Consider the following 922,746-nt stretch of genomic DNA (forward strand, 5'->3'; position numbering starts at 1 on the left):
GGCGGCGTCTGGGTGGTCAGCAAGACCAAGAATGCTGCCGGGCGCCTTAACTATCCTTCGAAGTCCTTGGATGGAGCAGTGACCCCCGCCAGCACCAACTTCGACATCCTCCAGCAGGCCGGTGACATCATCATTGATGACTCCGATGGCGGAACCATCAACCCTGTCAGCGCCGCCAACATGCGCCTCGGCGGCGACCAAAAACTACCAGGCTCCGCAGAGGTGAGCTTCGGCAACAAAGTACTGGCTGTCACTGACCCGTCCAAGGGCAAGGTCTGGGCCGTTTCGCCCACCTCCATCGGCGGTTTCAGCGACGAATCGGAACCCTTGTTCGAACAGTCCCCGGGCGTCGTGTCCGTGGTGGGTGTGGATGACACCATCCACACCCTGGACCCAAAAACGGGCACACTGACGGCAACCAAGGTGGACGTCGACGGTCAGGCCGTGGATTCGCAAGTCCGCAAAGACGACGCACTGAAGGCCGACGGCGAAGTCCAGTTGGCCGCGGTGGGCGACAAAGCAGTGGTGCTCAATGAAACCAGCGGCGACATCGTGCTGCCCGGCGGCAGCAAGGTGCACCTGGACGATGCCCGGGATGCCAAGCTGCAGCAGAGCGGTCCAGCCGCCGATTTCGTTGCCGTTGCCACTCCGAAGGCATTGCTCCTGCAACCCCTGGATGGCGGGACAGCCAAGACTGTCCAAGCGGACGGCCAGGGCATTCCGGCTGCGCCTGTTCATCTGGGATCCTGCACGTACGCCGCGTGGTCCGGTGCCAACAAGTACGTCCGCGACTGCACCAACGAGGCAGATAACAGGCGGTCCGACGTTCCCAAGGCGAGTGCATCGCCGTCGTACGTGTTCCGTGTCAACCGCGATCTCGTGGTGCTGAACGACGTCAACTCCGGCAACGTCTGGATGGTCAACCAGAACATGCAGTTGGTCAATAACTGGGACGACGTCATCCCACCCCAACAGACCTCGGACGACGCCGAGAAGGACTCCGCGGACGAAGTCCAGCAGACAGTCCTTCCGGACCGCAGCAAACCCAATACTGTACCGGTGGCCAAGCCTGATTCGTTTGGTGTCAGGGCTGGCAAGACCACCGTTCTGCCCGTCCTGGACAACGACGCCGATGCCGACGGCGATGTCCTCACAGTCAGCACCAGCGAGCCATTGAAGTCCGGCGCGTTGTCCGCCGTCTACGGTGGCACCGGCTTCCAGATCGCGGTTCCGGCAGGAACCGCGGGTTCGGAAACGTTCAAGTATTCGGTCGACGACGGCCGGGGCGGTACGGGGGCCGCGGACGTTGACCTGCGCATCGTGCCGGCGGAGGAAAACAACGCGCCGCAGCCCAAGCCCAACCGGAACAACGCCTTGGTGGTCCAGTCCGGGAAGATTGCCAGCCAGTTTGTCCTCACCGATTGGTTGGACCCCGACGGCGATGACATCTTTGCGGTAGCCGTCTCCAGCAGCGATCCCGCGGACCAGGTCCGGATCAGGCCGGACGGCCTGCTCACCTTCCAGGACTCAGGGGCGGGACCGGGCCGCAAAACACTGACCGTGAGTGTCTCGGACGGGTCCATGACCACCCAAGGACAGATCAGCGTGGACGTCCGTGCTCCCGGTGCGCTGCCGCCCATCGCGAACGCTGACCACGTGGTTGCGGTGGCGGGCCAGGATACGGTGATCGCCCCGCTCAAGAATGACACCGACCCCCAGGGCGGCACCTTGCGGCTGGCGCAAGCACAGCCGGATCCGCAGTCGACCGCGGTGGTCGGGCCGGACCAGCAGACGTTTACTTTCAATTCGGCGTCCGTGGGTCCCCACTACGTGACGTACATGGTGACCAACGGACCGGCGAGTGCGCAGCAACTGGTGCGCGTCGACGTCGTGTCCGGAAACAGCGAGGGTGCGCCGGTGGCTGTCCGCGATATAGCCCTCCTGCCCAGCGGTGGCAGCACCGTGGTTGACGTCCTGGGCAATGACTCGGACCCCAGCGGAGGCGTCCTGGTGGTCCAGTCGGTCACCGCGGCTGACGGGCTTCCTGTTTCCGTTGCAGTGCTGGATCACTCGGTGGTCAAGATCACGGACATCCGGGCCCAGGGCCAGCTCTCCCTGAAATACACGATCTCCAACGGCAAGGCGTCGGCAACGGGGGACATTTCCGTACAGGTTGTTCCGGCGCCTACCAAGCTTCAGGCACCGCAGGCCAAGCCGGACGAGGTATCCGTGCGTGCCGGTGATGTGGTGACCATCCCGGTCCTGGACAACGACACTGATCCCAACGGCGGAGAGTTGACCCTTGACCCCGTCCTGGCGCAGCAGCCTGACGCAACCGCCGGCAGGATCTTCGTTGCCGGGAACACGCTGCGGTACATCGCCGGCGAGGAGCCCACCACTGTATATGCGATCTATAAGGTCAGCAACGCCTCGGGCCAGACCGACTCGCAGCAAGTCACCATCCGGATCCGCGCCCGCGACGACGCCACGAACACCCGGCCCGAGCCCCGGAACCTGACTGCCAGGGTGGTTGCGGGGATGACGGTGAAGATTCCGGTCCCCTTGGACGGCATCGACGCCGATGGCGACTCCGTTCAGCTCATCGGTATCGACAAAGCTCCCGAACTGGGGACAGCGATTCTTCGTGACGGATACCTGGAGTTCACGGCTGGCGGCACGTCGGCCGGCACGGACACCTTCAGCTACCGTGTGCGGGATCGTATTGGTGCGGAGAACACCGGCACGGTGATCGTGGGCATTGCGCCCGCTGAAGCCGACAACCAGAAACCCATCGCCGTGGACGACGTCATTGATGTCCGGCCCGGCCGCCGGGTTGCGGTCAATGCCCTGAAGAACGACTCAGACCCCGACGGCGATCCCATAGCTTTGGTGTCGACGTTCGAGGCCAAACCGGAGCTGCAGGTTGAAGCTGCCGCGGGCAAGGTAGTGCTGACGGCACCCGGTGCAGCCGGTACGGACAGCATCAGCTACCGGATCCAGGACGACAAGAAGGCCGAAGCGTCCGCTGTCATCCGCGTCCAGACCAGCCCGACAGCGCCACTGCACGCTCCTGTGGCAGTGGATGACCGGATCACGCTCGCTGAGACCCTGGGCAAGACTGCCGTCGACGTTCCGGTGTTGAAGAACGACTCCGATCCCGACGGCGTGGCTGAAGACCTCACCCTCTCCCTGCCGGACGGAAACCCGAACGCCCGTGTGGGAACCGCAGGCAACGTGGTGGTGACGCTGCTGCCCCAGGACCACTTGATTCCTTACACGGTCACGGATATTGATGGTCAGTCGGCTACCGCAGTCATGTGGATTCCCGGCCAGGGACTCCAGTACCCAACACTTTCGACCACGGACGTCGTGGAGGTCACCGCGGGGGAGGAAGTCACTCTGGCCCTCCAGGACCATGTGAAGGTCAGGGAAGGCCGCCAGCCACGTATCACGGTCGCGGACAAGATCCGCGTCCTGGGCGGCGACTCCGCGAATGTCATTGCCGGTGACGGTAGCGCACTGAGGTACGCAGCCCAGCCGGAGTATGTGGGTCCCGGCTCCATCACCTTCGAAGTGACCGACGGCAGCGGTCCGGACGACGCGGAGGGCCTGAAATCAACCCTGACGATCATGACCAAGGTGCTGCCGAACCCCAACGCCAATCACGCCCCCACCTTCAGCGGAGCCGCGATTGAAGCGCCCAAGGGGGACACGACGGAACTGGACCTGGCCAACCTCGCCGCAGATGTTGATGAACAGGATCAAGGCAAACTCGCCTTCAGCCTGGACGGTGACCTGCCGGGCGGATTTGACGCGCGGGTGGAGGGCACCGTCCTGAAAATAACGCCGGGCGGTTCGCTCAACCCGGGAGCCCGCGGGACGGTGCCGCTCAAGGTCACCGACGGCCGCTCGGAGCCTGTGAAGGCTGCCGTCACAGTTTCAGTGGTCTCGTCCAACCGTCCGAAGCCGGCAGCCAACGACGACGTCGTGGACAAAGCCAACGCCGGTAAGTCCGAGACCGTCAACGTGCTGGGCAACGACTTCAACCCCTTCAACGAACCGTTGACTGTGGTCTCTGCCGTGGTTGAAACCGGGTCTGCATCAGGCGCCCCCGCGATTGCCGGGGACTCGATCACAGTGACGCCCGCCGATGGTTTCAAGGGGGTCCTGGTGGTCAGGTACACCATCAAGGACAAGACCGATGATCCCAGCCGGCAAGCAGTGGGTCGGGTGCGCATCACGGTGCGGGACAAGCCCGATGCTCCGTCGGCGCCCGTCGCAACCGACGTCCGCAGCAAGACGGCCGTGCTCAAGTGGGCACCGCCGTCGGACAATGGCGCAGCCATCACCAAGTACACGGTGAAAGCGGCCGGATTCCAGCAGGAATGCCCCACCACCACGTGCACGCTGACTGGACTGACCAACAATGTCAAGTACGTCTTCACTGTGGTTGCCACCAACGAGGTGGGCGAATCCCAGCCGTCCGTCCCGTCCAACGAGATCACTCCGGATGAGAAGCCATCGCCCCCGGACGTCCCCACCATCAAAGCCGGTGACAAAGACCTGGCCATCACCTGGACCCCCGCCAAAACCGAGGGCTCTCCGGTGAAGCACTACAACCTGGAGATCTCTCCGCCGCCGGCCAACGGCATCGCCGTCAAGAACGAGGTCACCGGCCTCAGCTACACGTGGCCCGGCCTGACCAACGGTGTGAAGTACAAGGTCCGCGCGCAGGCCGTCAATGACCTTGGCCCGTCCGACTGGGGGCTGTATTCCGCCGAGGACCACCCCGCCGGCATCCCCGGAACACCGGCGCCGCCGAGCACCACGGTGCTGTCCGCCCTCGGGTCCCGGAACCAGCTCCGCGTCGACTGGTCCGAGCCGGGCATCAATGGTGACCCCATCAAGAGCTATTACGTCACCATGAGTGGCGGCAGCGGAACCACCCAGACGCAGACCGTTCCGGGGAACGTCCGAACAGCCACCTTCGAGGTAGCCACCGACCAATCGGCGTATACGTTCACTGTTCAGGCTGAGAACAAAGCAGGCAAGAGCCTGGTCAGCGCGGCCTCAGCGCCACGCAGGGCAACAGGAAAGCTGGGTACTGTTCAAAACGTCAGTGCCACGCCGGCAAATACTGGCGCCGCCGGTGGCCAGCTCACCATCAACTTCACTGCCCTCGGCGATACCCAGCGCAACGGTTCCAAGGCCAACGAAGTCAGCTACACCTACTCCGCTGGCGGGCGTTCCGGTGCCATCCAGCCTGGGCAGACGGTAGGAGGCTTTGCCAACGGCCAGCCCACCAGTGTTACTGTCATGGCGCACTCCACGGTGGCGCCCAGTTCCGACGCCAGCAAAGCTGCTACGGCCACGCCTTTTGGTGCGCCGGGGACGCCGTCGGCGTCGGGGTCCAACGGTGCGGTGAACCAGAAATCTGTGACCTTCAACTGGTCGTCACCTTCACCATCCACCAACGACGTCAAGACGACGAAGATCCGCATCGACAACGGCGGCTGGGAGACTGTGGGCGCCTCTGGCAGCCGGACCATCAACACTGCCGGGTGGGAAGAGACGCACAGCATCGCCGTGCAGACCTTCAACTCGTTGGGAACCGGCGGCGCCGTGGCTTCGGCCAGTGCCAAGTCCGGGCGGCAAGGGGAATGGACCACCACCATGAACCCCGGAGCGGTGGTGAGGTCCTGCAGCTTTACGCTGGGCGGAGCCAACTACGACCCCAATAGAAAAACGTGCGACGGCCAAAGTAACAACACTCCACCCTGGATGGCTTCCGCCGATCAAGGCGCCATTGTGGTGCGTTGTTACATCGACCAAACAGATAACTGGACTGGTATGCACCGTTGGTGGCGCATCGAATCCGGGTCATACCGCAACGTTGGCCGGTACATCATCGCAGGTCACACCCACTTGGGAGACCCCGCAGGCATCGGAGCACCCCCGTGCTGACCGTTGCAAAGGTTAAGCGGGGGGCACATCTCCCCATCGCGCGCGCTGTAGTTAAGGCCGTAGGCTGTCAAAGCCAATGGATAGCCCGGTCTCGGGTTTCCTTGGTTGGCCGTGGGGTGCGTGGGATAGTCTTAGGGACTGAAAATTCCGCCGCCGTATGGGGGTACTGCGGAATGTACGGCTGCCGGCATGTGCCGGTTGGCCAGGAAGTCGCTGGGGAGCGGCTGTATATCAAGGGAATTTTGGGGCTGTGAGAAATTTCTTCGGCAAGCTGGGGCTGACAAGGCGTCAAAACAAGAAGTTCATAGCGGGAACGGCTGCCACCGCGGCCGGCGCTTTGCTGATCACCGGGGCAGTGCTGTATCCGGGCTTCAAGACCACCGAGGTGGACTTGAACGACGGCGGCGTCTGGGTCGTGAGTAAAACCAAGAACGCCGTGGGCCGGTTGAACTACCCGTCCCGCGTGCTTGACGGTGCCGTGACTCCGGCAACCACCACTTTCGATGTCCTGCAGCACGACGGCAACGTCTTTGTCGACGACGAATCCGGCTCCACCATCAACCAGGTCTCTGCAGCGAATCTGAAGCTCGGCGGCGATAAGCAACTGCCGTCGTCGTCGCAAGTCAGCTATGGTTCCACCGTCCTCTCAGTCACCGATCCCGCCCGCGGCAAGGTCTGGGCTTTGTCTCCTTCCACCGTCAACGGTTTCGATGAAGAAGGAACCGAACCGGTCCTGACAGGGGACCAGGGCCTGGTGTCCGCCGTGGGAACCGATAACCGTATCTACACCGCGGATCCCGGCAAGGGCGAAATCACTGTGACCACGGTGGACGCCAATGGTGAACGGACAGACTCCCAGGTCACCAAAGTCGATGAGCTCAAAGGCGCCGGTGACCTTCAGATTGCCGTCGTGGGGGACAAACCTGTTGTCCTTGATGCCGGTTCCGGCAACCTGTTCCTGCCCGGCGGCCGCAAGCTCCAGCTGCAGGACGCCCGGGAAGCCAAGCTCCAGCAGAGCAGCGGGGACAGCGGATTTGTTGCCATCGCCACCCGCAAAGCCCTCCTGAAGCAGCCCTTGGACGGTTCCACAGCAGCAACAGTCAATGCCGACGGTGAAGGCGTCCCCGCGGCACCTGTGCAGGTCAGCAAGTGCGTCCACGCCGCCTGGTCCGGCGCGAACAAGTACGTCCGCGACTGCGACAACGACGCCGATGACAAGAAGAACGACGTTCCCAAAGCCAGCGCCTCTCCCAGCTACGTTTTCCGGGTCAACCGCGACCTCGTGGTCCTCAACGACGTGAACTCGGGAAGCGTCTGGTTGGTCAACCAGAACATGCAGCTCGTCAACAACTGGGACGATGTTGTCCCGCCCAAGAACCAGTCCGATGACCAGGACCAGGAGTCCGCGGACAACAACACCATCAACGTCCTTCCGGACCGCACCAAACCCAACCGTGCGCCTGAAACCAAACCGGACGAGTTCGGTGTCCGGCCGGGCCGGACCTCCATCCTCAGCATCCTGGACAATGATTCAGACCCCGACGGCGATGTCCTCACCGCTGCGGTAGGCGCAAACGGACCCAAGTCCGGGGCACTGGAGAACATCTACGGTGGCTCAGCGTTCCAGATCAAGGTCCCCGCTGACGCCAAAACGGGCACGGAAACCTTCGATTACAACGCCTCCGACGGACGCGGCTTGTCCGCCGGTGGACAGGTCACCCTGCGCGTCGTGGCTCCTGAGGAAAACAAGCCTCCCTTCTTCAAACGCGGCGAGCCCACCACCATGCTGGTGGAGCAGGGCAAATCCGTCAGCCAGAACATCCTGACCGACTGGATGGATCCTGACGGCGACGACCTCGTCCTCCTGGACGCCAAGACGGACAACGACCAGGACCAGGTCAAGGTCCGTCGCGACGGCCTGCTCACGTACCAGGACTCTGGTGCAGCGCCGGGCAAGAAAAACGTCACCATCACGGTGTGGGACGGCCGTGCCACCACCACGGGCAGGATCGTTGTCAACGTTCAGCCGCCAGGCGCCCTGGCGCCGGTGGTCAACGCCGATCACGTCACGGCCGTGGTTGGCCAGGACCTGGTCATTGCGCCCCTCAAGAATGACGTTGACCCCAATGGCGGCGCCTTGCGGGTGGCGCACGTCGAGGCTGCCGGACCGGCAGAGCTGGGTCCAGTGACCGACGGCGGTACGTTCACCTTCCGGAGCACCACGCCGGGCCCGATTTACTTGACGTACATCGCCAGCAACGGTCCCCAAAGCAGCCAGGGCCTGATCCGCGTGGACGTGGAATCCGGCAAGGACGCTGGAGCGCCCGTTGCGGTCCACGACGTCGCACTGCTCCCTGTGGGCGGCAGCGTGCTGGTTGATCCGCTGGCCAACGACTCCGATCCATCCGGCGGCGTGCTGGTCCTCCAGTCCGTCACCGTCCCGGACGGCTCGTCCGCTTCGGTCAGCGTGATCGACCACAGCGTACTGCGCGTTACCGACGTGCTCGGCGCGAAGGAGCCGTTCGTTTTCAGCTACACCATGTCCAACGGCCGCGGCTCGGCCACAGGCACCGTGGGCGTCGTCCCGGTGCCGGCCCCCGCCGTCGTCGAGGCCCCCCAGCCCAAACCCGACGAAGTCAACGTCCGCGTCAACGACGTCGTGACCATTCCGGTCCTGGCCAACGACACGCACCCGCAGGGTGAAGAACTGTCTGTCGATCCTGTCTTGGCGCAGAGCATCCCTGAAGAAGACGGCAAGGCCTTCGTCTCCGAGAAGACGCTGCGCTTCATCGCCGGGCCCACGCCGAAGACCGTGCGTGCCATCTACAACGCGGTGGACCCCCAGGGCCAGAAGAGCGCCGCTGCCGTCACCATCCACATCCTGCCGCTGGAAGGCGCGCAGAACTCACGTCCGCAGCCGCAGAACCTGACCGCACGCGTGGTCGCCGGCGGCAGCGTCCGCATCCCGGTGCCGCTGGACGGCATCGACCCCGACGGCGACTCGGTCCAGCTCACCGGCATCGACAGCACGCCCACCATGGGAACCGCGACGGCGGGCAGCAGCTTCATCGATTTCGTCGCCGCTGGTGATGGCGCGGGAACCGACTCGTTCCGTTATAAGGTGATCGACCGCCAAGGTGCGGTCAACACCGGAACGGTGACTGTTGGCGTCGCGCCCCGTGGTGAAGACAACCAGAAGCCTGCCCCGGTGGACGACGAAGTTCAGGTCCGTCCTGGACGTCAGATCGCCGTGGATGCCACCGCCAACGACACCGATCCCGACGGCGACATCATCCGCATCCTGACGGACAGCATCGAAGCTGACGCAGGCCTCGAAGCCCAGGTCAGCAAGACCAGCGGCCGCGTTCTGGTCACAGCTCCGGCCGCCGAGGGAACCGTCAACGTCCGCTACTCCGTGGCTGACGACCGGGATGCCGTGGGCAATGCCAGCATCAGGGTGATCGTCAAGAACGACATTCCGCTGCAAGCTCCCATCGCCCGCGATGACCGCGTCACGTCAGCCCAAACGCTGGGCAAGACCGCCGTGGACGTTCCGGTGCTCAAGAACGACGAGGATCCGGACGGCGTGGGGGAGAACCTCAAGGTCACCACAGGCTTGGAGACAGCCCGTCCGGGCTCTGAAGGCAATGTGGTGGTGGACCTCACCGAGCAGCCGCAATTGGTGCCTTACACAGTTGAGGATGTGGACGGCCAGAAGTCCACGGCCATCATCTGGGTTCCTGGCATCGGCCAGCAGGTCCCGACGCTTGCCAAGGATGAAGTGGTGGAGTTGGTTTCAGGCCAGTCCGTCACCGTGAACCTGGCCGAATGGGTCAAGGTCCGCGAGGGGAAGTCGCCGCGGCTGACCCAGGCGGATCGCATCAAACTCATCGGTGCCGACGGCAGCGACCCCGTAGCGGGCAATGGAACAGCCCTGAAATACACGGCCGGCGCTGAATACGTTGGTCCCGGTTCCATCAGTTTCGAAGTCACTGACGGAAGCGGTCCGGATGATCCCAACGGCTTGAAGTCGACACTGAGCATCCGCACCAAGGTGCTGCCGGATCCGAACAAGAACAACCCACCGGTGCTGCTGGGCAGCGACGTGGATGTTCCCAAGGGTGACTCGGCCAGCCTGGACTTGGGCAAGCTCACGTCCGATCCCGATTCCGACGACGTTCAGAACATGAAGTACGAGTTGGCCGGTGCAGCCCCAGGTGGATTCAAGGTGAGCATCGATGGCAAGACCCTGAAGGTCTCCGCCGAAGACTCGGTGCAGATCGGTCAAAGCGGCACGGTCCAAGTGAAGGCGAAGGACCCTCGTGGCCTTGAAGCGGTCGCGACGTACAAACTGTCATTGACTGCTTCCAACCGTCCGAAGCCCGTAGCCAACGACGACGTTGAACCGGATGCACAATCCGGGAAGTCCGTCACCGTCAATGCCTTGGCGAACGACTCCAATCCGTTCCCGGACACGCCGCTGAAGATCATCTCAGCGGTCACCGAGACAGGCGAAGGCACGGCAGAGGCCAGCGGCGGAAACGTCACCGTCACTCCGTCGTCGGGCTTCACAGGGACCATGGTTGTTGCCTACGTCGTGGGCGACAAGACGGGCGAAACCTCCCGCTACGCCACGGCCCGTATCCGCCTCACCGTCAAGGACAAGCCGGCCCCGCCCACCACGCCTCTGGCTCAAAGCGTGGGCGACCAGACAGCGTTGCTGACCTGGAACGCTCCGGCTGATCGTGGCTCACCCATCACCAAGTACACGGTGTACGGGGAGAACGGCTTCAAGCAGGACTGCCCCGCGAATACGTGTACGTTGACCGGGCTGACCAACAACGTGAAGTACCACTTTGCCGTCACCGCCACCAATGCGATCAATGAATCCGAGCGTTCTCCGGTGTCTGCCGAGGTCCGTCCGGATGTCAAGCCTGATACTCCGATTGCTCCCACACTGAAGTTTGGTGACAAGCAACTTTCGGTTGCCTGGGTTCCCCCGGCCAGCAAGGGCTCGCCCATCAAGTCCTACGATCTTGAGATCTCGCCTGCCCCGGCCGGGCAGAATCCCCAGATCCAGAACCTCACCGGCAACAGCCATGTGTGGACCGGACTGACGAACGGCGTGGCGTACAAGGTCCGTGTCCTTGCCCGCAACGACGCCAAGGAACCATCCGAGTGGAGCCCCTACTCCGCCGCGGAAACTCCCGCTGGCGTGCCGGCCACGCCTGCTGCACCGTCGGTGTCCGGCGCTGGGTCCCTTGGCGACCAAAGCCAACTCCAGGTCAGCTGGGCCGCGCCGAACAACAACGGTGACGCCGTGTCCGCCTACACGTTGACCACGTACCGGGGCGGGGCCGTAGTGACCACGCAGTCGGTGGGGGCGACCTCGCAAAATGTCACCGTGACCAACAGCGAAGCTGACTACACCTTCACTGTTTCAGCAACCAACAAGGCAGGCGTCAGTGGGGTCAGCCAGCAGTCAGCGGCAATCCGTGCTGCGGGCAAGCCCGGTATTGTTGCCGCGCCCACGGCGGCACTGCTGGAAACCAATGCGGCCGGTGGCAAGATCCGCGTGGCCTTCAACCCACTGTCACAGAAGGAACGCAACGGAGCCACCGCCAACGAGATCAGCTATAGGTATGCCCTGACGTCCGGCGCCAGCAGTGGAGCCATCCCCGCCGGCGGCGGCGTCATAGCGGCACCGAATGGCCAGGACACGGCCGTGGTGGTGTGGGCAGTCTCCTCGCGAAACCCCACACCTGGCGACAGGAGTCCGGCATCAAACACCGTGAATCCCTATGGGCTTGCGGCGGCGCCGACTGTTACCGGCAGCAAGAGCAGCGGCGTCGGCGATAAGACGGTGTCCTGGACGTGGAACCAGCCCAGCGGCAACGGCAGGCCGGTTACCGGCTACCAGTACAGCCTTGACGGCGGCGGATGGACTGACACCGGGCAGCGGAGTTTCTCCACGACCGTGGGCTTCAGCGAAACAAAAACGCTGAGAGTCCGCGCCATCAGCGGTGGCCAGGCCGGCAACGTCGGAAGCGATACGTCCCGCAGCGGATCTGCGCCTCCGCCGCCGGACCCGCCCGCAGGCGAGGTCAAGGCTCACAACAACACATGCCCTGGCCAGCCGGGAAGAACAGACACCTACAACCCCAGCGGTCCGTCCTGCGGCGTTGGCTGGGTCTCAAGTTCGGAGGGGTGGTTGAACGTTAACTGCACCAAGGACATCTACAACAACGGCACGCCCTGGTACCGCGTCACCCAAGGCAGCCACCCGGGTTGGTATGTGAAGTCCACCACTGTGGATCTCCGCGGAACCAGGCCGGGCGGTTGCTAGCCTGCTCGGGCCAGCACCAACAAGCAACATCACGTCAAACCCCACCGATACATAAGGAACAGGATCAACCCATGACCATGACAAACGAGCAGGCCGCGTGGTTTGCAGAAACGTTCGAGAAGCTCGTGGCCAACGTGGGCAAGGCGGTCCTCGGCAAGGAGCACGTCATCCGGCTGACCTTCACCGCGATGCTGGCCGAGGGCCACGTTCTCTTTGAAGATGCGCCGGGCACGGGCAAGACCTCGCTGGCCCGTGCCTTGGCAGCAACGGTCCAGGGTTCGCACAACCGTATCCAGTTCACGCCGGACCTCCTGCCGTCCGATGTGACGGGTGTGACCATCTACGACCAGAAGACCCAGAAGTTCGAGTTCCACAAGGGTCCGGTGTTCAACAACATCGTCCTGGCCGATGAAATCAACCGCGCCTCGCCGAAGACCCAGTCCGCGTTGTTGGAAGTCATGGAAGAGTCGCGCGTGACCGTGGATGGAACCACGTACGAGGCAGGGCGCCCCTTCATGGTGCTGGCAACCCAGAACCCGATTGAGCAGGCCGGCACCTACCGCCTGCCGGAGGCACAGCTGGACCGCTTCCTGATCAAGACGTCCATCGGCTACCCGGATCACGCGTCCACCGTGCGCTTGCTCGGTGGGGCGAACCTGAAGGACCGGTCGAAGGAGCTGACCCCGCTCATCACCACCCAGGCCGTGGCCGACATGGCAGACCTCGCAGCAACTACGCACGTTGATACGGCAGTCCTTGAGTACATTTCGCGCTTGTGCGAGGAGACCCGCAACGCCTCAGAGACGCGCCTCGGCGTTTCGGTTCGTGGAGCCCTGGCCATGGTCCGCGCTGCGAAGGTGTGGGCTGCAGGGCAGGGCAGGAACTTCGTGCTCCCGGACGACATCAAGGAACTTGCACCCGTTGTGTGGACGCACCGTTTGGTGATGGATCCGGAAGCCGAATTCTCCGGTGCTACGCCTGAGGTTGTGCTCACCCGGGTCCTGGCCGACGTAGCTGCTCCGCAGCAACGCGCCACCGCGTAACCCGCAACCGCGTAACCCGCAACCGCATAAGCCAGTCCTGCACCCAGCTCAAACAAAGGCCTCCACATGTCCTCCAGCACACCCCTGACAAGGGCTGCTGACTCGTTCAAGCGCGCTGCGGCGGCAGTGAACGGCAAGATTCGCGGCGCCCGCACGTCCGGCAACGCACCAGGCAACCGTCCTGGTCGTTCCGGGAAACCAGGCAGATCCGGAACTCTCCACCCGGCGGCCGTGTGGGCCGAAGCCGCAGGCACGGCCGGCGAGTTCCTTTCGCCCGCATGGCGCAAGGTCCGTGCCGTCTGGCTGAAATTCGCGTGGCCGGTCCTGTCCGTGGTGAGTCTGTTGGGCTGGGTGGTCCTCGCCGCTGCGATCGGGCTGTGGTGGGCCGGGCAGGCCTGGGGCTGGCAGGAGGCCAAGTCGGCAGCCATGGTGGCATTCCTGCTGTTCGTCCTGGCCATCGCATTCATCGTTGGCCGTTCGGCATACGGTGTGGTGTTGGACCTTGCCCGGACCCGCGTGGCTGTGGGCGACGACGCAGTAGGCAGCATTGCGGTATCCAACGTATCCACCAGGCCACTACTTCCCGCATCACTGGAACTGCCCGTCGGCGCCAACACTGCCGTGTTCCATCTGCCGCGCATGAAACCGGCCCAGGTGCACGAGGACCTCTTCACCATCCCCACGGCCCGGCGTGCCGTGATCGTGGTGGGCCCGGTCCGTTCGGTGCGCGCCGACCCCCTCCACCTTCTGCGCCGCCGCGTGATGTGGACAGAGCCCGTGGACCTGTACGTCCATCCCCGCACGGTGTCGCTGGGCAGCTCGGCAGCAGGCTTCATCCGCGACCTTGAAGGCATGCCCACCACTGAGCTTTCCAGCGCCGACGTGTCCTTCCACGCCCTGCGCGACTATGTTCCCGGGGACGATCGCCGCCATATCCACTGGAAGACCACCGCACGCACCAACAAGCTCATGGTCCGCCAGTTCGAAGAAACACGCCGCGCGCACCTCGCCATCGCGCTGTCCACCAACACCGATGAATACGACTCCGAACCGGAGTTCGAGATGGCCATCTCCGTGGCAGCATCCATCGGGCGCCAGGCCATCAGTGAACAGCGCGACCTCGACGTCCTGACCCAAAAAGGACCGCTCCGCTGCGAAACTGGTCGCAACCTGCTGGACGACGCCACCCGGATTGTCGGGGCGCCGATGCGGAAGACCGCCGTCGACCTCGCCCGGAACCTGTCCGACGCCGTCCCGAACGCCTCCGTCGTCTTCTTCGTCGTGGGCAGCCACGTGACAGCAACCCAACTCCGTACCTGCGCCGCCTCCGTGCCTCCCGGGGTCCGCAGCCTGGCAGTGCGCGTACAACCCGGCGCGGCGCCGTCGAGGGCCAACATCGCGGACCTGACGGTCCTCACCGTTGGTGACCTGGACGATCTGGCCATTGTTCTTCGAAAGGCGGCAGCATGAGCACCGCGCCGAACCAACGCGAGCGTCCCCGCGCCGCCAAGCCCACCCGCCGCGCCACCGGAGGATCGATTTTCGCTGACGGCCGCCCGCTGTGGCACTTCGCCGTTGACTGCGGGGCGCTGGTGGTGCTGCTGTTCCTGGGCGTCCTTGGCTTCAGCCTGAGCTTTGGGGGAGACCCGCGCTACCTGGTCGCCGGACTGGGCGGCGTGCTGCTGGGATTGGGCATTGCTGTCCTGAACGCGCACCTTCGCCTGGGGTTGCTGATCACTGCCGCCCTGGCTTTCGGCGCCTACATGCTGTTCGGTTCCGCCTTGGCTGTGCCGGACTCGGCCGTCTTCGGCGTCCTGCCCAGCCTCGATTCGCTGCGGACGCTGCTGCTGGGCGTCGTGTTTTCCTGGAAGGACATGCTGACTGTCGGTGTGCCCGTGGGTACGGCCAACGGCATGCTGATTGTGCCGTTCCTCAGTTCACTGCTCACGGCACTTGCCGCCGGCTTGCTGACGTGGCGCCTGAAGAGCCCGTACTGGCCGTTGCTTCCCGTCCTGGTCCTGTTTGTCACGGGTATCGCGTTCAGCACCAACGCCGGTTTCCTCAACGTCGAACGCGGCGTCTCCTTGACCATCGTCTCGATCGTCTGGGCGACCTTCCGTCGGGACGTCCTCCGACAGCGGAGCACCAAGACCGTCTCGGCCAACCGTCCGGATTCCGACGCCGGTGTTGCCCGCCGCGGCCAACTCCGCCGCCTGGGGACTGCTGCAGCCGTGATCGCCGTCGCTGTCGGCGTCACCGCCATTGCGTCTCCGCTGGTCAGTGCCAGCGATGACCGGAAGGTGCTGCGCAACACGATCGTCCCGCCCTTCGATCCCCGCGACTACATCACCCCCCTGGCCAGCTTCCGGAACTTCGTCAAGGACGAGAAGGACAGCACGCTGTTCACGGTCAAGGGCCTGCCCAAGGATGCCCGCGTCCGCCTGGCGGCCCTGGACGCCTTCAACGGACTGAACTACACCATGGACCCCAACAGCTCCGGCAACTTCAGCAAGGTAGGCGATGCCCGCTCGCTGAACACGCTGGCTGACACGGGGAGTCCGGTGAAGGGCACCAACTACGCTCTGGACATCACCATCGAGGACTACCAGGGCTACTTCGTTCCCGGCGGACGGCACACCACCGGGATGAGCTTCGCAGATACCTCAGGTGCTGCGTCCGGACTCTATTTCAACGCGGGGACCGACACGGCAGTGACCACCAAGGGCCTGGCCAAGGGTGATAACTACACGGTTCAGGTTTCCGACCCCGGGACCCTGGAGCACGGCCAGTTGACGCAGTACGACTTTGCGAAGCTGACGCTGCCGGAAGCCGAGGAAGTACCCCCGATCATCGCCTCGCAAGCCAACGAGCTTTCGGCTGATGCGCCCACCGCCATCGACCGCGTCCGGCAGATTGAGGCGCACTTCCAGAAGAGCGGTGCGTTCAGCAATGGCTTGGTAACAGAAGGACAGCTTCCCAGCCTCCCCGGGCACAGTGCGGCCCGCGTCCGCAATATGCTCTCCGCCAAACAGATGCTCGGTGACGACGAGCAATATGCCGTGTCCATGTCGCTCATGCTCCGTCACTTGGGCATTCCGTCCCGCGTGGTGATGGGTTTCTATCCGGACCCCAAGAGCCCTGAAAACGGTGCCGGCGACGTCAAGATCACTGGTAAGGACGTGCACGCCTGGGTTGAGGTGGCCTTCGACCGAGTGGGTTGGGTTTCGTTTGATCCCACCCCGCCCAAGGACAATGTGCCCATCCCGCCGGACCCGGAGAACAAGTCCAAGCCCAAGCCGCAGGTGCTGCAGCCGCCGCCCCCGCCACAGGAACCCGCGGACCTGCCGCCGGACTCCACGCCGGATGCCTTGGATGCGGACGAAAAGAAGAACAACCCTTGGCTGTTTTGGGGTCCGTTGCTGGCAGCCATCGGTGTTGCGCTGATTCCGTTGGGGATACTCGCCTTGCCGCTGCTGCTCATCATCTTGTTGAAAGCACGACGCCGGAAGGCCCGTTTCCGTGACGGCCACCCCGCCCAGCGGGTCGGGGGCGGTTGGAACGAAGTGATCAGCCTCGCCACCGACATGGGGGCGTCGATCGACACGAAGTCCACGCGGCGCGAATCGGCCACGGTCCTCGCGGATGCCTTCCCGACTGCCGGCAGCACCACCACGATTCTCGCCCACCGTGCCGACGCCGCCGTGTTCGGTGCCGGCCAGCCGAGCGAGGACGAGGTCAAGGAGTACTGGGAGATTGTGGATTCGTCGCTGACCGACATCACGGGAAGCGTCGGATTCTGGAAACGGCAGCAGGCCCGGTTCTCGCCGCGGTCCTTGTTGTCCGACGGCCGGGCAGCCCTGCGCCGCCGGAACCAGGTACCCACGGATCCCAAGGTCCGCCGCCGCTTTACCTTGCCGTTCAAGAAGGACACCACGGATGAACAATGAGGCCGAACTTTGCCCGGCCTGCAGGCATGCGGTCCGTCCGGGGGCAGCGTTCTGCACCCAATGTGGATCCCCGCTTAACAACCGCGGAGCCCGCAAGGAAGGGAACATCAACCACGCCCGGAAGGCTGCCTTGGAGTTCGCCACCCGGCAGGGCCTGCCCAATCCCGGTAGTATCTCGGTAGTGTCGGCGCCGGCGTCGCCCACGCTGCCGGTACATCCGGGAATGACCACAACGCCGGACGGAATGCCGGGGCCAGGGGGAGGGACCACTATGACTACCAAGCTCGACTTGGTGCCCGCGTCTGCCGGGAAGCGCCTTGGCGCCGCCGTGCTGGACTGGCTGGGCCCCATCGCGGTCCTGGCCACCACCTTCGCAATCGGAATCGCGGGCATCACCCAAACCCGCAGGAACGGCTTCATTGTCTATGACACGGGCCTCCTGGTCCTCCTGGGCAGCATTGGCCTGGGTGTGACGGTGGTGTACACCTTCGTGCTGCTTGCGCTCGAGGCCAAGTCCGGCAACACCATTGGCAACCAGCTCATGGGCATCCGGAGTTCGGACGCTGACGGATATGCTCCCGGCGCCGGTGCCGTTTTTGTCCGTGGCATCATCACTGGCGGGGTCCTGCTCCTCGGCGGGATTGCCTCGGTCATTCTTTCTGCCCTCGGCTTGATTGACCTGGTCCTGTTTATTGGCCTGCCGCTGATGTTCCTCGGCGTCGTCTGGGCCATCCTCGTGGTGGTCTCCAGCGCCTGGGACAAGAACGGCAAGTTGTGCGGCTGGCAGGACAAGGCCGCGAAGTCCTTGGTGTTCGATGTCAACGCTGGACGCAATCCTGTTGCCACCGGCGGCATCCAAGGTCCTTACAGTTTCGCCCCCATGGACCTTCCGCCGGTGCAGGCGGTAGCGTCTCCGGTTCCTTCCGGGGCTTCGCCCGTTGCCACTTCTTCCGGCGCCGGGCAGGCTGTGCCTGCCCAAGCTGTTCCTGTGGTTGCCACGCCGCAGCCCTCGCACGATCCCAACCAGTGGCGCCCACCGGCAGCACCCCGGCCGACGCCCGTTGCACCACAGCAGGCCCCCGTGACCCAGCAGCCTATGACACAGCAGCCTGTGACACAGCAGCCTGCGGCCAGGGCCCAGCAGCCCGGGGGCATGATCCAGCCGCCTGCCGCTGTGATTCCGTCGGCGGCCACCGGGGCTCCGGCCCATCCCGACGACGACGTGGAGCGCACCCAAATGCGTCCGGGAACCACGCGCGCGCAGGCCGTTCTCCGCATCCGGATTGATGACGGGCAGGATGTCCAGCTCGGCGGGTCTGTCCTTCTCGGACGGAACCCGGCACCGCAGCCCGGCGAAGTCGTGGAGCAACTGTTGCCCGTCTCCGACCCCGGCCGGTCCATCTCCAAGACCCACCTGCACCTGCGGGTTGACGGCGACGGCGTCTGGGTCACCGACCGCAACTCCACCAACGGCAGTGCCGTCACCACGCCCGATGGACTTCAGACACGGCTCCACCCAGGCCAGGCAGTCCTGGTCCGTCCCGGTTCCACCGTTCATTTTGGGGACCGTTCCTTCCACCTAGGACAAGCATGAATTCACAGCCGGCTACCCCTGCCAATGCCGAAGCAGGTGCCGCCGTTGGCGCGTCATCCTTTGGCCTGAGCTACGGGTACGGGACGGACCGCGGCCTGCGCCGGGAGCTGAACGAGGATTCCTTCATCGCCGCGGACCCTGTCTTTGCGGTAGCCGACGGCATGGGCGGGCACGAGGCCGGCGAAATTGCCAGCGGTATGTGTGTCCGGACTTTGGGCAGTGCCCCGGAGCTCGCTGCGGGTGTACGAACTGCTTCCGCGGCGGACCTGCAGTCATGCCTGTTGAAGGCTGACGCCGCCATCCGAAAGGCCACGGGAGCCCGTGCGGGAACTACGTTGTCCGGCGTGGTGGTGGTGGAGCAGATGGGCCTGCCCTACTGGCTGGTGATGAACATCGGCGATTCACGAACCTACCGCCTCAGCCAAGGCGAGTTCACCCAGGTCAGCGTGGACCACTCGGAGGTGCAGGAGTTGGTGGATTCCGGCGACATCACCCCGGAACAGGCCGCCGTTCATCCCCGCCGCCATGTGGTCACCCGCGCTTTGGGCACGGGCGACGAAACCGAAGCGGATTTCTGGTTGCTTCCCATTCAGGAAGGCGACCGGATGATGGTGTGCTCGGATGGCCTCAACGGCGAGCTGGGGGATGACCACATGTTCCGCATCCTCAGCACAGTGGCCCATCCGCAAGACGCAGTTGACGCACTGATCCAGGCCGCCCTGAGGAGCGGCGGCCGGGATAACGTCACCGTGATTGTGGTTGATGCCAAAAACGTCCTGAACGACGCCGGCATCGCTACCACCGCGCCCCGCCCGGAGGCGGAGACCGAAGTTGAGGAAGACACGCTGCCGCGGGCCTGGGTTGACGGCACCGATGCCCTTGGCGCAGACCACCCCAAAGGTCAGGAGGAAGGCATAGATGGCAAGCAATAACCGCCTTTCGCCAGTCCGTTACCAGCAGGGCGAATGGTTTGGTGTTGTCCGCAACGGAACCGTGGTGCTTTTGGGGCCGGACACGCCCCACGCCCTGATTGACACTGTCTGGGAGTTACTGGAGTCCGCGCCCGAGGCCCACGAGGTCCTCCATGAGGTGACGGACGCCTTCGGTGTTTCGCTGAGCCGCATCCCTCCATTCGGGATCATAGACTCCAAAGACGCACTCCGGGTGTTCCTCCGTGGTGATCTCGAATTGCTGGTCCAGTTGGCATCAGGCCCGGAACAGCTCACCGGTCGTGACGTCACCACCTGGACCGAGCGTCGACTCGCCGGTGTTTCGTCCTACAGCGTCCGCATTGGTGGCAGTGCTGCCCCCGAAGCGCCACCAAGCACCCTGCCTTTGGACGGCCTTCCCTTGACCGAGGGGGTAGTGCTGCTGTCAGTACTCGACGTTGCCCCCATCGGGCCAGGACGCGACGCCGCGCTGGCGGTCCCTGCCGCTATCGTTGCTCCTGCCGCCAGCGTTCCAGCCCAGGAGCCTGCATCAGCCCAGGAGCCTGTTCCAGCCCAGGAGCCTGCACCCGCCCAGGAGGTCCAGCACGCCGCGTCGGACAGGGTTTCCGACGAAACCATGATCGGCTACACCGAGGCAGACCTCGGGTTGACCATCGCACCCGGCCACCTGGGGCTTGCGGCGGAACTGCCTGCGGTGGATGAACCTGCCGATGACGCCGCCGCGGTCGATGAATCCGCTGCTGATGAATCCGCTGCGGAAGAAGATCTCCCCTCCGAAGAGCCGTCCTCCGCCGAAGCACCGTCCCCGGCAGGCGAAGCTGACGTGGCGGAACCTGCCTCGCAGGGCGAACCGGACGCCGAACAAACGGCTGTGCAGGAACCGGCCGTCCGGGAAGACCCCGAGGAGTCCGGGGCTCCCGTCCACACCAGCACCACGGACCCCATGGTTCCCGCGCTGGAAAACACCACCAACTACGACCACTTATGGGACAAGACGGTGATGCGCAACATTGAAGACGCTGCTGTCCGGGTGGAAGACGACTCCGATGACCACGATGCTCCGGTGTCCAAAGGGCCGGATGCTCCGGCGCCTGCTGGGCCCGCCCTGCAACCACCGGTTCAGGAGTCGCAGGTTCAGGAACCACCGGCTTCTGAACCAGCCGTGCGGAACCCGGCAGCAGTTCACGGCAGTGGGTTGATTGAATCCGTCCCGTGGCTGCGCAGCGGCGCGGCCACGAGCGCAGCTGCCAGCGCCCAGCCCGCGGTTCCGTCCGGACTTGGTGCCGGGCCGGCGCCGCAAATGCCCTCCGGCTGGCCGCCTGCACCCGTGGCTGCTCCCGAGGATGAGGACTCAGACCACGACGGCCAGACCATCATGAAAAGCAGCCTCCCCAGTGATGATGGGGACGCCGCCGAAGCTGCCGTCGCATCTGTACAGTCGTCTGCTCCCAACGGGCCGAGGGTTTTGGCAAGGGTGTGCTCCCAAGGGCATGCCAACCCGCCCACATACCCGCAATGCTCCGTGTGCGGCACCGCCCTGGCCGGCGATGCCGAACAGGTCCCGCGTCCGCGCCTTGGCCGCATGCGTCTTTCCACCGGAGAACTGATTGATCTTGACCAGTCGTTGATCATCGGCCGGCAGCCCTCCGTTTCCCGTGTCCAAGGCGGCACCATGCCCAGGCTGGTGCAGGTGGAGAGTCCCGGAGGGGACATCTCCCGCTCTCACGTGGAGGTCAGGTTGGAGGGTTGGCACGTCATGCTGTGCGACCTGAAGGCAACCAACGGAACCGTGTTGATCAGGGAAGGCCAGGCACCCCGCCGGCTGGCCCAAAACGAAATGGCCATCCTGCTGGACGGCGACATCGCCGAACTGGGTGACGACATTTCATTGCGTTTCGAGGAGATTCTTTGAGTTCCAAGAGGCCCCCCGCGCCGCCTCCACCCATTCCGGGGTTCCAGTACGTCAGCCTGCTCGGCTCCGGTGGTTTCTCGGATGTGTACCTGTACGAACAAGACAGGCCCCGCCGTAAAGTGGCCGTCAAAGTGCTGCTCTCAGACCTGAAGACCGAGGGCGCACGCCGACGCTTCGAGTCCGAGGCGAACCTGATGGCCCAGTTGTCGTCGCATCCGTACATCGTGACGATCTTCGAGGCCGAGATCACGGAGAACGGCCACTCCTACCTCGCCATGGAGTACTGCTCCAGGCCGAGCCTCGATGTCCGGTACCGCCGTCAGCGCTTCAGCGTGGACGAGGTCCTGGCCGTCGGCATCCAGGTGGCGTCCGCCGTCGAGACCGCGCACCGGGCCGGGATCGTCCACCGGGACATCAAACCGGCCAACATCCTGGTAACCGACTACAACCGGCCTGCCCTGACGGACTTTGGTATCTCCGGCACCATCGGCGCGGATACCGAGGACGACGCCGGCATGTCCATTCCGTGGTCACCGCCGGAGCAGTTCCGTGGTGGCGCCGTGGACGGTGTTCCCGTGGACATCTGGGCGCTGGGCGCCACCCTCTACACGCTCCTGGCCGGTCGCTCGCCGTTCGTTTTGCCAGGACAGGACAACTCACAGCGCGAACTGATTTCGCGCATCACCAACTCATCCCTGCCCAGGCTGGGCCGTGCTGACGTGCCCGAGTCGCTGGAACTCGTCCTGGCCACGGCCATGGCGAAGGCTCCGGAGTCCCGTTATTCGTCGGCGCACGCCTTTGCCCTGGCGTTGCAGCGCATCCAGACAGAGCTGAACCTGTCAGTAACGCCCTTCGAAGTGCTTGAAGAACCGGGCCACGTCGATGAGCATCCGGATGACAATTTCGAGGAAACCCGGGTCCGGAGCATCGCGTCCATCGATCCGGACGCATCAGGAACTGCCACCACAGGATCTGCGCCAACCTTCCCGGCGCGGACCTTCCCCTCCACTGTTCCCGGCGCTACCCGGTCTCCCGCCCATCCTGCCGACGCGCCGCAAACGGTCCCGGCAACCCCGGCCCACGCACAGCAAACCCCGCCGCAATTCCACGCGCCCGTCCGGGACCACAGCCCCGTGGAGGAACCCGCGGTGGCAGAGTCCACTGTCCTGCGCGGCTGGCAAACACCGCCGGACCAGCCGGACGTCGACGCAACCGTCAGCCGCTCCGCGGCGTCCGCAGGGGCGTCGACGACGGAAGACGACGCCTCACCAGCGGACCACAGCAAACGCAACCTGTGGCTCGCCGCGACGGGAGCTGCGGTCCTGGTGGTCGCCGTCGTGGTTGGCATGGTTCTCGGTTCCTCGGCCCAGCCGAAAGTGGCCCCGACTGAAACGGCGAGCAAGCCCCCGGCCGACGCTTTGGACAGCGGCAGCGTCCCTGATGTCGAAGCCCTGGCCGCAGCGCGCGACACGACGGATCCGAACATCATCGTCTTCTCCTGGAAGAATCCGCAGCCAAAAGAGGGCGATACCTACAGATGGCGCACCAAGTCGGCCAAAGCTGACGGCGCCTACGAAACGACGCGGACCGAGAAGGCTTTCGTCTCCGGATTCGGTGAGCCGCCCATTTGCGTCCAGGTGATCATTGTCCGGGCTGACGGCAGCGCATCGCCTGAGGGACCGGCCTCGATCGCCTGCCTGGACGGGTAGCCGGCACATGAAACTTGTTTACTGCCGACTGAGGAGGCACAGATCATGGGGGATCTAGCAATAGATTTCTGTGGGGAATGGTACGAACCATCCGACGAGGACATCTTCGACATCGGCCGTGAAGGTGACCTGGAGGTGGACGACAACCCCTACCTGCACCGACGCTTCCTGCAGATTGCCCGCTACGACGGTATGTGGTGGCTCAGCAACGTGGGCAGCATGCTCTCTGCCACCATTGCGGACGGTTCCGGCGGGATGCAGGCCTGGCTTGCGCCCGGTGCGCGGATCCCGCTGGTGTTCAGCCATACCAACGTCATTTTCACCGCCGGCCCCACCACCTACGAGTTCGCTGTCCATTTGAAGACGCCCTCCTTCAGGCACGAGGCCCGTGACGAGGACCAAGCGGGGGACACCACCATCGGCCCCGTGGTGTTCACCGACTCGCAGAAGGCCCTCATCGTTGCCTTGGCTGAACCGATGCTGCGACGCGAAGGCACGGGCTTCAGCGCCATACCTTCCTCTGCGGAGGCTGCGAAGCGGCTCGGCTGGGCGTTGACCCGTTTCAACCGCAAGCTGGACAACGTGTGCGACAAACTGGACCGCGTCGGCGTCGTTGGGCTGCGAGGTGGTGCAGGGAAGCTCGCCACGAATCGCCGCGCACGCTTGGTGGAGCATGCCGTGACATCGCACCTGGTGACACCGGCCGACCTGCACCTCCTTGAAAAAATGACTGGAGTCGACGAAGGATGAAGTTTCGCCTGACCTTGCGGCGCGACCCTGCGGAAGCAAAGGACCTCGCCGTAACGGTGGATGGTCGTGCCACGGTTGCTGATATTGCCACGGAGCTTTGGGCTGCGGACCCCGTACGCAAGGGGACCGAGCCGCCGTCGAACCTGTCCATCAGCGTGGACGAAGCGTTTGTTGGCGGAGGCCTGTCCGGCCACGTCCTGAGGCCCACCGACAACCTGCTTGAGTCCGGGCTGCGGCCCGGTTCCAAGGTTTCGCTCGCGCAGGTGAGCGAGCAGTTCGCATCGAACGGACACGCGGCCGGCACCAACAGGGGACCGGCAGCGGCGACGTTGCGCGTGATGTCAGGGCCCGACGTCGGACGCGAATTTTCGCTGCCTTTCGGCACCAGCTACATCGGCCGGGACCGCGACGCCGACATCCGTCTCTCCGACCCACTGACCTCCAAGCGCCATGCGCGCGTCACAGTGGGCGAAACAGTGGAGATCGTGGATACGAACTCCGCCAACGGCCTCCTCATGGACGGCCTGCCCGTCACGCGGGCAACGCTGCAATCCTCGGACACTGTGACCCTGGGCGACACCACTGTGGGAGTGGTTGCCTTGTCGCGGAACCACAGCGGCGGCCCGTCGTCGCCATTGGTGGACTTCAACCGGTCACCGCGTGTCCTGCCGAGGTTCGAGTCTCCCAAACGCGTGCCGCCTGCCGGTCCCAAGCGACCTGAGCACCAGCCGTTCCCGTACATCATGCTGGTGGCGCCGCTCCTGATGGGCGGCGTGCTCTTCGCCGTGACCCAAAACCTGCTCTCGGTCCTCTTTATGGCCATGATGCCGCTGTTCATCGTGGGCCATTATGTGGACCACAAGATGCAGAGCAAGCGCCAGGCAAAGGAAGGCCACAAGCAGTTCAAAGCGTCCATGCTGGCGTTCCGCGAGGACATCGACCGGCAGCAGAATATTGAGCGGGCCGTCAGGCTGCAGGAAGCACCTTCCGTGAGCGACACCGTCGACGCGATCTACAAGCTTGGTCCGCTCCTGTGGACCAACCGGCCTGAGCACCAGCACTTCCTGGGTGTCCGGTTCGGGCTGGGCTCCGCGCCGTCGCGGATTCCTTTTGACGAGCCTGGCGCCAACGAGACCGAACCCCAATACATGAGGGAAATCCAGGACTGCCTGCGGGAGGTCCGCGTCATCGGCGGCGTACCGATCGTCTCGCAGTTGCGGACCTCGGGTTCGTTCGGCGTGGCAGGGGACCGCAGCGTGGTGGACGACGTTGCCCGGGGCATGGTGCTCCAGTTGGTAGGCCTCCACTCGCCGGCCGAGGTTGTCCTGACGTCTCTGACCTCTGCCCGTTCCCGTGAACGCTGGGACTGGCTGCAGTGGCTCCCGCACGTCGGTTCAGGCCACAGTCCGCTGTCCGGCGACCACCTCGCCGCAGGTCCCGGAGCCGGTGCCGCGCTGCTGTCCCGCCTCGAAAACCTGGTGGAAGAGCGCGAATCCATGGCGAAGGAGCCAGGCCCGCAGCCGCGGCCCGGACTCAAGGACGAGCACGAAGAAATCCCCGGCCCCGTGGTTCCGGCTGTCTTGGTGATCGTCGAGGACGATGCTCCCGTGGACCGCGGACGCCTCACGCGCTTGGTGGAACGCGGACCCGACTACGGCGTTCACGTTATGTGGGTTGCCGCCAACGTGCAGTCCCTCCCGGCGGCATGCCGTGATTTCCTCTCCGTCGACGGCGAACACGGCACCACCACAGGCCAGGTCCGTCTGGGCCGCCACACTTACCCGGTGAGCTGCGAAAGCCTCGATGCGGACCTGGCCACGCAACTGGCGCGCATGATGTCGCCGCTGGTGGACGTCGGAAACCCGCTCGACGATGACTCCGACCTCCCGCGGGCCGTCTCCTATGCCACCTTGATCGGCAAGGAGCTCATGGACAATCCGCAGGCTGTGGCGGAGCGCTGGCAGGAGAACAACTCCGTCCACGCAACAGCGGTACCCAACCGCAAGGACAACGGCAGCCTCCGTGCCTTGGTGGGTTCCAAAGGCGTGGAGCCGTTCTACCTGGATCTCAAGAACGAGGGACCGCATGCGCTGGTGGGCGGAACCACCGGTGCCGGCAAATCCGAGTTCCTCCAGTCCTGGGTGATGGGCATGGCCGCGGCGTACAGCCCGGACCGGGTCAGCTTCCTGTTCGTGGACTACAAGGGCGGCGCGGCCTTCGCTGACTGCCTGCACCTGCCGCACACCGTGGGCTTGGTGACGGACTTGTCCCCGCACCTGGTCCGCCGGGCCCTGACCTCCCTGCGCGCGGAACTGCACTACCGTGAACGGCTCCTGAACCGTAAAAAGGCCAAGGACCTGCTGGCGCTCCAACGTGAAGCCGATCCTGAGGCGCCGCCCTACCTGATCATCATCGTGGACGAATTTGCGGCCTTGGCTACCGAGGTTCCCGAGTTCGTCGACGGCGTGGTGGACGTCGCTGCCCGTGGCCGTTCATTGGGCCTGCACCTGATCCTGGCCACCCAGCGCCCTGCCGGTGTCATCAAGGACAACTTGCGTGCCAACACCAACCTCCGCGTCGCGCTCCGGATGGCCGATGAAGTGGACGCAACCGACATCCTGGGCGTGCCCACCGCGGCCTACTTTGACCCCTCCATCCCGGGCCGCGGCGCCGCGAAGACCGGACCAGGGCGCATCCAGGGATTCCAAACCGGTTACGCCGGCGGCTGGACCACGGACAAGCCGCAGCGTCCCCGGATCGACATCGTGGAGATGGCCTTCGGCTCCGGTCCTACCTGGGAACCGCCGCTGGTGGCCCAAGTTGAGGAAGAGCCGGCGGGACCGAACGACATTGCCCGGATGACCGGAAACATCATCCGCGCAGCCGACGTCCTGTCCATCGAGCCTCCCCGAAAGCCGTGGCTCAACGAGCTCGCGACCACCTACGACTTCTCCAAGCTCCCCAACCCGCGGACGGACGAGCGGCTCTTGCTCGGTGTCGCCGACGATCCCGCGCACCAGGACCAGCCCACCGTGTTCTATGAACCGGACAAGGACGGCAACATGGCCGTTTACGGTACGGGTGGATCCGGAAAGTCGGCGGCGTTGCGCAGCATCGCCATCGCCGCGGCGGTCACGCCCCGCGGTGGTCCCGTGCACGTGTATGGCATCGACTGCGGGTCATCAGGCCTGAAGATGCTGGACGGCCTTCCGCACGTTGGCGAAATCATCAACGGCGACGACGTCGAACGCGTGGGCCGCTTGCTGCGCTGGCTCAAGGAAGTAGCCGACGACCGGGCAGCCCGGTTCGCGGAGGTACGGGCCTCCACGATTGTCGAATACCGTCAGCTGGCCAACCGGCCGGAAGAGAAGCGCATCTTCATCCTGGTGGACGGCATGTCCTCCTTCCGCGAAGGGTACGAGTACAGCAAGCTGTCCGCGCTGTGGGACATCTTCCTGACCTTGGCCACTGACGGCCGTCCCCTGGGTATCCACCTGGTAGTGAGTGGTGACCGCACCAACTCCGTTCCGGCGTCGCTCCTTGCTTCCATCCAGAAGCGGTTGGTCCTGCGCCTCAGCTCCGAAGACGACTACATGACCCTCGACGTCCCCAAGGATGTCCTCAACGCCGCTTCGCCTCCCGGGCGTGGCTTGCTGGATGGTCTCGAAGTCCAGTTGGCCGTGCTGGGCGGCAACTCGAACCTGGCCCTGCAGGCACGCGAAGTGGCCAAGCTCAGCCAGGCGATGCTCAGGCAGGGACTCGAGCAGGCACCGCAGATCCAGCGCCTTCCGGAACTGGTGGACCTGGATATCCTGCCCGCCGGCGCTCCGGACAACCCCGTCATTGGTGTCGACGACGAGACGCTGGGTTCGGCGGCCATCGCCGCCAAGGGGTCGCTCCTCCTGGCCGGCCCTCCGGGTGCCGGACGCACGGTCGCGTTGGTTACCCTGGCTTACGCCTTGCGGCGCTCCAACCCACGGACGGACCTCATCTACATCGGCTCACGCCGCTCCGCTGTTGCTTCATTGAACATCTGGAGCCGCTCGCTCGTGGGGCCGGACGAGGTCTCGGACGTCGTGGACGACCTGATCGACAAGGCCTCGGACAACCCCGGCAGCATGGCCATCTTCATTGAGGGCCTGACGGAGTTCACGGACACGTTGGCGGAATCCGGTGTCGGGCGCCTGGTCACGGCGGCCATCAAGGCCGACCAGTGGGTGGTGGGCGAGTCCGAAACGTCCACGTGGTCCCAAGCCTGGTCCCTGGCCCAGCCGTTCAAATCCGGACGCCGTGGACTGCTGCTCAACCCCGGGGACGTGGAGGGCGACAGCCTCCTCAACACCTCCTTGGGCCGCATCAGCACGGACTTCATTCCCGGCCGTGGCTACATCGTTGGACGTGGAAAGGTACGTAAGCTCCAAATCGCCATGCCGCCGGAAAACCGGAGCTAGGATTTGCCGCAGCGCAGGGGGATGTAGGAGGATTTCACGAAACACCCCCAAACCGGGACGCCCCAACGCCCCAACTGAGGTTACTTTCATGCGACACTCCGTTGTCCCTGCCGTTCTGTTGGCTGCCGGCTTGCTCCTGGCACCCGCTGCCGCCGCGCACGCTGCTCCCTGCGACGGGAAGTTTTCCTGCGCTCCCAGCGAAGGGGCCGACGACCCGTCGCCGACGCAGCCTGCGCTGGCCCCGGAAGCGGACAAGAAGCCGACGCCGAAGCCGGAACCAACCCGGGTGCGGGAAACTCAGAATGCGCCTGCACCGGCGCCAACGGTGGAGGCGCCACGCCCAGCGGTGACCCAGGCCCCGGTGAAGGTGGCACCCCAACCGGCCAGTCCGGCGTCGAGCCCGTCCGACGCAGCCCAGACCCCCGAGGCCACCGTGGCGTCAGCGACGCCGTCGGCTGCTCCGAGCGCCAGTGCCACCTCCGCCAGCCCAAGTCCGTCGAAGTCCTCCAACTGGAACACCCCGGTGGACAAGGGCAAGGAAACACAGGCCGCCGTGTTGGCCGGCAATTCCATCGAGGGGCCCAACATGCTGGGCCTGTTTGGCATTCTGGGCGGCGTGCTGATTGTGGGACTGGGAGGCCTGGCGTTCGCGCTGTGGAGCAAGAACCGGCTCTCGTCGCACTAGCGGCACCGCAATAATGTCGTTGGCTTGCGGCAAGATAGACGTGTGAGCACACCAGAAACTGCGAATCCGGTAGAAACCACAGGTGAAGAGGCGGCTGCCGCCGTCGTGGAAGCAGAGGGCACTCCGCCTGCGGAGTCGTTGCGCGATGAGTACGAGCAACTGGCCGACCTCGTCCGCAAGTACCGGTATGCCTATTACCAGGAAGACTCACCCACGGTATCCGATGCCGAATTTGATGAACTGTACCGGCGTCTGGAGGAGCTGGAAGCCCTTCACCCGGAACTTGTCTCGAATGACTCTCCCACGCAGGAAGTAGGCGGCGAAGTCTCCTCGGCGTTCGCTGCCGTGGAGCACTTGCAGCGGATGTACAGCCTGGATGACGTCTTTTCATTGGACGAGCTCGAAGCCTGGGTCCGGAAGGCAGAAGCATCTGTGGCGAAGCTCGGAGATTCCGTCCCGCCCATCGCCTGGCTGACGGAGTTGAAGATCGACGGCCTTGCCGTGAACCTGCTTTACCGGGACGGCAAACTGGTCCGCGCGGCCACCCGCGGCGATGGCACCACTGGCGAAGACATCACCCACAACGTCCTGACCATCAAAGAGATCCCCAGGGAACTCAGCGGGTCCGGATACCCGTCGGAGGTGGAGATCCGGGGTGAGGTGTTCATCCCCTCCAAGGCATTCGTTGCGTTCAACGAGACCCTCGTGGCCGCAGGCAAAGCCCCCCTCGCCAACCCCCGCAATGCAGCAGCCGGCTCCTTGCGCCAGAAGGACCCGGCAGAAACTGCCAAACGGCCGTTGAGCATGTACGTCCACGGCATCGGCGCCCGCGAAGGACTCGAGGCCAAGAGCCAGTCCGAAACGTACAAGCTCCTGGAAGCATGGGGCCTGCCGACCAGCCCGTACCTTAAGGTCCTGGACTCCTTTGAAAAGGTCCTTGAGTTCATCGGGCACTACGGCGAGCACCGGCACGACCTCGCGCATGAGATCGACGGCATCGTGGTCAAGATCGACGACTTCGCCACCCAGCGGGCCCTCGGCTACACCTCCCGGGTCCCCAGATGGGCTGCTGCGTACAAGTACCCCCCGGAAGAAGTCCACACCAAACTTCTGGACATCGCCGTCAACGTTGGCCGCACCGGCCGTGTGACTCCTTTCGGTTTGATGGAACCCGTGAAAGTGGCAGGCTCCACGGTGGGCATGGCTACGCTGCACAACCAGGACGTGGTCAAGGCCAAGGGCGTCATGATCGGGGACATCGTGATCCTTCGTAAGGCCGGCGATGTCATCCCCGAAATCGTGGGCCCCGTGCTGGCCTTGCGCGACAAGCAGGTCCCACCGGTCCGGGAATTTGTGATGCCCACCGAATGCCCCTCCTGCGGCACCCCGCTGGCGCCGGCCAAGGAAGGCGATGTGGACATCCGCTGCCCCAACGCGAAGTCGTGCCCGTCTCAATTGCGTGAGCGTGTGTTCCACCTCGCGGGCCGTGGTGCTTTCGATATTGAAGCTTTGGGGTGGGAAGCAGCCATCGCACTCACTCAGCCCGCCGAGCCTGTGACGCCACCGCTGACCAGCGAGGCGGGACTCTTCAGCCTGACGCGCGAGGACCTGGCTGACGTGCTGATCCGTAGGGAGAAGCGTTCCAAGGGTGTGGGTACGGGTGAGTACGAACTTGTTCCGTACTTTTACACCAAGGGCACGGCCAAGTCCCCGTCCAAGCCAACGGCAACCACTGAGAAACTGTTCGGGGAGTTGGAGAAAGCCAAGAAGCAGCCGCTTTGGCGTGTCCTGGTAGCGCTCTCCATCAGGCATGTGGGCCCAACCGCTTCGCGGGCATTGGCCACGGCTTTCGGGAGCATGGATGCCATCCGCAACGCCACGGAAGACCAGATGGCCCACGTCGATGGAGTTGGCCCCACCATTGCGGTCGCCCTGAAAGAGTGGTTCGCCGTGGACTGGCACAACGAGATCGTGGACAACTGGGCTGCCGCCGGTGTGCGGATGGAGGACGAGCGGGACACCTCCATGCCCCGGACACTGGAGGGTCTCACCATCGTTGTCACCGGTACTTTGCCCACCTACAGCCGCGACGAAGCCAAGGAAGCCATCATCATCCGTGGCGGGAAGGCGTCAGGCTCTGTTTCCAAGAAGACCAGCTACCTGGTGGCCGGCGAAAGCGCAGGAACCAAGCTGGACAAGGCGGAGCAGCTCGGAGTTCCCGTGCTGGACGAGGACGGGTTCCGTGAACTCCTTGCCAATGGGCCCGCAAAGGCTGAGGCGGACACTGAAGCAGCACCCGAAGCGGACGCTGCCGAGGCGGTCTCCGAATGACGGACGTGACGGAGCTGTTGGCCGTAGCTCAACGTGCGGCCGCGGCGGGGGCTGCAGTGCTCGCGCAGAGGTCCGTCGGCGGCACCGGCGGCGATGGCCTGGAAACCAGCAATAAGGGCGAGGCCGGAGACTGGGTCACGGCCTTTGATGTCGCGGCGGAGAATGCGGTCCGCGACGCCATCCTTGCAGAGCGTCTCCACGACACCATCACGGGGGAGGAGCACGGCACCACGAGGCCCGAACAGCCTTCGGGTTACCGCTGGTCCATCGATCCCCTTGACGGGACCACCAATTTCATCCGCAACATCGTCTACTACGCCACCTCTGTTGCGGTAGCGGATTCCGACGGCGTCTGGTTGGCCGGCGTCGTTCACGCGCCTGCGCTGGGGCGCGTCTATTCGGCGGCCCGCGGTCAAGGAGCCTGGTTGGAAGCGGCCGGAGAGACCGCACGGCTGGCCGGACCGGTCCCGGGTCGCAAAGGACTCATCCTGGCCACGGGATTCAGTTATGACCCCGCGACCCGGGCGAGCCAATCTGCCGGCTTGGCCGAGCTCATGGAAGGCTTTGCCGATGTTCGGCGCCTGGGGTCCGCTGCGCTGGATCTCTGCCTGGTGGCAGATGGAACCTTCGATGCCTACGGCGAACGCGGACTCAACGAGCACGACTTCTCCGCCGGTGCACTGATCGCTGAAGAGGCTGGTTGCTGGGTACGCCGGCCGCGCCTTGAGAGCCCCCTCGACGGCGGACCCACCGCCGAGGACCGCCTTGCATCGTGGATGTGTGCCGGCACCTTGGAACTGTCCGGCAAATTCCCGCTGTAATCATCAAACCGTGATCACAACGCTCGCCATCGCCAATTACCGGTCCGTCCGGGACCTCACCATGGAATTGCATGGCTTGGACGTCGTGACCGGGGCGAACGGGAGCGGCAAGTCCTCGCTCTACCGGGCCTTGAGGCTGCTGGCGGAGTGTGCCGGAGGCGATTCCGGCAATGTGGTGGGCTCATTGGCCCGGGACGGTGGTCTGGCTTCCACGCTTTGGGCTGGACCCGAGTCCATCAGCGAGGCCATGCGCCGTGGTGACGTCCCTGTCCAGGGAACGGTCCGGCGGGAGTCCGTCAACCTGAAACTAGGGTATTCCGGCGACGACTTCGGGTACTTGGTTGATCTTGGCATGCCTTCCTCCAGCGGTGCCGGCTTTGATCAGGAAACCGGCCGGCCCCGCCCCTCGGCGTTCAGCCTGGATCCTGAAATTAAGCGGGAACAGATATTCTCCGGTCCCGTGGCAAGGCCGGGTTCCCTGTTGGTGGACCGCAAAGGGGGCCTCGCTAAGTTGCGGGGTCCGGATGGCGAGTGGACGGAGTTGTCCCGGCGGCTGGACACCTTCCAGAGCATGCTGACGGAAGTCTCGGACCAGGACAGGGCGCCTGAAGTGCTGCGGGTCCGGGACTCGGTACGTTCATGGCGTTTCTACGACCACTTCCGAACAGATACGGAGGCTCCCGCGCGGCAAGCGCAGCTCGGAACACGCACACCCGTACTGCACCACAGCGGCAAGGACCTCGCGGCCGCTCTGCAGACGCTGCGGGAAGTGGGCTTCGAACGGCAGTTGGATGCCGCCGTCGATCATGCTTTTCCCGGGAGCCGGCTGGAGATCGCGGTCAACGACGGCCGCTTCAGTGTCGAGTTGCGGCAGCCTGGCATGCTGCGGCCCATGAAGGCTGCCGAGCTCTCGGATGGGACGCTGCGCTTCCTCCTGCTGACCGCAGCGTTGCTGACGCCGCGGCCCCCGGAGCTCATGGTCCTCAACGAGCCGGAGACCAGCCTCCACGTTGACCTGATGCCGGCACTGGCCGGACTGATTGTCCAGGCCAGTGCCAACAGCCAGATGATCGTGGTGACCCACTCGGAGGCCTTGCTCAAAGCACTCCGGGAGAGCGGAGCCGCGCATGAGAATGAGCTTTACAAGGAGGTGGGCGAGACCCGGATCAGGGGCCTCGGCTCACTGGAAGGTCCGCTGTGGAGCTGGCCCAAGCGCTGATCGCGCCCTCAGAACGCCGATCCGATGGACGTGAGCTGCTGAGCCGTGGAACCGGCGAAGCGATTCTGGGGGCGTGCCAGGCCGTAATGTCCGCGGAGGGTGGACTCGGTGTACTCCGTGCGGAACAGTCCGCGTTGCTGGAGGATCGGCACCACGTGGTCCACGAAGATCTCCAGTCCCGAAGGGAGGACCGGAGGCATGATGTTGAAGCCATCTGCGGCACCGGCGAAGAACCAGTCCTGGATGGCGTCGGCAACCTGCTCGGGTGTTCCGGAGAAGGTGCGGTGCCCGCGTCCTCCGCCCAAGCGGCCGATCAGCTGGCGAACAGTGAGTTGCTCCCGGCGGGCCAGCTCCACGATCAGCGTGTAGCGGCTCTTGGCACCCTCGATATCGTCCTCTGAGGGCAGGTCCGCAGGCAGTTGGCGGTCCAGCGGGAGGTCTTCGGGCTTCAAACGCAGGGTCTTGGCCAACTGTTCCCGGGCGTATTCAGGTTTGATGAGTTCGTCGAGTTCCCGCTCAAGGGTGAGCGCTTCGGCTTCCGTGGAACCGATGACCGGGACGATGCCCGGCAGGATCTTGATGCCTTCCGGGTCGCGGCCCACGGCTGCGGTACGTGCCTTCAGGTCTGAATAGAACGCCTGGGCGTCGGCCAACGTCTGGTGTGCGGTGAAGACGGCTTCGGCATACTGCGCCGCCAGCTTCTTGCCGTCCTCCGAAGAGCCGGCCTGCACAATCAGCGGGTGGCCCTGGGGTGAGCGGGGGACATTGAGGGGGCCACGAACGCGGAAGTGCTTGCCCTCATGCTCAATCGCACGGATTTTGTTGTCGTCGCCCCAAACGCCCTCGGCCTTGTCCGCGAGGACGGCGTCATCGTCCCAGCTGTCCCAGAGCTTCTGCGCAACCTCGATGAACTCGGCTGCCCGCTCGTAGCGGACGGCGTGGGCGGGCTGGTCATCCACGCCGAAGTTGCGTGCTGCGTCCGGTCCCGCCGTGGTGACGACGTTCCAGCCTGCGCGGCCACCGCTGACCCAGTCGACGGATGCGAAGCGGCGGGCCAGGTTGAAGGGGTCGTTGTAGGTGGTGGAGGCAGTCGCGATCAGGCCGATCTTCTGCGTTGCCGCAGCAATGGCGGTCAGCAGTACCGTGGGCTCCAGCTTGCCGGCCGGGCGGCGGCCCACCTCGCCGAAGAGGACCGGGGAGTCCGCGAAGAAGATGGAGTCCAGCTTCCCGCGTTCGGCCGTGCGGGCCAGGTGCTGGTAGTGCTCCACCTTGGTGGAGGACAGAGGATCACTTTCGGGCAGGCGCCACGAGGCTTCGTGATGGCCGGTGCTCATGAGGAAGGCGTTGAGGTGGAGGTGGCGATCTGGCGGGGTCATGGTTCTCCTCGGTCAAGGGTGGTCGGGGGCTGATGTGTGGCAACTCAAGCACGCCTCCGAAGGCCCGCGCCAGCGTTTCGACATGTGCCCGCAACAGCACGAAACCGGGGTTCACCCCAAGCAACGGAACTCCATCCGACGCCACGGGAGGCAACACAAAAAGCAGCCCGCCAGTACCGTACGTGGGCAGCGCGAGGCAACCAGCCGGCGTCGTGGGTTCCGAACGTGACTGATAGTTCCATCACGGAAAGGGGCTTTTGGCGCTGTGCGCACGTGCGGCGCGACTACCATTGGTAGGTGCTTTCGCCGATTACCGTCCGTCCCGCCCTGCCCGAAGACTACGACGCCGTTGCCCGCATTACGCAGGAGTCCTACGTCACCGCGGGGTACTACGGCGACGCCGACCACCCGTACCTGCAGAAGCTCCAGGACGTGGCCGGCCGCGCGGAGCACGCTGAGATCCTGGTGGCGGAGCGCAACGGCGAAGTTATCGGCTCTGTGACGGCAGCTCCTGCCGGTGGCGGCTTCTCGGACATCGGCCTCGACGACGAGCTGGAACTCCGTACCCTGGTGGTGGATCCGGCAGTCCAGCGCTCCGGCGCGGGCCGTGCGTTGGTGCAGGCCGTCGTCGACCAAGCCAAGGCCATGGACGGCATCAAGGCTGTGTCCCTGACGACGGGCGCCACGTGGGAAAGCGCCAACGCCCTGTACGCACGTACGGGCTTTGACCGCGCGCCGCACCGTGACTGGTTTGTCCCGGGCACCGACATAAAGCTGTTCGTTTACCGGCTGGACCTCCCACAGTCATAAAGTTTCCTTCGTAAACGCCGGTCACCGGACCGCGCGAAGCGACAGGAAAGGCGCGGCATGCGCAAGACATTCGGCACGGGTTCGGTCTGGGAACAGACCCTTGGTTACTCCCGCGCAGTCCAGGTGGATAACACCCTCTTCATTTCAGCTACGGCAGCCAGCGGGGTCGTTGATGGTCAACCGGGGATTGTTGGCGACGACTTCTACTCGCAGACCAAGTACATCCTGGAGAAGCTGGGTGCCGTTCTGGAGGAGGCTGGCTTCTCCTACGAGGACGTGGTCCAGTCCAAGTTGTACCTGACGGACATCAGCAAGTGGGAAGACGCCGGCCGTGCGCACGGTGAGGTCTTCGGCGAGATCCGTCCGACCCTGGCGCTGGTGCACGTCCTGCCGTTCCTGGACCCGGAAATGCTCGTCGAGATTGAGCTCGTGGCGCAGAAGCCCGCGTAACGCCCCCTGCCGTAGCGCCCCCAACTTTGTAGCAGCAAACGCCCTTCTGAGCCCTCAAAAGGGCGTTTGCTGCTACTTACTTGGGCTAGCCCGGGACACCGTAGCGGTGTTCAGGGCGGCCCGTGCTTCCGTAGCGGAGTTGGATTTCGACGGCGCCATCGTCCGCGAGCGAGGACAGGTACCTTTGCGCTGTGGCGCGGGAAACGCCCACCCTCTCCGCGACCTCGGCTGCGGAGTATTGCTCGCCGGCAACCAACGATTCCAGGACGGCCGCTTCCGTGGCGGACCGGGGTTTGGCGGCCGGCGTGACGTCACCGGGAATCAGGGAGCGCTTGGCACGTTCAATGGTTGTCTGATCGACGGCGGTCTGCTGGCCGAGGATCCGGCGATACCGCGCGTAGGACCTGAGCTGTTGGGAAAGGGACTCCGCGGTGAAGGGCTTGAGCATGTACCCCAGGGCGCCGCGGCGCAGTGCGACCTTGATGGACTGCGCGTCAGAGGCAGCAGTGAGCATCACGGCATCGACGTCCAGCTGGCCCAGCAGGTCCAAGCCTGAGCCGTCCGGTAAGTACACGTCCAGCAACACCAGGTCCGGGCGCAGGCTATGGATCGCCTGAAGGGCTTGGGATACCGAGCCTGCCGGGGCAAGGGCCATGAAACCGGCTACCGAATCCACATAGGCGGCGTGGAGCCTTGCGACGTGAAAGTCGTCATCCACGATCAACACCCTCAGATCATCAGCCACTGCTGTCCTCCCTCACCGTTGAGCCCGCACCGGCGTCTGCGGAATCCATGACGCCGGGGATGGTTGCCATGAAAACGGCGCCCGGACCGCCAGCGGTGCCCGATTCCAGTACGCGCACATCTCCGCCGCGCCGCCGCGCAAGCTGCCGCACCAAAGCCAGCCCCAAACCTTGTCCAGCCCCCGAGCGTACCGGTTGTTCCGACGTCGTGAATCCCTCGGCGAAGACTTCCTCAGGTTCCAGGCTCCCCAAACCGTCGCCCGAGTCACCCACCACGAGGTGCAGGGTGCCGCCGTCCTGGGTGGCGTCGTGGTCAGGGAAGTCGTCCAGCAGCTCAACTTCCACCCACCGTTCCGTGGCGGAACCGGCGACGGCGGCACTCACCGCGTTGTCGATCAGGTTGCCGAGCACGGTGGTCACGTCCTGGGGATCGGCAACGTGTCCACGGACCAGTGTCTCTGGCCCGATGCGCAGGGTCACGCCGCGCTCTGAAGCCTCCACCCCTTTGGCGCCAATAAAGGCCTGCAAATACGTGTCCTGGAGGAGTTCGGCCTGCTCCACGGGGAACTTCAATGGTCCCGTGGCGGAGGTCCGGGCCAGGTACTCCTTGGCGGAATCGTACTGTCCGATGCTCATGAAACCGGCGATGGTGTGGAGTTGGTTGGCGAACTCGTGGCGCTGCGCACGCAGGGCGGTGGACATGGTTCCCACGGCATCCAGTTGGCGGGTGAGCTGCTGCAGTTCCGTTCGGTCGCGCAGCATGACAACCCAGCCGAGGTCTTCCTTCCGGTGCCAGGCCTTGCGCGCGCTGGCCACCAGTACGCGTCCGCCTGCAACGATCTCCACGGCCTCAGCATCGCGGGCTGCCGGTTGGGTGAGCTGCCTCAGCTGTTCGGGTACGGCAGCGCTTGCCCAGTCCTGTCCGGTGGCATCGGGCATATCCAGGAGCCTGGCGGCAGCTGCGTTGAACACTGAGATGCGGCCATCCGCGGCGATGCCGATCACGCCGTCGTCCACGCCTTGGAGAACTGCTACTTGGTCGTGGACCAGCGTGCTGATTTCCTCGGGCTCCAAACCCAGGGTGAGGCGTTGCAGGCGGTGGCGGAGCAGGAACGATGCCAGCACGCCCGCCAGGAGGGCGCCGCCGGCGGTCAGGGCAATGGGCACGATGTCGCGGGCCAGGCTGTTGCTGAGGGACTCCACGGAATAGCCGACGCTGACTTCGCCAACAATCACTCCTGAACCCCCTGGACCGTAGACCGGAACTTTCGCACCGGCAGAAGGCCCCAGCGTGCCCGTGTTGCGCGTCGTGATTTCTTCGCCGCCCAGGGCGACGGACGGGTCGGTACTGACCCGTTCACCAAGCCGCGCCGTTTCGGGGTGGGCCAGCCGCAGGCCGGTTTCGTCCGTGATGACCACGAACAAGGCACCAGTACGGACCCGGACGGCTTCGGCTGCAGCCTGCAGGGGACCGGCGGCGAGGACCTCCCGGGGAGGCGTTCCCTGTTCCTTGCTGATCTCTTGGACGCCGGCCCGGATATCCGGATCCGCGGCAACCGTCCTGGCGAGGGTGAGTGCTTGGTTCTCGGCTTCCGTGCCGATCCGTTCGTAGACCAGCCAGCCGTGGACAGCACCGCTGAGCAGAACCACCAGCAAGACAACTCCCAATTGGAGGAGAAGTGTTTGGGTGGAGAAACGCATACTGACCCTGCTGAATCGCGGCACCCTTGCTCCTTTCGTCCAGCTCCATTGAAGCACTGAGCACAATGCGCAAAACGTTCGCAACGAGCAGTATTCCCAACAATTCCCGGAAACCCTGGCCAGTGACGGGCGCCACCATATCGTCTGTAGTGCGCATCACACCGACGTGGCGCCATTCACAGTAGTAAGGAGCCGGCCGTGCTGGTTTTGCTTGGATTCGCAATGATTGCGGTATTCATGGTCCTGATCATGACCAAAAAATTGACGCCCGTTCTGGCGCTGATCATCGTCCCCACCGTCTTTGGCCTGTTCGCCGGGGCGGGCCTCGGTATCGGCGACATGGTGATGGACTCGATGAAGTCCATGACCTCGACGGCCGCGCTCCTCATGTTCGCCATCATCTACTTCGGCCTGATGATCGACGTCGGACTCTTCGACCCCCTGGTGAAGTTCATCCTGCGCAAGCTGGGCAACGACCCCGCCAAGGTTGTCCTCGGCACCGCGATCCTCGCCGCAGCAGTCTCCCTGGACGGCGACGGCTCCACCACCTTCATCCTCACTACTGCCGCGATGCTCCCCGTCTACCTGCGGCTCAAGATGAGCCCCGTGGTCCTCACATGTGTCGCCGGCCTCGCCAACGGCACCATGAACATCCTGCCGTGGGGCGGTCCCACGGCCCGCGCAGCCACCGCGCTGCACTTGGACGTCAACGATGTCTTCGTCCCCATGGTCCCCTCGCTCATCGTTGGCCTCATCGTTGTGTTGGTCTTCGCCTGGCTGCTCGGACTGCAGGAACGCAACCGCCTCCGCACCACCGCCCCTGAGATCTGGGGCGACGTCGCCGATCCTTCGGAAGCGTTCGACGGCGGCACTGGCCGCGGCGGATCTGTCGCCGCCGGTTCGGGCTCAGGTAAGGGCCGCTTCGGCTTTGGTCGGAACAGCTCCACCACGCCGGCAGGCAAGCCGGGCACCGGCGGAGGCTCCGGCGTCGCGGTCCTCGAAGACCCGGCCACCTTGGTGGACGACCACGACACCGCCATGGCTGACACCGCACTTGACCCCAACCGCAAGACCCTCCGGCCCAAGCTGTTCTGGTTCAACCTGGGCCTGACCGTCGCCGTCATGGTGGTCCTGGTAGCCAACGTCGTTCCGCTGCCGTTTGTGTTCATGGTCGGCTCCGCCATCGCCCTGCTGGTCAACTTCCCCAAGGTCAAGGACCAGGGCGCCCAGCTGATCGCGCACGCTCCCTCGATTGTCGCCGTCGTCAGCATGGTCATGGCGGCCGCAGTCCTCACCGGTGTCCTCAACGGCACCGGCATGGTCAAGGCAATGTCCGAGTGGCTCGTCCAGATCATCCCCGCCGACATGGGTCCGTTCATGGCAGTCATCACCGGCCTGCTCAGCATCCCGATGACCTTCTTCATGAGCAACGACGCCTTCTACTTCGGTGTCCTCCCGGTCCTGTCCGAAACCGCCGCCCACTACGGGGTGGATGCAGCAGACATGGCCCGCGCCTCCATCACTGGCCAGCCGTTCCACCTGCAAAGCCCCCTGGTCCCCGCGATCCTCCTGCTGGTATCCCTCGCCAAGGTTGACCTGGGCGACCACCACAAAAAGGTCCTGTGGCGCACGGCAGTCGTCTCGATCGTCATGCTGGCAGTCGGAGTCCTGACCGGAGCCATCGGCATCGGCTAACCCGCCGCGCAGCACCCCAACCCGGGTGCGCCGCAGGCGCAAACCGGCCCAAACAATCCTTCGCGCCGCGGCGCGGAACGAACCAGAAATCCCCCGGAGGGCGGCCCGAAGCGGCCGCCCTCCGCGTGCTCGCTCGTGCCTCGCTTGGACGCACGCTTCCGGGCACCCGCTTCAGCCCGCGCAGCACCCGGATGCCTGGGTCGTTCCGTGTGAAGGGCCACCCGCTTCATTCCGCGCAGCGAAGAAAGTCCCATCCCGCGTTCCGATCAAGCCCACCCAGCCCACGTCCCCAACCCAACGGGAAAGCAAAGTGCATATGGTCCGCTCAAGGTCTTTTTGGTTGGGGGAGGTGGTTCGGCGCTGGGTGGGTTCAACGTCAGTGGGTTTGGCACATCGGCGGTAGGCGGGACCTCCCGCAGGCTGCGTCTAAGCGAGGCACGAGCGAGCAGCCGAGGGAGAGTCGCGCCAGCCGCCGAAAGGTACCAACGCCGCGGCGGCTCACCCATTCCGCGTCGGTACCGTCCCGCATGGACAAGTAGACTGGTTCGGAAAACCATTTGAACTTTGCAGGGGAGATCCATGGCTGCGATCAACCGTGACGACGTCGCGCATCTTGCGCGTCTGGCTCACATTGAAATGAGTGCCGAAGAACTGGACAGGATGGCTGTTGAGCTTGCTGTCATCGTGGATTCGGTGAAGAGCGTGAGCGAAGCTGCGGGGGAGGACGTCCCGGCGACGTCGCACCCGATTCCGTTGACCAATGTGTTCCGTGAGGACGTTGTGGGCCACACGTTCACGGCTGAGCAGGCATTGTCCGGTGCTCCGGATGCTTACGAGAACCGTTTCAAGGTCCCGGCAATCCTGGATGAGGGCTAATCACATGACTGATCTTAAGAACGAACTCATCCGCCACTCTGCTGCCGATCTCGCTGCCAAGCTGGCTTCCCGCGAGGTTACCGCCGTCGAAGTAACGCAGGCGCACCTTGACCGCATTGCCGACGTCGACGGCCAGGTTCATGCGTTCCTGCACGTCAACAGCGAAGAGGCTTTGGCTGTTGCGGCCGAGGTTGATGCTGCCCGCGCTGCCGGCGGTTCCGCCGCCGAAGAGCTGCATGCCCTCGCTGGTGTGCCGATCGCCGTGAAGGACCTCATCGTGACGATTGGCCAGCCGACGACGGCTGGTTCGAAGATCCTTGAAGGCTGGAACAGCCCGTACGACGCCACCGTGGTGAAGAAGCTGCGCGCGGCCAAGATGCCGATCCTTGGTAAGACCAACCTGGATGAATTCGCCATGGGCTCCTCCACGGAGCACTCTGCGTACGGCCCCACCCGCAACCCGTGGGACCTGGACCGGATTCCGGGCGGTTCGGGCGGTGGCTCCGCTGCCGCCGTCGCCGCTTTTGAAGCGCCGCTTGCGCTCGGTACGGACACCGGTGGCTCAATCCGCCAGCCCGGTGCAGTCACCGGAACCGTTGGCGTGAAGCCGACCTACGGTGCAGTGTCCCGTTACGGTGCCATTGCCATGGCGTCGTCGCTGGACCAGATCGGCCCGGTTTCCCGTACGGTGCTGGACTCGGCGTTGCTGCAGGAAGTCATCGGCGGCCACGATCCGTTTGACTCCACGTCACTGACCGATCCCTTCACTGACCTTGTTGCTGCGGCCCGCGTGGGCAACGTGGCCGGCATGAAGATCGGCATCGTGAAGGAACTTCACGGCGAGGGCTACCAGGCCGGCGTCGAGAACCGTTTCAACGAGTCCCTTCAGCTGCTGAAGGATGCCGGTGCTGAAATCGTCGAAGTTTCCTGCCCCAACCTGAAGTACGCCCTGGGTGCGTACTACCTGATCATGCCGTCCGAGGTGTCCAGCAACCTGGCCAAGTTCGACGGTGTCCGCTTCGGCATGCGCGTGCTGCCCAAGGACGGTCCCATGACCATCGAGCGCGTCATGGGTGCTACCCGCGCCGCCGGCTTCGGCGACGAGGTGAAGCGACGCATCATCCTGGGTACCTACGCACTGAGCGCTGGCTACTACGACGCTTACTACGGCTCGGCGCAGAAGGTCCGCACGCTGATCCAACGCGACTTCGACGCCGCTTTCGCCAAGGCCGATGTCCTGATCTCCCCGACGGCGCCCACCACGGCGTTCAAGCTGGGGGAGAAGCTGGATGATCCGCTGGCAATGTACTTGAACGACGTCGCAACCATCCCGGCCAACCTCGCCGGTATCCCGGGCTTGTCCTTGCCGGGTGGACTGGCTGATGAAGACGGCCTGCCCGTTGGTATCCAGTTGCTGGCTCCGGCCCGCCAGGATGCCCGCCTGTACCGCGTGGGTGCGGTCCTCGAAACCATGCTTGAAGAGAAGTGGGGCGGCCCGATGCTTGCGCAGGCGCCTGAGCTTTCATCAGCTTCAACCACCGCCGGAGGTTCCAACTAATGTCCGTCGACGCAACCCTGAGCTTCGAAGAGGCCATGGAGAAGTACGATCCCGTCCTGGGGTTCGAGGTCCACGTGGAGCTCAACACCAAGACCAAGATGTTCTCCTCCGCGCCGAACGTCTTCGGTGACGAGCCGAACACCAACGTCAACGAGGTTGACCTGGGCATGCCCGGCGTCCTGCCGGTAGTGAACAAGACGGCTGTGGAGTCTTCCATCAAGATCGGCCTTGCACTGAACTGCAAGATCGCCGAGTCCTGCCGTTTCGCCCGGAAGAACTACTTCTACCCGGACACTCCGAAGAACTTCCAGACCTCGCAGTACGACGAACCGATCGCCTACGACGGATACCTCGACATCGAGCTCGAGGACGGCACGGTCTTCCGCGTGGAGATCGAACGCGCCCACATGGAGGAGGACGCCGGCAAGCTGACCCACATGGGTGGCGCCGCGGGCCGCATCCAGGGTGCCGACTACTCGCTGGTGGACTACAACCGTTCGGGTGTTCCGCTGGTGGAGATCGTCACCAAGCCGATCGAGGGCGCGGGCAGCCGCGCACCTGAGCTGGCCAAGGCCTACGTCGCCGCGGTCCGCGAGATCGTGAAGAACCTTGGTGTTTCCGATGCCAAGATGGAGCGCGGCAACGTCCGTTGCGACGCCAACGTTTCCCTGCGCCCGCACGGCCGGGAACGCTTCGGTATCCGTTCGGAAACCAAGAACGTGAACTCGCTGCGCGCCGTCGAGCACGCCGTCCGCTATGAAATCCAGCGCCACGCTGCCGTCCTGGATTCCGGCGAACCGGTCATCCAGGAGACACGCCACTGGCACGAGGACACACGTTCGACGACGTCGGGCCGGCCCAAGTCCGACGCTGACGATTACCGCTACTTCCCGGAGCCGGACCTGGTTCCCGTCGTCGCGTCCCGTGAGTGGGTGGAGGAGCTCCGCGCTACCCTTCCCGAGCCGCCGGCCGAGCGCCGGAAGCGCCTCAAGGAAGCTTGGGGCTACTCGGACCTGGAGTTCCGTGACGTGGTCAACGCCGGCGTCATGGACTCCATCGAGGAAACCATCGCAGCCGGTGCGTCCGCCGATGTTGCCCGTAAATGGTGGATGGGTGAGATCGTTGGCCGCGCCAAGGTTGCCGACGTCGATCCTTCCGAGCTGGGCGTCACTCCGCAGGTCATCGTCGAGCTGAACAAGCTCGTCGAAGACGGCAAGATCAACAACAAGATGGCCACCCAGGTCCTGGACGGCGTCCTCGCCGGCGAAGGTACTCCGGCGGAGATCGTCGAGCAGCGCGGCCTGGCCGTTGTGTCCGATGACGGCCCCCTCTTGGAAGCCATCGACGCCGCACTGGCAGCACAGCCTGACGTGGCGGAGAAGATCCGGGGCGGCAAGGTTCAGGCCATCGGCGCAATCGTTGGCGGCGTCATGAAGGCCACCCGTGGCCAAGCGGACGCCGGACGAGTCCGCGAGCTCATCCTGGAGAAGCTCGGCGTCGAGGGCTAAGCACCCGCTTCAAGCATCACAGTAGGCCGCAGTTTTTACTGCGGCCTACTGTGCTTTGGGCGCACAATGGATGTATGGCCACTCTCAGACCAGGCCTTCGTAAGGGCCTTCTCGCCGGCGGGATCGCCGTCGCACTGACCGGCGGCGGGGCCGCCGCTGTGTGGGCGGGCACCCAACCCAGCCCTTCGCCGTCGAGCACCTCTGCTTCACCCAGTCCGTCCGCGACGACGAAAGCCAAGTCCACCGAGGGGCGTGGGCAGGCAATCCATGGCGAGCACGTCGTCAAGCAACAGGACGGCACCTTCAGCACCGTTGTCACGCAGCTTGGAACCATCGAGAACGTCAGTGACTCCGAAGTGACAGTGAAGAGCGAGGACGGCTTTGCCCAGCGGTACGTGATCAAGGCGGAGACACGGATCGCCAAGGTGCCTGCTGATACATCGGATCTGAGGAATGGCAGGGGCCGGCCCACATTGCCGTCGGCCACGGCTGCCGACCTCAAGCCTGGCGACACAGTGCGCATCAGCGGGACGAAGGACGGCGATACCGTCACGGCTACCAGGGTGGTATCGGGCGAGTTGCCTGCGGGCCTCAAAGGCGGCCACGGGCACAGGGGCCACGGGCCTAAGTAGGCTACAGCGCCAATCAGTTAGAGGGCCACAGTCCTGAATCCGAGGTTGCCGCTGGCTGAGTCCGGCGTGTTCGAGCTCCGTGCTGCGAGGCGGTAGCGGTTGCAGTACGAATCGTGGCAGAGGTACGAGCCGCCGCGCATCACCCTGCCGCGGCCAATCGTGGGTCCCTGGGGGTCTTCGACGGTTCCTGCTGCGAGGCACGTTTTGTAGTACTTGGGCAGGAACCAGTCGCTGCACCATTCCCACACGTTCCCGCTGGTTTGGTAGAGACCGTAGCCGTTGGGGGCAAACGAACGCACGGGTGCCGTGGTGAGGTAGCCGTCCTCCACCGTGTTGCGGGAGGGGAACTCGCCTTGCCAGATGTTGCAGTTGTGGGCAGCCTCGCCTGGCTCATCGGTGTGCAGTTCGTTGCCCCAGGGGTACCTCTGGCCGGGTAGGCCGCCCCGGGCCGCATATTCCCACTCAGCTTCTGTGGGCAGCCGCCGGCCGGCCCACTCGCAGTAGGCCAGGGCATCGTTGTGCGACACATGGGTTACGGGGTGGTCCGGGATTTCGGACCAGTGCGAGAGCGGTCCTGCAGGGTGTGCCCAGTCGGCTCCACGGACGTTGAGCCACCAGGGCACGTTGTTGACGCGGTTGAGGATGTCCTGCGTGGCGGCTCTGACGGCCAGATGGAACACTGCCGATGTTCCGAACGTTTCCGAGTCGGTTCGATGCCCGGTGGCGTCCACGAACGCCGCGAAATCCTCGTTGCTGACGGTGGTGGCGCTGATCCGGAAGCCTGAAATGGACACGTGGTGCACTGGAGACTCGCCGTCGGCTTCATAGCCCTCGCCGAAGGGGTCGCCCATCGCGAAGGTCCCGGCGGGGATGCCGACGTCGTTTGTTTCCTTGGACGCTGCGGGACTGCTTGCGGAAGGCTCGACGGCGGCGCGCACGTTCCGCTGTCCGCCCACGGTACGCAGGGGGAGCGTCATCCCCGACGTCGAGTGTTCCCGGGCGTCGGCGCCTGGGCTGCAGCAATCTGCCATTTCCACCTCCTGTGTGAATTCCACCTGCTTGTACTTTAGCGGGGCCGCGTTTCCGGCTGGTTGGGAAGCCGTCGGAATGATGAAAAATGATTTCTGCGGTCAGTTTCGATCATGATCTTGCAAAAAGAGATGCGCGTCACTTATGGTTTGTTAAACGGTTAACGAGCGTGGCTTGAATCACATTGCTGATTCGGCCTCAGCACTTGAGGAGACAGCATGAACTCGACGACGGAACAGGCTCCGGCATTGCCCGAAGCTCGCCGAGTCCCGGCCCCGGCAGGTGGAGACACCCCCGGATCCGGTGCGAAGAAGCGGAAGCGAAGCAAGCCCCCGCAGCAGAGTTTCCGATCCCGCCTGCGACGCGACAAGCAGATGTTGCTCATGATGGTCCCGGGTGTGGCCTTCCTGCTGCTCTTCTTCTACATCCCCATCCTGGGCAACGTCATCGCGTTCCAGGACTACCAGCCCTACTTGGGCATCGGCGACAGCTTGTGGGTTGGTTGGCAGAACTTTGTGGATCTGTTCGGCAATCCGGACTTCATCCACGCTTTCTGGAACACCTTGTACCTGGCCGCCTGGCAGTTGGTCTTCCTTTTCCCGGTGCCGCTGGTGCTGGCGCTGATTGTGGATTCACTGATCAGCACCCGGGTCCGCCGGATCTTCCAGAGCATCGCCTACCTGCCGCACTTCCTTTCCTGGGTGCTGGTGATCGCGTTCTTCCAGCAAATGCTGGGCGGCGCAGGCTTCGTCAACAACCTTCTCCGGGACTGGGGCATGGATCCCATTCCCTTCATGACCAACCCGGAAACATTCCCGGTCATGGTGGTCGTCCAGATGATCTGGAAGGACGCGGGCTGGGCAATGATCATCTTCCTGGCAGCCCTCGCCAGCATCGATGCTTCCCTCTATGAAGCTGCAGCGGCTGACGGTGCAGGCCGCTGGCGCCGGATGTGGCACATCACCCTCCCGGGCCTGAGGCCCGTCATTGTGCTCCTGCTCATCCTGCGCATCGGCGACATCCTCTCTGTCGGCTTTGAGCAGTTCATCCTGCAGCGTGACGCAGTGGGCGCTGGAGCCGCGGAAGTGCTGGACACCTTCACCTACTACACCGGCGTAGTGGGAGGCGGCTGGAGCTCAGGTGCCGCGGCCGGCCTCGCGAAGGGCGTGGTCAGTGCGCTGCTGATCTACGGCGCCAACAAACTTGCCCACCGCTTCGGCGAAGACGGAATCTTCGCAAAACAAGTGCGCTGAAAGCCCCGCTGACCCGCGCGCCTGCCGCACAAGGAGAACCCCATGGCAACAACACTTTTCGCTAGAAAACCCCGGGAACTTACGTACAACCCCAAGCGCCCGGTATGGAAGGAAAAGCCTTCCGCCCTGTACCAAACGGTCAAGGCAGTGGTCCTGATCGTGTTCAGCCTGTCCATTCTGACGCCCATCCTCCTGGTGGTCTCAACGTCGCTGGCCGACACTGAGCAACTCGTGAAGGCCGGAGGTTTTGTCCTGTGGCCGGAGCGTCCCACGCTGGAGGCCTACGCCACCATCTTTAAAGGCCCCATGGTGCTGCAGTCACTCGGCGTGAGCATGCTGGTCACGGCGGTGGGCACCATCCTGGCCCTGTTCGTGACCATCACCATGGCCTATGCCACCAGCCGGACGGTGCTCTTTGGCCGTCCTGTGATCCTCGCAGTCCTGTTCACGCTCCTGTTTGCGCCGGGCCTGATCCCGTCATTCCTCATGATCCGCCAGCTGGGACTGCTTGACTCCCTCTGGTCGCTGATCCTCCCGGGCATCTTCGGAGCATTCAACTTCGTGGTGATGCGCTCGTTCTTCATGAACATTCCGGGTGAATTGATCGAAAGCGCCAGGATCGACGGCGCCAACGACTGGCAGATCCTGTGGCGCATCGTGATGCCGCTGTCCAAAGCCGTGATCGCCGTCGTCGGGCTGTTCTACGCCGTCGGTTTCTGGAACTCGTTCTTCAATGCCCTGCTGTACATCAACGATCACAGCAAGTGGCCCATCCAGTTGCTGCTCCGCAACTTCGTGGTCCAGGGCAGTGGCGCGGCGGACCAGCTGGGAATCACCACCACACCGCCACCGCAGTCCATCCAGATGGCAGTGGTCGTGGTGGCGCTCGTCCCGATCCTGATGGTCTACCCGTTCCTCCAGAAGCACTTTGCCAAGGGCGTCATCACCGGAGCAGTCAAGGGCTAGTCCCGCCCCGAAGCCCACTATCCACAAGCCCAAACACCCAAAACCCCCAGACAAAAAGCAAGTAACCAGAAAGGGTTATGCCATGACGAGCACTACCTCCCAGGCCGGATTCAGCCGCCGCGGTTTCCTTGGCCTCGCAGGCTTGGCCGTGACCGCCGCAGGCTTGTCCGCCTGTGGTGGTGGCGGAGCCGCGAGCAACGGAGGCGCCGCTGCCTCAGCTTCGGTCAAGTTGCCCACATACAAGGAATTCACTGGCGTCACCCCGGACATCGCGGGCAACGCCAAGGGCCTCCAAGCCGGCTACTTCAAGCTGCCCACCGCTGTGCAGTCCGTGAAGACGCCGCCGCTCAAGGGCAAGGTCACCGGTCTCACCGAAACCTTCGACACCATGAGCCCTGGCATGAAGGACAACCCCTTCTGGCAGCGACTCAACGCCAAGCTCGGCGGCGACCTGGAGCTCCAGATCGCCGAAGACATCGGAGACGGCTACCCGGCCAAGTTCGCCACCGTCCTGGCCAGTAACGATCTCCCGGACATGATGTGGGTTCCGCCGAACCAGGGCATCCCCAACGTCGGACCCATGCTCGAAGCCAAGTTCCAGGACCTGACGCCCTACCTCTCCGGTGACGCCGTCCTGGAGTACCCCAACCTGGCCGCACTCAAGCCCGATTCCTGGAAGACCGCCGTCGTGAACGGCAAGATCTGGGGAGCTCCCATCCCGAGTACCCCCTTTGGCCAGGTGTACCTGGGCAACCACGACATGTGGGCCAAGGTGGGCGGCTTCGAAGCGGCCAGCGCCGACGAATTCCTTGAGAAGGCCAAGGAGCTGACCCGACCGGGGGACCAGCAGTACGCGCTGGAACCTGCCTATATCAATGCACTCCACATGGTCACCGAATGGTTTGGCGCCCCGAACAGCTGGGCCGTCAACAAGGACCGCACGCTGACCCACCTGTACGAAACCGATGAATACATGGCCGGCGTGGAGTTCACGGCCAAGATGTTCGCAGCCGGCGTCTTCTACCCGGACTCCAAGGCAACCGACATCCGTTCGCGCGTCGCCAACGGCAGCGTGGCCGCCCAGGTGGTGGTTGGCCCGCACGACATCCGCAGCTACCGTGCACTGAACAAGACCGCCCAGTTCGATGTCCTCATTCCGTTCAGTGCGGACGGCAAGGTCAAACCGGTGTACGACATGGGCTACGGAACGGTGGGCTTCACCCCGTTCAAGAAGGCCGATGAGGGCAAGATCCGCGAGCTGCTCTCGCTCATCAACTATCTGTCCGCACCGTTCGGCACCGTGGAGTACATGCAGAAGAACTTCGGCGAGCTCGGCCAGGACTACACGATCGACGGCTCCGGGAACCCGGCGCGCACCGAAACGGGAACTACCAACGCCCCCGGACTGGTGTCGGCGTTGAACATCATGTCCAGCCCGGAAAACGTCATCTTCAACCCCGGTTTCGACGACGACACCCGGTATGTCAGCCAGCAGGAGGAGAAGCTCCTTGAGTTCGCCTGGCGGAACCCCACCAACGGTTCCTACTCGGACACCAACGCCAAGGTGGGCGCCAAGATCACCAAGCAGCTGCGCGACAAGGTAGTGGACATCATTACCGGCCGCGCCAAGATCGACGAGCTCAAGGACGCGGTCAAACGCTGGAAGAGCGAAGGCGGCGACAAGATGCGCGATGAGTACCAGGCCGCGTTGGACCCCAACGTGCCGGTGTTCAGGAGCTAGCCTCAAACCAACAACGGACCAGACCAAGAACGCACCAACGCGTCAACACAAAGAACACCAGCAGGGGGAACCATGGCAAAAGCGAGCACCACCGGAATCCGGCCCACCATACGTATGGTGGCCGAGTTGGCGGGAGTTTCCACGGCCACGGTTTCCTATGTGCTGTCGGGGCGCCGCGGCGATGGCGGACCTGGGGTGTCGGATCCGACGGCGGAGAAGGTCAAGGCGGCTGCGGAGCGGCTCGGGTACCGCCCCAACCAGGCGGCCCGGGCCATCCGGACCGGCCGGACCAATACGGTCATCCTGTCGCTGACCATGCTGTCCGATCCTTGGTCCCTGTCCGTCATCGAGGCCGTGCAGAAGGCTGCGGTCCCGCTGGGAATCACTCCGATGATCCTGGGCGACGCCGACTGGGTCAAAGTGCTCGGCACCCACAACGCCGACGCCGTGTTCGTGGACGCAGTCCGTCCCGACCAGCGGGACGCCCTGCGGAAACTGGCCGAGCACGGAACCACGCTGGTGGTCTTCGACGAGGAAGTAAAAGCGGAGGGCTTCGACGTCATCCGTTCCATCGCCGGGCCGGGCTGCCGCATGGCTGTGGAGCACCTGCTCCACGGCCATCGCAGGGTAGCTTGTTTGACTCCCGCAACGGCGGCCGGCACCTCCGGCGGTACCCGGTACCGTGCGTACTCGGAGGCGTTGGCGGATGCGGGGATTCCGGAACGCGACGATTTCGTTGGCTTGTTCGATGGCACCAGTGCCGGGGCCTACGCCGCGGCCACGCGGCTGCTCAGCCTGCCGGACCGGCCTACCGCCATCTACGCCACCACCGATTACGCGGCTGTCAGCGCCATTAATGCCGCCCAGCGCCTGGGCCTGGCCGTTGGCACTGATGTGGACATCATCGGCGTGGGCAACACCGTGGAAGGTGAGCGGATGTCACCATCGCTGAGCACCGTGGGTCCCGTCGATTTCTTCGACAAACTCGCCCGGGTTCTCTTGAGGCGGGCCACAGGTCCGGCCGGCACGGCCGCGACGGAGCAACCCGGCGTCCTCGACTTTCCCTGGCACTTGTTCGTGCGCGAATCGGCGCCGCACCGCAGCGCCGCAACCAGACTTTACTAGGAACCAGAAGAAGGAAAAAGCACACCATGGAAAAGGATTTGAAGGTCGGCATCGTAGGTTTCGGCCTGCGTTCAGGGCTTTGGAAACACGCCCATAAGCCGGGCCAGGGCTCCGAGGTCACCATTGTTTGCGACCTCAGTGAACGAGGCCGGGCGGACGCTGCGGAACGCATTCCTACGGCCCGGGTCACGGACGATCTTGAGGAACTGCTGGCCAGCGGCCTGGACGCCGTCCTGGTCCTGACCCCCGATAACCAGCACGCCGCCGTCGCGGTCCGTACGCTCAAGGCGGGCATCCCCACCTTCTGCGAGAAGCCGCTCGACATCACTGTGGAGGCTGCGGACTTGATCCTTACGACGGCCTACGAAACCGGCACCCGCTTGTACGTCGGCCACAATATGCGGCACATGCCGGTGGTCGTCCAGATGCGCCAGCTCATCGAGGAAGGCCGAATTGGCGATGTCAAGGCCGTGTGGTGCCGCCACTTCGTCGGTCACGGCGGTGACTACTACTTCAAGGACTGGCATGCGCAGCGCGCCAATGTCACCTCGCTGCTGCTCCAAAAAGGTGCGCACGACATCGATGTGATCCACTGGCTTGCCGGTGGCTACACCAAGCGGGTTGCCGCCGTCGGCGATCTTGCTGTCTACGGTGACGTAGCCAACCGCAGCAACAATGCCGGCAAGCGCATGGGGGATTGGTTCTCCATGGACAACTGGCCGCCCACCGAGCAGAAGGACCTGGCGGAGGTGATCGACGTCGAGGATATCTCCATGATGAACATGGTGCTGGACAACGGCGTCCTGGCCTCTTACCAGCAGTGCCACTTCACGCCTGATTACTGGCGCAACTACACGGTGATCGGCACCAAGGGCCGGATCGAGAACCTCGGCGACGGCCCCGGCGAAACCATCAACGTGTGGACCAGCCGGACGTCAGGCTATGCAGTGCCTGACGAGGTCATCACCATCCAGGACGGGGAAGGCGGCCACGGCGGCGCGGATCCCCGCCTGATCGAGGAATTCCTGCGGTTCGCGTCCGTAGGCGGCCAGACCCAGACCAGCCCCATCGCCGCGCGCCAGGCAGTAGTGGCCGGCATCCTCGCAGCCGAATCGCTGCGCGGGGACGGCTCGGCCCGCGAGGTTCCGGAACTCCCTGAGGAGATGGTGGAGTACTTCGACGCCGGCCAGCCCGCCCTGGTCCGCGACTGACCGTCCGCGGTCAGCGGGGGCTGGATAGCTCGATAAGCTCGGTCATGACGGTTTGAAGTGACTCGCAAACCGTCATGACCGATTTCCGTTTAAGTGTCTCCGGCCGGGCCAGGATGTCGATCTTGCGCACCGAATTCACCCCTGACAGCGGACGCAACACCACTCCAGCGTCCAGGACCCTGCGTGCCGTGAACCGCGGCAGGAGCCCGATCGCTCCGCCCGCCGAGACCAGCGCAGCGACAGTGGAGTAGTCGTTGATGCGGTGCAGCACCTCTGCCGGCCGCCCGCTCACGGCAACGACGGCGGCCAGCACATCGGCGGGGGAGTAGCCATCGCGGCTGGTCACCCAGGATTCGCCCACGACGTCGGACGGCTCCAGTTCGTGCCGGGCTGCCAGGGCGTGGCCCGCGGGGAGCGCGATGTCCAGTGGCTCGTCGGCGAGCGGAATCACCGCCACTTTGTCTCCAGGCCACTGCGGGCTGTTGTCCATCCGGTGCGCCAAAACAAGGTCGTACCGGGCAGCCAACCCCGGGAAATCCTCCTGTGCCACGTCCTCATCGGAGAGTCGCAGCCGAGGCGACTTCCCGTCGTCGGACGACTTTCCGCTGGCCAGCAGGGCCGCCAGCGGCGCGAACAGCGCCTGGCCGGCACTGTGGAATGCGCTCACACTCACCGGCGCATCGGGAGCGTCGTGGTAGGCACCGATTGCTGCCCGTGCATCCGCCATGGCGTTCACGACGGCGGCACCGGCCTCGGCGAGCACGCGGCCTGCGTCGGTCAGCACCAAAGCCCTGCCCTCTTTGCGCGTCAACGGGACGTCCACCGACTTCTGCAGCAGGGCGAGCTGTTGGGAAACGGCCGAGGGTGTGACCATGAGTGTCTCTGCCACGGCCTTCACGCTGCCAAGGTCGCCGAGTTCCCGGAGCATCTGCAGCTGGTGAATTTCCATTAGCAAATACTAAATCGTTGATTGAGAAGAATCTAGTTGTGCTAAATCGTCGGCGGGGATTCAATGGACTCAGCAGCAGCGAAGCAGCCCCAGCAGTGAGGAATTCCATGAAGGCTCTCTACAAATCCGGACCGCACGCAGGGTTCGAACTCGTCGACCGTCCCGAGCCCGAAGCGGGCCCCAGCGACGTGAAGATCCGTGTGATGACCACCGGCATCTGCGGTACCGACCTCCACATCCAAAGCTGGGATGCCTGGGCCCAGGGCATCATCGAAACGCCACTCATCGCAGGCCACGAGTTCTACGGCGAAGTAGTGGAAATCGGCGAGGACGTCCGCGACGTCAAGGTGGGGGACCGGGTCTCCGGCGAAGGCCACGTGGTCTGCGGCATCTGCCGTAACTGCCGCGCCGGTCGCCGCCAGATGTGCATCCACACGGTCTCCGTCGGCGTGCAGCGCGATGGCGCCTTTGCCGAGTACGTCGTCATCCCCGAAACCAACGTCTGGGTCCACCATGATGAATCCGTCACGCCGGAACTCGGCGCTATCTTCGATCCCTTCGGCAACGCCGTCCACACCGCACTGAGCTTCCCGCTGGTCGGCGAAGACGTGCTCATTACGGGTGCCGGCCCCATCGGACTTATGGCAATCGCCGTCGCCCGCCACGCCGGTGCCCGCAAGATCGCCATCACTGACGTCTCCGCGCCGCGGCTGGAACTTGCCCGCCAGATGGGTGTGGACCTTGCCGTGGACGTCTCCAAAATGCGCGTTCGCGAGGCACAGCAGGAACTGGGCATGCGCGAAGGCTTCGACATCGGTTTGGAAATGTCCGGACACCCCACGGCACTCCCTGAGATGATCGACAACATGAACCACGGCGGCCGCATCGCCATGCTCGGCCTTCCCAGCCAGTCCATCGACATCGACTGGGGCAAAGTCGTGACCCACATGCTCACGCTCAAGGGCATCTACGGCCGCGAGATGTTCGAAACCTGGTACGCCATGAGCGCCATGCTGTCCTCCAACCCCGTGCTGCACCGCAGCATCTCCGCCGTCGTCACCGACAAGCTGTCCGCAAAGGATTGGGAAAAGGGCTTCGAAATCGCCCGCAACGGTACAGGCGGCAAAGTGGTCCTCGACTGGACCGAACTGTAAGACCTGACTGCAACCGGATACCCCCAAAACCTAGGAGCACCCATGTATTCAGCCATCAAAGACCAACTGCAGGGCGAACTCGACGAGATCCGCAGCGCCGGTCTCTTCAAGACCGAACGGCACATCGACTCCCCGCAGGCCAGCCACATCGCCGCCGGCCAGCTCGGCCAGCCCGCCAACAAGGTCCTGAACTTCTGCGCCAACAACTACCTTGGCCTGGCCGACCACCCGGACATCATCGCCGCAGCAAAGTCCGCCATGGACGAGCGCGGCTTCGGCATGGCGTCCGTTCGTTTCATCTGCGGAACCCAGGACCTGCACCTGGAACTGGAGACCCGTGTCTCCGCGTTCCTGGGCACCGAGGACACCATCCTGTTCTCCAGCTGCTTCGACGCCAACGGCGGCGTGTTCGAGTCCCTCTTCGGCCCCGAAGACGCCATCATCTCGGACTCCCTGAACCACGCGTCCATCATTGACGGCATCCGCCTGAGCAAGGCCAAGCGCTTCCGCTACGCCAACCAGGACATGGCAGACCTTGAGGCCAAGCTGGTTGAAGCAGAAGGCTCCCGCCGGAAGATCATCGTCACGGACGGCGTGTTCTCCATGGACGGCTACCTCGCGCCGCTCGAGGCCATCTGCGACCTCGCCGAGAAACACGACGCTTTGGTGATGGTGGACGACTCCCACGCCGTTGGATTCATGGGACCCACGGGTGCCGGCACGCCTGAGCACGCCGGTGTTTCCGAGCGCGTGGACATCTACACGGGGACCTTCGGCAAGGCCCTCGGCGGCGCGTCGGGCGGCTACGTTTCCGGTCGCGGCGAGATCGTTGCGATGCTTCGCCAGAAGGCCCGCCCCTACCTGTTCTCCAACTCGCTCGCCCCGGCCATCGTTGCGGCCACCATCAAGGCAATCGAGCTGGTCCAGGAATCCGGCGAACTCCGTACCCGCCTGTTCGAGAACGCAGCGCTGTTCCGTCGCCGGATGAGCGAGGAAGGCTTCGAGCTCCTCGACGGCGAACACGCCATCATCCCGGTCATGTTCGGTGATGCCGTGGTTGCCGCGAAGGTTGCCGACGAGATGCTCAACAACGGCGTTTTCGTCACCGCTTTCAGCTTCCCGGTGGTCCCGAAGGGCGTGGCCCGCATCCGCGTACAGCTTTCCGCAGCCCACAGCGCGGACGACGTCGAAGCGTGCGTTCAGGCGTTCGTCAGGAGTCGCGCCGCGGTCGCCTGACCCCCTCTCACCTCCGGTGGGTTCCCGCCTGATGCTCTCTCACTCCCTTGGAGCAAGTGAGAGAGCATTTGGGTTTAAGGGCTGTTAGGTGAGAGATGGTCGGTGGGTGGCAAGGGTTGGAGGGCTGTCGCCGCGGCCGCGTCGGTCTGACAGGATGGAGCCATGGCTTCGAATTATGACGTGGTAATCGTTGGCGGCGGCATCGGGGGACTGTCGTTGGCGGCGGCTCTGGCGGGTAAGTGCACTGTTGCGCTTGTTGAGGCTGAGCAGTCCCTGGCCTTCCACACTTCGTCGCGTTCCGCGCGGCAACTCATCCCCAGCTACGGCCCAGCGGTGGTCCAGGAGCTGACCATCCGGACACTGGAGATGTTGGCGGAGAGGGATGCCCAGGCGGCGGAGCCGATCCTGACGCCTCGCGGGTTCATGCTGGTGGGGGACCAGGAGACTGTTCGCGCCGAAGCCAGCGGCAATATGCACCCCATCACCCACCAAGAGGCCATGCAGCTCTGCCCTGCGCTGAATCCAGATTCCTTCACCGCCGCAGGGCTGGATAACGGCTCCTTCGGCTGCAACGCCCCGCTGTTGCTCGAGGAACACCGCCGGACCGCCGAAGCTGCGGGCGTGGATATCATCACCGGCGCCAAGGTCCATTCGGCCCAGCGGCTGGGGAGTGGCTGGCAGGTGGGCGCGGGAACAGAAGGCTTCCAGTCCGGCGTCGTTGTCAACGCTGCCGGTGCGTGGGCGGATGAGTTGGCCGTTATCAGCGGCGTGGAGAAGCTCGGACTCCAGCCTTACCGCCGGACCGCAGCGATCGTGAACGTGGAGAACCCGTTGACGCCTGAAACACCCATGGTCTGTGCTGCCGACGACACGTTCTATTTCCGCGCCGAGGGCAACCAGGTACTGATCTCGCCGTCGGAAACCGTGCCCAGCGGAGCCGAGGACGCCAAGCCTTACCCAGGTGACGTTGAGGCGCTGATCAGCAAACTCAACGGTGTAACGTCGCTGGGCATCCGCTCCGTGGACCGTGCGTGGACAGGCCTGCGGACCGAAGCCGCGGACGGCATCCCCGTGGTGGGATTCGACGCCGAAGCGCCCGGCTTCTTCTGGTTGGCCGGACAGGGTGGCTACGGGTTCCAGACGTCCTCGGCCATCGCCGAACTTGCAGCCTCCCTGATCCTCGACCACGTCGCGGCAGACAGTCCGGAATCCCGGACAGCGGAGCAGCTCGCGGCAGTACGCTGGTCCATCCGGCGCTGAACAATAGGGTCATGAGCGGAATCACGAACGGGAACAGCGGCACCACCACTGTCATCACCAACATCGGCGAGTTGATGACCCAGGACCTCGAGCATCGAGTCCTCAGGGACGCGGCGATCGTGATCGAAGGTGAGCGCATCGCCTGGATCGGCCCCGCCAAGGACGCCCCTGCCGCTGACGCGGAAATCGACGCGGAGGGCCGTGCCGTCCTGCCCGGTTGGGTTGATTCGCACTCGCACCTCGTTTTCGCCGGCGACCGCACGGCCGAGTTCGAGGCCCGCATGGCCGGTGAAAGCTACAGCGCCGGCGGAATCGCAGTCACCACGGGAGCCACACGCAGCGTCAGCGACGACGAACTAACCCGCCTCGTGCGGGACCGCGTGGCTGAAGCGGTCTCGCAAGGAACCACATACCTGGAGAGCAAAACCGGCTACGGCCTCGACGTCGCGAATGAGGCCCGCAGCGCCCGCATCGCCGCGGCCGAAGTGGACGAGGTCACCTACCTCGGCGCGCACTTGGTCCCGAAAGGCTCCGATCCGGAGGAATACACGGACCTGGTCTGCGGCCGAATGCTCGACGCCGTCCTGCCGTACGTCCGCTGGGCCGACGTCTTCTGCGAACGGGGCGCGTTCACGGAAGACCAGTCGCGTCGCGTCCTGACGGCGGCCCGCAACGCCGGGCTCGGCCTGCGGGTCCATGGAAACCAACTGGGCGAGGGGCCCGGCGTAGCATTGGCCGTCGAGTTCGCGGCCGCCAGCGTGGACCACGTCAACTATCTCTCGGACAAGGACATCGCCTCGCTCGCAGGAACCTGGGCGGGCTGGGACCCGGCAACGGGCGCCGGCACAAGGGGAACCGTGGCAACCTGCCTTCCCGCCTGTGACCTCTCCACTCGCCAGCCCCTCGCGCCTGGCCGTGAATTGCTCGACGCCGGCGTGCAGGTAGCGCTGGCGGCCAACTGCAACCCTGGCACCTCGTACACCAGCTCCATGGCCTTCTGCGTGACCACGGCCGTCCTCCAGATGCACCTGAGCGTCCATGAGGCCGTCCGCGCAGCAACGTACGGCGGCGCCTTGGCGTTGGGCAGGGAGTCCGGGAACGACGTCGACGGCGAAAGGGCGGTGGGTTCGCTCGCCGTCGGGCATCGCGCAGACCTGCACATGCTGAAGGCGCCGTCGGCCACCCACCTGGCCTACCGTCCCGGGATCCCGCTGACACACTCGGTATGGCGGGCGGGCGCTCGGGCCGTCTGATTAAGGCAACGCGGGGTCACTTATGGCCCCTTCCGAGGTTACGGATGGGCTATAAGTGACCCCGCGTTGGGCTTACGCGCAGCTGAACTTCGCGTCGGCCCAATCACCCCAGTCGTCGCCGGCGTCGTCACCGTTCTTGTCGGCGATCAGCTCGACGTTCTGGACACCTGTGATGTCCACGTTGAGGGGAAGTGCTGCCGAATCGGCACTGAGAACGGGAGTCCTCAGCAGTTCGCGCCCATCGCCCTTGACGATAAAGACCACGGATCCGTGCAGGCCCTTGTTCAGCTTGGCGTCGTCCACTCCCACCACGGCGGTGAAGGCGTTGCACTTGGCTTCCGTTGCGATGCTGATCTTCGAGTCGGCGTGGACGCCGATGCCCTTCGGATAGACGACGCCGTCAAGCCGTAACGCGGGTCCGTCACCGGCGTTCTGCTCACCGTTGGCGCGGTCGCGTTCCGCAGGTCCCCAACCGTTGGTGCTGCCGATCCACGGCAGGTCGGAGGCGAACACAGTGCCCGTCAGGGCGGGCGCCGGCGGCTCCTGCGACGTCGAGGAACAGGTGAACTTGGCGTCGGCCCAGTCCGCGTGGTCGTTGCCGTTGGAGTCGCCGGCGTCGTTGGCCACCAGCTCCACGTACTGTGCTCCGGTGACGTCCACGGTCAGCGGCAGGGGAGCGCTGGTGGCGCCCAGGACAGGGGTGGTGACCTTGGTGGCGCCATCTGCCACAACGGAGAACTTCACGCTGCCCCGCGTCGGCTGGGCGTCGTCAATACCTACCGTTGCCGTAAAGGCAGTGCAGTAGCCGCCGAGGTAGTAGCGGACATTGCCGTTGGCGTGGGCACCCAAACCCTTGGCATAGACCGTGCCGTTCAGGGTGAGGGGTGTGCCGTCGCCCGTTCCCGTCCCGCCATTGGACTGGTCCTTCTCAACGGGCCCCCAGCCGTTCGTGGCGCTGACCCACGGGTGGTCGCTGGCGAACACGGTGGCCTGCGGTGGCTTGGGCAGCGTCCGGACGGTGGACGTCGTGCTGATGGTGCGGCCGCCTGCAGGCTCTGTTGTGGTGGTGTATTTGGCCGAGGCAGTGATGGGGTAGTCGCCATCGGCCGAAGCGGGCGCGGTGATCTTCCACGTGGTGGTCAGGGTGCCCCCGGCCGGCAGGGTCGCGGCCGTTGCAGGCGTGGAAGGGGTTGCCGTCCAGCCCTCAGGAAGTTCGAGCGCAACGGCGAGGCCGCTGATGGCCGCCGGTTCGTCCGAGACGAACGTGGTGACGAAGTCCTGCGCTTTGCCCTGCTGGACCACATCGCCTTGAAGCGCAGCCGAGAGTTGGGCGCAGGCCGGGACGGCGCCCGAGGCGCCGAGGTCCTCCACCAGGAAGTTGTCCAGGGTGAAGTCCGAACCATTCGAGCTGCCGGTTCGCTGCAGCCCCACAAAGTAGTCTCCGCAGAAGCCGGTATCGAGGATCTGCTCAAAACGGGCGGTGGTGGTTTTCGCATCGATGGCTTGGCTGCCCGTCACTGCGGGACCTGCCTGCGAGTCATAAGCGGAAACCCAGGCGTATTGCCCGGCCTTGGAGTTCTGGTAGTCGAAGGACACCTTGTACTTGTGGCCCGCCTGGAACGGTACGGTCGCCTCGGTGGTGCGGTAGACCATGCCCGGTCCACCGTTGGGGGCGAGGTTTTCATCGTGGGCGATCAGCGACCAGGTGCCGTCCAGCACTTCGTCGATCACGTTGGCATCCCAGCCCTTTTGGGTGAAGGGTTCGTTGCGCTCGGTGATGTGCGTGCGCGGGTCCGTGGAGCCGCCGGCGTCGCCTTTCACGAACGGTCCCCAGCCCTGGTCCACGTCCTCGAAGTCCTCGCTCAACACGCCGGTGGTTGCCACCCGGCTGGTCTTGACCGCCCGGAAGTCATCGACGCGCACGGTGGCATCGCCGTCGGCCGCTTGGACGGAAACGGTGGCCTTGGTGTTGTTCCGTGGCACGTCCACCAGCACCCGTACGCGCTGGAAAGCCGTGCCATGCTTTTCGTCGCCTGCCACGTAGTTTTCGGCGTTGGACGAATCGATGGTGACGCTTTCGGTCTTGCCGTTGATGGTGACGGAGAGCGTGGTGGGACGGGTCTTGCCGGGTTGGATTTCCACCCAGGCGCTGACGGATTGGGTTCCGGCGTCCAGCTTTACTTCCTGGCTGATCGACGACGGCGTTGCCCCCATCTCAGCGTAGCGGCGGCCTTTGTCGTCGCGGACCTGGGTGACGTTGCCTGTGGGGGTCCACGGGGAGAGATCGGCACCGTTGAAGCCGGGATCGTTGAATGCAGTTCCTTTACCGAAGTCGGCCTTCTTGGGCAGATCGGCCTTGTTGTTCTTCGGGGCAAGGACATACGGCTGCTTGGCGTCGGCCGTGACGGTGACCTGCCCGTTGACCACAGGCACATCGGCCACCTTGACGCGGCCGTTGTCGGTCAGCTTGAACAGTTCAAGCGAGCCGGACGTGGCGAACTCCTTGGTGAGGGTCCACGTGCTGGCACCCCCGGCCGGGTTGTAGTGGTAGAGCTTGTCGGCCTTGCCGTTCTCCTTGGAGGACCACGGCAGCAGGTACGTTCCACCCTGCAGTACGGAGGTTCCACCCACCGTGATGTTGCGTTCCTCGGCGGTGTTTCCGGTGACGGCCAAGCCATCGGCGAGGTCGATGCGGTCGGCCGTCCACTTGGTGATCTGGTGGTGCTGCAGGAACTTGGCGGGCACGTTGGCCGTCCAGACGTTCTCGCTGAAGGCGTTGAAGTCGTTCTGGCCAGTCCAGCCTTCGAACTCCACAATGTGGCTCACGCCAAGCTTGGGATCGGGGTTCCAGACGTCCGACTGGGTGTTGTTGATGAAGCGCAGGATCTGGGAGTTGATGCCCTTGTTGGTGGATCCACCGTACTTTTCGTCGTTGGCCCAGTGGGACCAGGTGTTGTTCCGGGAAAGGTGGTCCGCCCATTCCGAGCCGACCCGGAAGCCGTTCTTGACGAGTTCCTGTTGCAGCCGCTCGGCCAGCCAGCCGAATTCGTAGTAAACGTCCACGTAGACGAAGTCCAGGTTCTTGTCCGTGGCTTCGCGCAGTTCCTTGATGCGCTGGGCGAGCTTGCCCGAGTTGATGTCCTCGCGCTGGTTCATGTAGTAGGACTGGTCCAGCCAATTCCAGCCCAGGCCTTTGTCGGCGCGCAGCAGGTCCTCGCTGAAGGACTTGGCTTCAGGGTAGATCTCGGTGGCATTGATGTGGACGCCGAAACTGGCGTTCCAGTCTTTGCCTTCCTTGACCAGCTTGTTGAGGTCCTCGAGGCCACCGGCCCGGGTGTTGAAGTTGTTGCCATAGTCCGTGTTCGCCGAGTCGTGGCCCTCGCTGGTGTAGCCCTTGAGCATGGCCACCTGACCCAGGCCGTCGGTGGCCAGGGAGATGCGTTTGACGTCGTCCAGGGTGCGCAGGAACGGGTGGGTTGCCTGGGAGGCAAAGTTGAACGGGATGTGGGTGATCACGTTGTCCGGTGTCTGTTCGCCCTTGTTGGCGCTGACCTGGATGGACCTCATGGCGATCGCCGCATCCTGCCAGTCCACGCCGCCGTCGGCATTCGCGTCGGGGGTGATGGCGACGCGGGTCCATGGAAGTTCCTCGGTGGCGTCGGAGCCCTCAGTGCGATACAGCCACTGACCGCTGGCGAGACCCATGGTGACTCCGCCGGCACCGTCGCTGACGGCTTGGCGCCAGAAGCGGCCGCGGTCCTTCGCGCCCGGCCCGGAGGACGTGTCATACAGGGCGTTGGATTCAACTGCGGCACCCAAGGTCCCGGTGTTGGCCAGTGCGTAGGCGGAGCTCTTGGCAGCGGCATCCAGGGGAGTGGACGCGGTGATCGGTGTGAACTCGTCGCCCGTAACACTCCGGTCCACGGAAAGGTTGGCGGTGGATATCTGGGCTCCGGGCTGGGTGGAGCCCACGGTCACCAGGTTCAGCCGGGGGAGTTGAAGCGTCTTCACCTGGTGCTCGGTGGAGTCCTTGATCTCCGTGACATTAAACGAGACCACGTTCTTTTTCACTGAGAGCCGCGCTTTGATCACGGTGTTGCCGAATTCGGGCACGGTCAGGACGTAGTCCCTCGCGTCCTTTCCGGAAGCGGTGGACGTTCCGGTGACCGTGTACTCCACGGCGTTGATGGTGATGGTGTTGAGCCGCGTTGTGGTGCCGTCGAGGCGTGCTTTGGAAGCTGTATGGGTATACCCGAGGACCTGCGGGAACGTGGTGGCCACATCCACCCTGAGTTGGCCGGACGTGAGGGTCGTTGAATCGGCGGCGCTGACGATCTCCGTGGGTTGGGTGGATGGGGCTGCGGTGGCGGGTTGAATAGCCAGCAGACCCAGCGAGGATGAGGCGACGACGCAGGCCAAACTTAGTGAGGCGAGGCGTCTGGGGGAGGACAAGCCGGGCATTATGCTCCTTCTTGATTTTTCCGAGCTAGTAACAATCATGTTCTTGCGGACCCGTCTAAGACTGCTGCATGGGACAGAAGTTGACAAGAGTTAACAGTCACTTAACTTAAAAGCACATGTCGGCACACGCTTTCCATGGTTATGCGACCAGCTCAGCCACCCGCAGTTAATGAGCGGTCTTCGCATGCGGATGATCCTTGTGAGATCGAAAATGATCGTTTAGTGTTTCTATAGATCAGAAAACGTCATTAAGCTGAGCGGGAGCGAAACAAACGATGAGCGAGAACACACTGGGTGCCTTCATGGACGAAGAGCTGGCCTCCCAGCCCGAAGTCTGGCAGCGCGCCGTCGAGCAAGCACGTTCCGAGCAACTGCTTCCCGCCGATGGCAAGCGCATCGCCGTCATCGGCTGCGGGACGTCCTGGTTCATGGCGCAGAGCTACGCTGCAGCCCGCGAATCCGCGGGTAAGGGCGTCACGGACGCGTTCGCGGCGTCCGAGGCTTTCCTGAACAACAACAGTGCCGATCGCCAGTACGACGCCGTTGTGGCCATTACGCGGTCAGGAACCACCACTGAGGTTCTTGAGATCCTGGCTGAGCTTCAGGGGATCGTCCCCACGGTGGCGATCATCGGCGACACCTCCTCGCCGATCGTCCCGTTGGCAGACGCCGTGATTGGACTGCCCTACGCGGATGAGCGTTCCGTGGTGCAGACCCGCTTCGCCACCACGGCATTGGTCTACATGCTGACCAGTCTCGGAATCGATGTGCAGCAAGCAATCGAGGACGCCCGGGACGCCGTCAGCGCTCCGGTCTCCCAGGAACTGCTGGACGCCGAACAATTCACTTTCCTGGGCACCGGCTGGACGGTGGGCCTGGCTCACGAGGCCGGCCTGAAAATGCGCGAGGCCGTCCAGGGCTGGACCGAGTCCTACCCCGCGATGGAGTACCGCCACGGTCCCATTTCCATTGCTGCACCTGGCCGCGTCACCTGGTTGTTCGGAACCCAGCCTGAAGGCTTGGACAACGACATGGCAGTCACCGGCGCCCTCTACATCCACACGGACAAGCATCCGCTGGCTGAACTGGCACGGGTCCACAAGGTAACCCTGGAGCGTGCGCGCGTCCGCGGACTGAATCCGGACCTGCCCCGCAACCTGACGCGTTCCGTCATTCTCGACGCCTCCGCCTAGGCACCCGATCATGGTTCTCGGAGCCGCAGAATCACCTGTCCTTTCATTCGACGTTGGCGGGACGGACATCAAAGCTGGTCTGGTGGATGCCCGGGGGACCGTTCTGGGCATGCGCCGGGTCCCCACGCCGTTGGATTCGGCGAGGCCGGGCGAGGCGGTCCTCGACCGGCTCGCCGAGCTTGCTGCGGAGTTGGCGTCCGAGTTCCCGGGCTCACCGGCCCGCGCCGCCGGCATCATCGTTCCGGGCATCGTGGACTCTGCTGCCGGAGTTGGCGTCTACTCCGCCAACCTGGGATGGCGTGATTTCCCGTTCACTGCCGAGGCCGAGAAGCGCCTGGGAATCCCGGTGGCGTTCGATCACGATGTCCGCTCCGCTGCTGCGGTGGAACACAGCATTGGTGGCTCGAAAGAGTTCAACGACGTCGTGGTGATGGTGGTGGGAACTGGAATCGCAGCGGCAGTGTTCTCAGGTGGGAAGGCTGTCACAGCGGGCGGTTTCGCCGGCGAGCTCGGCCATGCCCAGGTGCCGGACCCTGATGCCGCCGCCGGAACCGCCAACTCCACCATCCTGGAAGCCGTAGGTTCCGCCGGGGCCATCGCCAAGCGCTATCACCGGGCGTCGGGGAACAGGGTGAATGGCGCCCGTGGCGTCCTGCTCAGGGCAAATTCGGGCGACGAACTGGCAGCCCGTATCTGGGCTGATGCCGTGGATGCCCTCGCTTTCACCATCTGCCAGTGCGTCAACATCATCGGTACCGAGGCAGTGGTTATCGGCGGAGGCCTGGCTGAAGCCGGGGATGAACTCCTGGAGCCCCTCCGCGTCCGGGTGGACCAGATCCTCGATTTCCAGCGGCGTCCCCAACTCATCCGTGCTGAGCTGGGTCAAGATGCAGGCTTGCTCGGTGCGGCCTTGAATGCCAGGGCACTCTTGGGAGGCACCCAGTGAAACGCGCTGCTGTGAACCGCATCATTACCGTCACGCCCAACCCGGCCATTGACATGACCTACACCGTGCAGGGGATCACCGAGGGCGCCAGCCACCGCGTCCCCACGCCCTTGAGCCGGGCGGGCGGCAAAGGGATCAATGTAGCCCGCGTTACGCACCAGCTCGGCTACCCCGTCCTTGCCATTGCACCCACGGGTGGGGCGGCGGGCCAAACCCTCGCTGCTGAACTCTGGACGAGTGGAGTGCCGCACACCCTGGTGGGGGTCGCCGCCGAGACCCGCCGCAGCATCGCACTCGTCGATACCATCGCGGGGGAGACGTCCATCTTCAATGAGGAGGGCCAAGCCCTGCTGCCGGATGACTGGCGATCGCTCCGGATTGCGGTGGTTGAGGCCGTGAGCGGAAACCGCAACCTGCCGGCCTCCGTCCTGGTCGGTTCCGGAAGCCTGCCCCCTGGCGCCCCCGCGGACTTCTATCCGGAACTGGTCCGGTTGGCCCACGACGCCGGCATCCCCGCCATCATCGACACTTCCGGTCCCGGAATCATCGCGGCAGCAAAAGCTGGAGCCGACGTCCTCAAGCCCAACCACCACGAACTCGCAGAGGCCACCGGGGAGTCCAGCCTTGAAGCGGCGGCCCTCTCACTGATCGACATGGGTGCCCGCACCGTGCTTGTCAGTGCAGGTGCGGACGGGATGCTCGCCTTCGACCACGCAGCCCCTGGTGGTTACTGGAGCGCCCGCTTGCCCGAGGCGCTCAGCGGCAACCCCACAGGAGCGGGCGACGCCGGTGTGGCGGCTGCCGCCGTCGCACTCGCCGAAGGCATTACCGAACCCCGCGAAATACTTCGCCGTGCCACCGCTTGGTCGGCCGCGGCCGTACTCATGCCCGCGGCGGGCGAAATCTCGCCGCGGTACCAGGAACTTCAAGACCAACTGATCGTGACATGGAAGGAGACCCGGTGACCCTGGTCAACACGCGGGAACTCATGGACAGGGCCGCCGCCTCCGGCACGGGCCAAGGCGCGTTTAACATCATCCACATCGAAACGGCCGAAGGGCTGGTGGCTGGAGCCGAAGCGGCCGGTGTTCCGCTGATTCTGCAGATCTCCGAGAACTGCGCCAAATACCATGGCGGGCTCGAGCCCATCGCCTCAGCCGCACTGGCGATCGCCCGTTCGGCCGCTGTGCCCGTTTCGCTTCACCTGGACCACGCCGAGTCCGAAGACCTGGCGCTCGCCGCAGTGGATCTCGGGTTCGGTTCGGTCATGTACGACGGCGCGCATCTTCCCTACGAATGGAACGTCGAAGTCACCCAGCGCGTAGCCAAGTACGCCCACGAGCGTGGTGTCTATGTGGAGGCCGAACTGGGAAAGGTGGGAGGCAAGGACGGCGCCCACGCCCCGGGCGTCCGGACGGACCCCGCCGAGGCCAAGGCATTCGTTGAGGCAACAGGAGTGGACGCGCTGGCTGTGGCTGTGGGTTCATCCCACGCCATGACCGAGCGAAGCGCCGCTCTGGACCTGCACTTGATCACACGGCTGAAGTCCGCCGTCGGAAAACCGCTGGTCCTTCACGGCTCCTCAGGCGTCACAGACGAGGTGCTCGTAGCCGCTATCGGCGCGGGTATGACTAAAATCAACGTATCCACACATTTGAACGGGTTCTTCACCCGCGCCGTCCGTGAGTACCTCGATGCCAACCCTGCAGTGGTAGATTCCCGGAAGTATATCAAGGCCGGCCGGGAAGCCCTGGTGCTGGAGTCCGCACGTATGCTGACGCTGTTCGCCAAAGCGAAATAGCAGGAACCCGCGAAAGGCTCGTCATGACCCGCACCGATCGGCTGACCGCCATCCTCGATCTCCTGGCCGAGTCCGGCCATGTGGAAGTCGAGGACATCGTGACGCGTCTTGGCGTGTCACCAGCCACGGCACGACGAGACCTGGATAGCCTCGCCAAGCAGCGGTTGCTCAGCCGGACCCGGGGTGGCGCCACCACTGGATCAGTGGCCTACGACCTTCCGGGCCGGTACAACCGTGACGATCACGCTGTGGCCAAACAGGAAATCGCCCTGGCAGCGTCTGCCTTGATCCGGCCCGGTGCTGTGATTGGGCTCAGCGGTGGAACCACCAACACAGCGCTGGCACAGCTCCTTTCCACCCGTGAGGACCTCAACGCTCCGTCCCACACGCCCACCCTGACCGTGGTGACCAATGCCATCAACATTGCCTCGCAGCTGGCAGTGCGTCCCAACATCAAGATCATGGTCACCGGCGGCATCCTGAACCCGCGCTCCTACGAACTCGTGGGCCCCTACACCGATGTCATCATGCAGAAAGTTGCTTTGGACATCGCGTTCATTGGCGTCAACGGCGTGGACCCGGACCTCGGCCCCACCATCACCGACGAAGGCGAAGCCATGGTCAACACGGTGATGGCACGCCGGGCCACTGAATCCTACGTTGTGGCGGACTCTTCCAAGGTAGGCCGCCGTTCCTTCGCCGCCATGGCCGGCTACGACTTCAGGCACCTCATCACCGATTCCGGCATCAGCGCCGAGGACAAAGCCGCCTTCGAAGCCAAGGGCACCGAAGTCATCGTCGCGGCCGCCAGCTAGGGTACCTGCTAGAACCGCATCCTCGGTGCGTGAAGCACTGAGTCGTCAACATCCCTGGGCACCCACTGGCTGAACGGCAAATCCAAACTGTACTGCCCGTCGTCGTTCTTGATCAGTGTGCGCAACTCGGCGTTGTCCGGGTTGTTGAGCGACTCGAAGTACTCAACTGTCCAGTGGAACCAGCGCATGCAAAACAGGCGCATGGTCAGTCCGTGCGTCACCAGGAGTGCGTTCGGGGCATAGCTGGGCTTTTGCCAGTGGCGGTAGAGCGTCTCCATGAACGATGACACGCGGTCGTACACGTCAGAGCCGGACTCACCCTCGCGGAACCGGTAGAAGAAATGGCCGTACAGGTTGCGCAGCTCCTTTTGATCTTCGATTTCCCCGGCAATTTGGAAGTTGGCCCAGTCCTGTTCCCGCAGCCGGGGTTCCTCGATCACGCGCTCGATCAGAGGTCCGAGTTTCATCGCTTCCAGGGTTTGGTAGGCCCGCAAATACGGCGATACGTAGACGCAGACCTGCTCGCCATCGAGTTTCCGGCGAAGTGCTTCGCCGGCAATCCGGGCCTGCTCCACCCCCATCTCAGTCAGGGGGATCCGATAATCCGGCACACGGTTGTAGATGGTCGTGTCGGCATTCGCGGCCGACTGTCCGTGCCGGATCATGAAGATTCTCGCTGGGGCGCCCATCCCACCAAGCATAGGTGCGTGGTTCCCGGCAAAGTGGCAGGAACTGCGGGCAAGATAGGTACATGTTCCTTGCTTCCCGCCGCCGGCTGCGCGCCGAAGTACTTATTGTGCTGGGCCTATCCCTGGGCCAGTCGGCCGTCTACTCCGTGGTGCAATTGCTGGACAAGATGACGCGGGCACCGTTGGCCGACGCCACCTCAACCCTGAACAGGTCCCAAAGCACCCGGGAGTACTTCGACCTTACGTACCAACTGCTGGACATCATCTTCGCCCTGGTGCCGGTGGCCCTGGTGTTCTATTTCCTGTCCATGCATATCCAGGCGAACCGGGATGGTGAGAGCGGTTCGGCCTTCGCCCGGCTTGGCTTCAATTTTGCCCGCCCCGGGAAAGACCTGATTCAGGGTTTGGGACTGGCGGCGGCTATCGGTATTCCATCGCTGGGTCTTTACGCGGCCGGGCGGGCCCTCGGAATCACCACGGCCATCGTGCCCAGCGGGCTGGACGCCTACTGGTGGACCGTGCCGGTGCTGGTCCTCTCGGCCATCCGGCACGCAATCGTCGAAGAAGTGATCGTGGTGGGCTACCTCATGGACCGCTTCGGCAAGTTCGGCTGGAGCATGCCGGTAGCCATCGTTGTCAGTGCCGTCCTGCGGGGCAGCTACCACCTGTACCAGGGCTTCGGGCCGTTCATCGGCAATGTGGTCATGGGGCTGGTGTTCGCGTGGATCTACACCAAAACCAAGCGGGTGATGCCGTTGGTGATTGCCCACGCCTTGCTCGATATCGTGGCGTTTGTTGGCTTCAGCCTGTTCGGTAAGGCGGTTGGCTTGGGATAGGGCCTTAAAATTATCCGGCCGCCATCGGTGGGTGACGTCCTTGGCACCCGCTGATGGCGGCCGAAGTTTTACCGGACATGGTTGACCGGTCCCGGGACTGGCCCGGATGGAGGGGGCTGTCAGATGGTGACGGCCCCGGAGGCGGTTTCGAAGGTGACGGCCAGGATGCCGGGGGTCCCGTGCGGGGCCATCCACTGGACCGCAACGTCCTCAAGCGGCTTTTCCACCGGCTCGCCCAACCACTCGGTGACGCGTTCGGCCGAGCCTGCAATGGTGAGGCTGGACATCTTGACGTCGCTCTCGTAAATCCTGGACGGGTGCAGTGCCGGGTCGCCCTCCCACTTGAGCAGGTACGGGACCTGGGGATCGGCGATCAAACCGAGGATTCCGATTTGCTGCCACACCAGTTCGCGGCCGTCCGGGAACTTGCGGTTGCCCGGAACAGCGGAGCGGCCAAGCCGGTCTTCGAACGGGGCGAGGTCCTCAACAGCGACGCACCAGCCCATCCACCCTCCTCCGGCAGCTGAGCGTGCACGAACTGCTTGGCCAAATGGTGCTTTGTCTGAAGCAGGGTGGTCCAGGACCTCCACCACTTCAAGGTACTTGTTATCCGCAAGGGGAATGATCATGTTCCGGGTACCGAAGCGCGGGTGCACTCCGCCCCGGACAGCGTCCACTCCCAATGCCGCGGAAATTCGTTCGGTAGTGGCCAAAAGGCCATCTCGTTCACAGGCGTAAGAGACGTGATCCATGCGCATGGCTTCATCTTGGCACTTTGTGATCGGGGTCTCAGCTAAGTCAAGCCTAACTAAGGTGGGATGTGTATAAACCGTGACGGTGGGCGTCATGGAGGGACGCGAAAAGACCGAAAGATTCCACCGGCGTCACAAAGCTGTCCTAGCCTCCGGACAGTTCCTAGACTGGCCCCAGCTCACACCGCACCACATTCCCGCCAAACCCATGCGTTATGAAGAGGAGAACTCCATGTCCCAAGGATGGTCTTTCGAAACCCGCCAGATCCACGCAGGCCAGGAGCCCGACTCCGCCACAGGCGCGCGGTCGCTGCCGATCTACCAGACCACGTCCTTCGTGTTCCCCAGCGCCGAAAGTGCTGCCAACCGCTTTGCCCTGGCCGAACTCGCACCCATCTATACCCGGATCGGCAACCCGACGCAGGATGCCGTGGAGCAGCGGGTTGCGAGCCTTGAAGGCGGACTGGGTGCACTCTTGCTCAGCTCCGGCCAGGCTGCCGAGACATTCGCCATCCTGAATATCGCCGAGGCCGGGGACCACATCGTAGCGAGCCCCAGCCTGTATGGCGGTACCTACAACCTGCTGGCGCACACGCTGAAGAAGTTTGGCATCTCGGTCACGTTCGTCGAGGATCCTGACAACCTGGACCAATGGCGTGACGCTGTCCAGCCGAACACCAAGCTGTTCTTCGGCGAAGTGGTTTCCAACCCCCGCCAGGATGTGCTGGATATCGAAGGCATCGCCCGTACGGCACATGAGGCCGGTGTGCCCCTGATCGTCGACAACACCCTGTCCACGCCGTACCTCATCCGACCCATCGAGTGGGGCGCGGACATCGTGGTCCATTCCGCAACAAAGTACCTGGGTGGCCATGGCTCCGCAATCGCCGGAGTGATCGTGGACTCCGGCAACTTCGACTTCGGCAAGGACCCGGAGCGTTTCCCTGGCTTCAACACGCCGGACCCGAGCTACAACGGGCTCGTCTACGCCCGGGACTTGGGCAAGGACGGCGCGCTGGGTGCCAACCTTTCCTACATCCTGAAGGCCCGCGTCCAGTTGCTTCGCGACCTTGGCTCGGCTGTGTCCCCGTTCAATGCCTTCCTCATTGCCCAGGGCCTGGAGACGTTGAGCCTGCGCGTGGAACGCCACGTAGCGAACGCCACCAAGGTTGCCCAGTGGCTTGAAAGCCACGACGACGTCGAATCGGTGGCCTATGCGGGCCTGCCGTCCAGCCCGTGGTACGACCGCGGCCGAAAGTATGGCCCCAAGGGCACCGGCGCAATTGTTGCGTTCAACATCAAGGGCGGCGTGGACGCCGGCAAGCGCTTCGTGGACGGATTGGAACTGCACTCCCATGTCGCCAACATTGGCGACGTCCGTTCCCTGGTCATCCACCCGGCGTCCACCACGCACAGCCAGCTGACGGTGGAACAGCAGGTCGCTGCCGGCGTCAATCCCGGCCTGGTCCGTTTGTCCGTAGGCATTGAGCACGTGGATGACATCATCGCCGACCTCGAAGCCGGATTCAGGGCTGCCAAGGGCGCCTGACGCCCGGGCTCATCACCTCCGCCGGGAACGCCGCCCGCGCCGACGATTATTCGCCGGGCGGCACTTCCGGGTGCTTCTTCGTGAATGAAGCTGGCCCAAACCGTCACACTGTTGTCACATTCTTCGCCAGAACCGCCCTGCATTTCCTAGACTCTTCGTATTAGGTCATGAGTGCCAGCACACAGCCCCGGCTTGCTGGCCGGCAACCCTCCTCCGCGGTGGGGTGCCCCGGGTGAAGACCTGGCCTGTTCGCACGCAAGGCGACGGGCAAGCGCGAGGATAGGTGTCAAAGGAATGACCATTACTGCTACAGCCCTTCCAAAATCCGGAGAAGAAGACGGAACCGTCAAGTATGCCGGGATCGGACCGCTGGAACTTGAAGCCGGCGGACTCCTTCCGGACGTTGTCCTGGCGTATGAAACCTGGGGCCGGCTGAACGCGGACGCGTCCAACGCCGTGCTCATCGAGCATGCGCTCACGGGCAGCACGCATGTCGCCCGTGGAGCCACTGACGAAGAAGGCTGGTGGGAGCAGCTGGTGGGGCCTGGTGCCACCATCGACACCGACAAGTTCTTCGTCATCTCCATCAACATCGTGGGTGGCTGCTATGGGAGTACCGGACCATCGTCGGAAGCGCCGGACGGCAAGCCCTGGGGCTCACGTTTCCCGTTGATCACCCTGCGCGACAGCACGGAGGCCGAAGCGCGACTGGCTGATGCCCTGGGTATCGATGCCTGGCATGCTGTGTTGGGCGGTTCGATGGGCGGCGCCCGGGCACTCGAGTGGGCCGTGACATTCCCGGACCGCGTCAAACGCTGCGCCGTCATCTCGGTGGGCGCCTACAGCACGGCCGAGCAGATTGCCTTCGCGCAAGCCCAGACTTTGGCGATCAGGCAGGACCCGAACTTCAACAACGGCGACTACTACGGCGGCTCTGCGCCCGAGCACGGTCTGGCGCTGGCCCGGCGCATCGCCCACATCACCTACCGCTCGGCACTGGAGCTGGATTTCCGCTTTGGCCGGCAAGCCCAGCACCAGGAGACACCGCTTGCTGCCGCGGTGTTGGGGGAGCGTGGCCGCTACCAGGTGGAAAGCTATTTGGACCACCAAGGGACAAAGCTGGTGCGCCGTTTTGATGCCAACAGCTATATCGCCATCACCGAGGCCCTGATGTCCCATGACGTCACGCGTGGCCGCGGCTCGCTGGAAGCGGCGTTGTCGCGGACCAGAGCTGAGTTTTTCGTAGCGGCAGTGGACAGCGACAGGCTCTACTTCCCGGCGCAATCGCGTGAATTGGCTGCTGCGCTCCCGGGCGACGTGCCGGTACAGGTCATTGAGGCACCCATTGGCCACGACGGGTTCCTCACCGAAATCGGGCAGCTTTCAAGCCAACTTCGCCAGGCGTTCTTCGCCTAAGCCTCCGGACGTATCAAACGGCTCAACCGTTCATGATGTCGGCGCGCTGCTTCATGTAGTCCTCCATGGCGATCTCGCCGTTGCTGAACTTCGCGTCCAGTTCTGACAGCTTCCGTGCCCGGTAGCCCTGTGGCTCGGAGCCGCTGGATGCCGGGAACGGCGCAGGGGATGAAGGGCTCGACGGCGGCCCGGCCTGCGGTGGCGCATCCGCGGGGCGGACGACGACCGGCTCGGATGGGTAGCCGGGGTAATTCTGTTGCGGGAAGTTCTGTGGGGGATAGCCCGGACCCGGCAGGTTCTGCTGCGGGTACCCGGGGCCGCGGAAGTCGCCATGCTGGATCCGACGCGCCCGGGAGCGGTTGTACATACGGATCCCGAGTGGGATCAGCCACGAGCAGACGATGATCCAGAAGATCAGATTGTTCACAGTGCAGGCCTCCTAGGTCTTCTCCCAGCTTAGCCCTGCTGCTGAAATCGACTCGGCGACGTCACACCAGCTTGGTGTCCATTCCCAGGAACCGGCCGTAGCGCTCCGCCTCGGCCTCAAGTGCGGCCTGCTGCTCCGGCGTTGCCGGCCGGTTCATGCGCACGTCCAACTCACAAGCCCCGCCGGAGAAGCCATGACGCCACCAACCGGCCAGTCTGCCGTCCAGCAGGACCACGTGCAGGGGTCCGTTGTCCTCGGGGAAATATGGAGCAGTCCCGCCCAGGTAATGCCGGGACTGCGAGTAGCCCATGACGTATTCGTCGTAACACTGAATGAGGTCGACGCGGGGGAGCCCGGACTCCCCGGCAGGCGAAGAATCGCTACCGCTCGAGAGGGCCTCCGCCTCCTCTGCGGCCAGGTAAAAACCGAGACCGTCAAAGGACACCGACGCGAGGCTGCCGGGAGACAGGTCGTCAGCCACGTGCAGGCCCAGCTTCACATCTTTCATGGTCAGACCGGACCACACGGAACAGTCTTTGATGGTGGCCGGCCCGCGGCTGCTGAAGTACCTCAGTGCCAGTTGCCCCAAGGCGCGCTCGCGGGCGTCCCCGGTCAGTGAGGACGTACCAACGAAACCCGGCACTCGTTCCTGGAACAGTGCATACGTCTGTTTCAGGGCGCCACCGGCGGAGCGGACGGGGGCGCCGCTCACCAGGGTGCAGCTGATTTCCGCGTGCATCAGATGGTAGATAAACCCCAGTCCCTTGCTGGGGAAGCCGGCTTGCCCCAGTACTTCAGCCAACTCTTCGCGGGTCTTATGGGCGCCGTCCGCCACGGCCTCACCGAGGATACGGCCACTCAATGCCGCTGATTCCTCATCCACACCCGTCTGGCGGTACATGCCCTTGTTTCCCTGATGAAGCCGATCCGCCGAGAGCCCCATCAACCAGCCGAGATCGTCCCGGTGCACAAAATGCCAGGTGGGCCGGAGGATATGCGTCCGCAGGATCGTTCCGTCTGCTACAGCCTGCTCCACCTCGGTGGAGGTGCTGCCGGCCGTCCTTTGTGCCAGCGACCATCGCGCGTAGGGGAACTCCTGCGACTGGACGGCCAGGAGGTTGCGGACCACCTCTCCGGCATTCCGGGCAAGCGGAGCCCGTAACTGTTGCCTTCGCAGGCGCAGTCGCCGAACATTCTCCGCCATGCGGGTCTCGTCAGCCGTCACTGCGGTCCTCGACAAGCATTGCCGTCACCCTAACGGCGCGGCAAGAGGGTGCCGCTGGAACCGAAGACGGGTCCCGGCGTCGGACGCTTTGGACTGATGCCGTCGCCTGAAGATTGGTGTCGCAGCCTTCGGATGACCCATGGGACGAAGTACTCGCGCGCCCAGACGAGGTCGGAAGAGCGGGCCTCGCGCCATGTACGTGGGGGTAATGGTTTGGGCATCAGGGGCTCGAGTGTATGTTCTACGTTCAGTGCCTCCAGGACCATGGTTGCGATGGTGTGGTGGCCCAACGGGGAGAAATGCAGGCGGTCGACATCCCACATTTGCGGATCAGCCAACTGCCGTAGCGACCACATGTCGGCCACCACGGCGTCGTGGCGTGCCGCTACGGTACGGAGGTTCTCGTTGTAGATAGCCACCTTGCCGCGAATGCGTCCCAGGACGGAGGCGGCCGTGTCCGGGCCGTTGAACAACACCACAGCGGCGCCGCCGGAGCTCAGCTCGCCCACCGCGACGTCGAGTTTTTCAGCCAGCAGATCGGGGTCGCCGCCAGGCCGGATGAGATCGTTGCCGCCGGCCGAGATGGACACCAGGTCCGGCTGCAACTCCAGGCAGGGACCAACCTGTTCGTCCAGAATCTGCTGCAGGAGCCGGCCCCTGATGGCGAGGTTGGCATACGCGAAATCCCCGTGCCCCCGGCCAAGCTCCTCAGCGACGCGATCGGCCCAGCCGCGGTAGCCGCCGGGGTTCGCGGGTTCGGGATCGCCGATCCCTTCAGTGAACGAATCACCCAGGGCCACGTAACGGCTCCAAGGGTGTTTTTGAACAGGTTCGCCCGGCTTCAACAAAGGATTGTTCTCACTCACGCTCATATCCTGCCTCGTCACTGACAACCTACGCCACCGTAGGTTGTTACTTCCGGGTAACTGTAAGAATGGAACCATGACTGAAGCCCCCGCATTCCCCGCGCCCGTTGTCCTGTGGTCCCACGACGAAGCCGAGCGTGCCGGCAAGCCACTCCTGGTCCTGCTGCACGGCTACGGTTCCAACGAGGAGGACCTCTTCAGCCTGGCCGGGCTGTTGCCTGACGGCTTCGTGGTGGCGGCACTCCGGGCGCCGATGCCCATGGGGCCGGGCTTCACGTGGTTCCCCCTCACAGCGTCCATCGACTACTCGCTGGACGCCGTGAAGCTTGCCGCGGAATACGCGCTGGGGTGGCTGGACACGGTCAAAGCCAACCACTCATCGGTGACCTTGCTTGGCTTCTCCATGGGCATGGCGATGGCTACCACCATGGTCCGCTACCGTCCCGCGGACTTTGCTGCCGTCGTCGGACTTTCAGGTTTTGTGATCGACGCCGGCGCTGACGCCGCCTTCCGGGACCACGAACTGGATGGCTCGATGCCCATGTTCTGGGGCCGGGACCAGCAGGATCCGGTCATTACCCAGGACAAGATCGAATACACCATGGGCTGGGTGCGAAAGCACGTAGACCTCACCAAGGTGCTCTACACCGGGATGTGGCACGGCATCAACCAGCAGGAGATCGGGCACGTGGGTGAATTCCTGACCCACAAAGTCCTCACCGATTGAGTTTTTGTACAGATAACGCCCCCAAGAGCCGTTCTTGAGGGCGTTATCTGTACAAAATCCCGGTGCGTCAGGCGGCGGTGATCCGCACAGTCTGGCCGTTGACGGTCACGGTATCGCCCACGTGGAGTTGGCGGCCACGGCGGTCATCGATCTCGTCGTTGACTTTGACCAAGCCGTTCTTGATGAGCTCCGTGGCTTCGACACCGTCTTCCACGAGGTTGGCAAGCTTCAGCAGTTGGCCAAGGCGGATCATGTCGTCGCGGATGGGGATCTCTTCGATTTCCGGATTGCTCATACAGTAATGATGCCTGAAGTAGTGTGGGGACGGTGCCGCAGCCTTCTCCCCGTCCTGTCCTTCCGCTCGCCCTTGGCCTCCCCATTGCAGTCGCAACAGGCTTGGTCATCCCGCTCCAAGGAAGGATCAACGGGGCACTTGGCGCCAGGCTCGAGGACGGCATTGCCGCCGCCGTGGTGAGCTTCACCACAGGACTCCTGCTCATCAGTGCAATTTCCTTTGCAACACCCAAAGGCAGGGCCGGCCTCCAGCGCATTATCCCCGCCGTCCGGAACCGCAGCTTTCCACGCTTCTACGTCATGGCCGGTGCCATCGGTGCATTGTTCGTGTTTGCCCAGTCGTTCACCGTCGCCCTGCTGGGGGTAGCGCTCTTCACTGTTGCCGCGGTGACGGGGCAGACATTGAGCGGATTGCTGGTGGACCGGATGGGCATCGGACCGGGAGGGAAACGTGCCATCACGGGAGTGCGGGTCCTGGGCAGCGTCCTGACCGTTGCCGCCGTCGCCTGGGCAGTTTCGCCCCGGTTCGGCGGCGACGCCGATATCGCCTCCCTCGTGTTGCCCGTCCTGCTGCCACTTGCTGCCGGATTCTTCATGAGCTTCCAACAAGCCATGAATGGAACGGCCACCGTTCACTACGGGACGCCGATTGCAGCCACGCTGGTCAACTTCATTGCCGGGTCAGCCATCCTCTGGATCGCATGGCTCATTAAGCTTGCCGTCGCCGGCCCGGGCAATCCGCTTCCCTCGGAGTGGTGGTACTACCTCGGCGGGCCCATGGGCTGCCTCTTCATCGGGCTGGCGGCCCTCCTGGTCCGCAGCCTCGGCGTGCTGATCACCGGCTTGGGCATGATTGCCGGTCAGCTGGTGGGATCGTTGCTGCTCGACGTCGTGATCCCCAGTCCCGGCGCCGTGGTCGCCTTGCCCACGGTGCTGGGTACGGTACTGACGCTCGCCGCCATCATCGTGGCCACCTTGCCGTGGCCCAAAGGCGCTTTCGCACGAAGAGGCCATGCCAAAGGCCGGTAGGCTAGGAGACGCAGTGCCCCCAAGTGCTTTTTCCAGTAGGGTCAAGTACTTTGCAGTAAATTTCCCCCAGCACCCCGCCGGACAACCTCGTCCGGAAACCGGGGCTAACCACCGCGGACCGCACCCAGCGGCCCTGTAGAACAAATGGAGTACCCATGGCAGCAAAATCCGTCCTTGACCAGGTCATTTCCCTCTCCAAGCGGAGGGGCTTTGTCTTCCAGGCCGGTGAAATCTATGGTGGCTCCCGTTCCGCATGGGACTACGGTCCCCTCGGCGCGGAGCTGAAGGAAAACATCAAGCGGCAGTGGTGGCAGAGCATGGTCCGGGGCCGCGAGGACGTTGTAGGCCTGGATTCCTCCGTCATCCTTCCCCGCCAGGTATGGGAAGCGTCCGGCCACGTGGAGGTCTTCTCCGATCCTTTGGTGGAGTGCCTGTCCTGCCACAAGCGCTACCGTGCAGACCACCTCGAGGAAGAGTACGAGGAAAAGAAGGGCCGTCCCGCTGAGAACGGCCTCAAGGACATCGCCTGTGCCAACTGCGGCACCCGTGGCGAATGGACCGAGCCGCAGGAATTCTCCGGCCTTCTGAAGACGTTCCTCGGCCCGGTGGCCAGCGACGAAGGCATGCACTACCTCCGCCCGGAAACCGCCCAGGGCATCTTCGTGAACTTCAACAACGTGCTCACCACCTCCCGGAAGAAGCCGCCGTTCGGCATCGGCCAGATCGGCAAGTCCTTCCGTAACGAGATCACCCCGGGCAACTTCATCTTCCGTACCCGCGAGTTCGAGCAGATGGAGATGGAATTCTTCGTCGAGCCCGGCACCGATGAAGAGTGGCACCAGTACTGGATGAAAGAGCGCATGTCCTGGTACACGGGCCTGGGCATCCGTGAAGACAACCTCCGTTTCTTCGAGCACCCGCTGGAGAAGCTCAGCCACTACTCCAAGGGCACTACGGACATCGAATACCGTTTCGGTTTCCAAGGCTCCGAGTGGGGCGAGCTCGAAGGCATCGCCAACCGGACGGACTTCGACCTCTCCACCCACGCCAAGGCCTCGGGCACCGACCTGAGCTACTTCAACCAGGCAACCAACGAGCGCTACACCCCGTTCGTGATCGAGCCCGCCGCTGGCCTGACCCGCTCCTTCATGGCCTTCCTGATCGACGCGTACACCGAGGATGAGGCACCCAACGCCAAGGGCGGCGTCGACGTCCGTACGGTGCTGAAGCTGGATCCGCGCCTTGCCCCGGTCAAGGCAGCCGTCCTGCCCCTGAGCCGCAACGAGGACTTGTCCCCCAAGGCCAAGGCGTTGGGCGCCCAGTTGCGCAAGAACTGGAACATCGACTTCGACGACGCCGGAGCCATCGGCCGCCGCTACCGTCGCCAGGACGAGATCGGTACCCCGTTCTGCATCACCGTGGACTTCGACACGCTCGAAGACCAGGCAGTCACCATCCGTGAGCGCGACACCATGAGCCAGGAACGCGTGTCCTTGGACAAGGTTGAAGGCTACCTGGCAGCACGCTTGATCGGCGCCTGATCGTGGCTTTGGAGTACCGCGAATGGAAGGAAGGCGACGACCTCGCCCTCCTGGAGATCTGGGGTAGCCCGGAGACCCTTCCCGCCGAGCAGTTCCGTGCCGCCCTGGCGCCGTCGGGCAACCAGCCATGGCGCCGGTGCATCGTGGCCGAGGACGTCGTGGACGGCGTACGGATTCCCGTTGCGGCAGGCGTGGTCCATGAGGCATCGCTGCACCCCGAACGCCTCTGGGTTTACATCGAGGTTGCCAAGGACCATCGCCGGGAAGGCGTCGGCGCCACGCTGCTGACCATGCTTCGCCGCGAAGCCGGGAACTCGCCGTCGGGCGTTTCCAAGCTGCGCAGCAAGGTGGAACCGGGAACTGCTGGTGCGGCATTTGCTGCGGCTGCGGGACTGGCACCGATCCAGCGTTCGCAGCTGGTGGTTGTGGAGCCTGAGCCTCTGTCATTGCCGAGGTTCGGCGACGGTTCCGAGGAAGCTGCGTCGGAGCGTGTGGAGGACCTGGCGACTGGTTCCGTTGAGCTCAGTGATGTGGTGGGTAAGTACTACTCGCACGTCCACCACTGGGATAGCCCGGGGGAGCTGGGCGTTGCAACGGTTCAGCGCTTGTTCCTGCATGACCTGACAGGTGCCCATGGCGCAATAGTCCTGCGCGCGCCCAAGGCCAGTGCCTTCGGCGAAGGCGTTCCCGCGAGCCGCAAGGGAAAGATCCAGGCGTTTGCCATCAGCTACGCCCAGGGCAACACCGACGAACCGTCGGACGTCTTCCTCGGCCATGATCCTCAACTGTCCACTGACGATGCGTCGGCTGCGGTGAGGGATCTGCTGGCGCTCATTGCCTACCAGCACCCGGTGTTGTTGGAAGTTGACGAATCGATGACGGCCCTGCGGAATGTCCTCACTCCGTTGCTGGAATCAGGCAAGGCCCACGTGCGCGGTGCGGATACGTTGATCGTGAGCGACTGACCACTGTTTCCGCATGTCAGGATCCCACGCCGTCCGTCACCATGGGGCAGCGTGGGATCCTGCGTTTAAGCTTCGCCGTGGGACACCCATCTTCGCTGGAGCCAACACAGCGGGCGGGTGACATCCGAATCCGCGCGTCCAAAGCCGGTCTTTGTGGCGACAAGGAAGGTGAACGTCCTGGGTCGTGGGGTGTCCGGGGCCCGCGTAGGGTTGAGGCATGAGGTTTTGCTGCTGATGGGCCACGGTCACTCCCACGGTCATTCTGAAAGTTCCGAGCCAACGCCGCAGGCTCTTGCCTCGCGGAAGAGGGCCAACTGGATATTGGCGGCCATACTTGTTCCGCTGGGCGTCCTGACCCTGGTGGCCATGATGGTCATGTGGCCCTCGGGCAGCCGGGAAGGGATCACTTTCTCAAGCCCGTACCAAGCTGCCCCGGGCGTCACGTTCGATACCGGCCGGATCCAGAGCGTGGTGGTGGAAAGCTGCACGCAAACCGGCCAGACGGATACGGGCCAAACAGGCACCGGCCAAACGGACACCGGCCAAAACAACCAGTCCGGCGGCTCGCAGTGCACGTTCGCCTTTACGGAGCCGGACAAGGGCGGGGATGTAGTCAAGGTGGTCATCAACCCTGACGTTGCCATGTCCCACGGCGTGGACGTGGGGGACTCCATCCGGTACTTGAACCTCTCCGCGGTCCAGGGTGCCAACGCGGGCAGCGGCGCTCCTGCCTATGTCTTTGTCGATTTTGTCCGCAGCATTCCCATCGCGCTGCTGGCCGTCCTGTACGCGGCGGTGGTTATCGCGGTTGCCCGTTGGCGCGGCTTCCGGGCGCTCCTTGGGCTGGTGGGTGCGTACTTCGTCCTGGTCAGCTTCATCCTGCCCGGATTGGTGGAGGGCAAACCCCCGCTGCTGCTGGCGTTGGTGGGGTCCACGGTGATCATGATCGGGGTCCTGTATTTTGCGCACGGATTCTCGGCGCGAACGTCCACGGCCCTCTTGGGGACCATATTTGGGCTCAGCATCACAGCGCTGTTGGCGGCCTGGGCTACGGATGCCGCCAACCTGGCCGGCGTCGGAAACCACGATGCCTCAACGCTGGTGAACATGTCGAGCCAGATCTCCATCTCCGGGATCATTCTCTGCGGCCTGATCATTTCCGGCCTGGGCGTGCTTAATGACGTCACCATTACCCAGTCCTCGGCAGTGTGGGAACTCTATGAACTGGCGCCCAACACCAGCGCCCGCAAACTGTTCACCTCGGCCATGCGGATCGGCCGGGACCACATCGCCTCCACGGTGTACACCATCGCTTTTGCCTACGCGGGCGCAGCCCTTCCGATACTCATCATCGTGATGCTCTACGACCGTCCCTTGGCTGAAGCGCTCACCAGCGCCGAACTCTCCGAAGAAGTCATCCGAACGCTCGTGGGTTCCATCGGGCTGGTTCTTGCGATCCCGGTCACGACGCTGATCGCCGTCCTCGTCGTCAAGGCGACCGGCATGAAGCGCCCAGCTCCTGCGGATGGGCCGTCGGTTGGTCCCGACGACGTCGAGGACACCGGCGCGCTGGCGGCAGCGGCCGCCGTCGCGCGGTCCGACGCGCACGACGCCGGAACCCGCCTCGACGCTCCCGCCAAACCTGCACGGCCGGGCAGCCGCCGCGCCCAGCGGGAAGCGGAGCGGCGCAGCCCGGAATAGCCCACTGATGACATTTGTCACCCAGAAGGTGTGACACCGTCCAGGGGTGCGACGGGCAGGACGCGGGTTGACTTGGTTGCAGAACAACAGCAACCAGGGAGAGCCATGAAAGCAGCAGGTGTACCGGCCGTTCAGGCCGCCGGACTTCACAAGAGCTTTGGAAAGGTCCACGCAGTTCGCGGGCTGGACCTGACGGTGCAGCAGGGGGAGGTGGTGGCCTTCCTTGGGCCCAATGGCGCCGGCAAGACCACCACCATCGACATGATCCTTGGGCTGAGCACCCCGGACCGGGGCAGTGTCTCGGTCTTCGGGCACACGCCACGGGCTGCGATTGCCAGGGGCCAGGTGGCTGCAGTGATGCAGACCGGTGGCTTGCTGCGGGATATCAGCGTCCGGGAGACGGTGCAGCTCACTGCAGCGATGTTCGACTCCTCGCGCCCGGTTGACGAAGTCCTGACCCGCGCAGGCATCCTGGACATCGCGGACCGGAGGGTGGAGAAGTGTTCCGGCGGGCAACAGCAGCGCCTGCGCTTTGCCATGGCGTTGGTCTCCGACCCCGGGCTGCTCATCCTCGATGAACCGACCACCGGTATGGACGTAGCGGGGCGCCGTGATTTTTGGACTGCCATCAGGGCCGACGCGTCGCGGGGGCGAACCGTCATCTTCGCCACCCACTATCTTGAGGAGGCTGATGCCTACGCCGATCGCATCGTCCTGGTCCGCCAAGGGGCTGTTGTTGCCGACGGCACGGCAGCACAGGTGAAGAACCTCGCGTCCGGACGGACGGTCCGGGCAGCGCTGCCGCCGGGGGACCGGGAGCTGCTGGCCGGGCTGCCGCCGGCCGCCACAGTGGAGTACGACGCCGGGCGCGTCACCGTCCGAACCTCCGACTCGGACACAGTGGTCCGCTACCTGCTCAACAACACCGGTGCCCACGACCTTGAAGTGGTCGCCCACAACCTGGAGGAGGCCTTCGTGGCGCTCACCGCGGACGAACCAGGGACGGGCGCTATCCACCACGCATTGGAAGGAGACCGGGCATGAGCCAGGCACCAGCCATCCAGGACCGGAAGCCATCCGCAGGCGGCATCAACCGCACCTTCCTGTGGATAGAAATCAAGCGGATGCTCCGAAACCGCAGGACCGTCATCTTTACCGTCCTGATGCCGGCCATCTTCTTCTTCATCTTTGGGCTGTCCAACAAGGACCAACTGCTTCCCAACGGCCATAGCTACGGGCAGTACATCCTGATCAGCCTCACCGTCTACGCGGCCATGACGGCAGCCACAGGTGCGGGCAGCCAGGTGGCTGTTGAACGGGCGCAGGGCTGGAGCAGGCAACTGCGGCTCACCCCGCTCCTGCCGGGGGCCTACATTGCCGTCAAGGCAGCGGCGGCGCTGACCTTGTCCCTGGTAGCCGTCATTGCCCAATTCGTCATTGGTGCCATCGCCGGGGTGACCATGGACCCGCAGATCTGGCTGACCGCAGGCCTGGTTGCCTGGTTGGGTTCACTAGTCTTCGCCGCCCTGGGCCTGTTCGTCGGGTACCTCATGCCAAGCCAGAACGTCATGCAGATCCTTGGCCCGGCGCTCGCCATCCTGGCCATGTTGGGAGGATTGTTCATGCCGATCGAGATCATGGGAGACACCTTCGGCGAGATTGCGAAGTTCACACCGGCCTACGGGATCGGACAATTGGCGCGCAGCCCCATCACCGGCGATTTTGATGCCCTCTGGATCGTTAACGTGCTGGTATGGCTGGCCATCTTCGTTGGCGGGGCGGCCATGGCCTTCCGCCGTGACACAAAACGTGTCTGAGCCCGTCCCGCGGTGACTATTGTGGGATCCATGAGCAGCCCTGGCCTTGGCGACACGTTCCGTGGGCCCGGGCCCCGCAAATGGTTCGTAGGAGCCGGATTCTCCATCATCCTCTGGGCCTGGCCCACGTGGAACCTGGTGTGGTCGGTGGACGAACCCCCGCTATGGAAGGTGGCTGCTTCCGCATCGCTGGTGGCTTTCTTCGCCGCCTACGCCGTCCTGCCGATGTTCAGCCGGAGCCGCGGAACCAGGACGGGACTCGCCTGTACGGGGATCCTGTTGGCTTTGAACGGCCTTGTCATTCTCCTGGTCGGCAAGGAGGCATTGTGGACCTGGCCGTTCCTCGCATGCGCCATCGCCATGACCGTGCTGCCGCCACGTGTGGACTTTGTCCTCATCCTTGCCATGGCCGCTGTGTCCTTGGCGACGGAACTGGTAACCGGTACCCCCGAGCAGGCGTTCTTCCAGCCCGCCCTCATCCTGTCGCTCGGCCTCATGATGTCCTCCTTTGCACGGCTGATCCGGCAGACGGTCCAGCTCCGCGAGGCGCAAACCGAACTGGCCGACGCCGCAGTGGCTGCCGAGCGCAGCCGCGTCGCCCGGGACATGCACGACATTCTGGGGCACTCCTTGACGGTGATCGCTGTCAAAGCGGAGCTGGCCGGGCGGTTGATGGAAGGATCACCCGCGGATCCGGCCACGGACAGGGCCGCCGCGGAAATCAGCGATGTGCAGGACCTGGCCCGCGGCGCGCTCGCAGATGTCAGGGCCACTGTTGCCGGTTACCGGGGAGTGAACGTCCTTGCCGAGCTCGCAGCGGCCCGGTCAGCTCTCGAGTCGGCGGGGATCAATGCTGAATTGCCCGGCTCGGTGGAGCAGGTGCCGGCCAGGCACCGGGAACTGTTCGGCTGGGTGCTCAGGGAAGGCATCACGAACGTGGTTCGGCACTCAGGCGCCGGCCGCTGCCGGGTCCTGTTGACGGCGTCGAGCGTCATGGTGGAGGACGACGGCGTCGGGCCAGGTGCCGCGGGATCCTTCGGTAGCGGCCTGGCCGGGATCCGCGAAAGGGCAGCGGCTGCCGGTGGCAGCGTTAATGTGGGCTTGAGTGACCTGGGAGGGTTCAGATTGGTTGTTGAGGTATGACTATCCGTTTGGTGATTGCCGACGACCAAGCGTTGGTCCGCGGGGCTTTGGCCGCTTTGCTGGGGCTTGAGCCGGACATCGAGGTGGTGGCTGAGCTGGGTGACGGAACAGGAGTGGCGGACGCCGTCGTCGAATACGCTGCGGATGTGGCCATGCTCGACGTCGAGATGCCCGGGTTGGATGGCATCAGTGCCGCAGCGGCCGTCCGCCGGGCGGCGCCTTCGTGCCGGGTCCTCATGGTCACCACGTTCGGCCGGCCGGGCTACCTCAAGAGGGCCATGCAGGCCGGAGCGTCGGGCTTCGTGGTCAAGGACACGCCTGCGCGCCAGCTGGCTGAGGCGGTCAGGCGCGTGCACCGCGGACTGCGCGTAGTGGATCCCGTCCTCGCCGCGGAGTCGTTGACTTCCGGCGACAGCCCGCTGACCGAACGTGAGGCGGACGTGCTTCGGGCAGCGTCCGACGGCGGCACCGTGGCAGACATTGCCAAGGCCGCGATGCTCTCCGAGGGGACAGTACGGAACTACCTCTCCGCGGCCATGGCCAAGACAGGCGGAAGGACCAGGGCGGAGGCGGTCCGGTTGGCCGCGGACAATGGCTGGCTTCTCTAGGGTTTCCCGCCGATTTGCCCGCATTTGCAACAATGGATGGGTGACTGTAGTAGCGACGCCCCCTGCACCAAAGCTCGAGCTCCCGCCATTGAAGCTCGGTGGGATCACCGTGGACACCCCGGTAATCCTCGCCCCCATGGCGGGCATCACCAACTCTGCCTTCCGCAGGCTCTGCCGTGAATACGGCGGCGGCATGTACGTGGCCGAGATGGTGACCTCGCGTGCCCTCGTGGAGCGGACGCCGGAATCGCTGCGCATCATCTCCCACGATGAGGACGAGAAAGTCCGATCGGTGCAGCTCTACGGCGTGGATCCCGTGACGGTTGGTGCCGCAGTGCGCATGCTCGTGGAAGAAGACCGGGCAGATCACATCGACCTTAACTTTGGGTGCCCAGTGCCCAAAGTCACCCGACGCGGCGGCGGCTCTGCCCTGCCGTGGAAGATCGACCTCTTTACGTCCATCGTGAACACAGCAGTCAAGGAAGTGTCCAAGGGCGGCATCCCGCTGACCATTAAGATGCGCAAGGGCATCGATGAGGACCACCTGACGTACCTCGACGCCGGCCGCATCGCCCGCGACGCCGGAGTGGCCGCCGTCGCACTGCACGGCCGAACCGCCGCGCAGTTCTATTCCGGCCAGGCCGACTGGTCCGCCATTGCCCGCCTCCGCGAGGCATTGCCCGACATCCCGGTGCTGGGCAACGGCGATATCTGGTCCGCTGAGGACGCTGTCCGCATGGTCCGGGAAACCGGCGTGGACGGCGTCGTCGTCGGCCGTGGTTGCCAGGGGCGCCCGTGGCTGTTCGGTGACCTGCAGGCCGCCTTCGAAGGCAGCGACCAGCGACACCGCCCGGGCCTGCGTGAAGTAGCCGAGGGCGTTTACCGGCACGCCGAACTGATGGTGGAGACCTTCGGGAACGACGAATACAAAGCGCTCCGCGAGATCCGCAAGCACATGGCCTGGTACTTCAAGGGCTACGTGGTGGGCGGGGAACTGCGTGCCAAGCTGGCCACCGTGCCCACCCTGGAGGTCCTGCGCGAATACCTTGACGAGCTGGACATGGATTCGCCCTACCCCGGAGTTGATTCCGAGGGTCCCCGCGGCCGCGCAGGTTCGCCAAAAAAGCCCGCGTTGCCCAAGGACTGGCTGGTCAGCCGTCAGCTGAACGCTGAACAGAGCGCGGAAATCTCCGCTGCGGAGCTGGACGTTTCGGGCGGCTAGCCTCACACGTGTAAGACTGACTCAAGAAGCTCCACACCCCGGCGCTTGAAGGAGGCAGATACCCATGGGAACCGAAGCAGTGCTTGGCCACAACGGAACCAGTCACGATTATGTGTTGGCCATTCCCGGATACGCCGAGGCGGATTCAGCACGGTGGGTCGAAGAGTCCCGCAAGACCACGTACCGTTCGGACTTTGAACGGGACCGTGCCCGGGTCCTGCATTCCTCGGCACTGCGCAGGCTGGGCGCCAAGACCCAGGTGGTCGCCCCGGACACGGACGACTTTGTCCGCACCCGGCTGACCCACAGCCTCGAAGTCGCACAGGTTGGCCGTGAGCTTGGCCGCTCCCTGGGCTGTGATCCTGACGTCGTGGATACAGCCTGCCTGAGCCATGACCTGGGACACCCGCCCTTCGGCCACAACGGCGAATCCGCTTTGAACGAGGTGGCTCACACCATCGGTGGTTTCGAAGGCAATGCCCAAACACTGCGCCTGCTGACCCGGCTCGAACCCAAGGTCCTGGGCGAGGACGGCAGGCCCGCGGGACTCAACCTGACCCGCGCCAGCCTGGACGCCGCATCCAAATACCCGTGGTCCGCCGTCGACGCCCCCGTCATCCACGGCCACCGCACCAGCAAGTTCGGCGCCTACGAAGACGACCTTCCCGTGTTTGAGTGGCTGCGTGAAGGCGCCCCCGGAAACCGCTCGTGCATCGAGGCCCAGGTGATGGACCTCGCCGACGACATTTCGTACTCGGTCCACGACGTCGAAGACGCTATTGTCGCCGGCCATTTCCAGCTCAAATGGATGGAAAACCCGGATCACCGGGCGCGCGTGGTGGGTTACACCAAACAGTGGTACTTGCCGCACAACGACCCCGCCGAAATCGATGCGGCGCTGGCCCGGTTGGAAGCCACCAGGGTTTGGGTCCGCGAGGCCGATGGCAGCCGGAAGTCCATGGCCGCCCTGAAGGACATGACCAGCCAGTTGATCGGCCGGTTCTGCCAGAGTGCAATGGAAACCACCCGGGACCATTTCGGGCCCGCCAACCTGACCCGCTACGACGCCGAACTCATGGTTCCCGAGGACACCGTCACCGAGATCGCGGTCCTCAAGGGCCTTGCCACCACCTTCGTCATCTCCACCGACCACCGCCAGCCGGTCTACGAACGCCAGCGCGAGGTGCTGCACGCCCTCGTGGGTGTCTTGAACGCCACCGGCGACCGTCACCTGGAGCCGATGTTCGCTGCGGACTGGCGCGACGCCGTCGACGACGGTGCCCGGCTGCGCGTGGTGATCGACCAGGTCGCATCGCTGACGGACGTGTCCGCGCTGGCCATGTATGAACGCCTTGTGGGCAGCCTCCCGTCACTTTGGTGAGGGCCGGTGCGTTTGGCCGGAGCGACTAGGATGGTCACGTGGCTGGCCTGATCAAACGTGAAGATATCGACGAAGTACGCCAGCGCACGGATATCAAGGAAGTCGTTGACGGATACGTCACGCTCAAAGGCGCGGGACTGGGCAGCTTCAAGGGACTGTGCCCCTTCCACGACGAGCGATCGCCCTCCTTCACCGTCCGCCCACAAGTGGGCAGGTACCACTGCTTCGGCTGCGGCGAGGACGGCGACGCCATCTCCTTCGTCCAGAAAATGGACCACAGCTCGTTCCATGAGGCCGTCGAGAAGCTGGCTGCAAGGATCGGCTACGAGCTGCGCTACGAGGACGGCGGAACCGGTCCCAGCCGCGAGGAAGTGGGCAAACGCCAGCGCTTGCTGGACGCGCACAAGATCGCCGATGAGTTCTTCCGCGCCCAGCTGCTGACTCCCGGGGCGGCCGAAGGACGCAACTTCCTAGATGGCCGCGGCTTTGACCGCGCGGCCGCTGAGCATTTCGGTGTGGGCTATGCCCCGCAGGGTTGGGACGCTCTCCTGAAGCACCTTCGTGGCCGTGGGTTCACTGACGCTGAGTTGAAACTCACAGGGATGTTTTCTGAGGGGAACAGGGGCATCTACGACCGCTTCCGGGGAAGACTCATCTGGCCCATCCGCGACATCGCCGGCGACACCATCGGCTTCGGCGCCCGCAAGCTTTACGAGGACGACCAGGGCCCCAAGTACCTGAATACCCCTGAGACCACGCTCTACAAGAAATCCCAGGTCCTCTACGGCATCGACATCGCCAAGCGGAACATCGCCAAGGAGCGCCAACTGGTGGTGGTGGAGGGGTACACCGACGTTATGGCCTGCCACCTCGCAGGAGTCACGACGGCGGTAGCCACCTGCGGTACTGCGTTCGGCACCGAACACATCAAGGTCGCCCGGCGGCTGCTTTCGGACGACGGCAGCGGCGGGGAGGTCATCTTCACGTTCGACGGCGACGCCGCCGGCCAGAAGGCCGCCCTGAGGGCTTTTGAGGAAGACCAGCGCTTCACGGCCCAGACCTACGTCGCCGTGGAGCCCACTGGTGCCGATCCCTGCGATCTTCGCCAACTCAAGGGCGACGCCGCGGTGCGCGACCTCATCGGTACCCGGAAGCCGCTTTTTGAGTTCGCCATCAGGGCCACTTTGCGCCGGCACAACCTGGACACCGTGGAAGGCCGTGTGGCCGCATTGCGGGAAGCCGCCCCCGTGGTGGCACAGATCAGGGACTCTGCCACGCGGCCCGGCTATACGCGCAACCTGGCTGGCTGGTTGGGCATGCCCATCGAGGAAGTCAGCAGCTATGTTGGGGCGGCCGCCAAGCGCGCAGCGTCCGGCGGCAGCACGTCGGGTCCCTCCGGCGCAGCTGAACAATCCGCGGCGGCGGCAGCACCGCCGTCGAGCGGTCCTGTCTTCCAACGGCCCGACCCCAGGGACCCGATAGCGGGTATGGAACGCCAGGCCCTGGAAGTTGTCCTCCAGGAGCCCGCGGTGCTTGGCGGGGGAGCGTGGGAACGTTTCGAGGCCTCGTACTTTGCCACCCCTGCCTATGCTGCCGTCCACACGGCAGTGCGCGCCGCTGGCCTCGCCCATGCGGCTGATCCGGTGGCGTGGGTGGAACAGGTCCGCCAGGAAGTTCCCGAGCCGCTGCGGCCGTTGGTGTCCGAGCTTGCTGTCACACCGTTGCCCGCCAGCACTCCCGAAGCCATGCAGCGGTACTGCCGGGACATCCTGGCCCGCCTCTTCGAACTGCAGATCACACGCATCAAAGCTGACAAGATGGGCCAGTTGCAGCGCTTGGACGCAGGAGCCAACCCGGAGGAATTCCAGCGCCTGAACCGGGAGCTCATGCAGTTGGAAATGGAACGTCGCGCGCTGCGTTCCGACGGCTGAGAACCTCGATTTCGTTTTCCGGCGGGCCCCTGTTAAGCTAGTAACCGCTTCATTCCTCCGTAGCTCAATTGGCAGAGCATTCGACTGTTAATCGAAGGGTTACTGGTTCAAGTCCAGTCGGAGGAGCGCGCAATACCCCCGTTCCGGTGATCCGGAATGGGGGTATTTTTTATACCCCCAGGGGGTATGCCGGGCCGATTTCGCATTCCGGTGAAACCTTTGCTAAAGTCATAACCGCTTCATTCCTCCGTAGCTCAATTGGCAGAGCATTCGACTGTTAATCGAAGGGTTACTGGTTCAAGTCCAGTCGGAGGAGCACAAGGACCCCGTACCGGCTTCCCGCCGGTGCGGGGTTCGTCTTTTTCAGACGAAATCCATCTCCACCTGCAGGAAGCGGGCTGCCTCGGCCACGGCTGCCAGGAACGAATCCTGTTCTGTAGGTGGGGTCCTGGGTTCGCGGGGATGCCACTCGTGCGGAGCTGAGTAGACGCGGGTGAAGCCGCCACCGGGTGGTGCGTAGAAAATTCCGAAACGCTGGACAGGCCACTCAGGCGAGGTCTCGGGTGCAACCAGCAGGGCTGCGTCGGCTTCGGGGTTGTACCACTGGGCAATGGGGCGGCGCCGGTCGTCGGTGAAGAGTCCTGCGGCGTAGAGGGCGGCTGACTGCGGGCTGGTCACTGAGCACAGACGATCCCACCACAGCGGCAGGATGCGTTCATCCCGTCGCTGCCAGGGTGCCGGAAGCGGCTGCAGCTCTTGCCAATGTGGCACAGCTCAACTTTATCGCCGGTAGGTGGCGCGCAAAAGGGTTCTAGCGCGAGAGCCCCAGACGCGGATAGAGCACCTCGAAGCCTTTGGTCAGTCCCGCGTTCAGGGCGATACCCACGTGTCCGCCGTTGGGGACCTCGTAGTAGGTGACGGTCATGCCTGCTGCCTGTGCAGCAGCGGAGACGGCTTTGGCGGCGGCCACGTACGTCACGTCGTCGGAGCCAACAGTGAAGACGGCCGTGGTGTCAGGGAATTGCTTGCCCTTCATGATGTTGATGGGCTTCTGGGCGTCGTAATCCGCCTGGTTGCCGCCGAAGATGGCTGCAAGATTGCCTGCCGGATCCTCGGCGCCCGGGAACTCTTCACCGGAGATGTCCACCACGTTGCCCCACATTTTCGGGTATTTGACGGCGAAGGAGATGGCGCACTGGCCGCCGTTGGAGTAACCGGCGATGGTCCAATGCTCCCGGTCCGGGAGGATGTTCAGGTTGGCTTTGGCCCAGTTCACCACGTCCTCATTGATGTACTTCTCCACGTTGCCGTACTTGGCAGTGTCCAAGCAGAGGTTGTCGTTCTCATCAGGGCCGATCTGGTCCGCGACGATGGCAATCGGGGCAAGGCCGTTGTTCTTCGCCGCGAATTCATCCAACGCAGCCGATACGTACTGGGGGTCGGGGAGGCCGGGCTGGCCCATCATGAGGACGTACAGGGGCAACCGTGGCGGGTTGTCCGTCAGGGCCGCAGGAGGCAGGTAGATGCCGGCGGGCCGGGCGTCAAAGCCCGAGGCCGTTGCCGGTATCACCTGGGTGCCCACCTTGCCCTTGGCCGGCATGGTGGCCGGGGGTTTCCAACTTTGCCACAGCGGACCTGCGGGGATGGAAGCATCCGGGTTTGGCTTGTTCAGCTGGATAGCCCCCTCAGTGGAGATCCCCAATGCCGAGCCCAACGTCTTGTTCAGCCCGAACTCGGCGTTGATGCCCAGGGCGGCTACCAGGAGGAACACTGGAATGGCGAATGCCGCCACCACTTTCCGCCACGGCCGGCTATGGCGGAAGCTGACCGCGGCCAGGCCCAACGCAGCGAAGCAGGCGACGGCCCAGAACCACACACGTGGTGTCAGGCCCACGTGGAAGACATCCATGACGTCCTCAATGAGCCACACAGTCAGCCACCCCAGCAACGCAGCCGACACAACGGCGACGATCGCGGTGAGTGCCCAGCGTGCAGTCGGCCTGAGGAACAGTACAAGGAAGAACACGGCGCCGATAGCCCCGGCAATGGCCATGACGACAGGACCGCTGATGTCAAGTTTCAGGATGTCGTCCATGGCTAGGAAATCTGTCCGGGCCTCATGCGGCGGGCTCCCTTGCCACCATCTGGCGCAGCAGGCCTGCGCTTTGCGCGGGGGAGAGGCCCGGGAGATAAGCGGAGCCCACGGCGATACCGATGGATGGCAACGCCAAGGGGTCCTGATAGTACATATACAGGGTCCTGTGCTCTGGCTGGAACCGTGACTTGAAGGCTGCCAAGGACTTAAAGCCGTACATGGGTTCGAGTGCATTTCCGAGCAGTGCCAGGACCCGGTCCAAGGAACTTCGGTCACCCTCAGCAACGTCAGCTCCGGCATTGGCGAGCGGCGAGCCGGACAAGGAGATCCGGGGGACTTCTTCCCTGAAATGGGTCACGGCGGAGGCGATGAGGAATTCCATGACGCCCTTGAATCCGGTGGTCCGGCGCCGCATGAAGTCCAGGGTCCATCCGGAGATGACGCCGTCGCGGAACACCGGCAACCAGCTGGTGACTCCGTGGACCAGCCCTTCATCATCCACTGCCACGCAGCAGAGGACTTCGGGATCCTTCAATTCACTCAGGCCGCCCAACGTGAAGCCCATTTCGGGGAGGGCCTTGTCCGCTACCCATTCTTCGGAGATCTCTGCCAGCTGCGCCCTGGTTCCCGGAGGCATCGCATGGTAGGGATACCAGTGGTCCTTGATGGACAGCTTGTCTGCCCGGTTCAGCGCCGTGCGGACGTTCTGCCACTCCTTGCCCTTGAAGGTCATGGCCTGGACATTCAGGAGGGTCTCTTCCGCCACTTCCAGTTTTCGGAATCCCCTGGAAAGGAGCGGGCCGTCCAGCTCGGCAGTGGCTGAATAGAAGCACGGGGTGAGTCCCAGGCCGGCGCAGTGTTTCAGGAAGCCCGTGGCTGCGTCCGCATGGTGTTCCTCCGCGCCGAAAGGCCCGGCAACTGTGAGTGCCACGCCGTTGTGTACCTGATAGGCAACGCCGGCCTTCCGGTCCGGCGTGAACCAATACTGGTTGTTGTCCCACAAAGCCATCCAGGACAGCGTGCCGCCGCCATCGTGGAGCAACTCCCGGGTGTGCCCCAGGTCTGCTGCCGGATCCGTGGCGAGCTGCCTGAAACGCCGGAAGTTGTTCAGGACCAGTACCAGGATGCAGAGCCAGATGATGTCCCCGCCAAGTCCGTACAGCACCGTGCTCAACAGGCCTTGCGGGAGAGCGACGACAAAGGGAACCGGGAAGGGAACCAGGATGTGGGTCAGTTGTCCGGCAAGGTCCCACAGCGTTGAGCGGCCCGGATTGCCTTCGACGAACCAGAACGCCACGTAAAGGACTATGGCGACGACTGCCAGGATGAGTGAGCTCCGGCCCAGTACCCGGTATCCGGCATCGCTGGACTCCACCCGGAACTTGTGGCGGTTGGCCAGCAGCAGCGCCACGATGATCACCGGGGCGAGAACAGCCGGGACCGCATAGAGAAGGAGGTAGCCGAAGTCGTCATCGCCCAGGGTGACGTCTGGATCGCTCACGTACTGGAGGATGGACAGGACAGTCACGGCGGCCAGGTACGCCTGGATCACCAGGGTCAGGCGGTACGCCAGGCGGCGGCCTCGGCGAAGCCCCTCGGCGCAAACCAGCAGCAAGAGGACCGGAATCAGTGTCAGGATTGCTGCGCCGAAGCTTTGCACGCCCACGATGCTTTGCAGAGCCACGCAGTTGTTGTCGTTGTTGCAGGCTTCCTTGACTTCGTCGGCGTCGGGACTGGCTTGGAGCATGACCTCCGAGACGACGGACAGTGGCCCGATTTCCCACGTCCCGGTAAGTTGCGTTAGCAAAGGTCCGACGGCGAAGACGCCCACCACGGTGCCCACCAGGAAACGCGTCTCACGGAGAGTCGAGGAATGCAGCGAGCCTGCCCGGCGCCGGAGCAGCAGCGACTGGACAGCCCAGCCGGCCACGGTGCCGATCACTGCGCCGGCAAGCGCCTGGAGTGTTTGGGCCACTCCTACGAACAGGGCGAACATCAACGTGGCGGCCAACAGCCACGTCCTTAGCCGCCGACGCCATAGTGCGTCCAGTGCCGCCGTCGCACATCCCAGCGCGGCGGCAGCGCCGCCATAGGAACCCACCGCGTATTCGCCGCCGAGGAAACTCAGCCACTGGTCGCTGGCGTCGGTCCCGAAGGCCACCAAGGCCACAAGGACCAGGGCGCTGAGGGCTGATCCGCCGACGAAGGCGGCGAGGGCGAGCCACGGGCCCATGACGCGCTCGGCGATGCCCACGCCCACCAGGATCGCGGCCGCGCAGGCCAGATAGTCGAGCAGGGAGGAAGCAAAGAAAGCTGACGTGAATATGGACCACCACGGTCCTGGGTCCACCGCCAATCCCAAGCCCACCTGGTCCAGCAACGCCTCACTGGGTCCACTCAGCAGGCTCCCAGTCGCAGCCCCCAGGATCCACAGCGATGCCACCAGGCCCAGCGTCAGGGGCAGCCGCCGCACTGTTGCCAAGCCGCGGACACCGCCCCACAATCCCACAGCCGCGCTCATGTGATGTCCCCTTCACCGGTCCGGCACCGGCTACCCCGGCTGGCCACCATTCTGCCTTGCGGGACGCTGTTAGGGGAGGGGGTTGAAAAGTTCGACGGCGGCAGGCCGCTTTGCGGGGTGCGGTTAGTCCCGCTTCCAGGGGCCGGGGTTCACCCGGTACAGCACGGCGGCACCGATGACGGCCCCCAGGATCGCGCCGAACAGCGCGCTTCCTGCCGCCCGGCCGAGGAGCGCGCCGGCAGTGGCGCCAAGCACGGCGCCAAGGAAGAGTCCTCTGCCGTTACGGTGCGGTTTGTTGGTCATGATCCCAGCCTACGGGTGTGTTCCTAATGGATGGAGGGAACAGTGCGGGGCCGGACCACCAGCCACAGGGCGGCGATCGCGCCGGTGATGCACGCGGCCATGACGGCTCCCATGGGGACTGCGGAGCTGACGCCCAGCCAACCGACCACCGGAGGCACAATTCCGGCCATCATGAACTGCGATGCGCCCAGGAGGGAGGCCGCCGTGCCTGCTTGGGCGCCATGGTTGGCCAAAGACAGGACCTGAACGCACGGGAACATGAAGCCGGTTGCACAGATGTAGAACCACAAAGGAATCAGAATGCCCCACAATCCCACGTGGAACAGGTCCAGAACGATGATCAGGATGGCCATGAGCAGCATGAAGACCGTTGCTCCGGCCACGATCCACTGAGGGGCCACCCGTCTGATCAGGCGTGAGCTGATCTGGACACCGGCAACAATGCCCAGGGAGTTGATGCCGAAAAGGATTCCGTACTCCTGCGGCGAAAAGCCGTAGATGTCCTGGAACAGGAAGGTCGAGGCCGAGAGATAAGCAAACAACCCACCGAAGTTCAGGCTTCCCACCAGCACCATGCCCACAAAGATCCGGTCCGTCAGGACCGACTTGTAACGCTGCCCCACCGTGGTGGTGGATTTGCCCCGCTGGTCGGCCGGGAGTGTCTCGCGGATGAAGAAGATGGAGGCAAGGATCACCAGCAGGCCGTAGCCGGCCAGGAAGTAGAAAATGCCGGGCCACGGGAAAGCCAGCAGCAACTGCGAGCCGATGACCGGGGCCAGGATGGGAGCCAGGCCGTTGACGAGTGACATGCGCGAGAACATCCGGACCATGGAATAGCCGTGGAAGAGGTCCCGGACCATGGCCATGGCCACCACGCCACCGCCTGCCGCGCCGATTCCCATGAGGACACGGAACAGGGACAGCATCCCGATGTCCGTTGCCAGCGCAGCACCAAGGGACGAACCGATATGGACGGCCGTGGCAAGGATGAGTGGCAGACGGCGCCCCACTTTGTCGCTGAACGGTCCCACCACCAGTTGGCCGAGCCCGAAACCAACGGTGGTACCTGTCAGGGTGAGCTGGATGGCCGCAGCCGAGACGTCGAAACTTTCCTCGAGCGCCGGGAACGCCGGGAGGTATAGGTCGATCGTGAATGGACCCAGTGCAGTCAGGGCACCCAGCAGGAGAATGTAGACAAGTTTTTCGCGTCGGCTCAGGGAATCGCCCGGAGCAATGGGAGAGGTCACGATCATCTATCCTATGGCCCGGATCATATTTATTGGGCGTATGACGGGCGCGCCGCAGTGTGGTCCCGAAAGTTCAGCAGGAACCTGAATGATAGCTTTGAGGACAGGTGTCCGCGGCTGTAGATTTCAGGCCGCGTTCGCCTTACACGATGCCCAGAGGAAAGCAGTTAGGCGGAACCCATGAGTGGACGTCACACCGGCCGGACCAGTCAAGGACCAGCCATTCGTACTTTGCCGAAGACCCTCAAGCTCGTTGCACGGTTGGCCCCACGGCAAATCAACGACGAAATTGCCTTGGCCAAGGTGGAACTCAAGCGCAAGGCCACCCAGGTAGGCATAGCGGGCGCCTTCTTCGGCGTTGCCCTGGTTTTCCTCACGCTTCTGGTGATCGCCCTGGTCGTTGCCGCCATACTGGGCCTGGCAACCATCATGCCCGGTTGGCTCGCGGCCCTGATCGTCGCAGCGTTCTTCCTCCTGATTGTCGCCATCGCGTCCTTGATAGGCGTTGCCAAGTTCAAGAAGGCCATGCCCTTGGTTCCCGAGGACACCATCCGGGGCATCAAGCACGATCTCGGAATTGCCAAGGAAGGCTCGTCCTTCGATGAGTCGATCCTGGATCCCAACTCGCCAGCTGCCAAGGCTGCCAAAGCTGAGAAGGAAGCCGCAGCGGAGAAGGCCAAGGCCGAGAAGGCCGCCAAGGAGGCTGCGAAGGAAGCGGACGCCGTCAAGGCGCCCACGGAAGCCGAGCTTCGCTCGCGCCTGAAGAAGCGCCGCGAGCACCTGACCGGGGTCCGTGACGAACTTGGCGAGCAGTTGGACGTTAAGAAGCAGGGACAGGCTTTGCTGGACAGCGCCAACGGCAAGTTCCAGGAAGGCAAGGAATTCGCGGCCGCGAAGCTGGCCGACATCGGAGATTCAGTGCCGGATAACCTTTCCGAACGGCTCGCTGCCCGCTGGAAGGATCTCGCGGCATTCGCGACCGCTGCCGTGGTCTTCGTGGTTGCCCTGAGGAAGCTGCTGAAGAAGTAGGCCACTATCCGAGGCAACAGAGACTGACAACGAGGAAGGGGGACACGAGTGAGATTGATCGGTGCTGGTTCGCACCCTGACCGCCCTCAGGTTGACCACGACCTCATCTTCACAGTCCCCAACATCCTCACGGTCCTGCGCTTCATGGGTGTGCCGCTGTTCGTCTGGCTCGTTTTGTCGGAACAGGAGTACGGTTTTGCGGTCCTGGTGCTCGTCATCATGGGCAGCACCGACTGGGTGGATGGCTACATAGCCAGGCGCTTCGACCAAACCTCCAAGCTGGGCCGCATCCTGGATCCCATGGCGGACCGGGCTGCGCTCCTGGCCGTTGCCTTCACGTTGGCGATTGCCGGCGTCGTGCAGTGGTGGTACCTGGCCGCGCTGTTGGTGCCCGACGCCATCCTGGCCATCGCCTCGCTGTTCTACTTCCGTAGCCACCCGGACCTTCCGGTCAGCATTATTGGAAAAGTCCGCACGGCACTGCTGCTGGTCGGCACCCCCTTGCTCGTCCTGTCCAAGCTGCCCATACCTTTCACTGAGGTGTACTTCGTGATCGCTTGGACATTCCTGGGCATCGGGCTTCTGGGCCACTGGATCGCGGCCTACAACTATTTCTGGGCCATCTTGCGTAAGGGTAAAGAATTGAAGACCGACGACGGCGGACACGGCTGATGGTGTGGCTGGCGGTTTTCCTTGCGGTACTTGGCGCCTTCTTCCTGGCGATTGGCGCCCAACGGCAGGGCAGCGCGGTCAAAGCCGATACCGGCGGCCTTGCGCTCAGCTCCAACGGATTCCTGCGGCTCCTCCGTAATCCGCGCTGGATGCTCGGACTGCTGTTCCTTGCCCTCGGAATGGTCATGAACGCCATCGCTTTGGTGTCTGCGCCCCTCACCGTCGTCCAACCGATCGGCGCGATCGCGCTGGTGATCACCACGGTGGTCAACGCCAAGGACCAGGGCCTGAGCATCAACCGCGCCACCGTCGTGGCCATCAGCGCCTGTGTCACGGGGTCGGCATTGTTCGTGTTGCTGGCAGTGTTCGTCACCCAGGAGAACCACCACGTCAACGCCGAAGACGAGCTGACAATCGTTCTGCTCCTGGCCGTGGCCGTGGGAATTTTCGGGACTTTGGCCGTCATGTTCAAGCACCGGATGAGTGCTTTTGTGTACATCCTGGGAGCCGGGGTCCTCTTCGGCTTCGTGGCCGTCCTGACCCGCATTATCGGCAAGCACCTGCTAGATCCCAATGGCCTGTTCCTGCTCAACGTCCAGTGGTACACGCTCATTGCCATTGCGGCCGCCGGGGGGCTCGGTTCCTGGTTCGTGCAGAGTGCGTACTCGGGAGGCCCGCCGGACCTCGTCATCGCCGGCCTGACCGTTATTGACCCCATGGTGGGCATCGCCATTGGGATTGTGATCCTTGGTGAGCTTCGTCCCGATGTCCACGCCGTGATGGCTATCGCCATGGCTGCGGCGGCTACGCTTGCTATCGTGGGGGTTATTGCCCTGAGCCGGCACCATCCGGAAGTCACCAAACGCAAGAAGGACGCGAAGGCGGCTGCCAGCAAGAAGGCCTAGGGCAGCGCTATACCTTGCGCCGCCGCTACACGCGGACCGGCAACCCGGCGACAACGCAGCAATGCCACCAGCATTGCTGTCCGCACCGTGACCATCAGGAGTTCTCCACGTGACCATTCCCGACACCAACAAGCCCCTCACGATTTTGATTGCGGCAGACACCTATCCGCCGCACGTCAATGGTGCCGCCCAGTTCGGCTACCGCCTGGCCAAGGGGATGACGGCACGTGGGCACAATGTGCATGTGTTGGCCTGCCGGCCGGACTCGGGCAAGAGCTATACGGAGTTCCGGGACGAAGCGACTGTCCACCGTCTTCGCTCGCACGGCGTCTTCACGCACGAGTACTTCCGCATCTGTTTCCCGTGGGAAATCAAGAAGGAAATCAGCCTGCTGTTCGACAAGGTCCAGCCGGACGTTGTCCACATCCAGAGCCACTACATGATTGGCGAGCACGTTCTCTACGAGGCCGTGAAGCGTGGCATCAGGATTGTAGCCACCAACCACTTCATGCCGGAGAACCTGAATCCGTTCCTGCCGTTCCCGCAGTGGTTCAAGGACATCGTGGGCCGTATCTCCTGGAAGGACATGGGCAAGGTCATGGGCCAGGCAGACGTGGTCACCACGCCCACGCCGCTCGCCGCCAAGGCAATGCACCAGCATGCCTTCCTTCGCAAAGTCCTGCCCCTGTCCAACGGCATCGACTCTTCCGCTTACGAGCTCCAGCCAGGGGAGACCATCGAGCCGCACAGCAACCCCACGGTCCTTTTTGCCGGACGCCTGGCCGAAGAGAAGCACGTGGACGTCCTCATTGATGCCGTGGCCAAGACTCCGCGTGCATTGAACGTGCACCTGGAAATCGTTGGCGGCGGCGAAGTCCGTCCGGCCCTCGAAGCGCAGGTAGCGAAGCTTGGGCTGGGGGATCGCGTGAAGTTCCTTGGCTTGGCCAGCGATGAAGACCTGCGTGAGGCTTACATCAAGGCCGATATTTTCTGCATGCCCGGAACAGCTGAGCTCCAATCACTGGTGACCTTGGAAGCCATGTCCGCTTCCACCCCCGTGCTGCTGGCCAACGCCATGGCATTGCCGCATCTGGTCCGTGACGGTGAGAACGGCTACCTGTTTACGCCGAACGACAGCAACGAGCTCGCTGCCAAGATCACCCAACTGGTGGAGCTTCCCCAGGATGAGTTGGAAGCCATGGGCAAGCTGAGCCGCGAGATGGTGGAGCCGCACAGCATCAACGGCACACTCCAGACCTTCGAGGACCTCTACCGTGGAGCTTCCTACGAGGACAAAGTAGTGTGACCAAAGCACTCCCCGGCACCTATTAGAATTGCTGGAGTGCTTTGCCCGGAACAGCTGCTTTGCGGTGGCTTTCCCGGGCGTCAAGGGGCTATAGCTCAGCTGGTTAGAGCGCGGGACTCATAATCCTAAGGTCCTCGGTTCAAGTCCGAGTAGCCCTACACATTTCACGGGAGCCGTGGCCGACGATTCATGTTCGTCGGCCACGGCTCTTTTGTGTTCCCACCATGGTGCGGTATGTTACTCATCAGTAACTTAGTCTTGGTCGCAGGTGACCACCCTTGAAGGAGCGAGCATGTCCAACGCTGCATTCGACGCCACTACCCTTCCCTATGCCGATGGTGATTTCTATGCCTTTGAGCAGATGCTGACAGGCAAGGAGCAGGATCGCCTGGCTGAAGTCCGCGAATTCCTGGCCCGCGAGGTCAAGCCCATTGCAGTGGACTGCTGGAACCGCGGTGAATTTCCCATGGATCTCATTCCCAAGCTGGGCGAACTGGACCTCGTTAGCCCAGTGCGCCGCCAGGGCTACTCCAATCTGTTCGCGGGCATGCTCCACGCGGAGGTCACCAGGGCGGATGCGTCCATTGCGACGTTCATGGGTGTCCACGACGGGCTCTTCACGGGGTCCATCGAGGCGCTGGCTTCACAAGAGCAGAAGGACGCGTGGCTGCCGGACATCTACGCCCTGAAAAAGATCGGCGCCTTCGGGCTGACAGAGCCCCTTGGCGGCTCCGATGTTGCAGGTGGCACCCGCACCACGGCAAAGCGTGACGGTGGACATTGGATCCTCAACGGCGCCAAGCGTTGGATCGGCAACGCTACCTTCTCCGACTGGGTAGTCATCTATGCCAAGGATGTGGCCGACAACCAGGTCAAGGCGTTCCTGGTGGATACTACGCTGCCGGGTTACTCGGCCACCAAGATCGAGAACAAGATCTCCCTGCGCACGGTCCAGAACGCGGACATCATCCTGGACAACGTAGTGGTTCCTGACTTCTTCAAGTTGGAAAATGGGAACAGCTTCCGCGATACAAACAAGGTCCTCAAGGTGACCCGTTTGGCTGTCGCCTGGCAGGCCGTGGGACTTCAGATGGCGGCCTTCGACGTCGCCCGCAGCTATGCCGTGGAGCGCCAGCAGTTCGGTCGGCCGTTGGCAGCCTTCCAGCTGGTGCAGAACCAGTTGGTGCAAATCCTCGGCAACACCGTGGCATCCATGGGCATGATGGTCCGCTTGGCCCAGCTTGAAGATGCCGGCGTTGCCAAGGATGAGCAATCTGCACTGGCCAAGGCGTTCACCACTGCCCGCATGCGTGAAAGCGTCGCCCTGGGCCGCAGCATCCTGGGCGGAAACGGCATTGTCACCGATTACGGCATGGCGAAAATCTTCTCCGACGCAGAGGCGATCTACTCCTACGAGGGCACGCACGAAATCAATACCCTGGTCACCGGCCGCGCCATTACGGGAGTTTCGGCCATCGTCTAAGGGCCAAATGATGTGGTGGCGTGAACTCAGTCAAGGGGAAGCAAGATGGAGGGCCGCATGTCCTCCACGAAGCCCAGGGGATTGACGTAGTCGTCGCCCCGCCGCACACCCCAATGCAGGCAGGTTGTACTGCCGCAATGACCGGGGCCGGGCTCCAGGGTCCCGATGACCTGGCCTTTGACGACAGCATCTCCTTGCTTCAGCCCGCTGGCCACCGGCTCAAAACTGCTCCTCAAACCGTTGCCCTGATCGATCGTGATCACTGCTCGATCAACCACGATGCCGGAAAAGGTCACCACCCCGTCCGACGGCGCGGTGACGGGGCCGCCGTCGGACGCTGGTCCTATGTCCACGCCGCGGTGTCCACTGAGCCACGGCTTGTCCGGCGGGCCGAACGTCCGCAGGACGGAGGGCTTGGGGGAGAGCGGCCAGCTCCACCGCGGGTCCGCCCGCGACGGGGCGCCTGCCGTGCCCGCAAGAGCGGCGGCAACAACAATAGTGGCAATCGGGATCTTCAAAAGGGCCATGGAAGCAGCCTTCCCGGAAGGCCGGGTCGGAGCGATCCCCGGACTTCCTTATGTGGACAACCGCTTGTCGTGCGCGGTCAAACCGGTGGGGTCGCTGTAGTACACTTGGTGGAGCAGTTTGCTGTGCCCTCAAGCTTGTTCAGGAACATGTCTCATTCAGATATGTGGGGGTCCCAGGCTGACTACGCGTATCCAGCCCTCCACCAGTAAAAGCCTCTTGGCTTGATGCTGCGGAGGATTGTGCCTCTTGCGGTCCGGCTGAGCCCATGGCTCCATGCCGGATGAGAAGCGCAATGGATGCCAGGAGCCGCGCCCGTCCGGGCAAAGGCTAAACAACCGTCAACTATTGGCAGGGTAAGAGCAGCCCCATGGGCTCTCTCATGAATGACCTGCCGGAAGGAGCGTCGGCATGCCCGTCGTAACTATGCGCCAGCTGCTTGACAGCGGCGTCCACTTTGGACACCAGACCCGTCGTTGGAACCCGAAGATGAAGCGCTTCATCTTCACGGAGCGCAACGGCATCTACATCATTGACCTCCAGCAGTCGCTGTCCTACATCGACCGCGCCTACGAGTTCGTCAAGGCTACTGTCGCCCACGGCGGCACCGTCCTGTTCGTCGGCACCAAGAAGCAGGCTCAGGAAGCAATTGCCGAGCAGGCTACCCGTGTTGGCCAGCCGTACGTCAACCAGCGTTGGTTGGGCGGTATGCTCACCAACTTCCAGACCGTCGCCAAGCGTATCCAGCGCATGAAGGAACTCGAAGAGATCAACTTCGACGACGTCGCGGGCTCGGCATACACCAAGAAGGAGCTCCTGCTCCTCAAGCGCGAACTCACCAAGCTTGAGTCCAACCTCGGTGGTATCCGCAACCTGACCAAGGCTCCCTCGGTTCTGTGGGTTGTTGACACCAAGAAGGAACACCTTGCTGTTGACGAAGCCAAGAAGCTGAACATCCCGGTTGTTGCCATCCTCGACACCAACTGCGATCCGGACGAAGTTGACTTCCCGATCCCGGGTAACGACGACGCCATCCGCTCCGTCAACCTGCTCACCCGCGTTGTTGCCGACGCCGTAGCTGAGGGCCTCATCGCCCGTAACCAGCGCGCAACCGGCACCACCGAAGCTCCGGAAGAGCCGCTGGCCGAGTGGGAGCGCGAGCTCCTCGAAGGCAGCAAGGCCGAAGAAGCAGCGGCAACCGAGGCTCCGGCAGCAGAAGCTCCCGCAGCTGAGGCTCCCGCAGCTGAGGCTCCCGAAGCAGCTGAAGCTGCAGCCGGCGAAGCTGAAGCCAAGTAAATCTGGACCTTCCCTGATGCCGAAACGGCGTCGGGGGCAACTGACAGGATGGCGGCTCACACGGTGGGCTGCCGTCCTGTCAGTCCGTAATCACACAAATTTCTAGACAGAGGGGTTCACATGGCGAACTACACTGCTGCTGACATCAAGGCCCTGCGCGAGCGCACCGGCGCCGGCATGATGGACGTCAAGAAGGCTCTTGACGAAGCCAACGGTGACGCTGAGAAGGCCATCGAGATCATCCGCATCAAGGGCCTCAAGGGTGCTACCAAGCGCGAAGGCCGCTCGACTGCTGAGGGCCTGGTTGCTGCCAAGGTCAACGGCGGCGTTGGCGTAATGATCGAGGTCAACTGCGAAACTGACTTCGTTGCCAAGGCTGACAAGTTCATCCAGCTGGCCGACAAGGTCCTCAACGTCGCAGTCGAGTCCGGCGCAGCCGACCTCGAGACCCTGCTGGCCACCGAGGTCGACGGCAAGCCGTTGTCCGAGGTCGTCGTCGAAGAGGGCGCTGTCCTCGGCGAAAAGGTTGTTGTCCGCCGTATCTCCCGCGTTGAGGGCACCACGGTTGACGCTTACCTGCACAAGACGTCCAAGGACCTCCCGGCCCAGGTCGGCGTCCTGTTCGCTGTTGACGGTGAAGGCGAAGCCGCTGCCACCGCCGCACACGACATCGCTGTCCACGTTGCAGCCATGGCTCCGAACTACCTGACCCGCGAAGACGTCCCGGCCGAACTGGTCGAGTCCGAGCGCCGCATCGCCGAAGAGACCGCCAAGGCTGAAGGCAAGCCGGAAGCTGCTCTTTCGAAGATCGTTGAAGGCCGCGTGACGGGCTTCTACAAGGGTGAAGTTCTGGTTGACCAGGCATTCGCCAAGGATTCCAAGAAGACCGTTGCACAGGTCCTCGAAGAAGCCGGCGTCAAGGCAACCGCAGTAACCCGTTTCCGCGTCGGAAACTAGTAATTCATGAAAAGGGGTGGTCACTTCGGTGGCCGCCCCTTTTTCATGCATCCGTCCGGGTAGTACCTGCGCGGACGCACAGCACGATAATCTAGCCAGAGTCCACCAACGGGAGGCACCATGGAAACCGTCAACACTGCAATCCAGCCCGAGAAGACCCGCCGTCGTGTACTTCTGAAACTTTCCGGCGAGGTCATCGGCGGAGGAAAGCTCGGCGTCGATCCTGAGACTGTCCGGGCCATCGCCAAGCAGATCGCCGCAGCTGTCTCCGATGTCGAGGTAGCCATCGTCGTCGGTGGCGGCAACTTCTTCCGCGGAGCCGAGCTCTCCCAGAGCGGCATGGACCGTTCCCGCGCCGACTACATGGGCATGCTGGGCACAGTCATGAACTGCCTCGCACTGCAGGACTTCCTGGAGCAGGCAGGCGTTGAAACCCGCGTCCAGAGCGCCATCACCATGGGCCAGGTCGCAGAGGCCTACATTCCCCGCCGTGCCATCCGCCACATGGAAAAGGGCCGCGTGGTCATCTTCGGTGCCGGTGCCGGCCTGCCGTATTTCTCCACCGATACCGTGGCGGCACAGCGGGCACTCGAAGTACATGCCGATGTGGTCCTGATGGCCAAGAGCGGTGTGGACGGCGTCTACACCGCGGACCCCAAGAAGGATCCGGCCGCTGAAAAGCTCGATGTCCTCAGCTACGACGACGCCCTGCGCCGCGACATCCGGGTCATGGACCAGACGGCCATGACCATGTGCAAGGACAACAAACTCTCCATGGTGGTCTTCGGCATGGAAGGCGAGGGCAACGTTACCCGTGCCATCCTCGGCGAAACGCTGGGAACCCTGGTTACTCCCTAGCAAGGGCTAGGATATTTCTAGGACCGTCCGCCCCTTGTGGCGGATCTTTACTGTGTATTGGTGCCTGCAGTTGGGCAGCAACTATTTTCTGAGGAGAAACCCGTGATCGAAGAGACCTTACTCGAAGCCGGCGAGAAGATGGACAAGGCGGTTGAGGTAGCAAAGGACGATTTCGCCACGATCCGCACTGGCCGGGCAAACCCCGGTCTCTACAACAAGGTGATCGTCGAGTACTACGGCACTCCGACGCCGCTCCAGCAGCTGGCCTCCTTCGGTGTGCCTGACGCCCGGACCATCCTGATCACCCCTTACGACAAGACCGCACTGCGCGATATCGAGAAGGCTCTGAGTGACTCTGAGGTTGGCGCCAACCCCTCCAACGACGGAAACGTCATTCGCGTGACCATCCCCGAGCTCACCAAGGAGCGTCGCAAGGAATACGTGAAGATCGTCAAGGGCAAGGGTGAAGACGCCAAGGTCTCCATCCGCAGCATCCGGCGCAAAGCCAAGGACACCCTGGACAAGCTCGTCAAGGACGGCGAAGCCGGCGAGGATGAAGGCGCACGCGCTGAGAAGGAACTTGACGCCCTCACCAAGCAGCACGTCGACAGCATCGACGAACTGCTCAAGCGCAAGGAAGCCGAGCTGCTCGAGGTCTGATGAACCAGGCTGAGCCGGCGCCCGCTGAGCGGGTCCCGACACGCGACACCCCCAAACGCGCCAGGCGTGTGCGGGCGAACCCCACACCGAAGGCCGGCCGGAATCTTCCGGCCGCCATCGGCGTCGGACTTTCCATGCTTTTGGCTGTTCTGGGTGGCCTGCTCTTCCTCCCGTTGGGATTCGTCCTGCTCACTACCGCCTTCGGGGTGCTGGGTGTCTGGGAAGTTTTCCGGGCTCTTGAAGCCCAGGGCACCAGGATGCCGATCATTCCTGTGATGATCGGCAGCCTGGTGATGCCGGTATCTGCCTACTTTGGCGGACTTGAAGGTTTGCTGTTCACCTTGACGGCAAGTTCCGTTGCCGTTCTCCTGTGGCGTTCCATCGACAGTGCGGCGGGGGCGCCCCGAAGCGTGTTTGCCGGGGTTTTCACTCTGGCCTGGATTCCGTTCCTCATCAGTTTCGCGGCCCTGCAGCTCCACGCCACGGGTGGTGCCACACCTGTCGGCTTCTGGCCGGACGGGATTCCTGACGGCGCGTGGCAGATCGCTTCGATGTTGCTGCTGGTTGTCTCGAACGACACTTTTGGCTACATTGTCGGGGCCTCCTTCGGGAAACACCCCATGGCCCCCAAGATCAGTCCCAAGAAGTCCTGGGAGGGATTCGCGGGATCCGTGGGCGGGGCAATGGTCATAGGTGTCCTCGCCTGCATCTTCCTGTTGGACAAGCCCTGGTGGGTGGGGCTGGTGCTGGCCGTTGGCATGGTTGCAGCTGCAACTGCCGGAGACCTCGCCGAGTCCATGGTCAAACGCGAACTTGGCGTCAAGGACATGAGCAGCATCCTGCCTGGTCATGGTGGCGTGATGGACCGGCTGGACTCCATCGTGTTCGCAGCCCCTGTAGCCTATGTTCTGTTCGCGCTGCTAAGCGGCGTCTAACAAACCAATGAAGGAAAATTAGTGTCCGTGGATATTCGACGCCAGATTCCCGCATCATTCGACCGCGTGGAGCGCAGCAAGTACGGCTATAACGCCAAGCAAGTGGACGAGTTCCTCCAGCGTGCCAGGACGTCGTTCGAAAACCCTGTTGGCACGGCTGACCAAGTGGCCAGCGTGGACGTCCGGGACGTCGCCTTCGACCCCGTGAAGGGTGGGTACGACGCCCATAGCGTGGACGCTGCCCTGGACCGGCTCGAGGATGCCTTCGCCCGCCGTGAGCGGGACGACCTCATCAGCCAGCAAGGCGAAGAAGCCTGGTTGCGCCAGATCGGTAAACTCTCCGGAATCCTGCGTGGCCGGCTTCACCGGCCGGACGGCGAGCGGTTCCGCCGCCCGTCCAGGAAGCGGGCCCGCAGCTACAACATCCAGGACGTTGACGCCCTGTGTGCTGAGCTGGTCGGGTACCTGGAACACGACCAAGTGCTAAGCGTGGACACTGTTCGGCGCGCTGTATTCCGTGCGGCAAAAGGCGACGAAGGCTATGAAGAAGCCCAGGTGGACGCCTTCCTCGCCCGTGTCGTAGAGCTCATGGCGGCTATCGACTAGGCGTACCGTACGCTCAGCGGGAGCTGGGGGAGATCGGTTTGTTGTTCTTCCAGACGTCCAGGTAGCGACGGTGGCCCCGCACCAGCGACGACCCGAAGAATGCCAAAGCGGCCAGAACGGCCACAGGGACAGCCACCACTGGGGGAAGCCCGGCGGTCAGGAGTGCTGATCCGAGCAGCAGGGCGATGAGGGCCGAGTTCACGAACCCCATGAAAACCATGCTGCTGCCAGCCACCTGGCTGAAGTCTTTCCGAATGCCCAGGAAGTAATACGTCCTTTTGGCACCTTCCTCGTCATCGTGAACGCCGGCCATGAGGAATGGCTCCATGCCTGGGTCCATGTCGACGTAGGCCGCCCGCAGGCGGTTCATGGCCAGGACGTACATCAAATCCTCCATGCCCACGCTCATGACCCGGACATGGGTGAGCAGGCCAACCACCAGGTCGATGCTGAGGACGGCCAGCGCGAAGGCCCTGAACGCATCCGAAAACTGGGTGGCGTTACCCACCAACGCCACGCTCAGCAGGCTCGCCGATGTGAACGTCAGGAACATGCTGATGCGTGTGAGTACTTCGCCCTGCGTGGTGCTGCGTGAGGCGAGCAGGCTCCAGTGCTCGGTGGCCAATAATTGCGCGCGGACGCTCGGTGACAACTCCGGCGGGGTTGCCGGTGGTTCTGGGCCGGCAGCATCCGGTTCCTCGGACATGGCGACATTGTCCACCCTGGCCGCTGTGCGGACAACAGGCCCCTGCTTTCGTGGGCTACCGCTCGGTGGCCACAGGCCGCTCCGGCACATGGAGTCGCGACATGACGCGATTCACCGACGCCGGCACACGGCTCTTCGTCAGGCTCGACACCACCACTGTCACGGCGAATGCTGACGGAACGCTCCATGCAGCAGGCTGCGCCAGCCACGCCGGCGCGTTGCCCGACCCCATGAGCGTACCGGCCACCATGGCGCCGCCGCAGAGGAGCGCTCCGGTCAGCATTCCTGCAATGGCGCCGCTATCGGTCAGCCCACGCCACCAGATTCCCAGGAGCAGGACAGGGCAAATCGTAGAGGCCGTGAACGCGAACACCAGGCCGACGCTGCCGGCCAGGGCCAAGGTGTCGGTCATGAAGGCAAAACCCAAAGGCACGACGGCGGCGAGCACCGCCGCGAGCCGGAAACCCTTGACGCTTCCGCCGAAGAGGTCCTGGCTGATGACACCGGACAGTGACACCACCAGCCCGGACGTTGTGGACAGGAAGGCTGCGAAGGCTCCGGCTACTACGAGGGAGGAGAGCAGATCGCCTGCGACACCGCCGATCAGCTTGCCTGGGAGTAGCAGCACCAAGGCATCGGCCTGTCCGGACTGGGCAAGTTCGGGCGCGAACATCCTTCCCAAGGCTCCGGACAAGGTGGGAAACAGATAGAAGACGGAGAGCAGCCCCAGCACGATCAACGTCGTCCGCCTGGCAGATTGACCGTCAGGGTTGGTATAGAACCTCACCAGGACATGCGGCAGGCCCAAGGTGCCGAATAACAACGCCACCAACAGCGATATGTGCTGGTAAGCCCCTGCGGGAGCCTGCCCTGTGGGATTAACGGGCAGGGGAGCCTGGGGTTCTGAGCCGTTACCGGCAAGCACCAGCAACACGAAGACCACTGGAAGTGCCAATGCCGTGAGCTTCAGCCAGTACTGGAACGCTTGGACGAACGTTATTGAGCGCATGCCACCTGCCACAACCGTGAGGCACACAACCACCACGACCGCCGTCGAACCTACCCACGACGGCAAGCCGGTGGTGATCCTGATGGTGAGCGCCGCACCGTGGAGTTGGGGGACGATGTACAACCAGCCCACGGCCACCACCACCAGGCTCGTTACGCGGCGGACCAGCTTGGAATCCAACCGTGCTTCGGTGAAGTCGGGGATGGTGTAGGCCCCTGATCGCCGGAGGGGAGCGGCCACAAACAGCAAGAGCATCAGGTATCCGGCCGTGTAGCCCACGGGAAACCACAGAGCATCCGTTCCGGAAAGCAGGATCAGTCCGGCGACACCCAGGAAGCTGGCAGCGGACAAATACTCGCCGCCGATCGCCGAGGCATTCCACCACGGCGGGACTGTGCGCGAGGCGACGTAGAAATCGCCCGTAGTTCGGGAGATGCGCAGTCCGTAGAACCCGATGACCGCCGTTGCCAGCGAAACGGCCAGGAACGCGAACAGGCCGACAGCCGGATTCACTTATCCTCCACGAGGTCCCTGTAGCGGGCCTCATTCCGTGCCGCCGCGCGGTTGTAAAGCCAGGCACTCAAGCCAATAACGGGGTAAATTCCGGCCCCCAGCACCAGCCAGTCAAGCGGAATCCCGAAGATCCGGGTTTCTGCCACGCCCGGTCCGTAGACGAGGAACAGCGCCAACACGGCGAGGATGATCAGGAAGCCGGAGGCCACCACCAGAGCCAAACGCAGTTGCGATCGGATCAGGGACCGGATGAAGATCCGGCCGGCGTCGGAATCTTCGGTGACCTCGCGCGGATATGGCGACCTTCCCGGAGCCGCGGTGGCCGCCTGGCGCGGCGCCGTGACGCGGACGCGCGTCATCCTTGGGGCCGGATGCGTGTGGACTGCAGCTTGTCCCGGACGGAGGGCAGGTGTCGCCGGCTGATGGGGAGTTCAGCACCTGCCACGGCCACACTGGGGCCGCTTGCGGATAACTTAAGGTGCTGTACGTGGTTCAGGGCTATCAGGTATGAGCGGTGGATCCGGATGAACCCCGCTTCAGCCCATTTCTGTTCAAGGTCGCTGAGGGGAACCCGGATGAGGAAGCTGGCCTCAGCGGTGTGCAACCTCGCGTAGTCGCCTTGGGCCTGCACATAGGTGACATCGTCCCGCCGGATCATCCGGGTGGTGCTGCCAAGATCCACAGTGATCATTTCCGGTGCCGGCGTGCCCTCTTTGATGAGGTCGCTGATCCGGTCCACGGAACGTGAGAGCCGTTCCGCGCGCAGCGGTTTCAGCAGGTAGTCGATGGCGGCGAGGTCGAAGGCTTCCAGGGCGCAGTCTTCATCAGCGGTGACAAACACGACGGCGGGCGGGTTGCTGCTGCGGGAAATCGCCCGCGCGATGTCCAGACCGGACAGGGCAGGCATATGGATGTCGAGGAAGACGGCGTCCACGGACTCTGTTTCCAAGGTCCGCAGTGCCTCGGCGCCGGAAGACGCCCGGTGGATGGCGCCAATTCGCTCATCCAGTCCCAGCAGGAAGGCGAGCTCCTCCACAGCGGGCAGTTCGTCATCAGCGACGAGCACGTTGATCATGTTTATAGACTAACCGGCGCCTTAGGCGTCGTGGTCGGGCTGGGACTTCGGCACCCGCATGGTGATCAGGGTTCCTTCGCCGGGGGCAGTTTCAACGACCAGCCCGTGCTCGTCCCCATACACCTGCCGCAAGCGGGCGTCCACATTCCGAAGACCCACATGGTCGCCGTCTGCGTGGCCGGCGAGCACCGACCGCAGGTGCTCGGGATCCATGCCGACGCCGTCGTCCTCGATGGTGACTTCAGCAAATGCTCCGGAATCATTGGCGCAAATGGTGATGTGTCCGGGGCCCTCCTTGGCCTCCAAGCCATGCCGGACCGCATTCTCCACCAGCGGTTGGAGACTGAGGAATGGAATGACCGTGCTGAGGACCTCGGGCGCGATCCGTAGGCTGACTTGGACGCGCTCGCCGAACCGCGCGCGTTCCAGCAGCAGATAACGGTCGATGCAGCGCAGTTCCTCGGCCACTGTGGTGAAGTCGCCATGCCGCCGGAACGAGTACCGGGTGAAGTCGGCGAACTCCACCACAAGCTCACGGGCCCGTGCAGGATCGGTGTTGATGAACGATGCTATGGCATTCAGGGAGTTGTAGATGAAATGCGGGCTGATCTGCGCACGCAAGGCCCGTACCTCCGCTTCCATCAGCAAGGTCCTCGAAGCCTCCAGCTCGGTCAGTTCCAGTTGGGCGGCAATCCAATCGGCAACCTCGGAGGTGGCTCTTACCAGTCCCGCCCCTGCCGCTGGCGCGAGGGCGGCCACTGAGCCAACTACCCTGGAGCCGGCCCGGATAGGAGCAATCACGGCACTGAACCCGTGGTTTCCGTGCTCGGCTTTTGCGTGGGGTCCTTGCCCGGCATGGGGCACCACGGCTGTTCGCCCGGTGGCGAGCACCTCCTCAGCGAGGCGCATGAGGGAAGGCCTGAGCTCCTCGGCAGCACCATCCCAGGCGAGCACCGAATCTGTGTCCGTGATCGCCAGGGCATCACAGCCCAGCAGCACCCGCAGTTGCTTGCTGGCTTTGGCTGCCCCGGCAGGCTGGAGGCCGCCCCGGAGGTGCTGCCCGGCCCGCGAGGCCGCGTGCAGCGTGTTGTAGGTGGCACGCTCTGCATCCGTGCCCAGATCCCGGAAGGAACGGATCACTTTCAGGCCAACGCCCACGACGACGGCGATGGCCAGCACGATCACGGCGACCGCGGCGGCTGTGAAGAGCGGGGAATCTGGCATAGGGCCAGCGTAGCCGGACACTTTTCCGCATCGCGGCCTGTTGTCCCGCATGTTCCCTCACATCCCACCGTTTGGCGCAGCGCCGCAACCGTTGAGCGACGGCATTGGGCGATCCTCTGGAACAGGCGCAGGGCCGCGTTCGATAGTGATTGCAGTCACGTTGGCAACGCATGTGCAGCTGATGTGGACACATCACACTCAGGAGGAACCATGGGTAATGAGGCCCAACCCCAGGACGCAACGGCGTCCGTGGACTTCCAGGAAGTCCAGCAGACGGAACGGTTCAAGACACTGCGCAAGCGGCACCGCAGCTTTGTCTTCCCGATGGCCGTCGTATTCCTGCTCTGGTATTTCGCGTATGTCCTCTTGGCCGACTATGCGGTCGGCTTCATGTCCATCAAGGTCTGGGGCAACATCAACGTCGGCCTGATCCTTGGCCTGCTCCAGTTCGTCACCACGTTCGGCATCACGGCGTGGTACGTGAGCTACTCCAACAGAAAGCTGGACCCGATCGCGGCTGAGATCCGCAACGAGATTGAGGGCCACGATTTCGATAAGGACGGCAATGTGATCAGCGGGGCAGCCAAATGAACACCATGGTCCCCGCAGTCAATGTCGAAGCGCTGAAGGACACCACCCTGCTCAACATGGGCATCTTTGCCCTGTTCGTTGCGGTCACCATGGTGATCGTTTTCCGGGCCAGCCGGAACAACAAAACCGCAGCGGACTACTACGCCGCCGGCCGTTCCTTCACGGGTTCGCAGAACGGCACCGCCATCGCAGGCGACTACCTGTCCGCAGCCTCGTTCCTGGGCATCACCGGCGCCATCGCCATCAACGGCTACGACGGCTTCCTGTACTCCATCGGATTCCTCGTCGCCTGGCTCGTGGCCCTGCTGCTCGTGGCGGAGCTGCTGCGCAACACCGGCAAGTTCACCATGGCTGATGTCCTCTCCTTCCGGTTGCGCCAGCGACCGGTCCGTATCGCGGCAGCTCTGTCGACGCTGGCGGTCTGCTTCTTCTACCTCCTCGCACAGATGGCGGGAGCAGGCAGCCTGATTTCGCTCCTCTTGGGCATCAGCGATTGGGGTGGACAGGCGCTGGTGATTATCGTCGTCGGTGCCTTGATGATCATGTACGTCCTCATCGGAGGAATGAAGGGCACCACCTGGGTGCAGATCATCAAAGCTATCCTGCTGATCGCCGGGGCCGCCGTCATGACGGCCATGGTGCTCGCTATCTACGGCTTCAACCTGTCCAACCTGTTGGGCTCCGCTGCGGAAGCCGCCAACAACCCGAACATCCTCAACCCTGGCCTGCAGTACGGCAAGACGGAAACGTCCAAGCTCGACTTCATGTCGCTTGGCTTGGCGTTGGTCCTCGGAACAGCGGCCCTGCCCCACGTGCTGATGCGCTTCTACACAGTTCCAACAGCAAAGGAAGCCCGGAAGTCCGTTGTCTGGGCGATCTGGCTGATCGGCCTGTTCTACCTCTTCACCCTGGTGCTCGGCTATGGCGCAGCAGCCCTGGTGGGTGCTGAAACCATCAAGTCCGCACCCGGCGGCGTGAACTCCGCTGCTCCGCTGCTGGCCTTCCACCTCGGCGGACCACTGCTTCTGGGCTTTATTTCGGCCGTCGCCTTCGCTACCATCCTGGCGGTCGTAGCTGGCCTGACTATCACCGCGGCAGCTTCCTTCGCCCACGATATCTACGCGAACGTCATCTCCAAGGGCAAGGCCGACGCAACCACCGAAGTGAAGGTGGCACGTCGCACGGTAGTGGTGATCGGTGTCCTCGCGATCCTGGGCGGCATCTTTGCCAACGGCCAGAACGTTGCGTTCCTGGTGGCACTGGCCTTCGCGGTGGCAGCATCCGCGAACCTGCCAACCATTGTCTATTCCCTGTTCTGGAAGAAGTTCACTACACAGGGTGCGGTGTGGAGCATGTACGGCGGTTTGGCTGCGGCCATCTTGCTGATCACCTTCTCTCCGGTGGTCTCGGGCGCAAAGACCTCCATGATCCCCGGAGCAAACTTCGCACTGTTCCCGTTGAGCAACCCGGGCATCGTGTCCATTCCCTTGGCATTCTTCCTGGGGTGGCTCGGGACGGTCCTGGACAAGCGGCGCGAAGATCCGGCCAAGCAGGCGGAGATGGAAGTCCGCTCGCTGACCGGCGTCGGTGCAGAGAAGGCCGTGGACCACTAACAGGCGCCACCGCACCAAGAAAAGGGGCTCCTCCTGCCAGTCGCGGGGGGAGTCCCTTTCAGCGTGCGCTGAGCACCTACTTCTTCAGGCTCAGCCACTCCGTCAGCTGTTCCAGCGGCCACGTGGTGACGATCCGTTCCTTCGGGACGCCCAGGGCCTCGGCGCGCTCCGCCCCGTATTGCAGGAAATCGAGTTGGCCGGGAGCATGGGCGTCGCTGTCGATGCTGAACAGGCAGCCTGCGTCCAGGGCAAGCTTGATCAGGTTGTCCGGCGGGTCCTGCCGTTCGGGGCGCGAGTTTATCTCGACGGCGACACCCCACTCTGCGCACTCCGTGAAGACTTTGGCGGCATCGAATTCGGACTCGGGCCTGGTGCCCCGTGATCCCTGGACGAGGCGGCCGGTGCAATGCCCCAGGACGTTGGTGTGCGGATCGCTGATACCGCCCAGCATTCGCTTGGTCATGGTCTTCTTCTCAGCCCGAAGCTTGGAGTGGACGCTCGCCACCACAACGTCCAGCCGGCCCAGCATGCGGGGTGTCTGGTCCAGTGTCCCGTCCTCAAGGATGTCCACCTCGATGCCTTTGAGCAGCCGGAAGCCATCCTGCGATGAGTTGATCCCCTCCACTACGCCAAGCTGCTGCTCAAGGCGTTCGACGCTAAGTCCATTGGCGATGGTGAGATTGGGGGAGTGGTCGGTCAGGGCAAGATATTCGCGGCCGAGTGTCCGTGCGGCGGCAACCATGGATTCGATCGGCGATCCGCCGTCGGACCAGTTGCTGTGGCTGTGAAGGTCTCCACGCAGGGCGGCCCGCAGGGTGTCGCCGCCGGATGTCAGCGCCTCTGCGCCGCGTTCGCGCAGGTCGGCCAAGTAGTCCGGGACCCTGTCTTCCAATGCCTGGGTGATGACTTCTGCGCTGCGGTTGCCGATGCCCTTGATACTGGTAATCCGTCCCGTCCGGATCAGCGTCGGCAGTTGTTCGGGCGGAAGCTGCCGGACGGCGTCGGCCGCTTTCCGGAAGGCTTGGACCTTGAAGGACGGGGCCTGGCTTCGTTCGAGCCAAAAGGAGATTTCGTCGAGCGCCTCGATGGGATCCATGGCTCCATGATCCACGAACAAGGCGCACCATCAACAGTGGGCAGTGTCGATGGTGCGCCTGTCCGGTCACCGCCTAGTGGTGGTGACCCGGGTCCAGGGCGGGATTGGAGCCCTGGCCGCTTTCCTCGTGTGGGGCCTGGCCGTGCTCACCGTGCGGGACAGCGTGCTGTCCCGCCATCGACGCGGCCAGGCCTGGTGTTGCAACTGAAGCAACAACGACGGCGGCTCCGAACGCGGCTGCCAGAAGCCGCCCGGTCCTTGGCTGGCCGTGGGCGCCGCCGTCGTTGGTCTTGTGCTGCCGCCTCAGCCATCCCGCTCCGGCAAGTGCCATGAGTGTCAGGCCGAGGGCGGCAAAGTGGCTCACATCGAGTGAGCGTTGGGTGGTGACGCCGGTGACGGTGGCAGCAAGGTGCGCAGCTGCCGCCACCGCGAGGACCGGAAGCGCGTATCGGGAGAATACCAAGGTGTTGCGGTGCAGCCCCCACAGTGACCAGGCCAAAAAGGCCAGGCCTCCTGCGAGGGTTGCGGCACCGGCAATCGCCGGGCCAGAGGTCACGGATCCGGTGAGGTACCCGGCAGCAAGGGAAAGCTCGACCATCCCGGCGGCCATCGCTGCGAAGTATACGAACAGCAGGGTCGCTGCGCTCAGCGTGGGGTGGTTTCTGCGTTCCATGGCTGTTGCCGTCCTCTGGCTCGTTGTTGGTGTTCAGTCGCGGCTCAGGTGTTGCTCAGGCGCGGGCGGAAGCTACAGCGGCCTTGTCCTGGGAGAGTGCGACGCCCAGCAGGACGACGGCACTGGCAAGGTGCAGGACGTTGTCCGCACCGTTGAGGGCGATGATGTTCAGCGAGGAGCCCACAAGGAACAGTCCAAGGATGCCTACCAGCAGGTAAACGCCACCGACGGCCGTGTTGACGGACTTGGACAGCGTGACGCTGTTCATGCCGGAGTAAAGCAGCGCAGCGCCAATGGCCAAGTGGATGATGTTGTGAAGCGGGTTCACGGCGAAGATGATCAGGTTGGCGCCCTCGGTGGCGAAGAAGCCGACTCCCGAGGTGACGAAGAATCCGAGGACGCCTACCAAGAGGTAAACGGCTCCGAAGATGGTGGCGATCAAGCGATTGGGCGAAGTACGCATTGGTCCGAACCTTCCGATGGTGGCCGGATTTCCCGGCCGTCCTGCTGAGCCCCGAGTGGGGCTCTCAAGCAGTGATTCGGACCATATGCGCAGGTGGATGGGTGAAAGTCCGGAAATATTTTCCGGTAACTATGGGCGGAGGCGGATGCTGCTCATCTTGAGGTCGCTGGTGCCTTCGAAGACGTATTGGAGGTCAATGGTTTTGGCGTCGCATTGCAAGGTACCGGAGAGATCGGCCTTGTTGTTGCCGTTGTTGTTGTTCACGCTCACCGAGTTGTAGTTGGGCTTGCACGAGCTATCCAGTTCCAGGCTGGCAATGCCGTCCACGAACGACTGCTTGTCCAGCTCGTCCTTTAATGGCTGGCTGAGGTAATTGTCGTAGGCCTGCTCCGATTGCCCGGAGACCACAAGATTGGTGAATTCGTCGGCGAGGGACCTGGCCTTGGACGTGGCGTTGCCCACGAGGTTGACCAGCAAAAGGACACCTACCACCGCAAGCACGATCACGCCCGCAACAATGCTCAGCACGATCCAGAGGACTTTTCGGCTCTTCCTTGGGGGCTGCTGGCCGTATTGGCCAGGTGCGTACTGGCCGGGTTGGTACTGACCCTGCGGGTACGGGTTCTGGGTCTGTGGGTATGGGTTCTGCTGGTATTGGCCGGGAGCCGCGTACTGCGGGTTGCCCGCCTGTGGAGCAGTGGTCGACGGCGGCTGTTGCCACTGCGGTGAGGCGCCGGTCTGCGGCGGGTACCCGGGTGGAATCGGGGGAGGGTTCTGTCCGGGCTGGTTGTTCCCGGGCTGGTTGGGTTCTTGCGGGTTGCTCACGATCGTGCCCCTTTCGGCAGCCTCCGGCAGCGCCACCACCTTGCCGGGGACCTCTGGCCGGCCCCCGTTGCGTCCTCTTGCATCAAATCGCATGCAGGTTCCCCGGGCAAGTACTACGCCCGGAATAACCGCAGGTGAGAAGCGATTTCAGGCTCCGGAGCCCCTGCCGAGCAATGGTTGCACCCGGTACGGGATCATTTCCCGCATCGCCAGTGCGGTATCCGTCCGTTCCACGCCGTCGCAGCCAAGGATTTTTCCGTTGATTCGGTAGAGGTCTTCCGCGTCCAAGGCAACGACCCGCAGCAGCAGGTCCGCTGAACCCGTCAGGCCAAAACCTTCCAGGATTTCCGGTATGTCCGCGAGGTCCTGGGCGAGGGAGGCGAGTTTTTGCTGCTGTACATGGACTGTGATGAATGCCGTCAGCGGGTAGCCGAGTGCGGCCGGGTTGATCCTCCGCTCGAAGGAAAGAAACGCGTGCTTCTTCTCAAGTTGGGCCATGCGGGCCTGGACCGTGTTGCGGGACAAACCCAACTTTTGGGCGAGGGCAACCACTGTCCCGCGGGGGTCCTTCGCCATGGCCGAAAGGAGCCGGGTGTCAGTGCCATCCAAGGGTTGCATAATGCGCAAGATTAGCACGCCTCCAACCCTCAAAACAGGGCACAATGCTCAACTTCTGCCGGGGTAGTTGTACCCGATGCCTCTTGTGAGTAGGGTCACAATTAACTCCGGCGAAGGTGCCGGAGGGCCGGTCTGCGGCAGGATCACAAGTCCAGCCAGCGCCGACGAAACCGAGCCGGAAGGTTGCGATCACCTGTGTTGACGGATCAGGCGGGCAAGGGAGTGCATCAAGGCACTCCGGGCCCAGGACAAAGTGCACAAAATCCCCTGCGGACTGGCGGCGATCTGCTCCAGCTGGTGTCTCCGGAAGGCGACCGCATCAGCCATCCAGAATTCGACGTCTGGGTTAGGGACATCGGCGACGAGCAATTGTGTTCCCTGTATGAGGACATGACCGTCATCCGCCGTATCGACGCCGAGGCAACGGCACTGCAGCGCCAGGGAGAGTTGGCATTGTGGCCGCCGCTCCTTGGCCAGGAAGCGGCCCAGATCGGCTCAAGCCGCTCGCTGCGCGACGACGACTTCGTCTTCCCGAGCTACCGTGAAAGCGGCGTGGCATACGTCAGGGGCGCCCACCTCTCCGAGATCGCCAGAGTGTGGCGAGGCAATGCCTCCTATGGTTGGGACCCCCAGCGAATCAACGTGGCCACGCCACAGATCATCATCGGATCCCAGAGCCTGCACGCCACCGGCTACGCCATGGGCGTCCAGCTGGACGGTGCGAGCACTGCTGTTCTTGCCTACTTCGGCGACGGTGCCACCAGTGAAGGGGACGTGAACGAAGCCATGGTGTTCGCGGCCAGCTACCAGGCCCCCGTGGTGTTCTTCTGCCAGAACAACCACTGGGCCATTTCCGAGCCTGTCCGCATCCAATCGCATGTTCAATTGGCTGACAGGCCTACCGGGTTCGGTATTCCGAGTATGCGGGTTGACGGCAACGACGTCCTGGCCGTCATGGCTGCAACCCGGGTTGCCCTGGATCGGGCACGCAAGGGCGGCGGTCCTACCTTCATCGAGGCTGTTACCTACCGCATGGGTCCGCACACTACTGCCGATGACCCCACCAGGTACCGAGACCCCAACGAGCTGGAAGACTGGGCAGCCAAGGACCCGATCCTGAGGCTGCACAAGCTCCTGGAAGCCAAGGGACTGCTGACTGAAGACGTGGCCGCCCGTGTTAAGGCAAAGGCCGATGCCGTGGCCGCCGAGCTCCGTTCCAGTTGCATCGATATGCCGGACCCGCAGCCATTGGATGTTTTCAACCACGTGTACAGCACACCAAATTCCTGGATTGAACGGCAGAAGGACCACTACTCGCGCTATCTGAACAGCTTCAACCAGCCTGTCGAGGAAGGTGCACTCTGATGTCCAAGCTCACGTTTGCCCGGGCCATCAACGCCGGCCTCCGCAAGTCCCTCGAAAACGATCCCAAAGTGGTCCTCATGGGAGAGGACATCGGTGCGCTCGGTGGTGTCTTCCGTGTCACGGACGGTCTCCAAAAGGACTTTGGAAAGCACCGGGTGATCGATTCGCCGCTGGCCGAATCCGGCATTATCGGCACCGCGGTGGGTTTGGCGTACCGCGGATACCGTCCCGTGTGCGAGATCCAGTTCGACGGTTTCATCTACCCCGCATTCGACCAGATCGTCAGCCAAGTAGCCAAGATGCATTACCGCACCCAGGGCCGGGTCAAGATGCCCATCACCATCCGGGTTCCCTTTGGCGGCGGCATCGGATCTCCTGAACATCACTCCGAATCGCCTGAGGCGTACTTCACCCACACCTCTGGGCTGCGGGTAGTAGCGGTGTCGAATCCGCAGGACGCCTACACGATGATCCAGCAGGCCATTGCCTCCGATGACCCCGTCCTCTACTTCGAACCCAAGCGCCGCTACCACGACAAGGGCGACGTGGACGAAAGCCTTGACCTTTCCACAGCCCTTCCCCTGGACAGGGCTGCTGTGGTGAACACCGGCACGGACGTGACCTTGGTGTCATACGGTCCTTTGGTGAAAACCGCGAAGGACGCCGCCATGGCAGCGGCAGATGAAGGCATTTCCGTGGAGGTCATCGACCTCCGTTCCCTGGCTCCCGTGGACTATCCCGTGGTGGAGGCTTCTGTCCGCAAGACGGGCCGACTGGTCATCACCCACGAGGCCGGCCAGTCCGGTGGCCTCGGCGCAGAGATTGCTGCCAGCATCACCGAGCGCTGCTTCCACTATCTGGAGTCTGCCCCCGTCCGCATTACCGGTTTCGATGTTCCGTACCCCTATTCGAAGCTTGAAATGCACCATTTGCCGGATCTGGACAGGATCCTCGACGGCGTCGACCGCGCCTTGGGCCGCCCAAACTCGCTGAGTGGACTGGAAGGATGACCGCCACCATGATCAAGGAATTCAGGCTGCCGGACCTTGGCGAGGGCCTGACGGAATCGGAAATCCTCAGTTGGAAGGTGGCAGTGGGGGACACTGTCACCCTGAACCAAGTCATCGCCGAGGTGGAAACCGCCAAGGCAGTCGTGGAACTGCCGTCTCCGTTCGCCGGAACCGTGGCGGCGCTTCACGAGCAGCCCGGGACGGTGGTGGAGGTCGGTAAGCGGATTGTCTCCTTTGAGGTGGACGACGCCGGATCCTCCAATGGAGGCAGCGCCCCAGCCGCTGGCAACAGGGCCGCCGTCGAGACTTCCGCGAATGGTTCTGCGGCCGCAGGCGGCGCTGACGCGGTGGGGGCCCCTGCAAAACGTGAGCCGAACCTGGTGGGGTACGGTGCCGTCGTCGAACATTCCGGTCGGCCGACCCGGCGCGCCCGTGGCCAGGTTCAGGAGGCCCGCCCAGGAACCTCTGTCTCTGGGCAACCACAGGCGGCGCCCGTCGCTGCGCCGGAATCAGAAACGGCAGGCGCCGAAAGGCCCCGATCCACCCCGCCCGTGCGCAAGCTGGCACGCGACCTTGGTGTCGACTTGGAACAGGTTCCGGGCACGGGACCCGGCGGGCTCATCACCCGCGAGGACGTCCAAGCCTTCACAGGTCCTCCGGAAACCGCATCCGAAGCTCAACCAGTGAGGGGCGGGCAGGAAACGCGCACAGCCATCAAGGGTGTGCGGAAGTTCACTGCCGCCGCCATGGTCCAGAGCGCGTTCACCGCGCCGCACGTTACAGAGTTCCTGACCATCGACGTCACAGCAACCATGGAGTTGCTGGGCAGGCTCAAGGGCAACAAGGCGTTCGATGGGTTCAAGCTGACGCCGCTGACCATCGCGGCCAAGGCCATCTTGGTGGCGCTGCGCAGTCATCCCACGCTTAACTCACGCTGGGACGAGGCGAACCAGGAGATTGTCCAGTTCAACTACGTCAACCTTGGCATTGCGGCTGCAACACCCCGCGGCCTGACCGTCCCGAACATCAAGGACGCAGACCAACTGACGCTGCGTGAACTCGCCACGGCACTGACTGAACTGACCAACACGGCACGTGCAGGCAAGACGTCGCCGTCGGATCTTTCCGGTGGCACCCTCTCGATCACCAACATTGGCGTGTTCGGGATCGACGCCGGGACACCCATCCTCAATCCAGGTGAAGCCGCCATCGTCGCCCTGGGCGCTGTGCGTAAAGCTCCCTGGGTGGTCAACGACGAACTCGCCGTCCGGCAGGTCATGTCGCTGAGCCTGTCCTTCGACCACCGCCTGGTGGATGGCGAGCAGGGTTCACGGTTCCTCGCTGACCTCGGAGCTATCCTGTCCGATCCCGCCATGGTCATGACAATGATCTGACGCTTCCAAGCTGCGCCGGCCCATCCCTTTACGAGTGCTTGCAGGAAACTGCGGTTAGGGGGTGGGTCGTCGCGCGTCAGGGGACAGCGGTCAATCTTCAGTTGGCGTGGTGCGGTTGGAGTGGACGTTGCGCCAGCTGTGCTCCGGCTCGAAGCCCAACATCCTTCGCGCCTTGTCGATGGACAGCATCGTTTCGTGCTGCCCCAGTTCCTTGAGGACCTCGACGCCGGGGAAGACTTCCGCGGCCAGTTCGGCGCTGCTTCGGCCCATCACAGTATCGGCCGCCGCGATGATAAAGGTCTCGAAGCCCGGTTCCCCGTGCTCAAGGGCGCGGACTACGGCGAGGGCACCGTCCCGGGCATCGATATAGCCCCACAGGTTCCACTTGCGCAGAGTTGCATCGGAGTCGAAGGACGGGAAGGCGTCGTAGTCTTCCGGGTCCATGACGTTGGAGAAGCGCAGCGCCGTGATGCTCAGCTCCGGGTCCCATCGGGTGAGCTGGATCGCCATCTGCTCTTCGAGGTGCTTGACCAGGGAGTAGGTGCTTTCCGGTCGGGCCGCGTACTCCTCGTCCACGGGAATGTAGGGAGGGACGACGTCGAAGGGGAGGCCCAGTACGGTCTCGCTGGAGGCATAGACCACCTTTTTGATGCCCGCCCGCCGTGCCGCTTGGAAGACGTTGTAGGTGGAGACCATGTTGTTCTCGAAAATCGCGGCGTCGGGGGCCAGCCCCGGGGCCGGGATGGCAGCTAGGTGAACTATTGCCTCCAGGCCGTCATGTTGGTCATCCAGGCCCATGATGACGTCCAGGACCTGCCCGTAGTTGCGGAGATCCACGTTGACGTAGCCCTTGCCACGGGTGCCGGCACGGTCAATGTTGAGCACTTTGTGGCCATCCTGCGTGAGTCGCCGGACCACGCTCCTGCCCAGTTTTCCGCTTCCGCCGGTGACGGCAATCCTCATGGTGTGCTCCTTGATTGTGGCTGGGCGTAGACCTTGTCGCCCTGTCGATTCAGCTGCCGAGCAGGGTCAGCAAGGTTTGAGTTTCAGCCTAGGCGGCTCCGCGGCAGAAAACAGCCTCACAGGCTGGCCCTGAGAGTCCTAGGAAGACTCGAACGCCCCAAGGGCATACACGCATACGACCCAACGGGTTGCCTCCCGCTCGGCAGTTTGCCGGGCAGCTTCTTTTGCCCTGGCACAACTTGGACCTACGCAGCACAACCGGACGCACCCAGCATCAGGCCTGGACCAACACACCGTTTGTTGAGTCAGTCCTCATTGCTCACCTCTGTCGGGCGGGTTCATGTTTTGTGGGGTGTGTGGTGGTGGTGGTTGCGTCGGGGTGTTTGGTGGGGGTCGATGTGGGGTGGGGGGATGAACCAGGGGACCCCGGTTGTCATGTCGATCCGCCGTTGTTCTTTGTGGATGAGGTGGTGGTGGCTGCAGAGCAGGGTGCCGTTTTCTGTTGATGTGGTGCCGCCGTGGGTCCAGTAGGTGGTGTGGTGGGCTTCGCACCAGGGTGCGGGCATGGTGCAGTCGGGGAAGGCGCAGCCTTGGTCGCGGGCGGTGATGGCTTTGCGGATGTGGGGTGGGAAGATCCGGGTGGTTCGGCCGATGTCCAGGACGCGGGAGTCGCTGCCGAGCAGGACGGGGATGATGTCGGCGTCGCAGGCTATTTTGCGGATGGTGGTGGGGTGCATTGGGCCGGTGAATGTGGCGGTGCCTGTGTTCAAGCGATCGGTGCCTGTTCCTATGCCGGTGGCTGTGCCTGTCCCTATGAACGTGGCGGTGCCGGTGCCTGTCCCGGTTTGTGTCCTGGTGCCGGGCTGGTGGTGGCCGGTGCCGGTGAGTTGTTCGAGGAGGTCGCGGTGGTCGATGGTGACGGTGAGTTGGGGGCGGAGTCCGCCGTTGGAGGGTACTTTCCCGGTGGTCATGGCGAGGGCGCAGGCGCCGGTGAGGCCGTCGAGGAGTTTCTGTGCCCGGGAGCGGCGGTCCAGGTCCGGGCCTGTGACTGTGCCTGTGCCTGTGCCGTTGTCTGGGCTGTGCCCGGTATCGGTGTTGTCCGTGGTGCCAGGCCCGGTGCCGGTGCTGTTGCTGCTGGTGCTGGTGCTGTTGGTGAGTCGCGGGTTGGTGGCGGCGTTCATGGTGGTGGTGAGGGTTTCGATTTGTTCGTCGGTGGCGAAGATTTCGAGGTGGTGGAGTCCGTGGCGGCGTCGGCGGCGGAGGAACGCGCCTTGGAGTTGGTGGAGGATTTCTTCGGAAGGTTCGGGGCCGTCGTGGTCGATCCTGTCGGCCCAGCGTTTGGTCATTGTGGTGACGAAGTCCGGGTCGGTTTCGGTGGCGGTGGTGGTCAGGGCGTGTTCCATCCGGGTGGTGGTGTCTTCGTCGGTGAGGTTCCGGACTTTGTCCAGGGCGGTGCTGATGATGGTCGCGGACCGGGACGGCACCAAAGCCGATCCGAGGGCCTCGGCGAGCATTCCGCGGCGGGCCGGGATTTCCTGCCCGGTCATGCTCTTTTGGGGGAGGACCTCGGGGGCGAGGGCGAGCCGTCGCCGGGCTTCGCCGATGCCGATCCGCAACCGGGCCCGCAGGAACTCTGCCGCGTTCCGGTACCCGTCATCCAAAACACTGGCCTTGGACCCGGACCCATCCACGGACAGTGCGTTGGTGGAACGTGCTTCACCAGCGGAAACTGGTGCCTCCGGAACCGTTGAATCCGGAACTGTTGTGCCGGTGCCGGTTCCACTCGTTGGCTCTTCGGGTGCTTCCGTCCAGCCGGTCCGCCATTCCGGCGCTGCTGCCGAGGACCCCGGCCGGGAGTTTTGTGCCTCAATCCGGGTCCGTTCCACTGCCTGGGCTGCGACGATCTGTAAGTACTCCACCGATCGGGAAATCTCCTCGACCTTGCCGGCAAAATCAGCAGCCTCAACAAACCCCAACAGGGAAGCCTCATCCGAGGCGGACAAGCGTGCGGAGTCCAGAAGTGCAGCGCTGTGGTTAAGAAGCTCTGTCAGGTTCAGCCTGTCAGCGGCAGTGGGGTCAGGACGCTGAGTGTCGAAACGTTGGACTGGCTGAGCCGACGTGAAGCCAAGGCTGGTCCGGGGATTCCGCTGAGGTTTAGGGATCGATCCTGTATTTTGGGCCGAAACGTCGGCCGGGGCGGGGCCCGTTAGCGATGAAGCCCGGGCGAACTTGGTTCTGCCGTTGAGCAGCCCGGCGGCGTGGAACCCACCGACCCAGGTGACGGTCGCCGTCGAATCCTTGAACCCGGCCTTATGCAATTCCGGCCTGCTCAAGAAGCGTCGTGACCGGGCAGCGGTCAGGGCAGCCACCGCAGGGGACGATTCCGCCCTGAGTGCTGATAACTGCCCTTGATCTTCCATAAAAACATGATGTCAGGGGGGTCCGACAATATGAGGCCGTAGATGGAAGGCGGCTCAAACCTCCCGGAAGATAGACCGTTCAGGCTGAAGTCAGAGCCGCCAAGGCCATCTGTTCCAGGATGGGCCTGGCAGACTTCACCGCGATCTTCCTGCCGTGGTGGCGCACCGAATGGGGTGTGGAATTGATCAACCCAAAGGCCGCGTGCGCCCGGACCCTGAGCCCGGGGACATCTGCGTCCGTGTGGATGCGGGCCAGGACGTCAACCCACGTTTCGACGTACTTGCGCTGAAGGGATCGCACTTCTGCCTGGTCGGCGTCGCTGAGACTTCCGAAGTCCCGGTCCTGGACGCGGATGACGTCCGGATTGCTGAGCGCGAAATCAACCTGGAATTGGATGAGCCCCTTGAGCGCAGAGCGGGGATCGCCCGATGCGGAAACCACCCGCAATCCGCCCTCCATAAGGTCGCGGCTGACGCTGAGCAGAAGCTCTCCAAGGACTGCTTGCTTGCCGGGGAAATGCCGGTAGACAGCGGGGCCGCTGACGCCCGCCGCGGCACCTAAATCCTCAAGGGAGACTCTGTTGAAGCCATTCTGTGCAAAAAGTCCCGCGGCCGCGGACAACAGAGCCAGCCGTCGGAGCTCCTTAGCCTGGCCACGTTGGGTGGCGGCGCCACGGGTTCCCTCAGTGCTTGTTTCCCGGCCTCCGGTCACGTTCTCCTCCTTGGCGCCAGTCCCGGCACGCCTGACCGATAAGGCCCTGCTGTGCTGGACATCACAGTTAATAAAGACTAACCTAAATTTCAGTTACGCGGCACTAACCGAAATGGCCTGTGGCCGGGAATGGAACAGGGGTCGATGGAGACAATCGCCAGCCTTGCGGGAGCCGCCAGCGGCACCTATGAAGCCAACCAGGATGCGCAACTGGCTTTGGTGGCAGAACTGAAGGATCGCTTGGCGACGGCGGCCCTCGGCGGCCCGGCCAAGTCACGGGAACGGCACATCGCCCGCGGAAAGCTTTTGCCGAGGGAACGCATCGACTACTTGCTGGATGACGGCAGTCCGTTCCTTGAGATTGCGCCCTTGGCTGCCAACGGCATGTACAACGACGATTCCCCAGGGGCCGGGGTCATTGCAGGCATTGGCCTGGTCCATGGCCGGCACGTCCTGGTGATCTCCAATGACGCAACGGTCAAGGGCGGCACCTACTATCCGATGACCGTCAAGAAGCATCTCCGGGCTCAGGAAATCGCCTTGGAGAACAAGCTTCCCTGCATTTACTTGGTGGATTCCGGCGGAGCCTTCCTGCCCAAACAGGACGAGGTTTTCCCGGATAAAGAACACTTCGGGCGGATCTTCTACAACCAAGCCAGGATGTCCGCAGCCAAGATCCCGCAGATCGCTTCCGTGATGGGCTCGTGCACTGCCGGCGGTGCCTATGTGCCGGCCATGAGCGACGAGACAGTCATCGTGCGGAATCAGGGCACCATCTTCCTGGGTGGTCCGCCCTTGGTGAAAGCTGCAATCGGCGAGATTGTCACTGCCGAGGAGCTGGGCGGCGGCGACGTCCACTCCCGGATTTCCGGGGTCACGGACCACCTGGCCGAGAACGATCAGCACGCCCTCGAGATCGTACGGGACATCGTGGCGACGTTGCCGAAGCCGGCGCAGCCGGCCTGGGACGTGCTCGACGTCGTCCTGCCGCCCGTCGTCGACCCTTCAGAGATCTACGGTGTGGTTCCCACGGACGTCAACGCCCAGTATGACGTCCGCGAAGTCATTGCCAGGCTGGTGGATGGTTCCGAATTCCATGAGTTCAAGAAGAACTACGGCACCACCTTGGTCACTGGATTCGCGCACCTCCACGGGCATCCAGTGGGCATCGTGGCCAACAACGGTGTTCTCTTCAGCGAGTCCTCCCTCAAGGGCGCGCACTTCATCGAGCTCTGCGACCAGCGCGGAATTCCCTTGATCTTCCTGCAGAATCTCTCCGGTTTCATGGTGGGCAAGGACTACGAGCAAGGTGGCATCGCCAAGAACGGCGCCAAGATGGTCACCGCGGTAGCCACGGCCAGGGTGCCCAAACTGACGGTGGTCATCGGTGGGTCCTTCGGCGCCGGCAACTATTCCATGTGTGGCCGGGCCTACTCACCGCGGTTCCTGTGGATGTGGCCCGCAGCCCGCATCTCCGTCATGGGCGGAAACCAGGCCTCCAGCGTCCTCGCCACGGTCAAAAGGGACCAATACGAGGCAGCCGGACAGGAATGGTCCGCCGCAGACGAGGAAGCCTTCAAAGCTCCTATCAAGCAGCAATACGAGGATCAGGGAAGTCCCTATTACTCCACAGCCCGGCTGTGGGACGACGGCATTATCGATCCCGCCGACACTCGGCGAGTCCTGGGGATGGCCCTGGACGTCGTCTCCCGCCAACAACTGCCCGAGACCTCCTTCGGTCTCTTCAGGATGTGACCATGAGCCTGCCAACAACAGCCACAGCCCCACCCAGCCCGGCATCCACAGCCCACCCCCTCGGTTCCGTGCTCGTTGCCAACCGCGGTGAGATCGCCTGCCGGGTCATCAGGACCTTGAAGGAGCTGGGCATCCGCTCCGTCGCCGTGTACTCGGACGCGGACAAGGATGCCAAGCACGTGGCCCTCGCTGACACCGCCGTCGCCATTGGTGGCACGGCACCCTCCGAGAGCTACTTGAAGATCGACGCCATCATCGACGCATGCCGTCGAAGCGGGGCGGAGGCGGTTCACCCGGGGTATGGCTTCCTGTCCGAGAATCTGGAGTTCGCCAAGGCGCTGGACGCCGCAGGGATCACCTTCATCGGGCCGGGAGTCGGCGCCCTCGAAGTAATGGGGGACAAGATCCGCTCCAAGAACCATGTGTCGGCCTACAACGTTCCCTGTGTGCCTGGGATCGCCAAGCCCGGACTCACGGACCAGGAGCTGCTGGACGCTGCATCGGGCATCGGTTTCCCCTTGCTGATCAAACCGTCGGCAGGTGGTGGAGGCAAGGGCATGCATGTGGTGGAACGTATCGAGGACATGGCTGCCACCCTGCTCACGGCAAGGCGTGTGGCATCATCCGCCTTTGGGGATGACACCCTCTTCCTGGAGCGGCTCATCCGGGCGCCCCGCCACATCGAGGTCCAGGTCCTGGCGGACAACCACGGCAACGTCATCCACTTGGGCGAGCGCGAGTGTTCCTTGCAACGGCGTCACCAGAAAGTTATCGAAGAGGCCCCCTCGGCCTTGTTCGAATCGATGAAGGACGGGGCTGCACAGCGGTCGCGGATCGGTGAGGCAGCCTGCAACGCAGCACGTTCGGTCAACTACAGCGGCGCGGGGACCGTCGAATTCCTGGTGTCCGATGAACACCCTGACGAGTTCTTCTTCATGGAAATGAACACCCGGCTGCAGGTGGAGCATCCAGTCACGGAAATGGTCACCGGCATTGACCTCGTTGAATGGCAGGTGCGGATCGCCGCCGGCGAGGTCCTCACCGTAGCGCAGGCCGACGTCGTACTTAAAGGCCACGCCGTAGAGGCGCGCGTTTACGCCGAGGTGCCCGAACGGAATTTCATGCCGTCCATGGGCCGGATTGTTGGGCTTGCCGAGCATGGTGCCGCGGACCCCGCCGTGTCGGGTCAGCAAAAAGCCCACGCCAACGTGCGGATCGACTCCGCCATGCGGGACGGGCTGGAGATCACGGGCGACTACGATCCCATGCTCGCCAAGGTCATTTCGTGGGGGGTGGACAGGGCCGCGGCGCTGGACACCTTGGACGCTGCCCTTGGCCGGTACACCCTGCTGGGCGTGGACACCAACGTTGAGTACCTGCGCCTGCTGATCAACGATGCCGACGTCCGGGCAGGGCGCCTCGACACCGGGCTGATTGAGCGCAAACTGCCGACCATGGAGTTCAGGCATGCCGGCTTCCGCGAACTGATCGCCGCCGCTCTTACGCTGTGGCTTGAACGCACGGGCTCTGCGGTTGCGGGGGACGCGTGGAAGACTCCCGACGGCTGGCGCGTAGGTGGCCGCGGGGCGTGGACTACCACGCTGGGGGTCCCGGGTGGTGGACTCGCCACAGTGTCCATCACCGAGGAGGGCGGAACCGTGACAGCCACCGTCGACCACGGCTCTGGTGCCGGCGCCGCTGCCCGCGTCAAGGTACTGAACCGCAGTGCGGACACCGTTGTTGTGGAGTTCGACGACGGTCCCGTCACCTTCGCGGTGGGCGTGGCCGTCGACGCCGTCCACGTAGGCAACGATGGCTGGTCCTGCCGGCTTGAGGTCCTGAACCGGGCTGAACGCCTGCGGCGGGTGCTCGCCGGCATCCAGCGGGACGAAGGGGCCGCGGACCCGGAAGTGCGCTCGCCGATGCCCGGAACCGTGGTGTCCGTGTCCGTGGCCAACGGAGATTCCGTAGAGGAAGGCCAAGTGCTTTTGGCCGTGGAGGCGATGAAGATGGAGCACCAACTGGTGGCCTCGGTATCCGGAACTGTCCATCTGAGCAGCAAACCCGGGGACCTGGTCAAAGCAGACCAGGTACTCGCCACCATTCACGTACCCGTCGCCCCTGAAAGCGCGGCCGGAAAGAACACAGACAAGGAAGTCCAGCCATGAGCACCTTTGAAATGAACAGCACTTACGGGCTAACAGAGGAGTACCAGGACCTCAGCGACTCCGTCCGCGAGTTCGCCGACGAGGTGGTTGCGCCCGTCTCGGCCAAGCATGACGAAGAGCACAGCTTCCCGTACGAGGTAGTCAAGCAGATGGGGGAGATGGGGCTGTTTGGGTTGCCGTTCCCCGAGGAGTTCGGCGGCATGGGCGGAGACTACTTCGCGCTGGCCCTGGCGCTGGAACAGCTGGGGCGGGTGGACCAGTCCGTGGCTATCACCCTCGAAGCCGGCGTATCGCTGGGCGCGATGCCGGTGTACCGCTTCGGCACGGATGCGCAGAAGGAACAGTGGCTGCCGGAGTTGGCCTCCGGGCGTTCCTTGGCCGGCTTCGGTTTGACCGAACGCGAAGCCGGATCCGATGCCGGCGGCACCAAGACCAATGCCCATCTGGAGAACGGCGAATGGGTCATCAACGGGAACAAGGAGTTCATCACCAACTCCGGCACGGACATCACCACCCTGGTCACCGTCACTGCGGTCACGGGGCAGAAGGAAAACGCCGACGGCAGCACCAAGAAGGAAATCTCCACCGTCCTGGTGCCCACGGACACCCCCGGGTTCACCGCGGAAAAGCCGTACAACAAGGTGGGCTGGAACGCCTCCGACACCCACCCGCTCACCCTGGACAACGTTCGGGTTCCTGAAGCCAACCTGCTGGGGGAACGCGGCCGCGGGTACGCGAACTTCCTCTCCATCCTTGACGAGGGACGCATCGCGATCGCCGCCCTGGCCACCGGAGCGGCGCAGGGATGCGTGGACTTGTCCGTGAGGTATGCCAAGGAGCGCAGCGCCTTTGGGCAGAACATCGGCAAGTACCAGGCCATCCAGTTCAAGATCGCCCGCATGCAGGCCAGGGCCCACACAGCCCGTTTGGCGTACTACGACGCCGCCTCCAGGATGCTCGCCGGTAAGCCGTTCAAGACCGAAGCGGCCATCGCTAAGATGGTCGCAGGCGAGGCAGCCATGGACAACGCGCGGGACGCCACCCAGGTGTTCGGCGGCTATGGCTTCATCAACGAATTCACGGTGGCACGGCATTACCGCGACTCCAAGATCCTTGAAATCGGGGAAGGCACCACCGAGGTCCAGTTGATGCTCATCGCCCGCGAGCTGGGTCTGTAACCGCACGGGAAGGATCAAGGATGATTGACAAGGTTGTTGCCAGCGCCGCGGAAGCGGTGAAGGACATCCCGGACGGAGCTTCACTCGCGGTGGGAGGGTTCGGTCTATGCGGCATCCCCGTCTCCCTGATCGATGCCCTCCATCAGCAAGGAACCAGCGCTCTGGAGACCGTCAGCAACAACTGTGGCGTGGACGATTGGGGCTTGGGGATCCTCCTTAAGGATGGACGCATCCGCCGGACCATCAGCTCCTACGTGGGCGAGAACAAAGAATTCGCGCGGCAATACCTTGCCGGGGAGCTGGAGGTTGTCCTGACCCCGCAGGGCACGCTGGCCGAGAAGCTGCGCGCCGGCGGCGCTGGAATCCCGGCCTTCTACACCAAAGCGGGTGTGGGAACCCAGGTGTCCGAGGGCGGTTTGCCGCAAAAGTACGACGCCGACGGGAACGTTGCGCTGGCGTCTGCGCCGAAGGAAGTGCGCACCTTCAACGATGCCGACTACGTCCTCGAAGAGTCCCTGACACCGGACTTCGGATTGGTCCACGCCTGGAAGGGTGACCGCCATGGGAACCTTGTTTTCCATGCGACAGCAATGAATTTCAACCCGCTCTGCGCCATGGCGGCCAAGACCACCATCGCCGAGGTGGAAGAGCTGGTGGAACCCGGTGAACTGGATCCGGAACACATCCACACGCCGGGTATCTTCGTACAAAGGGTGGTGGTGGCGCCGTCCAACGAGAAGCGGATCGAGAAGCGCACGGTGGCGTTATCCGGATCGGCAAGCAGCCAACAGGCAGGAGCCTAGCCATGGAATCGAACAGCCTCCAGGACTTGCCGCCCCGCCCCGAAGCCGTACGGCACGAGTACCGTCGCGCCGACGTCGAACATCACGAAGCCAAAGGCTGGACCCGCAACGAACTGGCCGCGCGCGTGGCAAAAGAGCTTGCCAACGGACAGTATGTGAATCTCGGAATCGGGATGCCAACCCTGATTCCCAACTACATTCCGGATGGCGTGGAAGTCATTCTCCATTCCGAGAACGGCATCCTGGGAGTGGGTCCCTACCCGGCCGAGGACAAAGTGGATCCGGACCTCATCAACGCGGGGAAGGAAACGGTGACCACCAACGCGGGGGCGGCATTCTTCGATTCGGCGTCGTCCTTCGGCATGATCCGGGGTGGGCATGTTGATGTCGCTGTCCTGGGTGCCATGGAGGTTGCAGCCAACGGAGACCTCGCCAACTGGATGATTCCCGGAAAGATGGTCAAAGGCATGGGTGGTGCCATGGACCTGGTGTTCGGTGCCAAGAAGGTCATCGTCATGATGGAACATGTGGACCGCAGTGGCAGGCCGAAAATCGTCCAGGACTGCACGTTGCCCCTGACAGGCAAGGGATGCGTGGACCGGATCATCACCGACCTCGCAGTCATTGATGTCGTGAAGGACCAAGGAGATTCCCGTCTGGTCCTCCGCGAGCTGGCCCCCAATGTGACCCTTGAGGACGTGGTGGCGGCCACCGGTGCGGACTTGTTCGAGGAAGACCAGGAGCTCACCGTATGACCCGGGTGGTTGAGCAGCGTGGGCTGTACTTCGACGAACTTGAAGAGGGCGTGATTTACGCGCACAGGCCCGGACGCACGGTCACCGAGACGGACAACGTCCTCTTCACCACCATGACCATGAACACGCAGGCGCTGCACCTTGACGCCGCATGGAGTTCCGGACAACCGTTCGGGCAGCGGCTCATGAACTCCATGTTCACGCTGTCCACCATGGTGGGGCAGTCCGTGGCCCAGTTGACGCAGGGGACTATCATTGCGCAGCTGGGCCTGACTGATGTCACCTTTCCGCACCCGCTGTATCACGGGGATACCCTGTACACGGAAACGGTGATCACCGGCAAACGGTTGTCGTCGTCCCGCCCCGGACAGGGCGTGGTGACCATGCAGCACACCGGTCGCAACCAGGATGGATCAGTGGTGGCGTTGGCCACCCGGACCTGCCTGATGTGGACCAAGGAAGCGCACGCCGCGACGTCTTAGTTCTCCGTACCTGTCAGCACCCCACCAGCAAGGAACTTCATGCACTCTCCCTTCACCATGGGCCCGGCTCTCTTGTTCTGTCCTGCGGACCGGCCCGAGCGTTTCGGAAAGGCCTCTGACCGGTCCGATGCCGTGATCCTGGACCTGGAGGATGCTGTGGCTCCTGCGGACAAGCCGAGGGCCCGCGAAGCGATCCTTGAGCAGCCCGGTGCCGGAGCACTGGAGCCCAGCCGCACCATAGTCCGCGTGAATCCCGTGGGGACGGACGAGTTCGAGCTCGATCTGGAGGCCTTGGCGAAGACGCCCTACCGCACGGTGATGCTGGCCAAGGCGGAAAGCGCTGGGCAGCTCAAGGCTTTGGAGAGATACCAGGTCATTGCGCTCTGCGAAACGGCGGCCGGCATCGTCAACGCTGCTGCAATCGCCGCTGAACCCAACGTCGTAGGACTCATGTGGGGTGCCGAGGACCTGCTGGCTTCCCTGGGCGGGCTCTCCAGCCGGAACGACGACGGCGGGTACCGGGCTGTCGCACTTCACTCACGTTCCGCTGTCCTGCTCGCCGCGAAGGCAGCGGGCAAGGAAGCCATCGACTCCGTGTATGTGAACATCCCGGACCTTGAAGGCCTGGGCGTGGAGTCCCGGGATGCGGTGGCAAGTGGCTTCGGCGCGAAGGCCTGCATCCACCCGAACCAGGTTGCCGTGGTCCGTGAGGCCTACGCCCCTACTCCGGAAGCCGTTGCCGGGGCCACCGAGCTTCTGGACGCAGCGGCCGCCGCGGGCACGGGAGTTTTCCAGTTCAAGGGCAAAATGATCGACGGCCCCATCCTCAAACATGCCGAGGCGACCCTTCGCCGGGCCGGCCTTGCGCGAGACAGCAGTTAATGCCCATGTTTGTCGGGGAAAACATGGGCATTAACTGCCGTCCCGGCGCAGGTATGGAGCGCTAGGCGCGTACCGCCGTCGAGAAATCCGCCAATTGCGTCAGCTCAACAGTGGCGGGCCGTGCGGCCGTGCTCTTGATGGCTACTGATTGTCCGGTCTTGGCGGATTCCAGCACCGACTCCATGACTTCCAGTGCGTGGAATGCCAGCCGGCCGCCGGCCCGTGGCTCCTGTCCGGCCGGAGTCGCGGCGAGGTCTGCAATGCCGAAGCCCCGGCCGGAGTCCACATAGCCAGCGGAGACAGGGAGTGTCTCCCACTCCTGGGCGCCGAGGGCGAAGAGCTGCACGTCGCCCTCGAAGTGGTTGGGGTCCGGCACGATCAGCGACCCCGACTGACCGTGGATCTCGATGTTGGGGCTCTTCGTTTTCACGGCGTCGAAGCTCATGAACATCGTGGACAATGCGCCGGACTCGTGGACCAGGACACCGGTGACGTGCGAGTCGATATCCACCGGTACTTTTTGGCCTTCCCGCGGGCCGGACCCGATGGTGCGTTCGTTGCGGGTGTGGCTCGCCGCGCCCACCACCGAGACCACGGGCCCCAGCAGCGTGACCAGGGCCGAGACGTAGTACGGGCCCATATCCAAGAGGGGTCCGCCGCCCGGCTGGTAGTAGAAGTCGGGGTTCGGGTGCCAGCGCTCGTGACCGGGAGTCGCCATGGTGGCCGTTGCGGAGACCGGTGCGCCGATCAGTCCGTCGTCGATTGCTTTCCGCGCGGTCTGGATACCTGTACCCAGCACCGTGTCAGGTGCGCAGCCAACCACCACACCTGCTGCGGCCGCAGCGTCGAGTACTTCGCGGGCCTCCCCGGTGGTGGCAGCCAGCGGCTTTTCACCGTAGACAGACTTACCTGCGGCGATTGCCTTCAGCGCAATGTCCGCGTGTGCCGCGGGGATGGTCAGGTTCAGGACGAGGTCCACATCGTCCGCGGCCAGGAGCTGGTCCACGGTCAGTGCCCGGACACCGTCGTACGAGTCGGCAACGGCTTGGGCGCGGGCGGGATCCAGGTCCGCGACTGCCACCAGGTTGATGGAATCCAACCGGCGGAAGTTGGCCAGGTACTGGGCGATGATGGCGCCGCAGCCAATGACTCCTACATTTATCGGGATGCCCACAGCATGCCCCTTTCGATGATGGTGCGGACGTTGCTGTCCTGGAGGACTTCCACGCGGTGGCCCGGTGTGCTGACAAAGATCCTGCCCTTGCCCCACTGGCGGGTCCAGATGGCCGGGGACGTCACTTCGCGGTTCCAAGGGTCCCATTCGCGGACCTTCTGGGTGGTGGTGGCCAGGACGTCGATGTAGTCATCACTGAGGACCCAGTACTGCTCCGTGACGAGATCGAAATCGCCGATTCCCTGCGTGATGGGATGACCGGCGCCAGCAGGCAGGATGTTCACGGTGTACGGGACATAGTTGTCCGATTGTTCGCCGATCCGCTCGTCTGCGTGCTTACCTGGGTGGCAGGCAAACTGTCCACCGATCAGGTGCAGGTAGTCGGAGTTGTTGCGGTAGGAATCTGCGATGCCACCGTGCCAGCCCGCCAGGCCCGTGCCATTTTCGACGGCGGCGCGGAGCCCCTCGAATTCGTCCTTCTCAATGGTGGTCATGGTCATGCACTGAACGATCAGGTCCACGCCGGCCATGTAGTCGGGGTCGGCGTAAATCTTGGGGGATTCCTCCACCCGGACGTCGTAGCTGTTGTCCTTCAGGTAGGGAATAAACAGCTCGGTTGCTTCCACCGGCTGGTGTCCGTCCCAGCCGCCGCGGACCACCAGTGCTGTCTTGTTGTTGCTTGTCATGGTTTCCTTCGTTTCGGGGCGTATTCGTTGGAGTCAGGGTTTGCTGCGATCAGCGCGTTGAAAAAGCGGCATCAAAAGCAGTTGCCGGGGGACGGATGGCGGCCAGCTCGCGGACCATGTCCAATGCCTGGGGTGCGCCGACCAGCCGGTCCATGCCGGCGTCCTCCCACTCGATGCTGGTGGGTCCTTCATAGCCAATGGCGTTCAGCGTGCGAAAGATCGGCTCCCAGTTCACATCTCCGTGGCCGGCTGTGACGAAGTCCCAACCACGCCGCGGATCAGCCCACGGCAAATGGGAGCCGAGCCGGCCGTTGCGCCCATTGAGCTGCCGGACGGATTCCTTCACGTGGACATGGAAGATCTTGTCCGCGAAGTCCTGGAGGAACATCACCGGATCCAGGTCCTGCCAGATGAAATGGGAGGGATCGAAGTTCAGGCCGAAGCCTTCCCGATGGCCGATCACCTCCAGCGTGCGCTTGGCAGTCCAGTAGTCGTAAGCAATCTCTGAAGGGTGGACCTCAAGTGCAAAACGGACCCCCACGTCGTCGAACACGTCCATGATGGGATTCCAGCGGTCGGCAAAGTCCTGGTATCCGCGCTCGATCATGGCGTCCGAGGCCGGCGGGAACATCGCAACGCATTTCCAGATGGAGGATCCCGTGAAGCCCGTGACGGTCTTGACCCCAAGCCTGGCAGCTGCCCGGGCGGTGACCTTCATTGCTTCGGCGGCCCGCTGCCTCACGCCTTCCGGTTCGCCATCGCCCCACACTTCCGGGGCAAGGATGTCCCTGTGCCGCTCATCGATGGGGTCATCGCACACGGCCTGCCCGGTGAGGTGGTTGGCGATGGCGTGGACGCTGAGGTGATGCTTTTCCAGGATGTCCAGCTTGGCTTGCAAATAGGTGTCGTCTTCCACAATGCGCTGCGGATCCAGATGGTCGCCCCAACAGGCGATCTCCAAGCCGTCGAACCCCCACTCTCCGGCGAGCCGTGCCACTTCTTCAAACGGCAAATCGGCCCACTGTCCGGTGAAGAGGGTGATGGGTCGGGTCATGATGCTTCCTTGTCGACGTTCTGCCAGCGGCTTGAGTCGTCCGCGCTCGCCTCGACGGCGGCCAGGACCTTTTGCACCTGCAAAGCATCCGCGAACGACGGCGAGGGCTGCTCGCCTGCGCCGATGGCATTGACGAGGTCCACCACCTGGTGCGTGAAGCCGTGTTCATAGCCAAGGCCGTGCCCGGTGGGCCACCAGTTGGCGGTGTAGGGGTGGGACGGTTCGGTGACCATGATCTTCCGGAAGCCTGCGTCGGGTTCCAAGGCCGCATCGTAGTACTGGAGGGAGTTCATGTCCTCGAAATCGAAGGCGATGGATCCCTTGGTGCCATTGAGTTCCAGGCGCATGGCGTTCTTGCGTCCGAGCGCAAAACGGGTGGCTTCGAAGATGCCGATGGGGCCGGAAGGAGCCCCGGCCCCTGCGCCGGCGCCAGCGCCGACGTCGTGCCTTGCTTCAAAGCGGGCGGTGAACAGAGCGGCGTCGTCCACGGTCACCGGACCTCGCGGCCCGTCCGAACCGCCGTGGCCGCCAAGCCCCACGAAGTCGCCGCCCACAGGGCGTTCCTTCACGAAGGTCTCCAGCAGGGCCGAGACACCAGTGATGTTGAGGCCCGTGATCCATTGGGCGGCATCGATGCTGTGTGCACCGATATCTCCCAGTGAACCGGACCCGGACTTGGACTTGTCCAACCTCCAGGTCAGGGGAGCGTCGGCGTCGCTGAGCCAGTCCTGCAAGTACTGGGCGCGGACGTGCCTGATGTCGCCCAAACGGCCGTCGTCCACCATCCGCTTTGCCAGGGCCAGTGCAGGGGTGCGTCGATAGCTGAAGCCGCACATTGACAGCACACCGCGCTCGGCCGCAGCCTGTGCCACAACGGTCATCTTCTCCGCTTCTTCCACGGAGTTGGCCAAGGGTTTCTCGCACAGGACATGCTTGCCGGCCTCGAGGGCGGCAATGGCGATCTCCGCGTGGGTATTGCCCGGAGTGCAGATATCGATGAGGTCGATGTCGTCGCGCTCGATCAAGCGGCGCCAATCGGTCTCTACGGAGGCCCAGCCGTACTTGCCGGCTGCCGACCGTACGCCCTCCGCATTCCTGCCGGCCACGGCCGTGAGTTCAGGGCTGAGGGGCAAGTCGAAGAAGCGCGGTGCCGTCCGCCAGGCGTGTGAGTGTGCTGCGCCCATGAACGCGTAGCCCACCATGCCAACCCGCAGGGGTTTCGGTTCCGTCATGAGGAGTTCCTTTCTGCTGGAAACCAGTTACTTGCTGAATCCGGCCGTCAAACCGCTGAGCAACTGCCGGCGGGCCACCACATAAACCACCAGCAGGGGGAGCGTGGCCAATACGACCGAGGCAAGCACCGCCGGAATGTTGACGCTGAACTCACCCTGGAAGGTCCACAGTGACAGCGGTAGTACCCGGGTTTCCGGGCTTTGCGTGAGGATCAGCGGGAACAGGAATCCGTTCCACACATGGAGTGCGTTGTAGATGCCAACCGTGATGACAGCGGGCTTGGTCATGGGCAGCGCGAGGCGCCACATCATGGCCCAGTCCGAGCAACCGTCCAGCCGCATCGACTCGAACAACTCGTTGGGAACATCCCGCATGAAGTTGGAGAGGATGAGTACGGAGACCGGGATCGCGAAGGCGATGGACGGCAGGATCAAGGCCAGCAAGGTGTCATACATGTGGGCCTTGGTGATCATCCAATAGATGGGGATGATCGTGGCGTGCAGGGGGATGGCCAGGCCCAGCAGGAACACATTGTTGGTCCAGCTGAGGAACCTGCCCTTCCCTCGAACGATCGCGTAGGCCGCCATGAACGCGACGAAAAGCGCCGGAACCACACTGCCCACCGTCACGATGAGGCTGTTGGCGAAGTACCTGGCGAAGTCGTTCTCCAGGACAAGCTTGTAGTTGTCCAGTGTCGGCTCTGCCGGTGGCAACATCGGGTTGGATGTGAAGAACCCTGCCTGGTTCTTCAGGCTGGTGATCACCACGTAGTAGACGGGCACGATGATGATCGCCAACCAGAGCCAGCCGCCCAGGCCGCCCAGGAAGTTGGGCCGCGAGCGGCCGGTCTTGAGGGGCCGACGGCGGGTGGCCACCGGCGCCGGAAGCGGAGCCGGTGCTGTGGGGAGTTGGGTAGTGGAAGCCATTACGCACCTTCCAATTGGCTGGCGTTGCGGTTCTTGCCGCCGAGTCGTTGAAGGAAGAGGGCCAAGGCCAATCCGATGACCACCAGGATCACTCCCAAGGCGCTCGCCGCTCCCATGTCGTTGGCTTTGAAGCCTGTGAGGTACATGTGCAGCGGAAGCAACCTGGTGGAGTAGCCCGGGCCGCCGGCTGTGAGCACGAAGATCAGGTCGAAGTACGCCAGGGATCCCACCACCATGAGGGTGGAGGAAGTGATCATGGTGTATTTGAGCTGCGGCAACGTGATGTTGAAGAACTGCTGGATACGTCCGGCGCCGTCGATTTGCGCCGCCTCATACAGCGAGGTGGGAATCTGCCGCACGCCACCTTGATAGATCAGCGTGTGGAACGGCACGAACTGCCATGCGATCACGAAGACCACCACGAACAGTACGAGGTCGGAGTTACCCAGCCAGTCCTGCGCAAGGAACGGCAGCCCCAGGCCAGGGCCGAGTCCGAAGTTCGGATCCAGCAGGGCCTTGAACGCGATGGCCACGGCGGCCGAGGACAACAGCAGCGGTACGAAGTAGAGCACGGCCAAGGCTGCCCGGTACTTCTGGCTGGCAGCGGTGAAGACACCGAGCAACAGGCTGATGGGTGCCTGGACGATGAAGGAGAAGAACATGATCTTGGCTGTCACCAACAGCGCGTTGCCTGTGACGGGATCGGCCAGGACCGTGTTCCAGCTGGAGAGTCCGTCCAGTTTGATCTCACCAAGTCCGTCCCAGCGGGTGAAGCTGAGGAAAAGGACTCCCAGCAATGGGAGGATGGCGAAGAGCATGAAGAACGCGAGGGCCGGGGCCGCCAGCCAGCCCGACGGACCCTTTTCCAGGGTTCGTCGGGACGGCTGATCCCGCCGGGACAACTGCTCCCGGGTGGTTGTTGTGGTTGACACAGGACTACTTCCCGATCGTCGCGTTCATGGTGGAAGCGAACTGCTCCGGGGTGATCTTCTTCAGGAAGATCTGGTCAAGGTTGGCCAACATCGCATCGCCCTGTGCCGGGGTCAGCGCCTGGTCCCACGAAAGCGTGAAGTCCGGAGCATCCTTGGCCATGCCATAGACGTAGGTCAGGAAGTCCTTGTCGGGGGATGCTGCCAGCTTGTCTTCGATGCCGGTGACCACAGGTACGGCGCCTGAATCGATCAGGCCTTGGACGTTCTCATCATTGAACATTCCGGCCTTGACGTACTCCAGTGCTGTCTTCTTCTGCTCCTCGGTGGCCTTGGAAGACACAGACCAGAAGTTCGACGGGTTGCCTACAACGTTCGCCGGATCACCCTTGCCACCTTCGACGGTGGGGAACGGTGTGTAACCAAGCTTGCCGCTCGAGACGAAGTCGGCTGCGTCCTTCTTCATTCCCTGGTAAATCCAGCTGCCCTGCAGGATCATGGCGGCCTTGCCGGTGTAGAGCAGGGCCTGGTCGGCGTTGCTGTCAGCGGCGATGGAGGAGAAGCCATTGATGAAGCCGCCGGCATCCACCAGTTCCTGGATCTTGGTCAGGGCCTCGATCACGGCGGGATCGGACCAGGCGTCCGGCTTGTTGGCAGCAATATTGGCGAAGACCTCAGGGCCACCAATACGATCCACCAAGTATTCGAGCCACATCAGGTCAGGCCACTTCGACTGCCCGCCCAAGGAGAACGGTGCCACGCCGGCCTCCTTGAACTTGGGCACGAGGGCCATGAGCTCATCCCAGGTCTTGGGGGCTTCGGCGCCGATCTTGTCGAAGACCTCCTTGTTGTAATAGAGCACAACGGGCTGCACTTTGTTGTTCGGCAGTGCGTAGGTTTTTCCGTCGATGACGCCGCTCTCAAGGATGGATGGGAGGTAGCGGCTCTGGACATCGGGGTTCTCCTTGAGGAAGCCCGTCAAGTCGTCCACTTGGCCGGCGTCGACGTAGGACTTGAGGACGCCGCCGCCCCAGCCGTAGACGAGGGTGGGCCCTTGGCCGGCGCCGACGGCGGTGCGGACCTTGGTCTTGTAGGCATCATTGGCGAAGAAGTCGAGCTTGATGGCTGAGTCCGGGTGCGCTTTGTTCCAGGAGTCCACGGATGCTTGGAACACGGGCTGGTCGCCACCTGTCAGTCCCCACATGGTTGCAGAATCCGCCGAGGCTCCCGTTCCGGCCGGGCCGGAGGACCCACAGGCTGCGAGCGCGATCGAGAGTGCGGCTGCAGAAACGGCCATTCCGGCGGTACGCAACTTAAGGTTTTTCATGTGCAGTTTCCATTCGTCCTTCGGGCTCGACGCTGATGGCCCGGTTGTTCGTGTAAAAAGCCACACTTCGCGATGAGGAGATCGACTGCGATCATCCAAACATGCAGATTTTTCGAAATATTTCGATTGTCCTTTCGGAAGTGCCCACCAAACTTAGCCGTGAGCCGCATCACCGTCAAGGTCCAAGAAGGTCTAATTTCAGGGAATTCGACCTTCCATTGACGAACCTGCTCCACATCAATCACACTGATCTAGTCCGAAATATTTCGAAAACAGGAGCGTTGTGGAACGTCATCTCCGCCCGTCCAAGCTCACCTTGGCCGCAGTTGCCGCCGAGGTGGGTGTCTCGGCGCCCACCGTTTCCAAAGTGGTCAATGGCCGCGAGGACGTGGCAGAAGCCACCCGGGCCAGGGTCTTGGCGGCACTGCAGCGCACCGGCTACAAGTCGCCACTCCAACGCAAGAGCATCCCGGAGCACCGTGCGGTGGAGGTTGTCTTCGATTCCTTGAATTCGGCCTATGGGGTGGAAGTCCTCAACGGGGTAATGGAGCACGCTGCAGTGTCCGAGATGGAGGTCATCCTTTCCATCACCGGGCGTCAGGCAGCTTCGCCGCTGGGACCCGAGGAGCGGGCGCAACGCATGATCGACGAAGGCCGTGCAGGCATGATCGTGGTGACCTCTGCGTTCGGATCTGCCCAGTTGGAGGCGTTCAAGCGTCGCCAGATCCCCATCGTGGTGGTTGATCCACTGAATCCGCCGCCCGCCGACGTCTTCAGCGTTGGCGCCAGCAATTGGGCCGGTGGCAAGGCCGCGGCATCCCACCTGTTGGAGTTGGGGCATCGAAGAATCGCCTATGTTGGCGGCCCCTCGACCGCGGAGTGCAGCCAAGCCCGCTTGCATGGCTACATGGCCGCGCTGATGGCAGGGGGCGTAGCTGTGGACGACGAGTATGTTTCCGCCGGTCCCTTCAAACCGGAAAACGGGGTACGCGCCATGAAGGCCCTGTTGGCGCTCGACGATCCGCCCACCGCCATCTTCGCCGGCAGCGACAGCATCGCCCTTGGCGTCCTGGCTGAAGCGCGCCGTCAGAATGTGCGCATACCCGAGGAGATGAGCCTGGTTGGCTTCGATGGCACACACCAGGCTGAAGAATCCGTACCGCCGCTGACGTCAGTGTCACAGCCGTTGCAGGAGATGGGCCGCTCCGCGCTGAGCTTCATCCTCCGTCAAAAAAACGGCGAGGAGATCGACTCACGCAGGGTGGAACTGGCCACCCATCTGGTCGTCCGGGAGTCCACCGCACCACCGCGGGCGTCGAGCGCTAGGGAAGCTTTCGCCGTCGAAGGTTGAGCTGCATCGGCGGAATGGCGTCATACAGCAGTACCCGCACCCAGCGTTCGCCGGTGTCACGGAACTCCCCGCGGCTGGCAAAACGGTAAAGGTAGCTGCGCGCGCGCACCCACTGCGGGCGTTCGCCGTCGAACGGGTCCTGGCGGAGCAGCGCAAGGGTCGGCTTGTCGGCCTCCAGAAGCTTGTCCAGGAAGGCGTGGAACCAGTCCTCGTGGACAGTTCGCAGGGGCAGGAACCACATCAGCCAATCGAGCCGGAGGTGGTACGGCGCCCATTGCCGTGGGAGTCGCCGGACATCACCAGGTTTGCCCTTGAAGCCGTACTCAAGCCACCGGTCATCAGGAGCATCCGGCTCCTCAGAAGTAGTGCCCTCCACTACGATTTCGATTCGCTGCTTGGTCACCGTGCCGAATGCTCCATAGGCATTGACCAGGCGCCAACGGTTGAAACTGGCATTCATGAGCTGCCGGCTCGAGAACAGGTTCAGGAGTGGGCGGTAGCTCAGCGCCAGCAACAGGATCGTGACGGCCCCGACGACGGCGAGCCACCACGCCGGGGTATCGGCACCCTGGTGCCACTCAAGGGGGATCAAGGGAACAACGGCATGCGCCACCGGATCGCTCACAGCCGCGAAAGCCAAGACGATCGCCACCCAGTTCAGCCAGGCGAAGTTTCCGGACGCCACCAGCCACAGTTGGGTCACGATGATGATGCCGGCGGCAATGCTGGCCAACGGCTGCGGTGCGAACAGGAAAAAGGGCACCACCAGTTGCGCGAAGTGGTTGCCCGCCACCTCCACTTTGTGCAAAGGCGGAGGCAAGAGATGCGCCTGCCTGCTGAGCGGCCCGGGCATGGGCTGAGTCTCATGGTGGTAGAACATCGCCGTCATGTCCCGCCACTCACGGCCGCCGCGAATCTTGATCATGCCCGCACCAAACTCAAGCCTGAACACCAGCCACGCAACCAGGACCAAGATGGTGGTGGGTGGGGGAGTCTGGTCCGAACCAAGGAATGCCACCGTGAATCCGGCTTCGAGGAGCAGGATCTCCCAACCAAAGCCGTAGAACGCCTGGCCGACGTTGACCACCGACATGTAGAGGAACCACAGGGCAAGGAACGCCAGCATGGGCAGCCATGGTGGGCCTGTTTGTGGGAGGCCGACCACCAGGACGGCTGCGACTGCGATACCCGCCCAACACACGGCCTTGAGCAGTGCATCCGAGTATCGCCACCGGAAAAGCGTGGGCCTGGCCAGCCGGCGGGCCATGTCCAGGAAGTCCGGTACGGGCAAGAGGCCGTGCTCCCCGAGCAGAGCGGGGAACTGGTTGAGGGTGGAGAGGAACGCGATCAGGTACAGCGCAGCCGTTCCGCGCTGCAACACTTGCCGGGCGAATTCATAGTCCCGCGCATCAAACCAGGACAGCCACTCCACGGTTCCACGGTACGCGCGGGACATTGGTGGTCAAGCACTCCTGGTTTTTCCACGTGGGAAGCCCATCCGTTCGCGGCTCTCTGTACTGACTGGGATACTTGAACCATGCAGCCGCGCAAGATCGTCATCCTCGGGTCCACCGGTTCCATCGGCACACAAGCGATTGACGTCGTCGATGCTGCCCCGCACCGTTTCGAGGTGGTGGCGCTCAGCGCCGGCGGAGGGAACCTGGAACTCATCGCCCAGCAGGCGGTCCACACCCGTGCGCAGGCTGTCGGAATTGCGCAGGGGGATCCAGCCACCCTGCGGCAACTGATCGACTCGGCAGCCTCAGCCGCAGGCGTGCGGGACTTCGCGCCGGAGATCTTTGTCGGACCGGACGCATCTACACAGGTCGCCGCCATCGAGTGCGACGTGGTCCTCAACGGCATCACCGGTTCCATTGGCCTGGCGCCCACCCTGGCCGCGCTCGGCACCGGAGCCACGCTGGCGCTGGCCAACAAGGAATCCCTGATCGTCGGTGGGGCGCTGGTGAAAGCGGCCGCCCGCCCCGGCCAGATAGTTCCCGTCGATTCCGAGCATTCCGCCATTGCCCAGTGCCTGCGTTCCGGCACTGGGCAGGAAGTCGAAAAACTGATCCTGACTGCCTCAGGGGGGCCGTTCCGCGGACGCACCCGCGAGCAATTGCACCACGTCACGCCGCGGGAGGCACTGGCGCACCCCACCTGGGACATGGGACTGATGGTCACCACCAACTCCGCCAGCCTGGTCAACAAGGGCCTGGAAGTCATCGAGGCCCACTTGTTGTTTGATGTTCCTTTGGACAGGATCGACGTCGTCGTCCACCCCCAGTCGGTGGTGCATTCCATGGTCCAGTTCGTGGACGGATCCATCATTGCCCAGGCCTCGCCTCCAGACATGCGGCTGCCGATCGCCTTGGGTCTCGCCTGGCCGGAACGGGTCCCGCGCGCCGCCAAGCCGTGCGACTGGAGCAAGGCCACCAGCTGGACCTTCGAGCCCCTGGACACTGTGGCTTTCCCGGCCGTGGACCTCGCCAAGGACGCTGCCAAACAGGGCAGCACTTTCCCTGCAGTGTTCAATGCCGCCAACGAGGAAGCCGTGCAGGCCTTCCACGCCGGCCGCATCCGCTTCACGGACATCGTGGATACCGTGGAGTCCGTCCTCAGTGAACATTCAGGCTCCTCCGAGCTAACGGTGGAGTCCGTGCTGGATGCTGAGAAGTGGGCACGTGCCCGTACCCTCGATCGTTTAGCCAGCAGCGCCCTCTAGCGCACAAACCCTTATGGAAGCAGTCCCACCGGCATGAGTCCCGTCCTTCTCTTCATTCTTGGAGTCGTCTTCGTCGCAATCGGCGTTGCGGTTTCCATCGCGCTGCACGAGGTAGGCCACCTGGTGCCTGCGAAGCTCTTCAAAGTGCGCGTCACCAAGTACATGATCGGCTTCGGGCCAACCCTGTGGTCCAGGAAGAAGGGCGAGACGGAGTACGGCTTCAAAGCCCTGCCGCTGGGCGGCTACGTGTCCATGATCGGCATGTACCCGCCCAACAAGGAAGACGGCGCAGTCCGGCCCTCCAGTACAGGCATGTTCCAGACGCTGGCCACCGAAGCGCGTTCGATGGCTCACGAGGAAGTGGGGCCAGGGGATGAAAACCGCGTCTTCTACAAGCTCCCCGTGTGGAAAAAGATCATCGTCATGCTCGGCGGCCCCGCCATGAACATGGTCATCGGGCTCATCCTGCTGGCTGTCCTGCTCATGGGCTTCGGTACAGCCCAGGCAACCACCACCATCGCGGACGTGTCCAAATGCCAGGTAGCTGCCGGCGAGACGGTGGACCCGGACTCCACGGAATGCAAGCCGACTCCAGCCGCGGCGGCCGGACTGCAACCCAATGACACCATCACCTCATTCGACGGAAAGCCCGTCACCAATTGGGACGAACTGACCGGGTGGATCCGTGCCTCTGCAGGCAAGGATGTCCCCATCAAAGTCATGCGCAACGGCGCTGAGGTTTCCGCGACCGTGACGCCTGTGCTCTCATCGCGTCCCGTTGTCGGTTCCGATGGCCGCCAGGAACAGGATGCCAACGGGGTACTGAAGTACCAAGAAGTCGGGTTCCTCGGAATTGGCGCCCAAAGCGCATTGGTTCCACAACCGGCGTCGGCCGTCCTGCCCATGGCGGGGGAGAACATCAAGCAGATTTCCGGTGTGATCTTCAACCTGCCCGCCCGGGTGGTCGGAGTGGCGAAAGCTGCCTTCAGCGAGGAGCCCCGGGACCCGAACGGTCCCATCAGCGTGGTGGGTGTGGGCCGGGTTGCCGGTGAGGTCGCGGCCATGGAACAGGTGCCGTTGCAGGCACGTATCGGAACCCTCATCGGACTGCTTGCAGGACTGAACTTCGCGTTGGCCATCTTCAACCTCATTCCGCTGCTTCCGCTCGACGGCGGTCACGTGGCCGGCGCACTGTACGAAGGAGCGCGCCGCCAGGTGGCCATATTGCGGGGCAAGCCGGACCCCGGATCGTTCGACATCGCGAAACTGTTGCCGGTCACCTACGTGGTAGCTGCCCTGCTCATGGCAATGGGCGCCCTGTTGATCTACGCGGACATCGTGAAGCCCGTGAACATCTTCGGCTGACCTGTGCATATTTTCGGGTCAGCTGTGAACTTTTTCTGCGCAGCTGGCGGGATAGGCTAGCTCCATGACTGTTTTCGCTGTTGAGTACGTATATGTCGCCGATTCCGGTGCCCTTCGCGACGAAGCCCGCCCAGCACACCGTGCCTGGCTCGGCGAACTGGCCGAGGAAGGCAAGTTGCTTGCCAGCGGCCCCTACGGTGACGGTGCCGGCGCGCTGCTCATCTTCAAGTCCGCAGACGAAGCCGGGCTCAATGACCTCCTCAAGCAGGATCCGTTTGCTGAAGCCGGAGTTATCGCCGGCATCCGCACCACGGAATGGGCCCCCATCATCGGTGTCCTGGCTGCCCACGCGTCCTAACCCGCGTTCTTCACCACAACGATCCACCCCAATCCAAGGAGTCCACGTGACCTCGGTCAGCCTGGGAATGCCAGCAGCCCCACCCCCCGTCCTTGCCCCGCGCCGAAAGACGCGGCAGATCAAGGTTGGCTCCGTTGGTGTTGGTTCTGATTCGCCCATCAGCGTTCAGTCCATGACCACCACGCCCACCACGGACATCAACGCCACGCTTCAGCAGATCGCTGAACTGACCGCGTCCGGCTGCGACATCGTGCGTGTTGCCTGCCCTTCCGCGGATGATGCCGAGGCTTTGCCCATCATTGCCCGCAAGTCCCAGATCCCCGTGATTGCAGATATCCACTTCCAGCCGAAGTACGTCTTCGCCGCCATTGAGGCCGGATGCGCGGCAGTTCGGGTGAACCCGGGCAACATCCGCAAGTTCGATGACCAGGTCAAGGAAATCGCAGCAGCGGCCCGGGACCACGGCACGTCCATCCGGATCGGCGTCAACGCCGGATCCCTTGAGCCGGGCATCATGAAGAAGTACGGCAAGGCCACCCCGGAAGCGCTGGTTGAATCCGCCGTCTGGGAAGCCTCGCTGTTCGAAGAGCACGGCTTCCACGACTTCAAAATCTCCGTTAAGCACAATGACCCGGTCATCATGGTGGCCGCTTACGAGATGTTGGCTGAGAAAGGCGACTGGCCCCTGCACCTCGGTGTGACTGAAGCCGGACCGGCGTTCCAGGGCACCATCAAGTCCGCCACTGCGTTCGGTGCGCTGCTGTCCAGGGGCATCGGCGACACCATCCGTGTTTCCCTCTCGGCGCCGCCAGTGGAGGAAATCAAGGTGGGCAACCAGATCCTGCAGTCCCTGAACCTGCGCCCCCGCAAGCTCGAAATCGTGTCCTGCCCATCCTGTGGCCGGGCCCAGGTGGACGTGTACACGCTGGCAGAGCAAGTAACTGCCGGTCTGGAAGGCATGGAGATTCCGCTGCGCGTCGCCGTCATGGGCTGCGTGGTTAACGGGCCCGGTGAAGCCCGCGAAGCGGACCTCGGTGTGGCCTCCGGAAACGGCAAGGGCCAGATTTTCGTGAAGGGCGAAGTCATCAAGACTGTTCCTGAAAGCGAAATTGTTGAGACACTGATCGAAGAGGCCATGCGCATCGCCGAAGAGATGGGGGAGGCCGATGGCGAAGATGCTGTCAAGGGTAGCCCCGTGGTTAGCGTCTCGTAACGAGAACGGCTTGGGAGTCAGGGTGCTCGGCAACGCCGACACCCTGGCTCTTCGCGCCCTGGCAAGCGAAGACGTCGTGGCCAACGTCTTCATACTGGCGCACTTGGACAGTACCGGCACGGCGGCGCCCACCAGCGGGGGCGCCAGTGTTTTCGGCGTGTTCGACGACGACAGGCTCCTTGGCGCCTGCTGGGCCGGAGCCAATCTGGTTCCCGTGCAACTCGATCCGGAATTGGCAGGCTATATAGCCACGGCAGCCCACCAAACAGGACGCCGCTACGCTTCCATTTTTGGTCCAGCCGATACGGTGCTGGCGCTCTACTCCCGGTTCGAGCAACTGGGCCACACAGCCCACGAGGTCCGTTCCCACCAGCCCTTGCTCACTCTTTCGGGCGGCCCGGCCATCGGCGCAAACCCGGCCCTGACTTTTGGCACCATGACGGACTTCGACCGCATCCTTCCAGCATGCGCGGCGATGTTCGAGGAAGAAGTGGGCTACTCACCCTTCCTTGGCGGCCAGGAGTTCTACAGCAGGCGGGTCGCCGGCCTCATTCGGCAAGGCCATTCGCTGGTCCACATCGACGCCGGAGGCACTGTGGTCTTCAAAGCCGAACTTGGTGCTGTCACAGCCGACGTGACCCAGGTCCAGGGCGTGTGGATGAATCCGGAACTCCGGGGGCGCGGCCAGAGCGCCGGCTACATGGCCGCCGTCGTGAATCTTTCCAAGACCTTTGCTCCCGTGACGAGCCTGTACGTCAACGACTACAACGCCAAAGCCCGTGCCACCTATGACAGGGTTGGCTTTGAGCAGGCAGGCACGTTCGCGACAGTCCTGTTCTAGCCCCGACTGTGGCCTACATGGGGGAGTCCAGGTCCCCTGTCAGGTAGCGCTGGATGTTCGGGGCCACCCAACGGACAACGTCCTCTTGGGTGGCGGATGCCAAGGGCTCAAGGCGGACCACGTACCGGGCCAGCATCAACCCCATCACCTGTGTCGCAACAAGATTGCCTCGAAGCCGCACCTCTCCTGCAGGGCCCGGGACTCCGGCCATCACCCGCGACAGGATGGTCCGGTTCACCATTTCCCTCAGCAGGGCCGTCTTGGCTTTGGACCCGATGGTCCCTCGAACAAAAGCCACCAGGCTGTGCTGGGCAGGGCTCTCCCAGAGGTGCAGGACCGCCCGGACAATCGCTTCCGCCCTCAGGGACGGGTCCGTGCTTTCGACGCCGACCAACACCTGGGCAGGGTCGGCGGGCAATTCAACGCATAAGGCAAAAAGCTCGTCCTTGCCCTTGAAGAAGTGGTGAACCATGGCGGGATCGACGGCGGCCTCACGGGCAACCTGCCGCAAACTTGTCCCTTCGAACCCGTGTTCCGCGAACAATTTCCGTGCCGCCGCAAGGATGGCCTGACGGGAATGGTCGCCCGCGCTGCGGCGACCACGCCGAATCTGGGGAAGGCTCATCGGGTTTGCCGCCGCAGCGTCAGCGATGCCAGGACCAGCACTCCTACGACGATCACGCCCATCACCAGGACGTCCTGCCACATCGAGGCCGTCGCTTCGGCATTCCCGGCGATTTCCTTCAACGCATCCACGGAGAACGTCAGCGGCAGGACGCTTGAGATCGTCTCCAGGACGTCATTCATCCCGTCGCGGGCAACGAACAGCCCGCACAGCAGGATCTGTGGCACCACCACGACCGGCATGAACTGCACGGCCTGGAATTCAGTGCGCGCAAAAGCCGAGCACAGCAGCCCAAGGGCGACGCCCAGGACGCCATTGATGACAGCGACCATCACCACGAATCCCGGACTTCCCTTGATGTCCAGGTCGAAGACCCAATAGGCGACGGCCGTCGCCACCAGGGACTGCAGAGCGGCCATGATCGAAAAGGCCAGGGCGTAGCCGAAGAGGAGATCTGCCTTGTGGATGGGCGTGGTCAGGAGCCGCTCCAAGGTCCCGGATGTCCGCTCGCGGAGCATGGTGATGGAGGTGACCAGGAACATCACCACGAACGGGAAGATGGCCAGCATCATCAGGCCCACGCGGTCAAAGGTGCGGGGGATCCCCGGAGGCAGGGCCTCGTTGTCGAAGAGGAAGTACACGGCCGCCAGCAGCAGGGCCGGAACCACCAGGATCAGCCCTACGCTGCGGTGATCGTGCCTCAGTTGGCCAAGAACGCGGGCGGCCGTGGCGAGGGTCATACGCAGGTTCACGATGCCACCTGGCTTTCACTGCCGTGGTCGGCGGCCTTGATGATGGTCAGGAAGGCCCGCTCAAGGTCATCGCTGCGGCCGCGCTCAGCCAACTCCGATGGGCTGAGTTGCGCCAGGAGCAAACCGTCACGCAGCAGGAGGAGGGAGGAACAATGGGAGGCTTCCTCCATCACATGGCTGGACACCAGCAGCGTGGTGCCGGCAGCAGCCATTGCGGCGAAACGTTCCCACAGTTCTGCGCGAAGTACGGGATCGAGCCCCACAGTGGGCTCGTCCAGGACCAATAGCCTTGGGCGGGACACCAGTGCGCATGCCAACGACACCCGGCTGAACTGCCCGCCGGACAAATCTGCGGCTTTTTTCCGGGCGAGTGATGAGAGCCCGACGGCGGCAATCGCCTCGGCGGTGTCGGCCGTCGTCGCGCCGTGCATGGCGCCAAAGTACCTGACATTGGCTTCGACGCTGAGGTCCGGATAGACGCTGGCGCCCTGGGTGACGTATCCGACGTCGTGCCTGAGTGTCGGGCTGCCCGCAGGCAGGCCGAGAACGGACAAGGTTCCCCGGGTGATCCGCTGGACGCCGACAATTGCGCGCATGAGCGTTGTCTTGCCGCTGCCCGAAGGGCCGAGCAATCCGGTGATCCGGCCGGAATCAACGGTGAAATCAAGTCCGCGGAGGATTTTTGTCCGCGAACGGGAGACATGAAGTTTGTCCGCTTCGATGGCCGCTGGAACGGGTGACATACGGGCCTCCCAGGGCTCCATTAATTCACCAAATGATGAAATAAAAGTAGATCCACACCCCGCAGGGGTCAAGGGTGGCGGCAACGCCGGGTAGCCCCAATCCTTGAAAATGTGTCTGCGATCACATAGGTTCTACCCAAGCCGTGTCGTTGGGGTGCGGGTGGCAACAGGGGGAAATCATGTTCAAGACCTTGATGGGCGCCACAAGCGCTTCGGCCATCCGAAAGCTCGGCAGTGACCAATGCTTCCCAGTCGCAGGCGATCCCGTTCCGCTGGAGGGAACGGCGATCTAGTCCCCGGACAGAGTCTGCGGCCGGCCGGCCGCTGAGCCACGCCATCGCAGGATGACCAGCCCATTGCGGCCAGGGGCTTCCACACGCGACGGCGTGGCTCTTCTGTGTCCGGCGCACGGCCAAGCGGCCATTCAAGCGGCAAGGCACTGAACCGGTAGATTAGTAGGCAGTTGTTTTTGCCACATCTGCCATAGAAACGGATACGTACCCGTGGTCCTTCGCCTTTCCCAGTTGTTCCTGCGCACCTTGCGTGAAGATCCCGTCGATGCCGAGGTCGCCAGCCACAAGCTCCTGGTGCGCGCCGGGTACATCCGCCGCGCAGCCCCGGGCATTTACACCTGGCTCCCGTTGGGCCTGAGTGTCCTGCGCAAGGTGGAGGAGATCATCCGCCAGGAAATGACTGCCATAGGCGCCCAGGAAGTCCACTTCCCGGCGCTGCTCCCGCGCGAACCCTACGAGGCCACCAACCGCTGGACCGAGTACGGCGAGGGCCTGTTCCGCCTCCAGGACCGCAAGGGTGCGGACTACCTCCTTGCTCCGACGCACGAGGAAATGTTCACGCTCCTGGTGAAGGATCTGTACTCCTCGTACAAGGACCTGCCCCTGAGCCTTTACCAGATCCAGAACAAGTACCGCGATGAAGCACGCCCCCGGGCAGGCCTCCTCCGCGGCCGCGAGTTCATCATGAAGGACTCCTATTCCTTCGACGTTGACGACGCCGGCTTGGATGCCAGCTACGCCGCGCACCGTGCCGCGTACCTGAAGATCTTTGCGCGGCTGGGCCTGGAGGTCATTCCGGTGGCGGCAACGGCCGGTGCCATGGGTGGCTCAAAGAGTGAGGAATTCCTGTTCCCCACCGAGATCGGCGAGGACACCTTCGTCCGCTCGGCCGGCGGCTACTACGCCAACGTCGAGGCCGTGACCACCGTTGTTCCCGACGAGATCGACTTCACCAACGCGCCGGCAGCCCAGGTCCTGGACACGCCGAATACGCCCACCATCGATACCCTCGTGGACGCAGCCAACCAGCTGGCTCCGCGCAGTGAGTCCGACGGCGGCCCCTGGGCTGCCGCTGACACGCTCAAGAACGTGGTCCTCGCCGTCACGCTGCCCACCGGTGAGCGCCAGATCGTTGTCATCGGCGTTCCGGGCGACCGCGCCGTGGACCTTAAGCGCGTGGAAGCCAACATCGGTTCCCACCTGCCGATTGCCGGCGAAATTGGCCTCGAGGCTGCCAACGAAGAAGACCTCAAAAAACTGCCGTGGCTGGTCAAGGGCTACATCGGCCCCGGCCTGTCACTTGACGAGCCTGTCCTTGGCCTTGAAGGTTCCTCCAAGCTGCTCTTCCTGGTGGACCCCCGCGTCGTCTCCGGCACCAGCTGGGTCACCGGCGCCAACGCCGAGGGCAAGCACGTCTTCGGGCTGGTTGCAGGCCGCGACTTCGCGTGGGACGGGGTCATCGAGAGCACCGAAGTGCGTGCCGGCGATCCCGCCCCGGACGGCTCCGGTCCGCTGGAAACAGCCCGTGGCATCGAAATGGGCCACATCTTCCAATTGGGCCGCAAGTACGCTGCCGCATTGGACTTGAAGGTCCTGGACCAGAACGGCAAGCAGGTAGTTGTCACCATGGGTTCCTACGGCGTAGGCGTGACGCGTGCCGTGGCTGCCCTTGCCGAAGCCAACCACGATGACCGTGGCATCGTATGGCCGCGCTCGGTCGCTCCCGCTGATGTCCACGTGGTGGCTGTTGGCCGTGGCGATGAGATCTTCGAGGCCGCTGAGAAACTTTCCGCAGAGTTGGAAGCCGCTGGCCTGGACGTCATTTTCGATGACCGTCCCAAGGTTTCACCCGGCGTGAAGTTCGGCGATGCCGAGCTCGTGGGCGTGCCCACCATCCTGGCCGTCGGCCGGGGATTGGTGGATGGCGTCGTGGAAATCAAGGACCGCCGCAGCGGCGAAGCCGAGAACGTTTCGGTGGACAAGGCCGTGGATTACGTGGTCAACGCCGTACGAAACCGGTGATTTCCGGCTTCGAATCAATCCAGCTCACCACAATCATCCTGATTGTGGTGGCTGGATTCGCCGCCGGCTGGGTTGATGCCGTGGTGGGGGGCGGGGGACTGATTCAGCTCCCCGCCCTGCTGCTGGTGCCGGGCATCACGCCTGTCCAAGCGCTGGCGACCAACAAAATGGGGTCCATATTCGGGACAACCACCAGTGCCGTCACGTATTACCGGCGCGTGGGGCCTGACCTCAGGACCGCGGTTCCCATGGCCGTGATCGCCTTGGCCGGGAGCTTCGGCGGGGCAATCCTTGCGGCCTCCCTGCCGGCCAGTGTGTTCAAGCCGATCATCGTGGTGGCGCTGATCGCCGTCGCCATCTTCACGGCCTTGCGCCCCCGCGCGGGCGAGCTGACAGCCCTTCGCCACGATGGCCACAAGCACTACGTCGTGGCCTGCCTCATCGGCGCTGTGATCGGCTTTTACGACGGCTTGATCGGACCCGGCACGGGCTCGTTCCTGGTGATCGCCCTCGTTTCGGCCATGGGGTATGCCTTCCTTGAAGCCAGTGCCAAGGCGAAGATCGTCAACATGGCCACGAACGCTGGAGCCTTGATCTTCTTCCTCCCGCACGGCTCACTGCTCTGGGGCCTGGGACTCATCCTGGGGCTGGCCAACATGGCCGGGGGCTACTTGGGTGCCCGCACCGCCGTGGCCAAGGGGAGTGGCTTTGTGCGCGTTGTATTCCTGATCGTGGTGGCCGCGTTGATCATCAAGCTCGGCGTGGATGTCTGGAATGAGAACTTCGCGGCGTAGCCCTCCCGGGTTCGTCAGATGAAACTGCCGCTGGCGTTGGCCAGCGTCTTCAAACCGCGGACGACGGCGTGCGGCACCAAAGCGCTCGACGCCGGGTTGTTGGGGGATGCCTCGTTGGTCACCCGGACATCGAAAGTGCCCAGGCTTGTCTCAGCCAGCACGTGGTGGGCTGTCTGGTGGGCGGCCGGGTCCGCAATGAGCACCGCCTCTACTACGTCCCAGTTGCCCGCTGCCAGGGCAAGCGCCGAGACCACGTTGGTGGATTTGGGGAAGGCTTTGATCAGTTCTGCCGGCCCACCCCGCAGAAGCTCCACCGGCCGGGTGGTTGCGAGGAGCCCTTCCTTGGTTTCACCGTCCATCCACGGCTGCACCAGGGCCGCCGGCAGCTTCCGCGACTCCAGGGTGATGCGGTGAATGGTTCCGCCCGCCCGGGCGGCGGTGATCGCATCCAGTCCTCCCAACGCGCCGGTGGTCAGGAACGTCCGGCCAGGACCGCCGTCGAGCAGTGTTGTCCGCAGGGAGCGGTCACACAAAGCACCGATCGAGGTGACCAGCAGGTCCTTGCCGGTTGAGACGATGCGGGGGCCGAACTCGGCGACAGCGGCAACGCCGGCGCACTCCACCACCACATCAGCGGCTTCCAGGGCATCGTCGAAGCTGAAGCCTGTGCCGGCGTCGCCGTGCGGCACCACTCCGGCGAGCCTGACGCCCGGGGCGGTCCCGGCGTCGAGCAGTTCCACGATCCTCGAACCGATGGCCCCGGATCCAATCAGGGCGACTGTGAGTGCCATGGCCTAGTGCGCCGTCGCGCCGGGATCGGGCAGCTCATGTGCCCTTGGAAGATCATCGAGTGTCCGGCCGGCAAGGGTGCTGGCAACCCACAACGAGCGTGCGAGGTCTCCGCCGTGACGGGGTTTCCCGGCGTACCCCAGGGCGTTGTCCACCTCGCGGGCAATGCTCCACTGCCGGGCAGCCTCCGGATCAAGTCCGGCAGCGAGGCTGAAGTCGTGGCAGCGTTCCCGTAGTGCAGCTTCCGGGTCCGTCCGGGACAGGTCATGGATGCGGTTCCAAAGAATCGGCGCGACGGCGAACTCGGCCTCGCCAACCTGCGGTTGCGGGTCGATGGCCAGGTAATCGCCCCGGCGCGACCGCTGGTCGCTCATGACAGCCAGGATGTTCATGAAGTGGAGGTCCGTGTGCACCAGGACATCCATCCCGGAGCGGCGTCCCACGGCGCCACGCGTCTGGCACACTTCCAGGGCCGCTTCAAGCAGCCATCTGGGGAAAGGCCGGTCCAGGCGTTCCCATTCCGCAGGAAGTTCGTCACTCCACCGTTCGGCAGTTGCGGCAACATGGTCCAAAGCCCGCCATTCGAGCCGGTCATCGGGCGTGATGGAGAGCTGGCGCAAAATGGCACCCCAAGCGTCCCGGGCATCGTCCAGCGCGACGTCCTGGAGCCAATGGGTGGCATCAAGCCGTTCCAGGAGCATGGAGCAGCTGGGAGCATGCGCTGCCAGGAGCCGGGCAGCTCCGTGGCCGTCCCAGAGTGCCAGGGCATGGCGCTCCACCAGGGCTTCGTCGTGTGGGAAAGCGATCTTCAAGGCAGCCTGTGTGCCGTCCTGAAGGACCGGAACCACCAGGGCTCCGTGGCCGTTCCACGGTTCGGCGCCGGGAGCCAGGTCAACTGTGAGCTGCCAACGATCAATCGCATCGGAGATAAGTCCCGGAAGGCTGGCCAGCCAGTCGCGTCCGGCGGAGTCGCGGTTGTACCGGGCGTGCAGGTCGCCCGGAATGGGAATCATCGCGTGAAGGGTCACGCGATCAGCCTAACTCTGCTGTAACGCGCGGCTCTCAGAAAACGCCGCTGGCCCCCAAGAGCGTTCCGATCCAGAACGTCGCCGCCAGTGCCAAGGCCCCGCCAAGCACCACCCGGGAGGCCGCACGGATGCGGGAAGCGCCGCCGATCCATGCACCTACTGCGCCAGTTACCGCCAGTGCGAGCAGGACTGCAACGAACGTCAGGGGCACCCGCAGTTCCGTGGGAGGCAACAGGATGGCCAGCATCGGCAGTATCGCTCCCAAGATGAAGGCCACAGCGGAAGCCAAAGCTGCGTTCCACGGGCTGACAATGTCGTCTTCATGGATATTCAGCTCTGCTGAAAGATGGGCGGCCAGGGCATCGTGCTCGGTCAACTCCTGTGCAACGGTCCGGGCCGTTTTGGCGCTGAGGCCTCTGGATTCGTAGATCGCGGCCAGCTCGTTAAGCTCATCCTCGGGTTGCTCCGCCAGCTCGCGCCTTTCCTTTTCGATCAGGGCTTTTTGGGTGTCGCTCTGGCTGCTGACGGACACATACTCACCCAAAGCCATGGAGATCGCGCCACCCACCAGGCCGGCGGTGCCTGCGGCCAGGATGCTGCCCGTGCTGGTGGTGGCACCTGCCACACCGACCACGATGGCAGCGACGGACACAATGCCGTCATTGGCGCCCAGGACTCCGGCCCGCAACCAGTTCAACCGGTGGGCCAGATCATCCCGGTGTGGTTCGTTCTCATGCATGGAGGCAGTGTCCTTGGAAGCCATGCATCAAGCCAAGCACTGGCGTGCTGTCGGGGCCAGCATGGCTAGGCTGGCCTATCCGCCAGCGGAAGGGGACGATGCGCCGGGCGTCGGCAGGGAAGGCAACCCGCCGGCGTCGACCTTTAGTCCTGGTAGCGCTGGCAAGTCTGCGCCCCAGGCCATGCTCCTGCGCGAGGCGGCCAGGAGCCCGTCCACGGCCCACGTCCGGGCATCGGCCGAGGACAAGGCAATAAGGTCCCCAAATACCAGTAAGGAAGTCGACTCGAGCGCGGCCAAGGAAGCGGCGGGGTCTTTGGCGAACTGTGACGGGAGTCGGTAACCGGCTTCGCTGGCAGGCACGTCGCCGCAATTGGCGCGGGACAGCGCCTCCGACTGCTGCAGCGCCAGCTCGTGCGTTTGCAGGTCCCTCGCCGCCGCAGCCGCCGCCGAACTGTCCAGCCGTTTGAGTGCCACCTGATAGGCGTAGATGGCCTCCTGCTGGGAGCGGACCATGGCTGCCAGAGCTGCGTCCGTGGTTGCGGAGGTCGCTGCGGGGGTCGGACTCACTGAAGGACAAGGTGCGGCTGACGGTGTTGCGGCGGGCACCGTGGTCGCCGACGTCGCCGGCTCCTTCGGGACAGGCAGTTGCCAGGCTGCCGCCAGCTTTTCCGCCTGCAGAAGTTGGGCGGAGCCGACAGCAGCCAGCAGACGTGCGATGCCGCCGTCGGCCTCGCGGGCGTCAGTCAAGCGCTTCCGCCCGCTGACGGACAAAGCTGCAACAAAGGTGGCAGGGGTGGCGTCCGGCGATGGTGCCTTGGTGGTGGCGGGGGATGTTGAGCCGGCAGGATCCAGCAGGGCCCGCGCATGGGTTGTCAGCAAAGTCACAGCGTCCCCAAGGACCGGCTTTCCGGTATCCGGACCGGCCGCCTCTGCCAGTACGGTGGCCGATTCCCGCAATCGCAGAGTGTCCTCCAACGCCCCAACGCGTGCATTTTCGGTAAAGGTGATCGGCGGGGGAGTCCCGGAATCACGCGGAATAAGCACTATTCCTGTACCGGCCACGAGCAGCGCCACGAGGGCAACCAGCAATAGCCGGCCCCACGGTGGTGTTTGTCGTTTTTCGCTTGTCTGCCCGTTCACAACAGACCATGGTGTCACGTGGGCGGCAAACTCCGTGCACCATGTTCCCGGGAAAATCGTTAGGCTAGTAGTCACAACAACATCTATCGGGAGGCGGCGGGCAACGTGAGTGACTCGGAAGCCACGACTTCAACAGACCGTTCTGAATCGAACTCAACGGCCACCATCCACAACCCGGAAGAGAGCAGGCTTAAGGCGCTGCTTGAACCGGCCGTCCTTGCCAGCAGGCTCTACCTCGAGGATGTTTCCATCCACGTTGCCGGTTCACACCGCACTGTCCACGTCGTAGTCGATCTTCCGCAGGAGGAAACCGGGGGCGTCAGCCTTGACGCCATCGCGGACGTTTCGCGCGGACTGTCCGATATTCTGGACAACGATCCCCATGATGACGGCCGTCCGTATGACCTGGAGGTTTCTTCCCCCGGTGTCAGCCGCCCCCTGACCGAGCCGCGCCACTGGCATCGCGCCCGTGGGCGCATGGTCCGGGTCAACGTTATTCAGGGTGACAACCTCCTGGGACGCATCGCTTCGGTGGAGGATGACGCAGTGACGCTGATTCCCGAGCACGAGGTCAAGAAGGGCATGAAGCCCAAGCAAGGCGACCCCATTACTATTCCTTTCGACAGGATCCGCCAAGGAAAAGTCGAGATTGAATTCAGCCACCTCCACGAGGCTGCGCTGGAAAACGAGCACAACGGACCTTCCGAGGAGGCCTAATGGATATTGACATGAGCGCACTGAGACTCCTGGAGCGTGAGCGTGAAATCCCGCTGGATCTCCTGATTCCCACCATCGAGCAAGCATTGCTGGTGGCGTACCACAAGACGCCCGGCGCCTTCGAGAAGGCTCGCGCGGAGCTGGACCGCAAGAGCGGTCACGTGACCATCTGGGCCACTGAGATCGACGACGACGGCGAGCCGATCGGCGAGTTCGAGGACACCCCGGCCGGTTTCGGCCGCATCGCTGCCAGCACGGCACGCCAGATCATCCTGCAGCGTCTTCGCGACGTTGAGGATGACAATGTGCTGGGCGAGTTCAAGGGCCGTGAAGGCGAACTTGTGGCCGGCATGATCCAGCAGGGCAACAACCCGCACATGATCCAAGTCAACCTTGGGTCTGTTGAGGCACTGCTGCCGCCGCCCGAGCAGGTTCCCGGCGAGAAGTACCTCCACGGAAGCCGCCTGCGCGCTTTCGTGGTGGATGTCCACCGTGGTGCCAAGGGTCCGTCCATCACGCTGTCCCGTTCGCACCCCGGACTGGTCCGCAAGTTGTTTGAAATGGAAGTTCCGGAGATCGCGGACCACTCCGTGGAGATTGTGGCACTTGCCCGCGAAGCCGGCCACCGCACCAAGATTGCCGTCAAGGCGAACACTCCGGGCGTTAACGCCAAGGGTGCCTGCATCGGTGAAATGGGTTCGCGCGTCCGTGCCGTCATGACGGAACTGAACGATGAAAAGATCGACATCGTCGACTTCAGCGATGACCCGGCAACCTTCATCGCCAACTCCCTGTCGCCGTCGCGAGTGAATTCCGTCACTATTACCGACGAGGCAACCCGTTCAGCCCGCGTAGTGGTGCCCGATTACCAGCTTTCGCTGGCGATCGGCAAAGAGGGTCAGAACGCCCGGCTCGCAGCAAAGCTGACCGGTTGGCGGATCGATATCATCTCTGACGCCGCTCCGGCGAAGGTCGACTAACACTCCAACCGGCGGCCCATGCCGCCGGTTCCGCGCCGCGCTTGCGGCGTACCTGGTTTCGGGAGTGCGGGGCCGGGGGGCTAGACTAGATGGAACCGGGCTTACGTCCGGTATCCGCGCGCTTTGGCGTGCCTCAGCTGCGTTTGCAGGACCGGGGCCCGTCGGGCGCCAGAAGCGTAAGGCAGGTTGGACACGTCGTGGCTGAACTGCTGGAACACGGCCAGGGGCCTGTTCGCACGTGTATCGGATGCCGGAAGCAAGGCTCCCGGTCCGAGCTTGTCCGGCTGGTCGCCCAAGGCGGCGGTTCGTCCGCTGTCCTGGTGGATGAACGACGCCGGATGGCCGGCAGGGGTGCGTGGCTGCACCCCAGCGAAAAGTGCTTGGCATTGGCGATCAAGCGGCGCGCTTTCGGAAGGGCCCTTGCAGGCGCTGCCGAAACGGGCGCCGTTGAAAGATATCTGATGCCGGGCACGCCACTTGTGGAGGCCCAGGCCGCCACGGGAAAACCGTCCAAACCTGAAAGCGGGTCAGAAAACTGATGGAAACCCGATGAGTTCCCAGCGATGAGTGCGTAACGATGACAACTTTGTTGCGCTCTGCAATGGGCCTTTCTGTCGCGATTGCGACAAGGGCCCGCAGTAAGAAGTAGACGGTTCGTGCCTGGCTCGGTGCGGACCGAGACAGGAGAAATGTGGCCAAGGTCCGCGTACATGAGCTCGCTAAAGAGCTCGGTATTACTTCCAAAGATGCAGTAACAAAACTGCAGGAATTGGGCGAATTCGTTCGCTCCGCCTCTTCCACCATTGAGGCCCCCGTCGTGAAGAAGCTTCGCGACGCCTATCCGGGTGCCGGTGCCGCAAAGGCCGCCGCTCCCGCAGCTGCTCCGGCGGCAACCCGTCCCGCAGCATCACGTCCGGCCGCTCCGGCTCCCGGACCTGCAGCACCCAAGGCTCCGGCCCCGGCGCCTGCAGCGGCTGCTCCGGCAGCTCCTGCTCCCGCGGCACCGGCTCCGGCAGCACCCGCGGCTCCCGCCGCGTCCACCCCGGTCTCTGCCAAGCCCGGCGCCCGTCCTGCTCCCAAGGCAGAGACTCCGGCTCCGGCACGTCAGGGTGGCCAGGCTCCGCGTCCGGGCGGTCCCCGTCCGGGCAACAACCCGTTTGCTACGTCCCAGGGCATGCCCCGCGGCCGTGGTGGCGATGGCGATCGTCCGCCGCGTCCGGGCAACAACCCGTTTGCTCCGTCGCAGGGTATGCCCCGTGGTGAGCGCCGCAACGACGGCGAACGCCCCGGCGGTCCCCGTCCCGCGGCCGGCACAGGCGGTCCCCGTCCCGCAGCGGGCACCGGTGGTCCCCGTCCGGGTGCTCCGCGTCCCGGTGCACCCCGTCCGGGTGCTCCGCGTCCCGCCGGTGGTCCCGGTGGCGGAAACCGTCCTACTCCGGGCATGATGCCCAACCGCACTGAGCGTCCGGCTCCCGGTGGCGCAGGCCGTCCGGGTGGCGCAGGCCGTCCCGGTGGCGGACCCGGTCGTCCGGGTGGCGCACCTGGTACAGGTACCGGTGGCGGCGCTCCCGCCGGCGGTGGCTTCGGCAAGGGTGGCCGCGGTCGCGGTGGCACCCAGGGTGCCTTCGGCAAGGGCGGTGCCGGTCGCGGCAAGCAGCGCAAGTCGAAGCGTGCAAAGCGCCAGGAACTGGAGCAGATGAGTGCTCCGTCGCTGGGCGGCGTATCAGTACCCCGCGGTGATGGCGAGACCATCATCCGTCTGCGTCGTGGCTCGTCCATCACGGACTTTGCCGAGAAGATCGATGCGAACCCCGCGTCGCTCGTGACCGTGCTGTTCCACCTCGGTGAGATGGCCACGGCTACGCAGTCCCTCGACGAAGACACCTTTGGCCTGCTTGGTGCCGAACTTGGCTACAAGCTCCAGGTTGTTTCCCCTGAGGACGAAGAGCGCGAGCTGCTGGACCAGTTCGACATCAACATCCAGGACGAACTCGACGCCGAAGGCGACGACGTCCTCGAAGCCCGTGCGCCGGTTGTCACCGTCATGGGTCACGTTGACCACGGTAAGACCCGCCTGTTGGACGCCATCCGCAACTCGAACGTTGTGGCCGGCGAGCACGGTGGAATCACCCAGCACATCGGTGCTTACCAGATCAGCCACGTCCACGAGGGCACGGCCCGCGACATCACCTTCATTGACACCCCCGGTCACGAGGCCTTCACGGCCATGCGTGCACGTGGTGCCAAGGTCACCGATATCGCGATCCTGGTTGTCGCAGCCGACGACGGCGTTATGCCGCAGACGGTGGAAGCACTCAACCACGCGCAGGCAGCAAATGTGCCGATCGTCGTCGCGGTGAACAAGATCGACAAGGAAGGCGCCAACCCTGACAAGGTCAAGGGCCAGCTGACCGAGTACGGCCTGGTTCCCGAAGAATACGGTGGCGACACCATGTTCGTTGAGGTCTCTGCACGCCAGAACCTCAATATCGACGAACTGATCGACGCTGTCCTGCTGACGGCCGATGCCGCCTTGGATCTGCGTGCCAACCCGGACAAGGACGCTCGAGGCATTGCCATCGAAGCGAACCTCGACAAGGGCCGCGGTGCTGTTGCCACCGTCCTGGTGCAGTCCGGTACCTTGGCCGTGGGCGACACGATCGTGGCCGGTACGGCTCACGGCCGCGTCCGCGCCATGTTCGACGAGAACGGCGAGGCACTTGATGTCGCACTGCCGTCCCGCCCGGTCCAGGTCCTCGGCCTGTCCAACGTGCCGCGTGCAGGTGACACCTTCCTGGTGACTCCTGACGAGCGTACGGCCCGCCAGATCGCCGAGAAGCGTGAAGCTGCCGACCGCAACGCCGCACTGGCCAAGCGCCGCAAGCGCATCAGCCTGGAAGACTTCGACCAGGCCGTTGCAGAAGGCAAGATCGACACCCTCAACCTCATCCTCAAGGGTGACGTGTCCGGTGCCGTGGAAGCCCTCGAAGACGCCTTGCTCAAGATCGACGTCGGAGACGACGACGTTCAGCTCCGTGTCATCCACCGCGGTGTGGGTGCCATCACGCAGAACGACGTCAACCTCGCAACGGTGGACAACGCCATCATCATCGGCTTCAACGTCAAGCCGGCAGAGCGCGTTGCTGAACTGGCTGACCGCGAAGGCGTGGATATGCGCTTCTACTCGGTCATCTACGCAGCAATCGATGACATTGAGATGGCTCTCAAGGGCATGCTCAAGCCGGAATACGAAGAGGTCCAGCTCGGTACTGCCGAGGTCCGTGAAGTCTTCCGTTCCTCCAAGTTCGGCAACATCGCAGGCTCGATCGTCCGCACGGGCATCATCCGCCGTAACACGAAGGCACGTGTCAGCCGCGACGGCAAGGTCATCGGTGACAACCTCACCGTTGAGACGCTCAAGCGCTTCAAGGATGACGCAACCGAAGTCCGTACCGACTTCGAGTGTGGTATTGGTCTTGGCTCCTTCAACGACATCAACGAAGGCGACATCATCGAGACCTTCGAGATGCGCGAAAAGCCGCGCGTCTAGGTTCCGTTTGGAACGGGTCCGTCGGGTTGCCCCGGCGGACCCGTTCCGTCCCCGTTTCTACTTTCCAGGAGGAAGTCATGGCTGATCCCGCACGCGCTGCCAAGCTGGCACAGCGGATTAAGGTCGTCGTCGCAGAAGCCCTCGGACGTCGCGTGAAGGATCCTCGTGTCGAGTCCATCACGGTGACCGACGCCCGCGTCACCAACGACCTTCAGCACGCCACCATCTACTACACCGTCTTCGGTGACGAGGTAGCCCACGCTGATGCCGCCCGTGCCTTGGAAAAGGCCAAGGGTGTGCTGCGGCAGGAAGTTGGCCGCAACATCACGGTCCGGCTCACCCCGACCCTCGAGTTCGTTGCCGACCAGATTCCGGTCAACGCCTCGAACCTTGAGGAGTTGCTGCGTGAAGCCAAGCGTCGCGACGCCGAGGTGGCCGCTTTGGCTGCCAGCGCCAAGCATGCAGGCGAAGCAGACCCCTACAAGGGCGACGCCCCTGAAGACATCGACGAGGACGACTTCGACGAAGAGGACACAGACCTCTCCGGCGACAACGAACTCGACGAAGACGCCAACCGCTAGAACCTCTGTGTTTTTTGTACAGCTCATGCCCCTAAGACTGCGTTTTAGGGGCATGAGCTGTACTCAAACTCGTTAGGATCAGAGCATGTCGGCGCACAGTGCTCAGCAGCGTGATGAATACCTGAACCGGGCTATCCGCCTGGCGGTGCAGAACGTTTCCGACGGCGGCGGTCCTTTCGGCGCCGTCGTGGTCACCCCGGACGGAACTGTCCATGAGGGAGTGAACCGGGTGACACGTGACCACGACCCCACCGCCCATGCCGAAGTGGTGGCGATTCGTCGGGCAGCGGCCGCAATGCAGAAGTTCGACCTCAGCGGTGCCGTGCTCTATGCCAGTTGCGAGCCCTGCCCACTGTGTTTGTCGGCTACCCTGTGGGCCAGGATCGGTCACGTCTACTTCGCAGCGGACAGGCATGGTGCTGCCCGGGCGGGCTTTGATGACGCCGTGTTCTACGAATACTTCGCCGGTACCAGGCCTGAGCTGCTTCCGGTAGAGCAGGCGGAGGTGGCCGCATCCGGTGACCCGTTCGAAGCCTGGCTGAACCACTCCCGCCGGACCGCCTACTAGTCCGAATGACCAGTACCGCCGCGGTGCTAAACGGTCGCTGGCAGGCGCCTGACGCCGTCGAGCAGGTCTTGCTGCCCACCGCAAAGGGCGATCCTGATCCAACCCTCGCCGATGGACCCGAACGCAGTTCCCGGCGCGAACGACACCCCGGAATCCGCCAGGAATTTGCGCACCCAGGTGCGGACATCCCCATCGCTGACGTGCGACACATCGGCCCACAAATAGAACGCTCCTTGTGCACCCAGATAGCGGATACCCTTCTCCGACAGCACGGCCGAAGCCGCGTCCCGGTTGCTGCGGTAGTGTTCGCGCGCGTTGGAAACGTAGTCCTGGGGTCCGGTCAGCGCAGCCAGCGCAGCGTACTGCGACGGTGAGGCGACGCAGGAAACGATCGCCTCCATGACATTGTTCATCTTTTGTTCCAGGCCCGGCGGGCAAACCAATGCCCCGATACGCAGGCCCGTGAGCCCATACGTTTTGGACAAGGTCATGGACGTGAACACGCGGGCTTCGCCGGGAACATCGCTGTCGAAGCGGGCCGGACTGATATGCGGGACGTCGAAGGTGAAGGCTTCGTAGCACTCGTCCGAAATGATCCAAAGATCATGCCGCACAGCCAGGTCCACCAGTTGGCGGGTGGCATCTTCGCTGATGACTGCCCCCAAGGGGTTGGAGGGCGAGTTCAGCATCAAGACCTTGGTCCGGGGCGTGATGAGTGCCTCGATGTCCTCGATATGCGGCTGGAAGTCGTTTTGAGGGTACAGCGGATACCGCACAGGTACCGCGTGGAGGAGGCGGCTCGTCATGGCAAAGGTGGGGTAGCCGGGGTTGGGAATGAGGATCTCATCTCCGGGGGAGAGCAGGAGGCTCATGGCGAAGTGCAGGCCTTGCTGGGCTCCGTCCACCACATAGACGCGCTCCGCCCCGATCTGAACACGTTGCTGTTCGCGGAAACGGGCTGCGAAGGCTTCACGGAGCGCCGGAATCCCGGCGTTCGGTGTGTAGTTGGTCTCATCACGGTCAAGGCAGGCAATGCCGGCGTCCAGGACATGGCGGGGGAGGGCAAACCCCGGTTCCCCGATGCTGAGGACGATCGCGCCGGGCGTCGCCCAGGCGGCCTCGGTGATCTCACGGATCTGGTTCACTGGGACGTCGCGCACGTGCGGGGCAAGCTCAGGCATGGGAGCCATCCTAGCCACCCATATACTGGTAAGCGTGCTTTCTGGACTGGTAATCGTTGACAAACCGCAGGGATGGACCAGCCATGATGTGGTTGGCCGGATGCGGCGGCTGGCTGGTACCCGGAAAGTGGGGCACGCGGGGACCCTGGATCCCATGGCCACAGGTGTCCTGGTGCTCGGCATTAATAAGGCGACCCGCCTGCTGACCTACATCGTGGGCACGTCCAAGACGTACACCGCCACCATCAGGCTCGGTGAAACCACTATCACCGACGACGCCGAAGGCGACGTTACGGAGGCCCGCAGCGCTGCGGATGTCACAGACGACGCCATCGCGGCCGGTGTTGCCGCGCTCACAGGCCCCATCCAACAGGTGCCCAGCAGCGTCAGCGCCATCAAAGTCAACGGTGAACGCTCCTACGCCCGTGTCCGCTCGGGCGAAGAGGTCAAGCTCGCCGCCCGCCCGGTCACCATTCACCGCTTCGTGGTCCACTCCATCACCAGGGTCGACGGCGGCAGGGTAGTTGACGTCGACGTCACCGTGGAATGCTCTTCGGGAACGTACATCAGGGCCCTGGCCCGGGACCTCGGCAAGGACTTGGCTGTCGGCGGACACCTCACGGCACTTCGAAGGACCCACGTGGGTCCCTACTCCTTGGAGCAGGCCCGCACCCTTGAGGAGTTGGCGGAGGATCTCGAGGTCCTGGAAATGTCACTCGCCGCCCGCGCCCTCATGCCCAACCGGGAACTGAGCGAGGAAGAAACCACGGAGATCTCCTTCGGCCGCCGCATCGCCGCCGGCCCGGGAGCAGGGACCCCCGACGCTGCCACGGCCGAGAATCCCGCTGCAGCGTTCGCGCCGTCCGGGGAACTGGTAGCACTGCTGGCTGACACTGGGAGCTTCGCCAAGCCGGTGCTGGTCTTTGCGCCGGGAACTGGGCCGGGTTCCAGTACCGGCGAGGGAACCGGGCAGGCGAACTAGGCATGGACGGATATTTTTACGCCCTCCTGATCATCGGATTGGTGTCCACCATCATGTGCGTCGTGGCCGGCCTCATGAAGAAAGCGCCCAACGACCCCACCATCTTTTCCGTGCTTGCCGTTGAACTGGTCCTGCTGGTGTATTTGGTGGGTTCGATCGTCCGCGTTGCCATGGGCGAACAAATCGCCGGGGAAACATGGGAGTTTTGGGGCTACTTGGTCACGGCGCTGATGATCCCGTTGGGAGCTGTCTATTGGGCCATCCTCGAACGAACCCGCTGGAGCAACTTCGTCCTGGCGGCAGTGGGCGTCACGGTGATCGTGATGGGCGCCCGCATGAACCAGATCTGGTACTGACCTTGAAGGAAGAACACAACGTGACTGGAACCGAGACAAACTCCGCGAACCGGAAGCCGCAGCTGAAGGACACCAGGAATACTGGTCCCGGCCGTCTCCTGATCGCGGTGTATGCCGTGTTCGCGCTGTCGGCGACGGCACGCGCTGGCTACCAGATCGCTACCAAGTTCGCCGAAGCTCCGCTGGCGCACATCCTGTCGGCGTTCGCCGCCGTCGTGTATATCGTTGCCACCGTTTCGCTGGCCAAGCCGGGCCGCACGTGGTTCAAGGTTTCGGTCGCCGCCGTCCTCACCGAGCTCATTGGCGTCCTGGTGGTCGGGGCCATCAGCCTCTTCGACCCCGTCGCGTTCCCGCACGACACTGTATGGTCGCTGTTCGGCCGGGGCTATGGCTTCGTGCCGCTGATCCTTCCGGTCCTTGGCCTTCTGTGGCTCAACAAGCGCCGGCCGTCCTGAGCCGGCTGCCCTTCCGGGTAACCTTAGAATGTTCCGGCGCCGGGAGGTTGCCGGGCGGAACGAATATCTGCAGTAAAAGGCGAGGTTGATGGTCCACATCTGGAACGATCCCACCGAAGTCCCCAAGGACTTCGGACCTACTGTCGTTACCCTCGGGAATTTTGACGGCGTCCATCGCGGCCACCAGCATGTCCTGTCGCAACTGACCGATACCGCCAAACGGCACAACATTCCGTCGGTTGCGGTGACGTTCGACCCCCACCCTGCCCAGGTCCACAGGCCGGATGCGGCTCCGGAACTGATCATGGGGCTGCAGGACAAACTTGATGCCCTTGGTGACACCGGCGTTGATGCCGTGCTGGTCATGAAGTACACCCTGGACCTGGCCGCGATGACGCCACTACAGTTCGTCCGCGACGTCCTCCTTGACGGGCTCCACGCGGCACACGTCGTTGTAGGCCATGACCTCCGCTTTGGTGCCGGCAACGTGGGCGACGTCCTCACCATGCAGGAGTTGGGCGAAGCGCTCGGCTTTGGTGTGCAGGTAGTCAACGAATTCGGCGCGGGGGGTTTCCCGGTCCACGACGACGGCGACACAGACCGCCGCTGCTCCTCCACCTGGGTGCGGGAAGCCTTGGCCGAAGGCGACGTCGTGACAGCCGCAGCTGTGCTGGGCCGCCCGCACCGCATGCGTGGTGAAGTGGTGCACGGCGCAGCCCGCGGCCGCGATCTTGGTTTCCCCACAGCAAACCTTGCCCCGGATTCCACTGGCTATGTTCCCGCGGACGGCATCTACGCAGGATGGTTGATCGACCAATCCGGCACGCGCTGGCCAGCAGCCATCTCCGTTGGTTCCAACCCCACCTTCGATGGCGTGAGCCGCCAGGTCGAGGCACATGTCATTGACCGCCCGGAGGAGAACGTGGAGGATTTCGATCTCTACGGCCAGACCGTGGCTGTCGAATTCACACAGCGGCTGCGCGGCATGGTGGCCTACCGCGGACCTGAGGCGTTGGTCGAGCAAATGTGCCTGGACGTAGCCCAGGCCCACGAGCTGCTGGCCACGCGCTAGGGCCATTTTCGACAACACTGCTGACCTGCCGGTAAACTGATCACTGGATCCGGCTGCAGTCCGTGGCGGCTGGACCTGTTTTTGTGTGCGGCAACGCATCAAAGGCAACCCGTCAGCGAGGCGCTGCACCGGGAGGCACGGCACAACTCTAGGAGTTCACGTGGCACTTGACGCCGCTGTAAAGCAGTCCATCATCAAGGAATACGCAACCTCTGAAGGCGACACCGGTTCGCCCGAGGTCCAGGTTGCAGTCCTGACCCAGCGGATCAAGGATCTGACTGAGCACATGAAGGAGCACAAGCACGACTTCCACACCCAGCGCGGTCTGCTGGCCATGGTTGGTCGTCGCAAGCGCATGCTTACCTACCTGAAGAACACCGACATCGCCCGCTACCGTGCGCTCATCGAGCGTCTCGGCCTGCGCCGCTAGTCTGCCTTTAGGGGCGGCCCGCTCCTGTCCGGAACGGGCCGCCTTCTTCACCAACAACTAAAAACAGGAATCAACCGCATCGCGCATTCGCGGTCCTCGGTAGTGATTCCCGGGAAGCTCATCTGTGGTGATGACGCCCGTGGATCTCGATCGATGACCGGGTGTCGTACAGGCCAGGAAAAAAGAAGAGGCCTGGGTTGATGCGGCGGACTTCCGCTAACAGAAACGGAGGTGACTCTCTATGGAGGGTCCCGAAATCCAGTTCTCCGAAGCCATTATCGACAACGGTCGTTTCGGCAAGCGCGTCATTCGCTTCGAAACCGGCCGCCTTGCCAAGCAGGCAGCCGGCGCTTCGATGGTCTACATCGACGAAGACACTGCCTTGCTTTCCGCAACCACCGCAGGCAAGCAGCCGCGCGAAGGTTTCGACTTCTTCCCGCTGACGGTTGACGTTGAAGAGCGCATGTACGCTGCCGGCCGCATCCCGGGCTCGTTCTTCCGCCGCGAAGGCCGCCCGTCCACCGAAGCCATCCTGGCGTGCCGCCTCATGGACCGTCCGCTGCGCCCCGCGTTCGTCAAGGGCCTGCGCAACGAGGTCCAGATCGTGGTCACCGTCCTGGCGATCAACCCCGATGAGCTCTACGACGTCGTCGCCATCAACGCGTCCTCGATGTCCACGCAGCTTTCCGGCCTCCCGTTCTCCGGCCCGATCGGTGGCGTCCGCGTCGCCCTCATCGCCGATGAGCATGGTTCGCAGTGGGTTGCTTTCCCCAAGCACTCCCAGCTTGAGAACGCCGTCTTCAACATGGTTGTAGCCGGCCGCATCACGGGTGACGACGTCGCCATCATGATGGTTGAAGCCGAAGCCACGGACAACTCCTGGAACCTCATCAAGGAACAGGGCGCCACGGCTCCCACCGAAGAGGTTGTCTCCGAGGGCCTCGAGGCTGCAAAGCCCTTCATCAAGGCACTCTGTGAAGCACAGGCGGACCTGGCTGCACGCGCTGCCAAGCCCACCGTCGAGTTCCCCGTGTTCCTGGACTACCAGGACGATGTTTACGCCGCTGTTGAAGCCGCTGCTGCCGACAAGCTGGCTGCTGTCTTCCAGATCGCTGACAAGCAGGACCGCGACAACGCCTCTGACGAGCTCAAGGACGAAGTCCTGGGCGCGCTTGCCGGTACCTTCGAAGGCCGCGAGAAGGAACTGTCCGCAGCTTTCCGCTCGGTCACCAAGCAGGTTGTGCGCCAGCGCATCCTCAAGGACCAGATCCGCATCGACGGCCGTGGCCTGACGGACATCCGCCAGCTCACCGCCGAGGTAGAGGTTCTGCCCCGCGTCCACGGTTCGGCCATCTTCGAGCGCGGCGAGACCCAGATCATGGGTGTCACCACGCTGAACATGCTCAAGATGGAGCAGCAGATCGACTCGTTGTCGCCGGTAACGCGCAAGCGCTACATGCACAACTACAACTTCCCGCCGTACTCCACCGGTGAGACCGGCCGCGTCGGTTCCCCGAAGCGCCGCGAAATCGGCCACGGTGCCCTTGCAGAGCGCGCCCTGGTTCCGGTTCTGCCGACGCGTGAAGAGTTCCCGTACGCCATCCGCCAGGTATCCGAGGCCCTCAGCTCCAACGGCTCGACGTCCATGGGCTCGGTCTGTGCTTCGACGCTGTCCATGCTCAACGCCGGTGTGCCGTTGAAGGCAGCAGTTGCCGGTATCGCCATGGGCCTGGTTTCCGACCAGGTTGACGGTCAGACCCGCTACGCAGCGCTGACCGACATCCTCGGCGCCGAAGACGCTTTCGGCGACATGGACTTCAAGGTTGCCGGTACGTCCGAGTTCGTCACGGCCATCCAGCTGGACACCAAGCTCGACGGCATCCCCGCTTCCGTGCTGGCAGCAGCACTGAAGCAGGCCCGCGAAGCCCGCCTCCACATCCTCGAGGTCATCAACGCAGCGATCGACACCCCGGACGAGCTCTCCGAGTTCGCTCCGCGCGTCATCGCCGTCAAGATCCCCGTGGACAAGATCGGCGAGGTCATTGGCCCCAAGGGCAAGATGATCAACCAGATCCAGGAAGACACGGGCGCGGACATCTCCATCGAAGATGACGGCACGGTCTACATTGGCGCTACCAACGGTCCGTCTGCCGATGCAGCACGTTCCGCCATCAACGCCATCGCCAACCCTCAGGTACCGGAAATCGGTGAGCGCTACCTGGGTACGGTCGTCAAGACCACCACCTTCGGCGCCTTCGTCTCCTTGACCCCGGGTAAGGACGGCCTGCTGCACATCTCCGAGCTCCGCAAGCTGGCCAACGGCAAGCGCGTGGACAACGTTGATGATGTTGTCTCCGTGGGCCAGAAGGTCCAGGTAGAGATCACCAAGATCGACGACCGCGGAAAGCTCTCCCTGTCCCCGGTTGTTGCCGAGGAAGAGGGCGCAGCTTCAGAGGACGCACCGGCCGAGGCCGCTGAAGAGTCCGCAGAGTAGTCTGTAAGCAGTACACCCGGCGGGGCCGGTGGGCTTGAAAAAGCTCCACCGGCCCTTCCGGCCTTAACCCGAAAACCTGAAAGGCCTTGATGACTGTCGTACCCTTGCCGTTGGAGCAGACCCTTCCGGGCGGCGAATTGATCCATGGTGCCGAGGGCGGTTCCGTCGTCCGGCGCTCAGTCCTGCCCGGCGGCGTGCGCGTCCTGACCGAGGCAATGCCCGGTCAGCGTTCGGCCACCATCGGTTTTTGGGTGGCAGTGGGTTCGCGCGACGAGGCGGACGGCCAGCACGGTTCCACGCACTTCCTTGAGCACTTGTTGTTCAAAGGCACCAAGAGGCGCACCGCCTTGGAGATCGCATCGGCTTTCGACGAGGTTGGCGGAGAATCGAATGCTGCCACTGCGAAGGAAAGCACCTGCTACTTCGCCAGGGTCCTGGACACGGACTTGCCCATGGCCATCGACGTTATTGCCGACATGATCACGGGCGCGGTCCTCGATCCTGCTGAACTGGAGCAGGAACGCGACGTCATCCTTGAGGAAATCGCGATGGACAGCGATGATCCCACCGACGTTGCGCACGAGAAATTTGTGGAAGCTGTGCTCGGCAGGCATCCGCTGGCCCGCCCCATCGGTGGAACGCCTGACGCCATCAAAGCTGTGGCACGGGACTCGGTCTGGGCGCACTACCAGCGCTACTACCGCCCTGAGGAACTGGTCATCACCGCCGCCGGCGGCCTGGATCACGACGTCGTCTGTGACCTTGTGCTCGATGCCCTGACGGCTGCGGGCTGGCAGCTGGATGCTGATGCGGCCCCCGTTAAACGCCGTGGGACTGAACGGGCTGTCATCACGGGGACATCGGGCCTGCATGTGGTCAAGCGGCCCGTGGAGCAGGCCAACATCATTATGGGTTGCCCCACGATCGTTGCGACGGATGACCGCCGTTTCGTCATGAGCGTGCTCAACGCTGTCCTGGGCGGAGGCATGTCCTCCAGGCTGTTCCAGGAGATCCGCGAGAAGCGTGGCCTGGTGTACTCCACGTACTCCTTCACGGCCGCCTACGCTGATGCCGGATACTTCGGCATGTACGCCGGTTGCACCCCTTCCAAGGTCCGCCAGGTGCTGGAGCTCCTGGGCGTTGAGCTGGAGAAGCTGGCCAAGGATGGCATTACCGAGGAAGAACTCCGCAAGGCAGTGGGACAGCTCAGCGGTGGAATTGTCCTGGCGCTCGAGGACACGGGTTCACGGATGTCACGGCTGGGCCGGGCCGAGCTCGTGTCCGGAGAATTCCAGGACATCGACGAGACCCTTGCCCGGATCCAGGCCGTCACGGTGCAGGAAGTGCAGGACCTGGCCCGAGAGCTCGCAGCGGCGCCCCGCACCATCACCGTCGTCGGTCCGTTCGAGGAAACCGAGACGTTCGGGCTCTAAGTCTCTGGACTCCCGCACTGTCAGCAGGGCAGCATGATCACACGGTGATGATGCTGCCCTGACTACTTTGGAGACGTGATGGATCTGCCCTCAAGCGGCCAAGCTGCGGAGATGCTGCACGGCTTCATCGGTCACTGGCGGGGTATCACGGAGATAGCGGCCTCGCCGTGGGGGATTGCCCGGACAGCCGACGCCGAGGTGGTATTCACCAGGGCCGCCGGAGGGTACGCCGTGGTCCAGAGCTACAGGCACCGCGAAGCTGACGGCGCGCATTTTGAGGGGCACGGCATGTTCACGGTGGACCGGGACCACGGAGACACCCTGTGGTACTACGTGGACAGCATGGGCCGGCCGCCTGCCAGCCCCGTTCGGGGAACGTGGAACGCAGGTACGTTGACCCTGGATCGGCGAACAGCCGACGGTGTTGCCAGGCACACCTTCCGCGTCGAAGATGGCGTCCTGGTGCACACAGCCGACCTCCGGCTCGAAGGGACAGCAGACTTCAGCCCCTTGTTGAAGAGCGTGTTCAGGAAGGCCTGAGCCTCAGCCGCCGGCGAAAGGCGGCAGGACATCGATGATGTCCTGCGCACCGAGCGGAGCCGAACGGTCCCGCACGGCCACCTCATTGCGGAGGAAGCTGCTGCGCGCCACGATGCGGTCCAGCGGTGGTGTTCCTTCCGGAGGCAGCGGACGCTCGACGGCGAGGGCAGCTTCCAGCAGCGCCTCCAGGCTGGATCCTTCCGGGAGGACATGATGTTCTTCTTCCACCCCGGCGGCCGCGCGCGCGGCAGCGAAGTAACGGACAAGCAAGGGTTCAGCCTCCGATTGCGCTCATGCTGCGGTCCGGCTGGACGAAGTCCGCTGCGCCGAGACCAGTGTGGTCCATGCCGTGGGCCTTGGGCTTGACCCACATGGCATCCTGCCACCGCTCCGCAAGCTCATCGTCCGTGGCACCTTCACGAAGCAGGCCCAGGAGGTCGAACTCTTCGCGGGAGAAGAGGCAGCTCATGATCTTGCCCTCGGCAGTGATGCGAGTCCGGCGGCAGTCCGAACAGAACGGCTCGGTGACCGAGGCGATGATGCCAACTGTACCGAGGACCGGGCCCTCGGCTTCACCGGAAGCGGAGTCCCGGCGTCGTACTTCGAAGCGTTCTGCCGGGGCGCCGTCCCGTTCGCGGGGGTCCTGGCCCAACACGAAGTCGCGGGACAGCAGATCGCGGATCTCCGCTGCCGTGATCATGTTGCGCCGGGTCCACCCATGATCGGCGTCCAAAGGCATCTGTTCGATGAAGCGAAGCTCGTAGCCGCGACCCAAGGCCCATGCCAGCAGGTCCGGTGATTCGGCGTCGTTGATCCCGCGCATCAGCACGGCATTTAGTTTGACCGGACCCAGGCCGGCTGCCCAAGCGGCATCGACGCCGGCCAGGACACGATCCAGGAAGGGACGGCGGGTGAGTTTGGTGAAGGTCTCCTCGTGCAGGGAGTCGAGCGAGACGTTGATCCGGGTGAGGCCCGCTGCCTTCAGCGCCGCTGCCTTCTTATCCAGACCCACACCATTGGTGGTCATGGAGATGGGGAGTTCCGGGTGGTCGCTCCGAAGACCGGAAATAATGTCCACCAGGTCAGCACGGACCAAGGGCTCGCCGCCTGTGAGACGGAGTTCCCGCACACCCAGGGCGTTGACGCCGATCCGGACGATACGAATGATTTCGTCCTTGGTCATCACGGCGGTTTTCGAGAGCCATTCCAGTCCCTCGGCCGGCATGCAATAGGTACAGCGCAGATTGCATTTGTCCGTCAGGGACAGGCGCATATCCGTAGCCCGCCTGCCATAGCGGTCCCACAAACCTGCAGGCGTGCCTGTGGGACGCGGCGGCGGGACCGCGACGCCAGTTTCCTTGTTTCCTGCGGCAACGCCCGAAGGGGGCACCGGCATGCCCAGCTGAACACTCATAAATTCAGGCTACGCCACCCTGGCAGGATAAGTGACACCGGTAACAGTCACACAGTTCTTACGGATTCCATACACTTGCGTCCCGGACGCCCGGATCGCGTGCCGGTCACCGTTGGCAAACCTATGCTGAAAGCGTGAGCACATCAACGACACCACCAGCGGAACCAGGAAACCGCCGGATCCTCCTGGTCGAAGACGAGGAGACCATCGCTGCCGTCGTGCGCGACTACCTGCTTCAGGCAGGGTTCCAGGTTGATATGGCAGGGGACGGCTTCACCGCACTCAAGGTCGCTGCATCGCGTCAACCCGACCTGGTGATCCTGGACCGCATGCTGCCCGGACTGGACGGCGTTGAGGTGTGTCGCCGGCTCCGCCAAACCATGAGCGTACCGGTGATCATGGTGACGGCGTTGGGCACCGAAGACGACCGGATCCTCGGTTTGGAGATGGGAGCCGACGACTATGTCACCAAGCCCTTCTCGCCCAGGGAACTCGTTCTCCGGGTGAAGTCGGTGCTGCGGCGGAGCATCAGGGAGTTCACGCCCGAACCACCGGTGGAAGCCGCAGGACTCGCACTCGATCCCGCCTCCCGCACGGTCACACATGGCGGAGTTCCCCTGGCGCTGACGGTTCGCGAATTCGATCTCCTGGCGTTCCTGATGCGCCGGCCCAACCAGGTCTTCAGCCGGGAAGAACTCATCAAGGCCGTATGGGGCTGGGACTTCGGGGATCTGTCCACCGTTACAGTCCACGTGCGTCGCCTCCGGGAGAAGATCGAATCCAATCCCACCAAGCCGGAGCTGCTCAAGACGGTCTGGGGCGTCGGTTACCGGTTCGATTCCTCCGCCGGCGCCCACGAAGAGCAGCCGGATTCGAAGGAGCGTGCCCGTGGAGGGCAGTGAACTGTGGACCATCCTCGCCTGGGTTCTGTTCTGGGCGGTGCTCATCGGCGCCACCACCTTGATGCTCCTGCGATTGCTTCGCCGCGCCTCGGTGCTCGCCCGGATCTGCCTGGTGGTGGTGGCAACTGTTGCGGTGCTCGTGGCGGGCATGGTCAGTGCCTTCAACGCAATGTTTATCTCAGCGAGGGACCTTGAGGTCATGTGGTACATCCTGGCGATGGCCTCCGCTGTAGCCGTTGCGTTGTCACTCATGCTCGGTGCCGGTGTTTCCCGCGACGCGGCCCAACTGGTGGACGCTGCCCGGCGACTCGGTCGCGGTGAAACCTTGGCCAGCACCGCCGGAGAGGGGCGGGGGACGGCTCCGGCCATGTCGTCCGAACTTGCCGAACTGGCACAGGAACTTGAGGCCAGCAGCCGCAGCCTTGCAGAGTCCCGGGAGCGGGAAGCCGCTATCGAAACTGCCCGGCGGGAGCTTGTCTCGTGGATTTCGCATGACCTCCGAACGCCCCTGGCCAGCATGCGCGCCATGACAGAAGCACTTGAGGACGGCATGGCATCGGATGTCCCGGGCTACTACCGGAAAATTATCGGGCAGACCGAGCAGATGACCGCCATGGTCAATGACCTCCTGGAACTATCCAAGATCCAGGCCGGCAGCCTCCGCATGCGCGCCGAACCCCTGGACCTCTATGACCTCGTCAGTGATGCTTTGTCTGACCTGGCGCCGCTGGCCGCCAAACGCGGCATCAGGCTCGACGGCGGCGGAGACCGTGAATGCATGGCCGTCGCTGACGGACCCAGCCTGGCCAGGGCCGTGCGGAACATCCTGTTGAACGCCGTCATCTACAGCCGGCCCGACACCGATGTCCACGTCAGCGTAGGACGGGACGGCAACGTACGGGGCGGCAACGCAGTGATTGCCGTGCAGGACCAGTGCGGTGGCATTCCGGATGAGGACCTCCCGCATTTGTTTGAAACAGGCTGGCAGAAAGACCCCGCCCGCGGTACCGCCGAAGGACTGCAGGGCAGCTACAACGGCGCCGGCATCGGACTGAGCATGGTCGCGGGGATCGTCAAGGCACACGGCGGATCAGTCACCGTGGACAACGTCGACGGCGGCTGCCGCTTTACCCTGTCACTTCCGGCAGGATCACGTCCGGCCGTGTCCCACCCGGCTGTGCCCCTTTCGGCGGAGACCCACCCGCCATCTTCCGTCCCGGCCACATCCGGGACCTCACATGACGAACGCCCAGGAGGCGCATCATGAGCACGCCCAACAGCGTTGACAATCCGGACCCGCGCGTGGTCGCAGCCGAACCTGCCGCGCCGCCGACACCACGAGGCCACCTCCACCCCCGCTTGTGGGCAGCTGCGGCCGGCATGGCTTCGGGAGGTGCGGGGATCGCCGCAGGTGAACTGACCGCCGGCTTCCTGAGCCCCCTGGTTTCCCCGGTCACGGCCCTGGGCGGAGCCGTGATCGATGCAGTGCCTCCGGCTGTGAAGGACCTGGCTGTGCAGCTGTTCGGTACGGCGGACAAGGTCGTGTTGATTGCTTCCATCGGGATCGTCGCAGGGTTGCTGGCAGCGCTCGCGGGAGTCCTGGAGCGTCGCCGCGCTGGCTGGGGCCTGGTACTGGCCGGGTTGGCCGGAGCGGCTGGCCTGACCGCCGTCGTGACGCGTGCACAGGCAAGCCCGCAGGCGGCGCTGGCCCCGATCGTCGCGGCGGTTGTCACGATGCTGCTGTTGCGAACGCTCATACGCCGACTGACGACGTGGGCTCCGTCCACCACAACGCCGGCCGGTCAGGGCCACGATCCTGCGCCCTTGGCCAGACGGAGCTTCATGAACGCGCTCGCCGGAACATCCATCGCCGCGGTCGTGGCGGGGACAGTTACCGCCGTCCTGACCAGGGCGACGGCGGTGGCTTCAGGTTTCCGGGGCTCCATGACACTCCCCGAGCCCGCCACAGCACCACAGGCCATCCCCGCAGGCGCAACCCTCCCTGTGGATGGCATCAGCCCTTTGGTGACCCCGAATGCCGATTTCTACAGGATCGACACGGCCCTGACGGTGCCTGCCATCGATCCGCCTGCCTGGAAGCTGAAGGTCACTGGAATGGTGGAGCGGGAGATCGAACTGGATTTCGCCACGCTGCTTGCCAAACCCATGACCGAGCGTCACATCACCATTGCCTGCGTGTCCAATAACGTCGGTGGCGACCTTATCGGCAATGCCCTCTGGCTGGGGTGGCCCGTCCGCGAACTTCTGGCCATGGCCGGTCCCAAAGCCGGCGCCGACATGGTGCTCTCCACCAGCAACGACGGTTGGACGGCAAGCACGCCCTTGGAGGCCCTCACCGACGAGCGCGACGCACTGTTGGCCGTGGGAATGAACGGTGAGCCCCTCCCGCTCGAACACGGCTTCCCCGTGCGCATGATTGTGCCGGGACTTTATGGCTTTGTCTCGGCCACCAAATGGCTCACGGAACTCAAAGTCACACGTTTCGCAGACGACACCGCCTATTGGACGCCCCGCGGCTGGAGCGATCACGGCCCGATCAAGACGCAGTCCCGCATCGATGTACCCCGCAGCGGCAGGACAGTCCAGGCCGGCCAAGTGCAATTCGGCGGTGTGGCGTGGGCTCAGCACCGGGGCATCAACCGCGTAGAGCTCCGCGTCAACCGCGGACCATGGCAGCAGGCCACCCTCGCCAGCGCTATTTCCACGGATACTTGGTACCAGTGGCAGCTTGGCATCGACCTCACGCCAGGCGATTACGAGATCCAAGTGCGGGCTACCGACTCCACGGGCCAGCCGCAGACCGAAGACAAGGCCGCGGTGGCTCCCGACGGTGCCACGGGCTATCACACCATCAGCGTGAAGGTGGGCTGAGGCCCTAGTCTGGGTACGTCCGGAGATTTCCCGGAAGCCAGCGTATCCACACAGGAGGATGACCGTGCCCAGATCAGTTGCAGACCACCGTCAAGCAGTGGCGGAACTGCTGACCGGCGCGACCAACAACAACGGTCACCGTCGCCTGCCGTTGCTGGAAGCGCTCGGAAAGGCGCTCGCCGTCGATGTCTACGCGCCACTTTCGCTGCCGCCGTTCGCTAATTCCCAGATGGACGGCTTTGCCGTCCGGTCCGCGGACATTCCCGACGACGGTGCGGAGCTTTGGGTGGCTGCGCCCGTTCCGGCAGGTGCCGCGCCGGCACCTCTGAAGGCCGGCTTTGCCGCCCCCATCATGACCGGAGCCATGATCCCTGACGGAGCTGACGCCGTCGTGCCTATCGAAAAGGCGACGCCGAACTCATTTCCTGAGGCAACAGCCAAGGATGCCGTTGTAGACGTCCCTGCCGTCGCTCCCGGTACCTATGTCCGAAACGCTGGCAGTGACATCGAGAAGGGGGCGTTGGCCCTGGCCGCCGGCAGCCTGCTGGGGCCGGCGCAACTTGGCTTGTTGGCCGCTCTGGGCCTGGCGACCGTTGAGGTTCGTGAGTCGTTGCGCGTCCTCCTGGTCACCACTGGAGATGAAGTGGTGGAGCCGGGGGAGGAACTCACCGCCGGCAAAATCTATGATTCCAACGGAACCCTGCTGGAAGCCTCCATGCGGCAGGCGGGCCTGGACGTGGTTCGTGCCGGAATTTCCGACGACGATCCTGCAAGCCTGTTGACTGTCCTTCATCGCTACACCCGGAAGACGGACAGCCCCGTTGACCTCATCGTGACCACCGGGGGAGTGAGCAAAGGTGCCTACGAAGTAGTCCGCCAGGCCATGTCCGGACACGCCGTGGACTTCCTGCCTGTGGCCATGCAGCCAGGCGGGCCGCAGGGTCTGGGGACGTTTAACGACGTTCCATTCCTTGGTTTTCCCGGAAATCCCGTCAGCTGCCTTGTCTCCTTCGAAATGTTCCTCCGACCCGCGCTGTCACAGGTCGTGGGACACCCTGCGCCGCGACTGGTTCGCAAGGCAGTCCTGGCCGAACCGCTGACCTCGCCGGACGGCAAGCACCAGGTGCGTCGCGGCACCGTGGGAGGGGACGGTGTCCTCCGCATGGAAGGGGGCGCTGGGTCCCACCTGGTCCACGCCTTGGCCCGCGCCAATGCCCTGGTCCAGATCCCCATCGGCGTCACGGAACTCGCCGCAGGAGCCGAAGTGGAAGTATGGATGCTGTGAATGAAACTCCCGCGACCACAGAACACGCCGGCGGCCTGACGCACCTCAGGCAAGACGGCACCGCGCAGATGGTGGACGTCTCCGCGAAGGCCGTCACCACGCGTGAAGCCACCGCCACGGCAACCGTCCGCACCACCTCCGAAGTGCTGGTCCTGTTGGGCGCCGGTGAGCTGCCTAAGGGTGATGCGCTCGCCGTGGCACGCGTGGCAGGGATCATGGCGGCAAAGAAGACTCCCGAGCTGATCCCGTTGTGCCATCCTTTGCCGATCTCCAAGGTCACAGTGGATTTCGACCTGGGCGCCGACTCGGTGGAAATCCTGGCCACCGTCAAGACCAGGGGCGTGACCGGCGTCGAAATGGAAGCGTTGACTGCAGCATCGGTCGCGGCCCTGAGCGTTTACGACATGATCAAGGCCGTGGACAAGCATGCCGTGCTGACCGACATCCGCGTGCTCGCCAAGAGCGGCGGCAAAAGTGGCGACTGGGCGCTGACCGGGGAAGCAACCCACGGGGAGTCCGGCGCATGAGCGCTTGCGAGCCGAACGCACACGGGCCGCGGAAGGCCGGCGTCGTCATCGCCTCCACCAGGGCGGCGGCCGGAATCTACGCCGATGAGACAGGCCCCATCATCCTCGATTGGCTCCGTGAGCACGGCTTCGAGACTTTTCCCACCATGGTGGTGCCGGACGGCGAGCCTGTGGGAGCTGCCCTCAGGGCCCTCCTGACGCAAAACCCTGCCGTTGTCATCACGAGCGGCGGTACTGGCCTCAGCCCGGATGACCGGACCCCGGAGATGACGCTTCCGCTCCTGGACCGGGAAATACCCGGAATCATGGAAGGGATCCGGCGCGCGGGCACCGCGAAAACTCCCATGGCCATGCTGAGCCGTGGCCACGCCGGAGCTGCGGGGAAGACGTTCATCATCAACCTGCCGGGGTCTCCCAAGGGCGTCATGGATGGATTGGCTGTCCTGGACCCGGTCATCGGGCACCTGTGCGAACAACTGGAAGGTAGCCATGGGCACTGAAACAGACTTCGAAGTAGTCAGCGCTGTCCTCAGCGCCGAGCCCATTTCCGTCGACCAAGCCATCGCTGCGGTTGAATCGGACACGGCCGGCGCAGTGGTCAGCTTCAGCGGCGTGGTGCGGAACCACGACGCCGGCAAGGCCGTCGACCGGCTCAGCTACAGCGCCCACCCCACAGCGCATCAGGTCATGTCGGACGTCGTTGCGCAATTGGTCGCAGAGCATTCAGGCGAAGCCGACCAGCCCGTCCGCATTTGGGCCGCCCACCGGATCGGCATGTTGGAGATCGGCGACCCCGCGCTGGTTTGCGCGGTAGCAGCAGCCCACCGCGGGCAGGCGTTCGCTGTGTGCTCCGAGCTGGTGGACCGGGTCAAAGCGCAGGTTCCCATCTGGAAGGAACAGTTCTTCACCGACGGCACTGTCGAGTGGGTTGGCGCAGGCGAGTAGGCAGGAGTAACGGTTCCTGCCGGGCTCCGGCCCGGCGGTAGGGTTAATGGCATGACCGAACAACTTGCTGTTGCAGTGCTGGGCGCCCACGGGCGCATGGGAATCGAAGCCGTGAAGGCTGTGGAAGCAGCCGATGACATGAAGCTCGTAGCCGCCCTGGGCCGCGGCGATTCCTTGGAAACACTGCTGACCGCCGGCGCACAGTATGTTGTTGACCTCACCGTCCCGGACACCACCGAGACCAACGTCCGGTTCGCCGTCGAGCACGGGATCCACGCTGTCGTGGGAACCACTGGTTGGAACGCCGACAAGCTGGAATCCCTCCGTTCCCTGTTGGAGCAGAAGCCGGACACTGGGGTACTCATCGCCCCGAACTTCGCCCTTGGGTCCGTACTGGCATCTGCTTTCGCAGCCAAGGCCAGCCAGTACTTCGAATCCGTTGAAATCATCGAGCTGCACCACCCCAACAAGGTGGATGCACCCTCCGGCACAGCAGTACGCACCGCACAGCTGATCGCCACGGCGCGGCAGGAAGCCGGGGTTCCGGCCAGCCCGGATGCCACCGAAACGTCGATGGATGGCGCCAGGGGCTGTGACGTGGATGGTGTCCGGGTCCACAGCGTCCGGCTTCGCGGTTTGGTCGCCCACCAGGAAGTCCTCTTTGGCGGGCCCGGCGAGCAGTTGACGTTGCGCCACGATTCCTTTGACCGTGCCTCTTTCATGCCAGGCGTCCTGCTTGGACTGCGCAAGGTCGCTGCGCACCCCGGCCTCACGGTGGGCCTTGACGGCTACCTGGACCTGGGGCTCTAGGTCCATGGGAAATTTTTGGACGTCGTTGAAGAAGAACCGCACCAAAATCTGGGTCGGCGCCATCACCTTGCTGTTGGTGCTGTACCTGGTGGTCTCCGTGCAGCGTTCGTTCCTCCTGCTCGGCGACCCCAACCTGGTGGCCAAGGGCATTGGGGCGGCCTATCTGGTCCTGCCCGTAGTTGGTGCGTGGGCCCTCATCCGTGAGCTCCTCTTTGGCGCCCGCACGGAGCAGATGGCCAAGGTGCTGGAAGCTGAAGGCGGCTTGCCCGAGGACACTTTGCCGCGTACGCCGGGTGGGCGGATTGTCCGTGCTGCCGCGGATGCCGAGTTTGAGAAGTACCGGGCCGAAGCCGAAGCCGCGCCGGACGATTGGCGCTCCTGGTTCAGGCTGAGCTGCGCCTACGATGCCTCAGGGGACCGTAAGCGCGCCCGGGCGTCAATGCGCGACGCCGTGAAGCTCTTCCGCTCTCAGCCCACCGCAGCGGGCCGGTAGCTGCCCAGCCTCGACGCCGTGTGGGCCGCCCATTCCAGAGGCCCGCGGCGCCGGAGCAAGGCAAAGCACACGCCAATGGCGACGGCGCAGAGCGCTTGGGTCCAATACATGCCTTCGTCGGTCCACCCTGCAGGCAGCGGCTGGTTGGTGAATCCGGACACTACCCACACGTGGGCTGAATAGAGGCTCAGCGTCATGGCACCCGGCCCGCTGAGCACCAAGAGGACGTTGAACTTGATGCGTTCGGCCACGGTGCCGAGCAGCAGGAAGAAACCCACCACAGCGGCCGCCGCGCCACCGCTGTGCAGCAGGTCCAGGGTGGTCCCTGCATGCGGGGACGCGGTGGCCAACCACCACCAGGAGCCTGTCTGCTCCAGCCCGGTCAGGTTGACCTGAAGCATGCTCTCCAGCGGGTAGCCCCTGGTTCCGGGGAGCGCCTCCAGCGCGGCCCGGCCGCCCCAAGCCTCCATGGCAAGGAATCCGACGAGCTTCGCGGCGGTGGCCACGACGATTCCGGTGGTCAACAACCGCAACTGGACCTTCGCGGTTGTCAGCGCCAAACGGCCGATCACCAGTCCGATCAGGAGATACGAGATCCACTGGAACACCGGGTAGTAGCCCGTGAAGAACAGGTCGGCGAGAAGGCGCCCGGGCGTCCCCAGGTCCTCGCTGTTCGGGTTGTGGCCCAGCTGCAGCGGAGGGGTGGCGTCCAACATAAGGGGTCGGACCAGGTACGCCAGCACAGGGGAGACGAGGATCCACCCCAGCGCCCAGAAACACAGTGCCCTTAGCCGCAGGCCAAGGAACGGAAGAATACACAGGAAAAGTATGGCGTAGTGCACCAGGATGACGGCGATGTTGACGTCCAGGCCTCCCAAGGTGAGGCCGACGACGGCAATCACCAGGGCGCGCATGGCGACGCCACCCCTGGCGGCCCACAGTTCGCTGCCTTTCCGTGGCTCCTGCTTACCGGTACTCAGTGCCAGGCCGATGCCGGCAAGGACGGCAAACAGTGCTGCAGACCGCCCCGAAAACACCAATCCCACGATCGTCGGCTCCCACAGCGGGGAGGGCCCGAACGTTGGTACCAGGTGCGTGGACATCATGCCAAGCAACGCTGCACCCCGGGCGGCGTCTATCCCCGTGAGCCGGGAGGAGATCGTGCCGCCACCGCCTGCTTTCCGCGGAGGCGCCGTCTCTTGCGAAGTCATGCTGCGATGGTCTCATAGCCAACTGTGAGCCGGGGCAGCGGTAGAGTCCTATGGCATGGAATCCGTCAACGCCCAATGGGCTGGAGCCTTCACGATCGTCCACGACGCCGACGGCTGGCACCAGTTCCGGCGCCTTGACGGTGCCCTGTTCATGCCCCCGGCCACGGATGGCTTGGAAGAGCGGGCCAGGATGTGCGCCGGAATACATGCGACATGGACGGCGACGTCCGGGCATCTGGTGATTGAAGCCGAAGGTCCGGAAGATGGGTCCCCGTTCGACGTCCTGGTGAACGGCGTCCTTCGCCACCGCGTGCCCAGCGCGGGCCGCGTCAGCCACGATCTCGATCTGGGTGCCCTGCCTCCGCAATCAACTGTTCAACTGTGGTTGCCACAGTACGGTTTCCTGAGGGTGCTGGAGGTTTCGCTGAAAGGCGAGGACGTGAAGGTTACCGCGGAAACCGGCAAACGGTGGATCGCCTATGGCAGTTCCATCACCCAATGCAGGCAGGCCGACGGGCCCTCCGAAGCATGGCCAGCGCTGGTTGCAAGACAGTACGGCTGGCAGTTGCAGTCACTCGGATTTGGCGGCGAATGCCAACTGGACCCAGCAGCTGAGAGCACCATCGGCCAACTTCCCGCTGACTTCATTTCCTTGTGCCTGGGCATCAACACCTACAACGTAGCCGCATTTTCGGGACGGACTTTCGCCAGCCAGGTCCTGGGTTTCCTCAGCAACATCCGACGGGCACACCCCGGCGTTCCCATCGCTGTTATCTCTCCTGTTTTGTCCCTTCCACGGGAGGACATGCCCAATGCGGCCGGGTGGACGCTCGCCGACTACAGGAGGGCACTTACAGGCGTGGTCCGGGCAATCCGTGAACGCGGCGACATCCGCATCCATCTGGTGAATGGCGAGGAAGTGTTCACTCCGGAGGAGGCTGCCGCACTGATGCCCGACACATTGCACCCGAACAACGATGGATACCGACTCATGGCCAGCAGGTTGGGTCCACAGTTGGCGGCCGTCGCCAACGCGAACAACTGACCGCGCCCGGCGTCCAAGGCCTTGTCTTCGAATATATGTTCGAATAACATGGCAGGATGAACGATGTTCCCAAGCCACCCGAAGGCCTTGCCGGCCCCATGAAAGCGATGAGCCCCGGCGTGGTCGACTTCCTGTTCAGGCAACTCGTGGCGGGAGAACCTCCCGAAGACACCCAGTGGCGCCGTGAAGGAACAGTCCTGGCCGAGCAACCGCCGGGGCCTGAGTTGGCCCGCAGGCTATCGGAGGCTGACGTGGATTCACTGACGCCGCTGGAGCTGTTCGAATATGTCCGCGCTTCGCAGCGTTTGGTGGCCTGGGCAGAGCAACTCAAGGATCGGGCCGTCGCAACGTATTGCTCAGAGCAGCCTGCGCGGACGCCCGGGATCCCCTTGCCTGATGGAAATCGGGCTGCAGCGGAATAAGCTGGCCGGGTGACCCTGATGCCCCCGCAAGCCCCCATGCACCTGTCGGCCCAGCACCTGGATAGTTCGCCATCTGAAGCCATGCCAGTTGAGACCAAGCCCCGTCCAGGCGAAGAGCCCTCGGCAGCGGCAACATTACTGGCCGCCGTCGTTCAATATGAGGCGTTGCTGCCGGGTGTCGGGGGAGAAGCGGTGGAGGCAAACGTTGCCGCCCACGTGGCGCTAGTGGAGCAAGCCCATGCCCGCGGCGCGCGGTTGGTTCTCTTTCCCGAACTCTCACTGACGGGTTATGAGCTGGGCGTGTTGGAGGGGACAGGTCCCTCTGGTCGGCCATCACCGTGGCTGAGCGACGGTGATACGAGGCTCCAGCCCCTCCGGGACGTCTGTGCCCGCACGCAAACCACTGCCATTATCGGAGCAGCCTGGCGGGAGGCCGACCAGACTCCCCGGCTGGCTTCGCTCATCATTGGCCCGGACGGTACCGTCAAAGCCGTCTTCAAGACGCACTTGCATGGGGCAGAGCGTGAGCTGTTTGTGCGGGGAAGCGGCCCGGGAATTGTCGATATTGACGGATGGCGGGTGGCGCTCGCTGTTTGCGCCGATGCGGCTTATCCGACCCACGCCGGGGCCGCCGCTGAGGCGAAGGCGGACGTGTATGCAGTGTCTGCCCTGTACTCGAGCGGTGATGAACTTCGTCTCGGCCTCCATATGGGCGCCCGTTCCATGGACCACAGGATATTCGGTTTGTTGGCCAACCTGGGCGGGCAAACCCCGTTGGGTGCCTCTTGTGGGCTCAGCGGGGCGTGGGGTCCGGACGGTGCGGCCCTGGCCCAGGCGGCAGGCACTGGAACGGAGGTCGCCGTGGTGGCATTGGACCGGTCCCGCCTCCACGCCTACAGGTCCGGCGGCGAAGCATGAGGACCATCACGCGGAACCCATTCTTGTAACAAGCCCGTGACAGGGTAACGTTTTTCTTATGTCTGACTCGCGCGCCCACAGTCCCGCCCTTGGTACCCTCCTGACCGCCATGGTCACCCCATTCACCGAGGACGGCAAGGTTGACTATGAGCAAGCAGCCGCACTGGCAGAGAAGCTCGTGCAGGACGGTTGCGACGGACTCGTGGTCACGGGGACCACTGGCGAGACCTCAACGCTCACGGACGATGAGAACCTTGGCATGTTCCGGGCGGTCAAAGAAGCCGTCGGCGGCAAGGCTGCCATTATTGCCGGAACGGGCACCAATGACACTGCCCACTCCGTCCACCTGTCCCAGCGCGCAGCAGAGGTAGGTGTCGACGGCCTCCTGATCGTCACCCCTTACTACAACAAGCCAAGCCAGGCCGGCGTCCGCGCGCACTTCGAGACGATTGCCTCCTCAACGGACCTGCCCGTCATGGTGTACGACATCCCGGGCCGTTCCTCCATTGCGATTGCTCCCGAAACCATGATCGGCCTGGCCAAGCACCAGAACATCGTGGCAGTTAAGGATGCCAAGGCAGATTTCGCCGCCGCGACACGTGTCATGGCTGAGACGGACCTGCTCTTCTACTCCGGCGATGACGGATTGACCCTTCAGTGGATGGCGCTGGGCGCCGTCGGCCTGGTGGGCGTCACTACCCACGTGGCCACGCGTCGCTTCCGTGACCTGATCGACGCCGTGAACGCCAGCGACCTCGCTACGGCGAGGACCATCAACTTTGAACTGGAACCGGTGGTTCGTGGAACCATGACGCGGGTCCAGGGCGCAGTAGCCGCCAAACAGATTCTCAAGTGGCAGGGAGTCCTGCCCAACTCGGTTGTCCGTTTGCCCCTCGTGGAGCCGGACGCGGCCGAGATCGAAATCATCCGCGGGGATTTGGCGGAAGCCGGAATGGACTTCAACGTCTAGGCCGGTACCGCCGGAAAGTAGCACAATATGACCCAAACCGCCCTTCCCGGACTGGTTACGCCGCCGAAACTGCCGAAAGGCACACTGCGGATTGTTCCGCTCGGTGGCCTGGGAGAGATCGGCCGCAACATGGCGGTCTTTGAAATCGACGGCAAATTGCTGGTCGTTGACTGTGGCGTACTCTTCCCCGAAGAGACCCAGCCCGGAGTCGACCTGATCCTGCCCGATTTCTCGTACATCGAGGACCGCCTCCAGGATGTAGTAGGCGTCGTGCTGACACACGGTCACGAGGACCACATCGGTGCCGTTCCTTACCTGTTGCGTCTCAAAGCCGATATTCCCCTGATCGGATCACAGCTCACCCTGGCCTTGGTGGAAGCAAAGCTCCAGGAACACCGGATCAAGCCTTACACCCTGACCGTTACTGAGGGCCAGGTGGAGCAGTTTGGCCCGTTCGAGTGCGAATTCATAGCCGTCAACCACTCCATCCCGGATGCGTTGGCAGTCTTCATCCGGACGGAGGGCGGCACGGTACTCCACACTGGCGACTTCAAGATGGACCAGTTGCCGCTGGATGGCCGCATCACGGACCTCCGCCACTTCGCGCGACTGGGTGAAGAGGGCGTGGACCTTTTCATGGCCGATTCCACCAACGCTGATGTTCCAGGTTTCACCACGGCAGAGAAGGAAATTGGTCCCACCTTGGACCGGCTGTTTGGGCAGGCCAAGAAGCGCATCATCGTGGCTTCCTTCTCCTCCCACGTTCACCGGGTCCAGCAAGTCCTTGACGCCGCAGCCAAGCATGGCCGCAAGGTTGCCTTCGTGGGCCGGTCCATGGTGCGCAACATGGCCATCGCGGCCAAGCTGGGGTACCTCGACGTGCCGGACGGCATCCTGGTGGACATCAAGAACATCGACAACATGCCGGACGACCGTGTGGTCCTCATGTCCACTGGTTCCCAGGGTGAGCCCATGGCTGCCCTTTCGCGGATGGCCAACGGCGACCACCGGGTGGTAGTTGGACAGGGTGACACCGTCATCCTGGCCTCCAGCTTGATCCCCGGCAACGAGAACGCCGTATTCCGCATCATCAACGGCCTCCTCAAACTGGGCGCAGACGTGATTCACAAGGGCACTGCGAAGGTTCACGTGTCCGGACACGCAGCGGCTGGCGAGCTGCTGTACTGCTACAACATCCTCGAGCCCCTGAACGCGATGCCTGTGCATGGCGAAACCCGCCACCTGATCGCCAACGGCAACATCGCGCTGGAATCCGGTGTGCCGTCCGATGGCATCATCCTCAGCGACAACGGCACAGTAATCGACCTCAAGGACCACAAGGCCAACATTGTTGGGCAGGTGGAGGTTGGATTCGTGTACGTCGACGGTTCAAGCGTGGGCGAAATCACCGACGCCGACCTCAAGGACCGCCGCATCCTGGGCGATGAGGGCTTCATTTCCATCATCACGGTCATCAACCGCACCACCGGCAAGATCGTGTCCGGACCGGAAATCCACGCCCGTGGCGTGGCGGAGGACGACTCTGTCTTCGATGAGATCATTCCCAAGATCAACGCCGCGCTGGAAGAAGCCGTGCTGAATCACGCAGACCACACCAACCATCAGTTGCAGCAGGTGGTGCGTCGGATCATCGGCACGTGGGTCAACCGCAAGCTCCGCCGCCGCCCCATGATCATCCCGGTGGTCCTGGAGGCGTAGCCTGCAAGCAACATGCATTCCCAAGGGGGCCTGAAATCCGCGGATTTCAGGCCCCCTTGCGGTACCGTGGCACGTATGGCGACCCGTACTACCTCCACGCCACGAGGCAGCTCCAGCAGTAAATCCGGCGGCACAGGCCGGGGCGGAGCTGCATCCAAAAGCAGCGCAGCCGCAGCCAGGAACGGCCGGGGAAGCACTGCCCGCGCCAAGCAAGCAGCCGCCGTCGAACCCCAGGCTCCGCTGCCATTGCGCATGCTTTCGGGTTTCTGGCAGGGCATAGGCCACGTGGTCGGTGCCGGGGTGCGGCGCATCGGTTACGACGTGAGCGACCTCGACCCAGCGGATCGCCGCGACGGCGCAGCCCTGTTCAACCTGGTACTTGGGATCACGATCGCCACCTTCGCCTGGTGGGGCCTCACGGGCTGGCTCCCGGACATCGTCTTCAGTGTGGTCAACGGAACGTTTGGCTGGATGTCCCTGATTCTGCCGTTCATGCTTTTTGTCTGCGCCTTCCGCTTGTTCCGGAAGCCCCAGGATGGCCGGGGAAACAACCGGGTAGGCATCGGCTTCATGATCATGACCCTGGCCGGTTCCGGCTTGGCCCACGTCATTGGTGGCCTGCCCACAGTGGCGGACGGCTTCGACGGCTTGCGCCGGGCAGGGGGAATGCTGGGCTTCCTCGCAGCAGCGCCCTTGGCTGCAATCCACGTCGCTGTTCCGGTGGTCCTCTACAGCCTGTTGGCATTTGTCTCCTTCCTCATCGTCACTGCCACCCCGTTCGGCGCCATTCCCGCCCGGATCCGGGGCGCGTATGAGCACCTCATGGGCGTTGATCTTTTGGACGAGTCCGGCAAGGACGCCCATGACCGGAGCTACCTTTACGAGAATGACGGGACCGCCAAGCCCAAGAAGAAGAAGCGCATGCGCCTCTTCGGCAAGGACGAGGAACCCGACGCCGGCCTGGAAGGCTACGTCGGCGACGAGGCTTTCGAGCATGCAATAGTCGACGACGACGAAGATACCGGCGCGTCCGCGCCGCGGGTTCCGCCGGGCGTACGGCGCCCTACCCAGGCGGAGATCGCCGTCGGGAAAATCAAGGCCGCCCAAGGCCTTGGAGCTGCCCAGGGCCTTGGAGCTGCCCCCGGCATCGACAACCCCACCGAGGCTATCCCTGTCATCACTCCGGAAATGATGGCACCTGCGCCCACTATCGCCCAGGTCCCCGCGAAGCCGGCCGGCGCGCCGCTCCCGCAGGCTCCGATTCCGCAGCGCACGGAGCAGCTGTCACTCGCCGGGGATGTCACGTACACCCTTCCGGCCTCTGATTATCTGACGCCCGGCTCCATTCCGAAGGAGCGCACGGAGGCGAATGACGCCGTCGTCGCCGCCCTGACGGACACTCTCACCCAGTTCAACGTGGATGCCGCAGTGACTGGCTTCAGCCGTGGTCCTACGGTGACCCGTTATGAGATCGAGCTGTCTCCGGGCACCAAAGTGGAGCGTGTTACTGCTCTGTCCAAGAACATTTCCTACGCTGTCGCCTCGAGTGATGTCCGTATCCTGAGCCCCATTCCCGGCAAGTCCGCCATCGGTATCGAGATTCCCAACACGGACCGCGAAACGGTCTCGTTGGGCGATGTTCTGCGCAGCCAGAATGCCCGCCGGACGGACCACCCCATGGTCATGGGAGTCGGCAAGGATGTCGAGGGCGGCTACGTGGTGGCCAACCTTGCCAAGATGCCCCACTTGCTCGTGGCCGGTGCCACCGGCGCTGGTAAGTCGAGCTTCGTGAACTCCATGATTACCTCCATCCTGATGCGCGCCACCCCGGACGAGGTGCGCATGGTCATGGTGGACCCCAAGCGCGTGGAACTCACGGCCTACGAGGGTGTCCCGCACCTGATCACGCCCATCATCACCAACCCCAAGAAGGCCGCGGAGGCCTTGCAATGGGTGGTTCGTGAGATGGATGCCCGCTACGACGACCTCGCCAACTACGGTTACAAGCACATCGACGATTTCAACAAGGCAGTCCGTGCGGGCAAGGTGGTGCCGCCAGTGGACTCCAAGCGGATCATCAAGCCCTACCCGTACCTGCTGGTGATCGTGGACGAGCTCGCCGACCTTATGATGGTGGCGCCGCGCGACGTCGAAGACTCGATCGTCCGCATTACCCAGCTTGCCCGTGCCGCCGGTATCCACCTCGTCCTGGCAACCCAGCGCCCGTCCGTGGATGTTGTCACGGGCCTGATCAAGGCGAATGTGCCGTCCCGTATGGCCTTTGCGACCTCGTCCGTGACAGACTCCCGCGTCGTGCTGGACCAGCCGGGCGCAGAGAAGCTCATCGGCCAGGGTGACGCGTTGTTCCTGCCGATGGGCGCCTCGAAGGCAATGCGTGTCCAGGGTGCCTGGGTCACGGAATCAGAGATCCATAAAGTTGTGGAACACGTCAAGGGACAGCTTCAAGCTGTGTACCGGGACGACGTCGCTGCCGAAGCCCCGAAGAAGCAGATCGACGACGACATCGGAGACGACCTTGAGGTCCTGCTGCAGGCGACCGAGCTTGTGGTCACCACGCAGTTCGGATCAACGTCGATGCTCCAGCGCAAGCTCCGTGTGGGCTTCGCGAAGGCCGGACGCCTCATGGACCTCCTCGAATCCCGTGGCGTCGTGGGCCCCTCCGAAGGATCCAAGGCCCGCGACGTTCTGGTCAAACCCGACGACCTCGCGGCCGTTCTGGCAGCGATGAAGGGCCAGGAGTCACCAGCTGCGCCTGACGCCCACACAGCGGCCTTGAGCGACAACGCGAACTCGAACATCGCCGTCGGCGGTTACGCTGAGGATTTGGTCCAGGCGGACCTGGACAACCGGACGCAGGCCGTTGAGTACTACGACGGCGCTGACGGCCCCGATGACGACGATGAAGGCGGCGAAGACGCCTGGTCGCTCACGGGGCGGTAACTCAAAAGGCGGACGCCCCAAAGACGGTAGCCTAGAGGAGTGACTACAGCCGAGGGTGATAACGCGACTTCCAGCAGCTCCGATGTCTGGAACCTGCCCAACATCCTCACGATGCTCCGCATCGCCCTGGTCCCCTTTTTCGTCTGGTTCCTGCTGGCGGACAACGGCGAGTACGGGCTCTGGCGCTGGGCCGCCGTGGTGGCCTTTGCGGTAGCCATCTACACGGACAAGCTCGACGGCGACATCGCCCGGGCGCGTGGCCTCATCACGAACTTCGGCAAAATCGCCGATCCCATAGCGGACAAGCTGCTCATTGGTTCCGCCCTGGTGCTGTTGTCCATCCTCGGGGAGCTGCCCTGGTGGGTGACCATCCTCATCCTGGTGCGGGAGTGGGGGATTACCGCACTTCGGTTCGTTGTCATCCGGTACGGCGTTATGCCGGCCTCCCGTGGCGGGAAACTGAAGACCGTGGTCCAGACCGTTGCAATTTTCCTGTACATCCTTCCGCTGAAGGCGATCGCCCCCTGGCTGGGTGACGTCGCCTTCTGGGTCATGATGCTGGCCCTTGGCATCACTCTGTGGACCGGCGTCGAATATGTCATCCAGGCACTCAAGCTCCGCGCGGCGGGACGTCGCGCGTGACGTCCCGTGACGGTGGGGGCGAAACCGCGACGGCGGTCGTCGGCGCCGCGATCGCGAAGAACGTGACGGTGGCCACTGCTGAGTCGCTGACCGCTGGAATGGTGGCCGCTGCACTGGCCAGCACGCCGGGCGCTTCAGGAATGCTTCAGGGCGGCGTAGTCGCGTATCAAAACTCCGTCAAAGCAGGCGTCCTGGGTGTCCCGGAGGAGTTGCTTGCGGTCGTCGGTTCCGTTGACGGTGCCGTTGCGAAGGCCATGGCCGACGGCGCCCGTCGAGCCTGCGCTGCCAACGTGGGGATATCCACTACCGGCGTCGCAGGTCCAGAGTCCCACGATGGCAAAGCGGTGGGAACGGTCTTTGTTGGGATAGCCACCGACTCTGGAACCGAAGCTTTCGAATATGGGTTCTCAGGTGACCGGCAGTCCATCCGGGAGCAGGCCCGGGACGCTGCCTTGGCGCGCCTTCTTGCCGCGCTGACCGACGTTGGTTACCGTTCGTAAAGTAGCCGGGAACAAAAACTGATTGCCAATAGTTGTGTCATTGTGTCGCTTCGGAAGAGCCGGGGCGCCTAGGATGTAGAAACCAACCCGGTCCGCCAGCCAGCGAACCGGATGAACGAGGGAGCAAGGCGATACAGATGGTAAAGCAGCCCGTATCCGTAAACGGCGTTGTCCGCTGGAAGGATGTGGGCTTGGCTGATCAGGCACAGAGCGAACAGAAGGAGCGCAAAATGGTTGTACTACGCCACGAGATCGGTGATGTACTGCGCGATGTCCGCCAGCGTCAGGGCCGTACCCTCCGCGAGGTTTCGCACAGCGCCCGCGTCTCACTTGGATACTTGAGTGAAGTTGAACGCGGCCAGAAGGAGGCTTCTTCCGAGCTCCTGTCTTCTATCTGCACAGCCCTGGATGTTCCGTTGTCCCACATGCTCCGCGAAGTCAGCGACCGCGTGGCCGTTGCCGAAGGCGTGGCCGTACCGGACACCGTTCCGCAGGAATTCTCCCAGCGCTACGGTCGTGACCTGGACCTTACGGACGACTTCCCGCAGGGAATGCTCTCCGGGGCCCGGTAGCCGCTCCACCAGAATTACGACGAAGGTCCCCAGCCAATGGCTGGGGACCTTCGTCGTTTGGATTAACTGAGGCGCCGGTTGGCGCAGGTTCCCGTCAATCGCCTGCTGGTTTGTCGTGGGCGTCTGTTTCCGGTTCCTTGACATTGAGCACGCCGTCGCCGTAGATGGCGTTGAGCCTGCCCATGTAGTCGGCAAGCGTCTGAACATCCTCCAAGGGCCATTCGCCCAGCCGTTCGCGGAAGACCTGCCTGCGGGCATCCTGGACCTGGTGCATCTTATCCTCGCCCTTGTCCGTCAGGCGGATGGACTGAGCCCTGCCGTCCTGCGGGTCCGCTTCCTTGTACACGAGGCCGATGCTTTCCAGGAAGGCGATCTGGCGGCTCACGGACGGCTTGCCTACGCCAATGCACGTGGCGAGGTCCGTAAGCCGGATGGGGCCTTCCCGTCGGATGACGGTAAGCAGCCCGTAGGCGGCCGGTTCCATGTCAGGGTGGACCTGGCGCGACAACTGATGGGAAATCGATCGGGCGCGGCGCCAGAGCAGGCTCAGCTGGTGTTCCACCTGCTGGAGGGCGTCGTCCACGGCGTCGCCTGGCACGGCCTGATCGGGCGTGCTCGGGAGAGGATTGCTCATGGCAACCATTCTAGAGTCCGGCTCCGTGAGAGACTCTATCCGTGAGGGCAAGTGACTTTTGGCGTTTGATGGACGATGAATTCGGGGCAGGCTATTCCCGTGTCCTGGCTGGCTCCCTGGTACTCGCCGGCGTTGGTGGACGGACTGCCGTGGAGGCGCTGGCCTCCGGTTTCCACCCCCGCGAGGTGTGGTTGGCCGTATGCGAAGTCCAGGACGTACCTCCGGAGCGCAGGTTGGGTCGCGACATCAAGCCGGCCTCGAGCTGAGATCGGAACCCCCGCGGCGGTGGGGACACGCCGGGCCGTTGTTCGAATATCTGTTCGGATGGGGATATGCTCCTGTGAGAGGAAAATTGATCCTGAAGGCCGCTTATCCGGGCATCCGGAATGCCTGGTTGTCCACATAGCCGGAGTCGGCTTGGAAAAATGTCAGTGCAGCGTAATAGCGTCTGACAAGACAGGAAAGCGGCCCTTCGGGCCACTCCACAGCGAGAAAGCATCAGAGGTGTGAACCATGGCGGCAACCCCGGATCGTGAGAAGGCGCTCGAAGCAGCGCTTGCCCAGATCGACAAGCAGTTCGGCAAAGGCTCCATTATGCGCCTGGGTGATGACACCCGCGCTCCTATCGAGGTCATCCCTACAGGCTCCATTGCACTGGATGTCGCCCTTGGCATTGGTGGCCTGCCTCGCGGCCGCGTCGTGGAAATCTATGGCCCTGAATCATCGGGTAAGACCACTGTTGCGCTGCACGCTGTAGCCAACGCGCAGCGAGCCGGTGGCATCGCGGCCTTCATTGACGCCGAACACGCCCTTGACCCGGACTACGCTGCCAAGCTTGGCGTGGACACCGACGCACTCCTGGTCTCCCAGCCGGATACCGGTGAGCAGGCGCTGGAAATCATGGACATGCTGGTGGGCTCAGGCTCGCTAGACATCGTGGTCATTGACTCCGTGGCAGCATTGGTTCCCCGCGCCGAAATCGAAGGCGAAATGGGCGACTCCCACGTTGGTCTCCAAGCCCGTCTCATGAGCCAGGCCTTGCGTAAGATCACGGGCCGCCTGAGCCAGACCAAGACCACCGCAATCTTTATCAACCAGCTGCGTGAAAAGATCGGTGTCTTCTTCGGATCCCCGGAAACCACCACGGGTGGTAAGGCGCTGAAGTTCTACGCCTCCGTGCGCATCGACGTTCGCCGCATCCAGACATTGAAGGAAGGTGCGGATTCCGTCGGTAACCGCACCAAGGCAAAGATCGTCAAAAACAAAATGGCTCCGCCGTTCAAAATCGCCGAGTTCGATATCATCTACGGCCAGGGCATCTCCCGTGAGGGCGGCATCATTGACATGGGTGTCGAGCATGGCATCATCAAGAAGTCCGGCTCGTGGTTCACGTACGACGGCGATCAGCTGGGCCAGGGCATGGAGAACTCGCGGCGGTTCCTGCGGGACAACCCTGAGCTTGCCCAGGAGCTGGAGCGCCTGATCAAGGAAAAGCTTGGCGTTGGGGTCAAGCCGGAGGAAGACTCCCCGAAGCTGAAGGCCGTTGACGGTTAGGAGAGGGCCGGATCCGGATTCGTCCGTATCCGCCGATCCCGAGCCTGACCCCGAATCCGTGGCGCGTGCCATCGTCCTGAGGCAATTGACGATGGCGCCGCGGAGCCGGCTGCAGCTGGCCCGCAAACTCGCAGAACGAAATGTTCCCCAGGATGTTGCCGAAGCGGTCTTGGACCGGTTCGAAGAGGTCCAGCTGATCGATGATGCAGAGTTCGCCAGGATGTGGGTCCGGAGTCGTTCGCAAAGCAAGAAACTTGCCAAGGGCGCACTTCGTCGCGAGTTGGCTGATAAGGGTATTGAACTGGATGCGGCCGAAGAGGCCCTGTCGCAGCTCAGCGATCAAGACGAGGAACTGGCCGCACGCGAGCTTGTTGAGCGCAAGCTGCGGCCAGGCGTCGACCTGGCGGATCGTGCGGAGCGGGACAAATACACGCGCCGGCTGGCATCCATGTTGGCACGCAAGGGCTACGCCCCGTCCGTGGCCTTCAGAATCGTCGGTGAGGTGCTGGCAGAAGCCGGTACCCTTGAGTAGTGAGTTTGACCATTCCCTCCCCAGCAGCTGCCACCACTCCTTCGGATAAGCCCAGGACCTATCAGGTCCGCACTTTCGGCTGCCAAATGAACGTCCATGATTCAGAGCGCATGGCGGGACTCCTGGAGGACGCGGGCTACGTGCCCGCCGAGGGTGAGCCCGCTGACGTGGTGGTTTTCAACACCTGCGCTGTTCGGGAAAACGCGGACAATAAACTCTACGGAAACCTCGGCCAACTGAGGCAGGTCAAAGCGGAAAACCCGGGCATGCAGATCGCTGTCGGTGGTTGCCTGGCCCAAAAGGACAGGGAAACCATAGTCAAGAAGGCGCCGTGGGTTGACGCCGTGTTCGGAACCCACAACGTCGGCGCGCTGCCGGCCTTGCTGAAGCGTGCCCGCCACAACAACGAGGCACAACTTGAGATCCTCGAGTCACTGGATGTCTTCCCCTCAACCCTTCCCACGAAGCGCGACTCCGTTTACTCGGGGTGGGTTTCCATCTCCGTGGGTTGCAACAACACCTGCACGTTCTGCATAGTGCCCTCTCTCCGCGGCAAGGAAAAGGACCGCCGTCCAGGGGAGATCCTCGCCGAAATACAGGCCCTGGTGGACGACGGGGCTGTGGAAGTGACCCTGCTGGGTCAGAACGTGAACTCCTATGGCGTGGAATTCGGCGACCGTGAGGCGTTCTCGAAACTCCTGCGCGCCTGCGGTGCGATCGAAGGTCTGGAGCGCGTCCGCTTCACCAGCCCGCACCCGGCCGCATTCACCGACGACGTTATCGATGCCATGGCTGAGACGTCCAACGTGATGCCGCAGCTGCATATGCCGTTGCAGTCCGGTTCGGACAAGGTCCTCAAGGACATGCGGCGTTCTTACCGGTCCAGCCGGTTCCTCGGGATCCTGGACAAGGTCCGTGAGCGGATTCCGAACGCAGCCATCACCACGGACATCATTGTCGGGTTCCCCGGTGAAACAGAGGAGGATTTCCAAGCGACCCTTGATGTCGTGGAGAAGTCCCGTTTCGCCTCGGCCTTCACGTTCCAGTACTCCAAACGTCCCGGAACGCCGGCCGCGGACCTGCCTGAGCAGCTCCCCAAAGCCGTCGTACAAGAGCGCTTTGAACGGTTGACTGCGCTCCAGGACCGTATCGCCGCAGAGGAGAACGCCAAGCAGCTGGGGCGTACGGTTGAAATCCTTGTGACCGCCCAATCGGGGCGAAAAGCCGGGGAAACCCATCGGCTGTCCGGTCGGTCCAAGGACCAGCGACTGGTCCACTTCTCCGTGCCGGCCGGGGCTGAGGCTCCCCGTCCGGGCGACTTCGTCACAGTCACCGTCACAGAGGCAGCCGCCTTCCACCTTGTCGCGGATCCTGCCAGTACAGAGGAATATCTTTTGCGGCGTTCCCGCGCTGGTGATGCGTGGGATCGTTCCCAGGCTGATTCCTGTGGGGTCCCAACCCCGGGATCGCCCTCCGGCAAGGCCGGGGTGTCCTTGGGCATGCCGGCGCTGCCGGTTCGCCGAGCCTAGCTGCGGACCTCCGGATCACATGTCGGATTTCCCTCAGGAAACACCCCAGCCTGTCATTGCTGTCATAGGACCCACCGGTTCCGGCAAATCAGATCTGGGCGTCAACCTCGCGTTGGCCCTGGACGGTGAAGTCATCAACGCCGATGCCTTGCAGTTCTACCGGGGCATGGATATTGGCACGGCCAAGATCACCGTGGCGGAGCGCAAGGGCGTACCTCACCATTTGCTGGACACCATGGACGTCACACAGGAAGCCAGCGTGGCCGGCTTCCAAGAGGAATGCCGCGCTGCCATCGAGGACATCCACTCGCGGGGGAAACGCGCCATCGTGGTGGGGGGCTCTGGACTGTATGTCCGGGCAGCCTTGGACGTCCTGGAGTTTCCCGGCACTGATCCGATGATTCGAAGGGCGCTTGAAGAGGAGTGTGAAGTGCGCGGGCTCGCACCGCTGCGCGCCCGCCTGGAAGACGTCGATCCCGTGTCCGCGGCCCGCCTTGGAGACGCCCGTCGAGTGATCCGTGCATTGGAAGTGCACCAGTTCACTGGGCGTCCCTTCAGTTCGTTCATGCCGCAGCGGGAGTATTTCCAGCCTGCCCTGCAGATCGGCCTGGCCGTGGACAGGGACGTACTCCGGGAGCGGCTGGCCACGCGGGTTCATCGGATGGTGGAGGCCGGCCTCCTGGATGAGGTTGAACGCCTCGATGCTGCCGGACTGCGGATGGGCAAGACCGCCTCCCGTGCTTTGGGTTACGCGCAGTTCCTGAGGGTTCTGGATGGCGAAAGTGACGTCACGGCTGCGGCGGAGGAAACCATCGTGGCCACCAGGCAGTTCGCCAGACGCCAGTTGACGTGGTTCCGGGCAGATCCCCGCATCACCTGGATCGACTGGCAGGATCCCGGCTTGGTGGCCAAGGCTGTGGCAGCTGCCACGCAGTAGCCTGGGCAATTTCTGGCCGAACATGCGTGGAAGGTAGCCTAGTCCCATGGATGAAACCGTCGCAGTTCCCGCCCCGCAGTCCGATACTGCCGGTGCTCCCGTAACCGCTTCCAGCCTTACCGGTCTTGGGTTTTCCAAGGGCCACGGAACGGGCAACGACTTCGTCCTGATTGCCGACCCCGGAGACGCGCACGAGATCACTCCCGAGCAGGTTGCACAGCTGTGCGATCGGCATGTGGGGATTGGTGGAGACGGCCTTATCCGCGCCGTCCCGTCACGTTTTCTCCCTGAGGGCCGGGACCTGCTTGAGAAGGATCCGGACGCCGAATGGTTCATGGATTACCGAAACGGCGACGGTTCCCTCTCGGAGATGTGCGGTAACGGCGTTCGTGTCTTTGTCCACTTCCTCATTGCCGAGAAATTGGTGGACCTGGGTCCGGGCGAAACTTTGACCATCGGAACACGCGGCGGCATCAAGAAAGTGGTTCGCACCGCCAACGGCTATGCCGTGGATATGGGCCCGTGGGAGTTCATCTTCCCGCAGGAAGCCACCAGCAAGGCCATGGATGCCCTGGTCAGCGCTGAAGGGCTGGAAGTGGCAAGGCCAGGCCTCTCAGTCAGCATGGGCAATCCACATACCGTGGTTGCCCTTGCGGAGATCAGCGAGCTTTCGGCCACGCAACTGTTCAAAGCGCCGGTGGTTGATCCCAAGCCGGCCAACGGAACGAACGTCGAGTTTGTTGTTCCTGCAGAGCCGCTGGTTGAAGAGGGCGTGGGCACCATCACCATGCGAGTCCATGAGCGTGGCGTGGGGGAGACCCAGTCATGCGGTACCGGTGCCTGTGCCGCCGCGGTCGCCATCCGTCACTGGGCCGGCAATACGGCGCCGAACGATTGGCACGTCAAGGTTCCCGGCGGCGTCGTTGACGTTAAGTTCTTCCCCGGCGCGGGCGGTCGCGAGCACGTAGAGCTCAGCGGCCCTGCCGTCATCGTGGCTACTGGGACGCTTTCCTGACCCGAATAATCCTGAAAGACTTGGACGTACTCTCGCGCGAAACCGTGTAAGTGCTGTCCAGTTCACCGGCGAGCCACCGCTGGAGGGAATCGGAGCCAAGGTTCTTTTGAACCACCAGCCATGCATTGCCTCCTGGGGCAAGGCGGGGAATCCACTTCAGCAAGAGCGAGTGAAGTTCATCTTTGCCGATTCGGATGGGCGGGTTGGACCAGATCGTGTCGAATTCGACGCCGGCGTCCACCTCGTCGGGGAGGCTCGCCGTCACGTTGGTCAAGCCCAGGGCCGCGGCGTTCTCGTTGGTCAGCGTGACGCACCGTTCGTTGACGTCCACCGCGTGCACCTTGGCATGGGGTGCCATCAAGCCCAACGTCAAGGCGATGGGACCCCAGCCACAGCCGATGTCCAAGAGGTTTCCCTGCGGCGAAGGCGGCGGAACTTCCGAGAAGAGTATCGCGGTACCTTTGTCGACGCCGTCGGGGCTGAAGATGCCGGAGGAGGTCTGCAACTGGCGCGTGGCTCCAGCGAGTTCCACCGTGAGGGGCTTTCTGGTGAAAGGTCCGGCTGGTTGGGCGGTGAAATAGTGTGCAGACTCCATAATTTGCCAGATTAGTTGGCTAACGGCGCCATGGGAAACTGCCCCGGCCAAGGGGTGGTTTGACACCGGGTGATAATGTGGAACGCATGTTCTTGATCTTCGAGTAAATAGCCGAAACCCGCCTGGTTCATCAGGCGGAGCACGGCACCGCCCGCGATGCAGGCCCGCCTTGGCCATCAGCCAAGCACGGGTCTTTCCGCCAGGCAGGTCCTACCGGCACAATCCGTTGGCTTTTTCCCGTCACGGACTCCTTGAAGATCCCACTATCCAGTCAGCTTCCTGATCCGCCAACCATTGCGGTTGCACGGTCGAGGCGGGCAGTGTGCAGTCTCCAGGTCGCCAGGAACCTCTGCGCGGATCCAACCACGCCGGAACACAGCAACCGCTGCCCATGCCACGGGTGGCCGTTCAGCACAGGAGGCCCTTTTGCCCCAAGCCCGTCAGCCCAGCGCGAATAGCGCCCCATTGAGCAACAAACAGCACTATTCTGGAATTGCCGAACAGTCTAAGGAGACCATGACCACCCAGAAGCACTCCGGATCCGATTCCGACGCCCAGGACATGAGTCCTGAACAAATCCAGGCCGTCATCGACCGGATACTTTCCAAGGATGTACCTGCGCCGTCATCCGATGACAACGAAGCCAATGGTGTGTTCGGCAAGGCGCAGGCGATTTCGACGCTTGACCAGGAACACAGCATTTACGACGGCGACCAGGAAGACCTGGCTGAACGCCGCGCACTGCGCCGCACCGCAGGTCTGTCCACTGAACTCGAAGACGTCACCGAGGTCGAATACCGGCAGCTGCGCCTTGAGCGCGTTGTCCTCGCCGGACTGTGGACCGAAGGCACCCTGGCCGATGCCGAGAATTCGCTTCGCGAACTTGCTGCGCTGGCAGAAACTGCCGGCTCCGAGGTCCTTGACGGTTTGGTCCAGCGCCGCACGAAGCCGGACCCGGGCACCTTCCTGGGATCGGGCAAGGCCCAGGAGCTCAAGGACATCGTTGCCGCCACCGGTGCGGACACCGTAGTGGTGGACACTGAGCTGGCACCGTCCCAGCGCCGCGGCCTTGAAGACATTGTCAAGGTCAAGGTCGTGGACAGGACCACCCTGATCCTGGACATCTTCGCCCAGCATGCCAAGAGCCGGGAAGGCAAGGCCCAGGTTGAGCTTGCACAGCTCGAATATCTGCTCCCGCGCCTCCGTGGCTGGGGCGACTCCATGTCCCGCCAGGCCGGTGGCCAAGTGGGTGGAGCCGGCGCAGGCATGGGCTCGCGTGGTCCTGGTGAAACAAAGATCGAACTGGACCGGCGTCGCATTCGCACGCGGATGGCCAAACTGCGTCGGGAAATCGCCGCGATGAAGCCGGCCCGCGAGACCAAGCGTGCCAACCGTCGTCGCAATGCTGTTCCTTCTGTCGCTATCGCCGGTTATACCAACGCCGGCAAGTCGTCGCTCCTGAACCGCTTGACCGACGCCGGTGTCCTGGTGGAAAACGCCCTGTTCGCTACCTTGGATCCCACCGTTCGCAAAGCCCAGACTCCGGATGGCATTGGCTACACGCTGGCCGACACTGTTGGGTTCGTCCGGTCTCTGCCAACGCAGCTGATTGAGGCCTTCCGGTCGACGCTGGAGGAAGTTGCTGACGCGGATCTGATCCTGCATGTCGTGGATGCCTCGCACCCGGACCCAGAAGGTCAAATCGCTGCCGTACGGGCTGTTTTCACTGAAGTGGACGCCCGCAAGGTTCCTGAGATCATCGTCCTGAACAAAGTCGATGTGGCGGATCCTTTCGTCGTGGAGCGCCTCAAGCAGAAGGAGCCCCGCCATGCGGTGGTTTCCACTCGTACAGGCCAGGGCATCGCTGAGCTGTTGGAAGACATCAGCCAGTCCATTCCGCGGCCGGGCGTACGGCTTGAGCTGCTTATTCCCTACGACCGGGGAGACATGATCAGCAAGCTGCACAGTTCTGATTCGGAGATCCTGAACCTGGAGCATGAGGAAGACGGCACCCGCGTGGTGGTCATGGTCCGCGAGGGCCTGGCAGCCGAACTGGAGTCTTTCGTCAGCAATGGTTGAGAAGGTGGCGGCGGACGCCGTCGAATCGGTGGGAGAGAAAGCCACCCTCGAGCTGTTGGATCGTGCTGTCGCCGGCATGGGCGGTCAAAGCCGTGCCGGCCAGCACGAAATGGCCAAACATGTCACCCGGGCGATTGAAACCGGGGAGCACCTGCTGGTCCAGGCAGGAACGGGAACAGGTAAGTCTTTGGCGTACCTGATTCCGTTGATCGCGCATTCCATGGACAGCAACAAACCGACGCTCGTGTCCACCGCCACCTTGGCACTGCAAACCCAGATTGTTGGCCGGGATCTTCCCCGGCTGTTGGAGACCATCAACCCTGCCCTTGAACGACCCGTCAACGTGGCGCTCGTGAAGGGCAGGGCCAACTACGTCTGCCGCCAGAAGCTGGAAGGTGGGTTCCCCAGCGAAGAGCCGTCCGAGGGGCAGCTGTTTTCCTTAGGCGAGGACACCAGCGTGCCGCACTTCGCGGCATCCATGGGCGGACCGCAGTCACAGCTCGGCAAGGAAGTGGTCCGCCTCCGCGAGTGGGCCGAAAAGACGACCACCGGCGACCGTGACGAACTGATGCCCGGCGTCACGGACCGTGCCTGGCGGCAAGTCTCTGTGACCTCCATGGAGTGCCTCGGCGCGCAGAAGTGTCCGGTGGCTGAAGAGTGCTTCAGTGAGTTGGCGCGGTCCCGCGCGGGTGAGGCCGACGTCGTCGTCACCAACCACGCCATGCTTGCCGTCAGCGCCTTTGAAGGGCTGGCTGTGTTGCCTGAGTATGACGTCGTGGTGGTGGACGAGGCACACGAGCTGCAGGATCGCGTGACCGGCGCGGTCTCGGGCCAGTTGTCTGTGGCCATGGTTCATGCCGCGGCGTCAAGCGCACGCAAGCACACCGCCATCACGGTGGATGCCCTCAACGCTGCGGCGGAGCGCCTGGACATGGCCATCGCAGGGGTGCCCAACGGGTTGCTGGCCAGTGGGCTCAACGACGAACAGCTTGACTGCCTTGACCAGTTACGCGATGCGACCCGCGCGGCGCTCTCAGATTCCAAGACCGACTCTTCCAACGCGGTCGACGGCGGCAGGCAGCTCGCTCGCTCACGGCTCATGCTCATTCTTGAATTGTGCGAGCGGATGCTGGCCGCCAAGGAGAACCGGGAAGTGGTCTGGTTTTCCCGCAACAGCACCTTCGACCCCCAACAGGGTTACTCGCAGCCTGATGAAACGGCACCGGCACTGATCAACATCGCGCCACTCAGCGTCGCGGGACGGCTGCGCGAAGGCCTCTTCGCGGGCCACACCGTGGTGCTCACCTCCGCCACGCTGGCGATTGGCTCTGCCTTCGAACCGGCGGCTGGAGGTCTGGGCCTCATCGGCGACGGCGCCCCGAGCTGGACCGGGATTGATGTTGGATCGCCCTTTGATTACCCCAAACAGGGGGTGCTGTATGTTGCGAAGCACTTGCCCAAGCCGGGGCGTGGGACCTCGCCCGAGGCTCTCGATGAGCTCGAAGACCTCATCCGGGCATCCGGCGGGGGAGCGCTTTGTCTCTTCTCTTCGCGGCGAGCTGCCGAAGAAGCCGCCGACGCCATGCGGCTGCGCCTTGACATGGACATTCTCTGCCAGGGCGAATCCACCATGGCTGCCCTTGTGAAGCAATTCGCAGATGAGCCGGACACTTGCCTGTTTGGCACCATGTCACTCTGGCAGGGCGTCGACGTGCCGGGTGGTTCGTGCCGTCTGGTGGTGATTGACCGCATTCCCTTCCCGCGCCCCGACGATCCCCTGATGACTGCCCGCTCCCGGGCAGTCGCCCAGTCGGGCGGGAATGGCTTCATGGCCGTGTCAGCAACGCATGCCGCCATCCGCTTGGCACAAGGCGCTGGGCGCCTTATCCGTTCAACGGGAGACAAGGGAGTCGTGGCCGTGCTTGACTCACGGCTGTCGACGGAACGCTACGGCGGTTTTCTGAGGGCTGCGCTTCCGCCGTTCTGGGCGACGACGGACAGGGCGGTTGTGCGCGGCGTGCTGGAACGCCTGGGCTCCGCCAAGGCCTCCTAGGTCCAACAATGCCTCGTGGGGCCAACAAAGCCTCCTGGGTGCGGCAAAAGCCGCCCAGGAGGCTTGGGGTACCTACCTAGTGGGCACCTACAGGGAACGCAGAACAGAGACAACCTTGCCCATGATGGTGGCTTGGTCGCCAAGGATTGGCTCGTATTGGGTGTTCTGGGGCAGCAACCACGTGTGGCCATCGCGCTGACGGAACGTCTTGACGGTAGCCTCGTCATCCAGCAGTGCGGCCACGATGTCGCCGTTGATGGCGTCGTTCTGGCGGCGCACAACAACCCAGTCACCGTCGCAGATGGCGGCATCAATCATTGAGTCGCCTGCCACCTTCAGCATGAACAGTTCGCCGTGGCCCACAAGTTGCCTGGGAAGGGGCAAGACGTCTTCCACTGCCTGGTCAGCCAGGATGGGGCCGCCTGCAGCGATCCGGCCCACCAGGGGAACCATGGCAGTATCGCTGGCGCTGGCCAGCTCCGTGACGGCAAGGCCACCCGCGCTGCGCAGCGTCGCAGGGGCTTCGACGCCGGGAATTGGTCCGCCATCCAACGTCAACGGCATCAGGACTTCCATGGCACGGGGACGCTTGGGGTCCCTGCGCAGATAGCCGAGCTTCTCGAGCTGGGAAAGCTGATGCGTGACACTCGACAAACTTGCCAGGCCGACGGTGTCACCGATCTCACGCATGCTTGGCGGATACCCATTGTCATTCACCGAGCGTTGGATGGTCTCCAGAATTTTTTTCTGCCGGACAGTCAGGCTCTTGGGACTCTTTTGAGGCTGTTGGCTCCGCAGGGGTGCCCCGCCGCCTGTGGCTTTCGCTGCCATGTTCGCCAGTGCCTTTCCATTCGCCCCGGAACGATCCAGGGGTGTCGGGTCTGCAAAAAATGTCAGACCCTCCTGTTCCACTGAAACAGTGCTGTTTCTTCACTCAAACGTAGGGCAGGCACAGGCGTTTATCAAACATTTGTTCTAGCGAGTCTCGACACCGTTCGTTGATAAGTGCTAAAAATGTCATAGCAAGGTTCGAATATGTGTTCTATAAACCCGAACCGGATGACGGATGTTCGAACAGAGTGTTCGAACATCCGGGATCGGGGGAGGGGAACACAAAGAATTGGCAGCCATGTACCGGAATCCGGCGCAAGGCAATAGCTCAGAAGGGCTCAGCTCATGTCCGCAATCACTACGTTCGCTGATTTCCGCACTACCCAGGCGCCGACGCGCCTGCGTCTTACCCGCCGGGGTCGGATGGTCTTCTTTGGCATCCCCGCAATGCTGCTGGTGGCTGCGCTGCTGAGCCTGGCCGGTTTCATTACGTCCCCTGCCAAGGCCTCGGACTCGCAGGCGCAGCTCCAGCCGCCGGTCGCGGTGACCGTGACGGTCCAGCCCGGGCAGTCGCTGTGGGGTATCGCCGGCGCAGCTGCTCCGGAGCGCGATCCCAGGGATGTCATCTCCGAGATCATTCAGCTCAACGACCTCCATGGTGGCCGGATCCAGCCCGGGCAGCGTTTGTTCGTCCCGGCAAGCTAGCGCGTTCCACCGTGGCTGGATCCGGTGGCGCGGCGTCACAGTTACTCGGCAGTCCCGGTAGCCCCTTAAACTGTCTTGGTGAGTGACCAGCTTGAGCGACTAGACCGACTACCCCTCCGGACCAACCTGCGTGGACTGAGCCCTTATGGCGCACCGCAGCTTGACGTTCCTATCCTGCTCAATGTCAACGAGAACACTCATGGCGTTCCCGCGGACGTCCAGGCGGCCATCACGGAAGCCGTTGCCGCCGCGGCCACGGGGCTGAACCGCTACCCGGACCGGGAGTTCACCGAACTGCGCGAGTCCTTGGCCGAATACCTTGGCCACGATCTCACCCCGGACAACATTTGGGCAGCCAATGGTTCAAATGAGGTCCTGCAGCAGATCCTCCAAGCATTCGGCGGACCCGGTCGGAAGGCACTCGGATTCCCGCCCACGTATTCGATGTACCCCCTGCTGGCCAGTGGCACGGATACCGAATACGTACGCGGAGTCCGGGCAGAGGACTACGGCTTGGATGCGGCGTCGGCGGCAGCGCAGGTTCGTGAAACAGGAGCCAACATTGTGTTCCTGTGCTCGCCCAACAACCCCACCGGAACAGGCCTGGGCCTGGATGTTGTTGAGGCCGTTTACGAGGCCGGGGAGGCCAGCCAGGCCATCGTGATCGTCGACGAGGCCTATCACGAGTTCGCCCACGACAACACGCCAAGTGCCCTGACCTTGCTGCCCGGGCGCGAGCGTCTGATCGTTTCCCGCACCATGAGCAAGGCCTTCGCCCTCGCGGGCGCCCGGCTGGGCTATATGGCCGCAGCACCCGAGGTTACAGACGCCATCAGGTTGGTCCGCCTCCCGTATCACCTGTCGGCTGTTACTCAGGCAACTGCCCTGGCGGCCCTCAACCACCGTGAGGCCCTCATGGCCGACGTCGAGGACATCAAGGTCCAACGCGACCGCATCGTGACTGAACTCCTGCGCATGGGTCTCAAGCCTTCAGCCTCGGACTCCAACTATGTGTTCTTTGGCGGGCTGGTGAACCCGCACGCCATCTGGCAAGGCCTGCTTGACGCGGGTGTGCTGGTTCGCGACGTCGGCATTCCCGGACACTTGCGGGTCACCGCAGGGACCGAGCCGGAAACCACGGCCTTCCTTGAGGCGCTGGAAGCACTGCTGGACGGCCAGCCGCCACAGCGCGCCTAAACTTGTCCATAGACCCAACCCACTCTTCGTGTATAAGGACGTCCCAATGAGCGAAACCGGCGCCACGCCGTCCGCTGCCCGCACCGCGCGCATGGAGCGCACCACCAGTGAATCCTCCGTCCTGGTGGAGATCAACCTGGACGGGTCCGGTGTCTCGGACATCAGCACCTCTGTGCCTTTCTATGACCACATGTTGACCGCGCTGTGCAAGCACTCGTTGATTGACATGACCGTCAAGGCCACTGGCGATACCCACATCGATGCCCACCACACGGTGGAAGACGTGGCCATTACGTTCGGCGAAGTCCTGCGCACTGCTTTGGGCAACAAGGCCGGCATTCGCCGCTTTGGCGAAGCTACGGTTCCCTTGGATGAAGCCCTGGCCCACGCCGTCGTGGATGTTTCCGGTCGGCCCTACCTGGTGCACGGCGGCGAGCCCGCGGGCCAGGAATACCACCTCATTGGTGGCCACTTCACTGGGTCTTTGACGCGCCACGTTTTTGAAGCCATCACCTTGCACGCCGGAATCTGCCTGCACATGAACGTACTGGCGGGCCGCGATCCGCACCACATTGTGGAAGCACAGTTCAAGGCTTTTGCGCGGGCACTCCGTGCAGCGGTGGAATCCGACCCCCGGGTCGAGGGCATCCCCTCCACGAAGGGGGCACTGTGAGCGGCCAGGTCCTCAAGGACGGCGCGGTGGCCGACACCATCGCTTCGGTGAGGCCCGAGTCGCCGGAAGGCAAGCCAACTGTCACCGTGCTCGATTACGGTTCGGGCAATGTTCGGTCCGCTGTCCGGGCGCTTGAGCGTGCCGGTGCCCACGTAGTGTTGAGTTCCAAGCCGGAAGACGTCCTCAACGCCGACGGACTCGTCGTTCCCGGGGTGGGCGCGTTCGAGACCGTCATGAAGGAACTTAAGGCCGTGGATGCGATCCGCATGATCGGTCGCCGGGTGGCCGGCGGGCGCCCTGTGCTGGCCATCTGTGTCGGCTTGCAGGTCCTTTTCGAGGCCGGGGTTGAGCACGGCACTGAATCTGAAGGCATGGCAGAGTGGCCAGGCAAAGTGGAGTTGCTGCCTGCTCCGGTTGTCCCGCACATGGGTTGGAACACCGTGGACGTTCCCGAAGGTTCCAAGCTTTTCGCCGGGGTGGAGCAGGAGCGCTTCTATTTTGTGCACTCCTACGGTGTCCAGGAATGGAACTTCGATGTTGTGCAGCCCCGCATGGCCCCGCCCCAGGTGACATGGTCCGAGCACGGTGCACGCTTCATTGCTGCAGTCGAAAACGGCCCGCTGTGCGCAACGCAGTTCCACCCCGAGAAATCAGGGGACGCCGGGGCGCGGCTGCTGCGGAACTGGGTGGACGGGCTGAAAAAGCCCGGCACGCCAGGTGTGGCAGCATCTGGAAGCGGTGCCGCCTAGATGTGGTCTGTTGTCCTCATGGGCCTCGCCGGTGTGCTGGTGGGTGGCGGCATTTCCTTCCATCAGCAGAAGAAGCCCCGCTGGGTTTCCATCTCCTTCTACGTGCTGGCGGGCATGTCCCTGCTGGCCGCCTATCTCTTGACGCTGCCCGGTACCTGAACCGGTCACTCGAATAACCGCGCCACCCTCGAACTCCAAGGACCCACATGACCACCTCCTCCCAGTCCGTTCTGGAACTCCTGCCCGCCGTCGATATTGTTGATGGCCAGGCAGTCCGCCTCCTGCAAGGAGAAGCCGGCTCGGAAACCAGCTATGGAACACCGCTGGAAGCAGCGCTGAACTGGCAGAACGCAGGCGCCGAATGGGTTCATATGGTGGACCTTGACGCCGCTTTCGGTCGTGGCAACAATGCCGACCTCATCAGTGAGGTTGTCTCACAGTTGAACGTGAAGGTGGAACTGTCCGGCGGTTTGCGCGATGACGAATCACTGGAGCGTGCCCTGGACCTTGGCGTTGCACGCGTGAATCTCGGCACGGCAGCGTTGGAGAACCCCGAATGGACCCGCAGGGCCATCGACCGCTTCGGTGACAAGATCGCCGTTGGTCTTGATGTCCGCGGTACTACGCTCGCCGGTCGTGGCTGGACGAAGGAAGGCGGGGACCTCTGGGAGGTCCTGGCCCGCCTTGAGGATGCCGGCTGCGCCCGCTACGTCGTCACTGACGTCACTAAGGACGGCACCTTGCAGGGACCGAACGTGGAACTGCTGCGCCAGATGGTGGAGAAGACCGGAAAGCCTGTTGTGGCCTCGGGGGGAATTTCAAGCCTTGAGGACCTCCGGGTCCTGCGTGAACTTGTCCCAATGGGCGTGGAGGGTGCGATCGTGGGCAAGGCTCTTTATGCCGGCGCCTTCACCCTGCCCGAAGCCCTGGACGTTGCCGGTCGCCGCTGATGTCCCAGGATGCCGGACACCCGCACGGAAGCCACGGCCACCATGGCGCCGGCAGCCGGCACCTGCCGGGCCACATCGCCGCAGCGTTGGCCGGTGCCGGGGGAGCGACTGACTCTGCCGGGCAACCGTGGGCAGGCCGGAGCCTGACGGGAGACGACGCAAAGATCCACAACTTCGAGGACGACGACGGGACGGCGGACGCCGGTTACCTCGCCGCCATTGCCGGGCTGGTCAACGGGACCGGAGGCGAGGCCGAAGTAGTAGCCTCACTCGCCACGGCGCGGGTTTTCGTTCCGGTTGTCGCCCAGCTCGCCGAGGAAGCCGACGGCGTTGACGGACTGCATGCCGACAAGCAGGCCGATATGGCTTTGGTCACACTCACGGCGCCCGACGGCCGTAAGGCCATGCCTGTCTTCACCTCGGCCGTAGCCCTCGAAGCGTGGCACAGCGATGCCCGTCCCGTGGCCGTTTACGCGGCCCGTGCGGCCCTTTCAGCTGTCTCCGAAGGCGCGCAGTTGTTGGTTCTGGATCCCGGCTCGAACTTCACCTTCGTGGTTCGTCGCCCGGCAATGTGGGCACTCGCCCAACAGCGGGACTGGACGCCGTCATACCTTGATGATCAACTGGAGGCTGCTCTCGCTTCCACGGTGTCAGCCTTCCGGACTGTCCGTCGGCTGGAGACCCAACCGGGCGCCGGCGTTGCGTCCTTGACGGCTGACGGCCGCACGGTCTCCGGTGGTGGGTCGGGCCCGGAGCTGCGGGTGGTGCTCTTCCTCGAAGACGGACTGGATGCCGTGGCTGTGCAATCGTTGGTTGCCCAACTCAACGAGGTGTGGGCACGGATGGATTCCTTCGCTGAAGGCGTTGACTCCATTGAAGTTAAATTGCAGCGTGCGGCGCAGGAGCCTGGGCAGCACTAACGGCAGTTCCGGTTCCCCGGTCTGCCCCGGGGGAACAAGAGGATTTTGCCAGTGAACTTCGCTCTCTACAAAGAGATGCTGTCCATCCGCCCTGTCAGGCGCCTGTTGGTGGTGGGCATGATCGCCCGCATCCCGCATTCCGCGGCGGGCGTGCTCCTGACGTTGCACATCGTTCTAACCCTGGGCCAGGGCTACGCCGCCGCTGGTGCGGCGGCAGCTGTGATGACGATCGGCATGGCCTTGGGCGCGCCATGGCGTGGTCGACGAGTGGACACGGTGGGGCTGAGGAAGGCCCTGATCCCGTCGGTCGTCTCTGAAACCGTGATCTGGTCCATCGTTCCGCACGTCTCCTATGAGTGGCTGCTGCCGCTGGTCTTCGTCGGCGGGCTCTTCACTTTGCCGATCTTCAGTGTTGTGCGTCAGTCGTTGGGTGTCATGGTGGAGGGGGAGCAGCGGCGTTCGGCGTTCGCCCTCGATTCCATCGCAACGGAACTTGTGTTCATGATTGGCCCGGCTGTTGGTGCGATCGTTGCCACCAGCGGTTTCTCTGCGATCGGCCTGACAGCGGTGGGCATTTCGGTCTCCGTGGCGGGGCTGTTCCTGATGTGGTTCAACCCGCCCACGCGAAGTGACGTGGCCTGCACGCCGCAGGAGTCCGCTGAGCGGGCTGCGGCAGACCTGGTTGCGGCTGAAGCTGCGATGGTGGCTTCCGCGCCGGCCCATGTCCAGGAGGCGGCCTCGGAGATGGCCTCGAATACCTCACGCGGTTCAGCGCTCCGTGACCGCGTCGCGAGGAACTTCACCTGGTTCACAGTATCCGTGGCCGCATTGTTCGCGGTGGCCGCGGGATCGGGCATGGTGCTCAGTGGGTCGGACGTGAGCATCGTTGGGCTGCTGGAGCGTGGTGGGCACGAGAATGAAATTGGCATCGTGTTCTTCTTCTGGTGTGCCGCGTCCGTGGTGGGCGGACTCATCTACGGATCTATGAAGCGTTCGATTTCGCCCATGCTGTTGCTGTTGGGCATGGCCGCACTGACTATTCCCATGGGCTTCGCACAAGATACGTGGACCTTGGCTTTCCTGTCGCTTCTGCCGGGCCTGTTGTGCGCACCCGTCTTGTCCGCATCGTCGGAGAAGGTTGCCGACCTCGTGGACGAGGAACGCCGAGGCGAAGCCATGGGCTGGTATGGCTCGGCCCTGACGGCCGGCGTCGCGCTGGGCGCCCCCTTGGCAGGTGTTTTCATCGACGCCGTGGGTCCTTCCGCTGGCTTCGCGGCCATCGGCTCAGCTGGCGTCGTCCTCTGTATCGCGGGCCTGGTACTTACGTCCATGCGTCGACGGGCCGCCCGCGTCTGACTCGGCAAACTGGTGGAAAACACGACGGCGGGTCGACCATGTGTGGTCGACCCGCCGTCGTTTGATTCTTTCGGCAGTTGGCGCTAGTTCACCGGACCGGTGAACTTTTCGCCCGGGCCCTTGCCTGGTGCATCCGGAATGAGCGAGGCTTCGCGGAAGGCGAGCTGCAGTGAGCGGAGGCCGTCGCGCAATGGACCGGCGTGCTGGGAGCCGATTTCCGGGGCGGCAGCGGAGACCAGGCCGGCGAGGGCCGTGATCAACTTGCGGGCTTCGTCGAGGTCTTTGAGGTCCTCGGCGTTGGGATCATCCGCCAGGCCGACCTTGACGGCAGCAGCACTCATCAGGTGAACGGCGCCGGTGGTGATGACTTCCACGGCGGGAACTTCAGCGATGTCGCGGATCTGCTGGGAAACCCCCGTGTCGGCGGCAGGATCGGCGTCTTCGCTGTAGGCGTTGCGGGAATTGCTGTCTTCAGTGCTCATACTGGTAAGCTTGTCACAGACCGACTGGAAGTCGTTATTCACAGTGATCAATCACAGTGAACATCAGCAGTAATGCTCCCGCCGCGTGCAATGTGCGCTTGGCGGGTTGTTTCTGTAGAATTGTCTTTCAGTTTGCAAGCGGAGTTCTCTCCCACCCGCGTCAGCCGTTTCCCTTCAGGGACGTGATCCCTTTCGGGACAAGAGGTTGCCGGGTACCTGGTCGGACACTTGGGTGGCACAGCCACGCAGAGTGCGTACTTCCCGCAAGGGGAGTCAGCCGACCGTTGAGGCCTTCGATTGCACCAGCAATTGGGGGCCTTCTCTATTTGCCGGTGAAATTACCACAACCACAGGAGCTTTAACATTAGCGAGCCAAGAATCAATGAGCGTATCCGCGTCCCCGAGGTGCGGTTGGTCGGCCCTGCCGGCGAACAGGTAGGAATTGTCCGCATCGAGGACGCACTGCGTCTTGCTGCCGAATCCGATCTCGATCTCGTTGAAGTTGCCCCGCAGGCTAAGCCTCCTGTTTGCAAGTTGATGGACTTCGGCAAGTACAAGTACGAAGCCGCAGTCAAGGCCCGCGAAGCCCGCAAGAACCAGACCAACACGGTTCTGAAGGAAATTCGCTTCCGCCTCAAGATCGACAAGCACGACTACGAAACCAAGCGCGGCCACGCACTTCGCTTCCTCGGTGCCGGTGACAAGGTCAAAGCCATGATCCAGTTCCGCGGCCGTGAGCAGCAGCGTCCCGAAATGGGCATCCGCCTGCTCCAGAAGTTTGCTGAAGACGTTGCCGAGGTTGGCATCGTCGAGTCCAGCCCGCGCATCGATGGCCGCAACATGGTCATGGTGATCGGTCCTTTGAAGAACAAGGCTGAAGCGAAGGCTGAAGCCCGCCGTGCGGCCCAGCGTGCCGAAGCCAAGGCCCAGAATGAAGCCAAGGCATCGGGACGGGTGGACACCACTGGTGACCAGGCTCCCTTGACGCAGACCCTGGGTGACCTTCTTCCGGCCGGCCTGCTGGCTGGCGAAGAAGAGACCAAGCAGGAAACTGTGGAGGCCCCCGAGGTTGAAGCAGCCGTGGCTGATGAAGCTCCGGTTGTTGAAGAAACCCCGGCAGCTGAAGAGGAAGCGGCGGTCGAAGAGGCTGCTGTTGCAGAAGAAGCTCCGGCGCCTGTCGTCGAAGAAGCTCCTGTTGTCGAAGAAGCGCCCGTAGTCAAGGAAGCCCCGGCTCCCAAGGCTGCACCGGCCAAGGCCGCTGAGGTCCCGGCTGCTCCCAAGGCTGCACCGGTCAAGGCTGCTGAGGCTCCGGTTGCCAAGGCTGCCCCGGCCGAGACTCCGAAGCCTGTGGTTCCGGCAACTCCGAAGCCCGCAGTTCCTGCGGCTCCGAGGCCCGTAGCCAAGCCGGCAGCTCCCAAGCCGGCAGCCCGGCCCGCGGCCCCCAAGGCCGCGCCGAAGCCTGCATCACGCAAGACCAACTAGTTCAACGCCGCGGAGGCCCCGCCTCCACCGGCAAGCAACCAGCACGCCGGCCCTCGTAGGCCGGCTGCGCGAAAGAATCGCGGACTCGTCCGTGGATACGTAAGGAGATCGGTTCCCATGCCGAAGATGAAGACCCACAGCGGTGCTAAGAAGCGCTTCAAGCTGACCGGTACCGGCAAGCTGAAGCGTCAGCAGGCCAACCGCCGTCACTACCTGGAGCACAAGTCCTCCAGGCTGACCCGTCGCCTCGCCGGCGACAAGCTCGTCTTCAAGGGCGATGCCAAGGTCATCAAGAAGATGCTCGGCGTCTAAGTTCCAAGTTCTTTGGTTGCTGCCATCCGGCAGTGACCGACTACACCAAAAGCCTTCTCAGGCCGGCCGGGTTTCCGGCAGTAGCAGCTTGGGATAAAGATTTCTGAAGGAGTACGCACGTGGCACGTGTGAAGCGGGCGGTAAACGCCCACAAGAAGCGCCGGGTTGTCCTCGAACGCGCCAAGGGTTACCGCGGTCAGCGTTCGCGCCTGTACCGCAAGGCCAAAGAGCAGCTGCTGCACTCGTTTGTGTACAGCTACGGCGACCGCCGCAAGAAGAAGGGCGACTTCCGTCGCCTCTGGATCCAGCGCATCAACGCTGCATCCCGCGCCAACGGCCTCACCTACAACCGTCTGATCCAGGGCCTGAAGGCCGCTGAGGTTGAGGTTGACCGCCGCATGCTGGCAGAGCTGGCTGTCTCTGACGCCAACGCTTTCGCCGCTCTGGTGAACGTTGCCAAGGCTGCACTCCCGGCTGACACGTCCGCTCCGGCCGCCAAGGCTGAGGCTGCTCCGAAGGCTGCAAAGGTTGCTCCGGCAGCCGCTACGGCAACGGCTGTCAAGGCTGTCGTTTCCGAGAAGCCGGCAATCGACGGCGCAGTTGCTGCCGATGGCGACGAGGCTCCGGAAGGCTACGCCATCAAGGGCAACGCCGAGTCCAAGAAGTACCACGTTCCGGGTTCCACCTGGTACAACACCACCGCTGCTGAATACTGGTTCTCCACCGTTGAGGCTGCAAAGGCTGCCGGTTTCGAGCCGGCCGGCGGCGAAGCCCGCCAGCAGATCAAGAACTAGTCGCAACTGCCACTAAAGTTCTTTATATGAACGAAACCGGGCGCCCGCAAGACTTTCCGATGACCAACCCCCGAGCTGATCGGGTGAGGGACGTCGCCAAGCTTGCCGGGCGCCCGGCGCGTTTAAAGCGCGGACGCTTCCTGGCGGAGGGTCCGCAGGCGGTGCGCGAGGCGTTGAGCCTGCACCGTGAGCGCACCGCGGCGGGTGGTCCCGCCGTCGTGCATGAAGTCTTTGCCAGCGAAGCTTGCCTTGACCGTCTTCCCGAACTTGCCGACCTCGCGCAGGGAACGCCGCTCCGTCTGGCCAGCGACGAAGTGCTGGCCGCCATGGCGGACACGGTCAATCCGCAGGGGATTGTGGCCGTGTGCAGTTTTGTGGACGTGAGCCTGGAGTCAGTGCTCGACGCCGCTCCGCGCTTGATCGCGGTCATGTGCCAGGTGCGGGACCCCGGCAACGCCGGCACCGTCCTGCGCGCAGCTGACGCTGCCGGAGCCGATGCCGTGGTCTTGACCGGCTCGAGCGTAGACATCTACAACCCGAAGGCGGTTCGTTCGACCGCTGGGTCCCTCTTCCACCTCCCGGTAGTACTTGGTGCCGACGTTGAGGACTTGGTGGAGCGCTGCAGGCAGCGCGGTATCGGCGTTCTGGCCGCGGACGGTTATGGGACGGTCAACCTGGACAGGCTCCAGGACGAGAATGCTGCCCGTAGGCTCGGGAATGATTCCGTGGCCTCTGAGTACGCGCTGGAGGCGCCCACAGTGTGGCTGTTCGGCAATGAGGCCCAGGGGTTGTCCGACGCCGAACTGTCACTTGCTGATCATCGTGTCGCTGTTCCGGTCTACGGAGCGGCTGAGAGCCTGAATCTGGGCACGGCGGCCACTGTGTGCCTCTACGCCAGTGCACGTTCCCAGCAGGGCGCCAGAGTGGGGAATGCGTAAACAGCGCGCCGCCGGGTACGGTATTGCTTGCAAGATCAGACGATGACGACTCTTCTTGGCCCATTCCATACTTTCCCAAACCCGAAGAGGTGAAGCTTTCGTGGCTGCAGGTGGCGGTACCAAAGCGATTGTGGCGGCCCTCGCCGCGAATTTGACCATCGCTGTATTGAAGTTCATTGCATTCTTCCTGACGGCGTCATCGTCCATGCTTGCTGAAGCCATCCACTCGGTGGCCGACTCCGGCAACCAGATCCTGCTGCTGGTAGGCGGCAAACGCGCCAAGCGCGCCGCCAGCCCGGAGCACCCGTTCGGCTATGGCCGCGAGCGGTATATCTACGCGTTCATCGTCTCGATCGTGCTGTTCAGCGTCGGTGGCCTGTTCGCGCTGTACGAGGCCTGGGAAAAGTTCCAGCACCCGCACGGCATTGAAGGTGCCTTCTGGTGGGTCCCACTGGCGGTCCTGGTCGGCGCCATTATTGCCGAGTCCTTCTCGTTCCGCACGGCGATCATCGAGTCGAACCATGTCCGTGGCCAGCAGTCATGGGTAAAGTTCATCCGTAACGCCAAGCAGCCCGAACTTCCGGTGATCCTCCTGGAAGACTTTGGTGCGCTCCTCGGCCTGGTGTTCGCCCTCTTCGGCGTCAGCATGACTCTTATCACCGGCGACGGCGTGTGGGATGCCCTCGGTACAGCCATGATCGGCCTCCTGCTGGTTGCCATCGCTGTGGTTCTTGCCCTGGAAACCAAGTCGTTGCTGCTGGGGGAGTCCGCCACCAAGGAGGATGTCCAGAGCATCACCACCGCCTTGGAGGCCGACGGCACCCGGATCATCCACCTCAAGACCCTGCACCTTGGGCCGGAGGAGCTGCTGGTGGCTGCGAAGATCTCAATGGAGGCGTCCGAAACGGGCGAGGAGATCGCCAAGGGAATCGACGACGCCGAGCAGAGGATCCGGGCAGCTGTTCCGATAGCGCGGGTCATTTACCTCGAACCGGACATCGAACGGGTCCAGGCCCCGCAGGTTTAGGCTGACCGCTTTTCAGAGTTAACGCAGATGGGCTCCGCTTTCGCGGAGCCCATCTGCGTTAACGATTGGTTCGAGTCGCTGCTGATGCCTTCATCAGGTGGCAAGTGGTCGTTTGCGTTCCAGCAGGCCGCTCAACAGGGCCACTCCAAGGCCCAGGATGGCCAGCACCGCGCCCACGAGGGCAGGAGCCACGTAACCCCAGCCCCAGGCGATGACAGTGCCACCCAGGAAGGCGCCGAGGGCGTTGGCGATGTTCAGGGCTGAGTGGTTCAGTGAAGACGCGAGAGAGGCGGCACCCGGGGCAGCGTCCAATAGGCGGGTTTGCAACGCAGGGGTCAGCATCGAACCGACTCCTCCAACAACGAAGGCCATGATGAAAGCCGCCCAGGCCCAATGCGCAGCTATGGCGTAGACCACCAGGGCGACGGCGATTCCCGGCATGACCCAGTAGATGGTGCCCATGACGGATCTGTCGGCGATGCGCCCGCCGATGATGTTGCCCACCACCATGCCGAGTCCGTAGAGGGCCACCACTGCAGGGATGAGGCTTTCGGGAATACCCGCCACGGACGTCATGGTGTGGGCGATGTAGGTGTAGACGGCAAAGAACCCGCCGAATCCGATGATGCCGATCAGCAAGGCAAGCCATACCTGAAGACGCTTAAGCGCTCCGAGTTCCCGCCGGATGCTGGCATCGGGGTGGGCCGCTTGGAAGGGAACGAACTTCCACACCATGGCAACGGTCAGCAGCCCGATGGCGCCGACAATGATGAAGAGCAGCCGCCACCCGAATGTCTGCCCAACCCAGGTGGCCAAGGGCACGCCAATGACGTTGGAGACGGTCAGTCCTGCCATCACCATGGAGATCGCCCAACCCCGCTTGGTTGGGGCCACAAGGCCGGCCGCGATCACGGCTGCTACCCCGAAGAAGGCTCCGTGCGGAAGGCCCGATGCGAAGCGGGAGAGCAGCATGAAGCCGTAGTCGGGGGCGATGAAGGATGTCAGGTTGGCCAGCGAGAGGAACAGCATGAGACCCAACGCAAGGTGCTTCTTGGGGAGCTTCGCCCCGAAAGCGGCGAAGATCGGCGCGCCGATGACCACGCCGAGGGCGTAGGCCGAGATGAGGTTTCCGGCCTCGGGAGTGCTGATGCCGAGCCCGTCCTCGATTTCCTTCAGCAGCCCCATCATGGCGAACTCGGTGGTACCAATGGCAAACCCACCCATGGCCAATGCCAGGATGGCCAGGCCAAGGTGGCGCTTTCCTGTTGTGGCGGTTGCGGGTGGGGACACGGTGGTAGTCATAAGCCTGCTTCTTGAGGGTGCCTTGTGAGCTTGGGGAATGCGGAGAAAAATCCGATAACAAGTTTAGTCCCGCGGCTCGTCATTGGCGTCGCAGTGTGACGATGCCCATCATTCCGGGCGCCAATAGACTGGTCCGGTGACTGCATTGATAAATGTCGTTGGCGCTGCTGTCGTCGACTCCCTTGAAGCCCCCACTCGCCTTTTGGCTGCGCGCCGCTCAGCACCGCCCCAATTTGCCGGTATGTGGGAATTCCCTGGCGGCAAGGTGGAAGCCGGGGAGACTGCGGAGGCGGCCCTGCACCGCGAACTCGCAGAAGAACTGGGTATAGAAGTTCGGCTGGGGCCTGAGTTGGAGTCTGGCCACCCGGGCGGGTGGGTCCTTAACGACCGTGCAGCCATGCGTGTTTGGTTCGCCGAAACCACCGCTGGCGAGCCCGCTCCGTTGGAAGATCACGACGAACTGCGGTGGGTCTCAGTATTGGACAGTGATGAAGCTCTCAGGCTTCCCTGGATTCCGGCGGACTTCCCGATTGTCCGGGCTTTGTTGGAACGGGTAGTCGCGCCCGCCTAAGAGTGGAGCAGGCAAGTGCTGCCCTGTCTTGTCCGGGTTCGTCTTGTCCGGGTCGACTCTGCGCGGCCGCGGCCCTCAGAAGAGCGGCTGCTGTCCAGGCAGGGGAGCACTGCCGACCGCAGGGGTGGCTGCGGATGCCTGGGCAGGGCGGGCATTGCGGTGGCTGAATCCTGAGGTCCTGGTGTAGCCGTACTTCGCTTTGAAGTGACTGATACGGCTGGTCAGCCAGGTGCTGTATTCCTTGGAGACGTAGGAGCCTTGGCCGTAGAGGCGGCGGTACTTGCCCACGAGTTCGGGGTGCTGGGTTGCCAGCCACTGCATGTACCACTCCCGCGTCCCTGGCTTGAGGTACAGTGCGCCGGCCGTGACGCCCGTAGCGCCGGCTTTCGCAAGTTCGCTGAACAACGAATCAAGGGCCTCATCCGAGTCTGTCAGCCACGGCAGGATGGGCATCGCCATGACGCCGCAGCCGAGGCCGGCATCCCGGAGCCGGGAGATGAGTTTGAGCCGGGCCCTCGGAGAAGGGGTGCCGGGTTCGACCAGTTCGGCAAGCTCCTCATTGGTCATGGCCAGCGAGATTCCGAGGTCCACAGGGACCATGGTCGCAGCGTGCTTGAGCAGGGGAATGTCCCGGGCCAGAAGGGTCCCCTTGGTCAGGATGGAGAACGGGGTGCCGGAATCGGCCAGTGCCTGGATGATTCCGGGCATGAGCGCGTAGCGGCCCTCGGCCCGTTGGTACGGGTCTGTGTTGGTTCCCAGCGCCACCTGATGCCGTTCCCAGGACGGTTTGGCAAGTTCCTTGCGGAGCACTTCGGCTGCGTTGATCTTGACCACCACTTGCGAGTCGAAGTCCCGCCCGGCGTCGAACTCCAAGTACGTGTGGCTCTTGCGGGCGAAGCAGTAGACGCAGGCATGGCTGCATCCGCGGTACGGATTTACGGTCCATTCGAAAGGCATGGTGGAGCCCGAAGGCACCTTGTTGAGCACTGACTTTGCGGTGACCTCATGGAAGGTGACTCCGGAGAATTCGGGTGTCGAGATGGAACGCACAAGCCCGGACAGCGGCAACAGGGCGTCCACGGCCGGGGCAGGGCCGGGAGCCGGATTGCTGCTGGTTCCGGACGCCGGTCCACGCGTTGGTGAAAGTGCTTGTGCGTCCCATCTCATGAACTCCATTCGAATGTATGTTCGAATGATTGTCAAGGACCCCATGGGGAGATTGCCGAAGTGTGCAGTCGGGCGTTGCTAAGGTTGGGCCCATGATCCTGCTGACTGGCTTTGAACCGTTCGGGAATGAGGACATCAATCCTTCCTGGCTCGCCGTGCGCCGTGCACGGGACATCCTCAGGGCCGAAGGCCTCGACGTCGAAGCCCTGGAGTTGCCGTGCGTCTTTGGTGAGTCGGCAGTTACCCTTAGCCAGGCCATAGGCACCTTCAACCCGGACCTTGTGATCTGTGCAGGCTTGGCCGGCGGCCGTTCACGGATATCCCTGGAACGTGTGGCCATCAACATCGATGACGCGCGGATCCCCGACAACAAAGGCCGGAAACCTGTTGATGAGGAAGTGGTCCCCGGCGGCCCGGTAGCGTACTTCGCGACACTGCCCATTAAGGCTGCACTGCGGGACCTCCGGATCGCGGGAATCAAGGCCGAGGTCTCGCAGTCTGCCGGAACGTACGTGTGCAACCACATCTTCTACGCCTTGATGCATTTCCTCGCGTCACGGCCATCGGTTCGCGGCGGGTTCGTGCATGTTCCGTGCCTGCCAGAGCAGGTGTCAACGGAAGGTGACACGCCATCCATGCCGTTGGAATCCATGGCGGAGGGTCTCGCCGTCGTCGTCCGGACAGCCCTACGGACCCAGGCTGACGCTAAATTGAGTGCCGGCGCCATCCACTAGAGAAGTTCCCATTCCACCGTGACGCTGGCCGATACGGAGGACTCTCCTGCCTCAACGGGCAGGGCTTCAGCGGAGAAGGACGCCCTGACCATCCCGCCCAGGGGGATGGGGGTGCCATGCACAGGCTCCTGGGAAATGGACTTCACCTGCCCCAACCGCGCAGAGGCCAGTGATGCGTACTGTTCGGCACGCGCAAGGGCGTCCTGCCACGCCCCTTCCTGCGCCTGGGCCGTGACCTGCGTTGCATCGGCGAAGCCTTGCTCGATGCTGTTGATCCTGATGTCGTCTCCACCGGCCGCAACTGCGGCCGCTATAGCCGCTGGAGCATCCGCATGCGAACGAATTCCCACGTGCAGGGTGGTCGAGGCCACATAGGCCGTCACCTTTTGGCCCTGCCCTTCCACCCAGACCAGATCGGCGCGCAGGTTCAGGCCGCTGGTCCTCAGGTCGACGTCGGTGACGCCTGCCAATCGCAGACTGGCAGCGACAGCGCCGGCCGCCTTTCCGGCGTCGTCGTAGGCTTTCGCTGCTGTGTCCCGGCGCGTCTCCACGCCGAGCATCAACGTGACCAGGTCCGGAACAGCCTTGGCGCTCGCGGTCCCGGTAACAGTGATGGTTCGTTTCATGAGGCCTCGATTCCGTTGCCGGCAGGTCGGTCCCGCCGATGGTGGTCAATGTCAATGTATCCGCCTGCCGCGAGCCCTGCCTGGCGCTCAAAGAAGTTGCCCGACGCCGGATTGCCGCTGCGGAGCATTGACCAGCCAGCGGCGACTCCATAGAGGGCAAGGAACGGCAAGCCCAGGCAGTACGCGTATTGGGTGCTGTGGCGTTCCTCGTGCCCCAGCAGTACAGCGTTGCTGCCAGCTACCCCGTGGGGTGCGCGGTAGATGACGACGTTCCCCAGCGTGAAAGCTCCTGCGTGGGGGAGTTTCCAGTCGTACCCGGCGGCGATCAGAAGTCCGCGGGGCCCTCGGGACACCGTAGTCCGGGCGGCGGTGGCGACACCGAGCCCCAGCAGCGTGGACAGGTTCAGGACGTTTGCGACCTGCCGTAGGCGTTGCGCGGGAGTCATGAAGCAATGCTAGACCCCTCGCCTATGGCACGGCGCGGGCGGCGAGGATACGCTGATCGGGCACCCGCCGGTGCAGGGGAATGAATATGGGGGAAGAGGATCAATGAACGCGAAACGCGCCTTGGGCGTCGTCGGTGTCCTGCTTGCGGTGATGGTTGCACTGACCGGTTGCGTCAAGCTCAACATGTCCGTGAAGGTCAACAATGAAAAGAGCGTGGACTACGAGGTTGTCTACGCCATCCAGAAATCCGTGCTGGGCGAGAAGTCCTTCGACGAGTTCATGGAGTCCAATGGCAGTGGCAGCCAGCAGATGGATATCCCCGACGGTGCCACGGTGGTGGACTACGAAGACGAAAAATACAAAGGCAAGCGGATCACCGCGGCCAACCTTGACCCGTCCAAGCTCGCTGAGTCTTCCAGTTCGGAGAACCCCTTCGAGCTGAAGAAGGAAGGGGACTTCTATGTCCTCTCCATGGGCGGAGTGACCGGCGCCGACAGCAGCGACCCCCAGGCTTCCAGCATGGCCAAGTCCATGTTTGACGAAGCCTCCGTCAAGTTCACGTTCCCGGGCAAGGTAGTGGAGGCAAAGGGCGCCACCGTCGATGGCAACACGGCAACGTTCGACATGCTCTCCATTAACGAGACGGTGGTCCAGGCCAAAGCTGAAGCCAACGCGGGCGTGCCGATGTGGATCATCTGGACGCTGGTGGCTTTGCTGGTCATCGCAGCAGCATTAGTGCTGCTGTTCGTGCTGTTGCGCAGGAAGTCCGCGAAACCGGCGCTCGCCGGCGCAGCACCGTATGGACAGCAGGGCAATGCACCCCAACCGGGGCAGGAAACTTACCAGCATCCAGTTCAACAGGATTCCTACCCCCAGCCGCCCTCCCAGGCACCCCGGCAAGATTGGGCCGGGCAGGGTTACACGCCGGGCGCGCCGCCAGCGCAAGGGCCGCAGCCGCCCCAGCAGCCGGTTCAGAACCACGACGACGGCCAGTCGCCGCCGCCGCCCACCGCACCGCCGTCGGGCGCCTAGGGGATTGCCGCCGTCGAAAGTTTCACATAGCGGGACGTGTTCCGGTGGGTTAAATCCCGTCCGTGACGTTCAACTAGACTGAAGGGTAGTGCCTGCCGTCCGCGGCGAGCACTGCCCTTTCGTTTTGCAGGCCTGCCTTGCCGGCCGCTCCCTACTCGTAGCTAAGAACAGTAGATGACTGACACTTTGCCAGGCGCTGCCATCCCGAATCCGCTGGATGAAGCCGCCATCAACGCCGCCGTCGAGGACGCCATTGCCGCAATTTCGGCTGCATCCTCCCTCGAAGAACTCAAGGCTGTCCGCCTCGCCCACACCGGCGAGAAGTCGCCGCTGAGCCTGGCCAACCGTGAAATCGGTGGGCTCGCCAAGGAGCACAAGGCTGCGGCCGGCAAGCTCATGGGATCCTCCCGTGGCCGCGTCAACCAGGCGCTCGCAGCCCGCACCGAGGTCCTCGAGGCCGAGAATGACGCCCGTATCCTGGTGGAAGAAACCGTGGATGTGACGGCCGCGCCGCGTCGTCGCCGTGCAGGCGCCCGCCACCCGCTGTCGACTTTGCAGGACCGGGTTTCGGACATCTTTGTTGGCATGGGCTGGGAAATTGCCGAAGGGCCCGAAGTTGAGTCCGAGTGGTTCAACTTCGATGCTTTGAACTTCAAGCCGGACCACCCGGCCCGCGAAATGCAGGACACGTTCTTCGTGGAGCCCCCCGAGGCGCACCTGCTCATGCGTACCCACACCTCGCCCGTGCAGGTCCGCTCCATGCTGGAACGTGAAGTTCCCATCTATGTGCTGTGCCCGGGCAAGGTGTTCCGCACCGATGAACTCGATGCCACGCACACGCCTGTCTTCCACCAGTTCGAGGGACTGGCGATCGACAAGGACCTGAGCATGGCGGATCTCCGCGGCACGCTGGAGCACTTCGCCCGGCAGATGTTCGGCGACGAAGCCTCCATCCGCCTTCGCCCCAACTACTTCCCGTTCACGGAGCCTTCCGCCGAACTGGACATCTGGCACCCCGGTGCCAAGGGTGGTCCGCGCTGGATCGAGTGGGGCGGCTGCGGCATGGTCAACCCCAACGTCCTCCGGGCAGCCGGTATCGATCCGGACATCTATTCAGGTTTTGCCTTCGGTATGGGTATTGAGCGCACGCTCATGTTCCGCAACGAGGTCGGCGATATGCGCGACATGATCGAAGGCGATGTACGTTTCAGCGAGCACTTCGGGATGGAGATCTAACAGTGCGTATCCCACTTTCCTGGCTGCGTGAATTCGCGCAGGTACCGGCCGATGCAACGGCCGAAGACGTCATGGCTGACCTGGTCAAGGTTGGCTTTGAAGAAGAAGATGTCCACCGTCCCACGGACGAATTGACGGGTCCTGTTGTGGTGGGCCAGGTTCTGAGCCTGGTCAAGGAACCGCAGACCAACGGCAAGACCATCAACTGGTGCCAGGTCCGCGTGGTCCCTGAAGGCCAGGAGCAGATGCTCACAGGCGAGGGCATTGATCCTTCAGGCGTGCAGGGCATCATCTGCGGTGCCCACAATTTTGTTGAGGGCGACAAAGTGGTTGTCACCCTGCCGGGAGCTGTCCTGCCCGGTAACTTCCAGATCTCGGCGCGCAAGACCTACGGTCACCTTTCCGCGGGCATGATCGCTTCGGTCCGTGAACTGGGCATCGGCGATGACCACGATGGCATCCTTGTCCTGTCCCGCATCGGCCTGGACCCGGAGATCGGCACTGACGCGATGGAGCTCCTGGGTCTCTATGACCAGGCAGCCGAAATCAACGTCACGCCGGACCGCGGGTACGCGTTCTCCATCCGCGGTGTAGCCCGCGAGTACGCCCACGCCACCGGAACCTCGTTCGTGGATCCGGCGTCGAAGGTCAACGCGCCGGACTCCCTTCACGGCGGCTACGGCGTCAAGCTCAACGACGACGCCCCCATCTACGGCAAGCCCGGCTGCGACCGTTTCGTGGCCCGCACGGTCCGGGGCGTGGATGCTTCACGTCCCACGCCGCCGTGGATGTCAGCCCGCCTTCGCCTGGCCGGCGTTCGCTCCATCTCGCTGCCCGTGGACATCTCCAACTACGTGATGCTTGAGCTCGGCCAGCCGAACCACTGCTACGACCTCGACAAGCTCGCGGGCGACATCGTGGTGCGCCGTGCAGTGGCGGGGGAGAAGATCACCACCCTTGATGACAAAGAGCGCACGCTCGACGTCGAGGACCTGCTGATCACCGATGACTCCGGCGCTATCGGCATCGCCGGGGTGATGGGCGGTGCGCACACTGAGGTGTCCGACGCCACCACGAACATCCTGGTGGAAGCCGCGCACTTCGATGAAGTGTCGATTGCCCGCTCGCGGCGTCGTCACAAGCTGCCATCCGAGGCTTCCAAGCGCTTCGAGCGCGGGGTGGACTGGCACGTAGCCAACATTGCTGCCCAGCGCGTCGTGGATCTCTTGGTGGAGCTCGCCGGTGGCACTGCAGATGAGGCCGGGACCGATGTCGGAACCGCTCCTGACGCCGTCACCATTGATCTGCCGGCAGAGTTCGCCGCAGCCCGTATCGGCATCGATTTCACCGAAGAGCAGATCACCACGTCCCTTGGGGACCTTGGCGCTGTGGTTGAAAAAACCGCCGCCGGTTACAGGGTCACGGCTCCCAGCTGGCGCAATGACCTCGAAACCAAGGAAGACCTGTCCGAGGAAATCGCGCGCCTCGTCGGTTACGACAACATCCCCTCGACCCTTCCGGTGGCCCCTCCGGGCCGTGGCTTGAGCCGAAACCAGCAGCAGAAGCGCCGCGTCGTCCAAGCTCTGGCGGATGCGGGGCTCACCGAGGTGCTGTCCTACCCGTTCGTCTCCAAGGCAGCCAACGACACCTTCGGTGTGGCCGCTGAAGGTGCGGCCCGGCCGGCGTTGAAGCTGGCCAACCCCATCAGCGAGGAACAAGGATTCCTCCGCACGTCCATCCTGCCGGGCCTGATCGAGGTCGCCCGCCGCAACCACTCGCGCGGTTTCCGTGACCTGGCACTATATGAGGCCGGCTCGGTCTTCCTTCCGGGCGAGACGCTGGGCACGGATTCCATTCCGCCGCTTGGCGTGAAGCCCTCGGATGAGGTTCTTGACGCACTGTACGACGGCGTCCCGCACCAGCCGCTGCACATCGCCGCTGTTCTGACCGGACATGATTCACCGGCCGCAGCGACGCACACGCCGCGGGCCTGGGACTGGGCAGACGCTTTGGATGTTGCCCGTCTGATGGCCGACGTCCTGGGTGTTGAGCTGGTTGTCAGCCAGGGCAGCCACCAAGCGTTCCACCCTGGTCGTGCAGCGCAACTCGCGCTGCGCAACGGCGATGTCGTCGGCTACGCCGGAGAGCTTCACCCCAAGCTCCTGGCTGCGCACGACATGCCGGCACGCTCCGTGGCACTTGAGGTCAACGTGGAGGCACTGTTCGAAGCTGCCGCTGACGTGATCGTGGCCAAGCACATCTCCGGATTCCCCGTAGCGACGCAGGACGTTGCCTTGGTTGTCCCGCAGGACGTGCCGGCAGACCAGGTCCTCTCGGCACTGCGTGAAGGTGCCGGCGAACTCCTCGAAGACGTCGCGTTGTTCGATGTCTACGCGGGTCCCGGCATCGACGAAGGCAAGAAGTCATTGGCGTTCGGCCTCCGCTTCCGTGCTGACGACCGCACGCTGACGGCGGATGAGGCTTCTGAAGCCCGTGCCGCAGCTGTTGCTGTTGCGGCCGAGCGCTTCGGAGCAGTCCAGCGCTAAGCGCCCTGTTCGAGTAAATCCCCGGGACCTGATGGTTCCGGGGATTTTCTTTTTATTGAGATTGAGCTCCCAGCATCTTGACAGACTATTCACATCAGTATGACAGTTTTGTCATGCACATGTGAAGCATGTGTATCACATCCCTCGCACGGTTCATTGAGAGCCGTCCCTTGAAAGGTACCCATGAAGAAGCAGAACGTTGCTTTGCTTGTCGGGGCTGCAGTTATGGCTTTGACGTCCTCGCTTGGTGGAGCCGCAACAGCGTCAGAGCCGACGCCGCAAGTAGCCTCCGCCGAGGTCCAACCTGTATCGCACACAGTGGACCCGTCGCAGACGTCCGGTTCCGCCGCGTCAGCATTGGCAGACAGATACACGATTGCCGCACCGTCCAAGAACGGCGGCGCCTCCACGGACTCAGTCATCGGTGCGGATGGTCGCGTCCGCATCACTAACACCACCGCTGCACCCAACCGCTCCATCGTGCAGATTGAGTTCAACGGCGGCTACATCTGCTCCGGTGCCCTGATTTCCGATGACACCGTGCTGACTGCCGGGCACTGCGTGCATGAGGGTGGCACGGGATCGACAGCTGACTACTCCTGGGGCGTCAAAGTGGCGCCGGGGCGCAATGGATCAACCGATCCCTACGGTACGTGCGGCGCCACACAACTCCTGACGGACCAGCGCTGGATCGACTCGGCGAACACCAACGCCGACTGGGGCGTCATCAAACTCGACTGCACCATCGGCAACACCACGGGCTGGCTTAACTACACCGGTACCACCGCCAGCCTGAATGGCACCAGCACAACGGTGCGCGGCTACCCGGGGGACAAAGCGTTCGGCACCATGTGGTCCATGACCGGCCCCATTGAGAGCACCACCACCGAGAAGGTCTACTACAAGATGGATACCTATGGTGGCCAGAGTGGTGCCCCCGTCTACAACAGCTCCAACACCATCATGGCCATCCACACCAACGGCGGCAGCTCCAACTCGGGTACCCGCATCACACCCACGCTGGCGAACTACCTGACGTCGGTGAAGTAGCCCAGTTGAGTTAACCCACCAACAAGTGTTCCCCACAGCGTCTTCAGGGCTGCGGGGAACACTTGTCAAAGTTTGCCAAGGCTGCAGCTTGCTGGGGCGAAAGTTACAGAGGTGGATGAATGCCTGGAGTACATCGCCGACGAGAAAGCGTCCGAGGAGGATTGGAAGTTACTGGGGGAGCCGTTCCTGAGGGCCCTGCATAAAGCCCAGACAGGGAATCCATAAAGGTTGGCCCGCAACAGAGAACGACGGAGTGAAGCATACAAGGCCGGCGGCGCTGGCACTGCATTCGTCAGCGTAGCCACGGACAGGATTGACTGCTCGTTGGGGCTACGGCAATGGAGATACCCCCAGCCTTTGTGTGTCTGAGGGTATCTCTTTATGGAAGAACGGCCTTCGACAGCCTCCTCACCTACGGAAGTTTCACGAAACTGTCGAGGCGCTCCCATTCATGGGTTTCGTTGTTCAGTACGGTGGTTTGGGCGCCGTTGCCTCTAACCTCCCTGAGCCCGTACTGGTAACCCTGCACTGAATATTCTGACAATTGGCCATCCTGGCCCGTTTGTGGCATGAGTAGGGCGACATACTCTTTACCGGCCTCGACGTCGACGTCGTCGGTGATCTTTGCCCTGATGAACTTTGCATCGGTAGGCTTCGTGCCGCCGTTTAGTTTCAGGATCTTTTCCTGCTGGGCCTTGTTGAGACTGTTCCAGTATTCGTCGTAAGTTACAGTTCCGCCAACCCGCGAATAGTTCACCTGCGCGCCCGGGACAATGTCGCCCTTGTAGGCCTCTCGGACAGTCATTTTCCCCACGGTCTGAGGAAACACATACTGATTGGTGATGGGGCTGAATGTACGTCCACCGCTGATTGACTCGACGTGAATTCGCGCGACGATAGGATACTTGTTGAACCCGTAGAGGGGGTCCGTTGGTTCCCAAATAAAATCAACATCGGTCCCGGCAAGTCGAATCTGGTCGGCTGGAATATTGGCATAGGCGTCGTTGGAGCTTTGTGGAACCGACTGCTGACCGAGCTGACCGGACTCCGTGTTTGTGGAGTTGGGCATGCCCGCTGCGCATGCCGGCAGGTTACCTAGCAGCAGCACTGCCAGGATCATGATGGGTGCTTTTAGTTTGTTCATGGTGTAGGTGTTCCCCCTTGCATTCTGTAGCTGGAGAGGCGTGAGCTGCTGGCCCGCCAGGGGCGAAGCATTGGTCCTGGAGTGGAATCAGTACAGGATGTTGATGGCATCGTTATCTACCCCTGTCACTCGTTGGGCGACACGTCCATAGGCTGTCTGGCACATGATGCTGAAAGGAATGTTGTTGTAGTGGGCAAGTCCGAAAGCGTGACCCATTTCGTGGATGGTAGTCCCGAGAGCTGATTCGTTGCTGGTGCTGGCCAAGCTATACACGGAGTTGTTTATGTGTACCTCTGCATACGTCCAATTGGACGACTCGGGGTAGATTGTGCCGCCGGTGGCGGAGAAAAAGGAGGTCCAGGCTAAGACGTTCATACCTCCACCAAAGTAGGCATCATTGTGTTGATGAAAGTCCATGGTGGAGCCAATATTGCTACCGACGAAGCTGATGTAGATGGGATTACTCCACCCGGGATACATCCAGTTATTTGCTGCACCTTTGATGAGGTGTTCCCAATTGCCGACTCCGGAGGAGTAGTTGAGCCACGCCGTGACGTTGCCAACACCGTTTTGATAGCGGTGGCCGAATGTTGGTGTTGCTGCGTGGGCGCTGGTGGCCGGCAGCATGATCATGATCATTACGACCAAAATTGCCAGCAAGGAATTTCCAGCTCTTACAAATCTTCGGGTGAATTCCAATTTGCCTAAGTGGAAAAGTTCATCCAGGGCTAAGCGTGACTTTTGATTGAGATTCTGCGGGATTTGGTGCATTTGGCCAAGATCGTATTGGGAATCTTTATTGGCAGCGGTAGGGCGGTTTTTCATCATCGGGTCCCCCTGTACATTTAGAACACCATTGTTCCATGTTGCGCACAAGGGTCATCCCTTATGCAATCCGAAGCTACAAGCTCCGGAAGATAGTCGCTTCATCTTTTAGGCTGAGAATGTAGAGCCAACCAGCCCATTTAGTTTCGTTTAGCTGCAGAGTACAGGAGGCGAACCTCCTTGTCAGGAATAAAGTCCAGATTCAAACGGAAACTTCAAAAAGGCATATAAATCAAGGGGTGTTTTAAGACTCAAAATAGATAGTGCAGAAACATTCCTATTCTCGCGTCACGATTCTAGGTTCGATGTCACTTAAGCAAAATCGCGATGAGTATGACCAGGGCCGGCTTTAGGGCTAACGATCGAGCATGTCCGGGAATTTATGACGGCGCCTGCATGAGCGATCGCTCAGGGGAGATGACTAGCACGGAAGGCTGCTGATTGTTCAGCAGGTCGTCGGGTCGCTGGTTCCGAAGGCTGGGCATCGCACGTGTTCGGCATTTCGAATTCCTCGTCGCAGAATGCCCTGCAACGTTTCGTGAGGGAGCCCGATTTGGGCATAGACACGGGGAGATGGCAGAGTCGTTTGAAGCCTGGCTGACGGGGAAAATCCTCCCATAGCTGTTGCAACATGTCGCTGGGAACATAGCCGTGAGAGGGGGCATGATGCAAAGCCCAGTGATTGATCTGCGCAGGCTCGATGATGTGCCTGGTGCGGGCATCGACCTCAAAAAGCTCGGGGAACCTGCCCAGGAACGCGCACTCCGTTTCACCAGTGCCAAGGACCGTGAAGAATTCGTCGCTGGCCGCGTGGCCTTGCAGCACTTCGCCGCCTCGCTGCTCTACGTGGATCCTGCCCGGCTCGTCCCCGACTATCACTGCCCGCAGTGCGGCCCCGGCCAGGATCACGGCCGCCCCGGTTTCCTGCTCGACGGCGGTCCCGCGCCACTGGCGCTCAGCGCGTCCCGGGCGTCGGGCTGGCTGCTGTTGGCCGGCGTCGTACGTCCAGCAGAGGGTCTGCGGCTGGGTGTGGACCTTGATGTGGTCAGCCGGGTTGGCTTCGACGGCTTCGACGACGTCGCCTTGACCGCAGCCGAGAAGGAATTCCTGGTCTCCATCCCGGAGCAGGATCGAGCCATGCAGCGCGCCCGGCTCTGGGCGCGTAAGGAAGCATGGCTGAAGATGACCGGCGAGGGCCTGCGGCGTAACCCGGCTGAGCTGGACGTGTTGGACCTGCCCGGCCTGCGGGATGTCACCGATGCGGAGCTGCCTGAAGGATTAGTCGCCGCTCTGGCCGTTGGCTAGCGCGCTGAAGGCAGCGGCGGAAGCGCAGCCTCGTAGAGCCATGACCGGAGAATCGACGCAGCATCAAAGCCTGGAATGAACGAATCCGCGGCCTCAATGAACGCGTCCGTGGACACCGAGCTGTGCCGGTTGGTGGCCGTCCAGTGCTGAAGGAAACCAAAGAAGGCCTCGTCCCCAGCTGCCATTCGCACCGCATGAACGGCCAGCGCACCGCGCTTGTAGACACGGTCATCGAACATCAGCTCCGGGCCGGGATCGCCCACCAGCAGATCCTGCGGCCCGGCGTCGAGCCTCTTCCATGCAGCCGTTGCCCGCGCAGCAACAGTCATGGTCCGGGATTCTTCGGACCACAGCCACTCCGCGTAGCAGGCGAAACCTTCGTGGAGCCAGATATCTTTCCAGCTGCTCACGGTCAGCGAGTTCCCAAACCACTGGTGGGACAGTTCGTGGGCGATCAGGCGCTGGGAATCCCAGGAGTCGCGCATATGGTTTCGGCCAAAGATGGAGACGGTCTGGGCTTCCAGGGGGATTTCCAACTCGTCCTCCGTGACAACCGATGTGTAGTCGGTGAACGGGTAGGGGCCGAAGCAGTCCTCGAAGGTCCGCATCATATCCGGCTGGCGTCGCAGGCCTTGAAGAGCATCCACCGCCATTTCGGGGGTGACCGCGACGAACTGCGGCACCCGGTGATGGGTGTCGTCCACGTGCAGGGGAACCTTGGCGTAGCGGCCGATCTGCACCGTAGCGAGGTAGGTGGCCATGGGTTCAGCCTGTTCGTAAACCCACGTCTCACGGCTCGACTTGCGGGAGTGGGACACCAACGTGCCATTGCACACAGGACGGTAGTTGTCGTCTGTGGTGACGGAGATGAGGAAGCTGGACTTGTAGCGGGGATGGTCATTGCAGGGGAACCATGAGGCCGCGCCGTTGGGCTGGCCGGCGACCAATACGCCGTCGTTCAATTCTTCCCAACCGACATCGCCCCAGAGGCCGCGGCGGGGCTGGGGGTTGCCGTCGTAGCGGATCTCAAGCGAGAACTGCTGGCCAGGCTTCAACGGGGACGCCGGAGTGAGAACCAGGTGTTCTGCCCTGTGGCTGAACTTCTGGAGCTTCTTGCCGTCCAGTTGAACTTTGCTGGCCCGCAGGCCCACCAAGTCAAGGACAATCTGCGCCAGAGGTTCCAAGGCTGTGCATCGCAGGACCGCCCTGCCGACCAGCCTGTTGCTGCCCAGCCTGACGTCGAGGTCCAACTCGTACCGGTCCACGCGGTAGCTGGTGCTGCCGTGGTCCAACGTGTAGGGGTCGGCTTCGGTCATGGGGGTGGGGATTGGTACGGTCATGATCCGTCCAATCTACTTGAGGCGCGGCGCTTGTGCAGACGGGCCCACCCACGGGCTCACCGGGTTACCCATCCAGTACGTTCCGGCCGGGACTGTCTCACCGCGCATGACCAACGACGCCGGCCCAACAGTTCCGCCGTCGCCGATGCTGGCTGCGGGGAGGATGACGCCGTGCGGACCCATGGTGGCTCCGTTACCCAGCGTCACGGTGTCCAGGCTCATCACACGGTCGTGGAACAGGTGCGTTTGCACTACGCAGCCGCGGTTGACGGTGGAGTTCTCGCCGAGGGTCACGAGGTCGGCTTCGGGCAGCCAATAGCTTTCGCACCACGTTCCGCGGCCGATCTTGGCGCCGAGACCGCGCAACCACCACACGAGAGCGGGAGTACCGGCGGCAGAGCGGGCGAACCACGGGGCGCTGACCATCTCGATAAAGGTGTCCACTACCTCATTGCGCCAAATGAACGAGCTCCATAGGGGGTGTTCGCCTGAACGGATGGTTCCCACCAGGACCCATTTGGCAACAATGGCGCTGAGCGCTGCTACTGCTCCTGCTGCCAGCATCACCACGCCACCAAGCACCGCCGCAATCCAGTAGCCCCACCCTCGCGCAATCCAGTCCAGGACCAACATCACCCAGACGGCGATGGTGACGGTGAGGATGACCGGCACCAAGCGGCACAGTTCCCACAAAGCCCGTGCAACCTTGAGTTTGAGGGGCGGCCGGAAGGTTCGGGTTTGGTCCGCGTCGACGGCGGTGCGGCGCAACCTGACCGGCGGGCTACCAAGCCACGAGGTTCCGGATTTTGCCTTGGCGGGGGTGGCGGACAGCACGGCGACGAGGGAGTTCTTGGGAACGTTGCGTCCCGCCGCTGTCATGCCCGAGTTGCCCAGGAAAGAGCGTTTTCCGATCTTGGCCGGGCCGATCTTCATCCAACCGCCACCGAGCTCGTAGGAGGCCACCATGGTGTCGTCGGCCAGGAAAGCCCCGTCGCCGATGGTGGTCATCTTGGGAACGAGCAGCACCGTGGAGGCCTCTACGTTCTTGCCAACCTTGGCTCCGAGGAGGCGCAGCCACATGGGTGTGAACAGACTGGCATAGACGGGGAAGAGCAGGTCCCGTGCCATGTCCAGGAGGCGTTCGGTGGCCCAAACCTGCCACCCGATTCGGCTGCGAACCCGGTAGTAGCCCTCCTTGAGGCCCAAACCGAGGAGGCGGGCCACGACCAGGATGAGTACCAGGTTGCCGAAGAACCACACCAAGGCGGCAAGCGGGACGGCCAGCGCAATCTGCGGAAGCGCAGTTTCCAGGGATTCGTGTCCCTGGATGAACGCCAGGACCACCAGGGCACCCGCGAATGCGGAGATGTAGGGGATCAGGGCCAGCAAAGCCGAAGCGCTGGCAAAGGCGGAGAACCAGAGCCGGTCAACCACTGGCCGCCTGGTGATTGTTTCCGGCCATTCGTGCTTGGCTTTTCCGCGGCGCTCAGCAGGGGAGCCGGCCACAAGGTGTCCTGCTTTCACTTTGCCCAGTACTGCCGATCCTGCATCGACGTGGGCACCCGCGCCGATGGTGGCCCCCGGCATCAACGTGCTTCGAGCACCGACGACTGCACCGGCTCCCACATGGATCTGGCCGATGTGGACGGAGTCACCGTCAACCCACCAGCCCGAAAGGTCCACTTCGGGCTCGATGTTCGCTCCGCTGCCCAAGGACAGGAGACCGGTGACCGGGGGAAGCGAGTGCAGGTGGACGTCCTTGCCGATCTTGGCCCCGAGGGCCCGTGCGTAGTAAGGGACGAAAGGCGCGCTGGCCAGGCCGATGGCGCCCGACAGGTCTTGTATTTGTTCGGCCAGCCACAGTCGCAGATGGGTCTTCCCTGAACGCGGGTAGGTGCCGGGTTGGATCCTGCCCAGCAGCACCTTGGCTGCAACCACTGAGATCGCCATCCGGCCGAGGGGACTGACGAAAATCAGCCATGACGCCGCGATCCACCACCACGAGACGACGGGTGCGGCGGCAAAGCCGGCGAAGTCTGCCAGCAGCCTGTTGGCGGCCATGAGGTAGGTGAGCCAGCGCATGCCCACCAGGATGTGCAAGGGCACGCCCATCAGGACTTGGAAGATCTGCGACTTCAAGGCGGTAGGACGGACGGTCCGCTCAGCAGCCGGACCCGGCGCGCCGCCGTCGGGGAGTGATTGCCGGGCGGTATCGATCAAGGCGCCGACGCGCGGCGTGGCATAGATGTCCGCCACGGTGATGGTGGGGTAACGGACACGAAGGGCAGAAACGAGTTGGGCCGCCGCCAAGGATCCGCCGCCGTAAGCGAAGAAATCGGCGTCGAGGGAGCTCACAGGGCTCCCCAGCACGGACTCCCATTGCTCCACCACCCAACGGGCGTCATCGGGCAGGTTCAGCGGGGCGTTCCCGGCCTCGGTTGCGCCGGCACCGGCCAATGGCCAGGGCAAGGCATGGCGGTCCACTTTTCCGCTGGTCTTGGTGGGGAGCGAATCCACGACGGTCAGCAACGGAATCAAGGCTGCCGGGAGGCTTTCGCCCAGCAGACGGCGGGCCTCGTCCATGGACAAGTCATGGCCGTCAACGGGGGCCAGGTATCCAACAAGGATCTGGTTGCCGGCGGCTGTGGTCTGCACGGCCGCTGCCGCGCCGGCGACACCAGGCAAAGACTGCAGTGCCGCATCCACCTCGCCCAGTTCGATCCGGCGTCCACCGAGTTTGACCTGTTCGTCGGCGCGGCCCATGAAAATCAGGCCTTCGGCTTCGAAGCGCACCAGGTCACCCGAACGGTAGGCGCGGTCCCATCCGAGGGTTGTCATGGACGCGTACTTCTCGGCATCCTTGGCCGGATCGAGGTAGCGGGCCAGCCCCACACCGCCGATGATCAGTTCGCCGATCCCGCCTTCGGCGACCGGAACCCCTTGCGAATCGACGACGGCGAGGTCCCAGCCGTCCAGCGGCAGCCCGATCCGCACGGGGCCGGGTCCGCCCAGCGGAGCGGCGCAGGCCACGACAGTGGCCTCTGTGGGTCCGTACGTGTTCCACACTTCGCGACCGTCCACGGCGAGCCGCTCGGCCAATTCGGGCGGGCATGCTTCGCCGCCGAAGATCAGCAGGCGGACGTTTTCCAATGCCTCGGCCGGCCAGAGGGCAGCAAGGGTGGGCACGGTGGACACCACAGTGATGCCGTGGTTGATCAACCAGGGCCCGAGGTCCATACCGGTTCTAACCAACGCTCGTGGTGCCGGGACCAGGCAGGCACCGTGGCGCCAGGCCAGCCACATTTCTTCGCAGGAAGCATCGAAGGCCACCGAGAGGCCTGCCAAAACACGGTCCTGGGGGCCGATGGGTTCAGCCTGGAGGAAGATCCGGGCTTCTGCATCAACAAATGCCGCAGAGGAGCGGTGTTTGACGGCAACGCCCTTGGGAGTCCCGGTAGATCCGGAAGTGAAGATGATCCAGGAGTCATCATCCAGCCCGGGCTTGGTGGGGGTGGAAACAGGCTCCCGTGCTGCACCGAATGGTTTGACGTCCAGGCCCGCACCGATGACAGCGCCAACGTTGGCTTCGCCGAACACCAGGCGCGCCCGCTCGTCGGGATCGTCGGCATCCACCGGAACATAGGCCGCCCCGGCCATGAGGATGCCCAGGATGGCAATGTAGAGCTCGTTGGTCCCGGACGGGATGCGGACGCCGATTTTGTCACCGCGGCCCAGGCCTGCGGCGTTCAACGTCGCCGCAAACTTACGGACAGCCTTGAGCAGTTCGGTGTAGCTCAAGGACTTGTGGCCATCATCCAACGCCGAAGCCTCGGGGAATGACGCGCTGGTCTCTTCCAGGATGTCTACGAGGGTCCGCTCGGCGGGTGCTGCGGCGCCGCCCGGCAACTGGGGGCGGTAGGTGGTCAAGGCAGGCGTCTGCCCGGCCCCCACGGGATGTTCTGTGCTCACGGGCCCAGCTTTTCGCAGAAAGGTGAACAAAAGGTGTCGGACGTTTCCTGTACTTCACATTTTGTTGCGTTGCTGTTCGCCTGAAGGTCGCCGGATGTTGGGGAGCCGGGCATGGCTGCTACGGCACCAGCAGGACTTTGCCCGTGGTGAGGCGGCCTTCCAAGTCCCGGTGGGCCTGGGCTGCCTCTGCCAGGGGGTACGTCGCTCCGACCCTGACAGCGAGAGTGCCGTTGGCGGCGGCGTCGAAAATCTCCGCTGAGCGCCAGCGGCGCTCGTGGGTGTTTTGCACGAAATGGGCCATCGTGGGCCTGGTGAGATTGAGGGAACCCGCGGCGTTCAGGCGCTGGGGATCGAAGGGTGGCACCGGTCCGGAGGCTGCGCCGAAGAGCACCATGGCGCCGCGGATGCGCAGGCTCTTCAGGGAATCGTCAAAGGTGTCCTTGCCGACGCCGTCGTACACCACGTTGACGCCGTCGCCGTCGGTAAGTTCGCGGACCTTGTCAGCAAATCCGTCGTAGCGGAGTACCTCGTCGGCGCCGGCCAGGGTGGACAGATGGGCTTTTTCGTCCGAGGACACGGTGGTGATCACACGGGCTCCGCGGGCCTTCAGCAGTTGCGTCAACAGCAGACCAACGCCACCTGCGCCTGCGTGAAGCAGAACGGTGTGGCCGGGCTCCACGCGGAAGGAGGAGTTCATCAGATAGTGGGCTGTAATTCCCTGCAGCGGCAAGGCTGCGGCTGTGTGATCGTCGACGCCGGCGGGAACCGGGAGTGCCTTGCTTGCGTCCACGATGGCGTACTCGGCGTAGGTCCGGGACCCCTCGGCGGTGGCAATCCGATCGCCAACGGAAATGTCCTCCACCCCGTCGCCAACGGCCTCGACGGTGCCGGCTGCTTCGGTGCCCGGGGTGAAGGGGTATTCCACCTTGTAGGCCCCGCTGCGTTGATAAGTCTCAATGAAGTTGACCCCGGCAGCTGCGACCTTGATCAGCAGCTGGCCGGGGCCAGGTGTTGGTGGTTCCACGGATGCATACTCAAGGACGTCAGGTCCTCCGGGCTGCCGTGCAACGATGGCGTGCGTCATGGTGGCTCCTCACTCCGGGGCGGTGGTTTCCGGTGCCCGGTTTCAGATTCCATCCTAGGGAGGTTGGGGCCTCCCGTGTCGAACGCCTAGAAGCGTCCGTGCGTCGACGCCACCGGGCAGTCGAAGCCGCGTCCGGCGGCGAGGCCCACTTCGTTGAGGTAGCTGACCACGATCCCGTAGGACTGCATCAGCGTCGTTTCCGTATAGGGAATTGAGTGCTTGGCGCAGAATTCACGCACGATTTTCGTGGCCTTGTACAAATGGGGGCGGGCCATGTCCGGGAACAAGTGGTGCTCCACCTGACGGTTGAGCCCACCGAGGAGGAAGTCCATGAAGATGCCACCGGAGATATTGCGCGAGGTCAGGATCTGGCGGTTGAGGAAGTCAACACGGCTGTCCTTGGGGAGGACCGGCATGCCCTTGTGATTGGGCGCGAAAGAGGCTCCCATATAGAAGCCATAGACCATGATTTGCACGCCAAGGAACGCGAATGCCATTCCGATGGGGAGGAAGGTGAAGGCGAGCACTGGAAGAGCCGCGAGCCTTGCCACGAGGATGGGCGTCTCCACCCAGCGGTGGCGTACCTTCTGCTTGCCGAAGACAAAGCGAAGCGAATCGAACTGCAGGCTCAGGCCCAGCAGCGTCAGGAGCGGGAAGAAGAACCAGCCCTGCTTCTTGGTGAGGAACGCCAGGCGTCCCTTGCGCTCAGCGGCCGCATCCTCGTAGAACACCAGGGCGTTGTTCCGGATATCCGGGTCTTTGGAAATGACATTGGGGTGGTTGTGGTGGGCACCATGCTTCTGCTCCCACCAGGAGTAGCTGATCCCGGCGACGCCGGTGGCCAGGAGGCGGGCTGACCAGTCGTTGGCACGGCGTGAGGCGAAGATCTGCTTGTGCCCGGCCTCGTGCGCCAGGAAGCTCAGTTGTGTGCAGAGAATGCCCACAGCTGCGGCGATCAGGAGTTGGTACCAGGATTCGCCGATCAAGGCGAAGCCGAGCCAAGTGCCGGCCATGAGGAGTGCCAGGGCCACGAAGACCCAGATGTAGAAGCCGCTCCGGCGTTCGAGGAGTCCTGCGGCTTTAACGCTCTTGAGGAGCTCTGAATAGCTTTGGACGACGGGATTGGGTTGAATAGCGCGAGCTTTGGGGCGCTCAGCGGTGGACGTGGGTGACATGAATGTGCCCCGTATCGCTAACGGGCAACGCTGCAGCCGACGTTCGGACTGCACGGTCTGGATCACCCTCCACTAAGCATACGCGCAATGGTCTAAATAATGAGACGCATCACAACTGCATGCATAAATATCGGACAGCATGAATATTCTTGCTGTACAGTGGAGCTATGACTATTTCTGTTGCCGTCTCCGGTGCCAGCGGCTATGCCGGAGGAGAAGTGCTGCGCTTGCTTGCGGGCCATCCGAACGTCACCATCGGTGCGATCACTGCGCACAGCAATGCCGGTTCAAGACTAGGGGAGTTGCAGCCGCATCTCCATGGTTTGGCCAGCAGGATTCTTGAAGACACCACCGTGGAAAACCTGTCCGGCCACGATGTCGTGTTCCTGGCCCTGCCGCACGGAGCTTCCGCTGAGATCGCGGCCCAGCTGCCGGAAGGCACGGTAGTCATCGACGCCGGCGCGGACCACCGCCTCCAGGATGCCGCGGCGTGGGAAAAGTTCTACGGTTCGGCACATGCGGGAACGTGGCCTTACGGCCTGCCGGAATTGCCAGGCCAGCGCGAGGCCCTCAAGGGTGCCACCCGCATCGCCGTCCCCGGCTGCTACCCGACGTCGGCCCTGCTGGCCTTGACGCCCGGGTTCGCCAACAACCTCCTCCTGACGGACGACGTCGTGATTGTCTCCGCCTCAGGTACCTCCGGTGCCGGCAAAGCAGCCAAGGTCAACCTTATTGGGGCTGAAGTCATGGGTTCCATGAGTCCCTACGGCGTAGGTGGCGGACACCGCCACACTCCTGAAATCGAACAAGGGCTGTCCAACGCTGCTGGCGAGCCGGTGACGGTGTCCTTCACGCCTACCCTGGTTCCCATGAGCCGGGGCATCCTCACTACGGCCACAGCGAAAGTTGGCCACGGCGTCACTGAAGCCGAGCTTCGCCAAGCCTGGGCAGATGCTTACGACGACGAACCGTTCGTGCACCTTCTTCCAGAAGGCCAGTGGCCCACCACCAAATCGGTGCAGGCTTCCAACCACGCCGTGATGCAGTTGGCCTTCGACCAGCACACGGGCCGCGTGATCGTGACCTGCGCTATCGACAACCTCACCAAGGGGACCGCAGGCGGAGCCGTGCAGTCCATGAACATTGCCCTCGGCCTGGACGAAACCGCCGGCCTGAACCTGCAGGGAGTTGCACCGTGACCATTACCGCACCCAAGGGATTCCGCGCCGCTGGCATCAAGGCCGGCATCAAGGCCTCCGGCAACCCGGATTTTGCCCTCGTGGTCAACGACGGTCCGTCCAAGGCCGCCGCCGCAGTCTTCACCTCCAACCGGGTAGCCGCTGCGCCGGTTCATTGGTCCCGCCAAGTGGTCAGTGATGGCCGTGTAGACGCAGTAGTCCTGAACTCCGGTGGCGCCAACGCCTGCACCGGGCCGCAAGGGTTCCAGAACACGCACGCCACGGCTGAGAAAGTGGCCGAAGTGCTGGGTGTCTCAGCTTCCGACGTCGTGGTTTGTTCCACCGGTCTGATCGGCGAGCAGCTGCCGATGGACAAGATCCTTCCGGGCGTGGATGCGGCTTTCCGCGAATTGTCGGAAGATGGCGGCTCCGCTGCCGCCACGGCGATCATGACCACGGACAGTGTGTCCAAAGAAGCAGTCTTCACAGGTTTGGACGCCGAAGGAAAACAGTTCACCGTGGGAGGCATCGCCAAGGGTGCCGGCATGTTGGCGCCGGGTCTGGCAACCATGCTGGTGGTCCTGACGACGGATGCCCAGGTGCCGGCAGATGAGCTCGACGTCGTCCTTCGCGACGCCACCCGGGTCACCTTTGACCGCGCAGACTCTGACGGTTGCATGTCCACCAATGACACCGTTGTGCTGCTGTCATCGGGAGCCTCTGAGGCCTTGCCGTCCACCGAGCAGTTGGGCGCAGCCGTGACGCAGGTCTGTGCTGAACTGGCTCGCAAGTTGATCGGAGACGCCGAGGGCGCCAGCCACGACATTGCGATCCGTACCTTCAACGCAGCCAGCGAACGCGACGCCGAAATCGTCAGCCGCAGTGTTGCCCGGTCCAACCTCTTCAAAGCTGCCATCTTCGGTAAGGATCCCAACTGGGGCCGCGTGCTCTCAGCTGTGGGAACCACTGATGCAGTGTTCGAGGCGGACCAACTCAACGTCGCCATGAACGGTGTGCAGATCTGCCGCAACGGCGCTATCGGTGATGACCGCAACCTGGTGGACCTGGAGCCTCGCGAAGTGCTGGTTGAAATCGACCTTCAGGCCGGCGACGCCGAGGCGACCATCTGGACCAACGACCTCACGCACGACTACGTGCATGAGAACAGCGCCTACTCGAGCTGAGCTTATGACAATGACTGCGCATACCCGCGAAACCACGTCCATGAGCGACGCCCAGGACAAAGCCGGCACGCTGATCGAGGCGTTGCCTTGGATCCAGCGTTTTGCCGGCACCACCATGGTGATCAAGTACGGCGGCAACGCCATGGTTAACGATGACCTTCGTCGCGCCTTCGCCGAAGACATCGTGTTCCTCCACCACGTGGGCATCCATCCCGTGGTGGTCCACGGCGGTGGCCCCCAGATCAACTCCATGCTCGGCCGGCTCGGCATCGAGTCCGAGTTCAAGGGTGGTCTCCGTGTCACCACTCCCGAGGCCATGGACGTAGTCCGCATGGTCCTCACGGGCCAGGTGGGCCGTGAACTGGTGGGGCTGATCAACTCACATGGTCCCTACGCCGTGGGCATGTCCGGTGAGGATGGCGGGCTGCTGCGCGCCGTTCGGACGGGCACTGTTGTTGACGGCGAAGAAGTGGACCTCGGCCTGGTGGGCGAGGTAGTTGGCGTCGACCCTGCCGGTATCAAGGACATTCTCGACGCAGGTCGTATCCCCGTGATTTCGACCGTCGCCCCGGAGATCGTGGACGGCGGAAATGGCACCGGCCAAACCACTGGGCAGGTCCTGAACGTCAACGCAGACACGGCGGCCGCAGCAGTAGCTTCGGCATTGGGTGCCACCAAGCTGGTCATCCTGACCGACGTCGAGGGCCTCTACGCCAACTGGCCGGACAAATCGTCGCTGATCTCATCGCTGACAGCCTCGGAACTCCGCGACATGCTGCCCAAGCTCGAATCGGGCATGATCCCCAAAATGGCTGCGTGCCTCAAAGCCATCGATGAAGGCGTAGAACGCGCACATATCGTCGACGGACGCCTCCCGCACTCGATGCTGCTGGAAACCTTTACGACCGCGGGCATTGGCACGCAAGTAGTACCCGACGAGGAAGTGAACGCATGAGCGAAACTGTTGGCCGCAACCCGACCGGCGATGGACCCCCCGCCCGTCCCCAGCCGCTCCCCGTCCTCGCAAGCTCGGACGGGGACCCCGGCGGCAGTGGGCCCATCGCGGTGCCCGAGCACACCCGGGGGTCCATCGCCGGATCGGATGCCAAAGCTTCCGTCATTACTGGAGTGAGTAATGGCGCCGACTGGCTTGCCCGTTACTCGTCCTCGCTGATGGGTGTTTTTGGTACCCCGCAGCGTGTCCTGGTCCGTGGTGCTGGGTGCCTCGTGTGGGATGCCGATGGCAAGGAGTACTTGGACCTTCTCGGCGGCATCGCAGTGAACGCCCTGGGCCACGCCCACCCTTTCGTCACCTCGGTGATTTCCAGCCAGTTGGCTACGCTCGGGCATGTATCGAACTTCTTCACCAGCCCCACGCAGATCGCACTGGCCGAGAAACTTCTGGCCATCAGCAATGCACCGGCCGGTTCCAAGGTCTTCTTTGCCAACTCCGGCACCGAGGCGAACGAGGCAGCCTTCAAGCTGGCCCGCAGGAACAACCCGGACGGGAAGCGGACCAAGATCATCGCCCTCGAGGGCGCCTTCCATGGCCGCACCATGGGCGCCTTGGCACTCACGGCGAAGGAAGCATACCGTGCGCCATTCGAGCCGTTGCCCGGTGGTGTGGTCCACATTCCGTTCGGTGACATCGATGCCCTGCGTGCCGCCGTCGACGATTCCACAGCAGCCGTTTTCCTGGAGCCGATCCAGGGCGAAGCAGGCGTCCGGCCCCTGAGTACCGAGTACCTGCAGGCCGCCCGCGAGGCAACCACCAAGGCCGGTGCGCTGTTGATCCTCGACGAAGTCCAGACCGGCATCGGCCGCACCGGAAAGTGGCTGGCCAGCGAAGACGCAGGAATTGTGCCCGATGCCGTCACGCTCGCCAAGGGCCTTGGCGGCGGCTTCCCCGTGGGTGCGCTGGTCACCTTCGGAAGTACGACGTCGGCCCTGCTCACCGCAGGGCAGCACGGCACCACCTTCGGCGGAAACCCGGTAGCTACGGCCGCCGCGCTGGCCACGCTGCACGCCATCGAAAGCCAAGGTGTCCTGCAGAACGTGCTGAACCTCGGAGCGCATCTGCGCGAGGGACTGTCTGCCGTCGATGCTGTCACTGAAGTCCGCGGCGAGGGCCTGCTGATTGGCTTCGATGTGAACGCCGACGTCGCGCCGGCCATGGTGACCGCAGCTTTGGATGCAGGCTTCATCATCAACAGTCCGGGCCCGCGGACCATCCGCCTCGCCCCTCCGCTGATCCTGACCACCGAACAGGCCGACCGATTCCTGTCAGCCCTGCCCGCCTTGATCGCCACGGCTACCGCCCAAACCGCTAAGGACGCACAGTGAGCACGTCAACCACCCGCCACTTCCTCAAGGACACGGACCTGAGCCCAGCCGAGCAGGCTGAGGTCCTGGAACTCGCGGTCCGGATGAAGGCAGCGCCATACAGCGTGCAACCCTTCGCCGCAGAGGGCAACGGCCGCAAGACCGTAGCAGTGATCTTTGACAAGACCTCCACACGCACGCGTGTTTCCTTTGCCACCGGCATCGCGGACATGGGCGGCAACGCACTGATCATCAACCCGGGTGAAGCGCAGATCGGCCACAAGGAATCCGTGGAGGACACGGCCAAGGTCCTGGAGCGCATGGTGTCCACCATTGTGTGGCGGACCGGTGCGCACTCCGGGCTGGTGGCCATGGCGGAAAATTCCAAGGTCCCCGTGATCAATGCCTTGTGCGACGATTACCACCCGTGCCAGCTGTTGGCCGACCTCCTGGCCGTCAAGGAACATAAGGGTGACTTGGCTGGTTTGAGCATGGCTTACTTGGGCGATGCGGCGAACAACATGGCCAACTCCTACCTGTTGGCCGGTGTCACTGCGGGTATGCACGTTCGCATCTCCGGGCCGGAGGGCTACCTGCCTTCCGCGGAGATTGTTGCCGCTGCACAGGAACGCGCTGCAGAGACCGGCGGCTCGGTGCTGATCACCAGCGATGCCGCCGAGGCCCTCAAAGGTGCGGACGTCGTGGCCACCGACACGTGGGTCTCCATGGGCCAGGAATCCGAAAAGGAAGCCAGGATGCAACTCTTCCGCGAGTACTCCGTGGACGAGGCCGCCATGGCGCAGGCTGCGCCGGACGCCGTCGTGCTTCACTGCCTTCCCGCGTACCGCGGCTACGAGATTTCGGCCGGCGTCATTGATGGCCCGCAGTCAATCGTGTGGGACGAGGCAGAGAACCGGCTCCACGCCCAGAAGGCACTCATGGCATGGCTGATGCACCGATCGGGACTTGCGTTTGTTGACGGGCTTTCCCCCGTTGAGGGCACTGGGGAGAGCACGTTCTAGTGTCCGCCAATCCGTCCGTGCCGGGCGCCAGCCCTGCCACCAAGACTGCCCGGCAGGCGCGCATCACCGCGATCCTGACGGGTGAGTCCGTGCGCTCCCAGGCAGAGCTTGCAGCCCTGCTGGCGGACGACGGCGTTCAGGTCACCCAAGCCACCCTGTCCCGCGACCTTGTGGAACTCGGCGCAGTCCGGGTCCGTGGCAAGGAAGGCGCGTTGGTTTATGCCGTTCCGGGGGAGGGCGGGGACCGCAACGCCAAGAGCGGGGTCACGCAGGAAATCTTGGACGCACGGTTGACCAGGCTTTGCGGCGAACTTCTGGTCACCGCGGAGGCGTCGGGCAACATCGTTGTCCTCCGCACCCCGCCTGGAGCCGCCAACTTCCTGGCACTGGCCGTGGACCACTCGGTGATGCCCTCTGTATTAGGTACGATCGCAGGCGACGACACTTTGCTGTTGGTCGCCCGGGATCCCGATGGCGGGGCGGAACTGGCGGCCCGTTTTCTGCGCATGGCCGAAGAAGCCGGGCCGGCCAACCAATAGATTTTCCAGCATTGATTCACACCAGCATTGATTCGAATGAACCAAGCAACAACAAAGGAGCACTCTCGTGACTGAGCGCATTGTTCTGGCCTACTCCGGTGGCCTTGATACGTCCGTAGCCATCGGCTGGATCGGTGAAGCCACCGGTGCCGAGGTCATCGCTGTGGCCGTCGACGTCGGACAGGGCGGCGAGTCCCTGGAGACCATCCGCCAGCGCGCCCTTGGCTGCGGCGCCGTCGAGGCTTATGTGGCCGACGCCCGCGACGAGTTCGCCAACGAGTACGCGATGCCCACACTGAAGGCCAACGCCCTCTACCAGGGCCACTACCCGCTGGTTTCGGCCATCTCCCGGCCCGTCATCGTCAAGCACCTCGTCAAGGCTGCCCGCGAATTCGGCGCCACCACAGTCGCTCACGGCTGCACCGGCAAGGGCAACGACCAGGTCCGCTTCGAAGTTGGCATCCAGACCCTCGGCCCGGACCTGAAGTGCATCGCACCCGTCCGCGACCTCGCCCTGACCCGTGACAAGGCCATTGCCTTCGCCGAGGAAAAGGGACTGCCGATCGAGACCACCAAGAAGAACCCGTACTCGATCGACCAGAACGTCTGGGGACGCGCCGTCGAAACCGGCTACCTTGAGGACATCTGGAACGCACCCACCAAGGACATCTACGACTACACCGCTACACCGGAATTCCCGCCGGCACCGGACGAGGTCACCATTTCCTTCCAGGCCGGCGTGCCGGTAGCGATCGACGGCGTCAAAGTCACCCCGCTGCAGGCCATCCAGGAACTGAACCGCCGTGCAGGCGCCCAGGGCGTTGGCCGCATCGACGTCGTCGAGGACCGCCTCGTCGGCATCAAGTCCCGTGAAATCTACGAAGCTCCGGGTGCCATGGCGCTGATTACCGCGCACAAGCACCTCGAGGACATCACCATCGAACGCGAGCAGGCCCGCTTCAAGGCCACCGTTGGCCAGCGCTGGTCCGAGCTGGTCTACGACGGCCAGTGGTTCTCCCCGCTCAAGCGCTCCTTGGACGCCTTCATTGAGGACACCCAGCAGTACGTTTCCGGTGACATCCGCATGGTCCTCCACGGTGGCCAGGCGATCGTCAACGGTCGTCGCTCCGAGACCTCGCTGTACGACTTCGACCTCGCCACCTACGACACCGGCGATACCTTCGACCAGTCCATGGCACGCGGCTTCATCGAGCTGTGGGGCATGTCCTCCAAGGTTGCCTCCGGCCGCGACCTGCGCGTCGCAGGCGAGTAATGACGTCCGCAACAAACGAAGGCGCACTGTGGGGCGGCCGGTTTGCCGGCGGTCCCGCGGATGCGCTGGCCGCACTGAGCAAGTCCACCCACTTTGACTGGCGGCTTGCCCGCTATGACATCGCCGGTTCCAAGGCGCACGCCCGCGTGCTGGCCAAGGCCGGACTGCTGGACAACGCCGAACTTGAAGGTATGCTCGCCGCCCTCACCCAGCTGGACGAGGACGTCGCCAGCGGCGCGTACCTTCCGGCCGAGAGCGACGAGGACGTGCATGGTTCGCTGGAACGCGGCCTCATTGAGCGCGCCGGAACCCAGTTGGGCGGCAAGCTCCGTGCGGGCCGTTCCCGCAACGACCAGGTGGCCACCCTTGGCCGCATGTTCCTGCGTGACCATGCCCGGATCATTGCAGGCGGTGTCCTTGCCACCATCGACGCCCTCGTTGAGCAGGCCAAGGCCCACCATGGCGTAGCCATGCCCGGCCGCACGCACCTGCAGCATGCCCAGCCGGTGTTGCTGAGCCACCATCTTTTGGCGCATGCCTGGGCTTTGCTTCGCGACGTGCAGCGTCTCCAGGACTGGGACAAGCGTGCCGGCGTTTCGCCGTATGGTTCGGGTGCGTTGGCGGGGTCATCCCTGGGCCTGGACCCCGAGGCCGTTGCCGCGGACCTGGGCTTCTTCTCGGCCGTCCACAACTCGATCGATGGCACCGCCTCCCGCGATGTCTTCGCCGAGTTCGCCTGGGTGTGTTCCATGATTGGCGTGGACCTGTCCCGGATCTCCGAGGAAGTCATCTTCTGGGCAACCAAGGAATTCTCCTTCGTCACGCTGCATGATTCGTACTCCACGGGGTCCTCGATCATGCCTCAGAAGAAGAACCCGGACGTTGCGGAGCTCGCCCGTGGCAAGGCAGGGCGCCTCATCGGCAACCTGACAGGCCTCCTGGCGACGCTCAAGGGCCTGCCGCTCGCGTATAACCGCGACCTGCAGGAGGACAAGGAACCGGTCTTCGATGCTGCCGACACCTTGGAGTTGCTGCTTCCGGCCGTGTCCGGCATGATTGCCACGCTCAAATTCAACACCGAGCGCATGGAATCACTGGCCCCGCAGGGCTTCGCACTGGCCACGGACATCGCGGAATGGCTTGTCCGCCAGGGCGTCCCCTTCCGCGAGGCCCACGAGCTCTCCGGTGCTGCGGTCAAGCAGGCCGAAGGCCGAGGCGTGGAGTTGTGGGACCTGACGGACGAGGAATACGCAGCAATCTCGGAGCACCTGACTCCCGAGGTCCGCAGCGTACTGAGCACGGAAGGTTCGCTCAACAGCCGTAATTCGCAGGGCGGAACGGCGCCGGCCGCCGTCGAACGCCAACTGGCGGCCTTGGAAGCGGAACTGGACGAAGCGCGCTCCTACGTCAGCTAGAACGCCAGGCGGGGCGGCATTTCGCAGCGATGCCTTTTGGGCAGAGCATTGCCAGGTGCCGTCCCGCTGTGCGTTAACATGGCGCTATGACTCAGATCACCCCCGACGCGCTGCCCGCAGAGCTTCACAAAGCCGCCGGCACCGTCACCCGCCTGCTCGCCAAACTGGACGACTCGTCCGTCGCTGAACCGTCGGAGCTTCCTGGCTGGACCCGGGGCCACGTCCTTGCCCACCTTGCCGGAATCTCCAACGCGATGGGCCGTCAACTTGAGTACGCGCGCCGCGGCGAGACAGTGGAACTGTACGACGGCGGCATGGACGGGCGTACCAAAGCAATTGAACTTGCCGCTGGACACAGCCTCGCGCAGCACACAGAGTCCCTCACCTCTGCGTTGGGGTCTGCTGTTTCCGCATTTGACGCTTTGGGACCTGACGATTGGCAAGCGCGCATCGCCTACAGGGACGGAACAGTGTTCGACGGCGGCCTCGCCTTGTGGCGCGAACTCACGATCCACGCCTCGGACCTGGGCCTGGGGTTCGGTCCGGAGACCTGGAGCCGACCGTTCTGCGAACACCTCATCGGGTTCCTCGCGGCACGCGTTCCCGAGTCGCGCAAGTTCGTCCTGCAGCCCACCGGCCTGCCCCCGCGGAGCATCGGCAGCGGCGGCACTTCGGTTGCCATCACGGGCATGCTCACGGACATCGCCGCGTGGCTTGCAGGCCGCGAGCCCAGCCTGGGAAGCCTCAGGGCTACGGCCGCTGCCGACGGAGTCGAGCTTCCGGATCTTCTCCCGTGGCCGGCTGCCCTGCCCGCCAACCGCTAAGCACCCAGACGCTGTCTCACGGATTTCCCTCTTTGGGGCGGCCCCCTCTCACGGATTTCCCTTTTTGGGGCGGCCCTCTCTCACGGCCCCTTGGAGAGAGGGACGGCCGGAAGGGGGCGGTTGGTGACAGGGGCGGCCCCTACGAGATTTTGGGCCGTGCCGCTGCCCGCCATAAGTGCATGGTCGCGTACGAGCGCCACGGGCTGACTTCCCGGAAATCCGCGCTGAGACCGGCCCCGGCGGGCAGGACCTTCAATCCGTTTCGCACCGCGGCATCATTGGCCAGGAAAACATCCGGAGAGCCGAGGACCCGCATTGCCACGTAGCCCACTGTCCAGGGCCCAATGCCGGGCAACGGGAGCAGCTTGCGTTCAAGGCCGGCAGGGTCGTCGCCGTAACCGAAGTCCAGTGCTCCTGTGGCCATCGCTTCGGCCGCAGCCACTATGGAATCGATCCTGCGTTGTGGTCCCCTGAGTAGTGCCCGGCCGTGCTCGGCGATCTCAACCGCCGTCGGAAACAAAGTCTCCAAGCCTGGGGCGCCGGCCCCGGCCGGGGAACCTGCGGCGGACAATTGCGTGAGTGCTGTTCGCGCCGCCGCCACGGTGATCTGCTGGCCGATCATGGCCCTCATTAGCAGTTCCTGGGGATCCATGGCTCCCGGGACACGAATTCCGGGGATGGCCTCCACACTGATAGCCAGCCGGGGGTCTGAGGCCAATGCGTCGTCAATGGCCTGCGGATCGGCGTCGAGGTCGAACAGTCGGCGCACCCGACTCAGCAGCGCGGGGAGATCGTGCAGGTCCACAGCCGTGGCCGTGAGCTGCAATGGTTTACCCACTGCCGAGGGGCTGTACTTCACCGAGAACGAAGCACTGCCCCCCGCGAGCCGGATGGTCCGGGCGTAGGTCCGGCTGCCGTCGGCCCCTGTTCCTGCCAGTTCGACTCCCGGGACCGCGCGAACTGCCAGGAAGTCGAAGATTCCCGGATCGAACGGTTCCCTGTAGGGCAGGGTCAGCGTCAGGGCCGCGGGAGCCGACTCGCAGGGAGCCGCAGAACCCCGGCGAACTCCGGATTTCACCCCGGTGGCGCGCAACGCCGTCGGGGTCATCGCGAACACCTCGCCGATGGTGTCATTGAATTGCCGCACGCTGTTGAACCCTGATGCGAAGGCTACATCCGCCAAGAGCATGGTGGTGGAGACCAAAAGGGTCCTGGCCGTCTGTGCCCTGCTTGCACGGGCCAAGGAGAGGGGACCGGCACCCAACTCGGTGCTGAGGATGCGGTTGAGCTGCCGTGCGGAGTAGCCCAATCTGTGGGCCAGTCCGTCAACGCCTTCACGGGTGATGACGCCGTCGTTGATCAGCCGCATTGCCCGGCCGGCGATGTCCGAGCGGATGTTCCAGGCGGGCGTTCCGGGGACAGCTTCGGGGAGGCACCTCTTGCAGGCCCGATACCCGGCTTCATGGGCAGCGGCGGAGGTTTCGTAAAAAGTGACGTTCTCAGCTTTGGGCGTCCGGGCAGGGCATGAGGGCCTGCAGTAGATTCCGGTGGAGCTCACGGCCGTAAAGAACTGGCCATCGAACCGGGTGTCGCGGGCGTCGATTGCCCTGTAGCGCTGCCAGAAGTCCATGGCTTCATCCTGCCAGCCCGCCAGTGACCCCTGCTAGCGGGAATCGGACATGGCCGTGGAGTGGGTCTTGCTAGGGTCTGGGCATGGGTTCGTTCATGGAAGACGGAATCAGCCACCCCGATGAAGTACGCAGTTTCCTCACAAGCGACGCGCGCGTCATCGCTCCGCTGATCCTGGGCTCCGTCCTGACATACCACTCCGATGCCGGTCCGGTCTCGGTCAGACTCACCGAGGTCGAGGCCTACATGGGTCCGCGTGGTTCGGAGCATCCCGACCCCGGATCCCATACATTCGGGGGTCCCACCGCCCGGAACGCGCCTATGTTCGGCCCGCCCGGTTACCTTTACGTCTACTTCACGTATGGGATGCACTATTGTGCCAACATCGTGTGCGGACCGGAGGGCTTCCCGTCTGCGCTGCTGCTGAGGGCTGGAGAAATTGTGGAGGGGGAGCAGCTTGCCGCCGTTCGCAGGCCGGCCTCCAAAACGCACAAAGACCTCGCCAGCGGCCCTGCCAGGCTCGCCTCCGCACTGGGACTCACGACGGCGGACACCGGCCGCGACGCCCTCGCGGAACCGTTCAGCCTGTGGTTACCCAAGACGCCGGCGGCGGCCGTGGCCAGCGGACCACGGGTTGGGGTGGCCGGGCCGGGCGGCACCACTGAATATCCGTGGAGATTTTGGATTGAAGACGACCCAACGGTGTCCCGGTACAAGGCGGCCCGGCCGCGAAACCGCACCGCCTCAGGGTGATTTGCCGCGAAAGCAACGCAGCCGGCAACGAACTTTATGTGACGCAGTCCGCTTGATGACTTGTACCCCGCACGTTTACCAAAATCGCTGTAGAATGGTAGGTCTGTCTTTTGCGATAGGGGTTACGGTTCGATGCACGATGCTGATTTGGTCCACGAGCAGGAATATGTAGCTGGGCTGTACGCCCGGCTCGATGAGCTGCGCGCAGAAAAGCGCGCCCAGCTGGCGCAGGTGCGCAGGGCCGGCGCGGTGGGAACCATGCAGAACGTCTCAGAACGTGACGCATTCGCGGCACTGTACGAAGACCGCCTGGCCCAACTCGACGCCGTCGACGATCGCTTGGTCTTTGGCCGTCTGGACCTTGATTCCGGGGAAGCCCAGTACATCGGCCGCATAGGCCTGTCCACGGCCGACCTCCAGCGGCTGATGGTTGACTGGCGTGCGCCCGAGGCCGGCCACTTCTACCAGGCCACCGCGTTCGACCGACAAGGCGTGCGCCGCCGTCGTCACCTGATCCTGCAGGGACGCGACGTCAAAGCCATTGAGGACGACGTCCTGGACGCCGGGATGCTCGCCGACAACGACTCCCTTCAGGGCGAAGGCGCGTTGCTGGCTGCGCTGAACTCCAAGCGCACCGGTCGTATGTCCGACATCGTCGGAACCATCCAATCCGAGCAGGACCGGATCATCCGTTCCTCCATCTCGGGTGCGCTCGTGGTCCAGGGCGGTCCCGGAACCGGCAAGACCGCTGTGGCCCTGCACCGTGCGGCCTACCTGCTGTATACCCACCGCGATCGCCTCAAGAGTGCCGGCGTTCTCCTCGTTGGACCGTCGTCGTCCTTCATGCACTACATCGAACGTGTGCTGCCCTCGCTCGGTGAAACAGGCGTGGTCATGGCAAGCCTGGGGCGCCTCATGCCCGGAATCCACGCCGTACCGGAGGAAGACGCCGACGTCGCCGCTCTCAAGGGCAAGCTGGATATGGCCAAGGTGGTGGCCAACGCCGTCGCGAACCGCCAGCGGACACCGGCCGAGGACCGCATCCTCGAAGTTGATTCCCGCAAGCTGACACTGACCGTCCGTCAGGTTCGCCGTGCCCGTGAGAAGGCCCGCGCTACCGGCAAGCCGCACAACGAAGCCCGCCTGACGTTCGTCAAGATCCTGTTGCGAGAACTCACGGAACAGCTGACGGACCTTGTGGAGGAATCGAACATCGGCAACAACGCCGATCGCGCCTACTTGGCCGAAGATGTCAGGTCTGCACGGGACGTGCGCATCATGCTTAATCTTTGCTGGATGCCGATGACCCCGGAAAAGCTCATCTCCGAGCTCTTCAGCAAGCCGGCCATCCTTGAAGCTTGCACGCCGCACCTCACGCCCGGACAACGTGCGCTGCTGCAGCGCCCTGTAGACGCTCCGTGGACGGAAGCCGACGTCCCGCTGTTGGATGAGGCTGCCGAACTGCTGGGTGAGCTGGATCCGGCTGCGGGCAGGGGACTGGCCCAGCAGGAAGCGGATCGCGCCCGCGACGTCGCCAATGCAAAGCAGACTTTGGCGAACATGGAAGCAATGGGCGTCGACGTTCTTGTGTCGGCTGAGGAGCTCGCCGACCAGAATCAGGAACGTGAAGGACGCCTGACGGCGGCCGAGCGTGCCACCAGCGACCGTTCATGGGCCTTTGGCCACATCGTGGTTGACGAGGCCCAGGAACTATCACCCATGCAGTGGCGGCTCCTGGTGCGGCGCTGCCCGCTGAAGTCCTTCACCATCGTGGGTGACATTGCCCAAACCAGTGCCGCCGCTGGTGCTAATTCGTGGCAAAGCGCCTTGGCGCCGTCGTTCGGTGACCGCTGGACGCTCGAAGAACTCACCGTCAACTACCGCACGCCGTCCCAGATCGCAGAGGCCGCGGTCCGCATGGCCAACCGTGCCGGCCTCGTTGTCTCGGCGCCCAAGGCCGTACGCGAAGGTAAATGGTCACCCATCGTGGACCACGTGGAGGCAGATGGCATTGTGAAGCGCCTGGTTGAAATCCTGCCGGAGGAAGTCGAAGCGATCGACGGCGGCCTGCTGGCTGTCATCGCCGACGGACCGTTGCTGCCCCAGGCCACAGCGGCACTGCGGGAGGTCTACGGCCGCCGGATCGGCGCCGGGGCCGGCAGCTACGAGCAAGACATCGTGGTGATCAGCCCCAAGGAAGCCAAGGGCTTGGAATTCGATGGCGTTGTGGTCCTGGAACCGGCGGCAATGTTGAACCACGACCATGGCAAGGTGGGCGATCTCTACGTTGCCATGACCCGGGCAACGCAGCGGCTGCGCCTCATTGCTGCCGCGCCCGTACCTGCCGGCATCGAGCGCTAGGAAAAACGGGCCCTGCAATCCTGCTAACTTAGATCTCGTGTCACACGTAAACAACCTCGAGTCCCAGCACAACGATCCCGCCTTTGCCAACGTCTGGCAGGAGCTCAAATGGCGCGGCCTTGTCCACGTTTCCACTGATGAAACGGAACTGGAAAAGCTGCTCGCCGGGGACCCGATCACGTATTACTGTGGCTTCGATCCCACCGCGCCCTCGCTGCATCTGGGCAACCTTGTGCAGTTGCTGGTGATGCGCCGCCTGCAGTTGGCCGGTCACAAACCTTTGGGCCTGGTGGGTGGATCCACCGGCCTCATCGGCGACCCGCGTCCGACGGCGGAACGCACCTTGAACACTAAGGACACCGTTGCGGAGTGGGTCGGCTACCTTCAGGGCCAGGTGCGTCGCTTCCTTAGTTTCGACGGCGAAAATTCCGCCCGCATGGTCAACAACCTGGACTGGACGGCGCCGCTGAGCGCAATCGACTTCCTGCGTGAAATCGGTAAGCACTTCCGCGTGGGCACGATGCTCCGCAAGGATGCCGTCGCCTCGCGCCTGAGCTCGGACGAAGGCATCAGCTACACCGAGTTCAGCTACCAGATCCTGCAGGGAATGGACTACCTCCAGCTCTTCCGCGACTACGGCTGCGCCTTGCAGACGGGCGGCTCGGACCAGTGGGGCAACCTCACCAGCGGCACTGAACTCATCCGCAAGGTGGAGGGCAAGAGCGTGCACGCCATGGGTACGCCGCTCATCACCAACTCCGACGGCACCAAGTTCGGTAAGAGCGAGGGCAACGCCATCTGGCTGGACCCGGACATGTGCAGCCCGTACACGTTCTACCAATTCTGGCTGAACACTGCTGACGCGGACGTGGTGGACCGACTCAAGGTCTTCACGTTCCTCTCGCGCGCTGAAATTGAGGCGCTTGGACAAGCCGTGTCGGAACGTCCATTTGCCCGTGAAGGCCAGAAGAAGCTCGCTTTCGAAGTGACTTCCCTGGTCCACGGCGTCGACGCTACCGAGAAGGTCATTGCCGCTTCAGCCGCGCTCTTCGGAAACGGCGATCTTACGGTTCTGGACGAACGCACACTCGAAGCCGCTACGGCGGAACTTCCTTCGGCAAAGATCGGCACCGACGGACTGGGGATCATCGACCTCCTGGTTGCCTCGGGTCTGTCCGACAGCAAGTCCGCTGCCCGTCGGACTGTGGGGGAGGGCGGCGCGTACGTGAACAACACCAAGGTCTCCGATCCCGACGCCGTCATTGCCCAGGATCAACTGCTGCATGGCCGCTACCTGCTCCTTCGACGTGGCAAGAAAAATCTGGCCACCATTGAGGTTTCGGCCTAGGAATCCTGAAGTAGTCAGGGCCGGCAACCGTTATGGTTGCCGGCCCTTTCTGCGTCTGACCATGTTGTGCGCCGCGCGGTGGGCGTAAGCCGACGCCCGCTCACCTAATCGCCGTTTTTGGTCGACGCCCGCTCACCGGGGGCTGTGCTTGTGTGATGGGCTTCACTGAAACCTGTGGCTGCTGTTTTGGGCTGGTTGGCGTGTTTTTGGGGTTGTTTTCCTTGTGTTTGCGGGGTTTTTGGGTGGTGTTGGGGTGGATTTGGTGTGGGGGTGGGGCGCGTGTAAAGTTATTCGAGTCGCCGCCGCTGTTGCGGATTGATGGTGACAATCTCCCTTCAAATTGCCGGTTTCGGTGGTGCTTTGGTGCGCTGCTGGTTGGTGTGGGAGGCCCGGGTTCTGGTTTGCTTTGTGCGGCTGGTTCGGGTAAGTTTGAAAAGTTGCTCCGGAGCGATCCTGGACCCTGTGGGGTGTGGGTGGTGCCGGTTGTGTCTGTTGTTTGAGAACTCAATAGTGTGCCAAGTTTGTTGATACCGATTGTTTTATTGATTGGTTGAAATTTATGCCAGTTCTGTCATGCACCCCCGTGTGTGGTGGGCTGGTTTTCAGCTGGTTTCGAATTTTGTGCAGCCGTGTTCGCCGTTATTTCCGGTGGGTGTGGTTGTGTCTGTTTGATTTGTTTTACTTCAACGGAGAGTTTGATCCTGGCTCAGGATGAACGCTGGCGGCGTGCTTAACACATGCAAGTCGAACGATGATCCCAGCTTGCTGGGGGATTAGTGGCGAACGGGTGAGTAACACGTGAGTAACCTGCCCTTGACTCTGGGATAAGCCTGGGAAACTGGGTCTAATACCGGATATGACTCCTCATCGCATGGTGGGGGGTGGAAAGCTTTTGTGGTTTTGGATGGACTCGCGGCCTATCAGCTTGTTGGTGGGGTAATGGCCTACCAAGGCGACGACGGGTAGCCGGCCTGAGAGGGTGACCGGCCACACTGGGACTGAGACACGGCCCAGACTCCTACGGGAGGCAGCAGTGGGGAATATTGCACAATGGGCGCAAGCCTGATGCAGCGACGCCGCGTGAGGGATGACGGCCTTCGGGTTGTAAACCTCTTTCAGTAGGGAAGAAGCGAAAGTGACGGTACCTGCAGAAGAAGCGCCGGCTAACTACGTGCCAGCAGCCGCGGTAATACGTAGGGCGCAAGCGTTATCCGGAATTATTGGGCGTAAAGAGCTCGTAGGCGGTTTGTCGCGTCTGCTGTGAAAGACCGGGGCTCAACTCCGGTTCTGCAGTGGGTACGGGCAGACTAGAGTGATGTAGGGGAGACTGGAATTCCTGGTGTAGCGGTGAAATGCGCAGATATCAGGAGGAACACCGATGGCGAAGGCAGGTCTCTGGGCATTAACTGACGCTGAGGAGCGAAAGCATGGGGAGCGAACAGGATTAGATACCCTGGTAGTCCATGCCGTAAACGTTGGGCACTAGGTGTGGGGGACATTCCACGTTTTCCGCGCCGTAGCTAACGCATTAAGTGCCCCGCCTGGGGAGTACGGCCGCAAGGCTAAAACTCAAAGGAATTGACGGGGGCCCGCACAAGCGGCGGAGCATGCGGATTAATTCGATGCAACGCGAAGAACCTTACCAAGGCTTGACATGAACCGGTAATACCTGGAAACAGGTGCCCCGCTTGCGGTCGGTTTACAGGTGGTGCATGGTTGTCGTCAGCTCGTGTCGTGAGATGTTGGGTTAAGTCCCGCAACGAGCGCAACCCTCGTTCTATGTTGCCAGCGCGTTATGGCGGGGACTCATAGGAGACTGCCGGGGTCAACTCGGAGGAAGGTGGGGACGACGTCAAATCATCATGCCCCTTATGTCTTGGGCTTCACGCATGCTACAATGGCCGGTACAAAGGGTTGCGATACTGTGAGGTGGAGCTAATCCCAAAAAGCCGGTCTCAGTTCGGATTGGGGTCTGCAACTCGACCCCATGAAGTCGGAGTCGCTAGTAATCGCAGATCAGCAACGCTGCGGTGAATACGTTCCCGGGCCTTGTACACACCGCCCGTCAAGTCACGAAAGTTGGTAACACCCGAAGCCGGTGGCCTAACCCTTGTGGGGGGAGCCGTCGAAGGTGGGACCGGCGATTGGGACTAAGTCGTAACAAGGTAGCCGTACCGGAAGGTGCGGCTGGATCACCTCCTTTCTAAGGAGCTGCTAGCAACTGGTTGCTGCGCCTGCATGGGTGTGGTGGTGGTTGTCAGTGTTGCCCATTGCGCAGGCGTCTGTTCTGCGGTGGGTGCTCATGGGTGGAATATCAACGAATCAAACTTGTTTGGCATGGCCTTTACCGGTTGTGTCCTGGTGCCAGTACGGCGACCTGTGCCTCTTTGGGGTGTGGTGTTGTTTGGAACGTGGCCGGGGCGTGCGGTTTGTGGGGGTTGTGTTTGGCGCACTGTTGGGTCCTGAGGCAACAGGACCTTTTTGCAGCAATGCAGGGGGGCACTTCTGGTGTTTCTTTTGTTCCTGCTTCCGGTACTGCTGGTCACTGTTTTCAGCCCTGTGTGGGTTGTGGTGGGTGGTGGTCTGGTTGATGGGGTTGTTGTTTGAGAACTACATAGTGGACGCGAGCATCTAGAGCACGCACGTGGCTGATCCTTTTGGGGGTTGGTGTGTGTGTTCTTACAGCAATTTCTTATGAATGAACCTGGCCCTTGTGGTCGTGGTTCTCTCGAGTAAGTTTTTGATCTTTGTGTGGTCAAGTTTTTAAGGGCACACGGTGGATGCCTTGGCATTAGGAGCCGAAGAAGGACGTAGGAATCTGCGATAAGCCTGGGGGAGTTGATAACCGAGCGTTGATCCCAGGATGTCCGAATGGGGAAACCCCGCACAACGCTGTCATGGTGATTGTGTGACCCGCATCTGAACACATAGGGTGCGTGGGGGGAACGCGGGGAAGTGAAACATCTCAGTACCCGCAGGAAGAGAAAACAAGAGTGATTCCGTTAGTAGTGGCGAGCGAACGCGGATGAGGCTAAACCGTTCCATGTGTGATAGCCGGCGGGCGTTGCATGGGCGGGGTTGTGGGACTTTCCGTTTTGGTTCTGCCGGACCAATGGGGTGAGAGCATGAGCATAGGTGAACGGTCTTGAAAGGCCGGCCAGAGAGGGTGTGAGCCCCGTAACCGTAATGTTGTGTGCCGCCTGGAGAGGATCCCAAGTAGCACGGGGCCCGAGAAATCCCGTGCGAATCTGTCAGGACCACCTGATAAGCCTAAATACTTCCTAATGACCGATAGCGGACCAGTACCGTGAGGGAAAGGTGAAAAGTACCCCGGGAGGGGAGTGAAACAGTACCTGAAACCGTGTGCTTACAATCCGTCGGAGCCAGTCTGATTCTGGTGACGGCGTGCCTTTTGAAGAATGAGCCTGCGAGTTAGTGTTACGTCGCGAGGTTAACCCGTGTGGGGTAGCCGTAGCGAAAGCGAGTCTGAATAGGGCGAGTGTAGTGGCGTGATCTAGACCCGAAGCGGAGTGATCTACCCATGGCCAGGTTGAAGCGACGGTAAGACGTCGTGGAGGACCGAACCCACTTCAGTTGAAAATGGAGGGGATGAGCTGTGGGTAGGGGTGAAAGGCCAATCAAACTCCGTGATAGCTGGTTCTCCCCGAAATGCATTTAGGTGCAGCGTTGCGTGTTTCTTGCCGGAGGTAGAGCTACTGGATGGCCGATGGGCCCTACAAGGTTACTGACGTCAGCCAAACTCCGAATGCCGGTAAGTGAGAGCGCAGCAGTGAGACTGTGGGGGATAAGCTTCATAGTCGAGAGGGAAACAGCCCAGACCACCAACTAAGGCCCCTAAGCGTGTGCTAAGTGGGAAAGGATGTGGAGTTGCGAAGACAACCAGGAGGTTGGCTTAGAAGCAGCCATCCTTGAAAGAGTGCGTAATAGCTCACTGGTCAAGTGATTCCGCGCCGACAATGTAGCGGGGCTCAAGTACACCGCCGAAGTTGTGGATTTCACACATTGCCCTAGCCTTCGTGGTTCAGGGGTGTGGAGTGGTAGGGGAGCGTCGTGTGGGCAGTGAAGTCGCGGTGGAAACCAGCGGTGGAGCCTACACGAGTGAGAATGCAGGCATGAGTAGCGAAAGACGGGTGAGAAACCCGTCCGCCGAATGATCAAGGGTTCCAGGGTCAAGCTAATCTGCCCTGGGTAAGTCGGGACCTAAGGCGAGGCCGACAGGCGTAGTCGATGGACAACGGGTTGATATTCCCGTACCGGCGAAAAACCGCCCATGCCAAGCGGGGGATACTAACCGCCCGGAGCCTGCCCGCTCACCCTTGTGGTGTTGTGGGTTTTGGCCGAGCGCGGGACCTGATCCCGGGAGGTAAGCGTATTAACAGGTGTGACGCAGGAAGGTAGCCGGGCCGGGCGATGGTTGCCCCGGTCTAAGGATGTAGGGTCAGGGATAGGCAAATCCGTTCCTGTGTGTTTCGAGCACAATCCTGAGATCTGATGGGACTCCCGTTTGGGGGGATCCGGTGATCCTATGCTGCCAAGAAAAGCATCGACGCGAGGTTTTAGCCGCCCGTACCCCAAACCGACACAGGTGATCAGGTAGAGAATACCAAGGCGATCGAGAGAATTATGGTTAAGGAACTCGGCAAAATGCCCCCGTAACTTCGGGAGAAGGGGGGCCTGCCCCGTGATGGAGACTTGCTCTCCGTGAGCGGGTGTGGGCCGCAGAGACCAGGGGGAAGCGACTGTTTACTAAAAACACAGGTCCGTGCGAAGTCGCAAGACGATGTATACGGACTGACTCCTGCCCGGTGCTGGAAGGTTAAGAGGACCGGTTAGCCACTTGTGGCGAAGCTGAGAATTTAAGCCCCAGTAAACGGCGGTGGTAACTATAACCATCCTAAGGTAGCGAAATTCCTTGTCGGGTAAGTTCCGACCTGCACGAATGGAGTAACGACTTCCCCGCTGTCTCAACCATAAACTCGGCGAAATTGCAGTACGAGTAAAGATGCTCGTTACGCGCAGCAGGACGGAAAGACCCCGAGACCTTTACTATAGTTTGGTATTGGTGTTCGGAGTGGCTTGTGTAGGATAGGTGGGAGACGTTGAAACCTGGACGCCAGTTCGGGTGGAGTCATCGTTGAAATACCACTCTGGTCACTTTGGACATCTAACTTCGGCCCGTGATCCGGGTCAGGGACAGTGCCTGATGGGTAGTTTAACTGGGGCGGTTGCCTCCTAAAAAGTAACGGAGGCGCCCAAAGGTTCCCTCAGCCTGGTTGGCAATCAGGTGTCGAGTGTAAGTGCACAAGGGAGCTTGACTGTGAGAGAGACATCTCAAGCAGGGACGAAAGTCGGGACTAGTGATCCGGCGGTACATTGTGGAATGGCCGTCGCTCAACGGATAAAAGGTACCTCGGGGATAACAGGCTGATCTTGCCCAAGAGTCCATATCGACGGCATGGTTTGGCACCTCGATGTCGGCTCGTCGCATCCTGGGGCTGGAGTAGGTCCCAAGGGTTGGGCTGTTCGCCCATTAAAGCGGTACGCGAGCTGGGTTTAGAACGTCGTGAGACAGTTCGGTCCCTATCCGCTGCGCGCGCAGGAAATTTGAGAAGGGCTGTCCTTAGTACGAGAGGACCGGGACGGACGAACCTCTGGTGTGTCAGTTGTACTGCCAAGTGCATCGCTGATTAGCTACGTTCGGATGGGATAACCGCTGAAAGCATCTAAGCGGGAAGCTCGCTTCAAGATGAGATTTCCATACACATTTATGTGTGAGAGGCCCCCAGCCAGACCACTGGGTTGATAGGCCGGATGTGGAAGCGAGGACTAAAGACTCGTGAAGCTGACCGGTACTAATAGGCCAACAACTTACACCACACAACACACTGCACGCGTCCACTATGTGGTTCCCGAACAACAACCCGCTTGTTCCAGGAACAAAAACACAACAAAATAACAACACCACAGTTGTAACCACGCTTCCCACCCACCCCACCACCGGGGCGCGGACGGGTAACAAAGTTACGGCGGTCATAGCGTGGGGGAAACGCCCGGTCCCATTCCGAACCCGGAAGCTAAGACCCACAGCGCCGATGGTACTGCACCCGGGAGGGTGTGGGAGAGTAGGACACCGCCGGACAACCATTAAGAAGAGCCCCGACCACGACGGTCGGGGCTCTTCACATTTAACCACCAACACAGCGTCCACTACATGGCTTCGTGCCTTTAACCAGCAGAGTAGATACCCGGTAAGAGGTGACCAACCAGGAGCAACCGCGAGTGCAAGGGGCCTGTGAGACTTGCCACGGGGCACCTCTAAGAGCCCCCTTACGTTCGGCGGCCGTGGTCGCGTCGAATAGAATTGCATAAGACATACGAGTCGGTAGCTGAGCGCTGCCGGCGGCGTGACAACGAAATAAGGGTTATGAGCGACTACGCACGCGCCAGTGGTCGGCTCGCAACAGGAGGAATCCACCATGGCTGAGCACAACGGCGGCAATCGCGGCGGTAATCGCGGAAACTTCGGCGGGAACCGGGATGACCGCGGTTCGTACCGCCCCAACAACAACTCAGGCGGCGATCCCCGTGGGTTCCGTTCCAGGGAGAACCGGGACGGCAATGATCGTCCGGCCCGTGATGGCGAGCGTCGCTCGTTCAACAATGACCGTGGGGATCGTAAGCCGTTCGGTGACCGTCCGGCCCGTGATGGCGAGCGTCGCTCGTTCAACAATGACCGTGGGGATCGTAAGCCGTTCGGTGACCGTCCGGCCCGTGATGGCGAACGCGGCTCCTTCGGCGGAGACCGTGATCGTAAGCCCTTCGGTGACCGCAGCGATCGTCCTGCCCGTGATGGCGAGCGTCGCCCGTTCAACAATGACCGTGGTGATCGTAAGCCCTTCGGTGACCGCAGCGATCGTCCTGCCCGTGACGGCGAACGTCGCTCCTTCGGCGGCGACCGCGATCGTAAGCCCTTCGGCGACCGTGACCGTAAGCCCTTCGGCGACCGCAATGACCGTCCGGCCCGCGATGGCGAACGCCGTCCGTTCAACAATGACCGTGGTGATCGTAAGCCCTTCGGTGACCGCAATGACCGTCCGGCCCGTGATGGCGAACGTCGCTCCTTCGGCGGCGACCGTGATCGTAAGCCCTTCGGCGACCGCAATGACCGTCCTGCCCGGGACGGCGAACGCCGCTCCTTCGGCGGCGACCGCGACCGTAAGCCCTTCGGCGACCGCAATGACCGTCCTGCCCGCGATGGCGAACGCCGCCCGTTCAACAATGACCGCGGTGATCGCAAGCCGTTTGGCGACCGTCCCGAACGTGGTCCGCGGGAATTCGATGGTCCCCGTCGTGATGGCGATGATCGCCGCCCGTTCAACAATGACCGTGGTGATCGTAAGCTCTTCGGTGACCGCAATGACCGTCCGGCCCGTGACGGCGAACGTCGCTCCTTCGGCGGCGACCGCGACCGCAACGACCGCGGCAACTCCTGGGAAGACCGTCCGGCCCGCGTTCCGAACGCCAAGGACATCCGCAGCTCCAACCGTCCCGACCGCGAACGCTCTCCCGAGATTGACGAGGACGTTACGGGCAAGGAACTAGATCGTGCCACGGGTCACCAGATCAAGACCCTCGAGGAGCAGAGCGCAGGCTGGGTGGCCAAGCACCTGGTGATGGCCGGCCGCTTGATCGACATTGAGCCCGAGCTGGCCTTCCAGCACGCATTGGCCGCAAGCCGTCGCGGCGGGCGCCTTTCGGTTGTTCGTGAAGCTGTGGGCCTGACGGCCTACGCCGCGGGCCACTATGGCGAGGCGCTGCGTGAGTTCCGTACGTACCGCCGCATCAGTGGCTCCAACGTGCACTTGCCTGTGATGGCTGACTGCGAGCGTGGCCTCGGACGTCCGGACCGTGCACTGGATATGGTTCGTTCTCCTGAAGCCCAGGACCTTGATGCTCCGGGCAAGGTGGAGCTCGCCATGGTCGCTTCCGGCGCCCGCACAGATCTCAAGCAGTTTGATGCTGCTGTCACCGAATTGGAGATCCCCCAGCTGGACATCAACCGGGCCTTCTCCTACAGCCCGCGTTTGTTCCGCGCCTACGCTGAAGCCCTCAGCGCGGTGGGTCGTACCGAGGAAGCGGACAAGTGGGCCCGCCAGGCGCTCGTGGCAGAGAATGCCTTGGGCGTTGGCGACTTCGCTGAGCCGGAGATCCTCGACCTTGGCTGGGACGAGCAGGAAGAAGCAGCTGCGCGTAAGCCGCGCTTCGAAAAGCGGGCCCCGGAGGCCGACGTCGTAAAGCTTGAAACGGAAACGGTCATCGCGGAAGCCGCGGCGGCCGACGTTGAGCACGATGAGGTTGATCTTGACGACGCCGAGTCGGACTACTTCGAGTCGGATGACGCGGAGTCGGACATCGACTCAGCTGAGGAAGAAGCTGAGGAAGCAGCCAAGGAAGAAGACACCGAGAACGAGGGCAACGACTCCCAGCATGGCTGATTCACTGATCTCATCCTTTGATGCTGTCCTTTCAGACCTGGATGGTGTGGTTTATGCAGGACCGCATGCCATCCCGGGGGCCGTGGAGTCATTGCGGCGTCTCGAAACCGTGGGCGTTGGCCTGGGTTATGTGACTAACAATGCCTCCCGGACACCGGCCCAGGTCGCGGCGCACCTGCGTGAGTTGGGTGCGCCGGCGGAGGACCATCAGGTGGTCAGTTCCTCCCAGGCAGCAGGGGAGCTTCTGGCTTCCATGCTGCCTGCGGGGGCGCATGTGCTCATCACGGGCAGCGCGGCCTTGGCCCATGAGATCGAATTGGTTGGCCTTAAGCCGGTTCACAGTGCTGCCGAGTCCCCTGTGGCCGTAGTCCAGGGCTTCAATCCGGAAATTGGTTGGAAGGATCTCGCGGAGGCATCGTATGTGGTGGCCGGGGGAGCCATGTGGTTTGCCACCAACACGGACATGTCCATTCCGCAGGCCCGCGGTATGGCGCCGGGGAATGGCACGCTGGTGGCCGCGGTGGCAGCGGCCACGGGAAAGACCCCCTTGGTGGCAGGTAAGCCGGAGGCTCCGCTGTTCCATGCCGCCGCAAAGCGGCTCAACTCCACCCGGCCCCTGGTGGTCGGAGACCGCCTCGACACCGACATCCTGGGCGGTAACCGCGCTGGATTTGCGACGGCGGCCGTCCTCACCGGCGTGGACACCACCCGCACCATTCTGGCGGCGCGGACCGACGAACGTCCCGACTATCTCCTCGCGGACCTTGGGGGCCTTTACGCGCCATACCCCGAGGTCGTCAGCGACGGCGGAACGTTCCGTTGCGGTGCGGCCTCAGCGGTTGCCGGGGATGGCACAGTCACGGTAACCGGTGACGAGGACGACCTTGACGCTTGGCGCGCGGCCTGCGCAGCCTGGTGGGCGGCAGTTCCCACCACGGCCGTAGCTCAGGCGCCGCAGCTGGACTGGCAAACTCAGTAGACTGGCAAACTCACTAGACTGGTGCGATGACCGAGCCCAACAACCTTCCGGAACCGGAACCGGAAAGCCGCAGCGGCCAAGAGGGCCCGGAAGGCCACATGCTTGACAGCCCCGAACCGGAACGCCCCGAGGTTCAATGGCCGGACGCCGCGACTCCCACGGGAGACCCGCTGGTGGACAAGGCCTTGGGGCTCTTGGGCCTTGTGCCAGCGACTCCTGTGGCAGACCACGGTGACCTTTACTCAGGAATTCATGACTTCCTGCTGGAGGCCCTGGACGCCGAGCCCGGACTTCCGGCGTCCCCCAAAAGCATCCCCCGCCCGGAAGGCGACAGCTAAGGCATGGCACGTCTCGATCAGGAACTCGTCACCCGTGGGCTGGCGAGGTCCCGTACCCATGCCGCAAAGCTCATCAGCGACGGAAAGGTCAGTTCGGCAGGAACTGTCCTCGCGAAGGCCTCCATCCAAGTAAATGCTGACACTGAATTGGACGTGGAAGCCCATCTGGAGGACATCTACGTCAGCCGCGCCGGGCACAAGCTGGACGGCGCGCTGAAGGCGTTTCCCGCCGTCGTGGTTTCCGGAAAGCGGTGCCTCGACGCCGGTGCCTCCACAGGTGGCTTTACCGATGTCCTGCTCCGGCAGGGAGCGGCAAGTGTGGTGGCGGTGGACGTCGGGCACGGCCAGTTGGTGCCGCACCTCCGTGATGACGTCCGTGTGGACGTCCACGAGGGCCTTAACGTCAGGTACATGACTCCCGAGCAGATAGGTGGTCCGGCGCAGCTGACGGTTGCTGATCTGTCCTTCATTTCTTTGACCCTCGTGGTGGCGCCGCTGGCTTACTGCACTGAACCCGGCGGCGACCTTGTCCTGATGGTCAAGCCGCAGTTCGAAGTGGGCAAGGAGCGGCTGAGCCGAACCGGGGTGGTCTCATCCGAGAATGAACGACGGCGGGCCGTTGCCCAGGTTGCGCGGGCTGCGGTGGACGCGGGGCTGGATCTGATGGACCTCGCGGCCAGTCCGCTTCCGGGCCAGGACGGAAATGTTGAGTACTTCCTGTGGATGAAGCGCAGGATGTCCGCTGTGTTGCCTAAGATCGAAGAGCGTGACGGGGACGTTGCTGCGTTGATCAAGAAACTCTGGCCGAACCACTAGAAAGCAGAACCCGATGAGCAGGCGTGTACTTGTCCTTGCCCACACAGGGCGGGAGGAATCGCTCCGTGCAGCGTGGGATGCCTGTACGCAACTGCATTCGTCAGGCTTGGTGCCCGTGCTGCAAAAGTCCGAGCTCGCCGATATTGAGCGGTTTTTCGGTGCGTTGGATACGCCTATTGAGATTCTCAACGACCACGTCAACCTGGAGGACGTGGAGTTGGTCATGGTCCTGGGCGGCGACGGAACCATCCTGCGGGCCGCAGAGTTGGTCCGAGAAGTGGACGTCCCGCTGCTGGGTGTGAACCTGGGTCACGTTGGCTTCCTGGCCGAGAGTGAACGCGCCGACCTCGCCCAGACCGTCGAGTGGATTGCCAGCCGTCAGTACACGGTGGAAGAGCGCATGACCATCGACGTCCAGGTCTGGGTCAAGGGCCAGAAGATTTGGCACACGTGGGCGCTGAACGAGGCAGCCATTGAGAAGGCCAACCGCGAACGCATGTTGGAAGTCGTCACGGAAGTGGATGAACGTCCGTTGACGTCCTTCGGATGTGATGGCGTTGTCCTGGCAACCCCCACGGGTTCCACTGCCTATGCCTTTTCGTCCGGCGGGCCAGTGGTATGGCCTGAGGTGGAAGCCTTGGTCATCGTTCCCATCAGTGCCCATGCGCTGTTCGCCAAGCCCTTGGTGGTGTCGCCGAGGTCGAAGCTGGCCGTGGAAATCATGAGCAGGACCGACGCCTTGGGCGTCCTCTGGTGCGATGGGCGGCGTTCCGTGGATCTCCCTCCGGGTGCCCGCGTTGAAGTCACGCGCTCCGCGACTCCGGTGCGGCTCGCGCGCACACACAAGACGCCGTTCTCAGCCCGGCTTGTCCGCAAGTTCGAGCTGCCCATCCACGGCTGGCGTGGCCCGGCTCCCCGGAGCGGCGAAGTCCACACCGGTCCCATCCCCGTCATCCGTACCCTTTCACCGGCTCCGTTGCCCAGTCCGCGGGATGTAGATGGTCCCCGGGACGGTGACCTTCCCGACTCCACGAATGCGAAGTGAACCATGCTTGAAGAACTCCGAATCCGTGACCTTGGCGTCATAACCGACGCCGCCCTGCCGCTGGGGCCTGGCCTGAGCGTCGTGACCGGCGAAACCGGCGCGGGCAAGACCATGGTGGTGACCGCCGTCGGGCTTCTTCTGGGTGCCCGATCGGATGCCGGCGCCGTCCGTAGCGGCGCCAAGTCCGCATCCGCCGAAGCTGTGCTGAAGCTGGACCCCGCGCACAGCGCTGTGGAGCGTGCCAAGGAGGCCGGCGGCGAAGCGGAAGAGTTCGACGGCGTGGCTGAGCTCCTGCTGGCCCGCACCGTGGGTGCCGATGGTCGCAGCCGGGCATACGTTGGCGGGCGCGCGGCACCTGTGGGCGTGTTGGCCGAACTGGGGGAGAGCCTGGTGGTGGTCCATGGCCAGTCGGACCAGATCCGTCTCAAGAGCGCCACTGCGCAGCGGCATGCCCTGGACAGGTTTGCCGGGGCACCACTGGCGAAGGTGCTGGGGGAGTACCAAGAACTCTATAACCACTGGAAAGCCATCCAGGCAGAACTTGAAACGCTCCGCAGCGAAGCCCGCGAACGCCTGCGGGAAGCTGAGTCTTTGGACGCGGCCCTGAAGGAAATTGACGAAGTGGATCCTCAGCCTGGTGAGGACGACACGCTGAAGGCCGAGGCAGTGAAGCTGGCCAACGTGGAAGAACTCCGGTTGGCGGCAGCGGCCGCCCATGAGTCCCTCATCGCCGAGGAATTCGGGGATGCAGGGGATGCAACGTCCATGGTGGATGCGGCGAAACGGACTCTGGAACACGTAGCCGACCACGACGAAGAACTGCGATCCGCTGCTGCCCGGCTTGCCGAGGTGGGATTCCTGCTCAACGACATCGCGGCCGAGCTCTCAAGCTACCAAGCCGCCTTGGACACCGAAGGCCCTGAGCGGCTCTCCGAAATCGAGGAACGCCGGGCCGCCCTGGCCAAGCTGATCCGCAAATATGCCCCGAGTATCGACGAAGTGCTCGAATGGGCGGCTACTGCGAGGACGCGCCTGGACGAGTTGCAGGATGACTCCAGTCGGATCGAGTCCCTGGATGCTGAAGTGGCCTCTGCGGAGGCAACTCTCCGCAAGCAGGCATCGGCCATCAGCAAGGCCCGCCTCAAAGCGGCCAAGGACCTCTCAGCCCGGGTGAGCGCGGAGCTGAAGGCCTTGGCGATGGCGGACGCCACGTTGGTCATCGAGGTCGATGGCAGCGGCGCGCTGGGCCCGTGGGGCTCCGACGAGATCGCTTTCCTCCTCCAGCCGCACTCAGGCGCCCCGGCACGTCCGTTGGGCAAGGGAGCCTCCGGGGGTGAACTGTCCAGGGTCATGTTGGCCATCGAGGTAGTGCTCGCCGCAGTCGATCCTGTTCCGACGTTCGTCTTCGATGAGGTGGACGCAGGCGTGGGTGGGCGTGCCGCCGTCGAAATCGGACGCCGGCTCGCCATGCTGGCCCGCCACGTCCAGGTCCTGGTGGTAACGCACCTGCCCCAGGTAGCTGCCTTCGCCGATCAGCACATCCGCGTGACAAAAACGTCCGTGCGGGGCGCCGACGGGAAGACGACCACAGGTTTCACCTCCAGTGACGTCCAGCTGCTGAGCGATGACGAGCGCGTCAAGGAACTGGCCCGCATGCTGGCCGGGCAAGAGGACTCTGAGTCCGCGCAGGCGCACGCCCAGGAATTGTTGGACGACGCGAAGCTCCTGCCGCAGCGCGCTTAGCTTTGGAACGAGGCGCCGAGGGGAGTGCGAGCACTATCACATCCGGATACTTAATCCCGCCCGGCTCTTGCTTGGAATGCGGTGGTGAGCAACTATTGACCATTTGGGGAATCCGAACAGACGCTTGGAAGGCGTAATTGATGATAAGCTCGAATTCCGTGGTGCAGCGATCAAATTCCCGTGTAAATTCCCGGTTCCCGGGCTCGTCCAAGACGACCAAACACATCTTCGTCACCGGTGGTGTGGCGTCCTCGCTCGGTAAGGGTCTGACGGCTTCAAGCCTCGGCCACCTGCTGCGGGCACGCGGTTTGTCTGTAACTATGCAGAAGCTCGATCCCTACCTGAACGTGGATCCGGGCACGATGAACCCCTTCCAGCACGGCGAAGTATTCGTGACGGATGACGGCGCCGAAACCGACCTCGACATCGGACATTACGAGCGCTTCCTCGATGAAAACCTTGAAGGTTCGGCCAACGTCACGACGGGCCAGATCTACTCCACCGTTATCGCCAAGGAACGTCGCGGCGAATACCTCGGAGACACCGTCCAGGTCATTCCGCACATCACCGATGAAATCAAGCGCCGCATGCGCCTGCCTGCCGAGGGCAAGAACGCTCCGGACGTCATCATCACCGAAATCGGCGGCACGGTGGGCGACATCGAGTCGCAGCCGTTCCTGGAGTCGGCCCGCCAGGTCCGCCAGGATGTTGGCCGCAACAACGTCTTCTTCCTGCACGTCTCGCTGGTCCCGTACATCGGTCCTTCCCAGGAACTGAAGACCAAGCCGACGCAGCACTCCGTGGCAGCGCTCCGCTCCATTGGTATCCAGCCTGAAGCGATCGTGATCCGCTCCGACCGCGAAGTGCCGGACGCCATGCGTGAGAAGATCGGCCGCATGTGCGACGTCGACATCGATGCCGTGGTTAACGCCGCCGACGCACCCAGCATTTACGACATCCCCAAGACCCTTCACTCACAGGGCCTGGATTCCTACATCGTCCGTGCGTTGGACCTGCCGTTCAAGGACGTTGACTGGAGCAAGTGGGACAAGCTGCTTGAAGCCGTCCACAACCCCAAGCATGAGGTTGAGGTTGCACTGGTGGGCAAGTACATCGACCTTCCGGACGCTTACCTCTCGGTCACAGAGGCACTGCGCGCCGGCGGTTTCGCCAACGAAGCCAAGGTCAAGATCCGCTGGGTCCCCTCGGACGAGTGCGAAACCCTCGCAGGTGCGACCAAGGCCCTCGCCGGTGTAGACGCAATTTGCGTGCCCGGTGGCTTCGGCATCCGTGGCCTTGAGGGAAAGCTCGGCGCGTTGAAGTTCGCCCGTGAAACCAAGCTCCCGGTCCTGGGCCTGTGCCTTGGCCTGCAGTGCATGGTGATCGAGTACGCCCGCAACGTCGTTGGCCTCGAAGGTGCTTCCTCCAGCGAGTTCGAGCCCGATTCCAAGTACCCGGTCATTGCCACCATGGAAGAGCAGCTGGACATCGTGGACGGCAAGGGCGACCTCGGCGGCACCATGCGCCTGGGCCTGTATGAAGCCAAGCTGGACGAGGGCTCGGTCATTGCCGAGACCTACGGCACCACCACGGTCAGCGAACGCCACCGCCACCGCTACGAGGTCAACAACAAGTACCGCGAGCAGATCGCTGCCAAGGGCCTGGTGTTCTCCGGTACCTCTCCCGATGGCAAGCTGGTGGAGTACGTTGAGCTTCCCCGCGAAGTCCACCCGTTCTACGTGGCAACACAGGCGCACCCGGAGCTCAGCTCCCGCCCGACGCGTCCGCACCCGCTGTTCGCAGGCCTGGTCAAGGCTGCCCTGGAGCGTCGTGAAGGCGTAGCCGTGGACACCAAGTCCGATGCCCGCGCGGTAGCTGCCAAGTAAACGCAAGAACTAACGAAGGACGGCGCGATGCCCGGTATTTCTGAAACCCCCCGCACTTCAAGGCAGGTTTCGGATATGCCGAGCCCGCGCCGTCTTTTGTCTACCAACAAGGTTTACGAAGGCCGCATTTGGGACGTCGTCAGCGACTCGTTCCAGCTCAGCGAAGACACTGACACCCTGGTTCGCGACTACATCGACCATCCGGGCGCCGTAGCGGTGCTTCCCATGAACGTGGACGGCGAGATCCTGCTGTTGAAGCAGTATCGGCATCCCGTGGGTATGGACCTCTGGGAGATTCCGGCCGGCCTCCTTGATATCGAAGGCGAGGACTTCGTGGTGGGCGCGGCACGGGAGCTGGCAGAAGAAGCTGACCTCAACGCGGCCACGTGGAACGTCCTGGCGGACTTCTTTAACTCGCCGGGCTCGTCCAGTGAGGCCATCCGCATCTATTTGGCACGCGGACTCAGCGATGTCCCGGAAGCGGATCGCCACACCCGCACCGACGAAGAGGCGGAGATCGAGTTGCATTGGGTTCCCCTCGAAGACGCGGTACGGGCTGTGCTCGAGGGCCGCCTCCACAATCCCTCGGCGGTAGTCGGTATCTTGGCTGCTGCTGCCGCGAAAGCTGATGGATTCACCAGCCTTCGTCCTGCCAACGCGCCGTGGCCGGCCCATCCGAGCCAGCGCTGAGCATGGCCGAAGCCGCCACGCGAACTCCTACCGGCATTGATCGCGCAGTAACGGACTACCTTCAGCATGTAGGTGTAGAGCGCGGCCTGGCCGCGAATACCCTGGCTGCGTACCGCCGTGACCTGGCCAGGTACTCGAATTTCCTGGCGACACAGGGAGTGGAACGGCCCGGCAATATTACCCGGCATCACGTGACCGCTTTCGTTCAGGCACTGTCAGACGGCAGCGACGGTGCCGCTGTGCTGGGTGTGCGCTCTGCGGCGCGAACAGTTGTGGCCGTCCGCGGACTTCACAAGTTCTGGGCGCTGGAAGGAACCACGACGGCGGACCCCGCCAGCGATGTCCACCCGCCCATGCCCGGCAAGCGGCTTCCAAAAGCCATCAGCGTTGGCGAGGTCACGCGCATCCTGGAGGCGGCGGGCGCGGATACGCCTACCGGGCTCAGGGACCGCGCACTCCTTGAATTCCTGTACTCCACCGGAGCCCGCATCAGCGAGGCCGTCGGTTTGGACGTGGACGACGTTTCCCTCGAAGACGCCGGTGGCGATCCCGCCATCGTGCGGTTGTTCGGTAAGGGTTCCAAGGAGAGGCTGGTGCCCCTTGGCTCTTACGGAGCCCGCGCCGTCGGGGCCTATGTTGTCCGTGGCAGGCCGCTGCTGGCGTCCAAGGGCAAAGGCACGCCGGCGCTGTTCCTCAACGCCCGGGGTGGCCGGATCAGCAGGCAGAGCGCCTGGACCATCCTCAAGGTGGCGGCCGAAAAGGCCAACATCACCAAGGACGTCTCGCCGCACACCCTGAGGCACTCTTTCGCGACACACCTGCTTGAGGGTGGTGCGGATGTCAGGGTGGTGCAGGAGTTACTGGGTCACGCCTCGGTGACCACCACGCAGGTTTATACGTTGGTCACCGCGGATACGCTGCGCGAGGTTTATGCAGCGGCGCACCCCAGAGCGCTCGGCTAACCAGGGCGCTCGGCTAACCAGGGCGCTCGGCCAGCCGCCCAGTTACCCGAGTACGTCCAGCGTCACTTCCAGGGCGTCGACGAACAGTGCCAACAACGAGGTCACCAGGCCTGCCACCAGCAAGAGTCCCGGGTGGGCGAGCCCCACCACCACCCGCTTGAGCTCGGGGCGTCCTTTGAGGAACTTCTTGGGAACCCTCGTCTTCACCGGTACTTGCCGCCAGCCCCGCAACCGCCGCAGGAACCACGCACAGCGCACGATGAACGCCATCCAGAGGATCGAAAGCACCAGTGGAACCGCGGCCAGCATGATATTGAAGCCGAGGGCCGTGACTTCCTTTTCGGAGTCGCCTATCAAGGACTGGACCGTTGTGGAGATGGAGGCGCTCATCACCACGGAGGCGGCCCACACCATGAAGGCAGCAACGAGCGCCAGGAACCGCACGAAGAAATGACCCAGTACCGTTGCGTCCACAGCCCTGAGGTGGCTCCGGGGCGTGGCATGCAGGACCACCAGCGTCGAGACCAAGGTAGGCAAGGCAGCCAGAAGGACCAACAGGTACCAGCTCCATCCGGCGAGGTCCACCACTTCGTCCAACACGATGAGTCCGGACCATACGACCGTCCAGGCCCAGCCTGCGTAGAGCGGGTGCGCCACCAGCCATCGGGGCAGCCACGTGTCCCGCTCCGGCCTCGCTTTGCGAACAGTTTCAGAAGCAGCTTCGTCGCCGGCACCACCCACGGTGGACTGCAGCTCAGCGGCGTCGTCGACGGCGGCCACTGTGGCGCGCACGTCACCCCCACCTTCAGTCATGGGCTCACTGTAGCAATGGCGGCCGCGGCAGGGGAGATCAGGTTAAGGTAGGCAGCATGACTGCAGCCCATGTGACCTTGTGCTTCCTCCTCCGCGACGGCGCGGACGGCGAACATGTTCTGCTGGGGACCAAGAAGACTGGTTTTGGCCGGGGCAAAATTGTGGGTGTCGGCGGACACGTGGAGTTGGGGGAGACCGCCTCGCAGGCGGCGTGCCGGGAGGTCATGGAGGAGATCAATGTAGTGGTCCGTGCCCCGGATCTGATTCCGGCGGGCAGTGTCGACTTTGTGTTTCCGGCCAGGCCGGATTGGAACATGGCCACAACGGTGTTCCTCACTCGATCATGGGAGGGAGATCCGTCCGAAAGCGACGAGATCGCCCCTGAGTGGTTCCCCGTTGCCCGGCTTCCGGTGGAACGCATGTGGGCCGATGCCGAGCATTGGCTGCCGGCCATGATCTCGGGTCAGCGGATCGCCGTGCGTGTTGCGTTGGCCGAGGACAACGAGAGTGTGGCCGACGTGAGCACCGTTGAGTGGGTGGACCAGGAGCCTTAAGGGTGGACCGGGAGCCTTAGGAACAGCGACGGCGGGCCGGTCACCATGTCGGTGACCGGCCCGCCGTCGTAAGTCTCCTGAAGTACCAGAAGCGTTACGGCACGTGCCGCTCTTCCGGGCCGTTGTATTCGCTCAAAGGACGTATCAGCGAGTTGGCGGCTACCTGCTCCATGATGTGTGCGGTCCATCCCGTGATGCGGCTGGCGACGAACAGGGGCGTGAAAGTCTGGGTGTCGAAGCCCATGAGGTGGTACGTGGGGCCGGCCGGGTAGTCGAGGTTGGGCTTGATGGCCTTTGCCTCGTCCATGGCCTGCTCCAAGCCGTTGTAGAGCCCCAGGAGCTCAGGCCGGCCGTAGTGGGCGATCATCTTGTCCAGTGCGGCCTTCATAGTGGGAACGCGGGAATCACCGTGCTTGTAGACGCGGTGTCCGAAGCCCATGACCTTCTTCTTCTGCGCCAGGGCGTCCTCCATCCAAGCACGGGCCCGTGTGGCCGCTTCCTCGAGGGATTCTTCGCTGCGGATACCGATCTCATCGAACGTGTGCATCACGGCCTCGTTGGCACCGCCATGCAGCGGACCCTTGAGGGCGCCGATTGCTGCGGTGACCGCTGAGTGCAGGTCTGACAATGTGGACGTGACCACGCGGGCGGTGAAGGTGGAGGCGTTGAAGGAGTGCTCGGCGTACAGGATCATTGAGACGTTGAACGCCTCAACCACTTCGGGAACCTGCTCTTCGCCGAACGTCATCCACAGGAAGTTCGCCGAGTAGTCCAGGTCCTGACGCGGTTCGATCGCGTCCTGGCCGCGGCGGCGGCGCTGGTCATAGGCCACGACAGCAGGCATGGCCGCCCAGAGGTCGATGGCCTTCTTCATGTTTGCCTCGGGGGAGGAATCCTCGGCCAGTTCGTGCCGGGCACCGAGCACCGATGCGGCAGTGCGGCAGACGTCCATGGGGTGCGCCGTAGTGGGCAACGTATCCACCACCGACTTGACCACGGGGTCCAGGGCGCGGCCTGCACGCTCCCGGGCAGTGAATTCTGCCAGCTGGGCTTCGTCAGGCAGTTCGCCGTTCCACAGCAGGTAGGCAACCTCTTCGAAGCTGCATTTGGCGGCCAATTCCTGGACCGGGTACCCGCGATACAGCAGCGAGTTGGTGTCCGGGTTGACCTTCGAGACGGCGGTGTAATCCACCACGACGCCGGCAAGGCCTTTTTTGATGTCAACAGCTGCCATGCTGCTCTCCTTCGTTCATAATGCAAGCGGCCCGGAAGCCCCGGACTGCCTGCTTTCCCCTGTATGAATCCCGGGTCCTAGCGAGTGCCAGGAACCTGGAAGTTGAAAACGCCGGTATCGAATTGGTTGTATGCCTCGTAGTCGACGAGTTCGTAGAGGCGCGCACGCGTGAGCATGTTTTCCACCTGCGCTTCCTGGGTCCCCGCAGCCTTAATCGATTCCAGAGTACGCTCTGCAGCGCCCATGGCAATGCGGAGCAGGGTGACCGGGTAGATGACCATGTTCACGCCGACGCCCTGAAGCTGCTCCACGGTGAAGAGGTCGCTTTTGCCGAACTCGGTCATGTTGGCCAGGATGGGCACGTCAACTGCGTCGCGGATGGCCTGGAACTCGCTCAAATCACGCATGGCTTCGGGGAAGATGGCGTCGGCGCCGGCATCCACCAGTGCTTTGGCGCGGTCCTGTGCGGCCTGGATTCCTTCGACGGCGCGGATGTCTGTGCGGGCCATGATGAGGAAGTTCGGGTCGCGGCGTGCGTCTGCTGCGGCGCGGATGCGTTTGGTGGCGGTGTCGATGTCGACGACGTTCTTGCCGTCCAGGTGCCCGCAGCGCTTGGGGTTGAACTGGTCCTCGATGTGGCAGCCGGCCAGGCCCGCGTTTTCGAGTTCCTGGATGGTGCGGGCTACGTTCATGGGTTCGCCGAAGCCTGTGTCGGCGTCCACCAAGGAGGGCAGGTCCGTCATGCGGGCGATCTGTCCGGCCCGGGTGGCTACCTCGGTCAGGGTGGTCAGGCCGATGTCCGGCAGCCCGAGGTCGTTGGCCAGGACGGCGCCGGAGATGTACACGCCGGCGAAGCCCTTTTCCTCGATCAGCCGTGCTGAGAGCGGGTTGAACGCACCCGGGAACTGCTGCACGGTCCCGGAGGCCAGCAGTTCCCGCAGCTTGAGCCGTTTCTGTTCGGGCGTGACTTTGGAGTACAGCATTTAGAACAGTCCCTTGGGTGCGTTGCTGAGGTCGATCACGCCGGGTGCTGCTGTGATGTTCAGTTGGTCCAGTTCGCCTTCGCCCAGTTCGGTGACACGTTCGACGGCGGCCAGGAACCTTTCGATTTCGGCTTCCTCCACCAACCCGGCGGCGAGGGTGCGGAACTTGTTCACGTACTGCTCGCGGGCGAACGGCCGGGCACCGAGCGGGTGGGCGTCGGCGACGGCGATCTCGTCCGTGACAACCGACCCATCCGTGAGTGTGATGACAACAGTGCCGCCGAAGGCTTTCTCTGCGATGTCCAACGAGTGGTAGCGGCGGGTCCATTCCGGGTCTTCCACGGTGGTGACTTTGTGCCAGAGTTCCACGGTGTCCGGGCGTGCGGCGCGTTCGGGGGCGTAGGAGTCCACGTGGTGCCAGGCGCCGTCCTGCAGGGCGACGGTGAAGATGTACGGGATGGAGTGGTCCAGGGTTTCACGGGATGCGGTGGGGGAGTACTTCTGGGGGTCGTTCGCGCCGGAACCGATCACGTAGTGCGTGTGGTGGCTGGTCTTGATCAGCACGGATTCCACCTTGGCCGGGTCGGTGGTTTCGGGGTGCTCGCGGTGGAGTTTGCGGGCGAGGTCGATCCACGCCTGGGCCTGGTATTCGGCAGAGTGTTCCTTGGTGTACGTGTCCAGGATGGCGCGCTTGGCTTCACCGGGCAGCGGCAGGGGAACCTCGTAGGAGGCGTCCGGGCCGTCCAGCATCCAGGCGATCACGCCGTCTTCGCCTTCGTAGATCGGCACCGGTGAGGTCTGGCCGCGCATGGAGCGGTCTACGGCTTCGACGGCCATTTTGCCTGCGAAGGCCGGGGCGTGGGCTTTCCAGGTGGAGATTTCGCCCTTGCGGGATTGCCGGGTGGCCGTGGTGGTGTGCAGGGCCTGGCCCACGGACTGGAAGATCGTCTCAACATCGAGGCCCAACAACGTGCCGATACCGGCTGCGGCGGACGGGCCGAGATGGGCCACATGGTCGATCTTGTGCTTGTGCAGGCAGATGGCCTTGACAAGGTTCACCTGGATCTCGTAGCCGGTAGCGATGGCACGGACCAGGTCCGCGCCGTTGGAACCGACGTGCTGGGCGACGGCGAGGATCGGCGGGATGTTATCGCCCGGGTGGGAGTAATCCGCGGCCAGGAACGTGTCGTGGTAATCGAGTTCGCGCACGGCAACACCGTTGGCCCAGGCAGCCCACTCCGGGGAGACCTGCTCGCTGATGCCGAAAACGTGGGCGCCCTTGCCGTTGGTACTGGGCGCGTGCGTGAGGGCCTGCGCGCGGGCGGCGACGATGGGTGCCCGGTTCAGCGAGGCGATGGCCACCGAAGCGTTGTCGATGATCCGGTTGATCACCATGTCGGTGACCTCCGGGGTGACCTCGACGGGGTCGGCGGCGACCACGGCGATCTTGTGCGCCAACTGCTCCTCGCGGGGGAGGTTCTCTTCGCTCTTGTAGACGCGGACGTGGTTGATCTTGACCATGGTGCTCCTTCTAGTGAGTCGTTCTAGCGGGCCGGATGAGCGGCCTTGACGTGGGTGAGACTGCGGTGGAGGTGAAGTGTGGTTGCGGCCTCTGCCAGCCGCGGGTTGCCGGCGGCGATGGCCTCGGCGATGGCGGCGTGCTCGGCGGCGGCCGCGTGGAGCCTGGCTGCGTCGTCGGCTGCCAGCCGGCGGACCCTGACCAAGTGGACTCGGAGGCTGCGCATGGCCTGGGCCAAATAGCTGTTTGAAATTGCAGAGTCGATGGCGTCGTCCAAGCGGCTAACCAACGCGTAGTACTCGTGCCGCGCGGGGTCCTCGTCGCTGAGCAATTCAGGCGCCAGCAGCAGTTGGGCATGCAGCTCGGCGAACACCCCCGGCTCGCCACGTTGGGCGGCCAGGGCCGCGGCCCTCACCTCAAGGGTTTCGCGCAGTTCGAACAGTTCGTCAATGCTGTCCAGCGAGATATCGGTAACGACGACGCCGCGGCCTCCTGCCGCCGTCGTGAGTCCTTCTGCGGTGAGCCGGCTCAGCGCTTCCCGGACCGGGGTGCGGGACACGCCAAGACGTTCGGACTGCTCGACTTCCGCGAGGACCGTGCCTGGCCGAAGGCGCCATTCAATGATGTCTTCACGGAGGGCGTTGTAAGCCCTATCACTGGCGCGCATGCCATCAGTGTATACACAGGGCCCTCAGATAGTCATTAAGGCGACCATAAATCGCATCTCTGTATACATACGAGTTTATGCGCGGTTCCATCCGTACTCGTTTTCCGGCCGGCCAGGGGTGCCGTACCGCGGCGCCCTGGTGACGGTGCCGGCGTCTGCCAAGTACTCCAGGTAGCGGCGGGCGGTGACGCGGGACATGCCAAGCGCGTCCATCACCTCACTTGCTGACACCGGCTGATGTCCGGCCCGCACCAGGTCTTTCACTGCTTCCAACGTGGACCCGGATAGGCCCTTGGGTAGTGGAAGCTCTGTTGGTGCCCGAAGACTGGCAAACGCTTGGTCGACATCCCTCTGCGATGCTCCGGCTTTGGAGATCCCGGACATCGAACCAGCCAACTGTTCGCGGAAGGTCCGGTAGCTGCCGAGTTTGTCCGCGAACGTAGCGTAAGTGAAGGGCTTGATGAGGTACTGCACGACGCCGATGGAGACGGCGCTGCGCACGATGTTCAGTTCCCGGACGGCAGTGATGGCAATGATGTCGGCAAACACTCCTGCAGACCTCATGCGCCGGGCGACATCCAGGCCGTGCAGGTCCGGCAAATTCATGTCCAGGAGGACCAGGTCCACCGGCGTGGCGGATGCGGCGAATTCGCCAAGGATGCGGAGGGCTGACTGGCCGTCGGGCGCCGTCCCCACCAAGGTGAAACCGTCCAAGCGGCCTATGTAGACGGAGTGGGCGTCCGAGGCTATCGGCTCGTCCTCCACCACAAGGACGCGGATGTCTGTCATGCCTTCTCTTCCTCGGGAACCGGAGCGGGCAGCACAACGTGGAACTGTGCCCCGCCGGGATTGCTGATGGTCATCGTACCTTTGAGCCGATCCACTGCTTGACGAACAAGGGCGAGGCCGACGCCGCGGCCATGTGAACCCCGCGGATTTTCAGTGGAGGACTTGGTGCTGAATCCGTACTGCAGGATGTCATCAATGGAGTCCGGGTTGATTCCGCTGCCCGAGTCCCGCACCGTGAATTCGACGACGGCGGGCCACGCTTCGACTTCCAGCTCCACCTTCCTGGGCAACCCGCCGGCGGCTGCAGCATCAATAGCGTTGTCCAGTAGGTTTCCCAGGATGGTCACCAGGTCCTGGACCTCCAGGCCCCGGACACCGGAATCCCCGGACGTCCTGACAACCAGGTCCACCCCACGTTCATGGGCTTCGGCTGCCTTGCCCATTACCAGGGCGCTCATGACGGGCTCGTCCACAGAGGCCACCATGTCATCGGTCAGCTGCTGGCTGAGTTGAAGATCCTTGGTGGCAAAGTCCAGGGCCTGCGGAGTGCGGCCCAGTTCCAGCAGGGACACGATCATGTGCAGCCGGTTGGCGTGCTCATGGGTTTGGGCCCGCAAGGCATCAGAGAGAGTCTTCATCGTTTGGAGTTCCGTGCCCAGGGACTCGATTTCCGTGCGGTCCCGGATAGTCGCCACTGTGCCGTAGACGGCAGGTTTTTGCCTGCTGCGCTCAGGCACCGGCCCCACCGCAGGAGCCTGGTTGACCACTAGGATCCGTGAACCCGTCAGATGGATTTCGTCGTGTGCTGGCCGGCCGGATTCGAACAGCGCCCGCAGGCTGCCATCGAAGGGGAGCTCGGACAGTTTCGGGGCAGCGTCAGGTGACCGGTCGGCGTCGGAGGGTTGGAGTCCCAACAGCTCCGCTGCCTGGTCGTTGTACATCACGGCTTTCCCCTGTGTGTCGATCAGGATCACGCCCTCGCGGACCGAATGGAGGACGGACTCGTAGTAGGCGAAGAGCTGCGCCAGCTGTTCGGGTCCCCATCCGCGCGTGACGGAGCGGAGGTAGCGTCCCAGCATCCAGGAAGCGAAAGACCCAAAGGTCAACACCACCAGCGCAATCCCACCAATCACCCCCAACCGCTCGGCGACATCGGTGTCCACCGTGCGGACCGTGACGCCGGCAGCTACCAGGGCCTTGATGTTTCCATCGCTATCCTTGACGGGCGCAATGGTGCGGACCGATGGGCCCAAGGTGCCCGCGGTGACTTCGGTGAATGTTTCGCCGCGCAGCGCGGGTTCAATGGTGCCGATGTACGGCTTGCCCAGCTCCTCTGTCCGGGGATGGGTCCAGCGTGTCCGGTCCGGAGCCATGATCGTGATGAAGTCGGCCTCGGCGTCGTCCATGACGTCCCGGGCGTAAGGCTGCAGGACCGCAGAGGGATCTGCCGTTCCGGCCGCCTCCAGGACAAGGGGGTTGTTCGCGATCGAGGCTGCGAGGGCAAGCATCCGTCCACCGGCATTGTCATAGGCCCTGTCCCTGGCCTCCACCACGGAGAACGCCCCGAAGACCGCAGTCAGCACAAGGACGAACAGCAGGTTCGCCACGAACAAGCGGCGGGCGATGCTCCAGCTGTGAAACACATGGACCTCCATGACCAATATGACCGCAACGGTGATGTGTGTCACCAACGGCTCAATGATGGATATCACACAAGGGCAGCGGAGTGGACATCAGTGCAGGACCGCAGCGCCTTTACACAGTATCCAAAGGAGAATCCCATGACCTCTCAACGAGGAGAGTCGGCAGTAGCTGCCAAAGCTGGACGCAAGGGGCTCGACAAGTCGCATTACTTGTACATCGCTGTCATCCTGGCCGTAGTGCTGGGTGCAGTGGTCGGCCTGGTGTTCCCGGAGGTCGGCAAGTCACTCAAGCCGCTCGGCGATGGCTTCATCAAGCTCATCAAAATGATGATCGCTCCGGTCATTTTCTGCACCATCGTCCTGGGCATCGGCTCCATCGCCAAGGCGGCCACCGTTGGCAAGGTCGGCGGCCTGGCCCTCGGCTACTTCGTGGCCATGTCAACCTTCGCCCTGGCTATCGGCCTTGTGGTCGGCAACCTGATCCACCCGGGTGAGGGGCTCAAGCTGACCCCGTACGATCCCACCAAGAAGGCCGACACGAACAGCACCGTCGACTTCCTCCTGGGAATCATCCCCGGTGACATCCCCGTGCTGCCTACCCTGCTTGCTGCCATCCTGGTCGGTTTCGCCCTGCAGAAGATGGGCAAGCAAGGCGCCCCCATCCTCGGCGCCATCGGACACGGACAACGGCTTGTCTTCCGCATCCTCATCATGATCATGTGGCTGGCTCCGGTTGGCGCTTTTGGCGCCATCGCCGCCGTCGTCGGCGCCACCGGCGCCCAGGCGATCCTCAGCATGTTCACCCTGATGCTGGCCTTCTACGTCACCTGCGCCCTGTTCATCGTGGTCATCCTGGGCACCCTGCTTCGTGCAGTTGCCGGCGTGAACATCTTCCGGCTCATGAAGTACCTGGCCCGCGAGTACCTCCTGATCTTCTCCACCTCTTCCTCCGAGGCCGCACTGCCCCGCCTCATCGCCAAGATGGAGCACCTGGGTGTCTCCAAGCCGGTGGTCGGCGTCACGGTTCCCACGGGCTACTCCTTCAACCTTGACGGCACTGCGATCTACCTGACCATGGCTTCCCTGTTCGTCGCCAACGCCATGGGCACGCCGCTGGACCTCGGTGCGCAGATCTCCCTGCTGGTCTTCATGATCATCGCCTCCAAGGGCGCGGCAGGCGTTACCGGTGCCGGACTTGCGACCCTGGCGGCCGGCCTCCAGGCACACAAGCCGGAACTCCTGGGCGGCGTGGGCATGATCGTGGGAATCGACCGCTTCATGTCCGAGGCCCGCGCGCTGACCAACTTCACAGGCAATGCCGTGGCAACCGTCCTGATCGGTACCTGGGTCAAGGAAATCGACAACGGACAGGTGGAACGCGTCCTCTCCGGGAGCGAGCCCTTCGATGAGCAGACCATGATCGCCCACGGTGTCGAAGAAGAGGCTGCCCCTGAAGCCGACAACCGCGAGAAGGCAACCGTCTAGCAAGGACGAGTTCCTGCAGGACGGATGAGTCGAAGGCCGGCATCCCACGGGGTGCCGGCCTTCGGCATTTAACGCCCCACCGCCGGACCAATTGCCGAACCTTCGACCTCAACTAGAGGGTCAAGGCTCAACGGTGGGACAAAGTCAAGTTCCCCAAATAACCGTGTCGGGCGCTGTAGCCTAGGTGGGTAGTAGCGCTGTAGCTGGGGGCCAGCGGCAGGGAAGATCGTCGTCGAAAGAGTGGTTAGATACGTGAGCATCGAACGGGGTTCAGCAACGCTGGAAGGCACCGAGCTCGATCTGGAAGACGCCATCATGGGGCCCACGGGCCGCCCTCACCGCGAATTTCCGGAACCGGCTCCACTTGCCTCCCACGGCCCGGCGAGAGTCATCGCCATGGTCAACCAAAAAGGTGGCGTGGGCAAGACCACGTCCACCATCAACCTCGCTGCTGCGCTCGCCGAATACGGCCGGCGCGTGCTGTTGGTGGACTTCGATCCCCAGGGCGCACTGTCCGCGGGTCTTGGTGCCAATCCGCACGAACTGGACCTCACCGTCTACAACGTCCTGATGGACCGCAAAGTAGACATCCGTGATGCCATCCAGCAGACCGGCGTCGAGGGCGTTGACCTTCTTCCTGCCAACATCGACCTCTCTGCCGCGGAAGTCCAGCTCGTTAACGAGGTGGCCCGCGAGCAAGTCCTGGATCGCGCGCTCAAGAGCGTCGAGGACGATTACGACGTCGTCCTGATTGACTGCCAGCCGTCCTTGGGACTCCTGACCGTCAATGCGCTGACGGCGGCCCATGGAGTGATCATCCCGCTGATTTGCGAGTTCTTCGCCTTGCGGGCCGTTGCGCTCCTGGTGGAGACCATTGAAAAAGTACAGGACCGGCTTAACCCGCGACTTCAGGTGGACGGTGTCCTGGCCACCATGTACGACGCCCGCACCCTGCACAGCCGCGAAGTGATCTCACGCCTCGTGGAGGCCTTCGGCGACAAGGTCTTCGAGACTGTCATCAAGCGTTCCATCAAGTTTGCGGATGCCACCGTGGCGGCCGAACCGATCACCAGTTACGCGGGCAACCACATCGGTGCCGACGCCTACCGCCGCCTTGCCAAGGAACTGATCTCGCGCGGCGGCGCGCCGTAGCGGACGGTGGGACCCTCACTCGCCCCGACCGCGGACGCGGGTTCCGCCGTCACCGCAGAAGCGCCCGACGCCGGTACCTCCGAAGGCCGTAAGGCGGGCTTCGAGGTACGGCTGGCCAACTTCACCGGCCCGTTCGATCTCTTGCTTGGCCTTATTTCCAAGCACAAGCTGGATATCACCGAGGTGGCCTTGGCCACCGTTACCGATGAATTCATCAAATACATCCGCCGTCTCCAGGAACTGGGGGAGGACTGGGCCCTGGATGAAGCCAGCGAGTTCCTGGTGATCGCGGCGACGCTGCTTGACCTGAAGGCAGCCCGGCTTCTGCCTGCGGGCGAGGTGGAGGACGCTGAGGATATCGCGCTCCTGGAGGCAAGGGACCTTCTCTTCGCCCGGCTCCTGCAGTACAAGGCCTTCAAGCAGATTGCCGGAATCATGGGCGAAACCCTGGAACAGGAAGCCCGCCGATACCCACGGCAAGTGGCACTGGAAGGTCATTTCGCCGCCCTGTTGCCCGAGCTCGTGTGGCGGCACACGCCCGGGCAGTTCGCGGAACTCGCCGCCAAAGCACTGAAACCCAAGGACGCAGCCCCGGCCGAGGTGGGATTGGACCACCTCCATGCCCCTCCGGTCAGCGTCAAGGAGCAGGCCGAGATTATGGGTTACCGCCTGAAGTTGGGTGCGCCACTGTCCTTTCAAACGCTGATAGCCGATGCCGCAACAACCTTGGTGGTGGTGGCACGTTTCCTGGCTTTGCTGGAGATGTTCCGCGACCGTGTGGTTGCCTTCGAACAGCCCGGCCCCCTGGCCGAGCTGACGGTTCGCTGGACGGGCGATGACGCCGGCTGGGACAGTTCCAGCTTGAATGAGGAATACGAAGCAGGGCCCGATGCGGGAAGCGGAGAGAACACCAGTGAGTGAGCAGGAAACGGCCCTTGACGGTCTGTCTGAACTGGAAATGCTGCCCGGCGGTGCGCGGTCGGCCTTGGAGGCGGTCCTCATGGTCATTGACGAACCGGCCGCCTCCGAGGAGTTGGCCGTGGGACTCAACGTAACGGTCGCCGTCGTCGAGGATTTGCTGCATGACCTGCAGCGGGAGTATAGCGGCTATACTGTTAAAGCCCCGGACGTGGATGCTGTCGGCTTTGTCGATGCCAGCACTGCACCCCGGGGTTTTGAATTGCGGAACGTCGCCGGCGGGTGGCGGATCTACTCACGGTCGGATTTTGCCGACATCGTGGGCAGGTTCGTTCTCGAAGGGCAGACCACCAGGCTCACTCAGGCAGCGCTTGAAACCTTGGCGGTCATCGCCTATCGGCAACCGGTCTCCAGGGCCCGGGTGTCTGCCATTCGCGGCGTCAACGTCGATTCTGTAGTCCGGACTCTGACCCAACGGGGTTTGATCGAGGATTCCGGAAACGATCCCGAATCCGGAGCTGTCCTTTACCGGACAACCTCCTACTTCCTGGAACGGATGGGCATCGGCTCGGTGGCGGAATTGCCCCAGCTTTCGCCGCACCTTCCAGGTTTGGAAGGGATCGACGAGCACTACGACGCCAGCCGGATGTAGCCACGGCTGCATCGGCACAGCACGAGAACTTAATACGGACAAAGCGGCACCATACGAACGGTGCCACAGCAACAAGGGGCAGACGATGTCTGCCCGGCTGGCTAGTGTTGATTTCAGCACTGAATGCCGGCCATTACTACACAAGGACGGGTCATGACACAGGCGGGACGCCAGAGTTCACCACGTAACGGTTCGGGACGCAACAGTTCTGGACGCAATGAGGCCAAGGGCGGCGCAGGCCGCTCCAACGCCGGCGGCTTCTCCGGCCGCGGCGGAAGCGCCGGCGCGGGAAAGCGCAACTTCACCCAGGGCGAGGGCCGCCCGTTTAAGGCTTCCAAGCCACGGGAAGCGGCCCCCTTCGATCCCGATAACCCCACATCGGCTGCCGACTTCGATCGGCGCGAGGCCGCCAGGCCCGCCAAGCCCTTCCGCAAGCCAGGCTCCAACAAGCCCGGCTTCGGCAAGGCACCGGGAACTCCGGGCGCAATAAAGCCGAAGGCGAAGCCTGCCAAGCAGTTTGGCTCCAAGGCCTTCGGCAGCGAACGCTTCGGCCAGAACCTCGGTCCCATCCGCAAGCCGGGCCGCAACCGTGGTCCGCGCCAGGAAGTCCCGCAGTCGGACCTCCACGACGTTGACGGCGTACGCCTGCAGAAGGTCATGGCCCAGGCCGGCGTGGCTTCCCGCCGCGTGTGCGAGGAAATGATCCTTGAAGGCCGTGTCGAGGTTGATGGCGTTGTCACCACGGAGCTCGGAATGCGCGTGGACCCCACGTCCGCCGTGATCCACGTTGATGGCATCCGGATCCAGCTCGACGAAACCCTCGTGTACATGGTCTTCAACAAGCCCAAGGGCGTCGTTTCCACCATGGAGGACCCCGAGGGCCGCCCCTGCATCAGCGACTTCCTCAAGAACAACAAGAACAAGGGCGAACGCCTGTTCCACGTAGGCCGCCTCGACGTCGCCACTGAGGGCCTGCTGCTGTTGACCAACGACGGCGAACTCGCCAACCGCTTGACGCACCCTTCCTATGAGGTACCCAAGACGTACCTCGTCCAGGTGCGCGGACCGTTCCCGCAGGGCGTCGGTGCGAAGCTGAAGAACGGCGTCGAGCTTGAAGACGGCGTGGCTGCAGTGGACTCCTTCCGCCTGGTTGACTCCACACCTGGCCACGTCCTGATTGAGGTTGTTCTCCACTCGGGAAAGAACCGTATTGTGCGCCGCATGTTCGACGCCGTCGGCTTCCCCGTTGAGCGGCTTGTCCGCGTCAAGGTCGGTCCCATCGGCTTGGGCGATCAGCGCCAGGGGAGCATCCGCAACCTCGGCAGGCAGGAAGTCGGTCACCTCCTGGCATCCGTAGGGCTCTAGGGCATGTCGGCATTCGGTACGCACGGCCGGGGCCATCTTGATGGTCCGGTCGTCGTTCTTGGTACTGGCTTGTTGGGGGCCAGCATTGGCCTCGGCCTGCGCGGACGTGGAGTTCCGGTCTTCCTTTCCGACCCCTCGCCCACCAACCAGGCTGTGGCGGTGGACATCGGGGCGGGACGGCCGGTGGCAGAACTGGAAGAAGAACCCCAGCTCGTCGTTGTTGCTGCACCGCCGGATGTTACTGCCGACGTTGTCCAACAGGCACTGACGGACTACCCGTCCGCCGTCGTGGTCGATATCGCCAGCGTGAAGGCCACTATCCAAGCGCAGCTGCGCGAACGCGGCGTGGACCTTTCCCGTTATGTGGGTACGCACCCAATGGCGGGCCGGGAAAAGTCCGGTCCCGTGGCTGCGCGGGGAGAGCTTTTCACCTCCATGCCGTGGGTTGTCTGCCCGTCGGATGAAACCGGAGCCAATGCCCTGCAAACGGCGCGTTCGCTCGCTGGTGACCTGGGCGGTATCGTCTCCCAGTTCACGGCCGATGAGCACGATGAAGCAGTGGCCTTGGTGTCGCATCTGCCGCAGGTCATGTCTTCCCTGCTGGCCAGCCGGCTGCAAGGTACGCCCCTGCACGCCCTGTCGCTGGCAGGCAACGGGCTCCGTGACACCACCCGCATCGCAGCCAGCGATCCCACCCTCTGGGTTCAGATCCTGGGCGGCAATGCCGAAAAGGTTGTGTCCATCCTGCACGGTGTCCGCGAGGACCTGAACCGCTTGATCGGAACACTGGAAGAACCGACGGCGCCGGGTGCCCGGCTCGATCTGGCTCAGCTGATCAGCGAGGGCAACGCAGGACAGGCACGGATTCCGGGCAAGCACGGTGGACCTCCGCAGGCGTACTCGTGGCTCACTATCCTGGTGGACGACAAGCCAGGCCAGATTGCGCACCTCCTTACGGAGATCGGCGAGATCGGCGTGAACCTTGAGGATCTTCGACTCGACCATTCGTCGGGACAAAACGTGGGCATGGTGGAGCTCTCCGTGCTTCCCAGCAAGCACGACCTCCTTGTTGAAGCTTTGACTGACCGTGGATGGCGGGTACTCCAGTAATGACGCGTGAATTCTTCGGCCCGGAAACGGTCGCCCGCCCGGGCAAGCCGTTGGTGATTGCCATCGACGGCCCTTCGGGATCGGGCAAATCCAGTGTCAGCAAGGAAGTTGCCCGGCGCTTGAAGCTGGCGTACCTCGATACCGGTGCGATGTATCGTGCCTTGACGTGGTACTGCCTAAAGACCGGCGTTGACCTCCAAGACGGCGCGGCAGTGGAGCAGGCTTCCAAGACCATGCCTTTGGAAATCAGCACCACCACCGTCACGGAGTACGTGGCCGTTGACGGCACGGACATCACGGATGAGATTCGGGATCCCCTGATCTCGTCGTCGGTGAGCGCCGTTGCCACAACCCTGGGTGCCCGCACCGAGCTCATCCGTCGCCAGCGCGAGCTGATCGATCAGCACCATCACCGCATGGTGGTGGAGGGACGCGACATCACCACAGTCGTGGCTCCCAATGCCGAGGTCCGCATGCTCCTGACCGCCAGTGAGGAAGCCCGGCTCCGGCGTCGCGGCATCCAACTGGGTGGTACTCAGAGCAGGGAACAACTCGCCGCCCAGGTCATCCAGCGCGACGCCAAGGACTCCACAGTGGTGAACTTCACCCAAGCAGCAGATGGTGTTGTGACGCTGGATTCCTCGGATCTGAACTTTGAGGAAACTGTAGAGACCGCTCTGGCGATCGTCAGCAAGGTGATCTATGGCGACTAGGAACCAGCTTCCCTCCGCGTGGACCAGGGCGTGGAGCCGACCCGTTGGTTGGTTCCTTGACCACGTCATCTACCGGACCATCGTGGCGGGCAAGGGCAACGTTCCCGCTGCCGGACCGGTTATTTTCGCCGCGAACCACATCAGTTTCCTGGACGGGCCGGTGATGTTCGGCGCGTCCCCGCGTCCCATGCACATCCTCGTCAAGAAAGAGATGTTTAAGGGAATCCTGGGGTCAGTCCTGCGGGGATCCGGACAAATTCCGGTTGACCGCGCGGGTGACCGCACGGCCCTGCATATCGGAAAGCAACTGCTCGACGACGGCCGCTGCGTCGGGATTCTTCCGGAAGGGACCCGGGGGAGCGGTGCAGCCGAAAGCATCAGCAACGGGGTTGCGTGGCTCGCCATCAACTCAGGAGCAACTGTCATTCCGGTCGCCATCCTCGGAACCCGCCAGGGCGACGAGCACCGCGACCATATCCCCAAACCACGCCGGAAGCTCCATGTCAGCTTCGGCGAACCCATCACGGTGAAGCGCCGGAAGGGTGAACCGGGGCGTGTTTCAATGGACAGGGCAGCTGCGGAAATCCGTGAAGCCCTGGCCGGACACGTCCAGGACGCCATCCGGGCAACAGGCCAGGGCCTTCCCCAGGATCCTGCGCCCGGAGAACCAACTCCGCAGCACCGCCACACAGCAGTAGCCGGGACGCCGGCAGACCACCACTAAGGAAAGTGCAATGAGCGATACGACTCAAAAATCCGGCCTCCACGGAGCCGGCGACGACGAATACACGCCCACCGGCACCGACCAGGTGGCTGAAAACCTGGCTGCCCTGGACGATGACGAGGCCGAGCTCCGCGCGGCTACCCTCCGGGCCGGCCTGGACGACTACGAACTCGACGAAGAAGACGCCGCGCTGCTCAGCGGTGAGTACGGCGATGAGGGCGACGAAGGTCCCCTCAAGCTGGATCCCGTCCTGGCCATCATTGGACGCCCGAACGTGGGCAAGTCCACGCTGGTCAACCGCATCCTGGGCCGCCGCGAAGCCGTTGTTGAAGACACCCCGGGCGTTACTCGCGACCGCGTCATGTACTCGGCCCGCTGGAATGGCCGCAACTTCACCTTGGTCGATACCGGTGGATGGGAGCACGATGCCAAGGGCATCCATGCCCGCGTAGCCGAGCAGGCTGAGATGGCCGTTGAGCTTGCCGACGCCGTTCTCTTCGTCGTGGACTCCGCCGTCGGCGCGACCGCCACGGACGAGGGCGTCATGAAGATGCTCCGCAAGAGCAAGAAGCCGGTCATCATGGTGGCCAACAAGGTGGATGACTTCGCGCAGGAAGCCGACTCGGCAACATTGTGGGGCCTCGGCTTCGGTGAGCCGTACCCGGTGTCGGCGCTGCACGGCCGTGGCGTGGCCGACCTCCTTGACCACGTCATGGACACCCTGCCCGAGTACTCCTTGGTGGAAGGCGTGGAACGCTCAGGTGGCCCCCGCAGGATCGCCCTGATCGGCCGCCCGAATGTGGGCAAGTCTTCCTTGCTGAACAAGCTCGCAGGCTCTGAACGAGTTGTGGTTGATCCGCTGGCCGGCACCACGCGTGACCCGGTTGATGAGTTCATCGAAGTCGGTGACCGCACATGGCGCTTCGTGGATACCGCGGGTATCCGCCGGCGCCAGCACATGGCCCAGGGCGCCGACTTCTACGCGTCCCTGCGTACGCAGGCTGCGCTCGAAAAGGCGGAGGTCGCCGTCGTGCTTCTTGCCGTTGACGAAGTCCTCAGCGAGCAGGACGTCCGTATCCTCCAGCTGGCTATCGAATCCGGCCGTGCACTGGTTCTCGCCTTCAACAAGTGGGACCTGCTGGACGACGAACGCCGCCGGTACCTCGAACGCGAAATCGAACAGGACCTTGCCCACGTTGAATGGGCTCCGCGCGTTAACATCTCAGCCAAGACCGGCTGGCACAAGGACCGCCTGGTCCCGGCGCTGGACATCGCCCTGGAGAGCTGGGACCGCCGTATCCCCACGGGACGCTTGAACGCGTTCCTGGGCGAACTGGTTGCAGCGCACCCGCACCCGGTCCGCGGCGGCAAGCAGCCCCGCATCCTCTTCGGCACCCAGGCCTCCAGCCGCCCGCCGAAGTTCGTTCTCTTCACCACTGGGTTCCTGGATCCCGGATACCGACGTTTCATCACGCGTCGCCTGCGCGAAACGTTCGGCTTCGAGGGTACGCCCATCGAGGTCAACATGCGCGTACGCGAGAAGCGTGGCAAGAAGCGCTAAGTGAGACGGGCATCACAGCCAACATTGGCTGTGATGGCGTCTCCGACCTCCAACTTCGTGTAAGCTTTTGGAGGTGGTTCGGCCGGACTGCTTAGGTGGGACTCTTCGGAGGAAAACTTAGGCGGAGAACGGTGGAACCAGCGGGCTGTAGCGCAGCTTGGTAGCGCACTTGACTGGGGGTCAAGGGGTCGCAGGTTCAAATCCTGTCAGCCCGACCAAAAAGGCCGGAATCACGCGGAAACGCGGGATTCCGGCCTTTGGCCGTTAAGCTGGCACGATCTCCCGGCCCCGCTTGTCGGTCCTCGCGTTCAACGCCGGGGAGAACGAGCAAGGCCGGAAGCCGGCTACACCCTTTCCAGCGCCCCGAGGGCCCTCACCAGTGGCTCAAGCTCGGGAACTGACTCGGCTGCCTCCAAGGCGGAAGCCAACGTTTCATCATGCACCGGTTTTGCCGCCTCATGGAGCTTCTGGCCGGACAGCGTCAGCTCTGTGTAGATGCCGCGGCGATCATCGGCGCACAGGATGCGGGTGAGCAGCCCCCGGTCCTCAAGCCGGTTAACCAGCCGGGTGGTGGCGCTGCTGGAGAGGGCCGTGGCCCGGGCGAGCTGCTGCATCCGCATATGCCAGCCGTCCTGGCGGCTCAGTGCATCCAGGACCGTGTACTCCACCACGGACAGCTCGCTCGAAGCCTGGAGGGACTTCTCCAGTTCCGCCTCGATGCTTCCGTGCAGGGCGGCAAGGGTCCGCCAGCCCTGCGCCCGTACTTCTACGGCGTCATCCTTGATGCCCATGTCTGCTGTGCTCCTGCCTGGTTTTCGTGTCGATCGCGACGCATCCCAAAGTAGTTGCTTGCGCAAGTACCTAGCGTGTGCAACTATATATAAAGCGTCTGCAACTATTATTCTACGGTTCCCGGCGGCGCACTTCCACTTCCCGAGGGAACCAAGCATCTAAGGAGCTCCACATGCCCGCAGGGTTGATTGCCCTTGCCCTCGGCGGATTCGGTATTGGCCTGACCGAGTTCGTGATCATGGGCCTTTTGCCCGAGGTTGCCGCCGATTTCCAGGTCAGCGAGGCTTCGGCCGGCTGGTTCATCTCCGGTTACGCCCTCAGTGTCACAGTTGGCGCCCTCCTGGTGACGGCTGCAGTCACCAGGCTGCCTCGCAAGCCCGTACTCATTGGCTTGCTGGTTCTCTTCATCGCCGGCAACTTCCTGTCCGCGATCGCGGACAGCTACACAGCTATGCTGATCGGCCGGATTGTCGCAGCCCTGTGCCACGGAGCATTCTTCGGTATTGGTTCGGTGGTGGCTGCCAGCCTTGTGCCGGCACACAAGAAGGCTGCTGCAATTGCCATCATGTTTACGGGCCTTACTGCCGCCAATGTCCTCGGTGTTCCGTTCGGAACCCTGCTGGGCCAGAACTTCGGATGGCGCTCAACGTTCTGGGCCATTACGGTCATCGGCGTCGTTGCACTTCTTGGCATCGCACTGATGGTCCCCAAGGCCAGCACAGAACCTACCAACGGTCTCCGCAGCGAACTGGGGGCGTTCAAGTCCGGCCAGGTGTGGCTCTCCATCATCGTGACCATCCTCGGCTTCGGCGGTATGTTTGGCGCCTTTACCTACATCGCGTTCACGCTGACGGAGGTCTCCGGGTTCCAGTCCAGCGCCGTGCCGTGGCTGCTGGTGCTCTTTGGCGGCGGCCTGTTCGTGGGTAACTTCCTGGGCGGCAAGGCGGCCGACAAAGCACTCGACAAGTCACTCGTCGTCATCCTCGCCGGGCTCGTCGTGGTGTTGGTCTTCTTCGCCCTCACGGCGTCCAACAGCATTGCCACGCTGATCTCGCTGGCACTGATGGGCGGGTTCGGCTTCGCTACGGTCCCAGGTCTGCAGATGCGGGTCATGCACTTCGCTTCCGCTGCCCCAACGTTGGCGTCAGGGGCCAACATCGGTGCTTTCAACCTGGGCAACGCGCTGGGAGCCTGGCTTGGCGGCGTGACCATCACCGCCGGCCTCGGCTACACGTCTCCCATCTGGGCAGGCGCGGGCATTACGGTCGCTGCGTTGCTGGTCATGGTCTTTGCCGCTGCAGCAGCCAAGCGCGGGGGAGCAGTGGCACCCGACGTCGAACGCGAACCGCGTGAGGCGCCTGTCGCCTGACGCTGGACATCGGTTAAGAAAGGAAGCCCGCCGCGGATCGTTCCGTGGCGGGCTTTCCGCGTCCTACGTGTTGGGCGCTGCACCGTGTGTATTGGGTGAGGCGTCGCGCGATTCCTGGTCTGCGGTTTTGGCGGCCCTCAAACGTTCATTTTCTGCCTGCTTCAGCACCTTCATTTGTTTGCCCCGCCGCCGCCAAAGGGCCCACAGGATGGTGACGGCAATGAAGATGAGCAGTGCGGCAATGGCCGAAACTGCCGTCCACGTTGTGAAGAAACCCGCATCCACGCTCAGGGTACGCTGACCGGCGTGGGCCGACTCCGTGCTGCCGAAGACGATGCCGGCGGTGAGCAGGTTGGGGGTGGCAATGGCGACGGCCACCAGCACAATAGCGATTTTCCAGGGCCAGGTAATCGACTTGCGGGTGGCCTGCCATGCGACAAGGAGCGGAATGAAGGTAAAGACGAAGCCGTAGAACATGCCCACCAGGACGCTGGCGCCAAGATCACGCCTGATCTGCCCGGCGATGACGTCGGACCACCAGCGGGGCAGGATGGCTCCGAGGATAAAATAGGCGGCCACAGCGACAAGCAATGCCACCAGGATCAGGATTATTTTTACGCCCCAATTACGCTTTTTCTGAGCCGGTACTTGTGCTTGTTCAGTCATGGGTCAATCATGGCAGAGACCCCATCAGGTGCAGGGGAAATGTGCCTATACTTTCAGCGGTGGCCACCAGCACAGGCCGCCGTCGAGGTTCGTCATTGTCCCGATGAAAGGCCACCCGTGAGCAATATTCCAGAAGAACTTTCCTACACCGCGGAACACGAATGGGTTACCGCTCCTGATGCCGACGGCGTTGTGCGGATTGGCATTACCGACTTTGCGCAGGACGCGTTGGGCGACGTCGTGTACGCCCAGATGCCTGAACCGGGGACCAAGGTCACCGGCAACGAGGTAGTTGGCGAAGTCGAATCCACTAAGAGCGTCAGTGATATCTACGCGCCGGTGAGCGGCGAAGTCATCAATCGCAATGATGCCCTTGACACAGATCCTGCCCTGATTAACTCGGACCCTTACGGCGAAGGCTGGCTCATCGAGGTAAAGCTCGCAGAAGCAGATGCAGTGGATTCCCTGCTCAGTGCATCGGAGTACGAACAACAGGTAGGCTAAAGTTATCTGGCCCGCCAGGCTGATTTTCCCTAGCGGAAAAGCGCGACGGCGGGCCAGCAACCGATTTGCCCGGCGGTACCGGGATGCGGAAGTGCCTGGCAGGTTTTGGAACTGCCGGCGGATGAGGAGGAAATTCCATGGTTGGCGGCGAACAGAATCAAGCCAATGTCGGGAACGGCGCGGAGGAACAGCCGACGTCGGAGACCACCTCGATCAGCATCACGCCAACGTGGGACGAGCCAAGCGTTGCACCCAAGTTGGCCCCGGAAGAGCGTGCATCAGTGGAAGCACTTCCGCCGAACTCGGCTTTGCTCATCGCGCATAGCGGTCCCAATGCCGGAGCCCGGTTCTTGTTGGACGCGGACACCACCACGGCGGGGCGGCACCCGGATGCGGATATCTTCCTCGACGACGTCACGGTGTCGCGTAAGCACGTCCAGTTCCTCCGCTCGGCATCGGGCTTCGAGCTCGTGGACATGGGGAGCCTCAACGGAACGTATGTCAACCACGACCGCGTTGACCGGGTGCAGCTGAAAAGCGGCAACGAGGTTCAGATCGGCAAGTTCCGGTTGACCTACTACCTGAGCCCTGTCCGCGCAGCAGGCCAAGTCTGACGGGGTATCTGCCTGTGGCTATTGCCCAGTCGGACCGCCGCGGACCGCAGGTCCTGAACATCGGGGAAGTCCTGGCGCAGCTGAGCGACGACTTTCCGGGGATGACTGCGTCCAAGATTCGTTTCCTGGAGGAAAAGGGGCTCATCAACCCGAAGAGGACCCCTGCCGGCTATAGGCAATATGCCGATAGTGACGTTGAGCGCCTTCGTTTTGTGCTCGCACTGCAGCGCGACCAGTATCTGCCGCTGAAGGTCATCAAGGATTACCTTGACGCCATTGACCGCGGAGAACGGCCGGAGAACCTTCCGCCTGGCGTTACTGTGGCGCCCAAAGCCGTGTCGGATGGGATGGCTGCGGAGTTGCAGGGAAGGGCCCGCGCGCTGACCGAGGAGCAGTTGCGCGTCGAGTCAGGTGCCAGTGTTCCGTTGCTGGAGTCCCTCTTGAGCTTTGGGCTGATCAGCCATAGTGGCGGACGGTTCGACGAACATGCACTTCAGGTGGCCCGGGCATGCGTGCAGTTGGAAAGCCACGGCCTTGAGCCCCGGCACCTTCGTCCCTTCCAGGCTGCGGCGGATCGGGAGTTCGGCTTGGTCGAAAGGGCGGTTGCCCCCCTGACATCCCGGCGCGACGCAGCCTCACAGGCTCGCGCCGCAGAGGCTGCCCGGGAAATCAGCGACCTCTGCCTCACCCTCCACAGGGCGCTCGTCCACGATCGCATCTCCCGGATGGATAGCTGATGATCGAAGTCGAAATCGTTGGCGTCAGGATTGAATTGCCGTCAAACCAGCCTTTGGTGCTCCTCCGTGAACTCAACGGCGAGCGGCACGTTCCTATTTGGATCGGGACGCCGGAGGCCAGTGCCATCGCCCTGGCCCAACAGGGTGTGGTGCCGCCCCGGCCCATGACCCACGATCTCTTGGTGGACGTCGTGGAATCCCTGGGGCACTCCATCATCAGCGTCAACATCGTCGCCGTTGAGGACAATATCTTCTATGGACAATTGCAGTTCGACGACGGCACGGTCGTCAGTTCGCGCGCTTCAGATGCGTTGGCTCTGGCGCTTCGGGCCAAGTGCCGCATCTGGTGCGCCGATGCCGTGATGGAAGAAGCCGGCGTCCGCATCACGGAACACGATGAAGGAGAGGACTCCGAACCTGATCCGACAGTGGACGAAGAACGCGAAATGCGGCGCTTCCGTGAGTTCCTGGACGACGTGGAACCCGAGGACTTTGAGGGCTGAGCCAGCCTAAGCCTAAAGTTGAGGGTGAAAGTTTCGACACGACTGGAAATTGGGGCCAAGGTCTTTGACCTCGGCCCTCGACGGGCCTAACGTCGAAGGTATCAAGTTCCCGTTGCATACACTGCCTGCGCAAGTCACACTGGAAGGTGCGGACTTGCGGGAATTACACTGCTGCATTTCAGTGTTGTGCCAGCGTATGCACCGTCCCCAAGGGAACTGAGAACAAGGAGGTCACGTGAGTCCGAAAGGCGAAGCAGGCGAGCTGAAGAAGTCCTCTGCCGGCATTGCTGCGCCCGCATCCGGCGCCCAAGGTTTGCTCTTCACAGAGGACCTTCCCGTGCTGGACGAGGACGCGGGCTACCGCGGTCCCACAGCATGCAAGGCCGCAGGTATTACGTACCGCCAACTCGACTACTGGGCACGTACTGGACTTGTTGAGCCCGCCGTTCGTGGCGCAGCCGGATCCGGCTCGCAGCGCCTCTACGGCTTCCGCGACATCCTGGTTCTCAAGGTTGTCAAGCGCCTCCTGGATACGGGTGTCTCCCTGCAACAGATCCGCACCGCGGTGGAACACCTCCGCGAGCGGGGTGTTGAGGACCTTGCGCAGATAACGCTGATGAGCGACGGCGCCAGTGTCTATGAATGTACCTCTGCCGACGAAGTCATTGACCTTGTTCAAGGCGGCCAGGGTGTCTTCGGCATTGCGGTTGGACGCGTATGGCGGGAAGTTGAGGGAAGCCTCGCCGCCCTTCCGAGCGAGCACGCCGCGGAGCAGTCCTTTCCCGACGACGAACTGAGCAAGCGGCGTGTGGCCCGCCGCATCGGCTAAATGCCAATCCAATAGACCGTGAGCTTTTACAAAGAAAGCCTCTTCCCTGAGGGAGGAGGCTTTCTTGCGTGCGGCCGGGATTCCAGGGCTTGTCGACCCCCGGGCTTGCCTAGCGTTGGCGGCGGTCCCGCAAAGACGGCTGCCCCGCCAGGAGGCTTTGCAGGAGCGCATCAAAGAGCTTGGCGGAGTTCTTGGCCGAATCCCCGGGCCAATGGTGGACCGAATGGGCGGCACCCTGGATCTGCTGCCAGTTGGCTTGTTCCGGAATATGGGGAGTCAGCAGTAAGTCGCCGAACATGGACTCCATCTCGGCAAGGCGGAACGTGTGCTCGGCCGACCCTGTCCGTACACGGTTGGCAACGATGCCGGCCGGAGCCAGGTTGGGAGCGAATTCCTGCCGGAAGAGCTGGATGGCCCGCATGGTGCGTTCAGTACCGGCGACGGAGAACAGCCCGGGCTCGGCCACGAGGACGACGCGGTCGCTGGCACTCCACGCCATCCGCGTCAAACCGTTGAGGGAGGGCGGGCAGTCCACGAGGACCAGTTCATAGTTAGTGGTGCCTGCCAGCACGGCTGAGAGCCTGCGAAGGTCGCGGCGGCCCAGGTCCGGGCGGTCGTAGATTCCAGTGAAGGCCGAGCCCACTGCGACATCCAAAGTCCCGTCGCTGGAACCATTGGAGACCCAGCTGCTGCCGGCAACATTGTCCTGGAGCCGGGCCTTGCGGGGGCTTTTGAGCATTCGCCCGATGTCGAGCTGTCCGCCGGGCTGAACGCCAAGCGCCGTGGTGGCGTCGGCGTGGGGATCGAGATCCACCACCAAGGTAGGAATGCCGGCTGCGAGGGCCGCGGACGCCAGACCAGTGGTCACGGACGTCTTTCCCACTCCACCTTTGAGGCTGCTGATGCTGACTACTTGCACTTGAAAACCCAAAACCTAACGCCGGTTGCCGTATCGCGCTGATTCGGCTCCGGAAGCGCCGGAGCCGGGGCTTGCCGAAGCCCCTTCAACATCATATGGTGCATCGCGGCCGAATCCCGCTTTCTACGCGCCCGGCCGTGGGGGAGAAGGGCGGCAATAGCATGCTGTCGGATCGCGCGCACGCATATACAGCCCACATGACGATTCCTTTGTGATGGTTGCCACAAAGATTTGTGTTTGATGCTGGCGGCACTACACACTGTGACCACCGACCGATCCACCCGCAATGATGCAGGAGAAGTATGTTTTCGAAAATTCTGGTGGCCAATCGCGGCGAAATCGCGATCAGGGCGTTTCGCGCTGGTTATGAACTTGGCGCCAAGACCGTAGCCGTCTTTCCGCACGAGGACCGTAACTCGATCCACCGGCAGAAGGCCGACGAAGCCTACCTTATCGGCGAGGTGGGCCACCCCGTCCGCGCCTACTTGGACGTAGAGGAGGTTGTCCGCGTCGCCAAAGAAGCCGGCGCAGACGCCATCTACCCCGGCTATGGCTTCCTTTCCGAGAATCCGGACCTCGCCCGCGCAGCACAGGCGGCGGGAATCACGTTCGTGGGTCCGCCTGCGGAGGTACTGGAGCTCGCAGGGAACAAGGTTGCCGCACTCGAAGCCGCCCGCAAGGCCGGTGTTCCGGTCCTGAAATCGAGCAAGCCGTCCAAGGACCTTGACGAGCTCATTGCGGCCGCGGACGAGATCGGGTTCCCCATCTTCGCCAAGGCCGTCGCCGGCGGTGGTGGCCGTGGCATGCGGCGCGTCGAGACGCGCGAAGCCCTGCCCGAGGCACTGCAGTCCGCCATGCGCGAGGCTGATGCGGCTTTTGGCGACCCCACCATGTTCCTCGAGCAGGCCGTGCTGCGTCCCCGCCACATTGAAGTGCAGATCCTGGCGGATGCTGAAGGTAATGTCATGCACCTCTTCGAGCGTGACTGTTCACTGCAGCGCCGCCACCAGAAAGTTGTGGAGATCGCACCGGCGCCGAACCTGGATGAGAACATCCGCCAGGCTCTTTACCGCGATGCCGTGGCCTTCGCGAAGGCCTTGAACTACGTGAACGCAGGAACTGTTGAGTTCCTGGTGGACACTGAGGGTGAGCGCGCCGGCCAGCACGTCTTCATTGAAATGAACCCCCGCATCCAGGTCGAGCACACCGTGACAGAGGAAATCACGGATGTGGACCTCGTGCAGGCGCAGATGCGTATCGCCTCGGGGGAGACCCTCGCGGATCTCGGCCTCAGCCAGGAGACAGTCTCCATCAAGGGCGCCGCTCTTCAGTGCCGCATCACCACCGAAGATCCCGCCAACGGTTTCCGTCCGGACGTCGGAAAGATCACCGGTTACCGCTCTGCCGGCGGCGCCGGTGTAAGGCTCGACGGCGGCACGGTCTACTCGGGTGCCGAGATCAGCCCGCACTTCGACTCCATGCTGGTGAAGCTGACGTGCCGTGGCCGTGACTACCCGGCAGCGGTGGCCCGTGCCCGCCGCGGCCTTGCTGAGTTCCGCATCCGCGGCGTGTCCACCAACATCCCCTTCCTGCAGGCCGTCCTCGCGGATCCGGACTTCAATGCGGGCAACGTGGCCACGGACTTCATTGACAAGCGCCCCGAGCTGCTGAAGTCCCACATCTCGGCCGACCGCGGCACCAAGCTGCTGACATGGCTGGCTGAGGTCACCGTGAACAAGCCGAACGGCGAGCTGACTGTCCACTCGGACCCGGCCAGGAAACTGCCCGTGATCGAAGGGCCGGTTCCCACGTCGGGCTCGCGCCAGAAGCTGAAGGAACTCGGGCCTGAGGGCTTCGCCAAGGCATTGAGGGAGCAGCAGGCCCTGGCAGTCACGGACACCACGTTCCGTGACGCCCACCAGTCGTTGCTGGCAACCCGCGTCCGCACCCGCGACCTCGTAGCGGCCGGTCCGGCCGTCACCGCACTCATGCCGGAACTTCTGTCCGTCGAAGCCTGGGGCGGTGCGACCTACGATGTCGCCCTGCGCTTCCTTGGTGAGGATCCCTGGGACCGCTTGGCGGCGCTGAGGCAGGCACTTCCCAACACTTGCCTCCAGATGCTCCTCCGTGGACGCAATACCGTTGGCTACACGCCATACCCCGAAGAAGTCACTGAAGCTTTCGTCAACGAGGCTGCGGCCACGGGCATCGACATCTTCCGCATCTTCGACGCCCTTAACGACGTGAACCAGATGGCTCCGGCGATCCGGGCAGTGCGTGCGACCGGGACCGCCGTTGCAGAAGTTGCCCTCTGCTACACGGGCAACCTCCTTGACCCCAACGAGGACCTGTACACCCTCGACTACTACCTTGACCTCGCACAGAAGATCGTCGACGCCGGTGCGCACATCCTGGCCATCAAGGACATGGCAGGCCTGCTCCGTCCTGCCGCGGCCGCGAAGCTTGTGGCTGCCTTGCGTGAGCGCTTCGACCTGCCCGTGCACCTCCACACCCATGACACCGCCGGTGGCCAGCTCGCCACCCTCCTGGCGGCCGTGGATGCTGGAGTGGACGCTGTGGACGTCGCTGCTGCCTCCTTGGCGGGTACTACGAGCCAGCCTGCCGCCTCGGCGCTGGTGGCGGCTTTGGCCAACACCCCCCGTGACACAGGCCTCAGCCTTAAGAATGTCGGCGCCATGGAACCTTATTGGGAAGCCGTTCGCCGTGTCTACGCGCCCTTCGAGTCAGGCCTGCCGGGCCCGACAGGACGTGTCTACCAGCACGAAATCCCTGGCGGCCAGTTGTCGAACCTTCGCCAGCAGGCCATCGCGCTTGGCTTGGGTGAGCAGTTCGAAGCAATCGAGGACATGTACACCGCTGCGGACCGCATCCTGGGCCGGCTGGTCAAGGTGACGCCGTCCTCCAAGGTGGTGGGTGATCTTGCACTGCACCTTGTTGGCCTGAATGCCGATCCTGCGGACTTCAACGAGAACCCCCAGAATTACGACATCCCCGACTCCGTCATTGGTTTCCTTTCCGGCGAGCTGGGAGATCCTCCCGGAGGCTGGCCCGAGCCGTTCCGCACCAAGGCCCTCCAAGGCCGCAGCATCAAGGTGCGCGATGTGGACATCAGTGCCGAAGACAGTGCTGCGCTCAAGGGTGACTCCAAGACCCGCCAGCACACGCTGAACCGGTTGCTCTTCGCAGGTCCCACCAAGGACTACTTGAAGAGTGTGGACACCTACGGCAACATTTCCGTGCTGGACACCCGTGACTACCTTTACGGATTCCAGCAAGGCTCAGAGCATGTGATCGAACTGGAGAAGGGCGTCCGACTCATTGCCCAGCTCGAGGCCGTATCCGAAGCCGATGAGAAGGGCATGCGCACGGTGATGTGTACGCTCAACGGCCAGTCCCGTCCCGTGGTTGTCCGTGACCGTTCGGTGGTCAGCAACGTCAAGGCAGCCGAGAAGGCCGATCCTGCCCAGCCCGGCCAGGTGGCTGCCCCGTTCGCGGGTGCCGTGACCGTCACGGTCAAGGCAGGCGATGTGGTCAATGCCGGAGACACCGTTGCGACCATCGAGGCAATGAAGATGGAAGCCTCCATCACGACGCCGGTAGCCGGCACGGTGTCGCGCCTTGCGATCTCGTCGGTGGAGCAGGTCCAGGGCGGCGACTTGCTGTTGGTGATCGGCTAGCTATCCGCTAAAAAAGTACCCCGTCCGGCATGGTCCGGACGGGGTACTTTTTTGTTGTGGTGGCGATTCGCTAGGAAGCGCGGGGCGCCGAGTACATTTCCTCGATCACGGCGTCGAAGTCCTTCATGACCTGTGCACGCTTGACCTTCAGGGAAGGGGTGAGATGGCCGGACGCTTCAGTGAAGTCCGCGGGGACAATCCGGAAGGACTTGATGGCTTCAGCCTGGGACACAGACTGGTTGGCCTTGCTGATGAGCTCCTGTACCGCAGCCTTCACCACAGCGTGGTCAGCCGCTTCGGCCAGCGTGGTGCCTGACGTCAGTCCGTGGCGCTCCAGCCAACCAGGGAGGGCTTCTTCGTCCAAGGTAACCAGCGCGCCGATGAAGGGGCGGTTGTCTCCCACCACCAGTACCTGGGAAACCAAGGCGTCGGCCCGGATCTGGTCCTCCAACAACGCTGGAACCACGTTCTTTCCGCCGGCGGTGACGATGATTTCCTTCTTGCGGCCGGTGATCTTCAGGAAGCCGTTGCTGTCCAGCTCGCCAATGTCGCCGGTACGGAACCAGCCGTCAGCGAAGGTCTCTTCCGTGAGGTCTTCGCGCTTGTAGTAGCCGCGCATGACGCAGACGCCCTTGGCAAGGATCTCGCCGTCGTCGGCAATCTTCACGGAGTTGCCCGGCAGGGGAGCGCCTACTGTGCCAATCCGGATCATGGAGGGGGTGTTGACGGAAATGGGCGCTGTGGTTTCGGTCAACCCGTAACCCTCCAGGATTTGGAGGCCGATGCCCTGGAAGAAGTGGCCGAGGCGCTCACCCAAGGGGCCGCCGCCTGAGACGGCGTGCGCCACGTGGCCGCCCATGGCAGCGCGGAGCTTGCCGTAGACCAGTTTGTCAAAGACAGCGTGCTTGATCTTCAGGCCCAGGCCCAGTGAACCGGACTCACGGGCCTTGGAATAGGCGATCGCCGTGTCCACTGCGCGGTGGAAGATGGCACCCTTGCCGCCGTCCTCGGCCTTGGTCAGCGCGGAGTTGTACACCTTCTCGAAAACGCGGGGTACGGCGAGGATGAAGGTTGGTTGGAAACTCTGGAGGTCGGGTAGCAGATGCTTGATGTCCGGCGTATGGGCAACCTGCACGCCGCCGGCCACAGCCAGGACCGAGATGAAGCGCGCAAAGACGTGGGCCAGGGGGAGGAACATGATCGTTTTGGCCGACTCATTGACGACTTCGGGAAGTGCCACCCGGGCATTCTCGGAAAGTTCCACGAAGTTGCCATGGGTCAGTTCACACCCCTTCGGCCTGCCCGTGGTACCCGAGGTGTAAATGATGGTGGCGAGGTCGGCAAGGCCGGCCGAGGAACGACGGGACTCCAGTTCGTCGTCGGGGACTCCGGCGCCGGCGGCGCGCAAGGCATCAAGTCCGGCGCCTTCAAGTTGCCAGACGTTGGCCACCGAGGTGATGTCCTCCGCGGCCACGGCCTGGCGAATGACGTCCTCATGGTGCGATGCTTCGCCGAAGGCGGCCACGGCGCCTGAGTCACCCAGGTTCCATGCCACTTGCGAAGGGGAGGACGTTTCGTAGATTGGCACCGAGACGGCGCCGGCAAACCAGATGGCGAAGTCCACCAAAGACCATTCGTACCGGGTGCGGGACATAATGCCCACGCGGTCGCCTACGCCGACGCCACTGGCAATAAGGCCTTTTGCCAGAGCCCTCACGTCCTCGAGGAAGTCCGTGGCGCGGATGTCCTGCCATTGTCCGCCGTCGTCCAGTTTGGCAAACAGTGCAGGGTTGGAGGCCTTTTTCGCCTCCCGGATCACGAGGTCCGTGATGTTGGTTTCCGGGGCGATGTTCACGAGGGGAGGAACACTGATTTCACGCACGGTAGCTCCTTTGATATCCACGGGCCACGAGAGGGCTGCTTTCACTCTAGTATGCCCGCTCGCGGAGGTGTGTTCTATTTCACCTACTGGCGAGTAACTTTACGGATGCCCCCTCATTTCAAGCAACTTGGGACCATTCGGGGGGGCTCTTGCCCGTTGGGCAGCATGCGCGCAATAAGATGATGGGATGCCCGCACTACGGTCCACTTTCCGCGCCAGAACCAAGCCAACCGCCACGGCATCGAAGGACGTGCCGTGGGCTGCCCGCCGCAGCCATCTGGGCCGTCGGGGCCTGGCGATCGGCATCGATATCGGCGGCACCAAGGTGGCTGCCGGCGTGGTGGATGCCGGGGGCAGGGTCCTCGCTGAGGCCCGCAGGTCCACTCCCGGTGCTGATCCCCGGGCTGTGGAACAGACCATCGTGGAACTCGTGGATGAGCTCAGCGCCGAACACCGTGTGGCCTCCGTAGGGATCGGCGCCGCAGGGTGGATGGACCTCGACGGCGGCACGGTGCTGTTCAGCCCGCATCTCGCCTGGCGCAACGAACCGCTCCGGGCGAGCCTGCAGAAGCTGCTGAGGCGTCCGGTCCTCCTGACGAACGACGCTGATGCCGCAGCCTGGGCAGAATGGCGCTTCGGTGCCGGCCAGGGCGAGAGCCGCCTGGTGTGCGTCACCTTGGGCACGGGCATTGGCGGTGCCATGGTGATGGATGGCCGGGTGGAACGCGGACGCTACGGGGTGGCGGGCGAATTCGGGCACCAGATCATCTTTCCTGGCGGCCACCGTTGCGAGTGCGGCAACCGAGGGTGCTGGGAGCAGTACGCCTCCGGTAATGCGCTGGGCCGTGAAGCCCGGCAGCTCGTGCGGACCAACTCCCCGGAGGGCCGTGCCCTTCTGAAGAAGGCGGGCGGGACCGCAGACAACCTCACCGGAGCCGCTGTGACGGCCTTGGCCCTTGAAGGCGATGCCACGTCGCGGGAACTCCTGGCAGATCAAGGCGAATGGCTGGGACTGGGATTGGCCAACCTGGCCGCTGCCCTTGACCCGGGGGTGTTCGTGATCGGCGGGGGACTCTGTGATGCCGGGGAATTGCTGGCCGGCCCGGCCCGGGAATCGTTTGCGAAGAACCTCACTGGCAGGGGGTTCCGGCCCATGGCGGGGATTGAGCTCGCGGCGCTCGGTCCACGTGCCGGCATGATCGGCGCTGCGGACCTTTCACGTGTCAGCGGACGCGCCCACAGCTAAACCGTTCGCCGCAGAGGGGGCGTCGGCACTTAGATACGGGCGCCGTCGTCGTCCTCATTCTTTTCCTGCGGAAGCCGCATGATGAGGAAGACCACGGACGCCACGAAGGCGGCCACAATTCCCAGGATCGCAGCGAGCGGCGCTGAGCGCCAGAACATCGCCGTGAAGAGCAACGCAACGGGTCCTCCCACTGCACCGACCCAGGCCAGCATGGTCAGTGGCTCGGTGCCGGCAAGGCTCGGGGGTTCCTCGGGAACGAATGCGTCGTCGTCCTCGACCTCAAAGTCACGTGGGCCTTGCGGCCGACCCGCCGCTTCAGCAGTGGCGGGAACTGCTGCCGGTTCAGGCGCGGTTTCGGAGGGCGGCGTGGACAATCCCAGGGGATCGAAATCCCTGAAGGTTTTGCTGGATTCACGCAGTGCCGGCCCGGCCTCGCCGGGCGATGGCTCCCCATGATCGGACGACGCCGGTTCCTCCACCGTGGAGGACTGCGTCGCTTCCAGCCGGGCCACCAGGTCCAGCCATACAGCGTCGTCGTCCTTATTGGCGCTTTGATCGGCAGAATTCGGATCAGGCCTGTTCATGGGCTGTGTCCTTTTCGGAGGAAGGCCCGTGTCCGGCCAGGGCTGCAACGGTCTTTTGGATGAATTCCACGGTACCCGCGAAGATCTCCGGGGCATCGTTGTCGAGCGTGGCCACGTGGTAGCTGTTGCGCAGGTAGCTGATGTCCACGGGTGCGCTCACCCGGGACCGCAGGAACTCCAGGCTCGCATTCGAGATGACGTTGTCCACGGTTGACTTGTACACCCGGACGGGGGAGCTGATGCGGGGAAGGATCGAGGCAGTGTCCTTATACATCTTTTTCAGTTCGTGTGCTGCCGCTACAGGCGTGCGCGCGTAGGCGCCCTCATCCTGGTCCGGCTTGAGGATGTCGTTGGCAATCGCCGGAGTTGTTTTGACCACATACTTGAGCGCTGCGACGATGACGGCACGCGGATCATCAAGGACCAGCCCAGGGTTGACGACGATAGTGCCAGCCACAGGACGCGTTGCTGCGATCCGCAACGCCAGCGTGCCTCCCATGGACAGGCCCGTGGTGAAGACGTAGTCGCACTCGGCGGCCAACTCAAGGTAGGCCTCATCCACTGCTCTGTGCCATTCCCGCCACGAACGGGTGGCCATGTCCTGCCAGGTGGTACCGTGGCCGGGCAGCAATGGCAGCCTGACGGCATATCCGGCCGCTGCCAAGTGCTCGGCCCAGGGCCTGACGCTGTGCGGGCTTCCTGTAAACCCGTGGGACATGACGACGCCAACGCGCGGCCCTGACCCGTTCCAGCTGCTGAGGAACGGTGAGAAATCCGGAAGCATGTTCATGATGACTCCGAGGCTACTCTGTCGCTGGCGTGCTGACGGAAAAACTCTGCTGATTGTTCGAAAATGGTGGGCGCGTCAACATCAAGCGTGGCAACGTGGCCGCTGTGGGGAAGCGTGACAATTTTCAAGCGGGACGATGCGATGTGCCTGCTGATGGTGGCCACGGAGCTTGGCGGTATGACACCGTCCACTGACGACTTGAACACCAACGCCGGAGCGTCCACCCGGGGCAACCCGCGGGTCGACGCCCGGAAAAGCTTCTTGAGTTCATGCACCGATTTCAGGGGTGTCTTGGAATAATCGCCGGTCTCGGCGGTCGCCGGGGCTGGTGTGTCCTCCACTATGGGTGTGGTGGTGCGCATGACGTACTTGAGGGCGCCAACATACTTCACCCGGCGGTCGTAGAAGCTGAGGCCAGGGTTGACCAGAACCAGCCCGGGAACATCGTGCAGTGAGGCTACCCGCAGGGCCAGTGCACCTCCCATGGACAGTCCCGCGACAAAGCAGCTCTCAGTCCGAGCTGCGAGGTCCAGGTAGCTCTGTTCAAAGGTCCGGTACCAGTCCTGCCACCGGGTAGTTGCGAGATCCTGCCAACTGGTGCCGTGGCCGGGAAGGAGAGGCACGGAAACAGCGAATCCCTGGGAAGCCAAGTACTCGGCCCAAGGGATCATGCTCAGCGGGCTGCCTGTGAACCCATGGCAGATTGCCACGCCCGTGGAGGCATTGGGTCCATGCCCGGCGTGGTGGAATGCGAGCGGCGCAGCAGGTGAAGGGCGTTCCGTCATGTGTCCCATCGTGTCACTCTTCCGGACATTTCTCACTGGAGTAGGGTTGCTGTTGAATGCCGGCCGGGTTGCCGGAAGCACGTCAGCCGTCGGCCGTGAGAGGACAAACGTGTTCTATTGGGTCATGAAGAGGATCTTTCTGGGTCCCATCCTTAAACTCCTGTTCCGGCCCTGGGTCAAGGGCTTGGACAACGTTCCTGAAAGTGGCGCTGCGATCCTCGCGTCCAACCATTTGTCCTTTTCGGACTCCATCTTCCTGCCCCTCATGGTGCACCGGCCGGTGATCTTCCTGGCCAAGTCCGAATACTTCACTGGAAAGGGACTCAAGGGGCGGCTGACAGCACTGTTCTTCAGGCTGAGCAACCAACTCCCCATGGACCGCTCCGGAGGGGCAGCGTCGGAGATGTCACTGCAGGCAGGCAAGGACGTCCTGACCGCGGGGGGCCTGCTGGGCATCTATCCGGAAGGTACCCGCAGTCCCGATGCCAGGCTCTACCGCGGCAAAGTGGGAGTCGCCAGGCTTGCCCTGCAAACACGTGTGCCCGTAGTGCCGGTGGCCATGATCGGGACTGAGAAGGTCCAGCCCATCGGCAAACGGCTGCCGAGCATCCGTCGGGTCGGCATCATTTTCGGACAACCACTGGACTTCAGCCGCTACTACGGCATGGAGGATGACCGACTGATCCAGCGGGCCGTGACGGATGAAATCATGTATGAACTGATGCGCCTCTCCGGCCAGGAATACGTCGATGAATATGCCGCGGTGGTCAAGGCCCAACTAGCCGGCAAGGGCCCGGAACCTGTCCACAAAGTTGAAGTCGCCGAGGACGCCACCGAAGACATTGCCGACGACAGGGATGAGCCCAGGAGCGGCGGCGACGAATCCCCACGGAAACTGTGACGTCAACGGCAGCATCGGTTACGCCACCGGTCCCGAAACCCTGCCGGAGGCTACTACTCTTGAAGGGTGACTGAGCTAACCGCGAACACCGCATCCTCCGCAACAGATCCCCTCGCCAGCACCGCCCAGAGTGGGGCAGCGAACTATCCCGGGCTCGATGCCTGGCGGGACCTGCCGATTTCCCAGCAGCCCACGTGGTCTGACGCCGACGTGTTCAAGGCTTCCGTCAAGGAGCTTTCGGTGGTGCCGCCCCTGGTTTTCGCCGGGGAAGTCGACGTTCTTCGCGAGCGACTTGCTGCTGCGGCCCAAGGTAAAGCCTTCCTCCTGCAGGGTGGCGACTGCGCCGAGACTTTTGAGGCCGCCACCGCGGACAAGATCAGTGCCCGCGTGAAGACAATCCTCCAGATGGCGGTGGTGCTCACCTACGGCGCGGCTATGCCGGTCATCAAGATGGGCCGCATGGCAGGGCAGTTTGCCAAGCCGCGATCGTCCAATGATGAGACCCGCGACGGCGTGACGCTTCCCGCCTACCGCGGCGACATCGTCAATGGTTACGACTTCACTCCCGAGTCCCGCGCGCATGACGCCGGCCGGATGCTGCAGGCTTACCACACGTCCGCTTCCACGCTGAACCTTATCCGCGCCTTCACCCAGGGCGGCTTTGCCGATCTTCGCCTCGTTCACCAGTGGAACAAGGGCTTTACTGAGAACCCGGCGCACGCGCGCTACGAATCGCTGGCACGCGACATTGACCGTGCCATCAGCTTCATGGAGTCATGCGGCGCCGACTTCGAGGCACTCAAGCGGGTGGAGTTCTTCGCCAGCCACGAGGCACTGCTGCTCGACTACGAACGCGCCCTCACACGCATCGATTCACGCACCGGACTGCCTTACGACACTTCCTCGCATTTCCTGTGGATCGGCGAGCGGACCCGTGAACTGGACCACGCTCACGTGGACTTCCTGTCGCGCGTACGCAATCCGATCGGTGTAAAGCTCGGGCCCACAACCAGCGGCGACGACGCCCTGCGCCTGATCGACAAGCTGGATCCCAACCGGGAACCGGGCCGACTGACGTTCATCACCCGTATGGGTGCCAAGAACATCCGCGAGAAGCTGCCGGCCGTCGTCGAGCGCGTCACTGCCTCGGGCGCGCAGGTTCTGTGGGTGACTGATCCCATGCACGGTAACACCGTCACGTCGCCGAACGGCTACAAGACCCGGAACTTCGACGACGTCATTGATGAGGTCCGTGGCTTCTTCGAGGTCCACCACTCGCTGGGTACCGTTCCAGGTGGCCTCCACGTCGAGATGACCGGTGACGACGTCGCTGAGTGCTTGGGCGGTGCCGACCCGATCGACCAGGACGCCTTCCTGGACCGTTATGAGTCAGTGTGCGATCCCCGCCTGAACCACATGCAGTCCCTTGAGATGGCGTTCCTGGTGGCCGGAGCCCTCTCCAAGCGCTAGAGACACAACAAAGGCGCGGTCCGGATTCCCGGGCCGCGCCTTTCGTCTTCCTGTGTAGGACTAAACGACCGTCAGCGTCACTACAGATCCCTCAGGCACGTCCTTGTCCACCGGATTCTGGTCCCGAACGGTACCAAAGAAACCGCCCAGGATCTCATTCACCTTGACCTCGAACCCCAGCGCTTCCAGTTGCTGCCGGGCCTCCTTGGCTTGCTTTCCGATGAAGCTGGGCACCTTGACCATCTTGGGTCCCTTGGAAACGGTCAGGGTCACGGAATCGCCCTTGACGAGCGTGCCGTTCGCCGGGGCCTGGGCGACAATGGCGCCCTTCGGGACTGTCTTGTCGTTGACAGTCTCCGGAGCGATCACGGCTTTCAGTCCAACGTCCTGGAGGGCTTTGGCGGCTGCGTCCTGGGACAAACCCCGGACGTCGGGAACGGGGATTGGCTGTGGACCCTTGGAAACCGCCAGTGCCACAGGTGTGCCGTGCCGCACCTCGGTGCCCTTGGCAGGATCCTGGGAAATCACGACGCCGGCAGGTACCTTTTCGTCGAAAGCCTCCGTGACGTTGCCCAGCGCCATTTCGGCGGCGTTAAGGGCCGTTTTGGCCTCGTCCAAGGTGCCACCGGTCAGTCCCGGCAGTGCGAAAAGCTGGGCCCCCTTGGAGACCAAGACAGTGATGGGCTGGAACTTCCGTACTTCGGCGCCGGACTCCGGTTCGGTTCCGACGGCCAGCCCGGCCAGGATGTCGTCGTCGAAAACGTCCCGCGGCTCCGACTGGAATCCGGCAGTGCGGAGGAGCTGCTGAGCCTCCGCAACTGTCTTGTTCTTGACGTCGGGTACGGTTCCTGGCGATCCGGGCCCCATGCCGAAGAACCAACCCGCGGAAGCCGCGAGCATTGCCAGGATAACGATCACGATGGTCCAGATCACGCCACGGCGGCGCGGATTGCCCTCCCTGAGCGGGCGAACGGGCGTCGCTGCAGCACGTGCACGGTCTTTGGTCTGTTGCCGTTCGAGGCGCTTCATTTCCCGTTTGCCGGGTTGGCGAAGGTCCTGATCGGCATCCGGACCGGTCGTAACTGCCTTCGACTGCTGAAGGGCCGCCGAACCGGCCGCCATGACGGTGGTGGGGTTGCTCTGGTGGGAGATGAACTCGGTGGGCGACGCCGTTGTTGCCAGCGCCTCCGTTGGATTCCCCGCCGTGCCGGCCATGGGAGTGGTTGGGGACATGGCCGCGGGGGAGAACGGTGCTGGGCTTTGACGATGGTCCAACTGCTCGTCGGTGAGGGTGGTGCGGATGTGGCGGAGTTCGGCCAGCAAGGCAGTTCCATCCACGGGCCGGTTCTCGGCATCTGCTGCCGTGCACCACTGGACCAATTCATCCAGGTCTTCGGCCAGTCCGGGGGCTTCGTCCGAGGGTCGCCCGACCGTTGCATTGACGTGTTGGTATGCCACTTGAATGGGGGAGTCGCCTGCGTAGGGCTGCTTGCCCGTCAACATTTCGTAAAGCATGATGCCGGCCGAGTAGATATCGCTGCGGGCATCTGCGGGTTGTCCCAGGACCAGCTCCGGCGCCAGGTATGCCACAGTTCCAATCAGGGCCCCGGTACTGGTGTTGGCCGAGACAGCCCTGGCCAAGCCGAAATCGCCCACTTTGATCCGTCCGTCATCAGCAATGAGGACGTTTTCCGGCTTGATGTCGCGGTGGATCAACCCGGAGCCGTGGGCCGCGGCCAGGCCTTCGATCACAGGATCTATGAGTGCCAACGCCAGGCGCGGCGGCAGGGCACCTTGCTCGGTGAGGATGTCACGAAGCGTATGCCCCTTGACGTACTCCATGACCAGATACGCGATGTGGCCGTCTTCGCCTTGGTCCAGAACTCCGACAATATGCGGGTGGGACAGGCTTGCGGCGGCTTTGGCTTCGCGGCTCAGCCTTTCCAGGAACGTGGGATCGTTTGCCAGGTGCGGGTGCAGGACTTTGAGGGCCACGTCGCGCTCCAGGCGCTGGTCCGTGGCCAGATAAACAGTGGACATTCCACCCCTCGCGAGGCGGGAGCGGACCAGGTAGCGCCCGTCCACAATGGTCCCGATGAGGTGGTCCTGCGTTGGTTCTTGCACCATACGATCCTAAACGAGGCAGGGTAAGGGCCCGAATCCATAAGGGATCCGAGCCCCTTCCGAGGTGCTGTAGAGACCTAACCGAAGGTGCGCTGGCGGGCCTTGATCGATTCGACATAGCGCTTGGTGTCGTCGTACATGCCGTACTTGCTCACCGAGTACTGGCCTTGGTAGTAACCGGCAATCGCGGTGTCCAGGTCCTTGCTCGTGGCAATCAGGGCGCGGATGATTGCCACGCCCGCGGTGGCGTTGTCGTAGGGGTCCAGTAGGTTGAGCTTGCGGCCCACCAGGTCCGAAGCCCATTGGCCGGACGACGGGATGACTTGCATGGTGCCGATCGCGTTTGCGGGTGACACAGCCCGCTGGTCGAAGCCGGATTCCTGCTCGGCGAATGCCATGGCCAGGGAAGGGCTGACGCCCATGCGCCGGGCCGTATCGGCCACGATGCTCTTCATTTCGGCGCGACTGGGAACCGGGGAAGCGTTGAGCAACGCCTTGTTTTCGTTGGCGGAGCTGACAACCGCAGGCGGGTAGGTGAAACCCAGGAACGTGCTGGGGACCAGCGGCTTGGTGTCCCCGGCAGGCTGCAGGCCGGCACCGGGAATGGTCAGCTTCTGGCCCGGGTAGATGACCGTTGTTGCCGTGACATTGTTGGCCGTCATCAGGGCACTGAGGGAAACGCCGTGCCGCGAAGCAATGGAACTGAGGGTGTCACCGGCCTTAATGGTGTACGAGCCTGTGTTTGCCAGCGGAGCGGGTGCAGGAGCGGGTGCTGGAGCCGGAGTAGCTGGCGTCGAGGGCGCGGATCCGCCGCTGACCTTGATCTTCTGCCCCGGATAGATGATGGAGCTCCCGTTGAGGTTGTTCCAACTGAAGATGCTGGACAGTGGTACGCCGTGCTTGGCTGCAATGGCGCCAAGGGTGTCGCCGGATACAACCGTGTAAACCGTTGCGTTGCTGGGGGCGCTTGGGGCTGCCGGGGCGGACGGCTGCGCAGGTGTGGCCGTTGCAGTGCCCGTAAGTTTTATGCTCTGCCCCGGGTAGATCAGGGTGGTGGCAGAGAGCTTGTTCAGCTGGAGCACCGCATTGGTATCAAGGTTGAAGCGGCGGGCGATGGCGCTGATGGTATCGCCGCGGACAATCGTGTACGTGTCCGGTACCGAGGGTGCCATGGGGCGCAACGCGGAGGGCAGGGTGGCAGCAACGGCCTGTGCAGGAATGACGGTGCCCGTCGTGACGGCCTGGGCTTTCATGGCGGCAGCCAGCGTGGCGGGCACTTTACGGGGTTGCGGTGCCTGTGAAGCCATGGACGGTTGGGCCAGGGCAAGCGAGGACAAAACCACGGCGGGAAGCGCAGCCGTGGTTGCCGCGATGACCGGCATGCTCATGGTTCGTTTCGGCGAGCGGGGCGTCGTCATGAAAATGTCCTCATCTCAACAGCGGGGTTGTTTGATGGCGCTGTTGTCAGTGTTACCAATGTTACTGATGTTATCAATGGTGCAAGTGTGATCAGTGTGAATCTCTCACACTTAATGAATCGGCACAACAATTCCTGCCGTTCGGGATTCTTGGAAATCAAATTGTTGGCAATGAAAACGCCGACTTAACGACGGACTCCAAGGTCCGCCGTCGGACTCCGGCTAGGCGCCGGGCAGGGCGGCGTGGCAACCTTGATTCGTGAGTAATGTAGAAAGCCTTGTTTCCGAATGGCTCCCGCTGCCGGATGTCGCCGAGCTGCTGGAAGTTTCCATCACCAAAGTCCACGGACTGTTGGATGAGCGTGCGCTGGTAGCCATCAGGCGGGGAGAACGGAATATCCGCTCAATCCCCGCCCTGTTTATCCAGGATGGGCATGTTGTGGACAGCTTGAAGGGAACCATTGCGGTTCTCAGCGACGCTGGTTACAACGACGAAGAGTTGATCATCTGGCTTTTCACGCCCGACGAATCACTGCGGGGACGGCCCATTGATGCCCTGCGCGAGGGGCGGAAGACAGAGATCAGGCGCCGCGCCCAGTCTTTGGCCTGGTAGCAGCGCCTTCCTGCCTCAGGGATGTATCAAGAACTGAATTAACACGATGACGACGGCGGTTCCCACCGCCGTCGTCTGCTTATGTCCTGCCCGCCCCGGTCCAGGGCGGCGTTGCGGCTTTCGTCAGGCTGCGCGGCTAACGGCAGCCTCGGCAAGCTGGCTCAGTGCCTTCAGCGGGACCTCTTCGAGCGGCAAGCGTTCCAAGGCCTCAAAGGCCTGGTTGCTCAGCGCCGCGATCAGGGATTCCGTGGCGTCCAAGGCGCCGCATTGCACGATGATGCGGCGGATTTCGGCGACATCGGATTCGCCGAGGTCGGGATTGCCCAGCATTCGGTCGAGGTAATCTGCCTCGGTTGCAGTTGCCTGGTTGATGGCAAAGCCAACAAGAACCGTGCGTTTGCCTTCACGCAGGTCATCACCAGCGGGCTTGCCGGTGGTTTCGGGGTCGCCGAAAACGCCAAGCACGTCGTCCCGCATTTGGAACGCCTCGCCAAGGGGCAACGAGAATTGCGAGTAGCTCTCCAAAAGCCTGTCCGGTGCTCCCGCGAGAGCTCCACCCAAGGCCAGCGGGTGCTCAGTGGAGTATTTCGCCGATTTGTACCGGATGATCGATTTTGCGCGGTCCACCGAACCAGCACGGTCACGTACGGGGCCGGCCACCTCTTCAAGGATGTCGAGGTACTGACCTGCCATGACCTCTGCCCTCATCACGTTGAAGATGCGCCGGGCAGGGCTTCCCGATGCAGCCCGGGGCCCTATCTCGGTGAAGGACTCCTCGCTGAAGGACAAACAAAGGTCACCGGTCAGGATGGCGGCAGCGTCCCCGAACCTGCCGCTGTCCAGAGCCCAACCGTTCATCTCGTGGAGTTGGCCGAAACGCTTGTGCACGCTGGGGCCACCCCGGCGGGTATCGGAGCGGTCGATGATGTCGTCATGGATCAGCGCTGCTGCCTGGAAAAGTTCGAGCGCACACCCGGCCGTGACTATATCGGGGTCCTCTGCACGGCCGCCGGCGCCTCTCCAGCCCCAGTAGCACATCAGCGCCCGGAGGCGTTTGCCGCCGGTGACCAGGCTCGAAATTGATCCGATCAGCGGCGAGACGTCCGGAGACACCGTTGCCATGAGGTCCTCTTGCTCCGACAGGAAGCCCTTCAATTTGCCGGCAACGCCGTCGATGAAGTGCGTCTGCTCGGTGGTCACCTGGGCCAAAGCCGTCACTTGATGGACCCGGACGCCACGTTGGCGCCGATGGTGAAGGTGGACACGCCTTCCTTCTGCCGTATGGACACGTTCACGGTCTCGCCGTCGCCACGAATGAAGTCCAGGGAAGTGACGTTGCCTACAGCTTCCGGCCCGGGGACCAGTTTGAAGCCCTGCGCCTCCAATGAAGCCTTGTAGTAGTCCACAACACCCTCCGGCGGAGCTTTGATGGTTCCCACCAGCGCCACAGTTGCCAGGGATGCGCTCTTGTCGAAGCTGCTGGAACGTACCGATGTCTTGGGCATGACCGGAATCAGCTGCTCAGGGAAGCCCGGAACCAGTGCATTCACCGTGGCCGTGGCCCCTGGTGCTGGCGTGGCCGACTCGGTTGACGCCGTTGTCTCGGGCGCGGACGTGGAGTTGGAGGCGGCCGGGGTTGACGTTGCCGAGGCCGTGGAAGCATCCGTGGGGGAGGGCGCAGCCGAACTGCCAGGGGACGGCGTGCAGGCCGAGGCCGCCACAGCGACACTTACTGCGAGCAGGGCAAACCCTCGCGATCGAGGAGTTCCAAAGAGCTTCACAGGGTATCCTTCCGGGGGCTGAGCCTGACTGTGCCTCCAGTTTAGTCAGTGGCCGGGCATAGTATTGCCGATGTGAGGCAGGAAGCATTCGGCGGCGCCCAAAGGGCCGGCCACGAGCCCGCCCGCAGTGCTGCTGAGGCCCTGCGGGAACTGAGGCGAACCAGCATACTTCACGTAGACATGGATGCCTTCTTCGTTTCCGTCGAACTCCGCAGTCGTCCGGACCTTCGGGGAAAACCGGTGATAGTCGGCTTCCCGGCGGAACGGTCGGTGGTGCTTTCAGCTTCCTACGAGGCCCGGGCCACCGGCGTGAAGTCCGCCATGCCCATGTCCATTGCCATGAGGCGGTGCCCTGCCGCGGTGGTCATCGAACCCCGGCACACACTGTATTACCAGGTCTCCGCCCAGCTGATGGAGGTCTTCGCCTCCATTACGGACCTGGTGGAGCCGCTCAGCGTGGACGAAGCCTTTTTGGATGTGGGTGGTGCGATTCGACGGCTCGGCTCACCGCTGGACATCGGCCACCTCATCCGCCGGAGGGTCCAGTCCGAACTGGGCATCACGGCATCAGTAGGAATCGCAGGCACCAAGTTCGTGGCGAAGATCGCATCTACCCGGTGCAAACCCGATGGCATCCTGCAGATCGATGCCGAAGACACCGTCCCCTATCTGCACAGCCTGCCTGTCAACGCACTGTGGGGAGTAGGCGGGAAGACCGCGGAAGTTCTAGCGCGCCTTGGCATTCGAACCGTGGCGGACGTGGCGGCTACGCCCTTGGCTTCCTTGAAGAAGGTCCTCGGCGCCAGCGGAGAGCATGTCCACCGGCTGTCCATGGGGGTCGATCCGCGGCCCGTCACACCCACCAGGCTTGAGAAAAGCATCGGGGCGGAGGAAACATTCTCAGTCGACACCGGGGATGAAGCCCTGTTGCACAGGGAGTTGCTGCGCTTATCGCACCGAACGGCCGGCCGCCTGCGCAGCTCCGGCATGTTGGCCAGGACGGTGGCGTTGAAATTGAGGTACTCGGACTTCTCCACTGTTACGCGAAGCCGGACCGTCCATGCTCCGGTGGACAGTGCGCAGATGATCTACCAAGTGGCAGTGCAGCTGCTGGAGTCGTTGGGCCCCCGGTCCATGAGCGTCCGCCTTGTGGGAGTGCGGGCAGAGCAACTGGAGCCCGTCGGCCAGACCTCCCTGCAGCTGAGCCTGGATCGACGGGACGATAATTGGCGGGCCGCGGAGCAGGCATTGGACCGGGTCTCCGAACGCTTCGGGTCCAAAACGTTGCTTCCTGCCCGGCTTTTGGAACCGGGTAAGCCTCCAGCAGGCACTTAAGGCATGTGAGGTTGGTCCCGCAAGGCCCCGGGCGTCTTTCAGAACGGCGTCCGACAAACTATCCTATTTATTACAGAGACTTAGATCGTCTGGACAAACTGTTTCCTGAACAGTCGGCCCTAAGATGCCCGCTGAACCAAGAGGGAATTTTGGGAACGATTTTCTTGGTCCGATCGTTTTGGTAACAGACGCACAGGACGCGTTATGTCCAGACGCTGGCTGACTAAAGGAGGTCGTGATGCCCCTCTCGGAGCATGAACAGAAGCTGCTTGAGCAACTCGAAAAGCAACTTCATGAGGACGATCCGAAGTTCGCCAACACCATGGGTTCGGATCCCATCCGCAGTTGGTCTACCCGGCATGTGATTATCGGCGTCCTGGGCGCCATTGCCGGCATACTCCTCCTGCTCGTAGGGGTTTCGATGCAGGCGATACCAGTGGGTGTCCTCGGCTTCGTCGTCATGGGTGCTGGCGTCTACTTCGCCACGTTGCGTGGTGCGGCCTTTGGCAAAGCCAGCAAGGGCAAGCCGGGAAAGGGTAAGCCCAAGAGCTCGTTCATGAGCAGTCTGGAAGAGCGCTGGGACGAACGGCGCCGCGACGACTCCTGACTGACACCTTTCGCCGTCGGCCGGCGGCATTGCTTCAAACACGCCCCTTGACTCCCGGGTAGGGATAACGGAAGACCCGCATTGCGGGTCTTTTCGCGTTTAACGCGTTTAAGCGGGATACGAGGCATTCGTGGGAGCCCTCCACTTTCCGCCCGTTCCTCCACCCTCCTCCCTTTGCTCCACTTCGCACCACCCGGATACGATTCCTGGCCCGGACCGGCCATCGGCAGCCGGACTTGCTGCTGCATGCCTGCCCGCACGCTGCCGGATGGCTTTTGCCCTCCACTTCCAGCCGTGGCCCCTTAAAACCGCGCCAATTCGGGGCTCGCAAATCTCAAAGTGGTGGAGAAACACCCTGTGTTGCGTTGACTGTGGGGCATTGTGGAGTAAAGTGGAGCGCATAAGAGGGTAGTGGCAGTGTTGGGAATGAGCGGGCACCTTGACTGAGGGGCGGTGGGGCCAGTGTTTCTGGGCACTCACTCGCCGCGTCTCGATGAAAAGGGCCGGATCATTCTCCCCGCCAAGTTCCGTGAGGAACTTGCCGAAGGGCTGGTCCTCACAAGAGGCCAGGAACGCTGCATCTACGTCTTCAGCCAGAAAGAATTCGAACGCATTCACGAATCCATGCGGGAGGCCCCACTGTCCTCCAAGCAGGCTCGTGACTACATTCGGGTTTTCCTGTCCGGAGCCTCTGACGAGGTACCTGACAAGCAGGGGCGTGTGACGATTCCGCCGGCGCTCCGGGCGTATGCAGGACTCGGTCGGGAACTGGCAGTTATTGGTGCCGGTACCAGGGCTGAGATCTGGGATGCCGAAGCTTGGAACGAGTACCTCAACGAGAAGGAATCAGCCTTCTCGGAAACCGATGACGACAATCTGCCCGGGTTCATCTAACCGGTCGGAGAAAGCAGCACAACCGCTTCTTGAATGGGATCTCCAGCCGCCCATCGAACAGTCTTCCTGGCTCAACTTCCCCTGAGCCAGGCCGGCGGGACGATAGGCGCGGATGGGGATCCGATTCAAGAAACAGCAGGCAAGCGATTGAAGAAAGAGGAGGCAGCGTGGAAGAGCAGGACGCGGCAAAGCCCACATCGGAGCGCCACGTACCCGTCCTCAAAGACCGCTGCATCAATCTGCTGGCTCCCGGGTTTGAGGCTGCCAGGAAGCGCGGCCAGACACCTGTGGCCATCGACGCAACCCTTGGCATGGGAGGGCACTCCGAGGCGATGTTGCAACGCTTTCCGGACCTGCACCTCGTCGGCATCGACCGCGACGAGGAAGCCCTTGCCCTGGCCGGTGCCCGCCTTGAGCCCTTTTCGAACCGGACGGATCTGGTACATGCCGTATACGACGAAATTGACGACGTGCTGGCGGACCTTGGAATCCCTGAGGTGCACGGCATCCTGATGGATCTTGGCGTGTCATCCCTGCAGCTGGACGAGCGTGAACGTGGGTTCGCCTACTCCTACGACGCCCCGCTGGATATGCGGATGGACACCAGCCGCGGCCAGACCGCCGCCGATGTGGTCAACAACTACAGTGAAGACGAACTGGTTCGCATTATCCGTAAGTGGGGCGAAGAAAAGTTCGCTGGACGTATCGCCAATAGGATCGTCAACGCCCGCGCCGACAAACCGTTCGCTACTACCGGCGAACTTGTGGAGCAGATCCGCAGTGTAGTTCCTGCCGCAGCCGCGAAGAGCGGTGGGCATCCCGCCAAGCGCACCTTCCAGGCTTTGCGGATTGAGGTCAATGAGGAACTCGATGTCCTGGAACGCGCAGTCCCGGCAGCCGTTGCCGCGACAGCCATGGGAGGCCGGATCGTGGTGATGTCCTATCACTCGCTGGAGGACAAGATCGTGAAGTCAGTCTTCCAGGCCGGCTCCAAATCCTCGGCCCCGCTCGGTTTCCCCGTGGAACTCGAAGAACATAAACCCGAACTGAAGACCATCACCAAAGGCACTGAAGTGCCTACGGCTGCAGAAATCGCCGAAAACCCCCGTGCGGCGTCCGCCCGTTTGAGGGCCGTGGAGCGCATCAAACCAAGGAGAGACGCATGAGCAACGCCGCAGCGAAGACACTGCCCTTCGTGGTGGGCAATACGGCCCGTGCGCTGCCGGCTCCCGCAGGCAAGCCCGATACCGGCCGCAAGGCCCGCACTCCGCTTTCACTCGTGCGCAGCGCGCCGGGCAAACGACGGACACCCTTTGTGGTGCTCTGCTTCGTGGCTATGGCGGCGGCGCTGCTGACGGTCCTCGTCTTGAACATCTCGGTTTCCACTGCCCAGTATCAGTTGGTGCAGCTCAAGGCCGAAGCGGCCACCTTGAACAAGGAAAACCAGGACCTGACACAGAGGAAGCAGAATTTCGAGGCTCCCCAGAATCTGGCAGCGAAGGCTGCAGAATTGGGAATGGTCCCGTCCACTGTTAAGGGACAGATCGATCTGAAGACAATGACCGTCACCGGAAAGGCGACGCCTGCAGTTAAGGGAGACAATCCCGGAGCGCAGCTTGCCCCGCCTGCCGTGGCGGGCATGCTGGATGTGGTTCCGTCGGTGACTACCAAGGATCCGCTGGAAAACTTGAAGCCGGTTACTCCGGCGGCGCCGGCAGCAACACCGGCGACTCCGTCAGCAGCACCGACGACTCCGGCAACTGCACCGCCGGTCGAACTCAATGGGGGATCGGTCCCGGCCCCCCAGCAAAAGGCACCCGGACAGTAGTCCACCAGTCCACTGACGCAAGGCCAGCAGCAAGGAATCAACGTGGCTCAGAACCCCGGCACATCGAAAAAACCGAAGACGCCGGCGGCAAGAAAGCGGTTGCGGGTTGGTCTTGGCATCATGCTGACGCTGCTGCTGGTGGTGGGCGGCAAGCTCTTCATGGTCCAAGGCCTGGATATGGGCGGGATGGCCGAGGCGGCCTTGGCTAAACGCCTGACGCCCCAGGTTCTGCCTGCAGAACGCGGGCAGATTGTCGATGCCAACGGCACCGTCCTGGCCAGCAGCGTCATCCGCTACAACCTCGTGGTGGACCAAACCGTCAACACGGGAACCGCGACTTTCCATCGCTTCAACGACAAAACGGAAAAGCTCGACGAGATCACCCGTGACCAAGGGATTTCCGACTTGGCTGCGCTTTTGGGTACTGACGAAGCCAAAGTACGTGAGGCGCTGACCGGTGAGAAGCAGTATTTCGTTGTGGCCAAGGACATCAAGCCGGAACTCGAGGATCGAATCTCCAAGCTGTACATCCCTGGCCTACGCGCCGAAGGTGTCAGCAAGCGCGTCTACCCCAATGGCAGCGTTGCCGGCGGCGTGGTGGGCTTCCTCCAGGACGGAACCACAGGCCAAGCGGGCATCGAACAAACCCAGGATGAGGTCCTCCGTGGTGTTGAAGGCAAGCGGGTCTTTGAGATCGGCGCTGACGGCCTGCGCATTCCAGTGGCCACTGACGAGCTGACTCCCGCCGTGGACGGCAGCGACGTCAAGCTGACCATCAACACGGACATCCAGTACTTCGCGCAGCAGGCCATCCAAAGCCAGGTGGACAAGATGAATGCCGAGTGGGGGTCCATCATCGTGATGGACGCCAAGACCGGCAACCTGGTCGCTTTGGCTGACACCAATGCCCCGGATCCCAACGATCCCGGAAAGGTCGATGCCAAAGACCGTGGCGTTCGATCCGTAACGGCCGCGTATGAGCCCGGTTCAGTGCAGAAGATGATCACCGCTGCGGCAGTCATTGAAGAAGGCAAGTCCTTCCCGTTGGATCACTACACGATTCCCCCTTCCTACACCATCGACGGCCAGACCTTTACTGATGCCTTCGAACACGGCACTGAGGAACGCACGCTCGCTGGGATCCTGGGGTGGTCCATGAACACCGGTACCGTGATGGCCGGTAGCCGGCTGACCAAGGAGCAACGGTACGACTGGCTGAAGAAATTCGGTATCGGTGAACAGACCGATATCGGCCTGCCCGCAGAAGCCACCGGCATCCTGGCCAAACCCGAGCAGTGGGACGACCGCCAGCAGTACACGGTTCTCTTTGGGCAGGGCGTTTCCCAGTCGACCTTGCAGACAGTGCGTGCCTTCCAAAGCATCGCCAATAACGGTGTCATGCTTCAGCCCCGGCTCATCGACAGCTACATCACTCCTGAGGGCGAGGAACAGAAGGTTGCCGCCAAGGATTCCCGCCAAGTGGTGTCCAAGGATACTGCCCAGCAGGTCCGGGACATCCTGGAGAGCGCTGTGACCGAGGGGCAGATCAAGGACGCGGCAATCGACGGCTACCGTGTCGGCGCGAAGACAGGAACGTCGCAGGCGCCCCGTGAGGACGGGCTTCCAGGATTCGACGGCTACACGGCCTCCATGGTGGGTATGGCACCCATGGACGACCCCCGCTTCATTGTCGAGGTAGTGCTTCAACGACCCAAGGGAAACATCTACGGACTCACCAACGGGCCCGTGTTCCGTTCGGTCATGGCACAAGTGCTGCGGACCTACAACGTGGCGCCGTCCACGGGAACACCCGCGCGCCTGCCCCAGTTCGTCAAGTAAGCTTCTTGGGCGTCTGTTTCGGCCAAAACTCGATCAACCACTAACGGCCCGGGCGCCGCTGGCCCCAGGCCGGTCGTTCCACGAGCACCAACGGAGAACCACGTGTCAGAGCACAATGAGGCAGCTAACAGCGCCACGACGCCGGATACCGGCAGGTCCGTCTTCCGCCCCGAATCCGTGGCCGCGGTGCCGTTGGCCACGATTGCGGAGGCACTTGGAATAGCCGCACCGGAGGGCAACCACAACAGGGGAGTGACAGGCATAACCCTCAACTCCAGGGCCGTGGAATCCGGCGACCTCTATATGGCCTTGCCAGGCGCTTCGCGCCATGGTGCCGACTTTGTTCCCCAAGCCGTCGCCGCCGGTGCCGTGGCCGTGGTCACGGACGACGCCGGGGCACGCCAACTGGCGCTGGCCGGCGAGCAGCCGGTTCCGGTGCTTATCGTGCAAGAGGCGCGTACCGCCGTCGGACCTTTGGCTGCGCTGATCTACCGCAGCCAGCCGGCGGAAGGCGGGTTCCCGTCCCTGTACGGTGTCACCGGTACCAACGGAAAGACCACCACGACCTACTTCATCAACTCGCTGCTGCGTGCTCTGGGCAAGACTCCGGGACTCATTGGGACCATAGAGATCGTGGCTGGCGGTGAGCCTATCCCGAGCCTCCTGACCACCCCGGAGTCCACGGATGTCCATGCCCTGCTGGCTCTGATGCGCGAACGGGGCCTGGAAGCCGCGTCCATGGAAGTCTCGTCCCACGCGATCTCCTACCACCGTGTGGACGGTGTGATGTTCGACGTCGCGGGTTTCACCAACCTCACCCAGGACCATCTGGACCTGCACGGCAGCATGGAAGAGTATTTCCGCACCAAGGCGGAACTCTTCACCGCCAGGCGGGCCCGCCACGCTGTTGTCACAGTGGACGATGACTGGGGGCGCAAGCTCGCGGAGCTGGCCGATATCCCCGTCACTACCCTCTCGGCCAACGAGGCCACCGCCGGGTCCGACTGGCACGTCGCGGAAATCACTGCCCGAGGGCTCGGCTCCGCATTCGAACTCAGGCACGCCGACGGACGCGTGCTGCGCGTCCACACGGGCCTGCCTGGAGCCTTCAACGTGGCCAACGCTGCCTTGGCCACCCTCATGGTCCTGGCGTCGGGCGTTGACGAACAGACACTCCAGTCGGCCTTGGACACCCACGATCCTTTCACGGTGGCCGTTCCCGGGCGCATGCAGTTGGTCTCAACTGAGCCAGCCGCAGTTGTTGATTTTGCCCACAATCCTGATGCTTTGGCGCGTGCGCTCGAAGCCGTACGCTCGCCACAGGAGGGGTCCCGCGTCATTGTGGTCTTTGGTGCAACCGGCCAGCGCGACCAGGGCAAGCGGCCCACCATGGGTGCCATCGCTGCGCGCCTTGCCGATGTGGTGATCGTCAGTGATGACGATCCCCACGACGAAGACGCGGCATCAATCCGCGCCGAAGTCCTGCAGGGTGCCAGGGCAGCCCGGGATGCCGAAAAGCTGGGCAGCGACATCATCGAGTCCCACCCGAGGGACGCCGCGATCCGGCTGGCCGTTGAGATGGCCACTGCCAACGACACCATCCTTATCGCCGGACGTGGCCACGAAGTGTGGCAAGAGGTCAAAGGCGTGAACCTGGCACTGGACGACAGGGTCGAGTTGCGCGCCGCCTTGACATCCAAGGGATTCAGCGTTTCATCGGACCAGCGGATAGAGTCCTAAACCGAGATGATTGCACTTACTGCGGCGGAGATCGCCGACATCACCCATGGCCGATTGACCGGAGCTACGGACATCGCGCCCACCTCCGTCGTCACTGATTCACGGGAAGCGACGCCCGGTTCGCTCTACGTTGCCAAGCCCGGCGAGCACGCCGATGGCCACGACTTCGTCGAGGCTGCCTTCGAACGCGGCGCCGTACTGGTCCTCGCCGAACGTGAAGTGACCGACGCTGGCGGAAGCCCCTTTCCCGCCGTCGTAGTCGATGATGCCGTCCTGGCAATGGGTGCCCTCGCAGCGGAATGCGTCCGTCGCATCCGTGCTGAACGCGCACAGCGCGGCGAAGACTTTACGGTCATTGGCATCACCGGATCGGCCGGTAAGACGACCACCAAGGATCTCTTGGCCGGTGTGCTTTCCGTGGCCGGTAAGACGGTGGCGCCGCAGGGTTCCTACAACGGTGAAGTGGGCGTGCCCTTGACGGTTTTCGCCGCCGACGCCGATACCCGCTACTTGGTCATCGAGATGGGTGCCACAGGCCTTGGCCACATCAAATACCTCGCAGACATGGTGAAGCCGGACATTGGCGTTGTCCTGGTGGTTGGTACGGCACATGCCGGAGAATTCGGCGGGGTTGAGAATATCGCCACTACGAAGGGCGAACTCGTTGAAGCCCTTGGCGAGCACGGCACGGCTGTGATCAACCTCGATGATGGCCGCGTAGCTGCCATGCGCTCCCGGACCAAGGCCAGGATCCTGGGGTTCACGGCAGCGCCCGCCACCACCGAAGAGGTCGAAGCGCGCAACGTGGTGGTCAATGCCCAGGGTTTCCCGGACTTTGATCTCGTGTTGCCCGACGGCGGCCCTGCCGTTGAGGTGCGAAGCCGCCTGATCGGTGGGCACCATGTAACCAACCTGTTGGCCGCGGCGGCAGCTGCGTTCGCCGCCGGCATCCCGGCCGCCGACATTGCGTCCTCCCTCAGCTCACAGTCGGCGGCAAGCCGCTGGCGCATGGAGCGGACTGAACGCGAAGACGGCGTCACCATCATCAACGACGCCTACAACGCCAACCCGGAATCAATGCGGGCAGCGTTGCGCACACTGGCAGATCTTGGACAAGGCCGACGGACCTGGGCTGTGCTTGGAGCCATGCTCGAGCTCGGGGAGGACTCCATCCGCGAGCACACCGCAGTGGGCACGCAGGTAGTCCGGTTGAACATCTCCAGGCTTGTGGTGGTGGGACGCGAAGCCAGGGCCCTCTACGTCTCGGCCATCCAGGAAGGATCCTGGGGCGATGAATGTTCGTTCACCGAGACTGTCGAAGAAGCCTACGAGCTCCTGCAGAACGAGCTCGAACCCGGTGACCTGGTGTTGTTCAAGTCCTCCAACGGGGTAGGGCTGCGGCATTTGGGTGATCGGATAGCATTACCTCCACGGGCCGAGCCCACCGGAGACAACGCGGCTGAAGCTGCCGCAAGCGAAGGGAACGAGCTGCTGTGATTGCACTTTTGATCGGCGCCGGCGTCGCCCTTCTGGTGGCCCTCATCGGGACGCCCCTGTTCATCAAGTTCCTCGTGGCCAAGAGCTACGGGCAATTCATCCGCGACGACGGTCCTACATCGCACCACACCAAGCGTGGAACGCCGACCATGGGCGGGACCGTTGTAGTTGCGGCCGTGCTCATCAGCTACTTCGTGACGCACCTGATCATGTGGATGATGAACCCGCGGTCCCCTGGACCGTCCGCGTCAGGACTCCTGCTGCTGTTCCTCATGGTGGGCATGGGTTTTGTGGGCTTCCTGGACGACTACATCAAGATTTCCAACAAGCGCAGCCTGGGCCTGAACGCCCGGGCAAAGCTGATCCTCCAGGCTGCCGTCGGAATCATCTTCGCGGTGCTGGTACTGCAGTTTCCCAACGAGGACGGACTTCGGCCGGCATCCACCCAGATCTCGTTGGTGCGGGACATCCCTTGGCTGGACCTGGCTTTTGGCGGGACAGTGCTCGGCGCGATCCTCTTCGTCGTATGGTCCAACCTGATCATCACTGCTGCCACCAACGGCGTGAACCTGACCGATGGCCTGGATGGCCTTGCTGCGGGCGCGTCCATCATGGTCTTTGGCGCCTACACCATCATGGGAATCTGGCAGAACAACCAGGCCTGCGGATCACCCAGGGAAGCAGGAAGCGGTTGTTACCAGGTTCGTGACCCCATGGATCTTGCCCTGTTGGCAGCGATCCTCAGTGCAGCCTTGGTGGGCTTCCTCTGGTGGAATACCTCGCCGGCCAAGATCTTCATGGGGGACACGGGATCCCTGGCGATCGGCGGTGCCGTGGCAGCCTTCGCGATTTTGTCACGCACGGAACTCCTGCTGGCTTTCATCGGCGGCCTGTTCGTCCTGATCACCCTTTCGGTCATCATCCAGGTGGGCTTCTTCAAACTCAGTGGCGGCAAACGGGTCTTCAAGATGGCGCCACTTCAACATCACTTTGAACTGAAGGGCTGGGCGGAAGTGACAGTGGTTGTCCGCTTCTGGATCCTCGCCGGCCTGTTCGTGGCCGCCGGCCTCGGAATTTTCTACGCTGAATGGGTGGTACTGCTGTGAACGGAAGCCCGGAGACAACGCCGTCGGCCGCCGACAGGCTCAGCGAACTCACCAGCTGGGACGCTGACTGGAGCGGCCTGCGCGTGGTGGTGACGGGAATCGGCATGTCCGGCTTCTCGGCAGCTGACACCCTCATCGAACTCGGTGCCAAAGTGGTGGTGGTGGACGCAGCCACCACGCCAAAGGCCAAGGCGCAAGCTGACACCCTGAAAATCGTGGGCGCCGTTGAGGTGCTGTTGGGGGAGGACGCGGTCAATGCCCTTCCCCTGATCGACGACGCTTTGCCCGAGCTGGTTGTCACGTCGCCGGGATGGCGGCCGGACCAGGCCCTGTTGGCCGCCGCCAAGCGGAAGCACATCCCCGTGTGGGGCGACGTTGAGCTTGCTTGGCGCCTCCGCGTCCGCGCAGGACGCAAGACAGCTGACTGGCTCACCATTACGGGCACGAACGGCAAGACCACCACGGTGGGCATGACCGAATCCATGCTGCAGGCAGCCGGACTCAAGGCAATCGCGGTCGGCAACGTTGGAACGCCGATCCTTGACGCACTCCGGGATCCGGTGGACTACGACGCGTTCGCTGTTGAACTCTCCAGCTTCCAGCTGCATTGGAGCCATTCCCTGTCACCAGTGGCAAGTGTGTGCCTCAACGTTGCTGAAGACCACGTGGACTGGCACGGGTCCTATGCCTCGTACCTGGCGGACAAGGCCAAGGTGTATGAGAACACCCAAAAGGCGGCCATCTACAACGCCGAACAGATCGAAACCGAACGCATGGTGGAGAACGCGGACGTCGTTGAGGGTTGCCGCGCCATTGGGTTCACCACGAATACTCCAGCTATCAGCATGCTGGGTGTGGTGGACGGACTGCTGGTTGACCGCGCGTTCATTGCCGAGCGCAAAGACTCCGCCGCGGAGCTCGCCGCTATGGCCGACCTCGGGCCTGTGGCGCCGCGCCACATGGTGGCCAACGCGTTGGCGGCCGCGGCCTTGGTACGTGCATACGGCATAGAGCCAACGGCGGTAAAGCAGGGTTTGGCCAACTACCTGCCGGGCGCCCATCGCATCCAGGTGGTCGCCAAACGGAACGACATCCTGTGGATCAACGACTCCAAAGCCACCAATCCACACGCTGCATCCGCGGCGCTCTCTGCCTTCCAACACGTCGTGTGGATTGCGGGTGGGCTCTCCAAGGGTGTCAACTATGACGACCTCGTCAAAGAACACGCCCGCCGCCTGAAGGCCGTTGTCCTTATTGGGACCGATACCGAAGCGCTGGAAGGCTCCCTCCAGCGACACGCACCGGATGTCCCCGTGATAGCGCAAGCCAAGGGCGACACTGGGATGGTGCAGACCGTAGCCGGCAACGCCGCCTCGCCCATCTACGGCGAGGCCATCATGGGCCAGGCCGTGGTGTCGGCGGCCGAACTGGCCACGCCAGGGGACACCGTCCTGATGGCACCCGCGGCTGCATCCATGGATCAGTTCTCTTCCTACGCTCACCGCGGCGATGCTTTCATCCAGGCAGTTCGCGAGCTTGTGGAAGGGCAGGCAACGACCACCGAGGAGTAACAATGGTCAGCACGCCCACCCGCACCCGCGGCAAAGACCCGCGGGACGGGAAGCCCAAGGCTTCGGTGCGGGCGCCCAAAAAGCCTTCCGGGCTCCGCCGACACCTGCGAGGCTTCTGGGAAAGCCTTGAAGGCAAGAGCAAAGCCCCCAACAGCTCCACGTACTACCTCATCCTGGGCTGTGCCCTGGCGTTGACTGCCATTGGCATCATGATGGTGTTGTCGGCCTCGAGTGTCGAGGCGATCTCCGAAGGGAAGTCGCCCTACGCGGACGCCCTGAAGCAGGCGATGTTCGGGGTGCTCGGAGCAGCAGCCATGTACGTGATCTCGCGAACCAACGTGAACTGGATGAAGAGGTTGTCCTGGTGGGCTCTGGGTGGCGTCGTGGTACTCCTGGTCCTGGTCCAGGTCATGGGCAACACCGTCAACGGCAACAAGAACTGGATCGACGTCGGCGGAATAACGCTCCAGCCCTCGGAGATGGCCAAGCTGGTCCTGTGCGTATGGATTGCTGCAGTACTGGCCCGCAAGCAAAAGCTCCTGCACCGTTGGTGGCATGTCATCATTCCCGTGGTGCCCGGAGCCGGCCTGGTGATTGCGCTGGTGATGCTCGGGAACGACCTCGGGACAGTGATCGTCATTGCGGCCATCACGGCGGCAGGCCTCTACTTCGCCGGGGTTCCGGGCAAGATGCTGGCCATAGCAGGGGCCGTTGGGGCAGTGGGTGCCGTGCTGGGAACCATCAGCAGTGCGAACCGCATCTGCCGCATCACGTCCTGGTTGGGCACAGCGTCGGCCTCCTGCACCGATAACTTCGACTTCGACTTCCAGTCCACCAACGGCATGTACGGCCTGGCGCAGGGAAGTTGGACCGGGCTGGGCCTTGGCCAAAGCCGGCAGAAGTACAACTGGCTTCCCGAAGCCCACAATGACTTCATCTTCGCCATCATCGGAGAAGAGCTTGGACTCGTGGGAACCCTGGTGGTGTTGGTGCTCTTCGCAATCCTGGGCATCGCCATTTTCCGGGTAGTGGTCAGGCAAACGGACCCGTTCCAGCGAACACTGGCCGGTGGCATCATGGTGTGGCTCCTGGGACAGGCAAGCATGAACATGGCTGTGGTCACCCAGCTCCTTCCGGTGGTCGGTGTGCCGCTCCCGTTCATCTCCTACGGAGGCTCAGCCCTCGTGATGTCCCTCTGTGGCGTGGGCGTAGTGTTGTCCTTGGCCCGAGGCCAATTGCCGCCCCAGCAACGCCCCCGGTTCCTGCCGCGCCGTTCTCCGAAAACCGCACGAAAGCGTACATAGCACTTCATGACTTCTGACTCCCGCAACGCGTCCAAGCCCTTGTCCGTTGTCCTTGCCGGCGGCGGTACTGCCGGGCACGTGAGCCCGCTGCTCGCCATCGCCGATGCCATCAAGGACAAGCGTCCGGAAGCTGCAATCCTGGCTGTTGGCACGCCGTCGGGCATGGAAACGCGGCTCATACCGGCTGCCGGCTACCAGCTCGCCACCATAGACCGTGTCCCTTTCCCGCGGCGTCCTTCCGTTGACCTGGTCAAACTTCCCGGCCGTTTGATGGGAGCAGTCCGTCAGGCCCGCCGCATCCTTGAGGATGCGCACGCTGATGTCCTGGTAGGCGTGGGCGGTTACGTCTGTACGCCGATGTACCTCGCCGCACGGAAACTCGGTATCCCCATTGTGATCCACGAGGCCAACATGAAGGCCGGCCTGGCCAACCGCGTCGGTGCCCGTTTCAGCAATCATGTTGCGGTGGCATTCGCCGGTACCCGGCTGCGGGGTGCACGCCATGTTGGCATGCCCATGCGGCGAGCCATCTCGGGACTTCACCGGACAACGGCGGCTCCTGCTGCCAAGGCTTCCTTGGGCCTGGTTCCAGAACGCCCCGTGTTGATCGTCACCGGTGGTTCCTCGGGCGCACTCAGCATCAACCGTTCCATCAGTGCAGCCTTGCCTGCGCTGGCGGCCGCGGGGATACAGACCCTGCACATCACGGGCAATGGGAAGGCCGTTCTCAACGACGACGGCGGCCTGCTCACCGCCGAAGGGTATCGCCAGGTTGAGTATGTGGATGGGATGGAGAACGTCTATGCAGCCGCGGACGTCCTCCTTGCCCGTGCCGGCGCCGGAACTGTCAGCGAAGTGGCAGCCGTGGGAGTCCCGGCCGTGTTTGTGCCCTTGCCCATCGGCAACGGAGAGCAGGCACTGAATGCTGCGCCGTTGGTGGATGCAGGTGGCGCACTCCTGGTTGATGACAAGGACCTCAGCCCTGAATGGCTGGAGCGGGAGCTCATTCCGCTCCTGACTGACCACGACAGGCTCCTCCAAATGGCCAGAAAAACCGAAGCCCTTGGTATCAGAAACGCCGATCAGCGCATGGCTGATCTTGTCCTGGAAGCGGTATCCGCATGACCATCAGCATCGCCCCCCTCGAATCCCTGGGCCGGGTCCACTTCATTGGCATTGGCGGCGTGGGAATGTCCGCAGTCGCCCGGATCATGGTGGCGCGGGGTGTCCCCGTCAGCGGAACCGACGCCAAGGACCTGCCGGTCATGCACGACCTCTCCTTGGCTGGGGCCCGCATCGCGGTGGGATACGACCAAAACAACCTTGCCGACGCCCAGACGATCGTGGCCGGCTCTGCCATCCGGGCCGACAATCCCGAGCTCACTGCGGCACGTGCCGCCGGGCTGCCCGTGCTGCACCGGTCCGAAGCTTTGGCTGCCACCATGGCGGGCCACCGTGTAGTTACAGTGGCGGGTACCCATGGGAAGTCCACCACCACCTCCATGATTGCCGTCCTGCTCAAGGAAGCCGGCGTTGACCCCTCTTTTGCCATTGGCGCCAACGTCCCGGCGTTGGGTGTGAATGCTGCCCATGGGGAGTCGGACATCTTCGTGGCCGAGGCCGATGAATCGGACGGGTCCTTCCTCAATTACCGTCCGCTGATTGCCGTGGTGACCAACGTCGAAGCCGACCACCTTGACCACTACGGGACGCCGGAAGCGGTCTTTGCCTCCTTCGACAACTTTGCGGCGCTCCTGCCGGCGGACGGCGTTCTCCTGGCCTGCGCCGACGACGCCGGTGCCCTCGCCCTGGCGGAGCGGACGGCGTCCCTGGGAACCACGCGCGTCCTGACGTACGGGACATCGGACGACGCCGACATCCGCCTTTTCGACGGCGGTCCCGGAGACGTTTCGGTAGCCGTTGGTCCTGACGTCCACAGGGTGGAACTGCAGGTCCCGGGGCGCCACAATGCCCTGAACGCGGCAGCCGCGTTCGCGGTCGCCGTCGAACTTGGTGTGAATCCCGAAGATGCGGCGGCGGCGCTGGGCCAGTTCACTGGCGCGTCACGGCGCTTTGAGCTCAAGGGCCAGGGGAGGGGTGTGCGGGTCTACGACGACTATGCCCACCACCCCACGGAGGTTCGCGCCGCCCTGTCTGCCGCCCGCTCGGTAGCCGGGGGCAACAAGGTCCATGTCCTGTTCCAGCCGCACTTGTTTTCGCGCACACGCGAGTTCGCCGGGGAATTTGCTGCTGCGCTGGACGCGGCGGATACGGCCCTGATCCTGGATATCTATCCTGCTCGCGAGGACCCCATCCCCGGTGTCACCAGCGCTTTGATCGCCGATCAGCTTGCCACTGGCAGGCTGGTGGGGGCAGGGGAGGCAGTGGACGCCCTGATGGCGGTCGCCAGCGACGGAGATGTAGTCCTCACCGTCGGTGCCGGCGACGTTACTGCTTACGGGCCAGTGATCGTGGAGGCGTTGGGTGGCTAGCACCCGCAAGCCGACGTACAGGCCTGGAGCGGAGTCGCGCCCGCCGGATGCGGCCCGTTCGGGAGGATCCAAGGCGGTGCCGGACAAAGGCCGGGCTGAGGGATCCGGCGAAGTCATCAGCGCGCAACGTCCCATCGAGCCGGACAGTAAGCGGGGGACCCGTTCCCAGCCAGCCACGGCGACCACGTCAACAAAGGCCCCGGCGTCGGATAACGTCATTGTCTTTCCTGAGCCCAAGGGCCGGCGGCAACGCAGGATTATTGGGTGGACGCTTTCCATCGTGGCCGCTGTTGTGGCGGCCCTGATCGCCGGTGCGGTCTTCTCGCCGGTATTGGCAGTCAGGACAGTGACAGTGGACGGCACCACACTGCTGACGCCCGACGCCGTTCAGCAGGCTCTGTCCGGCCTGGAGGGCAAGCCGCTGCCGCAGGTCACCGAACAGGAGATCAACGAGCTCTTGAAGCCGCTGGTCCAGGTCCGCTCCGCAACCATGGAGGCGAGGCCGCCGTCGGAGTTGCTTGTGCATGTCAACGAACGCGTTCCGGTGGCGCTGCTCAAGCAGGGTGACTCGTTCGTGATGGTGGATGTGGACGGGGTGCAACTCGGGGCTACGAAGGACCAGTCGGCGGTGGCACTGCCCTTGATTGACGCGGGAGCCGGGGCGACGAACACAGAGTTGTTCAAGGCGATTGCCGCCGTCCTGGATACGTTGCCGGCCGATGTCCGCGCCCGGATGTCGACAGCTTCGGCGGCCTCCGCGGATGCCGTCGAACTGAAATTGGTGGACGGAAAGACGGTAGTGTGGGGCAATGCCGAGGACAGGGAACTGAAGGCGAAGGCACTTGAAGCGCTGCTCAAGATGCCGGCTGACCCGAAGGTTCCCGTCAGCGTGTACGACGTCAGCGTCCCGCGGCATCCATTCACAAAATAAGCAGCTTTGAGAACGTAACCTACGGCCGGCGGTGGCCTTATTTCAGGACAATCACACGACACGCGCAAGCGGAGATTGCATGTGCGAACCATAGGAAATACCGTCGCAGTAGAGTTACTTGACATAACTATAACCTTCAACTAGAGGGTTAAGGTCCAAGGATTCAAGTTGGACTCGATCAGTTTCGCTATAGGACACAAGCAAGGGGCACGAAACGTGGCAGCACCGCAGAATTACTTGGCCGTCATCAAGGTCGTCGGCATCGGCGGCGGTGGCGTGAACGCAGTCAACCGTATGATCGAGGTCGGCCTTCGGGGCGTCGAGTTCATCGCCATCAACACTGACGCGCAGGCGCTGCTCATGAGCGACGCCGACGTCAAGCTCGACGTTGGACGTGAACTCACGCGCGGCCTTGGCGCCGGCGCAAACCCCGAGGTCGGAAAGCAGGCCGCGGAAGACCACGCCGACGAGATCGAAGAAGTTCTCCGGGGTGCCGACATGGTCTTCGTTACCGCTGGTGAAGGCGGTGGCACCGGTACTGGTGGGGCCCCTGTGGTCGCGCGCATCGCCCGCTCCCTGGGTGCGCTGACCATCGGTGTTGTGACCCGGCCGTTCACTTTCGAGGGCCGTCGCCGTGCAGGCTCAGCCGAAGCCGGCATCGACGCCCTTCGCGATGAAGTCGATACCCTGATCGTCATCCCCAACGATCGCCTCTTGTCCATCAGTGATCGCAACGTCTCCGTCCTGGACGCTTTCCGTTCTGCGGACCAGGTCCTCCTTTCGGGCGTCCAGGGCATCACCGACCTGATCACCACTCCCGGCCTGATCAACCTTGACTTTGCCGACGTCAAGTCCGTCATGCAGGGTGCTGGCTCGGCCCTGATGGGCATCGGGTCGGCCCGTGGTGAGGACCGTGCGGTCAAGGCAGCCGAACTGGCCATTGCTTCCCCGCTCCTGGAGGCCTCCATCGACGGCGCCCACGGCGTCCTGCTCTCAATCCAGGGTGGGTCGGATCTGGGTCTGTTCGAAATCAATGAGGCTGCACGCCTGGTGCAGGAAGTAGCCCACCCCGAGGCGAACATCATCTTCGGCGCCGTCATTGATGACGCCTTGGGTGATGAAGCCCGCGTGACAGTCATTGCCGCAGGCTTTGACGATGTCAAGGCAACCTCGCCTTCGATGGACCAGTCCCGTCCCGCCCAGAACCCGGTGCCCTCGGAGCGTCCCGCCGCGCCCAGCAGTGCACCGTCCAGCGCTGCTGCCCCGCAGCACGCCACGGCAGGCATCGGTGCCGCGGGCTTGAGCAACTGGGGCCAGCAGCGTCCCTCGGCACTGCCTGCAGACTCAGGCTTCGACGTCGACCTCCCCGCCGTCGTCGAGCCTGATCTCTCGGGCAGCCGCTCCGACGACCTCGACGTCCCCGACTTCCTGAAGTAAGCCACGTTCGGAGAGTCAGTACCAGGTGTTTTGGTGGCGCAATGAAGTTCGTCCCGGCGTTTCCGTAGCCTTCACGGATACGGACGCCGGGAACCTGGCTCTCCATGTGGGGGACAACCCCGCTGAGGTAATGGCCCGCCGCGATGAGTTGAACCGGGCCGCGGGGCTGGGGGCCGATCAATTCCAATATATGGAACAGGTCCATGGCAACACCGTGGAGTTCATCGAAGTCAACGGGCCCGGGCCCACTGCTGACGCAATGGTGTCAGCCGCAGCCCCCCGCGGTGCAGCGCAGCCATTGGCGGTCATGGTCGCGGACTGTGTGCCGGTGGTGTTCGTGGGGAGCGGCGCAGGAAACGGGCACGTCCTCGCCGTAGCCCATGCCGGACGCCCTGGCGTCGCATCAGCTGTTGTTGCGGCCACCGTGGAGGAAATGCGGAGCCGGGGAGCCGTAGGGATCAGCGCTTGGCTCGGTCCATCTATCTGCGGGTCCTGCTATGAGGTGCCGGAACAACTGCAGGCCGAGGTAGCTGCGCGTGTCCCGGCCACCCGGTCCACCACATCCTGGGGAACTCCGGCCCTGGACCTTCCGGCCGGTGTGCGGGCACAACTGGCAGCGTTGGATGTTCCCGTGGAGTACTCGGGGGAGTGCACGCTGGAGAACGATTCCCTTTTCTCATACCGCCGGAACTCCCGGACCGGTCGATTTGCAGGTTTGGTGTGGACGCATGACTAGCCTTGGACACGACGACAAACAGCAGGAAAGCCTGTCAGGCGATGCCCGCACGGCCGTTCTCGCCCAACGGCTGGGTACGGTTGGGCGCCGGATCGAGACAGCGGTTGCTGCAGCCGGACGCAGTGACCCGCCACGGCTGATCGTGGTGACCAAATTCCATCCGGCAGAGGATGTGCGCCGCCTCGCCGCACTTGGTGTTACCGACATCGGCGAGAACCGTGACCAGGAAGCAGCCACCAAGAGCGCCGGGCTTACCGACGTTGATATCCGTTGGCATTTCATTGGGCAGCTCCAAAGCAACAAAGCAAAATCCGTCGCAAAGTATGCTGCCTCCGTCCAGTCGATAGACCGGCCTCAAGTCGTTGACGCCTTGGCGAAGGCCATCATGCGGGAACAAGGTGCCACCGGCCGTGCCGACCTCGACTGCTTCATTCAAGTCAGCTTGGAGGACGACGCCGGCGCGCACCGCGGCGGCGCACGCCCGGCCGACGTCGAGTTTCTTGCCGCACAGATCGAATCCGCTGCCGGGCTGAAGCTCTCAGGCCTGATGGCCGTGGCGCCCTTGGGGGCCGATCCGGAAGCGGCGTTCGAGAAGCTTGCCGGTATTTCCGAGGCTCTCCGTGCCATTCATCCGGCCGCGGTGGCAATTTCCGCCGGCATGAGCCAGGACCTGGAAGCCGCCGTGAAGTTCGGGGCGACACACCTGAGAATTGGCTCCGATATTCTCGGATCCCGTCCGGCCGTGGGGTAGCGTCAAAGTATTGGAATGACGGGCCGGGGTTCCAATATGTCAAGTCATGGCGGCCCGCCTACTGCAGAAACGATAGGAGTGCACCATGGCTGGCGCTCTGCGCAAGACAATGATCTATCTTGGGCTCGCCGACGGCGATGAACACTACGAATCTGAGCAGGCCGTCGCCTCGCACCACGACGAAGAACGCCCCCAGGCACAGGAACGGGAAGAGCGCCGGGCGCCCGCTCCCGTCCGGGAAGTTGTCCGCGAAATGCCCACTGTAGACGCCGAAGAGGAATACCGCGCACCCGTGACACCCATCAAGCGTGCGGCCTCCAGCCGCGAAGATGCCTCGGGCCTGAGGCAGATCACCACCGTTCATCCCCGTTCCTACAACGATGCCAAGGTCATCGGTGAGAGTTTCCGGGATGGCATTCCGGTCATCATGAACGTCACCGACATGGGCGAAGCCGACGCCAAGCGCCTCGTGGATTTCTCCGCCGGCCTGGTCTTCGGCCTCCATGGCAGCATCGAGAGGGTGACCAACAAGGTCTTCCTGTTGTCGCCGTCGTACGTAGAGGTCATTGGCGACGACAAAAAGGCCAGCGAAACGCAGGCCAGCTTCTTCAACCAGAGCTGACACCGATCTTTGCGGATGCCAGGCGGGTCAACCCGCCTGGCATCTGTGTTGCAATAGTAGGGACCGATCGGCATTCCGGAACAAGTGGGAGATCTGAGCTAACTCGTGGGCATTGTTTTCGGCCTTATCTATATTGTGTTGTTGCTGTTCTTCATTGCCCTGATCATCAGGCTCATCTTTGAATGGGTTCAGATGTTTGCCCGCCAGTGGCGGCCCCGGGGTGTGGCATTGGTAACAGCGCATGTGGTCTACTCCGTCACGGACCCTCCGCTTGGCAGGCTCCGCAGGCTGATACCGCCGCTCCAACTGGGCGGAATCTCCTTGGATTTAGGCTTTCTGATCCTGATAATTGCGGTCAGTATTGCCATGGCAGTAACCAGCAGCTTGGCCTAGCTGCTGAGCGGAACCCGGACCACCGATGGTTCAAAGGCCGCAAATTCTCCAAATCAACACGATGGTGTTGAATTGGAGGAACCAGATGATATTTAGGTACCGTAGTTTTGAACGGCCGGAAGGCCTACTGACTAACTAGACCAACGAGGTGACCAGATGGCTTTGACGCCAGAAGACGTTGTCAACAAGCGCTTTCAGCCGACCAAGTTCCGCGAAGGCTACGACCAGGACGAGGTAGACGACTTCCTCGATGAGATCGTGGTGGAACTTCGCCGCTTGAACCAGGAGAACGACGAACTTCGCAAGAAGCTCGGAGAAGCCGGTTCGGCTGTGCCTGCTGCAACTGCTGCGGCTCCGGTCGTCGAGAAGGTTCCTGCCCCCGTCAAGGTCGACAAGGAAGCCGAAGCCAAGGCGGAAGCCGAAGCCAAGGCCGCCGACGCTGCCAAGAAGAAGGAAGCCGAGCAGGCCGCAGCAGCTGCCGCCGCTGCCAAGGCTCCGGCCGCCAGCAACAGCGTTACCCCTTCCGCTGAGTCCGCTGCAGGCCTGCTGGCCATGGCGCAGCAGATGCACGACAAGCACGTCTCTGACGGTGCGCAGCAGAAGGAAAAGATCATCGCCGAGGCTCAGATCGAGGCTTCCAGCCTCGTCAACGATGCCCAGGAGAAGTCCCGCAAGATCCTTGGTGCACTCGAGCAGCAGCGTTCCGTTCTTGAGCGCAAGGTTGAGCAGCTCCGTGGCTTCGAACGCGATTACCGTTCACGCCTGAAGGCCTACATCGAAGGCCAGCTGCGCGACCTGGATGCCCGTGGTTCCGTCGCTGCCCCTGAGGTCGGCGAAGCAACCGCAGACGTTTAGCAAGTATTCTGAAAGCCGGTGGCTGAGGACTCCTCGGCCACCGGCTTTTGCTGTTAAAACCCTGACAGCGCCCCACCACGCTTCCCGAATGAAAGCACTATGACCGACGACTTCACCGATGACGCCTCGCAGCCGGCGCCCACCGCCCGCCGTAAGTGGCGTCCGGCCATGCTCTGGCTCTTTGCCGGCTTCGCCGTGTTTGCCTACGCCTTTGACCAGCTCACCAAACTTTGGGTCACCAGCACCATGACCGAGGGTGAGCGGATCCCCGTTCTTCCTCCGCTGCTGCACTGGTACTACATCCGGAACTCCGGGGCGGCCTTTTCCATTGGCGAGAATGTGACATGGATCTTCACGATTGTCATGGCGGCCGTTTCCGTGGCAATCCTGTTCCAGTTGCGCCGGCTCGGGTCTGCGTGGTGGGCCCTGTCCCTTGGGCTCTTGCTCGGGGGAGCTTTGGGCAACCTGACCGACCGCTTGTTCAGGGAGCCGTCGTTCGCCATGGGGCACGTGGTGGATTTTATCCAGTTGCCCAACTTCGCCATCTTCAACATCGCAGACTCCGCGGTGGTATCCGGCGTCGTCATCATCTGCCTGCTGACGCTGCGCGGCATCGGCATGGACGGCCAGCGGCAGCCTGCTGGTCCAAAGGCGTCCGATGAGGCCAAGCCTGCGGGCGGCTCCATGGGGGAGACAGCCGGTGAGTGATCCCGTAGTGGTACCTGAGGAACTGGCAGGCAAGCGGGCGGACGCCGGGCTTGCACAACTGATGGACATTTCCCGGTCAGCAGCGGCGCTGTTGATCGCAGAAGGAAACGTCACGATTGCCGGTGTGCCGCTTGGCAAGTCGGCAAAGCTTGCCGCAGGCGCAGTGCTGGACGTTACCGTTCCCGAGCGGCGGGACCCCTTGGAAGTCGTGGAGGAAATTGTGGAAGGCCTGAAGATCCTGCTGGATGACGAGGATTTCGTTGTCATCGACAAACCGGTGGGAGTCGCTGCCCATCCGTCTCCAGGGTGGGTAGGACCCACCGTAGTGGGCGGTCTCGCCGGCGCCGGCTACCGGATCTCGACGTCAGGTGCTCCTGAACGGGCAGGGATCGTCCACCGCCTCGATGTCGGCACGTCCGGTGTCATGGTGGTGGCCAAGACCGAACACGCGTACACGGTGCTGAAGCGCGCTTTCAAGGAACGCACCGTGGAGAAGGTGTACCACGCAGTGGTGCAGGGACTGCCTGATCCTTTGGAGGGCACCATCGATGCCCCGATTGGCCGCCATCCCGGGCACGATTGGCGTTTCGCGGTGATCGAGGACGGCCGTCCGTCCGTGACGCACTACGAGGTCCTGGAAGCGTTCGGCAAGGCAACGCTGGTGGAAGTCCATCTGGAGACCGGCCGTACCCACCAGATCCGAGTTCACTTTTCAGCGCTCCGGCACCCCTGCGCCGGAGACCTCACCTATGGCGCCGACCCGCGGCTCGCGGCCAACCTGGGGCTCACCCGGCAGTGGCTGCATGCCCGCCAGCTGGGCTTCACCCATCCCAGCACCGGCGAATGGGTGGAAGTGAGCAGCGACTACCCGGCGGACCTCCAGTACGCCCTGGATCTGCTCGCCACCGGCACCGCCTAGAGAGCCGCGCCGTCCGGACCGGGTTCTGTCGGACCCGGGACGGTAGACTGTCGTGGTGACTTCCAGCAATGATTCGTTCGTCCACCTGCACACCCACACCGAGTACTCCATGCTGGATGGAGCGGCCCGCTTGGGCGAGCTGTTCGACGAAACCGAACGGCTGGGCATGCCGGCGCTGGCCACCACGGACCACGGCTACCTGTTCGGTGCGTTCGACTTCTGGCGCAAGGCCACGGACAAGGGCATCAAGCCGATCATCGGTGTCGAAGCCTATGTCACCCCGGGAACTGCCCGGGGCGACAAGGAACGCGTACGCTGGGGCGACGAAAGCCAGCGTAAAGATGACGTCTCCGGCGGTGGCTCCTATACCCACATGACGCTGCTGAGCTACAACAATGTAGGAATGCGCAACCTGTTCCGCGCGTCTTCCATCGCCTCCCTCGATTCTGTTTTTGGAAAGTGGCCGCGGCTGGACCGTGAGCTGCTGAACACATACTCCGAAGGCTTGATTGCCACCACGGGGTGTCCGTCCGGAGAGGTCCAGACAAAACTGAGGCTCGGGCAGTACCGCGAAGCCGTGGAGGCTGCTGCTGAGTTCCGCGATATTTTCGGCGCAGAGAATTACTTCTGTGAGCTGATGGATCACGGCCTCGACATTGAACGGCGTGTCACTGGCGACCTCCTGCGACTTGCCAAGGAGCTCAACCTCCCGTTGGTGGCCACCAACGACCTCCACTACACGCATGAACACGATGCCAAGGCCCACGAGGCATTGCTGGCAATCCAGTCGGGCTCCACCCTCCTGGAGCCGACGTACGACAATGGTGGTTCCCGTTTCGCTTTCTCGGGCAGCGGTTACTACCTCAAGTCGCCGCAGGAAATGCGGGAACTGTTCCGCGATCACCCGGACGCCTGCGACAACACGCTGCTCATTGCCGAGCGCTGCGAAGTCTCGTTCAATACCGGCGCCAACTACATGCCACGCTTCCCCTGCCCGCCCGGAGAAGACGAGACCTCCTGGCTCGTCAAGGAAGTAGACACCGGCCTCAAGTACCGCTACCCCCAAGGGATCCCGGACAAGGTCCGCAAGCAGGCGGACTATGAATTGGGCGTCATCACGTCCATGGGCTTCCCCGGCTACTTCCTGGTGGTCGCGGACTTCATCAACTGGGCCAAGAACAACGGAATCCGTGTTGGCCCCGGCCGTGGTTCCGGCGCAGGCTCCATGGTGGCCTACGCCATGCGTATTACCGACCTCGACCCCCTGCAGCACGGCCTGATCTTCGAACGCTTCCTCAACCCGGACCGCGTCTCCATGCCCGACTTCGACGTCGACTTCGATGATCGCCGCCGCTCCGAGGTCATCGACTACGTCACGAAGAAGTACGGTGACGAGCGCGTGGCGATGATTGTCACGTACGGCACCATTAAGACCAAACAGGCGCTCAAGGACTCATCGCGTGTGCTGGGCTATCCGTTCAGCATGGGCGAGACTCTGACCAAAGCCCTTCCTCCGGCCGTCATGGCCAAGGACATCCCGCTGGCGGACATCCAGAACCCGGAATCCAAGCGCTACAGCGAAGCGGGGGACTTCCGCCAGCTCATTGCCACCGACCCCGAGGCTGCCAAGGTCTTCGAGACAGCTCTGGGTATCGAAGGACTGAAGCGGCAGTGGGGTGTGCACGCAGCCGGTGTCATCATGTCCTCGGACCCCATCATCGATGTCATTCCCATCATGCGCCGTTTCCAGGACGGCCAGGTCATCACCCAGTTCGACTACCCGACGTCCGAAGGCCTCGGCCTCATCAAGATGGACTTCCTGGGTCTCCGAAACCTGACGATCATTTCGGACGCCCTGGAGAACATCCAGATGAACCGTGGCGTCGACCTGGACCTGGAAAACCTGGAACTCGACGACGCCGCGTCCTACGAGCTCCTGGCCCGTGGCGACACCTTGGGCGTGTTCCAGCTGGACGGCGGACCCATGCGGTCCCTGCTCAAGCTCATGAAGCCCGACAACTTCGAAGACATTTCCGCAGTCCTGGCTCTTTACCGTCCCGGCCCCATGGGCGCCAACGCCCACACCGACTACGCCTTGCGTAAAAACGGGATCCAAGAGGTCATTCCCATCCACCCGGAGCTGGAAGAACCCCTCAAGGAAATCCTTGGCGGCACCTTCGGCCTGATCGTGTACCAAGAGCAGGTCATGGCCGTGGCACAGAAGCTGGCCGGCTACTCGCTCGGACAAGCAGACATCCTTCGCCGGGCCATGGGCAAGAAGAAGAAATCGGAGCTGGATAAACAGTTCGCCGGGTTCTCCCAGGGCATGCAGGACAACGGCTACTCCATGGCTGCCGTCAAAACACTGTGGGACATCCTGCTCCCGTTCTCCGACTACGCCTTCAACAAGGCCCACTCGGCCGCGTACGGCGTCATTTCCTACTGGACCGCATATTTGAAGGCGCACTATGCGCCGGAGTACATGGCTGCCTTGCTCACGTCAGTGGGTGATGACAAGGACAAATCCGCCATCTACCTCAATGAGTGCCGACGCATGGGCATCACGGTGCTCCCGCCGGATGTCAACGAATCGTCCTTGAACTTCACCCCTGTGGGAACGGACATCCGTTTCGGCATGGGCGCCATCCGCAATGTCGGCGTCAACGTCGTGGATGCCATGGTTTCCACCCGCAGCACTGAGGGAAGCTACACGTCGTTCAAGGACTTCCTCCTGAAGGTACCCGCGGTGGTGTGCAACAAGCGCACCATCGAATCGCTGATCAAGGCCGGGGCGTTCGACTCCCTGGGCCACCACCGGCGTGCATTGGCGATGATCCACGAAGAAGCCATCGATTCGGTGATCACCCTGAAGCGCAACGAGGCGATCGGCCAGTTCGATCTCTTTGCCGGCTTTGAGGACCAGGAGCCGGAAGCCTCGCTGACCACAGAAATCCCTGACCTTCCCGAATGGGAGAAAAAGGACAAGCTGTCCTTTGAACGGGACATGCTGGGCCTCTACGTTTCGGACCATCCGCTGCAAGGGCTGGAAGGCGTTCTCAGCCAACATGCTGAGCAATCCATTACCTCGATCATCGCTGAGGATGGACCGCACGACGGCGCAATTGTCACCATTGCGGGCATGATCACCTCGTTGAGCCGCAGGATCGCGAAGGCCAGCGGAAACGCCTATGCCCGCGCGGAGATCGAAGACCTTGGCGCCTCCATGGAGGTCATGTTCTTCGGCCAGGTCTATGGCCCCATCGCCTCGGTCCTGGCGGAGGACCTGATCGTGGTGGTCAAGGGCAGGCTGCAGCGCAGGGATGACGGGGCAGTGACACTGAACTGCATGGAGCTCTCGGTTCCGGACCTTAGCGAGAGCGTGAACGGACCGGTGGTCATCACGATTCCCACGTTCAAGGCAACGGAGGCGGTGGTGACGGACCTGCGTGATGTCCTCCGGACGCACCGCGGGAACTCGGAGGTCCGGCTGAAGCTGATGGGTGATACCAAAGTGGAGGTCATGGGCCTGCCCGTGCATATGCGGGTGAACCCCAGTCCCTCACTGTTTGGTGATCTGAAGGTCCTGTTGGGTCCGGCCTGCCTGGATAACTAGCCGGATCGATGCCGCTCGGTTAGATTTCGTAGTCGAGCGGCGCCGGCTTGCTGTAACCACCGCTGTGGTAGAGCAGGGGAGTGCCGTCCTCGCCGACTTGGCCGTCGATGACCTCGACCACCACCACGGCGTTGTTTTCGAACGACAGGCGCATCTGGATCTTTCCCACGAGCCAGCCGCTGACATCCTTGAGGATCGGCACCTCGTGGGGGCCCGGCTCCCAGTGGTCGCCCTCAAACCGGTCGCGTGTCCGTGCGAACCGATTGGCGAGTGCTTGGTTCTCGAGCCCCAGCATGTGGACTCCGATGTACTCGGCGTTGGCCACGGCAGGCCATGAGCTGGAACTTCTGGCCATGTTGAACGTAAAGCGGGGCGGTTCGGCGGACAGCGAGGCCACGGAGGTCGCGGTGAAGCCGAAGGGCTGTCCATTGAGGTTTGCCGTAATGATGGCTACTCCGGCGGCATGCCGGCGGAACATTTCCCGGAAAGTCTGTTCAAAGCCGGCTGGTTCGCTTGCCACGTGGGTCTATCTCCTGGACTGGGGGTCTGCGTCTCACCTCAGGGTATTCCTCAAGGACTGTGGGGTCCTCATTTTGTTGAGCGTGCGTGAACCTTTGTTAATGTGAGTTGTATGACCGAGCCAACCGTGCACGTCCCAGCTGTTGCCGAACCGGCTCCGGCTCCCCGCCCCCGCCGTTTCCGGGAGGCTCGCTGGCTTGTCCTTCCGGCGGCTTCCGGTGTCCTTCTCGGCGCGCTCTGGTGGCTGCTCGCGCCTGGCGGGCTGAACCTGGTCTCCGGCAATCCCGAGCTCGCCGATGCGGCCAATCCCGGATCCTGGCTCCCACGGGACCTGGTCCTCGCTGGGCTGATGGTGGTGGCAGGATGCTTCACCGGCGTCATGCTTGACGGAAAACTACAGGGACCCAGCGTGGGGCGGCGGCTGGCGTTCGCACTTGTTGGTGGCGCGGTGGGCGGGGTCATTGCCTGGCTGGTTGGCCTGCTGGCAGCGCAACTTTTTGGCCCGGCGCCGGACCCGGCTCTTGGCCCGGGGTTTGGTTTCACGCTCCGCTCCTACGCTGTCCTGGTTCTGTGGCCCGCTGCCATATCGTTCATCACGTTCGTCCTGGCGCTGTTCGGGGTTCTTTCGAAGAAGCCCGTAAAATAGTCGGGTGACCACTTCTTCGGATACCTCCGCCCGCGCCGCCGCTTCCCTCGACTTCCGCACCATCGATTTCCGGGGCCGCCATCTTTCCTTGGCGGAGCTGCGTGCTGCCGTGCCCAGGGCGCGCCATCAGACGATGGCCGACGCCGAGCAGAAGGTCCAGGACATCATTTCGGCCGTTCGGAGCCAGGGCTTTGCTGCACTGGCGGAGTTGGCAAAGAAGTTCGACGGCGTGGATCAGTCGCACCCGCGCGTTCCGGCCGAGGCACTCACCCAGGCTTTGGCCGGGTTGGATCCGATGGTTCGTGCCGCGTTGGAAGAGTCGATCAGCCGAGCCAGGCAATTTGCCGATCAGCAGCGCCCGGTCAACGTTGACGTCGCCTTGGCCGACGGCGCCGTTGTCAGCCAGAACTGGATTCCGGTGGGCCGCGTCGGTCTCTATGTTCCGGGTGGACTCGCCCCGTTGGCGTCCTCGGTCATCATGAACGTCGTACCCGCAGTCGCGGCCGGCGTCGAGTCCATTGCGCTGGCTTCTCCTCCGCAGAAGGACTTTGGCGGGCTGCCGCACCCCACCATCCTGGCCGCCGCAGAACTGCTGGGCATCGATGAGGTGTACGCCATCGGTGGCGCGCAGGCCATCGTCTCCTTTGCCTATGGCATTCCGGGTTCGGGAGGGGAGTTGCCGATCGAGCCCGTGGATGTGGTCACAGGACCTGGAAACATCTTCGTCGCCACGGCCAAACGGCTCGTCAAGGGCGTGGTGGGCATTGACTCGGAGGCCGGCACGACCGAGATCGCCATCCTTGCCGATGCCACCGCTCAAGCGCCGCTTGTGGCGGCCGACCTCATCAGCCAGGCAGAGCACGATCCCAAAGCAGCATCGGTCCTGGTGACGGACTCGGCCGACCTGGCTGACGCCGTCGTGCTTGAACTGGCATTGCAAGCGGCCGGAACCAAGCACAGCGCCCGCGTCCTGGAGGCGTTGTCCGGGCCGCAGTCGGGCGTGGTTCTGGTGGATGATCTTGAGCAGGGAATCGCAGTCTGTAATGCCTACGCTGCAGAACACCTCGAAATCATGACGGCGGATGCGGCTGTTGTTGCATCACGGATCCGCAACGCCGGCGCGATCTTTGTAGGTGACTACAGTCCTGTCAGCCTGGGTGACTACTGTGCCGGCTCCAACCACGTCCTGCCCACCAGCGGGACGGCGGCTTTCTCTTCCGGCCTGAATGTCACCACGTTTCTCCGTGCCGTGCAGGTCATCAACTACGACCGTGCTGCGCTGGAGCAGGTCAGTGGCCACATCGTGAGCTTGTCCGGTGCCGAGGACCTTCCAGGGCACGGAGATGCGGTACGGATCCGCTTCGCATAAGGGGGTCAACCACTACATATACGGGTGCCCACCACTACATGTAGTAATTACACGCTTGTCATTACGGTGTAGACGAACGTAAACTGGTGCCGGAAGTGAAAACTTCCGGCACCCTTTGCGTCTCCGGCAACCTGCCGGGCACGGATTGTGCCGGAACAGTCAGGGGAGGCCCAGCGTGTATTGTCCGTTCTGCCGGAATCCCGACTCCCGCGTCGTTGACAGCCGCATGGCCGATGACGGTTCTTCCATCCGCCGCCGTCGCCAGTGCCCCGAATGTGGCCGTCGTTTCACCACGATTGAGACCACCAGCTTGTCCGTCATCAAACGGTCCGGTGTCGGTGAACCCTTCAGCCGGATCAAGGTCATCAGTGGCGTCCGCAAAGCGTGCCAGGGGCGCCCGGTCACCGAGGACGACCTCGCAATGCTGGCCCAGGAAGTCGAAGAAAACATCCGTTCGTCCGGCGCGGCGGAAATTGATGCACACGAGGTAGGCCTGGCTATTCTTGGCCCACTGCGAAAACTGGACGAGGTGGCGTACCTCCGCTTCGCCAGCGTTTACCAGGCTTTCGAATCCCTGGAAGACTTCGAATCGGCTATCTCGTTGCTTCGCCACGAGCATGAAGAGCACGCGAAAACAGCCGCCAAAGAAGCCACGGGCTCTCAGAAGAGCCAACTCTAGCTCCGGTGGCGGTGCGGAGGGGAAGCCGCAACCGCCACCGGCACCGTACAGGGCCTTGACCCGGTCAGCGTCCTCCGGACACGGGAAGCACCGCGCCGGTGACGTACCCGGCATCGGTGGACATCAGCCACATGACGGCCGCTGCCACTTCCTCGGGCTCAGCCCCACGCCCCATGGGAATGGTGGGATTCAGTCGTTCGACCCGGTCCGGCATTCCGGCCGCTGCATGCAGGCCGGTGTTGGTGCTGCCGGGGGCCACTGCGTTGACCCGTATGCCCTGCTTGGCCACTTCGGCCGCTAGGCCCACAGTCAACACATCCACGGCCCCTTTGGTTGCGGCGTAGTGGACCCACGTCCCGGGGGAGCCTGCCTTTGTGGCTGTGGAGGAAATGTTGACGATGGATCCGCCGCTCCCGCCGTTGTCCGCTGAGAGCCTGCGCACTGCTTCCTGGCACATGAAAATCATTCCGGCCACGTTGACGTCAACAACCCGCTGCACTGTCTCTGCAGGCACCTCGACCAGCGTGCCGATCAGGTTACCGGTGATGGCGGCGTTGTTGACCACAGCTGTCAGCGGTCCAAGAGCGAAAGCTTCGTCGAACAAACGCACGACGTCGGCGGGTCGGCTGACGTCCGCCTGGACAGCCAGAGCCATGCCGCCCCTATCGATGATTTCCTCGACAACGGTTTTGGCGCCCGCACTGTCCTCGGAGTAGTTGACCACCACTGCGTACCCAGCGCGTGCCGCAGCGTAGGCCACGGCAGCGCCGATCCCGCGGCTGGCCCCGGTGACGATTGCTACTCCGATGTCCGGGGCCCCGCCGTGAGCCATCCGTGCCTACTTTGCGAGTTTGTGGTGCAGGGCGACCTCAAGCGCGGCGCCAACTATGCCGGCGTCGTTCTTCAATTTTGCGGTGACGATCTTGGTCCGCAGCTCAAGGTGCGGGAAGTACTCGTCGGACCGCTTGGAGATGCCGCCGCCCACAATGAAGAGTTCGGGTGAGAACAGGAACTCGACGTGCTGGAGGTATCGGTTGAGCAGGACGCCGTACTCGTCCCAGCTCAGGCCGTCGCGTTCGCGGGCCACGGCGGAGGCCTTGGTTTCGGCGTCGTGTCCGTCCACCTCAAGGTGGCCGAGCTCGGCGTTGGGGACCAACTGGCCGTTGAAGATGAAGGCCGAACCAATGCCGGTACCCAACGTGATCACCAGGACCGTTCCGTCCACGCCTTCGCCGGCGCCATAGCGGGCTTCCGCCAGGCCGGCGGCGTCGGCGTCGTTGATGACCTCCACAGGACGACCAAGGCGCTTGGTGAACGTCGAGTCGATGTCAGTGCCCAGCCAGGTCTTGTCCACGTTGGCTGCTGAGTTGACCACGCCGTGCTGGATGATTCCAGGGAAGGTCACACCCACCGGAGAATCTGCAGCCGGGGCATCCGGCCTGCTGGATAGTTCTTCGACGATCTGGGCGACAACCTCGGCCACTGCCTCCGGAGTTGCGGGCTGGGGTGTGGGAACGCGGAAGCGATCCCCGATCAGCTTGCCCTTCTTCAGGTCGACGATGCCGCCCTTGATGCCGGTGCCACCGATGTCGATTCCGATCAACGGTGCGTTCTTGTGGGTCTTCTCATCCTTCTTGGACAATGCAATTCCGATCATGGCAGGAGGGGATGGGCATGGCGCAGCCGCCCGGGCTGCAAAGACCTTCCGGAGAGCTTAGGGAAGGGTCAGGATTTCCGCGCCGGTCTCTGTGACCAGCAGGGTGTGTTCGAATTGGGCCGTGCGTTTGTGGTCCCTGGTGACGACCGTCCAGTCGTCGGCCCACATGTCCCATTCGATGGTGCCGAGGGTCAGCATGGGTTCGATGGTGAAGACCATGCCTGCCTCGATCACGGTGTTGTACGCCGGGGCTGCGTCGTAATGCGGAATGATGAGGCCCGTATGGAAGGCCTCACCCACGCCGTGGCCCGTGAAGTCCCGCACCACGCCATAGCCGAAGCGTTTGGCGTAGGACTGGATGGCACGGCCGATTACGTTGATTTCGCGGCCCGGGGCCACGGCCTTGATGGCCCGGTTGAGCGACTCCTGCGTACGCTCAACCAGCAGACGGGATTCTTCATCCACGTCGCCAACCAGGAAAGTGTAGTTGGTATCCCCATGTACGCCGCCGATGAAAGCGGTGATGTCGATGTTAAGGATGTCGCCGTACTGGACCACCGTGGAGTCGGGGATGCCGTGGCAAATGACCTCGTTCAGTGACGAGCACAGGGACTTGGGGAAGCCCCGGTAGCCCAGAGTGGACGGATAAGCGTTGTGGTCCAGCAGGAACTCGTGGCCGACCTTGTCCAGCTGGTCGGTGGTGACGCCGGGCTGGATGTGCTTGCCGACCTCGACGATCGCTTGTGCGGCGATTTTGCCTGCGACCCGGATCTTCTCGATGGTCTCGGCTGATTTCACTTCGGAGCCGGTGAACTTGGCGGGTGCCTTCTTGCCGACGTACTCGGGCCGGGCAATGGAGGCCGGGACGGGCCTTTCGGGGCTGATGGTTCCCGGGGTGAGGGCGCCGATGGGTGCAGTCGAAGCTAGAGAAGGCATAGATTGATCATATAAGGCACACAAGAGACGTAAGTAACAAAGTGTGGCCCGGTTCCTGTGACCCCGCCAACGTTACGCGTCCACGGCACGAATGATCGAGGAGGAGACGTGACGGAGTACTGGTACAACGTCAAGACGCACGAGATCGAAGAAGACGCCATGTCCGATTGGACCCAGCTGATTGGCCCTTACAAAACCAGGGAAGAAGCCGAGCACGCGTTGGAAAAGGTCAAAGCGCGCAACGACGCCTGGGATGCCCAGGACGACGACTAGAAGGAATGCTCGGGTCCGGGGAACTGCCCGGACCTGACGTCCTCACCGTAGGCGGCGGCAGCATCGCTCAAGGTGGTGCGAAGGTCGGCATACTGCTTGACGAACTTGGCCATCTTGCCGCCCCGCAATCCTGCCATGTCCTGCCATACAAGGACCTGTCCCGTAGTGCTGTTGCCGGCACCAATCCCTACCGTGGGGACCCGCAAGGCGGCATCGACGGCGGCAGCAGTTTCCGCTGGAACCATCTCCATGAGCACGCTGAAGGCGCCGGCATCCTGCAAGGCAACTGCGTCGTCGACGAGGCGTTGCGCATCGTCTCCGCGACCCTGGACCCGGTAGCCGCCGAGGGAGTGTTCGCTTTGCGGGGTGAAGCCGATGTGGGCCATGACCGGGATGCCGGCCTGGACCATGGCTTTGACAGTGTCCGCGTAGTAAGCGGTGCCCTCAATCTTGACAGCGTGCGCCAGCCCTTCCTTGAGGAACCGGACACCGGTGGCCACCGCCTGTCCGGGCGAAACCTCATAGCTGCCGAACGGAAGGTCGGCTACGACCAGGGCCCGCTTGGCTGCCCGGCTCACGGCCCGCGTCAGGGGCAGGAGCTCGTCCACAGTGACGGGAAGGCTCGTCTCGTTGCCGAAGACGTTGTTGGACGCGGAGTCGCCAACCAGGAGGACTTCGATTCCGGCTTGGTCAAAGATTTCGGCGGTGTACTGCTCATAGGCAGTCAGCATGGCGAAGCGCCCGCCGTTATCCTTGGCCTGCTGGAGGTGATGAATCCTGACCCGGCTGATCGGCTTCCTGCCGTCCGCCGGGGGCGTCGCGGCCGTGGCAGCAGGACCTGTTCCGTAGGGTGCGGGAACTTCGGCGGGCGTGGTGGACTCAGGAAGGTTGCTCGGGGCCATGGGTAGAGCCTAAGCGGTGCCGACGACGCCTGCCACCAGTGTGCCCGGCGTCACGGAATGTAAACGCTGTGTTACGCGCAAGTACTGCTGCGGCATTAGCACCGAACTCTTAGTAGAGTGAAGGCTGAGTTGTCGTGGCTTCATACCATTGGAACCAGCGGCATGGACACTGAATCGGAAAAGAGGCCCTATGGACCGCCAGCAAGAGTTCGTTCTGCGGACGATCGAAGAGCGTGACGTGCGCTTCGTACGCTTGTGGTTCACCGACGTCGTTGGTTCGCTCAAATCGGTGGCACTTGCTCCCGCCGAGGTTGAAGGCGCCTTTGAAGAGGGCCTGGGGTTCGATGGTTCGGCCATCGAGGGCCTTGCCCGCGTATTCGAGTCCGACATGCTCGCCCAGCCGGACCCGTCCACCTTCCAGATCCTGCCGTGGCGCGGCGAGACGGAACAGACGTCGAGGATGTTCTGCGACGTCCTGACTCCCGATGGTGAGCCCTCCGCGGCAGACCCCCGCAACGTTCTTAAGAGGACGCTGGCCAAGGCTGCGGACATGGGCTTCACCTGCTACACCCACCCGGAAATCGAGTTCTACCTGCTCAAGTCCAAGGACCTCGGCCCGGACGGCTCGCCTGTTCCCGTGGATGAAGGCGGCTACTTCGATCACGTTCCGGGCGGCGTGGCCCAGGACTTCCGCCGCACGGCCGTCACCATGCTTGAATCCGTAGGCATCTCCGTGGAGTTCAGCCACCACGAAGCCGGCCCTGGCCAGAACGAGATCGACCTCCGTTACGCGGATGCCCTGCAAACCGCGGACAACATCATGACGTTCCGCACGGTCATCAAGGAGGTCGCCCTTCAGCAGGGCACGTACGCCACCTTCATGCCGAAGCCGTTCACGGACCACCCCGGTTCCGGCATGCATACCCATTTCTCCCTGTTCGAGGGCGACACCAACGCGTTCTTCGAAGCCGGAGCCGAATTCCAGCTGTCCAAGACGGCACGCCAGTTCATCGCGGGAATCCTGAAGCACGCACCGGAATTCACGGCAGTCACCAACCAGTTCGTGAACTCCTACAAGCGGCTGTGGGGTGGCGGCGAAGCACCTAGCTACCTGAGCTGGGGCCACAACAACCGTTCTGCACTTGTCCGCGTCCCGCTCTACAAGCCCGGCAAGGGCCAGTCGGCACGCATCGAGTACCGCGGCATCGATTCCGCCACCAACCCGTACCTCGCGTACGCCGTCCTGTTGGGCGCCGGGTTGAAGGGCATCGAAGAGGGCTACGAACTTCCCGCTGCCGCCGAGGACGACATCTGGTCGCTGACTACCGCGGAGCGCAAGGCCATGGGACACGCACCCTTGCCGGCCAGCCTTCACGACGCCATCCGTGCCATGGAGGAATCGGAGCTCGTAGCTGAAATCCTTGGTGAGCAGGTGTTCGAGCACTTCCTGCGCAACAAGCGGGCGGAATGGCAGGACTACCGCCTCCAGGTCACTCCGTATGAGTTGCAACGCAACCTCGGCATTCTCTAGGCCGGGCCAGTGAGCCTTGCACGTCGGCTCATCTCAGCCGGATTCAGTGACCTCGAAAAAGGCGAACGCTTCCTTGCTGCCCCCGAACTTGAGGGCATAGACGAGGACGCACTGTTTGCCGGTCTGTCCATGTCGGCCAGTCCGGATACCGCGCTCCAATCCTTGGTTCGGCTCATTGAGAAGAATCCAGGGCTGAAGACGCTGGCAGCGGCCGATCAGGACTCCTGCGAGCCCATGTACCGCCTGCTGGGGGCCTCCGAGGCGCTGGGGGAGTTCCTCATGCGTCGGCCGGAACATCTGGATGTCTTCGATGTCCGCGTCAGTCCGGAGCCTCTTCAGGCCTCCAACGAAGAACTCCGGGCCATGCTTCTCCGCTCCGTCAAAGCCGAGCCGGGCGCCCAGCGACCGGTTGCCGGAATCACCGGAATGCCGGCTTACGCGGCCTTGCGGACTGCCTACCGCCGGGGACTGACTGAGCTTGCCATCAAGGACCTTTGCGCTGCCTCGCCCCAGGATTTCATGCCGGCCGTCGGAGCCGAGCTGGCCGATCTCGCTGGAGCAGCCATCGAGGCTGCCCTTGCGGTATCCCGGGCCGAAGCGGCAGGTCAGTTTCCGGCGGAGGAAATCGCCGACGTCGGGCTCGCCGTCATCGGCATGGGCAAGTGCGGTGCCCGCGAACTGAACTACATTTCCGACGTCGATGTCATCTACGTCATTGAAGCGGGGGAGCTGGAGGACGCACGCGCATCAACCATCGGCACGGCGCTGGCATCAGGGATTTCGCGGGCCATTTCTTCCTCTGCACCGGAACCCGGTCTATGGGAGGTGGACGCAAATCTGCGTCCTGAAGGTAAGTCGGGGCCGTTGGTCCGCACGCTTCCTTCGCACTTGAGCTATTACGCACGCTGGGCCGAAAGCTGGGAATTCCAGGCGCTGCTGAAGGCCCGGACCATAGCTGGCGACCGGGAGCTGGGGCAGCGTTACGAGAAGGCAGTGGAGCCGCTCGTTTGGGCTTCGGCAGGACGTGAGGGCTTCGTTGAGTCCGTGCAGGCGATGCGCCGCAGGGTGACCGATTACATTCCTGCCGCCGAGGAGCAGCGCCAGATCAAGTTGGGCCGCGGCGGCCTCCGCGACGTCGAATTCACAGTGCAGTTGCTTCAGCTTGTCCATGGCAAATCCGACGAGTCCCTTCGGTGCAGGGACACTACCTCAGCCATTGCAGCACTTTCCGCGGGAGGGTACATCGGCCGAGCGGACGCTGCCGCCTTCGACAACGCCTACCGCTATCTGCGCCTGCTGGAACATCGGATCCAGCTGTTCCAGCTTCGGCGTACGCACCTCATGCCCTCGACCGAAGACGCGCAGCGATTCCTCGCCAAAGCCGTGCTGGGGCCCTTTTCGCTGGAACGGCCCCACCCGGACCAGCTCATGGGGACCTGGCAGAAGACCAAGAAAGCCGTACGGGAACTGCACGAGCGGATCTTCTACAGGCCGCTGCTCAATACAGCGGCCAAGCTCAGCAGCGAGGATGCCAAACTCAGCCCGGAGGCAGCGCAGGGGCGCCTCGCTGCGCTTGGTTACCAGGATCCGCAAGGCGCGATGCGGCATATCGAGGCGCTGACAGCGGGCGTCAGCCGCCGTGCGGCGCTGCAGCGCCAACTGCTCCCCATTCTGCTGGGCTGGCTCGCCGAAGGCGTCGATCCCGACGCCGGATTGCTCGCCTTCCGCAGGGTCAGCGAGGCTCTTGGCACCACGCACTGGTACCTGGGGTTGCTTCGGGATTCCCAGGCCGCCGCGGAACGCCTGTGCCAGGTGCTGTCCAATTCGCGGCTCATTTCGGACCTGCTGGAGGTGTCTCCGGAGTCCGTGGCGTGGTTGGGCAGCGATAAAGAGCTGGTACCCATCCGCTTTGAGGCCCAGTGGCAGGAAATCCAGTCCAAGCTGTCCCGCCATCCGGATCCTGAAAGTGCCATGAGGCTTATCCGGCTGATCCGGCGACGCGAGATCCTGCGGACCGCGATTGCGGACAGTTCAGGTTTACTCGACCAGGATGCCGTGGGACTTGCCCTGGCCGAGACCGACCGGGCAGCAGTCCTGGGAGCATTACATGTGGCGGAAGCCGTCATTGCCTCCGATGGTCCGCTGAAGACGGACGTCCTGGTGGTTGCCATGGGCCGGCAGGGCGGACGCGAGATAGGGTACGGCTCGGACGCGGACGTCATCTACGTGCACCGCTCGCGGCCCGGATTCACCGACGCCGAGGCCCAGGAACAGGCGACGGCGATCGTTTCGAAAGTCTCCAGCTTCCTGACCCAGCCCCTCAAGCCCGCGATCATGGCCGAACGGGTCCTTATGGTCGACGCTGACCTACGACCCGAGGGCAAGAACGGCGCCATGGTCCGGTCCTTGGAGTCATACGCGGAGTACTACCGCAGGTGGTCCCTGATCTGGGAGGCCCAGGCACTTCTGCGGGCCCGCCCCATGGCCGGTTCGGATGAGTTGGCCGCCGATTTCGTGAAGCTCATTGATCCCATCCGATACCCGAAAGAGTTGGCAGAGCAGGATGTACGGGAGGTCCGTCGCATCAAGGCCCGGGTGGAGTCCGAACGATTGCCGCGCGGGGCCGACCCTGCCCGGCATGTCAAGCTTGGGCGCGGTGGACTGAGCGATGTTGAATGGCTGGTCCAGTTGATTCAACTGCAACACGCAGGGAAGCATCCGGAGCTTCGGACCAGTTCAACTCTTGAGGCGTTGGCCGCCGCGGTGGAGCTGAACTTCATCGACGAAGACGACGCCGCGCTCCTGCGGGAGGCGTGGCGGCTCGCCAGCCGTATCCGTTCCGCGAACGTGATCGTGACGGGGCGGGCATCCGACCTTCTCCCGTCGTCACGTAAGGACCTTGAGGCCGCGGCACGGTGGTGCGGTTACGCTCCGGGACATGCGGGCCAGTTCGAAGAGGACTACTTGCGGCTAAGTCGACGCGCCAGGGGAGTCTTCGAGAAGATCTTCTACGGAAACTAGGCGTCGGACATGGCGATGGCGGCCTTTTCCCGGGCATGCTGCAACATGGCGACCACGGGCACCCCTGGTACCAGCGAGCCGTCAACGACGTAGCCTTCCTCGCGGCCCGTTAGCACTTCCACCATGCGTTGCCGCCACTTCTGGAGTTCGCCCTTGTACCTTGCGTCGTCGGCAAGGTTATTGCACTCCTTCGGATCGGCGTCGAGGTTGAAGAGTTCTTCGGTCCCCTTGCCGGACCCCCAGATGTATTTGTGGTGGCCGTCGGTCAACCAATGCAGGTTCTGTCCCCAGTACACATGTTCGCCGTGCAGGACCTCCCGGACGGCTTCGGTGCTCTGGCCCCGCACCAGCGGTGCAAGGGTCTTTCCATCCACGGAGTCCGGGATGGGCAGCCCGGCGAGGTCCAGCAGCGTGGGCATGATGTCCCGGAGTTCCACTACGTGGTCCACGACGCTTCCACGGGCCGAGTCCTTGGCTGCGGGTGCATTGGCGATGATGAATGGTACGCGGGCAGATCCCTCGTAAGGCACGGCCTTGCGGAACATGTGGTGGTCGCCCATCATTTCGCCGTGGTCGCTGGTAAAGGCGATGACAGTGTTGTCGGCAAGCCCGAAGTCGGCCAACGACTCTTTGATCCGGTTGATCTGCAGGTCGATCTGTGCCATCAGGCCGTAGTATCCGGCCCTGGCCCGGTGGACCACATGATCCGGCATCCTCCCGTAGCTGGCCTGGTAATCACCGTCCTGCCGGTGGTCGTCCCAATGATGTTCCCAGTTGCCTTCCACAGCTTCATAGGCGGGAATGTTGAGGTACTGTTCAAAAGCCCACGACGGCGGATCGTACGGCGGGTGGGGGCGGTGGAAGGAAAGGTAGAGGAAGAATGGCTTCACGGGGTCGCGCCGGTGCATCCATTCGATGGCCTGGGTGCCTATCCAGTGTGTCGGATGAAGGTTTTCTGCTTTGTCCCACGGGCGGGCGACAATCGAATTGCAGTTGACGCCGTGGTCGAAGTATTCCGCGTCCGGACCCATGCCCGGTTGCCTCCGAAGCCACGGGACGTAGTCGTCGAACATGGCAAAATGCTGCTGGTGTTCCCGACGGGCGTGGTGCAGGTAGCCATCGTGCAGGATGACATCGTCGAAGCCGAGACGGGAGCGCTCCGGCCACACATGCATCTTTCCGATGGCCTGGGTGTGGTAGCCGCCTTTTCTGAATTGGTCCTGTACTGTCACCGGGTGGACTGCGTGAAACGGCACGCCGTCGTTGTAACCGACCCGCCCGTGCCGTTCCTGCGATTGGCCGGTGAACAGGGCAGCACGGGCAGGAACACAGGACGGCGTAGCAGAATAGCCCTTGGAAAACCGGACACCGTTCCGGGCCAATTCGTCCAGGTGGGGCGTCTCCAGATGGGGATGGCCGTCCGAGGAAAGGCAGTCACCCCTCCATTCATCGACACAGATCAGGATGACGTTCGGCTGGCTCATCGTCAGGGGTTCCTTCGACGTAGGGAACTATTGTGACAACCCTAGTAGGAAGACGCCCTCTAATGCTTGAATATGACTCGGGTGAAGAGATTTCAATCATCATTGATCAAACTGATGTGGGTGATGTGTGGCTCATCCCGCTCAAACTCCTGGACGACGACTCGCGGGCCATTCACCTTGGGGAGGTGGCCATGCTGTCCGTCGGGGAGGGGCAGCGTGAGTTCGTCGGCGACCCGCTCCGCATGATGCTGATCGGCCTGGAGGAAGAATCCCGGTTGCCGTATGTCATCGAGTCCGGCGGGGAGGCCGTAGGCGTGCTGACCCTCCAGACCGGCGCTGCGCGACTGGCGGGGTGGCCCGACGACGAGTCCGCGTGGCTCCTGAGGGGGCTTCTCATCGACACCGGAAACCAGGGGCGGGGCCTCGGTTCCAGGGCGGCGCGTGCGGCAGTGGAGGAAGCGCGCAAGCTGACTGGCCGGCTGGGTGGCGGCCAGGCCGGCGTCGTGCTCTCCGTCAACGAACATAATCCGGCGGGCCAGGCCGCCTATCGCAACGCCGGATTCCTGGATGCGGGCCGGTATCAGGGTGGGAGTTCCGGTCCGCAGCGAATCATGCACAAGGCATTCGCCTAACGATGACCTTGTCAATGGCGGCGGGAGGCTTCCTTGGTGCGGGCGGCGCGCCAGTCAGGCCTGTCCTGGGAGGCCACAGCCGTTTGCCTCGGCGTCAGCAAGAAGGCCGTGCACAGAAGTATGGAAAGCAGTAGAGGGGTCTGTTCCGGGGCGGGCAGTGTCGATTACGATTCTCCCGTGACAATCATGGTGGATTCGGAGGGTGCCGCTTTCTCCAACGTGTGCTGTTTCCGTTGTGAGCAGGCAGGTCCCCATTGGTCCTCGCGGCATGGCCGCGCCGGCACTTTTGCTTGCCGCCGGTGCTTTGCCACCTTCTCCGACCACGAACCTGCTCTAGGACCTGGGGGAGTCGAAGGCCACGGTTCGGCCTTTGCCGAGGGGCTGCGCTTCCTCGAATCCAAGTAGTCGCCGCGTCCGGCAGCCGAAAAAACGAGTACACGCTACTCGTGCCCCCTCCAGTGCTGCGAGGGCAGCATGGTCGGTATGACAACGTATGTGATTGAACCAGCGGCCCTGCTCCATCGCTGCCAGTGCTGCGGTGAGGAAACAGACCGGGTGTTCTGTGCTGACTGCGCAGCGCCGGAAGAAACCGGTCAAGCTCCAAGAACCAAGCACTGACCGCTCGAGGCTCGCCCTTCCGGCGGGGCAGTGAGCCCCAACGGTGCAGGGGCTGGTCCATTGTGCTGCGCAAAAAGGATCTGCACAAATAAAAAGGCTCTGCACAAAAAGGCCATCCCCCCGGTCCATGTGGACCCGGGGGATGGCCTTTTGTTATCGCAGGCGTTGGTGCCTAGACGCCGTAGTAGAGCTCGAACTCGTACGGGTTCGGGCGCAGTGACAGCGGGCGGATCTCATTCTCGTACTTGTAGTCGATCCAAGTGTCGATGAGGTCCTGGGTGAAGACGCCGCCGGCCTGCAGGAATTCGTTGTCCTCGCGGAGAGCCTCGAGTGCTTCTTCCAGGGAGCCCGGAGCCTTGGGGATGTCCTTGGCTTCTTCGGCAGGGAGCTCGTAGAGGTCCTTGTCGATGGGGGCCGGGGGTTCGATGCGGTTGCGGATGCCGTCGATGCCGGCCATCAGCTGGGCTGCGAACGCCAGGTACGGGTTGGAGGAGGGGTCCGGAGCGCGGAATTCAATGCGCTTGGCCTTCGGGTTGGTGCCCGTGATCGGGATGCGGATACCGGCGGAGCGGTTGCCCTGCGAGTAGACCATGTTCACGGGAGCTTCGAAGCCCTTGACCAGGCGGCGGTAGGAGTTGACCGTCGGGTTGGTGAAAGCAAGGACGGCGGAGGAGTGCTTCAGCAGGCCGCCGATGTACCAGCGAGCCATGTCGGAGAGGCCCGCGTAGCCCTTCTCGTCATAGAACAGCGGGTCGCCGTTGCTCCAGAGCGACTGGTGGCAGTGCATGCCCGAGCCGTTGTCACCGAAGACAGGCTTCGGCATGAACGTGACGGACTTGCCCCAAGCATCCGCAGTGTTCTTGATGATGTACTTGAACTTCTGCAGGTCATCAGCAGCCGCGGTCAGCGTGGTGAACTTGTAGTTGATCTCGGCCTGGCCAGCGGATCCAACTTCGTGGTGGGAGCGCTCGACCTCAAGGCCGGCCTTGTCCAGTTCGATGCACATGGCGTCGCGAAGGTCGGCCTGCTTGTCGGTGGGGGAGACCGGGAAGTAACCGCCCTTGACGGGGGTCTTGTAACCGAGGTTTCCGCCCTCTTCCTTGCGGCCGGTGTTCCAGTGTGCTTCTTCAGAGTCGATCTTGTAGAAGCTGCCCTGCGGGGAGGACTCGTACTGGATGTTGTCGAAGACGAAGAACTCGGCTTCGGGAGCGAAGAAGGCGGTGTCGGCGATGCCTGTGGATGCCAGGTACGCTTCAGCCTTTTCGGCTACACCACGCGGGTCGCGGTGGTAGGGGTCGCCTGTGCGGGGGTTCACGATGGAGAAGTTCAGCGCGAGCGTCTTCTCGATGCGGAAGGTGTCGATGAAGGCCGAGGTCACATCCGGGATGAGCTGCATGTCGGACTCAGCGATGCCCTGGAAGCCGCGGATGGAAGATCCGTCAAAGAGCTGGCCGTGGACGAAGAAATCGAGGTCCACGCTCTTGGCCGGCACGTTGAAGTGCTGCTGGACACCAGGAAGGTCGGTGAAGCGGATATCGACGAATTTGACGTCTTCGTCTTTGATGAACTTGAGGACTTCGTCCGCAGTCTTGAACATCTATGCTCCTTATGCATATCAAGTAACAGGCCCGGAAGGCCGCGTGGTGCAGCCCATACCAAAGCTCCGGAGACACAAAAAGATCCCCTTGCCATGGTGGCTGGCAACTCCTACCACCTTAGGGAGATGGGATTTCCCGGGGGTGTCGGTATTGTTTCCGGCAGGTTACAGAATCATCTGTCGTGTAAACGGTAGTCGGCTTTCCCGTGTCTGGTCCAAGCCGGTCCGATGGGCGAACACCGCACGCTTCCCAAGGACCTTGGATGCCGGCGCCTGTTTGCGGTGAGTCGGACAGCAGGCAGGCCAGCCGTTAGGCTTGAGGTGTGGTAGATCGAAAAGACATTGGCTCCTGGTTGAGCGGTCCGGACACGTCCGGAATCTCCAAGTATCCCGGCGAACGACTTGGTCTGCCCGAGTCCGGCCCGGGCTCCATTGCGCGTGCTGGTCGCCGCATCCTGGGCATCGTGGTGGATTGGACGATCGCACTGTTGATCAGCAACTTTGCCTTCGGCGGAAACCAGTGGGCTACGCTCGCCATCTTCGCTGCGGAACAGATTCTCTTGATTGGCACGCTGGGCTACAGCATCGGCCACAGGATCGCCGGTATCCATGTGGTCCGCTTGGGCGGCGGTCCCGCAGGTCCGGTGGCTGCCGTAGTGCGGACACTGCTCCTGTGCTTGGTCATTCCGGCTGTCGTGTTCGATCCCGATCAACGAGGCCTGCACGACAAAGCCATGAACACGATTCTCATCCGGATGTAGCATCCGTTCCCCATAACGAAGCGCGGCAAACAGAAACCGCCCCTCCTCTGTATGAGAGGAGGGGCGGTTTTTCGTTATGGTCGTCAGCGTCCGCGCGCGGCCTTGCGGTCCGGGCGTGCCTTGTAGGGGTCAATGCCCTTGGGGATCGGGAGACGGTTACCCAGGGAGTTAATGCGCTTGCTGACAGCGTTGACTTCGATCTTGGTGAGCTCCTTCTTGAGCTTGCCCATGGTCTTGGCCAGTTTGTTCAGCGGCACCTGTCCCTCTCCGCGTCCGGATTCGAGGACGTGGATCGTGACGTTCGGGAGAATCCGGGCCAAGCGCTTGCGCTCGGCATCCACGAGGGGCTTGACGCGGTGCGAGGGTCCTTCGCTCACCAGGACTACACCGGCCCGGCCAATGGCCATGAACACCGCGTCCTGGGTACGTGGATTGACTGCCACGGGCTGGTCCTGTGTGACCCATCCGCGACGAAGCGTTCCCAACGCTGCACCGGATGCGCCTGGCTGGTTCTCGATTTGCGCGAAAGCTGCCTTTTCCGCACGGCGGGAAAGAATGAACACCGCAGCCAACAGGCCAAGGGGAATGCCGATGATCAGGCCGGTGACCCAGTTTTCCAGGAGGAAGCCGATGAGGAAGGCCATAGCCACGACGGCAAGGAAGGCGAGCACCATGATCCACACGACCTGGGGATCGTTCCGCCGCGTCATCTTGAAGACTTCAGCGATCTGCTTCAGCTGGCTAGGCTTCTTTGCCTTGGCTTCCTTGGGCTTGCGCTGGAACAGCCCACGCTTGGGTGCGTCGGCCGAGGGGGTCGATTTGTTGGAATCAGGGGAGTTCGCCATAGTGCGTTAATTCTACGTGATGTACGCCCAGACGCTGGACGCGTTGCCGAAGGCGACACCGGGTGCGGGGTACGGCGCGACGGCACCAGCTGGTGGCCGGCCTCCCACACATGGGGATTCCTTTTTGATTTCTCCGTCATGATTCAACGCGAAGCGGCACTTGTCCATAGTGAGTCCCAGCTGCGGAGTGCCTCGACGTTAATGCCACGGAGTGCTCTTGCGATGCGTACTGATCAACGAGGAACCCCCTGGGGTCCTCGACATCAGTGCGCCCTCTACACGTTCGACCCCATAGGAACCAAATGCCCGATCTGCCGCCACTGCTAACCATCGTCCTTGAGGAAACGGGACAGCTTGACCGCGAGTCAGCCATGTACCGACGACTGCTGGCCGCGCGCCTGCGCCTGGAGTCGCAATTCGCCATCCTCCACGTGGAGAAGCCATTGACGACGGCCGGCATCTCACAGCTCTGCGAGGAGATCGAGAGCAAGTACGTCATCTTCATGCGTACCTCCCATCTCCTGTCCGCGAACTATGTGAGTACCATTTTCGAGTATTTGCGGACACGCACTGTCTATCTCGCCGAGCCGGTTGTCTACACCGGAGCCATTGCCAAGAACGTGGCCGGCACCAAGATTGACGAGGCATACCTCTACTCCCGCGACACTGACGTCTTTGGCGTTGCTTTCAATACCAGGCGGCTGGCCGACGCGCTGGAGGCGCTGGGCGATGTGGATCGATCCGCCATCTACATCAGCTACCGGATGTACTGGTCCATTGCGAAGGTTAAGCCGCTGAACACGGGCTTCTCGATGGCCTCGGACACGAAGGCAGCCATAGGGCTTCACATAACGGGGGAAGCAAGCCGCTTGGCTCCGGTAATCCCGACTTCAGCCAAGGAAGTCAGGCTGCACCTCTTGCGCTATGTTGCGCTGTTCCTGCGGGGAATGCGGGGACAAAAGGCAACATCGATCAGCTTGAGCCATCTACGTGAGCTGATTCGCGGCTTCGATCTGATCGACCTGCTGGCGTTGGTTGAACCGCTGCAGCCCTTCGAGGCGGCCTGGATCCGATGGCTGGACGATCCGGCTGCCAACAAGCAGTTCTATAAGCAACTGAGCGATAAGGACGCGTATTTGGTCTTCCGCGATAAGGCGGACAGCGATGAAAACGCGTTGCCGCTGTATGAGTTGCTCTTCAACGAAGAGATTCTGACCATCGAGAGGTGTTACCTGGCGCGAAACCTCAGGTCCGGCCACGCCAGGCCCGGGAGCTACAACTTCTACAACCGGCCTATCGGTCCGTCCTCCACGATTTTGTTCTTCGACCGGCCGCTGCAGGCAGACGACAACGCCGAGCACCTCTACGAGTACTTCACAAAGAATCATCCGGAGTTCAACCAGGCATACTTCGCGCTCAACCCTAAGTCTCCTGACTGGGAGCGTCTGGAGAGTAAGGGCTTCAAGCTGATCCCCATCTTCACGAAGGAGTTCTACGAGAAATTCCTGGTGTCCGATCTCGTGGTCTCATCGCAGATTTACAGCATCAGGTACAGAGGCAAGTCGTTCGCGAACTCCCGCTTTGTTTATCTCCAGCACGGTATCCAGCTCAATGACATGTCCGATTGGGTGCTCTCCAAGTACTTTGACGTTTTCGTTGCCACAGGCCGGATTGAAGCGGACTACATGAGCAGGCTCGCCCCGGTCGAGACCCTCAACTCCGGACTGCCCCGATACCAGTCCTTGGCGCGCAACGCCCACGGGCAGCAGCATCTCCTCTTTATGCCTACGTGGCGTTTCAACCTGCATCAGTCGTCATCGGAGCACTTCGCCCAGTCGACGTACTTCCGCGCCATCGACAAGCTGCTGTCTGACCCCGCGCTGCTGGAGTTCCTTGAGGACACGGACCGCGTGATGCACGTAAAACTGCACCCCAATGTGGAAAAACGCGCCGGGCAGTTCAGGTTCTCTGAACGCGTCGTGCAGTCGGATTTGAGCTACCGCGAGGCTATCCGTTCGGCCGAAATGGTGCTGACTGACTACAGCTCCGCCGCCCTTGATGCCGCCTTCATTGGCACTCCCATTGTGTATTACCACTGGGACGCTGCGGATTTCTTCCGGGATCAGCCGTATGAAAGTCGCTTGGACTACGTCGACGACGGGCTGGGACCGGTGTTCAGTGAGCACGCCGAGGTTGTGGAGCACATCATCCAGGAAGGCTTCGCGGACACGGATCCCAAGTTCATCCAGCGTCGCGAACGTTTCTTCGAAGGCGTGGATCCGGCACGCATCAACGAGAAAATAGTGGAAAGGATGTTGAGTCTCTGATGACGTTGATTCGTGGCTTCAAACGGAGCATCACCAAGGTCGGCAGGGCGGCTGCATACTCGCCGGCAGGCTTGGAGTTCGCCCGGGCACTCTTGGCATCCCGCGCTGATTCACCGGTGCGGCGGATCATCAAGGCCAAAGGCCTGGAGGGCAGAATCCGCCGCATTGCCTCTGAAAGCCTTCCCCCAGGCATCTACTTCGCCAAGCTGACGATCGGCGGCTGGGAGTCCTGGAAGGGCAAACCATTCCGACTCTTTCAGGACGGGAAAGTGGTTTATGGAAACAAGGTTGAGCCACCAGCCCGCGGCTTTCCGCTCGAGTACCGGAACATCATGGTCACCTCGGACGATATCTCGCACTTCACCCTTGATATTGACGCTCCCTATGAGTTGAAGATTGGGCGTGGAGCCTTCACTACGCCGCAGCAACTCAAATACGATGACCAGTACGGTGTGGAACAGCATGGTGATGTTTTCTACTCCCTTCGGGGCAACACAACTAATCCGAAGAAGATGCTGATCACGTTTCCGGGTTTCGGTCCCTCAACTACCCGGATTTCCTACGCCGTGAGTTACCTCAAGGACCTCACGGATGCCGATCTGAAAGACACCCTCATGGTGTGCTTTCAAGACCGCTACCTGGTGGCAGGCTCCTACATGATGGTCGATAACGCCGGCAGGCCGCTCGACCACCGTGTTCGACATGCGATTGACGGGCTGCGTAGCCGGTTTCACATTGATCAAGCGGCAATGCTGTTCTTCGGCGCTTCCAAAGGCGGCACTATCGCCATCCAGTATGCCAAGTACTTTCCCAATGCCAGCCTGCTGCTTGCAGTCCCGCAGATGAACCTTCCGTACTACTTCAGCAAGCCCTTCTTCAAGGACAACCTCTTCCGAAACCCTGCGTTGCGTGACACCGATCAACCGGAAGACCGCCTCCGGCGATACTTCGCAGAGGGCCGCAAAATAGACTACTTCTACACGAATTCGGATGAGTTGAGCAATCACTCGCTGATCGAGCTGATATCCGATGTTCCGAACCTTGCCAAGTACCGCATCGACGGCCAACACTCCGACGTTGCCCGCGCCGCGTTGCCTGCCATGTTGGGCATCATCCGGAGGTTCCTGAAGGGCCCCGTTGACCAACAGTTCGGCTGCGAAGAGTTGCGTACCTTCCGCCATGGACAAACCGTCCAGGTTCAAGTACGTGTTGACCCCGCAGCCTCTGAAGTAACTGGGGCAAACTGGTTCATTGAGGGATGGAACGGCAGGACGCGTTTCCTGCAGCTGATGACGGAACATTCCTACAACTTCGTAAAGTACACATCCATGGAGCAAAGCCTCTTCCCGGCTTACGACTCGATCGATCAACTCAGCTCGGTGGTCGCCATGGAAGCCACTGGAACCACATGGACAGGATCGTTGCCTGGCCCAGTGAAGCCTGGAACGAGAATCCCAAAGCTCAAGATGAGTTCCCAACCGCTGACTCTTCACGCCGAATCAGCCAGTGAGTACGTCATCCTCGACGGCGATGCATTTGCCCGCTACCGCTATCGGTGCCATCGCCTCGCGTCTGACGGCGACACGATGGAAATTCATTTCGTTCCCGATGCCGAAGCAGAGGTTGCTGAAGCCCTCTCCGGAGATATCAGCAGGCGGATCGCCTACAAAGCAGTCATCCAACCGCTGGATGGGTGGTCCATGGCAGACCTCGTAGCTTTGAGATTCGTCATTGCCGCCGGAGTTCAGCGCTTGCTCATCGTGGTCCACGGAGACGGGTACGTCCAGGCGTCGGAGGTCCTGTCCGCGGTTGATTGGGATGACGTTTGCCTTCTGAACCGTGAGTCCGAGGCGGTGCTGGCCGGTGCCGGGCAGCAGTGATTCGGGCGGCAATGGCATGGCTCGAAAAAACCAGGTAATCCACTCCTACGCGGACGTTTCCAAGGTCAGGGATAACGTAGTCCATCTCAAGGACACCCCCGGCTCCGAATTCACCGCATCAACAGTTGAATTTGCCGGAACTGGAAATGTCCTGTTCGTCGAGGACGGTGCCCGCCTACGAAATACGAGACTCCGCTTCCTGGGAAACGACTCAGTCATTCATCTGCGAAAGTCCCATGGCTTCCTCAAAGTGATTGCCACCGTATTTGAAGAGTCCGTGTTCTATCTGGGACCCGGGGCAACCTTCACGGCAGAAGCCCGCGTACTTCCCACCGAGCGCAAGCACGTCATCGTTGGCAGGGACGCAATGTTCTCGTCGCGTGTTGCGTTCAGGACGGCTGATCCTCACCTGATCTATTCCGTGGAACACCACCAACGAGTCAACCCCAGCGAATCCATCTGGGTAGGGGATCACGTGTGGTTGGGGGAGGACACCCTGCTCCTCAAAGGTGCCAAAGTTGGTTCGGGCAGCATTCTTGCGGCCAGGGCCCTGATTACCAAGAAAATCCCGTCCAACTCGACAGCGGCCGGGGTGCCTGCCCGGATTGTTGGCAACGGGATTTTCTGGACGAGACCTTCTGTGCATGGTTACACCGCCGCCCAAACCGAGCTGAGCCATGACCATGCGGGAGACGAGTTTATCTTCTCTGCCGACGAACAGCCCGCGGACATCCAGAGTCTTGAGCGCGAACTGGATGCAGCCACTTCCGGCATAGGAAGGGCAGCTTGGTGCTTCCAGCTGGATCAGATGGACGGCAAAAACCGCTTCTATATCGGGTGAGTCAACTCAGCCGCGCCATCTGAGTGTTCACGGCGCGGCTGAGGACGGGATGGTGGAGCGGTGCCTAACTGTGGGCGGCGAGGATGGTGGAGGCTTCCTGGCGGGTGGTGCCGGAGGACTCGATGTGGGCCAGGGCGGCCGGGATTTCCCAGCCCTTCTTCCGCATCGCGGTGGCCCAGAGGCGCCCGGCCCGGTACGAGGACCGCACCAACGGACCCGACATCACACCAAGGAAACCGATCTCCTGGGCTTCTTCCTGGAGGTCCACGAACTCCTGCGGCTTGACCCACCGGTCCACCGGCAAGTGCCGCTCGGACGGGCGCAGGTACTGGGTGATCGTGATCAAATCACACCCGGCCTCGTGCAGGTCCCGCAGCGCCTCGGAGATTTCCTCCCGGGTCTCGCCCATGCCCAGGATCAGGTTGGACTTGGTCACCATGCCCAAATCACGGCCCTGCGTGATGACATCCAGGGACCGCTCGTACCGGAATGCCGGACGGATCCGCTTGAAAATCCTCGGCACCGTCTCGACGTTATGCGCGAACACCTCAGGCTTGGAATCACAGATCGCCGCGATGTGCTCAGGCTTGCCGGAGAAATCAGGGATCAGCAACTCCACCCCCGTGCCCGGGTTCAGTTCGTGGATCTTCCTCACCGTTTCGGCGTACAACCAGACACCCTCATCGGCCAGGTCATCACGGGCCACTCCGGTCACCGTGGCGTACCGCAACTGCATCGCCTGGACGCTCCGGGCCACCTTGGTGGGCTCGAACATGTCCACCGGGGACGGTTTACCGGTATCGATCTGGCAGAAATCACACCGCCGGGTGCACTCGGAACCGCCGATCAGGAACGTCGCTTCCTTGTCTTCCCAGCACTCGAAAATGTTCGGGCAACCGGCCTCTTCACAGACCGTGTGCAGGCCTTCCTTCTTCACCAGGTTCTTGAGCTGGACAAATTCAGGACCCATCTGGACCTTGGCCTTGATCCACTCGGGCTTGCGTTCAACCGGGACCGCCGCGTTACGCGCCTCAACGCGCAGCAACTTACGGCCTTCAGGTGCCAAGGTCACTGGAGTGCTCCTTCAGGGGTGGAAACGAGTGCTTCTTCATGCTTGCGGAACTCTTCCACGAAGCGGTCAACGATGTCGGCAGGATTGATGGTCCGGCCTGCTTCCAGCGACATGGTGGTGACGCTGGCGTCAGTGATTCCACAGGCGATGATCTGTGCGTAAGGCGCCAGGTCATTGCTGCAGTTGATGGCGACACCGTGCATGGTGACACCGTCCAGGACGCGTATGCCGATGGCGGCAATTTTGCGGTCCGGACCCTTTTCATCGGCAAGAATCCAAACCCCTGCCCGGCCCTTCACAGTGACTGCGTTAATGCCGTAGTCACTCATGACCGCGATCATGGTGGCCTCAAGCCGTTCCACATAGTCGCGGATACCGGCGCGGTTCTTGAGTTTGAGAATGGGGTAGGCAATCAGCTGGCCGGGGCCATGCCACGTTAGTTTGCCGCCACGGTCCACGGGAACAACGGGTGTCCCGTCAAAGGGACGCTCGTGATCTTCCGTGAGTTTGCCGGCCGTATAGACGGCAGCGTGCTCCAGGAGCAAGACGGTGCTGTTCTGCTCGCCCGCAACAACTTTGTTGTGGATCTCGCGCTGCAGGTCCCAGCCCTGCATGTAATCAACGAATTCCGGGGCAAGACCCAGTTCTGAAAACTCAAGAGTCATGGGTTCAAGCTTAGACCCAGCAGGACAGTGGCCATGATTTTGTGGTGAACCTCTCAGTCGCATCCTGCGCTGTCGTTGGCAAGCTGCCGGAAGCGGGCGCCCTGTGGATAACTTCTGCGGAAAATCCCCTGGTCCGGTAGACCTTGTCTATGGAAAAACTGGATATTCCCGCCGGTGTCGTGCCCCTTGTTCCGGGTTACCAGATATCCCGCCAATTGGGCCAAGGCAGCAGCTCCACAGTTTGGCTCGTGACAAGGAACAGTGACGGGGTGCGTCTTGCGATCAAGTGCGGCGGAGGAGCAAGCGGAGAAAGCAGCAGCGGCGGCGTCATCACAGAAGGTGTTGCGCGGGAGGTCAGGCTCCTCGCGAGCTTCAAGCATCAGCACCTCGTTCGAATTCATGAAGTCCTGCCTGTGACTGGAGGCGCCGGGGACACTGCCGGGATTGTCATGGACTACGCCGCCGGTGGCTCACTGGCCAACCTGATGGCCGGGCGGGGCATTCTTCGCGTGGGCGAAGCGGTGACCATGCTGACCCCTCTCGCCCAGGCCCTGGACTACCTGCATGTCAACGGTGCGGTGCACGGAGACGTGTCGCCGGGGAATGTGTTGTTCACGGCAGAGGGGATGCCACTGCTTGCAGACTTCGGTGTGGCCGCCATGGTGGGGGGCGCCCAGCAGGTCATGGATGCAGGGACTCCGGGCTTCAGGGATCCATCAGCCGTCCCCGCAGGCGGTCATGCCCGGCGCGAACTGCAGCCACAGCGTGATGTCTATTCGCTGGCCGCCGTTGGATGGTATTGCTTGACCGGATCCGCCCCGGCGGACACCCGGCACCGCCCACCTTTGTCCCTGCTGGTTCCCGATGTTCCCAAGTCCCTCATGGCTGCTTTGGAGGCTGCGCTTGACGCCGATCCCCATGTACGTCCGACTGCCCGGGAACTCGGCACGGCGATTTTCAGAAGCGCTGCTCCCGAGCCGCTGGACTTGTCCGGAGCCGTGCATCCCTCCGTCATTCCAGAGCTGCTCACCCGACGCGAGGCGTTGGGGCGTTCACCCCGCCGCGCACCACGGTGGATACGCCGGTTCCATCAATTTCCGTCGGTCGGACCAGAGGCCACAATCCGAGCGGAAGGCCGCCGACGTCGAAGCACGGGCGCCCGGATCAAGAACCTTGCGTTGGTCCTGGCAGCCGGCATGCTTATTGGCGCCGGTGGGTGGACCGTTTCCCAGCAGGGCCCTCTGCCGTGGCAGCAGAACCAGGCGTCTTCTACTCAGCCGGCAGGAGCCATCGGAAGCAGCGCACCCAGCCTTGTGCCAGCACCCGGCCCAGCATCCTCAACCGCTGCCGCGCACGCCGCGGACCTGCCCGAAGCCCTTGCCGAAGGCCTTCGGGCTGAGGATCCGGCAGCGGCAGTAAAGGCATTGTCATCCGTTCGTGATGTCGCCTTGGGACAGGGACGCCTTGACCTGTTGGCCTTGGTCAACGTGCCGGGATCACCCGCTGAAGTTGCCGACAACCAGGTGGCGGATCACCTCAAAGAGGCAGGAACTGTTTTCGCCGGGTTTTCGACGACGTTGTCCGGAGTGAAAGTTGAAGGATCCCCGGACTCCAATGACGTAATGGTGGGGGCTACTGTTGCCACGTCGACCTTTGAGGAACGCGATTCGTCGGGGGCAGTGGCACACACCTGGCTCGCCGGTTCGCCGCAAGACCTCCGTTTGCACGTGGTTCGCACAAACGGCCGGTGGCGGATATCCGGGATCCTGGGCCCAAGTGTGGCCGGGTGATGAGTTGAGGAGCTGGTCAGCGCGGGGTGTCTTGAGTCAGCCAGGTCATGGCATCAGAGAGCGATGGGTGCTGCCAGTGGAAACCAGCCTCCGCCAGGCGGGAGGGCTCCATTCGCTGGTTGGCCAGAACGAGTTCATCTGCCAGTCGTCCGAGAACCAAACGCAAGGCAGGCCGGGGGACACGGCAGACGGCAGGCCGGTGGAAAGCCTTCGCGAGGCTTGCGACGATCGCGTTGACATCCGCGCTCTCCGGCGCGCAAACATTCACGGGTCCATCGATGTCGGATGTGAGGAGATATGCCAGCGCCCGTGCTTCGTCGGTCAGTGTTATCCAAGGCCAGTACTGGCGCCCGTTCCCAAACGGTCCACCAAGTCCGAGCTTTAGCAAGGGGAGCAGCGGCCCAAGTGCGCCTCCGGAGGTGCTGAGCACCACGCCGGTCCTCGGAGTCACTACCCGCACGCCCGATGGCGCTGTCCTTGCCGTGCGCTCCCACTCAACACACAAACTGCCCAGCACGCCTGCGCCGGGGCCCGAATCCTCGCGCAGAACGCCTTCGCGCGAGGCGCCGTAGTAACCGGACGCGGATTGGCTGACGAAGGTAGCCGGCGGACTGGCAAGACGTCGCATGGCGGCCGTCAGGGTCCCGGTGGCCTGGAGACGGGAATCCCGGAGAACCCGTATCCGCCGTTTGGTCCACGGACGGTCCCCGATGCCGGCACCGGAGAGGTTGACGACGGCATCGGTGTTGTCCAGGACGGCCTCATCGAGTTCTCCCGCCGCCGGGTCCCACGTCCATTCACCAGTGTCCCTGGCAGGTCGCCGTACCAGGCGGATGACGTCATGGCCCTGACCCCGCAGGTGCCCTGACAGTGCAGTTCCAATCATTCCCGACGCTCCGGACATCACGATTCTCATGACCCATCTCACCATGGGCAGCGTGTGTGGCGGAAACGCCTGTCGGTGCGGCTGAGGGTGGGCACCTCTTGACTATGATCGAACAATGACCTCCTCCAGCTACCTCCGTTTCCCGCATGTGCACGGCGATCTGGTCACTTTCGTGGCAGAAGATGACATCTGGATCGCGCCCCTCTCCGGCGGCCGTGCCTGGCGTGTTTCATCGCAGCAACTGCCAGCCAGGAACCCCCGTTTCACTCCCGACGGGAAGCGGCTTGTATGGACGGTGATTGTTGGGACGTCACCGGAGGTCGTGACGGCAGAGGTCGACGGCGGTGGATACAGGCAGTTGACCTACTTTGGACACAGCACCACAAAAGTCAAAGGCTTCACCCCTGCCGGAAACGTGGTGGTCACCAGCGCTTTCCAGCAGGCCGAAAGCCGGCACACGCATGCCTACAGCCTCCCGCTTGACGGCGGTGCCGCCGTCGAACTTCCTTTCGGTCCCGTTGAGGCAGTTGCTTTCGGTCCCGAAATCGGTGATGAGAAGCCCGTGGTCCTGGCCAGCGTCCTTTCCCGCGAGCCGGCATGGTGGAAGCGATACCGTGGCGGCACCGCCGGCAAGCTGTGGATCGACGCCGACGGTAACGGTGAGTTCGACCGATTGGTACCCGAGGTGGATGGCAACGTTACCGACCCGCTGTGGGTCAATGGGCGCATCGCTTTCCTGTCAGACCATGAGGGGTACGGAAACCTCTACTCCGTGCTGCCCGATGGGTCGGGGCTGCGCCGGCACACCGACCATGAGGACTTCTACGTCCGGCACGCCAGCACTGACGGCAGCCGGGTGATTTTCGAATCCGCCGGAGAACTGTGGATGATCCCATCGCTTGACGGTGACGCCGAGGCTGCCAAACTGAACATCACCCTGGGTTCAGCGTCCCCGGCCCGCCGTCCGGCACCGCTCAAGGCCTCTGCGCACCTTGGCGATGTGGTTCCCAACGCCGCTGGCACTGCCAGTGCCGTCGAAGCGCACGGAACCCTCCATTGGCTTCGCCACAAGGACGGTCCTTCACGGGTGGTGGAAGCGACGCCCGGAGTCCGCGCCCGCTTGCCACGTCCGCTCACTGACGGCCGGATCGCTTACGTCGCTGACCACGGCTCCGTTGAAGCCGTGTACATCAAGCGCATCGCTTCGCGTCTTTCCGCAACTGTTGAGGTGCCTGCAAAGGTTGATCCAGAGCCCGCTCCGGCCGGCGACTCAGATCCCTTGCCCAAGCCTGTCTCCGCCTCGAATGTGCTCGGGCAGGGGAGCACGTCGGTGCCGACGACCACCCCCATAAAGCCAGCGGACGGGGGCGCAGCTCCGGAAGGGGACCCAGCCCGCGAAAAATCCGGCGAGGCGGTCGAACCGTCGGCGGACACTGTGAGCGGATCGGCGACACCCACAGGCCTTGTACCAGCGGAAGACACGGGTGACGTCCGCATTGATTTCCCGTCGCCTACGCGTACGAGTGCCCTGGAAGCCAGCCCGGACGGCCGCTGGCTGGCCATTGGCACCGCGTTCGGTGACGTCTTCGTGGCCGATACTGCGGCGGGCACCCTGACCCTGCTGGTCAGCGTTGGTGAGGGCAGCATCGATCAACTGGCGTGGTCCGGTGACTCGCAGTGGCTCGCATGGTCCGAGCCCGTCACTTCCTTTGGCTCGCGGAGCAAACTCCGGATCGCCCGCCCAGGCGAGGCTGAGGCCGGCATCATTGATGTCACGGATGGGCGTTTCTGCGATGAATCGCCGCGGTTCACCCCTGATGGTAAGTTCCTTGCTTTCCTGTCCAACCGAAGCTTCGACCCCGTATATGACGGCCACTCCTTCGACTTGTCCTTCCCGAGCCCGATCAAGCCGTACCTGGTTGCCTTGGCCGCGGACACCCCTTCACCGTTCGGCCCGTCCGTTGACATGCTCGAGGATGTCCCGCCCACCTCGACCAAGTCCGACGACGGCGGCGCACCTGCCGTGCGGGTCGATCCGGACGGCCTTGCGCACCGAGTCATCGCAGTCCCTGTGCCCCAAGGAAATTACACGGAGTTGGCTGTCGGAGTCGGCGCACTCTTGTGGCTCGATACTGAGCTCGCGGGCGTCACCGGTGAAGGCAAAGGCACGCTGCAGGATAAGAAGAGCTCACCATCGTTGGTGCGCTATGACCTGGCAAAGCGTAAGCAAACCACCCTGGTTTCTGCTGTGGACAGATACCGTTTGTCGGGCGACCTGACACGGGTTGTCTACATCCTCGACCAACAGATCACGTCCGTGCCTGCTGACGCCAAGGTGGATGAAGACTCCGGAGACCTTGTGAAGGTGGAACTTAACAGGGTCCGCGTCACCCTTGACCCCGTGGCTGCGTGGGGACAGTCGTTTGATGAGGCGTGGCGCCTCCAGCGGGACTTCTTCTGGACTGCCGACATGGCTGGCCAGGATTGGGACTCCGTGTACAAGCGGTACCGCCCTGTGGTGGATCGCCTCGGTTCCCATGACGACCTGGTGGACCTGCTGTGGGAGATCCATGGCGAGCTGGGGACCTCCCACGCCTACGTTAAGCCGGCCGCAGTGACCGAGCCCGGACGTAACGGCCAGGGCCGGCTTGGCGCTGAGTTGCAACTCGGTAAGCAAGGCTGGGAGATTACACGGATTCTGGCGGGGGAGTCGTCCGACCCCTTGGCTACTTCACCCTTGACGCGTCCCGGAGCGGACGCGAAGGTGGGCGACGTCCTTCTGGCGATTGACGGCGTCGAACTTTCCGCGGCCTTGACACCGGCCATGCAACTGGCGGGCGCTGCAGGCAGGACTGTCGAGCTGACGCTTCTGAACGGTGAAGGACATGGCGAAGCCGCCGGTGAACAGCGTCGAGTGGCCGTGGTACCTGTCCGTGACGAGGAGAGGTTGCGGTACCAGGATTGGGTCAGGGCCAACCGTCGCACGGTACGTGAGGCCTCGGACGGCAAGTTTGGCTACCTCCACGTCCCGGACATGATGGCCAACGGCTGGGCGCAGCTCCACCGCGATCTCGACACCGAAACTGCGCTGGATGGCCTGATCGTGGACGTGCGGCGCAACCGTGGCGGGCATACGTCCCAACTGGTAGCCGAACTGATCGGACGGAAGGTCACCGGATGGAGCATGCCGCGCGGAGAGAAGCCGCGTACGTACCCGCACCATGCGCCGCGGGGCCCTGTGATCATCCTGGCCGACGAATTTGCCGGATCGGACGGTGACATCATCACGCAGGTTTCCAAGCTCAGGGGCATCGGCCCGGTCATCGGTACGCGGACCTGGGGCGGCGTGGTGGGCATCGACAACCGCTTCGCCCTGGCCGACGGTACAGGTGTGACGCAGCCCCGCTACGCCACCTGGTTCAGTGGCGGGATCGGTTGGGACGTTGAAAACCGCGGGGTGGAGCCGGACATCGAAGTGCTCTTCCCACCCCACGCCTACGCTGCAGGAACAGATCCGCAGCTGGAGTACGGGATCGGCGCGCTCAAGGAAATGATCCAGGAACTGCCAACTGATCGTCCGCCCCTGCGTGAGGGCTACCGGAAGGTGCGGCCGGCACCACTGCCCTCGCGTCCGCAAAAGGGTTAGCAGGCGGGTCGGGCACAGAAGAGCCCCGGCATCTTCCCGTGAGGGAAAGTGCCGGGGCTCTTCTGTTGATCAGGCCTTGGTGGTGCTACGCCGCCAGCGTGGCATCCAACGTGATCTCGATGCTGGCCAGTGCGCCGGAAACGGGGCAGCCGGTCTTGGCGTCCTCGGAGATACGACGGAAATCCTCTTCTGAAAGACCCGGAACCTTGGCAGTCATCGTCAGGTGGCTGCCGGTGATGCCGGTGCCGGGAACGAACGTCACATCAGCCTTGGTGTGCACTTCTTCAGCAGTGAAACCTTCACCAGCAAGGGCGTGGCTGAAAGCCATGGAGAAGCATGCGGAGTGGGCAGCTGCAATCAGTTCCTCGGGGCTGGTCTTGCCGCCGGACTGCTCGGTACGGGCCTTCCACGTGACATCGAACGTGCCCAGGCCTGAGCTGTCCAGCGTTGTGTTGCCGGCGCCTTCAATCAGGTTGCCGTTCCAAACCGTGTGTGCGGTGCGTGTTGCTGCCATGTCCACTCCTTGGGGTCGTTGTGAGTCGGCAACCAGCCTTCGGCGGGTGCCACCGGGATCAATCCTATGGACTATGCTGCCGGACCGCACAGCCATTCCGCTGTCAGTGGATTGTGACCCCTAGACTGGCCGAATGGATACCGAAGAACAGGTAATTGGCACGCACGGCCGGGGGCCCAGAATCGCGTCGATCATGATCAACGCGGTCGATGCCGCCCACTTGGCCGCCTTCTGGTCGAAACTGCTGAACATGCCCGTTGCCGCAGAACATGAAGGTTTCATCTGGCTGCGGCCCTCGGAACCCGGCTACCCCCAACTGGCGTTTCAACAGGTCGCCGCGCCCACCGAGGGGCGACGCCGGCTTCACTTGGACCTCCACGACGACGATGCCACGGCTCTGAGGCGAAAGGCTGAGTCGTTGGGAGCTACTTTCGTCGGGGGACATGACATCGCGGATTTCCACTGGGACGTCATGCAGGACCCCGAGGGCAACGAGTTCTGCATCGCTCAGGAGTAGCAATTCCATAAACAGCAGCCGTCCCGCTGTGCATGGATGCACTGCGGGACGGCTGCCGTGGTTCAGGGCAATGTCGAGGGGAAGATACCCGGACTAGTTCCAGAGGGTGGCGATTGCGATGTTCACCAACGCCAGGCCGCCGACACCGTGGGCCAAACCAGTCGAAACTGGTTCGCCGTTCTTTACCTTGCGTGAGCCGATGACGGCAAGGACTGCAACGGCCACGCCGATGGCGAACTTAACGCCAAGCTTGAAGTAGTTGGGGTCGGCGTCCGGCAACAACGGGAACAGCCCCATCATTGCGATGCCCGTCAGGAGCTGAAGGAAAGCGCCGTCGCGCTGACGCGGGTGGACGGTTGGCTCCCTGAGGGTGGCGATCCAGTAGCCCACAATCATGGCTGCGCCGACGATGTGCAAGAACACCAGAATGTTGAAGAGAATACTCATGCCCCCAGCTTATCCAGTTGGTTCTACGTCACGTAGCAAAGCCACGCGCGAGTGGGTACAGCAAAGGGGCAGGCCACCGGTTTTCCCGGTAGCCTGCCCCTTTTGTCCTGTAGGCGCCGCCTACTGAAGCCGAGTCCTAGAGACCAAGGTCAGCTTCGAAAGCACCTTCCTCAAGGCGGGCCTTGAGGGTCTGCAGGAACCGGCCGGCGTCCGCGCCGTCCACCAGGCGGTGGTCATACGTCAGGGACAGGTACATCATGGAGCGGATGGCGATCGAGTCATCGCCATTTTCGTCGGCAACTACGACAGCGCGCTTGACGATCGCGCCGGTCCCGAGGATACCCACCTGCGGCTGGTTGATGATCGGGGTGTCGAACAGTGCGCCAACAGAACCGATGTTGGTGATGCTGAACGTACCGCCGGACAGCTCGTCCGGACCGATCTTGCCGTCGCGGGTACGGCCTGCGACGTCGGCGATCTTGCCGGCGAGGCCCGCAAGGTTCAGGTTACCGGCGTCGGAGATGACGGGAACCAGGAGGCCCTTGTCGGTGTCGACGGCGATCGCCAGGTGTTCGGCGTTGTGGTAGGTGATTTCCTGCTTGGACTCGTCGTAAGCAGCGTTCAGCTTGGGGTGCTGCTTCAGGGCCTCGGCCACAGCCTTGGCGATGAACGGCAGGAAGGTCAGCTTGACACCGTTCTGGGCCTGGAACGAGTTCTTGGCCTTGAGGCGCAGCTTGGCGATCTTGGTCATGTCGACCTCGTGCACCTGCGTCAGCTGGGTGGAGACCTCAAGGGACTCGCGCATGCGGCGGGCGATGACCTGGCGGATACGCGGGGCCTTCTCCGTGGTCCCGCGCAGCGACGATGCGACGACCGGGGCAGCAGCCTTGGCAGCGGGAGCTGCCGCAGGAGCCGATGCAGCGGGGGCTGCGGCGGCCTGCTTGGCTTCGGCAGCGGCCAGGACATCCTGCTTGCGGATGCGGCCACCGACACCGGTGCCGGAGACTGACGCGATGTCCACGCCATGCTGGTTGGCAAGCTTGCGGACCAGGGGAGTGACGTAACCGGATTCCGAAGAACCTTCAGTCGCGGGAGCAGCCGGAGCAGCGGCAGGGGCCGGAGTGGCTGCCGGTGCGGGTGCAGCAGCGGGTGCGGCCGCGGGAGCCGGAGTGGCCGCCGGAGCGGGTGCTGCTGCCGGTGCGGGTGCTGCTGCCGGTGCGGCCGGAGCCTGGGCAGGAGCCGCGGCGGCCTGGGCGGGAGCCGGAGCAGCTGCGCCGGATCCGATCACGGCCAGGACGGAACCAACCTCGGCAGTCTCGTCCTCGTTGACGCGGATTTCCTGCAGGGTCCCGGCAACGGGCGAGGGAATCTCGGTGTCGACTTTGTCCGTGGAGACCTCGAGGAGCGGTTCGTCGACCTCTACGGTGTCGCCAACGGCCTTGAGCCATCGGGTGACGGTTCCTTCGGTAACGCTCTCGCCCAGCGCGGGGAGGGTTACTTCGTGGCCTTCGCCGCCCGAAGCTGCGGGAGCTTCGGGTGCCTGGTTCTCTTCAGCGGCAGGAGCCTCTTCCGCCGGTGCAGCCTGCTCGGCCGGAGCAGCGGGTGCTTCCTCAGCCGGCGCAGCTTCTGCAGCAGGAGCGCCAGAGCCGGAGCCGTCGCCAATGCGGACCAAGGGGGCGCCAACTTCAGCCGTCTCGTCTTCAGCGACGAGGATTTCTTCGATGACGCCTGAGATCGGAGAAGGGATTTCGGTGTCTACTTTGTCGGTTGAAACCTCGAGCAGCGGCTCGTCGATCTCTACCCGGTCACCAACCTGCTTGAGCCAGCGGGTGACGGTTCCTTCGGTGACACTCTCACCGAGGGCGGGCAAGTTAACGGATTCAGACATGTCGTCCCCGTTCTCCTTATTGATCTTTGTGCGGATGAATTCTGCTGGTCCGGGCCGGGTGCATCCGGCAGATTCCGCTGCATGCACCCGACCCGTTTGTCTTGGGTAAAGACTTAGCCGTGGAGCGGCTTGCCCGCGAGGGCGAGGTGGGCTTCGCCCAAAGCTTCGTTCTGGGTGGGGTGGGCGTGGACCAGCTGGGCCACGTCCTCCGGGTATGCTTCCCAGTTCACGATCAGCTGGGCTTCGCCGATCTGCTCGCCGATGCGGGAGCCAATCATGTGGATGCCAACTACGGGGCCATCCTTCTGGCGAACGAGCTTGACGATGCCACCGGTGCCGAGAATGGAGCTCTTGCCGTTACCGGCAAGGTTGTATTCCTGGGTCTGTACCTGGTCGTCGCCAAACTTTTCCTTGGCGGCCTTTTCGGTATAGCCGACCGTGGCGATTTCGGGCTCGCAGTACGTGACCTTGGGGATGTTGATGTCTTCGACGATGGCCGGGTTGAGGCCGGCGATTTCCTCGGCGACGAAGATACCCTGCTGGTAGCCGCGGTGCGCGAGCTGGACGCCCGGGACGATGTCGCCCACTGCGTAGATGTTGCCTACGCCGGTGTGGAGACGCTCGTTGGTGATGACGAAGCCACGGTCGATGGTGATGCCGGCTTCTTCGTAGCCCAGGTTGGCAGTCACGGGGCCGCGGCCAACTGCGACGAGGAGGAGGTCGGCTTCGAACGTCTGGCCGTCAACCAAGGTGACCTTGACGCCGTCGTCGTTCTGCTCGACACCCTGGAAGAAGATGCCGGTGGTGAACTTGATGCCGCGCTTCTTGAACGCACGCTCAAGGTTCTTGACGATCGATGCGTCCTCGTTGGGAACCAAGGAGGGGAGGCCTTCGATGATGGTGACGTCCACGCCGAACGACTTCCAGACGGAAGCAAATTCGACGCCGATGACGCCGCCGCCAAGGACGATCGCGCTCTTGGGGATGTAGTCCATGGTCAGGGCCTGGTCAGAGGTGATGACCTTGCCGCCGATTTCCAGGCCGGGCAGGGAGCGCGAGTAGGAACCCGTAGCAAGGACAATGTTCTTGCCCGTGTAGGGGGTGCCGTTGACGACTACCGTGTTGTTGCCCTGAAGCTTGCCTTCACCCTCGATGACGGTGATGCCCTTGGACTTGATAAGTCCCTGAAGGCCCTTGAACTTACCGGCAATGATGCCGTCCTTGTAAGCGTTCACTGCCGGCATGTCGATGCTGTCGAGCGTGACGTTGACGCCGTACTTGGCGGAATCGCGTGCGTGGTCGGCCAGTTCGGCCGAGTGCAGGAGTGCCTTGGTGGGGATACAACCGTTGTGCAGGCAGGTTCCGCCGAGCTTTGCCTTTTCCACAAGGCCAACGGTGAACCCAAGCTGTACGGCCCGCAGGGCGGTGGCGTAGCCGCCGCTGCCGCCACCGAGTACCAGGATGTCGAATTCTTGCGCAGTTGCCTGATCGGCCACTAAAACGCTCCCTCGCGTGAATGATGACACGGGACTGGTGTCATCTGGTCTTTGGAACTTGTTCTGCCGTGATTATGCCAGCACCTAAGTTCTCTTGCATTTGTGACTATCGAGTTCACCTTAGCGAACCACCTACCCATGCTCCACCCTCTGCGGGCGTTTGTGGAGCGCTTGTGTCGAGACTCACGTTCACTTGTGACATAGCGCTACACGCCGCATAATTCCGGGGTTGTGCGGGCTCCTGCAGGGGTGTCCCGCGGGTGTCCGCACTACCCCGGAAGGGCGTGGGAGTGCCGCTTAGGCAGAAACTGCCAGGAGATCCTCGGCGTAGGCAACCAAGGTACGGACGGTGCATCCGGTTCCCTGCTTGGGGGTGTAGCCGTAGGGGCTCCCGTTGTTGAAGGACGGACCCGCAATATCGACATGGGCCCAAGGGATCTGCTGGCCGTCGCCGTTCTTGCCGACGAATTCGCGCAGGAAAACGGCGGCGGTCATCATGCCGCCGTTGCGCTCACCGATGTTGGCGAGATCGGCCACCTGGGAGTCCAGGCTTGGGCGCAGTTCCTCTGGCAGCGGCATCGGCCAGACCAGCTCGCCGGCCCTGTCTGCCGCGGATTTCAGGGCTGATGTGACTGAGTCGGAACCCATGACGCCAGCCGTGCGCAGTCCCAGCGCAATCAACTGCGCGCCGGTCAGCGTGGCGACGTCAATGATCACATCGGGCTTCTCGAGGCCTGCAGCGACAATACCGTCAGCCATCACCAGGCGGCCTTCGGCGTCCGTGTTCAGGACCTCCACTGTCTTGCCCCCGTAGACGGTCAGGACGTCAGCGGGCCGCTGCGCGGCACCTGATGGCATGTTCTCCGCGATGCAGAGCCATGCGGTTGCCTTGACGGGCAAACCCAGCGAAGCGATGGCCAGGACAGCGTTAAGTACGACGGCGGCACCGGCCATGTCGCTCTTCATGTCACCCATGCCGAGGGCCGGCTTGATGGAAATACCGCCGGTGTCGAACGTGATGCCTTTGCCCACGAGTGCGATCTTCTTCGTGGCCTTTACCGGGGTGTATTCGACCTTGACCAAGCGGGGCTGGCGGGTGGAACCCTTGCCTACGCCGAGGATTCCGCCAAAGCCTTCCTTTTCCAGCCGTTTCTCATCCCATACGGTCACTTTGACCGGCAGGCCCTTGGCGAGTTCCTTGGCGGACTCGGCGAAGGACTCCGGGTAGAGGTGGCTTGGCGGCTGGTTGACCAGGGTACGGGTGGAGTTCACGGCACGGGCCAAGACTGTTGCCCGGTCAAGCGCGGGTTGGGCTGCTTTGGGGTCGACATCCGAGAAAATCAGGGCTTTGGCCACAGGGGCCTTCAGCCCATCCTTGCTGGAACGGTGCTCCGTGTAGGAGTAGGCGCCCATGGCGGCACCTTCAGCAACGGCCGCGACGTCGGCGACTGTCGTCGTCGGGAACGCAAGAGTCACTGAGGAGACGCCGGCCAGTTGCCGGACCGCTGATCCAGCGGCGCGGCGCAGGGCCTCTTCGGTGAGGCTTCCGGCGTCGGACAATTTACCCACGCCCGCCAGGACCAGAATGCCCGAGCCCGTCTCGGGCAGGCCTGGAAGCCGGTGTGCCTGATCTGGGGCGCCGGTGATCCCCAAAAGCTTCAGGGAGCCAGCGACTGACTCGGCCGCTTTAGCGCTCAAGGGGTTCGTGAGCAGCACAGGCCCATCCGCGCCTTGCGCAACTCCAATCACAAGTGCGTCGCTGGGGGACTTTTTCAGGTCCTTGGCGATAATGCCCAGGATGATGTCAGTAGTCTTGACCACGAGGATGTTTCCTCACTTCTCTCTGCTTTTGCATGGCGGGGCCGCATGTTCGGCGGCCAGCCCCGGTACGTGCCCGACGTCCTCTTGCGACGGCGGCCTTGGTCTTCTGGGCCAGCTTCGCACGAGGATGCCGGCCCGTTTCGATCGTAGTCTCTCGAGCGCCGCGGACAGCAATTAAATGAGAGCTGCGGCACATCCGGGGCAGGAATGCCCGTTGGAGGTGCAGCGTTGTACGAATTAGTAGAATCCCGCAGCCAGGACTTTGTGCCCTCATGGTGCTCTTTGCCCGGCTGCCCGGGATCTTCCCTTACTTTGTCATTGCGAAAGGAACACGCCGTGTTTGAACGGATATCCGGCTCCCTCCTGGACCCCGAATCGCTATACGCGCGTAATATCGAGACCTTCCACAGCCCGGAGTTGCGCGGGCTGGACATGGTGATGGGCTTCACGGGCTTTGCCGATGCGGGCCATGTTGTCCGGCAGATCAACGCGGAACTGTTGGAAGAACTTGATGCCGAGGTGGTGGCCATGTTCGATGCCGACCAACTCATTGACTACCGTTCTCGCAGGCCCCACATCAGCTTTGTCGAAGACCATCTGCAGGACTACCAGGCTCCCAAGCTCGGCCTGTACAAGTTGAACGATGGGCTGGGCCAACCGTTTCTGCTGTTGGCCGGGTTCGAACCGGACCTTCAGTGGGAACGTTTCTCGCGTGCCGTCGTCGGAATCGTGGAACATCTCGACGTGAACCTGGTGACGTGGATCCATTCCATCCCGATGCCCGTGCCGCACACGCGGCCCGTCGGAGTCACGGTGCATGGCAACCGGCCCGATCTCATCGAGGGCATTTCCAGCTGGAAGCCCACGGTGGATGTTCCCGCGGCTATTGGCCACATCCTCGAACTCCGGCTCACGGAAGCCGAACGGAATGTTGCTGGCTACGTCATCCACGTGCCCCACTACCTGTCAGAAGCTGAGTACCCTCCGGCAGCCGTAGCCGGCCTGGAGTACCTGGGGGCCGCCACATCGCTGATGCTGCCCACGGACCGACTCCGCGAAGCGGGTAGGGAAGTGGGCCGCCAGATAGCCGAGCAAATCGAGGCGTCGGAAGAAGTGCAGGCGGTGGTCACCAATCTGGAGACGCGCTACGACGAGAAATCCGAAGGCGTTGTCCGCCGCTCCCTGCTGGCAGATGAGAACGATGAACTGCCCAATGCAGAAGACCTTGGCGCCGCCGTTGAGGCCTATCTGGCGCGTAAAGACTCGCCTCAATAAATCATCTTTGATCCGGCGCGGGGCATAATTGGGGGGTGAATGCTCCCCGCGCCTGGCTGATCTGGACGATCGGCGTGCTCGCATACCTGGTGGCCGTGGCGCAACGGACTTCATTTGGCGTGGCCGGATTGGAAGCCACTGAACGCTTCCATGCGAGTGCGGCCGCCATCTCCTTTTTCACGGTGTTGCAGCTCTTGGTTTACGCGGGCCTGCAAATTCCGGTGGGCGTTTTGGTGGACAGGTTCGGCTCCCGCGCGATGATAGCCGGGGGCGCCGTGTTGATGGGGCTTGGCCAGCTACAGCTTGCTTTCGCGGACAGTGTTCCCGGGGGCGTGTTGGGCCGTGTGCTTGTTGGGGCCGGGGACGCGATGACCTTCATCTCTGTGATCCGGCTGGTTCCTTTATGGTTCGCCCCGGCCAAAGTGCCCTTGGTGACGCAGCTCACCGGAATGTGCGGCCAACTGGGACAACTCTTCAGCGTGGTTCCGTTTGCCCTGCTTCTCCACACCGCCGGCTGGACTCCGGCATTCCTGACGCTGGCGTCCATGTCCGTGGTGGCCGTGGTGTTGGTCCTGGCACTGCTGCGGGATGCGCCTCCAGGGCACCCGCCAAAGGAAGCCGGCCAGGGCCTGAGGGCTACGGGTGTCTCGCTGTCACGTGCTTGGAAACAACCGGGAACCCGGCTGGGCTTATGGAGCCATTTCACAGTGCAGTTCAGCGGGAACCTCTTCGCGATGACCTGGGGCTACCCGTTCCTCCTGTCAGCGCAGGGCCTGGATGCCGGGACAGTTTCAGCCCTGATGGCACTGTTCGTGGCCACCGCCATCATTGCCGGTCCTGGCTTTGGCCGCTTTGTATCAAAGCATCCGATGCGACGGTCTGCGATGGTCCTCCTCATCACTTTGGCCACGGCATTGGCGTGGGCGGCTGTGCTCCTCCTCCCGGACCGCGCCCCGCTGTGGATGCTGGTGATCCTGGTGGTGGTGCTGGCTGTAGGCGGGCCCGGGTCCATGATCGGTTTCGATTTCGCCCGGACGTTCAATCCGTCGCACAGAATCGGGACAGCAACCGGCATCGTCAACGTGGGTGGCTTCATTGCGGCCCTTGTTGCGATCTATCTCATCGGCTTGGTTCTGGATCTCTTGAACGCCAGCGGTTTCTCCGGTGGCGATTTGTATGGACTTGCGCCTTTCCGCATAGCCCTCAGCGTGCAGTTCATCCTCCTCGGCCTCGGTACCGTCCTTATCCTCGTGACACGGCGCCAGGTCCGGCGGCAGATGGCTGCGCAGGGAATCCATGTTCCTCCCTTGGCGGCGACCCTCGCCAAGCAACGCCGCGAGCGGATAGAGCGGCGCCGCTCTGCGCGTGCAGATGCCATCGAGGACCGGCGCGGCGGCCGTTAGCCTGCACGACACCACGTCCAGGGACTTTCTCCCGGTGCTTTTTCCACATAGGCAGGATGGTCCCTGTTTGGCCCGGCCGCACCTAAGCAGGCTGGAAGCATGACCACCAACGAAACACTCAGCATCCACCAACCCGAAGACATCCTTGGCTACATCCCGCACACGCTGGGCTATTGGCCGGAAGACAGCTTGGTCGCCATCACCATGCAGGGAAATGTTCTGGGCGCGACGCTTCGCGTTGATCTCCCGTTCCGAACAACGGCTCAGGCCCTGGCCTGCTTTGCCGTACAGATCCGCAGGTACCTGGAGGCGGATGAGGAGGCCGACGGCGTAGTGCTTGCGGTCTACACCGATGCCGGCTGGGAGGACGGCGATGTGGTCCACCGCATGATGCCCATGCTCAAAGCATTGCAGGAGGACTTGGAGCGGGTTGGCATGCCCATGCGGGATGCGTGGCTTGTCGGGTCCGAGTACTGGCGCAGCGCTTACTGTTCGGATGAAGGGTGCTGTCCGCTGCCAGGACTTCCGGTGGCCCGCATTAAGGACAGCCGGTTGAGTGCTGAGTTGGTGTACCGGGGAAGCGCTCTTGGGCCGTCGCCAAAGGGCAAGCCCGGAATACCCAAGCTCACCAGGACCGGAGCGCTTGATCCCCTGGTGCTTGAGGCGGAGTCCCGATACGGAGAGCGAATTCTCGGCATGTGGCGCAGTGAAGGCTGCCTGGAGGCCGTCCTTACCGTGTGGAAGCATGTTCTGGACGTGGCCGGCCCAAACGGGCCGTTGCATCCTGGACCGGATGCTGAGCTCATGGGGTTCCTCAGGACAACCCTGAAGGTCCCTGCCTGGCGGGACGCAGTGGTGGTCATGGCGGCCGCCGGTATTGAATCGGCAAGATCCGGTGCGCATGCCTTCGGACTGTTCACTGCTGATGACACTGATGCGACGGTGTTCGATCCCCGCGAACTGGGCGTGGCGACCCATGGAGTCGCCCCTCCAGTTCCAGGGCCTGAGGATTCCAACGCGCCGGGAAATGTGTTCACCTATGGAGACATCTTATTGGGGATGCAGCCGGACAAGCCGTCCTGGAACCATCTTGATCAACTGCAGCAGGTCCTCGCCGGGCTGTGCGTGGAAGGGGAATCAGGGGAGGTGGCGGCAGCGGCCTTCACCCTTCAGGGCTGGATTTCCTGGTGTAAGGGAAGCGGTTCCATGGCCCATGCCTCCCTTATCCAGGCGGAGGCTGCCCAACCGGGCTACCGCCTGGCCGGACTCCTCATGGAAGTCCTGGGCCGGGGCGCGGTCTGTCCCTGGGCCCGACAGCCCGGCTCTGCATGGCGGGGCTACAAGGACGCCAACGCATAGCCGTTCCGCAGTAATCAGGCGTGGGTTTCGCAAAACCGTGAGACAATGGATGCCGAGACCCGGTTGGGTCCGCGTTCGAATGCCTGCATTGGCCCGGAAACGGGAACAATACAGTGTCGTCGGGAGTTCTACATAGTGGCTCTGCAGACGGCGATCGCATTTGAAATTGATCGCGGACTTGACAGGGTCATAGTGGTGTTGCCCGTATGGTGATTCCACAGACCGCCGCTAGAAAGGTTTTCTGTGACCCCGTCTTCCGTCGAGAAGGAACCCGCCGCCCAGGCCGAATTGTCCGCTGAGGAAAAGAAGGCGGCCACAACGGCAAAGCGCGCAGCGACACGTGCTGCCAACAAGGCCTCAGAGGGCGACTCTGACAAGCCGGCACCCAAGAAGCGTGGACCCAAGCCCGGCGCGAAGGCCGCTGCTGAAGCCGCGAACACTTCCTCTGGCTCCGACGCCGAGGATGCCAATGCCGAGGACGAAGACTTTGATCCCGCAGCAGCGGAGGAAGTCGAAGTCGGTGAAGACGACGCCGAGGAAGGTGCCGCTGCCGCAAAGGACAAGCCGGCTCCTTCCGGATCGGGATTCGTCTACTCCGATGCCGACGACGACGACGCCCCGGTCCAGCAGGTCATGTCTGCGGGCGCCACGGCCGATCCCGTCAAGGACTACTTGAAGCAGATCGGTAAGGTTGCCCTGCTGAATGCCGAGCAGGAAGTCGACCTCGCGCTCCGTATTGAAGCCGGCCTCTTTGCAGAGGAAAAGATCAACGCTGATGACGGATCCATGGATCCCAAGCTCAAGCGTGAACTTGAATTCGTCATCCACGACGGTAAGCGTGCCAAGAACCACCTGCTCGAAGCCAACCTTCGCCTTGTGGTATCTCTGGCCAAGCGCTACACGGGCCGTGGCATGCTCTTCCTGGACCTGATCCAGGAAGGCAATCTGGGCCTTATCCGTGCGGTGGAGAAATTCGACTACACCAAGGGATTCAAGTTCTCCACGTATGCAACGTGGTGGATCCGCCAGGCCATTACCCGTGCCATGGCTGACCAGGCCCGTACCATCCGTATTCCGGTCCACATGGTGGAAGTCATCAACAAGCTGGCGCGTGTCCAGCGGCAGATGCTTCAGGACCTCGGCCGCGAACCAACGCCGGAAGAGCTGGCGTTGGAGCTGGACATGACGCCTGAGAAGGTTGTTGAGGTCCAGAAGTACGGCCGTGAGCCGATTTCCCTCCACACCCCGCTTGGCGAGGATGGTGACTCGGAGTTCGGCGATCTTATCGAGGACTCGGAAGCTGTTGTTCCCGCTGACGCAGTCAGCTTCACGCTGCTCCAGGAGCAGCTGCACTCCGTTCTGGACACGCTGTCCGAGCGCGAAGCTGGAGTTGTTGCGATGCGCTTCGGCCTGACCGATGGACAGCCGAAGACTTTAGACGAAATCGGCAAGGTCTACGGAGTGACGCGTGAGCGCATCCGCCAGATCGAATCCAAGACCATGTCCAAGCTGCGGCACCCGTCCCGCTCGCAGGTCCTCAGGGACTACCTGGACTAGAATTCCAGCACGTACATGCGGCCCAGTCGGACTTCCGGCTGGGCCGTTTTGTTGTGCCAGGTTCGCGCGCCGGGTAGGCCTGTTCAATGCAATGAGGCTCCTCCCGGTTGGGAGGAGCCTCATCACCTGCTCAAAGTGGTTTTCCGGACAGTGCCCGGATTGCCCTGCCTAGTCGGCGGGGACGGTAGCCTTCTCGTTGAGGCGCTCGGTCTCATCGTGCCAGTCGGAAGTCATGGGCCGAAGCGTGGCTTCAACTGCACGTGCGTGGTGGCCGCAGAAGAGCAGCTCACCGCCGGAGGACTCGAGTACAACGCGGACGTACGCTTGGGCTCCGCAACGATCACAGCGGTCAGCTGCGTTCAGCGTGCGGTCTGCAACTGCTGTTGTCATGTCGGCCTCCTTAGTAGTTCTGTACATCCATATAACCAGCATTCGATGCAGATCCATGGCAAGGATGGGTCACTTTCGCTGTCCGCGTATCACATGTGCGTAACGTAACCATGCAGGTTGCGCTCCTGCGGGAGTGGCAACCAGTGCCGGGCGGCCTTCGCGGCTAGCCTAGTATGGGCAGTGTTTGCCTTGAATTACCAGCAAGATCACGGCTGGGAAACACCCCTGAGATATACCCCGAAGGAGCACACCGCGAGTGGCACCGAGTTCTGAATACAACGCCCGGCACCTGTCTGTCCTTGAAGGCCTGGAAGCCGTCCGCAAGCGCCCGGGCATGTACATCGGCTCCACCGACTCCCGCGGCCTCATGCACTGCCTATGGGAAATTATCGATAATGCCGTTGATGAAGCCTTGGCGGGCTTCGGTCACGACATCAAGGTGATCCTGCATGCAGACAATTCCGTGGAAATCCATGACGACGGCCGTGGCATTCCCGTGGACGTTGAACCCAAAACGGGCCTCTCCGGCGTCGAAGTTGTCTTCACCAAGCTTCACGCCGGCGGCAAGTTCGGCGGCGGCTCCTATACGGCGTCGGGCGGCCTGCACGGCGTCGGCGCCTCAGTGGTGAACGCGCTCTCGAGCCGTCTGGATGTCCAGGTGGATCGCGGAAGCAAGACCTACCAAATGTCATTCCGCCGGGGTGAGCCCGGCCGGTTCGTGGATTCAGGGTCCAAACCGGGACCTGAGGCAAAGTTTGAGCCGTTCGTTGAAAACTCGGTGCTTGACGTTGTGGGCAAGGCCAAGCGTGGTGTGACGGGAACCCGCGTTCGCTATTGGGCTGACCGGCAAATCTTCACGCCTGACGCGAAATTCTCGTACGACGACCTGGCGGCACGTGCCCGCCAGACCTCCTTCCTGGTGCCCGGACTGAAAATCACGGTCCGTGACGAACGCAAGCTTGCTGGAACTCCGGGGGAGCACGGCGCGCATGAAGAAGTGTTCCACCACGACGGCGGCATCAGCGAGTTCGTAGAATTCCTGGCCGCCGACGCGGGAGTGACGGACGTTTGGCGTCTTCACGGTTCTGGAAAGTTCAAGGAAACCGTTCCGGTCCTGGACGAAAACGGGCACAGCAAGATCGCCGAAGTCGAACGCGACTGCGAGGTGGACATCGCCCTGCGTTGGGGTATTGGCTACGAAACCACCATGCGAAGCTTCGTCAACATCATCGCCACACCCAAGGGCGGCACCCACCAGTCCGGCTTTGAGGCCGCCCTGCTCAAGACGTTCCGTAAGGCCGTGGAGACGAATGCCCGCAAGCTGAAGGCCGGCAACGACAAAATCGAGAAGGACGACATCCTTGCAGGTCTGACGACCGTTCTGACAGTCCGTCTTGCGGAACCCCAGTTCGAGGGGCAGACCAAGGAGATCCTGGGCACGTCGGCGGTTCGTGCCATTGTGGCCAAGGTGGTTGAAAAGGAGATCACTGCACGCCTGAATTCGGCCAACCGCAACGACAAAGCCCAGTCCGCGCTCCTTCTGGAGAAGATGGTCAGCGAGATGAAATCGCGCATCTCGGCCCGTGTGCACAAGGAAACCCAGCGACGCAAAAACGCGTTGGAAACCTCCTCGATGCCCACTAAGCTAGCCGACTGCCGAACCGACGATGTTGCCCGCTCCGAGCTGTTCATCGTTGAGGGTGACTCCGCGCTGGGTACCGCCAAGCTTGCGCGCTCCTCCGACTTCCAGGCGCTGCTTCCCATCCGTGGCAAGATCCTCAACGTCCAGAAGGCCTCCGTGGGAGACATGCTCTCCAACGCAGAGTGTGCCGCGCTCATTCAGGTGGTTGGTGCCGGTTCGGGACGCAGCTTCGATATTGACGCGGCAAGGTATGGCAAGGTCATCCTCATGACAGACGCCGACGTCGACGGCGCGCACATCCGTACTTTGCTGCTGACCCTGTTCTTCCGCTACATGCGGCCGATGGTTGAGGCCGGCCGCGTCTTTGCAGCTGTGCCGCCCCTGCATCGGGTGGAAGTGATCAACCCGGGCCAGAAGGCCAACGAGATGATTTACACCTACTCCGAGGCCGAGCTCCACGTCCTTCTTGCCAACCTCGCCAAGGAAGGCAAGCGTTACAAGGAGCCCATCCAGCGCTATAAGGGCCTGGGCGAAATGGATGCCCAGCAATTGGCTGAGACAACCATGGATCCGCGGCATCGGACCCTGCGGAAGGTGGGGATTGAAAGCGCGCAGCGGGCGGAGGAAGTCTTCGACCTTCTGATGGGTTCGGACGTGGCGCCCCGCAAGGAGTTCATCATCGCCGGTGCTGCCACCTTGGACCGGGAGCGTATCGACGCCTAATGCCGGGGCGGCGCGGGAACAGCCTGACGGGTTGGGGCGGTCCGGGAGGAAGGGGCGGCAGACGCCGCCGCTCCGACCACCAACGCCAAAGCGCCGGGTCCCCAGGGCAGTCCCGCGGCAACGGCAACTCCCCCAGAAGCGGGCCGCCGGCGTCGCCGAGTTCACGTCCCAGTTCGGCGGAGCCCATGGTCCTCCCAAGCCGTTCCGGAGGTGTTGAACCCGCCAGGCGGGCAAACGCAAGGGGTGTTGCCACGCCGATGCCCAAACCGATGAGGACGGCGGCACAGTAGATCCACCCGGCTCCCGGCAGGATGCCGGCCGTCGGTGTTCCGACTGCAATGGCAAGCAGGCCGGGGAAGCAGCTTCCCGTGTGGCTCGCTGCGCGGTCACTTAGCTAGCCCAACAATCCCGGCACGATCAACAATGCCGTTGGTACTGCGAGCAGGAGCGCCGAAGCCGCCAGGACCAGCACGCGGAGGCCCTTGGTGAGTGGAGGCTGCGGCGAGAGTAGTCGGCTGACGCGTGACGCCGTCGTTCGTGGCGAGTCGGCACCGCCGGTGGCGCTGACTGTATTGCCTTCGACGACGGCACCCCCGGCGTTGAGCGCCGGGGCTCCGATGGCCGGCTGCGAGTTTCCGCTGGCGACGATCGCGATGGCCTTGATCAGTGTGCCCTTGCTTTCGGTGCGGAGCGCGACGTCATCGGCCAGCATCTCGATCAGCGAGTTCACGGCCGTCTGGGCCAGCCTCGTGGTGGGGAACCAGGGCAGGGCCTGCCGCCATGCGGCGAAAGCCCAGAGCAGGAGGTCATGGCGCTGGGAAAGATGGGCGTTCTCATGAATGAGCACAGCCCTGAGTTCTGCGGGTTCGAGGGCGGCCATGAGGCCGTCGGACAATACCGTTACGGATCGGGCGCCTCCGGGCAGGCAGTAGGCCACGGGGGAGTCGTGGTTGATCACCACAGTCCCTGGGCCGTCGTCGGAGGGTGAGGCAAGCAGGGCAAGAAGCTCACGGTGCCGCCGCCGTTGGCGCTCGATTTTGTAGTAGGTCAGCAGCAGGGTGAAGACCAGATGCGCGGTGAGCAGGGCCGCCGCGGACAATGCGAACAGGTGCCAGAATCCCAGCGCCGTAGTGGGTTCGTTGTTGAAAACCATCCCGGCCAGGCTCTTGAGTCCTGCAATGAGGTTCTCGCCGATGGGTTCGAGGCCATAGACGAGCATGGCGCCAATCATGGACAAGCCACCGGCAAGGGCTATCGCCTGCCACAGGACCATGGCCGTGAAGGGGGATCGTGCCGGCCACTGCGCGCGCGAAAGCAAAACAGGTACCGGCCACGCCAGAATCAATGCCAGGACCGCAAGCAGGTATGAGGTCCAGAACATAGTGGCTAATTGTAGCCGAGCAGTTTGCGCAGGGTAGCGGCTTCACTTTCGGTGACGGAACCAATGAAACGGGCCAGTACGGCCTCGCGGTCCGGGGCGGAGCCCAGGACTTCGTGCATCAGCTCGGCGGTGTGGTCTGCGCGGCTGGAAACTGCCTGGTAGCGGTGCGGACGCGTTCCACGTTCGCGCTCCACCAGGCCCTTCTTCTCCAGGCGTGAAAGTACAGTCAGGACCGTGGTCACGGCCAGATCCTTGCCTTGATGACCCGCGGTGCCGTCGCCGGCTTCGGAATCCTGCGCCAGAAGATCACGCAGTGTATTGGCGGTTGCAGCCTCCTGGCCTGCCCAGAGCAGATCCATCACTGCCCGTTCCAGTTCCCCAAGACTTGCCATTTATACGTCCCTACCTTCCGCTTCCCGGTGCAGGGTGGCTGCTGCCGGGAGCGATGATCCAACATTCCACAATAAATCTACCGCTTTTCAGACCTTCATTCTACGTGAGGTAGAACTATCGGCGCGCCGCGCCCGGATGTGAACCCTTGCGCGTGGGTGACGCCACTTGAAGAATGGGATTCGTCGCCCGCCATTTGTTCTACACTGTGTAGAAGAGAAGTTTTCTACGTGACGTAGAAGTAAGTCATCGTACTTCGGTCCACCGCACAAAGGACAGCCATGGACGCCTTGGAAATCGCACGCTGGCAATTCGGTATCACTACCGTCTACCACTTCATGATGGTTCCCCTCACCATCGGCCTCGGTCTGGTGGTGGCCATCATGCAAACCATCTGGTACCGCACGGGCAAGCCCGAATATCTGCGGATGACCAAGTTCTGGGGAAAGTTGTTCCTCATCAACTTCATCATGGGTGTGGCTACGGGCATCGTGCAGGAGTTCCAGTTCGGTATGGCCTGGAGTGAGTACAGCCGGTTCGTCGGCGACGTGTTCGGCGCGCCACTGGCCCTCGAAGCACTGCTCGCATTCTTCGTTGAATCGACATTCCTTGGACTGTGGATCTTCGGCTGGAAGCAACTCAAACGCGGTGTTCACCTGGCCTGCCTGTGGATCGCCGTCATCGGCTCGGTCTTCTCCGCCTACTTCATCATCGTGGCCAACTCATGGATGCAGCACCCCGTTGGCGTGGAGATGGTGGACGGCCGGCCCGTGATGACCGACGCATGGGCGGTGTTCACCAACAACACAGCCCTGGTAGCCGTACCTCACACGCTCTTTGGCGCACTCGCCGTTGCCGGTGCGTTCCTCCTGGGCATCGCCTGGTACCACCTGTGGCGCCGCCGGCACGACGGCATCGACGTCGTGGGCAAGGACGGCAGGCTGGTTCCCGGCGAAGCCGCGATCCCCGGTCGGGACAAGTCCGATTACACGGTGTGGATGAAGAGCCTCAGGATCGGTGCAGTCGTTGCCATGATCTCCTTCGCAGGCACCGCCATCACCGGTGACCTGCAGGGCAAGCTGATGTTCGAACAGCAGCCCATGAAGATGGCCGCAGCCGAAGCTGCCTGCCACGACGGCACCGGATTCTCGGTCCTGAGCGTCGGCAACCTTGGCGCCACCAACTGCGATGACATTGTGGCCGTCATCGAAGTACCCGGCATCCTTTCCTTCCTCGCCAAGGGCGACTTCACGACCGAAGTAAAGGGCGTCAACAGCCTGCTGGGAGAGTACAAGGAAAAGTACGGAACCCACCTCCCGGACAACCCGCTGTACGGCGACCGCGCCGGACAGGAAATCCAGTATGTGCCAGTCATGGAAGTTACCTATTGGGGTTTCCGCATGATGATCGGTTTCGGCGGAATCGCTGCCTTTGCGGCCCTCCTGGCACTGTGGGTGACCCGCAAAGGCGTGGTACCCCGGTCGAAATGGCTCATGCGACTCGCTGTGTTCGGCATCCTTGCACCGTTCGGAGCCAACGCAGCGGGCTGGATCTTCACCGAAATGGGCCGGCAGCCATTCGTCGTGGCCCCCAATCCGGACATGAACGGCATCGACCAGGTGTTCATGTTCACTGCGGCCGCCGTTTCCCCGGGAGTCAGTGCCGGTGAAATCATGACGTCGCTGGTGGTCCTCACCGCCATCTACGCCGTGCTGCTGGTGGTCGAGGTGAAGCTGCTGGTCAAATACATCCGTGGTGGCGTGGCATCGGCCATGCCGGAGTTGGCTCACGCCGACGAAGGCAAGGACACCGACCACAGTGACAAGAACGATGCGGGGCCGGATAAGACCGGCGACGACGTCCTGGCATTCGCCTACTAGAAGCAGAGGAAACTGACAATGGAACTGTTGCCAACCATCTGGTTCGTGGCCATCGCGGTGCTGTGGACGGGGTATCTCTTCCTGGAGGGCTTTGACCTCGGCGTCGGCATGCTGATGAAACTGTTCGCCCGTAACAACACCGACCGCCGGGTATTGCTGAACACCATCGGTCCTGTGTGGGACGGCAACGAGGTGTGGCTGCTCACCGCAGCAGGAGCCACCTTCGCGGCCTTCCCCCTCTGGTACGCCTCACTGTTCTCGGCGCTGTACCTGCCGCTCCTCTGCGTCCTGGCAGCACTGATCTTCCGCGCTGTCGCGTTTGAATACCGCGGCAAGGTGGACTCGGAACGGTGGCGTAACCGCTGGGACTGGGCCATCGCCGTCGGGTCCTTCGGTGCAGCCTTCGGCATCGGCGCCGCCCTGGCCCTGACCACCACGGGCCTTCCCCTGAATGCCAACGGTGACCGCATCGGCGGCCCGATGGCCTGGTTCAGCGGTTACGCGCTCCTGGGCGGCTTCGGTGTGGTGGCGTTCGCGCTGGTTCACGCCTTGGCCTTCCTTGCCCTCAAGACCGACGGCGAGGTGCGGCACCGTGCCCGCCGATGGTTCGTGCGACTGGCGCCCGTTGCCGTCCTGCCCATGTTCGGATGGATGGTTTCAGTACAGTTCCTCAGTGGCAAGCCGTGGACCTGGGCCCTGGTGGCGGCCGCAGCAGGGGCCGTCGTCCTGGCATGGACGTTGGCCCGGGCCGGGTCCGAAGGGCGGGCGTTCGGTGCGTTCGGTGCCTTCATTGTCTGCGCTACGGCGTCGATCTTCGGGGCAGCGTTCCCGGTCGTCATTCCTTCCACCCTTGATCCAGCCTTCAACCTGACCATCTCCAACGCCTCGTCGTCGGATTACACACTGGGCCTTATGAGCATCGTTGCAGCCATTGGCCTGCCCTTGGTGATTGCGTACCAGTCATGGACGTACTGGGTGTTCCGCCGACGTGTCAGCGCGGCCCATATTCCAGAGGCCCACGGGTTCCTTCCCGCGATTGCTGCCAAGGTCCTGATCGCCAAGGACAGCCCGTCCGCCAGCAACACAACGGGAGACTAGCCGCCCCATGAAGCCCGTGTTCCCCTCCGGCCCCGCCACGCGATCAGCGCTCTACGCCCTAGGCCTGCTCTCTGCCCTCAAGGCCTTGTCCCTGGTCCTTATGGCCCAAGCCGTGGCGGGGATGCTGGCAGGATTCGCTGCCGGAACCGGAGACTGGGACAGCGGACTCATCTGGGGGGCTGTGGGAGCTGTCCTGAGGTCACTCACGGTGTGGGGCCAGGGCATCGCCTCCCGGCATGCAGCCCTGGGCGTCAAGGAGGAGCTGCGGGCGCAGCTGTTGAGGCGCTCGCTGGCCGACGGAGGCCCGTCGCCGGTAGCGGGAATGAACGACGGCGGCCTGGCAATCCTCGCGACGCGGGGCCTGGACGCACTGGACGACTACTACACCCAATACCTTCCCGCCCTGGTGAACTGCGCCACGGTGCCGCTGCTGATCGGGGCCAGGATCCTGTTTGCCGACTGGGTCAGCGCCGTGGTGATCGTCCTGACCGTTCCTTTGGTGCCACTGTTCATGGTCCTGATCGGCCGGCACACCGAGGACAGCGTCCGCGACGCCCAGACCACCCTCCGCAGGCTCTCCGGCCACATCCTTGAGCTGGCCAAGGGCCTGCCGGTGCTGGTGGGCCTGGGGCGCGCCAGTGAACAGCGCGCAGCATTGGAAGATATCTCGGAGCAGTACCGAAGCAAGACCATGGGCACCCTCCGGACTGCCTTCCTCTCCGCGCTTGCCCTCGAACTTATTGCGACGATTTCCGTAGCCGTGGTTGCCGTGTTCATCGGTGTCAGGCTGGTGGCAGGCGACATGGCCCTCGAAGCCGGCCTGCTGGCACTCATCCTCGCCCCCGACTGCTACCTGCCACTGCGGGAGCTGGGCACAGCCCACCACGCCAGCGACGACGGCCGGGCAGCCTTGGAAACCACCAACGCCGTGTTGGAGGTACCGGCCCACCAGCCACTGCAGGCAGGTGGCCCCTCGAGCACAGCCTCGACCGACGTAGTGGTGAGCGGACTGTCGGTGACCTACCGAGGAAGGTCCGGGGCCGCCGTCGGGCCCCTCAGCTTTACTGCCCCACGGGGCAGCATTACAGCCCTCGACGGCGACAGCGGCACCGGGAAGAGCACCGTCTTGGGCGTCCTCGCCGGACTCATCGGACCAGGGCCCGACGCTGCCGTCACGGGAACCGTGACAGGATCCGGGGCTGTGGCATGGGTGCCGCAACACCCCGTCATCGCAGCAGAAACGGTCCAGGAAGAGATGGAGCTGTACCTCGACGGGTACCAAGGCGACGTCACCGAGGCAGTCACACGTGTCCTTCAGAAGGCAAAAGCTGAACACCTGGCAGCCAGGAATCCCGCCGAATTGAGTCCCGGCGAACTGCGCCGGGTTGCCCTTGCCCGGGGCCTGGCAAGGGTGGAAGCCGGGGCCACGGTCCTGCTGCTGGACGAACCCACGGCACACCTGGACCACTACTCAGCGGGGGCGGTCCGCAACGCCATCGAAACGCTGCGGGGCACCGTCACCGTGATCCTTGTGGCCCATGATGCCGACACCCGTGCGCTCGCCGAGCACCTGGTGCCCATTGGAAGCAAGCGCCATGAGGCCGGGCCTGAGGTTCCACTGGTGCGCGCCAGGAACACCACGGACTCAGCCGCAGCCCGTGATGCAGCTGCTGTGGTCCACCCCGTCATGAACCCCGCCGCAAAGACCAGCAGCCTGAAGGGCCTGCTGGTGATACTGAAGCCCGTGCAGTGGAAGTTCGCAGCAGCTGGCACAGTTGCAGTCCTGGCCGCCCTGTTCGCCGTGGCGTTGTCCGGTTTGTCCGGCTGGCTGATCATCAGGGCAAGCGAACAACCTCCCATCCTTTACCTGCTCGGCGCAATCGTGGGCGTCAGGTTCTTTGGCATCGGCAGGGCCGTGCTGCGCTATTGCGAGCGGCTCCTCACCCATGACGCCGTGTTCGCCGCCATGACCCATCTCCGCGGAGCACTGTGGGCAACGCTGAGCCGCAGGGCACTGTCCCTGAGGCGCCTCCTCCACGGCGGCAACGTGCTGGGCTCGGTCGTCGATGACGTCGACACCCTCCGGGACCTCCTACCGCGGGTAGTGCTTCCCCCAGTGACCGCAGTGGGCGTCGGCGGAGCAGCGATCGCAGCCACCGCCATCATTCTGCCCGCAGCGCTTCCCGCCGTGGTGGTGGCGTCAGTGGTGGGCCTTGCCCTTGCCCCGCTCCTTGCCGTCCTGGCTGACAGGAACGCGGCCAGGGCCGAACAGCAAATGCGCTCCGCGGTACTTCGTGGCGTTGCTGCAGCATTGGATGCCCGGGCCGAACTGACGGCCAACAGTGTGGCCGGGCCGCTCCTCAAGGACCTGCGCACCAAGGATCGGGCAGCCACACTCTCCGCCCAACGCTCGGCATGGGCTGAAGGCCTCGGCCAATCGGTGATCGTCCTGGCTTGCTCATTGGGAGCCCTGTGGGCAGGTGCCCTCAGCGCTCCCTCGGTTGCCAACGGTTCGGTTGCCACCGAACTCGTGGCAGTGGTCGTCCTGATGCAGCTCGCCTTGGTGGACGCCTTCGGCGGTATTGTCTCGGCCGTACGACAAGCCCCGGCGCTCGCAGCTGTCCTCGGGAGGGTGGCAGAATCAGGTGCGCTGGATGCTCCTGCCGCAGTTGACCGTGCCGAAACGCCCGACGGCGGCCCGCAGCCGCTCCCGGATCGCGATGGCAAAGTGGGACTTGAGTTGAACGACGCGGCGGCCGCCTGGCCCGGGGGTCCGAACGCCTTCGCCGGCCTCACGGCCGAAGCCGGGCCGGGCCGCTGGCTTGCAGTGACCGGACCCTCGGGCGCGGGAAAGACCACGCTACTGTCCGTACTGCTGGGCTTCCTGCCCCTTGCGCAAGGAAGTGCCAAGTTGACAGGCGCGGCGGCATGGTGCCCCCAGGAGGCGTACCTTTTCGACTCCACTATCCGGGGAAACCTCTTGCTGAGCCGCCCGGCCGGAGCGAAACCCAGTGAGGATGACATGCGCAAGGCCCTGGCCGACGTCGGACTCGACGGGGTGGTGGCCGCATTGCCAGGTGGGCTGGACGCCCGCATCGGCCCTGGCGGCTCCTTCCTCAGCGGCGGCGAACGGCAGCGGCTGGCGATGGCCAGGACGCTCTTGACCGGAGCCTCCGTCTTGTTGCTCGATGAGCCCACCGCGCACCTGGATGCCGGTTCGGCACGGGAAATGATGGCCATCCTCCGCAAAGGGCTCAAGGACGTCACTGTAGTCCTGGTGACGCATAACCCCGAAGACATCGATCCGGCAGACGCGCGACTTGAGCTGCCTGCAGCACGGCCCGCTGCTTACCCAGCCGTGGGCGCGCCGGAGCTGGTGGGAAGGCCTACCCCTCAGTAGCCTGTTGGCATGTCTTTCGAAGCCCCAAGCCAAGCCTTGCCTGACGCCGACGCCACCGGACTGCAGTGGCGGCCAGCCACCATGGAAGACCTCGACAACTGGGCCGGACTGATTGCCCGGACTGCCGCCGTCGAACATCCTGCGTGGTACGAAAAGCGCGGCGACCTGATCCACATCCTGGAATCCAGTAAGAATCCGCCCCGGACGAGCACGCTGCTGGGCCTGGACTCCGGGGAAACTGCACGTGCTTACGGGCGGATCTCCAAAAACCCCAGGGGCGACAAAGCCACGGGCATGGCGTGTGTCGATCCCGAATGGCAACAACGCGGAATCGGCTCCGCTGTCCTGGTGTGGCAGGAAGAGCAGGTCCGCAGGCGGTTCCAGGCCGACCAGGCAGCCGGGCACACCACCGCCCCACCCCGGCTCCGCATCCAAACTGAAGAGCAGCACGATCACCAGGCCACGCTCTTGTTGGGTCACGGCTACGGTACGGTGCGCTGGTTCAATGAGATGCACCGACCCTTGTCGGCAGGTCTGCCGGAAGTCCCGCTGGGTGCAGGGCTGGAACTGAGGACCCTGGATCCCACGCTCTTCGAGCCGGTACGCCAAGCGCACAACGATGCTTTCCGGGACCACTGGGGGAGCGAGCCCAGGGACGAAGAATCGTGGCGCTTCACCATCGAGGAGCCCACAGCGCGGCACGATCTCAGCGCGGTGGTTCTCGACTCCGCTACGGGGGAGGTGGCCGGGTACCAGCTGACCAGCTTCGACCCCCATTCGGCATCCGATCGCGGATTCAAGGAGGGCTACACCGAACTCCTGGGTGTGCGGCGCGCCTTCCGCGGCCGTCGCATAGCCCAAGCACTGCTGGCCGACGCCATGCGAAGGTACATCGACGCCGGAATGGACGTAGCGTCACTGGATGTGGACTCCGCCAACCCCACCGGGGCACTGGAACTCTACCTCGGCATGGGCTATATGCCGGTGAACCGCAGCATGACGTGGGAGAAGATGCTCTAGCCGGGATTCCTAGCCATCCACGTCATGAAGATGGTGGACAACATCGTGAAGGAAGTACTGCGAGAACGTCAGCACAGTGAACGAAGACCCGTTGCTCCGCGTTCCGGAGCGCTGCCAATCATCCTCCACCACGCGGGCGAACGACTCGGCGATTTCCTGGCCCTCGGCCTCCAGCTGGTCGGCCACGGTCCGGGGATCTGCCGAACCGTATTCTCCGTCGATGGCGGCCTGGTCCTGGTCCCAATTGGCAAACCGGGCGTCGTCCTCGGTCAGCATCAGGTTCAAACGTTGGTCAAACAAGCTGAAGACATCACGGACGTGGCAGGCGTACTCCAGGTTGGACCACGTGTGGTCATTGGGCCGCACAGCTGCATCCTCGCGGCGGAGGACAGCCCTCCACCGTGGAAGCATGTTCAAGACCGTGCCCGGCACCGTGGAAGGAGTCACCGTGGCAGGGTCGAACCCGCACTCGGGGCAGGGTTCGGACAGTACCCAGGTCCAGTCTTTTTCATCAGGGATGATCGGCATGCGGCCAGTCTAAGCCGATCCGCCCCGGACCCCTTTGCAGACGATGAAATATGGTGTCGTTTTCCAATTACTTACCTGCCCGCCCAAGAGTAAAGTTCGTTCCGGGGGGAGAGCCGGAAAAGAGAAGAACATGCTCAAGGATCAGCAGGTTGGTGCCGTCCTACCGGCACAGGACATCGCCCGGGCCCGCGCGTACTACAGCGAGAAACTCGGACTCGAACCCGAAAATCCGGACGCCGACGACAACCTCCAATACAGGTGCGGCGATGGAACGGGATTCTTCGTGTACCAGACCCCCAACGCCGGGTCGGCGAAGAACACCCAGATGGGTTGGATGGTCAGCGATGTCAAGGCCGCAGTGGAGGAGCTCCGCGGCAAGGGAGTCACGTTTGAAGACTACGACTTCCCTGGATTGAAGACCGAGGACGGGGTCGCCACGATGCCTGACGGCAGCGCTGCAGCATGGTTCCTGGACAGCGAGGGAAACATTCTGAGCCTCAACCACAACGGCTAGCCCATGCGGTGGCCCGCAGGCCACGGCAACAGTAAAGGCCGGAGTGTCCAACCCCGGCCTTTGCCGTGCACTGCTGATTACCCGGCGGTCTCTGTCCACGCCATGCTCGGGCCAATCGCCTCTACCGGCTGTGACAACGGCACGCCCGAGCCATCCCGACGGCCGTGCTCGTGCGGAAGCGCCCTGGCAACCCCGGCCGCGGATGATGCTTTGGCGGGTCCGTGCCCGGCCCATGCCATCAGCAATGTGTCCTCGCCCTTCAGGAAGCGGTGCACCCTCACTCCACCGGTGGCCCGCCCCTTGGCTGGGTACTCGTCGAAGGCTGTGACCTTTGCGGTTCCTGGTGCCGTGCCGGGCAGGGCGCCATTGGTGCCGGCAATGGTCACCACGACGGCGGCAGGATCGTTGGCGCGCACGGTACCGAAGTGGATCACATCATCGCCGGCGGCCAGCTTGATGCCGGCCATGCCACCCGCCGTGCGGCCCTGCGGCCGGACGTTGGAGGCGCTGAACCGGAGCAATTGCGCCTGCCTTGTCACGAAGACGAGATCGACGTCGTCCTCTTGTGCCGGTTCAACGGCGAGGACTGAATCCTTGTCCTTCAGGGCGATGATTTCCCAGTCCTCGCGGTTCAGCGGGTAGTCCGGCTGCACACGTTTCACGACGCCCTGGACCGTGCCAATGGCCAGGATTGCATCCAGGGGAACGAACGCCACCAGGGTTTCACCCTTGACCAGCGTGATGAAGTCCTTCGCCGGCACGCCCCCGGCGAGGTTCGGCAGGCCGGAGACCGGCGGGAGGGTGGGCATGTCCATCACCTGCAGGCGCAGCATGCGGCCCTGGGAAGTGACGGCACCGATCTCGCCGCGGGCAGTGGTTTTAACGACCGACCGGAAGACATCATGCTTGGCCCGCGGCCCTGCTTCGGCCAAGGGTTCCTGGTTGGACGTCCTGGCGATCTGGCCGGAAACGCTGAGCAGTGCCCAGCAGGGGTCGTCCGGAATTTCAAGGGGCAGCGCGGCGGCCTTGCCTTTGGGACCAGGGGTGGCTGCCGCGAGGGCCGCAGCCACCGTGGGGGAGACCGCTTCGGATTCAAGGAGCACCGTGCGGCGGGGCGTGCCGTACTTCTCGGCGATAACGGCCAGCTCACCGGATACAAGATCGCGAAGCAGCTCATCCGAAGCAAGGATGGCTTCGAGCGCTTCGATTTCACGGCGAAGCTCGTCCTGCTCCTTCTCCAGTTCAAGGCGGGAGTATTTGGTCAGCTGCCGCAGCCGCAGTTCCAGGATGTAGTTGGCCTGGATCTCGGTGAGGTCGTAAATGGACATCAGCCGCTCACGCGCTGCCGAGGCTTCATCGGAGGACCGGATGATCTGGATGACCTCGTCGATGTCCACGATCGCGATCAGCAGGCCCTCCACCAGGTGGAGGCGGTCCTTTTTCTTGCCCAGGCGGAAGGAGGTACGCCGGCGCACAACGTTCAGGCGGTGTTCGACGTACACCTGCAGCAACTGCAGGAGGCCCAGCGTCTGCGGCTGGCCGTCCACCAACGTCACGTTGTTGATCCCGAAGGAGTCTTCCATGGGCGAGTACCGGTACAGCTGCTGGAGGACGGCGTTGGGGTTGAAGCCGTTCTTGAGCTCAATGACCAAGCGAAGGCCGTGGTTGCGGTCCGTCAGGTCAACCACATCGCTGATGCCGGTCAGCTTCTTGGCGTTGACGGCGTCCTTGATCTTCTCGATGACCTTTTCCGGGCCTACCATGTAGGGGAGCTCGGTGACAACCAGGCCCGTGCGTCGGGCGGAAAGCTGTTCCACCTCCACCTTGGCGCGGGTCTTGAAGGAACCGCGGCCGGTGGCATAGGCGTCGCGGATTCCGTCCAGGCCCACTATGCGGCCGCCAGTGGGGAGGTCGGGCCCCGGGACGAACCTCATGATGTCTTCAAGGGTGGCTTCAGGGTTGGCAATCAAATGGCGGGCGGCGGCGATGACCTCAACGAGGTTGTGCGGCGCCATGTTGGTGGCCATGCCCACCGCGATGCCGGTGGTGCCGTTCACCAGCAAGTTGGGGAATGCGGCCGGGAGAACGTCAGGCTGGGTCAGCTGGTTGTCGTAGTTGGGGACGAAGTCCACTACGTCTTCGTCGAGATGGTCCGTCATTGTCAGCGCAGCGGCCGCCAGGCGCGCCTCGGTATAACGCGGTGCTGCCGGGCCGTCGTCGAGCGAGCCGAAGTTGCCGTGTCCGTCGATCAGCGGCAGGCGCAGGGAGAAGTCCTGTGCCATGCGCACCATGGCGTCATAGATCGCGGCGTCTCCGTGCGGGTGGAGCTTACCCATGACCTCGCCCACGACGCGGGCACTCTTGACGTGTCCACGGTCAGGGCGCAGCCCCATGTCGGCCATCATGTACAGGATGCGCCGTTGGACAGGCTTCAGTCCGTCGCGTGCGTCCGGGAGGGCACGCGAATAGATCACTGAGTAGGCGTACTCCAGGAAGGAGCCTTCCATCTCGGAAGTGACGTCAATATCGACGATGTTCTCGGTGAAATCGCCGAGGGGCTCGGCTTTGCGTGCGGAAGATTGGCTGCGGGCCATGGGGTCGGTGAATCCTTGAAAGTCGTACTGCGGATGTTTTAGCTAGGCTAAGCCTATGGTGGATCAGCCCGGCGTCGGCATTTATCCGGAATATTGGGAGGCCGATGTCGTGCTGCGCGATGGCGGGACAGCCCACCTTCGCCCCATCCGGCCCGAGGACGGCGACGCCTTGCAGGCGTTCCACGCGGGCCAATCGCAGGCTTCGATCTACATGCGGTTCTTTTCTTTCAAACCCCGGCTCTCGGGCAAGGAAGTGCGGCGCTTCACCGAAGTTGACCACATCAACCGCGTGGCTTTCGTGATCACCATCGGCGGCGAAATCATGGGTATTGGCCGCTACGACCGGTTGGATGATCCCGACGAGGCTGAAGTCGCCTTCAACATTTCGGACGCCCACCAGGGCCGCGGGATCGGCTCCATCCTGCTTGAGCACCTTGCCGTTGCTGCCCGCGAGAACGGCATCCGGCGGTTCACCGCCGAGGTCCTTCCCGATAACCGGAAGATGCTGATGGTCTTTGCCGACGCCGGTTATGACCTCACCCGGCAATTCGACGACGGCGTGGTGAGCGTCGAGTTCAACATCGACCCCACGGAGAAATCCAGGGCCGTGATGGAGTCCCGTGAGCACCGCGCGGAGGCGCGCAGCGTGCGCGACTTGTTGTCGCCGGCGTCGGTGGCCGTTATTGGGGCCAGCCGCAAGTGGGGAACCGTCGGGTATCAATTGCTCGAGCACATCATCGAAGGTGGCTTCACGGGTCCGGTCTACGCCGTCAACCCTGAGGCGTTCGAACTTGCCGGCATGGTCTCCTTCGGAAAATTGTCGGAAATTCCAGGTCCGGTCCAGCTGGCCATCATCGCGGTGCCCTACGAGGAAGTACCCAAGGTGGTGGACGACTGCGCTGCCGCAGGCGTCAAGGGCATAGTGGTGGCCACTGCCGGTTTTGCCGACGACGGCGAGCGGGGCCTCGCGCGCCAGCACGAGTTGGTGCGCCGCGCGAGGGCGAACGGCATGAGGGTGATCGGCCCGGAGTCCCTCGGAATACTCAACACCCACCCGTCCGTATCCCTCAATGCATCCATGGCGCCCACCATGCCGCCGAGGGGGAGCCTGGGCCTGTTCAGCCAATCGGCCGCTGTGGGCATTGCCGTGTATGCGGCAGCCAGCCGCCGACGACTCGGATTGTCCTCGTTCCTCTCGGCCGGAAACCGCGCCGACGTTTCCGGCAACGACGCCATGCAGTACTGGGAGGACGACGCCGATACCTCCGCCGTGGGCCTGTACCTGGAGTCCATCGGTAACCCCCGTAAGTTTTCCCGCCTGGCGCGTCGGTTGTCCCGGAGCAAGCCGGTGATCGTTGCCAAGTCGGACGTGACGGGCCTGAGCCTGCCCCCCGGACATGAAGTGCGCACCACCCAGGCGCCTGCTGCCGCAGTGGATGCCATGATGCGCCAGGCCGGCGTCATCCGGGTTGAGACCATTGAACAGCTCATGGACATCGCCCAGATCGTTTCATCCCAGGCGCTGCCGCAGGGCCCCGGCGTCGCCGTCTATTCCAACTCGGTAGCCCTCGGAAAAGTGGTGGCAGACAGCGCAGGACCCCTTGGACTGGACGTCAGCCGCTTGGTGACGGAGGTTGACCTCGACGCCGGCATGTCGCTTGCGCTCCCGGCACTTCGGAACAGCCTCATGGAAAGCCTCGCCGACGACTCCGTCCACGCGGTGATTGCCGCCCTTCTCCCTGCCCGCGGGCTCACGGTGGAAGCGTTGGCCGGTGTCCTGGCTGAATGTGCAGCGGAGGCTGGAAAGCCGGTTGTTGCGGCCTTCACCGGAATTCTTGACCCCTCCATGCATGTGGAAGGGATGCTAGGTGCTGCGGGCAGCCCCGTGCTTCCGTGCTACTCGAACGCCGGCGCCGCAGTGGCAGCGTTGGCCGCGATTGTTGGCTATGCCCAGTGGCGTGACAGGGACCAGGGCTTGTTCGTCGAACCGGACGGCTGCGACGTGGATGGCACCCGGGAAGCGCTGACGGCAATGCTGGCCGGTGTCACCGGCGAAAAGATCAGGAAGCTCGACGCCGGTGCTGCCGCGGCACTGCTTGCGGGTTACGGAATCAAGGTGGTGCCAACGCTTGGATTCGGCACCCCGGATGAAGCGGTGCAAGCGGCGGACTCAGTGGGCTGGCCCGTGGTCCTGAAGACCACCGATCCTGCGCTCCGGCACCGACTGGACCTGGGCGGTGTGCGGCTGGACATCCAGGACGCTGAGTCGCTGCGCCAGAACGTTGCGCAGATGCGGCGCGCGCTGGAACCCTACGGATCACCGTCGCTGGAGGTTCAGGCCATGGCTCCGGTGGGACAGGCCTGCACCTTCCGCGCCATGGAGGATCCGTTGTTGGGACCTGTGCTTTCCTTTGGATTGGCAGGCGATGCAGTAAACCTGCTGGACGACTGGGCCCACCGGGTCCCGCCGCTCTCGGCTGCGGACCTGCATGACGTCATCCGTTCGCCGAGGGCCTCCCGGAAGCTGTTCGGTTACCAGGGGCTGCCTGCCGTGGATGTGGCCGCCTTGGAGGACATCGCCTCCAGGCTCGCCAAGTTGAAGGATGACCACCCGGGAATTGCACTCGTGGAATTCAATCCCGTCCTGGCCGGTCCCTCAGGCGCCACAATCCTCGGCGCCGAGGTCTGGATCGGCAATGCCGCGCAGCGTACCGACAGCGCTCGCCGTGCCATGCGAAGTTAGCCACAGGGCGGAGCAGGCGGTTAGGAAGTCATCAAGCGATCTGTGAAAATGGGGGAATGAGCACCCAGTCTCCGACGCCTCAATCACGCCCGTCCAACACCGGGCACCACCCAGCGCACAACCACAGCTCGCAGGGGCAGAGCCTGGACCAGGCGCTGCAGCAGGCAGGGTTTTACCCGCGGTTGGTGGCCGACGTCGTCGACGACGCCCTGGACGGCCGGGAGTGCCTTTCCCACCTGGTCCATCTGGAGACACACTTCGACCGCGCCGAGGTCCGCAGGCATATCACCGTGTTGGTGCTCACCGAAGACATGTTGGTGATCACCCATGTTGACGACCAGCAGCTGGATGAAGCCGGCGAGCAGATCGTCGCGCAGATTTCCACGGAGTCCGTACCGGTGGCACAGATCCGCTCGGTGGTCCTGAGCTACATGTACTCCCAACCCCAGGACTACAAGCCCTCCGATCCTGTCCGGGAGCTCACGGTCTCCATCGCGTGGTCCGGCGGGCAGCGCCTGGACATGGGGCCGGCGAGTTGCGGAGACCCCCAATGCGAGGCCGACCACGGTTACAGCGGAACCATCGCGCAGGAAGACATTGTGCTGCGCATCAGCGCTGAAGCAGATGGACTGCAGGCGGTCCAGGATGCCAAGCTCTTTGCCCGCGCCCTACGCGCCGTCAATACGGGTAATCCAACTCCTGTCCAGCACCCCAGCATCCCCGCTCCACGGCCGCGTTCGGGCGTCTTCAGCAACCGCCTGAGCCGCGGACACCAGCGTTGAGGGAAACCGCACAGGGGCACGGAGACGCCTCTTCCGGGAGTGCGTCGGCGACCGATGTTCCCTCGGCACCGCTGTTCGGGAGCAAATCCATCGCGGAAGTTTTCACAAGTTCCGCAGCAGCGCTTGGAGTGCCCGGCTTCACCAACCACCTCCAGTTGCCGTCATCGAAGCGCGTCTGTGTTGTCCTGGCCGATGGTTTGGGTCGGAACCTTCTCAAGTCGAGGGTCTCCCACACGCCATTCCTCCGCTCAGTTCTCGCCGACGGGCAACGAAACACCCCGCAGTGGATCGACTCGGCATTCCCCAGCACAACGGCCGCGTCCCTCGCGAGCCTGGGCACCGGTTTGCCGGCCGGGCAACATGGCATGGTGGGCTATGACGTCCTTGATCCGGCGCAGGACAAGGTAGTCAACCTCCTGGGAAACTGGGACTCACAGGTGGACCCGGTGAAATGGCAGCCCCATGCGACCATCTTTGAACGCCTCGCGGCAGAACTGGACGTCGTGACAGTCAGCCTGCCGCAGTTCGGCAACTCACCCATGACGCAAGCCGCGCTCCGGGGGAGCCGCTTTGTTGGCGGCACCACGCTGCATGCACGTACGGCCGCGGCCGCGGAAGCAATGTCCGGTGGCGGCCGCTCCTTGATGTATTTCTACGTCAATGAGCTGGACAAAGCCGGCCACCGCTACGGCTGCCAGTCGGATCGGTGGGAACACCAGCTCGAAGAACTCGACTCCACTGTGAAAAGGCTCTCCGCAACGCTGCCGACAGGCACCACCATCCTGCTCACCGGTGACCACGGCATGCTGGATGTTCCCGAATCCCAGCGGATCGACTACTCCGCTGACGAATCGCTGGTGGCCGGAGTCCGGCACACTGCCGGCGAGCCACGCATGGTGCATCTTTACCTTGAGCCTGACGCCACGGAGGCACACCGGGCCGCCCTCATCGCTGCCTGGCGCAGTCGTTTTGGCGAACGGATCTGGGCCTTCACCCGGGACCAGGCCGTGGACGCCGGGTTGTTCGGTGCGGTCCGCCCGGAAGTGTCACCCCGCATCGGCGACGTCATGATCGCCGCCCGCGACACCTTGGCGCTCTATGACACCCGCCGTGCCCGGCCCACATCGCTGGAGGTAGTGGGCCAACACGGCTCGTTGACCAAAGCCGAGCGCGAAGTTCCCTTGCTGTGCTTCCCCGCCGCAGGAAAGAAGGGCAAACGTGGCTGAGCTGGTTTTCTTCTCAGGCACCATGGACTGCGGTAAGTCCACCCTGGCCCTGCAGATGGACCACAACCACCGCGCAAGGGGCCGTGGAGGGGTCCGCTTCAGCTGCAACGACCGTGCCGGGGACTCTACGATCTCCAGCAGGCTTGGCCTGCAAACAGACGCCGTTGAGGTTGAGCGCTGCACTGACTTTTGGGACGAAGTGGTGGTCCGTCGCACCAGCGGACTCCGTGTGGACTACCTCATTTGCGATGAAGCGCAGTTCTATTCGCCCGCCCAAGTGGAGCAGCTGGCCCGCGTGGTGGATGAGATGGAAGTGGACGTCTTCGCATTCGGCATCACGTCCGACTTCCGCACCAGGCTGTTCCCTGGCTCGCAGCGGCTGATTGAGCTGGCCGACAAAGTCCAGGTGCTGCAGGTGGAAGCATTGTGCTGGTGTGGCCGCCGGGCAACGCAGAACGCCCGTACGTTGAACGGCATCATGGTGGTGGAAGGCGAGCAGGTAATGGTGGGCGACGTAGCTCCCACTGCCGACGACGACGAAGCCTCCGGGATCCCGGATACGGGTGCCGTGGGAGATGAAACCGTCGTGGGCTATGAGACATTGTGCCGGCGCCACTACATGCGTCGCGTCACGGCGCATGGCGCCAACCTGATGGCCGGAGCAGACCAGCCGCTGCCGTTCGACATTGATGCCTGTCTATGGCCGGGTGCGGGGGAGCTTCACCGCAGCCAAGCCTCCAGCTAGTCTCCGCGGGCTCCGAAAACGATCTCGTCCCAGCTGGGGATGCTGGACCTCTTTGGCCTTGAAGGCTGACGTTCCGCAGGTGCGTCAATGTCCTTGGAAACGTCGGAGTCCTTGGACTCATCCGCCGGTGTGCCGTCCTTGTGGTCTTCCGGCAAGGATTCCCCGCGTAGGGATTCTCCGCGCACGGGTTCACCCTCGGCGCGGGGCGCGCTGCCGCCACCCAGGAGTTCGTCAAGCCCAGCGGGCTTGCGGCCCGACAGGGACGTAACCGGACGAAGCGGGCTGGCTACTACCGTGATTTCGCGGGTCTCGGTGCTGACGCCGTCGTGGAGCTTCAGCGAATCGTCGTCGTCAGTGTCGTGTGACTCGAAGTGCCGGGGCGCCAGGCTCAGCCGGGACAACATGGACGGCCGCCCGTCCTTGCGAGGTGCTTCTTCTGCAACAGGCGTGGCTGGTTCGGGGTCTGCGGCGGCGGGTTCCTCGTGGATTTCATCCAGTTCCTCACCCGGCCGCGGGTGGGCGGCGGGAACATTGCTCAGCAGGACAGCGAGGGCGTCGTCCGCATCCTCGTCCACGCCCAGGCGCTGGCCGCGACGCGAACGGAGCATTTCCAGGAGGCTGTCCGATTCTTTCGCCGAGGCGCGGGCGGCCGTTTCGGCGTCCGATTCAAAGTCGAAAGGCCGGTCCGAGACGGCCGCAAGCCTGCGGGCTGGGACAGGTCCATCCAACGGTTCGAGTTCACTGAGCTGCTGGGCCCAGCGGTTGGCGTTCTGCAATGACTTGCGCTGCGGGCTGAAGGTCCACATGGCGGGAGGTTCCTCGCCGATGCTCCCGTGGGTGCCAGGAACGGTTTCGAAACGTGCGACGACGGTCCAGGAACCGTCTGGGCGGCGCCACGAGTCCCATTCGACCGTGGAGGAATCGATACCGTGGGCAGCGAGCCTGTGGTCCACCATTTCGCCCAGGGTGGCCGGGTTGTCGCCAAACGCCGAGCGATAGATGTCGTGGCCGGGGGCAGGGGAGGCAACCTCGATGTTCCGTGCTTGGCGGGCCACGTACTCACGCTCCGCGAGGACCGGGCCTTCGTAACGCTGGACGTTGGCAAGGGGGAGGCCTGACAGTTCCGCGACTTCCGCAGCCGTAGCTCCGCTGCGGATCCTGGACTGGATATCCCTGGGAGACATGGCGATGGGTGTGTTTGACGCACGGGCCGCCACTTGGGCAGGGGTCCGGCTCGCCGCGGCCCTCAAAGCCTCGTCGATCGGAAGCTGGAACATCGCACCGCCGGGGCCGCTCAATAGCAGATGCCCGCCGTCGTCGTGGACGCCTACCAGTCGTAGATCCTGCATAACACCCTCCACCACATGGCATAACTGACATTCGAAACTCTGCCACCCGTCGGGGTGTTTTCCTACTAGGAACGAGGGCGTGCCGTGATATTCCGGTGAAAGCGGCATGATCCGGAGTACTTTCGGGCCAAGGCAGGGACTATGGACTTTTCCAAACCGTGGGAGGACAATCTGGCCGATATCGGGCACAAATCCGGGGCGTCCGGCGTTGCACCCTTACACCGGCGGCGGACGTACCGCCGGGATCCACCCGAAAAAGGTATCCCACCCACAGCGTGTATGGAGGATGAGGAAGGACCATGGCCACCGATTACGATGCTCCGCGAAAGACCGAGGAAGACGTCAGTGAGGATTCCCTTGAGGAACTTAAGACGCGCCAGTCGGGGAAGCAATCCTCCGCGGTGGACGTCGATGAGACCGAACTGGCTGACGGCTTCGAACTGCCGGGAGCGGATCTCTCCGGAGAAGAGCTCCTTATCCAGGTCATGCCACCGCAGGCGGACGAATTCACCTGCTTCAACTGTTTCCTCGTCAAGCACAGGTCCCAGATCGCTACAGAGCGGGGCGGCCACCTGTATTGCAAGGAGTGCGAGAGCTAGGTGTACTGTCCCGGCCGGTGTTAGTCCCGCGGGGCGCTCAGGGCGGTGACAAGCTCATCGGGCCGGCGGGACGACGCGAGCCAGTACGGAGTACGGTCAGCTGGATCCGTGATTTCAATCTTGACCACAGGGTCAATCCAGCCACGGAAGCACATGTAGGCCAGTCCATTGAGGCGCGGGCCCCGCTCGGCTGTAGCTTCCGCCTTCTTGAAGGCCTGGACAGAGCCTACGAACTTGCGGTCGATGCTTGCCCTGCCAACCCGGACCGTGTCGGCAGTGACGGTGATGGTGGGCGTGGAGAGCACCAACATGATGGTCATGATGGCCAGCAGGACCAGGGCGGCAATGATGCCCGTGGCTGCGCTGATGGGGCCAAACATCAGGACGCCCGCGCCCGACAGGCCAACCACCACAACCCAGATCCACACTGACGGCCACAGCTTTTCGGTGTACAGGACCTCGGAGGCTGAGGGGGTGTTCCGGGCAGGCACAGGGGAGGACTGGTCAGGCGTAGGCATGCCTCCAGCTTATCGGGCCGTGGACTGCCGCGGCGCCCAGGGTCACGCCTGCCGCTGACATGGGCGGTCCTGCTGGTGGCCGCTCCCCGTAGAATGGACCACTGTGAGCAATGAGACCGCAGTATTCAGTTCAGACGCCGCCCCTTCAGCCGTGGAGGCAGGTGATGCCCGCGCAGCCTACGGCGCACCTACTTTGGACGTGCAGCTGAAAATGCTCGACGGCGGTTTGGAAGCCCCGTCCTACGCGCACCCAGGCGACGCAGGCGCGGACCTCCGGGCCCGTGAGGATGTGCACCTCGCCCCCGGTGAACGCAAACTCGTTCCCACCGGCGTCTCCATCGCACTGCCGGACGGATTTGTGGCGCTCATCCACCCCCGTTCAGGCCTGGCCACCAAGCATGGACTCACCGTGGTGAACGCTCCAGGCACTGTGGACGCAGGCTACCGTGGCGAAATCGCAGTCACGCTGCTGAACACCGACCAAAACCATGCCATTGACCTCAAACGCGGCGATAGAATTGCACAAATGGTGATTCAGCGCGTCGAATACGCGCGTTTCGTGACCGTTGACCAACTGTCTGAATCTGTTCGGGGATCCGGCGGCTTCGGGTCCACTGGCGGCTTTAGCGCCCCGAAAGCCTAAGCAAACTGCTGAACCCGCCGCGTGTCGCAGGCTACCGCTTGCCTCAATGGCGTGGGTTATCGCGGTTTATCGTGGTTGCGGTTTACTTGGGGATAGACCACTACTAAGGAGAAAACCCAATGCTTTTTGGGCGCGGCAAGAAGTCCAAGGACGATCGGTCGGAATCGGCCGGCACCGTCGGGGAACCGGGGGTCGAGGCACAAGGCCCGGAATCAGGCCAGGCAGGCACGCCTGGTGATTTCCGGCTCGCCAAAGGCCCCTTGGACATAGACGAGATCGAGGACCATGACGGCTACGTCGACCTCGGTGCGCTCCTGATCGCACCGGCCGAAGGTCTCCAGCTGAGGCTTGAAGTGGAAGAAGCCACCCAACGCGTGGTGGCAGTGACCATGGACCTCAACGGTTCCAGCCTGCAGCTCCAGGCGTTTGCGGCCCCCCGTTCCGAAGGCCTGTGGGACGAGATCCGGGAACAGATCACTCAGTCCGTGACGAGCCAGGGCGGGGAAACGGAAGAAATCTCCGGGACCTTCGGTACTGAGCTCGTCGCGAAGCTGCCAGCCGAAGCCGCCGATGGCAGCCGCGGCTTCCGGGCAGCCCGCTTTATGGGCGTGGACGGGCCGCGCTGGTTCCTCCGTGGTGTCCTTGGAGGACCGGCTGCCTTGGAACGTGAGGCCGCTACGGGTCTGGAAGAGCTTTTCCGCCGTGTGGTCGTTGTCCGTGGCGACAACCCGATGCCGCCCCGGGAACTTCTCCAGCTCCGCCTGCCCAAGGACGCTGCAGTGCCCGGGCAAGCCGGCGCCCCGCAAGGTGCCCCCGTGATGGAGCAGCCGGAGCGAGGGCCGGAGATCACCCAGATTGGCTGACACGCCAGGTCACAACGGGGCAGCCGACCGGTGGCCCCAAGCCGACGGAGTGCGTGATCTTCCAGCACGGGGCCGGGCGGTATGCACCGGATTCATCGAATCGGTGACGCACCAGCCGCCCAGTGAACAGCCGTTCTTCTCGGCTGTGGTTGTCGATGCCTTGCGGCCCGGAACCCAACCGCCACCCGGGGGAGCCAGGAGGCCATATGACCGCCTTCGCGTTATCTGGCTGGGCAGGTTGCGGGTTCCAGGCATCGAAGCCGGTGTGCAGCTTCGCCTGAACGGCATGGTGACACAAGTCGACGGACTGCCGGCCATGTTCAATCCACGCTACGAAATACTTTCCCGTCAGGAGCACCTATGACCGTGGCCAACGGATCAGAACCGCAGAACACCGGGGATGCTGTTCCCGAAGACCAAACAGCACCCGGGCGTGACGCCGCAAAACCCGCCGTGGAAGGTCCCAGTGTGTCCGATATCGCCGCCGGGTACGCTGAAAAGGCCGGCCTCCACAGGAACAGCGCGGGCCACGTGGACATGCTGAAGTCAGCTGGCGGATGGCAAGGCATTGCCGAGAGCATCCTTCCGGGCTTGGTTTTCCTGGTAGCTTTCACCGTCACCCGGGACCTGACCCCTGCCTTGGTTGCAGCGTTGGCTGCTGCCGCGGTCTTCACGGTGGTCCGGCTGATCCAGCGGCGCCCCCTGACCCAAGCACTTGCCGGCGTGGTGGGGGTTGGAATTTCTGCCTGGCTGGCCAACACCACGGGCAAGGCCGAAGACTTCTATGTCCTCGGATTCTTCACGAACATTGCCTACATAGCCGCCATGGTGCTGTCCATCGTGCTGAAGTGGCCCATAGCCGGTCTGCTCTTCGGCTTCGTGCGCAACGAAGGACTCGAGTGGCGCAAAGATCAGGAAAGGCTACGGGCCTACAAACTGGGCACGTGGATCGTCGTGGCGGTGCTGGCGTTGCGCCTAGTGGTGCAGGTGCCGTTGTACTTCATGGGTGAGGCTGGCCTGACAGCGTTGGCGACCACCAGGCTCCTGATGGGCGCCCCGCTGTACATCCTGGGACTATGGGTTGCCTGGCTGGTAACCAAGCCGGCACCTCAACCGTCGAAGCCGTCGTCCTCAGCGGACTGATCGGCAGCTTCGGGGGCGCCCTCACGAGGTTCCCCGCCGTCGTCGGAAGCCGGTGACAAAAGTGCCCGCAAGCCGTCCTCAGCTGCGATGGTGGTGACGAAGAAGAGCTCGTCACCACCGTCAAGCACGTCATCCCGGGTAGGCGTGATCGGCGCCTGGTCGCGCAGAATCGCAACCAACGTGGCGTCCTCGGGCCAGTCGATCCCACCCACCGTGCTGCCGATGACGTGGGAATCATGCGGAACGGTGAATTCCACGATCGATGCCACGCCTGTCTGGAGTGTCAGCAGGCGGACGATGTCGCCGATTTCAACGGCCTCTTCTACGAGCGCCGTCATGAGCTGCGGGGTGTTAACGGCCACGTCAACGCCCCAGGAATCGTTGAACATCCAGTCGTTTTTGGGGTTGTTCACGCGCCCTACAGTGCGTCCCACGCCGAATTCCGTCTTGGCAAGCAGGGAGACCACCAGATTGACTTTGTCGTCGCCAGTGGCGGAAACCACGACGTCGGCGTCCTCGAGTTTTGCGTCCTGCAGGGTGCTGAGTTCGCAAGCGTCGCCCACCAACCAGCGTGCGCCCCGCAGCCCGCTGCGGCCAATGACCTCGGGCTTCAGGTCGATGAGGAGAATCTGGTGCTTGTGGGCGAGCAGCTCACGCGCAATGGACGAGCCGACGCTTCCTGCGCCAACGATGACAACTTTCACTAAGACTCCTTGGCGGGTGCTTTGGCGAGGATCCGGCTGATCTCGGACGTTCGGTCCAGGCTCAGCATCGCGTGGACCGTGTCGCCCTCCTGGTATGCCGTCCCGGATTGGGGCAGCAGGCCTTCACCGAACCGGGTGAGGAAGGCGATGCGGATTCCGGAGGCTGCCTCGATGGAACTGAGGCTGTGCCCGATCCAGTCTTCGTGCAGGTCCACTTCGGCCAACACAAGGCGGCCTGATGGCTCGCGGTAGTCGCCGGCCAAATGCTGCTCGGGAAGTATGCGGCGGAGGACCTGGTCGGCGCTCCAACGGACGGCTGCGACTGTGGGGATACCAAGGCGCTGATAGATCTCGGCGCGTCCGGGATCGTAGATTCGTGCCACAACATGGGCAACATGAAATGTCTCGCGGGCCACGCGCGTGGCCAAAATGTTTGAGTTGTCGCCACTGGAGACGGCAGCGAAGGCGTAGGCCTCTTCCACGCCCGCCTGCTTGAGGGTGTCCCGGTCGAAGCCGACGCCGGTGACCTTGCGCCCGGTAAAGGTGTTGCGCAGCCGGCGGAAGGCCCGCTCGTCCTGGTCGATGATGGCGACCGAGTGGCCCGCATCCTCCAAGGTGTGCGCCAGGGTTGCGCCAACACGGCCGCAGCCCATGATCACGAAGTGAGCCACCATGTCTCCTTTATGTGTGTTGTCAGTCCCGCTCGGTATGACTTTACCGTTGCGGCGTGGGTTGCCTGCGACAACCGTCATGACATCGCTGGGGATTCAGAGTAGCTTTGCGGAGTGCTGACAATTCTGAATGCCGCGAAGCGGGTGTTGGTGGGCCGGCCAGTCAGGAATGACCGCCTGTCCCACACCTTGTTGCCCAAACGCATCGCATTGCCCATCTTCGCCTCGGATGCCTTGTCCTCGGTAGCTTATGCTCCTGACGAAATCCTGCTGACACTGGCCCTTGCCGGAGTCAGTGCTGTGGCATTCTCACCGCTTGTTGGCCTCGCCGTCATGGTGGTTTTGCTCACAGTGGTGGCGTCCTACCGCCAGAACGTCCACGCGTATCCGTCCGGCGGCGGCGACTACGAGATCGCCAACGTCAACCTGGGCAAGTACGCCGGGCTCACTGTGGCTTCGGCGCTGCTGGTGGACTACGTGCTGACGGTTGCCGTGTCCATGTCCTCAGCCGCCACGTACCTCACCACTGCCATCCCGGCTCTGCATGGCCAGCAGGCACTGATCGCCACGGTCGGCGTCATCATCCTGGCGCTGGTCAATCTGCGTGGCGTCAAGGAAGCCGGGACAGTCTTCGCCATTCCCACGTATATCTTCATGGCCTCGATCCTCGGCATGACCGGCGTCGGCATCTTCCAGGCCCTCACCGGCACCTTGGGCGAGGCGCCCTCCGCCGACTTCACCATCGTCCCCGAGCCTGGCTTCGATGAAGGTCTGGTGGGGCTGGCAGGGGCTTTCCTGCTTCTGCGTGCCTTTTCTTCGGGCGCTGCTGCCCTGACCGGTGTTGAGGCCATCAGTAATGGCGTCCCCAATTTTCAGAAGCCGAAGAGTAAGAACGCGGCCACCACGTTGTTGTTGCTTGGGGTTATTGCTGCTTCCATGCTGGCGGGAATCCTCTACTTGGCGAACGCCACCAAAGTGCATATCGTCCTGGATCCGGCCCGGGAATTCCTGGTGGACGGCAAGCCTCTTCCAGAGGGGTACATCCAGACTCCAGCCATCAGCCAGATCGCGGACACCATCTTCGGTTCGGGCTCCATACTTTTCTATGTCGTGGTTGCTGCCACGGGCGTCATCCTGGTTTTCGCCTCCAACACCGCCTTCAACGGATTCCCGGTACTTGGCTCGATACTTGCCCAGGACGGCTACCTCCCGCGTCAACTCAGAACCCGTGGCGACAGGCTCGCGTTCAGCAACGGCGTCCTGGCCTTGGCCGCAGGTGCGCTGGTCCTGATCCTCGCGTTCAACGCAGATGTGACCAAGCTGATCCAGCTCTACATCGTGGGCGTCTTTATTTCGTTCACGGCCAGTCAGCTCGGCATGGTCCGGCACTGGGGCCGCGAATTGAAACTGGCCAGGGACAAGGCCGTGCGCCGGAGGATTTTCAAGTCGCGCACCATCAACATGGTCGGCTTTGGCATGACTGCACTGGTCCTGGTGATCGTCCTGATCACCAAATTCGAGCAGGGCGCCTGGATCGCTTTGCTCGCCATGTTTATTCTGTTCCTCATCATGTGGAGCATCCGTGCCCACTATGACAACGTGGCCAGGGAATTGGCGGTGGACGAGGACTCGTCGCCGCGTGCGTTGCCCACGCGTGTCCACGCGGTCTTGCTTGTTTCACACGTCCGCAAGCCGGTCCTCAGGGCGTTGGCTTACGCCAGGGCGTCACGGCCCTCGCGCCTTGACGCGATAACAGTCGACATCAATACCGAGGAGACGGAGCACACCGTCCGGGACTGGGAGAAACTGGAGATTCCGGTTCCCCTGACCGTCCTGGCCAGCCCTTACCGCGAGACCGTGACCCCCATCATGGATTACGTCAAGAACATGCGCCGCGACTCACCGCGGGACTTGATCGTGGTCTACATCCCCGAATATGTCGTGGGCAAGTGGTGGGAACAACTGGTCCACAACCAAACAGCACTCAGAATCAAGACGAGGCTCCACTTTGAACCTGGAGTCATGGTTGCCAGCGTTCCGTGGCAGCTGAAGTCGTCCGAAGAAGCAAAGGCACTGCAGGATACCTAAATGACCTCCCATCGCACTTCCCCCCACGCCGGAACGCCCGCCAACGAAAACCACAGTGGGCCAGGTACTGAACTTGTCGTCGACATTGGTCCCATTGCACACGGCGGGCACTTCGTCGCACGCCACGAAGGGCGCGTCATCTTCGTCCGGCACGCCATCCCGGGGGAGAAGGTCCGCATCCGCTTGACCGACTCCGGCGACTCATCAAGCTTCTGGCGCGCCGACGTCGTCGAGGTCCTTGAGCCTTCACCGGACCGGGTCCCGCATTTCTGGAAGCCCGCGGACTCACTGGCCGCGTGGAACCGGGGCGCGCCGCCGGTTGGCGGTGCCGAGCTTGGGCACATTTCGCTGCAGCGGCAACGGGCGCTGAAGGCGGAAGTTTTGGCCGAACAGCTCAAGCGGCTCGCCGGTTTGGACCTCGCCACCGAGGTGGAAGCCGTGGGGGACAATCACGACGGCGGCCTCGGCTGGCGTACGCGGGCCAGCTTTGCTGTCACTCCCAAGGGCCGGTTGGGCATGCACGCGCACCGCTCGGACGTTGTGCTTCCCATCAAGGAGATGCCCTTGGCACTCCCGGGACTCAACGGACTGAAGCTGTGGGATCTTGACCTGTCAGGCATCGCCCGCATTGAGGTTGCTGTCCCTGCCAATGGTTCGCGGCCCCTGATTCTGCTGGCGCCGGAGGAGGGCACAAGCCCCAAGAGGATTCACAGCATTTTGTCGCAGCTGCCGCATGACGTGTCGGTGGCAAGCTTCGACCCCAGCAAGGGGGAAGTCCTGCAGTTGCGCGGGAGGACCTGGGTGCAGGAGACCGCAGCCGGCCACGAATACCGTGTCACGGGGGAAGGGTTCTGGCAGATCCACAAGGATGCGCCGGATACGCTGGTGGGCGCTGTGACGGACTATCTTTCCAGCGGTGGGTACTTGCAGCCCGGCGCAGCAGTAGCGGACCTCTATGCCGGTGCCGGGCTGTTTACGGCACCGCTGGCGGACGCCGTCGGTGTCACCGGCTCGGTGCTTTCGGTGGAGGGTGCCCCTGGCACCAGCAGGGACGCCCGCAAAAACCTGCACGGTGAACCACAGGTGGAAATCGTTCAAGGACGCGTGGAGCGTGTCCTCCACCAGCGCGCCCGGAACTTCGACTCCCTGGTGCTTGATCCACCGCGGGCCGGAGCCGGCAAAGCCGTGGTCAAGCAATTGATGGCAACCGGCCCCCGGGCAATCGCCTATGTGTCCTGTGATCCCGCATCCTTTGCGCGTGATCTGGGTTACTTCCACCAGGGTGGTTGGAGGCTCGAGGCCCTGCGCGCGTTCGATCTCTATCCGAACACCCACCACCTTGAAACCGTGGCGCTGATCGTTCCCTCCTCGTAGCCCGGGTGTCGCCCGCCCGCGGAGTGCGGCGGGCGGCACCGGCTTTGGCGGCTGCATGCCACTCTTTGGATGGATGCCACTACGATGGGCGTAGTAGTCCCGCTCCGCAGGAATCAACGCCGCGGGCCGGGGTGACCAAGAGAGATGCCGCCCGGCTAAGTAAGGTGCGCCTAACTGGCTAGCGGCCAACCACGCGACAAAGATGAAACTGTTGCGAGAGGAGTCCTGCCATGAGCACTGTGGACAGCTTCGGTTCCAAAGGCGTACTGAATGTAGCCGGCACCGATTATGAAATTTTCCGGTTGAACTCCGTAGAGGGCGCAGACAGCCTTCCGTTCAGCCTTAAGGTATTGCTTGAAAACCTCCTGCGGACTGAGGATGGCGCCAATATTACGGCGGACCATGTCCGCGCCCTGGCCGGTTGGGATCCCAATGCGGAGCCCGACACGGAAATCCAGTTCACCCCCGCCCGCGTCATCATGCAGGACTTCACCGGCGTTCCCTGCGTTGTTGACCTTGCCACCATGCGTGAAGCAGTCAAGGAGCTCGGCGGCGATCCCAAGCGCGTCAATCCCTTGGCACCTGCAGAAATGGTCATCGACCACTCCGTCCAGATTGACGCCTTCGGTAACTCCGGCGCACTGGAGCGCAACATGGAGATCGAATACCAGCGCAATGGTGAGCGCTACCAGTTCCTTCGTTGGGGCCAGACCGCATTTGACGACTTCAAGGTTGTCCCCCCGGGAACCGGCATCGTCCACCAGGTCAACATCGAGTACCTGGCACGCACTGTCATGACCCGCGAGGTAGACGGTGTAGTCCGCGCCTACCCCGACACCTGCGTTGGTACCGACTCGCACACCACCATGGTCAACGGCCTGGGCATCCTGGGCTGGGGCGTCGGCGGCATCGAAGCCGAGGCAGCAATGCTTGGCCAGCCCGTCTCCATGCTGATTCCCCGCGTTGTTGGCTTCAAGCTCAACGGCAGCATCCCTGCCGGCGCCACCGCTACCGACGTCGTGCTCACCATCACCGAAATGCTGCGCAAGCACGGTGTCGTTGGCAAGTTCGTCGAGTTCTACGGTGAGGGCGTTGCGGCTGTGCCGCTGGCCAACCGCGCCACCATCGGCAACATGAGCCCGGAATTCGGTTCCACGGCAGCCATGTTCCCGATCGACGACGTCACCCTGGACTACCTGCGCCTCACCGGCCGCTCACAGGAGAACGTCGCGCTGGTCGAGGCGTACAGCAAGGAACAGGGCCTCTGGCACGATCCTTCCCGCGAACTGCGCTTCTCCGAGTTCCTCGAGTTGGACCTGTCCACTGTTGTTCCGTCCATCTCCGGCCCGAAGCGTCCCCAGGACCGCATCGAGCTCACCGATGCCAAGGAGCAGTTCCGCAAGGACATCCACAACTACGTCTCCATCGAAGACGGCAGCGTGGACGAGTCCCTGGACGAGTCCTTCCCCGCATCCGATTCGCCGTCCTTCACGCACGCCGACTCGCACACCACGGAGACCGCACGCGTTGCGTCGGCCGCCAACGGTGCGCACGGACGCCCGTCCTCGCCGGTGCACGTCAAGACCGCCGATGGCCGCGAATTTGAGTTGGACCACGGCGCAGTGTCGATCGCCTCGATCACGTCCTGCACCAACACATCCAACCCGTCCGTCATGCTCGCTGCTGCCCTCCTGGCACGTAACGCCGTGGACAAGGGCCTGACGTCCAAACCGTGGGTCAAGACGTCCGTAGCCCCCGGCTCCAAGGTCGTCACCGACTACTACGAGAAGTCCGGCCTGACCCCGTACCTGGAGAAGCTCGGTTTCTACATCGTGGGTTACGGTTGCGCCACCTGCATCGGCAACTCCGGCCCGCTTGAACCGGAAATCTCCGAGGCAATCCAGGCCAACGACCTCTCCGTGACGGCAGTCCTCTCGGGCAACCGCAACTTCGAAGGCCGTATCAACCCGGACGTGAAGATGAACTACCTGGCGTCGCCGCCGCTGGTCATCGCCTACGCCCTGGCCGGTTCCATGGACTTCGACTTCGACACCGATGCCCTGGGCACCGACTCCGAAGGCAACGAGGTCTTCCTGAAGGACATCTGGCCGAACCCCATCGAGGTGCAGGAAGTCATCGACTCCTCCATCGACGAGGCCATGTTCGCCAAGGGCTACGAGGGCGTCTTCGACGGCGACGACCGCTGGAAGGCACTCGACACGCCCGCCGGTGACACCTTCGCCTGGGCTGAGGACTCCACCTACGTGCGGAAGCCCCCATACTTCGAGGGCATGAAGGCGCAGCCGGATCCCGTCAAGGACATTTCAGGTGCCCGCGTGCTCCTGAAGCTTGGCGACTCCGTCACCACGGACCACATCTCCCCGGCAGGCTCGTTCAAGTCGGACACCCCGGCCGGCCAGTACCTGTTGGCCAACGGCGTGGAGCGCAAAGACTTCAACTCCTACGGTTCACGCCGTGGAAACCACGAAGTCATGATCCGCGGTACCTTTGCCAACATCCGCATCAAGAACCAGCTCCTGGACGGCGTCGAAGGTGGCTTCACCCGCGACTTCAGCCAGGAAGGTGCACCGCAGGCCTACGTTTACGACGCCGCGCAGAACTACCAGGCCGCGGGAACGCCGCTGGTGGTCCTGGCAGGCAAGGAATACGGTTCCGGTTCATCCCGTGACTGGGCAGCAAAGGGAACTGCACTTCTGGGTGTCAAGGCCGTCGTCGCCGAAAGCTACGAGCGCATCCACCGCTCCAACCTGATCGGCATGGGCGTCCTTCCGCTGCAGTACCCCGCCGGCGAGTCGGCAGCAACACTGGGCCTGACCGGTACGGAAACGTTCGCAGTTGAGGGAGTGACCGAGCTGAACAACGGCACTACGCCGAAGACGCTCAAGGTCACGGCTACGGCTGAGGACGGCACCGTCAAGTCCTTCGACGCCGTTCTGCGCATCGATACCCCGGGCGAAGCGGACTACTACCGCAACGGTGGCATCCTGCAGTACGTACTGCGCCAGATCTCCGCATAGTGGACCAGCTGGTTTCCAGCTGATTCCTGTGCCAGACAGCCCCGGCCGGTCATCTGACCAGCCGGGGCTGTTGGCGTCCACTGAACGCCACACCCCGGATCACGTGTGTGCGGAAACGCGGGCGCCGGGCACGCGCTAAAGTTAACAAGCACGTCATTCACCCTAAGGAGGGCCGTTGGGACTTTTGGAAACCGTCAAGGATCCACAGGACCTGGCCAAACTGTCCGGCACGGAGCTGGAACAACTGGCCGGCGAAATCAGGGAATTCCTGATCACCAACGTAGCCGCGACGGGTGGACACCTTGGCCCGAACCTGGGCGTCGTCGAACTCACACTGGCTGTCCACCGGATCTTCGAGTCGCCGCGGGACAGTATCGTCTTCGATACCGGGCACCAGTCCTATGTGCACAAGCTGCTCACTGGCCGCCAGGACTTCAGCACCCTTCGCCAGCAAGGCGGACTTTCCGGCTATCCGGACCGTGCCGAATCCGAGCACGACATAGTGGAGAGCTCGCACGCGTCATCATCTTTGTCCTGGGCAGACGGTATTTCACGCGCCCGCCAGTTGACTGGCGAAGGCGACCGTTTCGTCGTCGCCGTTGTTGGCGATGGAGCCCTGACCGGCGGTATGACGTGGGAGGCGATCAACAACATCGCGGCCGACAAGCGTCGTCGCGTGGTCATCGTTGTCAATGACAACGGACGATCATACGCACCCACCGTCGGCGGATTTGCCGATTACCTCGCTTCGTTGCGCCCCACCATCGACTCCCTGCGCACTACTCCGGCCTATGAGCGCATGCTGGACTGGTGGAAGAAGAAACTGCAGAACGGCGGCCCCGCCGGGCAGTTCACCTACAAGAGCCTGCACGCCATGAAGAAGGGCATCAAGGACTGGTGGGCACCTCAAGGTATGTTCGAGGACCTTGGAATGAAGTACATCGGTCCGGTGGACGGGCACAGCCTCCAGGCCATGGAAAACGCCTTGAATACCGCCAAGGCCTACGGCGGACCTGTGATCGTCCACGCCATGACCGAGAAGGGCCACGGTTACGCCCCGGCCCTGGCGAACGAGGCAGACCAATTCCATGCCGTGGGAATTATCGACCCCGAAACCGGTGAGTCCACGGAAATGCCGGGTGCCAGATCGTGGACCTCGGTGTTTGCCGAGGAGATCGCGGACATCGCCGACGAGCGCCAGGATATCGTTGGCATCACCGGCGCCATGCTCATCCCGGTCGGTCTTCACAAGTTTGCCGAGCGCCACCCTGAGCGCGTTATCGACGTCGGGATTGCCGAGCAGCACGCCCTCACATCCGCTGCCGGTATGGCCTTCGGCGGCCTCCACCCCGTGGTGGCGGTTTACGCAACTTTCCTGAACCGCGCCTTCGACCAGCTCCTCATGGATGTGGCGCTGCACAAGGCCGGGGTCACGATCGTCCTGGACAGGGCAGGCGTGACCGGCCCGGATGGCCCCAGCCACCACGGCATGTGGGACATGGCCATGGTTCAGATCGTGCCGGGACTCCATTTGGCGGCTCCCCGCGATGCCACAAGGCTCCGTGAGGAACTGAGGGAGGCCGTCGCCGTCGATGACGCCCCCACAGTGGTGCGGTTCTCCAAGGGCAGTGTCGGTTCGGAAGTTGAAGCCATCGACAGGCTTCACGACGGCGTGGACATCCTCGCGCGGCGACCTGAGGGTTCCACTGAAAACGATGTCCTCATTGTCAGCGTCGGCGCCATGTCCGAACTCGCCCTCGATGTTGCCAGCCGCCTCGGCGCGCAAGGCATCAGCTCCACGGTGGTGGATCCGCGCTGGGTCCTTCCTGTGCGGAAGTCGATTATCGCCCTTGCTGCCCGCCATCGCCTGGTCATCTGCATTGAAGACGGCGTGCGTGCAGGCGGCGTCGGATCGCGCATCCGGCAGGAAATGCGTGCTGCGGGCGTGGATACAGCCCTCAACGAAGTCGGTTTGCCGGTCGAGTTCCTGGTACATGGTTCCCGAAGCCAGGTGCTGGAGCGCGTGGGACTGACCGCCCAAAAAATAGCCCACGACGTCGTAGCGCAGGTTCTGGGGACAAAAGTCCCCTTTGCAAGGCCCCTCCCGGGCCAGGAGCACCCCACCACCGGAAGCCTGCCCACGTTGTGATGGACCACCGTAGTCCGGGCTCGCTGCAGCCCGGTGACCTCGTTGTGTCGAGGAACAGGAAATGGAATGGCAAGGCCCACTGGGTGGTGCCCGGCCGCTACCTCGGCGAAGACATCCACGGCTGGTGGATTTTTCAGGGTGCGGGGGAGTTCTGTTCACGTCCCGGGGCAGCCTTCTACGCGGCGTCGGACGCAGTACTGTTGGTCCCACGTACCGGAGAGTTCGTGGCCACGTTCTACGACGATACGTACCCAGGCGACTTCCGGATCTACGTTGACGTTGCCACCGCCCACGGTTGGAACCCCATCAAGCCGGGCGTCACGGAGTTCCATATGATCGACATGGACCTGGACGTGATCCGCTCCACCAAGCACGGCGTGTTCGTGGACGACGAGGACGAATTTGAGCAGCACCGGGCAGCCATGGGCTATCCGGACGACACAGTGGACGCTATGCGCGCAGAATGCGCAGCCCTTTTTGAGGCAGTAGTGGCCATGAAAGCACCATTCGACGTCACCGGAGCCAACAGCACCAGTGCCGAGTGGTTCAGGAAAGGACGAGCATGAGCGGCATTATTCGCACGTACAAGCGGGACGACGAGGGAGTCCTTCACTTCCGGGAAGCCTGGTACGACGACGAGGACCAGCAGTTCGTGATCAATCACGGCGTTGTGGGCCACCAGAGCAAGACGGATGAGACAGACGTCGACGACGACTCCTCGGTGGAAGGCCTAATGGCGGCTTTTGCCGCGCAATGCGAAGAAGACGGATACGCTGAAATTCCCGAGTCCGATCAGTTTTGGGTGGTTGCCCAGATTGCGTTGAAGACCAAGGACGGCACCGAACGCGACCGGCACCTTGAACGGAAAGCGAAGGCAGCACTTACCGGTGAACTTGCCTGGCGTGGGCTCGGCATAGTGGACCGATCGGAAATCGGCAACGGCCACCTGAACATTTTCTGCCTCTGCCCTGATGTGAATAAGGCAGTGAACGCGATCAAGATCTGTGTTCGTGGTGAGGATCTGGACTTCACCAAACTCACCATTGCCGCGGCACCCCACAGCGAGCCCGGTGCCTTCCGGGTGAAGCACTCGCCCAAGCAAGGCGTGGGCTTTACTCTCTAAGTAGCACCCAACGCACCAGGAGGGACCACCCATGTCGTCCAAGAGCAACTGGCCCGGACATACACCGCTGCCCAAGGGCCTCGCTGCCCCTGCGAGACGGGCCTTGGCGCACGAGGGAATTGAGACGCTGGAGCAGCTGGCGGAGTTTGGCGAGGCGAAAATCGCCAAGCTCCACGGCATGGGACCTGTGGCCATTGCACAACTTGAGGACGCCATGGAGGAATCGGGAATCTCCTACAGCGGCGGCTAGGCTGAATTCATGACTGAATACCGACGCCTTGGCCATTCCGGATTGACCGTCTCAGCTGTTGGGCTGGGCTGCAACAATCTGGGGCGCGCCAATACACCCACCGAGTCCCAGGACGGCACGGACGCCGTTATCCACGCCGCACTTGATGCCGGAGTAACGTTCTTCGACGTTGCGGATGTCTATGGACGCGAGCCGGGCCTGAGCGAGTCCATGTTGGGCAAAGCCCTGAAAGGTCGCCGTGATGACGTGGTCATCGGTACCAAATTCGGCATGGACATGGGCGGCGTCAACGGCAACGATTTCGGTGCCCGGGGTTCACGCCGCTACGTCGTGAAAGCCGTAGAGGCGTCGCTCCGCCGCTTGGATACTGAGTGGATCGACCTCTACCAGTTCCATACCCCGGATCCTCTGACGCCCATCGAAGAGACCTTGGCGGCCTTGGATGACCTGGTGACCAGTGGCAAGGTCCGCTATGTCGGGCACTCCAACTTTGCCGGCTGGCAGATCGCCGAGGCTGAGTATGTCGGCCGCCAGGCAGGGGGTGTCCGCTTCATCTCGACGCAGAACCACTACAACCTGCTGGACCGCCGTGCCGAGCTCGAAGTCCTGCCCGCGGCGGGGGCCTTCTCCTTGGGAGTGCTCCCGTATTTCCCGCTCGCCAACGGACTGCTCACGGGCAAGTATTCTGCCGGCAAGGCACCGGAAGGGACCCGGCTGAGCCACACGCGCACCAACTTGGTGCACGACGCCGATTGGGAACAGCTGGGCCGCTTCGGCCAGTTCGCCAAAGAACGGGACATCACCGAGCTGCAACTGGCCTTCTCCTGGTTGGCCGCGCAGCCCGGCGTCAGCAGCGTCATCGCCGGTGCCACCCGTCCGGAGCAGATCCGCGAGAACGCTCAGGCAGTGTGCTGGGTCCCGACGCAGGAAGACCGGGACGAAATGGACGAGATCTTCCCCCGCGCGCCCAAGGTGGCGCTTTTCTAGACGAAGGGGAAGAGGGCCGTGGCCGGAGCAGGTGCTCCAGTCACGGCCCTCTTCCGTCATGTGTCCGGTGGCTTAGGCCGGTGCGGATGCGATTCCGGGTGCCAGGAACCTCTTGCCGTTGACGCGCTCCGATGCGCCCACGCGATCAAGGTACGGTGTGATGCCACCGAGGAACATCGGCCAGCCGGCGCCCATGATGACGCAAAGGTCGATGTCCTCAGGTCCGGCTACGACGCCCTCTTCAAGCATGAGCCCGATTTCCTCTGCCAAGGCATCCTGTGTGCGGCGAAGGACTTCCCCGCCCGTGGATGGGGTGTCGCCGAAGGACAGGATGGCCATGGTTTCAGCCGGGATCACAGGTGCTCCATCGGGGCCCGGGACCCATAGGGACTTCACGCCGTTGTCGATGAGTTTTTGCAGGTTCTGCGATACGGGGAACCGGTCCCCGAACGCTGCGTGGAGCGATTCCTGGACATGCTGCGCAACCGGCAAGCCAACCATGGCGCTGAGCGTGAAAGGCGACATGGGCAGGCCCATGGGGCGTAGCGCACTGTCAGCGACGTCCGCCGGTGTTCCTTCGTCGAAGGCTGCGATGACCTCGCCCATGAGGCGGAGCAGGATACGGTTCACCACAAAGGCGGCGGCATCCTTCACCAGCACGGCCGTCTTCTTGAGGCCCTTGGCGAGTTCGAAAGCGGTAGCCAGGACGGCGTCGTCGGTCTTGGGCGCCCTGACGATCTCCAGGAGGGGCATGACGGCCACCGGGTTGAAGAAGTGGAAGCCCACCAGGCGTTCAGGGTGTTTCAAGTCTTCGGCCATGGCCGTGACGGACAGTGAGGACGTGTTGGTGGCCAGGATGCACTCGGGGGAGACGATCGCCTCAACTTCGGCAAAAACCTGCTTCTTGATGTGGAGCTCTTCGAAGACGGCCTCGATGACGAAGTCGGCATCGGCAAATGCTTCCTTGGAGACGGAACCTGTGATGAGCGCCTTTGTCCTGTTGGCGGCGTCGGGCTTGATCCGCCTCTTCCCCAGCATCTTGTCCACCTCGGCATGGACGTAGGCCACGCCCTTGTCCACCCGGGCCTGGTCGATGTCCGTCATGACGACGGGGACCTTGAGTTGCCTTGCAAAAAGCAATGCGAGCTGGCTTGCCATGAGTCCTGCACCCACGACGCCGATTTTGGTCACCGGGCGGGCCAGCTTGCGGTCAGGGGCGCCTGCGGGACGCTTGGAGCGTTTCTGGACGAGGTCCAGGAACGCGTACACAGTCGAACGGAATTCGTCAGTCTGCATCAGGCCGGCGAGGGTCTCGCATTCAAGTTCGGCTGATTCCGCTTGTGTCATGGTGCGGTTGGCTTCCATGACATCCAGGACCTTGGCCGGGGCGGGGGAGGCGTTCGACGTCTTCGCCTCAACCACTCCGCGACCTGCTGACACGGCGGCCGCCCATCGCGTGGCAACAGCGTCGTCCGAGGCATCCACTGCGTTCTTGCGTTCTGGCGTTACGTCGCCGGTGATGACGCGGGCCGCCCATGCCAGCGACTGCTCAACGAAGTCAGCGGGTTCAAAGATGGCGTCGGCAACGCCGAGCTCAAAGGCCTGCGGTCCGGTAAGGGTTCGGTTGTTGCTCAGCGGGTTCTCGATCATGACCTTGACCGCATTTTCGGGACCGATCAGGCGAGGAAGGATGTAGACGCCGCCCCATCCCGGAACGAGGCCGATGAAAGCCTCCGGCAGGGCCAGCGCACCGGCGCCGGTGGAAACGGTCCGGTAGGTGGACTGCAGGGCGATCTCAAGGCCGCCGCCCAGGGCAAGGCCGTTGATGAAGGCGAAGCTTGGAACTCCCAGATCTGCCAGTGTGCTGTAAACGGCATGGCCAAGCTGTGCCATCCAGAGGCCGTGCTCACGTTCCTTGAGCGTTTTCACGGCTGAAAGGTCGGCGCCTGCCACCAGGAAGTACGGCTTGCCGGTGACGCCGACGCCCACGATTTCACCACGTGACGCGCGTCCCTTGAGGTTCTCCAGGACGCCGCCCAGTTCAACCAGGGTGTTGGGGCCCAGGGTCGTGGGTTTGGAGTGGTCCAGCCCGTTGTCCAGCGTGATCAGAGCGAAAGTGCCTGCCCCGGGAAGCTGGATGTCCTGGACGTAGGAATGGGTAACGACTTCGTCGGGGAAGAGGGCGGCGAGCTTGTGGAATTCGGCGGCGCTCATGCTGCGGCTCCTTCGGTGGTGGCGGTGGTGGTATCAGCGGTGGAGGATGCGTAGTCGGCGTGTTGTGGGTTCTCCCAAATCACAGTGGCACCCATGCCCAGTCCAATGCACATGGTCGTGATGCCGTACCGCACTGAAGGATCTTCCTCGAATTGTCGCGCGAGTTGATTCATGAGGCGAACGCCGGAGGAAGCGAGCGGATGCCCGACGGCGATCGCCCCGCCGTAGCGGTTGACCCGGGAGTCGTCGTCGGCGATGCCGAAGTGGTCCAGGAAGCTGAGGACCTGGACCGCAAAGGCCTCGTTGATCTCGAAGAGCCCGATGTCCTCTATTCCCAGGCCGGCGGACTTGAGGGCCTTCTCGGTTGCCGGAACGGGTCCGATGCCCATGACCTCCGGCTCGACACCGGCGAAGGCATAGGAGACGAGGCGCATTTTGACCGACAGGCCCAGTTCTTGGGCGGCTTCAGCCGAAGCCAGGACGGCGGCGGTGGCTCCATCGTTGAGACCTGCTGCGTTGCCTGCGGTGACCCGGCCGTGGGCCCGGAAAGGCGTGCGCAGTTCGGCGAGGTCGGCCACGGTGGTTCCAGGGCGAGGGGGCTCGTCCGTGGTGTGGAGGGCCCAGCCCTGGCCGGGCTTCATGGTGGCTACGGGCACCAGGTCATGTTGGATTTGCTGGTTGCTGTAGGCGGCGGCCAGTTTTGCCTGGGAAGCGGCAGCGTAGGCGTCCGTGCGGTCCTTGGTGATCGCAGGGAAACGGTCGTGCAGGTTCTCGGCCGTGTTGCCCATGTTCAAGGCTGCCGGGTCAACGAGGCGCTCTGACATGAAACGCGGGTTCGGGTCTGCCCCAGCTCCCATGGGATGGTTTCCCATGTGTTCAACGCCGCCTGCAATGACCACATCGTAGGCGCCGAAGCCGATGCCGCTCGCCGTCGTTGTCACTGCCGTCATGGCGCCTGCGCACATGCGGTCGATCGCGAATCCGGGAACCGTACGGGGGAGTCCGGCAAGCAATGCGGCCGTCCGGCCGATGGTGAGGCCTTGGTCGCCGGTCTGGGTGGTAGCGGCGATAGCCACTTCGTCGACGCGGTCCGCAGGCAGTGACGGGTTCCGCCGCATGAGTTCGCGGATGCACTTCACAACGAGGTCATCGGCCCTGGTGCCCGCATAGATGCCTTTTTCCCCGGCCTTGCCGAAGGGGGTGCGTACACCGTCCACGAAGACGACGTCGCGAACGTTCCTCTGAGCACTGCGTGATGGACTCATGTTTAACTCCTCGTTGAGACATGGTGCCGGATCCCGCATCGCGGGTACTCCGGCTGGCATTGATGCAATGTTACTCGTGGGTAACTTAGCTTGCAAGGCGCATGCTGTCCCTGTTGGCCCGGTTACGGGGACGCAAAAGGCCCGCCACCGCGAACCGTGGTTCGGGTGACGGGCCAGGAGTCGACACTTGCTCAGCCGGCTTCCTTGGGTTGCTGTGGTTCCTTTGCCTGGTGGCTGTCCTTCGCCTTGGCCTCTTTGGTCGGAAGTGGCTTCGGGTTCAAGCATGCTTCGGTGAGGATGGGAGCAGCGAAGGAGACCTGCCACTCGCGCGCACCGAGGGTCCGCAATTCAGCGGCCACGGATTCCAGTGAAATGTCAGCCGGTGGCCGCCACGTAACGCGTCGCAGGTAGTCCGGGGTCAGCAGGTTCTCCACGGGCAGATTGAGTTCGTCGGCCTTTGCCTGCAGGGCAGGCCGTGCAGTCGCCAATCGTGCCGCGGCCTCGGGGTCCCGGTCCACCCAGACCCGTGGCGGCGGCGGGGCGTTGGTGGGCAAATGCAGGGGTGGCAAGTCGGTCAACGTGCGGGCGTTGGTGATGCAACGCAGCCAGCGCGGGGCCTCACGTTGGGCTGAGCGGCCGTGGAATCCCTTCGTCGCCAGGAGTTGGGGGACGGTGGTGGGCATGGCTTTGGCGGCGGCAACGAGGGCGGAGTCGGGAATGAGCCTGCCCGGTGCCACATCCCGTTTGCGTGCCAACTGATCGCGTTCATTCCACAGTTCACGGACAGCGGCCAATTGGCGCCGATCGCGGATTTGGTGCAGCCCTGATGTCTTCCGCCACGGATCGACGCGGGGCGGGGAAATTCCTGCGGCGAGGATCCCGGCAAATTCCTGCTCGGCATACTCCAGTTTGCCGTCCGCCTCGAGCAGTTCGATGAGTTCTTCGCGTAGTTCCGCCAGGACCTCGACGTCGAGGGCCGCGTAACGGAGCCACGGTTCGGGCAGTGGGCGGGTGGACCAGTCTGCCGCGGAGTGTTCTTTGGCGAGTCCGAATCCGAGGAGTTGCTCGATGACGGCCGCCAGGCCGACCCGGGGGAGTCCGGCGAGGCGTGCGGCAAGTTCCGTGTCAAACAGTTTGTCCGGCCACATGCCAAGCTCGGACAGGCAAGGCAGGTCCTGCGTGGCCGCGTGCAGGATCCATTCGACGCCGCGCAGGGCGTCGTTGACGATGTCCAGGTTGTCGAACGGTTCGGGATCGATCAGCCAGGTACCGGCACCCTCACGGCGGATCTGCACCAGGAAGGCGCGCTGGCCGTAGCGGAAACCCGAAGCGCGCTCTGCGTCCACTCCGGCCGGTCCTGTTCCTGCCGCTATGGCAGCAGCACACCGCTCAAGTCCGGCGGGACTATCGATGACAAGTGGCACGCCTTCGCGGGGAGTGTCGAGGTCGATGACTTCAGGGACGTGGCTGTCGAAGCCGTCAACCTTGATGTGGGTGGTGGGATCAGCAACCGGATCGCCGGCTGTGGTTTTATCCAGATTTTCAGGGGTCATGGTGGCTTAAGCTTACCGATTCACGCCGAGGCAGGTTGCTGGCGGCAGTTTGGATGCGGTTGACGGCATGTGGCGGACGGTCAATTCAGCCTCCTGTTGGGAAGTCCCGTGACGCCCGGCGGAAGCGGCGGCAGCCCGGCAAATGTACAGACCATGTCGGACCAGGCCTCCAGGTGGGCCTGGACGTCCGCACTGGCAGGAGTCCAGGAAGCGCGAAGTTCAATGTCTATGGTGTCCGGGCGTTCGGCCAGGGTGCCGAAGCTCTCCGAGAGGATTCTCGTTGCCGTGCCACCAGCAGCGCGGTAGGGGGCTGCGTGGTTCTCGAGGGCGTCCACCAGCCACGTCCAGGCAACAGAGCCCAGCATGCTGTCGTTGCCCATTTCGGCGTCCATCTGGGCGCGGATATAGGTGACAATCCGGAACTCACCCTCCCACACTGCCGATCCGTCGGGATCATAGAGGAGGATGAAGCGGCCGGTGGCGAGTTCGTCGTCTTCTTCGCTTGCCGGTGTGGTGGCCTGGCTCGCTGCGAAGGCCTTGGCGGCCGGTCCATGCACTGGAACCTGGCGGGTGGCTGCGGTGGGACTGAAAACTTCCGCGCCCAAGGCCACTGCGTACGGGGCGAGCCTCGCAGGTGCAGGAATTTCATCAAGGCGCAGTTCACTGCGGCATTGAGCTTTTCGTAGCGTTCCCAGGGCGACGAGAAAGTCCGAGGGAACCTGTGCGAGGGCGTTCACCCTCGCAGATTATGCGGCCGGGGCGGCGAATCCGTGCAGGCTCGCCGCCCCGGTTTGCATGGGGTTATGCGGATCCGAGCTCCTGCTTAATCCCTGCGACAAAGGCGTCGATGTCGTCCTCGGTGGTATCGAAGGAGCACATCCAACGGACCTCGCCGCGGGCAGCGTCCCAGTCGTAGAAAGCGAAGCTCTGGCGCAGGCGGTCGGCAACGCCCGTCGGAAGGATGGCAAAGACGCCGTTGGACTGCGTTGCCTGGGTGGGCTCCACGCCGTCGATCGCCTCAACGGCGGCGCGAAGGCGGGCTGCCATGGCGTTGGCGTGGGCGGCCGATCGCAACCACAGGCCGTCCTCCAGTAATGCGATGAATTGGGCCGAAATGAAGCGCATCTTTGAAGCGAGCTGCATGTTCATCTTGCGTAGGAACTTCAGCCCATCGGCGGCTGCCGGGTTCAGTGCGACCACGACTTCGCCGAAGAGCAGCCCATTCTTGGTCCCGCCAAAGGACAGGATGTCCACGCCGGCGTCGCGGGTAAAGGCACGCAGGGGAACGCCTAGGTAGGCGGCGGCATTAGCCAGGCGGGCACCATCCATGTGCAGCTTCATGCCCTTGGCGTGGGCGTGGTCGGCAATGGCGCGTACTTCTTCTGGCGTGTAGCACGTGCCAAGTTCGGTGGTCTGGGTAATGGAGACTGCGAGGGGCTGGGCGCGGTGTTCATCGCCCCATCCCCAGGCTTCCCGGTCGATCAGCCCAGGTGTCAGCTTGCCGTCCTCGGTAGGTACCTGGAGGAGCTTGATCCCGCCGATGCGCTCAGGAGCGCCGTTCTCATCCATGTTGATATGCGCGGTGGATGCGCAGATGACAGCTCCCCAACGCGGCAGGAGTGACTGCAGGGACAGGACGTTGGCGCCCGTTCCGTTGAAGACCGGGAAGCACTCGATGCCAGGGCCGAACTGCTGCTCCATGACGTCCTGGAGGCGTGCCGTGTAAACGTCCTCGCCGTAGGAAACCTGGTGGCCACCGTTGGCTGAGGCCAGTGCTGAAAGAATTTCCGGGTGCACGCCGGAGTAGTTGTCCGAGGCAAAGCCACGAACCGAAGGGTCATGGAGTTGGCCTGGTACGGCGCTGTGGATTGCCTCTGCTGTGCTCGTCACTTGTTCATTCACGCTTTCAAGTCTATTTGGCCAGCAGGATGCGCTGGCCGTTCAAATGTTCTGCCGGTTCTTCGAACAGCCCGACGGCGGCAGCCGCGAGTTCTTCGACATCTGTGTAACCGGGGAATCGCCTTTCGGGGTGGGCTTCCCGCAGTGCTGAATCCACGAGGGCTTTGACCACAAAAATTACTGCGGCGCTGTGCTGCACGCTGGGAGCGATCGTGCCGGCCGACTGCGTCCGCCGGAAACCGTCGGCCACCGCCAGCGTCCACGCTTCAGCAGCAGCCTTTGCCGCCGCATAGCTTGCGGCCGCGGCCGTAGGAGCGGATGCAGTGGTTGAGGACACCATGGCCAGCCGGCCGTAGGGAGATGCTTCAAGCTGGCTGTAGAAAACCCGGGAGACGTTCCGCAGGGTAGTGACCGCGCTCCGTTCCATGGAGTCCCAGTCTTCATCAGACTGGTCCTCGATGCCCTTGGCGCCGCGCCACCCACCTACCAGATGGACGATGCCGTCGATGCCTTGAACCCCTCGGCCGCCAAGATCGTCCGCCAGTTCACGCACGGACCCAAGGTCAGCGAGATCGCACACCAGTGGCGTCACTCCGTTGCCGGCTTCCACAGCCGCCGCCGTGATGCGAAGCTCGTCCGAACCCACGGTGAACACCTTGTGACCGGCTGCCCCCAATGCGCGCGCCGCAGCGATGCCGGACGCGCTGCTACCGCCGGTCACAAGGATGGTCAGTGTGCTCATCAGGCTACTGTCGCGCCGGTAATGCCGGTGGTGGACTCGATGATGGGGCGCATCTTCTTCTCCAGTGCTTCGTAGAACATGGACAGCGGGAATTCGTCGTCGAGGACTTGGTCGGTCAGTCCACGGGGCGGGCCGTCCAGGGGCAGGGCATCTGGCCCCTTGGCCCAAACCGATGCAGGGTGGGGAGTTACCGTACTTGAAATAAGCTCGTAGGCAGCCAACCAGTGGGCGGCCTTGGGGCGGTCGATGGAGCGCCAGTAGAGCTCTTCGATTTTGGCGCCGAGTTCCACCACAACCGACGCGGCTTCGTCCCAGTCGATGGAGAGCTTGCTGTCCGTCCAGTGAAGCACATGGTGCTGGTGCATCCACGCAAACAGGAGTTGGCCGCCGAGGCCGTCGTAGTTGCGGACCCGGTTGCCTGTGATGGCGAAACGGAAAATCCGGTCGAAGATCACTGCATACTGGACGAGCTTGGCGTGCTTTCGGGCATCGGGATCCGCTTCTTCGTCCTTTTCAATGCGGACGGATTCACGGAACGCCGTCAGGTCACAGCGCAGTTCCTCCAGTGAGTACAGGAAGAAGGGCATCCGCTGCTTGATCATGAAGGGATCGAAGGGAAGGTCGCCCCGCATGTGCGTGCGGTCGTGGATGAGGTCCCACATGACGAACGTGCGCTGGGTAAGTTCCTGGTCCTCGATCAGCTGGGCTGCGTCCATGGGAAGTTGAAGGGACGTCGTTGCTGCGGCCGCCTTCAGGACTCGCCTGAAACGGGCGGCCTCGCGGTCGGCGAAGATGGCTCCCCACGTGAAAGTGGGGGTCTCACGGACGGCGACGGTCTCCGGGAACAACACCGCAGAGTTGGTGTTGTATCCGGGGGTGAAATCGACAAAACGGATGGGGACGAAGAGCTTGTTGGAGTACTCGCCGGCCTCCAGGCCGCCGATGAACTCCGGCCAGATGACTTCGATCAGCACGGCTTCAACCAGCCTGTTGTTGCTGCCATTCTGTGTGTACATCGGGAAGACCACCAAGTGTTGGAGGCCGTCGATGCGCTGTTCCTGGGGCTGGAATGCCTGCAGTGAATCCAGGAAGTCCGGGACTCCGAAACCCCCCTGTGCCCAGTGGCCAAAGTCTTCCACCAGCAGTTCCAGATACCGGGCGTCGTGGGGGAAGAGCGGGGCCAATGCGGTGATGGCATCTGTGATTGTCGCAACGAGGCTGGCTGCCTCGCCGTGGGCGCCGGAATCGGCGATGGAGCCGTCCTGCTCCTGGTATGCCTGCAGGGCCGTGGCCGCAGCCTTAAGCGAAGCCCACTCGGCGTTGTCGGCGGTGACACGCGGGAGGCTGGAGGTGGCGGTGATTGTCATGGAGCTCGGCCCTTTCCAAGTTGGTGAGTTCTTCTGGGCCGAGCGTAGCAAGCAAAAAGCATCGCTAATCCAAGAATGGCTTGAGCATAAGAAACTCTTGTTCAAGTGGGGTTTCTACGTGGTTCGAGATCCAGCGCCGCACCTGTTTTACCGCTGGAGATGCTCCCGGACGGACCGCATCTGGGCGATCCGTCCGGAAGTGCTAACTCTCTTCGGGGTTGACCAGTCGGAGTGAAACGGAGTTGATGCAGAATCGCTGGTCCGTAGGGGTGCCGTAGCCCTCGCCCTCGAACACATGCCCTAGATGGGAATCACAGTTGGCGCAGCGGACTTCAACACGATCCATCCCCATAGTGCGGTCATGAAGGTACCGGACGGTGCCTTCAGCCAACGGCGCCCAGAAGGAAGGCCAGCCACAATGGGAATCAAATTTCTCCCTGCTCGTGAACAACTGGCTGCCACACGCACGGCACTGATACACACCTTCAGTGTGGGTGTCCCAGTATTCGCCGGTGTATGGCCTCTCGGTGCCCGCCTGCCGCAGGACCCGGTATTCTTCCGGGGTCAACTCCTCGCGCCACTGGGCATCGCTCTTCTCCACAGGAGCAGAAGGTGTCTTGCTGGTGTTCTCAGGAGTGTTCATGCCTTCTGCAACGCTCACGAGTCGCCGATAAATCCCGAACCCGCGTACAGGTGCAGGACAGGAAGGCCCAGTTGATCCTGCGCCTTGTTGGCCCAGTCGGTGTGGAAAGTATCGGCGATGGCATGGGGACGCGTCACCACGACAGCCTGGGCAGCATCGAGCGCCCGAACCTTCGCAACCAAGCCGGCCACGGCACCGCCGTCGAAAACCTCTCCTGTGACGCCGCCACCCAAGCCGGCCAAGGCCGACAGCGAAGCCGCCAACGTCTCGGAAGCTTCTGCACGCTCGGCCTCGGGGTCCGGCGACTGCGCAGTGAGTTCGCGGAAAGCCTTGGCAATATCAAGCAAGGAAAGATTCTCCAGGAAGTCCACCAAGAGGTGTCGCTCGGTATTGGAAGGCACCAGGACAACAAGGGGTGCGTCTCCACCATCCACAAGTTTGGCGATGTTAACGCGGTCGTCGGGGCCAAGGGGTTCTTCAGTCAGGATGACTATGGGATCACTCATGGCTACAGCGTAGTCCCGGGGAACCGGTGTCCGCAGGCTTTTGGTCCCGAATCCGCGGGCCGCTGCGCCGCGCGGTCCGTAAGTGCACCGGGCGGCGTCAGGAACGGCAACAATGGAACCATGGCATCGACTAACCGGTCAGCGAGCGACGCTGCAGAGAACACACTGTCCCTCCGCACCAAATGGGCCATTGCCGGCTTCATCGCGGGTGGCACCCTCGCCGGACTGGTGGGAGCCGGGTCCTCGGCGCTCGCAGTCTACTTTGCCCGCCGGGTCATCACCCCGGCCGCCCGCCACGAGGACCAGGAAGTCCTGGCAGTCATCCGAAGTGACCAAGGGCTGCAGGTCATCCTCGCCGCCACCCCTGATACGACCATCGACGGCGTGTTCAGCCTCTTTTTCTCTGGCGGCCAGGGCCACGCCAGGATTGGCCGGATCGTGTCGTATTCTCCTGCGGAACAGACGGTCCTTCGAGAGGTCGAGGAAGTCTACAGCGGCAACCTGCAGGAGGCCCGCCGCGGGTGGTGGAGCGGTGCTACCTACCCGGACCCGGCCGCGATCGGCCTTGCGGCTGAAGACGTGGACATAGAGGTCGACGGCGGGAAGGCACCGGCGTGGCTGATCCGCGCCGACGCTTCGGCGCCCGCCCCCGTGTGGGCAATCATGGTGCACGGCCGAGGCGCCACCCGGCTCGAAGGGCTCCGGGCAGTACGTACCGCGCACGACCTGGGCTTGGACAGCCTGCTGATCTCCTACCGCAACGACGGATTGGCTCCGTCGGCACTCGACGGTCGCTATGGACTGGGATCCACTGAATGGCGCGATGTTGAGGCTGCGATCGAATACGCGCTGGAGCATGGGGCACGGGAGATCGTCCTTTTTGGGTGGTCCATGGGCGGGGCCATCAGCCTGCAGACGGCCGATCTCTCCAAATACAGGCACCTGATCCGCGCCCTGGTGCTGGACGCCCCTGTTATCAACTGGGTCAACGTCATGGCGCACCACGCCGAAATGAACAGGATTCCCTACACTGTGGGGCGCTATGGACAGCTGATGCTGGGACACCCGCTGGGGCGCAGGCTTACCGGCCTCGCGGCTCCTGTTGACTTGAAGGCGATGGACTGGGAAGCCCGCGCCATTGAGCTGCGCACTCCTACGCTGTTGATCCACAGCGTAGATGACGATTACGTTCCCTTCGGGCCATCTGCAAGCCTCGCTGAAAAGAACCCGGAAATGGTCACCTTTGAGCCGTTCAACGGCGCGCGGCACACCAAGGAATGGAACGTCGATCCGGAACGGTGGCAGCGCGTGGTTCACGCCTGGCTGCAACGCCAGTTGGCTCCGAGGAGCAATCCGGGACAGGGCGGCAGTGCGGGCCCAGCAGCTGTGTCAGGACCTGTCGGATAGGGTCGTGCCTGGCTTCAGACCTTCGCCGTCGGAGAGGTACCGATGGGTGCAACGGCGGCCTTGGTCAGCTTGATAAGGTCCCTCGGAGCAAGTTCGATGTCCAGCCCCCGGCGTCCGCCGGATACCAGGATGGTGGCAAAGGTCAGCGCTGATTCGTCCAGAACCGTTGGAGAGGACTGGCGCTGTCCCAGCGGCGATATGCCGCCAAGCACATATCCGGAGCGACGTTCAGCGGCTTTGGGATCTGCCATGGCCGCTTTCTTTGCCCCCAGGGCGGCAGCCACGGACTTGAGGTCGAGGTTGCCGGACACTGGGACAATGGCCACCGCCAGCCGGCCTTCAACTTCCACCATCAGCGTCTTGAATACCCGCGCGGTCTCGATGCCCAGGACTTCGGCGGCTTCCAGGCCGTAACTGGCAGCCGCCGGATCATGGGCATAGGGGTGCAGCACAAAGGGAACGCCGGCCGCAGCAAGCGCTGCAGTGGCCGGCGTTCCCTGTGAAGCCATCTTCTTGGCCATACCGTGTGGGCGTGCCTTTCAGTGTTCCAGCCGGTTCAGTGTTCCAGCCGGCCCGCGGCTGCAACCTTGCGCTTGATACGGCCGAGCATGGCGGTCATTCCCCGCATGCGCAGGGGAGTGATGGCCCGGGTCAGGCCCAGCAGTTCGGGCATGTCGTCCGGAACAGCCAGGATTTCTTCGGCTGTCAGTCCGTCCAGGCCCTCGTGCAGGACACCTGCGAAGCCACGGGTGGTCGGCGCCTCCTGCGGAGCCTTGAAGAAGAGCCGGTACTTACGGGCACCGTCTGGATTCTTCTCGGATTCGATGGTGAGGAACAAAGGCGACTGGCATTCCACGACCTGCTCCAGCAGCTCGGGGTGGTCCTTCAAACGCTCAGGAAGCTCCGGCAGGCCCCGGGAGAACTCAAGCAGAAGCTGCAGGCGGTCAGGCTCCGTCAGTGCCTGGAAGTCATCGACGATCTCCGCCAATGCGGCGGGCAAAGTGTATGTACTCATCTCTTCCAGCTTACGCACTACAGCGGCGAATGCACTTTGTGTGCCGCAACACTACGGGCCCCCGCTGCTTTGCTAGTTGCTTGCGAAAGCGGCAGGGACAGCACCCCGGTCGGCGCCCTTGACGATGGGAACCCGAACCGCGTTGCCCCACTCCGTCCAGGAGCCGTCGTAGTTGCGTACGGTATCGAAGCCGAGGAGGTATTTCAGGGCGAACCACGTGTGGCTTGAACGTTCGCCGATGCGGCAGTACGCCACCACGTCGTCGCCCGCCTTGAGCCCGGCCTCGCCGAGGTACAGGGCTTCGAGTTCTTCACGGCTGCGGTAGGTGCCGTCTTCCGCAGCGGCACGGGCCCACGGAATCGATGCGGCCGTGGGGATGTGGCCGCCACGGAGGGCGCCTTCCTCGGGGTAGGCCGGCATGTGGGTGCGCTGGCCCGTGTATTCCTCGGGGGAGCGGACATCGATCAGGGGGTTGCCCAGGTGCGCCAGGACGTCTTCCTTGAACGCGCGGATGGGAGCGTCATTGCGCTCTACCTCCGGGTATTCGCCGACGGCGGGCTGAGAAGCTTCGGTGGTCAGCTCGCGGCCTTCAGCGATCCACTTGTCCCGGCCGCCGTCCAGGAGACGGACATCCTGGTGGCCGAAAAGGGTGAAAACCCAGAGGGCGTAGGCGGCCCACCAGTTGGACTTGTCGCCGTAGATGACCACGGTGCTGTCACGGGAGATGCCCTTGGACGCGGCGAGGGCGGCGAATGCGGCACCATCCACGTAGTCACGGGTGACTTCGTCATTCAGGTCGGTGTGCCAGTCGATCTTGACGGCGCCCGGGATGTGGCCGGTCTCGTACAGGAGGACGTCTTCATCGGACTCCACGACAACCAGCTTGCCGTCGGCAATAGCGCCGTCTGCAAGTGCTGCCGCGAGCCATTCGGTGGAGACAAGGCGTTCAGGGTTCGCGTACGACGCGAACTTTTCGTTCTGTTCAACGGGGTAGGACATGGTGATGGCCTTTCACTGACAACGGACGGAGCCAGGCCGGGGAGGATGGTGCAAGCGCCAGCCCGGCGTGCTCCCAACACTAACCACGGGTCGCCAGGAATGCTTCCCTGTGGTCATACGGTGAAACATGGGCTTGGTCACGTGTCCGTTCCGAGCGCTCCGAAGCCGGTATTCTTGCTGGGGACCTAATACCGAAGGAACGGACCACCGTGGTACAGATCGAACAACTGGCTGCCCGCACGCCGGCAGTCTCCGTGGAGGAACTCCTCAAGGGTTTCTACCCCTCTCCGCGATTCGGAGAGGTGTCGTTCGACAGCTACCGGCCCGACCCGTCGCAACCGAGTCAAGCAAACGCTGTAAAGCTCCTCTCGGCCTTTGCAGATGGTGTGGGCTCCGACGAAGGCAGCGGGCTCTTCAAGAAACTGTTCGCCAAAAAGGCGCCGGCCACCAGGGCGGGAATCTACCTGGACGGTGGCTTCGGTGTCGGTAAGACCCACCTCTTGGCGTCTCTGTGGCACAGGTCTCCGGGTCCGAAGGCCTTCGGCACCTTCGTGGAATACACCAACCTCGTGGGGGCACTCTCCTTCCGAAAGACTGTTGAAGCCCTCAGCAGCTACAAGCTGGTCTGCATCGACGAATTCGAACTCGACGATCCCGGGGACACCGTGCTGATGTCCCGCCTCATGCGTGAACTGGCCGACGCCGGCGTCAAGCTCGCTGCCACGTCCAACACACTGCCCGGTTCGCTGGGCGAAGGGCGCTTTGCCGCCGTCGACTTCCAGCGTGAGATCCAGGTCCTCGCCGACCAATTCGACGTCGTCAGGATCGACGGCGAGGACTTCCGCCATCGCGGCTTGCCGGCTGCTCCTGCGCCGCTCAAGACAGAAGAACTCAAGCACCGCATGAAAGCCGAATTCGACGGCAAGACTGTGGCCGTGGACGACTTCCGCACCCTCGTCAACCACCTGGCCGCCGTCCACCCCAGCCGTTACCGGCAGCTCATCTCGGGTGTGGAGGCAGTGGTGTGGAGTGACGTCGAAACCGTTACCGAACAGGCGGTCGCCCTGCGCTTTGTGGTGCTGGCCGACCGGCTGTACGACAAAGATGTGCCCATCCTTGCCAGCGGCGTCCCCTTCGATAAGCTCTTTACCGAAGAAATGATGACCGGCGGCTACACGAAGAAGTACTTCCGCGCTGTTTCCAGGCTGACCGCACTTGCCCGTGAGGCCCAAAACCACGAGCCTGCCTGATTCAGGCCTTCTGAAGAGGCTCCCTGCTCTTCAGCATCCAGCGGACCAGGATACCTCCAGCCAAAGCCCAGAAAGCAGCGCCCACACCGGCGAAGCTGAGGCCCGATGCTGCCAGTAGGAAAGTGATGCACGCCGGAATGCGTTCCTCGGTGACGGCCAGGGCGGAGGATATTGACGCGGCCAAGGTCCCCAGGAGTGCGAGACCGGCCACGGCCTCAAGAAGTCCTGGCGGGGCAGCAGCCACCAAGGTAACCAGTGCTGCGGATGCGGCTGCGAGGACCAGATAGGCGAAGCCGGAGACGAACGCGGCGATCCAGCGCCTGCCATGGTCTTTGCCCGCCTCCTCACCCGCGGCCAGTGCCGCGCTGAGAGCAGCCAGGTTGATGGCATGGCCTCCGAAGGGTGCACCGACCATGGTTCCAGCTCCAGTGACCAGCATGGATGAACGCCATGGCGTGGCGTACCCAAATGACTTCAGCACCGCGACACCGGGAATGTTCTGCGACGCCATCGTGACGATGAACAAAGGCAACGCCAGCCCCACAGCAGCCTCCAGGGAAAAAGCAGGGGTGGTCCATTCCAGCCTGGGCAGGAGACTGTCCACAGGTAACTGGACACCATTGGAAGCGATGTGGATTCCGATGACGGCAAGGGCAACCAGCAACGACGCCGGGACCGACCACCGCGGTGCGAATTTCATCAGGACAACCCAGCACAGGACCACTGGAGCAATGAAGAGCGGCGCCGAGCCCAACGACTTGAAAGGCGCCAGGCACAGGGGGAGTAAGACCCCGGCGAGCATGGCTTGCGCCAATGCCGTGGGGATTTTAGCCATGAGCCGGCCCAGGACGGGAAGCAAACCTGTGAGGACGATCAGTACCCCGACGATCAAAAAGGCACCAACGGCGGCCGGCCAACCGCCGTCGACCATTCCAGCAGAGGCGAGCAGCGCCGCGCCAGGCGTGGACCATGCGAGCGTCACCGGCATCCGGGATCGCCAGGACAGCCAGAGAATGCCCAGGCCAAAAGTAAGGGTCAGAACCAGCAAGCCGCTGGATGCCTGGGACTGATTGGCCCCGACAGACTGCAAACCCGCAAGGACAACAGCGAATGACGAGGTGAAACCGACAAGCGCCGTGACGATGCCGGCAGTGATCGGTGGGCCCAGTGGCTCCCGGTTGGTCCGGGGTTGCGTGGTTGACGGGGAGACTGAAGGCATAGAGACCAAAGTACCTGACCGGCCAAAGGCGACCGTAGAAGTTGGCCGTTAAACGCCAAGGGCACCGGTGGCGCCTCTCGGCGGGACCGGTGCCCCCTTGACGTATCTGGTACGGCGGCTCAGGCAGCTATGGCTGCTTCGGCTCATCCGCGACGGGAGCCTGCTGAGGCTCTCCGTCATTCTTGGCCACGAAGTCGGAAGCGGCATTCTGGACCTTGTCGACGTGACCGGCGTACTTGCCGCCCGTCTTCTCGTCCACAAAATCCCCGGCCTTTTCGATGCCATTCTTGATGGCTTCTTCGTTGCCTTGAATGAGACCCTGAGCCTTACCCTTCAGGTCGTCAATTAAACCCACGGGCACCTCCCTTCCATCGCGGAGCCAGTTCGCTCCTCCGCGTCCGACCCTAACACCAGATGGTATGGGTGCCAAGGGTTCGGGGCGGTGCTGTGGTCAAACTATGCCGACGGCGTACTGGACACCTTATGGCGGGGACTATCCGGGTTCATCAGCGAGTGCCTTCGGCCGTAGGCGAAGTAGATCACCAGCCCGATGACCAGCCACACTCCGAAACGCAACCAGGTTTCCCAGTGCAGTTGGAACATGAGGAATGCCGAAGCAAGGACGCCGAAGGCGGGAACCACCGGCATGAGCGGCAGGCGGAAGGTACGCGGAGCGTTGGGCTTGGTGTAGCGGAAGACAATCACGGAAACACAAACCACCACGAAAGCGGCCAGGATACCGATGTTGGTCAGGTCGGCCACTTCCTTGATGGGGAAGACGCCGGCAAGGAACGCCGAGGCGACGCCGGCGATCCATGTGACGCGCTGTGGCGTGCCGTGCCGGTCCGTTTTGGCGAACCAGCCTGGCAGCAGGCCGTCGCGGCTCATGGAGAACCACACGCGGGTGACGCCCAACAGGAACGTGAGCATGACGGTCAGGATGGACAGGACAGCGAAGACCGAGATGATGGTGGCAATGACCGGGAGTCCGACCCCTTGGAACGCCGATGCGAAGCCGGCGGTGGGATTGATGTCCTTGTAGTTCTGCATCCCCGTGAGGACCAGCGTGGCAGCGACGTACAACAGCATGGCAATGATCAAGGACAGGATGATGGCCTTGGGCATGTGCTTCTTGCCGTCCTTGGCCTCTTCCGCCGCTGTACTCATGGCGTCATAACCGAAGACTGCGAAGAAGACGGTCGCGGCGCCGGCAATGACCGGACCGAAGCCACTGGGCATGAACGGGTTGTAGTTCTCAGCGTTCACGTAGAAAATGCCAAGGCCGATGATGAAGAGGATCAGGATGACCTTGATGGCTACCGCGACAAGTTCGAACCGGCCGAACGCCTTGGTTCCACGGCTCAGGATCCACGTTACCAAGAGGCAGACGAGGATCGCGGGGAGGTTGATGATGCCGCCCTTGCCCTCGTCGGCAGTGGACGTCATCCAGGTTGGCATGTGGATTCCGATGCCGGAGAGGAACGCGTCAAAGTAGCCGGAGATGCCGATGGCCACCACTGCCACGATGGCGATGTATTCCAGCAGGAGGTCCCAACCGATGAACCAGCCAATGATCTCGCCAAGGGCCACATAGCCGTAGGTGTAAGCCGAGCCGGCACGGGGGATCATCCCAGCGAATTCGGCGTAGGAAAGCGCGGCTGCGCCGGACGCCAGGCCGGCGATCAGGAAGGAAAACAGCACGGCAGGGCCAACGCCCGGAGTTCCCTCGCTGCCATGGGCTACAAGTCCGGCAAGGGAGAAAATCCCGACGCCGATAATTCCCCCGACGCCGATGGCCGTCAGTTGCCAGAGGCCAAGACTCTTGAATAGTCCGCTGTGCTTGTTTTCTTCCTCAATGTCGTCGATCGGCTTGCGTCTCAGGACGGACTTGGAAGTCGTCTGTTGATTCATGGGGGTACTCCTGCCAGTTGGCGTGGAACGGTGATGAGCTCGCAGTACATTATGCGAGCCGAATCACATTAGATAAAGCGAATTCTTCTGAGGGGTATCAGTTACTTCACGTAATGAGTCGGCGATAAGCCAAAATTGGGCACAAAAAAAGCAGCTCCGGGGAGCTGCTTTTCTTTTCTGGAGCGGACGACGAGATTCGAACTCGCGACATCCACCTTGGCAAGGTGGTGCTCTACCAGCTGAGCTACGTCCGCACATGTTGTCTTCCGGGCTGATGCCTGGCCGTCAACAACAAACAAGTTGCCTTGTTCTGGTGGGCGATACTGGGATCGAACCAGTGACCTCTTCCGTGTCAGGGAAGCGCGCTACCGCTGCGCCAATCGCCCGTTACCGGGTCCTTCAATGTCCTTCAAAAAGGAGAGCGGACGACGAGATTCGAACTCGCGACATCCACCTTGGCAAGGTGGTGCTCTACCAGCTGAGCTACGTCCGCACATGTTGTCTTCCGGGCTGATGCCTGGACGTCAACAACAAACAAGTTGCCTTGTTCTGGTGGGCGATACTGGGATCGAACCAGTGACCTCTTCCGTGTCAGGGAAGCGCGCTACCGCTGCGCCAATCGCCCATGCATCCAGCCAACTGCTGGAAGACATGGTTTTCACCGAGGTGGGTACGGGATTCGAACCCGTGTATACGGCTTTGCAGGCCGCTGCCTCGCCTCTCGGCCAACCCACCGTGTAAGCCGAATTCCGGGGAATTCCTGCTTTGACAGTGCCTTGCGAGCGGACGACGAGATTCGAACTCGCGACATCCACCTTGGCAAGGTGGTGCTCTACCAGCTGAGCTACGTCCGCAGTGTCGTTTCGGCGGGCAGCCCTGCAGGCTTTCCGTCGCTTTCCGACGAGTAAAAACTCTATAGGAGGTTCCTGCAATCTCCAAATCGGTAGCTTGCATTGGTGCGCGATGGCCCCTGGATCCTTGATTTTCCGGGAAACCCGCGGAGTTTCATGGCTGTAATTCCATGGTTGTAGTTCGACCGCAAATGCAGCGCTCCGATGGGTTTTGCATTCCAGCGATGGTCCGTTAGTGTTTTCTATGCACCCGGGCGATTGGCGCAGTGGTAGCGCGCTTCGTTCACACCGAAGAGGTCACTGGTTCGAACCCAGTATCGCCCACCACCGGGAAGCCCCGTTTGGACTGATTGTTTCGGTCCGAACGGGGTTTCTTTTTGCTTGCGCCTTGTTTGTCTGGGGATTGTGCGTTTCTGCGTCACGAACCGGGCGGACGCGATACCCATCAACATGCGCGAACAAAAAGAACCAGAATTGTCCCCGGCTGCCGCGGAACCCGCCCTGCTGTTCGAGGATCTTGCCTTGACGGCCCCTATCCTCGCTGGAAAGCTCGCCCGGCTGCCCCCGGAGCAGCTCGCAATGGTCTTCCCGCCGGAGAATTCTGTCGGCCCTGTATGACACAGTCTTTATATGACTGCTCCACTGCTTGCCCACGCTACTGACTACGGCCGGATGTATGCCCGCTCCACCACGGAGCAATTTTCGGTGCCCTCGATCACCACGGTAATCGGACAACAGGCGCACTCATTGGATGGCTGGTTCAGTTACATGGGTGCGAGCAGTCTCGCTGCGGATCCGGAGCTTCCCGCGATCCTGGGGAGTCCAGCCAAGACCCGCCAGGCCATCAACAAAGCCGCCAAAGCGGCGGAGGTGTACCGGGATGCAGCGGCAGCACGCGGCGACCGCGTGCACACCTACTGCGAGCAGGTTGCCTTGCGTGCTCTGGGGCGCCCGCACCGCATGCAGGAATGCCGGGACGACCTCGCAGCCCATGGTGAGGAGGCGTTTGCCGCCCGTTTTGATGAATGGTGGGAGCTGTACCGGGTGGAGCCGTTGGCCCCCGAGATCACCGTGTGGAACAAGACTGTGGGCTACGCCGGGACACTTGACCTTGTGGCCCGGATCAACGGACGTATCTGCCTGATCGACTACAAGACCAAAGGCACTACCCGGGACGGAACGGTCAAGGCGCTGGATGACAAAGTGGTCATGCAGCTTGCCGCTGGGATGAAGGCTGAGGAGAGCCTGGTTGATCCCGTTGCCGGGGAATGGGAGCCATGGAAATACGGCGACAATCCCATGCTGCTCGCTGTAGCCATCGGAGAGACCGAAGTCAGGCCGATGCGGGCCAACCCGGAAATCCTCAAGCACCACTGGTGGAAGTTCTGCGCCCTTCGGCGCGTCTGGGAAATGTCGGCAGACGTCTCTGCAGCGGGACAAGCACTGTTGCCCATTGCTCCACCTGTGTTTGCATCGGTTGGGGCCGGGGCGGCAAGCAGCGGCAGCGGCGAATGACCTCAACTAAACTGGCTTAGGCTCCGCAACACCCGGAGCCGGGTTTGACGATAGTGAGGACTGACAGCACATGGCAATTTTGAGTATCCGAATCATCGGGGATCCGGTGTTGCGCACCGTAGCGGACCCCGTCACCGATTTCGGTCCGGAGCTCGCCAAGCTGGTAGCTGACATGACCGAAACCATGGAAGACGTGGAGGGTGCAGGACTCGCCGCTCCTCAGATCGGTGTCAGCCAGCGCGTTTTTACCTACCGCATTGGGGGAGTGGAAGGCCACATCATCAACCCGGTCCTGGAGAACAGCGATGACTTCCAGCCGGACGAAGTAGAGGGTTGCCTCTCGATCCCCGGCCTGGGCTTCCCGGTCCGCCGTTTCCGGACAACCAGGGCCACCGGTGTTGATATCAACGGCAACCCGGTCTCGGTGGAAGCCGAGGGCATGCTGGCCCGGTGTTTCCAGCACGAGACGGACCACCTTGACGGCATTTTGTACACGGACAGGTTGGAAGGGGAGGACCGCAAGGCAGCTCTCCGTGCCATCCGGAACGCCAATTACCACGCCATTACCGAGCAGACCACGTCCAAGCGTGCCAACACCGTGGGATCAAGCTTCGGTGGCGGCAGCTTCGGAGCGCCGGAGTGAGGGTCCTCTTCGCCGGAACTCCCGCCGTCGCTGTCCCTTCGTTGGATGCTTTGGTCGAAGCCGGTTTCGACGTCGTTGCTGTCCTGACGCGCCCGGACGCACCAGTTGGGCGGAAACGCATCCTGACTCCATCGCCTGTGGCTGCACGGGCGATGGAACTGGGTATCGAGGTCATTCGTGCTGCAAAGGTCGATGCCGGTACCACGGCCAGAATCGCGGAGTTCACTCCCGACGTCGCCGCCATTGTTGCCTATGGAGGCATCGTTCCCAAAGCTGCCTTGGGTGTCCCGAAGCACGGCTGGGTCAATCTGCACTTCTCCCTCCTCCCTGCGTGGCGCGGCGCAGCGCCGGTCCAGCGATCCATCATCGCTGGAGACGATGTCACCGGCGCTGTGACATTCCAGCTCGAAGAAGGCCTTGACACCGGGCCTGTGTTCGGAACTCTTACTGAGACAGTTGGTCCCGAGGATACTGCCGGTGAGCTGCTGGAGCGGCTCTCCATCAGCGGTGCAGTACTGCTCAGCCAGACCCTCTCCGCGATCGACGCCGGTCAAGCGTCACCTCAGCCTCAAATCGGGGACGTGTCCTTGGCTCCCAAGCTGACGCTCGACGACGGGCGTCTGGACTGGCAACAGCCCGCACTGGCCTTGAACCGCCGGGCACGCGGGGTTACTCCCGAGCCCGGGGCATGGACCACCTTGGACGGCCAGAGAGTCAAGCTGGAATCTGTCGAGTTGAGGCCCGAAGTCAAGGACCTGGCGCCTGGGTCCATCCGTGCGGATGGCAAATCCGTCCTGGTGGGAACCGGTTCCCATGCACTAGCGTTGGGCCGGATCCAGCCGGCAGGCAAGAAAATGATGTCGTCGGCTGATTGGGCCCGCGGCTTGGCAGCACCCGAGAGAGTGGTATTCGAATGAGCGAGTCCGGCCGCCGAGGCCCCAACAACAGCGGGAGCCGGGATGGCGGCGGGCAAGGAAATCGCGGACCACGCGGCGAGAGCAAACGCAACGCCCAGGGCAGGGAGCGGAACAGGGGACCCCAGCGGGGCTTCACCAACAACGCGCCCTCCCAACGGACGCGCCGCGCTGATCCGGCCCGCCTTGTGGCCTTCGAAGTCCTCCGTGCCGTTGCTTCCGAGGATGCCTACGCCAACCTCGTGCTTCCAGCCCGCATCCGCGAACACCGCTTGGATCGCCGGGACGCCGGCTTCGCCACAGAGCTGAGCTATGGCGCCTTGCGCGGTCAAGGCACCTACGACGCCATTCTTGCCCGCTGTGTGGACCGCCCCCTTGATCAGTTGGATCCGGCAATCCTGGATGCCCTCCGGATTGGCGCCCATCAGTTGCTTTCAATGCGAGTTCCTGCGCATGCGGCGTTGGACCAGACCGTTGGCCTGGCACGAGCCGTCATCGGCGCAGGTCCGTCGGCCTTGATCAATGCAGTCCTTCGCAAGGTCACTGCCCACAGCATGGGCGAGTGGCTGGACATCCTGCTGGCCAATGAAACCGATGAGACCCGGATCGCCTCGCTCCGGCATGCCCACCCCGAATGGATCGTGCGCGCACTGCGCCAGTCACTGGTCAACCATGGCCGTCCGAAGTCGGAGATTGATGACCTGCTGGAGGCGGACAACGCCGCGCCGGTGGTCAATCTTGTGGCGCTGCCGGGCTTGGGAAGCCTGGACGAGGCTTTCGAGAATGGGGCCACGGCAGGGGAACTGGTGGAAGATTCGGCATTGTCCGCCGGTGGAGACCTCGGTCGCCTGGAGACGGTCCGTCGCGGAACCACCCGTGTCCAGGATGTCGGATCCCAGCTGGTTGCCCGTGCTTTGGCCGGCGTGGACCTTGATGCCCCTTCCGGAAGCGAACGCTGGCTGGACTTGTGCGCCGGTCCGGGAGGCAAGGCCGCCCTTCTGGCTGCCCTGGCGCACCGGGACGGCGCTACCTTGTTGGCCAATGAGCCCGCGCCACACAGGGCGAAGCTCGTACAGCAGGCCCTTTCAGCTGTTCCGGAGGACACCTGGTCGGTACGGACTGGTGATGGACGCGACGTGGGTTCGGAACAGGCAGAAGCTTTCGACCGCGTGCTGGTTGATGTTCCCTGCAGTGGGCTGGGAGCGTTGCGTAGGCGACCCGAATCGCGGTGGCGGCGCTCACCCAAGGACATTGGTGACCTCGGCCCGTTGCAGCGTGATCTCCTGAAGTCTGCAATTGATGCCGTGAAGCCCGGCGGCGTGGTTGCTTACGTGACATGCTCGCCGCACCCGGCCGAGACCACCGCGGTTGTCAGCGACGTCATGTCCAAACGTGAGGACCTGGAACTGCTCGACGCCGGTCAGGCGCTTGACGATGTCAGCCTCACCGGGAACTTGGGCGCCGGTCACGAACAAACAGCCCAGTTGTGGCCGCACGTCCACCAGACCGATGCCATGTTCATGGCCATCATCCGTAAAAAGCCGTAAGTGCCGGAACCCGGCTTGCCATTCCCACCGACCCGAAGGGGCTGCCTTGTCTCAGTGCTGTATCAACCCGAGCATCCTGTCTGCGGATTTCGTCAACCTTGAGGCGGAACTTCAACGGATCAGCAATGCCGATGCCGTCCACGTTGATGTCATGGACAACCACTTTGTGCCCAACCTGACGCTCGGCCTGCCGGTGGTTCAGAGGATTCAAGCAGTCAGTCCGGTTCCATTGGACGCGCATTTGATGATTTCCGACGCCGACCGCTGGGCACCTGCCTACGCGGATGCAGGCGTGGCGTCAGTGACATTCCACGCGGAAGCCGCCATGGCCCCCGTCAAGCTGGCACGCGAACTGCGTGCGCGGGGATCCAAAGCGGGAATGGCCCTTCGTCCGGCTACACCGGTTGAGCCCTACCTGGACATGCTCAGCGAGTTGGACATGCTGTTGATCATGACGGTGGAGCCCGGATTCGGTGGACAGTCCTTCCTGGACATCACCCTGCCCAAGATCCGACGTGCGCGGGCGGCAATCGAAGGTTCCGGCATTGGCGTGGCCATCCAAGTGGACGGGGGCATCACTGAGGAGACGATCATCAGGGCAGCCGAAGCCGGTGCCAATGTGTTCGTGGCAGGCTCGGCGGTCTACGGGCACCAGGACCCCGCAGCGGCCATCGATCGACTCCGTGCGGCGGGTCAGGCTGTGACGGCGACGTTCGCCTGACGATCGTCACCACATGTTACGAAGATGGCCGGGAATAGCCCGGCCATCTTGGTAGTTGTGGCAGAATAACAACACACATACGTGCTCCGGGGTCGGTGTAAGTCCGAACCGGCGGTTATAGTCCGCGACCCGCGAGCCATCGGATTCCAATTGATTGGATCTTCGATGGCAGACGGTTGAACTGGTGAAATTCCGGTACCGACAGTTAAAGTCTGGATGGGAGAAGCACGTACAGTCATGCCGTGGGCGTTCCTTTAGCGACGTCCGGCATTGCGCTGTCGTACACCCCCGGAGTCATCGCGGCTTACTGGGAAGGAACGGCATGGACTTTCTGCGATGGCTCTTCGAAGCACAGATCCCCGTTGGAGGATCTGCTCTTGTCTTACGCGAAGTGCTTGGAAACATCTTTGGGCTCCTCAGCGCCCTCGGCGGTATGCGCCGCAAAGTCTGGGCTTGGCCGATCGGCATAGTCGGCAACATCCTCCTGCTTACGGTCTTCCTGGGCAACGTCTTTGGTGCAGCAGCGCCGGCTACCCTGTGGGGGCAAGCAGCACGGCAGGTGATGTTCATCGCCGTCGCCGTTTACGGCTGGTATCGGTGGCGGCAAGGCCGGCAATCGAGCAGCCAAGGGCGCGCCATTGTGCCCGGCTGGGCCAGCAACAAGGTCCGCATCGCTCTGATTGGTGCCATGGTGGCGGGCACAGCGGCACTGACGCCCTTGTTTGACGCCCTGGGCTCCTACCCGCCGGTCTGGGCCGACGCCTGGACCTTCATGGGATCCCTGCTGGCAACGTACGGGATGGCCCGCGGCTGGACAGAGTTTTGGCTGATCTGGGTGGCCGTGGATATCGTGGGTGTACCTCTGCTGTTCAGCGCAGGCTACTACGCCAGCGCGGTGATGTATCTCTTCTACGGTTTCTTCACCCTCACTGGCTTCTTCGTTTGGTGGCGGGCCGAAAAGCGCGAGCGGGAAAGCCGTGATGGCGGCAGCCCGGCCGTTGCAGTTTCCACGGGAGCTGCCCAATGACCACCGACTCGACTCCTTACACTCCGGCGGAAAGTACGGCCATGGATGCCGCGCTGACCGCAGCCCTTGCAGGACCGCGCGGGGCCAATCCGTTGGTTGGTGCAGTGATCCTCAGCCCCGACGGCGAACAACTGGCAACGGGGTTCCACCGGGGTGCAGGCACGGCCCACGCCGAGGCCGACGCGATTTCCGTAGCCCGCCGGCAGGGAACGGACATCACCGGGACCACCATGGTTGTCACGCTCGAGCCCTGTAACCACGAGGGTCGTACCGGACCCTGCGCCCAAGCGATCATTGCCGCTGGAATCGCGAAGGTGATTTACGCCGTCGACGATCCGCACGACCCCGCCGCGGGCGGTGCGCGGACGCTCCGTGCGGCCGGTGTTGAGGTGCGGTCCGGCCTGGCCCTCGGGAGGGCCCTGGACCTCAACCGCGAATGGTTCGACGCCGTTGCCGCCAAGCGTCCGTTTGTCACCTTGCATATCGCCCAGACACTGGACAGCCGTATCGCTGCCGCGGACGGCACCAGCCAGTGGATTTCCAGCCCGGAGTCGCTCGCCGACAACCACGGGCTGAGGGAACTCATCGACGCCATTCTGGTGGGAACCGGGACGGTCCTGATCGACAACCCGCGGCTCACGGCCAGGACGGCGGACGGTGAACTTTCCAGCCGGCAGCCAATCCGCGCTGTGATGGGCTTGCGTGACGTTCCCGAAGATGCCGCTGTCCGGGGAACCGACGGGCGTTTCGTGCACTTGCCAACCCGGGATCCGGCAGAGGCTTTGGGGACGCTGTTCGATCAAGGAATCCGGCACGTCATGGTGGAAGGGGGCTCGTCCATATTGAGTACCTTTCTTGCCGCCGACCTGGTGGATGAACTGATTGTCTACCTGGCTCCGACGCTGCTGGGCTCCGGTACCCCGGCACTGAACGACCTTGGGATCACTACGCTGGCCGACGCGCAGCATTGGTCCTGGGACGAAGCCGGGGGCGGAGCGGTCCGGACGCTGGGCAACGACCTTAGGCTGCACCTGCGGTCCCCACGGGGCGCCGCCACCACGATCAAGAATTCGATTCCGCAGAAGAATGTGGTTTCACGCAGTGAAGCTGCGGAATATGTCACAGGAGGACACTGATGTTTACGGGAATAGTCGCTGAGCAGGGCACCGTGCTGGGCATTGAGCATGACGGCGACGTCAGCGCCACACTGAGGTTGAAAGCGCCCACGACGACCGATGGCCTGGCTTTGGGTGGATCCATTGCCGTCAACGGCGTGTGCCTGACAGCTACGCAGATCGAGGGTCAGGACTTCAGCGTCGATGTGATGGGGGAGACCTTGGTCCGAACAACCATTGGCGGACTGGCCCCAGGGGACACCGTGAACCTCGAACGCTGTGTTCCTGCGGGCGGGCGCCTGGACGGCCATGTGGTGCAAGGGCACGTCGACGGCGTGGGTGAGCTGCTGGAGCGCGAGCCCTTGGGCAACTGGGACCGCCTGCGCTTCGGTGTGCCGGCCCCGCTGGCACGATACATCGCCGAGAAGGGTTCGATCGCCGTCGACGGTGTCTCGTTGACGGTCACAGCCGTCAGTGCGGCGGCCGAAACGGCTCCGTGGTTTGAGGTGGGACTGATCCCCACCACGTTGGAAGAAACCGGCCTGGGAGCCAAGCCCGTAGGTGGCCGCGTCAACCTCGAAGTTGATGTTCTGGCCAAGTACACCGAACGCCTTTTGTCCTTCGCGCCGCAGCAAGGGAGCACACGATGAGCGCCCCCGCCAAGACATCACCTACGGGCTCGGCCCGAACCGGGCTGGATCCCGTCGAGGCAGCCATCGCGGCAATCGCCGCGGGCCAGGCGGTGATCGTGGTGGACAACGAGGACCGCGAGAACGAAGGCGACATCATCTTCGCCGCCGAGCACGCCACACCGGCCCTCATGGGATGGACCATCCGGTACTCATCCGGCGTCATCTGCGTACCCCTGGATGGCGAACGCGCGGATGCACTGGTTCTTCCTCCCATGGTGGAGATCAACGAAGACGCCAAGGGAACTGCGTACACCGTTTCCTGTGACGCGGCGATTGGGGTCAGCACGGGCATCTCGGCCACGGACCGGGCCCTGACGGCCCGGATCCTGGCAGATCCGAGCAGTTCTCCGGCATCGATTACCCGTCCCGGGCATATTTTCCCGTTGCGCGCGGTTAACGGGGGAGTGCGTGAACGACCAGGTCACACGGAGGCTGCCGTGGACTTGTGCCGACTTGCCGGGCTCGCTCCGGTGGGTGTGATCGCAGAGTTGGTACATGACGATGGTGAAATGATGCGCTTGGACAGTTTGCGCGACTTCGCCGCCGACCACGGATGCCCCCTCATCTCCATTGAGGACCTGGTGTCGTATGTGGAGGCGGTAGAGTCCCAGGCGGCACATGTTTCACGGGGAGACGAGGAGAAGCGATGACCGCATCGACCACACGCAGCAGTGACCACACGGGCCCCGCGCCCCACCCCGTCAGTGGTGGGCCGATCGTGCAGTTGCCCACGGCTTTCGGCGACTTTGTGGCACAGGCGTGGACGGACCATGTTACGGGCGTTGAACACCTCGCCGTGAGTTCGCCTAATCCGCCCAAGGACGGCCGTGCCCCGCTGGTCAGGCTGCACTCCGAGTGCCTCACCGGCGATGTGTTCGGTTCGTACCGCTGCGATTGCGGAGAGCAGCTCGCCTTTGCGTTGGAACTCATCCATGCGGAAGGTGGAACGTTGCTCTACCTGCGTGGACAGGAGGGCCGCGGGATCGGGCTGGCCAACAAGATCAAGGCCTATGCCTTGCAGGAAGCCGGCTTCGACACCGTTGAGGCCAACGAACAGTTGGGCCTGCCTGTCGATGCGCGCTCCTACACTGCGGCCGGACAGATCCTGGCTGAAATGGGGCTGCACGAGGTCCGCTTGCTGAGCAACAACCCCGACAAGCAGCACCGCCTGGACAAGGCCGGAGTAACAGTAGTGGAAATGGTGCCCACCGAGGTGCCATCACGCGAACAGAACCTGCGCTACCTGCAGACCAAGAAGGACCGGATGGACCACCGGCTGACGCTCGATGTCGAGCCCGTCAGCAATGGCAAGACGCCTTCAACCCACACCTTTGACAACACTCAAGACTGAACGGACCCACAGCAAATATGAGCGGACACGGCGCGCCTAGCATCGACCTCACTACCCTCAACCCTGAGGAAACCTCGCAGCTCAAGCTCGCCATTGTGGCGGCAAGCTGGCACACGCAGATCATGGACGGCCTGGTGGACGGTGCGCTTCGTGCCGCCAAGGAAGCCGGCATCGCCGAGCCTACGCTCCTGCGTGTTCCGGGCAGCTTTGAGCTTCCCGTTGCCGCAGCCAGGCTCGCACCGCACTTCGACGCCGTCGTGGCACTCGGCGTGGTCATCCGCGGCGGGACGCCGCACTTCGACTACGTTTGCCAGGCTGCGACGTCGGGACTCACCGACGTCAGCGTCAACACCGGCGTGCCGGTGGGCTTCGGCGTCCTCACCTGCGATACCGAACAGCAGGGCCTGGACCGGGCCGGCCTTCCCGGCTCACAGGAAGACAAGGGCCACGAAGCGGTTACTGCCGCCCTGGCCACGGCAGTGACGCTGAAGCAGTTCAGCTAACGCCCTTTGCCCGCAGACGACGAAGGGGATGTGAGTGTGTCTTCACTCACATCCCCTTCGTCATGCAACGCCCCAACAAGCGGTGGCCGCCCCGGAGCAAGTAGTCTGGAGGGCGTGAAGAATTTCGAGACGCTGTTCGCAGAACTGAGTGAGAAAGCAGCGACCCGCCCGGCAGGTTCGCGCACGGTTGCCGAACTGGACTCTGGAATCCACGGTATCGGCAAGAAGGTGGTCGAAGAGGCCGCCGAAGTCTGGATGGCCGCGGAGTACGAATCGGACGAAGCCGCTGCTGAGGAAATCTCCCAGTTGCTGTACCACTTGCAGGTCCTCATGCTCGCCAAGGGCCTCAGCCTGGAAGACGTTTACAAGCATCTCTAGCCACGCCACTCCGCTTGCTTGCTGCGGAGCCCCCTGCGTGGCCAAGGTGCCTGAAAACCTCCATTCCAAAAAGAAAGTCTCCCAATGCTCCGTGTAGCAGTCCCCAATAAGGGATCCCTGTCCGAAGCCGCCTCGGCAATGCTGTCCGAGGCGGGTTACCGCCAGCGCCGCGACACCCGCGAGCTGGTCATGGTTGATCCCGACAATGACATTGAATTCTTCTTCCTCCGTCCCCGCGACATTGCTGTCTACGTAGGCCAGGGAACCCTGGATGTAGGCATCACGGGCAGGGATCTCCTGCTCGACGCGAAGGTCGAAGCCGAGGAAATTCTTCCCCTGGGCTTCGCCCCGTCAACCTTCCGTTTCGCTGGTCCGGTCGGTGACTTCGCCGGCGTCGAACAACTTGAAGGCAAGCGCCTGGCCACCAGCTACGACGGCCTGCTGCGCGACTACCTCGCCGAGCGGGGCGTTAACGCCAAGGTGGTCCGTCTGGATGGCGCCGTGGAATCGTCGGTGCGTCTCGGCGTCGCGGACGCCATTGCCGACGTCGTTGAAACCGGAAACACCCTCAAGGCCGCCGGCATGGAAATCTTTGGCGACCCCATCCTGAAGTCCGAGGCCGTGCTCATCCGCCGTTCCGGCTCTGGTGGGGCCGCAAATGGAACTGCCAAGGAAATCGACATCCTCATCCGGCGCCTCCAGGGCGTCCTCGTGGCCCGCCAGTACGTCCTCATGGACTACGACATCCGCAAGGACCTGGTGGAGGACGCCGCTGCGCTGACCCCGGGCCTTGAGTCGCCCACGGTTTCGCCCCTGCGTGACTCCGAGTGGGTTGCGGTGCGGTCCATGGTTCCGAAGAAGGAAACCAACCGCATCATGGACGAGCTCTACGACCTCGGAGCACGCGCCATCCTGGTCAGCAGCATTCACGCCTGCCGTATCTGACCCGCGCCACAACAGAATCTAGGAGCAGCACATGGCTGTAGCCGTACGCGTCATCCCCTGCCTGGATGTCGACGCTGGCCGCGTCGTCAAAGGCGTCAACTTTGAAGGCCTCCGCGACGCTGGTGATCCCGTGGAACTTGCGCACCGTTACGACAACGGCGGGGCCGATGAACTGACGTTCCTGGACGTCACTGCCTCCTCCGGGAATCGCGAAACCACGTTCGACGTCGTCCGCCGCACGGCTGAGGAAGTGTTCATTCCCCTGACCGTGGGTGGTGGTGTTCGTGGTGTGGCAGAGGTGGACAAGCTCCTGCGCTTCGGTGCGGACAAGGCGTCCATCAACACTGCAGCCGTGGCCAGGCCCGAGGTCATCGACGAGATCACGCGCCACTTCGGCTCACAGGTCCTGGTGCTCTCGGTCGATGCGCGCCGTACCCGCGCAGGCGACATCCCGACGTCGTCCGGTTTTGAAGTGACCACCCACGGCGGCCGTACCGGAACCGGGATCGACGCCATTGCCTGGGCCAAAGAAGCGGCAGACCGGGGTGTGGGGGAAATCCTGCTCAACTCGATCGACGCCGACGGCACCAAGGACGGCTTCGATCTCGAATTGATCCGCCTGGTCCGCGCTGCGGTGAACATTCCGATCATTGCCTCGGGCGGCGCCGGGGAACCGGCACACTTCCCGCCCGCCGTAGAAGCGGGAGCTGATGCCGTACTGGCCGCTTCGGTGTTCCATTTTGGGCCGGACGACATGATCGCCCAGGTCAAGACCGCTATCCGCGAGGCCGGCTTCGAGGTCCGCTAGCTTTCATGGCTTAAAAAGCAATGGAGGGTCACCGTGCAGGTGACCCTCCATTGGTGGCTTAAAGGCCGATGTCTGCGGACTGCAGAAGCGCGACGGCGTCCGGCTGGCCTTCGAAGGTGACCAAGGCCTGGCTGGTGCGACCGTGCGCATGCATCAGCAGCTCGCCCGGTTCGCCAACGATCGCAACGGAAACGGGAGCCCGCTTGGCGACATGCCGCGGCCCGGTGGGGCGTACCAGTACGATGCCGAGATCCACGCCGCGGTACAAGAAGGCAGCCCGTTTGATGAGGTCGTCCCAGAGGGCGTCCGAATATGCTTCATCGAGTGCCCGGGGCGCCCAACGGTCGCCGGCACGGCGAATGTCCTCGGTGTGAACAAAGTACTCAATGAGGTTGGACGTCTCATCCAGGGCTTTGATCTTCAAGGGGGAGAGGGCCGGAGGGCCGGCGCGGAACGTCTTGATGAGGTCCGCGTAGGCGTCAGGGCTCTTGAGCTTGGCGGCAAGCTTGGAGGTGGCTTTTTCGGAGGCCTTGCCCAGGCTCGGGATCAGGAGCCCAAGGCCCACTGCGATCTTCCGTTCGCGCAGATACAAATGCGCAGCAAGATCCCGGGTTTGCCACCCTTCGCAGAGCGTGGGGGAGTCAGGTCCGGCCGCCAGCAGGGTTTCGGCCAGGACTTCTCGGGAAGGATCGACGAAATGCATCACTTGTGAAACTAGCACGATCGGAGCGCACTTGCGCAGTGGAACCGCCGCAGAATCCAGCTCCCTGCAAAGGCACTAGACTTGATCTGATGTCAGAGCAGTCCGCCCCCAGCCCCTCTCCCGCCACGGAGCTTTCCAGCGACCCCGCGAGCCCGTTGCCGCAGGAGATCGCCAGCGCCCTCAAACGTGATTCGTCCGGGCTCGTAGCCGCCATTGTGCAGCAGCACGACACCAACGAGGTCCTCATGCTTGGCTGGATGGATGACGAGGCTCTCCACCGCACCATGACCACGGGTCGCGTGACGTTCTACTCGCGCTCCCGCCAAGAGTACTGGCGCAAGGGCGACACCTCCGGACACGTACAGTTCGTGAAGTCTGTCGCCCTTGACTGCGACGGCGACGCCCTCCTGATCCGCGTGGACCAGATCGGCGCAGCCTGCCACACCGGTACCCGGACCTGCTTTGATGGTCGCGACTTCACCGTCGTAACGGGCCACCGCGACTAAGGCACCCACTAACTTTCCACTGACGCACCACCTCAGACAAAAGGCGGAGAAATAGCCATGCAGGACCTTGGAATCATCAGCCCGGGCCTGGAAGAGTTCCGCGAACTCGCCGTCCACAGCCGTGTTATTCCTGTTCGACTCAAGGTCCTGGCTGACGCCGAGACCCCCATCGGCCTGTATCGGAAGCTGGCCAAGGGCCAACCCGGAACGTTCCTCCTGGAATCCGCGGCAGTTGGCGGCGCGTGGTCGCGCTACTCCTTCATTGGGTCAAAATCCAGGGCCACCCTGACCACGAAAGACGGCCAGGCCCATTGGATCGGTGAGCCGCCCGTGGGGGTTCCCGTCTCAGGTAATCCCGTTGACGCGGTGCGGGACACCATTGCTGCCTTGCAGACAGACCGGTTTGAGGGACTGCCGCCCTTCACCTCCGGTTTGGTCGGCTTTCTCGGATGGGAAGCCGTCCGTCACTGGGAGCGGCTGACATCCCCGCCTGAGGACGACTTGCAGCTGCCGGAAATGGCGCTGAACCTGGTCACTGACATGGCTGTGCATGACAACATGGACGGTACCGTCCTCCTGATCGCCAACGCCATCAACTTCGATGACAGCTCCGAGCGTGTCGATGACGCCTGGCATGACGCCGTGGCCCGCGTGAAGGCCCTGCTGGAGCAGATCAGCACTCCCGTTGCCCAGCCGGTCTCTGTCCTGGAAACTGCCGCCCTGGACTTCGCCTCCAGCGTGCAGGAACGATGGGATGAAGCCAAATACCTTGAGGCGATTGACCGCGGCAAGGAGGCCATTGTTGACGGCGAGGTGTTCCAGGTGGTGATCTCCCGCCGCTTCGAGATGGAGTGCGCCGCGGACCCGCTGGATGTTTACCGTGTCCTGCGCAATACGAACCCCAGCCCTTATATGTACCTCTTCAGCCTGGAGGATGCGGACGGCCGCGAGTACTCGATTGTGGGCTCATCGCCGGAGGCTTTGGTCACGGTGACCGGTGAGGAAGTCATCACCCACCCCATCGCCGGCTCACGTCCCCGTGGAAAGACAGTGGAGGCCGATAAAGCCCTCGCCACGGAGTTGCTGGCCGATCAGAAGGAGCGGGCCGAGCACCTGATGCTGGTGGACCTCTCGCGCAACGACCTTTCCAAGGTCTGCGTCGCCGGTACCGTGGACGTCACGCAGTTCATGGAAGTGGAGCGGTTCAGCCACATCATGCACCTCGTCTCCACAGTGGTGGGTGAGCTTGCCCCCAACGCCAAGGCCTACGACGTCCTGAAGGCAACCTTCCCGGCAGGCACCCTGTCCGGGGCTCCAAAGCCGCGTGCACTCCGCCTGCTTGACGAGCTCGAACCCCACCGGCGCGGTATCTACGGTGGCGTGGTTGGCTACCTGGATTTTGCGGGCGATATGGATATGGCGATTGCCATCCGGTCTGCACTGCTCCGGGAAGGCCGTGCCTATGTGCAGGCCGGTGGTGGAATTGTTGCCGATTCACACAAGCCGTCTGAAGCGCTGGAGACGGTGAACAAGGCAGCTGCGCCGCTGCGCGCCGTCCACACCGCGGGATCGCTGCAGAACATTTCCGCCGAAACGGTGGGGAACACCGACGCCCTCGATGACGGGATTTCCACACCATGAGCACGGCATCTTCAGCGGCTCCGGTCAGGCAGCCGCCGCGCTGGGCTCGCAAATCAACGCTGGTCCTTGCCACCACAATTCTGGCCTTGGCAGTGTTTGGGGCCACGACGCAGACCTGGATCGAGGTGCGACTCGACCCCACGGGAGCGTCCAACAGTGACCTCCACGTCCAAGGGAGCAAGGCCGCCACTGCGGTCACGGCGCTGGCCGTTGTTGCCTTGGCGGGCGGGCTCGCCGCTTCCATCGCCGGAAAGATTGCCCGCTGGATCATCGCAGTCCTCATCGTCTTGTCGGCGGCCGGAATCATTCTGGCCGCTGTGACCGTACTTCTTGATCCGCTGGGTGCCGCACAAGGGGCCATTGCGGCCGCCACGGGTGTCTCGGGCGGACAGGCCGACGCGGCAGCCACTGCGTTCCCGATCGTGGCCATCGTTGCCGGATCCCTCCTGGCCGTCTGCGCCATTGTCCTGCCGCTGGCCGGGCGCCATTGGACCACTCGGACCAAATACGACGCCGGCACCGGGGGGCGGAAGAGCAACAACGGGCCGGTGGACGAGATTGACAGCTGGGACAGCCTGTCGCGCGGTGAAGATCCCACGTAGGCAGCCAAAACTGGCTTTCGGGCAGGAGTGGCGCAACAAAAGCCCACACGCCTGTCCTGACGTCGGACGATGTCCCGGACGCCGTCAATAAATGGCAGAATGTAAGCAGTATTCATCCTGAGGAGATTTCACATGAGCAAAACCACAGTGTCCGCAAACCAAGCTGAATCCACCATGGCCAGCCACGCTGACGCCATCGGCCACGGAAACAGCCCGGCTGCCTGGACCTGCGTACTTGTGATGCTGGTCGGTGCGCTGATTTCCTCCATCGCTTTCGTTATCGCCAGCACCCCGATCTTCGTGGGGGGGCTGGTTGTCATGGTCATTGGCCTCATTGTGGGCGGCGTCATGCGCAAGGCGGGCTACGGAGTTGGTGGCAGCAAGCTGCAGAACAACGGCCACTAATCGTGACCGTTCTTGATGACATCATTGTTGGCGTCAAGGAGGAGATGGAGGCGCGCAGCCGCCTCGTATCCCTCGCGGAGCTGAAGGACAGGGCCGCAAGTGCCGCCCCGTCCCGCGATGCGTGGGCAGCTTTGGGCGGTCCCTCATCCGTCCGCAACGACCTCAAAGTCATCGCAGAAATCAAGCGTCGCAGCCCTTCCAAAGGCGACCTGGCGCCGATCGCTGATCCTGCGTCCCTCGCGGTACAGTACGCCGACGGTGGAGCTTCCGTTATCAGTGTCCTGACCGAACAGCGCCGCTTCGGCGGTTCGTTGGCGGACCTCGATGCTGTACGCGCCGCCGTCGAGACGCCCTTGCTGCGCAAGGACTTCACGGTTGACGAGTACCAGATCTGGGAAGCCCGGGCCCATGGCGCCGACCTCATCCTGCTCATCGTCGCGGCACTGTCCGACGCGGAACTTGCGGAGTTCAGCGCCCTCAGCCACGAACTCGGCATGAACGTGCTGGTGGAAACCCACACGGAAGAAGAGATTGAGCGCGCCGTCGCGGCGCAGGCCAAGATCATTGGCATCAATGTCCGCAACCTCAAGACGCTCGACGTCGACCGCTCGGTTTTCGCGTCCCTGGCAGGATTGATTCCGGCCGAGGCCGTCATCGTTGCCGAATCGGGCGTCCGGGGCGCCGACGACGTATCGCACTACGCCGCGGGTGGCGCCAACGCCATCCTGGTGGGGGAGGCGCTGGTCAGCGACTCCACGCCGCGCGAACGCATCACCGAATTCAAGGCAGCTGGAGCTGCCGTCATCGCCGTCAGGAACTGAGGAAGTCACTGAATCACGGCGAACAGCCGCAAGGCAGCCCGGGCTTGAGCCTGCGGCTGCCTTGTGGCACGTGGAACTACCCAATGAACTAACTGGAACAGGACGGTGAGACTGATGGTCGACGCGCCAACAGCCGGCTCAGAAGAGAATGCGGCCGACGCATTCCTGCAAGGTGGCCCTTCGCTGCGCAACGCCTCCGGGCCCTACTTCGGCAACTACGGCGGTCGTTGGATGCCCGAGTCTCTGATCGCCGCCCTCGACGAAGTCCAGGACACGTTTGAGAAGGCCAAAGCCGACCCCGAGTTCATCGCGCAGCTGAAGGACCTCAACAAGAACTACTCCGGCCGGCCTTCTTTGCTCACCGAAGCCAAGCGCTTCTCCGAGCACGCCGGCGGAGCACGCATCTTCCTCAAGCGCGAAGACTTGAACCACACCGGGTCCCACAAGATCAACAACGTCCTTGGCCAGGCCCTCCTCGCCAAGCGAATGGGCAAGACCCGCGTGATCGCTGAAACCGGAGCCGGACAGCACGGCGTTGCCAGTGCCACGGCCGCAGCCCTGTTGGGACTCGAGTGCGTGGTGTACATGGGCGCAGAGGATTGCCGGCGCCAGGCGTTGAACGTGGCCCGCATGCAGCTGCTCGGTGCCACTGTGGTACCCGTGACCAACGGATCCCAGACACTCAAGGACGCCATCAATGATGCCCTTCGCGACTGGGTGTCGAACGTGGAGCACACCCACTACCTCCTGGGAACCGCAGCAGGAGCACACCCGTTCCCCGCGATGGTGCGCTACTTCCACGAAGTCATCGGCGAAGAAGCCCGCAGCCAGATCCTGGAGCAGACCGGCAAACTCCCCGACGCCATTGCTGCATGCATCGGTGGTGGCTCGAACGCCATCGGTTTGTTCCACGCCTTCCTCGATGATGCCTCCGTGAAGATCTATGGTTTCGAGGCCGGCGGAGACGGTGTCGAAACCGGCCGCCACGCTGCAGCGATCTCCCTGGGCCGTCCGGGCGTGCTGCATGGTGCCCGGTCCTACCTCATGCAGGACGAAGACGGCCAGACCGTCGAGTCCCACTCCATTTCGGCTGGCCTGGACTACCCCAGCGTTGGTCCGGAGCACTCGTATCTGGCCGACATCGGGCGCGTCACGTACGAGGCCGTCACCGATACCGAAGCGATGGACGCCTTCAGCCTGTTGTGCCGGACAGAAGGCATCATCCCCGCCATCGAGTCCTCGCACGCCTTGGCAGGTGCCATCAAGATCGGCAAGCGGCTCACCGAAGGCAAGGAAAACCCTTCCGACGTCACCGTGATCGTCAACCTTTCCGGTCGTGGAGACAAGGACGTGGAGACTGCCGCGGCCTGGTTCAACATGTTGGACGAGGAAGGGCACGTCAAGGGCACAACGCTGTCCACGCGAAAGCCCAAGGGGCCAGAGCGCACTGCCGAAGCCGCCGTGGATGTCAACGAGGACCAGAACTGATGACTGAAGAATTCGCCAGCAAATCCGCTGCCGCCATTGACCGTGCCAAGGCAGAAGGCCGTTCCGCCTTGGTGGGCTACCTTCCCGCGGGCTACCCCACGGTCAAGGAGAGCATCGACGCGGGAATCGCCTTGGCCCGCAACGGAGCGGACCTCATCGAAATCGGAATCCCGTACTCCGATCCCGTGATGGACGGCCCGGTCATCCAGGCCGCTACTACCGAAGCGATCGCCAATGGATTCCGTGTCGCCGATGTTTTCGATGTCGTTGCCGGCATCACCGCAGCCACGGACGCGGCTGTCTTGGTCATGACGTACTGGAACCCGGTAATGCGTATGGGCGTCGACGAGTTTTCCCGTCGCCTCGCTGAAGCCGGGGGAGCAGGCCTCATTACTCCGGACCTCATCCCCGACGAGGCATCCGAGTGGTTCGAAGCCTCGGACAAGTACGGATTGGACCGGGTGTTCCTCGTGGCGCCGTCGTCCACGCCCGAACGCCTCGACATGACGGTGAAAGCCAGCCGAGGGTTTGTGTACGCCGTCTCGATTATGGGTGTCACAGGGACCCGTACCTCAGTCAGCAGCAGCGCCGAAGACGTGGTCGCCCGTGCACATGCTGCCGGTGCCGAGCGCGTGTGCGTGGGCCTGGGTGTCTCCAACCCGGATCATGTGCGCGAAATTGCCGCCTACGCTGACGGCGTGATCGTCGGAACCGCCCTGGTGGCGGCCCTCCGCGATGGCGGCGTGGACGCCGTCGGGCAACTCACCAAGAACCTCAGCGCCGGCCTGGGCCGCGCCGCTGCAGAAGCCTAGGAAAAGGAAACAGCGAAGCGAATGCAGACCGTCCTCCACGCAGCGGCAATGGTCCCCATTAGTATCCCGAGCCCTTCGTGGTCCGGTTTCGACATTCCGCTCCCGTGGGGGACGTTGCGTATCCACGCCTACGCCCTCTGCATCCTGGCGGGCATCATCGTTGGCCTGTGGCTGACATCGGCCAGGTGGAAGCGCCGCGGCGCTCCCGAAGGAAGCCTGTGGGATATCGCCATCTGGGCTATTCCCTTCGGCATCATCGGTGGTCGCCTCTACCACGTGTTCTCCTCGCCTGACGCGTACTTTGGTCCTGGCTTTGATGGCACTGGCGACCTCTCGCTGATTCCACAGATCCAACGCGGCGGTCTGGGCATTTGGGGTGCCGTTGTCCTCGGTGCGGTAGGTGCCTGGATTGGTTGCCGGCGTGCCGGCGTCAAGCTGACGGCCTTCCTGGATGCAGCAGCGCCGGGGCTCCTGCTGGCCCAGGCAATCGGACGCCTGGGGAACTGGTTCAACCAGGAACTCTTCGGGGCGCCGACCACCCTGCCGTGGGGACTTGAAATTGATCCCGCCAACGCGAATTTCCCGGCGGACATGGCTGCGGATACGCTCTTCCACCCGACGTTCCTTTACGAGATGTTGTGGAACCTCGCAGGCGTGGCCATTCTGCTGTTGCTGGACAAGAAGTTCCACTTCCGCTGGGGACGGCTCTTCTGGCTGTACGCCGTGTACTACACCCTGGGCCGCGTATGGATTGAGGCCCTGCGCATCGACGATGCCGAACAGATCAACCTGCTTGGCATTACCACCCGGCTCAATGTGTGGACAAGCATCTTTGTCTTCATTGCGGCCCTGGCCATCTTCTTTATCCTGGGTCGGCGAGGCCGGCCTGTCCCCGATACCCCTTATTTGGCGGGGCGGGAGCCGGAAGAGAAGAAGGAAAATGAGCCTGTTCCGGTGACGAGCGTCACCAGTCATGATGTGGACGCATCTGTCTCAGATACTGGTTCGCGTGGTAATCTCCCTGATAACCAAAGCGATTCGGGCCACGTTGACGAGCCGCAGGAAACAGCAGGGAAACCGGAAAAGGACACTGCGTCCACCACGGATTCCACACCTGCTGCAACTGCCGCAAGGAAGGCCCCCGGATCCACACCGGATGAAGGCGACACCAAGTAGCCGCATCCGGTAAAGGGGCAACAGAGTCACCGCTCGTAGGGCCCAGTCCACAGCGTCGTGGCACCCCGGAAACCGGACCGCAGCATACCGATGTTCACTGGTCAAGCCGGGGCCAGAGGTCTGCGTAACTGTTCGTTGCGCTGGATCGGCTGGCCTACAATTCCAATTACTAGCGCTTTGTTGTGCCCGTCACAGGGCAGGCAAGGTGGGGCCAACGTTGTCCCTTCCATACGCACGATCTCGAGGAAGGACGTCTCCCATGACCCATCTTCATAACCCCGGTTGGTCCGAAAATATCGAACCTCAGGGTGCCATGTCTCCGTTCAAGCGCTTTGCTGCGCTCCCGGAGGCCCAGGGTCTTTACAACCCTGATAAGGAGAAGGACGCCTGCGGCCTGGCTATTATTGCCACGCTCCGCGGGGAACCGGGATACGACATCGTGGAAGCGGCACTGACCGCCCTCCGCAATCTCGAACACCGCGGCGCCGTGGGCGCCGATGAAGGTACTGGCGACGGTGCGGGCCTGCTGATGCAGGTTCCGGACGAGTTCTTCAGGGCCGTCACAGAATTCGAACTGCCTGCTCCCGGCCAGTACGTGGTGGGCACCGCCTTCCTTCCTGCCGAGTCCCGCGAAGCAGAAAACGCCAAGGCCGGCATTGAAGCCCTTGCAGCTGACGAGGGACTGACTGTCCTTGGCTGGCGTGAGGTTCCCGTGGTCGCTGACCTCGTGGGTGCCATGGCCCGGGCGTGTATGCCCTACTTCTCCCAGCCGTTCTTTGCCTCCGCCACCGGCGAGCAGCTCGAACACAACGAGCTGGACTCCCGTGCCTGGCGAATCCGCAAGCGTGCCCAGAACAAATTCGGCGTCTACTTCCCGTCGCTGTCCTCCCGCACCATCGTGTACAAGGGCATGCTGACCACCGCTCAGTTGGAGCCCTTCTACCCGGACCTCTCGGACAAGCGCTTCAAGACCAAGCTCGCGATCGTCCACTCGCGCTTTTCCACCAACACGTTCCCGTCGTGGCCTTTGGCGCAGCCTTTCCGCACCATCGCCCACAACGGTGAGATCAACACGGTCAAGGGAAACCGCAACTGGATGCGTGCCCGCCAGTCGCAGCTGGCCAGCCCTCTGCTGGGCTCTGTTCCCGAAGAGCTGTACCCGATCTGCACCCCCGGCGCCTCTGACTCCGCGTCCTTCGACGAGGTAGCGGAACTGCTCTGGCTCTCCGGGCGTCCGATCACGCACTCGATCATGATGATGATCCCCGAAGCGTGGGAGAACCACGCCACCATGGATCCTGCCCGCCGTGCGTTCTACGAATACCACTCGCTGCTCATGGAGCCCTGGGACGGTCCCGCTGCAGTCTCGTTCACTGACGGCAACCTCGTGGGCGCAACGCTGGACCGCAATGGCCTGCGCCCGGGACGCTACTGGATCACTGAAGACGGACTGATCATCTTCGCATCCGAAGTTGGCGTGATCGAAGTTGAGCCTTCCAACGTGGTCAAGAAGGGCCGCGTCGCCCCGGGCAAGATGTTCCTGGTGGACACCGAGGCCGGCCGCATCATCGACGACGCCGAGGTCAAGGCCGAGGTAGCTGCTGCGAACCCGTGGGCCGAATGGCTCAAGGACAACCTGATCGATATCAACGAGCTGCCTGAGCGCGAGCACGTTGTCCACACCGCTGCGTCGGTCAACATCCGCCAGCGCACGTTCGGCTACACCACCGAAGAACTGAAGATCCTGCTCGGACCGATGTCCCGCACAGGTGCCGAGCCCCTGGGCGCCATGGGTTCCGATACGCCGGTTGCGGTTCTCTCCAAGCGTCCGCGCTTGTTGTTCGACTACTTTGTGCAGTCCTTCGCGCAGGTCACCAACCCGCCGTTGGATGCCATCCGCGAAGAGCTGGTCACCTCCCTGAAGTGCGCCATTGGTCCCAATGGCAACCTCTTGGACGGCAAGCAGGTCCGCCAGCCGCAGATCTCGCTGCCGTTCCCCGTGATCAACAACGATCAGCTGGCGAAGATCGCGAACATTGAAACCCCCGACGGCGACCGCATCGCCATGAAGGTCCGTGGCCTGTACCGCCCCGAGGGTGGTGAAGCAGCACTCCGTGCGCGTTTGACGGAGATCTGCGAGCAGGTTTCGGGCGCGATCAACCGTGGCGTGCAGTATGTTGTGCTGTCCGACCGTGACTCGAACGCCCAGTGGGCGCCGATTCCTTCGCTTCTCCTTGTCAGCGCAGTCCACCACCACCTGCTCCGCAGCGCAAACCGCACCAAGACCGCGCTGGTGGTTGAGGCCGGCGACGTCCGCGAGACGCACCACGTGGCGGTACTCATTGGCTACGGCGCTTCCGCCGTGAACCCATACCTGGCCATGGAATCGGTGGAACAGCTGATCTCCAACGGCGATGTCACGGGCGTTACTGCCGAAGACGGCGTCTACAACCTCATCAAGGGCCTCGGCAAGGGTGTCCTGAAGATCATGTCCAAAATGGGCATCTCCACCGTGGCTTCCTACACCGGCGCCCAGACCTTCGAGGCACTGGGCCTGTCCCAGGAACTCGTGGACGAATTCTTCTCCGGCACGCACTCCCAGCTGGGTGGCGTTGGCCTGGACGTCATTGCTGCCGAAGTCTCGGCGCGCCACCAGATGGCGTATCCGGAGGGCGGCATCGAGCACCCGCACCAGCCGCTTCTCGGCGGCGGCGAGTACCAGTGGCGCCGCGACGGCGAACCCCACCTCTTCAACCCGGAGACGGTGTTCCGCCTGCAGCACGCCACCCGCGAACGCCGCTATGACATCTTCAAGTCCTACACCAAGGGCATTGACGACCAGTCCGAGAACCTGATGACCCTCCGCGGGCTCTTGAAGTTCAAAGACGGAGTACGTCCGGCAGTTCCGCTTGAGGAAGTGGAGCCCGTCTCCAGCATCGTCAAGCGGTTCTCCACCGGCGCCATGAGTTACGGCTCCATCTCCAAGGAAGCCCACGAAACCCTGGCTATCGCCATGAACCGTTTGGGCGCCAAGTCCAACACGGGTGAAGGTGGCGAGGACGTTGACCGCCTGCTGGACCCGGAGCGTCGCTCTGCCATCAAGCAGATCGCATCCGGCCGCTTTGGTGTGACCAGCCTGTACCTGACCAACGCCGATGACATCCAGATCAAGATGGCACAAGGCGCCAAGCCCGGTGAAGGCGGCCAGTTGATGGCCCAGAAGGTCTACCCGTGGGTAGCCCGGACGCGCCACTCGACTCCCGGCGTCGGGCTCATTTCCCCGCCCCCTCACCACGACATCTATTCGATCGAGGACCTCGCGCAGCTCATCTACGATGCCAAGCGCGCCAACCCTTCGGCCCGTGTCCACGTGAAGCTGGTTTCGGAAGTCGGGATCGGCACGGTGGCCTCCGGCGTCACCAAGGCGAAGGCCGACGTCGTACTCGTTTCAGGTCACGACGGCGGTACCGGCGCCTCGCCGCTGAACTCGCTCAAGCACGCGGGTGTGCCGTGGGAACTCGGCCTCGCCGAGACCCAGCAGACCCTGATGCTCAACGGTCTCCGTGACCGCGTGGTGGTTCAGGTTGATGGCCAGCTCAAGACCGGCCGCGACGTCGTCATCGCTGCCCTGCTGGGTGGCGAGGAATACGGTTTCGCAACCGCTCCGTTGGTGGTGTCCGGCTGCATCATGATGCGCGTCTGCCATCTGGACACCTGCCCCGTCGGCGTTGCCACCCAGAACCCTGAGCTTCGTTCGCGGTTCAACGGCAAGCCCGAGTTCGTGGTCAACTTCTTCGAGTTCCTCGCTGAAGAGGTCCGTGAGATCCTCGCCGAGCTTGGCTTCCGCACCTTGGAAGAGGCCATCGGCCACGCTGAGGTTCTGGACACCCGTGAAGCGATCGATCACTGGAAGGCCGAAGGGCTGGACCTGGACCCCATCCTGCACGGGCTGGAGTTCGACGACGACGTGCCGCTGCGTAACATGACCGGCCAGAACCACGAGCTGGACAAGCACTTTGACCAGCGACTGATCACCATGGCGCAGGAAGCACTCAGCGACCGGATGCCGGTCAAGATCACCCTGGACGTCATCAACACCGACCGTTCCGTGGGGACGATGCTCGGCCACGTGGTGACCAAGACCTTCGGTATCGATGTTCTGGCGACGGACACCATCGACGTCACGCTCCACGGCACCGCGGGCCAGTCCCTCGGGGCGTTCCTGCCCGCCGGCATCACGCTGCGCATGTTCGGCGACTCAAACGACTACGTCGGCAAGGGCCTCTCCGGTGGCCGCATCATCGTCCGTCCGGACCGCACCAATGTGTTCCAGGCTGAGCGCAATGTCATTGCCGGCAACGTCATCGGCTACGGTGCCACCAGCGGCGAAATGTTCCTGCGTGGCCAGGTTGGCGAGCGGTTCCTGGTCCGTAACTCCGGTGCGACCGCCGTCGTCGAAGGTATTGGCGATCACGGTTGCGAGTACATGACCGGTGGCCAGACGCTCATCATCGGGCGCACAGGCCGCAACTTCGGTGCCGGCATGTCCGGTGGAACCGCCTATGTGCTGGACCTCCAGCCCGAGCGGGTCAACAAGATGGCCCTCGATACCGGTGAACTCCAACTCCTGGAGCTCGACGCCGAGGACCGCGACATCGTTCACGGCCTGCTCACCAAGCACGTTGAGGAAACCGAATCCGTCCTGGCCGGCCGTCTGCTCGAGAACTTCGACGACACCGCCGCCCGCATCACCAAAGTACTGCCGCGCGACTACGCCGCAGTCCTGCAAACCCGTCTCGACGCCATCGAAGAGGGCCTTGACCCCGATGGCGAAGAAGTATGGTCTCGAATCCTGGAGGTAACCGGTGGCTGATCCACGCGGATTTCTGAAAGTCCGGCAGCGCGAGACGCAGCCACGCCGTCCTGTTCCCGTCCGCATCATGGACTGGAAAGAAGTGTACGAAGCACAGGAAAAGGGCGTCCTGAAGAGCCAGGCCGGCCGCTGCATGGACTGCGGCGTTCCGTTCTGCCACCAGGGCTGCCCGCTGGGCAACCTGATTCCCGAGTGGAACGACCTCGTGTGGCGGGATAAGGGTGAAGAAGCCATCGAGCGGCTCCACGCTACGAACAACTTCCCGGAGTTCACTGGACGCTTGTGCCCTGCCCCCTGTGAAGCGTCCTGCGTGCTGGGTATCAACCAGCCCGCCGTGACCATCAAGCAGGTTGAGGTCTCCATCATCGACCAGGCCTTCGATAACGACTGGGTCCAGCCCCTGCCGCCGACGCGCCTCACGGGCAAGACCGTGGCGGTCGTAGGATCCGGTCCCGCCGGCCTTGCCGTGGCACAGCAGCTGACCCGTGTGGGCCACACCGTTGCTGTCTACGAACGCGACGACAAGATCGGCGGCCTGCTCCGCTACGGCATCCCCGACTTCAAAATGGAGAAGGAACAGGTTGACCGCCGCCTCGAGCAGATGAAGGCCGAGGGTACCCGCTTCCGCACCGGCGTCGCAGTTGGTACGGACGTGACCTGGGAACAGCTGCGCCGCCGTTACGACGCCGTGGTTGTTGCCACCGGTGCTACCGTGCCGCGCGACCTGCCCATCCCGGGCCGTGACCTTGAGGGTGTCCACTTCGCCATGGACTACCTGGTTCCTTCGAACCGCGTAGTGGCGGGGGAGAACCCCGAGAACCACATCGATGCCCGTGGCAAGCACGTTGTCATCCTCGGCGGCGGCGACACTGGTGCGGACTGCATCGGTACCGCCCACCGCCACCAGGCTGCGTCGGTGACCACGCTGGCGATCGGCAAGCAGCCGCCCGCCGAGCGTGCCGCCCACCAGCCGTGGCCGACGTTCCCCACCCTGTTCGAGGTCGCCAGCGCCCACGAAGAAGGCGGCGAACGGACGTACCTTGCTTCAACCGTTGAGTTCGTTGGAGAAAACGGCAAACTCACCGGCGTCAAAGTTGCTGAAACCGAGTTCGTGGATGGCCGACGCCTTCCCAAGGCCGGTACAGAACGGATCATCCCAGCTGACCTTGTCTTCCTGAGCCTTGGCTTTACCGGTGCTGAACCGGCAGGAATCACGGAGCAGGTCAGTGCAGAGTTCGACGGTCGGGGCAACGTTGCCCGCGACGGCTACTACATGACAAACACCGAGGGCGTGTTTGTTGCCGGCGATGCCGGACGTGGCCAGTCACTGATTGTGTGGGCCATTGCGGAAGGCCGTGCGTGCGCGGCCGCAGTGGACAAGTTCCTGATGGGAAGCACCATTCTCCCGGCACCGGTCGCCCCCACCGACCGGGCGATAGCGGTCTTATAGCGCCGGCAGGAACAATCTTTTACTCAATCAGCATGAACTACTTAGGGTAGGTATATGAGACGCGCGAAAATTGTGGCAACTTTCGGCCCGGCTATCTCCAGCTTCGACAACACCCTCGCGGTGCTGGAGGCCGGCGTCGACGTTGCTCGCATGAACATGAGCCACGGCGACTACTCCGTGCATGACATCACGTACGAAAACGTCCGCAAGGCTGCGGCGCAGTTGGGCAAGCCTGTTGCGATCATGGCCGACCTCCAGGGACCCAAGATCCGTCTTGGCCGTTTTGTTGACGGACCGCACGAGCTGGCCGTAGGCGATACCTTCACCATCACCACCGAAGACGTTCCCGGCACCAAGGACATCTGCTCCACGACGCTCAAGAGCCTCACCGAGGACGTCAACGTAGGCGACGCCCTGTTGATCGACGACGGAAAGGTGGCGCTGCGCGCCATCGAGGTTGACGACGTTAAAGTTGTCACCACCGTGACGGTTGGCGGCAAGGTGTCCAACAACAAGGGCATCAACCTGCCCGGTGTTGCCGTCAACGTCCCCGCCCTGAGCGAAAAGGACGAGGACGACCTCCGTTGGGCCCTCAAGCGCGGCGCCGACCTCATTGCACTCTCGTTCGTGCGCGATGCCTCAGACATCACGCGCGTCCACGAGATCATGGATGAAGAAGGCCGCCGCGTGCCGGTGATTGCCAAGATCGAAAAGCCGCAGGCAGTGGAGCAGCTCCACGAGATCATCGACGCCTTCGACGCCATCATGGTTGCCCGTGGCGACCTCGGCGTCGAACTGCCGCTCGAAGAGGTGCCGATCGTCCAGAAGCGTGCCATTGAACTGGCACGCCGCTGGGCCAAGCCCGTTATCGTGGCAACCCAGGTCCTGGAATCCATGATCGATAACCCGCGCCCGACGCGCGCCGAGGCTTCCGACTGCGCCAACGCAGTTCTCGACGGCGCCGACGCAGTCATGCTCTCCGGTGAAACCTCCGTGGGCCAGTACCCCATCGAGACCGTCAAGGTCATGGCCCGGATCATCGAGTCCACCGAAGTACACGGCCTTGAGCGCGTCCCCCCGCTGGGAACCAAGCCCAAGACCCGTGGTGGCGCCATCACGCGTGCCGCCGTCGAAATCGCCGACCAGCTGGACGCAAAGTACATCTGTACTTTCACCCAGTCCGGTGACTCCGCACGACGCCTCTCGCGCCTGCGCCCGGTCAAGCCTGTCTTCGCTTTCACCCCGGTGGAGCACGTCTGGAACCAGCTCGCCCTCACCTGGGGCATCCAGCCGGTACTGGTCCCCACCGTGGGCCACACCGACGAGATGACCGCACAGGTTGACCGCAGCCTCCTGGACATGAAGCTCGTGGACGAAGGCGACCTCGTGGTCATCGCCGCCGGTTCCCCTCCAGGACAGGCCGGTTCCACGAACTCGCTGAAGGTCCACAAGGTAGGCGACCTCGCCGATACGTCCACTGTTGACGCATCGCGCAAGGAACCCGTTGGCCCGTGGCCTGAAAAGAAGTCCAAGGCCAAGGCTTAGTCCTCCGGTCTTAAGAGAATGCGGGCCCCGCCATGTGGTGGGGTCCGCATTTCTTTTGCTTTCTGGCACGTACGACGGCGGCCACGCACCTCGTGTGAGGTGCGCGGCCGCCGTCGTGCGTTGCTTTTTTGGTCCGGTGCTAGTTGACCTGGTTGATGATGGTTTCGGCAACCTCACGCATGCTGAGGCGACGGTCCATGGAGGTCTTCTGGATCCAACGGAACGCTTCCGGCTCGGTCAGGCCCATCTTGGTGGTCAGGAGGCTCTTGGCGCGCTCTACAAGCTTGCGCGTGGCGAACTGCTCCTGGAGGTCGGACACCTCGTTCTCAAGCGCCTTGATTTCTTCATGGCGGGAAAGGGCGATCTCGATGGCCGGGATGAGGTCCGCGGGGGAGAACGGCTTGACGACGTAAGCCATGGCACCGGCGTCGCGTGCGCGTTCCACCAATTCCTTCTGGCTGAAAGCGGTCAGCAGCACAACAGGTGCAATGCGCGCCTTGACGATCTTCTCAGCCGCCGAGATGCCGTCCATAACGGGCATCTTCACATCCATGAGGACAAGGTCAGGCTTGAGTTCCTCGGCCAGCTGCACAGCTTTCTCGCCGTTGTCTGCCTCGCCGACGACGTCGTACCCCTCGCCCTTCAGAATCTCGATAATGTCCAGGCGGATGAGGGTCTCATCCTCGGCTACGACAACGCGTCGGGCCGGCTGGGCTGTGGACGTGGACTCCGTCTGTTCGGTCACGGGATCTCCTTGAAAAGGTTCGGCGGGTTCATGTCCATCTTAGTGTGGACTCTTTGATGGCTGGTTTTTGTTGCATCAGCGCGCCCGGTTCTTTGAATCAGCCTATCTGCATGTAGAGTAGTTTCGCGTGCTGGGAAAGGATCGCGTTGCTCACAGAAATGAGAGCAGTCAGCGAGATTTAACTTCCCGGTAATCCGCGCCCGAGTGGCGGAATTGGCAGACGCGCTGCACTCAAAATGCAGTATCGAAAGGTGTGTGGGTTCGAGTCCCACCTCGGGCACCGTGTTGTCGCAGGTCAGGGGCCTATATGGCCCCTGACTGTTGACAAAGACCCCAAATCTGTTGACACGGAACTAGCATTTTTATGTGGCTAGTATCCGGAAACGCGTCAAAAAGGACGGCTCTTCGTCCTTCATGGTGGTCTGGCGCGACCCCAAGATCCGGAAGCAGCAGGGCATCACTGTCGACTCCGCGCATGAGGCTGAAACGCTCAAACGACTGCTCGACGCAAACGGTCAATCCTTTGAGATCGCCCAGCAGGCACTTCTGGACAACAGGGCGAAGATACCCACGGTTGGTGAGGTAATTCAGGAGCATATCGACCTCTTGATCCGGCCGTCGAGTGGGACCGTCAAGACGTATCAGACGATGCTTGATCTTCATGTGAAGAAGGTCATCGGGCACGTCCCTGTCGACAAGCTGGATTATCGGATGATCGCCTACTGGGTGAAGTCGATGATGACCAAGGGCCGCTCACCGAAGACGATCAAGAACGTGCACGGCCTGATCTCGGCGTCGATGAACACCGCAGAGATGCTTGGTTACATCACACGCAATCCTTGCCGCGGCGTGCAGCTTCCGAGCGTCGAGAAGGCTGAGGATGAAATGATGTTCCTCACCCATGCGGAGTTCGGACTGATTATGGACGGGATGGGGGAGCGGTACCGCGACTTCACCAACTTCCTGGTGATGACAGGGACGCGGTTTGGCGAAGCGACGGCGCTGACTGTCGCGGACATTGATTTGCTGGGCAAGCCGGCCACGGCCCGCATCAATAAGGCGTGGAAGCGGGACGGGCAGAATCAGTTCTATATCGGGCCGACGAAGACCGGCGCTGGTAAGCGGACCATCGGATTGAACCCTGCGCTGGTTGACCTGCTCATTCCGTTGGTCGCTGGACGCCTTGGTGGCGACCTACTTTTCACGACACCCAAAGGTGAGCGGATTATTCACAAGCTTTACTGGCACCATTACTGGATGCCGGCGGTTAAGGCAGCCCAGGATCGCGGCCTGAGAAAGAATCCCCGAATTCACGATCTACGGCACACCCATGCCTCGTGGTTGATTCAGGATGGTGTCCCAATCTTCACGATCTCGCGTCGGTTGGGTCATGCGTCGACCAGGACAACAGAAGGCGTTTATGGGCACCTCATGCCGGAAGCACTGCAGGCCGGGGCAGATGCCACGGAGCGGTCGGTGTCGGCGTTCATGCGTTGAGCGGCTTGGCTTCTCGTGGTGCCTACGACGCCATGCGGTTGCGGGCTCTAGTCCCAATGAGCCGAGTGTTGGTGTTGCTTCGCCCGCGGACATCAGGTGCCGGGTGGGAGTCGGGCAATATCTCGCTAATCCTGGCGATCTCCGCGATGTGCTCGGACGTAAAGACGATCTTCCCCTTGCCCCAGCAGGCGTGTGGGAAGCGCCCCGCAGCAGCGCCGTCACGAAGCCATCCTTCGCTGCAGCGCATGAGTGCTGCGGCTTCTGCAGGTTCGAAGAATTCCAGATTCATAACTGTCCGTTCACGTTCGCCCAAGATTGCCAATTCATGCGCGGTTCCTACGGCGAGGACATGACTGGTGAGGAGTTTTTCCTAGGAGTTCTGGGGCAATCGGCTCGGAAAGAGAACCTAGCAGCGGCTATGCCTGAAGGTCATGTGTGAGCTAGCGCGTCTATTCGGGGGCCACGTGGCTCAGCAGTAGAGCGAGGAGTCGATAAGGCATCCACGAGTGAGAAAGTCGCTAGGCGCGACGACGAGATCAATCTATTCAGCGCTAGATGTCGTAAGGCCACCGACGACGACCAATCATCCACCGTGTAGGATCGAGCGATCGTAGCGAAGAGCGTGTCCCGACCTTGCTGCAGAATGGGAGGCATGGATCAACTCTGGGGCATTGGTGGGGTTGTTGTTGGCATTTTGGCCACAACTTCCGGTAATTGGTGGAATGAGCGCCAAAAGTTTAAGCGTGAACTCAGTAAGGAGCGAATCGCTCGGGAGCGCGCTGTGAGTGTAAAACTGCTCGATAGCATTGATTCGGAGTTAGCTGCTTTGGGGGCGTTCGAGGATGAGCACGGAGTCTTTCCCGGGGATATGGGTCGAGATCCGTCCGACTCCCCGGCGCGAGTAATGCTGACTGAGGTTTATCTCAACTGTCAGCCACGAGTGCACGCAAGGGCAGTAGCTCTGGTAGACGCCGTGGACGCATGGGCCTGGAGGGGTGGCCCGAAAGAGTCAGTCCAAAAGAGCCGAGTTGAGTTCGTTGAGGTTGTGAGGAAGCAACACTAGTAGCATGTGGCTTATCGGAAAGGGGGCAAGATGGAGCGCGATGAGGTGAGACTTAGGATACTCGGCGCACCCAATGCCATCGACGTACGCGCTCTCCACCGCGCCCTTGGTGGCCTTCTTGACCTGCTCCACGGTTCCACGGACGTTCACTGGTTTATCTCAGACTTGAGAGTCGGCAGCGCTCAAATCCAAATCCGTCCCCCGCGTAAGACGGAGGAGGAATGGGAAACTGCATTCCAAGAAATAACGGAAGGCCTCCGTCATTTGGAGACCGATTGTTCCACGCCAGCCGCATGGGGCGACTCCATGCTCGAAGCCCTTGTCCAAACTGGAAGGTTGTCGAAGTTCGCCGGTGTTGAGGGTGTAGAGGTGACTCTTGGCGAAGGTCGCCCGATCCGGTTGGACCGCGAAATCGTTGCAAATGCCGCGCGTGCGCTTAAGGCGCCAAACAAGTCGCTCGGGTCAGTTGCGGGGAAGATTGACCGCTTCATTAGCCGTAGCGGAAAGAATAACTTTGGCTTGGTGGATCAAAACACGGGCAGGTCCGTTCAAGTGACTTTTACAAAGGCGATGGAATCGCGTGTGGTCGAGGCAATCGGCAAGCAGGTGCTCGCTTGGGGAGCCCTGCGGCGGGACCATACAGGTCGAAAGGTGTCGCTCGCATTGGAAGACTTCGAGGTTGTTCAAGCCGGACGCCGGACGGTGTCTGTTGACGAGATCGTTGGAGCGTTAGGAACGGATTGGACGGATGGTCGCGGTTCAGTGGAATGGGTAAGGGAACAGCGTGACGAGGACTGAACCACGGCGAGCCATAGACACTTGTGTCTTGATCAATGTTATGACGGGTGGTGCGAATGACGATCCATCATGGTTACCTCGGAGCAAGCAAGTCCTTCAATCAGCCGTCCAAGGAAAGTACCAGCTGACACTTTCCGCATTTGTGATCCCCGAACTTGCCGGAAACGGAAGGATTAGAGGCGATCAATTGCCTCGAGACGTTCGGCACGAGCGCGTCACCCGCGCTCGCGATTGGATCAACAATGCTGGATTTATCCTGGTGGAGCTCGATGGGCATATAGCCAACCAAGCTGCAGATCTGGCCATAACGAATCAGCTTAAGGGTGGTGACGCAGTCATCTTGGCTAGCGCGATAAGAGCTAAGGTTGACGTTCTCTACACATGGGATTCGGATCTGCTCAAGCTGAACGGGGAGTTCAGCTTCGAGATAGCACAGCCGCCAACTCCAGGCGACGAAGGCCAACTCGACCTCTTTGGTGCCGCTGCCGCCTCCTAGTCGCTCGTCGCTCGCTATGAGCTGGTCTTGACTCGTGCCGTCTTAACCATTGCGTCAGTAGCCTCGTGAGCCAGTTCGCCCGGCCGAACATTTTCTGCTCGAATCGTCTCTCACGAGAAGCAGCGAAGGGCCGATCATATCGGTCCGTCCGGCGTCAGTTTGTCGTCGCGTTCAATCCAGACCTCAAGTGAATGCTGTGGGTCAGCGTGACCAGTTCGAATTGAACGCTGAAATAGAGTTGGCGAAAGTGATGCCTTACATCTTGCCTAAATTGTCAGAACAGGATGACCACCGCGTAGGACTTCGCCAAGACTCGCAGTGACGACCGTATGGCCATACTCAGTTCGATTTCATCAAGCCCCCGACTCTGGACATGTCCAGAGTCTGGGAGTTCAATGGAACTGAGGGCTTGCGCCGAGCTTAGTCGGCAGTTGCGCGGGCTTGAAACGAACCGAGGCTGAACGCATCACTGGGGATGCTCATGAACAACAACACATATCCCTCAGGACAATCGCCGGCGGAACGCGCCGCGAATGCCTTCGGTTCGTTAGTGCTGCCGACTCACCTGAGTCTGGAACGTCTAGTGAAGGTGGTCGAGGGTGTTCGGCATCGTCCCATACAAATCGAGGCGGCCGGAGCTCTGAACGGTGGCTCTATCTGTGGACTCTGGCTTTCCACGGTCGAGGTCGAAATCATCTTGCACGCCGTCAGTCCGTCAGGTCTGCACAGGCAACAGTTCGTCCTGCACGAACTCGGGCACATGGTCTTGAGGCACGATGAACTAGTCGTGCCAGCAGACTACATCGAAGTCCTCTTCCCGAACCTCCCGGTAGGACTCGTCTCACGCGTACTAGCCCGGAGCAGCTTCACTGACGACCTTGAAGCTGCCGCGGAATCGCTTGCCGATCTACTTGCCGCAGCAATCAGGAACAGTGCGAGGGAACCAAGATCATTCGAGAGGGTTTTCGAATGATTCAGATTGTGGCCGCTGTCCTGATTTGGCTACTCGTCGTTTGCCTCCTGCCTGGAATGCGGCGACGGCGCGATCATAGCGTGCTGACAGCAGCCATCACGATAGCAGTCGCCCTGACGCTGAACATCGATCAGGTCTATCCGGGCGTCGATTCCGTACTGGGTGGTCTTAACTTCGTTGACCTGTTGGCCAATGTCTCTATGGTCATTGGGATCTACTTTCTCTCGCGGGCAATCGTTCGGGCGGCGACGCCAGACGAGACGGTCGAGAAACGAGACACTCTTGGCTTGATTCTTTTGACCGTGGTGATCGTGGGCCTTGCAGCCAGCTTCAGTGCCATCGTCACCCACGGTAGTTCCACTCGCTTCATGGTGGAATACGGTGACCAGTGGTCTGCTGCCGTCTACTCATCCATCCAGTTCATATACATCGGTTACGTGGTTAGCGTTACCGGAGTTACCTGTTTCCGGTTTCGTGGCGACATGTCGAGGCCCTACTTCCGCGCGGCATTTACGAGCATCGGGGTTGGCTGTAGCTTTGCCGTCCTCCTTGTATTGCTGGTGCTCGTCATGGACATCCTGCATTTGCAAGGGCGCCTGGACGCTATGCGTGCGGTCTCACCTATTTATGATGCGGCGGTCATTGCTGCCATGGCGTTCCTCTGTGTAGGTCTGGCCATCCCGCCCGTCGCGCGTCGAGTCCTACGCCATAGGGAATCCGTGACTGAGGAGGAATTGGTCAGTGGCCTCTCGAAAATCTGGGAAAAGACCACAAAGAAACGGCAAGACGTTCGGCTCGTGCGAGACACCGCAGTGACCAGCCAACAGGACGAAGCCCAAAAGCTCCATAGAATGCTTGTTGAAGTACAGGATGCACTGCTAGTCGAGCCCAGTTTGGGCAGCTCTTTGGACATCCATGACCTCAATGTTTTGAACGCTGTTGAGAGCTATCTGGCAGGACCTTTAGGGCGCCAAGTTCCAGTTCGTAGACGGAAGGGGGAGCGAGCGATATGAAGGACGATGCCAGTTTGTCCGATACCCCCCAGACCAGATTGGCGCGAAAGCTCAACCTTCTCTTGGATCTATTTGAGGCGGAAGGATCGGAGGCATTGACCTACCCCGAAATCAATCGGCATATGAGCGAGCGGGGAACTCCACTTTCCCGCTCCCGCTGGGCCTACATGCGAAGCGGGGATAGCTCTCTGGCAAATGATCCCTCGCTGCTCCGTAACCTTGCAGAGTTCTTCGGCGTGGACCGTGATTACCTCCTGGATGATTCAGGGGAGATACCGAAGCTCGTCGACGCTCAGCTGGAACTTCTTCGTACCCTGCGTGAGTCACGTGTGCGGAACTTCGCTGCTCGTCAGTTGCAGGGGATCTCTCCGGAAACTCTTGTGAGGCTCCGCCACGTGATAGACGAACGCAAAAGGGCCCCGAGGGTGGACGATGCCGACAGCAAACAGTCGTAGGGCTCTAGAGGTAGGAGTTCTTGCTGCATCCGGGGCTTTGCTGGCAGGCGTGGCCGGTGCAGCGTACTTCGCTCGTCAAGTTGTAGTGCCGAAATACAGACGTCGTGAGGATTTGGCGGTTCGGACCGTGCACACCAATGGAGACGGATCCCTGGAAATCGAACTTCCCTACACGGAACAAACGAGAGCGCCGGGACGATACAGCTTTTGGTTTGAGCAGGGGGCAGGCCACGCATGCCTCGGCCCGGTCGTTGAGTCCCATCCCGAACGAGGCACAGTAATCCGGGTGGTTGAGCGAGTTGACTCAGGGGACCTCAAACAAGCTACGGCAGGTATCTGGAGTGGGTACGTTTACTCGAAACCGGAGCAACTTGGTGTGCCGTATGAAGGCGTTGAGATTCCGGTCCCGAATGGTGTCGCCCCTGCGTGGAGGTTCGATCCGCCCGCCAGTGTCGAAGCATCCGGTGTCTGGGCCATCCACGTCCACGGAATGGGTGGCAGGAGGGCAGGCACTCTGCGAGGCATACCCATCGCGAGGCGTTTGGGACTGACTTCGCTGGTTGTCTCGTTCCGCAACGACGGCGACGCCCCGCCGTCGTACGATGGCCGCTATAGCCTCGGTCAAGGCGAGTGGCGCGACGTCGATGCCGGCATCAACTACGCCATTTCCAATGGTGCTGAACGTATCGTCCTTTTTGGGTGGTCACTGGGCGCTTCCATCGCCCTTCAAGTAGCGGCCCTGTCGCCGAATTCTTCGCGAGTAGCCGGGATGGTTCTCGACGCGCCAGTCTTCGACTGGCGAACGACCCTGGCAGCGAACGCCAAGGCGGCCGGACTTCCTCGGCCACTTGTGCACCTGGGCTTCACCATTCTTCGATCCAAGGCCCTCCGGTGGGTGACCGGCCTTGCTGAACCGATATGTCTCGATTCCCTGGATTGGCTGGCGCGAGCAACTGAATTGAACAAACCGGTCCTCGTACTCCATGGAGAGAAGGACGACACAACGCCCTTCGCAGCATCCAAGAAAGCTGCCAGTCTGAGGTCGAACCTAGTCAGATTGGTGGAGTTTGAAGCTGAGGGCCACTCTCTGGAGTGGAATTTCGACCCTGAAAAGTGGGAGCGATCGGTCGAGGAGTGGTTCTACGGTCTCCCGCGGGCCGGCGCTAGTCCTGAACAAGCGGCGGCGCAGTCGTAGGAGATATTTGCACTGAGTACTGGTTCGCTAGGCCGACGAGCTGGCACTCGACGAGTGAGGCGTGAGCAGAGTAACGCTCGTCGGCCAAAGCCCGAACGTAACCAGCCGACTCAAGGACAAGGAGATGACGCCGGACCGTTGCTCGAGAAGCTTGAAGTCCCGACGCCAAAATGCCGGGGGATGATGGCCCGCTTCTGATGAGAAAGCGAAGGATCTGGCTCCGTGTTCGGTTCATCAAGATGGATGTCGACATTCAAACCACGGCTCACGATTGTGGAGGCTGCTGCTGTAGACGGGTCTACAGCATCAGCATACGCCTCATGTAGGCAGCGGACTAGATTCAAGGTGGGGTTGATTGTTTAGTCACTGCGCTCGCGGAATACTGATGGCAACGCAGCAGTATTTCTATTGGAACGAGGCAGTGGAGCATGCCGGCAAAAGACGCTAGCCGCAACGGCGAGTTGTCACCACAGGCGACCCTTGCCCGCCGGCTAAACCTGCTGCTCGACGTCGTTGTAGCCGAGAGGGGTTCGCCCGTCACTTTCAGGGAGATTGAGGCCGGACTCCGGTCTCGAGGAATCAAGATCTCTCGAGCAAGATGGTTCTACATGAAGGATGGAACAGGCCGCCTGGTCAGCGATCCGCAGCTGCTTGCCGCTATCTGCGAGATGTTCGACGTCGATCCCTCCTATTTGCTGAACGGCGTCGAAGGCGACGTTCCCGAACGCATCGACTCGCAGTTGGAGTTTGTGAAGTCTCTAAGGGCAGCCCGGGTGAAGTCATTCGCTGCTAGGACGCTTGGGGACGTCTCGCCGGAGACACTTCGCGCAATCTCCGAGTATCTGAACAAAGACATCGACTTGCACCCGAACGGGGAGCGTGCCGCGGCTACTCCTCCAAGACATACCGGAGATGGGCGTCCAGCAACTCCTTGATGCGGGCAGGATTGGCCGAGTAGCGGGGCGAGCGGCCGTGACGCCGCCCAGCCTCCACATCGACCTCAATGGCGCCGACCTGTTCTAGTGCGATGAGGTGTTTGGCCACGCTGGGCTCGCCGGCGCTGACGGCAGCGACGATGTCCCCTCTGGACGCAGGACCACTTGCCGTCAGGAACCTCAGAATTTCATTCCGTGAGCGGTTCCCGAACGTCGCCACGGCGTCTTCAACGTCAGGCGACCAGGCGTCGTCGTGAGGGTGCGTGATCCGTGGCATGGCTCCATTCTTGCTGAACAACATGCAAAAAGTAAGAACTTGGGTCTTGACGATACTTTAATTACCTTTGACAATAGTTTTGAGAAGCTTGTGTTGTGGTCGGTGTCGTTACTGCCACGTCGAGTCGCCACATCTGGTGACCCTGGAGATATTCGAATCCGTTAGTCGAAGCGGTGAGAGCCATGAGCCTGGAACACCTGACGGGCAATGCTGAAATAGAGAACTCAACCCCATCCCCTGTGGATATTTCGCTGCTGAGTCCGGTGGCACCGACGCAGACTGTACCCGTCGACCAAATGATGGGAGCGGTCGAAGGCGTGCGCCGGTACGTCATCTCGCACCTGGCTCGAATCGGCCGCTCGTGCGATGTGGACGATGTCATGCAAGACATCAGGATGGCTGTCTGGGACGGGGTGGCACGCGGAAACTACCGACAGATCCCTGGAGTTCCGTTCGAGGCCTGGGTGCAAGGCGTCACCGGGAATGTCTGCGCAGCGCACGTCCGCAAGGAACTCGGCCACAAGACGCTGCCGCTGCTTTTCGATCCCGGCAACGGTGAGGGCTCGGAAGTTCTCCAGCAGCTAACAGTGCTGGTCGTGACCCGTGATTACCGCGATGCCGAGGAGATCATCGATCAAGAATGGGCGCATATGGTTCTTGGGTTGACTCGGGCCGCTGTGTCAGCTCCGGTATGGCGCCTCGCTGTGAGCAGCCTTACCGAGCCGCGACGATACGCCCCTCCATCGCCGCAAGACCGTCGCCGCTGGAATGCCGTCACCGCGGTTCGGCAGACTGCAAAGACAATTAGCCAAGCGTTGGATGTAGACCCTGAGGCTGTGCATGACATGCATGGTCTGTGTCGGCACGCCGTTGGTTGTCTGCCGAGTCCGCTGCTGCGGGGAGTGGCCGAAGCAATCGTTCTGCCCGAACATCACGGCGTCGAACGGCAGGTTGCCATAGCCGCGGTTGCCGAGGAGTTCAAAGTCAGTGATCGGTATGTGGCGGTTCAAATCGGCACTGCGCGTCGCCTCTATCAAGCGGCATGGCGCGTCATTCGCAGTTCCATGTCTTCGGCTGTTTGAGTCATGTTGCTCATTGGCGAGCTGAGCCATGAACAGGCTTAGGAGGCAAACGTGGTGGAATCCCTTTGGCACAGACGAACAACTCGTCGGTGGGTGTTTGGCCTAGCACTGGCGGCCATCCTGGGCGCCCTCATTCTCGTCCTGGTCGCACCGCGGGAGTCCCCGCCTACGAAAGGGACGGGCGTCCCAACTGCTGAATCTTTGACGCCGCGGGCTCTGCCGAGCATTCCGTTGACACCTACGCCGAAACCAACAAAGTCAGCATGGATCACTAAAGCACCAGTGCCCGTTCCGCCTAGGACGGCCGACTACAGGGCGCTTGCTTCTGCGGCCGCCGTTGCAATCTATACCTGGGATAGCCGGAGTTCGTCGTATTCGGACGTTTACGCCCGTATTCGGGACTGGTGGTCCGTTCTCCCCGATGGATCTAATCCCTTGGCTGTTCTTGTCCAGGAGTTTGAGGCAACGGGCATAAATGCGGGATCCTTCGCTTCGCTTGCTGGCCAAGGCGCCTACCGAGTAGCAACGTTCGAATCCATGGCATGTGACAACGAACTTGTGAAGGTTCGCGAACGTCCGGCTCCCTGGGCGGGGCTTCACGTTTGTACGGTTCGACTCAAGGTCGTTGACCAGACAGTCAGTAGCAGCAATTCATACACAGCGCCGGTCAGTGTCATGGCCAATTGTCCGCCGGCAGCGACCGCCCCGCCTGATCGATGCCAAATGGTCGGTTTCTATGCCTCGACTAGCCGGATCGTCTACTGATGCCGCATCCGGCTTTGGCAATGGCCCTAGTCAGGCGACGAACGCTCGTGCGGGTTGCAACCGCCGTCGTTCTCGTCATCGTGCTTTCTATGGGCGTTGTCGTCAGTGCCGTCGCTTTGGCCTTGAAGGGCGACAAGCCGGAATCACCTGTCGGCTGTGTGTCGAGCAGTGGCGCTGCCACACAAAGCGTCCTCGAGAACAGTGGATCTCGACCGGATGGTAAAGCCGTTGGACTCTCCGCCGGACAGATCGCTGTGGCGCAGGGGTACATTGCCGTCGGGAAGCAACTTGGCGTTCCACGGGAGGCGATGGTGATCGCCATCATGATGTCTCTGCAGGAGTCGACCCTCCGGATGCTCGCCAACGCGAATGTCCCTGCGTCATTTCAGTTTCCTCATGACGGGGTGGGAAGTGACCACGACTCAGTCGGTTCGGCCCAGCAGCGGCCAGCGGCTGGATGGGGAACGGTGGCAGAGCTGATGGATCTCTCTTACAACGCACGTGCATTTTATGGTGGGCCCTCTGGACCGAATCAAGGTAGTCCTCGAGGCTTGCTGGATGTGCCAGGCTGGTCGGCTATGAGCAAAGGGCAGGCAGCTCAGGCTGTCCAGGTTTCAGCGTTTCCAGAGCTTTATGCTCGATGGGAACCACAGGCGACAGCCATCGTTGACCTGCTCCAGGGTGTCACCACCGTCCCGACGTGCAGCGCAGGGGAGAACGGCCGGCCAGGGCCGGTTTCGGTAGAAGGCTTGCCCCAAATCCGACGAGACATCCTGCGCTTCACCCAAGCTGGTGTAGGTGGGAGCTATGTCTGGGGTGGAACAGCCTTCAAGGCTTGGGACTGCTCAGGATTTGTTCAATGGATTTACCGCCAAGTGGGGATCGAATTGCCGCGTGTGGAGCAGTGGCGAGTAGGACGAATGACCGATACGCCGCAAATCGGAGACCTTGTGGTGCAAAATCCTCAGGGCCCCTACAACTGGGGGCATGTAGGGATCTACGCTGGCGACGGAATGATGTATAGCGCGCTCAACCCGTCCGCCGGGACGTTACTGCACCCCATCGATTGGAATCCAGGTAGTGCCTATTTCAACCTCTTATAGACGTGGGCGAGCGAGACTGTCGGGGTTCGTGGTGTTGTCATTCAGCGCTAGAGATGGAGTGCATAGGGGCGCCAATTCGGAAGACTGCGAGCAACCGGCGGATTAGGGTTCCCGGAGCGGAGGATGGCTTCCCGCACCTCATGTTTTGCGTCAACTGCAGCGTGCTGCCACTCGGGTGCAAGTGGATCGCTGCCTGTGTAAATGAACCGGATATCACCGCTCATGGACATTCATCCTTCATCGAACCGGTCGGACGAGGGAGAGGGCCACTGGTACAGGTGAGTTTGCTCTTCGAAATGCATGCTACGAGTGCTCAGGAGGCCGGTATACCGAGTTCCAAACGGGAATCATGCATTTTTCGTCCTGCGAATGAGCGTATCCTCGGCCACTGGCCGTTGGCGCGGACTTTCAATTCGGCCGTCTCGCTGCAGGGCTGGCCACCGGCCACTAGACACCCGGGACAGGAATGGGAACCCTCAATGTCAGACCAGATTTCCTCCAGTCTGAGCTTTTCTTCTGGTGTGAGGTGCCTAGCACATGCGGTTTTTCGACCACGGCCCGGCCAATACACCGGTATAGCCAGACATGGGGTTCCGGCTTTTGTAGGACGGCCGCACTCTGCGTCTAGTTCACGGGCAGCTTCTGAAGCAAGCAGGTCCGCTAGCTGGGGGAGGTACCCTGGGTCATCTGACTTCGCAAGGTCAGCGAAGTACTGCAGCCACCGTGGACTGAGGTAGGGCTTCCAAGCGACGCCTCGTGCGCTCTTGGGTGATATCTGAGTGTTTTCCTCGATCATCCCTATGGCTTGATGCCACAGGATGAGTTCCTCCTCCAGTTGCCGAGACCGCCCAACGAGGTTGGCCATGACCTCGTCCATCTCAAGGCAGGATGAGGGGTCTTTCAAATAGCGGAGAGACTCTTCCTTATAGTCCAGGAGGGTTGAGAGCAGTTTGGCGCCGGCCCTGAGCATGCGCCGTTCGGCTGCAGCTTCGTAAGCTGGCTGGACAACGGTCGGAAGACCTTCCGTTGTGTCTGGTTGTCGGCCTAGTCCCTTCTGCGGGTGCTTTCCCATGTGTAACCAATCGCTGCGGGGTGGCTCTGGAACCACCCGAATCCGTCTCCCTCGACAGGAGCTGATGGTGAGCGTACAGCAACTTTTTGATAAAGAAAAGTGCAAAAGTATATATGCGACAGGCAACCCTGTGTATAATGCAAACTTTTGTTGGCTCAGTTCACGTTTGTTGGATCCCATAATGCCACTTGTCTTGGATCCCACTGCGCTCACAGAGGTGTAGGGTGTTGGGGTCCCTTCGGACCTTGCGGTAAGTGTGGTGGCGCTGACGCTGTCCTCGAATCGTCACGCGGGACGCGAGGTCGTCAGGGGTCAAAGCACTCGGAGACCCAACAAGCGCCCGAAAGAACGCCGCTGAACGGCCAGCCCTTCGACACCACGGGGGATAGCGGTGGGGCGGGTCTGGTCTGAGGTGCAGCGTGGCTAGAGGCTGTCGGCGTTGAAGTGGTCGTTAAACAGAATGTAGTTGCTCTCACTTCGGCCTCATGAAACTGCTCTACACCCCCAACGCCGCCGTTACAACCAGCCGCAGGGCGAGGGTCCGCAAAAACAGTCGGGGAGCAACAGGAGGGACAGAAAGCAGTAAGAACGGCTCCAGCCCTGGCACGAAATCCCGGAACCAAACGCGAGCCAACGGTATAGGGGCAGTCCTATGTGATGGAATATCTGCGGTTCCGGCATTGGCAGGGTCGGTCTCGTTCTCACAGGCAAGGCGAATGCGTTACTCGTCGTAAAGCCTTCAGGCCTCTGCCTTTATGCCATCGACATTGCCGACTGACTGGTTACTGCTTTGACCCAGGAAAAGAACTGCAGCATCGGACCGTATAGCTCAGCACTTGGGCGGAACCCAAAGGCAGTGCTCCCAACGGTCAATGCTCGCCGATGGAAGCACCAGATAACTAGGAACCCACTGGGGGTTTTGTGGAGGTGGGAGCCTGAGGGAGCGGACCTCTAGAGTAGTCACATCGAAATCGCTTTCGGTGAAAGTCTTGTCTAAATGAGACCGGGAAAACTCCGTAAGGTTGGGTGCATGAACTGCGCATGAGAGATTCCGTTCATCGTCGACCAAGTACCACCGCTCTGCTCCGTTTCCGAAACGCACGACGGCGGTGTAGCTCTTGTCGAAGTTGCCCGCTAGGGGTCCTGACCGAATGCGCTCAACCTCTGCCTTCCACCTGGAGAATATCTCACTCGCGTGGACCGGGATTTCGAGTGTCGCGACTTGCCTTTGCCAGGCATGAAACCGGCCTCGTTCCTCCAGCCCCTTGTTGCCTAGGAAAATTTCGGCACTCAGCGGGAACCGTCTGATGGACTTGGCAAGTTGATCGCCCACATGAGTCTCAAGCGCCGTGAGTGCCGTCATGGCTGACGTGATCTCCGCCTCAGTCGGCAATTTTCCTGCGTGCGCTACCGCGTTACGGAGATCCGCAATGTGACGTTGCCAATTGCCGAGTGGTCCTTCTCCGCCTCGGTCCCAGTCACCCTTTAGCTTGCCTGCCAGTTCATTGAGCAGTCGCTTGGAGATGTTGTCCCGTTCGCCAAGAACATCGGCCGTTTTGCTCAAATTGGCTGATTCTTCCCAGGACAGGAGAAGGAACAACTCAGTCAATAGCGTTTCGGCGGCGATTGCTACGAAGAGGCTTGCGGCGGCTGTACTGCCCACTGCATAGGACAGCATGGCTTCCTGCCGCATAAGCATGAAAGCCGTGAATACTTCGGCTCTTGCGGCTCTATTGTGTCGCAGCAGGTTTTGTAATTGATCCTGAGACAGTGTGGGCGTTGAAGCTGCCCGCAGTGCCGGTCCGCCGTCATTGACGTGGAGAAAGTCGGGTTGCCAGTTTTGAGATGCGAAGGGCCTAAGAATTATGGGGAGGAGTGGGGGGAGAAGCTTTCGGGTTAGCCTTCTCAGTGGAGTTTTGCTGATCAAGTGAAAATAGGTCTGAAAGTCATTGACGACGTCCAATGCGGTTTCAAACGCGTGCTCCAAAGGGTCCTTAGCATCTGGCTCAAGAACGCTGATTACCTCGACGGTGGTCTGGGCGACGGGCAATGCAGGGCTGTCGCTCGCGGACGTATCTGCAGGGGACACGCCTGATGCCCCAATGGATGAGTTCATTAGCTGCATTGCAGCGGCGAAAGGGGCAACGTCCATCAAAACCTCGCTTTGGTGAAAAATCATGATGCGGCGAGAGGCATAATCGACGTTACCTTCTGCGGGCAGGCGAAAACACGGTCCATCATCTGAGATTGGATCCCAGGCGTATCTCACGGCTAGCTCAGTAAGGTTTGGAACTCTAATGGGGTCTGGGAGCGGAATGAAAAAGTGAACGATGTCGGGTGATCCATGGATTCTCGCGGTATTAGACATGAGATCCTTAGTTGACTTGTCCGGACGCCCTGTGAGTGGGTGTCTCGTGCTTGATGTGCCCAGGCAATGGCCGACTTCAACAGGGTACCCGCAAATCTAACTGGTCTTCATCCCTCCCCCTACGGATGAACTCTGAACCTGACGCGGTTAGTTGGTGGATCCTCAGCAAGCTGATACCCAGATACTGCTTAGGCCGCATCTGGAGCCTCCTATGGTCGTCGCGCCTCTGAGGCGACGTAGTTCAGGGGATACAAGTGGGATCTTCTTCCTTGGTTCTCCGCGTCCTGATGGGGCCGAGTGAACTTTGGGCATCTCGTGCCAGCAGCCAGCCCATGTATTCCATTCATGCGATTTGGGCTGTCACTGAGTAAGAGAACGTCCTGCGGGTTGGATGGAGCGTTGAAATTCGCGTTTGTTTCTTTAGGTCGGGCGAGACGGATGTATTGGCAGGCGGCCTCCCGGCTGGTTCCGTTTCCCGGGGCTAGGGCGGATATGGGCCCAAGGGCGGCGAGGCCAACCTTGACGGTCCTACGGGCTGGTCAGTCCTTGAGGTGACCGGCCCGTCGGCCGGTCCGAGCTGAGACGGTTGCGAGGAACGTCGTTGCAGCGCGAATCGAGTGGCTTGCTCGTAGTCCATGTCAAAGGCTTCTTGCTCCGAAGGAAGGGTGCCCGGCGTTACCTGCGGGGGCCCGGGTTCTCGCCACCGCACAGAGAATTCCTTCGCTCGATCCCGACCGGGGAGGGCTGCAGGCGTCCTCAACTCGGATCTGTAAAGTATAGGCTTTCCAATCATGTATATGTTTGTGGTTATGTCTCCAGGGCCGGCACCTTCACCTTCGCCAAATGGCTGGGTGCAGCTTCCTGAGCCGGTTACTTTTCCAGCGTGGAATGACTGGGTGCAGTTCCCACAGTCACAATTGGCACTCGTCAGTTTGGGGATCGTTACGCTGGCGGCTGTCGCAGGCTGGATCTCGGCCGTCTCAGCTATTAGAAGTGCTAACACGGCCAAAAAGAATCTTGGCGTTGCCTCGGAATCGCTTCTCCTTAACCAATCGACGGCGGCGGCCGCCAATTTGAACTTGGAACCAGATTTCACAAATGCCATCGCCATCGGCCGTACTTATACGACCAACTACGTGTTCGATATTGAAGTCACTAATCCAGCTACAAGATCGAACACTGTCAAAAAGGCCCCGCTTACTCTGATTTTGGACGATGGGGCGGAACGCTCTTTCGACCCCAAACCACTTCCTCGAGAGGTGAAGTCTAAAGCGGCACTGCAATTACCACTAGAGCTCCCTGCCGCCGCTCACAAGGCCGGAACGCTAAACTACGAAGTTTCGACGAACTTCCTCAGAGGCAGGCTCATCCGCAGATTCCGGATTGACCTCACCGATGCCGCGGGTCGGAAGACGCCGCTTGAAACTATTCAGGTCGAGGTGCAGCGGTGAAGCACAAAGGGGACCAGGTAGAGGTATCAGGTTCTCCACTGAACATTCTTGATGACGGAGTCATTTGGTCGTCTGATGTCATGCAAGGCCGGGGCATCCCGGTTCTCATCGTTGACGCCAGGGAGCGCCCTGACATCCAAGACTTGTTTAGTCTTCAGCAAGACCTTGGCCGGTACGGCAACGTTGGTCATGCTTGGGCGCGAGGAACGGGGAGCGTCCTCCGAATCTTTTTGAGCCTTGAGTTCATCGACCCAGTGGCCACACAGGTGGTCGTGGAATTTGACCTAGCTAAACAGCAAATCCTCATTGACTTCATCCTCAAAGCAGAGTGTTTCTTTCTGCAAGCAGGTAAGCCAGGCGATCGCAGCTCCGACGACATGCCGCGAATCTTGGTGGAAGTGTTGGGCTCTGGGGAGTTCGAAAAGGTTTGGGTCGACCTACGCCAGCGACTGACCGAGGGCCAGTTTCGCGCAAAAGGCATCTCTCGCTCCAAGCGGAAACAACTGGCCGCATCTGAACTCAAGCGCAGGGATGAACTAGTTGCCCTGCGCATGAAGGGACAAAAGGGCTAGGGCACGTCTCCTAAATGTGGTGTCCGTTGTCCGCAATACTGGATGGGACCGGACTTGATGACCCGCACGGGCGAGCTCTCGTTGTATCCGGCAACGCGGCGCTCGTCGGGGCGTTTCCGTCTGAGCAACTTAACCTTCCCAGTCATTAGGCCGGTACCCAGCGACATAGCGCATCGCGAGCTCCAGTAGCTCCTTGTCGTCTGAAGTGAGCGAACTGGTGTCAATGCCGTTGATTGCCTCAGCGAGGGCAACCTCCGATCCGTAGAGTTCAATGAGGACGTTCCACGCTAGGGTTGGGGTCCGGCGCACAGCCCTGGATCCCATTGACTGACCAAGGCTCTCCGACCTGGCACTCCTTAGCAGGGCTAGAGCAAAAGCATCGCCTTGCCGATTGCTGAGAGGCGGCAACTCGCGGTCAAGGCGCTTCGGCAAGAACAGGAGTTGCAGCAATTCCACTTCGCCGATGAGATCTTCAGTCGGGCATTGTGATACTTCTTTCGCCAGTGCCGCCCCGAGTTCCGCTGCAACTTCCTCGCCGACAAGCTCATGGCCGACGTTTTCCCAGTGGCCAATCATGCTAAGGAACTGCCACTTGGCACTAAGAGTCTTGAGTTGCTTCAGGATTTCTCTTGCGGCGGATTCTCGTTCGTCCTCGGACTCTAGAACTTTCATTAAGCGGAGACATGCCCTCGTGACGACCATTGCCGCCCCAAGATCAAAGAACTGACGGGGGCGGACTGGTAGGTCAGGGTACAAGTTGAGCAGGGCCGCCGAAGCGGGGACGACGGCGGCAGCAGGAAAGTCATCTTCAAAGGCGGTCAGTGACGAAATGACGCTCTCTTGCTCAGCAGGGGGGACGTCGCGTAGATAGGCATCAAGTGCGTTCCCGTCCTTGAACATACTGAAAGCCACTTCCGCCCGCTCGAATGACGTTAGGTTCGTAGAGCCCGACCTTTCTAAATAGAGATTGAGGATGTCGGAGTGAGCAACTACCCGTTTTCTTAACAAGGCACCTGACCAGCTTGATCCATAGCTAGGGCTTCCCAAATGGCTGGCAGCAGCTGGAAACAATCTACGAATCAGTGATTCTGCTGCATCCGTATCAGGCTTAGCTTGAGCCACGAAAGATTCAATCTCGGTCCTGTCTTGGGTAGCTAAGTCTTGGCCTTGATAGGACCTGATTGAAGTAAGAGCAGATCGGATTAGAGCAAGTTTTGCCATGAGGTCAGGTCGGAAAACCCGAATTGCCTCTAAGGCAAGAATGTCGACAAGCTCGACTCTTTCTTTTAAGGCAGCGACTGCCAAGTGAGATGAAGAGGCGTAGCGCCTAACGTCTCGCATATTTCTTACAAAAGGTAATATTACTTCCGAAAAAACATCAGCCCACTTTTCCGTATCAAAAAGGCTTACTCCTCCAACGTCATCGAGCACCTGCTGAAGGGCGTCGGCGACTTGTTGCTGAAGCACGCTGACGGGTATCGCCGGAAGATCAAAGCTGGTCTGCACAATCTTCTCCAGGTAGTCGCGGCCTGGCATGCCAGTTTGCGAGAGTGCCTCTTCGACGCGGAAGCGATCGTATGCAAGTACATAGACGACTCTTGGGAAGTTTGCAGTCAACCGGACCAGTTTGAAAAGATCTTGCACTTCGGTGCTCGTGAGCCTGTCTATGTCATCGATGAAGACCAGAACGGGCACGTCGAGTTCACTAAGGGCATTGCTCAGCTTCGTTTTTTCTGTCAGCACGCTGCCTTTTGATTTATCTAACAGCTGCTTGGTGGCCCCGGTGAGATCCTTGAAGTGCTTGAAGGCGGGCCCAGCGAAGGGAATCCATGAGAACGGCACAAGGAGACTGCTGTAATTGTCGAGCGAACTAACGATTTTGTTGAATCGGCCGTCGTTCTTCAAACTGAGCTGGGCAGATAGCTCACGGAAGAAGATTTCAACTAAGTGGTTAGTGCCTTGGAACATCCAGGGGTTGAAATCGATGACAATTCGTTCTGTGCCCATAGACTCCTTCAGTAGTGACAAGAAGGAGGTCTTACCAGAACCCCATGGCCCGTTGAGTGCCAGAACATGTCCATGCTCAGCCGGTAGCACACGAAGAAATTCTTTCAGTTCCTCCGCGAGTTTGTATCGACCGAGGAGATCCTCTGACTTACCGCTGATTGGATTGTCGCTGACCGGCACTGTGCACTCATTTCCCCGTAGTTCTTTACTCTGTTGTAGTTGACCGTGGCTCACCTCAGAGGAACCATGCATCAGTTGTCCGAACTCTATCCGTTCGTCGGTCCAACTGTCGCTCCGAAAGTGAAGTATCGGCGTACCGTAACGGACCTCCCTAAATGCTCGCGGTTATGAATGGGAGTCGACACCCGTTATTTCGCGTATGAGCGGCGCGCGAGGACCAGAGAATGATGGATTGGGAGCACGCCTATGACTAAGCGCCTCTTGCACACACGTTCGGACGGCAATGGGCTTGGCGCGTAGCTGCCGATAACGGCGAGATGATCACAGTCGACGGCAACCAGCGTTAGGAAATGGGGACGACGCTCGATCCATGGCGGATCGCATCATCGCTGGTGCCGACGCAGACAATCTCACCCAGAGGCCAATGCAATATCTGTCTATCTAGAAAGGTCCTTCCGGTGCCCCAAGTTGAGTGTGGGTCCACGAGGGGCATTTCTTTGGCAACATCTGCCCTTTTTAAAGGCGGGGATGCTGCCTCTGTTCGATGACCAAATTACTGCCCCAGACTGCTGTCAAAACTGCGGTCTGACCTACTGCGCGGTTGGACGTCGGCCGGGCAAAAATCATGTCGTCGCCGCGCTCTACATCCATGAAGTTGTGAGCTCAATCAGCTCATTCCATTGGAAGACGACTGGATGGAGCATCAGATGGTACTGGCAGCGGTGGATCCTGGGATCACGCCAAACGCGAACTTTCCTTTCCTTGAATCACTCAAGCAGATCGGCGGCGGCATCCTCGTCGGCGCCTTCATCGTCATCGCCATCGTGGCAATTATCGGCGCTGCGATGCTGTTGGCCGGCAAACTGAGCCAATCCTCGCGGCTTGCCTCAGGCGGCGGAGTGATACTCCTGTGGACCGGCCCTGTGGCAGCCATTCTCGGCGGCATCAATGGTTACATACTCTGGTCTCAGACGGCCTTTCCGTTGGGCTTCTAGCCGCTGGCGATCATGCCTATCGAGTGTGACCTCAACGGTTGGTGGCCGCCGGGTTGCGGACTGGTTTCCCAAGCCAACGACGGCGTCCAAGGCTCCATCACTTCAATCTTCGCCAACGTCCTTCAGAACATCGCCTCGTGGATGTGGGGGTTCATCACCGGGGCCTTCAGCGTTTCCGAGGTCGACGATTCGCAGTGGGCGGCCATCGGCGGACTGACCAATTGGTGGGTCATTGTGATGATGACTCCCTTGGTGGTTGTGATGATCCTTCAACTCCTCTCCGGACTGATCAGCCAGCAACCACGCCGACTGATTAGGGCGCTGGTCGGGGGAGCAGCTGCGGTGCCTTTGGTTGCCGCGGCGGTCTACCTTGTCCAACAGCTCACGCGAGTAACGGACTCTGCTTCGACCGCTCTCTTGGAGTCGATCGGAACCGATCCTTACGTCGTGTTCATGCGGCTCTTCGGCTTCGAACGCGCTCCCGAAGGCTCCGAGCGCGAATGGAACGTCATCTCCTTGGCGCCGGGCAATCAAGGTGGAGCCGTGGGCGGTGCGATAGTGACCGTGATGGCCGTCATCGTCGTGTGGATTCTGGCGTTCATCCTCATGTGCTCCATGATCTTCAGGACGTTCGCCCTCGCCGTCCTCGCGGCTGTCGCACCGGTCGCCCTCATGATGATGCCCTGGGAGAAGTCAAAGGCCTGGGCCGGGCGGTGGTGCGAAGTCGTCGTCGCGCTCTTGCTGGCGAAACCGCTGGCGGCGACAGTTCTTGCAGCGGCGATCAAGCTGTTTGCAGATTCGACGTCGTTTTCAGGGTTGGCAGCCGGCACTGTCGGTATGGTTCTCGCCTGCGGAGCACCACTAATGGCATTGAGGTTGGTGAGCTTTGCGGGTGGCGAACTCGCAGCAGCGGCTCAAACGGCTGGCGGCGGCCACATTCTTGCTCGAAGCAGCAGCGTTGCGTCCAGGCAGTTCAGCCGACAACTCGGAGGCATGACGATTGCCTCAATGTTGGGCAGGTTATCACTTGCTCGACCAATTCCCTCAAGTCGCAGAGACATCCCCACGCGCGTGTTGCCACCTTCACTACCCCTGCCGCGTAGCCTGGCGAGCACGACGCCGATACTCACACCAGGTGAAAACGCTTCGGCATCGTATGGAGCAAACTCTGCCCGCGGAGGCGCCGCAAGGCAGGACGACGTGGTGAGTGGAGAAGTCGTCACCGAGCAGAGCAAGCAAGCTTCGTCTGCGACGCCCTCGCCGATAGCCCGGAACCCGGCCGCCGGACCGTCAAAGTCAAACCGCCCAAGGACTCCTCGGCAGCCCGAAGTGCGAAGTCCCGGCAGCGCGCTGCCCAAATCACAATTGCCGCCCATCAGGCCCAAGGCTCCTGAGGGGCACTTCCCTCCGGAGAAACCCCATGACTGACGATTCCCGCGCCCTTGAGGCCGTCAAATTTCCCCGATACGAGCGCCGTGGCATTTTTATGGGGTTGAAGTGGTACCAGCTCGTGTTGCTGGCCCTCGGCATTCTGACGGCGATCATCGCCTCTGCAACGGGAGGTCCGGGCGGACTGACGACGATTAGTCCCATCTGGCTGCTGCTCATGCTGATGGGAGTGCTGCAACACGCTCGAATCCCTTATCCCATCTGGGTCAGCCTCATCACGCTGTTCTTCGTTCGACTGATTTTGGGGCAGACCCGCTACCTCGCCCGCCCCGAGAAGGCGCTGAAAGCGGGAAAGCTTGCGCTGCCAGGAGGACTCGGCAGCCTCAAACTCCAGATGACGAGCCGTGGAGAGTGCTTCATCGTCGACCCGCAGGGCAAGGAGGCAACTGTTGTCTTGCGCTGCACTACCAGATCGTTCGCTCTCCTCGACGACGATGACAAAGCGTGGGCGGCCCAGGCTTGGTCACGTGTGCAGGCCGGACTGGCCCAGCGATCGGACATAGCAAGAATCTCCGTGCAGGACTACACGGTTCCGTATCCGTCGTCAGCCCTTCAGGATTTCTACGACCACACGATCGTGAAAAATGGCGGCCGACTTGGTGGCGATTCGTGGGGCGAGTTGGCCTATCAGGACCTGATAGCTGCAGCCGGATCCGCCATGAGCCACGACGTCTTGTTGTCCGTCGTGGTGGATAGGGCCAAGTCGAGGCGGCGCATCAAGGAGTCTGGCGGAGGGATAGCCGGACTCGAGCGTGTTCTGCGGTTGGAGGTGCAAGCTATCACGACATCCCTGGCAACTCATGGAGTGCGGGTGGACGAGTGGCTTTCAGAGTCCCGACTGCTCGAAGTGTTCAGGGGTTCCTTTGATCCTGAGACGGTCTCCCGGGGGTCGGTGAAGAATGACAGCGATCCGCAGTCCGCCCAGCCAACCGGACAGCGGCGGCTTAGTTCGAGCCCCATGGCCGTAGAGGAGCACTGGACGTATCTCCGAACGGACTCCGGATTCCATCAGACCTTCTGGGTTGCCGAATGGCCGCGGCAAAAGGTGTATCCCGGATTCCTGCACCCGCTAGTTTATGTCGGAGACTTCCGGCACACGGTCACGCAGGTGATTCGCGCGGTTCCAACTCTGGAGGCGTTGCGGGACATCCGATCGGCACAGGAGGCTCATGAAACCCGTCGCAGGATCAATGCCCGGTTCGACCGACCCACCACGCGGGAGCAGCGAGCCGAGGAGGAAGAAGTATCGCAACGGGAAGAAGAGATCGTTGCTGGCCACGGCGATGTCCGTCCGACCGCCTTCGTGACAATAACCGCAGCGTCCTTGGAGGACCTGGCCCGGCACCGCCACGAACTTGAGTCCGCAGCGGCCGGCGCGTTCGTTGAACTTCGATTGCTCGCCGGGCAGCAGTGGGCGGCGTTCATTGCGGGCGGACTCCCTCTGGGAAGGGGACTGCGATGAGCCTCAAGAGCCAAGAGGTGACCTATACGCCGTCGGGCACTCGCGCCGAACGCAAGAGCCTCAGAAGGGCGACAACCGCTGAATCATTGCCGCAAAAGCGCAGACTGGGACAGCGGATCGACGAAGCCTTGGAACGGCGCGGGCACCGCGAGCGCCTTGCCGGCGACTGGGGGAGCAGGGAACCCCAGTCCCTATGGGGACCGCACAGGCTGCGGCCGGCACCTCACCGGGCCTCCACCATGACGTTCGCGGCGGCATACCCCTTCATCACGGAGTCAGGACTTGGCCACGAGGGAACGTACATAGGAACTGACGTCTTTGGTTCGGGAGCCTTTTCCTACGATCCGTGGATCCTGTACGACAAGGGAATCATCAGCGGTCCTTCTATCGTCGTGATTGGCACAGTGGGCACCGGTAAGTCCATGTGTGGGAAGTCGTTGGTTGCCCGTTCCATAACGTTGGGACGGAAAGCGGCTGTTGCATCGGATCCCAAAGGCGAATGGGTTGCCGTGGCAAGGGCTGTGGGCGGCAAGGTCATTTCCGTCGGTCCTGGGCGAACGGCTCGCGTGAATCCTCTGGATGCAGGTCCACGGCCGAGTTCATTGTCCGACACGCAGTGGAAGGCTGTCGTCCGGCAGCGGCGCCGGCAATTGATAGTGGCTCTGGTGTCGCTTATGCGTCAGGGCACTCCGTTGCATCCGGTTGAGCACACCGCTCTGGACATGGCTCTCATGGAGACCACCGCCGAAAATTCGACGCCGACCCTGCCTATGGTGCTGGACCACCTTTTGAGTCCTTCCGCGGAAACGCTCGCCCTGGTTGGCAAGGACGGCGGAGCAGCGGTCAGCCACTCGCTGCGGCGCACAGTCTCCGGTGACTTGGAAGGCATGTTCGATGCGCCATCCACGGTCGCCTTCGATGCTGACGCACCAATGATGGTTATGGACACGTCTGCGCTCATCGGCGCTTCCGAGCAGGCGTTGTCCCTCGCCGCGGCCTGCAGCGCCACCTGGCTGGAAGCTGCAGTGACAAACCCCGACGGCGGCAAGCGGCTTGTGGTGTACGACGAGGGTTGGCGGATGCTCGCCGATCCCTACATGTTGGCCAAGATGAGCGAGCAATGGCGCCTTGCGCGAACGTACGGGATTGCGAACCTCCTCATCATGCATAAGGTGGCTGACCTCAATGAGATCGGAGACAGCACTAGTGGTCACCGTCAGAAGGCGCTAGGCCTGCTGACGGAAGCGGATACCCGCATCATCTATCGCCAGAAGCATGATGCCATGCGGCTTACCAAAGAAGCCCTGGGTCTGACCGAAGCTGAGTGCGAGCATGTTGAGAACCTGCCCAAGGGCGTCGGGCTCTGGAAGGTCGGAAACCGCTCGTTCATCGTCGCTAATCGCGTGACCACAGACGAACTGGAAGTCTTTGGCACCGATGACCGGATGCACCTGTGAGGACGAGATCGGGGAGCAGCAGCCCTCTGGTCTCCGTCGGGCTCTGGGCGTTAACCGGCTACATGGCTTTTTGCGTGTTGGTCCAGGCAGCCGCTCAGCTTGCTGGCGCGGGGCGCTGTGGCGGTAGGCCGCCGTCGTTCTTCAACCCCGCTGCAGGCGTCGGCCTTTTCGCAGGCCGTCAGGACTGGATTGTTGGTGCTTCCCGCAATTGCACCTTGGACATGGCGGCCGTCTGGTGGATTGTGGGTGTCGTTCTCACGTTTCTTGCGGCGCTCGCAGCCGCGGCGGCTTTGGCGTGGAGAACTTGGAAACAGTCCGGCGCTTGGCTGCGGCAGGACATCCTGAGCAGGGATGGCGTAGCGGGCCGAGCGGAGATACTTCGGGATTTTGGCGCCAGAGCTGTTCGCAAGCGTGGGCAATACACTCGGCCAGGCCTCAGCAAACCGAGCATTCACGATGTTTCTTGGACACTTGGGCGCTCCCGTGGAGTGACGATTCATGTTTCCACCGAAGAGTCGATGGTCATTCAGGGGGCGCCTCGGTCAGGCAAAGGGCTATATGTGGTCATAAACGCGATTCTCGATGCGCCCGGTGCTGTTGTCACCACATCCACTCGCGCCGACAACCTGGTGGTCACGATGCGAGCCCGGATGTCGGATGGGCGGCCAGTGACCGTCTTTGACCCTCAGGGCATGTCAGGTCTGCCAACCACGCTGCGCTGGTCGCCGGTACGTGGTTGCGGTGACCCGGATATCGCAACCCGACGGGCTCTTGTGATCACCGCAGATACAGAGATGAAGGGCGAGAATGCTGCATGGCAAAAGCGCTCGCTGATCGTGCTCCAGTGCCTGCTCCATGCGGCAGCGCTGTCAGGGGAGGGAATAACTGCATTTCGCAGATGGTCGTCCAGCCCGGTGTTGGCCAGAGAGGCGTTGGATATCCTGGGGCGTCCGGGTGCGGCGTTGGGTTGGCAGGCAGATCTGATGGGGATTTTGGAAGACGACCCGCGGAACACCTCCAACTCCTGGATTGGGGTCTCAGCCGCCGTGGCCCCGCTTTCATCTCCTAAGGTGTTGGCGGCACTGAACCCACAGGACGAAGCTCAAGAGTTTGATCCAAAGGACTTCATCAGGCAGCGGGGGACTCTCTACCTCATTGGCACCCGCTCTGGAGCTGCGGCGGCTGGCCCCTATCTCTCGGCTCTGATTGATGACATCGATAACGCAGCGCGTGAGCTGGCCTTTATCTCGCCTGGAGGCCGACTCGAGCCGCCGCTTTCTTTGATCCTCGACGAAATTGCGAATCTGTCTCCGTGGCCAGGCCTGCCTGTGGTGCTCTCTGATGGTGGCGGTATAGGCATCTCGACGCTGGTAGTCCTGCAATCCCTTTCGCAGGCACGAACCGGATGGTCGATTGAAGAGGCAGCCACTATCTGGGATTCCGCGATTATCAAGGTGATTTTCGGCGGAGGTTCGGATGAACGTGACCTGCGCTCGCTGGCGGGTCTGCTGGGGGAGCGGAGCCTCATCCTCAACACTCGCTCCTGGTCGTCTCAGGGGCGGCAAGACGGCGAGCAGATACGTGAGAGTCCGGTTATTCGCTTGGATGAGATCCGGCGGCTTCCTGTTGGTACGGCGCTCATGCTCGGCCGACGAACTCGTCCCATCCTCTTGGACTTAAGAGACTGGCATAGGCGCAAGGACGCCGCTGAGCTGGGGCGCTCGAAGCTCGAGACCGAGCGAGAGTTGGCCGCCGGCCATAAGAGCCGACAAGAAGTGAACAACGAGGCTGATTCATGAGCACCCAGGCCGACGATTCTGACTTCGAGGTGGGGCGGGTATCTGACTTGGATGATGAGCTTACTGCGGAACTGTTCCGTTCCTCGTTCCAGCCGTCGCCGCGAAATGTGGGCGTGACCCATCGTTGGCGGGACATGTCATCGGCACAGGCGGAGATGGTGTGGCAGAGCCTCTTTGACTGGGTGCGGTGGTTCGTTGCGACCTATCAGCTGACGACGTCGGTGGTGCCGGACTGTTGGTGGCGGCATTCGGAGATCGTCGCCGAGCTATATGCGCTTCAGCGGGCGGAAGCGGCGTCCTTCACGTCCGACGACTCGGGATTCGGGCCGCTGGCGTTCCACGAACGGCTGCCACACGGCGTCGAGCGTCTCCGAACCCACACACGGACCGCCGGGTGCGTCGGGCTGCAGAGCCACAAGGAGCCGGTCGTTAGGGTCGTGCCAGCCGAGCCGGACTTCGAAGACTGGAAGCTAGGCACCCACCAGACCCGCAGCTAATTTCGTCATGCCGTTGGTCCGGTCGCTCGACATGAATAGGTGATCCCTGCTTGGGGCCGTCTAGAAGCACGAAGGATGGCTGTCGTGGCCTCTGCATCTGAACTGAATGCTGAAGCAAGCGGCGAATCGGAAGCCGCCGTCCCGACGTCGAACGTTCGCCTGTCACCTGAGGAGCGCATAGCCGACCTGACCAGGGGACTCCACACAGCGCTCGAGGAAGCCATTGACTCGCCCATGCGCTGGCAGGTTCTGCTCGACGCCTCGGCCACCCTGTGGCGGTACTCCGGAGGTAACGTCGCCCTGCTGATGATGCAGATGGCACAGCGCGGTGCCCAAGAGCCGACTCTGGTGGCCGGCTACAAAGAGTGGGCCCGGCATGGGCGAACGGTTCTGCGTGGGGAGCACGCGCTCTGGGTTATCGCGCCGCGAACGGCCTCGATGCAGGAACTGATTTTGCCTGACGGGCAGCGCAAGCTCTTGCCAGTGAATCAGCCTGCTCCTATTGATGCCGTCAGCAGAGGCAAAAAGAACGTGATCACAGGTTGGCGCGGGCAGGCTGTCTTTGACGTTACTCAGACGGAGGGCACGCCGCTGCTGGTGCCTCGCGCGGATGCTCAAGGTGGGGCGGACGTGGGTGATCTGTGGAGTTCCCTGCGTGAGGTTGCGAGGGAACACAGCTTCCGGGTTGAGGTGTCGGGATTTCAACACGGCTACACCAGTGGTTACACCGACTTTGATGCTCGTCGAATTCAAGTTGGTGCGTGGATGAACGACGAGGAGCGGGTAGCGGTTCTTGCCCACGAACTCGGACACGTCCTTCTGCACGGACCGGACGACCGCTTGGGACGACTGTATGGAAGCAGTGCAAACCATCGTGGCCTAGCGGAGGTAGAGGCCGAATCGGTTGCCTATACCGTCCTGCGGGCGCACGGCATCGATCGTGGAGCGCAGTCAGCTTCCTATCTTGCTGGTTGGGCCGACGCTGTGATCAGAGCTGAGAAGGACTTGAAGCACGACTCCTCAGAAGGCTGGGTGCCGACGTCGCGTGTCGACATCGCCAAGTCGGTGCTGGGGCGGGTGACAGCGGCAACCAAGGGGATCTTGGCGGTCTCGGATCCTCCTGGGTTCGGCGGAAAGTTCGCTGCCGCCAGTGCTGAACGGTCCGTTGTTGCGAGTCCGAGCTATGCCGGCGTCCCTGGACCCAAAGCATCACTGAACGGTCCTGAGATTGCTGGGCCCTGAACGCGCAGATGTCCGTCGGGAGAGACCCGTCGACTAAGGAAGGTAACCCATCATGAATACAAAGATCCCCATCACTATCGCCGGGAACCTGGTCGCAGATCCCGAACTGACAATCGGGGAATCCGGCACTCCGCACGCGAAACTCCGCGTTGCCGTAAACCAGCGGATTCCAAACCCGGATGGCACCTGGCGAGACGGCGAGCCGGTTTTCCACAACGTGTCTGCCTTTCGGATGCTCGCGGAGAACGCTTCAACTTCTCTGAAGAAGGGGGACCCCGTGACGGTGTCTGGAGAGCTCGAGTTCCGTTCCTACGACAAGGATGGCGAACGGCGCGAAGCCCGGCGGATCATCGCTGACACTATTGGGCCGGACCTTCGTTTCGGGACGGCGACGTATCAACGCTCCGCGCGAGCAGTTGCCGAGCCCGATGCCGCCGTGGAGGCTACTGGGCCACAAGCGACGACGGCGACAGGCTGGCCCGCGTACAACGTCACCACAAAGGGGCCGGTGGTGACGTCCCCTTTAGGCGGAGCGCCGGTGAATGACATGACTGTCTGACCTGTCTTCGCAGTTCAAGGCCCACGTCTCGATCGTTGAGGCGTGGGCTCTTCCGTGGGAGCGGGACGCCTATTCGAATATATGTTCTAATCTTGTTGTTATGAGACCAAAGCAAGACTCCACCGCTTTCGCCCGAATGATGGCCCAGATAGACGCCGATAACAGCCACCCCAGACCTGACGACGGCCAGATCATTGAACTGGAACTTGGGAGTCAGCCGCTGGTACGGGTGGGGGAGATCTATGGGCGGGCGATCAAATACACGAGGACCTTTGGGCTGGTCGAGTGGGTGGACGACGGCCGGGTCTATCACGTTGAATGGTTCCCGGCTGGGCAGGTCAGACGCGTGGACCAGGAGACTTGGCGGGGGCGACCACTGTAGGTTCTTGGTATCGGCTTCTGAACTTCGGCCAGCTATGCGACGTAATTGAACGGCGGCGGTTGGCGATCGCGACAACTAGGCCAGCGGTGCCCACGCCAGGATATGGTCGCCGCTGATCCGGTAAGTCTCGGGCCACGGAGCTCCCGGTTGCACCTGTGCTGGATCTGGTCGAATCAGCAGAACAGATCCAGGCCAAATGGGCTCGGGAAGTGCTTCGATCCATGCTGGTTGTATGTAGTTGAAGCGATTCCACCTGATGGTGACCCAAGCGCCTGTCGGCTGGGGGGCGTCGACGGTTAGGACCGTGATTTCAGTTGTAGTCCCGCTGGCCTCTTTCAAACCATCAAGACGCTTCCATTGAGCGTCGGTTTCAGATTGCCACCGCCGTAGACCGTGAAGGCGCCGACTCCAGACGACAATGAGTACGACACTTATGGCAGCGACCGTCAGCAGCAGCCAATAGGTACCGGTAACCGTAAGTGCCAGGGCGGCCAGAATAAGGGCAAGCGCCATCGTCACTGCGCTCGCAACGATCAGAGCGGGTGTTGCTACTGGTGGCTTGGGAACTGGGTTGATCTGCATACTTGCTCCGACTTCCAGTTTAAAGCTGCCACCCCGCGCTTGTCAGGCTTATTGGGGAGACGAACCCATACAAGTTGCCGACATCTGTTAGCCCTGGTTCTGGTGTGGCGGCTTGGGTGATTTCCTGCCGTAGGTGGTCCCACTGCGCTCGCTGTTCCCATTCCCAGTCCGCCGGAGTCGGACCAAGGGCGAGTGCCGCGCTATTGACGCCCCACCGATCCCGGTACACGGCCACATCACGAAGCAACGCGGCCGACTCGAAGGGATCTGCACCCTCCCCGATGTTTGTGCGCAAGTGTGTGGCCCATTCAGGCTCTTCTAGTAGCGCCGCTTTGGCTACGCGTTCCGTACGGTTCCCAATCCGCCGTCGTACTTGGTCCAGCAACGCTGCGAGGTCTGGCCGGTCTGTCGTAAGCTGCTCAGTCAGCGGATCGATGGGCGTTTGGGGCATGGCCGAGCAGAGCCTGCGAAGTCGGGCATGGGCTACTGCGGTTAGGTCCTGCGCATTGGCTTCTGAGCCCAGTGTCTCGTTCAAGGTCCGAAGGGCTCCTGCACGATTGGTGTAGCTGGCTCGGCGCCAGGCAGCGACCGCGGCGCCCCAAGCTGGAGATTCGCGCATCTCCTCAGAACGGCTGGGCTGAAGACTGTCGATAGCCCTTACGAGCTCCAAACCCGCCGCGGTTTGAGCCAGGTAATCGTACTCGCGATTCAGACGCTCAAGACTGTCGGCATGCTGCCGTTCGAAGTCCCGTACCTCGTGAGCCGTTCGCTCCGCGCCTTCGGCAGCAAGGACCTCGCCGAGGATCACCCGCCAGCTCGAACGGGCACTCGGGTCCAGGATCTCGTCCTCGTCGGGGTCGTTCTCGCTCACATAGGCCGTGTTCGAGTGCCGCCCCCGGGTCATGCTGACGTACAGCAGTTCCCGGGTGAGGCGGCCGGGGGTCACGACGGTGTGGCCAGTGACTACAGTGAGACCTTGACTGCGATGGGCTGTGGTGGCGTAGCCCAGCTCCAGGGACACCTCCACATAACTGCTCGGCAAGAGTAGGGAAGCTCCGGTGTCTTTCCGTATCGCCCACAGAACACCGTGGAATCTATCGACTCCCGTGACCTCGAGGAGCGTCCCATTGCGAAGGAACTCACCTCGATCGTCGCGAATGGACCTGTCATTCCGACGGGCAATAACGATGTCTCCACGACCGGCTCGAAGCCCGTCCCGAAGGATCACAGTACGTTCCGCGTCCACGTTGCCCAGACCTACCCGGTCGGCTTGGGCCCGTTCATTGAGCATTTGGACGGTCTCGTTATCAGGAGCTATCAAAACCGAGACACGGCCAGCCAGAATATCGGCGTGCCAAGCGGAGTAGGCGCGGTCGACCATGTCCGAGTAGTGACCATGACTAATGCGACCGTGATCCTCATACTCTGCGAGCACAGACGCACGTCCCTCACGCAGCCCTAGGGAAGCTGACCGCTCCCACGGATCCTTGAAACGCCAGATCGTACTCAACCGGGCTCCCTTGCCCTGCCGATCAAGCCAACCAAGCACACCGCCGGCATCGATGGAATCGAGCTGGCCGGGATCCCCAACCAAGAGGATCTTGGCTCCCGCTTCCTTGGCCTGACAGACCAGCGATGCGAGCTGAAGAGTTGAGACCATGGAGGCTTCATCGACAATCACGAGCTGGTTGGGCCGGAACAGCCATTGGTTCTGCTCGGCGGCCAGACGAGCGACTTCTTGTTGAAGCCGACTAACGATAGGGCCGAGGGGAACTGATGCTCTACGCAGTCGATCGTCCGCCTGGAAGAAACGCCCTGCCCTTCCGGCCGCACCAGACCCAACAGATTCATGCAACCACTTCGCGACGTTCTCAGTAACCATGCGCAACTCCGAGCCGAGAACCTCCGCGCTCGCAGCAGCAGGCGCCAGGCCGATGACGCTGCCCACCCCATACGTTGCCTCCCATGCTGCTTTGACCGCGCCAAGGGTCGTCGTCTTCCCGGTCCCGGCTGGTCCGACAATGGCGTCGAGCCGGCTGGAGCTCAGCAGGACATCCGACGCTGCCGTCAGTTGGTCATCGTGCAGGGGCGACCCTCCGGTGTTTCTGTAAGAGGTGAGCGCCCCGAAGGCGAGGTCGACCGGAACGGCTGGGCCGCCGTCGTCGTTCTTTGCCGCCAGGATTTCGTCCTCAAAGGCGAGCGTCGACTCATCCGTGTAGAGGCGCCACCCGTGGAAATCGAAGACGCTGCGCCCGGCAAATCGGAGATCATCAGCCGCATCCGCGGGAACGCCGTACCGATACTGGTTGAGTGGCACGGATTGACGCTCTGCCGCGGTGGCCACGGCATCGATCAACGCGTTGCGGTCGGCAGGGGAGGCGCAGCGGATCTCAGCGCACACACGCTCACCCTCGGCGATCAAGTTCCAGCGATTCCACGTTGACCGCCTGGCCGCCACGCGTTGTCGAGTGACAAGCCCGACGGCGGCAATCCAGTCCGCGGCGAAGTCGCCAGCGCCGAACGTACGTGAGCGGGAGCGCCGAATGGTGGAAGCTACGATGGATTCCGGGTCGAAGCCTTGGGCCTTTGCTCTGGCGCGCCACCGTGCGGACAGCGTTCGCAATGGTGACGGCTCAACGTTCTTGGGAGCTCGAGTCGAGAGCGTAGCTTGCTGGCGTAGTCTCACGATGGTTGTCGCTGTCGGGCGAGTTCCGTGGTCTTTGCTCCACTGTTCGACCAAGCGGTCCGTCTCGATATCGATGAGCCTTGAACGGTTGGAGAATTCTCGGACAAGGGCTTCGGCGATGCCAGTGAGTTGCTGGCTCGGGTTATGAGAGTTCTGTGCTGGGGCTCGGATGTCGGTTGCTGTGCCCAGGCTAGTTTGCAGGGCGTCGAAGAGGAGTCCGTTGTAATGTTCGCTGGCGGCGACGACGGCTTTGTACAGGGAACGAGAGTCCAAGGTAACCCAGGCACCGTCCGTGACGCGCTGGACCCGGTTCGCAATGACAAGATGAGTGTGGAGTTGAGGGTCGCCGGCGCGAGATTCCCAATGGTCGAATGCTGCGGCGATGACTCCTCTAGTGCCGACGTGAGCAACACCGTTCCGCCCGGATCTGGTGTTGATGACCTGATCTTCCATCCAGGCCAGTGTTGCTTCGACGGCGTCATGATGGGTCTGCAGAATTAGTTCTTGGAGTTGTCGTGGGCTGAGTGCCCACAGTGTGGAGACGGATTTCGGAACGCTGAAGGTAAGGTCGAAGCCGGCGACAGAGTGCTTTGTCGCCCGTTGAATGTTGGCCTCATGGCTGATTGGTGGCTGTCCGTGGGGCCTTCCAAGCGGTTCCTTGCTATCGGGATCGGCTGCGTCTTGGAAGATGGCACGAGCATCAGATTCAGTGACCTTGTCTCCCGTTGTGCGAGCGATGCCGCGGAGTCCGTTGCCCAGCCAACGACCCTGTGGTGTTCCAGTTTGCAGGTAATAGCTGATGGTGTCTGGGGGAGCGGGGGAGACGTCGTCCAGCATCGTTGACTTGAAAAGATACTTGAGGCCTGACCGTACGGAGAGCCTGGCGATGGACATCGTCATGGCCGTACTCCGGTCCGGTTCCTGGCGGGCAGCCAGCCTCGCCGACGGAGAATGTCGAGTGTCACCGAGTCGAGGGCGACGCCTTTAGCTCGCGAAATCTGGAGCAAAACGGCCGCCACACGGGCGAGGTCCTGGACGTTCGTTCGCTGGGCGCGTTTAAGCCGCAGAACTTCGTTGTGGAGGAGACCGTTTCTGGTTTCCAGTTCGGCGTAGATGGCATGGAGTCTTTCGAGTTCGGAGGACTGCGATCGCAGCTCTGTCGTAAGCCGGTCTAAGGTTTGGCTGCTGTCAGATGGCTCGCTGATTGTTCCGCGTCCGTGGCGCTGCTTGTTCACACCAGTTCATGTGGACTGCACGCACACTCCGCATGATTTCCCGGTCCGCTGGCCTTGGATGCCAGAGGTGTGACAGGACTGGCGGCACGGTCTTAGGGGAGATCGTCATTGCGGTCAGGGCATCTACTTAGTGGCATTGCAGACGCCAGTGTGTCAGCAAGGCGGCTTATCGACAGGAGCGGCAAACCAAGAAACTGCCCGTATGGGCGTTCCGTTTGGAGGGAGCTGTTGGCTGAGGGGTGGGGCCTCGTAATGGGTCATGCCATTCCTTTCGTCAGTAGCCATACCGCTGAATACGGCAAGACGGCGATCTGGTAAACAAAATGGCATTATGTGATGCTGCTAACAACATATAGGGCTAAAAAATCGGCCAATATAAGTATCTGGAATACCAAACGGGGTTTCTGTGCAACTGGGGAGGCTTGACGCGTCCGGATCCGCGGCCCGAAAAGTCCGTTGTAGACAACAAAAGGCGCCCGCGAATGCGGACGCCTTTTTGGCAGGCTTCGATCAACCGCTCCACGGCTGGTTGCGCTGCAATACGAACGTGGCTAAACGTCCAATGGACTGGACTGTCAGGAGAAAAGTCGGGTGCAAATCCTCTGGTAATCCATTCTCAGACGTACCGTCGCCGGGAGCCCGTCCTTCGTGTCGGATAGGGAGGCGTTGCCAGGTTGCCTCGTCCACGGTGACCCTGTCAGTAAGCCTCAATGTGGGCACGAACATGGCTGCCGTCGTCGCTCAGCCAACCCTTGCCGGCCGCATAGACCAGCATGTTGGCAAAGCGGTAGTTCCACCCAGGCCGATCCCGCCTGCAAACTCGCTGCGGATCCAATCAACAGACACCAAAACGTCTCTGTCGTCGAGTTGGCCTGCGGACGTCGTCTTGAGCAGAGCGGGGAGGTTATTCCTCGCCGCCTCGGACAACAGCACCTTGAAGCTGGTGCAATCGTCGCGCTCGTCCGGGGCCAGGGATACGGGGCTGACACGAACGTGCACGAAGCTACTCCATAAGTTCTGTCGATGATTTTGAGCGCACGAGAAGGCGTTTGGCGCGCTCCAGAACCGGAAGATCAATCATCTCGCCGCCAAGCGAAGCTGCGCCTGAGTTTCGTGAGCCGGCCAGCACAGTTTTAGCCCATTCCGTTTCTTCTTTGGTTGGCATGTATACGGATCGGACGATTGGTAGTTGCGCGGGGTGGATGCACATCTTTCCACCGAATCCCAGCATCTTCCCAGTCCCTGCGTCGTCGGCTACACGGTTCAGGTCATGGATGGACGTGGAAGGAGTATCCAAAGGCGGAGCGATGCCAGCTGCCCGGGAAGCGACGACAAGTACTGAGCGGGGATAGTCAAGAACTCTCGATCCGGGCCCTGCTTCAATGTCGAGGGTGTAGTCCACGGCGCCGAAGGCCAGACGGGAAACTCCAGGAAGCTTGGCTATGTTGAAGGCATTGATGATGCCAAGGGCACTTTCCACGAGGGGAACAATGGGCAGGCCGGTCGGAATGACGTCGACGGTTGCCTTGATGTGCTCGGCAGTTTCCGATTTAGGAATCATGACACCCAGAAGGCCGTGTCCCGGCGAGCGGGTAAGACGTTGAAGTGCTTTGAGATCGGCGTCAAACCAGGGACTCCCTGGAGGGTTGATTCTCACCAACGCGTGCATGGGGCTGGACGCGCCCGAACCGAGCGCCTTCAGTGCCTGCTCACGGGCTTGTTCCTTGTTCGCAGGCTGGACGGCATCCTCCAGATCAAGAATGACGACGTCCGCCCCAGCGGCCAGGGCTTTTGCGAAACGCTCCGGCCTGTCCCCAGGTACGAAGAGCGCCGTGAGTGCGGTTCCGATGACTGAATTTGCATCTGACGAAACCATGCCGGTGGTCATGCCTGTCCTTCCACCGCTGGCAGGGATGATTCATCTGGTCGGGAACCCTCGACACCTGGGAGGTAGCCCACTCTGTATACCATGAACGTCCGCCGGTAACTGATGACGATGATGCCGTCCTGGTTGAAACCCTCTGTGGCCACCGTCACCAGTCCCAACCCGGGGCGCGAATTGGAGGATCGTATAGCGAGGACTTTTGACCGCGAATAGATGGTGTCCCCCTCGTAGACCGGGTGCGGCATGCGGACCTCGTCCCAACCCATATTCGCGAAAACGTTCATGGACAAATCGATGGTGGATTGTCCGGTCACCAAGGCAAGCGTGAACGTTGAGTTGACCAGAGGGCGTCTGAATTTGGTCTTCTCGGCGAAGTTCGCATCAATATGGGTCTTGGACACGTTCTGAGTCATGAGTGTGAACGTCTGGTTGTCCGACTGGGTGACAGTCTTTCCAAACGGGTGGTAGTAGATGTCGCCGACGGCGAAGTCCTCAAAGAGTCGGCCCGTCCACCCTTCCACGACACGTTCGGTGCCCTGTCTTTCCTGTGCCATGTTCGTCCTCCGGAGTGTTTGATGGCAAATGCTTGATGTACATACAATATAGAATGTAGAGTAGTGATTAAGCCATAGTTTGGTGGGCATTTACCCGCCTGGCGACGAGGAGGTCCCCAAATGAGCACCCAGTCAATTGATGTTTCGTCTCTTGTGCAGCCGGACCTGGAAGCGTTGCGCCGCACAGTCCGTTCGCTATGTGAGGGTTTCGAGGACGAGTATTGGCGTGAGACGGACCAAAATCGCCGGTACCCTCAGGAGTTCGTTGACACTCTGACAAATTCAGGACTGCTGGCGGCCTTGATTCCAGCGACCTACGGCGGGCTTGGCTATGGGTTGACGGCAGCGAGCGTGATCATGGAGGAAATCAACAGGTCCGGAGGCCATTCTGCCGCCTGCCATGCGCAGATGTACACCATGGGCGCGCTGCTACGTCACGGCAGTGAAGAGCAAAAGGACGCGTACCTCCCCGAGATCGCTGCCGGGCGACTGCGGCTGCAGGCGTTCTCGATTACAGAGGACAAGGCCGGCTCGGATACCACCAGCATCGAAACGATCGCCATACGTGATGGTGACGACTACGTCATCACTGGACACAAGAGCTGGACAAGCAGAATCGATGAGTCAGACCTGGCTTTGGTCCTTGCCCGTACCTCTCCCAAGAACCAGCAAAGGACCAAAGGCCTCACCCTTTTCCTCGTGGACCTGCGAGAAGTCCGGGCTGAACAGCCGGAGTCCCTGGAAGTGGTCAAGGTCCGCACCATGTTCAATTACGCAACCAACCAGATCCATTACCACGGCATGCGGGCACCAGCGTCGGCGGTCATCGGCGAAGTCGATAATGGATTTGAGTATGTCATTGACGGCTGGAATGCCGAACGTATCCTGCTCGCTGCCGAAGCGGTCGGTGACGGCTATTGGTTTACCCAGCGCGCGACGGATTACGCCAATTCGCGGGAAGTTTTTGGGCGGAAGATTGGAGCCAACCAAGGTGTGCAGTTCCCCATCGTCGACGCTTACATGAAACTCCGCGCAGCTGACCTGATGCGCTTCGAGGCGGCCCGGCTCTTCGACGCCGGACTTCCATGTGGGGCCGAAGCCAATATGGCTAAGCACCTCGCCTCGGATGCCAGTTGGGAGGCGGCGAACGCGGCGCTGAACACACATGGTGGATACGGCTTCGTGGACGAGTATGACGTCGAACGGAAATTCCGCGAGACCCGCATGTACCAGGTGGCCCCGGTGAACAACAACATGATCAAGGCATTCATCGGCACCAAGGTTCTGGGCCTTCCCAGGTCCTATTAACTCCTAATACGTCCCCCAAAAAAGAGAACCGGAAGGCGGCGCGTGTGCGCCGCCTTCCGTGTACTAGTGAAAGGCAACGGTGAGCATGAACGAGGTCCTCTTCCAACGGACAGGGTTGATCGGCAAGGTCATACTCAATCGCCCCGCAGCGATCAACGCCCTCACTCATAGGATGGTGCTGGAGATCGAGGACGTGCTGCGCAAATGGGCTATCGACGATGGCATCCAGGTTGTCGTGCTTACAGGTGCGGGGGAGCGGGGGCTGTGCGCCGGTGCTGACATCCTCGCTATTTATCGAGATGCCGTTGTCGGGGGAGCAAGTACGCGGGACTTTTGGCGTGACGAGTTCCGCCTGGATGCCCTGATCGCCCGCTATCCGAAACCTTTCGTGGCAGTGATGGACGGGTTGGTGATGGGTGGGGGTATAGGGCTGTCGGCCCACGCCAGCCACAGGGTGGTGACGGAACGGACTCGGATGGCATTTCCGGAAACCGGCCTCGGCTTGGTCCCCGACGTCGGGAGTACATGGCTGCTGGCGAACGCTCCTGGGGAATTGGGCATTCATGCGGCCCTCACTGGGGTACGTCTGGACGCTGGGGATGTGTTGGAATTGGGCATGGCCGACGCTTTTGTTGACAGCGGCAAAGTTGGCTGGCTGGTTGACGAACTGACATTGATCCAAGCCGGCGAGGACACCGCGGCTGCGGTTGAATCGTGCCTCCAGGAGGTATCCGTGCCCGGGCCTGGTAGTGCGCTGTCTGGTGATCGGGGATGGATCGATGCGTGCTATTCCGGGGTTCCTGCCGAGGAGATCGTCCCACGGCTGCTTTCGGCTGAAGATCTCCGTGCAGAGGAGGCCGCCAAGCAGATCCTGCTCAAGTCTCCCAGCTGCGTCAAGGTCGCTCTCGAATCGATCCGTCGGGCGAGGTCCATGACTGGACTGGAAAAGGTGCTGGAGCAGGAATTCCAGGTATCCCTCCGGTGCTTAGCCGCTCCGGACTTGATTGAAGGACTGCGAAGCCAAGTCATTGACAAGGACCGCAACGCGGTGTGGGTTCCGGCGTCCCTTGGCGAGGTAACACGAGAAACGGTCCAGAGCTATTTCACCCCAGTCCATGATGGTTTCGCCGTGAATGAACTGTGAAGTGGAGCCCTGGGTTGCGTTGGGCCTGCGATGACGAAGGACACTGAGGGCCGGCGGCACTGATGCTGCCGGCCCTGAGTGCCGTCATCGAGCCTCCTGCAGCCGCGACAAAAGCCCTGACACCGAACATCGACACATGCTGATTCGACGGCTGGCGGCTGACGGCCGCTGGCGGGGTCCTTTGGCACAGTACGGCGCGGTAGGATACTTGGCACCAAACGGCAACAGGGGGCCGGCACCAGCTGTGCCGACCCCCTGTGAATTCACTGGTCCTCTGTCATTACTTCTTCCGGCCGCGGTGGCTCCGGTCGTTGTCCGCTGGCGAAGTCGGAAAGCCGCTCCATCATTTCTGCGTTGGCAAGTGATTTCCTGCGACCTTTGTCTTCACGGTGAAGGCCCTCGGCCAGCCCGTATCCGCCGGATTCCAGAACGAGCTGCCGGTCGCCGCGGAGGCTCTCCTGCGGGTAGGCGGCGACGTGTTTCGCGAGGGTGATGGCTCGCTTGAGTGCTTGGCCGGGGGGAACGATTTCCTGGACGAAACCGATCTGGCTTGCCCGGTGGACATCGATGCGGATGCCGGATTCCATGAGCCACAGCGCGTTGCTGAGACCGACGATGCTGGGCAGGCGCATGGTTCCGCCGTCGAAAAACGGTACACCCCACCGGCGGTTAAGTGCTCCGAATTCGGCGTGCTCATCGGCGATGCGGAAGTCACACCAGGCAGCAAGTTCGAGTCCGCCTGCGAAGCAGTAGCCGTTGATCGCAGCGATGGTTACCTTACCTGGGTCCAGTTTGGCGAATCCCATCGGTCCTACGTCGTTGCAGAATGTTTCATCTCCGAGCAGTTGTGGGATGTCTTTGAGGTCTGCTCCGGCGCAAAAGGAGGTGTCTCCCTCGCCTGTGATGACAAGGACGTGAGACTGGTCGTTGTCCTTGAATCGCTCGATGGCCGCCGCCAGCGCCAAGGCGGTCTCATAGTTCACTGCGTTGCGGGCTTCGGGCCTGTTGATTGTCAGGACGGTTATCGCGCCGTCGTGTTCTTCCTTTACGGTCAAGGTTGTCTCCTGGATTTTCTTGAGTTGAAGGGTTCGTATTGGCCCTGGCCAAACGGCGAGGGGGCCGTTTGCGGGTGGTCCTGCCGGGCGGAGCGGTTTTCTGCGCCGCCCGGCTGGTGATTAGCTAACGGCGTCTTGGGGGATATTTGTTGCCTGTTCGTGAGCCAGAGTGACACCGCGTGTTTCGCGCAGCGCCAGCGTGCAAATCAGCGAAAGTAATGCACAGATGGAGAGCATGAGGCCGATGCCGATACCTCCGAAGGAGGCTGCCAGGCCTGGAGCCAGAACGGGCGCCAAGCCGCCGCCGAGGACGCCAGCCAGGTTGTAACCCAGGCCGGCACCCGTGTAACGGTGGCGTGGTGAGAACAACTCCGGGAGGAAGGACCCGGCCGGACCGTATCCAACGGCAAAAAGGACCATGGTGAAAGTCTGTCCGATGGCGAACATCAATGCGTTACCTGTACCTAGGACCGGGAACAATGCCAAGCCCCAGGCCATACCGACGAGGCATGAGAAAACGATGACTTTCCGGCGTCCGAATCGGTCGGAAAGGGCTCCGGAGATCACCGTTGCGATACCGAACACGACGGAGACTCCCATGGTGATGCCCAGGACCACGGGCCGGGACAGGGCCGCACCTTCTGGGCTGGTGCCGTAGCTGGTCAGGTATGCAGTGCCGATGTAGAAGAAGGCGAAGAGCATGGTCAAGGCACCGCCGGCCAGGAGGACTTCGCGTGGCTGGTAGCGCAAAACTTCGAACAGAGGCGGACGGGAAGGGATGTTTTTAGCCTCCGCCTGGGCGGCCTTGAACGCCGGTGTTTCGTCGACCTTGAGCCGGACGTAGAGTCCGACGAGGACCAACACAATGGAGGCAAGGAACGGCATCCGCCATCCGTAGCTGAGGAAGGCTTCGTTGGAGTTACCCATGAAAGCGAGGGTGAGAAGGTACGATCCGCTGGATAGAAGCAGGCCCAGAGCCGGACCTAGTTGGGGGAAGACGCCGTAAAGACCCCGTTTTTCCTTGGGTGCATACTCCGCGGCCAGCAACGTAGCGCCGGCCCACTCACCGCCGAGGGCAAGGCCTTGAGCTACGCGTAGAACAATGAGGGCGATGGGTGCTACGACGCCGATGGTTGCCGAATCAGGGACGACACCCATGAGGACAGTAGCGATACCCATGAGCAGAAGTGTCGAAACGAGCGTTTTCTTGCGACCAAGCTTGTCGCCGAAGTGGCCGAAGAAGATCGCACCGATCGGGCGGGCGAGGAAGGCAACGGCAAAGGTGGCAAATGATGCAACCGTTGCCGTTGCCGGGCCGAGGGCGGGGAAGAAGACCTGCGGGAACACTAGGGCCGCAGCTGTCCCGTAAATGAAGAAATCGTAGTATTCGATTGTCGTGCCGGCGCAACTTGCAACTGCGACCCGGCGCAACTCCCGAGGCGTTGGTTTCTTTGTCTCCATGACAATCTCCTCTTTGAGACGTGGCCTTACATTGGGGGCTGAAAGATCCGCAGGAACAACGCCTCAATCTTCAGCGCTCGTTTGGTTAGAGCCTTGCGGCATCCTCCTGTGATCTACACAACATAGTATATAGAATCTATAGTCGGATGCTAGAGGTTCGTTAAAATTTCCTCAAGGCGTCCCCTCTGCGGATTCAGCCGGGGGAGGTCCGCCAGGATGGGGCATGCTCATTTCAGAAGAAGCGGTCCCTGGCTAATTGGTAGCGCGAGCCGCGCGTGCGCTCCCGATAGCTGGCCCAGGCTTCAAAGCCAAAGAGATCTGGAGCATTCGTGTAGTCCACCGGAATGCCGGTAGCTCGGATGGGGTTAGGCTGGTTCGTGCACCGCTGCGTCGTCTGCCAGCACCTGATTGTTTACAAGGTGCTCCACGAGGAGTTGCCCTACATGGTCGATGTGCTCATGCATGGCCTTCCGCGCAGTGTCGGCGTCCCGGTTCCGAAGCGCGACGAGTATGGGCTGGTGGTCATGGACCGATGCTTCTGCCCAGCCTTGAATGGCCGATAGGTACCGCAAAGGTACATAGCCAACCGTGGTGTTGAGGAGAGTGACCAGACGGCCTGAGTTCGATGCCTTATTAATTCTTGAGTGGACCTTGTGGTTGAGCGCGTCCAGAAGGTCGTAGTCCTGCTGTTCTTCAGCCTTTTCCAGGAGACGCTGCAGCTCCTCCAGCTCGTTCATCGCTTCATCGGAGAGTTTGGAGGCGGCGCGGAAGGCGAGTTCACCTGCGATGTGGGCCTGCACCTGGAATAGGTCACGGACGTCCTGGAGCGTCAAGGGAACAACGCGATAACCCTTGCGTGGCTCCCATTTGACCGATCCCTCGCTGCCGAGAAGCATGAGTGCTTCGCGGACCGGGGTGGGGCTGACGCCAAGCTCGTCAGCGAGCCGTTCTGTGCGAACATACTCGCCGGCGCGGAACTGGCCAACCATGATGCCCTCGCGGACATAGGCGGCGACTTTGCTGCTCAACTGCTGGTCTGAACCGAGGTCGGCGCGGCGTGGTGTCCTGCCGCGGCTCTGCTGCTGGTCCACTGTGCACCTCTCCTCGTTTTACTTTTGTCCTTATTCTATAGTCCACAGAATAAAATATCGGGTCTGCCTCCCCGCGTTGAGCTCGGGTCTGTTGTGCATACCGGCCCAAGCCGTGAGTGGGCCGACATGTCGGGGGTCGACGGACGGCCCACTCGGGGTGGGTCCAGCGGCTCTAAGTTGTTCTGATTCCTGCTAGATCTGGATTGATTTCACCTCGAGAAACTCTTCAAGGCCCTCCTTGCCCATTTCGCGGCCGAGGCCAGACTTCTTGTAGCCGCCAAATGGCGCAATCGGGTTGTACCTGGCGCCGTTGATGTCGACGTTTCCTGTGCGGAGCCGGCGTGCAAAAGCCAGCGCCCTGTCGGTGTCCGCTGACCATACGCCACCGGAGAGACCGAACCGTGAGTTGTTCGCAATCTCGGCAGCATGGTCATCATCGGTGTAGCTAAGGATCGACAGAACCGGGCCGAAGACTTCCTCTTGAGCGATCGTCGAGTCGGGGTGGACATCTGCCAGGATGGTTGGTTCAACGAAGTAGCCCGTGGCGGGTTCTGCCGGGATCTGGGTGCTGCCGGTCACCAGTCGTGCACCTTCGGCGACGGCGGTGTTGATCAGGGAATAGATCCTGGCGCGTTGGGCTTGGCTGACGACCGGTCCAAGCTTGGTGTCCGGAGAAAGCGGGTCGCCCATGGTGTAGCCTTTGGCAAAATCTGCTGCCAGTTCAACCGCTTCTTCGTAGTGATCTACCGGCACGAGCATCCGGGTCAGCGCAACACAGGTTTGTCCGGCGTTCATGAAGGCATTTGCCACACCAACTTTTACTGCCGTCTTCAGATCAGCATCATCAAGAATGACGTTGGCCGATTTTCCACCCAGTTCCAGAGCCACTTTGGTGACGTTCCGTGCAGCCAGTTCCGCGACGCGTGTACCGGCGCGCTCCGATCCGGTGAATGATATGACGTCGATATCCGGGTGCCCTGCCAAGGTTTCACCTACGGGCTGGCCGTGGCCGGGGACGAGGTTGACCACGCCCGGTGGCAGGCCGATTTCGTCCAAGGCATCGAACAGCAGATAGGCGACAAAGGGTGAGACTTCGCTGGGTTTAAGCACAAAGGTGCATCCAGCCGCGAGAGCAGGGGCGAGCTTGTTGGTGATCTGGTGCAGTGGATAATTCCACGGGGTGATCGCACCGACGACACCTGCCGCTTCCCGAGTGACCAAAGTGTTGGCCACTGTCTCTTCAAATTCATACTTCTCGACAAGGTCCGCGTAGGCGCTGATGACGGTTCGGGGAAGCGGCGCCTGGACCTTGGACGAGAGCCGGATGGGGCTCCCCATTTCCTGGGACACGGTGAGGGCGATTTCCTCCTCCCGCTTTGCCAGCGCTTGTTCAAGCAGTCGAAGATAACCGGCCCGTTCCCCCGCCGACGTTTGTGACCAGGCCGGGAAGGCGGCTCGGGCCGCGGCAACGGCTCTGTTGACGTCATCGGCAGTACCCGCGGGGACTGTTCCCAGGATTTCCTGCGTGGCGGGGTTTTCGACCGGGATGGCCTCAGATCCGCTTGTAGGCACCCACTGGCCGTTGATGTAAATGGTGTCGCGATTGCGCATCATGGTTCACCTGTCTTGTTATACAGCCACCTTATGGGCCTACTATAGATTCTATACAATATCTGCTTGCTGGCAATGAGCTGGCAAGTGCCTCGGTTCGCCGACCAAGAGGAACGTCGTTAGTCCACGACAGTTTTCATGACCAGTGTGGGACTAAGTTACTGAACGCCGGGAAGACCAGATATTCGCTCCACTGATGGCGCCCGCCTGCTCCAACGCACTCTCTCGCCTGGGGCGAGGGGTGGGTCTAAACCTGGGCGATCGGCCAAAATGGCGAGTCAGATGCGGTCATCAGCGTGAAGCTCAGCAAGAATACAGCGACTATTGCCATTTTCGCGAAATATTCTCCCGCAATTGGCGGTTCTGGTGGAAGAAATTGAAAGCGGCTTTCAATGCTTAATCAATAGGCTTTCGCATGGGACACGAGTGCCATCAAAGTTCCATGCACAGGAGGATTCGTGGCAGTAGCTACCGTCGCCGCGTTCCGGACGTTGGCGTTCCTGTTCGTGAATCGGTATGCGTCGCCAACCCGACGGCATCATGGCCTATAGCCGCCCAGATACCCGTGCTCGGGTTGATCCTCGAGGCCTGCTGCGCGGTGATCCAATAGGGGCGATCCTCCCGCAGAAAAAGCCACTAACACTCAGTGTCACTGCCGCAGTGGCATTCACCAATCTATAGAGGAGTACCCTTGAGCGACCAACAACCCGCACCCTACGGCGGTGTCCCGGCGATCACTGAACGTCGAAAGCGTGTCCGGATTCACCATCTGCAGGACATGAAGGACCGCGGCGAGAAATGGGCGATGCTCACTTCCTACGACATGTACACGGCGGCGATCTTCGACGCGGCCGGGATCCCCGTGCTACTGGTTGGAGATTCGGCGTCCAACAATGTCTTCGGCAACGAAACAACCCTGCCCGTTACCGTCGATGAACTGATTCCGCTCGTGCGGGCCGTGACCCGCTCGGCGCAGCATTCCCTCGTTATCGCGGACCTGCCCTTTGGGTCCTATCAGGGCTCAGCAGAACAGTGCTTCCACACAGCGGTACGGTTCATGAAGGAGGCAAATGCCCATGCCGTGAAGATCGAAGGCGGCGAGGGGATCGCTCCCCAGGTCGAGCTACTGTCCCGCGCCGGAATACCAGTGATGGTTCACATCGGCTTCACTCCGCAATCTGAACACAGTCTAGGCGGCTACCGGGTCCAGGGGCGTGTTGGCGGCGCCCAAAAACTCATTTCCACAGCCAAAATCCTGGAAGCAGCCGGGGCTTTCGCTGTTTTGATCGAGATGGTTCCCGGAGACGTGGCCGCCGAAGTGACCAGCCAACTGACCATTCCCACGGTGGGCATCGGGGCCGGCAGCGGCTGTGACGCCCAAGTCCTGGTCTGGCAAGATCTCGCGGGCCTGCGAACCGGAAATCTGCCCCGCTTCGTCAAACAATACGCGGACCTGCACTCTGTGCTGACACAAGCCGCCGTGGACTTCGCTGGAGACGTGGCGGGGGGTAGCTTTCCCGGGCCGCAACACGCCTTCTGAGTCGCGGATACCCGGGTACAAGCTGAGCCGAAAGCGTCTCGAAACCACGCAGGGATAGCATCATGGCATCACATTTCAAGAAAGAGGTGGAATGGAGAATCCTGTGCCAATAACGTCCCTCAAGATGGGTGAAAACGCAGCCGTGTGCGACAGGTAACACGATAAATTCAGACAACAACGACCGGGCTCTGCTCGTGAAGGCAAGCCCCGGTCGATTTATAACGGCGGACATCCCCTGATCTGGTGTGGGCTTGGTCCGCACGGTGGCAGAGCGCCGTTCCAATTCTCTAGAAGGACACACATGACACGATTTGCTGGAGCCCAAGGCTTCGTTGGCCCCTTCTCCCGCGACGGGAAGGCCGGCCTGGCACCCTATCCGCCATGGCACTACGCTGCCGACTTCGTGACCATCGAATACTGGGCCGATCCGTCGGCCGTCAAAGAACTCCTCCCACCCGGGCTGACCCTTCATCCTGATGAAGCCGGCCTTGTCACCGTCTCCTTTGTGGATTGGCAGGCCTGCACCGACGAAGGCGGGGAACTGCTCGATCCGATACGGGCCCAGTACCGGGAATGTATCGTCCTGGTCAGCGTGCAGTATGAAGGCAAGCTTATGCAGTACTGCCCGTACATCGTCGTCGATCAAGACGTCTCCATGGCACGAGGTTGGGCCCTGGGCTATCCCAAGAAGATCGGTTCGATCTGGGTTACTCGGACCATGGGCGTGAACCACATTGCGTCACCTGCTCTGGAAGCAGGAGCGGTCTTTGCCGGAACAGCCGCAGTCAAGGACCGCCGGCTGGCGGAAGGACACGTCAAGCTCAGCGGTCCTGCTGATGAATCGGCAGTGACTTTCGGGTCACGTCCGATTGTGGCCCTTCGCCACTTCCCGTCAATGTTCGAAGGACAGGAAGACGAGCCGGCAGTCTTCGAACTCGTTCGGCTGCAGGCAGAAAACATCACCGCTGGACCTATCTGGGAAGGCAGCGCCGAAATCAACGTCGAAGACTCCCCATCCGAACTCCTCAGCGTCCTGCGGCCAGTCCGCGTAGGCCGCGGCTGGCGCTACTCCCTCGGTATCAGCAACCGCCACAACTACCTGCTCCGTGACTACCGCAACGGGGACCAACTACAGACAGTGGGGGAGAAGTAACCGTGGAATCAGAACAGCTGCACCGGATCTACCTTGATCTGACAACGCCCCACGTAGCTGACGCGTGCATGCGCGTCGGCGTTCCGGTTCGCACAGCCCCTCCGGGGACGGTGCCGCTTTGGAACGGAACACATCTTGTCGGACGCGTTGCCCCTGCCCGACACGTTGGCAGTGTTGATGTTTTCCTTGAAGCCATCGACATCGCATCTCCCGGAGACGTTTTGGTCGTCGATAACGGTGGACGTCTGGACGAAGCATGCGTCGGAGACCTGGTGACACTGGAGACAAAGAATGCAGGCTTGTCCGGCATCCTGATCTGGGGTCTGCACCGGGACACCGGGGAGCTCACCAGCATCCGGCTTCCCGTCTTCAGTCTCGGGGCATCGCCTGTGGGGCCACAGCGACTTGACGCCCGCGGTGAAGACGCGCTAACAGCGGCCAGAAGCGGCGAGCACTGCGTTTCAAGCGCGGATTTCGTCCTCGCAGACGACGACGGGGTCCTGTTTATCCCCCTCGAGCACGCCGCGGAGGTGGCGGCGGTGGCAACCACGATCCGGGACACTGAACGAACCCAGGCAGCCCGCATGCACCACGGCACAACGTTCCGGACACAAGCCCGCCTAGGTGATTACCTGGAAGCCCGCAGCGCTGACCCTGACTTCACTTTCCGGCAGCACCTTCGTGCCTTCGGCGGAGAGATCGAAGAATAAGAGCGGACTGCTGGGGCGCACTGCAACCGCCCCAGCAGTCCCCCGAAACCGTCGAGGCCTCTGGGCAGCCAGCGTCCCTAGGCCGGCTGCCTCATTTAGCCGGCACGTCCACAAACCGCGGTCATGGACATGCCATAGCCCCCGTTCTGTCGACAGAACCTGCCGCCCACATCGCCCAGGCTGGCCCTTGGCGCGCCTTCCCACCCTTCGCGTTACCTTCCCAACAGGACGATTCCATCTAAGGATTCCCATGACCGACGCACCCATCACAGACCACACGGTCCCGGCCCAGGCGCACGCCAGCGAGAAAGCCCTTCACACCGAGGATGCAGGGTACCACAAAGACCTCAAACCCCGTCAAATCCAAATGATCGCCATCGGCGGCGCCATCGGCACCGGCCTGTTTTTGGGAGCGGGTGGCCGGCTTAACGCCGCTGGACCATCACTGGTTTTCTCCTACGCGATCTGCGGTTTCATCGCTTTCCTCATCCTGCGAGCCCTGGGCGAGCTGGTGATGCATCGCCCTTCGTCGGGATCCTTCGTCTCCTACGCACGCGAATTCTTCGGCGAGAAGGCTGCCTTCGTGTCGGGCTGGTTCTACTGGATCGCGTGGGCAACCATCACCATCGTGGACATCACCGCGTGCGCCCTTTACATGAACTTCTTCGGTAAATACGTCCCTTGGATGGGCGCAGTTCCACAGTGGGCATGGGCTCTGATCGCACTGGTCGTGGTGCTCAGCCTGAACGTGGTTTCCGTTAAAGTGTTCGGTGAAATGGAATTCTGGTTCGCCCTCATCAAGGTCGGCGCACTAGTAGCCTTCCTCCTAGTCGGCATCTACTTCGTCATCTTCGGTACCCCTGTCGCCGGCCAGGAAGTCGGTTTAACCCTCATCACGGACAATGGCGGACTCTTCCCCAACGGCGTTCTTCCTACGATCCTCCTTATGCAGGGTGTGCTCTTCGCCTACGGCGCCATTGAACTCGTCGGCACGGCCGCCGGCGAGACCAAAAACCCAGAGAAGATCATGCCCAAGGCCATCAACTCTGTGGTGTTCCGTATCGCAGTCTTCTACGTTGGCTCTGTACTCCTGCTGGCCCTGCTCCTGCCCTACACTTCCTACGAAAAGGGCGTCAGCCCCTTTGTGACGTTCTTCGGGTCCATCGGCATCCAAGGTGTGGACGTCATCATGAATCTCGTGGTCCTCACCGCTGCGCTCTCGTCCTTGAACGCCGGACTATACTCCACCGGCCGCATCCTGCGTTCGATGTCCGTCGCCGGGTCTGCCCCGAAGTTCGCCCAGCATATGAATAAGGCAGGTGTGCCCTACGGTGGCATCGCCATCACCGCCGGAGTTTCCCTTCTTGGCGTTCCCTTGAACTACTATGTTCCGGCCGAGGCCTTCGAAATCGTGCTGAACATTGCCGCCGTCGGGATCATCACCACCTGGGCGACCATCCTCCTCTGCCAGGTCCAGCTGCAACGATTGGCCGCCAAGGGCTGGGTCAAGCGGCCGGCGTTCCGGATGCCTGGCGCCCCCTATACCAACTACCTCGCGTTGTTGTTCATTATTGGGGTGCTGGTCATGGTGTTCATCGATTCTCCGCTGACGATGCTGGTCACGGCAGTCGCATGTGCCCTTATGGTGGTGGGCTGGTTCCTGTGCCGCAAACGGATCCGGGAGCTCGCCCCCGTCCGTGAAGGATTCACCGGAACCGCCCCTGTTGTGGCCAATCGGCCCCTACGGAATGACCCTGTCAAGTAACGTCAGGCACTATCGGGGGATACCGTGCCTTTATCGATCCGGGCGCCCTAGGCCTAGGTTTTGAAGTCATGCTCGACGTCATTCTTGGGGGTCGACAGGGAAGCCATCGTCCTTTCCCCACGGCCTGGTCGCCGGCCACGACCAGGCCGTGGACTTAAGCCGCCTTTTTGGGGCACCCGACTAAGTCCTGTGAATAGCTGTCGATCTTCGGCGGGGAAATCTTGAAAGGCTAATACAAGGAGGACGGCAAAGATGCCGAATCAGCGCAATCCCCTCTTTCCCCCAGCCGCTCACGAGGCGCCTGAACATCAAGTGATCACAGTGACCAAGCGCCTGTTGGCATCATGGCAGCGCAGTCAGGACTACGGGGTTTCGGCCGAGGGGGTGGACCCGGTATGGGCTGGCCAGATCAGTCCGGATTCACTCTTCTTCCAATGCGGTCAGGAAGTACTCACCGCCATGCACCAGACGCTGGCCAACGAACCGCTGGGCCTGATGCTTACCGACGCCGATGGCATGGTCCTGAACCGGTTCAGCGGCGATTCATCTCTCCTTCAGGCGCTGGACAAGGTTCATCTGGCCCCGGGCTTTGCCTTTTCGGAAAGGGAAGCCGGGACAAATGGTCTGGGCCTCGCGCTGGCAGATCGGGTACCAAGTCTGGTGAGAGCTGAGGAGCACTACTCTGCGAGCCTGCGCATGTTCACTTGCGCGGCGGTCCCTGTCTTCGAACCACTGAGCGGCCGGCTGGAGGGCTGCGTCAATATCACCACTTACACCCGCTCATCACCTGAGCTGTTGTTGGCTCTGGCACAATCAGCTGCTAGCCATACCTCATCCCTCATGCTCGCCCGCTCACAGGGACTGGTGGCCAAGCCCGGGCCGAGGGGCGTGGTTTTCCGTGTTCACGGAAAACTCGAACCGGGCGCCGGAACGTGGCGAGCCACCTCGACTTCCTGGACTCGAGCGCTCGAAAAAACAGCAGCGGCATTGTCGGCAGGACGGGTCGTCGCGGCGCTCGGCGAACAAGGGTCAGGACGGTCAACATTATTGGGTCAGGCACTGAGGCAAGTCCATCCGCGTATCCGTATTCTTTGCGCCGCAGCACCCGCGCCAGCGGATGTTGACGCATGGCTTTCTCTATGGACCCCCGAACTGGCCAAAGCAGGGACGGCGGTCATCGTGGAGAACTGTGATACCTTGCCGGCGTGGGCGGCTCGCGATCTGTATTTCCGGACCGAAGCTGCCCTCAGATTGCGTCGGGCGTCTGCTCACACCAGCCTGCCGTCATTGGCCCTAACCGCTGAAGAGTTGTCTACCATTCCACAACCTTTGGCAGCTGCCGTTGGGACAGTGGTCGCCGTACCAGCGTTGCGGGAACGTCCCGAGGACATCGTTCCACTGGCCCGACACGCGGCCAGACAAACCCGGCTGCGGGCCATCGACTTCACTCCCGCAGCGGAGCGGGTCCTTACAGGGCACGAATGGCCAGGGAACATCGATGAGCTGAACCGCGTGGTGCACGCGGCAGCGCTACGGACCGAAGTCATCGACGTACAGCATCTTCCGGCCTCACTTTCGCAGCGACCATCCCGACGCCTTACTCACATGGAAACGATAGAACGCGAGGAAATCGACCGGCTTCTGTCAAAACCAGGTATGACGGCCGCCATCGTTGCGGTAGAGCTGGGCGTCAGCCGCGCCACGATCTACCGTCGTATGGCACGCCTGGGTATCAGCGTGCCCAAGTCCTCCACGTGATTGACGGGAGCTTATCGGCACATCGACGGAGTCGCCCACTTTCCGGTGCACCCACACACACGCCTGGCCGGAGACGAATGGGAGCCCCACGTCCGGCTACCAATTACCGTATTGCTGCCCTCGGACCGACACCCGAGGAGACACCACCTTCGGGAGGCGGCTGTCTCAATAATGAGACAGGGACCACATGTTTAGGCCGTCAGAACGGCCGTACTGTCGAGGATGTCGCGACTATGGCAGTCGTGAAAAGGAGAAGATCATGTACACCAGAGACGGCGAGAACTACTTCATCGTTGACTCCCACATCGCACTGTGGGACGCCCGCCCGGAGAACCAGCGCAACATCCACGGCAAGCAGTTCATCGACTGCTTCTACGATTACCACCGCAACCTTTCCCCGGAAAAAGAACAGTGGTCCTACGACGAATACCTCTACCAGGGGGGTCAGCGTCTGATGAAGGATGTCTTCGAGGACGGCTACGTCGACCACGCCATTTTCCAGCCGGCCCACCTTGGTGAGTTTTACAAGACGGGTTTCGGGCAAACTGAGGAGGCCTACGGACTGGCAGCAGCGAATCCTGAGAGGCTGACGTACAACCACAACTTCGACCCCCGTTACGGCGAGGCCGGGCTGGACCGGCTCCGTGCCGACCACGAGAAGATGGGCTTCAAGGGTGTCAAACTCTACACCGCCGAATGGCACGGAGAATCCCGGGGCTACAAGCTCTCGGACAAATGGTCCTACCGGTACTTTGAGGAGTGCCGAGAGCTCGGCATCAAGAACATCCATGTCCATAAGGGCCCAACCATCCGGCCTCTCGACAGGGACGCCTTCGACGTCGCAGACGTTGACCACGTGGCTTCGGACTTTACTGACCTGAACTTCATTGTCGAGCATGTGGGGCTGCCCCGCCTTGAGGACTTCTGCTGGATCGCCACGCAGGAACCCAACGTCTACGGCGGACTTGCTGTAGCGATGCCGTTCATCCACACCCGCCCGCGCTACTTCGCCCAGATCATCGGCGAACTCATCTACTGGATCGGAGAGGATCGGATCCAGTTCGCCAGCGACTACGCCCTGTGGACGCCGAAGTGGCTTATTGAACGTTTCGTGGACTTCCAAATCCCTGCAGACATGACCGAATACGGGCCACTGACCACCGCGCAGAAAAAGAAGATCCTCGGACTCAATGCGGCAAAGATGTACGACATCCCGGTACCGAAGGAACTCCAGCTCCCTGATGCCAACGAGACCACGACCGGTCCTCGGGAACCGGAACGCGCCGACCTGGCAGGCATTCGATGAATGCCACGTGGGCGGAAGACCAGCGGCAGGATCCTGCCCTGATCGGGAAGCACGACATCCTCCGGGTGCTGGGAGGTGTCTTTGATCCTGAATTGGACGAGCCGATCACCGATCTGGGCTTTGTTCGTTCCGTGTCCGTGGCCGCCGGCGATGCCGGGACGGACGTTCACGTTCATCTGCGGCTGCCAACGTCGTTCTGTTCGCCTAATTTCGCCTACTTGATGGCCTCCGATTCCAAGGATGCCATCACAGCAGTGACGGGCGTGGGGTCCGTGGTTGTTGAACTGGACGACCACCACGACTCTGACCTCATCAACGCTGGGCTGGCGGCCGACGCCGGCTACCGCGGAACCTTCGGCCACGAGGCGGACGACAGCCTCGACGAGCTCCGATTGACATTCCAGCGAAAGGCCCACACCGCCGCCATGGAGCGCTGCCTCACGGAACTGCTGCGTTCGGACCCGTCCTTTTCGGAAAACGATCTCGCAACTGTTCACGTCCGGGACCTGCTGCCCGGGAGGAACGTCGAGTCACTGTTGCGCAGAAGGGAAACCCTGGACCTTTCCATCAGTGAGGATGCCCTGGTCATGGTCAACCATGCGGGATACCCCTTCGCCGTCCAAGACATCCCCATGGCCCTGCGCCGCGCGCGGTCCACGCGCATCTCCATCGATGGGAACGCCCATTTTTGCCGCGGTCTCTTGCGCACCCGCTACGCAGGCTCGGGCGCTGACCAGGTGGAACGCCCCGAAGGCGCTGAAACCAGCGACCGCCATCGATTTCTTCCCTTCACCGTCAAGGAGCACCACCCGTGAACACCATGCGAGCCGTCCAGGTGGTCGGCTACCACGAAGGCCTCAAAATGTCCGAAGTACCAATCCCCGAAGTTACCGGCCCCTGGGACGTCATCGTCAAAGTCGGCGGAGCAGGGGTTTGCCGGACCGACCTGCACATCCTTGATGGCCAGTGGGCTGAGAAATCCCAAGTCCACCTTCCTTACACCATTGGCCATGAAAACGCCGGATGGGTCCACGATATTGGCCCCGCCGTCAGCAACGTAAAAATAGGAGACAAAGTCATACTCCACCCGCTCGTCACGTGCGGACTGTGTAGGGCCTGCCGGTCGGGCAACGATGTGCACTGCCAAACCAGCAACTTCCCGGGTATCGATTCTCACGGCGGGTACGCGGAATACCTCCGCACCTCAGCCCGCGCGGTGGTCAAGCTCGATGCCGCACTCGAGCCCTCGGACGTGGCCGCCCTGGCCGACGCCGGGCTGACGGCCTATCACGCCGCCGCAAGGGCAGCCAAGCAGCTTACCCCGCGGGATGTCTGTGTGGTCATAGGCGCAGGCGGACTGGGACATATCGGCATCCAGGTACTGAAGGCTCTCACCCCGGCCCGCGTCGTTGTCGTGGACCGTAACCCCGCAGCCTTGGAACTTGCCAAGTCCATCGGAGCTGACCACGGAGTCCTAGCTGACGGAACCCAGGTAGATCAGGTCCGGGAGCTCACATCCGGTGATGGCGCCGAAGTCCTCATCGACTTCGTCGGCGAAGGTGGCGCGACCGCCGAGGGCATCGCCATGCTGCGCAACGCCGGCAACTACTACGTCGTCGGATACGGAGAAAACATGGACGTACCCACCATCGACATCGTTTCCAGCGAAATCAACATCATCGGAAACCTTGTGGGCTCCTACAACGACCTGCAGGACCTCATGGCCCTCGCCGCACGCGGAGCAGTTACCCTGCATACGCAGAAATACGCGCTGGACGAATTTCAAAAGGCCCTCAGCGACCTCGACGCAGGCAAAGTGCGTGGACGCGCCATTCTGATCCCTTAACGAGGCAACTGTTTTTACTCTGCTTCACACACCCCAACCTTGCCTGGCCGCCCACAAATCGTCGGCCGCCAGCTGCTCGAAAGCGAATCCCATGTCCATACAAGAACCATCCCTCAAGGGAGCCCCGGGCGAAGTCGAACGCTCCATCACGGCCAGCACCGCACCGACGAACAGCCGCGGAAAGGTTCTCTTCGCAAGCCTGATCGGCACAACGATCGAGTACTACGACTTCTACATCTATGCCACCGCCGCTGTCGTGGTTTTCCCTTCCTTGTTTTTCATCACGTCGTCACCGTCCACCGCCCTGCTCGCTTCGCTGGCCTCCTTCGGTGTCGCGTTTTTTGCCCGCCCCATCGGAGGCGTCCTCTTCGGCCATTTCGGTGACCGGATCGGACGAAAAGGAACGCTCGTTGCTTCATTGCTGACGATGGGCCTCGGAACCTTCGCGATCGGGTTGATCCCCAGTGCAACCACGCCCGGATGGGAGTTCTTGGCACCCGCACTGCTCGTGCTCATGCGCTTCGCACAGGGACTGGGGCTCGGGGGTGAATGGAGCGGCGCGGTACTACTGGCGACCGAAAACGCGCCGGAGGGCAAGCGTGCCATTTATGGTTCGTTCCCCCAGCTCGGCACCGCTTTCGGGTTCATTATTGCCAACGGCTTGTTTTTGCTGCTTACAGCAATGTTGAGCGCTGAGGCTTTCCTCGCATGGGGGTGGCGCATCCCGTTCCTCGCAAGCGCCCTCATGGTAATAGTGGGATTGTGGGTACGACTGTCCTTGGTGGAGTCAACGGCCTTCAAGAAGGTCGTAGAGGAAGGCGAGGTCGCCAAGCTTCCCCTCGCACGAGTCTTCAAAACAAGCTGGAAGGCAATCATCATCGGTACGTTCTCGATGGTCTCCCTCTTCAGCCTGGTGTTCATCCTCAGCACCTTCACCCTCAGCTACGGCACCACGCCCACCACAGCCGCCGTACCGGGTCTGGGATACGACCGCCCAACCTTCATGCTCATGATCGTTGTAGGCGCCGTCGCGTTCGCCGCATTCACCCTGATCGCAGGACCCTTCGCTGAACGGTTCGGCCGCCGCCGCGTCCTGATCGTGTCAATGGTGTTGATAATGGCACTGGGGCTCCTGTTCGTCCCGCTGCTCTCCGGAGGAACGCCGGGCGTCATGACACTGTTGCTGGTCGGGTTTGCCCTCCTCGGGCTCAGCTACGGACCAATGGGTGCGTTCCAACCCGAGCTATTCCCCGCCAACGTCCGCTACACCGGTTCCGCCCTGAGCTTCAACATCTCCTCAATCCTGGGCGGAGCACTCGCGCCCCTGATAGCTGTTGCTTTGTGGAGCGTCGCCCAAGGAAGCCCTGTCCTGGTCGGGTTGTACCTTAGCGGAATGTGCGTCATCTCCCTGATCGCTCTATTGGTCAGCCGTGAAACCAAAGACGTCGCCTACAACGACAACATCAGCTGAACCTTATGTGCGGGCAGCTGACAACCACCGTCAGCTGCCCGCGCTCCCGGTGACCGCCGCAGCCATTTCGGCATTTCCGAATGGGGTGGGAGAGACGGGAACAGCCCGTTGCGGAACAATCGGAGGCGCGAGGCCACCCACTACAGATTGGCTCTGAAATCCCGTGCGGAATTAAGGCGATCGCGCCGCCTTTGCCCGGCGGAGGGGTAACAGCTCACAGAGGGATCTCCGATGTGAGCTTTATTCGTTGCATGGGGATCTCTGACTTGATGCTCTGAACGCCTTTGATTCTTGTGAGGTGCTCAACTTGGAACTGGCGATAGGCATCAAGATCGGAAGCGACAATGCGCAGGAGAAAGTCAGTCTCACCAACCATCAGGTTGCACTCCACGATCTCGGGCAGCAGAAGAACCTGCTCGGTGAAGTGGTCGATCGTATCCCCATCCTGCCGGTTGAGCTGGACCCGTGCGTACACGGTAAAACCCATGCCGATCTTCGCGGCGTTGAGCAGAGCGACGTAACGATCTATAACACCGGTTTCCTCCAGCATACGAACGCGGCGCAGGCACGCGGAGGGCGAAAGGCCAACGGCGTCGGCAAGCTCGTTGTTGGGGATACGCCCCTGTACCTGCAATACCCGAAGGATTCTCCGGTCGATGCGGTCCAACTCTTTCATGACGTGCTTCCAACTCTGGATGGTGAAATGTTCGGCATGGATCAGATTCTACGCAATCCAGTTGCCGCAGCAAGGCCGTAACGCACAATTGATCAATCGCATTCGACGCAATGTTCGACAAGATATTGGTATGACATCTAGAAATACTGTTCCCTCCTTTGAGGTTGAGACGACATCGGCACCCATATCGGATGCAGACCGCGAACGCGCGCTGGAGCAGCCAGGCTTCGGAACGCAGTTCACGGATCACATGATCACCATTGACTGGTCCGAGGAACAGGGCTGGCATGCTGCCCGTGTGCAGCCATTCGGGCCATTGCCGATCCTTCCTGGCGCATCGGCCCTCCAGTACGGACAACAAGGATTTGAAGGGATCAAGGCATACCGCCATGCCGATGGCAGTGTGTGGACCTTCCGGCCTGAACGTAACGCCGCCCGACTCAGGGCTACTGCCGAGCGGTTTTACCTGATCGCGCCCGATGACGCGTTGTTCGTCGAGTCGCTGCGCTCATTGGTGGCCGTCGACCACGAATGGGTGCCACAACCGGACGGCGAAAAGAGCCTCTACCTCCGACCCTTCATCATCGGAACGGAACAATTTCTTGGCGTACGACCCTCCAAGACGGTGACCTTCGGGTTGATAGCCGGCCCCTCCGGCATATACGTGGGCGGCCTTGGTAACCCCGTCAATGTATGGCTGAGTGAAGAGCACGTGAGGGCGACCATTGGAGGAACTGGAGAGGCTAAATGCGGGGGAAACTATGCTGCCGGCCTGGGTGCTCATGCCGAGGCAAAAACCAACGGCTGCCAGCAGACATTGTTCCTGGATGCAGAAACCCGCACGTATGTTGAGGAATTCACCTCCATGAACGTCTTGTTTGTCACCTCCGACGGCCACCTCGTGACCCCTGATCTGTCAGGCACCATCCTCCACGGCATTACCCGGGCCTCATTGCTGCAGATCGCCGCGGAGGACCTGGGCATGACCGTTGAAGAGCGCCGAGTCAGTGTCACCGAATGGCGCGAACGTGTGGCCGACGGCTCCTTTTCCGAAGTCTTTGCTTGCGGCACGGCGGCGGTAATCACGCCCATTGGCACCTTGAAGGCACGTAACTTCGACATCCCACCGGCCCGCCACACCGGAGGGGAGGTCACCCAAGCCTTGAAGGAACGTCTCACAGGAATTCAGTATGGCCACATTGAGGACACTCGAGGCTGGATGGTCAAGCTCCGCGACTGAACTATCTCCGCCTTAGGACTCCGGGTCGGTCCCACTCGCCATGGGAAGGTCTGGCACGATACCCGGTATCTTCGGTGCCATCTGTTCATTCCTCAGAGGCATGGGCTGTTCTTGCCCAGGCGCTGGAGATCGAGGCCATTGAATGCGAGCAGTCACTCAAGATTGCGGCGGGAACCTCGCTCGGGATCAACTCAACTTCTCCGACTACTTTCGTCGTTAGTAGGAAGACCCGTCTTACAAGCTCTCCCCGTATTTGACCACCGTAGGCCAAGCTTCGAGGAATCCGCCCGTGAGCCTCTAAAGGCACCACCCTACGAATTTTGGTCTGCCCCCGCTGTGTGCGGATGCACAGCGTAGGGCTCCCGTGCCCGCTCGTGAAAGCATTCCGCCGATGCAAGAAGCTGTGTGTATGTTCAATCAGAACATTTCAAGCAAGCCTTGGCCGAGTTGCCTGCCTATCTCCGCCGCGCCCCGGACATCGTCAACGCTAAGGTCGACGGCTGGTCTGAACTGGGCGAGTTCTCAGTCCAGTAGGGCGGAGAACTTCGGTTCGTGCGTGTCGAAGCCGTTGTGAACGAGCCGTGCGTGGGAGACGGAAATTAGTTGCTCTTAGAGGAATCCGAGCGCGCGGGCGGAATGGATGGCCGATGTGCGGTTGCGGACCCCAAGCCTTCGCATGGCCGAACTGTTGTATGCCTTGACGGTCTGGATGCTGAGACCAAGTTCGTCGGCAATCTGGATGTTGCTCGCTCCGAGCTCAATCAGGCGCAGAACATCCAGCTCACGCGGGGCGAGCGTGACATTGGAAGGGCTGCCATCCTCGGCGGGACCGGTCCAGGCGGTGCCCCCGAGGTCCGCGATAATTCGGGCCAGTTGGCTCTGCACTTTGGGGTCGGTGGTCGTTTTCGCCAGTTCGGCCAGATCTCGCAGCGCCTGTCTGCTTCTCGTGAGAGTCTGATCGCTCGGACCGGCCGGCGGGCGCACTGCGGAGAGCTTTTCAAGATCGGCGGCCAGCGATGAGGCCGTCAGGCTTGCCCGCCGCATCACGGTATCGCCAATGGAGTGCCCGTCGCGCGTGGCACCATAGATCGCGCCACGAACCACACCGTCGACAACCACCGGTACTGCAAACAATGATCGGATCCTCTCCCGCCGGACGATGATGTCATCGAAGTCGTGGGTGATGGTCTTTGCCGAGACGTAGTCATCTACCCGGATGGGATTGGCTCGCGTTATCACGATCCCACCCACCCCTTGACCTCCGGCAATCTCGAAACCGAGCAGGGAGTGGGTCAGTGTGCCGACGAGCTTGGTGATTCGGAGACGACGCCCCCCAGGATTCCGGTCCGCGATTCCTCCGAGCGCGACCGGCAATCCAGCCGCTTTCTGAAATTCCTGAAGCCGCGCGCCAAGGAGGGACTCAAACCTCTTTTCGCCAAATTCATTATGGGCGGCATTGGTGTCGCCTTTGTACTCGCTGGAAGGAATGGCACTCTGCGCTGACATCGCTGTTCACCCCGCATCTACTTTCTATCCTACAAACATTATATAGAATCTATACCCCGAATGAAAGGTCACCAGGCACATCCTGCGACTCCGAATTCCACCCGTCAGCAGTGGCGGATCCTCGCTATGACAGACCAAAAGATATCCGGCGGAATACCAACTTTTGCGCGTAGTGGGGTGTGACTGCCGACACGTACGATCAAGTCAACCGCAGCTCCAAGGCAACTCGCCGAGTACCACAGGGGAGGGGAACTGCGAGCACTAGGACAAAGGAGAGACAACGATGTCAGACCTCAGCTACGCCAACGAGCGATCGGATATCCCATTGATCGGCCTGACCATCGGTGAGCAGGTCGACGCGGCCGCCGTTCGCTACCCTGACCACGACGCCATGGTGGACATGCCGTCCGGCCGGCGCTGGACCTATCGGCAACTCAACGACGCGGTAGACAGCCTGGCAACCGGGCTTCTCCGCCTCGGTGTCGAGAAAGGCGACCGAGTCGGTATCTGGGCACCAAACGTCCCTGAATGGGTCTTGATCCAGTACGCCACTGCAAAAGTTGGCGCCATTCTAGTGACGCTCAATCCCGGTTACCGGAAGTCCGAGCTCACCTACGCGCTGCGGCAGGCAGGGATCTCCATGCTGGTCGCAGCCTCCCGCTTCAAAAGCTCCGACTACGCCGCCATGGTGGCCGAGGTGCGCGAGGACGTACCGGACCTGCGCAAGGTTGTGATGATGGGTTCAACGGAGTGGCTCGACCTGGCCGCCACGCCAATCGACGCGGACTCGGTCCGCGGAAGGATGGCGCAGCTGAACCCCACTGATCCCATCAACATCCAGTACACATCCGGCACCACCGGGTTCCCTAAGGGAGCGACACTTACCCACCACAACATCCTGAACAACGGCTTCTGGGTGACTGAGGTTCAGCGATTTACCGCCGACGACCGGGTCTGCGTTCAAGTTCCGTTCTACCACTGCTTCGGGATGGTCATGGCAAACCTGGGCGCACTGACTCACGGGGCCTGCATCGTTCTCCCTTCGCCCTCATACGACGCGGCAGCGTCCCTGAGGGCAATAGAGGCAGAGAGCTGTACCGCGCTCTATGGTGTGCCGACCATGTTCATAGGCATGCTCGAACACCCCACTTTCGACTCATCTACCCTGACGAGTCTTCGCACCGGGGTCATGGCTGGCTCGCCCTGCCCCATTGAATACATGAAGCGTGTCGTCTCGGAAATGAACCTTCGCGACATCACCATCGCCTACGGCATGACGGAGACATCACCCATTTCGACACACACCCGTCTTGACGCATCTTTCGAACGTCGCACCACCACCGTCGGAACAGTGTTGCCGCACCTTGAGGTGAAGATCGTGGATCCGGTCACGGGCGCCACAATGCCCCGCGGGGTCTCCGGAGAATTCTGCACCCGCGGATACTCGGTCATGCGCGGCTACTGGAACCAGCCCGACAAAACAGCTGAAGCTATTGACGCCGATGGCTGGATGCACAGCGGTGATCTGGCCACGATGGACTCCGAGGGATACATCAACATCGTAGGTCGACTGAAGGACATGGTGATCCGGGGCGGTGAAAATCTTTTCCCGCGTGAGATCGAAGAGTTTCTCTACACCCACCCCGACATTGCCGACGTCCAGGTCGTCGGTGTTCCGGATCCGCGGCTCGGCGAAGAGCTTTGTGCCTGGATCAGGGTAAAGGACGGGCGCCCTCCGATAACTGAGGAGCGCCTCCGCGAGTTCTGCAAAGGAAAGCTCGCCCATTTTAAGGTGCCTCGCTATGTCCATATCGCTGCCGAGTTCCCCATGACTGCCAACGGGAAAATCCGTAAGACGGAAATGCGTGAGCAGAGCATCCGGGAGCTGGGCCTCGACGACTCGATAGTCACTGCCTAGGCCCCGAAACCAGAGAGGGCGACAGCCGACATGGCCAATAATCCCACGACCAAAGTTCTCTACGAGAAGCGAGATCAGGTAGCTTTCATCATCCTGAACCGGCCTGAAGCGAAAAACGCCCTCGATCTGGAAATGCACGAGCGCTTAATCGAGATCTGGGAAGACTTCCGTGACGACGACAACCTGAGGGTTGCCGTCATTACAGGCGCAGGCGATGCCTTCTGCGCGGGTGCGGACCTGAAGACCCATCTACCCATGTGGGCTGAAGCCGACGCAGGTCTGCCACTTCGCAAGCTCAACGACGGCTTCGGTGGGATCACCCGCGGGTTGCACCGCATCAAGAAACCCATTGTCGCAGCCGTCAACGGGTGGGCGCTTGCAGGCGGCTTTGAGATTGCTCTTGCGTGCGACATCCGCATCGCCACCACCAATGCCCAATTCGGCTGCTTTGAGGTTCGGCGTGGCCTGAACCCCATGGACGGTGGGATTGTACGTCTGGTCAACATGTGCGGGCTTGGCACCGCACTAGACATCCTCCTTACGGGCAACGCCTTCGACGCCGAACAGGCGCAGCGCTGGCAGCTCATCTCCAGAGTGGTAGCCCCTGAAGATCTTGCCGCGACAACGGACGACGTCGTGGCAGCCATACTCCGGAACGACCGGGTTGCGGTTGAAACCGTCAAAACCACCGCACACGATGTCATCGGCCGGCAACTGGATGACGCTTTGCAGGTCGATGCCCTCGTCGGGTATGCGCTCGTCGCATCAAACCCCACCGTCAAGGAGCGACTTGAAGCGTTCTATGTCAGAACGGACCAAGGGCGCGTCGGTGCCGGCACGGCCAGTAGCTAAGGCCACTTACCACCGTCATTGTGCTAGAAACGACTCCAGATACCTGAGAAGAAGGAAATGCTCATGTCGATCGATGTAACGACAGAAGGCCACGTCACCGTCATCACCATCAACAGGCCCGAGGCAAGAAACGCACTCGACCCGCAACACAATAAAGCCCTGGGTGAGGCAGTTGCCGCCTTCGAAGCCGATGATGACCAGTACGTCGCGGTGCTGGTCGGGGCCGGGGAAGTTGCATTCTCCGCGGGCGCCGATCTAAAGCAGCTTCTGCCGGCCTATCATGCGCGTGTCCGTGCCGGCGAATCACCAGAATGGAACTTCGGTGGATTCACCACCATCCAACGTACCAAACCTATGATCGCGGCGATCAATGGGCATGCACTGGCCGGAGGGTGCGAAATGGCGCTTGCCTGTGACATCCGGCTGGCCTCGCCCAACGCCACGATCGGCTTGGCGGAGACGAAGTGGGCAATCATCCCCGGTGGAGGTGGAACTGTTCGGCTGCCACGGGCAGTTCCCTTGGGCCTGGCGATGGAGATGATCCTCACGGGGGACCCGATTGACGCGGCCGAGGCGTACCGGGTGGGCTTGGTCAACAGACTGATCGACTCTGACAAGCTCTTAGGGGAGGCTGTTGCCTTGGCCAAGACAATTGCCGAGCGTGGACCACTCGCCGTTCGGGCAGCCCGAGCCTCCACTCTTGAAGGAACAGGCCGTCCGGAGATAGAGGCACTCGAAAACGAATTCCGGCACTTTATCGCCGCCCTACGGACAGAGGACGCCGAAGAAGGATTCACCGCCTTCGTCGAGAAACGACCACCAGTCTACAAAGGCCGGTAGTCCGGCCCGCCTTGCTTCGAGCGCGGAAACTCTCCGACGCACGCCTCATCCTGCCGTCGTTGCAATTGTCTCCGTTTTCTCGTACTTGTGGGTGATTGCCGGAAGGTCTTTATGAGTTCCAGTGCAGGACTTGTTCGATCAGCAGGAACATCCCGATCAGGATCATCGCGGCCCCCGATATACGGGTGACCCAACGGGCCGCGCTGGGTCGGGTGCCTAGCACGGCGCGTGCCCCGGTTCCCACACAGATGTAGATGACCGCGCAGCTTGCTACGTGGATCAGTCCAAGGACAATAATTTGGGCCCACATCGGCCAGGTGTTGCTGGTGCTGGTGAACTGGGGGAGGAGTGCCAGGAACAGGAGGAAGACTTTGGGGTTCAGGCCGCTGATCCCGGCGCCCTTGAGGGCCTGGCGGGCCCAACTGCCATCGATGCTTTCGCCGGCTTGCGGGACGGATGGGTTCCTGAGCATTCCCAGTCCCAGCCACACCAGGTAAGCGGACCCCGCAACAGTGAGAGCGCTCAGTACCAGGGGAGATCCTGCAAGCAGCGCCCCAACCCCCGCTGCCACAATGAGGGTGGCGGCGAGGTGTCCGGTGAGCAGTCCCGCAACGGCGGGAATGACGGTCCGGTGACGGAGGCCTGCTGAGATCGCGTAGGCCCAGTCTGCTCCGGGTGTCACCACGAACAGGAAAGAGACCGCCCAAAACGCGGCCATGGTCCCAAGCGGCATCCGTACTCCTTTGGTGTAAAAATCCCGAGTGTCCGGGACTTCACAAAGAAGTTTACGGAAGTAAGACTGGAATGTGCTTCCAAGTTCTTTGGATTCGAAGACCAATACAGCGATAATTTTCTCTATGGACAAGGTTGATAGGAAGATTCTTGCTGAGCTGCAGTTGGATGGTCGGCTGTCCCTGACGGATTTGGCTGAGCGCGTGGGTTTGAGCCTCTCCCCGTGCCACCGAAGATTGCGTGCTTTGGAGGAGTCACAAGCCATTAGCGGATACCGAGCGCAGCTGGATGCGGAGGCCCTTGGCCTGACGTTTGAAGCATTGGTGTTCGTAACCATGCGTGACGGGGACAAGACTACGGTGGCGGCCTTCGAGGAAGCTGTCGCCGAGATCCGTCACGTACTGAGGGCGCAGCGTCTCTTTGGGGACCCGGACTATCTGCTCCAGGTGGTCGCCAAGGACGTGCGGGAATTCCAAAGGCTCTACGACGAGCGACTATCTGCACTTCCGGGCGTTCAGCGGTTGAGCTCCACTCTGGTCATGAAGAACGTCGTGGAGAATCGGCCGCTGCCTCTGTGACTCCCGGGTTCAATCATTATGTGGTCGACCAGTTAGCGATCGCGGAGTACCATGGCCGTAAGACTTGAAGGGATTATCCATGACTGCACCATCCGTCAACACAGCCGACCTTTACGATGAGCTTGGTGAGGACATTCAGTCCATCGCCATTCAGTTCCAATCGCTCGGCGCCAGAACCCACTTCAGCGGGCCGGCCAGGACGGTCCGTTGCTTTGAAGACAATGCGCTGCTCAAATCCGTGGTATCAGGACCCGGCGAAGGCGCCGTCTTGGTGGTCGACGGGGGTGGCTCGCTCTCACGGGCGCTCATGGGCGATATGATCGCCGAGATCGCCGTTTCGAATGGCTGGTCCGGAGTGATCATCAATGGAGCAATCCGCGATCGTCAAGCGATTTCCAGCCTTCCTCTCGGTGTGAAAGCATTAGGCAGCAACCCAAGAAAAAGTACCAAAACCGGTGCAGGTGAGACTGACGTCGAGCTGACGCTTGCTGGCGTCATCATCAAGCCGGGCGCCATGGTGTACTGCGATCCAGATGGAGTTCTCGTTGAGCGCTGACCCAGCCGTTGCCGAGCCGGCCCCTCGCGCCACCCGCCGTAAGCGGGCGGCGCCCTCAGTTACCGGGCTAAAGCCCGTCAGTGTGGTGCATGCCGAGCCGGCTTCGTCCGAAGTGGCCAAGGCATTACTGGATTACATCTTTTCCGGGCAAGTGGCGCCTGGGGAAAAGTTGCCGTCTGAGCGTCAACTCAGCGAGTCCTTCGGTGTGGGGCGTTCGGTTGTCCGCGAAGGGATCAAGTCCCTGGGCCTTCTGGGGCTGGTGGAATTCCGGCATGGAGGGGGAACGTTCCTTCGGAACGCCAATTCGGAGCTCCTCCCCAGGGTGATCGAGTGGGGGCTGATGCTCGGCGAGAGGCGAACGTCGGACCTCGTGGAGGCCCGCCAGCACATTGAGCGCGTTACTGCGGGTCTGGCAGCGACTCGACGGACGGATGCGGACCTCAAGCGCATCAAGAAGGCGCTTGACGCCATGGGCGTTGCTAAGTCGACTGAGGACTTCGTCTCCGCTGACGTTGACTTCCACCTCGCCGTCGCCGACGCCTCCGGTAACACGGTCCTGGCGAACATGCTGAAGAATATTGCAGCGCTTTTGCGCGTGTGGATCCATCGCGTGATGGACGCTGAAACGTCCTTCGACGGTTCGCACGCGGAGCACACGCCGGTGTACGAGGCCATCCTTGCTGGAGACGCCGAGGGGGCTTCGGGCTCGATGGCCCAGCATATGGATGCCGCCAGCGGTCGCCTCATGGCCACTCTGAAGTCTGCTGAGTAGCCAACACAGCGACACTGGCCGATAGCGGGGAAGCGCGTATGCTTCCCCGCTTTTTTGTGCCCAAACCTACGTTTCAGCATTACAGCAGACGCATCGAGCAAAGTGGTTGACTGGCCGACCACTTTTGCCGCATGCTTGGTGTGCGAGACAAATTCAATGAGAACTTCCCGCAATAAAGTGGTTGACTGGCCGACCACTTAGCCTCATGATTATGTGAGCAGCCTCACTGGCTGAGCATCACCAGTCACGGGGAACCATTCACTACCAGCCGTGCAGCCTCAAGGGAGAGAAGCAATGACTGAATTCAACAAGGCCCTGCCTACCGGGCCCCGTCGCCGTACGGTCATGACCGTCGGCGCAGCAGCAGCGATCGCCGCCGTGATGGGCCTGACTGCCTGCGGTGGAGGATCCGAAACGGCACAGACGCCGGCTCCGGAGAACTCCATCGCCGTGGGCCAGTACCCGGATTACTACCCGGCCGATTACAAGGACCTGGTGGCAGCAGCCGAGAAGGAAGGCGGCGAGCTGACCATTTACTCCAATACGGATCAGGAGAACTGGGATCCGATTCTGCGGGACTTCAAGAAGAAGTATCCCTTCGTCACCAAGATCGCGGCGAACAACCTGGACAGCGACGAAGTCTTCCAGAAGGCATTGAGCGAGAAGGCAACCAACGCCTCCAGTGCCGATGTTTTCGTCTCCAACGCCGCCGGGGCCTGGGCAGACTTCGCCGCACGTGATGGCATGTTGGCCAAGTACACCTCACCTGAACTGGCCAAAGTCCCCGAATTCGCGTCCCTCCTTCCGGGGGTGGTGGCGATGTCCGCGGACCCGCAGACCATCGCCTTCAACACCTCGCTCCTTACGGAGAAGCCCGAGAGCCTGGAGGGCCTGGCCGCGCAGATCAAGGCAAAGCCTGCGGACTTCACGAACATGATTGGCGTCCGGGATACCACCGGAGCGTTCGGGTTCACCATGTTTTACAACCTGACCGAGGCCAAGCCGAAGTCATGGGAGTCCATCGAGACCATCCTTTCTGCCTCCCGACCGGAAACGTCCTCGGGTACCTTGTCTGAAAAGGTCCTCGCAGGCGAGTACAAGGCCGGGGTTCTGGTCACCGCAGCACCGGCGTTCCCGGTGGTGAAGAACAGCAACGGCTTGTTCGACATCGCCCTTCCGAAGGACGGCACGGTGGTTATCCCTCGTGGGCTCGGCATTTCCGCTGACGCGCCCCACCCGGCAACCGCCAAGCTCTTCCAGGACTTCGTCATCTCCCAGGAAGGACAGCAGGCTGTTCTTGAAGGCGGTTTGTCCTCCTACCGCGATGGCGTGAAGTCAGTCCAGTTCGCCCTCACCTACCAGGACGTCGTGTCCAAGGTCGGCGAAGAGAACGTGATAATGGCCCCGTACGAGTCGGTCCCCGCGGACAAGGTGAAGGCATTCACCGACCGCTGGCAGAGCCTCCTCAAGTAACCCGCTGTGCAAGGATCTGGAACCAAGACCATGAAAACACTCCCCGAAGTCGCCGAGGTGCCGACGCAGACGCCGGCGCGAACTGAATTCCCGGCACCGAAGTATCGCAGGATTCTCGGTGCGGACCGCAGCCAGTTGCTCTACTGGGCGACGATTGTCATTCTCGCGCTCCTTGTCCTTGCACCTGTGGTCCCCACGCTGTACCAGTCGGTGATGGACCGTCCTCTGTACGAGGAGGGCGGTCTGTTCACCACAGAGAACTTCACCAGGCTCTTCACTGAAGGCGGCTTCGGCCAGGTTGCACTGAACACACTAATGTTCGCAGTCCTGACAACCGTCATGACGCTGCTGATCGCAGTGCCGATGGCCATCGTCGTCGTTCGAACCAACATCCCCGGCCGGAAATTCTTCGGAACCGCGATGCAGTGGCCGTTCTTCATCTCGTCACTGATCCTCGGGTTCGGCTGGATCACTATGTATGGTCCGGCCGGCTTCGCCAGTGTCCAAGTCAAGCGGGTCCTGGGTTTCCTCCCATGGGATCTCTACACGATCCCGGGAATGGCGATCACTGAAGCGGTGGCCCTGGCTCCGATAGCCTACGTTTTCTGCGCCAATGCCCTGCGTAACTCCGACGCTTCGCTCGAAGGCGCGGCACAAACCGTAGGCGCCGGACCCTTCAGGATCCTCTGGTCAGTCATCATTCCGATGCTTCGCCCGCCCATGGTCTACAGCTCGGTCCTGGTGTTCAGCATGTCCATCGAAACCCTGTCCATCCCGTTGCTTTACGGACAGCCGGTCGGCATCACCGTCTTCGCGACGTTCCTCTACAAGAACGGGCTCCAGTCCATCGACCCGGACTACGGAATCCTGGGCGCCGCGTCGGTCATCATCCTGCTCGTGACCATCCTCCTTGTCGCCGTGCAGGCCAAGCTCCTCAAGGACGCCAAGCGGTTCGTCTCCGTGCGTGGCAAGGCAACCCGGCCCCGTCTGCTGGACCTGGGCTGGATCAAGTGGCTCTCGGTCGCCTTCATCTCCGTCTACGTCGTCATCGGCGCCCTGATTCCGATCCTGGGCTTGGTGATGCGCTCCTTCACCAAGGTCTTCACGCCCCTGCAGAACCCCTTGCAGTCCCTCACCATGGGCAACTACCAGCGCATCTTCGAATTCCCCGTTTACCTGGCCTCCATTCGCAACAGCCTGATCGTAGCCGGCGTCGGCGCCGTTCTGGTCAGCGTCCTGGCCGTAGTGGCGGTGGTGGTCGCCAAGCGGTCCACGTTCCGGTACCGCAAGGTCATCGAGTATTTGGCCCTGGCCCCGCAAGCCATGCCCGGCCTGATCATCGGCATTGGCCTTTTCTGGGCGTTCTCGTTCCTGCCGTTCAACATGGGGTCCTTCGTCCAAGGCACCATCTGGGCGATCATCATCGGCTTCGGCCTCCGCGCCCTACCCAGTGCCTTCGGTTCCATCTCTCCGGCCGTCATGCAAATCGGTGAAGAACTGGACAACGCAGCCCGCGTCAACGGAGCGGACTGGATGCGCATGTTCATCCGCGTCCTGGCCAAGCTCCTCACCCCCGCCTTCGTCGCCGCCATGGTGCTGACCTTCGTGGTCATGATGAAGGAATACTCCCCGGCGATCTTCCTTGGATCTGCCGACACGAACATCATTGGCACCACGATGCTCGAGCTCTGGGTCCAGGGCAACACCGGATCAGTGGCCGCCCTGGCCACCATTCAAATCGCTATCACCGCAGCCTTCGTCGGCATCGCCGGCCTGCTCATGAAAGGTAAGAAAGATGCCTGACGTCGTAGTCAAGAATCTCCGCAAAGACTTCGGAGGCATCACTGTCCTCCACGAAGTGAGCTTCACCATCAAGGACGGGGAGTTCTTCACCCTCCTTGGCCCCTCAGGCTGTGGCAAGTCCACTACTTTGTCCTGCCTGGCAGGCTTGGAACAACCCACATCGGGATCCATCGCCGTTGGTACCACCGTCCTGGTGGATGACTCATCCAACAAGTTCGTCCCACCGGAAGAGCGCAACCTGGGCATGGTGTTCCAGTCCTACGCCCTCTGGCCGCACATGACGCTGGCCGGGAACCTGGCGATGCCGCTGAACATCCGCAAGGTGCCCAAGGCCGAGCAAAAGACCCTGATTCACGACGCGTTGGATAAAGTGGGCTTGGCGCATTTGGCTCACCGGTATCCGCACCAGCTCTCTGGTGGTCAGCAGCAGCGTGTGGCCCTGGCTCGGGCGCTTGTCTACTCGCCGAAGGTCCTGCTCTTGGACGAACCCTTGTCCAACCTGGACGCCAAGCTGCGCGAGCAAGCCCGGGTCTGGCTCAAACGCCTCCAATCGGAGCTCGGCATCACCACCGTTTACGTCACCCACGACCAAGAGGAAGCCTTGGCCATGAGTGACCGCATCGCGGTCATGTCCAATGGCAACATGCTTCAGGTGGCCCCGCCCGAGGAAATCTACGAACGCCCCGCCACTGCCGAAGTCGCTGCCTTCATTGGCCGCTCCAACTTCCTCGATGGCACCATCACCTCAACCATCGGGGACCGGGCAGTGGTCCGCCTCGAAGACACCGGCGAAACGGTCACTGCCGTTCTGACCGGCGAAATGCACGACGGCGACTCGGTCACCGTGGCGTTCCGTCCGGAGAAGGCCTCCCTCGCACCGGTGGAAGAGTCGGTCCCGTCCGGTCATGTGGGCCTACCCGTGGAGATCCTCACGACGTCATACGTCGGTTCCCGCTATGAGTACGAGCTTCGCTACGGTGCACGCACCTTGGCCGTAGACAGCAAGAGCAACACTTATCAGGGAGATTTGATGCTCATCGTTCCCATCGAGGCCTTGCGTCTGTACCCCCGCGCCAACGTGGTCTCAGCCGACGCCGCCGAGCTCATGGCAGTCATTCACTAGTTCCTGGTCCGTCAACGAGACCTGGTTATAAAGAAAAGGAAATACCGTGACTACATCCAAGCAGTACCGACTGGCAGTTCTGAACGGCGATGGCATCGGCCCGGAAATCGTTCCCGCGTCCGTGAAGATCCTTGACGCCGCGATGGCCGCTGCCGGAGCGCCGGCCATCGACTGGACCGAACTGCCCCTGGGCCGCGAAGCGATCGACACCCATGGCACCGCCGTCCCGGCCGAAACCCTCCAAGCCCTCGCCGACGTCGACGGCTGGCTCCTGGGCCCGCACGACAGCGCTTCCTACCCCGAACCGCACAAGTCCGCACTGAACCCCTCGGGCACCATCCGCAAACACTTCGGACTCTTCGCCAACATCCGCCCCGCCAAGGCCTTCCCCGGCGGAAACGCCATCGTTGAAGGCACCGACCTGGTCATCGTGCGTGAAAACACCGAAGGCTTCTACGCCGACCGGAACACCTTCGCAGGCACCGGAGAGTTCATGCCCACCCCCGACGTAGCGATCATGCACGGCATCATCACCCGCGCCGCCACCGAACGCATCGCACACTCCGCGTTCCAGCTCGCCCAGTCCCGGACCAAGCAACTGACCATCGTGCACAAAGCCAACGTCCTGAAAATGACCACCGGCCTGTTCCGCGACGTCTGCAAGGAAGTCGCACAACAATACCCAGACGTCACCGTCAACGACTTCCACATCGACGCCATGACAGTGCACCTGGTCCGCCGCGCCAACAAGTTCGACGTCATCGTCACCGAAAACATGTTCGGCGACATCCTCTCGGACCTCGCCGGTGAAGTCGCCGGATCCCTGGGCATCGCACCCTCGATCAACTCCTCCGACACCCACGCCATGGCCCAGGCCTCCCACGGCTCCGCCCCGGACATCGCCGGAAAGAACATCGCCAACCCCATCGCGATGATCCTCTCCTCCGCCATGCTCCTACGCTGGCTCGGCGCGAAGTTCGACGACGAGAAAGTCCTCCAAGCCGCCGAACTGGTCGAAAAAGCCATCGAAGCGACCGTCCTGGACGGCACCACCACCAAAGACATGGGCGGCACCGCCGGCACCAGCGACTTCGCCGACGCCGTCGCCACCCGCGTCACCACCGTCGCCCACGTCTAACCACACCACCCACACGCCGGGCGGGAACAAAACCACCCGCCCGGCGTGCACGCACATTGCCCAACTTCCGGCAGGAGGCCATGCGTCCGTGTCCGGAAACCCCACGAAATGGTAGGAACAACAGTGATAGGTGTCATCGCCGATGATGTGACCGGTGGTACTGACGTTGCCGTCGCTTTCCGACGTGCCGGACTGGCAACAGTCATTCTGTTCGGCTCGCCCGATTCGGAGACGATCCTGCCGTACCATGACGCTGTGGTCATTGCATTGAAAACAAGGACCCTGCCGGTAGACGACGCCGTCGCCGAATCCCTGCGCGCCGCAGAATGGCTTAAGAACCATGGCGCCTCGCAGCTCTATTTCAAATACTGCTCCACCTTCGATTCCAAACCCGAAGGCAACATCGGCCAAGTAGCCGACGCACTGGCCGATCTCCAGGGTTCACGTCTGACGGTCGTTGCTCCGGCCTCACCTGAACACCGCCGCACCCAGTACATGGGTAATCTGTTCGTCGCCGAACAGCCACTGGCCGAGTCTCCGATGAGCCACCATCCCTTGACGCCGATGACTGATTCCAACGTCGTCCGGCTCCTCAGTGCCCAGACGGAGCGTCCCGTAGAACTCGTCAGCCAAAAAACCGTACGTGCAGGCGCCCGGGCAATCCGGGAGTACCTCGATGAGATGGCCGGCCGCGGTGTCCGCTATGCCGTCACGGATGCCATTACCGCTAAAGACCTGCAAGCCATCGGTGATGCCTGTCGCGACGATGTGCTGGTTACAGGCGCCGCCGGACTGGCCGGGGGGCTTGGTCGATCTCTGGCCGGGAACCGGGGAAGCAGCCAAGACCACGAACAGGACCCGGTCGGAACCGGGCGGGCAGTCGCTTTGGCGGGAAGCTGTTCGGCCCGGACCCGGGAACAGGTCTCTTACATGCGCGAGCAGGAACCCTCGTTCTTCCTCGACGCTGTCGCAAACCCGGACCCTGTACAGCTGGCAGAATCGGCCCTTGCCTGGTTCGGGACACTGCCTCATGACGCCCGGCCGCTGATCTACTCAACTCTAGAACCCGGAGAGCTGCGCCGAACCCAGGAGATTTTGGGCACCGAAAGATCCTCCGCCATCCTCGAAAAGGCCACCGGTTTGATTGCCCGTGGGCTCGTTGAAAGGGGCGTGCGCCGAATCGTCACTGCCGGAGGCGAAACCTCCGGTGCGGTTGTCCAGGCATTGGGCGTCCAGGGCGGGACCATCGGTACGGAAATGGCCCCCGGGGTGCCATGGATCTACACCACAGGGCAGATTCCCATCGCTTTGCTTTTGAAATCCGGCAACTTCGGGGACCCCGGGATGCTGGCCCAAGCCGTCCACGCGGACGCCAACGCCGGGGAGGCCAGCCTTGCCGGTCACTGAACTTGCCTATGTTGGTTCACGAACCAGCGTGCTGCGCGAAGGACGCGGCAGCGGGCTGGAAGTCTTCGAAATCCTCGACGACGGACGCTGGCTCCCACGGCAAACGGTGGGCATGGACAACCCCAGTTTCATGATCCTCAGCCCAAGAAGCACACAGCTTTACGTTGCCCATGGCGACGGGAACCAGATCAGCGCCCTGGAGCTGGACCCGGCGACCGGACGCATCGATTACCGCGACACGGTTGATGCCGGGGGAGTGAACCCGGTCCATTTGGCACTCAGCCCGGACCAGCAGTTCCTCGTGGTGGCCAACCACAACAGCGGCACTGTAGCCAGCATCCGGATACTCCCGGATGACAGCCTCGGCCCCGTCGCAGGTCTGCTGTCCTTCGAGGGTGAAACCGGGCCGCACCGCCGTGACCAAAACAGTTCTAAACCCCACCAGGTGGTCTTCGACGCCACCGGTTCGTACGCGCTGGTCCCGGACAAAGGCCTGGATTCAATTTTCACGATCTCGATCGACAGCACCGGATCCCTGACGTGGCACCAGGACCGGACCATACGGTTGCGGGAAATGTCTGGACCACGCCACGTGGCGTTTTCACCATCCAACAACTTCGTTTACTCGATCGAGGAATTCCTTTCAACGGTGACCACCTACAGTTGGGACGCCGCCACGGGCACACTCCGCCCTATCCAGTCGACGTCCGCACTGCCCGACACTGTGACCGGGGACAGCCGCGGGGCAGAAATCGCGGTCAGCGCCGACGGGAAGCATGTTTATGTCTCCAACCGCAGCGGACCCGGAGACCACTCACCCGGTGGTGAGTTCCCGGACACTATCGGCACGTACGATGTCGATCCCGACACGGGCCGTCTTGGCCCAGGACGCTGGACCGAGACCCACGGCATCAGGCCCCGTTTCTTCTGCCTGGACGCCGAAGCGGGGGCACTGCTCGTCGCCCACGAACGGGGACACTCCATCGCAGCCCACCCTTTGGATCCAACCACGGGAACTCCCGGTCCGCCGGTGTTCCGAGCTGCCACCGGCAGTCCCGTCGCGATCTTGAGGCACCGCCTCCCGGTCTCCGCAGAAAACGGCAAGCCGTCACCAGAGCACTGCGTCGACGCAGACCGTTCGTCCACCCTCTAGAAAGGAGATGACGTGGGAATCGCCGTCTGGGCGCTGATCGTCTATCTCATCACCATCCTCGTGTGGGCCACCGTCGTTAAACGGGGCATCGGCGAGGCCATGATTGTCGGCTTCCTCGTGCTGTGCCTGTTTGGCGGAGCCGACTTCTTCGCGCTTCTGGGCACAGGCCTCGGGGAAGCCTTCAAGCAACCTGTGGTCTTCGCGGCGATGTCCTTCACCTTTATCGGATTCGTGCTGACGCAGACCGGCATCATCCACCATCAGGTCCATATCCTGAACTCCATGCTTGGCCGACTCCGCGGCGGCGCAGGCTACGTCTCCACCCTCGCCTCTGCAGGATTCGGGGCGCTCACCCACTCAGCGTCCGCGAATGCAGCCACCATCGGATCGGTCACGATTCCATGGATGGAACGCTCAAACTGGCCCAAACACATCGCCTCCTCCGTCGTCGCAGGAAACTCCGGCAACGGCACGGTCATCCCGCCCAGCGCCTCCTATCTCATCCTTGTGGGACTTGCCACCGTGGGACCGAACATCGACAAGAACGCCACCCTGGTAGCGATGTTCGTCGTCGCCGGATACTGCGTGCTGTGGAGACTGCTGTGCATCTTCTACTTTGTGCGGCGCTACAAAATAGCCAAGGTCTCTGGCGAGGAACTCATGCCGCTGCGACGGTCCCTGAAACAGGGGTGGCGATCATTGATCGTCTACCTAGGCATAGCCGTGCCGATTCTTCTTACCGTTGGCGTCGGCGCTGAGCTCATCGCCCGCCTGCTGGGCGACAAGGGACCCGATGCCGTCAAAGCGATCGACATCCTGCTGTGGATCCCCGTCCTCCTGGGCATCCTCAGCCTCATCATCGGTCGTAAGCAACTGCCGTCCACACCTCGTGCGTGGTACACCTTCATCGCCAGTACAGCCCCACGGTTCAAGGACATCGGCGCAACCCTGGTGTTCTCCTTCGCCGGTAGTGCGGTCCTTCTTGCCCTTGGGTTGGACAAGCAGCTGCGTGATGCCCTCACCGGACTGAACGCACCGGCCATCGTCACAGTGCTGATCATTGTGGTGATCATAGCCCTGGTGGGTGGTCCGCTGAGTGCCACGGCCACGGCCGCGACCCTCGGCGGCGGTGCGTTCGCAGTCCTTGTGGCAGCAGGAGTTCACCCGGCGCTGGCTGTTTGCGCCATCATGGTGGCCATCTCTACAGAAGGTGCGTCCCCGCCCGGAGGTCCGTCCATCTTCATCTCAGCGAGCATCGCGGAAGTGAATCCTGCCAAAACGTTCGTGCCGCTGGTGGTGTTCTACGTGGTGCCGTTCCTGATCATCCCCGTGGTGGTGGCGTTCAACCTGCTACCCATTCCCCACTAGCCGGACCAGAAAGGCTGATAAATGTCTTCACAAAAACACATCGACGCCGGCCCCGGCTTTGGGCCACGCCGCAAAGCACTGATCCGTGTCCTGACCATGGTCTTCGTTGCACTCCTGGTAGCAATGCTGCTCCTGGGGACGGTGCTTGTGCTGCTCCAGCTCGCGGGGTTGCTGATCGGAAGCAGTGACTTCATCATCGGGGTGTCCAAGACCTTAGGGCCGCTCACGTACTGGGTCGCTGCTGCGTTTGGAACATTCACCCTCATCCTTGCCATGGCACATGGCTGGAAATCCGCCGACTAGGAGACGCACAGTGACCCATCATCAATCCAACCCGCTGATCTCGCTGATCAGTGCGACCCCGGTGGCGATCCCGCCAGCTACCGGGGCTTTTCATGAGGTTTTCCCTGAAGCCAGATTATGGAACCTTCTCGATGACCGCCTTCTAGACGACGCTACAGCCCAAGGGGGCGTCACCGAGGGCCTGGCCGAACGCATGACCCGATTGATTCGCCACGCCGAAACTGAGGGTGCGGACGGAATCCTTCTGACGTGCTCCATGTACGGGCCCATCGCCGAACGGCTCGCAGCTGAGCTGTCCATTCCGATCCATGCCCCCGACGCGTCAGCATTCAAGGCCGCTTTGTCCGGCGGCTACCAGCGCATCGTGCTGCTGGCCTCCGCCCGGGGGCCGCTGGAAGATGCGCTGGAGCGGTTCTCGGCAGCAGCAGCCTCAGCCGGTCAGGACATCGCCGTCACCGGCATCGTTGCCGAGGGGGCAGCGGCAGCCGCAGCGGACGCAGACACGGAACGCCTGAGCCGCGCGCTCGAGGCAGCCTGCAGAGATCAGGAAGATTCTGATGCCGTCTTACTGGCCCAGTACTCGCTTTCCCCGGCGGCCGAGGCCTTGGCCGCTGCCCTCGGCAAACCAGTCCTGGCGGGCCCGAAACTTGCAGCCGCCACCCTAAGGTCTCAACTGCTGGGGCACCCAACCCCTGCAACGACCCCCAAGAAAGAGAATGCATGAGCACCGAAAGCCGCCTCCGCGAAAGCGTCGTGGACGCAGCCCGATCCATCTTCAACCGGGGCCTGACTCACGGCCGAACAGGCAACATCAGCGTCCGCTGGGGTGACGCCATTCTGGTTACCCCGACAGGCAGCAGCCTGGGAACTGTCCGGCCGGACGAACTCTCAGTCATTGACGCCGCTGGAACCCATGTCAGTGGCAACAAACCCTCCAAAGAGGCCTTCCTGCACGCCGCTGTCCTCCGGGCCCGTCCGCAGGACACTGCAGTGGTACATACCCACTCGACATACTCGGCCGCCGTGTCCTGCCTGGAGCACACCACGACCGGCAGCGCCATCCCACCGCTGACGGCCTACTTCGCCATGCGGGTAGGCACCCTTCCATTGCTGCCCTATCACGCACCGGGGGATCCGGCGCTGGAGGGCCTGGCCGAGGCTACAGCTGCAGAACACCTTGCCATGCTGCTGAGCAACCACGGCCCCGTCGTGGCAGGCAAAGATGTGGACAGTGCCATGGATGCACTTGAAGAGCTTGAGGAGACGGCCAAGGTCTACCTGCTCCTGCACGGACGCACTACGCGACCGCTCACGCCCGAGCAGGCTGCCGCTGCCGCACGAATCTGACCGTGGCCCCTGCAAAGGCGTCCTGCACGGACGGGGGCTGAATGGGCGGGATCTTCGCAGGATTCGCGCTCGTTGGCACAATTATTCTGGTTGGCTACTTGGCTGGACGGGCCGGCATCGCCGGCCCGTCAGCTGGGCCCGTCTTGTCCAGGATTGCCTTCTTCATCACCAATCCAGCCCTCCTCTTTACCATTTTGGCAGGCTCGGAACTCGGTGACATCTTCTCTGCCCTGGTGCCCTTGGCCCTTGCTGCGGCTGTGCTGACGTGCCTGCTTTACTGGGGCCTGAGTGCGCTGTGGTTTCCCCGCAAGGGCGCAGAAATCGTCGTGGGCGCCATGGCAAGCTCCTACGTCAACGCCAATCACATCGGGATTCCCGTCGCGGTCTACGCGATTGGCAACGCCACTCCGGTTGCCCCGGTCTTGCTCGTGCAGCTGCTGGTGCTCTCGCCACTGTTTCTCCTGCTCCTTGACCTCACGACAGGACAGAGGCCTACGCTCAGATCGTTGCTCGCCCAACCGGTGCGGAATCCGATGATCATCGCCTCATTTCTCGGGGCCGTTGTGGCCTGGACCGGGCTGGAGCTGCCCCCATTGCTCTGGGATCCGCTCAAGGTCCTGGGCGGGGCGGCCGTACCGCTGGTGCTGATGGCTTTTGGTATGAGCTTGCCTGGGAGCAGGCCGTTGCGGTCCGGCGGGGCTCGGACCGACGTACTGGTCGCCAGTGGACTCAAGGCCGCCATCATGCCGGCGCTGACGTTTCTCCTCGCCCGCTACGTCTTCGGCGTGGATGATGCGCAAGCGTTCGCCGCCGTGATTATGAGCGCCCTGCCGACAGCCCAAAACGTGTTCTTGTTTTCCAGCCGCTACGACAGAGGCGCCGCTATCGCCCGCGACTCAATCCTGCTCACCTCAGTTGCTACCATACCTGCCGTGCTTGCCGCCGCGTTGCTGATGGGCCGGTAGCCCGGGCACGGCAGCAGTTCCGTGCCCGGGGGTGTCCCAGTCAGAACCCGTACAGCTTTTGCGGGTTGTCCACGAGGATTCTCTTACGGTCCTGTTGTCGCGGAACCCACGACGCAAACAGATCCAACATGGCGGCATCGTCGGGCATGGGTACCTCACCCCGGGAAGCCGTAGGGTGGGGCCAGTCGCTGCCCCACAACATGCGCTCAGGCGCCGCCTGGGCAAAAGCCGAACCAACTGCGGCGCGGTCGCTGTAGGACGGGGGTCCGACCGGTGATTCGTGGTAGACGCCTGAGAGCTTAACCCAGGTGGTTCCCTCATCGATGAGTCGAAGAATGGCAGCGTACGCAGGATGTGCGGTCCCTGTGGCTCCCGGTATCCTGCCCATGTGGTCGATGACCAGGTCGGTGGGCAGGTCGCTGATCCGAGCAAGGTTTTCCTGGATTCCCTCTGCCGTCATATGGATCTGCACATGCCAGCCAAGGTCCGCAACACGTTCGGCCAGCGGCCGGATCAGTTCCGCCCCGGCGCCACCCGGGCGGGTGAGGTTGAAGCGGATTCCGCGGATTCCGCCGTCGTTCATTTCCCGTAGTTGCCCGTCCGTGAAGGTGTTGTCGATCACCGCAACTCCACGGGCATCCCGGAGCCCTAACTGTGCGATGGCGTCGAGCGTGCAGCGGTTGTCTGTGCTGTAGTTCGACGGTGTGACGACCACCGTGCGTTTGGTGCCTGTGCGGCGTTGCAGGAGACGGTAATCGGCAACTGTTGCCTTGGGCGGCGGAGTCGCGGTCGGCAAGGGATACGGGAATCTGTCGGGATCGAAGATGTGCATGTGGCAATCCGTGGCCTGGCCGGGGACCCGATAGGAAGCCCTTTCCGTTCCGGCAGAAAAGGGCGCTGGTCTCTCGGACGTGGCCTGTGCTGCGGCCCCGCCGCCGGCAGCCAGGGCCAGGCCCGCCAGGGCCCCTTGCACTAGTGTGCGGCGGTTGAACGAACCGGCGGCGAGCAAGGCTGAATCTGGCCGAAGACGATCTGTCATTGGGTCTCTCCTTTGAGGAATGCTGCGCCCATCTCCAAGCACGTGAGGTGGGCCACATCCATCATCGGATAAAGTGGTCGGCCAGTCAACCACTTTAGATGCCGGTGGTGGCGTCCTTCTGGACGTCGGGTCGCTTCGTTAGAAGGACGCGATCATGGGGCCGCCGGTTTCGCGCTGACTTCCAGGGACGACGACGCGTGTGGAGGTGTCCTTGTAGGCCAGAAAATGCTGGGTTTTGAGGTGCTCTTCCTCAAAGGCGGCACGATCGGTGTATACCTCGTAGAAAGCGAAGGTGTTTGTTCGGTCGCCCAATTCGATGACGTCGAAGCGAAGGCACCCATATTCATCCCGGACAGACGACTCGGCGTTGCGCGTGATGGCCTCCAGAAACTCTTTCCGACCCTCGGGCTGTACCTCCAGCGTGACCCACAGACTATACATCGATGTTTCCTTTTCCCTTCATGGTCAGTTGATGGGAAACAGGCTATACGGCCACGGTCGTTCGGGGGCTCACAGCCTGGACGAGGAAGTCGACGTCGCCGAAGTTTCCGGATTTCAGGAGTAGGGCCAGTGGACCGTTGTGTGAGGTATGAATCCAGGGGACGCCAGGAGCAGCCTCGGAACCGATCAGTCCGCCGCTGACGTGGAGTGCTGTCACCACGGAGCCTGAGGTTTCGCCACCTGCGACAACCACCCGTTGCACCCCCCGCCTGACCAGTCCACAGGCGATGAGGCCCATGGCTTTCTCCAGAATTTCAGCCGAAGCAGCGACCCCGAGCCTGCGCTGGGATTCACGGAGTTTCTCCGGCGGCAACGAAGAGTAGATCAGCGGGGCAGTGCCCGGCGGTTGCTCGTCGTACCAGGCCAGGGCGGCTTCGGACAGCAGGGAAGAGTCCGGTACTGCTACAGCATCGAGCTGGTATGAGGGGTGTCCACCGGCCTGCATTGCTTCGATTTGCTGGAGAGTGCGGGCGGAACAGGATCCTGCCAGCGCGACCGCCGGGCCGTCCTGGCCAGACCCGCCATTGAAGGGTGCCTGCTTGCGGGTGGACGCGTTGCGTTCGGCGATTGCCGTTGCCAGCCCGCCGGCGAGACCGGCCGCTCCGGATACGAAGGGGTGATCGATGACCACCCTGCCAATGGTGGCAAGGTCGCTGGGCTCAACTGCATCTACCACTGCATACGGGATTCCCGAGTGTTGCAGATCGGCGATTGCAGCGGTCAGTGCCTCGGTTCCAGCATGAACTTGCTGCAGGGTTACCAAGGATACGGTGCGTGCTGTTTGGGAGCGAAGCAGTTCCGGCACGCGCGAATCGGTCATGGGCGTCAAGGGGTGATGACGCATGGGTGAGTCCGACAGGAGCTGATGGTGGACGAATAGATGACCGTTGTACTGTGTGCGTCCGTGCGAGGGAGAGCTGGGCACCACGACGGTAACACTGCTGCCGGTCAGGTCCGCCAAGGCATCATTGACCGGGCCGATGTTCCCGGCCGGGGTGGAATCGAACGTTGAGCAGAACTTGAAGAAGAGCTGCTTCGCGCCGGCGTCCAGCAGCTTCCGGCCCGCACGCAACGACTGTGCCACAGCCTGATCCGCAGGAAGTGTGCGGGTTTTGAGCGCAATGACCACGACGTCGGCTCCGTCGTTGCCTGAGACGACTTCCGGTACGCCGAATTGGATCAGGACGCGGAGTCCGGCGCGGCGGAATGAGACAGCAACATCTGTGCCGCCTGTGAAGTCATCGGCAATGACACCGATCATCGTGTACCTCCAAGAATGGTGCGGCGAAGTGCCGCGGCTGAGCTGATGGGCCCGGAGAAAACCGGTATGCCTGTGATGGATTGAAGTTCCTTGGCCGCGGATGCCAGGGAATATTGGGCGAGCAGAACCGCGTCAGGAGGCGACGGTTGTTTCGTGACTACTGCGGCCAGGGCGGTGACGAGTTCCGCTGTGGTGCCGTGCAGGGCTGCAGGCTTCGCCCCCGGAACAACGGCACCGCGGGTCTCCACTGGAACACCCCGCCCCGCGGACTCGTTGATAAAGCGGTTTATCGCGACTGTCAGTGGCTGATGGTCGCTGGCGAGAACCAGGACTGATCCCGGAACATGTGCGAACAGCCCATCCAGGGCCATCGCATCAGGATCGAGCAGAGGGACGGGGCATTTGTCGGCGTAGGACTGAACAGCCGTTGCGTAAACGGGGCAGGTGAGGAGGACAGCATCCGCACCCTCAAGCACCGCATGGTTGATCAACCTGTGCATCCTCTCGGCCAAGGACCCGGTCACACCTCGAACGTCCGCGTCTTCCTGCAACTGGTCATCGAGGATGTTCCACAGCCGCGCTTCGGGGAACCCTGATGCAAACGCCGCGTTCGCCGGCACAAGGGCGGCCGGGTTGGCGCTGATGAGTGCAACCAGCGGACGCGTCTCTGCGGAGGACATGGTGGCTTCTTCTGCTCTCTGGGCCCAGTGCCGGGCGGGTGGTTTTGTTCCCGCCCGGCGTGTGGGTGGTGTGGTTAGACGTGGGCGACGGTGGTGACGCGGGTGGCGACGGCGTCGGCGAAGTCGCTGGTGCCGGCGGTGCCGCCCATGTCTTTGGTGGTGGTGCCGTCCAGGACGGTCGCTTCGATGGCTTTTTCGACCAGTTCGGCGGCTTGGAGGACTTTCTCGTCGTCGAACTTCGCGCCGAGCCAGCGTAGGAGCATGGCGGAGGAGAGGATCATCGCGATGGGGTTGGCGATGTTCTTTCCGGCGATGTCCGGGGCGGAGCCGTGGGAGGCCTGGGCCATGGCGTGGGTGTCGGAGGAGTTGATCGAGGGTGCGATGCCCAGGGATCCGGCGACTTCACCGGCGAGGTCCGAGAGGATGTCGCCGAACATGTTTTCGGTGACGATGACGTCGAACTTGTTGGCGCGGCGGACCAGGTGCACTGTCATGGCGTCGATGTGGAAGTCGTTGACGGTGACGTCTGGGTATTGTTGTGCGACTTCCTTGCAGACGTCGCGGAACAGGCCGGTGGTCATTTTCAGGACGTTGGCTTTGTGCACGATGGTCAGTTGCTTGGTCCGGGACTGGGCGAGCTGGAACGCGGAGTGTGCGATGCGTTCGGTGGCGGCGCGGGTGATGATGCCGTGCATGATCGCTACGTCGGGGGTGGGCATGAACTCTCCGGTGCCTGCGAAGGTGTTCCGGTCGGCGTAGAAGCCTTCGGTGTTTTCACGCACGATGACCAGGTCGGTGCCTTCAACGATGGCGTTTCCGCCGGGGAAGGCCTTGGCGGGGCGGATGTTGGCGAAGAGTCCGAAGTGTTTGCGGATGGTGCCCGAGGGGTTCAGTGCGGACTTGTGCGGTTCGGGGTAGGAAGCGCTGTCGTGCGGGCCCAGGAGCCAGCCGTCGACGTCGGCGAGGGCTTGGAGGGTTTCGGCCGGGACGGCGGTGCCATGGGTGTCGATCGCTTCGCGGCCCAGGGGCAGTTCGGTCCAGTCGATGGCCGGCGCTCCGGCAGCGGCCATCGCGGCGTCAAGGATCTTCACGGACGCGGGAACGATTTCCGGGCCGATGCCATCGCCGTTCAGAACTGCCAGTCGGTACTGCTTGGATGTAGTCACGGTATTTCCTTTTCTTTATAACCAGGTCTCGTTGACGGACCAGGAACTAGTGGGGGCGATCAGCCGATAACGCTGATGGCGCCGGTGAGGATTTGGAAGCCGATGAATGCGAGGCAGGCACCGACAACCCAAAGAATCGAGAACTTCTGGAACTCTCCGAGGTCCTTCTTCAAGAGCCCGAGGAGTACCCACAGGGGAGCAGATGCAGGTCCGATCATGTGGGAAATTTGGCCTACCACACCGGCACGGGCGATCTCATTGGCGTGGATGCCGTACTGCGACGCGGACTCGGACAGTACCGGGAGGATGCCGAAGAAGAAGGCGTCGTTGGACATGAAGAATCCGAGCGGGATGGCAATGATGGCCGTGAAGAGCGGAAGCAATGCGCCCATCGACGTCGGGACGATGCTCAGCAGCGCGTCAGCCATGGCCTGGATCATGCCGGAATCAGACAGGATGCCAGTGAAGACGCCGGCGGCAAGGACGAGCATGACAACGGGTACGGCGCTCACTGCGTGTCGCTTGATGGATTCGCCTTGGTCATGCAGCTTCGGGTGGTTCACGAGCAGGGCGATAACGAAGGCGCCAATGAACAGGACCACCAAAGGTGCGACTCCGGCAATCAGGAGAACCAGCAGCAGGATGGTCAGGCCGGCGTTTACCCAGGTTCGCCAGGTGGGACGTTCACCCATGTGGTGAGTGCCGTTCTTGATCTCCGCGGCCAGTTCAGCGACGGCGGCTGCATCGACGTACTTCCTCTGGGACCGGCCAAGGACGTAGGCGACCGCGAGAATGAACGCACAGGTAAGGGCCAGAGAGGGGATCAGGCTGACGAAGTATTCAGTTGCATCCAACTGCAGCACGCTGATCGCCCGGGTGGCGGCTCCTCCCCAAGGAGTTGACCCGGAGATAAGCCCCAGTGACATGGCAGCGACTGTTGCAATGATGAGCGGGTTGATCTTGAGCTTCTTGTAGATGGGCAGGAAGGCAGAGCAGATGATCATGTAGCTCGTGGTGCCATCGCCATCCAGGGCCACGGCCATGGACAGCACAGCCGTGCCGACGCAGATCCGAACCGGATCGCCCTTGGAAAGCCGAAGAATGAGCTTCGAAATGGGATCGAAGAGCTTGGCGTCCATCATGACGCCGAAGTAGAGAACTGCGAAGAGGAGCAAAACGGCGGTCGGTGCGACTGTCTTAAGGCCCGACATGACCATGTCTCCCAGATCCGGGCCGAAACCTGCGATCACAGCGAACAGGACTGGAGCGCAAATGATGGCCACAAACGCGGTGGCCCATCTGCGCATGACTGCGATCATAAATGATCCGAGCGTAGCGAATCCGACGACGGCGAGCATCGTTACTCCTTGATGTTGAGGGACTGACTCCCTGACGGCAACTCTGACGTGCTGGGTCCCTAGCCGGTAACCCGGTCCCTCAACCTCTTGGGTCGGGCACGCTTTCGACCGTAAACCCAAAGTGGTCGACCAGTCAAGTAAGTGGTCAAGTGGTCGACCACTATTCGAATTTTCGGTATCATCAACCTCGTGAACAGAAAATCCATCACCTCGCTCGATGCCCCTGACCGCAATCTGGGGATGGAGCTGGTGCGAGCCACCGAGGCCGCGGCGATCAGGGCCGCCCCCTTCATCGGCAAGGGTGACAAGAACGCCGCCGACGGTGCGGCCGTGGACGCAATGCGGCATTTCCTCGGTTCCGTTGCCTTTGATGGCGTGGTGGTGATCGGCGAGGGTGAGAAGGACGCGGCGCCCATGCTGTACAACGGTGAGCGCGTCGGAAACGGCACCGGGCCTTCCTGGGACATTGCTGTCGATCCTATCGACGGCACCAGCCTCACGGCCGCCGGCCGCCAAAACGCACTCTCTGTCATTGCCGTCTCGGAGCGCGGATCAATGTTTGACCCCAGTGCTGTCTATTACATGGACAAGATCGTCACCGGCCCGGAAGGCCGCGGGGTCATCGACCTTAGGCGACCGGTCGGTGAAAACATCCTTGCCCTCGCCAAAGCCAAGAGTATGGCAGTTGACGACCTGCAGATTGCGGTCCTCGATCGCCCACGGCACTCTCAGTTGATTGCTGATATCCGGGCGACCGGCGCCTCAACCAGGCTGCTGCTGGACGGTGATGTAGCAGGGGGGATCAATGCCGCTCGACCTGATTCACGCATAGATATGTGTGTTGGGGTCGGCGGAACTCCCGAGGGCATTATTACTGCCTGTGCGGTGAAGGCGCTGGGTGGGCTCATCCAGGCGCGTTTGGCGCCCATTGACGCCTCTGAGCAAGCGAAGGCCCTCGAAGCCGGCCATGACCTGGATCGTGTGTTTGACCAGGACGATCTGGTTCGGGGAGAGAATTGCTATTTTGTGGCCACTGGTGTCACTGACGGCGCCCTCGTGGACGGAGTCCGGCGTATGCCTGGATTCGTTCGAACCACCAGCGTCGTCCTGCGCTCCCACTCAGGCACCATTCGCAGGGTCGTTGCCGATCACCTCGAATCCAAATGGTACGACTCCGAATAGCAGCCAACCTTTCACGCCGTTTCATATATTACGAAGGAGATTCAGTCATGACCGGAGCCATCATTGTAGGGGTGGACGGCAGCGTCACAGCTAAGAGTGCCACTCATGCCGCCAGGGACCTGGCCTTATCGCTTGGTGCTGCGCTCCATGTAGTCACGGCCTACGACGACGACGGCGCCATAGTGTTTGGTACCGGAAGTGACCATCGAGTGGCCAGTCATGAAGCGAAGGCGGAGGAGGCGGCGCGGGCGGCTGTTGCTGAACTGAGCTCGGTCGATCTCAAAGTCACCTACGCGGCTGTCCGCGGAACCGCGACTCATGTCTTGCTCGACGAAGCAAGGAGGGTCGAAGCCAGAATGATCGTTGTTGGCAACAAAGGTATGCAGGGGCTCGGCCGTGTCCTTGGCAGCGTAGCTACCAGCGTGGCTCACAATGCTCCTTGCGACGTCTACATTGCCAAGACTGCAGGCTGACGCTCGCCTGGTTTGCAGTACGGCGCTACCGCTGTTCTCTACCCTTAGGGCCCAATCAGCTTTCCGGCGCCGGCACGCGGAATCGCAACACGCAACCCGACAGCCGGGGCCGGCGCCGGGAACACCGCTGACGTGAATCAGCGACGCAGGTGGTTCGTAGAAGACCCGGATGCGAAAGAGTTGGACACTGATCGCAGATCATGTTGAGACTGGTGGGCCTGAATCCGGGATTCACCAGCCTGTCCGGCCTGTCCGGAGAGCATCGCCCCCCCTTGGTGGATAGTGCTGCAGGATCGCTGAAGCGCCCGGCAGCTTCGGCTACGCTCGAAGCCGCCCGCAGATGTCATCCACCAGCAGGGGAGGGGCGAGGCTGAAGTCAGCTAACACATGCTTTTCGTTGGAAGCCAAGGGTTCCAGGGTGCTGAGCTGGGAGTCGAGGAGGCTGCTCGGCATGAATTCGTGGTCGCGGGCGTTCATGCGGCTCAGGAGGGTTTCGCGGTCACCGTTGAGGTGGACGAAAACGACGTCCGGGGCATGCTGCCGCAGCAGGTCCCGGTAGCTGCGTTTCAGTGCCGAACAGGCGATGATCAGCGGCTCGCCCGCATCTTGCGACTGGCGTAGCCGGCGGCCGATTTCCTCAAGCCAAGGTCTCCGGTCATGGTCATCCAGCGGAATCCCCGCGCCCATTTTCGCCTTGTTGGCGGCAGGGTGAAGATCATCCCCATCCTGGAAAGGCAGACCCAGGCGCTCGCTCAGCAATGAGCCCAAGGTTGATTTGCCACAGCCGGAGACTCCCATGACAACAAGCGGAGGCAGGGGTTCACGTCCCATGTCGCGGATCCTTTCGGTCGTCTGCTTGGGAAAATGGCGCTGTCTAACCAAGCATGAGATCACATTCACAATTGAGAAGAGCTTCTCAGGTCGGGACCAGGCCGTCAAGGCTGTGCGAATAACCCTCGACGCCCCGCTCAACATGAGAATCCCGCTCAATATGAGAAAGAAGTTTCCTCATCGTCGATGCGGCCCTCCTCCGAAGGCGAAACCGCAGGGGAGTATGCCGTGCCCACGGAACAAAACATGGAAATCCACACTGCCTGACTCGTTCCTGGCGCACGCCTGTCGGGAATTGTCGACGGAAAAAAATGGAAGCATGCGACATTGTCCGGCCTGAGTCCCGCTCAGCTACTCGGCCAATTTTCGTCGTCGTGACGAAGGCCGATCCCGCTCCGTGGTCCGCCGCGACCCTCAGTGATCAACGCGTGGATCGGGAGCACCCAGTGGGGGTTCATGAGGCCGGATGCTGCTCGCCGGCGCCCTTCCTTGCCTGTCACGGAAGGAGGTGCCGGCGTTCGGGTCGAGCAAGGATGGCTGCCATCTCCTGAAGGAAGCGTGGGGTGTGGTTAGACACCTACCATCGGATTTATGAGATGCGCTACTCAAATGAGAAACTTTTCTTGCTTTTAAGTGAGCTGGACCATAGGCTTGGGACAACAGCCAGAACAACGCCGGAGGCAAGTAATGTTGCGCATCGTTGGACAACCCGCAGAAGCCCGATCACGCCGGAGCCGATTTGTTGCCGGCACCGGAAGCCATTGCCCGATCAGTGGCATCTGGGCGCCCGCCGGGGAGACGGAAAAGGGCCTGCGGCTACTGGAAGGCAGCATCATGCCGGTGCACGATAACTCCGCCGTTGACTGGCAACTGGTTCAGGGCCTCACGCGCCGTGACCTACGTAGCTGAAGCCCGGCCGCGTCGCCGCGCATCGCCTGCAAAGCCCCGTTTGGGCCGCGTGGAATTGCGCCTCTCCGAGGCCCGGGTAATGCGGGCCTGCATAGATAGCCATGTTCGTACACTGCTGAGCCAGCGGAATGAGGCAATTGCGGCTGCACTGGCGGACAAAGTGTCATTGTCTGCGATTTCCACTGTGGTGGGAATCAGGGCGGCGGATGTGAAGCGGCTCGGAAGCGCCTACCAGGACCTGCATTTTTCGGGAATACGGCATGATTGGCACCTCACGCGGTTGTCCGCGATCGTCCGCCAGTTGGATGTTGCGTTGGAAGTCAAAGAGCAAAGTGCGCAGAAACTCCGGTGCGATGTACTGGAGGGCCTGGAGTCAGGCCGATTGGACATCTTCCGTGTCGCAGCTCTGACGGCACTGCCGGCGGAGCGGATCCGTGAAATCATGCGGCCTGCAGCTGCTCACTGAGCCTGGTTGACTAGCCCTGCTCGCGGTCCTCGCTCCAGCCCGCCAGCGCGCCCTTGAGGGCAGAGATGAGCCGGGCGGTGACTTGGTCTTTGGAAAGCCCGACCGTAGTGATGAGGTCCAGGATTTCGCGTGGATCAAAGAGGATGTTCCACAGGAACATTGCTTCGTCGCCGATGGGCGGCAGTCCCAGTTCCTCGACGGCCTCGCGCAGGGGTCGCTCCAAAGCATCCGCCTGAACCGTCAGGTAGTAGGCGCCCGTGCGGAGCCGGGCAAGGTATCCCTCGCCGGAGCGCGTATAGAGCATGGCTCCGCCATGACGGGTGACCAGGTCAACCCATTTGCGGCTGACTGCCGTCAAAAGCTCGACGCCGGACATTTCCTGCTGCTTCAGGCTGTAGTCACGCAGCTTCTCGCCGACGCCGAACCGGTACTCTGCCAGGATGTCCTCGACTGAAGCGAAGTGCCGGTAAGCGGTGGCAGTGGAGATTTCCGCGTGCTTGGCGACATCGGTCATGCTGATGGTTCCGCGACGGGACGCGAAAAGCTGTCCCGCTGCCTTGACCAGTTGCCTGCGGTTGCGCTGTGTGTCACTACGCATTGATGGGTGCCCTTTCGTCAACTCATAGCTTAGGTCCTGGAAGTCGACCAGCCCGTGAGGGCGGCGGTGAAAGTCCTGACCAGTCGTGCCGACACTTGCTCCTCGGTGAGGGCCAGGCTCCCCATGAGATCGTAGATTTCGCGGGGGTCAAAGAAGCCGTTCCATAGGAAGAGTGCTTCATCGCCGGGGTGTTCGATCCCCAAAGCCCGGGATGCTTCTTCCAACGGACGTTCGAGGGCTTCGGCCTGGACGGCAAGGTAGTAGGCGCCGGACCTGACCCGGGCGAGGTAGCCTTCCGCTGAGCGCGTATGGACCATGGATGCCCCATGCTGGACTACTAAGCGGACCCACTTGTGGCAGACAACTTTCAACAGCTCCAAGCCCTCGGCCTCTGCAGCCCGGCTGAATTCCAAGAGCTCCCGGCCCGCTTCGAAGCGGTAAGCCGCAAGCACGTCGTCAACAGAGGCGAAGTGCCGGTAGGCGGTAGCTGTCGAAATGCCGGCTTCAGCAGCGATTTCGGACATGGTAGCCGAACGGCCGGCTCCGAAGAGCCGGCCGGCCGCGTCCACCAAAAGCATCCGGTTTCGCTGCATGTCGATGCGCAACCCGGCCGGTGGGTCGAGAACTGTCATGCGTGCCTACTTGAGCGCAGCGAGACCGGCGGCGATGCGTTCGACGCCGAGCGAAATCGCCTCCGCGCTGGCAGCGTAGGACAGACGAAGGTGATGTTCGCCGTTCCGACCAAACTCGCTGCCCGGGCGCACGGCAACACCGAACTCACGAAGGTGCGCCACCATGTGCGCTGCCGGCATGTCGACGTCGTACTTCGGGAAGAGGTAGAACGCGCCTTCAGGTGAGCTGACCGTGAGTCCCGGAATCTTGCTGAGGCCCTCAAACATCAGTTCGCGGCGCACTGCGTACGAAGCATGCATGCGCTCGATGTCGGGGCCGCAGGTCCTGAGGGCCGTCAGGGCAGCGAGCTGGACCGCGGTGTTCATTGAACCGTTGAAGGTGTTGTGAACGCGGGCGGCAGATGCGATGACATCCGAGGGGCCCCAGAGGTAGCCGACTCGCCAGCCTGTCATGGCATAGCTCTTGGAGAATGTCTGGCAGTAGATGGTCCTACCCGCCAGGCCCGGTATTTCCAAAGCGGAAGTAAAGGGTTCAGGCGTGTAAACGAGATCGCTGTAGGCTTCGTCGGACAGAACCAGGGTGTCCGTGCCCGCCACCATGTCCGCCAACGCTTCCAGCTCCTGGCGGGAGTGGACGATGCCGGTTGGGTTGGAGGGGTTGCAGAAGACGAACATCTTTGCGCCTTCAAGGGCAGTTGCCAGGGCTTCAAGGTTCCAGTGGAGGTCCTCAGCGAGGGGGACAGGCACGATGGTTCCGCCTGCCATGCTGACCAGGTCCGCGTACAGGGAATAGGTGGGGTCCGGGATGACCACTTTGTCTCCCGGGTTCACGATGCCGAGGATCGCGGCGGAGAGGCCTGCGGTTCCGCCCTGGGTGATCAGGACGTCGCTGGGGCTGGCCACTTCGCCGAGGAGCTGGCCGATACGGGCGGCCAGCTCCTCGCGAAGCACCAGCTCGCCGAGCAATGGCGAGTAATGGGTGTGCCCTTCTTCCAGGGCGCGGGCCGCTGCGGCGCGGACCTGTTCGGGGGTGTCGAAGTCGGGTTCGCCCATGGCCAGCGACACGAGGTCACCTTTGGACTGGGGCTGCTGGACGCGCAATGACGTGCGCTGGACCCGCAGCACGGCCTCGGAAGGCTGGAACGCTGCGATGGCGGTGGTTGGTTCAAGGGTCATGACAGTCCTGCTTCGAGTCGTCGGGAGGGTGGCGGCTTTGCCGGTGGTGTAGAGGTGCCGGGGTTTCACGGACGGGGGAGGTCTTCTGCGGGCGCGCCTGTCCAGCGGCTGATTTCGATGTCCCCGGAGGTGTCGCGTTGCACAGTAGGTGCAATGACGAGCTCCTGGACCACAGTGCGCTGTGGCAGCGTGGCTACGAGGTGGATGGCACGGGCCACGTCCTCCGGCTGGACCATGGCGTCGCGCTCTTCAGCCTTGGGTGGACGGGCCCGGTTGTCGAGAATCGGAGTGGCTGTCTCGCCCGGAAGAATGGTGATGGCGCGCAGCCCTTCATTGCGGAAGGTGTTGTGCAGGTACGTCATGAAGTTGCGGACCGCTGCCTTGGCAGCGCCATAGGCCGCACCCCCCAGCAGGTTGGGATTGACCGCTGCCAAAGACGAAACTGTAATGATGGTGCCGGTGTTCCGGGCGAGCATGTCCGGGAGTACTGCCTGAGTGAGGAGGTAGACGGCGTTGAGGTTGACGTCCAGGACCTCGTTCCATTCTTCCTGGCTGATCCAGCGGACGTTGAGGACCTTGCTGGCACTGCCGGCGTTGTTGACCAGGATGTCCACCGGACCAACGTTTTCGCTGACCCAGGCCACCAGGGTGTCTACGTCGTCCTTGGATGCGATGTCCGCAGCGCGGGGGTGGACGGTGCCGCCGTCGGCCTTGATTCCCGCTGCGACCTCTTCCAGGACGGATAGCCTGCGTCCCACTAGCACCACGTGCGCTCCTTCGGCTGCGAGCAGTTCCGCGGTGGAGCGGCCCATGCCCGTTCCTGCGCCTGTGATTACGGCGACCTTGCCTTCAAGAAGTCCCATTATTTACGTTCCTCGGGTCTGGTTGGTTGTGAGATTCGAATCACATATGCGAAAAGTTTCTCATTTAGTTTACGTGAGCGTCAAGTACCTCGGGGGCGTGACGTGCTTCAGGCCGCTTCCTGCGCCGCGACCGGCCGTGAGTGATGTGGCAGATCGATGGCGCTGAAAAGGCTCTGCACGCGCGATTCCAAGAGGCTCAGCCGGCGCTGGGACTCGTGCTGGCTTTCGACAGCTTCTTCTTGGCTCACCCAGCGGAATCTCATGCACTGGCCGGGCCGGGCTTGTCCCAACATGGGAAGCGAGGCCTTGGTGGCGAAGGCGACAATGGGGTAGCCGGCGGTGAGGGTTCGGTAACGGCCCAAGATGATGAGTTCGTCTCCGTGCGGAATTTCGAAAGCGCCGATGGGCACACCGTGGGACACGATCTCACCGAGCCCTTCCGGATGCACCACCGGTCCATCAAGACGCAGCCCTACGTGGTTGGATTTCGCCGTCACCGTGTACTCCCGTGCGGCGAGTAACTCCCTGATTCCGTGTGCAGCATCAGTTTCGGGGCCTTCAACAATGTCGATGGTCCACACCGGGTGATCGAACGAAGGAACAGGTACGGGGAGGCGGAACAACGGCTGCGTCAGGTAAGGGTGCTCGAAGCCTGCGTAGGCCGTGATGAGGTTCAGGTGCTGCCCGGCAGAGATCTGCTGGGGAAAGCCCATCCGTGCTTCCGGTGCGGTGCTGCCCATGAAATGGTCGGCGACCACGGTGCCGCTGAAGGCGAGGTAGTTGCGCATGCCGCCGTGGGCGTTGGCGATGACCACCTGGCCTTTCGCGGGGATGCACACCGGTTCCCACATCTGTACTTTGCTGCCGTTGACAGTGACATCCGCGGGCGCCCCCGTGACCGAGATCAGCAAGGGCTTTGAGGCGGTGAAGGAGAACCGGCCACCCATGATTTCGATGCCGGTGGCATTCCGCGGATTGCCCACCAGGATGTTGGCCACGGACGCGGAGTGCTGGTCCGCCGCCCCGCCGCAGGGGACACCCAAGGCCTCGGACTGCTCCCTGCCCAAATCCTGGAAGGTGGCCAGCCAAGCGGCCTCACGGATTTTGATGGTGACGCTTCGTTCGGACGCCGGCATCAGTGTTCCCCCTTGTCGGTGTCGGAATCGGCACGTAGGAACCGTCCTTCGAGCCGTTCCCATTCACTTTCCGGGACCACCTTAAACCGGACGGTGTCGCCGGGCTTGAAGGAGGTGGGCGGGTTCTCCCGGATGTCACAGATGGTCAGGGGAGTGCGCCCGATGACCTTCCACCCGGTCGGTCCGGGGAACGGCTGGATGATGGCGTTGGTGCCGGCCACCATCACGGATCCGGGGTCCACATTGGTGCGGGGTTCCCTGCATCGGCTGACCTGTCCGGGAAACTGCACCCTGCCCATCATGGGCGCCATGGCTGAGGCAAGAAGGTTGATGTTCAATTCCGAGGCCTCGATGTGTCCCAGGACGGCCTCCTTGCTGATGCCTAGCTCTTCCGCCACGTCCGTGAGATCCGGGGCAAACGATTCGTTGATCACCATGGGAATGGTGAAGTGCTTCCCGTGGTGGGCTGGCCCGTCGCCTTCGAAACCCCTGCTTGCCGCGGCCAACCGGATGGTTTGTGCCAGCTGGCCGTGGCTGACGGTGAGACAGTCGAATTCCACTAGGATGGAATCAACGCCGGCCACGACGTCCAGCAGACCGTGAGGACGCACATTCAGCAGGATTTCGCGCAGCCCGCGGCTTCCGGACTGACGTTCCTCAGCTGTCCCGGAAGCCAGACTGACCATCAGTGCCGAGTCGCCGAAGGGAACTGCTTTGATGTCTGGGATGGCCGATGCCGGGCTCAGCTGTCCGGGAGCTGGGTGCGTACTCATGTGTCCTTGGCTTGTAGGGAATGGATAGTTGGCCTGCTGCTAGACCGTCGCCAGCCGCGCTTTCTCTGCCAGCACTTCCTGCAGCCCGGTGGCCTTGACGCCGGCCTGGTCCAGAGCGGCGCGGAGGGCGGTGCCGTTCTCCAGCACCTGTGGGTGGTCACCGTGCAGGAGCACGACGTCGGCGTCGTGGCCCAGCGGGACCACCTTGCCGGTGACGGCGCGAACCGTGCCTTCGGTGACAACCTGGACCACGCGGCGTCCGATCTCCTCGGGATCGTGGAGGAGTGCACCTTCGGTGTTGCGGGAAACGGGCATACCGTCTTCGCCGTAGCCGCGGTCGGCCAGGAAGACGTAGCCCACCTCGAGTCCGCGCTTGCGGGATTCATCGGCCAGGAGACCGTTCTGGCAGATCACGATGTACGACGGATCGTATGCCTTGATGGCGTCGGTGATGGCTCGGGCGTGCTTCGCGTCGGTTTGGGCGATGCTGCCCATGCGGCCGTGCGGGGCGACGTGGCTGATCTTGCCACCATGGACGCGGGCGAAAGCGTCCAGCGCACCGATTTGGTAGAGGACGTCGGTTCGAATTTCCTCTTCGCTGGCTTCGATAAGACGGCGTCCGAATCCCACCAGGTCCGGGTAGCCGGGGTGGGCGCCCAGCTCGATGCCGCGTTCGACGCAGGCTTTGACGGTGGTATCCATGACGCGCGGATCTCCGGCGTGGAAGCCGCAGGCGATATTGGAGGCGGTGACCAGGCCCAGCAGGGCGTCGTCGTCGCCGATGGTGTAGTTTCCGTAGCTTTCGCCGAGGTCTGCGACGACAGCGACTGAGTTGATGCCCAAGGTGACTCCCAATGGTTTTGTTGTGGTGCTTTATGGTCCAACGACGGCGGCTGGCCGGCAATGGCGGCAGGCCGCCGTCGTGCGTGTGTTGTTAGTGGGTGGCGAGAGGCTGTCCCTTGGTCTCCTTAAGGAAGAAGATCGAGACCAACGTGATGATAGCCGTGCCGATTGCGGCGTACGCCGGAACCATGCTGTTGCCGGTGCTCTTGATGAGCTCGGTCATCGCCAAGGGGGCGCTGCCGCCGAAGATGATGGTGCTGATGCTGAACCCGATGCTGTAGGCGCTGTAGCGGACGGTCGTGGGGAACATTTCGGTCAGGACCGTGTGGACCACGGCGGCGTGCCCGGAGAACGCCACGGCCATGACAACGGTTGCTACACAGGCCAGGGTCATGTTTCCTGTGGTGATCATGGCAAACATCGGGTAGGAGACGACGGCCATCAGCACTGCCGAAAGCATTAGGACGGGCTTGCGGCCGATGCGGTCTGACAAACGGGCCATGAGGGGGATGGCGATGATGATGGCAACAAGGCTGACGGCCGTGACCATGAGGGCCTGCAGCATGCTGAAGTTGTTGCCGCTGCCCAGCTGGGTCTTCAGATACGTGGGCATGTAGGCGAAGAGCAGGTAGTAGCCCGGTCCGTTCACTGCGGGCAGGAAGATGGTCAGGGCGATGGCCTTGAGGTGGCGCTTGGAGGTGAACACGGCTCGCAACGGGTTATGTTCCACAACGTTGCGTTCACGCAGTGCGGCAAAGTGCGGGGTGTCTTCCATCTTGGAACGGATGTAGACGCCTACGTAGCCCAGGGGGAGCGCGAACAGGAACGGAATGCGCCAGGCCCAGGCTTCCATGGTGGCGTCACCCAAAGTGGTGATGAGCATAGCGGAGAAGCCACTGCCGAAGAGGAGGGCGCAGAAGGAGCCCACTGCGATGAAGCTCATGGAGAAGTTGCGGTGCTTGTCGTGCGCATACTCGCCAACGAAGGCCATGGCGCCCGCCACTTCACCACCCGCGGAGAAACCCTGAAGGACGCGGAACAGGATCAGCAGAGCCGGGGCTGCCCAGCCGATCACGGAAGACGACGGAATGAGGCCGATGCAGGCCGTGGCGCCGGAGATCAGAAGAAGGAGTACGGCCAGCAGGTTCTTGCGTCCAAGCTTGTCTCCGAGGTAACCGGCGATGACGCTGCCAAAGGGGCGGGCCAGGAAGCTCACCAGGAAGCCGACGTTGGTCAGCAGCAACGAACCGAGGTCCTTGGAACCCATGATGTTGATGGCCAGGTACGTGGTGAGCAGACCGTAGATTCCGTAGTCATACCATTCCACGAAGGAGCCCATGGTGCCGGCCAAGGTTGCCTTGCGCACCACCTTGCCGTCAGCGGTGACGACCTTGATTTGAGCGGTGTTCAGTGTCACTGATTCCGTCGATGTGTTAGTCATTGCGGGTTCTCTCAGTCTAAGCGGGGTCCCGTAGGGGGAGTAGGGGAGGACTAGCTGTATTCGCGGGTGATCTCTGCAGTCATCTCGGCCTCATGGATTGCAACTGCCTTGACCAGCTCCAGGATTTCGGCCGCACGGGCTTGGGGGATGACGACGACGCCGTCATCATCTGCTGCGACGATGTCACCGGCGGAGCAAACGATGCCGCCGATTGCCACCGGTTCGCCGATCACGCCGGGGCCGTTTTTAAACGGTCCGGCAGGGGTAGTGCCACGTGCGAAGACAGGAAACTTGATCTCGGTGATGGTTGCGCGATCACGGATATAGCCGTCGATGACTGCTCCAGTAGCGCCTGCGGCCTCGAAGCGCTGGGAGAGCTGTTCGCCTACCAATGCCCGGTGCTCGTGCCCGAAGCCGTTGATCACCAGGATGTCACCAGGCTCGATGTAGTTGAGGGACTCGATGACGGCGGCGTTGTCACCTGCCGCGCCGAGGACGGTCAACGCGGAACCCACGCACTTGGCGCCGGCCCAGACCGGGTTGATGTTTCCGTCCACCATGCCCAGGCGTTCCATGGCGTCGCCAATATTGGCCACCGGGAACTCCTCAAATGCGCGGACCAGCTCCCGCGGGGGCCGGGTCCACTGAGCCTTGCGGACTGTGAGCTCGAGGGTCGTTGCCATGTCTTCCACCTTTGGTTGTTCCGGGTTCCGGATGAGTTGGACGCCTTGAGACGTCAATCACATATGAGAAAAGTTTCGCGTTTTTTCATCACCGCGTCAAGGCCCTTCTGTTTCCAGTGTGTAAAACATCGGCGTGGCGGGGGTCACCTGTGGGCGAACTCACAAAAAACCTTTGACTTCCTCGATTCAATTAGAGAAACTCTTCTCATTCGCGAAATTTATCGCAGATCAAATCCTTCCGGTTTCTCCGCCAGATGCGCTCGCATCCGCAATGGCCAGGCACTCGAAGGCGACCAGGAGGCTCATTCCTATGCAAGGACGTTCCACTTTCATGGCAGCGGCGGCAACCGTTACCGCTGCCGCGTTCCTTTTGACCGGTTGCACCACGGGCGGTCAGGCTTCCTCCGGCGGCACCGGCGGAGCAATGTCCACCGACACCATCAGGACTGCACTCAACGCCGACCCCACCACCTTTAATGCAGCGAAAGCCAACGCGAAGGACGATTACGAGGTAGCCCGTTTCCTGTTCGACACCGTGGTCCGCCGGGACGCCGACGGGAAGTTCATCGGTGGCTTGGCCACTGAATGGAAATCCACTGCCTCTGAAGCCACGCTGACCATCCGCAAGGATGCTACCTGTGCGGACGGCACAGCTATTACGCCCAGCATCGTGGCCAAGTCACTGAGCTACTTCGCCGATCCGGCCACCAAGAACAACTTCGGCAAGCTCGTCTTCGGACCAGGCCAGCCCACCATTACCGGTGATGACGCCGTAGGAACCGTGGATATCAAGCTCGCACAACCGTGGTCCGAACTCATTGGCGGTTTGACGTTGGCCCAGACCGGTATTATCTGCCCGGCAGGCCTTGCTGATCTGGACGGCCTTGCCAAAGGCAGCGTCAAAGGAGCCTTCTCCGGCCCGTACACACTGACGAAGTCCAGCCACGGAGTCAGCTACGACATGACCCTGCGTGAGGACTACAAGGCCTGGCCGCAATGGTCCAAGCCACTGGAAGGAACGCCGGCGAAGACCGTTCGGTTCTTCCCGGGCGTCAACAAAACCACCGTGGCCAATCAGTTGCTGACAGGTGAAATGGACGTCTCCGACATCGCTCCCGCAGATGTCCAGCGCTTCGAAAGCAACAAAGACTATGCCGTTACCACAGTCCCGTTTGCCGGCATCTTCCTGCTCTTCAACCAGCGCGAAGGCAGCCCCTTCACAGATCCTGCACTGCGTAAGGCCGTAGCTCAGCTAATGAACCAGCAAGCCTTCAACTCGGCCGCCTACGCCGGCAAAGGCATCACCTACAACTCGATTGTGGCCCCTACCGTTCCGTGCGTTCTTCCGGACAATTCAAGCCTGACTCCCGAAGACGCCGCAGCCGCCAAGGCCGTGCTGGCAGGCAAGACATTCAAGATGGTGGGAACCACCAGCATCGGCCCCAACGGTGCAGGCAGCACCTACGTCCAAGAAGCACTCCGTGCTGCAGGGGCCACGGTGGAACTCCAGCTCGTGGACAACGGAGCGTGGGCCACCATGACCCAGACCAAGCCCGAAACCTGGGACCTGACCGTCCAGGGTGACGCCAACTTCGTAGGAACAGTGGCAGCATCCCTGACCCGCATCGCTGGAGTTCCCACCGAGAAGGGTGGCCGCAACATTGGCGGCGGCGAAAACGCCGACATCCTCGCGGACATCGCCACTGCCCAAGCTGCCACCGACGAAGGGGCCCGCTGCGACGCGTACACCAAAGCGCAAAAGAGCATCCTGAGCGACAACGACATCGTTCCGTTTGTCGGCGAGCCTCAGATCGTTGCGCAACGCTCCGGATTCTCCATCCAGGCGCCGTCGGGAATCGTCGACTACGCCACCATGCGCATCACCAAATAAGCAGAGGTTTTACGATGACTGAACCAACCATGCTCTCCAAGGAAGTACAGATCCTTGAGAGCACGACCCCGGGGGCCACTAAGCGCCCCCGGGGCGGTGCCCTGAGCCTTTCCCCTTGGGCCGACTACGCCCTTCGCCGCGCCGGCGGTGTCCTCCTCTCCGTCGCTTTGCTGGTTGTCGTGACCTTCTTCATGGTTCCGCTCATCCCCGGCGACCCTGCCGTTGCAGTGGCGGGCGCGGATGCCACGTCGGAACAAATCGAAGCCATTCGCAGCAGTCTCGGTCTCAACGAACCTCTTTTCGTCCAGTTCATCAACTATGTGGGCGGGCTTTTCACCGGAGACTTGGGGGAATCCTTTGCCTACAGCACCTCGGTCTCGCAGATCATTGCCACCAAGCTGCCCTTCACCGCAGAACTCGCCGTGCTCGGTATCATCCTGGTGCTCCTGGTCTCTGTTCCTACCGGCATGCTCGTGGGCATCCTGACCCGTGGCGGCCGCAAGAAGTGGCTCGACGTGTCCTTCGGCATGCTGACCGGATTTTTCCAGGCTGTTCCGCAGTACGTAGTCTCCACAATGCTGGTGGTCGTCTTCGCAATCATCCTGAAGGTCCTGCCAGCAGCCGGCGCTGCTTCACTGAGCGCACTCATACTGCCCGTGATTGGCCTGTCGATTGCCCCCATCTGCTCCATCGCCCGCGTGGTCCGCCGCGAGACGTCCACCGTCCTTGAGCAGGACTACCTGAGGACTGCCCGAGGGTGGCGGTTGCCGTCGCTCCGCTTGTATGCACGGCACGCCTTGCCCAATCTGTTGACGACGGCACTTACATTGGCCGGGCTCATCCTGGCCGGCATGCTCGGCGGCGCAATCATCGTGGAAAACGTCTTCAACTGGCCGGGCTTGGGCCGCGAGATTGTCACAGCCATCGTCAATAAGGACTACCCAGTGATCCAGGGCATCATCCTGGTTCTGGGTTTCCTGGCAATCGTCCTCAATCTGCTGGTCGACGTCATTCTCGGCCTCATCGACCCCCGTACGCTCGGAGGAAAGTCCAATGGCTGAGACAGCCCGTCCACGCCGCAGGTTCCGCTGGACCACCGGCCTCATTGTGGGCATCGTGATGATGTCCGTCATGGTCCTCACTGCCATCCTCGCGCCGATATTCCTGTCGGAGGCCGCCGAGAAACTGACCCCGCAGGCCTCGCAAGGACCTAGCCCCGAGCACTGGCTCGGAACCGATGACTTCGGGCGCGATGTTCTCGCCCGCTCTTTGGTCGCTACCCGTCTGACGCTGCTCATGACGGCGGCCACCACGGCAATCGCCGTCGTCGCAGGCATTGCAATCGGCACCGCCGTATGGCTGGCACCCCGCCGGATCCGCGCCGCCGTGCTCCGCGTTATCGAAGCGGCCGTCGCCTACCCGAGCCTCATCTTCTCCCTGCTGATCGCCGCTATCCTCGGCCAAGGCACGTGGTCTGCAGTATTGGCCATCTCCATCGCCAGCATCCCTGCATTCGCACGGCTCACCGCGAACATGGCGGCTTCGATCTCCCAGCGAAACTACGTCTCCACAGCGCGGCTGCTTGGCGTCTCCGGACCCCACATCATCACCAGGCACCTGCTGCCGAATATGGCAGAACCACTCCTGGTGTTGACCGCCACCGTGTTCGCCACAACCTTGATCGACCTCTCCAGCCTGTCCTTCATTGGGCTGGGCGTACAGAATCCTGAGTATGACTTTGGCCGCCTGTTGAACGAGGGGCTCGTCAACATCTATTCCCAGCCTCTCCAGGCTGTGATGCCTTCCATCATGATCACCATTACCGGTCTGGGCGCCATGCTGATCGGTGACGGCCTTGCCGCCGCCACCGACCCCCGCGGCGGGCGGAAGTTCGGCAGCCTCCGCAAGGCTTCCGAAGCGCCCGCCTCGATGCGCGCTGATGCCGGAGCGCTGGTTGAGGTGGACAACCTGACCGTCACCACGCCGTCGGGCGTTCCGTTGGTCAAGGGCGTGTCTCTCAGCATCCATGCTGGTGAGGTGGTGGGCCTGGTGGGGGAGTCCGGTTCCGGAAAATCCCTCACCGCCATGTCCATCGCCGGGCTGATGCCCGAGGAACTGGGCGTCAGTGCCAAGACCATGCGCCTCGGCGAGCTGAACCTCTTGAAGAAGAACAACCCACGCGAGCTAGCCACCTCGATAGGCCTCGTTTATCAAGACCCGGGAACAAGCTTCAATCCGGCCCTCCGCATTGGATCGCAGCTCACTGAAGTAAGCCGCGTGCACCTCGGTCAGTCCCGAAGCACTGCGTTCGGCCGGATGGTCAAGGCCTTGGCAGACATTCGGATTACCCAACCCGAAAAACGGATGAAGCAACACCCCCACGAACTCTCCGGCGGGATGCTGCAACGAGCCATGATCGCGTCGACCCTGGTCACGGACCCTCGCCTGATCATCGCCGATGAGCCCACCACCGCCCTCGACGTGACGGTCCAGGCCGATGTGCTCAGGCAGTTCCGCACCATCAACCGCGAAATGGGCACAGCCATGCTGTTCATCTCCCACGACATTGGAGTGGTGCAGGCGCTATGCGACAAGGTCATCGTGATGAACGGCGGCAAGATCCTCGAGCGGCTCACGGGCGAAGAACTCGCCGCCGGCAAGGTGAAGCACCCGTACACCAAAGCGCTGCTTGCCGCGACGCCGTCCATTGCCGAACGCAAGGCCGAGCTCGTAACGGTATCAGCAAAGGACTTCGCCTTGGACGAAGTTTTCGACGACGACCCAGCCGACGGCGGGCACGTCACCAACAGCCCGGGCAGCAAGGAGACCGCTCAATGAGCGCTGTAGTAACTCAGAATCAGCCGGTGTTGGAACTGAACGACGTCAAGGTGACGTTCGGTTCCGGACGTTCCGCCGCCACTGTCCTCAAAGGCGTGAACGCCAGCATCCATGCAGGCAAGACGCTGGGCATCGTGGGGGAATCGGGCTCGGGAAAGTCCACCATGGCCAAAGCGATCGTGGGCCTGGTGAAGCCCAGCGACGGCCTGATCTTGTTCTCCGGCCGCGATGTGACGAAAATGTCCGGGGCCGAGCGCCGCCGCATGCGGCGGGCTGTGCAGATGGTTCCCCAAGATCCGTATTCCTCGCTCAACCCGCGGCGGACCATCGGGCAAACCCTCGCGGAGGCAATCGATCCCCTGCGGGCCAATCCCAAGGAACACAGCGAGAAGATCTCCTACTGGCTCTCAACCATCCGCCTGGATCCCGAAGTGGCCGAACGCTATCCACACGAGTTTTCCGGCGGACAGCGCCAACGCATCGCTATTGCCCGGGCTTTGGCTGTGCAGCCAAAATTGATCATCGCGGACGAGATCACCTCCGCCTTGGATCTATCGGTGCAGGCTGAGATCCTGAACCTCATCGGTAGGCTCCGGAAGGAGCTGGACCTCACCATGGCCTTCATCTCGCACGACCTGGACGTTGTGCACCACGTCAGCGACGAAATCCTGGTCCTGTTCCACGGCGAAGTAGTTGAGCAGGGGGATGTCGACGCGGTTTACGGGAACCCTCAACATCCCTACACGCGCCGGCTGATTGACTCAGTTCCGGGTGGGCCGGGGTTCGATATTGGAGAACGGAGGGTTGCAGTCGGTTGACGAAGGATCTGAATGTCAATTTATTCCACGATCCTCTTGCTGATGTGGAGTCCTCGGCAAGCGGTGTCGGAGTGCATCGGGGGACGAAATCCTCAGCCCAGTCACGAAATCTAGGAACCCGCGAGCGTGCCCTCCGAGGAGTCGCGAAGGAACTCCGGGAAATGCAGCGCCGAAGAGACGGTTCGCTGATAACTGTCGCACCGTCGACGGCAAAGATTGACTAGTCAGGTCCCAAGAGGGGCGAGGGGCTCCACGATTAGGGCATGTCGAGTCGGGTTTTATAGGCGGTGTCTTTGTTGGTGTTCCAGCCAGCGATGATACCGGCTCCGAGCATTTGATCGGTGAGCCGTGCGAATCGGTACCCCGGGTCGGTGTCGAGGGCGAGTTGCATGTATTGGTGTGCTTTGGACCCTCGGCCTTCCCACCAATTGATGTAGCCGATGGTGGTGAGTATGGGTGCTGCGTGTTGTGGGCTGGTTCGCGTGTAAGCGTGTATGAGGAGTTGTTGTGCCCATTCGATGCGTGACCATTGTGGTGCTGTCTGGGTTTGGGCGAAGAGGATGTGTTGGGGTGGTTCGTTGATGCCGGGGATGTCGGCCATGAGCCGGTCGCGGATGTGAGGGAATTGGAAGTTCGCGATGAGTGTGGTGCAGTCTTCGTCGGTCGGGAAGTCACTTGACTCCAGCAGGGTCGACCACAGTTGGCTGGCTTGTTCTGCGGCTACACCAAGGGGCAGCGCCCTGATGATGGCCATGTGATCATCAACTGCGATTGCTTGCGCTGCTTCCTGGGCTGGCGCAGGGAGGACTATTTGGTTGGTGGGTTCGATGGTGCTGCCGCGGTAGATAAATTCAGCGTTGACCCGGCTGTACTCGGTGGAGCTGATGGGCAGGCTGATGTCTTGTCCGGGTTCGCTGTCGTAGGGGGAGTAAGTGTCGTCGCTGACGAAGATCCCGTCACGGATGGTGATGCCGTTCTCGGCAAGGACGCCGGTGAGTGCTGCAATTGTGGCTGCGTGTGGTTTGGGTTGGCCTGGTTCGCAGTGTTGTGAGGTGTAGAGGGCGAAGACGATGCTCGTCGCGGTGGTGTCACTGGTGAGATAACTGCTGACAGTCCTGGCGTAGGGGAGCTCCGTGCCGGCTTGGCGGGGGAGATCGATGCGGAGGGTGGCCCCGACCTTGCCTTTGTCCAGGGTGATGCAGACGAGGCTCTCGTTGGGCCAGAAACCTAGGGTGTGTCCGATGAAGCTGAGTAGGTCTGCAGGGTCTCTTATGGTGAGCGCATTCATTGTCCTGTTCCTTTGTGCGTGCGTTGTGTTTTTGGCCTTTGCGCCGTTCTGATAGGGGATCTGCGCGCTGGTAAGGGGCTGGACTTCAATTTGGGGGACCGGGACAGAGGCGGAAAGTTCTGGAGAATGGGAGTGGCGCCGGAGCGCCGAGCCAATTTCCCGGATCGATCCGGCCGCCTCGCGCAGTGGTTGCACGGAGGTCCCATCCAGCGATGACCGTGATATCAGAATGACAAACTGCGTTGTTGCTTCTGACAGTTCATGGGCAGGCTGAGGTACGGCGTCATGACCCGAGCTGTCTGTTCTTCGGCGTGTGACATGGTTTCGCGGGATCGCTGCGCCGAATGGGCTGGGGGACTGCTTCCGGTCCCGACATATGCGCCGTTATCGGCGGGTCCCCCAACCGTCAGGATTAGTGCTTGCTGAGTTCCAGAAGCCCGTTGTTAGTCCGTAAATAGAGTTTCGACTTACGGGGCAAGGACGTGGCACCTGGCACTGACTGTGTTGACCCGCTCTGGCGTGCCGCTCGTGGCGGGACGTTGATCGTGGCCGCGGTTAGCATGAGAGAGGACAGAAGGCTTATGAAGGAAACGGTTCTAGTATGATCCTGCGTGAAAAAACGTCCGAGGGCACCAGGTCTGAAAAAGAGGATGGTGACGTTAGAGGTAGTTGGATCGTAGAACGACCCCTACTGTTCGTCTCATCGTTGGCAATCGTCATAGGGGTGGTCTACATCGGTGGGTTTGCAGGTTGTCGCACTTCTGGCTTTAGCGAGGGGGCCTTGTGTAGGAACCCGTTGACGCAGCCTTGGGCGACCCTCATCGCGGGAACTCTGGTTCTGCTGGGCGCCATCCTGACTTACCTTTCGACGGAGAAAACGCGCACCCTTACCCGTCAGGAGCTGAAACATACTCAGGATGAAGCCGAACGTGCGCACCAGCGCGAGATGGAGTCTGCACTCAATGACAGATTTGTCACGGCTGTAGAGCAGCTGGGCAATACCGAGCAGCAGCCGGTCAAGCTGGGAGGGGTTTACTCTCTCGTCGCTCTGGCCGAAGACTGGGTAGCGTTCGGGGATCAAACGAGTCAGCGAGAACGGACGAGAAAGCAAGCCCAAGTGTGCATCGACGTTCTCTGTTCATATGTGAAGTCCAACACGCACAAACGCGGAAAAACGAATGCTGCGGGCGTCATGGCACCTGGAATGCCGGGGCGCATCTCCAGGCCTGAGGCAGATCTGAGAGCTGTGATTTTCAGGGTTCTCATGTCCACGCGGCAGCACGTCAGTCCTCGAGCGATGCCGCACCCTCTTAGCTGGGCCCGCCTGAACCTCGACGGCGCCGACATGACGGGCGTGGATTTGGGTTCCGTGCAGGGGGAGAACATGTCACTCATTGGCGCGGATCTCGCGGGAGCGGATTTGAGTCATTCCGTGTGGTTCTTTGGCAATTTTCAGCGGTCTCACTTACGCGGAGCCGATTTGTCGCAGACTGACCTTAGAGGTGCGTGTATGGAGGGGGCAGACTTTGAGGGTGTGAACCTCACGCATGCTCGTGTTGATGGCGCTCACTTAGATCAGGCGCATTTGAGAGGAACTGACTTATCCCAGACGGTTGGCCTGACAAACGAGCAGATTGAAGAAGCTCATTGCTGGGACGACACAACATCCTGGCCTGAAGGATTTCAGCCCTCGTGGCAAGTGAAGATACCCGAGGACGCATGTAAACCATGGTAGGGGCTCCCGCCATTCCTGCTAGAGATGGAGGCCCGTCGAGGCTGGTTCGCGCAGTATCCGGATTCAAGAGCGGTTCAGTCGCCCTCGGGCGATCCGGCAGCTTCGAGCGTCTTCTTCTTTATTGCACGCAGCTTCATTAACGTGTCGCGGCCGAGGTCTGAGAGCGTCCAGTACTTGTTTGTGTCGGCCACCCCGCGCGGCTTAATGCCGTGGGTAGTCAAATTGAGTGCAAATAGCTGGAGTACAATATCATCAAAGCTTTTTTGCGTAATCAGGACGTTCTCGGCGTAGGAGAAGCCGGCAGGCAGGAGTTCTTTGTGGTCGTGGAGCAAAAGTCTTTGGGCATATGCGTTAAGGGCAGAAGCAAGAATTTGCTCGCCGGCTTCATCAAACATGCGTGGACCGAGTTCCTGTAAGAGGTCATTCCAAGTAACAGAAACACTCGTCTCGTGATTATGAAGAGGTGCGGGTTCGAACATCGTCGCTTCAGCGTGGAGTTCTTGTCCCGTCTTATACTGCATGACGATTTCCATGGCATAGGTGTCGTCTCCGGATTCGAGATCAGGAGGAATCGTGGCTACCTCTTTAGAGGTAGCCTGCAGCTCCGTCTGCATTTCGCTGACTTTGGCGCGAAGTTCCGCAAGCTCGATTTGGGTTTCTGCTGTCATAGCGAAGCGGCCGCGAACCCAACCTTCAGCAGTTGTGTCCTGCATTGCGATTGCCAGAGCGCGGGACACCTTGGAACCTAGGTCTTCAGCGTTGGAAAACGTTTTGATGTGGCGCGCTTGGACCTTCAGGCGGAACTGATTGAGACGCTCGCGGGCTCTAGGCTCGATCTCGCTTCGGCTCACTGGAATACTGCCCGGGTCCGCATGAGCGAACCCGAATATCGGTTTTCCTAGTTCGGCTGCATAGTCAAACTCCTTTTCCGTATAGCTGACGCCTTCCTCGGTGGTGCTTCCGTAGCGACCCCCAAGGATGACCACGTAGAAGTCGCTGCGATCGATCACTCGCTTTATCAACGTCCATTGATCTGAGTCAGCCGAAGGGAACATCTCCATACCAGCGGGCAACAGGTTCAACTCTAAAAGCGCTTGAGTGACCTCGCGACGCTCTTCAATGAGATCGGTATAGGTCGAACTGATGAAGACTTGGTAGCGTCGTTCCATGGATCATTCTTAGCACAATGGTCGATATACCCGTTATGTAGGGGAAGCTGACTTGGCTGTGGCTATTGCCTGCGCTATTTATGCCTTCATATCCCTCACCTTCAAATCCTTCTTATACAGATGAGATAATGACAACGACGGAGCACTTCGTGGCAGACGTGTTCGATGCCGGGCCGGCCAGGCCAACGTCGAAGTGTTAGAGAGCAACAGCCGAGGCGCGGCTCCGCTCGCAACTACGGGCACCTATTAAACGGGTGGGGCACGAAAAGTTTGTCATTAATGCGGTGCCGCAGACGGCCAACAAACGAGGCTCGCATCCTGGCTTCAAGCGCAAGGGGCGTCAAGCACGTCTTCATCACGCGGCCTTGGAAACAGAAGTAGCCGGGAGTTCGTCAACCAGCGTTTGAGCAACCAGAGGACCGGCAAGAACAAGCGCGTAGATGCGCCAGATGTGTTGGCAGCGACCTATGAAGCTACGACGAGCCCTCGGATTCCGCGTCCGAACTATAGACTAGCTGGCGGCGTCGCCTTTGGTCTCGTTCTTCGCCGCGCTGGCTTGGCCTGGAGTGATCATTATGGTCTCGATGACCCGTTGGACCGCGACCGTCCGCTCAGACTGGTCCAGCGTTTCGAGGAGCCGTTCGGCACCGAGTAGCCGTGCAAACTCCACCGGCTGCAGAAAGAAGTGGCTCAACTGCTTAGTCGCTTCGGTCTGTGCTTTCATAAGAGTCGAACCGATGTATGCAGACAGGGCCGCGCCGGCCACCCCAGCAACACTGGCAGCAATTGAAGCGGTCCCGTCTTTGGCAAAGGCTGCTACAAAGCCGAGAACAACCACGACCCCAAAACCCGAGATCATCGCCCGGGACTGCCCCGGCTTTTGTTGACTCGGGGTCTTAGGCCGCTGTGAGCGCGGTCCGGTTGATTGTTTCATATTCGATGGGCGTGAGTTTTCCCAGCCGTCTTTGCCGACGCCGGCGGTGATAGGTTCTCTCGATCCAAGTCGTGATGGCCAGTCGGAGGTCTTGCCGGGTGAGCCACCGCTGCCGGTCCAGGATGTTCTTTTGCAGCAGCGAGAAGAACGATTCCATCGCGGCATTATCCGCGCACGCACCGACCCGGCCCATCGATCCGGTGAGCCCGTGGCGCCGGAGTGATTCGACGAACCGGCGCGACCGGAACTGGGACCCACGATCCGAAAGCACCACTGTCCCTGCAGGTTTGCGTGCCCGCACCGCGTTCTCCAGTGCGGCCACGGCCAACGAGGACTTCATCCGCGAGTCCATCGAGTAGCCGACGATCCTCCCGGAATAAACGTCCTTCACGGCGCAGAGGTAGAGCTTGCCCTCGGCGGTGGGGTGTTCGGTGATGTCCGTCAGCCACAGCTCGTTCGGTGCCGCAGCGGTGAAGTCCCTCTCCACCAGGTCGTCATGAACCGGCGGCCCGGGTCTGCGGTTCAGGCCACGCTTCTTCGAGAACACCGACCAGATACCGTGGTCACTGCACAGGCGCTGGACCCTGTTCTCGCCCGCCGCGATGCCCTTCTCGGGAAGTTCGTCGGCGATGAACCGGTACCCGAAGGCCGGTCGTCTGCGTGGATGTCAAAGGCAGCGTTGACCAGGTGCGCATCCACCCAGTCCCGTTCTGTCACCGGGTTGGTCTTCCACCGGTAATAGCCTTGCTTGCTGAAGCCCAACACCCTGCAGGTCACCGCCACTGGAACACCGTCGGCGGCAAGATCCGTGACCAGCGGGTAAGTCATTTGGGTTGATGTCCCTGGCCAGATACGCAGCAGCGCGGCGCAGAATCTCGTTCTCCTGCTCCAACAAGCGGTTACGCTTCTTCAACTCCCGCACCTCGGCCGACTCACTCAGTGCCGGGCCGGCCCCGGAATCCTTACGTTCAGCAATGGCAATCCAACGCTTCAACGTCGTGACCGACAGCCCGAAATCCTTCGCAATCTGCGCCAGCGGCGCTTCGCCCTTGCGAGCCACATCAATAACATCCTGGCGGAACTCCGCCCCATAAGCCGTGGGCATGGTCAACATCCTTCCACGAGCACAAGCTCGCTAGGTCAAGGAGTCAACAAAACTGGGGGCAGTCCCAAACCGCTACCATTCGGTGCACTAGCTGTGAACAAGCAGGTCGTCTCAACCTCGTCGTCTACTAAAGCCATCAAGGCCAAGATTGTCCACGGCGCTAGGGCGACGCAAACCCCTGCGACTAAAAGGCTTTCATGGATTGCCTGTAGTGTGTCCACATGTCTCAGGCTAAGGCTGTTCCGCCGCTAACTTCCCAGAAGACCAGCAAAGAAATGAAGACTGGATTGCTCTGGATCTGGATTCCGCTGTCTGTCGTTGGCGCAACAGTTGCCGCAGCCCTAGTCTATTGGGCTCTGGCACACTTCCTCGGGTCTAACCTAGTGCCACCCGAGGTAAAACCCAATGTGCTTGATCCTTATGACCTTGCGCGTTCGACGGCGGTACTTCTGGGAATCATTGCGGCGACCGTCGGCATCGTCGTGGCACTCCGACGCCAAGTTGCCCAGGAAAAGATTTTGGTACTCAGCCGTGAGGATCTGGATCTGAGGCAGGCCGTAGAAGATGCTAGGCGAAATGAAGCCGTTGCAGTCGAAAGGCAACGTGTGCTGGAGTTGCGTGAGCAAAGGGCTGCTGACCGCCTGAATGAGCTGCGCGGCCGTTATGTCACCTGCGCCCAGCAACTCGGACATGATGAAGAAGCCATACGATTGGCGGGCGCATATGGTATGGCGCAGTTGGCTTCTGAATGGGAGGACCCCGCTCAGCGCCAGAGCTGCGTCGACGTTCTCTGCGCTTACTTGAGGATGCCTGTGAAGAGCCCCGAAGGACGGCCTGTCGAGGAAAATCAACGCGAGGTCGAGGTTAGAAGGTCGGTTACTAGGATCGTCACCTCTCACCTGCGTCCAGGATCAAAAGATTATTGGACCGGCGTCTCAGTCAACCTGGCCGGCGCCCAATTGGTGGAAGGCGACTTTCGAGGAGTTGTAGTAGGGGGTACTGCCGACTTCTCTAACGCTACTTTCCTTGAGAGTGCATATTTTGCTGATGCCCTCTTTGAAGACGAGGCTAACTTCCAAAGGGCCGTTTTCATGGAAAACTGCTCCTTCACAAAGGCTCGCTTTGCCAAACAGGCCAACTTTGACCATCTGACGTGCCAAGGGCGAGCTACATTCACTTCCGCTACGTTCAGCGGTGTCTTCTCGTCCAGAGGATCCGACTTTGTAGGTCGATCGGTATTTAGTTCCGCCAAGTTCCAAAAAAGTGCAAATTTTGAGGAGTCAAGCTTTTCCGCGCCAGCGGGATTTGCAACGACATACTTTGGATCGGATGCCGTCTTTGAAGGCACTCTTTTCAAGAGCGATGCCAATTTTTACCAATCCAAGTTTATGGGCGGCGCGGGCTTCAAGAAAGTCGAGTTTACGGGAACCCTCAGGTTCGACAAGAGCTATTTCAAGGGCAGGGCGGGATTTAACGAGGCCATCTTCATGTCGCGGTCGAGCTTTCAGGAAGTAACTTTTGATGGTGGCCTCAAAATGGCGAACGTGTCAGCACAGTCGGAAGTGATGTTGGACTGGTCACGCATTCGCAAAAACTGGACCCTCGAAGGAAGCAAATTTGACATGCATTTTGGTGTTGCTCGTGTCTTTACGGAAAATACGCCGCTGACGCTTGGGGCAATTTTCTCGAAACGAGTCAATTGGGAGGCTGTTGAGGTGGCTGAAGGGATGGAAATGTCAGCCTCAGTCGACTGACGGCTTATGGGCTACAAAGTCTCGGATGTGGGTATGACTAGTCCTCGCCAACTTAGACGTATAGAAGCAACGTGCCTCAAAGTGCCGGCGGTCTGATGCTCTTGTTAGAGCAATCCAGCACCGTTTTGGGAGCACTCACCCGCACAATTTAAGGAGCCGATAACACAGTTCCGTCAACCAGTGGCTGCCCGTGATCGACCCGAAGATTCGCGGGCCGAGCTGACTGAACAGCAGGCCTGGCGCGTGCGTTCCGGGGTCACGGCATTTCCAAGTTGTTCCGGTAGGCGGTGTTTTTGTGGGTGTTCCAGCCTGCGATGATGCCGGCGCCGAGCATGTGGTCGGTGAGGCGTGCGAAGCGGTAGCCGGCGTCGGTGTCGAGGGCGAGTTGCATGTATTGGTGTGCTTTGGATCCTCTGCCTTCCCACCAGTTGATGTAGCCAATGGTGGTGAGGATGGGTGCTGCGTGTTCGGGGCTGGTCCGTATGTAAGTGTGCAGAAGCAGGTCCTGAGCCCATTCGATCCTGGACCAGTCCGGTGCTGTGCTGGTTTGGGCGAAGAGGATGCGTTCGGGTGCTTCATCGATGCCAGGGATATCTGCCATGAGTTGGTCGCGGATATGCGCAAATTGGAAGTAGGCGACGAGCTTCAGGACCTCCTGATCGGCGGGGTAATCCCTGGTGCTCAGCATCCCGGTCCAGAGCCGATGCGCATCTTCGATGGCCACCGCCGGCGGCCGGTCCGTGATGGCTTCCATGTAGCGTCCGACGGCGGCAGCGTCCTGTTGCTTGTGGGTCGCCGTCGGAAGGCTTACTTGGTTGGTGGGGGCGATGCTACTGCCTCGGTAAATGAATTCGGCGTTGACCCGGGAATATTCGGTGCTGCTGATAGGGATGGCCATGTCGTCACCTGAGCGGGTGTCGTAGGGGGAGTAGGTGGTGTTGGTGACGTAGATGCCATCACGAATGGTGATGCCTTCCTGGGCGAGGACTCCGGTGAGGGCCGCAATGGTGGCACGCTGCGGTCGTGCTTCTCCTGGTTCCGGGGCTTCTGTCGTGTAGAGAGCGAAGACGACGCCGTTGGCTCGTTCGTCGGTGATGAGGTAGGCGGCGACGGTTTGGGCGAAGTGGACCTCTAGGCCTGGCTGTTTGGGGAGGTCGATCCGGAGGGTGGCGCCGACTTTGTCTTTGTCGAGGGTGATGCAGACGAGGCTTTCTTGTGGCCAGAAGCCGAGCGTGTGGCCGATGAAGCTGAGCAGGTCGGCTGGGTCTTTGATGGTGAGCGCGTTCATTGTCCTGACTCCTCGGCGCTTGTGGCTTTTCCTGACGAGGCCCGTTCTGCGGGGGCTTCAGCCATCCATAGGCGCTTAGCAAGCCGGCACTATGACCGCAGTCCTCCGCGGTCGATATCGAAGCGACGAAACGACTGGTCGAGCGAGTACCCCGGGGCGAAGGGCACTCATGAAGCTGAAGCGCAGTCCTGAAGGGGTACTTGGAAGCGGTCGCTGTCACGACGAGTCCCCTGGGTTATCTGCGAACGCTTTTGCCCAGTATCTGGGCCTTCAGCCGAACAAACAGAAACAGGGGAGTGGACGATACGGACATATGCGCCGATATAGGCGCAGACCATATCTGGTTAGTCATATGACCGCTCCTACGTGCCCGTTCTGCATCACCCAAAGACACGGCAAATGTAGTCCGTTCGGGTACATGGCGCTGAAACTGCCCCTTCGGCCTCGTGGTTCATTTCTATCTTTCAGGCGGTTCCGGTGGTGCCGTGCATCGATCGCGCGTAAGTCATCCTGTTAGAACTTCGTTCAAGGTGCGAAAACTGATGTACGCACTGAAACGGGTTGGCTTCATCTAGTGTTGGTCATCTTTTATGATGGCGAGGCCGCGATAACAACGCCGGTCTGACACGGCGGATGATGGGACGCTCAGCCGGTGCCGCTAACTGCCATCCAGCAATACCAGTGCTCCTTGAGAGGGCGGTGTGGTCTGCGCTACCAGTTTAAGACCGAGTAGGCGTCAAAGAAGATGAACACATGCTCGTGATGTTCATCGATCCCGACTTTGTCAGTCTTACTTTCCCAATTTGTCCTGGCAAGAACACACGATTAGGCTCATCGGGACAGTGATTGATGACATGGCCTTACCAACTGGCCGGGCAGCCTTTTGGCAGAATTTAGAGTGGAGATTGAGCTTGGTCGTGTCATTCCCGATAGTTCACCCCCACTTGCACGTCTATACGGACGACGAAGTTCGAAGCTCCTTCGAAAAAGGGATTCCGATTTACTTCGACACGATGGTGTTCCGTAACCTATGGAAGCTACACAGCAACCCACGCGCTACTCTCATCGAATCCATACGAAACTTGAGCGAGAGAACGTACCTTCCCCATCAAGTACAAGCAGAGCTCCACCGCCAAGCGTATTCGGACGCTGTGCTCAATAATGTCCCACTCCCCGGTCTATTTCAGCCCCGGGGTATGCTCGAAACAGCGATGAACTCAATGCTTGCTGAGGTCAAGAAGGTCCGGCCTCAGGGGCAGGTTAACGGAGTCACTGCGGAGCAAATCGAGGGCTTTCATGCAGAGATTCAAGAAAAGTTTGGTGAAGTAAACGAATGGCTTGATGGTGTCGATAGGCAGCTTCGCGGCTGGCTCGGCGAGCAGGTCGATGTGACAGCAATTCGGCGGGGGAGCGGGACGCACGCACTGCTTGATGAGGTCGCCACTGCGTTCGAGGCAGGTCACCTCCTCGCCCCGCCAGAGAACGAGACTCTGGCGGGATGGAAAGCGCTATACGTTGAGCGAGTGAACCAGGATGACCCCGTAGGCCCTGGAAAGACTGACCGAAACAAGGGATCACTCGATGAAGCAGCGGGGGACTATTACGTCTGGATGGAAATGCTGGCGCATTGCCGCGCGCATGGATTCTCCGACGGGTTCATATTCGTTACGGAAGAAAGAAAGCCAGATATTTGGGAAGTCCAGCAGGGAGATAAAGCGCTCCGCCGGGTTGATCCGCGTATTCAGCTTGAGTCGCTTCAAGTCACGGGTGGCCCCATGTACGTTCTCACCTTTGACGAACTCCTAGAACTCGCTGTGACTGATGCCGGAACTCGGGAGATTTTGTCCACTATCTCACAGGATGTGAAGGTCTCTCTGTCAACTTGGAGTGAGAGCGCCTATGCCGAATTGCTGGAGCTATTGAAAAAGAATGGTTACCAGCGTCAGCGTGACGTGATCATCGGAGCCGCTCGGGCTGGTGGATATATCGAAAGGGCCGAGATTGGAAAGATTCTAGGATGGGGTGACGCTAAGCGGCATCTGACGAGGTTCCGAATGCCCGCTGATCGGGCAAAGGCTGAGTTGGTCCAACGCAACCATGTGAGCCAAGATGCATCGGACCCCCTCTGGGCTGTTTATGATGGACCAGGAGAAGCGATTGGCTACGCAGTGCCTGATGTATTCGCCGAGATCCAGCTAACACTGGACGGGGATGGCGGCGAGTGACGATGCTCGTTCGGTTTCGATAAGCCATGGTGACCGTCCGTGATATCACCCCAAAAATTCAGACGGAGCATTAGGTACTGTTTAGGGTTGACGGGTCCATTGAATGCAAATCTCATTATTGCCGTCAGTAATACGCTGAGTTGGCACCTTTCCGGTGTTCTCGGCGAGCCTTACGTCGTCTTAGCGCTGCGGTGGTCGAACAGCGCTTCCTGCCAAACGACTCGTGGTGATTGGACGACCATGGCTTCGACCTTCCGGTTTAGTGGAAAACCACCATCGTGACTGAAGAAGTAGTCGCAATTGAGTCTTGCCGCGGCGGCAAGGTGAAGGGCGTCTGCGGCATGGAGCTTCTTTATTGGGTTGAAGCGAAGATGGCCGAAATCCTGAATGAGTTGGAGCGCATCTCGGACTAAGAAGCGGTCCAGTTCGGTCCACGCCGTAGATTCAGCCTGGAACCAGCCCTGAAGCATTTTGCGGATGCGTTCGGAATTTTTCCGCGCTGCCCCGTTGCAAGAGACCTCAGCCTCAAGAAGTGGCGAGGCGGCCAGGCGTAACTGTCCTGATTCAGCTGCGTTGAAAACTGCCAGGGCACTCTTCCAACGTGGCTCCCCAGTGTGTTTGTCCTCATCGTCGTTTCGTGTTATCAGGTCTAGGTAGACGCATGCGTCCACATAGATCAGCGGAACGGGCACTTTGCTGCTGTTCTTAGCCACCACGGACTCCCCGCATGTAATCGTCCACTCTCATCCCGTCCAACCAATCCGGAGCGATACCCAACATCTCACGGGCAGAAGGCATGCCTGAATCGTCTTCCGGCAAGCGCTCAATTTCAGAAATTTCAATGCGGATCGCCTGTCCTTGAGCGTTGCGTGTCACTACGCCGCCTACGAGAACTCTATGGTTCCAATGCTCACGGAGAGACTCCGCGAGAGCCGGAGCGGCGTGGCCGGACACGGCACGTTCAGTTTGCCGGTCAAAAAGCCTGACACGAAGGAAGTTTCTACGCGGGGTTGAGCCCACGGTGTCGAGGACGCCAGATAGGGCACCGGGGGCCGTTTCTTTACCTTTGACAGCAGCGGTGGCATTATCCCGAACCACGTCCGAGAGCACAGCTACCTCACCGACCCGGCCGTTGTACGCCGCTACTGACACTTGGTCGTATGCCTCCCCACCCGTTGCTATGCGCTTAATGCGTTCCACAGTTTCAGGACTGTAAAGCTTTGGGATCTCGGCGCGTTCACCGAGGCTATTAACTCCCTCTACCAACGCGTCGATCGGGCGGCGCATGTCCGACAGATCCCGGGTGCGGGAGTTGCTCCGTGGTTCAAGTCGGATGATCGCATCGTTCGCCTGGTGCTGCAGGGACTCGATGATCCACGTTGGCCGCGACCCGCGATGCAGGTATAAACGGTCGATCTCACCGAGGGCAAGCACCACATCTTCCAATGTCTTTGTGAACCTGTGTACGGCAGCCCTTTCCCGGCCTTCCCTGAGGCGTAGTTCAAGACCTGTCGTTGACATAAACCCAACGTAGCGGATGGAACGGCGAGTTCTGTGAACGGCGTGCCGCAAATCCATTGTCCACGGATCGGATGACGGTTAGATATTTGTACAGCGACGTAACCAGTCGTCGCTGCGCCTGGACCCTGCGCCACCTTGCATAGAGTTCCCTCGCGATGCTTACCTTCGCCACATAAACGGCAGAAGAACGGCCTTCCGGCATTGGTCGAGGAAGTCCTTTCGACGGTGGCCAGACCCGTAATGTCCCCGGCGGTTCGAACCGCTGTAACAGCGTGAAAGGAAGACATCTGATGAAGATGTGTCGCCCCCACAATTGTCGGCACTGCGGGTCGTGTCGGCACTTGTGTTGCGCCCCGTTGTGCGTTCCGATTCCCGGCCGGGCACGGCGTCCTCATGCGCACGTTCATGGCCAAAAAAGAATTGTGGACAATGTCCACACTTTCCGCCCTGGACTGGCCCGTACAGCCGCCGGACTGGCCCGGATTCCGCATGTTTCCGCCACTTCCCAGCAATAACAAGGCCTGGAATCGCGTTCGAGTCCCACCTCGGGCACGGCATAACCCCTCGTCAGAGGGGTTTTTGCTTTTAAGTGTGGACAAATGTTGACAAGTCCCTCTGATTGGGAGTCCCGGCTTGTGCCTGGCCGCCGGGTGCGGCCTGTTCAGTTTGGGTGGGGGCGCGGGATCAGCGTCCTGGCGTGTGGGCGCTCCGCTGGCTCTGAGCTGGGGTCACTGGGTTCCTTCTTTCTGTTCTGTCCGATAGGTCCGGAGTGGCCTACACATCTTCATGGGCGGGGGGATTAGGTACGACATGACTTCGGGAGATTTCTGTTTCGCCGGGTTGAACCACGAGATTTCCGTTCCCTTCACGGCGCCGAAAGTGACTTTGTCGGGCCAAAGTGGGTGTGTACGTTGTGCACACTTAAGTCTGTTTTTTTCTGACCACGGTCTGCTCTCTTTCTTGCCGTCACGTGTTCATTCCGCCCGCCGGATTCGACGACATGACCAAGCGAAAACCCTGTTGTTGCGCCGGCCCGACGTATCTCTCGGTGAGCAGGTGCATTCTAGGGACGAGGGGCGGCAGGGCTGCGCTCTCTCGAGTGCGCGGACCGTCAGGATGAGGTCTATGATCTCGGATGTCTGTCGTCAGACAAAGGCTCAACGGGCCATAGCCTGAGACCTGACCTCGCAGGATCTGACGGCAGCAGCACAAATCAATTGCTGACATGCTTGTTACCTTCGCCGAAACGTACGAGCGGGGGTGTTCTTCGACGATGCCGAGGGTTTCCTGGACATGGATTTCGATGTGTTCTGGGAATTGGCCAGAGAGCTCAACCCGGAAGCCGGTTACTGGAAGTCGTAGAGATGACGTCCAACCAGATAGCCGTCCGTTCGCTGCTGGGCATCTGATCGATGGCCCCCATCGGCTGTACTTTTCCGTGTTCGCGCCTTGGGAGCGCTGTCCATATCGCGTCTTCCCGTGATACTTCGGAACAAGCGGTGCAGGGCGCCTTGAAAGGGCCCCTTCCACTCATCATCCGCAAAGCTTGAGAGCCGCGTCTATTACCGGAGAGAGGTCGATTTTGAGCCCGGAAACGTCAGGATTGGCGGCCCAGATTGGATCGATACCCGGGTAGCTGCCATGATCTTTGGCTGTTCCGTTGGCTGCATAGATCCTCCCATCCGGTGCTGTGACGGTTGCTACTTGCAGGTTACGGCCGGCGACTTTGATTCTTTCGCAGTGCGCGATGACATAGGGAACCGTCAACGGCCACTCATCACCAAAGGATGTGCTGATGAGTAGGCCAGGATCCTTGGCGAGGTCAGCCGGGACATCGACCTTGACCGGCTGTTTTGGTCCGGCCGCAACGTAGCCGGCGCATAGTCCGGACTGTGGTTTGCCGACGGTTTCTGCGGGGAAAGTGACCACGACATAGCCGGCGTTACCGCCTTTGTTGTCGATGCCACCTCCCGGCCGCCAGGTCCGGTCGACGCAGACTTCCGAGGCGTTGACGACTGTGCCTTTGAAAGTCATTCCCTTCCAGATCGGCGCGTCCGGGAGTTCATTCGCTGCAGCCGCTTCGGCTTTGGTCACCCGTTCGGCATCGGCCAGTGTCACGGCCGGAGAAGCAGACTGTGAAGACGGAGCGGACGAATCGTTATTCGTAGGAGGCGGAGTTGCAGGCGCGGCGCAGGCCGTCAGGACCATGAGTACGGCCACGTAACTCAATGATGATGAGTGTGTTTTCCCCATAGCGACAGCTTATGGATAACCCGTGCCTTTCCGGGGACACCGCCAGCCGGTATTTTGGCGGTACGGCGTTGCGCCGGATGGACGACAGTTCTCGTTTCACCTGCTGGTAGGTTCGGCTCATGACTGCAGAAGACGCTGCACTGCCACCTGGATGGCGGCTGGCCACATCGGCCCGAAGCAAGATGCCGCCGGGTTGGTCAACCAAGGGATTTACGGACGATCTTTTCTGGCCGGGTGATGATGTCCTTGCTTCGGCAGAGACAGCTGTTCTGCCGCCCGGGTGCGAAGACAGCGTTTGGATTCTCCACAACCAGTATGTGTGCCCAGCCGGTGTTGATCCTGGCTCTCTGGCGTGGGAGGAAATCCCTGACATCTACACTGTTGCTCCCCCGGTCGAATTCATCAGGTTCCGCTGGAGCGAGGTTGCCCGGATCAAGGGCGTTCCGTTGCGCGGAGCGTTCTGGGACGGACTGGAGGTTCCGCCCTGTTTCCGCTGGGAGGCGTTCCTTGGGTGGGACGAGGCAGCGCTCGTCCTGCCTGGTGCCTCGTTCGTGTATCAACCCAAAGATGCGACCATCGGCCAGATCGAGCTCGAAGAGCTCCTGCCCGTCTTGCAGGCTGCCACTACGTCGTACCGTCTGGAGGCAGTGTTCAGTGCTGTCGGCCGGGCCGAGGACGACATTGCTGGTCAGGTGATTGGTGCCGACGGTTACATGCACCGACGGGTCTTCTACTTCAATACCGGAGACTTGCTTCCTGCACTTCTACGACGCGACCCTCCCTACGAGACACCTGAGTTCTGGTGGCCTGAGGACCGATCATGGCTCGTGTGGACGGACTGGGATCTGCTGGGGTCCAAGGTCTTCGGCAGCAAGGAATTGATCGAGGCACTGCGGCGTCATCCGGAGCTTGAGGCGTTGGACTGGTTTCCTACGAGGACTACTTCCTGAAGGAACTGCTTCATCCTGGTGTGTTTTTGCTTCACGTCTGTGCCTTCGAGGGGAGAGGCATTTGACGACGTCGCGGTTTCCTGGTTTCACGGCCGGCGCGTGAAGACCAGCTTATCGACCTGATCGGGATCGCCGAGCCAGATGACCAGCCTTCGGTCCTTTCCGCGGCCCTCGGTGAATAATTCAAACCCGAAGGCACCGGCGGGAAACTTCGGGCTCATATGAACTGTCATCTCCCATGGTGTTCCCGAACTCTTTGCGACTTTCCATTCACCGGAATAGGAGAGCCTCGCAGTCCAGTCCAGATTCTTCGACGAGGGCCAGTCTGCGAACACTCCGCCCGGAGCGTCCGTCCAGTCAAAGGTCCCGTTGTCCCGGAAGGCGATGTCTGTGGCGTCGTCCTCATGTCGGCTACGCCACGTGCCGATGACCATGGAGGCCTGCAGCTCTTCCGGCGGCTGGAACGTAGGGAGGTAAAGAGCGCAGCCGCCCACTGGAATAACCGCTGCCAGTGCGCCAATTGTCTTCAGGGCCGCCCGCCTTGGGATCGTCGCACCAGCCGACTGCATTCCATCAGGACCGCGATGGTTCTCTCGTGCCGGATCGTTCACGCTCGCAACCTACCCGGGGGTGCCGGAAATGTCCGTTAGGCCCCGCCTGGAAGATCAGTAGCAGTTGCCGGTTCCAATCCTGCGATTTCACGCAAGCGGGCATCTGTCCCCGGGGCCAGGATAAACCCGATGGCTTTCTCGCCGTGAGTGCAGTTCTCGGCGTCAGGACACGCCAAGGCGACAACGACCTGCAGGAAATCCGCGAGTTGTTGAGGCGAACCGGGCAGTGATGGGTCGATGACCCTGGAAGCGAACCTATCGAGCAGCTTGGCCGCGAATACCGGGACTCCTGCCTTCGTGGACAGCCGCGCAATGGTCCGGCCCGCAGGACCCTGCGACCGTACACCGGCGAGCGAGCCGGCGGCTACCCAAAGAATCCTGCACAGCCAATGCTTCTTCTTCCAGCGGTAGCGCAGGTAGAACTCCTGGGAGGCAACCACTTCCTCTGCCGCGACGGAGTAGACGCAGTCTGGTCGGAAGACCCAGCGGCTTGCAAACTGATTGGCCTCACCCGGGACACCGGAGGAAGTAACGTCAGCGACGTTCGCCCGAAGCCGATTCTGGACAATTGCGAGGCTTCGTCGTGCTGAATCCAACCTCGGCTCTGTCCTTCGGGGCCGCTCACGTCGAACGGCATGTGGGCGAACGACTGTGGTTGCCCGGTTCATCGGCTTGGGATTGCGCGGGAAGGAATCAGAGAATGCAGTGTCAGCCGCGGGAACCGGTGTTCCTCCTCGGAAGCCGGTGTACGGACACGTTCCGCCGCGACTATGGCTGCCAACTTTGCAGCGGGGTGAAAATTCGCACATACGATTCGCAATTCGTTTGGCCGCGAGTATATTCCCGGAGCCGTGTTCTTAGGTTGTGCCGCCCGATTGATAGGTCACTGCCAATTCCATCTCAGTACCGACTTGGACGGGACAACGGAAGATTGGCTTCTACGACCGGCGCCGTGGAGTAGGGAGTCATTCACTCGTCACATGACGCCTAGTGCGTAAAGTTGTGGCGTGTAGGAATAGAAAAGGTGGCGCTTTGTCCGAAACCGTACACGAAGGTTCAGAATCGGAGAGCGGGATAGAGGAGGCTCCTGAGCGCTTCATCCATGCTGTTCCGCAGGAGTATGCGCATGGTGCGTTGGTGTGGTTCACCCGGGCGTCAAGGGAACTGGCCAAGGCATCCAGCCCCCTGCTTGCGTCGATTGAGTCAACCACGATGGATGACATTCCGGATCACTCAGTTGATTCCGGGCGGCGGGGTGCCGGACGTGAGACCCCGGACGTCAAGGGCACGCTCTTCAGATATGAGTGGGAGATCTCTGTAGAGCAGCCCTTGGACTTTGACGTTGAGGATTTCCTTACAAAGCTCTATGAAATGTCTGAAGCACATGGCGCACAGGCAACGAAGAATATTCTCGATCACATCAGTGCGGTTTCAGAGGAACATGGTCAAGTTGTCGAAGCTGGTGATCGACCCTTTTTTGAAGTTCTTAGCGAAAGCTTGGAAAAACTAGACTTTGATTTCGATGAGAATGGCAATCATGGCATGCGCCTGGTGCTTCATCCAGACAACATGAAGCTTGTCCAAGGCCTTACGGAGGATCAGAGGTCTGCCCTGGACCAGATAGTCGAAAGAAAACGAGGGGAATGGAATGCTAAGAGACGTCGTAAGCAGCTTCCTAGGCTGCCTGACTGAGCGGGAGTTTGACGCCCCGCTCCTGAGCTTGCTGGCCAGCCGTGGCTTCAAGGATATTCATTTCATTCATGGTTCTTTCGAATTCGGTAAGGATGTCATCGCACAGCGCACCTGTCCGGAGACAGGAGAACTCATGCAATTTGCGATTCAGTCCAAGGCTGGTGATATTGGCTTGGCTGGCTGGCGTGAGGTGCGTCCTCAACTCGAAGAATCTGTCTACAACACCCGAGCGCACCCCAGCTTCGATCCGTCTTTGAAGCGGGTTGCCGTTCTTGTTACCACCGGAAGACTCAAAGGTGCTGCCGCCGTAGATGCCCAGGAATTCAAGGAGTCCATTGAAAGGCGGACCGACTCCAAAGTCGAATTTTGGGATCTTCTCACATTGACTGATTGGCTTTGCGACGATCCCGAGTCCGGTCTCGCGGGTCGAGCAAATACAGGGTTCCTGGACATCATCAGCAGTGCATCCAACGGTGAAGTGCGGGAGCCTGATCTGGAGCGGTACACGAGAAAATGGCTGGAGCCGGCGGTTGACGCGTTGGCTGTTGCCAGTATCGAGGCGGCCGTCATGTCCAACACCTTGCGGACTAAGCATCGTTTGGATCTCGCAGCGGCCGTCGCTCTTCAGCTTCTTCGTGCCGCCGTTGTTACGGATTCCAGCGGGCGGCAACAAGGGTTATCTGCCTCCGCCCGACGGCTTTTTGTCGGCTATGCGACAGAACTGTTGCAACAGACCCGGCCTCATTTGGCAGATCCCAAGGAGCTTTCGCGCGTCGTCGCGGGTCCTTTTGCGATCGTGACATATCAGGTGATGGCCGTTCGCCTGTTTGAGATTTTCGGTCTGCTTGCTCTGGTCGCTGAAGCCACAGGAACGCATGACGTTGCGGAGCAAGCGAGGGAAGCTGTACTTGCACTGGCGCGGACCCATCCAGGTTCTGCGCGACCGGCTTCTGATGGCTTCGCAGTCTCCCTGCTCGCTCCGGTCCTTGTGTTGTACGGCAGCGAAAGGGCGCTGTGCAGGCGGTACCTTAAGTCTGTTGCAGAGTGGCTTCTGGACCGCCACGATTCGGAGGCCGAGGGTCTGGGACTGGGATCCGTCAGCGATTCTGAAGAGCAGATTGTCGAACGCCTCCTCGGAGGTGCCTTGGAGTCAACCCAAGCAACTCTTCGTCGACAGAGCTACTTGGCCGCCGTGATCCTGGATCTCACTTGGCTTACGGAATCCCGGAGTCTTCATGACGCCATTCGCGACAACCTTGAGACGATGGGAATTCACGCCGTTGAGCCTGCTGTGGACCCTGAACGTGCCCGGTGGCGGCGTGGCGGTGACGGGGTAGGTGGGCCGAGCGGATTGCGGCTTGGTGAACGGTACGCGGGCCATGAACATAGTGCGGAGGCGGCAACAACGTCGGAACTGTACGACGATCTACTGCTGGCATCCGTTTCGCGTTCTTGGTACCGGTTTGATTCGCTGAGGTCGTTGTATGTGGCAGCCAATGCCAGTGGAGCCCAGTTATCTCCGGGTAGGTTCTCGAACTGAATCTGATGTGACCGTACAGCCACGGGGCAGACGTGGATGATCCGAACCGGATATAAGCCCAACAATCAGTCAGACCGGCCACGGCGTGGGGCTCCGCCAACGCGTAAAGAAATCACTGATGGACTCGGGCGATGACTGGTCGACGGCCAGCCATTCAGTGGCGACTTTGCGCCCGACCTCCTCGCAGGCTTGCTCCGTCATCGGACCCCTGGGGTCATCCAGGTAGTCGCTGACCTCCATCCATATGGCATAAGCGGCACCACCATGGTCGCAATTGAAGAAGTCGGTGATGAACTGACCGGCACTGTCCATAGCAATGTCGTAGGTGCGTTCCCCTTGGGGTGTGAGCACCAGCCGGGATAGGGCAGTCATGGCGGCGAGGAATCGTCGTTCGAGACGATCATCTTCCATTTACCCTCCATGTTCTGATGCGCCGAGAGAAGCATCTATAGTCCCCGGGGCCCACCCTATAGGGAAGACGTCAAAGGTAGTGAACACCGGAAGCAGCGATAATGGCCTGATGGTTGGTCCGCGACAAAATGCCCAAACGTCGGCCTTATGGCGCACATCTGATGCGGTCGTCATTGACCACCAGGCGCTGAGCGCTGCAGATGAATCGTGGTTGTCGGGCGTACGGCACCTCACCTTGGGGGCCTTAGATGTGCCGAAGGGCCTGCTGTGTTCGCTGCGGAAACTCGAATGGCTGGACATTCGGGGAGGCCCGGGCAACACCGTCGTGAACGTTGCCGAGTGCTCAGATCTGACGGGCCTGAAGATCAGCCAGGTCAGGGGGCTGAGCGATCTGTCGTTTCTGGCAGGCAAGGAATCGCTTCGTTTCCTCAGTCTTTAGGGGCTCCCGAAAGTGCAAGCATGAAGCATTGCAGTCTGAACTGTGCCGAGCGTGTGCCGTCTAGTGTGTGGCGATTCTATTATTGGCGGCACCACTCGGAAGGACAACGGGTTTGCCCTTCAGCGAGGTCTTCATCGCCTCCGTCATCCGTTGATGAATTTGCCCTGCTTGAGCAACCGTACTGGGGCTCTTGACGTCAAGATCCTTAACGGCGCTGAAGTATGCGACAGCCTCTGAGTAAACATCGGTTTCTTCCAACAGCTCAATGACCCGAAGTTGTCCTGTGATCTCCGTGGCGAGCGTCGACATCTCGTCGGCGTAATCCTCCAGCTGGCCCAACAACTCATTTCTTCCCGGGGTTTCGTCCGCTAAGGCCGCCAGGCTTTGGTAATGGACCTGACCACCTTTGTGTTTGGTTACGGCCACCACATACTTATCGAGCTCGCCGAGCAGTTTGGTGTAGATCTGCAGCAATTCCGTTTTCCGTTGCAGCTCATCCTCGCGTTGGTTCTGCGATTTGAGCCGATTATTCTCTTTCCAAGCGACGACGAACTGTGCGCCAAGACTGCCGACGAGGGTAAGCGTTCCTGTTATGACGCCCACCCAAAGAGGGTGAAGTCGATGGGTTTCTCCGAGCCACCTACAGTCGGCGTGCTTGTGCCCGTCACGATGGTTGTGGGAACCGGTGAATGTGGGGGCGAGGACTGGGCAATGTCCGTGATGGCCGTGGCAATGGGGTCCGTGCTGAGTGACGGCGTGGGGACTGGCACGGGTGTAGTTTGTGCAATATCCAGGGCAACAGAGATTATTGATGGCCATTCCATAGGCGTCTAGATTAGCTGTTCGTGCGGGTAGTAACGACATCCCGTGGCGAAATGAAGATAAAGAGCAATTCCTTGGGCTTCTATCGCTTGGCGTCCCAGATGGCGTCCTCGTGTTCCTGGATATGCAACCGAAGGCCCCATGACACAGAGCGGTTTGGCTGTACTGCTGCGGGTTCTTTTCCGTCCGTCACCGCAATCAACTCTGCAGGGTTCAGGAACTCACCTGTTATCCGGAGGTCAGTTACCGATCGGATCATCTTGTCGACCGCAACCGTGAAGTACACCTGCGTGGGAGCGATGTCGAAGGGGTAGGTGCCATGTTCCTTACACAGTGTCCGGATGAGGTTCATTTGCTTCCGGTTCGGATAGAAGATCTCCGGTGATGTGCCGTCCTTCTGTTTCCATTGCAGGGCCATGGAAGCGGCAGTGTATTCACGAAGCTCTGCCGGTCCCAGCAGCAACTCAGCTGACACCAGTACGCCGAGGGTTCTGTCTTCCGGACCGCCTTCGAAGGGTGACTGGATCGACGGTAATGCCAGGACGCCGTGCTCCGCCAGGCCTTCGCTGAGTGACGCCGTGGCCGGGTAGCTGCTGTATCTCTGCACGCTGGCTTCGAACGCTTTCACGGCAGCTTCGAAAGGAGTTTCGACTTTGAAGGGCACGAAGCCCGTCATCGGAAAGACACCATCTGGATGAGGGTTCCGCGAACCCAGTGGATACAGGGCGTTGCCTTCGACGGGTTCCTCAACAGGGGCTCGATCGACGTCGTCGTAGCTGGCCCGGGCCTCGGCCAGGGTGTACCTGTCACCGGGCGGAGGGTTGTCCGGGTCCAAGAGGATCTCCAGCACGATTCCCCGGCCATTGGGAACGTAGAAATCCTCCTCAAACGGATCGAGTCCCAGATTGCGGCAGATTTCGACCAGCGTCTCGTGCGGAAAACAGTCCATCGCCCTGGGGGACAAGTACTGCTCAGTGTTCTCGAAATCATATGGTTCACCGTTTTCGGCGAACTTCCACGGCTCGGAGTTGTACAGACTCAGGAACCGCCGCAGACCGTTCTTGTCGTACACCGTCAGGTCCCGGCCACCCCATCGTCCGCGCGCCGGTCCTTCAGGCATGCGTTTGATGTTCTTGGGCTCGTCGGTGACGCCGATGGTTGTGACACCGTGGGAAAGCGGAAGCTCCTTGAGTGGAAACCGCAGGTTTGGATCATCACGGGTGTTATGAAAGACGGCCGTCCACTCGGTGTTCCGGGTCTCAACGAGCAGCCACCGCATGCCGTACCCCAGTGGCAGCAGTTTCTCCAGCAGTTCAGGGAGTGTGCCAGTGTGTGCCGTAACACCGATGCCCACGTCCGACTGGTACGGGCTGCTTTGAAGCCACTCGCACCACGTCACAGCAGTATGATCCAAGGGCCGCTCGAGGTAGCCGATCGTGGTGGTCACGGGCGCCCATGCACCGCCCAACAGCAGTTTGGCTGCCAATTTCTGGGCTGGACTCAGGCGTGGCGGCATTCTCTGGACTCCTGTGGTTCTTCTGGTTCATTGGGCATCGAGGTCGAGCTTGCAATTAAAGGCCAGCCCTGGCTCCTGGATAGCCTCGCACGAAGCCGCGACAGAGACAGTGGACGGCCACGGTTCCGTTCCTGTGCCCGCTTCTATCGCGTGTGATCCAATGCGAAAGCATGAAAGAGGGTGCACGTGAACTTGGTACTATCGCCGTTGGTGTGGTGAATCCATTCATCGCCCGGCCAAGAGACCATTGGAGTGAAGCCACCTGTGACTGAGAACGACCTGCCGCCGGATCCTGTGCAGGACAGCCGGGTGCGTCAGGCGCGGGTGCTCGCCCGGAAGATCAATCTTCTCCTGGACATCATCATGGATGAGTCTGGCCAGCCGTACGACTACCCAACGCTGAGCGCCAAGGCCGAGCAGCTTACTGGCTACAACATCTCACGTACGCGTTGGTCGCTGCTGAAGAACGGCAAGATACAGGTCGTTCCGGACGATGCACTGCGTGCCATCGCAGCGGTGTTTGATATCGGTGCTGAGTATCTGCTGCAGGAAGACGGTAAAATACCCGACCGCGTTGTAGCCGAGCTTGAACTGGTCCGCAGCATGCGGCGGGCCGGCGTGTTGAACTTTGCGGCCAGGACTCTGGGACCAGTGGATCCGGAAGCCTTCAGGGCGATCGCGAAGATCCTGGATGAAGGTGTGTAGTTCCGTCTGATGGATGAGCAACAAATACAAGAGATTGTCGACAGGGTTATCGCCGCCCTGGAACAGCTGAAACCGGCGGAGCCCCAGGCCTGGCAGGTCTGGGGCGCCTTCGGGTCCTATGCGACCCTGGCTGCGGCCGTGGTTGCGTTCTTCATCGGCTGGTGGACCATCAAGCAGAAACGCGAGGCTGACGCCCGGGCCGAGTGGTGGCGACGGACGCAGTGGGCCCTGGAAGCAACAGCGTCCGAAAACGATGCACTGAACTCTTACGGTGCGGGGATGCTTGATTTGCTGGCCCGTAGCGAGCTGGCGGATGCCAAAGACAAGGAACTCCTCGACGCCGTGTGGGAAGTCACTGACACGGAGATGCAGGACGATAGCATTGAGCAACTCCTCGAAGAGGCTGCTGGCTTTGGTGACCTCGACGAGGAAGAAAAGGCCGTAGTCCGTAGTTTCTACAATATGGACGGTACTCCTGAGGCAGGAGACAATGGAGCCAGGAACGTAGGGGAGGAGGCAGATGACTGAACAATCAAATACCGACAAGGCCCATAAGGACCAGGTTTTCAGGAAACTGCGGCGTGAGATTCTTGCCGCCCGACTGAAGGTGACACTTGACGAGCAGCTCAAGCGCCCGACGTCTCCTACGGTCAAGAAGCTTTCTGCCATGAAGCTGCCCGCCATTGTCAGGACTGCTGAGGTTCCGGTGGTGACCACCAACAAAGTCGATAAGCGAGCAGCCGGCGGAAAAGTACACTACTCCGCAGCGAAACAACAGTCGAGGTCCACGCGGCGCATGGCCAGCTGACACTATCGACCAGCACAGACGAAAAAGAAGCCCCATCCGGATGATCCGGATGGGGCTTCTTGTGGTTTCGGTTATTCGCTCGCCAACTTCTCGACCAGGTTTCAGATCCCTGAGCAGCTGAACTGGGCGAGTCGTGAGCGGATTCCACTGGACTCAGGAAGAATCGCCAGAGTATTTCCTTTATTGCCAATGACTACGAAAGTGACAGTTTGTGGGCTTCTTCAAGAAAAAACAGCGTGAGCAGGAACCAGTCGACGAGGAGCTGACGTTCTTCACTGTGTCCGAGGCACAGAGGTTCCGTACAACGGTACGCGAGGTCTTCGCCGAGCTGGGCCATGAAGTGCAGATCCATGCTGATCACGCACTTGACGCTGACGGCCGCGGATACGGTTTCTGGAATGTCGCCGCTAACTGCCACAGCGCGCAGGAATCCGGGTGGCGGGAGATCATCCGCCAGCATCTCGAACGTGTGCTGGCGAATTTCGATGGTGCTGATCCCTTCGAAGAACTCACAGCGGAGCAAGCATTCAGCCGCACGTACGCGCGACTCTACGAAGAATCAGGTATGCCGAACCTGGACGCATATCCTCACAGCCAGTTCGCTCCTGGTGTCGTGGAGATGCTGGCGCTTGATCTTCCTGACACGGTGACTTTGTATGCCCGCAAGCATGCCGACACCTTTGGCGGTTGGGAAGCACTCCGGACACAGGGCTTGGCGAATCTCCGCGCCTTGGAGCACGAGCAGGTCGAGACCGTTCCTGCCCAAGGTGGCGGTGCGTTCAATGCGCTGTTGGGAGACTCTGTGTACACAGCCAGCAAAGCGCTGCTGCTGCCAGACATCGCAACGGAGCTCACCGGCAAGCAACCGCGCCCCGAGCTCGGCTGGCTGATGAGTATTCCCAACAGGCATCAACTCGTGTGGCACGTCATCGAAGATGAAGGTGTCTTGGGGGCGCTCGACGGCATGGTGCGGTTCACGGCCATGGGATACAGCGATGCCCCCGGTCCGGTGAGCCCGCACGTCTACTGGTGGAATGGGACAGGATATGAGCAACTGACCCAGCTATCCGAAGAGGACGGGAGCCTTTCCGTTCATGTCAGCCCGGAGTTCCATGCTGTTCTGGAAGCGACGTCCGGCGACTGAGTTGGGCAAGTCAACCCCGTAGGCAGGCCCACGTATTAACAACCGAACCTGTCGCGGCCTCATCTGCCTGTGACGAGGTAAATCAATGCCATGAACGCGTAGACGATCCGAAGGATCAGGCGAAGTGACGAACCGGTGATACGTCACGTTGCTGTGCCCGCATAAGTCCCTACTACGGTTCCTTGTGTTCGCTGGTTTCGAGTCTGTGCTGTTTCAGGTATTTCTTCCACCAGTCCAGGCACTCGTCGGCCAAGGTCAATACATCCTTGGTTTGCGGTTTGCCATTGCGCTCAAACTCGATGCTCCCTGAGGTTGAGCGGCCGGCGCTGCCTTCGAGCACAGTAACTGATCCAATTCTTACATCGTCTCCCTTGCCTGGGTCGCGCCCGAAGTGTTTGGAGGTGTTCGCGAGATTGTTGGCCAGTGACATAATGTGCGAGCCGCTCATCGCCTTAATGATCTGTTCTTCGGTGATGTCGTTCGAATCATCCCTGTGGATCCAGTCAGCCAGATGCAGCGACATGATGAAGAACGTCATGGCATCCGCCCGCAGGTCACCGTGATCGGTAGGCTTGGAAGCCGTCTCCGTGAGAATTCGATGGGCCCTCTGCACGTATCCCCACATCTCAGGCCATCGGCGTTCGTTCAGGGAGATGACTGCTTTCACACCATCCAACATGAACTCAATGGTGAACTGTTGAAAACGTGATTTCAAGTAGATCCCGTATGGGGGGGACAAGAGTCTTAGCGAAGAGACCGAACGTACATCAGGGGGTCTGTAAACATGGGTTTGTCCCATCGTCCTTCAGAGAGGGCCGAAAAGCTTTCTGAAGTGAGAAGGCGGCTGAAACGCAGTTGCGCGGGAGAGCGCCCGTAACCCACGAAGGGAGAAGCAGTCAGGTCGCGAAACTGGTGGATGGTCGCATCAATGGTGAAGGGGGCCTCCTCGGGAGACGTCGCGAGCTCAAGCCATGTGTGACGGGTCGTGCGACCGACGGTTGTTTCGTAGGTGACAACCCGCCATGTACCTACGCGGAGGTCCGTGAGCACGTGCCCAATGACAAACGACGCGATGTCACATGATCCCGTGGGAAATTCCTTCAAGAAGAATTGTTGTTCCCTGTCAGGCATCGCTTGTAGAGCGTCACTGACCCATGCGACGGTTTCGTGGACGACTCGCTCATCGTGTGGTGTCAACGTCATGAATGTCAAAGTACATGCCCAGGGCCCAAGATGTTTTTGTTGCGCCACTCCATGGCTAACACTCCTGCGGCGTCACTTGCCCAGGCACTTCAGAACTCACCGGAGCGAGTTGCGCTAAGTCCCGGTTCGGCTCGCCTTCAGGATCATGACGTCGAGCGGAAGCGGCATTTTGCCGGACCCAATGCGCGCGCCGAAGATGGTCACTGTGACCAAAGTGAAACCCAAAGATGGACCGCGAGCACAGCCCGACTGGGTGGCGAAAGTTCGTGCCATTGGCGTCGACACCAACGCCATAGGCAACGGATCCTTCAACGTCGTCCAATTGCAGCGTCTTACACATCAAGCAAAGCAACATGGACTGGAACTCTGGATCCCTGAACCCGTTATGTGGGAATGGGCAGAGCATTTGCGGTCGGACCGCGTTGAACTAAATGATGTCCGGACAAGGTTGGTCGCTGCCGGGATCCAGGTCGAGCCTCAACAAGTGGACATCGATGACGCCCTTTCGTTTGTGCGCAATGGACTAGAAAGCCTGGGCGAACACGTCAAGATCTTGTCCATTGAATCGGTCGCCTCTGAAGCGCTGATGGATCAAATTCTTTTGCGTGCACCCGGTGAACGGATCTCCAGGGACGGCCGTATCGTCAGGACACCAGCTGGAAAGTCTGTCAAGACCGGCGCCTCCGATAGCGCGATTTTTCGCACTTTCCTTAACCAGGCCAGAGGCAAGACTGATTCATACGTGATTTTGAGTGGCGATAGTGATGCCAGGAAAGCCCACAAAGCCTGGAACGTCGATGCAGTCAGGGTCTTCAAAGGTATCGACTCGTTGAACGTAGAGATTTTCCGCATGATGCCCGCACCGGATCACCTCATCTCGAGCTGCGTAGAATTCCTTCGGCAAAACCTTGGGCAAGTGGATCTCACGTCATTCAGATCCAGAAACAACTTGGTCGAGACGGATCTTGATTTCGCCGGCATAGGAACGAAGGTTCTTGTAGGGTTTTACGACGCCATGTTGGACAAACCTTCAGACGTGGTCATGTGTCGTGCAGTGGTGGTCACCGACGTGCTGGGTCCCGAAATCACCTACGACATTTATGGCGAAGCGCATGAGGAACCTGGCGCGCAGCGGACTTATGAGGACTCCGCGGTGAACCTGGAGATCACATTCGAGGTGGAAAACGGGGCGGTCAAGAGTCTCTCGATGGGGGAGGTGCGCTTCACGTCTGTCATAGAGACCGAGGACGAAGTCTTGGAAGAAGACGGCCCCCTGGTAATACTCCAGAGCCTGACCGCCGTTCCGGACATGTCAGACTTCGAATGGGATGAGTTGTTTTACGATTCTGCTGAGGCCTCGTTCGAGGTTGATGGAGATCCGCTCCTTCTCGACTTCAGCGGAAGTGTCTTTGATGAATGGACTCTATTGGCTACATACAGAGGCGCGCAGATTTCTATTTCGGGATGGCCCCGTAACGACGGAAGGCAACTGGATGAGGGCTTTGTCGTTGAGGCTACCACCGCATTGACAACCGACTCATCGTTGGTGGGCAACCATCCGAGCTTGGCCCTCAACGCATTGGTCATGAATACGCCGAGACCAAGTTCGACTTGAGGTGAGAATACGTCCGGCAGCGCTCCACAATATTCCAGTAAGGGTAGGTCCATGACCAAATTCCGCTCCTCTCGCCACGACCGTGAGATCCTACTTGCCGACTGGCGCGATGCCGAGCAACTGGCAGCCTGGTTCATGTGCGCGGACACCGGCATGCAGGATGCCAGAGTTGCCGGTTCTGACCTGTTCTTGACGTTCAGCCATTGAGTCTGGGACTGTACGCCGGGCCACCATTCATCGCTTCGAGAGGATGAACATGAGCGAGCGTACCAACGTGGTCTAACTCCTGATCAGCCGAACGCGCCCGTCGATCCTCGCTATCCGAAGCCGAAGTCGTTCGTGACAACGTGGCTGCTGGCCCTGTTCCTTGGAACCTTTGGCGTCGACCGATTCTACTTGGGCAAGATAGGCTCCGGCATCCTGAAGCTGCTCACCTTGGGAGGCTACGGCATATGGTGGCTGGTTGATGTCATCATCGTCGTGGCCGGGCAGCAGACGGACAAACACCGCTGGAGACTCTTCGGCTACGAGCAAAACAAGCTGGTGGCATTGATCGTCAGCTGCGTTGTGGTCCTGTGCGGGGGTTCTGGGGACTGCCGGTGTGGCAGCCCTCGGCAGAACGGTGGGTCCCGTCGTCGCCGAGTGCGCCGGTCGTGGCTCCCGTGCCGGCGCCTGCACCGCCGCTGGAACCAGCTCTGCCGGTGCTGACGAAATACGGAGCGCTGTCAGCAGACTGGGAGGCCAACCACAGAGCTGACAATTACTACTCGCCTGGATCTGCGTATGATCCTGATCCTGCGCTGCCTTTGAACGGCGGCCACGTTCGTGACAAGTACGTCAGCGTCTTTCGGTTCGGGGTCAGGGTGCTGCTCTACGACATGAACCTGACGCCTGGCACCAACGAGCAAGAGGCACTGTTTTTCAGCAACGTCGAGTTGCCCCCGGATGCCAAGGATCGTCTGGCAACGCGAGCTGCCCGGTTGTAAGCAGATCCAGTTTCAATCCGAAACGCTCCGCAGGCTGGTGCCGCACCAATTGAATGCGACACCAGCAACGGATAATTTCACAAGTTGGCGGCAGGCGTACGGAGCTCGCAGGAGCTGGGTAAACCCTTTGAGGAAGCGCGCAATAAGCCCGCGTCCTGGCAATTAGCCATCGCTGGATCGTCCGCTTGCTCGTTCTTGACGCCACCGCAGAAGTTCTTCGAAGGCGAACCTTGCACGCTGCTCCACGGACGGGATTTCGTCGCCTTGGGCCGCAGGAACATCTGCCGGCTCCTCGAGCGGCAACGTCAGCAGTGGGTCGGGCGGGACAGTATTCTCGAGTTGGTTGGTAAGCAACGTGAGACTGGACGGCAGCGCCTGGTAGTCTCCTGCGGCGTATGAGGATATGACAAAGTTTGCAGCCAGAGCGGTGAGTGAAAGCGGGCCTGCCTCCAAAGCGGACAAAGTTTCGACCTGCAGCCTGGGCAAGCCTTCCAGAACAACGAGGTACTGCCACACCGCGAGTATTTCGTCTATGGGAACTTTGGAATTAGCCTTTTGCCATTCCGCCAGCAGCCACGCTGCAGCTTGCTGGTTCCATATTTCGGTCATGTCATTGAACAATTCATGCTCGGGAGCAGGCGTTGATTGCTCCAGGACCGAACGTTGCGCCACTTCGTTGTCGGATCGGTTCTTGTTCTGTTGTAAGCCGTGCCCCAGGATTACTGGGCGGGAGAATTTCTCGACGAACACTTCGACGGCGGGTTTATCCCATGGCTCGCAATGCCACAGCAGGCTGGCCAGCCAGACTGATCGAAGCCGTATGGTCGTTGAGCGGAAGTCTTCGTCGACGTTCCCTCTGGATAATCCGGTGCTGAGGTAGTCGATCAGGTGCTGCCCGTCCAACTCATGATCCGTGTGGCGGGTGCCCTTCTTCAGCGCCTGGATCTGCATCTGTTCGTTGGGGTGGTCAAACGTCTCAGGGCACTTGTGCCCAATGGCAACTTCCCCTCGCCGGATTCGGGCCAGATCGCTGATGACAGCAGCGTCGGACATGTCTCCCACAGGCAGGGAAAAGGTGAAGTACCTGTCGAAGTATTCTGAATCGCTGACTCGGAACTTTCCGCCGTTAGTGCCCCAAAAGGGGTCGGGGAAAGCATGCGGAAATAGCGAAGCCAAAGCTTCCATCAGTTCAACTATCGTGTCGCCCTTGTATCCACAATCATTGATCCTGCTGCTCCACACCTCTTTGGAAGTGGCTTTGACTCCACGGCTGATTCCCTTCCGTATCAGTTCGCCCCTCCAGGACGGTAAGCGTCGGTAGAGATCCGGATAGAAGATCCGGAGGAAGGTTATGGCGAAGAAGTCCGCTGGGTCGACATCACCTTGGGCAAGCTGCAGGAATGTCACCGCTTGCCCGGTATAGCGGTGGCAAGCACGTGGGGTGGTCAGTGTGGTGGCCATGTGGTTGTCGTAGAACGATTCGAACCTGTTCGCCGGCGACGTTCCGCCGTTGCTTTGAGCCGATGCGCGGGCCAGGATCGGCTTCAACGCGGTATCGATGATCTCCTGAAGAAAATGCTGCTGCGGGTCCGGGAGGTCCAGAGGGTACTGCACGATCTTTTCCAAGTAGACCTGTGCGTCGCTTTCTTCGCCACCCAGGCCTAGGGACAGCGTTTTGATCGTTGACCTTCGATCGTAGGCAAGCAGGTAGTTGACCCTGGGGAAGCGACCCAAAAGCCGGATGGTCTTCATCAGCAGCAGCAGGTCCTTGGGCTGAACGCGGTCCACATCGTCCACGACGACAAGGACCTTCACTCGTGCTGCATTGATGGTTCCGGCCATGTCTTTGAACGCAGAATCCCAGGATTTTTCCGGCAGGAATTCGCGGACCGTTTCGGACACTCCCGTCCCAACATGGGGGATGGCCTTCAAAATAGGTGTTGTGCGCCGCGCGACGTCGACCGCCTTCTTACGAAGACTCTTACGGGTTCCTCGTGGAAAAGCTTCAAGTATTGCTGCATAGAGTTCGGCCTGTAGACGCATTTCGTCGAAGGACCAAGGGTTGAAGCGGACGACTTTGACGGAATCATCAAGGGCGCCTGTGATGAAGTTCAGCACGGATGTCTTGCCTGAGCCCCACGGACCTACGAGTCCGAAGACGGTGCTGTCATTGCTGTCAGCCAGGTTCTCGATGAGGTCCTTCGCCATTTTGACAAAGGGGCCGCGATCCAGTTTGTCTTTGCGGCGGTCTGTCTCCGGCGCGTCTACCCATGGTTCAGTCACACCTGCGATTCTAGGCAGAAACCACGACCTATGTGGCACGCATACTTGCCTAAGGTCTTCGATCCGGACGAATTCAACAATGACTTATTCCGTCGTTCATTCAGCATGAAAGTAGATGAAATGACAAGAAGAATGGAGCTGAGCCTGCCCGGAAGGGGAGATCTCCCGACATGAATTTCGTGTCGGCGCGCTCGATGAGATGAAAGTGACCTATCCGCGCCTTGGCTGCCCGGCAGGTACGACTTACGCGGCTGCGCGGGTAGGCACTGCAATCCAATGCCATCGCGAATAGTGGCGCATTCGAGGGCCCATGCGGGCGAGGGTCATGTCGCCTCCTGACCGAACCGCCATGAATGTGTGAAAGGAGGAAATCTGATGACCGTACCTTGTACCGAACCCATCAACTCCGACGGCCTTCAACGGGTGCCGCTTTGCTGCCTCGGCGGACCTTCGGGTTCCCCTGCCAGCGGCCTCAGAAAAGCAACCTGTATGAGCAAAAAAGAAGTGTGGACAATGTCCACACTTTCCGCCCCAGACTGGCTCGTACTGCCGCCGGACTGGGCCGAATTCGGCATGTTTCCGCAGGATCCCAGTAATGGCAAGGCCGGGAATCGCGTTCGAGTCCCACCTCGGGCACTGTGTTGTCGCAGGTCAGGGGCCTATATGGCCCCTGACTGTGTACAAAACCCCTAAAAGTGTGTACAGCGGCGTAGCGTTTTATGCATGGCCAGCATCTCTAAACGACCCAAAAACTCTTTTTGACATCCGCGTCGTCGCGTCCCCAGGGCGCGGCGGCGCGGCAGTCATTTTCTGAAGATGCATTGATGACTCCCCGCGCCCGGGTCTGGCCGCGCATTCAAGGCGGACGCGGTCAATTTGTGCATGTCTTATCCCGAGGTCTTGGCAGCCGCGCATTGTCATCGCCCTTCCGGTTCTACTCAGGTCACGCCTGTCTGGGGAAAGCCCCGTGACACGGCAGTGAATCCCCTGGTTCCAGCGCGTACCAAACTGCGTCCACCTCTGGCACCGAGCGCCCATCGGGCCTTCGCTACCCGGGCCCTTGATCTCGGCTACCCCAATAGCAGTGGAGTCTTGACTCAAGGGTCTCGGGCCCCGAAGAACAAGGTTGAGCTTGGCCAGTTCCGCCGGTTTGTCGTACCGCAGGTAGCCGACCAGTTCACGAGCCCGGGCCCAATTTTCTGCTCCACGGGAGCGCCGTCGTTCTTGATGCCCGGCCGGGACCGGGTGAAGGTGATCCTATGTTCCTGACAGTAGGCGACCAGGTGATCATTGTTGAAATCCGAATCGTTGTCCGAAGCAAAACCCAGGATCGGGAACGGGAACACCGCGCTGACGTGTTCCAAGGCCTCAAGGACCCACTTGCCGGCTTTGTTCCGCACCGAATGGTTTACCGTCCAGCCGCTGGCGATATCTGCCACCGTCAGGGTGAAACAGAACTCCACGAGGCTGTTGCCGCCCTCGTGTAAAGCTGCCTGTTCATCCGTGATGACCAACTCCATCTCACGGCGCAGCGAGGGCGGCAGCATCGGGGCCAGCAGCTTCCCCGCCGGGGCCCGCAGCACAGCCCAGCACTTGACCAGACCAGGTAACAGCTCGGGAGCGTATACAGGGGCCCTCCCAGGCCTTGGCCTGACGATCTTTAACACCAAAGCGCCGCGCAAGGCCGCCCTGGCATAGTCCCGGTGCCACCCGGTCAACTCGACCGGCTCATCCAAAATCCTGGACTTCGCCTCCCGGGACGCGCCCTGATACGCAAGAGCCTTCTTGGTCAAAGCCTGCCGTTGGGCCATCGTGAGCTCCATGAAACGGGCATAACCCCAGACCGCCACCGACACCCTCAACCACGCCGCTACGAGGAGGTTTTCAAATGAGGAAACGTATCCGGTTGAGCGGAGGTTTTCTATAAGTCAACGCGACTTATTGACGCGGATCACATTCATCCCTATCCTCTTTCAGAACTTACGAAAGGTGTTCGCATATTATGAACTCCGCACCCAGGATTTCAAGCACTGTCAGCACGGCGTTGAGGATCCTTCGCCTGCTATCAACACGCCCAGGAGGCTTCCGGCTCAGCGACGTTGCGGAAGCTTGCAAGATCGGAAAAAGCAGCGCACACGTTCTCCTTTCCACTTTGGTGGAGCAAGGTTTCGTACAAAAGCTGTCCTCTGGCAACTACGGGCTGGGCATTACTGCCTTCGAAGTTGGTTCAGCGGTTCCCGAGAACGTTCGATTCGGGGGAGCGATTGCCCGCCCGATGCGGGAGCTGGCCGACACTTCGGGTGAATCGGTTTCGCTGGCCCTTCTGCATGGTCGCCATGCGGTCATGGTTCAAAGATTTGAAAGTCGACAGATCCTCAGGGCCGAGATTCGCATTGGAACCCGAATGCCGCTCTTCGCTTGCGCATCAGGGAAGTACTTCCTGGCACACATGCCAATGGACGAGGTCAACTCGCTCTACCCCGACAAGGAGCTCCCTCAAGGTGTTTCGTCCGGGCAACTGCGTACAAAGGCCGCCTTGATCGGGCAATTCGAAGAGATCAGGAGCCGTAACTACGCCTCAAACGTTGGCGAATACGCCGATGGCATCAATGGTGTCGCGACAGGTGTCCGGAACGCTTCTGGGGAACTTGTTGCGGCGTTGAGCATCGCAGGTCCGTCTAGCCGATTCGATATCGATTCGTGGACTGAACCGCTACTGTCCACCGCGCATTCCATGTCCCTGATTCACGGGAAGCGCGGCCAGGGAGTCTAACCCCAGCCTCCCAATAATTGAAAGGAACCCGATGACTTTCGTCGCCGGAATAGATGTCGGCGGCACGTTCACCGACGTGCTGCTATACGAAGAAGACAAGCGCAAGCTGCGCCTTGCTAAGGTCTTTTCCACGCCTTCCATGCAGGCAGACGGGCTTCTCAACGGCCTGAACCAATTTGGTGTGCCGCTCTCAGAGTTGGACGCCCTGCTCCATGGGACAACAGTGGCCACCAATGCTGTGCTCGAACGTAAAGGAGCGCGCACAGCTCTCATCACCACACGAGGTTTTAGGGACGTTTTGGAGTTGCGACGCCGGGACCGGCCGACAACCTACGGCCTCACCGGCCAATACACGCCGCTGGTGCCCCGATCACGGTCCTACGAACTCGACGAACGTATTGGATCCGACGGTGAAGTTATCACCCCGCTGTCAGTGGCCGCGCTCCGGGAGCTGGTGAACGTCCTTCGCGAGGACGGGATCGAGTCCGTGGCGGTATGCCTGATCAACAGCTACGCGAACAGCGTCCACGAGCTGAAAGTTGCGGATTTCCTACGGCAGGAAATGCCGGAAATGGCTGTATCCGTCTCCTTCGAAATTTCGCCACAGCTAGGTGAGTATGAGAGGGCGAGTACCACCGCAATCAATGCGTTCGTAACCAAACAGATGTCCCTCTACCTAGGGACTGTCCAGGACCGTATGCGGGCAGAAGGGTTCAATCACGACGTCTTGGTTATGCAGTCCAACGGAGGCGTCATCCCAGCCAAGCAGGCTGGCAAATACGCCGTCCGTACGCTGCTTTCCGGTCCTGCGGCCGGCACCGTTGCCGCGGCGCACTTTGGAAAGGCCGCTGGCCTCCCTGATGTGATTTCCTGCGATATGGGTGGCACAAGCTTCGACGTCGCACTCATTCCCGGGGCTCTTCCGTCTGTAACCAGTGAGAGCGAGATTGAGTATGGACTGCCCCTGAAGCTGCCGATGATCGACATCAAAACGATCGGTGCCGGCGGCGGATCGATTGCCAGTATCGATAGGGCGGGAATTCTTCAGGTCGGTCCGGAGAGCGCAGGGTCGTTCCCGGGCCCCGCGTGTTACGGCCGCGGCGGGACTCGGCCGACCATCAGCGATGCGAACATGGTTCTGGGCCGAATCGCTGCGACTCAGACGCTAGGAACACAGGATGGGTTCCAGCTCGATTACGAGGCGGCATGGATGGCCATTGAAAACGACATTGCCATTCCGCTCGGACTCAGCGTTCCCGACGCCGCGTTGGCCATTGTCCGCATTGCCAACGAAATGATGGCTAACGCCATACGTATGGTCAGCGTTGACAAGGGGCATGATCCGAGAAGATTTTCGCTCGTCGGGTTCGGGGGAGCGGGGCCGTTGCACATAGCCGAACTCGCCCGGTCCATCGGGGCCACCAAAGTCATCATTCCTCCCCACCCAGGAGCGCTCAGCGCGTTCGGCTGCCTGATGGGGGATATCAAGTACGACTTCATGACGGCCATCACCTCGGACGTCGACAACTGTTCCCCCGACTACGTGCGGACCGTTCTTGTCGGGCACCGTCAGGAAGGAGAAGGCAAACTTCACTCCGAGGGCTTCGAGAACAGTGACATCGAAGTTCACCACATTGCAGTGTTGAGTTACGCCAAGCAGATGTACACGATCGACGTCCCGCTTGGCGCCCAGGAAGACGGGTGGTCGCCGGAAGCCCTGACTGAGGCGTTCCGTGCAAAGTACGCGGAGACCTTCGGGAGCCGGCAACGAAGTGGCGCGATAAACCTGGTTTCCCTGCGGACGGTAGTTACAGGACTGCGGAATGACGTCGACTTCGAAGCGCCGCAGCCGGTCCCAGGCGTCGAAAGCTCCAGGACGGTGATATTCGACGACGGCGAACATGAAGTGCCGGTGTTAAGGCGCGAATCATTCGTCGCTGGCCAGGCCATCGAAGGACCTGCCGTGATTAATCAAACGGATACTACAACAATCCTGCCTCCCCGTAGCGTCGCGATTGTCCAAACCAACGGAAGTCTCGTAGTTGAGGTAGCAGCATGACTCACGAAATTGACCCTCTGACCCTTGCCGTCATCCGTGGCAGGCTGGAACAGATTGCGGATGAAATGGATACGGTCTTCGAACGGATGGCGTTCTCTCCTGTCATCTCGGACGCTTGGGATCGCGCCGATGGAATCTACTCGGCAACTGACGGAAGCATGATCGTGCAAGGCCTCCGAGGTCTTCCGATCTTTGTGGGAACCATGCAGTACACGGTGGCCTCGGTCATCGAGCAGATTGAGCAGCTGGCACCTGGGGATACATATCTCATCAACGATCCGTTTGCTGGCGGAACGCACATCATGGACACCAAGCTCGTTCGCCCCTTCTACTACAAAGGGGAATTGTTCGCATTCCTAGCGAACACAGGACACTGGCCCGATCTTGGGGGCCGGGTGCCGGGTGGCTTCGGAGCATCTGCAAGCGACTGCTACCAGGAAGGACTGCGTATCCCCGCAGTGAAGCTCTTCAAGGAAGACGTGCTCCAAACTGACATTGTGCGGTTGGTACAGCACAATTCGCGCATCCCGGAGGACGTCATGGGTGACATCGACGCGCAGGCCACAGCGCTTCGTGTAGGTGACAATCGACTGACTGAGCTACTTGATGAATACGGCGTAGACACCGTCAATGCTGTCATTGCACAACTTCGCGATCGAAGCGAAACGCAGATGCGGTCGTATATCTCGGACATTCCCGATGGCCTCTACACTTTCGTCGAAATCATGGACAACGATGGAATCACCGACGAACCGTTGAGGGTAGATGCTCGACTCACGATCCGCGGCGACGAGATGGACATTGATTTCAGTCACTCCTCTGCGCCGTGCACGGGGCCGATGAACTCCGTGAAGGCCGCAACCATTTCCAGCACCTTGGTTGCCATCAAGCATGTCTTCCCGGATATCCCCATTAACTCCGGCATCATGGCGCCGTTGAATTTCAACCTGCCTGAGACAGTGTTCCTCAACGCTCAGCCGCCACGCCCTGTCGCCGGGTGCGCGGCTGAAACCAGCCAGCGCATCATCACAGCCGTTATGGGCGCTTTGGCCAGCGCCGTCCCGGAAATGGTGCCCGCAGGTTCGTCCGCGACAGTTAACAACCTCTCGATGGGAGGCACCGACGAAGACGGAAGCCAATATGTCATGTACGTCTTCCTTGGCGGGGGTTACGGCGGACACCTTCAAGGAGATGGACTATCCAATGGTTGCTCGTTGATGAGCATAGGCCGGGTGCAGTCCATAGAGACCCTGGAGCAGCGCTATCCTGTGCGGTTCAACCGCTACGGGCTGCGTGACGGATCGGCCGGCTTGGGAGAAACTCGCGGAGGTTTCGGCGTTCATTTCGAGTTCGAACTTACGAGTGAGCAGGCCCAGGCCAGTCTGTTGGGGGACCAGTCCAAAACTCCGCCAGTTGGACGTGCCGGTGGAAACAACGGGCTGCCTTCATCGCCGTGGTTCCAGCTGGACGGAAAGAAAGTCGTTCTCCCCATGGTCAGCAAGGGAGAGAACGTCGGACTCAAGAAAGGAGACATCGTGTGTCTTCGAACTCCTGGAGGGGCAGGATACGGAGACCCGGCCAAACGCACGCAAGAAGCCATAGCCCGAGACATCGAGAATGGCTATCTTTCCTCAGAGGCGCCCGCTGAACTGGACGACGCCTTGGCAGATCTCGTCCAGATCTAACCCCCCAATCAGGTGGCAGCTGAGGCTGCAACTTCAGCTGCCACCAACCCACCCATTCTGATAGGACATGCAGTGAGTGATCTCATGTTATCCCCCAAGGAGCAGCAGCAAACCCTCAAGAAAGCCATTATCGGAAGCCTCGTTGGCACCACACTGGAGTGGTACGACTTCTTTCTCTACGGTTCCGCAGCAGCATTGGTTTTCAACAAGGTGTTCTTTCCGTCATTTGACCCTGTTACAGGAACCCTTTTGGCCTTTCTCACTTTTGCCATGGGATTCCTAGCCCGCCCACTGGGCGGGGTCATAGCAGGGCACTTCGGCGACAGGATCGGCCGCAAGAACATCCTGCTCGTGACTATCTCCCTCATGGGAGGTTCGACCGTTGCTATCGGCCTCCTGCCCAGCTACGACGCAGTGGGCCTTCTTGCGCCAATCCTTCTCATCGTGACACGCATGCTCCAAGGCCTGGCCCTGGGCGGCGAATGGGCTGGCGGTGCGCTCATGATCGCGGAACGTGCACCAGACGCACGACGGGGCTTCCTCACGAGTTTTGTCCAGGTTGGGGTGCCCATCGGCACCCTTTTGAGCACCGGTGTTCTGTTCCTGATGTCGTCGATTCAAAGCAATGAGGACTTCATTGCCTGGGGTTGGCGCGTGCCGTTCCTCCTCTCCATCGTGGTCGTCTTCATCGGTATTTACATCCGCCGGCAGGTCACTGAAAGTCCTGCTTTCCTGGCGCTGGAGGAAACCCGTACCGAAGAGCCAAAGAGCCCACCCATCGTGGAGGTATTCCGCAAGCAGTCCAGAGAAGTCTTCAAGATCGTCGGAATTCGAGCCGGTGCGGACATCGTCTACTACACCTGCGTGACCTTCACACTCACGTACGTCGCCCAGACACTGGGCCTGCCGCGGGAAATCGGTCTGATCGCCAGTCTGATTGCTGCAGCCATGCAAATCTTCACCTATCCGTTTTTCGCTGCGCTCAGCGATAAATATGGTCGTCGACGGGTCACGGTGTTCGGCGCAGTTGGCTGCTTGGCCTGGATTTTCGCGTTCTTCCCCATGCTGGATACAAAGAGCAGCGTATTCATCATCCTCGGGGTCGTTCTCGGCCTGTTCTTCCATTCAGCCATGTATGGTGTGCAGGCGGCATGGATCTGTGAACTGTTCGACACCGAACACCGATACAGTGGGGCGTCCATTGGCTACCAGCTCTCCGGCATCGTTGGTGGCAGTCTCGCACCGACGATCTCCCTGTGGCTGCTCAGCACCTTCCACTCAACTCTGTCCATCCAGATCTACGTGGGGCTAGGGTGTCTCATCGTTGCGATCACCGCCCTTGCCACGAGGGAAACACGAGGCACCAGGATTCATCCAACGGTCTCCATAAAGGAGCCCAGCTAAATGGCAGGCGTGCAGATGTCAACGAATTCCGGCCTTTTCCGGGAGGCGCTGCAGTTTCTTCCCGGCGGGAATACCCGATCGACGCTCTTCGTCCCGCCTAGTGCGCCGTACGCAGCATATGGTGACGGCGCACGCATAACCGACGTAGACGGGCACAAGGTCATCGATTGCAACAACAACTACACATCTCTGATCCACGGCCATAAGTTTCGGCCTGTGCTCGATAAGGTCCACGAGATAGTTGAACACGGCACGTCCTTCGGATTGCCGACCGAATCCGAAATCCGGCTCGCGGAAGAGCTCAGTAAGAGACTGCCGGCAGCCGAGCAGTGGCGCTTTGTCAATTCAGGGACAGAGGCGGTGATGCACGCAATGCGGATCGCTAGGGCCCATACGAACAGAGATGTGATTGTGCGTTTCGTCGGAAGTTATCACGGAACCTCGGACGCGGTTGTCGACTTGAACATGCCGGGAATACCACGGAGCGTGGCTGATTCAGTAGTCACTATGCCTATCGGAGACGCATGGCAGTTCAAGGCATTTATGCGGGAACGGGGTCGGGATGTGGCAGCAGTTCTCATTGACTTGATGCCGAACCGTGCCGGACTTCAACCTGCCAACGATTCATTCGTGTCATTAGTCCGCGAAGAAACCAAACTGCACGATGCCCTGCTCATTATTGATGAGGTCATCACCTTCAGGTCAAGTTTTGGAGGTTTGCAGGGTGTTTACGAGGTCGAACCTGACCTTACAACCCTTGGCAAAGTCATCGGAGGCGGGTTTCCCGTCGGAGCGGTTGGCGGGAAACCCGCCGTCATGGACGTTACCAATCCAGCATTGCCCGGCACCATTGCATGGGGTGGCACCTTCAGCGCCAATCCTGTAACCATGAATGCCGGATTAGTTGCCCTGGACTACTTCCAGCAGCATGACATTACCAAGCTCAACGCGAAAGGCGACGCGCTCCGCGAGGCATTCCTGCAGGCGGGGATTCAGTGCAACGGATTCGGATCGCTCATAAGGATCTTTCCAGCCGACATGACTACTACGTGGTGGAAGGCTTACCGGGAAGGGGTGCTTCTGGGTACGTCTGGACTGATTGCGCTGTCGACAGCTATGGATGAGGGCGTCATTGAAGAGATCCTTCAGTGCGTCATCAGAATCAGCCAGCAGTAGTCGAACCTGGGAGACCCGGGTGTCGGAAACTGGTTGTAGGCACCAGGCACCAGGCACCAGGCACCAGGCAGCCGCCGTAGCCCCGAGGTAAAGCTAATCTGAAAGGCGCGGAACCTGCGTTCCGTGCCTTTCAGATCACGGGAATCCATACTCCTGCCCGGGGGGAGAGGAGGGTGCTACGGTTCGCCGGGCAGTTCGGCCCCAAGAATGATGCGGGACACTTGCACCGCTTTGTCGGCCATGATGCCGAGTTCCGCGTCGTTATAGTTGCCAGGAGCCCATCGCGTAGCACCCTCCAGCAGGGTCACCACAATCCGGACCTTTTCTTCGGGATGTGGGTGGCCCATGTCCCGGGCGGCGGCGGCGTACATGTTTTCGTGGAGTGCAACCCAGTCATCCACTTGGGCCCGCAGGTCTGCGGGAAGGATCGAGGCCATCCTGTCGGTTGCCACGAGCAGGTCCCACAGATTGCTTTCGGGAAGCCTGACCTGTCTGGTGAAATGCAGCCTCACCATGGCGTCCCAGAAGTCATCTGCTGATTCAGCGTGATCAACGGCCTCGAGAAGAGCCGTGCCGAAACGGTGAAAGTGCCAGCGCAGTGATTCCGCGACGATTTCGTCCCTGCCGTTGGGGAAATGCGAGTAGAGGCTCGGCGGTTTGATGTTGACGGCGTTGGCGATGGTCCGCATGGAGACTGAACTGAACCCGTTGGCGATGGCTAGTTGCAGAAAGGCCTCGAGTATGTGGCGTCTTGAAGCCCCCTGGCCGGCCCAATCCCATTCTTCCAAGCGGTGGGCGAAGGTGTCGCGGGCGGCCTTGTAGGAGGAACTGCTCATGCTTTGACCCTAACAGTCGTGGGGGTTGACCCTTCGGAAGCGGTCCATCGCCGTGGCACATTAAACATGGTCCAACTTTACGCAAACTCTTGGCTAACGACCATTAGTTAGCTACCCTGAAAGAGGCAAGACCAGCACGGCTGGTTTCGCCGCTATCAGCGCCTTAACAGAGAGGAACGGATCATGTTGGTCGAAGATTCGAACCGGGGGGCCAAAGGAAGCAACATGACCTTTGGCAGTGGGCTTTCTGGCATGGTCGCCGCCTACATCAGCGCCCGCGCGCTGGAAGACGATGCGGCTCACAACGACAACTGGCAAGCGCAGCAAGCCTTCCACCCCAAGGGTCAGGGCCGGGGACGGACGTGGCTTGGCTCCCGCCGCCGCGGTGGTACCGCCGTCGTTTCTTAAATACCTGGCTCCAGCAGAAAGAACCAACTGACATGTCCTCTGCCGAAGTACTTTCCCCTTGGGTGCCGCGCGAGCCGCTGCTGCAAATCAACCGGCTACGCGAACTCTTCCTCATGCAGCCCCATGCCGACCTCAGCGGAATCCGACCCATCGTGGCTCGCTCCTGGTACAGGAGCAGGGCTGCAGGCGTTGATGCTGTGGCAGACCGAGGCTTCTTTGACGAGGGTCGCGTGGATGAACACACCATCCAGGCAGCGGGCCCACACCTGCAGAAACTGGACGAGGTCGCCGCAGACCTTGGCGGGTACGTCAACCTGACAGCGCCCAATGGCGTCCTGGTCAAAGCGGACTACCTGCGGGATGACGGCTTCCCCGCCGGATACTCGCTCCTTGAGGAGAGCTGCGGAAGCAACGGTGAAGGTCTCGCGCTTGAAGAAGGACGGGGGGTGTGGCTCGCACCGGAGGAGCACTTCCGTGAGGACATGCGCGGAAACTGGTGTTTTGCTTCCCTCGTCCGCGACCCTTTCCACAACAGGGTTCGGGCCGTCATCGGACTGACTCTACCCGGCAACCGGGTCACTTCCTTGGAGCCATCGTCCACTTTGCTGATGCTGGAAGGGGTAGCCTCCCGGATCGAGCGTGACATTGAGGTACGGACCTCATCCAGGGAACGCGCTCTGCTCAGCGAATACCTGAGGATCTCCCGACGCCGTGGCAACCGGGCAGTGATTGCCCTGGACGGCAAGAACTCCCTCCTCAACGCAACAGCAACGGCGACCTTGGAGGACGGCGACGTCTCCGTCATCTCCGGGTATGCGAAAGCGGTCATGTCCTCCGGCCGCGAACTCAACTGTGAGGTCTCGCTCCAGGGGCCTGGGATCTCCACCCTGGAAGTTTCGCCCGTGACCTTATCTGCAGCCAACGTAGGGGCAATCGTGGTGGTCCGCCCACACTCACCCACGAAGGAACGTCCAACCCAACCCCATAGCGACGAGGTAAAGCCGCAGGCTGCCTTGCCGGATGCAGCGGACAGAATCGTGAAGCATCTTGACGGGACGAGCATGGGCTTCAAGCGGACCTTGAGCCTTGCCCGGAAGGCTGTGGAGCAGGAGCGTTCTGTTGTCATCATTGGTGAGTTGGGTAGCGGTAAACGCCGGCTTGCGGGCGCAATTGCCGACACTCGTGGGCAGCACGTAGTGGTCGATGCCAGGGGTGGCTCTCTACGGAATAACCAACTCCGGGATGTGATCCATCGGGTATCCACCGAACTGCCATCAACATTGATCGTCGAACATGCCGACGAACTTTCACAGAACGAGGCAGCAGAGCTCGCCCGGAACCTTAGGGGCAATGCCACCACCAAGCTTGCTTTCACCATCACACATCCAACCGATGCCACCTTGATACTCTCGGAGGCGTTCAACGTCTTGGAGATTTCGGTTGAGCCGCTACGCAACAGACGTGAGGACATTCCGCAGCTTGCGGTAGCTATTGCTGAAGAGATGGGAGACCGGAGGTTATCCCGACGGCTTCTTACAACGCTGACGCATGCTGACTGGCCGCGAAACATCGACCAGCTCCGAGCCGTAGTGTCCAACGCCGTTGAACGCGCCAGTGGAGCAGAAGTAACCGTAGACGACCTCCCGCAGGGGTTTCATCGGGTTCTGACCAAGGGGCGGCTGTCCCGTCTGGAGGACGCCGAACTCAGCGAGCTGCGAACTGCACTGCAGGAGGCATCGGGTAACAGGAGCCTCGCGGCAGAGACCTTGCAGATTGGACGCTCCACCCTCTACCGCCGGATGGACTACTTCCGCAGTAGAGGCTTCGACCTCTAACCCCGAAACCGTGTAGTGAAGCAGCCGGCCGCCGCTAGTGGCCGGCTGCTTTTGGGCTGTGCCCACCCTGACGGCAACTGGTGGGACACTGTCCCACCTCAGTGTCTCGAATTGGCACGGATGAACCTTCACATATCGCGTTGTACTTGAAATCACCCGGACACCAGCACCCTTCCAACGGGTGCTCGGCAGATGAAAAGGGTACTCAACGAACAGGACGACGACTATGACCCGCGATGCCCAGGGAACCATTCTTGTGGCCCCCCATCACTTTCCGAACCTTGACCGCGAGCACGCACTCGCAAAGGAGTTCGGTTACACACTCAACCCGGCGGCCGACGTCGAAGCCTTCCGTCAAGGCCTTCCCGAAGCCGACATCGTCATGATCACCCCCTACGCGAAACTCACAGCCGCGGACTTCCCGGTGATGTCCAAATGCAAGGCTGTCATCAGGTATGGCATTGGCTACGACAACATCGATGTTGACGCAGCCACTGCAGCGGACATTCCCGTGTCCATTGTCCCGGGCACCGCTTCGGAGGAAGTGGCCTCGCACGCGTTCGCGATGGGGTTGGCATTGGCCCGCCGTCTGCCGGCAGGCAACGCCTCGATCCAGAACCTCGGTTGGGCCGGGACCATCGGCTACGACACCCCGGTTCTGTCCGAACTCGAGGTCGGGGTCCTGGGGATGGGCCGCATTGGTCAACACGTTGCCCGCATGTATCAAGCCGTCGGGGCACGGGTCCGGGCCTACGACCCGTTCGTGACTGAGAGCTTTGTGGAGCTGACCTCCTTGGACGACATCCTGGAAAACTCCGACGTCGTCTCGCTCCACCTGCCGCTGTCCGCGGATACCGCAAACCTGATCTCCAAGGACGTTCTGGCGCGCATGCGTAGGGGCGCAGTAGTGGTCAACGTATCCCGCGGCGGTCTCATTGAGGAATCAGCCCTTGCCGAGGCACTCACCTCGGGCCACATTGCAGGTGCTGGCATCGACACCTTTGCCGAAGAGCCGCTTGGGGCTGAGCACCCGCTCCGCACAGCACCCAACACCATCCTGACGCCCCATATTGCCTGGCGTTCCAACCGCTCCACAGGTGCACTTCAGGAGGGCGCCGTTGAACGTGTCCGCTTGGCCCTGACCGGGCAGCCGCTCATCGACCTCGTGAACTGAAAAGACTGGAGAGAACCAAGTGGGAACAGAACACCAGAAAACCATCACACAAAGCCACCCTTTGGAGGATCCACATCTGCGCAGGGGGCCTCGTGGATTCCCCTTGTTGCCTGGCGGTTACGGCCGCTCGACCTATTACACGGGAGCGCCGAGCCCGTACGCCATCCGGGGCGAGGGCTACCGGGTCTGGGATGACCGTGGTCATGAACTGATCGACGCGAACAACAACTTCACCTCCTTGATTCACGGGAACGCGCACCCTGAAATAACGGAGGCAGCGACCAAAGCGCTCACCGCCGGCGCCAGCTGGGGAATCCCCAACCTCTACGAGTGGGAACTGGCAGACCTCCTGCTTTCCCGCCTGCCTGAGCTCGACCAGGTACGGTTCGCCAACTCCGGCACCGAGGCCGTGATGTCCGCAATCCGCATCGCCCGGGCGAGCACCGGACGCGAACGAGTCATCGTCACCAAGGGCGGCTACCACGGAACATCCGACGTGGCATTGGTCCCGGGTGGCCCTGCCTACCAGCGTGGAGTAACCCGTGGCGTGATCAACGATGTCACCGCGGTTCCCCTCAACGACGTCGATGTCCTGCGCCAGGAAGTTGAAGCAGCACCGGACTCCTACGCAGCCATCATTCTGGACCTGTTGCCCAACAGAGCCGGCCTCCTCCGGATCTCCGAGGAGTTCGTGCACACCGCCAGGGACCTCGCGACCCGGTACGGGATCGTCCTGATCATCGACGAGGTCATCAGCCTGCGCCTGGGATTCAACGGCTTCAGCGGTGAATATGGTGTTTCCCCTGACTTGCTCACCACGGGCAAATTGATCGGTGGCGGCTTCCCTGTTGGCGCTGTTGCCGGCAAGGCTGAGCTGATGGCCGAGGTGGATCCGACCCGTCCCGGTAGCTTGCCCCATGGTGGAACTTTCTCCGGCAACCCGGTCAGTATGGCCGCGGGGTCGGTCGCCTTGCGCCTCTTCACTCAAGAGGAAGTAAAAAGGCTGAATCACCTGGGCGACACGACCCGGGACACAGTGAACGCGAAGATCGCCGACGCCGGCTGGGAAGTGCGCGGCCGCGGCTCTCTGCTGCGCGCGGTTCCGGCGGGTGCGGAAAAAGTTGACGAGCAGACTCAGCACGAGCTGTGGTGGGCATCTTACGAGCGCGGCTTGCTCGGTTCACCAGCAAACCTGCTGTCCTTGTCCACCCCTATGGACGAAAAGGTTGCGGGAGACATCGCTGACCGCTTGGCCGACGCCGTGCTGGCCGTGGCAAACCAGAACCCGGCAACGGAAGGCGCGAAGTAACCATGAAGATTGTTTCCTACCACCACGAATCGGGCGTCCGCGGGGGAGTCCTCATCGACGATGCCGTCTATGACCTGGAGCTGCTCCTTCAAGGCTCCACAGAAGCCATCCACGGAGCCACGACTTCCGTCCGTGAGTTCCTGTCACTCTACGGTGACCGGATCCCTGCCATTTCCTCCGGCATTACAGCACTTGCCTCCGAGGACCCCGTGGCCCGCGTCGGCGCATTGAACGAGGTCCGGTTGACCACACCCATCACCGATCCGGCCAAGGTTCTGTGCATTGGACTCAATTACAAAGACCACGTTGCCGAAACCGGGCGTGCTTTCCCCGAATATCCGGACGTCTTCGCCAAATTCGCCTCCACCATGATTGGCCCCGAGGACGAGATCGGCGGCGCCCAGATCAGCAATAACCTCGATTTCGAAGGAGAAGTTGCCGTCATCATAGGACGGCGGGCGGCTGAGGTCTCCGAGGACGAAGCCTTGGATTATGTCGCAGCCCTTGCGCCTCTCAACGATGTCACGGCACGCGATCTCCAGTACCGCGGGACCCAGTGGCTGGCTGGTAAGGCCGTGGACGGTTCAACCCCGTGGGGTCCCGCCATTGTCACGCTGGATGAAGTGGGAGACCCGCAAAAGCTGGACATCGCGACACGGGTCAATGGCATCGAAGTGCAGCGCTCGAATACCGAGCATCAGATCTTCTCCATAGCCCGCATCGTCTCCTACCTTTCGAGTTTCCTCACTCTCGAACCAGGAGACGTGATCGCCACAGGCACACCACAAGGCATTGGTGCCAAGCGGAATCCTCCAGTCTGGCTTGAACCGGGCGACACGGTGGAAATCGAGATCGACAAGGTGGGCCTGCTGCGTAACCGCGTCGGCAAGCCCCAGCTTTAACCCCTCCAACTCTAAGAAAGTTAGATGACCATGAGTGAAGTACAGACACAACCAGGTGAAGCGAGGTACCGCATCGCCGTCGATACCGGTGGCACGTTTACGGACGTGGTGGTCGGCTCGAACACAGGCGACATGGCGGTCGGCAAGGCCCTAACCACCTATGACCGCGTTTTCACTGGCTTTGAAGCCTCAGTCCGCAGGGCTGCCGAGTCGGTTGGCTGGAGCGGCGATGACGTCCTGCGCAATGCAGACGTGATTGTTTACGGCACAACGCACGCAACCAACGCAGTTCTCACCGGCAAGGTGGCCAAGACTGCTCTCTTGACCACTGACGGATTCGCCGACACCCTCCTGCTTCGCGAAGGCGGACGCCGGGATGCTTTTGACTCCAAAGCTGCCTACCCTCCGCCGTACATCCCGCGTCACTTGACCTTCGAAATCACGGAGCGGATTTCCGCCGAGGGTGATGTCCTGGTGCCGCTGGATGAAGCGAAAGTGCGCGAGGTGCTCGGCTCCTTCAAAGAACAGGGAATCGAGGCAGTGGCCGTTTCTTTCCTGTGGTCGATCATCAACGACGCCCACGAGAAGCGCGTGGCGGAACTCATCCAAGAGATCCTTCCCGATGTGCCGTACACGTTGTCCAACGAGGCCAACCCAACAATTCGCGAATACCGCCGTTCCTCGGCCGCGTCGATTGATGCCTCGCTGAAACCGCTGATGGCGGACCACCTTGGCAAATTGCGCTCCGACCTCCAGGAGTACGGGTTTGGCGGTGACCTCTTGGTAGTGACCTCTGAAGGCGCCGTGCTCGACGTCGTAGATGTTCTGGACCGCCCGGTACTGTTGCTGAACTCCGGCCCCTCCATGGCACCACTGGTTGGTGCGGCCGCTGCTCCCGAGCGCGACACTGTGGTGGTCTGCGATATGGGCGGCACCACATTCGACGTGTCCCTGGTTGAACAGGGCGTCGTTCGCCACACTAGGGAAGCCTGGCTGGGAGAGCCCTTTGTGGGCCACCTGACAGGTCTGTCTTCGGTGGCTGTTTCCAGCATTGGCGCCGGCGGTGGCAGCATCGCCTGGATCGACGGCGGCGGTCTGCTTCGGGTGGGTCCGCAAAGTGCCCGGAGTACTCCCGGACCGGCCGCGTATGGTCGCGGTGGCGAGGAACCCACCGTCACGGACGCTTGCGTAGCTTTGGGTTACCTCGACGCTGACGGATTTGAAGGCGGATTCACGCTGAACCGTGAGGCTGCCATCCGCGCCATCGATACCCGCATCGCTGGCCCCTTGAACATGGATACTTTGCAGGCTGCACAGGCCATTTTGGATGTATCCGCCAACCACATGGCAACAGCAATCCGCCAAGCTTCCTTGGAACAGGGTGTTGACCCTCGAGGTGCCCTGATTGTGGCGGGCGGCGGTGCAGGTGCCATGGTGGCGGCCGCCATCGGCGTGCTCCTGGAAGCTGATACGGTCCTGATTCCCGCGACTGCGGGCGTGCTCGCTGCCTACGGCGCGCATCGCGCTCCGATTGCTACGGAATTTCTCTCGCCCTTGCACAACGACACCCGTAGCTTCGACGCTGGCTCCGCTTCGCGGGCCGTTGAGGAGCTAACGGGCAAGGCAGAGGTATTCGCCAAGAGGTTCGATGGTGTGGGCGCTGCTCCCAGCGTCACCTATTTTGTTGACGCCCGCTACCCGGGCCAGGCCTGGGACTTGCGTGTGTACTTGGACGCTGCGCCCGATACCGCCAGTGATGCAGCGGGCATCGTTGAGCGTGCCTTCCACGAAGAGCACGATCGCCGCAACGGCACGCACGATCCGGACAGCCGCGTGGAGATCATCACGTGGGGCGTCAGGGTCGAAATCCCGCGGCCTGAGCTGACCAAAGATCAAGCCGAAGTGGGCCGTGGGACTGAAGTCCACCGCACGGACTCCATTGTGTTCGGGGGCGAAAGTTTCAGCACCCAGCGATACCGCGGAGTCACCCTTGCCCCCCGGGACAAGATCGTTGGCCCTGCTGTCATCGACCAGCCCACAACCACCATCGTGGTGCCACCGGAGTGGAACGCCACGCTCGACGAACGATCCAATATCTACCTCACCCGTAAGGAGGCGTAACCATGACGCGCGAATTCGATCCCGTAAAGCTCTCGGTCCTCGCTAATGCATTCGACGGCATTGTCCGCGAGATGACCAACGGCCTGCTGCGTTCCGCCCGTTCCTCTGTCATCAACACTGCCCGCGACTTTTCGTGTGCTGTTCTGACCGCTGATAACCAGCTGCTGGCAGCAGCAGAGGGCGTCCCGGTGCACGTCTTCGGTGCCGGACCGCTCGGCGAGGACATGGTGCAGCTGCACGACGACATCCGTGAAGGTGACGCATTCCTGCACAACGATCCCTACATGGGCAACTCGCATGCTGCCGACCATGTGATCCTCGTTCCGATCTTCGTCCATGGACGTCACCTCTTCACGGCCGTCACCAAGGCCCACCAGGCCGACTGCGGCAACTCGCTGCCAACCACCTTCTTCGCCACGGCACGGGATGTGTATGAAGAAGGTGCACTGATCTTCCCGTGTGTCCGTGTTCAGCGTGACCATAAGGACATCGACGACATCATCCGTATGTGCCGGTCCCGCATCCGTGTGCCTGACCAGTGGTACGGGGACTACCTGGCATCGGTCGGTGCGTCGCGCATCGCCGAACGCCGCATTCACGAGCTCGCCGAGAAGTTTGGTGTCGAAGACCTGGTGGACTTCGTGGATGCCTGGTTCGACTACTCGGAACGCCTCACCGCGACTGCGATCGAAACGCTGCCCGAGTACGTCCTCCATGGCTCCTCGGTCCACGATCCCTTCCCCGGAACCAGCGCGGACGGCGTGCACCTGCAGGCAACCGTTGAAGTGAAGCCCAAACAGGGCAAGATCGTCATTGACCTGCGTGACAACCCGGACAATCTCCCCAATGGCCTGAACCTCACAAAGGCCACGGCTACGGGTGCTGCCTTGGCCGGCATCCTCTCCGGCATCCCGGAGAACCTTCCGAGCAACGCGGGCACCTTCCGTCGAGTGGAAGTTCTGCTCCGGGACGGCTGCGCCGTCGGAGTTCCCAAACACCCGTACTCCTGCTCATCGGGCACCACCAACCTCGCCGACCGGGTTGTCAACATCGTTCAAGCCGCGTTCTCCCAAATAGAGGACGGCTACGGCACGGCCGAGGGAGCGGCGGGACAGGCACCGGCAAAATCTGTCATCTCCGGTATAGACGAACGTAACGGCAACGCCTATGTCAACCAGATCCTTGTTGGCGGCGTCGGTGGACCAGCTACACCCTACGTTGACGGCTGGCCTACGTATCAGCGACCCGTCTGCGGCGCACTGCTTTACCACGACAGCGTCGAGGTAGATGAGCAGCGCTACCCCATCTTGGTTCACGAACGCACCCTGGTTGCTGATACCGGGGGAGCAGGAAGGCAACGAGGTGGCCTCGCGACCCGTGTGACCATGGAACCCCGGGGTGAAAGCGTCACGCTGACGTACGGAATCGAGGGCAAGATCAACCCGCCGAAGGGGGTCCGCGGCGGCCACGATGGTACCAAGCCGTCAACCTGGGTTGAGGATCTCACTACCGGTGAACGTCGCGAGATCCCCGTGGTGGGTCGCTACGATCTCCAGTCCGGCGAAAAGGTCGTATCCATCACCCCGGGAGGCGGTGGATACGGTGACCCGCTGGAACGTGACGTACTCGCAGTCCTGGACGACTACCGCGAATCACGGATTTCCCTGGAAGCAGCAGCAGCACAATACGGAGTCATTATTACCGACGGCGGCATTGACGAAGCAGCAACGGCCAAGACGCGCGAATCGCGCCTGGCCAGCTAGAAGTACCAGCCATAGCAACTGATTCCGGGGCGGGGTATAGTCCTCGCCCCGGAAGGTTTCACCAACTACTGACGGAGAATCACATGGAACCCATTCGAGTCGGCATTATCGGCGTCGGAAACGTTCTCAACCAATACCTGGACAAGATCGGTGTCCACCCGGACGTGAACGTCGTGGCACTCGCCGACGTGAACCCGGACGCTGTAAAAGCCCGGGCAGCGGAGTATTCGGTTGCCAAGGCGCTCTCACCGGATGAGCTTCTGGCCGATGACGAGGTTGAGCTGGTCCTGAACCTCACTCCACCCAAGCTCCACGCACCTGTGACACTCCAAGCGATCGCTGCCGGCAAGCACGTCCTCTCGGAAAAGCCGTTCGCTACTTCCCTCGAGGAAGCACAGCAGATTCTGGATGCCGCTCGGGAGGCAGGCGTCAAAGTGGGGTCCGCCCCCACCACCTTCCTTGGCTCCGGCATGCAGACGAGCCGCAAGCTCATCGATGACGGTTGGATCGGAGAGCCTGTAGCCGCTTTCGCATCCTTCGCATGCCGCGGCTACGAGCACTGGCACCCCAACGTTGACCCCTTCTACAGCCCCGGCGCCGGCCCCATGCTGGACATTGGGCCGTACTTGATCACCAACCTGGTGAACTTCTTCGGTCCCGTGAAACGCGTTTCTGCCACAACACCGCGTTCATCTGAGACCCGGCCGCGTCCGGGCAAAGACGGCGAAGTCATCCACATCAAGACTCCGACACACGTCACCGGCACTCTCGACTTCGAGTCCGGTGCGACCGCCACCGTCATGGTGAGTTGGGACATTTGGAATCACAATCTGCCGCATTTGGAGGTCTACGGAACAGGGGGCTCCTTGGCTGCACCGAACCCGGACCACTTTTCCGGCGCTCCCGTGCTGCGACGCGGTGAACCCGGTGACCTGGCCCTGGACATGACTCCTCCGGGTGGAGGCGACTGGCGCGAAACGCCCATCACACATCGGGACGACGCCTACCGGGGCATTGGCTTGGCTGAATTCGGCTATGCCATCCGCAAGGGCTTGGAACCTCGCACAGGAGGGGACTTCGCTTACCACGTACTCGAAGTCCTGCTCGCCTTCGAGGCCTCCTCGGAGCAGGGCCGCCACATCGAGATCGAAAGCACCTGCCAGCGGCCACGTCCACTGCCTTCTGTGGGGCCGCAGGAGCCCTACCGCTTCGACTAAAAAGTCACCAAGAAACAGCAGCCGACGGCGGTACACGCGTACCGCCGTCGGCTGCTGTTTTCTGCTTTCTACTGATTTACCGCGGAGGAAACCTGCCGCGTATCAAAGTGGGACACACCACGGCCCCCCGACGGTGAAAACCTGAAGTTCGGGCGAATCGGTTTGCAAATGCCGACGCACCTTCGAATTTAGGAGATCGCATGACTAGCACAGCCGCTGCTGACATCGGCACCGTGGTCGACAACAAGGCCGTCCGCCGCCGCACTGTCGCACAAGCAATCGTTGAATACCTTCAGGTCCAATACAGCGAATTGGACGGTGAGCGTCGTCGCCTCGTTCCCGGCATGTACGGCATTTTTGGCCACGGAAATTCCGTTGGATTGGCGCAGGGAATCGACGAGTACGGTGTGGATTTCCCCCACTACCAGGGCAAGAATGAGCAGTCCATGGTCCATGCAGCCATTGGTTTCGCAAAGGCTTCCAACCGCGCAGCCACCCTTGCGTGCACGGCTTCCGCAGGGCCGGGGTCTACCAACATGGTTTCCGGGGCCGCGACGGCAACCACCAACCGCCTCCCCGTGCTTCTGTTCCCTGCCGACATCATCAACAACCGTTTTGGTGATCCGGTGCTGCAGCAGATCGAGCATCCGGTAGAGAGGGACGTCTCCGCCAACGACTGCTTCCGTCCGGTCAGCCGCTATTTCGACCGCATCACTCATCCGGCCCAACTGCTGTCCACCCTTCCGGAGGCCATGCGTGTCCTTACCGATCCCGTGGAAACCGGCGCCGTCGTGGTCTGTCTTCCACAAGATATTCAAGGCGCGGAGTTCGACTTCCCGGAGTCCTTCTTCACGCCGCGGGTGTGGCACATTCGTCGTCGTCCGGCTGTGGAGGACGAATACCGCGATGCTGCCGACATCATCGCGAACGCCGAGCGTCCCCTGCTGATTTCAGGAGGTGGTGTCCGGTACTCGAAGGCCCAGGAGGAACTGGCACGCTTCAGCGCCGAGTTCGGCATCCCGGTTACGGAAACCTATTCAGGCAAGGGCAGCGGCCCCATCAGTGAGCTGAATCTGGGTGCGCTGGGTGTGACCGGAACGGTGGGAGCCAACGAAATCGCCGATGGCGCTGATGTTGTCATTACTGTTGGTTCACGCCTCCAGGACTTCATCACCGCTTCACACTCGTTGTTCCAGAACCCCAACGTGAAGTTCGTCAACCTCAACGTTGGCTCGTTCGACGCGCACAAGATGGGTTCATTCCCGGTCATCGGCGATGCGAAACTTTCGCTTGCGGCGCTGCGGGAACGACTGGCAGCCATTGACTTCGGTACCTCCGCTGATTACCGCAGCGAGATCGCGGACGCTCGGAAGGCCACCCTTGAGGTGCGCAAGCACGATCTTCAGGCATTCCCCGGTGAAAACATGAGCCAGGCCCAGGTCATCGACGTTCTGAACCGCACCGCAACCAACCAGGACGCCCTGATCCTGGGCTCCGGTGGTGTGGTTGAGGGCATCCACAAGGCCTGGGATACGTCCAACGGCGCCGAAATCCACTTCGAGTACGCCAACTCGTGCATGGGCCATGAGATTCCGGCCGGCCTCGGCTACCGGATCGCACGTGGGGACGCGCCGGGAGAGGTCTACGTCTTGATCGGTGACGGCACCTACTTCATGCAGCCAACGGAGCTGGTCACGGCCGTACAGGAACGCAAAAAGATCATCACCATTGTGATCGACAACCGCGGACATCAGTGCATCTGGCCTCTACAGGTGTCCAAGGGTGGCCCCGGGCGCGAGTTCGGTACGCAGTACCGGGAACGCAGCAGTGAGTCCGGTCGCCTTGACGGGGCAGTTCTGGACTTCGACATTGCCGCCAATGCCGCCAGCATGGGATGTGCAGCTTGGTCCACCTCCACCGTTGAGGAGTTCCAGAATGCGCTCAAGGAGGCCAAGGAAGGGGACGGCCCCGCAGTGATCGTCGCTCGGGTGGAGCCTTGGCGCTACCTGTCCGGCAGCGGAGCCTTCTGGGACGTGGGAGTGCCTATGACCTCGCAGCGTCCGGGCAGCCAGGAGGGTACTGCAAAGCACTTGGAGGGCCGCGCCCGCCAGCGCTTCTACGCAGCCACCACTGCACCTGACCAGCGCTAAGCGCAACAGGCGGGGCCGTCATGCGACGGTCCCGCCTGACCCATTTACCGGACCATACTCAGCCTAAATACTGACAAAGGAGTACCAACATGAGCGCATTTACCGTTATTGATCCAGCCACGGGAACCAAGCACGCACAATACCCAGCGGCCACAGATGCAGAGGTAGAAGCCGGCCTGACCGCAGCCCAGGCTACCTACCAGGACTGGTCACGCACCACCACAGTGGCTGAGCGGGCTGCTTTGGCCAAGCGCCTGGCCGAACTCTTCGTGGAACGCAAGGACAAGCTGGCAGCCATCATCAACCGGGAGATGGGCAAGCCCCTCGCACAGGCGGCCGGAGAAGCAGAGTTCTCCGGTTCCATCGCCGCAGCCTTCGCCGAGCACGCAGAGGAATGGCTGGCCGACGAGGACCTTGAGGTAGCCGATGGTCTGCGGACGTTCTTCCGGTACCAAGGCCTGGGCGTAGTTCTGGGCATCATGCCGTGGAACTACCCGTACTATCAGGTGGCACGCTTCGCGATTCCCAACATCATCCTGGGCAACACCGTGATAGTCCGCCACGCGAGCCAATGCCCGGAATCTGCTCTGGCACTTGAAGAGCTGTTCCGCGACGCCGGCTTCCCGGACGGCGCCTACGTCAACCTCTTCGCCACACATCAGCAGATCTCAGACATCATCGCGGATGACCGCATCCAAGGCGTTTCTCTCACTGGCTCCGAGCAGGTAGGCGCAATCGTGGCTGAGCAGGCAGGCCGTGCCTTGAAAAAGTGCGTGCTGGAGCTCGGCGGTGCCGACGTATTCATTGTTCTCGACACGGACGACCTGGATCAAGCAGTGCGAAAAGCTGTCATGGGACGGATGGGCAACACCGGTCAGTCGTGCAATGGCTCGAAGCGAATCGTCGTGCTGGATAAGCACTTCGATGAGTTCTCCGAAAAGTTCAAGGCAGCCATTGCCGGCCAATCGTACGATAACGGCGACTTTGGCCCGATGTCTTCAGATTCAGCCACTAAGTTCCTGAAGGGGCAGGTACAGGGAGCCATCGATCAAGGTGCCGAAATCCTGGTGGGCAATAACGAACCGCAGGGCAACGTCTTCACCCCGACAGTCATTACCAACATCACTCCTGCCATGGACGTCTACAGTGAAGAGCTCTTCGGACCGGTTGCCCAGCTTTACAAGGTCAGCAGCGATGAGGAAGCCATCAAACTCGCGAATTCGTCGCCGTATGGCCTCGGTTCCGTGGTGATTTGTGATGACCACGAGCGTGCCGAGCGGGTAGGGAACCAGCTCGACGTCGGAATGGTGTTCATTGGCGCCTACGACCTCAGCGGAGCCGATGTACCGTTCGGTGGTGTCAAGAAGTCCGGTTATGGACGGGAACTGGGCAAGGTGGGCATGCTCGAGTTCGCCAACAAGAAGTTGTTCCGCTTCGCCAAGTAATTAACAACCCAACAAGAGGAGGCCGGATCATTGACGATCCGGCCTCCTTTTATTGCGGGTGGAGTGAGGTTGTGCCTAGGCCTGGTAGGTGGTTTTCCCGGAAACCTCCGGAATCTGGACCCAGTCGCCGGAGCCGGCGCTACGCAGCGAGGCATCAACGAGTTCGGAGGCTGACCAGCCATCCGCGGCGGACGGACCCAGTTGTTTCCCTTCGGCCACCGAACGCAAGAAGAGTGCCGCTTCAATGGTCTTGAGGTCATTGAAGCCGATGCCGGGGCCGGGTCCGGGCTGGAAGCGGCCGAACTCGCCGAAGGACGGGGGAGTCATGATGGTGCGATAGCCAGTGCGGTCGGTGGCGAGTTCCAATTGGTTCATTCGTTCGAAATTCCAGCGCAATGATCCCTCGGTGCCGTAGACCTCGATGATGTACTCGGCGTGTGGGCCGATGGCGACACGGGTGGATTCGAACATGCCGATTGCTCCACCCTCAAAACGGGCAAGCATGGCAGTGTAATCCTCGTTCTCCACCTCTCGGGTGACGTCGGAAGCCTGACCCATGTCGAAGGAATTCGAGGAGTTGCCAGCTGGGAGCGGCCGGTCCTTGATGAATGTCTCGGTGACGGCGTTCAGCGACGTGATGCGACCCACCAGGAACTGGGCGAGGTCGAAACCGTGGCTCAGTACGTCGCCCAGGACGCCGGATCCTGCACGTGCCTGCTCATAGCGCCAGGTGAAGACTTGGTTTGGATCAGAGGCGTATCCGGTGAGGAGACGGATCTGCACATTGGTGATCTTGCCCAGAGTTCCGGACCTGATCAGCCTGCGCGCTTCTGCCACTGCCGGGGCGTGCCGGTAGTTGAACCCAACGGAGGTGATGAGGCCAGCGGCCTCGGCCCCTTGGGCGATCTCACGGGACTCTTGGGCGCTGCGGCCCATGGGCTTCTCAATCCAGAAGTGTTTACCTGCCTCGATGGTGGCAAGCGCTATTTCATGGTGAAGGAAGTTGGGTGAGCAGATAGATACGACATCCACGTCCGGGTTTTCCAGCACTTTGCGGTAATCCGTGGCCGTTTGCTTGTAGCCGAGCGCGTCTTCGGCGTGATGGCGGCCGGCATCGTCCGGGTCGGCAGCGATCACCAGCTCTGGATGGCGGGGCAGTTCAGGAAAGAACTGCTTGGTCGCCAGATACGCGCGAGAATGCAGCCTCCCCATCCATCCGACCGAAATCAGGCCAACCCCAAGGCGGTTTTGCTGTTCCAAGAGCGCTCCTTAGTCTCTACCGCTGTCCCGCGGTGCTGTGCCGCAGACTGACGGCGGCATCTGTTGATCAGCCTAGGAACGTTGTCAGTGTGCTCTGTGTCTCAATGTGAGACAGCTGGGGGTAGCTGCGCGCTGTTTTAGTGGGACGTACTAGTCCGCCACTGCCAAGCAAGAGGAGCCCGTCGCCGATGATGGACCGCGAGCAACAACTTCGAACGGAACCCCTTCGGGTTCTCATCACTGGTGCAACCTCAGGCGTTGGGGAAGCGACCGCAAGACTCTTCGCCAAGCGGGGTCACCGGCTCGCGTTACTGGCCCGGCGTTCTGAAGAATTGCAGCGTGTGGCAGACGATATCGACGCCGGCGCCCACACGGTGGTTGCCGACGTCGCCGCTGCCAGCGAGGTCAAGAACGCCGTGCGGGGCGCGATCCACACACTAGGTGGCTTGGACGTAGTGGTCAACGCTGCGGGTGTAGCCGGACATGTTGCGTTGGAAGACCTTACCGAAGACCGCTGGCACGAAGTGCTGGAGACAAACTTGTCCGGCACCTTCTACGTGGCGCGGGAGGCTGCACTCCATATGAGACGGTCCGGTGGCGGCTCGATCGTCAACGTCGCATCCGATCTCGCCGCCATGGGCGTGCCAGGCCTTGTTCACTACTGCGCGGCGAAAGCAGGCGTTGTGGGACTCACCCGCGCCATGGCACTGGAACTGGCGCCACTGGTCCGAGTCAACGCCGTTTGCCCGGGACCGATTGACACGCCCATGGTGCGTGAAGGGCTGGCCGCGGCGCCGGACCCAACAGAGGCCCGGAGATTGAAAGAGAGCACTGTGCCGCTGAACCGTCTCGCGGATCCCGACGAAGTGGCAGCAGCCATCTATTTCCTGGCGGTCGACGGAACCTTTGCGACCGGAACCAGCATGGCGTTCGACGGCGGCACCTCGGCCGCGTAGGCATCGTCACCAATTACCTGTCAAGACCGATCAAGCCCAAGGAGCTAAAAGACATGGAAGAGTCGAGCTATAAGGACCTCCGCAGTGCGCGCTGGTTTGCACCCCACGACCTCACGGGATTCGTTCACCGAACAGCGATTCAAGCTGAGGGCTTCTCCCGCTTCGCACTCAAGGACAAACCGGTCATCGGCATCGCGAACTCGTGGTCGGAGCTTGTCAACTGCAATATTCACTTCAAGCTGCTGGCCGACGCTGTCAAGCGCGGTGTCCTCATGGCCGGTGGGCTGCCCCTGGAGTTCCCCACCATTTCCCTGGGCGAGAGTCTCATGAAGCCTTCAGCCATGCAGTTCCGAAACCTCATGGCCATGGACGTTGAAGAATCCATCCGCGCCTACCCGTTGGACGCCATCGTGCTCCTGGGCGGCTGCGACAAGACCGTTCCAGCCCAACTCATGGGTGCTGCGAGTGCGGACGTCCCGACCATCATGCTCACCGGTGGGCCCCAAGAGCCGGCGCACTTCCGTGGTAAGCAGCTTGGTGTCGGCACGGACACGTGGAAGTATGCCGATGAGCTGCGTGCAGGAAAGATCACCGAGGCTGACTTCGACGAGCTTGAGTCGGCTGCCAAGCCCTCTGCTGGACACTGCAGCGAAATGGGAACCGCCTCTACCATGACGTCGCTGGTTGAGGCTCTCGGCATGTGTTTGCCGGGCACTGCATCAATCCCGGCCGTGGACGCGCGTCGTGCCCAAGCTGCCGAAGCCACAGGACGCCGGGCAGTTGAAATGGCCATGTCACAGGGACCAAAGCCAAGCGAAATATTGACGAAAGAGGCGTTCGATAACGCCATCACCCTCCTGATGGCCGTGGGTGGTTCCACTAACGCAGTAGTGCATCTTCTGGCGCTCGCGAGGCGCGTCGGTTACGAGTTGCCGCTGGATCGCTTCCATGAGATTTCGCAACGTACGCCTCGCATTGTCAACGTCCGCCCCTCGGGCGAGTACTTGGTGCAGCAGCTGTTCCAGGTGGGCGGCATTTCCACGGTACTCAAGGAATTGGCGCCGCTCCTGAACAAGGACGCCATTACCGTCACAGGTGAGTCCCTCGAAAATGGTTACAACTCGGCCCCCGAACCCGATGGCGTAGTGGTCAGCACGCTCGAAGCCCCATTTGATGCCTCCGGAGGCATCGCCGTCGTCCGCGGCTCCTTGGCACCCAACGGTGCGGTCATCAAGCGAAGCGCGGCATCCAAGGATCTGTTGCAGCACAAGGGATCGGCGGTGGTGTTCGAGGACATTTATGATCTTGGGCGCAGGATTGACGATCCCGAGCTGGACATCACCGAAGACTCTGTTCTGGTCTTGCGAAACAGCGGGCCCGTGGGAGCTCCCGGGATGCCTGAATGGGGCATGCTGCCCATTCCCGAAAGGCTGTTGCGGCGCGGCATCCGTGACATTGTCCGTATTTCCGATGCCAGGATGAGCGGCACCGCCTTTGGAACCACAGTGTTGCACGTATCGCCTGAGGCGGCGGTGGGTGGACCGCTGGCGATAGTCCGGGACGGGGATCCCATTGTGCTGGACGTAGAGAACCAGCGCCTGGACCTGGATATCCCCGCTGATGAGATCAAGAGCCGACTTGCCGAACTCAAGCTCCCCGAACCGAAATACCGGCGTGGCTACGGACGGCTCTTCATCGATCACGTCAACCAGGCCGACGAAGGCTGTGACTTCGACTTCCTCAAGGGCCTTCCCGATGAGGAACCACAGCGTTTGCCCTATGGCCTCATGAGCGGTTGGCAGGGCGGCTGGTGAGTAGCTACGCATCCGAACACGAGAACGCCCGGGGGAGTGCCGATGAGGGGAAGGCCCGGGAAGCTGTGTCGCGGCCGAAAGTGATGGTGATTGTTCAGGAGGGCCGGCCGCTGCCTCCGCTTGAACGGTTGGAAGCCGAAGCTGATGTCGCGGTGGTGCGCACTGCAGATGAGTTTCGGGCCGCCCAGCCAGGAACAGAGGTCCTGTTCCTGAACGATTTCCGGACCAAACTCCTTCGGGAAGTAGGACCCGGCGATTTGCGCTGGATACACACGTCCAGCATCGGTGTGGACAGCCTCATGACCAGGGAGATCATCGACAGCGACATTGTGGTCAGCAACTCCCGCGGCGTGTGTGAGCGCCCCATCGCTGAGTGGGTCCTGGGGGTGTTGCTGATGTTTACCAAGGATTTGCGCCGCACCATCGAGCTTCAGCAGGCCCGGACATGGCAGCACCGCGAAACCGAGCCACTGCTGGGCCGGAAGGTCTTGGTTGTGGGGCCGGGACCGGTGGGCCGCGAAACCGTCCTTCTCCTCCGTGCTGCCGGAATGGACGTCGACATTGTGGGTCGATCTGCGAGGAATGACGCACAGCTGGGACACATCTCCGGTTTTGATGACCTTGACCGGCTTCTGGGCATCGCTGATGACGTGGTGCTGACATTGCCGCTCACAGAAGAAACCCGCGGCCTGTTCAACTCGTCGCGATTCAAGAAAATGCAGCCCGGAGCTCGCTTGGTAAATGTGGGCCGCGGGGCGGTAGTGGTGGAGCAAGACCTTCTGGAGTCACTTGACTCCGGCCGCCTAGGCGGCGCAGCCTTGGACGTCTTTGAGCATGAGCCATTGGATGCCGCTAATCCGCTGTGGAGCCGGCGGGACATCCTGGTCTCACCTCATGCCTCCGGGGACCTGATCGGGTGGCGGGGAAAAGTGGTGGATTGTTTTGCCCGGAACCTCAGTCTCTGGAAGGCCAATGAACCCTTGAATGATGTGGTGGACCTGAAAAAACTTGATCCAGATGCTTCTGCCATGGCGCCCCAAAGGCCCTGATAAAGCCTTTTCCCATGGGATATTTCGTGAGCTGAACAGGCCGGAATATCCCATGGGATCCCGTGTCCCAAGCTGGTACAGTGCTTCCACGATCCCCGTCGGTAGTGTGATTCAGCACTCAAAATTTCGCGACGAGGATTACATGTCAAGCACACCAAGAGGTACGACGAAAACGCCGGCTCAAACCCAGGAACACAAGCTCAGCGGCAACATGGGCGTAGGCGAGCTCGTGATGAACGTTCTCGCTTTTTCATCACCGCTGACGACCGTTGCAGGCACACTGCCTGTGATGCTTCTCTTCAGCGGCCATACGGCACCGGGCATCTACCTGCTGGTGACGCTCATGCTGCTGATTTTCTCAGTCGGCTTCGTCAAGATGAGCCGCAGCGTTGAAGCTCCCGGCGGTTTCTATTCATTTGTCACAGCCGGCCTGGGTAAACCTGCGGGCCTCGGGGGAGCACTGCTGGCGCTCTTTGGCTACATCTTCATAGGGTTCTTCGCACCGTCCCTTTTCGCTCTCACGCTCCAGAGCTTCGTGGTCAACACACTGAACGGGCCCGACATCCCCTGGTATTGGTACGGGCTCGGCATCATCGCCATCACCACCCTCTTGGCCTATAACCGCATTGACCTCTCGGCAAAGGTCCTGACCGTTGTCATGCTGCTTGAATCTGCAGTTGTCATCATCTTCGACGTTGCGGCCTTCTCCACAGGATCCGCAGAGGCGGTTCAGGGGATCGGCTTCTCGATGCCATGGATCACCGATGCCGGATTGGGGCTGGCGTTGTTGTTCGCCGTCGGAAACTTTTTCGGGTTCGAGGCGACCGTCATCTACCGGGATGAAGTCAGGAATCCGGATCGCACCATCCCCAGGGCCACGTACATTGCAGTGGTGGGCATCGGATTGTTTTACGCTGTGGCGGCGTGGGCTTACACCTCCTTCATCGGTCCTGACAAAGTCCAGGATGAAGCTGCAGCAAACACAGTGAACCTGTTCAACGATGGTGCCACGGTGCTGGTGGGAAAGATCTTTGCGGATATTGCAATTGTCCTGCTCATCACCTCGATCCTGGCGTCAATGCTCTCGATCCAGAACATCGCCGCCAGGTACAGTTTCTCGCTGGCCGCCGATGGAGCGTTGCCCTCGATTCTAGGTCGCGTGCATCCCCGTCATAAGTCGCCCTACATGTCGGCATTGGCCATTGGCCTGTTGTGGGCCGTCGCAACCGTCGTCTTCACCGTCATTGGGGTAGCCCCAGAGGCCTTGTACCCGATTGCAAGCGGGAGTGGCACTTTCGCAGTCCTGCTTCTGATGTTCATCACCAGCTTTGCCGTGCTTGTTTATTTCGTTCGCCGCCGGCGGGTGGACCCGGATTCGGTCTGGAAGACCATCGTGGCTCCGATTGTCAGCGTCTTTTTCCTGGGGCTCATCACCTACTTGGCCATCACAAATTACCCGGAACTTATCGGTGGGTCGGCAGTGATGACTGCCATCTTCATGAGTTTCACTTTTGCCTTGTTCTTCGGCGGGATTGTCTACGCATACCTCCTGCGTTCCAAGCGGCCTGATGTTTATGCGCGCTTGGGCCGGCAAAAGATCGACTAACAAAAAAGGTTCCTCTTCCTATATAGACCTGGAGATCTGCAATGACGCATCAAATCAGAGTCGGCCTGTTCGGAACCGGGCGCATAGGTCAAGTACATGCCATGAGCTTGGCTACCCTGGACGAGGCTACGCTGTCTTGGGTTTGTGATCCCTTCATCGAAGGTGCTAAACAAACCGCAGCTGAATTCGGTGGTCGGGTGACCGACGATCCTGATGAAGTCTTCGCTTCAGGTGAGATCGATGCTGTCATCGTGGCCTCTCCCACGGCGACTCATTTGGACCTCGTCGCAAAGGCGATCGAGGCGGACGTGCCAGTCCTCTGTGAGAAACCGATCGACCTGGAAATTTCCCGCGTGAACGCTTTTCGGGAGATAGCGGCATTGTCAGACGTTCCGGTTGCCCTTGGCTTCAACAAGCGCTTTGACCGCCATTTCGTGGAGCTGAAACGCCGCGTGGCCGCTGAGGAAATAGGAGTTCTGGAGCAGCTGCTGATCACCAGCCGGGACCCGGGGGAGCCCCCGGCAGCCTATCTTCCCCAGTCCGGCGGAATCTTCCGGGACATGACCATCCATGACCTTGATATGGCACGATACTTCATTCCAAATATCGTTGAAGTTTCAGCACAAGGTGCAAACGTATTCAGCGACGCCATCCGTCACGCGGGCGATTTCGATTCCACCGTTGTCACCTTGCGGGGATCCAACGATGAACTCGTGACGATCATCAATTCGCGCCACTCAGCCTACGGTTATGACCAGCGGATCGAAGCCTTCGGGTCAAAGGGGCTTCTGCAGGTGGGGAATAAGAACGATAACCTCGTCCGGCACTGGGGTCCTCGATCCGTTGAATCCATTGGACCATACCAGGACTTCTTCCTGGAGCGCTATGCAGAGGCCTATCGACTGGAAGTTGCAGAGTTCCTCCGTGCTGTTCGAGGCCTGCCTTCCAGGAGTCCCGGGTTCGAGGACGGCCGTGCTGCATTGATTCTTGCGGATGCTGCGGAGAAATCCGCCCGAACCGGCACTGCCGTTGAAGTGGACCTGAGCTAATCAGGTAATAAGGCCGCCTGCCCTGGGCCGCAGATGTTCCCGCAACGACAACTGCGGCCCAGGTCGGGCATTTTCAATCGTCAGAACACTGGTGATGCGGTGCCAAGGGAAAGGATGGGTAGCTGGACATGAACGCAGCCCATAAGTCAGAGAACTCAATGCAGGCCAGCTGGACACCGCCCGCCGGGTTCTGGGAGAAGGTGGAGCCTGGCGATGCTGTCCGTTTGCAGAGGCCCGGTTGGCCTCCCTATGACGGATACGTTGACGATGCGACTCCCGACGGTGATATGGTCTGGGTTCTCTCGGTGGGTGAGCGTCGACTATTTCACATCGCCGACGGCTACAGCCTCGTTGCGTGGCCGTAAGCAGCTGATTTTAGCTTCCAGTATTCTCGCTGGAAGCTATTTTTAGTTAAGTAATTGAAACGTATCATTCTCGTGTTCCAAAGTGGCACACATCCACGGAACGCTCATCCGTCAAAGTTCTAGTAAGTGAAACAGTGTGGCGAAGGTCACGCGGCTCGGGGCTTTAGAACCATCCCGAATCAGCAGGTCAAACAACGTAGTTTGATGGACCGCGCCTCAAGTGTTTCACCGGATCATTCACATGGCCCTAACGAACGAGGATGAGATGACCGAAGCACCACCGGCGACCCCTCCACTGGTCGCCCTCAAGGACATACACAAGACATTCGGAGCAGTGTCCGCCTTGCGCGGCGTCAGCATCGATGTCCAGCCTGGCGAGACCTTCGCACTGCTGGGCGACAATGCCGCCGGCAAATCTACGCTCATGAAGGTACTGACGGGCGTGTATCAACCAGACCGAGGTTCCATCGAACTGGACGGCAAAGCGACCGAGTTCCCAACCCCATCAGCTTCACGCGATCAGGGCGTGGAGATGGTCTACCAGGACTTCGCCTTGGCGGACAACCTTGATGTTCGTTCCAACATTTTCCTGGGCCGGGAGCCGCAGAAGAACATCCTCGGCCCCCTATTGCGGATCATCGACCGCAAAAAGATGGAACTCGAAACCAAACGGGTACTCGAACGCTTGGACATCCCCATCAATCCACGTCTCAAGGTCAAGAGATTGTCAGGCGGACAGCGTCAGGCCGTCGCCATTGGCAGGGCGTTGGCATTCGATGCCCGCTTGATCATCATGGATGAGCCCACGGCAAACCTGTCGGTGGCCAAGGTGGACAAGCTCATTGAAGTGACCCAGCGCCTCAAAGATCTCGGCATCGCCGTCATCATCATCACTCACCGGCTGGATGAGGCATTTGCCGTGGCAGATCGTTTCGCGGTGATGCGCCAAGGCCAAGTAGTGGGTCGCTTCCGGGTTGGTGAGGTTACTGAAGCACAGGTGGCACACCTCATCTCCCACGGCACGTTGGATGACTACATCGACGACGGCGCCGGCATCCCCGACAACCGCCGCAAGATCGGAAGCACCTCATCGATGGACGTCGTTGATGTGATGGCCGCTCCTGGCACTACGAATGCGAGCCACTCATGAGTCTCACCATGGAAAATATCAAGACAAAGCTCGGACCCGCTGACCTTAAAGAGGGAATGACTGCCACCAAGGTCAAGCGCTTCATTGGTGACTATGGGATCATCATCCTTTTCGTGGTAATCCTTATCTTCCTCGCGGCTGCTGCGCCAAACTTCCTGACCCTGAACAACATCGTCAACGTGGTCCGGCAGTCGTCCATCATAGGACTGATTGCCCTAGGGATGACGTTCATTATGATCACCGCCGGCATTGACCTTTCTGTCGGTTCAATTGTGGGTTTGGCCGGTATGACTTTCGCCTTGCTGGCCCCGGCAAGTGGTGGTGCCTTCTGGTTGCCGCTGGTTGCAGGCCTCGCAGTAGGCCTGCTGGTTGGATTCCTGAGCGCAGCGTTGGTGGTCTGGGGAGCCATCCTGCCGTTCCTGGCAACACTGGCAACCATGGCCATTGCCCGCACGGCAGTTCTGGTCATGACGGACGGGCAGGTTGTTTCCGGGCTGAGCGGACCTGCTGAATGGCTCGGGTCGGGTTTCATCGGTCCGGTTCCTGTCCCGGTGATTATTTTCTTGATCGCCGCAGTTATCTGTGAGTTTGTCCTCAGCCGCACCAAATTCGGTTCGCATGTATATGCCGTAGGCGGCAACGAAGAGTCCGCCAAGAAAGTGGGCATCTCCACCAGCCGGGTGCTCTTCACCGTTTACCTCATCGGTGGCGTGACAGCCGCGCTGGGCGGACTGGTTCTTACCGCCCGTCTCGACGGGGCTGCGCCCGTAGCTGGCACCGGCTACGAACTTCAGGTGATTGCCGCTGTCGTCATTGGAGGAACGAGTCTCTTCGGTGGCGTAGGCACCATCCGCGGAACGGTCATCGGTGTCCTCCTGCTGGGCGTGGTCATGAATGGCATGAACCTGATGGGGGTCTCGTCGTACTACCAGCAAGGAGTTCAAGGCATCATCCTGGTGCTCGCCGTGCTGCTGAACCGGTGGAAGTCTGACTAGCCACTGCAGTAACCGAAATGCCCCGAACCCAATGGGGTCCACAGAACCAACAATCTCCTCAGCAATCAGAACCATTGAAAGGAACCATCATGGGAATGCGACAGAAGCTCGCCGTAACCACCGCTATGCTGGCCGCTGGAGCCCTCACACTCACCGGCTGCGGGGGGAGTAGTACCCCCGGCACGTCGGAGGCTGCAGGCAAGTCCTACAACATTGGCGTTGTGGTTCTTGACCTTCAGGACCCGGACCTGGCGCACATGACGGACGCCATGAAGAAGACTGCCGATGAAAAGGGCGTCAAGCTCAACATCACCGACTCCAAGAAGGACGTAGGAAGTGAGCTCAACCAGGTTGAAGATCTTCTCACCCGTCAGGTAGACGCCGTCATCATGCAGCCTTTGGATGGCGAGGCCAGCCAGAACGCAGCGAAGCGTGTCATCGCGGCCAACATACCGCTGTTCATTCTGTCCACCGAGTTCGCCGAAGGTTCGGACGTTGGATATAAGAGCTACATCGGTGTGGATGACACCGTGGCCGGTGAAATGCAGGCTGAGTACCTGAACAAGGCTCTTCCGGAGGGTGGCAACATTGTGTTCGCCGCGGGCATCTACGGTGCCTCCTGGACCGATCGCCGCAAGAACGGCTTCGACAGCAAGATCAACAAGAACTTCAAGATCGTGGCTGAATTCCAGGCGAAGGGAAGCCGTGACGACGCCAAACGCAACATGGAAGACACGCTTCAGCGCTTTAGCGCCGGCCAGATCGACGCCGTAGTGGCCAACAATGACGAAATGGCCATCGGTGCAGCCTCCGCTATTGCTGACGCGGGACGAACTGCCGAGTTCAAGGCCGTAGTCGGCGTCGACGGTACTGAACCAGCCATGCAGGACATCAAAGCCGGGACAATGTCGGCTACCGTCCGACAGGACTCTGCTGGACAGGGCGTCAAGGCAGTTGAAGTTGTCACTGACTTCCTCAAGGGCGGCAATGTGGAGAACCGCTACACGCTGCCATTCACGCTCATTACCAAGGACAACCTTTCCGAGTTCTTGAAGTAAGCAGCGAGATCAGTCAAGCGGGCACAGCGGGTTTATCCGCTGTGCCCGTTCTGTTTTGGCACAATCCAGGGCATACCGCGGCTGCTTACACTTCTTCCCGAAACCTACGAATGGAGAACGCAACCATGCCCCATGGTGACAACGGCGACACGGCTCTGAGGCAGTTGCTCGCCCGGTTGGAGCATCACGGCGTCGAGGTGGACGACTCTTCGCGAAGGCTGTCTGAGTACTCCTACGATGCATCGAATTATCGGGTAAGACCCGCCGCCGTGGCTTTCCCCAAAAGTGTCGATGACGTACGAACAGTCGTGCGCCTATGTTCGGCATTGGCAGTGCCGATGACGACGCGCGGCGGGGGTACCTCGATGGCAGGGAACGCCATCGGCGACGGTTTGGTGATGGATCTCTCCCGCCGCATGAATGCGGTAGGGGCTCTCGACGCCGAAGATAGAACAGTCTGGGCCGACGCTGGGGTTGTCCTCGGTGAGCTGCGCGCCCACGTTGAAAAGGCCACGACGGGGACGCTGACATTCGCACCGGATCCTTCCTCCCTGACCCGGGCCACCATCGGTGGTTCCATCGGCAATGACGCCTGCGGAAATCACTCCGTGGCCTATGGGCGCATGACGCATCATGTGCGGGAGGTGGATCTTGTCACTGCTGACGGCGCTTACCTGAGGGCCGGGCGTGGTTTTCTCCGCGCTGTTGACGAATCAGACACCCATTCCGTTGCTCGTGCGCTGGAGCTTACCGAGGGCCTGGAGGCTTTGGCCGCAAAGAACATGGCCAGGCTACGCGTTGAACTTCAGACCATTCCCAGGCAGGTTTCCGGGTACCACGTGGGCCATCTGCTGCCGGAACACGGATTCGATGTGGCCGCCGCATTGGCAGGCAGCGAAGGTACGTGCGCTGTCATCGTGCGGGCAAAGGTGGGCCTCGTGCCGAAGCCCGTCACCACCGCACTGCTCTGCCTGGGATATCGCGACACCATTGATTCTGCCCGTGACGTGATGACCATTTTGTCCGCCAAGCCGAGCGCCATCGAGGGGCTGGATGTTTCGATCGTGGACATCATGAGGCACCGGCGAGGAGCGGCCAGCGTTGAGTCGTTGCCTGGGGGGAGTGCCTTCCTCATGGTGGAGTTTTCGGCCGACACTTTGCAGCTGGCCGACACTTCCTGTCAGGAACTGGCCGACAAGCTCGGCGCGAACGGGCGCGTTGTTGATTTCAGGATCGTCACTGACCCTGTTGAGCGAGGAAAGCTGTGGCGGGTACGTGAAGACGGCGCCGGACTCTCGTCGCTGCGGATCGACGGAGTTCAAACGTGGCCGGGCTGGGAAGATTCTGCTGTGGCCCCTGAACGGCTTGCCGACTACTTGGCGGACCTTCTTCCACTGGTGAAAAGGTACGGCTACACCGCCCTCATGTACGGCCACTTTGGAGCGGGGTGTGTGCACATGCGGTTGGACTACGACCTCCGCAGCGACTCCGGACGTAAGGTCTTCAGTGACTTCACCCATGACGCGGCTGACCTGGTGGTGACCCATGGTGGCTCGCTGTCCGGCGAGCATGGTGACGGCAGGGCACGCAGCGAATTGCTGGAAGTCATGTATTCCCGGGAGATGATCGGCATCTTCAGGTCCTTCAAACACCTCTGGGATCCGGCACAAATCCTCAACCCCGGGATCATCGTTCATCCAGTTCCCTTCGCTGCCTCGCTGGCCTTGGAAGGTGTCGTCAAGCCTGGACCCACTCACGGTGGGCTGACCGCAGACCCGGGTGCCGCCGTCGTGCTTTCCTCTGGAAATCGCGAACTGCTGAAGGTCTCCAGTCCATTTGTGGGTAACTCCCACGCCTGTATCGGAGTGGGCAGATGCCGTTCCACCAGCGGCGGGTTTATGTGCCCCAGTTATCGGGCCACGAAGGATGAAAAGGATTCGACCCGTGGCCGTGCGCGGGTGCTGCAGGAACTGACCCGGGCAAACGGCAGCAGCAAGGATGGCTGGTCAAGCCCGGAAGTCCGGGAGGCCCTGGACCTTTGCCTCTCTTGCAAAGCCTGCTCCACGGATTGCCCCACAGGTGTAGACATTGCCGAGGCAAAATCAGAATTGGTCGATGAGTACTATCGTGGGCGGATCCGGCCGTTCACGCATTACTCCATTGGGTGGCTGCCGCGGTGGCTTCCGTTGCTGACGCGGGTGGCGCCACTGGCCAACCTGGGAGCATCATTCCGGCCGTTCAGGCTTGCGGGGGAGTGGCTGGGCATCAGTGCCCGACGACGACTCCCGGCTTTTGCGGCGAACGGCAGGATCCGGAAGCGGCTGCGGGAAGCAAAATTTGCGGACAATGCCGACATCCTGGTGTTCATCGACAGCTTTACCCGCGCCTTTAGGCCCGAGGTGGTTCCGGCTGCTGCCCGCGTGCTCCGTGACACAGGCAAATCTGTAGGCTGTACGCCGGACGCCTGCTGCGGTCTGACGTGGATCTCCACCGGGCAGCGCGAAGGGGCCCGACGGCGGTTGGCTCAGTTAATCAGCAAGCTCGACGACGGCACGGACCGGGACATTGTTGTCCTTGAACCCAGTTGCGCTGCCACCATCCGGGACGAAGGTCCGAAACTGGTAGGAGGCGACGCTGCTGCGAGGGTCGCGGCCAGAGTTCGATCCTTCGCCGTCGCCGTGGACGAGGCCGTTACGCGAGGATGGAAACCGAAGGCCCTGCCGCCCGAATCAGCAGTATTGCAAACGCACTGCCACGAGCATGCCGTGTTCGGTTCGGGCGCCCAGAAACGGGTCCTGGAAGCCTGGGGAGTTTCCAACCTGGTGGAATCGTCCTCGTGCTGTGGTGTGGCCGGCAACTTCGGTTTCGAGGCAGAGCACTTTGACGTGTCGATGAAAGTTGCGGAGCACTCGATCATTCCATCAATTGGTCAGGCTGATGATGGTGCACTCGTACTTACGGACGGTTTCAGTTGTGCCATGCAGGTCTCGCAGGTGGACCCTGAATACACCAGCAAGCATCTGGCCGTGGCGCTGGATCCGTATAGCGCCCGATGGGCGGACTGAATGGAGTACTTTGGGGTCTTCCTGGTTCTAGTGGCTGCCGGGTTGCGTTTGGTTGGCGACCACTTGGCCAAGCCTGGCCCGCAGCCCCGGGCTACAGCAACAATGCGAGGTGTCCACAGCGTCCCGCCTCGTGCAGCGGCGCTTCTGATTGCTGCGTCCGGGATCTTCATCTTTGTTGTCAGTATCAGTTCGCGTTGAGTCCGGGAATTCTAGTGTGCGGTGTCTCAAACTGACACGGATGGAAAGGTCTGCAGGAACCCAAACTGGAATTGACCAAAAGGCACAACTAATTCTTAAGGGTTGATCCCGATGATGAACAGGAAGCTCGCACAAGGACGCCACGTTGAGTGGCTGCGAACCTCACCTCACTCCAGTGAGACGGATTCCGGAGAGCGCAGCGACCATGCACTAAAGCGGTCTGGCAGAACTGTACATCGACTCCTTCAGGAAATGTCGGAGGGCCGCGATACGAGTGATGCGTGGCCGTGGCCGATTCGGGGCATCTAGACCCTCCAAGCTGCGGTCCGTAGCGCTTGTTCCTGGCACTGTGTTCAAGCGCTACGGCCCGCTTTCTTTCCTTTCGCAGGAGAACTGAGGGCGTCGTGAGTCTCCAAGATTTGGCTTTCATTGCCTGTGAACCTGGAAAGCTGCTGGTGGAGATACTGGCGCCGGCTGTTCCTGGTCCATACGTAGAAGCATTCATGGAGGCCGTCCAGTCTCTTGAATCAGTCGCAATCAATGGTTTTAAGAAGATGAAAGATGGCGTCCTTCTCGACTACGACGAGCGTTCCATAGGTGCGAAGGACCTCGAGGCTTTCCTAGCGGCTGCCTATTCAACGGTCACCTATGACCATGGCGAGCATCGTCCATCAACGCACATCTTGCCGATCACGTTTGGAGGTCCGGCGGGACCGGATCTGGCTGTGGCAGGCGTCCTTTTAGGTACGTCGGAAAGCACCCTGATCAGGCGGATCTGCCGAAGTAGACACACTGTGAGAATGTTCTCGGAGCCCGGGGCGTCTGCGCTCCTCGAATTGCCGTGGTCGGACAGTGGCCTCCAAACACTTCAGGCGAGCAGATCCAAACGGGCTGTGCCTCCAGGGTCGCTGACCCTATCTGGTGCGGGCCTGACCATTGCCAGCCGCGCAGCCTATTCAGACGAACTTATCATCGGACGGGTGACCGAGAGATCGGTCGGAACTGCCGCGCTCCTGCGAATGGGCGATCATATATGGCTGAGAAAACGGTTGGGTTCTCCCTCTGGGCTAACGAGTGTTCGTTAGCTACACTGGAGTCATCACTGTCGATCAACGGGGTGGGTGATGTGAGCGAGTCGCCGCGACTGCAAGCTAACGCCGCTGTCAGAAAATTCCTGTCAGGGCGTGATTGGTCAACGCAGACTCCGACCCGGCGCCGAATCGTGGCAGGCTTCCTGCAACTCTCTGCGACCCGCGGTTTTGAGTCAGTCAGCCTGCGCACCTTAGCCAGGGAGGTCGGTATGCAAGCACCCAGCATCTACTCGAGCTTTCCGGGGGGAAAAGACGAGATCGTGGCGGAGTCGCTCCGGTGGTTTACACATGCCTTTGCTTATGACCTTCTGGCCGGAGCCGAGAAAGCGACGTCTGCCGAAGAGTACTGGGCTGCGCTTGTCCAAGGCCACCTGGCTCAGCAACTGCAAAGACCCGAACCGAATATATGGGACCTCCTGATCGCTACGGATAAGGTGGCACGCTTTCTAAAGGACGAGGTCCGCGCAGAGGCCGACCTTTGGACCAGTCTCCACCAAGACATGTACATTGCCGCAGCCGATGAGATGGGGCTCAAGCTCTCGGCCTCTACCGTCCAACAGATACTCACTTTGCTTGATGGTGTTGGTCGATGGGCCGATCGGAGCGGCGGGGACCAGGAACTTTCTCTACTGACTGACCGGGCCGTGGCACTGACCCTTTCCATCCTCGAGATCAACGCCGAAATCCGAAGTGCCGTCTAACTCCACATGCGGCAATAGTGCGGCCTGCTCGGTCTCGCTGGGGCATCCACTGGAAGGTGTCCCAAGGTGGCACAAGGGCGCGACGCCGGCCATCGATACTGTGATTCGGAACTCATAACCAAGTGACGAGGCCTACATGCAACACAAGACAATTGACGCTCCTCAGGCGACGCGCCATGCCCAGGAAACCCGACTCAGCGGCAACATGGGGGTGGGGGAACTTGTGATGAACGTGCTGGCATTCTCGTCACCTCTGGCCACCGTGGCGGGAACTCTCCCCGTTCTCCTGATGTTCAGCGGCCAGACCGCCCCAGCTATCTATGTCCTTATAACTCTGATGTTGCTGATGTTCTCTGTGGGCTTTGTGAAGATGAGCCGGAGCGTCAAGGGACCTGGCGGCTTCTACTCCTTCGTTACGGCCGGCTTGGGAAAGCCTGCTGGTCTTGGAGGCGCCTTTCTTGCGCTGTTTGGCTACATCTTCATCGGATTCTTTGCACCTTCGTTCTTCGGTGTGACCCTTAACGGTTTCGTCATGAATTCCCTGAATGGCCCGGATGTCCCTTGGTATTGGTACGCGCTAGGTATTATCGCTGTGACCACACTCCTTGCGTATAACCGCATCGATCTCTCGGCGAAGGTGCTCACTGTCGTCATGCTCTTGGAAGTGGCCGTGGTGGTGGTGTTTGACATCGTGTCCTTCTCAGCCAACGGGATGGAGGCAGTTCAGGGAGCGGTCTTTGCCCTTCCCTCCCTGGGGGATGCAACTCTGGGCCTGGCGCTGCTGTTCGCCGTCGGGAACTTCTTCGGATTTGAAGCCACGGTCATTTATCGGGATGAGGTCAAGAACCCTGACCGGACCATACCCAGGGCGACCTACATCGCAGTTGTCGGCATTGGGCTCTTCTATGCCCTTGCGGCGTGGGCGTTCATTGCTTTCCTGGGCCCTGACAACGTACAGGCCGCGGCGGAGTCCAATACTGTGAACCTCTTCAACGACGCCGTTGCAGCTCTGGTTGGGAAGATCTTTGCGGATATTGCTGTGGTGCTGCTCATTACGTCGGTACTCGCGTGTATGTTGTCGATCCAGAACATCGCGGCGCGGTACAGCTTTGCATTGGCGCGAGATCACGCGTTGCCAACGGTTCTTGGGCGGGTGCATCCCAAGCACAAGTCGCCATTTGTTTCAGCCTTGGCCGTTGGAGTCATCTGGGGTGCCGCTACGGTCGTCTTCACAGTTCTGGGAGTTTCGCCTGATGTCCTTTATCCAATTGCCAGCGGTAGCGGTACTTTTGCAGTGCTGCTCCTAATGTTCATCACGAGTTTTGCTGTGCTCGTTTACTTCCTGCGGCGCCGCAGCTTTGCACCTGAATCTATTTGGAAGAGCATCATAGCTCCACTGGTCAGTGTCATTTTCCTCGGCGTCATTACGTACCTGGCTATCACCAACTACCCTGAACTGATCGGCGGTTCAGCCCTGCTCACTGTGATCTTCATGAGCTTTACCTTCGCCCTGTTCTTCGGCGGCATCTTTTACGCGCTCTTCCTCCGATCCAAGCGTCCCAACGTTTATGCGAGGCTGGGCCGGCAGAATGTCGACTGATCCGCATCGGGACCTTTCCGCCTTCTTCTCTTTCCCCAAGCGAATCGCCACGGTCGCTCGCTGCTGCCAATGTTAGGAGAATCCCAATGAACAGCTACTACCCGCTCGCTCTTCTGCTCGCGCGACAGGAAGCGGCGCAAAGCGCTCTGGAAACGGCAAACAGCGCTCTTCCACACGCCCCTGTCGTCCCTGTCCACGAAGGATCGTCACATCCTTGGTTGGATGCCCTGCGCGGGCGCGTTGCAACGATTCTCCATCGCGTTGCGTGGGCACTTGAGCCAGAGGATCACATCGGCATCGATCACTAGCCAGGCTTTTCGCGCCAGTAGCGGGTGGACTGATTGCGCTTCCGCGCTCCGATCCATGAACTCAATCTCCCGGACGGTGCCAGGGCTTGGACACGGCACCGTGTAGAGGCCCAGCCCTAGCCCGATACCCCAACAGGGCATCATCGGTCGGCTGTTCCCTTCAGGGCATGTCGAGCCGGGTTTTGTAGGCGGTGTTTTGGTTGGTGTTCCAGCCTGCGATGATTCCTGCGCCTAGCACGTGGTCGGTGAGTCTGGCGAAGCGGTAGCCGGGGTCGGTGTCGAGGGCGAGTTGCATGTATTGGTGTGCTTTGGATCCTCGGCCTTCCCACCAGTTGATGTAGCCGATGGTGGTGAGGATGGGTGCTGCATGTTGTGGGCTGGTTCGTGTGTAGGCGTGGATGAGGAGTTGTTGTGCCCACTCGACGCGTGACCATTGGGGTGCTGTCTGGTTTTGGGCGAAGAGGGTATGTTGTGGTGGTTCGTTGATGCCGGGAATGTCGGCCATGAGCCTGTCGCGGATGTGGGGGAATTGGAAGTTCGCGATGAGCGTGGTGCAGTCATCGTCGGTGGGGAAGTCGTTGCTGTCGAGCATGCCCGTCCAGAGATGGCTCGCTTGTAGCGCCGCGTGATGGGGTGCCTGTGATCGGATGGTGTTCATGCACGTCTCGACGGCGGTGGCGTGGTCTGCTTCTTGGGTCGGCGTTGGGAGGGTGATGCGGTTGGTGGGTTCGATGGTGCTGCCGCGGTAGATGAATTCGGCGTTGACGCGGCTGTATTCGGTGGTGCTGAGGGGCAGGGTGATGTCTTGTCCGGGTTCGCTGTCGTAGGGGGAGTAGGTGTTGTCGTCGACGAAGATTCCGTCACGGATGGTGATGCCGTTTTCGGCGAGGACTCCGGTGAGTGCGGCGATGGTTGCTGCGTGTGGTTTGGGCTGGCCGGGTTCGCAGTAGTGTGAGGTGTAGAGGGCGAAGACGATGCTTGTCGCGCTGGTGTCGCTGGTGAGGTAGCTGCTGACGGTGCGGGCGTAGTGAAGTTCGGCTCCGGGGTAGCGGGGTAGGTCGATGCGGAGGGTGGCTCCGACTTTTCCCTTGTCCAAGGTGATGCAGACCAGACTCTCGTTGGGCCAGAACCCTAGGGTGTGCCCGATGAAGCTGAGCAGGTCTGCGGGGTCTTTGATGGTGAGCGCATTCATTGTCCTGTTCCTTTGCCTATTTCTTGCTGGTTCCGTGGGCCATTGGTCACGTTGCCGGTCTCGTGCGGCTGGGAAGGGCGTCACCACTGTGGCGAGTGACGCCGTCGACGTCGGCGCCCTGGGCGCGCTGGTTCCGTGGAGGCCGGGTCCAGCAATGACCGGATATCAGAAATGACAAACAGCGGTGTTGCTTCTGCCTTTTCATGGACAAGTCGTTGAGTCGCAGCATGACTCAGCCATCGACTCTGCGGTACGCCGCCGTCGACTAATTTCCCGCGGATGACCTGACCGGGCTGTGCCCGTAGGGCAGCTGGAGTCTTGCGCGCTGCAGCCCGGATCGATGATGCCGAACAACTCAGCCATGGAGGGCAGGGCCGACATCAGCTTGGCCTGTGGCATCATCATCGGCAAAAAGGGATGCAGTCAGTCTGAGGCCTTCGAAATGCTCATGAACTCCTCAAATCTCCGGAACCTGAAGGTTCATGTGATCGCCGCGGAAGTTGTCGCGGGGACGGGGGAGACCCGCCTACCGCCCTTTGAACGATAGGTGACGCTGCTCAGTCCCACATCGTCTCGAGCGTCATGCGGGCTGGCCGACCGGCTCCCGACATACGCGCCGTTATCGGCTGCGCCTATCCCTTTTGTGGATAGGGAAGGGGACTCAGAATCAGCGCGCCTCAAAGGTCGAACGCAATGATGAATGGTTTGCCGTTGGCTTTGCGTGCCTCCGCGAGGACGTTCATGCGAAGTGCCTGTTCCTGCGAAGCAGCAGGGCTTTGGGGAGGGATTCCGGGGAGCAGGGTCCATAGTTCTCGGAAGAGGACCAAGGCCATCAGAATCACTCGCGTTTCCGATTCAATTTCGCTGTGGAGGGGGTCGATCCTCTCGGGATAGATGCTATCCACGATTCGCGGGAGCAGCGCACCTGGGGACCCGTGGGTCTGTTCGGACCATGCCGAGTATAGGAGCTTGTAGTTCACGTGGTGAAGCCGGTTCGTCGATTCCCTGGCTAGCTCTGCGATGTTTCTGCCGCACCAGGTCTGCCTCCATTGAGGCGAACCGTCCCGTCGAGGCTTGGCACGAAATTCGTCGTAAGTTTCTCCTTCGAGGGCCTGCCTGATTTCGAGGACTTGTTTCAGCTGTGTTCGTTCCCCTCGTTCATGCTCGTACTCGAGGTTTGCGAGAGTTGCCAAGGCTTCCTGCAGGCTCCCGAATCTGATGAACTTGATCGCGGCGAGTTCCCTATCGTGATAGCTGTTGAGATGTTCCATGTTCAGGACGATTTCGTAAAGCTGACGGACAGGAGAAGTGGCTGTTTCCCAGTGGCCGGCTGACACGAGGACGCGGGCTGCATGGATGACGCTGATACAGCGTTCGAAGACGCCACGATCGAATCGCCCGAGTTCGGTGTCGGGGTTGGTCGAGAGCGCTACTTTTCTCGCGTCCTGGATGAGGTCGTCCAAGAGTTCCAAGAGCTTTGTGACAATCTCCGCTGACATAGCGTCCTTTCGAATGCGTTGGCCATTGCAGTCTGGCACCAGCGTGACATGGCTGGTGCACTCGGAGCGCATTCGCGAGACGGTCGTGTGGATTATCAGCCCCTAAGTCAATCCTTTGTACCGTTTTGGTACCATGTGGATATGGCAATGAATCTTCGCGTCCCGGAAGACCTCGATCGCAGGCTTGAGAAGCTCGCGGCCGAGGAACATACCTCCAAGTCGGCGTTGCTGCTTCAGGGTGCCGAACTGATCCTGCAGCGCCACGCGCGCCGGAGTGAGATCAGCGAGGGCTTGGAGTTCGTCATGAGCCATGACGCCGAGCTGTTGACGCGGCTTGAGGACGCGTGACCGCGTACCTAGACATTGAGGATGCGCTGCAAGTAATCGACCGGTACGGGTTCCACATCCGTGATGTTGGCTTGCTCGCCTCGGCCCTGGCCCGGCCCGCGACAACAGTCATGGGCTCTGAGGCGTATCCTGAATTGGCGATGAAGGCGGCCGCGTTGCTTGAGTCTGTGGCCCGTTTCCATCCGCTCATTGACGGCAACAAGCGCACCGCCTGGACGCTCATGGTCCTGCTGTTGTGGATCAACGGCTACCGCCATGACTTCACGACTGACGAGGGCTTCGACCTGGTGGTCCGAGTTGCTGCAGGCAACATCGAACTCCGGGATTCCGCCGCCGTGATCTCGAAGCATTTGGTGGAACGGTAATCCTGCCTCACCTTTCAGAAGAGGCCTGAGCACACTTGGCGCCCGTCAGACTCGGCCAGACTGGTATCGGAATGGGCCGTAGTCGGGATGTCTTCGGGTGTGCCCAGTGTTCGCAAGGCTTGGAACGCACTTCGAGTCCCACCTCGGGCACAGCAAACCCCTCGTCAGAGGGGGCTTTTGCCTTAACGAGGCCCCAATAGCCCTCCGCGGGTATCTCATGATTGTCGGTACTCGCCGGTACTCTGATGCCCACCAGTCTATTCAAACGTAGCGACGTCAACAGGGGGTATTCAGTGAGTCATCGATTGCCGCATCTTGCCAGCCAGATCCAAATTGAACAGTGGGGCGAGACGCAACAGGCGCAGTCGCGACTTCCGAATCTTGTTCGAAATCTTGTCGCGGACTTGGTTCCCGATGTTCAGGAATTGGTCATGCCCGGTGATGAGCACGTTAATCTGTCTGGCTATGACGGAGTCGTCCATTCGCCCGTTCAGACTCCCTTTGTTCCAGAGGGGAAGAGCGTCTGGGAGTTCGGCGTCGGCGGCAACCCCAAAGGTAAAGCTGACGCCGACTATGAGACGCGAACGAAGGAGCCTTATGGCGTCAACCCATCCGATACGACGTTCGTCTTTGTGACTCCTCACTGCTGGGCCAACGGGCGTAAATGGGCCCAAGAAAAGACAGCGCTCAATGACTGGAAGAGCGTACAGGTGAGGACAGCTTCTGACCTGTATGCCGCTTTGGAACGGTCGCCGCGGACTCATGTCCGCTTTTCGGAGGAGATCGGAGTTCCTGCTAATGGAGTTCAGAGCCTTATCAAGTGGTGGGAGAACTTCACGAGTGGCACACGGGGGCTCCTCACTCCTGAACTGCTCACGGCGGGTAGAACCGAGGAAGCGGCCCGGCTGCTTACGGCGATAACTGAGGAGCCCGCACGGCATCTGTGGATTGCCGCACCCGATCCAGACGACGTGTTGAGCTTTGTGGCCGCTGTTGTGCACAAGGCAGACCCAGTGATCAGGCAAGACATTCTGGATCGGACGCTGGTCGTTTTCGATCCAGGAGCTCTTGCTTACCTGGGCGAGACGGAAGGGCTACTGCTTCTTGTCCCGTTTGAGGAGTCACTCGTGCGACGGGCCGACCTCGTAAACGGTCATTACATCATCTTGCATAGCTCGTCCGGAACGACGGGGGACTTCGAGCTGCGGGGAACCCCTATCGGAGAGGCCGAGAAGATCCTCAAGAGCCTTGGCGTAGAAGATGACCGGGTGAGCGTCCTGGCCCGGGCGATCAACAAGAGCGTCCCACTCTATAAGCGGCGGCTAACGGGTGTGTCGAGCGCGGCAACCGTCGTAGTCAGGGCCTTCGCGGACGATTCCATCGCACGCAGATCGTGGATGCTGGGGTCGTGGAACCTCAGGTCGCCCGGTGATGTCGCGGCCGTCGAGCGCGTCGCCGGCAGTGTTGAGGCCTTTCAGAAGGCGACGAACGCGTTGCTTGACGGAGCTGCGCCGATATTCACCCGAGTTGGTTCAGCGTGGAAGATATTTGACCGCCAAGACTCCATAGGTCAGGTCGTCGCTAAGGTCACGGCGGATGATCTGACGTCGGTCGAAGCCGTCGTGCAGGAGATTCTCGGCGCCGTTGACCCGAAGCTCGAATTGCCAAGAGACGAGCGATGGAAGGCTGCTATCCACGGAAAGGTCAGGAACCACTCCTCGGATCTTCGGAAGGGCCTGGCCGCAACGCTCGCTCAATTTGGTTCGTTGGAGGGCGACGCCAACCGTGTAGTAGGTGGACAGAGTCTGAGCGGCTGGGCGCAGCTGATGGTCAGGGCTCTCCTCCAACGAGCCAACGAAGACAAGACCGGCAAGGTGTGGGAGTCGCTTCTTGACGTGCTCTCACTTCTGGCCGAGGCTGCGCCCGACTTCCTTCTTGAAGCGGTTGAAGCGGCGCTGGAGCCTGGCGGCGCGCTCAGTGTTGGCATGTTCCCTGACTCTGAACGCACGTTCCTGTCTCCAACTAGCCCACATGTCTACCTACAGTGGGCCCTTGAAGTTCTAGCGTGGTCTCCGGTGTACTTTAGTGAGGCCTCGCAGCTCATCATGCTCTTGGCGGCCAAGGCGCCGAATGACTCGATATCAAACCACCCGACGGGGGTACTCGCAGGGCTCTTCCTTCCGTGGCGGCCGCAGACTTCCGCGTCTCTGAAGTCGCGGAATACGGTCCTGTCCAAGTTCGTCAAGAGCAATCCGGCCGAGGCTTGGAAGCTCTTACTTGCCCTCTTCCCTGGCCGGCATGGGTTCGTAACAGTATCCGGTGGCCCGGAGTTCCATGATTGGAAGGAACGGGCCACCGAGTCGAACGTATCGATGCCCGACTACGTGGACTCGGTCAGCCGAATTGTCGACCTAGGTATTCAGCTCGCGCGGCAGGAGCCAAGTCGGCTCGTCGACCTCGTCTCGAAGATCGATGACTTGAGCAGTGAGCCGCGCGATCGGCTACTGAGACTATTCGCGGAGTTCGGCCGAGACGGAACATTGGACGAAACGGACTCAGAGGCCGTCTGGAAGGAGCTGACCTCGTTTATGCGGCGGCATCGCGAGTACAGCGACTCCCAGTGGGCCCTCGACGAGGCAACCCTAGGGTCCCTCGACCAGGTTGCTGAGCTTTTCAAACCTGCAAGGCGAGAGGAGCAGGTCTCATGGCTCTTTGATTACCACCCGGAATTGGGTGACATCTCACGTAGAGACAACTATGAAGAGTACGACCGGGAACTTCAACGTCGGCAGACCGCCGCTGCCGAGGAAGTGTTCGCACAGAGTGGCCTCCATGGGTTGCTTGACTTGGCCGCCACGGTAAGGAGGCCGTGGTCCGTCGGCCATGCAATCACTCAATCTTCAAACGTAGATCTCGACGGCGACACCCTAGCCCCTCTCATCGTCGACGAACGTGCAGGGGTCACGGAGTTTGCGCACGCCGCGATCGCGCAACTTGCCAAGGAGGGCGACGAAGCAATCGTGGCATTGGCCAAGCGCCATACTGAACCGCCGCTTCTCGCGGCTCGGATCTTGCGAATCGTTGACGATCTCCCGAGCGCGTGGGAAGCCTTGGAGCAGTTGGGTGAGCAGGTCAGCCAACACTACTGGGAGGAATTCCAGACCCATGGACGCGGTCAATTTCAGCTTGTGAACGAGACTGCTCGCCGTCTCGGAAATCATAAGCGATATGCGGCTGCTCTGGATTTGATGGCGATGTATTCCCATGGCGGCAAGGTCAAGCTGGATCCTGAGCTAATCCTGGATCTGATTGATGCCTTTTCGTCCGAGGATCCTGAGACCGGAGTTCTTTCGCAGTACGATATCGGTGCCTTACTCGATTATGTCGAACGAGACGACGCGATCGACGTGCGGCGGCTTGGGCTTTTGCAGTGGAACCTGCTCCCTGCTTTAGACGAGTCTGCGAGCATCCGAGCGCTTGAGTCTTTGTTGGCTGGTTCAGCTGACTTCTTTGTCCAGATGATCAGCTTCCTCTATCGCAGGGGCGATGAGGAGGAGGAACCCAAGGTCCCTGAAAATGTGTCCTCGAACGCGTGGCATCTCCTGGACCGCTGGACGATGATCCCGGGATCTAATCCCAACGACGGAATCGTTGACGAGACCGCGCTGTTTCAATGGGTCGAGGACGTTCGCCGGCTTCTCGAGGAATCAGGTCGTCTCGACGTTGGAGAGGCCCATATCGGTATAGTTCTCGCCCGGGCCAAGATTGATGCCCAAGACTCGATCTGGCCATGCGTCCCAGTGCGAAATTTCCTCGAGGGCCAGAGTAGCGAAGTGATCAACCGGAATTTCAAGGTCGGTATCTTCAATAAGCGAGGTGCTACATCGCGTAGCTTGACGGAGGGAGGCGAACAAGAGCGAGTACTTGCGAAGGAATACCGCAACTACGCCGCCGAGCTTGTCGATGAGTGGCCCAAGACCGCACGGCTCCTGCGTGAGATTGCCAAGGGGTACGAAGACGATGCGCGCGGGCATGATGAAGAATCTCAAAGAATTCAGGAAGGGTTCGGGCTGAGGTAGGTGATTTTGGGCTTAATGAACACCGCGCCGTCGCTCATGGTAAGTCAAGGAACAGCCTCGTTTAACCTCTGGTTTCGACTGCTGTAGGCGCGAATTCTTGCGACCTCTTTTGCGAATTCTTCGCATCAGGGTCGGTTTGGCCCACGGTGAAGGCTCCTTTGACTTGCGAGAACGCTGGGTTGGAGGGCCTTGTCTTGTCCGTATCCGTTCAAACCGTGCGGAACGCCCTGGCGAAAGGGCGGCCTTATTGGCGTGAGTCGTAGATTCAGGCAACGGGTACTGCGGGGTCCATCCCTGCGGTTGGTATCCGGCTCGATCTTGGAAGTGCGGGTACGGGTTGCTGCGGGCGGCTCTGAACCGCAGAATCTTTCGGTGGGGACCTTCCCGGCATCCCGTGTCGTGTTAGTCCCGTCAGAATTGGCAAGAGGGGTGTGGACAGTGATGCTCCTATTGTTGTCAATGGTCGCTGGACTAGGCGCCGTGTAGGTTACCGTGGCCTCCACTCCGGCCTCAAGGGTCGCTGCCGCGATCGCTGCGCGACGGCCGGGGGCCGCCCTTGACCCCGGGGCTTCGGTGTCCACGGTCAGGTTGGAAGCGCCCGGTTCACCGGTGGATAGGGTGTCTGCGCGTGTGCGGTGGATTGGTTGTTGAGCCAGGTCTCGTAGCGGTGGTGGACGTCGCTGTCGTGGGAAAGTCCTCGTTCCAGACGGGACAGTGTGGTGGGCCAGACGCTCAGGGCATCGGCTGCTTCTTGAAGGGTCAATCCTTTGGTTGCGCGTGCTTTCCGGAGGGTGGCGGCGTCGGGAGCGGGACGCGGGTGTTGGAGCTGGTTATAGATTTCGCGGGCGACGTAGCGTTTGAGGCAGCGCATGATTTCTTTGGTTCCTTTGCCTTCCTGGCGTCGCCTGGCCACGTAGGCCCGGGTTTGGTTGTCATAGCGCATTCGGACGAGCACTACGCGGTGGATGGCTTTGTTGGCCTGTCGGTCACCGGCGCGGCTTAGTCGGTGCCGGGTCGTTTTGCCTGAGGAGGCGGGGATCGGGGCGACGCCGACGAGGGCGGCGAACTTCGCCTCGGTGGTGACGCGTTCGGGGTTGTCTCCTACGGTGACGAGGAGCTGGCTGGCGACGTCGGTGCCGACGCCCTGAATGTGGCGCAGCATTGGTGCGTGGAGGGTAAGGACGGTGTCGAGTTCGGCGTCGATCAGTGCGAGCTCCTGGTGCAGGTGCCGGTAGCGGACGGCGAGCCGCTTCAGCACGGTCGCGGTGCTGGTCAGGGGCTCGGATGGGGCGCCGGAGGGTCGCGTCTTTTCTAACGCGGCCATCAACGCCGGGCTCGTCATGGACCGGTATCTGGCGCGGATGGTCTCCGGTGCGGTTGTCAGGATCGTTTTCACCTGGGCCATCACCGCAACCCGGGCCCGCATTGCGGTTGCACGCTCGGCCCGCAGCACCCGCAGGGATTCCACTGCACCGTCCCGGGATTTCGGGGTGACGCCCGCCCTGCCGGAGAGCACCGATTCGGCGGCTTGATAGGCATCGAGCGGATCGGATTTTCCCCGCAGCCGGCGTGCCTGCCGGTTCGGGCGCATCACTTCCACCACGCGGATGCCCTTTCGGGTGAGCACGCGTGAGAGTTCGGCGCCGTAGCTGCCGGTTCCTCCCACACCGGCGGCGAGAACGGAACCGAAGCCGGTGATGAAGTCGGTGATCCCCTGATAGCCGGCTCCCGCTGCCGGGAATTCCTTGTCCGCCAGATGTTGGCCGGTGTCGGTGATGACTCCGACGTGGTGGGTATCGGCGTGGGTGTCGATCCCGGCGATGACTTTCAGATATTCCTTTGTCATGATGAAACTGCCCTGACCTTTGAAAGCGATGGGAAAAGGGCACGCCGGCCGGGTGGGCAGACAAGACAGTAGTGGGACTCTTCGGAACAAGCTCCTATGAGGTCATGCCCACTTGGCCGTCGCGTTTACTGCGGCCGTGTTGTGGTGGACAGATCATTGTCAAGACAACCCTCACGCGGGCGTCAGCCACACTTCGAGCCACACCGCAACACACCCAATTCCATCATTACTGTCCACACTTTCCGCCCCGGACTGGGTCGTACGCCCATCGGACTGGCCCGGATTCCGCATGTTCCCGCCACTTCCCCGTGTTTTCAAGGCCGGGAATCACGTTCGAGTCCCACCTCGGGCACAGCATACCCCCTCGTCAGAGGGGGTTTTTGCTTTAACGTGTGTACATTCTGTTTAGTCAGGTCCCTCTGACACTGGCCGCGGGGTGTGCCTGGCGCCGCGGGTCGCCTGTTTGGTTGTTGGGAAGCGGGTTCAGGGTCTTGGCAGGTTGGCCCTCCGCTGGCTGTGATCTGGGGTTATGCGTTCCTCTCCTGGTTCGTCAGGTAGGTCGTGGTTGTCCTACACCTCTTCATGGGTAGGTGCTTTGTGCGCAACATGACTTTGGGAACTTGCGTCAAAGATCCTGGTTTCGGCTCGTTCCTGAGGTGAAGAGGCTTAGCTGGGGAAGGCTTTGTCAGGCCAAAGGGGGTGTGGACATTGTCCACACTTAAATCTCCTTTGTTGAGCCTGATTCCGGCCATTGGCTTCTCCCTTATTCCGCCTACACCTATTCATGCATGGGAGTGGCCGTAGCGACATGACGCGGATCCTGAAGCGCTGCGTGTGCAGAGTCATTGCGCGAGGAGAGTTCAGTAATAACGGTCGCCCGAGTGGGTTTCAATGTGGTCTTGGCCGTGTCATCGACGCGCACGGCGTAATCAACTGGGACACGGGCCCGCTGCAGATGACCGTTCCCAGCGGTGCCAGCAGAACATTGCAGAGACGACGTTTCTCGGCTGATTCCGTGGTCTCTCCCATGGATCGATTTGGATCCTCCGTCGGCTGCCCGCCACACCGCTCAGTGCCCGTTCCGTAAGGGTCTTTCTTGCGTCTGAGGTATGCGCTTCGCTGCTTGGCCGGGGAAGCGCCTTCTTCCTGCTGGCCCGACACCCAGTCAGCTTCAGGGGTGGAGAGAGCTAATAGGTTCGCTAGCGACAAGGGCAAAGACCAGGACGAATCCTGGCCTTTGCCCTTGTCTCTCGCTATTGATGGGTTCGCGCCGTCAATTTGGGTGGAAGGTTTTGGAAGGAAGGATGATTAGCTAGCCCTTGACTGAGCCCGCCGTGAGTCCTTGGACGATGAACTTGCTGGCGAAGGCGAAGATGACCAAGGTCGGCACCACCGTCAGCACTGCGGCAGCTGACATGGAACCCCAATCGATGTTGAAGCTGGAGATGAACCCGGCCAGTGCCGTCGGGATTGTCTTGTTGGCGTCGCTGTTCATCAAGGTCACCGACAGGAAGAGCTCGTTCCAGCAATTCACAAAGTTGAACACGAAGCTCGCGGCCACGCCTGGCAGCATCACGGGGACCAGCACCCTGAACAGTGCACCTACGCGGGAACAGCCATCGATCATGGCCGCCTCCTCCAGTGCATCGGGGACGTTCTCGAAGAACCCGCGCAGCATGATGGTGCAGAAAGGGATGCAGATCGCGATGTAAATCAGAATCAGCCCCGTCTTGGAATCCACGAGGCCAAAGTCGCTCATCATCAGGTACAGCGGGCCCAGCGCTATGAAGCCGGGGATCATCTGGGTCACCAGGAACGCGCCCATGACCGCGCCGCGGCCGGAGAACTCGAAGCGGGCCAACACGTAGGCGGACAGCAGCGAGATCAAGGTGGCCGCGGTGGACGCAACGGTGGCCACGATCAGGCTGTTGATCATGTACTGGCCGAAGTCCGACTTGGTGAAGAGGCCGATGTAGTTCTCCAGGGATAGCTGGCGCGGCCAGTAGTCCAGCGGTAGCGAGTAGATCGCCCCCGGTTCCTTCAATGATGTGATGATGATCCAGTACAACGGAAACACGGTGACCAGCAGGCACAGTGAAAGGAAGACGACCTTGCCGATGCGCCCGGCGATGCTTGCTCGGTTGATCATTTCTGCGCCTTTCGGGGTCGGACCGTCATGAGGTAGAAGGCGGCGAAGAGCATGAGGGTGACGACGACGATCAGGCCCAGGGCCGATGCCTTGCCGTAGTCGCCCTCCTGCGTAATTTTGATCATGTAGGTGGTAATGATGTGCGTCTGGTCGGCCGGTCCGCCGCCTGTCATCGCGAAGATGATGTCGGGAAAGTTGAAGATCCAGATGACCCGCAGCAGGATCGTTAGGGCCAGCGTGGTGGCGATGCTGGGAAGAGTGATGTTGAAGAAGGTCCGCACCTTACCTGCACCGTCGATCGCCGCTGCCTCGTACATCTCGTCAGAGACGGACTGCAGGGCGGCGAGGATCATGATGGCGAAGAAGGTCACGCCGTACCAGATGTTGGCGATGACGATGGCCGTCATGGCAAAGCCTGGTTCCGCCAGCCACGGGATGGGGGATTCGATCAGCCCGGCCTTCATGAGCAGATCGTTGACCACGCCGAACTCGGCGTTGAACATCCAACGGAACAGCATGCCGATCAGGAACCCGGACACGGCCCAGGGGAAGAAGAGGAAGGCCTGGTAGGTGCCGCGCATCCGGAAGCGCCGCTTCAGGAAGAGCGCGACGGCGAAGCCGATCACCACCTGCGGCGCAAGAGAACCAACCACCCAGACAACTGTGTTGCGCACGATGCCCCAGAACTCCGGGGCATCGAACAGGCTTTGGAAATTCCCGAACCCCACCCAAGAGGTGTCGGAGAGGTCGTTAAGGTTCCAATGTCGGAACGCCATTTGGCTTCCGGCGATCATCGGATAGTAGGTGAAGATGCCGACGAAGACCGCTGCAGGCCCCAGGAAGGCCAACATCGTCAGCGCAGTCTTGGAATTGAAAGGCCTCTTGTTTAGATTCTTGTTGCTCGCCCCGGGTGGCGCGTCCCGACGTGGGGAGGGACGCGCCGCCGCGTGCTCAATTTCGAGAGTCATTGTTGGCTAGCCTGCCGTCTTTTCAGTCCAGTAGGTGTCCCAGCTGGCGAGCAGCTCAGCGGTGGACAGCTTCCCTGACAAGACGCCCTGAATGTCGCTGTCGGCCTTCTTGATCCACTCGGCCCACCAGGACACCCCGCGGGGCTGGACGACGGGGATGTATGTCTGCGGGTTTTGGGTCATGGTGAGGTATGCGGCCCAAGGTCCGGTGCTGTAGAAGCTGTCCTGTGCCGCGGACTTCAGAATCGGCACCAGGCTGTTCTCCTTGGTGAAGGTGGTGGCAGCGTCGCCCTCGGTGAGGTATTTGACCAGCTTCACGGCCTCGGGCTTGAGATTGGAAGTGGCGGCGACGCCCCAGCCTGCGGTACCTACGGGCTGGAGGGCTTTGCCGCCGGGGCCGACGGGCATAGGTGCTACGTTCCACTGCCCGGTGGTGATGGCCTTGGACTCTCGGACGGTGGCGATGACTTCGGGATCCTGCAGCAGGAACGACGTCGAGCCGTTGCTGAAACCCTGCACCATTTCGGGGTAGCCCCAGGCCGCGGAGGACGGGGGGGGAACCCTTCTTGAACAGTTCGAGGTAGAGGTCCATGGCCTCCTGTGCCTTGGGCGAGGAGAAGATTGTCTTGCCGCTGCTCAGCCTGAACGCGTTTTCCTTGTCGACTTCATCGGCTACGTACGCCCCGATGATGGTGATGGCGGTGGAATTGGCGTTGGGGCCGCCCCGGAAGGCGTAGCCAAACTTGCCGTCGTCGGGCTGGTTAAGCGCGGTGGCCTGGGTTAGCAGGTCGGGCCAACTGGCCGGTGGACCGGAGAATCCGGCATCCTTTGCCAAGTCGGTGCGGTGGAACAGGGACAGGCCGTAGAAGCCGTAGGGAATGTAGTAGGTCTTGCCGTCCTGCTTGGAATAGTGGACTGCGTTGTCTGTCAGGTCCTTCCAACCGTCCCAGTCTTTGAGGTCTGCGGTCATGTCGTACAGCCATTTGTTGGCGCCGAATGATCCGACCGTGGTGTCGCGGGTCTCGACGACGTCGACCCCTTTGCCGGACTGAAGCATTTGCTGGATCTTCTGGTCGGCCTGTTCTGTGGGCGGCGAGATCAGGTCCACATTGATGTTGGGATTTTCTTTTTCGAAGCCGGAGATCATTTTTTTGATGGTCTCTGTGCGGGTTGGGTTGGTGAGGCTTTCGACCATCTTCAGGGTGACCTGGCCATTGCTTGCCGGTTGCTCGCCGCTACAGCCGGCAAGTGCCAGGACGGCCGCTAGGCCCACTGCGGCGGATGTGATGAATCTGGATTTCACGGGGATCCTCCATTGACTGACTTGTTCGTGGAAAGTGGTCGCCGCGCCGGCTTGGCGGAGCGGCGATGGTGGTGCTCAGTTGGTGCGGTCTAGCCGTACCAACTCGGGGACAGCCTGCTCGGCGAAAATTCCGTAGCCCGCGGGTGAGCCGTACGGCAGAACGGAAATTCGCGGGACACCCTGCCCGCCGAGGGTGGGAAGAACAGTTTCTATGTCCCGTTCCTCCCACATGTACGCCGGGACCGCGTGTGAGTCCTCGTGAATGGCGACCATCGCGAACTGCCCTAGGAACCATTCGCGCGGGTTTTCATACAGGCGTGTCGTGAGCCGGTGCTGGGCCGCGTGCTGAACCGAACCGTAGGGGCCGCGGGTGAGATGAACCTTCGACGACATGAGGGTCCAGTTGGATATCGAGGGCGGACCGTCGACTGTCATCATCGGCTGCGGTGCCGTGAGGGGCGAGGGCAACATGAGCGTTTCCTTGCTCGGGAGTAACGGGAACATCAGTAACGTACATCACGGCCCATCCAAAGACAACAGACAACTAAGGCAAGTCATAGGATCACTTTCGCGATAAGTCGTTGAATAGCGCTCTTTGGAGAGCATTTTCTTGGATAGTGATATGATGACTTTGTTATGAAGTATGACAAGAGGCTCATTTGGCGCTCTTGTCGCGGTGGGAGCGTGTAGTCTCCCATTAGAAGCGAAGGAGGCGGCGAATTGAATGCAGTCGAGACGGCCATGGAGGGCCTGCGGAACAAGATTGCCTCGGGCGAGCTTGCAGCCGGGCAGAAGTGCCCGCCGGAGGCGGAACTGTCCGCCCAACTAGGCGTGTCACGCAGTTCTCTGCGGGAGGCGGTGCGTGCGATGTCGGCTCTGGGCGTGATGGAATCCCGGCATGGCTCGGGAACTTACGTCTCCTCCCTGGACCCGACCGTGGTCCTGCAAAACTTTGCGTTATTGGTGGACCTGCTCCCGCTGGACAGGCTGCTGGAACTTTTTGAGATCCGCCGACTGCTTGAATCCCACGCAGCAGCAACAACGGCCGCCAATGCCACACCCGAGGATTTGACCGAGCTCATGGCGCTGGTGGCCAGCATGGAGGCCGCGGTCGATCCCACCGAATATGCCGAGCTCGATTCCCGGTTCCACGAGGCAGTCTGCCGTGCTAAGGGCAATTCCACGCTCTCAACGCTGGTCAGGGTCTTCCGATCCCGCGGCGATCATTTCCACATCTACGATGGTGAAGAAGGCGAAATCGTGCGGGCCAACAGCACTGCCGGGCACCGGGCCATCGCCAGCGCGATAGTAGATCGTGATCCAACATCGGCCGCCACCGCCATGGCTGCGCACATTGCCCAGACGGAATCCCTGCTGAAGAAGCGTCGAGCGAGCCCGCGGAGCCAGAACTAACTGGGTGACAACTGAGCCCCTCCGGCACACCTAGGACGGTACGTGGATCCGGCGTCGAGCAGTTCCAACGGCAGCTCGAGCTCAAGGTACACGGTGGTTCGCCCTTGGGCACACGTCCCGATCCGGCATGCCATGCCCAGCCGGCCCGATGGTGGACGACGAGGACGGCGTTTCACCATCGAACACGGCCATGTGAGCCGCCATCCAGCGAACACTTGAACATCTGCCGACGCCAAAACCAAGGTGCGGCTCCCAGCCTCCCTGCCCATCGCCCGTAAACGGGCACCTTAACTGCAGGTACCGGAACGACAGGAACGATATGTCCCCTCATCGTCAACGACAGAACGTCAACGGCCCCATTCTGATCTCTGGAAGTAGTAAACCCGGACGGTGCAGGGCCCCGCACCAGGCTAGCGTCAAGCTCCCCGGTCGAGGTCCGGCGGGCTCGACGAGCCATCCGGGGGCATCCGGGGTCAAGACGTTGGCGGTGGCTGCCAAGTGAGCGCCACGACGGTGACGGGTACCCTTCCCGAAGCGATCCATTTCAGGGCCAAGGGATGCTCCCTCCTGATCGACCTCACCGAACCGGGTATACCTGTGATCCTGCACTGGGGAGCCGATCTTGGCGTCCTCGGCGAGGACGGCGTGGCCGCCGCCCGGATAGCAGGCTCTGCACACATCCCGTACTCGTGTTCGCCCAACGTGCGAGAACCTTCTCTTCTGCCGGATGCCCGCAATGGCTGGCTCGGTCGTCCCGGCCTGTTGGCGTCCCGGCAAGGACGCCAGTGGGCACATCATTTCAGCGTGACGTCAGTAGATATCAACAGTGTGCCCTGCACGACCCCCGGTGCGATCGAAACCGGTCCGGGTCGGCTGAGAGTCCACAGCACCGACCATGAGAGCGCGCTCGAACTCGACCTCGACGTCGAACTTCATTCCTCAGGGCTGCTGCGAACCAGAGCAAAACTCACAAACAGGGGCGATCCCCTGGAGGTCCAACAGCTGCACCTCAGCCTTCCCGTACCAAGGCAGGCCAGCGAACTCCTGGACTTCGCAGGACGCTGGGGAATGGAACGTATCGTGCAGCGTCAGCCCTTCGCCGTCGGTCAGCACCTACGGGAAAACCGGCGGGGCAACACCGGCGTCGATGCCGCCCATGTCCTTCACGCCATCGAACCAGGAACAGATTTTGAGCAGGGTGAGGCATGGGGGGTACATACGGGTTGGAGCGGTAACCACGTCCACGTTGCCGAACAAGCAAATACCGGCGAACGCCTACTGGGCGGCGGGGAACTGCTCATGCCCGGGGAGATACTCCTTCAGGACGGCGAGGAGTACCTCACTCCGTGGATATACGGCTCCTACGGTGTCGGGCTGGACCAAGTAGCCCACCGCTTCCACGACTACCTCCGCGCCAGGCCACAGCATGTGTCCACGCCACGACCTGTCACACTCAATCTTTGGGAAGCAGTCTATTTCGACCATGACGAGCCGCGGCTGCTTGAACTCGTTGATCTCGCCGCAGATATCGGCATCGAGCGATTCGTTCTCGATGACGGATGGTTCGGTGGCCGCCGGCACGCACGCACCGGACTGGGAGACTGGAACGTATCCGAGCAAGCCTGGCCCCAGGGCCTGCATCCGCTTGTCGACGCCGTCAAAGGCCACGGAATGCAATTCGGGCTATGGGTTGAGCCGGAGATGGTTAACCTCGACTCCGACCTGGCCCGAGCCAACCCCGAGTGGATTGCCAGCGCAAGGGCTGATCCGCCCATTGAGCAGCGACACCAACACCTGCTGGACCTGACGAATCCCCGATGCTACAAGAACATCAAATCCCAACTCGAAGCCCTACTGACCGAATACCCCATTGATTACCTCAAATGGGACCACAACCGGGACGCCGTGGAGGCAGGCTCCCAAATCCGGGGCGGAACCCCTATCGGACACGATCAGACCCTGGCCGTCTACCGCATGATCGACGAACTGAAATCCATGTTTCCAGGCCTGGAAATCGAATCCTGCGCCGGCGGCGGCGGCCGCATCGACCTTGGCATCCTCGAGCGGACAGACCGTGTCTGGGTCTCTGATTGCATCGACCCACTCGAACGGCAACGCCTGATGCGTTGGACAGGCCAGCTCATTCCCCCCGAACTCATGGGCGCCCATGTTGGGTCCCCCCGATCTCACACAACGGGCCGAACACATGACCTTTCCTTCCGGGGGGCCGCAGCCTTGCTGGGACACTACGGCGTCGAATGGGACCTCAGTTCAGCCACCATGAATGAACGGAAAAGCCTCGCCGGATGGATCGCAACCTACAAACAGCATCGTGCCCTCATCGCCTCCGGACGGGCACTGCGGGGCCCTGACCCAGCCGAGGACACCTGGCTGAGCGGTGTCACAGCAGCCGACGGAAGCGAAGGACTCTTTGTCATCTCAAGCATGGCATGGTCGGCAACCAGACCCAGTGCCCGGGCGAGACTGCGTGGACTCGATCCCGCCAGAAGCTACAACGTAACACCGGTAGTCCCCGCCGACCTCCCGTCGGGACTTGTCGAAACCGCTTGGTGGTCCCACCAAGGCCTCGCGATTCCAGGCTCGGTCTTGCAGATCTCCGGCCTGCAAATACCCACCACCCATCCAGAACAAAGCATCGTCATTCACGTAAAGGCAACAACCGGACCCGACCGGCCAAGGAAAGGGGCCGATGGGAAACAGGACGAAGACAGCACTGACCCGGAAAGTCCACTAAACGCCAGCCGCGGATCCAAACGCTGAACGGACACCTCCCGCCCGGCAGGAGCTCCGCCGGCGCGACTCCCGCTGGGCGGATGGCCCTGAAACAGAAACAAATGAGGGCCGGACGGACTAAGCCCGGCGCATAGCCATCATGGAACGGCCTACTGACAGATTTGCCCTCGCCAGGGAAAACATGACCTGCCGCGGTTTCACCTGGGCCATCACTGCAGCGCGGGGCCCGCATTGCGGTTGTACGCTCGGCCCGCAGAACCCGCAGGGATTCCACTGCTCCGTTCCGGGAGATTTCGGGGTGACGCCTGCCCTGCCGGAGAGCAGCGATTCTGCGGCTTGATAGGCATCGAGCGGATCGGATTTTCCCCGCAGCCGGCGTGCCTGCCGGTTCGGGCGCATCACTTCCACCACGCGGATGCCCTTTCGGGTGAGCACACGTGAGAGTTCGGCGCCGTAGCTGCCGGTTCCTTCCACACCGGCGGCGAGAACGGAACCGAAGCCGGTGATGAAGTCGATGATTCCCTGATAGCCGGCTCCCGCTGCCGGGAATTCCTTGTCCGCCAGATGTTGGCCGGTGTCGGTGATGACTCCGACGTGGTGGGTATCGGCGTGGGTGTCGATCCCGGCGATGACTTTCAGATATTCCTTTGTCATGATGAAACTGCCCTGACCTTTGAAAGCGATGGGAAAAGGGCACGCCGGCCGGGTGGGCAGACAAGACAGTAATGGGACTCTTCGCAACAAGCTCCTATGAGGTCATGTCCACCTGGCCGTCGCGTTTACTGCGGCCGTGTTGTGGTGGACAGATCATTGTCACGACAACCCTCACGCGGGCGTCAGCCACACTTCGAGCCACACCGCAACACACCCAATTCCATCATTACTGTCCACACTTTCCGCCCCGGACTGGGTCGTACGCCCATCGGACTGGCCCCGGATTCCGCATGTTTCCGCCACTTCCCAGTGTTTCCAAAGCCTGGAATCCCGTTCGAGCCCCACATCGGGCACGGCATACCCCCTCGTCAGAGGGGGTTTTTGCTTTAACGTGTGTACATTCCGTGTGGTCAGGTCCCTCTGACACTGGCCGCGGGGTGTGCCTGGCGCCGCGGGTCACCTGTGAAGTTGTGGGGGAGCGGGTTCAGGACCGTGGCTGGTGGGCCCTCCGCGTGCTCTGAACTGGGGCTATAGGCTCCTCTCTTGGTTCGTCCGGTAGGTCATGTTTGGCCTACACCTCTTCATGGGTAGGAGGACTGAGCGCAACATGACTTCGAGATCTTGCGTCAAAGATCCTGGGTTTGCCTCGTTCTGGCGTGAGGAGGCCGGGCCGGCCGATATTTTGTCAGGCCAAAGGGGGTGGGACATTCTCCACACCAAAGTCTTCTTTATAGTGACCGATTGCAGCCATTGGCTTGTCTGTTCTTCGGGCTACATCTACTCATGCATGTGAGTTGGCTTGGCGTCACTACGCACTCCAGCTGGTGTTGCACTCCGACGTAAGAGTTCAGTCCCTAATACCGAGTGTTTTCGGGCTGGCTATGTCTGTGTAGTCGTCGAGGCTCTACGAAGTAGTAGTAGATCGGTCCCGGCGCAGATTTTAGGGAGCTAGCGGAGCCTGCGGAGCATTGTCATCCCACGCGATTGTCGGCTGAGAATGCCTGTCGTGAACTTGCGCATCGAGCTGGCGTTGCCCGTTTAGATCTAAGGTGCTTACCCTCGCGTACCCGAATCGCTGGCGAGTGATGGCCGACTGCTGACTGTGGTCCTGGGGGTAGGGCTAGGCGAAAGGCTCTAGTTAGCCGTCGACCATCACTTTGGCGTTGGCAAAAAGGCCCGCGGACGTCCAGCAGCTCGGCCTAAACAACCCCAACGACCACCGGCTCGCAGCCGCCTCGACGGCAAGCCATCCATCAGCGGCAATTGCAGCCAGCATCCAGGGTGAGGACGCCGTGGGGCGCGCCGAGTGGGAACATTTGGTCTGATATCAGAGGAGTAGTAGGCTGGCCGCACGGCAGAGGCGGTATCCGCTTGCGGCATGGCGAAAGGAACAGTCGGACGTGACAGCGAAGTCCACGGGACGGTCAGTCAAGGCTCTGACATCGGTCAAGCGCGTCAGCCCGACCCAGCAGATCCGGGAGCAGTTGCTGGGGGCGATCGAGCGTGGTGAATACCCACCTGGATCCGCACTACCCTCGGAGCGCGAGCTGTGCGAGACTTTTGGCGTCAGTAGGGTCAGCGTGCGCGAAGCAATCGCCGGGCTTGAAGCGATGAAGGTAATCACCGTTCAGCATGGACGCGGCGCGTTCGTCCAGGAGAGCATCAGCGAGCGATATGCTGGGTCATTTGCCAAATACCTGGAACTGCACCGAGAGCAGTTAATTGAACTGACCAAGGTGCGTGGCGCCCTTGAATCCCTTGCGGCCGAGGAGGCCGCGCGACACGGCGATCGAGATGACCTTCGGGCAATCGAGGAGGCCGAACGCGAGTTCGAGCATGCTGCCAGCGCTGGTGACGGCCTCGACGCCGCCGAACGAGACCGTGCATTCCACCTCGCCATCGCTGATGCGTCGAAGGGTGAGTTGCTACCTCGGCTTATTCACGAACTCAACGATCTTCTGAGTGAGTCTCGCGGAGCCACTTTCGCCCAGAAGGGCCAATTGCAAAAGTCGGTTCAGGATCATCGCGATATCAGCCGGGCGATTGCCGAGGGCGATCCCGCTGCTGCCCGACATGCCGTGGACGTGCACATGACCAGGATTGGCGACTGGCTGTCCACGCTTCCCCACGCTCTCAGTGAGAATGGGCAGCGTTCGCCGGAGTAAGAAGGCCCTAGGCGATACGAGCAGAAGGCAATACAGCGCCCGAGGGGCCAGCTCGTCCTTCGGAAGTCAATGGTCGCCGGGCAGATCTTGGCCGGCCGGACCGGCCCGTGCTGAAAGGCCTCGGGCCGAGAGCCCCTAACCCGGCCAGGTTCCTCCTTCTCAAATCATCTAGTGGTGGTCCGGGACTCGGAAGCTGGCCGGTCCCGGTGACGGCACAAGCTCCTCGCGAGGTGCGAGGGAATCCAACGCTGCGGCCAGCACGGGCACCCGACGCCTCAGGAGGGCAACGGCAGCGAGGTACAAGAGGCCGGATGTCAGCGCCGAAATGATGATGTTTGCGTACACCTGGGGCACCATGGCGTTCACAGGCACCCCAACTGCGACGCTGGCTAGCGCTAGCCAGTTGACGCCGTTCCAGTACCAGTAACGGCTGCCCTCCCCTCGGAATAGTGCGGGGACGTCGATTCGCCATCTGGAGGCGATGACGTAGTGCGCGATGAAGACGCCAGCCATCGGCGCAAACAGGTTCCCGAGTTGTCCCATGGCGCCGTCAAACCCGCTGATCAAATGCTGGCTGGTGGAAAGGGCGGTGCCCAGAATCCCCACGATGAGAGTCCCCCAGAACCTGCCCAGATTCTTGAACATGCTGGTCAGTGCGAGGCCTGCAGTGTAGAGATTCTGCACGTTGATGATCCAGGCGTCGAGCACTATGTAGGCCAGGACGAGGGCCAGCAGCCACCCGACGCCGCGGGTCGACTCGACAATTACGCCCAGGGGGCCCTCTGGGGCTTCGCCGCGGACTGCGGCGACGGCATAGCCGCCTATGAAGGAACAAATGAGCTGGCCCACGATCGCGGCGGAGATGGTTCCGATCCACATCTCTGACCGCCTCCGCGTGTAGCGGCAAAAGTCAGCGGCATCCGTGAAATTGGAGAACCACGAGGTGCCCCAAGCGATCATCCAGAAGATGATCAGTGACGTCTTGTCGACGTTCGCGCCGCCGAACGTGAGTGCCTGGTGCGGTGCGAAGCCATCATGAGGGAAGGTCATAAGCAGGTAGACGATGACGGCCGAGAACACGATCTTAAAGATGAATGCGAAGCGGGAGAGTTTCATCAGCGCGTTGTAACCATAGATTGAGACGGTCAGCTGCAAAATTGCACAGCCGACACTGATCCAAAGCACGTCGACCTTGCTGTGGAGCAGCGCTTCCAGCACAACTGCGATACCCGTCGCGGCCGCGACAGTCTGGAAGGCGAACCAATAGACGCTGGAAACGGCCCGCAATGCCGATGTTACGGTCGCCCCACGCACGCCAAAAACGGACCGCATGCTGACCAGTCCGGGAATCGCATAGTCGCTGCCCACGGTAGCGGCCACAAGGTAGGCAGAAAATCCCACGAGAACGCTCAAGATCCCAGCAAGTGTCGCCTCCCACAGGGACATGCCAGATGAGATAAGTAACCCACTGATAGTGATGGTCCCTGGATTTACAAGAAAGTTGAGGACGATGGTGAAGATGTCCCACCACCGAACGGTGCGTAACTCGTCGGGTATCACCTCCACGCCAAACTGCTCCACAGCTTTGGGCTGGCGATACTTCTGGGCAAGCCGTGCTTCCAGTTCAGCTGGTGTTTCGGCCATACGGAACCACCTCATACCTTCGGGAGAAACTGGTAAGTTGTATCATATGTGAGCACAATCATATTCGTGAGATATCCAGCTGACAAGAGGGAAAAGGCTAGAGGGCTTGAAACTCGGAGTTCGAATGGTCATTAGAACCCGCGACTTCGGACAGGCTGATTCCGCCTTGGGGGCAGGCTCTCTACTGCGGCCCGATCAGTATGCAGGCGTGCTCAGCGGACCCGCATCCGTGGACCCGGTGTAACCACGTGCTTCCGACCTGATCGTTTCCAAGAAGCTTCCGAGCCGGGCCCCGCTTGCTCGGCGATATGGATTAGATGCCGCCGTGTTTGCAAGGCGCTGCACCTCCAGCCGGTCCCGTCCCTCACCGGGTAACTATCCGGGTATTCCCGGCGGCGCCCAAGCACACGGTTCTTTCGCCCTCCACGTGCCGGGTTTCAGCGGGTGCTTGGCAGGCTGGCTCGCCAGGCCGCCGGCTTCAGCGCCGGACGTCTGGGGGATAGTCATTTCGGAGATCTCGGTGGTTCCGCAAGTGCGCTCGGGACCAAGGGGTTAGGTGCCGGTGGGGGGGGGATCGTTTTGTCTTGGCTCTGGTTCGACCTTGTGTGGAACAAACCCAAACTTCGTAGCCCTCTGATTTTTCGAATAGGCGCCGTGAATGGTCCTGGCTTAGCCTTAGCCAAAGCACACTTCCGTCATCGGTCGTCATCTCGACACGGCCGCGCCTGGGGGGATTGGATGCATGCCGGATCTCGATGTCAGCGCCTGGAAGGATCCTCCAATCATCGACCCTAACTGTCGGGCCAAATTCTGACGCTGTTCTTGGGCGATCGTAGGTTGGTGCGGTTGGGTTTTTGAACATCCAGTGGTTCCGTTTCGGTCGGTGCTGCCTGCTGTGGCAGCGACTATCTAAATTGAATTCCCTACTGCCGGCCAAGGGGCGTCACATCACTCTGTGGCACGGTGGGGAAGTCGAAGTTGCTGGCTGCATGGATGGTGCTAGGCCACTCAGGTCCGTCACGGCACGCTAGTGTGTGCATGACCCGGCCAGGTTAGATGGTCGGTTCCGGGCTCTCAGTTTTGAGCCCGGAGAGACCCCTAACATTTTGTATGGCCTCCGCGATGCCAGCAAGGGCGCGGGCTGCGGCCATGCCATCCAGGGCCTGGTGGTCAAATGTGAGCGATAGTGGAAGTAGCGCAGGTCCGCCCGGAGTGACGTGATGTGTAGCCCCGATTCCCAGGATGGCGACTTGGGGAGTATTGAGTACTGGCGTGAACCAGTGAATCCCCAGGCTGCCCAAATTCGAAACAGTAAACGTCCCACCGGAAAGTTCCGGCAAGGTTATCTGTCCCTCCCGGCATCGTCGGATAAGTTCCCGGCTACATCTGGCCACGTCGAAGATAGACAGCTCGTGGCAGCTGCGTATAACTGGGACCAGTAGGCTCTTTCCGTTGTCGACGGCGAATCCCAAGTCGACGCTTGGATACTGCCTAATTTCGTCTTCAGTTATGGTCGCGTTAACTTCCGGGTACCTCCCCAACGCGCGGGCCACTGCATAGAGGAGCAAATCGTTCATGGATACCGGTGGGGCGCCGGACTCGGCTGCGGACTTCATATCTGCAGCCAGAGCGAGCAGATCCGCAGCGTCAGCATAGCGGGTGAGGGTGACTTGAGCGGTCTCTTGAAGTGAGGATCGCATGCGCTGCCCCGTGATCTTGCGGGCTCCGCGAATTTTCACGACTTTGACAGTCGGATTGCTTATTTCAGGAGGTACAACAGTGGTCATGGCAAATCTACCTTCGAGATGGGTGGGATTTGAAGGGCTTCGAGTCGTTGTCTCGAAGCCCTTCAAGGAACGCAACTACCACTCAGGGGTGGTGATGCTTAGTCGTACAGGGTTGTAGTGACGGGAACGTGGTCGCCGAGCCCTGCCCGGGAGACGATTCCTGCCGCCCGGTCCCGGGCTTCTTCGCGAAGTTCTTTTTCGTTCAGATTTTCAACCTGGCCGTCCCTGAAGACGGGTTTGCCGGCCACCCAGGTCTGAGTGATGCTGGCCGGGCTGGCGGAGTAAACCAAGGCCTGAATCGGATCGGCATAAGGCGTCCATTCGTGGTGGTCAAGGTCAAAGAGGACCATGTCCGCTTGCTTACCGACTTCAAGGGAGCCGATTTCGTCGTCCCACCCCAAGGCCTTCGCGCCGTCAATAGTGGCCATCCGGATCGCTTTCTGGGCTCCGACGAGGTTCGCATCCCGCCGCGCATCCTTGAATAACCCCGCCACGATGTGGATCTGGCGATGAAGATTGAGGTTTCCAGCCGCCGAGACACCATCGGTCCCGAGGCCCACCGTAACGCCGGCCCGCATCATCTCGGGATACTTTCCTATGTCGGCCGCACCCTTGGCGAGCTTGAGCGAGCTTGATGGGCAGAAAGCAACCGAGGTTTGGTGGTCAGCCAACCTTTTAACCTCCTCGTCGCTGACAGCGACTGCATGAGCCAATACCAAATTTGAGCCTAGGCCGCCGTGATTGGCGATTCGCGTGATCGGCCATTCGCCGTGCATTCTGTGACTGACCTGGGCTTCCTCCAAGCTGGTGGCAATATGGTATGTCGTTCCCACGCCCATTTCCGCTGCCAGCTCACGGGCTCCGATATGGAGATCAAGGCTGCAGGGTTCCTTGCCTTCGATGTTGACCCAGCAACGAATGCGGCCATCCGCATAACCGTTCCACTCTTCGACGCTTCGTTTTAGGGTATCGAGCGCAATGTGATGGTTTTCGAAGAAGTGGTGATCCATCATCTCTTCCGACCAGCCATGCGGTGCCTCCTTCGGACGTCGGTCGGCCGCATGGCGACCAACGATGCCGCGGATTCCAATTTCACCGGCAGCACGAGCCGTCAGGCCAGCATCATTCTGTGCCCCCATGTCAAGGAAGCAGGTCGTTCCGCTTCGGAGCATCTCCGCCGCGCCGAGCAGGACGCTCACGCGTTCATCCGCTTCGTCGACATGGGCATAGAAGGGTTTAGCCCAATGGAAGACCCATGCCCGCGTGGCTAGAACATCGGGAAATACGGCACGACTTAGGGTCTCCGATAGATGGACATGGGCATCGATGAAGCCAGGTGTGATGCCGGTTTTTGAACCATCGATAGTCCGGTCGGGGGAGCGGCCCTGAAGTCGGGCGCGGACTTCCCGCGTGGTGCCAATATCGGCAATCTTTTTGCCACGTACCAGCACAGCGGCGTCGCGGATGACTTCATCATGACTGTTGGCGGTAATTGCGAACTGCAAGTGTTCGATGAGCGTCGTGATGTCGCCTTCTCTGCTCAAGTTCATTTTCAAGAGGTTTCCTCACCTTGCGATTTTTGGGATTGAGTCTCGCCACAACTATGCGGATACTTATAGGATATCTGTTGTAATACCAGTTTGGAAGATCTACATCCCAAGACCCTGGAGGATTTATGAGGCACGAAGTCGAGGACCGTCTGAGGTCCATGATGGCTGAGCGCGGCATGGATGCACTTCTGTGCCTCTCGCCGGAGAACAACGCATACGCGGCCGGGTTCGTCATACCGTCCCAGCCACTAATGAGGTGGCGTGTTGCCGCCACCCTTCTGCATGTCGACGGGAGAAATGCCATCGTGTGCGTCGATATGGAAGAGACGACCGTACGGGCGGCGGAGCAGAAAGCCGAAATCCGGGTCTGGCGAGAGTTCGTCGATCGACCCATGGAGACTGTCGCCACATTGCTGAAGGACTGGGGCCTCGACAGCGGGCGAGTTGCTGCCGAACTCTCTTATCTCTCTGTTGCCGAACATGCCGAACTATCCCAATTACTGCCCTCGATCCAGTTTTTGCCCGCTGAGGAGCTGTTGGTGCGTGCACGGCAAATCAAGACGCCCTCGGAGATGGCGCTGCTCGAGCGCCTATCTAGAATTTCGGATGAGGCCATCAGGTCTTCCCTTGATTCCGTGAGGGCTGGCAGTTCCGAGATGGATTTGGCAAGCGCTCTCACCCGAAGCGTCTATGAGCAAGGCGCACAGCAGTTCAAGCTCATGATTGTAGCTACGGGAGAGCGTAGCCAGTTGCCGAACGTTGGTCCAAGTAACCGCGTCCTCAAGTCCGGAGACGTCTGTCGTGTCGAGATCTTCTCTGTCATTGATGGGTACCAGGCCGGTGTCTGTCGAACTGCAGTCGTCGGCGATCCGCCGCCAGAGGCAGAACGGATCTATCAGAACCTGGTGGACTGCAAGCAACTGATTCTGGAGGAAATGATTCCGGGCGCGAGCTCAAACAGGGTCTACGAAAAATATCGAGCCAAGTTTGATGAACTCGGTCTGCCTGCCATCTCCTTCGTGGCGCACTCCATTGGCGTTAATCTTCATGAGGCACCGTACTTCGGCCCTTATTCAAACCAGCCGATCGAGGACGGCATGGTGCTGGGAATGGAGCCTTTGGTGTACAGAAGCGGCTACGGCTTCGGCATGCAGATCAAGGACATGGTCTCGATAGGTGCTACGGGTCCCCGGGTTCTCTCTGACGTCATCGACACGGAAAAGCTGTTCAGGATCGAAGCATGAGCAGCCCCTCAGCTTCCCAGGTCCGCATCGACCACTATGGCCTGAACGTACCAAATTTGGAGCAGGCAGTTTCGTTTTTTCAAGAGGCATTCAACGCGCAGGTTGTTTTCCGGCTCGCTCGGATGCGCGACCCTGATGGCGGGAGCATGCAGCGCATCGGTGCCGATCCTCGGGATGAATTCGAGGTGGTGATGCTGGATCTGGCCGGGCAGCGGCTGGAACTTCTGCAATGGTGGAGCCCGCAGGGGACGAGAAGGCCGCTTGGCGCCACCGGTCACGGTGCCAGCCATCTGGGGATGACTTGCCCTGACCTTGCCGCGACGCTCAACCAACTGCGGCGAATGCCGGGGGTTACCGTGCTTGGTGAGCCGCAGACTTTCACAGAAGGTCCCACTCCAGGCTTGACCAACGCTTTCGTTCTCACGCCGTGGGGGAGCTCCATTGAACTGGTGAACTGGGGTGTCCAGGCGGCTAGGCCTTAATCAGGCAACTACGCCTTCTGGCCCCAACGGGCCCCGCCGATGTGGCCCGGAGGATCCTCCTTCGGGCCACATCGGGAACTCACTCCCCGAGATTCGTTGCACCAGCTCAGAATGCTTGATCGATGGGATCGATCAAGCATTCTGAGCTGTGGTGCTGCCCACCGTGGGCAGTCGAGGGTGTTACCAAGCGGAGCTTGGCCGACTCAAGCGGTAACCGTCGTGGCTCTCACCAGAGGGTCGGAGATGAATCGAAGTTCAAATGCTTCGATTCCGTGAACTCCAGCAGTCCGTCCACACCCTGTTGACGGCCAATGCCGGATTTTTTGAACCCCCCCACTTCCATTTCGCCATAGAAATGGTGGTAGGTATTGATCCAAACAGTTCCTGCTTCGACGCCTCTTCCGACGCGCCAAGCACGGTCAAGGTTGTTCGTCCATAGGCCGCAGGCCAGCCCGAACTCAGTGCTGTTGGCGACATTTATGGCTTCCTCTTCCGTGCTGAACTTCTGGACTGCCAAGACGGGGCCGAAGACTTCTTCCTTGATAAGCCTCGACGTTGAGGGAAGATCGGTGACGATTGTTGGAGCTACGAAGTTCCCCTTGTCATACGGCTGCTCATCCAGCGGGACACCCCCGGCGACTACTGTTCCGTCCTTATGACCAATCTCGACATACTCCCACACTGTCTTCTTGTGATCTGCGGAAACCAAAGGCCCCATGTCCGTGGCCGGATCCAGACCGTCGCCCACGCGCATCTGTTTCACGCGACCAACGAGTCGCTCCACGAACTCATCGTGAATGCTTTCCTCCAGCAGCAATCGGCTGCCAGCGGTGCAAATTTGACCGGCAGATGAGAATACTGCGTTTTCGGCTCCAGCCAGAGCCTTCTCCATGTTGGCGTCCGCGAAAACGATGTTAGGCGATTTTCCTCCCAGCTCAAGGGAGACCTTTTTCAGGCCGTCGGCAGCACGTTTCATAACGTTGATTCCGGTTACGGAATCGCCGGTGAATGCAACCATCCCGATGCCCTCGTGAGTTACCAGCCGATCACCAACAGTTGCTCCTGGACCCACGACGGCGGCAAGAATGCCATCTGGCAGGTCGTGGTCTTTCGCCAAGAGGCTTAGAGCTTGGACGACGACCGCCGGCGTCAAGCTAGCGGGCTTGACCAAGACGGCGTTTCCTGCGGCCAGCGCGGGTGCCACTGCCCGGATGGTCAAATTGAGAGGATAGTTCCATGGCGTTATGGCTGCGATGACACCTATAGGCTCTCTGAGAACAACGCCATGAACACCGTCTTTAAGTGCACTGGAACGGCCAAAGAGCGATCGGGCACACCCCGCGTTAAATTCAATCATGCTGATGCTACTGAGGACTTCACCCCTAGCCTGGCTGATTGTTTTGCCTTGCTCCCTCGTCAGCAACTCGGCAAGCGCCTCAAGGTTCTGGCGCATCCGCTCTGCCCAGCGGAAAAGGACCCTCGCCCGCAGTGCTCCGTCGTTGCGCCACACGGATTTCCTGAAGGCATGTTCGGCCCTTTCGACCGCTTCGTCCACTTGACCGACTGTGGACGTGGAAACTCGAGCAACAAGCTCACCGGTTGCTGGATCGAAACTGCCCAGAGGATCTGCACCAGCGAACAGGAAAGGATTTGTGCTCGGACCAAGATCCAATGGAGTCCAGGGTCCGCGCTTGGTGAATGATGACACGATTACACACGCTTTCATTAGTGATTGAGGTCCAGGCCGGCCCGTTGGAGGCACGGTTCTCCCGCGCTCAAACAGGGCTTTAGCCTGAACACCTAGTTCGGGAGGAAGTCGTTTGTGAACGACTTGGTGACGTCAAAGTCAGAGGGAAGCTGCCCGATGGAGGCCAGTTGGTCCCGCAGCGTGCTCCAGCGCTCTTCAGTCATCTTGCCGATCTGGCTGCCCAGGTAATCCCCTTGTTGAATGATCCGAGCCGAACCGTCAAAGGTGGCCTCATCGGTATCTTTATTGGATTTCATGATCGACGACTTTGCGTCGGCGGGATTCTTGACGAAATTCTTCCAGCCCTCGATGGATGCGGACACAACCCGGCGGACAACTTCCGGCTGTTCCTTCACCACTTTGTCCGTTGTGAACAGCAATAGACCGTAGGGGTTGTACCCGGCATCCTTAGCTACGCTGAGGATATTGACGTCGATACCCTCCTGCTTCGCGTTGAATACATCTGATGTGACGAAGCATTGCTGGACCAGATTTTCATTGCGTTTGAAGTCAGCAAGGGAGCCCGTGTAATTGATATCCTGGATCTTTTGCAAGTCAAAGTGAGACTTGATGTAGTCGAAGTACGGACTGGGAACCCTTGAGACCTGGTGCCCGTCGATGTCTTTGAAACCATTGATGCCTTGCGATTGATGCGACATCATGCACTGGAGATTCGTGTCATATGCAGCAGCTACGGCCACAATTGGCAATCCATTCTTGCGGGCAAGAAGGACTTCGTCAGCATTGGCGACACCGAAGTCAGCCTGGCCGGCGGCGACTTGGGGGATAGTTTGAATCCCTGGCCCGCCCTGTTTTACATCCAGGGTGACACCGGCATCTTTTCCATACTGGTTTGTCATCGTGTCCCAGTAGCCCCCCTGTTCGGCTTGGGCAAACCAGTTCATGAGGACGGAAACAGTTTGAGGCTTGTCTTGGCTGGGGGAGTCACCGGCGCTGTTTGCGCACGATGTTGTAAAGAATGCGACGACGGCCGCGGTGGCCGCGATCCGAGCCATACCTGAGAATTTCATAATTTCCTTCGGGAGTAACAGATGCTTCCAGTGAAGCTGGAGGGGTCTAGGCGTCATCCTTGAGCGCTGATTCATGCCAGTGTTTGATCAGACGGTTGCCAAGGAGGGTGACGACGATGAAGAACGCGAACCCGAGGAGCGTTGCTGCGAGGACCTCTGCGAAGAGCAGTCCAGTGGCGAGCCGGGATTGTGCGAAAAGTACTTTTACCCCCAAGCCGCCCTCTTCTCCACCGCTGCCGATAATGAATTCGCCCACAATGGCACCCACGACGGCCAAACCCGCCGAAACCCGCAGCCCGGCGAAGATATTCGGGAGAGCGCTCGGCAGCCGCAGCTGGAGGAACTCTGTGGTCCGACTGGCATGGTGCATCCTGAAGAGGTCACGGTGATTCCTGTCCGTCGAGAGGAGTCCCAGTAAAGTGTTGTTCAAGATTGGGAAGACGGAAATCATGAACGCGATCACAATGACTGCCGTCTGGTTGTAGCCGAACCAGAGGACGATGATGGGTGCGACTGCTACCACCGGGACCGTCTGTAGAAGAACAGCGTAGGGATAGAGGCTGCGTTCGAGCATCTTCGATTGGCTCATGATGATCGCTGCCGCAAATCCTACGATGATAGCGAGAGCGAAGCCTGCCGCAGCCTCAAGGAAAGTGATCCGAAGTCCCTGTAGAAGAGTCTCTGGATTCTCGACGATGGCCTGAAGAACCTGCTCAGGTCTGGGAAGCAGATAGTTTCGGTCTCCATAAACGGTGCCAGCGAGAACTGACCATCCGGTGAGGACCAACACTAGGACAATTGCAGGTGGCAGGACGGAGACCAGGACTGATTTGGGTTTAGGTGTCTTGTTTAATTTTTGTCCTGCAGTTCCGTTGGCTGTAAGGGGGGCGGACTTTGATAGCTGCGTGGTCATGCGTTTGCCCTTTCACGGAGGCATTCTGATATTTCAACGCTCAGGGCAGTGAACTCATGAGTTCGACGGAGCTCTGGCGTGCGGGGATACGCAAACGGGACATCGAAGATACGTTCAACGCGGCCAGGACGTGCAGACATGACCACCACTCGGTTGGAAAGGTAAATGGCTTCATAGAGATTGTGGGTGACGAAAACAGAGGTGAACCCTTTTGAAAGCCAGATGCGCAGGAGTTCGTCCTGCAGGATCTCGCGGGTGAGTTCGTCCAAGGCAGAGAACGGTTCGTCCATGAGGAATAGTTCGGGCTGTAGTGCCAGTGCCCTCGCAAGAGACAGACGCATCTTCATTCCGCCTGACAGATTCCTCGGATAGGAGCGTTCAAACCCTTCCAACCCGACCATCTTCAGGGCTGCCGCTACACGCTTGCGCCTTTCGGTCTTGTCGATGCTTTCCAGCTCGCAGATAAGACTCGCGTTTCCCTCGACCGTTCTCCACGGAAGCAGCGTCGCATCCTGGAAAACAAAGGCGCGGCGGTCGTCTTTCGGTATCGCAACCTCACCGGAAGAGGGCGCGGACAGTCCTGCAATAATGCGCAGGAGTGTCGACTTCCCGCAGCCGGAAGGACCGAGAAGGGAGACAAATTCTCCTTTGGCTACCTGCAGCTCAACTGGCTGCAAGGCGATCGTCCCGTTGGGGTACGTTTTCGATGCGCCGGCGACGTCGATGTGTGGATCGTGCGTCATCATGTAGGACTCCTTTGAAGTGGAACTCGTGCAAAGTGCTGGGGAGGCCAGGCGTTTACCGCCAAGCGTTGATTGTCAGTTCTACAACTGGACTGACGTGTTACCTGTGATCTCCATTACTCATGGTTGCCCCGACTTGGACGGTTGTCAAGACAGGTCTGCGTTCTTTGTTTTCTCGTTGTTCGTCAGTCCTTGGGGAGAAATTCCGTTGTGTAAGCGGCGCCAGAGTCGAAGTCCTTTGGGATCAAGCCGACGGACACGAGCTGGTCGCGCAGGACGTTCCAACGCTCGGGCTTCATGGCGCCAACCTTGCTACCTAGGTAACCGCCCTGGGCTATCGTGGTTGCGGAGAAATCAAAAGTTGCTTCATCGGCGTCCGGATTGGCTGCCATGACGGCTGCCTTGGCGTCGGAGGGGTCCTTCAGGAAGTTCTCCCACCCCTGGATGCTCGCCCGTACTACGGCCGCCACGAAGTCTGGCTTTTCCTGCACGGTCTTCTCGGTTGTGAAGAGGACCAGGCCGTAGGGGTTGTAACCACCGTCCTTTGCGACGCTGAGCACATTAATATCGATCCCCTCCTTCTTGGCCTTGAACACATCGCCTGTAACGAAGCCCTGCTGAATCAGCCCATGGTTCCGCTGAAAATCAGCGAACGATCCGGTGAAATTGATTTCCTCAATTTTGTCGAGGGCGAACGTCGCCTTGAGGTAGTCGAAGTACGGCGCCGGCCGTCGGGAAACCTGATGACCGTTGAGATCGTGGAATGAGCTGATGTCAAGATCCTTGTGTGACAGCATGGCGAAGAGGTTCGTGTCATACGCCGCGGCAACTGCGACCACTGGAAGGCCGTTCTTCCTAGCAAGCAGAATTTCATCGGCATTGCCGATGCCGAAGTCCGCTTGGCCAGCCGCCACTTGGGGGATGGTTTGTATTCCGGGTCCGCCCTGTCTCACGTCCAGCATTACGCCGTCGCGCTCTGCGGCTTTCTTTTGCATGGCGTCCCAGTAGCCGCCCTGTTCTGCCTGGGCGAAGTAATTCATTAGTATCGTGGCTGTCTGTTGGGGTGGCGCCTGTGCGGGTTGACCGTTCTGGGAACCGGACCCGGACTGAGTTGTGCTCGCACATCCCGTAGCACTGAGAGCCAGTACGGCCATTGAGGCCAAAAGTCCTGATACGCGTTTGGATCGCATGGTGTCCTTCATAGGAGGGAGCCAGTCGGAGGTGCGCGGCTGAAGCCGCATGTCCCTTCCGCTAGCGGAATCAGTGAGCGCCGATGTCACCGGCGGGAGAAAAAAACCCTTCAACAACTGGCATGACATGTGATATGTTTCACCGTGTTCCCAATATTTGATTCATCCCTCACGAAAGTCAAGGGGGCCAGCGTGCTTGATTTCGCCGTCGCGAACACGAGCCGGGCACCCGGCTTCGCCGTCAAAATATCCCTAAGTGGCGCGGGCATGCGCCGCAAACATCGCGAGTAAGGGCAAAGATGCCGTTTATTGAAATCCATATGTTCGAAGGGCGAACTGCAGAGCAGAAGCGCGCCCTGACCAAAGCAGTAACAGAGGCAATGGTCGAGCACGCAGGCGCCAAGGCGGAAGGCCTGCACGTTGCCATTTCCGAGTACTCACTAGACAATTGGGCGCGCGCCGGCGTCCTCGGCATCGATAGGACGGACATCTGATGCAAGAATCACCGCTGGGTGGACTGCCCCGGGAATCTGCTGCCCTTCTTGTTATCGATCCACAGAATGCCTTTGTTCATCCCGAGGGCACGCTGGGCTTGTCCGGGGTAAATATTGCCCCTGCCCAACATGCGATGAAGTCCATCCGACGTCTTGCAGAGCAGTTCAAAGCGGCAGGTCTTCCCGTCATTTGGACCCAACAAATACATCTGGAAAAGGACGTCTCACGGGATGCCAAAGTGCTCGCTTCCCACACTCAGAAAAGGGCCCGCGTCTCCGCGCTCTCGGGTACGTGGGACGCAGATTTCGTGGACGAAGTAGCGGACCTCGTCGATGACCCCACGTATGTCGTAACCAAACATCGCTTTGGTGCCTTCTACGAAACGCGTCTGGATTCCTTGTTGCGGATGCTCGGCGTCCGGACGCTGTTCGTCACCGGCGTGACGGCCAACGCCTGCGTGGAAACTACCCTGCGCGAGGCGTATCTGCGGGATTACGATGTCGTAGCCGTGAAGGACGGAATCGCCGCTGTCAGGCCCGAATGGATTGACACTGCCGAAGCCGTGTGGCGTCAGTACCTTGGGGTGGTGGCAAACGAGGAGGAAGTCCTCGGCTGGCTTGCCCGAGGCAGCCGCCCCCAAGCTTTGGGGCTGCATCACCTGCTCTTAGAGACGAAGGACCTGGAAGCTGCTGAAAGCTTCTACTTTGAAGTTCTTGGATTCAACGAACGAAAACGTGAAGACTTCCGGGACGGGCGAAAGTTCGTTGCAACGCACCAAGGGCTGGCTCTTGTTGAGCGAGCTTCCGAAGCCACTGGCACAGGTGGGACTCTGGAGCACCTTTGCTTCCGGGCCCGTGGGATAGATGCCATTGCCAATCGCGCCATGGCCGCAGGACACCGGATCGTTAGGGGCCCTGGCCCCGGGCCCTATGGCCACACCGTCTACATCGAGGACCCGGACGGAAATGAAATCGAGCTGTTTGACATACCTACGACGACTTCCGGCTCTGGCTCCTAACAACCCAAAACTTCTGCAGCAGCAAAGGCGAAGACATGAAAATCACTGACATCAAAGTTCACCTGGTCCGTCTCCCGGCCCGGCGGGACCACAACTGGGCTTCCAAAATGTCCACTCCCATCGGTCACACGGCGATTATCGAGATTGAGACCGACGCCGATGTTACCGGCTGGGGTGAGGCACCTGCAGGCGCAACCTGGGGCGGAGCGCACATGAGGTACTACGGCGAGTCGCCCGAAACGGTGCGCCTCATTATTGAGAACTACCTCCTGCCGGCTGTCAAGGGCCTGGACCCAGTCGAGATTTCACTGATCCACACGGCAATGGACAAAGTCATCAAGGGCCATCCTTACGCGAAGGCAGCCATTGACATTGCTTGTTATGACATCGCAGGCAAGTTCTTGGGCGTCCCCGTCAGCACCCTGCTGGGGGGTGCGCACAAGAACTCGATCGAAGTAGCGCATTCCTTGGGCATCATGGAGTTGGAGAAGTGCTATGCGGAGGCAGAGGCTGCGGTTTCCGAAGGGGCATTGACTATCAAATGCAAAACTGGGCTCGATGCCGAGCGAGATGTGACTCTGGTCCGCGAACTTCGTAAGCGCCTCGGTGACGACATCAAGATCCGGGTAGACGGCAATGAAGGCTATGCCTCGGTCTCTGAGGCTGTCGCTGTCACCTTGCGGCAGGAAGAGTACGACATCCTCCTGTGCGAGCAGCCGGTTATTGGCGCGGCGGGACTGGCAAAGGTCGCTGAGCGGATCAGTTCACCCGTTATGGCAGATGAATCAGCGTGGAACGTCCAAGACATCCTCGAATTGAATTCGTTGAACGCCGCTGCCTGCATTTCCCTGTACGTGACCAAACCAGGAGGACTTTTCAAGGCCCGTCAGGTTGCAGATCTTGCAGAGCAGCTGGGCATGTACAGCGATATCGGTGGTTCCATCGAAACCGGCATCGGGAACGCGGCCAACCTCCACCTGGCCAGCGCCACAAAGATCGCTACCTTACCCAGTGTTTGCCCCGTATCCACACCCGAAGGAGCGGGCGGCCCATCAACGGCCGGCATCTACTACTTGGACGATGTCATCATTACGCCATTCAAATTCGAAAACGGTCGGGTCTTCGCTCCTGAGGGTCCAGGCCTCGGAATCGAGGTTGACCGGGAGAAACTGGCCAGGTACTCGGTATGACCATTGCAGTCCTTGGTGCTGGAGGTGGCGGACTGTCTGCGGCCGTCGAGTTAACCGCGGCGGGCCACGATGTAGTCCTGTGGAATCGCAACCCTGACAGACTCGCCCCTCATGTCGATCAACACGTTCGTTACCGGGGAGTTTTCGGTGAAGGCGCCGCCAAAATCAGCGCCATGACCTCGGACCTCCATGCCGCAATAGACGGTGCCGCGGCAGTGGCTGTTTGCCTGCCGAGCGTTGTCCATGCACGTCTCTTTCAGGAATTGGCGACCGAAAAGTGTTCGGTGCCAATCATCCTGAATCCTGGACACACGGGAGGAGCGCTGCATCTTCGTGCAGTGTTCGCCAGTGCCGGCGTCTCGGTCCCCCCAGTAGCAGAGTTCTCGACTTTGACCTACGTTGCCCGGGTAGATACAACGGGAGCCGTCAACATCAGCGGGCGGGCAAACCAAGTCCGTGTTGCGGCTCTGCCAGGTGGCGCCGACGCAGTCTTGAAGGCAAAATCACTGTTCCCGGGATGCGCCGAAGTCTCCGACGTACTGGCCTCCAGTCTGTCCAATGTCAATCTGGTCCTCCACCCGCCAGGGGCGGTACTAGGGGCATCCTGGGTGGAGGCCACGGGCGGAGACTTCACCTTTTATGTTGAAGGAATGACTGCGGGAGTAGGGCGCGTCCTGAATCAGCTGGACATGGAGAGATTGGAAGTGGCTAGAGCCTTTGGCCACGAACTTCCACCGCTGTCGACGGAGATGGCAGCCATTGGCACAGTGGACGAAACTGCCGCTCAAGCGGGCAACACTGTCGAGGCAATCAGGGGTGGCGCTGCCAATGCTGCCATCGCAGCGCCGGACTCTTTCTCCCACCGTTATTACCAAGAAGATCTGGCGTTCGGTTTACTGCCTTTCGTTGAACTGGCTCGAATAGCGCAGACGCCTGTTCCTGTAGCCGAAGCATTGTTGAAGCTTGGTGCTACTGCTGTCGGAGGGGACCTGCTGGCGGCCGGTTTGGATGCTGGACGTCTCGGTTTGAAGGGTATGACGCGGGACGGGCTCATTGAGTCCGTACGGGTATAGGAGCAAGGTCTGACTCAACTTGGCGACAGCCAAGGAAGGAAGTGAACTACGTGAAGCTGGACAACCGAAAAATCGCAGTGATCGGCGGTGACGAGCGTGAGCAAGAAATTGCCAGGCTTGCCGCGCTTACAGGAGCCAGGGTCAGCGGCTATGGCTTTCCTTGGCCTGAGGGCGGAGTAGACGGGGTTACGTTGGAAGACTCGGCGCGGGAGGCCTTGGAGGGGGCGGACTACGCACTGTTCCCCATCCCGGGCCAAGCTCTGGACGGCACCTTGTTCGCCCCCTTGTCGCCGGAACCGATTCGACCTGACAAAGATTTGCTGTCCGTGATGAATCCCGGGTCATGGATTATCTTGGGATGGCCTAATGAAGAATTGAAAGCGGCCGCAACGGCCCACGGTGTCCGCTTCAGTGAATATGAGCATGACGTTGAACTGATGTTGTTGAGAGCTCCGGCAATCGTTGAAGGTGCCTTGGGCCAGGTCATCGCCAATACGGACATCACCATCCACAACTCAGACGTCCTGGTCATCGGTCACGGGAACATAGGGCGCATGCTCGCGCGGACTCTCGTTCTGTTGGGTGCCCGTGTGCATGTGGCGGCACGGAACCCCGTCCAGCGTGCAGACGCCCTGGCGGCAGGGTGCGTTCCTCACGACCTGGATGAAATTTCGAACGTCGCCCCCACCGTGTGCATGGTCTTTTCCACGGTCCCTTCCTCCGTCATGGACCGTGAAAAACTCGCCCTATTGCCACCCAAATCCTTAGTCATGGATCTTTCAGCCCCGCCAGGGGGGCTGGATCTTAACGCTGCCCGCGGACTTGGACATACTGCAGTGTGGGCACGGGGCCTTGGCCGGAGGGCTCCCATAACTGTGGGTGCAAGCCAATGGAGTGGTATCGCCAAACGCATTGAGGCCATAGAAGGAGACAAGAACTCATGAAGGTGGACCTGGTCCTGAAGAACGCCCGTCTCGTTGATCATGCTGGCGAACAGCGTGGAGCCCTGGCAATCTCCGGCGGACGGATCGTAGCTATCGGCGATGACGCATTGTTCACAGATGCCGACCGAATCATCGACGTTGGCGGCAAAGTAGTCATGCCAGGGGTAGTGGACCCTCATTGTCACTTGGGCGTGAACTACGGCTATGACGACGACATGCGCACTGAAACGGCCGCCGCAGCCCGAGGCGGTGTTACAACCATCCTGCTGTTCATTCGGAATATGGAAGGTTCGTACGTTCCGTTCTACAAAGACAGGAGGGAACGGGGCGAAGCCAACGCCGTCATCGACTTCGGCTTCCACTTCGGGATTCAGCGTGAAGAGCATGTGGCAGAGATTCCCGAAATTGCCAGACTGACCGGTGTTCAGTCGTTCAAGTGCCATATGGGCTATGAACCGGGAAATCCCATCGGTATTGTTTCTTCGACAGACGCTTGGGTGTTCGGGGCAATGCAGGAAGCCGCCAAACTTCCCAACGGAATCGTCTCTGTACATTGCGAAAACACCGAACTCGTCCAGCTTCTGAAGAAGGACATGATCGCGACCGGGCGACAGGATCTGGCCGCATACACCGAGTCGCGTCCCGTCTTCGTCGAGGAAGAGGCGATCGCGAGGATGATTAAGTTCTCGGAAATCACGGGCTGTCCTTTGTATATTGTCCATACAACTGCTGCTAAAGGGCCGGTCATGGCGAGCGAAGCCCGTACCCGGGGGATCGATGTCACTGTTGAAACCTGCCCGCATTACCTGACTCGGACTGCCTATGACAACGATCTGAGTGCAACCGCCAAAATTTCTCCCCCCTTGAGGGATCAGGTGCAACTGGAGGGTCTCTGGGAGGGAGTCCTTGGAGGCGGAGTGGGAACCTTGGGAACCGACCATGTTCCCTTCAAGAAGAATGGCGGAGACCTATGGACGGAGAAGCCCGGCGTAGTCACGTTTCCGTGGGAGCTTTCACTGATGCTTCATTTCGGGGTTCATCAGCGGGGAATGTCACTCTCACGGTTGGTGGAGCTCAATTCCTACAACCCTGCCCGTCGTTTCGGACTGTATCCACAGAAGGGTGCCTTGGCCGTAGGCTCGGATGCTGATCTGGTAGTCGTGGATTTGGAAGAAGAACGGGTTGTTGAGCATGACGGGAAGGGCACGTGCCTTTACGAAGGCTGGAATCTGAGAGGCTGGCCTGTCATGACAATCTCCCGTGGGGACATCGTCTACGACCGCGACCAGGAGGCTGAAGCAGCCTTTGGTCGCGGGCTCTGCGTCAGCGTTCCCGACTCAGAGCGTGGGAACGACGCATGATTACGGAGGTAGGAACGGGGCGGCGCGTCCTCAGATCGGTGTCAATCCACTTCATGTGGGACCAACTGCCCATGCCCGAGCGGGTCTGGGCGGCAGCTCGTGCCGGTTTCGACCTGGTGGATCTCTGGGACTGGCGGAACGTCGATATCGACTCCATCGCGAGAGCCGCTCACGAATCCGGTGTAGGAATCAACGGTTTCTTCGGTAACAGAGAGTTTTCAGCCTGCGACCCTGCGCAGCGAGAATCCTTTGTACAGGAAGTCAGGGAATCGCTGGAATGCGCAGTGCGAGTCGGCGCACGCCAACTTCATCTGTTCTCCAATGCCATTCGTCCGGGTGGAGTCGTGGTTCCTGGACCGCCTGTTCCAGCGAGCTCCTTGCAACAAGCCTGCGTGGACGCTCTGCGCGAAGTCGCTCCGCTGGCTGAGGCCGCCGGCGTTACGCTCATCTTGGAACACTTGAATGAGGTGTTTTTGCCGGGCTACCTCTGGATCGGCGCAGGGTCAGTTGTTGACATCGCACGTGAAGTAGACCACCCGAACGTGATGGTTGTCTTTGATGCGTACCACCAGCAACTCGGGCAGGGCCGGCTCGGAGAGCACCTGCTGGCCGCCATGCCGTATTTGGGACGCGTGGACATAGCCGGGGTCCCCGGCCGGCATGAACCGGGGGTAGGAGAAATCGACTTTAGTTACCTTCGTGAGCTGCTCGATCAAGAAAAATGGCACGGCACGGTCACCTTCGAGGTGATGCCCAGTAACGGAAATCCGGCCAAGGCCGTGGAGATGATCGACCAGATGTTCCCTCTGTCTTGGTGCCGGCGAGGTGAGGCCGAGTGATGCCCACCGGACTTTTGTCAGACTGCGTGGCCGTCGTCACCGGAGCCGGATCAAGGGGAGGCCAGGGAGAAGCTGAGGCCAGACTTCTTGCACTCAATGGCTCGAAGGTCATACTCGTGGACCTGGAGACATCAGAGGGGGCGTCCATAGCAACTGAGATCGGGCCGGAAAAGGCCCAGTTCTTTGCTATGGACGTTACAGACGCGACAGCGTGGAACCGGCTAGCTACCCTGATCCGTGAGAACTTTCCAACGATCGATATTCTCGTGTACAACGCCGGGATCTGGCTCGATAAGGGTGTTTTTGATACCTCGCCTGAGGAGTACCGCCGCGTCGTCGAGGTCAACCAGACAGGTGTATATCTGGGAATGCACACGCTCGGTCCCCTGATGCAGGAGAGCGGAGGCGGATCCATAATCAACACGTGCTCGACGTCCGGCTTGAAGGGAGCAGGCATGCCGCACGCCTACGCTGCCAGCAAGTGGGCTGTGCGCGGAATGTCCCGAGCGGCAGCCTACGAACTGGCGGCCTTTGGCATCAGAGTTAACGCCATTTGCCCAGGTGTGATTGATACTCCAATGATCGAAGGGGGCCCTGGTGTTCTGAGCGTGATTGCTGAAACGATCCCCTCGGGAAGGGTCGGTAAGCCAGAAGATGTGGCGCAACTTGTCCTTTTCCTGGCCTCCCACGCAAGCAGCCACATTTCCGGAGCAGAAATTGCAATCGATGCAGCCGTCTCCGCCTAGGATCCAGTACGCCATATATTGCTTGGACGGGCCCAATCGGCAGGAGCTAAGGGCGCGAAACTTGAAGTCGCATAAGTGCCACATTGAGCATTGGGCGCCGCACATCATTATGAGTGGGCCGCTTTTGGCCGCCGACGGAAAAAGCCGTGAAGGGCAACTCTACGTCATTGAAGTCGAGAGCGCCGACGAAGCTCGTCGATTTGTTCATGACGACCCGTTCACAATCGCCAAGATCTTCACCCAGATTTCCATCCAGCGATTCTCCCCTAGAATTCACATGGGTCGCAGAACAAAAGACGCGCAGCTAATTGTTTGACGGATCTTCAGAATGCTTCTTCCTTTCCGCCGGGACCGCATTCCAAGGTGGAGTCGGTGACGGAGAACCCGCGGGTGCCGGCGACGGTACTGGGGGAGGGTGTGGGCTGGTTCCCGGTCGTTGGCCTGGTTCGGGGAGAACATGACCTGGGCTCGGTCGGCCGGATAAGGCACTTGCTGATCCAGCGGACAGGGTCAATTGCGAACCCGGGGAGCATGCCCAATGCGACCTGTGGTTCCTGGAGGTGCGGATATCCGTCGGGACCGGAAAGCCCGGGTTTTGTCGTTGCTGGTGATGGTGTGCTCGCATTCGTGGTTCACTATGGCCCGGATGCTCCCGACCCGGATGTTCATTGGACCCGCTGGCTCTGATGTTGGACCTGATCGGTTCCCTTGGCGGGTTGCCGCGGCGGCAGATCTTGGATAGCAAAACGGCCATCGGCCGTGGAACAGCTATGGCGCCGGAGTCGCTGCCTTCGCGGGGTCCTCGCGACCAGGATAGACAGACGGTTGGTCCGGCGAACCGGGGGCCGGCCACGGAACTGCTCGCCCAGGACAGGCCGCGATGTTGCCGCTGCCTCCGGTTCCGCCGTGACAGGGTTCGCTGCGAGAGTCAGGATCCATCGGGACAACTACGGCCGGATGGGGTCCAGAGACTACTCCGTGAAACCGCAGGCGATCGGCAGGTCCGTCGATGACACCGCGAACCTCTGCTGTCAGTTCGTCTCCTCCTGCTACGAGCACGCCTCTCTTATCCTGGCCTCGAACTTTCCTTTCGCCCCGTCTCCAGCCACCGGCTCAACACACGTAAACGGTCTCGTTGCCCTCGACAGGATCGAAGAATACGGCAGTGCAAGCAACGTCAACATGGGCCACTTTTCAATCCGCGAGATGGCTCACCTTCTACCGGCGTTGACATCGCGTCACGATCCGGTTCCAAGGTTATGTGGTGTTGGCGGCCTCACAAGTGAACCATCGATAATTGGTGGCACCAAACAACAGCTCGAACCTTTGAATACGTAGAGGGCCTCGGCGCGGAACTGCACCGCGCCGAGGCCCTCCTGAATGGGTGAACAAGCGCTCCGGCGCCGTCATGCCGAACCGGAAACCGGGCACAAACAGTCACGCCGGCTCCTTGCGATCAGCTCATTCCCACGCTTCGAAAGCTCTCAACCCAGTTGAGCATGCCCATCACATGCCGGACCGCGGCGTCGTGGGCGGCTGCGGAGTCGCCGGACAGGATGGCATCGATGATGGCCTTGTGCCCGGCTACGGAATTTGGCAGTTGTCCAGGTTGGGAGAAGAGGATGTCTCGGGATTGCGTGAGTAGGCCGTTCAGATCTGCGAGCAGCCCTGGCAGCAACACACCTCCTGAGGCCTCAGCTATTGAGCGATGAAAGGCGACATCGAGCAGGGCGAGTTCGGCCGGGTCAACGGCAGAATCTACTGCTTCTGCAAATTCAGAATGAGCACGTTCGATTGCAGCCCGGGCGTCGTCCTTTGTTCCACTCGCGGCCCGCTCGGCCGCGAGGCCGTCCAAGGCCCCACGGACATCAAGGAGTTCGCTCAGTTCGTCCCTGTGCATCTCAAGATATAAGGCGAAGGCCCCAGCGTAGGCACTGGATATTCCCTCCCTCACCCGGGCCCCTTTGCCGTGCTGAATCTCGATGAGTCCCGTCGCTTCCAGACCTGCCAATGCTTCCCGGATGCTCACCCGGCTCACACCGAAGGCCTCACCGAGCTTGCGCTCGGAAGGAAGGAAAGTTCCCGGGGGATAATCCTTTCGTCTAATCGCGGCCAGGAGCTGATCTCTTACCTGCAGAGTTGGGCTAACTCTTTCAACAGCAACGAAAGAGGAGCCGGTATCTGTTTCACTCATTTCTGGCTCCGATCAGACTAGGGAGTACTAAAGGCCAGCGCGGTAGCTCTCATAATCCTGTTGATCAGATGCGATCGTGATGACGGGAGCACCGACTTCCACATCGTCCCCTTCCTGGGCGAGCAGGGCGCCGACAATACCTGAGGTCGGTGCCTCCAACTCGACGGTGATCTTGTCCGTATCGATGGTTGCTAGAATTTGACCCTCCGTTACTGTATCTCCAACGCTGACATTCCATTCAGCAATAGTTCCTGACTCCATAGTGACTCCCCATTTGGGGAGGGGAAATTCATTAGCCATGCTATGTCCTTAGATGTTGATGTTTTGGTTCTGAATTGTGGGCTTGCCAAGCAATGTCCGCACCGATTCAGCGATCTGGTTTGTCATTGGCAAAACAAATTGTTCGAGCACAGGGGCATAAGGAACGGGGGTGTTGCGGCCTCCCACCCGCTGCACAGGGGACCTGAGCACGTCGTAGCAATGCTCTGCTGCCCAGGCGGCGATCTCAGCACCGAACCCACCCCGGGCGGGCGCTTCGTGGGCGACCAGAAGACGGCCAGTCTTCTCAAGGGAGGACCGCAGTCCCTCATAATCAAACGGTACGAGTGTTCTGGGATCGAACACTTCGCAGGAGATGCCTTCTTCGGCCAGCGCCTCGGCCGCCTGCATGGCATATTCCCGAGTTTTTAGGTAGGTGACGATTGTGACGTCCGTTCCCTCCCTGTGGATCCGGCCCGAGCCAAAGGGGATGGGGTCGATTTCAACCACTTCACCGGCCGGACCTCCTCTGCCCACATAAAGACCTTTGTGTTCAAAGAACATGACCGGATCCGGGTCTCGGATTGCGCTTTTCATCAATCCCTTGGCATCTTCCGGCGTCGACGGTGCCAGAACTTTCAGGCCCGGCACATGAGTGAACCACGACTCCAGGCTCTGTGAATGCTGTGCCCCTGTGGACCCATTTGTGCCGGTCACCATTCTCACAACCATTGGCGAGCTGAGCTTGCCACCGGTCATGTAGTGGGTCTTAGCGGCTTGGTTGACAATCATGTCCATAGCCAGCATCGAAAAGTCGCTGAACATGATTTCCGCAATTGGCCGGCCTCCTACGAGCGAAGCTCCCACCGCCGCGCCAACGATGGCTTCCTCGCTAATGGGCGAATCCCAAAGGCGATCCGATCCGAAACGCTCCCAAAGGCCTTTGGTGACGCCGAAGACGCCTCCGGATGCACCGACGTCTTCCCCGATAATGAAGACGGCCGGGTCCCGCTCCATCTCTTCGGTTATGGCCTGACGAATGCCATCTGCAAAGGTAAACTTGCTCATCGGAGAGCCCTTCCGTTGTAGGAATCTACGTAAACGTGTTGCAGGGCATCTTCAGGTGAAGGGTGCTCCTGCTCTTTTGCCCACTCGATGTCGCGGCTCAAACGTTCTTCCACCTCTTGGCGGAGCGCTTCCAGCGACTCTTCAGTGGCTCCCAGTTCATCCCGGAGAACGTTGGGGAACAGGACAAGAGGATCCCGTTTCATCCAAGATTCCACTTCTTCTTTAGGGCGGTATCGCGCCATATCACCTTCGAAGTGACCCTTGTGGCGGTATGTCTTGGCTTCAATAAGAGTGGGGCCCATCCCGTTCCGGGCCCTGTCGGCTGCTTCAGCCGCTACTTGCCGCACTGCAAGGACATCATTTCCGTCGACGACCACGCCTGGCAATCCGTATGCAGATGCCCTATCGGCGACGTTCTCCAGGAGCATGTGCTCATTCTGTCGGGTGAACTCACCATATAGATTGTTCTCGCAGACAAAGAGGACGGGGAGTTTCCAGAGAGCAGCAAGATTCAGGGATTCGTGGAAGGCCCCCTCGTTGGAAGCGCCATCCCCAAAGAAGGTAACCGCCACCGCGCCGCTACCGGTCCTCTTGAGCTGCAATGCAGCCCCGGTAGCCAAAGGAATGCCACCTCCGACGATCCCGTTTGCTCCCAGGAATCCGAGCTCCGCATCAATCATGTGCAGAGACCCACCCTTCCCCGCGTTATAGCCGGTTGAGCGGGCAAACAGTTCGGCGTACATCCGTGCAGGATCCGCTCCACGTCCGATTAGATGGCCGTGCCCCCTGTGCGTGGATGTGAGCACGTCATTTTCTCCAAGAGCGGCGCAAACCCCCACCGCTACAGCTTCCTGGCCGCTGCAGGGGTGAAGAAAGCCCGGAATCAAGCCGGATGCCCTGAGTTGCGCGGCCCGCTCCTCAAAGCGGCGAATCAGGATCATCCGACGAAGTAGGTCCATCCCTTCTTCCAAATCGATGCCAACGGCTCGAGTTGCCGTTTGGGTTAGAGAGTTAGTCATTTGCGAAATCCTTATCTAAGAGGTCTTGTGCCGCCAGCTACGATGCTGAGAAACCGCCGTCAACCAACATCGCGGAACCCAGGACAAAGGAAGCATCGTCAGACAGAAGAAATGTTGCTGCTGCAGCAATTTCGTCTGGTTCTGCGTAGCGGCCGATGGGGTGCTTGGCGGCGAAATGATCTGGCTCTGATCTTTCAGCATTGAGCTGTCGAAGCAGGGGAGTCATAGTGCCACCTGGGCAGATGCAGTTGGCTCGAATGCCTCTTGAGGCGTACTCCACGGCGATCGATCGCGTGTACTGAAGTATCGCGCCTTTAGCGGCCGCATATGCGGCGAGTTCCGGGGCTCCGCAAACTGCAGCGGTGGAGCCGAACGTGAGGATGGTGCCGTAACCCTGCTCCAACATTTGTGGTATCACGGCACGGGTTGTGAGGAACGTACCCAATACATTGACGTCCAGGACCTTGCGGAACACGTCCTCCGAGAGCTCATGCGTAGGCCCCGATGCCTGGATGCCCGCAACAGCCACCACCGCATCAATTCCACCAAGGGTTTCGTTGACTTCGCTCACCAGCCTTGCCGTATCGGAGGCATTGCAGACATCCATGGCCCCGGCGAACGCCAGCGTCTTGTTCAGCTCTGGCTTGACGAGGTCCGCTCCGGCGACAATGGCACCCTCCGCAGCAAGACGTTGTGCGACGGCCGCGCCGATGCCCCCTGCTGCCCCGGTGATGAGGACTCGACGACCGTTTAAGCCTTTCATAGGATCCTCCCTAAATTTCTGTCTCCACATCTCAACATGTATTACATCATGCCAGTTACCATAGTGGTATGACCAGTGTTTTTTTCGATTCATTTGTACTCCGTTCCGTCACCCTTTCCTCGGCAGCAGTCAAAGTGGACGTCCACCTGCGGGACGGCGCCATAGAAAAGGTCGTGCCGCTGGATGCGCGGGAGCGCCCGCATGCTGGATCAGCGGATGCTGCAGGCGCGTCCCCTAACGAAATGGACATGGATGGGTATCTTCTTCTGCCGTCTCCGGTGGAGCCCCATGCCCATTTGGACAAGGCGCTGTTGGGGCGACGCGTCCCAAACCGCACAGGAGACTTGGCTGGCGCGATTGAGGCGATAAAGGCGGCCTACCCATCCATGACAAGGGACGATATTGGCCGCCGTAGCCTGTTGGCAGTCACGGAAGCTTTGACGCGAGGGTATACGGCAGTTAGAACGCACGTTGACTGCCGCGAGGAGATCGGCACCACCGGCATCGAAGCTATCGTTGATCTCAAGCGAAAACTGACGGGGATCATTGACCTTCAAATTGTGGCCTTGGCCGGAGAGGTCGGCGGTGACGACGGGGCGCCCAACCGGTCGACGCTCCAAGCCAGCCTGGAACTCGGCGCCGACATTGTGGGGGGCGTTCCCTCCCTGGAGCGCAATCCCAAGGCTTCGCTACGTGAGTTGATGGCCATCGCCGGGGACGCGAGGTGTGGCATCGATCTGCATATTGACGAAACAACTGATCCAGACATTTTCGTACTCAGGCAACTGGCCCGCAGCATCCTCTCCTCGGGCTTCGCGTACCCGGTTACGGCCTCACATTGCGTCAGCTTGGGCACGCAATCGGCGGATGCGGCAAGGGAGGCGGTCCAGCTCATCGCCGATTCCGGGATGTCGATTGTGACGTTGCCTCAAACGAACTTGTTTCTTCAGGGAAGAGGCAGCACAACGAGGAAGCCGCGGGGACTTACGGCAATCGAGGACCTCTTGGCAAGTGGCGTTACCGTTGCCGCTGGAAGCGACAACTGGAGGGACCCGTTTAACCCGATGGGGAGGATAGATGCCCTGGAGACGGCCTCCTTGCTAGTATCCGCTGGCCATTTGATGCCAGGCGATGCCTACGTATGTACAAGTACGGGAGCGCGCCGCGCCATGGGCCTTCCGGAGGTTCGGGTCGCCGCTGGATACCCAGCGGACCTGTTGGCTATTCGAGCAAATTCCTTGGAGGAAGCGATGGCCTCCGGAACACTCGATCGAGTCGTCCTCAAGGACGGCCGCGTTGTTGCGCGGACGGAGGTAGCCGTCAACCTCTCATCGCACCTGCAAGCGCTGATTGAAACGGCGGACTACTAAACTGCGCGGCCCGGTCCGACCTTCTGACGCTAGGAGGCCGATGAAAGCAGGCGACGCGTTCTCCTGCAACGTCGAGGGGAATGTTGTGGGCGGCCGGCCAGGGGAGCGCTGCCTTTGAGAAAAAGATAGCCCTTCCGTGGGTTATCTCATATGATGTCTGTTGTACTACCAGTAGCCGTATGATTTCAGTTGCAAGCGGCTTACTGAGGGCTCTAGTGGACGAAGACGTTCAGGCTCGACGCAATGGAATGGGAGAGATGGACGTGGCAAGTGTCGGAATAGTCGTTGAAATGGGTCAGGAGACACGTGTTGCGGCGACACCCAAAACTGTGGGCCAGTTGGCCGTATTGGGCTACACGGTGGTCGTAGAGAAAGGCGCTGGCGAATCTTCGTCCTTTCCTGACGACGCGTACGCCTCAGCTGGAGCGCAGATTGTTGGCGCCGATGAAGCCTGGGGCAGCGATGTGGTGCTGCGTATCAATCCGCCCAGCGAGGAGGAGCTGGATAAACTCTCGGCAGGCGCAACCCTCATCGGGATGCTCAGCCCTGCTCTGCGACCCGAGTTGGTTGATGCGCTGGCAGCGCGACCCATAACAGCCTTGGCGTTGGACGCTGTGCCCCGAATCTCGCGGGCGCAGTCCATGGACGTACTGAGTTCCATGGCCAACATCGCCGGGTACAGGGCCGTCATTGAGGCCGCTCATGAGTTTGGCCGGTTCTTCACGGGCCAGGTCACTGCAGCGGGGAAAGTGCCCCCTGCCAAGGTTCTGGTTGCTGGCGCTGGTGTTGCTGGCCTGGCCGCTATCGGCGCCGCAAGCAGTTTGGGTGCGATTGTGCGGGCGACCGATCCCCGGCCAGAAGTGGCCGACCAGGTGAAATCCATCGGTGGTGAATACCTCAAGGTTGAGGTTGCAGACGAGATGAAGTCATCTGATGGGTATGCCAAAGCCACTAGCGAGGTTTACAACCAACGGGCGGCGGAAATTTACTCGGAGCAGGCACTGGATGTCGACATCGTCATTACTACCGCCCTCATCCCGGGGCGGCCCGCGCCGAAGCTGTTGACAGAAGAAGATGTAGCCAGCATGAAACCGGGCAGCGTCATAATTGATATGGCTGCTGGTCAAGGCGGCAACGTCGCAGGTTCTGTTGCTGGTGAACGTAGGGTCACGGATAACGGCGTTGTCATCCTTGGGTACACGGACCTGCCCGGGCGATTACCTGCCCAAGCATCCCAGCTCTATGGAACCAATATCCTGAACCTCTTGAAACTCCTGACCAAGGGCAAGGACGGACAGCTTGCGATCGACTTCGACGACGTCATCCAACGATCGGTAACGGTTGTCAGGAACGGCGAAAAGACGTGGCCGCCTCCGCCCGTCCAGGTTTCCGCTGCTCCCACTGTTTCGGATGAGTCGACTCGTGCTGACGTCAAGGAACATTTGGCGCGTCAGGCAGCCAAGAAGAAGGGTCTTAGCCCCGCAGTAAAGGCCGGACTGGTTGTTGCGGGGATCGCAGCACTCTTTGGGATCAACGCAATTGCACCGGACCCGCTGCCGCAGCACTTCACAGTGCTGATGCTCTCGGTCGTCGTCGGATTTTACATCATCGGGAAAGTCCATCACGCTCTGCATACTCCATTGATGTCGGTGACGAACGCCATCTCCGGCATAATCGTCGTCGGCGCTTTGCTGCAGGTTACTTCTGCCAACCCGGCTGTACAGGTTGTTTCCGCGACGGCAATCCTGCTCGCAAGCATCAACATCTTTGGCGGTTTCGCCGTCACCCGCCGAATGCTCGCGATGTTCTCCCGCGGAGGGAAATCTCATGAGTAATTACGCGAAGCCAGCGAGTTCAACAACGATCGAGGAGTTCAACCGTGTCTGAAGCCGTCTCCGGTGCTCTAACCGCAGAGTCAATCGCTGGAGCGGCTTACGTCGTTGCCGCACTGGTGTTTATCCTCAGCCTTGCAGGGCTCAGCAAGCACGAAAAGGCGAAGGGCGGTGTGGTTTACGGCGTTACTGGCATGGTGATCGCCCTTTCTGCAACCGTCTGGTTGACCCTTCAGGGTGCATGGGGCAATAACCAAAACTTCAGCGGGATGATTTTTGTCCTGATCGCCGTATTGATTGGTGGGGCCATCGGGCTGTGGCGCGCGCGTGTCGTTGAGATGACCGGCATGCCCGAGCTGATTGCGCTGCTGCACAGTTTCGTGGGCTTGGCAGCAGTTCTGGTCGGATGGAACGGACACTTGGAAACGCCGCACGTTGCCGAGTCCCTTCTGGCCATTCACCACGCGGAAGTCTTCATCGGCGTCTTCATCGGAGCCGTGACATTCACGGGTTCGATCGTCGCCTTCCTTAAACTGTCAGGGCGAATGAAGTCCGCCCCGCTCACCCTGCCTGGCAAAAACGCCATCAACCTAGGTTCCCTGGCAGCATTCGTGGTCCTCACCGTTTGGTACGTCAATGACTCGCAACTTGGCTTGCTCATCGCAGTTACAGTCCTGGCGTTGGGTCTGGGCTGGCATCTCGTAGCATCCATCGGCGGCGGAGACATGCCAGTGGTCGTGTCCATGCTCAACAGCTACTCAGGATGGGCGGCTGCAGCCGCAGGCTTCCTGTTGAACAACGACCTCCTTATCATCACTGGTGCACTGGTGGGCTCCTCCGGTGCGTACCTTTCCTACATCATGTGCAAAGCGATGAACAGGTCCTTCATCTCCGTCATCGCTGGCGGGTTTGGTGTGTCCGCACCGAAAGCGAAAGATGCTGAATACGGTGAGCACCGCGAGATTTCGGCTCAAGAAACAGCGGAGCTGCTGTCGAATGCCTCAAGCGTCGTCATCACCCCTGGGTACGGCATGGCCGTCGCACAGGCACAATATCCGGTCGCCGAGCTTGCCCATAAATTGAAGGAACGCGGAGTTGATGTCCGCTTTGGCATCCACCCTGTCGCTGGACGATTGCCCGGCCACATGAACGTCCTCTTGGCTGAAGCGAAAGTGCCCTACGACATCGTCCTGGAGATGGACGAAATCAACGATGATTTGGACGCAACGTCGGTGGTGCTGGTCATTGGAGCGAATGACACAGTCAACCCGGCGGCAGCCGAGGATCCAAGCAGCCCTATCGCAGGAATGCCCGTGCTGCGCGTCTGGGAAGCCGAGAATGTTGTTGTCTTCAAGCGCTCCATGGCAGCAGGATACGCGGGCGTACAGAATCCTCTATTCTTCCGAGATAACTCCCAGATGCTGTTCGGCGACGCCAAACAGCGCGTGGAAGAGATACTTCGGGCATTTTAGGTCTGCCCATAGCTGATGGCCCGCTGCAACCTGGGATGACGTCCGGGGGCCTAGTGGATCAGAGCAGTGCGACAACGGACAAGGAGACCGGCCGTGCGTGAACGCCCGTGGCTCGCCCGTGTGAGGAGGAAAGAGCTGAGAGCGCGGCGGAAGAACGAACTGCCCTATGCCGACGCACCCGTGGTCGAGACAGATGTTTTCGATCTGGACAGGATTACGGCTGCTCCGTGGGTGGGCCTTCATCACCGGCACGAGTTCCTTCTTCACTTGAATCATGAATTCCTCGGTAAAACCGCAGGAGATTGAAGAACGTTTTCATGTCCTGATTCGGTCCGATCGCCACCATTCCCGTGCGCGCTGCAGCCCTCATTTGCAAACTTGAAACCAAACGGCTGAGATGTAATGAGATATGGCACCATGAAACTCAAGGAGTGGCCTGAACCGACTATTTCCCTGCCACAGTCACACCAGTCTTCTGCTGACTTGGCCAGAGTCGAGATACAAAGGCTCATCATCTCGGGTGAATTTATGCCGGGAGACCGCTTGCGGGAACGCGAGCTATCCCAAATTCTGGCTTTATCGAGGATCCCTGTCCGCGAGGCACTCCAGCAGTTGCAGGGGGAAGGTTTCGTTAAGTCGTCACTAAGGCGCGGGGCAATTGTAAAGCGCATTACTTTAAGCGACGTCAACGAGCTCTTCGACCTGCGACTCACTTTGGAGGTCTTCGCCGCCAGCTGCGCTGCGCAGTCGGTGCACAACGGGCATCCAGCGGAGCATCTGCAATGCCTCCTTGCTCAAGCAGAAGAAGCGAGCGTCCGCCAAGATCCGCTAGGTCTAGCTCACTGCAACACGGCATTGCATGCGGAAATCGTCGTCCTTTGCGGGAATTCGCTGCTGGAGCGAACCGTCAGTCCGCTCCTCAGCAGATTGCATTGGTTGTTTTCGCTAAGTGGAAAAAGCTCCCTCGAAAGCCAGTGCCCACAGCACCAAGGGCTGATACAAGCGATCCAAAGGGGTGCCACGGATCTAGCAGGAGCACTTGCCATAACCCATATCGAACTCACACGAGAACGCGTCATCCAGGCCTTGGCTGAACGTCTTCAAGCCCCCTAACTCACTTGAGGGTTCACCGCGATGCCGGGGGTGAAGATTTCCTCTTCAAGCCGACCAGCAGGCCGGTGAGCATGAGGACGACGGAGCACTTGTTTTCCCGATGGTCGATGGCAGTTCCTTGATCAGGTGAGTCTGGTTCGATGCTGGCTTGGTTGGTGCGCGGTCATTCGGCAAAATGCGCTATTGGTTCGGCTTCGTCCGAGGAGTGGTGGTGACGAGGATCGGGGCTTCGATCTGATGCTCCTCCCTGAGCCAGTCCGGCAGCATCCGGTCGACGAACAAGGTCAGTTCTGTGGCTGTCTGTGTGGGCTTTTCGAGCCAGTCGAGAAGCAGTGAGAGGATCGCGCCCACGAGAAACACTGCTGCCTGCTTGGCGTCGAGGCCTGCAGGCCTAGCTTCAACCGCCGCAATGGCCGCGGTGAGGTGGGTGACCAGCGTTGAGTGGAGTTCGGCGAGTGCGGGCGTCTGGGTACCCGGGGTCAACACGGCTAGGCACAACACCCTGTGCTCGGCAAGGTGGGTGAAGAACTCCTCAAACCCGACCTGCGACACGACGGCCGGAGTGGACTGATCCTCATCCTCGCGGAGCATCGGCTTGAATGCGTCGAGCAACTCCCTGAAGGCTGCGACACCCACATTTTCGGCGCCGGTGAAATGGTTATAGAACGAGCTCCGACTCACGGCAGCCTCTTGGACCAGCGAGGAGACCGTCGGTGATGACTGGCCGCTTTCAAGTTGGCGCTCAAACGCGTCAAGCAAAAGCTGGCGCGTGCGCACGGCCCGCGGATCCGCTGCGTTGCCTTCGCGCATGAATACTGCAGGAGGCGTGCCGGTGAGGCCCATCGCGTCCCCTCTCCCCATAGTCTCTTGGACCTATCCTACGATTGCCCATCGACATCAACTATCGTACAGTTGTCCATCAGTGCTTGAGAGCGACAGTTTTCGGGCCTTGACCTGAAGGAGGACAAAGATGTCAGCAGTGGACAGGTTCGATCCGGAAATCTTGGCGCTTTTCACGGCGGCCGCCAGTTCAACCACCGAGAGTCCTGAATTCATCATGCCCGAACGTGGCGACGCGATGGGCCTGCGGTCCGTCATTGACGCAGGCCTTGCCGTCATCCCACGACCCGTAGTCGCAGGGGTGTCGGGAGATCCGCACAGGGCCGAACGTAGGGACGGGGCCGGCATGGAACTGCGTTGGTACTCCCGCGACGATGATGATCGGGAAGATCGGGCGGCCATCGTCTATTTTCACGGTGGAGGCCGGGTCGCCGGAAAGATTGACCACTACGACGGCGTCATCCGACACTACGTCCAGGAAACCAATGTGCCAATGCTGCTGGTCGACTATGGCTTGGCTCCGGAGTACACGGGAACCTCCGCGCAGGAAGATGGACTTGCCGGCCTTGAATGGCTCATCAACCACGCCACGGACCTGCGCGTGGACCCCGCTCGGATCGGCGTGATGGGCGACAGCGCTGGAGGCGGCGTGGCCGCAGGAACGGCAATCCTCGCCCGGGACAAGGGCGTCGGTGTAGCGAAGCAAATCCTGATCTACCCCATGCTTGACGACCGCACCACGGTCCCGGATCCGGCCTTGGACGGCTTGGCCACCTGGACGCCCGATACGAACTGGACGGGTTGGCACGCCGTCCTCGGGGACAGCATTGGCGGCGGGAACGTCTCGCCCGTAGCCGCCCCGGCACGCCTGGAGGACTTCTCGGGCCTCCCGCCCGCTTACATTGAGGTTGGCGACCTCGACATCTTCAGGGACGAATCCATTTCCTACGCGCAGCGGCTGCACCACGCAGGAATTCCTTGCGAACTCCACGTGAATGCGGGTGTCATACACGGCCACGACCTCATGAGTTTTGACATGCAGGTCACGCGGCGCACCATCGCCGATAGATGCCGAGCCATATCGACCCTGTAACCCGCCGTGGCACGTCCGGGAAGTCTGATTAATCGCCCTCCCGGGGTCGTCAGAATCGGTCGCGGATCCAGAACGGACGCCCGGCAAAGGTTGCATTCCCATGCTTCGTCGTCGGCCTCCGGTACCTTGAGTCCGTCAACAATCCGCAATCCCGCACAGCACTGCGCTGGAGGCTGCGGCCGGGGTTGGGCACGGCGGAATGCGCTCCTGAGGATCTGTTCTTCTGGTGCGGCGATCTTGCTGGATGTTTCATCGTTCGAGCGAGTAGACGATTTGCGAAGGCTGCGGCACTCGCTTGCTGCGGCCCTCCAAACGCTCACAAGAGTGTCGGCTCGCTGTTCTTCGGCGGTCGATCGAGCAAAAAGGAAGTGTGGACAATGTCCACACTTTCCACTTCGGACTGCCTCGTTCAGCCGCCGGACTGGCCCGGATTCCGCATGTTTCCGCCACTTCCCAGTGTTTTCAAGGCTCGGAATCCCGTTCGAGTCCCACCTCGGGCACGGCATACCCCCTCGTCAGAGGGGGTTTTTGCTTTAACGTGTTGACATTCTGGGTTAAAAGGTCCCTCTGACACTGGCCTCGGGGTGTGCCTGGCGCCGCGGGTCGCCCGTTCGGTTGCGGGGGAGCGGGGTCGGGGTCCTGGCTGGTGGGCCCTCCGCTGGCTCTGATATGAGGGTACGAGGTCCTCTCTTGGTTCTTCAGGTAGGTCGTGGTTGTCCTACACCTCTTCATGGGTAGGGGGACTGCGCGCAACATGACCTTCGAGAACCTTCGTCAAAGTTCCTGGATTTGGCTCGTTGCTGGAGTTGTGAGCCTTGGCTGGGGAAGCCTTAGTGAGGGCAAAGGTCGGGTGCGAAATGTACACGCCTTAATCTGATTTGATCCAGTACATGCATCCTTCGGTCCATGCGTTCATTCAGCAATGAGCCTTGGGCGACGTGACGTCCAGGGCTCGCGGAAGCATCAACGTTGACTGCTCAATCTCCTCGGAAGTCCCGGAATGGGCGGGCCGTGGTAGTGAGAGCGGCGCCTTGGCGAGGCACGTCGTTGGCTAAGAGGAACGGGTCGGGCGCGCTAATGCTTACTGACGGTGCTGTGACGCATAAACAGCGCCGGCACTGTACAAGGATGGACGATTCTATACATCAGGGCGATATTCTGCTTTCATGCCCCTCACACTCAGTGCATTGACCGGTAACACGGACCTGCGGCTCCAAGTGAAACATTGGACTCGCGAAACTGATCCGATGGTCACGGGGGCGCATGTCTCTGAGCTGCTGCGTCCCAGCGAATGGCTGGCGGGCGGGGAGATTTTGATGACTATCGGGCTGCTGCTCCCCGTTACCGTCACGGCCGAGGATTGCCGTTCGTACGTTCGGGATGTCAAGGGTGGCGGTGCTGTCGCCCTCGCTCTTGGCCTGGGCAGCGATTTGCCTCACCAATCGGTACCAAGGACCCTTGCTGAAGCCGCAGCGGCGGAGGACCTGCCTCTTTTCGGTGTTCCCGAGGACGTGCCGTTCATTGCCATCACGAGCGCGGTCTATAAGGCGCTCGTCGCGGACGAGCGCCAGTCCCTTGACCGCTTGGTTGACCTTCACAAGGCCCTGACTTTCAGTGCCGCTTCCGGCGGAGGACTTGAGGCGATTGTTGCGACCTGGACATCGGCTACGAACATAGGTGCCATTGTCACCGACCCGCTGGGCCTGCGGATCGTGACAAGCGACACCGTCGGTGCCCAGCCAACGGACGAGATGCTGCGCGACCTTGCCAATGTCTTGGCTCCCAAGGGGTTAAGGAGCGCGATGAAGACGACGATCGAGGACATCCCTCTTGAGATCCAGCCCTTGGGGACTACCCGGCTGCGCGGCTTCGTGGTCCTCGTCGGCAACGCGGGGTCACGAATGCCGGTGGCAATCACCGCACTCACCTCAATTCTTGCCCTTGAGTTTGAGCGTCGATGGCTGTCCAGCGAGCCGGACCGACACCAACGTGCCCGGGCCTTTCAGAGAGTGCTGGTTGCCGAATCCGAAAGCGACGCGGAGGCCCTGCTTCGTGCCTCCGGACTAACCGGCGAGGAGTTCCGCTGCATCGCCGTCGACCCGGGGGCGGGTGCCGCGGCCGATTTGGTCGCCGATCTTTCCCTGACGATTCGCGGTGGCCTCATCCGCCACACCAACGGAGGCCCTGTGGAGGCCATCGTCATGGCCGACGCCGACATAGAACAGGACCTTCGTAGGTTCGCACCCAACTTAGCCGCCGGAATCGGAGCCTCAACAACGCCAGGCACACTTGCTGCATCCCAGGCACAGGCGGTGGCCGCACTGGTCACCAGCCGCAACCTCGGTCACCCGGTGACCTACCGGCGCGGCTTCACCCAAACCTGGCTCACCAACGCCACTGATTTGGAAATGGCGCAGACATTCAGCGACGCAGTCCTCGCCCCCCTCAGCAACGCCGATCCGAGTGGAGCGCTCCTGGCGACCGTCGAGGCCTGGCTGACCGCGAACTGTCAGATCGACCCCGCCGCAGATCGCCTTCACGTCCATCGGCACACCGTGCGCTCCCGGCTCCGGAAGATCGAACAGCTCATTGGCCAGCCCTTGGACCAGCTGGATACCCGGGTGGAACTATGGCTTGCCCTGACAGCGAAGGGCCTGCACCGTCTTCCAACGGGCAGGCCCAACACCTGAGCTAAACCCTTGAGAGCACGGCCGGGTTTTGATCTACGCCCAGATCTTCCATGGCTACGCTCCAAGAGGACTGCTGCCGGATGTGCCGACGGGCAACCCCTATCTGTCGTCGCATGTTGATCCCGCAGGCAGCGGAGATCCGGTCCCCCGATCGTGCGAGCGCCAGGAATCCGCCGTCAGGGAGCTCATCGTGCACCACCATCATCTGGTCCCCGCTTGCCACGCCGACGAATTGTAGGCGTTTGCCGTATAGGTCGGACCAGTAGTACGGGACGGTGTCGAATGGCTCTTTCGCATCGCTGACGGCGTTGTGTCCCGCATTAACACCTTGCTCGGAAGCGGCCGTCCAGTGTGGACTTCTAAGCTGCTGGTCAAAGAGTTTGCTGGGCCAGGATGCGATATCGCCAGCTGCGTAGACACCGGGCGCTGCCCGGAGGAATTCGTCGCACACCACGCCGAATCCATCGAGTTCGATACCTGATCCTGCCAGCCATTCTGTTGCTGGCTCGCCGCCAATTCCGTAGGCGACGACATCGGCGGGGACCATCGACCCGTCGGAGAGCAGGATGGAGGATTCGCTGACCTCGGCGATGCTGCATCCGAGCCTTACGTCTACGCCGTTCGAGCGGTGCAGTTGGACGAGGGCATCGGCCACCTGATCACCGAGTGCCCCGGAGAGTGGCTTCCTTACTGTGCTGATGAGCGTCACGCTTATGCCCCTGGAGCGTGTTGAGCTCGCCAGCTCCGAACCGATGAAACCTGCCCCGAGTATCGCCACGTGCCTGGCGCCGGAAGCGAGGCGTTCCCGAAGCCGCATCCCGTCCGTCACTGTGCGGACAGGGTAGAGATTCTGCTCCTCTCGATTGGTGCTGAAGGTGCGGGAGCGGTAGCCCGTGGCCAGGATGATCGAGGAGTAGTCCAGCCATGCCTGACCCACCCGGACGCGTTTGCCGGGAACATCCAGCTGCTCTGCAGCCTGCCCGAGACGCAGTTCGATGTTGAGTTCGTTTCTGAGCTCGTCGGGGTCGCGAAGGAGCACGTCGGGCGGTGCAGGTGCGGTGATGAAGTCCTTCGACAACGGAGGCCGGTCGTAGGGTGGGTGCTCCTCGTCCCCGATCATCACCAGCGCTCCGGTATAGCCGGCCCGCCTGGCGCCTTCCGCTGCCCTCAGGCCGGCAAGGCCGGCGCCGATGATGATGACGGGCGCGTCAGCGTTCTGTCTCATCATGCCGCCCGCATCTGCACCGTCATGGGGAACGCGGAGTACCCCCAGACGCCGATCCGATCACGTCGGACCACTTGTTCGGTGGCAACCTCAAACGACTCCCAACGGCTTACCGCGTGCTTCAGGACGGTGATCAGTTCCAGGCGGGCGAGATGCTGGCCGAGGCAAGCATGGATACCGCCCCCGAAAGTGATGTGCGGATTGGGTGTCCGGTGGATGTCGAGAACGTCCGGGTCGCTAAACACTCGGGGGTCGCGGTTCGCGGCCAGGATGGCAAGTTGGATGGAGTCTCCGGGGCGGATGACGTGTTCTCCCAGAGATATGTCCTTGACGGCCACACGGCCTGTGAACGGAGAGGGGGTTGCGAAGCGCAGGAACTCCTCGGCGGCTGCAGGGATCAGACTTGGATCGGCTTGGAGTTCCTTCCACACCTGTGGGAATTGCGTCATTGCCTCGAAGGCGGCCGGGATGATCGTGGTTGTTGTTTCGGTTCCCGCGGCGACGAGTTCGATGAGGCGGACAACGGCTTCCTGTTCGGAAAGCAGCGTTCCTTCTTCCATGCCTTGGTACAAACGCTGCAGTACGGTCCCGGCGGGCGCGGTGGAAGCATGGTCCCGAAGCACTCCCTGCAAGTAGTCCTCGAGTGCAGTGGCTGCTTTATCGCTGGCCTCGAGGCTGTCACTGTCCAGGTGCGGTTCCAGCGACCGGGTGAGATCAACGGCCCAATGGTTGAGCTGGAGTGGATCTTCGGCGTCGAAGCCAATCAGCTTGGTGACCACCGCCAACGGTAGCGGCACCGAGATTGAGTCGAGGACGTCAAACCGGGTATCTTCCTCGATGCACTCAAGCAGCGCGATGACAGTCTGCTCGACTGTCTCAGCGTAGTCCCGCTCTACGGACCGCCGTGTGAGCAGTGGTGCCGTGTGCCGGCGCAGCCGCGGGTGGTCGGGCAGATCCGTGGTGACCAGGGCATTTTCGATTCCGCGGGAGATTGCTGTGCCCTTACCAAATGGGCATTGCTCTGCGTAATCGTTGATTTTGAACAGGCTCGCCTGGGCGTCCTCGAGGTTGTTGAGCACCATAACGACGTCTGCGTGGCGGCTGACGACCCAGCTTCCGGCGCTGTCGGACCAGAACACGGGGTGCTCCTCGCGCATCTTGTTGAAGGCCGGTACAGGGTTCTGATAAAGAGTCGGGTCCGCGAAGTCAAGTGGTTCTTTCATTGTGGGGTCCTTTCGGTGAGTTTGTTGGAGGTGGCTCGTTCTTCCTGGCGGGACAACGCGACAAAGAGCACGGCGGCAACCGTCCCACCGAGAACGATGGACATGTCGATGCCGCCGAGCATTGCGGCTATGGGCCCCTGGTATGAAGCCCCATTCAGTGACAGCAGTGCCACCACTGAGCCGCCGAGCAGCGCGCAGATCCCGGAGAGGCGGAATCCGCCTCGATGCCAGTACGGGCCTCCCTGGGAGGGGTTGGACAGGGCGACGCCGTCGTAGCGACCTTTGCGGCGAACGCTGTCGACGAGATAGATGGCTGTCAGGGGCATTGCCACTGAGCCCAAGCACGTCAGCCCTAGCTGGAGGATGTTCAGGAAGCTGTCCGCGAAGAAGAGCACGTAGACCGTGCCGATAGCCGCAGTTAGACCGAGCCCGGTCACTGCAACCACACGGGACACAGGCACCCCGGCGGCTTGGACAGCAAGGCTTCCTCCGTAGATGGTCATGACTGTGTTCATGATCGAACCAATGACGATGACCACGACGAGCACGGTGCCGAACCATTCTGGAACGAGGTTCATCAGTCCTGTGACGGGTTCGGACATGTCCGTGGCCGTGGCGGCAAGGACGCCTACCAGCTCCAGTCCGACGAGGGGGATCATGCCGCCGAGCCCGACGGCGAGAACGATGGGCTTGCGTCTGGTGGTGCTGGGGATGTGCCGGGCAAAGTCCGCTGCGCTGCCCCAGGACAGCGGCATCGCGATGCACAACGTCAGCGCGACGACGAAGCCTATGACAGGATTCTCCGTCGGGACCGGTTGGAAGGATGCCAGGTCCACTTTTTGGAAGACGAAGAATCCGAGCAGAACGAAAGCAGCAGCGATAACCACGGTGAGCACGCCGCTGGTCTTTACCATCATGTTGTAGCCGTACATTGCCAGTCCCGTGGATGCCAGCACGATGATTCCGCAGACGATAGCCGTCGTGGCGACGTCTGGTGCCATGCCAAGCCGCTCGGCAACGACCAAACCACCCTGCGTACCGATCACGAGATTGACGATGGTGACCAGGGTCGACAGAACGACTACCACGCCGGCCCCAAAGACCTTGTTTCCCCGCATGCCGAAAAGAGCACGCGTGATAATCGATGTTGGCACTCCGGATGCGGCGCCGATACTGGCGAACCAGCCCATGAGGAACATGAGGCTGTTGGCCACAAGAATGACCACCACGGCCTGCCACATGCTCAGGCCGAACACCATGATCGTCGCGCCTATGACAACGTACAGCTGGGTCACATTGGCTGAAAGGAACATGAAAAAGAGGTCACGCGGTCTTCCGGATCGTTGCTCATCGGGGATGAAGCTCGCGCCTTGGACTTCGATGGCAGCTGCGCTTTCCTTCATCTCGGGACCTACGCGTTCTCTGCGGAGGATGAGGGATCGGGTTCAGCGAGGGTGATTGCCTGTGTGGGGCACTGTGCGCAGGCGGCCTGCACTTCGGCGAGCGTTGCGCCGTGCACTTCGGCGATGAGGACGCGAGCAATTCCGTCGTCCTCGATGAGGAAGGCATCGGGGGCGAGCTCCTCGCAGACCCCGTGCCCTGTGCACTTGACCTGATCAACAAATACGCGCATTGGCTGTCCTTAGTTCATGGTGAAGATTGATCGACTGGTTGGGCAAGCCGTGCTGGCGCGCCAACTCATACCCGGAACACTATGGCCCCCGTCACACCCGCGTACATGTCCATGGCGTATAAGTTTCCGTAAAAAGTTGTATGTCATGTACATCGCGGTGAGGTCGGCGTGCGTGGTGAAGTTGCGGGACGCAGAGTAGCCCTCTGCCTCGTTCGTTCCTCTTCGTGCAAGGAGAAATGTCAATGACGACAACAGAAGACCAGCAGGGCCGCAGTCTCCTGAATGAATCCAACGCACCTACGCGTTACGCTCAACGTTCCGTGGGGCCGTTCTCCCTGGCTGCCATCTGGTTTGCCATGGCGATCCAAGTGGCCATATTCATTGCCGCGGGGCAACTGACGGCCAGTTTTCAGGTATGGCAGGTCATCGTGGCCATTGCCGCGGGTTGTACCATCGCCGTCGTCGTGGTGTTTTTCACGCAGAGTGCGGCCATTCGCTGGGGTATCAACTTCACTGTGGCGGCGCGGATGCCGTTTGGTATCCGGGGATCGTTGATCCCCATCGTTGTGAAGGCATTGCTCTCATTGTTTTGGTTCGGCTTTCAGACGTGGCTCGGAGCGCTGGCACTTGATGAAATCACCCGGATCCTCACAGGGTTCTCAAACCTGACCTTGTGGGTGCTCATCTTCGGCGCTGTGCAGGTGGTGACCACCTTCTACGGCATCAGCTTCATCCGGTGGATGAACATCTTTGCCGCACCGGTGTTGCTGGCCATGGGTGTGTTCATGGTCTACCTGATGCTTGATGGCGCCGGAGTGACGCTTCGGGAGGTCATGATCATGGGTGGTGAGACTCCGGGGTTGCCGTTTTCCACGGCGGTCATGATCTTCGTCGGGGGGTGGATTGCCGTGGTGGTGAGCATCCACGACATTGTGAAGGAATGTAAGGTCGCCCCGACTCAGCCCGGGGAAGGTCGTGCCAAGTCCGATGCCAAGTATGCGGCGGCCCAATGGTGGGGAATGGTGCCGGCGTCAGTCATTTTCGGATTTATCGGAGCCGCGTCGATGGTGTTGGTGGGGGAGTGGAACCCGGTGTTCGCCATCACCAAGGTCGTAGGCGAAGTGTCCGTTCCCATGGCCATTCTTTTCCAGGTATTCGTTCTGCTGGCAACCTGGTCCACCAACCCCGCCGCCAATCTCCTGTCTCCTGCTTACACGCTGTGCAGCACCTTCCCCCGCGTTTTCAGCTTCAAGACAGGCGTCATCGTCTCAGGCGCCGTCGGCTTGTTGATGATGCCATGGCAGTTCGCCGACACGCTTAATAGCTTCCTGAACATCCTGGCCAGTGCGCTGGGTCCACTCGCAGGCATCATGATCACCGACTACTTCCTGGTTCGCCGGGGCAGGGTCAGCCTCCAGGACCTGTATCGGACCAAGGGCATCTATACCTATTGGCACGGGTTCAACTGGGTTGCGCTCGCGGTCTACGTGGTTGCCTTGGCCCTGGCCTTCCTGACACCTGACCTCATGTTCATCACTGGCCTTGCTGCCGCAGTGGCTTTGCACTATCCCGCCATGAGGTGGGTGGCGAAGAGGTTCCCGCTGTTCTCCGAGGCGGAAAGCGCGAATGAAGACTACCTGCTGGAACAGGAGGGCAGGGAACTTACCACTCACCAATGAAGCCAACAGATAACCAGATAAGCAGTATCTCTTCCCAGAAGGAGTGGAGCGTGTTTGACGTTTCAAAAAACTACCGGGGCGTGGCCCATGGGCATGTCCCGATCATTCACCTGCAGGAGGGAACACCGTGAGGATCCTCGTGATCAATCCCAACAGTTCCAGCGCCCTTACTGAATCGGTTGCGGACGCAGCGCAACAAGTCGTAGCGCCCGGCACCATAATTTCTGCCATCAACCCCTCCAGAGGACCCGCCGTCATTGAGGGCAGCTACGACGAAGCACTGGCAACGTTCCATCTCATCGAAGAGGTCGAGCGCGCTGAGCGGGAAAACCCGCCTGACGCCTACGTCATCGCATGTTTCGGGGATCCGGGACTTGACGCGGTCAAGGAGCTGACTGACAGGCCAGTGGTAGGGGTTGCCGAAGCTGCAATCCACATGTCTTCGTTCGTCGCGGCCACCTTCTCCATTGTCAGCATCCTTCCGCGGGTCAGGAAACATCTGCACGAACTGGTACGGCAAGCGGGGGCGACGAATCGCCTCGCCTCCATCAAGCTCCCAAACCTGGGGGTGATGGCTTTCCATGAGGACGAACACGCCGCACTGGAGACGCTCAAGCAAGCCGCCAAGGAGGCGGTCCAGGAGGACGGCGCCGAGTCGATAGTGCTCGGATGCGCCGGCATGGTGGGGTTCGCCCGTCAACTGAGCGTTGAGCTCGGCGTTCCTGTCATCGACCCCGTCGAGGCAGCTTGCCGCGTGGCCGAGAGTCTGGTCGCTCTGGGCTACCAGACCAGCAAAGCGAACTCGTATCAAAAACCGACAGAGAAGCAGTACCTCTAGCTAAAAGGAGTGGAATTAGTGTTTGACGTAATAGTTAAGAACTGCCGTCTGGTATCCAGCGACGGAATCACCGAGGCAGACATTCTGGTGAAAGACGGCAAAGTCGCCGCCATCAGCGCGGACACGAGTGATGTCGAGGCCAGCCGAACCATTGACGCGGGTGGCAAGTTCGTGATGCCGGGCGTGGTCGATGAACATGTGCATATCATCGACATGGATCTCAAGAACCGGTACGGCCGCTTCGAACTCGATTCCGAGTCTGCGGCCGTGGGAGGCATCACCACCATCATCGAGATGCCGATCACCTTCCCACCCACCACCACTTTGGACGCCTTCCTCGAAAAGAAGAAGCAGGCGGGGCAGCGGTTGAAAGTTGACTTCGCGCTCTATGGAGGCGGAGTACCGGGAAACCTGCCCGAGATACGCAAAATGCACGACGCCGGCGCTGTGGGCTTCAAGTCAATGATGGCAGCCTCAGTGCCGGGCATGTTCGACGCCGTCAGCGACGGCGAACTGTTCGAAATCTTCCAGGAGATCGCAGCCTGTGGTTCAGTCATCGTGGTCCACGCCGAAAATGAAACGATCATTCAAGCGCTCCAGAAGCAGATCAAAGCCGCTGGCGGCAAGGACATGGCCGCCTACGAGGCATCCCAACCAGTCTTCCAGGAGAACGAGGCCATTCAGCGTGCGTTGCTACTGCAGAAAGAAGCCGGCTGTCGACTGATCGTGCTTCACGTGAGCAACCCTGACGGCGTCGAGCTGATACATAGGGCGCAATCCGAGGGCCAGGACGTCCACTGCGAGTCGGGTCCGCAGTATCTGAATATCACCACGGACGACGCCGAACGAATCGGACCGTATATGAAGGTCGCCCCGCCCGTCCGCTCAGCCGAGATGAACGTCAGATTATGGGAACAACTCGAGAACGGGCTCATCGACACCCTTGGATCTGACCACGGCGGACATCCTGTCGAGGACAAAGAACCCGGCTGGAAGGACGTGTGGAAAGCCGGCAACGGTGCGCTGGGCCTTGAGACATCTCTCCCTATGATGCTGACCAATGGAGTGAACAAGGGCAGGCTATCGTTGGAACGCCTCGTCGAGGTGATGTGCGAGAAACCTGCGAAGCTCTTTGGCATCTATCCGCAGAAGGGCACGCTACAGGTTGGTTCCGACGCCGATCTGCTGATCCTCGATCTGGACATTGACACCAAAGTGGATGCGTCGCAGTTCCGATCCCTGCATAAGTACAGCCCGTTCGACGGGATGCCCGTCACGGGTGCGCCGGTTCTGACGATGGTGCGCGGAACGGTGGTGGCAGAGAAAGGAGAAGTTCTGGTCGAGCAGGGATTCGGCCAGTTCGTCACCCGTCGCGACTACGAGGCGTCGAAGTGACCCTGCAGGAAGCGCAAGCGGAGCGCATTGAGAAAGAGATCCGGGAGCTCTCCCGGTTCTCGGCGGAAGGCCCCGGTGTTACCCGGCTGACCTACACTCCAGAGCACGCCGCCGCTCGGGAAACGCTCATTGCGGCTATGAAGGCCGCCGCCTTGAGCGTTCGTGAAGACGCTCTCGGCAACATCATCGGCCGACGTGAAGGCACTGATCCCGAGCTACCTGCGATCGCGGTGGGTTCACACTTCGATTCTGTCCGAAACGGCGGGATGTTTGATGGCACTGCAGGCGTGGTGTGCGCTCTTGAGGCTGCCCGGGTGTTGCAAGAGAACGGTTACGTGAATCGGCATCCACTGGAGTTCATTGCCATCGTTGAGGAGGAAGGGGCCCGCTTCAGCAGTGGCATGTTGGGCGGCCGCGCCATTGCAGGGTTGGTCGCCGACAGGGAACTGGACTCTTTGGTTGATGAGGATGGAGTGTCCGTGAGGCAGGCGGCTACTGCCTTCGGCTTGAAGCCGGGCGAACTGCAGGCTGCAGCCCGCTCCGCGGCGGACATGCGTGCTTTTATCGAACTACACATTGAGCAAGGACCGCTCCTTGAACAGGAGCAAATAGAGATCGGCGTCGTAACCTCCATCGTTGGCGTTCGCGCATTGCGGGTTATGGTCAAAGGCAGAAGCGACCACGCCGGCACAACCCCCATGCACCTGCGCCAGGATGCGCTGGTACCCGCCGCCCTTATGGTGCGGGAGGTCAATCGGTTCGTCAACGAGATCGCCGATGGCACAGTGGCTACCGTTGGCCACCTCACAGTGGCCCCCGGTGGAGGCAACCAGGTCCCGGGGGAGGTGGACTTCACACTGGACCTGCGTTCTCCGCATGAGGAGTCGCTCCGCGTGCTGATCGACCGCATCTCGGTCATGGTCGGCGAGGTCGCCTCCCAGGCCGGTGTGGCTGCCGATGTGGATGAATTTTTCAATCTCAGCCCGGTGCAGCTGGCTCCTACCCTGGTGGACGCCGTTCGCGAAGCGGCCTCGGCCCTGGAGTACACACACCGGGATATCAGCAGCGGGGCGGGGCACGACTCGATGTTCATCGCCCAGGTCACGGAGGTCGGAATGGTTTTCGTTCCAAGCCGTGCTGGCCGGAGCCATGTTCCCGAAGAATGGACCGATTTCGATGATCTTCGCAAAGGAACTGAGGTTGTCCTTCGGGTAATGAAGGCACTGGACCGGTAGGAGTGCGGTCACACACCGGCCGCTAGGAGTGAGGGGCTGCGCAAAAGATGTACTTACAGCCCTTCACTCCCACTGTGTCGAGTTATTCAGCGTTTGACGGGTACAGGGCGGTCGGATTTTGGTATTCCCTACCGGCGGCTGGGAAATCGGGCTTGGCGTCTCGCCCCTTTTCCCTTGTATGAATTGGTGGTGGGGATGGGGACTAGATGTGGGATTCGAACCGGATGCGTTCTTCATCGACGGTCACGCCCAAGCCAGGCGCATCCGGCACTGTGGCAATGGCATTGGTGATGGTGAGGCCTTCGACGTAGAGGTCATTGAGGAGTTCGGGGCCGTTGAGTTCTGCGGGGAGGGCCAGTTCCAGATTGCTGAAGAGATGAAGGGAAGCCGCGAACCCGATGCCGCAGTCGGTCAGTCCACTGGCCAGAATTTCCGTGCTGTTGGCGGTGGCGACGGCGGCCGTCTTCATGGCGTTACGGATTCCGCCGGACTTGCAGATCTTGATGACCACCATGTCGGCTGCACCGAGGGCAATAGTCCTGGCTAAGTCCTGCGAGGTAAAGCTGCCCTCGTCGATGGCCACGGGAATCCGGCTCGCGGCTTGGACTCGCTTCATGCCCGCCCAGTCGGTGCTGGGCACGGGCTGTTCCACGCAGAAGAGTCCCGGTACGTCGACAACTCTGTCCAGGAACCGCATCATGGACGATGGGCTGTACGACTGGTTGGCATCAAGCCATAGTGGTTTGCCGCCGGCGACCTCAGACACAGCGTGAACCGCTTCGGTGTCTGCCCGGACGTCACCGGAAATCTTGACCTTGTAAGCGTGATACTCAGAAGATTCTTCGACTCGTGCAACCATGGCGGCGGGCGTGTCGACGCCGATGGCAGAACACAGTTCCAGCTCGCTGTTGACTTTGCCGCCAAGGAGCGCATGAACGGGGAGTCCCGCTATTTGTCCTGCGGCGTCATGCATCGCTACATCCACTGCAGCGCGGGCAAAAGGGAATCCATTGGAGACCGAGGGGCTGAGAACCTTGTCGGCCCGGCGGTGGAAGAGTCCTACATCAAAGGGGGAGAGGTCCATGAGCAGAGGGCTGAGGTACTTTTCAATGACAAGTACGATGGTCTCCGGCGTCTCGTAGCTCCAGCTCGGCAGGGCTCTCTGTTCCCCCCAACCAACGTGTCCTGAGTCCGTTGTGAGCTTGACGAAGATGACATCGCCGCATTGGCCTGGGGCACCCACTGCACCGCTTCCGAGGACAAACGAATGTTTGAAGGGTACCTTGACCGCGAAGACCTCTAATGACGCGACGCGGGGCATCCGGTATTGGGTCCGCTCTTCCAGAGCGTCTGAGGGGTACAAGCTCATGCCGACCGGGAGAGCGCGTTGAGATCGACGCAGCTTTCGCCGCGTTGCCCGTATTCAAGCCAACTGACCACGTCCTGGATCACGAAGCCCACCAAGGCCTGGTGCCCCTCTACCGAGTCGCCGGCGATGTGAGGAGTCAGCAGCACGTTGGGTGAGGCTGTGTAGTTGGCTGACAATGCGGGAGGTGACTGCGGGTAGACGTCCAAGGCCGCAAAAACCCTGCCGTTGGAAAGCTCGGCCTCAAGTGCGTCGTAGTCCATCGTGGGACCGGTTGACGAATTGATCAGCAGTGCGCCGTCCGGCATGGACTTGATGTGCTCGCTGGTGATCATTCCTTCCGTGGCGGGAAGATTAGGAACGTGCAGGGAGACGATGGGCGCGCGGACAACCTCCTCGAGTTCGCCACGGCGTACGCCCAGCTGGCGTGCCTTCGCGTCAGAAAGGTAGGGATCATAGACCACTACGTCACAATGAAAAGGCTTCAGAAGCGAGATGAAAGCCCGTGCCGTGGAGCTGGCGCCCACGATTCCTACGGTCTTGCCCGTTAGTTCCCGTCCGCGCACGTTCGCGGGTTTCCATTCGTCCGCCCGCATTGCCTGATCAAAAGCCGGCAGCCTTCGGAGCATGGTCAAGGTTGCAGCGAGGCAGTACTCGCCAACCGATTCGGCGATTCGAACACCTGCGGAAAACACTGCGAGGTTCATGTCGAAAGTATCTGGATCAAGCACGTTCTTTACGGTGCCTGCTGCGTGGGCGATGATCTTCGGCGCGGCAGCGTCTGAGAGCATAGCCGCCGTCAGCTTGGGCGTTCCCCAGCTGGTAACCACAACATCGCTTCCCGGAAGCAAACGGGCCAGTTCGTCGGCGTCAAAGGTGTCCGATCCCCAGCGAACATCAAATCGTTCGTCCAGCCGGAGCCTGGTCGCGGCATCGCACACGTCCTCGGCTCGCTGCGGGTTCATGGCCATAACTAGAGTCGTCATCGGATCCTTCAAACTGTTTGATGTGGGCAACTTCTGAGGTGATGAATCCACGGTAAATCGAGGTCGTCATACGTGTCCAAGCGTTTTTATGCATCCGGTGATACGCTCAATGCATGAGCCCAACCCTGTCCCAACTCAAGGGATTCGTTGCCGTCGCGGAAGAGCTGCACTTTGGCAGAGCCGCAGAAAGACTCCACTTAACGCAACCAACGTTGACCCGAAACATTCAAAACCTGGAGCGGGCGGTGCATGCCAAGCTCCTGGAACGTGGAGGAAAGGAGATCTCCCTAACAGTCGCCGGGGCCTTGGTTTTGGCTGATGCACGAAGGATCATTTCCATTGCGGAGGCGCTTCCACAGCTTGCCCATAAAGCAGAAGCGGGCGAGGTCGGTACGCTGCGCCTCGCGTTCACTGCGATGGGCGCGTATGCAGTGCTTAATGAGTTTCTGACCTATGTCAACAATCTCTTCCCATCGGTGGACATCAACATCGTGGAGATGGTGAGCGAGGCCCAATTCGAAGCACTGGCAAACGGAGAACTGGACGTGGGCTTGGCGCGACCCGCGGTTCCTGAGATGTTCGGATCCAGGCACCTTCACTCCGAAGAAATGGTTGCGGCGCTGCCCGCCGGTCATGGGCTGGCCGATGCCCCCGGGCCGCTGACTCTCGAGGGCGCAATGGTTGGCGACTACATTGCCTACAGCAGCCTCGACCAGAAGTACTTCCACGATATGTGCGCCACTATGCTGAACCTGGATCGCTTCTTGACATCCCATAGTGTGTCCGAGATACCGGCCATGCTGGCATTGGTCCGCGCCGGTAGAGGGATGGCCCTTGTTCCCAAGTCCGCGACGCTTTTGAGAGTGGACGGCGTCGTCTACCGGGAGCTGGACCCGGTGGAGTCCCGGCGGGTAAGTCTCAGCGTTTGCTGGAACCCGGACAACAGCAATCCGGCCTTGCGTGCCCTGCTCCCGCATCTGGACCGCATGCCAACCTACGGATCTCCCATAACGGACAGCGAATCGATTCAGGAGCTCGTATCAATGGGAGCTCCTGACACGCGTTAGGCAAGCCCGGCACCTGTGATGCCCTTTCCCGGAAGTTCTTCGGCAATGGACCGGTATCCGAATGCCAGGTCGTCGGCGTGGTCCTTCGTAACGTCACCCTATGGTGCAATGCGTCAACACCGGACGCGGTCTTCACGAAGATGCCTTTACCAAGCTGCGACCGTTGGTTGCTTTATGCTGCCGTGAATGTCCGGGTGACGCGTGGGTACTCGGAGGAGTCTGAGCAGAGCAGGAGGTCTGCCCTGCGGCCTGGCGCCAGTTGTCCGCGATCGTGGAGGCCTGTTGCTGCGGCCGGCGCAGAGGTGATCATGCCGATGGCCGCAGGAAGGGTGGCGTGGCCCAGTCTGGCCAGTTCGAAGGCGGCCGGCAGTAGGCTCGACGGCAGGTAGTCGGAGGCCAGGATGTGCAGGACGCCGTGCTGTGCCAACTCTGCGGCGGAAACATTTCCTGAGTGGGACCCGCCCAGCAGGATGTTGGGTGCCCCGGCTACGTTGGCGACGCCCTGTGCGGCCGCGTGCCTGGCTGCCTGGATTGTGGTGGGGAACTCGGCGATGGTGGCGTGCCGGGCGATGAGGTCATCGATTTCGTCAGGAGACGTAGGGTCGTGCCCCATGAGCTTGATGGACCCGTCCGCGGCCAGACTGCTCAGCCACCCCAGGGTCTGCTCCCGGAGGGGGATCTGCTCATCCCTTTCGGCCACCAGCAGGTCAACGTGATGCCTGGCGCTGGCCGGCGTCATCTGTTGGGCGTCCTGCAGCCACCGTTCCATGACGGAGCGGTCCTTGTACTGGCCTTGTCCTGGTGTGTGGTCCTCGTAGGACACCAGCGGGGTTCCGGGTTGCCCGGTAATCTGTTCGCGAAAGAGGTCAATGCCTCCGGGGCACCGAACGTCCAGCCGGTGCAGGACCCTATGGTCCATTCTTGGTTCGGGGTAGGCCTGTAAAGTGTCCTGTATTTCCGGTGCCTGCGGGGACTTGATGGGAATACCTACCGCTGACTTCAGCTGGAAGGACATGGCGTGGAAGGCGGTGGTGACCCCTGCCGCGAGCAGGTTGCTCTCGGCGGCGTGGAGGGCCAGCGGAACGGGAACGACGGCGCCGGGCCGGGGGCGGTACTCCCTCGCAAGGGCGTCGCTGTGGACGTCGACCAGCCCGGGCAGGCAGAGCTGTCCGCGTCCATCGACGTCGGCCCGTGTTCCGCTGCGGTGCGGGCCGATGTCTTCGATGACGCCGCCGGATACGCTGACCAGCTGGTCCTCGAGGATGCCCTCGGGCGTGACGGCGCGGACATGTCCAAGGGTGTAGGTGTTCAGCATTGGCCCAGTTCCGTCACTACGTCGAAGACGTCGGGCCTGAGGTAGCTCTCCACATATTCCAGCCTTTTTCCCGACTCCGAGCAAGAGATCAGGCCGCGCAGCAGGATCTGCGGCGGCCTTCCCCTGAGCCCGAGGGTCTCGGAAATTTCGTTGGGCGGCGATGAGAGGCGGCTTTGGCTCCATTGGCGATGCGGGGAGTAGCCGTAGTGCCGGCGCAGGACGCCATCCAACGATCCATCGACGGCAAGGATGGCGGCCAGGCGGGGGACAGCGGCGGAAGGAAGCACTGAGATGGCCGTACTGACGGGCATGTCATCGATGTACCGAACCCGTTCCAAAACCGTGACTTTGGAACCTGCCTCCAGCCCCAGGATGTCCCGTTCCTCCGGGCTTGCCTGCCGTATCACCGGCTTGGAGTTGATGGTTCGGGGGTCCGCGCCGGCGGCACGGACCGTCTGCGTAAAGGACGGAGCCAGATCGCGGCTGATCCGGTACTCAAACCGCTGGGTACGGAACGTGCCGCTTCCCTTCACTTTGCGGATGAGCCAGCGTCGCTCCAGTTCGTCCAATGCGGCCCGGATCGTTTGCCTGTTGACCCCGAAGATGTTGCCAAGATCGTGCTCCGATGGCAGGGCGCGATTGACCGGAACATCGGAGAATTGCTCCATGATCTGTTCGGACAACTTTAGGTAGATGGGTTCGGACTGCATGAGGCAATCATAGCCTGCCCGGGTGCGTGCTTCGTTGAAAAATAAGGGATTAATGGCTGATGAACAATCGGAGAACGGTCCAGAATCTGTCTATACAGATTTATTTTTAAGGGCATGCTGGATGCAGCTGCACTGCGTATGACTAAACATCGCAGGACCAAACACTCAGGAGTACCACCAATGATCAAACTCGTGTGCCTCGATATGGCCGGAACAACAGTCCAGGACGGTGGCGTCGTCAAGGAATCATTCATTTCCGCCGTTACTGACATGGGCCTTGCATCAGGCTCGCCGGCAGCCCGCGATGCTGTGCAATATGCCTTGGACACCATGGGTCAGAGCAAGATCGATGTCTTCATGGAGATCTTTGGCGGCGACTCCGCAGCCGCCGGGAAAGCCAATGGCATGTTCGAGGCCGCCTATGAAAGGAACATCGCCTCGCTGGGAGTCAGCGCGATCTCCGGTGCAGCCCAAACCATCAGAAGCCTGAGGCAGGCCGGGGTAAAGGTCGTCCTGACCACAGGATTCTCGCCCGTTACCCGGGACCGCCTGATCACCTCCCTCGGGTGGGAAGGCTTGGTCGACGACGCACTTTCCCCCGCTGATGCGGGTCGTGGGCGCCCGGCACCGGACATGATCCTGACAGCGATGCTGCGGTTGGGGATCGACGACGTCCGCGAGATCGCCGTGGCAGGCGACACCACCAGCGACCTGCTGGCCGGAACGCGGTCCGGTGCATCGGTAGTGGCCGGCGTACTCACCGGTGCCCACACCAGGGAAGACCTCCAGACTGCGCCCCACACCCACATCCTCAATTCCGTCACAGAACTGCCCGGCGCCCTGCTTTCCTAGGCCGCGCCCCCTCACAAAGCTCCAGAACAGGATTCCCAATGAATTTCAAAGCCCTGTCCGCGTCAGTAGTTGGCTTGGCGAGCGTGGTGCTCCTCTCGGGATGCGCCTCAGCCAGTGAGCCCCAACAGTCAAGCGGGTTCCCTTCGGAGATCGTTATCGGTGCGATCCCGAATGAGAACTCCACGGACCTCACCGGAACCTACGAGCCGTTGATCAAGATGATCGAGGCCGAAACCGGCTCCAAGGTCAAGCTCCAGCAGGCCAGCGACTACGCGGGAATTGTTGAAGGAATGATCGCAGACCGGGTGGACATCGCCTTCCTCGGCCCGTTCTCCTATGTGATAGCCACAGCTAACAAGGCAGACATCCAGCCGCTTGGCGCCCTGACCAAAGCAAAGGACACCCCTGCCGGCTATTACTCCTTGGGCATCACCCAGGGCAGCAACGATGCAGTGACCAAGATCGAGGACTTCTCGGGCAAGGACACCTGCTTTGTTGACCCGGGTTCTACCTCCGGCTTCCTCTACCCATCAGCCGGGCTGATCAGTTCGGGTGTCGCCTCCAGTGGCAAGGAATCCGACATCAGCAAAGCGCTCAAACCGATCTACGCAGGCAGCCACGATGCCTCAGCTCTGTCCGTCAAGAGCGGGCAGTGCGAGGTGGGCTTTGCCATGCAGTCCATGGTGGAAGACACCCTTCCCGGCAAGGGGGAACTGCAGGCCGGCGAGCTCAAATCAGTCTGGAAATCCGAGATGATTCCGGGTTCCGTCTTCGCAGTCCGCAACAAACTCGGCGATGACGCTGTGGCCAGGCTGACGGCTCTCTTCACTGAGAAAGCCAACGCCGAATACTTCGAGTCCCAGGGATACTGCACAGGCAAGGAATGCCTGATGACCGGCGAACACGCCTGGGGTGTGGTGAAGGCCGGCGACGCCGACTACGACGGCATCCGCAACGTCTGCCTCACCACCAAATCTGAAAAGTGCGAGCCGTGACCATGACCCAGGCTGCAGCAACCGCGGGCTCGGACGCTCAACCCGAACCAGCCATCCGCGTCCGGAAACTCCGCAAGGACTTCGGACCAGTCACTGCACTTCAGGGAATCGACCTGGAGGTGGCCCCCGGCGAACTCACGGTCCTGCTGGGTCTATCCGGCTCAGGCAAATCGACCCTCCTTCGATGCCTGAATGGCCTGAATCCCATCACCGCCGGCGAGGCCACCGTCCTTGGACAGCCGGTCCATGGCATGACCAGCCGCGAGATGCGCAAGCTCCGCTCCAAAATCGGTTTTATCTTCCAGCACTTCAACCTGGTAGGCAGATTGACGTGCTTGGAGAACGTGCTGATCGGAGCGTCCGGACGGATACCGGGACCACGCTATGGAATCCTCAGCTATTCCCGCGCCCAGCGGCGTGAGGCCCTGACACATCTTTCGAGGGTGGGGCTGGGACAGCACGCGTTTCAGAGGGCCGACTCCCTGTCCGGCGGCCAGCAGCAGCGTGTGGCCATAGCACGGGCACTCATGCAAAAACCCGAACTGATCCTCGCCGATGAGCCGGTAGCATCGCTGGACCCCGAAAACGCTGCCAACGTGATGGATCTGCTGTTCCAGATCTGCCTTGAGAACAAGATCACCGTCCTCTGCACGCTGCATCAGGTGGACCTGGCAATGCACTGGGCCCACAGAATCGTGGGACTTCGGGACGGCGAAAAGGTCCTCGATTCGAACACCGCCGCCCTGTCCCGCGACGATGTCCTGAACGTATACCGGCAACTCCAGCCGGAGGCGGCCCCGGATGGAACCAGGGCATGAAGACCGCCTTGAAACCAGCCGTTGAACCAGAATGTTCGCGGGACAACCAGCAGGCAGCATTTACCAATGACGTCCTCCGGCCACCGTTCAGCAGGGAAAAGTTTGTTCTCTGGATCGCGTTGGCGGCAATCGCCGGCCTGACAGTGCTCAGTGCACGTCAGATCGACTTCGACCTTGGCGCGCTCGGTGGCGGATTCGAGGACGTCGGCAACCTGCTGGAGCGCATGCTTCCTCCGGAGCTGGATGATCCCCCGCGTGTTGGGGAGCTTCTGGTGGAAACGCTGATGATGGCACTGCTGGGAACAGTCCTGGCAACGATCATTTCCATACCACTGGCCTTCCTGGCTGCCTCGAACACCACCCCGCATCCGGCAGTACACCATGCAGCGCGCATGATCATCACCATGTGCAGGGCGATCCCGGACCTCGTGTTCGCTGTGCTGTTTGTGCGGGCGCTGGGTATCGGTGTCCTGCCCGGCATCCTGGCACTCGGCCTGCACTCGGTGGGCATGATGGCCAAGCTCTTCGCAGATGCGATCGAGCAGATCGATGAAGGGCCCAGGGAAGCAGTACGGGCAACCGGCGCCGGACGGCTCACGGAGTTGGTCAGCGCAGTGCTGCCGCAAATCACGCCGGCCTGGATCGGCACCTTCATCTACCGGGTGGACATCAATCTCCGGACCTCCGTGGTCCTTGGCTTCGTGGGAGCAGGAGGCATCGGCTTCGCCCTGCAGGACGCCCTCCGCGGGCTGATGTACCAGAGCGCCATGGGTATCATCCTGGTTATTTTGCTCATCATCGCTGCCATGGAGTATCTTGCCGTCGCATTGCGCCGAACCCTTCTGGATGCAGCCGCCGATGGAGCGGCAGCGCTGGCCGTTCCCGGTCCCTCGGTTCGGCCACCTTGGACCAAGGGGCGCACGGTTCGCGGCTTGTGCGCAGCGGTGACAGTTGCCGCCGTCGTGGTTTCCGTCATCTATCTGGGCATCGACCCCTTGGCGCCCATCAAGCAGTTCACGGACCTTGTTTCAGTGTTTGGGCGGCTGATGCCGCCATCGGTGGATGGCCTACAGAATGCCTTGCTGAAAGCGGTGGGAGAGACCCTGGCCATCGGGCTCGTGGCGACAGTGGTCGGAGCCGCGGCGGCCATCCCCATGGGGATCCTGGCCGCCCGGAATGTCTCTCCATCCGTCCACACGTACCACTCAGCCAGAGCCATCATCCTGGTCGTTCGCGCCATCCCCGAGCTCATTCTGGCCGTGATTTTCGTAGCGGCCATCGGACTTGGACCCATGGCCGGCGCCATGGCACTGGGAGTAGGCACCATCGGATTCCTCGGCAAGCTCGTGGCCGATTCAGTGGAAGAAATCCCCGGCGGGCCGCTCGAGGCGGTCCGTGCTGCCGGAGGGGGGTGGTGGGACGTGCTGTTCGCGGCTGTGATCCCGCAGACACTGCCGCAACTCACAGGCCAATGGCTGTACATGCTGGACGTGAACATACGCACATCAACGGTCCTGGGAATCGTTGGCGCCGGCGGCATCGGCTTCCTCCTCATGGAATCCGTCCGCACACTCAACTTCGACGTCGCCGGCAGCATCATCCTGATCATTTTCTTCATCGTCTTCGCGATCGAAAGGCTCTCTGCATGGATACGCAGACTCTTCCGCTGACCGCATCCGCCCAGGTATGGACCGGTGGAAGCGACTTCCGCAACCTCAGCGTGGACCTGCCCGAACTGGCTCATGGCGAGGCGATGGCAACCATTGATCTCGCAACCATTTGCGGCTCGGACATCCACACGATTTCCGGACGACGTTCCGGACCCCACCCCGGCATTCTTGGGCACGAGGCCGTTGGCAGAATCACCAGCATTGGCTCAGGCGGGATACAGGACTTCAAGGGCAGGCAACTTCAGCCAGGCGACAGGGTGATCTGGAGCGTTACCGTCGCCTGCGGCCAATGCGCCAGATGCCGGGCAGGCGTCACGGCGAAATGCGTCGAGCTCCTCAAGACCGGCCATGAACCGCTCGACGGCGTTTGGGGTTTGTCAGGCGGCTACTCGTCCCACATCCATCTTCGCCGCGGCATCACCATAGTGTCGGTCCCGGAGACGGTGAGCGATGCGGCGGCCGCGCCCGTCGCGTGCGCCACCGCAACAGTGATGGCTGTGGTGGAAGCCGCCGGCATGCTTGCAGGCAAACGCGTCCTCGTCAGTGGTGCAGGAATGCTGGGAATCGTTGCCTGCGCTGTCGCCCAGCACCGGGGAGCATCAGCCGTGCATGTCCGGGACATCAATCCGGAACGGCTCGCGCTGGCCCAGGAGTTCGGAGCGACGGACGCAGCCGCACCCAACGCGGACCGCACGGGCCTTGCCGTGGACATCGCAATTGACGTGTCCGGCGCAGCCCAAGCCGTGGAGTCTGCCCTGGGAGCCTTGGACATCTCAGGTCGCTTGGTCTTGGCCGGCTCGGTCTCGCCGGGCCCGGCTGTGTCCTTCGACCCCGAAAAGATGGTCCGGTCCCTGCTGACCATTACAGGCGTCCACAACTACGAGCCCAGGCACCTTCAAGAAGCCATGGATTTCGTCAACGAAACCCGGGACACCTACCAGTGGGACGCGCTGGTGGAAGAACCCCGCGCCCTCGCAGAACTCCCGTTCGTCATGCAACCGCCCACCGGGCGATCACTCAGGAAATCGGTAACCCCCAACGTTGGAACAATAAGGAGAACATCATGACCACCCACAAATCAGTTGGACGACGCGGCTTCCTTGGGGGAGGACTCGCCTCAGCCGGGTTGACCATCGCCGCGACCGTGCCGGCGTCGATCCCGGCGCATGCCGCTGGTGGTGCGCCGATCCGCGCGGCAGTGCTGGAGTTCAACGATCCCTGGACCAAGGCAACCGGCCTGGGGGAGCTGCTGCGCCGGGCCGGGGCAAACGTGATCACCCTCGATCCCGGCCTGCCCGCCACATCGCAAGGCGTCGATCTCATTGCTTTCGGGACGTTCACCAACAACGCGCCCACCTATCTTGACTATGTAGCTGCGCAATCCTCGTCGCTGCGTGATTTTGCGGCAGCCGGCGGCGTGGTGCTGGACATGGCGCAGTCGGACCAGTATTCGCAGAAAGCGTCCTACCTGCCCGCACCGCTGAGCGCCACACGGGCCGACCCGGACCATGACGCCATCTACGCCATGGCGCCCGAACACCCTCTTGTCACGGCGCTGAGGACGGGCATCGACGGTCGGGTCTTGACTGACCGCGCTTCAGCGATCCGCGTCAGCTGGGAAACGTTGGTTGATTGGGAGTCCATGCGGGTGCTGCTCTCCTGCGCCCCCGGGGGCAACCCGAAGCCTCCCGCACTGCTGGAGGGCGCACACGGAAAGGGCCGGTTCCTGGTGACCAGCCTGACCATCGACAAGTGCTTCAACGCTGCAGGTACAGCCATCCAGCCAGCCACCGCCGTGGGAGATAGTGAAGCGTTCTTTGCCGCGCTGACCAAATACGTCTCCTCCGTAAAGGCAGGGACCGCTCCGGCCGTGGTGCCGACGCCCAAGCCCAAGGAACCGGCCGCCGGACCCATGGTGGGCCACACTACGGATCGGACAACCCGGATCTGGCTTCGCCCCGGCCGGGACCACCACGCCATTCCACGGTGGGAATGCACGGTCCGTAACCAAAAGGGCAAGGAAGAGCGGGTGCAGGCCACCCTCACCAGCGCGAACGATTACAGCCTGATCTTCGAAGTGGATAAGTTGCACCCCGGAACGCGGTACACGTTCACGATCGTTCCCGTCACCGGCGATCCGGAGTTCACCCCACTGATAGGTGCTTTCACCACTGCCCCGTCGGACAACTCCAAGGCCAAGGTGGTCATGGGCGTCGGTTCCTGTGCCCCCTCCGGCTCGGACGCCGTCTGGGACCGCATCCTGGCGGAGGGGTGCGACAGCTTCGTTTTCATGGGAGACACCCCTTACATCGACTCCGTTGATTTGCAGTTCGCCCGCCAGCGCCACCGCGAGTTCCTCCAGGTTCCCGAGCTGGCACGGCTGGTCCGTTCCATTCCGACGTGGGGCACGTGGGACGATCACGACTTTGCGTTCAACGCCAGCCTGGGAGATGTGAAGGGCAAGGTCAACACCCGTACGGCATTCGTCGACTACCGTGCCAACGCCAGCTACGGTCATACAGCTGCCGGGGAACAGCAAACCCGGCGCGACGCCGGCGAAGGCGTCTACACGTCCTTCCGGCGCGGACCCGTGGAAGTGTTCCTCCTGGACCCCCGATGGTTCAGCCGGACCGAGGCAAGCTGGGCCGACGTCGGACAGCCAACATGCCTCGGCACGACGCAGTGGCAGTGGTTCCAGAAGGCCCTGCGTTCCAGTGACGCCACGTTCAAGCTGGTAGTCAGCGGAATGATCTGGGATGACAAGCAGAACGCGGAATCGGACGACTGGGGTACCTTCCCGCACGAACGCGAGGCGATGTTCGACTTCATCAAGGACGAAGAGATTCCCGGCGTCGTCCTTCTCAGCGGCGATATCCACGTATCCCGCGCCTTGAACTACGGTCCCCGCGTCGGATATGACCTCTGGCAATGGATCGTCAGCCCGCTGCACGACCGCACCATCGCGAGCCTCAACGTTCCACACCCTGCGCTGGTGCACAGCGCGGTTGAGCCGAACGTCTTTGCCCGGATCGAGGCTGACACCACTGTGAAGCCCGCAACCCTGAAAGCAACGTGGATCAACCGTGCCGGCGAGCGGATCTTCGAGGTCGCCACGACGTCCACGCAGCTCGGGCATCGCCACTAACCAGCTGTTATGGCTGACTCTGGCCGGCAACCACTGCAACAGGACACGACGTCGGCACCCACTGTGAGTGCCGACGTCGTGCCGACCTATGCAGGGCTGACCGGGCCCGCTAGGGACGGGCGAGCAATGTGCCCCACTTCGGGTCCAGCAGCGGGGCGCCAGCCAGTTTCAACGCGTGCCATAACGTGACCGCAACGGAATCGAGAACGGGTACTCCGGTGCGGTTTTCCACCTCCGCGGTGATGTTGGCGCCGTACAGGTTGGTGCACAGGAAGACCAACGCATCCGGGTGTGAAGCAGCCAACTCCAGGGAGCCTGGCAGCATTTCTGTATCAGTCACGCGCGCGAAGGATTCGTTGTTGCTGAGGTCCAGGTGCCGGTGGCCGATGGTCTTGATTCCCTCTCGGGCGTAGGAGGAGATCACCGCTTCATTCACATCCACCGTGTAGGGCGTGAACAGGCCGATTCGTTCGGTCCTGAAGGTTTCAAACGCGTGAAGGTACGCGAGCGTGGAGGTGGTGGCAGGGATGCCGGTGGCCTCGGTGATTTCTCCGACCATCGCTTGATCGTGGGCAGCGCCAAGCCAGGATCCTGACGTGCCATTCCATGCGATGACATCCACGTCAGCGGTCGCCAATAGTTCGGCGGCGGCTCGCATGACGGAGGAGTCGAACTGCTTGTCCGAGGAATCGTCCAGGGCGATGCGCGTGACGGGGATGCGGGTCGAGTGAATGGTGACATCGCGGCGGTCACCGAGAATCCTGTAGGTCTGCGGTTCAAGGCAAGTGTTGGAGGACGGCACGATCATGCCGATGCGGGTGGGGCGGTTGGTGGAAGGCACAGTCTCTCCTAGGCAGTCAGGGAAGCAGTGGACAGGGAAACAGGAACGCCAAGTGCATCGCGGTGTTCCTTGAACCCGTTGCGGGCAACGAATCGTCCCACCGGGCCGGGATCGTGGAAACCGTCTTCGTCCAGGATCACGCGCCCGGCAGAAACCACGACGGCGGGCCAGCCGTTGAGCGTCTTCCCATCGAAAGGCGAGAAGTCGGTTCCTTGGTGCAGCGCACCGCCGTCGACCGTCTGTTGCGTGGCGGGATCGAAGATCACGAGGTCGGCGTCGAAGCCTTCCACAATGGCGCCTTTTTGAGGCACAGCGTTGATCCGGGCTGGCCCGGCGGAGAACACCTCGACGAAATCCTCAACGGAGCCACCGGATTCGGTGACCAGCGCCGTGAACGTTACTGGCATGCGCGTTTCAACCCCGGGGAGGCCGTGCGGCATGTAGCGGACGTCGTCGGTACGCTCGCGTTTCTGGGAGAGGTCGTAGCAGGAGTGATCCGAAGACACGGTATGGATGGACCCTGCTGCGAGGCGGTCCTTAAGGGCGGCAACGGTTTCGGCGCTGCGCATGGGAGGGCAGCAGGCATACCATTCGGGAAACGCGGAGCCGTAGACGGTGTCGTCCAGGGTCAGGTAGTGGGGGCACGTTTCGGAGTAGGCTTCCTGGCCGCGCCCGCGGGCCTTGGCCACAAGATCCACGGCGCCGGGTGTCGACTGATGCACGAAGTACACGGGAGCGCCGGTGTATTCGGCCATGGCCAGGGTCTCCTTAACGGAGACTTCCTCAGCCAACTGCGGACGGGTCCGGTGCAGGTGTTCGATGCCGATCCTGCCATCCGCTGCATGTTGTTCGGTGCAGTCGGAAATAATGGCGTCGTGCTCGGCGTGGATGTAGGTGAGCCCGTCAAGGCGCACCATTTCCCGCATGACTTTCAGGACGGTATCGCCGTCGGCCATAGTGGAGCCACGGTTGGTGGTGTACATCTTCACGGACCGTACGCCTTCGGCGGCGAGCTGTTCCAGCTGCCACGGCACGGTCTCGTCCCAGCTGACAACAGCGCCATGCAGGGCTACATCGCAGCGCGACTCTGCGGCGAGGCGCTTCTTATTCAGCACGGCATCCAGCGGTGTTTCCTGGGCGTCGCGGGGAATGCCGAAATCGATGATGGTGGTGGTTCCGCCCCAGAGAGCCGCCGTGGAGGTGGTGCGGTAGTCATCCAGGGTGCGGAAACGTCCTGTCACCTGGGCGACGTGGCAATGGCCGTCAATGCCGCCCGGAATCACTAACAGGCCATGGGCCTCGATGGTTCGGACAGCCGCCGGAACGGGCTCGGCAGCGTCGATGAGTTCGGTGATGATACCGCCGTCGACTACTACGTGGGCGGCTCGACGACCGAAGCTGTTGACAACAGTGCCGTGGGCGATGACGAGATCGGGAAGGTGGGACATCGGTGTCCTCCTGGTTCGTGGGTGGGTCTAAAGACTGGGGGACGGGGAATGGTGAGCCGACTGCGCGGTGGCCAAAGCGGCGTCGAGGCTTTCGGAGAGACCTGTGCGGCGCTTGACCGGCGGCGCGGCGAACGAGCCGCCGCGATGGGCGCCGGACTTCAACGCCACCACTGCCTCGGTCATGCGGATTCCGGCTGAGATGCCATCCACCACGGGGACAGGGATCTGTCCCTCAAGCTCGCGGGCCAGGCCCGCGAGCGGCGCACCGGCCAGGATCACGACGTCGGCACCGTCCTCTTCGACGGCCTGAAGGCTGAGTTCCAGCAGGGTTTCCTTGAAGTCGGCCTGCACGGAGCCGATCGAGTTCAGGCTTTGGTTGATGGATCGGATGGAAGCGAGCCGCCCGCCGAAACCGAATCGTTCCACGCAGTCCAGGTACCAGGCCTGGATGCGGTCCGAAATGGCGATGATCGAGAACCGGTGGCCCTGAAGGGCCGCCGCGCAGAGGGCAGCCTCGGTGATGCCGATGACGGGCACGTCCACCAGTTCCTTGAGCGCAGGCATGCCTGGATCACCGAAAGCGGCCACGACGACGCCGTCCACGGCGGGACCGCTGCCTTCACGGCCGCGGCCAGTGCCGGCGTCGTGCGCGTAGTCGGCGATCAGCTCGGCTACCGCGCCTGCGGCAATGAGTGCCTCGAATCGGGTCTCGATGTATTCGACGCCGTGTCCGGCGGTGCGCACGATGAGTTCGGTGTCCGGTCCCGCCGATCGCAGGGCTTCGGCCTCGATCAGGGCGGTGACGTCGTCACTGATGTTGGGATTGATGACCAGGAGTTTCATGGTTTCTTCCGTTGCAGCTTGGGCTCGTTGACGCTGGAGTCCTGCGGGAATTGCTCGCGGTATTTGCCGATGTGCGACGCCGATTGGGCGGCGGCACGGTCCGGGTCGCCACTGGCGATGGCGGCGTAGAGGTCGCGGTGTTCCTGGATGAGTTCCGGGAGGTCGCTGACGTGGCGGAACAGCCAGTGCATGCGCCCCTGCAGGGGTTCCAGTGCGGAGCGGAGAAAGTCATTGTTGGCGATGTTGGTGATGGCATCGTGGAATTCGCTGTTGGCGCGGTGGGCTTCGAGGATGGAGCCTTTGGAGAGGCAGCGATCAGCTTCGTCCAACAGTCCGGCCAGATGCTTGAGGTTCTCGGGCGTTGCCCTTTTTGCTGCCAATCGGCAGGCGAGGACTTCCAAGGACTGGCGGACGTCAAAGAGGTCCTCCACGTCCTTGGGGCTCAGGCCACTGACTTCGGAGCCGCGGCCCGCGCGGTCCCTGATGAGGCCTTCCTGCCGCAGCATTCGCAAGGCTTCGCGGATGGGCAGGCGGGAGACGTTGAATTCGGCAGCGAGATCGCGTTCCACCAGCCGGGTGCCGGGCGCGTAGTGCCCCTCGAAAATCCTGGAACGGAGCGCGTCACGCACGGACTCCCGGAGGGGGCGGTCAGTGTTGTTCGTGTCTTCTGCTGTCAGCATGTGGAGCTCCATTTCGTGATGTGTGAGGCAGTGCGCCCGGCGACCCGGCGGGCGTCCGGCCATCCGGCGGTTCAGGACCGTCCGGCCGGCCCGGTCGATGCGAGTTAGACCGGGAGTCGCTTGTTGTAATCCAGGGCCAGGACTGAGATGCCCATGACGACCGCGGATCCAACAAAGTACAGCAGGGCCCAGGTGTAGGAGCCGGTGGCCCCGACAATCAGGCCTACCACAATCGGGGTGACGAATCCGGCAATGTTGCCGCTGAAGTTCATGGCACCACCCAGGACGCCGGCGTTGGTGCGCCCACCCAGGATGGACGGGATGGACCAGAAAAGGCCTACCCAGCGCAGGAAGAACAGGACTACCGAGAGAAGCACGACGGCGGTGATCGGGTCTGCGACTACGGTGACGCCTACGAGGCCGCCCACCACTACGACGCTGGAGATCCCCAGCAGGGTGCGCATGACGCGGTTTGCGGAGGCGCCGGAGGCGCGCCACTTATCGGCGATGATGCCGCCGAGTATTTCGCCGACGAAGCCCGCACCGAAGATGACGAATGTGGACCAGCCTATGGTCTTTAGGTCGAAGCCCTTGGCTTGGGCCAGGTACAGCGGGCCCCAGGTCAGCAGGCCATAGAAGACGCCGTTGAAGCCAAGCCAGCCGAAGCACATGGCCCAGAAGGAACGGAATTTCAGGTAGGGGAGGAGGGCTCGTTTCCCTTGGGCGCCTTCCTTGGCGGCCTCGGCGTCGTCCTCGGCGTGTGAAGCCTCAATATAGGCTGCTTCTGCCTCGTTGACGCCCTTGTGCTGACGGGGGTTGTCGCGGATGTACCACCAGACTGCCAGACCCATGAGGATGGTTGCGGCACCGGCGATGATGAAGGACATGCGCCAGCTGCCGGTGGAGGCAATCAGCCACGTGATGAGGATGCCTCCCAAGCCTGCGCCGAGGGGAGCTCCGGCGTCGAGGATGGTGGCTCCGCGGCCGCGTTCCTTCTTGTGCATCCAGATGGCGTTCAGTTTGCCACCGGCAGGCATGACGCCGGCTTCGGTGACGCCAATACCAAGTCGGGCGATGAACATGCTCACGAACCCTCCGGCGAAACCGGAGGCAGCAGTCGCCGCGCCCCAGCCGATGCAGGAGGCGGTGACCATCTTGCGGGGGCCGAACTTGTCGATCAGCCAGCCGACGGGGATTTGCATGAGGGCGTAGGTCCAGAAGAAGGCCGACAAGAGGAGCCCGACGAGCTCCGGTGGCAGGTTGAATTCCTTCTGGATGATGGGCAGGGCGACGGAAATGGAGCCGCGGTCGATGTAATTGACCGCGACGAGGACCAGAAGCAGGATGAAGAGTTTCCAGCGAACGTTCGTGCGGCGCTGCACGCCGTTCTCGCCGGGTGTTGGTTCGTTTTCCTGGACTTCCAGGTCGGTGTTTTGGAGAGACACAGCTTCTCCTTCAGTAGGAGTCGGCGGGATGGGATGTCTACGTGATGTCATTTTTGGGGGGTGAGCCGGGCGGGATACCGCTGCAGCTGGACCCGTCCGGCGGCAACTGTTGCGGTCCCAGCCTTTCGGTGGGGAGGGGCCGCAGCCGGTAGTAGAGTCCTTTGGGATCCCGTTTTGGGATCCCAAAATCAAAGATAGATGTGACCCGAAGCACTGTCAAGGGTTTTGGTATACAAGGCTTGGATTCCAATTGTGACCGAAGGGGGTCCGCTATGCCTTATTCGGGTGGAGACTGGTGGGCACGGAACCACGGACATGGTCTTGCGTGGAATTGGCGCCGTACCTGGTGCGGGCCCATGACGTACTACTCCGCTGGGGACGATGCCGAGCATGCCCTGGCCGCTTGGGTTTCGGCCTACCGCAAGCACGCCCAGGTCCTGAGACGATCAAGGAACTCGACCGACAAGTCCTGGGTGGAGCACCTTCGCCGCGCTAACGGCGACGGGGAAGGCCGATCAACTCACGTTCCACTTCGATTACGCACGTCAGAACGGCGTCACGGAGGAAGAACTGAAAGAAGCGATCCTCCACCTCTCCTTCTACACCGGATGGCCCACGGCATGAGTGCAATGGCCGTCGCCAAAAAAGTGTTCACCGAGGAGAACTAGAGGTAATGCCTGGAGCGCCTGCCGTCCGGGCTTGCAGGAAGCACCTCAGCGGCATCCCGCTGTAGTGGCGGGCCGTAAGCCCTGGCCGCGACGGCAGCCAGGTGTCCGGAGCCTGCCGGGACGGGGTAAACGTCGAGTCCGTGCACCATCGGTTGATCCGGGCAATAGGCCCGAAGAAGACGCCCGGCCGGATCATTGCCTGAAATCAACGACACTGAGGCTGGCTGAACCATGAGCCCAATTCCTGCGGCTTTCAGCACAGCTTCTTTGGCAACCCATTGACGCATTCTTGACTGTACGTCGGCCTCGCCGATGAAAGCCGCCGCCGGGGGGTTAAGTACGTAGTCGTCAAAGCCGTCGAACAGCTCAGCCGGGACGCGTTCCACGTCGGCACCGACGCTGGCTGACTCCGGTCCCACTGCTGCCATCACCAGGCCGCGGCTCCGGGACAGGCTGAGTGACATTCCCGGCAGGACTGTCCGCCCATGCCCCGTGCTGTCGCATCCCGGGCACTGACGGGTGATATCCAATGCCGGGGCAGCAAGAGGGTCCAGCCTCAACTGGTGCGCCGCAAGCAGGCGGAGCAGAACATGCGAGGCTGCATAGTCGCGGCTGTCCGCCGTGGTGCGGAACCGTCGTCGTGTGAGCTTTTCTTCCGGAGACAGAAAACGGTCCAGGCCGCCGACGCCGGAACACGCCGCCTCGAGGCCGACGGACGGCAGAATCAAGTAGCCGACGCCGGGCGGCAGGGCTTGGGCGCTCACAACTTACTGATGCGGCGGTACTTTGCGATCGCCAGTGGAGCGAACACGGCGATGATGGCAAGGCTGCACGCGACGGCGTACAACAGTGCGTTCTCGGCCGGCCATCCGCCGGGAGCAATGAAACCGGAAGGGGCGGCATTTCCGAAGAGCTCACGCACGGCTGTGGCCACAGACGTCACGGGATTCCACTCGGCGAGGGCCCTCAACGGACCTGGCAGGGACGCCGTCGAAACGAAAGCGCCGGACACGAAGGTGACGGGGAAAAGCCACACAAGACCAAGACTTTGGGCCACTTCGACGCTGCGCGCCGTGAGGGCTATCAGCGCTCCGATCCAAGACACTGCAAACGCGAACAGCAGCAGGACGCCCAAAGCCGCCAGTAATTCCACTGCCCCGGTATTCATCCGCCAGCCGACCGCGACCCCGCAGAGCAAAGTCACCGCGATGGAAACGATGCTCGTGTACAGGTCCGAGGTGGTGCGGCCCAAAATTGCCGCCACTCGGGACATGGGGAGTGACCGAAAACGGTCAATCAGCCCCAGCTGAAGATCTTTCGCCAAGTACACAGCGGTAAAAGATGCATTGAACGTCAAGGTCTGGGCCAGAATGCCGCCGATGAGGAAGCTGCGGTACTGGTCCCCGCCCAGGGAACCGCCGAAGACGAAACCCAGAAGCAGGACAAACATGACGGGCTGCACGATTCCTGTGACCAGCGCCCCAGGGGTTCGTAGAACGTTGAGCAGGTTGCGGTGGGCAATGACGGAACTGTCCCGGACAGCGGCAGTGATCGCGCTCATGCGGGTACTCCTTCCTTGCTGGCGTCGTTGTCGGGCTGCTGGCTGCCACCGGTGAGCTGGAGGAAGACGTCGTCCAAGGTCGGACGACGCAGGGACGCTTCGGCAACGGCCAAGGAACGGGCATCCAGTTCGGCCAGGACTCTCACCAGTACCCCGTGGCCACCGGGCGCTGCTACAGAGACGCTCAGCGCGGCAGGATCCACCTCCGGCGCGGCGAGGCCACCGGTGGCCTCCGCCAATACCGCGGAGACCACTGGCAGGTCTGCCCCATCACGCACAGTGATGTCCACACGCTCGGAACCGGCACGGTCTTTGAGCTGGGTGGCGGTGCCCTCGGCGATCACGCTGCCATGGTTGATGACGGCAATGTGGTCTGCCAGCCTGTCCGCCTCTTCCAGGTATTGGGTGGTCAGGAGCACAGTGGTGCCTTGGGACACCAGGCCGGCCACCACGTCCCACGTGTCCAACCGCCCCCGCGGGTCCAGGCCGGTGGTGGGTTCGTCCAGCACCACAACTTTAGGCCTGGCCACCACAGCACCGGCAAGGTCAAGGCGACGCCGCATGCCGCCTGAGAAAGCCCCTGCACGTTTGCCGGCCACGTCCGTGAGCCGGAAGTCGGCCAGCAATTCGTGGGCCCGGGCCGTAGCGTTCCGGCGGTTCATGCCGTAGAGGCGCCCCACCATATGGAGGTTCTCAAAGGCCGTGAGTTTCTCATCCACAGCGGCGTATTGTCCGGACAGTCCCAGGTTGCGTCGTACCTGTTCAGGCTCATGACGGACGGAATGTCCAGCAACCCAGGCATCTCCGGAATCCGGTGCCAGCAGGGTGGTGAGCACCTTGACTGTGGTGGTCTTGCCGGAGCCGTTGGGGCCCAACAGGCCCAGCACAGTCCCTTCGCCCGCGGTGAGCGTCAGGCCATCGAGGGCTCTGAAGGCGCCGTAGGACTTGCGCACATTGTCTAGGCGGATCACTGGCTGGCGGCAAGCTGGGCAACCTTGCGCGGAGCCATATCTGTCCACGTCCGCGACACATAATCCAAACAGGCTTCGCGGCTGTCCGGGCCGAACATGGCAACCCACCCCTTGGGAGTGGCCGCGAATGACGGCCACAGTGAGTGCTGCTGGTATTCGTTCACCAGGACGGAGAAGGTTGCTGAAGTGTCATCAAACGGGTTCGTCACGAGGATTCACCTTTCGGGTTGTTCCGGCGTTAACAGTGCCCCGGGTTCCGAGGCGTTGTAGGTCATTCGGACCCAAACCCAAGTTGGATTGCCAAAGCCGGCATGATGACGGGGAGAGCTGTATCACTTAGCATCCGTGAGTGCCTGTCCGGCACCTCGATGTCGGTGATGCGTCCGGAGACATAGGGTTCCCATGCTGAGGCCCCGGGGGTTCCGTCAGGAACGCCCACAGTTGCGCGGAAGAGCAACAGCTCGCCGTCGAATACCGCAGGCTTCTGTTCCCGGATCAGCCGTGCCAGCACCGGAAAGTTCTCCGCCATGGCTTCCACGGCATCCAGCGGAACGGTACCCAGTGGATTGTGGTTCCGGCGCAGGATCTCCTGGGCGCGGACTGCGTCAAGCCCCACCGTGTCGGCCTCGTCGAGTGCATAGCCCTGCGCCTCCAAATAAGCGGCCCATATCCCGGAGCCGTTTCCGACGTCGTCGTTGTTCTCCTCTGTTCCGGGGAACGCGTCGATGATGGCCAAGGATGCAACCTGTTCACCAAGTTCCTGGAGCCGCGTCGCCAACCGGTGGACCAAATGACCGCCGAAGGACCAACCCAGAAGATGATAGGGGCCGGAAGGCTGAATCGATCGGATCCGGGCGATGTAGGAATCCGCCAGTTCCGTGAGGCTTTCTGCACCGACACGATGAGTGGCGCCCGGTTCCATCCCTGGCATCTGAAGTCCGATCAGGGGCCGTTCGGGATCCAATGAACCGAGCATTGAGGCGTAGCCCCACGCTATCCCTGAGGCGGGGTGGACCGCGAACAGGGGAGCCTTGGTTCCGGTGGTGCGCAATGGCAGTACCTGCCGCAGACTCTCCGCCGTGGTGTCCTCCGCGCCGTGGGAAGCTTCCCGAAGGAGCCCTTCCACCGTTGGTGACCGGAAAAGCGACTGGACCTGCAGGGAGGTACCCAGCGCGGCATTGACCCTGGCTATCAAAGGTTGGGCCAGGAAAGAATGCCCACCCAACTCGAAGAAGGATTCGTCCACTCCCGCCCTGTCCAGCGACAATATGTCCGCAAAGATCGCAGCCACGGTCTCTTCACGCGGCGTCCGGGGGACTTTGCCGGAAATGCGGGGAGCGTGCGCCGCTTCCGGCAGGGCAGCAAAGTCCACCTTGCCGTGCGGCGTCAGCGGAATCCCGGCGACGGCCACCACAGCAGCGGGCACCATGTAGTCCGGCAACAAACCCCGCAGATGGGTGCGGACGCCTTCGGCGAACGCCGCCGCATCGTCAGGACTATCAACCAAGGCTTTGGCCACCGGAACCACCCATGCTGCCAGGCGCATAGTGTCGCCTGAAGGTACTGCCCTGACCACGGCATCCTTGACGCCGACAGCGGTGGCGGCCGCTTGTTCGATTTCACCGGGTTCCACGCGGAAGCCCCGGATCTTGACTTGCTGGTCGTTCCGTCCGGAGAAGACCATGTTCCCGTCGGCATGGCGCACTACGAGGTCGCCTGTGCGGTACATTCGCTCACCATCGGAGCTGAAGGGATCCGCAACGAAGCGTTCGGCTGTCAGGCCCGGCTGGCCGCGGTAACCGTTGGCCAGTTGGCGACCTGCGATGTACAACTCTCCTGGCACTCCCGGAAGGGCTGGCCGCAAAAGCGTGTCGAGGACGTACAGCCTGGTCCCTGTGGTTGGTGCTCCCAGCACCGGGGCCGCGTGGTCCTGTACCCGCGCCGCCAGGGTATCCACCGCTGCCTCAGTGGGGCCGTAGAGGTTCCATGTGGTCACGTTTTCCTTGCCGGAGAGGGCGTCCCAGAGGGTGGCGTCGAAGGCTTCGCCTCCCAGGGCAAGGCTGAATCCGGATACCTCCGCCGTGCCGCCACCATCCAGCACACGGTTGAACGCTGGTTCCTTGAGTAACTGCCGGACATACCCGGGCGTTGTTTCCAGCACACTGATCCGGTGCTCTTCAAGGTAGCCAGCCAATGCTGCAGGATCACGCCGGATGGCATCGTCCACCATGTGGAGTCGATGACCGGAAACCATCCACAGGATGGGATCCCACGATGCGTCGAAGCCAACTCCGGTGGTGTGGGCGACCTTCTGCTGGACTCCCGTGACGTAGGGATCAAGCCCGGCAAATAGCGTCTCCCGATGGGATTCCAGGAGAGCTGCCAACGCTCCATGGCCCACTTCCACGCCCTTGGGCCTTCCTGTAGAGCCCGAGGTGAACATCACGTAGGCGAGGCCGCGGCCCGCGGGTTGACGGTTCAGGCGTTCCTGGACTGGGCCGCGATGCTCTCCACGGGGAGTGGATAAGAGTTCAGGCAGCATGATCAGCCGTGGAGCGGCAATTCCGGGGTTCTGCGCTGCCACCCTGGACAGCAATGCCGCTATGCGTCCGGCCACCGGCTGGGAGGTGACAACCACCGACGGTCTGGCGTCCTCCAGGATCGCAACCACCCTGTCGTCGGGGTACTCGGTATCAATCGGGTTGTAGACAGCGCCTGCGGCCATCACTCCCAACAGGCTCTGGATGGTTCCCGCGGACCGTGGCAGGAACACGGAGACAACATCGCCCTCGGCGAGCCCCTGCTGCTCCAGCCCGGTGGCCAGGGCCACCACTGAACCAGCCAGCTCGGCAAAGGTTTGCTCGCCGCGTTCGCTCACCAGCGCCATAGCATCCGGAACCTTCTTGACGGTAGCGGCGAAGGCGGCCAGGATGCCGTCGGCTGTGTCATGTTGAGGCCCGACGGCGGAACGCCGTCCCGCTGTGAGCGCCTCCAACGCGGTGGCCTCCTCAGGCTCAATCAACGCCAGCCTTGCTATGGGGGTATCCGGATCGGCTGTACTGCGCTCCACAAAACGCACCAAGGTGGTTATCAGGCGTTCAATGGTCTCATCCTGGAACATTGCTGAGTTGTACTCCAGCGTTGCCGAAAGGCCCGTGGTGCCGGGGCGGAAAGTGAAGGAGAGATCGAACTTGGCTTCCCCGGAGCCGTTGCCAGGCAGTGGCCGGACCACGGCGCCTGGGAGTTCCGGGATGGATGCGGGGGAGCTGTCCACAGTGAGCATGGTTTGGAACAACGGGTGCCGCCCCAATTCACGTTCCGGATTCAGCACTTCCACCAGGCGCTCGAAGGGGACATCGTCATGGTCGAAAGCGGCCAGGACGCTGGTCCTGGCACGGTCCACCATGGCCCGCAGGGAGGGATCTCCGGCAGCACTGATCCGCAGCGGCAGGGTGTTGACGAAGAAGCCCACCAACTCTTCCAGCGCCGGATCAGTCCTTCCGGCCGTTGGGGAACCGACAACCAGGTCATCGCCCGCACCTACGCGGTTCAGGAAGCCGGCCAGTACGCCGTGGAGCGTCATGAACAGGCTCGCGTTCGCCTGGGCCGCGACGGAGTTCAGGGCCTCAAGGGCCGAGGCGCTGAGCTGGAAGTTGTGGTGCCTGCCAGGCTGCCGGGCTTCCCGGGGACGGCGGTGATCGGCAGGGAGGCTGAGCTCCGCAGGTATTCCTGAGAGGGCCTCCCTCCAGTGATCAGTTTTCCGCGCTGACGCGCCGTCTTTGGCCAGTTCCTCCTGCTGCCAGGCACTGAAGTCGGCATATTGGACGGCCAGCGGTGCGCGGCTGCCCACTGTTCCCTTGAGTGCGGCCGCGTAGGCCTCCGACAGGTCACGGGCCAGTGGCGCAAGCGACGCACCGTCGCTTGCGATGTGATGCACCACCAACTGGAGTACCCAGCCCGGAGCATTGCCGTAGCGGCGGCACAGCAGCACGGCTCGCAGAGGAAGATCGAGGGTCACGTCGAAGCCACGGCCTTCCTCCTGGGCCAGTGTCCTGGCTTCTTCCTCCTTGGAATGCACCGGGATGACGCGCAGCAGGCCACGGGCTTCCTCTGCCGCGAGGATCTTCTGGTGCGGAGTGCCTGCTGTTGCCGGGTAGCTCGTCCTGAGGATTTCGTGCCGGGCTACCAAAGCGTCGATGGCAGCGGAAAGAGTGTTTTCATCCACCTCGCCTTCCAGCTCTGCGGCCAGGGAAATGTTGTAGTCCGCTGAGCCGGGATCCAGTTGGTTGAGGAACCACATGCGTTGCTGGGCGAATGAGAGACCAAGTTCCCCCCGGCAGGCCGTCCGGCGTGAAGCGACCCATTCCGAAAGGGTTCGCCCACGCTCCGGCGAGTCATCATCGTGAACTTCAGTGCCGCCGTCGTGCATGGAGGCGTTCGGCCGTTCGGACACGACCGCCGCCACCAGTGCACCCGGAGTGGGCTGGTCGAAGAGCGTTCGCAACGGAAGGGAGGCGCCGAACGCTTCCCGGATCCTGCCCATGATGGTGATCGCCAGGAGCGAATGGCCCCCCAGGAGAAAAAAGTCGTCGTCCATGGCCACGGAGTCCAGCCCAAGAACCTCAGCAAAGATTCCGGACATGACATGTTCCTCTGGTGTGGACGGTTCACGGCCGCTGCCGTTCCCGGAGGCTGCAGGGGCCGGGAGGGCAGTGCGGTCAAGCTTGCCATGGGAGGTCAAGGGCAGCGCCGGGATGGACATGAAGATGGAAGGCACCATGTAGTCGGGGAGCTTTTCGGCCGCATGCTCCCTCAAATCTGCACTGTCCACGTTGCCCACCACATACGCGATCATCCGCTGGGCCGGGTTGCCGTCGGGGACGACGGCAACCTGCTGCACTTGGGGGTGGCTGGACAGTGCCGACTCCACTTCCCCCAGCTCGATGCGGAACCCGCGGACCTTTACTTGGTCATCGCTTCGGGAAAGGAATTCAAGCACTCCGCTGGCATCCCGCCTCACGACGTCGCCGGTGCGGTACATGCGGGTTCCATCTGTTCCAAAGGGATTCGCCACGAAACGTGAGGCCGTCTCGGCAGCGCGTTGGTCATAGCCTTGCGCCATGCCGGCGCCTGCCAGATACAGTTCTCCGGGGACGCCGGACGGAACTGGCTGCAGGTACGCATCAAGAACGAACGCCGAGATGTTTCCGGCGGGCCGGCCAATTACCGGTGCAGGGCCGGAAATTGCCGCCATGACCGAATCAACGGTGAACTCAGTGGGGCCGTAGAAGTTCAATGCCTGGACGGAAGGGTCCTTGGCCAGTCGTTCCCAGAGAGCGCCGGACACGGCCTCGCCGCCGAGGATGAGGATCGGCGGTTGATCGCGTTGGTGATCCAGCAGGCCATACTGCAGCAGCTGTGTGGCGTATGACGGCGTGGTTTCCAGGACGCTGATCCCATGGTTGAGGCAGTATCGAGTGAGACTTTCGGCGTCGTTGCGTTCCTCATCGGCCACCAGGTGCAGCTCAGCACCGGCAACCATCCAAAGCATCGGATCCCAGGCGGCATCAAAGCCCAGTCCGGCGATATGTGCAACGGAGACAGGCTCATTTCCGGCCACCTCGAAGCGAGGGCCGTAGAGCGTGCGGTGGTGGTGTGCGTACAGGTTGGCCAAGGCGGCATGCGTCACAGCCACCCCCTTCGGCCGTCCTGTTGAACCAGAGGTGTACAACACGTAGGCAAGGTCTTCGGCTTTCGGCATGCGATCCTCAGGGGCGGTACCCGCCACCCTTGCGCCGGTCGTCAGCAGGCCCGAAATTGTAACGGCAACGGCAGGTCCGACGCCGCTGCGCGCGTCATCGTCAACGATCACCACCGCTGGGCTGCTGTCCTCCAGGATCATACGGATCCGTTCCTTGGGGTAGGAAAGATCGATGGGGACGTAGACCGCACCCGCAGCGAACACGGCAACGGCGGCGGCGGCGATGTCTGCTGATCGGCTGATGGCTACCGCCACGCGGTCGCCTGGACGTACGCCTTGGACGATGAGCCCCTTGGCCATGGTGTTTGCTCGTTCCTGAAGTTGGCCGAAGGTCCAGGAAGTCCCTCCAGCAACCACGGCCGTTTTTGACTGACGCAGGACGACTGTCTCCGCGAAAGACTCCAGGATGGTGGCCCACTGCCCGTCGTGATGGGTGGCGTCGCTGTGCGCCATGACAGCTGCGTGGTCGGCCGGGCTCTGTATCTGCAACCGGTCCAGGCTGACGTCGGAGTCCTTGGCGAACTGTCCGGCAACCAGCTCAAAACCGGCAACCAGCCGTTCCACTGTGCTGCGTTCGAAGAGCGCCGGGTTGTAGGCGAGGGATCCTGCGATGACGTCACCGTCCCGTTCGGCCAGGTCCAGGAGAAGGTCGAACTTCGCACCGCCCGGCTCCCTGCCCAAGTCCGCCGAGGCGTCCAAGCCCGTCATGGCCAGCACGGCGTCGGGGGTGTTTTGCAGAGTCAGCATCACTTGGAACAAGGGGTGGCGGTGGTGCGACCGCGTTGGATTGAGCGCTTCCACCACGCGTTCGAATGGGGCGTCCTGGTTGCCGTAGGCGTGCAGGTTGGTGTAGCGAACGCTCTCCACGAGCTCCGCGGCCGTAGGATTCCCTGACGTATTGGTCCGCAGCACCAAGGTGTTGACGAAGAAGCCCACCAAGTCATTCAGTTGGGTGTCTGTCCGCCCGGCAACCGGCGTGCCGAGCGGGATGTCCTCGCCCGCGCCAGACTTTGTCAGAAGAGCGGCCAGGGCGGCCTGCAGCACCATGAAGAGGCTGGCGTTGTGCGTCTTGGCCAGTGCTTTCAAGCCCGACGATGTGGCGGCATCCAGTTGCAAGGGAATCGACGACGTCGGGAAGTCACCTTCGCGGGTTCCGCGGGGGAAGTCGTAGGGCAGCTGAAGCTCCTCCGGGGATCCCTTGAGCTCTCGTGACCAGAATTCCAGCTGCCGCGAAATTGGGCTCGAAGGGTCGTCTTCGTGCCCCAGGGCTTCCCGTTGCCACAAGGTGTAGTCGGCGTACTGGACGGGCAGCCCAGTGGTGGGCGCCGTGGCTCCGTCCAAATGTTCGCTGTAGGCCTGGGAAAGGTCCCGGGCGAGGGGCGACAGCGACCAGCCGTCCGCAGCAACATGGTGCAGGGTAACCGCCAGGACGTGGTGGTCCGGTGCCCGTTGGAACAGGACTGCTCGAACAGGAAGTTCGGTGGTGATGTCGAAGCCACGCCGTGTTTCTGTCTGCAGTGCCCGGTCCAGGTTGTCCTCGTCGCACTGGACTGCCAGGAGTTTTAGCGGCGCTTCACCGGCAGGCAGGATGTCCTGGTGCGGTTCACCGTCGGACCAAGGAAAGATGGTGCGCAAAGTCTCATGCCGGGAGATAACGTCGGCAAGTGCCGCCTCCAAGGCATCCACGTCCAGGCGACCCTTGAGTGTGAGGACGATCGGGATGTTGTAGGCACCGGACTCGTGATCCAGGCGGTTAAGGAACCAAAGCCTGCGTTGCGCAAAGGACAGGGGGATCATCGCTGGCCGTTCCCTAACGGCCAGCTCGGGAGTGGACGAGCCGTCGCTTTCCAAGGCTGCAGCTAGTCCCTCTACTGTGGGCTGCTCGAAGATGGTACGCAGGGCCGGTGCGCTGCCCGTGGCATCCCGAAGGAAAGCAGCCAACCGCGTGGCCAGTAGTGAGTGGCCCCCAAGCTCGAAGAAGTCGTCCTCGAGTCCCACTGCTTCCAGGCCGAGGATCTCGCGGAAGGCTTCAGCTACCACGAGTTCTGCAGGCGTGCGCGGTTGGGTGGTGGGTGCTTCCTGTCCCGGGGTTGGCAAGGCCCGGGTGTCAAGCTTGCCATTGGCAGTTAACGGGATGGAATCCATGACGGTCACGGCTGCGGGCACCATGTAGTCGGGCAATGTCCTGCGTGCCGCCTTGCGGATGGCGGACGAGTCAAGGGGCTGCGTTGCCCCGCTCCCTTCGGTTTCCTGCCCTGGGTTGCCAGCAGTGACGTAGGCGAGGAGTTGGTCGTAGCCGGCCTTGTTCTTCGCCACGGTCACCGCGGCTTGGGCAACCCCTGGGATACCGCGCAGGACCTCTTCAATCTCGGCAAGTTCAATACGGAACCCACGGATCTTGACCTGCTGGTCCATGCGACCAAGGAACTGCAAGGTGCCATCGTCCAATCGACGCACCACATCGCCCGTGCGGTACATGCGCGAGCCGTCCCCAACGAAGGGATCAGCCACGAACTTCCCGGCACTCAGCCCAGGTTGGTCAAGGTAACCGCGGGCGAGGTTCGGCCCCGCAACATAGAGCTCTCCGATGGCATTGGAGGGCACCGGGTTGAGGCCCGAATCAAGGATGTAATGCCGGCTGTTGGCTACCGATCCTCCGAGGGTGACATCCGTGCCCGGTTCCATCACGGCAGTCAGCGAGTCCACGGTGGTTTCGGTAGGGCCGTAGAAGTTATAGGCCACAACGCCATCATGGGCCGCCAACTCCCGCCATGTGGCCGGGTCCACGGCTTCCCCTCCCAGCGCAACAATGGAGGGGTGGGCGTCCCGGTCGAAGAGCCCGCTCGCCAGCAGGGCCTTGGCAAAGGAGGGTGTTGTTTCGATCGAGTCGATTCCCTTGTTGGCCAGGAACAGGCTAAGGGCCTCGGGATCACGACGGGTCTGGTTGTCCACCATATGCAACTCATGCCCGGCCAGAAGCCACAGAATGGGATCCCAGGAAGCGTCAAAGGACAACCCCGCGGTGTGGGCCACGCGCAAGTAACGGCCGAGCCTTGCCGTGGCGGGGTCAAAAATCCTCTCCCGGTGGGAAGTGAACAGGTTCAGGAGCGCCAGATGCTCCACGCCAACGCCCTTTGGACGGCCTGTGGAACCTGACGTGAAGATCACGTAGGCAAGATCATGCTGGACGGCGATGGGTGCCAAGGGCGTCGAGTCGTGTCTGTCCAAGGACACAGCAGTCATCGCGGAATCCAAGACCGTCACGGGAATGCTGGTCAGCGGCTTTCCTTGGTCGGTGTCACCAGTCAAGGCCGTTTCTGTGAGCAAAATGACGGGGGCCGCGTCCTCCAACATCCCCTCCACGCGGCCCGCCGGGTAGTCGGGGTCGAGCGGAACATAAGCGGCACCGGCCTTCAAGATGGCCAGGATGGCAACAGGAAGCAGAACGCTGCGATCCAGCCGGACGGCGACGGTTCTGCCCGGCCCTGCTCCGCGCTCGCGGAGGAACCGGGATAGCTGGTTGGAGCGCCGCTCCACCTCTGCAAATGTCAGGGAACCGTCAGACGCGACGACGGCGATCCGCTCGGGAGCAGCTGCGGCGACCGACTGGAACTCCTCAACAACCGTATGGCCCGGCAGGTCCACTGACTCGGCATCTCCCTCGGCGAGCAGCGACTGCTCTTCCGCCGTCGACGTGACTGTCAGTGCCGCCGTCGGACCGTTCGGGCTGGCCAGAAGCTCACCAAGCAGCCGCACAAACCGCATCAGGTGCTGGTCCAGGCCCGATTGGCTATAGAGCCCGGCATTCGCGGCGAACTGTACTGTCACACCACCCGAGGCTGCGTGGCCCAGCCCGTGGACGATGACGGATAGGTCATCGATGGGCCCAGTGGACAGGATGTGCATGGTGCCGGTTGCCTCGCCAAAGGCGATGTCATCAAGTACCGGAAGGATATTTACCGATGGTCCCAGGTAACTGCCCTGGCTGCTCATGGACTCGTATCGGGTGCGCTGATGGATCAGGGCGCCGCGCAGCTTTCCGCCCGTGGCGGCCACCATGTCCTCCACGGTGGTTCCCGGAGTGATGTCCAGCCGGATCGGGACGATATTGGACAGCATGGACGGCGTGGACTTGGCCAGCTTGCCTCGTCGCGCTGTCACGGGCAGCGCGAGGGATACATGCGGTTCGCCGGTCATCCGGTGCAGATACAGTGACATGGCCGTCAGAATCAACGCCGGCGCGCTGCCGGACGCTGCTTGGAGTGCGTCGACTGCGGACTGGGAGAGCGTCTGGGTGGAACGCAGCAGCGCGTCGGCCGTTCCCGAGGGGCGGCCGGCGAGTCCGGCGGGAGTCCGTTCGTCGTCGAGTTCGCGTCGCCAATAGGCGGCGTCGGCTGCTGCCCCTGCGGAGTCCTGGTATTCATGGTCCTCCGTAATGAGTTCATCAAGCGCGCCAAAATCGAGGATCAGGGCGTCGTCCATATCCTTGGCGGCGCTCAGTGCCTCATAGACTGCGGCGACACGGCGCAGTACCAGCACGGCGGAATATCCATCGAGGAGCAGGTGGTGGACGCGTTGGTAGAAGAAGTGTCTGGTTCCGGAGATCCTGATGATCTCGGTGTGAAGCAGCCTGCCGTCCTCCACTGTCCGTACTTGCGCCATGTCCGAGTCCATCAGCTCGCGTGCGGTTTGTTCGCGCGTCGTTTCGTTCCCGCAACCGCTCAGATCGGTGAATTGCACGGCGGCCTCGGCAGTTTCTGCGTACTGGAAGGGGCCGTCGTCGTCCTCGCCGAATGCCAGGTTCAAGGCGGGCGTTTCCGACACTGCCCGAGCCACCGCCTTCTCCAGACGGGGCACGTCCAACGGACCGTTGATTTCGATGAACTGCCCAATTTGATACATCGGGCTGCCGTTCGCCAAACGTTGCGCGTACCAGATACCTCGCTGTGCAGCGGTTAAACCCATCCGGGCCGGTGCCTGGTGCTCCGGAATGCCGGGCTGGTCAGGGGAAGCGGGGATAGGGGAGTTCATAGTCCTTCTCTGCAGTGGGGAGGTGTGGGAAAGCAGCGGCAGTCCTGGGAATCAGGACTGCCGCGTCAAGGTTGCGAGGCCAACGTCTTGACGAAGTGGCGCTCGTGGGGTGGGAATCTCGTCTGGTGGGAAGAGGAAGTGGGTTCTGCTACTGGAACTGGCCGAGCTGGAGAGGGCCCAGCACATTGCCGTCAACAAGGGGCCCATTGATGAGCGGCCCGTTGATGAGCCCGCCGTTCAGAATTCCTTCGGTCAGGAAGCCGTTCAGGATGCCACCGTTGAGGAAGCCGGCGTCGGAGAGGGCTGTGGCACCGGTTTCCGGCGTTGGGATGGGGGTTGCTGTCGCTGCTTGTGCAGGGAGAGAAGCGAGGGCGAAGGCGGAGGCTGCAAGGACTGTTCCGACTGCGATGCGGGCGGTGTTCTTGGTGGGCTTGTTCACGGGGTCTTCTCCATTACGTAGCAAATGTTGTCCGCGCGTCACAGGGTGTCGCGCCATCAGTGATTCGGAGCTGCCACCGTCGTGGATGGGAATGGAGATTCTTCACTCTTCGGCAGGACGCGACGTCAGCATGGATGCCCAAGAGCTGCCGGGTCGCTCCGAGTTCTTACTCTGGCCGCGGATTGCAGAAACTGCGCTGTTCGGCCCCACTGATGTTTGCAAGGAGGAGCATCGGCCTCTAGGGTACTAAGGAGGCTTATCTTTTTTGGTGGAGTGCAGCAGTCGATGTGCCGATCAATAGCGAGGAGAACGCGCAGTGCCAGTTGAGGACATCAAGATTCCAGGGGCTCCATCGATTGAGCGACCAGCCGTTGAAGAACCCACAGTGGCCCGGGAGCCGTTGTCGCCGAAGCCTGATCAGCAGGGTCCCGAGGCCGTGTCACCGACAGGGAGCCCCAGCGGCGCCCCCGAAAACTCACGTGCCCAGTCCGGCCAGTACCTGACAACGGCCCAGGGCCTGAGGCTGGGAGATACAGACCATTCCTTGAAAGCCGGACCACGGGGCCCGATTTTGCTCCAAGACCATCACTTGCGTGAGAAGATCACACACTTTGATCACGAGAGAATTCCGGAGCGCGTGGTTCACGCCAGGGGAGCCGGGGCTCATGGAACGTTTCGCTCCTACGGCGCGGCGTCACAAATCACGAAGGCAGGGTTCCTTGGGCCGGATGTAGAAACCCCCGTGTTCGTGAGGTTTTCCACTGTCTTGGGATCCAGGGGGTCCGCTGATGCGGTCCGTGACACGCGTGGCTTCTCCACGAAGTTCTACACGGATGAGGGTACCTACGACCTGGTGGGAAATAACATTCCTGTCTTCTTCATTCAGGACGGCATCAAGTTCCCGGACCTCATCCACGCGGGGAAACCGCACCCTGACAGGGAAATCCCGCAGGCTCAGAGTGCGCACGACACGTTCTGGGATTTCGTTTCGTTGCATACCGAAGCGCAAGCGCACACGATGTGGAATATGTCCGACCGCGGAATTCCCCGCTCCTACCGGACCATGGAAGGGTTCGGCGTCCACACCTTCCGGTTGGTGGATGCGGCCGGTAAGACCACTCTGGTGAAATTCCACTGGAAGCCGAAGCTGGGTGTCCATTCATTGGTGTGGGAAGAGGCCCAGATTATTAACGGCATGGATCCCGATTTCCACCGTCGTGATCTGGCCGATGCGATCGAATCAGGTGCGTACCCGCAGTGGGAGCTTGGCATCCAGACGTTCCCGGACACTGAAGATCAAATGTTTGAAGGTATCGACCTTCTGGATCCCACCAAGTTCATCCCTGAGGAACTGGCTCCGGTTCAGCCGATCGGGCTGATGACGCTGAACGCCAACCCGACCAACTACTTTGCCGAGACCGAGCAGGTAGCCTTCCACCCGGGACACCTCGTCCCAGGCATCGATGTCACTAATGATCCGCTGCTGCAGGTCCGCCTGTTCTCATACCTGGACACGCAGATTTAACGGCTTGGTGGACCGAACTTCGCCCAAATTCCCATCAATCGTCCCCACGCACCGGTTAATGACATGCTGCGGGACGGGATGCACCAGACTGGGTTGAAATTTGTCCGCGGACAATGATGCACGCAGCCGGGAAAGCCGACTCCACCTTGACCACCAACTGCAGTTTTCCAAGGTCCTGGGAGCGTCCTCCATGAACGGTGGCTGCCCGGTGATTCACGTGGTGCCCCCGCCCGCCTTTTCGCAGGCTATTCGCTGGGATTCTCATGATCGGGAGTGTCCGGGCTGCTCAGATGACGGGCCAGACAACTCGCGTCTGCCACTTGGCAGGGTCCGGTTCCTTTTCGGGGTCACTCATATAGAACTCCCACATGGTGTCTGAGGGTGTTAAACCTTCCGCACTCATTCGCTCGAGGATGAGCGCGTACGTCTGCTCGAGGGTGTCGTAAGGTCCCTTATGCACAGCTTCGAGGGCGTCCGACTCCGGCAACATTCCGCTGATAACCTCTCCGGCAGCGGAGAAATTCGGTGTCACGGGGAAGCCGGCCTCTACGTCGACGGAGTCGGTTGGCATCCCGTGGTACATGGCGAACGGGGGTCCCGTGGGGCTGGCGTTCTGGGCTTGGACGGCCGCCATGGCAGCGCCAAATGCGCGGCCGAAGAATTCCGTCAATTTCGCCATGGGGACCCGCTCGCGGAGCACTGCAGTGGGTTGCTCGGAGGTTCGAATCAGGGCGGGTTGCTGGTCGAGGATGCTCATACTTCAAGACTTCCCCGATCGGGCTGCTGTCAGTAGGGCCGAACGACTCTAAAACCGGGACAAGCTGGCAGGTGCGACGCAAACGTTCGGTTCGTGGCAACTATGCCGTCTCAAAGGCCTCCTTGATCCACTTCGCAACCTCGGCGTCGACCAAGGCGGGGTTGTGGAGTTCCACGTGATGCATCCACACGGAAGGAGCAGGATGAGCTATTTCTTTGAACCTTGGGGAGTCGAGCTTATAGGGCAACGCCAACGACAACACGGCCGGTACCCCCGAATGGACGTACTTGTGCGGTCGCCACAAGTAGGCAAACCCACGATGCCGCCGTAGGGCGACCTGGCTCTTGGAGACGTGGACCTGAAAATCACCGAGTCCACCGGCGATGGCAAAGACGGCCTCACAGATCGCGAGACCTTGAGGGGATCCGTTGAAGAAGGCAACAGCATCCGCGGGCAGGACCGTGGTCATAGCGCCCTTCGGAGGCTGCGCCGGAGGAACCATGCACCACAAAAGAGGAGAACCGCGGCCATCCCTGCCAGAACGCCCAGGCCAGGCAGGATGTCGGAGAAGGAGGCGTCCCGCCGCTGGATGGCGGCCAGGGCGTCATATGCCCACCGGTGAGGGGTGAGCCACGATATTGATTGGAGTGGTTCGGCGAAGAACTCCGGAGGCACCATGCAGCCGCCCAGACCAGCCAGTACGAGACCTGCGCCTATGCCGATCCCTGTTGCGGCGCCGTCGTGATCCAAGAGCGAGCCGATGATCATGGCCGCTGCGGCCGCTACCGCGCTGAAGGCCAGAAGTACCAGTGCGGTGAGCCAGAGGTTGCCCCAATCGACGCCGAAGAGCAGAGCCGTACCAACCAGGATGTATGCACCTTGAACCGAGGCGATCCCAAACCTTCCTGCTGCCTGGCCGATGATCGTCTGACCGCTGGTCACAGGTGCTGCCATGGTGCGCGGGATGACGCCGAACCGGCGGGCCTGGATCAGCGTGGCGGCACCGGTGAGGGAACTGAGAAAGATGAACAGCAGCAGTTGCTGTACCGCCCCAAGATCGAAGACTCCGAGTCCGCGGAACTCCTGGGAGGTGTTGTCGGTGTCCACAATGTCTACCCGGGGTGCCTGAACAGCTTCTTTCGCCTGGGCCAAGGCGGATGCCGCGGCCTCTGCCGGCAGGCCTGCCTGTTCCAAGGCGGCGCGCTGGCTGTGCCGCACGCTGATGGCCATCAGGGAGCCCTTGACCTCCTGCAATGCCGCTTGGGCCGAAGCCTGCGATGCCGTCAGAATTTCCAGATCCGCTACGCGTCCGTCATTGAACGCGGCTGCCGCTTCGGGGCTGATGATGACCCCGACGTCGGCCCTTCCGCGCCCCAGTTGTTCGCGCACCACTTGCGCAGTACCGGATTCCACCTGCATGCCGTCGGCTTCCAACTGTTCTGATATCGACGATTCCAGAACCGTGCCGGAACCACCGCCCAATGCAACCCGGGTTTCGCTGTTGCTGGAGCCGAACTGGGTGCCCAACAACAGAATCAACAGGAGCGGGAAGATGAAGACGAAGAAGATGTTGGATCGGTCCCGCAGGAAGCGCCGCACTTCCACGCCGGCGATGGCGAAGATCACTTTCACGTCTTGGCGCCCCGGTCCGGCAGGAAGCGGGCCGTGAGGACGCATGCGGCCGCGAATCCCCACATCGTCATCAAGGGCACGGCGACTTCTGCGACGCCGCCGCCACCGGCCGAGATTCCCAAGCCCCGGATGAAGGCTCCCACCGGGTTCAGGTCCATGAGGACCGCCATGAATCCTGACGCCTGGATGGGAAAGAAGGCGCCTCCCGCGATACCCAACACCATGGCAATTATGGATTGCGCCACATTGGCCTGCTCGGCTGACCGAACCACCTTGGCCACGATGAAGGTCAAGCTGGTGGCTGCGGCCGCTGCGGCGAGGACCAGCAAGACCACAACGGCGGGGGACCCGAAGTCAACGCCGAAAAGGAGCGTGCCGCTGGCAAGCAGCACGGCACTGGCGGCGACTCCCAGAGAGAAACCAACAACAGCTTTGGCGGCAACGACGGTCCACTGCGGCACAGCTGTGGACCTGATCCGGCCGAGGGTTCCCTGCTCCTTTTCCGCCAACAGTCCAAGGACACCAAACCCTACTGTGAACAAGAGGAACAAACCCGTTTGACCGGCCACCAGGCCGGCCCGAAGTGACAACTGACCCGTTGCGGCAACTCCTTCCCTTACATGGAGGATTGGTTCGCCGGACACCGCGATACGCCCAATGCCCGCTGCCATATCAGGGGAGATCCCACCTAGTCCCGCAGCCGTCTCCGTTACCGACGCGGCAGTGAACCGCTCCACGATTCCAGTCACGATTGAGATCAGGACACTCGTCTCGAGGACTGAGCCGCTGCCTTCGATCAGTTGGAGGGTGGATGGCTGCCCGGTAGCCAGTGCGGAACTGAAACCGGCCGGGATGACCAGTCCCAGGGCGGCGCCCGACGTGCGGGTTTCCGAGCTCACGGCATCTGGTGACACCTCACGGACAGTGACCTTCATGGCTTCTGTGGACCCCAGTGAATCCAGCAGCGCAGCTCCGAGCGGGCCGGAGTCTTCGACGCTCACTACGACCGTGGCTGGTTGCAGGTCGACGCTGCCGGTACCCAGTCGGCCAAAAGCCAGGCTCAGCACGCCCATCAGTGCCAACGGGACGATGAGTGAGAAGATGAGCACTGACTTATCCCTCCGGCGTTGACGAAAATCATTGCCGACCATGGTCCAGAGCGCTCGCATGGTCAGTCCCTGAGCGCTTTGCCGGTCAAATGCAGGAAAACCGATTCGAGGTCCGGTCGCGTCACGGCGACCGAAGCCATGGTCATTCCTGAGCGGGCGGCAGTGGTGACAATCCCTGCAAGCAGGGCGGCCCCGTCCGTAACGGTGAGCATCAACCCGATTTCCCCTGAATCGGTGACGCGATGAACGCCGTCGAGTGACCGGAGTGCTTCAGCCGCCGCCGTGAGCCGTCCGGTCCCCACAAGGGTGATCTGGTCCAGTCCACCGGTTAGCGTGATGAGTTCGTCCCTGGTTCCTTCGGCCTGGACCCGGCCCTGATCAAGAATGGCAATCCGATCACAGAGGCGCTCGGCCTCTTCCATGTAGTGGGTCGTGTAAAGGACAGCCGTACCCTCCGATGACAGGTTTCCCACCGCCTCAAGAATTGAGTTGCGGGACTGCGGGTCGACACCAACCGTCGGTTCGTCGAGGATCAGCAATCGGGGGCGGTGCAGCAGACCGATACCAATGTTCAAACGACGTTTCATTCCACCGGAGTACTTTTTGGTTTGCTCACCCGCACGTTCGGCCAGCCCAAGGAGATCCAGGACTGAGTCCACCCTGGAGGCCAGTTCTTTCCGCCCCAGTCCTTGGAGCCTGCCGAAGAAGTTCAGGTTTTCGCGGGCCGACAGATCCGGATAAATGGCGAGCTCCTGCGGTACCAAACCAAGATGGCGCTTTGCCGCAGTTCCCGCAGGGTCCATCCGGGTGCCGGCCACGTCTACTGACCCGGAATCGGCGGGGATCAGGCCGGCGACCATGGAGATAATGGTGGTCTTTCCGGCACCGTTCGGGCCCAGGAGGCCGTAAGTCTCGCCGGGGCGGATGATGAAGGAGACGTCGTCGACGGCGGTCAGGTCACCGAATCTCTTGACGAGCCGGTCTGCTGACAGGACTGTTCCGGTGCGAGGAGGTGCCACCTGATTCTTCAAGGGCGCACCGGACTATTCCAGGCCGGCCCGTGTTGCGTCGTTGAGTGGAGTCCGAAGCGACATCGGCGCTGAAAGGTCGAATCGTCTCCCGGTTACTGAATCCGGAACGATCCTGAAGAGGTGGTCCTGGCCCACTCCCTGCCACGGGAAGAGGGCACGCCTGATTTCGTCAAGACGGGGGCCCTCCGATCCTGCTTCTTCAACGCCGCCTTTCGCCACAACGCTCCAGGCGATACCGAACTCGGCGCTCACGGAGTCCGCTTCGATTGCTACCACGGCGTCATCCTCCATGGCCCACTGTTTGGTTCCCGGCCCGGTCCTGAAAACCACAGTGTTGTTATCCACGGCGAAGTTCACGGGAAAGATATCAGGGTGGCCGTTGACGATCACAGAAAGTCGTCCAACGTTGGCCTCGCCGAGGAGCCTCCAGCAATCTTCCGTTTCAAGTACTTCTGCCTCAGGCACTATGTTTTTGTCGCTCATGCGGAGATCCTACGGCCGCTTTTCGGTCCCCAACAGGGCCCAAAGGCCCAGCCTGCAACCCAGTGTCTGTGGCCGGGTGTGGCGAGGCTACTCCAAGCAAAAGCAGGAGCAAACCTACTTCCGCCAAACCCGCTCCGAAGTAGGCCGCCTGCAGGGCGCTGAACGGGATCAGGGCCATTTGGACGAAGATCCACACGAGGATGGAATATCCCGCCGTGGCGGCCGCCATGGATGCCAATCCACGTCGACGGAAGAGCAGGACGAAGGCCACCGTGTGTGAGCCCCCGACGATGACGGCCAGCAGAAGCCCCGGGACCAGGTAGCTGCTGAAGGGTGACCCGTCCAGGTATTCGACCGGTAGCTGGATTTCCGGCGGCAAAACGCTCTTGTCCACTCCCGGCCACGATCCGATGGCCATGACCAAGCCGCCGGCAATCGATGTCAACGCGACCAATGCCTGCACGGTCAGAAGCATCCCTCGAGTCATGGTTCCTCCTAAATGATGGTGTGTCGAAAACGTTGTCCGCAGCTACCGCAACGGAAGCAACTACACCGACACGCCGACGTCGGGGGTTACTGCTGGCTCGTCGTCATTCACTGCAGGCCGGCCCTTCCGTCAGCGTTTGGGGGCTGCAGTTGCTCGGGATCGAAGGCACCCTGATCCAGACGGAACGGCGGATATTCGTCGCGCAGCAGGGCTCCGTAGATGAGCACGCGGTACACCCATCGGTTGATGCCCATGATGAAGGCGAACAGGGGTCGCGGGTAGCTGCCGGTAAACAACAGGATTACCAAAGCGATGAGGACCAGCAGACCCAGCAAGGACAGTCCGCCGCCGCGATCGTTGATCACGCCGGCGGGTCCGTCCTCGGTTCTCCAAGCCCACGTCGCCGTTCCTGTGAACGCCCCCACGATCAACAGGTGCGGTATGAGCAGCAACCAGGACTTTACAAGAACCAGGCCCCGGGAGAGGCGGGCCGGATAAACCACCTCCACGTTCGCCGGGTAGTCCGTCCGGGAGAGGCTGAACGGAGGATAGTGATCGGTCCCGCCTGCGGCGTAGGCATAGAAGGCCACGCGCCAGTTCCATCGGAGGACGCCGACATTGAAATGAAAGAGGGACAGCGGGTAGCGGCCAGTAATAAGGATGGCGAACCAAGCAATGATGCTGGTGACGGCGAACGCGAACCAGAGGAAAAACAGCACGAAGAAATGGGGGATGGCGAGGAACCATTTCACCAGCCACAGCCACGGCGACAATGCGGCGTCCAGCTGGCCGGTGAAATGAAGCGGAGAGTTAAGGGCGCTTACCGGTGCGGGTCCTCGCGCTGCCGGTGATGTCGAAGGGGGTTGCCCCGGTGATCCTCCGCCACGGCCCAGACCTACGGCGCCCAACACCAACAGCGGAACGCCGATAAGGATGGCCAGGACGCCGGCGAACAACAGGCCCATTGCGGCAGGCCTCATGAGGTCAGAACGGAAACCGGCCTGCAGATCTGCGGAGACGCCACCGCTGGCGTCAGCGTTCATCACCACCACAGTCCAATTACCGGGGGCGATGTTCCACGTGAGTTCCTGCTCGCCCGTTCCGGAGGCCGAGGCTGCCCAGAACTGTTGCGCACCGGGCGTTGCAGGGGTGGATGATCCTGGAATGTCCGTGTAAACGGGCCGGAAGGGTTGGAACTTCACTTCACGCAACTCAGTGTGGTGCACCCCTGCAAGGTATGCGTCCACCTCGTTCTGGGGTGCAATGCCAATGAAGACTTCACGCCCGGCTTCCGTCGCGGAGGCACGGAGCCTGAGGGTTCCGACGTCGAAGGGAAGCCTTTCGGGCGTGCCCTCGCCCACCGCATCGAGTTGGGGGGAGACCAATGCCCGGGACGAAACCGTGTACCGCTCTGTTGGGGAGGTGAAGAATGATCCGTCGTTTTGGGAAGAGGCAAGCCATGTCGCTACCGCACCTGCCGCGGCCAACGTGAAGCCGACCAAAGACAGAACAATGCCGACAATGAGGAGGACAACATGACCTGGTTTTTTCATGGTTAGCGTTCTTTCCGGTTGGAGATCAGCGAGGCAACGCCGAGGGCTGCGGCAGCGGCCCCGGCCGCAGCCGGGAACAAAGCCGAGAACAGCATGGTGTTGGACAGTGCCAGGACCCCGTAGATCAGGAGCAGGAACGTCGCACCCCTCGACTGCGCGGAAGATGCGGTCCCGAAGGGCAGTAGGGTCTTTGTTAGCCCTACCGCTTCGATCACGGCAGACGCGCCGACCGCCGGTCGCACTGGAGCTGCTGGTACGGACATCTGCCCAGTGGTCATCTCAATGACCCTTCTCCGGGGAGTGGACCACCAGGACGGGGCAGTGCGCGTGAGCAACGCAGCCCGAACTGACCGAACCGAGGAGAAGTCCACCAAAACCACCGTGACCGCGCCGGCCTACCACCAGAAGTGATGCATGTTTGCTGCCCTCAACAAGCCCTGCACGGGGAGACTGCCGAACAAGGCGGGAACTGACGTTCCTGGGCTTCTCAGTGCCGAAAGCCTCGACCAGTGCCTTATCGAGTCGTTCCTCGGCATCATGGGCGAAGCCATCTATGCCCATGGCCAGATATCCTTCGTATCCCAGCGGCATCTCCCAGCACCCCCACGCTTCAAGCGGTGCATTGAGGGCCAGCGCAATTCGTTGTCCCTGGCGTAGTGCTTCCACCGATGCGTCGGAGCCGTCGACGCCAACAATGATCTTGCTCGGGTCAAGCCAGCCTGCCATCACGCACTCCTCTGGATTCCATATGCTGTGGCAATGGACAAGAGTTCTTCACCCCACGCAGCTGCGCGGGACGTCTGTCCGTCAAGCAAGGGACCCTCAGTTCCCTTGACGTAGAAGGCCATTGGCTCGGCCACTATGCTGGCTCCGGCCTCTTTGAGGGTCTTTGTGATCTTCTTGGCGGCATCACCATGGATGAACAGCTTGACCCTCGTATCAAAGCCGGCAGCAACCACCCCGGAAAGCCCTCGGCTGCCAAGACGGGCCAGAGCCTCCATGGTTTTCTGTGTGGGGCGCCAACCGTTGATCGGGCTGCCGACCACCAACAGGTCACCTGCCGAGATGTCGTCGGATCGCACCTGACCGGCCGGCAGGACTTTCGCGTTCAGTGGGCTGAGGCCTGCGGCAATGGCCTCAGCGATCGACTTGGTGTTGCCAAAGCCGGAATCATAGACAACGAGTGCTTTCATGACTGTTCCTTGTTCTTCTCGTGGGCGTTTTCCCGGGTGCGCGGCCTCCACCGCATAGGGCGGTCACCCATGAAAAGGGTTGCCCAGTACGTCCCCCCACCCATCACGAGGAAACCCACCACACCGAGTGCCAAACTGCCTAGTGGGAAACTCACCAGCAGCAGTCCGAGCCCGCCGAGCGCAGCAAGGCAGCCTCGCTTTATGCCCTTCCAGCGGCGTCGATCGAGGTCTTCCAGGCTCATGAGTGCTGCCAGCCTGGGGTCCTCCTCCAGAAGACCCTGCGAAATGTTGTCCAGTTCGAGCCGTTCGAACTCCGAAAGTGCCATGGTGTGCCTCCTGCCTTCCCTCCCAGCATGTGTGGTGCGGCAATGCGGAAACAGGGCCGAAAGTCACACCAAGGTTCGGGACCAAAGACTCTGCCCGGGCTGGCCCGGGCCGCCCAGAATCAAGGCATGGAGCCAGCCATCGAAGAGTCATATGTCACATGGTTTGAGGACATCGGAATGGGGGATGTTCCCGAAGTGGGCGGTAAGAATGCGTCACTGGGTGAACTCACCACATCGTTGCGTTCAGCAGGGGTGAAGGTCCCCGACGGCTTCGCTACGACGTCCGGCGCGTACAGGAAGTTCTTGGCTGCCAACGGACTCGAATCGGTCATCAGTCATTCCATGAGTGAGCTTAGGTCAGGCAGGTTGTCTCTTCGCGAGACGGGGCATGCCATCCGCGACGCAATGTTGGCGGGCGAGTTTCCGTCCGGACTTATTGAGGGCATCAGGCATAACTATCGGCGCCTGGGCGAACGGGCCGGGCAGGAGCGATTGGCGGTAGCTGTCCGCAGCAGCGCAACGGCAGAGGACCTGCCGGATGCCAGTTTTGCCGGGCAACAGGAAACATTCCTGAATATCTCAGGTGAGAGCGCACTCCTGGATGCCTGCCGACGCTGTTTTGTCTCGCTTTTCACTGATCGCGCCATTAGCTACCGGGAGATCAAAGGGTTTGGGCACTTGGACGTGGCACTGTCCATAGGTGTCCAGCGCATGGTTAGATCCGACATCGGAGCGTCAGGGGTGATGTTCTCCATCGATACTGAGTCGGGCTTTCCACAGAGCGTCGTCATCAGCGCGGCCTGGGGATTGGGCGAGACCGTTGTCCAGGGCACCATCAACCCGGACAAGTACCAAGTGTTCAAACCGCTACTTGATAACCCCGCTCTGGTGCCTGTGATCGAGAGATCCGTGGGATCCAAAGAGCGCAAGATGGTGTACCGCTTGGGAGGGACCGCCTCCACGGCGATGGTGGAAACCACCGACAAAGAACGACGTGCCACTGTTCTCCCGGACATCGACATCATCAAGCTCGCGCGGTGGGCCGTGTCCGTGGAAGACCACTACGGACGTCCCATGGACATGGAATGGGCCAAAGACGGCGTCACAGGCGAGCTGTTCATGGTCCAGGCGCGACCGGAAACAGTTCAGGCCCAAAAAAGCGGGACGCTCTTCCGCATGTATCACCTGGGACAGGATGGCCGTCTCCTTGCGTCCGGCGCAGCGGTCGGGAATTCCATAGCCGTAGGCCCCGTCTGCATCATCCGCGATGCCAAGGACATTGAGGCGTTTGTGGATGGGGCCATTTTGGTAACCCGGATGACGGACCCGGACTGGGTTCCCGTGATGAAGCGGGCAGCTGGGATCGTGACTGACCACGGGGGACCCACCAGTCACGCGGCGATTGTGAGCCGTGAGCTAGGCGTTCCCGCCGTGGTGGGTACTGGCGACGCAACTGACGCGCTGGCAGGTAGGGAAGTTGTCACGCTCTCGTGCGCCGAAGGAGAAGAGGGACACGTCTATGACGGGATGCTGGACTTCGAAGTAGAAGAGGTGGACACCGGGAGCCTTTCCGAAACGCGCACGGACATCATGGTCAACATCGCCAGCCCGGCCGCAGCTTTCACCTGGTGGCGTCTTCCCGCTGCAGGAGTCGGCCTGGCGAGGATGGAATTCATCATCAACAACTTGATCCGTGTTCATCCGATGGCCCTTATCCATCCCGAGTTGGTGATGGATGACGCCGAATCAGCTGTTATTGAACAACTGACCAGGGGCTACACCAGCCCCGAGGAGTATTTCGTCAGTGTCCTTGCCACAGGCATAGCCAAGATTGCTGCTCCTTTCCATCCGAAACCAGTGGTTGTCCGGCTCAGCGATTTCAAGAGCAACGAGTATGGACATCTCATCGGCGGCAGCTTCTTCGAACACCCTGAAGAAAACCCCATGCTGGGATTCCGGGGGGCTTCCCGCTACTACAACAAGCACTACCGTGAAGCTTTCGCGTTGGAATGCCTGGCCGTGAAACGCGCACGTGAAGTCATCGGCTTCTCAAACGTCATAGTCATGGTTCCCTTTTGCCGCACAGTGGATGAAGCGGACAAGGTGCTCAATGCGATGTCGGAGAACGGACTTGTGCGTGGAGAGCACGGGCTGCGCGTCTACATGATGTGTGAGATCCCTTCCAACGTGGTGCTGGCGGAACAATTCGCCCGCCGTTTTGATGGGTTCTCCATCGGTTCCAATGATTTGACCCAATTGGTGCTCGGCGTAGACCGTGATTCGGAACAATTGGCAGGGCTCTTCGATGAACGCGATGAAGCCGTGACCACCATGATCTCGGAGGTCATCGGGAAGGCGCATGCAGCAGGAATCCGGATAGGGATCTGTGGTCAAGGTCCAAGCAACCATCCGGATTTTGCGGAGTTTCTTGTCCGTGAAGGCATTGACTCGATTTCACTGAACCCCGATACCTTCATCCGGACGGTCCCCTTGATAGCTGCTGCAGAAAAGCATCTCAAACGGCCGGACCCAGTGTAGAGCCATGAAGGGATCACCCACGGCGGCTGCGGCGAGACCCCCTTATGACGCGGTCATCTTCGATCTGGATGGCGTAGTCACCCGGACTGCCATGGTGCATCAGCTGGCTTGGCGCGACGCGTACGAGGCGATTATGGGCGATCCCAGGTTTCCGAAGGTCAAACCTGTGCAGCCGTTTACTTCAAACGACTATTTGTCCTTGGTGGACGGCAAGCCCCGCGAAGTCGGGCTCATGAACCTGCTGGCGTCCCGGGGCGTCGTCGTTGATCTCGGCGCACCAAGCGATGCAACCGGCGATTGGACCGCTTACGGGCTTGGGGCGCTGAAGAACAAGGCTTACCTCGCCCGTCTAAAGAAGGACGGCGTTCAGGCATACCCGGGAACACTGGAGCTGCTGGGCAGTCTGCAGGCGGCAGGGGTTAAGGCGGGGGTGGTGACGTCGAGCCGCAACGCCACTCCCGTGTTGGCCGCGGCCGGCATGGCAGAGACTTTCGCGGTGGTGCTGGACGGTACCGTCGCCTCAAAATTGGGGCTCCCGGGCAAACCTGAACCGGATGTATTCCTGGAGGCGGCCAGGCGCCTGGGGGTCCCGCCGGCTCGCGCCGTGGTCATAGAAGACTCAGTGGCGGGGGTGACATCCGCGCGTCGCGGTGGATTCGGGCTTGTGGTGGGCATCGACCGGCAGGGGACCCGCCGACAACTCGAAGCAGCTGGTGCGCACGTGGTCCTCAACGATGTAGGCGAGCTGGACCTGGGCCTGGTCATGAGTGATCCTTGGCAGCTCACCTACGAAGGGACAGCGCCGGAACACGAGGGGCACCGGGAAGCCCTCACGACGTTGGGCAACGGATATATGGGTGTTCGCGGGGCTGTTTCCGAAGGCGGCCGGGAATCGCGCTATGCCGGCATGTATCTGGCCGGTGTCTACAACAGGGTGGTCGCCAGGATGGGCGAGGAGTCTGTAATCGACGAGCACATGGTCAACGCACCCGATTGCCTTCCCTTGGACCTCTGCCTGGAGAACGGCACGTGGTGGTCGGAGGCTGGCTTGCGTTTGGTGGAGGAGCGGCGGACTTTGGACATGGGTCGGGCTCTGTTGATTCGTCATGATCTTCTGGAGTCCCCGGACGGTCGGCGTCTGGACGTCGCTGAAAGGCGCTTGGTCTCCATGGCGGAGCCGCACGTGCTGGCTGTCGAGACTCTCTTGACGCCGCTGGGCTGGAACGGAACAGTCACGGTGCGGAGCGGGGTCGATGTTGGCATCAGGAATGCGAACCTGCCGGAGCCGGCCATGGGAAGCCGCGTCCACTTGAGCGACAAGACGGCAGGAAGCCGTGGTGGCCCAAGCTGCGATCTTCTGGTCGAAGCCGAAACCAGCCAGAGCCAAATACGTGTAGCCGTTGCCTTCCATGCAGATGCTGCAGGCAATGCAGGGTCGCCTGGAAGGGTCAAGGCGTTCCACTTCCTCACTTTTGACGTTGCTTGCACTGATGGTGCGGCAACCGCCTTAACCAAGGTTGCCGCCGTCGTAACATCCCGGGATAAGCCCATATCGTCCGCGGGTTCGGCCGCTTCGGCCGTTCTTGCGAGGGCGGGCACAAACTTTGAAGCTCTGCTGAGTTCCCATGTGGCCGCGTGGAGGCGGATCCTTCGGCCGTTCCTCGTGGAACTCGACTCCTCCACCCAGGTCCAATTGGTCTTGAACCTTCATCTTTTCCACCTCCTGCAGACCCTGACGCATCACACGGCAGAGCTCGACGCCGGTGTTCCGGCCAGGGGACTGCACGGCGAGGGCTATCGGGGTCACGTCTTTTGGGACGAGCTCTTCGTCCTGCCCGTACTTACTGCCAGAACCCCCGAGGTGGCCCGGGCACTGATCGAATACCGATGGCGGCGGCTCCCGGAAGCAAGGCAGGCGGCGTCAAGGCTCGGTTTGCCCGGAGCAATGTTCCCGTGGCAAAGCGGCAGCGACGGCAGCGAAGAAACTCCGCATTGGCTCTACAACGCCAGGTCGGGGCGCTGGGTGCCGGACCATTCCAGGATGCAACGGCACGTGGGGCTCGCGGTTGCCTTCAACGTCTGGGAGTACTTTGAAGCCACTGGTGACAAGGCTTGGTTCCTGTACAAAGGAGCAGAACTCGTTGTGGAGGTGGCACGCTTCTTTGCTGCCATGGCGGCGTATGACCACCACGATCACCGTTTCCACCTGAAAGGCGTCGTAGGCCCGGATGAATACCACACCCGCCGTCCAGGGGAGCCTGATCCGGGCCTGGATGACAACGCCTACACCAACGTCATGGCGGCATGGACCTGCGAGCGCGCCGCAGAGATTCACGGGATGCTGAAGGGCCATGAGCTGGCTGATCTCACGGAGCGTTTGAGCATCACGGCTGACGAAGTGTCGTTGTGGAAGCGGGTGTCCCGGAGGATGTTTGTTCCGTTCCACGCCGATGGTGTCATCAGCCAGTTTCATGGGTACGACGCGCTGGAAGAACTTGACTGGGACAAGTACCGCCAGGTGTACGAGAACATCGAGCGGCTGGATCTCATCCTTGAAGCGGAGGGCGACGACGTCAACCGCTACAAACTCGCGAAGCAGGCCGACGTGTTGATGTTGCCGTATCTGCTGGGCCATGAGGGGCTCCGCGAGTTCATGGCGAAACTTGGTTACGCCTTGTCCAACGAGCAACTGGACCGGACTATTGAGTACTACCTGGCCAGGACGGCTCACGGTTCCACTCTGAGCCGCGTCGCCCACGCCTCTGTCCTGGCTTCCGTGGACCCGGATAGGGCATGGGATAGCTTTCGGGAGGCGTTGGACGCAGATCTCGATGACACCCAGCATGGGACAACCAAAGCGGGTATTCACCTGGGTGCCATGGCAGGTTCCATAGACGTCATTCAGAGGAGCTTTGCCGGGCTGAAGTTGGGGCGGGATGGTTTGTCTTTCACGCCGTGCATGCCCAGAGGACTGCGCGCAGTTGCCTTTCACGTGAAATACAGGGGGCATTTGCTGAAGGTCCAGCTCAAGGATGGGCGCATCCGGGTATCGTCCGCGCATGGCGATGCCGCTCCCGTTTCTCTTCGGATGGAAGGGCGGTCTGTCATGTTGGCACCCGGGGAGAGCAGGAGCTTCAGGCTGGATCCTGGCCAGGAGGCGCGCCGGTCATGAGGCGCTTGGGGATTCTCACAAGTGGTGGTGACTGCCCGGGTTTGAATGCTGTCATCCGAGGGGCAGTTCTCAGGGGGACCATCAGCCACGACTTCGAGTTCGTTGGATTCCGCGATGGGTGGAAAGGTGTCCTGGGTGACGATGTCATACCACTGCCCAGGTCTGCGGTGCGGGGGATTTCCGGTCTCGGGGGCACGATGCTGGGGACATCCCGGACGAATCCCCTGCGGGACGGTGAATCTGGGGCCGTGAGCCAATCACTTCGCAGGCATGGTGTGGACGGGTTGATAGCCATTGGGGGTGAGGGAACCCTTGCGGCGGCCCGGATCTTGTCAGAGCAGGGAGTCAACGTTGTTGGTGTACCAAAGACCATCGACAACGACTTGGGTGCTACGGATTACACGTTTGGATTCGACACTGCCGTCCAAACGGCTACCGAGGCAATCGATCGCCTGCGAACAACCGGGGAGTCCCATCATCGGTGCATGATTGCTGAGGTCATGGGAAGGAGTGCAGGGTGGATCGCCTTGCATGCAGGGATGGCCTCGGGCGCCCACGCGATCCTGATACCCGAGCACAGGGTTTCCTTGGAGCAAATAGCCGTTTGGGTCAGTTCGGCCCATGAACGCGGCAGGGCCCCTTTGGTGGTTGTTGCAGAGGCTTTCGCACCCACGGGACAGGAGGCACCGTATTCACCAAGGGGTCTTGATACCTTCGGCCGGCCGCGTCTCGGTGGCATCGGAATAATGTTGGAAGGGCTGGTGCAGGAGATGACCGGGATCGAAACCAGGGCCACCGTTCTGGGACACATCCAGCGCGGGGGCGCACCCACGGCTTTCGACAGGGTCCTCGCCACCCGCCTGGGTATGGCTGCGGTTGGTCTCGCTTCTGAAAGGAAATGGGGGACCATGGTCTCCCTGAGAGGCACCGACATCACGGACGTGCCCCTCGCGTCGGCTTTGGGGGATCTCAAGACCGTTCCGGAGGCACGCTTCAAGGAAGCGGAAGCCTTGTTCGGATAGCGGGGAGATTGGTCCGCCGTCATGGGGCATGCCTTCCAGCGTCCAAGGTCCTGCAACGGGACCGGGCAAGAAGCAACGGGACTTCCGGCCCTTACGACCCAACTCTGTCAGCGGGCATCCTGATGGAAGGCATAGGGGGACCGATGATGCCGTGATCAGCAAGTGCAGAAAGGGCGGACCCATGACTGGGATCTTTGAGCTTTTTACTGACGGCCAAGCCAACGTCAGGTTCCGGCTGGTGGACTCCGAAGGACGGGAACTCGCAGTCTCGTGCTCGTACGTAGACAAGGACTCCGCGGTGCGGGGCATCTCTCGTGTCCGTGAGTGCGCGGGGATGGGCTTGGTCCAAGACCATTGTTTGCCGATGTCGCCAGCCGACACGAAACCCGCAGGCAGCCGGGTTCCTGCGCATGGGCAGATGCGCAGGGTTGCCGAATGAAGATCGAACGCAGTTCTGGGAAATCGGAACCCGGACCTCAACGCCCATCTGAGACGGCCGAGCCAGGGTCGGGCAATCAGGGCAGTCAGCCGCAACGCCGACGGGTTCCTTCAATCCCACAGAATCCGCTGGTTCAGCAGTTGTTTCGGATGGGCAAACGCCGCGAGGACGCGGAAGCAAAACTCGAGAAACGGTTCGCGAAAAGAAAGAAAACCTGACGTCCAAGCCCGGTGACGGTGACCCGTCATGGAATCCTCAACACGGCGGCTCCAGTGATTCTGTCATTCGCGAGGTCGTCCAAGGCTTGATCGGCAGCGGCAAAGGGATATGCCGTGGTGGTGGGAATCAATGGCATGTCCGCTGCGAGGGAAAGCAATTCCGTTCCGTCAGCCCTCGTGTTGGCGGTGACGCTGCAGACTTGCTTCTCGTAGAAGAGCTCGTCCGCATAGTTCATCGAGGGGATGTCGGAGAGGTGGATGCCGGCCACCGCCAGAGTTCCGCCCCTGTCCAACGCCCTCATCGCGATAGGTACCAGTTCACCCACCGGTGCGAAGAGAATGGCTGAGTCCAGCTTCACCGGGGGAGCGTCGAATGCACCGCCGACGTATTCTGCACCCAGGCTTCGGGCCAAAACCTGCGCCTCCTCGGATCGTGTCATGACGAAGACCGACGCGCCTGAATGGATTGCGATTTGCGCGGTCAGGTGGGCTGAGCCTCCGAACCCGTAGATGCCCAAGCGGCCGCCGGGGGGAAGGGCAGCCCGTTTCAGGGCACGGTAGCCAATAATGCCGGAGCAAAGGAGCGGGGCCGCCTCCTCATCGCTGAAGTGGGGAGGAACGGCGTAGGCAAAGTCCTCCCTGACTGTCATCATTTCCGCGAAGCCGCCGTCACGGTCCCAGCCAGTGAAAACCGGTGTGCTGCACAGGTTCTCGGCGCCGCGCTGGCAATAGTGGCAAGCACCGCACGTGCCGCCGAGCCACGCGATGCCCACCCTGTCGCCGGTTTCAAACCTGCCAGTGCCGGGGCCTGATTCCACGACGATTCCCACAGCTTCATGACCTGGAACAATCCGGGAATGGCGCGGAGGAAGGTCACCTTCAGCCAGATGCAGGTCCGTGCGGCAGACACCACACACGTTGACTTTAACGAGTAATTCGCCCTCGTCAGGTGTCGGTACGACCTTGCTCCCTTGCTCCAGCGGGTGAGTCGAAATGCTTCCTGGCCGTCCCACCCACCACGCCTTCATCGTGTTTGCCATGCAATGAGCGTGATGCAGATGTGATCCGGCAGCAAGAGTCAAAGGTCCTACAGGAACTGGGGTGGGTACGCCTGCTCATCCCTATCGAGGTCTGGACCGAAGATATCGGGCACTTGGGTCTCCGGACACTGTGACCTTCGGCCCTGTTCGATGATGGCCAACCACGGCATTCTGACAGGAAGGAAAGCCACAAGCGCCAGGAGGAAAAAGAATGAGCAAAGACGGATCACCGGGGAAGATTATTGTGGGGGTGGATGGTTCGGAGCCGTCCATCGAGGCGCTCCGCGAAGCCCAACGTTTGGCAGTCCCCTTGGGGGCAGCAGTCGAGGCGATGGCCTACTGGGATTTTCCGCCGGTCTATGAGGGCTATCTCGCCGTGGGGATCACGGGATTTGAGGAGGCAGCCGGGCAAGTCCTCAAGGAGTCAGTCGAAAAGGCGTTCGGCATTGACGTGCCGGACAACGTCACTTCGCACCTGGAACAGGGCCATCCCCGGCAAGGACTGATCAAAGCAAGCCGCGGGGCTGAGATGGTGGTCGTGGGCAGGCGCGGCCATGGCGGATTCGGCGGCCTACTGATGGGATCGGTCAGTTCGGCCTGCGTCGCCCACGCACATTGCCCCGTTCTTGTAGTGCACACCCCCGAAAAGGAAGCATGAAATGAGTGTGCCCAGCCAAGAACCTGTACGCATCGATGGTGCCCGTCACGTCAGCGAAGACCTTAGTGAGGTGCAGTGCTGGGAGAAGCTGCATTCGCACGACACTGGGCGGATAGGTTTCGTCCACCACGGCAGGGTGATGATCTTGCCTGTCAACTATCTGGTTCACGATCACGCCATTTACTTCCGCACTTCGCTGGAAGGGCTGATTGGTGGGCCGGCGGCCCGGATGCAGACATCTTTCCAAATCGACGATGCCAGGACTGATCGAAGCGAAGGATGGTCGGTGTTGGTCAGCGGGTCCTCAACCCATGTTGTTGACCGGGAGTTACTCACGCGCCTTTGGGGCCACATGACGGCAGAACCATGGGCCGGTGGGGACCGAGGCCTCTTCATCTGTATCCAGCCCACCATCATGACAGGGAAGCACGTTTATCTCGCCTAGCTGTGACGCGAAAGTGCGGGCTTGCCCGGGGGAACCGGCAAGCCCGCACTTTCAGTGCCCTAAGTTTGGGGTGTCATCGTCACTTTCAGTCGGAGTGCTTGACCGGGCTGATCCGCGCGATAATCGTGGGACACGGCAATTTGGTGAGAACCGCATGCGCTGTCGAGCCCAACAAGAGGCGTTTGAAACTGCCCCGGCCGCGGCTGCCTACCACCAGCAGTTGTGCTGTGGCCCCGGCCGCGAGCAGTGCTTCGGCGGGCCGCGTGTGGGTGTCGAGGACTTGGTGTACCACCAGATCCGGGTACTTGTCTGCCAAACCGGCGACAGTTTCGGCCAGGACGACGCGCTCTTCTTCCGTGATGACCTCGAAGTAGTTGGTGTTCGGTACACCGCGGGTTACCCGAGGTTCCGGTGTGAGGAAGGCATGGAGAACCGTCAGCTCCTGTCCCTGGCGGTCGGCCTCTGCCGCGGCAAACGCGACGGCCTGTGTGGCCTCTTCAGAACCGTCCACGCCGACTAAAATCCCTTTGCGGTTTGTCATGTCGTGCTCACCGATAACTGCTACGGGACAACGCGCGACGGCGGCAACCTGTAAAGCACGATCGGTCAGGGAACCTCCGGCCCAGCCATGGCCGGAACCAATGACCACCATGGCGGCCTTTTTGGACCTCTTGCCCAAAGCGTAGCCGGCCCCACCCGAGACGAGGTCGGTGGTGACATTGACGGTGGGTTCCATCTTTGCGGCACGGTCCTTGGCAGCAGCAAGAAAGTTGATGCCGGATTCCCGGATCCACTCGTTATAGCCCACAGAATCGTACGCCCAGCGGTCATCCACGGCATGGACAAGCTGTACCGGCAGCTTCAGGGCGGCCGCTCGACGCATGGCCCACCCCATGGCAGCCTCGCTGCTGGGTGAATCGTTGACACCGACGACAATTGCTTCATTCATGGCTTGGCCCGTTCTTCGTTGATGGGTTCCCGGATATCGGCCGGGGCCTTGTTGTCAGTTTGTACCGGGTTCATACCGCCCGGTTAGGGCCGGAAGTCCTTATTCCGGTGTGGCTACGGAGATGGTCTCCTGATACTCCGGAACCCGGGCATTCCACCCCAGTTCATGCTTGATACGAAGCCGGAGTGCCTCGGATGCCTCCGGTTCACCATGAGTGATATATGTCATCCGTGGTGAGGTGGGTGCTGACCGCATCCAACGAATGATGGCGTCCGAGTCCGCATGGGCGCTGAATCCTTCGAGTTGGACTACTTCTGCACGGATCCGGACGTCTTGCCCATAGACCCTCAGCTCTCGTGACCCGGCGGCCAACGCAGCGCCCCTGGTTCCGGCGGCCTGATACCCGCTCAAGATGACTGCGTTCCTGGGATCGCTGCCGTATGCCTCAAGGTGATGCAGTATCCGTCCACCGGTCAGCATGCCGCTGGCGGAGATGATGATCATGGGACCACCTCGGAGATTGAGGAGCTTTGAATCGTCCGCCGTTCGGGTCATGGTGGCCAAGTGGTACATGTCCTTGAATTCTTCCGGGCCCAGCCGATGTTCATCCGGGTGCTGCTGGTACATGTAGGAGGCATCAATTGCCATGGGGCTGTTGAGATAGACGGGAATATCGGGAATGAGGCCTTTTCGGCGCAGGCGCGCCAGCTGCAGCATGAGTGTTTCCGCGCGGCCGACGGCGAATGCTGCGATGAGGATGACGCCATTCCGCTTGGCCACCCTGGACACTACCTCGCCTAGTTCGGTTTCGGGACTTCCGGACGGATGGGTCCGGTTGCCATAGGTGGACTCCGTGATAAGCACGTCAACGGACTCCAGCGCCCGGGGCGGGTACATCAGCGGGTCGTCGTCGCGGCCCAGATCTCCGGTGAAATGAACAGTGTTTCCGCCCACCCGGATGTGAAGCTGCGCGGCCCCCAGGATGTGACCTGCCGGAACGAACCTGGCCTGGACGCCGTCGCCAAGGTCCATGGGCTCGTCGAACTCAACAGGGCGGAAACTATTGAGCGACTTCACTGCGTCTGCCGCTGTATAGAGGGGCAGCGCAGGGGTGTGGATGGACGATCCACGGCGATCGGCGTACTTGGCTTCCTCCTCCTGCAGGTGTCCGCTGTCAGGCAGCAGGAGTTTGCACAGTTCAGTGGTCCCGTGTGTGGCATGGACGGGACCCCTGAAACCATCCCTCACGAGCCTGGGAACGTAGCCTGTATGGTCCAAATGGGCATGCGTCAGCAGGACTGCATCAATGGATGCGGGGGAGACAGGAAAAGGCTGCCTGTTCCGTAGGCGGAGCCGTTTGTAACCTTGGAACAGTCCGCAGTCCACCAGGATTCGCGTTCCTTGGAAGTCCACCAGGTAGCGGGAGCCAGTTACGGTGTCCGTGGCGCCAAGAAAGCGCAGAGTTGCGGGACTTTTGGTGGCCATGTCGATGCTCCATCCTTTGGGCAGGGTACGGCTCCACGGGGTGAACAAAGGCCGGGCCGTTGAGGGCTGTTCACTGCGATGAAGCCATTGGCGCCGCGCGGTTGCGCGGCGCCAATCAGTGGTGTGGTGATTATGGCGTGGACGCCACGTGGTGGTGCCTGTATTCCTCAGTGCTTGGCCTGATCGCCAGAGCGGTCACCACCAAAGCCACCGCACCTGGGATCCAGGCACTCCAGGCTGCGCCGGTTGCGGAGGTGAAGCCACCCACCCAAGGAGCCAGGAGGAGGGCTACTGCCACTATTGCCTGGGCCCACTCAGCGACGGGCATGCCGGGCATCGCCAGGTTCACCACGCCTCCAATGACCAGCAAGAGGCCCAACGTGACCATGATCGCCGTCGACGACCCGGTTTGCGTGGTCCACAGAACAGACAGGGCTGCATATGCGCCGGCAGCGATCACGGTATAGTCCTGCCAACGCGTCCATTTCTTCATGGGGATCGATACTCCTTCATTTTGTTCGATGCCGGGGCCGCCCACCTTCTGCGAGCGGTTTCGGGTCTCCCGTTCTTCCAGCGTCGGTACAAAGGCACATTCCCAACAGGGCCAAAAGTCACACGCGCCGGCAGGGTCCTTGGGCCCTTGTGGGCAGGGCAGGCAGTCGGCAAGAATTTGGCAGAGCCGCCAACAAAAAGCTCTCGATATTGCGGCCATCGGCCGCCGGACAGGAGAATCATGGATCGCCCAGAAACAGCCGGCCAAACCACCGGCGTTTCCCCAGGAGAACCAATCCGCGTTTTCATCCTCGATGACCATGAGTTGGTTCGCAGAGGCCTCCAGGAACTTTTGGAAGGCGAAGGTTTCGTGGTTGTTGGCATGTCCGGTTCAGCGGAAGAAGCGACGCGCCGGATTCCCGCGTTGCGTCCCGACGTCGCTGTTCTGGACGCACGGTTGCCCGACGGCACCGGAATCGAGGTGTGCCGGGACGTTCGCTCCGTGGACCCTGGCCTGAATTGCCTGATCTTGACAAGCTACGACGACGAGCAGGCCCTCCGCGCCGCTGTTCTTGCCGGGGCTGCAGGTTACATCCTGAAGGAAATCGGGGGCACGGACCTGCTTGGCGCCTTAAGGAAAGCCGCCCACGGTGAGTCGTTGTTCGACGAAGCCGTCAAGACGAGAATCGTCCAAGGCCTCACTGCACCGAAGAAGCAGGATCCCAGGACAGCTTCCCTCACGCCGCAAGAGCGCCGTGTCCTTGACTATGTTGGTCAGGGCATGACCAATCGCCAGATCGGCGAGGAAATGCTTTTGGCAGAGAAAACGGTTAAGAACTACGTCTCATCCTTGCTGGCCAAACTCGGGTTTGAGCGCAGAACCCAGGCGGCGGTGTTCATGGCTCAAGCACCCGAAGAGGATGCCGGTTCCCTGCGCTGAAGGATCAGCTCAGCGGGACAGACCATGTCATTGCTGTCCCGTTTCCAGGCGCACTGGTGATGGAACTGGTCCCGTTCATTTCCTTTGCGCGCAGAGCAATGTTGGCCAGGCCGTTTCCCGGGGCCGGATCGACAAATCCGCATCCGTCGTCCACCACTTCCAAGGTCAGCCAACCTTCGGCCACTGAAACTGAAACACTGATGGATTGAGCCCCTGAGTGGCGCACGGCATTGCTGAGGCCTTCAGATACGACAGCCAGAAGGTGTTTGATGATGGCTTCATCGTCCACCAAGTCAACGGCGCCAGCCAGCGTCAGATGTGGCGCGTACGGCAGGGACTTGGCACCGGCCTGGATTGACTGGAGGATGCGGCCGCTCAACGGCTCCCGCTCACGGGTACTGGCCTGCAGCGAATAGATGGTGTTGCGCAGATCGCGGATACTTGTGTCCAGCTCTTCGGTCACAGAGTCGATCCTGCTCAAGGCAGCCTCGCCGGTCGTGAAACGCCGGAGGCTTTGGAGGCTCAGCCCAGCTGCAAACAGCCGTTGTATGACCAGGTCATGGAGATCCCGTGCGATCCTGTCCCTGTCGGAGAACACCATCACTTGTTCCCGGAGCCGGTGAATCCGCTCCAGCGCCAGCGCGAGGGCCACGTGCGAACCGAAGACTGCCCCCATCTCCACATCGGTCTTTGAAAAATTGCCTGAACCGGGATCGCGGGCAAGGACCAAGAGACCGTGATGGGCTCCTTGGGCGCTGAGGTCGATGATCAGCAGCCGGGCCGACACCCCCTCGCTGGCAAGACCGAGGAGATCCTGGGAATCATCAAGGCAAGCGGGCTTTCCGGTGCTTGCGACGCCCTGCACTTCAGTGGCTTTCATCGCCAACGACGCGCCGGCGAATTCAGCGCCACGGGCTCCAGCGGTGCCCGCCACTACATAGGGCTCATGAGGAGACGGAACAAGGATCAACGCCAGATGGGAACCCGATTCCCGGAGGGCCCTCGCCGCGATCAGGTCCAATGCCGAGTTCTCGGCCTGCCCCAGTTGGTCTGCGCCGAGCATTGTTCCCGTAACGTCCATGCAGGCTTCAAGCCAAGAGGCGCGGCGGCGGGCATCTTCATACAGCCGGGCGTTCTCGATTGCCACGCCGGCCGCCGCGGCCAACGCCACGGCAAGGTCCTCATCCTCTGGCGTAAAGTCTCCGCCGCCTTCTTTTTCGGTCAGGTAGAGGTTCCCGAATACCACATCCCGTACCCGCACCGGGACTCCGAGGAACGACTTCATGGGAGGGTGGTGCTGCGGGAATCCGTAGGCTTTCGGATGGTGGCCGAGGTCATGGAGGCGCAGCGGCGTCGGCTCCGTGATGAGCAGTCCGAGGACACCGTGTCCAGTAGGGAGAGGGCCGATGCGTCGGGCGAGCTCGCCGTCTATACCTACCGTAATGAAATGACTGAGAGCGTTGTCCTCCCCGATGACACCCAAGGCGCCATAGCGCGCCTGAAGCAGCCGACATGCCGAGGTCACCACGCGGTCCAGCACCGCTTCGAGGCTTAGGTCTTCTGCCACGGCCACAACCGCCTCGAGCAAGCCCCGTGTTCTTTCCTGTGCCTGGAGAAGCTCTCCGGCGCGGCCAACAAAGTCCTTCAGGAGGTCCTCAATCCGAATCCGAGGCACAACGTTGGGCTGGGGCTCGGGTGCTTCTGAGTCGTTCACCGGTTCCTTTCAAAGAATGCTGGAAATCCTGTGAGGGGACCGAACGGCGCCCTGTTGCCAGACTACTCTGGCGCCCGCGCGGCAACCATGGACATTGTGCATGTGGGCCTTTGGGCCCTGTTGTCCCCGCGCAGCCGGACCTACGGTCTAACCATGACGAACAAACCCACGGTTCCGGAGGCTGAGATCCTGGACAACAAGCAGTGTTGGGAACTGCTGCGCGGTGTCTCGGTGGGCCGCCTTGCAGTCTGGGCGCAGGACCATCCAGACATCTTTCCCATCAATTACAAAGCAGACCACGGCACGCTGGTCTTCCGCACCGGTGAGGGGAGTAAGCTCCACGCAGCCCTCAGCGCCACACCGGTAGCGCTGGAAGCTGACGGAGTTGACCCACAGTCGGGAGTCGCGTGGAGCGTGGTGGTCAAGGGAAAAGCAGAGAGCATCAAGCTGACCCAGGAAGTACTGGACACTGTCGGTCTGCTGCTCTTCCCGTGGCAGGCCGGGCGGAAGGATCATTTTGTCCGGATCGTTCCCACCTCGTTGACCGGGCGCCGCTTCAACGTGACCCCACCGCTGACGTGGTGGAGTCCGCTCGACGACGCCACCCGGGCGGGTTTGGAATGAAAACAAAGCCAAGTGCCGGCGTCGAACGTCTGGAACCGGACGAATGCTGGGACCTGCTGGCGCAAACGAACGTAGGCCGCTTGGCCGTCCTGGTAGACGGACATCCCGATATCTTTCCCGTGAACTATGTGCTTGATGGCGACAGCATCGTGTTCCGAACCGGGGCGGGCACCAAGTTTTGGAGCACACTGACAACCCCTTGCGCTCTGGAAAGTGACGGCTACCGGACCTTCAGCGGAAAGGCATGGAGCGTCGTTGTCCGAGGGCAGACGCACCTGATACTCGACCGGCAGGAAAGAGCCGACGTCGACGCCCTGGGCCTGGATCCCTGGCAACCAGGCATCAAGGACTGCTACCTGAGGCTGACTCCGGAGGCGGTCACTGGGCGGCGGTTCAAGACCAAACGCCCAGATCTCTGGGGGACTCCCTTGAACGACGCCCGTCTGGACGACTTCCACTAGCGCACGCACCAGCGCACGCGCCCGGTGTTTCAGCCAGGCATAACAAGGACGGAGCAACACAATGAAGGCACTCGTCTACGGTGGCCCCGGCGAAAAGTCCTGGACAGACGTTCCGGATCCGGTCATCCTGCACCCCACCGACGCAATCGTTCGCATCGACACCACCACCATTTGCGGTACTGATCTGCACATCCTCAAAGGAGATGTCCCAGCGGTCCAGCCAGGGCGCATCCTCGGGCACGAAGGGGTAGGGACCGTATCCGATGTTGGGAGTTCAGTGAGTTCACTCCGCCGGGGGGACCGGGTGATCATCTCCTGTATCAAGTCCTGCGGGCACTGCGGCAACTGCAGGAAGGGACTGTTTTCCCATTGTCTGGGTGATGAAGGACAGGCTGGAACCGGCTGGATCTTCGGCCACCTCATCGACGGAACCCAGGCTGAATCCGTTCGGGTTCCCTATGCCGAGAACTCCCTGCACAAACTGCCCCACGGCGTGACCGACGACGAAGCCGTCATGCTCTCCGACATACTGCCCACGGCCTTCGAAATCGGAGTCCAGGCCGGACACGTGGCTCCGGGAGACGTCGTGGCCATCGTGGGGGCAGGACCCATTGGACTGGCGGCCATGGCAACAGCCGGACTCCACGGTGCGGCAACGGTGGTGGCCATAGATCCAGACGAGGGCCGGCTCACCAAGTCCCGCGACTTCGGAGCCACCCACACGGTCAATCCCGGCAACCCCGAATGGATTGCGGACGTTCTCGCCCTCACTGATGGCGCCGGGGTGGACGTGGCCATGGAAGCGGTCGGATTACCGGAGACTTTTGACATGGCCCTGCGCTTGGTCCGCCCCGGCGGGCACGTAGCCAACATCGGGGTCCACGGAAAACCCGTCCAACTGCCCCTCCAGGACCTGTGGATCCAGAACATCAACATCAGCATGGGACTGGTCAACACCGACACCACCCCGATGCTGCTTCGCCTGGTGGCCCAACACAAGCTCCCTGCGGATAAGTTCGCTACGCATCATTTCGGGTTGGAGCAGATCATGGATGCCTATGACACGTTCTCGCGGGCGGCGGAAACAGGGGCCCTGAAGGTGGTTGTCAGCCGAAACCCTCATGACTGACCAGCGGACATGACACAACGTCTGCTGCACTCGGCCTTGCGCTTTCCGTTAGTGACAGCGACAGTCGTGGTGCTCGCCGCCGTCGCGGTCCTGGCTGCCATCGGACTCCTACCCGCAGCCCAAGGGCTGGCGAGCATATTTGCCCTTGGTGTTGCCCTCTACCGGGCCGGCACCATGATTAAAGGGCTCCTGCACGGACGCTGGGGCATCGACCTCCTGGCCGTGATGGCCATTTGTTCAACTGTTGCGGTGGGGGAATACCTGGCATCCCTGATCGTGGTGCTGATGCTGACAGGCGGGGAAGCGCTGGAACAATTTGCCCAGGGCCGCGCAACCAAGGAGCTCCGTGCACTCCTGGATCGGTCCCCACGGAACGCGCACCGGGAACGTCCCGGCCTGCCCGTGGAAGATATCCTGGTCGATGCCGTGATCCCGGGGGACGTGCTGCTGGTCAGGCCGTCAGAGTTGGTTCCGGTGGACGGTAGCTTGCTGTCCGACGTCGGAATCTTTGACGAGTCAGCGTTGACGGGCGAAAGCCTGCCTGCTGAGCGAACCAAGGGCGAACTGCTGCTCAGTGGCTCGATCAACGGGGCCGATGCCGTGCGTATGAAGGCTACGGCCACCGCCGGGGATTCCCAGTACAGCCAAATAGTCGCCTTGGTTCAGCAAGCCGCTGCAAGCCGTGCGCCGACGGTACGGCTTGCGGACAAATATGCTGTGCCTTTCACTCTGGTCGCCTTGGTGCTGGCCGGCGCTGCCTGGTTTTTCAGCCAGGATCCGGGACGGTTCGCTGAGGTCTTGGTGGTAGCCACCCCGTGCCCATTGCTGATTGCTGCACCTGTCGCGTTCCTTGCGGGGACCAGCAGGGCCGCACATGCCGGCATCATCATCAAAAACGCCGGGACGCTGGAGCAACTCAGCAGAGTCAAGACCGCCGTCTTCGACAAGACCGGGACCCTCACCCAAGGCAATCCTTCCCTGGCCGGAATCCGGGTAGCCCCGGCCTCGAAATTGTCCCAAGACGCCCTGCTGCAGTTGGCCGCCTCCGCTGAGCAGTATTCCACCCACGTCCTGGCGGCTTCAGTCATGGCAGCCGCCCGGGCGCGCGGCCTGGCGCTTGTACCGGCAACGAGCGCGAGTGAACATGCAACCAACGGGGTCACGGCCGACTGCGGAGACCACCACGTAGTCGTCGGAAAACCTGCCTACGTCGGTTCCCTGGTGAGCGGCTTCGTCAAGACGGCACTGCCCGGAGGCCATCTCGGGATTTACGTCGGCGTGGATGGTGGTTTTGCCGGCACTCTGGTCATGAGCGATCCATTACGCCCAAATGCGAAGGACACCCTGACGGAACTTCGGAGGCTCGGGGTCGCTGAGACGATGCTCCTGACCGGAGACACCGCAACGACAGCCCAACATATCGCTGCGGAGGCGGGCATCAGCAACGTCATGGCCGAATGCCTGCCTGCTGACAAAGTTACTGCCGTCGCGGCCCTTCCGCTCAGGCCCGTGATGATGGTTGGCGACGGCGTCAACGACGCTCCGGTACTGGCAGCGGCCGACGTCGGCATCGCCATGGGTGCCAAAGGTGCCACTGCGGCCAGCGAGTCGGCGGACGTGGTGATTATGGTCGATGACCTGTCCAAGGCCGCGGTCGCGGTTGGCATCGGTCAGCGTACCCTTCGAATCGCGCGGACCAGCATTTGGACTGGGATACTGCTGAGCCTGGGCCTGATGGTGATGGCCTCGCTCGGCATGATTCCGGCTGTCGCCGGGGCGCTGCTGCAGGAGCTGGTGGATCTTGCCACCATTCTCAATGCCCTCAGGGCCTTGGGTCCCGGACGGTCTGTCGCGTCAGTGCAGGTTGCGGAGGGCCGTGGGGTCAATACCGCTCCGGCTCATCACCGAGTTCAAAGTGGCGGCCATGGACCCGGGTGGGAGTGATCTCCACGTAGGTGTATTTGCGCGTCGGAATCCACGGCTTCAGGGGCAGTTTGTCGGCCTCGTCGATCTCCGATTGCGACTCGATGACCCTGGCAGTCCCCTTAAGGACAACACTCCAGGCTTCGGCGTCGACAATCTCCTCCACTTCGAAGGCGACCTTCTCATTGACGGTCAGCTCAGCGAGCTTTGTCCCCGGGTTCGTCCTCAGCAGCAGCCGCTGCTGGTGGGCGATGAAATTCAGGGGGTAGATGTCCGGCTCGCCCAGGACGCTCACTGCCAAGCGACCATGCTGGTTGCGTTCCAGGACCTTCCATGAGTCGGCTTCGGATAGGACGGTTCCGGGGCGTTCGTCGGTTTCCATGGGTCTTTGTCTCCTGGGTGGGGGTGGCTGCTGGCGAATCGCCACGTCACCGTTGGCTTCGATGCTCCCGAGCCTATGGCTGGCTCCCCGCCCCCAACAGAGTCCAAAGTCCCGAGGGCGAAACAGCCATCGTGACCTTTGCCTCTGGTGTGGACGGCCTGCGGGGTGGAACCTGTGAAGCATCGGATGACCGGCCCGGAGGGATACACCATGGTCCAAGGCGTTTATGTTCTGTCCGTTGCACCGGAAGCCGGGAAGTCACTCGTGGTCCTGGGCTTGGCTGACGCGTTGCACCGCAGAACAGGCCGTCTGGGTTTCTACCGGCCAATCGTGAACGGAACAGATCCGGCCAACGACCCGCTCCTCAGGATGCTTCGCAGGCGGTACAAAATGGAGTCAGTCCGCTGCAGGGGCGGAATGACGTTGGCGGACGCCCGGGAAGCACTGGCGGCAGGCCGCGAGGACGAGGTTTCTTCCCGGGCACTCGAGGAGTATGGACGCATCGCGGAGGAATGTGACGTGGTTGTGGTGGACGGTTCGGACCTGAAGGGCGCGGACGCCGGGAGGGAGTTCGACCTGAACGCCCAACTGGCCACCAATCTCGGTTTGCCGGTTCTTGCTGTCATCGGGGCCCAGGGCCTGACCCCGCGGGAGACCACCCAGGCTGTGGCCGAGGCATCACGGCAGCTCGAGGCAGCCAGATGCACGGTGTTGTCCGTCGTGGTCAACCGCGCCCGGCCAGCGGGCATCGACACAGTCCGGGGAGCTGTTAGGGCAGCTACGGGAAGCCTGCCAAGCTATGTGATTCCCGAGGTTCCTGAGATATCGGCGCCCACCGTGGCCGATGTGGCGATGTCGTTGTCTCTTGAACGGCTCTCGGGCAGTGCAGAGCTGGACCGGGACGTGGGCAGCGTGCAGGTGGCCGCTATGAACGCGGAGAACTTCCTGCGGGTACTGGAGCCAGGGAACCTGGTGATTGTTCCCGGGGATCGCACTGATATTGTCCTGGCCTGCATGGCCTCGGCCTTGTCACCGGAGCTGCCCACGCCGTCCGGAGTCATCCTGACCGATGGCCTTGTCCCTGCCAGCTACGTTTTGCCTTTGGTGGCACATGCGCCATTCCCTGTCTTCGCTGAAACTGCGGATACCTACACTACGGCTCGACGGGTCTCGCGCGTCCGCAGCGAGATCCACTCCGGGGAAAGCCGCCGGCTCGCTGCAGCGTTGGGAGTGTGGGCCCGCTCGATCGACGAAACAGAGTTGCTGGAACGTCTGGCGCTGCCGCGTCCGGCAACCATGACGCCATTGCGCTTCCTCAATGACCTCGTTGAACGCGCCCGCCAGCAGAAGAAGCGCATCGTTCTGGCTGAGGGAACGGATAGCCGGGTATTGCGTGCGGCGGAGATTCTGCGTCGCAGGGATGTGTGCCGCGTGACGCTTCTTGGGAACCCGTCGGCGGTTCGGGAGCTTGCCCATGCCGAAGGTATCGAAGTAGCCGGCATCACGATCATCGACCCCGCCCACTCGCCATTACGTGATCGATTCGCGTTGGAATATCAGCGGTTGCGCGCCCACAAGGGCGTGATCCTGGAACTGGCCAGGGAGGTCATGCTCGATGGCGCCTACTTTGGCACCATGATGGTCCACCTGGGAGAGGCCGATGGGATGGTCTCCGGAGCGGCGCACACCACAGCCAACACCATCCGGCCGGCGTTGGAGTTCATGAAGAGCCAGCAGGGCAACGGGCTGGTGTCCTCGGTGTTCTTCATGCTGTTTCCGGACCGCGTGCTGGTGTACGGGGATTGCGCCGTGGTGCCCGATCCCACGGACCGGCAACTGGCAGACATCGCGCTGGCATCGGCGACGACGGCGGGGCAGTTCGGCGTCGAGCCCAGGGTGGCTATGTTGTCGTATTCCACTGGCGTATCCGGCGCCGGGTCGGCGGTGGACAAGGTCAGGCGTGCCACGGAAATGGTGGCGGCTGCCCGGCCGGACCTTGCGGTGGATGGGCCCATCCAGTACGACGCCGCGGTGGATGCGGCCATCGCGAGTTCAAAGTTGCCGTCCTCAGCCGTCGCGGGAAGGGCGACAGTGTTCATCTTCCCTGACCTGAACACAGGCAACAACACCTATAAGGCCGTGGAGCAGTCTTCTGGTGCTGTCGCCGTCGGGCCCATCCTTCAGGGGCTCCGGAAACCCATCAACGACCTGTCCAGGGGATCAACGATAGAAGACATCATCAATACCGTGGCCATCACCGCTGTCCAAGCACAGAGGTAGTGCTAGCCCTTTTTATCCTGACTGACCACCAGGACGGGGCACTGCGCATGGGCCGAGCAGGCCCGGCTGACGGATCCAATGGGCTGATTGAGGAAACCGCCGGAGCCCCGCCTCCCCACCACGAGTAGTTGTGCCCCGTGGCTTTCTTCGACGAGGACCTTGGCTGGTTCGCCGAACTTGACCGTCACCGTTAGATCCTTGGGGCGGTCTGCACCGAAGGCTCGTTCCACGGCCTCATCGACCAGCCGCTTGGCGGTGTCTTCCAATTCCGTGGTGAAGCGTGTCAGTTCGGGCTCGAAGCGGGAAGCCATGAAGTAGTCGGACATTCCAATACAGGTGATCACCTCCAGGGGGCCTCCCAACGCAGCTGCCATGCGACCGGCCATCTGCAAGGTGTTGGAGGAATATTCGGATCCATCGACGCCGACAACGATCCGATCAGAGCGCGATTGTGTATTCATGGGACCAGCCTGCCGTCCACCTGGCCGCCCCACTAGGGTCGAAGGGCACGGATCCGGCGAGCTGCATCAATGGGGGAGGGCCCCTCCGTGGCGCAGCCGTTTGTAGAGCCAGTCCGCGCCGAGCACGCCGGGAATCGCCAGGAGCGCAACGGCAAAGCCAGGGAGCGGAGGAGGAGCCTGGCCCAGGATGCCCGCAACAGGAGGTAGGTAGAGGAACAGTGCCAACGCCGCCAGTTCCACCCCAACGGCCCACAGCAGCAACTTGTTGGTGAACCATCCCTGCTTCCACGCAGGAGCCGTAGCACTGCGGCAAGCGAAGGCAGTTGCCAACTGGCCAAGGACCACCGCCGTGAACGCAGATCCGGACGCGCCCATCAGCACTCCCGGGTCCAACGGATCCCCACGGCCCCAACCACTGCCAAAGAGCACCACAGAGAAAGCACCCATGGCGAACAACGCCTCGGTGGGACCCATGACCGCAAACACCCTCAGCATGAGTTGCCGATCCAGGAGATGCCGCTTTTCGGGAGGCCGGCTCAACACGCGTTTACCTGGTGGCTCCGCCCCGAGCGCCAGCGCGGGAAGCAGGTCGGTTCCGATGTCCAAGGCCAGTATTTGGAGGACGCCGAGGGCCAAGGGGAATTGACCACCGGACAGTGCCCAAATCACGAAGGGCGTGAGTTCAGCGACATTGTCAGTCAGGTGGTACGTGAGGAACCGGTGAATATTTGAATAGGTGGCCCGGCCCTGTTCTATGGCGGCGACGATGGTGGCGAAATGATCATCCAGGAGCACAAGGTCTGCGGCCTCACGGGCCACATCGGTGCCGCTGAGTCCCATGGCCACGCCGATATCGGCTTGACGCAACGCGGGACCGTCATTGACGCCGTCGCCGGTCATGGCAACAACGTGCCCGCGGCTCTGCAAGGCTTTGGCCACCCTCAGTTTCTGTTCAGGAGAAACCCGGCTCACCACCACCCCATCACGGTCCAGGAGGGCCCCAAGAACCTGTTCGTCATGGGGGAGGTCCGCGCCTTGGAAGACCAGGTCCGGGTGCCCCAGCAGGCCAATTTCCCGAGCAATCGCCGCTGCTGTGGAGGGGTGGTCGCCGGTGATCATCGCAATACGGATTCCTGCGCGCCTGGCCGTGGTGATGACGTTGGCGACGTCCGGCCGGGGTGGGTCGTGGAGGCCAATGAGGCCTAGTCCTTCGAGGTCCCGCTCAGCCTCGTCCGCGGGCCGGTCGCGCCAACTGCCGGCTGCTCCAGGCAGTTCCCTCGTGGCGACGGCAATGACGCGCAGGCCTTTGGCAGCCATGGTTTCCACTGCTTCGAACAGTTGGGCGGCTTCGACTCCGCAGAGGGGAAGGACGGATTCAGGAGCTCCCTTCAAGTAGAGGGTATTGCCCACCATCACAGACTCCCTCCTACGGTCGGCGTCGAAGGCGAACCTTACCGCTGGCTGAAGTTCCCTTGGTGGACTCCCCAACAGGCGTCGCGCCAGAACATCGATCGCAGCTTCCATGGGATCCCCGCTCGCTACCCATTCGTCGCCGTGGAGCACTGCGCGCCCCTGCGAAGCGGCCCGGGCTGCACAGGCCACCCGGAGGGCGTCGGGATGTCCCGGCCCTTCCACCCGGGCCTCGGGTGCGTAGCCGTCGCCGCTGATATGGAGCGGCCCTTTTAACGTGAAGACCTCGACGGCGTTCATCCGGTTTTGCGTCAGCGTGCCGGTCTTGTCGGTGCAAATGAAGGTCGTGGAACCGAGCGTCTCCACCGCTTCAAGGTTGCGGACCAGTGCGTTTCTGGATGCCATGCGCTGTGCGCCCATGGCGAGGGACAAAGTAACCGTTGGCAGTAAGCCCTCGGGGATGAGCGCAACCGCAACCCCAATGGCAAACAGGAAGGAATCACGCCACACAATTCCGACGAGGAGCGAAACCACAAAGAACAACCCGGCGACGGCGAGCGCCACGGTGGCAACCAAGCGGACTATTCTGCGCAGCTCCATGGTCAAAGGTGTTGGCGGAGCTTTGGTGCCGCTGGTCAGCGCTGCTATGGCTGCCAGCTTGGTGTTGGCACCGGTGGCGGTCACCAGCCCTTCGGCTTGGCCATTGACCAGGAACGTTCCGCCCCACGCTGTGTCCGTCGCGGTTTTGGGTACGGCCTCACTCTCTCCGGTGAGCATGGATTCATCGATGCTGCATGCTGATGCGGAGATGAACTGCACGTCTGCCGGCAACCTGTCTCCTGCGGTCAGGACCACCACATCTCCGGGTACCAAAGCACTCGCGTGCACGCTCTGAAGCCGCCCATCCCGCCGGACAGTGACGTCGGCGGGAAGCAGCCCTTGCAATCGTTCGGCTGCGTGTTGGGCGCGTTCCTGCTGAATATGGGCGAAGACGCCGTTGACGATCACCACGATGATGATGGCTATGCCCAGCTGTGGCATGCCTGCCACGTAGGCGAGTGCCGCTGCAACCCACAGCATCAGGGCGAAGAAGTGCGTCAGTTCCCCGAGCAGTTTTCGCCATTGGGGGACGTTCTTGGCGGTGGGCAGAACGTTTGGTCCGCTTCGTCGCAACAAATCGCCGGCGGCCTTCGAGCTCAGGCCCTCGGCGCCCGGGGTCGCGGACAGCGAGGCGGGGGATGTGTTCCCAGGGGGCATCTTTTCTCCAATGCGGGAATGCCTGTTCGATGACAGACTCCACCGGGGAACTGCCCGCGTCTAGGGTCGAAGGGCACGGTAGGGCGGGACCTTCTGCCCTATATGGGGATAGCCGGAGGGGATAGGCTCGGCCAATGGAGAACACATCGACGGATCAGGACACCAAGGAACTCAGCGTCCACGATTGCTGGAAGTACCTTCAATCGGTGTCCATCGGCAGGATCGCCCTCATCAACGGCGAGGTACCGGAGATCTTTCCGGTGAACTTCGTCCCGAACTATGGAACTGTTCTGTTCAGGACCGGACCGGGGACCAAGCTCGACGCCCTGCGGGAAGGGGCGGTGATTGCGCTGGAAGCCGATGGGTTCAACCGTTATGGGACCGTCGCCTGGAGTGTCATCCTCAAAGGAAGCCCGGAGTTCGTGACCCAGCCTGAAGACATCCAGGAGGCAGTGGAAGCCGGCCTTTCTCCATGGCAGCCCGGGGCCAAGGACGTCCTGGTCAGGGTCACGCCAACGGAGATCAGTGGTCGCCGGTTTGTCATTGCGCCTCCGTCCAAGTGGTGGCCGCCGCTGGATCCGACCGCCTCTGACGTTCACGACGGCGAAACTCGCGTTGTCCCGCCCGGCACCTCTGGCTAGGGTCGGGTCAGGAGGGTGGGGCACTGCACATGCAGGAGCACATGCTGGGCAACGGAGCCCAGCAGCACGCTCAAACCTCCCCGCCCTTTGCAGCCCATGACCAGCAGCTGTGCTTCCCTTGCAGCAGCTATCAGAGCCTCTCCGGGGCTACGGGTGGTATCCAGGACTTCCTTCACGACGACGGACGGGAACTTGTGGTTGACCCGCTGGACAGCCGCGTCAAGGACATTCCCACCCTCGGCAAGCCCAACGTCGGGCCCTGTCGCATGGACAATCATCAATTCATCATCCAAACGTTGGGCTTCCGTGGCCCCTTGATCCAGGGCATCGACTGACTCAGCGGAGCCGTCAACGCCAACCACTACGCCCGAACGCTGGTGAGGTGCAAGCACCGGGACGACGGCGACGTCGCACTTGCTGGTCACAGCAACCTGGAAACTGACCGAACCGTATCCCTGTCCTTCCGTGCCGGGTCCGCGGTCCGTGCCCAGCACCACCATCGAGTAGGCAGGTGACAAGGAAGCAATCGTTGCGGCAGGTTCGCCAGACAACCGCTGAGTCGTCACGCCCACGTTGGGAAAGGCTGCCGCCAGCCGTTGCGCTTCGCTGTTGAGCAGATCCTCAGCGCGGCTTAGGGCCAGGTGATGGTCGTTCTCGCGGGGGTAAGCCCACTCCCCGGGAACCACGTGGACCAGGGCCAGGCCAAGATCAAGGGAATCCGCGCGGGCCCCAGCCCAGTCAGCCACAGGCGAGCCAGCCCGTGAGCCGTCAAGGGCAACCAGAATCTGCATCTTCACGAACCGACGTTCCCTCCGGATTACCAACGGTGGTGGTCTCCACTATCGGCGGGACGGCCTTTCGTCGCAAGGGCCGGAAGGCCCTCCCACTGAACGGCTCAGTGCATTAGGGTCCAGAGGAGAGGCCTCGACCGTAGCCTTCCCCGCGGAAGTGAGAGGAGAACATGCGTGTTCTTGTGCTGAATCCCGGGTCCTCATCGCTGAAGTACCACCTGCGTGACACGGCAGCTACCAACCCGGCTGCTGCCCTTCTTGCTTCCGGACAGGTTCACTGGCCACCGGACGAGCGTTCCAGCGCGACCCGCCTGCACACTGCCTTTGAAGAGCTGAATGACACCATGAAGCGCCTCGGAGCCGTGCATCCGGAGGCTATTGGACACCGCGTCGTCCACGGCGGCGTCTGGTTCGGAACACCGGTGCTTATCACGGCTGACGTGACAGCGGCGATTGAAGGGCTAAGTCCTTTGGCGCCTCTCCACAACCCCGCCAGTGTCGCTTGTATTGACGCCGCCGGCCAACGTTGGCCCGATCTTCCGCAGGTAGCCGTCTTTGACACGGCGTTCCATCGCACCATTCCGGACTTCGCCGCCCGCTATGCCATTCCGGAAGACGCCTACCGTGTCCATCCAGTGAGGCGCTATGGATTTCACGGCATCTCGGTGGAGATGGCCTGCCGTGACACAGCAGAGTTTCTCGACGTGGCGCCTTTGACTGCGATAGTGGCCCACGTTGGCAACGGCGCATCCGTCACCGCCGTCAGGAACGGGCTCAGCGTGGACACCTCCATGGGAATGACCCCCTTGGAGGGCCTGGTCATGGGGACGCGGTCGGGAGACCTGGATCCTTCCATCGTCTTGTTGATGCAGCATGGCGGTGCCACTGCCGAAGAAGTTGATGGCATCCTCAACCACCGCTCGGGCTTGTTGGCGCTGGCTGGAACTGCTGACATGCGGGACGTTGGCGCTGCTGCCCGCCAAGGAGAACCTGGGGCGATCCTCGCCCTGGACATGGCCGCCTATCGTCTCGCCAAGTACATAGCTGCCTACTCCATGGTGGTTGGCCGGCCTGACGCCCTGGTGTTCACCGGCGGCGTGGGTGAGAACTCTGCGCTGTTCAGGGCCAGGGTGGTCGCCTGGTTGGGACCACTGGGGCTTGGGCTTGATGAGGACCTGAATACGTCCGTCCAGGAGGGCACTCGCAAAATCAGCAGCACAAATTCGGCATTCCCGGTGCTCGTAGTACCAAGTGACGAAGAACGCGCCATTGCAGAATCGACGGCGGCCTTGCTCGCCATGCCCCCTATGGAAGGTTGATCGCGACATGAGCCTGGATGAGAAAAGGACCGCCACAGACACCGTGCCGGACGCCGGGAACTTTGACCTCCTGCACCGGTATTGGTCCGCGGCCAACTACCTGACCGTGGCACAGATCTATCTGCAGGAGAACGCCCTGCTCCGGGAGCCGCTGCAAGTAGAGCACATCAAGCCCAGGCTCTTGGGCCACTGGGGTACCAGCCCGGGCTTATCGCTGATCTACGCACACCTTAACCGCCTCATTCGTCGCACCAGTGCGGAAGTCCTCATGGTGACGGGCCCAGGCCACGGAGGTCCCGCCGTCGTCGCCAATACCTATCTGGAAGGCAGCTACTCGGAGGTATACCCGACCGTTGGCCAAGACCTGAAAGGGCTCCGGAAACTGGTCCGGCAGTTTTCGACGCCGCGAGGCATCGCCAGCCACGTCGGCCCGGCCACGCCCGGCTCCATCCATGAGGGCGGCGAACTGGGCTATTCCCTCATGCACGCCACCGGCGCGGCCATGGACAATCCGGGCCTGATCGTTGCCTGCGTCGTCGGTGACGGAGAGGCAGAAACCGGTCCACTCGAGGGCTCCTGGAAGGCGCCCTCGTTCATCAACCCCCTCAGGGACGGGGCGGTACTTCCCATCCTGCACCTCAACGGGCATAAGATCTCCGGCCCCACCGTGCTGGGCAGGCGGTCGAACATGGACGTGGCGTCATTGCTCGAAGCGCACGGCTGGGATCCAGTCATCGTCTCCGGCGATGACCCCGCGCTCGTCCACCCTGCCCTGGCCTCAGCAGTGGACTCGGCCTACGCATCCATCCGCGCCATCCAGTCCCACGCCCGCACGGAGGGAGTCACCGGACCCGCACGATGGCCCGCCATCATCCTGCGCACCCCCAAGGGATGGACAGGACCGGCGACAGTAGACGGAAAGCCTGTCGAGGGAACCCACCGCTCCCACCAAGTCCCACTGGCCGGAGTCAGGGAAAACCCGGACCATCTGAAGCAACTTGAAACGTGGATGCGTTCCTACCGGCCGGAAGAACTCTTCGACGACGACGGGCGCCTTATCCCCGAGCTCGCACAACTCGCCCCAACAGGCGATCTCCGCATGGGCGCACTGCCCGCCAGCCGCGGAATGGAAAGTACCGACCTGGTGATCCCCAGGCTCGATCGTTACGCCATAGAGGCTGTTCCCCGCGGGGGCGTGATGCACCAGAGCACCAAACCGTTGGGGGAGATGCTGCGGGATATCTACATCGATACCGCCGATGACCCCAGATTCCGCCTCTTCTGCCCGGACGAAACCAACAGCAACAGGCTCGGCGCAGTCTTCGAAGCCACTGACCGGTGCCTCCTCGAACCAGCCGCCTCCACGGAGGCCGCGCTCGCGGACGATCATGTTTCCGCCAGCGGACGCGTGATGGAAGTCCTGTCCGAACACCTCTGCCAAGGGTGGCTGGAAGGGTACGTGCTGACGGGCCGGCACGGACTCTTCGCGAGCTACGAGGCATTTGCCATGGTGAGTGCTTCCATGACCATTCAGCACGCCAAATGGCTGCAGCATTCACGGGAGCTGGAGTGGCGGCAGCCCGTGCCGAGCCTGAACATCCTGCTGACCTCTACGTGTTGGCGGAATGATCACAATGGGTTCAGCCATCAAGGTCCTGGCCTCATCGACACGGTTCTGTCCCTGTCCAGCACCGTCATCCGTGTCTACTTCCCTCCTGATGCCAACACCTTGCTGGTCACCGCGGAACATATGCTGCACAGCAAGGACTACGTGAACCTGGTGGTGATCGACAAGCAGGAACATCCGCAATACCTGACGCTCGAAGAGGCACGGGAGCATGCAGCCGTGGGCGCATCCACCTGGGATTGGGCTGGAAATGAAATACCAGGGACCTCAGCGGGCATCGCCCCGGACATTGTCCTGGCATGTGCCGGAGATGTGCCCACGCAGGAGACCTTGGCGGCAGCCTGGCTCCTCAAGAAGCACGTCCCGGACATGTGCGTCCGGGTGGTCAACGTGATGGATGCCATGGTCTTGCCACCTCCAGAGGTCCATCCACATGGGCTGGCGGGCGACAAGTTCGAAGAACTCTTCACTCCTGACGTGGACGTGGTGATGGCGTGGCATGGATACGCGAGGGCCCTGCATCAACTCCTGCACGGCCGACCTCATCCTGAGCGGTTCCATGTTCGCGGTTACAACGAGCAAGGCACCACCACCACACCCTTCGACATGGTGGTCCTGAACAAGGTCAGCCGTTACCACCTGGTGATGGAAGCGTTACGGCGCGCCAGTGGGCAATTTGCGGGGGCAGACCACCTGCTGGAGCTTTGCAGGACGCAATTGGACGCCCACTACCGCTACATCCGCGAGCACTTCGAGGATCTTCCCGACATCAGGGACTGGGTGTGGACGCAGCAGTAGCAGGCTCCCACCCAGGTCCCGTGTCCTTAGTCTGTGCTCATGAGTGAGCGGGAGAGTACTTGGCACGGTCAGCACAAGGCTGGCCTGAGCAGGGGTGAGCGTGCAGCAGACTACCTCCGCAATGGCATGGGCAGCTGGATTTTTGTTGGATCTTTCGTCCTGGTGATGCTGGTCTGGGCTGCCGTGAATTCATACCTGCTGGCCGAGGATGCCTGGGACCCTTACCCGTTCATCCTGCTGAATCTCTTCCTGTCCATGTTGGCAGGCCTCCAGGGCGCCATCCTGCTCATCGCCGCGAAAAGGCAGGACGCCATAGCGGCAGCCATGGCCCAGCACGACTACGACACTGACGTGCAGGCCAAGACGGAGATCGACCGGCTCATGGCCATCAACAGCCAACAGCTGGAACTGCTGGAGGAGCTACGGGCTCTTCTACGCCAACAAAGGGCGATCGGGGAGGATGACGACGAAAAACCACGAAGTGGCGATTCGCCGTAAGTCAAAAGATCATCAGCGCTGCTTGGAAGCTTGTCGGTGCCAAACATCAGCGGAGCCAGGAAGGCCGCGGGGTGTCCGTGGCGCCGCGGGTTGCGACGTTGTTTCCTGCAAGGTCACGAACCATCTCGCCGCCGACTTCCCGGAGCTTCTCGGCGAGCAGCGCCGCGCTGGGGGCAAGCGGACGGTCCGGATGCAGCCACCTCTCTTGGGGCGGCATTTGCCAGGCTAGACCGACTACCGGCCCTGGGAACGGGGATGGTGGCTTCCTCATGGCTATTTCAGAGTTGGAGACAGCGGTACGCGAACGCATCCCGCTGGTGGTCATTGTCTACAACGATTCCGCATACGGGGCCGAGGTCCACCACTTTGACGCGGACGATTCAAAACTTGAGGTGGTTCGGTTTCCAACCACCGACATCGCCTCAATCGCGGCCGGATACGCCGCGGCGGCCCTCACGGTTCGACGACCAGAAGACCTGTCCAGAGTGAACGAGTGGTTGTCGGGTCCCCGCGAGACCCCGATGGTCATCGATGCCAGGATCGCGTCTGATGGCGGCGCTTGGTGGCTGGCCGAAGCTTTCAAGGGCCACTGAGGCCGCAAACCCTGTCGGCAGCGTGTGTACATTTTGGGTGGTCAGGTTCGTCTGACACTGGCCGCGGGGTATGCCTGGCGCCGCGCGTCGCCTCCTTGGTGCGTCCGGTAGGTCGTTGTTGTTCTTCCGTCGGCCATCATCTACTCATGCGAGTCAGTGGCCATGACTACATGACGCCTCAGTGTTGCTTGATCTCTGGGGGCGTCGCGTTCGCCCACCCGATTCAGCCCTGCTCGGATAGATCGACTAGCCGGCGGAGTTGGGCGACCGGGTCGGGGATCTCGGGTCCGTGCGAGAAAAGCATTCTTGTTGGTTGTAACTGGCTGAGTTTAAGCAAAGAAAGTTCAGCTTCGGCGGCATCCGCTGTGAACTGGGAAGGACCACGTGTCATGGCTCCTTTCATTGTGCCTACTGTGTCTCCGACGAACAGGATGCCTGCATCGTCGTGGAGCAAACTGATATGACCTGCTGTGTGTCCCGGCGTCTGTAGTATCCGCATTCCGTGGACATGGTCCCCGTCCGAGAGCGGGCGGATTGGTGCATCTGAAGCGATTTGGGGGATGTCCGACGCTCCGGCCCAGATGGCGGCCTCGGGCGCTTTTAATGCCACCTCCGCCAACCCGCCGACATGGTCTGGATGCGAGTGGGTCAGTACGAGATCCGTGATGTCCTTCCATTCCGCTCCGAGCCGTCCCAGCGCTTGTTCTATCGCAGGTGCGCTGCCCTCAAGCCCGGCGTCGATCAGCACCACCCCGGACGCGTCCCCCACAAGAAAGGAACGCACGTCAAAGTCCAGCTCATCAGCCCCGGCTATTCCCGCAGGTAGATGGATCTGCTGGATGATCGGCTCCACAGAAAGCTGAGGTGCAGCAGCGAAGGGTTTTCCCGGGTCGTTGTTGGTCATGAAGGCATCGTGCCACCGCATGCCCGATTCAGGAAGGCACGAAAGCCGGGGAGGGCCTCACTCGGCGTCGGGCCTGACGTCCCGGGCGTCGCCCCCACCCGCTCCTGGGCAGTGACGCATGGAAGCGCAAGGCGGAACTGCGTTCTGGCGGTTCCGTGGCGTGGTGGTTGGCAGCGCATGGCGCTGGTGCTAGAAGCGGATGAGGATTGTGAAGATTTCTGCAGGGAGGTGGGTGTGGCGGGCTGCTGCTGTTCGGGCCGCATTGGGGATGTCGACGAAGCTGCGGGCCGTACTGGTGAGGCCTGGGTAGTCGTCGAACGCCAAGCCCAGCCGACCGTCGGATGCGTCACTGATGTAGACGGTCACGGCTATTCGCGGTGGTTGTAATGGTTTGTGTTCTTTTGTCGGAAGAGCGGTGAGGGAATAGTAGGGAGTCGACCCCCATCGTTGGCCCGCTGGGATGTCCACTTGGACACTGCCTTCCTGTTCAAGTTCAGCCAGGCGGGTTCTGATGGTGTCGCGGCAGGCGGGTACGGCATTCGTTATGTCGGTGATCGGGCTGGCGCCGTGTCGGTCGAGGTAGTTGATGATATGGGCTTTGATGCGTTCGACACTGGTCCGGGGTGCATACGTATTGGCGGTGCTAGTCATAGCCGGGCTTTCGCTGCAGTCAGAGGTTACTAATGGTGATCAGTGCACTGGGATTTGTGCCGCCGGGCTTGGGGAGAGCCCGGAGTCTGGTACTGCAGGTGGGATCGTTTGACTGGTGGATGCGGTGTCGTGGTGGCGGCCGATGACGGCGGTGGCGATGGCGTTGCCCAGAACGTTGGTCGACACCGCGGCTTCCCGGGGACCGTCCGGTAACAGCCAGTGCCCGATAAGTCCACTGATTATGCCCAGCAGCAGTGCCGCCAGGATCCACAACGTTGGTTTCTTCTTGTTCTTCATGACGGGAATTCCTCCGGTTATCGGATGCCTGGCACTGCGCTGTGCCAGGCAAACACATATTTCGGGTGTGAAAGATCACCCTTTGTACCGGCGCGAACGTGCAGTACAAACGTTGTCTTGGGTGGATATGAAGCCGGTAGAGGTGCCCTGGCTTAGCGGGCGGGCGCCTGGCTACAGATTGGGAATATCCGTGACGGTGACCGACTCAAGGGCGACTTCCACGCCCTGCAAATGAAGCTCCATTGCACGCGTTGCATCATCGGCCGATCCGCGTTCAATCGCGGCGAAAATTGCTGCATGTTCGGCCCCGGATTCCTTACGGCGATCCACGACCTGGTTCAAGGTGTTCGACTGTTTCGCCATCGCGTCATCGATGTCCTCCTGCATCGTCGCGAACACTCCGTTGCCGCTGGCGCGGGCGATACTGGCATGGAACTCCGAGTTCAGAACCACCCACTGGGACAGTTCTTCCTCATGTTCCATCGCTTCCAGAATCTCCCGCAGGCGATCGAGTTCTTCGATAGTTCGGCGCTGCGCCGCGAGTCCCGCGGCCGGGATCTCGATGTGGGGACGGGCCTCCAGCAGCTGCTGTGCCGAATACTTCCCCAACCGCAGGTCTTTTACGGCTCGGTCGGCAACTACGAACGTGCCCTTGCCTGTATGCGTCGCTGTTAGGCCCAATGATGACAACGATCTCAGCGCCTCGCGCACCATGGTCCGGGACACCCCGAACCGCTGGGCGAGGGCCGCTTCAGCTTCCAATTTTGTCCCGACAGGGATTTGCCCGGACTCTATGGCGGACCGCAAAGCGGCCAGAACACCCTCAGCGGCCCCCACTCTCACCACGGGCCCCTGACCAACTGTCCAGCTGTCCAACAGGTTGTTCATGCTCATACGATGACAGGCCCGTCACTGTGGGTCAAGAAATTCCATGAATATGTCGCAAGAGGTTGCTCTAAGACCGCGGCGCGATGGATACAGCACCCTTACACAGAGGATCGGACCAGAGATTCTGGATACCAGTGACGTGCGGAGCCATCCCCATTCCGCCACTTCGGCGGGTGCCGGACGGGCCGACGAGTACACGACCGGCACAGGCGCGTAACGGCCACGCCCACTACGCGGATTAACAGGGTGCAGACTTAGGCATGAAGACTAATGCGGGCGTCAGTGTACGGAGATTGGTGCGGGCAGCGCGAACGCGAGAGTTGGATTCGACGGATACGATGCCGGCAGAGAGCAGCCCCTACGTCGATGCCGTCCGGGCAGTCCGGACGGGTGAGCTCACCGCGGATGAAGCGGCGAACCAGCTGATCACCATGATGACGGATAGGGAGATCCTCGGGCTGCTCGATGGCGACTCGCCCAGATTGGTGCTCCCGTTCATCCCGATACTGCTGGACAGGGTGCCGTTCGTGGCCGGGGCGGTTTCGAGGCTCGGAATACCGGGCATTCGGTTCAGCGACGGTGGCCGCGGCGTAGTGATCGGCGCCTCTACGGCATTCCCGGTGACCATTGCGCGGGCAGCGACCTGGGATCCATCGCTGGAAGAACGCGTCGGCGTCGCGATCGGTCTGGAAACCAGGGCGCGCGGAGCGAACTACTCGGCCTCGGTCTGTGTAAACCTGCTTCGCCACCCAGCGTGGGGCAGGGCGCAGGAGTGCTACGGGGAGGATCCGGTGCTCACTGCCCGTATGGGATCGGCCCTCACCCAAGGTGTGCGGGTAAATACGATGGCGTGCGTAAAGCACTTTGCGCTCAACTCGATGGAGAACGAGCGCTTTGAGGTGGACGTGGCGGTGGACGAACACTCCTTGCACGAGGTGTATCTGCCGCACTTCAAAGCGGTCGTTGACGCCGGTGCAGACTCCGTGATGAGTTCGTACAACCGTGTGCGGGGTGAGTACATGGATGTCAATCGGGCCCTGCTCACGGACGTCTTGAGGCACGAGTGGGGCTTCTCCGGGTTCGTGACAAGCGACTGGGTGTTCGGTACGCACAATGCGGTCGTCAGCCTCGAGGCGGGAATGGACGTGGAGATGCCGCTCCGGTTGCTGCGCGCCCGCGCGCTGCCGGCCGCACTGCACCACGGTGACTTGGCCCGTTCCACCATGCTCCAGTCCGCACGCCGCATTCTGCGCACGTGCGTGCAGCACGCCGCGACCCGGGAACCGGCGGTCCCCACCCGCGCCGTCATCGCCTCTCCGGCACATCGGGCGCTTGCCCACGAGGTAGCGACGGAGTCTATCGTCCTGCTGAAGAACGAAGCCGTCGGCGCGGCGCCGCTGCTGCCGTTGGCTCCCGCTACCCGGCATCTCGCCGTGATCGGACGACTCGCGGCACAAGCGAACCTCGGCGATCATGGCTCATCCCGTGTAAGGCCGCCCTCCACTGTTTCGCCCCTGCAGGGCCTGCGTGAGGCGCTGCCGGGGGTCAGGATCACCACGACGAACGGTCGGGACGAACGCCGTGCGGCCTCGTTGGCTGCCGCGGCGGAGACAGCGATCGTCGTCGTAGGCCTGGACCAACACGACGAGGGCGAATCCGTCGTCACCGGAGGCGTCGACGTGGGCGTGCTCGGTCGGGAATTCCGCTCAGGGCCCCTCCGACGGTTGCTCATCGGACTCGCGCACCTGGCCTCCCGGTTCGTCCGGGGCGGGGACCGCAGCTCGCTTAACCTCCGTCCCTCTGACGAGCGGCTTATCCACCTGGTCGTCACCGCGAACCCCAGGACCGTCGTCGTGCTGGTCAGCGGCAGCGCCATCCTCACTGAAACATGGCGTGACCGCGTGCCAGCGCTCCTCTTTGCCTGGTACGGCGGTATGGAGGGCGGCCGCGCGCTCGCGAGCGTGCTGACCGGCAGCGAGGAGCCCGGCGGACGGCTGCCTTTCGTGCTGCCAACGGACACCGCACATCTGCCATTCTTCGACTCCACGGCAAAGTCCGTTGTCTATGACAACCAATGGGGTCAGCGCAGGCTCGACGGCCAGGGCCACAGGCCCGCGTACCCGTTTGGATTCGGCCTGGGCTATACAACCATCGAGCACCGACTCCTTGACCACACGTTGGACGACTCTGGCGGCAACGCGAACGTGCACGTAGCGAACAATGGCAACCGCAAAGGCTCCACCGTTGTTCAGGTCTACGCTGCAGATGTGTCCCTCCGCAGGCCGGTGGCCCAGCTCCTGGGCTTCCGGAAAGTGACCCTGGAGCCTGGCGCGGAGACCACTGTGCGGGTCGATTTGGATGCGGGCCCCACACTGCAGCGCGATACGACCACACGGCGCTGGTCTGCCCGCTCGGGGGAGTGGGCCCTGCAAGCCAGCCAACAAAGCCCGGACAGCTGGGAAAACGCCGTCAGATTGCGACGTACGGAGGGTCTGATTGACCAGGAAGATATTTCAGACGGCAAGCCGGCCTGATGTAGTCGGGGTGGTTCGGCCGGTTATCCGGGAAGATCGCGGAACGTCGCCAAGGGCCCCTCGACACGGACAGGCAGCGCGTCCTCGCCCCGCAGCATAGCGCGTACCAGCCGACGTTCCTCCCAATGGAGAAGCAGGGACGCCCGGCCTGGGCGCAGCACCAAGTCCCCGTCCGGAGTCGTGTAGCGCTTCTGCAGATCCGCCAACTCCTCCTCTTGCAGCAGTGCAACCGTGCTGCCCGAGGCTTGGTCGATCAAGCGGACCAAGGACGACGGCCCCGTGAGATCGGTCGCGACGAAGCGCTGCTCGCTGGCGGCAAGAATCGTCCTTTGCGCCGCACGCGTTACCACCAGCGGACGGGACGGCCCGCCCAGGAGCTCGCTAAGTACGTCGGCCGCGGCATCGGGGCGACTTGTTCTCTGCGCCGCCGCCTGCATCTTCTGTAAACGGCCGGGTTCGCGCAGCACCCCATCGATTTTCCAGCCGATGGTTGCCGCTGCGTTGCATCGGACGGCCGCCCCCTGCTCCATGAGGTAATCGCCGTTGCGGACCTCCTGACCAGGGATCGGGTTCACAAGCACCATGGGGAGCCCTGCGGCCATGCACTCCGACGCCGAGAGCCCACCCGGCTTGCCCACGAACAGGTCCGCGCGCTGCAGCAGCTGCGGCATTTCCGAGGTGAATCCGAGCACGCTGTAGCGGTCGCCAGCCGACGCGACGAGCGTCTCGATGCGCTGCCGGAGCGCATCGTTGTGTCCGCACACGACTGTGGCTGTAAACGCGGAGCGCATATGCATCGTCTGCCGCACCACCGAGACAGCGTAGTCGCCACCGGTCGCGCCCGCCGAGATCAGTAGCATCGGCGGCTTGTTGGCATTGCGCACGGGCGCTGGAATGAGCTGTTTGCCGATCGGAATTCCAGAAGCACAGACGCGGTCGGCGGGAAGGCCGAGCGCCGTGAGCTCCACCTTTCCCTCTTCCCTTGCCACGAAGATCTTATGGAACGCGCCTGTGAGCGACAGGCCCTGGAAGTCATAGTCGGTGGTCACCACAGCTGTCCGCGCATCAACCACGCCGCGAAGAAGCAGTGAGGCCAACAGCTGAGCGGGGAGGAAATGCGTGCAGACAATCGCGGTGGGCCGGAACCGCTTGATGGCACTGACAACAGGGCCGGCATTCGCCCGCGTCCAGGGGTCGATCGGGCCACGACGCCGGAACGGCGGGTTGCTGATGTCATAGCCCCACTCGACCAGCCAAGGTAAATCCTCCACGAGGACGAAGTAGCCCTTGCCCAGCAGGGCGCGGTAGAGAACGCTGCTCACCTGCAGCACGTCAAGCACCTGCACCTCGGCGATGTCATCGCGGGCGGCACATGCTTGCTGCACCGCCGCCGCAGCGCTGTTATGCCCTGATCCCACGCCAGCGGACAGGATCAGTACGCGCTGTCCGCTGGCGGTGGCTTTGGCTCGTGCCGACGTTGTGCGCATGAGGAGAGGCTAGCAGGCTGCATTCCTGTGGAGGGTTGGCCCGCACCTCTTCATGGACCGGCATGCTGAGGACAACATGACGTGGAAATCCGGTTGGAATCTGGTCTGGACAGGCGTCCCGCGAGACGTGCAGCCCTCGTCGATCCTGTGTCGGTGCAGGAGGACGACTTGATCGCCAGGAGGTATGCGGAGTTGCCACCAAGAACTCAACGCCGGGCGCCTGCGATGACGGCTCTGAGTTGGACGAAGTCGCTTCCGTGGCCGTCATAGGTGCCCCGAGGTGGAGGCGATGCTATCGGCGATGCATTTTTGTCGTGCCCGGCGGCGGTGCCGAGGTCCTGATTGACCTGAAGTCGCGTTCGGGCGGGGCCACGTGCCTGCGCAGGGAAGATAGGCATTGCCATCTAGACGCGTGCTATCCGGTCGATGTCTTCCAGGAATTCCTTCACGACGGCTTCGGTCACTGTTGCACGCGTTCCCTCGATGGCCTGCAGGTAGGCCGCAGTGGTGAGGGCCGTTTCGGTGGTTGCAGGCTGCCGTGATTGAACAGCAAATTCCAGCGCTTTTTGTGAAGCCTTTCTGGCAGCGAATTCTATGTCGGCCGGGGAGAACCGGTCGCTGGCTTTGGCCAGCACTTCCAAGTCGACGTTCTGCGAAAACGCAGGGGGTATATAGCGGTTCCAGATTGCCATGCGAGCCATGAGGTCCGGCGGCCCTATGGGTATGACGTAGTCGAACCGGCCGTGGCGGAGGAAGGCGTTGTCCAGGGAGCGGATGAAGTTGGTGGCGCAGATCAGGAGGCGTCCCTCTTGTTCCCGGAATGCCGGGATGATTTTCAGAAGCTCATTGGTGACTCCTTGGAGTGGGGACGTGACTTCACCTGTGCGGGTGGACGCGATTTCCTCGACCTCGTCAATGAAAACGACTCCATGTTCGAGTTCTCCGATGTCCAGGAAGACCTGGCGCAGGGCCCCAGCTAGACCGTGGGGATGGGAGGCGAGCCGTGATGGAAATACCTCAATGAATGGCCAGTCGAGTCGGGAAGCTATGGCCTTGGCGAAAGTCGTTTTCCCGGTTCCCGGCGGACCGAAGAGGACCACCGAGCGTGGGGGTGTTACGCCTAATGATTTCGCGAGTTCGGTGTGTGCAAGGGGAAGGATGAGGCGCTGCTCAATCAGGTGCTTTTCGTTCTGCATGCCAGCGAGGGCTTCCCAGAGTCCGTGGGGCAGAAGCCGGCCTCCAAGCTGGCTGAGGGGGCGGGTTTCCTTGGGGTGTACCGGTATGGCCCTTTCGAAGTAATGCAGGTCCTCCTCGACGCGGTAGTCGCTGTTTCGGAATGCCCTGATTCTGGTTTCCGGGGCGGGGACCAGCGCGGATATCCTTCTGACTCCACGGCTGGCCAATCGTCCTTCAACGTGGGCGAGCAGCGCACTTCCCAATCCTCGTTCCCGCCATTCTGTGGCCTGGGCAAGTGTCACGACCCAGGCACGGTCGTCCTGAATGACGCAGGCAACTGCGCCAACGATCGTGCCTTCTGTCAGGGCTACGAAGGCCAGCCCGTTGGTGCAGGCATCGATGATCTCGGCCAGTGTGTACACGGGGTGGACGCCGGAGGTTCTGGAGTCTTGCCATACCTCGATCAATTGGTCGAGATCGTCAAGGTGAAAATCCCTGATAATCCAAGGTTGCATAGGAACAATCTCCTGTCGTTGTGCGTCGAGGGGCCTTGCCGGTTATATGGCGAGTTCTCTCGCACGACGGACGGCGGCGGCTGCAGCTCGTTCAAATAGTTCCCGGAGACCTCCGTCTTCAAGGACGGAGATAGCTGCCGCTGTTGTGCCCTTGGGGCTGGTGACGAGTTGGCGGAGTTCCCGGGGTGATTTGTCGGAGTCCACGAGCAGCTCACATGCTCCCCTGAACGTTCCGTTGACCAGAAGAGCGGCCTGCTCGGAAGTGAAGCCCAGGTGTTCCGCGACCGTTGTGAGTTGTTCGATGAGGTAGTACACATATGCCGGGCCCGATCCCGAGATGCTGGTGACCTCGTCGATCCGGCTCTCTGGAACTCTGAGAACGGTTCCGATTCTTCCGAAGAGCGCCTCGGCGAGGGATATGTCCTTCATCGTTCCCCGGGTCCCGGTGCTGATGCCTGAGACGCCCATGCCGACGAGGGCTGGGGTGTTCGGCATAACCCGGATGACGGAAACCGTTTCTGGCAGCAGCGACTCTATGGTTTGAATGGTGACGCCGGCGGCAACGCTGATAACGATTGCGCCGTCGCGTAGGAAAGATGAAATCTCCCGGAGAACGCTCACCATGACGTCCGGTTTGAGCGCCAGGACAACGATGCCCGCATGTCTTACTGCACGGATGTTTGCCTCGGGATCGGTCTCCGCATCGAATCCTTCGACTCCGGGCAGATCCGTGAGTTCTTGCATCTGCTGGGTCCAGTGACCACTGACGCTCATCCCTTCGCTGACCGTCGCGCCGCTTTTGAGGAGCCCCCGGACAATGGCACCACCCATGGCGCCAGTTCCAAGGACAGCGATTCGGGGAAAGTGTTCCGGCGTTTTCGGCGGCATCTTACGGTGTCCGTTCTTATGGGGAGGGGTGTTTGTGTCGGTGTCGGTGGATCTGGCTTTTTCGGTTCCGGGCATGACGTTCAGGTGCTTGACTGCTGGATCCACACTTCAATGTCATCGGCGGTGCGGGGGATTGCAGCCGAGAGATTTTCGGCGCCTTCTGCGGTTACCAGGATGTTGTCCTCGATGCGCACCCCGATGCCGCGTAGTTCATCCGGCACGGTGAGGTCATCAGGCTGGAAGTAGAGTCCCGGTTCGATGGTGAAGACCATGCCTGGCTCAAGGATGCCGTCGAGGTACATCTCGCGGCGGGCCTGTGCACAGTCGTGGACGTCGAGGCCGAGGTGATGACTGGTGCCATGGACCATGTAGCGGCGATGCTGCTGGTTTCCCTCCTCCAATGCTTGCTCGACGCTGACCGTCACCACGCCCCATTCGACGGTCGCGCGGGCAATAACAGCCATGGCGGCGTCGTGAATGTCACGGAACCGGACGCCGGGACGTGCGACGGCGAAGGCGGCGTCTGCTGCTTCCAGGACAGCCTCATAGACTTTTCGTTGCGCCGCAGAGTAGGTTCCGCTCACGGGAAACGTTCGGGTGATGTCGGCTGTGTAGTAGCTGTCCAGCTCCACGCCGGCATCCAGGAGAACCAAGTCACCGTTCAGAGCGGGTCCGTTGTTTTGGGTCCAGTGCAGGATGCACGAGTGCGGGCCGGCTGCTGCAATCGTGTTGTAACCCACGGTGTTTCCTTCGGCCCTGGCCCGGTTGTTGAACACTCCGTCGATGAGGCGCTCGGCGCGGGCATTGCCACGGATTCGGGGGAGCTCGGCCATGACGTCCGAGAATCCGACGGCGGTGGCGGCGACCGCCTTCCGCAGTTGCTCTACCTCGTAGGGATCTTTGACGAGTCGCAGTTCGGAAAGGTCCCTGACGAAATTGGCGTTGCGCGTGGCGGCACCGGATTGCCGGCTGCCGACAATATCTGCCAGTTCCGGGTCTGCTTCAGGTATCGTCACGGTCGGGTGCAGGACCGTGGATTCTTCTGCTGGTCCGAGGTGCATGAGCAGGTCCAGATCGGCGATTCCGCGGGTCTGGAGTCCGAGATCGGTGGCTACTTGCCGGAGGGAGGGCCTCGGGCCAATCCAGAACTCGCCGATTTCCGGGTTCGCGTAGAACTCGTCCGTGCCGCGTCCGGCTCGTTCGCGGAAGTACAGAGTTACCTCGTGGGCGTCGCCTGCAGGTTCAAACACGAGCACGGCTCCGGGCTCGGAATCGCTGCCCCATCCCGTAAGCCAAGCAAACGCCGAGTGGGCCCGGAACGGATATGTCATATCGTTCGTGCGTTGTTTGAGGCGGCCGGCCGGCACGAGCAGACGAACGCCGGGCTACAGCCCGGAGACTCGGCTGCGTCTCGCTGCGGCAAATGCAGCTTGTTCCCGCGGCGGGGGCAGGACTTCCACGGGGGTGGCCCAGCTTTGGCCAATGTACTTCCTGAAGTATTCGGAATCGGGTGTCGTTGAGCGGTTCGAGGAGGAACCTGCGTGAAGAGGAACAGTGGTTTCTGAGGGGGGCATTCGTCCACCTTTGGGGAGCGGGGGCGTTGTTTTGAATCGCGTGGGGAAGGCGTTGGAAGAACGCCCCGCCTGCCGTGTCCTGGAAGAGTGCCTTGGCTGGGGCATTTTCGTATGGACCTGGCAGGCGAGGCGTCGTCCGTTCTGTTGGTGAGAGCGCTTATTCCAGGCCGAATCGGCCGATGCGGTCGTAGAGGTGGGGAGTGCGGGATCGCATCCACAGGGCGCGGGCAACGCCTATCCCGAGGACTACAAGGTTGATGCCGGGGAGGATCCAGTTGATAGGGCCGGTCTGGGCGGTGTAGAACTCCATGTTGGCCAGCACCAAGTAGACAACTATGGCCAGTGCGATGGCTGACACTGCCGGTGCCACGTACACGGCCCACGGGGATTGGCCGCGACGGTCCCGCAGGAAGAAGGTGACCACTGCGATTGCCGTGAGTAGTTCCATGGCAGGGATACTGACGGCTACCGGCACGCTGCCCAGAATAAACAGGTCCAGGTAGGGGTCCAGTCCCGCCAGGATGCAGAGCACGATCAGGACCAGGGCGAAGAGGCTGTGGGTGAGGCTGGCCACCCAGGGGGCGTTGGTGCGGCGCGAGCGGCGGGTGAAAATGGCCGGGATCACGCCGTCGCGTGACAGCGCCACAAGGTATCGCGTGGTGGCGTTGTGGAATGCGCTGACGGAGGCGAACCAGCTCAGGACCACCAGGACGGTGACGACGTTCGCGAACCAGTCACCCACGTATTGCCGGGAAGCAATGGCGAACATTTCCGTGGGAGTTGCGTTCGCCACGTCCACCACGGTGGCGCCAAAGGCCTGGACGATGTACCAGGCAACGAAGGACTGCAGCAGCGCGATGACGGCAATGGAGCCGAACGTTGCACGCCGAAGAGTGCGGACGGGATGCTTCGCCTCCTCGCGGAACAGCGCAGTGGCCTCAAAGCCCGCGAAAGCTGCGAAGACGAAGAGAAGGACCACCCCGATCTGGCCCTCTGCGATGGCGGCCGGACTCAAGGCCTCCATCGAGATTCCGGAGGCAACGCCCTGGCTTACGACGGCGACCCCCAGGATGGCGAGCACCGTCACCTCCGCGATCATGAAGAACCCCAGCACCCGCATGTTGAGCTCGACGTTCAACTGGCCCAGGAGGCCCATCACCAGGATTCCGGCCAAGGCCCATACCGGCCAGGGAACTGCCACACCGAAGAGGGACTGGGCTGTTTGCTCGGCAAATACCGCGAAGGGGCCAACGGCGCCGGCTGAAACCAAGGCGTAGGAGATCGCTGCCACGAATGCGACGCCGATGCCCAGAGGCCGGCCGAGACCTGCCGTGATGTAGGAGAACAGTGCTCCCGCATTGGGGACAAAGCGTGTCATGGCCACGTATCCCACTGCGAACAGCGCGAGGAATCCGCCGGCGATAATGAACATGGCCGCGGTGCCTATGCCGCCGCGGCCTATGGCCAAGGGGATAGATCCCACCGCGAACCCGAGGGGTGCTGCGGCGGCGATCACGAAGAAGATGATGTGGCGGGCGCTCAGCGTTCCGGACGGAGCCCCTTTCGGGCCCCGTCCGTCGGGGACCGTCGCAGTATTCGATGACCTGTCGGTCATGGCTTTGCCTTTCGATGCGAAATACCAAGGGTGGATTCTGGTGCGGAGAATGTGTGTGTGGTGGCGCGAGGAAGCCTCATTGTGCTCATTCGGGACTCCCGAAGCCGCCGCCGCCACCCGTCAGGATCTTCAGCTCATCGCCGGCAGAGAGCTGCAGCCCGTTGACCTTGAGCAAGTCCGATCGGCGGACGCTGCCGGAGATTTCCACGCGCGGCGGTTCGCCGGGGGAGCCGCCGTTCAGTCCCCAGGCGGGGGTGAGGGACCGGTCGAGCCAAAGGAATAGCTGCGTTGGTTCATCGAAGCGGTAGCTTCTGATGATGCCGTTGCCTCCGCGGTGCATGCCAGCACCGCCGGAGTCGTGCCTGATGGCGTATTGGGTGACCGTGATCGGGTATCGGGATTCCAACGCTTCTATGGGAGTGTTCCGGAAACTGCCGTTGAGGACGTTGATGAGACCATCGGCTCCGTCTGACCGGCTGGAGGCACCCCAACCGCCGGCGTGGGCCTCGACGCAGAGGTAGTCCGCACCGCGCAAGTCCTTGCCGGCAAAGTAGGTAATCATCGAATCACCAAACTGGGCCGCAGTGACACGTCCGGGCAGGACTTCGGCGAAGGCGCTGATAAAAAGATCCACCAGAAGTCCCAAGGTGGTGTAATACCAACCGCAAGCCGCCGGTTCCTCTGCATGGTGAACCGATCCCGGGCGTGTCAGCACTTCAACGTTACGGAAGCAGCCGCCGTCGAACGAGCGCTCCGGGGCGAACAGCAGCTTGTAGGCAACACGGATGGCGGCAACAGCTTGGGCGCGGCCGCAATTGATGGGCCCCGTAGTTGAATCAGGGCTCTCCGTTAAGTCGACGGTGAGTGTGTCGCCGGAGACAGTGATCTTGATCGGGATCCGGACGGGCTTGTCGAGGATGATGCCGTCGTTGTCCATGCAGCCGCTTCCGGTGTAGACGCCGTCGGGTATGTTGCTGACAGTGTCCCTGTCTGACTCTTCGCTCTGGCGGAAGATTTCGTCACGGGATGCCTCGATGACGCCGATGCTGAAGCGCCTGACGATCTCCAGCATTCGTCGCTGGCCGATCCGGCACGAGGAGATCATGGCGTTGATATCGCCAACGATCAACTCTCCACTGCGGCTGTTGCGGCGGATGATGTCGATGATGTCCTGGTTTGGTCCTTGTGCCGTGCAAATTTTTACTGGCCCAAGCAGGAGACCTTCCTGATACACCTCGGTGGTCTCGGTTCCTCCGCCGGGATCTTTACCGCCGACGTCGGTCACATCGCCGCGGACGGCGACGTAACCGATGATCTCGCCCCCGGAATGTACGGGCGCGAAAAGGGTCACGTCGTTGACATGCGTGCCTTGGATGTAGGGGTCGTTCAGGATGACAACATCGCCTTCGTCGAGCCAACCGGTCCCGCCCCGGCGACGCAGTGTCTCTTTGATCGCTTCATCCAGGTTTCCCAGGAACAGGGGCAGGCCGCTGGACTGGCCCAGGACGTCTGCGTTGCGGTCAAGGATGGCGACGGCGGCGTCCTCGTTTTCGTAGAGAAGCGGCTGGAAGGCCGAGCGCACCAGAGTTGCATGCATGTCTTCTGCTGCTGAAAGGAAAAGGTTTCGGACGATCTCTGTGGTCACTACGTCGGTGTTCATCGGCCGACCTTTCTAAGAATCATGGTGTCAAATTCGCCGCGCGTGGCCTGCCACGACGGGGGGACCAGAGTGGTGGAACCGTCTTCCTGGATGATCGCGGGCCCGTCGACCGTTGCGACACCGAGCGCGCTCCTGTGCACAACCCGTGCGTCATGGGTGACACCGTCAATCCGCACTTTCCGGGCTGATTCTTCCGGGACATCGGAGCCGAGGCCTGATGATTCTGCTGGAGCCGAGCTGACGCGGCCAACAGCAGCGAGCCTCACATTGACAAATTCGACGGGTGATTCGGGCATGCTGTGCCCGTAACGGCGCCGGTAGGCGTCGTGGAAGAGGCCAAGCGCATCCTCCTCGTCGGCAATGGCGACGGAGATTGCGTGCTCCTGACCGACATATCGCATGTCCGCCGAGAATTCGAACGTCTTGTCCTCGTCGGGGACGCGCTCGGTGTCCAGGAGTATCGATCCGCGGGCTTCAAGTTGCTGGCGTATCTCTCGGAAAGTCCTCAGCGCCTCCGGGGCGTCGGCCAGGCCGGAGAGTGGTGCGGAGACGTCGTGCCGGATGTCTGCGTGCAGCATCCCCCAAGCCGAAAGCACACCGGTAGCGAAGGGGACAATCACCTCCCGGATTCCGAGTTCGTCCGCGAGGGCGGCTCCATGGAGGGGGCCCGCACCGCCAAAGGCCACGAGCGCGAAATCCCGGGCGTCGATGCCCCGCCGCATGGTGAGCGTGCGGATCGCGTTGGCCATCATGCCGTTCGCCACGGCCACGATGCCTTCAGCGGCGGTCTCCGGCTCAATGTCCAACGCTTTGCCCAGCCGGCCGACAGCCATCTGCGCCGCGTCAAGGCTCAGCTTCATCCTGCCGCCCAGGAACCAGCCAGGATCAATCCGCCCCAGTACCACCTGGGCGTCGGTGACTGTGGGCTCAGTACCCCCCTGTCCGTAGCATGCCGGGCCGGGGTCAGAGCCGGCACTCTTGGGACCCACTCGAAGACCTCCGGCTTCCGCGCGGGCAATGGAACCGCCCCCGGCACCGATGGTGTGCAGTTCAACTACCGGCATCCGCATGACTTGGTCGGCGATTTCACCTTCCGTAGCCAGCGTCATCCTGCTGTCGATCACCAAACTCACATCCGATGACGTTCCACCCATATCGATGGCGATCAGGTTCGGCCGGCCGAGGGAGCGGGAGAGAGTCTCAGCGGCAACGACTCCTCCAGCAGGTCCGCTGAGGATCGTCTGGATCGGTTGGCGCGCGACCAGTGTCGCCGAGCATATCCCTCCGCTGGACCTCATGACCTGCAGCGGAGCACTGCACCGCCGTTTGTCCAGTTCCACCGAAAGTGCTGCGAGGTAGCGGTCAACGGTGCGCGCCACGTAGCCGGTGGCGAGCGTGGTGGAGGTCCGCTCGAACTCTCCTTGTTCCGGTGCGACTTCGTGGGAGAGAACGACGGAGGCCCCAGGCACGAGGGCGGTGAGGCGTTCGCGCAGGGTGATCTCATTGACAGGATTCCGGTGGGAGTGGAGGAAGGAGGCCGCAACGCTCGTAATGCCCTCCGCCAGCAGCCAGTCGGCAACCCGTCGGACGTCGTCGTCCTGGAGTGGCCGTTCAACGGATCCGTCAAAGCGGACCCTTTCATCGACAGACATGATGTCATGCTCGGCGACGAGTGGCTTGGGCCGTTCAGGCGTCAGGCTCCAGATCTCTTTGTTCCCGCCGCGGCCCAGGATCGGAACATCTTCAAACCCGGCGGTGGTGATCAGCGCGACCCGCTCACCAGTGCGGGAAAGGAGGGCGTTCAGGCCGGCAGTTGTCCCGTGAACAAGGAAGTCTATGTCCTCTGCAATGCCGAGCTCGTCCAGGCCCCGGAGCATTCCGATGCTGGGATTGTCCGGCGTGCTGAGGACTTTATGGAGGAGCGTGCTGCCGTCGCGCTTGTTTTGCACGACGATGTCGGTGAAGGTTCCACCGATGTCCACTCCTACCCGTAGGTCTTTCTTCATTACTTATCCCTTTATGGTGTGAATTTGATGTGGATTTACTGAGTCAGCCGACGGCTCAATTGGTAATTGAACAAGGATGCGCGGCCTTGAAGTCGTGGATGACAGAGACTTCGGCGTCGCCCAAGGCGCCCTCCGTGTTGTCGAGCAGAGCAATGAGCTCCTTGGCAGCGGAGTCCCGCTCCGGGTTTTCCACCCAGGACTGGTAGGCCGTCCCGGATTCCCAAAGTGCACTGACGACGACGCAATCCTGGAAGTGAAGCGGTACACGTATCTCCGCTGCCAAGCACCCCGGCTGCGCGAGGGACCTTGCGAGGATGCCACGGTCCGCATAAAAGTCCAGAACATCTTGAACGAGGCCAGGACGGGTTTTCAGGTGCAATTGAGTCCTGATCATTGGATTTCCTTCCGGTCGAACGGGTTTCTGCGGGGCATTCCTGAATCTGGAATCCCACACCATGAAAAGCGCTGACCAATGCAGCAGTGCGACTTCTTTGTCAGTTGGGTAGTCCAGCGAAGGACCCGCACCCTTCCTCCTCAACAACCAGCCATTTCTTCCCGATTGGAAGGGGGATTGGTTGGTCGAATGTTGTGGCGGGGGTAACACTTCGCTTGTCTGAGCGTCCCACTTCCACCAATACCTGTCAAGTGATAGGTAGTGTATTTTTGAAGAAGCAGGCACCTTCACGAAGGGAGGCTGCGGTGATGTCCAGGGTTCCTGCGGTGTGCCGTGCGGCCGGCGAAGGAGAGAGGAGCGTGGTCGGGATTGCCGATTCGGGAAATGACGGAAAGTGGCTACGAACACCCGGAGGGGTGCAGAACCCACGTCGCCAAACTTCTGAAGTTTTTGTGCCCGGGACAGCGGCGGGCTCACTATTCCGGGTGCTCCGAGGTCCCGCGTGAAAGGATGGATTCATGTCAACCGAAACAAGGCCAGTACGCACCGGTCGTCCACGCAGCATCCCGGACTCCGACACTGAGCACTCGCCCCGGGAACAGATCCTCGACGCCGCTGCGGCGCTCTTCGTCGAGAACGGATTCACGGCCACACCGACTCGCACGATCGCCGAGCGGGTTGGCATTCGCCAGGCATCCCTCTACTACCACTTCGCGAACAAAGAAGAAATGCTCGACGAGCTGCTCACCGCGTCCGTTCGGCCCGGCTTGGAAGCTGTGCGCACCCTTGAAGCACTCGTGCCCGCTTCCGCCAGCGCCGCCGGCGCCCTCCACGCTGCCCTCATCCTGGATACAACTACCCTGATCAAAGCCGCGCACAATTTCGCCATTCTCTGGTTGTTGCCGGAGGTGCAGGGTGAGCGCTACAACAGCTTTCGCCTTGAGCGGCAAGAGTTGCTCAATGTCTACGGACGGCTAGGGGCCGCCGCTGCTACCGAGGCCGTAGCAGCTTCGGTCTCGGAGGAACAATTGGGCGCCATCATCATCCATCTGACGGAACTGATCAGCCATTTGCGCAGGAGCGGGGAACCGGACCCCGCCTACTTGGAAGTGATTGCCGCAACCGCTCTACGCGCGTGTGGACTGGACACCGACGCTATCGAAGCCGCGACCGCCGAATCCCAGGGACTCCGCAACAAAGATTAGGAATCGGCCGGAAAAGTATCCGGACGGCAATTTTCCACTTGCCAAATCTACCCGTCGGTAAGGCATGTTCTGTCGGGCCGTTCGTAAGTTCAGCTGATTTCGTGGTCCAGTCCCCGTCTCAGGTTTGGGGTTCGACTACGATGTCGAGATCTTTGTTCAGGATCCGGGCGAGATGCTTGATCTCGTCTTCCAGTAGCTGGAGTGGCAGCTGGGAGCTTGGTACGAAGGGTTTGACGACGACAGTCTGGGCGCGCACCCGCCACGTAGCTACGGCACTGCCCCTTGAGATGACCAGTGGGTAGCCATTTGACGCCAGGGCCCTTTGGGCGGTGGGGATGAGGCGATGGTCGGCAGTGCCGGGTCCGAAGAACCAAGGGTCGAATGCTGGCAGGAGGCGAAGGATTTCGGGCGAGCGAGCGGATGCGATGGAGGCCACGTCTTCTGTTAGGGCCAGTGAGGGCACCCCATCAACATCGATCGTTGTGATCTCGGAACCGAGATCCCCGATCCACGCCAGGAGCCTGCGTCCGGGGACACCGAGCCCTTGGGCCAGCCAGTAAGCGAGATTATCGACGGTGGCTGGCGCGTAGGAGTGCAGGTAGGTGCGAATGGACCTTCTGCCGGCTTCATCGACGGCGGCGTCGGCGGGCTCATCCTGCAAGGGGCCGGCCAACTGGAATGTCGCTTCGGTGCCGCGGGTCGGGCCGAAGCAAATGTCACCCCACCAATGCAGCGGTTTGTACAGGCTGTCAGCGCCCGCACCCAACGCCGCCTGCGCTAGATCCCGGAAGCCGGGAATCCTGTCGAGTCTTTCGCTGATCTGCGAGCGGGTCAATGGCCCATCTCCGAGGATTCCGCGCATTGCCTCGCGTAACGGCTGCCAATCGCTGATCGCAAAGCCGCCTTGTTCCTGCCACCGGTTCGTTTCCCATATCCGGGTCGCGGTACGCGTCATCAGCAGATCAGCTGCGATGGAAGGGGTAAAGATGAAAGAGCCGCCGCGAAACGCGTAGCTTCTCACCACGCTCCCGGACTCCAGCGCCTGGCTCAAGGCATCGCGCTTCGGGTCAAGAACCCGTAAAGCGACTGCCAGGTCCGCCGCATCCGAAGGCCAAGCCCGCGTAGCGACCATACGGTCGACCGCATCAGCTACCGAGGTGACAGCTGCGCCAGCCAGTGCGTGCCTTTCGAGCCTCCACTGGAGTGCATCCACGAAACGAATTGTGCTGCTGGTGTGAGCGATAGTCGGTTGCATGCAGGTCAGCTCTCCTCTAGTGGGCAATACCCTACATCCAAGTGCAGTGGGGGCTGCAATGCCTGCCTGGCGCAGCCAAGATTCGGGTGGAAGATGGCGTTTCTGTCATGGAGCATGGTGGCCCTTCCGGGCCGCGGCGGCCGTGCTCGCAGCGGTGCGATGTGTCGACGGTTCCATGTGGGCGTTGTCGGCGCCAGGTTCTGCCCTTGGGTCTCGAACCGGCCGCGACACCGCCGGCTCACGGTAAGTAGCGGGTGGCGAGGTCCGACCCGATGTTCCCGCCGAGGATGCGGCGTTCCGTCTCTGCGAGCTGGTCTAGAAGGTCAACTTGCTCGAGGCCGGGCAGGCAAAGGGTTTCGCCCTTCGTGAAGCTCGACCATGCGGCAAGGGCGACGTTTTCCGGTGTCATGGCTTGGGGGCCCTGTGAGGCGCCGCCGTTCCACTCCGACGACACCAGCCCGGGGCAGACAACGGTGGCCTGCACGCCGGTTCCGTCGAGTTCCGAGGCGAGAACCCGGGTGAATGCCACCATCCCGGCTTTTGCGCCAACGTAGAGTGCGCGATGCGGCAGAGCCCTTCCTTGGTCCGCCGGAGCTGTGGGGATCCCCGCGCTGAAGGCGAGGTTCGAGGCAATCGCAATGATTCCGCCCTTGCCGCGTTCGAGCATGCCAGGCAGGGCAGCCCGGGCGAGCATGGGTGTCGCGTCGGAATTGAGCCTCCAGGCGCGGTCGAGGTCGGCTGGATCGATCTCCGCGAACGGGCCGTACGCGCTGACCCCGGCGTTGGAGACGATGACGTCGATGTCTCCGACGCCGGCACGCCGCGTTGCGTCAGTAAGACCGGTCCGCTCCGAAAGATCAAGCGAAAGGGTCTCGCTGTTCGCTCCGATCCCCTCAAACTCTTGTTTCAGGGCAGCAAGGCGGTTTTCGCGCCGAGCAACGAGTACCAAGTCATAGCCGGCATGCGCCAGCAATGCCGATACCGCTGCCCCGATGCCGCTGCTGGCCCCGGTGACAAGTGCGATGGGTCGACTCATGGGGTTCTCCTATTATTGATGACTATCAAACGTTTGATAGGTGTAAAGTAATGTATGCTAGCACGATGACAACAACCCTGCCTACCACCGAGCCAGACCCCCGGGATCGGGTCATCTGGGCACTCCGACGCGCCGAATTGGCAGTGCAGAATCTGAAGGATCGAGAACTGCGGGCCTTGGGGATGGCGGCTGCTCATTACACACTGCTCGTCTCTGTGCACGCGGAACCTGGGCTGGCCGGCGCGACCCTTGCCCGACGCCTGAATGTGACACCCCAGGCCATCGCTTCCCTGGTCACCCGCCTGGAGGGACGCGGGCTGATCGAGCGCCGCACGCACCCCCGGCACCCCCAAGTGCAGGAGCTTCACCTCACCACGGCAGGACAGGGAGCGCTGGAGCAAGCAGACCAGGTCATCGCGGTCATTGAACAGCGGGTAGTCGATAGTCTGGGCGCGGCTGGCAGCGACCAGCTGCGCTCAGCGCTTGATCGGCTGACCGCCTCGATTCGCCCGGAATGAAAGCGAAGTGGCCGCCGCCGGCGGCAGTTGCTACATGTTCTGGTGCTTTCCAGTGGCGAGATCCAGGACCCGAGCACGACCTGAGTAAGGCTTGACGTGACGGGCAACATACTGCTTTGATTGCTTCAGCGATTTTTTCGCTGAGATTTGAGCATGTAACTCGTTTCGAGCGAGGCAAGACTCAAGCTCTGACACTTATCCCGTGTCACGGCTTGGGTCTTTTTTTGTGCCCTCGTCCTACCGCCCGCTGAGCCACAGCAGACAATCAACGCACCAGAGAAGGATGAACAAATGCCTGAGCGCATCGCCACCATCGCAAGCCGAGTGGGACTTCACGCCCGTCCCGCCGCACTTTTTGCAGAAGCAGCCAGCGAAGAGAATCTCGAAGTGACCATCGCACGGGATGAAGATTCCGTGGATGACGCGATGGACGCCTCAAGCATCCTGTCGTTGATGAGCCTCGGCGCCAAGCACGGAGACCGGGTCGTCCTCCGGGCGGAAGGTCCCGACGCCGAGACGGTCCTCGAAAGACTCGCTGCGGTCCTCGAAGCCGACCACGACGTCGCCTAAACCCCCTTTGCACGGAAGATCCCCAAGCCACCCCCAACGAGCGAACCACGCCGTCCGCATCCATGGGTTCCGAGAAAGACCACAGCATGAGCAAGAAGTACGAGCCCTTGGCGGCCCAGATCATTGATCTGGTCGGCGGGGCAGAGAACATCAAGACGTTCTATCACTGCCAGACCCGTCTTCGTTTCGAACTCCTCGACGATAGTAGAGCCGACCAGGCAGCCCTGGCTGCTACCGATGGAGTTGCCAAGACGCTCATCAGTGGCGGCCAGTTCCAGGTGGTTGTCGGCATGCATGTGAAGGACGTCCACGACGAACTCGAACGCCAACTGTCCGCGGTCGGCCACATTCCGGCGGATGAGAAGGGCGGGAAGAAGCCTGACACCAGGAAAAACATCGGCACAGTCATCATCGACTTCGTTGCCGGCACTTTCCAACCGCTGATCCCTGCACTGTCCGGAGCTGGCATGGTCAAAGCCCTTCTGGCTTTGCTGGTGCTGTTGAAGGTCGTTACACCCACGTCGCAGACGTACATGGTGATCAACTTCTTCGCTGACGCCGTTTTTTACTTCATGCCGATCCTGATCGCGTTTTGCGCGGCCAACAAGCTCAAGAGCAACCCCATCCTTGCCGCCGGCGTAGCCGCCATCATGATGCACCCGAACTGGCTCGCCATGGTGACGGCCAAGAACCCTGTTGCTTTCTTCGACATCATCCCGCTGCCCTTGACGAGCTACGCCGCCACGGTCATCCCCATCATCCTGGTCATCCTCGTACAGGCACACGTTGAGCGCTGGCTGGACAAGATCATCCCGGCAGCTGTGAAGCTGGTGTTTGTCCCCATGCTCACGTTCCTGATCATGGGCACTCTCGCCATGGCAGTGCTGGGCCCGATCGGCAGCATCCTCGGTGGTTATCTGGGTACGTTCTTCGGATTCCTGAGCACCAACGCTGCATGGGCACCGGCGGTGCTGATCGGTGCGTTCCTTCCGCTCATGGTCATGTTCGGCCTCCACAATGGTGTTGCACCCCTGGGTATCGTGCAGATGGCCCAGACGGGTCATGACAGCATTTTCGGTCCCGGCGCCATTTGCTCCAATATCGCCATGGGCGTGGCCACCCTTGTTGTCGCGTTCCGCACCAAGAGCCTGAAAATGAAGCAGATCGCCACGGCCGGCGGCATCACCGCCCTCATGGGCATCACCGAACCTGCGTTGTACGGTGTTGCCCTACCCAAGCGATACCCCCTTATCGCAGCCATGATCGGCGGCGGCTCGGCCGGCCTCTACGCCGGGCTGACGCAGACGCACCGATTCGCTACCGGCTCGTCCGGTATCCCCGCGGTCCTGCTCTACATCGGCGACGACACCATGCAGCACTTCATCAACATCCTGATCTCGCTCGCCATCGGCATTGTTGTCACTGCCGTTGCGGCCTTTGCTCTGTCCCTGAAGTACGAAAAGGACATCGCCGCAGACACGGTCCCCGCCACTGAAACCGCCCCGGTTGCGGTGGTAACGACCACCGGAGACGCCGGTTCCGGAAGTGCCAACCGTCGATCGGCAGCAACCGCCACTCTGGAACGGACCGACGTCATTGAGATCATGGCCCCGTGCGCTGGGACGATCATCCCGCTGGAAGATGTTGCCGACCCTGTGTTTTCCTCCAAGACCATGGGCCCGGGAGTCGGTATCGATCCTCACAACGGGGCCATCGTTTCCCCCTGCAGCGGCACGGTGACAGTTGCCATGGACACCGGGCACGCTTTCGGAATCCGCAGCGACGACGGCGTAGAAATGCTCGTGCACGTCGGGATCGACACGGTGAGGATGAACGGCGCGGGCTTCACCGGCGCGGTCGCCCGCGGCGCTCGTGTCGAGGCCGGCGACCCGTTGGTCATGGCAGACCTGGAAGCCATCGCCGCGGCCGGGCACCCCACCACGGTCATCTTGGTCATCACCAACCACACCAAGGTCGGAGACGTCACCCCCTCGGACCCGGTCCCGGTTGGACCTGGTGACCGCGTCCTGACTGTCACCCGCTGACCGCCAGCCACCGAACTGAACCAAGAAGGTACGTTATGAAATTCAAGCAGCTCAAAGAGTTCCCCGCCGATTTCCTCTGGGGCGCCTCCACGTCCGCCTATCAGGTGGAAGGTGCCTGGGACGCCGACGGCAAAGGCCCGTCCGTGATCGACGCCCGCACCGAATTCCCCGCAGGGACCACTGACTTCAAAGTCGCCGCGGATCACTATAACCGCTACGCAGAAGACGTAGCCCTCTTCGCCGAGCTGGGTCTGAAGGCCTACCGGTTCTCCGTTGCCTGGACGCGCATCATCCCTGACGGCGACGGAGCAGTGAACCAAAAGGGGGTGGATTTTTATCACAACCTCATCGACGAACTGCTCGAAAAGGGCATTGAACCGATCCTCACGATGTACCACTTCGACCTGCCGCAGGTACTCCACGAACGAGGCGGATGGGCCAACCCCGCAACCGTTGATGCCTTCGTCGAATACTCGCGGGTCCTGTACCGCGAGTACGGCAATAAAGTGAAGTACTGGCTCACCATCAACGAGCAGAACATGATGATCCTGCACGGCGACGCGATCGGCACCACACACGCAGGCGGAGAAGGCCGAAAAAGGGATCTGTATCAGCAGAACCACCACATGTTCCTCGCACAGGCGCGCGCTATGGCCCTGTGCCATGACCAACTGCCCGAAGCCAAAATCGGTCCCGCGCCGAACATCTCCAACATTTACGCCGCCAGCTGCGACCCTGAAGACGTCCTCGCAGCCGACGACTGGAACGCCATCCGCAATTGGCTGTACCTTGACCTGGCCGTCCGAGGTTCGTACCACCCTTTGGCTTGGGCATACCTTGTGGAAAATGGCTACGAACCCACCATCCAGGATGGCGACCTTGACGTCCTGAAGGCTGGCCGGCCCGACTTCATCGCCTTCAACTACTACGCAACCCAGACTGTCGGTGCCTCCCGTGGCGATGCCACTGACCTGAAAATCCGCGGATCGGACCAGCAAATTGTCCGAGGTGAAATCGGTTTGTACCGAGGTGAAGACAACCCGCACTTGCCGAAGAATGCCTTCGGCTGGGACATCGATCCGGCCGGTTTCCGAACCACTATGCGCGCTATCTGGGACCGCTACCGGTTGCCCCTCATCATCACAGAGAATGGGCTGGGCGCCTTCGACAAACTGGAAAACGGTCGTGTCCACGATGACTACCGGATCGACTACCTTCGCCAGCACATCGAACAGATCCAGCTGGCGCTCAGCGACGGCGTCGAGGTCTTCGGATACTGCCCTTGGGCAGCCATTGATCTGATTTCGACCCACCAAGGGGCCGCGAAGCGGTACGGTTTCATTCACGTGAACCGTGACGAATTCGATCTGCTTGACCTGAAACGAACCAAGAAGGACAGCTTCTTCTGGTACCGCTCGCTGATAGACAGCAATGGCGGCTCCCTACAGCAGTAAGTCCATTATTCGACGGCGGACGCCCACCTTGGCGTCCGCCGCTCCACCCCATCAGATCTGACGGAAGGACACCACGTGCGGGTAAAGCGCGTGCTCAACAACAACTCGGTTCTCGCTATAGACGATGAAGGCCACGAAGTCGTGGCCATCGGCAAGGGGCTGGGTCACGGACGACGAGCTGAGGACACCTTGGACGGTGCCGCCGTCGACCAGGTATTCATTGCCAGCGGCGACGCAAGCAGTGACCGACTCGCCCAATTCCTCTCTGACATTCCCTTGATCTACATCCGCGCAGCCGGCAAAGTAGCCGAACTGGCACAGGAACAACTCGGCCTCCGCATCAGCCAAAGCCTTATTCTCCCGTTGGCCGACCATCTCCACTTCGCCGCCCAGCGAATCCGGGAAGGCATCAGCGTGGAGTTCCCGCTGGGCTGGGAAGTCGCAATGCTCTACCCCAAGGAACTGGCCACTGGTCGGTCTGCGGTGCTGATCGCTAATAGTGCATTGGGAATCGAGCTTCAACCCGATGAAGCGGTGGCCCTGGCACTGCACTTCGTCAACTCCCAGTTCGCCGCTCCTGGACTAAACAAAACAGTCCAGATGACCGAAATCATCACCCAGATCTTCGACATCATCGACCACTCCTTTGGCATCAAGGTCGACCAGCAATCCATGAACGCCGCACGATTCGTCACGCACCTGCGCTACCTGTTCATTAGGGTCGCGTCCGGCAAACAAATCACAGAGCCCAGCACCGTGCTCTCTACTGCCATTGCCGAAACCCACCCTGAAGCATGGGGATGCGCAGCCAAGATCCAATTCCGCCTGCAGATGGGCCTCTCCGAAGTGCTCACGCAGGACGAAATCGCCTACCTTGCCCTGCACGTCGCCCGCCTCGTTGGTGATCTGACCGGCTGAGGCTCCGGCTGCCTCCCCGGTGGGCTCCGGACAACAGCTACCCGTCGGCGGACCTATTGCTCCACCATTGGGGTTCCGTTGATTCGCCCGATTTCGCCACGTTCAACGCTGAGCCTTCGGATCTCTACGGTGCGGTGGTCAACCCGGAACGCATTCGCGTGCTGGCCCCTGGGTAACCATTCCGTCTCCAAAGGCGCTGAGCAGACCGGAAGCCTCGGAAAGTATTCTTAGCCGTTGACGTAACCCATGTGCGTGGCGTTGTAGCGATCGCCATGGACTCCCAGGCTCCGGGCAAGGGCATCAAGGCCGGCTACTTCGTCAGCGCTGAGCCCCACGTGGGTAGCTTCGGCGTTCTCTTTGATGCGGGTGGTGCGTCGGGTGCCAGGAATGGGGACGATCCATGGCTGCTGGGCGAGCAACCATGCCAGTGCGATTTGGGCCGGCTCCACATCTTTCACCCTTGCCAGTTCGACGACCTGCGCGAGGAGGGCTTGGTTGGCCGCCAGGTTTTCGTCATTGAAGCGTGGGACCTGGTTGCGGATATCGCTGTCGGCGAAGCTGGTTGCCGGGGTCACCGTACCGGTGAGGAAGCCCTTACCCAAGGGGCTGAACGGTACGAGGCCGATACCGAGTTCGGCGAGCGTTGGAAGTACTTCGGCCTCGGGGTCCCGCGTCCACAGCGAGTACTCACTTTGCAGGGCGGTGACAGGCTGCACCGTGTGGGCGCGCCGGATCGTGGCGGCAGACGCCTCAGACAGTCCGAAGTGGCGGACTTTGCCCTCTGCGATCAGATCCCGGACGGTGCCGGCTACCTCCTCGATGGGGACCTGGGGGTCGACGCGGTGCTGATAGAACAGGTCGATAACGTCTGTTCGCAGGCGCTTGAGGGATTCTTCGGCGACGCGGCGGATCTGTTCGGGGCGGCTGTTCAGTCCGACGCTTTTGCCGCCTTGGATGTCCCAGCCGAACTTGGTGGCGATCACCACTTGGTCGCGGATCGGTTCCAGTGCCTCGCCGACGAGTTCTTCGTTCACGTAGGGGCCGTACACCTCGGCCGTATCGAAAAATGTGACGCCATGGTCCATGGCTGATCGAAGTACATCAATCATGTCTTGACGGCTCCCTGGATTCGGACCGTAGCTCTGGGACATGCCCATGGCACCCAGTCCGATAGCCGAGACCTCAAGGCCCTGTCCGAGAGTTCGTGTGTGCATGCTCATGCCTCCGTGGTTCCGTTGTTGTACTTGTTGCTGTATCGGTCGCTGGTTACGTGTTCGAGCGAAGTAGCGGTGGACAGGGTGGCTGCCCAGCTGGCAAGCAGCCGGAGGCGTTCCTGGCTCGGTGATCCAGGTTCGGCGGTGTAGATGAGCAATGACAGGCCTGGTTCGGCGGTCAGCTCCATGCCCTCGTAGGTCAAGGTCAACCCGCCCACTTCATGATGCTGGAAGTTTTTGGTGCCGGAGCCGTGCCGCCGGACATTGTGAGCCCCCCACCGGGTCCTGAACGCGTCACTTTGGGTTGAAAGCTCGCCGATCAGGTCGTGAAGGCGTTTGTCGTGAGGGTCGCGGCCCGCCTCGGTGCGCAGAATCGATACGGTCACGTCGGAGGCGGCTTCCCAGCCCGGGTAGAAAGTCTTGGCCCGTTCGTCGAGGAAGCAGAACCGTGCGAGGTTGCCTTGCCCCGGGCCGTCGAAGACGTGGTCGTAGAACACTCGACCCAGTGCGTTGGTGGCGAGAATGTCCATCCGGCCGTTCCGAACGAAAGCGGGGCCCTTCAGTGATCACGTCCAAGGCGCGTATCAGGCTTTCCCTCGCCACCCACTTCTGCGGTTTGCGCTTGCGCACGGGCTGGGCAGCGCCGTTGGCGACGCGTGACAGGTCGAACAGGTGTTCGCGTTCAGCGTCGTCCAGCTGGAGGGCTCCTGCCAGCGCGTCAAGGACCGCATCGGATACCCCCGCAAGGTTCCCACGCTCGATCTTGGAGTAGTACTCCACACTGACTGCGGCCAGAGTGGCAACCTCATTGCGCCTCAGGCCCGTCACGCGGCGGTGTCCCGCCACTGCCAGACCAGCCTGCTCGGGGGTGACCTTCGCACGGCGGGACATGAGAAAGTCTCGAACTTCATTCCGGTTGTCCACAACCCAAGGCTACGACGTCCAATCCAAGGGAGGGATGCCCTGCTGGTACGCCCCTTATCAGTGACTCCTAAAGGGGATCTATTTGAGGTCTCATTGGAACCTCGGGCTTCAGCGCGTGGGGGCGTTGGCGGCAAACCTCGCGTTGTCAGCGGCTGTAGGAATCTACGAAAGGAATGATGATGGTTGAGAACACAAGTACTGGCTGGACCGGGGGGCAGAATGCGTTTGGGGACTTCGCGCCCGGACTGGTCCACTACACCGACAAGGTTCTCTTCGACGAAGTATGGGAACGCGAAGGCCTGTCCAAAAGGGACCGCAGCCTGCTCACTGTGGCTGCGCTAACCGCAACAGGGAAGAGCGACCAACTCACGTTCCACCTCGACTACGCACGCCAGAACGGAGTGACAGAAGAAGAGCTGAAGGAAGCGATCCTCCACCTCTCGTTCTACACCGGCTGGCCCAACGGCATGAGTGCCATGGCCGTCGCCAAGAAGGTCTTCACTGAGGAAAACTAGAAACATTACATTGAGCAGGATTACAACGAACCGGCGTCTGCTTCGAACGAGCGCAGAGGGGCATTCCAGCTGGCGAGTATCCGCATGGCGTCTGACGTTGGGGAGCCGGGCGCCACGGTGTAGACCAGCATGACCAGGCCAGGGTCTGTGGAAAGTTCGAATGATTCATACCCGAATTCGAGGTCTCCGACCGTTGAGTGGGTGAGCATCTTGTGCCCGGACCGGTACCTGAAGACATCGTGCGAGGCCCACAATGAGCGGAATTCTTCACTCTGCGTTGAAAGCGTCCCGATGATTTCGATGAGCTCTTTGTCGTAGGGATCCCGGGCTGTTGCGGCATGAAGCAGCGCCACGACATTATGTTTCGCTGTGTCAAAATCGCGATGGAAGCGTGGGGCGCGGGAGTCCAGAAAAAGGTAGTGGGCGTAGTTGAAACGGTCACGGGATCCGTCATCGGGGAGGGAATACAGTGCCCGGCCGAGTCGGTTGGCCGCCAAACGGTCAAGTCGCGCGTTCTGTATGAACGCCGGGGCGTCGATGGAATCCAGAACGCTTTGAATCCCCGGCCTGACAGTAGTTCGATTTGAAGGTTTCCGGCGGGGCGGGCGCCGTTGCGTCATTCGGGTGAGATCAAGCAGATGGTCGCGCTCATCCTCATCCAGTTGCAGGGCGCGGGCGATGGCCTCGATAACCTCACGGGATGCGCCGGAGATTTTGCCCCGTTCGAGACGGGCGTAGTAGTCCACACTGACGCCGGCCAGGTGCGCGACTTCCTCGCGGCGAAGGCCGGGTACCCGGCGGGCTCCGCTGTACAGTGGCACGCCTGCCTGTTCGGGGGAGAGCTTGGCGCGCCGGGATGTCAGGAAGTTGCTGATCTCGGATTTGGAATCCATGTCTCCAAGGGTATGTCTTGTGCTGTGGGTGCTGGGAGGACCTGTCAGGTCCTCCCAGTGCTCATTGCTTCTCACCGGACGTTCTGCCGGAAACCGGGAATGCGTATCAGTACCATGCTGGTCCGTGGTTGACGTACGGAGCCTCAAGTTCCTGTGCTTCTTCGTCGCTAAGTGTCAGCGATAGCGCATCAGCGGCTTGCTGGAGGTGGTGTGGTTTGGTGGCGCCAACGATGGGCGCCGAGACAGCGGGATTTCGCAGCACCCACGCCAACGCGATTTGGGCCATGGTACCGCCGCGGGCGTCGGCCACAGCTTGGACAGCATTGATGACGGGTTCGTCGTAGTCGTTGTCGAAAGCCTGGACCACTTTGTCGGTGGTTGACCGGGTACTTTGTTCACCCACAGGGCGGGCGAGCCGACCTTTCCCGTTGGGAGAGTAAGGAACAAGCCCGACACCCATGTCAGCGCACATGGACATCAACTCGGGCTCGTCCTGGCGACGCAAGAGGTTGTACTGGTTCTGCATGGACACAAACGTTGTCCACCCGCCGCGTTCTGCGGCGTGCTGGAGCTTCGCGAACTGCCAGGCATACATGGAGGAAGCGCCGATGTAGCGGACTTTCCCGGACTTGATCACGTCGTGGAGAGCTTCCATGGTTTCTTCCACAGGGGTGTCATCGTCAAATCTGTGGATCTGATAGAGGTCGATGTAGTCCGTGCCGAGGCGGGTCAACGAGGCATCGACCTGCTCCAGGATGGCCTTGCGTGAGAGGCCTTCGCCGCCAGGGCCGTCGTGCATCCTTCCGCGAACCTTCGTGGCGAGGACCACGTCTTCACGCCGTGAATACTGTTTGATGGCGCGCCCGACGATCTCCTCGGAGGTGCCGGCCTGGTAAACGTTGGCAGTGTCCCAGAACGTGATTCCCAGCTCCAGTGCCTGACGGAAGAACGGCCCGGCCGCATCTTCGTTCAAGGACCATGGGTGGGAATTCTCCGTTGAAGGGTCACCGTAGCTCATGCAGCCAAGGGCAAGGCGGCTGATCTTCAGTCCGGTGTTGCCGAGTCGTGTGTATTCCATGACAAGTCCTGCTTTCAGCTCGGTGGGTTTGTCTCCTTCGAACCTAAGTGGGTTCCGCACTTCGAAACAGGACCTGTCAGACCATGTCTCAAGGGACCCTTCTCCGCTGTGGAGGAGTACGGGATTGTCAAAGGGGCGGTACATTGCCGCCCTTGACGTCTCATCAGCGACAAAAGGAGCACCAGACGAATGACGACATCCACAACGGCAGAACCGAAACAGCAGCGGCGGCTCCCGAGGGTCGTCCCGCTTCTTGCGGTGGGCACCTTTCTCATGATCACCACCGAGTACATGGTGGCCGGGCTCCTGCAGGAGATCGCCGGTGATCTGAACGTCAGTGTTGCCCACGTGGCACTCCTGATCACCGCCTTCGCAGTGGGCATGATCCTTGGTTCCCCGGTCATGGCATTGGCAACTCTGCGTTTGCCGCGGCGCGCGACACTCGTCCTGGCCTTGCTGGTCTTTGCGGCCGGCCACGTTCTGGCGGCACTCACCAGCGATTTTGGCATCGTTCTTCTCGCGCGTGTCATCACAGCCCTGGCGGCCGGGGCCTTCTGGTCCATTGCTTCTGTGATAGCCACCCAGGCGGCCGGGCCGGCCAACAGCTCCCGCGCGTTGGGTGTCATGATGAGCGGTGTAGGACCGGCCCCCGTCATCGCACGTTTTACCCCGGAGGACACGCACACCAGCGCACCGTCTGTACGTGCTGAAATTCGGGCCGTCGTGACCGGTCGCATGGTCGTTCTCGTCCTCGCCACCGTTTTTGCCACCGGAGGCTACATGACCGCCTTCAGTTACCCGTCTCCCGTGGCCACCGACCGTGGAGCCGTCCCACTCTGGGCGGTGCCGCTGCTCTTCGTTGTATTCGGCCTCGGCGCAGTGCTTGGCACCAACCTGGCCGGACGATTCGCAGACAAGCGTCCGGTCCGCACCTTCATCACAGCCACAGGAGCAACCGTGCTGTTGCTCGGCATGCTCATCCCACTCTCGGCAAATGCCGTAGCACTCTTCGTTCTCATGTTTCTACTGGGCATCGCCGGCATGGGCATACCGCCCGTCGCAACCGGCCTCGCGGCTACTTTCGCCCAGGGTGCACCGACTTTGGCGGCCGCAGTGGCGGTTGCCGCATTCAACGGCGGCACAGCCATCGGCACCTGGGCCGGTGCAACGGCGTTCGAATCGGCACTGGGAGTCCTCGGCCCCCTCGTCGTTGCAACCATCATGGCGTCCCTCGGGCTGCTGACGCTGCTGGTCTTCGCCCGAAGCAAGGCCATGACCCCGCTGAACCACAGAATCAGGCTCGACCTTTCTTCGTTGTTGCGCGGTCGAAATGGCTGAGGTTCGCCGCTTGGTGCAGGCGCCATGCAAACCATCCTCCCAAGAAGTGAACCGCCCGGGTAGTGTTTGCCCTAGCCGACAAAGGGGTCACCATGAGCTACAAATATCGAACTGTCCGGGTCCGCGGTACCGAGCTCGTTGGAACAATTGCCAGGAAGCACGGGGCTGCGGCTGAGATCTACGAAACATCCAAGGACCTGAGCACATCGGTTGTTCCGGTGTTCTTCGAGGCAACGGGTGAGATCCGCTTCTTCGATAGGTCAGCGCTGGAGGACGTGGTGGCGCCAGTCGGTTGACCGCCCTGCAGCTGGCAATAACGCCGGCCGCTTCGGTCTGCCCGGTGGTGTGGGTCATGAGGCTTCCTTCCCGGCGGTAACGCAGGAAAGGGCGGCAGAGACAGCCCGGTTGCGGGGCCGGGTTCTGGCAGGTACCCGTGGTGTCGCCTCGCGACGCTCGCCCACGGTATTTTCTATGGTTCCAACGCCCTCCACTGTCATCCGCACAACGTCCCCGGTCTTCAGCGGCGGGGGAGTCTTGGACCCGTTGCGTCCCCAGAGTTCGGCGAGGCATCCGCTGCCGCAGGTTCCGGATCCGAGAACGTCGCCGGGGCGCACTACCGAGTCCTGCGATGCGTACGCGACCAGTTCGGCGAATGGCCACCCCATGTTGGACAGCAGATCCTGGCCAATCTGTTCCCCGTTGACTTCCACGGCCATGGAGATCGGCAGGAAGCCTTCGTCGTCGTGCAGGTGGTCGAACTCGTCGGCGGTCACAATCCAAGGACCGAGCGTGTTGGCGAAGTCCTTGCCTTTGCAGGGGCCCAGGCTGACCTTCATCTCGCGACGTTGCAGGTCGCGAGCCGACCAGTCGTTGAGAATGGTGTAACCAAAGATGTGACGGTGGGCATCTGCCGCTGACAGGTTACTGCCGTCGCTTCCCGGGACATGTCCGACGACGGCAGCTACTTCGGTCTCGAAGTCCAGTTCGCTGCATCCCGCCGGAATGCCGATCACCTCGCCGGTGCCCGTCACGGTGTGCGGATTCGTGAAGTAGAACGTAGGTGCCTCATACCATTCGGCCACCACGCCCGCTACGCCATCGATGCTTTTCCGAACTCCCTCCACGTGTTCCTCGAACGCCACGAAGTCCCGGATGGTGGCCGGTTCCAGCGGTGCCAGCAACTGGACGTCCACGAGGGCGACCGAAGGTGCGCCGCGAAGCGTTTCCGCGGCAATCTCCAGAGTGGCGGCAAGCCCGGCACCCAACAGGTCATTCACGGTTTGTCCCTCCGGCAACTCGAAGCAACTGCCGTCATCCACGAACCCAGCGTGAGTGCCGCCGTCGTAAGTCCAGCGGGCGATCTTGACCATGTGTTCTTCCTTAGGCTGTGGGGCGGGCGGCGAGAGCTGCGGAGGCGGTGATGCCGAGGGCCGCGGCATTGCCGGCAAGAACTCTGGCGGCGTCGGCCGTGGGGAGCCCGGCTGCGTGGACATCGTCAACAGGTTGCTCCGAGCCCATGTCGAATGGGTAATCCGAGCCGAGCAGCACCTGCCCGGGGCCGACCGCCTCCACCAGGGCGCGGAGTTCGCGGGGGCTATGCACCAGGGAGTCGAAGAAGATCTTTCGAAGATACGTCGACGGCGGTTCGGCGCACCGCTTCGCCTCCGGCCGGACCCTCCACGCGTGGTCGGAACGTCCGATGGTCGTTGGAAGATAGCCCCCGCCATGGGCGGCCACAATCTTGAGGTTCGGGTGCCTGTCCAGGACTCCGCTGAAAATCAGGTGGGAGAGTGCGACGGCGTTCTCGGCAGGCTGGGAGACGGTATTAGCCAGGTAGAAGCGATCCAGTCGTTCGTCCAGGGAACAGCCGAACGGGTGGAGGAAGACAATGGCGCCCAGTTCTTCTGCCCGGCTCCAGAACGGCTCAAGCCGCGGATCGGAGAGCTCCACGGTGCTGCGTTCAGGGTCTGCCGGAGTGGCAGCAAAGGAGCCGATCTCCACACCAAGGAGTCCACCTTCGAGTACGGCATGTTCCAGGGTTTCGACCATGTGCTGCGGGTGCTGGAGGGGGACGAGGCCAAGGCCGTTGAGCCGCTCGGGTGCGCGGTCCACGAAACCGCGAACTGCATCATTTGCCTGCTTGGCGAGCTCCAAGGACAGCTTTTCGCCGGCAAAGTAGTAGAAGTGCGACGGCGAGGGCGAGACGAGCTGGACATCCACTCCTTGAGCGTCCATGTCCGCCAGACGACGATCCAAATCCGTGAGCTGAGGCCACCGTTCTTTGATCATGCGCCCCGATGCAGCGAGCGACTCCTGGCCGTTCCGCCGCATTTCCAAGGCCTGGAGGGCAGCGAAACCGTCAGCGTCGGCCTCCACCACACGTTGCTGGACAGCCGGAATCAGGATGTGGGCATGCACGTCGACCGTAGGTGCCGGCGCTTCGGAGGGACGGGTGCTCATGCGGGTTCCTTCAACATCGTGGAAAGCGAGTTCATGAGGCCGGGAACGTTGGCGTCGCGCACGCCATCCAGCATCCATTGGCCAAGCTGGACTGAGGCCTTGACGACGGCCGTAGCCCTCTCCAACCGGCGGTCGGTGAACTCCTTCCAGAGGGTTTCCGTGACGTGGTCGGCTGACATGAGAAGTTCGGCGAGCACCGCAGCGTCCTCGAAGGCCATGGCGGCGCCTTGGGCGACCGTCGGTGGGCAACTGTGGGCGGCGTCCCCGATGATCACAGTGCGCCCGCGGTTCCAGGGTCCATCCACCAAGTGCGTGGTGAACCAGGTGTAGTTGATGCGCGCGCTGTGGTTCAGATTGGCGCGGATCTCGTTCCACGGGCCGCCGTAGGCTGCCGCGAGTTCGGTCATGATGCGAGGACCGTCCTCGTGCTTGCGTTCTTGCGCCCTTTCTACAAGGTAGGCGTAGATGGAGTCGGGGCCGGTGGGGCAGTACCCGGCAATGAAGCAGGGGCCGCCGTAGGTGAGATCGGTCCGCACCACGTCCTCGGGGCGTTCCACGAAGGCCCGCCAGATGCCCATGCCGGTTGGTTGGGGTTCGACGTCGATGCCGATGGCCTTGCGGACTGCGGAATGAAGCCCATCGGCACCGATGAGGAGGTCGTAGCGGGAGCTGCCGCCGCCGGAGGTATGGACGGTGACGCTGTCGCCGTCGTCCTCTATGTCGGTGACCGTTTTGCCGTAGGTGATGCGGGTGCCCGCCTGCAAGGCGCGTTCACGCAGGATCGCAGTCAGGTCCGGGCGATACATTCCAAGCGTGGCTGGAAGATCGTCACCACCGGTCCGGATGTCTTCCAACACGGCCATGACACTTCCGGCCGGATCGGGGGCGCGCAGGCCCAGGGTACTGAACGGGTAGCCTTTCGCTTCCACCTGCTCCCAGACGCCGAGTTCGCGCAGGATCCTCAGGGCATTGCCCTGCAAGGTGATGCCCGAACCCAGCGTCTGCGGCTCGGCGGCTTTCTCCAGAATCTCGACGTCGACGCCCGCGTCGGCGAGGAGGATGGCGGCGGTCAGTCCCGCAGCTCCCGCTCCGACGATTCCAACCTTTTGTACTGCTGCCATCTTTGACTCCTTTGTGGTGACGGCGTTACTGCCTATTGTGCTGCTGTCTGTAGCTCCGGGACCTTCATTGGTCCTCAACCTGACAACTGGACCTGTTACCGGACGGCGATGGGATTGACCGGTGAACCGACAGCCCCGGTGATGGGCAGTGGGGCGGCGGTGAGCATGAAGTCGTACTTGCCGTCGGCAGCACATGCTGCGGCCAATGCATCCGGATCCCACATTTCACCCAGGAACAACCCCAGGTTGGGGATGGCGATCTGGTGAAGCGGCTGGAAAGCGCCCTCGAACTCATTGGGCCGGACCTCGAAGCCCCAGGTGTCCGTGGCGATTCCCGCGATCTCCGAGGCATGCAGCCACGCCGCCGTAGTGAAGGACAGCCCCGGAGCGGAACCGCCGGCATAGTCGCCCCAGCCTTCACGGCGGACCCGGGCGTATTGCCCGGTCCGGATCACCACGATGTCTCCGCGGCGAACGGTGGAGCTGGGGCCCTGACGTTCGATGGTGCGCTCCAAGTGCTCCGGGGTGATGGCAAATCCATCCGGCAGCTCCCCGACATCGCGGCCCAGCTCCGGGCCGAGTGCACGGCCGACGTCGAGCAGCACGCCGCGGGTCACGATCTTGGCCGCGGCGGTCTCGATTCCGGTGACGAGGTCGCCCTCCGAGGTCACGACGTCCCCAGCGGCACGGCCGTTCCAGGCTTTGCCCCGGTCGAAGATGTGTCCCAGCCCGTCCCATTGCGTGGAGCACTGCAAGGGCATGGCGATGACGTCATCAGCCCCGCCGAAACCGTGCGGGAATCCCTGGTTGCCTCGTTCCGCGTCCACGCCGGTGTCCGTCATGGTGTGCACCGGATTGGTCCGGCGACGCCACCCCTTCTGCGGGCCGTTGGTGTCGAACGGTTGCGACAAGGAGAACGCCTCGCCCGTGGTCACCAAGGAAGCTGCTTCCACACGCTTGGCGTTGTCAATGTAGTTGAGCGTTCCTAGAACGTCGTCTTCGCCCCAGCGTCCCCAGTTGTTGTATGTTTCAGCAGCCGCAGCAATGCTGGCCAGCGGATCGGAGCGCTGGATCAGGGAAGCGTTCGCTGCTTCAGTGGTCACTGTTCGTCCTTGCAGTGGATGAGTTGGGTTCCGAGTCCGGTGATGGTGCCTTCCATGACGTCGCCATCCTGGAGGAGCCTGCCCCAGTGCTGTCCGTTGCCCGCGGGGCTGCCGGTCAGGACCAAGTCACCGGGCTTCAGGGGCATGATCTGCGATGCTTCACTGACAAGCTTGGCGACACCGAAAATCATGTCCTGAGTCGATTCGTCCTGCATGGCCTTGCCATTGAGCTTCAGCGTGACCTGGACATCCTGCGGGTCACCAAAGAACTTGGTAGGCACCAGCAGGGGACCGGTGGGCAGGAAACCCGGTGCATTCTTGGCGCGGTACCAGTCCGAACCAATGGCGGGCATGTCCTTGCGGAACACATATTCGCGCGTAGTGATGTCGTTGACCATGGTGTACCCAAAGACATATTCAAGGGCCTCTTCGGGGCTGACACGGAAGGCTTCCTTGCCGATCACCGCGGCGAGTTCCAGTTCCCAGTCGTGGGATTTGCTGTAGCCCGGCAGGGTGAGATCGTCCGTGGCGGACGCGATCGCCGTCGGGAGGCCGATGAAGAAGTACGGCGTTCCCTGCCCAGCACGCTCATCCATCATGGCAGCGGTCTTGGCGCGCACCTCTTCTGCGTCCTGGCCGGCGTCGCGATGTGCCACCGCAAGGTCAATCACATGCTTGCGGTAGTTGGCGCCGGTCTGCAGGACCTGCGCCGGTTCAACCGGGGCAAGGACCTCGACGCCGGACAGCGGCAGGCCTGCTTCGGCGCCAACTGTTGCGGCCAGTTGGTCGAGCTCGCCTGCGGTGGTTTCCCAGTGCTGGATCAGGGAGTTGATGTCACTGTCCAGGGGCAGGACGCGGTCACCGACCAGCAAACCAGCCCGCGGTTTACCTGAACCTGGTTCCTGGAAGCGGACCAGTGCATAGTGTGCCTGCGTCATTAGCCCCGGCCCTGCTTTGCGTAGGGGTTCAGGAGTGCTTCCTTCATTTCAGCGGAAGCGCCTTCCTCTGTGGCAGTGAAACCTTCGGCGGGCGGGAAGGACTCGGTCATGGAGTGCGGCATGGCGCCGTTCTTGTAGAAGTTGTTGGATCCTTCAGAAGGCTTCCAGGTATTGGCGTCCCAGTCCGGGACGTAATTGCGGTAGCCGCCGGAGTTCAGTTCCACGCGCAGGCCGGAGGGGTCACGGAAGTAGAGGAAGTTCTGCTCGCCCACGCCGTGGATGGACGGGCCGTATTCCATGGGGGTGCCGTTTTCCATCATCACGTCGGCGGTGCGGAGCAGGTCCTCGGTGGCGTCCACCCAGAAGGCGATGTGGTTGACGCGGCCGGCGCGGTTGGAGGTGTCCAGGACGACGCCGAGGTCGTGGGACTTCTCGTTGGTGGTGAGCACGGAGAAGACGGTGATGGGTGCTTCATCCAGGTCCACGAAGGCCATGACGCGGAAGCCCAGGGCTTCGTTGTACCACTTGGCAAAGCCCCGGACGTCGGAGGAAGCGACCGTGACGTGGTCCAGGAACCGGGGTGCGGCGGCGTGGCTGCTGCGGCGCTCGGGACGGTCCGGGTAGGTGGATTCGAAGCCGGGCTCGGCGACGAACTTCTCCACGTCATAGAACAGGCGCATGTGGTGGCCGTAAGGGCCGGTGAATTCGTAGGCCTTGCCGAAGCCGTGGCCACCGGCAGTCCAGCTGCCCTGCACGCCGGTTGCTTCAACACGGGCTGCTGCGGCTTCCAGCGCGGACTGGGAGTTTGTGCGCCACGCCATCCGACCCAAGGATGCTTCGGGGCCTTCGGTGATGACCAGGCTGTAACGGTAGTAATCGCCCCAGCACCGCAAGTAGACGTTGCCATCCACGCGGTCGATGATGCGCATGCCGAACTTTTCCTCGTAGAACCGTGCCGAGGCTTCGACGTCCGGAGTGGTGATTTCGAGGTGGGCAAGATGGGAGAGGGGAGTTTCCACGATGAATTCCTTCTAAATACTGATGGCTCGGACAGTGACCTGCAGGTCCTGTAACAACCATGAGCCACGTCACGTATTCGGAGAAGGGCAACTATCTGATAGCAACTATCCGCCGCACAAATACTAATGGTGCCTTCCGTGGCACCCTCAGCCCCACCCAGGGAAACCACCCATCAACCGAACAAATAGCAGCTATACGGAAACCGCTATTCTCCGCCTGCAGACCCCTTGCCACAGTGAGTGCAGTCCCTCCCGGCACCTCTGCCACTTTTGGGGGATCATCTTCAAAGGCGAAGGAACACCAATGAGCACCACGGATCCAACTGCGACCGAGACCCGCCCACCAGCTGACAACCGAACGGCCGGAAAGACACAGGCCGCACTGCTGGTCGCCGGCAGCTGCATGCCCGTACTCGGCGCAGTCCTGCTGGCACCTGTCCTCCCCACCCTGAACCAGGTCTTTGCCGATACCCCCGGCGTCGCCATCCTCGTACCCCTGGTCCTCACCCTTCCGGCCTTGTTCGTAGCGCTGTTCTCGCCACTGGCCGGCTACGTCGCTGATCGCGTCGGGCGCAAGCAGCTGCTCATCTTTGCGATGCTTGCGTACGCCCTTTTTGGGACAGCACCGTTGTGGCTGGATTCCCTCGGTGCCATCGCTGTGTCGAGAGTCGGCGTAGGAATTGCCGAGGCGGCCATCATGACTTGCTGCACCACCTTGATCACCGACTATTACTCGGGGCAGCAGCGGAACAAGTACCTCGGTCTCCAGACCATGGTCAGCGCGCTGGCGGCCACTGCGTTTTTTGCCCTTGGCGGCGCCCTGGGCAGCATCAGCTGGCGGACTCCGTTCTGGCTCTATGCGGTTAGCGCCGTGCTGGTGATCCCCATGGTCCTCAAGCTGTGGGAACCTGCAGAAATCGAGCCCACAACCACGACGAAACAGCCTGTGCCGTGGCGGCAGATTGGCACCCCGGCCGCTGTGACGCTGTTCGGTGGCATCGTGTTCTACGCGTTGATCGTCCACTTGCCGTATGTGATCACAGGTTTGGGCGTGACGGATACCGGGCTCATTGGCGGTGCCGCTGCGATCGCCTCGTTGGCCACTGCAGCGGGCGCTATCTCCTTCCGGTACCTTGCCAAGCTGGGCACTCGGAAACTGCTGATCGGCGCTTTTGGCCTTGCTGCCGTCGGGCTTTGCCTGGTCTCGTTGGCCGGGAACGTGCCCCTGGCGATCGCGGGCGCCGTCATCGCCAGCGCTGGCACGGGGGTGCTGTTGCCGACGCTGCTGACCTGGGCAGTCAACGGCCTGGACTATGCCCAGCGGGGACGCGGGACCGGCATCTGGACCGGCAGCCTGTTCATCGGCCAATTCCTCACGCCGATCGTCCTCGGAGCTGCGGCTGCCGCATTGGGAAACCTCAGCCTGGCAATCGGGGCGTTGGGCATGGCGTGCGTCCTTGCCTTGGTAGTTACCCTGGTCCGCGGGCCACGGTTGGTCACGATCAGCCACTAAAATCCCGCTGGCTGGATAACCTATGGGAATGAAGAACCTGGACCTGAACCTGTTGCCCCAACTGCAGGTTCTGTTGGAACTGCGGAATGTGTCCCGGGCAGCGGAACGGCTCCAGCTCAGCCAGCCGGCTACCAGTGCGGCGATGGCCAGGCTCAGAAGGCATTTCGACGACGAACTGCTGGTTCGGAATGGCCGCACCTACGATCTCACTCCCTTCGCACAATCATTGGTCCCGCTGGTCGATGAAGCCATGCTTCACGTCCAGCGGGCCACACGCATTCGGTCAGGCTTCGATGCCGCTACGAGCGAAAGGGAGTTCGTCATTGCGGCGTCCGACTATGCGGCCGCGCTCATCGTGGGGCCCCTGCGCGGAATCCTGCAACAGGAGGCACCGCACGTGGTGGTGGACTTCGTACCCACCTCGGGCCTGCGGGGCGATCTCGCTGAGTACTCACGCATGGACCTGCTGGTGGGCCCCACCGGGTACCGCATGAAGGGTGATTCCAAGCAGCTGTTCCGTGACAGCTTCGTGGCTGTGGCCGACGCGGGAAATCCACTCCTGACCTTGCCCGCGCTGACGTTGGAGGACCTTGTTGAAGTTCCCCACGCCGTCGGGTATTTCGGTGAGGGCATCAGCACGCCGGCGGACAAATTGTTCGAGTCCCGGGGTGTCCGACGCCGGGTGGCGGCCGTGGTGGCGGGCTTCCTGTCACTGCCGTTGTTGGTTGAAGGCACGGATCTGGTGGCCTTGGTACCGCGCATGCTGGCCTCCAGGGCGCAGCGCGGGGCATCCATTGAGGTTCTCGAGTTCGCCGAGGAGTTGGAGGCCGCCCTGGTGGAGGCGATGTATTGGCATCCCTCGCAGACGGAGGACCCTGCAAACGTCTGGCTCCGCTCTGTGGTGCAGCGCGCTTGTTCCCAGCTTCATGAAATCTTTCCGGTGAAGGCACATCCGATCACGGTCACGGCAGTTTCCAGTAACTGACGCGAGGGCTATCCACGTCATGGATAGTTCGTATCCGAAACGGGCCATTCTTCAATAGTTCCCCTGACCGGAGGATGGAGGCATGACACCCGACACCACCGCACCGCCGCTCCGACTCGCAGGGAAGATAACGGTGATCACCGGTATCGCGTCAGGACAAGGCCGGGCGGCAGCCCTGTTGTTCGCCCGTGAGGGAGCAATCGTGGTGGGGTGCGATCTCGATCTCGAAGGGGCAGAGGCAACGGTGGAAGCCATCCGCGCCATGGGCGGTCAGGCGGATGCGGCTCGCGGTGTTGACCTGACCAGCGGGGCTTCCGTGCTCGAATGGGCGAATTTCGTGCTCCAATACCATGGCCGCGTAGATGTGCTGTACGCCAATGCTGCTGCCACTCGCTTCGCGGCGTTGGAGGACATCAGCTACGAGGACTGGACATGGAATTTCCGGCACGAGGTGGACGTCGTCTTCCTTCCCGTGCGGCACTTTTGGCCGCTGCTCAGCAAAGCCGGCCAATCCGCCGTCGTACTTGTCGGCTCGACGGCAGGAGTGACCGGCTCGGTCACCAACGGCCGGCTGGCACACACAGCAACCAAGGGTTCCGTGGTGGCTATGACCAAGCAACTTGCCGCAGAAGGGGCACCCCGGGGGATCCGCGTGAACTGCGTCAGCCCGGGCATGATCCGTACGCCAGCCACCGAAGCGGACCTCTTGGCCGAAGACCATCCCATGCGGAGCATTGCCGCCCACATTCCTCTCGGCCGGGTTGGTGAAGCGGAGGAGGTAGCAAAGTGCGCGCTGTTCCTCGCTTCCGATGACGCTTCCTACGTCACCGGCACCAACCTCATGGTCGACGGCGGCTGGTCGGCTGTTCTGCCCGGCTGACACTTTCAAGCAACGAAGGACCAATCTGCAGTGATTGATATGACCGACCGGACCGTCGTGGTCACGGGTGCCAATGGCGGCCAGGGCCTGGCCGAAGCCCTGATGCTGGTCACGGCCGGGGCCACAGTCATCGCAACGGACCTGACCCCGGAACCGTCCACTGCCCTGGAGGCAGTGGTCACGAAGCACCTTGAGCGGATTGCCTATCGACCACTTGACGTCACGCTGCCCGACGCGTGGACGGCTCTGTCCCGTTTCGTCCGGGATGGATGCGGCGGCCTGGACGGCTTGGTCAACAACGCCGGGATCACCCGCCGCAGCCGCCTGCTTGAGGCAACCCCTGCCGACCTCGCTGCGGTCTCGGACGTGAACGTGACCGGTGCCCTTTTGGGGATGCAGGCCTGCGTCCCGCTGATGGCGCCGGGGGCTTCGATCGTCAATGTCGGCTCGGTGGCAGCCCTCACCGGCCACTACCCGGTGGCCTACACTGCCAGCAAGTGGGCGCTGCGAGGTCTCACCATCGCTGCCGCCACGGAGCTTGGAGCCCGGGGGATCAGGGTGAACTCCGTTCATCCGGGATTCATCGAGACACCCATGACCGCAGGTGCCAATCCCGCGTTCAGGAAAGCGACCATAGCCGAGACCCCACTCGGCCGCACGGGTACGCCCGAGGAAGTAGCCGCCGTCGTGCTTTTCCTCCTCAGTCCCATGGCCGCTTTCGTCACCGGCGTGGACCTTCCAGTAGACGGTGGGCAAAGCAGCCATGGAGGCGCCAAATCCGTGTCGGACGCCTTGCGCTGACCTGCGCGGTGCGGGGTGTTGACACACATGAAGTAACGCGGGTAACCTGAGTCACATGTCCGGCAGGTAACGCGCGTTACTGAACCAGGGTTCCCCGCCGAACACACCAGACTACGAGAGTCTGGTGAAGACTCAGATCGAAGAAATCCCGGAGCATTCGATGGCGAAAAGCACCACCCCAGGCGAGACCGTACCCGTACGGCAGCGGGGCGTCACCATGAAGGACGTCGCCAAGCACGCCGGTGTCTCCCGCACTGCAGTCTCGTTTGTGTTGAGTAACCGCGAGAACGCAAGCATTTCAGAGGAAACCCGCACCCGGATCAACGACGCCGTGCAGGAATTGGGTTACCGCCCCAATGCCGGCGCTCGCGCGCTCGCGTCCCGACGCAGTGATTGGTACGGAATTGTCACTGAGATCGTCACTGCACCCTTCGCCGTCGACATCATCAAAGGAGCCCAGGACCAAGCCTGGCTTGACCGCCGGTTCCTGCTCATCGCGCCCTCCGACCAGGCCGATGCCGTAGGACCCAACCAGGGGCTGGAAGATGCTGCAACCGAAAAGCTGCTGGAACAACGAGTGGAAGGACTCCTGTACGCAGCCACCTTTCACCGGGGCGTCCACGTTCCGGTCAGTGCCAATGAAGTACCCACCGTCCTGATCAACTGCTTCGACGCAGACGGAAAGTTGCCCTCGATCGTCCCTGACGAGCGCGGTGGTGGTCGCGTGGCGGTGGAACATTTGCTCCAAGCCGGCCACACCCGGATTGGCGTCATCAACCTTGACCCAGATATTCCTGCTGCAGTGGGGCGACTGGAAGGTGCCCGCGAAGCACTCGCCGACGCCGGACTGGAGCTGGATCCGGAACTGGTGGTGTCCGGATATGCAACGGCCGACGGGGGCTACGACGCCGCGTGCCGGATCCTGGATCGCTACCCGGAAAGCGACAGGCCGACTGCGCTGTTCTGCCTCAACGACCGTATGGCGATGGGCGCCTATGACGCCATCAAAGAACGGGGACTGACCATCCCCGGGGACATCGCCGTGATCGGCTTCGACAACCAGGAACTCATTGCGGCCTACCTCCGGCCGAAATTGACTACCGTTGCGTTGCCTTTCGAAAAAATGGGCGCCCTGGGTGTCCAGACACTCGCCGCTCTTACAGCAGGACAGCCGATCCTTGCCGACCAGCAATTGGTCGGCTGTCCGCTGCTAGAACGCTCTTCGGTCTGACCGCGAAATCAACGTCGAAGAGCAAACCCTTACCCACCCCTTCACCTAGCGGATGAAGATAGGAAAGAGATAACCATCATGACACAACCCCGATACTTCCGGGCTGCCCGGATGACAGCGGCAAGCCTTGCAGTGGGCGCGATGCTGCTCACCGGCTGCACCGCCAACGTCGCCAAGACAGGGACCTCCGACGCGGGAGCGAACGCCAGCGCGTTCCTCACTATCCCGCGTGAGGACATGGGCACCTTCGTGCAGAACTTCAACCCGTTCGCACCCACGGTTAATCCCATGGTTCAGCAGTCCATCTACGAATCCCTCCTGATCTTCAACCCGGCAAAGGGCGACACGGTGCCGTGGCTCGCCACCGAGTGGAAGGCAGCAGAGGACGGCAAATCGGTCACCTTCACCCTTCGTGACGGCGTGAAGTGGTCCGACGGGCAGCCATTCGTGGCTGACGATGTTGCCTACACGTTCGAGCTCCAGAAGAAGATCAAGGGCGGCTTTGAGTATCTGGACACCGTCACGGCCGAGGGCAACAAAGTCACCTTCACCTTCAACAAGCCGTGGTCGCCAGCCCTCTACGACGTCGGCCAACTCAGCATCCTGCCCAAGCACATTTGGTCCGCGTTGCCGGACCCGGAAAAGGACGCGAACGCCAAGCCGGTAGGTACCGGACCCTATACAGAAGTGGATACTTTCCAGGCCCAGTCCTTCGTGCTGAAGAAGAATCCCAACTACTGGCAGCCTGGGAAGCAGAAGATCGCCGGCATCAAGATGCTCGCTTTCGCAGGAAACGACGGCGCCAACCTCGCCGCCGCGAACGGGGACGTGGACTGGGCTCCGCAGTACATTCCCAACATTGAAAAGACCTTCGTTTCCAAGGACAAGGAACACCGTCAGTACTGGTTCCCGGCCACTGGCGCCATGATCAACTGGCAACTCAACACCACCAAAGCGCCGTTCAACGACGTTGACGTGCGCAAAGCACTGAGCATGGCCGTGGACCGCGACCAGGTCACCAAGATCGGCATGAGCGGATACGCGAAGCCGGCGGACTGCACTGGACTCTCCGGGAACTATGAGACCTGGAAGAACGCCGCGGTCAAGGACAACTGCACGTGGACCAACCACGACGTGCAGAAGGCCAACGAGCTGCTGGACAAGGCAGGTTATCCCAAGGGAGCCGACGGGAAGCGCACGTTCAAGGACGGCAAGCCCTTCGAGTTCAAGATCTCCGTGGGCGCGACTTCTTCCGATTGGTTGTCCGTGGCCAACGTCATCGCGCAGAACCTGGCCGAGGTGGGCGTCACTGCCAAGGTGGAGTCCCCCGACTGGGCTGCAGTGGTGGCCGGCTACGAGACCGGCGACTTCGATTCCGGGATCGTCTGGAGCGCCAACGATCCCAGCCCTTACAAGTACTTCAACACCTCCATGGGCACCGCCACTGTGAAGCCGGTAGGCACCAAGACGTTTGATAACTACCACCGCTTCGGCGACACGAAGGCCGATGCCCTGCTGTCCGACTTCGCCGCAGAGGCCGACGAATCCAAGCAAAAGGACATCGCCAACAAGCTGCAGGAAGAGTACAACGACGTCGCACCGCTGGTGCCGCTGTTCTCCGGCCCTGAATGGGGTGCCTTCAACGACACCCGCTTTACTGGCTGGCCCACCGAGGACAACCCGTACGCCACGCTCTCCGTGCGTTCACCTACAACGGTGCTGGTCCTGACCACGCTGGAACCGCGCAAGTAGTCCCTCTTCCTCGGACTTAGGCCCTCCAGGCCTCACACCGCACGCCCGGCGGCTCCGCCGCTGACCGGCCAACCGCCGGGCGTGCCCCCACATTTCCGCAATTCCCGAATGGAGGGAAACCGTGCGCTTCATCCTGCGTCGCCTGGGTTTCTACCTGATCGCCTTCTGGGCATCCATCACCCTGAATTTCATGCTCCCGCGATTCATGCCGGGCGACCCCGTGTCCCGCATGTTCGCCCGTTCCCAAGACCGAATGCAACCCGAACAGATCGAGGCCCTGCGCAAACTGCTGGGTGTTGATGATCGGCCCATGTGGGAGCAGTACATCGACTACATGCACAACATTTTCACCGGGCAGATGGGTGTCTCCATCTCCCGTTTCCCCACTCCGGTCACCGAGGTCATCTCGTCCCAAATCGGCTGGACACTCCTACTGGGCGGAACCGCACTGGTGATTGCCGCCGTCGTGGGTAACCTGCTGGGCATCCTTGCCGCATGGCGGCGCGGAGGCGCGATCGACTCCGCGCTCCCACCCGTGCTGGTTTTCATCGGTTCGTTCCCCTACTTCTGGCTTGCGATGGGGGCGCTGTACCTGTTCGGCGTGGTGCTCGGTTGGTTCCCGATCCGGCACGCGTTTACGGACGGTTTGGAGCCGGCGTTCACCTGGGAGTTCATCGGCGACGTCGGTGCGCACCTTGTGCTGCCCGCGCTGACGATTGTGCTGGTCTCCATCGGCGGCTGGATGCTCGGCATGCGCAACACCATGATCGCCACCAATTCCGAGGACTACATCACCATGGCCGAAGCCAAGGGACTCCGCCCGGGCCGGATCATGCTCCGCTACGCAGCACGCAATGCCATGCTCCCGTCGGTGACCAGCTTCGGTATGGGACTGGGATTCGTGGTGGGCGGTGCCCTGCTCACAGAGGTGGTGTTCGCCTACCCCGGCGTCGGCTACCAGCTCCTCAACGCTGTGCAAGGCCTCGACTATCCGCTCATGCAGGGCTTGTTCCTGACCATCACCGCCGCTGTTCTGCTTGCCAACTTCCTGGTGGACATCCTGTATGTCCGCCTCGACCCGCGCGTGCGCAGCAACTAGAGGACTGATCATGACTACCGCACTTCTGAAGCAGCCAACTCCAGCACCGGCTGTCCGTAAGCCCAACCGCAGCTTCGTTCACGGCCTCATCAGCAACAAGAAAGCGCTGACGGGCATGGCCGTGATGGTCATCTTCATTGCATTGGCTTTACTGGCACCTGTCCTGTTTCCCGGCGACCCTTCGAGGATTACCGCCATGGCGTCCCTGGAACCATCGGCTGAGCACTGGCTGGGCACCACCGCCAAAGGACAGGACGTGCTCGCGCTGACTGTCCACGGCTCACGAAGTTCCCTGTTTGTGGGACTGACGGTGGGCGTAGCCTCCACTTTCATCGGTATCCTGGTGGGCTTGGCCTCGGCGTACTTCGGCAAATTCATTGACGAAGCCCTGTCCCTGGTCACCAACGTCTTCCTGCTCCTGCCCGGCCTGCCGCTGCTGGTCATCCTGGCCGCCTTCCTTCCGCCCGGCCTGGGCACCGTAATCCTCGTCCTGGTGGTCACCGGATGGGCCGGTTCAGCGCGCGTCCTGCGCTCACAAGCGTTGTCCATCCGCTCCAAGGACTTTGTGGCCGCGGCCGTCGTGTCCGGCGAACGGGCCGGGAGGATCATGTTCCGCGAGATCCTGCCCAACATGGCCTCGATCGTCATGGGTACCCTCCTTGCCTGCGTGATCTACGGAATCGGCGCACAAGCAGGCCTGGAGTTCCTGGGACTGGGCGACGTCAGCACGGTCTCCTGGGGCAACAACCTCTTCTGGGCCGGCAATGAAGGCGCCTTGCTGACCGGCAGTTGGTGGGTCTTTGTACCCTCCGGCGTCTGCATCGCACTGGTGGCGTTCGCCCTTGCCCTCATCAACTACGCCGTGGATGAGGTCACCAACCCGCGGCTCCGAAAGATCAAGACCCCGAAAGACACTGAAAGGAGCGCCGCCAAATGACCATCTCCCAAGTTTCCTTCGGCTCCCACGAACCTGTGCTTGACGTCAAGGACCTCACGGTCAAGTACATCGGCGACACCCGCTCGACCACCGCCGTCGACCACGTTTCCTTCAGCATTGGCACCGGTGAGGTATTCGGCCTCGCGGGGGAGTCCGGCTGCGGGAAGTCCACCATTGCCAACTCGATCATGCGGCTCCTGAAGGATCCGGCGAAGATTGCCGGCGGCAGCATTTCCTTCGGTGGAAAGGACGTCCTGGCCATGAGCCCGGAGGAGCTGCGGCGCTTCCGCTGGCAGGACGTAGCCATGGTGTTCCAGTCGGCCATGAATTCGCTCAACCCGGTGCTGACCATCGGCGAACAGATCGTGGATATCTTCACCACCCATGCCGGCTACTCCCGCAAGGAATCAATGCGGCGTGCCGGTGAGCTGCTGGAACTGGTAAGGATCGATCCCGCCCGGCTCAAGTCCTATCCGCACCAGCTCTCCGGCGGCATGCGTCAACGTGCGGTCATCGCCATGGCCGTGGCGCTCAAGCCGTCCCTGTTGATACTGGACGAGCCCACCACCGCCCTGGATGTGGTGGTACAGCAAGAAATCATGGCGCAAATCAAGGAACTCCAGCGCGAGCTCGGTTTCTCCGTCCTCTTCATCACGCACGACATGTCCCTCATGGTGGAACTCTCGCACCGCATGGCCGTGATGTACGGCGGCCGGATTGTGGAGACCGCGAAGGCCCAGGATGTGTACGCCACCCCTCGCCACCCTTACACCCAGGCGCTGATGGGCGCCTTCCCGCCGCTCACCGGTCCCCGTGTTCCGCTAACCGGCCTGCCCGACGGCGTGAAGTTCCGGAATATTCCGGACCTCGCCGAGGTGGCACCCGGCCATTTTGTGGCCCCGTTTGGTGCCGACGCTTCGGTTACTGATGCCGCAAACCTGGAAGGGGCTGCACGATGAGCCACTCACTGATGACCCCATCGGCCGTGTCCAACACCGGCACCCCTGCCCTGGAGATTCGCGGTTTGGGAAAGACTTTCCCCATTGGAGGGTTGTTCGCCCGCGATTCTGTCCGCGCCCTGCACGGGATCGATCTCACTATCGGCACGGGCGAAATCGTGGCGCTCGTGGGGGAGTCCGGTTCCGGCAAGAGCACCTTGGCCCGCTGTGTAGCGCGGCTCGAAAAGCCGAGCTCGGGGGAGATCCTGATTGACGGCGTCGACGTCCTCAAGCGCGACCGGTTCCAAGCCTCGCGCGCCTTCCGATCGCAATTGCAAATGGTCTTCCAAGATCCCTTCGGTTCACTGAACCCGGCCCACAGGATGGATCACTTCCTGCGGCGCTCGTTGGCGATCCACGGCAGGAGCGGCGGTTCTGAGAGCGAGACCCAAAGGCGGCTTGAAGAACTCATGACCACCGTTGGCCTGCAGGCGGACATGCTGAACTCGTATCCGCACGAGCTCTCCGGCGGACAGCGCCAACGCGTTGCGATCGCCCGGGCCCTCGCCGTTGAACCGCAGGTCATCCTGGCCGACGAGCCCACCTCCATGCTGGATGTTTCAGTTCGGATCGGGGTGCTGAACCTGATGCGCAAGCTCCGCGACGAGCAGGGCATCTCCATGCTCTACATCACCCACGACCTCGCGTCCGCACGGTACCTGGCGGACCGGACCGCGGTCATGTTCGCCGGCGAATTGGTGGAGGAAGGCGAGTCCCTGGACCTTTTGGCCAATCCTGCGCACCCGTACACGCAACTGCTGGTTTCAGCTGTCCCGGACCCTGCCCGTGCAGGCTCGTATGATCCGGTCCGCAGGGCAGAATTGCGGCAAGCGGTCATGGCCTCGAAGCAGTGCGCGTTCCACGGCGATCCGAACCAAGCATGCTCGTCCAAAGAACCTGTGCGCCATCAGGTTGGCGACCCCGAAAACCGTCACTGGGTCCGCTGCCACCTCTACAGGCCGTGGGCCGCTGCCGGCAGCCATGCCTTGGCGAGTGAACCACTGCAATCCAGCCACCCGGCGTCGAACGCTCAAGAAGAGGCTTCCGCATGACTGAACTTACCCACCCGCTCGCCACCATTCCGCGGGATGAGTTGCTGTCCCGCGCCGAGGCCGACCCCCTCCGCCCACGATTCCACTTCGTCTCGCCGGCCGGTTGGCTCAACGATCCCAACGGGGTCAGTCAATGGAACGGCACGTACCACCTGTTCTACCAGTACAACCCTGAGGGTGCTTTCCACCACCGTATCCAGTGGGGCCATGCCACCAGCACGGACCTGGTCACCTGGACTGATCAGCCCGTGGCCTTGGAACCTTCCGCGGGACCGGACGCCGAGGGCTGCTGGTCGGGGGTGTTGGTGAACGACGGCGGTACGCCCACCTTGGTGTACTCGGGGCGGTATGAGGACAAGGAACTGCCCTGCGTCGCCGTAGGATCACCGGACCTGCTGAAGTGGACCAAGGATCCAGGAAATCCTGTCATTGGCGCCCCGCCGGCCGGCGTCGACATCACGGCGTACCGCGATCACTGTGTATGGCGCGAAGACGGCAAGTGGCGGCAACTGGTGGGTTCGGGGATTCGGCACCTCGGCGGCACGGCGTTCTTGTATGAGTCTTGGGACTTGCGGTCCTGGGACTACCTCGGGCCGCTGTTCATCGGCGATGCGTCCCTGGGTGATCCTGCGGACACTGACTGGACCGGGACCATGTGGGAGTGCGTCGATCTGTTCCGGGCAGGACAGGGATCGTTGGGGTCTGCACCCGCTGATGGCTCGCCGGACGTGCTGGTTTTCTCCGCATGGGACGACGGCGAAACCCGCCACCCGCTGTACTGGACCGGCCGCTACGCCGGGGATGCCTTCGAGCCGGAGGCGTTGCACAGGCTGGACTATGGAGGCCGCTTCTTCTATGCACCGCAGTCTTTCCAGGATGAGTCCGGCCGACGCGTCATGTTCGGCTGGATGCAGGAAGGACGAAGCGACGCAGCAATGGTGGAAGCCGGCTGGTCAGGCGTCATGAGCCTTCCGCGCGTCACCACCGTGGCCAAGGATGGAACCTTGGCGTTTTCACCGGTCCCCGAAATCGCGAAACTGCGCAGCGATCACGTCAGCGTTCCGGCCCAGGTGTTGGTGGGGGCGGGAACGTCCGTGACGACGGGTGTGTCCGGCAACCAGCTGGACCTGGAGTTGGACGTGCAACTGGCGCCCGGAGCGGAGGTTCGGCTCGGAGTGCTGGTGTCCACGGACGGTGCTGAGGAAACGGTGATCGTGCTGAGCCGGGCTGCTGACGGAACACCCACCGGCACACTCCGCCTTGATCGCACGCGCAGCAGCCTCAACCCATCCGTGGATGTGGAGGACAAGTCCGGCGCCCTTCCCATGACTGACGGTCGTGTTCGCCTGCGTGTCCTGGTGGACCGGTCCGCCGTCGAAATTTTCGCCAACGGAAAACCGCTCACAGCCCGTATCTACCCGACCCTCGGCGGTGAGCGCGTGACGCTGGCCGCCACGGAGGGTTCGGCGCGGCTCCTCTCATTCGACGCTTGGACCATGGCCGGAGTCTTTGAAGAGACCCGTAGCCTCCTGCCGGAACGGAAGTGACACCCATGGAAAAAACACCATCAATCTCCCGCCGCGGCCTCCTGACCGGGGCTGGTGCAGCAGCGCTGGGCGGGTCCATGGCGCTGTCCAGTGGCCCCGCCGCGGCGGCAGGCAGCCCTTCGAAAGGATCATCCCGGATGCGGCCGGTCTATCACTTCAGCGTGCCTGACAACTGGAAGAACGATCCCCAGAGACCCATCTACCTGGACGGGGAGTACCACTACTACTACTTGTACAACGCTGACTACATCAAGGGCGGGGGCGGCACATCCTGGCGCCGTGCCACCACCACCGATCATGTCGCATTCCGGGACCGCGGGGTCGCGATACCCAAGTTCAGCAACGGCAACGGTGACTGCTGGTCCGGTTGCATGGTGGTCGATGAGCGAAACTCGGCGGGATACGGGGCGGGCGCGGTCGTAGCCCTTGTTACCCAGGCGCCCGAAGGCCGGCAAGCGCAGTACCTCTGGTACTCCAAGGACAGGGGGCGCTCTTTCAAGCCCGGCGGCCAGGCGCCGGTGCTGCCCAACCCAGGGGTCCATGATTTCCGTGATCCCAAGGTGATCTGGGACGAGGACCGTGGCCGGTGGTTCATGGCCAACGCAGAAGGGCAAAAGCTTGGTTTCTACACCTCCCCGGACCTGCGGTCCTGGAAGCGTGTTGGCGAATTTCTTCGCAGCGACTTGGGTCTGCTGGAGTGCCCTGACCTCTTCAGGATGACGGCCGACGACGGCACCTCCCACTGGGTCCTGGGTACCAGCGCCAACGGCAAGGGCCGCGGGCTGCCTGCGACATATGCGTATTGGACTGGAGCTTTCGACGGCAGTTCATTCAGCCCCGACCATGCCGAGCCGGAGTGGCTGGACTATGGTTTCGATTTTTATGGCGCAGTGACGTATCCGCATCACGATGGGTCGGGAGCGGAGGACCCAACCCTCCGCCGGGCGATTGGTTGGGCAAACTTCTGGGATTACCCCCACAACACCCCAACCCTTGCCACTGACGGCTACAACGGAGATGACATGATCGTCCGCGATGTCCGGCTCAAGCGTGGAAACGGGGCCTACTACCTCGCATCCACCCCCACGTCTGCACTGGGAGACCACGTGAAGCGCACCCATCGACTGGGTGATGTGGCAGTTGCGGGCACGCATGACCTGACGATCCGCTCGAACGCCTACGATCTGAGCTGCGAGCTGGTGTGGGACCCGGCGGCACCGCCGGCCAATCTCGGGCTGGAGGTATGCCGTGCGCCGAGTGGAGGCAGGCATGTGGCCGCAGGTGCCTTCCTGCGCGGCCCGTTTACCTACGTCAATCGGCGCCCCACCATCAACCCCACTGCCGGCGAAACCCAAACCCCGGTGGACCCCTCCACCGGGAGACTCACGCTACGCATCCTGGTGGACCGCACCAGCGTGGAGGTGTTCATTGGCGATGGGCGTGTAGTGCACTCGCACCGGGTCTTCCCGCTTGAAGGCGATGACGGCATCCGCCTCTACGCCCATGAAGGAGCGGCCACGTTCCGGAACCTGACCATCCGTGAGCTCAAGGCCACGCCGTAGCCCGCCCCTGGAAAGAAGAGACCTCTGATGAATTACCCCAACATTGCCTCAGACCTACCGCATCCGGAGCTTGATGTGATGGTGGTCGGTGAAGCACTTATCGACGTTGTTACCACCGGGAGCCGAAGGGAGGAACACCCTGGCGGGTCGCCGGCCAATGTCGCCTACGGACTCGCACGTCTTGGTGTCACCACAGGCCTCCTGACTGCCATCGCCCCGGACGCGTGGGGGAGGCGCATAGAAGAGCATCTCAGTGGCGCTGGAGTAGTGGTCCTGCCGGGATCAAAAACCCTCGTCCGCACGGCATCTGCCACGGCAACCGTAGCCGCCGATGGCTCCGCACATTACGACTTCGATATCTTCTGGGATCTGGCGCCCCAGACCCATGCCTTCTTCCCGAAAATATTGCACACCGGGTCCATTGCCACTTTCCTTGAGCCGGGCGCCGGTGCGGTAAAGTCCCTGCTGGAACAAGCCCACCGGCACTGCGTGATCACTTACGATCCCAACATCCGCCCGGACCTGCTTGGCAGCCATGCGGAAGCGAAAGCGGTCTTCGAGGACCTGGTGACCTTCACCGACGTCGTTAAACTCAGCGACGAGGATGCGCAGTGGCTATACCCGGGTATGAGTATTGGCGAGACGGCCGCTCACATCCTGGGGCTGGGTACCGGCCTAACAGTCATCACCAAAGGCCCCGAAGGTTCCTACCTCAGCACCCCGGGCTTTGACGTCACCGTTCCCGCCGTGAAAACCAAGGTTGCTGACACCATCGGTGCGGGAGACTCCTTCATGTCCGCCCTGATTCTGGGATTGCTTAATAGTCCAAGCGACGGATTCGCCCCGGCCGTTCTGGAGCAGCTTGGACGCACTGCCGCTGCGGCCGCGGCCATCACTGTGCAGCGCGCGGGAGCAAATCCGCCAACCCTTGAGGAGCTGAACGCCGTGGTGCACGTCGGCGCGGTGATCTAAGCCGGATAGTCCTGATGCATGGAGACGACTGCTGGATTCAGCCGTTGTAGGAGGGCCGGATTATAAAAGCCTCAGGCAGGGCCACCTGTAGGGTGGCCCTGCCTAGGTTTCGTGAAGACTTTGCGCTTTTGCGCCCGTCTCTCGGGCTACCGGTTGCGGTGGTGTGCAAGGCGCAAACCCTACGCCGGCCGATCAGTGGTGCCGGCAGCTCTTGGGCCTTGAGGCTATTGCTTGGGCCCTACATGATGCCGGTTGGTACCAACAGGCCCCATGCCAGTGCAGGTGCTGCCATGACTACTCCGCCGGCGTACATCATCAGCTGCTTGTAAGCGCCGGCGGTCCGTACCGCCGTCGGACTCATCTTTTGCTGCCGTGTGGCGGGGCTGGCCATGATTGACCTCTTTCTGACGACACTGACTTCCCAGGGATTCACTCTTCGAACCCAGAAGCCTGCCGGCTTTGCCGGCAGGCTTCCCCCGCTTGACGTTAAGCCGGGTCCGGGGTTTGAGCGCCCAGCGCGTTGTGGAATTGACTCCGCATTTCCTTGCGGTAGCCCTCGATGTCACCGTCCAAAGCAAGCTCAGCCAACTTGTCGTGTTCAACGGCGATCTGATGCAAGTCGCTGTAAGTAGGATGATCCGCCGCGAAGTAGAGACGCAGGTTGTTCTCCCAACCATTCCGGAGACTGTGCAGGGCCGAGTTTCCGGAAAATTGATAGAAGAGCCCGTGGAATCGAAGGTGGGCATCAATGCTCGCCGGAATATCGTTCGTGTCCGTTGCCCGGTAAAGTTCCTCGATGGTCTGTTTGAGCCGAAGCCGTTCCGCCTCCCGCAATGTCGGGGCAGCAAGCCCAGCAGCGTAAGGCTCCACAAGCATGCGGATTGATGCGATTTGCGGTCATCAGTGGCCGTCGGGAGCTTGGCTCGTAGCGGTACATCCAGCCATGAAGTGGGTCGGCGCAGTAGCGAGCCAAAACTCCTCCCGTCGAACTCTTTCGTAGATTGTTGACAATTGCTAAGGTGGATTCATGTTCTCTTCCCACCCCAAACCCGTCAAGTAGACGAAGGAAATCCCATGAAAAAGCGACGCCCTTATGCAGCTGCCCCGGACCATTTTGAGACGGCCAGCACGGGTCACCACTGCCCTAAGACCGGATGGTGGTCACTACGTTGGAATGAAGAGGCCCCTACGTTCATCACCGAGGGTCAGGTGATGCCCGCCGTGGGCGGGGTTCCGACTGTGTGGATTCTGCGCGAGGAGGCCAGCCGCGGCCGTGCGGGGGAAACTGTCTTACTTCCAGTCTCCTAGGCGCGCGTAGCGTTGCCGCCCCTTGTCTATCAGCCACAGCCCTGCCTGTTCCACGAGTTCGGTCAGCCACGGCCGATGGCCTTGATGGAACACCATCCCATCCGGCAGGCCCCGCACTCTGGGGACTGAACCGGAAATGTCGATGGTGACCCTGCCACCCGCCATCGGAGCGTTAGTGATGTGTAAGTCGCCGAAAGAGGCCGGCAGTTGTGGATCCATCCAGAACCCGCCGTGGGAAACGTGGGCGTCGTACCTCATCAGGCTCGTGATCAACTGGATGGGCGTTGTCGCTGCCCAGGCTTGGGGTGAGCAGGCTGTGGGGTAGGGCACCGGTTCGCTGTACTGCTCCCGGCTGAACCCACAGAACAGCTCTGGGAGGCGGCCCTCGGAGTAGTCGGCTGCATCCAGCAGGGCTGTGGCGATTCGTTGAGCTTCCTCCACGAATCCGTAGCGCATCAGCCCCGCCGCGATGACTGCATTGTCGTGCGGCCAGACGGATCCGTTGTGGTAACTGGCCGGGTTGTAGGCACCCATATCGGTTGCCAGCGTGCGCACGCCCCAGCCGCTGAACATCTCAGGTGACATCAGCCGTTCAGCTACGAGAGGCGCCTTGTCGTCGTCCACCAAGCCGACCCAGAGGCAGTGCCCCATGTTGGAGGCGCACGCGTCCACCTGCCGCTTGTTGCCGTCCAATGCGATCGCATAGTAGCCCCGGTCCGGCATCCAGAATTGCTCGTTGAAACGTGCTTTCAACTGGGCCGCACGGTCGGCGAGTTCGCGCGCCAAGGGTGCGTCGCCGCCGTCGTAAGCCATCCAGGCCCGGGCCATGTACGCGTCATAGACGTACGCCTGGACCTCGCACAGGGCGATGGGCGGCTCGGCGAGCCGCCCATCCGCGAAGTTGATCCCGTCCCATGAGTCTTTCCACCCTTGGTTGATCAGCCCGCGATCGTTGAGTCGCTCATACTCGACGAATCCATCGCCGTCCCTGTCTCCGTATTCCCGGATCCAATCGAGGGCTCGGTCTGCATGGGGCAGCAGTGCGGCGATGGTGTCCTTTGCGAAGCCCCAGCGGCTCACCGAACCCAGGACCACCACGAACAGGGGAGTGGCATCGATGCTGCCGTAGTAGATGGATTTGCCACCCAAGGCGAGGCTGCTGGAGACGTCCAGTCGGACCTCATGCAGGATCTTGCCCGGCTCTTCTTCGCTTACGGGGTCCACCACCCTGCCCTGCCGCTCAGCCAACGTTTGCAACGTCCCCAAGGCCAGCGAGGGATCCACCGGCATGGCCATTTCCGACGCCCACAACGAGTCCCGCCCAAACAGGGTCATGAACCACGGCGCTCCGGCGGCCACCACCACTCTTTCCGGGTGGGCGGGATCCTCAATGCGGAGGGCGCCGAGATCGTCATAGCTCCGACGCAAGGTCCTCTCGATGGAGTGGTTGCCCATCTGCAGGACGGGAATCTTAGCCACCCATTCCTGCCGGCGTCGATCACTTCGGGACAGTTCGCCGACGGCGGGACGCACCACTGGGGCTGCAGGCGCCGCCCCATCCAGCCCGGGCATCACGGAAAATTCGGTGCCCCACTGTCCCCGCGACGGGATAGTCGTCCGGTACGCGAAACCTTCACGGCCCGCTTCAGCGACATCGGAACTTACGACGACGGACTTCCGGACTTCCTGCCAGCGGGCGCGAATCGTCAGCGCCTTGGCATGGACCTCGCGGCTTTCTTCCCACTGCGTATGGACGCGCGCTTCCTTCACCTCGAAAACATCGGCGAAATCGGAACCTACGGTGATGGAAATGAGGCACTCCGCCGGGTTCGCCGAGTAGTTGCGCACGGTGATGTGCTCCACCATGCCAACGCCCACTTCCCGTGTGCGTTCCACGATCAGCGGGTTGTCCGCGTATCCGTCGGACATGGTGATACGGCCGGCGAAGATTGCCCGGTAGGGTTCCTTCGTTTGGGCGGTCAGGGGTTCCACCGGCTGCCCGTTCACGGTCAGTCCCCACGCGGAGAGGATGCGGGTGTCCTGGAAGAACAGGCCATGTGGATGTTCCGGGCTGATGTCACCGCTGGGCAGCGAGATGCAGAAGGAAGTGCCCTCAACCAGGGTGACTGTCCCGGCGCCCAATGGACCGGCTGCGGTATCGGCATTCCATCCAGCCATTTTCCGGCTCCCTTGGCTGTCCTGTTACGTCCTCAGGGTGAGGCTACTCTTGCCCGTGGCCGTGGGCCACACCTTCGGATCGGGGTCAGCTTCCGGGTGCGATGAATAGTTCGGTTTCGTCGTCGATATGGATGAGCCTGCGATCGCCAATGCGGTCTACTACCCAGATTGTGCGGCCATCAGCAGTGCGATCGTCCACCGAACCGCTGTGGTATTCATACCCACGCAAAGTCACTGTGACCCTGTCTCCGCGGTTCAGGGAGTTCCACAGGGACGCCTGCCGGCTCCTCGCGCTGGAAGAGGTGGCGGTGCTCACCGTCACGTTTTTCCGGTCTACGTTCATTTGGCGCGTTCTCCTAGGTGAGTGGACTGCGCCTTAGGCGAAGTGTCCGTCCTTTGGCTGTTTCCATGAAAGCCTATCGTCGATTGTTGACAATTGCTAGAATGGAGTATGTGCCTTTCCAAAGACGGCGGGCACATTTACTTGGGGCCTCAGGCCCAGAAGGAGCAGTAATGGTCAAGGCCACTGTTATGAACGATGCATTCACCGCCAACCCCGGGGAACACATCCCCAAAGCAACAAGCAGCACACCCGGTCAGACAGAAGTCTCGTTCCGCCTGTGGGCCAGGGACGGGCACAAGACGGGCATCTGGGAGGTCACGCGGGGAGTATTTCAGAGCACACGTCCGGGATACGACGAGATCTGCCAGATCCTCAGTGGCAAAGGAACCATCACCGAAGAAGATGGAAGCAGCTTTGAGGTTGGTCCTGGCACGTTGTTCGTGACGCCGGCCGGTTGGACGGGAACATGGACCATCCACGAGACGCTGCGGAAAATGTGGGTCGTGACTGACGTCCCCACGAACTAGCAGTGGCGATATAGCAGACAAAGGAAGGGCCCGGTACGACCGGGCCCTTCCTTTGTGCGAATCAAAAACGTGCCTAAGCGGTGATGCCGGTGACTTCCGGTTTGGACGTAAGGTCCTCCACGGCCTTCTGCATGTGTCCCTTGATGGCTTCCTGAAGACCGCTCCGATCACGTGCTTCGAGCAGGTCCAGGATCATCTGGTGTTCCTGCACGAGTGCATCGATGCGGGGATATGCCACCTCCAGGCTGAGGATACACATCCTGGACTCGGCAGCAAGGGTCTCGTAGATCCGGATCAGGCGTGTATTCCCGGTTCCGGACACAAACGCGGTATGAAACTGCATATCCAGCCGGGCGATAGCCTGCCAGTCCGACGCCGCGACCTGTTTGGCCATACTGCGGATGATGCCTTTGAGTTCCCGGCAGGTGTCAGTGACCTGGTCCGGCTCGGAATCCAGGAGGGTGGTTGCGGCGGCAAGTTCCACTGCCTCGCGAACTGCGTAGATCTCCCTGACATCCTCCGTGGAGAGCTCCAGCACGAAAACGCCACGGTTGCGCTTGCTCACCAGGATGCCTTCCTGGCACAGCCGCTGCAGTGCTTCGCGGAGCGGGCCCCTGGACGTACTAAGCTGGCTGGCTAACGCTGACTCGTTGACCTGCTGTCCAGGGCTGAAGGCTCCCTGGACTATCAGCTCACGCAATTGATCAGCGATCAGCTGCGCCGTGGGCCGGCCCTCCAATACGAACATTCCCTCCGGTGCCGCCATTGACATCCCCTCATTTCATGCTTCGGCAAGTTGAATCTATTAGACCGCGATTGCTGTGTACTTATACTCCAGGAATTCTTCAATTCCGATTTTTCCGCCCTCACGGCCCAGCCCGGACTGCTTGACGCCGCCGAACGGTGCCGCCGGGTTGGAAACCAGCCCGGTGTTCAGGCCAACCATTCCGACTTCCAGTTCCGCGGAGAACCGCAGGGCCTTTTCCATGCTCTCAGTGAATACGTACCCCACCAGGCCCCATTCAGTATCGTTGGCCAGGCGAAGTACTTCGTCCTCGCTGTCGAACGGAGTGATCGCAGCAACCGGACCGAAGATTTCCGTGGCCATCAGGGTGGCATCCGTGGACACATCCACCAGCACCGTGGGGGAGTAGAAGTATCCCGGACCTTCCGGACGGCTTCCGCCGGTCAGGACCCTTGCGCCCTTGGAAACGGCGTCTGCAACGAGGCTTTCGACCTTCTCCAAGCCTTTCTGCTCGATGAGGGGCCCGACGTCGGTGCCGGTCAAAGCGCCGTTTCCCACCTGCAATTCTGACATCCTTTTGGAGAACTTCTCGCCAAATTCGTCCACCACGGAGCGGTGCACGAAGAAGCGGTTGGCAGCTGTGCAGGCCTCGCCCATGTTCCGCATTTTTGCCTTCATGGCGCCATCGACGGCCTTCTCGATGTCCGCGTCGGCCAGGACGATGAAAGGGGCGTTGCCGCCGAGCTCCATGGAGGACCGCATGACATTGTCCGCGGCCTGCCGCAGGAGAATCTTCCCCACTTCGGTGGAGCCGGTGAAGCTGATCTTGCGTGCGATCCCGCTGTCCGTCCAAGTTCTGACGACGCTGGAAGCGTTCGACGTCGTCACGACGTTCAGCACGCCGTCGGGAAGTCCCGCTTCCTTGAAGATGGCAACGAGCGCCAACGACGTGAGTGGCGTCAACTCCGCCGGTTTGAAGACCATGGTGCATCCCGCGGCGACTGCCGGCGCAATCTTTCGTGCACCCATGGCGAGTGGGAAGTTCCAGGGAGTCACCAGCACGGAAGGTCCCACAGGTTCCTTGGTGATGAGGATGCGGGTATTGCCATCCACGGAGGTGGCATTGTCGCCGCCGATCCGGACTGCTTCCTCCGAGAACCAGCGGAGCATCTCAGCACCATAGGCCACTTCGCCCCTTGCTTCGGCGAGGGGCTTGCCCATCTCGGCCGTCATGATGAATGCCAACCGGTCGGTGTTCGCAAGGACCAGGTCATAAGCGCGGCGGAGGATGTCTGCGCGCTCTCGGGGAGTGGACTTACCCCACGTTGCCTGTGCCTGTCCTGCAGCCTCGATAGCCAAGGCTGCGTCTTCAGGGCTGCCATCGGCGACGTGCGCAATGACTTCGTTCGTAGCGGGATTCTCCACAGCAAAAGTGGCGCCGTTTGCAGCGCTCTGCCACACGCCATTGATGAAGAGATTTGTCTGCAGGGTTGTGGGATCAAAGGAGGTGGTCATGGTGGCTCTTTCAGTGATCGTAAGGTTAGGAAGTGGCCGCTTTGAGTGCCTGCGTGAACCGGGTCAGGCCGGCTTGGATTTCGTCGCTTGTGACGTTCAACGCGGGGATGAGGCGGATGACGTTACCGTGCGGCCCACAGGTGAGGAGCAGGAGCTCTTCCTTGATGGCGGCCTGTTGGACGGCCAAAGCAGTGGTCGCGTCCGGGGTCTTGTCAGTGGCCGTGAATTCGACGCCCTGCATCAGTCCCCGGCCCCGGACATTGCCAATTCCGGCGAACTCGGTTTGCAGCGCCTCCAGGCCCGTCCGCAGTTCGTCGCCGCGAAGAAGCGCGTTCTCCACGAGGTTTTCGCGCTGGATGACGCCAAGAGTGGCGACGCCGGCGGCTGCGGCTACAGCGTTTCCACCGTAGGTTCCCCCCTGGGAGCCAGGCCAGGCTTTGCCCATCAGCTCTGCTGAGGCGGCGATTGCCGAGATGGGGAAGCCGCTGGCGAGGCCCTTGGCGGTAATGACGACGTCCGGCGTGATTCCGGCCCAGTCGTGACCCCAGAACTTACCGGTGCGGCCCACCCCGGCTTGGACCTCATCAAGGATCAGCACGATGCCGTGTTTATCTGCTCGTTCACGCAGTCCCTGGAGGAAGGCAACGGGCGTCGGGATGTAGCCGCCGTCACCAAGCACGGGTTCGATGATGAAACCGGCAGTATCGCTCGGGGCGCTGATAGTCAGCAGGAGGTGGTCCAGTTCTTTCAAGGCGAATTCGACGGCGGTAGCTTCGTCCCAGCCGTACCGGTACCAATGCGGGAACGGGGAAACATGAACCCCACCCATGATGGGGGAGAATCCGGAGCGGAACTTGGTGCCGGCCGTTGTGAGGGATGCCGCGGCAACTGTCCGGCCGTGGAACCCTCCTTGGAAGGAGATGATGTTGGGCCGCCCGGTGGCCATACGGGCCAGGCGGATGGAGGCTTCTACTGCTTCAGAGCCCGACGTGGCGTAAAAGACGCTGTCTAAACCTTGCGGCAATATATCGCCAAGGAGTTCGGTGAGTTCCAGTAGCGGCTTGTGCATCACGGTGGTGTATTGGGCGTGAACAATTTTTCCCACCTGTTCACGGGCTGCGGCCACAACATCGGGGTGGCAGTGACCGGTGCTGGTCACACCAATCCCGGTGGTGAAGTCCAGGTATTTCTTGCCGTCGGTCGCGTGGATCCAGCTACCGGCCGCATGGTCAACAACCACCGGGGTGGCTTGCTTCAGGATAGGGCTAAGTGTTGCCATGGCTTCATACTTTCTTAGGAACTGTAGATTGTCAACAATACGCGATTGGCTGAGATATTCCCACGACGAGGCGGAACTCGTCAGGTCTCTTGGAACCTCTGTGGCCGAAGGAAGTCCAAACCGTCGAACCAGCGTTTGCCCAGTGCTTCGTTGGCGGCAATTTCCCCGTAGCCGGATGCCATTTTGAAGCCGGCGCCTGAGAACCCGGTGGCGGAGTAGATGTGGCTGGACTCGTTGAGGAAGCCCATCAGCGGCTGCGAGTCGGAGGTAAAGAGATCCGGAAACGCATCGGAGCGCACGACGCTTGGAATCAAACCGGGGAAGAACTCTGAAACTGTTTCCGTGGTTTCGGCGATCTCGGCTTTGGTGAGGTCGCGGGGTACTGAATCGGCCTCGGGGGTCGGTGCGCCACGACCATCAAGGGTGGCTTTGACGGTCACGCCGTCCACGGCGGGTGCGCCATACATGGAGCGATCACCGGAAATCCTGATGAAGATCGGAAACTGCTCCGGCGAGAATTGTTCTGCGTCACGTGCGACGAACCATGAGAGGAAGATCCTTCTGGTTTCGGTGTGGGCCTTGAGATATTCGGGCATGAGCTGTTTGGACCATGCCCCGGAGGCGACAATGACTCGTTCAAAGGTCCAGGAATTTGCGCCGGAGGTGATAACGACGCCATTGTCGGTTTCAGTAATGCTGTCAATTGGAGTGTTGGTGTTCACTGTTGCGCCGTTGGCCTCAGCTGCGGTGACGGCCGCGGTGATGGCACGATCTGTACGAAGGGCGCCCGCCTTGGGATCGTAGACGGCGATGTCATCAGCACGGAGGTTGTGTTGGGGGTAGCGGGAGGCCATTTCCTCACGGCTAAGTATCTGGTGGGTGCCTCCGGTCATTCGCGTGGTCTCGAGCAAGCTGCGGATGTATGGTCCGTCGCTGGTGCCGATGGAGAGTCCCCCACATCGGGTGAGGATGTCTTGTCCGGTCTCCGCTTCGAGTTCTGCCCAGAGTTCGCGCGAGCGTTCCAGTATGGGGTAGTAGGCAGGGTTGCCGCGGTAGATCATGCGGAAAAGCCGGGTGTCGCCACCTGCTGCACTGCGCCCGTGGGCAGGAGAGTGGGCTTCGAATCCCACGACGGAGTCGGTAAGGCGTGAGGCTTGCCAGAGGGCCATGCTGCCGATGCTGCCCAAGCCAATGACTGCGAGTTTCCCGTCCATGGTTAGAGGACCTGCTTGAGGAAGGCTTGGGTGCGGGGTTCTTTGGGGTTGGTGAGGACTTCGCGGGCGTCGCCGCGTTCTACGACGTTGCCTTCGTCCATGAAGATCAGGGAGTCGGCTACTTCGCGGGCGAAGCCCATTTCGTGGGTGACGACCACCATGGTCATGCCTTTTTTGGCGAGGTCTTGCATGACGTTGAGGACTTCGCCGACTTTTCCGGGGTCCAGGGCGGAGGTGGGTTCGTCGAAGAGGATGATTTCGGGGTTCATGGCCAGGGATCGGGCGATGGCGACGCGTTGTTGTTGTCCGCCGGATAGTTCGGCGGGGTAGCGGTCACCGAAAGCGCCGAGGCCGACGCTGGTGAGGAGTTCCTGGGCTTGTTTGGCTGATTGCTTTTTGTCGGCACGTTTGACCAAGACGGGGCCGGCCATGACGTTTTCGCGAGCGGTCATGTTGGGGAAGAGGTTGAAGGACTGGAAGACCATGCCTACGCGGGTGCGCTGTTGGGCTAATTTTTTGGGTGGTAGTGCGTGGTAAGCGGTGTCGGTTTCGTAGTAGCCGAAGTCTTCGCCGTTGACTTTCAGGATGCCGGAGTCCACGGTTTCGAGGCCGTTGATGCAGCGCAGGAGGGTGGATTTGCCGGAGCCGGAGGGGCCGATGATGCAGCAGATTTCTCCGCTGGCGATGGTCAGGTCGACGTCCTTGAGGACTGTTTTGGGTCCGAAGGACTTCCTGATCTTTTGGGCGTGGATGGTGCCGTCAGCGTTCATCGTGCGATGCCTTCCGGTGCGGTGAGTGTCACTTTGCGGGCTTTGCGGGGGACCCGGGCGGAGGTGTGGGAGTACTTTTGTTCGAGCTTGGATTGGGGGTAGCTCAGGAGCATGGTCATGACGAGGTACCAGAGGCTGGCGACGATGAGCAGGGGGATGGTTTCGTAGGTGCGGGCGTAGATGAGTTGGGCGCTTTGGAGGAGTTCGGCTACGCCCAGGACGGAGACCAGGGAAGTGCCTTTGAACATGCCGATGACTTGGTTGCCGGTGGCGGGGATGATCGAGGGCATGGCTTGGGGGATGATGACTTTGCGCATTTTCATGGCACCGCTCATGCCCAGGGAGTCGGCGGCTTCGATTTGGCCTTTGCCTACTGAGGAGAATCCGCCGCGGATGATTTCGGCCATGTAGGCTGCTTCGTTCAGGGTCAAGCCCACCAGGGCTGCGGTGATGGGGCCCATGAGGGCGTTGGTGTCGATCGCGGTGCCGATGTCGGTGAAGGGGATGCCGATGGACAGATTCGGGTACAGGGCGGAGAGGTTGAACCAGAAAATCAATTGGACCAGGACCGGGGTGCCGCGGAAGATCGTGATGTAGACCCCGGCGACGGCGGCTATGGGTTTGATGGTGGAGGCCCGCATGATGGCCAGGCCCAGTCCGAGGAGAGTGCCCAGGGCCATGCTGGCCACCGTGAGGAAGATGGTGAGCATCAACCCGCGCAGGATCGATTCGTGCGTGAAGTACTTCGCCACGACGTCCCATTTGAAGTTCGGGTTCGTCGCGACCGAGCTAAGGACGCCGATACCGACCAGGATGCAGACAACCCAGGAAACGTACTCAAAAGTGCTGCGCCGCTTCAGCCGCGGCTTCAACGCCGAATCCAACCCGTTCATCACTTTGCTTCTATCCATAGTCACTTGCTTCATCGGAAGACCCACTAGTTCAATTTGGCGTCGGTAATGGCTCCGGACTCGAGGCCCCAGTTGTCGAGGGACTCTTTGTACTCCGGGGTCTGAAGAACGGACTGGAGCGCCGTCTGGAAGGCCGGCGTCAAGGGTGAGCCCTTCTTCAAACCGATTGCGGTCAGGTCGCTGGCCCCCACATCAACGCGGCCCACCAGCTCGAAGGATCCGGGCTGCTGTTTCTCAGCCCACGCAAGTGCAGTTGTGTCGTACAGGATTCCGTCAATGCGCTTGGAGTGCAGCTGGGTCAGGGCGTCCTGGACGTTGGGCAACGTCACGCCATTGATGGCCGGCTGTCCCTTTGACGTGCAGCTCTGTTCGCTCAGAGCGGGGAGGCGCTTAAGCTGGCCTGTTGACCCTTGGGTGACGGCGATGTTCTTACCGCACAGGGTTTCCACGGTGAGCTTGAGCGGGTTGCCTTTGGGCACGGCCACGGAGTTGCCGGCCTTGAAGTAGTCGATCATGTCCAGGACTTTCAGTCGTTCTTCCGTCTTGGACATGGTGGTGGCAGTGAAGTCGAAGCGACCGCCATCAAGCCCAGGAACAATAGTGTCGAACTTCGTGTCCACGAATTTCAGCTTCAGGTCAAGCTTCCTCGCAATGAGCCTGGCGATGTCGGGATTGAGGCCAATCGCGGTCGTATTGTCTTCCGCGAGGAAGGTGGTGGGCGGGTAGTGCAGGTCCATGGCGACCGTGAGCTCGCCCTTGTCCTTGATCGACTGCGGCAACAGGGCCACGGCAGCCGAATCAGGCTGGACGCCCTCGGAAATGTCTGTGGTGTCGGCAGTCTTGCTGTTGTCTGCAGAGTCGCTAGTGGCGGTGCCGCCACATGCGCTCAATGCAAGGAGTATTGCAAGTCCTGCGGCGGCGGTTTGCGCCTTGGTGCGAATCTTCATGGTGGTTCCCTTCGAGGGAGTCGGTCACTGGGGAGGGAGAAGTTTTCAGTTGCACTGTGATCCGGATCTCTCCGTCATCTAATGCAATGCAACCCCTTCAATAGTAGATTGTCAACAATTGACGGAAACTTTTTTCAACAATCGAGTGTATGAGAATCGTTCTAATCTGCGCATTCAAACTGTTGACAATTGACAATCCAGCGGCCTAGAGTCGAGACATCCGGCGACGATCTTTCGCTCGCCCAGCAGGATTTTTGCGGTTCATTTCGCTTCACCTGATACCCCAATAGTGCGGGGCCAGCCCGCTTCCATCTCCCCAAAAGAACGGAATCCCATGGCAGACACCAACTTCCGGCCCAAGTACATCTCTTTTGATATCTACGGCACCCTGATCAACTTCGACATCGATCCCACCACCCGGCGGCTGCTCGATGGTCGTATTTCCGAAGAGCAGTGGCCTGTGTTTAAGAAGCAGTTCCGCGGATACCGCTTCGACGAGGTGCTTGGCGATTACAAGCCTTACGAGGAGATCCTGCAGGATTCCTTTGACCGGGTGTGCAAGCGATGGGGCATTGGGCCGACCGAGGGCGCCGGCGCAGAGTTCGCTGACGCTGTACGCGGCTGGGTTGCCCACGAGGACGTGCCGGCCCCGCTCAAGGTCATGGGCGACAACTACCAGCTGGTGGCTCTGTCCAACGCGGACACCAGCTTCCTGGACATCAGCATCCCCAAGCTCGGCGCAGACTTCCACTCCGTCCTCACCGCCGAGCAAGCCCAGGCGTACAAGCCGCGCTACCAGGCCTTCGAGTACATGCTGGACACCCTGAACGCCAAGCCGGAGGACTTCCTGCACATCTCTTCCCACACGCGCTACGACATGCATCCCATGCACGACATGGGCTTCCGGAACCTCTGGATGCTGGACCGCGGCTATGACCCCATTGGCGACGGCTACGACCTCGACACCGCTAAATCCCTGGACGAGATCAACAAGCACCTCGGTCTCTAAACCGACTACGAGGCGAAAGGCAAACCCGTGAAACTTGTTCCCTACTGGCTCGATACTGCTGAGCCATCCGGCGATTACCGCCGCACTCCGGTCCCGGAAAACGTTGATGTTGCGATCATTGGTGCCGGCTTTACCGGTCTATCCGCAGCACTTGAATTCGCCAAGCAAGGCGCCAGCGTGGCCGTTTTCGAGCGCCATACCGTTGGTTGGGGCGCGTCGGGCCGTAATGGGGGCATGGCTACCACTGGCTTGGCCATTGGCTTCAGCACGGCAGTCAAACGGTACGGGGCCCCACGAGCCGTTGAGATGTTCAGGGAATACAACGACGCCATCGAAACCATCGAGAAGCTGGTGCACGACAACGGCATCGACTGCGACTACAAACGTTTCGGCAAACTCTCCCTCGCGTTCCACAAGTCACACTACGACGGCTTCCTGAAGTCCCAGGAGCTGCTCGCCAACCTTGTGGATCACCACGTAAATGTCATCCCTAAGTCCGAGATCCACAGCGAAATCGGAACAGACTTTTACCAGGGTGCAATGATGGACCCCCTGGGGGCGGGCCTGCACGTGGGGAAGTTCGTTCACGGGCTGGCAAAAGTGGCCGCTGACCATGGAGCTGACATCTGCGAGAACGCAAGCGTCACTGAGCTGAAGAAGGTTTCGGGCACCGTGCATGACGTCCACACCACCCGGGGAATAACCCGGGCCAAACAGGTCCTGGTTGCCACCAGCGGCTACACCGGCAACGTCACTCCCTGGCTTCAGCGCCGCGTGATTCCGGTGGGCAGCTTCATCATCGTCACCGAACCCTTGCCCGAAGAAGTGGTGAATCGAATTCTCCCGAACAGGCGACAGGCTTCGGACAGCAAGATGCTGACGTACTACTTCCGGATTACCCCTGACAACCGGCTGCTCTTCGGTGGCCGGGCGCGGTTCGCCATGTCCAATCCGGAATCGGATGTCAAGAGTGGCGAGATCCTGCATAGCGCCATGACTGAGCTCTTCCCATACCTGTCCAACGCCAAGGTGGATTACATCTGGGGTGGCCTGGTGGACCTGTCCATGGACCAGATGGTGCACGCCGGCGTTCATGACGGACTGTTTTACTCGCTCTGCTACAGCGGCCATGGTGTACAGATGGCCGCACACATGGGCAAGAGGATGGCCCACTACATGGCAGGGGACAAGCAGGCGAATGTGTGGGAAGACCTGAAGAACCCGCCAGTGCCGGGCCACTTCGGCCCGCCGTGGTTCCTGCCCTTCATCGGCGCAGCGGCAAAAGTCATCGACCGGATCAAGTAGCAGGAAAAGGTTTCCATGAGTTCATCAACCAAAGACGCTGCAGCGCGCCCAAAATCAGGGCAGGAGACTGCCTACAGGCGGGCAAGTATTGCCGCCCTGCCTGGCGGTGCCTTCCTGGAAGGCCGTTGGGAAACGGTTGACAGGATCCTTGAAGTCCGGGATCCCGAAGACGGCGTCCTGCTGGGCGCTGTGTGTTCTTCTTCCCCTCAGGATGTGCGCCGTGCGGTTGCCTTCATTCATCGCCACCTCCAGGAAGATGATTGGGTTCTCCGGGACCGCCGGGAGGCCCTGGAACGTGCTGCACTGCTGCTTACGGGCCAGAGCGTGCGGTTCGCGGAGATCATCGCCGCAGAAAGCAGCAAGACCATCAACGAGGCTGAGCGTGAAGTGCGCCGGTGCATAGAGACGTTGCGACTATCCGCTGCGGCGTCCAGCGAACTCGTCGGAGAGACGCTCGCGTTTGAAGACAGTATCGTCGGGGCGAATAAGATCGGCTGGTACAACCGCAAGCCAGTGGGAATCATCGCGGCCATCACCCCCTTCAATGATCCGCTCAATCTCGTGGCACACAAGCTGGGCCCGGCACTGATCGGGGGCAACGGCGTCGTGCTTAAACCCTCAGGCCGAACGCCACTCACCGGCCTTGCCCTGATCCAACTGTTGTTGGAAGCGGGCGTCCCCGCAGGTCGCCTTGCCGCAATCGTCTCGGGGCCGGGCGTCTCAGAAGCGATCGTGACCGACCCTCAGGTGGACCTCATCTCTTTCACGGGTGGACCGAAGACTGCCTACCGTATCGCTGCCGCCGCGGGAGCAAAGAAGATCCTTTCCGAGCTCGGCGGCAACAATGCAACGATCGTCTGCGCGGACGCAGACGCAAACGCCGCTGCCGAGGCGGTAGTGGCCGGCGCTTTCGGAGTGGCAGGCCAAAACTGCCTGTCCGTGCAACGGGTCTACGTTCACATCTCCCTGTTCGATCAAGTCCTTGAAAAGGTGGTCGCTGGAACCCGGACGCTTCGTGTCGGGGCTAAGTTCGATCGCGCCACGGACGTCGGGCCGATGATCACTGAAGCCGAGGCCCGCCGGGTGGAGGAATGGGTGGAGAAGGCCAAAAGCGCTGGCGGAACGGTCCATGTGGGTGGCCAGCGACACGGCGCGTTCTACCAGCCAACAGTGCTCACGGACGTGCCCCCAGACGCCCTGGTCATCCGCGAGGAAGTGTTTGGCCCCGTGGTCAGTATCTTGCCGTTCATCCAGATCGCCGATGCCATCCGTGCCGCCAACGACTCCGATTACGGGCTCCAAGCCGGCGTATTCACGGAGTCGATCGAGCTGGCCCTGGCCATAGCCGACAAGTTGCACGTGGGTGCCGTGGTGATCAACGAGACCAGCGATGTACGGATTGACTCAATGCCCTTCGGCGGCTTCAAGAAATCCGGGGTGGGCCGCGAAGGCGTCAAACACGCGGTACGCGAGATGACCGAACCCAAAAGCACCATCATCAAATTGGCCGAACCCGCCACCCGCTGGCAGCAACTCAATGCCACCTCAGAACGGAATGCATCATGACGACCCATAAGATCGCAGTTATCGCGGGCGACGGAATCGGAAAAGAAGTTGTTCCCGCAGCCATTGAATGCCTCGAACGGATCGCGCAGCTCCACTCCATCAACCTTGAGTTCACCCACTTCGGCTGGGGCTCGGACTACTACGGCGAGCACGGGCGAATGATGCCCAATGACGGGCTGGAACAGCTGTCGCAGCATGACGCGATCTTCCTGGGCGCCGTCGGCTCACCGGAAGTTCCGGACGCTGAATCCTTGTGGGGCCTGTTGATTCCCATTCGCCGCGAATTCCAGCAATACATCAACCTCCGCCCGGTGAAAACGCTCGACGGCGTGAAGTCACCCCTGGCAAACAAGGAACCGATAGATATCCTCATCGTGCGTGAAAACAACGAAGGGGAGTACTCGGAGGTCGGCGGCCGCGCCTATCGCGGGTTGCCCCATGAGACAGCCGTCCAAGAAACCATCTTCACCCGTCTGGGAGTATCGCGTGCCGCACACTACGCAGCATCGTTGGCATCAACCCGGAAGGGTCACCTGACCTCGGCCACCAAGAGCAACGGCATCATCCACACCATGCCGTTCTGGGACGAAGTAGTGGAAGAAACCACCCGCCTGTACCCTCACGTGACGCTCTCGAGCGAACTGGTGGACGCGCTGGCTGCCCACTTGGTTTTGAAACCCTGGACCTTCGACGTCATTGTCGCCTCCAACCTGCTGGGCGACATCCTCTCCGACCTCGGCAGCTCCGTTACCGGTTCCATCGGCGTAGCCCCCAGCGCCAACCTGAACCCGGAAGGTGACTTCCCGTCCCTCTTCGAACCCGTCCACGGATCAGCCCCGGACATCGCAGGCAAAGGACTGGCCAACCCGGTAGGCCAGATCTGGTCCGGAGCAATGATGCTCCAGCACCTGGGCCACCCGGAAGCTGCCGAGCACCTGCAGCTGGCCTTCGAATCAGTGCTGCGCGAGGGCCTGGGCACCCGCGACGTCGGAGGACCCTCGTCGACCTCGGAATTCACTGCCGCCGTGCTGGCTGCCATCGATGTCTTGAGGGCTGTTGTCTCGCTGGATGCGAGCCCGGCCGGAAAGCCGGCAACGGCGTCGTCATGACGATAGCCGAACGCAAGCGGCCGGTTGTCGCACTCCTGTATCGGGAGGCTCTGCCGCCCGGATTGGACGAGATCGAGGAATTGGCTGACGTGCGCCTGACCACGGCAGACGGCCTCGCTGAAGCAATGGACGGTGCGGATGTGCTGTACCAATGGCATTCCTTCTCGCCTGCACTGCGTGAGAACTGGGCTGCGGCCTCATCACTGAAATGGGTCCACGTTTCAGCGGCCGGCGTCAGCCAACTCCTCTTCGATGATCTGATTAACAGCGACGTTGTATACACGAACTCGCGTGGTGTCCTGAGCCGTTCAATCGCCGAATTTACGCTTGGATTTGTCTTGGACATCGCCAAGGATTCCCAGGACTCGCTGAGGCTCCAGCAGGCCCGGCGTTGGAAGCACCGGGTCACCCGGAAGATCCAAGGCCAGCGGGTGCTGGTGGTCGGGACAGGGTCAATCGGACAGGAGATCGCGGCCCTGTTCCGTGCCGTGGGCCTGCGCGTCAGCGGTGCCGGACGCAGCAGCCGACCAGGGGATGAGTACTTTGATGAGATCCACTCCTCCCGGGATCTGGCCGTGATTGTCCGCGACTTTGACTACGTTGTACTGGCCGCACCGCTGACCGAAGACACCAAGTATTTGGTGGACGCCAACGTCCTTTCCGCCATGAAGCCCACAGCACATCTCATCAATGTGGGGCGCGGAGAGTTGGTTCAGACTGATGCCCTGGTGGACGCACTGCGCTCGGGATCCATTGCCGGGGCCGCGCTCGACGTGGTGCACCCGGAACCACTGCCGCCTGAACACCCGCTATGGAGCATGAACAATGTCATCCTCACTCCACACATGAGCGGCGACACCGAGGACTACCTCGACGATCTTGGGAAGCTGTTCGTCGAAAACCTCTGGCGGTTCAGCCGGGGAGAACCACTGCAGAACGTTGTGGACAAAAAACTCGGGTTCGTTCCCGTTCCCTGATTCCTCCTTACCTCTACCTATTCAGCTTCCAAAGGGACTTTGCCATGAGCACTTAAACGTTGACGCTCACCATCAACCACTTCATCAACGGCGCCGAGTCCGCAGGCGAGGGGACCAGTACCCGGCCGGTGTACAACCCGGCGACCGGCCAGATCTCCGCTGAACTGCGTCTGGCCAACGAGGCAGACCTGAACACCACCGTTGCTGCTGCGAAGAAGGCTGCCGGGTCGTGGGGCGATATTTCCCTGGCCAAGCGCACCGCGGTGTTGTTCAAGTTCCGTGAACTCGTCGCAGCGCACGTGGACGAACTCGCCGAGCTGATCACCGCCGAGCACGGCAAGGTCCTTTCCGACGCGAAGGGTGAGATCGGCCGTGGCCTGGAAGTCATCGAGTTCGCCTGTGGCATCCCGCAGCTGCTCAAGGGCGACTACTCCGACCAGGTCTCCACCGGCATTGACGTCTTCTCCTTCCGCGAACCGCTGGGCGTGGTGGCAGGTATCACGCCGTTCAACTTCCCGGTCATGGTGCCGTTGTGGATGGCCCCGATGGCCATCGCCACCGGCAACGCGTTCATCCTCAAGCCTTCCGAGCGTGACCCGTCCGCCTCGATGCTGCTGGCCCAGCTGTGGAAGCGGGCCGGCCTGCCCGATGGCGTGTTCCAGGTCCTGCACGGCGGCAAGGAAACAGTCGATGGGCTGCTGACCCACCCGGACGTGGACGGGATTAGCTTTGTCGGGTCCACTCCGATCGCCCAGTATGTCCATGAGACCGCCACCAAGCACGGCAAAAGGGTCCAGGCCTTGGGTGGGGCGAAGAACCACGCCATCGTGATGCCCGACGCGGACCTGGACAACGCCGCCGACCACCTCGCTGCTGCTGCTTTCGGTTCCGCGGGGGAGCGCTGCATGGCCATCTCTGTGGCCGTTGCTGTGGGGGACGCTGCGGATCTGATCGTGAAGAAGGTCGAGGAACGCGCCCTGGCCGTGAAGGTCAAGAACGGCACCGAGCCCGACGCCGAGATGGGCCCAGTCATCACCCCGGCCTCCAAGGAACGCATCGTCAAGATCGTCACCGAAGCCGAAACCGCCGGCGCCGCGATGGTGGTGGACGGCCGCGACCTGGTGGTCCCCGGCCACGAAGACGGTTTCTGGGTTGGGCCTACCGTGATCGACCACGTCACGGCCGAAATGACCGCGTACACCGAGGAAATCTTCGGCCCGGTCCTGGTGGTGGTCCGTGTCGCGGACTTGGACGAAGGCATCCGACTGATCAACTCAAACCCGTACGGCAACGGGACGGCGATCTTCACCTCCTCGGGTGCGAACGCCCGCAAGTTCCAGCGCTCCGTGACCGTAGGCATGGTCGGCATCAACGTGCCGCTGCCCGTCCCCGTGGCCTACCACTCCTTCGGTGGCTGGAAGAACTCCCTCTTCGGCGACAAACACATCTACGGCCCCGAAGGCGTCTCCTTCTACACCCGCGGCAAAGTCATCACCTCCCGCTGGCCCGAACCCACCCACGCCTCCGGCGCCTCCTACAACTTCCCCTCCAACTAATCCCCACCTCCACCCTCGCCTCGCAAGCTCGGCCAGGGAGCCCGGGCGGCGTGTGCCCAGCCCCGAAGACACGGAAAGACCCAGTGGTATGCCAATCAACGCCAAGGCCTATGTCGTTTCCTCTCCAACATCGGACCTTGGGCCTGGCGCCGTGGAACGACGGGATCCCGGTGACTTCGATGTGCTGATCGCCATCAGGTTCACCGGGATCTGCCATTCCGACATCCACGCTGCACGCGGCGACTGGGCAGGAGTTAAGTACCCTCTTGTGGTTGGTCACGAGATCACCGGCGTGGTGCAAGCTACCGGCCGAAAGGTCACCAGTCACTCAGTGGGGGACCGGGTTGGGGTAGGTTGCTTTGTTGATTCCTGCAGGGAATGCGCCAACTGCCGTGAAGAGGGGCAACAGTACTGTCTGCAGGGGGCAACGAGCACCTACAACTCGTTTGGCCGGGACGGCCTTCCAACTGCCGGAGGTTACAGCACAAGCATCGTGGTGGACGAGAACTACGTCCTGAGCATCCCCGACGGCATTTCCCTCGAAGCCGCGGCGCCCCTGATGTGTGCGGGCATCACCATGTACTCGCCGCTGCGTCAATGGCGGGCAGGGCCAAGGAAACGCGTGGCCATCATCGGTATGGGCGGACTTGGCCACATCGGCGTCAAGATCGCTTCTGCGATGGGAGCCGAAGTGACAGTCCTCAGCCAATCATTGAAGAAGCAGGAGGACGCCCTCCGGCACGGCGCACATCGCTACTACGCAACGTCCGAAGCCACAACCTTCGAATATTTGAAGGGCCAGTTGGACCTGATCATCAACACCGTCTCTGCGGACATCGACATGGATGCTTACCTGTCCTTACTCTCCATGGGCGGCACCATGGTCCTTGTGGGCCTTCCCTCGAAACCATTGAGCCAGCGTGCGTGGTCCCTCATTGGAATGCGACGAAACCTCACGGGTTCCAAAATGGGTGGCATCCGCCAAACCCAGGAAATGCTGGAGTTCTGTGCGGCCAACGGGCTCGGAGCGGAGGTGGAAGTCATTCCGGCGCACCAGATTAACCAAGCCTTCGAGCGGGTAATGGCGAGCGATGTCCGATACCGGTTCGTCATCGACGCCGACACCTTCTAAAACACTGCCCGTGGGCTCGAACACACTGTTACGCGGGACCGGGAGTGTTGTTACGTCGGCCCGCTAGCGTTATTTCCCGCAGGTGGCTAGGTAAGGCTAACCTAAATATTCTTCACTCTCTCCCATGCCCCTCCCGTTCGGGCATAAACAGCAGGCGGTTCCCTTTGCGCACTCCCGGCCGATCCACGGCAGCCCTTGGGCTGGCAGCCCTCCTCACTCTTTCCGGTTGTGGCCTCAGTGGCGGCCAGCCGACGACCACCGAGAAGTTGGCGGACACCAACCAGCGCATCGTCGTGGATAACTTCCGCGCACCCGTGGCCAACTGGGCCCCCGAGTCCGACGCCGCGTACATCCTGTCATTGTCCGGCTGCTTGGAAACCCTCACCAAGTACGATTCCGCCGAGGGAAAAGTGGTTCCCTTCCTTGCTACGGAATGGAAGCAGACCTCACCGCTGGAATGGGACTTCACCGTCCGTGATGGCGTGAAATTCCAGGACGGCACCGATCTCACCGCCGAAGCTATAGCCGCTTCCCTGAACCACGTTCTCAAGGCAAAAGTGCCTGCCAGGGCGTTCAGCCCCAGCGTTGTTAGTGCTGTCCAAGCAATCGATGCCAAGACTGTTCGCGTGACCACGCCCGAGGAGGACCCACTCGTGCCGTTCCGCCTTGCGAGCGTCAACACCGGCATTCTGGCTTCTGCGGCTTATGCAGGCGCCACTGTTGATCCCTTCGGTCATTGCACCGGCCCGTTCACTCCGGTTTCGGAGAAAGCCAAGCAGTCTCTGACGCTGGACCGTAACGAAAATTATTGGGGCGGAGAAGTGCAGCTTGCCGGGGCGGAGGTCCGCTTCATCACGAACGGCGCAACACGCGCGGCGCAAGTCCAAACCGGCGAGGCAGACATTTCCCTGTCCATCCCGGCATCTGCCCTGTCCACGCTTGGGAATGCCCCCGGAGTCTCCGTGCTGAAGGCAGACTCACCGCGCACGGCCACGCTGTATATGAACAACGGCAAGGCTCCATTCAACAACATCGATTTCCGCAAGGCATTACGCTCGGCACTCGACTTGGAGGCGTTGGCCGCCAGCGTTTACGAGGGCGCTGCACTTCCGGCCGCCGGACCCTATGCGCCTTCAGAACCGTGGGCGTCAACCAATGCGAGCTCACCAAAGCAGAACGTTGAAGAAGCGAAGAAGCTTCTCGCTAGTGCGGGATACACGACGGAGAAGCCGCTGGAAATCATCGCGATCGTAGAGCGTGCAGAGTTCGCCGACGTTGCTACAGTCATCCAGGACAACCTGAAGAGCATCGGTGTCCCGGTCAGTATCCAAGCCAAGGAATACGCCTCCGCAGAGCCCGATGTTCTAGCCGGGAACTACGACATGATCCTTAGCCAGCGCAACCGGCTCATTGACATTGCCGATCCCATTGGCTTCCTGACGGCCGACTACACCTGCAAAGGCACGTACAACCTCAGCCACTTCTGCAGCGAAGAATACGACGCGATCGTCACCGAAGCAGCCCGTACCTCCAGCACAGAGGAACGCTACAAGCTGTATGCCAAGGCCGGTCAGCTGCTGGATGACCAGGCGGTAAACCTCTGGCTCGTCAATGAACAGGCCACCGACGCCGTTCGCAGCAACGTCCTGTCTTACGTCCAGGATCCGCTTTCCCGCTACGTCCTGACCGCCCAAACGGCCAAATCCGGCTCCTAGCCAGAGAACTGAGACCGACAAACCAAAATCGCATGATCACGTTCCTTGCGAAGCGGACGGCGACCCTCATGGTCGCCGTATTGCTGTCGTCTTTTGCTGTTTTCCTGATTCCCTACGTCACCCCGGGCGATCCTGTCCGGAAGATCATCCGCTCCCGCGTCGCCGAGGACGTGGTGGATGACGCCACCGTTCGAGCCTTGGGTGAGAGCCTGGGACTCAACGATCCCCTTCACGTCCAGTACCTGAGGTGGCTGGGTGACTTCTTCAGGGGGGATATGGGGCTATCCCATATCAGCAGGACACCCGTGGTTGACCAGGTGATGCCCGCGTTGGGCATTACCCTCAGCCTGGTGATCGTCGCCCTGGGCGCCGCGGTGGTGGTGTCGCTGCCCTTGGGGATTGTGGCCGCGCTGAAACAAGGCAGTAGAACCGACAAATTGATCACTACGGTTACCCAGTCCTTCATCGCAATGCCTGAATACTGGCTGGCTCCGCTGTTGGTGCTCCTGTTCGCCCTCAAATTGTCCTGGCTGCCTTCTGCAGGTTGGAACACGGCCTCGTCCATCGTCCTGCCGGCGGTGACGCTGGCATTACGGCCCATTAGTTTCTTCACATCGGTTGTGCGCTCGGGAATGATTGATGCCCTCGAAGCAGAACACATCTCCGCCGCACGAGCCCGGGGGCTGAGCCACGTGCAAACCGTCATGCGGCACGTTGTTCCCAATGGCCTGGTCCCGTTGTCCACCCTGTTCGCGGTGTGGTTCGCGGGGCTGCTGGGAGGCTCGGTCATTGTGGAGGTGATCTTCGCGATACCAGGCATGGGCAGGCTCCTGTTTGATGCCGTGGTCAACAGCGACATCCCCCTGGCCCAAGGAGGCGTGGTAGTGGTAGTGGCGTTGGCTGTCGCGATCACCACACTTGCCGATTTCCTGCACCGGATCCTGAGCCCGAAAGTGAGTGGCGCCCTTGCGTAACCGTTCAGCGATCGACGCCGCCGCCGTCGTGATTCTCGTCCTGATAGTTGTAGCCGTGGCAGCTGCGCCATGGCTGGCACCTTTCCCTCCGGATGATCAAAACCTCGCCGAACGTCTTGCACCGCCCAGCGCCACGCACTGGCTGGGAACGGACCACCTCGGGCGGGACACCCTCAGCCGCTTGCTCGACGGCGGTCGCTTCTCTTTGCTGGTTGCCGCACTGGCCACCGTGCTCACCGGCGTCATAGGTTTGGTGATCGGTGTCCTCAGCGCCCGCCGCAAAGGCTGGATGGATGAGTTCTTCACCCGCACCAATGACGTCCTGCTCGCGTTGCCTGAGATGGTGGTGGCGCTCTTCATTGTGGCTGCGATGGGGACCGGCTTCACGTCGCTGTTGGTGGCGCTGACCGTGACAGGGTGGACGCCGTTTGCGCGGCTGGCCCGGACTCTGGCCTATGACATCTCGGCACGCGGCTTCGTGGAAGCAGCGCGGGTGGTCGGTTGTTCGCCGTCGTTCATTGTGGTCCGGCACATCCTGCCGCATCTGGCCGCACCAATGCTGGGGCAGGCGACGCTGCGCTTCGGGCAACTGCTGATCAGCGTGGGTGCCTTGTCTTACCTGGGGCTTGGCGTCCAACCGCCGCAGTCTGACTGGGGATCGATGCTGGCTGCCGCCCAGCCGTATGCGGAGAGGGCGCCGTGGGGCATCTTTGCTCCCGGCCTCGCCATCTTCCTGGTGGCATTGTGTGTGACCCTTATCGGCCAGCGGGCATCACGTCGGACCGGTGAACCCGTGGACGTTCTTGTGGCGGAGGGCCAGCATGTCTGAACTCATCGTTGAGGACCTGACTGTTCGCAGCACCGCAACACAGCGGACTGTGCTTTCCAAGGTGAGTTTTTCCGTAAAGCCGGGCGAGTTCGTCGCATTGGTGGGTGGTTCGGGCTCCGGCAAGACCATGACAGCCAGGTCCATACTGCAGTTGTTGCCTGGGCAATTGCAGATTGCGTCCGGCTCCATCAGGCACGGTGGTGTGGACGTGGGCAGCGCGCCCGAGGCAGAGCTGAATCGCATCCGGGGCGGTCGACTTGGGATGCTGTTCCAGCAACCCAAAAGGATGTTCAACCCGAACCGAACCATCGGCAAGCATCTTAAGGAGCCATTGAAGGTCCACGTCGGCCTTCGGGGCAGGGCTGCTGATGCGAAGGTGCACGAGTTGCTGGCCGACGTCGGCTTTGAGGACCCTGCGTGGGGGGCCCGGGCGTACCCGCACCAGTTGTCCGGTGGCATGGCGCAGCGTGCCATGACGGCCGTGGCCTTGGCTGGCCAACCCGAGATCCTGCTGGCCGACGAGCCGACCTCCGCGCTGGACAAGGTACTGGAGCAGCAAATCCTGGAGTTGCTCGACCGGCAACGGATCCAGCGTGGGTTGGGGATCCTTTACATCACGCACAACCTGGCCTCCGTGGCCGCCTTCGCCGATCGGGTGTTGGTGATGGAGGCCGGAGGGATCGTGGAATCGGGCGCCACCGAAGCTGTGCTGGGAAGTCCCAAGACTGCCTACACGCGCAAACTCCTGGACGCGTCCAACCTGACACCGACCAGCACCGCTGACACCGCGGCAACCGGGCGTAGCGTCCTGACACTAACTAATGTGGTCAAGCACTTCGGCTCCGGCAAACGTCGGATTTGGGGTGGCCGTGAGCGTCCAGCCTTGGACTCGGTCTCCCTCGATGTGAAGCAGGGTGAGATCCTGGGTGTTCTCGGCCAATCCGGATCCGGGAAGAGTACCCTTGCCCGGGCCATTGTTGGACTGGAAGGAATCAGCGGGGGAAGTATCACCAGGGCCCTCGCCGCAGGGGCAACGAGTGCCCCCACTGCCGTGCAGCTGGTGTTCCAGGAACCACACGATTCCTTTGACCCCCGGATGACGCTGCGCGCCAGCCTTGAAGCGCCGCTCCGACCGCGCAAGGAACTGACATCTGCTGAACGGAGCCAGCGGCTCGAAGCGGCTATGGTGGAGGTCGAATTGGACCCTGACCTGCTGGACAGGCACCCAAGTCAATGTTCCGGTGGCCAGTTGCAGCGCGTCACGATCGCCAGGGCACTGCTGATGGAACCCGAAGTGCTCATCTGCGACGAAGCCACATCCGCCCTGGACGCGCTGACCCAGCGGACCATTCTGGATCTGCTTCAGCGCCTCCACCGGGAGCGCGGAATGACCCTTATTGTCATCACCCACGACATGGACGTGGTGCGGCACATGTGCCAGCGGGTTGCTGTCCTCTTCCAAGGTCGCTTGGTGGAACTGACCGGCACCAAGAAGTTCTTCGCCGATCCGCAGCACCAACACAGCCAAGACCTCGTCTCAGCGGCGATCCCTTGCCGGGGGCTGCACCTGAAGAAGATCAGGGCAGTGAGCTAACTGGTTGGAACCGACTCTTTCCCGTGGGGACGTTCCGCCGGGCTTTATGCGTCGACCCGTGGCGATAGCGAGATGACACCGATAAGCAAGCACCCCGTTTGGAGGGCCATTTCCACGTGAGACGTCAGCTGTACGGCTGACCGAGTGCTTTTGGGGTTGGTTTTTGTCCGTATAGTCGGCGCGGCATTAAGAAGGAATATGGGGGAGGTGGTCCAGGGTCTGTGAGCCGTTGCGTTCGCCCACCCGATTCAGTCCCGCACGGATTGGTCAAGGAGCCGGCGGAGTTGAGCGACCGGGTCGGGGACCTCGGGTCCATGCGAGAAAATCATTCTTGTTGGTTCCAACCGGCTGAGTTTGAGCAGTGAACGTTCAGCTTCGGCGGCATCCGCCGTGAACTGGGAAGGACCACGTGTCATGGCCCCGTTCGTTGTGCCTACTGTGTCCCCGACGAACAGGACGCCTGAGTCGTCGTGGAGCAGACTGAGATGACCGGCTGTGTGTCCTGGTGTCAGTAGGGTGCGCATTCCGCGGACATGGTCCCCGTCCGAGAGCGGGCGGATGAGTGTATCTGATGGGATTGTGGGGATGTCGGGCCCCCCGGCCCAGATGGCCGCTGCGGGCGCTTTTGAGGCCACTTCTGCCAACCCGCCGACATGGTCTGGATGCGAGTGGGTCAGGACGAGATCCGTGATGTCCGCCCATTCCGCTCCGAGGCGTCCCAGCGCCTGTTCTATCGCCGATGCGCTGCCTTCAAGCCCTGCGTCGATCAGAACCAGCCCGGACGCGCCCCCCGCAAGAAAGCATCGAACGTCAAAGTCCAACTCCAAAGCCCCGGCTACTCCAGCCGGCAGATGGATCTGCTGGATGATCGGCTCCAGAAAGAACTGAGGTGCAGCAGCACGGGGTTTTCCCGGGTCATTGTTGGTCATGAAGGCATCGTGCCACCGCATGCCCCATTCCGGAAGGCAGTAAAGCCGGGAACGAGGTCTCACGGCGATGAGCTGTCGAAGCCCTGTCAGGTACTCCGGGCAGGAGTCAATGGTGCCTCATTGCTGCCCACATCATATTGGGCCGGGGTCCGGACCCGATCACCGGTCAGATCCCGGGCTCGGGAAAAGGCGGCGGGCCGATGATGTGGATACCGCCATTGAGCCTCCCTGACTCTCGAATGCGATTGAAGTCCACCTCCCCGTCATCCATTCCGGGAGCGAGCGGCTCGCTGGCCTCGTTGTAAAAAGCTTGCGCGCTTCCTGGGGTATGGAGACACAGGACTCGGGTTCCGTCCTGAAGGACCTTGAAGGCGTGGGGAACGCCGCGTGGTGCAATCGCCACGCCACCCGCGGAGAGCCTATGCTCGGTTCCGTCCATGTGCATCAGGATTTCCCCGGTCAGGACGTACATGGTTTCGTCGGCGTCAGGATGGGTGTGCAGGGGAGTGACCTTATGGAGAGCCATCTCGTCTTCAAAAAGAAGGAAGGCTCCACCGGTTTCGTCTTCGGTCGCCTTCCAGGTGTGCACTCCTCCGCCATAGAACCAACGTCGGGAACCTTCTCCTGGCTGTCGGACGATTGCTGATGCGGTCTTGTTCGTCTCCATGGTGTTCGCCTCAATGGTCAAAAGGAAGACTTGTGAGACACATGTCCCATAACAAGACTCATGTACCATGAATGACATGTCAAGAGGTTATGTTGAGGTCGGAAGGACGGGGCAGAAGCGGCGCACGTTTGACGCCCTTGTTGAGGCTGCCCGCACACTCGTCGCATCAGGGATTTCACCCACTGTTGACGACGCCGCGCAGGCCGCCGGGATCGCGAGGAGTACCGCTTATAGGTACTTCCCGGGCCAGCGGGAGCTGCTCGCCGCCGCGCATCCGGAAACCAGCCGGGCATCACTGTTGCCGGTGCCGCATCCGGAAAGCGTGAAGGAGCGGTTGGACGCAGTGGTCTCGGAATTCATCAGGATCATCGTGGACACCGAATCCCAGCAACGCACCATGCTGAGGCTTTCGCTGGAGCAAACTGATTCTGATGGCAACGGTCTTCCCCTCCGGCAGGGACGGGCCATCGCCTGGATCACCGAAGCCCTCACACCCCTTGAAGGGACACTGACGGAGGCCCAGATTCACCGGCTCGTCCTGGCCATCAGGAGTGCCATTGGAATCGAGTCATTGGTGTGGCTGACCGATATTGGTGGTCTGAGTCGAGAAGAGGCTACCGCCTCGATGCGATGGACGGCCAGCGCTCTGTTGGCCCACGCCCTCAGCCATGGACTTGCCGCCCACGAATGAATCACTTTTCCTGGGCGTAGTTTTAGCGATGAAGAGGTATAGGTCAGCGAGCGCGAATCGATCTTCAACGGATAGGGTCAGAACGACCCAGAGCATCCCGCAAACAGGCAATTGGGCAGCGATTTGAGAGCGGGGCGGTCCCTCAGTGACGGCGGTCGCGACATACCCGCTTCCGCGGTGGCTGGGAATATGGCAGGCCTGACCTATTGCGATGTTGTTTATGGGTCGACCTGCCCACGTCGTGCCTAGCGGCAAGGTCCTCGGGGTCCTATCGCGTCAGCCGCGCATCGCAGGCCGCAAAACCCGAATGAAGTATCACGTGACGCGGCCCCCCATCCGGGCGATGTCTTTCCATTGCGCCAGGAACGATCCTCTGTGGTACCGGCCCAGGAGCTGCGCGAACGCCAAGGGCTGCGTCAGCCCTTGGCGTTCGTATGCCAGGAACGATGATGCCGACCGCAAGCTCACTATGATGCCGACCAACCTGGCTTGGCTGAGCAGTTGTTTTTGGGGCGGAGTCCAGGGCGAACCGGACGTCCGAGTCTCTCGCCATTGCTGTTCTACACGTCGCTGCCGAGGACGTTACTGAGAATCATGGCGTCCTCCGGGGATCTTTCCCATCACGTGGTTCCGCAGCCACCGCTCCGCCCATGAGGTATCGAGCGAATCGGAGCTGACGCCGAAATGGGACACCACGGTCCCACGCAGTGCGGCTGCACTGCGTGGGCTTTCTGTGGACCACTAATGGAGAGTGGTTGGCCCGTAGTTTTTAGGCTGAAGGCTAAGAATCTGGGCAGGTAGTCACGACGTGGACTGTTCGGCGGGGAGTCATCGTGGTCAGCCGGCGGCGGGGCTATGCGCCCCGTATTGATTTACGCCGGACGCCAAAGCGATGATCATGTGTCCCCGCCCTGCCGTATAAAACCGCCTTGGCAATCTGGCGCATGTGAAGATCAGTCTTCTGCGTTCCCGACGCAATAGGCAACCGGTATCGGCCCTCGAACCGGAATGCGGCAGCTTCATGCCTCACTCGACAAGCTTGCCAGCGACGGAGTCCTCGGTGTGGGCCTCGGCCAAGGCTCGGAAGGAGTCTGGAGCCGGGGCCAGCGTTTCGAAGCTGACGCCTTCGCCTGGGGACCAAACAAAGTTGCCCTGCAGTGACGGATCAAGTGCTGGGAAGTCTGCCCGGTTGTGGGCACCGCGGGTTTCGCGACGCTCAAGCGCGCACTCCAAGGTGGCCCGCGCGGCGAGGAGCGATCCCAGCAGGTCGTAGGCGTGGGCCAGGTCGTCGAACCCCGCGATGTCCGGGTGTGCCGTAACGAAACGGGCCCGTTCCTCCAGATCGGCCAGCTTCCGCAGTCCCTCTTGCAGCCCCTGCTCGGTGCGCACCACACCGGCATGTTCGGTCATGACATTGCGCAGTTCACGCTGCAACCGACGCGCTGACTCCGTACCCTTTCCGTTCAGCAGGCCCTGCATTTCGTTGCGGGCCAGCCCGACCGCTGCCGGATCCCGACGGACATCGGTGCGCGAACGCACGTATTCGGCCACGTGCTCGCCGGTAATGCGCCCGTAGACGAGTAGTTCGATCAGTGAGTTGCCACCGAGACGGTTGGCTCCATGCAGGCCCGAGGATGCTTCTCCAATGGCGTACAGTCCATTCACTCCCGTTCCGTGGTCCTCCGGTGCTACCCAGACTCCGCCCATGGAGTAGTGGGCGGTGGGCGCGATCTCGATCTTGGTAGTGGTGATGTCCAGCATTTGAAGGTCGATCAGGGTGCGGTAGACCCGGGGCAGTTTTTTCATGATGGTCTCCCGAGGCAGGTGGGAGACGTCCAGGTAGACGCCGCCCTTCGCAGTCCCACGGCCTTCTGCGACCTCGGTGAAGCCGGCAAGGGCAACCCGGTCCCGGGTGGAGAGCTCCATCCGCTCGGCGTCGTAACGTTCCATGAAGCGCTCACCGAGTGCGTTGGTGAGGATGCCGCCTTCTCCGCGTGCCGCTTCGGAGACCAATGTGCCCGCGGCGTCGTCCGGGTCCAGCAGGCCTGAGGGGTGGAACTGGACCAGTTCTGCGTCACGTATCCGGGCACCAGCCAGGGCGGCCAGTCTGAAGGAGTCGCCGGTGTTCTCGTCGCGTCGTGAGGAGGTGTGGCGCCAGATGCGCGTGTGGCCGCCGGCGGCCAGGATGACGGCATCGGCGTGGATCTGCACAGGGGTGCCGTCTACGACGTCGAATCCATAGGCGCCGAATATGGTGCCGTCGGCGACTAGCAGCCGGGTGATGTACACGGTGTCGATGATGGGAATGCTCAACTCGGCCGCCCGGCGCATCAGCGTGCGCTGGATCTCCAGCCCGGTGTAGTCCCCGGCGTAGGCAGTGCGGCGGTATTTGTGCGCGCCGAAGAAGCGCTGGGAGATGCGGCCGTCCTCTTCGCGAGCAAACGGCATCCCCCATTGTTCAAGGTCCTCGATACCGCGGGCAGCGTGCCGCGCAACCGTTTCGACAATGGTCGGGTCGGCCAGGAAGTACGACTCCCGCAAGGTGTCGGCGGCGTGCTGCTCCCAGCTGTCTTCCGGGTCCATGGTGCCCAAGGCGGCGTTGATGCCCCCGGCGGCCAGACTCGTATGTGCATCGTGCTTTCTACGCTTACCTACAGCCAGCACCTGCACTCCTCGCTGGGCGAGTTCAATCGAGGCGCGCAGCCCGGCGCCGCCGGTGCCGATGACCAGCACTGAAGTGGACAAGAGACGTTCTGGAGCTGAAGAAGGGTTCATATCAACAACGGTAGGAGGAGTTCATCGATGTCTCCAATGAATTATCCTGCTCAGGCTGATGCGTTTATGCTATGACCATGAAATTAGACCAGTTGCGTTCCTTCGAGATGGTCGCCCGTGTAGGGCATTTCACACGCGCGGCCGAGGAACTGTATCTCGCTCAGCCGTCACTGAGCCGACAGATCGCCACACTGGAGGCCCATCTCGGTACGGCGCTCTTTGACCGTCGACCTGCAGGGGTCACGCTGACCAATGCGGGAGAGCTGCTCCTGCCCATTGCCCGCCGCATGCTCGGCGACGCGCAGGCAGCGCAGGACCAGATTCAGGAGCTTGCGGGATTGCGCCGCGGCCGCGTTCGCCTTGGTGCACCACCTACGCTGTGCGTTTCGCTGGTGGCCGATGTGCTGGCCGCTTTCCGCAGCGCCCATCCGGGAGTGGAATTGCACATCACTGAAGGCGGTTCGCGTTTTCTGGTTGAAGCGCTTAACGAAAGCACGCTGGATCTGGCCCTGGTGGTCACGCGCGGAACAGACCCCTCTGCTCCCGGCATTGAGTTGGTCCCGCTCCTCTCCGAGGAACTGGTGGTCATTTCCGCCGCCACATCGGGGTCGCCGGAAGAATTCACGCTCGAAGCACTCGCAGGCGTGCCGCAAGTGGCCTTCAACCGCAGCTATGAGCTGCGCGTGGCGACAGATGCTGCGTTCGCCGCGGCCGGTTTCGAGCCCCTGATTGCCGTCGAGGGTGGGGAAATGGACGCCGTACTTCGGTTTGTGGAACGCGGGTTGGGCGTGGCGGTCGTGCCGGCGATGGTGGTCATCGACCGTCCCGGGCTACGCAGTGCACGTTTGGTTCGTCCCTCCCTGACGCGGACCGTCAACCTTGCCCGTCGCAACGACGTCGGGCCTTCAGCGGCTACCGCCGCAATGCAGCAGTTCATCTTCGACACTGTGGACCGGCTCGCGGCACCGGGGACCGAGCTGTCGCGCCTGGTGACGGCAGCGCCACGTACTTGACGGAACGCCGGGCAGGCCGGCCAACCAAGGCAGGGCGACGTCAGGATCTGAAGGTGAGGCCTAACAGGGCGTTTTCGGTGACTTCGGGTAGTGCGGGGTGGATCCAGTATTGCTTGGCTGCAAACTCGCGGACGTCGAGGTCGAAGGCCAGGACGGTGATCATTTGCTGGATCAGGGTTGATGCTTGCGGGCCCATGTAGTGGGCGCCGAGGAGCTTGCCGGTGTCTTGGTCGGCGATGAGTTTGCAGATACCGGTGGTGTCCTCCAAGGCCCAGCCATAGGCGACGTCCCCGTAGTCCTGGACCTTGACCGTGACCTTGTGGCCGTGGTCGCGCGCCTGGGATTCGGTCATACCGACGGTGGCGATCTGGGGGTGGCTGAAGGTAGCGGCGGGGACGTGGTCGTGCGGCATTCCCTGCAGGTTATCCGGGTTCAGCAGGTTGTGTCGCACGGCCCGCATCTCGGCGTTGGCCACGTGTTTGAGCATGTAGGGCGAGGAGACGTCGCCGAGGGCCCAGATACCTGCGGCGGAGGTTGACCGACCATACTCATCGACCTTGATGCGCCCGTCGTTTGTCATCTCGATTCCGCCGGCTGGCAGGTCCAGCAGGTCCCCGTTGGGGATGCGCCCGGTGGCGACCAGCAGTACCTCCCCGGTGGCGGAGGAGCCGTCGTCGAGCCTGACGGTGATGCCCCGGTCTGTCTGATCGGCGCCGATGGTGGTCCGGCCGGACCGGACGTCGAAACGGTCGGCTGCCACGGTGTTGAACCGGTGGTGCAGGTCATCGTCGAGGTTCCGCAGGAGCGTGGAGCGGGCAATGATCGTGACGTCCGTGCCCAGGGCCTCGAAGACGTGGGCGAACTCCATGGCGATGTAGCCACCACCGATGATAACCAAGGACTTGGGTAGCTGCGGGAGCCGCATGATGTCTTCGTTGGTGTGGTAGCGCACGCCCGACGCGGTGATGGCATCGGGGATGAACGGCCGGGACCCTGCAGCGATAACCACCTGGTCACCGGAGATGGTTCTCTGCTGGGCGCCTTGGCCAGTGCGCAAGGTGCGTTCTCCGACGAAGACGGCGTGCTGGTCATAGACGTCGATGTTCGGGGACTGTGGGCCACGGCGGTATTCCTCACCGGCGGCGGCGATAGGGTCGACGCGGTTCTCGAAGATCCGGTTGACGATGCCCGGCCAGTCCACCGAGTCGACCGTGGCTTGAAGGCCCAGGCGCCCGGACTCAACAATATCCAGCGCGGTGTCGGCGGTGTGCACATACATCTTCGACGGGATGCAGCCTGCGTTCAGGCAGGTTCCGCCGAACGGCCCTTTCTCGATGATCGCGATCGACCGGTCGTCGAATTCAGGTCCGGGAATGGAGTTCCCCGACCCGGTGCCGATGATGACCAGGTCGTAGTGTCGATCCACGGTGGTCTTGCTGGCATTGGTGGGCATCTGGGTGGTCCTCACTCCGGGGTCTTCTCCACCTTACTGAACTCGGCGCGAACAAGACGCCCGTGCGATGCCTAAGTGTTCCCGGAAACCAAAGTGGTGCTGTGCGGGTCCAGCTGCTCGCCGGGTGCGGGCTGTGGAAGTCTTTCGGCTCTCATGGATGATGAGGAAGATCTTGACGGTGGCTTCGATAGATCGACTGTGGCGCCGCTGACAAGGATCGTTGGCGCTATCCGCTCGAGATGCGACCGGGTCTGGGACACGAGATCGAGGGTGCCGCCGCTGAGCACCCATTGCTCCGCACCTCGCTTGAATGCAGACCTCGTTCGTCGGAATCATTGCCGCCGTTCACGAGGTCCCGTACAAAACCCCAGGCAGGGCCGCCGGTGTGGCGGCCCTGCCTGGGATGTGTGAGTCTTTGCGCTTTTGCGCCCGTCTCTCGGGCTACCTGTTGCGATGGTGTGCAAGGCGCAAACCCCACGCCGGCCGATCAATGATGCCGGCAGCCTTTCGGGCAATGATGCTTACATGATGCCGGTTGGTACCAACAAGGCCCACGCAAGTGCGGGTGCCACCAGGACTACTCCGCCGGCGTACATCATGAGCTGCTTGTAGACGCGCTGACGGTCGTCTTCGCGGGCGTTGGCCACCACCAGGGCGCCGTCGGTGGAAAACGGCGAAACATCGACGACGGTTGCGGCGATGGCTAGGGCGGCCACCGTTCCCGACGCACTGAGTGAGCTCGTTGCCAGCAGGGGACCAGCCAAGGGGATGAAGGCGGTCAGAAGTGCGGTGGACGAGGCGAAGGCTGAGCCGACGCCGATGACGTAGCAGAGCACCAGGGCGATCAGGAGCGGTGCGCCGAGTGCAAGGGCTTGCTCGGCGAGGGTGTCGATGACCCCTACGTGTTGCAGCAGGGAAACGTAGGTGATCATTCCGGCTACGAGCAGGACGGTTGACCAGGAAATTCCGCCGATGAAGGTTCGGTGTTCCTTGATGTTGACCAGTGCCAGCAGGAGCCCGGCGGAGAGGGCCACGAAACCGATTGGCATGTGGAAACCCAGGGCGCAGACGAGCATGGCGACGATGAGTGCCAGGGTGAGGATCTGCTGGCCGTGGGGCCGGGTCTTGCGTGTCTCCAGATCGGCGTGCTGGCCCGTGGCGCCGTCGCGGAGTTTTCCCAGGAGGGCGAACAGCACCACGGTCGCGACTGACAGGATGAGGTTCAAGGTGAAGCTGGAAGCGAAGAGGGCGCCTTGGGAGATCGGGAAGCCGTTCTTCACCGCGATGTCGTGGACCAGGACTCCGGCGACAGAGAGTGGGGAGAAGCCGCCTGCATGGGCTCCGTTGATAATGAAGGCGCCCATGAGGACGGGGTGGATGCGTGATTCGTAGGCCAAGCCGATGGCGGCAGGGGCCAGCAATGCGACGGCGGCGGGGGAGAACGTGCCCAACGCGGTCAGGGACGCTGCCAGGAGGAAGAAGACCCACGGCAGTAACAACGTCTTGCCGCGCACAAGCCGGACGCAGTTCTGGACAATGATGTCGATGGTCCCGTTCCGCTGGGCCATGCTGAAGAAATACGTGACGCCGATGATAGTGATCACGATGTTGGCGGGGAAGTCGGCCAGGATCTCCTTGTCGGTCATGCCGAGCATGAAGTAGCCGACGCCGAAGGAGGCTACGAGTCCCATCACACCGATGTTCAAGGGCCATTTGGTGGCGACGACAAACATCACCACGAGGATGACCAGCGGGATGATCTGGGTGGCGGTCATGGTCGGCTCCGATTCCGGGGTAGCCGCCGGGTTGAAGATGGCACCCCCGAACAGGATGGCAACCAGACCCAGGATGACGGAAGCGGCAACCGTTATCAGCAGGATACGGCGGCGGTTAATGGGTCGCGGGGAACGTTCTTCCCGGATGTCGCTCTCTGCCTCGGGAGCTGGTTGGTAAATAGTCTTAGCCATGGTGGTTTCTCCTCATCGAGTGGCTGTTGCTAGTGAGGCTTCGACTGCGTTGCCGAGAGTCTCCGGGAGGTGGATGATGCTGGTCGCGATGGTGCGGGCTGTCCGGTCCACGCCCACCAGAAGGGTCCCTTCGTGTTCCTCGCTCCAGGTTTCGATGACCCCGGCAGGTGTCCTGAGTCTCAGGACTGCTTCCGATGTCCTGCCTGTAATGGTGTTGAGCACAGTGCCGGGCGTTCGGGCGGCGAGAGTCAGGGCAATGCTGCCGGTGATGGCCAGGGCAGGATGCGGTTTACCCATGGAGAGCATCATGACGTTGACGTCGTCTTCTGCGTCCGGCCCCGTAGGGGGTCCGACGATTGCAAGCTTGGGGACTGCCCGCGCGGCGTCAGCGGGCGTTGCCGCCATTCCCATGCGGACTGCGGCCTGGCGACGGATAAGATCCAGGGTGTCCAACTGCAGTTCAACGCCGGCCTTCCATGTGTCGAAGCGGGCGGTGTCCAGCCCCAACTCTTCGGCGCGTACAATCACGACTGGCGCTCCGGCGTCGACCATCGAGACGGTCCAGCTTGTTCCGCCGGCCACGACTGTGTCGGTTGCTGCGCCGGTGGGCAGCAGTTTTCCCGTGGTCTTGCCGGCAGGATCCTGGAAGCCGAGACCTACTCTGTATCCGGGAAACACGACGCCGGGCATCTGCGCATCCGGAACGATCGGCAGGGCGCCGGCTGGAGTTGAGACCCGCTGAATGATGATCTGGCCGGTGTTGGTGTTGCGTGTGACGATGCGCGTGGAATCGCCGGTGGGCACAACCCACCCTTTTTCGATGGCGTAGAGACCCACAACTGCCGAGCAGTTGCCGCAGTTGCTGCCCCAATCGACAGCGGCCTCTTCGATCCCCACCTGGGCGAAGGTGAATTCGACGTCGACGTCCTCTACTGCAGATCGGCTGAGGATCATTGCTTTGCTTGTAGTCGAGGTAGCTCCGCCCACCCCATCAATTTGGCGGGAATCCGGACTCCCGAAGAGCCGGGGCAGGAGATCATCCAGTTTGGCGTGTGCCTTATCCAGATGGTCCGTTTCAAAGACCCAGCACTTGCTGGTGCCTCCGCGCATCCATTCGGCTTCTATCTTCATGGTGTTCCCTGCTTCCCGTGGCTCTTTGTGAATCTGTGGCCTATTACGAGGATGATGCGGATCACATATGAAGACAATGTTGGATAGATTAGGGGGAGTGAAGACTTGCTTCATTCACAGTCGCAGCAGTCTCCAGGGATCTTCTCTTGCGTTCCTGCTCGTATCGATTGGGCTCTAAAACAGCCCCTACGAACGGTTAACTGCATAGAATGAACCAAATACGAGGAAGGATGAAGCATTGCTTAAGGATGAGAATGTGGATTTATTCGATATCCGGCGGCTCGCCCTCCTGGTGGAGGTGGTGGAACAAGGGTCCATCACGGCGGCGGCTGACATCATGATGTATTCGCCCTCGGCCGTCTCGCAGCAGTTGCGGAAGCTGGAGCAGGAAGTGGGGCAGCCACTTTTGAATCGCCGATCCCGCGGAGTGGTTCCCACTGAGGCCGGTCAGGTGTTGGCAGGACACGCGCGAAAGATCGTAGGACAGATGCGCGCGGCCCGGTCCGACCTTGGCCAAATCGCCGGCCTGAAGCGGGGATCGCTGACAGTCGGTACGTTTCCCACCTTGGCCGGTTCATTCTTGCCCTTGGTGATCCGCGCCTTCAAGAAGCGCTATCCTGCGATCGGCCTCTCGGTGCGCAGCGCCCGATTCGACGAGCTCGTCTCGGACCTGGAGTCCGGAGTGACCGGATTGTGCTTGCTGTGGGACTACCCATGGAACCGCTTCAATGATGAGTCCATTCGAATCACCGAAGTCTTCCAGGAGAGCACGGTGATTCTGGTGGCCAAGGGGCACCCCCTCGCTGACCGTGATCAAGTGACCATGAAAGAGCTCCGAACGGAGTCGTGGATAGTCCGTGCGGAGGCCCACCCGGTGGTGGAGGTACTTCACCGATCCGCCCACGACGCCGGCTTTGAGCCGAGCATTGGATTCCTGGCCAACGATTACCAGGAGGCCCAAGCCATGGTCAGCGTCGGGATGGGGGTGGCGATGGTTCCCAAGACAGCGGTCGCCCTGCAGCATCCGGATGTCAGGATCCTCAGCCTTGGAGCTGACGCGCCACAGCGACGGGTACTCCTTGCCCAGCGCCAGGACAAGGTGTATGCGCCTGCGGAGGTGGCTTTCCACTCAACGCTTCTGGAAATTGCACGAGAACGGGGTGCGGATTATCTCTGAGGCAGGGCGGCGCTCATCCCATTGACGTCGACATCAACACTCTTGGGCCTCTACTCGTGGACTTGGCCAAACCGGACGCTGGCCACCTCTGGCCGCCGCCGGACTGCCCGACGACGGCACCAAGGTGGGGGCATGGGATTCAGACCTTCCTGGGTGGTCACAGGTTCTTCCCGCGTCCCGACCGTCCGCTGCTGTTTCCGGTCCCCGTCGACGAATTGGTGACGGGGACCGGCATCCTAAGACGGTGCCTGATGGGGTTCAGGCACAAGGTTGAGACAGGCGTCCTGATTGCGGTGAATTTCAGGCGTCAAAGACCCAGCCCTTCGAAGCCAGCTCGCAGAAAGCCAAGCCACGATGAAGTCGGCGCCCACAACTCCCAAAGCCGGGAGGACATGGGGGGAATGAGCCGCAACCACCTCGCTCAAGGGCTCTGCTCCGGCATGCGCGTGTCCCGTCGGGGACGTCGCGCCCAGTACGAGGGCCACGTGGAGGAGAGCCATTGCCAGGGACATTCCCACAAGCATCCGGGCCGTACGTAGAGAGGGGGCGCGCCACATGACCCATGCGCAAGGGACGCATACGAAAGCCATGCAGAGACCCATGGTGATCATCCAGTCTCCGGCCGAGACCATCCCCAGGTGGGCTGCGATTCCGACGGACGCTGCTGCGGCGGTCCAACGTGCGTGGCGCCCCAACACTTCTGCCCGCTTGATGGGCAACGCGGCGGCCGGACGTGGCCGGCAGAGGTTCCGTGCCGTCGCTGGAGGAGCGGCATGGGACAGGGTCTCATCCATGAATCAGCCGCCCAGATCCGTGGCGTAGTCAAGTACCAGTCCCTTGCGACGGCGTTGGGCAGCGTACGCCCAACCGATGGCGGCGGCACCTGGAATCAGCAAGAGCAGCCAACGCGCGGTCTCATCCGTGGCCCCCAGGAACTGGTAATTCTGGATGGCGAGCACCAGGACGCAGATCATTCCGATCGCGGCAATGGCCGGAGCGATCCGGGTTGCCCACGCATTTCCTGCGGTTTCGTGTCGTGAGAAGAAGATGAGAATGGAGACGCTGACCAGGGAAAGGACGGCCAGCAACCCTACCGTGCCCAAGCCCACGAGCCAGCTGTAAGTGACGGCCACAGGGTCTGCCCCGGCCAGGGTAAAGGCCAACATAGCTAAGGCGATTGTTCCTGTCACCGCCAGGGAGGCTGCTGCCGGGTTGCCGTTACCGCCCTTCGTGGCGCCCAACCGTCGGGGCAGCGCTCCTGCGCGGGCAAGAGCGAAGACGTAACGCGAAATCATGCTCTGGAAGCCGATGAACAGTGCCAGGAAGCTTGTTGCCACCAGGATTTCCAGCAAACGGGTGAAGCCGGGCCCCATGGCGCTTTCCACGACGGCGAAAAAGAAGCCCGCGGGATCCTCAGCCGCGATGGACTGAACTGCATCGGGGCCGACATGGACGGTGATCAACCAGCTTGTCACTGCATAGAAGCCCGTGACGAAGCCCAGCGAGACGTAGACTGCCCGGCGAATGGTGCGGCGGGGGTCCCGGGCTTCTTCCGAGAAAACCACGGTTGCCTCCAACCCGCTGTAGCACGTCATGGACAGCAGAAGGGCTACTCCGAAGCCGGGGCCGATGATCACAGCTGGGTCGAAGCCAGCCAATGAATATCCCTGCGGTCCACCTTGAACCAGCAGGGCTACGTCCACAATTCCCAATGCCGCTACCTCGACTGCAAGCAGCAGCACCAGGAGCTTGACGTTCACTGAGATCCCCAGGTAGCCAAGGACTCCGACGATCGCGATGCCCGCGAACGTGACCCAGTATGCGTTGAATTCCAGCCCGAAGGTTCCTGCTGCGACGACGCCGGCAATCGCGTAGAAGGCAACCAAGGCTGCCAGATAGAACAGCAAGGTAACGGCGGCTGTTGCCGTGCCTGCAGTGGGGCCCATGGCTCTGGCGACGTATGCCACGAAGCCGCCGGCATTGACCATATGCCTGCTCATTGCAACATAGCCGACGGAGAAGACGGCGAATAGAATTCCGGCAATGAGGTACGTTGCCGGAGTGGCGGAGCCGTGAACAGCGAAGATGACCGGGGTGGCGGCCGCCATGACGGAGACCGGGGCAACCGCAGATACCACCAGACTCGCAATCGACAGTGTTCCCAGACGATTCCTGGCGAGTGCGGGACCACTGGGGGCGGTCAGCGTGGAATTTCTTTGCTCTGGATGTTCTTCATTCGACATTGAAGTACTTCTTTCTCTCAGATGACCACCTTCATTGGTGGCGGTGAGCAGTATTTGGTCGTGGGGAAATCAGGGTGCCAGCGCCTGAGCAGCACACTCGAAGGCTGGCTGTCGTGGGTCGATGAATGCGTAGTGGCCGGTTTTGGTGAGTGTCGTGAGGGAGACGTCTTCACCTGCCGCCAAGGCGGCGGCAGCGTGGCAGCGACTTTGAGCTGCGGGGACGGCCCGGTCATGGGTGCCGTGAAGCAGCACATGTCTGGCGTTTGTTGGCCATTGGTGTTGCAGGCGTGACGCCTCGTAGATCTCAGGGCGGTGGTCAGGTGCGGCGCCGAGCCAGGTCGAAATTGCGCCGTCATCGGCGCCCGAGCGTGTGGATGCCTCAAGGTCGGTCACTGCCGCCATGGCGACCACGAGGTCGACCGGTTCCAAGGCCGATACCCACTCTGCGAGGTACCCGCCGGCGGAGTGCCCGATCACAGCGACTCTGCTGGATTCAGCGGATGCGACAAAGGCGACCGCCCTGCGGACGTCATCGGTGGTTTCCCTGAAGCCGCCGTGCCCAGGGGGCGCACGCCGGTACTCGATGTTCCAAACAGTGAAGCCCCGGCGGGCAAGGGCCCTCGAAAGTGGTGTGTGGATCTCCCGCCTGTACTCTTCGGAAAAGAATCCTCCGTGAATACTCACAACGATGCGGTCCGATGCTTCGTGCACAAGCTGCCATACGTCGGCCACTTGGTCCGGGAGGTCGCCGTATGGCACTGTCCGTACCGAAACCTCGGGTCCGTCGCTGTGGTTTCGGTCCCAATCCGCCAGGTCTGCGAACCATTCGCTGAGCAGGTCCTCGGAGGGGTCGAGCGCCGACATCACGAGGCCAGATCCACCCGAAGGACCACAGCTGCCGCGCTGTCCCCGGCCGCGCACCCGGTGAACAAACCCGTACCGCCACCTTGCAGGGTCAGCGCCTCGATTAGCTCAGCTATCGCGCGCATGCCGGTGGGTGCTTGGGGATGCCCATAGATCAGGCTCGACCCATAGGGGTTAAGCAGGTCCGGATTCAGCTCAAGCTCCCGGCATAGCCACAGATCGTTGACGACGAAAGGGTTGTGCGTGGTGACCACATCAAGCTGGCCGGGTGAAATGGCAGCGTCGCGAAGTGCGCGTCCGGCTGCAAGAACCGGTGCCTTTGGCATGGCTCCAAGCTCTGCCCGGGCCGTGCCCACAGAAAGGATCTGTGCAACCCCGTGATTGCTCAGAGATCTGGCGCGGGAGCGGGTTGTAACCAGCATGCCGGCCGCACCATCTGCAGGGTGGGTCTGGGACCCGGAGGTCACTACGCCACCATGAACCGTCGGCGCCAAGGCAGCCAAGCCTTCCTTTGTGGATTCCCGGACACCCTCGTCTGCGTCAACCATCCGGATGCTTCCACGCGGTCCGGGGACTTCGACCTGTACGAAGTAGCGGCGCTGAAATGCCCGGTCCCCTGCAAGGGCGCGCTGGTACTGGGTGGAGCGAAGCAGAGTCATGTCGTCAAGCTGCGCCCTGGAGAATCCTGCTTCGCGGGCAACCCGCTCCGCGGTCTCAACCATCGGTTTCCCGGTCAGCGGATCCCGCGCAAAGTTATCGAGCACCCAGTCCTCCGACTGGACGCGGCCGGATCCTGTTGGGTAGACCAAATGGGGACCATTGCTGGTGCGGTCAGCGGTGACTGCCAGCACGAGTTCATCCTCGTCGCTGCCTTCGACCGTTTGTGCGGCGTGGGACACGACGGCCGCCGAGGTCGCGCAGGCTTGCGCGATCACAGGACCGCCCAGTGCGGGCGCACCGATCCGATACGCCAAGGTCGGCGTCGCGTAAAAGGCCTCAGGCTGTGGAATTGTCATGCCCAGCGCGATGCTGGTGAGGGATGCGGAGTCCACCCCCCGGTCCGCCAGCGCCCGCCGCGTCACATCGGCAGCCAGTTCCAAGCTGGACAGAGATGCCAGGCTGCCCTGCCAACGGCTGAACGGCGTGGACCAGGCAGCCCCCAAGGGGATAAATGCGCGTTCGAACCTCATGCGCGTACCCCTGTGTCTGTGGCGGCCTGCACCCGGATCAGGCGGGTCTTGCCTTCTGATCGTTCCAAAGTGCCGCGCGGAACCAACTCAACCTCGCAGCGGGCAATCAACCGGTCACGCAGCTCCCGCTCAAGGTCTGCCATGAGCGCGGAGAGATCTTCGGCCTCACCGTGCTCCACGCGGAGCTGTAGGGGTGGCACCACAAGTGGGGGTTCTTGACTCAGCAGAATCTCAAAGGCTCCCGTGGTGGCCGGCACCATTGAGGACACGACGTCGCTGATCGCTGAGGGCCAGACGTTCACACCGTTGACAATGAGGAGGTCGTCGGTTCGCCCAATGCAGGTGATGCGGGGAGACAGCCTGCCGCACGAACAAGCGCCGGTCCTGACGCGAACACGGTCGCGCGTGCGGAAGCGGATCAAGGGGACGCACTGCCGCAAAAGATGTGTCGTGACCAGCTCTCCCTCGGCGCCATCCGCCCAGTCAATGACGTTCCCGGTTTCCGGGTCGATGAGTTCGAAGATGACGTGGTCTTCGGCGAGCAGGTGGTTTCCATCGAATTCGTTGCACATTGCCGAATACACGGGCAAGACGTCGGCATTGCCAACGCTTTCATATACCTCCGCGCCGAACGCCGACTCGATCTCCTGGCGGACCGATGGGATGGATCCGCCGGGTTCGGCTCCGACCAGGATGCGCCGGAATCCCAGGCTCCGAGGGTCCTCGCCGAGTCGGTTCCGCATGTAGTCGATGAGGTAACGCGCGAAAGACGGTGTACAGGAGAGGACGGTTGCGCCAAGGTCGCGTGCACTCTGTACCAAGCGGTCTGTAGCGCCAATACCAACGGGGACGAAGGTGGCCCCGGTGCGCTGCACTCCTTCGGCCAGTGGCAATCCACCGACGAAGAAGCCCAACGCCAGCCCATGAATCACCACATCGTCTTCAGTGACGCCCTGGCAGCGGTACACACGGGCCGCAACCTCCGCCCAGGCGTCTGCGTCTTTTGCCGTGACGCCAACGTAGCTTGGCCGTCCGGTGGTTCCGCTGGACGCATGGACTCTCACTACATCCCTCAGCGCTGCAGCCGCGTGGTCGCCCAACGGTGGGGTAGTCAGCTGGCTTTCGCGAAGTTCAGACTTTTCCGTGAACGGAAGGGCGGCCAGGTCTGCGACGGAACGGATCGCGTCGAACGCTGTGCCGGCGTCGGCAAACTTCCTCCGATAAAACGGTGAGTGCCCTTGAACGTATTCGAGTTGGGCCCTTAGCCGTTCTTCCTGGAGGAGACGGACCTGGTCGCGGACGAGGCCCGCGGTCTCCGTCGTGGTGGGGTTTGATTGCATTATTGCTCCTGATGGCTGTAAGGCGCGGAGGCCTGGGGAGCGAGCCTGCCGCTGGTGTCATTGCGCCAGGGACCGGTGCCGGGTGACGAGGGCCGCGATCTGCTGCTGCAGTTCGAGGTCCTCTGAGATGACCAGCACCAGCCCCTGGCTGGTTTCCTCTGCCCCTGTGGAGGAACCGGTGTGGGCCGTTTTGAAGAGCGCGTGCGCGGACCGGCGCACAAGAACCCTTGCACTGTCCAGCAATGCTGGAAGGTTGACGTCCTCGTGGAACGCCCACGTGTCCAAGACGCCGTCAACGGCCGCCACCAAACCCGCCGCGAAAATGCGAGCGGCAAGTTCGGTCTCCGGCTGGGTGGCTTGGCCGCTGCTGCCTCGGTGGTCGAGCTGGCCGACGAGGAATTCCTCGATGGCCAGCTCGTAGGCACGGTCAGCGATGCGTTCGTGATCACGCAGCGCTTGTTCGGTGTGCACCAGCCGGTACCGTGGCCGGTAAAGCTCCGGCTGTTCGAAGTACTCGTGTGCCGATGCCAGGCTCACATCGATGGCGGCCTCAATCGGGTCGGCCGTGAGCACGTGTGCCGCCAGTGCTCCCTTGAAGCGCTGGACGCGCTCCTCGTGGTCGGGGAAAGCTGCCTGCTCCTTGGTGGGGAAGTAGCGGAAGAACGTGCGGGCCGCAACGCCGGCCTCCGCTGCAATCTCCTCGGCCGTGACGGCGTCATACCCGCGGTCGATGAACAATTTGATGGCGGCGGCTGCAATCGCGTATTTACGACGCTCGCTCGTTGGCGACATGGGCTGGTACCTCCCGGTTGTGCTTCTAACAGTGACTCTGGCAGTGTCCCACGGCCTCCGCGGGTGGCACGTCGATTGCCGGACTCTGTGTGAAGAACCCCGATGGTTTGAGTGCGAATCCCATCCGCGCTACGGGCATGACTGGCCAATCCTCTGGGCGGACCAGGTGGTGATGGCCCAGTGTGTACCAAAGGACGACGTCCTGATCACGGATGTTCCGGTCCTCCGCAGTCCAGACTTGAAGTCCGTCGGCCCCTGGATCCTGGTTGGGGAACATCCCGGCAGGGTACTTCTCGTCCTTGTTCCAAGGTGTCACCCACAGATGGTGGTACATGTACTCAGCCCGGGCGGCAATGGATGATCCCGGCTGGGCGTAGGGCTTGCAGTTCTCACCCGGCACCAACCGGTAGCCGGGGGTTCCGCCCAGCGCATTCTTAGTAGTGGAACTCTCGATCACCCATGAACGGGAGGTCTCCAGGTTCAAGTCCCGGATGGCTTCCAACTCGGTGTTGAAAGTTGTCTTCACCGGATAGAAGGCGTTTCCGTAGGGGTTGCTTGGTCCCAGGGGGTCCGCATGGGTATTGACCTCGGTAACGCGGTTCTGGATGCCGTCCACCATCGGATCCAAGCGGACGCAGAAGAAGTGCTGATGGTGGGGCGCGTACAGGTTCGGGCCCAGTTTGGTCCCGTGCCGGTTTGTTTCTCCATCGTGCAGCGCACCGGTCTGGACGATCCCGGTAGCCTTGACTTCCAGTTCCATGGTGCCGTCCTGATAGAAGTACCAGTAGAACCCATATTCGTAGTTGCCGATGGTGGATATGGACGAGATCACCAGGCGCCGGGAGCGGCGGACTTCGGTCTTGTCGGTGCGCTGGTCGTAGTGCTTCCAGAGGATCCCGGCATCTTCCTCATGGAGGCAGATCACGTTGTTGCGGGGATCGAGGTCACCTTGGGCGCTGATGACCGTGGAGTCGAAGTAGTAAATCTCGCCGAGGCAGTCGCACCCAAGTTCCAAGGCGTTGGCGCACATTCCGAGCCCGTATTCACCAACATCAAATGCGTTCTTACGACGCTGGGTGAGGGATGTGTCACCATACGGAACGGTCATTTCCGCGATGGAAGCACGGTACATGATCGAGCGATCGTTTCCGTTGTCGTTATAGCGGATGTCGTGCAGAACCAGGCCTTCACGCTGGCTGAAGCCGACCCGGAAACTCCACTTCTGCCAGTTGACCTTCCAACCCTCGACCGTGAAACTCGGCCCTTGCGGCTGGACAATGTCGAGGGGCTTGATGTCCTCGCGCATGGTGTCGATGAACTTGGCCCCATAGTTGGCGTCTTCCATTGGGACCGGGTAGACGTCCTCGTCCTCCAGCCCCACCAATTCCAGCGTGTCAAGGTCGATGAGGGCCACCAGCCCGTCCACCGGGTGGGCGTACTGGTTGTCGTCGTTCTGGGATCTCATGTAGAAGACGCCGCGGGCGATGCGCCGCCCTTGCTCTTCTTCCACCCCAAAGTTGCCGGCGGACCAAGGATCCACCATGACCATGGCGCGCTGTTGGAGGTCCAGGCCACGCTTGCGCAAGGCTTCCTGCACGCGAGGGTCCGACTTCGTTTCTATCTCGATATCGACGAACTCGTCGATGGTGATGGCCGGTTGTTGGCCCGGCATGTCGGTCCAGGACAGAACTGTTTCCTTGCGGACATCGACACTGAGCAAGTGGGTCACCCGGCGGCGTCCATCGAGAAGCAGCACCTCTGCTTGTCGCTCGATTTCCGCGCCGCTGGCCATTTGCTGTTTGGTGGGCTCAGTTAGTTCGATCGAAGCGAACCGCATGTGGTATTCAAACCGGGCGTCGTGGCGGACCGTGGCGGCCACCCGCTCGTATTCATCAGGCGACAGCGGATCCAGCGGGTGTGCAAATTCTGTGAGTTCCTCTGCACGGGTTGCGTACCGCTCACGGAGGGTCTGTACTTTGCGGGCCCTGGTCACCGCGCGCTCGGGCGACCTCCGCGTGTCGCCAATGGACAGCCCCATTGCCTGCTCTTCCAGGCGAAGGCTTTGAGCCTCAATTGTTTGCTTGGTCATTTCACTTGCTCCTCTTCATACACAGCTCAGTAGGCAATGCACACCGACTTGGTCTCGGTGTAGTGTTCGATCGCCGCCTTGCCATGCTCACGGCCCAAGCCTGACTGCTTGAAGCCTCCGAATGGCATGTTCGCGTCGAGGACGCCATGGGTGTTGATCCATATGGTTCCCGCTTTGAGGCGGGGTATGAGTTCGTGCACCCGACTGATGTTCTGGCTCCAGATGCTGGCGGCCAAGGCGTACTCGGAGTCGTTGGCCATCTCGACGAGCTGCTCAATGTCGTCGTAGGGCATGGCGACCAGTACGGGACCGAAGATTTCTTCCTGCACCACCTTCATCGAATGATCGGTGTTCGCCAGGATGGTCGGTTCCACGAAGTAGCCGGGTCCGTCTATGGCATTTCCTCCCAGAATGACCTCGGCGCCTTCTGCGCGGCCCGATTCGATGTAGCTGCATACCCTGTCACGCTGTTCGGCAGAAATCAGGGGACCCAGATGAACATTGGAGTCGAAAGGGGAACCGATGCGGAGGCTGTCGGCCAAGGATGTGATCCTCGTCAGGTACTCGTCGTAACGACGGCGGGGCAGATACAGCCGTGAGCCGGCAACGCATTGCTGTCCGGAATTGAAGAACAGCGCGCGCAGCATCCCCGCGCCGATGAATTCCGGATCAATGTCGTCGAGGACCACTACCGGGGACTTGCCGCCGAGCTCAAGAGAGGTCCGGGTCATGTTCTTCATGGCCTCGATACCGATTTGCTTCCCGACGCTGGTCGAACCGGTGAACGCGATCTTGTCGATGCCCTTGTGCTTGCTGAGCGCCGCACCCGCTTGGTAACCCAAGCCCGTGACAACATTGAGGACGCCTGACGGGAATCCGGCCTCAAGGACCAGCTCGGCGAGCAGCAGCGCGGTCAGCGGTGTTTGCTCTGCGGGTTTGAGCACCACAGTGCACCCGGTCGCAAGCGCTGGCGCTACCTTCCATACGGCCATGAGATGGGGGAAGTTCCACGGCACGATGGCAGCCACAACGCCCACTGGCTCACGCCGGGTGAAGGCATGGAACCGCGTGCCGTCGTCGTCGGTTGGCGAAAGGTCGAAGGTGCTGCCCTCGATCTTCGTGGCCCAACCGGCCATGTAACGGACGTAGTCGGCTGCCATGCCGACCTCGACCGTCCGTGCGACGTCGAGAAGCTTTCCTTGTTCCAGGGCCTCCAAAGACGCGATTTCCTCGCCCCGCTCCTCAATGAGGTCGGCGAGCCGGTGCATCAGCTGGGCACGATGATGCGGCAGCACCGATCCCCACGGCCCCTCCAGCGCTGTCCGGGCTGCGCGCACCGCCAGGTCCACGTCCGGCTCGTCGGCCGCTGGAACTTTGGCTATGAAACAGCCAGTAGACGGATCAAGAACGTCTATCTCCGCGCCACTGACGGCATCCACCCACTGGTCCGCGATCAGCATCCGATGCTTACGTGAAAGGAAGGAATCCAGGACTGGGGGTGGAACAAACTCTGTTGAAACAAACATATGACACACCTCACTAAATGACAGTAAATGCCACATTAGTGGCAGGGACTGACAAGCGCAAGGTCTGGGTGCTTCCAACAACAAGAATTGTTCGGGTGGGTGTTCGCGGCCGCCGATTTGCAACCCGGCCAAGGCGACGTGCTCAGCCGCCGGCGGTCCGCGCCTGATCACCGAGCCGCATAGCAAGCTTGGCGCCGTAGACCTGCGCTTCCACCAGGTCGGTGACCGGCGGCATAGTATCTTCGACCAAGACCAAGACCAAGCACGAGCCGTAGGAAGCCTCCGGGTCGAAGCCGTCCAGGCCGAAGAACTGCCGCTGGAAGTCTTCGCGACGCAGGCCGACGCAGGGGTAGGGCTTCGTCTGCCAGTAAGCGCGCTCGAAGCCGTAGCCGTAATTTCCCCTAGAACAGCGGCCAGGGCACCGCCGGCATGTCACCGCTCGGAGCGGGAAACTGCCCTGCCAAGCGCAACCGGTCACAGCGCGCGGCGAGCGATGCGATTTCTTCATCGCTGAGCAATTCAGCCAGGTCCAGGCCAAGCGCGCCATGCAGCCCTTCGCTGACACGATCGATACCAGCGCGCTCCTCGGCTGTGAGAGTGTCTCCCAGCCATCCCCACAGCACTGTGCGGAGCTTGTGTTCACTGTGAAAGGTGAGCCCATGGTCGACTCCGTGCCGGTGCCCGTCAGGCATGGCAAGAACGTGGTTGCCCTTGCGGTCAGCGTTGTTGACCAGCACGTCGAACACCGCCATGCGCCTTAGAGCCGGCGAGTCTTCGTGGACGAGGGCGACCAGGCTTCCGTCCTCATCGCGTCCCTCAAGAACGTGTTTCCAGCCGGTATCCGGCATATTGTCAGCAGCGATCAGGTCCACGGGGCTTTGGGCGGGGTCCTGTTCCTGCCAGAGCTGCACCATTCCCTGGCCCAGGGGACCTTCACGCAGCCAAGTGCGTGGCACTATGTTCCAGCCCAGGACCTGAGACACCAGATACGCAGCCACCTCCCGGTGGGCGAGTTTTCCGTCGGGAAAATCCCAGAGCGGACTTTCGCCAGCTATCGGCTTGTAGACCACAGGCACGTTGCTGATACTGCCCAGGAATGTAGCGTTTGAGGCCGTCGTAATGCGGCCGGTAAGAGTCAGCTCGGCCGTTACCAGGTCCGGCGCCGGCACTAGGCCTCGGGGAGTGTGCAGTCGTGTCCGTCGGCGTCCATGGGGTACCCGCAGAGCGGGCATGCTGGGCGCCCTGCGCCGACGATCTCACGGGTGCGCTTGGCGAAGGCGCGGGCAGTGCCTACCGGCATACGCACCAGCATCATTTCTGTTTCGTTGGCGCTGTTCTCGTTGAGCGGTTCGTCGATGTCGTCAGGATCGACATCGCTGAGGGGATAGGCCTCTATGACGATCTGAGCCGTGGTTGGGTCCCAATCCAAGGTCATGGCACCGGTTCGAAACTGTTCATGAGGGGCCTCAAGCGGGTCATTGTCGACGAGCTCAATCGGCGTACTCGTAGGAACGCTGAAGGGGTTGCCGTCAATGGTGATGAGCTGGTCAAGGACCTCATCGATCTTCTCCGCAAGCAGAGCCGACTGTTCCTTCTCGAGGGCAATACTCACGATGTTCGCGCCTGTGCGCACCTGCATGTAGAACGTACGCGCTCCTGGAACGCCAATGGTGCCAATGACAACCCGATCAGGCCAGGAAAACTCGTGAACGCGTGTAGGCATGTCAGTATTTTAGGCACATGAGCCTTATGGCGTCTTCTGCCCTGCACCGCCACCCACCGGCGCATCGCCCGAACGGATGCCTTTCGACAGCCATGACAGATCACCTGCTTCTGTGTTGGTCGCGTAGACGCTCGGCCGGCTGGCGCTGTAGTTGACGATTGATACGGAGGCAGGGCTGACGCTTATACGCTGGAACAGGTCAAGGTGCATTCCCAGCGCGTCGGCGAGGATTGACTTGATGACGTCACCATGGCTCACTGCCACCCAGACGGCCTCTGGCCCATACTCGGCTTCGAAGGCTGCATCGTGGCGCCGGATCGCCGCCACCGACCGGGACTGCATCGCTGCCATGGACTCACCGCCCGGAAAGACGACGGCGGATGGTTGCGACTGCACCAGAGGCCACAGGTTTTCGGTCGCGAGATCACTGAGTTTGCGGCCCTGCCACTGGCCGTAATCGCATTCAGTGAGATCGGGATCCACAGGCGTGTAAGGGGTGCCAGCTTGGCGATCGATGATGAGCTGGGCGGTCTGCTGGCAACGCTCAAGCGGACTCGTCACGACGCCGACGACGGGCACGGTCGCGAGCCGCTCTCCGGTCAGAGCCGCTTGGTCGCGCCCCACCTGGTCCAGGCTGACGCCGATGGCACGACCGGCGAGCAGTCCACTGGCATTGGCTGTAGTACGGCCGTGCCGCACGAGAATAAGTGTTGCCATCCACCCAGCCTAGCTACCCGCCTGCAGGTGAGGGGTCTAGTTTCCCGTGTACACGCTTGTCACCGTTCCGGGCTCAGTGGTTATCGGGGCCTGGCTACGGGCAAGGCTGAGGCGGCGACGATGATGGCAGAAGCATCACCTGCGTCTTCAGGCCCGCTGCTCGATGAGGGTGAGCTGCGTACCATCGGGGTCTACGAGGTATCCGGCGCGGAGTCCCCATGTTTGCATGCGGACCGGGTGCAGACGTGGCATGCCCGCCATAGCGACGGGTACACCGGATCGGAGAATGGCGTCGTACAGTTCGTCGACATCAGTAACACGCAAGCAACACATGAAGTTGCTGGACAGCGGATCGAGGTCCGGGGCCGGAAAGAACTCCAGCTGCAGTCCGGCCCGCGTGAGGATCATCCATCCCTGATCGCGGAACAGGCGTTCAAAACCGAAGGCGCTGTAGAACGCCTCGGTCGCATCGAAGTCTTGCGATGGCAGATTTGGAACGGCGAGATCGTGCACCGGTGGCGAGGCCATGGACCAATAGTGGCACACGGATTGAACTACTTGGTTGGGGGTGTCCGCCAACGACAGACACCCCCAACAGAGTTTGATTCCCTAGGCGATCGGTGCAGGGGGCAGTTCGCCGCTCAACACGGCGAGGGCGTTGTCGGCCGCGAGCATGGCCATGGCGGTGCGTGTCTCCACTGTGGCCGAGCCGAGGTGTGGAAGCAACGCGACATTGTCCAGGTCCAGAAGCCCGGGATGCACGCGGGGTTCCTGCTCGTAAACGTCCAGTCCGGCTCCCGCGATGACGCGATCTCGAAGTGCCGACGCCAGTGCTTCTTCGTCGATGATCGGTCCGCGCGCGGTGTTGACGAGGAATGCCGAGCTCTTCATCGCAGCGAGTTGCTCGGCGCCGATCAGGTGATGGGTGGCGGGACCGTAGGGGCAGTGCAGGGATACGACGTCGGAGACGGCCAGCAGTTCGTCGAGATCGACCCGCCGGGCGTCCAGTTCGGCGGCAATCCTGGGGTCGGTTTCGCTGCGGGACTGATAGATGATCTCCATGCCGAAGGCTTTGGCCCGGCGCGCCGTCGCTTGTCCGATGCCACCCATGCCAACGACCCCGAGCGTCTTGCCCTGCAGACTGCTGCCGAGCAGAAAGAACATGCCCCACTTCCATGCCTGGCCGGAGCGGATGAGCCGTTCCCCCTCACTGAGCCGCCGGGTTGCCATGAGGATGAGACCGAACGCGATGTCGGCCGTGGCCTCCGTCAGCACGCCGGGAGTGTTGGTGGCCACGATGCCCCGTTTGGCACACGCGGGCACGTCGATGTTGTCATAGCCGACTGCGACGTTCGCCACGACTTTGAGTTGCGGGCCGGCGGCGTCGAGCAGTTCAGTGTCGACGCGTTCGGTGAGCAGGGACACAACCGCGTCTGCGCCGGCGACCCTGCGCAGGAGTTCTTCGCGGGTGATGGATTCCGCGCCGGTCCAGGCATCGACCTCATGCTCAGCACGGAGCTTTTCAATCGCTGCATCGGGGATGCGCCCCGTGACGACGACACGGCTCATGCGGTCACGATCCAGTCGCGAAGGCGGCCAAGGCCGTCACGGATATCGGCGACGTCGATACCTGAGTAGGCGAGCCGGATGTATTGACGCTCTTCACCTGGTTGGCGCCGGCCGAAGTGCTCGCGGGTACAGAAAGAAACGCCGGTCTTATACAGTGCGTCGCTGGCGAAGTCGCCGACGGCCGTGTACCCCATTTTCTCCATGACGTCGGTGACATCCGGGAAGAGGTAGAACGTCGATTGTGGCACCGCGACGTGCATCCCAGGGACGGCGTTCACGAGTTCGCAGGCAGCATCCCGGCGCTCCCGAAGGTTGTCGAGCATCTGCTGGACGGGTTCCTGGGTTCCTCGGAGTGCTTCGATGCCGGCCCATTGAACGTAGTGGGTGGTGCATGATTCGTCGTTGGTATTGAGGGTGCTGAGTACTTTGGCGATTTCAGGCGGCGCGACCGCACAGCCAAGACGTGAGCCGGTCATGGCGAACTTCTTGCTGAAGGTATACAGGATGACGGTGCGTTCGGCCATGCCTGGGATCGAAGCGATCGAGTTCGAGACGCCCTCGTAGCGGGTTTCGAAGTAGGCCTCGTCGGAGAGCACCCAGAGGTTGTGTTCCTGGGCGAGCTGGGCGATGGCTTCACGCTCGGCCGCTGTGGATTCCGCGGAGATGGGGTTCTGGAGGTCGTTGTAAATGATCGCAACGGTGTTGGAGGTAATTGACGCGCGGACCTGGTCGAGATCGATGGAGAAGCCCTGGCTCGTAGGCAGGTAGCGGTACGGCACCGCCGTGCCTCCGAGGTATTCGATCTGCGACTCATAGATCGGGAACCCTGGGTTCGGGTAGAGCACCTCCTGGCCGGGATTCATGACCGCCTGCAGGAACTTGGTAATGACCGGCTTGCCGCCAGTCATGACGACGATGTTGTCCGGGGACAGGCTGATGCCGCGCCGTGATCCGATGTCGTCGGCGAGGGCTTCGCGCAGTTGGGGGATGCCTGGTCCGGGGCAATAGCCCGTGTAACCGTCTGCGATTGCCTTGGTCATGGCTTCGACAATGTGCGGGGCGGTCGGGATATTGATATCGCCGAGGTGGAAGGGGTAGACCAGATTCCCCTTCGCCTTCCAGGCCGCCGCGGCTTGGGCGACGCTGAAGGCTGTTTCGGTGCCGAGCCGTTCGAGTCGATGCGCGAGTTGCTGCATGCAGTTCACTCCTCGTTGAGTAAGAGCCGTTGGTAGACATCTAATACGGCATTAATATATCAGAGAGGAAATGGCCCGCTCAATGACTCCTTATGTGAGCCCAGGGACGTTGAACCCTACGTGCCCCCGGGCGTCACACCGCCTGGGCACTAGTGTTCGGCGTCCGCCGCTGCCTGCTTCCTGGCATTTTTTCCGGCGTCCTTTTCGGCCCGCAGGGCCTCGGCCTCGTGTTGCTCCTCAGCCTTTTCCTGATGGATGACGTCGGCGAAAAGCTTCTCCATTTCCTTGGCCACACCAGCCGCCGAGGCAGGGTTCTGGCCGGTCACCAGTCGGTCGTCCACCACCACCTTCTCTTCGAATACTCCCGCGGAGACGTGGTGTGCCCCCTGTTCCTCGAGCCGGTCGGCCAGGTAGAACGGGATGACCTTGTCTTTCCCTGCGGCCACTTCCTCGTCATTGGTGAACGCGGCAACGTCCCGGCCTTCGACCAGCCGGAACCCGTTCTCCAGTTCCACCTTCAACAGTCCGGCGGGCCCATGGCAGACCGCCCCGACCAAGCCGCCGGCGTTGTACACGCTGGCAACGAGGTTCTGCAGGCCTTCGCTGTCCGGGAAGTCCCACATAGTGCCGTGGCCGCCAACGAGGTAGACGGCGTCGTACTGCCCGGGATCGATGACGTCCACGCGGGCAGTGTTGTAGAGTCCGGCACGTGTTGTCTCGTCCGTCGTAAAGGCGACCTGGATGGGATCATCCGGGTCCACTTCATCGCGCGGAGGCTGGCCTCCCTTGATGGAAGAAAAATCGACAAAGTGGCCTGAGTCTTTGAAAACCTTCCAGGGATGTGCAGCTTCGGCTACGTTGTAGCCGGTCTTCTCTCCCGTATCGCCGAGCTCGGAAACGCTGGTTAGTACCATGAGGATTTTCTTCATGAGGTGCTCCTTTCGTCCACCTTCCACCCTACGCCCCCTCCAATTTCGGTCCCTTCGGGAAGGCCTGACAGCGGGCCAGGATGGGTACGTTCCTCCAGAACCGAACGGCAGCGCTTGGGGATCGGATCCGGTGTCGCCTGAGCCTGGTGTTCGCGACTGCTTGATGGCCAACCGGACAATGACACATGCTTGAGTGGTTCCCTACGTCAGGAGTGTGAGTGCAATGCCCAAGACCGGCAAGAACGATCATGCCCGGAAGGACGAGTTACCGTCGACCCTTCAGCGCTCCGACCAGAAGGCTCAGGACACATTCGCCAAGACCTACGATTCGGCCATGGATTCCTACGATGGCGATGAGGGCCGGGCCGCCCGTACCGCGTTCGCTTCGCTGAAACACAGCTACGAAAAGGTAGGCGACCACTGGGAGGCAAAGGAAGAAAGGGGTCCTTCGGATCAGCGGGCGGAAGAAGGAATCACTTCAAATGCGCCCACGGCTGGGGGAGTGGACGCCAATGCCTCCAAAGAGCACCTCTACCAGCGGGCCCGCGAATTGGATATCAAGGGGCGTTCGACCATGGACAAGGATGAACTGGTTGAGGCCCTGCAAAAAGCCAATGACGCTGCAACCCGAAAAGCCCGGGAAGGATAAGCCGCCGTACAGAATTCGCGCCAGCAATCGTCCCCTGGACCGTGATTGCAGCGGTAGCCCTGCCATGGGCGGCCAGGGTCCTATTTCCCGGTGAGTTCGGCTGGGCGTCGCCTCAAGGTCTTGGTGATGGAGAGCTTGCTGGAGTACTGGATGGAACCGTAGCGGAACAGGTGGACGGCCAACCGCAGGATCAGGGCGCCGAGGATGAAAAGCATGGCGATGATGACGATCGCTTCCCCGGTGCCCAGTGTTCCAAATCCGTTACGAAGCATCGCAGTGACCGGTGCGGAGAGGGGGAAGTACGTGAAGACCTGCACGATGGGCGCGGTAGGGTCCGAAAGGATCAGGCTGATCGCGTAGAACGGGACAAAGATCAATGCCATGAGCGGGCCGAAGATGACACCGGCCTCTTTCGCGGTGGGCATGACCGCTCCAATGGCAACCAGGACTGCGGTGAACAGGGTAAACCCGCTGAGGAGAAGCAGTGCGCCGATGATGAGGGGACCGGGTTCGAAAGTTAACGAGGACAGATCGAAGTCGGGCAAGGACAGCCGGTCGCGGAAGAAGACGTAACCGACAACGACCGGGGCCAGGAAGACCGAAACCTGTACGACGCCGATCAAGAACAGGGAGATGATCTTCCCGACGATGAGCGTGGTCGGATTAAGCGTCGTCAGGATCATCTCGGTGACCCTGTTTTCCTTCTCTTCAAGGGTGCTGTTCAGCATCTGGTTGGAGAGCAGCAGGATGACAACGTAGAACAGCAGCAGGAACATCAGGGGCGGCAAGGCAGAGCCGAATCCTCCCGAGACGTTCCCATCCCGGAACGTCTCGGTCCGGACCTTCACTTCACCGCCGGCGGCCGCCGTGAGTTCGGGGGAGTTGATGGTGGCTTGTGCCGCAACGGCCAGCAATTGTTTTGCGACCGCCTCGTAGGTGTTGTTGGCGAACACGCCCCTGTCGGTGCCGTAGACCCTGACGGTTTCAGTGGCCGGGTCGGCCGGGTAAGCGAAGTACGCATCGCTCGTGCCGGCCCTGACGTCGGAAAGTGCGGTCTCAGGATCAGAAGCCTTGCTGCCACCCATGGCTGTCGCGGCTGCCTCGGAGATGATTCCTGACGCGTCCGTGTAGGTGAAGCTCAGGGACGCATTCTTTTGGGCCTGTGCGGTGGCAGAGGTGGACGTGTTGCTGGCAAAGATGAGCACGAAGATGATGGCCATCACCACAGGTATGGCGAGGGTTGCGATCCAGAAGCGTGGCTTTTTCACCGTTCTGGTGAACTCGAAGCCGACAACAGTGCCGAGGTTGTGGCGGCTCAAGGGAGGGCGCTTGGTGGGTGCTGGAGCTATTGCTGGTGAGGGTTTGGTTGTAGTGCTCATGTCAGGCCTCCGCCAAGGTGTTTTGTTCGCCGTAGACGCTGATGAAGATGTCCTCGAGGGAAACCCGTTCGGTGGTGAAGCTGCGGACTCCAACGCCGGAAGAGATGAGCTCCCTCAGCACCGCGGTTTCCGTAGCGCCGTCCTTGGGCGCCAGATCTGCCGTACCGGGGCCTTGGGCGACGATCTCGAAGAGGGGAGAAGCTGGCAGCGCTCCTTCAAAAGACAGCCGATATACAGTGCCGCCGAACTGGTCCTGAACCTCCGAAACCGTTCCATAGGCGCGTGAGGTGCCGTCTTTGAGGAGGATCACCCGGTCGCAAAGGCGTTCGACTTCTTCCATCTGGTGCGTAACCATGATGACGGTCGCCCCGCCGAGTTTCTGTTCTTCTATGATGTCCATCAGCAAGCGACGGTTCACGGGGTCGAACCCTTTGGTCGGCTCGTCCAGGATGAGCAGCTCCGGGTTGTTCATGATGGTTACACCCAGCTGGATCTTCTGCTGCTGGCCACCGGAAAGCTTGTCCACATTGAGGTTCGCTTTGTCCGCCAGTCTGACCCGCTCGAGATACTCCAGGGACCAGGCACGCGCAGCTGCTTTGGACAGGCCTTTGAGCCTGCCGAAGTAGACCATGACGTCCAGGACATGTTCCTTCTTGTACAGGCCGCGTTCCTCCGGCAGGTAGCCAAGCCGGGCACCGTCACGGGGTTCGAAGGCTTTTCCATCAATGTGCAGGGTTCCGGCGGTGGGCTGGTAGATGCCCAGCAGCGCCCTGAGCGTGGTGGTTTTTCCCGAGCCGTTACTGCCCAGGAACCCAAACGTTTCCCCGGCTTGGACATCGAAGGAGAGGTCCTTGATGACCGTCGTCGCCCCGAAATCCATCCTGAAGTCTTTGATGTGAACCAGCGGCTCGATGGCCGCGCCCCCTGCAGTCATGTCATTCACTCTATAAAGATTCTCAAGGAAAGCGCGTCACGATTCGGTTCCAGCTCACACTGTAACCGTTAGGGGGGCTTTGTTCGTTGGCAATTCAGGTCAGGTGGTCGAAATCGCCCCGCACCCAGGCAGCATGTCTCTGAGCCGAATCGTGAAGTGCGGCCTTGGCTCCGGAAGCGATGACGTTGTTGAAATTGCCGTAGATGCGGTCGAACTCGAGCCCCTCCAACTCCGCGGCGATCCGCAACGCCACAGCGCCGGATAGCGGCAAGCGATTAGGGTAGCTGCGCATGAAGGAGATCGAGCGTCGATCAGGATTGGGAAACACGCTGTCACCGGTGAGCAGAACACCTTTCCCGCCTGCACCTGCTGGCCAGTGGGCCACTGCGCTGCCCGGGAAGTGTCCTCCGGTCTGCCGAAGCGTCAAGCCTCCGGCGACAGGCCTGCTGCCTGACCAATAGGCGATGTTCGGATCATCGCGTCCCAGCCATTGACGGTCTGCATCGGCCACCAGGACAGGGACGCCCCCAAGCCTCCGCGACCATTCAACCTGCACGCCGAACATGTGGGGATGGCTGGCGGCGATGGCCAGGACAGGACCCTGTTTCATGACGGCCTCCACGGCAGCGTCGTCGACGTATCCCACGGGGTCCCACAGCAACGAGCCCACGGATGTCACCACCAACTGGGCGGTCTGGCCGATTCCGACTTTCGGTTCAGTGCTGATCCCGATAAGTCCCGGCTCGGTCTCCTCCAACGTTATTCGCTGTCCGGCCAGCATCAGCTCCTCCAGGCTGAGCCAGTTTTGTCCTTCGTCGGGCACATACTGCCGTTCATCAGTGCAGATGGGGCAGAGCTCCGGGACGGGTTCGTCACGCTCAACGGCACAAGCCGCGCAGATCAGCATGGGTGGTCCTTTCCGCCAGAATAAGGGTCCTGCTGTCCGCCTTGCGCCGCAGGCTGGTGGGCCCAGATTATTGCACGGGATCGCTTGCCAGGAAGGGCAGCGCCAGTCCGAACAGTGTTGCCAAACCCAAGCCACAGGATCACAGTGGGATACGTCAGGTCACTAACACGATCAGGGAACCGTGCAGCCGCCGTGGAGGTCAACCATGAGCACCACTTCCGACAACGTCTACCAGGCACCAACCTCAGACGAAGAACCGCAGCTTAAGCGCGTTCTGGGATCGAAACTGCTGCTCCTGTTCATCGTCGGTGACATCCTTGGAGCGGGCGTCTATGCAGTCACAGGGACCATGGCCGGAACAGTCGGGGGCATCGTATGGCTCCCATTCCTCCTCGCCTTCATCGTCGCGACGCTCACTGCATTCTCCTATTTGGAACTGGTGACGCAGTACCCTCAAGCGGCGGGGGCGGCGCTCTATACGCACAAAGCATTCGGGATCCACTTCGTCACGTTCCTTGTGGCATTCGCCGTCGTCTGTTCCGGCATCACCAGTGCATCCACATCGGCCAACGTCCTTGCCCAGAACCTGTTTGGAGGTTTGGAGGTCAACGGGTGGATGGGCGCGCCGGACAGGGGACTGATGACAGCTGTTGCCCTTGGCTTCATGCTGTTGCTCGCAGTGATCAACCTGCGCGGTGTTGGCGAGAGCGTGAAGTTCAACGTCGTCCTGACGTTGGTTGAGGTAGTCGCCTTATGCATCGTGATCGGGGTCGGCTTCTTCGTGCTGGCCCAGGGAACCGGGAACATCCAGGAAATCACTGTCTTCACGGACTACCAGGACAAAGGATTGTTCCTGGCCGTCACTGCTGCCACGTCCATAGCTTTTTTCGCGATGGTCGGGTTCGAAGACTCGGTCAACATGGTGGAGGAGACCAAGAACCCGGAGCGGATCTTTCCACGCACCATGCTGACAGGCCTTGGCATCGCCGTGCTCCTCTACATGCTGGTGGCGGTGTCTGTTGTCAGCGTGTTGTCCCCCGCGGAGCTGGGTGAGATCAGGGAATCCGAAGGGGCGGCCCTCCTTGAAGTCGTCCACAAAGGTTCCCCGGATTTCCCCATCGACAAGGTCTTCCCGTTCCTGGCAGTCTTCGCGGTTGCCAACACAGCGCTGATCAACATGCTGATGGCCAGCCGCCTGATCTACGGAATGGCCCGCCAGAACGTCCTGCCACGAGGTCTGGGCAAGGTACTGCCGGGTCGCCGTTCACCGTGGGCCGGCATCACGTTCTCCACCCTTCTAGCCCTGGGATTGATCGTGTACGTCAGCAGCGATCCGGGAAGCAACATCGTGGCCAACCTGTCCGGGACCACGGCCTTTCTGCTGTTGTGCGTCTTCACTGTGGTCAACGTGGCGTGCGTTGTGCTCCGCCGCAAGAAGGACCCGAACCGCAAGGTCTTCTTCACCTCGCCAGGGCAACTGCCACTGGTGGCTGCCGTCCTCTGCGCTTTCCTTGCGGGTCCGTGGGTCGGCAGGAACCCCATCCAATACCAGGTGGCCGGTGGGCTGATGGCCATCGGAATTGTGCTTTGGTTCATCACGTGGCTAATCACCAGAAAGTCCAACAGCACGGTGGGGCCCAGCGACCCGGAGCAGGGCCGCGGGAGGGTTCCCCGACAATAATCACTATGCTTACGATTGTGCGGCGCTTGAAGTCAGAGCCGGAAGCCACAGTATGTGGTGGAATCCGATAAAACCGGCGCCCGGGCCGCGCACAAAGGCTCCGCGCTGACAGAGGCGACGTAGCACGATGTCCCGTCACTGCGTCCATCTCCATACCGGTAGCCGCCGCCCGGACCTGGGTCCGGGTGCTACGGCGTTGACCCGGATGCCCTGGGGTGCCAGCTGCCGGGCCAACCCCTTGGTGAAGTTGTTGATGCTGATGATGGTGGAACCCACGGGCAGATGGGGAAGGGCGGCCTTGGTCAGCCAGAACATCGCGTAGACATTGGTTTTCAGCGTGTGGTCGAATTGCTCGTCTGTGATGTCCGCTGGTTTTCCCCGTGCCACTTGCTTGCCGGCGTTGGTGACCAGGATGTCGACTCCGCCCAGGACGGCGACGGCGGTATCCACCACGCCCTGGCACGTCGCCGGGTTTTTGAGGTCGCCAGGCACTTTCACTGTCTGTCGGCCGGCAGCTTCGATAATGCCTGCGATTCGGGCCGCGTCCTCTTCCTCTTCGGGCAGGTAGGAAAGGACGGCGTCGGCGCCTCCCGTGCGAAGGCAATTGCGGTGGCGGCGCCGATTCCCGAATCCGTTCCCGTGACGATCACTTTGCGGCCTTCCAGGCGGCCGGTTCCACGGTAGCTCGCTTCGCCGAGGTCGGCCGTGGGTGTCAGCTCCACATCCAGTCCAGGTTCAGGCTGGTGCTGTTTGGGCGGCGAAATTTGTTCGTAGGCGGTGACAGGCACGCAGGGATACGTCTGCAAAGTCCCGAGGCGAGTGTCTAGTTCCCGCCGGTGGGTGAAGCGCCCGACGGCGGGAGGTCGCCGTCGGGCGCTTGGTGCGTTTGGTCCGGACTGTTGTCGGATGGAAGCGGAACGTTGGGCAGCCGTGGTTCCTCGCCCTGCAGTTGTCGAAGCGCCAGCAGTGGAAACAGCAGGACTGAGAGCATTCCTGCGCCAACCAGTGCGGAGGAGATTCCACTGGTGATAAATCCGTGTTCCCGCCCGATGGTGGTCACGGCCACGATGATCGGCAGGCCCGTTGCTCCGAACAGGACCAGGGCACGTTTGACGGCACGGGTCGAGCCGCGGGGAGCAGCAAGCAAGGACGGCAAGCCGCGGATGATCAGCAGGAGGACCAGGAACAGGGGGATGAGCGCGAGAGTTGCCGGGCTTGATGTCAGCGCGCCAAGATCGAAATCAATGCCGGTGTCGATGAAGAAGACTGGAACCAGGAAGCCGAAGGCGACGGCGTCGATTTTGGTCTCGATGACCCGCCGGTCAACTTCAGGTGCCCGGGCAATGATGACCTGCCAGAGGACACCTGCGGCGAAAGCGCCCAGCAGCATATCGAGCCCCAGCGCCATGCTCAGGACTACCAGTGAACTGAGAATGAGCATGATGGACCGCATGGCGAACTGGCTGCTGGTGTGGAGGGTCCTGGTGACTTGGGCATGGAACAACGTGTGCTTTGCCCGTGAGGCGTAGACGATGGCTATGCCGGTCAGGAGAACGAACCCCAGCAGCACAGCGGACGCGGTGCCCACTTGCTTGCCGGTGAAGAACAGTGAGATCGCAATCAGCGGACCAAACTCCCCGACGGCCCCCAGGGCTGCAACGGCAATCCCCGGCGGCGACTTCGATTCGCCGGCGTCGCGGATGATGGGCAGCAGCGTGCCCAGGGCGGTGGAGCACAGGGCGACACCGATGATCACGGCGGCCTCGGGAGCAGGCGCCAGGACAAATCCGGCGCCGACCCCGGCCGCCAGGGAGATGACCCAGCCTCCCGAGGCTCGTTTGATGGGGCGACCCCGGATTGCCGTGAAGTCGATTTCGTTCCCCGCAACGAAGAAGAGCATGGCCAGGCCGAAGTCGGCCAAAGTGTCGGTGAATGGGGTGGAGTGGACCCACCCCAAAAGGCTGGGGCCAAGCAGGATCCCCAGGAGAATCTCGAACACCACGATGGGCACCTTGATCACGGGATCAAGCAAACGCGCGGCAATGGGTGCTGCAACTGCCAATGCTGCGATCAGGACCAGCGAAGCGGACAGGCCTTGCATGTCAGGACCCTGGCCGCCCCGGCCACTCCTTGCCGGCCCACGGGTCGTAGTCGGCAATGAGTTCCTCCTGCGCCGGACGTTCGGGCTCAGGAACATGCTGCAGGTTCACGCGCACCCTGTACCAGAGCGAGCTGGACCCCCTCATGCCGTCAACAAGGACGTCAGCAGGGTGCAACGCCGAAACGAGATCCGGGTGCCTCGCTTTCCACTCATCCAAGGCAGTGAGGGCCTCAGGCTTGGTCTTCGTCCGGGCCACCTCAATGAGCGGCATCGTGGACATCCGGCGACCCGAGCCATCCCCGTTCCTGGGAGCCTTCTCGGCAGGGCCCAGTTCGACCGCTAATGCCAGCAGCCCATCGAGCGAACCTGCAGCGTCGTCTATGCCGGCGTGGGGATCACCCACGTCCGAGAAGCGATCGAGCACGGTGCGCACGGTGAACTGGTCCGGCCGAGCCGTGCGCACTTCTTTCCAGGTGAGCGGTGTTGAGACGCGGGCATCCGGCAGGGAACGGACCGAGTAGGCGGAAGCGACAGTTCGGTCCTTTGCGTTCTGGTTGAAGTCGACAAAGACACTTTCACCCCGTTCCTCTTTCCACCACCGCGCCGTAGCGAGTCCGGGGGCACGGTTTTCCACTTCGCGGGCCAGGGTTTCAGCGGCAAGCCGCACGTCGCGGTATGACCATTCCGGCGCGATCCGGACCAGGATGTGGAGTCCCCGCGAGCCGCTGGTTTTCGGCCACCCCACCAGCCCGACGTCGTCGAGGACTTCTTGTGCGACGTACGCGGTATCGACGATCTGCGACCAGTCCACCCCTGGCATGGGGTCAAGGTCCACCCGAAGCTCGTCAGGGTGGTCCAGGTCCTCGGCGCGGACGGGATGGGGGTTGAGGTCAAGGCAGCCCAGATTGACCACCCAAGCCAACCCTGCGGCGTCCCGGAGGACGGTCTCTTCCGCGGATGTTCCGGATGAGTAATGCAGGGTTGCGGTGTCGATGAACGGAGGGTGGTTTTCGGGCACGCGTTTTTGGAAGAATGGCTCGGCGTCGATGCCCTTGGGAAAGCGCTTGAGGACCATCGGCCGGCCACCGGCCCCACGCAGCGCGCCTTCTGCAACAGCAAGGTAATAGCGGACCAGATCGAGTTTGGTCAGCCCGGGTTCGGGAAAAACCACCTTGTCCGGATTCGAGATACGGACCTCGGCGCCGTCAATGTCGAGGATCTCCGCTGGGGTCTTGGAGGGGCTCATGCGGTCACGCTAGCAACGAACAGCTGTCCCAGCCAGAGGAACTGAACAAAAAGTGCTTCAATGCCACCCCAGCCCGCCCCTGAATTACTCAGCTGGCCGTTAAAATATAAGTAGGTATGGTGATGGTAAAGCATCAAAGAATGGAGTGATTGGATTGTCCGGAAAATCCCCGGGTAATGGAAAATCGAAGAAACCCGGAAAGACCAAAGGTAACCCTGTTCGCCCCGACCAATGGGCATGGATTGATGCCGGTCGTCAGCCGTGCTGCTCCGACTGTTCATGGCCACCCTCCATGGCAACCCGCCAAAATTATCGGCGGCATTTGTGGAAGACATAAAAATGCGGACGTGAAGTTCAATTTCACCGCACTCGTTATGCCTGCGGGGCGTCCCATACCCCCTTTGACTGGATTTCATAGGACATGGACTGGGAGTTTGAGAGAAACTCGTGGAGGGCAACGTGGAAACAATAAACGGACAGGGTTAACACGTTTTCCTGAATGACGAGGCCACATACATTTCCCTTCCTCCCAACCCTCGCGCAGAGGTGTTGATCCCAGCCGGGGCTAAGCCAAGCCGACTATATTTGGCCATGTCAGCCCACCACCACGAACTGAGGGAGCCTGCACACTATGGCCAAGGAACTTGCCACCCAGCTCATCGAACAACTTCAGGCTGCCGGCGTGCAGCGGATCTACGGAATCGTCGGTGACAGCCTCAACCCGATCGTGGACGCTGTTCGCCAAACCGGAGGTTCGGCGAAGGGAGGCATCGACTGGATCCACGTGCGCCATGAGGAGGCGGCCGCGTTCGCCGCCTCTGCGGAGGCTCAATTAACCGGCAAGCTAGCTGTGTGTGCAGGATCCTGCGGTCCCGGCAATTTGCATCTGATCAACGGATTGTATGACGCCAACCGCACCGGAGCCCCGGTTCTGGCAATTGCCTCACACATCCCCAGCAAGCAGATAGGATCAGGGTTCTTCCAGGAAACGCATCCTGACAGGCTCTTCAATGAGTGCTCGGTGTATTCGGAGCTGGTGAGTACGGCCGAGCAGGCGCCGCGTGTGATGCATAGTGCCATCCAGAACGCGATTGGCCTCGGGGGAGTCGCCGTGGTCACCCTCCCTGGTGACATCGCCGGTCTTGAAGCCACAGCCCCCACCCCCTTGCCTGCCACGTTCCGGCCCGCCAGCTTGGTCCCCGACCCCGACAGTGTCCAGCAACTGGCTGAGGCAATTAACGACGCCGGTAAGGTCGCCATTTTCGCCGGTGCCGGCGTCGAGGGCTCCCACAGCGAACTCATTGCGCTGGCCGAACTGACCAAGGCACCCATTGGCCATTCACTCCGGGGCAAGGACTTTGTCCAGTACGACAATCCGTTCGATATCGGCATGACCGGACTGCTCGGCTATGGTGCCGCGGCGGAGGGCATCGAGGACGCGGACCTGCTGATCCTGCTGGGTACTGATTTTCCGTATGACCAATTCCTGCCCGATACCCGGACAGCCCAAGTGGATCGGGCGGCGCAGCGGCTGGGGCGGCGGACCGACGTCGACATTGCCGTCCACGGTGACGTGCTGCCGACACTCCAAGCGCTGCTGCCCTTGGTGCACCCCAAGAAGAACCGCCGATTTCTGGATCAGATGCTCAAGAAGCACGACCGCCTGATGAATAAAGCAGTAGGTGCCTACACTCGCAAGGTGGAGAAGAAGCAGCCGATCCACCCCGAATATGCGGCCTCATTACTGGACCAGGTCGCAGCCGACGACGCTGTCTTCACAGCCGATACCGGCATGTGCAACGTCTGGACCGCCCGGTACATCAACCCGCTGGGTACCCGACGGCTGATCGGTTCCTTCCTGCACGGCTCCATGGCCAACGCTGTTCCGCATGCGATCGGCGCACAAGTGGCCTTTCCCGGCCGTCAGGTGGTATCTGTCTCAGGCGACGGTGGCCTGTCCATGCTGCTGGGCGAGCTGATCACTATTGCGGCGCACAAGTTACCCGTGAACGTGGTGGTGTTCAACAACTCGACCTTGGGCATGGTCAAATTGGAAATGCTGGTGGACGGCCTTCCCGACTTTGGCGTGGATGTGCCGGACGCCAACTATGCCGGGGTAGCCAAGGCGCTGGGCTTCCACGCCGTGCGGGTCACGGATCCAGCGGATATCGAGGCTGCGTACAGGGCTGCCTTTGCACACCCGGGTCCGTCCCTGGTGGAGCTCATCACTGATCCGAATGCGCTGTCCATTCCGCCGAAGATCTCCGGATCGCAGGTGATCGGCTTCGCCACGGCCATGTCCAAGGTGGTCCTGAACCGGGGCGCGGGGGAGGCCGTGAGCATGGCGCGCAGCAACCTGCGCAACATCCCGCGGCGCTAGCTCACTGCCCGAGCGCAGCGGCGAGGTACGGTGCCGTCCTGCTTTCCTTTGAGAGTGCCACGACGGCGGGCGGGCCGGCGGCGATCACCATGCCGCCGGCGTCGCCTCCGCCGGGTCCCAAGTCGATCACCCAATCCGCGTCCGCCACTACGTCCATCCCGTGTTCCACGACGATCACGGTGTTGCCGGCATCGACGAGCCTGTTGAGTTGCTTCATCAGCAGTTGGACGTCAGCGGGGTGCAGGCCGGTGGTGGGTTCGTCCAGCAGGTAGAGCGTGTGGCCTCGCTGGATGCGCTGCAATTCGGTGGCGAGTTTGATGCGTTGCGCTTCACCGCCTGAGAGCTCGGTTGCAGGCTGTCCAAGCCTGAGGTATCCCAGCCCTACTTCCTGCAAGGTCTGGAGGCTTCGCGAGACGGACGGGAGGTCGGAGAGGAAGTCAGAGGCTGCGGTGACGGTCATACCAAGGACCTCGGCAATGTTCCGGCCACGGAAGGTCACTTCCAGAGTGTCCGGGTTGAACCGGGAACCGTCGCACTCGGGGCAGGGGCCGTAGCTTCCTGGCAGGAAGAGCAATTCAACCGCCACAAACCCCTCTCCCTGGCACGTTTCGCAGCGGCCTCCGGCGACGTTGAAGGAGAATCTACCTGCACCGAACCCCCTGGCACGGGCGCCATCCGTCGCCGCGAATTCCTTCCGGACACCATCGAAGAGGCCCGTATAAGTGGCCAGGTTGGAACGCGGCGTACGGCCGATGGGCTTCTGGTCAACTTTCACGAGCCGGTCGAGCCGGTGCAGTCCCGACACGGATCCTGTGTCCGGTGCCGTTGTGGCAGCCTCGTTCTCCGATGATTCCGGATGCAGCCTTGCGCCAACAAGGTCTGCCAGAACCTGGCTGACCAGTGTGGACTTGCCTGAGCCGGAAACACCCGTCACGGCCGTGAGCACGCCCAAAGGGAACTCAATCCCCAGATCGCGGAGGTTGTGCCTGGTGACCCCTCGGAGCTCCAGCGACTCAGTCCAGGGTCGAGGACTGCGGTGATTCCTTTTGCCGCTTCCCGGGAAGAGGAATGGCTTGGTCACAGAATCATGGACATGTTTCAGCCCGTCCACGGGGCCGCTGTAGAGGACCTCTCCGCCACCTTCGCCCGCGTGCGGTCCCACGTCCACCAACCAGTCCGCGGCCCGGACGAAGCCCATGTTGTGCTCCACCACGAACACGGAGTTCCCGGAGGCCTTGAGCTGGTTCAGGACGTCAAGCAGCGGCTCGGCGTCCGCTGGATGAAGCCCGGCGGAGGGCTCGTCGAGGACGTAGATGACGCCGAAGAGGCCGGAGCGCAGTTGCGTTGCGATCCTGAGCCTTTGCATCTCCCCGGGCGAGAGAGTTGGTGTCGCCCGCCCAAGGGCCAGGTAGCCCAGGCCCAATTCCAGGAGCACGGTGACCCTGTTGAGCAGGTCCCGGGTGATGGCGACGGCAACCTCGTTGCTTTCTCCGGAAGAGTGGGTGCGGGAAGCCGTCCCGGCGCTGGTGAGTTCTGTCGTGGGCCGGATGACCGCCGCCAGTTCGGTCATCGGCAGGGCATTGAGTTCGGCGATGGTCTTTCCGGCGAAGGTGACTGCGAGCGCTTCGGGCCTGAGCCCGCTGCCTTGGCATTTCGGACACCGGCCGGTCTCCATGTAACGCAGCACCCGGTCACGCATGGTGGTGCTCTTGGAGTCCGCGAGAGTGTGGAGGACGTAGCTTTTGGCGCTCCAGAACCGGCCTTTGTAGGGCTTGGCTACACGGTCACGCTGGGGCGTCACTTCCACCACTGGCTGCTCTTCGGTGAAGAGGATCCAGTCGCGGTCTTTCTTCGGCAGCTTTTTCCAGGGTGTATCCACGTCGTAGCCCAGGTGGGTGAGGATGTCACGGAGATTCTTGCCTTGCCATGCTCCGGGCCATGCGGCGATCGCCCCGTCCCTGATGCTGAGGGATGGGTCGGGCACCAAGGATGATTCGCTGACCGTGTGCGCGACGCCCAGGCCGTGGCACTGGGGACAGGCTCCGGCGGCTGTGTTGGGGGAGAATGCGTCAGAGTCCAGCTGGCTGGCGCCTTCCGGGTAACTTCCGGCGCGGGAGAAGAGCATGCGCAGGGAGTTGGAAAGAGTCGTTACTGTGCCGACGCTGGAGCGGGCGGTCGCCGTGCCGCGGCGTTGTTGGAGCGCGACGGCGGGTGGCAGCCCCGTGATGGACTCCACCTTGGGATTGTGGCCCTGTTGGATGAGCCGACGGGCATAGGGTGCCACGGATTCGAAGTAGCGCCGCTGGGCTTCGGCGAAGATGGTGCCGAAGGCCAAGGAGGATTTTCCTGAGCCGGAGACTCCGGTGAAGGCTACGATTGCATCCCTGGGGACGTCCACGTCCACGGTGCGGAGGTTGTTCTCGCGGGCTCCCCGGACTCTGACAAAGCCATCTTCAGGGTCTGCAAACTGTGGGGTCGGCTGGTGGGGAATGGGCCGCTGCGAATTTCTCAGTTTACTGTCCATTGGAATGACTCTATCGGCGTCCGGGGGCCTTCCGGGCCGTGCCCTCCCTCTAGCGCATTCGAACGCTCCCGCTGGGACCTCACACCGCACTCCTCCATCACTTCGGGAGCAAGGAAGCGCTACTGGAAGCCGTGCTGGTCCTCCGCGAAGAGCGCGAGGGTCCATGGCGTAAGGAACTGATCAGCGAGAAGGGGTTGCTCGAAACCGTGCCTGCCGTCATGCGGCACAACGCCGGAATCCGGGGCGTCATTCACCTTGACGCGACCCTGCGGGCAGAAGCCATCAGCCCCGACCACCCGGCCCACGGCTTCCTCCTACGGCGCAACACGGATTTTGTTGACTCGGTCCGCTCTGAACTCGAACGCGAACTCGCCGCCGGGCGGCTCCGGGAGGGCTTCGCACCATCGGTCCTGGCCCGCCAGATCACCGCATTGGTGGACGGGATCCAACTTGCCTGGCTCTACGACGAATCAGTGGGCATGGCCGAACATCTCCAGGCCTACATGGACCTGATCAAGAAGAACTGACCTACCGCCGGCAACTCCCGTGGTGCGATCCAGCCACTAGGAGGACAATGCGCTTCATGGCTGCAGAAAACATCAACGAAACAGTGGTTCAACGGCTGATCGACTGCATCAACGATCGCCACATCGAGGTCATGGATGAGCTGTTCCACGACGACGCCGTCATGCACTGGCCGCAATCCGGCGAAGTGGTGCGCGGCGCTGAAAACCGGCGCGGCATCTACAACGCCTTTCCCCAGCTCCCCACCATCACACCCCGCCGCCTCCTCAGCGGCGGGAACCTGGTGGTGGCCGAAGCGCTGCTCGACTATGGGGGACCAACCTATGAGACGGTGTTCATCTTCGAGTTCCGGAGCGGCCGGATTGCCAAGGAAACTGCGTACTGGAGCGAAGCCTTCCCGGCCCCGGAGTGGCGCTCGCAGTGGGTTGAGACCACCGGCGGCCAGCCTCGCTGATCTCAACGAGGGGGCTGGTACGCCCATTCCGCTGAGGAAGCCGCGGTCACGGGGGCTGGTTCGGTGGTTGGACTACTCGGCAGAAGGCCGGCGTCGTTGCTGCTTGGTGGCTGACCTGAGCTCCTTGGCGGCACGGTGGCGGCGGGCCGAGCCGCGCGTGGGTTTGGAAGCGCGCCGGACGGTTTCGGGGACGAGGCCTTTCCCGATGAGTCCGGCGAGCTTTGCCAGCGCGATTTCACGGTTGCGCAGCTGGGATCGTTCTTCGGAGGCCGTCACTGTGATGACTCCCGCGACCAGTTTCCGCCCCAGACGCTTGAGCAGCAACTGCCGCTGCTCATCGGTCAGCGTCGCAGAACCCGCGAGATCCCAGATTAACTCCGCCCGGCTGTCGGTGGTGTTCACATGCTGGCCGCCTGGTCCCGAGGAACGCGAAAACCGCCAAGCCAATTCCGAGGCGGGAACCGTCAGGGAGGGGGAGATTTCCAAGTCCATGGAACAAGGGTCGCACGTCCCGCATGTCCGCCTTCAACGTGTCCCGCTGACATTCCGGGACACGTTTTTAGGAATTAGGTAAGCCTAAGCTAATCTTTCATTTTGTGATTGAACTGAGTGAACTCTCCGGGCTCGAAGCCACGGACCTGGTCCTCCGCTATGGGGACAGGGACGTAGTGCACGGCGCGGGTCTCCGCCTTGAGCCGGGGCGCATCGTTGCCTTGGTGGGCCCCAACGGAAGCGGCAAATCCACGCTGCTTCGCGCACTCGCGCGGCTTCATGAGGCTTCGTCGGGTTCCGTGACAGTCCGCCCCGAAGGCGGGGAGGCATCGGACGCCCTGATGATGAAGAGAAGCGACTTTGCCCGGCATGTGACGTTGCTCTCGCAGAGCCGCCCCGTCCCGCATGGCCTGAGCGTCCGCGATGTGGTTGAGTTCGGCCGCCATCCGTACCGCGGACGGTGGCGGGCCGCAGATCCCGAGGGGCCCGCCGCCGTCGAGCGCGCCATGAACCTGACGGGTGTCGCTGAGCTCGGCGACCGGGGGGTCCACGAACTCTCCGGTGGCCAGCTGCAGCGGGTGTGGCTGGCGAGTTGCCTGGCACAGGACACGTCCGTGCTGCTGCTGGATGAACCGACCAACCACCTGGACCTGCGCTACAAGGTAGAGATCTTCGACCTCGTCCATGACCTCGCCCGCGTCCACGGAGTAGCAATCGGCGTGGTCCTTCATGACCTTGATGAAGCAGCCGCACTGGCCGATCATGTGGTGGTTCTCTCGGAAGGACGGATTGCAGCAGCCGGTCCTGCCCCCCAAGCACTCGACGCAGCGCTGTTGAGCGAGGTCTATTCAATCCCCATCGTGACCCACACTGACCCTCTCACCGGAAGGCTGCGGACCCGCGCAGTCGGACGACACAGCGGCAGCTGAAGACCTTCAACACAACATAAGCACCCCAACACGAAAGGGACCCTGTGTCCATGAAGATCCACAAAGCCCTGGCCGCAACTGCTGCCTTGGCAGTCCTGCTCACTGGCTGCGGCACCACCGAAGGCCCTGCCAGCCAGGCTTCCAGCACTTCCGGTGCCGGCGAAGCCATCACAGTCACCGATGCCCGCGGCACCGAGGTCAAGCTCGACGGCCCCGCCAAGCGCGTGGTCGGCACCGAATGGAACGTGGTGGAGAACCTGACCACCCTCGGCGTCATGCCGGTGGGCGTTGCGGACATCAAGGGCTACAACGCCTGGGTTACCGCCGGCAAGCTGGACAGCACACCCACGGACATCGGCACGCGCAACGAGCCCAGCTTCGACACCATCGCATCCTTGGATCCGGACCTTATCGTCGCCACCACCGATCTCACTGAGCCCGTCATCAAGCAGCTCGAAGAGTTGGCACCGGTGGTTGTGGTCAAGTCGGCAGACGGCAGCCGCCAGATTGCACAGGCCGAGGACAACCTCAAGCTCGTCGCGAAGGCCACCGGTACAGGGAAGAAGGCCGACGAGGCCATCGCAGCGTTTGACGCCGCCGTCGCCAAGGGCAAGGCTGACCTCGAGAAGGCCGGCCTTACCGGATCCCGCGTCGCGTTCGCAGACGGCTGGGTAGCCGACGGCAAGGTCTCCATCCGCCCTTACACCACGGGATCACTGCTGACCGACATCAACACCGAATTGGGACTCGTCAACCCTTGGACGGTTGAAGGTGACCAGGCTTACGGCCTGGGTGCGACGGATGTCGAAGGCCTGACCGCAGTCAACGCCGACCACTTCGTCTACATCACCAACAGCGCTGATGGTGACTTCACCGAGCAGTTGACTGACAACGCTGTCTGGAAGTCCCTTCCGTTCGTGGCCTCCGGCAAGGTGCACCGCCTGGCTGACGGCATCTGGATGTTTGGCGGACCTGCCTCGATGACCCAGTACGTCGATGCCATCGTCGCTTCGCTGACCAAGTAGTTCCACCGCATGACCGACACTGTGAAGAGGCCCGCCATGACCGTTCCCACGGCCGTGGCGGGTGCTCCCGTACCCGCCGGGCCGAATGGACAAGCGGCCCGCCGTCCTTTCGGACCGCTTCTGGTGGCTGGCTCCGGGGTAGTTATCCTGGCCGTCTTCGCGATGATCCACCTCACGCAGGGAACGGCCGACGTCGGCCCTCTCCAGTTACTGGGGCTGCTCACCGGAAGTGGTTCCGATCAGGAGGCCGCAGTGTTGGTCGCCTCGCGCATTCCGCGACTCTTTGCCGGCCTGCTGGTCGGTGTCGCTTTGGGGGTGGCCGGGGCAGCACTGCAGTCGGCCACCCGCAACGTCCTGGCATCTCCCGATACCCTCGCAGTCAATGCCGGCGCGCACTTCGCCATCGTGGCCATCGCCGCGTTTGGCCTGACTCTTCCGTCGTTGCTTTCCGGTGGCGTTGCCTTCATTGGCGGCCTCGCCGCGGCGTTGCTTGTGCTGGCGTTGTCCGGCGGGGGAGCGAACGGCAATGGAGGTCCCATCCGCCTTGTCCTGGCGGGCACGGCGCTTGCCCTTGGCCTGCATTCGGCCACCAGCGCGCTGCTGTTGTTGTTCAGCCAGGAAACCACCGGCCTTTACGCCTGGGGCCAGGGCAGCCTGTCCCAGTCACGCACTGACGAACTGTTCCAGTTCACTCCCGTCATTCTTGTGGCCGTCGCCGGCCTGCTTCTCCTTGCCCGCAGGATGGATCTGCTCGGCTTGGGCGACGACGCTTCCAGGCTGGCAGGTGCGGATCCGCGCCTGGCCCGGGTTGGCGCCGTCGTGCTTGCAGTTGTCCTGTCCGCGGCTGCAGTAACGATCGCCGGACCGATTGGTTTTGTGGGCCTCTGCGCCCCGGCGATCGTGCGGCTCCTGGCCTCCCGGCTCCGTGGACTGGGCAGGCATCGGGCCTTGCTTCCCATCTCCGGACTGGCAGGTGCAGTCGTGGTTATCGGTGCTGATGTCCTGGTGCGTGGCCTGTTCGGTGCACAGGCCGGCGTGGAAGTACCGACCGGTGCGGTCACCACTGTTTTTGGTGCTGTTTTCCTGGTGATCCTGGCCATGAGGATGTCCGACTCCGGATTGAGCGGTGCCGGGGACGCATTGGCGCGGCTTCGTTCGCGCCGGTTCTTCCTGGCTGTGCTGATCAGCCTGCTGGTTCTGCTGACCGGCCTCCTGGTGGCCGGAGCCTTGTTGGGTGATGCGAAACTACTGCTCGGCGACCTCCTTAATTGGCTCACCGGCCAGTCCGGAAACCGTGTCAGTGCCGTGCTGGGTACGCGGATGCCGCGCGTCGTTGCTGCGGTCCTTGCCGGGGCCGCGCTGGCGCTTGCCGGCGCCCTGATCCAGGCCGTATCCCGGAACTCCCTCGCCGAACCTGGCATTCTTGGCGTGTCCGGCGGTGGCGGGCTCGCAGCAATCATCGTCATCACCACTGTCCCGACGGCCAGTTCCTGGGTGGTTACCGGCTCTGCACTAGGGGGCGCCGCACTGTCCGCCCTGCTGGTCTTCGGGCTGGCGTTCCGGGGCGGGCTTCAACAAAACCGCTTGGTGCTGATTGGTATCGGCGTCTCCGCCGGGTTGGCTGCGATGATTACTGTCCTGTTGGTGAGTACGGACCCGTTCAACCAGACCAAGGCGCTGACGTGGTTGTCCGGTTCCACCTATGGCCGCAACTTTGCCTCCGTCCTGCCGCTGCTCCTTGCGCTGCTGGTCTCCCTGCCCGTGCTGGCCGGGATGAGGCGCGACCTGGATCTGATTGCCGTGGACGACGATTCGCCCCGGGTGCTGGGCATCGGACTGTCCCGATCCCGCTTACTCCTTCTTTCGGTGGCCGTCCTGTTGACGGCAGGCGCAGTTTCATCCGTGGGGGTGATCGCGTTCGTGGGACTGGTGGCACCGCACGCCGCCCGGACGTTGGTGGGTGCACGGCACGCCCGGGTCCTTCCCGTGGCTGCGCTCATCGGCGCCTGCACCGTGATGTTCGCGGACGTGATCGGCCGGACGGTTATCGCTCCAGCCCAAATACCTGCCGGCATCATGACCGCACTGGTGGGCGCGCCCTACTTCGTGTACCTGCTGTGGCGCTCCAGGGTTGACAGGACGTTCTGAGTCACTTGATGCGCCCCCTGCCGGCACTGGCCGCCAGAGCATAGGATCGACTGTATGGCCGGATCCGTGGATGTTCTTGGCCCCATCCTGGAAATGATGACGTGGGTGGGGTTTGTCCCGGGCGTGCCTCTGTTGATCAGCGCTTGGGTTATCGCAAAGCGCCGATGCGTATGGGTGACCGCTGATGGCGAACGGTTCGCCGCGGGCGGTTTTTTGGGGCTCCACTGGGTGGACCAAGCGAACGAAGAACAGAAAGTCCTGCTCGATGTTCCGGCCGAGACGGGGACCCTTGATTCCGGACCGGTGCTGGTGCACTACGACATCTGCCATCCGGCACGATGTTCCCTTCGGCCGCCGCGCCACGATAACACCGTTTTGATCCTGGGGTGGATGCTCACCGGGGTCGGCATACTGAGCACCCTTGGCGGGTTCGTCCTTCTCCTCCTCTAGCGTGGACCTCTTGAATGCCGGATCGCTCCGGGGCTAGCATTTCCGCGCGCGGTCAACGCGCACTTTCACCGCGCACGGATAAACCGAGGAGACTGCTATGAGTGCAACGAAGGCAACCCTGATGGTGGACTTGATCATCTCCCTGGATGGATACGCTTCCGCCGAGGGTTGGCCCGGCTGGTGGGGACTGGAAGGGCCCGAATACCTGGCGTGGCTTGAGGAAGAGGGTAAGAAGGACTTCACTACCCTCATGGGCGCCAACACCTATCGGCTGATGTCGAGTATGTCCGAGGAGGCTTCTGAGGACAGTTCGGGGTTTTCGGAGGAAGAAGGAGCCAGCTTGACGGGGCTGGCTGCCATGCCCAAGATCATCTTTTCCTCCACCCTGAAGGAACCCCTGGCGTGGCCAAACTCGGAGTTGATTGCCGGCGACGCGGTCGACGCGGTGCGGGAATTGAAAGGGACACGGTCGGGTACCTTCAGCACGCTGGGCAGTTTGAGCCTTTGCCGTTCGCTGCTGGCGGCCGGCCTGGTGGACAGGTATCGGTTGGTCGTCTTTCCAGTGATCACCGGGAAAACCGGGCGTGAGCGAATCTACGACGGATACCCGGACGTCGCACTGGATATGGTGGACAGCCGTACGTTCGACGGGCGGACCCAATTGCTGGAGTACGTTCCCCGGGTCATCGATGGTCCGCTGACCAGAGGCTGACCCGGCTGTTCCGGCTGTTCCGGAGACCAGCTAAGCGCTTTGCTTCGCGAAGAGCGGTTCCAGGCATTCCGAGTAATGGGTCATTACTTCCGAAAACGTCATCAGCCGGCGGCCGTCCACGTTGGGGGTGCCTGCCCCCTGCAGCTCCGCGCGGTCAGCCAGGCAGAGCAGCGGTTCCGCACTTCTCCCGTTTGTTGTCAGCACTGCTATTCCCCATGGGTCGCTGGGCTCGCCGACCAAGATGCCCGCTTGGTCAAAGGTGTCGCGGAGGACGTACCGCGTGACAGTCCGCCACGATTGGAGAAACGGCGGCTGCAGCTGTTCAACCAGGTCTTCGTCCTTGGCCGCGTAGGCCTCCAGGAGTCCGGTTGCGAGCCCGTCCCATTCCTTGGCGTCGCGAACCATCAGGTGTGCGGCCCTCATGCGGGCGATCGTTTCAATCAACGTCATGGCAGTCCCCAAACTTCCCGTCGCTTCGCCTGCCCCCCGAGGCAGGCCTGACCGCCGTCGGCATGTCACTACCAAGAAGAACGGATAGCGCTCCGGCTTGATTCCCGGAAAGCGTCTGTTTTCTGGTTGTTGGCCAGCTTTCGACATTCCTTGTCCGCCTAGTAAATCAGTAGACTTACTAATAGGCTGTCCACTCGGGGAAGGTCCCCGGCAGGAAGTGAAGCGAGGCGAGGAATGGCTGAAGAGCAGGGAATCAGCAAGGTCGTGGACATTATCAACGACGCCAAAATCGGCATGCTGACCACGGTCAACGAAACCGGCGCGCTGGTCAGCCGGCCGCTGGCCGTTCAGGACGTCAAGGACGACGGCGATATGTGGTTCTTTACCGGACTTGGAACCTCGCAGGTTGCGCACGTGCGTCAAGATCCCCGGGTCAACGTTTCCTTCGGCAAGAACACCGAGTGGGTCTCCGTCGCTGGAACTGTGGAGGTTGTCACTGACCGGCAAAAGATCCGCGAGCTGTGGAACCAGGTTGTGGAGGCATGGTATCCGGACGGGCCGGAGACCCCGGAAGTATGCCTCCTGCGCGTTGACTCTGAATCGGCCGAATACTGGACCAGCCCGGGCGGAACAGCTGCGACGGTACTTCAATGGATCAAGTCCAAGGTCACCCATTCCCGATTCAGCGTAGGCGAAAGCGGCACCGTGGAACTATGACCCACCATGGTTGATGCCGAGCGGTTTCAACTTCTCCTTGAGGAGGAGCGTGATCGAAAACTCGAACTGCTGAAGGCCCTGCAAGGCGACATCAGTTCGGTAAGCCTTGCCCGGCAGGACTCCAATGTGGATGACGAACACGATCCCGAGGGCAGCACCATAGCGTTCGAACTCTCGCAGGCGTCCGCACTCATGGAGCAGAGCCGCGTTGGCCTGGATCAGATCAACGCGGCTCTGGAGCGGATAGCCTTGGGCAGTTACGGGCTGTGCGAAATCTGTGCAATAGCTATTCCGGAGGGCCGGCTTGAGGCCCGGCCATGGACGCCATTCTGCGTCGAGCATGCCTCGGGAAAGCCAAAATAGCTTTGCGATGAAACACGAATAATGTGGCGACGAAACCGGTCAGCTGGACATGCCTGGTGCGACAGGCACAAATTCGATGCCCTGCTGGACCTTCTTCTTGGGCCCTCGGCTGAATCCTTTCGCATCCAGATTATTCCCCGCACGGTAGGACGCCAGCGCTTCGTCGTACATCTCGTTGAGTCGTCGCCCGGTGAAAACTTCATGGTTTCCATCGGTAAATACGACGGTGATGGAAACGGTGGCGGGAAAATGCCTGCTCATCCGGATAAAGCCTTGGGGGTCCTGCTGGAGGGAGATCACGAGCCAACCGCGCTTTCAGTAGTGGTAGGTTCCAGTCTTGCGTACTCGAGCCGTATTCGCGCCATGGGGCATTTACAAGCGCTCGACGCAGGGCTATGTTCCCAGCCACACCAAAGCCATGAGCCTGAACCCGGAAGCACACACCATCTGGGAGTCCTTGACCCAGGCCATCAGTTCGTCATTGGGCCTTCGGCGCTACGAGTTGGTGACCCTCGCCGCAGCCCAGGCCATTGGTTCCTCCCACCGCCGATTGGCGCATGGCAAGAAGTCCCTCACCATCATCGACGAGGACCAATTGTGTGCCATTGCCCGTGATTACCGGGATGCAGGGCCTGGCCGTCTCCCATGCCACCGAAGACCGTGCTTACGCCAATGGTTCCGTGTCCGTTCGGGTTTCGGCGGTGCTGGCCCGGTCGGCCGGGGCACCCTGTTTCCGGCTGGCCAGCAGGAACGGCACGGCGATGAGCTCGATGACACCGGCCATGGCCAAGGATGCTTGATATCCGTAGAGATCAGCTCCCCGGCCCAGGAGCGGCTGGATGACCACGCCCCCGCTTGAGCCCATCAGTGAGTCGAAACTCAGGACAGTGGCCCGCTGTTTCGATGGGATCATGTCATTCACATATGCCTGCCGGACCGGGGTGGCTGCAGAACCCACGACGCCCCAGAGTGCCAGCAGGACCAGTGCCACCCAGAAGATGTGGGTGACGCCAAGGACCAGGAGAATCACGCCGCCCACCACCCCTGCAAGGATCAATACCGACGTGCGCTTGTGGAACAGTTGCCGGGCGTGTGGGGCGAGCCAGCCTCCCAGGATTTGCGAGCCCGCCACGATTGCTGCGGCCAAACCCGCGATGGAATAGGCCTTGGGATCGCCGAAGAGATCAAGCAAATATGGCTGCAGCGCATAGAAGACATAGATTCCGACGCCGGCGCTGAAGGGGGCGGCAAGCATCACGTAGCGCACGGGCGGGTTTTTCAATCCGTTGTCGATCGATGCGGTCAGCACGGTACGGACGGCACGGAGAGGGTGCGTCGAACGCTCAGGAGTGAAGCCGACGTCGTGCATGAGCCCAAAGGCGACAGCAAACATGGCGAGCAGCACCGCCACGCGCAGGAGGAAGGGAATGCCAAGATTGGTGGCTTGGGCAATGACGCCACCAGCCACAGAGCCCACCAGCATGGCTACGCCCTGCACCATCTGACCGCGGCCAAGCACTGGCTCCAGTCCGCCTTGGTAGCCCGAGAAGCGCAGGGCATCCACGAGCCACGCCTCCACGGCGCCGGAAAAGAACGTGAACCCGAGGCCCAGCAGCACCGACACGACGGCCCACATCCAGAACGGAGCCGCAATCTGCCAGAGCACAAAATACAAGTACGTCGAGGCGGCCAGCGTCACTGTTCCCAGGAGGAAGGAAACCCTGCGGCCCCAACCATCGGCGATGACTCCGGTGGGAACCTCGAAGAGAACCATTCCGGCGGTGAAGAAGGCATTGGCGGCGAACGCCTCGAGGTTGCTCAGCCCGGCATCCAAGAGGAAGAGAGTATTGATGCCCCAGATGAAGGAAGCCGCAATGGTATTGCCCAGCGTCAAGGTGAGATAGACGCGCTGGATCTTTCGGGCGGCGTCGTTCATGGTGTCGCCGCCCCCGCCGGTGCCAGGAGGGACCACCACCTCATTCTCGTCCCGATCCCGGTCCTTTGCCAGAGCGGCCGGGCACGAAAAGGCCTGCTTCCCTGATAGGGAAACAGGCCTTTCCGTAGTTTCAGAAAGTGATCAGTGCCAGAGGCCCAGGGCGAACTCCGCGATCACTGTCGAGAGGATGAAAGACGCGGTGATGGCCACCAAGCCGACGGGAATGATCTTCCAACCGATGTTCCGCAGCAACGGGATGTCCTTGCCGAGCGAAAGACCGGCAAGGGTCAGCATCACCGTCGCAATGGAGAGGAAGTCCACGGTTTTGACGGCTTCATTCAGGACCCCGGAGCCAAAGAACCACGGGCTCGAAATGTAGGCGCCAATGGTGGTGATGAAGACGATGGCCGAGATCTTCCTGGTGATCTTTGCGAGCAACAGGCTGACAAGTACCAAAGCCAGCATGATGCCGTAGCCTGCCAGGATGGACAAGCTCAGGCCCTTGGCGGCCACGGCTGCAGTGCCAACACCCAACACCGTCAGGACGGACAGGGATAGCCACAATGGCAATGTCATGGCGGCCGAGGACTTTGCGACTTCCTCCCGGAACCGGCGGTTCTCTTCGGCCTGGACCTCGTCTTGCGCAAGCTCTGCATCGGTCCGGGCCTGGGGCACCGTGCCGGCAGCAACCTTCTGCGCTTCTTTGTTCCGGGTCAGCACCTTGTAGAACTTGTCAGCCACGGGAAGGGCAATATAGATGCCCACGTACACACCCAGAATGGTGGTGATGAGGTTGGAGACAGCTGCCATGCCGAGGATGGCCTCCTGGTCGGCCGGGTACGCGGCGATGATGCTTGCGGCCGAGGCGGCCATCATGGACCCCGAACCAACACCCGCGCCCATAGCCAAGGCCAGTGGATCGAAGATCTTCCAGTTGGCCACCAACGAGGTCAGCAGTGTGATGAAAATGGCGCCGAACAAGGTTCCAAAGACGTACATGGCCAGGACGCCGCGGTATTGGTCGGAATCAGGACCGTATTTCTCAGAAACCATGGCGAACGAAGGTTCGCGGTCCAGGGAGAAAGTGGCTCCCACAGTGGCTTTGCCCATGCGCAACAGCACGGCAAGCGGAAGTGCCAGGACGATAGTTCCCAGCAAGTGGCCCACTTCCTGTAGGAGGAGTGCGGGGCCGGCCTTGATGAGGCTGGGCAGGCTCGGGCCGATGTTGAAGGCCAGCCTGGCCACCAGGAGCAAAACGGCCACACCCACCAGGGCCGCAGCCACACGCTGCAGGTCCAGGCCCAACGGCTTGAATTTCTGGATGGAGACCAGCAATCCGAGGATCAGGCCCCAAACCATCGGGAAAATGATGATCGCGCCAATGCCCAGATCAATCTTGGCCTGACCGATGAACTGAACCGCAAGGGCGATGACAAAGGCCAGCGCGGCGATCGGAAGCGTAAGCCGTGTGCCGGCCTTATCCGTCCGCGCGGTTTCGGTGTTGGTGCTCATGATGTTGCTTCCTGGATCGGGGCTTCGGGGCGGTAGGCCGCCTGGACGAAGCGTTCTCTCTGCTGGTGATTGGTTGCGGCGCCCGCCACTGTCCACGCCAGCGCTGTGGCTGCCTCGAACATGACGGCGTACGCCTGGGGTGTGTTCGCAAGGGCCGCGAAGCCGTGCGAGTGGATGGGGACATTGGCTCCGGGAATGCTGAGCCAGGGATGCAGGGATGGAATGACCTGGGAAATGTTGCCCATGTCGGTGGAGCCGCCTCCCATGCCAGCTGCGGGCGAGGTGTCCTTGCCGAACGAGTCCATGGCTGCCGTCCAGTGGCCGGCAAGGTCCCCGTCCTGGATCAGCGGTTCGTACAAGGGTTCGGCTGCCGTGATGTCAAGGGTGGTTCCCGTGGCCAGGGCCGCCCCTTCAAAGCAACGCTTGACGCGCTCAAGCAACGCCTCATACTCGGGGAGCGTGAAAGCCCGGCACTCGAACGGCACTACGGCATGATCGGGAATGATGTTGGTGACATGTCCGGCCTCAGCCACATAGCAAGCTACCCGGTGATCGCCAGGGATCTGCTGCCGCAGCAAGCCAATGGCCACTTGGCTGAGCACCGCTGCGTCCCCTGCGTTCACGCCCATATGCGGCGCGGCCGCAGCGTGGGCGGCCTTGCCGGTGAAGACTGCCTCGTACCTGCCCACGGCCTGGGCGGTGGTCCCAGCGGGGTTGTAGGTGACGCCGTCCTGAACCGGATGAACCATCAGTGCAAGGCCAACGCCGTCAAAGGCACCGCCTTCCAGCATCAATACCTTGCCGCCGCCATGCTCCTCCGCCGGTGTGCCAATGGCCTTCAAGGTAATGCCGAGTTCGTCGACGTGGGGGAGCAAGGCCAACGCTGCCGCCACGGATGCCCCGGCTATGAGATTGTGCCCGCAGGCATGGCCTACCGAGGGCAGGGCGTCATATTCGACGCACATAGCCACTACCAGCTCACCTGTTCCGGCGGTTGCCGTGAACGCGGTGGGGAGGCCTGCCGTTCCTTTGGTGACTTCGAAGCCCCCTTCGGCCAGCAAAGAGGTGATGGCCTCGGCAGCCTGGACTTCCTCGAAGGAGATCTCGGGATTGGCGTGCAGGCTCTCTGAGAGTTCGCGCACCTTGGGCTTCCAGGTGGCGACGCCGCCTTCCAAGGCCGTTCGCAGGTGGTCGGCAGATGCTGTGGTGTTGGTATTTTCCATGATCATTCCTGCTAGTAGGACAGGGACGGGAAGGGAGATCCGGCTGCCCGGGTGGGGACCCAGACCGCCTTTGTCTGTGTGTACTCGTCCAGAACGCCAGGGCCTGAGGAGCGGCCGTGGCCTGAATCGCCAAAGCCACCGAACGGGACGGCTACGTGGATGGTCTTGTACGAGTTGATCCAGAACGTCCCGGCCTTTACCTCGCGTGCGATGTGGTGTGCCCGGGAAATGTCGGAGGTCCACACGGCGCCCGCCAGGCCAAAGTTGGTGTTATTCGCTCGTGCGATGGCCTCGGCCTCTGTATCAAAAGCATCTGCACCCACCACCGGGCCAAAGACCTCGGTGGTTTCCAATCGGTTGGCAGGGGTGACGCCATCCAAGAGGGTTGGCATCACCCAGTGGCCGCCGGCAAGACCGGAGCTTCTCAGCGCCTCCGGCAGGGTCGCGCCGGTAACCCGGCGGCCGCCGTCGTTCATTCCCGTTTCGATCAGCGAGGTAACGGTGGCGAACTGCGGAGCCGTAATGATCGGCCCCACCTCGGTAGTGGAATCCAGCGGGTCTCCGACACGGAGCCGGGCAGCGCGGTCGGCCACCAGCTCGATGAACCTGGCGTGGACGCTTCGTTCCACCAGGAGGCGGGAGCCTGCGACGCAGGACTGGCCGGCACCGGAGAAGATGGCGGAGATGGCGCCATCGGCGGCCCGCTCCAAGTCGGCATCGGCGAAGACGATGTTGGCGCTCTTGCCGCCAAGCTCCAGGAGGGCCGGGATACCGGCCCCGGCAGCAGCCACCGCCACACGGCGGCCGGTGGGCACGGAACCAATGAAGCTGATCTTGCCAACGCGCCGGTCAGTGGTGAGGGTTGCGCCAACGGTCTGGCCCAACCCGGTGGCAACGTTGAAGGCGCCGTCCGGGAGTCCGGCGTCGTGGGCCAACTGAGCCAGCCGGACCGTGGTGGCGGGCGTGAATTCGCTGGGCTTGATGATCACCGCATTGCCGGCAGCCAGTGGTGCAGCTGAGTTCCACCCGGCAGTGAACAGGGGCGCATTCCAGGGCGTGATGGCGACGACGACACCCCAAGGGACCCGTTCGGTGTAGGTATGCCAAGGGCCGGGAACGGGTATGGTCTGCCCAGTCAATTTGTCTGCCCAACCGGCATAGTAGCCGAACATTTCCGCGACTTTGGCCGCTTCGACGCGGGCATCGCGGATGGGCTTGCCTGTGGTGGACGATTCCAGGATCGCCAATTCTTCTGTGTGTGCTTCGACCACCCTGCTGACGTTGCGGAGGATGGCGGCGCGCTCGAAGCCGTTCAACTTTCCCCAGGTCGCAGCGCCGCGGACGGAGCTTTCAAGGATGGCGTTGGCACCTTCGGTGCCGGGATCGGCGTATTCGGCGAAGGATCTGCCCGTGGCTGCGGACGTCAGGGTGATGGTGCTCCCGGAGCCCGGGACTACCTTTCCGTCCATGAAGGCGCCAAGGCCCTGGGGGAAAGCTGAGTCCAGGACTGTCCGGGCGGTCTCCGCCGAGGATGCTGTTGGGGCTGTGGTGATGCTCAATCTCGTGTCCTTTACTTGCGGGTGCGTGGTGACGCGGACGGGGACTTGTCCGGGGCTCCGGCCGGTGTCACGGAAGGGGCCACCGTTCTGGCAATTTCGGTGAAGTCCGCCGCCGGTCCAAGGACGGCCAGTGCGTCCTGCCATTGGCTGGCCGCAGCGGCCAGCAGTTCAGGCTGCTGGCCCATTTGCCGGGCAATGTCGATGGCCAGGGCGGCGTCCCTGGCCATGAGGCCCAAAGAGAACCCGGAATCATGCGTTCCGGATATGACCCAGTTGGGGTACATGGCCTCCGAGACCTTGCTGCCGCCGGAGGCATTGCTGATGCTGGCGGCCGCAACGGCCGGATCGATGCCGTAGGCCTTGGCCACCCCCAGGGCTTCCCCTACGGACACCAGGTTCGCTGCGGCCAGGACGTTGTTCAGCAGCTTGACGACGTTGCCGCTTCCCGGTCCGCCGATGTGCGCATACTTGCCGCCTGTCAACGCTTTCAGGATGGGCCCGGCCGCCGTCAACGCGCTCTCGGTCGCTCCGACGAACGCACTCAGGTTGCCGGTCGCAGCGCCGTCCCGCCCGCCGGAAACAGGGGCGTCCACGAATGCGGCGCCGCTGGTGGACGCCAGTTCTGCCATGGATTTGCTGGTGCCCGGCTCAGAGGTAGTGGTGTCGATGATGGCGATGGTCCCGGGAGCCGCGAGGAGCGTGGGAACTGTGGCCTCGACGACACTGGCGGAAGGCAGGGACAGGACCGCATACGGGGTTCCTGCCAAGTCCTTTGCCTCCGCCGTAGTGGAGATGCCGGTGAGGGCAGCGGCATCCCGTGCCGCTTCCGAAGGATCGAAACCCGTGACGGTCCAGCCGGCGCGGTGCAAGGTCGATGCCATGGCACCGCCCATGGACCCGAGGCCAATGACGGCGACGCGACGAATATTGCTCATGAAGTACTCCTGGTGGGGCATTGTGAGGGTTCTTTTTGTTGGGGGCGTCCATAGGTGGGCCCTGTACGACGTCAGTCCAGGTAGATGTCCAGGTCTTTCCACAACTGCTGTGTGCGCCGGATGGCAGCACGGCTGCGTTCCGGGTGGGCGGCTTCCATTCCGGCCAGTAATCCGTAGACCATCGAATTTGCTGCGGTGACTGACTGGAAGAACGAGATACCTTCCGATGCCACGATCAGCAGGTGGTCCGCGGCTGCGGCGAGGCGGCCCCGGCGCATGTCGCTGATGGCGACCACTGTGGCGCCCGATTGCTTGGCGGCTTCGGCCGTGACGATGATTTGCTGGACTGACCGCCACATGTTGACCACCACCAGGACGTCGCCGGGCCCCAGGGTGTTCGCAGCGGACGCGAGGTGCACGCCGCCGCGGTTTTCCAAGGTGATGGGATAGCCCATGGTTGAGCCGAGGTGGGCCATGACGCTCGCCGGGCCGGCAAAAGAGCCAATGCCGACGGCGGTGATGGACTTGGCTGAGGCAAGGGCGGCGATGGCCGCTTCGACATCGTCTGCGGTGTTTGAATCGAGCGTCAGGCGCAGGTTCTCGATGTCATGGTTCAACGCGTCGTGGAGGGGGCTGCGGTGCTCACCGTGCTCGATCAACGTGTCTTCGGTGGAGATCATCACCAGATAGCGGGAACGCAGTTCGCGCTGCAGGTCCGGCCAGCCACGGTAGCCGAGTCGTTGGGCGGTGCGGACGACGGTGGAGTTGTTTACGTCCGACCGTTGGGCGATTTCCGCGATGTCCGCATACGACGAGAGCTGTGGATTGCGGGCAATGACTTCCACTACGCGTGCCTGCGACTTGGACAGTGCAACGTCCGGCAGGGCATCCCCAAGCCATGCATGATCCGCGGATTCCCTGGCCGCGGGTGCGGCGCTGGTTGTGTCCTCGCTGATCTTCACTGGTTCTCCTTGTAACGAACATCACTCTGCAAACTGCATTGCAATAAAGATACTCTGCAATTTTGTTTGCTTCTAGTGGTTTGCGTTACAGGGATGTAAAACTTCGGCAGTGGTCAGCCGTTAACGAGCAAACTGCCGGCGGACCTTGGCGGCCCGCCGGCAGTTTCCCTATGTTCAGGCTTCGACGAGTCCCGCCGTCGGGTGGGTTTCCAGCACCGGAGCGAAGAACAAGCCGAGTTCCGCCGTCGCATGCAGCGGTAGCACGTTGGCGACGTACTGGTCGGGGCGGACCACCACGACTGCTCCGTCGCGGCTGATTCCGCGCAGTTCGAAGATGTCGGCGTTCGGATCGGCGCCGAAGACCTTCTCAAGATACGTGAGCTTGAACGGTCCAACTGTGGGCTTGAACGCGGCGGGCACGGCGTTGATGTCCACGCCCGTGTGGTCTTGCTGGTAGATCACCTTCACATCGAACCAGGCGTCGCGGTCAGCGCCCGACGGCGTCGCGGCCAGCGGCGAGTCCGGCGAGTTCGCGATCCACTCGGCAATGTCGGCGACGGGCCCTGCCGCGCCAGCTTTGGCGGCGTCAGCGAACACGTAGATGCGCCAGCGACCATCGGCCTTGGCGTGATGGCCAAGGTGCATGGGGTTCGTGTCGCAGACCCGCAGGACCGGTGCGGACTTGAATCGCTTGCCCACAGGGAAGCCCGTGGCGAGCTCCTGGTGCTGTGGCGCTGCGACCAGCATGGAGGGCGCATATTGCGTCATGAATCCTGCGGGGAACTCGGCCGTACTGGTGTAGAAGGTCTCCAGCTCCGCCGGGTCTTCGAACTCCTCCGGCTTCTTGGCCATCAGGGTAGACCACTGCTTGTCGAAGTCGATAAGGTTCTTCGCAACAACCTGGCGCTCGGCGGAATACGTGTCAAGCAGGCTTTCAGGACTGCGACCCTCAAGGACGTGGCCAAGCTTCCAACCGATATTGAAACCGTCCTGCATGGACACGTTCATGCCCTGGCCGGCCTTCGCGCTATGGGTGTGGCACGCGTCGCCGGTGATGAACACCCTCGGCGTGCGCGCACCGCGGTCCTCCGGCAGAACGTCGTCGAACCTGTCCGTGAGGCGGTGGCCCACTTCGTACACACTGTGCCAGGCGACGTTCCGGACATCCAACGTGTACGGGCGCAGGATGTCGTTGGCCTTCTGGATAATCTGCTCGATGGTTGTCTTCCGCACTGCTCCCTGATCGTCAGCGGCGACTTCGCCCAGATCCACATACATGCGGAACAGGTGCCCGCCTTCGCGGGGGATCAACAGGATGCTGCCCCCGGATCCGGACTGGATAGCGCACTTGGTGCGGATATCCGGGAAATCGGTCACGGCGAGGACGTCCATGACGCCCCAGGCATGGTTCGCCTGGTCGCCTGCGAGGTGGCAGCCGATCGACTCACGGACCTTGCTGCGCGCGCCGTCCGCCCCGACCACGTATTTGGCGCGGATGACGCGCTCCTGGCCCTCGTTGGAGCCGGAGGTGTGGGCGAGTGTGGCCGCGACGGGATATTCGCCTTCGCCTGTGACCTCAAGGCCGCGGAACTCGTAGCCGTAG

789 protein-coding genes, 12 tRNA genes, 3 rRNA genes, 9 pseudogenes and 2 riboswitches (2 of these 815 cut by a window edge) are annotated in these 922,746 nt (G+C 61.9%); of the genes and pseudogenes, 493 read left to right on the plus strand and 320 right to left on the minus strand.

What is annotated here, in order from left to right; all coding sequences use genetic code 11:
- The 15 genes from J3D46_RS12045 to J3D46_RS12115 all read left to right on the plus strand — a co-directional run.
- On the plus strand, nt 1-5,964 hold the 3' portion of the coding sequence (locus J3D46_RS12045) for an Ig-like domain-containing protein (protein ID WP_253467405.1). The gene continues 153 nt to the left of window position 1, outside the view; only the last 5,964 of its 6,117 coding nucleotides appear in the window; the start codon falls outside the window, past its left edge; the stop codon is at nt 5,962-5,964.
- 157 nt (nt 5,965-6,121) lie between these two features.
- A complete protein-coding gene (locus J3D46_RS12050; protein ID WP_253467408.1) occupies nt 6,122-12,310 on the plus strand; it encodes an Ig-like domain-containing protein in 6,189 nt (2,062 codons plus the stop codon).
- A 71-nt stretch (nt 12,311-12,381) separates the two neighbouring features.
- A complete protein-coding gene (locus J3D46_RS12055; RefSeq protein WP_231339420.1) occupies nt 12,382-13,353 on the plus strand; it encodes a MoxR family ATPase in 972 nt (323 codons plus the stop codon).
- Between the two features lie 66 nt (nt 13,354-13,419).
- Nucleotides 13,420-14,823 (plus strand): DUF58 domain-containing protein, encoded by a 1,404-nt coding sequence (locus tag J3D46_RS12060; RefSeq protein ID WP_253467411.1) that lies wholly within the window; start codon nt 13,420-13,422, stop codon nt 14,821-14,823.
- The gene (locus J3D46_RS12065; protein WP_231339424.1) at nt 14,820-17,300 is read left to right on the plus strand and encodes a transglutaminase family protein; all 2,481 of its coding nucleotides are present in this window, start codon (nt 14,820-14,822) and stop codon (nt 17,298-17,300) included. Before J3D46_RS12060 ends, J3D46_RS12065 begins: the two co-directional genes overlap by 4 nt.
- Entirely contained in the window at nt 17,290-18,894 is a 1,605-nt protein-coding gene (locus J3D46_RS12070; protein ID WP_253467414.1) for an RDD family protein, read from the plus strand. The genes J3D46_RS12065 and J3D46_RS12070 overlap by 11 nt, the downstream gene beginning before the upstream one ends.
- The gene (locus J3D46_RS12075; RefSeq protein WP_231339447.1) at nt 18,891-19,826 is read left to right on the plus strand and encodes a PP2C family serine/threonine-protein phosphatase; all 936 of its coding nucleotides are present in this window, start codon (nt 18,891-18,893) and stop codon (nt 19,824-19,826) included. Before J3D46_RS12070 ends, J3D46_RS12075 begins: the two co-directional genes overlap by 4 nt.
- Entirely contained in the window at nt 19,813-21,756 is a 1,944-nt protein-coding gene (locus J3D46_RS12080; RefSeq protein ID WP_253467417.1) for a hypothetical protein, read from the plus strand. The genes J3D46_RS12075 and J3D46_RS12080 overlap by 14 nt, the downstream gene beginning before the upstream one ends.
- Nucleotides 21,753-23,465, plus strand: a complete 1,713-nt coding sequence (locus J3D46_RS12085) for a serine/threonine-protein kinase (RefSeq protein WP_253467420.1) — start codon at nt 21,753-21,755, stop codon at nt 23,463-23,465. Before J3D46_RS12080 ends, J3D46_RS12085 begins: the two co-directional genes overlap by 4 nt.
- Nucleotides 23,466-23,510: 45 nt before the next feature.
- A complete protein-coding gene (locus J3D46_RS12090; protein WP_159708468.1) occupies nt 23,511-24,215 on the plus strand; it encodes a hypothetical protein in 705 nt (234 codons plus the stop codon).
- Entirely contained in the window at nt 24,212-28,666 is a 4,455-nt protein-coding gene (locus J3D46_RS12095; protein ID WP_253467423.1) for an FtsK/SpoIIIE domain-containing protein, read from the plus strand. Before J3D46_RS12090 ends, J3D46_RS12095 begins: the two co-directional genes overlap by 4 nt.
- Nucleotides 28,667-28,754: 88 nt before the next feature.
- Nucleotides 28,755-29,351 carry a hypothetical protein gene (locus J3D46_RS12100; protein ID WP_253467426.1) on the plus strand — a complete coding sequence of 199 codons (597 nt, stop codon included), beginning with the start codon at nt 28,755-28,757 and terminating at the stop codon, nt 29,349-29,351.
- A 42-nt stretch (nt 29,352-29,393) separates the two neighbouring features.
- Nucleotides 29,394-31,682 (plus strand): NAD-dependent DNA ligase LigA, encoded by a 2,289-nt coding sequence (gene ligA / locus J3D46_RS12105; protein WP_253467429.1) that lies wholly within the window; start codon nt 29,394-29,396, stop codon nt 31,680-31,682.
- Entirely contained in the window at nt 31,679-32,503 is an 825-nt protein-coding gene (locus J3D46_RS12110; RefSeq protein WP_253467432.1) for an inositol monophosphatase family protein, read from the plus strand. The genes ligA and J3D46_RS12110 overlap by 4 nt, the downstream gene beginning before the upstream one ends.
- Nucleotides 32,504-32,513: 10 nt before the next feature.
- Nucleotides 32,514-33,722, plus strand: a complete 1,209-nt coding sequence (locus J3D46_RS12115; RefSeq protein ID WP_253467435.1) for an AAA family ATPase — start codon at nt 32,514-32,516, stop codon at nt 33,720-33,722.
- Between the two features lie 8 nt (nt 33,723-33,730).
- Here the strand turns inward: J3D46_RS12115 and J3D46_RS12120 are convergent, their stop codons facing one another.
- Nucleotides 33,731-35,098 carry an LLM class flavin-dependent oxidoreductase gene (locus J3D46_RS12120; protein ID WP_253467439.1) on the minus strand — a complete coding sequence of 456 codons (1,368 nt, stop codon included), beginning with the start codon at nt 35,096-35,098 and terminating at the stop codon, nt 33,731-33,733.
- 297 nt (nt 35,099-35,395) lie between these two features.
- Here J3D46_RS12120 and J3D46_RS12125 point away from each other — a divergent pair, with 297 nt between their 5' ends.
- Together J3D46_RS12125 and J3D46_RS12130 are read left to right on the plus strand one after the other, a co-directional pair.
- Nucleotides 35,396-35,908 (plus strand): GNAT family N-acetyltransferase, encoded by a 513-nt coding sequence (locus J3D46_RS12125; RefSeq protein WP_231339484.1) that lies wholly within the window; start codon nt 35,396-35,398, stop codon nt 35,906-35,908.
- Nucleotides 35,909-35,965: 57 nt separating this feature from the next.
- Nucleotides 35,966-36,358, plus strand: a complete 393-nt coding sequence (locus J3D46_RS12130) for a RidA family protein (RefSeq protein ID WP_253467442.1) — start codon at nt 35,966-35,968, stop codon at nt 36,356-36,358.
- A gap of 85 nt (nt 36,359-36,443) precedes the next feature.
- Here J3D46_RS12130 and J3D46_RS12135 read toward each other — a convergent pair whose 3' ends face one another.
- Together J3D46_RS12135 and J3D46_RS12140 are read right to left on the minus strand one after the other, a co-directional pair.
- Complete coding sequence (locus tag J3D46_RS12135; RefSeq protein WP_231339488.1) at nt 36,444-37,103, minus strand: response regulator; 660 nt, start codon at nt 37,101-37,103, stop codon at nt 36,444-36,446.
- Nucleotides 37,096-38,802: a sensor histidine kinase gene (locus tag J3D46_RS12140; protein ID WP_231339499.1), complete on the minus strand. Its 1,707-nt coding sequence runs from the start codon at nt 38,800-38,802 to the stop codon at nt 37,096-37,098. Before J3D46_RS12140 ends, J3D46_RS12135 begins: the two co-directional genes overlap by 8 nt.
- Nucleotides 38,803-39,000: 198 nt before the next feature.
- On the opposite strand from J3D46_RS12140, the gene J3D46_RS12145 reads away from it, so the two are divergent.
- The 5 genes from J3D46_RS12145 to J3D46_RS12165 all read left to right on the plus strand — a co-directional run bounded on the left by J3D46_RS12145 (nt 39,001) and on the right by J3D46_RS12165 (nt 45,071).
- A complete protein-coding gene (locus tag J3D46_RS12145) occupies nt 39,001-40,497 on the plus strand; it encodes a CitMHS family transporter (RefSeq protein WP_231339489.1) in 1,497 nt (498 codons plus the stop codon).
- A gap of 579 nt (nt 40,498-41,076) precedes the next feature.
- Complete coding sequence (gatC, locus tag J3D46_RS12150) at nt 41,077-41,373, plus strand: Asp-tRNA(Asn)/Glu-tRNA(Gln) amidotransferase subunit GatC (RefSeq protein WP_026541440.1); 297 nt, start codon at nt 41,077-41,079, stop codon at nt 41,371-41,373.
- 4 nt (nt 41,374-41,377) lie between these two features.
- Nucleotides 41,378-42,931 (plus strand): Asp-tRNA(Asn)/Glu-tRNA(Gln) amidotransferase subunit GatA, encoded by a 1,554-nt coding sequence (gene gatA / locus J3D46_RS12155; protein ID WP_253467447.1) that lies wholly within the window; start codon nt 41,378-41,380, stop codon nt 42,929-42,931.
- Nucleotides 42,931-44,439, plus strand: a complete 1,509-nt coding sequence (gene gatB, locus J3D46_RS12160) for an Asp-tRNA(Asn)/Glu-tRNA(Gln) amidotransferase subunit GatB (protein ID WP_231339491.1) — start codon at nt 42,931-42,933, stop codon at nt 44,437-44,439. The genes gatA and gatB overlap by 1 nt, the downstream gene beginning before the upstream one ends.
- A gap of 74 nt (nt 44,440-44,513) precedes the next feature.
- Nucleotides 44,514-45,071 carry a DUF5666 domain-containing protein gene (locus tag J3D46_RS12165; protein ID WP_253467450.1) on the plus strand — a complete coding sequence of 186 codons (558 nt, stop codon included), beginning with the start codon at nt 44,514-44,516 and terminating at the stop codon, nt 45,069-45,071.
- Between the two features lie 17 nt (nt 45,072-45,088).
- Here the strand turns inward: J3D46_RS12165 and J3D46_RS12170 are convergent, their stop codons facing one another.
- Nucleotides 45,089-46,102, minus strand: a complete 1,014-nt coding sequence (locus tag J3D46_RS12170; RefSeq protein ID WP_253469213.1) for a formylglycine-generating enzyme family protein — start codon at nt 46,100-46,102, stop codon at nt 45,089-45,091.
- Between the two features lie 216 nt (nt 46,103-46,318).
- Here J3D46_RS12170 and J3D46_RS12175 point away from each other — a divergent pair, with 216 nt between their 5' ends.
- The 5 genes from J3D46_RS12175 to J3D46_RS12195 all read left to right on the plus strand — a co-directional run bounded on the left by J3D46_RS12175 (nt 46,319) and on the right by J3D46_RS12195 (nt 52,396).
- On the plus strand, nt 46,319-47,353 hold the full coding sequence (locus J3D46_RS12175) for a sugar ABC transporter permease (protein WP_231339494.1): 1,035 nt from the start codon (nt 46,319-46,321) through the stop codon (nt 47,351-47,353).
- A gap of 42 nt (nt 47,354-47,395) precedes the next feature.
- On the plus strand, nt 47,396-48,319 hold the full coding sequence (locus J3D46_RS12180; RefSeq protein ID WP_231339495.1) for a carbohydrate ABC transporter permease: 924 nt from the start codon (nt 47,396-47,398) through the stop codon (nt 48,317-48,319).
- A gap of 82 nt (nt 48,320-48,401) precedes the next feature.
- On the plus strand, nt 48,402-50,060 hold the full coding sequence (locus J3D46_RS12185) for a sugar ABC transporter substrate-binding protein (protein WP_231339496.1): 1,659 nt from the start codon (nt 48,402-48,404) through the stop codon (nt 50,058-50,060).
- Between the two features lie 72 nt (nt 50,061-50,132).
- Complete coding sequence (locus J3D46_RS12190; protein ID WP_253467453.1) at nt 50,133-51,185, plus strand: LacI family DNA-binding transcriptional regulator; 1,053 nt, start codon at nt 50,133-50,135, stop codon at nt 51,183-51,185.
- A gap of 26 nt (nt 51,186-51,211) precedes the next feature.
- A complete protein-coding gene (locus J3D46_RS12195; RefSeq protein ID WP_231341022.1) occupies nt 51,212-52,396 on the plus strand; it encodes a Gfo/Idh/MocA family protein in 1,185 nt (394 codons plus the stop codon).
- A 10-nt stretch (nt 52,397-52,406) separates the two neighbouring features.
- Here the strand turns inward: J3D46_RS12195 and J3D46_RS12200 are convergent, their stop codons facing one another.
- Complete coding sequence (locus J3D46_RS12200) at nt 52,407-53,345, minus strand: LysR family transcriptional regulator (RefSeq protein ID WP_231341023.1); 939 nt, start codon at nt 53,343-53,345, stop codon at nt 52,407-52,409.
- Between the two features lie 107 nt (nt 53,346-53,452).
- Between J3D46_RS12200 and tdh the strand changes: the two genes are divergently transcribed.
- The 4 genes from tdh (at nt 53,453) to hutI (ending at nt 58,248) form a co-directional block, all read left to right on the plus strand.
- Complete coding sequence (gene tdh, locus J3D46_RS12205) at nt 53,453-54,499, plus strand: L-threonine 3-dehydrogenase (RefSeq protein ID WP_231341024.1); 1,047 nt, start codon at nt 53,453-53,455, stop codon at nt 54,497-54,499.
- Between the two features lie 42 nt (nt 54,500-54,541).
- Nucleotides 54,542-55,735, plus strand: a complete 1,194-nt coding sequence (locus J3D46_RS12210; protein WP_231341025.1) for a glycine C-acetyltransferase — start codon at nt 54,542-54,544, stop codon at nt 55,733-55,735.
- Between the two features lie 162 nt (nt 55,736-55,897).
- Entirely contained in the window at nt 55,898-56,995 is a 1,098-nt protein-coding gene (locus J3D46_RS12215; RefSeq protein WP_253467456.1) for an FAD-binding oxidoreductase, read from the plus strand.
- A gap of 11 nt (nt 56,996-57,006) precedes the next feature.
- Nucleotides 57,007-58,248, plus strand: coding sequence for an imidazolonepropionase (hutI, locus tag J3D46_RS12220; protein WP_253467459.1), 1,242 nt, complete (start codon nt 57,007-57,009; stop codon nt 58,246-58,248).
- Nucleotides 58,249-58,320: 72 nt separating this feature from the next.
- Here the strand turns inward: hutI and J3D46_RS12225 are convergent, their stop codons facing one another.
- The gene (locus J3D46_RS12225) at nt 58,321-62,709 is read right to left on the minus strand and encodes an endo-alpha-N-acetylgalactosaminidase family protein (protein WP_253467462.1); all 4,389 of its coding nucleotides are present in this window, start codon (nt 62,707-62,709) and stop codon (nt 58,321-58,323) included.
- A gap of 275 nt (nt 62,710-62,984) precedes the next feature.
- On the opposite strand from J3D46_RS12225, the gene J3D46_RS12230 reads away from it, so the two are divergent.
- From J3D46_RS12230 to J3D46_RS12250, 5 genes are read left to right on the plus strand one after another with little or no spacing between them, the layout of a single operon-like run.
- The gene (locus tag J3D46_RS12230) at nt 62,985-63,902 is read left to right on the plus strand and encodes an SIS domain-containing protein (RefSeq protein WP_231341028.1); all 918 of its coding nucleotides are present in this window, start codon (nt 62,985-62,987) and stop codon (nt 63,900-63,902) included.
- Nucleotides 63,903-63,912: 10 nt separating this feature from the next.
- Entirely contained in the window at nt 63,913-64,848 is a 936-nt protein-coding gene (locus tag J3D46_RS12235; protein ID WP_231341029.1) for an ROK family protein, read from the plus strand.
- Nucleotides 64,845-65,813 (plus strand): 1-phosphofructokinase family hexose kinase, encoded by a 969-nt coding sequence (locus J3D46_RS12240; protein WP_253467465.1) that lies wholly within the window; start codon nt 64,845-64,847, stop codon nt 65,811-65,813. Before J3D46_RS12235 ends, J3D46_RS12240 begins: the two co-directional genes overlap by 4 nt.
- The gene (locus J3D46_RS12245; RefSeq protein WP_231341031.1) at nt 65,795-66,649 is read left to right on the plus strand and encodes a class II fructose-bisphosphate aldolase; all 855 of its coding nucleotides are present in this window, start codon (nt 65,795-65,797) and stop codon (nt 66,647-66,649) included. Before J3D46_RS12240 ends, J3D46_RS12245 begins: the two co-directional genes overlap by 19 nt.
- A gap of 23 nt (nt 66,650-66,672) precedes the next feature.
- Nucleotides 66,673-67,464, plus strand: a complete 792-nt coding sequence (locus tag J3D46_RS12250; protein WP_231341032.1) for a DeoR/GlpR family DNA-binding transcription regulator — start codon at nt 66,673-66,675, stop codon at nt 67,462-67,464.
- Nucleotides 67,465-67,472: 8 nt separating this feature from the next.
- On the opposite strand, the gene J3D46_RS12255 is transcribed toward J3D46_RS12250, so the two are convergent.
- Nucleotides 67,473-68,153, minus strand: coding sequence for a histidine phosphatase family protein (locus J3D46_RS12255; RefSeq protein WP_253467468.1), 681 nt, complete (start codon nt 68,151-68,153; stop codon nt 67,473-67,475).
- A 62-nt stretch (nt 68,154-68,215) separates the two neighbouring features.
- Between J3D46_RS12255 and J3D46_RS12260 the strand changes: the two genes are divergently transcribed.
- A complete protein-coding gene (locus J3D46_RS12260; RefSeq protein ID WP_253467471.1) occupies nt 68,216-68,989 on the plus strand; it encodes a CPBP family intramembrane glutamic endopeptidase in 774 nt (257 codons plus the stop codon).
- Between the two features lie 119 nt (nt 68,990-69,108).
- Here the strand turns inward: J3D46_RS12260 and J3D46_RS12265 are convergent, their stop codons facing one another.
- On the minus strand, nt 69,109-69,747 hold the full coding sequence (locus J3D46_RS12265) for a VOC family protein (RefSeq protein ID WP_231341035.1): 639 nt from the start codon (nt 69,745-69,747) through the stop codon (nt 69,109-69,111).
- A gap of 202 nt (nt 69,748-69,949) precedes the next feature.
- Between J3D46_RS12265 and J3D46_RS12270 the strand changes: the two genes are divergently transcribed.
- Both J3D46_RS12270 and J3D46_RS12275 read left to right on the plus strand, forming a co-directional pair.
- Entirely contained in the window at nt 69,950-71,290 is a 1,341-nt protein-coding gene (locus J3D46_RS12270; protein WP_256491246.1) for a bifunctional o-acetylhomoserine/o-acetylserine sulfhydrylase, read from the plus strand.
- A 163-nt stretch (nt 71,291-71,453) separates the two neighbouring features.
- Nucleotides 71,454-71,570: riboswitch (SAM riboswitch) on the plus strand.
- 14 nt (nt 71,571-71,584) lie between these two features.
- On the plus strand, nt 71,585-72,706 hold the full coding sequence (locus tag J3D46_RS12275; protein WP_253467474.1) for a homoserine O-acetyltransferase: 1,122 nt from the start codon (nt 71,585-71,587) through the stop codon (nt 72,704-72,706).
- A 22-nt stretch (nt 72,707-72,728) separates the two neighbouring features.
- Here J3D46_RS12275 and J3D46_RS12280 read toward each other — a convergent pair whose 3' ends face one another.
- The 3 genes from J3D46_RS12280 to J3D46_RS12290 form a co-directional block, all read right to left on the minus strand.
- On the minus strand, nt 72,729-73,133 hold the full coding sequence (locus tag J3D46_RS12280; protein ID WP_253467477.1) for a DUF2076 domain-containing protein: 405 nt from the start codon (nt 73,131-73,133) through the stop codon (nt 72,729-72,731).
- 61 nt (nt 73,134-73,194) lie between these two features.
- A complete protein-coding gene (locus J3D46_RS12285; protein ID WP_253469215.1) occupies nt 73,195-74,337 on the minus strand; it encodes a winged helix DNA-binding domain-containing protein in 1,143 nt (380 codons plus the stop codon).
- A 50-nt stretch (nt 74,338-74,387) separates the two neighbouring features.
- Nucleotides 74,388-75,230, minus strand: a complete 843-nt coding sequence (locus J3D46_RS12290) for an SGNH/GDSL hydrolase family protein (RefSeq protein WP_253467480.1) — start codon at nt 75,228-75,230, stop codon at nt 74,388-74,390.
- 70 nt (nt 75,231-75,300) lie between these two features.
- Between J3D46_RS12290 and J3D46_RS12295 the strand changes: the two genes are divergently transcribed.
- Entirely contained in the window at nt 75,301-75,951 is a 651-nt protein-coding gene (locus J3D46_RS12295; protein WP_231341040.1) for an alpha/beta hydrolase, read from the plus strand.
- 67 nt (nt 75,952-76,018) lie between these two features.
- Here J3D46_RS12295 and J3D46_RS12300 read toward each other — a convergent pair whose 3' ends face one another.
- Nucleotides 76,019-76,246 (minus strand): RNA-binding S4 domain-containing protein, encoded by a 228-nt coding sequence (locus J3D46_RS12300; RefSeq protein ID WP_231341041.1) that lies wholly within the window; start codon nt 76,244-76,246, stop codon nt 76,019-76,021.
- A 23-nt stretch (nt 76,247-76,269) separates the two neighbouring features.
- On the opposite strand from J3D46_RS12300, the gene J3D46_RS12305 reads away from it, so the two are divergent.
- The 13 genes from J3D46_RS12305 (at nt 76,270) to J3D46_RS12365 (ending at nt 89,899) form a co-directional block, all read left to right on the plus strand.
- A complete protein-coding gene (locus J3D46_RS12305; protein WP_253467483.1) occupies nt 76,270-77,274 on the plus strand; it encodes a DMT family transporter in 1,005 nt (334 codons plus the stop codon).
- A gap of 155 nt (nt 77,275-77,429) precedes the next feature.
- Nucleotides 77,430-78,815 carry a glycine--tRNA ligase gene (locus J3D46_RS12310; protein ID WP_090819307.1) on the plus strand — a complete coding sequence of 462 codons (1,386 nt, stop codon included), beginning with the start codon at nt 77,430-77,432 and terminating at the stop codon, nt 78,813-78,815.
- A 2-nt stretch (nt 78,816-78,817) separates the two neighbouring features.
- Nucleotides 78,818-79,780 carry a GNAT family N-acetyltransferase gene (locus J3D46_RS12315; RefSeq protein ID WP_231341043.1) on the plus strand — a complete coding sequence of 321 codons (963 nt, stop codon included), beginning with the start codon at nt 78,818-78,820 and terminating at the stop codon, nt 79,778-79,780.
- A 234-nt stretch (nt 79,781-80,014) separates the two neighbouring features.
- Complete coding sequence (locus tag J3D46_RS12320; protein WP_231341061.1) at nt 80,015-81,481, plus strand: YibE/F family protein; 1,467 nt, start codon at nt 80,015-80,017, stop codon at nt 81,479-81,481.
- Nucleotides 81,482-81,586: 105 nt separating this feature from the next.
- Nucleotides 81,587-82,525, plus strand: coding sequence for an ABC transporter ATP-binding protein (locus tag J3D46_RS12325; RefSeq protein WP_231341044.1), 939 nt, complete (start codon nt 81,587-81,589; stop codon nt 82,523-82,525).
- Nucleotides 82,522-83,298, plus strand: a complete 777-nt coding sequence (locus J3D46_RS12330) for an ABC transporter permease (RefSeq protein ID WP_231341045.1) — start codon at nt 82,522-82,524, stop codon at nt 83,296-83,298. The genes J3D46_RS12325 and J3D46_RS12330 overlap by 4 nt, the downstream gene beginning before the upstream one ends.
- Nucleotides 83,299-83,328: 30 nt before the next feature.
- The gene (locus J3D46_RS12335; protein WP_253467487.1) at nt 83,329-84,441 is read left to right on the plus strand and encodes a sensor histidine kinase; all 1,113 of its coding nucleotides are present in this window, start codon (nt 83,329-83,331) and stop codon (nt 84,439-84,441) included.
- A complete protein-coding gene (locus J3D46_RS12340) occupies nt 84,438-85,049 on the plus strand; it encodes a response regulator (RefSeq protein ID WP_231341047.1) in 612 nt (203 codons plus the stop codon). Before J3D46_RS12335 ends, J3D46_RS12340 begins: the two co-directional genes overlap by 4 nt.
- 40 nt (nt 85,050-85,089) lie before the next feature.
- Nucleotides 85,090-86,271 carry a tRNA dihydrouridine synthase DusB gene (gene dusB, locus J3D46_RS12345; protein ID WP_253467490.1) on the plus strand — a complete coding sequence of 394 codons (1,182 nt, stop codon included), beginning with the start codon at nt 85,090-85,092 and terminating at the stop codon, nt 86,269-86,271.
- Nucleotides 86,272-86,335: 64 nt separating this feature from the next.
- Nucleotides 86,336-87,652 (plus strand): deoxyguanosinetriphosphate triphosphohydrolase, encoded by a 1,317-nt coding sequence (locus J3D46_RS12350; RefSeq protein WP_253467493.1) that lies wholly within the window; start codon nt 86,336-86,338, stop codon nt 87,650-87,652.
- 38 nt (nt 87,653-87,690) lie between these two features.
- Nucleotides 87,691-89,583: a DNA primase gene (gene dnaG / locus J3D46_RS12355; protein ID WP_231341050.1), complete on the plus strand. Its 1,893-nt coding sequence runs from the start codon at nt 87,691-87,693 to the stop codon at nt 89,581-89,583.
- 53 nt (nt 89,584-89,636) lie between these two features.
- Nucleotides 89,637-89,709, plus strand: a tRNA-Asn gene (locus tag J3D46_RS12360).
- Nucleotides 89,710-89,826: 117 nt separating this feature from the next.
- A tRNA-Asn gene (locus J3D46_RS12365) sits at nt 89,827-89,899 on the plus strand.
- A 47-nt stretch (nt 89,900-89,946) separates the two neighbouring features.
- On the opposite strand, the gene J3D46_RS12370 is transcribed toward J3D46_RS12365, so the two are convergent.
- The 5 genes from J3D46_RS12370 to J3D46_RS12390 all read right to left on the minus strand — a co-directional run bounded on the left by J3D46_RS12370 (nt 89,947) and on the right by J3D46_RS12390 (nt 95,755).
- Nucleotides 89,947-90,354, minus strand: a complete 408-nt coding sequence (locus J3D46_RS12370) for a hypothetical protein (protein WP_231341051.1) — start codon at nt 90,352-90,354, stop codon at nt 89,947-89,949.
- Nucleotides 90,355-90,394: 40 nt separating this feature from the next.
- Nucleotides 90,395-91,678 (minus strand): alpha/beta hydrolase-fold protein, encoded by a 1,284-nt coding sequence (locus J3D46_RS12375; protein WP_253467496.1) that lies wholly within the window; start codon nt 91,676-91,678, stop codon nt 90,395-90,397.
- 22 nt (nt 91,679-91,700) lie between these two features.
- A complete protein-coding gene (locus J3D46_RS12380) occupies nt 91,701-94,199 on the minus strand; it encodes a bifunctional lysylphosphatidylglycerol flippase/synthetase MprF (protein ID WP_253467500.1) in 2,499 nt (832 codons plus the stop codon).
- A 123-nt stretch (nt 94,200-94,322) separates the two neighbouring features.
- Nucleotides 94,323-94,502, minus strand: a complete 180-nt coding sequence (locus tag J3D46_RS12385; protein ID WP_231341054.1) for a glycine zipper domain-containing protein — start codon at nt 94,500-94,502, stop codon at nt 94,323-94,325.
- A 23-nt stretch (nt 94,503-94,525) separates the two neighbouring features.
- Complete coding sequence (locus J3D46_RS12390) at nt 94,526-95,755, minus strand: multidrug effflux MFS transporter (RefSeq protein ID WP_253467503.1); 1,230 nt, start codon at nt 95,753-95,755, stop codon at nt 94,526-94,528.
- A 174-nt stretch (nt 95,756-95,929) separates the two neighbouring features.
- On the opposite strand from J3D46_RS12390, the gene J3D46_RS12395 reads away from it, so the two are divergent.
- The 6 genes from J3D46_RS12395 to J3D46_RS12420 all read left to right on the plus strand — a co-directional run bounded on the left by J3D46_RS12395 (nt 95,930) and on the right by J3D46_RS12420 (nt 101,144).
- Nucleotides 95,930-96,778, plus strand: coding sequence for a phage holin family protein (locus J3D46_RS12395; protein WP_231341056.1), 849 nt, complete (start codon nt 95,930-95,932; stop codon nt 96,776-96,778).
- Between the two features lie 48 nt (nt 96,779-96,826).
- The gene (locus J3D46_RS12400; protein WP_231341057.1) at nt 96,827-97,450 is read left to right on the plus strand and encodes a CDP-alcohol phosphatidyltransferase family protein; all 624 of its coding nucleotides are present in this window, start codon (nt 96,827-96,829) and stop codon (nt 97,448-97,450) included.
- Nucleotides 97,450-98,355, plus strand: coding sequence for a DMT family transporter (locus tag J3D46_RS12405; protein WP_159707880.1), 906 nt, complete (start codon nt 97,450-97,452; stop codon nt 98,353-98,355). The genes J3D46_RS12400 and J3D46_RS12405 overlap by 1 nt, the downstream gene beginning before the upstream one ends.
- Nucleotides 98,356-98,464: 109 nt before the next feature.
- Nucleotides 98,465-99,661 carry a glycosyltransferase gene (locus J3D46_RS12410; RefSeq protein WP_231341058.1) on the plus strand — a complete coding sequence of 399 codons (1,197 nt, stop codon included), beginning with the start codon at nt 98,465-98,467 and terminating at the stop codon, nt 99,659-99,661.
- A gap of 84 nt (nt 99,662-99,745) precedes the next feature.
- Nucleotides 99,746-99,819, plus strand: a tRNA-Ile gene (locus J3D46_RS12415).
- A gap of 134 nt (nt 99,820-99,953) precedes the next feature.
- Nucleotides 99,954-101,144, plus strand: a complete 1,191-nt coding sequence (locus J3D46_RS12420; protein WP_253467506.1) for an acyl-CoA dehydrogenase family protein — start codon at nt 99,954-99,956, stop codon at nt 101,142-101,144.
- A gap of 26 nt (nt 101,145-101,170) precedes the next feature.
- Here the strand turns inward: J3D46_RS12420 and J3D46_RS12425 are convergent, their stop codons facing one another.
- Nucleotides 101,171-101,671, minus strand: a complete 501-nt coding sequence (locus tag J3D46_RS12425; RefSeq protein WP_253467509.1) for a M23 family metallopeptidase — start codon at nt 101,669-101,671, stop codon at nt 101,171-101,173.
- A gap of 409 nt (nt 101,672-102,080) precedes the next feature.
- Here J3D46_RS12425 and rpsB point away from each other — a divergent pair, with 409 nt between their 5' ends.
- The 6 genes from rpsB to J3D46_RS12455 all read left to right on the plus strand — a co-directional run bounded on the left by rpsB (nt 102,081) and on the right by J3D46_RS12455 (nt 106,981).
- Nucleotides 102,081-102,965 carry a 30S ribosomal protein S2 gene (gene rpsB / locus J3D46_RS12430; protein WP_253467512.1) on the plus strand — a complete coding sequence of 295 codons (885 nt, stop codon included), beginning with the start codon at nt 102,081-102,083 and terminating at the stop codon, nt 102,963-102,965.
- Between the two features lie 120 nt (nt 102,966-103,085).
- A complete protein-coding gene (tsf, locus tag J3D46_RS12435; protein ID WP_011774217.1) occupies nt 103,086-103,922 on the plus strand; it encodes a translation elongation factor Ts in 837 nt (278 codons plus the stop codon).
- 120 nt (nt 103,923-104,042) lie between these two features.
- The gene (gene pyrH / locus J3D46_RS12440) at nt 104,043-104,780 is read left to right on the plus strand and encodes a UMP kinase (protein WP_231342155.1); all 738 of its coding nucleotides are present in this window, start codon (nt 104,043-104,045) and stop codon (nt 104,778-104,780) included.
- Between the two features lie 102 nt (nt 104,781-104,882).
- The gene (gene frr, locus J3D46_RS12445) at nt 104,883-105,440 is read left to right on the plus strand and encodes a ribosome recycling factor (protein ID WP_026541491.1); all 558 of its coding nucleotides are present in this window, start codon (nt 104,883-104,885) and stop codon (nt 105,438-105,440) included.
- Entirely contained in the window at nt 105,440-106,375 is a 936-nt protein-coding gene (locus tag J3D46_RS12450; protein ID WP_253467515.1) for a phosphatidate cytidylyltransferase, read from the plus strand. Before frr ends, J3D46_RS12450 begins: the two co-directional genes overlap by 1 nt.
- A 21-nt stretch (nt 106,376-106,396) precedes the next feature.
- Nucleotides 106,397-106,981 carry a DivIVA domain-containing protein gene (locus tag J3D46_RS12455; RefSeq protein ID WP_231342157.1) on the plus strand — a complete coding sequence of 195 codons (585 nt, stop codon included), beginning with the start codon at nt 106,397-106,399 and terminating at the stop codon, nt 106,979-106,981.
- A gap of 13 nt (nt 106,982-106,994) precedes the next feature.
- On the opposite strand, the gene J3D46_RS12460 is transcribed toward J3D46_RS12455, so the two are convergent.
- The 5 genes from J3D46_RS12460 to J3D46_RS12480 are packed head-to-tail and all read right to left on the minus strand — an operon-like array spanning nt 106,995 to nt 111,508.
- On the minus strand, nt 106,995-107,687 hold the full coding sequence (locus J3D46_RS12460) for a hypothetical protein (protein WP_231342159.1): 693 nt from the start codon (nt 107,685-107,687) through the stop codon (nt 106,995-106,997).
- Nucleotides 107,688-107,742: 55 nt separating this feature from the next.
- A complete protein-coding gene (locus J3D46_RS12465) occupies nt 107,743-109,209 on the minus strand; it encodes a cation acetate symporter (protein WP_253467518.1) in 1,467 nt (488 codons plus the stop codon).
- Nucleotides 109,206-109,568: a hypothetical protein gene (locus J3D46_RS12470; protein WP_231342163.1), complete on the minus strand. Its 363-nt coding sequence runs from the start codon at nt 109,566-109,568 to the stop codon at nt 109,206-109,208. The genes J3D46_RS12465 and J3D46_RS12470 overlap by 4 nt, the downstream gene beginning before the upstream one ends.
- On the minus strand, nt 109,565-110,284 hold the full coding sequence (locus J3D46_RS12475) for a LytTR family DNA-binding domain-containing protein (RefSeq protein WP_231342164.1): 720 nt from the start codon (nt 110,282-110,284) through the stop codon (nt 109,565-109,567). The genes J3D46_RS12470 and J3D46_RS12475 overlap by 4 nt, the downstream gene beginning before the upstream one ends.
- A 21-nt stretch (nt 110,285-110,305) precedes the next feature.
- Nucleotides 110,306-111,508, minus strand: coding sequence for a sensor histidine kinase (locus J3D46_RS12480; RefSeq protein ID WP_231342165.1), 1,203 nt, complete (start codon nt 111,506-111,508; stop codon nt 110,306-110,308).
- 210 nt (nt 111,509-111,718) lie between these two features.
- Here J3D46_RS12480 and J3D46_RS12485 point away from each other — a divergent pair, with 210 nt between their 5' ends.
- Together J3D46_RS12485 and J3D46_RS12490 are read left to right on the plus strand one after the other, a co-directional pair.
- Nucleotides 111,719-112,099 (plus strand): DUF485 domain-containing protein, encoded by a 381-nt coding sequence (locus tag J3D46_RS12485; protein ID WP_231342166.1) that lies wholly within the window; start codon nt 111,719-111,721, stop codon nt 112,097-112,099.
- Entirely contained in the window at nt 112,096-113,712 is a 1,617-nt protein-coding gene (locus J3D46_RS12490; protein WP_231342167.1) for a cation acetate symporter, read from the plus strand. Before J3D46_RS12485 ends, J3D46_RS12490 begins: the two co-directional genes overlap by 4 nt.
- Before the next feature lie 76 nt (nt 113,713-113,788).
- Here the strand turns inward: J3D46_RS12490 and J3D46_RS12495 are convergent, their stop codons facing one another.
- The 5 genes from J3D46_RS12495 to J3D46_RS12515 form a co-directional block, all read right to left on the minus strand.
- A complete protein-coding gene (locus tag J3D46_RS12495) occupies nt 113,789-114,808 on the minus strand; it encodes a PHP domain-containing protein (RefSeq protein ID WP_253467522.1) in 1,020 nt (339 codons plus the stop codon).
- 73 nt (nt 114,809-114,881) lie between these two features.
- Complete coding sequence (locus J3D46_RS12500; RefSeq protein ID WP_231342169.1) at nt 114,882-115,481, minus strand: hypothetical protein; 600 nt, start codon at nt 115,479-115,481, stop codon at nt 114,882-114,884.
- 55 nt (nt 115,482-115,536) lie between these two features.
- Nucleotides 115,537-115,944, minus strand: coding sequence for a DUF4383 domain-containing protein (locus J3D46_RS12505; RefSeq protein WP_231342176.1), 408 nt, complete (start codon nt 115,942-115,944; stop codon nt 115,537-115,539).
- Nucleotides 115,945-116,073: 129 nt separating this feature from the next.
- A complete protein-coding gene (locus J3D46_RS12510) occupies nt 116,074-116,769 on the minus strand; it encodes a hypothetical protein (protein WP_231342178.1) in 696 nt (231 codons plus the stop codon).
- 147 nt (nt 116,770-116,916) lie between these two features.
- Entirely contained in the window at nt 116,917-117,387 is a 471-nt protein-coding gene (locus J3D46_RS12515; RefSeq protein WP_231342184.1) for an Lrp/AsnC family transcriptional regulator, read from the minus strand.
- A 195-nt stretch (nt 117,388-117,582) separates the two neighbouring features.
- Between J3D46_RS12515 and pdhA the strand changes: the two genes are divergently transcribed.
- Genes pdhA through J3D46_RS12530 form a run of 3 tightly spaced genes read left to right on the plus strand, consistent with a single transcriptional unit; the run spans nt 117,583 to nt 121,156 of the window.
- Nucleotides 117,583-118,752 carry a pyruvate dehydrogenase (acetyl-transferring) E1 component subunit alpha gene (pdhA, locus tag J3D46_RS12520; protein ID WP_231342180.1) on the plus strand — a complete coding sequence of 390 codons (1,170 nt, stop codon included), beginning with the start codon at nt 117,583-117,585 and terminating at the stop codon, nt 118,750-118,752.
- Nucleotides 118,752-119,762, plus strand: coding sequence for an alpha-ketoacid dehydrogenase subunit beta (locus J3D46_RS12525; RefSeq protein WP_253467527.1), 1,011 nt, complete (start codon nt 118,752-118,754; stop codon nt 119,760-119,762). The genes pdhA and J3D46_RS12525 overlap by 1 nt, the downstream gene beginning before the upstream one ends.
- A complete protein-coding gene (locus J3D46_RS12530; protein WP_253467530.1) occupies nt 119,759-121,156 on the plus strand; it encodes a dihydrolipoamide acetyltransferase family protein in 1,398 nt (465 codons plus the stop codon). The genes J3D46_RS12525 and J3D46_RS12530 overlap by 4 nt, the downstream gene beginning before the upstream one ends.
- Before the next feature lie 90 nt (nt 121,157-121,246).
- Here the strand turns inward: J3D46_RS12530 and J3D46_RS12535 are convergent, their stop codons facing one another.
- The 3 genes from J3D46_RS12535 to J3D46_RS12545 all read right to left on the minus strand — a co-directional run bounded on the left by J3D46_RS12535 (nt 121,247) and on the right by J3D46_RS12545 (nt 125,251).
- Complete coding sequence (locus J3D46_RS12535; RefSeq protein WP_253467533.1) at nt 121,247-122,119, minus strand: NAD(P)-dependent oxidoreductase; 873 nt, start codon at nt 122,117-122,119, stop codon at nt 121,247-121,249.
- A gap of 338 nt (nt 122,120-122,457) precedes the next feature.
- A complete protein-coding gene (locus J3D46_RS12540; RefSeq protein ID WP_253467536.1) occupies nt 122,458-124,539 on the minus strand; it encodes an HNH endonuclease signature motif containing protein in 2,082 nt (693 codons plus the stop codon).
- A gap of 79 nt (nt 124,540-124,618) precedes the next feature.
- On the minus strand, nt 124,619-125,251 hold the full coding sequence (locus tag J3D46_RS12545) for a TetR/AcrR family transcriptional regulator (protein ID WP_253467539.1): 633 nt from the start codon (nt 125,249-125,251) through the stop codon (nt 124,619-124,621).
- Between the two features lie 144 nt (nt 125,252-125,395).
- Between J3D46_RS12545 and J3D46_RS12550 the strand changes: the two genes are divergently transcribed.
- The 7 genes from J3D46_RS12550 to J3D46_RS12580 are packed head-to-tail and all read left to right on the plus strand — an operon-like array spanning nt 125,396 to nt 133,274.
- Entirely contained in the window at nt 125,396-127,006 is a 1,611-nt protein-coding gene (locus J3D46_RS12550) for a carboxyl transferase domain-containing protein (protein ID WP_253467542.1), read from the plus strand.
- 2 nt (nt 127,007-127,008) lie between these two features.
- Complete coding sequence (locus J3D46_RS12555) at nt 127,009-129,174, plus strand: biotin carboxylase N-terminal domain-containing protein (RefSeq protein ID WP_253467545.1); 2,166 nt, start codon at nt 127,009-127,011, stop codon at nt 129,172-129,174.
- Nucleotides 129,171-130,352 carry an acyl-CoA dehydrogenase family protein gene (locus J3D46_RS12560; protein ID WP_253467548.1) on the plus strand — a complete coding sequence of 394 codons (1,182 nt, stop codon included), beginning with the start codon at nt 129,171-129,173 and terminating at the stop codon, nt 130,350-130,352. Before J3D46_RS12555 ends, J3D46_RS12560 begins: the two co-directional genes overlap by 4 nt.
- A gap of 20 nt (nt 130,353-130,372) precedes the next feature.
- Complete coding sequence (locus J3D46_RS12565; protein WP_231341574.1) at nt 130,373-131,155, plus strand: CoA transferase subunit A; 783 nt, start codon at nt 130,373-130,375, stop codon at nt 131,153-131,155.
- A 2-nt stretch (nt 131,156-131,157) separates the two neighbouring features.
- On the plus strand, nt 131,158-131,910 hold the full coding sequence (locus tag J3D46_RS12570; RefSeq protein ID WP_253467551.1) for a CoA transferase subunit B: 753 nt from the start codon (nt 131,158-131,160) through the stop codon (nt 131,908-131,910).
- A complete protein-coding gene (locus J3D46_RS12575; protein WP_231341572.1) occupies nt 131,907-132,392 on the plus strand; it encodes a MaoC family dehydratase in 486 nt (161 codons plus the stop codon). Before J3D46_RS12570 ends, J3D46_RS12575 begins: the two co-directional genes overlap by 4 nt.
- 39 nt (nt 132,393-132,431) lie before the next feature.
- Nucleotides 132,432-133,274, plus strand: a complete 843-nt coding sequence (locus J3D46_RS12580; protein WP_253467554.1) for a CoA ester lyase — start codon at nt 132,432-132,434, stop codon at nt 133,272-133,274.
- Between the two features lie 61 nt (nt 133,275-133,335).
- On the opposite strand, the gene J3D46_RS12585 is transcribed toward J3D46_RS12580, so the two are convergent.
- Genes J3D46_RS12585 through J3D46_RS12615 form a run of 7 tightly spaced genes read right to left on the minus strand, consistent with a single transcriptional unit; the run spans nt 133,336 to nt 140,603 of the window.
- Complete coding sequence (locus J3D46_RS12585) at nt 133,336-134,448, minus strand: Gfo/Idh/MocA family protein (RefSeq protein WP_231341570.1); 1,113 nt, start codon at nt 134,446-134,448, stop codon at nt 133,336-133,338.
- Nucleotides 134,433-135,134, minus strand: coding sequence for a ThuA domain-containing protein (locus tag J3D46_RS12590; RefSeq protein WP_231341569.1), 702 nt, complete (start codon nt 135,132-135,134; stop codon nt 134,433-134,435). Before J3D46_RS12590 ends, J3D46_RS12585 begins: the two co-directional genes overlap by 16 nt.
- A gap of 49 nt (nt 135,135-135,183) precedes the next feature.
- Complete coding sequence (locus J3D46_RS12595) at nt 135,184-136,188, minus strand: sugar phosphate isomerase/epimerase (protein ID WP_231341568.1); 1,005 nt, start codon at nt 136,186-136,188, stop codon at nt 135,184-135,186.
- Nucleotides 136,185-137,420 (minus strand): Gfo/Idh/MocA family protein, encoded by a 1,236-nt coding sequence (locus J3D46_RS12600; protein ID WP_231341567.1) that lies wholly within the window; start codon nt 137,418-137,420, stop codon nt 136,185-136,187. Before J3D46_RS12600 ends, J3D46_RS12595 begins: the two co-directional genes overlap by 4 nt.
- Before the next feature lie 27 nt (nt 137,421-137,447).
- On the minus strand, nt 137,448-138,347 hold the full coding sequence (locus J3D46_RS12605) for a carbohydrate ABC transporter permease (RefSeq protein WP_231341566.1): 900 nt from the start codon (nt 138,345-138,347) through the stop codon (nt 137,448-137,450).
- Nucleotides 138,347-139,279: a carbohydrate ABC transporter permease gene (locus tag J3D46_RS12610; RefSeq protein WP_231341565.1), complete on the minus strand. Its 933-nt coding sequence runs from the start codon at nt 139,277-139,279 to the stop codon at nt 138,347-138,349. Before J3D46_RS12610 ends, J3D46_RS12605 begins: the two co-directional genes overlap by 1 nt.
- Before the next feature lie 4 nt (nt 139,280-139,283).
- Nucleotides 139,284-140,603, minus strand: coding sequence for an extracellular solute-binding protein (locus J3D46_RS12615; protein ID WP_231341564.1), 1,320 nt, complete (start codon nt 140,601-140,603; stop codon nt 139,284-139,286).
- Nucleotides 140,604-140,886: 283 nt separating this feature from the next.
- Between J3D46_RS12615 and J3D46_RS12620 the strand changes: the two genes are divergently transcribed.
- Nucleotides 140,887-141,954 (plus strand): LacI family DNA-binding transcriptional regulator, encoded by a 1,068-nt coding sequence (locus tag J3D46_RS12620; protein WP_231341563.1) that lies wholly within the window; start codon nt 140,887-140,889, stop codon nt 141,952-141,954.
- Here the strand turns inward: J3D46_RS12620 and J3D46_RS12625 are convergent.
- The gene (locus J3D46_RS12625) at nt 141,926-143,386 is read right to left on the minus strand and encodes a lipase maturation factor family protein (RefSeq protein ID WP_231341582.1); all 1,461 of its coding nucleotides are present in this window, start codon (nt 143,384-143,386) and stop codon (nt 141,926-141,928) included. The genes J3D46_RS12620 and J3D46_RS12625 overlap by 29 nt on opposite strands.
- 105 nt (nt 143,387-143,491) lie before the next feature.
- Between J3D46_RS12625 and dxr the strand changes: the two genes are divergently transcribed.
- From dxr to J3D46_RS12650, 5 genes are all read left to right on the plus strand, one after another.
- Nucleotides 143,492-144,676, plus strand: a complete 1,185-nt coding sequence (gene dxr / locus J3D46_RS12630) for a 1-deoxy-D-xylulose-5-phosphate reductoisomerase (RefSeq protein ID WP_231341562.1) — start codon at nt 143,492-143,494, stop codon at nt 144,674-144,676.
- A 33-nt stretch (nt 144,677-144,709) separates the two neighbouring features.
- Entirely contained in the window at nt 144,710-146,041 is a 1,332-nt protein-coding gene (locus J3D46_RS12635; protein ID WP_253467557.1) for an RIP metalloprotease, read from the plus strand.
- Nucleotides 146,042-146,105: 64 nt separating this feature from the next.
- Nucleotides 146,106-146,399, plus strand: a complete 294-nt coding sequence (locus tag J3D46_RS12640) for a YciI family protein (protein ID WP_159707390.1) — start codon at nt 146,106-146,108, stop codon at nt 146,397-146,399.
- A 46-nt stretch (nt 146,400-146,445) separates the two neighbouring features.
- Nucleotides 146,446-147,612: a flavodoxin-dependent (E)-4-hydroxy-3-methylbut-2-enyl-diphosphate synthase gene (gene ispG / locus J3D46_RS12645; protein WP_011774258.1), complete on the plus strand. Its 1,167-nt coding sequence runs from the start codon at nt 146,446-146,448 to the stop codon at nt 147,610-147,612.
- Complete coding sequence (locus tag J3D46_RS12650) at nt 147,575-148,453, plus strand: GNAT family N-acetyltransferase (RefSeq protein ID WP_253469217.1); 879 nt, start codon at nt 147,575-147,577, stop codon at nt 148,451-148,453. The genes ispG and J3D46_RS12650 overlap by 38 nt, the downstream gene beginning before the upstream one ends.
- Before the next feature lie 13 nt (nt 148,454-148,466).
- On the opposite strand, the gene J3D46_RS12655 is transcribed toward J3D46_RS12650, so the two are convergent.
- From J3D46_RS12655 to J3D46_RS12665, 3 genes are read right to left on the minus strand one after another with little or no spacing between them, the layout of a single operon-like run.
- On the minus strand, nt 148,467-149,078 hold the full coding sequence (locus J3D46_RS12655; protein WP_253467559.1) for a TetR/AcrR family transcriptional regulator: 612 nt from the start codon (nt 149,076-149,078) through the stop codon (nt 148,467-148,469).
- On the minus strand, nt 149,075-149,818 hold the full coding sequence (locus J3D46_RS12660) for an ABC transporter permease (protein ID WP_231341580.1): 744 nt from the start codon (nt 149,816-149,818) through the stop codon (nt 149,075-149,077). The genes J3D46_RS12655 and J3D46_RS12660 overlap by 4 nt, the downstream gene beginning before the upstream one ends.
- A gap of 8 nt (nt 149,819-149,826) precedes the next feature.
- The gene (locus J3D46_RS12665; RefSeq protein WP_253467562.1) at nt 149,827-150,573 is read right to left on the minus strand and encodes an ABC transporter ATP-binding protein; all 747 of its coding nucleotides are present in this window, start codon (nt 150,571-150,573) and stop codon (nt 149,827-149,829) included.
- A 503-nt stretch (nt 150,574-151,076) separates the two neighbouring features.
- On the opposite strand from J3D46_RS12665, the gene J3D46_RS12670 reads away from it, so the two are divergent.
- Both J3D46_RS12670 and J3D46_RS12675 read left to right on the plus strand, forming a co-directional pair.
- Nucleotides 151,077-152,888 carry a proline--tRNA ligase gene (locus tag J3D46_RS12670; RefSeq protein ID WP_253467565.1) on the plus strand — a complete coding sequence of 604 codons (1,812 nt, stop codon included), beginning with the start codon at nt 151,077-151,079 and terminating at the stop codon, nt 152,886-152,888.
- Nucleotides 152,885-153,682 carry a TSUP family transporter gene (locus J3D46_RS12675; protein WP_253467568.1) on the plus strand — a complete coding sequence of 266 codons (798 nt, stop codon included), beginning with the start codon at nt 152,885-152,887 and terminating at the stop codon, nt 153,680-153,682. Before J3D46_RS12670 ends, J3D46_RS12675 begins: the two co-directional genes overlap by 4 nt.
- Before the next feature lie 14 nt (nt 153,683-153,696).
- Here the strand turns inward: J3D46_RS12675 and J3D46_RS12680 are convergent, their stop codons facing one another.
- The 4 genes from J3D46_RS12680 to J3D46_RS12695 are packed head-to-tail and all read right to left on the minus strand — an operon-like array spanning nt 153,697 to nt 157,378.
- Nucleotides 153,697-154,473: an aspartate dehydrogenase domain-containing protein gene (locus J3D46_RS12680; RefSeq protein ID WP_253467572.1), complete on the minus strand. Its 777-nt coding sequence runs from the start codon at nt 154,471-154,473 to the stop codon at nt 153,697-153,699.
- Nucleotides 154,474-154,476: 3 nt separating this feature from the next.
- The gene (locus tag J3D46_RS12685; RefSeq protein ID WP_253467575.1) at nt 154,477-155,499 is read right to left on the minus strand and encodes an aminoglycoside phosphotransferase family protein; all 1,023 of its coding nucleotides are present in this window, start codon (nt 155,497-155,499) and stop codon (nt 154,477-154,479) included.
- A 34-nt stretch (nt 155,500-155,533) separates the two neighbouring features.
- Nucleotides 155,534-156,262, minus strand: a complete 729-nt coding sequence (locus tag J3D46_RS12690; protein WP_253467578.1) for a VIT family protein — start codon at nt 156,260-156,262, stop codon at nt 155,534-155,536.
- Nucleotides 156,263-156,313: 51 nt separating this feature from the next.
- Nucleotides 156,314-157,378, minus strand: coding sequence for a DUF4439 domain-containing protein (locus tag J3D46_RS12695; RefSeq protein ID WP_253467581.1), 1,065 nt, complete (start codon nt 157,376-157,378; stop codon nt 156,314-156,316).
- Nucleotides 157,379-157,483: 105 nt separating this feature from the next.
- Between J3D46_RS12695 and rimP the strand changes: the two genes are divergently transcribed.
- The 6 genes from rimP (at nt 157,484) to J3D46_RS12725 (ending at nt 163,774) form a co-directional block, all read left to right on the plus strand.
- Nucleotides 157,484-158,095 (plus strand): ribosome maturation factor RimP, encoded by a 612-nt coding sequence (gene rimP, locus J3D46_RS12700; RefSeq protein WP_231341552.1) that lies wholly within the window; start codon nt 157,484-157,486, stop codon nt 158,093-158,095.
- Nucleotides 158,095-159,075, plus strand: coding sequence for a transcription termination factor NusA (gene nusA / locus J3D46_RS12705; protein WP_231341551.1), 981 nt, complete (start codon nt 158,095-158,097; stop codon nt 159,073-159,075). Before rimP ends, nusA begins: the two co-directional genes overlap by 1 nt.
- Nucleotides 159,076-159,272: 197 nt before the next feature.
- Nucleotides 159,273-159,614 carry a YlxR family protein gene (locus tag J3D46_RS12710; RefSeq protein ID WP_231339128.1) on the plus strand — a complete coding sequence of 114 codons (342 nt, stop codon included), beginning with the start codon at nt 159,273-159,275 and terminating at the stop codon, nt 159,612-159,614.
- A gap of 152 nt (nt 159,615-159,766) precedes the next feature.
- Nucleotides 159,767-162,625, plus strand: coding sequence for a translation initiation factor IF-2 (gene infB, locus J3D46_RS12715; RefSeq protein ID WP_253467585.1), 2,859 nt, complete (start codon nt 159,767-159,769; stop codon nt 162,623-162,625).
- Between the two features lie 77 nt (nt 162,626-162,702).
- Nucleotides 162,703-163,206, plus strand: coding sequence for a 30S ribosome-binding factor RbfA (gene rbfA, locus J3D46_RS12720; RefSeq protein WP_231339130.1), 504 nt, complete (start codon nt 162,703-162,705; stop codon nt 163,204-163,206).
- Nucleotides 163,207-163,291: 85 nt separating this feature from the next.
- Complete coding sequence (locus J3D46_RS12725) at nt 163,292-163,774, plus strand: nucleoside deaminase (protein WP_231339131.1); 483 nt, start codon at nt 163,292-163,294, stop codon at nt 163,772-163,774.
- A 26-nt stretch (nt 163,775-163,800) separates the two neighbouring features.
- On the opposite strand, the gene J3D46_RS12730 is transcribed toward J3D46_RS12725, so the two are convergent.
- Nucleotides 163,801-164,955 carry a pyridoxal phosphate-dependent aminotransferase gene (locus J3D46_RS12730; protein ID WP_253467588.1) on the minus strand — a complete coding sequence of 385 codons (1,155 nt, stop codon included), beginning with the start codon at nt 164,953-164,955 and terminating at the stop codon, nt 163,801-163,803.
- Nucleotides 164,956-164,989: 34 nt separating this feature from the next.
- Here J3D46_RS12730 and truB point away from each other — a divergent pair, with 34 nt between their 5' ends.
- The 8 genes from truB (at nt 164,990) to J3D46_RS12770 (ending at nt 172,717) form a co-directional block, all read left to right on the plus strand.
- Nucleotides 164,990-165,937, plus strand: coding sequence for a tRNA pseudouridine(55) synthase TruB (gene truB / locus J3D46_RS12735; protein WP_253467591.1), 948 nt, complete (start codon nt 164,990-164,992; stop codon nt 165,935-165,937).
- A gap of 2 nt (nt 165,938-165,939) precedes the next feature.
- Nucleotides 165,940-166,293, plus strand: a complete 354-nt coding sequence (locus J3D46_RS12740; RefSeq protein ID WP_253467594.1) for a hypothetical protein — start codon at nt 165,940-165,942, stop codon at nt 166,291-166,293.
- A gap of 20 nt (nt 166,294-166,313) precedes the next feature.
- The gene (locus J3D46_RS12745) at nt 166,314-166,748 is read left to right on the plus strand and encodes a hypothetical protein (protein WP_231339139.1); all 435 of its coding nucleotides are present in this window, start codon (nt 166,314-166,316) and stop codon (nt 166,746-166,748) included.
- 88 nt (nt 166,749-166,836) lie between these two features.
- Nucleotides 166,837-167,820, plus strand: coding sequence for a bifunctional riboflavin kinase/FAD synthetase (locus J3D46_RS12750; RefSeq protein WP_231339141.1), 984 nt, complete (start codon nt 166,837-166,839; stop codon nt 167,818-167,820).
- Between the two features lie 160 nt (nt 167,821-167,980).
- The gene (gene rpsO, locus J3D46_RS12755; RefSeq protein ID WP_104137311.1) at nt 167,981-168,250 is read left to right on the plus strand and encodes a 30S ribosomal protein S15; all 270 of its coding nucleotides are present in this window, start codon (nt 167,981-167,983) and stop codon (nt 168,248-168,250) included.
- A 241-nt stretch (nt 168,251-168,491) separates the two neighbouring features.
- On the plus strand, nt 168,492-170,744 hold the full coding sequence (locus J3D46_RS12760) for a polyribonucleotide nucleotidyltransferase (protein WP_231339142.1): 2,253 nt from the start codon (nt 168,492-168,494) through the stop codon (nt 170,742-170,744).
- Nucleotides 170,745-170,833: 89 nt separating this feature from the next.
- Nucleotides 170,834-172,177 carry a pitrilysin family protein gene (locus tag J3D46_RS12765; protein WP_231339143.1) on the plus strand — a complete coding sequence of 448 codons (1,344 nt, stop codon included), beginning with the start codon at nt 170,834-170,836 and terminating at the stop codon, nt 172,175-172,177.
- Nucleotides 172,178-172,255: 78 nt separating this feature from the next.
- On the plus strand, nt 172,256-172,717 hold the full coding sequence (locus J3D46_RS12770) for a DUF1579 family protein (RefSeq protein WP_253467598.1): 462 nt from the start codon (nt 172,256-172,258) through the stop codon (nt 172,715-172,717).
- 3 nt (nt 172,718-172,720) lie between these two features.
- Here the strand turns inward: J3D46_RS12770 and J3D46_RS12775 are convergent, their stop codons facing one another.
- Nucleotides 172,721-172,987, minus strand: coding sequence for a MoaD/ThiS family protein (locus J3D46_RS12775; RefSeq protein WP_231339145.1), 267 nt, complete (start codon nt 172,985-172,987; stop codon nt 172,721-172,723).
- Nucleotides 172,988-172,991: 4 nt separating this feature from the next.
- Nucleotides 172,992-174,131, minus strand: coding sequence for a GTP 3',8-cyclase MoaA (gene moaA / locus J3D46_RS12780; protein WP_231339146.1), 1,140 nt, complete (start codon nt 174,129-174,131; stop codon nt 172,992-172,994).
- Nucleotides 174,132-174,265: 134 nt separating this feature from the next.
- Between moaA and J3D46_RS12785 the strand changes: the two genes are divergently transcribed.
- From J3D46_RS12785 to J3D46_RS12825, 9 genes are all read left to right on the plus strand, one after another.
- Nucleotides 174,266-175,033, plus strand: coding sequence for a response regulator transcription factor (locus tag J3D46_RS12785; RefSeq protein WP_231339147.1), 768 nt, complete (start codon nt 174,266-174,268; stop codon nt 175,031-175,033).
- The gene (locus tag J3D46_RS12790) at nt 175,020-176,300 is read left to right on the plus strand and encodes a cell wall metabolism sensor histidine kinase WalK (RefSeq protein WP_231339148.1); all 1,281 of its coding nucleotides are present in this window, start codon (nt 175,020-175,022) and stop codon (nt 176,298-176,300) included. Before J3D46_RS12785 ends, J3D46_RS12790 begins: the two co-directional genes overlap by 14 nt.
- Nucleotides 176,301-176,413: 113 nt before the next feature.
- Nucleotides 176,414-177,925 (plus strand): molybdopterin-dependent oxidoreductase, encoded by a 1,512-nt coding sequence (locus tag J3D46_RS12795; RefSeq protein ID WP_253469219.1) that lies wholly within the window; start codon nt 176,414-176,416, stop codon nt 177,923-177,925.
- Nucleotides 177,926-177,983: 58 nt separating this feature from the next.
- Nucleotides 177,984-179,210, plus strand: coding sequence for a gephyrin-like molybdotransferase Glp (gene glp / locus J3D46_RS12800; protein ID WP_253467601.1), 1,227 nt, complete (start codon nt 177,984-177,986; stop codon nt 179,208-179,210).
- A complete protein-coding gene (gene moaC / locus J3D46_RS12805) occupies nt 179,198-179,737 on the plus strand; it encodes a cyclic pyranopterin monophosphate synthase MoaC (RefSeq protein WP_253467604.1) in 540 nt (179 codons plus the stop codon). Before glp ends, moaC begins: the two co-directional genes overlap by 13 nt.
- On the plus strand, nt 179,734-180,237 hold the full coding sequence (locus J3D46_RS12810; RefSeq protein ID WP_253467607.1) for a MogA/MoaB family molybdenum cofactor biosynthesis protein: 504 nt from the start codon (nt 179,734-179,736) through the stop codon (nt 180,235-180,237). The genes moaC and J3D46_RS12810 overlap by 4 nt, the downstream gene beginning before the upstream one ends.
- Nucleotides 180,227-180,682 (plus strand): molybdenum cofactor biosynthesis protein MoaE, encoded by a 456-nt coding sequence (locus J3D46_RS12815; protein ID WP_159707334.1) that lies wholly within the window; start codon nt 180,227-180,229, stop codon nt 180,680-180,682. The genes J3D46_RS12810 and J3D46_RS12815 overlap by 11 nt, the downstream gene beginning before the upstream one ends.
- A 51-nt stretch (nt 180,683-180,733) precedes the next feature.
- On the plus strand, nt 180,734-181,492 hold the full coding sequence (gene dapB, locus J3D46_RS12820; protein ID WP_253467610.1) for a 4-hydroxy-tetrahydrodipicolinate reductase: 759 nt from the start codon (nt 180,734-180,736) through the stop codon (nt 181,490-181,492).
- Between the two features lie 4 nt (nt 181,493-181,496).
- Nucleotides 181,497-181,985, plus strand: coding sequence for a hypothetical protein (locus J3D46_RS12825; protein ID WP_231339153.1), 489 nt, complete (start codon nt 181,497-181,499; stop codon nt 181,983-181,985).
- Here the strand turns inward: J3D46_RS12825 and J3D46_RS12830 are convergent.
- A complete protein-coding gene (locus tag J3D46_RS12830) occupies nt 181,961-183,196 on the minus strand; it encodes a heparan-alpha-glucosaminide N-acetyltransferase domain-containing protein (protein WP_253467613.1) in 1,236 nt (411 codons plus the stop codon). The two genes, J3D46_RS12825 and J3D46_RS12830, sit on opposite strands and share 25 nt — an antisense overlap.
- A 55-nt stretch (nt 183,197-183,251) precedes the next feature.
- Between J3D46_RS12830 and J3D46_RS12835 the strand changes: the two genes are divergently transcribed.
- From J3D46_RS12835 to J3D46_RS12875, 9 genes are all read left to right on the plus strand, one after another.
- Nucleotides 183,252-184,241 carry a GDSL-type esterase/lipase family protein gene (locus tag J3D46_RS12835; RefSeq protein WP_253467616.1) on the plus strand — a complete coding sequence of 330 codons (990 nt, stop codon included), beginning with the start codon at nt 183,252-183,254 and terminating at the stop codon, nt 184,239-184,241.
- A 56-nt stretch (nt 184,242-184,297) separates the two neighbouring features.
- Nucleotides 184,298-184,663 (plus strand): hypothetical protein, encoded by a 366-nt coding sequence (locus J3D46_RS12840; RefSeq protein ID WP_231339156.1) that lies wholly within the window; start codon nt 184,298-184,300, stop codon nt 184,661-184,663.
- Nucleotides 184,664-184,681: 18 nt separating this feature from the next.
- On the plus strand, nt 184,682-185,581 hold the full coding sequence (locus tag J3D46_RS12845) for a carbon-nitrogen hydrolase family protein (protein ID WP_253469221.1): 900 nt from the start codon (nt 184,682-184,684) through the stop codon (nt 185,579-185,581).
- A 58-nt stretch (nt 185,582-185,639) separates the two neighbouring features.
- Nucleotides 185,640-186,551 (plus strand): 4-hydroxy-tetrahydrodipicolinate synthase, encoded by a 912-nt coding sequence (dapA, locus tag J3D46_RS12850; protein ID WP_231339157.1) that lies wholly within the window; start codon nt 185,640-185,642, stop codon nt 186,549-186,551.
- A gap of 27 nt (nt 186,552-186,578) precedes the next feature.
- Complete coding sequence (locus J3D46_RS12855) at nt 186,579-188,270, plus strand: ribonuclease J (RefSeq protein ID WP_253467619.1); 1,692 nt, start codon at nt 186,579-186,581, stop codon at nt 188,268-188,270.
- A gap of 75 nt (nt 188,271-188,345) precedes the next feature.
- Entirely contained in the window at nt 188,346-191,231 is a 2,886-nt protein-coding gene (locus J3D46_RS12860) for a DNA translocase FtsK (protein ID WP_231339159.1), read from the plus strand.
- Nucleotides 191,232-191,270: 39 nt separating this feature from the next.
- A complete protein-coding gene (pgsA, locus tag J3D46_RS12865; RefSeq protein ID WP_231339160.1) occupies nt 191,271-191,873 on the plus strand; it encodes a CDP-diacylglycerol--glycerol-3-phosphate 3-phosphatidyltransferase in 603 nt (200 codons plus the stop codon).
- Entirely contained in the window at nt 191,870-192,373 is a 504-nt protein-coding gene (locus J3D46_RS12870; protein WP_231339161.1) for a CinA family protein, read from the plus strand. The genes pgsA and J3D46_RS12870 overlap by 4 nt, the downstream gene beginning before the upstream one ends.
- 137 nt (nt 192,374-192,510) lie before the next feature.
- A complete protein-coding gene (locus J3D46_RS12875) occupies nt 192,511-192,945 on the plus strand; it encodes a helix-turn-helix domain-containing protein (protein ID WP_014921288.1) in 435 nt (144 codons plus the stop codon).
- A gap of 94 nt (nt 192,946-193,039) precedes the next feature.
- Here J3D46_RS12875 and J3D46_RS12880 read toward each other — a convergent pair whose 3' ends face one another.
- Nucleotides 193,040-193,579 carry a MarR family winged helix-turn-helix transcriptional regulator gene (locus J3D46_RS12880; protein WP_253467622.1) on the minus strand — a complete coding sequence of 180 codons (540 nt, stop codon included), beginning with the start codon at nt 193,577-193,579 and terminating at the stop codon, nt 193,040-193,042.
- Between the two features lie 68 nt (nt 193,580-193,647).
- Between J3D46_RS12880 and J3D46_RS12885 the strand changes: the two genes are divergently transcribed.
- The 6 genes from J3D46_RS12885 to dapF all read left to right on the plus strand — a co-directional run bounded on the left by J3D46_RS12885 (nt 193,648) and on the right by dapF (nt 199,146).
- Nucleotides 193,648-193,845: a DUF3046 domain-containing protein gene (locus J3D46_RS12885; protein ID WP_231339247.1), complete on the plus strand. Its 198-nt coding sequence runs from the start codon at nt 193,648-193,650 to the stop codon at nt 193,843-193,845.
- Nucleotides 193,846-194,092: 247 nt separating this feature from the next.
- Nucleotides 194,093-195,133 (plus strand): recombinase RecA, encoded by a 1,041-nt coding sequence (recA, locus tag J3D46_RS12890; RefSeq protein WP_090822488.1) that lies wholly within the window; start codon nt 194,093-194,095, stop codon nt 195,131-195,133.
- Nucleotides 195,123-195,665 (plus strand): regulatory protein RecX, encoded by a 543-nt coding sequence (locus J3D46_RS12895; protein WP_231339163.1) that lies wholly within the window; start codon nt 195,123-195,125, stop codon nt 195,663-195,665. Before recA ends, J3D46_RS12895 begins: the two co-directional genes overlap by 11 nt.
- Nucleotides 195,665-197,194, plus strand: a complete 1,530-nt coding sequence (miaB, locus tag J3D46_RS12900) for a tRNA (N6-isopentenyl adenosine(37)-C2)-methylthiotransferase MiaB (RefSeq protein WP_231339164.1) — start codon at nt 195,665-195,667, stop codon at nt 197,192-197,194. The genes J3D46_RS12895 and miaB overlap by 1 nt, the downstream gene beginning before the upstream one ends.
- A 19-nt stretch (nt 197,195-197,213) precedes the next feature.
- Nucleotides 197,214-198,131 (plus strand): tRNA (adenosine(37)-N6)-dimethylallyltransferase MiaA, encoded by a 918-nt coding sequence (gene miaA, locus J3D46_RS12905; protein ID WP_231339165.1) that lies wholly within the window; start codon nt 197,214-197,216, stop codon nt 198,129-198,131.
- 46 nt (nt 198,132-198,177) lie between these two features.
- Complete coding sequence (dapF, locus tag J3D46_RS12910; protein WP_231339166.1) at nt 198,178-199,146, plus strand: diaminopimelate epimerase; 969 nt, start codon at nt 198,178-198,180, stop codon at nt 199,144-199,146.
- Here the strand turns inward: dapF and J3D46_RS12915 are convergent.
- Nucleotides 199,127-199,741 carry a class I SAM-dependent methyltransferase gene (locus J3D46_RS12915; RefSeq protein ID WP_231339167.1) on the minus strand — a complete coding sequence of 205 codons (615 nt, stop codon included), beginning with the start codon at nt 199,739-199,741 and terminating at the stop codon, nt 199,127-199,129. The genes dapF and J3D46_RS12915 overlap by 20 nt on opposite strands.
- A 516-nt stretch (nt 199,742-200,257) precedes the next feature.
- Here J3D46_RS12915 and hflX point away from each other — a divergent pair.
- A complete protein-coding gene (gene hflX / locus J3D46_RS12920) occupies nt 200,258-201,820 on the plus strand; it encodes a GTPase HflX (protein ID WP_231339168.1) in 1,563 nt (520 codons plus the stop codon).
- Entirely contained in the window at nt 201,813-203,873 is a 2,061-nt protein-coding gene (locus J3D46_RS12925) for an ATP-dependent DNA helicase (RefSeq protein ID WP_253467626.1), read from the plus strand. The genes hflX and J3D46_RS12925 overlap by 8 nt, the downstream gene beginning before the upstream one ends.
- Before the next feature lie 87 nt (nt 203,874-203,960).
- Here the strand turns inward: J3D46_RS12925 and lexA are convergent, their stop codons facing one another.
- Nucleotides 203,961-204,704 (minus strand): transcriptional repressor LexA, encoded by a 744-nt coding sequence (gene lexA / locus J3D46_RS12930; RefSeq protein ID WP_231339170.1) that lies wholly within the window; start codon nt 204,702-204,704, stop codon nt 203,961-203,963.
- A gap of 345 nt (nt 204,705-205,049) precedes the next feature.
- On the opposite strand from lexA, the gene J3D46_RS12935 reads away from it, so the two are divergent.
- The 8 genes from J3D46_RS12935 (at nt 205,050) to J3D46_RS12970 (ending at nt 211,254) form a co-directional block, all read left to right on the plus strand.
- The gene (locus J3D46_RS12935) at nt 205,050-205,409 is read left to right on the plus strand and encodes a LysM peptidoglycan-binding domain-containing protein (RefSeq protein WP_231339171.1); all 360 of its coding nucleotides are present in this window, start codon (nt 205,050-205,052) and stop codon (nt 205,407-205,409) included.
- Between the two features lie 78 nt (nt 205,410-205,487).
- A complete protein-coding gene (locus J3D46_RS12940; protein ID WP_253467629.1) occupies nt 205,488-206,606 on the plus strand; it encodes a histidinol-phosphate transaminase in 1,119 nt (372 codons plus the stop codon).
- A 46-nt stretch (nt 206,607-206,652) separates the two neighbouring features.
- On the plus strand, nt 206,653-207,279 hold the full coding sequence (hisB, locus tag J3D46_RS12945; protein WP_089594411.1) for an imidazoleglycerol-phosphate dehydratase HisB: 627 nt from the start codon (nt 206,653-206,655) through the stop codon (nt 207,277-207,279).
- Nucleotides 207,276-208,028, plus strand: coding sequence for an imidazole glycerol phosphate synthase subunit HisH (gene hisH, locus J3D46_RS12950; protein WP_253467631.1), 753 nt, complete (start codon nt 207,276-207,278; stop codon nt 208,026-208,028). Before hisB ends, hisH begins: the two co-directional genes overlap by 4 nt.
- Nucleotides 208,029-208,187: a hypothetical protein gene (locus tag J3D46_RS12955; RefSeq protein ID WP_231339174.1), complete on the plus strand. Its 159-nt coding sequence runs from the start codon at nt 208,029-208,031 to the stop codon at nt 208,185-208,187.
- 47 nt (nt 208,188-208,234) lie between these two features.
- The gene (gene priA, locus J3D46_RS12960) at nt 208,235-208,978 is read left to right on the plus strand and encodes a bifunctional 1-(5-phosphoribosyl)-5-((5-phosphoribosylamino)methylideneamino)imidazole-4-carboxamide isomerase/phosphoribosylanthranilate isomerase PriA (protein ID WP_231339175.1); all 744 of its coding nucleotides are present in this window, start codon (nt 208,235-208,237) and stop codon (nt 208,976-208,978) included.
- Nucleotides 208,978-209,898, plus strand: coding sequence for an SseB family protein (locus J3D46_RS12965; protein ID WP_253467635.1), 921 nt, complete (start codon nt 208,978-208,980; stop codon nt 209,896-209,898). The genes priA and J3D46_RS12965 overlap by 1 nt, the downstream gene beginning before the upstream one ends.
- A 51-nt stretch (nt 209,899-209,949) precedes the next feature.
- A complete protein-coding gene (locus J3D46_RS12970) occupies nt 209,950-211,254 on the plus strand; it encodes an MFS transporter (protein WP_253467638.1) in 1,305 nt (434 codons plus the stop codon).
- An 83-nt stretch (nt 211,255-211,337) separates the two neighbouring features.
- On the opposite strand, the gene J3D46_RS12975 is transcribed toward J3D46_RS12970, so the two are convergent.
- Complete coding sequence (locus J3D46_RS12975) at nt 211,338-211,736, minus strand: DUF1844 domain-containing protein (protein WP_253467640.1); 399 nt, start codon at nt 211,734-211,736, stop codon at nt 211,338-211,340.
- A 405-nt stretch (nt 211,737-212,141) separates the two neighbouring features.
- On the opposite strand from J3D46_RS12975, the gene infC reads away from it, so the two are divergent.
- From infC to J3D46_RS13000, 5 genes are all read left to right on the plus strand, one after another.
- Nucleotides 212,142-213,218 (plus strand): translation initiation factor IF-3, encoded by a 1,077-nt coding sequence (gene infC / locus J3D46_RS12980; RefSeq protein WP_253467643.1) that lies wholly within the window; start codon nt 212,142-212,144, stop codon nt 213,216-213,218.
- A gap of 117 nt (nt 213,219-213,335) precedes the next feature.
- Nucleotides 213,336-213,530 carry a 50S ribosomal protein L35 gene (gene rpmI, locus J3D46_RS12985; RefSeq protein WP_011774324.1) on the plus strand — a complete coding sequence of 65 codons (195 nt, stop codon included), beginning with the start codon at nt 213,336-213,338 and terminating at the stop codon, nt 213,528-213,530.
- A 119-nt stretch (nt 213,531-213,649) separates the two neighbouring features.
- A complete protein-coding gene (gene rplT, locus J3D46_RS12990; RefSeq protein ID WP_026547339.1) occupies nt 213,650-214,324 on the plus strand; it encodes a 50S ribosomal protein L20 in 675 nt (224 codons plus the stop codon).
- A gap of 26 nt (nt 214,325-214,350) precedes the next feature.
- Complete coding sequence (locus J3D46_RS12995) at nt 214,351-215,262, plus strand: RNA methyltransferase (protein WP_231339180.1); 912 nt, start codon at nt 214,351-214,353, stop codon at nt 215,260-215,262.
- Between the two features lie 100 nt (nt 215,263-215,362).
- Nucleotides 215,363-216,289, plus strand: coding sequence for a cation diffusion facilitator family transporter (locus tag J3D46_RS13000; RefSeq protein ID WP_253467646.1), 927 nt, complete (start codon nt 215,363-215,365; stop codon nt 216,287-216,289).
- 93 nt (nt 216,290-216,382) lie between these two features.
- Here the strand turns inward: J3D46_RS13000 and J3D46_RS13005 are convergent, their stop codons facing one another.
- A complete protein-coding gene (locus J3D46_RS13005) occupies nt 216,383-217,591 on the minus strand; it encodes an MFS transporter (protein WP_231339182.1) in 1,209 nt (402 codons plus the stop codon).
- 136 nt (nt 217,592-217,727) lie between these two features.
- Here J3D46_RS13005 and J3D46_RS13010 point away from each other — a divergent pair, with 136 nt between their 5' ends.
- Nucleotides 217,728-218,162 (plus strand): (deoxy)nucleoside triphosphate pyrophosphohydrolase, encoded by a 435-nt coding sequence (locus tag J3D46_RS13010; protein WP_308102699.1) that lies wholly within the window; start codon nt 217,728-217,730, stop codon nt 218,160-218,162.
- 75 nt (nt 218,163-218,237) lie between these two features.
- Here the strand turns inward: J3D46_RS13010 and J3D46_RS13015 are convergent, their stop codons facing one another.
- Entirely contained in the window at nt 218,238-219,329 is a 1,092-nt protein-coding gene (locus J3D46_RS13015) for an Rv2578c family radical SAM protein (protein ID WP_231339183.1), read from the minus strand.
- Nucleotides 219,330-219,421: 92 nt separating this feature from the next.
- On the opposite strand from J3D46_RS13015, the gene pcp reads away from it, so the two are divergent.
- Nucleotides 219,422-220,063: a pyroglutamyl-peptidase I gene (pcp, locus tag J3D46_RS13020; protein WP_253467649.1), complete on the plus strand. Its 642-nt coding sequence runs from the start codon at nt 219,422-219,424 to the stop codon at nt 220,061-220,063.
- Here the strand turns inward: pcp and J3D46_RS13025 are convergent.
- Together J3D46_RS13025 and J3D46_RS13030 are read right to left on the minus strand one after the other, a co-directional pair.
- Nucleotides 220,060-220,689, minus strand: a complete 630-nt coding sequence (locus tag J3D46_RS13025; protein WP_231339185.1) for an SIMPL domain-containing protein — start codon at nt 220,687-220,689, stop codon at nt 220,060-220,062. The genes pcp and J3D46_RS13025 overlap by 4 nt on opposite strands.
- Nucleotides 220,686-221,135, minus strand: coding sequence for a hypothetical protein (locus J3D46_RS13030; protein ID WP_231339186.1), 450 nt, complete (start codon nt 221,133-221,135; stop codon nt 220,686-220,688). The genes J3D46_RS13025 and J3D46_RS13030 overlap by 4 nt, the downstream gene beginning before the upstream one ends.
- A gap of 103 nt (nt 221,136-221,238) precedes the next feature.
- On the opposite strand from J3D46_RS13030, the gene J3D46_RS13035 reads away from it, so the two are divergent.
- The 4 genes from J3D46_RS13035 to J3D46_RS13050 all read left to right on the plus strand — a co-directional run bounded on the left by J3D46_RS13035 (nt 221,239) and on the right by J3D46_RS13050 (nt 227,000).
- Nucleotides 221,239-222,168 carry a hypothetical protein gene (locus J3D46_RS13035; RefSeq protein WP_253467652.1) on the plus strand — a complete coding sequence of 310 codons (930 nt, stop codon included), beginning with the start codon at nt 221,239-221,241 and terminating at the stop codon, nt 222,166-222,168.
- Nucleotides 222,169-222,342: 174 nt separating this feature from the next.
- Nucleotides 222,343-223,404, plus strand: a complete 1,062-nt coding sequence (pheS, locus tag J3D46_RS13040; RefSeq protein WP_159707253.1) for a phenylalanine--tRNA ligase subunit alpha — start codon at nt 222,343-222,345, stop codon at nt 223,402-223,404.
- Between the two features lie 2 nt (nt 223,405-223,406).
- A complete protein-coding gene (gene pheT / locus J3D46_RS13045; RefSeq protein WP_253467655.1) occupies nt 223,407-225,950 on the plus strand; it encodes a phenylalanine--tRNA ligase subunit beta in 2,544 nt (847 codons plus the stop codon).
- Between the two features lie 183 nt (nt 225,951-226,133).
- On the plus strand, nt 226,134-227,000 hold the full coding sequence (locus J3D46_RS13050) for a serine protease (protein ID WP_231339190.1): 867 nt from the start codon (nt 226,134-226,136) through the stop codon (nt 226,998-227,000).
- A 412-nt stretch (nt 227,001-227,412) separates the two neighbouring features.
- Here J3D46_RS13050 and J3D46_RS13055 read toward each other — a convergent pair whose 3' ends face one another.
- Together J3D46_RS13055 and J3D46_RS13060 are read right to left on the minus strand one after the other, a co-directional pair.
- Complete coding sequence (locus J3D46_RS13055) at nt 227,413-228,144, minus strand: hypothetical protein (RefSeq protein ID WP_253467659.1); 732 nt, start codon at nt 228,142-228,144, stop codon at nt 227,413-227,415.
- A gap of 87 nt (nt 228,145-228,231) precedes the next feature.
- On the minus strand, nt 228,232-228,972 hold the full coding sequence (locus J3D46_RS13060; RefSeq protein WP_231339192.1) for a matrixin family metalloprotease: 741 nt from the start codon (nt 228,970-228,972) through the stop codon (nt 228,232-228,234).
- A 660-nt stretch (nt 228,973-229,632) separates the two neighbouring features.
- On the opposite strand from J3D46_RS13060, the gene J3D46_RS13065 reads away from it, so the two are divergent.
- Nucleotides 229,633-230,274 (plus strand): 4'-phosphopantetheinyl transferase superfamily protein, encoded by a 642-nt coding sequence (locus tag J3D46_RS13065; protein ID WP_253467662.1) that lies wholly within the window; start codon nt 229,633-229,635, stop codon nt 230,272-230,274.
- On the opposite strand, the gene J3D46_RS13070 is transcribed toward J3D46_RS13065, so the two are convergent.
- From J3D46_RS13070 to J3D46_RS13085, 4 genes are all read right to left on the minus strand, one after another.
- Nucleotides 230,271-231,614, minus strand: coding sequence for a M1 family metallopeptidase (locus tag J3D46_RS13070; RefSeq protein ID WP_253467664.1), 1,344 nt, complete (start codon nt 231,612-231,614; stop codon nt 230,271-230,273). The genes J3D46_RS13065 and J3D46_RS13070 overlap by 4 nt on opposite strands.
- 12 nt (nt 231,615-231,626) lie before the next feature.
- On the minus strand, nt 231,627-235,583 hold the full coding sequence (locus J3D46_RS13075; RefSeq protein ID WP_253467666.1) for a Pls/PosA family non-ribosomal peptide synthetase: 3,957 nt from the start codon (nt 235,581-235,583) through the stop codon (nt 231,627-231,629).
- Nucleotides 235,584-235,701: 118 nt separating this feature from the next.
- Complete coding sequence (locus J3D46_RS13080; RefSeq protein WP_253467668.1) at nt 235,702-236,667, minus strand: quinone oxidoreductase; 966 nt, start codon at nt 236,665-236,667, stop codon at nt 235,702-235,704.
- A gap of 86 nt (nt 236,668-236,753) precedes the next feature.
- On the minus strand, nt 236,754-237,842 hold the full coding sequence (locus J3D46_RS13085; RefSeq protein ID WP_231339198.1) for an acyl-CoA desaturase: 1,089 nt from the start codon (nt 237,840-237,842) through the stop codon (nt 236,754-236,756).
- A gap of 167 nt (nt 237,843-238,009) precedes the next feature.
- On the opposite strand from J3D46_RS13085, the gene argC reads away from it, so the two are divergent.
- The 9 genes from argC (at nt 238,010) to J3D46_RS13130 (ending at nt 247,599) form a co-directional block, all read left to right on the plus strand.
- The gene (argC, locus tag J3D46_RS13090; RefSeq protein ID WP_231339201.1) at nt 238,010-239,041 is read left to right on the plus strand and encodes an N-acetyl-gamma-glutamyl-phosphate reductase; all 1,032 of its coding nucleotides are present in this window, start codon (nt 238,010-238,012) and stop codon (nt 239,039-239,041) included.
- Entirely contained in the window at nt 239,038-240,204 is a 1,167-nt protein-coding gene (argJ, locus tag J3D46_RS13095; RefSeq protein ID WP_253467670.1) for a bifunctional glutamate N-acetyltransferase/amino-acid acetyltransferase ArgJ, read from the plus strand. Before argC ends, argJ begins: the two co-directional genes overlap by 4 nt.
- A 10-nt stretch (nt 240,205-240,214) precedes the next feature.
- Complete coding sequence (gene argB / locus J3D46_RS13100; RefSeq protein WP_231339208.1) at nt 240,215-241,159, plus strand: acetylglutamate kinase; 945 nt, start codon at nt 240,215-240,217, stop codon at nt 241,157-241,159.
- The gene (locus J3D46_RS13105) at nt 241,156-242,547 is read left to right on the plus strand and encodes an acetylornithine transaminase (RefSeq protein WP_253467672.1); all 1,392 of its coding nucleotides are present in this window, start codon (nt 241,156-241,158) and stop codon (nt 242,545-242,547) included. The genes argB and J3D46_RS13105 overlap by 4 nt, the downstream gene beginning before the upstream one ends.
- Nucleotides 242,544-243,548: an ornithine carbamoyltransferase gene (gene argF, locus J3D46_RS13110; RefSeq protein WP_253467674.1), complete on the plus strand. Its 1,005-nt coding sequence runs from the start codon at nt 242,544-242,546 to the stop codon at nt 243,546-243,548. Before J3D46_RS13105 ends, argF begins: the two co-directional genes overlap by 4 nt.
- Nucleotides 243,548-244,087, plus strand: a complete 540-nt coding sequence (locus J3D46_RS13115; protein ID WP_159707225.1) for an arginine repressor — start codon at nt 243,548-243,550, stop codon at nt 244,085-244,087. Before argF ends, J3D46_RS13115 begins: the two co-directional genes overlap by 1 nt.
- Before the next feature lie 67 nt (nt 244,088-244,154).
- A complete protein-coding gene (locus J3D46_RS13120) occupies nt 244,155-245,360 on the plus strand; it encodes an argininosuccinate synthase (RefSeq protein WP_159734867.1) in 1,206 nt (401 codons plus the stop codon).
- A complete protein-coding gene (gene argH, locus J3D46_RS13125; RefSeq protein ID WP_231339220.1) occupies nt 245,360-246,775 on the plus strand; it encodes an argininosuccinate lyase in 1,416 nt (471 codons plus the stop codon). Before J3D46_RS13120 ends, argH begins: the two co-directional genes overlap by 1 nt.
- A gap of 86 nt (nt 246,776-246,861) precedes the next feature.
- A complete protein-coding gene (locus tag J3D46_RS13130; RefSeq protein WP_231339222.1) occupies nt 246,862-247,599 on the plus strand; it encodes a maleylpyruvate isomerase family mycothiol-dependent enzyme in 738 nt (245 codons plus the stop codon).
- 139 nt (nt 247,600-247,738) lie between these two features.
- On the opposite strand, the gene J3D46_RS13135 is transcribed toward J3D46_RS13130, so the two are convergent.
- The gene (locus tag J3D46_RS13135) at nt 247,739-249,229 is read right to left on the minus strand and encodes a DNA-3-methyladenine glycosylase 2 family protein (protein ID WP_231339224.1); all 1,491 of its coding nucleotides are present in this window, start codon (nt 249,227-249,229) and stop codon (nt 247,739-247,741) included.
- 95 nt (nt 249,230-249,324) lie between these two features.
- Here J3D46_RS13135 and J3D46_RS13140 point away from each other — a divergent pair, with 95 nt between their 5' ends.
- The 15 genes from J3D46_RS13140 (at nt 249,325) to xerD (ending at nt 270,665) form a co-directional block, all read left to right on the plus strand.
- Entirely contained in the window at nt 249,325-249,981 is a 657-nt protein-coding gene (locus J3D46_RS13140; protein WP_231339249.1) for a DNA-3-methyladenine glycosylase, read from the plus strand.
- A 132-nt stretch (nt 249,982-250,113) separates the two neighbouring features.
- A complete protein-coding gene (locus tag J3D46_RS13145) occupies nt 250,114-252,342 on the plus strand; it encodes an ATP-binding domain-containing protein (RefSeq protein WP_231339230.1) in 2,229 nt (742 codons plus the stop codon).
- Between the two features lie 37 nt (nt 252,343-252,379).
- Nucleotides 252,380-253,690 carry a tyrosine--tRNA ligase gene (gene tyrS / locus J3D46_RS13150; protein WP_231339231.1) on the plus strand — a complete coding sequence of 437 codons (1,311 nt, stop codon included), beginning with the start codon at nt 252,380-252,382 and terminating at the stop codon, nt 253,688-253,690.
- A gap of 683 nt (nt 253,691-254,373) precedes the next feature.
- Nucleotides 254,374-255,893 (plus strand): 16S ribosomal RNA (locus J3D46_RS13155).
- A 550-nt stretch (nt 255,894-256,443) separates the two neighbouring features.
- Nucleotides 256,444-259,588: ribosomal RNA gene (locus J3D46_RS13160) — 23S ribosomal RNA — on the plus strand.
- 145 nt (nt 259,589-259,733) lie between these two features.
- Nucleotides 259,734-259,850, plus strand: a 5S ribosomal RNA gene (rrf, locus tag J3D46_RS13165).
- Together the 16S, 23S and 5S rRNA genes form the textbook arrangement of a ribosomal RNA operon.
- Before the next feature lie 337 nt (nt 259,851-260,187).
- A complete protein-coding gene (locus J3D46_RS13170) occupies nt 260,188-262,206 on the plus strand; it encodes a hypothetical protein (RefSeq protein ID WP_231343203.1) in 2,019 nt (672 codons plus the stop codon).
- A complete protein-coding gene (locus tag J3D46_RS13175; RefSeq protein WP_231343202.1) occupies nt 262,199-263,185 on the plus strand; it encodes an HAD-IIA family hydrolase in 987 nt (328 codons plus the stop codon). The genes J3D46_RS13170 and J3D46_RS13175 overlap by 8 nt, the downstream gene beginning before the upstream one ends.
- A gap of 26 nt (nt 263,186-263,211) precedes the next feature.
- Nucleotides 263,212-263,523: a hypothetical protein gene (locus tag J3D46_RS13180; RefSeq protein ID WP_231343200.1), complete on the plus strand. Its 312-nt coding sequence runs from the start codon at nt 263,212-263,214 to the stop codon at nt 263,521-263,523.
- Between the two features lie 3 nt (nt 263,524-263,526).
- The gene (locus J3D46_RS13185; RefSeq protein WP_231343198.1) at nt 263,527-264,339 is read left to right on the plus strand and encodes a TlyA family RNA methyltransferase; all 813 of its coding nucleotides are present in this window, start codon (nt 263,527-263,529) and stop codon (nt 264,337-264,339) included.
- 13 nt (nt 264,340-264,352) lie between these two features.
- The gene (locus J3D46_RS13190) at nt 264,353-265,384 is read left to right on the plus strand and encodes an NAD kinase (RefSeq protein ID WP_231343197.1); all 1,032 of its coding nucleotides are present in this window, start codon (nt 264,353-264,355) and stop codon (nt 265,382-265,384) included.
- A 3-nt stretch (nt 265,385-265,387) separates the two neighbouring features.
- Entirely contained in the window at nt 265,388-267,127 is a 1,740-nt protein-coding gene (gene recN / locus J3D46_RS13195) for a DNA repair protein RecN (protein ID WP_231343196.1), read from the plus strand.
- A 140-nt stretch (nt 267,128-267,267) separates the two neighbouring features.
- Nucleotides 267,268-269,013, plus strand: coding sequence for a CTP synthase (locus tag J3D46_RS13200; protein ID WP_231343193.1), 1,746 nt, complete (start codon nt 267,268-267,270; stop codon nt 269,011-269,013).
- Between the two features lie 27 nt (nt 269,014-269,040).
- Nucleotides 269,041-269,703, plus strand: a complete 663-nt coding sequence (locus J3D46_RS13205) for an NUDIX hydrolase (RefSeq protein WP_231343190.1) — start codon at nt 269,041-269,043, stop codon at nt 269,701-269,703.
- Between the two features lie 2 nt (nt 269,704-269,705).
- Nucleotides 269,706-270,665, plus strand: coding sequence for a site-specific tyrosine recombinase XerD (gene xerD / locus J3D46_RS13210; protein WP_231343204.1), 960 nt, complete (start codon nt 269,706-269,708; stop codon nt 270,663-270,665).
- A gap of 42 nt (nt 270,666-270,707) precedes the next feature.
- Here xerD and J3D46_RS13215 read toward each other — a convergent pair whose 3' ends face one another.
- On the minus strand, nt 270,708-271,478 hold the full coding sequence (locus J3D46_RS13215) for a hypothetical protein (protein ID WP_231343188.1): 771 nt from the start codon (nt 271,476-271,478) through the stop codon (nt 270,708-270,710).
- A gap of 56 nt (nt 271,479-271,534) precedes the next feature.
- Between J3D46_RS13215 and J3D46_RS13220 the strand changes: the two genes are divergently transcribed.
- A complete protein-coding gene (locus tag J3D46_RS13220) occupies nt 271,535-272,032 on the plus strand; it encodes an 8-oxo-dGTP diphosphatase (RefSeq protein WP_231343186.1) in 498 nt (165 codons plus the stop codon).
- Nucleotides 272,033-272,126: 94 nt separating this feature from the next.
- Here J3D46_RS13220 and J3D46_RS13225 read toward each other — a convergent pair whose 3' ends face one another.
- From J3D46_RS13225 to J3D46_RS13250, 6 genes are all read right to left on the minus strand, one after another.
- The gene (locus J3D46_RS13225; protein WP_231339119.1) at nt 272,127-273,266 is read right to left on the minus strand and encodes a bifunctional 2-methylcitrate synthase/citrate synthase; all 1,140 of its coding nucleotides are present in this window, start codon (nt 273,264-273,266) and stop codon (nt 272,127-272,129) included.
- A gap of 77 nt (nt 273,267-273,343) precedes the next feature.
- Nucleotides 273,344-274,249: a methylisocitrate lyase gene (gene prpB, locus J3D46_RS13230; protein ID WP_231339117.1), complete on the minus strand. Its 906-nt coding sequence runs from the start codon at nt 274,247-274,249 to the stop codon at nt 273,344-273,346.
- Nucleotides 274,250-275,770: an MmgE/PrpD family protein gene (locus J3D46_RS13235; protein WP_231339115.1), complete on the minus strand. Its 1,521-nt coding sequence runs from the start codon at nt 275,768-275,770 to the stop codon at nt 274,250-274,252.
- A 23-nt stretch (nt 275,771-275,793) separates the two neighbouring features.
- On the minus strand, nt 275,794-276,435 hold the full coding sequence (locus J3D46_RS13240) for a GntR family transcriptional regulator (protein ID WP_231339113.1): 642 nt from the start codon (nt 276,433-276,435) through the stop codon (nt 275,794-275,796).
- A gap of 75 nt (nt 276,436-276,510) precedes the next feature.
- The gene (locus J3D46_RS13245) at nt 276,511-277,224 is read right to left on the minus strand and encodes a response regulator (protein ID WP_231339111.1); all 714 of its coding nucleotides are present in this window, start codon (nt 277,222-277,224) and stop codon (nt 276,511-276,513) included.
- Nucleotides 277,221-278,867 (minus strand): sensor histidine kinase, encoded by a 1,647-nt coding sequence (locus tag J3D46_RS13250; RefSeq protein WP_231339127.1) that lies wholly within the window; start codon nt 278,865-278,867, stop codon nt 277,221-277,223. Before J3D46_RS13250 ends, J3D46_RS13245 begins: the two co-directional genes overlap by 4 nt.
- 138 nt (nt 278,868-279,005) lie before the next feature.
- On the opposite strand from J3D46_RS13250, the gene J3D46_RS13255 reads away from it, so the two are divergent.
- From J3D46_RS13255 to J3D46_RS13300, 10 genes are all read left to right on the plus strand, one after another.
- The gene (locus J3D46_RS13255; RefSeq protein WP_231339109.1) at nt 279,006-280,352 is read left to right on the plus strand and encodes a cation:dicarboxylate symporter family transporter; all 1,347 of its coding nucleotides are present in this window, start codon (nt 279,006-279,008) and stop codon (nt 280,350-280,352) included.
- 252 nt (nt 280,353-280,604) lie between these two features.
- Nucleotides 280,605-281,504, plus strand: coding sequence for a ParA family protein (locus tag J3D46_RS13260; RefSeq protein ID WP_231339107.1), 900 nt, complete (start codon nt 280,605-280,607; stop codon nt 281,502-281,504).
- A 6-nt stretch (nt 281,505-281,510) separates the two neighbouring features.
- Nucleotides 281,511-282,425: a ScpA family protein gene (locus J3D46_RS13265; RefSeq protein ID WP_231339106.1), complete on the plus strand. Its 915-nt coding sequence runs from the start codon at nt 281,511-281,513 to the stop codon at nt 282,423-282,425.
- Nucleotides 282,426-282,462: 37 nt separating this feature from the next.
- Nucleotides 282,463-283,074, plus strand: coding sequence for an SMC-Scp complex subunit ScpB (locus tag J3D46_RS13270; protein ID WP_374110840.1), 612 nt, complete (start codon nt 282,463-282,465; stop codon nt 283,072-283,074).
- Nucleotides 283,075-283,227: 153 nt separating this feature from the next.
- Nucleotides 283,228-284,439 (plus strand): pseudouridine synthase, encoded by a 1,212-nt coding sequence (locus tag J3D46_RS13275; protein ID WP_231339102.1) that lies wholly within the window; start codon nt 283,228-283,230, stop codon nt 284,437-284,439.
- A 3-nt stretch (nt 284,440-284,442) separates the two neighbouring features.
- Entirely contained in the window at nt 284,443-285,549 is a 1,107-nt protein-coding gene (locus J3D46_RS13280) for a prephenate dehydrogenase (protein WP_231339100.1), read from the plus strand.
- On the plus strand, nt 285,549-286,262 hold the full coding sequence (cmk, locus tag J3D46_RS13285; protein WP_231339098.1) for a (d)CMP kinase: 714 nt from the start codon (nt 285,549-285,551) through the stop codon (nt 286,260-286,262). The genes J3D46_RS13280 and cmk overlap by 1 nt, the downstream gene beginning before the upstream one ends.
- The gene (locus tag J3D46_RS13290) at nt 286,252-286,986 is read left to right on the plus strand and encodes a 1-acyl-sn-glycerol-3-phosphate acyltransferase (RefSeq protein ID WP_231339096.1); all 735 of its coding nucleotides are present in this window, start codon (nt 286,252-286,254) and stop codon (nt 286,984-286,986) included. The genes cmk and J3D46_RS13290 overlap by 11 nt, the downstream gene beginning before the upstream one ends.
- 10 nt (nt 286,987-286,996) lie before the next feature.
- Nucleotides 286,997-288,547 carry a ribosome biogenesis GTPase Der gene (gene der, locus J3D46_RS13295; RefSeq protein WP_253467676.1) on the plus strand — a complete coding sequence of 517 codons (1,551 nt, stop codon included), beginning with the start codon at nt 286,997-286,999 and terminating at the stop codon, nt 288,545-288,547.
- A 141-nt stretch (nt 288,548-288,688) separates the two neighbouring features.
- Nucleotides 288,689-288,765, plus strand: a tRNA-Pro gene (locus tag J3D46_RS13300).
- A gap of 126 nt (nt 288,766-288,891) precedes the next feature.
- On the opposite strand, the gene J3D46_RS13305 is transcribed toward J3D46_RS13300, so the two are convergent.
- Nucleotides 288,892-289,338, minus strand: coding sequence for a MarR family winged helix-turn-helix transcriptional regulator (locus tag J3D46_RS13305; protein WP_231339094.1), 447 nt, complete (start codon nt 289,336-289,338; stop codon nt 288,892-288,894).
- A 173-nt stretch (nt 289,339-289,511) separates the two neighbouring features.
- On the opposite strand from J3D46_RS13305, the gene J3D46_RS13310 reads away from it, so the two are divergent.
- Nucleotides 289,512-290,708: an MFS transporter gene (locus tag J3D46_RS13310; protein ID WP_253467679.1), complete on the plus strand. Its 1,197-nt coding sequence runs from the start codon at nt 289,512-289,514 to the stop codon at nt 290,706-290,708.
- Between the two features lie 63 nt (nt 290,709-290,771).
- Here J3D46_RS13310 and J3D46_RS13315 read toward each other — a convergent pair whose 3' ends face one another.
- Complete coding sequence (locus tag J3D46_RS13315) at nt 290,772-291,374, minus strand: hypothetical protein (protein ID WP_231339092.1); 603 nt, start codon at nt 291,372-291,374, stop codon at nt 290,772-290,774.
- Nucleotides 291,375-291,491: 117 nt separating this feature from the next.
- Between J3D46_RS13315 and gcvH the strand changes: the two genes are divergently transcribed.
- From gcvH to J3D46_RS13340, 5 genes are all read left to right on the plus strand, one after another.
- On the plus strand, nt 291,492-291,878 hold the full coding sequence (gcvH, locus tag J3D46_RS13320; RefSeq protein WP_172322041.1) for a glycine cleavage system protein GcvH: 387 nt from the start codon (nt 291,492-291,494) through the stop codon (nt 291,876-291,878).
- Between the two features lie 137 nt (nt 291,879-292,015).
- On the plus strand, nt 292,016-292,492 hold the full coding sequence (locus J3D46_RS13325; RefSeq protein ID WP_144652821.1) for an FHA domain-containing protein: 477 nt from the start codon (nt 292,016-292,018) through the stop codon (nt 292,490-292,492).
- A gap of 20 nt (nt 292,493-292,512) precedes the next feature.
- Nucleotides 292,513-293,229, plus strand: a complete 717-nt coding sequence (locus J3D46_RS13330) for a MerR family transcriptional regulator (RefSeq protein ID WP_231339125.1) — start codon at nt 292,513-292,515, stop codon at nt 293,227-293,229.
- Nucleotides 293,229-293,732 (plus strand): bifunctional nuclease family protein, encoded by a 504-nt coding sequence (locus J3D46_RS13335; RefSeq protein WP_231339091.1) that lies wholly within the window; start codon nt 293,229-293,231, stop codon nt 293,730-293,732. The genes J3D46_RS13330 and J3D46_RS13335 overlap by 1 nt, the downstream gene beginning before the upstream one ends.
- A 235-nt stretch (nt 293,733-293,967) precedes the next feature.
- Nucleotides 293,968-294,561: a MerR family transcriptional regulator gene (locus tag J3D46_RS13340; protein ID WP_308102698.1), complete on the plus strand. Its 594-nt coding sequence runs from the start codon at nt 293,968-293,970 to the stop codon at nt 294,559-294,561.
- Nucleotides 294,562-294,670: 109 nt separating this feature from the next.
- Here J3D46_RS13340 and J3D46_RS13345 read toward each other — a convergent pair whose 3' ends face one another.
- Nucleotides 294,671-295,480, minus strand: coding sequence for a ParA family protein (locus tag J3D46_RS13345; RefSeq protein WP_231339087.1), 810 nt, complete (start codon nt 295,478-295,480; stop codon nt 294,671-294,673).
- A gap of 302 nt (nt 295,481-295,782) precedes the next feature.
- On the opposite strand from J3D46_RS13345, the gene J3D46_RS13350 reads away from it, so the two are divergent.
- Nucleotides 295,783-299,178, plus strand: coding sequence for a pyruvate carboxylase (locus J3D46_RS13350; RefSeq protein WP_231339085.1), 3,396 nt, complete (start codon nt 295,783-295,785; stop codon nt 299,176-299,178).
- A gap of 70 nt (nt 299,179-299,248) precedes the next feature.
- Here the strand turns inward: J3D46_RS13350 and J3D46_RS13355 are convergent, their stop codons facing one another.
- The gene (locus J3D46_RS13355) at nt 299,249-301,060 is read right to left on the minus strand and encodes a long-chain fatty acid--CoA ligase (protein ID WP_231339083.1); all 1,812 of its coding nucleotides are present in this window, start codon (nt 301,058-301,060) and stop codon (nt 299,249-299,251) included.
- A gap of 187 nt (nt 301,061-301,247) precedes the next feature.
- Here J3D46_RS13355 and J3D46_RS13360 point away from each other — a divergent pair, with 187 nt between their 5' ends.
- Nucleotides 301,248-302,306: an ROK family protein gene (locus J3D46_RS13360; protein WP_231339081.1), complete on the plus strand. Its 1,059-nt coding sequence runs from the start codon at nt 301,248-301,250 to the stop codon at nt 302,304-302,306.
- 29 nt (nt 302,307-302,335) lie between these two features.
- Here the strand turns inward: J3D46_RS13360 and J3D46_RS13365 are convergent, their stop codons facing one another.
- The 3 genes from J3D46_RS13365 to J3D46_RS13375 are packed head-to-tail and all read right to left on the minus strand — an operon-like array spanning nt 302,336 to nt 304,465.
- Nucleotides 302,336-302,890: a hypothetical protein gene (locus J3D46_RS13365; RefSeq protein ID WP_231339080.1), complete on the minus strand. Its 555-nt coding sequence runs from the start codon at nt 302,888-302,890 to the stop codon at nt 302,336-302,338.
- Nucleotides 302,877-303,680 carry a carboxylesterase gene (locus J3D46_RS13370; protein ID WP_231339078.1) on the minus strand — a complete coding sequence of 268 codons (804 nt, stop codon included), beginning with the start codon at nt 303,678-303,680 and terminating at the stop codon, nt 302,877-302,879. Before J3D46_RS13370 ends, J3D46_RS13365 begins: the two co-directional genes overlap by 14 nt.
- Nucleotides 303,677-304,465 carry a carboxylesterase gene (locus J3D46_RS13375; protein ID WP_253467681.1) on the minus strand — a complete coding sequence of 263 codons (789 nt, stop codon included), beginning with the start codon at nt 304,463-304,465 and terminating at the stop codon, nt 303,677-303,679. The genes J3D46_RS13370 and J3D46_RS13375 overlap by 4 nt, the downstream gene beginning before the upstream one ends.
- A 109-nt stretch (nt 304,466-304,574) precedes the next feature.
- Here J3D46_RS13375 and J3D46_RS13380 point away from each other — a divergent pair, with 109 nt between their 5' ends.
- Together J3D46_RS13380 and J3D46_RS13385 are read left to right on the plus strand one after the other, a co-directional pair.
- The gene (locus J3D46_RS13380; protein WP_231339123.1) at nt 304,575-305,366 is read left to right on the plus strand and encodes a 1-acyl-sn-glycerol-3-phosphate acyltransferase; all 792 of its coding nucleotides are present in this window, start codon (nt 304,575-304,577) and stop codon (nt 305,364-305,366) included.
- 66 nt (nt 305,367-305,432) lie between these two features.
- The gene (locus J3D46_RS13385) at nt 305,433-306,836 is read left to right on the plus strand and encodes a class II 3-deoxy-7-phosphoheptulonate synthase (RefSeq protein ID WP_231339074.1); all 1,404 of its coding nucleotides are present in this window, start codon (nt 305,433-305,435) and stop codon (nt 306,834-306,836) included.
- Between the two features lie 60 nt (nt 306,837-306,896).
- Here the strand turns inward: J3D46_RS13385 and pknB are convergent, their stop codons facing one another.
- Nucleotides 306,897-308,963, minus strand: a complete 2,067-nt coding sequence (gene pknB / locus J3D46_RS13390; protein ID WP_231339072.1) for a Stk1 family PASTA domain-containing Ser/Thr kinase — start codon at nt 308,961-308,963, stop codon at nt 306,897-306,899.
- A 74-nt stretch (nt 308,964-309,037) separates the two neighbouring features.
- Nucleotides 309,038-310,378: a LysM peptidoglycan-binding domain-containing protein gene (locus J3D46_RS13395; RefSeq protein ID WP_231339070.1), complete on the minus strand. Its 1,341-nt coding sequence runs from the start codon at nt 310,376-310,378 to the stop codon at nt 309,038-309,040.
- A 259-nt stretch (nt 310,379-310,637) separates the two neighbouring features.
- On the opposite strand from J3D46_RS13395, the gene J3D46_RS13400 reads away from it, so the two are divergent.
- Nucleotides 310,638-310,991 carry an Rv2175c family DNA-binding protein gene (locus J3D46_RS13400; RefSeq protein ID WP_231339069.1) on the plus strand — a complete coding sequence of 118 codons (354 nt, stop codon included), beginning with the start codon at nt 310,638-310,640 and terminating at the stop codon, nt 310,989-310,991.
- 123 nt (nt 310,992-311,114) lie between these two features.
- Here J3D46_RS13400 and J3D46_RS13405 read toward each other — a convergent pair whose 3' ends face one another.
- Nucleotides 311,115-312,209 carry a polyprenyl synthetase family protein gene (locus J3D46_RS13405; protein WP_231339067.1) on the minus strand — a complete coding sequence of 365 codons (1,095 nt, stop codon included), beginning with the start codon at nt 312,207-312,209 and terminating at the stop codon, nt 311,115-311,117.
- Entirely contained in the window at nt 312,206-312,772 is a 567-nt protein-coding gene (locus J3D46_RS13410) for a hypothetical protein (RefSeq protein WP_231339065.1), read from the minus strand. Before J3D46_RS13410 ends, J3D46_RS13405 begins: the two co-directional genes overlap by 4 nt.
- A gap of 72 nt (nt 312,773-312,844) precedes the next feature.
- On the opposite strand from J3D46_RS13410, the gene dinB reads away from it, so the two are divergent.
- From dinB to dnaE, 23 genes are all read left to right on the plus strand, one after another.
- On the plus strand, nt 312,845-314,107 hold the full coding sequence (dinB, locus tag J3D46_RS13415; RefSeq protein ID WP_231339063.1) for a DNA polymerase IV: 1,263 nt from the start codon (nt 312,845-312,847) through the stop codon (nt 314,105-314,107).
- Nucleotides 314,108-314,345: 238 nt separating this feature from the next.
- A complete protein-coding gene (locus J3D46_RS13420; RefSeq protein WP_231339060.1) occupies nt 314,346-314,714 on the plus strand; it encodes a DUF3040 domain-containing protein in 369 nt (122 codons plus the stop codon).
- Between the two features lie 462 nt (nt 314,715-315,176).
- Nucleotides 315,177-315,608, plus strand: coding sequence for a division/cell wall cluster transcriptional repressor MraZ (gene mraZ, locus J3D46_RS13425; RefSeq protein ID WP_231339059.1), 432 nt, complete (start codon nt 315,177-315,179; stop codon nt 315,606-315,608).
- A gap of 167 nt (nt 315,609-315,775) precedes the next feature.
- Complete coding sequence (gene rsmH, locus J3D46_RS13430) at nt 315,776-316,774, plus strand: 16S rRNA (cytosine(1402)-N(4))-methyltransferase RsmH (RefSeq protein WP_231339057.1); 999 nt, start codon at nt 315,776-315,778, stop codon at nt 316,772-316,774.
- A complete protein-coding gene (locus J3D46_RS13435; RefSeq protein WP_231339056.1) occupies nt 316,771-317,436 on the plus strand; it encodes a hypothetical protein in 666 nt (221 codons plus the stop codon). Before rsmH ends, J3D46_RS13435 begins: the two co-directional genes overlap by 4 nt.
- 42 nt (nt 317,437-317,478) lie before the next feature.
- Entirely contained in the window at nt 317,479-319,275 is a 1,797-nt protein-coding gene (locus J3D46_RS13440) for a penicillin-binding protein 2 (protein WP_231339054.1), read from the plus strand.
- Nucleotides 319,276-319,377: 102 nt separating this feature from the next.
- Nucleotides 319,378-321,015, plus strand: coding sequence for a UDP-N-acetylmuramoyl-L-alanyl-D-glutamate--2,6-diaminopimelate ligase (locus J3D46_RS13445; protein ID WP_231339052.1), 1,638 nt, complete (start codon nt 319,378-319,380; stop codon nt 321,013-321,015).
- A gap of 6 nt (nt 321,016-321,021) precedes the next feature.
- On the plus strand, nt 321,022-322,512 hold the full coding sequence (gene murF / locus J3D46_RS13450) for a UDP-N-acetylmuramoyl-tripeptide--D-alanyl-D-alanine ligase (protein WP_231339051.1): 1,491 nt from the start codon (nt 321,022-321,024) through the stop codon (nt 322,510-322,512).
- Nucleotides 322,509-323,618 carry a phospho-N-acetylmuramoyl-pentapeptide-transferase gene (gene mraY, locus J3D46_RS13455; protein ID WP_159707681.1) on the plus strand — a complete coding sequence of 370 codons (1,110 nt, stop codon included), beginning with the start codon at nt 322,509-322,511 and terminating at the stop codon, nt 323,616-323,618. The genes murF and mraY overlap by 4 nt, the downstream gene beginning before the upstream one ends.
- On the plus strand, nt 323,600-325,189 hold the full coding sequence (gene murD / locus J3D46_RS13460; RefSeq protein ID WP_231339050.1) for a UDP-N-acetylmuramoyl-L-alanine--D-glutamate ligase: 1,590 nt from the start codon (nt 323,600-323,602) through the stop codon (nt 325,187-325,189). Before mraY ends, murD begins: the two co-directional genes overlap by 19 nt.
- A gap of 2 nt (nt 325,190-325,191) precedes the next feature.
- Nucleotides 325,192-326,493 (plus strand): putative lipid II flippase FtsW, encoded by a 1,302-nt coding sequence (gene ftsW, locus J3D46_RS13465; protein WP_231339048.1) that lies wholly within the window; start codon nt 325,192-325,194, stop codon nt 326,491-326,493.
- A 6-nt stretch (nt 326,494-326,499) separates the two neighbouring features.
- Nucleotides 326,500-327,618, plus strand: a complete 1,119-nt coding sequence (gene murG / locus J3D46_RS13470; protein WP_253467684.1) for an undecaprenyldiphospho-muramoylpentapeptide beta-N-acetylglucosaminyltransferase — start codon at nt 326,500-326,502, stop codon at nt 327,616-327,618.
- Nucleotides 327,615-328,985: a UDP-N-acetylmuramate--L-alanine ligase gene (murC, locus tag J3D46_RS13475; protein ID WP_231339045.1), complete on the plus strand. Its 1,371-nt coding sequence runs from the start codon at nt 327,615-327,617 to the stop codon at nt 328,983-328,985. Before murG ends, murC begins: the two co-directional genes overlap by 4 nt.
- Nucleotides 328,978-329,916 carry an FtsQ-type POTRA domain-containing protein gene (locus tag J3D46_RS13480; protein ID WP_231339044.1) on the plus strand — a complete coding sequence of 313 codons (939 nt, stop codon included), beginning with the start codon at nt 328,978-328,980 and terminating at the stop codon, nt 329,914-329,916. Before murC ends, J3D46_RS13480 begins: the two co-directional genes overlap by 8 nt.
- A gap of 216 nt (nt 329,917-330,132) precedes the next feature.
- Entirely contained in the window at nt 330,133-331,353 is a 1,221-nt protein-coding gene (ftsZ, locus tag J3D46_RS13485) for a cell division protein FtsZ (protein ID WP_026542512.1), read from the plus strand.
- A gap of 25 nt (nt 331,354-331,378) precedes the next feature.
- Nucleotides 331,379-332,089, plus strand: coding sequence for a polyphenol oxidase family protein (locus J3D46_RS13490; RefSeq protein WP_231339043.1), 711 nt, complete (start codon nt 331,379-331,381; stop codon nt 332,087-332,089).
- Nucleotides 332,082-332,840 (plus strand): YggS family pyridoxal phosphate-dependent enzyme, encoded by a 759-nt coding sequence (locus J3D46_RS13495; protein ID WP_231339041.1) that lies wholly within the window; start codon nt 332,082-332,084, stop codon nt 332,838-332,840. The genes J3D46_RS13490 and J3D46_RS13495 overlap by 8 nt, the downstream gene beginning before the upstream one ends.
- 85 nt (nt 332,841-332,925) lie before the next feature.
- Complete coding sequence (locus J3D46_RS13500) at nt 332,926-333,462, plus strand: cell division protein SepF (protein WP_026542515.1); 537 nt, start codon at nt 332,926-332,928, stop codon at nt 333,460-333,462.
- A 105-nt stretch (nt 333,463-333,567) separates the two neighbouring features.
- Nucleotides 333,568-333,855, plus strand: coding sequence for a YggT family protein (locus J3D46_RS13505; protein ID WP_017200850.1), 288 nt, complete (start codon nt 333,568-333,570; stop codon nt 333,853-333,855).
- Between the two features lie 156 nt (nt 333,856-334,011).
- Nucleotides 334,012-334,710 (plus strand): DivIVA domain-containing protein, encoded by a 699-nt coding sequence (locus tag J3D46_RS13510; protein ID WP_159707661.1) that lies wholly within the window; start codon nt 334,012-334,014, stop codon nt 334,708-334,710.
- Nucleotides 334,711-334,809: 99 nt separating this feature from the next.
- On the plus strand, nt 334,810-335,418 hold the full coding sequence (gene lspA, locus J3D46_RS13515; RefSeq protein ID WP_231339038.1) for a signal peptidase II: 609 nt from the start codon (nt 334,810-334,812) through the stop codon (nt 335,416-335,418).
- Entirely contained in the window at nt 335,411-336,337 is a 927-nt protein-coding gene (locus J3D46_RS13520) for an RluA family pseudouridine synthase (RefSeq protein WP_231339037.1), read from the plus strand. The genes lspA and J3D46_RS13520 overlap by 8 nt, the downstream gene beginning before the upstream one ends.
- Before the next feature lie 55 nt (nt 336,338-336,392).
- The gene (dnaE, locus tag J3D46_RS13525) at nt 336,393-339,950 is read left to right on the plus strand and encodes a DNA polymerase III subunit alpha (RefSeq protein WP_231339036.1); all 3,558 of its coding nucleotides are present in this window, start codon (nt 336,393-336,395) and stop codon (nt 339,948-339,950) included.
- 19 nt (nt 339,951-339,969) lie between these two features.
- Here dnaE and J3D46_RS13530 read toward each other — a convergent pair whose 3' ends face one another.
- Nucleotides 339,970-340,470, minus strand: coding sequence for a flavin reductase family protein (locus tag J3D46_RS13530; protein ID WP_308292026.1), 501 nt, complete (start codon nt 340,468-340,470; stop codon nt 339,970-339,972).
- Between the two features lie 111 nt (nt 340,471-340,581).
- Between J3D46_RS13530 and J3D46_RS13535 the strand changes: the two genes are divergently transcribed.
- From J3D46_RS13535 to nrdR, 3 genes are all read left to right on the plus strand, one after another.
- Entirely contained in the window at nt 340,582-341,115 is a 534-nt protein-coding gene (locus tag J3D46_RS13535) for a hypothetical protein (protein ID WP_253467687.1), read from the plus strand.
- Between the two features lie 4 nt (nt 341,116-341,119).
- Nucleotides 341,120-342,484, plus strand: a complete 1,365-nt coding sequence (gene hisD / locus J3D46_RS13540) for a histidinol dehydrogenase (protein ID WP_231339034.1) — start codon at nt 341,120-341,122, stop codon at nt 342,482-342,484.
- Nucleotides 342,485-342,659: 175 nt separating this feature from the next.
- The gene (gene nrdR, locus J3D46_RS13545; RefSeq protein WP_231339026.1) at nt 342,660-343,163 is read left to right on the plus strand and encodes a transcriptional regulator NrdR; all 504 of its coding nucleotides are present in this window, start codon (nt 342,660-342,662) and stop codon (nt 343,161-343,163) included.
- Nucleotides 343,164-343,227: 64 nt separating this feature from the next.
- On the opposite strand, the gene J3D46_RS13550 is transcribed toward nrdR, so the two are convergent.
- The 3 genes from J3D46_RS13550 to map form a co-directional block, all read right to left on the minus strand.
- On the minus strand, nt 343,228-343,995 hold the full coding sequence (locus J3D46_RS13550) for an SDR family oxidoreductase (RefSeq protein ID WP_253467690.1): 768 nt from the start codon (nt 343,993-343,995) through the stop codon (nt 343,228-343,230).
- Between the two features lie 6 nt (nt 343,996-344,001).
- On the minus strand, nt 344,002-344,805 hold the full coding sequence (gene ppgK, locus J3D46_RS13555) for a polyphosphate--glucose phosphotransferase (protein ID WP_269215586.1): 804 nt from the start codon (nt 344,803-344,805) through the stop codon (nt 344,002-344,004).
- Between the two features lie 72 nt (nt 344,806-344,877).
- A complete protein-coding gene (map, locus tag J3D46_RS13560; RefSeq protein ID WP_253467693.1) occupies nt 344,878-345,756 on the minus strand; it encodes a type I methionyl aminopeptidase in 879 nt (292 codons plus the stop codon).
- A 108-nt stretch (nt 345,757-345,864) separates the two neighbouring features.
- Here map and J3D46_RS13565 point away from each other — a divergent pair, with 108 nt between their 5' ends.
- Nucleotides 345,865-346,029 carry an SPOR domain-containing protein gene (locus J3D46_RS13565; protein ID WP_011774435.1) on the plus strand — a complete coding sequence of 55 codons (165 nt, stop codon included), beginning with the start codon at nt 345,865-345,867 and terminating at the stop codon, nt 346,027-346,029.
- Here J3D46_RS13565 and panB (J3D46_RS13570) read toward each other — a convergent pair.
- Complete coding sequence (gene panB, locus J3D46_RS13570; RefSeq protein ID WP_231339021.1) at nt 346,026-346,931, minus strand: 3-methyl-2-oxobutanoate hydroxymethyltransferase; 906 nt, start codon at nt 346,929-346,931, stop codon at nt 346,026-346,028. The two genes, J3D46_RS13565 and panB (J3D46_RS13570), sit on opposite strands and share 4 nt — an antisense overlap.
- 190 nt (nt 346,932-347,121) lie before the next feature.
- Here panB (J3D46_RS13570) and glnA (J3D46_RS13575) point away from each other — a divergent pair, with 190 nt between their 5' ends.
- Both glnA (J3D46_RS13575) and J3D46_RS13580 read left to right on the plus strand, forming a co-directional pair.
- Nucleotides 347,122-348,462, plus strand: a complete 1,341-nt coding sequence (glnA, locus tag J3D46_RS13575; protein ID WP_231339020.1) for a type I glutamate--ammonia ligase — start codon at nt 347,122-347,124, stop codon at nt 348,460-348,462.
- A 9-nt stretch (nt 348,463-348,471) separates the two neighbouring features.
- The gene (locus J3D46_RS13580; RefSeq protein WP_231339018.1) at nt 348,472-351,483 is read left to right on the plus strand and encodes a bifunctional [glutamine synthetase] adenylyltransferase/[glutamine synthetase]-adenylyl-L-tyrosine phosphorylase; all 3,012 of its coding nucleotides are present in this window, start codon (nt 348,472-348,474) and stop codon (nt 351,481-351,483) included.
- On the opposite strand, the gene J3D46_RS13585 is transcribed toward J3D46_RS13580, so the two are convergent.
- Nucleotides 351,480-352,967 (minus strand): arylsulfatase, encoded by a 1,488-nt coding sequence (locus J3D46_RS13585; RefSeq protein ID WP_253467696.1) that lies wholly within the window; start codon nt 352,965-352,967, stop codon nt 351,480-351,482. The two genes, J3D46_RS13580 and J3D46_RS13585, sit on opposite strands and share 4 nt — an antisense overlap.
- A gap of 62 nt (nt 352,968-353,029) precedes the next feature.
- On the opposite strand from J3D46_RS13585, the gene J3D46_RS13590 reads away from it, so the two are divergent.
- Complete coding sequence (locus tag J3D46_RS13590; RefSeq protein WP_253467699.1) at nt 353,030-353,599, plus strand: GNAT family N-acetyltransferase; 570 nt, start codon at nt 353,030-353,032, stop codon at nt 353,597-353,599.
- 790 nt (nt 353,600-354,389) lie between these two features.
- On the opposite strand, the gene glnA (J3D46_RS13600) is transcribed toward J3D46_RS13590, so the two are convergent.
- Complete coding sequence (gene glnA, locus J3D46_RS13600) at nt 354,390-355,814, minus strand: type I glutamate--ammonia ligase (RefSeq protein ID WP_024820496.1); 1,425 nt, start codon at nt 355,812-355,814, stop codon at nt 354,390-354,392.
- A gap of 323 nt (nt 355,815-356,137) precedes the next feature.
- Between glnA (J3D46_RS13600) and J3D46_RS13605 the strand changes: the two genes are divergently transcribed.
- A complete protein-coding gene (locus J3D46_RS13605) occupies nt 356,138-356,575 on the plus strand; it encodes an RDD family protein (RefSeq protein ID WP_253467702.1) in 438 nt (145 codons plus the stop codon).
- Between the two features lie 83 nt (nt 356,576-356,658).
- Here J3D46_RS13605 and J3D46_RS13610 read toward each other — a convergent pair whose 3' ends face one another.
- A complete protein-coding gene (locus J3D46_RS13610; RefSeq protein WP_253467705.1) occupies nt 356,659-357,420 on the minus strand; it encodes a DUF4191 domain-containing protein in 762 nt (253 codons plus the stop codon).
- 302 nt (nt 357,421-357,722) lie between these two features.
- Between J3D46_RS13610 and J3D46_RS13615 the strand changes: the two genes are divergently transcribed.
- The 3 genes from J3D46_RS13615 to J3D46_RS13625 are packed head-to-tail and all read left to right on the plus strand — an operon-like array spanning nt 357,723 to nt 362,468.
- Nucleotides 357,723-359,747: a CDP-glycerol glycerophosphotransferase family protein gene (locus tag J3D46_RS13615; RefSeq protein ID WP_253467708.1), complete on the plus strand. Its 2,025-nt coding sequence runs from the start codon at nt 357,723-357,725 to the stop codon at nt 359,745-359,747.
- Nucleotides 359,747-361,627: a hypothetical protein gene (locus tag J3D46_RS13620; protein WP_253467711.1), complete on the plus strand. Its 1,881-nt coding sequence runs from the start codon at nt 359,747-359,749 to the stop codon at nt 361,625-361,627. Before J3D46_RS13615 ends, J3D46_RS13620 begins: the two co-directional genes overlap by 1 nt.
- A 16-nt stretch (nt 361,628-361,643) precedes the next feature.
- Nucleotides 361,644-362,468 carry an acyltransferase gene (locus tag J3D46_RS13625; RefSeq protein ID WP_253467714.1) on the plus strand — a complete coding sequence of 275 codons (825 nt, stop codon included), beginning with the start codon at nt 361,644-361,646 and terminating at the stop codon, nt 362,466-362,468.
- A 64-nt stretch (nt 362,469-362,532) separates the two neighbouring features.
- On the opposite strand, the gene lipA is transcribed toward J3D46_RS13625, so the two are convergent.
- Nucleotides 362,533-363,540, minus strand: coding sequence for a lipoyl synthase (gene lipA, locus J3D46_RS13630; RefSeq protein ID WP_253465067.1), 1,008 nt, complete (start codon nt 363,538-363,540; stop codon nt 362,533-362,535).
- A complete protein-coding gene (lipB, locus tag J3D46_RS13635) occupies nt 363,537-364,205 on the minus strand; it encodes a lipoyl(octanoyl) transferase LipB (RefSeq protein WP_231343438.1) in 669 nt (222 codons plus the stop codon). Before lipB ends, lipA begins: the two co-directional genes overlap by 4 nt.
- A gap of 149 nt (nt 364,206-364,354) precedes the next feature.
- Between lipB and J3D46_RS13640 the strand changes: the two genes are divergently transcribed.
- Complete coding sequence (locus J3D46_RS13640) at nt 364,355-365,995, plus strand: serine/threonine-protein kinase (RefSeq protein WP_256491339.1); 1,641 nt, start codon at nt 364,355-364,357, stop codon at nt 365,993-365,995.
- Between the two features lie 16 nt (nt 365,996-366,011).
- On the opposite strand, the gene J3D46_RS13645 is transcribed toward J3D46_RS13640, so the two are convergent.
- Nucleotides 366,012-366,911, minus strand: coding sequence for a TIGR01777 family oxidoreductase (locus J3D46_RS13645; protein ID WP_231343440.1), 900 nt, complete (start codon nt 366,909-366,911; stop codon nt 366,012-366,014).
- Between the two features lie 85 nt (nt 366,912-366,996).
- Between J3D46_RS13645 and J3D46_RS13650 the strand changes: the two genes are divergently transcribed.
- The gene (locus J3D46_RS13650) at nt 366,997-370,527 is read left to right on the plus strand and encodes a S41 family peptidase (protein ID WP_231343441.1); all 3,531 of its coding nucleotides are present in this window, start codon (nt 366,997-366,999) and stop codon (nt 370,525-370,527) included.
- A gap of 85 nt (nt 370,528-370,612) precedes the next feature.
- On the opposite strand, the gene J3D46_RS13655 is transcribed toward J3D46_RS13650, so the two are convergent.
- Complete coding sequence (locus J3D46_RS13655) at nt 370,613-371,041, minus strand: OsmC family protein (protein ID WP_159709070.1); 429 nt, start codon at nt 371,039-371,041, stop codon at nt 370,613-370,615.
- Nucleotides 371,042-371,174: 133 nt separating this feature from the next.
- Here J3D46_RS13655 and J3D46_RS13660 point away from each other — a divergent pair, with 133 nt between their 5' ends.
- Entirely contained in the window at nt 371,175-371,558 is a 384-nt protein-coding gene (locus tag J3D46_RS13660; protein WP_231343498.1) for a VOC family protein, read from the plus strand.
- A gap of 93 nt (nt 371,559-371,651) precedes the next feature.
- Here the strand turns inward: J3D46_RS13660 and J3D46_RS13665 are convergent, their stop codons facing one another.
- From J3D46_RS13665 to J3D46_RS13680, 4 genes are all read right to left on the minus strand, one after another.
- Nucleotides 371,652-372,005: a hypothetical protein gene (locus J3D46_RS13665; protein WP_090825484.1), complete on the minus strand. Its 354-nt coding sequence runs from the start codon at nt 372,003-372,005 to the stop codon at nt 371,652-371,654.
- A 136-nt stretch (nt 372,006-372,141) separates the two neighbouring features.
- The gene (gene sucB, locus J3D46_RS13670; protein WP_231338992.1) at nt 372,142-373,893 is read right to left on the minus strand and encodes a 2-oxoglutarate dehydrogenase, E2 component, dihydrolipoamide succinyltransferase; all 1,752 of its coding nucleotides are present in this window, start codon (nt 373,891-373,893) and stop codon (nt 372,142-372,144) included.
- Between the two features lie 113 nt (nt 373,894-374,006).
- Nucleotides 374,007-375,389, minus strand: a complete 1,383-nt coding sequence (gene lpdA, locus J3D46_RS13675; RefSeq protein WP_253467719.1) for a dihydrolipoyl dehydrogenase — start codon at nt 375,387-375,389, stop codon at nt 374,007-374,009.
- Between the two features lie 297 nt (nt 375,390-375,686).
- A complete protein-coding gene (locus J3D46_RS13680; RefSeq protein WP_231338990.1) occupies nt 375,687-377,210 on the minus strand; it encodes a leucyl aminopeptidase in 1,524 nt (507 codons plus the stop codon).
- 336 nt (nt 377,211-377,546) lie between these two features.
- Between J3D46_RS13680 and J3D46_RS13685 the strand changes: the two genes are divergently transcribed.
- From J3D46_RS13685 to J3D46_RS13700, 4 genes are all read left to right on the plus strand, one after another.
- Nucleotides 377,547-378,485, plus strand: coding sequence for a proteasome assembly chaperone family protein (locus tag J3D46_RS13685; protein ID WP_231338989.1), 939 nt, complete (start codon nt 377,547-377,549; stop codon nt 378,483-378,485).
- A 35-nt stretch (nt 378,486-378,520) separates the two neighbouring features.
- Complete coding sequence (locus J3D46_RS13690; protein WP_231338988.1) at nt 378,521-379,888, plus strand: nitrate/nitrite transporter; 1,368 nt, start codon at nt 378,521-378,523, stop codon at nt 379,886-379,888.
- Between the two features lie 99 nt (nt 379,889-379,987).
- Complete coding sequence (locus J3D46_RS13695; protein WP_231338987.1) at nt 379,988-381,247, plus strand: DUF4192 domain-containing protein; 1,260 nt, start codon at nt 379,988-379,990, stop codon at nt 381,245-381,247.
- 243 nt (nt 381,248-381,490) lie between these two features.
- Complete coding sequence (locus J3D46_RS13700) at nt 381,491-382,804, plus strand: RNA polymerase sigma factor (RefSeq protein ID WP_231338986.1); 1,314 nt, start codon at nt 381,491-381,493, stop codon at nt 382,802-382,804.
- 168 nt (nt 382,805-382,972) lie between these two features.
- Here J3D46_RS13700 and J3D46_RS13705 read toward each other — a convergent pair whose 3' ends face one another.
- Nucleotides 382,973-383,194, minus strand: a complete 222-nt coding sequence (locus tag J3D46_RS13705; protein WP_231338985.1) for a hypothetical protein — start codon at nt 383,192-383,194, stop codon at nt 382,973-382,975.
- Between the two features lie 256 nt (nt 383,195-383,450).
- Between J3D46_RS13705 and J3D46_RS13710 the strand changes: the two genes are divergently transcribed.
- A complete protein-coding gene (locus J3D46_RS13710) occupies nt 383,451-385,559 on the plus strand; it encodes a type IIA DNA topoisomerase subunit B (protein WP_231338984.1) in 2,109 nt (702 codons plus the stop codon).
- Nucleotides 385,560-385,953: 394 nt separating this feature from the next.
- Here the strand turns inward: J3D46_RS13710 and J3D46_RS13720 are convergent, their stop codons facing one another.
- Both J3D46_RS13720 and J3D46_RS13725 read right to left on the minus strand, forming a co-directional pair.
- Nucleotides 385,954-386,940, minus strand: a complete 987-nt coding sequence (locus tag J3D46_RS13720) for a M56 family metallopeptidase (RefSeq protein WP_231338983.1) — start codon at nt 386,938-386,940, stop codon at nt 385,954-385,956.
- A 5-nt stretch (nt 386,941-386,945) separates the two neighbouring features.
- On the minus strand, nt 386,946-387,332 hold the full coding sequence (locus J3D46_RS13725) for a BlaI/MecI/CopY family transcriptional regulator (protein ID WP_011774471.1): 387 nt from the start codon (nt 387,330-387,332) through the stop codon (nt 386,946-386,948).
- Nucleotides 387,333-387,611: 279 nt separating this feature from the next.
- Between J3D46_RS13725 and J3D46_RS13730 the strand changes: the two genes are divergently transcribed.
- The 4 genes from J3D46_RS13730 to J3D46_RS13745 are packed head-to-tail and all read left to right on the plus strand — an operon-like array spanning nt 387,612 to nt 394,728.
- A complete protein-coding gene (locus tag J3D46_RS13730; RefSeq protein ID WP_231338982.1) occupies nt 387,612-389,210 on the plus strand; it encodes a cytochrome ubiquinol oxidase subunit I in 1,599 nt (532 codons plus the stop codon).
- Between the two features lie 18 nt (nt 389,211-389,228).
- Nucleotides 389,229-390,308 carry a cytochrome d ubiquinol oxidase subunit II gene (gene cydB / locus J3D46_RS13735; RefSeq protein ID WP_253467722.1) on the plus strand — a complete coding sequence of 360 codons (1,080 nt, stop codon included), beginning with the start codon at nt 389,229-389,231 and terminating at the stop codon, nt 390,306-390,308.
- A gap of 7 nt (nt 390,309-390,315) precedes the next feature.
- Nucleotides 390,316-393,708, plus strand: a complete 3,393-nt coding sequence (gene cydD, locus J3D46_RS13740; RefSeq protein WP_231338980.1) for a thiol reductant ABC exporter subunit CydD — start codon at nt 390,316-390,318, stop codon at nt 393,706-393,708.
- A 9-nt stretch (nt 393,709-393,717) separates the two neighbouring features.
- The gene (locus J3D46_RS13745) at nt 393,718-394,728 is read left to right on the plus strand and encodes a GNAT family N-acetyltransferase (RefSeq protein WP_231338979.1); all 1,011 of its coding nucleotides are present in this window, start codon (nt 393,718-393,720) and stop codon (nt 394,726-394,728) included.
- A 9-nt stretch (nt 394,729-394,737) separates the two neighbouring features.
- Here the strand turns inward: J3D46_RS13745 and J3D46_RS13750 are convergent, their stop codons facing one another.
- Complete coding sequence (locus tag J3D46_RS13750) at nt 394,738-395,256, minus strand: DinB family protein (protein ID WP_231338978.1); 519 nt, start codon at nt 395,254-395,256, stop codon at nt 394,738-394,740.
- A 130-nt stretch (nt 395,257-395,386) separates the two neighbouring features.
- Here J3D46_RS13750 and J3D46_RS13755 point away from each other — a divergent pair, with 130 nt between their 5' ends.
- On the plus strand, nt 395,387-395,770 hold the full coding sequence (locus J3D46_RS13755) for a VOC family protein (protein WP_231338977.1): 384 nt from the start codon (nt 395,387-395,389) through the stop codon (nt 395,768-395,770).
- A 77-nt stretch (nt 395,771-395,847) separates the two neighbouring features.
- Here the strand turns inward: J3D46_RS13755 and J3D46_RS13760 are convergent, their stop codons facing one another.
- Nucleotides 395,848-398,364, minus strand: coding sequence for a DNA topoisomerase (ATP-hydrolyzing) subunit A (locus tag J3D46_RS13760; RefSeq protein WP_231338976.1), 2,517 nt, complete (start codon nt 398,362-398,364; stop codon nt 395,848-395,850).
- Between the two features lie 55 nt (nt 398,365-398,419).
- Here J3D46_RS13760 and J3D46_RS13765 point away from each other — a divergent pair, with 55 nt between their 5' ends.
- From J3D46_RS13765 to J3D46_RS13780, 4 genes are read left to right on the plus strand one after another with little or no spacing between them, the layout of a single operon-like run.
- The gene (locus J3D46_RS13765) at nt 398,420-401,107 is read left to right on the plus strand and encodes a bifunctional GNAT family N-acetyltransferase/acetate--CoA ligase family protein (protein WP_231338975.1); all 2,688 of its coding nucleotides are present in this window, start codon (nt 398,420-398,422) and stop codon (nt 401,105-401,107) included.
- 56 nt (nt 401,108-401,163) lie between these two features.
- Nucleotides 401,164-401,889, plus strand: a complete 726-nt coding sequence (locus J3D46_RS13770) for a DUF5998 family protein (RefSeq protein WP_231338974.1) — start codon at nt 401,164-401,166, stop codon at nt 401,887-401,889.
- Nucleotides 401,886-403,115, plus strand: a complete 1,230-nt coding sequence (locus tag J3D46_RS13775) for an alkaline phosphatase family protein (protein WP_231338973.1) — start codon at nt 401,886-401,888, stop codon at nt 403,113-403,115. Before J3D46_RS13770 ends, J3D46_RS13775 begins: the two co-directional genes overlap by 4 nt.
- Nucleotides 403,108-403,860 (plus strand): thymidine kinase, encoded by a 753-nt coding sequence (locus tag J3D46_RS13780; RefSeq protein WP_231338972.1) that lies wholly within the window; start codon nt 403,108-403,110, stop codon nt 403,858-403,860. Before J3D46_RS13775 ends, J3D46_RS13780 begins: the two co-directional genes overlap by 8 nt.
- Here J3D46_RS13780 and sepH read toward each other — a convergent pair.
- Nucleotides 403,857-405,209 carry a septation protein SepH gene (gene sepH / locus J3D46_RS13785; RefSeq protein ID WP_231338971.1) on the minus strand — a complete coding sequence of 451 codons (1,353 nt, stop codon included), beginning with the start codon at nt 405,207-405,209 and terminating at the stop codon, nt 403,857-403,859. The two genes, J3D46_RS13780 and sepH, sit on opposite strands and share 4 nt — an antisense overlap.
- A gap of 299 nt (nt 405,210-405,508) precedes the next feature.
- Between sepH and J3D46_RS13790 the strand changes: the two genes are divergently transcribed.
- Nucleotides 405,509-405,808: a DUF4193 domain-containing protein gene (locus J3D46_RS13790; protein ID WP_159706744.1), complete on the plus strand. Its 300-nt coding sequence runs from the start codon at nt 405,509-405,511 to the stop codon at nt 405,806-405,808.
- A gap of 20 nt (nt 405,809-405,828) precedes the next feature.
- Here J3D46_RS13790 and J3D46_RS13795 read toward each other — a convergent pair whose 3' ends face one another.
- On the minus strand, nt 405,829-406,326 hold the full coding sequence (locus J3D46_RS13795) for a DUF3093 domain-containing protein (protein WP_231338970.1): 498 nt from the start codon (nt 406,324-406,326) through the stop codon (nt 405,829-405,831).
- A gap of 103 nt (nt 406,327-406,429) precedes the next feature.
- Between J3D46_RS13795 and dut the strand changes: the two genes are divergently transcribed.
- From dut to J3D46_RS13815, 4 genes are all read left to right on the plus strand, one after another.
- Nucleotides 406,430-406,969, plus strand: a complete 540-nt coding sequence (gene dut / locus J3D46_RS13800) for a dUTP diphosphatase (RefSeq protein ID WP_231338969.1) — start codon at nt 406,430-406,432, stop codon at nt 406,967-406,969.
- Between the two features lie 119 nt (nt 406,970-407,088).
- Nucleotides 407,089-407,832, plus strand: a complete 744-nt coding sequence (locus J3D46_RS13805; protein ID WP_231338968.1) for a DUF3710 domain-containing protein — start codon at nt 407,089-407,091, stop codon at nt 407,830-407,832.
- Between the two features lie 49 nt (nt 407,833-407,881).
- Nucleotides 407,882-408,196 (plus strand): hypothetical protein, encoded by a 315-nt coding sequence (locus tag J3D46_RS13810; RefSeq protein ID WP_231338967.1) that lies wholly within the window; start codon nt 407,882-407,884, stop codon nt 408,194-408,196.
- The gene (locus J3D46_RS13815; protein WP_231338966.1) at nt 408,193-408,975 is read left to right on the plus strand and encodes a DUF3159 domain-containing protein; all 783 of its coding nucleotides are present in this window, start codon (nt 408,193-408,195) and stop codon (nt 408,973-408,975) included. The genes J3D46_RS13810 and J3D46_RS13815 overlap by 4 nt, the downstream gene beginning before the upstream one ends.
- Here the strand turns inward: J3D46_RS13815 and J3D46_RS13820 are convergent.
- Nucleotides 408,942-409,679 (minus strand): TrkA family potassium uptake protein, encoded by a 738-nt coding sequence (locus J3D46_RS13820; RefSeq protein WP_231338965.1) that lies wholly within the window; start codon nt 409,677-409,679, stop codon nt 408,942-408,944. The genes J3D46_RS13815 and J3D46_RS13820 overlap by 34 nt on opposite strands.
- Complete coding sequence (locus tag J3D46_RS13825; protein WP_231338995.1) at nt 409,679-410,350, minus strand: TrkA family potassium uptake protein; 672 nt, start codon at nt 410,348-410,350, stop codon at nt 409,679-409,681. The genes J3D46_RS13820 and J3D46_RS13825 overlap by 1 nt, the downstream gene beginning before the upstream one ends.
- A gap of 114 nt (nt 410,351-410,464) precedes the next feature.
- Between J3D46_RS13825 and J3D46_RS13830 the strand changes: the two genes are divergently transcribed.
- From J3D46_RS13830 to J3D46_RS13865, 8 genes are all read left to right on the plus strand, one after another.
- The gene (locus tag J3D46_RS13830; protein WP_231338964.1) at nt 410,465-412,438 is read left to right on the plus strand and encodes an APC family permease; all 1,974 of its coding nucleotides are present in this window, start codon (nt 410,465-410,467) and stop codon (nt 412,436-412,438) included.
- Complete coding sequence (locus J3D46_RS13835) at nt 412,439-413,812, plus strand: class I SAM-dependent RNA methyltransferase (protein ID WP_231338963.1); 1,374 nt, start codon at nt 412,439-412,441, stop codon at nt 413,810-413,812.
- 230 nt (nt 413,813-414,042) lie between these two features.
- On the plus strand, nt 414,043-416,850 hold the full coding sequence (acnA, locus tag J3D46_RS13840; protein WP_231338962.1) for an aconitate hydratase AcnA: 2,808 nt from the start codon (nt 414,043-414,045) through the stop codon (nt 416,848-416,850).
- 175 nt (nt 416,851-417,025) lie between these two features.
- Complete coding sequence (gene dxs / locus J3D46_RS13845; protein WP_231338961.1) at nt 417,026-418,999, plus strand: 1-deoxy-D-xylulose-5-phosphate synthase; 1,974 nt, start codon at nt 417,026-417,028, stop codon at nt 418,997-418,999.
- Nucleotides 418,996-419,565: a DUF402 domain-containing protein gene (locus tag J3D46_RS13850; protein ID WP_231338960.1), complete on the plus strand. Its 570-nt coding sequence runs from the start codon at nt 418,996-418,998 to the stop codon at nt 419,563-419,565. Before dxs ends, J3D46_RS13850 begins: the two co-directional genes overlap by 4 nt.
- A complete protein-coding gene (locus tag J3D46_RS13855) occupies nt 419,562-420,122 on the plus strand; it encodes a hypothetical protein (protein ID WP_231338959.1) in 561 nt (186 codons plus the stop codon). The genes J3D46_RS13850 and J3D46_RS13855 overlap by 4 nt, the downstream gene beginning before the upstream one ends.
- Before the next feature lie 31 nt (nt 420,123-420,153).
- Nucleotides 420,154-420,372: a hypothetical protein gene (locus J3D46_RS13860; RefSeq protein ID WP_231338958.1), complete on the plus strand. Its 219-nt coding sequence runs from the start codon at nt 420,154-420,156 to the stop codon at nt 420,370-420,372.
- A 9-nt stretch (nt 420,373-420,381) separates the two neighbouring features.
- Nucleotides 420,382-421,359, plus strand: coding sequence for an aldo/keto reductase (locus tag J3D46_RS13865; protein ID WP_231338957.1), 978 nt, complete (start codon nt 420,382-420,384; stop codon nt 421,357-421,359).
- 72 nt (nt 421,360-421,431) lie between these two features.
- Here the strand turns inward: J3D46_RS13865 and J3D46_RS13870 are convergent, their stop codons facing one another.
- The 9 genes from J3D46_RS13870 to J3D46_RS13910 all read right to left on the minus strand — a co-directional run bounded on the left by J3D46_RS13870 (nt 421,432) and on the right by J3D46_RS13910 (nt 431,548).
- Nucleotides 421,432-423,573: a 3-hydroxyacyl-CoA dehydrogenase NAD-binding domain-containing protein gene (locus J3D46_RS13870; protein WP_231338956.1), complete on the minus strand. Its 2,142-nt coding sequence runs from the start codon at nt 423,571-423,573 to the stop codon at nt 421,432-421,434.
- Nucleotides 423,570-424,838 carry an acetyl-CoA C-acyltransferase gene (locus J3D46_RS13875; RefSeq protein ID WP_231338955.1) on the minus strand — a complete coding sequence of 423 codons (1,269 nt, stop codon included), beginning with the start codon at nt 424,836-424,838 and terminating at the stop codon, nt 423,570-423,572. Before J3D46_RS13875 ends, J3D46_RS13870 begins: the two co-directional genes overlap by 4 nt.
- Nucleotides 424,839-425,029: 191 nt before the next feature.
- The gene (locus J3D46_RS13880) at nt 425,030-426,391 is read right to left on the minus strand and encodes an HRDC domain-containing protein (protein ID WP_231338954.1); all 1,362 of its coding nucleotides are present in this window, start codon (nt 426,389-426,391) and stop codon (nt 425,030-425,032) included.
- 80 nt (nt 426,392-426,471) lie between these two features.
- Nucleotides 426,472-427,128, minus strand: a complete 657-nt coding sequence (locus J3D46_RS13885) for a DUF3000 domain-containing protein (RefSeq protein ID WP_231338953.1) — start codon at nt 427,126-427,128, stop codon at nt 426,472-426,474.
- Between the two features lie 64 nt (nt 427,129-427,192).
- Nucleotides 427,193-428,293, minus strand: a complete 1,101-nt coding sequence (locus J3D46_RS13890; protein ID WP_231338952.1) for a low specificity L-threonine aldolase — start codon at nt 428,291-428,293, stop codon at nt 427,193-427,195.
- Between the two features lie 10 nt (nt 428,294-428,303).
- On the minus strand, nt 428,304-429,032 hold the full coding sequence (locus J3D46_RS13895; protein WP_231338951.1) for an SDR family NAD(P)-dependent oxidoreductase: 729 nt from the start codon (nt 429,030-429,032) through the stop codon (nt 428,304-428,306).
- Nucleotides 429,032-430,399 (minus strand): DUF6421 family protein, encoded by a 1,368-nt coding sequence (locus J3D46_RS13900; RefSeq protein WP_231338950.1) that lies wholly within the window; start codon nt 430,397-430,399, stop codon nt 429,032-429,034. The genes J3D46_RS13895 and J3D46_RS13900 overlap by 1 nt, the downstream gene beginning before the upstream one ends.
- A 202-nt stretch (nt 430,400-430,601) precedes the next feature.
- A complete protein-coding gene (gene msrB / locus J3D46_RS13905; protein ID WP_231338994.1) occupies nt 430,602-431,042 on the minus strand; it encodes a peptide-methionine (R)-S-oxide reductase MsrB in 441 nt (146 codons plus the stop codon).
- 14 nt (nt 431,043-431,056) lie between these two features.
- Nucleotides 431,057-431,548 carry a hypothetical protein gene (locus J3D46_RS13910; RefSeq protein WP_231338949.1) on the minus strand — a complete coding sequence of 164 codons (492 nt, stop codon included), beginning with the start codon at nt 431,546-431,548 and terminating at the stop codon, nt 431,057-431,059.
- A 120-nt stretch (nt 431,549-431,668) separates the two neighbouring features.
- Between J3D46_RS13910 and J3D46_RS13915 the strand changes: the two genes are divergently transcribed.
- A complete protein-coding gene (locus J3D46_RS13915) occupies nt 431,669-432,955 on the plus strand; it encodes a S9 family peptidase (RefSeq protein WP_231338948.1) in 1,287 nt (428 codons plus the stop codon).
- A gap of 14 nt (nt 432,956-432,969) precedes the next feature.
- Here the strand turns inward: J3D46_RS13915 and ybaK are convergent, their stop codons facing one another.
- The 3 genes from ybaK to J3D46_RS13930 form a co-directional block, all read right to left on the minus strand.
- A complete protein-coding gene (ybaK, locus tag J3D46_RS13920; protein ID WP_231338947.1) occupies nt 432,970-433,476 on the minus strand; it encodes a Cys-tRNA(Pro) deacylase in 507 nt (168 codons plus the stop codon).
- A gap of 35 nt (nt 433,477-433,511) precedes the next feature.
- Nucleotides 433,512-433,970: a SufE family protein gene (locus J3D46_RS13925; protein WP_231338946.1), complete on the minus strand. Its 459-nt coding sequence runs from the start codon at nt 433,968-433,970 to the stop codon at nt 433,512-433,514.
- Nucleotides 433,971-434,042: 72 nt separating this feature from the next.
- Nucleotides 434,043-434,969, minus strand: coding sequence for a sulfurtransferase (locus tag J3D46_RS13930; protein ID WP_231338945.1), 927 nt, complete (start codon nt 434,967-434,969; stop codon nt 434,043-434,045).
- 209 nt (nt 434,970-435,178) lie between these two features.
- Here J3D46_RS13930 and zapE point away from each other — a divergent pair, with 209 nt between their 5' ends.
- On the plus strand, nt 435,179-436,219 hold the full coding sequence (gene zapE / locus J3D46_RS13935; protein WP_231338944.1) for a cell division protein ZapE: 1,041 nt from the start codon (nt 435,179-435,181) through the stop codon (nt 436,217-436,219).
- A gap of 1 nt (nt 436,220) precedes the next feature.
- Here the strand turns inward: zapE and J3D46_RS13940 are convergent, their stop codons facing one another.
- From J3D46_RS13940 to J3D46_RS13980, 9 genes are all read right to left on the minus strand, one after another.
- Entirely contained in the window at nt 436,221-437,438 is a 1,218-nt protein-coding gene (locus J3D46_RS13940) for a benzoate/H(+) symporter BenE family transporter (RefSeq protein WP_231338943.1), read from the minus strand.
- A gap of 127 nt (nt 437,439-437,565) precedes the next feature.
- The gene (locus J3D46_RS13945) at nt 437,566-437,799 is read right to left on the minus strand and encodes an antitoxin (protein ID WP_231338942.1); all 234 of its coding nucleotides are present in this window, start codon (nt 437,797-437,799) and stop codon (nt 437,566-437,568) included.
- A gap of 95 nt (nt 437,800-437,894) precedes the next feature.
- Entirely contained in the window at nt 437,895-439,349 is a 1,455-nt protein-coding gene (locus tag J3D46_RS13950) for an amino acid permease (RefSeq protein WP_231338941.1), read from the minus strand.
- A 178-nt stretch (nt 439,350-439,527) separates the two neighbouring features.
- Nucleotides 439,528-439,603 (minus strand) — tRNA-Gly (locus tag J3D46_RS13955).
- A gap of 57 nt (nt 439,604-439,660) precedes the next feature.
- Nucleotides 439,661-439,735 (minus strand) — tRNA-Val (locus J3D46_RS13960).
- Nucleotides 439,736-439,769: 34 nt separating this feature from the next.
- A tRNA-Gly gene (locus J3D46_RS13965) sits at nt 439,770-439,842 on the minus strand.
- Nucleotides 439,843-439,899: 57 nt separating this feature from the next.
- Nucleotides 439,900-439,974: transfer RNA gene (locus J3D46_RS13970), tRNA-Val, on the minus strand.
- A gap of 39 nt (nt 439,975-440,013) precedes the next feature.
- Nucleotides 440,014-440,084 (minus strand) — tRNA-Cys (locus J3D46_RS13975).
- A gap of 46 nt (nt 440,085-440,130) precedes the next feature.
- A tRNA-Gly gene (locus J3D46_RS13980) sits at nt 440,131-440,203 on the minus strand.
- A 249-nt stretch (nt 440,204-440,452) separates the two neighbouring features.
- Here J3D46_RS13980 and J3D46_RS13985 point away from each other — a divergent pair.
- The 16 genes from J3D46_RS13985 to hisF all read left to right on the plus strand — a co-directional run bounded on the left by J3D46_RS13985 (nt 440,453) and on the right by hisF (nt 452,359).
- Nucleotides 440,453-440,527 (plus strand) — tRNA-Val (locus J3D46_RS13985).
- A gap of 123 nt (nt 440,528-440,650) precedes the next feature.
- Entirely contained in the window at nt 440,651-440,818 is a 168-nt protein-coding gene (locus tag J3D46_RS13990) for a hypothetical protein (RefSeq protein ID WP_231338940.1), read from the plus strand.
- Nucleotides 440,819-440,830: 12 nt separating this feature from the next.
- Complete coding sequence (locus J3D46_RS13995; RefSeq protein WP_231338939.1) at nt 440,831-441,715, plus strand: cytochrome; 885 nt, start codon at nt 440,831-440,833, stop codon at nt 441,713-441,715.
- Between the two features lie 70 nt (nt 441,716-441,785).
- Nucleotides 441,786-442,358 (plus strand): peptide deformylase, encoded by a 573-nt coding sequence (gene def, locus J3D46_RS14000; protein ID WP_231338938.1) that lies wholly within the window; start codon nt 441,786-441,788, stop codon nt 442,356-442,358.
- Entirely contained in the window at nt 442,355-443,275 is a 921-nt protein-coding gene (gene fmt / locus J3D46_RS14005) for a methionyl-tRNA formyltransferase (RefSeq protein WP_231338937.1), read from the plus strand. The genes def and fmt overlap by 4 nt, the downstream gene beginning before the upstream one ends.
- Nucleotides 443,272-444,819 carry an RsmB/NOP family class I SAM-dependent RNA methyltransferase gene (locus J3D46_RS14010; RefSeq protein ID WP_231338936.1) on the plus strand — a complete coding sequence of 516 codons (1,548 nt, stop codon included), beginning with the start codon at nt 443,272-443,274 and terminating at the stop codon, nt 444,817-444,819. Before fmt ends, J3D46_RS14010 begins: the two co-directional genes overlap by 4 nt.
- 46 nt (nt 444,820-444,865) lie before the next feature.
- On the plus strand, nt 444,866-445,540 hold the full coding sequence (gene rpe, locus J3D46_RS14015) for a ribulose-phosphate 3-epimerase (RefSeq protein ID WP_231338935.1): 675 nt from the start codon (nt 444,866-444,868) through the stop codon (nt 445,538-445,540).
- Between the two features lie 77 nt (nt 445,541-445,617).
- Nucleotides 445,618-445,773, plus strand: a riboswitch (FMN riboswitch).
- Between the two features lie 89 nt (nt 445,774-445,862).
- Nucleotides 445,863-446,567, plus strand: coding sequence for a nicotinamide riboside transporter PnuC (pnuC, locus tag J3D46_RS14020; RefSeq protein ID WP_253467725.1), 705 nt, complete (start codon nt 445,863-445,865; stop codon nt 446,565-446,567).
- On the plus strand, nt 446,564-447,703 hold the full coding sequence (gene ribD, locus J3D46_RS14025) for a bifunctional diaminohydroxyphosphoribosylaminopyrimidine deaminase/5-amino-6-(5-phosphoribosylamino)uracil reductase RibD (protein ID WP_253467728.1): 1,140 nt from the start codon (nt 446,564-446,566) through the stop codon (nt 447,701-447,703). The genes pnuC and ribD overlap by 4 nt, the downstream gene beginning before the upstream one ends.
- Nucleotides 447,703-448,332 carry a riboflavin synthase gene (locus J3D46_RS14030; RefSeq protein ID WP_231338932.1) on the plus strand — a complete coding sequence of 210 codons (630 nt, stop codon included), beginning with the start codon at nt 447,703-447,705 and terminating at the stop codon, nt 448,330-448,332. The genes ribD and J3D46_RS14030 overlap by 1 nt, the downstream gene beginning before the upstream one ends.
- Nucleotides 448,329-449,024, plus strand: a complete 696-nt coding sequence (gene ribB, locus J3D46_RS14035) for a 3,4-dihydroxy-2-butanone-4-phosphate synthase (protein ID WP_253467731.1) — start codon at nt 448,329-448,331, stop codon at nt 449,022-449,024. Before J3D46_RS14030 ends, ribB begins: the two co-directional genes overlap by 4 nt.
- Nucleotides 449,021-449,725 (plus strand): GTP cyclohydrolase II, encoded by a 705-nt coding sequence (ribA, locus tag J3D46_RS14040; RefSeq protein WP_253467734.1) that lies wholly within the window; start codon nt 449,021-449,023, stop codon nt 449,723-449,725. Before ribB ends, ribA begins: the two co-directional genes overlap by 4 nt.
- A gap of 17 nt (nt 449,726-449,742) precedes the next feature.
- Complete coding sequence (ribH, locus tag J3D46_RS14045; RefSeq protein ID WP_231338929.1) at nt 449,743-450,228, plus strand: 6,7-dimethyl-8-ribityllumazine synthase; 486 nt, start codon at nt 449,743-449,745, stop codon at nt 450,226-450,228.
- 114 nt (nt 450,229-450,342) lie between these two features.
- Nucleotides 450,343-450,606 carry a phosphoribosyl-ATP diphosphatase gene (locus tag J3D46_RS14050; RefSeq protein WP_018778638.1) on the plus strand — a complete coding sequence of 88 codons (264 nt, stop codon included), beginning with the start codon at nt 450,343-450,345 and terminating at the stop codon, nt 450,604-450,606.
- An 84-nt stretch (nt 450,607-450,690) separates the two neighbouring features.
- The gene (gene hisG, locus J3D46_RS14055; protein ID WP_231338928.1) at nt 450,691-451,551 is read left to right on the plus strand and encodes an ATP phosphoribosyltransferase; all 861 of its coding nucleotides are present in this window, start codon (nt 450,691-450,693) and stop codon (nt 451,549-451,551) included.
- A 31-nt stretch (nt 451,552-451,582) separates the two neighbouring features.
- Nucleotides 451,583-452,359 carry an imidazole glycerol phosphate synthase subunit HisF gene (gene hisF, locus J3D46_RS14060; RefSeq protein WP_231338927.1) on the plus strand — a complete coding sequence of 259 codons (777 nt, stop codon included), beginning with the start codon at nt 451,583-451,585 and terminating at the stop codon, nt 452,357-452,359.
- A gap of 58 nt (nt 452,360-452,417) precedes the next feature.
- On the opposite strand, the gene J3D46_RS14065 is transcribed toward hisF, so the two are convergent.
- Nucleotides 452,418-453,062: a TIGR03085 family metal-binding protein gene (locus J3D46_RS14065; protein WP_172323894.1), complete on the minus strand. Its 645-nt coding sequence runs from the start codon at nt 453,060-453,062 to the stop codon at nt 452,418-452,420.
- 89 nt (nt 453,063-453,151) lie between these two features.
- Here J3D46_RS14065 and hisI point away from each other — a divergent pair, with 89 nt between their 5' ends.
- From hisI to pyk, 11 genes are all read left to right on the plus strand, one after another.
- Nucleotides 453,152-453,568 carry a phosphoribosyl-AMP cyclohydrolase gene (gene hisI, locus J3D46_RS14070; RefSeq protein ID WP_231338926.1) on the plus strand — a complete coding sequence of 139 codons (417 nt, stop codon included), beginning with the start codon at nt 453,152-453,154 and terminating at the stop codon, nt 453,566-453,568.
- Between the two features lie 57 nt (nt 453,569-453,625).
- Nucleotides 453,626-455,209 carry an anthranilate synthase component I gene (locus J3D46_RS14075; protein WP_253467737.1) on the plus strand — a complete coding sequence of 528 codons (1,584 nt, stop codon included), beginning with the start codon at nt 453,626-453,628 and terminating at the stop codon, nt 455,207-455,209.
- On the plus strand, nt 455,206-455,811 hold the full coding sequence (locus tag J3D46_RS14080; protein ID WP_231338924.1) for a Trp biosynthesis-associated membrane protein: 606 nt from the start codon (nt 455,206-455,208) through the stop codon (nt 455,809-455,811). The genes J3D46_RS14075 and J3D46_RS14080 overlap by 4 nt, the downstream gene beginning before the upstream one ends.
- 132 nt (nt 455,812-455,943) lie before the next feature.
- On the plus strand, nt 455,944-456,216 hold the full coding sequence (locus tag J3D46_RS14085; protein ID WP_159706651.1) for an HGxxPAAW family protein: 273 nt from the start codon (nt 455,944-455,946) through the stop codon (nt 456,214-456,216).
- Nucleotides 456,217-456,218: 2 nt separating this feature from the next.
- A complete protein-coding gene (gene trpC, locus J3D46_RS14090; RefSeq protein ID WP_253467740.1) occupies nt 456,219-457,037 on the plus strand; it encodes an indole-3-glycerol phosphate synthase TrpC in 819 nt (272 codons plus the stop codon).
- Between the two features lie 114 nt (nt 457,038-457,151).
- Nucleotides 457,152-458,525, plus strand: a complete 1,374-nt coding sequence (gene trpB / locus J3D46_RS14095) for a tryptophan synthase subunit beta (RefSeq protein ID WP_253467743.1) — start codon at nt 457,152-457,154, stop codon at nt 458,523-458,525.
- Nucleotides 458,525-459,337: a tryptophan synthase subunit alpha gene (gene trpA, locus J3D46_RS14100; RefSeq protein WP_231338921.1), complete on the plus strand. Its 813-nt coding sequence runs from the start codon at nt 458,525-458,527 to the stop codon at nt 459,335-459,337. Before trpB ends, trpA begins: the two co-directional genes overlap by 1 nt.
- Nucleotides 459,338-459,358: 21 nt before the next feature.
- A complete protein-coding gene (gene lgt / locus J3D46_RS14105) occupies nt 459,359-460,513 on the plus strand; it encodes a prolipoprotein diacylglyceryl transferase (RefSeq protein WP_253467746.1) in 1,155 nt (384 codons plus the stop codon).
- A 259-nt stretch (nt 460,514-460,772) separates the two neighbouring features.
- Nucleotides 460,773-465,386, plus strand: coding sequence for a glutamate synthase large subunit (gltB, locus tag J3D46_RS14110; protein ID WP_231338919.1), 4,614 nt, complete (start codon nt 460,773-460,775; stop codon nt 465,384-465,386).
- Nucleotides 465,379-466,836, plus strand: coding sequence for a glutamate synthase subunit beta (locus J3D46_RS14115; RefSeq protein WP_231338918.1), 1,458 nt, complete (start codon nt 465,379-465,381; stop codon nt 466,834-466,836). Before gltB ends, J3D46_RS14115 begins: the two co-directional genes overlap by 8 nt.
- A gap of 54 nt (nt 466,837-466,890) precedes the next feature.
- Nucleotides 466,891-468,381, plus strand: coding sequence for a pyruvate kinase (gene pyk, locus J3D46_RS14120; protein ID WP_231338917.1), 1,491 nt, complete (start codon nt 466,891-466,893; stop codon nt 468,379-468,381).
- 139 nt (nt 468,382-468,520) lie between these two features.
- On the opposite strand, the gene J3D46_RS14125 is transcribed toward pyk, so the two are convergent.
- Nucleotides 468,521-469,126, minus strand: coding sequence for an ANTAR domain-containing response regulator (locus tag J3D46_RS14125; RefSeq protein ID WP_011774540.1), 606 nt, complete (start codon nt 469,124-469,126; stop codon nt 468,521-468,523).
- A 198-nt stretch (nt 469,127-469,324) separates the two neighbouring features.
- Here J3D46_RS14125 and J3D46_RS14130 point away from each other — a divergent pair.
- A tRNA-Leu gene (locus tag J3D46_RS14130) sits at nt 469,325-469,406 on the plus strand.
- Between the two features lie 86 nt (nt 469,407-469,492).
- A complete protein-coding gene (locus J3D46_RS14135) occupies nt 469,493-470,623 on the plus strand; it encodes a tyrosine-type recombinase/integrase (RefSeq protein ID WP_253467749.1) in 1,131 nt (376 codons plus the stop codon).
- Between the two features lie 22 nt (nt 470,624-470,645).
- Here J3D46_RS14135 and J3D46_RS14140 read toward each other — a convergent pair whose 3' ends face one another.
- Nucleotides 470,646-470,912, minus strand: coding sequence for a hypothetical protein (locus tag J3D46_RS14140; protein WP_253467752.1), 267 nt, complete (start codon nt 470,910-470,912; stop codon nt 470,646-470,648).
- 804 nt (nt 470,913-471,716) lie between these two features.
- Between J3D46_RS14140 and J3D46_RS14145 the strand changes: the two genes are divergently transcribed.
- The 6 genes from J3D46_RS14145 to J3D46_RS14170 all read left to right on the plus strand — a co-directional run bounded on the left by J3D46_RS14145 (nt 471,717) and on the right by J3D46_RS14170 (nt 476,616).
- The gene (locus tag J3D46_RS14145; protein WP_253467755.1) at nt 471,717-472,484 is read left to right on the plus strand and encodes a hypothetical protein; all 768 of its coding nucleotides are present in this window, start codon (nt 471,717-471,719) and stop codon (nt 472,482-472,484) included.
- On the plus strand, nt 472,471-472,980 hold the full coding sequence (locus tag J3D46_RS14150) for a type II toxin-antitoxin system VapC family toxin (RefSeq protein WP_308292027.1): 510 nt from the start codon (nt 472,471-472,473) through the stop codon (nt 472,978-472,980). Before J3D46_RS14145 ends, J3D46_RS14150 begins: the two co-directional genes overlap by 14 nt.
- A 481-nt stretch (nt 472,981-473,461) precedes the next feature.
- Entirely contained in the window at nt 473,462-473,953 is a 492-nt protein-coding gene (locus tag J3D46_RS14155; protein ID WP_253467761.1) for a hypothetical protein, read from the plus strand.
- The gene (locus J3D46_RS14160) at nt 473,950-474,966 is read left to right on the plus strand and encodes a hypothetical protein (RefSeq protein WP_253467764.1); all 1,017 of its coding nucleotides are present in this window, start codon (nt 473,950-473,952) and stop codon (nt 474,964-474,966) included. The genes J3D46_RS14155 and J3D46_RS14160 overlap by 4 nt, the downstream gene beginning before the upstream one ends.
- Nucleotides 474,963-475,421 (plus strand): hypothetical protein, encoded by a 459-nt coding sequence (locus tag J3D46_RS14165; RefSeq protein WP_253467767.1) that lies wholly within the window; start codon nt 474,963-474,965, stop codon nt 475,419-475,421. The genes J3D46_RS14160 and J3D46_RS14165 overlap by 4 nt, the downstream gene beginning before the upstream one ends.
- Before the next feature lie 286 nt (nt 475,422-475,707).
- On the plus strand, nt 475,708-476,616 hold the full coding sequence (locus J3D46_RS14170) for a S9 family peptidase (protein ID WP_253467770.1): 909 nt from the start codon (nt 475,708-475,710) through the stop codon (nt 476,614-476,616).
- On the opposite strand, the gene J3D46_RS25160 is transcribed toward J3D46_RS14170, so the two are convergent.
- Nucleotides 476,585-476,869 carry an ArsR family transcriptional regulator gene (locus tag J3D46_RS25160; RefSeq protein WP_374110799.1) on the minus strand — a complete coding sequence of 95 codons (285 nt, stop codon included), beginning with the start codon at nt 476,867-476,869 and terminating at the stop codon, nt 476,585-476,587. The two genes, J3D46_RS14170 and J3D46_RS25160, sit on opposite strands and share 32 nt — an antisense overlap.
- Nucleotides 476,870-477,044: 175 nt before the next feature.
- Here J3D46_RS25160 and J3D46_RS14175 point away from each other — a divergent pair, with 175 nt between their 5' ends.
- A complete protein-coding gene (locus tag J3D46_RS14175) occupies nt 477,045-477,551 on the plus strand; it encodes a hypothetical protein (protein WP_253467786.1) in 507 nt (168 codons plus the stop codon).
- On the opposite strand, the gene J3D46_RS14180 is transcribed toward J3D46_RS14175, so the two are convergent.
- A complete protein-coding gene (locus J3D46_RS14180; RefSeq protein ID WP_253467789.1) occupies nt 477,505-477,828 on the minus strand; it encodes a helix-turn-helix transcriptional regulator in 324 nt (107 codons plus the stop codon). The genes J3D46_RS14175 and J3D46_RS14180 overlap by 47 nt on opposite strands.
- A gap of 182 nt (nt 477,829-478,010) precedes the next feature.
- On the opposite strand from J3D46_RS14180, the gene J3D46_RS14185 reads away from it, so the two are divergent.
- Together J3D46_RS14185 and J3D46_RS14190 are read left to right on the plus strand one after the other, a co-directional pair.
- Nucleotides 478,011-478,910 (plus strand): sigma factor, encoded by a 900-nt coding sequence (locus J3D46_RS14185; protein ID WP_253467792.1) that lies wholly within the window; start codon nt 478,011-478,013, stop codon nt 478,908-478,910.
- Between the two features lie 812 nt (nt 478,911-479,722).
- Nucleotides 479,723-480,778, plus strand: coding sequence for a C40 family peptidase (locus tag J3D46_RS14190; protein WP_253467794.1), 1,056 nt, complete (start codon nt 479,723-479,725; stop codon nt 480,776-480,778).
- A gap of 1,901 nt (nt 480,779-482,679) precedes the next feature.
- Here the strand turns inward: J3D46_RS14190 and J3D46_RS14195 are convergent.
- Nucleotides 482,680-484,218, minus strand: a complete 1,539-nt coding sequence (locus J3D46_RS14195; RefSeq protein ID WP_253467797.1) for a hypothetical protein — start codon at nt 484,216-484,218, stop codon at nt 482,680-482,682.
- A gap of 791 nt (nt 484,219-485,009) precedes the next feature.
- On the opposite strand from J3D46_RS14195, the gene J3D46_RS14200 reads away from it, so the two are divergent.
- Complete coding sequence (locus tag J3D46_RS14200) at nt 485,010-485,669, plus strand: hypothetical protein (RefSeq protein ID WP_253467800.1); 660 nt, start codon at nt 485,010-485,012, stop codon at nt 485,667-485,669.
- Nucleotides 485,666-486,241 (plus strand): hypothetical protein, encoded by a 576-nt coding sequence (locus tag J3D46_RS14205; protein ID WP_253467803.1) that lies wholly within the window; start codon nt 485,666-485,668, stop codon nt 486,239-486,241. The genes J3D46_RS14200 and J3D46_RS14205 overlap by 4 nt, the downstream gene beginning before the upstream one ends.
- 129 nt (nt 486,242-486,370) lie before the next feature.
- Here the strand turns inward: J3D46_RS14205 and J3D46_RS14210 are convergent, their stop codons facing one another.
- Nucleotides 486,371-488,428, minus strand: coding sequence for a P-loop NTPase fold protein (locus J3D46_RS14210; RefSeq protein ID WP_253467805.1), 2,058 nt, complete (start codon nt 488,426-488,428; stop codon nt 486,371-486,373).
- A gap of 707 nt (nt 488,429-489,135) precedes the next feature.
- On the opposite strand from J3D46_RS14210, the gene J3D46_RS14215 reads away from it, so the two are divergent.
- The 9 genes from J3D46_RS14215 (at nt 489,136) to J3D46_RS14255 (ending at nt 498,270) form a co-directional block, all read left to right on the plus strand.
- Nucleotides 489,136-489,423 carry a hypothetical protein gene (locus tag J3D46_RS14215; protein WP_017197424.1) on the plus strand — a complete coding sequence of 96 codons (288 nt, stop codon included), beginning with the start codon at nt 489,136-489,138 and terminating at the stop codon, nt 489,421-489,423.
- Between the two features lie 12 nt (nt 489,424-489,435).
- Nucleotides 489,436-490,851, plus strand: coding sequence for a type IV secretion system protein (locus J3D46_RS14220; protein WP_253467808.1), 1,416 nt, complete (start codon nt 489,436-489,438; stop codon nt 490,849-490,851).
- On the plus strand, nt 490,844-492,334 hold the full coding sequence (locus tag J3D46_RS14225; RefSeq protein WP_253467811.1) for an SCO6880 family protein: 1,491 nt from the start codon (nt 490,844-490,846) through the stop codon (nt 492,332-492,334). The genes J3D46_RS14220 and J3D46_RS14225 overlap by 8 nt, the downstream gene beginning before the upstream one ends.
- On the plus strand, nt 492,331-493,791 hold the full coding sequence (locus tag J3D46_RS14230; RefSeq protein WP_253467815.1) for an ATP-binding protein: 1,461 nt from the start codon (nt 492,331-492,333) through the stop codon (nt 493,789-493,791). Before J3D46_RS14225 ends, J3D46_RS14230 begins: the two co-directional genes overlap by 4 nt.
- A 488-nt stretch (nt 493,792-494,279) precedes the next feature.
- Nucleotides 494,280-495,590, plus strand: coding sequence for a type IV secretory system conjugative DNA transfer family protein (locus tag J3D46_RS14235; RefSeq protein WP_253467818.1), 1,311 nt, complete (start codon nt 494,280-494,282; stop codon nt 495,588-495,590).
- Nucleotides 495,587-496,087, plus strand: coding sequence for a hypothetical protein (locus J3D46_RS14240; RefSeq protein ID WP_253467821.1), 501 nt, complete (start codon nt 495,587-495,589; stop codon nt 496,085-496,087). Before J3D46_RS14235 ends, J3D46_RS14240 begins: the two co-directional genes overlap by 4 nt.
- Nucleotides 496,088-496,171: 84 nt before the next feature.
- Nucleotides 496,172-497,329 carry an ArdC-like ssDNA-binding domain-containing protein gene (locus J3D46_RS14245; protein ID WP_253467824.1) on the plus strand — a complete coding sequence of 386 codons (1,158 nt, stop codon included), beginning with the start codon at nt 496,172-496,174 and terminating at the stop codon, nt 497,327-497,329.
- Nucleotides 497,330-497,381: 52 nt separating this feature from the next.
- Nucleotides 497,382-497,888, plus strand: a complete 507-nt coding sequence (locus J3D46_RS14250) for a single-stranded DNA-binding protein (RefSeq protein ID WP_253467826.1) — start codon at nt 497,382-497,384, stop codon at nt 497,886-497,888.
- Nucleotides 497,889-497,988: 100 nt separating this feature from the next.
- Nucleotides 497,989-498,270 (plus strand): hypothetical protein, encoded by a 282-nt coding sequence (locus tag J3D46_RS14255; RefSeq protein ID WP_253467829.1) that lies wholly within the window; start codon nt 497,989-497,991, stop codon nt 498,268-498,270.
- Nucleotides 498,271-498,345: 75 nt separating this feature from the next.
- On the opposite strand, the gene J3D46_RS14260 is transcribed toward J3D46_RS14255, so the two are convergent.
- The 4 genes from J3D46_RS14260 to J3D46_RS14275 all read right to left on the minus strand — a co-directional run bounded on the left by J3D46_RS14260 (nt 498,346) and on the right by J3D46_RS14275 (nt 505,212).
- Entirely contained in the window at nt 498,346-498,852 is a 507-nt protein-coding gene (locus tag J3D46_RS14260) for a hypothetical protein (protein WP_253467834.1), read from the minus strand.
- Between the two features lie 19 nt (nt 498,853-498,871).
- Entirely contained in the window at nt 498,872-502,438 is a 3,567-nt protein-coding gene (mobF, locus tag J3D46_RS14265) for a MobF family relaxase (protein ID WP_253467836.1), read from the minus strand.
- A gap of 1,338 nt (nt 502,439-503,776) precedes the next feature.
- Nucleotides 503,777-504,661: a CoA ester lyase gene (locus J3D46_RS14270; RefSeq protein WP_253467838.1), complete on the minus strand. Its 885-nt coding sequence runs from the start codon at nt 504,659-504,661 to the stop codon at nt 503,777-503,779.
- Complete coding sequence (locus J3D46_RS14275) at nt 504,658-505,212, minus strand: MaoC family dehydratase (protein WP_253467840.1); 555 nt, start codon at nt 505,210-505,212, stop codon at nt 504,658-504,660. The genes J3D46_RS14270 and J3D46_RS14275 overlap by 4 nt, the downstream gene beginning before the upstream one ends.
- 120 nt (nt 505,213-505,332) lie before the next feature.
- On the opposite strand from J3D46_RS14275, the gene J3D46_RS14280 reads away from it, so the two are divergent.
- Together J3D46_RS14280 and J3D46_RS14285 are read left to right on the plus strand one after the other, a co-directional pair.
- Nucleotides 505,333-506,520 carry an acyl-CoA dehydrogenase family protein gene (locus J3D46_RS14280; protein WP_253467842.1) on the plus strand — a complete coding sequence of 396 codons (1,188 nt, stop codon included), beginning with the start codon at nt 505,333-505,335 and terminating at the stop codon, nt 506,518-506,520.
- 85 nt (nt 506,521-506,605) lie between these two features.
- Nucleotides 506,606-507,664, plus strand: a complete 1,059-nt coding sequence (locus tag J3D46_RS14285) for an enoyl-CoA hydratase/isomerase family protein (RefSeq protein ID WP_253467844.1) — start codon at nt 506,606-506,608, stop codon at nt 507,662-507,664.
- 263 nt (nt 507,665-507,927) lie between these two features.
- Here the strand turns inward: J3D46_RS14285 and J3D46_RS14290 are convergent, their stop codons facing one another.
- The 4 genes from J3D46_RS14290 to J3D46_RS14305 all read right to left on the minus strand — a co-directional run bounded on the left by J3D46_RS14290 (nt 507,928) and on the right by J3D46_RS14305 (nt 512,885).
- A complete protein-coding gene (locus tag J3D46_RS14290; RefSeq protein ID WP_253467846.1) occupies nt 507,928-508,719 on the minus strand; it encodes an enoyl-CoA hydratase-related protein in 792 nt (263 codons plus the stop codon).
- 120 nt (nt 508,720-508,839) lie between these two features.
- Nucleotides 508,840-510,180 (minus strand): MFS transporter, encoded by a 1,341-nt coding sequence (locus J3D46_RS14295; protein WP_253467848.1) that lies wholly within the window; start codon nt 510,178-510,180, stop codon nt 508,840-508,842.
- A gap of 365 nt (nt 510,181-510,545) precedes the next feature.
- On the minus strand, nt 510,546-511,271 hold the full coding sequence (locus tag J3D46_RS14300; protein ID WP_253467850.1) for a GntR family transcriptional regulator: 726 nt from the start codon (nt 511,269-511,271) through the stop codon (nt 510,546-510,548).
- Nucleotides 511,272-511,463: 192 nt separating this feature from the next.
- On the minus strand, nt 511,464-512,885 hold the full coding sequence (locus J3D46_RS14305) for an aldehyde dehydrogenase family protein (RefSeq protein ID WP_253467852.1): 1,422 nt from the start codon (nt 512,883-512,885) through the stop codon (nt 511,464-511,466).
- Between the two features lie 688 nt (nt 512,886-513,573).
- Here J3D46_RS14305 and panB (J3D46_RS14310) point away from each other — a divergent pair.
- From panB (J3D46_RS14310) to J3D46_RS14350, 9 genes are all read left to right on the plus strand, one after another.
- Nucleotides 513,574-514,422 carry a 3-methyl-2-oxobutanoate hydroxymethyltransferase gene (panB, locus tag J3D46_RS14310; RefSeq protein ID WP_253467854.1) on the plus strand — a complete coding sequence of 283 codons (849 nt, stop codon included), beginning with the start codon at nt 513,574-513,576 and terminating at the stop codon, nt 514,420-514,422.
- A 301-nt stretch (nt 514,423-514,723) separates the two neighbouring features.
- A complete protein-coding gene (locus tag J3D46_RS14315; RefSeq protein WP_062065652.1) occupies nt 514,724-515,575 on the plus strand; it encodes an acetoacetate decarboxylase family protein in 852 nt (283 codons plus the stop codon).
- 2 nt (nt 515,576-515,577) lie between these two features.
- Nucleotides 515,578-516,285: an RraA family protein gene (locus tag J3D46_RS14320; RefSeq protein WP_062065649.1), complete on the plus strand. Its 708-nt coding sequence runs from the start codon at nt 515,578-515,580 to the stop codon at nt 516,283-516,285.
- A 250-nt stretch (nt 516,286-516,535) separates the two neighbouring features.
- Nucleotides 516,536-518,050, plus strand: coding sequence for an amino acid permease (locus J3D46_RS14325; RefSeq protein WP_253467856.1), 1,515 nt, complete (start codon nt 516,536-516,538; stop codon nt 518,048-518,050).
- A gap of 252 nt (nt 518,051-518,302) precedes the next feature.
- Nucleotides 518,303-519,808 carry a GAF domain-containing protein gene (locus tag J3D46_RS14330; protein ID WP_253467858.1) on the plus strand — a complete coding sequence of 502 codons (1,506 nt, stop codon included), beginning with the start codon at nt 518,303-518,305 and terminating at the stop codon, nt 519,806-519,808.
- Nucleotides 519,809-520,067: 259 nt separating this feature from the next.
- On the plus strand, nt 520,068-521,114 hold the full coding sequence (locus J3D46_RS14335) for an amidohydrolase family protein (RefSeq protein ID WP_253467860.1): 1,047 nt from the start codon (nt 520,068-520,070) through the stop codon (nt 521,112-521,114).
- Nucleotides 521,111-521,929, plus strand: a complete 819-nt coding sequence (locus J3D46_RS14340) for an iron-sulfur cluster assembly protein (protein WP_253467862.1) — start codon at nt 521,111-521,113, stop codon at nt 521,927-521,929. Before J3D46_RS14335 ends, J3D46_RS14340 begins: the two co-directional genes overlap by 4 nt.
- Nucleotides 521,926-522,960 (plus strand): NAD(P)-dependent alcohol dehydrogenase, encoded by a 1,035-nt coding sequence (locus J3D46_RS14345; RefSeq protein ID WP_308292028.1) that lies wholly within the window; start codon nt 521,926-521,928, stop codon nt 522,958-522,960. The genes J3D46_RS14340 and J3D46_RS14345 overlap by 4 nt, the downstream gene beginning before the upstream one ends.
- 91 nt (nt 522,961-523,051) lie before the next feature.
- Complete coding sequence (locus J3D46_RS14350) at nt 523,052-524,431, plus strand: MFS transporter (protein WP_253467864.1); 1,380 nt, start codon at nt 523,052-523,054, stop codon at nt 524,429-524,431.
- A gap of 214 nt (nt 524,432-524,645) precedes the next feature.
- Here the strand turns inward: J3D46_RS14350 and J3D46_RS14355 are convergent, their stop codons facing one another.
- Nucleotides 524,646-525,107, minus strand: coding sequence for an Lrp/AsnC family transcriptional regulator (locus J3D46_RS14355; RefSeq protein ID WP_253467866.1), 462 nt, complete (start codon nt 525,105-525,107; stop codon nt 524,646-524,648).
- 130 nt (nt 525,108-525,237) lie between these two features.
- Between J3D46_RS14355 and J3D46_RS14360 the strand changes: the two genes are divergently transcribed.
- Together J3D46_RS14360 and J3D46_RS24970 are read left to right on the plus strand one after the other, a co-directional pair.
- A complete protein-coding gene (locus tag J3D46_RS14360; protein ID WP_253467868.1) occupies nt 525,238-526,347 on the plus strand; it encodes a branched-chain amino acid aminotransferase in 1,110 nt (369 codons plus the stop codon).
- Between the two features lie 405 nt (nt 526,348-526,752).
- A complete protein-coding gene (locus tag J3D46_RS24970) occupies nt 526,753-526,881 on the plus strand; it encodes a hypothetical protein (protein ID WP_256491367.1) in 129 nt (42 codons plus the stop codon).
- A 75-nt stretch (nt 526,882-526,956) separates the two neighbouring features.
- Here the strand turns inward: J3D46_RS24970 and J3D46_RS14365 are convergent, their stop codons facing one another.
- Nucleotides 526,957-527,853: a LuxR C-terminal-related transcriptional regulator gene (locus J3D46_RS14365; RefSeq protein WP_253467870.1), complete on the minus strand. Its 897-nt coding sequence runs from the start codon at nt 527,851-527,853 to the stop codon at nt 526,957-526,959.
- 283 nt (nt 527,854-528,136) lie between these two features.
- Between J3D46_RS14365 and J3D46_RS14370 the strand changes: the two genes are divergently transcribed.
- The 3 genes from J3D46_RS14370 (at nt 528,137) to J3D46_RS14380 (ending at nt 531,463) form a co-directional block, all read left to right on the plus strand.
- On the plus strand, nt 528,137-529,771 hold the full coding sequence (locus J3D46_RS14370; protein WP_253467872.1) for an AMP-binding protein: 1,635 nt from the start codon (nt 528,137-528,139) through the stop codon (nt 529,769-529,771).
- 30 nt (nt 529,772-529,801) lie between these two features.
- Entirely contained in the window at nt 529,802-530,623 is an 822-nt protein-coding gene (locus J3D46_RS14375) for an enoyl-CoA hydratase/isomerase family protein (RefSeq protein WP_253467874.1), read from the plus strand.
- A 63-nt stretch (nt 530,624-530,686) separates the two neighbouring features.
- On the plus strand, nt 530,687-531,463 hold the full coding sequence (locus J3D46_RS14380) for an enoyl-CoA hydratase/isomerase family protein (protein WP_253467876.1): 777 nt from the start codon (nt 530,687-530,689) through the stop codon (nt 531,461-531,463).
- Between the two features lie 109 nt (nt 531,464-531,572).
- Here J3D46_RS14380 and J3D46_RS14385 read toward each other — a convergent pair whose 3' ends face one another.
- The gene (locus tag J3D46_RS14385; RefSeq protein WP_253467878.1) at nt 531,573-532,196 is read right to left on the minus strand and encodes a LysE family translocator; all 624 of its coding nucleotides are present in this window, start codon (nt 532,194-532,196) and stop codon (nt 531,573-531,575) included.
- Between the two features lie 124 nt (nt 532,197-532,320).
- Between J3D46_RS14385 and J3D46_RS14390 the strand changes: the two genes are divergently transcribed.
- From J3D46_RS14390 to J3D46_RS14455, 14 genes are all read left to right on the plus strand, one after another.
- Nucleotides 532,321-532,773, plus strand: a complete 453-nt coding sequence (locus tag J3D46_RS14390; RefSeq protein ID WP_253467880.1) for an Lrp/AsnC family transcriptional regulator — start codon at nt 532,321-532,323, stop codon at nt 532,771-532,773.
- 79 nt (nt 532,774-532,852) lie between these two features.
- Nucleotides 532,853-533,329 (plus strand): ribonuclease E activity regulator RraA, encoded by a 477-nt coding sequence (rraA, locus tag J3D46_RS14395; RefSeq protein WP_253467882.1) that lies wholly within the window; start codon nt 532,853-532,855, stop codon nt 533,327-533,329.
- Entirely contained in the window at nt 533,319-534,101 is a 783-nt protein-coding gene (locus J3D46_RS14400) for a FadR/GntR family transcriptional regulator (RefSeq protein WP_253467884.1), read from the plus strand. Before rraA ends, J3D46_RS14400 begins: the two co-directional genes overlap by 11 nt.
- A gap of 294 nt (nt 534,102-534,395) precedes the next feature.
- Nucleotides 534,396-535,574, plus strand: a complete 1,179-nt coding sequence (locus J3D46_RS14405) for an ABC transporter substrate-binding protein (RefSeq protein ID WP_253467886.1) — start codon at nt 534,396-534,398, stop codon at nt 535,572-535,574.
- 30 nt (nt 535,575-535,604) lie between these two features.
- A complete protein-coding gene (locus tag J3D46_RS14410; RefSeq protein ID WP_253467888.1) occupies nt 535,605-537,377 on the plus strand; it encodes an iron ABC transporter permease in 1,773 nt (590 codons plus the stop codon).
- Nucleotides 537,370-538,500 (plus strand): ABC transporter ATP-binding protein, encoded by a 1,131-nt coding sequence (locus tag J3D46_RS14415; protein ID WP_253467890.1) that lies wholly within the window; start codon nt 537,370-537,372, stop codon nt 538,498-538,500. The genes J3D46_RS14410 and J3D46_RS14415 overlap by 8 nt, the downstream gene beginning before the upstream one ends.
- Nucleotides 538,501-538,546: 46 nt before the next feature.
- The gene (locus tag J3D46_RS14420; protein ID WP_253467892.1) at nt 538,547-539,638 is read left to right on the plus strand and encodes an isocitrate/isopropylmalate dehydrogenase family protein; all 1,092 of its coding nucleotides are present in this window, start codon (nt 538,547-538,549) and stop codon (nt 539,636-539,638) included.
- A gap of 123 nt (nt 539,639-539,761) precedes the next feature.
- Entirely contained in the window at nt 539,762-541,045 is a 1,284-nt protein-coding gene (gene otnK / locus J3D46_RS14425) for a 3-oxo-tetronate kinase (RefSeq protein ID WP_253467894.1), read from the plus strand.
- Nucleotides 541,032-542,198 carry a lactonase family protein gene (locus tag J3D46_RS14430; protein WP_253467897.1) on the plus strand — a complete coding sequence of 389 codons (1,167 nt, stop codon included), beginning with the start codon at nt 541,032-541,034 and terminating at the stop codon, nt 542,196-542,198. The genes otnK (J3D46_RS14425) and J3D46_RS14430 overlap by 14 nt, the downstream gene beginning before the upstream one ends.
- 12 nt (nt 542,199-542,210) lie before the next feature.
- Nucleotides 542,211-543,566 carry a TRAP transporter large permease subunit gene (locus J3D46_RS14435; RefSeq protein WP_090826424.1) on the plus strand — a complete coding sequence of 452 codons (1,356 nt, stop codon included), beginning with the start codon at nt 542,211-542,213 and terminating at the stop codon, nt 543,564-543,566.
- Nucleotides 543,567-543,587: 21 nt separating this feature from the next.
- Nucleotides 543,588-543,869 (plus strand): hypothetical protein, encoded by a 282-nt coding sequence (locus J3D46_RS14440; RefSeq protein WP_090826430.1) that lies wholly within the window; start codon nt 543,588-543,590, stop codon nt 543,867-543,869.
- Between the two features lie 10 nt (nt 543,870-543,879).
- Nucleotides 543,880-544,593, plus strand: a complete 714-nt coding sequence (locus J3D46_RS14445) for an aspartate/glutamate racemase family protein (RefSeq protein WP_253467899.1) — start codon at nt 543,880-543,882, stop codon at nt 544,591-544,593.
- Nucleotides 544,590-545,216, plus strand: coding sequence for a 3-oxo-tetronate 4-phosphate decarboxylase (gene otnC / locus J3D46_RS14450; RefSeq protein ID WP_253467900.1), 627 nt, complete (start codon nt 544,590-544,592; stop codon nt 545,214-545,216). The genes J3D46_RS14445 and otnC overlap by 4 nt, the downstream gene beginning before the upstream one ends.
- Before the next feature lie 41 nt (nt 545,217-545,257).
- Entirely contained in the window at nt 545,258-546,181 is a 924-nt protein-coding gene (locus J3D46_RS14455; protein WP_253467901.1) for an AEC family transporter, read from the plus strand.
- A gap of 40 nt (nt 546,182-546,221) precedes the next feature.
- On the opposite strand, the gene J3D46_RS14460 is transcribed toward J3D46_RS14455, so the two are convergent.
- From J3D46_RS14460 to J3D46_RS14485, 6 genes are all read right to left on the minus strand, one after another.
- Complete coding sequence (locus tag J3D46_RS14460; protein WP_253467902.1) at nt 546,222-547,220, minus strand: amidohydrolase; 999 nt, start codon at nt 547,218-547,220, stop codon at nt 546,222-546,224.
- Nucleotides 547,221-547,358: 138 nt separating this feature from the next.
- Nucleotides 547,359-547,661 carry a putative quinol monooxygenase gene (locus J3D46_RS14465; protein ID WP_253467903.1) on the minus strand — a complete coding sequence of 101 codons (303 nt, stop codon included), beginning with the start codon at nt 547,659-547,661 and terminating at the stop codon, nt 547,359-547,361.
- A 43-nt stretch (nt 547,662-547,704) separates the two neighbouring features.
- The gene (gene otnK, locus J3D46_RS14470; protein WP_253467904.1) at nt 547,705-548,982 is read right to left on the minus strand and encodes a 3-oxo-tetronate kinase; all 1,278 of its coding nucleotides are present in this window, start codon (nt 548,980-548,982) and stop codon (nt 547,705-547,707) included.
- Nucleotides 548,979-549,662, minus strand: coding sequence for a hypothetical protein (locus J3D46_RS14475; protein ID WP_253467905.1), 684 nt, complete (start codon nt 549,660-549,662; stop codon nt 548,979-548,981). Before J3D46_RS14475 ends, otnK (J3D46_RS14470) begins: the two co-directional genes overlap by 4 nt.
- Before the next feature lie 74 nt (nt 549,663-549,736).
- The gene (locus J3D46_RS14480; protein WP_253467892.1) at nt 549,737-550,828 is read right to left on the minus strand and encodes an isocitrate/isopropylmalate dehydrogenase family protein; all 1,092 of its coding nucleotides are present in this window, start codon (nt 550,826-550,828) and stop codon (nt 549,737-549,739) included.
- Nucleotides 550,829-550,887: 59 nt separating this feature from the next.
- On the minus strand, nt 550,888-552,186 hold the full coding sequence (locus J3D46_RS14485; protein WP_253467906.1) for a CitMHS family transporter: 1,299 nt from the start codon (nt 552,184-552,186) through the stop codon (nt 550,888-550,890).
- Nucleotides 552,187-552,426: 240 nt separating this feature from the next.
- On the opposite strand from J3D46_RS14485, the gene glpX reads away from it, so the two are divergent.
- Nucleotides 552,427-553,368, plus strand: a complete 942-nt coding sequence (glpX, locus tag J3D46_RS14490; RefSeq protein WP_253469227.1) for a class II fructose-bisphosphatase — start codon at nt 552,427-552,429, stop codon at nt 553,366-553,368.
- 47 nt (nt 553,369-553,415) lie between these two features.
- Entirely contained in the window at nt 553,416-553,841 is a 426-nt protein-coding gene (locus J3D46_RS14495) for a universal stress protein (RefSeq protein ID WP_253467907.1), read from the plus strand.
- Nucleotides 553,842-554,159: 318 nt separating this feature from the next.
- On the opposite strand, the gene J3D46_RS14500 is transcribed toward J3D46_RS14495, so the two are convergent.
- Nucleotides 554,160-554,672, minus strand: a complete 513-nt coding sequence (locus J3D46_RS14500; protein ID WP_253467908.1) for a gluconokinase — start codon at nt 554,670-554,672, stop codon at nt 554,160-554,162.
- 859 nt (nt 554,673-555,531) lie between these two features.
- Here J3D46_RS14500 and J3D46_RS14505 point away from each other — a divergent pair.
- Nucleotides 555,532-556,047 carry a hypothetical protein gene (locus tag J3D46_RS14505; protein WP_253467909.1) on the plus strand — a complete coding sequence of 172 codons (516 nt, stop codon included), beginning with the start codon at nt 555,532-555,534 and terminating at the stop codon, nt 556,045-556,047.
- A 10-nt stretch (nt 556,048-556,057) separates the two neighbouring features.
- Here J3D46_RS14505 and J3D46_RS14510 read toward each other — a convergent pair whose 3' ends face one another.
- From J3D46_RS14510 to J3D46_RS14550, 9 genes are all read right to left on the minus strand, one after another.
- A complete protein-coding gene (locus J3D46_RS14510; RefSeq protein WP_062065283.1) occupies nt 556,058-556,645 on the minus strand; it encodes a TetR/AcrR family transcriptional regulator in 588 nt (195 codons plus the stop codon).
- 29 nt (nt 556,646-556,674) lie between these two features.
- A complete protein-coding gene (locus tag J3D46_RS14515; protein WP_062065286.1) occupies nt 556,675-557,277 on the minus strand; it encodes a TetR/AcrR family transcriptional regulator in 603 nt (200 codons plus the stop codon).
- A gap of 6 nt (nt 557,278-557,283) precedes the next feature.
- The gene (locus J3D46_RS14520) at nt 557,284-558,453 is read right to left on the minus strand and encodes a pyridoxal phosphate-dependent aminotransferase (RefSeq protein WP_253467910.1); all 1,170 of its coding nucleotides are present in this window, start codon (nt 558,451-558,453) and stop codon (nt 557,284-557,286) included.
- A gap of 65 nt (nt 558,454-558,518) precedes the next feature.
- Nucleotides 558,519-559,316, minus strand: coding sequence for an SDR family oxidoreductase (locus J3D46_RS14525; RefSeq protein ID WP_253467912.1), 798 nt, complete (start codon nt 559,314-559,316; stop codon nt 558,519-558,521).
- 107 nt (nt 559,317-559,423) lie between these two features.
- Nucleotides 559,424-560,452, minus strand: a complete 1,029-nt coding sequence (locus tag J3D46_RS14530) for a biotin-dependent carboxyltransferase family protein (protein ID WP_253467914.1) — start codon at nt 560,450-560,452, stop codon at nt 559,424-559,426.
- Nucleotides 560,452-561,225 (minus strand): allophanate hydrolase subunit 1, encoded by a 774-nt coding sequence (locus J3D46_RS14535; RefSeq protein WP_253467916.1) that lies wholly within the window; start codon nt 561,223-561,225, stop codon nt 560,452-560,454. The genes J3D46_RS14530 and J3D46_RS14535 overlap by 1 nt, the downstream gene beginning before the upstream one ends.
- Nucleotides 561,226-561,264: 39 nt before the next feature.
- Nucleotides 561,265-562,068, minus strand: a complete 804-nt coding sequence (locus J3D46_RS14540; protein WP_253467918.1) for a LamB/YcsF family protein — start codon at nt 562,066-562,068, stop codon at nt 561,265-561,267.
- Nucleotides 562,069-562,159: 91 nt separating this feature from the next.
- A complete protein-coding gene (locus J3D46_RS14545; protein WP_253467920.1) occupies nt 562,160-563,509 on the minus strand; it encodes an MFS transporter in 1,350 nt (449 codons plus the stop codon).
- Between the two features lie 50 nt (nt 563,510-563,559).
- Nucleotides 563,560-564,192: an RraA family protein gene (locus J3D46_RS14550; protein ID WP_062066058.1), complete on the minus strand. Its 633-nt coding sequence runs from the start codon at nt 564,190-564,192 to the stop codon at nt 563,560-563,562.
- A gap of 331 nt (nt 564,193-564,523) precedes the next feature.
- Here J3D46_RS14550 and J3D46_RS14555 point away from each other — a divergent pair, with 331 nt between their 5' ends.
- The 4 genes from J3D46_RS14555 to J3D46_RS14570 are packed head-to-tail and all read left to right on the plus strand — an operon-like array spanning nt 564,524 to nt 569,739.
- A complete protein-coding gene (locus J3D46_RS14555) occupies nt 564,524-566,083 on the plus strand; it encodes an ABC transporter substrate-binding protein (protein ID WP_253467922.1) in 1,560 nt (519 codons plus the stop codon).
- A 14-nt stretch (nt 566,084-566,097) separates the two neighbouring features.
- Nucleotides 566,098-567,144, plus strand: a complete 1,047-nt coding sequence (locus J3D46_RS14560; protein WP_253467924.1) for an ABC transporter permease — start codon at nt 566,098-566,100, stop codon at nt 567,142-567,144.
- The gene (locus J3D46_RS14565; RefSeq protein WP_253467927.1) at nt 567,137-568,921 is read left to right on the plus strand and encodes a dipeptide/oligopeptide/nickel ABC transporter permease/ATP-binding protein; all 1,785 of its coding nucleotides are present in this window, start codon (nt 567,137-567,139) and stop codon (nt 568,919-568,921) included. The genes J3D46_RS14560 and J3D46_RS14565 overlap by 8 nt, the downstream gene beginning before the upstream one ends.
- Nucleotides 568,918-569,739: an ABC transporter ATP-binding protein gene (locus tag J3D46_RS14570; RefSeq protein WP_253467929.1), complete on the plus strand. Its 822-nt coding sequence runs from the start codon at nt 568,918-568,920 to the stop codon at nt 569,737-569,739. The genes J3D46_RS14565 and J3D46_RS14570 overlap by 4 nt, the downstream gene beginning before the upstream one ends.
- Before the next feature lie 256 nt (nt 569,740-569,995).
- Here J3D46_RS14570 and J3D46_RS14575 read toward each other — a convergent pair whose 3' ends face one another.
- Nucleotides 569,996-571,027 carry a DUF4192 domain-containing protein gene (locus tag J3D46_RS14575; RefSeq protein ID WP_253467931.1) on the minus strand — a complete coding sequence of 344 codons (1,032 nt, stop codon included), beginning with the start codon at nt 571,025-571,027 and terminating at the stop codon, nt 569,996-569,998.
- 601 nt (nt 571,028-571,628) lie between these two features.
- Here J3D46_RS14575 and J3D46_RS14580 point away from each other — a divergent pair.
- Complete coding sequence (locus J3D46_RS14580) at nt 571,629-572,762, plus strand: pentapeptide repeat-containing protein (protein WP_253467933.1); 1,134 nt, start codon at nt 571,629-571,631, stop codon at nt 572,760-572,762.
- Nucleotides 572,763-572,836: 74 nt separating this feature from the next.
- On the opposite strand, the gene J3D46_RS14585 is transcribed toward J3D46_RS14580, so the two are convergent.
- The 3 genes and pseudogenes from J3D46_RS14585 to J3D46_RS14595 all read right to left on the minus strand — a co-directional run bounded on the left by J3D46_RS14585 (nt 572,837) and on the right by J3D46_RS14595 (nt 575,970).
- Nucleotides 572,837-573,931, minus strand: a complete 1,095-nt coding sequence (locus J3D46_RS14585) for a DUF4062 domain-containing protein (protein ID WP_253467936.1) — start codon at nt 573,929-573,931, stop codon at nt 572,837-572,839.
- Nucleotides 573,932-574,442: 511 nt separating this feature from the next.
- Nucleotides 574,443-574,790 (minus strand): hypothetical protein, encoded by a 348-nt coding sequence (locus tag J3D46_RS14590; protein ID WP_253467938.1) that lies wholly within the window; start codon nt 574,788-574,790, stop codon nt 574,443-574,445.
- A 37-nt stretch (nt 574,791-574,827) separates the two neighbouring features.
- Nucleotides 574,828-575,970 (minus strand): annotated as a pseudogene (locus J3D46_RS14595) (IS3 family transposase).
- A gap of 221 nt (nt 575,971-576,191) precedes the next feature.
- On the opposite strand from J3D46_RS14595, the gene J3D46_RS14600 reads away from it, so the two are divergent.
- Complete coding sequence (locus J3D46_RS14600) at nt 576,192-577,724, plus strand: pentapeptide repeat-containing protein (protein ID WP_253467940.1); 1,533 nt, start codon at nt 576,192-576,194, stop codon at nt 577,722-577,724.
- 256 nt (nt 577,725-577,980) lie between these two features.
- On the opposite strand, the gene J3D46_RS14605 is transcribed toward J3D46_RS14600, so the two are convergent.
- On the minus strand, nt 577,981-579,012 hold the full coding sequence (locus J3D46_RS14605) for a DUF4192 domain-containing protein (RefSeq protein WP_253467942.1): 1,032 nt from the start codon (nt 579,010-579,012) through the stop codon (nt 577,981-577,983).
- Nucleotides 579,013-579,866: 854 nt separating this feature from the next.
- Between J3D46_RS14605 and J3D46_RS14610 the strand changes: the two genes are divergently transcribed.
- A complete protein-coding gene (locus tag J3D46_RS14610) occupies nt 579,867-581,237 on the plus strand; it encodes a PIN-like domain-containing protein (RefSeq protein WP_256492432.1) in 1,371 nt (456 codons plus the stop codon).
- Between the two features lie 170 nt (nt 581,238-581,407).
- On the opposite strand, the gene J3D46_RS14615 is transcribed toward J3D46_RS14610, so the two are convergent.
- From J3D46_RS14615 to J3D46_RS14625, 3 genes are all read right to left on the minus strand, one after another.
- Nucleotides 581,408-581,950 carry a PIN domain-containing protein gene (locus tag J3D46_RS14615; protein ID WP_253467944.1) on the minus strand — a complete coding sequence of 181 codons (543 nt, stop codon included), beginning with the start codon at nt 581,948-581,950 and terminating at the stop codon, nt 581,408-581,410.
- Nucleotides 581,943-582,758 (minus strand): hypothetical protein, encoded by an 816-nt coding sequence (locus J3D46_RS14620; RefSeq protein ID WP_253467946.1) that lies wholly within the window; start codon nt 582,756-582,758, stop codon nt 581,943-581,945. The genes J3D46_RS14615 and J3D46_RS14620 overlap by 8 nt, the downstream gene beginning before the upstream one ends.
- A 1,533-nt stretch (nt 582,759-584,291) precedes the next feature.
- Nucleotides 584,292-585,011, minus strand: coding sequence for a DUF2511 domain-containing protein (locus tag J3D46_RS14625; protein WP_253467948.1), 720 nt, complete (start codon nt 585,009-585,011; stop codon nt 584,292-584,294).
- A 119-nt stretch (nt 585,012-585,130) separates the two neighbouring features.
- Between J3D46_RS14625 and J3D46_RS14630 the strand changes: the two genes are divergently transcribed.
- Nucleotides 585,131-585,961, plus strand: coding sequence for a hypothetical protein (locus J3D46_RS14630; protein WP_253467950.1), 831 nt, complete (start codon nt 585,131-585,133; stop codon nt 585,959-585,961).
- Between the two features lie 86 nt (nt 585,962-586,047).
- Here the strand turns inward: J3D46_RS14630 and J3D46_RS14635 are convergent, their stop codons facing one another.
- The gene (locus J3D46_RS14635; protein ID WP_253467952.1) at nt 586,048-586,572 is read right to left on the minus strand and encodes a hypothetical protein; all 525 of its coding nucleotides are present in this window, start codon (nt 586,570-586,572) and stop codon (nt 586,048-586,050) included.
- Nucleotides 586,573-586,607: 35 nt separating this feature from the next.
- A complete protein-coding gene (locus J3D46_RS14640) occupies nt 586,608-587,168 on the minus strand; it encodes a hypothetical protein (RefSeq protein ID WP_253467954.1) in 561 nt (186 codons plus the stop codon).
- 436 nt (nt 587,169-587,604) lie between these two features.
- Here J3D46_RS14640 and J3D46_RS14645 point away from each other — a divergent pair, with 436 nt between their 5' ends.
- Complete coding sequence (locus J3D46_RS14645; RefSeq protein WP_253467956.1) at nt 587,605-588,264, plus strand: hypothetical protein; 660 nt, start codon at nt 587,605-587,607, stop codon at nt 588,262-588,264.
- 133 nt (nt 588,265-588,397) lie between these two features.
- Nucleotides 588,398-589,804, plus strand: a complete 1,407-nt coding sequence (locus J3D46_RS14650) for a hypothetical protein (RefSeq protein ID WP_374110800.1) — start codon at nt 588,398-588,400, stop codon at nt 589,802-589,804.
- 69 nt (nt 589,805-589,873) lie between these two features.
- On the opposite strand, the gene J3D46_RS14655 is transcribed toward J3D46_RS14650, so the two are convergent.
- Entirely contained in the window at nt 589,874-590,215 is a 342-nt protein-coding gene (locus J3D46_RS14655) for a hypothetical protein (protein ID WP_253467959.1), read from the minus strand.
- A gap of 79 nt (nt 590,216-590,294) precedes the next feature.
- On the opposite strand from J3D46_RS14655, the gene J3D46_RS14660 reads away from it, so the two are divergent.
- Complete coding sequence (locus J3D46_RS14660) at nt 590,295-590,654, plus strand: hypothetical protein (protein WP_253467961.1); 360 nt, start codon at nt 590,295-590,297, stop codon at nt 590,652-590,654.
- Between the two features lie 60 nt (nt 590,655-590,714).
- Here J3D46_RS14660 and J3D46_RS14665 read toward each other — a convergent pair whose 3' ends face one another.
- The 3 genes from J3D46_RS14665 to J3D46_RS14675 form a co-directional block, all read right to left on the minus strand.
- On the minus strand, nt 590,715-591,257 hold the full coding sequence (locus J3D46_RS14665) for a hypothetical protein (RefSeq protein ID WP_253467963.1): 543 nt from the start codon (nt 591,255-591,257) through the stop codon (nt 590,715-590,717).
- Nucleotides 591,245-591,424 carry a hypothetical protein gene (locus J3D46_RS14670; protein WP_253467965.1) on the minus strand — a complete coding sequence of 60 codons (180 nt, stop codon included), beginning with the start codon at nt 591,422-591,424 and terminating at the stop codon, nt 591,245-591,247. Before J3D46_RS14670 ends, J3D46_RS14665 begins: the two co-directional genes overlap by 13 nt.
- A 134-nt stretch (nt 591,425-591,558) precedes the next feature.
- Nucleotides 591,559-592,992: a hypothetical protein gene (locus J3D46_RS14675; RefSeq protein WP_253467966.1), complete on the minus strand. Its 1,434-nt coding sequence runs from the start codon at nt 592,990-592,992 to the stop codon at nt 591,559-591,561.
- Nucleotides 592,993-593,256: 264 nt separating this feature from the next.
- Here J3D46_RS14675 and J3D46_RS14680 point away from each other — a divergent pair, with 264 nt between their 5' ends.
- From J3D46_RS14680 to J3D46_RS14695, 4 genes are all read left to right on the plus strand, one after another.
- Nucleotides 593,257-593,697 (plus strand): hypothetical protein, encoded by a 441-nt coding sequence (locus J3D46_RS14680; protein ID WP_253467968.1) that lies wholly within the window; start codon nt 593,257-593,259, stop codon nt 593,695-593,697.
- 9 nt (nt 593,698-593,706) lie between these two features.
- On the plus strand, nt 593,707-594,225 hold the full coding sequence (locus J3D46_RS14685; RefSeq protein ID WP_253467970.1) for a hypothetical protein: 519 nt from the start codon (nt 593,707-593,709) through the stop codon (nt 594,223-594,225).
- Entirely contained in the window at nt 594,218-594,505 is a 288-nt protein-coding gene (locus J3D46_RS14690; protein WP_253467972.1) for a hypothetical protein, read from the plus strand. The genes J3D46_RS14685 and J3D46_RS14690 overlap by 8 nt, the downstream gene beginning before the upstream one ends.
- A gap of 211 nt (nt 594,506-594,716) precedes the next feature.
- Complete coding sequence (locus J3D46_RS14695) at nt 594,717-595,649, plus strand: hypothetical protein (RefSeq protein ID WP_253467973.1); 933 nt, start codon at nt 594,717-594,719, stop codon at nt 595,647-595,649.
- A gap of 172 nt (nt 595,650-595,821) precedes the next feature.
- Here J3D46_RS14695 and J3D46_RS14700 read toward each other — a convergent pair whose 3' ends face one another.
- A complete protein-coding gene (locus tag J3D46_RS14700; protein WP_253467975.1) occupies nt 595,822-596,364 on the minus strand; it encodes a hypothetical protein in 543 nt (180 codons plus the stop codon).
- A gap of 633 nt (nt 596,365-596,997) precedes the next feature.
- Here J3D46_RS14700 and J3D46_RS14705 point away from each other — a divergent pair.
- The 4 genes from J3D46_RS14705 to J3D46_RS14720 all read left to right on the plus strand — a co-directional run bounded on the left by J3D46_RS14705 (nt 596,998) and on the right by J3D46_RS14720 (nt 599,453).
- On the plus strand, nt 596,998-598,467 hold the full coding sequence (locus tag J3D46_RS14705; protein ID WP_253467977.1) for a hypothetical protein: 1,470 nt from the start codon (nt 596,998-597,000) through the stop codon (nt 598,465-598,467).
- Nucleotides 598,468-598,518: 51 nt separating this feature from the next.
- On the plus strand, nt 598,519-598,674 hold the full coding sequence (locus tag J3D46_RS14710) for a hypothetical protein (protein ID WP_253467979.1): 156 nt from the start codon (nt 598,519-598,521) through the stop codon (nt 598,672-598,674).
- A gap of 132 nt (nt 598,675-598,806) precedes the next feature.
- Nucleotides 598,807-599,175 carry a TM2 domain-containing protein gene (locus J3D46_RS14715; protein ID WP_253467981.1) on the plus strand — a complete coding sequence of 123 codons (369 nt, stop codon included), beginning with the start codon at nt 598,807-598,809 and terminating at the stop codon, nt 599,173-599,175.
- Nucleotides 599,169-599,453 carry a hypothetical protein gene (locus J3D46_RS14720; protein ID WP_253467983.1) on the plus strand — a complete coding sequence of 95 codons (285 nt, stop codon included), beginning with the start codon at nt 599,169-599,171 and terminating at the stop codon, nt 599,451-599,453. The genes J3D46_RS14715 and J3D46_RS14720 overlap by 7 nt, the downstream gene beginning before the upstream one ends.
- Nucleotides 599,454-599,615: 162 nt before the next feature.
- On the opposite strand, the gene J3D46_RS14725 is transcribed toward J3D46_RS14720, so the two are convergent.
- Nucleotides 599,616-601,736: a P-loop NTPase fold protein gene (locus J3D46_RS14725; protein WP_253467985.1), complete on the minus strand. Its 2,121-nt coding sequence runs from the start codon at nt 601,734-601,736 to the stop codon at nt 599,616-599,618.
- Nucleotides 601,737-602,833: 1,097 nt separating this feature from the next.
- A complete protein-coding gene (locus J3D46_RS14730; protein ID WP_231342427.1) occupies nt 602,834-603,559 on the minus strand; it encodes a transposase family protein in 726 nt (241 codons plus the stop codon).
- Between the two features lie 179 nt (nt 603,560-603,738).
- Here J3D46_RS14730 and J3D46_RS14735 point away from each other — a divergent pair, with 179 nt between their 5' ends.
- The 5 genes from J3D46_RS14735 (at nt 603,739) to J3D46_RS14755 (ending at nt 610,833) form a co-directional block, all read left to right on the plus strand.
- Nucleotides 603,739-604,509 carry an IclR family transcriptional regulator gene (locus J3D46_RS14735; RefSeq protein WP_231342423.1) on the plus strand — a complete coding sequence of 257 codons (771 nt, stop codon included), beginning with the start codon at nt 603,739-603,741 and terminating at the stop codon, nt 604,507-604,509.
- Between the two features lie 31 nt (nt 604,510-604,540).
- Nucleotides 604,541-606,568, plus strand: coding sequence for a hydantoinase/oxoprolinase family protein (locus J3D46_RS14740; protein WP_231342421.1), 2,028 nt, complete (start codon nt 604,541-604,543; stop codon nt 606,566-606,568).
- Nucleotides 606,565-608,253 carry a hydantoinase B/oxoprolinase family protein gene (locus J3D46_RS14745; RefSeq protein ID WP_231342420.1) on the plus strand — a complete coding sequence of 563 codons (1,689 nt, stop codon included), beginning with the start codon at nt 606,565-606,567 and terminating at the stop codon, nt 608,251-608,253. Before J3D46_RS14740 ends, J3D46_RS14745 begins: the two co-directional genes overlap by 4 nt.
- Nucleotides 608,254-608,325: 72 nt before the next feature.
- Nucleotides 608,326-609,657: an MFS transporter gene (locus tag J3D46_RS14750; RefSeq protein WP_231342419.1), complete on the plus strand. Its 1,332-nt coding sequence runs from the start codon at nt 608,326-608,328 to the stop codon at nt 609,655-609,657.
- Complete coding sequence (locus J3D46_RS14755) at nt 609,658-610,833, plus strand: aspartate aminotransferase family protein (protein WP_231342418.1); 1,176 nt, start codon at nt 609,658-609,660, stop codon at nt 610,831-610,833.
- A 176-nt stretch (nt 610,834-611,009) separates the two neighbouring features.
- Here J3D46_RS14755 and J3D46_RS14760 read toward each other — a convergent pair whose 3' ends face one another.
- A complete protein-coding gene (locus tag J3D46_RS14760) occupies nt 611,010-611,669 on the minus strand; it encodes a TetR/AcrR family transcriptional regulator (protein WP_231342415.1) in 660 nt (219 codons plus the stop codon).
- Nucleotides 611,670-611,894: 225 nt separating this feature from the next.
- Here J3D46_RS14760 and J3D46_RS14765 point away from each other — a divergent pair, with 225 nt between their 5' ends.
- From J3D46_RS14765 to J3D46_RS14810, 10 genes are all read left to right on the plus strand, one after another.
- Nucleotides 611,895-612,077, plus strand: a complete 183-nt coding sequence (locus J3D46_RS14765; RefSeq protein WP_231342412.1) for a hypothetical protein — start codon at nt 611,895-611,897, stop codon at nt 612,075-612,077.
- Nucleotides 612,078-612,109: 32 nt separating this feature from the next.
- Nucleotides 612,110-613,912, plus strand: a complete 1,803-nt coding sequence (locus tag J3D46_RS14770; protein WP_231342410.1) for a sigma-54-dependent Fis family transcriptional regulator — start codon at nt 612,110-612,112, stop codon at nt 613,910-613,912.
- 226 nt (nt 613,913-614,138) lie between these two features.
- Nucleotides 614,139-615,086 carry a C-terminal binding protein gene (locus J3D46_RS14775; protein WP_231342406.1) on the plus strand — a complete coding sequence of 316 codons (948 nt, stop codon included), beginning with the start codon at nt 614,139-614,141 and terminating at the stop codon, nt 615,084-615,086.
- Nucleotides 615,087-615,189: 103 nt separating this feature from the next.
- Entirely contained in the window at nt 615,190-616,395 is a 1,206-nt protein-coding gene (locus J3D46_RS14780) for an aspartate aminotransferase family protein (RefSeq protein WP_253467987.1), read from the plus strand.
- A 2-nt stretch (nt 616,396-616,397) separates the two neighbouring features.
- The gene (locus tag J3D46_RS14785) at nt 616,398-617,297 is read left to right on the plus strand and encodes a fumarylacetoacetate hydrolase family protein (RefSeq protein WP_024820596.1); all 900 of its coding nucleotides are present in this window, start codon (nt 616,398-616,400) and stop codon (nt 617,295-617,297) included.
- 30 nt (nt 617,298-617,327) lie between these two features.
- Complete coding sequence (locus J3D46_RS14790; RefSeq protein WP_231342404.1) at nt 617,328-619,418, plus strand: hydantoinase/oxoprolinase family protein; 2,091 nt, start codon at nt 617,328-617,330, stop codon at nt 619,416-619,418.
- Between the two features lie 2 nt (nt 619,419-619,420).
- The gene (locus tag J3D46_RS14795) at nt 619,421-621,181 is read left to right on the plus strand and encodes a hydantoinase B/oxoprolinase family protein (protein WP_231342403.1); all 1,761 of its coding nucleotides are present in this window, start codon (nt 619,421-619,423) and stop codon (nt 621,179-621,181) included.
- Between the two features lie 83 nt (nt 621,182-621,264).
- The gene (locus tag J3D46_RS14800) at nt 621,265-622,398 is read left to right on the plus strand and encodes a Gfo/Idh/MocA family protein (RefSeq protein WP_231342402.1); all 1,134 of its coding nucleotides are present in this window, start codon (nt 621,265-621,267) and stop codon (nt 622,396-622,398) included.
- Nucleotides 622,399-622,598: 200 nt separating this feature from the next.
- Entirely contained in the window at nt 622,599-624,548 is a 1,950-nt protein-coding gene (iolD, locus tag J3D46_RS14805) for a 3D-(3,5/4)-trihydroxycyclohexane-1,2-dione acylhydrolase (decyclizing) (protein ID WP_231342991.1), read from the plus strand.
- An 89-nt stretch (nt 624,549-624,637) separates the two neighbouring features.
- Nucleotides 624,638-625,993: an aldehyde dehydrogenase family protein gene (locus tag J3D46_RS14810; protein ID WP_024820601.1), complete on the plus strand. Its 1,356-nt coding sequence runs from the start codon at nt 624,638-624,640 to the stop codon at nt 625,991-625,993.
- Nucleotides 625,994-626,068: 75 nt separating this feature from the next.
- On the opposite strand, the gene J3D46_RS14815 is transcribed toward J3D46_RS14810, so the two are convergent.
- Nucleotides 626,069-627,253 carry a Gfo/Idh/MocA family protein gene (locus J3D46_RS14815; RefSeq protein ID WP_024820602.1) on the minus strand — a complete coding sequence of 395 codons (1,185 nt, stop codon included), beginning with the start codon at nt 627,251-627,253 and terminating at the stop codon, nt 626,069-626,071.
- A 191-nt stretch (nt 627,254-627,444) separates the two neighbouring features.
- Here J3D46_RS14815 and J3D46_RS14820 point away from each other — a divergent pair, with 191 nt between their 5' ends.
- From J3D46_RS14820 to J3D46_RS14885, 14 genes are all read left to right on the plus strand, one after another.
- Nucleotides 627,445-628,209: an SDR family NAD(P)-dependent oxidoreductase gene (locus tag J3D46_RS14820; RefSeq protein WP_243836784.1), complete on the plus strand. Its 765-nt coding sequence runs from the start codon at nt 627,445-627,447 to the stop codon at nt 628,207-628,209.
- A gap of 53 nt (nt 628,210-628,262) precedes the next feature.
- Nucleotides 628,263-630,023, plus strand: coding sequence for an IlvD/Edd family dehydratase (locus J3D46_RS14825; RefSeq protein WP_253467989.1), 1,761 nt, complete (start codon nt 628,263-628,265; stop codon nt 630,021-630,023).
- Complete coding sequence (locus tag J3D46_RS14830) at nt 630,020-631,072, plus strand: D-2-hydroxyacid dehydrogenase (protein ID WP_253467992.1); 1,053 nt, start codon at nt 630,020-630,022, stop codon at nt 631,070-631,072. Before J3D46_RS14825 ends, J3D46_RS14830 begins: the two co-directional genes overlap by 4 nt.
- Before the next feature lie 142 nt (nt 631,073-631,214).
- Nucleotides 631,215-632,678: an APC family permease gene (locus J3D46_RS14835; RefSeq protein WP_253467994.1), complete on the plus strand. Its 1,464-nt coding sequence runs from the start codon at nt 631,215-631,217 to the stop codon at nt 632,676-632,678.
- A gap of 41 nt (nt 632,679-632,719) precedes the next feature.
- The gene (gene iolG, locus J3D46_RS14840) at nt 632,720-633,727 is read left to right on the plus strand and encodes an inositol 2-dehydrogenase (protein ID WP_024820607.1); all 1,008 of its coding nucleotides are present in this window, start codon (nt 632,720-632,722) and stop codon (nt 633,725-633,727) included.
- A gap of 128 nt (nt 633,728-633,855) precedes the next feature.
- Nucleotides 633,856-634,092, plus strand: a complete 237-nt coding sequence (locus J3D46_RS14845; RefSeq protein ID WP_253467996.1) for a hypothetical protein — start codon at nt 633,856-633,858, stop codon at nt 634,090-634,092.
- A gap of 265 nt (nt 634,093-634,357) precedes the next feature.
- The gene (locus tag J3D46_RS14850) at nt 634,358-635,242 is read left to right on the plus strand and encodes an ATP-binding cassette domain-containing protein (protein WP_166660247.1); all 885 of its coding nucleotides are present in this window, start codon (nt 634,358-634,360) and stop codon (nt 635,240-635,242) included.
- A gap of 8 nt (nt 635,243-635,250) precedes the next feature.
- Entirely contained in the window at nt 635,251-636,237 is a 987-nt protein-coding gene (locus tag J3D46_RS14855) for an ABC transporter permease (protein WP_231342979.1), read from the plus strand.
- A gap of 89 nt (nt 636,238-636,326) precedes the next feature.
- Nucleotides 636,327-637,295: a sugar ABC transporter substrate-binding protein gene (locus J3D46_RS14860; RefSeq protein ID WP_024820611.1), complete on the plus strand. Its 969-nt coding sequence runs from the start codon at nt 636,327-636,329 to the stop codon at nt 637,293-637,295.
- Between the two features lie 110 nt (nt 637,296-637,405).
- Entirely contained in the window at nt 637,406-640,360 is a 2,955-nt protein-coding gene (locus J3D46_RS14865; RefSeq protein ID WP_253467998.1) for an FAD-binding and (Fe-S)-binding domain-containing protein, read from the plus strand.
- A gap of 701 nt (nt 640,361-641,061) precedes the next feature.
- Nucleotides 641,062-641,643: a carboxyltransferase domain-containing protein gene (locus J3D46_RS14870; RefSeq protein ID WP_253469230.1), complete on the plus strand. Its 582-nt coding sequence runs from the start codon at nt 641,062-641,064 to the stop codon at nt 641,641-641,643.
- Entirely contained in the window at nt 641,592-642,350 is a 759-nt protein-coding gene (locus J3D46_RS14875; protein WP_253468000.1) for a TetR/AcrR family transcriptional regulator, read from the plus strand. The genes J3D46_RS14870 and J3D46_RS14875 overlap by 52 nt, the downstream gene beginning before the upstream one ends.
- A 136-nt stretch (nt 642,351-642,486) precedes the next feature.
- On the plus strand, nt 642,487-643,950 hold the full coding sequence (locus tag J3D46_RS14880) for an APC family permease (RefSeq protein ID WP_231341097.1): 1,464 nt from the start codon (nt 642,487-642,489) through the stop codon (nt 643,948-643,950).
- Between the two features lie 86 nt (nt 643,951-644,036).
- A complete protein-coding gene (locus J3D46_RS14885) occupies nt 644,037-644,258 on the plus strand; it encodes a hypothetical protein (protein ID WP_054808180.1) in 222 nt (73 codons plus the stop codon).
- Nucleotides 644,259-644,418: 160 nt separating this feature from the next.
- Here the strand turns inward: J3D46_RS14885 and J3D46_RS14890 are convergent, their stop codons facing one another.
- Nucleotides 644,419-645,450, minus strand: a complete 1,032-nt coding sequence (locus J3D46_RS14890; protein WP_253468002.1) for a DUF4192 domain-containing protein — start codon at nt 645,448-645,450, stop codon at nt 644,419-644,421.
- A gap of 361 nt (nt 645,451-645,811) precedes the next feature.
- Here J3D46_RS14890 and J3D46_RS25165 point away from each other — a divergent pair, with 361 nt between their 5' ends.
- A complete protein-coding gene (locus J3D46_RS25165) occupies nt 645,812-645,997 on the plus strand; it encodes an ANTAR domain-containing protein (RefSeq protein ID WP_374110841.1) in 186 nt (61 codons plus the stop codon).
- Between the two features lie 130 nt (nt 645,998-646,127).
- Here J3D46_RS25165 and J3D46_RS14895 read toward each other — a convergent pair whose 3' ends face one another.
- Nucleotides 646,128-646,949, minus strand: a complete 822-nt coding sequence (locus tag J3D46_RS14895; protein WP_231341094.1) for a DUF5677 domain-containing protein — start codon at nt 646,947-646,949, stop codon at nt 646,128-646,130.
- Between the two features lie 141 nt (nt 646,950-647,090).
- Between J3D46_RS14895 and J3D46_RS14900 the strand changes: the two genes are divergently transcribed.
- From J3D46_RS14900 to J3D46_RS14910, 3 genes are all read left to right on the plus strand, one after another.
- Nucleotides 647,091-647,297: a ribbon-helix-helix protein, CopG family gene (locus J3D46_RS14900; protein ID WP_231341093.1), complete on the plus strand. Its 207-nt coding sequence runs from the start codon at nt 647,091-647,093 to the stop codon at nt 647,295-647,297.
- Nucleotides 647,294-647,662 (plus strand): type II toxin-antitoxin system death-on-curing family toxin, encoded by a 369-nt coding sequence (locus J3D46_RS14905; protein WP_231341092.1) that lies wholly within the window; start codon nt 647,294-647,296, stop codon nt 647,660-647,662. Before J3D46_RS14900 ends, J3D46_RS14905 begins: the two co-directional genes overlap by 4 nt.
- Before the next feature lie 431 nt (nt 647,663-648,093).
- The gene (locus J3D46_RS14910) at nt 648,094-651,741 is read left to right on the plus strand and encodes a hypothetical protein (RefSeq protein ID WP_253468004.1); all 3,648 of its coding nucleotides are present in this window, start codon (nt 648,094-648,096) and stop codon (nt 651,739-651,741) included.
- A gap of 583 nt (nt 651,742-652,324) precedes the next feature.
- On the opposite strand, the gene J3D46_RS14915 is transcribed toward J3D46_RS14910, so the two are convergent.
- The 6 genes and pseudogenes from J3D46_RS14915 to J3D46_RS14940 all read right to left on the minus strand — a co-directional run bounded on the left by J3D46_RS14915 (nt 652,325) and on the right by J3D46_RS14940 (nt 658,478).
- A complete protein-coding gene (locus tag J3D46_RS14915; protein ID WP_253468006.1) occupies nt 652,325-653,587 on the minus strand; it encodes an IS110 family transposase in 1,263 nt (420 codons plus the stop codon).
- 1,312 nt (nt 653,588-654,899) lie between these two features.
- Nucleotides 654,900-655,736: a carbohydrate ABC transporter permease gene (locus J3D46_RS14920; protein ID WP_231341088.1), complete on the minus strand. Its 837-nt coding sequence runs from the start codon at nt 655,734-655,736 to the stop codon at nt 654,900-654,902.
- Nucleotides 655,733-656,704: a carbohydrate ABC transporter permease gene (locus J3D46_RS14925; RefSeq protein WP_253468008.1), complete on the minus strand. Its 972-nt coding sequence runs from the start codon at nt 656,702-656,704 to the stop codon at nt 655,733-655,735. The genes J3D46_RS14920 and J3D46_RS14925 overlap by 4 nt, the downstream gene beginning before the upstream one ends.
- A 6-nt stretch (nt 656,705-656,710) precedes the next feature.
- Complete coding sequence (locus J3D46_RS14930; protein ID WP_253468010.1) at nt 656,711-657,226, minus strand: hypothetical protein; 516 nt, start codon at nt 657,224-657,226, stop codon at nt 656,711-656,713.
- A 46-nt stretch (nt 657,227-657,272) separates the two neighbouring features.
- Nucleotides 657,273-657,899, minus strand: a pseudogene (locus J3D46_RS14935) (extracellular solute-binding protein); the annotation flags it as partial.
- Nucleotides 657,900-658,082: 183 nt separating this feature from the next.
- The gene (locus tag J3D46_RS14940; protein ID WP_231341085.1) at nt 658,083-658,478 is read right to left on the minus strand and encodes a hypothetical protein; all 396 of its coding nucleotides are present in this window, start codon (nt 658,476-658,478) and stop codon (nt 658,083-658,085) included.
- Between the two features lie 249 nt (nt 658,479-658,727).
- On the opposite strand from J3D46_RS14940, the gene J3D46_RS14945 reads away from it, so the two are divergent.
- Both J3D46_RS14945 and J3D46_RS14950 read left to right on the plus strand, forming a co-directional pair.
- Nucleotides 658,728-659,420 (plus strand): FadR/GntR family transcriptional regulator, encoded by a 693-nt coding sequence (locus J3D46_RS14945; RefSeq protein ID WP_231341084.1) that lies wholly within the window; start codon nt 658,728-658,730, stop codon nt 659,418-659,420.
- 498 nt (nt 659,421-659,918) lie between these two features.
- A complete protein-coding gene (locus J3D46_RS14950) occupies nt 659,919-662,201 on the plus strand; it encodes an alpha-galactosidase (protein WP_253468011.1) in 2,283 nt (760 codons plus the stop codon).
- A 90-nt stretch (nt 662,202-662,291) separates the two neighbouring features.
- On the opposite strand, the gene J3D46_RS14955 is transcribed toward J3D46_RS14950, so the two are convergent.
- Nucleotides 662,292-662,828, minus strand: a complete 537-nt coding sequence (locus tag J3D46_RS14955; RefSeq protein ID WP_253468013.1) for an IS110 family transposase — start codon at nt 662,826-662,828, stop codon at nt 662,292-662,294.
- Nucleotides 662,829-663,991: 1,163 nt separating this feature from the next.
- On the opposite strand from J3D46_RS14955, the gene J3D46_RS14960 reads away from it, so the two are divergent.
- A complete protein-coding gene (locus tag J3D46_RS14960; protein WP_231341081.1) occupies nt 663,992-664,153 on the plus strand; it encodes a hypothetical protein in 162 nt (53 codons plus the stop codon).
- A 75-nt stretch (nt 664,154-664,228) separates the two neighbouring features.
- Entirely contained in the window at nt 664,229-664,993 is a 765-nt protein-coding gene (locus J3D46_RS14965) for a FadR/GntR family transcriptional regulator (RefSeq protein WP_231341080.1), read from the plus strand.
- Between the two features lie 168 nt (nt 664,994-665,161).
- Here J3D46_RS14965 and J3D46_RS14970 read toward each other — a convergent pair whose 3' ends face one another.
- The 3 genes from J3D46_RS14970 to J3D46_RS14980 all read right to left on the minus strand — a co-directional run bounded on the left by J3D46_RS14970 (nt 665,162) and on the right by J3D46_RS14980 (nt 669,974).
- Nucleotides 665,162-666,637, minus strand: coding sequence for a cytosine permease (locus J3D46_RS14970; RefSeq protein ID WP_231341079.1), 1,476 nt, complete (start codon nt 666,635-666,637; stop codon nt 665,162-665,164).
- 1,052 nt (nt 666,638-667,689) lie between these two features.
- Complete coding sequence (locus J3D46_RS14975; RefSeq protein WP_231341078.1) at nt 667,690-668,424, minus strand: 2-oxo acid dehydrogenase subunit E2; 735 nt, start codon at nt 668,422-668,424, stop codon at nt 667,690-667,692.
- A 98-nt stretch (nt 668,425-668,522) separates the two neighbouring features.
- Nucleotides 668,523-669,974 carry an amidohydrolase family protein gene (locus J3D46_RS14980; RefSeq protein WP_231341100.1) on the minus strand — a complete coding sequence of 484 codons (1,452 nt, stop codon included), beginning with the start codon at nt 669,972-669,974 and terminating at the stop codon, nt 668,523-668,525.
- 125 nt (nt 669,975-670,099) lie between these two features.
- Between J3D46_RS14980 and J3D46_RS14985 the strand changes: the two genes are divergently transcribed.
- Together J3D46_RS14985 and J3D46_RS25170 are read left to right on the plus strand one after the other, a co-directional pair.
- Entirely contained in the window at nt 670,100-671,218 is a 1,119-nt protein-coding gene (locus tag J3D46_RS14985) for a Xaa-Pro peptidase family protein (RefSeq protein WP_253468015.1), read from the plus strand.
- The gene (locus tag J3D46_RS25170; RefSeq protein WP_374110801.1) at nt 671,215-671,700 is read left to right on the plus strand and encodes a VOC family protein; all 486 of its coding nucleotides are present in this window, start codon (nt 671,215-671,217) and stop codon (nt 671,698-671,700) included. The genes J3D46_RS14985 and J3D46_RS25170 overlap by 4 nt, the downstream gene beginning before the upstream one ends.
- 226 nt (nt 671,701-671,926) lie before the next feature.
- Here J3D46_RS25170 and J3D46_RS14995 read toward each other — a convergent pair whose 3' ends face one another.
- The 5 genes from J3D46_RS14995 to J3D46_RS15015 all read right to left on the minus strand — a co-directional run bounded on the left by J3D46_RS14995 (nt 671,927) and on the right by J3D46_RS15015 (nt 677,174).
- Entirely contained in the window at nt 671,927-673,426 is a 1,500-nt protein-coding gene (locus J3D46_RS14995) for an aldehyde dehydrogenase (protein WP_256491422.1), read from the minus strand.
- A gap of 74 nt (nt 673,427-673,500) precedes the next feature.
- Nucleotides 673,501-674,478 carry an ABC transporter substrate-binding protein gene (locus tag J3D46_RS15000; protein ID WP_231341074.1) on the minus strand — a complete coding sequence of 326 codons (978 nt, stop codon included), beginning with the start codon at nt 674,476-674,478 and terminating at the stop codon, nt 673,501-673,503.
- A 46-nt stretch (nt 674,479-674,524) separates the two neighbouring features.
- Entirely contained in the window at nt 674,525-675,391 is an 867-nt protein-coding gene (locus tag J3D46_RS15005) for an ABC transporter permease (protein ID WP_231341073.1), read from the minus strand.
- Entirely contained in the window at nt 675,388-676,137 is a 750-nt protein-coding gene (locus J3D46_RS15010; protein ID WP_231341072.1) for an ABC transporter ATP-binding protein, read from the minus strand. The genes J3D46_RS15005 and J3D46_RS15010 overlap by 4 nt, the downstream gene beginning before the upstream one ends.
- Nucleotides 676,138-676,319: 182 nt before the next feature.
- Nucleotides 676,320-677,174, minus strand: coding sequence for an ABC transporter substrate-binding protein (locus J3D46_RS15015; RefSeq protein WP_231341071.1), 855 nt, complete (start codon nt 677,172-677,174; stop codon nt 676,320-676,322).
- A gap of 449 nt (nt 677,175-677,623) precedes the next feature.
- On the opposite strand from J3D46_RS15015, the gene J3D46_RS15020 reads away from it, so the two are divergent.
- The 9 genes from J3D46_RS15020 to J3D46_RS15060 all read left to right on the plus strand — a co-directional run bounded on the left by J3D46_RS15020 (nt 677,624) and on the right by J3D46_RS15060 (nt 685,306).
- A complete protein-coding gene (locus J3D46_RS15020) occupies nt 677,624-677,818 on the plus strand; it encodes a 2-hydroxymuconate tautomerase (protein ID WP_231341070.1) in 195 nt (64 codons plus the stop codon).
- The gene (locus tag J3D46_RS15025; RefSeq protein WP_231341069.1) at nt 677,818-678,837 is read left to right on the plus strand and encodes an isochorismatase family protein; all 1,020 of its coding nucleotides are present in this window, start codon (nt 677,818-677,820) and stop codon (nt 678,835-678,837) included. Before J3D46_RS15020 ends, J3D46_RS15025 begins: the two co-directional genes overlap by 1 nt.
- Nucleotides 678,838-678,872: 35 nt before the next feature.
- Nucleotides 678,873-680,027 carry a mandelate racemase/muconate lactonizing enzyme family protein gene (locus J3D46_RS15030; protein WP_231341068.1) on the plus strand — a complete coding sequence of 385 codons (1,155 nt, stop codon included), beginning with the start codon at nt 678,873-678,875 and terminating at the stop codon, nt 680,025-680,027.
- Nucleotides 680,024-681,100 carry an NAD/NADP octopine/nopaline dehydrogenase family protein gene (locus J3D46_RS15035; protein WP_231341067.1) on the plus strand — a complete coding sequence of 359 codons (1,077 nt, stop codon included), beginning with the start codon at nt 680,024-680,026 and terminating at the stop codon, nt 681,098-681,100. Before J3D46_RS15030 ends, J3D46_RS15035 begins: the two co-directional genes overlap by 4 nt.
- Before the next feature lie 41 nt (nt 681,101-681,141).
- Entirely contained in the window at nt 681,142-682,044 is a 903-nt protein-coding gene (locus J3D46_RS15040) for a dipicolinate synthase subunit DpsA (RefSeq protein WP_231341066.1), read from the plus strand.
- Nucleotides 682,041-683,405: a dihydroorotase family protein gene (locus J3D46_RS15045; RefSeq protein WP_231341065.1), complete on the plus strand. Its 1,365-nt coding sequence runs from the start codon at nt 682,041-682,043 to the stop codon at nt 683,403-683,405. The genes J3D46_RS15040 and J3D46_RS15045 overlap by 4 nt, the downstream gene beginning before the upstream one ends.
- Nucleotides 683,406-683,476: 71 nt before the next feature.
- Nucleotides 683,477-684,244, plus strand: coding sequence for a TIM barrel protein (locus J3D46_RS15050; protein ID WP_253468017.1), 768 nt, complete (start codon nt 683,477-683,479; stop codon nt 684,242-684,244).
- A 26-nt stretch (nt 684,245-684,270) separates the two neighbouring features.
- The gene (locus J3D46_RS15055) at nt 684,271-684,990 is read left to right on the plus strand and encodes an SDR family NAD(P)-dependent oxidoreductase (RefSeq protein ID WP_231341063.1); all 720 of its coding nucleotides are present in this window, start codon (nt 684,271-684,273) and stop codon (nt 684,988-684,990) included.
- The gene (locus J3D46_RS15060; RefSeq protein WP_256492441.1) at nt 684,971-685,306 is read left to right on the plus strand and encodes a YciI family protein; all 336 of its coding nucleotides are present in this window, start codon (nt 684,971-684,973) and stop codon (nt 685,304-685,306) included. The genes J3D46_RS15055 and J3D46_RS15060 overlap by 20 nt, the downstream gene beginning before the upstream one ends.
- A gap of 1,140 nt (nt 685,307-686,446) precedes the next feature.
- On the opposite strand, the gene J3D46_RS15065 is transcribed toward J3D46_RS15060, so the two are convergent.
- From J3D46_RS15065 to J3D46_RS15085, 5 genes are read right to left on the minus strand one after another with little or no spacing between them, the layout of a single operon-like run.
- Nucleotides 686,447-687,184, minus strand: a complete 738-nt coding sequence (locus tag J3D46_RS15065) for a FadR/GntR family transcriptional regulator (protein ID WP_231343039.1) — start codon at nt 687,182-687,184, stop codon at nt 686,447-686,449.
- A gap of 27 nt (nt 687,185-687,211) precedes the next feature.
- Nucleotides 687,212-687,484: a biotin/lipoyl-containing protein gene (locus J3D46_RS15070; protein WP_231343036.1), complete on the minus strand. Its 273-nt coding sequence runs from the start codon at nt 687,482-687,484 to the stop codon at nt 687,212-687,214.
- A 9-nt stretch (nt 687,485-687,493) separates the two neighbouring features.
- Nucleotides 687,494-688,510: an alpha-ketoacid dehydrogenase subunit beta gene (locus J3D46_RS15075; protein WP_231343035.1), complete on the minus strand. Its 1,017-nt coding sequence runs from the start codon at nt 688,508-688,510 to the stop codon at nt 687,494-687,496.
- Nucleotides 688,507-689,529, minus strand: a complete 1,023-nt coding sequence (locus J3D46_RS15080) for a thiamine pyrophosphate-dependent dehydrogenase E1 component subunit alpha (protein ID WP_231343034.1) — start codon at nt 689,527-689,529, stop codon at nt 688,507-688,509. The genes J3D46_RS15075 and J3D46_RS15080 overlap by 4 nt, the downstream gene beginning before the upstream one ends.
- 37 nt (nt 689,530-689,566) lie before the next feature.
- Nucleotides 689,567-690,292, minus strand: coding sequence for an SDR family NAD(P)-dependent oxidoreductase (locus J3D46_RS15085; RefSeq protein WP_231343032.1), 726 nt, complete (start codon nt 690,290-690,292; stop codon nt 689,567-689,569).
- Nucleotides 690,293-690,360: 68 nt separating this feature from the next.
- On the opposite strand from J3D46_RS15085, the gene J3D46_RS15090 reads away from it, so the two are divergent.
- The 4 genes from J3D46_RS15090 to J3D46_RS15105 all read left to right on the plus strand — a co-directional run bounded on the left by J3D46_RS15090 (nt 690,361) and on the right by J3D46_RS15105 (nt 696,079).
- Nucleotides 690,361-691,662, plus strand: coding sequence for an amidohydrolase family protein (locus J3D46_RS15090; protein WP_231343030.1), 1,302 nt, complete (start codon nt 690,361-690,363; stop codon nt 691,660-691,662).
- A gap of 290 nt (nt 691,663-691,952) precedes the next feature.
- Entirely contained in the window at nt 691,953-693,497 is a 1,545-nt protein-coding gene (locus tag J3D46_RS15095) for a Re/Si-specific NAD(P)(+) transhydrogenase subunit alpha (RefSeq protein WP_374110802.1), read from the plus strand.
- Nucleotides 693,498-693,541: 44 nt separating this feature from the next.
- Complete coding sequence (pntB, locus tag J3D46_RS15100; RefSeq protein ID WP_231343028.1) at nt 693,542-694,966, plus strand: Re/Si-specific NAD(P)(+) transhydrogenase subunit beta; 1,425 nt, start codon at nt 693,542-693,544, stop codon at nt 694,964-694,966.
- 417 nt (nt 694,967-695,383) lie between these two features.
- Nucleotides 695,384-696,079 (plus strand): GntR family transcriptional regulator, encoded by a 696-nt coding sequence (locus J3D46_RS15105; RefSeq protein ID WP_231343026.1) that lies wholly within the window; start codon nt 695,384-695,386, stop codon nt 696,077-696,079.
- 180 nt (nt 696,080-696,259) lie between these two features.
- Here J3D46_RS15105 and J3D46_RS15110 read toward each other — a convergent pair whose 3' ends face one another.
- Nucleotides 696,260-696,922: a TetR/AcrR family transcriptional regulator gene (locus J3D46_RS15110; RefSeq protein ID WP_231343024.1), complete on the minus strand. Its 663-nt coding sequence runs from the start codon at nt 696,920-696,922 to the stop codon at nt 696,260-696,262.
- Between the two features lie 127 nt (nt 696,923-697,049).
- On the opposite strand from J3D46_RS15110, the gene J3D46_RS15115 reads away from it, so the two are divergent.
- Nucleotides 697,050-698,012 (plus strand): alpha/beta hydrolase, encoded by a 963-nt coding sequence (locus J3D46_RS15115; RefSeq protein ID WP_231343021.1) that lies wholly within the window; start codon nt 697,050-697,052, stop codon nt 698,010-698,012.
- Between the two features lie 1,166 nt (nt 698,013-699,178).
- Nucleotides 699,179-700,702 carry a PucR family transcriptional regulator gene (locus J3D46_RS15120; protein WP_253468019.1) on the plus strand — a complete coding sequence of 508 codons (1,524 nt, stop codon included), beginning with the start codon at nt 699,179-699,181 and terminating at the stop codon, nt 700,700-700,702.
- A gap of 1 nt (nt 700,703) precedes the next feature.
- Here J3D46_RS15120 and J3D46_RS15125 read toward each other — a convergent pair whose 3' ends face one another.
- The 4 genes from J3D46_RS15125 to J3D46_RS15140 are packed head-to-tail and all read right to left on the minus strand — an operon-like array spanning nt 700,704 to nt 704,783.
- Nucleotides 700,704-701,930, minus strand: coding sequence for an NAD(P)/FAD-dependent oxidoreductase (locus J3D46_RS15125; RefSeq protein ID WP_253468021.1), 1,227 nt, complete (start codon nt 701,928-701,930; stop codon nt 700,704-700,706).
- Nucleotides 701,927-703,150 carry a cytochrome P450 gene (locus tag J3D46_RS15130; protein ID WP_253468024.1) on the minus strand — a complete coding sequence of 408 codons (1,224 nt, stop codon included), beginning with the start codon at nt 703,148-703,150 and terminating at the stop codon, nt 701,927-701,929. The genes J3D46_RS15125 and J3D46_RS15130 overlap by 4 nt, the downstream gene beginning before the upstream one ends.
- Nucleotides 703,147-704,553, minus strand: coding sequence for a cytosine permease (locus J3D46_RS15135; RefSeq protein ID WP_253468026.1), 1,407 nt, complete (start codon nt 704,551-704,553; stop codon nt 703,147-703,149). Before J3D46_RS15135 ends, J3D46_RS15130 begins: the two co-directional genes overlap by 4 nt.
- Nucleotides 704,554-704,561: 8 nt before the next feature.
- Nucleotides 704,562-704,783 carry a ferredoxin gene (locus tag J3D46_RS15140; RefSeq protein ID WP_231340689.1) on the minus strand — a complete coding sequence of 74 codons (222 nt, stop codon included), beginning with the start codon at nt 704,781-704,783 and terminating at the stop codon, nt 704,562-704,564.
- Nucleotides 704,784-705,025: 242 nt separating this feature from the next.
- On the opposite strand from J3D46_RS15140, the gene J3D46_RS15145 reads away from it, so the two are divergent.
- From J3D46_RS15145 to J3D46_RS15160, 4 genes are all read left to right on the plus strand, one after another.
- A complete protein-coding gene (locus J3D46_RS15145; RefSeq protein ID WP_253468028.1) occupies nt 705,026-706,462 on the plus strand; it encodes a cytosine permease in 1,437 nt (478 codons plus the stop codon).
- 127 nt (nt 706,463-706,589) lie between these two features.
- Nucleotides 706,590-707,300, plus strand: a complete 711-nt coding sequence (locus J3D46_RS15150; RefSeq protein WP_253468030.1) for an aspartate/glutamate racemase family protein — start codon at nt 706,590-706,592, stop codon at nt 707,298-707,300.
- 18 nt (nt 707,301-707,318) lie between these two features.
- Nucleotides 707,319-708,695, plus strand: a complete 1,377-nt coding sequence (gene allB, locus J3D46_RS15155; RefSeq protein ID WP_253468032.1) for an allantoinase AllB — start codon at nt 707,319-707,321, stop codon at nt 708,693-708,695.
- Nucleotides 708,692-709,930, plus strand: coding sequence for a M20 family metallo-hydrolase (locus tag J3D46_RS15160; RefSeq protein ID WP_253468034.1), 1,239 nt, complete (start codon nt 708,692-708,694; stop codon nt 709,928-709,930). The genes allB and J3D46_RS15160 overlap by 4 nt, the downstream gene beginning before the upstream one ends.
- A 202-nt stretch (nt 709,931-710,132) precedes the next feature.
- On the opposite strand, the gene J3D46_RS15165 is transcribed toward J3D46_RS15160, so the two are convergent.
- Both J3D46_RS15165 and J3D46_RS15170 read right to left on the minus strand, forming a co-directional pair.
- Nucleotides 710,133-711,299 (minus strand): mandelate racemase/muconate lactonizing enzyme family protein, encoded by a 1,167-nt coding sequence (locus tag J3D46_RS15165; protein ID WP_253468035.1) that lies wholly within the window; start codon nt 711,297-711,299, stop codon nt 710,133-710,135.
- Nucleotides 711,296-712,282 (minus strand): hydroxyacid dehydrogenase, encoded by a 987-nt coding sequence (locus J3D46_RS15170; RefSeq protein WP_253468037.1) that lies wholly within the window; start codon nt 712,280-712,282, stop codon nt 711,296-711,298. Before J3D46_RS15170 ends, J3D46_RS15165 begins: the two co-directional genes overlap by 4 nt.
- Before the next feature lie 113 nt (nt 712,283-712,395).
- Between J3D46_RS15170 and J3D46_RS15175 the strand changes: the two genes are divergently transcribed.
- The gene (locus J3D46_RS15175) at nt 712,396-713,349 is read left to right on the plus strand and encodes a LysR family transcriptional regulator (RefSeq protein ID WP_231340682.1); all 954 of its coding nucleotides are present in this window, start codon (nt 712,396-712,398) and stop codon (nt 713,347-713,349) included.
- 172 nt (nt 713,350-713,521) lie between these two features.
- Here J3D46_RS15175 and J3D46_RS15180 read toward each other — a convergent pair whose 3' ends face one another.
- Together J3D46_RS15180 and J3D46_RS15185 are read right to left on the minus strand one after the other, a co-directional pair.
- Nucleotides 713,522-714,664 (minus strand): alpha-D-ribose 1-methylphosphonate 5-triphosphate diphosphatase, encoded by a 1,143-nt coding sequence (locus J3D46_RS15180; protein ID WP_253468039.1) that lies wholly within the window; start codon nt 714,662-714,664, stop codon nt 713,522-713,524.
- The gene (locus J3D46_RS15185; RefSeq protein WP_253468041.1) at nt 714,658-715,374 is read right to left on the minus strand and encodes a GntR family transcriptional regulator; all 717 of its coding nucleotides are present in this window, start codon (nt 715,372-715,374) and stop codon (nt 714,658-714,660) included. The genes J3D46_RS15180 and J3D46_RS15185 overlap by 7 nt, the downstream gene beginning before the upstream one ends.
- 180 nt (nt 715,375-715,554) lie before the next feature.
- Here J3D46_RS15185 and J3D46_RS15190 point away from each other — a divergent pair, with 180 nt between their 5' ends.
- The 6 genes from J3D46_RS15190 to J3D46_RS15215 are packed head-to-tail and all read left to right on the plus strand — an operon-like array spanning nt 715,555 to nt 722,854.
- Nucleotides 715,555-716,226, plus strand: coding sequence for a phosphonatase-like hydrolase (locus J3D46_RS15190; RefSeq protein WP_231340679.1), 672 nt, complete (start codon nt 715,555-715,557; stop codon nt 716,224-716,226).
- A 38-nt stretch (nt 716,227-716,264) separates the two neighbouring features.
- Entirely contained in the window at nt 716,265-717,221 is a 957-nt protein-coding gene (locus J3D46_RS15195; protein WP_253468043.1) for a phosphate/phosphite/phosphonate ABC transporter substrate-binding protein, read from the plus strand.
- Nucleotides 717,222-717,223: 2 nt separating this feature from the next.
- The gene (gene phnC / locus J3D46_RS15200; protein ID WP_231340693.1) at nt 717,224-718,039 is read left to right on the plus strand and encodes a phosphonate ABC transporter ATP-binding protein; all 816 of its coding nucleotides are present in this window, start codon (nt 717,224-717,226) and stop codon (nt 718,037-718,039) included.
- Complete coding sequence (gene phnE, locus J3D46_RS15205; protein ID WP_253468044.1) at nt 718,036-719,709, plus strand: phosphonate ABC transporter, permease protein PhnE; 1,674 nt, start codon at nt 718,036-718,038, stop codon at nt 719,707-719,709. Before phnC ends, phnE begins: the two co-directional genes overlap by 4 nt.
- Nucleotides 719,685-720,776, plus strand: a complete 1,092-nt coding sequence (locus J3D46_RS15210; RefSeq protein ID WP_253468046.1) for a zinc-binding dehydrogenase — start codon at nt 719,685-719,687, stop codon at nt 720,774-720,776. Before phnE ends, J3D46_RS15210 begins: the two co-directional genes overlap by 25 nt.
- Nucleotides 720,773-722,854, plus strand: a complete 2,082-nt coding sequence (locus tag J3D46_RS15215; RefSeq protein WP_253468048.1) for an alkaline phosphatase — start codon at nt 720,773-720,775, stop codon at nt 722,852-722,854. The genes J3D46_RS15210 and J3D46_RS15215 overlap by 4 nt, the downstream gene beginning before the upstream one ends.
- 109 nt (nt 722,855-722,963) lie before the next feature.
- On the opposite strand, the gene J3D46_RS15220 is transcribed toward J3D46_RS15215, so the two are convergent.
- The 5 genes from J3D46_RS15220 to J3D46_RS15240 all read right to left on the minus strand — a co-directional run bounded on the left by J3D46_RS15220 (nt 722,964) and on the right by J3D46_RS15240 (nt 728,111).
- Nucleotides 722,964-723,695 carry an aspartate/glutamate racemase family protein gene (locus J3D46_RS15220; RefSeq protein WP_253468050.1) on the minus strand — a complete coding sequence of 244 codons (732 nt, stop codon included), beginning with the start codon at nt 723,693-723,695 and terminating at the stop codon, nt 722,964-722,966.
- A gap of 8 nt (nt 723,696-723,703) precedes the next feature.
- The gene (locus tag J3D46_RS15225; protein WP_253468052.1) at nt 723,704-725,143 is read right to left on the minus strand and encodes an amidohydrolase family protein; all 1,440 of its coding nucleotides are present in this window, start codon (nt 725,141-725,143) and stop codon (nt 723,704-723,706) included.
- Between the two features lie 27 nt (nt 725,144-725,170).
- On the minus strand, nt 725,171-725,986 hold the full coding sequence (locus J3D46_RS15230) for an aspartate/glutamate racemase family protein (RefSeq protein ID WP_253468054.1): 816 nt from the start codon (nt 725,984-725,986) through the stop codon (nt 725,171-725,173).
- On the minus strand, nt 725,983-726,666 hold the full coding sequence (locus J3D46_RS15235) for a GntR family transcriptional regulator (RefSeq protein ID WP_231340671.1): 684 nt from the start codon (nt 726,664-726,666) through the stop codon (nt 725,983-725,985). Before J3D46_RS15235 ends, J3D46_RS15230 begins: the two co-directional genes overlap by 4 nt.
- A 104-nt stretch (nt 726,667-726,770) precedes the next feature.
- Nucleotides 726,771-728,111, minus strand: a complete 1,341-nt coding sequence (locus J3D46_RS15240) for an MFS transporter (RefSeq protein ID WP_231340670.1) — start codon at nt 728,109-728,111, stop codon at nt 726,771-726,773.
- A 540-nt stretch (nt 728,112-728,651) separates the two neighbouring features.
- Here J3D46_RS15240 and J3D46_RS25090 point away from each other — a divergent pair.
- Nucleotides 728,652-728,735: pseudogene (locus J3D46_RS25090) on the plus strand (carboxymuconolactone decarboxylase family protein); the annotation flags it as partial.
- Nucleotides 728,736-728,775: 40 nt separating this feature from the next.
- Here the strand turns inward: J3D46_RS25090 and J3D46_RS25095 are convergent.
- The 6 genes from J3D46_RS25095 to J3D46_RS15275 form a co-directional block, all read right to left on the minus strand.
- Nucleotides 728,776-729,543, minus strand: coding sequence for a 4'-phosphopantetheinyl transferase superfamily protein (locus tag J3D46_RS25095; protein ID WP_253468056.1), 768 nt, complete (start codon nt 729,541-729,543; stop codon nt 728,776-728,778).
- The gene (locus J3D46_RS15255) at nt 729,540-730,340 is read right to left on the minus strand and encodes an ABC transporter permease (RefSeq protein WP_253468058.1); all 801 of its coding nucleotides are present in this window, start codon (nt 730,338-730,340) and stop codon (nt 729,540-729,542) included. The genes J3D46_RS25095 and J3D46_RS15255 overlap by 4 nt, the downstream gene beginning before the upstream one ends.
- The gene (locus J3D46_RS15260; protein WP_231340666.1) at nt 730,337-731,311 is read right to left on the minus strand and encodes an ATP-binding cassette domain-containing protein; all 975 of its coding nucleotides are present in this window, start codon (nt 731,309-731,311) and stop codon (nt 730,337-730,339) included. The genes J3D46_RS15255 and J3D46_RS15260 overlap by 4 nt, the downstream gene beginning before the upstream one ends.
- Complete coding sequence (locus tag J3D46_RS15265; protein ID WP_253468060.1) at nt 731,308-731,520, minus strand: MbtH family NRPS accessory protein; 213 nt, start codon at nt 731,518-731,520, stop codon at nt 731,308-731,310. The genes J3D46_RS15260 and J3D46_RS15265 overlap by 4 nt, the downstream gene beginning before the upstream one ends.
- 62 nt (nt 731,521-731,582) lie before the next feature.
- Nucleotides 731,583-742,103 carry a non-ribosomal peptide synthetase gene (locus J3D46_RS15270; RefSeq protein WP_253468062.1) on the minus strand — a complete coding sequence of 3,507 codons (10,521 nt, stop codon included), beginning with the start codon at nt 742,101-742,103 and terminating at the stop codon, nt 731,583-731,585.
- 148 nt (nt 742,104-742,251) lie between these two features.
- The gene (locus J3D46_RS15275; RefSeq protein WP_231340663.1) at nt 742,252-742,542 is read right to left on the minus strand and encodes a hypothetical protein; all 291 of its coding nucleotides are present in this window, start codon (nt 742,540-742,542) and stop codon (nt 742,252-742,254) included.
- Between the two features lie 316 nt (nt 742,543-742,858).
- Here J3D46_RS15275 and J3D46_RS15280 point away from each other — a divergent pair.
- A pseudogene (locus tag J3D46_RS15280) lies at nt 742,859-744,163 on the plus strand (catalase); the annotation flags it as partial.
- A 190-nt stretch (nt 744,164-744,353) separates the two neighbouring features.
- On the opposite strand, the gene J3D46_RS15285 reads toward J3D46_RS15280, so the two are convergent.
- From J3D46_RS15285 to J3D46_RS15340, 12 genes are all read right to left on the minus strand, one after another.
- Nucleotides 744,354-744,824, minus strand: coding sequence for a GyrI-like domain-containing protein (locus tag J3D46_RS15285; RefSeq protein WP_231340662.1), 471 nt, complete (start codon nt 744,822-744,824; stop codon nt 744,354-744,356).
- Nucleotides 744,825-744,924: 100 nt separating this feature from the next.
- Nucleotides 744,925-745,293: a DUF5655 domain-containing protein gene (locus tag J3D46_RS15290; RefSeq protein WP_253468064.1), complete on the minus strand. Its 369-nt coding sequence runs from the start codon at nt 745,291-745,293 to the stop codon at nt 744,925-744,927.
- A complete protein-coding gene (locus tag J3D46_RS15295) occupies nt 745,290-746,456 on the minus strand; it encodes an ABC transporter permease (protein WP_253468066.1) in 1,167 nt (388 codons plus the stop codon). Before J3D46_RS15295 ends, J3D46_RS15290 begins: the two co-directional genes overlap by 4 nt.
- Nucleotides 746,453-747,625: an ABC transporter permease gene (locus tag J3D46_RS15300; protein WP_256491430.1), complete on the minus strand. Its 1,173-nt coding sequence runs from the start codon at nt 747,623-747,625 to the stop codon at nt 746,453-746,455. The genes J3D46_RS15295 and J3D46_RS15300 overlap by 4 nt, the downstream gene beginning before the upstream one ends.
- 2 nt (nt 747,626-747,627) lie before the next feature.
- Nucleotides 747,628-748,596: an ABC transporter ATP-binding protein gene (locus J3D46_RS15305; protein WP_253468070.1), complete on the minus strand. Its 969-nt coding sequence runs from the start codon at nt 748,594-748,596 to the stop codon at nt 747,628-747,630.
- 12 nt (nt 748,597-748,608) lie between these two features.
- Complete coding sequence (locus J3D46_RS15310) at nt 748,609-749,079, minus strand: pyridoxamine 5'-phosphate oxidase family protein (protein WP_253468072.1); 471 nt, start codon at nt 749,077-749,079, stop codon at nt 748,609-748,611.
- Nucleotides 749,054-749,566, minus strand: a complete 513-nt coding sequence (locus J3D46_RS15315; RefSeq protein ID WP_231340655.1) for a hypothetical protein — start codon at nt 749,564-749,566, stop codon at nt 749,054-749,056. The genes J3D46_RS15310 and J3D46_RS15315 overlap by 26 nt, the downstream gene beginning before the upstream one ends.
- A 107-nt stretch (nt 749,567-749,673) precedes the next feature.
- Nucleotides 749,674-751,119, minus strand: coding sequence for a DUF4389 domain-containing protein (locus tag J3D46_RS15320; protein WP_253468074.1), 1,446 nt, complete (start codon nt 751,117-751,119; stop codon nt 749,674-749,676).
- A 2-nt stretch (nt 751,120-751,121) separates the two neighbouring features.
- Complete coding sequence (locus tag J3D46_RS15325) at nt 751,122-751,397, minus strand: hypothetical protein (RefSeq protein ID WP_231340653.1); 276 nt, start codon at nt 751,395-751,397, stop codon at nt 751,122-751,124.
- Between the two features lies 1 nt (nt 751,398).
- The gene (locus J3D46_RS15330) at nt 751,399-751,845 is read right to left on the minus strand and encodes a universal stress protein (RefSeq protein WP_253468076.1); all 447 of its coding nucleotides are present in this window, start codon (nt 751,843-751,845) and stop codon (nt 751,399-751,401) included.
- Entirely contained in the window at nt 751,845-752,312 is a 468-nt protein-coding gene (locus J3D46_RS15335; protein ID WP_231340651.1) for a flavodoxin domain-containing protein, read from the minus strand. The genes J3D46_RS15330 and J3D46_RS15335 overlap by 1 nt, the downstream gene beginning before the upstream one ends.
- Complete coding sequence (locus tag J3D46_RS15340; protein WP_231340650.1) at nt 752,309-752,638, minus strand: DUF3040 domain-containing protein; 330 nt, start codon at nt 752,636-752,638, stop codon at nt 752,309-752,311. Before J3D46_RS15340 ends, J3D46_RS15335 begins: the two co-directional genes overlap by 4 nt.
- 126 nt (nt 752,639-752,764) lie before the next feature.
- Between J3D46_RS15340 and ppsA the strand changes: the two genes are divergently transcribed.
- The 4 genes from ppsA (at nt 752,765) to J3D46_RS15360 (ending at nt 759,809) form a co-directional block, all read left to right on the plus strand.
- Nucleotides 752,765-755,176: a phosphoenolpyruvate synthase gene (gene ppsA / locus J3D46_RS15345; RefSeq protein ID WP_253468078.1), complete on the plus strand. Its 2,412-nt coding sequence runs from the start codon at nt 752,765-752,767 to the stop codon at nt 755,174-755,176.
- Nucleotides 755,177-755,180: 4 nt separating this feature from the next.
- Complete coding sequence (locus J3D46_RS15350; protein WP_253468080.1) at nt 755,181-758,348, plus strand: HAD-IA family hydrolase; 3,168 nt, start codon at nt 755,181-755,183, stop codon at nt 758,346-758,348.
- A complete protein-coding gene (locus J3D46_RS15355; protein WP_253468081.1) occupies nt 758,345-759,370 on the plus strand; it encodes a 6-phosphofructokinase in 1,026 nt (341 codons plus the stop codon). The genes J3D46_RS15350 and J3D46_RS15355 overlap by 4 nt, the downstream gene beginning before the upstream one ends.
- A gap of 181 nt (nt 759,371-759,551) precedes the next feature.
- Nucleotides 759,552-759,809, plus strand: a complete 258-nt coding sequence (locus J3D46_RS15360) for a YegP family protein (protein WP_231340646.1) — start codon at nt 759,552-759,554, stop codon at nt 759,807-759,809.
- A 244-nt stretch (nt 759,810-760,053) separates the two neighbouring features.
- Here J3D46_RS15360 and J3D46_RS15365 read toward each other — a convergent pair whose 3' ends face one another.
- A complete protein-coding gene (locus J3D46_RS15365) occupies nt 760,054-761,067 on the minus strand; it encodes a zinc-dependent alcohol dehydrogenase family protein (protein WP_253468082.1) in 1,014 nt (337 codons plus the stop codon).
- Nucleotides 761,068-761,278: 211 nt separating this feature from the next.
- Here J3D46_RS15365 and J3D46_RS15370 point away from each other — a divergent pair, with 211 nt between their 5' ends.
- Nucleotides 761,279-761,725: a universal stress protein gene (locus tag J3D46_RS15370; RefSeq protein ID WP_231340644.1), complete on the plus strand. Its 447-nt coding sequence runs from the start codon at nt 761,279-761,281 to the stop codon at nt 761,723-761,725.
- Nucleotide 761,726: 1 nt separating this feature from the next.
- A complete protein-coding gene (locus tag J3D46_RS15375) occupies nt 761,727-762,170 on the plus strand; it encodes a pyridoxamine 5'-phosphate oxidase family protein (protein WP_231340643.1) in 444 nt (147 codons plus the stop codon).
- An 85-nt stretch (nt 762,171-762,255) separates the two neighbouring features.
- On the opposite strand, the gene J3D46_RS15380 is transcribed toward J3D46_RS15375, so the two are convergent.
- From J3D46_RS15380 to J3D46_RS15390, 3 genes are all read right to left on the minus strand, one after another.
- Nucleotides 762,256-763,119 carry a universal stress protein gene (locus J3D46_RS15380; RefSeq protein ID WP_253468083.1) on the minus strand — a complete coding sequence of 288 codons (864 nt, stop codon included), beginning with the start codon at nt 763,117-763,119 and terminating at the stop codon, nt 762,256-762,258.
- A gap of 99 nt (nt 763,120-763,218) precedes the next feature.
- On the minus strand, nt 763,219-764,604 hold the full coding sequence (locus J3D46_RS15385) for an MBL fold metallo-hydrolase RNA specificity domain-containing protein (RefSeq protein WP_231343482.1): 1,386 nt from the start codon (nt 764,602-764,604) through the stop codon (nt 763,219-763,221).
- Between the two features lie 130 nt (nt 764,605-764,734).
- Nucleotides 764,735-765,097 (minus strand): SPW repeat protein, encoded by a 363-nt coding sequence (locus tag J3D46_RS15390; protein WP_231340225.1) that lies wholly within the window; start codon nt 765,095-765,097, stop codon nt 764,735-764,737.
- Nucleotides 765,098-765,337: 240 nt separating this feature from the next.
- On the opposite strand from J3D46_RS15390, the gene J3D46_RS15395 reads away from it, so the two are divergent.
- Nucleotides 765,338-766,036, plus strand: coding sequence for a response regulator transcription factor (locus tag J3D46_RS15395; RefSeq protein WP_231340224.1), 699 nt, complete (start codon nt 765,338-765,340; stop codon nt 766,034-766,036).
- Between the two features lie 4 nt (nt 766,037-766,040).
- Here J3D46_RS15395 and J3D46_RS15400 read toward each other — a convergent pair whose 3' ends face one another.
- Nucleotides 766,041-767,750 carry a GAF domain-containing protein gene (locus tag J3D46_RS15400; RefSeq protein WP_253468084.1) on the minus strand — a complete coding sequence of 570 codons (1,710 nt, stop codon included), beginning with the start codon at nt 767,748-767,750 and terminating at the stop codon, nt 766,041-766,043.
- 153 nt (nt 767,751-767,903) lie between these two features.
- Between J3D46_RS15400 and J3D46_RS15405 the strand changes: the two genes are divergently transcribed.
- The 4 genes from J3D46_RS15405 (at nt 767,904) to J3D46_RS15420 (ending at nt 771,908) form a co-directional block, all read left to right on the plus strand.
- On the plus strand, nt 767,904-768,374 hold the full coding sequence (locus J3D46_RS15405) for a pyridoxamine 5'-phosphate oxidase family protein (protein ID WP_231340222.1): 471 nt from the start codon (nt 767,904-767,906) through the stop codon (nt 768,372-768,374).
- Entirely contained in the window at nt 768,371-768,835 is a 465-nt protein-coding gene (locus tag J3D46_RS15410) for a pyridoxamine 5'-phosphate oxidase family protein (protein WP_253468085.1), read from the plus strand. The genes J3D46_RS15405 and J3D46_RS15410 overlap by 4 nt, the downstream gene beginning before the upstream one ends.
- 61 nt (nt 768,836-768,896) lie before the next feature.
- Nucleotides 768,897-769,964 (plus strand): zinc-dependent alcohol dehydrogenase family protein, encoded by a 1,068-nt coding sequence (locus J3D46_RS15415; RefSeq protein WP_253468086.1) that lies wholly within the window; start codon nt 768,897-768,899, stop codon nt 769,962-769,964.
- A 9-nt stretch (nt 769,965-769,973) separates the two neighbouring features.
- A complete protein-coding gene (locus tag J3D46_RS15420; RefSeq protein WP_253468087.1) occupies nt 769,974-771,908 on the plus strand; it encodes a heavy metal translocating P-type ATPase in 1,935 nt (644 codons plus the stop codon).
- On the opposite strand, the gene J3D46_RS15425 is transcribed toward J3D46_RS15420, so the two are convergent.
- Entirely contained in the window at nt 771,847-772,269 is a 423-nt protein-coding gene (locus J3D46_RS15425; RefSeq protein ID WP_231340219.1) for a pyridoxamine 5'-phosphate oxidase family protein, read from the minus strand. The genes J3D46_RS15420 and J3D46_RS15425 overlap by 62 nt on opposite strands.
- Before the next feature lie 210 nt (nt 772,270-772,479).
- Between J3D46_RS15425 and pta the strand changes: the two genes are divergently transcribed.
- Nucleotides 772,480-774,549 carry a phosphate acetyltransferase gene (gene pta, locus J3D46_RS15430; RefSeq protein WP_253469232.1) on the plus strand — a complete coding sequence of 690 codons (2,070 nt, stop codon included), beginning with the start codon at nt 772,480-772,482 and terminating at the stop codon, nt 774,547-774,549.
- 2 nt (nt 774,550-774,551) lie between these two features.
- On the opposite strand, the gene J3D46_RS15435 is transcribed toward pta, so the two are convergent.
- Both J3D46_RS15435 and J3D46_RS15440 read right to left on the minus strand, forming a co-directional pair.
- Nucleotides 774,552-775,010, minus strand: coding sequence for a universal stress protein (locus tag J3D46_RS15435; protein WP_231340218.1), 459 nt, complete (start codon nt 775,008-775,010; stop codon nt 774,552-774,554).
- Nucleotides 775,011-775,076: 66 nt separating this feature from the next.
- Complete coding sequence (locus J3D46_RS15440; RefSeq protein ID WP_253468088.1) at nt 775,077-777,677, minus strand: cation-transporting P-type ATPase; 2,601 nt, start codon at nt 777,675-777,677, stop codon at nt 775,077-775,079.
- A gap of 134 nt (nt 777,678-777,811) precedes the next feature.
- Between J3D46_RS15440 and J3D46_RS15445 the strand changes: the two genes are divergently transcribed.
- Nucleotides 777,812-778,318, plus strand: a complete 507-nt coding sequence (locus J3D46_RS15445; RefSeq protein ID WP_231340216.1) for a pyridoxamine 5'-phosphate oxidase family protein — start codon at nt 777,812-777,814, stop codon at nt 778,316-778,318.
- Here the strand turns inward: J3D46_RS15445 and J3D46_RS15450 are convergent.
- The gene (locus J3D46_RS15450; protein ID WP_231340228.1) at nt 778,315-779,109 is read right to left on the minus strand and encodes a universal stress protein; all 795 of its coding nucleotides are present in this window, start codon (nt 779,107-779,109) and stop codon (nt 778,315-778,317) included. The two genes, J3D46_RS15445 and J3D46_RS15450, sit on opposite strands and share 4 nt — an antisense overlap.
- A 170-nt stretch (nt 779,110-779,279) precedes the next feature.
- Here J3D46_RS15450 and J3D46_RS15455 point away from each other — a divergent pair, with 170 nt between their 5' ends.
- From J3D46_RS15455 to J3D46_RS15465, 3 genes are read left to right on the plus strand one after another with little or no spacing between them, the layout of a single operon-like run.
- Nucleotides 779,280-780,428 (plus strand): acetate/propionate family kinase, encoded by a 1,149-nt coding sequence (locus tag J3D46_RS15455; protein WP_231340215.1) that lies wholly within the window; start codon nt 779,280-779,282, stop codon nt 780,426-780,428.
- 7 nt (nt 780,429-780,435) lie between these two features.
- Nucleotides 780,436-782,853 (plus strand): phosphoketolase, encoded by a 2,418-nt coding sequence (locus J3D46_RS15460; RefSeq protein WP_231340214.1) that lies wholly within the window; start codon nt 780,436-780,438, stop codon nt 782,851-782,853.
- Nucleotides 782,854-782,892: 39 nt separating this feature from the next.
- Entirely contained in the window at nt 782,893-783,351 is a 459-nt protein-coding gene (locus J3D46_RS15465) for a DUF1003 domain-containing protein (protein ID WP_231340213.1), read from the plus strand.
- 46 nt (nt 783,352-783,397) lie between these two features.
- On the opposite strand, the gene J3D46_RS15470 is transcribed toward J3D46_RS15465, so the two are convergent.
- On the minus strand, nt 783,398-783,568 hold the full coding sequence (locus tag J3D46_RS15470; RefSeq protein WP_253469288.1) for a hypothetical protein: 171 nt from the start codon (nt 783,566-783,568) through the stop codon (nt 783,398-783,400).
- Between J3D46_RS15470 and J3D46_RS15475 the strand changes: the two are divergent.
- Nucleotides 783,526-783,944, plus strand: a pseudogene (locus J3D46_RS15475) (thiamine pyrophosphate-dependent enzyme); the annotation flags it as partial. The gene J3D46_RS15470 and the pseudogene J3D46_RS15475 sit on opposite strands and share 43 nt — an antisense overlap.
- Nucleotides 783,945-784,167: 223 nt before the next feature.
- Here J3D46_RS15475 and J3D46_RS15480 read toward each other — a convergent pair.
- From J3D46_RS15480 to J3D46_RS15495, 4 genes are all read right to left on the minus strand, one after another.
- Nucleotides 784,168-784,848, minus strand: a complete 681-nt coding sequence (locus J3D46_RS15480; RefSeq protein WP_253468089.1) for an MBL fold metallo-hydrolase — start codon at nt 784,846-784,848, stop codon at nt 784,168-784,170.
- Nucleotides 784,849-785,037: 189 nt separating this feature from the next.
- Nucleotides 785,038-785,499 carry a hypothetical protein gene (locus J3D46_RS15485; RefSeq protein WP_253468090.1) on the minus strand — a complete coding sequence of 154 codons (462 nt, stop codon included), beginning with the start codon at nt 785,497-785,499 and terminating at the stop codon, nt 785,038-785,040.
- 39 nt (nt 785,500-785,538) lie between these two features.
- A complete protein-coding gene (locus tag J3D46_RS15490; RefSeq protein ID WP_253468091.1) occupies nt 785,539-785,796 on the minus strand; it encodes a hypothetical protein in 258 nt (85 codons plus the stop codon).
- 171 nt (nt 785,797-785,967) lie between these two features.
- Nucleotides 785,968-786,684: a FadR/GntR family transcriptional regulator gene (locus J3D46_RS15495; RefSeq protein WP_253468092.1), complete on the minus strand. Its 717-nt coding sequence runs from the start codon at nt 786,682-786,684 to the stop codon at nt 785,968-785,970.
- A gap of 338 nt (nt 786,685-787,022) precedes the next feature.
- Here J3D46_RS15495 and J3D46_RS15500 point away from each other — a divergent pair, with 338 nt between their 5' ends.
- The gene (locus J3D46_RS15500) at nt 787,023-789,218 is read left to right on the plus strand and encodes a glycoside hydrolase family 3 protein (protein ID WP_253468093.1); all 2,196 of its coding nucleotides are present in this window, start codon (nt 787,023-787,025) and stop codon (nt 789,216-789,218) included.
- A gap of 23 nt (nt 789,219-789,241) precedes the next feature.
- Here the strand turns inward: J3D46_RS15500 and J3D46_RS15505 are convergent, their stop codons facing one another.
- The 8 genes and pseudogenes from J3D46_RS15505 to J3D46_RS15540 form a co-directional block, all read right to left on the minus strand.
- Complete coding sequence (locus J3D46_RS15505; RefSeq protein ID WP_253468094.1) at nt 789,242-790,705, minus strand: glycosyltransferase; 1,464 nt, start codon at nt 790,703-790,705, stop codon at nt 789,242-789,244.
- 404 nt (nt 790,706-791,109) lie between these two features.
- The gene (locus tag J3D46_RS15510) at nt 791,110-792,396 is read right to left on the minus strand and encodes an ATP-binding protein (RefSeq protein WP_253468095.1); all 1,287 of its coding nucleotides are present in this window, start codon (nt 792,394-792,396) and stop codon (nt 791,110-791,112) included.
- Nucleotides 792,397-792,438: 42 nt separating this feature from the next.
- Nucleotides 792,439-793,284: a pyrroline-5-carboxylate reductase gene (proC, locus tag J3D46_RS15515; protein WP_256491437.1), complete on the minus strand. Its 846-nt coding sequence runs from the start codon at nt 793,282-793,284 to the stop codon at nt 792,439-792,441.
- Between the two features lie 80 nt (nt 793,285-793,364).
- Nucleotides 793,365-794,858: pseudogene (locus J3D46_RS15520) on the minus strand (aminopeptidase P family protein).
- 157 nt (nt 794,859-795,015) lie between these two features.
- A complete protein-coding gene (locus tag J3D46_RS15525; protein ID WP_253468097.1) occupies nt 795,016-796,473 on the minus strand; it encodes an APC family permease in 1,458 nt (485 codons plus the stop codon).
- 85 nt (nt 796,474-796,558) lie between these two features.
- Nucleotides 796,559-798,133, minus strand: a complete 1,575-nt coding sequence (locus J3D46_RS15530; RefSeq protein ID WP_231340202.1) for a hydantoinase B/oxoprolinase family protein — start codon at nt 798,131-798,133, stop codon at nt 796,559-796,561.
- A complete protein-coding gene (locus J3D46_RS15535; RefSeq protein WP_253468098.1) occupies nt 798,130-800,139 on the minus strand; it encodes a hydantoinase/oxoprolinase family protein in 2,010 nt (669 codons plus the stop codon). Before J3D46_RS15535 ends, J3D46_RS15530 begins: the two co-directional genes overlap by 4 nt.
- Nucleotides 800,140-800,194: 55 nt before the next feature.
- A complete protein-coding gene (locus J3D46_RS15540; protein ID WP_253468099.1) occupies nt 800,195-800,533 on the minus strand; it encodes an antibiotic biosynthesis monooxygenase in 339 nt (112 codons plus the stop codon).
- 518 nt (nt 800,534-801,051) lie between these two features.
- Here J3D46_RS15540 and J3D46_RS15545 point away from each other — a divergent pair.
- Nucleotides 801,052-801,738, plus strand: a complete 687-nt coding sequence (locus tag J3D46_RS15545) for a TetR/AcrR family transcriptional regulator (protein ID WP_253468100.1) — start codon at nt 801,052-801,054, stop codon at nt 801,736-801,738.
- A gap of 118 nt (nt 801,739-801,856) precedes the next feature.
- On the opposite strand, the gene J3D46_RS15550 is transcribed toward J3D46_RS15545, so the two are convergent.
- Nucleotides 801,857-802,951 carry a DNA glycosylase AlkZ-like family protein gene (locus J3D46_RS15550; RefSeq protein WP_253468101.1) on the minus strand — a complete coding sequence of 365 codons (1,095 nt, stop codon included), beginning with the start codon at nt 802,949-802,951 and terminating at the stop codon, nt 801,857-801,859.
- A gap of 280 nt (nt 802,952-803,231) precedes the next feature.
- A complete protein-coding gene (locus J3D46_RS15555; protein WP_253468102.1) occupies nt 803,232-804,029 on the minus strand; it encodes an SDR family oxidoreductase in 798 nt (265 codons plus the stop codon).
- A 65-nt stretch (nt 804,030-804,094) separates the two neighbouring features.
- On the opposite strand from J3D46_RS15555, the gene J3D46_RS15560 reads away from it, so the two are divergent.
- From J3D46_RS15560 to J3D46_RS15580, 5 genes are all read left to right on the plus strand, one after another.
- Complete coding sequence (locus J3D46_RS15560) at nt 804,095-804,547, plus strand: MarR family winged helix-turn-helix transcriptional regulator (RefSeq protein WP_253468103.1); 453 nt, start codon at nt 804,095-804,097, stop codon at nt 804,545-804,547.
- A gap of 291 nt (nt 804,548-804,838) precedes the next feature.
- Nucleotides 804,839-805,117, plus strand: a complete 279-nt coding sequence (locus J3D46_RS15565; RefSeq protein ID WP_253468104.1) for an HPr family phosphocarrier protein — start codon at nt 804,839-804,841, stop codon at nt 805,115-805,117.
- Nucleotides 805,118-805,203: 86 nt separating this feature from the next.
- Nucleotides 805,204-807,162 (plus strand): beta-glucoside-specific PTS transporter subunit IIABC, encoded by a 1,959-nt coding sequence (locus J3D46_RS15570; RefSeq protein WP_253468105.1) that lies wholly within the window; start codon nt 805,204-805,206, stop codon nt 807,160-807,162.
- Between the two features lie 35 nt (nt 807,163-807,197).
- On the plus strand, nt 807,198-808,616 hold the full coding sequence (locus J3D46_RS15575) for a glycoside hydrolase family 1 protein (RefSeq protein WP_253468106.1): 1,419 nt from the start codon (nt 807,198-807,200) through the stop codon (nt 808,614-808,616).
- A gap of 75 nt (nt 808,617-808,691) precedes the next feature.
- Complete coding sequence (locus tag J3D46_RS15580) at nt 808,692-809,534, plus strand: PRD domain-containing protein (protein WP_253468107.1); 843 nt, start codon at nt 808,692-808,694, stop codon at nt 809,532-809,534.
- Nucleotides 809,535-809,761: 227 nt separating this feature from the next.
- On the opposite strand, the gene J3D46_RS15585 is transcribed toward J3D46_RS15580, so the two are convergent.
- On the minus strand, nt 809,762-810,748 hold the full coding sequence (locus tag J3D46_RS15585) for an aldo/keto reductase (protein ID WP_253468108.1): 987 nt from the start codon (nt 810,746-810,748) through the stop codon (nt 809,762-809,764).
- Nucleotides 810,749-810,750: 2 nt separating this feature from the next.
- A pseudogene (locus tag J3D46_RS15590) lies at nt 810,751-811,672 on the minus strand (helix-turn-helix transcriptional regulator).
- 179 nt (nt 811,673-811,851) lie between these two features.
- Between J3D46_RS15590 and J3D46_RS15595 the strand changes: the two are divergent.
- Complete coding sequence (locus J3D46_RS15595; protein WP_231340194.1) at nt 811,852-812,187, plus strand: carboxymuconolactone decarboxylase family protein; 336 nt, start codon at nt 811,852-811,854, stop codon at nt 812,185-812,187.
- Nucleotides 812,188-812,207: 20 nt separating this feature from the next.
- Here J3D46_RS15595 and J3D46_RS15600 read toward each other — a convergent pair whose 3' ends face one another.
- Nucleotides 812,208-813,080, minus strand: a complete 873-nt coding sequence (locus J3D46_RS15600) for a helix-turn-helix transcriptional regulator (protein ID WP_253468109.1) — start codon at nt 813,078-813,080, stop codon at nt 812,208-812,210.
- Between the two features lie 106 nt (nt 813,081-813,186).
- A complete protein-coding gene (locus tag J3D46_RS15605) occupies nt 813,187-814,158 on the minus strand; it encodes an aldo/keto reductase (RefSeq protein ID WP_253468110.1) in 972 nt (323 codons plus the stop codon).
- 189 nt (nt 814,159-814,347) lie between these two features.
- Here J3D46_RS15605 and J3D46_RS15610 point away from each other — a divergent pair, with 189 nt between their 5' ends.
- Both J3D46_RS15610 and J3D46_RS15615 read left to right on the plus strand, forming a co-directional pair.
- The gene (locus J3D46_RS15610) at nt 814,348-815,496 is read left to right on the plus strand and encodes an MFS transporter (protein WP_253468111.1); all 1,149 of its coding nucleotides are present in this window, start codon (nt 814,348-814,350) and stop codon (nt 815,494-815,496) included.
- A 92-nt stretch (nt 815,497-815,588) separates the two neighbouring features.
- The gene (locus J3D46_RS15615; protein ID WP_231340190.1) at nt 815,589-815,792 is read left to right on the plus strand and encodes a hypothetical protein; all 204 of its coding nucleotides are present in this window, start codon (nt 815,589-815,591) and stop codon (nt 815,790-815,792) included.
- Between the two features lie 54 nt (nt 815,793-815,846).
- Here the strand turns inward: J3D46_RS15615 and J3D46_RS15620 are convergent, their stop codons facing one another.
- The 6 genes from J3D46_RS15620 to J3D46_RS15645 form a co-directional block, all read right to left on the minus strand.
- Nucleotides 815,847-816,866, minus strand: a complete 1,020-nt coding sequence (locus J3D46_RS15620) for a fumarylacetoacetate hydrolase family protein (protein WP_253468112.1) — start codon at nt 816,864-816,866, stop codon at nt 815,847-815,849.
- A gap of 10 nt (nt 816,867-816,876) precedes the next feature.
- Nucleotides 816,877-817,956 carry an amidohydrolase family protein gene (locus J3D46_RS15625; protein WP_253468113.1) on the minus strand — a complete coding sequence of 360 codons (1,080 nt, stop codon included), beginning with the start codon at nt 817,954-817,956 and terminating at the stop codon, nt 816,877-816,879.
- A complete protein-coding gene (locus J3D46_RS15630) occupies nt 817,953-819,077 on the minus strand; it encodes an FAD-dependent monooxygenase (RefSeq protein ID WP_253468114.1) in 1,125 nt (374 codons plus the stop codon). The genes J3D46_RS15625 and J3D46_RS15630 overlap by 4 nt, the downstream gene beginning before the upstream one ends.
- Nucleotides 819,078-819,172: 95 nt before the next feature.
- Nucleotides 819,173-820,180, minus strand: a complete 1,008-nt coding sequence (locus tag J3D46_RS15635) for a cyclase family protein (RefSeq protein WP_253468115.1) — start codon at nt 820,178-820,180, stop codon at nt 819,173-819,175.
- Nucleotides 820,177-821,118 (minus strand): fumarylacetoacetate hydrolase family protein, encoded by a 942-nt coding sequence (locus J3D46_RS15640; protein WP_253468116.1) that lies wholly within the window; start codon nt 821,116-821,118, stop codon nt 820,177-820,179. The genes J3D46_RS15635 and J3D46_RS15640 overlap by 4 nt, the downstream gene beginning before the upstream one ends.
- Nucleotides 821,118-822,137, minus strand: coding sequence for a VOC family protein (locus J3D46_RS15645; protein ID WP_253468117.1), 1,020 nt, complete (start codon nt 822,135-822,137; stop codon nt 821,118-821,120). Before J3D46_RS15645 ends, J3D46_RS15640 begins: the two co-directional genes overlap by 1 nt.
- Before the next feature lie 304 nt (nt 822,138-822,441).
- Between J3D46_RS15645 and J3D46_RS15650 the strand changes: the two genes are divergently transcribed.
- From J3D46_RS15650 to J3D46_RS15710, 13 genes are all read left to right on the plus strand, one after another.
- Nucleotides 822,442-823,650 (plus strand): MFS transporter, encoded by a 1,209-nt coding sequence (locus tag J3D46_RS15650; protein ID WP_253468118.1) that lies wholly within the window; start codon nt 822,442-822,444, stop codon nt 823,648-823,650.
- Nucleotides 823,651-823,678: 28 nt separating this feature from the next.
- Nucleotides 823,679-824,635 (plus strand): LysR family transcriptional regulator, encoded by a 957-nt coding sequence (locus J3D46_RS15655; protein ID WP_253468119.1) that lies wholly within the window; start codon nt 823,679-823,681, stop codon nt 824,633-824,635.
- A gap of 82 nt (nt 824,636-824,717) precedes the next feature.
- Nucleotides 824,718-825,515 (plus strand): SDR family NAD(P)-dependent oxidoreductase, encoded by a 798-nt coding sequence (locus tag J3D46_RS15660; protein ID WP_253468120.1) that lies wholly within the window; start codon nt 824,718-824,720, stop codon nt 825,513-825,515.
- A 39-nt stretch (nt 825,516-825,554) separates the two neighbouring features.
- Entirely contained in the window at nt 825,555-826,316 is a 762-nt protein-coding gene (locus J3D46_RS15665; RefSeq protein ID WP_253469234.1) for an SDR family NAD(P)-dependent oxidoreductase, read from the plus strand.
- Between the two features lie 160 nt (nt 826,317-826,476).
- Nucleotides 826,477-827,547 (plus strand): LacI family DNA-binding transcriptional regulator, encoded by a 1,071-nt coding sequence (locus J3D46_RS15670; RefSeq protein WP_269215654.1) that lies wholly within the window; start codon nt 826,477-826,479, stop codon nt 827,545-827,547.
- 78 nt (nt 827,548-827,625) lie between these two features.
- Entirely contained in the window at nt 827,626-829,299 is a 1,674-nt protein-coding gene (locus J3D46_RS15675; protein WP_253468121.1) for an ABC transporter substrate-binding protein, read from the plus strand.
- A 121-nt stretch (nt 829,300-829,420) separates the two neighbouring features.
- A complete protein-coding gene (locus tag J3D46_RS15680; protein ID WP_231340177.1) occupies nt 829,421-830,398 on the plus strand; it encodes an ABC transporter permease in 978 nt (325 codons plus the stop codon).
- A gap of 10 nt (nt 830,399-830,408) precedes the next feature.
- Nucleotides 830,409-831,335, plus strand: coding sequence for an ABC transporter permease (locus J3D46_RS15685; RefSeq protein ID WP_159698803.1), 927 nt, complete (start codon nt 830,409-830,411; stop codon nt 831,333-831,335).
- On the plus strand, nt 831,332-832,294 hold the full coding sequence (locus J3D46_RS15690) for an ABC transporter ATP-binding protein (RefSeq protein ID WP_231340175.1): 963 nt from the start codon (nt 831,332-831,334) through the stop codon (nt 832,292-832,294). The genes J3D46_RS15685 and J3D46_RS15690 overlap by 4 nt, the downstream gene beginning before the upstream one ends.
- Entirely contained in the window at nt 832,291-833,385 is a 1,095-nt protein-coding gene (locus J3D46_RS15695; RefSeq protein WP_231340174.1) for an ABC transporter ATP-binding protein, read from the plus strand. The genes J3D46_RS15690 and J3D46_RS15695 overlap by 4 nt, the downstream gene beginning before the upstream one ends.
- Nucleotides 833,382-834,932 (plus strand): glycoside hydrolase family 32 protein, encoded by a 1,551-nt coding sequence (locus J3D46_RS15700; protein WP_253468122.1) that lies wholly within the window; start codon nt 833,382-833,384, stop codon nt 834,930-834,932. Before J3D46_RS15695 ends, J3D46_RS15700 begins: the two co-directional genes overlap by 4 nt.
- A 137-nt stretch (nt 834,933-835,069) precedes the next feature.
- Complete coding sequence (locus J3D46_RS15705; RefSeq protein WP_308292041.1) at nt 835,070-836,494, plus strand: glycoside hydrolase family 32 protein; 1,425 nt, start codon at nt 835,070-835,072, stop codon at nt 836,492-836,494.
- A gap of 27 nt (nt 836,495-836,521) precedes the next feature.
- The gene (locus J3D46_RS15710; RefSeq protein ID WP_253468124.1) at nt 836,522-837,466 is read left to right on the plus strand and encodes a carbohydrate kinase; all 945 of its coding nucleotides are present in this window, start codon (nt 836,522-836,524) and stop codon (nt 837,464-837,466) included.
- 238 nt (nt 837,467-837,704) lie between these two features.
- Here the strand turns inward: J3D46_RS15710 and J3D46_RS15715 are convergent, their stop codons facing one another.
- From J3D46_RS15715 to J3D46_RS15730, 4 genes are all read right to left on the minus strand, one after another.
- Nucleotides 837,705-837,857, minus strand: coding sequence for a hypothetical protein (locus J3D46_RS15715; RefSeq protein WP_253468125.1), 153 nt, complete (start codon nt 837,855-837,857; stop codon nt 837,705-837,707).
- A 95-nt stretch (nt 837,858-837,952) separates the two neighbouring features.
- Nucleotides 837,953-838,357: an FCD domain-containing protein gene (locus tag J3D46_RS15720; protein WP_308292042.1), complete on the minus strand. Its 405-nt coding sequence runs from the start codon at nt 838,355-838,357 to the stop codon at nt 837,953-837,955.
- Between the two features lie 399 nt (nt 838,358-838,756).
- Entirely contained in the window at nt 838,757-840,952 is a 2,196-nt protein-coding gene (locus J3D46_RS15725; RefSeq protein WP_253468127.1) for a glycogen debranching N-terminal domain-containing protein, read from the minus strand.
- 85 nt (nt 840,953-841,037) lie between these two features.
- Nucleotides 841,038-841,295, minus strand: coding sequence for a hypothetical protein (locus tag J3D46_RS15730; RefSeq protein ID WP_253468128.1), 258 nt, complete (start codon nt 841,293-841,295; stop codon nt 841,038-841,040).
- Between the two features lie 170 nt (nt 841,296-841,465).
- On the opposite strand from J3D46_RS15730, the gene J3D46_RS15735 reads away from it, so the two are divergent.
- Complete coding sequence (locus J3D46_RS15735) at nt 841,466-841,822, plus strand: cupin domain-containing protein (RefSeq protein ID WP_253468129.1); 357 nt, start codon at nt 841,466-841,468, stop codon at nt 841,820-841,822.
- Nucleotides 841,823-841,895: 73 nt separating this feature from the next.
- Here J3D46_RS15735 and J3D46_RS15740 read toward each other — a convergent pair whose 3' ends face one another.
- The 7 genes from J3D46_RS15740 to J3D46_RS15770 form a co-directional block, all read right to left on the minus strand.
- Nucleotides 841,896-842,588 (minus strand): GntR family transcriptional regulator, encoded by a 693-nt coding sequence (locus J3D46_RS15740; RefSeq protein ID WP_253468130.1) that lies wholly within the window; start codon nt 842,586-842,588, stop codon nt 841,896-841,898.
- A gap of 39 nt (nt 842,589-842,627) precedes the next feature.
- A complete protein-coding gene (locus J3D46_RS15745) occupies nt 842,628-844,082 on the minus strand; it encodes an NAD-dependent succinate-semialdehyde dehydrogenase (protein WP_253468131.1) in 1,455 nt (484 codons plus the stop codon).
- A 25-nt stretch (nt 844,083-844,107) separates the two neighbouring features.
- Nucleotides 844,108-845,361: an aspartate aminotransferase family protein gene (locus J3D46_RS15750; protein WP_253468132.1), complete on the minus strand. Its 1,254-nt coding sequence runs from the start codon at nt 845,359-845,361 to the stop codon at nt 844,108-844,110.
- 80 nt (nt 845,362-845,441) lie between these two features.
- Nucleotides 845,442-846,575: an N-methyl-L-tryptophan oxidase gene (solA, locus tag J3D46_RS15755; RefSeq protein WP_253468133.1), complete on the minus strand. Its 1,134-nt coding sequence runs from the start codon at nt 846,573-846,575 to the stop codon at nt 845,442-845,444.
- A gap of 2 nt (nt 846,576-846,577) precedes the next feature.
- The gene (locus J3D46_RS15760) at nt 846,578-847,345 is read right to left on the minus strand and encodes an amino acid ABC transporter ATP-binding protein (protein ID WP_253468134.1); all 768 of its coding nucleotides are present in this window, start codon (nt 847,343-847,345) and stop codon (nt 846,578-846,580) included.
- Nucleotides 847,342-848,256, minus strand: coding sequence for an amino acid ABC transporter permease (locus J3D46_RS15765; RefSeq protein ID WP_253468135.1), 915 nt, complete (start codon nt 848,254-848,256; stop codon nt 847,342-847,344). Before J3D46_RS15765 ends, J3D46_RS15760 begins: the two co-directional genes overlap by 4 nt.
- Before the next feature lie 26 nt (nt 848,257-848,282).
- Nucleotides 848,283-849,203, minus strand: a complete 921-nt coding sequence (locus J3D46_RS15770; RefSeq protein WP_253468136.1) for an ABC transporter substrate-binding protein — start codon at nt 849,201-849,203, stop codon at nt 848,283-848,285.
- Nucleotides 849,204-849,537: 334 nt separating this feature from the next.
- Between J3D46_RS15770 and J3D46_RS15775 the strand changes: the two genes are divergently transcribed.
- From J3D46_RS15775 to J3D46_RS15825, 11 genes are all read left to right on the plus strand, one after another.
- On the plus strand, nt 849,538-850,212 hold the full coding sequence (locus J3D46_RS15775; RefSeq protein WP_253468137.1) for a haloacid dehalogenase type II: 675 nt from the start codon (nt 849,538-849,540) through the stop codon (nt 850,210-850,212).
- A 27-nt stretch (nt 850,213-850,239) separates the two neighbouring features.
- A complete protein-coding gene (locus J3D46_RS15780; protein WP_253468138.1) occupies nt 850,240-851,517 on the plus strand; it encodes an FAD-binding oxidoreductase in 1,278 nt (425 codons plus the stop codon).
- A 15-nt stretch (nt 851,518-851,532) separates the two neighbouring features.
- Nucleotides 851,533-853,083 carry an aldehyde dehydrogenase family protein gene (locus J3D46_RS15785; RefSeq protein ID WP_253468139.1) on the plus strand — a complete coding sequence of 517 codons (1,551 nt, stop codon included), beginning with the start codon at nt 851,533-851,535 and terminating at the stop codon, nt 853,081-853,083.
- Nucleotides 853,080-854,192, plus strand: coding sequence for a tartrate dehydrogenase (locus J3D46_RS15790; protein WP_253468140.1), 1,113 nt, complete (start codon nt 853,080-853,082; stop codon nt 854,190-854,192). Before J3D46_RS15785 ends, J3D46_RS15790 begins: the two co-directional genes overlap by 4 nt.
- A complete protein-coding gene (locus J3D46_RS15795) occupies nt 854,189-855,169 on the plus strand; it encodes a D-2-hydroxyacid dehydrogenase (protein ID WP_253468141.1) in 981 nt (326 codons plus the stop codon). Before J3D46_RS15790 ends, J3D46_RS15795 begins: the two co-directional genes overlap by 4 nt.
- Nucleotides 855,170-855,228: 59 nt before the next feature.
- Complete coding sequence (locus J3D46_RS15800) at nt 855,229-856,725, plus strand: CoA-acylating methylmalonate-semialdehyde dehydrogenase (protein WP_256491443.1); 1,497 nt, start codon at nt 855,229-855,231, stop codon at nt 856,723-856,725.
- An 88-nt stretch (nt 856,726-856,813) separates the two neighbouring features.
- On the plus strand, nt 856,814-857,857 hold the full coding sequence (locus J3D46_RS15805) for an NAD(P)-dependent alcohol dehydrogenase (protein ID WP_253468142.1): 1,044 nt from the start codon (nt 856,814-856,816) through the stop codon (nt 857,855-857,857).
- A gap of 164 nt (nt 857,858-858,021) precedes the next feature.
- Complete coding sequence (locus tag J3D46_RS15810) at nt 858,022-859,572, plus strand: ABC transporter substrate-binding protein (RefSeq protein ID WP_253468143.1); 1,551 nt, start codon at nt 858,022-858,024, stop codon at nt 859,570-859,572.
- A gap of 32 nt (nt 859,573-859,604) precedes the next feature.
- Nucleotides 859,605-860,546 carry an ABC transporter permease gene (locus J3D46_RS15815; protein WP_253468144.1) on the plus strand — a complete coding sequence of 314 codons (942 nt, stop codon included), beginning with the start codon at nt 859,605-859,607 and terminating at the stop codon, nt 860,544-860,546.
- Complete coding sequence (locus J3D46_RS15820; protein ID WP_253468145.1) at nt 860,530-861,375, plus strand: ABC transporter permease; 846 nt, start codon at nt 860,530-860,532, stop codon at nt 861,373-861,375. The genes J3D46_RS15815 and J3D46_RS15820 overlap by 17 nt, the downstream gene beginning before the upstream one ends.
- Nucleotides 861,368-862,969 (plus strand): ABC transporter ATP-binding protein, encoded by a 1,602-nt coding sequence (locus J3D46_RS15825; RefSeq protein ID WP_253468146.1) that lies wholly within the window; start codon nt 861,368-861,370, stop codon nt 862,967-862,969. The genes J3D46_RS15820 and J3D46_RS15825 overlap by 8 nt, the downstream gene beginning before the upstream one ends.
- 248 nt (nt 862,970-863,217) lie before the next feature.
- On the opposite strand, the gene J3D46_RS15830 is transcribed toward J3D46_RS15825, so the two are convergent.
- Together J3D46_RS15830 and J3D46_RS15835 are read right to left on the minus strand one after the other, a co-directional pair.
- Nucleotides 863,218-863,898, minus strand: a complete 681-nt coding sequence (locus J3D46_RS15830; RefSeq protein ID WP_253468147.1) for an MBL fold metallo-hydrolase — start codon at nt 863,896-863,898, stop codon at nt 863,218-863,220.
- A 166-nt stretch (nt 863,899-864,064) separates the two neighbouring features.
- Nucleotides 864,065-864,565, minus strand: a complete 501-nt coding sequence (locus tag J3D46_RS15835; protein WP_253468148.1) for a cupin domain-containing protein — start codon at nt 864,563-864,565, stop codon at nt 864,065-864,067.
- A 76-nt stretch (nt 864,566-864,641) separates the two neighbouring features.
- On the opposite strand from J3D46_RS15835, the gene J3D46_RS15840 reads away from it, so the two are divergent.
- A complete protein-coding gene (locus J3D46_RS15840; protein WP_253468149.1) occupies nt 864,642-865,256 on the plus strand; it encodes a TetR/AcrR family transcriptional regulator in 615 nt (204 codons plus the stop codon).
- A gap of 315 nt (nt 865,257-865,571) precedes the next feature.
- On the opposite strand, the gene J3D46_RS15845 is transcribed toward J3D46_RS15840, so the two are convergent.
- Complete coding sequence (locus tag J3D46_RS15845) at nt 865,572-865,718, minus strand: hypothetical protein (RefSeq protein ID WP_253468150.1); 147 nt, start codon at nt 865,716-865,718, stop codon at nt 865,572-865,574.
- Between the two features lie 564 nt (nt 865,719-866,282).
- Nucleotides 866,283-868,031 carry an L-aspartate oxidase gene (locus tag J3D46_RS15850; protein ID WP_253468151.1) on the minus strand — a complete coding sequence of 583 codons (1,749 nt, stop codon included), beginning with the start codon at nt 868,029-868,031 and terminating at the stop codon, nt 866,283-866,285.
- Nucleotides 868,032-868,102: 71 nt separating this feature from the next.
- On the opposite strand from J3D46_RS15850, the gene J3D46_RS15855 reads away from it, so the two are divergent.
- Complete coding sequence (locus J3D46_RS15855) at nt 868,103-869,044, plus strand: LysR family transcriptional regulator (protein ID WP_253468152.1); 942 nt, start codon at nt 868,103-868,105, stop codon at nt 869,042-869,044.
- Between the two features lie 40 nt (nt 869,045-869,084).
- Here J3D46_RS15855 and mtr read toward each other — a convergent pair whose 3' ends face one another.
- From mtr to J3D46_RS15870, 3 genes are all read right to left on the minus strand, one after another.
- Complete coding sequence (gene mtr / locus J3D46_RS15860; RefSeq protein ID WP_253468153.1) at nt 869,085-870,497, minus strand: mycothione reductase; 1,413 nt, start codon at nt 870,495-870,497, stop codon at nt 869,085-869,087.
- Between the two features lie 521 nt (nt 870,498-871,018).
- Complete coding sequence (locus tag J3D46_RS15865; protein ID WP_253468154.1) at nt 871,019-872,464, minus strand: SLC13 family permease; 1,446 nt, start codon at nt 872,462-872,464, stop codon at nt 871,019-871,021.
- Nucleotides 872,465-872,476: 12 nt separating this feature from the next.
- A complete protein-coding gene (locus J3D46_RS15870; RefSeq protein WP_253468155.1) occupies nt 872,477-873,595 on the minus strand; it encodes a PrpF domain-containing protein in 1,119 nt (372 codons plus the stop codon).
- 238 nt (nt 873,596-873,833) lie between these two features.
- On the opposite strand from J3D46_RS15870, the gene J3D46_RS15875 reads away from it, so the two are divergent.
- Nucleotides 873,834-874,772, plus strand: a complete 939-nt coding sequence (locus J3D46_RS15875; protein WP_231340965.1) for a LysR family transcriptional regulator — start codon at nt 873,834-873,836, stop codon at nt 874,770-874,772.
- A gap of 236 nt (nt 874,773-875,008) precedes the next feature.
- On the opposite strand, the gene J3D46_RS15880 is transcribed toward J3D46_RS15875, so the two are convergent.
- The 15 genes from J3D46_RS15880 to J3D46_RS15950 all read right to left on the minus strand — a co-directional run bounded on the left by J3D46_RS15880 (nt 875,009) and on the right by J3D46_RS15950 (nt 890,950).
- Complete coding sequence (locus J3D46_RS15880) at nt 875,009-875,566, minus strand: hypothetical protein (protein ID WP_253468156.1); 558 nt, start codon at nt 875,564-875,566, stop codon at nt 875,009-875,011.
- A 3-nt stretch (nt 875,567-875,569) separates the two neighbouring features.
- On the minus strand, nt 875,570-877,015 hold the full coding sequence (locus J3D46_RS15885) for an APC family permease (protein ID WP_253468157.1): 1,446 nt from the start codon (nt 877,013-877,015) through the stop codon (nt 875,570-875,572).
- A 69-nt stretch (nt 877,016-877,084) separates the two neighbouring features.
- Nucleotides 877,085-877,879, minus strand: coding sequence for a S9 family peptidase (locus J3D46_RS15890; protein WP_253468158.1), 795 nt, complete (start codon nt 877,877-877,879; stop codon nt 877,085-877,087).
- A complete protein-coding gene (locus J3D46_RS15895) occupies nt 877,879-879,069 on the minus strand; it encodes a thiolase family protein (protein WP_253468159.1) in 1,191 nt (396 codons plus the stop codon). The genes J3D46_RS15890 and J3D46_RS15895 overlap by 1 nt, the downstream gene beginning before the upstream one ends.
- Nucleotides 879,066-880,409, minus strand: a complete 1,344-nt coding sequence (locus J3D46_RS15900; RefSeq protein ID WP_253468160.1) for a phenylacetate--CoA ligase family protein — start codon at nt 880,407-880,409, stop codon at nt 879,066-879,068. The genes J3D46_RS15895 and J3D46_RS15900 overlap by 4 nt, the downstream gene beginning before the upstream one ends.
- Before the next feature lie 57 nt (nt 880,410-880,466).
- Entirely contained in the window at nt 880,467-881,201 is a 735-nt protein-coding gene (locus J3D46_RS15905) for a TetR family transcriptional regulator (protein WP_253468161.1), read from the minus strand.
- 25 nt (nt 881,202-881,226) lie between these two features.
- Nucleotides 881,227-883,290 (minus strand): primary-amine oxidase, encoded by a 2,064-nt coding sequence (locus J3D46_RS15910; protein ID WP_253468162.1) that lies wholly within the window; start codon nt 883,288-883,290, stop codon nt 881,227-881,229.
- A gap of 26 nt (nt 883,291-883,316) precedes the next feature.
- Nucleotides 883,317-884,816, minus strand: a complete 1,500-nt coding sequence (locus J3D46_RS15915; protein ID WP_231340957.1) for an aldehyde dehydrogenase — start codon at nt 884,814-884,816, stop codon at nt 883,317-883,319.
- Between the two features lie 401 nt (nt 884,817-885,217).
- Nucleotides 885,218-885,985: an SCO1664 family protein gene (locus tag J3D46_RS15920; protein WP_253468163.1), complete on the minus strand. Its 768-nt coding sequence runs from the start codon at nt 885,983-885,985 to the stop codon at nt 885,218-885,220.
- On the minus strand, nt 885,985-886,539 hold the full coding sequence (locus J3D46_RS15925) for a DUF3090 domain-containing protein (RefSeq protein ID WP_253468164.1): 555 nt from the start codon (nt 886,537-886,539) through the stop codon (nt 885,985-885,987). The genes J3D46_RS15920 and J3D46_RS15925 overlap by 1 nt, the downstream gene beginning before the upstream one ends.
- Nucleotides 886,540-886,563: 24 nt before the next feature.
- On the minus strand, nt 886,564-887,256 hold the full coding sequence (locus J3D46_RS15930) for a histidine phosphatase family protein (RefSeq protein WP_231340954.1): 693 nt from the start codon (nt 887,254-887,256) through the stop codon (nt 886,564-886,566).
- Between the two features lie 147 nt (nt 887,257-887,403).
- Nucleotides 887,404-887,784, minus strand: a complete 381-nt coding sequence (locus tag J3D46_RS15935) for a bleomycin resistance protein (protein WP_253468165.1) — start codon at nt 887,782-887,784, stop codon at nt 887,404-887,406.
- An 81-nt stretch (nt 887,785-887,865) separates the two neighbouring features.
- Nucleotides 887,866-888,825, minus strand: a complete 960-nt coding sequence (locus J3D46_RS15940) for a D-glycerate dehydrogenase (RefSeq protein ID WP_253468166.1) — start codon at nt 888,823-888,825, stop codon at nt 887,866-887,868.
- The gene (locus tag J3D46_RS15945) at nt 888,822-890,021 is read right to left on the minus strand and encodes a pyridoxal phosphate-dependent aminotransferase (RefSeq protein WP_253468167.1); all 1,200 of its coding nucleotides are present in this window, start codon (nt 890,019-890,021) and stop codon (nt 888,822-888,824) included. The genes J3D46_RS15940 and J3D46_RS15945 overlap by 4 nt, the downstream gene beginning before the upstream one ends.
- Before the next feature lie 149 nt (nt 890,022-890,170).
- Complete coding sequence (locus J3D46_RS15950; RefSeq protein WP_253468168.1) at nt 890,171-890,950, minus strand: type 1 glutamine amidotransferase domain-containing protein; 780 nt, start codon at nt 890,948-890,950, stop codon at nt 890,171-890,173.
- A 223-nt stretch (nt 890,951-891,173) separates the two neighbouring features.
- Between J3D46_RS15950 and J3D46_RS15955 the strand changes: the two genes are divergently transcribed.
- Nucleotides 891,174-891,599, plus strand: a complete 426-nt coding sequence (locus tag J3D46_RS15955) for a ChaB family protein (RefSeq protein WP_253468169.1) — start codon at nt 891,174-891,176, stop codon at nt 891,597-891,599.
- 80 nt (nt 891,600-891,679) lie between these two features.
- Here J3D46_RS15955 and J3D46_RS15960 read toward each other — a convergent pair whose 3' ends face one another.
- The 3 genes from J3D46_RS15960 to J3D46_RS15970 all read right to left on the minus strand — a co-directional run bounded on the left by J3D46_RS15960 (nt 891,680) and on the right by J3D46_RS15970 (nt 894,819).
- Complete coding sequence (locus J3D46_RS15960) at nt 891,680-892,978, minus strand: ABC transporter permease (protein WP_253468170.1); 1,299 nt, start codon at nt 892,976-892,978, stop codon at nt 891,680-891,682.
- Nucleotide 892,979: 1 nt separating this feature from the next.
- A complete protein-coding gene (locus J3D46_RS15965) occupies nt 892,980-893,912 on the minus strand; it encodes an ABC transporter ATP-binding protein (RefSeq protein WP_253468171.1) in 933 nt (310 codons plus the stop codon).
- 94 nt (nt 893,913-894,006) lie between these two features.
- Nucleotides 894,007-894,819: a hydrolase gene (locus J3D46_RS15970; RefSeq protein ID WP_253468172.1), complete on the minus strand. Its 813-nt coding sequence runs from the start codon at nt 894,817-894,819 to the stop codon at nt 894,007-894,009.
- A 205-nt stretch (nt 894,820-895,024) separates the two neighbouring features.
- Here J3D46_RS15970 and J3D46_RS15975 point away from each other — a divergent pair, with 205 nt between their 5' ends.
- Together J3D46_RS15975 and J3D46_RS15980 are read left to right on the plus strand one after the other, a co-directional pair.
- The gene (locus tag J3D46_RS15975; RefSeq protein ID WP_231340945.1) at nt 895,025-896,500 is read left to right on the plus strand and encodes an APC family permease; all 1,476 of its coding nucleotides are present in this window, start codon (nt 895,025-895,027) and stop codon (nt 896,498-896,500) included.
- Between the two features lie 42 nt (nt 896,501-896,542).
- Nucleotides 896,543-896,623: pseudogene (locus J3D46_RS15980) on the plus strand (HVA1 family protein); the annotation flags it as partial.
- Nucleotides 896,624-896,677: 54 nt separating this feature from the next.
- Here the strand turns inward: J3D46_RS15980 and J3D46_RS15985 are convergent.
- The 3 genes and pseudogenes from J3D46_RS15985 to ligD form a co-directional block, all read right to left on the minus strand.
- A pseudogene (locus J3D46_RS15985) lies at nt 896,678-897,306 on the minus strand (SDR family NAD(P)-dependent oxidoreductase); the annotation flags it as partial.
- Nucleotides 897,307-897,323: 17 nt separating this feature from the next.
- Entirely contained in the window at nt 897,324-898,601 is a 1,278-nt protein-coding gene (locus J3D46_RS15990; RefSeq protein WP_253468173.1) for a cation:proton antiporter, read from the minus strand.
- A 1-nt stretch (nt 898,602) separates the two neighbouring features.
- Nucleotides 898,603-899,847: a non-homologous end-joining DNA ligase gene (gene ligD / locus J3D46_RS15995; RefSeq protein WP_231340943.1), complete on the minus strand. Its 1,245-nt coding sequence runs from the start codon at nt 899,845-899,847 to the stop codon at nt 898,603-898,605.
- A 631-nt stretch (nt 899,848-900,478) separates the two neighbouring features.
- Between ligD and J3D46_RS16000 the strand changes: the two genes are divergently transcribed.
- Nucleotides 900,479-902,227 carry a pyruvate dehydrogenase gene (locus J3D46_RS16000; protein ID WP_253468174.1) on the plus strand — a complete coding sequence of 583 codons (1,749 nt, stop codon included), beginning with the start codon at nt 900,479-900,481 and terminating at the stop codon, nt 902,225-902,227.
- A gap of 1 nt (nt 902,228) precedes the next feature.
- Here J3D46_RS16000 and uvrA read toward each other — a convergent pair whose 3' ends face one another.
- Entirely contained in the window at nt 902,229-904,751 is a 2,523-nt protein-coding gene (gene uvrA, locus J3D46_RS16005; RefSeq protein WP_253468175.1) for an excinuclease ABC subunit UvrA, read from the minus strand.
- Nucleotides 904,752-904,882: 131 nt separating this feature from the next.
- Between uvrA and J3D46_RS16010 the strand changes: the two genes are divergently transcribed.
- Nucleotides 904,883-905,278 (plus strand): hypothetical protein, encoded by a 396-nt coding sequence (locus J3D46_RS16010; protein ID WP_253468176.1) that lies wholly within the window; start codon nt 904,883-904,885, stop codon nt 905,276-905,278.
- Nucleotides 905,279-905,334: 56 nt separating this feature from the next.
- Complete coding sequence (locus J3D46_RS16015; RefSeq protein ID WP_253468177.1) at nt 905,335-905,730, plus strand: nuclear transport factor 2 family protein; 396 nt, start codon at nt 905,335-905,337, stop codon at nt 905,728-905,730.
- A 72-nt stretch (nt 905,731-905,802) separates the two neighbouring features.
- On the opposite strand, the gene arfB is transcribed toward J3D46_RS16015, so the two are convergent.
- Entirely contained in the window at nt 905,803-906,222 is a 420-nt protein-coding gene (arfB, locus tag J3D46_RS16020) for an alternative ribosome rescue aminoacyl-tRNA hydrolase ArfB (protein WP_253468178.1), read from the minus strand.
- Nucleotides 906,223-906,326: 104 nt separating this feature from the next.
- Here arfB and J3D46_RS16025 point away from each other — a divergent pair, with 104 nt between their 5' ends.
- The 5 genes from J3D46_RS16025 (at nt 906,327) to J3D46_RS16045 (ending at nt 911,486) form a co-directional block, all read left to right on the plus strand.
- Nucleotides 906,327-907,151 (plus strand): ABC transporter ATP-binding protein, encoded by an 825-nt coding sequence (locus tag J3D46_RS16025; protein WP_308102742.1) that lies wholly within the window; start codon nt 906,327-906,329, stop codon nt 907,149-907,151.
- A 44-nt stretch (nt 907,152-907,195) separates the two neighbouring features.
- Nucleotides 907,196-908,176, plus strand: coding sequence for an iron-siderophore ABC transporter substrate-binding protein (locus tag J3D46_RS16030; protein ID WP_308292029.1), 981 nt, complete (start codon nt 907,196-907,198; stop codon nt 908,174-908,176).
- Nucleotides 908,177-908,185: 9 nt separating this feature from the next.
- A complete protein-coding gene (locus J3D46_RS16035) occupies nt 908,186-910,324 on the plus strand; it encodes an iron ABC transporter permease (protein WP_253468180.1) in 2,139 nt (712 codons plus the stop codon).
- A 54-nt stretch (nt 910,325-910,378) separates the two neighbouring features.
- A complete protein-coding gene (locus J3D46_RS16040) occupies nt 910,379-910,774 on the plus strand; it encodes a hypothetical protein (RefSeq protein ID WP_231341857.1) in 396 nt (131 codons plus the stop codon).
- A 97-nt stretch (nt 910,775-910,871) separates the two neighbouring features.
- The gene (locus J3D46_RS16045; RefSeq protein WP_231341856.1) at nt 910,872-911,486 is read left to right on the plus strand and encodes a dihydrofolate reductase family protein; all 615 of its coding nucleotides are present in this window, start codon (nt 910,872-910,874) and stop codon (nt 911,484-911,486) included.
- A 30-nt stretch (nt 911,487-911,516) separates the two neighbouring features.
- Here J3D46_RS16045 and J3D46_RS16050 read toward each other — a convergent pair whose 3' ends face one another.
- Nucleotides 911,517-911,936 (minus strand): hypothetical protein, encoded by a 420-nt coding sequence (locus J3D46_RS16050; protein ID WP_253468181.1) that lies wholly within the window; start codon nt 911,934-911,936, stop codon nt 911,517-911,519.
- Nucleotides 911,937-912,170: 234 nt separating this feature from the next.
- On the opposite strand from J3D46_RS16050, the gene J3D46_RS16055 reads away from it, so the two are divergent.
- Entirely contained in the window at nt 912,171-912,653 is a 483-nt protein-coding gene (locus tag J3D46_RS16055; RefSeq protein WP_231341854.1) for a pyridoxamine 5'-phosphate oxidase family protein, read from the plus strand.
- A gap of 6 nt (nt 912,654-912,659) precedes the next feature.
- A complete protein-coding gene (locus J3D46_RS16060) occupies nt 912,660-913,016 on the plus strand; it encodes a TraR/DksA C4-type zinc finger protein (protein ID WP_253468182.1) in 357 nt (118 codons plus the stop codon).
- A gap of 39 nt (nt 913,017-913,055) precedes the next feature.
- Here J3D46_RS16060 and J3D46_RS16065 read toward each other — a convergent pair whose 3' ends face one another.
- The 8 genes from J3D46_RS16065 to J3D46_RS16100 form a co-directional block, all read right to left on the minus strand.
- On the minus strand, nt 913,056-913,316 hold the full coding sequence (locus J3D46_RS16065; protein ID WP_231341852.1) for a hypothetical protein: 261 nt from the start codon (nt 913,314-913,316) through the stop codon (nt 913,056-913,058).
- A 364-nt stretch (nt 913,317-913,680) separates the two neighbouring features.
- Nucleotides 913,681-914,952 (minus strand): MFS transporter, encoded by a 1,272-nt coding sequence (locus tag J3D46_RS16070; protein ID WP_231341867.1) that lies wholly within the window; start codon nt 914,950-914,952, stop codon nt 913,681-913,683.
- Between the two features lie 141 nt (nt 914,953-915,093).
- Complete coding sequence (locus J3D46_RS16075) at nt 915,094-916,464, minus strand: DUF3100 domain-containing protein (protein ID WP_231341851.1); 1,371 nt, start codon at nt 916,462-916,464, stop codon at nt 915,094-915,096.
- Nucleotides 916,461-917,687, minus strand: coding sequence for an amidohydrolase (locus J3D46_RS16080; protein ID WP_253468183.1), 1,227 nt, complete (start codon nt 917,685-917,687; stop codon nt 916,461-916,463). The genes J3D46_RS16075 and J3D46_RS16080 overlap by 4 nt, the downstream gene beginning before the upstream one ends.
- An 11-nt stretch (nt 917,688-917,698) precedes the next feature.
- Nucleotides 917,699-919,246 (minus strand): aldehyde dehydrogenase, encoded by a 1,548-nt coding sequence (locus J3D46_RS16085; RefSeq protein ID WP_253468184.1) that lies wholly within the window; start codon nt 919,244-919,246, stop codon nt 917,699-917,701.
- Between the two features lie 11 nt (nt 919,247-919,257).
- Nucleotides 919,258-920,181, minus strand: a complete 924-nt coding sequence (locus J3D46_RS16090) for an NAD(P)-dependent oxidoreductase (RefSeq protein WP_253468185.1) — start codon at nt 920,179-920,181, stop codon at nt 919,258-919,260.
- 71 nt (nt 920,182-920,252) lie between these two features.
- On the minus strand, nt 920,253-921,137 hold the full coding sequence (locus J3D46_RS16095; protein ID WP_374110842.1) for a MurR/RpiR family transcriptional regulator: 885 nt from the start codon (nt 921,135-921,137) through the stop codon (nt 920,253-920,255).
- A 180-nt stretch (nt 921,138-921,317) separates the two neighbouring features.
- On the minus strand, nt 921,318-922,746 hold the 3' portion of the coding sequence (locus tag J3D46_RS16100; protein ID WP_253468187.1) for an FAD-dependent monooxygenase. 482 nt of this gene lie beyond the right edge of the window; only the last 1,429 of its 1,911 coding nucleotides appear in the window; its start codon lies off the right edge, out of view — the gene reads right to left on this strand; its stop codon occupies nt 921,318-921,320.

The organism is Paenarthrobacter sp. A20, assembly GCF_024168825.1.
Classification (GTDB): domain Bacteria; phylum Actinomycetota; class Actinomycetes; order Actinomycetales; family Micrococcaceae; genus Arthrobacter.

Excerpts from the sequence above, each read along its gene's own strand:
- J3D46_RS12050 (WP_253467408.1), top strand. The coding sequence starts at position 6,122 with ATGGGGGTACTGCGGAATGTACGGCTGCCGGCATGTGCCGGTTGGCCA.
- J3D46_RS12055 (WP_231339420.1), top strand. The coding sequence starts at position 12,382 with ATGACCATGACAAACGAGCAGGCCGCGTGGTTTGCAGAAACGTTCGAG.
- J3D46_RS12060 (WP_253467411.1), top strand. The coding sequence starts at position 13,420 with ATGTCCTCCAGCACACCCCTGACAAGGGCTGCTGACTCGTTCAAGCGC.
- J3D46_RS12065 (WP_231339424.1), top strand. The coding sequence starts at position 14,820 with ATGAGCACCGCGCCGAACCAACGCGAGCGTCCCCGCGCCGCCAAGCCC.
- J3D46_RS12070 (WP_253467414.1), top strand. The coding sequence starts at position 17,290 with ATGAACAATGAGGCCGAACTTTGCCCGGCCTGCAGGCATGCGGTCCGT.
- J3D46_RS12075 (WP_231339447.1), top strand. The coding sequence starts at position 18,891 with ATGAATTCACAGCCGGCTACCCCTGCCAATGCCGAAGCAGGTGCCGCC.
- J3D46_RS12080 (WP_253467417.1), top strand. The coding sequence starts at position 19,813 with ATGGCAAGCAATAACCGCCTTTCGCCAGTCCGTTACCAGCAGGGCGAA.
- J3D46_RS12090 (WP_159708468.1), top strand. The coding sequence starts at position 23,511 with ATGGGGGATCTAGCAATAGATTTCTGTGGGGAATGGTACGAACCATCC.
- J3D46_RS12095 (WP_253467423.1), top strand. The coding sequence starts at position 24,212 with ATGAAGTTTCGCCTGACCTTGCGGCGCGACCCTGCGGAAGCAAAGGAC.
- J3D46_RS12100 (WP_253467426.1), top strand. The coding sequence starts at position 28,755 with ATGCGACACTCCGTTGTCCCTGCCGTTCTGTTGGCTGCCGGCTTGCTC.
- J3D46_RS12110 (WP_253467432.1), top strand. The coding sequence starts at position 31,679 with ATGACGGACGTGACGGAGCTGTTGGCCGTAGCTCAACGTGCGGCCGCG.
- J3D46_RS12120 (WP_253467439.1), bottom strand. The coding sequence starts at position 35,098 with ATGACCCCGCCAGATCGCCACCTCCACCTCAACGCCTTCCTCATGAGC.
- J3D46_RS12130 (WP_253467442.1), top strand. The coding sequence starts at position 35,966 with ATGCGCAAGACATTCGGCACGGGTTCGGTCTGGGAACAGACCCTTGGT.
- J3D46_RS12140 (WP_231339499.1), bottom strand. The coding sequence starts at position 38,802 with ATGCGTTTCTCCACCCAAACACTTCTCCTCCAATTGGGAGTTGTCTTG.
- gatC (WP_026541440.1), top strand. The coding sequence starts at position 41,077 with ATGGCTGCGATCAACCGTGACGACGTCGCGCATCTTGCGCGTCTGGCT.
- gatA (WP_253467447.1), top strand. The coding sequence starts at position 41,378 with ATGACTGATCTTAAGAACGAACTCATCCGCCACTCTGCTGCCGATCTC.
- gatB (WP_231339491.1), top strand. The coding sequence starts at position 42,931 with ATGTCCGTCGACGCAACCCTGAGCTTCGAAGAGGCCATGGAGAAGTAC.
- J3D46_RS12165 (WP_253467450.1), top strand. The coding sequence starts at position 44,514 with ATGGCCACTCTCAGACCAGGCCTTCGTAAGGGCCTTCTCGCCGGCGGG.
- J3D46_RS12170 (WP_253469213.1), bottom strand. The coding sequence starts at position 46,102 with ATGGCAGATTGCTGCAGCCCAGGCGCCGACGCCCGGGAACACTCGACG.
- J3D46_RS12175 (WP_231339494.1), top strand. The coding sequence starts at position 46,319 with ATGAACTCGACGACGGAACAGGCTCCGGCATTGCCCGAAGCTCGCCGA.
- J3D46_RS12180 (WP_231339495.1), top strand. The coding sequence starts at position 47,396 with ATGGCAACAACACTTTTCGCTAGAAAACCCCGGGAACTTACGTACAAC.
- J3D46_RS12185 (WP_231339496.1), top strand. The coding sequence starts at position 48,402 with ATGACGAGCACTACCTCCCAGGCCGGATTCAGCCGCCGCGGTTTCCTT.
- J3D46_RS12190 (WP_253467453.1), top strand. The coding sequence starts at position 50,133 with ATGGCAAAAGCGAGCACCACCGGAATCCGGCCCACCATACGTATGGTG.
- J3D46_RS12195 (WP_231341022.1), top strand. The coding sequence starts at position 51,212 with ATGGAAAAGGATTTGAAGGTCGGCATCGTAGGTTTCGGCCTGCGTTCA.
- J3D46_RS12200 (WP_231341023.1), bottom strand. The coding sequence starts at position 53,345 with ATGGAAATTCACCAGCTGCAGATGCTCCGGGAACTCGGCGACCTTGGC.
- tdh (WP_231341024.1), top strand. The coding sequence starts at position 53,453 with ATGAAGGCTCTCTACAAATCCGGACCGCACGCAGGGTTCGAACTCGTC.
- J3D46_RS12210 (WP_231341025.1), top strand. The coding sequence starts at position 54,542 with ATGTATTCAGCCATCAAAGACCAACTGCAGGGCGAACTCGACGAGATC.
- J3D46_RS12215 (WP_253467456.1), top strand. The coding sequence starts at position 55,898 with ATGGCTTCGAATTATGACGTGGTAATCGTTGGCGGCGGCATCGGGGGA.
- hutI (WP_253467459.1), top strand. The coding sequence starts at position 57,007 with ATGAGCGGAATCACGAACGGGAACAGCGGCACCACCACTGTCATCACC.
- J3D46_RS12225 (WP_253467462.1), bottom strand. The coding sequence starts at position 62,709 with ATGCCCGGCTTGTCCTCCCCCAGACGCCTCGCCTCACTAAGTTTGGCC.
- J3D46_RS12230 (WP_231341028.1), top strand. The coding sequence starts at position 62,985 with ATGAGCGAGAACACACTGGGTGCCTTCATGGACGAAGAGCTGGCCTCC.
- J3D46_RS12235 (WP_231341029.1), top strand. The coding sequence starts at position 63,913 with ATGGTTCTCGGAGCCGCAGAATCACCTGTCCTTTCATTCGACGTTGGC.
- J3D46_RS12245 (WP_231341031.1), top strand. The coding sequence starts at position 65,795 with ATGGAAGGAGACCCGGTGACCCTGGTCAACACGCGGGAACTCATGGAC.
- J3D46_RS12250 (WP_231341032.1), top strand. The coding sequence starts at position 66,673 with ATGACCCGCACCGATCGGCTGACCGCCATCCTCGATCTCCTGGCCGAG.
- J3D46_RS12255 (WP_253467468.1), bottom strand. The coding sequence starts at position 68,153 with ATGGGCGCCCCAGCGAGAATCTTCATGATCCGGCACGGACAGTCGGCC.
- J3D46_RS12260 (WP_253467471.1), top strand. The coding sequence starts at position 68,216 with ATGTTCCTTGCTTCCCGCCGCCGGCTGCGCGCCGAAGTACTTATTGTG.
- J3D46_RS12265 (WP_231341035.1), bottom strand. The coding sequence starts at position 69,747 with ATGCGCATGGATCACGTCTCTTACGCCTGTGAACGAGATGGCCTTTTG.
- J3D46_RS12270 (WP_256491246.1), top strand. The coding sequence starts at position 69,950 with ATGCGTTATGAAGAGGAGAACTCCATGTCCCAAGGATGGTCTTTCGAA.
- J3D46_RS12275 (WP_253467474.1), top strand. The coding sequence starts at position 71,585 with ATGACCATTACTGCTACAGCCCTTCCAAAATCCGGAGAAGAAGACGGA.
- J3D46_RS12285 (WP_253469215.1), bottom strand. The coding sequence starts at position 74,337 with ATGGCGGAGAATGTTCGGCGACTGCGCCTGCGAAGGCAACAGTTACGG.
- J3D46_RS12290 (WP_253467480.1), bottom strand. The coding sequence starts at position 75,230 with ATGAGCGTGAGTGAGAACAATCCTTTGTTGAAGCCGGGCGAACCTGTT.
- J3D46_RS12295 (WP_231341040.1), top strand. The coding sequence starts at position 75,301 with ATGACTGAAGCCCCCGCATTCCCCGCGCCCGTTGTCCTGTGGTCCCAC.
- J3D46_RS12300 (WP_231341041.1), bottom strand. The coding sequence starts at position 76,246 with ATGAGCAATCCGGAAATCGAAGAGATCCCCATCCGCGACGACATGATC.
- J3D46_RS12310 (WP_090819307.1), top strand. The coding sequence starts at position 77,430 with ATGGCAGCAAAATCCGTCCTTGACCAGGTCATTTCCCTCTCCAAGCGG.
- J3D46_RS12320 (WP_231341061.1), top strand. The coding sequence starts at position 80,015 with ATGGGCCACGGTCACTCCCACGGTCATTCTGAAAGTTCCGAGCCAACG.
- J3D46_RS12325 (WP_231341044.1), top strand. The coding sequence starts at position 81,587 with ATGAAAGCAGCAGGTGTACCGGCCGTTCAGGCCGCCGGACTTCACAAG.
- J3D46_RS12330 (WP_231341045.1), top strand. The coding sequence starts at position 82,522 with ATGAGCCAGGCACCAGCCATCCAGGACCGGAAGCCATCCGCAGGCGGC.
- J3D46_RS12335 (WP_253467487.1), top strand. The coding sequence starts at position 83,329 with ATGAGCAGCCCTGGCCTTGGCGACACGTTCCGTGGGCCCGGGCCCCGC.
- J3D46_RS12340 (WP_231341047.1), top strand. The coding sequence starts at position 84,438 with ATGACTATCCGTTTGGTGATTGCCGACGACCAAGCGTTGGTCCGCGGG.
- J3D46_RS12350 (WP_253467493.1), top strand. The coding sequence starts at position 86,336 with ATGGGAACCGAAGCAGTGCTTGGCCACAACGGAACCAGTCACGATTAT.
- J3D46_RS12375 (WP_253467496.1), bottom strand. The coding sequence starts at position 91,678 with ATGGACGACATCCTGAAACTTGACATCAGCGGTCCTGTCGTCATGGCC.
- J3D46_RS12380 (WP_253467500.1), bottom strand. The coding sequence starts at position 94,199 with ATGAGCGCGGCTGTGGGATTGTGGGGCGGTGTCCGCGGCTTGGCAACA.
- J3D46_RS12385 (WP_231341054.1), bottom strand. The coding sequence starts at position 94,502 with ATGACCAACAAACCGCACCGTAACGGCAGAGGACTCTTCCTTGGCGCC.
- J3D46_RS12390 (WP_253467503.1), bottom strand. The coding sequence starts at position 95,755 with ATGATCGTGACCTCTCCCATTGCTCCGGGCGATTCCCTGAGCCGACGC.
- J3D46_RS12395 (WP_231341056.1), top strand. The coding sequence starts at position 95,930 with ATGAGTGGACGTCACACCGGCCGGACCAGTCAAGGACCAGCCATTCGT.
- J3D46_RS12405 (WP_159707880.1), top strand. The coding sequence starts at position 97,450 with ATGGTGTGGCTGGCGGTTTTCCTTGCGGTACTTGGCGCCTTCTTCCTG.
- J3D46_RS12420 (WP_253467506.1), top strand. The coding sequence starts at position 99,954 with ATGTCCAACGCTGCATTCGACGCCACTACCCTTCCCTATGCCGATGGT.
- J3D46_RS12425 (WP_253467509.1), bottom strand. The coding sequence starts at position 101,671 with ATGGCCCTTTTGAAGATCCCGATTGCCACTATTGTTGTTGCCGCCGCT.
- rpsB (WP_253467512.1), top strand. The coding sequence starts at position 102,081 with ATGCCCGTCGTAACTATGCGCCAGCTGCTTGACAGCGGCGTCCACTTT.
- tsf (WP_011774217.1), top strand. The coding sequence starts at position 103,086 with ATGGCGAACTACACTGCTGCTGACATCAAGGCCCTGCGCGAGCGCACC.
- pyrH (WP_231342155.1), top strand. The coding sequence starts at position 104,043 with ATGGAAACCGTCAACACTGCAATCCAGCCCGAGAAGACCCGCCGTCGT.
- J3D46_RS12450 (WP_253467515.1), top strand. The coding sequence starts at position 105,440 with ATGAACCAGGCTGAGCCGGCGCCCGCTGAGCGGGTCCCGACACGCGAC.
- J3D46_RS12460 (WP_231342159.1), bottom strand. The coding sequence starts at position 107,687 with ATGTCCGAGGAACCGGATGCTGCCGGCCCAGAACCACCGGCAACCCCG.
- J3D46_RS12470 (WP_231342163.1), bottom strand. The coding sequence starts at position 109,568 with ATGACGCGCGTCCGCGTCACGGCGCCGCGCCAGGCGGCCACCGCGGCT.
- J3D46_RS12475 (WP_231342164.1), bottom strand. The coding sequence starts at position 110,284 with ATGATCAACGTGCTCGTCGCTGATGACGAACTGCCCGCTGTGGAGGAG.
- J3D46_RS12480 (WP_231342165.1), bottom strand. The coding sequence starts at position 111,508 with ATGCCAGATTCCCCGCTCTTCACAGCCGCCGCGGTCGCCGTGATCGTG.
- J3D46_RS12485 (WP_231342166.1), top strand. The coding sequence starts at position 111,719 with ATGGGTAATGAGGCCCAACCCCAGGACGCAACGGCGTCCGTGGACTTC.
- J3D46_RS12490 (WP_231342167.1), top strand. The coding sequence starts at position 112,096 with ATGAACACCATGGTCCCCGCAGTCAATGTCGAAGCGCTGAAGGACACC.
- J3D46_RS12495 (WP_253467522.1), bottom strand. The coding sequence starts at position 114,808 with ATGGATCCCATCGAGGCGCTCGACGAAATCTCCTTTTGGCTCGAACGA.
- J3D46_RS12500 (WP_231342169.1), bottom strand. The coding sequence starts at position 115,481 with ATGGAACGCAGAAACCACCCCACGCTGAGCGCAGCGACCCTGCTGTTC.
- J3D46_RS12505 (WP_231342176.1), bottom strand. The coding sequence starts at position 115,944 with ATGCGTACTTCGCCCAATCGCTTGATCGCCACCATCTTCGGAGCCGTT.
- J3D46_RS12515 (WP_231342184.1), bottom strand. The coding sequence starts at position 117,387 with ATGCAACCCTTGGATGGCACTGACACCCGGCTCCTTTCGGCCATGGCG.
- J3D46_RS12525 (WP_253467527.1), top strand. The coding sequence starts at position 118,752 with ATGTCCAAGCTCACGTTTGCCCGGGCCATCAACGCCGGCCTCCGCAAG.
- J3D46_RS12530 (WP_253467530.1), top strand. The coding sequence starts at position 119,759 with ATGACCGCCACCATGATCAAGGAATTCAGGCTGCCGGACCTTGGCGAG.
- J3D46_RS12535 (WP_253467533.1), bottom strand. The coding sequence starts at position 122,119 with ATGAGGATTGCCGTCACCGGCGGAAGCGGAAAACTGGGCAGGAGCGTG.
- J3D46_RS12540 (WP_253467536.1), bottom strand. The coding sequence starts at position 124,539 with ATGGAAGATCAAGGGCAGTTATCAGCACTCAGGGCGGAATCGTCCCCT.
- J3D46_RS12550 (WP_253467542.1), top strand. The coding sequence starts at position 125,396 with ATGGAGACAATCGCCAGCCTTGCGGGAGCCGCCAGCGGCACCTATGAA.
- J3D46_RS12555 (WP_253467545.1), top strand. The coding sequence starts at position 127,009 with ATGAGCCTGCCAACAACAGCCACAGCCCCACCCAGCCCGGCATCCACA.
- J3D46_RS12560 (WP_253467548.1), top strand. The coding sequence starts at position 129,171 with ATGAGCACCTTTGAAATGAACAGCACTTACGGGCTAACAGAGGAGTAC.
- J3D46_RS12565 (WP_231341574.1), top strand. The coding sequence starts at position 130,373 with ATGATTGACAAGGTTGTTGCCAGCGCCGCGGAAGCGGTGAAGGACATC.
- J3D46_RS12570 (WP_253467551.1), top strand. The coding sequence starts at position 131,158 with ATGGAATCGAACAGCCTCCAGGACTTGCCGCCCCGCCCCGAAGCCGTA.
- J3D46_RS12575 (WP_231341572.1), top strand. The coding sequence starts at position 131,907 with ATGACCCGGGTGGTTGAGCAGCGTGGGCTGTACTTCGACGAACTTGAA.
- J3D46_RS12580 (WP_253467554.1), top strand. The coding sequence starts at position 132,432 with ATGCACTCTCCCTTCACCATGGGCCCGGCTCTCTTGTTCTGTCCTGCG.
- J3D46_RS12590 (WP_231341569.1), bottom strand. The coding sequence starts at position 135,134 with ATGACAAGCAACAACAAGACAGCACTGGTGGTCCGCGGCGGCTGGGAC.
- J3D46_RS12595 (WP_231341568.1), bottom strand. The coding sequence starts at position 136,188 with ATGACCCGACCCATCACCCTCTTCACCGGACAGTGGGCCGATTTGCCG.
- J3D46_RS12600 (WP_231341567.1), bottom strand. The coding sequence starts at position 137,420 with ATGACGGAACCGAAACCCCTGCGGGTTGGCATGGTGGGCTACGCGTTC.
- J3D46_RS12605 (WP_231341566.1), bottom strand. The coding sequence starts at position 138,347 with ATGGCTTCCACTACCCAACTCCCCACAGCACCGGCTCCGCTTCCGGCG.
- J3D46_RS12615 (WP_231341564.1), bottom strand. The coding sequence starts at position 140,603 with ATGAAAAACCTTAAGTTGCGTACCGCCGGAATGGCCGTTTCTGCAGCC.
- dxr (WP_231341562.1), top strand. The coding sequence starts at position 143,492 with ATGCAGCCGCGCAAGATCGTCATCCTCGGGTCCACCGGTTCCATCGGC.
- J3D46_RS12635 (WP_253467557.1), top strand. The coding sequence starts at position 144,710 with ATGAGTCCCGTCCTTCTCTTCATTCTTGGAGTCGTCTTCGTCGCAATC.
- J3D46_RS12640 (WP_159707390.1), top strand. The coding sequence starts at position 146,106 with ATGACTGTTTTCGCTGTTGAGTACGTATATGTCGCCGATTCCGGTGCC.
- J3D46_RS12650 (WP_253469217.1), top strand. The coding sequence starts at position 147,575 with ATGCTGTCAAGGGTAGCCCCGTGGTTAGCGTCTCGTAACGAGAACGGC.
- J3D46_RS12655 (WP_253467559.1), bottom strand. The coding sequence starts at position 149,078 with ATGAGCCTTCCCCAGATTCGGCGTGGTCGCCGCAGCGCGGGCGACCAT.
- J3D46_RS12660 (WP_231341580.1), bottom strand. The coding sequence starts at position 149,818 with ATGACCCTCGCCACGGCCGCCCGCGTTCTTGGCCAACTGAGGCACGAT.
- J3D46_RS12665 (WP_253467562.1), bottom strand. The coding sequence starts at position 150,573 with ATGTCACCCGTTCCAGCGGCCATCGAAGCGGACAAACTTCATGTCTCC.
- J3D46_RS12680 (WP_253467572.1), bottom strand. The coding sequence starts at position 154,473 with ATGGCACTCACAGTCGCCCTGATTGGATCCGGGGCCATCGGTTCGAGG.
- J3D46_RS12690 (WP_253467578.1), bottom strand. The coding sequence starts at position 156,262 with ATGGCTTCCAAGGACACTGCCTCCATGCATGAGAACGAACCACACCGG.
- nusA (WP_231341551.1), top strand. The coding sequence starts at position 158,095 with ATGGATATTGACATGAGCGCACTGAGACTCCTGGAGCGTGAGCGTGAA.
- rbfA (WP_231339130.1), top strand. The coding sequence starts at position 162,703 with ATGGCTGATCCCGCACGCGCTGCCAAGCTGGCACAGCGGATTAAGGTC.
- J3D46_RS12725 (WP_231339131.1), top strand. The coding sequence starts at position 163,292 with ATGTCGGCGCACAGTGCTCAGCAGCGTGATGAATACCTGAACCGGGCT.
- J3D46_RS12730 (WP_253467588.1), bottom strand. The coding sequence starts at position 164,955 with ATGCCTGAGCTTGCCCCGCACGTGCGCGACGTCCCAGTGAACCAGATC.
- J3D46_RS12740 (WP_253467594.1), top strand. The coding sequence starts at position 165,940 with ATGGACGGATATTTTTACGCCCTCCTGATCATCGGATTGGTGTCCACC.
- J3D46_RS12750 (WP_231339141.1), top strand. The coding sequence starts at position 166,837 with ATGGTCCACATCTGGAACGATCCCACCGAAGTCCCCAAGGACTTCGGA.
- J3D46_RS12760 (WP_231339142.1), top strand. The coding sequence starts at position 168,492 with ATGGAGGGTCCCGAAATCCAGTTCTCCGAAGCCATTATCGACAACGGT.
- J3D46_RS12765 (WP_231339143.1), top strand. The coding sequence starts at position 170,834 with ATGACTGTCGTACCCTTGCCGTTGGAGCAGACCCTTCCGGGCGGCGAA.
- J3D46_RS12770 (WP_253467598.1), top strand. The coding sequence starts at position 172,256 with ATGGATCTGCCCTCAAGCGGCCAAGCTGCGGAGATGCTGCACGGCTTC.
- moaA (WP_231339146.1), bottom strand. The coding sequence starts at position 174,131 with ATGAGTGTTCAGCTGGGCATGCCGGTGCCCCCTTCGGGCGTTGCCGCA.
- J3D46_RS12795 (WP_253469219.1), top strand. The coding sequence starts at position 176,414 with ATGGCTTCGGGAGGTGCGGGGATCGCCGCAGGTGAACTGACCGCCGGC.
- glp (WP_253467601.1), top strand. The coding sequence starts at position 177,984 with ATGACCGTGCCCAGATCAGTTGCAGACCACCGTCAAGCAGTGGCGGAA.
- moaC (WP_253467604.1), top strand. The coding sequence starts at position 179,198 with ATGGATGCTGTGAATGAAACTCCCGCGACCACAGAACACGCCGGCGGC.
- J3D46_RS12810 (WP_253467607.1), top strand. The coding sequence starts at position 179,734 with ATGAGCGCTTGCGAGCCGAACGCACACGGGCCGCGGAAGGCCGGCGTC.
- J3D46_RS12815 (WP_159707334.1), top strand. The coding sequence starts at position 180,227 with ATGGGCACTGAAACAGACTTCGAAGTAGTCAGCGCTGTCCTCAGCGCC.
- dapB (WP_253467610.1), top strand. The coding sequence starts at position 180,734 with ATGACCGAACAACTTGCTGTTGCAGTGCTGGGCGCCCACGGGCGCATG.
- J3D46_RS12825 (WP_231339153.1), top strand. The coding sequence starts at position 181,497 with ATGGGAAATTTTTGGACGTCGTTGAAGAAGAACCGCACCAAAATCTGG.
- J3D46_RS12830 (WP_253467613.1), bottom strand. The coding sequence starts at position 183,196 with ATGACTTCGCAAGAGACGGCGCCTCCGCGGAAAGCAGGCGGTGGCGGC.
- J3D46_RS12835 (WP_253467616.1), top strand. The coding sequence starts at position 183,252 with ATGGAATCCGTCAACGCCCAATGGGCTGGAGCCTTCACGATCGTCCAC.
- J3D46_RS12840 (WP_231339156.1), top strand. The coding sequence starts at position 184,298 with ATGAACGATGTTCCCAAGCCACCCGAAGGCCTTGCCGGCCCCATGAAA.
- J3D46_RS12845 (WP_253469221.1), top strand. The coding sequence starts at position 184,682 with ATGCCCCCGCAAGCCCCCATGCACCTGTCGGCCCAGCACCTGGATAGT.
- dapA (WP_231339157.1), top strand. The coding sequence starts at position 185,640 with ATGTCTGACTCGCGCGCCCACAGTCCCGCCCTTGGTACCCTCCTGACC.
- J3D46_RS12855 (WP_253467619.1), top strand. The coding sequence starts at position 186,579 with ATGACCCAAACCGCCCTTCCCGGACTGGTTACGCCGCCGAAACTGCCG.
- J3D46_RS12860 (WP_231339159.1), top strand. The coding sequence starts at position 188,346 with ATGGCGACCCGTACTACCTCCACGCCACGAGGCAGCTCCAGCAGTAAA.
- J3D46_RS12875 (WP_014921288.1), top strand. The coding sequence starts at position 192,511 with ATGGTAAAGCAGCCCGTATCCGTAAACGGCGTTGTCCGCTGGAAGGAT.
- J3D46_RS12880 (WP_253467622.1), bottom strand. The coding sequence starts at position 193,579 with ATGAGCAATCCTCTCCCGAGCACGCCCGATCAGGCCGTGCCAGGCGAC.
- J3D46_RS12885 (WP_231339247.1), top strand. The coding sequence starts at position 193,648 with ATGGACGATGAATTCGGGGCAGGCTATTCCCGTGTCCTGGCTGGCTCC.
- recA (WP_090822488.1), top strand. The coding sequence starts at position 194,093 with ATGGCGGCAACCCCGGATCGTGAGAAGGCGCTCGAAGCAGCGCTTGCC.
- miaA (WP_231339165.1), top strand. The coding sequence starts at position 197,214 with ATGTCGGATTTCCCTCAGGAAACACCCCAGCCTGTCATTGCTGTCATA.
- dapF (WP_231339166.1), top strand. The coding sequence starts at position 198,178 with ATGGATGAAACCGTCGCAGTTCCCGCCCCGCAGTCCGATACTGCCGGT.
- J3D46_RS12915 (WP_231339167.1), bottom strand. The coding sequence starts at position 199,741 with ATGGAGTCTGCACACTATTTCACCGCCCAACCAGCCGGACCTTTCACC.
- hflX (WP_231339168.1), top strand. The coding sequence starts at position 200,258 with ATGACCACCCAGAAGCACTCCGGATCCGATTCCGACGCCCAGGACATG.
- J3D46_RS12925 (WP_253467626.1), top strand. The coding sequence starts at position 201,813 with ATGGTTGAGAAGGTGGCGGCGGACGCCGTCGAATCGGTGGGAGAGAAA.
- lexA (WP_231339170.1), bottom strand. The coding sequence starts at position 204,704 with ATGGCAGCGAAAGCCACAGGCGGCGGGGCACCCCTGCGGAGCCAACAG.
- J3D46_RS12935 (WP_231339171.1), top strand. The coding sequence starts at position 205,050 with ATGTCCGCAATCACTACGTTCGCTGATTTCCGCACTACCCAGGCGCCG.
- hisB (WP_089594411.1), top strand. The coding sequence starts at position 206,653 with ATGAGCGAAACCGGCGCCACGCCGTCCGCTGCCCGCACCGCGCGCATG.
- J3D46_RS12955 (WP_231339174.1), top strand. The coding sequence starts at position 208,029 with ATGTGGTCTGTTGTCCTCATGGGCCTCGCCGGTGTGCTGGTGGGTGGC.
- priA (WP_231339175.1), top strand. The coding sequence starts at position 208,235 with ATGACCACCTCCTCCCAGTCCGTTCTGGAACTCCTGCCCGCCGTCGAT.
- J3D46_RS12965 (WP_253467635.1), top strand. The coding sequence starts at position 208,978 with ATGTCCCAGGATGCCGGACACCCGCACGGAAGCCACGGCCACCATGGC.
- J3D46_RS12975 (WP_253467640.1), bottom strand. The coding sequence starts at position 211,736 with ATGAGCACTGAAGACAGCAATTCCCGCAACGCCTACAGCGAAGACGCC.
- rpmI (WP_011774324.1), top strand. The coding sequence starts at position 213,336 with ATGCCGAAGATGAAGACCCACAGCGGTGCTAAGAAGCGCTTCAAGCTG.
- J3D46_RS12995 (WP_231339180.1), top strand. The coding sequence starts at position 214,351 with ATGAACGAAACCGGGCGCCCGCAAGACTTTCCGATGACCAACCCCCGA.
- J3D46_RS13005 (WP_231339182.1), bottom strand. The coding sequence starts at position 217,591 with ATGACTACCACCGTGTCCCCACCCGCAACCGCCACAACAGGAAAGCGC.
- J3D46_RS13015 (WP_231339183.1), bottom strand. The coding sequence starts at position 219,329 with ATGAGATGGGACGCACAAGCACTTTCACCAACGCGTGGACCGGCGTCC.
- pcp (WP_253467649.1), top strand. The coding sequence starts at position 219,422 with ATGATCCTGCTGACTGGCTTTGAACCGTTCGGGAATGAGGACATCAAT.
- J3D46_RS13025 (WP_231339185.1), bottom strand. The coding sequence starts at position 220,689 with ATGAAACGAACCATCACTGTTACCGGGACCGCGAGCGCCAAGGCTGTT.
- J3D46_RS13030 (WP_231339186.1), bottom strand. The coding sequence starts at position 221,135 with ATGACTCCCGCGCAACGCCTACGGCAGGTCGCAAACGTCCTGAACCTG.
- J3D46_RS13035 (WP_253467652.1), top strand. The coding sequence starts at position 221,239 with ATGAACGCGAAACGCGCCTTGGGCGTCGTCGGTGTCCTGCTTGCGGTG.
- pheS (WP_159707253.1), top strand. The coding sequence starts at position 222,343 with ATGACTGACACTTTGCCAGGCGCTGCCATCCCGAATCCGCTGGATGAA.
- J3D46_RS13050 (WP_231339190.1), top strand. The coding sequence starts at position 226,134 with ATGAAGAAGCAGAACGTTGCTTTGCTTGTCGGGGCTGCAGTTATGGCT.
- J3D46_RS13055 (WP_253467659.1), bottom strand. The coding sequence starts at position 228,144 with ATGAACAAACTAAAAGCACCCATCATGATCCTGGCAGTGCTGCTGCTA.
- J3D46_RS13060 (WP_231339192.1), bottom strand. The coding sequence starts at position 228,972 with ATGATGAAAAACCGCCCTACCGCTGCCAATAAAGATTCCCAATACGAT.
- J3D46_RS13065 (WP_253467662.1), top strand. The coding sequence starts at position 229,633 with ATGATGCAAAGCCCAGTGATTGATCTGCGCAGGCTCGATGATGTGCCT.
- J3D46_RS13070 (WP_253467664.1), bottom strand. The coding sequence starts at position 231,614 with ATGACCGTACCAATCCCCACCCCCATGACCGAAGCCGACCCCTACACG.
- J3D46_RS13080 (WP_253467668.1), bottom strand. The coding sequence starts at position 236,667 with ATGACGCACGCCATCGTTGCACGGCAGCCCGGAGGACCTGACGTCCTT.
- J3D46_RS13085 (WP_231339198.1), bottom strand. The coding sequence starts at position 237,842 with ATGTCACCCACGTCCACCGCTGAGCGCCCCAAAGCTCGCGCTATTCAA.
- argC (WP_231339201.1), top strand. The coding sequence starts at position 238,010 with ATGACTATTTCTGTTGCCGTCTCCGGTGCCAGCGGCTATGCCGGAGGA.
- argB (WP_231339208.1), top strand. The coding sequence starts at position 240,215 with ATGACTGCGCATACCCGCGAAACCACGTCCATGAGCGACGCCCAGGAC.
- J3D46_RS13105 (WP_253467672.1), top strand. The coding sequence starts at position 241,156 with ATGAGCGAAACTGTTGGCCGCAACCCGACCGGCGATGGACCCCCCGCC.
- argH (WP_231339220.1), top strand. The coding sequence starts at position 245,360 with ATGACGTCCGCAACAAACGAAGGCGCACTGTGGGGCGGCCGGTTTGCC.
- J3D46_RS13130 (WP_231339222.1), top strand. The coding sequence starts at position 246,862 with ATGACTCAGATCACCCCCGACGCGCTGCCCGCAGAGCTTCACAAAGCC.
- J3D46_RS13135 (WP_231339224.1), bottom strand. The coding sequence starts at position 249,229 with ATGGACTTCTGGCAGCGCTACAGGGCAATCGACGCCCGCGACACCCGG.
- J3D46_RS13140 (WP_231339249.1), top strand. The coding sequence starts at position 249,325 with ATGGAAGACGGAATCAGCCACCCCGATGAAGTACGCAGTTTCCTCACA.
- J3D46_RS13145 (WP_231339230.1), top strand. The coding sequence starts at position 250,114 with ATGCACGATGCTGATTTGGTCCACGAGCAGGAATATGTAGCTGGGCTG.
- J3D46_RS13170 (WP_231343203.1), top strand. The coding sequence starts at position 260,188 with ATGGCTGAGCACAACGGCGGCAATCGCGGCGGTAATCGCGGAAACTTC.
- J3D46_RS13175 (WP_231343202.1), top strand. The coding sequence starts at position 262,199 with ATGGCTGATTCACTGATCTCATCCTTTGATGCTGTCCTTTCAGACCTG.
- J3D46_RS13180 (WP_231343200.1), top strand. The coding sequence starts at position 263,212 with ATGACCGAGCCCAACAACCTTCCGGAACCGGAACCGGAAAGCCGCAGC.
- J3D46_RS13185 (WP_231343198.1), top strand. The coding sequence starts at position 263,527 with ATGGCACGTCTCGATCAGGAACTCGTCACCCGTGGGCTGGCGAGGTCC.
- J3D46_RS13190 (WP_231343197.1), top strand. The coding sequence starts at position 264,353 with ATGAGCAGGCGTGTACTTGTCCTTGCCCACACAGGGCGGGAGGAATCG.
- recN (WP_231343196.1), top strand. The coding sequence starts at position 265,388 with ATGCTTGAAGAACTCCGAATCCGTGACCTTGGCGTCATAACCGACGCC.
- J3D46_RS13200 (WP_231343193.1), top strand. The coding sequence starts at position 267,268 with ATGATAAGCTCGAATTCCGTGGTGCAGCGATCAAATTCCCGTGTAAAT.
- J3D46_RS13205 (WP_231343190.1), top strand. The coding sequence starts at position 269,041 with ATGCCCGGTATTTCTGAAACCCCCCGCACTTCAAGGCAGGTTTCGGAT.
- xerD (WP_231343204.1), top strand. The coding sequence starts at position 269,706 with ATGGCCGAAGCCGCCACGCGAACTCCTACCGGCATTGATCGCGCAGTA.
- J3D46_RS13215 (WP_231343188.1), bottom strand. The coding sequence starts at position 271,478 with ATGACTGAAGGTGGGGGTGACGTGCGCGCCACAGTGGCCGCCGTCGAC.
- J3D46_RS13220 (WP_231343186.1), top strand. The coding sequence starts at position 271,535 with ATGACTGCAGCCCATGTGACCTTGTGCTTCCTCCTCCGCGACGGCGCG.
- J3D46_RS13225 (WP_231339119.1), bottom strand. The coding sequence starts at position 273,266 with ATGGCAGCTGTTGACATCAAAAAAGGCCTTGCCGGCGTCGTGGTGGAT.
- prpB (WP_231339117.1), bottom strand. The coding sequence starts at position 274,249 with ATGCTGTACTCCAAAGTCACGCCCGAACAGAAACGGCTCAAGCTGCGG.
- J3D46_RS13235 (WP_231339115.1), bottom strand. The coding sequence starts at position 275,770 with ATGGTCAAGATCAACCACGTCCGCGTCTACAAGAGCGAAGAGAACCTC.
- J3D46_RS13240 (WP_231339113.1), bottom strand. The coding sequence starts at position 276,435 with ATGCGCGCCAGTGATAGGGCTTACAACGCCCTCCGTGAAGACATCATT.
- J3D46_RS13245 (WP_231339111.1), bottom strand. The coding sequence starts at position 277,224 with ATGACAGACATCCGCGTCCTTGTGGTGGAGGACGAGCCGATAGCCTCG.
- J3D46_RS13255 (WP_231339109.1), top strand. The coding sequence starts at position 279,006 with ATGACCTCTCAACGAGGAGAGTCGGCAGTAGCTGCCAAAGCTGGACGC.
- J3D46_RS13270 (WP_374110840.1), top strand. The coding sequence starts at position 282,463 with ATGCTGCCCGGCGGTGCGCGGTCGGCCTTGGAGGCGGTCCTCATGGTC.
- J3D46_RS13275 (WP_231339102.1), top strand. The coding sequence starts at position 283,228 with ATGACACAGGCGGGACGCCAGAGTTCACCACGTAACGGTTCGGGACGC.
- J3D46_RS13280 (WP_231339100.1), top strand. The coding sequence starts at position 284,443 with ATGTCGGCATTCGGTACGCACGGCCGGGGCCATCTTGATGGTCCGGTC.
- cmk (WP_231339098.1), top strand. The coding sequence starts at position 285,549 with ATGACGCGTGAATTCTTCGGCCCGGAAACGGTCGCCCGCCCGGGCAAG.
- J3D46_RS13290 (WP_231339096.1), top strand. The coding sequence starts at position 286,252 with ATGGCGACTAGGAACCAGCTTCCCTCCGCGTGGACCAGGGCGTGGAGC.
- der (WP_253467676.1), top strand. The coding sequence starts at position 286,997 with ATGAGCGATACGACTCAAAAATCCGGCCTCCACGGAGCCGGCGACGAC.
- J3D46_RS13305 (WP_231339094.1), bottom strand. The coding sequence starts at position 289,338 with ATGGGCATCAAGGATGACGCCGTAGAAGTACGGGCGCAGGGCTGGCGG.
- J3D46_RS13310 (WP_253467679.1), top strand. The coding sequence starts at position 289,512 with ATGCCCGCAGGGTTGATTGCCCTTGCCCTCGGCGGATTCGGTATTGGC.
- J3D46_RS13315 (WP_231339092.1), bottom strand. The coding sequence starts at position 291,374 with ATGACTGAACAAGCACAAGTACCGGCTCAGAAAAAGCGTAATTGGGGC.
- J3D46_RS13325 (WP_144652821.1), top strand. The coding sequence starts at position 292,016 with ATGGTTGGCGGCGAACAGAATCAAGCCAATGTCGGGAACGGCGCGGAG.
- J3D46_RS13335 (WP_231339091.1), top strand. The coding sequence starts at position 293,229 with ATGATCGAAGTCGAAATCGTTGGCGTCAGGATTGAATTGCCGTCAAAC.
- J3D46_RS13350 (WP_231339085.1), top strand. The coding sequence starts at position 295,783 with ATGTTTTCGAAAATTCTGGTGGCCAATCGCGGCGAAATCGCGATCAGG.
- J3D46_RS13360 (WP_231339081.1), top strand. The coding sequence starts at position 301,248 with ATGCCCGCACTACGGTCCACTTTCCGCGCCAGAACCAAGCCAACCGCC.
- J3D46_RS13365 (WP_231339080.1), bottom strand. The coding sequence starts at position 302,890 with ATGAACAGGCCTGATCCGAATTCTGCCGATCAAAGCGCCAATAAGGAC.
- J3D46_RS13370 (WP_231339078.1), bottom strand. The coding sequence starts at position 303,680 with ATGAACATGCTTCCGGATTTCTCACCGTTCCTCAGCAGCTGGAACGGG.
- J3D46_RS13375 (WP_253467681.1), bottom strand. The coding sequence starts at position 304,465 with ATGACGGAACGCCCTTCACCTGCTGCGCCGCTCGCATTCCACCACGCC.
- pknB (WP_231339072.1), bottom strand. The coding sequence starts at position 308,963 with ATGGTGCAAGAACCAACGCAGGACCACCTCATCGGGACCATTGTGGAC.
- J3D46_RS13395 (WP_231339070.1), bottom strand. The coding sequence starts at position 310,378 with ATGACGACGCCCCGCTCGCCGAAACGAACCATGAGCATGCCGGTCATC.
- J3D46_RS13420 (WP_231339060.1), top strand. The coding sequence starts at position 314,346 with ATGCCCCTCTCGGAGCATGAACAGAAGCTGCTTGAGCAACTCGAAAAG.
- J3D46_RS13435 (WP_231339056.1), top strand. The coding sequence starts at position 316,771 with ATGAGCAACGCCGCAGCGAAGACACTGCCCTTCGTGGTGGGCAATACG.
- murF (WP_231339051.1), top strand. The coding sequence starts at position 321,022 with ATGATTGCACTTACTGCGGCGGAGATCGCCGACATCACCCATGGCCGA.
- murD (WP_231339050.1), top strand. The coding sequence starts at position 323,600 with ATGGGTGGTACTGCTGTGAACGGAAGCCCGGAGACAACGCCGTCGGCC.
- ftsW (WP_231339048.1), top strand. The coding sequence starts at position 325,192 with ATGGTCAGCACGCCCACCCGCACCCGCGGCAAAGACCCGCGGGACGGG.
- murG (WP_253467684.1), top strand. The coding sequence starts at position 326,500 with ATGACTTCTGACTCCCGCAACGCGTCCAAGCCCTTGTCCGTTGTCCTT.
- murC (WP_231339045.1), top strand. The coding sequence starts at position 327,615 with ATGACCATCAGCATCGCCCCCCTCGAATCCCTGGGCCGGGTCCACTTC.
- J3D46_RS13495 (WP_231339041.1), top strand. The coding sequence starts at position 332,082 with ATGACTAGCCTTGGACACGACGACAAACAGCAGGAAAGCCTGTCAGGC.
- J3D46_RS13500 (WP_026542515.1), top strand. The coding sequence starts at position 332,926 with ATGGCTGGCGCTCTGCGCAAGACAATGATCTATCTTGGGCTCGCCGAC.
- J3D46_RS13510 (WP_159707661.1), top strand. The coding sequence starts at position 334,012 with ATGGCTTTGACGCCAGAAGACGTTGTCAACAAGCGCTTTCAGCCGACC.
- lspA (WP_231339038.1), top strand. The coding sequence starts at position 334,810 with ATGACCGACGACTTCACCGATGACGCCTCGCAGCCGGCGCCCACCGCC.
- J3D46_RS13535 (WP_253467687.1), top strand. The coding sequence starts at position 340,582 with ATGACCGAGCCAACCGTGCACGTCCCAGCTGTTGCCGAACCGGCTCCG.
- J3D46_RS13550 (WP_253467690.1), bottom strand. The coding sequence starts at position 343,995 with ATGGCTCACGGCGGGGCCCCGGACATCGGAGTAGCAATCGTCACCGGG.
- map (WP_253467693.1), bottom strand. The coding sequence starts at position 345,756 with ATGCCTTCTCTAGCTTCGACTGCACCCATCGGCGCCCTCACCCCGGGA.
- panB (WP_231339021.1), bottom strand. The coding sequence starts at position 346,931 with ATGGCCCCGAGCAACCTTCCTGAGTCCACCACGCCCGCCGAAGTTCCC.
- glnA (WP_231339020.1), top strand. The coding sequence starts at position 347,122 with ATGGACCGCCAGCAAGAGTTCGTTCTGCGGACGATCGAAGAGCGTGAC.
- J3D46_RS13585 (WP_253467696.1), bottom strand. The coding sequence starts at position 352,967 with ATGAGCCAGCCGAACGTCATCCTGATCTGTGTCGATGAATGGAGGGGT.
- J3D46_RS13590 (WP_253467699.1), top strand. The coding sequence starts at position 353,030 with ATGCTTGAATATGACTCGGGTGAAGAGATTTCAATCATCATTGATCAA.
- glnA (WP_024820496.1), bottom strand. The coding sequence starts at position 355,814 with ATGTTCAAGACTGCGGACGAAGTCCTCAAGTTCATCAAAGACGAAGAC.
- J3D46_RS13610 (WP_253467705.1), bottom strand. The coding sequence starts at position 357,420 with ATGGCGAACTCCCCTGATTCCAACAAATCGACCCCCTCGGCCGACGCA.
- J3D46_RS13615 (WP_253467708.1), top strand. The coding sequence starts at position 357,723 with ATGCCCGATCTGCCGCCACTGCTAACCATCGTCCTTGAGGAAACGGGA.
- J3D46_RS13620 (WP_253467711.1), top strand. The coding sequence starts at position 359,747 with ATGACGTTGATTCGTGGCTTCAAACGGAGCATCACCAAGGTCGGCAGG.
- J3D46_RS13625 (WP_253467714.1), top strand. The coding sequence starts at position 361,644 with ATGGCTCGAAAAAACCAGGTAATCCACTCCTACGCGGACGTTTCCAAG.
- lipB (WP_231343438.1), bottom strand. The coding sequence starts at position 364,205 with ATGACTCTTGAGTTTTCAGAACTGGGTCTTGCCCCGGAATTCGTTGAT.
- J3D46_RS13640 (WP_256491339.1), top strand. The coding sequence starts at position 364,355 with ATGGAAAAACTGGATATTCCCGCCGGTGTCGTGCCCCTTGTTCCGGGT.
- J3D46_RS13645 (WP_231343440.1), bottom strand. The coding sequence starts at position 366,911 with ATGAGAATCGTGATGTCCGGAGCGTCGGGAATGATTGGAACTGCACTG.
- J3D46_RS13650 (WP_231343441.1), top strand. The coding sequence starts at position 366,997 with ATGACCTCCTCCAGCTACCTCCGTTTCCCGCATGTGCACGGCGATCTG.
- J3D46_RS13655 (WP_159709070.1), bottom strand. The coding sequence starts at position 371,041 with ATGGCAGCAACACGCACCGCACACACGGTTTGGAACGGCAACCTGATT.
- J3D46_RS13660 (WP_231343498.1), top strand. The coding sequence starts at position 371,175 with ATGGATACCGAAGAACAGGTAATTGGCACGCACGGCCGGGGGCCCAGA.
- J3D46_RS13665 (WP_090825484.1), bottom strand. The coding sequence starts at position 372,005 with ATGAGTATTCTCTTCAACATTCTGGTGTTCTTGCACATCGTCGGCGCA.
- sucB (WP_231338992.1), bottom strand. The coding sequence starts at position 373,893 with ATGTCTGAATCCGTTAACTTGCCCGCCCTCGGTGAGAGTGTCACCGAA.
- J3D46_RS13695 (WP_231338987.1), top strand. The coding sequence starts at position 379,988 with ATGACCACCAACGAAACACTCAGCATCCACCAACCCGAAGACATCCTT.
- J3D46_RS13705 (WP_231338985.1), bottom strand. The coding sequence starts at position 383,194 with ATGACAACAGCAGTTGCAGACCGCACGCTGAACGCAGCTGACCGCTGT.
- J3D46_RS13720 (WP_231338983.1), bottom strand. The coding sequence starts at position 386,940 with ATGTTCTGGACCTCATACCTGCTTGCGGTCCTGGCATTGATTCTGGCG.
- J3D46_RS13725 (WP_011774471.1), bottom strand. The coding sequence starts at position 387,332 with ATGGCAAGTCTTGGGGAACTGGAACGGGCAGTGATGGATCTGCTCTGG.
- J3D46_RS13730 (WP_231338982.1), top strand. The coding sequence starts at position 387,612 with ATGGACGCCTTGGAAATCGCACGCTGGCAATTCGGTATCACTACCGTC.
- cydB (WP_253467722.1), top strand. The coding sequence starts at position 389,229 with ATGGAACTGTTGCCAACCATCTGGTTCGTGGCCATCGCGGTGCTGTGG.
- cydD (WP_231338980.1), top strand. The coding sequence starts at position 390,316 with ATGAAGCCCGTGTTCCCCTCCGGCCCCGCCACGCGATCAGCGCTCTAC.
- J3D46_RS13745 (WP_231338979.1), top strand. The coding sequence starts at position 393,718 with ATGTCTTTCGAAGCCCCAAGCCAAGCCTTGCCTGACGCCGACGCCACC.
- J3D46_RS13750 (WP_231338978.1), bottom strand. The coding sequence starts at position 395,256 with ATGCCGATCATCCCTGATGAAAAAGACTGGACCTGGGTACTGTCCGAA.
- J3D46_RS13755 (WP_231338977.1), top strand. The coding sequence starts at position 395,387 with ATGCTCAAGGATCAGCAGGTTGGTGCCGTCCTACCGGCACAGGACATC.
- J3D46_RS13760 (WP_231338976.1), bottom strand. The coding sequence starts at position 398,364 with ATGGCCCGCAGCCAATCTTCCGCACGCAAAGCCGAGCCCCTCGGCGAT.
- J3D46_RS13765 (WP_231338975.1), top strand. The coding sequence starts at position 398,420 with ATGGTGGATCAGCCCGGCGTCGGCATTTATCCGGAATATTGGGAGGCC.
- J3D46_RS13770 (WP_231338974.1), top strand. The coding sequence starts at position 401,164 with ATGAGCACCCAGTCTCCGACGCCTCAATCACGCCCGTCCAACACCGGG.
- sepH (WP_231338971.1), bottom strand. The coding sequence starts at position 405,209 with ATGCAGGATCTACGACTGGTAGGCGTCCACGACGACGGCGGGCATCTG.
- J3D46_RS13790 (WP_159706744.1), top strand. The coding sequence starts at position 405,509 with ATGGCCACCGATTACGATGCTCCGCGAAAGACCGAGGAAGACGTCAGT.
- J3D46_RS13795 (WP_231338970.1), bottom strand. The coding sequence starts at position 406,326 with ATGCCTACGCCTGACCAGTCCTCCCCTGTGCCTGCCCGGAACACCCCC.
- J3D46_RS13805 (WP_231338968.1), top strand. The coding sequence starts at position 407,089 with ATGCTTTTTGGGCGCGGCAAGAAGTCCAAGGACGATCGGTCGGAATCG.
- J3D46_RS13815 (WP_231338966.1), top strand. The coding sequence starts at position 408,193 with ATGACCGTGGCCAACGGATCAGAACCGCAGAACACCGGGGATGCTGTT.
- J3D46_RS13835 (WP_231338963.1), top strand. The coding sequence starts at position 412,439 with ATGACCTCCCATCGCACTTCCCCCCACGCCGGAACGCCCGCCAACGAA.
- acnA (WP_231338962.1), top strand. The coding sequence starts at position 414,043 with ATGAGCACTGTGGACAGCTTCGGTTCCAAAGGCGTACTGAATGTAGCC.
- J3D46_RS13855 (WP_231338959.1), top strand. The coding sequence starts at position 419,562 with ATGAGCGGCATTATTCGCACGTACAAGCGGGACGACGAGGGAGTCCTT.
- J3D46_RS13860 (WP_231338958.1), top strand. The coding sequence starts at position 420,154 with ATGTCGTCCAAGAGCAACTGGCCCGGACATACACCGCTGCCCAAGGGC.
- J3D46_RS13865 (WP_231338957.1), top strand. The coding sequence starts at position 420,382 with ATGACTGAATACCGACGCCTTGGCCATTCCGGATTGACCGTCTCAGCT.
- J3D46_RS13870 (WP_231338956.1), bottom strand. The coding sequence starts at position 423,573 with ATGAGCGCCGCCGAATTCCACAAGCTCGCCGCCCTCTTCCCCGACGAA.
- J3D46_RS13875 (WP_231338955.1), bottom strand. The coding sequence starts at position 424,838 with ATGAGTCCATCACGCAGTGCTCAGAGGAACGTTCGCGACGTCGTCTTC.
- J3D46_RS13880 (WP_231338954.1), bottom strand. The coding sequence starts at position 426,391 with ATGACCCCTGAAAATCTGGATAAAACCACAGCCGGCGATCCGGTTGCT.
- J3D46_RS13895 (WP_231338951.1), bottom strand. The coding sequence starts at position 429,032 with ATGAGCACACTGACCATCCTTGTGACCGGCGGTAGCAGCGCGTCCGGC.
- J3D46_RS13900 (WP_231338950.1), bottom strand. The coding sequence starts at position 430,399 with ATGACAATCACCGCCACCTCCAGCCTCCCGCGTGTCACCGCCGACAAC.
- msrB (WP_231338994.1), bottom strand. The coding sequence starts at position 431,042 with ATGAACACTCCTGAGAACACCAGCAAGACACCTTCTGCTCCTGTGGAG.
- J3D46_RS13910 (WP_231338949.1), bottom strand. The coding sequence starts at position 431,548 with ATGAGTGATCCCATAGTCATCCTGACTGAAGAACCCCTTGGCCCCGAC.
- J3D46_RS13915 (WP_231338948.1), top strand. The coding sequence starts at position 431,669 with ATGGCATCGACTAACCGGTCAGCGAGCGACGCTGCAGAGAACACACTG.
- ybaK (WP_231338947.1), bottom strand. The coding sequence starts at position 433,476 with ATGGCCAAGAAGATGGCTTCACAGGGAACGCCGGCCACTGCAGCGCTT.
- J3D46_RS13925 (WP_231338946.1), bottom strand. The coding sequence starts at position 433,970 with ATGAGTACATACACTTTGCCCGCCGCATTGGCGGAGATCGTCGATGAC.
- J3D46_RS13930 (WP_231338945.1), bottom strand. The coding sequence starts at position 434,969 with ATGTCCTACCCCGTTGAACAGAACGAAAAGTTCGCGTCGTACGCGAAC.
- J3D46_RS13940 (WP_231338943.1), bottom strand. The coding sequence starts at position 437,438 with ATGCCTTCAGTCTCCCCGTCAACCACGCAACCCCGGACCAACCGGGAG.
- J3D46_RS13950 (WP_231338941.1), bottom strand. The coding sequence starts at position 439,349 with ATGAATCAACAGACGACTTCCAAGTCCGTCCTGAGACGCAAGCCGATC.
- J3D46_RS13990 (WP_231338940.1), top strand. The coding sequence starts at position 440,651 with ATGCGCGAACAAAAAGAACCAGAATTGTCCCCGGCTGCCGCGGAACCC.
- J3D46_RS13995 (WP_231338939.1), top strand. The coding sequence starts at position 440,831 with ATGACTGCTCCACTGCTTGCCCACGCTACTGACTACGGCCGGATGTAT.
- def (WP_231338938.1), top strand. The coding sequence starts at position 441,786 with ATGGCAATTTTGAGTATCCGAATCATCGGGGATCCGGTGTTGCGCACC.
- J3D46_RS14010 (WP_231338936.1), top strand. The coding sequence starts at position 443,272 with ATGAGCGAGTCCGGCCGCCGAGGCCCCAACAACAGCGGGAGCCGGGAT.
- pnuC (WP_253467725.1), top strand. The coding sequence starts at position 445,863 with ATGGACTTTCTGCGATGGCTCTTCGAAGCACAGATCCCCGTTGGAGGA.
- ribD (WP_253467728.1), top strand. The coding sequence starts at position 446,564 with ATGACCACCGACTCGACTCCTTACACTCCGGCGGAAAGTACGGCCATG.
- J3D46_RS14030 (WP_231338932.1), top strand. The coding sequence starts at position 447,703 with ATGTTTACGGGAATAGTCGCTGAGCAGGGCACCGTGCTGGGCATTGAG.
- ribB (WP_253467731.1), top strand. The coding sequence starts at position 448,329 with ATGAGCGCCCCCGCCAAGACATCACCTACGGGCTCGGCCCGAACCGGG.
- ribA (WP_253467734.1), top strand. The coding sequence starts at position 449,021 with ATGACCGCATCGACCACACGCAGCAGTGACCACACGGGCCCCGCGCCC.
- ribH (WP_231338929.1), top strand. The coding sequence starts at position 449,743 with ATGAGCGGACACGGCGCGCCTAGCATCGACCTCACTACCCTCAACCCT.
- hisG (WP_231338928.1), top strand. The coding sequence starts at position 450,691 with ATGCTCCGTGTAGCAGTCCCCAATAAGGGATCCCTGTCCGAAGCCGCC.
- hisF (WP_231338927.1), top strand. The coding sequence starts at position 451,583 with ATGGCTGTAGCCGTACGCGTCATCCCCTGCCTGGATGTCGACGCTGGC.
- J3D46_RS14065 (WP_172323894.1), bottom strand. The coding sequence starts at position 453,062 with ATGCATTTCGTCGATCCTTCCCGAGAAGTCCTGGCCGAAACCCTGCTG.
- hisI (WP_231338926.1), top strand. The coding sequence starts at position 453,152 with ATGTCAGAGCAGTCCGCCCCCAGCCCCTCTCCCGCCACGGAGCTTTCC.
- J3D46_RS14075 (WP_253467737.1), top strand. The coding sequence starts at position 453,626 with ATGCAGGACCTTGGAATCATCAGCCCGGGCCTGGAAGAGTTCCGCGAA.
- J3D46_RS14080 (WP_231338924.1), top strand. The coding sequence starts at position 455,206 with ATGAGCACGGCATCTTCAGCGGCTCCGGTCAGGCAGCCGCCGCGCTGG.
- J3D46_RS14085 (WP_159706651.1), top strand. The coding sequence starts at position 455,944 with ATGAGCAAAACCACAGTGTCCGCAAACCAAGCTGAATCCACCATGGCC.
- trpB (WP_253467743.1), top strand. The coding sequence starts at position 457,152 with ATGGTCGACGCGCCAACAGCCGGCTCAGAAGAGAATGCGGCCGACGCA.
- trpA (WP_231338921.1), top strand. The coding sequence starts at position 458,525 with ATGACTGAAGAATTCGCCAGCAAATCCGCTGCCGCCATTGACCGTGCC.
- lgt (WP_253467746.1), top strand. The coding sequence starts at position 459,359 with ATGCAGACCGTCCTCCACGCAGCGGCAATGGTCCCCATTAGTATCCCG.
- gltB (WP_231338919.1), top strand. The coding sequence starts at position 460,773 with ATGACCCATCTTCATAACCCCGGTTGGTCCGAAAATATCGAACCTCAG.
- pyk (WP_231338917.1), top strand. The coding sequence starts at position 466,891 with ATGAGACGCGCGAAAATTGTGGCAACTTTCGGCCCGGCTATCTCCAGC.
- J3D46_RS14140 (WP_253467752.1), bottom strand. The coding sequence starts at position 470,912 with ATGAATCTGGAATTCTTCGAACCTGCAGAAGCCGCAGCACTCATGCGC.
- J3D46_RS14145 (WP_253467755.1), top strand. The coding sequence starts at position 471,717 with ATGGAGCGCGATGAGGTGAGACTTAGGATACTCGGCGCACCCAATGCC.
- J3D46_RS14155 (WP_253467761.1), top strand. The coding sequence starts at position 473,462 with ATGAACAACAACACATATCCCTCAGGACAATCGCCGGCGGAACGCGCC.
- J3D46_RS14160 (WP_253467764.1), top strand. The coding sequence starts at position 473,950 with ATGATTCAGATTGTGGCCGCTGTCCTGATTTGGCTACTCGTCGTTTGC.
- J3D46_RS14165 (WP_253467767.1), top strand. The coding sequence starts at position 474,963 with ATGAAGGACGATGCCAGTTTGTCCGATACCCCCCAGACCAGATTGGCG.
- J3D46_RS25160 (WP_374110799.1), bottom strand. The coding sequence starts at position 476,869 with ATGTCGACATCCATCTTGATGAACCGAACACGGAGCCAGATCCTTCGC.
- J3D46_RS14175 (WP_253467786.1), top strand. The coding sequence starts at position 477,045 with ATGCCGGCAAAAGACGCTAGCCGCAACGGCGAGTTGTCACCACAGGCG.
- J3D46_RS14180 (WP_253467789.1), bottom strand. The coding sequence starts at position 477,828 with ATGCCACGGATCACGCACCCTCACGACGACGCCTGGTCGCCTGACGTT.
- J3D46_RS14185 (WP_253467792.1), top strand. The coding sequence starts at position 478,011 with ATGAGCCTGGAACACCTGACGGGCAATGCTGAAATAGAGAACTCAACC.
- J3D46_RS14195 (WP_253467797.1), bottom strand. The coding sequence starts at position 484,218 with ATGTCTAATACCGCGAGAATCCATGGATCACCCGACATCGTTCACTTT.
- J3D46_RS14200 (WP_253467800.1), top strand. The coding sequence starts at position 485,010 with ATGTATATGTTTGTGGTTATGTCTCCAGGGCCGGCACCTTCACCTTCG.
- J3D46_RS14215 (WP_017197424.1), top strand. The coding sequence starts at position 489,136 with ATGGTACTGGCAGCGGTGGATCCTGGGATCACGCCAAACGCGAACTTT.
- J3D46_RS14220 (WP_253467808.1), top strand. The coding sequence starts at position 489,436 with ATGCCTATCGAGTGTGACCTCAACGGTTGGTGGCCGCCGGGTTGCGGA.
- J3D46_RS14225 (WP_253467811.1), top strand. The coding sequence starts at position 490,844 with ATGACTGACGATTCCCGCGCCCTTGAGGCCGTCAAATTTCCCCGATAC.
- J3D46_RS14230 (WP_253467815.1), top strand. The coding sequence starts at position 492,331 with ATGAGCCTCAAGAGCCAAGAGGTGACCTATACGCCGTCGGGCACTCGC.
- J3D46_RS14240 (WP_253467821.1), top strand. The coding sequence starts at position 495,587 with ATGAGCACCCAGGCCGACGATTCTGACTTCGAGGTGGGGCGGGTATCT.
- J3D46_RS14250 (WP_253467826.1), top strand. The coding sequence starts at position 497,382 with ATGAATACAAAGATCCCCATCACTATCGCCGGGAACCTGGTCGCAGAT.
- J3D46_RS14255 (WP_253467829.1), top strand. The coding sequence starts at position 497,989 with ATGAGACCAAAGCAAGACTCCACCGCTTTCGCCCGAATGATGGCCCAG.
- J3D46_RS14260 (WP_253467834.1), bottom strand. The coding sequence starts at position 498,852 with ATGCAGATCAACCCAGTTCCCAAGCCACCAGTAGCAACACCCGCTCTG.
- mobF (WP_253467836.1), bottom strand. The coding sequence starts at position 502,438 with ATGACGATGTCCATCGCCAGGCTCTCCGTACGGTCAGGCCTCAAGTAT.
- J3D46_RS14270 (WP_253467838.1), bottom strand. The coding sequence starts at position 504,661 with ATGACCACCGGCATGGTTTCGTCAGATGCAAATTCAGTCATCGGAACC.
- J3D46_RS14275 (WP_253467840.1), bottom strand. The coding sequence starts at position 505,212 with ATGGCACAGGAAAGACAGGGCACCGAACGTGTCGTGGAAGGGTGGACG.
- J3D46_RS14280 (WP_253467842.1), top strand. The coding sequence starts at position 505,333 with ATGAGCACCCAGTCAATTGATGTTTCGTCTCTTGTGCAGCCGGACCTG.
- J3D46_RS14285 (WP_253467844.1), top strand. The coding sequence starts at position 506,606 with ATGAACGAGGTCCTCTTCCAACGGACAGGGTTGATCGGCAAGGTCATA.
- J3D46_RS14295 (WP_253467848.1), bottom strand. The coding sequence starts at position 510,180 with ATGGAGACAAAGAAACCAACGCCTCGGGAGTTGCGCCGGGTCGCAGTT.
- J3D46_RS14305 (WP_253467852.1), bottom strand. The coding sequence starts at position 512,885 with ATGATGCGCAATCGCGACACCATTTACATCAACGGCCAGTGGGTGCCT.
- J3D46_RS14315 (WP_062065652.1), top strand. The coding sequence starts at position 514,724 with ATGACACGATTTGCTGGAGCCCAAGGCTTCGTTGGCCCCTTCTCCCGC.
- J3D46_RS14325 (WP_253467856.1), top strand. The coding sequence starts at position 516,536 with ATGACCGACGCACCCATCACAGACCACACGGTCCCGGCCCAGGCGCAC.
- J3D46_RS14330 (WP_253467858.1), top strand. The coding sequence starts at position 518,303 with ATGCCGAATCAGCGCAATCCCCTCTTTCCCCCAGCCGCTCACGAGGCG.
- J3D46_RS14335 (WP_253467860.1), top strand. The coding sequence starts at position 520,068 with ATGTACACCAGAGACGGCGAGAACTACTTCATCGTTGACTCCCACATC.
- J3D46_RS14340 (WP_253467862.1), top strand. The coding sequence starts at position 521,111 with ATGAATGCCACGTGGGCGGAAGACCAGCGGCAGGATCCTGCCCTGATC.
- J3D46_RS14350 (WP_253467864.1), top strand. The coding sequence starts at position 523,052 with ATGTCCATACAAGAACCATCCCTCAAGGGAGCCCCGGGCGAAGTCGAA.
- J3D46_RS14355 (WP_253467866.1), bottom strand. The coding sequence starts at position 525,107 with ATGAAAGAGTTGGACCGCATCGACCGGAGAATCCTTCGGGTATTGCAG.
- J3D46_RS14360 (WP_253467868.1), top strand. The coding sequence starts at position 525,238 with ATGACATCTAGAAATACTGTTCCCTCCTTTGAGGTTGAGACGACATCG.
- J3D46_RS14365 (WP_253467870.1), bottom strand. The coding sequence starts at position 527,853 with ATGTCAGCGCAGAGTGCCATTCCTTCCAGCGAGTACAAAGGCGACACC.
- J3D46_RS14370 (WP_253467872.1), top strand. The coding sequence starts at position 528,137 with ATGTCAGACCTCAGCTACGCCAACGAGCGATCGGATATCCCATTGATC.
- J3D46_RS14375 (WP_253467874.1), top strand. The coding sequence starts at position 529,802 with ATGGCCAATAATCCCACGACCAAAGTTCTCTACGAGAAGCGAGATCAG.
- J3D46_RS14380 (WP_253467876.1), top strand. The coding sequence starts at position 530,687 with ATGTCGATCGATGTAACGACAGAAGGCCACGTCACCGTCATCACCATC.
- J3D46_RS14385 (WP_253467878.1), bottom strand. The coding sequence starts at position 532,196 with ATGCCGCTTGGGACCATGGCCGCGTTTTGGGCGGTCTCTTTCCTGTTC.
- J3D46_RS14390 (WP_253467880.1), top strand. The coding sequence starts at position 532,321 with ATGGACAAGGTTGATAGGAAGATTCTTGCTGAGCTGCAGTTGGATGGT.
- rraA (WP_253467882.1), top strand. The coding sequence starts at position 532,853 with ATGACTGCACCATCCGTCAACACAGCCGACCTTTACGATGAGCTTGGT.
- J3D46_RS14405 (WP_253467886.1), top strand. The coding sequence starts at position 534,396 with ATGACTGAATTCAACAAGGCCCTGCCTACCGGGCCCCGTCGCCGTACG.
- J3D46_RS14410 (WP_253467888.1), top strand. The coding sequence starts at position 535,605 with ATGAAAACACTCCCCGAAGTCGCCGAGGTGCCGACGCAGACGCCGGCG.
- J3D46_RS14415 (WP_253467890.1), top strand. The coding sequence starts at position 537,370 with ATGCCTGACGTCGTAGTCAAGAATCTCCGCAAAGACTTCGGAGGCATC.
- J3D46_RS14440 (WP_090826430.1), top strand. The coding sequence starts at position 543,588 with ATGTCTTCACAAAAACACATCGACGCCGGCCCCGGCTTTGGGCCACGC.
- otnC (WP_253467900.1), top strand. The coding sequence starts at position 544,590 with ATGAGCACCGAAAGCCGCCTCCGCGAAAGCGTCGTGGACGCAGCCCGA.
- J3D46_RS14455 (WP_253467901.1), top strand. The coding sequence starts at position 545,258 with ATGGGCGGGATCTTCGCAGGATTCGCGCTCGTTGGCACAATTATTCTG.
- J3D46_RS14460 (WP_253467902.1), bottom strand. The coding sequence starts at position 547,220 with ATGACAGATCGTCTTCGGCCAGATTCAGCCTTGCTCGCCGCCGGTTCG.
- J3D46_RS14465 (WP_253467903.1), bottom strand. The coding sequence starts at position 547,661 with ATGTATAGTCTGTGGGTCACGCTGGAGGTACAGCCCGAGGGTCGGAAA.
- otnK (WP_253467904.1), bottom strand. The coding sequence starts at position 548,982 with ATGATCGGTGTCATTGCCGATGACTTCACAGGCGGCACAGATGTTGCT.
- J3D46_RS14475 (WP_253467905.1), bottom strand. The coding sequence starts at position 549,662 with ATGTCCTCCGCAGAGACGCGTCCGCTGGTTGCACTCATCAGCGCCAAC.
- J3D46_RS14485 (WP_253467906.1), bottom strand. The coding sequence starts at position 552,186 with ATGCTCGCCGTCGTCGGATTCGCTACGCTCGGATCATTTATGATCGCA.
- glpX (WP_253469227.1), top strand. The coding sequence starts at position 552,427 with ATGGAGCTGGTGCGAGCCACCGAGGCCGCGGCGATCAGGGCCGCCCCC.
- J3D46_RS14495 (WP_253467907.1), top strand. The coding sequence starts at position 553,416 with ATGACCGGAGCCATCATTGTAGGGGTGGACGGCAGCGTCACAGCTAAG.
- J3D46_RS14500 (WP_253467908.1), bottom strand. The coding sequence starts at position 554,672 with ATGGGACGTGAACCCCTGCCTCCGCTTGTTGTCATGGGAGTCTCCGGC.
- J3D46_RS14510 (WP_062065283.1), bottom strand. The coding sequence starts at position 556,645 with ATGCGTAGTGACACACAGCGCAACCGCAGGCAACTGGTCAAGGCAGCG.
- J3D46_RS14515 (WP_062065286.1), bottom strand. The coding sequence starts at position 557,277 with ATGACAGTTCTCGACCCACCGGCCGGGTTGCGCATCGACATGCAGCGA.
- J3D46_RS14520 (WP_253467910.1), bottom strand. The coding sequence starts at position 558,453 with ATGACCCTTGAACCAACCACCGCCATCGCAGCGTTCCAGCCTTCCGAG.
- J3D46_RS14525 (WP_253467912.1), bottom strand. The coding sequence starts at position 559,316 with ATGGGACTTCTTGAAGGCAAGGTCGCCGTAATCACAGGCGCAGGAACG.
- J3D46_RS14530 (WP_253467914.1), bottom strand. The coding sequence starts at position 560,452 with ATGCCGGCGTCCGAACGAAGCGTCACCATCAAAATCCGTGAGGCCGCT.
- J3D46_RS14535 (WP_253467916.1), bottom strand. The coding sequence starts at position 561,225 with ATGAGTACGCACCCAGCTCCCGGACAGCTGAGCCCGGCATCGGCCATC.
- J3D46_RS14545 (WP_253467920.1), bottom strand. The coding sequence starts at position 563,509 with ATGACTAACACATCGACGGAATCAGTGACACTGAACACCGCTCAAATC.
- J3D46_RS14550 (WP_062066058.1), bottom strand. The coding sequence starts at position 564,192 with ATGGCAACGACCCTCGAGCTCACAGTCCGCAAGGCTCAGTGGACCCGG.
- J3D46_RS14555 (WP_253467922.1), top strand. The coding sequence starts at position 564,524 with ATGGCAGCGGCGGCAACCGTTACCGCTGCCGCGTTCCTTTTGACCGGT.
- J3D46_RS14560 (WP_253467924.1), top strand. The coding sequence starts at position 566,098 with ATGACTGAACCAACCATGCTCTCCAAGGAAGTACAGATCCTTGAGAGC.
- J3D46_RS14565 (WP_253467927.1), top strand. The coding sequence starts at position 567,137 with ATGGCTGAGACAGCCCGTCCACGCCGCAGGTTCCGCTGGACCACCGGC.
- J3D46_RS14570 (WP_253467929.1), top strand. The coding sequence starts at position 568,918 with ATGAGCGCTGTAGTAACTCAGAATCAGCCGGTGTTGGAACTGAACGAC.
- J3D46_RS14575 (WP_253467931.1), bottom strand. The coding sequence starts at position 571,027 with ATGAATGCGCTCACCATAAGAGACCCTGCAGACCTACTCAGCTTCATC.
- J3D46_RS14580 (WP_253467933.1), top strand. The coding sequence starts at position 571,629 with ATGATCCTGCGTGAAAAAACGTCCGAGGGCACCAGGTCTGAAAAAGAG.
- J3D46_RS14585 (WP_253467936.1), bottom strand. The coding sequence starts at position 573,931 with ATGGAACGACGCTACCAAGTCTTCATCAGTTCGACCTATACCGATCTC.
- J3D46_RS14590 (WP_253467938.1), bottom strand. The coding sequence starts at position 574,790 with ATGATCTCGGGTTTTGGGGTCGTGGTTGTTCTCGGCTTTGTAGCAGCC.
- J3D46_RS14600 (WP_253467940.1), top strand. The coding sequence starts at position 576,192 with ATGTCTCAGGCTAAGGCTGTTCCGCCGCTAACTTCCCAGAAGACCAGC.
- J3D46_RS14605 (WP_253467942.1), bottom strand. The coding sequence starts at position 579,012 with ATGAACGCGCTCACCATCAAAGACCCAGCCGACCTGCTCAGCTTCATC.
- J3D46_RS14610 (WP_256492432.1), top strand. The coding sequence starts at position 579,867 with ATGGCCTTACCAACTGGCCGGGCAGCCTTTTGGCAGAATTTAGAGTGG.
- J3D46_RS14620 (WP_253467946.1), bottom strand. The coding sequence starts at position 582,758 with ATGTCAACGACAGGTCTTGAACTACGCCTCAGGGAAGGCCGGGAAAGG.
- J3D46_RS14625 (WP_253467948.1), bottom strand. The coding sequence starts at position 585,011 with ATGGGGAAAACACACTCATCATCATTGAGTTACGTGGCCGTACTCATG.
- J3D46_RS14630 (WP_253467950.1), top strand. The coding sequence starts at position 585,131 with ATGACTGCAGAAGACGCTGCACTGCCACCTGGATGGCGGCTGGCCACA.
- J3D46_RS14650 (WP_374110800.1), top strand. The coding sequence starts at position 588,398 with ATGCAATTTGCGATTCAGTCCAAGGCTGGTGATATTGGCTTGGCTGGC.
- J3D46_RS14655 (WP_253467959.1), bottom strand. The coding sequence starts at position 590,215 with ATGGAAGATGATCGTCTCGAACGACGATTCCTCGCCGCCATGACTGCC.
- J3D46_RS14675 (WP_253467966.1), bottom strand. The coding sequence starts at position 592,992 with ATGCCGCCACGCCTGAGTCCAGCCCAGAAATTGGCAGCCAAACTGCTG.
- J3D46_RS14685 (WP_253467970.1), top strand. The coding sequence starts at position 593,707 with ATGGATGAGCAACAAATACAAGAGATTGTCGACAGGGTTATCGCCGCC.
- J3D46_RS14690 (WP_253467972.1), top strand. The coding sequence starts at position 594,218 with ATGACTGAACAATCAAATACCGACAAGGCCCATAAGGACCAGGTTTTC.
- J3D46_RS14705 (WP_253467977.1), top strand. The coding sequence starts at position 596,998 with ATGACGTCGAGCGGAAGCGGCATTTTGCCGGACCCAATGCGCGCGCCG.
- J3D46_RS14710 (WP_253467979.1), top strand. The coding sequence starts at position 598,519 with ATGACCAAATTCCGCTCCTCTCGCCACGACCGTGAGATCCTACTTGCC.
- J3D46_RS14730 (WP_231342427.1), bottom strand. The coding sequence starts at position 603,559 with ATGGAGCTCACGATGGCCCAACGGCAGGCTTTGACCAAGAAGGCTCTT.
- J3D46_RS14735 (WP_231342423.1), top strand. The coding sequence starts at position 603,739 with ATGAACTCCGCACCCAGGATTTCAAGCACTGTCAGCACGGCGTTGAGG.
- J3D46_RS14740 (WP_231342421.1), top strand. The coding sequence starts at position 604,541 with ATGACTTTCGTCGCCGGAATAGATGTCGGCGGCACGTTCACCGACGTG.
- J3D46_RS14745 (WP_231342420.1), top strand. The coding sequence starts at position 606,565 with ATGACTCACGAAATTGACCCTCTGACCCTTGCCGTCATCCGTGGCAGG.
- J3D46_RS14755 (WP_231342418.1), top strand. The coding sequence starts at position 609,658 with ATGGCAGGCGTGCAGATGTCAACGAATTCCGGCCTTTTCCGGGAGGCG.
- J3D46_RS14760 (WP_231342415.1), bottom strand. The coding sequence starts at position 611,669 with ATGAGCAGTTCCTCCTACAAGGCCGCCCGCGACACCTTCGCCCACCGC.
- J3D46_RS14765 (WP_231342412.1), top strand. The coding sequence starts at position 611,895 with ATGACCTTTGGCAGTGGGCTTTCTGGCATGGTCGCCGCCTACATCAGC.
- J3D46_RS14770 (WP_231342410.1), top strand. The coding sequence starts at position 612,110 with ATGTCCTCTGCCGAAGTACTTTCCCCTTGGGTGCCGCGCGAGCCGCTG.
- J3D46_RS14775 (WP_231342406.1), top strand. The coding sequence starts at position 614,139 with ATGACCCGCGATGCCCAGGGAACCATTCTTGTGGCCCCCCATCACTTT.
- J3D46_RS14785 (WP_024820596.1), top strand. The coding sequence starts at position 616,398 with ATGAAGATTGTTTCCTACCACCACGAATCGGGCGTCCGCGGGGGAGTC.
- J3D46_RS14790 (WP_231342404.1), top strand. The coding sequence starts at position 617,328 with ATGAGTGAAGTACAGACACAACCAGGTGAAGCGAGGTACCGCATCGCC.
- J3D46_RS14795 (WP_231342403.1), top strand. The coding sequence starts at position 619,421 with ATGACGCGCGAATTCGATCCCGTAAAGCTCTCGGTCCTCGCTAATGCA.
- J3D46_RS14800 (WP_231342402.1), top strand. The coding sequence starts at position 621,265 with ATGGAACCCATTCGAGTCGGCATTATCGGCGTCGGAAACGTTCTCAAC.
- iolD (WP_231342991.1), top strand. The coding sequence starts at position 622,599 with ATGACTAGCACAGCCGCTGCTGACATCGGCACCGTGGTCGACAACAAG.
- J3D46_RS14810 (WP_024820601.1), top strand. The coding sequence starts at position 624,638 with ATGAGCGCATTTACCGTTATTGATCCAGCCACGGGAACCAAGCACGCA.
- J3D46_RS14820 (WP_243836784.1), top strand. The coding sequence starts at position 627,445 with ATGGACCGCGAGCAACAACTTCGAACGGAACCCCTTCGGGTTCTCATC.
- J3D46_RS14825 (WP_253467989.1), top strand. The coding sequence starts at position 628,263 with ATGGAAGAGTCGAGCTATAAGGACCTCCGCAGTGCGCGCTGGTTTGCA.
- J3D46_RS14835 (WP_253467994.1), top strand. The coding sequence starts at position 631,215 with ATGTCAAGCACACCAAGAGGTACGACGAAAACGCCGGCTCAAACCCAG.
- iolG (WP_024820607.1), top strand. The coding sequence starts at position 632,720 with ATGACGCATCAAATCAGAGTCGGCCTGTTCGGAACCGGGCGCATAGGT.
- J3D46_RS14845 (WP_253467996.1), top strand. The coding sequence starts at position 633,856 with ATGAACGCAGCCCATAAGTCAGAGAACTCAATGCAGGCCAGCTGGACA.
- J3D46_RS14850 (WP_166660247.1), top strand. The coding sequence starts at position 634,358 with ATGACCGAAGCACCACCGGCGACCCCTCCACTGGTCGCCCTCAAGGAC.
- J3D46_RS14855 (WP_231342979.1), top strand. The coding sequence starts at position 635,251 with ATGGAAAATATCAAGACAAAGCTCGGACCCGCTGACCTTAAAGAGGGA.
- J3D46_RS14860 (WP_024820611.1), top strand. The coding sequence starts at position 636,327 with ATGGGAATGCGACAGAAGCTCGCCGTAACCACCGCTATGCTGGCCGCT.
- J3D46_RS14865 (WP_253467998.1), top strand. The coding sequence starts at position 637,406 with ATGGAGAACGCAACCATGCCCCATGGTGACAACGGCGACACGGCTCTG.
- J3D46_RS14870 (WP_253469230.1), top strand. The coding sequence starts at position 641,062 with ATGGAGGCCGTCCAGTCTCTTGAATCAGTCGCAATCAATGGTTTTAAG.
- J3D46_RS14875 (WP_253468000.1), top strand. The coding sequence starts at position 641,592 with ATGGCTGAGAAAACGGTTGGGTTCTCCCTCTGGGCTAACGAGTGTTCG.
- J3D46_RS14880 (WP_231341097.1), top strand. The coding sequence starts at position 642,487 with ATGCAACACAAGACAATTGACGCTCCTCAGGCGACGCGCCATGCCCAG.
- J3D46_RS14885 (WP_054808180.1), top strand. The coding sequence starts at position 644,037 with ATGAACAGCTACTACCCGCTCGCTCTTCTGCTCGCGCGACAGGAAGCG.
- J3D46_RS14890 (WP_253468002.1), bottom strand. The coding sequence starts at position 645,450 with ATGAATGCGCTCACCATCAAAGACCCCGCAGACCTGCTCAGCTTCATC.
- J3D46_RS25165 (WP_374110841.1), top strand. The coding sequence starts at position 645,812 with ATGGAGGGCAGGGCCGACATCAGCTTGGCCTGTGGCATCATCATCGGC.
- J3D46_RS14895 (WP_231341094.1), bottom strand. The coding sequence starts at position 646,949 with ATGTCAGCGGAGATTGTCACAAAGCTCTTGGAACTCTTGGACGACCTC.
- J3D46_RS14900 (WP_231341093.1), top strand. The coding sequence starts at position 647,091 with ATGGCAATGAATCTTCGCGTCCCGGAAGACCTCGATCGCAGGCTTGAG.
- J3D46_RS14910 (WP_253468004.1), top strand. The coding sequence starts at position 648,094 with ATGCCCGGTGATGAGCACGTTAATCTGTCTGGCTATGACGGAGTCGTC.
- J3D46_RS14915 (WP_253468006.1), bottom strand. The coding sequence starts at position 653,587 with ATGACAAAGGAATATCTGAAAGTCATCGCCGGGATCGACACCCACGCC.
- J3D46_RS14920 (WP_231341088.1), bottom strand. The coding sequence starts at position 655,736 with ATGATCAACCGAGCAAGCATCGCCGGGCGCATCGGCAAGGTCGTCTTC.
- J3D46_RS14925 (WP_253468008.1), bottom strand. The coding sequence starts at position 656,704 with ATGACTCTCGAAATTGAGCACGCGGCGGCGCGTCCCTCCCCACGTCGG.
- J3D46_RS14930 (WP_253468010.1), bottom strand. The coding sequence starts at position 657,226 with ATGGTGCAGGGTTTCAGCAACGGCTCGACGTCGTTCCTGCTGCAGGAT.
- J3D46_RS14940 (WP_231341085.1), bottom strand. The coding sequence starts at position 658,478 with ATGTTGCCCTCGCCCCTCACGGCACCGCAGCCGATGATGACAGTCGAC.
- J3D46_RS14955 (WP_253468013.1), bottom strand. The coding sequence starts at position 662,828 with ATGACAAAGGAATATCTGAAAGTCATCGCCGGGATCGACACCCACGCC.
- J3D46_RS14970 (WP_231341079.1), bottom strand. The coding sequence starts at position 666,637 with ATGGCCGAAACACCAGCTGAACTGGAAGCACGGCTTGCCCAGAAGTAT.
- J3D46_RS14975 (WP_231341078.1), bottom strand. The coding sequence starts at position 668,424 with ATGACCACTGTTGTACCTCCTGAAATAAGCAATCCGACTGTCAAAGTC.
- J3D46_RS14980 (WP_231341100.1), bottom strand. The coding sequence starts at position 669,974 with ATGAACTTGAGCAGAGAAGGCGACATCACGACGCTCATCGAACACTTG.
- J3D46_RS14985 (WP_253468015.1), top strand. The coding sequence starts at position 670,100 with ATGAGGCACGAAGTCGAGGACCGTCTGAGGTCCATGATGGCTGAGCGC.
- J3D46_RS25170 (WP_374110801.1), top strand. The coding sequence starts at position 671,215 with ATGAGCAGCCCCTCAGCTTCCCAGGTCCGCATCGACCACTATGGCCTG.
- J3D46_RS14995 (WP_256491422.1), bottom strand. The coding sequence starts at position 673,426 with ATGAAAGCGTGTGTAATCGTGTCATCATTCACCAAGCGCGGACCCTGG.
- J3D46_RS15000 (WP_231341074.1), bottom strand. The coding sequence starts at position 674,478 with ATGAAATTCTCAGGTATGGCTCGGATCGCGGCCACCGCGGCCGTCGTC.
- J3D46_RS15005 (WP_231341073.1), bottom strand. The coding sequence starts at position 675,391 with ATGACCACGCAGCTATCAAAGTCCGCCCCCCTTACAGCCAACGGAACT.
- J3D46_RS15010 (WP_231341072.1), bottom strand. The coding sequence starts at position 676,137 with ATGATGACGCACGATCCACACATCGACGTCGCCGGCGCATCGAAAACG.
- J3D46_RS15015 (WP_231341071.1), bottom strand. The coding sequence starts at position 677,174 with ATGAATTACTTCGCCCAGGCAGAACAGGGCGGCTACTGGGACGCCATG.
- J3D46_RS15020 (WP_231341070.1), top strand. The coding sequence starts at position 677,624 with ATGCCGTTTATTGAAATCCATATGTTCGAAGGGCGAACTGCAGAGCAG.
- J3D46_RS15025 (WP_231341069.1), top strand. The coding sequence starts at position 677,818 with ATGCAAGAATCACCGCTGGGTGGACTGCCCCGGGAATCTGCTGCCCTT.
- J3D46_RS15030 (WP_231341068.1), top strand. The coding sequence starts at position 678,873 with ATGAAAATCACTGACATCAAAGTTCACCTGGTCCGTCTCCCGGCCCGG.
- J3D46_RS15035 (WP_231341067.1), top strand. The coding sequence starts at position 680,024 with ATGACCATTGCAGTCCTTGGTGCTGGAGGTGGCGGACTGTCTGCGGCC.
- J3D46_RS15045 (WP_231341065.1), top strand. The coding sequence starts at position 682,041 with ATGAAGGTGGACCTGGTCCTGAAGAACGCCCGTCTCGTTGATCATGCT.
- J3D46_RS15050 (WP_253468017.1), top strand. The coding sequence starts at position 683,477 with ATGCCCGAGCGGGTCTGGGCGGCAGCTCGTGCCGGTTTCGACCTGGTG.
- J3D46_RS15060 (WP_256492441.1), top strand. The coding sequence starts at position 684,971 with ATGCAGCCGTCTCCGCCTAGGATCCAGTACGCCATATATTGCTTGGAC.
- J3D46_RS15065 (WP_231343039.1), bottom strand. The coding sequence starts at position 687,184 with ATGAGTGAAACAGATACCGGCTCCTCTTTCGTTGCTGTTGAAAGAGTT.
- J3D46_RS15070 (WP_231343036.1), bottom strand. The coding sequence starts at position 687,484 with ATGGCTAATGAATTTCCCCTCCCCAAATGGGGAGTCACTATGGAGTCA.
- J3D46_RS15075 (WP_231343035.1), bottom strand. The coding sequence starts at position 688,510 with ATGAGCAAGTTTACCTTTGCAGATGGCATTCGTCAGGCCATAACCGAA.
- J3D46_RS15080 (WP_231343034.1), bottom strand. The coding sequence starts at position 689,529 with ATGACTAACTCTCTAACCCAAACGGCAACTCGAGCCGTTGGCATCGAT.
- J3D46_RS15085 (WP_231343032.1), bottom strand. The coding sequence starts at position 690,292 with ATGAAAGGCTTAAACGGTCGTCGAGTCCTCATCACCGGGGCAGCAGGG.
- J3D46_RS15090 (WP_231343030.1), top strand. The coding sequence starts at position 690,361 with ATGACCAGTGTTTTTTTCGATTCATTTGTACTCCGTTCCGTCACCCTT.
- J3D46_RS15095 (WP_374110802.1), top strand. The coding sequence starts at position 691,953 with ATGGGTCAGGAGACACGTGTTGCGGCGACACCCAAAACTGTGGGCCAG.
- J3D46_RS15105 (WP_231343026.1), top strand. The coding sequence starts at position 695,384 with ATGAAACTCAAGGAGTGGCCTGAACCGACTATTTCCCTGCCACAGTCA.
- J3D46_RS15110 (WP_231343024.1), bottom strand. The coding sequence starts at position 696,922 with ATGGGCCTCACCGGCACGCCTCCTGCAGTATTCATGCGCGAAGGCAAC.
- J3D46_RS15115 (WP_231343021.1), top strand. The coding sequence starts at position 697,050 with ATGTCAGCAGTGGACAGGTTCGATCCGGAAATCTTGGCGCTTTTCACG.
- J3D46_RS15120 (WP_253468019.1), top strand. The coding sequence starts at position 699,179 with ATGCCCCTCACACTCAGTGCATTGACCGGTAACACGGACCTGCGGCTC.
- J3D46_RS15125 (WP_253468021.1), bottom strand. The coding sequence starts at position 701,930 with ATGATGAGACAGAACGCTGACGCGCCCGTCATCATCATCGGCGCCGGC.
- J3D46_RS15130 (WP_253468024.1), bottom strand. The coding sequence starts at position 703,150 with ATGAAAGAACCACTTGACTTCGCGGACCCGACTCTTTATCAGAACCCT.
- J3D46_RS15135 (WP_253468026.1), bottom strand. The coding sequence starts at position 704,553 with ATGAAGGAAAGCGCAGCTGCCATCGAAGTCCAAGGCGCGAGCTTCATC.
- J3D46_RS15140 (WP_231340689.1), bottom strand. The coding sequence starts at position 704,783 with ATGCGCGTATTTGTTGATCAGGTCAAGTGCACAGGGCACGGGGTCTGC.
- J3D46_RS15145 (WP_253468028.1), top strand. The coding sequence starts at position 705,026 with ATGACGACAACAGAAGACCAGCAGGGCCGCAGTCTCCTGAATGAATCC.
- J3D46_RS15165 (WP_253468035.1), bottom strand. The coding sequence starts at position 711,299 with ATGAGCTTGTACCCCTCAGACGCTCTGGAAGAGCGGACCCAATACCGG.
- J3D46_RS15170 (WP_253468037.1), bottom strand. The coding sequence starts at position 712,282 with ATGACGACTCTAGTTATGGCCATGAACCCGCAGCGAGCCGAGGACGTG.
- J3D46_RS15175 (WP_231340682.1), top strand. The coding sequence starts at position 712,396 with ATGAGCCCAACCCTGTCCCAACTCAAGGGATTCGTTGCCGTCGCGGAA.
- J3D46_RS15180 (WP_253468039.1), bottom strand. The coding sequence starts at position 714,664 with ATGCTGAACACCTACACCCTTGGACATGTCCGCGCCGTCACGCCCGAG.
- J3D46_RS15185 (WP_253468041.1), bottom strand. The coding sequence starts at position 715,374 with ATGCAGTCCGAACCCATCTACCTAAAGTTGTCCGAACAGATCATGGAG.
- J3D46_RS15190 (WP_231340679.1), top strand. The coding sequence starts at position 715,555 with ATGATCAAACTCGTGTGCCTCGATATGGCCGGAACAACAGTCCAGGAC.
- J3D46_RS15195 (WP_253468043.1), top strand. The coding sequence starts at position 716,265 with ATGAATTTCAAAGCCCTGTCCGCGTCAGTAGTTGGCTTGGCGAGCGTG.
- phnC (WP_231340693.1), top strand. The coding sequence starts at position 717,224 with ATGACCCAGGCTGCAGCAACCGCGGGCTCGGACGCTCAACCCGAACCA.
- phnE (WP_253468044.1), top strand. The coding sequence starts at position 718,036 with ATGAAGACCGCCTTGAAACCAGCCGTTGAACCAGAATGTTCGCGGGAC.
- J3D46_RS15210 (WP_253468046.1), top strand. The coding sequence starts at position 719,685 with ATGGATACGCAGACTCTTCCGCTGACCGCATCCGCCCAGGTATGGACC.
- J3D46_RS15215 (WP_253468048.1), top strand. The coding sequence starts at position 720,773 with ATGACCACCCACAAATCAGTTGGACGACGCGGCTTCCTTGGGGGAGGA.
- J3D46_RS15225 (WP_253468052.1), bottom strand. The coding sequence starts at position 725,143 with ATGTCCCACCTTCCCGATCTCGTCATCGCCCACGGCACTGTTGTCAAC.
- J3D46_RS15230 (WP_253468054.1), bottom strand. The coding sequence starts at position 725,986 with ATGAAACTCCTGGTCATCAATCCCAACATCAGTGACGACGTCACCGCC.
- J3D46_RS15235 (WP_231340671.1), bottom strand. The coding sequence starts at position 726,666 with ATGCTGACAGCAGAAGACACGAACAACACTGACCGCCCCCTCCGGGAG.
- J3D46_RS15255 (WP_253468058.1), bottom strand. The coding sequence starts at position 730,340 with ATGAGCGCGATCACTGCCGCTGTCCGGGACAGTTCCGTCATTGCCCAC.
- J3D46_RS15270 (WP_253468062.1), bottom strand. The coding sequence starts at position 742,103 with ATGAACTCCCCTATCCCCGCTTCCCCTGACCAGCCCGGCATTCCGGAG.
- J3D46_RS15285 (WP_231340662.1), bottom strand. The coding sequence starts at position 744,824 with ATGAGCATCCTCGACCAGCAACCCGCCCTGATTCGAACCTCCGAGCAA.
- J3D46_RS15290 (WP_253468064.1), bottom strand. The coding sequence starts at position 745,293 with ATGACCACGGTCCTGCCCGCGGATGCTGTTGCCTTCTTCAACGGATCC.
- J3D46_RS15300 (WP_256491430.1), bottom strand. The coding sequence starts at position 747,625 with ATGCGAGCGCTCTGGACCATGGTCGGCAATGATTTTCGTCAACGCCGG.
- J3D46_RS15310 (WP_253468072.1), bottom strand. The coding sequence starts at position 749,079 with ATGAGCGACAAAAACATAGTGCCTGAGGCAGAAGTACTTGAAACGGAA.
- J3D46_RS15315 (WP_231340655.1), bottom strand. The coding sequence starts at position 749,566 with ATGACTCGAGGGATGCTTCTGACCGTGCAGGCATTGGTCGCGTTGACA.
- J3D46_RS15320 (WP_253468074.1), bottom strand. The coding sequence starts at position 751,119 with ATGAAAAAACCAGGTCATGTTGTCCTCCTCATTGTCGGCATTGTTCTG.
- J3D46_RS15325 (WP_231340653.1), bottom strand. The coding sequence starts at position 751,397 with ATGACCACTGGGCAGATGTCCGTACCAGCAGCTCCAGTGCGACCGGCG.
- J3D46_RS15330 (WP_253468076.1), bottom strand. The coding sequence starts at position 751,845 with ATGGCAGGCTGGCTTGACCCGAGCAAGATCATTGTTGGCGTCGACGGC.
- J3D46_RS15335 (WP_231340651.1), bottom strand. The coding sequence starts at position 752,312 with ATGAAAGCACTCGTTGTCTATGATTCCGGCTTTGGCAACACCAAGTCG.
- J3D46_RS15340 (WP_231340650.1), bottom strand. The coding sequence starts at position 752,638 with ATGGCACTTTCGGAGTTCGAACGGCTCGAACTGGACAACATTTCGCAG.
- ppsA (WP_253468078.1), top strand. The coding sequence starts at position 752,765 with ATGGAGCCAGCCATCGAAGAGTCATATGTCACATGGTTTGAGGACATC.
- J3D46_RS15350 (WP_253468080.1), top strand. The coding sequence starts at position 755,181 with ATGAAGGGATCACCCACGGCGGCTGCGGCGAGACCCCCTTATGACGCG.
- J3D46_RS15355 (WP_253468081.1), top strand. The coding sequence starts at position 758,345 with ATGAGGCGCTTGGGGATTCTCACAAGTGGTGGTGACTGCCCGGGTTTG.
- J3D46_RS15360 (WP_231340646.1), top strand. The coding sequence starts at position 759,552 with ATGACTGGGATCTTTGAGCTTTTTACTGACGGCCAAGCCAACGTCAGG.
- J3D46_RS15365 (WP_253468082.1), bottom strand. The coding sequence starts at position 761,067 with ATGGCAAACACGATGAAGGCGTGGTGGGTGGGACGGCCAGGAAGCATT.
- J3D46_RS15370 (WP_231340644.1), top strand. The coding sequence starts at position 761,279 with ATGAGCAAAGACGGATCACCGGGGAAGATTATTGTGGGGGTGGATGGT.
- J3D46_RS15375 (WP_231340643.1), top strand. The coding sequence starts at position 761,727 with ATGAGTGTGCCCAGCCAAGAACCTGTACGCATCGATGGTGCCCGTCAC.
- J3D46_RS15380 (WP_253468083.1), bottom strand. The coding sequence starts at position 763,119 with ATGAATGAAGCAATTGTCGTCGGTGTCAACGATTCACCCAGCAGCGAG.
- J3D46_RS15385 (WP_231343482.1), bottom strand. The coding sequence starts at position 764,604 with ATGGCCACCAAAAGTCCCGCAACTCTGCGCTTTCTTGGCGCCACGGAC.
- J3D46_RS15390 (WP_231340225.1), bottom strand. The coding sequence starts at position 765,097 with ATGAAGAAATGGACGCGTTGGCAGGACTATACCGTGATCGCTGCCGGC.
- J3D46_RS15395 (WP_231340224.1), top strand. The coding sequence starts at position 765,338 with ATGGATCGCCCAGAAACAGCCGGCCAAACCACCGGCGTTTCCCCAGGA.
- J3D46_RS15405 (WP_231340222.1), top strand. The coding sequence starts at position 767,904 with ATGACGAACAAACCCACGGTTCCGGAGGCTGAGATCCTGGACAACAAG.
- J3D46_RS15410 (WP_253468085.1), top strand. The coding sequence starts at position 768,371 with ATGAAAACAAAGCCAAGTGCCGGCGTCGAACGTCTGGAACCGGACGAA.
- J3D46_RS15415 (WP_253468086.1), top strand. The coding sequence starts at position 768,897 with ATGAAGGCACTCGTCTACGGTGGCCCCGGCGAAAAGTCCTGGACAGAC.
- J3D46_RS15420 (WP_253468087.1), top strand. The coding sequence starts at position 769,974 with ATGACACAACGTCTGCTGCACTCGGCCTTGCGCTTTCCGTTAGTGACA.
- J3D46_RS15425 (WP_231340219.1), bottom strand. The coding sequence starts at position 772,269 with ATGGAAACCGACGAACGCCCCGGAACCGTCCTATCCGAAGCCGACTCA.
- pta (WP_253469232.1), top strand. The coding sequence starts at position 772,480 with ATGGTCCAAGGCGTTTATGTTCTGTCCGTTGCACCGGAAGCCGGGAAG.
- J3D46_RS15435 (WP_231340218.1), bottom strand. The coding sequence starts at position 775,010 with ATGAATACACAATCGCGCTCTGATCGGATCGTTGTCGGCGTCGATGGA.
- J3D46_RS15440 (WP_253468088.1), bottom strand. The coding sequence starts at position 777,677 with ATGCCCCCTGGGAACACATCCCCCGCCTCGCTGTCCGCGACCCCGGGC.
- J3D46_RS15445 (WP_231340216.1), top strand. The coding sequence starts at position 777,812 with ATGGAGAACACATCGACGGATCAGGACACCAAGGAACTCAGCGTCCAC.
- J3D46_RS15450 (WP_231340228.1), bottom strand. The coding sequence starts at position 779,109 with ATGCAGATTCTGGTTGCCCTTGACGGCTCACGGGCTGGCTCGCCTGTG.
- J3D46_RS15455 (WP_231340215.1), top strand. The coding sequence starts at position 779,280 with ATGCGTGTTCTTGTGCTGAATCCCGGGTCCTCATCGCTGAAGTACCAC.
- J3D46_RS15460 (WP_231340214.1), top strand. The coding sequence starts at position 780,436 with ATGAGCCTGGATGAGAAAAGGACCGCCACAGACACCGTGCCGGACGCC.
- J3D46_RS15465 (WP_231340213.1), top strand. The coding sequence starts at position 782,893 with ATGAGTGAGCGGGAGAGTACTTGGCACGGTCAGCACAAGGCTGGCCTG.
- J3D46_RS15470 (WP_253469288.1), bottom strand. The coding sequence starts at position 783,568 with ATGCCGCCCCAAGAGAGGTGGCTGCATCCGGACCGTCCGCTTGCCCCC.
- J3D46_RS15480 (WP_253468089.1), bottom strand. The coding sequence starts at position 784,848 with ATGACCAACAACGACCCGGGAAAACCCTTCGCTGCTGCACCTCAGCTT.
- J3D46_RS15485 (WP_253468090.1), bottom strand. The coding sequence starts at position 785,499 with ATGACTAGCACCGCCAATACGTATGCACCCCGGACCAGTGTCGAACGC.
- J3D46_RS15490 (WP_253468091.1), bottom strand. The coding sequence starts at position 785,796 with ATGAAGAACAAGAAGAAACCAACGTTGTGGATCCTGGCGGCACTGCTG.
- J3D46_RS15495 (WP_253468092.1), bottom strand. The coding sequence starts at position 786,684 with ATGAACAACCTGTTGGACAGCTGGACAGTTGGTCAGGGGCCCGTGGTG.
- J3D46_RS15500 (WP_253468093.1), top strand. The coding sequence starts at position 787,023 with ATGCCGGCAGAGAGCAGCCCCTACGTCGATGCCGTCCGGGCAGTCCGG.
- J3D46_RS15505 (WP_253468094.1), bottom strand. The coding sequence starts at position 790,705 with ATGCGCACAACGTCGGCACGAGCCAAAGCCACCGCCAGCGGACAGCGC.
- J3D46_RS15510 (WP_253468095.1), bottom strand. The coding sequence starts at position 792,396 with ATGCAACCTTGGATTATCAGGGATTTTCACCTTGACGATCTCGACCAA.
- proC (WP_256491437.1), bottom strand. The coding sequence starts at position 793,284 with ATGCCGCCGAAAACGCCGGAACACTTTCCCCGAATCGCTGTCCTTGGA.
- J3D46_RS15525 (WP_253468097.1), bottom strand. The coding sequence starts at position 796,473 with ATGACCGACAGGTCATCGAATACTGCGACGGTCCCCGACGGACGGGGC.
- J3D46_RS15530 (WP_231340202.1), bottom strand. The coding sequence starts at position 798,133 with ATGAACACCGACGTAGTGACCACAGAGATCGTCCGAAACCTTTTCCTT.
- J3D46_RS15535 (WP_253468098.1), bottom strand. The coding sequence starts at position 800,139 with ATGAAGAAAGACCTACGGGTAGGAGTGGACATCGGTGGAACCTTCACC.
- J3D46_RS15540 (WP_253468099.1), bottom strand. The coding sequence starts at position 800,533 with ATGATCAGGACTCAATTGCACCTGAAAACCCGTCCTGGCCTCGTTCAA.
- J3D46_RS15545 (WP_253468100.1), top strand. The coding sequence starts at position 801,052 with ATGTCAACCGAAACAAGGCCAGTACGCACCGGTCGTCCACGCAGCATC.
- J3D46_RS15555 (WP_253468102.1), bottom strand. The coding sequence starts at position 804,029 with ATGAGTCGACCCATCGCACTTGTCACCGGGGCCAGCAGCGGCATCGGG.
- J3D46_RS15560 (WP_253468103.1), top strand. The coding sequence starts at position 804,095 with ATGACAACAACCCTGCCTACCACCGAGCCAGACCCCCGGGATCGGGTC.
- J3D46_RS15565 (WP_253468104.1), top strand. The coding sequence starts at position 804,839 with ATGCCTGAGCGCATCGCCACCATCGCAAGCCGAGTGGGACTTCACGCC.
- J3D46_RS15570 (WP_253468105.1), top strand. The coding sequence starts at position 805,204 with ATGAGCAAGAAGTACGAGCCCTTGGCGGCCCAGATCATTGATCTGGTC.
- J3D46_RS15575 (WP_253468106.1), top strand. The coding sequence starts at position 807,198 with ATGAAATTCAAGCAGCTCAAAGAGTTCCCCGCCGATTTCCTCTGGGGC.
- J3D46_RS15585 (WP_253468108.1), bottom strand. The coding sequence starts at position 810,748 with ATGCACACACGAACTCTCGGACAGGGCCTTGAGGTCTCGGCTATCGGA.
- J3D46_RS15595 (WP_231340194.1), top strand. The coding sequence starts at position 811,852 with ATGGTTGAGAACACAAGTACTGGCTGGACCGGGGGGCAGAATGCGTTT.
- J3D46_RS15600 (WP_253468109.1), bottom strand. The coding sequence starts at position 813,080 with ATGGATTCCAAATCCGAGATCAGCAACTTCCTGACATCCCGGCGCGCC.
- J3D46_RS15605 (WP_253468110.1), bottom strand. The coding sequence starts at position 814,158 with ATGGAATACACACGACTCGGCAACACCGGACTGAAGATCAGCCGCCTT.
- J3D46_RS15610 (WP_253468111.1), top strand. The coding sequence starts at position 814,348 with ATGACGACATCCACAACGGCAGAACCGAAACAGCAGCGGCGGCTCCCG.
- J3D46_RS15615 (WP_231340190.1), top strand. The coding sequence starts at position 815,589 with ATGAGCTACAAATATCGAACTGTCCGGGTCCGCGGTACCGAGCTCGTT.
- J3D46_RS15620 (WP_253468112.1), bottom strand. The coding sequence starts at position 816,866 with ATGGTCAAGATCGCCCGCTGGACTTACGACGGCGGCACTCACGCTGGG.
- J3D46_RS15625 (WP_253468113.1), bottom strand. The coding sequence starts at position 817,956 with ATGAGCACCCGTCCCTCCGAAGCGCCGGCACCTACGGTCGACGTGCAT.
- J3D46_RS15630 (WP_253468114.1), bottom strand. The coding sequence starts at position 819,077 with ATGGCAGCAGTACAAAAGGTTGGAATCGTCGGAGCGGGAGCTGCGGGA.
- J3D46_RS15640 (WP_253468116.1), bottom strand. The coding sequence starts at position 821,118 with ATGACGCAGGCACACTATGCACTGGTCCGCTTCCAGGAACCAGGTTCA.
- J3D46_RS15650 (WP_253468118.1), top strand. The coding sequence starts at position 822,442 with ATGAGCACCACGGATCCAACTGCGACCGAGACCCGCCCACCAGCTGAC.
- J3D46_RS15655 (WP_253468119.1), top strand. The coding sequence starts at position 823,679 with ATGAAGAACCTGGACCTGAACCTGTTGCCCCAACTGCAGGTTCTGTTG.
- J3D46_RS15660 (WP_253468120.1), top strand. The coding sequence starts at position 824,718 with ATGACACCCGACACCACCGCACCGCCGCTCCGACTCGCAGGGAAGATA.
- J3D46_RS15665 (WP_253469234.1), top strand. The coding sequence starts at position 825,555 with ATGACCGACCGGACCGTCGTGGTCACGGGTGCCAATGGCGGCCAGGGC.
- J3D46_RS15670 (WP_269215654.1), top strand. The coding sequence starts at position 826,477 with ATGGCGAAAAGCACCACCCCAGGCGAGACCGTACCCGTACGGCAGCGG.
- J3D46_RS15675 (WP_253468121.1), top strand. The coding sequence starts at position 827,626 with ATGACACAACCCCGATACTTCCGGGCTGCCCGGATGACAGCGGCAAGC.
- J3D46_RS15685 (WP_159698803.1), top strand. The coding sequence starts at position 830,409 with ATGACTACCGCACTTCTGAAGCAGCCAACTCCAGCACCGGCTGTCCGT.
- J3D46_RS15690 (WP_231340175.1), top strand. The coding sequence starts at position 831,332 with ATGACCATCTCCCAAGTTTCCTTCGGCTCCCACGAACCTGTGCTTGAC.
- J3D46_RS15695 (WP_231340174.1), top strand. The coding sequence starts at position 832,291 with ATGAGCCACTCACTGATGACCCCATCGGCCGTGTCCAACACCGGCACC.
- J3D46_RS15700 (WP_253468122.1), top strand. The coding sequence starts at position 833,382 with ATGACTGAACTTACCCACCCGCTCGCCACCATTCCGCGGGATGAGTTG.
- J3D46_RS15705 (WP_308292041.1), top strand. The coding sequence starts at position 835,070 with ATGCGGCCGGTCTATCACTTCAGCGTGCCTGACAACTGGAAGAACGAT.
- J3D46_RS15710 (WP_253468124.1), top strand. The coding sequence starts at position 836,522 with ATGAATTACCCCAACATTGCCTCAGACCTACCGCATCCGGAGCTTGAT.
- J3D46_RS15715 (WP_253468125.1), bottom strand. The coding sequence starts at position 837,857 with ATGGCCAGCCCCGCCACACGGCAGCAAAAGATGAGTCCGACGGCGGTA.
- J3D46_RS15725 (WP_253468127.1), bottom strand. The coding sequence starts at position 840,952 with ATGGCTGGATGGAATGCCGATACCGCAGCCGGTCCATTGGGCGCCGGG.
- J3D46_RS15730 (WP_253468128.1), bottom strand. The coding sequence starts at position 841,295 with ATGAACGTAGACCGGAAAAACGTGACGGTGAGCACCGCCACCTCTTCC.
- J3D46_RS15735 (WP_253468129.1), top strand. The coding sequence starts at position 841,466 with ATGGTCAAGGCCACTGTTATGAACGATGCATTCACCGCCAACCCCGGG.
- J3D46_RS15740 (WP_253468130.1), bottom strand. The coding sequence starts at position 842,588 with ATGGCGGCACCGGAGGGAATGTTCGTATTGGAGGGCCGGCCCACGGCG.
- J3D46_RS15745 (WP_253468131.1), bottom strand. The coding sequence starts at position 844,082 with ATGACCACCTCCTTTGATCCCACAACCCTGCAGACAAATCTCTTCATC.
- J3D46_RS15750 (WP_253468132.1), bottom strand. The coding sequence starts at position 845,361 with ATGGCAACACTTAGCCCTATCCTGAAGCAAGCCACCCCGGTGGTTGTT.
- solA (WP_253468133.1), bottom strand. The coding sequence starts at position 846,575 with ATGGACGGGAAACTCGCAGTCATTGGCTTGGGCAGCATCGGCAGCATG.
- J3D46_RS15760 (WP_253468134.1), bottom strand. The coding sequence starts at position 847,345 with ATGAACGCTGACGGCACCATCCACGCCCAAAAGATCAGGAAGTCCTTC.
- J3D46_RS15765 (WP_253468135.1), bottom strand. The coding sequence starts at position 848,256 with ATGGATAGAAGCAAAGTGATGAACGGGTTGGATTCGGCGTTGAAGCCG.
- J3D46_RS15770 (WP_253468136.1), bottom strand. The coding sequence starts at position 849,203 with ATGAAGATTCGCACCAAGGCGCAAACCGCCGCCGCAGGACTTGCAATA.
- J3D46_RS15775 (WP_253468137.1), top strand. The coding sequence starts at position 849,538 with ATGGCAGACACCAACTTCCGGCCCAAGTACATCTCTTTTGATATCTAC.
- J3D46_RS15785 (WP_253468139.1), top strand. The coding sequence starts at position 851,533 with ATGAGTTCATCAACCAAAGACGCTGCAGCGCGCCCAAAATCAGGGCAG.
- J3D46_RS15790 (WP_253468140.1), top strand. The coding sequence starts at position 853,080 with ATGACGACCCATAAGATCGCAGTTATCGCGGGCGACGGAATCGGAAAA.
- J3D46_RS15795 (WP_253468141.1), top strand. The coding sequence starts at position 854,189 with ATGACGATAGCCGAACGCAAGCGGCCGGTTGTCGCACTCCTGTATCGG.
- J3D46_RS15805 (WP_253468142.1), top strand. The coding sequence starts at position 856,814 with ATGCCAATCAACGCCAAGGCCTATGTCGTTTCCTCTCCAACATCGGAC.
- J3D46_RS15815 (WP_253468144.1), top strand. The coding sequence starts at position 859,605 with ATGATCACGTTCCTTGCGAAGCGGACGGCGACCCTCATGGTCGCCGTA.
- J3D46_RS15825 (WP_253468146.1), top strand. The coding sequence starts at position 861,368 with ATGTCTGAACTCATCGTTGAGGACCTGACTGTTCGCAGCACCGCAACA.
- J3D46_RS15830 (WP_253468147.1), bottom strand. The coding sequence starts at position 863,898 with ATGACCAACAATGACCCGGGAAAACCCCGTGCTGCTGCACCTCAGTTC.
- J3D46_RS15835 (WP_253468148.1), bottom strand. The coding sequence starts at position 864,565 with ATGGAGACGAACAAGACCGCATCAGCAATCGTCCGACAGCCAGGAGAA.
- J3D46_RS15840 (WP_253468149.1), top strand. The coding sequence starts at position 864,642 with ATGTCAAGAGGTTATGTTGAGGTCGGAAGGACGGGGCAGAAGCGGCGC.
- J3D46_RS15850 (WP_253468151.1), bottom strand. The coding sequence starts at position 868,031 with ATGAACCCTTCTTCAGCTCCAGAACGTCTCTTGTCCACTTCAGTGCTG.
- J3D46_RS15855 (WP_253468152.1), top strand. The coding sequence starts at position 868,103 with ATGACCATGAAATTAGACCAGTTGCGTTCCTTCGAGATGGTCGCCCGT.
- mtr (WP_253468153.1), bottom strand. The coding sequence starts at position 870,497 with ATGCCCACCAATGCCAGCAAGACCACCGTGGATCGACACTACGACCTG.
- J3D46_RS15865 (WP_253468154.1), bottom strand. The coding sequence starts at position 872,464 with ATGGCTAAGACTATTTACCAACCAGCTCCCGAGGCAGAGAGCGACATC.
- J3D46_RS15870 (WP_253468155.1), bottom strand. The coding sequence starts at position 873,595 with ATGAAGATAGAAGCCGAATGGATGCGCGGAGGCACCAGCAAGTGCTGG.
- J3D46_RS15880 (WP_253468156.1), bottom strand. The coding sequence starts at position 875,566 with ATGGATGAGACCCTGTCCCATGCCGCTCCTCCAGCGACGGCACGGAAC.
- J3D46_RS15885 (WP_253468157.1), bottom strand. The coding sequence starts at position 877,015 with ATGTCGAATGAAGAACATCCAGAGCAAAGAAATTCCACGCTGACCGCC.
- J3D46_RS15890 (WP_253468158.1), bottom strand. The coding sequence starts at position 877,879 with ATGTCGGCGCTCGACCCCTCCGAGGACCTGCTCAGCGAATGGTTCGCA.
- J3D46_RS15895 (WP_253468159.1), bottom strand. The coding sequence starts at position 879,069 with ATGAGGTTCGAACGCGCATTTATCCCCTTGGGGGCTGCCTGGTCCACG.
- J3D46_RS15900 (WP_253468160.1), bottom strand. The coding sequence starts at position 880,409 with ATGCAATCAAACCCCACCACGACGGAGACCGCGGGCCTCGTCCGCGAC.
- J3D46_RS15905 (WP_253468161.1), bottom strand. The coding sequence starts at position 881,201 with ATGTCGCCAACGAGCGAGCGTCGTAAATACGCGATTGCAGCCGCCGCC.
- J3D46_RS15910 (WP_253468162.1), bottom strand. The coding sequence starts at position 883,290 with ATGACCAAGCAAACAATTGAGGCTCAAAGCCTTCGCCTGGAAGAGCAG.
- J3D46_RS15915 (WP_231340957.1), bottom strand. The coding sequence starts at position 884,816 with ATGTTTGTTTCAACAGAGTTTGTTCCACCCCCAGTCCTGGATTCCTTC.
- J3D46_RS15925 (WP_253468164.1), bottom strand. The coding sequence starts at position 886,539 with ATGCCTACACGCGTTCACGAGTTTTCCTGGCCTGATCGGGTTGTCATT.
- J3D46_RS15930 (WP_231340954.1), bottom strand. The coding sequence starts at position 887,256 with ATGGCAACACTTATTCTCGTGCGGCACGGCCGTACTACAGCCAATGCC.
- J3D46_RS15935 (WP_253468165.1), bottom strand. The coding sequence starts at position 887,784 with ATGGCCTCGCCACCGGTGCACGATCTCGCCGTTCCAAATCTGCCATCG.
- J3D46_RS15940 (WP_253468166.1), bottom strand. The coding sequence starts at position 888,825 with ATGAGCCGTGTCGTCGTCACGGGGCGCATCCCCGATGCAGCGATTGAA.
- J3D46_RS15945 (WP_253468167.1), bottom strand. The coding sequence starts at position 890,021 with ATGCAGCAACTCGCGCATCGACTCGAACGGCTCGGCACCGAAACAGCC.
- J3D46_RS15950 (WP_253468168.1), bottom strand. The coding sequence starts at position 890,950 with ATGAAGAAAATCCTCATGGTACTAACCAGCGTTTCCGAGCTCGGCGAT.
- J3D46_RS15955 (WP_253468169.1), top strand. The coding sequence starts at position 891,174 with ATGCCCAAGACCGGCAAGAACGATCATGCCCGGAAGGACGAGTTACCG.
- J3D46_RS15960 (WP_253468170.1), bottom strand. The coding sequence starts at position 892,978 with ATGAGCACTACAACCAAACCCTCACCAGCAATAGCTCCAGCACCCACC.
- J3D46_RS15965 (WP_253468171.1), bottom strand. The coding sequence starts at position 893,912 with ATGACTGCAGGGGGCGCGGCCATCGAGCCGCTGGTTCACATCAAAGAC.
- J3D46_RS15970 (WP_253468172.1), bottom strand. The coding sequence starts at position 894,819 with ATGCTGATCTGCGCGGCTTGTGCCGTTGAGCGTGACGAACCCGTCCCG.
- J3D46_RS15975 (WP_231340945.1), top strand. The coding sequence starts at position 895,025 with ATGAGCACCACTTCCGACAACGTCTACCAGGCACCAACCTCAGACGAA.
- J3D46_RS15990 (WP_253468173.1), bottom strand. The coding sequence starts at position 898,601 with ATGCAAGGCCTGTCCGCTTCGCTGGTCCTGATCGCAGCATTGGCAGTT.
- ligD (WP_231340943.1), bottom strand. The coding sequence starts at position 899,847 with ATGAGCCCCTCCAAGACCCCAGCGGAGATCCTCGACATTGACGGCGCC.
- J3D46_RS16000 (WP_253468174.1), top strand. The coding sequence starts at position 900,479 with ATGGCCAAGGAACTTGCCACCCAGCTCATCGAACAACTTCAGGCTGCC.
- uvrA (WP_253468175.1), bottom strand. The coding sequence starts at position 904,751 with ATGGACAGTAAACTGAGAAATTCGCAGCGGCCCATTCCCCACCAGCCG.
- J3D46_RS16015 (WP_253468177.1), top strand. The coding sequence starts at position 905,335 with ATGGCTGCAGAAAACATCAACGAAACAGTGGTTCAACGGCTGATCGAC.
- arfB (WP_253468178.1), bottom strand. The coding sequence starts at position 906,222 with ATGGACTTGGAAATCTCCCCCTCCCTGACGGTTCCCGCCTCGGAATTG.
- J3D46_RS16035 (WP_253468180.1), top strand. The coding sequence starts at position 908,186 with ATGACCGACACTGTGAAGAGGCCCGCCATGACCGTTCCCACGGCCGTG.
- J3D46_RS16040 (WP_231341857.1), top strand. The coding sequence starts at position 910,379 with ATGGCCGGATCCGTGGATGTTCTTGGCCCCATCCTGGAAATGATGACG.
- J3D46_RS16045 (WP_231341856.1), top strand. The coding sequence starts at position 910,872 with ATGAGTGCAACGAAGGCAACCCTGATGGTGGACTTGATCATCTCCCTG.
- J3D46_RS16050 (WP_253468181.1), bottom strand. The coding sequence starts at position 911,936 with ATGACGTTGATTGAAACGATCGCCCGCATGAGGGCCGCACACCTGATG.
- J3D46_RS16055 (WP_231341854.1), top strand. The coding sequence starts at position 912,171 with ATGGCTGAAGAGCAGGGAATCAGCAAGGTCGTGGACATTATCAACGAC.
- J3D46_RS16060 (WP_253468182.1), top strand. The coding sequence starts at position 912,660 with ATGGTTGATGCCGAGCGGTTTCAACTTCTCCTTGAGGAGGAGCGTGAT.
- J3D46_RS16070 (WP_231341867.1), bottom strand. The coding sequence starts at position 914,952 with ATGAACGACGCCGCCCGAAAGATCCAGCGCGTCTATCTCACCTTGACG.
- J3D46_RS16075 (WP_231341851.1), bottom strand. The coding sequence starts at position 916,464 with ATGAGCACCAACACCGAAACCGCGCGGACGGATAAGGCCGGCACACGG.
- J3D46_RS16080 (WP_253468183.1), bottom strand. The coding sequence starts at position 917,687 with ATGGAAAATACCAACACCACAGCATCTGCCGACCACCTGCGAACGGCC.
- J3D46_RS16090 (WP_253468185.1), bottom strand. The coding sequence starts at position 920,181 with ATGAGCAATATTCGTCGCGTCGCCGTCATTGGCCTCGGGTCCATGGGC.